The following is a 768141-nucleotide window of genomic DNA, read 5'->3' as shown; positions in this document are numbered from 1 at the left end:
GATACTATTTTATGTAGTTAGATAAAAACAAAGCAAAAACCACAAAAATAATTGATAATCAATACATTATGATTGTTTTTAAACTTCGAAATTCTCGGAATTTCGAGAGATATAGTTTGTTTTCCAGCATATGCTGAAGGTATATTTGATCAGGACAAAAAACAAAAAAATGGACATTCAGAAGCGATCTTGTTACACAAGTTCTTTGAACCTAATTCGAAAAAGACAAAGAACTGATCTTATAAAAAAAGAGGAATATCGTCAATCTTTTAGATCTCCTTCAACTTTTTATTTGGAAGAAGTATTTACTGGATTTGATCGTAATTATCTACAAAAAGCACCGCTGCAAACTATCTCGGTATTAAGTTATTTTGCTACTTCACTGTTCGATAAAAATAGTGTTCATGATGTGTTATGGGATATTGTAGAAAATTGTATAGCCCACTTACATCTTGAGGACTGTGTGATCTATATGCTTGATAAAGACAAAAAGCATCTCATTCAGAAAGCGGCCTATGGCAATAAGAACAATGGTGAAAAAAAGATCGTTAGCCCTATCAAAATTAAAGTTGGAGAAGGTATCGTTGGTCATGTTGCAAAAACCGGAGCATATCAAAAAATAGGAGACTTATCCACTCACTCTTCATATATAGTAGATGATGCCAGAAGGAAGTCAGAATTAGCCGTTCCTATTTATATAGGAGACATGGTAATGGGAGTATTGGATTCTGAACATTCTAAGAAAGACTTTTTTAAAGAAAATCATGTGTTTTTGTTTCGATTAATTGCCAAACTTACAGAGCAAAAACTAAAACAAATCTGCAATAATAGCAGTACCTGCAATATCACCGATGACAATGTGTATTTCAAAGAACTCGAATCATTGATGAGAGAATCCAAAATATATAGGGACCCTAATTTGGGGCTTACCAGTGTGGCGCATCAACTTAAGATTAGCAGTAATTATTTATCCCAAGTGGTCAATAAATTAACAGGAAAAAACTTCGCCGATTATATTAATAGCTTCAGAGTAGAAGATGCCAAATTGAAACTCACCAATATGGATTTTACAAATTATACTATAGTTGGTATTGGTTTAGAGTCTGGTTTCAATTCAAAATCTACTTTTTATAGTGCCTTCAAGAAAATGGTTGGCATCTCTCCTAGTATTTATCGCAAAACGGCCGCCTGAAAGTGTCCAGATTCTTTGAAATTCAAACTTTCTGGATAGTGATTCTTAGCTACCGGGGTACTTTTCGGGAAAACAAACAAGATGAACAAAGTATATTTTGCAATCCTTTTGATATCGTTAGCGATATCAGGATGCTCAGATGACGACGATGAGGTACTACAAATTGAAAATCAAAACCCCGGCGATTTTACGGTTACTGTAACAGAAACAACAAATTCCAGTAGTTTGTTAACCTGGGATCCAGCTATTGACCCAAACGGAGATACGGTTACCTATTCGGTGTTTTTGAATGGAAATGAGATTCAATCACAATTAGAAGCGACACAATTCTTGCTGGACAATCTTACCGAGCAAACCATGTACACGGGAATGATAGTGGCCAGTGATGGAAACAATGGTTCTTCTGAAAGCGAGTTTAATTTTACCACCTTAGGATCATCAAACGAAGTAATGGTTGCCTGGCAAAAATCATTGGGAGGAAGCTTTGATGATGAGGCCTATGCCATTTTGCAAACTGCGGATATGGGATATATTGTGGCTGGAGTAACCGAATCTGAAGATGGGGATGTAACTGAGAACAACGGAGGAAAAGACGGCTGGATCGTGAAATTGGATGCCGAAGGAAATATACAATGGGAAACAAGCTTGGGAGGAACTGCAAACGAAACCATTCATGATATTCAACAAACCGCAGATGGAGGTTACATTGTAGGGGCATTTTCAACCTCAAGCGACGGTGATGTGATTGGAAACAACGGAATGCGTGATTTTTGGATTGTAAAACTGGACGCTTCGGGAAACATCGTTTGGAGAACAGGAGCAGGTGGAGGAGAAGACGATATTTTGGAAGCGATCATAGAAACTTCAGACGGTGCAATCGTGGCCGTAGGATTTACAAGCTCCAATGCATTTGAGGTATTGGGGCAATCTGATGCCTGGATCGTAAAACTAGATGAGAACGGTGAGTTGGTATGGGAAACCAATTTGGGAGATGCGCAACGAGATGTGGCGATGTCAGTAGTAGAAACCGCTGATCTTGGGTATGCTTTTACGGGATCTACAGAGACAGTGGCAGACAAGAGGGATGTGTGGGTCGTAAAACTAGATCAGGATGGTCTTGTTGAATGGGATAGAAAATATGGAGGATCAGAGAATGATACCGCCAATTCTATACAACAAACATCAGACGGAGGGTATATCATTGGAGGCGCATCACAGTCTGAAAATGGAAATGTTTTGGAGAATAAAGGAGGATCTGATGCTTTTATCATAAAAACTGATGAAGTAGGAAATATTGTTTGGACAAAATCATACGGTGGTTCAAGCTCTGATTGGATTACGGATATAAAACAAACCAATAATGGAGGATACATTGCGGTAGGAAGCTCGAGTTCTGATGATTTTGATGTAGAAAACAACAATGGAGCCGCAGATTTCTGGATTTTGCGATTGCAAGTCAATGGAGATATGGTATGGCAGCAAAACCTGGGAGGACAGGGAGACGATTATGCATTTTCCATTCAAGAGACAAGTGATGGAGGTTTTATAACGGCCGGAACGTGGTATACCAATATTATGGGTAATGGAGAAGGTACTACAGGAGATTTTAACTATTGGGTTATTAAGTTAGAATAATATTTTACCCCTATTCCTATAATTTTGCGTAATGATGAGGTTTTTTGTCCGTATGCTTTTCATTACTCGCGGGTCCTCATTTGCTAACCTAAACGAAAGTAATGAGGATCCTTTTTTTATCAAACATATACATCACAAAATATGAACTCTTTATATGTATTAATAACTAGTTTTTTATCAATCACATTCTGCTTTTGGGATTATGATACTATCGAAATGGAAAGACAACAGTTTCCAAGTGTGATAGAATTAATCTCTGGAAACTTTCTACGGCACTCGCCAGAATTTTATGATTGGAGAATACTGGATCGAGAAGAAAAATTAAAAAAACATCCTGATTCCCTTGACCTATACGACGATCTGGCTGTAGCCTATTCCAAAATAGGGGATGACAACAAAGCCATCCGGATCATCCTGAAAAAAGACAGCATTTCGCCCCAAAATTATAAGACCTATGCAAATCTGGGGACATTCTATATTCACAACGGACAATTAGAAAAAGGGATCGAATATATTGATAAAGCAATACAGATCAATCCCAATGCACATTTTGGGAGAGAGATTTATCAGAAATATCTGGCCCAATATGTGGTTAGTAAGAAGGAAGATGGAAAGATTCCTTTACCCTTATCTGCGACATTTAGAAAGTGTTTGCCCTGCCCTCCACGAGGAGAACAGGATAACTTTCATTCCTTTTTATTACAGATCTATCGCAAAAAACATGATGAGCAATCCTCATTGATAAAGAAGTTACCCGATGAAGAAATAAAACGTGCGGTAAAAGGGATCATGGGAATGATGAAGTTTGGAAACTACGACTCTCCTATTCTTCTTGAAGCACTTGGTGATCTGTTAGTCGGTTCTGGTTGGGCAGAAGGAGCTAGGCAATTGGCAGCGAGAGCCTATCTCAAGGCATCATATCATCCTAGCGTTTCTAAAGTAAAATATCTTTATGACAAAAAAGTAGGGTATTTACTCTACCATCAATTTACGGATCGAAAAGGAGAACGGTTTACATTGGAAGATTTGGAGAAATCACTAAAAAATGAGATCGAAAAAGGGACTTCATTTTACCAAAATATTAGAAATGACGAGATACGATGGATACAAAACGGACAAGATCCTGATGTTGAATTTGCCAAAAAATATTATCGAGAGCCTACTCTGGATAAAACCATTCAGAAAACTTCGGTAAAAGGCAATGAGATCGAAAAGACATATAAAGACATCGTTGATTATCGACCAGAAAACACCTCCGATAGAGTGTTTATAGAAATGCCCAATAATTCATCGGGAAGAGCAATAGATACTTTCCAAGTAAAAGAGAAAAAAGTCGTTAATCAAGTATCATCACGTCCAGATGGGGATGATAGAAATACGATCATTTATAAAATATTATTCCCGTGTATCGGGTTATTGTTTGTGCTTTTAGTTTTGCTATACAAAAGAAAAATCAAGCCATAGATACTTTCTTTTTGAAAAGAATACCCATACAAAGTATCCGAATTTTTTGAAATTCAAACTTTTCGGATACCTAAAGCATCCACCCTTATTAGCTTAGTATTAAAATTCTAAAAACCAGGGTTATGGATACTAAATATAAGATACCATTTGTATGTAACGTACTGCTGTTGCTAGTGATAATTAGCGGATGCGAAATTAATGAGGAGCTTACTGTCGATGAGATTAACCAGACTACTTCAGAAAAAATGGTACCTGCGGGAGCAATTAGTTTTTCGGATATAGTAGTGAACGAAGCCACGCCTTATGGAGGTAGAGCGGCACATGCTTCGGTAGTTTTTGATCATAAAATGTGGGTAGTTGCAGGTATTCAAAACCAGCAATATTATAATGATGTATGGTGTAGCAAGAACGGAAAGACATGGGAGCAGATCAGTGAGACATCCAAGTTTACGGAACGTTTCGGTCATGCCATGACGGTAGGTCACAAGAGAATGTGGCTAGTAGGAGGTACACAAGGGACTAACTTTTTTAATGATGTTTGGCATAGTGAAAATGGAAAAGAATGGGTGCAAGCCATAGAAAATGGACCTTTTGCTGCACGTAGATATCACTCCTTTACCAATTTAAACGGTAGAATGTTTTTGATTGGTGGTTTGACCACTGGATCCAATGCTTTGGCAGATGTTTGGGTAACTAGTGATGGTGTAAATTGGAATTTGGCCACTAATTTCGCACCATTTGGAAGAAGATATGGGCATCAAACGGTAGTTTTCAGGAATACTATCTGGGTGATAGGAGGAATTGATCAAAACGGGAATTATCTTAATGATGTGTGGTATTCTGCAAATGGATTTCAATGGAATCTGGCTACGCCAAATGCACAGTTTGATCCAAGAAGGAATCATGCGCTTACTGTCAATGAAAAAGGCATGTGGTTAACTGCTGGGATAGGTCCTAATCATGATTATTTTGACGACATCTGGTTTAGTGAAGATGGAATCGCATGGGAGTTTGTACATGTTAAAAAGAATTTCGAACCTCGTGGCTATCATACCTCTTTATTTTTTGATGATAGACTATGGGTAATTAATGGTTTTAACCTGGAGGGACCCGCAACTTACTTTCAAGATGTTTGGGGATATCAATAAGATAACACATGCGGTTATGAAATGGATAGGGTTTGTAATCTTGGTTTTGATAGGTGTCTCATGCTCCGATGATGATCGGTTGTTGGATCCTAGTCCTCCGGTATTTTCGGTAACCCATGTAGCATTTGATCAGATTACTTCGTTTATAGCTTTTGGAGAAGTACTAACTCCAACTCAACTCAACCCAGCTATCGAGTATTTTTCTGATCAGGCAGATGCCCAGATAAGATCAACTTCAAGTGGAGTTGTAGTGGATATTAGAATGAATACAAATGTAGATGATCTTGAAGTATGGATACGACCTACACCAGATTCCAAGTGGCTTATTATTTATGATCATATTATTGATCCCGAAATTACTATTGGAGATCAGGTAAATGCAGGACAGCATTTAGGAAGTATTGGTGTTGGAGGTAGAACAGAACTTCAAATTAATGACGACCAAAATCTAGCACATTGTCCTTTAGGCTTCGGAACACCTGATTTTGTGCAAGAACATATCGATTTCTCTGAAGAATGGTGTATCGCAGAAACAGTAATACCATAGACCTGACATTAGAAGAAAAATTTAAAACAAAAAACTATGAAATCTATTAAAATGACAATATTGGTCCTAATTTTATGTCAAAGCTTAGTGCAAGCGCAAGAGACGAACTCGATAACCGTAATGGGGGAGGCTGATAAAAATACTGAGATCGAAAGATACATTGCAAATGTAGAGTTTAGAGAGGTTATAGGAGATAGTTACAGAAATATAAAAGGTAAAACGGTAAATGAAATTACTAAAGAATTTGCCGCTGCGTTAAGTAAAGTAAATATTGATTTTAGTCGTTTTGAAGAAGATGAAATATATCGTCTTACTTCCTATGCTTATAATACTTCGAGATTTTATTTTTATAAAACAGCTTCCAAAAACGAAGTAGAACTCATCCTAAGCCAAAGCATAGAGGGGGTGATAAATACAAAAGTGGATATCATATCCAAAGAATTGACCAGTGAACAAATCGGGAAATTGAATAAGGAAGCGATCGATGACGCCAGAAATACGGCCACTCAAATTGCTAATAACATAGGAAGAACGGTTGGGAAGATTATTCAAATTGAAACTCCGCAAAGTAACAAATACAAATATTACAGCACTACAGAGATAAAGGAACCTTCAAAATATTATGTAAAAGTGGTGTTCGCTCTAGAATAAAAACCCAGAAAAATGAAATTACTTCAGTTTAAGTTGTCTTGTCTTGTGATATGCCTTATAGGGGTAATAGATTGTAGTGACCGTAAGAAAGGAGACGCAAAAGAATCTTTTCCTACGGTACAGAAAGAATCGGTTCAACTTCAAAATCAAGACACATTCAAACTGGGATATACCTATTGGTGGCCACAATCGGGGCCTTTTTTGGGATATTGTAGGGAACCTTATAGTTTGGTGTTTTTGGGTACGGTAGTAGCACTTCAGGAAGAGCGGATTGAGGAGCATTATGTGGCACAACAAGGAATGATTAAAGTAGATAGTGTTCTTTTTTCAAAAAAACTTCAGAAGAATAGTTATCAGAATCAAAAGCTGATAAGTACAGATGCCTTTTACCAGGCAAATATTGAAGAAGGTGATCAAATATTGGTGTGTTGTTATGCCTACGAAGGTAATTATGTGCATCCCGGTGGCAAGTCGATATTAAAAATAGAAGGAATACATGATCCCAAAGTAAAATCGCTGATAACATATATACAATCAGGCCAGGACCCGCGGTCCATTAAGGGTGATATCAACCTATGGGAAGAAGCACAATTGGGTTATGATCTCAAGCAAATTATCACCTGTAAAGAAGAGATGGATTCTTATTAGAAACGAATAGTATCCAAAGTGTCCGAATTTTTTGACTATCAACTATTTCGGACGTTTGCGGGGATTGCACTACTTAAGTTTGCTACAAGATTTTTAAATAACATTAAAATTATGAAAGCGATGAAAAATGTAATTAAGTATGCGGCAATAATGGTACTATCTGTATTTATATTCTCATGCGAAGGGGAAGACGGTGCTATTGGCCCACAAGGCGAACCAGGAATACAAGGGGAACAAGGCCCTCAGGGACAACAAGGAGAACAGGGTGAGCAAGGCGAACAAGGCGAAACAGGAACGGCAAATGTGATTTACTCAGAGTGGATTGCAAGAAGTTATGAAAATACAGGAGGGTTGGCAACTGATACCAATGAGCAAATTTTGGCCACCCTTGGCATAGGCGATTTTGATCTTGCTCAAGATGTATTACTGGTATATGGTAGACGAGGAGTGAATGCTCTGGTTTCAGAAGTAAATGCATTGCCTTATATTTTTGTTACGGACAATGAATATTATGGCTTTGAGGTAGCTAATTTTCTCACAGGTTCTACGATTAGAATTCGAGTGACAACCTTAGATGGTAGCGCTAGTACATTTACTTATTTTGATGATTTTAGATATGTCATCATCCCAGGTGGTGTTGCCAGATCTTCTATAGATTATAGTGCAATGTCTTACGAAGAAATTGTAAAGCTTTTTAACATCAAATAATTAGCCTAACCCCTTTGATTTAAGAAATTCCCCGGGATACCATCTCGGGGTTTTTGTTTTACAATAAATATGGAAGAATGACAAAAACAGATAAGCGTCCGGATTTTTTGACTATCAAACATTTCGGACATTGAAAATTGCAGCAGTACATAAGTTTGCTACATGATGTTACAAACTTTAAAAATAGTAAATGCAATGAAAAATGTAATCAAGTACACAGCCATCCTTTTTGTATCGGTATTGATTTTCTCTTGCGAGGGAGAAGATGGAGCTGTAGGGCCACAAGGAGAACCAGGAATACAGGGAGAACAAGGGCCACAGGGTGATCAAGGGGAACAGGGAGAAACAGGAACTGCAAATGTGATTTATTCGGATTGGATTCCAAACGGGTTTGCCACAGGAGGAGGTCTCAATCAAAAGATTTTCACTTTGGCGAGCCAACAAGAAATTACCGATATGGGTATCAACCTCGACACTAGCGTGGTTATGGTATATGCCAGAGGAGAAGGTGTTTTAGCTGCAGTAGGATTAGAAGTAGTGCCTTTGCCTTATGAAAACCGATCAGAGAATCAATTATATACATATAGTTTAAATGATGGTCGAATAAGAGCTTTAGGTGTTGTGATTGGTGGAGGAGATAATGATTTCGATTTTTTTGAAGACTATAGATATGTGATTATTCCTGGAGGACAAGCAGCAGGACAAGCGGGAGCAAAATCGGCAATAGATTATAAGAGTATGTCTTATAAAGAAGTTGCAGCACTTTTTGATATTAAATAAATGAATTGGTTTTAAGATTCCCCACATGCAAAAACAGTAAACTTTGGAGACAAAGTTTACTGTTTGGGGTTATGAAAAACAAAAGAGAAATAAGCGCATTATGATCATCTACGGTAGCAAAGCAGTTTATATATCCTCAAAACAGTCTACAACTTCTATTTGTCCAAGTTGTGGAACTCAAGGGTCATTAAAATTATTCGTGTTCAGAAGGCATGCTCATATATTTTGGATTCCTATGTTTCCGATTGGTAAAAAAGGAATGTCACAGTGTCAACATTGTAAAAATGTTCTGCACATCAAAGAGATGCCAGTATCCGTAAGAAAGGAGTATGATGTTTTAAAAAATAAAGCCAAAGGTCCAATTTGGCAATTTACAGGGTTGGGGATGCTTATAATTATAATAATTTGGGCATTCATCTCTACTCGTAATTTTTAAATCAAGGAACAAATGAAAAGAATAGCATATAGTTTTCTGTTCATTCTACTACAGTTTTCTTGTGGTAGTGATGATGATTCATCAAATGAATTAAGAGTTACCTATGATCAAAGTGTGATCGAAAATACATTCCGCCAAGAAGGGCAGACCAATCCCCCAACAGTAAATTGGATGGGAGAAACAGGTACTTTTTCGGCTACGACGCTAACCTCTCCCGAAGACGATGATCTGGTAGGAAGAGTGATTTTTATAGATAAAACAACTGGAGTTATTTCCTGGGATAATAGAGTTCCACTAGGAGAAAAGGAAATTGTTGTGACAGCAGTAAATACTGTAGAGACAGCGACTACCAGAATTACATTCAGAAACACGTTTAAGAGTGGTTTTTTTATAGGGGGATTCAATACAGATACATCAGATGAGCCTGATTTTTCAGCAATAATTAACGATACCCAATTGGTGTTGTCTGAAGGTGGAATCGCAGAATTACTTGCCACAGACGGATCGGATTTTGAAGGTGTTGGAATCTGGACTGCGGATGGTTCTATAGTAACAGTTAATTTTTCTACCAATGAAACTCCTCCAAAAGAAATTGTGATGGTAGGATATATGTATGCCTCTGATGGAGGATTTAGTGGTCGATGGGGAACCGGATTGAATCAAGACAACACTGTGGAAAACGTGATGGGAATATTTGGCTTTGAGAATGACTGATATGTTTTTGAGTGATCTCTAGTGAATTTGAAGTACCTTAGTGTCAAAAATCATCTGGTTATGACACTAAACATGAGCATCCCGGCACTTTTGTTTCCTGCAATATCCTTAACTATGCTGGCATATAATGCAAGGTATTTGGCCATAGCTGCACTGATAAGACAATTGCATAGTGAGTATTTAAGTACGCAATCCAAAAATACAGTCTTGCAAATTAAGAACTTAAGAAAACGGCTTTGGTTAATTAGAAACATGCAGGCGATAGCTATTATTAGTTTTCTAACAAGTGTAATCACCATGTTTTTGCTGTATGTAGAAAAAAATGAATGGGCCAATGTTGTATTTAGTATGAGTTTACTTTGTTTGATGATTTCACTTTTTTTGTCCTTTGTTGAGGTTCAAATTTCTACCAAAGCCTTGTCAATCCGATTGGATCGAATAGAAGAAAATAAGTAAGAAATCGTTATCTTGTAAGTACTAATTGCTATCAAGAATTTCTTAATGCTTCAAAATGAACTTTTTAACAATGTTATTCAAGACCTTAATGCGGGGTATTGGGAGTTATATGTAGATCCCGATCGTGAAATTTGGTCCGAAAAGTTCTACACAAATATTGGTTTTCAAAGAGCCGAAGTAGAAGAAAATATTGACTATTTCCTTAACCATTTAATTCATAAAGAAGATATCGATCTCTTTCGAGATAACTTTCTCAATTATAGAAAAAATAGTATTGATTTTAAGCAGCATATTAAGATCCTCACCAAAGACGGAAGTTATAAGTTGTTTAGATGCGCTACCAATCAGGAATTACCAGTAAACATCAAATCCGAGGTGCTACTGATTTTCTTCATTGAAATAAAACTGGAACCTGAACAGGATATTTCGAAAGATAATTTCTACTACAAAGAAACGGCCCAGATGACCGCTACAGGGAGTTGGTACGTAGATTTTCATAATAGGAAGAGCTATTGGGATTTTGAAACAAGACGTATACTAGAATACCCCGATGATTATATTCCTTCTTTAAAAGATTCTGCCAGTTATTATACCGAAGATTGTAGACAACAAGCTGCAGATCTATTTTTTAATTGTGCAATGGCTGGAACACCTTTTAATACTGAAATTAAAATGGTCACAGCCAATGGTCGGGTTTTTTGGGTAAAAGCAATAGGAAAACCTGTTTATAATGAGAGTAAAGAAATTATTGGTATTCGAGGGGTTTTTCAGGATATCGATGAGGTAAAGAGTAAAGAATTGAGATTGGAGCGATCTTTGGACATCATTGCTTCACAAAATTCGAGGCTTTTTAATTTTGCCCATATCGTATCTCATAATTTACGATCTCATACCAGTAATTTGTCATTACTCGTTCAATTGATTGAAGATGTAGAAAACCCGGACGAGAAAATAGGATTGATTAATGAAATCAAGGAAATCTCCTCAAGTCTAAATACCACTATAGAACACCTTAATGAGATTGTTGCGATCCATACCAACAAAGATCAGGAGAAGAAAATAGTGAAGTTTCAGGATGCGTTGAACATTGTAACCAATGGTATAGGTCAAATGATCTCTTTAAGCAATACTCAGATTATTACCGACTTTACCAGACTCAACGAGATTGGTTATATACCTGCATACCTCGAGAGCATACTGTTAAATCTAATAACGAATGCGATAAAGTATAAACACCCTGACCGAGACCCTATTATTGCAATAAAAGCATTTGAAGAAGAGGGTTCGAAATATTTAAAAGTGTCAGATAATGGTAGAGGTATTGATATGAAACTTTTCAAAGACAAAATATTCGGGATGTACAAAACCTTTCATTACAATAAGGATGCTGTTGGTATAGGCTTGTTCTTAACCAAAAATCAAATAGAATCGTTAAACGGAAGTATATCTGTAGAAAGCGAAGTAGATAAAGGAACCACTTTTTTGATCGAATTTTAAAACTAACACCCCATTATTATGAGCCAAATAGGATTAGCTTGTATTATAGATGACGACAATATGTACGTCAATCTGGTAAAAAGGATTGTCGAAGCCAAAAAGCTGTGTAAGAATCTTATGATATTTCAAAACGGGATGGAAGCCCTGGAGTATTTTGAAGCATTACTTAACAACCTCGAGAAGAAGTGTATTCCTGAAATTATTTTCCTGGACCTGAATATGCCAATTATGGACGGATGGGAATTTCTGGAGAACTTTACCAAGATAGAAAACAAATTAGGAAAAACCATTACTTTATACATTGTGAGTTCATCCATAAATCCGGTGGATATTGAAAGAGCCAAACAATCGAATACGGTGAAAGATTATTTGATCAAACCCGTAACAATACACGATCTTGAAGCTATTTTTTTGAATCCAGCATCATAAAAAAAGGCCTCATAAAAGAGGCCTGGGTATTTGTTAGAATTATATTTTTTAGATCTGAGATACTCTTAAAGTATTTACCATTCCTTTAGCGGTAATAGGCATAGCTGCCAGATTGATTAGCATATCTCCAGATTGCACAAATCCGCGTTCTTCAGCCATTTTATTGATGTCCTCTACGGTTTCATCTGTACTGACAAACTTATCATAGAAAAAGGCTTTTACTCCCCAAAGTAAACTTAATTGAGATAGAATTCGCTTATTACTGGTAAACACCAAAATATGCGCATCAGGTCTCCAGGCAGAGATCTGGAAAGCAGTATACCCACTATTGGTCAATGTACAGATCGCTTTTGCTTCAATTTCGTTGGCCATCGTGGCAGCATGATAACAAATAGACTTGGTAATAAATCTATTGGTTCTGATATGAGGTGGATTTTGCGGTACAGAAATCAACTCTGATTTTTCTACACTTTTGATTACTTTAGACATAGTTTCTATAACCTGAACAGGATACTTCCCTACAGAGGTTTCACCAGATAACATAACGGCATCCGCACCATCCATTACTGAGTTGGCTACATCGTTCACCTCTGCTCTTGTAGGAGTAAGGCTATCGATCATGGTCTCCATCATTTGCGTGGCAATAATTACAGGTATTCTAGCAGTCTTTGCCTTCAACACCAGTTTTTTCTGGATCAAAGGAACTTCTTGAGCAGGAATCTCTACACCAAGATCTCCTCTGGCTACCATAAGACCATCGCAATAGGCTACGATCTTATCTATATTTTCTACACCTTCTGGTTTCTCTATTTTGGCAACAATTGGGATCTTATGTTCGCTATGCTCCTTTATTAAATCCTGAAGTTCCATCAAGTCCTGCGCATGTCTTACAAAAGATAAAGCAATCCAGTCTACTTCTTGCTGGCAAGCAAAAATGGCATCTTTGATGTCTTTTTCAGTTAGGGCAGGTAAAGAAATATTAGTATTAGGAAGGTTAACTCCTTTTTTAGATTTTAAAGGTCCACCTTGAATAACTTTGGCAGTAACAGTATCCTTACTATTAGAAGAAACTACTTCAAAAATCAGTTTCCCGTCGTCTAATAAGATTCGTTCCCCCTTTTTTACATCCTTTGGAAAATTCTCGTAATTCATAAAAACCTTTTCCGAAGTACCTTCAAAAGGTTTTCCTGTTACAAAATTTATAGTATCTCCTTTATTTACTATAATATCCCCCTTCATAACACCAACCCTCAATTTAGGGCCTTGTAAATCTGCTAATATTGATGGGGTATAGTTATGCGTGTCACTAAGTTCACGGATGATTTTTATTTTTTCTTTTACATCATCATAGTTGGCATGCGAAAAATTGATCCTGAATACATTTACACCAGCATCAAGCATTTTCTTAAGAATTTGCTTTGTGCTAGTCGCAGGACCCAGGGTAGCAACTATTTTGGTTCTTTTACGTTTTGGCATTACTCAAATATTAAGTTGTTTTTTGATTTAAGTTCTTTATGTTCTATTGGATATGCGGTAACAATTTGTGATATACCTAGCATATCTGATAGCATGGGTTTGCTCAAAAATGTAGTCGCCTCTGTTTCTATCTTTAGAAAATAGTCTACATTTTTCAGTTCTGGTATTAAATACTTCGTTACATAGGTTTCTTCAGCGGTCTCAAAAAGTCCTGTATTGGCAGGGTTTTGTGAAACTATATTCGTTCGGAATTGATTTGCAAACAGATGATATGTATTGTATTTAAAATGATCTTCATATTGATAAATAGGAAAACTGGCTACCAGATTGTCATATTCAAAATTGACATCTTCTTTTTTCTGAATAGCTGTAGCCCCAAATGCTTATTTAATAAAAATGCTAAACGATATGAAGCTAATGAACAGTGAATGGCAATCAGTTCATACTCATCGTCGGTAATTGCATCCAATACTAACCGCTGAACAGCCACTTTTATTTACTTTTTTATCAGAATTAACGCGAAATATACAAATAATTTTAAGCAGGAACTTTAATTAAATCTAAAGTTATTATACGAAAACGATTGAGTTAGTATCTTTTACAAAAAAATCTGTTTTTGATTAGGAATCGTTCATAATAAACGACTTAAAAGTATGGTATTGTTATATTTATCTAGGGCTTATCTTACTTTGTAATGCAAAATACGCTCTTTTTGAAGCTTTTTCTTCAGCTTTCTTTTTTGAAGTGGCCCGTGCTTTGGCGACTACTTTTTCATCGATCCACAATTTGACTGCAAAATGCTTCATTTCATCACGACCGGTATCTTCGTAGATTTCGTAGTTGAAGGCATTTTTTTCTTTTTGACACCATTCTATCAGTAAACTTTTATAACTAATCACCTGCCCTTCGAGGCTTTCAATGTCTACATAAGGATCTATAACGGCTTCTTTGATAAATCGTTCACAATACAAGAACCCTCTATCCAGGTAAATGGCACCAATAAGCGCTTCAAAAAGATTTCCGTGGATATTAATTCCGAACTGTGTTTTGGGGATATTGGTTCTTACCAGCTCAATGAGTTTTAGATCTTTACCTAATTCGTTTAAGTGCTTTCTACTTACCACTTTCGCTCTCATTTTGGTAAGATATCCTTCGTTCCCTTCGGGAACTTCTTTAAAAAGATGCGCAGCGATAACGCTACTTAACATTGCATCACCCAAAAATTCCAACCTTTCGTAGTTGATAGCATTCCCCTGTTTATCTTTTAAGTTTAGGGATCTATGGGTGAAAGCCTTTTCGTAAGGCTCAATGTTTTTAGGTTTGAATCCAAGTATCTTTTGAATTCTAACAAAAAAATTCCCGTTCTTTTCAGATCGGGAACTTAATATGTTTCGAATAACATTCATGCTATTATTCGTCTAATTTCTTAAATAACACACATGCATTATGACCTCCGAAGCCAAATGTATTGCTCATTGCATACGTAATGTCACGTTTTTGTGACTTGTTCAAGGTCAAGTTCAAACTTGGATCTATGTTCTCATCTACTGTAGAATGATTAATGGTAGGAGGCACAATACTATTTTTCATAGCAAGTATAGAAGCAATGGCTTCTATAGCACCTGCAGCACCCAGTAGGTGACCTGTCATAGATTTTGTTGAGTTGATATTGATGTTTGATGCATGTTCTCCAAATACCTTAGTAATTGCTTTTAACTCTGCTACATCTCCTAATGGAGTTGATGTACCATGTGTATTTATAGCATCTACTTCTTCTGGAGAGACACCAGCATCTCTCAAACAATTTAGCATTACACGCTCTACTCCAATTCCATCAGGATGAGGAGCGGTCATGTGATAAGCATCACTAGACATACCACCTCCTACGATTTCGGCATAGATTTTTGCACCTCGTGCTTTGGCGTGTTCGTATTCTTCAAGAATTAAAGCTCCAGCTCCTTCGCCAAGAACAAAACCATCTCTGGTAGCGTCGAATGGCCTTGAAGCAGTTTCAGGACTTTCGTTTCTTGTTGATAACGCATGCATTGCATTAAAACCACCCATACCAGCAATGGTAACTGCAGCTTCACTTCCTCCAGTAACAATAATATCACAATGTCCTAAACGAATATAGTTTAAGGCATCGATCATTGCGTTTGCGGACGAAGCACAGGCAGAAACTGTGGTATAGTTAGGTCCCATAAAACCATTTCGAATAGAAATATGACCAGGAGCAATGTCGGCGATCATTTTAGGAATAAAGAAAGGATTAAAACGGGGAGTCCCGTTTCCATTGGCATAGCCAATTACTTCTTCCTGAAAAGTCTCTAAACCTCCAATTCCGGCACCCCAAATTACACCAACTCTAAATTTGTCAACCTTTTCCAGATCAATAGCAGCATCTTTGATAGCTTCTTCAGAAGAAACTATAGCATACTGCGCAAATTTATCCAGTTTGCGAACTTGTTTTCTGTCAAAAAAATCTGTGGGATTGTAGTCCTTGACTTCGCAAGCAAATTTAGTCTTGAAATTTTCGGTGTCGAAATAAGTAATAGGGGCGCAACCGCTTTTCCCGTTTACTAACCCCTCCCAATATGATTCAATATTGTTACCGATTGGTGTCAATGCACCAAGTCCAGTGACTACAACTCGCTTAAGACTCATACTCTGTTGTGAAGTTATTACTTTGCGTCTTCGATATAAGATATTGCTTGTCCAACGGTAGCAATATTTTCTGCTTGATCATCTGGAATTTGAATATCGAATTCTTTTTCGAATTCCATAATCAATTCTACAGTGTCTAGCGAATCTGCGCCTAGGTCGTTTGTGAAGCTAGCTTCATTAACTACCTCATTTTCGTCTACACCTAATTTGTCAACGATTATCGCTTTTACTCTTGATGCAATGTCTGACATAATGTTTAATTTTAATTTTTAATTTAGGAGGCAAAAATAAAAAACTTTATTTTAAAACCCCATAATCCCGTAAAAATGTATTTGCCTTTTTATCAAATATAGGGAAACTATTAGGTTTTGCCGCCTATTATGTGAATAATAATTGTTTTTTTTGTGCTTTATTAATCAACAACTTTAGGACTTATGAAGCGTATTATAATTTTTGCTTCGGGCTCTGGTACCAATGCCGAAAACATCATCAAATATTTTCAAAAGCTAAAAACTGCCGAGGTCACACATGTGTTCTCTAACAACCAGCGTGCCAAAGTTTTACGCCGAGCTCATGACCTAAAAGTAAAGGCTTTGCACTTTGATAGAGCCTCATTTTATGACACCAACGAAGTACTCAATATTTTAAAAGATGCGCAACCAGATCTCATCGTACTGGCTGGATTTCTATGGATTTTCCCAAAGAAGATTATCGACGTATTTCCGGATCAGGTGATCAATATTCATCCAGCGTTGCTTCCAAAATATGGAGGAAAAGGAATGTATGGTCACCATGTGCATGAAGCCGTGGTAAGAAATCAAGAAAAAGAAAGCGGAATTACCATTCATTATGTAAACGAGCACTACGATGAAGGCGCCATTATCTTTCAGGCCAAAACGGTGATCAAAGAAGAGGACACTCCAGAAGATGTGGCCAATGCCATTCATCAATTAGAATATAAACATTTCCCTGTCGTTATAGAAAAAGTGTTAGGTCTGAAAGAAGAATAACTGTTTTTTCAGAACAAATAGTAGGATCATATTATATAGTACAAATCAATTTTTTGGATACAAATGGCTAAAAAAGAAAAGTTTTATGTGGTTTGGGAAGGTCATCGCCCTGGGATTTATACCAAATGGGATGATTGTAAAGCCGCTGTAAAAGGATATGCCAATGCAAAATATAAATCTTTTGAGTCATTCGATATTGCAAAAAAGGCATACAATGGGGACTATGAAGATTATAAGGGTAAAAGCAAACCTAAAAAAACCTTATCTCCGCAGGAGCTTGCAAAAATAGGAGAACCCAATCTATATTCTATCGCGGTAGACGCCGCCTCAAGTGGTAATCCAGGAAAAATGGAGTATCGAGGAGTGGATACGCAAACCGAAAAACAACTTTTTCATCAAGGACCTTTTCGACAAGGCACCAATAATATAGGTGAGTTTCTAGCTCTTGTTCACGGACTGGCCTATCTAAAAAAGAAAAATAGCGACCGTATCATTTATTCAGACTCTAAAATTGCCATCGGTTGGGTTAAACAAAAAACGTGTAAAACCAAATTGAAACGAACACCTAAAAATGCAGAAATGTTTGATTTGGTGGATCGCGCTATCCAATGGCTTAAAGAAAATAGTTACACCACCAAAATTGTAAAATGGGAAACCAAAGCATGGGGTGAAATTCCCGCTGATTTTGGAAGAAAGTAATTAATAACCAAAGATTTAACGCATTTTAACAGATTAAATTCGTAATTCACAGTAGTATTCTGCTACTAAATGGCTGTATCATATTCTGAAAAACCAAATCAAAAGCCATTTAGGATGAAAAAAATATACTACCTCCTTCTGTTTTTATTACCTTTTCTGACCTATGCTCAAGACTCGTGGAAACTCGCCAAGAAAGACAAAAACATTCAAATCTGGACAAGAAATTTTGAAAACAGTAAATACAAAGAGTTCAAGGCGGTTACAAAAATAAAGGTGTCAATTGATGCGGTGGTAAAGGAGTTATTAGATGCACCTATGTATACTGCAAATTGTGAAGAAGGAGTAAGTCATCTCGTAAAAGTTAATCAGAATAACGAACATATTTTTTATGCGAGAAATGAGTTTCCCTGGCCAATCAAAGACAGAGATGTAGTATCAAAAATACGTGTGGAGCGAATCGCGCCCAACAAAGTTAAACTTTCTATTAATGCTGCGCCCAACGAAATACCTACCCTTAAAAGTACGCTTAGAATACAGGATTTAATTGGCTTTTGGCTTTTGGAAGAGGATCAAAATGGGGTAAAAGTAACGCAACAACTGTATATCGACCCAGAAGGGACATTGCCTCCATTCATCACAAACTCGCTACTGGTAACCGGGCCATTCAGAACCTTTATGGAACTTAGAGACAAGCTTCAAAATATGGATTCTTAACGCAGAACCAAGAAGACTCCTTTTTTAGGTATCCCTTGAAAAGGAAAGTGTATATTTGCAAAAAAATTATAAGCTATTTATGAGCAAATTGTTAATTGTAGGTTCTGTTGCTTTTGATGCTATAGAAACCCCATTCGGAAAAACTGATAAAATTTTAGGAGGAGCAGCACCATATATTGCGTTGTCAGCCTCTAATTTTAATATCCCTTCTGCAATTGTTTCTGTTGTTGGAGAGGATTTTCCTCAGGATTACTTCAAAACATTAGAAGAGAGAAATATTGATACTTCAGCGATAGAAATTGTAAAAGGAGGGAAAACTTTTTTCTGGAGCGGGAAATATCACAACGATCTAAACTCTAGAGATACCTTAGAAACACAACTTAATGTACTTGCAGATTTCCAACCTGTAGTTCCTGATAATTATAAGGATGCAGAGATTGTAGTGCTTGGAAATTTGAATCCATCTGTACAGCTTAGTGTTCTGGAGCAATTTTCGGTAAAACCAAAGTTAGCTATTCTGGACACCATGAACTTCTGGATGGAAGATGCTTTTATTGAAGGTTTACGTGAAGTTATATCCAGAGTAGATGTCATTACCATAAACGATGAAGAAGCTCGACAATTAAGTGGAGAGTATTCTTTGGTAAAAGCAGCAAGAGTGATTGAAAAAATGGGACCTGCCTATGTGGTGATCAAAAAAGGTGAGCATGGAGCATTGTTGTTTCATAAAGACCAAATTTTCTTTGCGCCAGCACTTCCGTTAGAAGAAGTTTTTGATCCAACGGGAGCGGGAGATACTTTTGCAGGAGGTTTTGCAGGGTATTTGACTAAAACTGGAGATATTTCTTTTGAGAACATGAAGAATGCGATCATTCATGCTTCGAACTTGGCCTCGTTTTGTGTCGAGAAATTTGGTACAGAACGTATGGAAAATTTGAATAGAGAAGAAGTTCAGCAAAGATTGCAGCAATTTAAAGAATTAACACAATTTGAAATAGAATTGTCTTAAATACAAAGCCCCAAATTATAAGGATTTAGTCCTAAGTAATTATGGTTTACTCAACACAACAACTTAGAATTTTTGGAATACAATGAGTGATGCATTAAAACACGAATGCGGGATAGCATTTATCCGATTACTAAAACCATTAGAATATTACAAAGAAAAGTATGGTAGTGCTTTTTATGGCGTTAACAAAATGTACTTAATGATGGAGAAGCAGCATAACCGAGGCCAGGATGGTGCCGGTTTTGCCAGTGTCAAACTAGACACTCCTCCAGGAGAAAGATACATTAGCCGTGTTCGCTCCAGTAAACCACAACCCATTCAGGATATTTTTTCGCAAATAAACGAAAGGATTAACCGAGAGCTAGAAGAACATCCAGAATATACTGATGATGTTCAATTGCAAAAAAAGAACGTCCCTTATATAGGAGAAGTTTTGTTGGGACATGTGCGCTACGGAACTTTTGGTAAAAATAGTGTAGAGAGTGTTCACCCTTTCTTACGCCAAAACAATTGGATGCATCGCAATCTTATTGTTGCTGGTAATTTTAATATGACCAATAATGATGTTCTTTTCAAAAACCTGGTTCGTTTAGGGCAGCATCCAAAGGATAAGGTGGATACAATTACCGTAATGGAAAAGATTGGTCATTTTTTAGATTCAGAGGTGGCCAAGTTATATAAGAAATTGAAGAAGGAAGGATTTAATAAAATTGATGCGTCTCCTCAAATTGTAGAGCGACTCAATATTGCAAAGATTCTTAAGAAATCTTCGAGAGACTGGGATGGAGGATACGCTATGGCTGGAATGCTTGGCCATGGAGATGCTTTTGTGCTTAGAGATCCTGCAGGAATTAGGCCAGCGTACTATTATAAGGATGAAGAAGTTGTAGTGGTAGCTTCAGAAAGACCAGTAATCCAAACCGTATTTAATGTTCCTTTTGACCAGGTGGTAGAATTGGATCCTGGAAATGCAATTATCGTTAAGAAAAACGGAGATACTTCGGTAAAGGAAATCATCGAACCTTTGGAACGTAAAGCATGCTCATTCGAAAGGATTTATTTTTCAAGAGGAAGTGATGCTGAGATCTATGAAGAGCGAAAGAAACTCGGAAAATTGATCATGCCACAGGTTTTGGAAGAAATTGATCACGATACGGTAAACACCGTTTTTTCATTTATTCCGAATACTGCAGAAACTTCATTTTACGGAATGGTCGAGGCGGCTCAGGATGAGTTGAACAAACAAAAAAATGAAACCATTCTTGCCGAAAAAGAAACACTAACCGATGATCGTTTGGCCGAAATTCTGTCGCACCGTCTACGAACGGAGAAAATCGCGATCAAGGATGCCAAGCTTCGCACCTTTATTACAGAAGATAGTAGTAGAGATGATCTGGTTGCTCACGTATACGACGTAACCTATGGAGTGGTAAAGTCTGATGATAATCTGGTAATTATTGATGACAGTATCGTAAGAGGGACTACGCTGAAGAAGAGCATCATTAAAATGATGGATAGATTAGGACCAAAGAAAATATTGATTGTTTCTTCGGCGCCACAAATTCGTTATCCAGATTGTTACGGAATTGATATGGCCAGATTGGAAGGGTTAATTGCTTTCCAGGCATCATTAGAACTTTTGAAGGAGAACGGGAACTACGATCTCGTAGAAAAAGTATACGATAAGTGTAAAGCTCAGGAGCATCTTGAAGATGCCGAGGTTCAAAATTTCGTAAAAGAGATCTATGCCGGATTTACAGATCAGGAAATTAGCGACAAAATAGCAGAATTATTAAGTGATGTTACGGTAAATGCCGAAGTAAAAATTATATATCAGACCGTAGATAATCTACATGTAGCTTGCCCTAAGAACCTTGGAGACTGGTATTTTACCGGAGATTACCCCACAGCAGGAGGAAACAGGGTGGTAAACAAAGCGTTCATAAACTTTTATGAAGGCAAAAACGAAAGGGCATATTAAAATTTGAAAAAAGATCGTTGTTAAAAATGGTTAAATTGTGTAGTTCAACAAGTATTTTGACCTTTCATCTAAAACATTTTTTCACAATGAATTTCCGTCTTATATTAGCAGAGCCATAGCATAAGTAGGTTAAGTTCATGGTAGATTTGGGGCAAAAAAAGGTGGATCTTCCACCTTTTTTTATTTTTAGGAAAATTCACAAAAATAAAACATAAAAAAACCACGTATTGCACGTGGTTTTCTTTTTTTAAATAATATGTTACTATTTGCCTTGAGCGTATCTGCTTGATACTTCGTTCCAGTCGATAACATTAAAAAACGCAGAAACGTAATCTGGACGACGATTTTGATAATTTAAGTAGTAAGCATGCTCCCAAACATCAAGTGCCAAAATAGGGGTACCTCCACAACCAACACCTGGCATCAATGGATTATCTTGATTAGGTGTAGAGCAAACTTCTACTTTACCACCTTCCTGAACACATAACCATGCCCATCCAGAACCAAATCGAGTACCTGCAGCCTTAGAAAAAGCATCTTTAAACGCTTCAAAAGAACCAAAGGCATCGTTGATTGCATCTGCCAAATCACCAGACGGCTTTCCTCCTCCGTTTGGAGACATGATTTCCCAGAATAAGTTATGATTGTAATAACCACCACCATTGTTTCTAACAGCAGTGTTAGACATATCTAAATTGATTAAGATATTATCAATGGTTTTACCTTCTAGGTCAGACCCTTCGATAGCAGCGTTTAATTTACTGGTATATCCTGCATGGTGTTTGTCATGATGGATTTCCATGGTGCGTGCATCTATATGGGGTTCTAACGCATCAAAGGCGTAGTTTAATTTTGGTAATTCGAATGACATATGTTATTATTTTGATTAATAAAATGTGAAAATGACACCAAATTTAACAATTAGCACGATGAATAAAAATTAATATTTGTTATAAAATAATTAAAAGCATAACTAGGTTTCCTCTGCAAAACTTTTGATATTTGACTTGATCAGCACAAGAAGTTTTACCGTATTCATATTTTAACAAAAAACAATTGAATTTTCATACTGCTTTTACCGTCTATAATGCAGCCGCAGGCGCAGGAAAAACCTATACTCTGGTAAAAGCGTATTTAATTACGCTTTTAAAAGGGGAATTTAAAGATGGCTACAAGAATATTTTGGCAATTACTTTTACCAATAAGGCCGTAGCCGAAATGAAAATAAGAGTTCTTGAAAATCTAATTGCCATTAGCCAGCCGGTTACACCAGCCAAATATCAAGATTTAGTCAATGATCTTGTCATTGAAACTGGTATCGATCAAGAAAAGCTAAAGAAAAAGGCAGATCGTATCTTAAAAAGTATTCTTCATAATTATGCAGCTTTTGATATTGTAACTATAGATACGTTTACACATCGCGTAATTAGAACCTTTGCTTATGATTTGGGTATCCCACTCAATTTTGAGATCGAAATGGATACAGAAATGTTAATTGACGAGGCAGTAGATGCATTGATTTCGAAGATTGGGGTAGATCAAGAGTTAACGAAGCTCATTATCGACTTTGCAATGGGCAAGCTAGATGAGGACAAAAGTTGGGATGTTAGCATAGAATTACGAAAAGTAGCAAAGTTGTTATTTAGTGAAAATGATAGAAAGCATATTTCGGCCTTTGCTCATAAAAAGACGAAGGATTTTGAGGTTTTAAAACAAGAACTGATACAAAGAATTGACCAAATCGAGAATGATGTAAGTTCAAAAGCTCTTGGGATTCTAAATACGATAGGTCATTCAGGTATAGCGTTTGAAGACTTTACCAGAAAATCTGTACCTACTCATTTTCAGAAGATAGCTAACAAAGAAAAACCTATTGACTTTAAGGCAACCTGGAAACAGGATATCTACAATGCTTCTTTTTATGGTGCCAAACTAGAAAGCAGCAAAAAAGAAAGTATCGATGCTATTCGGCCAGAAATAGAAGCTGTTTTTGTCGAAACCAAAAAGCAGTTACAGCAGATCCATTTATTTCAGAATGTAATCAAGAATTTAACTCCGTTATCGGTGCTCAATGCAATTCATAAAGAGTTGATGGATATTAAGAAGGAACGAAAGATTTTACTGATTTCAGAATTTAATACCATTATTAGTACTACTATTCAGGATCAGCCAGCACCTTTTATTTATGAACGTTTGGGAGAGCGGTATCGTGATTATTTTATAGATGAGTTTCAGGATACTTCAGAATTACAATGGAATAATCTAATACCTCTGGTAGATAATGCGGTGTCTGCAGAAACGCTGTCAGGTAAAAAAGGCCAGATTACTATCGTTGGCGATGCGAAACAAGCTATTTACCGTTGGCGAGGAGGAAAGGCAGAACAATTTATTAATTTATCAGCCGATCATAATCCTTTTTCGGTAAAGGAAAAAGAAGTACTCAACCTGCCTAAGAATTATCGTAGTCATGAAGAAGTGATACGTTTTAACAATAACTTTTTTACCGAATTGGCAAAGGATTTCAGTAATCCAAAACACCAAAAATTATATGAGCTAGGAAACAAGCAGGAAGTGAATACCAAAAAAGGAGGATATGTAAACATTTCATTTATTGAAGCAACTAATATCGCTGAAGAAAATGAAATTTATCCTCAAAAGGTCTATGAGCAGATCACCGAGTTACTGGAAAAAGGATACAGGGCCAACGAGATATGTATTATCGTAAGAAAGCAGAAAGAAGGAACTGCTATTGCAGATTTTCTAACAGAGAAAGGAGTTGCTATTATATCTTCAGAAACCTTACTCATTAATAATGCTCCAGAAGTGTCTTTTATTATTGATATGATGACATGGCACATGCAACCCGATAATCTTTTGGCCAAGATTAACGTACTCCATTTTATTTCGGAACATTTGCAGATTAAGGAAAAGCATGGCTTCTTGCAGAAAATGATATTCCTGAAAACGAGAGATTTTACGACAGCATTACAAGCAATAGGAATTGATTTTAACGCCAACCTTTTAGCTCTAAAACCTTTGTATGAAGCTGTAGAGTATATAATTAGTTCTTTCAAGTTAAGTACTGTTGCGCCAGCCTACCTTCAATTTTTTCTAGATGTAGTGTTTTCCTATACCCAAAAGGATGTTGGTGATATGATGGGATTCCTTTCGTATTGGAATGAAAGAAAAGACAAGTTAAGCATTGTGGCTCCAGAAGCAGAAGATGCCATAAAGATTATGACCATTCACAAAGCTAAGGGTTTGGAGTTTCCTTGTGTTATTTATCCTTATGCCAATGTAGATATCTATAGAGAGATAGAACCCAAGACTTGGTTTCCTGTTAACCCTGATCACTATTTAGGTTTTGATGAGGTTTTTATTGATTATTCCAAAAGCATTGGAGACTATGCCGAAGAAGCTGAAGAAATGGTTGCTAAACGAAGAGCGCAACTAGAGCTGGATGCTTTTAACCTATTGTATGTAGTACTCACACGTGCGAAAGAGCAACTTTATATTATTTCAAAATTAGAAATCACTCAAAAAGGAGAAAGTAATCCCAACAAATTTTCGGGGAAACTGATCTCATATTTAAATAGCATAGGAACTTGGAATAAGGAACAATTGGAGTACGAATTTGGGATGCCAGAACGACCTTTGTCAACAGCACAGGAAACATCAGGCAAAGTCAAGGTGGTTAAATTGACCCGATTTGGAGATACAGGAAAAAACTATAAGGTACATATCGTAACCCACGCCAGCAAATTATGGAATACCATCCAGGAAACTGCAATAGAGAAAGGGAATTTAATCCATGATCTTATGGCTTCGGTATACGTACAGGATGACGTAAAAAGAGTGGTGCAAGAAGCCTTTATCAAGGGGGAAATCAATACTTCAGAAAAAGAAATATTATCAGTAGAGTTAGAAAATGTGGTTCGTCATCCAGAACTAGCTTCATATTTTTCAGAAGGGAATATCATATACAATGAAAGGGACATTATATATAAAGGACGATTATTTAGGCCGGATCGGGTAGTTATAGATTCTAATAGAAATGCCACGGTTATGGATTATAAAACAGGAAGTTATGATGTTTCTCATGCCAAACAAGTCGATGAATATGCCGGAATTATGCAAAAAATGGGATATAGTATTGAAAAGAAAATTCTAATATACTTTGATAAAAAAATCACTTTAAAATATATATAAATAAGGACACTATTTTATAATTACTAAAAGAAATTTAAGGATAAAACGTAATTTTATCTTATACTTGTAGCGTAATTTTCGAGATAAACACGATAATTTTTCTCAAAATAGGTTAAAATTCACACTTTTTTCACAGTGAATTAATCGAAAACAAGAAAGATAAAAACCTTGAAAACGGTTATATTTACTGGCCTGTTATGAAAATTTTATTAGATTTATCTTTGACAGTTATGTTTAACATATTACATTTGCTCTAATTAACACTTAAAAATTAAATTATTGAATATGAAACATCTTAGCAGATTTTTAGTGGCTTCGATTTTTGTACTTGGACTTAGTACTGCGAATGCACAAAATGAAGACAATCCTTGGGCGGTTTCTATAGGTATCAATGCAGTTGATATTTTCCCTACGGGAGGTGACCTTATCAGCCAGGGGGAAATTTTCGACGAATTTTTTAATGCTAGTGACCATTGGAATCTCCTTCCTTCTGTTTCTAAAATATCTGTTGGTAGATATATAGGAGACGGTTTCACATTTACTGTGGCTGGTTCTGTTAATAAAATCGACAATGCAGGTGAGCTTCCTGATGGAACTCTTGTAGACGTAGATGATTTATCTTACTACGCAGTAGATGGTAGAATTAGCTATAGTCTTCAAAATGTATTAAACACAGGTTGGTTCGATCCTTACTTAGGTGTAGGTGGAGGTTATACTTGGGTTGACGAGCTAGGAGCTGGAACCCTAAACGGATCTTTAGGAATGAACTTCTGGTTAACTGAAAACTTAGCACTTAATCTTCAAACTACTTACAAGCATGTATTCGAAGATTATGCAGAAACTGGTGTTACTCCTACTCACTTCCAACACTCTGCTGGTCTTACTTTCGCTTTTGGAGGTAAAGATACAGACGGTGACGGTGTATACGACAAAGACGATGAGTGTCCAGACGTACCAGGTCTAGAAGAATTCAACGGATGTCCTGATACTGATGGTGACGGAATCACTGACGCAAAAGATGACTGTCCTGATACTGCAGGTACTGCAGAATTCAACGGATGTCCTGATACTGATGGTGACGGAATCGCTGATCCAAAAGATGAGTGTCCTACTGTTGCTGGTCTTGCTAACTTAAACGGATGTCCTGATGCTGACGGTGACGGAATCACTGATGCAAAAGACGGTTGTCCAAACGAAGCAGGTCCTGCTGAAAACAACGGATGTCCTTACCAAGATAAAGACGGTGACGGTGTTCTTGACAAAGACGATAACTGTCCAGATGTTGCAGGTACTGTAGCAAACAACGGATGTCCTGAAGTAACTGAAGAGATCCAAAAGACTCTTAACCAGTATGCTGCTCAGGTATTATTCGACTCTGGTAAGTCAACTATCAAAGACGAGTCTACAAAAGTACTTAACGATATCATCGCTATCTTAAAAGAGTATCCTACTGCTAAGTTTACAGTAGAAGGACACACTGATAGTGCAGGTAGCGCTAAGCTTAACCAAAGATTATCTGACTCTAGAGCGAACGCTGTTAAGAACTTCTTAGTAGAAAACGGAGTTGATCAGTTCAGATTATCTGCTGTTGGATACGGTGAAGATAAGCCAATCGCTTCTAACAACACTAGAGCTGGTAGAGCTAAAAACAGACGTGTAGAGATCAACTTAGTGAAAAACTAAGAAAGTCTCCCAAGAATAATAAAGAAAACGTCCCGAGTTATCGGGGCGTTTTTTTATTTTTAAATCCTAATACAACTATACCATACGTTGCTATGAGTAGTGTAAAATGAAAAGGATTTGAAAAGTTTTTTACAAGAAGTATTACAAGATTTAAACTACTCTCCCGAAGAAATTAGTAACGTAATTTTTTTGGTACCCAGTAAAAGAGCCGGGCTTTTTCTAAAAAAAGAACTCTTAAACACTTTTGGGGACTATACCATTCTACTCCCCGAAATTTACAGCATCGAAGAATTTATATCCAAACTATCAGGGTTACAGCAAATAGATAGTATTCAGGCATTATTCGAATTTTATGAATCCTATTTACAAACATTCCCAGAGCAGGATAAAGAGGATTTTGAAACCTTTAGCAATTGGGCACAAACTTTAATCAGTGACTTTAACGAAATAGATCGCTACTGTATCGATCATAAAAGCTTCTTCTCTTATTTATCTGGTATTCAAGATTTGAATCATTGGTATTTGCAAAAAGAGAAAACCGAGTTGGTACAAAATTATATTAGATTTTGGGAAAGCTTAAAGGAGTACTACGATGCATTCAAAAGTAGATTATTATCTCAAAAAATTGGATATCAGGGATTGCTATATCGAAAGGCCTCAGAAGATATCGTAAACTATATTGACGAGGAAAAGAGGACTCATATCTTGGTTGGATTTAACGCATTAAATAATGCCGAGCAGCTTATTTTTCAGGAATTGTTAGGAGCAAATATGGCTGAGGTGTATTGGGATGGAGATGAATTCTTTTTTAACAATACCTATCATGAAGCATCTTTGTTTCTTAGAAACTATAAGGAGCACTGGGAGTACTATCAAAAGTATCCTTTTCGATGGATAGGAGATCATTTTTCTGAAGAAAAGGATATCCAAATTATTGGAGCGCCAAAACACGTTGGTCAGGCAAAATATGTGGGAGAAATAGTGGCTACAATCCCAGAAAAGGAAATGGAAAATACGGCTTTGGTATTGGCAGACGAGGGATTGTTGCAACCATTGCTTAATGTCTTACCAGATACGGTTAGGTCCATAAATATTACCATGGGACTCCCGCTTAGAGAGGTCCCAATTTCCGGTTTTTTTGAGCAATTATTTGATTTACATAAACACTCGAATACAAAAGGTTTGTACTATAAATCGGTAGTGCAAGTTTTAAGCACCCTTCCTGCGTTTCGATTGCTGAAAGGAACATCCAGAAAGTTAATAGAAACCATTTCCAGGAACAATTTGGTATTTATTAGCCTAGAACAATTAAAAGAGGGTTGTAGTGATAAGGAGCAAGAACTATTAGAATTGTTATTTAAACCCTGGGGAAATGTTGCTGTAGCGGTAGAAAATTGTCGAACGCTAATTACGGAGCTCAGGGACCATATTGAGCAAGAGGATCATCAAATTGAGCTAGAATATGTTTATCGATTTTATATTGTATTCAATAAACTGTCGGCGCTAATCGATAACTATGATTATTTAAAAACCATTGCAGGGCTGCATTCTTTATATCGGGATATTTTATTGACAGAAAATTTAGATTTCTCGGGAGAGCCATTTAGTGGTTTGCAATTTATGGGAATGCTCGAATCCAGATGTTTGGATTTTGAAACTGTGATTATTACTTCGGTCAATGAAGGAATTTTGCCTGCTGGTAAAAGTGCAAATTCCTTTATTCCCTATGATTTAAAAAGAGCGTACAATTTACCTACTTATAGAGAAAAGGACGCAATTTACACCTATCATTTTTATCGATTGATTCAGCGTGCAAAAAAAGTGTATTTGTTGTATAATACAGAATCTGAAGGTGTAGGTGGAGGCGAAAAAAGCAGGTTTTTGCACCAATTGGCTATCGATAAACGTCCAAAACATAATATAGAACAGCTTTTGGTTTCGTCTGATGTACCCAAGTTGACTAGTGCTCCATTATGTATCGATAAGAATGATGAGATTTTAACCTCGCTAATGGCGCTCGCAAATCATGGTCTATCTCCTTCTGCCCTTACCACATATATTAGAAATCCAATAGATTTTTACTACAAGTATGTATTAGGAGTTCAGGAAATGCAAGAAGTAGAAGAAACTATTGCTGCCAATACCCTGGGAACTGTGATTCACAATACTTTGGAAGTGTTTTATAAGCCGCTAGAAGGTGCTGTTTTGACTTTAGAGCACCTAAAGCGGATGAAAGAAAATGTAGCCAAAGAGATTCAGATTCAATTTAAAGAAGCTTATTCAGAATTAGATATCACACAAGGTAAAAACCTCTTGATTTTTGAAGTAGCTAAAAAGTACATTTATAATTTCTTGAGGTCAGAAGAGAAGTTGCTCAATAGTGGAAGTCAACTCAAAATTGTAGCGATAGAAAGTAATCTCAAAACCGAATTAAACGTACCAGAACTTAATTTTCCCATATATATTAAAGGTAAGGTAGATCGGATTGATGAATTAGACGGTAAGCTTCGGGTAATTGATTACAAAACCGGAAAAGTAACCCGAAGCGATGTTGTGCTAATGGATTGGGATCTGATTAGTGAAGAATATAAATACAGTAAAGCTTTTCAGGTGTTGGCTTACGCGTATATGCAAAGTGCTAATGTTGTGGAAAGTTCGTTTCATGCAGGGGTGATTTCATTCAAAAATCTTCAGGAAGGGTTTCTAAGATTTGGAACGAAACAAAGTGTACGAGGTAAAGTAGATCACGAAGTCGCAGCCGAAGTAATGGATACATTTTTGATACAACTGAAAAAAGTAATCATCGAGATTTTTGACAACACAATTCCCTTTACCGAAAAAGAAGTATAACTATGATCACAAGTAAAAAAAATATTGTTTTAGAAGGTAGTCATGGCAAACCTATTGTAACAGATGTCTTCTATGCTAATGAGCTCAACAACAAATCGGTTATAGTTTTTTGTCATGGATACAAAGGTTTTAAAGATTGGGGCGCGTGGGATCTAATGGCTGAAGCTTTTGCGAATGCTGGATTTGTTTTGGTGAAGTTTAATTTTTCGCATAATGGAGGTACTGTTGAGCAACCTATTGATTTTCCAGACTTAGAGGCTTTTGCCAACAATACATTTATCAAGGAATTGGATGATTTGGAAACAGTATTGGACTGGATTACAAATCCAGATAATGAAGTGCTGTCTAATGCAAATACCCAGGACATTACGCTTATAGGGCATTCTAGAGGAGGAGGAATTGTTACCATTAAGGCAGCAGAAGATCCAAGGGTTACAAAATTAATTACCTGGGCAGGAGTGTCGGATTACAAAAATCGATTCCCAAAGGGAGAAGCTTTTAACCAGTGGGAAAAAGAGGGTGTCTTTTATGTCGAAAATGGAAGAACTAAACAACAGATGCCTCATTATTTTGATTTTTATACTTCTTTTGAAGAGGATGAAGAGCGTTTGACGATTTCTAGAGCGGTTTCACAAATCAAGATACCATACTTGATTGTACATGGCACAAAAGATCCTACTGTGGATGTGCAAGAAGCATATGATATAAGCAAGTATAATCCCAATGCGTCGCTCTTTTTGGTAGAAGGAGCGGATCATGTGTTTGGAGGAAGACATCCATGGGAAAACAGTGATTTACCGAAGGATTTAGAGAAAATCATTGAAAAATCCATTGGATTTGCAAGACTTTAACAGCTGTTATAGGCAAATAATGTAATATTTTTCATTTTTTTTGTTTATTTGTCACAATGAAGTCAGAAAGAAGGATAATAGCGGCCATATTCCTTGCCTTATTCTGTTTAATGCAGTTGGCAGAGGTTCATGTGTTTAGTCACGATGGTGATGACGGCGATTGTCAGTTATGTCTGATTTCTGCAGAAAAGATAAATGACGGATTTCTAAATACAGAAGAGGTTAATGTGCCTTGTATTATCGTAATCCCGACAGATGTTGTTCGATCTACTTACGAACAGCGTTATTTTACTTCTACAGTTAAGAATACTTTTCTTAACAAGGCTCCACCAACAGCCTAATTTTCTTATTTATTTTATTTCAACTTTTTTAACTAGTCATATAGGCTAGCTATAATTTTATTTTAATGAAAAGATTAACACTTACTATCGTAGTGTTACTTTCAGGAACTTTGATCTCAATTGCCCAAGAGTGCAATAAGACCCTTACTGGTAAAGTAATAGATTTTCATGATGGAGTACCATTGAAAGGAGCTACAATCACATATAATAATCAAACTATCGTAACTGACGATGAAGGAAACTATAGCATTAGTTTGCTATGTCCTACTTCCTATGCGTTTACGATATCACACAAGGATTGTAATTCACAAGTGGTAACCATTGACATTGAGAAAGTTTCTGCTAAAACTTTTTATCTGGAACATCATTTGAATGAGCTTCAGGAAGTAGAGGTTTCGGGTGAAGCTCCTAGTAAAACATCATCTTCGCAAGAAGAAACGATTAGTGAAAATATTCTTGAAAAATATAGTAGTGGTTCTTTGGGAGATGCCCTTAGGGAAATCACAGGTGTGTCTTCTTTGAATACCGGTTCTACGATCGTTAAACCAATAATTCAGGGATTATCGGGAAGTAGAGTGTTGATCATGAACAATGGAGTGCGTATGCAGGATATGGAATGGGGAGATGAGCATGCACCCAATGTAGATATTAATAGTGCCGGAAAAGTTACCGTAGTTAAGGGTGCCGCAGCATTGCGTTATGGAGGAGATGCTATTGGAGGTGTCATAGTTATGGAACCCAAGAACGCCCCTGCAAAAGATACCTTAATGGGTAAGACATCTGTAACAGGTTCATCCAATGGTAGAGGAGGTGCGATTACCTCTGAACTTATAAAAGGGTACGAAAGCGGATGGTTTGTCAAAGGACAAGGTACTTTCAAACGCTTTGGAGATGTCGAAGCACCGGATTATGTGCTTTCTAACACAGGTGTTTCAGAAATAGCTGCTTCTCTTGCCTTTGGAGTGAATAAGTTTACGCATGGTTGGGATGCTTTCTACTCATATTTTGATACTGAGATAGGAGTGCTAACAGCTTCTCATATTGGTAATGTTGATGATCTTATTGTATCGATCAATAGCAATGAGCCCAATGTGATCAGAGATTTTACTTATGATATTATTAATCCAAAACAGGAAGTAAAACATCATTTAGGGCGCTTACGTTATTTTAAAAGATTCGAAGAATTGGGTAAATTAACCGTACAATACGATTTTCAGCTCAATCAACGATTAGAGTTTGATATACGACAAACCGCAGCGTTACGAGAAATACCTAGCCTGGATTTGGAGTTGACCACACATACGTTTAGTTCTGATTTTAAATTCGATTCAAAATCGGATATTACTCTAGATACAGGAATTTTATTAAGATATCAGGAAAATTTTGCCGATCCCTCTACTGGAGTAAGAAGGTTGATCCCGGATTATGATAAGTATGATGCTGGAGCATTCATAACAGGTGAATATGTTGTTAATGAAGATTTGGTAGTCGATGCTGGTATACGATATGATTACAATCAAATCAATGCCAAGAAATTTTATTTAAAAACACGATGGGAAGAACGAGGGTACGATCAAGAGTTTTCTGACCTGATCATAGAAGATTTTGGTACACAGTACTTAACCAATCCAAAATTTGATTACCACAGTTTTTCTGCAACCACAGGTCTTAATTATCAGTTTAAAGATGATTATGAATTGCGTTTCAATTATGCGTTGGCGCAGAGAGCACCAAATCCCGCAGAATTGTTTAGTGATGGATTACATCATTCTGCAGCTCGTATAGAATTAGGAGATCTTAGAATTGAACAAGAGACCTCGCATAAAGTGTCGTTGTCGGCACAAAAAAATAGTGAGCGTTGGGGCTGGGAAATAGCACCATATGCCAATTTTGTTAATGATTACATCTTATTAGAACCCACAAATGTAGAGTTATCTATAAGAGGGGCGTTTCCGGTTTGGGAATATAGACAAACAAATGTGCGCCTATTAGGAACCGATGCTAAGTTATATACCCAATTACACACCAATTGGAGAACGGATCATAGTTTTTCTATTGTAAAGGGAATTGAAACTGAGAATGATACCCCACTCATTAATTTACCAGCGGCAAATTTATCTAATAAGGTAACTTTTACCAAACAGGATTGGTTAGGGCTAGAAATGTCTTTAGAAAGCCAATATGTGTTTAGACAGAATGAATTTCCACCTAACATTAGTGTTTTTTCGCCGCAAGCAGGTCAAGATGTATTATTAGAAATCAATACACCACCTGATGCGTATCATTTGTTACATGCCAATGCAGATATAGAAGTATCCGCTTGGAAAAACAGTACAATGAAAATAGGTGCCACGGTATCGAATATTTTAAATAAAAATTATAGAAACTACCTTAACCGTCAGCGTTTTTTTGCAGACGAGGTGGGTAGAAATTTTATACTAAGACTAACATTTAACTATTAAATTTTACTAAAATTATGAACTCAAGAAAATTTTTATCAATCTTAGCTATTGCAGGTACTCTGTTTGTGTCATGTTCTGATGATGATGATAATCCAGCGCCAGTAAACCCAGAAGAATTAATCACGACTATGACAGTTACTTTAACTGCAGGAACAGATGTGGTTACTTTAAGAGTATTTGATGAAGATGGTCAAGATGGGCCAATAGCTCCAGTAGCAACTGTTTCTGGAAATTTAGCAGCAAACACTACGTATAATGCTTCAATAGGTTTACTAAATGAAAGTGTAAACCCTGCGGATAATGTAAGAGAAGATGATGTTGAGCCAGAAGCAGATGAGCACCAATTCTTTTTTGAAGCTGCCGGAGGTTTGAATGTGGTAGCCACTTATTCTGATACAGAGGCTGATTATCCTCCATTAACAGGAACTAATCCAGTGGGTCTTGAATTTCAGTTAGAAACAGGTGATGCTAGTACAGGTACATTTACTGTTACCTTAAGACATGAGCCTACAAAGCCAAATGATGGTACGTTAGCAGGTGCAGGAGGGGATACCGATATTGCGCAGGCTTTCCCTATTACAATTGAATAAAACGACTTTAAATAATTTGAAACAATAGTGATTATATGTTATAAGTTGAGTTTGTAGATTTTCTTTCGCAGATAATAATTTGTTTCAATGTTAAACCCTCGAGGAAGTAGTTACCCTTGAGGGTTTTTTTATCACCAAAAAGCAGAAATTGGTATACATTTTGATGAATTTACGATAAGATAACATCGCGGTTTTCGATTTTGCTCAGAAACCATTGAGAATATGTTAATGAAAGAAGAAAAACCACATTATAAAATGTTATAAAATGTGATATTCAATGGGTTAAATGCAATGATTTTACGAAGACATTACGGCATCGTTAAATATTATTTATCATCAAAAAAGAGCTGTTATAATTGAGTAAATGACATTATATTCGCGGCATAATTAGCAACAAAGAAAACAATTGAAACTATCATAATTAGTATAAGTTGAGTTTGTGTTAAATACTACTACTAAGTTTCAATTAAAAACCCCCGGATTAGTTACCCGGGGGTTGTCTTTTTTAGCATTTTATAATTGGATAAAAAGAAATATCTTTTACCCATTGTACTGGTTTTCTATACAAATGGTGGAGGTGCAATTAAATTACAAATTCCTTTTCTAGTCATTCCACTATTACCTTCGCCTTGTCCACTAGTCCCCCCTTTTCCGTTGATCATATTTTGTTGATCATTAGTTAAACGTGTAACATTGATTTTGTTTAAAGAAAGCTTGTTTAGATTTTTAGATTTCATTGTGTGAGTGTTTTAAAAGATTTACATGGTAAAAGTACCTAATATGTTAAAGAACGGAGGTATGTTTTTTGGGGTTGCACCCAAGATTTAAAAATTTATAACCAAGATTTATAAATTTTAAGCGTGGTAATTAGTATGAAAAAAATAATTTTAAACTATTGATTATCAATATTTTATGCATGTATAGATGAATTTTGATCCATTCTTTTCTGGAAAGCCGATGAGAATGACTGTATATTATTGAACCCAATCTCTTGAGCGATGGATTTGATAGAATATCATCTAAATTTACTGTAAGTTTTTAGTTTTTCGATACAGAATTAATTACATAATCCATTTATCTTTTTTGCAACTTTAACCATAGTAAGGTGATTTTTTTTAGAACATCTTCTTTTTTCAAACTTTTGTTCATATACTTCTTCCTCCCTTCTTATTGCAATAGAAACTACCATAATCGGTATAAGTTGATTTTGCGTTAAATACAACTACTAAGTTTCAATAAAAAACACCCCCGAATTAGTTATTCGGGGGTGTTTTTTATTGCCAATCTATATGCGGATAAATCTAAATAGATGGTTTATTATCCAATTGGGTCATTTTTTAATAAGCAGGAGGAGGACCAATTAAACAGATTCCTCTTGTCATTCCTTGTTGACTATCGCATCCTATTGATAATCCTCTTTGTCCTTTAATCAAGTTTTGTTGATCGTTAGTTAAGCATGTAACATTAATTTTGTTTAAAGATAGCTTGTTTAGATTTTTAGATTTCATTGTGTGAGTGTTTTAAAAGATTTACATGGTAAAAGTACCTAATACCTTAAAAAACAGGGGTATGTTTTTTTGGGTTGCACCCAAGATTTAAAAATTTGGAGCCAAGATTTATAAATTTTAAGTACGATGATTAATACTAGAAAAAAAATACAAACTAATGATTATCAATATTTTGTATGTAGTCCGACGGGTTTTGATCCATTCTTTTTTGGAAAGCTGATGAGAATGACTGTATGTTATTGAATCCAATCTCCTGAGCGATAGATTTGATAGAATATCGTCTAAATTTACTATCGGTTTTTAGCTTTTCGATACAAAATTCAATACGTAAGTCATTAACGTAGTTTGCAAAATTCTGTTTTTTGTGAGAATTGATCACTTTGGATAAGTAAGAGGAGTTGGTTTTAAATTTTTTGGCAACCTTGGCCATAGTAAGATCATTTTTTAGAAACTCCTGCTCTTCTTCAAACTTCTGAAGGCGGTAGATGATGTTCTCTACTATTTCTGGAGCGATTTCAATTTGTTTAGATGATTTTCTTTTGGAGGCTTTGCTTAATAAATCGGTATACTTCTCTTCAAATTTTTGTTCGTATACCTTTTTCTCTCTCTTAAAATAATAGAAGTACGCAAAAGACACCAAAGAAATTAATAGGATAGCGGCAATCAACAAACGATACTGTAGTGTTTTGCTTCGTTCTTGTATACCTAAAATCAATTCATCTTTATCTTTAATAAGTTGCGCGGTATCATAATTCTTAACGATGCTGGCGTTAAGAGTGCGTTCTTTTTCCTGGCTTATACTATCATATTTAATAAGCTTCTCCATAATTTCCAACTGATTGGTTTGATCATCGTTGGATTTATAATGATCGATAAGCATTGTATATGTATCCCGAAGTGAGTTGGTATAGTTGGATTCATTAATTTCACCGTCTATTTTCTTAAGATGTGTAAAGGCTTTTTCTGGTTGCTTCAGGGCCAAATAGGTTTTAGCCAGAAATAATTGATTAATATAGTAGTTGGTATTGTTCTGACTTTTATTAAGTAACGTAGACGCTTTACTTAGGCTATCGATGGCGATGGCATATTCTTTTCTTAGATAGCTGTTAGTACCATATCCTGATAGTAAATCAGCATACATTATTTGATTATCACTAGTAAGACTTTTATTAATTCCTTTTTCAAAATAAAATTTAGCAGAATCAAGCACTGAAAGTCTATTATAGCTATCACCAAGATTAAAATAAGTTATAATATAATAGTCCAAAAACTGACTTATGGTGTCTTTTGTTCGAATAATTTCTAGGTTTTTTTGAAAGGTTCCTAAGGCCTCTCGATTTTTACCTAGCGTGTTTTTTAGCTCTGCAATATTGTGTTTGCAAGCTATAATATGGTCAATATTTTGATTAGACTCTGCATATTCTAAGGCCAACAAGTAATACTCCAAAGCTTTGCTGTACTTTTTTTGATCAAGAAAAACCAATCCTTTCCCTATGTATCCCCTGGCAGGGTAGTACTGATCTTTAATATCCTTGGTAAGATTAATTATGGTGTCACAATACTTTAATGCTGTTGGGCTATGGTTCCAACTAAGTCGCAGGAACATATAATATCCATTCGCAAGCTCAAGCGTATCTTGATCATTTTTTGCCTTACGTAGATAAGAATGAGCAATATGACGTGCAATAGAGGTATCTATCCGTTTTTTTTGATTATACCTTTCAGATAATTCTGTATAAGATTTACCTGCTAATGCCTTTTGTATAGAATCATTGGTTTGTGCAATCGTTAGGGCATTGAGATCTAAACTATTTTTGCCAAAAGAAAAGAGAGAAGCTTGGAATAGAAACAGGATAAATATAAGGGATAAAATAAATCGCATGGGTAATTAATTGCTATTCTATAATAAATGGCGTTCGTTTATCTTGTTAAAAATCCGTTTACGTTAAAAAAATTAACAGTCGACAAACTACGCAAAATTTACAAATCTTCTGTTATAAATTTATGATTTTACGGTTTCCCCTTTTTTCTTGTAATGATTCCCATCCCTTGTAAAGATATGGTTTTAAAATGTAAAAACATCTATATATTTATTAGCCAATCAGTAACTTAGATCTTCTTTACGGCGAATGCGAATAAAATTCAGTTTAACTTTATTAATACTGCAGACTCTGGACTATGGATCTCGCAAAATTAAAAAATAGTTAAGTCGTTGGTTAAAACCGATATTGATCTATCTTTTAACTTAGATCATTATGTACATTTTGAAATTCAAAATGCATTTTAACCATATGTGTCAACATCTGTTGAAATGTTACCAATGATTTCGAATGTAATTCAAAATAGTTATGGTATTCGTTATTAGTAAAGGTATTAACGATTGGTAAATCAGTCAATAGCGATTTAACTGTTTTTAGACAAGTTATTTTCCCTTTATCAATGATCAAGTTTTAAACTCGGAAATGAATTCTTTGGAAAGGAGTTAAACAATTATTTTAGTAAGAGAAATGGACTATTCATTTGCAATTGCTTGCAATCGTTTTTGGATTTTATTTGTCCCGTTTGGTGTAAGGTGTGCACTCGAAGTCTCTTTGATAAAAATAACACCATCAAATGCTTTACCAACTTTTCTTTTTCGGATTGGCTTTGTGGTGTAATCTAAACTCCATCCAGCACCTGCACTGTAGCAATAGAGGTCTTTGTTTAGGAAAGTATGAGTTATTGCATACGGTATTGTACTCTTATTAAGGTCTATAAATAATATATTTTTTTGCGATTGCGCAAAATACCAATCTATGCTACCCACATCTGCTGGCGCCAAGGTAAATGACTCAATCCCAGAGTAATTTTGATCTTTAACGACATAATTCAAGCCTTGAAAACTTCCCTTATAGGTAGAAAAGCCAATTGCATAATATTGATCGCCAAGATATTCTTTCAATACGCTCCCCAATGGTCTTATATAACCGTTGGCCTTTTCTTTTGGATCTTTAGAGATATGGCCGTTATGCGCCCAAACCATTAACTTGTTATTAGATGCTTTATTTTGTAATATCTCAAGAATAGTCTGTGCCATATATTCGTCTCTTATATTAAAAGATGTATTGGCTTGTAGTTCATCATCGTTGGATTCTACCCCTTGAATGATTTTTTTGAGATCATAAATAACACTGTCATACTCACTATTTGCAGTAATGTTAATTAGTCTTTGTTCGTTCAAAATCAAATAGGATAATAATGAGTACAACTTTTCTCGCTCTGGTTTAAAATCCGGGATATACTCGTTTGTGTTTAATTTTTTAAACAAAGAGTCAATTTGTACTCCCGTCAATTCTGTATTTATTTTATCAGTGTACCCTTGGACATTTTGATAAGCCGCATCCAAAGCGTTCATCTGAGTATCCATACCCAAAAATTGTACTTTTTTATCACTAGAAACCGAAGCGTTGTATGTTCTCATCCACTCGATCATATCGATCACCTCTTCGGTATCCCATACCCAAAATCCTTGAGAGGATAAAGCTTCTCTACTGGTCCCTTTTCCATACAATACATAGTCGTTTATGGGTCTGCATCCTATATTACTGGCTTCGATGGCAAAAATCCTAAAGTCCAATTCTTTCACCAAAAACTCGAGAAAACGATGTTTCATCTGGAAGATTTCTTTGGTGCCATGACTGGTTTCTCCCAGGCCAATTACTTTTTTATCTTTTAGAATTTCCTTTAAATCAGAAAAATCCTGTAAACCCGTTTCGGCCTTAACCCCTTTTAAAGTGATAGATTCCTTTTTAATCCAGGAAATCACACTGTCTTGTTGTGCCTTTTCAAAGATGAGTTTATCGTTGTATTCTTTTTCTGAAAGGATCATATAATCTGTGATTTTATAAGAGCCTTCTATATTGTTGATATAGTTTTGTCTGGTTGAATCGGTAAGACGCTTGGGGATATATGGAGAGATTTCGAAAATATAAGTCCCATCGGTTGTAGCCAACTGCTCAACGACTTCCAATTCGTTCGAGTTGTCATTAAAAGTTTCTAAAGTATCTTTTTGTGGTGATAATGCTAAAACTTGAATATCGACATCTTTTTGTGCGACATGTAGTTGTAAAAACTCTCCTTGTTTTAAAGGAACTTCGAAGGCATATTTTTCATTTCCTTTAACTAATACTTCTTTGTTTTTTTCAAGTGTTTGGGATATTGAAGGCAACAAAGATAGATAAGATATTAGGGTTACTATGATACTATGACGAATGTAGTTTTTCATAAAAGAATACGGTTTTAAGATGGGGGAATTCAAATGATTGATACCTATAAATTAACTATTAAGTAATATGTTCAAAGAGCACTTTCAATTCTTGTGTAAAGATATGGCTTAATGGGCGCAACGCCTTATTTTTCAGCTATAAATACCTTAAGTATAGACCAAGATTTATAAAAATATAACAGGTAATTAATATACAATTACGCTGATTTTACTAGGGTTACAAAACGATTTATATTCAGCTAGAAGATTTCCTTTGAAGAGGTATCAAAAAAGAAAGAGTTGCAATGATTTTTGCAACTCTTTGATTAAAGTTTTGATAAAAGTGGAGAAGATGGGACTCGAACCCACGACCTTTTGACTGCCAGTCAAACGCTCTAGCCAGCTGAGCTACATCCCCTTTTTGAATTAATCGGCACCACGAAGCACCAATAATGGGAGCCTACTTTCAAAATCTTTCTTAAGAACGGTGTTTTCTTCCCAAAGCTTAGAGAAAAAACCTCGCTTTCTTCTGAAAACACAAATAAGATCTGGATGGGTCTCATTCAAATGTTCCAAAACACCTTGAAAAAGTGTAGCATTTTCAGAAGATTTGTAGGTAGATACAATCTCACCTAGTTCTTTTTGAAATTCTGAGTCTTCAGGCAAAAAATCCGAAGTTTTTACTTGAAGTAACTTTAGCTCAGCGCCAAATGTAGTTAAAATTTCTTTGATAGGAGTTAAAGCATTTTTCTTTTTTACTACACCAGATTTTACAGCCATGAGTACAGTTTTGATGGGTGTAAATTTGTGTTGTGAGGGTATAATCAGGACGGGTATTTCGGTTTTTTTAACCAAACTACCAGAAGTTTCACCAAGAAAATATGGATTATTAAGGTCACTACTTTCAGAACCCAAAACAATCAAATCAATCGCGTGTTCCAGATTAAATTGTGGAATGGCTTCCAGTAACTCTCCTTCCAAAGGAAGTGGGATCACTTCTACTCCTTTTTTGTCAAGAGCACTCAACTTTTCTTCAATAGAAGATGTGCTGATTTCTTTTAAAGTTTCATTTACCGAAGGCAAACTACCTGATCTGGGTAGCTCTTTAAATACTTCTACTGCATACACCGTTCCACCAAGCTCTTTGGCTAGATCCACCGCATATTGAAGTAATGAGTTACTAATTGAACTTTCAGACAAGCCCACTGGAACAAGAATGTTCTTCATCCCTATAATTTGATTTGTGATTAAGGTGACAAAATTACAATTTTAAAGTGATTGGTTGTAGAGATAACTATAAAGATATCAGGTGGTTTTCTTAAAGTTTTTTTAAAAATCCCTGTAAACCAATGATAGAACTATCATTGCAGATATAAAGTTAGTACTTTTGGCATTTTCCTAAAAAATATGATTCGTAAAGCCATATTATCTGATTTGGATGTCATCCATAAACTCACACAATCATGTGCTCAAGCTATGATAGCCAAAGGGATCTATCAATGGAATGAGCATTACCCAAAACGTGAGCGTTTTGAAAAAGATATCCAATTACAAGAACTGTATGTTTTTGAAAAAGATGCAGTCATTATTGGGACCATAGTATTGACTGAAATCATGGATGAAGAGTACATCCCGATAGAATGGCTCACCAAAAATGACAATAACCTATATATCCATAGATTAGCTGTTGATCCAGAGTATTGGGGAAAAGGATATGCGCAACAGCTTATGGATTTTGCCGAGGATTATGCACGTAAGAACAACTATGAATCGGTACGATTAGATACCTTTAGTCAGAATACACGAAATCAAAAATTTTATGAAACCCGTGGATATCAACGTTTAGGAAATATATATTTTCCAAAACAAAGCGAGTATCCTTTTTATTGTTACGAGCTCATACTATGAGTGCATTAATCAGTTTTAAAAATATCAATAGACTTGCAATTCCGGCTATTGTTTCAGGGATAGCAGAACCTATTTTATCGGCTACAGACACAGCTGTAGTAGGTAACATTCCCGTATACGGAACAGAGTCTTTGGCTGCTGTTGGTATTGTAGGGTCATTTCTTTCGATGTTGATATGGGTTTTGGCACAAACGAGAGCTGTTATTTCGGCTATTATTTCTCAATACCTGGGTGCAGGAAAATTAGATGAAGTAAAGACACTACCTGCACAAGCTATTCTTTTCAATATAGGACTTAGTATAACCATACTGATTGCAACCGTACCTTTTATAAGAGAGATTTTCGAATTGTTAGAAGCCAAGGGAAAGGTTTTAGAATACTGTATTTCTTATTACAGAATACGAGTTTGGGGATTTCCATTGTCCCTTTTTGTTTTTGCTATTTTTGGTATTTTCCGAGGACTACAAAATACCTTTTGGCCCATGATTATTGCCTTAATTGGTGTAGTAGCTAATATAGCGCTGGATTTTGCTTTTGTATATGGGATCGAAGGTATATTGGATCCTATGAATCTGGAAGGAGCAGCCTGGGCTAGTTTGATATCTCAAGTCTTAATGGCTGTTTTATCGTTAATATTGCTGCTTAAAAAGACAGAGGTTTCTCTAAAATTGGAAGGGCTTTGGCATCCAGAAATGAAACGTTTCTTGGTGATGAGTGGTAATCTTTTTATTCGATCTTTAGCCTTGAACGCCACTTTGATGTTGGCAGTACGCGAAGCAACTAGTCTAGGAACCAATTTTATAGCGGCACATAGTATTGCCATACAGTTATGGCTGTTTTTCGCATTTTTTATTGATGGTTATGGCGGTGCGGGAAATATTTTGGGAGGTAGGTTATTGGGAGCCAAAGATTACAAAACGCTTTTTGCAATGTCAAAAAAAGTAACGGTTTATGGCGTAATTGTAGCTTGTCTTTTAGGGGGAATAGCAGTATTAATCCCTAAACAACTTGGCTTGATTTTTTCTAAAGATCCAGAAGTATTATCCATTTTTACCGATTTTTTCTATATCGTGGTCATTATGCTTCCAATCAATGCATTAGCTTTTGTGGGAGATGGTATTTTTAAGGGTATGGGAGAAACAGGATATCTTCGAAATGTATTGGTAGGCTCTACATTCCTTGGCTTTGTACCTGCGTTGTTGATTACCCGATATTTTGGTTTGCAACTGCACGGAGTGTGGATAGCAATCTCTGTTTGGATGCTGGTAAGAGGAGTATCTCTGGTTGTAAAATTTAAGAAAAAGTACATCCCACTAGCGGTGGGATAAGATTACTTTGATCACAAACCAGAGTGTTACCAGATAAGTAGATAGCATTATAAGCTCTAAACGGTATTTTTCAAGATACTTTTTTATCATGGTTCAAAAATAGAATATGTTGATATATAATGAAATACGTAGTGATACGTATTTAAAAACGTCACTTTGTATAAAAATATACCGGACAACGCCTAACCCCATTGCTGCCCGGTATTTCAACTACACTTAAGTAAAAAAATGTTGCTTTATTAGATAGTGTTACAATCAAATGATATGTTACCCACTTTTTTTAAATTTTTTTTGTGAGGTGTCTGAGTAGAAGTTTTCTTACTTCCTTGGAACTATAAAATTTCAAAACTTTATATACTTTTATCAAAAACAGATACGATGAGTACCACCGATAGAACCAATGGGAGTTTATATGTACATACCGAGAATTATATTACCACTATTGAATTTGGTCACCCTGCAAGTAATTCGTTCCCATCAGAATTATTAGAAAGATTGACCCAAGCATTTATTAAATTATTAGATGATCAAAATACACGAGTTATCATTTTGAAATCTGAAGGCGATAGAGCGTTTTGTGCAGGGGCTTCTTTTGACGAGTTGGTTGCGATTACGAATTTGGAAGAAGGAAAAAAATTCTTTTCAGGTTTTGCTAATGTAATCAATGCGATGAGAAAGTGTCAAAAACCAATTATTGGAAGAGTGCAAGGTAAAACTGTTGGTGGAGGTGTAGGATTAGCTTCTGCTTGCAACTATTGCTTGGCAACCGAAGCAGCGTCTATAAAATTAAGTGAGCTTACTATAGGTATAGGTCCTTTTGTGATCGAGCCTGCGGTATCCAGAAAAATCGGAATAGCCGCTTTTGAGACTTTAGCATGGGAGGCTTCGCAATGGAAGAATGCATATTGGGCCAAAGAAAAAGGACTATATTCAAGAGTTTTTTCAGAGATTAATGAACTGGATAAAGAAGTACAATTATTGGCTGAAAAATTAGCGAGTTACAACCCTCAAGCCTTAGAGCAAATGAAAAAAGCAATTTGGGAGGGGACAGAACATTGGGATGATTTATTAGCCGAAAGGGCAGCAATTTCTGGAGAATTGGTATTATCCAATGCAACCAGAAAAGCTCTTGAAAAATTCAAAAAATAAAAATGGATATTTTAAACTTTTTAGGAGGAAACGGACTGTTTCTTATTTTAGGAATAGTATTAGTTGTAGTTTACTTTGTAAACAAGCGAAAAAGAAGGTAATCTTCCGTAACTTTGCACAAATTAATACAAGGAATGAGTAAAATTCGGATCACGAAAGAATTTTCTTTTGAAACAGGTCATGCGCTTTATGGCTATGACGGGAAGTGTAGAAATGTACACGGACACAGTTATAAGTTGAGTGTTACTGTAATAGGAACTCCTATTGCGGATACCTCGCATGTTAAATTAGGAATGGTAATTGATTTTGGAGACCTGAAAAAAATTGTAAAGGAAGATATTGAAGATGTTTTCGATCATGCCACAGTATTTAATAAAAACACCCCTCATGTAGAATTGGCCAGAGAGTTGGAAAAAAGAGGGCATAATGTGATTTTGGTAGATTATCAACCTACTAGCGAAAATATGGTACTTGATTTTGTACAAAAAATAAAGAAAAAGTTACCGGATACTATCGAGTTACATTCTTTAAAGCTTCAGGAAACTGAAACATCGTATGCCGAATGGTACGCGTCAGATAATGAATAACTTGCACTGCTCTAATAAATGCCTATATTTATTTTATAAACACAGATTATGAACCTTCCGAAGGGGAAAAAGATTTACTTTGCTAGTGACAATCATTTGGGAGCTCCAACATCGGAGAAAAGTTTTCCAAGAGAACAAAAATTTGTAAAATGGTTGGACGAAGTAAAGGAAGATGCAGCTGCCATTTTTTTATTGGGAGATCTTTTTGATTTTTGGTTTGAGTATAAAACTGTTGTCCCCAAAGGTTTTACAAGAACATTGGGAAAACTTGCAGAAATTACCGATTCAGGAATTCCGGTGTATTATTTTGTTGGGAATCACGACCTCTGGATGAATGGTTATTTTGAGGAAGAACTCAATATTCCTGTATACCACAAACCCAAAGAGTTCGAATATAATGGAGTATCTTTTTTTATAGGCCATGGAGATGGTCTTGGTCCTGGTGATAAAGGATACAAACGGATGAAAAAAGTGTTTACCAATCCGGTAGCAAAATGGTTTTTTAGATGGTTGCACCCAGATCTTGGAGTGAAACTAGCGCAATATTTGTCGGTAAAAAATAAGCTAATTTCCGGAGATGAAGATGTGACCTTTTTAGGAGAGGATAACGAGTGGTTGGTGCAGTATTGCAAAAGAAAACTAGAAGAAAAACACCGAGATCATTTTGTATTTGGACATCGGCATTTACCTATGGAAATTCAATTAAATGAAACATCGAGATATACAAATCTTGGAGACTGGATTACCCATTACACCTATGCCGTTTTTGATGGAGAAAAATTAGCGCTAAAACGTCTTTCAGAGTAAATAAAAAAGTAGGGCTGCATGCGCATACAGCCCTGTAGAGTGTGGATTGCCAGGATGGTTTATTTCAAGAGCATTTGTTCTACAAAAACAGCTTCGCCAAGGGTAACTTTTACCAGGTATAATCCTTGAGTTGTTATATTACTTTTTAAATCGTTAAGAGCGATTACTTGATTTCCCTTTTCTTCTATTGTTATGGATTTAGAAGTAACCCTTTTTCCATTAAGATCTATAATTTCTACAGTGCACGTTTCGTGGGTAGCATCAGAAATCTGAAGTTTGAGATTGTCTAAAGTAGAAGGATTAGGAAACAGCCGTATATTTTTTGAATCCGATATCAAGTTTTGATTTGCTCTGCTTGTAGTATTATTTAACCCCTGGATCACGAATTTTTCCCAGGAACCAATGTTGGTTCTATTACAGAAAACACCTTTGTCTTTTCCGTTTTCATGGCTCACATATTTACCATTATTACCTTTGATTGCATAGAGATCATTTCCTAAGGGTTCCAAAACGAATTTTTCCCAGGCTCCCACCGCATTACGGTTACAATTCATAGCTTTGGCTCCGTTCTCAGAACTTACATATTTACCATTTTTGCCTTTGATCGCATATTGGTTATTACCAAGAGATTCGAAAGTAAATCGTTCTTCTACCCCTGCGGTATTGCGATTTGCTCTCATCGATCGAGAACCATTTTCGGCACTTACATATTTATTAATAGATTGCCCCAAAATCGCAATATTAGTATTAGGCGAACTATCTGTGCCTTCAGGAATTACATAAACCAAAATATCAACGACAGAGACATTCCCTTTGTTGTCATAGGCTTTTACTTCAAGAAGATAATTCTTTACAGGTAGATTGGCTAAAGCATTATCCTGTCCGCGGTCATTCCATAAATAGGGAGCAAATCGTTCCACTCTCACCAATTGTCCATCGATAATTAGTTGTATTTCTTTCACCCCGTCTGCGTCTGTAGCCTCTGCTTCTACGGTAAAAATTGCAGGAGCTACTAATCGTTTATTCAAGGTGGGGAAAAGCACTCGTAGTTTTGGGCCTTCTCCTTGTCCACTGCCACCGGTTCCTGCCATTCCTATTTCGCCCAAATCATCTCCACCGTCACCTCCATCGGTTCCGCCGTCTCCATTAAACCTCGGTCTACTCGATAACCAAGCCATATCCCATTTGGGTCCGATTTGATCACATCCTTCTGGACCCAGATCTACTCTCCCTGGGCAGCCAGGTTCGTCTGGTGCGTCGTTAAATGGTCCATTACCACATTGTATGTCATTATAAATGGGATCTCCATTTTGGTAAGCACGATAATTGGGGTGTTTTTTAAGTTCGTCACAGATATCAACCACGCTGTACGCGGTATTGTTAATAGTAACGGTTTTATTGGCAATTCCATGATCCAAATTAGAATCACACCAACAAAATCCATTGGCTTCAAAGCTGTCTTTCCAACCTGGTCTGGGATTCCATTGTTGGGATTGTACGGTAATCGTCGTAGAAAAAATGGCGAGTAGGGTAAGCATGTAAAGTTTACGTCTCATGTTTAATTTTTTTGCGTGAATATTTATATTGGTTATTTTGTAAACGTAGTTAATTATGTGTGGAAAGAGTACTTTTGGAGTACATATATGGGGTAAAAGAATACATAAAGCATACTTGTCGTATGATATGGTAAAAAGGAAAGTCTCTAGAGGATCTTATTAAAGAGATATTGTACGATGAAGTGCTTTTTCATCAACATGAATACCAACAGATTCTGGTGCTTTGAGCGCTGAGGTATGGGTGAAGAAAAATATGGATTGATCGAGAACAGCTTCCACCAAATAATGACTTCCATTAAAATAAGAATTCTTTACTCTTACTTTTGTAGAGGAGTTTTGATCAATGGATATTTCATGAGGATATACTAGAATATTCTCCTGACTATTATGACCCAACAAAGAAAGTGCTACTTGATTTACTTCGCCAAAAAGAGACGCGATATAGTAATCTTGTGGGTTTTGATACAATTCTTGAGTTGGTTTTTTGACCACAATTTCTCCTTGACGGATGACAATGGTTTCGTTGGTAAATGAAAGGATGTCGGTTTTGTCGTGTGTAGCAGTAATACTGGTAATATTGTTTCTGTTGAGATACCTGAAAAGATTTCTTCGTAAAGAATTTCTTCTGAAATTATCTATGTTATGAAAAGGCTCGTCCAAAAGCAGTACTTCTGGTTTTTTTGCTAGGGCTTTGGCAAGTGCCACGCGTTGTTTTTGCCCGCCACTTAGATTTTCTACTTTGGTCGCTGCAAAATCTGTCATTTCAACAATTTCGAGTAATTCATTTACTCTTCCTTGCTTTAACTCAAGCTCGAAATTGGATAAATATTGTCCTATATTTTCTGCAACAGTTCTGAAGGGTTGTAATTCGAATCCTTGCGAAAGATATTTCATGTTTTCTTCACCTGGGACTAGATTATAAAGGGGGCCAAGTAACTTTTTATCTTTCCAGAATAATTCCCCCTCGTTGGGCTGTAACAATCCATAGATGACTTTCAACAAGGTGCTTTTACCACAGCCACTAGCACCAATAAGGGCGATGTGTTGGCCTGGTTCAATCGTAAAGTTGATATTTTTTAGAACAGGGATGGTGTTGTAAGCAAAAGAAAGATTGTGAATTGCAAGCATATTCAAAGATATTGAACTTTGATGAAGTTTTTGAAGAAAAAAATCCACTTCTTTTTAAAGAAATGGATTTTTTAAGTATAGGGAGTGTTTTTTGAATTTATCCTTTGATATCGTCAGTCACTTTTTCAGGCAATACCTCATATCCCATATTGTACAATGTGAATCCAAAAACATCTGCGAATTGCTCGATGGTTTTGCTAACTGGAGTCCCCGCTCCATGTCCTGCATTGGTTTCAATACGGATTAATGTAGGATTGTTCCCAATTTGTTTGTCTTGCAATTCTGCAGCAAACTTGAAAGAGTGCGCAGGTACCACACGATCATCATGATCTCCGGTGGTAACCAAGGTAGCAGGATATTCTATTCCTTCTTTTACATTGTGTACAGGAGAGTATCCTTTCAAATAGTCGAACATTTCTTTATCGTCCTCGGCGGTACCATAATCATATGCCCATCCTGCACCAGCAGTAAACGTATGATAGCGTAGCATGTCTAGTACACCTACCGCAGGAAGTGCTACTTTCATAAGATCAGGTCTTTGTGTCATTGTTGCACCAACCAATAATCCTCCGTTTGAACCTCCTCTTATTGCTAGGTAATCACTAGAGGTATATTTGTTTTCTATTAAATATTCTGCAGCTGCAATAAAATCGTCAAAAACATTTTGTTTTTGCATTTTGGTCCCAGCTACATGCCATTTTTTACCATATTCTCCTCCACCTCTTAGGTTAGGTACCGCAAAAATTCCTCCTTGCTCCATCCATACCGCATTACCAATGCTGAAAGAAGGAGTTAGGCTGATATTAAAACCGCCATACCCATAAAGTAATGTTGGGTTTTTACCATTAAGTTCGATACCTTTCTTGTACGTAATAATCATAGGCACTTTGGTGCCATCTTTTGAAGTATAAAATACCTGCTTACTTTCGTAATTGTCCGGATTAAAATCGATTTTAGGTTTGCGATATAATTCAGATGTTCCGTCGGTGATGTTGTATTTGTAAATGCTCGAAGGCGTCTTATAATTAGTGAACGAATAGTATAGTTCCTTATCTTCTTTTTTGGCTCCAAAACCATTTGCACTTCCTACTCCAGGAAGCTTTACTTCTCTAATCATTTTTCCGTCATAATCATATTGTAATACTTTAGAAACGGCATCCACCATATATTCTGCAAAGAAATATCCTCCACCAGTACCTGGACTTAGTACATTTTCAGTTTCCGGAATGAAATCTTTCCAATTTTCTGGGGTTGGGTTTGCTGCATCTACAGTAACTATTTTTTGATTTGGCGCATTTAGGTTGGTAACCAGATATAGTTTTGATCCTACATTTTCGATGATATAGGTATCACTATCGGTATGATCCAGAATGGTTACTAATTCACTATCGGGTTTAGTTAGATCTTTGATGAATAATTTATTTCCAGAAGTTGAGACACTTGCAGAAATAATAAGGTATCGATCATCTTCGGTTACACCTCCACCAATATATCTATGTTTTTGTTCTGGTGTACCTCCAAAAATTAATTCATCTTCTTTTTGTTTGGTGCCTAATTTGTGATAGTACACTTTGTGCTGATCAGTTTTGGCAGAAAGTTCACTTCCTTTTGGCTTATCGTAGCTAGAATAATAGAATCCTTCATTACCTTTCCAGGACATACCCGAAAATTTTACATCAATAAGAGTGTCTTCTATGACTTCTTTGGTTTCAGCATTTTTGATAATTATTTTTCTCCAGTCACTACCTCCTTCAGAAATGGCATAAGCAACTAGTTTTCCATCTTTAGAAAAACTTACACTACCTAATGATGTAGTACCGTCTTCGCTAAACGTATTAGGATCTAAGAATACTTCAGGCTCATCACCATCATTTTTAAACCTATAGATTACATATTGATTTTGAAGACCATCATTTTTATAGAAGTAAGTGTAGTCACCTTCTTTAAAAGGAGATCCGACTTTTTCATAATTCCATAGATCAGAAAGACGTTTTTTGAGGTCTTCTCTAAAAGGGATGTTTTCCAAATACCCAAAAGTAGTTTTGTTTTGTGTTTCTACCCACTTTCCGGTTTCTTCACTTCGATCATCTTCTAACCATCGGTAAGGGTCTTTCACTTCAGTTCCAAAATAAGTATCTACGGTATCAACTTTTTTGGTTTCAGGATAATTCAATGCAATTTGGTTTTTACTGGGTTGTTCTTTTGATTCGTTTTTGCAGGCTGCCATAAAAATTAGGGCAAATAGCACAAAGAGTGTGTTTTTCATGATGAGAATTCGTTAGAATAATACACAAATCTATCAAAAGAAGCGTGGCTAAATGCTAAAGAAAATATAAAAAAGACTGCCCGTACACGAATCTACGAAGAAAAATGTTTTTCTTCCAGGATGCTTTGGGGTTTAGCGACCTGTAGGATTAGTATACAAAGGCAGTCGGAAATTTCTGTAAGAAACAAAAAATTTTGGTTTTAGAAAAGAGGTTTATACTTATCCCAAAATTTAAATATTAAGAAAGTGTTGACAAGAAATACAAATATGGCGGGACCAATATTTGGAGGGTCGAGGGTACCGTGAAATAAGATGATATTTACAGAGATAGGTGCCAATAATATCAAGGCAAAAGGAACTGCTTTACCAATAAGAAGTAAAAAACCAACAATGATCTCGATTAGACCAACAGTTTTTAAAACATAGCTACTAGCTAATGCTCCAAAAAACACTCCGGCTTCTGGATTTGCAAATTCGAAGTCAGGCAGAAAGCCTATAAATTTATTGATTCCGAAAACGACTAGCATCGCTCCCAACAGTATTCTTAAAATTAAAATTAACTTATTCATTATGTTATTTTTTTGTGATTAAATTACTGTATTAGAGGAGGAAATGTTAGCAACCTTACAAATCTTACTTTTTGTACAAGTGGATATAAAAAGAAAATCCCTTGCTATTTTTTCAATAACAAGGGACTTTGAGAAATTGTATAATGGTGTTTAACCAATAAGATTATTTTCGGTTAAATATTCTGCAATCTGTACTGCATTTGTGGCAGCTCCTTTGCGCAAATTATCAGAAACGATCCACATATTTAATGCATTTTCTCGAGAGTGATCTCTACGTATTCTACCTACAAACACATCATTTTTCCCTTCGGCATAAATTGGCATAGGATAAGTGTTTGTATCTGGGTTGTCTTGTACAGTTACTCCCGGAGTTTCATTCAATAATGTTCTTACATCGCCTTCAACATATTCATTTTCAAACTCAAGATTTACACTCTCACTATGCCCTCCAACCACAGGGATTCTAATAGCGGTAGCGGTCACGGCGATAGTGCGATCATCAAGAATTTTTTGAGTTTCGTTTACCAATTTCATTTCTTCTTTGGTATAACCGTTGTCCTGAAATACATCGCAATGTGGTATTGCGTTGCGGTGTATTGGATAAGGATACGCCATTTCGCCATTTTGACCTGCATATTCATTCTCTAGCTGTTGCACTGCTTTAACCCCAGTTCCTGTAATCGATTGATAAGTAGAAACTACAACTCGTTTAATTTTATATTGATCATGCAAAGGTCCTAATGCCATCACCATTTGTATGGTTGAGCAATTAGGATTGGCAATAATTTTGTCATCTGCAGACAAAGTTTTGGCATTAATTTCAGGAACTACCAACTTTTTGGTAGGGTCCATTCTCCAAGCCGATGAATTGTCGATTACTGTTATACCGGCATCTGCAAATTTTGGAGCCCACTCCAAAGAAGTACTTCCTCCGGCAGAGAATAAGGCAACATCCGGTTTCATTTCGATAGCAGTAGAAAGCCCTACTACAGTGTATTCATCACCTTTGTAAGAAATCTTTTTACCTACAGATCGCTCTGATGCTACAGGGATTAACTCGGTTACAGGAAATTGTCTTTCCTCTAATACTTTTAACATTACGGTTCCTACCAGTCCGGTAGCACCTACTACAGCTACTTTCATGAATTTTATTCTTTTTAGAAATACAAAAGTCGTATAAACTCTTTTAAATTCCAGCAAATGTGAGGAATATTTTGAAGACCACAAGAAATTACACAAAAAATATAAAAAATAAGATTATTTGTTATATAATAAACAAATTGTAAAAAAGAACCACCCTGGTATGGGTGGTTTAGTTAGAATATGTAGTATAGCGGTCGCTATAGATAATTCATTCTAAAAATGGTCGAGATTATTGTTTCTTCAACAAATCTCTGATTTCTGCTAACAACTCTTCTTGAGTTGGTCCTGCTGGTGGTGCTGGAGCTTCTTCTTCTTTTTTCTGTGATCTTTCATAGGCTTTCAATACCATAAAAATACAAAAGCCAATAATGATGAAATCAATCACCGTTTGAACAAAAGAACCATAATTAATAGTTACAGGAGCGATAGCTTCGCCAGCTTCATTAACAGAAGCCTCGGTAAGTTGAAATTTAAGATCTGTAAAATTCACTTTGCCTAATAGCAATCCAATAGGTGGCATTAATACATCATTCGTAAAAGATGTCACTATTTTTCCAAATGCTCCCCCTACGATTACTGCAGTAGCAAGATTTACGATATCACCTTTCAAAAGAAAGGACTTAAAATCTTTAAAGAATCCCATATGTTTAGATTAATGTAGTTAGTATAGGTCTAATTTAACAAAAATTAATTTACACCTAGAATAGGAGAAATGATTTTAAAAACGCTTTTTCGATAAACGTCAAGAATTGTCGACAACTACACGTTTTACCCGGGGCGAGATGGCAGTTAATAACTCATAAGAGATAGTGCCTGAGTGTTCTGCAATTTTTGCAGCATTCGAAGTATGATCAAAAACAATAACCTCGTCACCTTCTCTGCAATCAATGTCGGTAATGTCGACCATAATCATATCCATACAAACATTCCCAATGATGTAGGCCATCTTATTATTGATCGTTACAAATCCTTTTTTGTTCCCGAAGAATCTACCTATACCATCTGCATGTCCAATAGGGATAGTAGCAGTTTTTACATATCCTGGAGCTTTATAGGCGCGATTGTAACCTACACTTTCTCCTGGTTCTAACTTATGAATTTGAGAAATGACTGATTTTAACGAGGCAACTGGTTTTAACTGCGTATCAAATTTGGCTTCATTACCATATCCGTACAGACCGATACCGGTTCTTACCATATCAAAATGTGCTTCGGGATAGTTCAATATGCCCGAGGTATTAGATTGATGTAATATAGGTTGGTACCCTAGTCGATTACTGATGTTCTCAGCTATTTTTTGAAATGTATGTATTTGATCTAATGTAAAAGCTCTTTCTTCATGATCTTCACTGGCAGCCAGATGAGAAAGTAATGCTTTAATTTTTATTGCCTTTGTATTTTCAAGCTGTTCAAAAATGTAATCAATATCGTTTTCCCAAAAGCCTATTCGATTGAGACCGGTATTGAATTTAATATGAACAGGATATTCTTGTTGATCTAACGAATCGGCAACTTTAATAAATTCTCTAAGTGTTCTGGGGCTATATAAACTTGGCTCTAGTTGATGATTGATCAACTTTTTGAAGTTAATAGGCTGCGGATGCAATACCAATATAGGCGTTGTGATTCCGGCTTCTCTCAAAAGAATACCTTCAGAAACATAGGCCACTGCAAAATAATCAGCTCCCAACGTTTCAAGATGTTTGGCAATAACAGTAGCGTCACTTCCATAACCAGAGGCCTTCACGACAGCAAGCATTTTAACATCAGAAGCTACCTTACTTTTTAGATAATTAAAATTATGAGTAAGGTGGGATAGATGAATTTCTAAAACAGTTTCTTGGGTACTACTCATTCGTGTTTTCTGAGTTTTTTGATATTTCCTTTGGGTCCTTTACTTCCATACCTTTCACCTTTTCCTTAAGCATAGCTTTGTAATAGGCTGCTCTACTTAGAGGCTCATATTCTTCAGTTTCTCCTAACAGGACCAAATCGTCTTTTCTGGATTTTCGATAACTGTACTGTGCCAGATTTCCTGTACGAGTACATACAGCATGTACTTTGGTCACATATTCTGCTGTTGCCATAAGTGCGGGCATAGGGCCAAAAGGATTGCCTTTAAAATCCATATCCAATCCTGCAACAATTACTCGGATTCCTTTATTGGCCAGATCATTGCAAACGGCTACAATTTCATCATCAAAAAATTGAGCCTCATCGATCCCTACTACATCACAAGTATCTGCTAGAATGCGAATATTGGCAGCTGCGGGAACAGGAGTTGATCGAATCTCATTGGCATCATGCGAAACCACCATTTCATCATCATAACGAACATCTATGGCAGGCTTAAATATTTCAACCTTTTGTTTCGCAAATTGAGCACGTTTCAATCGGCGGATCAATTCTTCCGTTTTCCCAGAAAACATCGAACCACATATTACTTCTATCCACCCAAATTGCTCTTTATGATTTACCGTATTTTCGAGAAACATTTTGTACTTTTCAGAATCAATTAAAGAAATCCCTTTTTCCTTACCTAAAAGATGAGGTAAATTTATTAAAAAACCAAAAGCAGTATCGCAAACGTATAAGAAAGTTATGAAGAAGAAATTGGAAGCTGAATTGATAAGTATTGCTCACCGAATATTACAATTAAAAGATAGATCCACATTACCACAGTTGCAAGAAGAGGCAAGAAAGTTGTATGAAAAACTAACCATTTTAAATTTTGCCGAAGATCATTTTGCTGGGCCACAACCAACTATTGGACAAATCTATAAGGCGATCGAAGAACAAGGACCAAATACTTTTAAGGAAAAAGAATCGATTGCAGCAGTACCTGTTGCACCACCTTCAGAAATTGAAAAAAGTATTTCAGAGCCCTCTTCTCAAAATGCTCATCAGGAAGTAAAGGAACAAGAGCCAGTTTCTTTGGATCAGAAACCAGAATTAGTGATCGAGGAAATTAATGCCAGAGTAAGTGAGGATTTATTTGTACCAGCTTCAGATACCAGTGAAGAAGTAAAAACACTTTCAGATACTTTGACGTCTATACCAGAGTATAAAAAAATTGATATGGATGATGTTACTCCACAGTTAGACAAACCTGAAGATCGCGAAAAACCAAAATCTCTGAATGAGCAATTGCGGAAAGATATCCATATCGGATTGAATGATCGTTTGGCCTTTATCAAACATCTTTTTGAAGGGAGTACGCCAGATTATAATCGTGTGCTTTCTCAGTTGAATACGATAAGCGATAAAAAAGGAGCCGAAGAGTTTATCAGCTCGATGGTAAAGCCTGATTATAACAATTGGGAAGGAAAAGAAGAGTATGAAGATCGCTTTATGGATGTTGTACTCAGTAAATACGAAAACTAAACACAAATCTAATATTTATGAAGATAGTTTATTGGATAACTACGGTTGCCCTGTGTGCCATTATGTTGTATTCTGCACAGATGTATTTTTTTAAGACTGAAATGATCAAAGGTTTTTTTGAAAGTTTCAATTATCCAACATATATCGTTATTCCTTTGGCAATAGCCAAGATATTAGGGATAGTAGCCATTTTGACCAATCAAATTAAATGGATAAAAGAATGGGCGTATGCTGGTTTCTTTTTTGATCTGGTATTGGCAAGTCTTGCACATCATTATGCTGGGCATCCAGTAGGATTGTCGGTATATGCAATTGTTATTTTGATTGTATCTTATGCGGTTGGTAAAAAAGTGAGACCTTAATGTCAAAGTTATATATTGTTCCTACTCCAATTGGTAATTTAGAAGATATGACCTTTAGAGCGATCAAAGTGCTAAAGGAAGTTGATCTTATTTTGGCAGAAGATACCCGCACTAGTGGCAAACTGCTCAAACATTTTGAAATCGCCACTCCTATGCAGAGTCATCATATGCATAATGAGCATAAAACGATAAATAACATTGTACAGCGATTACAAAGAGGAGATACTATTGCTCTTATTAGTGATGCTGGTACTCCTGCAATAAGTGACCCCGGTTTTTTACTTACTCGAGCTTGTGTAGAGCAAGGAATCCCGGTTGAATGCTTGCCAGGGGCAACTGCATTTGTGCCTGCTTTGGTGAATAGTGGCTTGCCCAATGATAAATTTGTTTTTGAAGGCTTTTTGCCTGTTAAGAAAGGACGGCAAACCCGACTAAAGTTTCTGGCAGAAGAGACAAGAACTATGATTTTTTATGAATCTCCACATAAGCTAATCAAAACCTTAGGGAATTTTGTTGAATATTTTGGAGCCGAACGATTAGTTACTGTATCTCGTGAGCTTAGTAAATTACATGAAGAAACCATTCGCGGTACTGCCAAAGAAGTATTATCTCATTTTGAAACCAAACCTCCTAAAGGGGAAATTGTTATCGTTGTAGAAGGAAAAAAGAAATAGTGGATCAATTACTTTCAGATATTAGATCGTGTGATGTTTGCGCCGAACATTTGGCTTTAGGCCCCAGACCAGTAGTCACTGGTCGCCCCGAAGCTAAAATTGTAATTATTGGTCAGGCACCAGGAACCAAAGTACATGCCTCTGGTGTGCCCTGGGATGATCAAAGTGGAAAGCAACTTCGAAAATGGCTTGATGTTTCGGATGAGGTGTTTTATGATGAAACCAAGATCGCCATTGTCCCTATGGGATTTTGTTATCCCGGAAAAGGAAAAAGTGGAGATTTGCCTCCACGACCAGAATGTGCACCGCTTTGGCATCAAAAATTATTCGATCATATGCCCAATATCGAATTAATCATCCTTATCGGACAGTATGCTCAAAAGCACTATCTCCAAAAAAATGTAAAAAACAATCTTACCAAAACGGTTCGGGCGTATCATGAATATTTACCCAAGTATTTTACTTTGCCTCACCCGTCACCAAGAAATCGTTTTTGGTTTACAAAAAACCCTTGGTTTGCCATGGATGTACTTCCTGTACTTCAAAGTATGGTTAAGAAGGCAATAACATAAAAAAACCTGTTTAAATTCTAGAAATGACAATATCTCAATTCATATCCAAAGTAAAAGAACAACCCCAACAACTGTCCTTTGAGGATACCATGAACGTTATCGAAGAGCATTTTGATTTTACACCAAGTGCTTTCAAAAATGGAGAAGTGGTTAACAAAGAGGGAGAAAATTCTGGGTCCTGTAAATTATTGAGCTTTGCACAACTTCAACAATTAAGTAAAGAAGAGACTTTATATTGTTTTGGGCAGTACTATAGAGATGTACTACAAACCCCAGAAGGTGTTGACCATCAAAACATCCGTAATTTTATGAAAACGGGATGGGATGGGGTTTCTTTTGATCAAGACCCACTGGTTAAAAAGTAAGCGATACGGTTTATAAAAAGACTAACCAAACATACGTTACAAAAGAATTACTTTCAATAATACATTAGTGTAAGCGTTATTGATACTAAAGTAATCCTTAAAGCAAAAGTCATTGAAACGTAAATCGTTGTTTACCATCATAGGTATTAGCCTATTGGTTTTCTTATTGTGGCAATTACCCTATTTTGGAGTGATACAGTATCCTTTCTTGCTATTAGGTACCTGGTTTCATGAAATGGGGCATGGTCTTACTGCTATACTATTAGGAGGTAAATTTTATTATCTGGAGATTTACGAAAACGGAGGTGGAGTAGCTTATTCTAATGTAGAGAACAGCTATGTAAACTATGATCTGGCTAGAGCACTTACAGCTGCAGGAGGATTGTTAGGACCAGCTATTTCTGGAGCGATTATGATTACTGCTGCAAAAAATCGAATAGCCTCCAAAATTACTTTATGGGTATTGCTGCTGATTATGGTATTATCCTTATGCATTTGGATTCATGACCTACTGGCACTGGTTATTTTAAGTGTATTTGCTGCTATTTTGTTTTTTGTGGCCATACTAAGAATTCGAAATCTTGAAGCATTTACCCTATTGTTTTTGGGTACACAATGTGTATTGAGCACCTATTTGCAAACGGGATATTTGTTTACCAAACAATTTGAAAGAAGTGGAAAGATACACTATTCGGATACACAAATGATAGCTGCTCATCTATCAGGAACTTATTGGCTATGGGCGATATGTATTCTTGTAACAACCATTTTTTTACTCTATCGTAGTTATCGATACTATCTTCGTAAATAAAATTAGGCCATATAAGTGAATAACTCATACAGCCTAATTTTTATATGTTGATCAGGAGTGACGTCTACACGTGTTTTCCTTTTTCCCAGCCGTGTTTGCCGAGGTATTGTTCACCCGATTCTATAGCACCTTCTTCAACAATGGTTCCCATAGAGTCGTTCCATCTATTCAAATACCCGAATAAAGAAATTACACCAAGCATTTCTACAATCTCACCTTCGTCCCAATACTTGTATAATTCTTCTTTGATTTTGGCATCAACAGCATTAGGGGTTACTGAGGCGGCCAAAGAAAAGTCTAGTGCAGCACGCTCCGCATTGCTAAATGCAGGATGCGTTTTGTATTCCCAAATATTATCTAATTGTTCTTGCTCGGCACCATATCGCTCTGCAGCACGAATAGCATGAGCCTGGCAATATCTGCATCCTGTAGCATTACTACTTACCCAAGCAATCATACGTTTTAAAGCAGAGGTCACTCGGCCCTCATTAGCCATTACCGCTTTATTAAGGTTGATAAATGCCTTTGAAATAGCAGGTCTTCTCTGCATGGTAAGCACAGAGTTAGGGCAAAAACCAAGAGTTTCGTTAAAAAATTCTGCTAGTTTTTTGGTTTCCAGATCGTGTTCTGGAGATAGTGGAGTTACTAATGGCATGTGTATATTTTTTTGAGTTTAATCTAAAATTTTAGAAAGGCAAAATACAAAACTAATACCCAAATACATGATGATGAAGATGTTTTTTGTACTTTGTATTTTTAATTGTTTGGAATAGATTACACCCATGAGATGGACACTAAAACCCACCCCTGATACTTCGATTGTAAATGCTTTGGCAGAACGCCTTAATGTAGATACCATAATTGCTACTTTGCTTGTGCAAAGAGGTATAGAAACTTTTGAGGAGGCAAAGAAATTTTTTAGACCATCTCTCGATGATTTACATGATCCTTTTTTGATGAAAGATATGGATCGTGCAGTAGATAGAATCGAATCCGCAATTCGCAATGAGGAGAATATTTTGGTGTATGGGGATTATGATGTAGATGGGACTACCTCGGTAGCCTTGATGTCATCTTATCTTTCTACTTTAACGCCCCAAGTGGCCACCTACATCCCCGATCGATATCAAGAAGGATATGGAGTTTCTTATCAGGGGATAGATTATGCACATGATAATGATATTTCATTAATTATAGCCCTGGATTGTGGGATAAAAGCCATTGAAAAAGTGGCCTATGCCAAGGAGAAAGGAATTGATTTTGTGATATGTGATCACCACCGACCAGGAGAGCAAATACCTAACGCCGTAGCAGTTTTGGATCCAAAACGTAGCGATTGTGAGTATCCGTATAAAGAGTTATGCGGTTGTGGTGTGGGGTTTAAGTTAATTCAGGCGCTGGCTTCAAGATACGATCAAACTATAGAAGACCTACTGCCTTATTTGGATTTGGTGGCTACAGCAATTGGAGCTGATATTGTCCCTATCACAGGAGAAAATAGAGCCCTGGCACATTTTGGATTAAAGGTAATCAATGCTCATCCAAGGACTGGATTTAAAGCGATGTTGTCTAAGGCAAACAAAACTACCCTAACCATTACTGACCTGGTATTTCTTGTTGCACCTAGAATCAATGCTGCCGGGCGAATGAAACACGGTTTGCACGCGGTTAATCTGCTTACAGAGACGGATCTACAGACCGCTTTACAATTTGCTTCAGAAATTGAATTGTATAATAGTGATCGTAAAGAGGCAGATAAGAAAATCACTGAGGAGGCTTTACAGCAGATCAAAGACAATCAGGAAGAAGAGCGATATACCACGGTTGTTTATCAGGAAAACTGGCATAAGGGAGTTATTGGTATTGTTGCGTCTAGGCTCACAGAAACCTATTACCGACCAACATTAGTTTTCACCAAAAGTGGAGATAAATTGGCGGCCTCGGCACGATCGGTAAGAGGGTATGATGTATACGAAGCCCTAAACGCTTGCACGGATTATATCGAACAGTTTGGTGGGCATAAATATGCTGCCGGACTTACTTTGCTGGAAGAAAATTATGAGGCTTTCAAAGAGAAGTTTGAATCTGTGGTGGCATCTACTATTGATAAAAAATTATTAACTCCTGAAATCACGGTGGATATGCCGATCGAGCTTACTCAAATTACCCCAAAGTTTTATCGAATTCTAAAACAGTTTGCTCCATTTGGTCCAGGTAATATGACTCCCGTGTTTATGACCGAGGGTGTAAAAGATACAGGGTACGGAAAATGCGTGGGTGCAAATGACAAGCATCTAAAATGTGCTTTGCAAAAAAATAAAATTGCCGTGGGTGCCATAGGTTTTGGTTTGGGAGCAAAGCAAAACTTGATTACAGGAAATAATTCGTTTAAAGCTGCATATTCGATTGACGAAAATGAATGGAACGGGCAGGTATCTTTACAACTGAAGTTAAAAGATATAAATTAACTTATTTTTATTTAGATTGATTATAAATAATGTGTATTTTTGAATCAAAATAGATTCAGAATGAGCCCTATTGATAAAATATTCAGCAACGAAATTGGTATTTCCTTCTTCTGGAAGAAAGAAACGCAGACCAATACACCCAAAGTACAATTGGTGTTTAGAGATATTGGATTTTTACTAACGCTTAATGAGTTAAAAGACTTTTCGGACTCCTGCACCAATACCATTCAATCGCAATGTTGTAGTGAGTGTATGGATCCAGAACATTGTCGATCCTTGTTATTAAGAACACCATCGGATAAAATTGATCTTGCGGTTAACCGACAAGAAATTCACCAGATTCAAGAATTGATTAACGGGACCATTTTTAAAATGGAGCTGAAAAGTTGGATTAATGGATTAAGTTTTAATTAACCCATTATTTTTTCATAAAATCCAGGATTTTATAGGTAATTTCCTGTGCCTTGGTTTCCTGAATAAAATGTTTTTCGTCTACAAAATGAATATCTTCGGGCCTAACACCCAGGGCATTTGCCGCTCTGTTTTCTTGTGGAGGCCACTGCAGCATAGTATCGTGTATTCCCCAGATTACCGAAACAGGAACTTTTACATTCTCGAATACTTCACTATAATCCGGAAGGTCATTACACGTTTGACTGAAGAAGTAGTACATCGCATCAGTTTTACCTTCCAGCAAAGGTGTTTTGTACCCTTCGACATCCACTGGGTTAAGAGTATTTTCTTTTAAACCTTCTTTGAACAATTTTTTTAATAGCGTATTGGTGGTAACTCCATTACGATAGGCCCACATTGCTGTTTTGGCAAAGCCACCAGGTTTCATACGAACTGGAGGATAGAAACCTTCTTCATAGATAATGGTGTTGAGTACTACTAACTTTTCAATTTTATCAGGGTCTTGCTTGATCAATTCCCAAGTCCATAAACCACCGGCATCATGCATAACATGGGTCCAGCTTTCGATACCCAAAGATTCCATAAGTTCCAGAATTCGCTTGGCATGGTTTTCATTATTATAAATTTCAAAACCTTCCGGAGAATCACTAGAACCATAACCCAACATATCCGGTACAATAACACGATATCCTTTTTTGGCCAATGGATCAATCATCTTACGATATAACCAGCCTGATGCAGGAACACCATGAAGTAGCAAAATAGCAGGCCCTTCACCTTTGTCGATATATTTGATCAAACCATCTTGGGTAGGATATAATCGTTGTTCTGCTCTGAAATCCTCGTAGGTAATCTGATTTTTTCTAATTTTAGTAGTTTCATAGGGCTTGCAGGAAAATAGAAGCAATCCCAATAGGGTGAAAAGAAAAAACTTTCGCATAGCAATGATGATTTATGAGGTAGCAATTTACTTAAAATCATTTTGGTATGCCATAACTGATAAAATTTTAAAGTACGGATCTTTATTTTTGAATATAATCACCATTCAAAAAAGTATCAGGATACTGATTGTATAGTAATTTCTGCAGTGTTGAATACAAAACGATCTTCGGGAACTTTACCTAATAACAGACGCCCAATAGGAGAATTAGCAGCAATAGCAAAATAGGAAGTGTTGTTTACCAGCAGTTGACCAGCAGAAATACTTATAAAGTAGTTCCCTTTTGATGTAGTTACCAAACTTCCTAAATGTGCAGGTTGAGAGGAGATGGCAATATCAATTTTGGCTAGTATTTCTTGTAACTTTTGTACTTCGGCAAGCTGTTTTCCAGCTTTTTCACGTTCTAGTTGTAACATGGCACGACCAGTTTCATGCTTATCCCCCGCAGTACTTTTTGTTTCAGAAGTTAAGGATTCCTGGATATCACTAATGGTATGTTGGATGCGTTCTAACCGTTGAGCTACATACTGCTTGCATTGGTTGTATAGCTCAAGTTTAATGTTCTCTGTATTCATTTTGTTGTGGCTTATCAAATACTAAGGTACCATAATTACGCATTTGAATAAAGATCCATTCCGCTCTTTTTTGGGTGTAAGAAGATGGAGGGTTGGCAAGATATTTACGAGGATTAGGTAATATGGCAGCTATGGCAACAGCTTCTTCTCGGTTAAGATTAGCAGCGGTGGTGTTATACCAAAATTTTGCTGCTGCTTCGGCACCATATATCCCGTTTCCCATCTCGATGCTGTTAAGATATATTTCAAGAATTCGCTCTTTGGTCCACAGCTTTTCGATCAGAAATGTAAAATAGACCTCAAAACCTTTACGCACCCAGCTTCGCTGAGGCCAAAGAAATACATTTTTTGCGGTTTGTTGTGAGATCGTACTTGCACCTCGTAATCGTTTGCCAGCCTTATGTTCGGCGAGTGCTTTTTCTATAGCTTCTTGGTCAAAACCGTTGTGCTCCATAAATCGTTGATCTTCGCTGCAAATTACAGCAAGCTGTAGGGATTTAGAAATTTTGGATAAGGGTACCCATTTGTGCTGAATGGTGTGTTGTTTCTCGGATTGTAATTTACGTATACCCATTAGAGGGGTAGCAGGTACATCAATCCATTTGTAGGCAAGTACCCATAAAAAACTAATGACAATAAATGCAACCGTACTTTTGACTATAAACCGAAAAAACTTTCTCATAACACCATCAATTATTACAAAAGATCTGCTAATTCTGTGCCAACTTGAGTGCCGATGGCAACTCCCATTCCTCCCAGGCGCACACCACAATAGACATGATCAGAGATGGGTTGAACAATAGCCTTTTTACGATTGCCCACACCCATTATGCCGCTCCAGCGATGCTCAATTTCAAAATTAGTATCTGGTAAAATCACCTCATGTAAAAGCTGTTCTAATTTATTCTGTATTAATGGTGTTTGTTCTAATAGGGTTGTTTCTTCAGTTTTAAAATCAAGATTTCGGCCTCCTCCCAATAGGATTCGGTTATCGATATTTCTGAAATAGTAATACCCCTTATCCAGATGGAAAGTGCCTTTGATATGTAAATTTTTGATTGGTTGGGTAATCAGTACCTGAGCTCTGGCAGGTTTCACCTTGGTAATGCCCAATTGTGAGGCAAAACCATTGGTTGCAATAAGTGCTTTGTTGGTATAGAACGTAAAATGTTCGGTTTTTATTTCTACAGCAGTGTTAAGATCTTCAATTTGAGTCACTTGGCAAGCGCTTAGGATTTTGATATTTTGCTGATGCACTTTCTGTATCAAGGCATCCATCATCTTGCCGGTATCAATTTGACCTTCGAACTGATTTACAATATACTGCGAATGAATATTCTTGAAATCAAAGTGATTTTCTGAAAGGAAGAAGGTGTCTTTTTTAAAAATAGGATGTAACAACTGGTTAATTTCCTCTTTTCTAGACAAACATTCTTCAAACAATGCTATGTCTTTTTGGGCAAATAATTCGTACCCTTGATGGGCTTGAAAATCGATGGCTTGATCTCCTAAAGTTTCTCGCAGCAAACTTAAACCATGATATCTTTTTTGAACAAGTTGTAATAGCTCCTCTTCAGAGTGGCTGTTGAGGTCATCCAAGATTTCAGATAAGCTCCCAAAACAGGCAAAGCCCGCATTTTTGGTGCTAGCACCGTTGGGCAGTATACCTCGTTCTAGAATTACAATTTTGGCATTAGGGAATTTTTCTCGTACCCTTAGTGCACAAGAAAGTCCTACGATCCCACTACCTATAATGGTGAAGTCGATATTGGACAACCATGTTTTGTATTCCCAATAGCTTAGATTCATAAAAAAAGCCTCTATTAAGAGGCTTTGGATAATATTATTGTTGTTTTGGTTCTTTCATTTCAAAGTCCTCCATAAACTTTGTTGTATAATTACCAGCAACATAATCTGGATGATCCATAAGTTGTCTGTGGAAAGGAACAGTAGTTTTTATTCCTTCGATAATGAATTCATCTAATGCTCTTTTCATTTTATTGATTGCTTCTTCTCGTGTTTGAGCCGTAGTAATCAATTTGGCAATCATAGAGTCATAATTAGGAGGAATAATGTATCCACTATATACATGGGTATCTACTCGAACACCATGTCCTCCTGGAATATGTAAATTGGTAATTTTTCCTGGCGAAGGTCTAAAGTCCTTATAAGGATCTTCAGCATTAATTCTACATTCGATAGAGTGCAATTGCGGATAGTAGTTCTTTCCTGAAATTGGCACTCCTGCAGCAACTAATATTTGCTCACGGATCAAGTCATAATCTACAACTTGTTCTGTAATAGGGTGCTCTACCTGAATACGAGTATTCATTTCCATAAAGTAGAAGTTTCTGTGTTTATCTACAAGAAATTCTACCGTTCCTGCACCTTCATATTTGATAAACTCGGCTGCTTTGATAGCTGCTTCACCCATTCTGTCTCTCAATTCGTCGGTCATGAATGGAGAAGGAGTTTCTTCGGTAAGTTTTTGGTGTCTACGTTGTACCGAACAATCTCTTTCAGACAAGTGACAAGCACGCCCGTTACTATCACCTACTACCTGGATCTCGATATGTCTTGGCTCTTCGATAAGCTTTTCCATATACATATCATCGTTTCCAAAGGCAGCTTTACTTTCTTGTTTAGCAGACTCCCATGCGGCTTGCAGGTCTTCTTCTTTCCATATAGCACGCATTCCTTTTCCACCACCACCGGCACTTGCTTTTAGCATCACAGGGTATCCTGTTTCTTTAGCTACTTTTACACAAGTTTCGAAGTCAGGAATAACTCCTTCACTTCCTGGTACACAAGGAACTCCTGCTTTGATCATGGTTGACTTTGCAGAAGCTTTATCTCCCATTTTGTCAATCATTTCAGCGCTGGCCCCAATAAATTTGATTTGGTGTTCTTCACAGATTTTAGAGAATTTGGCATTCTCTGATAAGAATCCATAACCAGGGTGTATTGCATCTGCATTTGTAATTTCTGCAGCAGCAATAATATTCGACATTTTTAAATATGATTCGGTACTGGGTGCTGGTCCAATACAAACGGCTTCGTCTGCAAATCGAACGTGTAAACTTTCGGCATCTGCTGTAGAATAAACCGCAACAGTTTTGATTCCCATTTCCTTACAGGTTCTGATTACCCTCATGGCAATCTCACCTCTATTTGCAATTAGAATTTTTTTAAACATAACTTCTTAAAAATTACAATTGTCCAAAAAACAAATTCCAGGGTTGTTCACCTTTTGGAATTTGGTGTTTGAATTTTGGGATTACTTATGATGGGTCTACTAAGAAAAGAGGTTGATCAAACTCTACTGGAGAAGAATCATCAACAAGAACTTTTACTACAGTACCAGAAACTTCACTTTCGATTTCGTTGAAAAGCTTCATCGCTTCAATAATACAAAGTACATCTCCTTCTTTTACACTGTCTCCAACTTCTACAAAAGTAGGTTTGTCTGGAGAAGGTTTTCTATAGAAAGTTCCAATGATAGGAGATTTGATTGTAATATATTTTGAATCGTCTTCTGCAGGTTTTTCAGTCGCTGCAGGTGCCGCCGGGGCAGCTGGTGTTGGAGCAGCTTGTACTGGTGCAGGTTGGGCAGGAACTGCGCTACCAACAGGAATCTGTTGAACAATTGTCGTTTCCTTGCTGTCGTCTGATGCAGTTTTGATGGTGATTTTAACGTCATCCATCTCTAATTTTACTTCGCTGGCCCCTGACTTGGCTACGAATTTAATCAAATTCTGAATTTCTTTTAAATCCATAATATTGGGTATTGTGTGTTTAGTTGTTTAGGAATTATAGGCCCATTTCAGATAAATAGAACCCCATGTAAAGCCTCCTCCGAAAGAGGCAAACACGATATTATCTCCTTTTTTGAGTTGTTTTTCATAATCATGCAACAATAATGGTAAGGTGGCCGAGGTGGTATTACCATATCGCTGTATATTCATAAGGACTTTGTTTTCGTCAAGTCCCATTCGATTAGCAGTTGCGTCAATAATTCGTTTATTAGCCTGGTGAGCAACTAACCAATCTACGTCATCTCCTGTTAGATTGTTACGTTCTAAGATTTTGGTACTGGCATCAGCCATATTAGACACAGCATATTTAAATACTGTTTTACCGTCCTGTTGCACAAAATGCTGCTTTTTGGCTACGGTTTCTGCGGATGCAGGTAGGATAGAACCACCAGCTTCGATTTTTAGGAATTCTCGCCCTACACCATCGGTGCGCAAGTACTCATCCTGAAATCCATAACCTTCTTCGTTAGGTTCGAAAAGAACAGCACCTCCACCATCACCAAAAATGATGCAAGTAGCACGATCAGTATAGTCTATAATAGAAGACATCTTATCGGCACCGATAAGTAATATCTTTTTATATCTTCCTGATTCGATATAGCTTGCTGCGGTAGACATTCCATATAAAAAGCTGGAACAAGCTGCTTGTAAATCGTAAGAAAAAGCATTCACTGCTCCAATTGCAGAAGCTGCAAAGGCTGCAGTTGCAGCTACCGGAAGATCTGGTGTTGCTGTTGCAAAAATAACCATATCGATCTCTTTGGGATCCAGGTTCCTTTTGGCGATAAGATCTTCGGCTGCTTTAATGCCTAAGTAAGAGCTCCCTTTATCAGTATCTTTTAATAATCTGCGTTCTTTAATACCTGTACGGGTGGTGATCCATTCATCGTTTGTGTCAACCATTGTTTCCAAAATCTGATTTGTTAACACATAATCTGGCACATACGCGCCTACAGCTGTGATAGCGGCTGTGATTTTACTCATATCTTGATTTTAGTTTCATCTGAGCAATTTTGCTTCAGATGGAATTCACCAATTGATGCTTTACACTTCTGTAAAGCAAGGGTTTACCTTAAAAAATATTTAGTTCATCTCATGAATTATAGCACAAAAATGAGCTAAAAAGTCGTTGAAATTACTAAATTATATACAAATATGGCGCAAAATAATTGGATTTTGACACATATTCAACTAAAAACAAAAAAACTCTCACAAAAGTGAGAGCTTACTTTAAAATTTTAACAGTAGCCTTATGCTACTTCCTCTTCGGTATTATCGATTACTACCTGTCCACGGTAATATAATTTACCTTCGAACCAGTGTGCTCTGTGATATAAATGTGCTTCACCAGTTGTAGGATCCGTAGCAATTTGTGGTACAGAAGCTTTATAATGCGTTCTTCTTTTATCTCTTCTAGTTTTCGATATTTTTCTCTTAGGATGTGCCATTGCTCAGCTATTATTTATCGTTTAATAAGTTTTTTAATTTATCCCAACGAGGATCCGTCTCCTCATTATCATTTGTTTCTTTATTTTTTTCCTTTGGACTTAGCTCTTCCAACTTTTCGAGTATGTCAGACTGTAAAGTACCATCTTCAACACCAGGATGTACTCTTTTTGAAGGTACACCTAATACAATAAGTTCGTAAATATATTGTTGTACATTCACTTCATATTCTCCATGTGGAATAATAAGAAGCTCTTCATTTTCATCATTAAACTCCTGACCAAATTTAATTACCAAAAAGAAATCATCTTTTACAGGTAAATCAAATGGTTCATTAGTAACATCGCAATTTACATTTACCGTACCGCTAGCTTTAAACTCAAGTTCTAAAAGCGTTGCTTTCTTGTTAAACTCAAGATCAATGGTTATTGCAGCAGCATTGAACTCATCATACTCAAAATGTTCAAAGAACGTATTGTCAATCTCATACTTGAAGCGATGTAATCCTTGCTTCAATCCAACAAAAGGAATAGTATACTCTTTTAGTTGTATCATTCTATCACCAGTTTCAAGCGTCGCCAATTTAATTAAGGCGGGTGCAAAGATAACAAAAATTCGTTATGAAAGTATTTTTGTAAACAAAATTATATCAGAAAGTTAGTGAATTGATAGGTTGCTCACAAAAGCACTTTATGATTCGCTCACTTCTTTGCAGGTTAAGCTTGTTGTTGATTGTTTTTGTTTTGTGGTTTACGAGGTTGTTTTTTTAGTGGATTCTTAGTCAAGTCCTGATATTCGTTTCTATTCTTATAAATTTTTAAAGCGGCAAATACTGCTTCTTTAAAAGAGCTATTGTCAGCTTTGTTTTGTCCCGCTATCTCAAAGGCTGTCCCGTGATCTGGAGAGGTTCGCACTTTGTTCAATCCAGCCGTATAGTTTACGCCTTTACCAAATGATAAGGTTTTGAAAGGAATCAATCCCTGATCGTGATAAGCAGCAACAATAGCATCAAAAGCTTTATAATTATCCGAACCAAAAAAGCTGTCGGCTGCATAAGGACCAAACACCAACTTACCAGAATCTATAATCTTTTGAATAGTTGGTTTTAAAACTTCTTCATCTTCTTTACCAATAACACCATTATCTCCACTGTGGGGATTAATACCCAGCACAGCAATTTTGGGTTTGGCTATGGCAAAATCCTGTTTTAGGGTGTGGTGTATGGTATTGATTTTTTGCTCGATAAGCTCTGGAGTTATGGTTTCTGCTACATCTTTTACAGCGACATGATCCGTAAGCAAACCAACTTTTAGATCGTCTGTAATCATAAACATCAAACTATTGCCTTGTAATTCCTGATCCAGATAATCGGTATGACCAGGGAATTTGAATTCGTCGGATTGGATGCTACTCTTATTAATAGGAGCGGTGACCAATACATCGATTTCATCATTTTTTAAGGCTTGGGTTGCAGCTTTCAAAGATTTGATAGCGTAACTTCCTACTTTTTCATCTTCTTCGCCAAATTTTATGTCCAAAGGCTCTTTCCATACATTCAACACATTGATTTTTCCATCCAAGATTTGAGAGGTCTTATCGATACCATGAAGATTGATATTGGTTTGGTACTTTTTCTTAAGAAAAGAAAGAATCTTTACTGATGCGAAAATTACAGGGGTGCAAAAATCCAGCATTCGAGTATCCTGAAAAGTTTTCAGGACCACTTCGCTTCCTATACCATTTAAATCACCTATAGAAATTCCTAATCTTATTTTTTTCTTTCTTCATTATATAAAGTACTTAATCTGTATTTTTGAAGTCCAAAATCAAACCTCAAATAGTAAGATCACAAATTTAATTAAATAATTCGCATTTATGTTTACTGGGATCATTGAAGAATTAGGAACGATTACTTCCTTGAAGAGCGATCAGGAAAATCTGGATATTACTGTACAATCCAACTTTACATCAGAGTTGAAAATCGATCAAAGCGTGGCACACAATGGAGTTTGTCTTACCGTGGTTGCTATCGATGGAGATCATTATACGGTTACCGCGATTAAAGAAACTTTGGATAAAACTAATTTAAACGACCTGAAAGAAGGAGCTATTGTAAATCTGGAAAGAGGAATGAAACTGGGTGATCGACTGGACGGACATATCGTGCAAGGGCATGTAGATCAGACCGCAGTTTGCAAATCAGTAACTGAAGCTGATGGGAGCTGGTATTTTACTTTTGAATATGATCCGGGTCTAAATAATATCACCATAGAAAAGGGATCTATAACGGTAAATGGAGTAAGTCTCACGGTGGTGAACTCTCAAAAAAGTGAGTTTAGCGTAGCGATTATTCCGTATACTTATGAGCATACCAATTTTAATACGTTTACTGAGGGTACGGTGGTCAACCTGGAGTTTGATGTGATCGGAAAATATGTAAAACGCATTACCGAATTGCAATAGGATTATTGACGTTCGTACCTTGAATAAAACCATAGTTTGGGAGAAAGATTAGGGTCGTCACCCGAATAATAACCCCATCCAATAATCTCGTAATATTCTTGAGATACGGTTTCTTTGAAGTATTCGATTTTTTGAGGATTTTGTTCGTTGCGTTGCCAAATAATGGTGTTTTTTCCTTCGGTGCTACCACTATGAATCACGGTCTCGTCTGGTTTTCTAACCACGCACCATAACTTTCCGTCCTGAATCTTATTGACTCCATGGCTTACGATTTTTTTGCCGGTATCTGGGTAGTAATCAGTAATGGTTACTTTCTGAAAATATGGAGTATCTGATTGATATACTTGCAATACATCGATACTATTTACTTGTTTTAATCCTTCTTTTTGAAGGCTGGCTTTGCTGATGTTTTTTAAGTCTATTTGGTCTTTAGGTACTTGTTGCTGATCCTCAAAAATCAGGAACTCACCTTTCCAGGTACCATCAAGGATTTTATAGACATTTTGATGCTCTTTGTCTGCGGTAGTGACCTTTGGTTGAGTTTCAATATTATCAATAGGAACTTTGTTCTGGCAACTACTGTTTATCCAGAACAAGACAAATACATATATGTGCCATTGTTTAGTCATATCAATGTCATATACGGTATTTTGGTTTTAAAATTAGAAGTGTAGTGTACTGGGGTAGGCAGAAGTAGAAAAGATGTTACATCAATTCTACTTCATTAAATTTAAATAGTGACACTTTGTCCCTTCCGATCTTTAGGAGTACACCTCCCAGATCACTTAAATTTGAGCAGGATTGAAAATCCAATACTTTACCAAAATACTGGCTTTTTGTATCAATTACTTTATACTGCATAACTTACAATTTGATTCGTATTTCCCAATTTCTTTATTCTAGTCGTTTTTTCCCAAAAAACATACCAGATAATATCAAATTCGTGGGGTAAATGTAATAGGCAATGTTGGGAATCAAAAAAAAACTTATTAGGTTTTATTAACAACATTTCAAAGATTTTGAGTGTAAGTATTTGTCTTACAGTACTTTTAGAGTTTAAAATGAGAATATAGGGCAAAATTAATTTTTGGAATTATTCCAAATTTTGTATCTTTGTTTTGGAATTATTCCAATAATCTCTAGGTAGACCTCATTTATAATTTTAAGAGATTTTCACCTTTTATTAAGTTATTTTTTGGACCTGATGGCATGCGATTTGCAAAATTAATAGTAACCAAATCGTATGACTATGATAATAGAAGTACCTAATGAAAATGATTTTAGGCTATGAGTGGTATTAATTATGAAATACAAAACAGAAAATTGCAATCGTATAAACATACGTTTGACTATAATTTTTGTAAGCGAAAGTATAACGAGTATGCTTCTATGGACTTGAAGAAGTTTCAGAAGTGTTTGATGGATCCTAAGAAATTGGGTGAGATTGGTCATTTGTGTTCTTTTATTCTATGGGTCAAAAACAAAGAAAAGCATGAGTACCGGGATACCCTGGGAGATTATGGACTAATCCATTTATTATTTCACTGTTTAGAGAATGAACATCACGCCAAAATACATGGTGAATATATCCATATGTTATTTAAGGAAGATATCAAATTGGTGTAATAGATGTATCATAAATTATATGCAAGCTGTTTCTTTTAAGGAACAGCTTTTTTTGTGTTATGGAAACAAAAGTTTTTTAAAAAAGCATTGAATACTATAATTTGATAAAGGGTAATTTTAATATCTTTTTATAAAATATAAGAAACCTAATAATACCCTGTTTTTTGATAATTAACCAACAATAATTTATAAGTATAAAAATAATTTTGAATTGATAACATACACAAAATATAAACATTATGACCAACGATTTAAAATACTATTTATATCTCTCGAAAGTAAAAGTTGATATGCTTTGGGATCAAATTTCGATTAAAGACAAGGATCAAATTTCGATGGATTTAAAAATAAATTTGGGACTCATATCTGCAGGGATAAAAGAGTTACATGAAGACAAAAATCTATATAATAAACTTAACGTAATTATTGAATATTTAGAAAACAATAGTCTAATTGGCACTTTGGAGAATCCTAGAGATTTTTTTAGAGGTTCTTTGGATATGAGCTGGCAAGAGTTAAGAATGGTACATGGAATGTCGTCAAACGAAAGAATGGTGTTGTTTTCAGGCGAAGATGATAAATCTCAGAAAGTACTTGGTTTAGTAGGTTCAGTTGTGCATATCGTTGGGATGAAACACCTTGAACCTGCTACAATTTATTATATAAACCCTTCTTTTTGGTCAAATATAGTAGATGAATTAAATCCTCCTGATCAAAATGAATTAAAAAAAGATATGTATGGTATTCATGCTCATGTCAATCGTGAAGTTTCAGGCAGAAAGGAAAAACCTAAAAAACAAAGAGTGGAATTTGTAGCTAAAACCTTCTTCTTGAAAGATAAATTTATCCTCGGGTCACCGATTTATGTAGCAGAATCAAATGAGATAATTTGAATAAAGTGATAGTAGAAATTGTAGTTAAAAGATTAAAATTTTTCATTTGAGAGATAAGCAATTGGAAATTTACCTTATAAAAAACAATAAAGCTATCGCATTTACATCTGTATTTCTAGGTTGCGGTTATCCTTAGAATTGAACCACTATCACAAATAATAAAAAAGGGTTTCTCAACAATTCGAGAAACCCTTTTTGAAATTTATCGTTCAAACTGGTAGCAAGTACCATTATAGCTACAAACTCCAGCACAATTTGCCAAGCAAAGTCGAAACCTTTCTGCTGGGTCAGTTGGGATCAGAGTGCTATCATCTCCCGTATAATCTGGGTTTTCACCTCCTGTTAAAGATACCTTTTGTTCTTTGTTTAATTGTTGTACGCCGTCTAATTTTAAAATGTTGTTTAACATAGTGAGAGAAATTAAAAATTAATAAAACTTTGATGTATTGATTTTAAAGGGAACGTAAGAATTCCCCTTTTTAAATGCTTAGATAGATTAAAGCGGAAATGGAAAATTGGGCCTATTAACCGTACGCCCATCTGCCCAGGTTCTGACCTCCGGATTTACCACCCAAATTCTTAGCCCGTTGGTGGCAAACTGATTGATTTCATAAGCGGATCGTAGACGCAAAGTGATTACATCCTGTCCCTGGGCGTTTACATATTGTGTTCTATCCGTACCTCTGTAGGTGCCAATGATTGCAGATCCTGTAGTAGTTCTGATATCCACATAAGCGTTTGGTTCAAAATTGTCTCCAACAATCCAAATGCAATTGTAATCATCACATCCAGCTCCTGCACTAGAGATGCTAGGAGTAAGTACTGCTGCTTCTGATTCTATGATCGCTGCATTATACAATCCTAAGTATAAAACAATATTGGAACAGCTTGGATGATTTAAGTAAGATACTATTCTGAATCCCGGTGGAACAGGAGTATTCGCACAATGCAAAAACTGAGTGGATTTGTTGAGATCCAGTTCATCAAGATCTTCTATAACTTTGATGTCTTCTGTATTTTCAACTGAAAGCTGCTCTTCAAATAGGTCATCTTCGTTTTGACAGCTTACCATCACTAAGATGCTGATCAAAAAGATTGCATTAATTATTCTTTTCATTTCGTTAGGGTTTATTTGAGTGATACCTACTCTATTAAGGCTTTTCGGTATACGCCTCATTCTGAAGTAAATGCTTTAAGAAATCTTTTGTATGCTATTGGGAAGAATATTAATTTCCCAGATACCCACTGGTTATCGACCTTATTCGGTGGTTGATATGATCGGCTATGATCATTTGTTCTGTGTTGTCATTAAATATCAATCCGTGGGGATGGTAAAACTTAGCTTGACTTACACAGCCGTCAATATTCCCAGAAGTGCTTCCTGCTACAGTAGTAACTTGACCTTTGGGAGAGATCATACGAATTTTGTTATTTTGGGTATCGGCTATAAATAGATTGCCTTTTTCATCAAGGGCAATCCCTCTGGGATTATTAAACCTGGCCTGTGCACCAATCCCATTGGCAAATCCTGCTGTCCCGTTTCCTGCTATGGTTGTGACTACACCTATACTGCTGATTTTTCTTACGCTATGATTACTGGCATCGGTTATGAATAGGTTTTGGTTTTCATCTACTTCAATAGCACTAGGAAAACGAAATAATGCTTGACCATCACTTGTATCTGCAAACCCTGGACCGTCTCCTGCTATCGTTGTGACACCATTATCAATACTATGCGCTATTCTACGAACTTTGTGATTTTTGGAATCGGCAACATATATTACCGTACCTGTATGATCAACGGCAAGCCCACTTGGGAAATTAAACCTGGCATTACTACCTGGACCATCTGCAAATCCGGCAACACTTCCGGCTACGGTGATGACTTGGCCATTTGTGGTGATTTTCTTTATTTTATGATTCTTTGCATCAGCTACATAAAGATTTCCAATATTGTCGATTGCTATTGCAGCGGGATAGTTGAATCTTGCACTTGCTAAGTCTCCATCAACATCGCCTTGTGCTCCTCCTGTAAGGGTGGTGACAATACCTTTGGGGCTTATTTTTCTGATTCGATTATTGTAACCATCTGCGACATATATATTCCCTTGGCTATCCATGGTCACATCTTCTGGAAAGTCAAATTTTGCTTCATTGGCTATCCCATCATTAAAACCTTTGGTACTTCCTGCAACTGTAGAGACCGTAATCCCATTACAGGCATATGCGGTGGTTTTGTGTTCATTAATGTTTTGTTTTTCTTCTGTACTTATAATATCATCTTTTTCACAACCGAGATTTATCATTAAAATCAAACTCATGAGTAGTGATATTGTTCCTTTTTTAATTGTTGACATTTCTTTAAGTATTAGATTAGTTTCTATATCTCAAAATTGTCAGAAAAGAATGGTGGATACAATATAGATTTCAGATGCGTCGTCTTATTTTTCAAATTCGCTGAAGAAATTCTGAAATATAACTTTTAGTGATTTTCAGAAACTAAAAACCCCATTTGATAAGATGTCAAATAGGGTTAACTTTTGAAGTAATTAATTCAAGATACTAACCAACAATTTATGAAGGTATTTATCTTTAATACTGACAATTTGATACGCCAGAAACGTGTTTCGGTCTTGCGATAATGATATTAGGATACTGTAACATAAACTGCAAATTAACGGTTACTTGTTCTGACCATACATTATTAACAACATCGAAATATACTATGTATCCTGTATTTTCTTGAGCACCATTAAGCGGATCGGTAGTAGAAGCTATACCTAAACGGTATGATCGGTTATGGAACTGTAAATCCTTAGGAAAATATAACTCTACACATCTTTGATTAAGCATATAATCCAAATATTCTTCTGCCAAGATCTCTGGATCTAGGAGATTAGGGTTGATGTTTCTAACCACCGGATAATCGGGATGCTCTTGTTGATGATCTGGTCCCCAGGCAGGGCTTGTTACATAATATTGTAAACGATCAACAAACTTTTTATGAAAACCACTTGTTTTTGTCTTGGTGCCCACTAAATCATCAAAAGCTATACTCCTTCCTGAAGAGGCACTGAGTAAGGCTTCTATCTGTTCTCTAGAGGCTTCATCAAATATTAAAACCTCTGCGGTAATAAATGAAGCCCACTGCATTCTGTTTTCAAAAACTTTCTGAGCATCATCTTGCTTAGCAATTGTTTTTCTTTTTTCAGAAGTATCGAATACATTTTGAGGTCCTTCCTGACTAATATCCTCGGTTTGACAAGAGGTGATCAAAAAAATGAATACTAAAAATTGAAATATGGTTTTCATGGTGTACAAGTGTTTGCGTAATGATAGGGTTTACTTACTTGAAAAGCAAAGTACTTTATAAAAGTGCTGGCTTAATTTTCATATCCGTGGTGCTGCTTTTAAAATCCGTTTTATTCTTTCTTCTTAGATGTATGATTTGACAATTAGTTGTCAAAAATTCTCTTTAGCGCATAATCTTTTCTTCTTCCAGAAACTGGAATACTAGTGTCAAAATTGACAACAAGGTATCCTCGCTTATTGTACCTAAGCACATGTTTTTTGTTAACGATATAGGATTGATGGCATCTCACAAAGGTATCTTCAGAAAGAAGTTCTTCTATCTTTTTCATCGATTTGGAAACAACAATCTTTTCGGTTTGTTGGGTGTAAAAAGTAGTGTAATTTCCTTCGGAGTTGCAGTATAAAATATCGTCTTCATAAATAGCATATACATTGTCCATGGTTTTTAGAATAATCCGTTTTTTTCTGCTCCCCTAAAATACTCCTGAGACACCTCTGCAAATTTTTTGAGATAATCGCTTTTTGTGTTTTTAACGATGGCTTTTTGAACTGCTTCTTTAAACTCTGAAGGATCAATAGGTTTTAAAATATAATCCAGTGCTCCAACTTTGATCGCTTTGATGGCATGTTGATCAAACCCGGTCACAAAAATAACCTCAAAATCTTTGTAAATGCTTTCTGCAATCAAATCAAAACCAGTTTTCTCTCCCAGATGTACATCAAGAAATAACAAGTCAGGCTGTACCTGATTTATAGCTTTAAGTCCTTCAGAAACATCAGAAGCTTCGGCTTGTATATGGATCGAATCCTTAAAATGAGTGGTTACTAATTCTTGAATATCCTGGCGTACATGAGCCTCGTCATCGATTACAATGGCTTTTATCATTTTCAGTGGTTTTTATACGGCATTTTAAAGGCTACAATTACGCCCGTATCGTTTTTGTCAATATCAGATTTATTCGTGATGACTAATTTTTCTTTGGTCATTTTTTCCACAAATTCCGAAATTAATTGAATAGAAACAGATGGATTTGAGCTGTTCGTTTTGGGTGCAATACCTTGGCCGTTATCTTCTATCCTACAAAGGATAAATTTGTTTTTTCGGGAAAGTATGATGCTTAGTTTTCCCAAATAGTCAATGGTTCGAAATCCATGTTCAATACTATTTTCTAATATAGGTTGTAAAAGCATTGGAGGGATAAAAATATGTTCATCTTCTTCAATTTCTTCCAAGTGAATAGAATATTCAAATTTTTCAGGGAAACGCAATAATTGAAGATCCAGGTATTGTTTTAGTGAATTCAGTTCTTTTTCTAATTTCACGTAGTTCGTCATCGAGTTTTCAAGGGTAATACGTAATACACGAGAAAACGTCAATAGATATTGTACGGCTTTGTTGGGGCTGTCTTTAACTAAGTTTTGAATAGCGTATAAGGTATTAGAAGTAAAATGTGGATTCATTTGTGATCGTAACAAACGTTGCTGCATTAAAAGCTGCTCTTTCTCGAACTTTAATTTTCTTCGTACATATAAAAAAGATAGAATAACCAATAATAAAACAACTGCAATTGTGATAGAGATTTGCCTGGATTCCAGGGCGATGCTTTTTAAAACCGCTTCTTGCTTTTCTTCAAGCAATTGCTTTTCGTTTTCGTTTGCTTTTTCTAACGCTACTAATTCATTTTCAAACTTAGTTTTGTATTGCTTTTCCTGAAAGCTAAAGATCGAATCAATACTATTAAGTACTTCTTTATCATTTTTAGAAGCTAAAGCCAATCTGGCTTGATACTTCAGGACACTTTTTTGAAGAGAAGAATTGGTAGCAAATACTGCTAATTGTGCTACAGAGTCCAAATATGCCTTTGCACTTTCGTATTCTCCCAACTCAATAAAAGCTTCAGAAATATTAGCATATCCAGTAGCCAAAGAATTTGCAGTGTAGTTGTCTTTTTTTAACTTTTTGGTATGAAATACTCCTTTTTTATAATGCTCAATGGATTTTCTATATTGCTTTTCATAAAAAAGATATACCCCATACTCACCATACAATTGTCTTAAATGATCATGAGTTAGTTGCTCTGATGCTCCCAAATAATGATCTAATGTTTCAAAGGTTCCTTTTTTGTCTCCTAAGCTGTAATATTTAAGTTCAGCTTGTGCGATTACCGCCTTGATCACACTTGATTGTCTATTTAATTCTGAAAGAACTTGTATTCGTGATTCATTGTGTTGTAAAGCTTTGTGATAAGCTCCAACCTTCTTTTGATTATTCTCTCTAAAAAAATACAACAATCCTAAGTTTTCCTTTTGAGTAGAATCGATCAAGGATTCAAAGGTGTCTGTTAATGCTATGCAATCTCCATATCTACCTTGGGATAATAACAGATTCCAGAGTTGATAAAAATAGGCTGCCTGATTATTTCCTACGGCTCCTTTTTTGGCAAAATCGATCACTTTAAAAAGGTAATGTTCTGCACTATCCAATTTCCTTTCATTAAGAAAATACTTACCAGTTAGATAGATGTTTCGTTCAATTAACGAATCGGGAGCGTTGGTATGTTTGAGCAAATTAGAGGCTTGTTGCAAAGCATTGTAGCTTTCGGAAGAATCCTGATGAATCTGTATAATTTGATCAATGGTTTCCTGATTAGATTTTTGCTTATTATTAGAACAAGCATAAAGAAATAGTGTAAAAAGAACCCCTAAGAAGCAATATCTTACCATAACACAACAATAAATTCGCTTGAGTTCATGTCTTTAGATTATATCTTTATACTAATATTATCTTATAAGTGCAATATGGTCAAAACGTAGTATTTCCCTCTGAAGACCAAGTACTTTTACAAACATAAAAGATATCACAAATATTTGCAACATGCGTTTTTTACAAGATAGTCCCACTTGGGCTCTCTTCGATTCGTGCCTCACTCAGAGTGAACTTCTCGCCCAAGAATTGTTTTATTACATTGAATAAAAAAACCTTAGCTTTCGCTAAGGCTTTGTTATAAAGTGGTCCCACTTGGGCTCGAACCAAGGACCCCCTGATTATGAGTAACTTCTAATTCAAATCTTATCTAAACTACAAAATGCTTATATGTTTGATAATCAAAAACAAAGCAAAAATAAGATTTTGAAAGGGTTTTTATGAAACCATATAAAACCGAAAAAAGTGGGCAAAAAGTGGGCAAAAAAACTTTTGTAATTATCTCGTTACATGTAACTTAGACATTCAATAAATACAAATTTTATTTATGGCTAAAGTCTTCTTTTTCTAGATAAAAGAAATAACAATTCAGATAAATTTCCAGTAGTATTAAGGGTAAGTCATCAAAGAAAAAGAAAGGATTTAAGAACTCCCTATACGGTTTCTAGTAAACAATGGAATGAAAAGCAAAAGGTATTTAAAAGCTCTTATCCAAATTCTGTGAATGCAAATGCTAGGTTGAGTAAGCGAATTAGTGTAGCGAAAGAGGTGATATCCGATTGCGAACCTTTTTTGAAAGAGATGTCCGTAGGGAAGCTCGCAAGTCTAATCCAAGATCGAATAGACGAAAAAGGGAAAGATAAACTTAACGAGATAATAAAAACCAAAATAATTAGTAATACTCGATTACAGGAGTATAGCAAAATAGTAATTGATAGATATAGAGATGCCAAACGTTTTGGAATGGCCAATGCTATCGAAGATGCAGTTGTAACGGTTGTAAAGTTTAATGATAGTAAGGATCCTTTGCTTTCTGATATTGATGAAACATTTTTGGAAAATTTAGAAGCTTATTATTTAAATAAAGGAAATACATTAAATGGTCTAGGAGTACGATTAAGATCAATAAGACGAGTATTTAATTTAGCAATTAAGGATAGCCATACTGAAATTAATATAGAGGATTATCCTTTTGGCAAGAATGGATATTCTATAAAACAACAACGTACCAAAAAAAGAGCGGTCGGTTTAGATATAATTGAAAAAATAAAAAATCTTAAATACCCAGAGGATTCTGCCCTATGGCACCATAAGAATTATTTCCTGTTCAATTTTTATATGCGCGGGATGAATTTTATGGATATGGCTTATTTGAAAGTTGGGTCCATAAATAAGGGTAGACTTCAATATAAACGAAGAAAAACTAGAAGAGGTAATAATGTCAAAGAGTTTGATATTTTGATTCCTAAAGAGATAGCAGCTATACTCGAATTTTATACCAAAGGGAAGTCAAAAAACGATCTTGTTTTTCCAATTCTATCCGATGTTATACATACAGAATCTGATAAAAGAATTCATGAAGTATATAGCAGCAGGTTAAAAAATCATAATAGAAGATTAAATACCATTAGCAAAGAATTAGGATTGACTACTAAACTAACAACTTATGTCGCCCGGCATACATTTGCTACTGCAGGTTTACATAAAGGAGTTTCTAAGGCCCAAATTGGAGACATGCTTGGTCATACCAATTATTATACTACTGAAGCTTATTTTGCAGATTTTGAAAATCAAGTTTTGGATGAAGCTGCAGAAAAGATTTTTAGTTAATTTCGTCTGAAATCGGGATTTATGGATTTAAAAATACGATTACGTAAAAAACTGGATGAAATAGCAGAAGTTTTGTCGACTGAAGCTATTAAAAACACTGAAACAGGTGTATTGGGGGGATTATCAGGAATAGCCTTATTTCAGTTTTATTATTCTGAATTTGTAGGTGAAGATCAATATGCAATTGAAGGGACTGAAACGTTATCATATGCATTTAATAAAATAACAGATGGACATCCCTACCCTACATTTTGTGATGGTATTGCAGGAGCTTTTTGGGTATTAGAATTGTTAAAGGAAGAAGGTTTTATAGGATTAGAAGAAGATGTCATCACTCCTGATTTAGATAAGTTTCTTTTGGATCGAATGCAAATAGATATTGAAAATAATTATTTTGATTTTTTACACGGAGCAATGGGATATGGTTATTATTTCTTCAAACGCTATCTAAATAGTAAATCTCTGGTTTCTAAAAAAAGATATAAGGATTATATTGATAGGTTAATCGCTTTTTTAAAAACACCAGTATCACAAGTGAAGATGGGATTTGGTGGAAGTCTGAGATAAGAGTTGGTGAAAAAATGTTTGAAGTTTGTAACTTGGGATTATCTCATGGAATACCTAGTATAATTAATTTTTTGTCCAGGTTGGCTGAGGAACCAGAGTTTAATAAGAAAGTTCAAAATTTAATACTTAATGCATGTAATTATATTTTAAGTTGCAAATATATCAACAAAAGATACTCTTCTTCATTCCCTAATTGGATAACCAATGAAAATCCAAGAGGTTCGGATTCTAGATTAGCATGGTGTTATGGGGATTTAGGTATTGGAATTACATTAATAAGAGCAGGTGAAACATTAAAAATAGCAAGTTTTATTGAAGAAGGAGTGAAAATTCTTTTAGAAACAACTAAAAGAAGGGATTTGCAGGAAGCTATGGTTAAGGATGCTGGAGTGTGCCACGGTGCTTTTGGAATAATGCACATTTATAACTTTGTCTTTGAAAAGACTAACAACAATGTCTTTTTGGAATCAGCGATCTTTTGGGCTGAAGTTGGGCTTGAATTAGGTGTTCATAAAAATGGTTCCGCTGGATATTTATTTGGTTCTGAGGGGAATTGGACAAAGAAAAATCATTTATTAAATGGGGTTTCTGGGGTAGGGTTATCAATATTATCATTCTTATCTCCCCAGGAACAAAGATTGGAATGGGATCAAGCCATTTTAATAAGATAATAAAAATAAAAGTACTAAAACACTAGCTTTCTTTATAGCTAGTAAATCTCTATCTATATATTAGATAGATCATGGTTAATTTACTTGATAATCGGGATGTCCCATTTGCCATAAGGCAAAGGAAAAAACATCTGCGTACAATTCATAAACTGTGGATTTAGAGGTGTTCATGCTGCCGTGACCTTGATCAAATTTAACCTTAAACAAAATTGGAGTGTCCGCAGCATTAGATGCTTGTAGGCGAGCAACAAATTTAGCTGGATCCCAAATGGCAACTCGACCATCCTTCATTCCACCAGTAACTAATGTGGCAGGATATTTCACTCCTTTTTCTATGTGATGATACGAGTCCATTTCTAATAAAGCTTCGAATTCTTCTTTAATTTTTATTGTACCAAATTCTTTAACCCCATTTTTACCGTTTGCCTGGTTTTCAGCTCGAAGTTTGTTGGTTGCTGGTGAAGTCAGTATCACTGCTTTGTATAAATCCGGTCTATCAGTCATAGCTCTTCCAGCAAGAATTCCGCCAGCACTGGATCCCCAAATAGCAGATTTCTCAGGAGATGTATAACCTTCTTTGATCATATATTCTGTAGTAGCAATCATATCTTTCCAGGTGTTAGGTTTGTTAACCTTTTGTCCTGCTTTATGCCAAGCTTCTCCCTTTTGTCCTCCTCCTCTGACATGTGCAAAAACCAAAATACCTCCTCTGGCTACCCAAGTTAAAAAGTTTGGGTTAAAAGGAGTACTACCAACACCACCATAAGATCCGTAACCATAAAATAAAGTGGGATTTTTCCCGTTTTTTGTTATTTTTTTATTTCTGATAATAGAAACCGGAACTAAAACATTATCATGAGAAGGAATTTCTATTTGTTCAACGACCAAATCCTTAAAATTAGGATAATTATTGTATGGAATAATTCCTTCTATTATGAATTCTTTAGTTTTGGTATCAAAAATATAATGAATACCAGGAGTTAAATACCCTCTAGCACTTACACGTAATTTATTTTGATCATACCCTAAAGATTTAATGTTTAAATCACCAACGGAATTTGGCAGTACTATTTCCTCTTCAATACCGTTTTTAAGAACATATAATTTGCCATCAACTCCATTTTTTTTGGTTGTGAAATAAATCTCATTTTCAAGTAGAACAAAATTGGTGATTAGTCGATCTTTTTTTCCGGTACTACTATTTTTGGATTTTCAAAATCTGGATTAAGCATTGAAGTAGAACAAATTTGCCGGTTGGAAGCATTTTTAGCTGTTAAAAAAACTAGATTATCGCTTTGATCAACTCTAATACTTTTGATTTTTTCAGATGCTTTGTAAAGAGGGATCCATTTATGAATTTTAGAAGTCAACTCAACTTCCTTTTTGTAATATACATCGAAAGAGCTTGAGGCTCCTCCAACTACAGCGAACAAATACCCATCTTCTGGATCATAATTTTCAACTATTGGGAAATCTTCAGGTTTAAGGCTTAATTCAGGGTTATTCTCAATCGAAAAGACATCTACAGCTTCATTTTTTGAGTCAAGTTTAAATAGCTTTGTTTTAGTATTTAATAAATGTTCCTTGTGAACTGCATCGGCAACATTAACATGTAAATAAGTGAAACCTGAATTATCAGACAACCAGTTGATGCCACCGATACTGGTCCTAACGTTTTTAGCTCTTTTTGTAAAATTTGCTGCGTATTGACATCTATAATAATTACTTCAGATGTCTCTTCCCCTTTTTTTACAAGGCTAACAGCAACCTTTGTTCCTAACCAATCTGGTTTTACATAATTGATAAAAAGATCCTCTTTGCTTTCAAAGTTTGAAGGATCAAACAAAAGAACCTCTTTATCGTTTAAGTTTTTCTTATAGAAAAGTTTTGCAACTGTTTGTTCCGCCAATGTTTTCGTATAAAAGTATTTTCCATTTTCTGTATATCGGATTGTACCTATTGAAAATTTATCTGAATCTTCATAAGATTTTAACTCAGAGATCAGTTCTTCTCTTCTAGTTATCTTTAATAACGTTTGTTTAGCATACTTTCCTTGACTTTTTAGCCAACTTATAACCGTAGAGTCTTTTAAATTTTCTAAATTCCGATATGGATCTATAACTTTTTGCCCATGATATTCATCAATAGCCTCAACGGAAGCTATTTTTGGGAGATCAGTTTTTTTGGGTACAGGATATTAAAAGAATGAAAATCAAAAATCTTTTATACATAAAACCTTAGCTTATACTATTAACAATTAACAAAAGTACTGTTGTTTGTCTTACATTCAGGATTAGTGTCTTCGGAATCCGTATTACCACATCCATTATTCCCTTGAGTTCCACCAAAAATTTTAGATGCACCAATATTTGATAATTTACTTACTTGTATTTTTCCTAGACTTAACTGTTTAAAATTTTTCCTTTTTTTCATTTTAATAATTTTAATAATTTTCGATAGCAAATATAAATTAAATCTTAGGAGATTTATTAATTGCCGATTTAATTCTACATCAAATTCTAGAATTTTATCAGTAAAAAATAACTCTATGTGTCTTGTTTTTCAGACTCTTGTAGTTTTTTTATAAAGTAAGAAGGGTAAATTCCAGTTTTAGAATGAAAATACCGCGTAAATATTCCAGTGGAATTAAAACCAGCTTCTTTTGCCAAGGCTTTAATAGTATATTTTTGTAACTTTTGTTTCTTTTTTGATTCTTCGATAATATTTTCTATTCTTAGGTCATTAATATAGTTAATAAAACTTTTGTTTTTATGAAATTTAATTACTTGCGTAAGATACTTGGAGTTAGTTTTTAATTTTTTAGCTACAATGCTTGTGGTAAGATTTGGATTTGTAAATTCCTTATTTTCTTCGAATTTATTTAGACCTAGAAGTATCATTTTGATAATATCCTCTGATATGTTGGGTTCTGAAATGGCTATATGATTTTGTTTTTTTAGTTCCTTTTGTTCTTCTTTAGAATTCATTAGCTTTTCAAACTGTAACTGATTTTTTTATTCTTTTTGTAATATAGAATTAACAATGAAGAAATCAATATAATTATCAAGATGGATATTATTATAATATATCTGTACTGTTTTTTTCCAGTAGATAACTCTTCTATTAATTTTTCTTTTCTAGCCAGTAAAATAGGAGTATCATAATCTTTTATAATTTTACTATTCAAATTTTTGAAACGGAGATCTATTAAACTATCATTATATAATAATCTATTGGTATAGTATAGTTGTTCATTGTATAGGTTGTTTTTGGCATAATATTCTATAAGCGTAATGTATGCAGGGCGAATTTTTGGAATAACATAATCAGACTCTTTTGTCAAAGAATCGATTTTTTTGAAGTATTTAATAACCTTATCTTTTTCATTAATTGAGGCATACGATTTACCTAGAAAGAAATATGCCTCTATTAAATCATAATTATCATAAATAAATTTAGATTCAGGTCTAGAAAAAGCTTTTAAAGATTTTTCGATATCGATTATGGATTCATCATAATTTTTTAGATGATAGTTTATGACACCTCGATGAAAAAGAAAAATATTTTGTATGGGCATACCTTTAGATAAATTATAACCATTTCTATTGTATGCAATTGCAGAATCGATTTCTTCATTTTCTCTAAATGATCTAATTAGCTCTGAATAACTATTAAAATAAGAAGTAGAATTCTGAGAATTGGATTGTTTATATGCTAAACACTTTTTTAGTAGAACTTTAGCTTCATCATATTTTCCTAACTTTCTCTTTAACAATGCTATATTATGGTAAAGAACATGTTCATACAAGGTGTCTTTTTTTTGTTTTGCAGACGTTAAACCTTGCAAATAAATATCTAATGCCTCATCAAACAGGCCATTAGTATCGTAGGCCATGCCTTTGTTAATGTAAATCAAAGTTGGGAAATATTTGAAATCACTTTTTTTACCAAAAGCAATAGCACTGTCATAATATGTTATTCTTTTTTCTAAGTTATTTTTCTGAGTTCTAGCTAATAAACGGTATGCTCTTGCTATTTTTGCATTATTATTTTCAATTTTTGTCTTAACTAAGATTGCCCTTGCATATTTTTTTGCTTTTTCCGGCTCTGCTTCAAGTAGACCGTTATATTTTTCCAGAAGTTCATGATAATCTTTTTTTACTAAGGAATCATGAACAGAAACTTTCTCTTCTTGAGAATGTAGAGCATTGGGTAGCAGGATAACTGCTATCAAAAAAGAAATTAGCTTATAAAACGATACCATAGTTAATCTTAATTAAACTGATCTTCTACTTTATAGTAACTTTTAAATTAAAAGTGTTACCCTGATTATGGATGAAAAACGGGATAAAGATACATGTTTTCTAATCTATTTTAAGGTTTCCTATAAAACCATATAAAACATTTATTATCAATATACTTCACAAGTTTTTTGAGAGCTTAAATTCTAGAATTATACCCTCCAATTTCTAGAATCAAGACTTTCTTCCCTTGCATAACACTTTGTTTACTTTCTACTTTTGATCCAAACAAAAAATTAAAAATGGAAAGATTTGGGTATAACGGAAAAAGTCAGTTCATCGTAGATGTAATACAGGCACTCCAGATGAAGTTACACGAGTTTATGTACAATTTGGTGCACCATAGTCCGTATGAAGTACTGTTGTATGTATGGATACATAAACTCTACTTAAAGGGAAAATCTAGCGAAGAAGCAGTACAGATCATATATAAAACCCGGAATATCTTTTTGTTAAGAAAGGATAGTAACTCCTGCAATCCTTCTAATGTTTTTTAAATATCATCACAATTTGATTATCCCCTTACCTCTATTATAAAAAATACACGTAAACCAATCCCATTAACAAAACTTAATAACCTTAAAAGAGAAGAATAATGAATAATATAGTACAGCAACTGGAACTAATAGAACGAATGGATCAGTTGATCCGCATGCAAGCTACAGGAAACCCTATAGCATTTGCCAATCGGTTAGCAGTGTCAAAAACCAAACTATATCGTATTCTTAACACCATGAAAGCTTTAGACGCACCTGTTGTATACGATAATACTTTGCAAAGCTTTGTATACGAACATTCTGTGGGTTTCAGTTTTGGATTTTATGAGCATAGTTTTGTGAGTTGATGGATAATAAAAAATGAGATTGTTATGATCACTCTTTTCTCTTGAAACTTACCGACACTTGTTTTATAAAAAACACACTCACAATACAGATTTCTGTATTGCGAAAAGAAGGTAAGATGATAGTTTTGCACTTGTCTTTGATGAGCAAGGGAAAAATTATCAAAAACTTTAACATTTCAATAAAGCAGAGTTTCAAAATTTGAAACTGGCGCGGTGTAATATTGCATTACAAAAAGGAAAAATTGAATTACAATTATTTGTGTTTAGATAATGAATCATAAGGGATAAGTTTAATTAGGAGTAGGCACCAAAAGAGAAGATTTCTCTGCTTATCCCTTTCCGGTTCATTGGTACATGGTAATTGGTTTAAATATTATGGGATTAATACAGTAAAACAAAAATTAAGTAACTAAATCAAATGAACATTTCAACAATGAAACAATCAATCATACTGTTTCTGATGGTGGTATGCTCTATGGCTACTGCTCAGGAATTACCAGATGTTACTCCGGTCTCACCAGAGGCTGCTTCTATTGCCCGTTATGGTCAAATACCAGTTGGGTTATTTACAGGAACTGCGCAGGTAAGTGTTCCAATCTATACTTTTTCTTCAGGACCATTATCCATTCCAGTGAGTTTGGATTATAGTTCAAATGGAATTCGAGTAGATGAATATTCCTCTTCAGCTGGGTTGGGCTGGAATCTATCTGCAGGAGGAGCGATTACCAGATCGGTATATGGCAAAAAAGATGAAAATCAGTATCGACCTGCAAAAAATGTAGATCTAAATGATCCTGTGGCTCGGTTTTTCTATGCTTCAGCCGCTGCTGATCCGGGACCTGATGGAATTGATATTCAACCGGATATTTTCTCTTTTAGCTTTAATGGTTTTAGCGGTAAGTTTTATCTAGATGATAACGCACCTTTTTTTATTGATCGCAATATTATTTTCTTAGAACCTTCTCCGGTAAAAGTGGAAATACTAAACGTAGGTCTAGAGTATCATTTTAAAATTACTGATCCTAGTGGGATTGTTTATTATTTTGGAGGTGCTAATGCGATTGAAAAATCCAGATATTCTTCTACAAATCAGGCTAGTTCTGGTGATGTAAGGCCGCTTGTGCCTTCTGCATGGTATCTCACTAAAATTACACATCCATCAGGAGAAGAAATCACTTTTTCTTATAGTTCTACATCAAGTATTTATAAACAAAGTATCTCGCAAAGTGTAACTCGAGTAGATGGTTTTTATCGGGATTCTGATGCTTGTATTTCAAGTGGTAGTGATAGTGCATTTTTGAATATTGCACAAGGGAATACTTCTTACCTTTCACAAATTAGTTCAACAGAATCAGGAAGTATTACTTTTAATTATAGCCCCAAAGCGAATATGCCTACTGGTTTTAATAAACTGGAAGAAATCGTAATTAAAAACCAGCATGATACTACCATTAAGAGCTTTTCTTTAGAATATGATATGGTATCTAGTACAAAAGCTAATTTAGATTTTACGCAAGAACCCTATTTTAATACAAGATATTATCTATCCAAGGTAACCGAAATTTCTTCTAGCGGGACGCTATTATCACCATATACTTTTGAATATAATAACCCGCAAGAATTACCTGCACGTTTTGTATATGCTCAGGATCATTGGGGATTTTATAATGGTAAAGATGACAATCGTAATTTGATCTCTACTGAGGCGATAGATAAGATAGCAGCGAACTTTGTGCTCTATAACGCATTGAGTGGTTTTGAAGCTGCAGATCGAAGTCCTAATTCTACGCATGCAAACTTTGGAATGATAAAAGGGATCACCTATCCTACCAAAGGAAAGAATGAGTTTAGTTACGAAGGGCATGGATATTACGGAGAAGTAACCACAAATCCTCCTTATGTAGATCAAATTGCAAATGTTACCAATACCAATCCAAACGGTAGTTTTGATACTCCAATGATTACCCATGCTCATAAAGGATGGTTGAGCTTTGGCGCTAACCTGGATGATTTTAGCCAGGGTATTGGAGATACAACAAATCCGTTGAATTTTAATATTGCAGTAATTGATGTGTTTGATATCACTACAGGTACAGAAGTGGGGGTTTCTATTTTCAGAGAATCTGATGTTCATGGCAATAGTCCTATACCAGGAGTAGCCTATGGGCTTACCAATCTTAATTTTTCAAAGAGAAGGTATGTGCGATTAGAAAAAGACCATCGCTATCGATTTAAAATCAGATTAAATAATGGGTATACACTTTCTAATATCAAGCTCACTTACTTTGATCAATTACCTATTGTGACTACACAAAAAATTCCAGTTGGTGGGATGCGTATTGCTGAAGTAAAAACATTGGATGGTAATGGAAAGGTTGAAACCAAAAAATACCATTATGGGAATATGGATTGTCTGGATTGTGATTCTGGGGTGGCTATTGCTAGAAATATAGAACCACATATCAATACCAATACTGTACTGTTTAATGATGCTGATAATGAAGCGACTTTATGTGGTTCTACTACCATATCCTCAAACACCGCTTTTCCTTTGTATGGAGTACAAGGATACCATATTGGATATAATAAAGTAATCGAGGAATTAGGAGAAGATTTTAAGGGAGGGTTAAAACTACATGAGTTTGAGAGTGATTTTTTGCTTGTTCCTAACGTTGCTGTTTTTGGAGAAGAATATATTGCTGGATTGCCATATAGTAACTTCTATGGATTTGGACGTAAGCTTTCAGAAAAGACCTATAAAAAAGAAAACAACGGTTTTAAAATCATTCAGGAACAAGCCAATGAGTATACTCATAAAACAAACTTGGATAAAGAAACAATAGTATATTCAGTGCGACAAGCAAGGAGTATCGCCGCGGGATTTGGATTTGCAGATGATCCAGGATATACCCTACAAAATACTCAATATCATATTGGTCAATATTCATTATTGCGCCAATGGCACACCATGAGTAAACGTACTACTAAGCAGTATAATAGTGATGGAGAGGATCCATTAACAACTACAGAAAAGTTCTTTTATGATAATGTAGATCACTTGCAACAAACCCGAACAGAAGTGACCGATAGTAAGGGCAGAATCATTAAAACCCAGACCATCTATCCTCAGGATATTGAACCTACTAATCGTACAGCTACTGAGCAAAAATTGATCGATCAGCATCAAATTGCTGCAGCAATCGATGTGATTACCACAGAGCAGATAGGTGATGACGAAGAAGTACTTTCTAAAGTGCATAATGAGTATAAGGATTGGGGGAATAATGTATTACTTCCGAAAGAAGTGCTGACTGCTAAAGGAAGTGATGATTTAGAACTTAGAGTAAAATATACATCTTACGATAGTTTTGGTAATCCAACTGAGGTAGCCAAGGCAGATGGTACGCCTATGGCTTATATCTGGGGATATGATCACCAATACCCGGTAGCAAAAATTGAGAATATGACCTATAGCGGAGTAGCTGCATATGTTGGTGAGATTCAAAATAAATCCAACTCGGATACTGATCACAAAATGGGTGGTCAAGGCACTGAAGGGGCTCTACGTACAGAACTGAATAAGTTACGTACAGAGTTGCCAACCGATGCCATGGTCACTACCTATACCTATGATCCTATGGTGGGCGTAACCAGTATGACCGATCCAAGAGGGTACACGGTATATTATGAGTATGATGATTTTAATCGTCTGCAGTATGTACGAGATACCGATGGCAATCTGATTTCTGAGAACAAATACCACTATAAAAACTAATCCTAAAAAGTAAGAAGACATGCAAAACAAGATATATTTAATTGTATTCCTATTACTTATAGGATACACTGCACAAGCACAATTAACTGATGAGCCTATTGATGGGGGCGGTGGTACCACCAAATATTATTATGATGGAGATAGAGATGGATATGGTAATCCTAACTCTGCATATGTCACTACCCCTACGACCAACTATGTACCCAACAATACCGATTGTAACGATGGTAGTGCAGCAATCAACCCTACTACCCGTTGGTATTATGATGGTGATGGTGATGGTAGAGGGCGTACCAGTCCTATGAAGATTCAGTGTACTAAGCCTACCAATTACGTATTGTATAATGACGATCGGGATGATAATAATCAGTACATCACTCATATCGCTCCACGGTACTTTTATAGAGATGGGGATAATGATACTTTTGGTAATCCTAACAACAGGACATACCGCAGTGTTCGTCCTGGGGGTTATGTGACCAACAATCTGGATTGTAATGATGGTAATGCTGCGATCAACCCCAACAGAGTTTGGTATAGAGATGCCGATAAAGATGGTAGAGGGAATGCAAACTCGACTACTAAGAGTTGTACACAACCTTCGGGTTATGTTAGTAACAATGATGATATTAATGATGGAGACAAATGGATTACTAATATCCCACCCCGTTATTTTTATAAAGATGGAGATACCGATACTTATGGTTCTCCTGCAGCGGCTACACGAGTATATCGTAGTGTTCGTCCAAGTGGTTATGTAACTAACAATAGTGATTGTGATGATGGAAATATAAATATCAATCCTAATACGGTTTGGTACAAAGACGGGGATGGAGACCAGAGAGGAAATCCCTCAATTACCAAAACCCAATGTGGTAGACCGTTAGGATATGTACTGACCAATGATGATATTAATGATGATAACGAATTTATTACCAATATTCCACCTAAGAATTTCTATAGGGATGCGGATAATGATACTTTTGGAAACCCTAATATCAAATACTATCAAAGTTTCCCTCCAGCTGATGGGTATAGCTATGTAACTAATGGTAATGATCGTAATGATAGTACCGAGTTTATCACCAACATTGCACCCAAGAACTTCTATAGAGATGTAGATACGGATACCTATGGAGATCCTAATGCTCGATTTTATTATAGTGCAGCCCCAACAGATGGGTATGCCTATGTACTTAATGGAGATGACTATAATGATAATGATGAGTACATCACCAATGTAGCACCCAAGAACTTTTATAGGGATGCAGATACGGATACCTATGGTAATCCTAGTATCAAATACTATCGTAGTGCTGCACCTGTAGATCAATACACTTATGTGTTAAATGGAGATGATCATGATGATAGTGATGAGTATATCACCAATATTGCTCCCAAAAACTTTTACAAAGATGGGGACAATGATACTTTTGGTAATCCAAACATCAAGTATTACCGCAGTGCACCACCAGCAGATGCATATACTTATGTGCTTAATGGAGATGACTGTAATGACAACAATCCTGCTATCAACCCAAATACCAAATGGTATAGAGATGGTGATAATGATGGTTTTGGTGATCCTGCCGATATCCAAACCAGTTGTACAGCGCCGACAGGGTACGTAGCTAACAATACGGATAACTGTCCAGGAGTATTTGGAGAAAATCAAGGATGTGAATATTCTCCTTATACTTTAAGCTTATCGGATACAGAGACCTATGTATTTACTCGTACCTACCAAACAGCAATGGAATCTCCAAGTGAGATACAGTTCAACAAAGATGTTACAGAAACCGTGACTTACTTTGATGGCTTAGGAAGACCTAAACAACAAACGGCGATTAAAGCCTCACCGACAGAAGCAGACATCATCACACATATGGAGTATGATGAGATCGGTAGACAAGCCAAGGAGTATTTACCTTTTGCTAAGACAAATAATGGAGGCTACACTACAGTAAATGTTACTAACGACATTAACCAGTATTATTTGAATACTTATACAGCAGACTTTGCAGGGATCACGAATCCGGCACAAGTAAATGCCTATAGTGAGACGATCTTTGAAGATTCTCCTTTAAGTAGAGTATTAGAACAAGGCGCACCAGGTAAAGATTGGAAAGCAGACCCTAATAGTGATGCTGATCATACTATCAAATTTGATTGGAGACATAATACGGCCAATGAAGTAGTACGTTTTGATGTTACTTTTACAAATAATGATACCGAGAAACCAGAATTATATCAAGACGGATATTATGCTGCTAATGAGTTGTATGTAAGTATCATCAAAGATGAAAACTGGACACCGGCAGATGGAGATAATCACACTACCAGAGAATACAAAGACAAACAAGATCAGGTAGTATTAAAAAGAAATTATAATAACGGAGAAGCACATGATACCTATTATGTGTATGACAAATACAATAATTTAAGCTTTGTACTATCTCCAAAGGTGACGATTACAGATGGTGTTTCAGCCACCGAGCTTGCCGAACTCTGCTATCAGTATCGTTACGATTATAGAAATCGATTGATCGAAAAGAAGATCCCAGGTAAGGGATTAGAATCTATAGTGTACGACAAACAAGATCGTCCTATCTTAACTCAGGATGCTTTGTTAGCTGCGGACGATATTTGGCTTTTTACCAAATACGATGCTCATGGTAGAGTGGCTTATACCGGAAAGTATACTGATACAAGATCCAGAAAAACCATACAAACAGCAATCAATACCGCTACAGATCCTGTAACCATAGAAAAACGAGGAGCGGAAACTACTGTAAATGGAGCTAAGATCTCTTATAGTAGCGATGCTTTCCCAACAAATAACTTAGAACTATTAACGATCAACTATTATGATGATTATAGTTTTGATAAGACTGGGATTACAACACCACCAGCAAGTATATTTGGTCAGACAGTAACTAACAATACAAGATCGCTAGCTACAGGAAGTAAAGTACGCGTATTAGGAACTGATGATTGGATCACTACAGTAACCTGGTATGATGGTAAAGGAAGACCAATCTATGTAGTCAATAAAAATGACTATCTGGATGCTACAGATATTATAGAGACCCAATTGGAATTTACGGGTAGAGTAGTACAAAGTAAAACCACCCATACCAAAGGTAGTAATGCAGCTATTGTAACGATCGATACTTTTACCTATGATCATACAGGGAGAGTGACTAAACAAACACAATCCATAAATGGACAAGAAGAAACCATTGCAGAAAACAGCTATGATGCCCTTGGGCAATTGATCACCAAAAAAGTAGGTGGTGGATTACAAGATGTGGATTATAAATACAATATAAGAGGATGGCTTAAAAGTATTAATGAAGGTACAACCAGCAATGGAGATATTTTTGGTTTTGCTATTGATTATAATGCGGGCACCAATCCTTTATATAATGGAAATATCACAAAAACATCCTGGAGAACAGCTAATGATAATATTACCAGAAGTTACAATTACAACTACGATCATTTAAATCGTATTCTTAGTGCTACAAGTAATGATGGTAAATATGATCTAAGTAGTGTTTCTTATGATAAAGTTGGAAATATCCTAACATTAAATCGAAAAGGACATACCAATGCTACAGCCACTGCATTTGGGAACATGGATATGTTAGCATATACCTATAATGGAGGTAATAAACTTAAAAAGGTGACCGATACAGCCAATGATGATTTTGGGTTTAAAGACGGAACCAATACAAATGATGATTTTGAGTATGATGCTAATGGCAACATGATCATAGATCGTAACAAAGGGATCTCCTCCATCACCTATAATCATCTAAACTTACCCGAAATAGTTTCGATAAGCAATAGTCATGGTACAGGAACAATTGCTTATATTTACAACGCCGCTGGAGCGAAACAAAAAAAATCGTAACAGAGGGAAGTTCAGTAACAAATTCCGAGTATTCGTCTGGATATGTTTATAAAAATGGGAATCTTGAGTTCTTTAATCAGCCCGAAGGAATTGTAGAAAAAGAAGCAGATGGGTATAAGTATGTGTATCAATTTAAGGACCATTTAGATAACATACGATTGTCCTACTCTGATAAAGACAACGATGGTAATATTACTCAAAATGAGATCGTACAAGAAAAGAATTATTATCCTTTTGGGTTAACGCAAAAAGGATATAATGAAGTGCTTAGAGGGAGAAATCACACGTATGGATTTACCAACAAAGAAGAGCAAGACGAGATCGGCTTGGCTTGGCTTGATATTACAGCACGTAACTATGACCCTGCACTAGGAAGATGGATGAATCTAGATCCCTTGGCTGAGCAAATGCGTAGACACTCACCCTATAATTATGGGTTTGATAATCCGATTTATTTCTTGGATCCTGATGGAATGAAGCCTTTAGGAAGTCAAAAATGTTGTGGAGATGAAAACCCAACTCAAGATTTTAACCCGCTTCCTGGACCGGTAAAAAAATTGGAGCCATTTACCCCTTCTCAAGAAACTCTTGATTTGATAGAAGAAGGAAAGCAATTACTGTCTGATGTTTTTGATTTTAATGCATCAGCTAAAGGAAAAATAGGTGTAGGAGGAAATGTAAATATAGGACCTACTAAGGTTGGAGCAGAAGCAAATGCAATTTCAGTAAGCGGTTCAGTTAATGAAGATGGTGCAAAAGGCAAAATAAGGGTAGTCGATGTAAAAGGAAGTATTCAAGTAGGGCCAAAAGATAGTGACTCAAGTATAACGGCTTTTGGAACTTTTAACGTTGCAGATGTAAATGTTTCTATAGATAAGGATTTGAATGTAGATGGGTCAATAGAAAATGGTGGTTTTGATGGAGATATAGTTACAGGTAAAGGTACTGACCTAAAACTTACTACAAAAGATTTTTTAACTTTTGGACTTGGTGGGAAGATCGGTCCAGTAAAGGTAAGTGGCAGTGTGGATTTGTATAATTTAGGTAAGGGATTAAGTAAAACAATTCAAAGCGGAGTTAGTCTTCTTAATGATTACGTTAATAATGTATTAGATTAGAAAAATGAAAAAGTTAATTGAAAAATATTCAAAAAAACCTGAGAATTTATTTGGTTTATTATTTGCAAACTTTTTGTTTGCGTATATTCCTTTTGCTTTATTAATTGGTGTTTTATCTTTGTTTGGCATAGTTCCTGTTAACTTTAACGGAGAAGAAACTTATGGGATAAAAGGATTTCTTGTAATATTGCTTTTTATACCATTTGTTGTTTTTATATTATCGTTTTTTACTTGGGTTTACTTTATAATTGGAAACTTTTTTCTGAAGTTATTCAAAAAGATATTTTTTTAAATGAAACAGATTATTTTTTTATTTACCATCTTTACAGGATTAAATATAGTAGGACAAACTACAATAAGTAATGATTACTATAGTTTAAAATTACCAAAATCAACATCATATGATAAAGTCAATTCAACTGAAGAAGAACTATCACATGTAGATCTTTATAAGGTCATAGATACAGATAATAATAGAACCAAATATCTAATCTATTTGATGTCGAATCAATTAAAAACTAATATTGAAGGAATCTCTGACTATAATTTTAAGGATTATTTAAAAGATATAGGTAAGGCTGAAGTTTTGATGAGTGAATCAATAACTTTTAAGAATAGGGAATTTTATAAAGTGAAATTAGGGCTAGATAATAATGTAAAGGGATTAATGTATATAACAGCAAAAGAAGGTACTCTATACAGGCTTTTTTCATGTTGCCTAATGAAGAATACTATGAAAAGTATTTAGATGAGATGAATTCTATTTTTGAATCAAATAGTTTATTTTAGCGTAAATCCGTGCATCTAAGAAATAAAAAAGCCAGTTACATAACTGTAACTGGCTTTTTTATTGACAAAGTTTTAAAATATGAAACTAGAACAGCTTATTATTGTAAATAGTGCTTTTATCTTTGTAAGAACTTGTATGGATTGTATATTCTTGCTATCAGAATAACCACATTATTTGGTATAAATTTCAGAATATGTTGGGAGAAATACGTCAGTTAATAACGGAAAAAAGATGTCAAATTAGATTCAATTGGTTTTACGATCCTGATTTTGATACTTCTGATTGGATTACTGGTTTTAATTTTCCAGAAGAGGGATATATTGAGCCAGTGTCTGTTGGACCAATAAGAATAGATAAATGGAAATGGTTAGAAATAAATCCGATCGTAATACAAAAACTAGGGAGATTAATGCCTGAGAAAGAAATTAATCTTACAAAAGAAATAATCAATAAGCTGGAAGAAAATAATATTACTTTCTCTTTCGATGGTCATTTAATAAGAATAGATAATGAAAAGTTTAAATTGGATATTTAGATTTTTTGTGGAAACCCTAGCGCTAGTCTGTGACTAGTGTTGAGAAAGAGTAAGATACAAAGCAACAAGCCAGTTTCAAAAAATGAAATTGGTTTGTTGTATTCTTGGATGACCTGCCCAGTTTTGTGTGAGCAATAGTTATAAACTAACACGGAGCTATACCTAAGAAAAGCTGAAGTTGAAGTTTCAAGAAACGAAGGTTTTAGTTTTAGGTTTATCGTTACTGCGGATATCGAGTTAGAGGCTACAGTTAAGAGTAGTGCTGCTTTTAAATAAATGAAAATGAAAAGAATTAGTTTTTATTTAACCAATGTTTATAAGTTTTTAGCATATTCCAAAAGCTTGACTTTCTTGCTTATATGTTTATTTTTTACTTTTGGAAATCATCTTACAGTTATTTTGATTTCTTCAGGATTGTCATTAGCTCTTTTCACAATTGGAAGAAGCTTAAAGAATGTTTATTGCCATAGAGAGAGTCTAATTGTTAAAGGTTTTTTTAGTAAAAGAACCGTAGATTTTAGCCAAATTAAAAAAGTAACTAACTTCTTTTCAATGTGCCATGTAAAATTGCATGGTGGTTCTAGTTTCGTGTTCATTACCGATAAAGAATTTAGTTTAGAGCAGTTTTCTAATTTAGGGGGTACTTACAATAATTGATAATATAAGATGTATTAATTTTTTCCTTTAGACTTTTTACAACATCTATTTGAAAAACTCAATGAAAAGCAGTTAATAGAAATCGCTAAAAAATTAAGTTTTTGAATTAAAAATGCCTAGAGTTCTATCCCAAAAAAGTAAACACGTCGTCATTTTAATCACTTTATAAAATGAAAAGAAATAACAATGACATTTTAAAAGTTATAGTGTTTATAATTTTTATACTCTTCTTTTTGACCTTGTATTTACTAGAAGAAAAGATGTAAGAAACCGAAGTTTCAAAATAAACAGTATCTAATTAAAGATATCTTATTAAGATAAATGTGGTTTCCCGTAACATCAGTAAGTATAACTTTCTGAAATTACTTTTAAAAAGCAAAGAGTAGGTTATATGAAGGATTTATTTTTTAAGTACAAAGAGTTATTGTTTCGTGCAGAAGTAGGTGTTTTAAAAAAGAAAAATTTGTTGGATCACCCAAGAAAGACATATCAGGTAATGGGTAAGCAGAAATATGGTAGATTAATTCAGGATGAATTTCTGGATCATAATAATACTATAATTTACTATGTAGAGTATTTTATTTCTTACGATCATTCTTATCAATACATTTCTATAAAGGATGTGGAGCAATCTGTTGATTATGAACATGAAGAGCTAATATAGTACCAAAAAGCATCACAAAACTTCATTTTATCGATAAAATATGTTTTTTGTCGATAAAACAACCTCTTGCACATTTAGAATTTGCGGTAAAACTGTAATCGTATTGTATATTTGGGTATAGAATTAGATAATATAGAATTGTTTATACATCGCTCGTCAAAATACGATTACTTTTACCCTCAAAATTACCCTGAATTTAACTTAACGAAAACCTCTTTTCTGAAAAGGAGGTTTTTTTTATTGATTGAATTTTTCAGTAGTGTTAATCTGGTAGTTAGTTTACGAGGATTAAAAAACTTTTACAAATTGCTAATACTCAATGTGTATATATAAGAACTCCATTAAGTTGTTTTTTTAACCCGTAAAAACTTTGTGGGATAACAGTTTGCGATTTTGTTTTGAATTCTTTTATATTGCTATTGTTTCATATATGTCTCATCGTTTATTTTAGTCGTCCCTTACAATTTTTCGCACTTCTTAAAACCCTGACTAATTGAAACGATGAGATTTTTTCTTTAAAAGGGACTTTAGTAAAATACCACTATAAAAAAGGAATCACATTGCTAAGGATAAGATGATTGCTTTTTTCTGTCTTGAATTTTAAAGTAAATTTCCGTGGTAGTTTTGGCTATCCCTACTAAAAGAGAAACTCCAAAAAGTATTTTTAGCGTTGTGGTTAGTGCATCAGGTCTGGTGATATCTTTTAAAAGAGATTTGTTCATTGTTTGAAGTTTTTGTTAGGATTTCCATGCATCGCGCACTTTTTTGCAGGATTCAATCATACCGGCTGTAGCACTAAGGAAATACTTAGAGACATACAGAAAGCCAAATACTGTTCCAGCAATGACTACTGTTTTTGTAATGGTTTTTACAAGAGGCTTGTCAGAAAACTCATCGCTGCGACTAGTTGGAATTCTTTGATAAGTCTTATCACTGGAGATTTTTCTTTTGGTTCTTCTTTTTTCCATAGTTTTTGATCATATGATACACGATATAGAGACAAATTCCAGAGCCTGTAACCATCAATGCATTTTTAAACAATTGATTTTGATTTGTCAATTGAATACACTGATGTTTATAAAACGAAAGCTCTGTAGGTATATCTCTTGCAATTTGTAATTCAGAACAATCCAATAGATTTTTGGGCAGTGTCATTGAGATTTAATTTTAAGAGGTTTTTCTAATGATAAAAGCTTGGTCTTGAACATCTGTAATTCCATATTCATAGACACAATTCCAGAGTATACCCTCAATTTCTATGTTATGGGTAAACACCCCAAAATGATACCCTGCTCCAAGTAAGAAGTCACGACTTCGTTTTACACTTTCCTGCTCACCAAGAATGGTCCGTAATACTTTTCGGTTTTTATCAAGCGCTCTGTTAATAGAAGCCATGGCATTTCTTTTTTGCCTGGCTCTTTCATTGTTAAAGCGAATTTGATTTTCTTTGCACTGAAATTTTTGATTGCTTCGGTGCTTGGTAAATTCTTGATTGGTCCAGGGGTCGATTCCTTTAAGTTCCATAGTTTTGATTTTAGGGCTAAGATATCTGAAAAACCCTTGAAAAAAAGCAGTTTACCTTCAAGTGAACGTCATACAACGAAATACAACACGATCTAACATAGGGTAGGATACATCCAATCATATTTCAGAGACAGATAACGAAAAGAATAGCAGCTAAAATGTGATAATCTATATTAATTTGGATTTTGAGCACTTTCTTTGGCATTTTTACATCTCTGCACCCTGGTAAAGTAATATATATTACTTTACCAGGGTGCAGAGATGTATGCCTTGAACCTGAAAATTTCCAGGTTTTCAAAACGTTTTTAAGAAAATTTCATTTGCGAGGTTGGATTTTCAATGGGCTGCAAACGATAAAAAATTTCTCTTCCATTTTGAGTTTTTACTAATTGGCAGGGAACATTATTGGTATCTGGAATTTCATAATAGTTGCTGCACAATTCTTTAAGCCGTTCTCGGATAGTACGATCCCCGCAAGAAAAGGTCTGACAAAGATCAGCAATTAAGGTTTTTCCAGATACCCTTCCGGTAACATAGGAAGATAGAAATTCCATGATTTCTCCAAGATTCCCCTTTTTACTTTGAACTACTGTAGATACTGGCAAAACGTTGGAATCTGCCAGGATCAATCGTTTGGTGGTTTCACAAAATTCTACTGTTGCTGGCAAAGGTCTTTTTCCATTTCGGTTTTTAGGGAAATGAATCAGGATTAAATCGGAGACTTCAGGTTGTTTTTCATTCTCGAAAGCGGTTCTGAAAGTAAAGGTAGATTTATTCCCTATTTCAGTTCCCAAATGTCCTCTAGGTTTTCCTTCGGTTTGTGTTGGGTTTTCATGAATCACAGCGATAAAAGAAACTTGTTTTTCTCGCTTATTAATCTCGTCATTCAGCTTGTCGTTAATCAGCAAGCTATCTTGAGTGCTATTAAAATCCATCACACAGTCTGAAATCACATCAAGAATCACTACCAGGTGTTCATCATTGATTTTCTTTTGCACATGATCCATAAATTCACATAAGGCTTCAAAGCGTTGAGGGCGTGGGGTATTCACCAAGGAAGTATAATGGAAATTCCATGGTTTTTCCATAATTCCATAACCAGCATCAAGTTGAATTTCTTGTAGTGCCTTTGGCAATTGATGCGCAAGATTCCGCTCGGTATCTACATAGCATACATGACAGGGAATCTCCGGATTACGAATAAACCCTAATAGTTCATTGGTACACGCTTCTTTTTTAAGTAAAGCACTACATAAGGTTTGTGCTAACCTGCTTTTGTGTGTTCCTGATTTTCCTTGTATTAAATGAATACTTTGTGCAAAAATCACACCTTCTCCCTTATGAGTAACTAATGAAGGAATTTCCTGAATTTCAGAAGCGATAACCTTACTGAGTTCTTGCTCAACCTGGCAAAGTATTGTCAGATACTTAGTTGTTATGGTTTCCTTTTTTTCGGGAGGTGGAAATAGTTGAAAAGTATCATTGGAAACTGCTTTTCCACTTTTGACAAAATCAGAAAAATCTTTTCCATCATGGGTAGCAAGTTGTGGTAGTGTCGCTCGATATAGTTGAAACTTCGCAGCGAGTTTTTGAGATTGTGCTTCTCCGGTATCATCATTATCGTAGAGCACAATGACTTTATCAAACCTGCCTTTTAGTTCTTTTATTAAATCGGGATGAGGAAGTGAGGTTTCACTATTAAAACAGATGGCATAATACCCTTTGGTAAATAAACTCATAACATCTTTTTCACCCCCGGTGATAAACAATTGCTTTCCCTTTTGAGGTAATTGTGTATATCCGAAGACATAATCTTCGGGTTTATCCCCGATCCATGAAAATTTATATTTTTTGGATAAAGGTTGATATAACTTATAGCAATCTTTAGTCACCTGATAGGCATAGATAGGATTTTGGGGTATAGTCCGTATAGCAATAGGATCATTGTTTTCTTTATACCGAGTCATTTTTGCTACAGGAAATACCCTAAAGTGATGTAGGTGTTTGGGAAGAATACCATAAGATTTCCAATACGCCATATTTTGGTTATTCCACGAGGTATCTAATTCAATTTGTGGTTTCTTTTTAGGACTAGCAGATACCAACCCTAAATTAAAATCGGTGTTAATTACTTCTAAGGCTTGTTTAAAAGAAATGTTTTTAAGTTTCATAATCAGATCAAAAACACTTCCGTCACAGCTATCATCTGCAAAGTCTTTATATCTCCAAACACCACCCTTAGCCGGATAGATATTAAAAGAAGGAGTTTGTTGCTTTTCTAAGAGAAAAGGATTGGAAATATGCTTTCCTTTTTTAAGGGTGCCATAATTATGGTAAGGTTGTAAATAGTGATTTATTAAAGTATATGAATCTGTAAGTTGGATAATATTCTCTTTATTTAAAAGGTTATGGGTATTCATAATTTTTTTCGTTTGCGATTAATAATTTGCAAGAGGCCAAAAGCACTATCATATTGGGGGGAGTTACTTAAGCAGGTATATCCATTGATAGGAATACCACTCTGATTAGTAAACTCTTCAATATGATATGCTTCCTTTCTTAGGCGGACAGGTTTTGACAAGGGTTATAGCGCAGTATCTAGATCATAATTCATATCTTTTTCACAGAGTTGAAGGATCAGTAGGATAACATAAGGTTTGTAGTAAAAAATACTACCCTCAATTCTTATGGGCACTAATGGTAGTTTCCCGGATTTTTGAAGTCTACCCAATTTTTGTCTAGAGATAGGTGGACTAAAGAGTTTCCCTACCTCACTGATGCTTAAAAACAAAGCCCCTGGATTGATTAACTCATTTGGATTTTTCATGACCTGGGCGATTTTAAATAGTTAGAGGCTTCTAGTTCATCGGCAACAGCAGGTTTCCCATCATGAATCCACTGGATCAATGCTTTTTTAGAAAAGGTAAGTGGTTTTCCACGAGAGAGTGTGGGTATTTCATAGCGACTGATCTTGGAATACATCGTTGGTTTGCTATATCCAACCAGGGCGCAAGCTTCATCGATAAAGATGATATCCTGATCAGCCTTGGGTTTACCTACTCCTTGATGTAATAAGGCATTTTGTACTTCTCTTTTTACAATTTGTCGGTTTAGTTCAGTAAACTCTTCTACGGTAAGAGCATACAAGGGTTTTAATAAATTGCTCATTATCTACTTTTTTTGTGATTTATAATGAGCATTGCGCAATGCTTTGTTTTTACTAGATATCTGGTGCTAAATAACAGAAGATATCAAAGCAAAAAGAAGGATGACAAGGCGTTGCATAGCATGCATGTTGCATGGATATGTTAAATGCTGAAAGCATGAGCGCTTTGAGGGTTATGCTACCCCTAAAAAGTTACAACCATGCATGAAGTATAATGGTAATACTTTTTGTATTTATGGAAACAAGGCGACAATTTTCCTGAATTCCCTTTTTGTATCTTCTGATGGGATACTATTTCCTAAGTTCCTGGGATTAAAATCTTTTTTGTTTTTGTCTATAAAACAGGCAGCAGTAAGTTTCCATATTCCTGAATACGGTTTTTCTATTTTATGTTGATCACAAAGGGTGACGATAAAGGCTTTTAAGTCTACTTGTTTTGCAATCCAATGAATACGGTTTTCTGGCAGTATAACTTCTCCAGAGAATACTTTTTTAAATTGAGTGTACGAAGTATTGGTATGAATATACTTGCTGTCCAATAACTTATGGAATATATCCAAAAACTTTGGATTGTTTCTATTAAAGAAGAGGGGATCTGATTTAGAGCCTATAAGAGTATAAGAATTTGAAATGTTGCTCCTATCCTTATTCTTGTTTTTTGATGTAGTGGTTTTAATTTTTTCATCTTTATGATTTGATACATTGGTTTCTAATTCTTCCGATAAGAAATCAACATATTCTAATGCAGTTAGAGCTACTTTTTTAGTCAATAGCAGATCTTTATATTGCCTTATCATCAAAGTTAGAAAGTTAGCATATTCCGGAAGATTATTTTTGAAAGTCTCTTTCAAATGATATTCTAAAAAATTATCAATATACTTGAGAGCGGCATCGAATTGACTTAATTTGAGTGCAAACCAGTAGTCATAAGAATCATCATTATTTGGGATCAGCACCTTTTGGTTTAGGTAATATAAAGCACCTTTAAAATCAAAGAAACCAAGTTCTATTTTATCCTTAAGTTTTTTCTTGTTTTTATAGATGTTTTGAAAATTTAAATAAACACCATCATTCGGTTTCTTGGTTAAATAACTTGTGCCGTATTGTATACATATTGAGCGCGTGTTTTCATACAAATGGAATAAATGCTCATATTCTTCCCTGATATATTTTTCTCTTTTTGTGATTTTTAACTCTTGTTTTATGAGTTCAAGCTCATACCTCCAGATATCCGATAATTCGATATCAAAATGGTCAAGATGATCTATATTCATTATCTACGCGATTTCCCAATTGTATTTCAATAGTAAAGAAAAATAAATTTTTTTCCTATTTCTAACTATTGATCTGTGCCAAAATAGTTGGGTCTTTTATTTTATCATCTTCAGATAATAGCTTCATTTTAGAAATAATTTCAGCTGATTTTGGATCATCATCTATAAAAGGTAAAAATAATCTACCCCTATGCTGACTATGAACTGGTATGATAGATAACTTCAGGCCATTTTTACTTACCAAACCACTTCCCAAATGAATACTGTAATTAGCGAGTTTTCCATTTACAATAATATGACGTTCTTTTACAGCAACATTATCAGCTTTGAACAATCTCGCAGTTTCTCTGGTCAGTGCTGCACGCATTTCCATGGTTGAATGGCTTGCTTCAGGATCCACCCCACCAACATGAGCCACACTTACCACTAAGTCAATATCCCGCATTACTTCACTAAAAGTAACGGGATCAATTTCTTTTAGAGGAATTGGCTTGTAATCTTTTCGAGAATAAAAACTGATATACTCTAACGTAGGAGTTTCAATATCAGCCGGAGAAAACCAATCTGCCATGGCAAACATAGTTGCGATATATCCCTTTTTATGATATACCTTTTGCAATCCTTCTTCATGACTTACTGTCCATCCTCTTGATCTTAGTAATGCAATTGTCTTTTTAGGCTGAATTTGATGTCCTTGATATCTTTCGGACCGAGTAGCTGTCTCGATCTCATTTTGAGTTATTATATACAACTCCCTAAAAATCTGTTTGAATGGTTGAATTAGTTTATGATCAAAAGCATGTTTCTGGTATAAATCCCATTCAACATTTTCATATAAATGTGAAGGGTGTGCAATGACAAAAGTATTATCACTTTTAACTTCAATCTTTTTACCATCCAGATCTTCTAAATAACCTTCTTTCCAAAATCCGGACTTCTTATTCTTTTTATCAAATAAGACCAGTTTAGACAACATCGACTTTACAACAGGATGAAACATAATATTTACAATTTCCTTAGTACCAAATTCTTCTTCCTGTAACATTGCATTTTCCAAAGAAACTCGTGTTCTGGAATATTGCTTTTTTAAATAGGTCTTGTTCTTTTGTAGTTCAACTACTCTTTTGTCTTTCTTATATTTTGCGGGGATGGACTTTTGAGTTTTTCCATCCTTAGTTATTTTAATATCTGCTTTTCCATGTTCATCTACAACAAGCTCAAGGATTACATTATCAATTTCTAAGACTGCCTTTTCCATGATTTTTTGGGTGGCTTGTCCTTCCATCGCCCAGGAAAATCGAATACTATCATCATATCCTGCATTACGGGCTAAGTTATCCAAGGCAATACTTACTGCATTTTTTTCACTTTCCTGTCTCTGAGCACCAAATTGCTTGCTTTCCTTTAAGAATTCCTGTAAGATATTATATCGGTTAAGTAGGTCTTTTTGTGGATTTGCTTTACTTAATGGAATTAATCCAAGAGCTCTAACATAATCTTTATCCCTTTTCTCATTTATTTTTGCAAGAGTTTCTCGAATCTTTACTTCTCCTAGCATTACACCGGAGTATAATTTTACTAAGCGGTGTCCATTACCATCGGAAATGTATTTTGCAGCATCGTGTAAGAGTTTCCAGTTTTGTTTGCCAACTCCTGGATATACATCGTGAAACCAATTAATATCTATGGCACCTTTGGCAAAATCCATTCGTTCTACATTGGAGTATCTTGAGATCAAGGTTTCTTTCTCGGCATTCATGTAATCCGCAGCATGGGCATGGAACCACCATATAGCATCTTCTAATTTTTTAATTCCTAAATGTTCTTCTATCCAATTAGCCCATTGTGGTGCGTATAGCGCCGTTTCAATCCATCTTTTTTTAGATATTTTGGATTCTTTAGCTAGCGAAAGGAAATCTGAAATTTCCTCGGTTTCATTAGGAATACACTTTTTAATCAGGCTGCTAAATGTATTTTTTCGGGAGTCATTTCCGCTCCAGAAGTACCCTCTATGGAATGTTTCTTTTCCTAATCTTCCCAAAAGCTTAAACAGATACGAACTTCCCTCTACTTTTCTAAAATGGTCCATATAGGAGGAAGCCTCAGTTGGAAGATCTCCACGTTCTAACTCAATATTCAAAAGGTTTTGTTTGATTTCATCAATCAATCTTGTTGGCAATTCTTCTTGTTCCAACATTTTTGTCCTGTAATCAAAACTACCATCTAATGCCCTAAAGAGTTCTGGATTTACCAAAATTTGATATTTAAGATCATCTTCATTAAGGAATCCTTTTTTAAACAAATCTACCGTGACCCATACAGGGGGTGGAGTCGGTTTTATTGCATGTGGGTTGATTTGAGCAATAGCTTCCATATTTTCTGGAGTTTTTGGATGTATTAACTTACTTGCCAATAAGTACATCCTTAAATCCCAGAACCTCTCCATTAATTTTTTATTTACCTCTTGCCCTAATAATTCCAAATCAATTGCTGATACACCCATACCTAAATTCTCAACAATATCACACCAATGGGTCACTTCCTGATTCCAGTGATCTTTATGAACAATTTTGGTCTTTAATTGATCAGACATTCGGGCAATCATATCTTCCAATACATCAATTTTGAATTGGATGATGGTATTGTGATCGATATAGGCATCATACAAAAAACTTAATATTCTATGGATTTTTTTATTGATGCTATCCCATTTCCATGTATTGTCAAGTTTTAACCCTTTGAGATCGGGAATATATTGTTTTACAAACGGAATAAAGTGATTGTGTCTGGTAAAAGTTTCCGGAAAGTGATAACAATAATGAATCATAGCAAGCATTTCAAAATCATTGAGGCGAGATTGCTCGTACCATTTTTTCCAAACATCAGTCAATGGAACATACTTGATCTTTTCTTTTGGATCCATCTCATAGGCTTCAATATTCATTAAACTAATTGTGTTCCCTAGAAGTACAGTTTCTTTTACACCACTTGAATATACAGCCTCATATTCAAAGTTTTGATGATTTGTGAATATATCAACAAGGTCGTTTATGGCGTTCACCAATTTTTTATCATCGATTAAGTCTGCAAAGAGAAATCCTTGTTTTTGAGATAGTTTTGAAACGACACTTGATAGGAGGGATTTTTTGCCATTTTCAAAAATAATCTTAGGAGTGACCAGAGGTTTTAAATTCTTATAATCCACAGCACCAAACCCATTTTCAAAAGAGAATTCTTGATTGTTTTTAGTAAACTTGTCCAGGAAAACCTGTTCGTTTTTAGAAAGTTTGGGCTTTTTCTGATAGGTGTTTATTTTGTCAGTCACGAATTCTGACATGCGATTCCCATCATGCAACACCGTCAAAATCTCTAATGCGGCCAAGCGCTGGTCGATTTTAGAAGAATCGATAAGGGTAGTAGTGGTATTTTGTATTTTGTGCTGATTTTGTTGTAGTACTAAACGAATAATACTTTCTCGCAATATTTTACTTTTTCTGGATAGTAGATCTTCTAATACATGCATATCATCAGCATTCAAATCCATGGATTCAAAAAGGCGAATACCTGTTCCCATAACAGATTCATTTCTGTCTTTGATGGCTTGATAAACCAAATCTCTTTTCCAGGGTTCTTTTTTAAGATCAATCTTAGGTGGTTTTTTATTATTTCGGTAATTATAGGACCAGGTATAGTGATCTGGGAAGATCTTATTAAGAAATGTTTGTCTTTTTTCTGAAGGGATCTTGCTAATATCCTCTGCCAACAACTTTGTTTGTTCTTTATTAGCATATTCTACCAGAAAATCATAAAAAAAGTCTGATTTGATAGTATATGATACCCAAGAGAAAATTTGACCTTGTATAGATTTTCCCTTTGTAGGCAAATCATCGCCGTATTGTTTAATTTTTTTAAATAACTGGTCATCTATACTAGGACTCTGAGGAACTGTTTGTAATATCCAAAAGTCAATCTCGAGGTCTTTTCCAAAATTAGGATTAATCCAATCCCAAATCTTGTGGTGTGTCCTTTCTGTTTGTGTGATGAACATGCATGCAAGGATTTTCTTGTCCTTTTTACCGGTATTAATAAGGTCAATGGCTTTTAAATTAGCTTGATCCACATCTTCTAATCCAATACACCACAATGCAACATATACTTCAAGATTATCTTCGCTTTCTAAGGCATTTTCAACTAATGATTTGTCTTCAAAGAATGAAATACAGAATTCCAACACCCTTTTTATGGTTGCGCTTTTTGGAGCTTCCCATCCAAAACCAAACCAGGTGTCAACAGCTCTTATGACACTACTAAAACGCATTAAGTTATGGTCTAAGATGACCTTTATAAAATACCGAAGTGCTCCAACCGAGGTTTCATCAAGTGATTCTAATATAGTTTGTCGTAACCCTTCTTGTCGCTGTGCAGCAAGTAAAAGATCTTCTAGCAGTTTCCAATTTTTTAGACTATTAGTTAATAATAATCCTTTTACCAATGCCCTTGTTACGCCTCCTATCTCGTCTTCTCCCTGAAAGATATCTCGGATGAAGATATACAGATTTTCTGAATGTTCTTTGCTACTTAAAGCTGCGGCAAATAGATACGCATTATTACTATAGTAGGCTTCATTGTATACATCATATTGGGCAAGCTCAATAATCGTAAGTCCAGCATATCCTAAAGCTCCTGTTTGGTATAAATTCTGGAGATAAGTTATTTTGTTTGCAGTATAGACTTCATTCGGTTGGGATCGAAATGACCTTCGATTATAGCTATTTTGATAAGGGGCGATAAGGATTAAATCCCAAATTTGGTCGATAAAATCTGCTTGTACTTCTCCAAAAAGAAGTTTAGCTAGTTTTTTACCTTCGGATTTTTTCCATGGATTTACAAGAGGGTCCTTCCCGAATTGTTCAGTAAAGGGTTTGGCATTGATCTTATATGAATAATAGCTTCTTTTATACTTTTCATGTAATTGGGTTATCATTAACCCAAGAATTCTATATTTTTCACTAAAATTGTTAAGATCACTAATTTTTACTTTGGGTAATTTCTTACTTTCTATATAAGCTTGGGCTTGCTCCTTTTTTATCATATTTTTTCGTGTTTTACCAATAAGTGCCTGTTAAAAATGTCATTCTTAAAAAAGTAATGGTGCTATCGGGGCTGAGTATAATAGGATTATCCAGTGATTGGATCTCTTGATCATCAATAAATACTAAAAACTGTCCATCTTTATATCCTTGTAGTGCTATTTCGATACTTTGTTCGACACTTGCCTTGTCGAGGTTATGTATTTCGCCAAAACCTATTTTCCCGGTTTCAGATTGTTCTTGGATCTCAGATGGTATCAAAAAGGGAGTAAATGATTGTGCTCTCTTTCTTTGTTGAAGCGATTAACTTCACTTTTCACAAAGGCCGTTATCAAATCTTGCAAGGTATTAATGGCACCCATTATTGAGATGTTAGTTGTGTATATTTTCTTTTTTCCTAGGCGTTTCAGGCGGATGGTAAGTTCTTGCATTTCATTATGCTATTTGTCCTCATAAAACTAGAGAATTTTGATCTACAAACTTATTTTTATTAAAAATTATTCTATTCCCGAGCTCAATATTGAAATTGTTGAGATTGTTTCTGTATGTTTTTTTGTTCTTGACTACAAATAGTAAGTGTCAAGAAAAGATGAAATGTTACCTTTTTTGGAGTATTACAGAAATTCTCAATGGCTTAGGAGTCTTTTTTAATAAATTTGAGAGTAACCTTCTAAGACCATAGTAAATGAATAAGATAATACTCATATTTCTTCTTTTTGTACAGAATGTTTTACTATCCCAAATTGACACAATCAAACTTGTTTCATGGAACATTAGAGATTTAGGACAGACAAAAAATACCGAGGAGTTAGAGCAAATAGCCGATGTAATTAGGCATGTTGATATTGTGGCTATTCAAGAAGTTGTAGCAGGTTATGGTGGAGCGCAAGCTGTTGCAAGGTTAAGTGATATATTGAATAGAAAAGGTGACAAATGGGACTATATAATAAGTGATCCTACAAATAGTCCTCCCTATATGACAGAACGATATGCATTTATTTGGAAGACGAAGTATATTAAAATTAAAAATAGAGGAAGATTATTAAAGGAACTAGATACAGAGCTTGATAGAGAGCCACTATTAATTGATTTTTATATTAACCGAAAAAAATTACGATAATTAATTTTCATTCACGTCCTTTTAAAAAAGATCCTAAACCTGAAATTAAAAATTTATCAACATATATAATAGATTCATTACAAACACCTCTTATTTTGACAGGTGATTTTAATACTAATGAAAATCACAATGTATTTTTATCGCTAAAAAATAAAGGGTTTAAATCGACGGTGCAGGATACAAAGACTACTTTAAAGTGGTCTTGTACGGGGGGTAACTACCTTAATTATGCTATTGACAATATTTTTTATTCCGAGAAAATTTTAAAAATTAAAGGAAAAGTTATTGATTTTGTAAAGCTATGTGATCATCTTAATGAAGCTAGGAAGCTTTCAGATCATTTGCCAGTTTACTTAGAATTTCAATTAAAAGAATGATTTAGAATCTTAAAAACCCCTTCTTATTTTTCGATTTATCATCTTTTCCCTAATCAGGAATGCAATCTGATACCAACATATTTACTGAGTTTTCTGTTACAGCATCAATAACATGTCCAAATATATTTTGAAGTTTTGATGACCTTCCTCCTAAAATAGTTCCTCTTCCTAGTTGATCATGAAACAGTTCTTTACCTTGTATATGTTTCCTTGGTTTATTATTAACAGTATAGATCTGTAATTAGAAATGGTATAACATCTTTGAGGGGATAATTCCCTTTGATATTTGAGTTAACATAACCCTTCATATTAACTGGGGTTTCTAAAAAAATGATTTTTTCTAAATCTGTTTTTTCTGAAGGGGCTTTTTATAAGGAGTAAATTCATATTTTAAAAATTTTGAGTTACAACGTATAATTGACAGGGTAATTAGACTGAACAACAATAGCTTTATAAATATGCTGTTTTCGTTATTGGTATTCATAAGTGTTTAGATTTTAAGATTCTAGTTGCGATTTCTGTACAAGGGAATAATTCATTGTTAGCAGAAATCAACATTTTTGTATTATTGATATAGATGATATTGTAACCAGGTCTACAGTTTTTGTATCTATAACGTAAAGCTATAATACCCTTGCTAAGACCTTTTTCTTTAGTGATATCAAAGACATAATGAGAACAACTTTTTTTAAAAATACATTTTCTTCGTTTTGATTTAGGAATGAGCACCCAATACATTTGAATAATGGTTAAAAGGAAAATTCTCATTCTTTTATTTTAGAAAAAACTACCATTTGTCTAGAGGTTGTATAACCGGGTCTTCCGCCAAATCCAAAACATCCACTTTCGGGTTGTACAAATGTGGTCACACTCTCTAATCGAATGTATTTCCAACCATAATTTGAGTGATATTTAATAATTTCTTCTAATTGTTCTGCAACTTGTTTTGAGGCAACTTTATTTTGAGTTACAGATGCCACAAATGGGATTACTTTATATTCCATAGTTGATTATTTTAGTTATAATCAAAGCTAAGAAGTAAGCAAATCAATCTATTACGTAAATTCGTAATCACTAAAAAAAAGAGCAATATAAAACTGCTCTTTTCATAACTAATTAGAAGTATTAGTCCTCCCAGCCACAAAGAGTTCTACCCATTTCCCTGGCTTTTGATATGGAAACTTCATAAATTTTGGTAGAGCATCTGGATAATCCTCTACAATCCTTTCTATAATGATATCTTTTGCTATTTTTCCCTCTACATATGTAAACCTTAGGATCATTTTGATACCCCACTAACATTAAAGAAAACAGTACGAGTATAGACTTTATGCTATTTATTTGAAGAAGAGATTTATTCAACAGGAACCCTAATTTTATTTTCCGAAACATTCATTCTAATTTTATCTAATGTAACAAACTTTGGTTCCCGTATTTCTTCTTCATAAGGTATATCTTTCCATACTTTATGAATTTGAGCAACTATGATTTTGATATCAACATCAATGCCTTTGGTAAAATTATCATTGTATAATTCAATTGTAAAACCTCCTTGTAGTAATTCGATATTTCTTCCAGAATCTGAAGTTCCATTACCATTGTTAAACACATAGATATCATCATTTTTTTGTGTCATGAATTTGTAATGAACATTATCTCCTAAATTTGTATTGCTAAATAAAGAAATTCCAGTTATTGCTAATTTAGACAAAGCTTCATAACCCGTCACTACCCCTAAAATATTTAGACCTTCAGATATATTATCATTTACAGCGTTATAATCTTGCTTAGCTTGTTGCCCAACACCTAACCAATGTGACCAGGCTATTACTTCTATAGACTCATAAGGATGCTGAGCATTAGGAATATATTTGTTTTTGGGGAGGTACACATTGATATGGGAATATTGGAATTTACCTATTGCTGTTTCTGAATGTACACGTTCACTCTTGGATAATAAATTGGTAAAAATTGTATCAATCTTGACTAATTGTTTTTTAGTTTTCTTTATAATTTTAGGGATGTAACCAACAAGGCTATCTTCTTGATACCTTGTATATGTGGTGTCACGGATAGTCCTCCATTTCCAATTAGTATTAAAGTTTTTGGTTTTAGGGCTTATTGGAACTCTTTTGATAGAATACTTAAAAATTCTATTCGTCAAAGAACTATTATAAAATCGAAACTTGTAAACGCCTTTATTTTTTATTACGATTCGCTTATTATTTAACCTCGTCATTTTGTATTCTGAAAATAGAGTTTGATTTGGTAATGATACAATTTCAAGCTCTTTAAGGTGTTTTCCTTTAATCATTTCAAAATCAAAAATGATTTCGTCCCCTTTCGTAAAACTGTAGTAGATTTCTTTTGTTTGATCGAAGGAAAGTTTAACTGTTTCAGTTGTTATACGGATGGGAGTCTCTTGATTATAAACAGAAATAGCTTTTAATAAGAATAATAAAAATATAGTTTTTTTCATCTATTGTTTTTAATGTAGATTTTAAGATTAAGGTGTTTCAAGAGTTTAGCTTGTTGCAAGAACAAGCTAAACTCAATAAATGGTTAATCGCTAATTAATTGATGATTTTAGGTCTACGCATAAGCGATTAACTTCCAAACAACACTTTTGTTATCATAAGGAGGAAAGGTTTCTCCTTCGGTTAAAGGGATTGTTGTAGATGGATTACTTTGAGATTCCCATACTCCTGATTCTGGACATTTTTCTCCTGTCTTTCTTGTTGTTCCTAACGGTACTTTTGCCATAATTTTAAATTTTAAAGTTATTATGTTTCAAACTTAAAACCGTTGCATTACAATTCCTTACGAATATTCGTAAGGAAGAAAAGTTTTACAAATGATAGGTAATTAAAATAATAACACCTCACATTTTACTATATGAGGTGTTAATTATCTTTTTAATTTGAATTACGATATCTTTTTCAGTTTTTATTATAAAAAACCAAGATCTTTGACTATGGCAATTAAGTGAGTTGTGTTTTTTGCTTTAAAATCATCAAATAACTTTCCTACTTTTTTATCTATAGTGCTTTCACTATTGGGAGACTTTTTTGCTGCTTTAATTTCTTTGAAATTTCCTTTTTAGTAAGCCCATTTGCTAATTCTTTTAAAATAAGAATGTCAAAATCATCAAGGTTGATAGTGTTATTTTTATTCAATTTACCTGCTAGTTCAGAAGGAATGTAGATGTTGTCTAAATATACTTGTTGAAGGGCTGATGTTAATTGTTTTATAGAATCTTGACCTTTGCATACATAACCGTTTATTTCCTGCTTATCAAAAAGTGTACTAACTTTATCGGGTTTAGTTTCTTGGGAATAAACTATGGTTTTAATACTTGGCTGTATTTTTTTGATCGCATCAATAAGTTCTATTCCATTTTTAGGGTTTCTTTCTCGATGGTCTTTTTTGAATGAGAGGTCGGTGATCAACAATTCAAAAGGCTGATCATCCTGATGTGCTTTCCTAAATTTGAGATATGCATCATAACAATATTGAGTATCACAAATATTTGGAATACCTATCTTTTCTTTTAGGTGATTGACTATACCTTGATTGGCAAACTCATAATCCTCTGCAATTAATATTTTTTTGAACATATTATATTCTTTTTAACTCAAAATCTGTATTTTGACTTTGAAGCCATTTTCGTTTTCTAAATCAAATATAATTGTTCCGTTAATGGCTCGAATACGCTTTTCCGTATTCCGAAGTCCATTTTTATGCTCCATACTTTTTTTAGAAGCCCCAATACCATTATCTGAATATGCAATGGTAAGTTTATTTGCTTGTTGAGTAAATGTAATACCCACAAGCGTTGCTTCACTATGTTTTTCCATATTAACCATTAATTCCTGTAAAACCTGATATAATGTGATCTTAATGGCTTTGCTCATTTTTTGCCAATTAACAGCATAAAAGTTTCTTAGTACTAATCTAGTATGATCAGAATTAAAACTATCAAGCATACTATAGAGTTGAATATCGTATTCCCCTTCTATGTCAAACCCACTATATTCTTGTGAGATATCTCGTGCTTTATCATAAATTTCGTTTAATTTTTTGAGAATTATAGGGTCTGTGGGATCATTTTTAACCTGCATCATAACCTGGAATACATTATTGCCAAGGTCGTCATGGATTGTTTTAGAAATTTGAGTCTCCACCTCATAAGCAGTTTCAACTACCTTAATTTTCGCTTCTTGCTGACTACGTCTAATACGTTGTATTGAAAAATACAAAACAAATATGATTCCTATTATTAAAACTGTAATACCAAAACTGTATTGTATATTTTTATTTTTTTGCTTTAAGATCTCTGATTCTTTTTTAGAATTTTCCTCGCTGAGTTTTTCATTCTCATATTTAGTAACAGCATATACTTCTTTGTTACTTTGATTAATTCGCTTTAGTTTTTCATTTACTTTATGATAAACTTTAGCTTCTTGATTAGTATTTTCTTTTAACTGGAAAACAAAACCTAATGCCTCTAGAATGGCAGTCATACTATTTCTTTTTTTGGCATTTTGATAAGCATTTTCAGCATATAGCAACGACTTTTCTTTATCAATATTAAAATAATATTTTGTAAGATGAATATTACTTGCAATTAGTCCTTGTACATCATTAAGACCTTCCCTAATAGATAATGCTTTTTTTAATAAGGAATCGGACTGAGTATTATTTCTGTTTTCAAGCCACTTTATATGACCTAAATTACTAAGTACTCGAGCATATTCTTTTTTACTTTTTAACACAATAGAATCCGACAACAGTTGATAAAGAACAGAGATTGATTCATTGTATTTTTTCTGATCTGCTAAAATATTAGCCCTTGAATTCTTTAACTTTAGAAAATTATTCTTTCCAATCTTATGAATTAATAAAGAATCTGTTCTTAAACCTAGTGCTTTTGAGTTGTATTCAAGAGCTTTTTTATAATTTTTTTGAGCACGATAGGAAATCGAAATATTAAGATATAGCCCAGACAGTTTTTTTAGTTCTGAGCTATTTTTCAAATATTTTAATCCATCAATTGCAGTCGTTTTACTTCCTATGAAGTCACCTAAACCCTTTTGGATGTTTGCCATATACAGTAAACTATTGCCAGCAGAGGCACTATCTTTAATTTTTCTAGATAATTTAAAAGCTTCATCATGATATTTAAATGCTTCGGTTAGTTGATTGTTATTTTTATGATATATTCCTAGCTTAGTTAATGCTTTTTTAACATATAAACTATCGTGATTTTTTTCTGACAAATCATATAATTGGTATGAATATACAATTGCACTATCATACATTTGTGCTTTACCTAATAACCAAGTTTTTTGCAGTAATCCTTTATAAATTAATGAGTCCTGTCTATAACAATAAACACCGTTAAGATATTTGTCTAAATTCTTCAATCTATCAGAAATCGTTAAAGATGTATTATTGCTAGCGTTGTAGTAATTTTGAAGATTACCTAGTGATTCTTTTAGTTGGCTTTTATTGTTTTTTATTTGAGGCGAAGCAATCTGAATTACAAGTAAACAAAAAATAAAAAAGAAGGATTTAACAGAAATTTGTTTCATCCTTCTAATTTAAAAATAAAAAAAGCCAATATTTAAGAAATGATTATTTTATTGACCTCCTCCTTCATCTTCTTCTTCGATTTCCGGGTCTTCACCTTCAGTAGCTAATACATTTGTATATACTTCTTCGGATTCTTCCAGATTATCAATAGAGCAAGAAGTAAGGTTCATGCTCATAAAAAGAGCTATTATTATATAAAACAAAGTTTTCATTTTTTTCAAAATTTTCACATTAAACAAAGTGGATGCTGTCCGGGGATTTGGCCCAGATATGTTTGCTTTGCAGCATCCGTTAGAAAAGGGAGTACTCCTTTGTTTTTTGGAAAGTGAAAATTCCCAGCAGTCACATTTAGCTACTTTCCAATTGGCTGAATACCAACTGCATTACGAATTTTCGTAATAACTAGTTTTGTACATTTACTATGTTAGCATGACATCGTAAGAACTAGCTGTTGAGACAAATGTATTAGATAGTTTAGGGGTTAGTATAGCCAAAAGTTAGACTTGTTTTAACCAAGTTTTAGACACTTGTAAACATTGGGTTTTCGACGGGATTGTCTAATATTTGACTAACAGATTTTTTTAGATTTTTAGTAATGGATCAGAAAATTGTAGGTAGAATTGTTAAGGAAATGTTTGAAAAAGCAAAAAAGGGAAGCGCTTCTCATACGAAGTATGCATTATCAAGTTATATCTCTAAACAAATGAATGAGGTTTTTGGTTATAGAACGCCTGAAAGAGCCTATGAAAAATATATTGAAGGTAAAAAAAGAAGTAACCCTAATGGAGATAGTGTTGATTTATTCTGTAAATACCTTGGGTATGAAGATTATAAGGAATACGTCGAGAAGAATAGTAATATTACAACAGAACCTAAACCGTCAATAAGGCTTTATATTAAGATATTTGTAGGGGTTAGTGTATCCATAGTACTATTAATGTTTATAGGTTCGTTAGTGAAAAAAGATGGTACTAAAATTAATAATTCAAGTAAATGTATGGCTTGGGTGAATAATCGTTATGAAGAAATATCTTGTAATCTCAATTTTCACCCTAAATCTGGGGAAAGGATAAAACCTTACGATCCCAAGTTAGTTACCAATTTTAAAAAAATTGAAGTGACTATACTAACCAAGTTTTTCTCTGAAGAAACTCGTGAACCTTTAATATGGTATTATAAGAATAAGAAAGGAGAGATAGAATATTTTACAGCACCCGGATTACACCCAACAACAGGAAAAACCTTAGATGAAATTACTCCATATATTATAGAGAAATATGTTCCTAAGCACATATATAAACCAAATTCTTTTATAAGTAATGATGAGAAAAATTAGAGATAGGAGATTTTTTGAATTTTGTATGGATTTTAAATAGAACTTAAAAAAACATGAAATAACAACAGTTTTGGCTTGTTGAGTTTAGAGATATTGTATGCAAATCATATGCACATTAAAAAAGGCTTTGTGAGATTAAACTCTACAAAGCCTTTTGTTTAAAGGTGGTCCCACTTGGGCTCGAACCAAGGACCCCCTGATTATGAGTCAGGTGCTCTAACCAGCTGAGCTATGGGACCTAAAACGGACGGCAAATTTAAGGATTTGACCAATACACGCCAAACATTTTTTATTTTAATTTATATCCTGACAAAGCTCTATTAAAACCCCATTGGTGCTTTTGGGATGCAGAAAAGCAACGAGCTTGTTGTCTGCTCCACGTTTGGGGGCTTTGTTAATGATCTGAAACCCTTCTTTTTCTAATCTTTCCAGTTCTTTTTCTATATCATCTACATCAAAAGCAATATGGTGAATACCTTCTCCTTTTTTGGAGATAAATTTTCCTATCGGACCTTCTTCATCGGTGCTGGCCAGTAATTCGATTTTACTCTCTCCAACCTTAAAAAAAGAAGTAATCACCGCTTCGCTTTCTACTTCTTCCTGTTTGTAAGGAGCTACACCCAATAGTTGCTCATACAACGCATTGGCTTTGTCGATATCCTTTACGGCAATACCTAAATGTTCTATTTTATTAATGTGACTCATTTTACTTTTTTATTATACGATGGGATAAAATTAAAATAATTTTAGTGGTTTTAAGAATAAACATATCACAAACCCATACGTTTAAAAGCAGCGCTTTCAAATCTTTTTCTGTAAGCATAGCTATTTATTTTTCGTAGAAAATCTTGAAGCCTTGGAAAGATTTTAGGAAAATAAATATGGTTTTCAACCTAGTTGAAAAATGCCTAAGAAAAAGTGCCTTTTCTTTTGATTCTTTTCTTTGGGCAAGCAAAGAAAATGAATGAATTATGGAAAAGTACTGTTTAAGTTATCTAAAAGATAAAGTGTCTTAGTCTTAAATAATATTAATATGTATTTTTGCACCTATGGAAACAAACAGACAGAAAAAAATTGCTGGAGTATTGCAACGCGACGTAGCCGATGTAATACAGCAAGCACTGCGTGATGCTGGGGTGAAGGGGATTTTGGTTTCCGTGACCAAGGTAAGTGTTACTACAGATCTTTCTATCGCAAAAGTATATATGAGTATCTTTCCGCATGAAGAGGGAGAAAATGTACTAAAGGAAGTAAATGCTGTAAAATCACAAATCAAACATCAGGTGGCATTACGTACCAAAAATCAACTACGTCGTATGCCAGAGATGTACTTTTTTATTGATGATTCTCTAGAATATATCTCTAATATAGAAAAAGCGGTAAAGGGAGAAGAAAACCCTATTCATAATCCAGATTTATTGGAAAGGCGTAAAAAGAAGTGAATTTTTCATACTACATCGCCAAGCGATATCTATTCTCTCCAGGGAGCAGTAATGCGATCAATATTATTACGATCATTGCAGCAACCGGAGTAGTTATAGGGGCGATGGCCTTGTTTTTGGTATTGTCAGGTTTTGCCGGGCTTAAAGATTTTAGCCTTCAGTTTTCGTCTTATTTTGATCCGGATCTTAAGATTTTTCCCGCTAGTGGAAAAACATTCACTTTCGACGCTACCCAAAAAGAAAAATTAAAAGGTCTTGAGGAAGTCGCTCATTTTTCTGAAATAATAGAAGAGCGGGTTTTTTTAGAATTTAGGGATAAGCAGAAAGCAGCCTTCATAAAAGGAGTCGATCAAAATTACAGCAATGTGATCCAAACCGACAGTATTATCGTGTATGGAGAATGGCTGACCAACAATGATTTTCAGGTAGTTGCAGGTAACGGCATTAGCCGTGAATTAAGCATGACCGTGGAGCCAACCTATACCAATTTGTTGAGTATTTATGCTCCCAAACCTGGTAAAGGAATCCCGAATGATCCCTCCAAAGCGTTTCGAGTAGAAAAGGTGGTAAATATTGGTATTTATAGTGTAAATGAAGAGCTGGATAAAAAGTACATTTTTGCAACTACAGGTCTTGCCAGAGCCTTGTTGGATCTTCCAAAAGATAAAGTTACGCATATAGAACTAAAACTAGCTCCAGGGGCAGACGAGGCGTCACTTAGAGAAAAACTTTCTTCGATTTTTGGTCATGATGCGATTGTAAAAAATAGAGTACAGCTCAATGATACCCTATATAAGATGCTGAATACCGAGAATCTGGTCTCTTATCTGGTGATTACTCTTATTGCGATCATTGCCTTATTTAATGTTGCAGGGGCTATCATTATGATGATTATCGACAAAAAAGGGAATGCCAAAACCCTTTACAATATTGGAGCTACGGTGCCTATGATTCGAAAAATATTTTTATTTCAGGGATCATTAATGACGGTGCTTGGAGCCATTTTGGGATTACTTTTAGGGTATATCCTTATCGTATTACAACAGCAATTTGGCTTACTAATGATAACACCATCGTTGGCCTATCCCACAAAAATTACCGTAATGAGTTTTGTGGTAGTATTTCTTACCATAACGGTCATAGGATTTATAGCCTCATTGCTAGCATCTAGTAGAATTAACTACGAGTTGGTGAGTTAATCTCTATACAAACTGATATCCGGCAAACTTTTCCAAAACTTCGTCAAAAGCAGCAAAAACATCATCAGGATGATCGCTGGTTACCATTTTGGTGCGATATTCTTTGAAGTGTGGAATGCCCTTGAAATAATTGGTATAGTGTCTTCGTGTTTCAAAAACACCTAATTTTTCTCCTTTCCAATCGATAGACATTTGTAAATGTCTACGCGCTGCGGTTACACGCTCTTCAATAGTAGGGGGAGCTAGATGTTCTCCTGTCTTAAAAAAGTGCTTTACTTCTTTAAAAAACCAAGGGTATCCAATGCTGGCTCTACCGATCATAGCACCATCCAAACCGTATTGATCTCTCATTTCTACTGCACGTTCTGGAGAGTCTACATCCCCGTTTCCAAACACAGGAATATGCATTCTGGGATTGTTTTTTACCTCGGCAATGGGTCTCCAGTCGGCATTGCCTTTATACATTTGGGCACGAGTACGACCATGTATTGAAATGGCTTTACAACCCACATCTTGTAAACGTTCTGCTACTTCTACTATTCGGATAGAATCGTGATCCCAACCTAACCTTGTTTTTACGGTTACAGGTAGTTTGGTATGCTCTACCATAGCTTTTGTAAGCGATACCATAAGATCAATGTCTTTTAAAATTCCTGCTCCAGCGCCTTTGCTCACTACTTTCTTTACAGGGCAACCAAAATTGATATCGATAATATCGGGTCCTGAGGCTTCTACAATCTCTACAGATTTAAGCATCGAATCCAGGTTGGCACCAAAGATTTGAATACCAACAGGTCGTTCTTTTTCGTAGATATCTAATTTCATAACACTCTTTGCAGCATCCCGAATGAGCCCTTCGCTCGAAATAAATTCGGTATATACCACATCAGCCCCTTGTTCTTTACACAAAGCACGAAACGGAGGATCACTTACGTCTTCCATCGGTGCTAATAACAAAGGAAATTCTCCTACATCTATGTCTCCAATCTTAGCCACAGCAACTATTAATTTTTGGCAAAAATACGAATTATAATAGACCTAAGAATTGAAGCTAGGAATATCTGGGGTAAAAATACCGTGAGAGATGACATAAACCTTCTAAAATCAATTATATTTGCAAGTCATTAACAGTGTGAAAATTGCGTGAGGGATAGTAGCAAGCTACCCTGTAGCGCGGAAAGCCCGACCTGTAATGAAATGGAAGGGCACGCCCAAAACCTATTTGAGAAAGAAGAATGAAGCATATTAGAAACTTTTGTATTATAGCGCATATCGACCATGGTAAAAGTACGTTGGCAGATCGGCTATTGGATTATACCGGTTCGGTAACTGCTCGTGAGGCGCAGGCTCAGCTATTGGATAATATGGATCTTGAGCGAGAACGTGGGATCACCATCAAGAGTCATGCGATACAAATGGAGTATACGTACAAAGGAGAACAATATGTGTTGAATCTTATTGATACTCCTGGACACGTGGATTTCTCTTATGAAGTTTCTCGATCTATTGCTGCCTGCGAAGGAGCATTGTTGGTTGTAGATGCTGCACAAAGTATACAGGCTCAGACCATTTCTAACCTGTATTTGGCTCTGGAGAATGATTTGGAGATTATACCTGTACTTAATAAAGTAGATTTACCTAGTGCGAATCCAGAAGAGGTAACCGATGATATCGTGGATTTGTTAGGATGTGATGCCGAAGAAGTAATCCCTGCCAGTGCAAAAACCGGTATTGGGATCGAAGAGATTTTGGAAGCGGTAATCGAACGCATACCTGCCCCAGAAGGAAACCCTGAAGAACCATTGCAAGCACTAATTTTTGATTCGGTGTACAACCCTTTTAGAGGAGTGGAAACTTATTTTAGGGTAGTTAACGGAGAAATCAAGAAAGGGCAACAGATTAAATTTGTTGCAACGGGCAAGAACTATTTTGCTGATGAAATAGGAACGTTAAAGTTGAATCAGGTTCCTAAACAAGTTATAAAAACTGGAGATGTAGGATATTTGATCACAGGAATTAAAGATGCAAGGGAGGTAAAAGTAGGAGATACCGTTACCGATGCCAAAGTGCCTACTCAAAATGCGATTGAAGGATTTGAAGATGTAAAACCTATGGTATTTGCAGGGATTTACCCGGTAGATACTGAGGATTATGAAGAACTTCGCGCTTCTATGGAGAAACTACAGCTTAATGATGCCTCACTGGTATTTACACCAGAGAGTTCTGCGGCTTTGGGCTTTGGTTTTCGATGTGGATTCCTGGGGATGTTACACATGGAAATTATCCAGGAACGACTAGAGCGAGAATTTAATATGACCGTAATTACTACGGTTCCTAACGTATCTTATCATGCGTTTACCAATAAAGAACCGGATGAGGTCATTATTGTAAATAACCCTTCGGACTTACCCGACCCTTCAAAAATGAATCGGGTAGAAGAGCCTTTCATTAAAGCTTCGATTATTACCAAAGCAGACTTTGTCGGTCCGGTAATGTCATTGTGTATCGAAAAAAGAGGACAAATTACCAATCAAACCTATCTTACTCCAGAACGTGTTGAGCTGACTTTTGATATGCCTTTGGCAGAGATCGTTTTTGATTTTTACGATCGTTTAAAAACGGTTTCCAAAGGGTATGCTTCTTTTGATTATGCCCCTATCGGTATGAGAGCGTCAAAACTGGTGAAAGTAGATGTACTTTTAAATGCAAATACGGTAGATGCACTTTCTGCCTTGTTACATCAGGATAATGCATACGATATTGGTAAGAAAATGTGCGAAAAACTGAAGGAACTCATCCCTAGACAACAGTTTGATATTCCTATCCAGGCAGCCATTGGAGCTAAAATTATTGCTCGAGAAACGGTGAAAGCCCTTCGTAAAGATGTTACTGCCAAATGTTATGGTGGTGATATTTCTCGTAAAAGAAAATTATTGGAAAAACAGAAGAAGGGTAAAAAGCGTATGCGTCAGGTAGGTAATGTAGAAATTCCTCAGGAAGCATTTATGGCCGTACTGAAGTTGAATGACTAACGATCATCGACCTGAACTAGAAATATACTTGTAAGAAACAGACTTCTTTTTATTTGTGCTATAATAGGTTTAAGTGCAATTTTATTCGCTGAAATACTCATTTTCTGTAAAAAATTTGTATCTTGCGGTCGGTAAACCCCTAGACCTAAGTAATTTGTAGCGATGCGTATGATTTACTGCTATATCATAAAGTAGCCATTTGTACGTTATCACTATTGCACTAAACTAACAACTATGCAAAATTTTTCGCCTACCCGTATCCCTATTTATGTATATTTTTTTGCGATTGCTGTAGTACTAGCTTGTTTGTCGTAAAGAAAATATAACATCTTTTAGTTCAGCAGAATTCTGCTTTTCTTCATCAAGAATCCAACAGCTTATACTTGGGCTGCAAGTTTTTTGTCGTCGATCATTTTTGATAAGATGTATTCAACCCCATTATCATTATTACTCTTTGTGGTGTAATTAGCAACTTCTTTTACATTGGGATGTGCGTTTTCCATAGCGAAGCTATATTGTGCACGGGTCATCATCTCTAGATCATTATTATAATCTCCAAAAACCAGTGTTTCTTGGGTAGAAATCTGATATTTTTCCTGCAATTGCTGTAGCGCATGACCTTTGTTTGCCAAATTATGAGACAGATCCAACCAAATTTCTCCAGACACTTTTACTTTTAGTTTGTCTTCCAGATGTTTTAAGGCTGGATACAGATATTTTTCGGATCCTTTTTGATTACAAATTGCAATTTTGAGGTATTTATCATCGGTAACTTCTGCCAGGTTTTCTACAATTTCATAACGGCCATAATATTCTGAAAACATATCTACAAAATCTTGCCCATAATCTTCGATGTACCCTTTTTTTCGACCACAAAGAATCACTTGAGAGCCTTTCAAAGTTCTGGCAATTTCCAGTAACTCCAAATAGGTTTCCCGATCAATTTCGGTGGTTTGAAGCTCCTTGTTTTGCCTCATCGTAAGTGCTCCATTCTCTGCAATAACATAGATATCATCTTTGATAGGTTTTAGCTTATCGATAATACTATAATATTGTCTTCCGCTTGCAGCAACAAAGGTTACACCAAGCGAATTAAGCTCTTCAAAAAGTTCGAAGAAATGACGACTTACTTCTCCCTTAGAATTGAGAAGTGTTCCGTCCATGTCGGTAGCGACCAATTTAATTTGTGATAAATCCATAACAATTGTGGTTTCCTAGGTTAAAGGTATAAGAGTTTGTGCTAAAACTAGGGCTATTTATGTGAAGATAATATTAATTTAGCTGAAAAGCGGTATTTTAAAACAGTTTGGTAAGCTGCAAGGGACCAACAACAAAGAAATATGAAATTCTTCCAAAAAGAAATACAACTACAACCATATCCCAGAGGATTTCACTTAATCACTCGAGAAATAGAAGCTTTGTTTCCTGAGTTGAAAGAAATACAAATTGGGCAGTTGCAGGTATTTATTAAACATACTTCAGCGAGTCTTACGATCAATGAGAATGCTGATCCTACAGTACGACAAGATTTTGAAAGTCATATGAATGTGATGGTGCCCGAAGACGCTCCGTATTACATTCATACCTATGAAGGTCCTGATGATATGCCTGCGCATATTAAAGCTTCGCTAATGGGAACTTCAGTGCAAATACCGGTTACTAATGGGAGGTTAAATTTGGGAACCTGGCAAGGTGTTTATCTATGCGAACATCGAGATTATGGAGGTGCCAGGAAGTTGGTGTTGACCGTGTTTGGGTCCTAAAATGAATCAGAATAGTAGGCTTATCGAACCATCAACTTTATAATTCGATAAGCCTAATTTCTATATATTAATCAAACCATTGTGCCCATGGAATTCGGGATAACATTAGAATCCAAGCCAGGGTATAAAAAATGGCTAGCATTTTGAATTTTGGAGTAGAGGTTAATTTCTTTTTGTGCTTAGAATACCCAACAGTAATAAAAGTAATCATAAGGATCATGGTTAGTGGATGCTCTACATTATACAACCTTAGGGTAGAGTCTTTCATGATTTCTCCCATACCGTGTGTTCCTGAAAACCATACGACAAGAGGAGATAAAAAGAAAATCACAATTCCGATCAGTAGTTGGATGTGTGACACAATAAGAGCAAATAAAGAAACTCTAAAATCTTTGGGAGCATACTCTCTCTTGGTAAAAAAACCGATCAAAGCATTTATAGTAGCCAAAGTAACGATTAATAATACCAGATACGCCCAATAAGAGTGAACAATTTGAATAGCTTCGTACATAGTGAAGTGTTTATGTGTTTCGTTTTTTCAAAGGTAACTATAAAGAATAAAAAAACCTCATTCTAACAGAATGAGGTTTTTGGTTGGTATAAGTTACAGATTAGTTAAACAAGTAACGTAATCCGATTTGCATTTGCCATCTAGAAGATTGATTTCCGAAGTCATCAATTTGCTCTACATCGTCAATTATATTTTCATTTAATTGGAAAGTAGGTACATTGTTACTATCGATATCAACGATATCTAATAAGGTTACTTCACTAGAGATAAACTTTCTAACTCCCCACTCCTTGTTCAAGAAGTTTCCGAAGTTTAAGATATCCGCAGTCAACTGTAAACCATGTCTGTTTTCTCCAACCTGGATAGAGAAATCCTGTACGAATCTTAAGTCGAAGATGTGGTTCCATGGTCCTCTGTCACCATTTCTTTCAGCATAATCTCCTCTTCTTTCGCTTAGGTAATCATCGTTTTCGATATAGTTGTTAAACGCTTCCCATTGTGCAGCTTGCTCTGCAGCTGTTCCATCAAATTGGATTTCGCTAGCGTCTCTAGGCACATAAATTAATGCACCATCATCAAAATCGTCGTTAAGCACTAATTCGTTATTCTCATTTCCGTAAGTGTAAGAGAATGGACGAGACTGAGTTGCTTCATATACTAAACCAAGAGTAGTTTTGATATTTTCTGTCCATTTGAACTCATAAGAAATATTACTGATGATTCTGTGTCCAGCAGAGAAATCAGAACGTGTTAACGGTTGTCTAGCGTTTTTACCATTTACGGTTACCTGGTTGTTCCACTGAGAACTGTTCTGAGATGAAGTAGCATCAAAGATGTTTTCAGAATCACCGTAAGAGTAAGAGAAACTTCCTTGGAAACCATTATCGAATGGCTTAGTTAAGGTGAAAGAAGCATTCCAAGAATATCCTTCTCCAGTGTTAGAAGCTAAATAGATTCCAGAACCGTAAGTTGGATCAATACGATCAAACAGGTTGTATCTTGGTCTGTTGTCAGGACCATTATTAAGTGTTTCTGAAGCTTCTCTAATATTTAAGTTCTCGTACTGTAACTGAGTAATGTTATCCTGGTAAAGAAGGTCTGCTGAAGCAATAAGTCCCCACCAAGGTAATTTTTGATCTACCGCGATGTTGTACTTCATGATCTGTGGTAACTTAGTATCAGGAGCAAATAAGTCAATTTGTCCACCTACATCACCAGAACCAGGAGTTAAGTGTCTTAGCTGTGTATTTACATCTGGGTTAAAGAAGATAGGATCGTTAAAATCTCTTGCATCACTTACCCCTTGAGTAATACCATTGTTGTTATATGTTCCACCAGCCCATACTAATGGTACTCGAGAAGTAAAGATACCTAAACCACCACGAAGCTGTGTAGTTCTGTCTCCATTTACATCCCAGTTGAAACCAATTCTAGGAGCGATATGTGCTCTTGACCTGATCGCTTTTCCTACTCTTGCACCTTGAAGATCTTTTCCAGCAGCTTCAAGAAGTGCTACAGTTCTTGTATTAAAGTCTTCGTTTACTAATCCGTCATCCCACATCGGAATATCAACACGTAAACCAGCAGTTAACTTTAAGTTGTCTGTCATTTGTACTTCATCCTGAACGTAGAATCCAAGAACAAGACGATCAAATTCTGCAGCTCCGGTAGACTCATCACCTACACCACCACCAGGAAGTAATGAGTAGTTATAATCGTAACGGCTAGCAGCTTCGTTGTTTAAGAATGCATCAACACCTGTAGTTCCTGCACCACTGTTGTCAAAGTATCTGTAACGTCCAAAGTTATTTCTGAAGAATAAGTTCTTTGTAGAAGCAAATTCGTTTTGAGTACCAATAGTAATCGTATGTCTTCCTGAGAAGATACTGAAGTTGTTTGCGAATGTAAATACATCCTGATCAAGAAGGTTTGCAGTACTGAAACGCTCTGCACCAAAGTTGATTCCTCCGTCTCCATCATCTAAGAAAACAGTTGGGAATGGGTCACCATCAGGATCACGGTCATCTCTTACCAAAGAGTATCCTAAGATTAAGTTGTTAGAGAATTTATCTCCGATAGTAGAGTTCCACTCTAAAGTAGTTGTATTAGCAACACTTTCGAATAATTCAGATCCGTTAGTAAAGTTAATAGTACCGTTACTAGATCCTCTTCCTTCTAAGTTTTCAGACTTCACGTAGTTGTTTTTGATGAAGATTTGGTTGTTATCATCAATATTCCAGTCTAAACGAACCGTAAATGTATTACCTAATAATGTCGAAGCATTATTATCAAATGTTCCGATATCGTAGTTATAACGACTTAAGATCGTTTGTCTTAAGTTAGCAAGATCCTGAGCTGAAGAGTTACCTCTATAGTTCGAGATGTTGAAAGGAGCAGGAGTTTCGTTGTCTACTCTTTCGTAGTTTGCAAAGAAGAATAACTTATCCTTGATGATCGGTCCACCAACTCTCATACCATAAGTAAGTGCAGTAAACTCATCCGTTTTTTCTCTTTCTTCACCTTCATCCACTAAATCAACAGGGGTTTTACCTACTAAGTCTTCATTTTTGAAGAACGTATAAGCAGAAGCTTGCCACTGGTTAGATCCAGAACGAGTAATCGCGTTGATCGCACCCCCAGCAAAACCTGATTGTCTTACATCAAATGGAGCAACATTAATCTGGAAAGTTTCTATTGCATCGATAGAGAAAGGGTTAATTCCCGTTTGTCCTCCGTTGGTTCCTGATCCTGCAAGACCAAAAACGTCATTGTTTACAGCACCATCAATATAGATACCGTTGAAACGGTTGTTTTGACCAGCAATAGAAACAGAGAAACCGTCATTTCCTTCAGTCAACTGAGCCTGTGGAGTTACTCTCACAAATTCTGCAATCGCCCTAGATGTGTTAGGTAATGTATTAATTTCACGCTGCGTTACCGTAGTTTCGGCCCCAGTTTTTCCAGAATCGAAAACACCATCTCGAGTCGCGGTAATTACCACCTCTTCTAACACGTTAGAAGCTTCTTGAAGTTGTGTGTTGATCTTTTCGGCTTGTCCTAATTGAAGAAAAACACCGTCTTTCACAAAACCTTGAAAACCAACATATGTAATTGTTACACGGTATGGTCCTCCTACACGCATGTTATTAATGCGATAAAATCCATCAAAATCTGTAGTTACACCGTACTTAGTCCCGGTTGGACCATGAACAGCTAGTACTGTTGCACCTGGTAAAGGCTCACCAGTGTTGTCAACAACCTTACCATTCATCGATGATGTAGTTACCCCTTGTGCATACGTTTCCCCAACGAATGCTAACAGGATTACAGCAAGTAAAAATGTAATCTTTTTCATTATAAATAATTGAGTTAATTAATCCGTGCAAATGAACAAATCTTTGTGGAAACCTACTTTATCTTAACGTTAAGACTTTTTCACAAAAATTTTATGGTATTAAAGTAACTATAAATATGGATGACGTTGGTTGTCAGTGAGTTGAAAATTTTCAAAAGTTATTAACTAAAATTATGTTAATTAATTTTCTTTTCGAATTTGCAACTTTAACATTTTTTCGGAGTCGAACAATAGAAAAAAGGCCCTGAAATATTCACTTTCAAGGCCTTTATTTTATTTGGTCTTATATTTTTTTAATAGACTCGATGTAGAAGAGTCATGTTGATAACTCTCAGAATTGTTAATTTCAGATAATATTTTTGTAGCCAATTGCTTACCTAATTCTACACCCCATTGATCATAACTGAATATATTCCATACAATCCCTTGCACAAAAATTCTTTGCTCATACATCGATACCAACGCGCCTAAATTTTTGGGAGTTAGCTTGTTGATCAAAACCGTGGTGGTAGGTTTATTACCCTCAAATATTTTGAAAGGAGTAAGTTGATTGATTTTAGCTTCTGAAAGGTTTTTAGAAGATAACTCTTGGACTACTTCTTCTTTAGTTTTACCGTTCATCAAAGCTTCGGTTTGTGCAAAGAAATTAGCCATCAATTTGTCTTGATGATCCTGATCTCCATATAAACTATGTTTGAATCCAATAAACTCGGCTGGGATCAATTTTGTTCCCTGATGAATTAATTGAAAGAAAGCGTGTTGCGCATTGGTACCTGGTTCTCCCCAAATAATAGTTCCGGTTTGATAGGTAATCGGATTTCCGTTTCGATCTACGCTTTTTCCATTACTCTCCATGATCCCTTGTTGCAGATATGCAGGTAATCGATGAAGATATTGAGAATAAGGAATAATCGCTTCACTTTCGGCGTCAAAAAAGTTGTTATACCAGACGCTTAATAGCCCAAGTATAACCGGAATATTTTCTCCAAAAGGAGTGTTTTTGAAATGCTGATCCATCTCGTAGGCTCCTTCTAACAATGCTTCAAAGTTGTCATATCCCAAAGAAAGGCTTATCGATAAACCAACTGCACTCCAAAGAGAAAAACGACCACCAACCCAATCCCATAGTGGGAAAATGTTGTCTTTGTCAATTCCAAATTTGGTCACGTTTGCAATGTTGCTGGATACGGCTACGAAATGTTTGCCAACCGCCTCGTTAGGTGCGTTTTGCGTAAACCACTTTCTAGCAGTAGTAGCATTAGAAAGTGTTTCCTGGGTAGAGAATGTTTTTGAAACGACTACAAAAAGTGTTGTTTCGGGATCTAAACCTTTTAAATTTTGATGAGTATGATCTCCATCAACATTAGAAATAAAATGTACGTTCAGATGGTTTTTATAGTATTCAAGGGATTCAGTAATCATTACCGGACCTAGGTCAGAGCCACCGATACCAATATTCACAATATCTGTAAAGGCTTTTCCGGTATATCCCTTTAGCGTTCCAGATATAACTTTGTTGCTAAACTCCTTAATTTTTTGTTTTACCTCATTAACCTCGGGCAGTACATTTTTACCGTCAACTTCTATGCTCTTGTCTGCAGGTGTTCTAAGAGCAGTGTGTAATACTGCTCTATCTTCAGTTTCATTGATAGTGCTTCCTGTAAAATAATGCGTGATCGCTTCATCCAATTTTACTTCTTTGGCAAGATCAATTAAGAGGTTTTTGGTGGTTTGATCAATTCGGTTCTTCGAATAATCGACATAAAAATCTTCCCATGCTATGGTAAAAAGATCAGCACGTTGTGAATGTGATGCAAAAAGCTCTTTTAAATGCTTTCCTTTTATATTCTCATAATGCGATTGTAGTGCTTCCCAGGCTTTTGTGGTGGTGGGATTAATAGTTGGTAATGCCATTTTATAAAATTTCTTTTGGTTTAAATAGTATACTGTCTAGCTCAGTTTTTATGGGTGCTATGTGGTTAAAAAAAGCAGGTCGCAAACTGTCGGCTAGTGGTTTTGATGAAGGTAAATCCTGTTTAAAAGGGTCGACTTCTTTTCCATTTTTCCAGAATCGGTAGCATACATGAGGACCACTAGTGTTCCCGGTCATACCGATATATCCGATAACATCTCCTTGTCGTACATATTCACCTACTTTTACGGCTTGTCGGCTCATGTGTAGATATTGAGTGTCATAGGTTGCGTTATGTCTTATTTTTACATATTTACCGTTACCTCCCCTTCGTTCTGACTTGGTAACGATTCCATCTGCTGTGGCAAGGATAGGAGTACCTATAGGAGCGGCAAAATCGGTTCCTCGATGCGGTCTTATTTTATTTCCGTAATATTTGATTCTTCGTTTCAGATTATATCGTGAGGATATTCTACTAAATTTTACTGGAGCTCTCAAAAAAGCTCTTCGCAAATTATTGGCTTCATGATCAAAATAATCAATGCCCCCGTTAATAGAGTCGTCCTGAAACCTGAATGCGTAAATAGGTTTGCTACGATGTTCAAAATATGAAGCTTTGATTTGGTCAATTCCGGCTGGGATAGTATCGTCTATAAACTTTTCGGTATAAATTACTTTGAAACGATCTCCAGCTTGTAATCTGGTAAAATCGATAGTCCAGGCATAGATATCTGCCATGTTATATGCCACCAAAAAGTTGAGATCCAAATCGTCAAAAGTTTGCATCAAACTGCTGGATATGGTACCCGATGCTGATTTTTCAACTAGCGTTACAGGTTTTTTCTTTTTTGAGCAATAATCGAATCTCTAAAATCGATAACCGTGTAATCTATCTTATTATTTTGATATACAAATACCTGAGCATTTGCTGAAGTGTCTTTGGATTTGAGTAACATGTAGGGCTTACCAGCTTGTATTCTGGCTACATTGAAGGTATCTTTGATCGTATTAGTGATTTCGAATACTTTGGCTCTGGTTACCCCATGAGCATCCATAATTGCACCAAAGCTATCACCGGGCTTTACGGTATCTTTTACTACATTAAAATTTTGAAGTATATACCCAAACTCACGAACAACAGGAGCTTCTTTTTCTTCTTTTACTTCAGGAACAGCTGCTTTTTCTTCTTTCTTTTCTTTTTGACATGAAAACACTACCACTATAAGGAGTAGCAAGTAACCTATATGCTTCAACTGATGACTATTTTATTGTTTGGTATTAAATTGATGGGTTACCCATTGTTGCCCCCAGTTTTCTTTCTCTTCGTCACTCCACAAATTCGGAAAAAACATAATTCTTTGAAAACTAGGAGGTAAAAAACTTTTCCAGTTTGTTCCTCCAGTAGCAAGTACTTCACCTTTATCTCTGTTAAGATACCTATAGGCAGCACCCATATGCATTAATAACCAATTAATATTTACATTGGTGTCAAAAGTACGCAATGCTTCGATAAGGTGCACATTATTTTGCTCTTTTTCTGGTAGTTCGTGGTATTTATGGAAAATTGTTGAGCGTTGTACTTGTTTAGCAATACGCATCATCCTGGGAGTATATCGATATTCGAATTGCTTTAAAGTAAGTGTTTTTTCACCGGTTTCGGCATCGGTAGCTCCAGATTTCCAATAGAGATGTTCAAAAACCTCTCCTAGCGGATCTTGTTCAGAAAACTGATCCCTTTCCTTGGTATTTACCAAATTCACAAGAGGAGTACAGTAAATTTCAATCAATCGAAATTGAACCGATTGAAACCCACTGGCAGGCAATAGGGACATTCGGTATTTTAGAAATTGATCTCGATCCATCCCTTTGATCATCACATCGAAAGAATTGATCAATACTCTAAAGTATCGATTTACACGATCGAGTTTGGCAGTAAAAAAAGCTGCATTCTGTAATTTGTCGTCTATGATTTGCTTTAGTTCATGGATGATAAGCTTGAAGTAAAGCTCGGTGATCTGATGATAAGTGATAAAAATTTCCTCGTCGGGGAAGTGAGTTCTGGGGATTTGCAGACTTAGTAATGTGTCCAGATGGATGTAATCCCAATACGTTAAATATCGATCATGAAGTAGCCCATCAAGATAAGACCCCAGATCTTGGCCTGAGTTCTTGAATTTAGTTTCTAATTGCTTAATTTTTTCAGCAATTTCTGGCTTAACGGATTGACTCATTTAATCTACAACAACTTTAAAAGGATGTTTTAGACCTTTAAAGGCATCCAGATCCGCTTTGATAGATCCTACCAGGATGTCTGCCTTAATTCTTACTGGCATACGATTGTCGTCATCGCTTACCCATACCGTCATACTTTCTTCTTCTTTAAAAATCCTATCGGCCTGTACAAAAGGTCTAAATTTTAAACATGCAATTTTACCCATTTTCGTTCGAATAACCTCTCTTCCTAAGAACTTTAACTTAAAAACGTAGTTTTCATTATCAAAAAACATGTTTACAAATTGTTCATCACCTTTTTTTAACGATGTGGTGTTGATAATATTTCTTAGATAGTAAAAAGAAGACATCATATCCTGTACATTGGATTTTACGGGGAAAGTTTCTTTGGTATTGTACTTTTTATTAAAAACAAGTGCTTTTTTCTGACTGTGATCAAAGTTGATTTCGATATCCTTGGTATGACCTCCCTCATTAATTTTTCGAATAAATCGATAGGGTTTTACTTCGGATTTATCGATATAGGTTTCATATAGATCTTCAACTTTAAAAAACAGGCTTAGAACTCCCGATGATTTTCCCTCACCAATAATATGATGAACTGGTACACCATTTAGGGTTTCATCTTTTACTTGTAGCGTAGCATAACTTGCTGTAAACCAGCCGTAGTGGATTCTAAATTTAAACCATTCTCCAGATTCAAAAGCTTGATGGCTCTCTTGTGCTGTAGCAGAAGAAAATGCTAAAACGGCAATGAATAGTAGGATAAGCTTTTTCATAGTTTTGGGTATTATAATTGATTCATCTAAAATGTATTATACGTTAGATGTTTACAATAAATATTCCAAAAGTAGTATTAAAAGTAATTACTTAAAAATGAATATTGTTATCAAAATATAAAAAAGAACAAAAAAGAGAGCCACCACAGCTCTCTTTTTTACTTTTATTAACCAACTAAAAACTTAAATTATGAGAATAATTATTGTTTTAGATATAAGTGGTAACCACTCCACTCATATTACAAAAATCAACTTTTTTTGAATAATTATCAAACGAAAACGTTTTTTTATTATGAATTTTAACAAAAATTTAGATGAAAATCCATAATTTTTCAATTTTCTCAAGATATTAACATTCTTTATTAGAATATCCAAAATGTTAAAAATCAGATATAATTATAAAGTTCCTCGTTGGGCTTGTTCTCTTTCAATGGCCTCAAAAAGTGCTTTGAAATTTCCTTTTCCAAAGGATTGCGCACCTTTTCTTTGAATGATTTCAAAAAACATGGTAGGTCGATCTAATACAGGTTTTGTAAAAATCTGAAGTAAATATCCTTCATCATCACGATCAATCAAAATACCAAGATCTTTTAATGGTTGTAAATCTTCATCGATTTCACCAACTCTATCTAATACAGTATCATAATACGTTGCCGGAACGGTCAAGAATTCTACTCCACGGTTTTGAAGTTCAGAAACCGTTTCTATGATATTATCGGTAGCCACAGCAATATGTTGTACTCCTGCACCATTATAAAACTCAATATATTCTTCGATTTGAGACTTTTTTCTCCCTTCCGCAGGTTCATTGATTGGAAACTTAATTCGTCCGTTACCATTACTCATTACCTTACTCATAAGCGCAGTGTATTCTGTAGAGATGTCTTTGTCGTCAAAAGAAACTAATTGAGCAAAGCCCATTACTTTGGCATAAAATTCACACCATTTGTTCATCTCGTTCCATCCCACATTTCCTACCATATGATCGATGTACTTCAAACCTACTGATTTTGTTTTGTAGGGTTTGTTCCAAGCCATATATCCTGGTAAAAAAGCGCCTTTGTAATTTTTGCGCTCTACAAAAATGTGCACTGTTTCTCCATAAGTGTGGATTCCTGAAAATACAACTTTTCCATGTTCGTCCTCTTCAGTTCTGGGTTCCATGTATGATTTGGCACCACGTTTTACAGTTTCGTGATAACTTTTGGTAGCATCATCTACCCAAAGGGCTACAACTTTTACTCCATCACCATGAGCATTGATATGTTTATTGATTTCTCCGTCTGGTTGCAAAGGAGAAGTTAAAACCAATCGTATTTTATCTTGCTGTAAGACATAAGAAACCCGGTCTTTTTTTCCTGTTTCTAATCCGGCATATGCAATGGGTTCAAAACCCCATGCAGTTTGATAGTAATAGGCCGCCTGTTTGGCATTACCTACATAAAGTTCTACATAATCTGTTCCTAACAAAGGCAAAAAATCTTCTGCCTGTGGAACTACTTTTTCTAAATTCTGTGGTGTTATATTGGTCGACATAATATTGTTATTTCGTAATTAATAGTTATAATGAGATTCGGAAATGGTATTATTTCCAAATCTATAAGGATTAAAAAATGAGAAACAACTTACCACATGGCTCGCAAATGTGGTGTAATATCAATTCTATTATTAAGCATGGTTTTACTATTCTGTGGTTTTACTCTAACCATGATTTATGATAACTTTCGTCGGCAATTTCCATAGCTTCCTGAGTAACCATTAATGGTTTAAAAGTATCTACCATTACTGCCAATTCATCGGTTTTGGTCTGGCCAATACTGCGTTCTACGGCTCCTGGATGTGGTCCATGAGGTATTCCAGCGGGATGTAAAGAAATATGTCCGGCATCAATATCGTTTCTACTCATAAAATCACCATCTACATAGTAGAGCACTTCGTCACTATCGATGTTGCTGTGATTGTATGGTGCAGGGATCGCTTGCGGATGATAATCGTATAATCTTGGTACAAAAGAACACACCACAAAAGCATCTGTCTCAAAAGTTTGATGTACTGGTGGTGGTTGATGTACTCTACCAGTTATTGGTTCAAAATCGTGTATAGAAAAAGCATAAGGGAAATTGAAACCATCATAACCTACAACATCGAATGGATGTGTGGCATAGATCATATCAAAAATTTCATCCTGTTTTTTTACTTTGATCAAAAAATCTCCCTTTTCGTCATTGGTTTCTAATTCATACGGGGCTCTAAGATCCCGCTCACAAAAAGGAGAGTGTTCTAACAACTGACCAAACCAGTTGCGATATCTTTTGGGAGTATAAATAGGTCGTCTTGATTCTACAATAAATAAACGGTTATCTGTAGTGTCAAAATCCAATTTATAGATAGTCCCTCTTGGGATTAAAATATAATCTCCGTATTTGAAATCGATGTTACCCAGGTGGCTTCTAAATTTCCCACTTCCTTTGTGGATAAATATGAGCTCGTCGGCATCTGTATTTTTATAAAAATAATCTGTTGTAGCATTTTGAGGAGCTGCCAAAATGATACTTACATCAGAATTGGTCAATACATTTTTTCTACTCTGTAAATAATCTTTTTCTGGTTGTACTTTGAAACCATGAAATCGATATGATTTGATATTGTTGACTATTGCGATTTTTGGAGCAACACTATAACTCCCTTTGATTTCCTTTACCTGAGTAGGGCGATGACAATGGTACATGTTTGTAGACATGCCATCAAAACCGATGGTACCAAATAATTGTTCGTAATAAAGATTGCCATCGGGCTTTTTGAAGATCGTATGGCGTTTAGGTGGAATTGTTCCTAAAGAATGATAAAAAGGCATGATGATTTTATTTAAGGTATTAACACTACTTTTTTTAAAACAAAAAGAGTGTAGGCCTTATTCCGGATTACGTTTAATAAGGTAATGTAACAGTAGTAATAAATCCTGCCAAAACAAACTCATAATAGTACAAATATCGGAAATATTTCTATTCTTTTACGTGAGAATCTCTTAAAACCAAAAACCTACACTAAAGAACCACTCGCTTTCTTTCACTTCTGGGGAGTAGGTGTATTTTACCTGAATAGGTCCTGCAAAGGTATCCAGACCATATCCAAGAGCGTAACCAGTAAATTCGGGTTCTTCAAACCATCTACCTGTACTAAATAGTTTGTTGCCTACGTTGGCAAAATTAGCTCCAACATTCACATGGTTTTTTTGAATATCTCATAATCTACAGCAACAAGTCCTTTCATAAAACTTCTTCCCGTTATCCCCAAAAAATCATAGCCATAAAAAGGAATAAAATTATTAATGGTTTTAGCACCAAAGCCTCCTAAGAGAAAATCCAATGAATTAATCGCGTTGTTTCCAATTTTGGTTCCTGCCTCAAAAGCAATATTCATCGAAATCTTATCGGTAATAGGGCGAGCATACCCCAATTGTGCTTTTGCGATGGAGAACTCGTCGAAACTGTCGGTAAAATCTGAAGAGAATAAATAGGTATGGATATCTCCTTCAAACAAGATTCCTTTGGAGGGAAAATATTTATTGTCGTAAGTATCAAATTTAAAGTAACCAAAAGCACTCCAGTAATCACTATCATCAAAAACGGTTCTAGGAATCTGATTTTCATCTTCGCCAAAAGTTTCAGAAATGATCCGTAGGCGTTTATATTCTGCACCCAATCCGACAGAGAAAGTTTGATTCAACAGGGTTTCTGCATAGAATTGAAGGTTAAAATCGGTATAATCAATATCGATAGTATTAATCCCAAGGTTTGGGATTTCGCCAAACTGTCCGATAAAACTAAAGTCAAAGGCCTTGGTGAAATTGGTATAGCTGTATTTAAGCCCAGTACTCCAATAAAATCCTTTATCGATATAATAATCAAGATTATATCGGATATTATCCCCCAAAGCTACATCCAGGGAGAGAACATCATTATTAAATAATAGACTTTTGCGAGTCACATTCACAAGAGCAGCGGTTTGGTATAAGTCGTCATAATGCAATGCAAAACGCAATAACATTTTGTTTTCGGTTTCTCTTACATTAAGAGCAAGCTCTTTGCCTTCTTCATGATCAATTAATCGATGACTTACGCGATCAAAGTTTCCGGTTCCCGAAAGGTTATTGATACCTTCGTTGAGTTTGTCGTAAGAAATTACAGATGGTGTTTTTAATTTTAATTTCCCTCTGATATACGCACGAGTGTATCTTTCGTTTCCGGTAATAGACAAGCTATTGATTAGTAAAGTTTCAGCATTCTTGGGAATTTCAATATCTGGTCTTGGAGTTTTCTGTCTTCCGGCAATATCCTTCAGGGTTTCATAGTTGGAAAAAGCGGCTTTCTCACCACTAGCCATAATTTCGTCGGCTCTATCAAAAGACATCACCGAAAAATCCATGATAGAAGGTTTTATGTAGATTTCGGTTTCATCTACTTTATCCTTCATAGCATTGATCGTTCTGAAATTGCTAATCTGAAGCATGATATTGGTTACCGAATTGAGCTGATCCCTTGGCATCAATGAATCCTGTACGTCTATACCGATCACGATTTCCGCCCCTTTTTCTTTAATTTCTCTAACAGGATAATTGTTAGAAACACCACCATCTGTCATTAATATCCCGTTCACTTCAATAGGGCTAAAAATGGAAGGCAACGCTCCACTAGCCGCGACGGCCTCTGGTAGATATCCTTTATCGAGTATAACCTGTTCTCCAGTTTCGATATTTGTCGACATACAGAAAAAGGGAATAGGTAATTTATCAAAGTCATGAACATCATTTACGTGGGCCGTGAATTGTGAAAATTGGTTGTAAAAATTTTGCCCTTTTGACAGCCCTTTGGGAAGGCCAATTTTAAAGTTATCAAAAGGAAGGGTTACCGCGTATTTTTCAGAATCTTCTTTTTCGTAAAACGTTTTGGCATCTCTGGGGAGTTGATCTTGAATAAATGCATCAAAATCTACAGATCTAAATATAGAGTCCAATTCTTTGGCCCGGTATCCTGAAGCATAAAGTGCTCCTACAATAGCTCCCATACTGGTACCACCAATATAATCAATACGTACACCCGCATCTTCTATAATCTTGAGTACACCGATATGAGCCAACCCCTTGGCACCACCACCGCTTAAAACCAATCCCACTTTTACGTCTTCTTGGTCAGGAAGGCTTAGGGTGTCCTGTACTTCTGTATTTTGGGACCACAATGTTTCTGTAAAGAGCACTATAAAAAACAGTACGCTAAGCAGAAAATGGGAAGGGGTGTGGGTATGGGTCACCATTATTCTTTTTTAGAAAGATAGTAATTATATATTTTGGTTGCTTTAGAATCTCCTACAACTTGAGCAAGTTCATCCTTTGTGGCTTCCTGTATTCGTTTAACCGATCTAAAATGCTTTAGTAATTCGACTACTGTTTTTTCTCCGATTCCTGGGATATCGTCTAACTCGGTATTCAATGCAGCTTTACTTCTTTTTTGTCGATGAAAAGTAATCCCAAATCGGTGTGCCTCATTACGTAAGTGCTGTATGACTTTAAGCGATTCTGATTTCTTATCCAGATAGAGCGGTATCGAATCCCCTGGATAATAAATTTCTTCAAGTCGTTTGGCAATTCCGATAATGGTGATTTTACCGCGTAAACCCAAAGTGTCAAGGGCCTTTAATCCCGAAGATAGCTGTCCTTTACCACCATCTACAATGACCAATTGTGGTAGTGGTTGCTCTTCGTCTAATAATCGTTTGTATCTTCTATACACCACTTCTTCCATGGAAGCAAAATCATTGGGTCCTTCTACAGTTTTGATATTGAATTTTCGATATTCTTTCTTGCTGGGTTTGCCATTCTTAAAAACCACACAAGCGGCTACAGGATTGGTTCCCTGAATATTGGAGTTATCAAAACATTCGATATACCTGGGTTCTCCTGGCAATCTAAGATCTTTCTTCATCTGGGCCATCAATCGTTTTACATGACGATCGGGATCAATGATTTTTATTTGCTTGAACCGCTCCTGACGATAGTACTTGGCATTCCTTAAAGACAGATCTACAATTTTCTTCTTGTCACCTAGCTGAGGGATAGTGATTTTAATTTCTTCTCCCACATTAACATCAAAAGGCACAAATATTTCCTTGGATGTAGAACCAAAACGTTGTCTAATCTCGATGATGGCTAGCTCCAAAAGTTCTTTGTCTGATTCTTCTAATTTTTTCTTGATTTCGGTAGTATGAGATCGAATTATGGCACCATAAGATAATTGAAGAAAGTTGATATAAGCATACGATTCATCAGACAGGATCGAAAACACATCAACATTACTGATCTTTGGATTTACCACGGTAGATTTTACCTGATATTTTTCCAAAACGTCAATTTTCTCTTTGATGCTTTGGGCATCTTCAAATTCCATTTTGGCGGCGTGATCAACCATTTGTTGTTTAAAGCCAGACAAGGACTCTTTAAAGTTTCCTTTGATAATCTGTCGTATGGCATTGAGGTTGTCGTTGTATTCTTTTTCTTCTTGTAGCCCTTCACAAGGTCCTTTACAGTTTCCTAAATGATATTCGAGGCATACTTTGTACCTGCCAGCATCGATTTTATCCTGAGACAAATCATAGTTGCAGGTTCTTATAGGGTATAACCCACGGATCAGTTCTAATAAGGTTTGTACCGTCTTTACCGAGGTGTAAGGGCCATAATACTCGGAACCGTCTTTGATCAGGTTTCGAGTTTGAAATACCCTGGGGAATCGCTCTCTTTTTATGCAAATCCATGGATAGGTCTTATCGTCCTTGAGCATCACATTAAACCTGGGCTGATACTTTTTGATCAGATTGTTTTCAAGAAGTAAAGCATCTGTTTCGGTATCGACCACAATGTGTTTGATCGTCCGAATTTTTTTGACTAATACTTTGGTCTTGTAGTTGTCGTGATTTTTGGTAAAATACGAGGAGACTCTTTTCTTAAGATTTTTGGCCTTGCCTACATACAACAGTTTATCATCTTTATCGTAGTATTGATATACTCCTGGTAAATTAGGTAAGGTTTTGATCTGTATGTCTAGTGAGGGTTGTTGCATATTCCGAAGGGTAAATTTAATAGTTTACCTAGATTGGTACCTATATCTTTAAGGTTTAATTTTTGTTAAATCCTATCGAATCACAAGGGTTTTTATTAAAAATACTTAATTCTGTACAATACAACCCGATTTTTATTACATTAGTAGTCCTATTATTCCAATTCAGTTTTTTTGAAAAAAGAAAAGAAAATAATTGGCAGGACGGATAAGGTGGATTTCCCGCTACTCGAGTTAAATGATATCGATGCCAAAGTCGATACAGGAGCGTATACTTCTTCTATTCATTGCGTTGCTATTAAAGAGATTGATCAAACATTACAATGTAGTTTTCTGGATGCTACACATCCTGAGTATAATGGTAAGAAATTTACATTTAAAAATTATGATATCTCTGCGGTAAAAAGTAGTACCGGTAGGGTAGAAATGCGGTACGCGATCAGAACCCAAATTACAGTATTCGAAAAAACCTATCCGATAACTTTAAACCTCTCTCCCAGAGACGATATGCGTTTTCCATTGCTTATTGGGCGTAGGTTCTTGAGCGGAAAATTTTTGGTAGATCCTCAATTAGAAAATCAGTCCTATAATCAAAAACTGTAATGAATATCAAGATCTTGTCGCGTAGTGCGAGTTTGTATTCGACCAATGCACTTGTTCAAGCAGCGGTAAAAAGAAAACACAATGTTCAGGTTATCGATCCACTTAATTGTGATATTGTTATAGAGCGGCAAAAGCCGGAGATTTATTATCGCGGTCGTCGTCTCGATCATGTCGATGCGGTGATCCCAAGAATTGGATCCTCGATTACCTTTTACGGTACTGCGGTGGTACGACAGTTTGAAATGATGAATGTGTTTACCACCTTAAAATCTCAAGCGCTGGTTCAATCCAGAGATAAACTAAGAAGCTTACAAATACTCTCAAAGGCAGGTCTTGGACTTCCTAAAACAGTGTTTACCAATTATTCCAAAGATGTTTCTGAAGTAATATCTCATGTGGGGGAGCTCCCTTGATCATTAAGCTTCTTGAAGGGACTCAAGGATTAGGAGTGGTTCTGGCTGAAACAACCACGGCAGCAGAGTCTGTACTGGAAGCTTTTAATGGATTGCAAGCACGAGTAATTGTTCAGGAATTTATAAAGGAAGCCAAAGGAGCAGATATTCGAGCGTTTGTTGTAGATGGAGAAGTGATTGGTGCAATGAAACGGCAAAGTAAAGAAGGAGAGTTCAGATCCAATTTGCATCGAGGAGGTACTGCTCAATTGATTAAATTGAGTCGACATGAAGAACAAGCTGCTATTTTGGCGGCCAAATCTTTGAAAATGGGAGTTGCCGGTGTAGATTTGCTGCAAAGTAACCGAGGACCGTTGATTTTGGAGGTAAATTCGTCTCCAGGTCTCGAAGGAATCGAAGGGGCAACTGGTAAAGATATCGCAAAGGCGATCATTAAATATATAGAAAGAAGCGTATAAGATACATGACACAAAGCAAGGAAAAAGATATTTTACGCATTTTAGGAAATGAGGTGCCGCTAGGAAAAAGTACTACGATAAACTTTAATATTGCCAAGTTATATACATCGACCAAAGTAGAAATTCCTATTATTATAGAACGCTCAAAAAAACCGGGTCCAACGGTTTTAATCACAGCAGGAATTCATGGAGATGAGATTAACGGAGTTGAAGTGGTGCGGCAAATTATAGCCAAGAAAATCAATAAGCCAGACAGAGGAAGCATTATATGTATCCCGGTACTTAATGTATTTGGGTTTTTGAATATGGATCGGTTTTTTCCTGATGGAAGAGATTTAAACCGGGTATTTCCAGGGACCAAAAATGGTTCGCTGGCAAGTCGATTTGCCTATCAATTCGTAAATGAGATTCTTCCTTCGGTAGATTTTTGTTTGGACTTTCATACTGGTGGAGCGAGTCGATTTAATGCCCCACATATTCGGGTAGACCAAAAGAATGAACGATTAGTAGCTTTGGCCAAAGTTTTCAATGCCCCTTTTATTCTGTATTCCAAAAATTTGGAAGGTTCTTATCGATCAACTTGTGCCAAAAAAGGCATAGACATTTTGTTATTTGAAGGAGGGAAATCTCAAAACAGCAGCAAGGATATTGCGGTAGAAGGTGTAAAAGGAGTGATGCGTATTCTTAATCACCTAGAAATGCTAAAGCCTACTTTTGAAGTGCCAGAGGCACATGCTGAAAGTATTGTGATTAATAAAAGTTTTTGGATGCGAGCCAAATACAGTGGATTGTTGCATATTAAAATACCGATTTGCAAGCATGTTGAAAAAGGGGAGATTCTGGCGACTATTACAGATCCCTACGGAAAAATGAGACATGTGGTAAAGGCAAGTAATGATGGGTATGTAATTAATGTAAATGAAGCTCCGATTGTGTACAAAGGAGATGCGATATTTAGAATTACCAAAGCCCTAGAAGATGAATAAAAAGGCGTTGAGGTCAAAATATAAAACGCTAAGATCCCAATTGAGTGCCGATGAGATCGATGCAATCAGTATGGATATCGCCAACAAGGTATTAGAGCTTCCGATATGGGACAGTAGCTTTTATCATATCTTCTTACCCATACAAAAGCAAAAGGAGTTAAATACAGAATTTATATTACATATTTTACAAGGAAAAGATAAACATGTGGTCGTTTCAAAAAGCAATTTTGAAACCTATACCATGGAAAATTTTTTACTCACAGATACTACCCCTTTAAAAGTAAATTCTTTGGGAATTCCCGAACCTGTAGATGGAATACCGATTGCGAACAGCCAAATAGAAGTTGTTTTTATTCCACTGTTGGCGTATGATCGAAATGGAAACAGAGTAGGATACGGAAAAGGATTTTATGATAGGTTTCTAGAGAGTTGTCATCCAAATACACTGAAAGTCGGACTTTCATTTTTCCCGCCAGAAGATAAGATCGAAGATAGCACTTCAGAGGATGTACCCTTAGATTTTTGCGTTACTCCATCCGAGATATTCAAATTCAAGAAAGAAAATAAATAATAAGGAACTAAAAAGATTATTTTTTTGGGAATGCCTTTTTGTTAAAAATGATTAATAAGAACACCCCAACACTTATTGCAGAATCGGCAATATTAAAAACCGGATCAAAAAACGAAAAGTGTTTTCCGCCCCAAACAGGAATCCAATCAGGTAAGATATCATCATAAAAAGTAAACTGAATCATATCTACCACTTTTCCGTAAAAAACACTTTCATATCCACCGCTTTCTGGTAAAAAGGTCGCGACATTACTCACGGTACTTTCTTCAAAAAGGATTCCATAAAAGATAGAATCAATGATATTACCAAAAGCACCAGCAAAGATCAGTGCAATACAAAAAGTAAGTATCATCGGACTGTTTTTTCGAACAGAATCATATAGCCAATATCCAATCCCTGTAATGGCAACCAATCGGAAAAGAGTAAGTACCAGCTTACCATAGCTACCAGGTAGTTCGAAACCCCATGCCATACCTTTATTTTCTACAAAAACAATTCTAAACCAATCAAAGACTCTTACCTCTTCATGTAATGCGAAATGTGTTTTTATATAAAATTTGGAAATTTGGTCGATAAGCAGAACCAGAACGATAACTAAAATAGATTTCTTCAAGGACATAGATATACCGTTTATTACAGGTAATAAAAGTGACGGACAAAAATAGTGTTTTATTTTGTTTTATAAACACTTATGTCTCCACTTATAGAGGTTAAATTGATTTTGTAGGGTCCATAGATATTCTGAGAACGAATTTTCCCCGTTTTTGTGGCGGCCTTAACGGTTGCATTTTTTGTAGTTAGCGTAATATCTCCTGCAATAGTATTTATGGTTGCGTGACCTTGATAAGCCTCTAAGATGCAATTGCCAGCACTAAACTCTGCAAATAGATTTTTGAATCCACCAACGATCTTTAAGGAAGCTGTATTGGATTTTACCGTTACTTTAAGATGTGAAGGGATTTGCAATACTACTTTTACAGCATATACTTTGTGAGCGCTAAGCTTATCATTGTGATGTTGTGAAAATGGTTGAACATCATCCTGTAGATACAGCTTATTTTCTTTTATAGTGCTTCTAATAAGTAAGTGGTCCTGATACTCTCCTTCAGAAATTGCATTGTAGGTAATATCAGATGTTTCCGCACTAGTAATTTCAATCTGGAAAGTGTTGTGTAGAGTAATCACAACTTCTTCAAACCCATTGGAGGCAATGGTACGATCAAAAGAGGATTGAGCATGTGCCTGGAAGCAAAACAATAAGAATAAAAGCAAAGAATTTAGCCACCTCATGTTTTTCAAGGTAACTAAATTCTCTAGAATTATAAAAAAGATATACGAGTTCTTACTGTTTACGGATAAAAATGTTTCCGCTTATCGTTTTTAAGTGTAAATCACTTTGAGGATCCCCAAAGGTACCTGTTACTTTACTACCTACAATTCGATTTTTACCTTGATCAAAATTGAGGTCTTTATCAGAGTAAATCATCCCAGAGATGGTTTCTGCTTTTAGTTTTGATTTTGCAATATTGATATCGATATCTCCGCTAATGGTTTTAAGATCCATGGTCCCATTGTAATTTTTGATGTCGATATTTCCGCTTATAATGTCTACCTCGAGTTCTCCTCGATAATTTTCAGAAGCCACACTGCCAGAGATACTTTTTACAGTAAGCTTATAGCTTTTTGGAAGATACAAGGTGTAATTAGCATCTATATCCATATTGTTGCAAGGACCCCAGTTGTTTTTGGATTTTTTTCTTTTTTCCATTTATCAAATAGATCACCGTAGCTTGATTTGATATCCAAAACCGAAGAGGAATTGTTGATTTCCAGATCAAAATACTCATCAAATTCGCCACCGTTTATTTGTACTTCTGCTTTGAGGTATACTTGGTTTTTATCCCAGGTTTTGATATTAATATCGTCCGCAAATTTGAACTCTACTTTTACACGATCTGCTGAAGTATTGATCTCTTTTTCGATTACTTTTTGTGCGAATACTTGACCTACGAACAAGGATAGTATCGCTAGAGTTACTAGATTTTTCATGTTGTTTGTTGTTTTTGATTGAATAATGACCTCGTTTACTGTTTTCTGAGGTAAATGTTACCTGTTGATGATCTCAGGCTGATTTCTACACCTCCGCTATTTAATTGTGTTTTGATAGCTCTTTTCCCAGCAACGATTTTCATGTTTTCGTCGTCTGAAGGAAATTTGATATCAAAGTCGGTATAGATTTCTCCCATCGTGGTTTTTAACTCCAGGTTTGCCGGTGTGCTTGATGGTAGGCTTACATCGATAGCTCCTGTAGCCGAAACCAAAGATATTGGAGAGTTCTGACTTACTTTGGTAAAAATGATATTGATTTCTCCTGTAGCGGTTTTGGCTACGATAGGTCCGGTGACATCTCTAAATGTCATATTACCCACATTGGTCATCGCCTCTATTTCTGAAGAGAATCCTTTGACTTCTACATCACCCAGGTTGCTCTTCTCAATAGTGATGTTTACAGTTTTTGGTAGAAAAATTTGAAGAACCTCGCTATGCATACCTTTTAGGTTTCTTACCACTAGGGTTTCTCCTTCTTTTTGAACGTAGATTCCTAATCCGGTATTATCGCTACCTCCCGCATAAACGGCTTTTAAACCTCTTGCTTTTTCGGGCATCTCTCTTCCCTCGCCATTGATTTTTATTTCATTTTGATTATGAGCCTTTATCACTACTCCAGAAGGGGAACTGATCTTTACTTTTTTACTCCTTGAAGTGATTGATTAAAATCCTGAGCGGTTAGGCTACATGCAGTGATAAGTAATACTGCTATAAGTGCTATTTTTTTCATCTGTTCTTTTTTTGACTGTTTGACTGCTTTTAAATTAAACTTGGGAGACCTATTTTAACCTGATCTCTCACGTAATCTGGTGTTTCTTCTTTTTGAAGTAACATTTCCATAGAAGGGATTGCGCGCTTTTCTTCGATAGAAACTAATATTTGAATTAATTCGATTTGCATGCTTGGATCTTCTTCTGTTTCCAGAGCATGGATTAGTGCTTTACGTACCATTTCTGAATCTGCAAATTTTGCAAGTGCTTCTGCTGCAGCGAGACGCACATTGATATGATCATCGTATTGCATTTTGTTGATTAAAGCTTTTAGAATTTCATTTCCTGGTTTTTCAAACTCTTCAGCATAATTTACCGCCTGAAGCCTTTTACTAGCCGATTGATTTTCGATCATCGAAATGGTCATCGTTTGCTTTAATTCAATTTTTTCTTTTTCCAAAACCGCTACTTCTTGAGATAGGGTTTCATTGTTCTGAGATTTCCCAAAGAAATATGCTGTAAATACCATTGCTATAGTAGCTGCTATCTGCAATGCTGTTTTCCAATGCGAACTGGATGTAGTGTTCAATTTTACTACTTTGGGATCGCTAAAAGTTTCCTTTTCTTTTTGTAGCATTTCTTCAAAGTTCAATGCTAAACTAGCATCAGGTGTTTCTAAGGGTTCGCTATCAATCGCTCCAAATAACACTTTGAGTTCTTGTAGAGAAGCACTACAATCTTCACACTGTGCAATATGGGTTTCAACTTCTTTATGTACATCCTCGTCTAAATTATGATCTATATAATCGATCAGTAATTCTTCTATTTGTTTGCAATTCATAGCTTTATGCATTTTGGAGGTAATATCCTTTTAGTTTATGGATAGCTCGATGAACTTTGGTTTTTACGGTACCTTCAGTAGAACCAACGATTTTGGCTATTTCGTTATATTTTATTCCTTGATAACGGTTCATTATAACCAGTTCTCGATCACTATCGCTTAACTGATTTAATGCCTGATCGAGCTGCTGCTTGACTTCATTTTGCTCAATATGATCCGTTTCTTCACTCATGGTCTTATATTCAAAATCATCTAATCTTTTTGGTGATGATTTACTTTTTTGATAATGATCTGAAAACACATTTCGTGCTATGGTAAAAATCCAGGAAGAAAACTTTCCATTCTTATAAGAGGTTCGATATTTAATGGCTTTATAAAATACCTCTTGTGTAATATCCTGGCTAATTACCCGATCTCTTGTCATCTTCAACAAAAAATTAAAGACTTTGAGATGGTATCTATCAAATAGCATCCTCATCATGTCGAGGTCTCCTTGAGATACCTTAATCATTATTTCTTCGTCAGTTAGTTGTTTCAAGATGTTACTCTTTTTGATCGGTTTCTATTTGTAATACCTCCGTTTTTTAAAAAGGTTACACATAAGATAAAAAAAGATTCACTTTTTTTCTGAAAGGTCAAAAAATGTAAGATGATATAAAAGAAAATGCCCTTTTGTATTTCATTACAAAAGGGCACTGATACTTTAGTTACTTAAGAGAATTAAACTGATTTCACCTAAGTAGTGTTATGCTGTTTAAAATTTGCCAGAAGCGTATGCTTTTGCAAAGCAATTAACTCTGCATGTTTTTGGCTTCTATACTTAATGTAGCGTGAGGTACTAATTTTAATCGTTCAGGATTAATAAGTTTTCCTGTAACACGGCAAATACCATAGGTTTTGTTTTCTATACGTAACAATGCATTTTTAAGGTCACGTACAAATTTTTCTTGTCGTATTGCAAGTTGTGTATTTGCCTCTTTAGACATGGTCTCACTTCCTTCTTCAAAAGCCTTAAAGGTAGGAGAGGTGTCATCTGTACCATTATTTCCATCATTCTTATAAGCACTTCTCAACAATTCCAAATCCTTCTGTGCTTTCTCCATTTTCTCAACAATAATTTCTTTGAACATTGCCAAATCCTTATCGCTGTACCTTACTTTGATGTCTTCTGCCATACTCTTAATGTTTTTTTATTATCAATTGGGTTGCAATGTCATCAAACGCAATTTCCGTACCATTTATTACGTCGGTCGCAAACTCAATTGTCTCGGTTAAGGTTTCGTTTTTGATGTAAGCCTCGTTGGTTGTTATCGCTTCTTGAACCGCTTCATTCTCCTGAAATACGATTTCTATCTTATCAGTCACTTCAAAACCGCTATCCTTACGGATATTCTGGATTCTGTTAACAAGCTCCCTTGCAATTCCTTCTTTTTTAAGTTCAGGAGTGATTGTTACATCAAGAGCAACAGTTAAAGAACCAGAATTAGCAACCAACCAGCCCTCTATATCTTGAGAGCTTATGTCTACATCGTCTGTTCCTAATGTAATAATTTTATCATTAATTTCTATATCAAAACTGCCAGTTTGTTCAAGAATTTTGATTGTTTCCTGATCAAAAGAGCGTATCTCATTGGCAATCAATTTCATATCTTTTCCAAAACGAGGGCCTAAAGTTTTGAAATTTGGCTTGATTTGCTTCACTAAGATGCCTGAAGCGTCATCAATAAGCTCAATTTCTTTTACATTTACTTCACTTTTTATCAATCCGGCGATATCGTTTATCTCATTTCTTTCTGCATCATTCAATACCGGAATCATAATTCGTTGTAAGGGTTGACGTACTTTTATCTTTTCCTTTTGGCGTAACGATAAAGTCAAAGAAGATATAGCCTGTGCTTTTTGCATTTTATGCTCAAGCGCCTTATCAACATATGCTTCCTTATATTCTGGGAAATGTGCCAAGTGCACACTTTCATAACTTTCTTGTGCTGTGCCTGCGATCAGATCTTTATACAGTCTATCCATAAAAAATGGCGCAACAGGAGCTCCTAGCTTGGCTACGGTGATCATACAGGTATACAAAGTCTGGTAAGCGGAAATTTTATCTTGTTGATAATCTCCTTTCCAATATCTTCTTCGGCTCAAGCGAACAAACCAATTACTTAGGTTTTCCTGTACAAAATCTGATATAGCTCGAGTAGCTTTTGTAGGCTCGTAATCATTATAGTAAGCGTCTACATTTTTGATAAGCGTATGTAACTCACTCAAAATCCATCGATCTATCTCTGGTCGATCGGCTAGAGGGATATCAGCTTCAGCATAGGTGAAATTATCGATATTGGCATAAAGTGTAAAGAAAGAATAGGTATTGTATAAGGTTCCGAAGAATTTTCTACGTACTTCTGCGATTCCTTCGATATCAAATTTCAGATTATCCCATGGATTAGCATTGCTAATCATATACCATCTTGTGGCATCCGGTCCATAAGTTTTTAAGGTTTCGAATGGATCTACAGCATTTCCTAGACGCTTGGACATTTTTTGTCCGTTTTTATCCAGAACAAGCCCATTTGATACTACATTTTTGTAGGCAACATCATCAAATATCATTGTCGCTATAGCATGTAGTGTGTAGAACCATCCTCGGGTTTGATCCACTCCTTCTGCAATAAAATCTGCTTTTCGTTCTCCTTGCTCTACTTTTTCTTTGTTCTCAAAAGGATAGTGCCATTGTGCATATGGCATCGAGCCAGAATCAAACCATACGTCGATAAGATCACTTTCTCTTCTCATTGGTTTTCCTGATGGTGAAACCAAGGTAATTCTATCGATTACGTTTTTATGAAGGTCGATCTTGTCGTAGTTGGCTTCGCTCATATCCCCAATCACAAAATCAGGAAAAGCATCGGCTTCCAGTACACCAGCAGTTACGGCTTTCTCCATTTCGTTTTTAAGCTCCTCCACAGAACCTATGATCATTTCCTCTTTTCCGTCTTCTGTTCTCCAGATAGGTAATGGGATTCCCCAGAAACGTGAACGAGATAAATTCCAGTCATTAGCGTTTGCCAGCCAGTTTCCAAAACGCCCTTCTCCGGTTGCTTTTGGTTTCCAATTGATCCCTAAATTAAGTTCGTGCATACGATCTTTGAAGTCAGGAACTCTAATAAACCAAGAGTCTAACGGATAGTATAATATCGGTTTGTCGGTACGCCAACAGTTTGGATAACTGTGCAAGTACTTTTCAACTTTGAATGCTTTATTCTCTGTTTTAAGTTTGATAGCGATTTCTACGTCGATAGATTTTTCTGGTGCCTCACCGTCATCGTAATATTCATTCTTTACATACTTACCTCCAAATTCACCCACATGTTTTGTGAATCTACCTTGAAGATCAACCAAAGGAACCAGGTTGTTATTGTCATCTTCAACCAACATAGCCGGTACTTCTGGTTGAGCTTGTTTGGCTACAAAAGCATCATCAGCACCAAATGTTGGTGCAGTGTGTACAATACCAGTACCATCTTCTGTAGTTACAAAATCTCCTGTAATTACTCTGAATGCATTTTCAGGATTGTGATAAGGCTGTACAAAATCCAATAGTTGTTCATATCGAGCTTCGGCCAGATCAATTCCTTTAAATTCTTTTAGTATAAAGTAAGGTATCTTTTTGTCCTCTTGTTTGAAAGCGTTAACGTCTTCTTCATTTTCAGCTGCAACGAATTTGCCTCCAAATTGTTTACCAACCAGGTTTTTGGCCAAGATCACATTGATCGGCTCAAACGTATACTGATTGAATGTTTTTACAACTACATAATCTATTTTTGGACCAACCGTTAAGGCCGTATTTGAAGGAAGCGTCCATGGAGTTGTTGTCCAGGCCAGGAAATAAACATTTCCTTCGATATCTTTCAAGAAATCAGGAAGTGTCTCTTCTTTGGCTTTAAATTGTGCAGTAACCGTAGTGTCGGTTACATCTTGATAAGTCCCTGGTTGATTCAACTCATGAGAACTTAATCCCGTACCTGCTTTAGGAGAATACGGTTGGATGGTATATCCTTTATAAAGCAATCCTTTTTTATAGATCTGAGAAAGCAACCACCATACACTTTCCATGTATTTAGGCTTATAGGTGATATAAGGATCATCCATATCTACCCAATATCCTATTTTTTGAGTAAGATCATTCCATATATCCGTATATCGCATTACTGCCTTTTTACAGGCTTCATTATATTCTTCTACAGATATTTTGGTTCCGATATCTTCTTTGGTAATACCAAGTTCTTTTTCAACACCAAGTTCTACAGGTAGTCCATGTGTATCCCAACCAGCTTTTCGTTTTACCTGGTATCCTTTTTGTGTTTTATAACGACAAAAAATATCTTTAATAGCACGCGCCATTACGTGGTGTATACCAGGTAGACCATTGGCAGAAGGTGGACCTTCAAAAAATACATATGGTTCGGCTCCTTCACGCTCACTAATACTTTTATCAAAAATATTATTCTGTTGCCAGAAATCTAGTATTTGGTCAGCTATTTCAGGTAAGTCAAGTCCTTTATACTCAGGAAACTTAGTGCTCATTTTGTCGTTCTTTCTATTAAGTTTGCGAAAATAAGGATTTTCTGGAAATTCAAGACAGAAATCAGCTATGGAAATGCAATAAATACAGCGGTATTACTGATTTTTAACACTGCGGTAATCTTTTTTGCAAAAATCGTAGTTTTTATCGCTATGCTACCTCGAATCTTTTTGAGTATGTAAAAGCAGGATGATCTTTATCCTTAAATCCCTTCATACTTTTTATCCCAGAAGCAATTCACTTTATCTGGAAACATCTGTACCTAAAATTGGAACATGTGTTATACATCTTCTTCTGGCAAAGAATTTTCTTTGATCTATCACTTTTATAGTGGTACAAATACATGTTTTACACAGAAAGAATGCTAAAATATATATTAAGAATACAGGGGGCAATGCAGTTGAGCAAATATGAACAACGCATGCTCAAAGGCGGCTGGGCAGATGATGAAGGATGTTACCAACAAGGGGATTTATGTTGTGTGCCCACAGCATTTGGGAGAGAGGTTTGTCGGGTAGCGAAATGTAACCAAGGGATCGTATGTATAGGCTAGCATTCATGATAATATATAAAAGAGCAAAGTACTTTGACTGGAGACACAGTGCCCAAGTGTCTTTAAAAGTTTGGGCTTATTCTAGAAACTTTTAAAATTAAAAATCATGCTAAAAAACATTTTAAACGTAAACGGTGTAAAGCGATTAAACAAAGACGAACAAGAATCACTTAATGGAGGATTTGGACCTGGATTCTGCTACCTAAGAGATAGAAACACATGTTGTTGTTTCTTTGATGACGTCTATCCTAACGGTGATTTTATCTGTGCCAGAGGAGAATCTGATGGCTTTGGTAGATGTAGATACGTATAGGTCGTAAGATATTGTAATATTTTTGTACATATTACAAAATAATCATTGATAAAAACAGTTATTAAAGTAACCATAGGTTATTTAAGTGTGAAATTATCTATGATTTAGTGAGTATGAACCCTTGCAATGCCTGTTGCAAGGGTTTTTTTACAGGAGTTTAACGCTGTGATCAATACATATTGTAGTTTGATTTTACTAATTTTAAACCATGAATCAATATCTACATCTTGCACTTATACAAGCCCATCTTTCTTGGGAAAACCCAATTCAGAATCGAATGGCATTTGCTGAAAAAATCAGCACTATAGAGGATCATGTTGATCTTATTGTTTTACCCGAAATGTTTACCACAGGGTTTACAATGAATGCTGTCGATGTAGCAGAGTCTATGGATGGAGAAACGGTGAAATGGCTTCGGGAAATGGCAAAGCAAAAAAAATGTGCGATTGCAGGAAGTATCATTATTGTTGAGGATGATAGCTATTATAATCGCTTTGTTTTTGCATTTCCAGATGGAAAACTACAAGCGTATGACAAGCATCAATTATTTACTCTGGCAAAAGAGGATGAGGTGTTTACCGCAGGGTCAGAAGAAATAATTATTTCATATAAAGGCTGGAAAATCAAACCACAAATTTGCTATGATCTTCGGTTTCCGGTGTGGGCTAGAAATACCAGTGATTATGATCTTTTGCTGTACGTAGCCAGTTGGCCAAAACCGAGAATCAATGCTTGGGATGCGTTACTAAAAGCAAGAGCTATAGAAAATATGTGTTATTGTGCGGGAGTAAACCGAGTGGGGCTAGATGGAAAAGGTTACGAATATAATGGACACACTGCAGTGTACGATGTATTAGGCCATTCGATGCTCAAAGAAAATCCTATTGAAAAGGAAAGTATTTTATACGCTAATCTGGATAAAGTACACATCGAAACGACCAGAAAAAAACTTCCTTTTCTTGAAGATGCAGATCGATTCCGGATTATTCAAGAATAAAGGTCTGTTTGATCTCCCAGTTGGCTCTTACTTCGATCACTTCAGGAAAATGACTTACCCGTTCTGGCTGTAATCCTTTCAGGAAATTTCCTGGATCCCATTTCCCGTTGGCATTGTTGTCAAAAATAACTCGAATCAAAAATTTGGCTGGATCGAGATAGTTAAAGACTAATGTTTTGGGGTCTACAGCAGTTTTTTCCACAACCACATCTCCTTTTTCATTAGTTAGCTGCACCAAAACCGGATATTGATCCACATTTTCTAAGGTCAAGAAAATAGTACCGTAATCTGTTATTTTTTTGGTTCTGAAGGTAAAACTAAGCGAATCGTTTGCATTACCAACAAAATCGGTTATGGCCTCTGGGAGCATTTCCAGAGTGTACGTATTATTTTCTGATTTTTCAAAAATCAGTTTGGCCTCGTTAAGTGCTTTATCTAACCCAATTGAAAAGGGAATATCTATAGTGTCCTTATCGGTAAGCGATATCAATTCTTGATTGATACTTTCCATAGGAGTATTAGCATACAGCATAAAGTTCTTATCTGGTTTTAGAGAAGTGCCAGAAGAAGAGAGTTGCAATGAGTCTTTATATTGATCTTTAAATCTTGGGATTAGTGTGTCTTTATAATTTGTGTTGGTAACTTCAAATACTAATGAGTCTACTTCGAAAAATGGCTTAAACCAATAATGTAAAGAGTCTTTTTCTCTGTCGGGGATAATACGAGTCTGCAAAGAATCCGGAGCCTCACTTAGCAATTTGATCTTCATACTATCTAATTCTCCTTCATAAGGAAAAACAAATTCATTTTTAGATATCTGTTTAGGGAGCAACGCTTTGAAGTCTAGAACCTCTTTAAAAACGCTTATGTTGAATACTTTGGCAGTGTCCTCTGGTAAAGAAATGGTCTCTTCATAGAACCCTATTTTGTCTTGTTTGGGTTCGTATAAGTAATTACCTGCATTGTCTTTTAGAGCAATCAGTTTAAATTTCCCTTCTTTCAAATTAAAGAAATTAAAAGAAACGCTATCCAAAGTGTTGGTTACATATCTCGGAACGGTTTTGTATACACTAGAATCTGTATAGGTACTGTCAATTTCGTAAAGCGCAACCGTAACGTTGGATTCTACATCCTTTTTTATGGCATCTTTAATGGTTCCCTTTACTGATAAAGAATCCAAAAAGTCTCCTGTAGAAAAAACATATCTAAAAAAAGGAAGTGTATTTCCTTCGTTATTGTCTTCTATACTCTCTCCAAAATTGATGCTGTAAGTTGTATTTTGTAACAAAGTGTCCAGGAACTTAATCTTAACAAACTTACTAGCACCACCCAATGGACTAATTGTGGGTTTGGGATCCATAGGAGGTGATATGATGATCTGTTTTTGTGCGTCCTTTAATTTGATGTACTCATCAAAATAGATTCGGATTTCAGAATCTTTAAAGTTGGTAGAAAAATTAGGAGGAAATGCCTTTACAAAGACTGGTGGAGTTTCGTCTTTCTCACCACCATTTATTGTGCCCTTTTTTGCACAACCCAAGATTAGGATAAATAGCGACACAAGGGCCAATAACCAATTTAATCTTTTATTCATTTCTCCAACATTGATTTTAAGACACAAAGAAACAACTATCTTGAAAAACAAAAAAACTATTCTGTTATTGCCATACAAGCCACACTTATTTTGATTCCTGGTATGGATTTCAATGCTTGTGCACATGCTTCTATGGTCGCCCCGGTAGTAATAATATCATCTACCAACAAAATATGTTTGTTTTCTAGTAAAGACGGATTTTGTACCTCAAATGTTTCAGCAGCATTTTTCCATCTGGACTGTTTTTTCCGCTTCGATTGTTTAGAATTGTAAGAATTTTTTTCAAAACAAAATCGATGTAATCGGCATTTAATTTTTTGGAAATTTCAATTCCAAACTTAGCCACTTGGTTATACCCTCTTTCTTTGAGTCTTTTAGGGTGTAAGGGTACAGGGACAACTGCATTAATATTCTGAAAACCAGATATTTCTGATAAATTTTGGCCAAGCCATTTGCCAAGCTCTTCTCCTACTTTTTGCTGCCCTCTATACTTTAAATTATGTATCAGGTTTTGAACCAAACTGTCCTTATGGAATAGGAATAAAGAGGCGGTATTTTCTACTTTGACTCTTCCATAAAATACTTTTTCAATTTTTTTTGCGTTTACGTTATGGAAATCTCCCAAAGGAAGCTCATGTCGGCAAGAAGTACAGAGTGTCCTTTCGTTTTTGTGTAAAGTGCTGTTACAAGCTGCACAATGTACAGGAAAGAATAAATAGACTAAGTCTCTTAGCATTTTATAGGGCGATTACCATTTATTATTATATTTTAGCTATAGAAATAACCATCAAAAATTAGAAATTAATTATGACAACTCAAAACAATAACTTAACCCTTAAAATTCTTATCGGTGTTCTTGGTGCTTTATTGCTAATTCTGGGGATATTTACGTATAAGTTTTACAACGAGGAGAAGCAAAATCAAGCGATTTTGCAACAGGAAAAGGATCTTATTGAAAGCGAATTAGGAGAATTAATTACAAAGTACGATAATGCTATTGCACTTAATGAAGTGATGGATGACCATTTATTAAAAGCCAAAGAGCGTATCGTTGTATTGTTGGACAGTGTAAAGGATAACGAAGCGAATCTGGCATTGATTTCAAAATACAGAAGAGAGGTAAGTAAACTTAAAAAGGAGCGTGATAGATTATTTAAGCTTGCTGATAGTTTAACTACTGCCAATGCACAATTAGGGAAAGACTTAGACAGTACATCGGTAGCCTTGAACAAGAGAATTATCTTCTCAGACTCGCTACAAATGCAAAATGATAAGTTGGCGGATATCGTAGAAAGAGGTTCTGCATTAACTGCTGCTAATATCAAGGCAGAAGGAGTACGTGTTCGTAATAGTGGTAAAATTTCTACTACTTCAAAAGCTAGTAGAGCAGAGAAAGTAAGAGTATGTTTCACACTTTCTCCAAATAAGTTAACTGAAAAAGGAGATAAAGAACTTTTTGTTCAAGTAGTAAATCCTGAAAATAATCTAATCGGAGATAAAGTATCAGTTAATTTTGATGACGGAGTACTAACTTACAGTGGTCGTAACAAAATCTTCTATGAGAATGATGCATTAGATGTATGTATTCTTGTAGACGCCGCAGAAGGAGAGTTAGTAAAAGGAAATTACGTAGTAAACTTGTTCTCTGGACCTAGATTAATATCTAATACACAATTTGAATTGAAATAATTTTTCAAAATCATATACATCACCGCCATATTGAGATTCATATGGCGGTTTTTTTATGCATTTTTTAGAAATTTTTGGGAGATCCCATTAAACTCAATAAATTCGTTTTCAATTCATACAAATTCAACTATTTTTGCGCAATGGCAAAGCAAGAAGATAAATTTAAGAAGGTAATAGCCCATGCCAAGGAGTATGGGTATATTTTTGGTTCTAGTGAAATCTATGACGGATTAAGTGCGGTATATGATTATGGACAGAATGGAGCAGAGCTGAAAAAAACATCAGAGAATATTGGTGGAAAAGTATGGTATATATGCATCAGAATATTGTAGGTCTTGATGCGGCTATATTTATGCACCCAACTACTTGGAAAGCTTCTGGACATGTGGATGCTTTTAATGATCCACTCATCGATAATAAAGATTCAAAAAAACGCTATCGTGCTGATGTTTTGGTAGAGGATTTCAGAGAAAAAATCAATCAGAAAATTGAAAAAGACATTACCAAAGCCAAAAAACGTTTTGGGGATGCTTTTAATGAAGATGAGTTTAGAAGCACAAATCCTAATGTGCTTCGTCGTCAAAAAGAAATGGATAAAATTACCGCTGAGCTCACTAGAGTTCAGGAGGAAAATGATCTTGTTGGCTTTAAACAGTTAATCGAAGATTTAGGAATAGGTTGTCCCGAAAGTGGATCCAAAAATTGGACCGAGGTGAGACAGTTTAATCTCATGTTTGGAACCAAACTAGGAGCTTCTGCAGAAAGTGCTACAGATCTTTACCTTAGGCCAGAGACGGCACAAGGGATATTTGTGAACTTCCTTAATGTTCAGAAAACCGGAAGAATGAAAATTCCTTTTGGGATTGCACAAACCGGTAAGGCGTTCAGAAATGAAATCGTGGCACGACAGTTTATCTTCAGAATGCGGGAGTTTGAACAAATGGAAATGCAATTCTTTGTTCGACCAGGAGAAGAGATGAAATGGTATGAATACTGGAAAGAAACCAGACTGAAATGGCATTTGTCTCTTGGATTAGGAGAAGAAAATTATCGTTTTCATGATCACGACAAGTTAGCCCATTATGCTAATGCTGCAGCGGATATAGAGTTTAACTTCCCGTTTGGATTTAAGGAACTGGAAGGAATCCATTCCCGAACCGATTTCGACCTTAAAGCACATGAAGAATATTCTGGTAAAAAATTACAGTTTTTTGATCCAGAATTGCAGGAAAGCTATGTGCCATATGTAGTAGAAACATCTGTTGGGTTGGATAGAATGTTCCTGGCAGTATTCTCTTCGGCTTTACAAGAAGAAAGTTTAGAAGATGGATCAAGTCGTGTGGTTTTAAAACTTCCTGCTGTAGTGGCACCAGTAAAAGCGGCTATCTTACCATTGGTAAAAAAGGACGGTTTACCCGAAGTAGCGCATAAAATAGTAGAAGATTTAAAATGGAAATTTAATGTGATCTACGACGAGAAAGATGCGATTGGTAGGCGTTATAGAAGACAAGATGCCAACGGTACTCCTCTATGTATTACCATAGATCATGATACCTTGAATGATCAGACCGTAACCATTCGTGATCGAGATACTATGGAGCAAAAAAGAGTAGCTATTGCTGATCTTAAAACCATTATTTCTGAAAAAACTGATGCAGAGTATTGGTTAAAATAATATATCGAATCAAACGTTTTTATAATAAAGCTGTCTAATATTCACCAAGGACAGCTTTATTTGTTTTTAGATGATATTGGTAATTAGGTTTTAGGCTTTGAAGTTAGTATGGTTTTTGAATGATATTTTAGAAATACCATTTGTTCATTATCATATATAGAAGTTAAATTGTATTTTAGCCGCAACCTAAAGAGTTAAGACACTCATAAAACGTTAGTTAGTATGCTATTAAAAAAAATTGCTTGTGTTGCTTTTCTGTTTGTTGTAGCCATTGGGTTTTCTCAAAAAAAGGAAACTGCTAATGCTACATTTTTTGGTGAGGCAGCCTCTATGATAGAAGTTGGTCCTTTGTCAGGAAAGAAACTGATCCCCGAAACGCCAAGAACAGGAGAAGTGAATCCCAAAAGAATGGGGGCAAATCAAATTGTTCCTGGAAAAGGAAGACCAAGAAATGGTAAAGATCCACTTCTTTTTAAGCAAAAAAGTATGCAAAGTACAAGGGCAGGAAAAGCCCCTTCATTGACTTTTGAAGCTACTTCGACTAGTCGTTCTCCTTCTGACCCTACGGGAGCAATAGGACCGAATCATTATGTAAGTGCAAGAAACTCTTCTTTTGCTATTCATGACCGATCAGGAAATGTGCTGGTACCCTCTACATCTTTGGCTACCATTTTCCCTGGAGAAACATTGGGAGATCCCATTGTGTTTTATGATAGTTTTGCTGATCGTTTTGTGATTACTCAATTTGATGGAGATCCGCAAAATGATAGTGATCCTCAAAATGGATTTTTGGTAGCGGTAAGTCAAGGGCCTGATCCTGTCAATGATGGATGGTTTACGTACCGTTTCTTTACAGGAACTTTTCCAGATTATACCAAGTTTTCTATTTGGTCAGATGGATATTATATCACAGCTAATAAAGATCAAGGAGCTCAGGATACTAGCGAAGTAGTATATGTGATCGAAAGAGACCGAATGTTAGAAGGTCGTGATGATGCTAGAATAGTGGGATTCCCTCTTCCTGGAGCCAGAGATTTTGGATTTTATAGCCCGGCATCCTTTAATGCCATTGGAACTGAGTTACCACCAGAAGGAGGTGCAAGAGTTATTTTCTTTCAGGATGATGAGTGGGCAGGAGTAACTGAAGATGAGCTCAAGTTATGGGAGATCAATGTAAACTGGGTGGATCCAGCACAATCAACCATAGCAGAAGCTGAAGAACTTACCGTTAGTAGCGGAGCTATTTCAGCTTTCGATACTACTTTTGATGGAGGATCATTTAGTAACCTACCACAACCGGGAACAGGAAGTCAGGACATAGATGTATTGCAGGGAGCGGTAATGTATGCAACCAACTATAGAAGATTTTGTGACTATAATTCGGTAGTACTAAATTTTGCAGTCGATATTGATGACCGCGCAAACCTAGATGATGTTGCTGGAATCAGATGGTACGAATTACGTCAAAATGGAGATGGACAACCTTGGACTGTTTTTCAGGAAGGAACCTATACTTCACCAGATGGGAAAAGTGCATGGTGTGCGAGTATGGCAATGGATATTTTTGGAAATATCGGAATGGGGTATACCACCATGGGTACTACAGGAGCAGGAGCGACAGCAGATAGCTTTGTGTCTATTCGATATACAGGAAGATTGGCAACAGATCCTCCGGGAACAATGACCATTGCTGAGCAAGATATTGCTATAGGAACCGATATACAAAGAAACGGAGGAAATCGTTATGGAGATTATGCGCAGATTACTGTGGATCCTGTGGATGATAGAACGTTTTGGCATATTGGTGAATATTTTGAAGCTACAGGTGATAACTCAAGAAATGTCGTTGGAGTATTTACTGTAGCTAATGATGTAGCCAATGATGTTGGTGTCGTTCGTGTAGATGCACCAAATGATGCTACTTTTACAGGTTTAGAAACGATTACTGTATCGATCAAAAACTTTGGGACAACCGCTCAAAGTGATATTCCGGTAGTATACTCAGTAAATGGAGGAGCAGATCAAACAGAATTGTTTGCAGGTCCATTAGCACCAGGAGAAACGGCATCTTTTTCTTTTGCTACACAAGCCGACTTTTCTACTGGAGATGAGTTTTTTATTAATGCAGAAACCAATCTTGCAGGAGATAGTTTTCCTGATAATGACTGTGCTACCAAAAGCGTAGAAAATTTACTAGCCAACGATGTTGGAGTCTCTAGTTTGAATGCTCCTGCAGCTACAGGACAATTTACGGCGACCGAACAAGTGACGATTACGATATCTAATTTTGGAGGAACACCTCAATCTAATATTCCGGTGTTTTATACATTCAACGGAGGTGCAGCAGTAAACGAAGTATTTACGGGTACTATAGCTCCACAAGAATCGGCGCAATATACTTTTACCGCTACGGTAGATCTACAGCAGTTTGATACCTACACTTTTGAGTTAGGAACAGCACTTACTACAGATCAACAAACCACAAATGATGTGATTAACAGAACTGTAGTGCACCAACTTTGTGCGCCAACTGCCAATTGTAGTCAATTTGGAGACGGGATTACCTCTTTTGTACTGTCGAATGTGACCAACTCTCCTATCGCTTGTAATACAGGATATGAAGATTTTACGGCAGACTTTACAATACAACTTAGTCGATCAGTAAGTACCTATACCGTTTCAGTACAATCTGGATTTGGAGATCCGGATGGAGCAGAACGTTGTTCGATATGGATAGATTTTAACGACAATAATATATTTGAAGATAGTGAGTTAATCCTGAGCAATGGATTCATAACTGCTGCAAATACAAATATCGAATTTGATATCGCTATTGCCGAGGATGCTCCTTTAGGAAGACATTTGTTTAGAATACGAGCTGGAGATGTAAATGTAAACAATGGTGCGGATCTTAATGATGCTTGTGGGTCAATGCAATTTGGTAGTACACATGATTACATTGCCGAAATTATCGAAGGAGATGTGACTAATCCAAACCCGGATCCATCAGCAAATACAAATCTTATTGTGGTAACACAACCAGATAATCAATTTTTGATTAGCAAAGTAGATGCAAACGCTCCTGAGGAGTTAAGGATATATATCTTTAGTATTACAGGACAAGTAGTGGCTTCAAACTTGGTAAAGAGAGATGTTAATAACAGATTCGAATATACGTTAGACATGTCTTTTGCAAGATCTGGTGTATACTTTGCAAGATTTGGAGATAGTAAAAGCAGCAGCGATGTCGCTGGATTTGTGGTAAGGTAAGGGTATGCTACCCTTATTCTTCCCGTTTGCTAATTTCTTTGATAGATACTGGCCTTGCATTGTCGCAACGGCTGTTCATTCGTAGACTGGCAAATTTTACCCATACTTTTTCAGGGATATCGCTTTTAAAAAACTGCTCAATATTTATAGGATCAAGGTTGTCTTTATATTCTTCAACATTTAGAATATAAGCACAACCTTGTGTTTTACTTACTTGTAGGGTTCCCTTACTAAATCCTTTTTCTTTCATTTCAGTAGCACTTATTTTTTGAGTTGGGGCCGAGGTTTCGGCGGTATCTTTTGCGGCAACACCTTTTGCAGGACCACAGTTAAAAACGCTAAGTAGTAATAAGAAACTGGCTAATTTGAGTGTGTTTATCATGATTTGTGGATGTTTTCTATATAAAGATCCTAAAAAAATCCCAGAATTACTGTATGACATAAAAGATTACTTGCAACGGTACAAAGTTTAAGAGGTATTTAGAATATTGAAATAAACTAAGTTTTATTTTTACAAAAATTTAAATCGTAGTTCATGAAAATCATCTCTTATAATGTAAATGGGATTCGAGCAGCCATCAATAAAGGATTTATTGATTGGCTTACTCAAGCGGATCCAGATGTAATCTGCTTACAAGAAATTAAAGCCAATAAAGAGCAATTAGATTTATCCATATTTGCTGATGCCGGGTATGGCTATAATTATTGGTATAGTGCTCAAAAAAAAGGCTATAGTGGAGTAGCTATTTTGTCTAAAACCGAACCCGATCATGTTGAATACGGTACTGGGATAGATTACATGGATTTTGAAGGTCGTAATTTGAGAGCAGATTTTAATGGAGTATCGGTAATGAGTTTGTATTTGCCAAGTGGAACCAATATGGATCGTTTGGAACACAAGCTAAAATATATGGCAGATTTTCAGACCTATATCAACGAATTAAAAAGCACATATCCTAATTTGGTGATTCTTGGAGATTATAATATTTGTCATGAAGCCATCGATATTCACGATCCAGTGCGTAATAAAAATGTATCTGGTTTTTTACCAGTAGAAAGAGAATGGATTGGAAGCTTTATGGAGAGCGGATTTATCGATTCTTTCAGGCATTTTAATAAAGAGCCTCATAATTACTCCTGGTGGAGCTACAGGGCCAATGCAAGAGCCAATAACAAAGGATGGCGTTTGGATTACGGAATGGTAGCACAACCTTTACAAGATAAACTAAAAAGAGCCGTTATATTATCAGAGGCAAAACATAGTGATCACTGCCCTATCGTAGTAGAATTAGAAGTGTAAAAAAACAATAATATGATCAAAAGAATTGGATGCGTACTAATAGTCGGAACAGTAATGTCTTCTTGCGTTTCTTCAAAAGTGTATAAGGATTTAGAAAGCAAATATGCTGATTTGAAAAGAGCAAATCGAAGGATGCAAGATGAGTTTTCTGCCTTAGAACAATCAAATAAGGCTAATGAGAAAGCTTTGGCACAATTGGATGAGCAATATCAAAAAACGCTTGCCGAAAAAGAAGCCTTACAAGCGAAATACGATGCTGCTTTGGCTAATTATGAGAACCTAAAAAACTCGTACGATGCGCTCGAGAAAAACAGCTCTGCTGCCATTGCTGCCAATAGCAAACGCAATCGAGAATTGTTAGCTCAATTGGAGGACAAAGAACGAGCATTGGCGCAAGAACGTACACGATTGGATCAATTGCAACGTGATCTGGATGCCAGATCGCAACGCATTGATGAGTTAGAAGGATTAATTGCTGCCAAAGACGCCAAGATGCAATCGCTTAAAGATGCCATATCCAAAGCATTGCGCAATTTTGAAGGGAAAGGATTAACCGTAGAGGAACGTAATGGCAAGGTGTACATTTCTATGGAGAATAAATTGTTGTTTGAATCCGGTAGCTGGGCCGTAGGTGGTCAAGGAAGAAAAGCGGTAAAGCAATTAGGAAATGTATTGGGAGAGAACCAGGATATAGCTGTACTGATCGAGGGGCATACCGATAATGTGCCTTATGCGGGTAATAGCCAGTTATCGGGTAATTGGGATTTGTCGACCAAGCGCGCTACTGCCATTGTAAATATCCTGTTAGAGAATAACGAGATCGATCCGCAAAATCTTACTGCTGCGGGTAGAGGAGAGTTTGCTCCTGTGGCTAGTAACGAGAGTAGTGAGGGTAAAAGCAGAAACCGAAGAATTGAGGTGATTTTGACCCCTAAATTGGATGAGATTACCAAGTTGCTCAACGATATCTAGTAGTGCAGTAAAGGCATAAAAAAAGCGACCTTAATTAGGTCGCTTTTTTTATAGAATAATATCTTTTATAAAGTATTAAGAATATCGTCGATTGCCTTCGTGTTATCAACGTCTATACTTTGTTTTACTTTAGTTAAAACGTTTTGGAATTTTTCGATTACTTTTTCCGTTTGTCCTTTATTTAAAGGGATTTTTCTTCCGGTAGAAGTAAGAAGAATGAAGTCGTAAAACTCAACAGGAACCGAAGTATCTCTTTTTCTCTGGAAAGAGGTTGTACCATTTTCTTTTACAATGGAAATAACATTATCGTGTGCGATTACCTTATCAGTTCTTTTACCAATTTCGGTCGCTAAACTATACAAATCTGTATATTGGGCATTACTCTCGGCCCAGTCCTGTCCAGAATTGTCTGTAGCTTGAGCCTGAACTGATAATCCTGCGCATAGCACAAATGCAAGTAGAAATAATTTTTTCATAATGTTTGGGTGTTAAAAAATGTATTTAGTTTTAAAGTTAACTCCGCTTGTAGCAAACGGAATAATTTATTTTTTATTGTTAAAATAACCTTAAAAACAGGGTTAAATTACTCAATTTATTTCACAAAAACCAAAAAGTGTGCCACGGATTTAGGAAACCAAAATAAAATACTTAATTATGCATATATTGTAACAGCATATTGTGTTTATATACAAGCTTAAAGATACCGAAGGCAAACAACAAAAGGATGTTGCCAAACGTTTATTATACCCAAAATCAATTTAAAACTACAGCACCATGAAGAGGCTACCTATTTTTATACTAGTACTGCTATCCGTGATCAAGGGAGTGAGCCAGGAAAGCGAAGAGTACTATGAAGAAGAGTATCAAAACGAAGACGAATACCCGAATGAAGAAGAGGTGCCACAGGAAGAAGAGGTAAAAGTCAACTACATAGACATCTATGATTATTTTAGCTTTACTAATGACGAGTATAACAACGCCTTGGATAAGGTGAATGATCTGGATCCGGCGGATCAAAATGTTTTTTATGCATTTGTATTAGAAGTCCAAAAAGATAAAGTATTAAAAGATCGCTTATTTGGCGAGTTGGCCGTTAAACCCAAAAAAAGAAACTTTATAAGGGTAAAGACAGTCCTGGATTTATGTGTGTACTACGAGGTCTTTTGGAAAATAAAACCGTATATGACGAGGTCATTAAAGACGGAGGGTCTGAAGGTCAAGCCAGAAATGTTGCCGCCCTTGCCGAAAGAACTGTGAGGAGAAAATGCGGGATTACCAAAAAAGCGAATAACCAGGAGTAGTACATATTGTTTTTATGGGGTAAAAAGAAGCCGTAACACAGGGTTAACTACATAATTATTAGGCGGTTTGGATTATTATGTTATCTTTAACAGTAACTAAATCTATAAAATTCTACCCTATTATGTTTATTATCTTCGGAACCCGAGGAATAAAACACACTGTCAATGACAGTCCTGTTTTATCCAATTCTTGTCCAAATTGTAACGATGGAAACCTTGTACATAAATTATATCGCAGATGGTTTACCTTGTTTTTTATTCCTGTAATTCCACTAGATGTAGTGGATCGCTTTTATCAATGTGACCGTTGCAAAAGTGCATATAATGAAAACATCAAAACCGTTTTACAACAATCAAAACAAGAGATTGATGAAAATCAAAAACGCGCAAAGCAAATTTTTGCAAAAGCTCTGGTGGCTTCTATGACTCATATGTCGATCATCGATGGAGATTTTGCTAAAGAAGAAGAGCGCGAAATTATGGATGCGATTGAAGGTTTTGCAGAAATGAGAGAAGAACTCATGGCGATACATGAAGATGTGAAAGTGAATGCGAACAAGGATAATAAAGTTTTTAATTATTTGAATGAAGCTAGAAATGCCTTGTCTTCTGAAGCGTTGATCAATGTATTAGCACAGGCTGCTGTGGTCTTATTGGCCGATAGTTCTATTGAAGAGGAAGAAGAAACGCTGATGAAAGAGTACTTGATCGCATGTGGATTGCCTAAAGAAATGTATCAAACACTAATTGATAAATTAAAACAAAAAGACATATCCAAGCTCAAAGAAGGGCAGTTGAACTAGTACTTTTAAAAATATTTGAATGAAAACAGCCGGATTAATCCGGCTGTTTTCATTCAAATATTCTCATTATTCAAAAATAATTACCTTTGTGGTGTACGTAAAGGTACTCGTTCTTTGAATATCCATACTCCATAGTTTTTGAATTGAAGTTTAATTTAAAAATGAAAAATGATGAATTGGAAAATTCAAAAACTATTGAATGGAGAGACTATTGTCTCTAAAGAACCCGGTAATTCGATGTTACCTATTCTAAAATCAAAACAACCCGTAGTGTTAGCTCCTGTTAATTGGGAGGATTGTGATACCGGTGATATTGTGTTTTGTAAAGTGAGAGGTAACTGTTTTACGCATTTGGTAAAAGGAAAAAATGCGAAACGAGGATTACTAATCGGTAATAACCGAGGTCATCTTAACGGATGGACCAAAAAAGTATATGGTAAGGTAGTAGAAATATTACCAATGTCATAGATGTAGCGCTTTAGGCGCTTTTTTTGTTTGTATAAGTTACTTCAACTATAAAGTCTTTAAGACAAAATGACAACACGTAACCGAGGAAAAGAAGCTAGTGACGACCGCTTGTTCGGAAGCTCTTTAATGCTTGAAAAACTAAAAGAGGCAGCAGAGGATATGTGTTATTTACGCTCGAGAGGGTTTGCCGAAAAGTCTTCGATACAATTGGTAGGGAATAGATATCGACTCAATGCCAGACAACAAAAAGCATTACGCGGTATCAGTGCAAGTAAACAACAAATCTCATTGCGAAAAGAACGAGCGTTACTTCCTGAAGAACTTAAAGGAATGACCGTTGCTATAGATGGTTTTAATCTGTTGATCACTCTAGAAAGTGCGTTGTCTGAGGCGTATATTTTTAAAGGGCTTGATGGGTATTACAGGGATATTTCTGGAGTTCATGGTACTTACAAAAGAGTGCAAAAGACACAACAGGTGCTTCAAATGGTAGCAGATGCCCTTCAAGAATTAGGCGTGCTGTCGGTATATTGGTATTTTGATGCTCCGGTATCCAATAGCGGCCGACTTAAAACACATCTTAGAGAAATGGCCGAGCAACAAGATTTGCCATGGCATATCGACTTGGTCAATGATCCAGACAAAGTTTTGGCAGATTCTTTGGAGGTAGTAGTGAGTTCTGACGCCTGGATATTAGATAGAGCAGAAAGTAATTTTAATTTGGTGGAGTATCTTCTCGAAAATAAAATCGCCAAAAAATGTATTGTAGAGGTTTCTTGATCACTTCCCCCAACGAACGATAGCATTCCCTCATTTTGGATTTCACAATAACACGTTTTGATCTACTTTTAGGATATAAATAAGAAATATAATTAGTGTTTAGGTTGGTTAGTTGGTGCAAATAGATACAACTCTGGGGGTATAGTTGTGTCTGTTTGAGCAAAAAAAAGAGCTTCATATCGAAGCTCTTTTTCAGGTTAAAAGAGGGGGTATAGTCAGTCATCATCCCTCTTTGCTCGGGTCAAACCACTCTCCCCTGGCATTTGAATACACAATTTTGGTTGGGTTATTCATGCTTATAATTAATCTAAAATTTTGGTTGGTATCTATAATATATTTTGGTTAATGTCTCCTCCTGATCAAATAGATCAGAAAAAGTTTTTGTTTCCATAATTAAGTGTAGAAACAACTATTCCATTACCGTGTTTATTTTGTAAATATTTACATGTCAAGTGGTTAAGTTAATTTTGGATTTTTGCTGACTTTCAAAATATGTAGAGAATTCAGAATTATTGTGGAATTATTGCACAGATTTAAGCCTTGCAACTGTTATTTATTATGATAATTTTTGGAATAGTTTAGCGCAAGAGTTTCTACTTTTGACGACATTAATCAATCAAAATACGAGTGTTTTAAGAATGAAGTACACTACTTTACCCAATACAGATATTAAAGTAAGTAAGATATGCCTAGGTAGTATGACCTGGGGAGAACAGAATACAGAGGAAGAAGGTCATCAACAGTTGAACTACGCAGTAGAGCAAGGTGTTAATTTTATAGATACTGCAGAGTTATATTCAGTTCCTGCCAAAAAAGAAACTCAAGGAAGTACCGAACGAATTATAGGAACCTGGTTGAAGAAAACCGGTAAAAGAAATGAGGTAGTTATTGCTTCAAAAATTACGGGTCCAGCAGAGTTTAGTAAGCATATTAGAAGTGGCGGTTTTACTAAAAGTGAAATTGAAGATGCAATCCACAAAAGTCTGGAGCGATTGCAAACAGATTATATCGATCTGTATCAATTGCATTGGCCAGAAAGACAGACTAACTTTTTTGGTAAACTAGGATATACTCATGATGAAAATGAGACTTGGACTGATAATTTTGCTGAGATATTAGGTCATTTGGACGGTTTTATCAAAGAAGGTAAAATTAGACAAATAGGGATATCTAATGAGACAGCATACGGGGCAATGCGTTATGCCGAAGAGGCAAAGAAAGGAATGCCAAAAATGATTACCATTCAAAACCCGTATAATTTACTGAATAGAAAAGACGAAATTGGGTTGACAGAAGTTTTGCATAGAGAACGTATGGGACACCTTCCCTATTCTCCTCTTGGTTTTGGAATGCTTACCGGTAAATACCTGGAAGAAATCCCAAAAAACTCAAGAGTAGATCTGTTCCCGAACTATAATAGATATATGAATGAGAATAGTTATAAGGCTACTCGAGCATATAACGAAATTGCGAAAAAACACAATGTTAGTCTGACTCAGATAGCGTTAGCTTTTGTGAATGAACGACCTTTTGTAACGAGTAATATTATTGGGGCAACAAGTCTTACGCAACTCAAAGAGAACATAGGTAGTATTGACCTTACCTTGTCTGAAGAGATTTTAAAAGAAATAGAAGAGGTGCACAATAGTATTCCTAATCCTGCACCATAGAGCGTTAACCAAAAAGATATTCTACAACATCTTCAATTTTGGCAACCAACTGAACCTTTATTCGAGGGTTTTGTATTGCAATTTTGTTGTATTTGGAAACAAAGATGGTAGAAAAACCTAGTTTTTCTGCCTCTTGTATGCGTTGCTCTACTCGGGTTACCGGGCGTATTTCTCCGGCCAGACCAACTTCCGCAGCAAAGCAATATTCTTTTGGGATGGGAATGTCTTCACTAGAAGACAATATGGATGCTACAACCGCAAGATCAATAGCAGGGTCGTCCACCGATATTCCTCCGGTAATATTCAGAAAAACATCTTTTGCTCCCAAACGAAATCCAGCTCTTTTTTCGAGTACAGCAAGGATCATATTGAGACGTTTCAGATTATATCCGGTAGCACTGCGCTGTGGAGTGCCATAAACTGCGGTGCTTACCAAAGCTTGTATTTCGATCATTAAAGGACGCATTCCTTCGAGTGTAGCGGCTATAGAAGTTCCGCTAAGGTCTTCGTCTTTTTTTGAAATTAAAATTTCACTGGGATTATTTACTTCTCGCAAACCATTGCCTAACATTTCATAGATCCCTAGTTCTGATGTAGACCCAAAACGATTTTTTAGGGCACGTAAAATGCGATATACATGGTTTCGATCTCCTTCAAATTGCAATACGGTATCCACCATATGCTCCAAAATCTTTGGACCAGCAATATTTCCGTCTTTGGTAATGTGACCGATAAGGATGACAGGAGTAGCGGTTTCTTTAGCAAATTTGATCAGTTCCGTAGTGCATTCTCGAATTTGAGAAATGCTTCCCGCGCTACTTTCGATATAATCGCTGTGCAGTGTTTGGATCGAATCGATCACTACAATATCAGGTTCTGTAGCTTCAATTTGCCTAAATATGTTCTGCGTTTTTGTTTCGGTAAGTATCAGGCAATTATCAGTTTTGGATGTAATACGTTCTGCCCGCATTTTGATTTGCTTTTGACTTTCTTCACCCGATACATACAATGTTTTGTAAGGTAATTTCAGGCAAATTTGTAGTAGTAAGGTACTTTTTCCGATACCAGGTTCTCCTCCAAGTAATGTCAAAGAGCCGGGTACTAATCCTCCTCCCAAAACACGGTTTAGTTCTCCATCATCAGTATTATAACGTGCCTCTTTTGCGGTATCAATTTCAGAAATACGCAAAGGCTTAGCCATTTTCTTGTGAGGCTGATTGGTAGTAGCAGCTTTCCAATCCTTAGTGGTTGCTTTTTGTACCACTTCTTCAACAATAGTGTTCCATTCTTTGCAAGAAGTACATTGTCCTTGCCATTTGGCATACTGGGCTCCACAATTTTGGCAAAAAAATACGGTTTTGGTTTTAGCCATTTTACTTATCTATCAGCTGTAAAAATACTATTATTTGTAGTTTAATAGATACAGATATAAAATAAAAAAAGATCCCGAAATTCGAGATCTTTTAAATAAGTTATATATGTGTTTTTACCAGCCAAAGTCATCTTTGATCTTATTTACTTTGTCTAGCATATAATCTTTTGTCAAGAAAGCAATCTCAGCCAACTGGAAACCATTTTCATAAGCTCTCATCGCCTTTTTAGGTTCTCCGGTTTGCTCATAGAACATTCCAAGATAATAGTGCCCAAGCATTACATCTGGATGTTCTTTTATAGCTAATTTACCAAGAGGTTCCAGTTCTTCCCACTTTTCATTTTTTTCTATCGCTGTTGATACTGCAATAAAATCATTTACTCGAATTTGGCGTTTGATACCATAGAGTTTCTCGGTGGTTCTATACATATCTACCAAATAATCGTAGGCAGAAGTCTCCAATGGAAGTAAGACTTCTTTATACGTTTTTTTACTTATAGGACGGTACATTTCGAAGATACCTTCCAGTGCTCTTGGAATTCCTCTTCCTACTAGTGTATAATGCGAAGACTCATCAAAGTTATCAAAGAAAAAATGCATGTCAGCGTTTTCTTCCAGTGCCTCGATTTGCTCACTAAAAGCAATTGCATCTTTTTTGATGTTATCGGCATCATTGGTTGCTGTCGCGGCATAATACCATACATCCGTAGCGCTGGATAATACATTAGCAATACGCTCTTTCATTGGAGGAGCAAATTCTGGACTAAGGCATATATATCCTTGAAAAATAGGGTTGTCTTTAAATAAGAAATAATTGATAAAGTTAGCCGTAAAATCATGACCAACAATAATCTTTAATTGAGCAGTTCTATAGGTCTGATCCAGATAAGGCATCAATTCTTGTCCGATAAACTCAAAAAACTGCGCTCCTTTTTGATCAGGTAAATATTCTGCAAGATCATATCGGCAATCATCAGTTCTTGTTTTTCTTTGATTAACGCCCACTACTATTGATTCTGGCATATCTTCCCAATAAGAAAAATAATCAACATTTCCAGCAACGGGTTCAAACAAATAATCCCCATCCAAAACCAAAATAACAGGATAGGTTTTGTCTACATTCTTTTTGTAATTTCTGGGTAATTGAATTTTCAATTCTCGACTTTGATCTAATTTTATAGACCTAAAGGATTCATATATAGCTTGGGTATACCCTGAAATGGTAAGACAACAGGCCATAATAAGAAGTATACTTTTCTTCATAAGTAATGCGTGATTTAGGTTAAGCAGGTGACAATATATAAATTATTTCCCTATTTCTTCTGATTTACAATAGGTAGCAATAAAAACGATAACGCACCAACGACTATATTTATTGCAGTTTGAGATCCCCATAATATCCATCCAAAAGCTTCTCCAGCAGGTCGATTAACTCCAAACAAAACTAAAATAGCAGCTGTAGCAATAGGAAAAGCACCAATACCTCCGTTGGTTGTAGTCATGGCAATAGATCCTGCTACAAAAGTGGCTAGAACCGGACCAATAGAAAGAGTAGCAGTTTCAGGAACAGTATACTTGATCACGTAAAACATAGCGACATATAATATCCAAATTAGTAAAGTATGAAAGATAAACGCTCTTTTCTTTTGTAATTGGAATATGCTTTTTACCCCTTCCAAAATGCCTTCTCCAAAGTTTTTTATTTTTAAAAGAATTGGGTGATTTGATTTTTTGATCATTCTTAAGAATAGAATGCCTAATAAAATACCTACTACCATCACAACTAGTATCAAAATGGTATTGGCAAATGTTTCTTGAAGGTAGTTAAATAGATCTTTGGATTGAAAAAGAAGGGTGATTGCAATAATGATCAGCAGCATAATAGAATCCACAACTCTTTCAGAAATAATAGTTCCAAATGCTTTTTTGAAAGGAATATCTTCATAGGTAGATACAATCCCTCCCCGAAGTACTTCTCCAGATCTAGGAATACCAAGATTTGCCAAATATCCAGCCATTATTGCCATAAAGCTATTAGATAACTTTAGATTGTATCCTATTGGTTCCAGCAAAAACTTCCATCGGTAAGCTCTTGAAAGATGAGAACAAATCCCCATTACGATCGAGAGGATAATCCATTTTGGATCGGCTCCTAGAATGTATTGCAGTGTTTTTTGCCGCTCTTCTGGAGTGGCAGAGGTGATAGAATACCAGATTAAAAAAACTCCCAATAGTAATGGGAGTGTTATTTTAAGAATTTTTGTGAGTCTTGGATTCACGCTTTTACTTTAACAAATTGTTCTCTTCATTAGGGAAAAGAAGCTTAGGCTTGAAGTTTTTAGCTTCTTCAATATCCATCATAGCGTATGTTATTAATATAAGCACATCACCTTTGGCCACTTTTCTGGCTGCAGCACCGTTTAATGTGATTTCGCCACTATTTCTAGGGCCAGGGATAGCATATGTTTCTAAGCGTTCCCCGTTGTTGTTATTCACAATCTGCACTTTTTCTCCTTCAATGATATTGGCAGCATCCATAAGATCCTGATCAATAGTGATACTCCCGATGTAGTTTAGGTCTGCACCGGTAACTTTAACGCGATGAATTTTTGATTTTACTACGTGTACTAGCATGTTACAAAGTTAGTTATTTTTAATTTAGGGCAATGTTATCAATAAGTCTTATTTCTCCAGCAAAGACTGCAATAAATGCTCGATACTTTTTGTTTTTTTGTTTCCTCTTTATCGTTTTAAGATCAGATGCTTTGGCAATCTCAAAATACTCTAATCTAAGCTCGTTATGATTTTCGAACTGAGTCGATATCCATTCATTTAACTTACTAACACTTTTTGTGCCAAAATCTTTTTTTACTTGTTTTAATGTCTTATAAATCAGTGGAGAAGCCTCAAGTTGTTGCGGGTTTAGCCTTTTGTTTCTGGAACTCAACGCTAAACCGTTTTCTTCTCTGAAAATTGGACACCCTACTATTTTAACTGACATTTTTTCAATGTCAACCAATTTCTTGACGATCTGAAGCTGCTGAAAATCTTTTTCTCCAAAATATGCCCTGGTTGGAGAAACAATAGTAAAAAAATGCTTAAGAACAGTGCCAACACCATCAAAATGGCCAGGTCTAAACTTACCTTCCATTTCGTTTTCTAATCCTCCAAAGTTGTAATTCGTAGCAATTGTTTCTTCTCCGTAAATCTCTTTTGGAGGGGGAGCGAATACTACAATGTCTTTCGAAATGCTAGATAGTAATTCGACATCGCTATCCAGTGTTCTTGGGTAATTCACCAAATCCTCGGTATTATTGAACTGAGTTGGATTGACAAAAATACTGACCACTACTACGTCGTTTTCATCAAGAGCTCGTTGAACAAGAGCTAAATGACCCCTGTGCAAAGCTCCCATTGTAGGGACAAATCCTATTGATTTTTTCTGTGTTGAAAAAGTTGCAACACGCGACATAATGTCCAGTCTTTTTTCGTATACCTGCATTGGGCTGAAACTTAAAGGCGTGCAAAAATAAGATATTACTAGCAGACTGCATAAATTTTCGTAATTTTGCAAAATTAATTCCAAAACGGAGGACGATAAAAGTATCGATTATATGAAAGATAAGAGGATATTGTATGTATCATCAGAAGTAATACCTTACCTGCCAGAGACCGAAATTTCATCCATGTCTTTTGAAGCACCTAGAATGGTGAATAGCAAAGGAGGCCAAATTAGAATTTTTATGCCTAGGTATGGAAACATTAATGAAAGACGTCATCAGCTTCACGAAGTGATCCGACTTTCAGGAATGAATCTTGTAATAAATGATTTAGATATGCCTCTTATTATTAAGGTGGCGTCTATACCAAAAGAGCGTATGCAGGTTTACTTCATAGATAACGAAGACTATTTTAAAAGAAAAGCAACTTTAACCGACGAAGATGGAAACTTGTTTCCGGATAACGACGAGAGAGCAATATTTTTTGCAAAAGGCGTTATAGAAACGGTTAAGAAGTTGAATTGGTCGCCAGACGTAATACACGTACATGGCTGGCTGGCTTCTCTTTTACCTTTGTATCTTAAACATTATTATGCTAATGAACCTCTTTTTGGCCAAAGTAAAATCGTTACCTCGGTTTACGAAAGAGGATATGAAGGGACGCTAGATATGAATATGATGGAAAAGGTGAAGTTTGATGGAATTGGAGAAGAAAAAGTAAAAGATCTAGCTACTCCAACATATAGCAATTTAATGAAAGTTGCTATTGATAATTCTGATGCTGTAATTGTCGGTTCGGCAGAAATACCAGAAGAATTGTCAAAGCACTTAGAAAATGTTGACCAACCTGTTTTAGACTATAAAAACCCAGATGAATTTGCAGATGCTTACGAAGCCTTCTATCAGTCGGAAGTGCTAGTGTAAGCAAAATGATTTATTTATGACTTTGAAGAATTTTTTGATTAGATCTACGGCAGTAGTTACTGTATTGGTTACTTTATTTTCTTGTGATGATGAATTCAATACAGTTGGTAGTGAAGTAATTGGTGATGTTAATTTTGAAGATAGGCTTTATGAGGCTATTCCTATAGCTTACAGTGCAAGGTTTGAAAGAGTGCAAACCTCGGCGTTACCTGGTTATCTATTAGGGGTCTATAATGATCCAGTATATGGCCAGTCGGCGTATGGAGTGTTATCCGAATTACAGCCTGAACGTTTCGATCCTGTTTTTGGAGATAATGCTAGATTAGATAGCGTAGTTTTAAACATTCCTTATTTCAGCACTACCACCAATACCGAGGCAAATGATGATGGAGTAATCATAAATACGTTTGAGTTGGATTCTGTTTATGGAAACCAGCCTATTAGATTGTCTGTTTATAAGTCCAATTATTTCTTGAGAGATTTTGATCCAAATTCTAATCAAAGGCAATTGTATTTCTCAAATGACCTTAATGATATAGAAACTAATTTTGGTACAGAATTAAAACAGCAATTATTATATACAGACGAAGGTTTTGTGCCTTCTGCAGAGGAATTGATTTTACTAAGTCCGGATGGAGAAGATGAAAATGATGATCCGGATGTAACAAGATTGCCTCCAGCTTTTCGTGTAAAGCTTCCGGTTGATGTCTTTACGGCTGCTTTCCTGGATATGGAAGGATCATCAGAATTGAGTAATGCCAATAATTTTAGAAATTTTTTCAGAGGTATATTTTTTGAAGCAGAAGCTGTGAACAATGCAGGTAATCTGACGTTTTTAAATATGGTTAATGGAGATATCACATTGCATTATACCTTTGATAAGGTAGATACGGCTGATGAAGATGAGGACGGAAGTACTACAGATATTGTTGAAGATCAAGGAACACTTGCTTTGGCCTTTGCCAATAATATTGTTAATGGTATTGACACTCAGTTTGATACTACCATTGCCAACGAGTTATTGACCGAGAATCAGGATGTGGTAAATGGAGAAGAAACCTTATATTTGAAAGGTGGAGATGGAGCAATTGCTGTAATTGACTTGTTTGGTGGTATGATTGTCAATGAAAATGGAGAAGAGGAAAATGAACTTGATTTTCTTCGAAGACAAAATTGGTTAATTAATGACGCATCTATGACGTTTTATATTGACCAAGATCGAGTAACTGGTGGTGATACAGAACCAGAAAGAATATATATATTTAATATGGAAACTGACGAAGTTTTACTGGATTATCGTTTTGATAATACGATCAATAATGATAACCCTGTTGTTTCGATCACCAATCACCTGGGAAGAATCTCAAGAGATTCTAATGATGATGGAGAATTCTTTAAAGTTAGGATGACACAGCATATTAACAATATATTAGATGGTGATACTGAGAACGTAAGACTTGGACTTTCAGTTTCGCAAAACGTAAATATAATTAATAATGCAGATGGTTTTGCACGTGTAAGAAGTGATGAAACCGACCCTAATAGTGATATTGAAGTTACAGAAAAAACAACCCCCTTTGCTTCTGTAATATCGCACGAAGGAACTGTTCTTTATGGAAATGGACCAGGTGTTCCGGAGGCGAAACAATTAAAGCTTAATATTTTTTATACCGAATCAATAGACAACTAAAAAAATTAAATCATGTGTGGAATAGTGGGGTATATAGGTCATAGGGAGGCCTATCCAATTGTTTTAAAAGGATTAAAAAGATTAGAATACCGGGGATATGATTCTGCCGGTATTGCTCTTTATGATGGTAATGATCTCAAATTGTCAAAGACAAAGGGTAAAGTAGTGGATTTAGAAGAGCGTTTGGAGAAAGAGATTTCTACAAATGGAACTATCGGAATAGGGCATACTCGATGGGCTACTCATGGAGTTCCTAACGATGTCAATTCGCATCCACATTACTCTAATTCTGGAGATCTGGTGATTATTCATAATGGAATTATCGAAAATTATGAATCACTAAGAAAAGAATTGCTAAATAGAGGCTATGAATTTCAGTCTGAAACAGATACTGAAGTCTTGGTTAATCTAATAGAAGATGTAAAGACCAAAGAAAATATAAAACTTGGAAAAGCTGTTCAAATAGCATTGAATCAAACTATTGGTGCATATGCTATTGCAGTTTTTGATAAGCAAAAACCAGACGAGATAGTAGTAGCTAGACTGGGTAGTCCACTAGCTATAGGTGTAGGTGAAGATGAGTTTTTTATTGCCTCAGATGCTTCTCCTTTTATAGAATATACCAATAATGCGATCTATCTGGAAGACGGGGAGATGGCAATTGTAAGAAGAAACAAGGATGTTAAAGTTCGAAAAATACATGACGACAGTCTTGTAGATCCTTATTTGCAAGAATTGCAGATCAATCTGGAGCAAATAGAAAAAGGTGGATATGATCATTTCATGCTTAAAGAAATCTATGAGCAGCCAAGTGCTATAAGTGACACCTATAGAGGAAGAATGCTGGTTGCCGATGGGATTATAAAAATGGCAGGGATCGATGATAATTTGGCTAAGCTTCTTAATGCAAAACGAATTCTAATTGTTGCATGTGGTACATCATGGCACGCAGGATTGGTTGCAGAGTACATTTTCGAAGATTTGGTTCGTATTCCTGTAGAAGTAGAGTACGCTTCAGAATTTAGATATCGTAATCCTGTCATCCATCAAGATGATGTGGTGATCGCTATTTCTCAGAGTGGAGAAACTGCGGATACCATGGCTGCGATCAAATTGGCTAAAGAAAGAGGAGCATTTGTTTTTGGAGTATGTAATGTAGTGGGATCTTCGATTTCTCGAGAAACACATGCTGGAGCTTATACACATGCCGGTCCAGAAATAGGAGTTGCTTCTACCAAAGCATTCACAACGCAAATTACTATCTTATCCTTGATCGCTTTAAAATTAGCAGAGCGTAAAGGAACCATATCTAATAGTGATTTCCATTACTATTTGCAAGAGCTAGAAAGAGTTCCAGAAAAAGTGAAGAAGGCATTAGAGTCAAATGATCACATAAAGCTTATTGCAGATACATATAAGGATGCAAAGAATTTCTTGTATTTAGGAAGAGGTTACAACTTCCCTGTGGCTTTAGAAGGAGCGTTAAAGCTTAAGGAAATTTCATATATCCATGCAGAGGGTTATCCTGCGGCGGAAATGAAACACGGTCCCATCGCACTTATCGATGAGCAAATGCCAGTTGTGGTTATAGCTACCAAAAAAGGACATTATGAGAAGGTGGTGAGTAACATCCAGGAAATCAAATCCAGAAAAGGTAAGATTATTGGTATTGTTACAGAAGGAGATGTGACTGTAAAAGAATTGGCAGATCACGTTATTGAAATTCCGGAGACCATAGAATTCTTAACACCTCTTCTTACTACGATACCATTGCAGTTGTTATCATACCATATTGCTGTGATGCTTGATAAGAATGTGGATCAGCCTAGAAATTTGGCAAAATCCGTTACTGTAGAGTAAATACTTTTTATTGATATACTTTCAAAGGCTATCCTAAGGGATAGCCTTTTTTATTCCTAATATTAAGATTAGGTAAAAATATGATAAAAGAATTGTACAGGTACAAAACAATTAATTACATTTGCCGTGAAAAATGAATTCATACTACATCAGCATTAATAGTGCTCACTCACCCCATTTTATGATCATTTTTTAAAGATTCCTTAACGTTGCAAATCGTCAAACAGCATCTTTTTACGATAAAATGCAATATTTTCTTTGTTTTTAATGAAAAAAGTGTACTTTTGCATCCCAATGTTTGAATCCTTATGCGTGCATAAGAAAAAACAACTTAATTATAATTACAAATCTACTTATGAGAACAATTACATTAATGGTCGTGCTCTTAATGAGCATAGTAGGTACCGCACAAAATGTGGTTCAAGGTAGGGTTATCGATGGTTTCGATCAACCTATACCAGGAGTTAGTGTTTCTGTTAAAGGAACTGATGTTTCTACAATTACAGATTTCGACGGAAACTTTACGCTGACTACAGACAAAGATTATCCTTTTACCTTAGTAGCAAGTAGTATTGGATTTGATGATGCTACCCTAGTGGTTACGTCACAAACTGGGGAAGTTACTATTGTATTAGAGGACATTACCTTTTTGGATGAGTTGGTAATCTCGGCATCTCGTGCTCCGGAACGTTTATTTGAATCTCCTGTAACTATCGAACGTTATGGTATTAAGGAGATTAAGAATGCAGCTTCTGCAGATTTTTATGGAGATTTAGAAAATATCAAAGGTGTAGATATCAATACCAATAGTTTGGCATTAAAATCTATTAACACCAGAGGTTTTGCAACGTTTACAAACACACGTTTTGTACAGCTAATTGATGGAATGGATAATACCGCTCCCGCATTGAACTTTGTACTTGGTAACTTGGTTGGTTTAAGTGAGCTTGATGTGGCAAGTGTCGAATTACTGCCAGGAGCATCTTCTGCTTTATATGGAGCGAATGCTTTTAACGGTATCCTATTTATGAATAGTAAGAACCCGTTTGATCATCAGGGAATCAGTGCTTACGCCAAAGGAGGAATTACTTCTCAAGAAGCTGCAGGAGATAACGAGTTTTATGACGTAGGAGTTAGAATAGCTCATGCATTTTCTGATAAGTTTGCAGCAAAAGTGAGTTTCTCCCTTTTGAATGGTACTGACTGGCTTGCAGCAGACAAAAGAGATTTGGATAACCCAGGGGCAACTAGAGAGAATACTCCAGGATATGATGGATTAAACGTGTACGGAGATGAGGCTAAAGGTTCTTTAAGAGGACTTGCAGCACAAAACCCAGCAGTAAATCCAGCAGTTTTACCTTTCTTACCAGATACAGTGGTAAGTAGAACAGGTTATGATGAGGCTGATCTTAATGATAATGATGTAGAAAGTTTAAAATTTGATGGAGCGTTACATTTCAGACCGTTTGCAGATGATTTTGAAGTGATTTTGGCAAGTAAGTTAGGTAGAGGTACAACAGTAACTCAGGATGCCAACAGAACATTGCTTCGTAATTTCTTTTTACAACAACATAAATTAGAAATTAAAAATGATAACTTCTTCTTGAGAGGTTATGTAACTGCAGAAGACGCTGGAGATTCATACGATATTCGTTTTACTGGTCTTAACATCAATAACAGATGGAAATCAGATACACAATGGTTTACAGAGTATATCGGAACTTATTTAGCTACTATTGGTGCTAATCCTAATGATCCTGCAGCTCAAGAAGCGGCTCACGCAGCCGCGAGACAAGTAGCAGATACAGGACGTCTTATTCCAGGAACACCAGAGTTCCAACAAGCATTTGAAGATGTGACTAGTAATCCGGATCTTGCTAGTGGATCTAAATTCTTGGAGAAATCATCGTTTAGACATGCAGATGGTAATTATAACTTTAGTCATTTGACTAGTAATTTTGCAGACATCCAAATAGGTGGATCTTTTAGAGAGTATAAGTTAGATTCTGAAGGAACCGTATTTACAGATATAGATGGGCCTATCAGATATTCAGAATATGGTTTGTATACGCAGTTCCAAAGAAAGTTATTAGACGAAAGATTAAAATTAACAGGTTCTGTACGTTATGATAAATCTCAGTTATTCGATGGAAATTTCTCTCCTCGATTCTCTGTGAGTTATACCTTTGGAGCAAATAAGACTCGTAACCTACGTGCTTCGGTACAAACAGGTTTCAGAAACCCTACTACTCAAGATTTATTTATCGGTCTTGATATTGGACGTACTCTTCTTGTGGGTTCTGCTGAAGAAAACTTGGATAGATTTACTACAGTTGATGATTTTAACAACGTATATACAGCAAGAGACGCTTATGAGAACTCTTATTCTGCTAGTTCTGTACAAAGATTTGCAGAAACAGGAGATGTTAATGATCTTGAGGTTGCTAGTATCGATATTGTAAAACCAGAAAGAGTAACAGCATACGAGGTTGGATATAGAGCACAGTTTGGAGCTTTCATCTTTGATGGTAGTGTATATTACAACCAGTTTGAAGACTTTATTGCAAACGAAAATGTTATTGTACCAGGTCAAGGTGTTGTAAATGGTACTGCGGGAGAGCAGTTATTAGCGGTTCAGTCATTAGCTAGTGCTGGAACAAGAAGAACATTCACCGCTTCTACTAACTCTGAAGTAGATATCAATTCTTATGGAGCAATTGCAGGATTTACTTATAAATTGAATGGATTTGATTTTAACGCTAGTTATACTTTCGCTGAGCAAGACTTCGATCAGGAAAGAGATCCAGACTTTAGAAGTAACTTTAACACGCCAAAGCATAAGGTAAAAGCGTCTATTGGTAATGACGAGCTGTTTAAAAACTTTGGATTTAATGCCAATCTTATATGGAGTGATGATTATTTCTGGGAATCTGATTTTGGTGTAGGTGCTATTCCTTCGTACACCGTAATCAATGCACAGGTTAATTATGCGATTCCTGTACTAAAAGCTAGATTAAAAATCGGAGCTAACAATATAGGAGGTGATGAGTACTTTACAGCCGTTGGATCTGGATTTATAGGATCTCAATATTATGTAGGACTATCGATCAACAATCTGTAACAGATTTTAAAAATAAATGTGAAAACCCATCTGATATTTTCAGATGGGTTTTTTTATGGGATTGAAGTAAAGAAATTCATGTATTCCATCAAAAAAACCGAATTATCAAAACTGAAGCGATTGGTTTTTTTTCATGGTTAATAAACAAAGGTTTAACAACTTTATTAAAAAATTCCTAAAAAAACGTATATTGTTGTCATAACTTTAAAAAATTTGAGGGTATGAGAACAACTACATTAGTGGTAATGCTGTTATTGATGAGTATTGTCACTTCTGCACAAACAACAATCAAAGGAAAGGTGGTGGATAATAATGATCAACCGATTCCGGGAGCAAATGTGATTTTGGATGGCGCATCCGTGGGTACAGTTACCGATTTTGATGGTCTCTTTTCACTTACTGTCGAACAATCACCTCCTTTTACAATTACGGTAAGTAGCGTTGGATTCGAATCCAGTTCGGTTGTTGTTTCTTCGGCATCGTCTGACTTAAACATTACACTTAAGGAAGGAACAGAATTAGATGAAGTAATCGTTTCGGCATCGAGAACGCCAGAACGTATTTTTGAATCTCCTGTAAGTGTCGAACGCTTTGATGTAAAGAAGATAAAAAATACCCCTTCAGCAGATTTTTATGATGGATTAGAAACTCTAAAAGGAGTGGACATTAATACCAATAGTTTAACATTTAAATCTATAAACACGAGAGGTTTTGCCACTTTTGCGAATACTCGTTTTGTACAGTTGGTAGATGGTATGGATAATACTGCTCCTGCCCTAAACTTCGTTTTGGGTAACTTGATTGGTATGACGGAGCTTGATGTGAATAGTATTGAATTACTGCCTGGAGCATCTTCTGCACTATATGGAGCAAATGCTTTTAATGGTATTTTGTTCATGACTAGTAAGAATCCTTTCGATCATCAAGGGATTAGTGCTTATTTTAAAGGAGGTATAACCTCTCAGGAAGCTGCCGGGGATAATGAATATTATGATTACGGAATTCGTATTGCACATGCGTTTTCTGATAAATTTGCTGCAAAAGTTAATTTTTCATATTTACGAGGTACAGACTGGTTTGCGGTAAGTGAGGTTAACGTATTGAATCCTAATACGGATAGATCCGATATTAATTATGATGGTCTTAATGTATATGGAGATGAGGTAAGTACCAACATAAGAGGTGTTGGAGAAATCTTAACAAATACAATTAACCCTGTTACTGGACAGCCGATATTGCCTCCTGGGGCCGAGAATTTACTTCCTGATACCAATGTAAGTCGTACAGGATATCTTGAGAGTGATTTGAATGATTATCCGGCAGAAAGTATAAAGTTTGATGCAGCACTACACTACAGACCTTTTGCCGATGATTTAGAACTTATTTATGTTGGTAAAGTTGGTAGAGGTACTACAATCTATCAAGGAGCTAACAGATACTCTATCCGAAACTTCTTTTTACAACAACATAAATTAGAAATTAAGAATAGTAATTTCTTTATTAGAGGTTATATCACCGATGAAGATGCGGGAGATTCTTATGATACTCGATTTACAGGAATCAATATTAACCGTTTCTGGAAAGATGATTCAACTTGGTTTGGAGAGTATGCGGGGGCGTTTGTACAGGCTACATTAGCAGGAGTGCTTCCAGAACAAGCACATGCCCTTGCAAGACAAACAGCAGATACAGGAAGACTTATTCCTGGAACACCAGAATTCCAACAAGCGTTTAATCAGGTAATTAGTGATCCAGATTTATCTACAGGATCTAGATTTCAGGATAATACACAATTAAGACACGTAGATGTAAATTATAATTTCAGTCACTTGACAAGTAATTTCGCTGATATTCAAGTAGGAGGATCTTTTAGAGAATACAAATTAAATTCTTCAGGAACTATTTTTACAGATTTTGATGGGCCAATTCGATATTCCGAATTTGGTATTTATACCCAATTACAAAAGAAATTTGCAGATGAAAGAGCTAAAGTGACAGGTTCTGTACGTTATGATAAGTCAGAATTATTTGATGGTAACTTCTCTCCAAGATTGTCGATAGGATATACACTCGGTGAAGAAAGAAACCACAACATCCGTGCATCGGTGCAAACAGGTTTTAGAAATCCAACCACTCAAGATTTGTATATTGGATTAGACGTTGGGCGTGCTATCTTGGTAGGTTCTGCACAGGATAACTTGGATAGAGATGTTCGAACTTTTAGTGGTACTGATATTAGTGGAGAAGGTCAGGGAATTTTGAATTCTGACAGTGTAGATATTGTTGGTCGAGCTGCTTACGAAAACTCTTTTTCAGCCTCTTCTGTACTTGCAGGTAATCCAGTACGATCTTCAGCGGCACCTGTAGAACCAGAAAAGGTGACTGCTTTTGAAGTAGGATATAGAGGGAAAGTTGATCGGTTTGTAATAGATATTAGTGCGTATTATAATCAATATAAAGACTTTATCTCTACGCAGAATGTGATTGTTCCTTTTTATGGTCAGGTTGGCGATGGAGCATTATCACTTCTTGCTTTGCAAAATGATGATTTTGCGGTGTATCAAGCTTATACAAACTCTGATGTTGATATTAAATCCCTAGGTTTTACAGCAGGGGTCAACACCAAATTACCAGGTGATTTTGAACTAGGTGTGAACTATACATTTGCTGAGCAGGATTTAGACCAAGAAAGTGATCCGGATTTCAGAACAGAATTCAATACGCCAAAACATAAAGTAAAAGCAACTTTTGGTCATCCTAATCTATTTAAAAATTTTGGTTTTAACACTAGCTATCGTTGGAGTGATGATTATTTCTGGCAAGCATCTTTTGGAGATGGAGATGTGCCTTCATTCTCTGTTATAGATGCACAGATCAATTATACGATTCCATCATTGAAATCGACATTAAAAGCAGGTGCTACAAATATAGGTGGTGACGAGTACTTTACGGCCTTTGGTACTGGACTTATAGGATCTCAATACTATATCGGTCTTACCATAAACAATTTATAATAGATAACTATAAAAAAGAAAAGACAAATGAATACTCAATATAAATGGCTACTTATTTTATTCATCTTTGGTTTTATTGCCTGTGAGGATGATGATGATGGCCAAGTAATGGAAGAGGTAGTCATTACCTCTGGTGAAGCTGATTTTTCAACATTTGTTTCATTAGGAAACTCATTAACCGCTGGATTTACCGACAATGCTTTGTTTATTGCAGGCCAAGAAAATTCTATGCCTAATATTTTAGCACAGCAATTTGCATTAGCAGGAGGAGGAAATTTTGTTCAACCTTTGATGAGTGATAATATCGGTGGAGCATTGCTTGGAGGAAATCAAATTTTAGGACCTAGATTATTTTTTAATGGCGCTGGTCCAGCACCGCTAGACGCAACACCAACGACTGAAATTTCGGCAATACTTTCGGGTTCATTTAATAATATGGGAGTGCCAGGTGCAAAAAGCTTTCATCTCGTAGCTCCTGGATATGGAGATATCGCAGGATTAGGCGCTATGCCAGCTACTGCAAACCCTTATTTTGTGAGAATGGCTTCTAGTCCAACAACAACTGTTTTGGCAGATGCGATGGCACAAAATCCAACATTTTTCTCGTTATGGATCGGTAATAATGATGTGTTAGGATATGCCCTTAGCGGAGGAGATGGTACAAACCCAATAACGGATACTGCATTGTTTACTCAAGTATATAATACCTTGGTAGGTACATTAACCTCTGGAGGAGCAAGAGGAGTAGTTTTTAATATTCCAGATGTAACAGCTATTGCACATTTTACTACTGTACCTCATAATCCGGTTCCGCTAGATGCAGCAACTGCAGGAGCTGTTAATGGAGCATACGCGGCTTATAATGCTGGAATTGTGCAGGCGTTTGCTTTCTTAGTGGGTAATGGAGCGATTTCACAAGCAGATGCCGATGCTGAGATCGCAAGAAGAACGATAACTTTTGCAGAAGCAGCGAATAATGCTGTAGTTATTGAAGACGAAAGTCTAACAGATCTGACCATGATTAACTCTGCCTTGGTAAGTATACGACAAGCAACAGCAGATGATCTATTAGTACTACCTGCGAGTAGCTTTATTGGTACAGAAGCTGTACCAGGGAATCCGCTTACTGTAAACGGAGTAGCGGTTCCTTTGGCTGATAAGTGGGTGTTAACTCCAGAAGAGCAGGCAGAAATAGCAACAGCAACAGAAGCGTTTAATGGGGTGATTTCATCTGCAGTTCAACAAGCAGGCTTAGCCTTCGTAGATGCAAATGCACTATTGGATCAAGTTTCTGATGGAGGAATTCAATTTGATGAATTTTTGATTCAAGGAAATTTAGTATTTGGAGGACTGTTCTCTTTGGATGGTGTACATCCAACGGCAAGAGGATACGCATTTTTAGCAAATTCTGCAGCTACGGCAATTAATGAAACCTATGGTTCTAACTTACCACTGGTAAAAGCAGTAGACTACCCTACGTTCTACAGTCCTATGTTACCGTAGTTTAGGATATTAATAACATATAAAATTGACCCACTAAAGCGATTTAGTGGGTTTTTTTATGAAGCGATAATGAATTTGCGTTCTAACAATTGAAAATAGAAAGCTAGTAGTAGAGATATAATAAGATAAATAATTACCATCATCGTAGCTCCCGTAAATACCGCATCCATTTCGAACCACCCTCCTTCTTTAAAGATCAAATAAGCCGCAAAAGTAATCTTAACAATTTCAGCGTATACCGATATAATATGTCTATCCATTAGTGAAGTGTAAGCGAAAATAGAAATGGCAATAAACAGTGCATAGTTGATAATTTGAGGTAACTCAAAATCTCCAAAACTAACCAATAAATAATACAAAAGCGCCAAAGTGATAAGGAGTTGAGACCAGGACCATAATTTTAAGGAGAGCGAACTTTCAGTCTTGTACTTCTTTCGTGTATAAGGGTCGGTGATGATTTGTATAGGGTATTTTTCTTTTACATCATCTGGCCTCCATCCGGTTGGCATATACCATATCCGTATTTTGTCCCACCAGTTTTTGGTTCTCCAGGCGTCTTTCAGAATCCCCCAGGCATGCATAAAGTTGATAAAGAAAGGATTCCATGTGTTAACAGGTTTTTTTACCCCATACACTGGAGGTTTATCAGGTAACTCTTCTTGAAAAGTGCCAAATAGCTTGTCCCAAAAAATGAATATTTGAGAATAGTTTTTATCCAGATATTCGTCATTAATTGCATGGTGTACTCTATGGTGTGAAGGTGTTACGATAACATGTTCCAGAATCCCCATTTTGTTTACCAATCGGGTATGATACCAAAATTGAGCAAACAAGTGAATTGGGGCAACTAGTGCCACGATGTGCGATGGTATTCCTAAAAGAGCAAGCGGAATATATAAAAAGAAATAAATGGAAATGATAGCAGAGATACTTTGCCTTAGTGCACATGCAAGGTTGAACTCTTCGCTACTATGATGGATAATATGTCGATTCCAAAATAGGTTTATAGTATGATTAAAACGATGAGACCAATAGCCAGCAAAGTCAAGCCCTATAAACGTAAGAATGTATAACCAAACAGAAGATTTGATACTCACCAAAGCAATATGATCCACCATCCAATCATAACTGATAATGATTATGGCAAGACCAGTTAGGCTTCTTAAAGTATCGGTAATACCAGAACTTAAGCTAGAAATTGTGTCCATAGCTTCATTAACCGGTATTCCTTTCCATCTGCTTATGAGATATTCTATAAGAATCAGAACGATAAAACCAGGAATAGCATAACTTAAGGCGATAGCATATGTTTCCATTCAATAAAATGTAAGAATTTTCAATCTACAAAATAGTCAAAATTTTGGAATCTGAAGCCGTCCTGAAGCCCCGGTATCAATCCCATAAAAGCAATTTTATGGGATTAATCTTAAATTAGTATGATTATACTAATATTAAAAAATAATTAGTATATTTATACTAAATTGTGAAAATGAATACCAAATCTTCAATTATCGAGCAAGCGGTTTATCTTTTTAATAAAAAGGGCTTTTTTAATGTTAGTATTAATGATATCGCACAGGCTACGGGTATAAGCCCAGGGAACTTTACCTATCATTTCAAAAGAAAGGAACATTTATTAGCTGCGATTCAGGAGGAAGTATTGGATAATGCCATAGAAGTATTCCCAAAGGATAAGTATGTAACCCTTTTTCATTTTCAGGAGTTGTTTACCCGGTTTTATGGCATTCAAAAAAAATACAGATTCTTCTTTATGGATATCCTTTATCTGATAGAGGAATACCCTGATATCATGAACGAATACAGGCTAGCTACTTCAAAGCGGTTCCAAGATGCGAGAAGTTTGATCAATTATTATGTGGATAGCGATCGGTTAGTTCCTGAAAAAGAGCGGGTAAATTATGATCTGATTATTCGTACGCTTTGGATGACAAGCACTTTTTGGAGTGCAGGAACTACTTTATTAGATGAAAAGAATACGTCTTTGGTTGAAGATTCACCTTTGCAGACATTGTGGGAGGTGTTGAAACCTTATTTGACAGATAAAGGATACAATGAGTATTTAGAAATCATCCAAAATGCAAAACAAAAACAAATAAGAACTTAAAAAAAATATAATTATGGCAGTACAAAATCCACCATTAGAAATGTTACCGGCAAACATTCCCATGCCTCCAAAATTTGACAATGTAGCCGAAGAAAGAGCCTATCTCAAAACAAAACTTGCCGGGGCGTTCAGAATATTCGGTAAATTTGGTTTTTCAGAAGGTGTTGCAGGGCATATTACGGTACGAGACCCAGAGCATCAAGATCATTTTTGGGTAAATCCATTTGGGCTTTCTTTTAATCGAATTACGCCTTCTGATCTATTGTTGGTGAATCATAAGGGAGAAGTGGTAGAAGGTAAATTTCCTGTAAATGCAGCTGCTTTTGCGATCCATTCTCAAATTCATGCCGCCAGACCTGATGTTGTTGCTGCGGCACATGCACATACGGTTTATGGGAAATCGTTTTCTGCCTTAGGCCTGGAGCTAGCTCCGATTACTCAAGATGCGTGTGCATTTTATAAAGATCATGCAGTTTTTAATGATTATGCAGGTATTGTTAATGAACTAGAAGAAGGAAAGAGGGTTGCCAAAGCTTTGGGAGATAATAAGGCAGCAATTTTACAAAATCATGGGTTAATCACCGTTGGACATTCTGTAGACGAGGCAGCGTGGTGGTTTATTACCATGGAAAGAAGTTGCCAGGCACAATTGCTAGCCATGCAAACGGGAGAAAAACTGATCGAAATAGATCATAATATCGCTATGAAGACAAGAGCAGAGCTTGGTTTTCCGCTTGCAGGATATTTTCAATTTCAACCGATGTGGCAAGATATAAGTGCAACATTTGATTTTTAGAATTCATAATCAAAATACATAACTATGAATAGTACAGGAACCCTGATTGTCGCCATATCCTTAATGATTATTATGTTTGGTATGGGGCTTTCGCTTACCAGTGATGATTTCAAAAGAGTAGCCAGAAACCCTAAGGCAGTTTTGTTGGGGTTAATCAATCAATTGCTCTTTTTACCCATTATTGGTTATGCCTTGGTTTCTTTACTTCAACTGCCCCCAGAAATTGCTATCGGAATCATGATCTTGGCGGCATGTCCAGGTGGGGCAACCTCAAATGTGATTGCTCATTTGGCCAAAGGAGATACCGCACTCTCTGTAACATTAACCGCAATATCGAGTATCATTACGATTGGTACTATACCCTTCATTGTACAATTTTCACTTTTGAATTTTTCTGGACAAGAAGGAGAGGTGCAATTAAATATTTTGCAAATGATCGGTCAGTTGTTGGGTATAGTAATTGTCCCAGTATTTTTAGGAATGCTGATACGTGCCAAAGCTACCAGTTTTGCCTTAAAAATGGGAAAGCCAGTTCAGGTAGCTTCGGTACTTTTGTTAGCATTAATCACCACAGGGATTATTCTGAAAGAAAAACACAATATCATCCCTTATTTTCAACAGGCAGGATTACCAACGGTTTTGTTAAATGTAAGCAGTATGATTCTGGGATATATGACAGCGGTTGGTTTTAAACTGCGAAAACCTCAGGCGATTAGTATTGCAGTAGAGTCAGGGATCCAAAACTCGGGATTGGCAATTACTATAGCAGTGGTGACCCTTCAAAACACCTCATTTGCCATAGCTGGAGCCATATATACACTAGTGATGTATGCGGCTGCTTTTGTTATAATAGTGTATGGACGATACAGTAAATCCTAAAAGGTTTTTAATGAGATAATTTCCGTTGAAAAATGGGATAAAAGCTACCTTTAAAAAAACAAAATAAAAGGCATTATTTTTTCATTTTAAAAGACTATATTTGCAGCCTGAAAAAAGGTGCTATTGTAGCGTTGTTTGTAAAGTATCTTTTTTCCATAGTTAAATACTAAACATTAAATAGTTAGATAATGTCTAAAGTTACGGGTAAAGTATCTCAAATTGTAGGTCCGGTTATCGATGTAGAATTCGCTGCAGGGACTGAATTACCAAAAATTTACGATTCATTAGAAATTAATAAAACAGACGGTAGTAAACTAGTATTAGAAGTTCAGTCTCACATTGGTGAGGATACTGTTCGTACTATTGCGATGGATTCCAGTGATGGATTAAGCAGAGGGATGGAAGTTGTAGGATCTGGAGCTCCTATCCAAATGCCAATCGGTGAGGATGTATATGGACGTCTATTTAATGTAATTGGAGATGCAATCGATGGACTTGGAGATCTTCCTAAAGCAGGAGAAGATGGTCTTCCAATTCACCGTCAGGCACCAAAATTTGAAGATTTATCAACTTCGACTGAAGTTTTATTTACAGGGATCAAAGTAATCGACCTTATCGAGCCTTACGCAAAAGGAGGTAAAATTGGATTATTTGGTGGTGCTGGAGTAGGTAAAACAGTATTGATCCAGGAGTTGATTAACAATATTGCAAAAGGACACGGTGGTCTTTCTGTATTCGCAGGAGTAGGAGAAAGAACTCGTGAAGGAAATGACTTGCTTCGTGAGATGTTAGAATCTGGAATTATCAAGTACGGTGATGATTTCTTACATTCTATGGAAGAAGGAGGATGGGATCTTTCAAAAGTAGACAAACAAGCAATGAAAGATTCGAAAGCTACTTTCGTATTCGGACAGATGAATGAGCCACCAGGAGCACGTGCTCGTGTAGCACTTTCTGGTCTTACTATTGCAGAATATTTCCGTGATGGAGCTGGAGACGGACAAGGAAAAGATGTACTTTTCTTCGTAGATAACATCTTCCGTTTTACACAAGCTGGATCTGAGGTATCTGCACTACTTGGACGTATGCCTTCTGCGGTAGGATACCAACCAACATTGGCAACAGAGATGGGTGTGATGCAGGAGCGTATTACTTCTACCAAGAAAGGATCGATTACATCGGTACAGGCGGTATATGTACCTGCGGATGACTTGACGGATCCTGCACCAGCAACAACCTTTGCTCACTTGGATGCAACAACAGTATTGTCTCGTAAGATTGCAGAGCTTGGTATTTACCCAGCGGTAGATCCATTAGATTCTACATCGAGAATTCTTACTGCTGATATCCTTGGTGATGAGCACTATAACTGTGCACAAAGAGTTAAGGAGTTATTACAACGTTATAAAGAATTACAAGATATTATCGCGATTCTTGGTATGGAAGAATTATCTGAAGATGATAAATTAGCGGTAGGACGCGCTCGTCGTGTACAACGTTTCTTATCTCAGCCATTCCACGTAGCAGAGCAGTTTACAGGAATCCCAGGATGTTTAGTAGATATCAAGGATACTATAAAAGGATTTACAATGATTATGGATGGTGAGTTAGACCACCTTCCTGAAGCAGCATTTAACTTGAAAGGGACAATCGAAGAAGCGATTGAAGCTGGTGAGAAAATGTTAGCTGAAGCATAAACTAGAAAAATATGTATTTAGAAATAGTAACTCCAGAAGCAGTATTATTTAGTGGTGAAGTAACTTCTGTTGCAGTACCAGGTGTGAATGGAGAGTTTCAGATGTTAGATAATCACGCACCCATTATTTCTTTGTTAGGAAAAGGAAATGTAAAGGTGTATGGAGATATGAATTTAGAAGAGGAAGTAGCAGAAAAGTTTGTGAAAGAAAACGGTGTTACTTTGCTTCCGATTACTTCTGGAACTATTGAAATGAAAGACAATAAAGTAATTGTGTTAGCCGACTAATACGAATTACTTTTGAAAAATAATGAATCCCAAATTCTGATTGCAGAATTTGGGATTTTTTTATTTCGCAATTTCTATAATTCCTGCATGTTGTTCACTCTGTTTTTATCCAATCGGGTGCCATAAGGATCTACGGATACATACTTCGGGATTTCATCTACGATAATGCTAATTTGAGTGTTTTCTTTATCGAAATGGTGTGGTTTAAGGTATAAGATTTGTTCGTCTACCCCTATTCTTTTGGGATGTTTATTAAATAAACCTATTTGTATGGGTTCGTTTATTGTTATGGGTACTTCTTCTCCAAGATCTTTGGTTTCGAATCTCTTGGTAACCACATCCAGCGTGATTTCATATTTTCCATTAGAGAGCTTCTTGTATGAGACGTTTTTGAGCTGCAGATCATAGGTGATGATTCGTTTAAACCAATCATCGATCAGGGTGTGATATGCTAATGGGGTGACCAGATACACTTCCTTCAAAAAATCAAGAGTAACGACTTCAAATTCTTCTTTATTTCCATATTCGGAAACTATTTTTTGTAAAATGGCATCAATTTTTTGAGCACCTATTAGTTCCTTTAACGCAAGCATAATTGTGTAATCTTTGCCATAAAGGATGTGGTTTTCGCCATCGGATAAGTAGGCTGGTGACTCTTTTTCTGAAGCATAGGATCGGCCAGTAAAATATCTGTTGTTGGCGTATTCGGATAAATTCCACAAAGCACCTTTGCCGTAGTGTTTTTCCATGACTACGCCTTCGGTGTATTTCGCTAGGCCTTCGATAAAGAAACCTCCACCAGCGGTCATTTTTGGAGTTAATATATGCCCCCACCATTGGTGTGCTATTTCGTGTATGGTTCGTTTGGCAACCAGATTGAATACTTCAGTGTTACGCTGATCTAATAGATAAAACCGATCTTCTATCATACTAATTGTTCCTGGCATGGCCTGACCGCCAAATGGCCAATATGCCGGGATCTCTGCAATACGAAGATGATCAAAAGAGTAATTGCCAAAATTTTGGGTACAATAATCAAGGGTTTCCCTACTTGCTTTCATCACCGAAGAGATATTCATGTCATGACTTGGGTGAAAATATTGTTCAATATTAACTCCTTTATAATTTTCTTTTTGAACTTCATAGCTGGCCGAGAAGTATCCTAAAAGAGGAGATACTTTATCCAGAGTTTTGTAATGGTAATAATTCCTGTCATTATCGGTCCATTTTTTGATCAGATTTCCTGGAGCAATTGCTATTTGATTGGATTGGGTAGATACTACAGTTTCAAAAGATACCCTGCCAATCAGGTTACTAGGTTTGTTATGTAAATCATGTTCATGACTAACTTTTTCTTCTCTTTTAGGCAAACCTCGCTTTTCACGTTCTTTTGCACTTTTAATCTCACGGCTAGGGCGATATCCTAATGAAGGCGTCAAAGAAGAGTGTAGAATATAACTTCCATTATTGACAATATCAATGTTGGTTGCTAAACCTTTGTTTTCTGCTGTCAACTCATACTTAAACCTAATTTGTTCTTTAGGTCGTAATGGTTTTTTTAGTTTGAAAAGGTGCGTTTTATAAATGGTATCATACTCAATCAATATTGCATCTTCTAAGTAAACCGATGTTAAAGGTATTCTTGGAGAGATGAAGACAGTATCTACAAGGATATCGCTTTTGTTTTTCAATATGTAATCTGAGTACACTGTATATTTTTGATCATCGGGATAAATGTCAACCTTGGTTTTTATTGCTACAGGATATAATTCTTCTAACGAATCATATTGTTTGAATTTTCGTTCATACATTTCAGCAAAATCCAACCGTGTATCGGAAGAGAAATATTCATTTACGATATTGGTATTATAATAAATGATGCTGCCGGCACTTACAAAGAGGATAAGAAAACTAATGATAAAAATAACTTCACTCTGTTTCCAATTTGATAATAGCTGAGCTATTCTAAATTTAAAACTTGAAATGATACCTCTTCTCCACAATTTGAAAGCCACTAGGGTTAGTATTCCTCCCAGGGCTAACCAATATACCGAGTACCAATAAAACCTTTTCGGGTAGTACCCATATCCAGCAAGATCGTTGTATACCACAGCTGGGGTATTTCCCAGTTTCAATAAAGGGTGTTCTATTCCGATATAACTACTTATAGAGCTTCCTAATCCAAAAATTAAAATTCCGGAAATAAGCATCCCGAGGTATTTATTGGATACCACATTTTGAATAAATAATGCCAAAATTCCATAGAATATCATCTCGACACCCTGAAAAAAGAACAGATTGATGTATTGTCTCAAGGCAAATTCGGGATAATTTCCAATAATTTGAAAACCTATACAAATAACAATGCTGATCAGAATTAAGATCATGGGTAGCGTAAATAATACCGCATACTTTGATAAAAAGAATAGGCTGTTGGGTGCAGGAGTAGCATCAATGATACCATTAAAATTCAAGTTTCTCTCTTTCCATACTAATTCTCCACTATAAAATATAATGAGAATTAACCCTAAAAGAGGTAATGCATCGGTGAGCTGTTCTATTAGAAGATATGGCACAGGATACAGACTATCGTAATAAGTACCTCCTTCAAAAATCCTACTGTAAATTTCGGTTGTTGCTATCAGGATCCAAATAAGAGATACTGCTATAAATGGCAGGCTTTTGAGGACGGCAATGAGTTCTAGTTTTACCAATGAAAACAGTGTTAAAAATCGAGACTTCCTGGTTTGAGGGAAAGTCAATACTGGGAAATAGTTTTTTTTGTTGATTACAGATTCTATAACATCTTTACTTTTTTTGATACTTTGATTTCCTTTTCTGAAAGAGAATAATTTGAAGGTTACTCCAAGTAGTAGTAATGATGCTGAAATCCATATGATCCTGTTCCAAAGAAAATACCCCGAAAAAGATAAAAGCTGATTGTTTTTTTGAAAAGGAGTCCAATACATGGTTTGCTCAAAAAAAGCGGATAATCCAAAGGGATCCGCTATAGCCGCAATAATCATGTTCTCTGGCGAAGGAGGGACTGCTTGGGCTAACATAGGAGAATTAAGAAATATTGAACATCCCCAGTATAGCGCATAGATAAGAACTGCTCCAATATATACGACTAATGCTTTTCTGAAGAGTGTAGCAAAACAGAATAACAGTGCTGTTAAAATGAATAGATTAGGCAATACGATAGTGGTCCATATGTATAAATAATGATATAACACAAAAGGAGCGATACTGTCTGGATCAATAGAAAAAAAAGTGCCAATTGCAAAACCTACTAGCATAAGTGAGTACACCAATAAGCTAATTAGGAAAGTTCCCAAAAAGCGGCTCCAATAAAAATGATGTTTTTTTACTGGGGTACAGTAGATCATGCCCTCGGTTTGGTATTGCCGATCTCTGAGCATGGCATTAATGCAATAGAACATGATGGCAAAAACTGATACCAAACTAAATACCCCAATAAAAAAATTAATTTGATAAGGGGAGTTGTTTTTTATCAATTCGGATGCTCCTAGCCTACCGCCAGAAGACATATAAAACCCGAGAAGAAAGAAAATGAATGAGAAAATATAAAATGACAATTGTTTAGTGTGATATCGCCATTCGAACTTAAAAAGTAGCGTAAACATGAGTTGTATATTTTGTGGTTATTTTATCTGCTTAATGTGCTGAAGTACACATCGTCCAATCCTGGATGAATAGGTTCAAATCCGGCTTCTGGTTGTTGATCTGCTAATACATGAAGTTTTGTTTTTCCTGAAAAAAGACGAGTAGAGATGACATTAAAAGTAGATTGATAACTCCTCAAATCTTGTTTTTTAATGATTTTAGACCAGACTTTTCCTTCTAATTGTTGAGTTAATTCCAAAGGAATACCTCTAGCGATAATTTTTCCTTGATTCATAATGGCCATATGAGTGCATAGGTCTTTTACGTCCTCGACAATATGAGTCGATAGAATGATAATGATATGCTCACCTATTTCACTCAACAAATTCAGAAAGCGATTTCGTTCTTCAGGATCCAATCCAGCAGTGGGTTCGTCTACAATAATGAGCTTTGGATTTCCCAGCAATGCTTGGGCAATGCCGAAACGTTGTCGCATCCCTCCCGAAAAGGTATGAACCGCTTTTTTGCGATGTTGATATAGATTGGTTTGTTGCAATAGGGCTTCAACTTGTTCTTTACGTTCTTTTTTGTGGATAATACCTTTTAGTATAGCCATGTGATCCAATAGGTCCTGAGCAGACATTTTAGGGTAGACACCAAATTCCTGTGGGAGATATCCTAATTGAGTTCTGAGTTCCTGAGGTTGTTCAAGGATATCAATGCCATTAAACAAAATAGTACCTGTAGAAGGTTCTTGCAGAGTGGCTATCGTTCGCATCAAAGATGATTTCCCTGCACCATTAGGACCTAATAAACCAAACAAACCATTTTTTATGGTTAATGAAATGTCACTCAATGCTTGTACTTGATTAGGATAGGTTTTGGATACATTGGTTATCTGTAGCGTATTCATAAGACTTATTTTTAATTATGACACGAACCTACATGAGCTCCACATAAAAGCAGAATAATCTTCACCAACACTTCGATAACAGTGCAGATACCTTAAAAAAAGAAACCAATAGGATTCGTTGTAAAAAATGAAGTGTTCATACTAATTTTTATAGTGTCTGTTTATATAATTACTGCAAAGCACAAAGGATTGTTATTTTTGGAGTATGATCAGATTCTTAAAGAAATATAGAGCAGTTGTATATGGGTTTGTCATTCTTTTTATCATAATCCAGGGACTAACCTTTGTTGATTTTATCCGTATAGACCCTCAGGAAACATTGGTCAATATTCTTGGCTTTTTGTTTTGGGGAATGGTTGTTTCTGTAATTATTCATGCCATGCTTTTTCATCAAAAAGAAGGTGTTTTTTATTGGATGATTGGAAGTTGGGTGCTCTCACTCATCGGTTTTATGTTGGGAAGGTTTTTTGAATACAAAGTAGTGTCGCTTAGTTGTTTGTTCCTTTTTTTATCACTAGCTGTTATGTAATCTGGTCTTGGTATATGCAGCGATATCGAAAGAGAAAAGCGTTTGTCTTTTTAAAAGAGCGTAAGCTTTTTTTAATAAAATTGGTATCGTTATCAATAGTTTTTGTTGTAATGTTTTGGGTGGATGACTATATGAAAGTACCGGATAACCCAATTACCTTTGCATTACTTACCTTATTTTGGTTAGGCGTATTTAATATTTTAGCACCCAAGTTCTTTCAAAAATATAAAGTGCTGATCTTAGCGCTTTACGGATCGCTGTTGATTCTTTTCTTTTCATTTATCCTCTTTTTTGGTTCAAGAACACATGAGGAAAACCTGGACTTATTCTTTGTGTTTTTGTTTCCTATACCCTTATTTGCTTTGTTGTGGATCTATGATCAATGGAAATGGTTTCAAAACTTAAAAGCTGACAAAGCCAAAGCAGAATTAGCGTTATTAAAACAACAAGTAAACCCGCATTTCTTTTTCAATACGTTGAACAATCTTTATGGATTGGCAAAACGAAAATCTGACCAAACTCCCGATCTCATACTCAAATTGTCTGAGATTATGCGTTATGTAATCTACAAGGGCAAAGAAAATGAAGTAAAGTTGGAAGAGGAGATCGAATATCTTGAAAACTATATTGAAATTCAGGAGATCCGACAACATAAAAAGGTGGATATTCAATTTACAAAACGAATAGAAAAGGATGAGGTTATGATTCCTCCGCTTTTGTTTATTATCTTGTTAGAAAATGCGTTTAAACATGGTGTAGATAGTTTGATGTACGATGCTTTTGTGCATATTAAACTAGAGGTTGCCAATGGCAAGATTCTGTTTGAAGTAGTAAATAATTATGATACTTCCGTTCTGAATGAAACCAAAGGAATAGGAATAGAAAACTTAAAGAAACGACTAGAAATTGTATATGGTAATTCATATGCATTGGATTTTAAAACAGAAGAAGATATGTATAGTGCACAATTAACCATTACTTTCTAATTATGAATTATCTCATTATAGATGATGAACCCATAGCTCATACCATAATTGAAGATTATGCAGCATCGCTCAATGATCTAACATTAGCGGGAAACTGTTATAATGCAATAGAAGCTATGACTTTTCTTCAAAAGGAAAAAGTGGATCTTATCTTTTTGGATATTGAGATGCCAAAATTGAAAGGGTTGGACTTTCTACGAATGCTTACTGATCCGCCTTTGGTCATTATTACCTCGGCTTATTCAGAATTTGCGGTGGATAGCTATGAGTTAGAAGTGTGTGATTACCTCCTGAAACCTTTTTCTTTTGAACGGTTTTTGAAAGCATATACCAAGGTAGTCAAACATAAAGAAAGCTCTTCAAAAAAAGCACAACAGTTGCTGAAGCTACTAACACCAGTATTTTTCTTAAAGGAGATAAAGAGACACATCATGTGCAACTCGATACAATCAAATATCTGGAAAGTTATGGAAGTTATGTAAAGGTGTATCTGGAAGATAACATGTTACTTATTCATGAATCGATATCTTACTTTGAGACTCAATTACCAGCAGATAAATTTATTAGAGTACATCGTTCTTTTATGGTAAGCATCAAATCGATTAAAAGTATTGCGGGTAATCAAATCAAGATAGAAGGAGGTGTTATTCCCATTGGGCAATCCTATAAGGCAATGGTGAAGAAAAGACTTTTCTGAAATAACTTTAAATACACATAACACTCTTAACTTTTTAGGAATAGTAGCATAATCCAGGCTTAAAATTAAACTAAAGTAGTCAAAGCCGTAGGTTGTTAATTTTAAGAATCAATAACCTAACATACTTCAACAATGAAAAAATGTATTCTGGCTGCACTGGTTGTGCTAAGCCTTTTTAGTTGCGAAAACAATTACGATTTACCTTCAGAAGAAAATCAAAAAACTAACCAAAAAAATCAAAATTTTTATCTGGATCTTGCGTATCACCATGCACCTGTTCATTACCAGGATGTGGATCGAACCGGTTCGCATGGATTAAGTGGTAAAGCAGATTATATTACACGGTATGATTTTGACGGAGATCTAAATGCTAAGAACAATTGGAACAACATTGCCAATTCATCAAGAAAAGGAAATGCCGTAGGGTATTATTCTGTGGTAGAAACATCAACGCATTATTTTATTATTTATGCTTTTTTTCATCCAAGAGATTGGACAGACATTTGGTTTTTGTATCGACTTGATGAACACGAAAATGACCTCGAGGGGGTACTAACCATCGTAAAAAAGGATAATACGACTTATGGTGCTGCACTTGGCGCAGTTACCGTTTTTCACTCTGATTTTTATTCGTATAAAACATCAAATTCAGGTCTTACCGACGGAAATGAGGATATTGATGGTACCCTGACCTTACAAAATCACAATGGGATCAATCGTTTTAAAACCTCTGCCGAAGCAAAAGGACATGGGATCAAAGCCCATTCAAAACAAAAACCCGGTGGTAGTGATTATGTGGTGTACTATCCAAGTAAAACCAGTAGCGAATATCCTTCAGATATTTATGATAGAAATGTGAAGTACAAATTGGTAAATATTTTTGAGAACGGTGGGATGTGGGACCAACGTTTTACTACTAGCTTGTTTAGCAATGCCAAGTCATTTCAAAAATCCTATGGTAATGGTTCTGCAAATGCACCATGGAATTGGGACGATAAAAATGATGGAGGGAATCAAGGATTACTTGCAGGAGGAATGGCTTATTATCCTGCTCATTTGGTGGATGAGTATTTTAACGGACTAGGAAATTTCAGTAAAACCTATACCTATAATCCTTATTTGGGGATAGAATAGTAGTAGGTAAATAACTAATTAGCAGAGGGGTTAAAAGAATCTTTTAACCCCTCACTCATATAGAAATACTTTTGACCTTAAAAATTAACGTGTTTTTTCCCTAAAGTTATGTTAAACGATAATCAGTGGATAAAAGGTTTTATACTTTTCGGAGAAGATATAGCTCAACAAAATGATTAAGAATAGTATTACCCTCGTTTTTTTATGTCTCACAGTGTCCATTTTTGCTCAGAAACGAGCATTAACTCATGAAGACTATGATCTCTGGAAAAATATAACAGACACCAAAATATCCAACACCGGAAAATTAATTGTTTCGACTATCGAAACTACCACAAAACGAGGTGATGGATATATACAGATTTACAATACCGAAACGAAAAAAAGTTCACCGCTTTTAATGGATACGATGCTTCAATAACTGCAGACGAGCATTTTGTAATCTTCAAAAGAAAACCGTCGTACAACAGTGTTAGACAAGAAAAGAAGAAAGAGGTTAAAGAGGACGAAAGAGCAAAGGATAAGCTATTTATATATGATGTAAAAACGAACAAAATATATGATTCTATAGCCAGAGTGAGTGGGTATAAGGTTCCCGAAGTTTCTAATGGATGGTTAGTGATTGAGAATTTTAAGAAACAAAAACCTAAGGCTAAAGACGAAACTAAAAAAGATACGGTAAAACCAAAACTAGGAAAAGGATACAAGCAATCTTATGCATTGGTTTATGATCTAAAATCCAAAAGAACAGATACTATTTTTCAAATTAAGGATTTTGTAATTCCTGAAAAAGGGGATGCATTTTACTATACCACAACAAATCATATAGGTGGGAAAAAGAAAAAAGGAAATCAGGTAAGGAAAAGAGATGTAGGGATCTTTGCATACGATATACTTTCTGGAACAAAAACGGTAATAGATTCTACAAGATATTTGTATGATAAATTAGCTGTAGATAAAACTGGAGAACACTTTTCGTTTATGGCTGCGAAGGACTCTACACATCTGGATTCGATTCGATATGAGTTGTTTTATTATGGGGATAAGCAATTAGCCAACTTGGTGGATACCCAAGGAAAAAATATTAGAAATAATTGGGAATTAGGAAACGGGAAAGCGTCATTCTTTTCTGAGAATAGTAATCGACTATATTTTTATTCAAAGCCAAAAGTGACGTATAAAAAGGATACAACCTTTTTGGATGATGAAATCCCTCAAGTTGATGTTTGGAATTGGAACGATAAAATGATACAACCCGAACAAAAAGCCAGGATTAAGGACTTAAAAAATGAAGCGTACATATCTTACTACGACCTTGAAAAAAAATCAGTGGTTGAGATTCAAGACGAAACCTTTAAGGATGTCCTTTTTGATAAAAACAGAGAGCAAAGATTTATTTTGGGAGCTACGGGAGCTCCTTATGATGTAGAACGGTCTTGGAATTTCCCTTGGACCAGAGATTTTTATGTAATCGATACCTATACAGGTAAGAAGCGTTTATCTCTTACCAAAACTGCATTGCAACCTTTTTTATCGCCTGATGGGAAGTATGCATTGTATTATGATATGGAGCAAAAACATTGGTTTTCTCTGAATCTGGAGACTTTAGAAAAAAAGAACCTTACCCAAAAATTAAAAGTGGCTTTTTATGATGAGGATGATGATCATCCTGCATTGCCTTTTATGTATGGCTTCGGAGGGTTTGATAAAGTTGGTAATGGATTGATTTATGATAAGTTTGATGTTTGGAAGGTGTCTTTATCGGGAAATACAAAACCTGTAAATATCACAGGTAACGGAAGAAAAAAGAACATTGAATATAGAACCTTAAGATTGGATGAAGAAAATCCTAACCTTGCTTCCTACAGTAATAATGAGTTGTTGATTACCAGTTTCAATAAAACTACTAAGTCATCAGGATTATATACTTTGACAGATACAGGTATGAAAGAAAAAATAAAATCGACAACATATTTTATAAATCGATATAAAAAGGCAAAAGAAGCAGATGTTTTTACCTTTCAGCAACAAAACTTCGACACCTTTCAAGATTTGCATTATACGGATTCTAATTTTCAAAAGAATACACAACTAACTGATGTAAATCCTCAGAAAAAAGATTTTAAATGGGGAACTGCAGAGCTATTTACTTGGAAAAGTTACGATGGGAAAAAACTAGAGGGGATTATTTATAAACCCGAAGATTTCGACCCTTCAAAAAAATACCCATTGATCACGTATTTTTATGAGAAAAGATCGGATAGCTATCACACCTATTATACGCCAAGACCCAGCGCATCTGTTGTAAATCCTTCTTATTTGGTAAGTAATGGGTATATCATGTTTGTCCCAGATATTGTTTATGAAGATGGGAAACCTGGACCTAGTGCTTACAATTGTATAGTTTCTGGTGTAGAGGCTTTAGAAAAGTTAGGATATGTTGATAGCGCAAACATGGCACTTCAAGGGCAAAGCTGGGGTGGATATCAGGTAGCCTATTTGATCACGGTAACCAACAAGTTTAAAGCGGCTATGGCTGGTGCTCCCGTGAGTAATATGACATCGGCCTATGGAGGAATCCGTTGGCAATCAGGATTGAGTAGAGCATTTCAATACGAACGATCTCAAAGTAGAATAGGGAAGAATTTATGGGATGGTTTTGATTTGTATATAGAGAATTCTCCATTATTTGGAATTCCAAAAATTGAAACCCCATTATTGATGATGCATAACGATAGTGATGGTGCGGTGCCTTACTATCAGGGGATTGAGATGTTTATGGGGATGCGAAGACTGCAAAAACCAGTTTGGCTTTTGGTTTATAATGATGAACAACACAACCTGAGAAAAGAAAAAAACAGACAGGACTTATCTATAAGAATGATGCAGTTTTTTGACCATTATTTGCAAGGTAAGCCTGCTCCAGTATGGATGACAAAAGGTGTTTCTAGGGTAGATAAAGGAAAATATTTTGGTTATGATCTGGAACAAAATGGTTCAGCAGCTCCAAAAACCACTATTCCCAGTTCCAATAGATAAGATGCCATTTGGTAGTGTTATCTTCGTAGACAATTAGATCTTTAAAACCAATAGCATAATGGGCATTGAGTGACCGGGTATTACTTGCAGCGACTTCTGTAATTAATAGATCGTACTTGGTGTTCAATTCATCACGCATTTTGGTATATAAACCTCTGAAAATGCCTTGTTTTCTGTACGCTTTATCTATACAAATTTGTCCCATTACTAGATATGAAGACTTTCCTTGTAATTCCTCATCTATTTTTAAAAACATAGGTTGTAATACTGGGATCTGATCTTTAAAGTCTTTGACCATAGATAATGCATAACCAACCACATTACTTTCATGTTTTGCAATGATATGAGGTTGCCTATCATGCATTTTTTTAAAATATCAAGATCATGCTCAACGGTTACAAAACCCTCTCGTTCTTTTTCTGTTTTAGAAATTGAAACCGGTAAATTCGTTTTTTGAAGTTGAAGAATTTGTTGTAACTCTTTTGTAGAAGAAGTAATGGTATAGGTAATATCTTTCATAGGATAAAAATACGGTCAATCTATATCTTTTGGTAGAATTAGGAGCATAATTTTTGTAGTAGGTTTCTGAAATCTAATGGTCTTTGTACCTTTGAACCGTGTTACCAGAAAAACTTATTAAACGACTAGATGAACGCAGTGCCAAAAATGCACTACGAACCTTAAAAACCCAAAGCGATTTGGTTGATTTTGCATCCAATGATTATTTGGGATTTGCAATGTCTTCGTTTATTTTTGATAAGGCCTATCAAATTCTTGCTCAAAACAACCTTCATCACAACGGAGCAACGGGTTCTCGTTTACTCACAGGGAATCACAAATTGTATACAGAAACCGAAAACTTTTTGGTGAGATATCACAATGCTGAATCTGCTCTGATCTTTAACTCTGGGTATGATGCTAATATTGGTTTCTTTTCTAGCGTACCACAACGTGGGGATGTGATCTTTTTTGATGAATTGATTCATGCTTCTATCCGAGATGGTATCCAGATGAGTCATGCCAAATCGTATAAGTTTAAACACAATGATCTGGAGGATTTGAGCAAAAAGCTTGAGCAATTAACTTCAAAAAATGAAGAACATCAACACTCGGGAGATGTATATGTTGTTACCGAATCTGTATTTTCAATGGATGGTGACAGTCCAGATCTGAAGGAGCTCGTCAATTTGAGCAAAACATATGGTTTTTTTCTAATCATTGATGAAGCTCATGCTACAGGAGTATTTGGGGCAAATGGAGTCGGTTTGCTACAACAATTAGGGATAGCGCAAGAAGTGTTTGCGCGCATAATCACCTTTGGTAAAGCTATGGGGTGTCATGGAGCTGCAGTCTTAGGATCAAAGATATTACAACAGTATTTGGTTAATTTTGCCAGAAGCTTTATTTATACTACTGGACTACCGGTACATGCAATAGCGACAATTCAAGCAGCGTATGGAGAATTGCAGCGTACAGACGAAACCAAAAAATTGATGGAAAACATCAGGTATTTTAGACAGAAGCTAAAGGATTATCAAATAGCATCCCTATGTATTGATAGTAACTCGGCAATACAGTGCTGCATTATTTCGGGTAATGAAAAAGTAAAAAAAATTGCACAAGGATTACAAGAGAAAGGTTTTGATGTAAAACCCATTATGTCTCCTACGGTACCTCTCGGAAAAGAACGTTTGCGTTTTTGTTTACACAGCTATAATTCTAAAGAAGAAATTGATGAAGTTTTAAAGCTGTTGGCTACCTTTGTTTAAAACTTTAAAGACATAATTATGCCTGGCAAATCAAAGGCAACTCCTAAAAAGATATTCATAACCGGGATAAGCACAGAAGTTGGTAAAACTGTTACTTCAGCAATTGTTGTAGAAGCATTACAAGCAGATTACTTTAAACCTGTGCAGGCCGGAGATCTGGATTTTTCGGATACCGATAAGGTGAAAAAACTGGTTTCTAATTCAAAATCGGTATTTCATAAAAACAGCTATGCTTTGCATACGCCTATGAGTCCTCATGCCGCGGCAGCAATAGATGATCTTGTTATCGAAAAAAGTAACATAACACTTCCAGAAACAGATAATCATCTGGTGATTGAAGGTGCGGGAGGATTGTTGGTACCGCTTAATGATACCGATACGATAATGGATTTGATAGCACCAGATTATAAAGTAATCGTGGTATCAAGACATTATTTAGGAAGCATAAATCATACCCTAATGACGGTTAAGATTCTAAAAGAGCAAGGTTTTGATGTTTCTATCATTTTTAGCGGAGATGAACATAAAACAACCGAAGAAATCATTAAAAAAATGGCAGATGTTCCCGTGATCGGGAGAATCGAAAATGAGCCTTTTTTTGATACTAGCGTAATCAAAGAATATGCAGAGCTGTTTCAGGAAAAATTGGAGAAGTTATGAAGGTAGGACAAGACAATAAAGTAAGCGATTTGATGATTGAGGAGAATGGACTGAGAGCACGTGATCAAAAACACATTTGGCATCCGCTTACGCAACACAAAATTCATCCAGAAGCATTGCCTATTGTAAAAGCAAAAGGAGCTTTGTTGTATGATGAATCGGGGAAAGAATATATCGATGGGATCGCATCGTGGTATACTGCAATGTATGGACATTGTAATGAGTATATATTGGCAAAGGTTGGAAAACAAATGCAACAACTCGATCAAATTGTATTTGCAGGATTTACCCACGAACCTGCTATTCAACTTTCTGAAGCATTAATTGAAATATTACCAGAAAATCAGGAAAAAATATTCTTTTCGGATAATGGTTCAACAGCAAATGAGGTTGGGATCAAGATGGCATTGCAATACCATTTTAATCGAGGAGAAAAGAGGAATACGATTATTGCTTTTGAAGATGGTTTTCATGGGGATACCTTTGGAGCGATGTCTGCATCGGGTTTGTCGGTGTATAACGGACCATTTGAAGATTTTTTTATTGATGTACAACGTATTCCAACTCCAAATGCCAACAATATTGATGAGGTAATTGAGAAATTACATAATATTATCGATTCAAATTCTGTTGCAGCTTTTATTTATGAACCTTTGGTTCAAGGGGCCAATGCTATGCATATGTTTGATGCAAAGTATATCAACCAAATTCTTAAGATCTGTAAAGAAAATGAGGTGATCACCATTGCAGATGAGGTGATGACAGGTTTTGGTAAAACGGGGAGTATGTTTGCCTCAGATATCATAGAGACTAAACCCGACATCATTTCAATGTCCAAAGCACTTACTGCAGGATTTGTACCGATGGCTGTGACGAGCTGCACTCAGAATATTTATGATGCTTTTCTTGACGATTCTGTAGGTAAAGCGTTTTTTCATGCGCATACTTACTCTGCTAATCCTATAGCATGTGCAGCAGCATTGGCAGGTATAGAATTATTACAAAGCGAGGAGTATCAAAATCATATCCAAAGAATAACGGCTTCGCATCAAGAGTTTGATCAAAAAATTAAGAATCATCCCAAAATAAAAACGACCAGACAACAAGGAGTGATCTATGCGTTGGATTTACAGATTGAGATGGATCGATATGGAAAAAAGAGGTATGAGATTTTTGATCATTTTATGCAAAAGGGAGTCTTTTTAAGACCTCTGGGGAACACTATTTATATTCTCGCGCCATATGTTGTAAGTACAGAACAGCTGGACAAAATGTATGAAGCTATACTTGAGCTATTGGAAAATGTTTAGTAAGATATTCACAAATAAAAAACTATAAAGAGGCTAAGAGTCGCTTAGCATAGTTTTTGGATAGTTTTTCGGGATTTCGGTAGTAATTAAAGCTGGTTTGGTCTATTTGGTAGCAATCCGATAAGTACTTGATCTCATTTTCAAACTTTTCCTTTTGATAGTCATCAAAGGATTCTTTGAATTTTAAAAAGCTATCAGATATCCCCTCAAAAACGATGATTCCATCACTTTCTAAGATCTCTGAGAATGACTCAAAATCCTTTGAATGATGTTTACTTGGTAATTTTTGAAACATTAGGGGTACGGTTTGCTTAACACAAAAGTAACTTTTTTTTAACAAAAAGAAATGAATCCAATGTTAAGAATCACCATAAATCTTGTGCGTAAATTCTTATAAATCAAAGAGGGTATCTTCTTGTAATTGTTCTTCCAAACAACTTTTGAATTGCTCTTTATGATCCACAAAAAATGCCAGAGTGGTGAAGGTTTTTTTCATTCCATAAAGTCCATAGAGTACCTGCTCCTCCTTTAATGTGATGATCACATTATGAGATTCTAACTCCCCAAGAGGGGATAATTTACGGGTAGATGTATTCCATTCCAAATCTTTGCTGTTTATTTCAACAGATTCAATATGATGCAAATCGATACTGGTTTCACTCAAGATTCCATATCTTAAGTGTAGTTGATTATTGTCTATAGAGATAGGTCTTTTCATCAGAGATTTCAGAAAGCCAAAAATTTGAATTCCTGAATATACACTGATCCCGGAAACAATACAGGCAGCAATTGTACTCCATTTTTCCAGAAGTACGTGTAATACATAAGTTTCTATGCCGATGATAGGGATGAGTGCAATTAATAATGAAATTGTTCCGCTATTTTTGTGATAAGTAAATTCATTTTTGGATATAACACGTTTGCTCCAATACAAAAAGCCATAATAGAAAACAGCTATTTCCATAGCTAATAAAGTCCCTACTTTACCAGAAAATATTTCTGCACAAGCATTTTTGAGTGCCGAAAAAAGTCCGGAATAGATTGAGCTCGGTCACGATATAGGGCAAAGGTCCGTTTTACTTTATACAAGATAAAGGTAACCACTCCTAATTCTACAATAGGAAAGATCCAGGTTTTCACCCATTGCAACAAGGTTTGGTGTTCCTTGGGAAGAATATTGGAGGTAATGATCATCCCTAGCACAAAAACAGGAACAATCGTAATTTTAGGAATGTTTTTCTTTTTGATCAACAAAAGATAAATGATCGGTATCGTAAAGAGTAAATCGATGGTTACACCCTTAGCCAGTAAACCAGGGTTTTGATCAAATAATTTTGAAGAAGCTAGCCAAACCAATATACCAATGAATAATAAAGGTATTCCGATCGTAGCAATATTGATTTTATTCAAAGCCTTCGTCATCGTCGATTTTTTGTTCGTATCCTAATAAGTCAATTTGTTCATCGGTCTCAGAAATGATCACATACATTTCAGAATATTCCCACTGATCATTTGTTTTGGTACCCACAACATAAACTCTTGCTTCACCTTTTGGTCCTTTTATGGGTACAGAAATATTGGCATCACCTACATTATTTTTATAAGAAAGATTTCCTTGCATGATTCCGTTGGTTTCTATAGGCTCTCCAAGTATTTCTATGACATAATCATCTTGTTTTACCTTGGCAAGAGCGTCTTTGTAGGGATCAGAATTGGTCATAAGTTCACTTACTCCAAAAATTACAGATCCTAGAAATACAAAAAATAAAATGATAATGGTCAAACAGCCTCCTACCGGAACTGCCCAACCCCAGTTTCTTGCAAACCAACTTTTTTGTCGCTCTTGATGTGCCATAGGGTGATGAATATTAGTGTTTAACTATAGGTAGTTGAGATCTCTATTTTGTTACTAATTTTAACGATTTACTCTAGTAAAAATAGCACATAAGTGTTGAACAAAATTGAACAAACCCCTACATTTGCCAAAACTTAAGAATTGCAACAATCAATATCTATTACTGGGATCGCATCTATTTCTCCTCTAGGAGTTTCTGAGGATGAAATCTGGGAGAATTACAAGAATCAGAATCATTGTATTTCTATTCGGGATTTTGGTAAACAAGCTACCATAGTAGCAGAACTCACCAAACAGGCGAAGCAATTTATTTCTGAATTGAGAGAGGAGAATCACCATTATGAAAATCTAGACGATTCGGTGCTTTTTGGAATATTTTCGGCTAGAAAAGCAATTGCCTACGCAGGTTGGGGCGAGGACAAGAATTTTGGAATCAACATAGGTTCTTCAAGAGGCGCTACTAAGTTATTTGAGAAGTATCACCAAGAATTTTTGGAAACCGGAAATTCGTCCACTTTGAGTTCTCCTACGACTACTCTTGGTAATATATCTTCCTGGATTGCCCATGACTTGCAAAGCGTAGGTCCAGACATTAGCCATTCCATTACATGTTCTACTGCATTACATGCGTTGTTAAATGGTGTAGCCTGGATTCAATCAGGGTTAACTGATAAGTTTTTGGTTGGTGGTAGCGAGGCACCGCTTACTGATTTTACTATTGCCCAGATGAAAGCTTTAAAAATCTATGCTTCAGATACCAATTCGGTATATCCTTGTCAGGCACTACAGTTGGATAAAAAGAGAAATTCGATGTTTTTGGGCGAAGGTGCGGCTGTAGCCTGTTTAGAAAAAGGGCGACAAGAAAATGCGATTGCCTTGGTAAAAGGTATTGGATATGCTACAGAAACATTAAAGCACAATATTTCGATATCCACCAATGCAGATTGTTTTCAAAAATCGATGAGAATGGCTTTACAAGGGAATGAAGATCAGGAAGTCGATTGTGTGATTATGCATGCTCCTGGAACAACCAAAGGAGATCTGGCAGAATACAATGCTATTCAAGAGGTTTTTAGGAATAAAAAATTACCAGCGCTCACAACAAACAAATGGAAGATTGGACATACTTTTGGTGCTAGTGGGATTTTGAGCATAGAAATGGCTATATTGATGCTAAAACATCAGAGATTTATATCGGTGCCGTTTGTAAAGAATACTACAAACCCCGATCAAATACGAAGAATTATAGTGAATGCCGTAGGTTTTGGAGGAAATGCGGTAAGTATATTATTAGAAGCACCCTAACGTATTAAGGCTTTAAATCGTCTTACTGTTGGTAAAAACAACGAATTTGATGTTTTGAAGTTGTGTTTTTTGATTTTAAACAATTACTTTTGAACACTTACATATCTTATTTATGAGCGTTATTAGACACGATTGGACAAAGGAAGAAATCCTTGATATTTATAATAAACCAATGATGGATTTACTTTATGAAGCGGCTAGCATTCATAGAGAACATCACGATCCTAATACAGTACAGGTATCTACCCTTTTATCTATAAAAACAGGAGGTTGCCCAGAAGATTGCGGGTACTGTCCGCAAGCTGCAAGGTATCATACAGATATCGAAGGAAATGATCTAATGAGTGTACCGCAGGTAAAAGCACAGGCACTTCGAGCAAAAGCTTCAGGAAGTTCCAGAGTTTGTATGGGTGCTGCTTGGCGTAATGTAAAAGATGGTCCTGAGTTTGAAAGTGTATTAGAAATGGTACGCACTATCAACAAATTGGATATGGAGGTATGTTGTACTTTAGGGATGATTACCGAAAATCAGGCGCAACGATTGGCTGAAGCTGGTTTGTATGCATATAATCATAATTTAGATACTTCTGAAGAGTACTACAAAGAAGTCATCTCTACAAGAGGATATGAAGATCGTTTAAAAACGATTGATAATGTTCGAAAAACAAATGTTACCGTTTGTAGCGGTGGTATTATCGGAATGGGAGAAAATGTTGAGGATCGTGCAGGAATGTTGGTAGCCTTGTCAAAACTAAGTCCGCAACCAGAGTCAGTTCCTATTAATGCACTTGTAGCGGTTGAAGGAACTCCCATGGAAGACGAGAAACCAGTAGCTATTTGGGATATGATTAGAATGGTAGCAACCACTCGAATTGTAATGCCAAAAACCCAGGTACGTTTGTCTGCAGGAAGAACGGAAATGAGTAGAGAAGGACAAGCAATGTGTTTCTTTGCTGGAGCTAATTCTATTTTTGCCGGAGATAAATTGTTGACCACACCTAATCCTGATGTGAATGAAGACATGGAAATGTTTTCGTTACTAGGATTGATTCCGCAAAAACCATTTGTTAAGAAAGCACAGCCCGAAACTGTAGAATCTGCAGATTCTAAGTTCGAATCAATGGGCGAAAAACCAAAGTGGTCAAGACCAGGCCATACAATTGAAAGAAATGAAAGCGCTAAAAACAACGCCAAAAAGGCCGTAGCAGATAAATAAACAATTTTTTCGTTTTAAAATTATTTTCATCCTAAGTGAAATTAAATTTAGAGCAAATACCAAGGGTAACATCAATTACCAAAGAGGAGTTCCTTTCACAATATGTCGCATTACAAAAGCCTGTAGTTATCGAGCGATTGATTGTGGATTGGCCCGCATTTAAGAAATGGGATCTGGATTACATTGGTAAAATAGCAGGAGAAAAAGAAGTACCGATTTATGATGATCGACCTATTTCTTCAGAGTTTAAATTTAATGAAGCTCATGCCAAAATGAAAATGAGCGAGTATATCGACTTGCTTAAAAAAGGCCCAACAAATTATAGAATCTTTCTGTACAACTTACTAAAAGAAGTGCCCGAGCTTCAACAAGATTTTAGGTATCCAGATATTGGTTTGAAGTTTATGAAAAAGCTGCCTTTCCTATTTTTTGGAGGCAGTGGATCCAAAGTCTTCATGCATTATGATATCGACTTAGCTAATATATTTCATTTCCATTTTCATGGAGAAAAGCAATGCATTTTGTTTCCTCCTTCTGAAACGAAATACCTTTACAAGGTGCCACATGCGCTTATTTCTCACAACGATATAGATTTTACGAATCCAGATGTGGAGAAGTGGCCTGCCCTAAAAAAAGCCAAGGGATATGTTACTAATCTGAAACATGGAGAAACATTGTATATGCCAGAAGGATATTGGCATCAAATGACGTATTTGACTCCAGGTTTTTCAATGAGTATACGTTCTGTTCCCAAAAACCTTAGAAACTTTGCAGAAGCTACGTATAATGTGTTTTTTATGCGTTATTTTGATAACTTTATGAGAAAACGAAGGGGGCAGCAGTGGATCGATTACAAAAACGAAATGGCCATCCGAAAGACACATTCCAATCTTAATTTGTAGAAGGACGTGCATCTTACAAGCATGTAAAACGATAATCGGTTAGAGATTTAGTTCATTTACTTTCTCAAAGACCAATTGGTTTTCCCACCCTCTGTAGATCAGGTAATCTATTAGTTTCTTTTTTTCTTATAGCGATCTTTTTCGGTCAGGGAAGCGTATTTTTTATCGGCAAGTTCATGAAATGTCTCGAGATAACTAGATTCTGGAATTTCTTTTAGTGCAGTTTTAATATTGTACGCTGATATATTTCTGAATTTTAGTTCTCTTACGATTCTTTGTTTACCCCATTTTTTAATACGAAATTTTCCTCTGGCAAAGCTTTTGGCAAATCGTTCTTCGTTTAAGAAATTATGTTCCAGCAGGTGTAGAATGATCTGTTCTTTGGCCTCTGGGATAAGTCTCATCCCGCCTAGTTTTTCCATTACTTCTTTATGGCAACGTTCTTGGTAAGCGCAATATCGCTCCATTTTATTGAGAGCTTCGGCAACAGTGATAGACTCAGGGGCTTTTTGATTCATTCAATAATGATAAGGTAAAAATGCCTATAAAGATAAAACTAAAAATTCATTAGAGATAGCGTCTTTTTTTGTGACGCTATTTGTTTCCAAAAACTTTATCAATTTAATTTCTTCAGGTTTTCCCTTTAGATCATTAATTATGTTTTTTTTGGTTAGTTTTTTAAGTTGTAATGGGGTGTATTTGGTTTTGAAATAGTATGGATTAAACAACTTCAAACCCATACGAAATTTAGTGGTCTCTTTGTAAATCTGCATCCACTCGTTTTGAGCAATAAATTCACATGGATTTCCATTTGGCAGGGTACTAAAATGAAAAGGATCTATGTCTTTTTCATTAATTTCTGAAAGAATAGCGTCTGGTTTCAGGTTAGTTGTATTTATGGGGTTAGGGATATAGTATAAAAGTACTTCTAATTTGTGAATGATAGCAAAGGCATCTATCTTATTCATGCCTTGAAAATGCTTCAATATCGCTATCAATTTTTGAGATTGATCTTTCATAATGTATTGGTATTGTTTTAGATATTATGATATGAGTAGTTTATAGCGTTAATCGTATTTAAAGATATTTCTGAATTGATAAAACACACGTTCTATTATTTTCAAATCTTCAGTAATAATACCTGCAGACCCTGTCATCTCACGATTAAACAGCAGTGTTTTTCCATAAGTAGTTTTTAAATCTTTAGGAAGGTTTACTTCAACATAGTAATTGCCCTGTTCGTCTGGGGATAATGACATACTTATAACCTGACCTTTCAGCATACCAAATTCTTGATAGGGATAGTTTTCTAATTTCACTAAGACGTCTTGATTGGATTTGATTTTTCCGGTTTTACTGGCAGCAGCTGTTATTTTTCCAACAAGGGGAGAGTTGGTCGGAAGAATAGTAAGTACGTTTTCTCCAGCTTTTACAAATTGATTTTTTCCCCAATACTTTTGAAAACTTACTTTACCATCAATAGAGGCAATTAATAAGTAATTTTGCTCCCATTGGGTAATGGATCTCTTTAGTTGTTTGTAAGATGATATGACTTCTTTCAGGTATTTTGTATCATTTTGGATTCTGTTGATATTTGATCCTTTGATTCCGCGTTGAGCATTGTTTTTGGATTCCTGGACTTGTGAGATATTAATTTTGGTGTTTTCGTAGTTTCGTTGTGCTTGTAAGTATTCTAATTCTTTGTTTTCGAGTTCAACTTTGGAAATAACTCCTTTTTCATAGAGTGTTTGCGTTCTTTCCATGTCCGTTTTTCTTACTTCAAGCTCTTTTTTTCTATCGTCCTTTGTACTTCTAAAACATTTATTCTACTATTCAATTCAGAAAGAACCTGCTGTCCAGAAAGTGTTTCTAGAGAAAATGGATTCAGGTCTTTATTGAGTAAGAAATCGCTATATGATTTTTCAAAAAGTGCATAATCTTGCTCTAGTTCACCTAATGATAAAAATTCTGTTATATGCGTAGGGAAATTAAAATTTTGATAATCCGTAGTTAAGGTATCTGTTAAGGATTTTAATAATAAGAAATCCTCAAAATTAGCGGTGTTTTCGATCACAGCCAAAATTTGTCCTTGTTTTACTTCTTGCTGATCTTCAACAAGAAGTTTAACAATGCGTCCGCTAGACTTAGCTTCAATTTTTTCGACGGGTATTTCTGTTGTGATTTTTATTTTCGAAGTAATGACATCTGGGTATGAGATCACACAACTTGCTGCCAAAACAATGAGTATTACAAAGAAAACAACGGTAATACCCCATCTTGTCATCCAATTGGGAGGAGTGCTTAATATTTCTTCTACTTCTTCAGAGCGTAACTCTAATTGTTCTAAGGTTTTGTTTTTTTGTTCAGACATAGTATTTAAGCGTTTATAAGGATAGATGGATCTGATGATAATAACTTTGAATTTTGTGTGGTGGAATCATTAAGTTTCTCCAAGTCCAATTGATTTTTTACAAGTTGATAGTATTTCCCGCCTAGATCTACTAATTCATGATGTGTTCCTTTTTCTACAATTTTACCCTGGTCCAAAACCACAATTTGATCTGCATTTTTAACTGTGCTTAGTCGATGTGCAATTACTACTGCTGTTCTTCCTTTAAAAAAAGTATCTAGATTTTCCATAATGATTTTTTCATTATTGGCGTCCAATGCGCTTGTGGCTTCGTCGAAGAAGATAAAATTTGGGTTTTTGTAGACCGCCCTGGCAATTAACAAACGCTGTTTTTCTCCTCCACTTAATCCAATACCTTCGTTACCAATTTGAGTATTGTAGCTTAGAGGAAGACTTTCTATGAAGTTTTTGATATTGGCCAGCTTAACTGCATTTGATAATCTTTTCTTATCAATATGACTTTCTCCCAGGGCAATATTGTTCGCGATAGTATCATTAAATATGTACCCATCTTGCATTACTACTCCACATACATCTCTCCATGATTTTTGCGAGATGTTTTGAAAATTTTGCTCACCAAGTTTTATGCTTCCTTTGCTTGGATTGTAAAAACGCATTAGCATTTTCATTAATGTAGTCTTTCCGCTTCCTGAAGCTCCTACTATGGCAGTGGTTTTATTTCTGGGAATTGTAAGATTCATGTTCTCAATAACAGATTCTTCGGCACCAGTATACCTAAAATTAAGGGCTTCTATAATGATATCATTTTCTTTAGGGATTTCGTGAATGGTAATGTCTTTAAAATCCTCTTCGTTTTTTCTGTCATGGATTTCTTTCAGTCTTTCTAGGCTTATTTTTGCATCCTGGGTTTCTTGTATGAATTGTAGTAATTGAGAAATGGGACTATTAAGTTGACCTATTATATATTGAATCGACAACATCATACCCAGAGTAATTTGACCATTTAAGACCAAAGAAGCTGAAACGAATGTAATTAAGATGTTTTTGAATTGATTGATCGATGACGATCCTATGGTCTGCATTTGCTCAAGAGACAGCCCTTGTGTAGCAACTTTAAAGAGACGAATTTGAATAAATTCCCATCCCCATCGTTTTTGTCTTTCGGCATTGTGTAATTTAATTTCTTGCATTCCTTCAATGAGCTCTATCGTTTTACTTTGATCATCACTCATCTGCGAAAAACGTTTATAATCTAATTCTTTTCTTCTTTTCATAAAAAAGAGAATCCATAAGATCATAAAAGCACTTCCGGCAGCAAAAATTCCGAAGATTTTAAGGTTATAGTATATAAGAACTACACTAAAAATGATAATATTAAAAAAAGAGAACAGTGTATTCAAGGAAGAATTAGTAAGTAATCTTTCAATTCTCTGATGATCATTTATCCGTTGCATCAGATCTCCGGTCATTCTTGTATCGAAATAAGAAATGGGTAAATTCATTAGCTTGATAAAGAAATCCGATACCAAAGAAATATTTACACGAGAACTTAAGTGCAATAGAATCCAGCCTCGAATGGCTTCAATGCTTATTTGACCAACAAATAACATTATCTGCGCCCCTAGAATCAGGTAAATGAAGTTAATGTCTTGATTTTGAATACCTATATCTACAACACTTTGAGTAAGAAAAGGAAATAATAATTGAAGTAAACTTCCTGCGAGTAATCCAACAACTAGTTGAAGGATTAGCTTTTTATACTTTGATAAGTATCTAAATAAAAAGGAGAAACCTGATTTATGATCAAAATTGTCCCAATCTGTGTCATAGAATTTTGGGGTGGTATCTAATAAAAGAGTGAGTCCTTCTTGAGTTTTTTGATCTGCATTTTTACCTATCCATGATTCTATAAACTCTTCTTTGTTATATTCAATTAACCCATAAGAGGGATCAGAAACATATATAATGTCATCCTTGATTTTATAAACTACTACAAAATGACGTTTTTTCCAGTGTACAATACAAGGAAAAGGTACGTCTTGTTTAAAAGTGTCATAATCTGTTTTAACACCAACTGCTTTGAAACCAAGATTTTCTGCTCCTTCAGCAAGGCCAAGAAAAGAACTTCCTATTCTTGTAGTTTGAGTAAGGTTTCTTATCGTTTCGAGTGGGATAGTTTTACCATTGTGCTTGCTTATTATTCGCAAACATGTGGGTCCACAATCCTTTGCTCCTGGCTGTTTGTAAAAAGGGAAATTTTTCAAAGCTTTCAGATTTTAATAGTGTTTTACATTTGTTTAATTATAGATTGTTCGTGATCAATATCTATGAATTCAGAACTAGGATGATACTTAAGATCTTCGTCATTTATTAAATCTTGAATGAAGTAATCCAAGTGCTCTATATCATATGTTTTTGGGAATAGGTATCCATTGATAAATACAATAGGAGTAAAATCCAGATTATTTTGAGCGTACCATTTTTTATGATTTAGGGATGTTTTTTGGATGGCCTCATGGTCAAAATCGTGCTTGTATTTGGAAAGCCAGTCCTGAATGTTTTGATTTTCAAACCAATCAGCAAGTGCTAGGTTGAACGTGTTCTTGTCTTCTTGTATTTGTAAACTAAATAGGTTTTGACAAAATAGTCTATCGTCATCATATTCGTCAAGGAGATCTACATTTAGAACAGTGCTGAAATTTATTTTTTCAGGATATCGTGCTAAGATTTTTTCTGTAGTAAGGTGGACTCTTTTACAGAAATCACAGAAAGGATCGGATACTATGTTGATATTGAGTTTGTTATTGTTGTTGTAATCAACCAAATCCTTAGGAAGATGAAAAGGTTTTTGTTTTAGGATTTCTTCTTTAAATCGAGGATAGTTTCTTATAAACCGAATGGCTTTGATTTTAAATTCTTTCAGTTCCTTTATCTTGATAAGATTTCTTTTGATTGCTACCCATGAAATAGAAATCATAACATAAATGAAGAATAAAAGACCAAATGATTGTATCGTGTACGTATTTGCCTGTCCCAGAGTAAATTCTAGATAAATGTATTCATTTAGTAATAGGGTAATAATCATTAGGCATATAAAACACCATTTTTTGATTACGAATTTTTGGAAATACAGAGCAAGCAGAACAACCGGTAACCCGAGATATAATAACAGCTTTTGATAAATGAAGTATTCATTGATCAATCCAGAAAAACTAAGGATTAGATAAGAAATTAATTGTGAGGAAAAGAAAATAAGACTTAGGTCAGAAAAGTTTATTTTAGAAAATAGTGAGATTCCTTTTGAATGTATTACAGATTGGCAATCTGTTGTAGTACTCTTGATGCAAAATTTATGTAGCGCATGGTCCGGATCATCAAGCCATAAATCTTTCACAGCAGTTAGAGATAATAAAATACCAATAATAGGAAATATATAAAATAGGGCATGCCATGGACTATCGTAACTTAGGTAAACACTGGCTGGAATTAGGATCAGCAATGCTAAGTACACGGATTTTTTTAAGGTTGTTTTTTTGGCTGGTTGATCATCCTCTAAAATCAAAACGATTCCTCTCCAAAGTTTTTTAATAGAATCAACTGAGACTTTTTGAGAATTAAGGAAATAACTACCTTTTTTTTCTCGAGATATTTAAAATTGTGTATTCTAGAATCTCCTTTTAGAAGGGTTAGGTATTTATCATGTTCGTAATCAACTTGGTCAAAAGTAGTATTGTAAACACTGTGTTGTATGTCGAAATACTCCAATGTATCTACTATGGATAACAAATTTGGATAACTAGGATGAGAAGTTAATTGTAAAACAAACATCTCTTTATTTACCGAAATATTTTCTTTTCTGAAGTATTTTAAAAGCGACTCGATAATATGATTAGTATCCATAAACGAATTTTTAATAGTTAACAATGGAATTGGAAGTATTTTTAGAATAACAGAAACATGTCACTCCAATCGAATTTGTTGTAAGTCATAGAAAGTAAAACCAAGCCGGTTCCACACAAACCATCTAACATACATTCCTTATCAAGGGTATATGAATACTCTTTGTTTTGTCTGTACCAGGGGTAATATATATCTCCCTCAATGCTTAGTTGAGTTTCTAGATTATGCAGTAATTGATTTTTCCAATACATAACTCTTTTGTTGATTTGAGGACTGTCTAGATGGTTGTTAATTTTTTGTAACATATAGGCAATTCCGCTTATTCCATGACAAAAACCATTGTCGAAAAAGGAGTAGCGTTCAAAATGAGTGAGTCCAGAATTACTAATCGTTCTTAGAATTAATTTTTCAAGTATTGGGATAGCTACTTGCAAAAGATCATTGCGTTTTAACACACTGTATGCGTATACCAAGGTATGGGTAATTCCTAGATCACCATAACACCATCCCAGTCTACTGTTAATATTTCTGCTATTAATATCTTCGGCATAATGATCAGGAAAACCACTAACAGTTGTAATTTTGTTTCTAAAACTAAAAAGACTGTTTATAATGCCTTCAATAAGAGGGTTGAGTAGTGAGTGATCATATTTTAGTTCCTTTAGCCTTACTAAGAAAGCAAGAACCCCAGAGATACCATGAGCCATACCCAGGTTAATTAACCCCTTTTCTGACTCATTAGGATCATACCAAAAAAAACCGTTAAAACCTTCGTTCTTGTTTTTGTATAGCGATATAAGGAATTGATCGATCAAAGTCTTTGTTCTTTGCTGGTCCTTATATTCTGGATCGATATAAAACAATAGTTTGCCTATACTCCCGTGTAAAGTATCAAAGTAATTGGCATTGAAATCTATATGTAACGACTTAAGCAGATGCTTTTCAAGATCATCAGTCAGATCATTAGTGTCTATAACATTACATTTTTTCAGGTATTGAATGGTATATAAAATTCCTTCAAAGCCCTCATGAAATCCAGAGCCCAAATTGTGTTGATGAAGCCGTTGTTTTAAATTCGTAAGTAGTTCTTTTGCTCTTTTTTTGTAGGCCTCTTGTTTTGAGTACTTGTACAATGTCGCCTCAAAGATCATAGCGCCCAAATCCTCTGCGATTATTGGTTTGTTCATATATCTAGCTTTTTCAAAAAGAATAGATTCTATTTTTTCTATGCTTCTTTCTAACCTTTTTGATGTAGAGGTATCCTGTAATGTATGCGTATTGGTATCTGCGATCATGTTATATTCTTTATGTTTAACAAGTGCTTTAGAGGAAAAAACTTTTATAGAGTTTTGCCAACGATCATCAGATCGTTGGCAAAACGCCTAGTAACTCAGATTGATGAATGATCAAAGGCGTTATGATCCATGTTGGTCACCTCTTCCAATACTTAAGTCGATTTTAATTTCTATAGAAGTTTGATCACAACAAGGCTTTTCCTTTCCTGATCCATTCTTACAGCTAATGATACAGATATCGATACCACCGTTTACACTTGCCATTTCATTTCTGTCCATTTGAGAAATTGTTTCTTTGTTTAACTTTAACTTGTTCATAATATTTAATGTTTAAAATTTGCCTACTCTTGAAAGGATTTTCGGCTTACTCCTATTTTATCAATACTTTTTGTTTATTACTTTCTATTTGGGCTACTTTGCTTCTGTAATACTGGAAGAGAAAATTGTAGAGTACCCATTCGTTTAATCGTTGTTTGGATTTAAATAAGCGATTACAATGCATGTGGATGTAACTCTTTAGCAAACTTTGAACTGGGATCGGAGCATTTTGACCTTCTAGTTTTTTGATAATTTTTGATGCTATTGGTTTGTTTTCTACCAGGTATTGATCCAGTACAATATCGTATCCAACGTTGCTGTTCTTTTCTAGGATTTGATTAATCGCTGCTCTATTAGCTCTAAATCTTTTCGAAAGTTGTTGGTTAATAGGGGTGGTAGCTCCCATTTCTTCATCAAAAGCCATTTTTAAACTTTTGAATAATTCTCTTTTTTGGATAAGGCTTAAGTTCCAGGCATCTAAGAAAATATCTATTGATTTGAGCCCCCACAACCATCTATTTTGATCATCACCAGATTCAGAAATTATATAGGTGATTAGTTTGCTATTGGAGAAGAAAACAGATTCGGATTCTTCAATAGTTTCAGTTCCATACCGTTCTAATTCTCTTTTATAGGTGTCGATGAGTACTTTGTTGATCGTTTTGTCTTCAACAAAAGGCGTGATAACCCTGTGCAAAATTTTAATTACATAGTTTAGATTTTCAGGATTAAGTACTCTAAATCGTATTCTTATATGTCTATCAGGATCTTTATAGTTAATGAAGAACCATTTGTCAATTACTTTTTGTTCCAGTAATTCATCTGCGACAGGTTTTAGTACTTGGGTTAAGAAAATATCAGAGGTTTGAGAACCCATGTATAGCTTATAGTATAACCACTCGCTTCCTAAGAAAAAATAGCGTTGTTTATTCATGACTTCCTCCTTTTTTATGATTTTTGATGAAAGAGAAGATGACCTCGTTGGTAAAAGTTTCTTCGTTTTTTACAACTGTAGCGTGTTGTTCATCAAATAGATGTTCTTTTAGTTTTATTTGGAATCGATTCTTGATGGTCGATAAAAACATACTTACACTAAGATGGTGTTCAAGATCAATAAGTAATTCATTGTCTGACTCGACCAGGAGTATTTTTTGTGGTAGTTTTTTTCCTTTCTCCATTCGGATAAGTTGTCTAGTTTAGAAATCTTTTTAATCTCTTCACGGTCTATAACCCACTCTGCTGGAGATAAGATGATATTTTTGAAACGTAGTCGAGGTAAAAAACTCCTTCCTTGTCGAGCATTTCTCCAATTAAAACTTAGACTAAACCTTAGATTTTCAGTTTGCAGGTCGCATAAAAATTGATAAATCGGTAAAGGATTATTAGCATAATTATGGGCTGTAGCCATCCTCGGTTTGACCTCCTTTTGATGTTTCTTTGAAAACAATATGATTTTATCATTTTCTATCGAAATCAAGATGTCATCTACTGTAATTTGTTGCTCATCTGGCAAAGAGCTTTTGGTTAAATATGGGATTTCATAGGGTCTTAGATGACTTCGGTTTAATATATTACCTGTTCTGTTTTCAGGAAGATGTGCGATTTCGGCAAAAATGGCATCTGCATGTTCTTCTTCACTTCTTGTAATTGCTCTTACATGTTCACAGATTTTCGAGTTAGACTGTGTATATCTCCCCAAGATATAGCTGGCAGAAGGTCCACCGGCAAAGGATACACTCAATAAAGGGTTTTTAGGATTGTTATTTAACAAATGAGCAATAACACTGAAAGATAACGGAAGATTGTTCCAGTCTTCGTCGAAAAGTTCTAAATCTGCTTCATCAATACATATTTCAGAAGCGCCCTTAATATCCGATTCGATCAACTTCTTGTTTAGATATTCATCTATATAAGTCCATTTAATATTTTTTTGTTTTTGAATATGGTTACTGGATGAAAGATCTAATCCATTAATTAAAGGTGAAATATCATAGTCATCCTTACTCAAGAATCCATAACCAACTCCAGTTTCTACATCTAGGGCTAGGGTAAGTGGAACTCTTTCATCCTCAAACTTTTTGTAGAATTGTCTTTTGAAATTTGTTAATTTTTCATCCTCTCGTATAGGAGATAGTTTATTTAGTAATCCAATAGCGGTTTCGATGTCCTTAACCGTTTCTTTAGAAATAGTATTTCTCTTGGTAGTAATAGTTAGATCGGTTTGAAATATGAATTTCTTATTGTGGTTTATTTCAAAAGAATCCAGTAGCTTAGAAAGCTCATCGTAATATTTTAGATTACTTCCTTTACAGCTTTTATCAAGTTTAGTAAGTAGTTGTTCAATGGCAAGTAATCTGGATTTAATATCCTTCGACGGAATTTTGGTTATCAATTCTGATAAATAGTTTTTCCCGGTTATTGAAGGGGATATCGAACTGATCAATATCTGATTATCGATTAACTGATTAACAAATGTTTTTGCATCCTGCAATGATATTTCGGGTTCTACCAAAAGTTGAGCAAGTGAATTAATGGTCGCACCTTTCTTTGCCTTTTTTAGAATGCGCTCTACGTAAATAGAGTTATCTATTGAAACTGTATAATGACTTCTTTCGACATTTTTGTATTTGTACTCGATATATCTCAGCTTGTTTCCAATGGGGTATAGACTGTTGTTAGGAAAATAAACAAGCTCTTTGCGAATTTCTTCAGCTTTTTCCAATTTTTGAACCAAGGAACACAGGTAACTCATATCGATACGAGTAAATCTTTGGTGTTTTGTTGGCTCTTCGAGTTCTATTGAAGTTGTTTGATCAATATTTCCGATACTACAACCGCTAAACAGTCCAAATGGAGTACAACGGTGTCCCATTCTAAGAAGGTATTTCAGTAAAGAATGAATTAATTTTTCTTCATCTCGCACCTTTTTTCCACTTAGATATTTGATCATTTCTTGATGCAGCTCTGGTGATGCCAGAAAAATGGCTTCCGATACTAAATCAGACGAACATAGTTCCTTGATTTTCTCAACCGTTAGGTCTGAAACTTTTGAAGATGAAAGATTGTGTGTTCTAAGCACGTATTCTTCAAGTGGTTTGTATGTTTGTATGGATTTCACGGAATAAATAATTTTGATTATATACTTGTCAAATTGTTTAATGATTTTCGCAAGTGGTATTCATTTTTCTAAAAGTGATATCAAGAATTGATGAATATGATTCGTTTGCGAACAGGACAAATATAGAATGGTTAAAACCCTCAAAACAAGCGTGATAGCTCTGGATTCCCAGAATTCAGAGTCTGGATTCCCAGAATTCAGATCTCGAAAAAAAGACCTAAAACGCTTTTTTATAAAGGGTTATACATGTTTTATTAAAACCTGTAATATTTTACGAGAAGAAAGATTTAACTATATAAAAAAAGTATTATCTATTATATTTGAATGGATGTATTCTAATTTTAATAGACTTCCTTTCATTGTAGTCAAATGGTGTAATAGTGTTCTTTTTAATGGGTCGAATAATAATAGTATTGTTTTTTTTATTGAATCTTGGGGTATACGCTCAAGTTGGGAATAGTAAATATGAAATTCCAGATTCCTTAAAAACCAAGGAGTATGAGGAAATAATTAGAGCATATGATAAAAGCCCAAATGACACCATAAAATCTTTAATTTACCTAAATGCAAGTTTACAAAAGGCTATAGAAAAAAAGACAGCCTTAAAATGTCTGAGAGCTATTGTTTGCTAAATTTTTATGAGAAAGATGATAGTTTAAGGCTCGCATATCTTAACAACTCTATTCAGTTAAGCAAAGGTTTGAACAACAAGTTCTTCCCATCCTATCCATATTCTGTTAAAGGGTATTATTATTTTAGAAAGTGGGATTATCAGAATGCATTAGATAATTACTTGTTGTGTTTGGAATACGCCAAGAAAACAGACAGCAAAGATTACATCTATTTCGCGAAGCACAATATAGGGACGATAAAAAATAAATTAGGAAAACATCAAGAAGCCCTTAGTATTTTTAAAGAATGCTTGCAATATGAAGATCAGAAGGAAACTATTAAAGACACAGTAGATTATCTTTATGTCTATTTAGATTTGGCCAAGACATATGTATATAATCAACGTATTGATTCTTCTTCATATTATACCAAAAAGGGATTAAATCTAGCCAATAAAATAAATGATAAAATATACTACGAGTTTGTTTTTAATGAAGGGGTTAACTTATATCATAATGCAAAATATACTCAGGCTGCTGATAGTGTAGAAAAATCACTGCCTTTTTTGGCCAAATTGGAGGATAAGGCAGACTTCTTGAATGCGTATTTATATCTCGGGAAAATTGAAGAAGCTTTGGAAAATGAAGACCAAGCTTTTATGTACTACAAGAAAATTGATTCTATTTTTCAGTCTACAAATTTTGTTACACCAGAAGTTAGAGAGAGTTATTTGCTTTTGATTGATAGGTATAAGTCAAAGGGAGATATGGAAAACCAGCTGTTTTATGTAGAGCGATTATTAAAGTTTGACGAAATATTGCGAAATAATTACGCCTTTTTAAATGAAAAACTAGTTAAAGAATATGATACTCCAGAATTATTAGAAGAAAAAGATAAATTAATACAGTCCATTAATGGTGCAAATTTAAAATACAAGGGCTTCAATACGTTATTAATTATTGTAGTTGTAATCACCGTAGGGCTTGTATACTATCAATATAAAAAGAGGAGATTGTACGCTAAGCGGTTTGAAGTTCTTATTAATGAGAAAAATCAAGCACCAAATAAAACGTCGAAGCAAGAAACCAAAGATGACCAATCGAAAGAGAATATTGGTATATCAGAAGAAATCATTGAAAAGGTGCTACAAAAAATTGACAAATTTGAAGAGGATCTGGGGTTTTTAGAATCTAATATAACCACCGGTAAACTGGCAACAAAGTTTGAAACAAATAGTAAATACTTATCTAGAATTATAAATACTTATAAAAAGAAAAGCTTCATTCAATATATTAATGATTTAAGAATAGATTTTGTTGTTGAAAAGTTGAAGGAAGATAGAAAGATGAGAAATTATACGATAAAAGCAATTTCTAGAGAGATAGGATTCAATACTACAGAAGCATTTTCGAAGTCTTTTCATAAAAAAACTGGGATTTATCCATCGTATTTCATAAAAAGGCTAGACAGCCAGGATGATATTTAAGTGTTTGGTTTTGAGAAAATTGAAGGTCTGTATTCTTGAATCCAGACAGGCAGTGGGGTGCAAAATTAGGGTTCTATAAAAGTTAAATGTACTTTAGCCATGTAATCAAAAACCACACAAAATGAAAAAAGTTAAAATTGATAAGCTTAGTTTAGGAAAGTTACAAATAAGTAGATTAAACGATATGTCGCAGGTTAAAGGAGGTTCTGAGTTTACTAGAAGTACAAGGCCTGGATGTCCAAGAGGAAATATTTCTTTTGTTATTGGTTGTGAGGATTCTGGTGATCCAGATGAGCATAAGTTGACCCTTATAGGATAAGAGAATTAAACTCGATTAGCTATTGTATAGCTAGTTGATTTGAAACAAAAAACCCAGTTCGTATATGAACTGGGTTTCTGTTATTTTATCACATCACCATTTTTATCGTGAAAATGATATTCTAAATACGTGTAAGCGTCTCTAGGTACAATCTTAACCCATCTTTTATGGTCAAAAAACCATTTAGAACGGGTAGATGGAAATCCTTTTGTTAAAAAAGCGGCAATAAAAGGATGCGCACTCAGCGTAATCTTTTTATGCTCTTTTTTAATTAATTTTTCTAATTCGACCTTTATTTTATCAACTAGAACAATTGGCGCCTCAATTTCGCCATTGATACCGCTAGGATCTACCTCGCGGGTTTTAATGTTCATTTCTGGTCGTACGCGTTGTCGCGTAATTTGAATCAGTCCAAATTTACTAGGGGTAAAATCTTATGCTTTGCCCTATCATCTTTCATCTCTTCCCGAAGATGATTAAAAAGGGTTCTACGATTTTCAGCATTATTCATATCGATAAAATCGACGACTATAATACCACCCATGTCTCTAAGGCGTAATTGCCGTGCAACTTCGGCTGCGCTGATTAGATTAACTTCGAGAGCAGTGTCTTCTTGATTTTTGGCTTTATTTGATCGGTTACCGCTATTTACATCGATAACGTGCATGGCTTCGGTATGTTCTATTACCAAATAAGCTCCTTTGCTCATCGATACGGTTTTGCCAAAACTAGTTTTTATCTGTCTTTCGATACCGTATTTTTCAAAAATAGGTACTCTTGCATTGTGAAGTTTGACTATTGATTCTTTTTTGGGTGCAATTTCTTGCAGATACTCTTTTATTCGATTGTAGAGCTCTTCGTCATCTACAGCTATCGAAGTAAAGGTATCGTTGAATACATCTCTCAAAATCGAGGATGCTCTGTTCATTTCACCCAATACTTTTGATGGATGGTGGGCTTTGTATAATTTTTTACACATCGCTTTCCAGCGATCCATCAGATTTTGCAAATCTTTATCTAGTTCTGCTACTTTCTTGCCTTCCGCTACAGTACGAACAATAATACCAAAACCTTTGGGCTTAATGCTTTTTACAAGTCTTTTTAAGCGTTCTTTCTCTTCTGAAGATTCTATTTTCTGAGAAATAGAAATCCGGTTCGAGAAAGGAACTAAGACTATGTATCTTCCGGCTATAGAAAGCTCAGAGCTTATTCTTGGGCCTTTGGTAGATATTGGTTCTTTTACTATTTGTACTAATAGCGACTGATTTGATTTAAGCACATTGGTAATAATACCGTGCTTATCAATATCGTTCTCAAAAGGGAAATCCTTAAGAGAATAGTTTTTTAATTTACCTGTGCTTACACGTTTAATGAATTTAAGCAAAGAAGATACTTGAGGACCCAGGTCGTGATAATGCAGAAAGGCATCTTTTTCATAACCAACATTTACAAATGCGGCATTTAACCCAGGGACAGACTTACGGATTTTGGCAATAAAAATATCACCAACCGAAAAATTACTGTCATCTTCTTCCTTGTGTAATTCAATTAGTTTTCCATCCTTTAATAAGGCAAAATCTGTAGAGGAACCAGATCTAATGATCAATTCTTTGTTCACTCTTAATTAGATTTTTATCCCGATGGTTATCGGAATGGATTAAACAATTTTTTTCACAGGAATTTTTTAGAATTCCGTTGAAACAAAGCCTACATTTTGGTAGCCGAAGTGTAGTGTCTTTATTTCGATTTCAAAGAACTTTTAAACGAAAAAAGTAGTTAGAAACTACTTTTTCTTGTGGCGATTAGCTCTTCTTCTTTTTTTACGCTTGTGCGTCGCTACCTTGTGTCTTTTACGTTTTTTACCACTTGGCATAGTGTACTATTGTTTATTTATTACTATTCTTTATTACTTTACTTCTACATTCGTCTTTACACCTTCTACGAATACTTTAGCAGGCTTAAATGCAGGGATGTTGTGTGCAGGAATTTTGATGGTAGTATTTTTAGAAATATTACGTCCAGTTTTTTCTGCTCTTGTTTTGATGATAAAGCTACCAAATCCTCTTAGGTAAACATTGTCTCCACTTTCTAAAGAACTTTTTACTTCTTCCATGAAAGTTTCAACTGTTGCTTGTACATCTCCTTTTTCAATTCCTAGCTTTTCTGAAATTTTTGCTACGATATCTGCTTTAGTCATTATAATTCCTATTTAAGGGGTTTTTCTAAATTTTCAAGGGGGCAAATATAAGAATTTAAATTCCAAAAAATCAATACTTAAGATTAAATTATCATCTTTAATGCTTTAATTTTGCAAAACCTATAATTTTGCTATGAAATTTTCTAAAAAACTCATTACGTGGTATTTACAAAACAAAAGAACAATGCCATGGCGCGAAACCAAAGACCCATATCGAATTTGGTTGAGTGAAATTATTCTTCAACAAACTCGAGTTGCACAAGGATTACCTTATTATTTGTCGTTTACAGAGGCTTTTCCAACGGTGTTCGAACTCGCTTCTGCAACCGAAGAACAGGTACTAAAATTATGGCAGGGTTTAGGGTATTATTCCAGAGCAAGAAATTTGCATGCAACTGCCAAATATATCGTCAACGAATTAGAAGGTGTGTTTCCTGATACTTATAAAGGACTACTCGAACTTAAAGGTGTTGGAGATTATACCGCAAGTGCAATTGCTTCTATCTGTTATGATGAGCCGACCCCGGTGGTCGACGGTAATGTCTATAGAGTATTGTCCAGATATTTTGGGATCGCTACTCCTATTAATACAACTGCAGGCATCAAAGAGTTTAAAGAATTAGCGGTTCAATTAATGGATCACGAACAACCGGCAACGTATAACCAGGCCATCATGGAATTTGGTGCTCTACAATGCAAACCAAAAAATCCATATTGTATTGTTTGTCCGCTTAATGATAGTTGTGTGAGCTTAGATAAAGGAACTACAGGTGAATTGCCTGTAAAGCTAAAGAAGGTAAAAGTAAAAAAAGGTATTTCAACTACCTGGTTTATGATAATGGTAACCAAACCGTGTTACAACAACGTTTGGGGAAAGGAATATGGGAAGGTTTATATGAGTTCCCCTTGATAGAAGATGAAAAATGTACTGTAGATACGATTCCAGGTACGCAAACATTTAAAGAAATGATAAATGGTGGCGAGTATATCATTACTCCCTTTACAGAAGAACCAATCGTTCACAAATTATCGCATCAACATATCTATACCCGATTTTTTATTATTAAAACGGATACAAACCCGGTGCTTCAAGGAATACAAAAAAATGTAAATCGTCAAGAAATACACAATTATCCGGTTCCTATATTGTTAGGTAATTTTATAGATTCGTTTTTTAAGGTATGATCCTTTTTTATTACATTTACTATTAATAACAAACAGAAAATGTCAGGTACACTAAATAAAGTAATGCTCATTGGGCATACAGGAGATGAAGTAAAGATGCATTATTTTGAAGGAGGAGGTTGCATTGGGAGGTTCCCTTTGGCAACAAATGATTCGTATGTAAATAAAACGACAGGCGAAAGAGTGACCTCTACCGAATGGCACAATATCGTAGTTCGAAATAAAGCTGCCGAAATTTGCGAAAAATATCTCAATAAAGGAGATAAAATATATATAGAAGGCCGTTTGAAAACTAGAAAATGGCAAGACGAACAGGGTAAAGATAGATATAGTACAGAAATACAATGTACAGATTTTACTTTTCTAACCCCTAAGAACGAAGCGCAATCTGTTGGGACTACTCCTCAGCAAACAACAAATATGAATGCTCCTGTTGCTGCACCACAGCAAGGTTCATCTAGTACACCAGATATGGAAGAAGACGATCTTCCATTCTAAGCAAGTTTAACTAAACCAATATAATTTGGACCCTGATCCCGAATCCTTATTTACCTTTTTATTCTTCTTTGATGCGATGCACACTTTGAATGTAGTGGCATTACTAATTCTGCTTGTTTTTTCGGCGTTAATTTCTGGTAGCGAGGTTGCCTTATTCTCATTAACGTCTTCAGATATCAAAGAAGAAGGGGAAGCGTCGAATTCTAAAAACCTTAGTATAGTATCCAAGCTGCTTAATAAGCCGAAAAAACTTTTGGCAACCATATTGGTAGCGAATAATTTTATCAACATAGCCATAGTACTGTTGTTTGATTCCCTAGGGAAAATCTATTTTAAGAGTTTAGACAATATTGTGCTCTTCGATTTGGATTGGTTCAAATTGCGATTTTTTGTTGAGGTTGGAGTGGTTACCTTTTTGATTTTACTTTTTGGTGAAATTTTACCAAAAATATACGCCAGTAGAAACAAAGTGAAGTTTGCTAAATTTATGTCCAGACCTTTAGGTGTATTGGATTGGGTATTAACTCCGATTAGTGTTCCTATGAGTCGATTTACAGTTCGGATTCATAATCGATTGGGGAAACAAAAATCAAACATCAGTGTAGATCAATTATCTCAGGCTTTAGAACTTACTTCGGATCAGGATACTACTGTGGAAGAGAAAAAAATTCTAGAAGGAATCGTTTCTTTTGGAAATACAGATACCAAACAAGTAATGCGTCCTAGGATAGATATTTTTGCGCTTAATGCGGAAGCAAAATATAAAGAAATACTTCCTGAGATCGTTCAAAATGGATATTCTCGTATTCCGGTTTATGAAGAAAGTATAGATAAAGTTGTGGGAATTCTTTATGCAAAAGATCTTTTGCCACATATTGCTAAAACGGACTTTGATTGGGTGAGTTTAATTAGAGATCCGTATTTTGTTCCGGAAAATAAAAAATTGGATGACCTTCTCAATGATTTTAAAAATAAGAAGAATCATTTGGCGATTGTAGTAGACGAATATGGTGGGACTAGTGGGCTTATTTCATTAGAAGATATCATTGAAGAAATTGTGGGGGATATTAGTGACGAGTTTGATGATGAGGACCTGGTGTATTCTAAACTAGATGATCAGAATTATGTATTTGAGGGAAGAACAGCGCTCAAAGATTTTTACAGAGTATTGAAGTTAGAAGACAATAAGATTTTTGAAGAAAGGAAAGGAGATGCCGAGACCATTGCAGGCTTACTTTTGGAAATATCCGGGAGTTTCCCAAAACGAGGTGAGCAAATTACTTTGGGAGCTTATGTTTTCAAAGTAGAATCTTTGGATAGAAAACGAATTAAACAAGTGAAGTTAACTATAACTGAATGAATCGAGAATTTAGAATCTTACTATTTGTGATTGCATCGTTATTGATGATGTCTTGTGGAGGAGAAGTAATCCCAAAGCCAAAGGGAATGTTACGATTGAGTTATCCAGAACCTATATATAAAAAGGTGGAGCTTCCTTGTCCGTATACATTTGAAAAAAATGAATTTTCAGAATTGCGTAAAGCCAGAAGAAATAAGAATTGCTGGTATGATCTGGATTATAAAAAACTACGAGCTACGTTGTATATCTCTTATTTCCCGGTGGGAAACAACCTTGATTCTTTGTTAAGAGATGCTCAGAATCTTACTCAGGAGCACTTTATCAAAGCTGATGGGATCACTCAAGAACCTTATATCGATGCCGAAAACAAAGTGTATGGTATGTTTTATGAGGTTACAGGAGATGCAGCTTCTCAATCTCAGTTTTATTTAACCGATAGTGTTCAACACTTTGTTGTGGGATCTATTTATTTTAGAGCGAAACCAAACTACGACTCAATTCTACCTGCTGCAGATTACTTGCGAAACGATATGAAACATTTGATTGAGAGTCTTCGTTGGGATGAAGAATATAAATGAAAGCTAAATGTAAGTTAATTTTCTCTTTAAACCCCTTCTGGTCGTCAGGATTTTTACCATTTTTGCTGCTTAACATTAAGGGGAAAATACATGCCAACCACAAAAGTAAAATGGATTTACCTTGCTGTTCTATCTCTTATTTGGGGTAGTTCATTTATCCTAATCAAAAAAGCCTTAATCGGTCTGACTCCAATGCAGCTGGGGGCTCTAAGAACTGTATTTGCTGCATTGTTTTTATTTTCTATCGGTTTTAGAAGTATCAAAACCATTCAAGCCAAAGAATGGAAATGGATTGCTATTTCTGCACTTGTAGGAACATTTATTCCGGCATTTTTGTTTGCTTTTGCCGAAACTGAAATCGATAGCGGGATCACCTCAATATTGAACTCGCTAACTCCTTTGATCACCTTTGTACTGGGAATATTGTTTTTTGCTACACGATTTTATAAAAATCAATTGGTAGGGGTTATCATTGGTTTTATTGGTTGTGTTGGTTTGATATGGGAGGGGGCAATTATTAATCCCGATCAAAATTATGAGTATGCACTTTTGGTGATCATAGCGACTTTTGGATATGGACTAAATGTAAATATCATCAAACGGTACTTGCAACATGTTTCTCCGATGGCGATTGCCAATGGTAATTTTGTAGTTCTATTTTTTCCAGCGCTAATTGTACTTTTCTTTGCTGATTTCTTCAGGAGTGAAATGTTTTCGAACCGTGATATACAAATGAGTATTGGTTATATGGCAGTATTGGCGGTGATAGGTACTGGGATAGCTAAGTTAATGTTTAATAAATTAGTACAAATAAGTACACCTGTATTTGCCAGTTCGGTAACCTATACGATGCCTATTATTGCTTTGGTGTGGGGATTATGGGACAATGAAAAATTTTCTTTATATCAATTATTGGCTTCGGGAGTGATAATTTTTGGGGTGTATTTGACTAATAGAAATAAATAAAGGTCCGTTTTTGCAAACGAACCTTTATCATATTTATGCTATTAGAATTTTATTTAAAATCCTCGTCGGTTACTCCTTCGTTGATTTTGATTTCTTTTACTACAAAATCAATTTTTTGAGGCCCTAAAGCTTGTGATATAGTAAACGGAAATTTAATTCCATTTACTTCTTTGTAATCGCTATACATTACCGTAACAGGTATTTTTTGTCCGCCTTGTTCTTGTATAGTTACTTCTTTTACTTTTAAACCAGTTTCGGTATCAAAGAATGCTGTTTTCTTATCGCTTAATTTTACAGCATAGGCTTTGCCACCATCATAAGGTTGTGTGCCCTCTAATTTTGCTGAAGCATTTTTAAGCTCTGAAAAAGGATAAGAGTCTGCTTTGGCTTCTTTTATTTGGTCTTCGGTGTAATCAATACGCTGTCCTTGAGCCATTACATATCCAGTAGTACCATCAAAAACTACTTTTTGAGCAGTTATTGCACCAAATTTCACTTCGATTAAAGATTGATTTTTTGCCGTAGTTTTTGCAACTAGCCCAAGTGTGTTTCCATTAAATGCAGCTTCTGCAGTTGTGAAAACAGATTGCACCGCTTCTAGTTTTTCTTTACCACCGATATTTTTAAAATAGGTATCTAACACAGATTGGCCAGTAACACCTTCTGGTAATGCTGCATTATAATCAGGCTTTTCCGTTTTACTTCCGTATTTATCAAAGTATAAAATAGGCACCTTTTTACCATCAAAAGTTACTTTTTCAAGGTTTTCTAGCACATCACTTCCTTTACCTACCAAAACAATTCTTGCCTTGTCTACATTGAAGTATTTGTTAGCTACTCTTTTTACATCTGCTTTACTTACCGCATTAATCTTAGCAATAAAAGTTTCGTAAAAATCTTTTGGAAGGTCTTGAGTTTTGATGTTAATACTTCTTCGGGCGATGGTTCTATCGCTTTCTGAAGCTAGAATGAACTCTCCTAAGAATTTCGCTTTGGCATTTTTAAGGATCTCGTCATCTACATCTTCTGTTCTGATTCTTTTGATTTCTTTTAGAATCTCAACAACAGAGCTATCGGTAACCATATTTCTAACCTTTGTAGTAGCACTGAAAGCAGAATTGTGATACTTCTCTCTTGGAAACCTGGTTCTGGCTCCGTAGGTATATCCATGCTCTTCTCTTAGGTTCATATTGATATAGCTTCCAAAAGAACCACCAAGAATGTAGTTGGCAACCAATGCAGCATGGTGATCTTCGTCTGCTATTTTAAGATCAGTGATATTCATCACAGCTACCTCGGTCTGTACAGCATTTGGCATATCTACAAAATTGATTTGTCGATATTGAGCATCTCTTACCTCTGGCAAGGTAAAAGAAGGTGCTTTTCCTGCTGTCCAGGAAGTAAAGTGTTTTTCAACTAATTTTTTAGCTTTATCCGTAGTGATATCTCCGCTAATTACCATGTAAGCTGAAGAAGGAACAAAATTCATTCTGTAATACGTTTCTATATCACTTAGGCTAATGTTATTTACGGTCTTTTCTGTAATGTATTCTCCAGCCGGATGGTTTTTACCATAAGCCAAAACTGCTCTTACTCTTTGAGCAACAGCCTCTGCGCTGTTTTCGCCAGTTTTGATTCCTTCAATGAGTTTTTTCTTTTCAAGATCCAACTCTTCTTGCGTGAATTTTGGATGAAGGGTGGCGTCAGCGAATAGTTCGATAATTCGATCCGTGTACTTTGAAAGTGATTGGGCAAACCCACCTTGAGTACCGATATCTAAGGATGCTCCAAGAAAATCTACTTCTTCGTTAAATGTATCCTTATCGATGCTTTTTGTTCCTTTTCCCATCATTCCGGAAGTGATCGCACTGATTCCAGCTTTTTCACCTTCAGCGTTAGGAGGATTGTCTAGAGATAAGCTTACACTTACTCTTGGTAACTTATGATTCTCTACAACCAAAACGGTAAGACCATTACCCATTTTAAAAGTAAAAGGCTCTCCCAAATTAATAGTAGGAGTAGGTCCTGATTTAGGCATTTTAGATCTGTCGATCTGCGCATTTACACTGATAACAGTCAATAAAAATGCGACTAAGTATATGATATTTTTTTTCATTTCGATGATGCTTTGTATTATTTACTTGACTCTGAAACGTAATCAAGATTAAGACGTTGGTTTTTGTTAAGATATTTCTTAGCCACCTTTTGAATATCCTCTCGTGTAATAGATCTGTAAATTTCAATTTCCTTATTGATAAGATCGGTATTACCATAAAGTACATTATAGGTAGCCAAGGAACTTGCAATACCTTCTATGCTTGAATTGGAGTTTACAAAGTTGTTTTCGAACTGATTTTGTAATTTCTGAAATTCTCTTTCAGTGATTAATTCGTTTTGTAATTTCTCGATTTCAGCATCCATTTCAGCCTGTAACTTGTCCAAACCTACTTGTCCCAAGGGTAGCGCAACCATAGTATATGTACCATAATCTTCTTGTGCGTTGGCAAAAGCAAATACTTGCAAAGCCACTTTTTTGTCTTCCACCATGTTTTTGTACATCCTAGAACTATTACCTCCTGTAAGTATGGTAGAAATGTAGTTTAAAACATAAGTATCTCTATCTGTTTGCTTTGGAGTTCTATATACCAATACTTTTGCAGGAAGCTGAATGTTAGCATCCGTTTCTGTAGCCTTTATTTCGGTAGTAATAGGATCTTCTTTTATTACCGTTCTTATGATTTTTTCACCGTTGTTTTTGATGTCCCCAAAATAATCAGCAATCATTTTTTTCGCATTCTCGATTTGGATATCACCAGCGACAACAAGAGTAGCATTGTTTGGGTTATAAAATTTTTGATTAAAAGCGATAAACTCATCCAACTTAGCTGCATCCAAATCCTCCATGCTACCAATCACAGACTGTCCATATGGGTGTTTTTTGAAAAGATATTTGCTGGTACCAGTTTGATAAATGATTTTTCCGTAAGGTGCATTATCAATACGTTGTCTCTTTTCTTCCTTTACAACTTCGTTTTGTGTGTCTACACCAATTTTGTTAATCACAGGATGTAACATTCTTTCAGATTCCATCCATAAAGCTAGTTCTAAATTGTTAGAAGGTAATGTTTCGTAATAATACGTTCTATCTTGTGTAGTATTTGCATTATTTCTTCCTCCGTTTGCAGAAACAATATCAAACCACTTACCTCTTTCGATATTTTTGGTTCCTTCAAATAATAAGTGCTCAAAGAAATGAGCAAATCCTGTTCTTCCTTTTTCCTCATCTTTTGCCCCAACATGATACATGACACCCACGGTTACTACCGGAGCTTTGTTTTCTTGGTGTAGAATTACATGAAGACCGTTGTCTAGGTCATACTCTGTAAACTTCACTTCTTGTGCAAATGCGAATGCAGTAATCATAAGCCCACATGCAATTGCGTAAAATTTCTTTTTCATTAGTAATAATTTTGTTTTAAGGATTTGTGTTTAAAAATGTGATTTTGTTACAGTTTGTGTGTAAAAAAAGTGCTTTGACTTAAAAGGTTCAAAAACAATAAATTAACAAGCTTTTAAGGTTAAAAAACTCTTAAATTTCTTAATTTTAAATTACAAATCCTAAAAAATGAAGAGATGAAAATGTCAGCGATCCCTGTTAAGTATGGTGTTTATATAGCAATTGGACTTATTGCTTACTTTTTAATTTTGTCCTTGTTTGGAGTGCAAACCAACCCTGTGTTTAGTCTTGGAAATGGGGTGATCGTTGCTTTTGGACTATATAGGGCAATGAAAATATATAAAGAAGAAAAACGAAAAGAGTTTGACTACCAGAAAGGATTTATGACAGGTCTTCTTACAGGGTTTAATGCTACTCTTATATTTACTGCGTTTTTTGCGGTATATGTAACCAATATCCAAACCGACTTCTTGCCAGAAATGCTTGCCAATTGGAGTTCTCATTATCACGTTGGTGTAGGTATAGTGGTATTTATAGCTGCAATAATGGGATTCGCTACTACCTTCGTTTTGACGCTTTCCTTTATGCAATTATTTAAAGAAAGTTGGAATCCCAGAAAAAATCATCATTCTTCCCCGGTTGAGGCATAAAAATATTTGGCATTTAATTAATTAGCAGTATATTTGCACCCGCCTATCGAATAGGCATGTTCTTATATTTAACATAATTAATTAAACGTTACGCTATGTACGCAATTGTAGAGATAGCAGGGCAGCAATTTAAAGTTGCGAAAGACCAAAAAGTATTTGTACATCGTTTAGCAGGAGAAGAAGGTGATAAAGTTGCTTTCGATAAAGTTCTTCTTGCAGCAGACGGAGACAAGGTTACTCTAGGCGCCCCAGTTATAGAAGGAGCTCAAGTAGGAGCCAAGATTACAAGACACCTAAAAGGTGATAAAGTTATTGTTTTCAAGAAAAAGAGACGTAAAGGTTACCGTGTTAAGAATGGTCACCGTCAATCTCTAACAGAGATTATTATTGAAGACATCGTAACTTCTGGAGCTAAGAAAGCTGCTCCTAAGAAAGAGACTAAAAAAGCAGAACCTAAAGCGAAAGCTGAAAAAGCAGTAAAAGAAGCTGCTCCAAAAGCAGAAGCTAAACCTAAAGCAACAGGAGCAGAAGATTTAAGCTCTAAAACTGTAGCTGAATTGAAGGAGATGGCTAAAGCTCAAGGAATTTCAGGAATTTCTTCTATGAAGAAAGCTGAGTTAATAGAAGCTTTACAAGGAAAATAAATAAATAGCAGGTACACCCTGTTTAGTATTAACAATATAAAACCTAAAGAAAATGGCTCATAAAAAAGGAGTTGGTAGTTCGAAGAACGGTAGAGAATCAGAATCGAAACGCTTAGGTGTAAAGATATTTGGTGGACAAGCTGCCGTGGCTGGTAACATCATTGTAAGACAAAGAGGTACAGCCCACAAGCCAGGAGAAAATGTTTATGCTGGTAAAGATCACACCTTACATGCCAAAGTAGATGGTATCGTAAAGTTTACTAAAAAGAAAGATAATAAATCTTATGTTTCTATAGTTCCATTTGAAGCATAAGGACTTTCCTTTGTAATATATAGGAACCCTTTTCATGAAAATGAAAAGGGTTTTTTAGTTCCTACATATTTTGAATTGGCGAATAAAAAATAGGGTATTCGAAAAAGTTAGTTTAACTTTAATTACATAAATCATTAAAATTCTTAATTATGAAAAAACTAACTGTGTGTACTTTATTGTCGGCTTCGATTCTATTTTCTAGTTGTTTGGGTTCTTTCTCGGCATTCAATGGTCTTAGAGATTGGAATGATGGATTAACTGATAGCAAGTTCTTGGATAACCTTATTTTTTGGGTGTTTAATATCATACCTGTTTATGGATTGTTCTTTGTTGGGGATGTATTAATCTTTAACGTAATTGAATTTTGGAGCGGTTCTAATCCTTTAGCAATGAATGAAGGAGAGATGGAGATGCAAGTTGTTGAAAAAGATGGAAATACTTTTGAGATGATCGCGACAAAAAACAGAATGCAAATAAAGGTTATAGAGGGCGAAAGAAAAGGGGATAAACTGGATTTGGTATATAGCCCTACTCATAAATCATGGAGTGCAATAAAGCCTAATGGCGAGGTGATCAAACTTTCTTCTTTTAAAGACGGATTTTATGTAATGCATTTGCCAAATGGAGATACTGTAAAAATAGATCCTATGACTTCCAGAAGCGAAGGTTTAGCGATGATTCAAAACAAAATTGCTTCTTATGAGGATTGCCTGGTAGCAGAGTTAGATTAAATGATTATATCATACAAAAAGAGAATCCCTTTTTTTAATTAAAAAAGGGATTTTTTGTTTAATACTCGAGCAAACATAGGTTTTTAATCGGGTTGGTAAGTTCAAGATATGTTTGTTTGATTTTTTGTATTTCCTCTTCAGTACAGTCGACTTGCTTGTTTTTAAAATAATTTGCAATAGGCAAATCGTAGGATTGCATCTGCTCTGTTATATCTTTACTTCCGTATTCTTTTAGTAGGCATTTAATGGGGGTTTCCTTAAAAAATAAATTCTTTTTTGAATAACGTTCCAGTTTTCATTGGTTGCTATCAAATTTTGATTCGTACTGTCATAGATCGATTGATCGTTATCAAAACCTTCTTCGATAAAACAGAAAAAAAGTAAGTCGTTATTGATGTAATAATGATAAGTTACAGAATGATGTCCTTGATCAAGAGTATGTGTGATTAGTTGAAGCTCGGAGCCTTGATAGAAATATGATAAAATCCCTTGTAAACTTTGATCAGGACAGGAATAAGAATTGGTTTTTTCTTGTAACAATTCTTCTTCCTTTAGGTTCGTAATGGTCTCAAATTGTGTTTTAATCGTTTGAAATACTTCCTCGTTGTTTTGTGAAAAAACAGTAATACTTACTAACCAAAAACTAAAAAAAGCCTCATAGCGTTTTAATTATGCTTTCTAAATGTAGTTAAAACTTGGTTATAAAAAAATAACCCTCTACTGAGGGTCATTTTGAATTATTGTGATAAACAATATTATTCTAGTATCTGTAGTATTCTGGTTTAAATGGTCCTTCAACAGTAACACCAATATACTCAGCTTGCTCTGGTCTTAACGTTTCTAATTCAACTCCTAAACGCGCTAAGTGTAGTTTTGCTACCTTTTCATCAAGGTGTTTAGGTAGCATATACACTTCATTTTTATAATTTTCAGAGTTATTCCAAAGCTCTATTTGTGCCAAAGTCTGGTTGGTAAAAGAATTACTCATTACAAAACTAGGGTGTCCTGTAGCACAACCAAGATTTACCAAACGACCTTCTGCCAGGATGATCACATCTTTTCCGTCAATAGTATATTTATCTACTTGAGGTTTGATCTCGTCTTTGGTGTTTCCATAATTGTCATTTAACCATGCCATATCGATTTCATTATCAAAGTGACCAATGTTACAAACAATTGCTTTGTCTTTTAACGCTTTGAAGTGTTGTCCTTGAACGATATCTTTATTTCCAGTAGTAGTAATTACCACATCTGCTTTACCAATAACAGTATCCAGTTTCTTTACTTCATATCCATCCATCGCAGCTTGCAAAGCACAGATAGGATCGATTTCTGTTACGGTAACGATAGAACCAGCTCCTCTAAATGATGCAGCAGTACCTTTACCTACATCTCCATATCCACAAACTACAACACGCTTACCAGCAAGCATAGTATCGGTAGCGCGACGGATAGCATCAACAGCACTTTCGCGACATCCATACTTGTTATCGAATTTGGACTTAGTCACAGAGTCATTAACGTTTATAGCAGGCATCGGCAATGTTCCGTTTTTCATTCTTTCGTATAAACGATGAACACCAGTAGTGGTTTCCTCAGATAATCCTTTGATATTATCTACTAGTTCAGGGTATTTGTCTAATACCATATTGGTAAGATCGCCTCCATCATCAAGAATCATATTAAGAGGTTTACGATCTTCTCCAAAGAAAAGGGTTTGCTCAATACACCAGTCAAATTCTTCTTCATTCATTCCTTTCCAGGCGTAAACAGGAATTCCTGCATCGGCAATAGCAGCTGCTGCCTGATCCTGTGTAGAAAAGATATTACAAGAACTCCAGGTAACCTCTGCTCCTAAAGCTACTAGTGTTTCTATTAATACCGCAGTCTGTATCGTCATGTGTAAACACCCTGCAATTCTAGCTCCTTTAAGTGGTTGTTCGTCTTTATATTCTTCACGTAAAGACATTAATCCTGGCATTTCTGCTTCTGCCAATTCAATTTCTTTTCTTCCCCATCCTGCAAGAGAAATATCTTTTACTTTATAAGGAACATAAGGTGCCGTTTTAGTACTCATAATATTTGTTTTTATGTATGTCCAGTGCTTTTTGGTATTTAGCACTAAATTGTTCTAAATTCGTTGTCAGAAAATCTGAGAAGCGTTCTTTCGATTTTCAGTTTGCAAAGGTACATAATAACTTTAATACTTTAAATGCCTCTTTACAAAACTATAACAGTAGATCAAAGTACTAAAGTGTTGATTTGGAAGATTGAAGAATCTTATGAAACACTGGCGGAAGGAATAGCATTAACTCCACATTGCAGAGAAAGAGTGAACGGGATGAAATCAGAAATGCATCGCAGAGGTTTTATGAGTATACGTCACCTTTTAGCGGAAGCAAATTACAGTGATTTTGATTTGTTTTATGATGATTTTGGGAAACCGCATTTGAAAGATGAAAATTTCATTTCAATTACGCACTCCTATAATTTTTCAGGAATTATTATTAGTAATAAACCTGTTGGGATAGATATTGAGAAACAACGCGAAAAAATTAATAGAATATCTCACAAATTTGTTTCTGAAACCGAACAATCTTTTATTCAGGATCAACAATTGGATCATACCAGAGCATTTACCATTCTTTGGGGAGTCAAAGAAGCTCTTTATAAGTTGTATGCAACACCGGGCTTAAGTTTTGAACAGCATATTGAAGTTGGTTCTTTCGATTTTAGTTCTCCTCTCATACATGCAAAAGTAAACTATGATAATCAAACCAACGATTTTGATCTCATTTACAACGAATTTGAAGGGTTTACATGTGTTTATGTGGTTCCCTTTTGAACAGATAAAAAGCTATTGTAGACGGGTAACAAAGTGTAGCTTTATAACACGTAGAAAGAAAGTATTTATATCAAATTTCGTCGAGAAATAGTTAGGTTTTATATCTTTTAACTTATCTTGATACAAGTAAACACGGATATTAATGCCTTTTTAAATTATTGACTAATTAATAAAATAACAAAGTGAATATTACAGATAAAGACATTAAACTCATAAAATCTAAAGGTTTAACGGTGGATAAAGTTTTATCCCAAATAGAAACTTTTAAAAATGAGATACCTTTCGTTTCTTTAAGACATGCAGCAACGCTTGAAAATGGAATACTTAAGTTTTCTGATCATTATCAGTCTGAACTTACCAAATTATATAATTCAAGATCTGCGCATCTTGATACCATAAAGTTTGTTCCTGCGTCTGGTGCGGCATCTCGTATGTTTAAGGAACTATTTCGTTTCCTCGATAATTATGATTTCAAAAAAGAAAGCTTAAACTCCTATACCAATCACGAAAAAGCAAATGCAATTCGACTGTTTTTGATAGGACTAGAGAAGTTTCCTTTTTACCATACAGTAATGGAAAAGGTAAAAGATGTTTATCCAAAATTTGAATCGCTATCAGAAGGTAGACAGCTTCATATTTTTGTAGAAATGATGTTAAAGGAAAAAGGGCTAAACTTTGGGGTTTATCCCAAAGGATTGCTTCCTTTTCATAAATACGACGAGAGTATTGCTACAGCTTTTGAAGAGCATTTGTATGAAGCAGCAGGCTATAACACCAATGAAAATGGAGACTCAAAATTACATTTTACGATTTCTAAGGAGCATTTAAAGGCGTTTAAGGGAGAGTTTGAAAGAATTAAAAAGAAGGTAGAAGAAAAAACGAATACCAATTTTCAAATTTCATATTCTTTTCAGAAACCGGATACAGACACTATAGCGGTAGATGAAAATAATGAACCTTTCAGAACCGATAATGGTTGTCTGTTTTTTAGACCAGGAGGACACGGTGCTTTAATCGAAAACCTGGATGACTTGGATGCTGATATCATCTATATTAAAAATATTGATAATGTAGTTGTCCGTAAGTATCAGGATGAGGTAACTGGTTTTAAAAAGGTGTTAGCTGGTAAGTTGCTGGAAATCCAAGACGAAGTTTTTAGAATTTTGCAAGCGCTAGACGAAAAGACTCCAACGGAAGCAGAGCTTACGGACATTAAAAAATTCCTGGTTCAACAATTAAATGTAAGACTACCGTTAGATTTTGATAAGTTCTCCGAAAAATACAAACTCCAATTTCTAAGAGAATCCCTCAATCGACCTATACGAGTTTGTGGTATGGTAATCAACGAAGGAGAACCCGGTGGGGGACCATTTTGGGTCAAAAAGGAAAATGGAAGATTGGTATTACAGATTATAGAAACTGCTCAAATCGATAAAGATGATCATCGACAGTTTGAGATTTTGAATAGTGCTACACATTTTAATCCGGTAGATTTGGTATGTGGGGTGAGAGATTATAAAGGGGTTAAGTTTAATTTGTTAGATTTTGTGGATCCTGAAGCGGGATTTATTACCAAAAAAACGATGAATGGCAAAATGCTTAAGGCCTTAGAGTTGCCAGGGTTATGGAATGGCGCTATGTCAAATTGGATTAGTGTTTTTGTAGAAGTTCCTTTGACTACGTTTAATCCGGTAAAAACCGTGAATGATTTGCTGAAATCTGCACATCAGGCAACGCTTTTTTCGTGAATATTGGTGTAATCATAGGTGAATTAAATTTTAAAGCTGTACGGAGCTCTGGTGCGGGTGGGCAACACGTTAATAAAGTATCTTCTAAAATAGCATTGAGTTTCAATATTGAATCTTCTTTTGGACTCACAGATGCAGAAAAGTTAATGCTGCAGCAAAAATTATCATCCAGATTAACCAAGGCAGGGGATTTGATCTTGTTTTGTAGCGATAGTAGGAGTCAACATAGAAATAAAGAATTAGCGATCAAAAGATTGGTCGAGCTTTTGAAAATAAATGTAAAAGTTTCTAAAAAAGAAAACCTACCAAGCCCTCTAAACTATCAGTAAAGAAGAGATTGGATGCCAAACGCAAACAGTCTTTGAAGAAAACCAACCGTAAAAAACCTTTGTTTTAGAAGTGCATTACACAAAAGTGTGTAATATTTCTACACTTTTGTGTGTATTCTACAGTTTTTTAAGGATTTTTTCTTTTTTTAAAATATATAAAACACTGAATATTAATTATTTATATGTTTTTATGCTTGTTTTAAAGAATTGGAACAATTATTACTATATACATATTGTAGAAATGACTTTTATAAAACCCATGAAAAAGTTACCAATGATAGTAGCAATTGTAGTAAGTATTTTTTCAGCACAGGGTGTTTTAGCTCAGGATGAATTAGCTGTAAATGATGGATTTGAGTTTAGAGAGTATGAACAAGAGCATCAAGAGTATACTGAAATTACAACATCAGAGATGTCACTACTGGTGCAACAAGCAGCAGTAAGAGATTATAAAGAATTTAAAATTGTAAGAGCATATTTGTCAAAAGACAACACGTATAAGATGCTTTTGCATGATAACGATAACAACAACAAAGTTGTATTTGCAAGCGCTACGGGCGAATGGATAACGCCAAACGACAATAAATCTTAAATCTAGGGGTAGAAAAAGGATATCGTTTTGCAACCAAAGGACGATATAAAGTTGTTTAGTGCTAAAAAAGAGACTCATTCCCAAGGGTCTCTTTTTTTATGTTTTTATTCGAACGAACTGTATTAAATTGTACTTTTATAACACAGATTTGCTTAATAAATTACCGAATATGTCAAAAATACTTATTGTAGAGGATGATGTTGCTTTTTGTACAATGCTTAAGACCTTCTTAGAAAAAAAGGAATACCAGGTCGTTACTGCATTTTCTGGTAATGAGGCTGTGGCCAAAATTAAAGAGGATACTTTTGATGTTGTTTTAGCAGATGTGAGACTTCCAGATCGTGATGGTATTACGTTGCTTGAAGAAATTTTGACAAGTAATCAAAATACACAGGTGATTATAATGACCGGATATGCCGAAATCAATATGGCGGTTAATGCGATCAAACAAGGAGCTTTTGACTATGTGTCAAAACCATTTAATCCCGATACGATTTTACAAACCATTGAAAAAGCTTTGAATGGCAGAGGTGCCGTAGAGACTAAACCTCAAAAAAAGGAAATACAGACCAAAGAGGTGCCAGCATCTTCTGGTGATAGTTTTGTACGTGGGGTTAGTGATGCCTCAAAAAAATTGAATGAATATGTGGCTTTGGTAGCTCCTACTCGCATGTCGGTTCTTGTAGTTGGAGATAGTGGAACAGGAAAAGAATATGTGGCTAGTAGTATTCATAAGGCTAGTAAAAGATCAGAAAAACCCTTTGTTGCTGTAGATTGTGGGGCTATACCAAAAGAAATTGCCTCAAGCGAATTCTTTGGTCATATCAAAGGCTCTTTTACCGGTGCGGTAAACGATAAAGTCGGACATTTTGAAGCCGCTAATGGAGGAACATTATTTTTGGACGAAATCGGAAATTTAAGTTACGAATTACAAGTGCAGTTACTTAGAGCACTTCAAGAAAGAAGAATAAAACCTGTTGGAAGCAATAAGGAAATTGAAGTAGATATAAGAGTAATTGCAGCAACCAACGAAGACTTAAGCCTTGCTGTAAAAGAAGGAGAGTTTAGAGAAGATTTATATCATAGATTGAATGAGTTTTCCATCAAAGTACCTCCGTTAAAAGATAGAATTGAAGATTTGATGCTTTTTGCGAATCACTTTTTGGAAGAGTCGAATGCAGAACTGGACAAACATGTTGTAGGGTTTGCGGATGAGGTGCTAGAAGCATTCAAAAATTATACTTGGCCAGGAAACCTTAGGGAGCTAAAGAATATTGTTAAACGTTCTGTGCTTCTGTCTCAGGACGAAATGATCACCTTAAGTATTTTGCCTCAGGATATTGCATATGCTACTCATAATTCTAAGCAAACCTATGGATTGTTTAAGAATCAAAATGAGCAAGAGTTAATATTGGATGCTTTAGAAAAGGCAAACGGAAACAAGGCAAAGGCAGCTCGAATGTTATCTATTGATAGGAAAACGTTGTACAATAAGCTGAAGCAATACGATATCAGTCTTTAGTTTTCTACTTTAAGCTTGTCGATTAGACTTTCTATACTGCTTATTGCTTTTTGGGCAAGCTCAAGAACTTCCGAATCGTTCATGTCATACTGTTCAGGGTGCTCTAGTCGAGTCAAAACAGGAACTACTTCTTTAGCTTTTATTTGCTTAAACATTGGAAGCATTTTATGAGCAATCTTCTTGATCTGGTTGATATTCTTTTTGGATACCATAGCCTTTAGATCTTCAATATTATCGACAGTACTCTCATAAAAAGTATCCAGAATAGCGTATAAAGAGTCAGAATCCCCGTGGGCGAAAAGCATTAGATCATTCAGAGAATATTCTTCTGAATCCGAAAGACTAGGCATCTCGTTTTCATATTCAATAAGATCAACATTTAATATCCTGGCAATAAGGTCGATCAATTCTTTGGGAGCATATGGTTTTCTTAAATTTCCCGAGAATCCTGCTTCCTGATATTCAGAGACAGAAGTATCTGTTCTTCCAGATAAGGCAATCACGGGTAAGTTCTCTTTTTTCAACTCTTCTTTTATGGTTTTAATGAGTACAAAACCATCCATTTTAGGCATTTGTATATCGGTCAAAACCAAATCATAGTCGTTTTTCTCTAGCAAAGCAACGGCTTCAAGTCCGTTTCCGCAAACGTCATACGCCAGACCAGCTAGTGTAGCTACCTCACTTGTTAGGGATAGTTGACTAGGGTCGTCATCAACAATTAATACCTTTTTATTAGAAAAGTTTTGTATTTCAAGCACTTCAGTTTCTTCTTCAGGAACCAAAGAGTTAGATAGTTTTATTGGGATATATATGGTAAAAATACTCCCCTCTTCCGGCTCACTTTTTAAGGTGATTTTACCGTTTAGCAATTGTATAATTTTCTTGGTAATCGACAGTCCTAATCCAAAGCCACCAAATTTCTTTTCGGTATCATCATCTCCCTGAGAGAATTCTTCAAAAATGACTTGCTGTTGCTCTGCGGTAATTCCTATTCCTGTATCTTTTACCGCAATTACCAATTGTTTTTCAGAAAGGCCATTTTCAATTATTGTGCTTTCTACTATAATAGATCCTTCATCAGTAAACTTATATGCATTGTGAAGTAGATTGGTAAGAACCTGCTTAATTCGAAAAGGATCACTGATGTATTGCTTTTTTAATAAGTCATCGGTAATGATCTGAATATCCAGATTCTTTTTATCGTTAACAGGAATAACACTAGAAATGGTATTTTCTATTAATTTTTTGGGAGAAAAAGGCAGTTCTTCGATAATCATTTTGCCCGCTTCCAGTTTTGATAAGTCCAAAAGGTCATTCACCAAATGAAGAATATAATCAGAAGACTTTTTGAGGTGTCCCAAATAGTGCTTTTGTTTATTGCTTAAACCTGTTCTCTCCAAAAGATCAGAATACCCTATTACGGTATTAAGTGGAGAGCGAAGATCATGAGTAACGGTGTTAATCAAGGATTCTCTTGTTTTTAGAAGAGATTCGGTATATGCTTTTTCGGATTCTAATTCGTTCCGGTATTTTTGACTTTTAGAAATATCTTTGGTAATCAAAAACAGAAAGATGATGGCGATCAATACACTGATTACCGCAATAATCATAATGATATTCGAGGTGTTGTTTAAAATTCGATTAGAAGCCTCTAATCTTGCTCTATATTGATTTCTTTCATTGCGTTCTATTGCTGCCAGCAAATCCCTAAGTTGTTTGGTAATGACCTGGTCGTTTTTAAGCAAATTATTCTCTTTAACAGAGATTTCTCGTTTGTACCTTTGGTCTCTCTTTTCCAACTCGACAAGTACCTGTTTTACAGAAGTTGCCAAAGAGTCGACGGTTTGATTGGTTAGCCGTTTTGCATTATCTTTTTTTGTGTATTCCAGAAGATCAATCAATGCTCTTTTGGTACGGTCGTCATAGATTTTAAATCTTTCGTCATAGTCTTCGTATCCCCCAAAACTTTTATTTACTTTTTTCAGCTCATCAATCGCGGTTTCATATAAGCCTTTCTGTTTGCGTTGCTTATAGATTTTAATAAGCTCTTCGAGGTTTTTATTCTTGCGATCAATTAAGGATTCTATACTATCAATTTTTTGGGTCTGTAATGTATCATCTGAGATTTGTGATACCTTATCAATGGTATTTAGAATGGTGTCAATTTTGATCTTATAGGTTTTGAACTTATTGGTGTCATAAGTTTGAACAATATTTCTTGTTAAGCTTTCTGCTTCATACAGACCAGTGATCGCTTCACCTACTAAGAATAATTTTTCATTATTATAGTTTTCCATCTCTGCCGTCTGGGTATAATTATTTAGCTGCTGATAAATAACCCAAAAAGCAGTAACGGCAAGTAGCCCGGCAAGTAGGTAACCCGCTATAATTTTATAAGTAACTGATCTTTTAGTGTTCTTCATGTTGTCTTGTTCACCTAATACTACTAACTTAAAAAATGCAAAACCATTGTTTTAAGTGTATTAAAGTTACAATAAATCAATATAACCTTGTATTTTTGTATTCAAATTTAAAGAGTACGGCGATCTTTGATCTAAAACTCGAATAAATTCAGTAATAGAACGTTAAAAAATTAATTTTAGCGGCTTTGTTACTAGAAGATTAAGTATTTTTATCATAAATAAGCTTTAGGGGTGTCCTTAACATTGGTTTTGGTCTGAGAAATACCCTTTGAACCTGATGCGGTTAGTACCGACGAAGGGAAAAGTTATGATCACTTCAGTTTGTTGTGATTTTTCTTATCAACCTGGTTGTATAGATACTTTCTAAAGTTTATGGATTAATCCAAAAAATGATATGACCATAAACGTAAACAATCAGTCTCAATCTATTTCAGAAGATAGTTCTATTGAAAAGCTACTGGCGGAGTTACAGATTTCTACAAACGGAATTGCTGTTGCCGTTAATAATGAAGTGATTTCAAAAGAAAACTGGAGACAATTAACACTAAAAGAAAAAGACGAAGTTACTATTATCCAGGCTACTCAAGGAGGATAGGATTGCTACTATATCAATTATTGCTAAACCACAAAACTCAAAATTTATACCGATGAAGAAAAAAGATACCGCTCCCAAGGAGAACACCATCACAACAAAGCCATTTCCTAACTCACAAAAAATTTATGTGCCAGGAAAAATTCATCCGCAAATCAATGTGGCTATGCGGGAAATTTCACTTTCAGACACCACAGATAGTTTTACTGGAAAAAAGACACCAAATCAACCCGTAACGGTTTATGATACTAGTGGGCCATATACTGATCCTTCCAAAACGATTGATATTCATAACGGTATAGAACCTATCAGAGAACAGTGGGTTATAGATAGAGGTGATGTAGAAGAATTAGATAGTTTTACCTCTGTATATTGTAATGAGCGGTTAAATGATGAGAGTTTGGATCACTTAAGATTTAATCATATCCGCAAGCCTAAGAGAGCCAAAAAAGGAAAGAATGTATCTCAAATGTATTACGCCAAACAGGGAATTATTACTCCTGAGATGGAATACGTTGCGATAAGAGAAAATCAAAAATTACAGGAAGCAAAACGATTGTCGAAACAGCATCCAGGGCAGGATTTTGGAGCTAGTATTCCTGATGTAATTACTCCCGAGTTTGTAAGAGATGAGGTGGCAAGAGGTAGAGCGGTTATTCCTTCAAATATTAACCACCCAGAAAGTGAACCTATGATTTTGGGAAGAAACTTCCTGGTAAAAATCAATGCTAATATTGGTAATTCTGCTACCACTTCTAGTATCGAAGAAGAAGTAGAGAAAGCGGTTTGGGCTTGTCGTTGGGGAGCAGATAATATTATGGATTTATCTACCGGTAAAAATATTCATGAAACCAGAGAATGGATCATACGTAACTCTCCAGTTCCAGTAGGTACTGTACCTATTTATCAGGCCTTAGAAAAAGTAGACGGTAAAGCCGAAGATCTTACCTGGGAAATTTTTAAGGATACACTTATAGAACAAGCAGAACAAGGTGTGGATTACTTTACGATTCATGCTGGGGTTCGTTTGGCATATGTTCCTATGACTGCCAAGAGAATTACTGGGATCGTATCTCGTGGAGGTTCCATCATGGCAAAATGGTGTTTGGCTCATCATAAAGAGAGCTTTTTGTATACCCATTTTGAGGAGATCTGTGAAATTATGAAAGCCTACGATGTAGCCTTTTCTCTAGGAGATGGATTACGACCAGGTTGTATTGCCGATGCTAATGATGAAGCGCAATTCGCAGAGTTAGAAACCTTAGGTGAATTGACCAAGATTGCCTGGAAGCACGATGTGCAAACGTTTATCGAAGGGCCAGGTCACGTGCCTATGCACATGATCAAGGCTAATATGGACAAACAACTTGAAGCTTGTGGAGAAGCTCCTTTCTATACGTTAGGGCCTTTAACTACAGATATTGCACCAGGATACGATCATATTACTTCAGGAATTGGAGCAGCAATGATTGGATGGTATGGTACGGCAATGTTATGTTATGTAACTCCAAAAGAACATTTAGGATTACCAAATAAGGACGATGTTCGTACTGGAGTGATTACGTATAAGCTTGCAGCTCACGCGGCAGATTTGGCCAAAGGACATCCAGGAGCTCAGCATAGAGATGATGCGTTGAGTAAAGCTAGATTTGAGTTCCGTTGGGAAGATCAATTTAACTTATCTCTGGATCCAGAATTAGCTAGAGAATATCATGACGAAACGCTACCTGCCGAAGGAGCAAAAATTGCACATTTCTGTAGTATGTGTGGGCCTAAATTCTGTTCGATGAAAATATCTCAAGAGGTACGTGATTATGCAGCCAAGAAAGAGATTGATGATCAAAAAGCCATCGAAGAAGGAATGAAAGAGAAGGCTGAGGAGTTTAAAGAAAAAGGTAGCGAAGTATATCTATAATCTTATATAAATGGTGATGAGTAGAAGATTCGAAATATATCTCGAATCTTTTACTAATGCCGATAAAAAAAGAACATGCTAATTGTACTTACTTCCGAGAGAGCTATCGAAGATGAAGCGACCAAAATCAACGCATTATTTGATGCGGGTTTAGAGCGATTACACCTCAGAAAGCCTAGCTTCAGTATTGATGGTTATCGAGCACTTTTAGATCAGATAGATCCAAAATTCTATAACCGAATTATGTTGCACGAACACCATGAATTAACTCAAGAATATGCTCTTAGAGGTATCCATCTGCAGGAACAAGCAAGACTAAACCTGGAAGATGCACTACAAGCTACTTTGAAGGTTTATGAAAACAAGGAATTAAAAGTGTCAAGTTCTTTTCATAGCATCGAGGATATTGTTGATAGCTCAGGAAATTTTGAGTATGTGCTTTTAAGTCCGGTTTTTAGCTCGATATCCAAGGCAGGTTATGAAGGGAAAGGTTTTGATGTAAATCATCTCGACGAGTTTGTTGTGGGCATGGGCGGAATTAACGAAGATACACTTCAAGCAACATTTGATTTAGGTTTTAAAGGTGTTGGAGTGTTAGGCGGTGTATGGAATACAGATGATCCTTTGTCTAGCTTTGTCGCTATTTATAACAAGTGTAACGAAGTAATAGCATCGTAATCGATGAAGACACGACCAAATGTATTGACTATTGCAGGGTTTGATCCATCAAATGGAGCAGGTTTAACTGCCGATATCAAAACTTTTGAAGCATTAAAGGTGTATGGTTTGTCGGCCTGTACTGCCAATACTATTCAAAATGATGTGGACTTTATCTCGTCGCATTGGGTAGATTTAGAGGTGATTAAACATCAAATAGATATTTTGTTTGATCGTTTCACTATCAAATATGCCAAAATAGGGATTGTTCCAGATTGGAGTAGGCTATTAGAAATTATAGAGGCGTTACAGGGTAAAAACCCGGATATAAAGATTGTGTTAGATCCTGTATTAAAATCCAGCTCAGGCTTTGATTTTCATGATACGGATACATCAATTTTGGAGAGTGCAGAACAACTTTTTAATACTATTTTGAGTAAAGTATATCTGTTAACACCCAATTATAAGGAGATTGAAGAGTTATTTCCTAATAAAACTATTGAAGAGACAATACAACATATAAGCGGTAAAACCAATGTCTTATTAAAAGGAGGTCACAGAAAAGATTCACTTGGAGTCGATGAGTTATTTACCGTAGAAGGAAAACACTTCGTGTTTAAACCGAAAGCAGATAGTGTTTCAGAAAAACATGGAAGTGGTTGTGTTTTTTCTTCTGCAGTAGTAGCGTATTTGGCACAGGGATTTTCATTGCAGAAAGCCTGTTTCAGAGCCAAACGATATATAGAACGAGTGCTAAGCTCTAATAAAAGTCTTTTAGGATATCATAGTATATAGAAATCAGAATGCACCTATGAAAGAAATAAGTTTACAATATATTTCTCAAGGAGATACGCCAGAAAAGCACCTTGAAAATATTACTAAGGTATGCCAGGCCGGAGGCAGATGGATACAACTACGGTTGAAAAATATGGATATGGGCACCTCTTTGGCTACTGCTATCAAATGTCGAGAAATCTGTGATCAATACGAGGCCATTATGATTGTAAATGATCAGGTGAGTATTGCCCAGGCAGCAAAGGCCGATGGTGTGCATTTGGGATTGGAAGATATGAATCCAACAGAAGCAAGAGCCATTCTTGGTGATAATTATATCATCGGGGGTACTGCAAATACCATGGAAGATTGCATACAACACTCAAAAAATGGAGTGGATTATATTGGCTTGGGGCCATTTCGTTTTACGATAACCAAAGAGAAATTAAGCCCAGTTTTAGGAACAGAAGGATATACCAAGATACTGTCAGAGCTTCAACAACGACATATTGAAACTCCGGTAGTAGCTATTGGAGGAATTTTGGAAAAAGATATTCCTAATCTTTTGGGGACAGGAATTACAGGTATAGCGGTTTCAGGAATGTTGACAAACCAGAAAGGCGATGATATCAAAGAAAAAATTGAAAATATTAAAAACACGTTTAGATTAAAGCAATGGATACATTAAGAATAGCAGACAAAGAATTTTCTTCGCGCTTATTTACAGGAACCGGAAAATTTAGTTCTTCGGTGTTGATGAGAGATGCATTACTAGCTTCAGAAAGTGAGTTGGTTACCGTAGCCTTAAAACGTGTCGATGTGCAAAATGAAAATGATGAGATATTAAATCATTTAAATCATCAGCGCATTAATTTATTACCAAATACCTCTGGTGTTCGCAATGCAAAAGAAGCTGTTTTTGCGGCTCAATTGGCAAGAGAAGCTTTGGAAACCAACTGGATAAAACTCGAAATTCACCCGGATCCAAAATATTTGTTGCCCGATCCTATAGAAACATTAACTGCAGCAGAAGAATTGGTGAAACTAGGATTTGTGGTGATGCCTTATATCCATGCAGATCCTGTTTTGTGCAAAAGACTAGAAGAAGTAGGAATACAATGTGTAATGCCTCTGGGAGCTCCCATCGGGAGTAATAAAGGCCTCAAAACTCTAGATTTTTTAGAGATTATTATTGATCAAAGTAATGTTCCTGTAATTGTAGATGCGGGTATTGGAAGTCCATCTCATGCGGCCCAAGCGATGGAACTTGGAGCAGATGCCGTTTTGGTAAATACAGCAATAGCAGTTTCACAAGATCCGGTTGCCATGGCAAATGCTTTTAGAATGGCTGTAGAAGCAGGAAGAATGGCATATAATGCAAAGTTAGCCCCTATAAAAAAACACGCAGAGGCAAGTAGCCCGTTAACAAGTTTTCTAAATGAATAATAGCTTCAAAGACATATTTGATCAGTATGACTGGGATACGGTTTTGAATGATATTTTGACCAAAACCGAGGCAGATGTGCTACGGGCAATTCACGCTACCAAAAGAACAACAGAGGATTTTAAAGCATTAATTTCTCCGGCTGCAAAACCGTATTTGGAGCAAATGGCTCAGATGAGTAGTCAAATTACCAAAAAGCGCTTTGGAAATACAATGCAGATGTATGCACCCATGTATTTGAGTAATGAGTGTCAAAATATTTGTACTTACTGCGGGTTTAGTATGACGAACAAAATCCCAAGAAGAACATTAACAGATGAGGAAATTCTTAAGGAAGCGGATTATTTGAAAAGTAAAGGATACGACCATATTCTATTGGTAACGGGTGAAGCTAATAAGACGGTGGGTGTAGATTATATTAATCATTCCATCCAATTGATTCGTTCAAAATTTTCAAATATTAGTATCGAAGTGCAACCCTTGGATCAAAATGATTACGAAACCTTGATCGAGAGCGGTTTGTATGCGGTATTGGTATATCAGGAAACTTATCATAAAGAAGAATACAAAAAACATCATCCCAAAGGTCGAAAATCAAATTTTGAATACCGTTTAGAAACACCAGATCGATTAGGTCGTGCTGGCATACATAAAATTGGCTTGGGGGCTCTTTTCGGATTGGAAGACTGGAGAGCTGATAGTTTTTTTACAGCTTTACATCTTAAATACCTTCAGAAAACCTATTGGAAAACAAAATATTCCATTTCGTTTCCAAGATTACGTCCGCATAGTGGTGGATTAGAGCCTAAAGTAGAAATGACTGATGCGGATTTAGTACAGTTGATTTGTGCGTACCGTATGCTCGATGAGGATGTTGAATTATCAATGTCTACCCGGGAAAGTGAGGTTTTTAGGGAACATATTGTTAATTTGGGAATTACCTCAATAAGTGCAGAATCCAAAACTAATCCTGGAGGATATGTGGTAGCACCGCAATCCTTAGAGCAATTCGAAATATCAGACGAACGCGCTACAGAAGATGTGGTAACAATGCTTCAAAATCGTGGATTAGAAGCCGTTTGGAAAGACTGGGATCAAAGCTGGTAATCTCCTAATTAGAAACGGTAAGCGTGTTGCCATTTTTTTCTACTCTATACGGAAGAAGAGGTTGACCGCCTTCGCCCTGTACTTGTTGCCCAAAAGAAGTAATTTCATATACATTATCATTACCACAATTAGAAACCGCTCTAGTAGCTTGAACATCCAAAGCAGAACAATCCATAAGGGGAATATTGGGATCACTTAGTTCGTAAGCAAAAAACTGCTGATCGTTTTGATTGTATAGAATTAATCCTCGAATACCTCTTCCTTCAGTTCGATCAACTACAATTCCGCCAGGAAATCTTAGATTCACGAATTGAGGTAAATTGAGATTGATTTGAGCTGTAAAACCAACATTCGGTAAATTAGGATTGTTTCTATTGTCATCATCACTGCTGCACGAGGCAATTAAAAGTATACCTAACAAAAACACTATCTTTTTCATAACACTATTATTCTGTTGCCAAATTACGTAAATTTGTGGTCTTCCGTAAAATTTTTGTTATCTTTGGATAACGAATCCCATAGCTATGGGATTTTTTGTATTTATATAAACGATGAAGTTATGAGCAAAGTATCTTATTACACTGCAGAAGGTCTAAAAAAATTACGAGACGAATTAAATAATCTTAAAGATATAGAACGCCCGAAGGCTTCGCAAGCTATTGCTGAAGCACGTGATAAAGGTGACCTTAGTGAAAATGCTGAGTATGATGCTGCCAAAGAAGCGCAAGGTCTGCTAGAGATGAGAATCGCTAAATTAGAGGAAACCCTGGCTGGAGCCCGTCTTATAGATGAGTCGCAATTAGACACTTCTAAAGTGTTGATTCATTCTACGGTAAAAATTAAAAACCAGACTAACGGAGCTGAGATGACATACAAACTTGTAGCTCAAAGTGAAGCGGATCTTAAAACAGGCAAAATTTCTGTAGATTCTCCTATTGGCAAAGGCCTTTTAGGAAAGAGTGTAGGAGAAGTTGCCGAGATTCAGGTTCCTAATGGGACAATGAAGTTTGATGTCGTTGAGATTACCAGAGAATGAGAATTAAATTTAACAACTAACCCAGAAAGCCTTTTTTATCTTTTTAAAAAAGGCTTTTTTATGGTTTCGACTTACAAATAAATAACCTATATTTCGAATATCATAAACCGACTAAAATTTAATTAATGCCTACCCTATTCACTAAAATTATTAATGGTGAAATTCCGTCGTACAAGGTTGCCGAGGACGAGAATTTCTACGCTTTTTTGGACATAAGTCCAAATGCAAAAGGGCATACTTTGTGTATCCCGAAAAAGAAGAAGACAAAATATTCGATCTTGGGGAAGATGAATATCTGGAGTTGATGCGTTTTTCGCGCAAAGTTGCCAAAGCTCTGGAAAAAACAGTTCCTTGCAAGAGAGTTGGAATCGCTGTTGTAGGATTAGAAGTGCCGCATGTGCATGTGCATCTGATTCCTATTAATGAAATGAAAGAGATGACATTTCAACATAAAATTTCTATGACTACCCAAGAGTTTGAAACCTTGGCTGCAGAGATCCAATCGAATTTATAGCGCAATGATGCAAGATTCAGAATTTAAATTATCCCTTACTCTGCGAATTGATTGGAGTGAGATGGATACGTATCAGCATGTAAATAATGTAAATTTTATGAAATACATGCAAAGTGCCAGAGTGCAGTTTTGGGAAGTAAGTGGATTAGCTCAAATGTACGCCGAAACCAAAAAAGGACCTATGTTAGTTTCTACCAAATGTGATTTCAAACATCCTTTGTTTTTCCCTGGGAATGTCATCATCAAAACGAAAGTTGAATTTATTAAGAATTCCAGCTTTGGACTACATCATAAGCTGTATAATGATGATGGTACGCTTTGTGCCGAAGGGCATGATGTAGCCGTATGTTTTGATTTTAATATTGACAAAACATTTGCAATCAATGATGAGTTGCGATTGGTAATGTCAAAATATGAATAGGGCTAAGCCAGACCCAAAAGATCCGGGTGATATACATATAAATATCCACCCAAAGCAATTACAAGTACCAAAAAAGAGAGCAAATAGAATAAACCTGTAAATTTGATGGAAGCAGGTTGGGTGTTGATGGTTTTTTTATGATACTCATAAACACGCTCTATGTCCTTGGTCCATTGACCAGGAAAAATATGAGAGCCACACTTACTGCAGTGAATATTTTCAATCGTGTTCTTTTTGGTTTTTATGAAAAGGCTGGATATTTTTTTCTCTTGTTTAAAAGAAAGGACCATCCCGTCGGTGGCATAACATTCAGGGCAATTGTTGGTAAGTCGCGCTTCTTTTAGAATAATATATTCTGTTTTCACCTTGTTTGGGTTTTGGAACTATATAACGTTTTAGAATTTATATTGTTATACGTTAGCACCAATTTTACGAAGGGTAATCTGAAAAGTAGTTCCTTTTCCGATATCAGATCTTAATACCTTGATCCGGCCAGAATGATATTCTTCTATAATTCGTTTGGCGAGAGATAATCCTAACCCCCATCCTCTAGCTTTTGAAGTGTAACCAGGTTCGAATATCTTGGTGAATTTTCCTTTCGGGATACCTTTTCCAGAATCTTTAATTCTAATAAAAACACGTTTGGCGTCATCGGTAAGGTGTATGTTTAAATCTCCTTTCCCTTTCATGGCATCAATGGCATTTTTTACCAGGTTTTCTATGGTCCATCCATATAATTGAGAATTCAAATATACAGGAATGGGTTTGTCGGGTAGATCTATAGAGAAGTTGATTAATTTAGAACTTCGGGATTGCAGATAGGTATAGGCATCTTGCGTTTCTTTTACGATATCAGTTTCTGCAAAATCAGGGATAGATCCAATTTTGGAGAAACGCTCCGTAATCACTTTCAGGCGTGAAATGTCCTTTTCAATTTCAGTAATATACTCAGGATTTACGTTCTCGCTTTTTAGAATTTCATTCCATCCCACCAACGAAGATAATGGGGTCCCTATTTGGTGAGCTGTTTCTTTTGCCATACCGGCCCAGAGCTTATTTTGCTCGCTAACTTTGGAGGTGGTAAAAAAGAAATAAATCACTCCGATCAATAAAAATAAAATAAGCGCAATGGCTATAGGATAGTATTTCAACTTATTCAAAACATCTGAGTGACCATAATGAATGTATTGCACCGTATCACGTAAATCGAGTTCTATAGGTTCATTTTCGGATTTAATCTTTTGTAAAAAGGATTGTAGTTTTCGTTCGCTCTCGATAGTGCTTTGAGATACATTTTGAATATATCTAGGATCTGGTTTTCCCAAAGAGTCTCTGATAAAATTTCCTTTAGAATCTGTGATGATAATAGGCATGGATTGATTGGTTCCTCCTATCAAAAGAACCAAATCCAAATAATCATCAGATTGATCACTGTTAAAAGCCTTTCGGGATTGTGTCCAGATTTCTATTTTGGTTCGTTCATCATCTTTAAAACGTTGCAGGAAAAGAGAAGTATTCCATAGAACAAGTGCGGTAATCACCAAAACAGCAATGATAATGAAATAGCTCGAAAAATTACGTTCGTCAGAGAAATTCATAGAGAGTTGTTAACCAAAACTTAAATATAAACGTTTTTTAACGATTTTATTGTCTATTTTTCTCAAGATACAAAAGCCAGAGTTTACCTGTTAAGGACCAAACTTTGGTTATCTTTGCTGCAGATAAAACGAAATAATGATAACAATAGATCCTTCTCAGGTTGCAACAGGAAAGTTACATGGGTTTTTATTGGGAGCAGTAGGTCCAAGGCCAATAGCATTTGCCAGTACAGTAGATAATGATGGAAATCCCAACTTATCTCCTTTTAGCTTTTTTAATGTGTTTAGTGCTAATCCTCCTATTCTTATTTTTTCTCCTGCCAGGAGAGTGAGAAACAATACTACCAAACATACTCTCGAGAATGCAGAGCTTACCAAAGAAGTCGTGATCAATATCGTAAACTATGATATTGTACAACAAATGTCGTTATCTAGTACCGAATATCCCGAAGGAGTAAATGAGTTTGTAAAATCAGGTCTTACGATGGTAGCTTCAGAAAAAGTAAAACCATTTCGTGTGGGAGAGTCTCCCGTTCAATTTGAGTGTAAGGTGAATGAGATCATCCCGATGGGAAAAGAAGGAGGAGCCGGGAATTTGGTGATTTGTGAAGTAGTTTTGATGCATATCAATGAGAATATCTTGGGTCAAGAAGGTAGAATCGATCAGGAAAAGATTGATCAGGTAGCTCGTATGGGTGGCAATTGGTACACTAGAGCAAAAGAAGGAATGTTTGAAGTACCAAAACCATTAAGTACTATGGGAATTGGCGTAGATGCCTTGCCCGAAGCGATTAGAAATAGTACGATTTTTACAGGTAATGATTTAGGAAAGCTGGCTAATGTAGAGCAAATCCCTACTAAAACAGAGGCCGTTGAAATTGTTAATAAGATGGGGGACATTATGGATAAAATTCAGCAGTCTAACCAAATAGAAATTCATAAATTTGCTAAGCAATATCTGGATCAGGATGATACGGATACAGCATGGAATATTTTAGCAGCAAAATAATACTTAAGAAAGATGGAAGTACAAGGTAAAGTAAAGATGATCGGTGAAACTCAAACCTTTGGTAGCAATGGTTTTAGAAAGAGAGAGATTGTAGTGACAACAGAAGAACAATATCCGCAACACATTATGGTGGAGTTTGTTCAGGATAAATGTGACCTTTTGAATAGTTTTCAAGTAGGGCAAGATGTAAAAATAAGCATTAACCTACGAGGAAGAGAATGGGTAAATCCTCAGGGAGAAACCAAATACTTCAATTCTATCCAGGGATGGAGAATCGAAAGTTTACAACCAGCTGCTCCGGCAAATGCTATGCCTCCAACACCACCGGCTGACGCTTTCGAACCAGTAAGTGATTTGAATGAAGAAGATCATGATGATCTACCATTCTAAGAAATAAAGAACTGTATAAATAGCCCACTTGTTGTGTTATTAAGTATAAAAGTAAAAAGTCCGATACAGCTGTATCGGACTTTTCATATTGTGGTTTAGGTTAACCTTTTAATAAAACTCAAAAAAGCAATGATGAACAAAATTTATCTTAAAAGGTCTTAACAAATATTGCGATTTTTTTGGTCAATTCAAACAACTGATTGATATTTAACGTTGTAGAAACCTTTATAATTTTGTTTTGTTTATTCTCAGTGATTCTATAGACTTTCCTCCAGTAGGTTATGCCAATGCTGACGGCCTTTTGGCGTTGGGAGGAGACTTATCTGTAGATCGATTGATCAAGGCATATCATAGCGGGATATTTCCTTGGTATAATGAAGGAGAGCCTATTTTGTGGTTTTGTCCAGATCCTAGAATGGTCCTATTTCCCGATGAGCTCAGAATAAGTAAAAGCATGCGTCAGTTATTAAGAAGAAATGCTTTTACCGTTACTTTCAATACCAATTTTGATGGAGTCATCGAGAATTGCGCAACGGTTAGTCGCCCTGATCAATACGGAACTTGGATTACCAATGATATGCAAAAAGCATATAAGAAATTACATGAAATTGGATACGCTATTTCTGTAGAGGTATGGAAAGACAAAGACTTGGTAGGGGGATTGTATGGAGTCTTGCTGAAAGAAAAGAAAGTGTTTTGTGGCGAAAGCATGTTTGCCAAAGCAAGTAATGCCTCCAAATACGGTTTTATTCATTTGGTAGATTGGTTACAACAAAAAGAAGTGAAGCTTATCGATTGCCAGGTATATACAGATCATTTAGCTAGCCTAGGGGCTAGGGAAATTGAAAGGAAGGATTTTTTACATTATCTGAAATAAACTCACATAAATATCTTTTATGAAAATTCATAATTTAGGAAAAGAACAGACCGTTTTAAATCAGTTTGTATTAGAACTTCGGGATAACATGATCCAGAAAGATGCCATGCGTTTTAGAAGGAATATTGAACGAATTGGAGAAATCTTAGGGTATGAAATGAGTAAAACGCTAGATTTTGAAACCAAAAAGGTGCAAACTCCATTAGGAACCAAAGAGGTTTCTGTACCAGCCAATGATTTGGTGTTATGCGCTATTTTAAGAGCAGGTTTACCCTTACATCAAGGGCTGCTCAACTATTTTGACAAGGCAGAGAATGCTTTTATATCAGCCTATCGTAGTCATGATCCTAATCAAGAGGATGAAAATGCTTTTGAGATCGTAGTGAACTATTTGGCATCCCCCACTATAGATAATAAAACCCTGGTATTGATTGATCCTATGTTGGCTACAGGGAAGACTTTAGAAACTACTTTTGAAGCGTTGAAAGAACATGGCGTACCAAAAGCGATTCATATCATTTCTGTAATCGGTTCAGAACAGGGGATATCTTATATCGATGAGGTTTTTGATGATAACACCCATCTTTGGATCGCCGCTATTGATGAGGAGATGAATACCAAAAGTTATATCGTTCCGGGATTGGGTGATGCGGGAGATTTATCATATGGCAGTAAGCTTTAAACGTCGTTATATCGAAAACAATTTACCGTATGGTCATTAACCATACCCGTTGCCTGCATAAAGGCATACATTACCGTAGAACCTACAAACTTAAAACCTCTCTTTTTAAGGTCTTTACTCATCTGGTCGGATATTGGGGTAGTAGCCGGGATTTCTTCTTGAGATTTCCATGCATTTTTAATTGTTTTTCCATCTACAAATCCCCAGATATAGCTATCAAAACTTCCAAATTCCTCCTGGATTTTTATAAAGTTCTGTGCATTAGTAATCGCAGAATTGACTTTTAGTTTATTTCTTATGATCCCTGGGTTTTGTAGCAGTTCCTCCTTTTTTTGATCCGTATATTGCGCTATTTTGTGATAGTCGAAATTATCGAATGCCAATCTAAAATTTTCTCGCTTTCTTAAAATAGTGATCCAGCTTAATCCTGCTTGAAATGTTTCTAATACCAAAAACTCAAAAAGTAATCGATCATCGTGCAATGGCACGCCCCACTCGTTATCGTGATAAGATTCATAAAGTGAATCTCCAATACACCATCTGCATCTGTATTTTGTCATAGTTCTCGTTTTGAAAGTTAAATATATTACTTTCGTACTCAATTTTGAGGTTTGTAAGTTTTAAAGATTTGTATCGTCTTATCTCTTAACCAAATTTAGGAGAAGATAACATGGAAACAACGACAATGACAGTAAATGAATTAATCGAAAAAGGAATTGAAAATTCATATTCCTATCAAGAATACAGAACATTAGTAAGTGATTTATTGGCCGAAGGTAAATCTACGGGTAATGAGCAGTCTGAAGCATTAACAAATTATAGTATGCTTAATGACCGCCGAATGAAAAGATTAGATAAAACCTTAAAACTGGATGAAGCCGTTACAGAAGCTTTTTCTAATGCCAATGTAGATCATATTGCCTGGGTAGTATTGACCGAAGGTTGGTGTGGAGATGCTGCGCATTCTATACCAGTCATCAACAAATTAGCCGAGCTTAATAATGGGATTGATTTAAAAATCGTTTCGCGAGATCATAATGACGAGTTGATGAATAACTTTTTAACCAACGGTGGTAAGTCAATTCCAAAATTAATTGCCTACGATACCCAAAACAAAGAAGTTATTAGCACTTGGGGGCCAAGACCTTCTATAGCAACTCAAATGGTGAATGATTACAAAGAGAAACACGGAGGGTTGGATCCAGAATTCAAACAGGATCTTCAAGTGTGGTACAACAAAAACAAAGGAGTGAACATTGCACAGGATCTGTTGCAATTATTGCCTAAGTAAATCGTCTAATTCGAGTAATTAAAATAATACGTAATAGAGCCTTCTTGCTCTTCGATTGTAGAACGCGAAAACAGTGCTTTTCTTGCATAATTCATAGCATTATCAAATAAGCATTCGTTTCGCGTTGTAGATCGTTTTTTATCCACTTTGGTATCGATCACGTACCCATTTTTATTCACTTCAATTTTTACAACTACTTTACCACTAGCATTACATGTATATACTGGGTTTGGTAAATCGATAGATTTTCTGCCTTTTAGTGTATAAGTAAGTGAGCTATTTCTGTTATTCGTTTCTTTATCATCCTCTTTGGTAGCCTCTTCTTTATTCAATTCTTCGCTCTTTTCGGCCTCCAAAGGAACTTCACCGTTTTCGTTGGTTAGTGTTTCTTCATTTTGTGCTGCAGTTTCATCGGATTTCATCAAAGATTTGATTCGTTCTTCGATTTCGTCATGATCTTCAAAATCTTCGTTGTAGGCAGCATGTGTTCTTTTTGATGCAATAAGATCTCTGGCTTCTTCTTGTTGAGGTTCTTCTTCAGCTTGTTCTTCTTCGGCAATGAACTCTTCAGGAATTTCCATAAGAATTTCAGATTGTTCTTTTTGTTTTCTAAACATGTTGATGTTGTAAAGACTAAGAACAAAAATCCCCATCAATAATGACGTGATTATAAGGGCTTTATGTTTTTCTATAAATTCCATAGGTAACTATAACTAATTTTTTTATACAATATTTTAATTAGTTTCAACTTTTATCGGTAACTGATTTTCAAAAGATTGAATGCTCATTGCATCGTCTACTGAAAATGCTCCAATTTTAGTTCTTCTAAGAACGGTCAAGTGCCCCCCACTATCTAATGCTTTTCCAAAGTCATGAGCTAAGGACCGGATATAGGTACCTTTGCTGCATACTACTCTAAAGTCAACTTCAGGTAAAGCAATTCTTGTGATTTCAAATTCGGTAATTGTTATTTTTCTTGGTTCGACTGCTACTTCTTGTCCTTCTCTTGCATATTCATATAACCGTTTTCCGTCCTTTTTAAGAGCAGAAAATACCGGTGGATACTGTTCTATTTCTCCAATAAACTGAGAAGTGGCAGTTTTGATATCTTCTTCTGTGATATGGTCAATAGGAAATGTTTGATCGATTTCGGTTTCTAGGTCATAGGATGGTGTAGCGCCTCCTAAAGTAATAGTGCCGGTGTATTCCTTGATTTGCCCCTGAAACTCCTGGATACGCTTGGTAAATTTGCCAGTACAAATTACCAAAAGACCAGTAGCCAACGGATCTAAAGTTCCTGCATGCCCCACTTTAATTTTTTTGATACCAAAACTTTTTCGGATATGCCAACGCAGTTTGTTTACAACCTGGAAAGAAGTCCATTGTAATGGTTTATCGATCAAAAGGATTTGACCTTCTTTATAGTCGAGTTCGGTTAACATTGGGGGCTATTTAATAAAACCAAAACTGATGGCAACAAGGCCAACAATAATACAATATACGGCAAAATAAGTTAACTTGCTCTTTTTCACCAGGGAAATCATCCATGTACAAGCAAAAAGGCCAGAAATAAAAGCGGCCAAAAAGCCAATTCCCATAGCGGTGCTATTCTCTGAAGAGAAAGTGAGCTCACCTCCCATGATATCCTTTGCTATTTTTCCGAAAATCAATGGGATAACCATCAAAAATGAAAAACGCGCGGCCTTGGTTTTATCATTTCCTAATAACACCGAAGTAGAAATGGTAGCACCACTTCTAGATATACCAGGTAACATTGCAATTGCTTGAGCAACACCAATTACAAATGCGTTGGAGTTGCTTACAGATTTTTGAGTGTCTTTTGCTTTATCGGCCAACCATAATAATATAGCAGTAATGATGAGCATAAAACCGACAAACATAATATTACCTCCAAATAGTTGTTCTAGTTGTTCTTCAAAAAAAGTCCTACCAAAACGGCTGGAATCATTGAGATGATAATTTTTAAGGCAAATAAGGTTTCTTCATTTTTTTTGAATTGCAACAACCCTTTGATAATCTCTATAATATCTTTTCTAAACACCACAATAGTACTTAGCGCTGTGGCAAAGTGCAAAACAACAGTAAAAAGTAGAGATTCTTCAGGGACGCTGTTATCTCCCAAAATGGCTTTTCCTAATTCTAAGTGACCACTAGAAGAGACCGGTAAAAACTCGGTTAGTCCTTGTATAATACCTAAAATGACCGCATCAAAAATTTCCATAAAGGATTCAGGCTTTTAAATTTGTGGCAAATATAGGTGTACTCCTAATAATAAAATGAGGATTATTCTTTTTTCTTCTTATTTGGATCCAACAAAATAGCGTATATCTCGATCCCAAAACCAAGTAGTACAATAGTAGGAGCTAGCCTAATTCTTCTGAAGTTGTAGATCTCTGGGTTAAACACATTAGGATCATCGCTTCCTCCTCCTGCCATAAGGATAAAACCAAGCGCAATAACAGCAAGACCTATGGCCATTACAACATAATTTTTCTTACCGAAAACAAAACCAGGTTTTGGAGGGGTATTTTTATTGGACTGTTTTTTCATGCGTGTCGTTATTTATCTCGTTATACAGAACTCGGTCACCTATCATCAATTTGGAAATGTGTCCCATATTGCTGTCGCGGGTAAATATAGTCCATCTTTTGATAGGATACAAAGTAACAGTTTTGTTTAGGATTTCTTTTTGAAGTCCTTCGATGGTTAGTCCCGTCTGTAATCCTCTATTGATATAATAGTAGTGTGCATCAGATTGCAAGGTCAGAACAATATCAAAACCCGGACTTTCTTTAACCTCTATCACCATACCACTCACCTTAAGTACATCATCCGGTTGCACGTTTCTTACCGGTTTAAAGGTTTGTACCATCATCCACATAAATCCAATGAATAAGACAAAAACAATCGAAAACCATATTTTTCCTACTTTTCTCATAGGCTAAGCAGTTACTTTGTTTTTACGTAATCCGAATACAAGTAAAACGAGTCCGCATAGGATAAAAGGAATACTCAGCCATTGCCCCATGTTTAGTGCCATTGCATCTTCAAAAGCAACCTGATTCTCTTTGTAGAATTCAATAATAAATCGCATGATAAATACCAAAGCGATTACTAGTCCAAATAGCACACCTTTTCGGTTTTTAAGATTCGTTTTTTGATACAAATACCAAACAATTCCGAAGATAATCAGATATGAAAAAGCTTCATACAACTGGGTAGGGTGTCTGGCAATCAAATCATCTCGCATAAAAATAACCCCGTAATCACCATCTGTGGGTTTGCCATAGATTTCAGAATTCATAAAATTTCCAAAGCGGATAAAAGCTCCTGTTACAGGAGCAACCATTGCAATTCGGTCCAAAATCCAGAATAGAGGGGCTTTGTATTTGTAGACATATAGAAACACCGCAATTATCGCTCCGATACTACCTCCATGACTGGCTAAGCCAGTAAATCCGGTAAAATACCAGGTGCCATCAACAATTTGGAAAGGCAAAAATATCTCTAGAGGATGTTGAGAGAAATACTCAAAGTCATAAAACAAACAATGACCAAGACGCATTCCCGCAAAAATCCCAACAAAAAGATAGGTAGAAAGTTTTTCTAGATCCTTTACAGGAACTTTTTCGGTCTGATACATGTATTTAACCAGGGTATAGGATAATATAATCCCTGTCAAAAACAGAAGGCCGTAATATTTTAAAGGAAAAATGCCGAATAATTTTATGATTTCGGGATCAACATTCCATTCTATAGGTCCTATCATGGCTAGTAATATAATTCGTCTGTTCTAAGATTAAGAAAACGTTGGGTAGCAAAGAAAGTACTAATCCAGGTAATAACTACCCCAATCCCAAAAACACCTGCAAACAAAATGACCAGTAGAATTTTGTCTTCCAGAAGGGCTAATTCAGGGAATGTTTTATTTAGGTAATACAACACGACACCTACTCCAATTAGTGCTACAATAGCACCGATCATACCCAGGCGAACGCTTTTCCAAACAAATGGTTTCCGGATAAATTTTTTGGTCGCTCCTACCATCTGCATGGTTTTTATGATAAAACGTTTGGAGTACACCGATAATCGAATAGAACTGTTGATTAACAACACCGCGATAAAAGTAAAAATAGCACTGACCAGCAATACCCAAAAACTTATTCGTTTAATATTGTCGTTTAATAAAGAAATCAGAGGCTTGTCATAAATCACTTCGTCCACAAAATTCTTTTTGGTAATAGATTTTGAAATCTCCTCTATTTTGGCCGGATCCACAAAATCAGCTTTTAGATAGACATCTATAGAGTTTTGTAAAGGGTTATACCCAAGAAATTCCATAAAATTTTCTCCAATATCTTTGCTGTGTTCTTCGGCAGCCACATCTTTGGATATAAACTGAGTGGATTTTGTATATTCTGCCAAAGCCAGTGTTTTCTCCAGTTGTTTTACTTCAATTTCTTTGGCGGTATCTTTTAGATAGATGGTTAACGCAATTTTTTCTTTGAAGTGATCGGCTACTTTTTTAGTATTAAGTACCAAAAGACCTAAGAGCCCTAATAAAAATAGCACTAACGATATACTAATAACCACCGAAAAATAGGAAGAGATTAGCCGTCGTTTTTGATATTTTTCGAAAGAAGAACTCATAAAGAAATATTTTGCAGTAAAAATAGTAAACTTAACTAACTTTGATAAGTGAATAACGCATTCTTATTTACGATATTTTTACAAGGACAGAAAAGCGCTTTCCTTTTTTGTATAAAGGAGTAGAAGAAAGCTATTTTTTAGTCAACAAACAGTTTTAATCATACAAAACCATAGATAATGCACACAGTTATTATTGGAGTTGGAGGTGTTGGGGGATATTTTGGAGGAAAGATTTCTAATTCAAATCAAAAAGTAACGCTTGTAGCCAGAGGACAGCATCTGGAAGCTATACAAAATAATGGACTACAAGTAAAAAGTATACAAGGTGATTTTGTAACTCATCCATACATGATAACCGATGATATCACTGAAGTTGAAAAGGCAGATCTTATTTTGATTTGTACCAAATCCTGGCAGGTAATAGCAGCGGCGAAAATGGTAATTCCTTTACTTAAAGAAGATACTGTAGTAATGCCATTGCAAAATGGAGCAGATAATATCGAAAAATTGCTTTCGGTTTTGCCACCAAAACATGTCGTAGGAGGATTGTGCAAGATCTACAGTAAAATTGAAGACTATGGGGTGATTTCCCATTTTGGGCACGATCCCGAGGTTGTTTTTGGGGAGATTGATAAAAACAAAACCGAGAGAATACAAAAGATAAAACAGTTGTTTGATACTGCGGGTTTTCGAAATACCATTTCTGAAGATATTTACGTAGATATCTGGAGTAAGTTTATGTTTATTGCTACGGTAAGTGGATTGGGAGCTCTTACTCGTATTACTATCGGAGAAATGTATGAAAACACCGGGACAAGATCTATTCTAGAACAAACGGCTACAGAAATTTTTAAAGTGGGTAAGGCCAAGGGTGTGCAATTGCCAGATGATTTGGTTTCTCGTATTATGAATTTTATCGGTAAACAACCTTATGATTCTACGGCCTCTACCCAACGCGATATTCTAGACGGTCGCCCTTCAGAATTGGATAATTTTAATGGATTTATTGTAAAAGAGGGAGAAAAACTAGGAATTGCAACACCAGTAAATTCTTTTATTTACAGTTGTTTACAGCCTATGGAAGCTAAAGCGAGAAGTTAGGAGGTTTCTAAAAAGCATAGCATTTAAAGGTGTCTTTTTCTTTGTTTCATTTCTTTTGGACAAGCAAAAGAAATGAAAGCGTAGTGAAATGATAATTACTTAATAGGATAAGTCTGTTTAACTCGCATAAAATCGTAAATTTGCGATCTTAATTTTAGATTGATGAGCTACGATTTTAATTCCCTAGAAGCCAAATGGCAAAAATATTGGGCAGAGAACCAAACGTTCAAAGCAGAGAATAACAGTTCTAAACCAAAATATTATGTTCTGGATATGTTTCCATATCCATCTGGAGCAGGTTTGCATGTTGGGCACCCTCTGGGATATATCGCTAGCGATATTTATGCCCGTTACAAAAGACATAAAGGATTTAATGTATTACATCCGCAAGGGTATGATTCTTTTGGATTACCTGCAGAGCAATATGCCATACAAACAGGTCAGCATCCGGCTATTACCACCAAAGAAAATATCACCAGATATCGGGAACAATTGGATAAAATTGGATTTTCTTTTGACTGGAGTCGTGAAGTAAGGACCAGTGATCCTTCTTTTTATAAATGGACACAATGGATCTTTATCCAACTTTTTGATTCCTGGTATGATTTTGATAGCGAGAAGGCCAGAGCTATTACTGATTTGGAAACTGTTTTCTCTGAAAAAGGAAATGCGACAGTAAATGCTAGTTGTGATGAAGATGTTACGATTTTTACTGCAGATCAGTGGAATGCTTTTTCTTCAAAAGAAAAGCAGGAGGTGTTGTTAAAGTACAGACTTACCTATTTGGCAGAGACGGAAGTTAATTGGTGTCCGCAATTAGGAACGGTATTAGCCAATGACGAAATCGTAAATGGCGTTTCAGAACGTGGAGGGTACCCTGTAATTCGTAAAAAAATGACGCAGTGGAGTATGCGAATTTCGGCATATGCACAACGTCTATTGGATGGATTGCAAACCATCGATTGGCCGCAGCCATTAAAAGATTCTCAAACCAATTGGATCGGCAGATCACAAGGAGCAAGTGTAGTTTTTAATGTAAAAGATCACGATGAAGTAATTGAAGTATTTACTACACGTCCTGATACCATTTATGGAGTTAGTTTTATGACTTTGGCTCCAGAACACGAATTGGTGCAAAAAATCACAACTGCTGATCAAAAGCAAGAAGTTGAAGCTTATATAGAAGCCACAGCCAAGCGAAGTGAACGTGAGCGTATGGCAGATGTAAAAACGATTAGCGGGGTGTTTACAGGGGCTTATGCAGAGCATCCTTTTACCAAAGAACCTATCCCGGTTTGGATTGGGGATTATGTTTTGGCCGGTTATGGTACCGGTGCTGTAATGGCCGTACCATGTGGAGATCAAAGAGATTATGATTTTGCGAAGCATTTTGATATTACTATCCCTAATATTTTTGATGGAGTTGATATTTCTGAAGAAGCTTTTGCTGACAAAGACACTACGGTAATCGCAAATTCTGATTTCTTGAATGGATTGAGTTATAAGGAAGCTACCAAAAAAGCGATTGAGGAGTTAGAAAAGTTAGGTCAGGGAGAAGGAAAGATCAATTATAGGTTACGTGATGCGGTATTTAGTAGACAGCGTTACTGGGGAGAACCATTCCCGGTGTATTATGTAGACGGAATGCCTCAAATGATTGCTAAGGAACATTTACCGATACAATTACCAGAGGTAGAAAAATATTTGCCAACCGAGACTGGAGAACCCCCTTTAGGAAGGGCAACGGTTTGGGCTTGGGATACCGATACCAATGAGGTAGTATCCAATGATCTTATTGATCATAAAACGGTATTTCCTTTAGAATTGAATACCATGCCAGGTTGGGCAGGTAGTTCATATTACTTTAATAGATATATGGATCCTTGTAACGAGGAAGAGGTTTTTTCTAAGGAAGCGATTGCCTATTGGAAAGAAGTGGATCTATATATTGGAGGTAGCGAGCACGCTACTGGGCATTTGTTATACGCTCGTTTTTGGCAAAAATTCTTGTTTGATCGCGGATATGTACCTGTAGATGAGTTTGCCAAAAAGTTGATCAACCAAGGAATGATTTTAGGAACGAGCGCGATAGTGTATCGTGTGAGTGGAACAAATACCTATGTAAGTAAAGGATTAAAGGATCAACATGAGACCGAAGAGCTACGTGTAGATGTGAATTTGATCAATAGTTCTGACGAGTTGGATGTTGAGGCTTTGAGAAATTGGCAGCCTCAATTTAAAGACGCAGAGTTCTTGCTAGAAGATGATAAATATGTTGTAGGGAGAGAGGTCGAGAAAATGTCGAAAAGATGGTTTAACGTAGTTAATCCAGATGATATTTGTAATGATTATGGAGCAGATACCTTACGTTTGTACGAGATGTTTTTGGGGCCATTGGAGCAGGCAAAACCATGGAATACGGCTGGGATCACGGGAGTGCATTCTTTCCTTAAAAAGTTATGGAAGTTATACCATAACGGAGATGTTTTTGAAGTTACGGATGCCGAGCCCACCAAAGAGAATTTGAAAACGTTACATAAAACGATCAAAAAGGTTGAAGAGGATATAGAAAACTTCTCTTTCAATACCTCGGTAAGTACGTTTATGATTGCTGTTAATGAATTAACTGCTCAAAAGTGTAATAGTAAACAGATTTTAGAATCGCTGTTGGTATTGATTTCACCATATGCGCCACATATTGCAGAAGAGCTATGGAGTAGATTAGGGCATGAAAATTCGATTTCGACGACTTCTTTTCCACAATTTGATGCCTCGCACTTGGTTGAAAGCGCAAAGGTGTATCCTATTTCTTTTAACGGTAAAAAGCGATTCGAATTAGAGTTGCCATTAGATATGAGTAAAGAAGATATAGAAGCTGCAGTAATGGCTCACGAAAAAACACAACAGCAACTTGCCGGAAGAGCACCTAAAAAGGTAATAGTGGTTCCGGGTAAGATTGTGAATGTGGTGGGGTAATACAACTCTCTACATGAAATAAAAAAGAAGACCGCTTTACATCTGTAAAGCGGTCTTCTTTTTTTAAATATATCGAATTAGTAGGTTGTTCTTCCTGGTTTTTTGCGTACTACTCTGTCATTTCCCTGTTTAAATTCAACAATTTCATCTTCCTTTGGTGGAGTGGTAGCAGTTCCTCCAAATACCATTGCCAAAGCACTTTTGTTCAATTCTTTTACGCCCCATTTTTTTAACGAATTGTTATTTCTGTGTTTCATTGGTTTTCTGTTTTAGAAAAAAATTATATTTGATTAAGATATTGTTTTTTTGCTTGGGAAGCAACAATTTTTCAATGGTTTAGGGAAATGAAGTATATGTTGACTGTTTATTTTACGCATCTGTTATGGCTAGGGTTTGATTTTGTAGAGCTATTAGGGTTGATTGCGGCCATCTTAACCACCGCGGCATTTTTACCACAGGTGTATAAAACCTGGAAAACAAAATCTACCGATAGTTTATCACTATCGATGTTGCTTATTTTTGTCTCGGGTGTGCTCAGCTGGTTAGTTTATGGTTTTTTGATAGATAGTTTTCCTATCATTCTGGCTAACTTTGTTACGGCAATTTCCGGAATACTTCTTCTTTATTTTAAAATTCGATATAAAAATTAATAAAAGTTAGAAGGTTTGCTGATTTTTAACAATTTAGATTAAAACCTATCAAAATTATCGATAAAATATTTTTGAAGGGGTATTTATTGTTTTATTTCATAAAAACAGCTATTTTCGACCAAAAAATAAGAATATGATAATTGGTGTTCCTAAGGAAATCAAGAATAACGAAAACAGAGTAGGTGTAACGCCTGCTGGGACTATGGAATTGGTTAGACATGGTCATGCTGTTTATATTCAAAAGGATGCTGGTCTTCAGAGTGGATTTAGTGATGAAGAGTATATAAGTGCAGGAGGAAAAATTTTACCGACTATTGAGGATGTTTATCAAACAGCTGAAATGATCATCAAGGTAAAAGAGCCTATTGAACCAGAATATAAATTGATCAAGAAAGATCAATTGTTATTTACCTATTTTCATTTTGCTTCTAGCGAGGTATTAACCAAGGCAATGATCGATAGTGGATCAGTTTGTATTTCTTATGAAACTGTTGAAGATCCTGATCGTAGTTTACCGTTATTAACACCTATGAGCGAGGTTGCTGGTAGAATGTCTATTCAGCAAGGAGCTAAGTACTTAGAAAAACCTTTAAAAGGAAGAGGTATTCTATTAGGAGGTGTGCCTGGTGTAGCACCTGCAAAAGTATTGATTCTTGGTGGTGGTGTAGTAGGAACTCAAGCTGCAAAAATGGCTGCAGGTATGGGAGCAGATGTAACCATTCTTGATATCAGTCCAAAACGATTGAAATATTTGGATGATGTAATGCCTGCCAATATTAATACAGAATATTCAAACGAGTATACCATCCGTAAGCATATCAAGACATCAGATTTGATCGTAGGAGGAGTATTGATTCCTGGTGCCAAAGCACCAAAATTAATCACTCGTGATATGCTGAAAGAAATGCGCCCAGGAACTGTCTTGGTAGATGTTGCTGTAGATCAGGGAGGGTGTTTTGAAACCACCAAACCTACAACGCATCAGGACCCAGTATATATTATTGATGATGTAGTACATTATTCTGTGGCAAACATGCCAGGAGCAGTGCCATATACTTCTACTTTGGCACTTACGAATGTCACTTTGCCATATGCTGTGCAATTAGCGAATAAAGGTTGGAAGAAGGCATGTGCAGAGAATGAACCACTTAAAAAAGGATTAAATGTCATTAATGGAGATGTAGTGTATCCCGCTATTTCAGAGGCGTTTGAGCTTCCATTACACGACGTGAACGATTATATAAGTTAAACTCGACTTATTGGCTAACTCAAGTTTATTTAACCTTAGACCTCGTCATTTTGGCGAGGTTTTTGCTTTTTTTATTGTACATTTAATATAATAAAAAGTAAAAGTTATGATGGGATATTATGTCATTGCAGGAATCATCTTTTTGGTGAGTTCTTTTGTAAGTAATAGACTCAAAAGCAAGTTTAAAGAATATTCTAAAATTCATCTTCGTAACGGAATGAGTGGCGCAGAAATCGCTACCAAAATGTTACAGGATAATGGTATTAACGATGTACAGGTAATTTCTACACCAGGAATGCTTACCGATCACTATAACCCTCTAAAAAAGACTGTTAATCTAAGTGAAGGAGTGTATCATCAGCGTAATGCTGCAGCAGCAGCAGTTGCGGCGCACGAAGTTGGGCACGCGGTACAACATGCTACTGCTTATAGTTGGTTGACTATGCGATCTAAGATTGTTCCGGCTGTTGGTATGGCCAGTAAATTATCGAATATCGTTATTATGGCTGGTTTAGTGCTTTCGGCTTCAGGAATGTTGCTTGGTAACACCATTTTTTTGGTAGGAATACTACTGTTTGCGGTAACTACCTTATTTGCGTTTATCACTCTTCCTGTAGAATATGATGCTAGTAATAGAGCTTTGGCTTGGTTAGAGAATAATAGAATGCTTACCTCAGAAGAGCACGCTGGTGCAAAAGATGCGTTGAAGTGGGCTGCCAGAACTTATGTAGTAGCTGCACTTGGTTCTTTAGCGACCTTGCTCTATTTTATATCCATATTTATGGGTAGAAGAGATTAAAAAATACTTTATTTGAATATTAAAAGACCTCTTGTGTGATATGCGAGAGGTTTTTTTAGATATTAATTTGTCTATCAATTTGTTGGTCGAGAGAAATGAAAGTTTCTGTGCGTGAAACACCTTCAATAGCTTGTATGTTTTTATTCAAAACATTCATCAGATGCTCATTGTCTTTACATAGTATCTTAATGAATATCGACCAATTTCCTGTTGTATAATGGCACTCGATAACTTCTGGGATTTCTTTTAGTTCTTTTACAGCTTTGGGATTGCTTACGGCCTTGTCTAAAAACACACCCACAAATGCCATGGTTTTATATCCTAAGATTTTTGGATCTATAATGAATTTAGAACCCGCAATAAGTCCTGAAGCTTCAATTTTACGTAGCCTTTGATGGATTGCTGCTCCAGAGATGCCTACTTTTCGTGCTATTTCCAGGATAGGTCTGCGGGCATCTTCCATAAGATTACGCAAAATTTCTTTATCAATACCATCAATTTTTAAGGTAGTATTTTGATTTTTCATAGAATTGAGATTGCAATTTTTAATCAAAAATACAATTCTATAGTAGAAAAGAAAGTTAAAAACTTACAAATGAAGAAATTTGTAAGTTGTAATTAAGAGTGTTATCCTTTTACTCCATCTGGATTATAACCCAAATAGTCCCGTTCTTTTTCTTTAAAAATGATATCATAATCTTCTAGTTCCTGAAGAATAGGATCGTATACCTCTTTGTGGATCGGAATTTGTACTCCTGTTAGTGAAACTTCATTATTTAAGATCTTTAAAGCGACCATTGCTACGGGTAGACCAACGGTTCTGGCCATTGCAGTATAAGTCTGATTTTCTCCAAGGCAAACCATGGTGGCATCGATTTGTTGTCTTTTTCCGTCAAGTTCGTAACCAAATTTATGATACATTACAATCATATCTTTGTCTTCAGGATCCAGGCTCCATTTTTCGGTAAGTATTTTTTGAAGAATTTGAGCAGGAGTGGCATTGGCAATTCCGACTTTCTTATTTGGGTTAAAGAGATCAAGCTCTTGTAGTTTTTCCCACATAATATCGTCTTGATCGATCTTTAGGTAATGGCGTAGTTTTAGCTCCGCAGAATCTGTGGGAGAATAGGCTAAGAAAGAGTTGATAAAATCCCGATAACTCATGTTTTCAGAATTTTCGATAGTATAGTCATCTGCGGTCATCCCTAATTGAACAAAAGTATTCCACGCTCTAGAGAATCCAACGCGTCTGATCGTTCCTCGATACAACGTAAGTATATCATCAAGACCATAAATGCTTTGATACTTCAGAGAATTCCGATTGGCATAAGCTTCAAATTTGCCATATCCTTCTACTTCCAAAAACTCAGTTCGTCGAAACAGTTTATGATAAGGGATGTATTTGTAAGCACCTTCCTGTAGGAACTTCGCTGCTCCACCTTGTCCAGCAACAACAACATTACGGGGGTTCCAGGTAAACTTGTAGTTCCATAGATTAGAATCGCTTTCCGGAGCTACCAAACCACCGGTAAAGGATTCAAAAAGAATCATTTTTCCTCCTTTGTTTCTAATGCGATCGATCACTTGCATGGCGCTCATATGATCAATACCCGGGTCAACACCTATTTCATTCATAAATAAGAGCCCCTTGCGCTTCACATCCTCATGTAATTCTTGCATTTCAGGACTTACATACGAGGCAGTGACCATGTTTTTACCAAATTTCAGACAATCTTTGGCTACTTCAATATGAAATCGTGCGGGCAACATAGAAATAACAATATCTGCTTCTGAAATTGCTTTTTGTCTTGAATCTTCATCAAAAACATCTAACACAATGGCTTTGGTATTGGGGTGATCACCAGCCAGCTTTTCTGCATTTTGCAACGAAATATCTCCTATAGTGATACATAGGTTTTCACTCGTAGATTTATCCTGAAAATACTTGATTAACACCGCAGTAGATTTTCCCGCGCCAATAACTAAGATGTTACGCATACCCGATTATTTTGATAACTTTAATACGAATGTAGTAAATACCTAAAAAAATAAGAATGCTATCCTATTACATTCGTTATGTTTCTGGTAAATTTGTGTTTAAAATTTCTTTTTTATCTCAATCAATAGTCAAATTGAATAGAAACCACAATGAACAAAACAATTTTGATTACCGGCGCATCTCTGGCCTTAACCGCAGTACTTTTTGGTGCTTTTGGGGCGCATGGTTTAGAAAAACTAGTGGATGCCAAGAATATCGCTTCATTTAATACAGGAGTGCGATATCAAATGTATCACGCTATAGTTTGTATTATTTTAGGGAATATGAATGTTTTGGAATCTTCTTCCAAAAAACGAATCTTTTATCTTTTTGTGGCTGGAATTGCTCTTTTTTCAGGATCAATATACCTTTTGGTATTGGATGAAGTGTTAGGGATTTCTTTGTCAAGTATTGGTTTTATTACACCTTTGGGAGGTTTTTTGTTAATTTTTGGATGGATTTTCTTTATTATATCCCTTGTTAAGATTAAGTCAAATTTTTGAAGGTTAGTGTAATTATTATTTATAATTTTGCATGTACATAACATACACAACATATTTTTATGGGAACACTGTATCCAACTACGAAAACGTTTTCGTTAAAGAATTACGGTATTGAAGATGCTACTATGCACTACCAATTGTCTGCTGAAGAATTAGAACAGGAGGTAGTAAAAAAGGGCCAGGGAGAAATCACTAAATCAGGAGCATTAGCGATCAAAACAGGAGAGTTTACAGGACGATCTCCTATGGACCGTTTTATTGTGAAAGATGATATCACCAAAGACAAGATTTGGTGGGGTGATATTAATATTCCTTTTGAGCCAGAAGCATTTGATAAACTTTATGACAAGGTAACTAAGTATTTGTCTGGAAAAGAAATTTATGTAAGAGATAGTTACGCTTGTGCTGATCCGGAATATAGATTAAATATTCGTGTGATCAACGAATATCCGTGGTCGAACATGTTTGCTTATAATATGTTTTTGAGACCTACTGCAGAGGAGTTAAAAGATTTTGACCCTGAGTGGACAGTAATCAATGCGCCTGGTTTTATGGCAGATGCAGGTGTTGACGGAACCAGACAGCATAACTTTGCGATCTTAAATTTCGGAAGAAAAATTGCACTTATTGGAGGAACAGGATATACCGGCGAGATCAAAAAAGGTATTTTCTCTGCCTTAAATTTTATTCTTCCTGTAGAACGTGATGTATTACCAATGCACTGTTCTGCAAATATTGGTAATGAAGGAGATACTGCAATCTTCTTTGGGCTTTCGGGAACAGGTAAAACTACACTTTCTACAGATCCTAACCGCAAGTTGATTGGTGATGATGAGCACGGATGGACGAATGAGAACACCATATTCAATTTTGAAGGAGGTTGCTATGCAAAAGTAATTGATCTATCTTCAGAGAAAGAGCCAGAGATCTATGGAGCAATCAAAAAAGGAGCTATTCTTGAAAATGTAATCATAGATGATAATGGCGAGGTTGATTTTGCTGATACTTCTATTACGCAGAATACCAGAGTAAGTTATCCTATTCATCATATTGAAAATATTCAGGTGCCTTCTATCGGGAAGGATACCAAAAATATATTTTTCCTTACGGCAGATGCTTTTGGAGTATTGCCTCCGATTTCAAAGTTAACACCTAGTCAGGCGGCATATCACTTCATATCAGGATATACAGCAAAGGTGGCGGGTACAGAAGCAGGAGTGGTAGAGCCACAGCCTTCTTTTTCTGCGTGTTTTGGAGCTCCGTTTATGCCTTTGCATCCTACAAAGTACGCAGAGATGCTGATAGAGAAGATGCAGGAAACCGGGGTTAATGTATGGTTGGTGAACACAGGATGGACTGGTGGACCTTATGGAGTAGGAACACGTATCAAGTTGAAGTATACACGTGCAATGATTCAAGCAGTATTGAATGGTGATTTAGGACTGTATTCTTATGATGATTATCATATTCACTCGGTATTTGGAGTGGCGCAGCCTAGAACTTGCCCAGGAATTCCTGATACAGTTTTAAGCCCTAGAGCAACCTGGAATGATGATGAGGCGTACTATACAACAGCATTCAAATTAACGAATGCGTTCAGAGAGAATTTCAAAAAGTTTGAATCTTATGCCAATGAGGAAATCCGAAGAGGAGGGCCACAGCGATATGGATTCTAAGAACTATAGATAATGTATTAAAAAAGGGTTTGAAATTATTCAAACCCTTTTTTGTTTTAGTTAGTTGTTGGATAACCAGATGATTACTGGTTATTTATTTTTTGTTTACTTCTTTAATGTATTTCTGAAGTGCCATAGTCATTGATGGAGTTTCAGGAGTTGGAGCCTGAATGTTTACCACCAAACCATGCTCTTCTGCAGCTTTTACGGTAGAGTTTCCGAATACAGCAATGCGAGTGTTGTTTTGTTTGAAATCAGGGAAGTTTTCGAACAATGATTTTATACCTGATGGACTAAAGAATACAAGAACATCATAAAATACATCTCTTAGGTCCGAAAGGTCGCTTACCACAGTTCTGTAAAAAATCCCTTGCTTCCAATCTACTTTAAGTGTGTCTAAAGTATTAGGAATCTCTGGTTTTAATTTATCGGAAGACGGTAATAAGAACTTTTCGTTTTTATACTTCTTAATCAATGGAGATAATTCCTGGAAAGTACGCTTACCTACATATATCTTTCTTTTTCTGTATACTACATATTTCTGTAAGTAATATGCTACCGCCTCACTTTGGCAGAAGTATTTCATAGTATCGGGTACTTTGTAACGCATTTCTTCAGCAATTCTGAAAAAATGGTCTACAGAGTTCCGGCTTGTAAGAATAATGGCAGAGTATTGTGATAAATCCACTTTCTGCAGCCTTACTTCCTTTGCATCTACTCCTTCTACATGAATAAAAGGAATAAAGTCGATTTTTACTTTTTCCCTTTCTTCTAAGTCAAAATAAGGTGAATTTTCTACTTTAGGTTCTGGTTGTGAGACCAAAATTGTTTTCACTTTCATATATTATTCTTTTCTAACGTTCCTAAATCCTATTTAACTTACCAGCTTGTATAGTATAAAATAAGGTGCGATTTCAAGTGCGCAAAGATACAAAATAAAATAAAACAAGTGGTTTAAAATGATATTTTCATTTTTCTTGTAAAAAGAAATCATCACGATCATATTCAAAATAGTCAATAGAATAAATATGATTAAGAAGGCAATTTGGGAGGCCTGAAATGTATATATAAATACAATATTTATGGGAAGTAATATCAACCCCATAAAATTACGATAGGAAACTTTATAAAATAGATATTCGTCGATCACGGTATCGATAGAAAAAATGGTCGCTACTATTTTTTCTATCAATAATTTACAAATCACAATAAAGGTGTATACAATAGCAATTTTGAAAAATAAATTAAGCTCAAATGATTGTACTTCCCATTCAAATACCTCTATCCCAAGGTATAAAAATAGGGATACCGAAACAATTTGCATGAGTAACAAAAGGCTGTTAAAAACGGTAGAAAGACGATTTGCTTTTTGACTCGATAAAATGTATTTATTGGTGCTAAAGAGCATAATAAACTCATTAAATCGTAATGCATTAATACGCTTTGCAGCAACCAACAAAGAAAGACATACCATAATCAAAATGGTGAGCCAATTGGTGGATAGTATTTCTCTAGTGATGAATTCCATAAGGTATGCAGGGTCAAAATTACAATCAATTAACTTATAAAAACAAAAAAATATCTAGTAATTATTTGCCTATATTTGCGTGAAAAATAGCCTAGATGGTAGATGCTGTAGTCATAATCCCTACCTATAACGAGATTGAAAATGTAGAACGTATCGTCAAAAATGTGTTTTCTCTGCAAAGAGATTTTCATATTTTGATTGTAGACGATAATTCTCCTGATGGAACGGCTGCCGAAGTAAAAAAGATGCAATCCGAGTTTCCAGAACGTTTGTTTTTGGTAGAACGAGAGGGGAAACTGGGTTTGGGCACTGCTTACATAACTGGTTTCAAATGGGCCTTAGAACGATCTTACGAATTCATTTTTGAAATGGACGCAGATTTTTCACATAATCCCAATGATTTGATTCGATTGTATAATGCTTGTGCCAAAGGTAGTTCTGATGTTGCCATTGGTTCTAGATATGTTACAGGTGTTAATGTGGTAAACTGGCCAATGAGCAGAGTTTTGCTGTCGTGGTTTGCCTCTAGATACGTACGGTTTATAACGGGAATGGATATTCATGACACAACAGCCGGATTTATCTGTTATAAAAGAGAGGTATTGCAACGCATTAACCTCGACAAGATTAAGTTTATGGGATATGCTTTTCAGATTGAAATGAAATTCAAAGCCTATTTACTAAAATTTAAAATAAAAGAGGTTCCGGTAATTTTTACCGATAGAACCAGAGGAAATTCCAAAATGAGTAAAGGAATTATTTCTGAAGCTGTATTTGGGGTGATAACAATGAAATTGAAAAGCTTATTTAAAAGTTACGAAATATGATTATGGATAGTGTGCTTATCAAGAATGCCAATATCGTAAACGAAGGAAAAATTACTAATGGGGATGTATATATAGAAAAAGGGGTGTTTAAAGAAATTGCACCTCAGATTAGTGCCAAATCTCCCGATGTACATATTTTTGATGCCGAAGGGAAATATCTAATCCCTGGAGTGATAGATGATCAGGTTCATTTTAGAGAACCAGGGCTGACCCATAAAGCAACGATCGAAACAGAATCGAGAGCTGCTGTCGCCGGAGGAATCACTTCATTTATAGAACAGCCTAATACGGTACCTCAGGCAACTACAATAGAGCGGTTAGAAGAAAAGTATACTATAGCTTCCAAAACCAGTTATGCGAATTATTCGTTTATGTTTGGAGGAACCAACGATAACCTAGAAGAGATTTTAAAAGTAAATCCGAAAAATGTAGCAGGTCTGAAGTTGTTTTTAGGTTCTTCTACTGGAAATATGTTGGTCGATAATCCCGAAGTATTAGAAAAGATATTTTCTTCTACAGATTTATTAATTGCTGTGCATTGCGAAGATGAACAAACGATCAGAGATAATACTGCAGCATATAAAGAGAAATATGGAGATGATATTCCCATCGAATTTCATCCAAAAATACGAAGCGAAGAAGCATGTTATCTGTCTTCTTCCAGAGCTATCGAATTGGCAAAGAAAACAGGAGCTCGACTTCATGTGTTCCATTTATCTACTGCCAAAGAAATGGAGTTGTTTACCAACAAAATACCATTAGAAGAGAAAAAAATTACAGCCGAAGTATGTATTCATCACTTGTGGTTTTCTGAAGAGGATTATAAGGAAAAAGGCACTTTGATCAAGTGGAATCCTGCAGTAAAAACAGCCGAAGACCGTGATGCTTTGTTCGAAGCTTTGTTGAATGATACTATTGACGTGATTGCAACCGATCACGCGCCACATACCAAGGAGGAAAAAGATAATGTGTACACCAAGGCACCTTCGGGAGGACCATTAGTACAGCACGCATTACCGGCGATGTTAGAGTTTTATCATCAAGGGAAAATTAGTCTGGAGAAGATTGTAGAAAAAATGTGTCATAGCCCTGCAAGATTGTTTCAGGTAGAAAAACGGGGGTATATCAAAGAAGGATACTTTGCTGATGCCGTTTTGGTGGATCTTAATGCGCCATGGACAGTGAATAAAGAAAATGTAGCCTACAAATGTGGTTGGTCTCCTTTTGAGGGAACCACCTTTAAGTCAAGAGTTACACATACGTTTATCAATGGAAGCTTAGTTTACAAGAATTTTAAATGGTATGATGTAAAGAATGGAAAGCGATTAACGTTTACGAGATAATGAAAAAGTTATTATTGGTATTCATCCTATGCATACTCTCTTGCCAGAGTATTACTACTCCAGAAGAACCGGAAACCGTTTTGGAGGAGGAGCTTATGATCGATATCCTTACAGACATTGCTTTTATACGAGCGGCAAAGACTTCTAGTAGAAAGGTATTTGATGAAAAAGGGATCAATCCTGAATCTTATATTTTAAGAAAGTATGGTGTGGATAGTATTGTCTTTGCCGAAAACAATGCCTGGTATGGAGGACAATTAGAACGCTATAAAGCAATGTTTACTAAAGTGAAAAGTAATATTGAGGTGTCTAAAATCAAATATGAAAAGCTGAAAAAAGAAGAGGATTCGATCAAAAAGGTACAAGATTCGATCAAGAAGGCTAAGGGTGATAAGAAAGATGATGAAAAGGATAAAGAAAATGAGGAAGAACTTGAGATTGATGATGCCAAAAACCGAGCTATCGAAGAAGAAATGGAAAAAGCCCGAGTAAAGCGATTCAATAATCTTTCAGGAAAAGAGTAGCAGCTTCTTCAATAGCTTGTTGAATAGGTTCGAATTTATAATCTAATGTTTTTTTGATCTTGTCGTTTTTATAATACGAGGTGGATTGTGCACTTCGTATCGAAGATTTAAAAATCGATCGCTTTGTTCTGAATAGGAAATGGCTTATTCGTTGTAGTTGATAGGCAAAATTCAACAAGAAAGGTGTGGCTAGTTTTGTAGGTGCAGGTTTTTGTAAAGCTAAGGCAATCTTTGAGAACGCTTCCTGATAGCTCAGGTGTTCTCCTACTAACACATATCGTTCATTTTTATGATCTTCTTCCATCAATTGATGCATACAATTAATCACGTCATTTACACTTACATAACCTGACGTTCCTGAAGTGTAATATTTCATACCTGCATAAATTCTTTTAAATAGAAATCCACTACCTCCATCATAAAACCCTGGGCCAATAATAATACCAGGATTTACGATTACAGCATCCAAACCTTCTTGAACGCCTCTCCAAACTTCCATTTCAGCTCCGTACTTGGTAATGGCATACACCGAATTTAAAGCTTCCGGATTCCATTCAGAAGTCTCGTCGGCAGGATTGCCTGAAGTGTTTTCTCCAAGAGCAGCAATCGAACTTACATGACATACCTTTTTAACGCCGTACGTTAAGCTAAGATTGATGATGTTTGCAGTACCATCAATATTAACCTTGCGTAGTTTTTTGAAATGGGAAGGGTTAAAGCTAATTTTTGCAGCACAATGATATACTTTGGTTATTCCAACAAAAGCTTCGGATAGCTCAGGGATATTGTTAATGTCCGTTTGTACCCACTCGATAGCATCGAATGCGGCCTCTTGATTTGGTAAATAGTGTAAAAAGATTTTTCGCGAATATTCCTTTTTACGATCAGAGCGGTATAGGGCTCGTACAGGTAACTTCTCCTTTACAAGTTTAACTAATAAGTGTGTGCCTACCAGGCCTGTTGCTCCTGTTACTAAAATCATGATGTATATTCTGCAGTGCTAAAGTAAGGAATTAAGCTTGCATATGAGGCTTTTTCACCTTTCTTTGATAGATAAAATAAATCCCTAAAAGAAGAGCTAAAACACCAATTCCAACGCCCCAGTACCATATCGAATTATTGACAAAAGTGATGGGTGTATCTTCTCCAACCAGATAAAAGCCTCCCCAATAGAAAGGATGGGAGCGATTTACATTGGCAGATTGTAAATAAGTGAGTTTGGCCTGTTGTAAAGCCTTGCTTTTGGGCATTCCTTGTTTAAGATTAACGTAGAAATATTTCATCAAATCGGGAGTGGTTTGATCCGATACTTCCCAACTGGTTAGCAATAGGCTTTTAGTTCCGGCGTATTGAAAAGCTGTTCCTAGACTCATAATTCCTTCGCCTTTGGCAATTTTTCCGGCACCGGTATTACAGGCACTTAATACGGTCAAATCTGCAGGGATCTCTAGTGCAAATAATTCGTGGCTATACAGTAGATCATCATCCACATTATTTTTCCCCTTGGTAAAATAGAGTTTAGAATTTTCAGGCCTTTCATGATCTACTTCTCCGTGTAATGCTAAGTGTAATATGTAATATTGACTGGCATTTTTCTTAAAATTAGTTTCTATAGCGTCAGCCCCATAAAAATAATTGCCTTTAATAATATTAGCAATGGCATTGATCTCTCGACGTGTTCCTGGTAAATCATTTTTAAATTTGGTAAGATTCGATAAACTAATCGTGTTAGAATTTTGAGAACTCACAGTATTTGAGAAAGAGAATGCCAAACATTCCTCTTTGATTGGAGAAAAACTAAAAACACTCTTCTTTTTATCCGCGAATAATAAATTCGCAGAGTTACCATAGGATATGGCATACTTTTTTAGTAGATATGGTAGCTCCTTTGGGTTATTTGAAATGTCATTAGAACTTAGTAATAAATCAAAATTAAGATGCCACAAGACTCCATCTGGGATAATGGTTACTTCTGTTCCTGTTAGGTGATCATTTACGGGAGCAATAAGATCAAGGTATAAGGTATGCGCAATTGTTTTATAATCTTTGGTGTGCTTATTTGTGGTTGAAGATCTGAATTGTTTTATTTTTTCTTCTAGGTTTTGAATATCGAGCTCTTTTACTACAATTTTATTTTTTGTAATTACAAAGACGTAAGTGTGAGTGTCATATGTAAAAAACTCAAGTAAATTGGTAGTCTCTTTTAATGTTTTTTGAATTTCATTTACCGAAATAATTTTGTTTTCATGTTTTAGCTGATAATATTTGGGATAGTTATTTTTTAAAATACTTTCTAAGGAATCTTCTGTTTTGCTGATATGAAGGAGTTGATTTTCATAAGCTTCAATTTTTGAATAGTCTATGTCTTTGTTTGACCTTTCTTCGATAATTCGAGATTGATAGAAGGCTCGATTGATTTTTTGTATGCTTTCTAAGTTTACCAACTCGTTGGGTAATCCAAAAAACTCTTTGTTATTATTGAGGAGATCCTTCAATGTATTGGCCTTGCTCTTTTCTATATAGTAAATTACTTTTTCTAAGAGCGGTTTGGCTTTTGTGAGTTTGTATTGTGCAAATTGAGTTTTTATGGCATCTGCATAGACCTCTCTGGTATTTTCGGCAAACAAAATTTTGTCTTGATGATCCTGATATGATTTTCTAATATAGTCGATGAGAACATCAGTTTGCTCATATAACTCTAAACTATGATGTAAATCTTTTACATCCTTTTGTTTACGGTATCGTTTGTACAGTATTTTGGCCTTTCCGTGAAGAATCTCCAAAAGAAGTTTTGGGTCGTAATATTCACTGGGAGTAAAGATGTTTTTGTCTATACTAGAATTTTGATTTTTTTTATTAGCAATTATAGCTTTGTCGAAGAAAGCAATGATTCTTTCAAACTCCGAAAAACCTTTTTGTTTCATCCGGGTTTTTGCTATTCTCAAATTTAATTTTGCAATTTTAGGGTCTTTAGCAATTAGCACGTTAGCATATATCTCAAGTGCTTTTTGATAATGAGTTAAGGAAGTGGTGAATTCCTTTTTGTGTTGGTATACATCTCCAATACCTATATAAATATCTCCAACTTCGGCATTGTTTTCTCCAAACGCATTAGTCATTACCGCTAAGCTTTTTTGATAAAACTGGAGTGCTTTTTCAAACTCTTTTTTGTTGGTGTAAAGGAGCCCAATGTTTTTATAGCTTTTACCATTTTCGATATGATTTTCACCAAATAATTCGGTGCCCAGATTGATGCTCTTATTGTAGTATTCGATTGCGGTGTTAATCTCACCTTTTTTGGTGTAAATATCACCTATGTTATTATAGATGAGAGCAACCATGTCATTCTTTTCGCAGTATCGAAATACGGTTAAGGATTGTTTGTACTTATCTAGCGCTATATTGTGTTTTAGTAAATTTTCATAGATGACACCAATATTGAGTATGCCATATCCAACATAAGAATGGTATTTTCCATGTTCTTTGATAGCTAATCGTAAGAATTTTCTAAAGTAATTAAGTGCAGTTTGATACTCTCCAAGGTTTTTGTGAATTAATCCTATGTAGTAGTAATAAATTAAAATCTTCTCGGGACTCTGATCTGGTAGTTGTAATTCAAAATCTAATCCTTTTTTCAGGTAAATAAGTGAACTATCTAGCTTTTTGATAGTAAGTAGGGACTGCGCTTTTTTGAAGTGTTTTGAGGTTAATAAGGTTTCATGTTCAAGCTGAGCTTTTGCTGTAGTGCTCGAAAGCATAAAAAGCAAAAAGCAAAGTGTTTTGATCAAAAAAGATAATCGTAGATGAATCATTATGATTTACATGTGTCCTTCTATAGTTTACAACAAAGTAAGCAAAATTGTACTTTTTGCAGAGATTATTTTCTCTACAATTCCTATAGCATCATCTCGTCCTTATTTTTATCTTTGTCGCTCTTAAAAAGAACATTACAAAATGATCAAGAATTTTATTGAAGAATTACAATGGCGAGGGATGTTGCATGATGCTATGCCTGGTACCGAAGAATACCTGAACGAACAAATGCGATCTGCATATGTAGGTTTTGATCCAACAGCAGATTCTTTGCATATTGGTAATCTGGTGCCCATTATGTTACTGGCTCACTATCAAAGAGCAGGGCACAAACCTTTTGCGCTAGTTGGTGGAGCAACAGGGATGATCGGTGATCCTTCTGGGAAATCTGCAGAACGTAATCTTCTTGATGAAAAAACACTACGTCACAACCAGGAAGCTATCAAAAAGCAACTAGGTAGGTTTCTTGATTTCGAAAGTGATGCGCCAAACGCTGCGGTGTTGGTGAACAACTACGATTGGATGAAAGAGTTTTCGTTTCTAGGTTTTATTAGAGACGTTGGTAAGCATATCACTGTAAATTATATGATGGCTAAGGATTCTGTAAAAAACAGAATCTCTTCAGAATCGTCAGAAGGAATGTCTTTTACAGAGTTTACGTATCAGTTGGTACAAGGATATGACTTTTTGCATTTGTATAGAGAACACGAGTGTACCTTGCAAATGGGAGGAAGCGATCAATGGGGTAATATCACTACGGGAACCGAGTTGATACGAAGAATCGCTGGAGGTAAAGGATATGCATTAACGTGCCCGTTAATCACAAAATCTGACGGATCCAAATTTGGAAAATCAGAAGGAGGTAATGTGTGGCTGGATGCCAATAGAACTTCTCCTTATAAATTCTATCAGTACTGGTTGAATACAAGTGATGAGGATGCTGAAAAGTATATCAAGATCTTCACGTTTTTGAGTAAAGAAGAAATAGAAAAATTGATTGAAGAGCATAAAGAAGCACCGCATATGCGAATTTTACAAAAGAAATTGGCAGATGAGGTTACCGTAATTGTGCATTCTCAAGAGGATTTGGATAATGCGATAAAAGCGTCTAGTATTTTATTTGGAAAATCTACTTCTTCAGACTTAAAAGAGTTGGATGAGGCTACGTTCTTAGATGTTTTTGATGGCGTACCACAAGCTGAAGTATCAAAAAATGAAATTTCAGATGGTCTTGATATTATTGGAGCCTTGGCAGAAAAAACAGGTTTTCTAAAATCTAATGGAGAAGCTCGAAGAGCATTAAAAGAAAACTCAATCTCGGTGAATAAGGAAAAAGTGAATGATAGTTTTTCTATCTCAGAAAAAGATTTAATCAATGATCAATTCGTTTTATTACAAAGAGGGAAGAAAAACTACTTTGTAATTAGAGCAGTATAGATCAAGACATATAAAAAACAAAGCCTACCCTTAGCGAGGTAGGCTTTGTCAACTAACCAATCAATTATTGAAAAAAACTTAGCAATTAAAACAGTTCGACGCAACTGATTTAAAAGATCTTTATTACTTCTTGGCTTTTATGTTTTGCCAATTCGTATCTGCTTTTACTTTTAATTTATCTGCACCTTCGTCATTCCATTTGTCCAGGGTGTTAATGCCCCACGAGTTATAGAATAAATACAGTTTTCCGTCTCTTATTTCGAAGGTTTTGGGGTTGATATCTACTTTTTCGCTATTTACTGCTACAGCATAGGCGCAATAACCACCATACTGAGGAACATATTTGTCTGGGTTACTTTTGAACTTGTCCAGATTTTGTTGACTTGCAAACTTGTATTTTACATTGTCGTGTGTAGCAGTATATTTACTTTCTCCTTTCACGGCTTTATTATTAAAATATTCCGTTACATCATATCCTTCTGCAATAAAACTTTTCTTGGTGTTATAATCGATTTGCTGAGCGCTTACTACGGTCGCAAAAATTAATAATATTGTGGTTAAATATTGTCTCATTTTTTGTTGTCTCATTTGGTTACACCTATTGAGTCGTAAAAAAAATGGTTCATTACAATTTTAACATACTTATAAGATTTTTAGGGAGTTACATCAGGAAATTAGAGGCTTCGGGATAGGGAACCAGGGCGCTTATCAATAAACTTATACTGTCTTTGGCGATTAAGGTAATCGAAAGTAAAGTAGCGCTTACCACTATGGCGGTCGAAAGATTATTGCGTTGTATATCTTTAAATTCATTAACACCTTTGGTAAGTGCAGAAAAAAGTAAAAATACCGAAGTATTGATGACCACTGCAAAACCAAAACCAATTAGAAGATATAGACCAGAGTATTGTATGATCTTGCCAAATGAGATTTCGTCTTCTGCAGACATAGACAAACGAACGATATTGGTGATCGAAGGGATGATCTCACTCAAAATAATACCGATAGATAAAATAATTCCTGCGGTGAATACAGAAAACGCCATGTTGTTCTCTCCCAGAGTCACGTCTTTAAAAAATACTCGTTGTAATATTTTGAAAGAGATAAAAAGAATCAGTACCGATATCAATATAGCTAGTGCTATTTCTATAAAAGCGAGGGTTAATAATTTAGTTTGCATGTTGTTGTGTATTTGTAAGCATTACATACCAATGATTGATATTTTTAAAATTGCTGGGTAATGTACCAAGAGTAAAATATTTACTGGTGGTTTCCCAAACATAATAGCGTTTTCCCTGATGTAATTTGTAAACTCCTTTTGTGGGAACGTTTAATCCCAGAATAGAATGCCTGTAATAATCGCTGTTCAAAATGGCTACATCATATCCAAAATGACTAAGAATTGTATAAATAATGACTGTTCGTGTATCACAATCTCCTTTTAGATTCCCCATAAACCCAACAGGATTTTGTACCCCAAAAGGAATATCGCCAATACAACAGTCGGGACATTTTACCAAAATATCCCGAATAGAAGGTTCGTATTTTTCTGGCGCTTCACAGGCGGTTTCAAAGACCAAAGCATAAGGAATGTCTTGAATAAAAGTTACCACTACGTCGGCAAACTCCAGTTGATTGAGTTTGTGATTTGTTTTTATTTCTAACAGACGGTGTAGTATCAAATCCAGTTTAGGACCATCAGTTTTGGCAAGATGCTCATACAGGTCACCCCAGGAAAATCTTTTATGAGTATTACTATGATTAGCGTACCTTCTTTTGGATACTATATAATCCTTTTCTCGAACCGAGAAATAACCTTCAAATGCATCTCCATAATTGTTTTTCCAGGTTCTGTGTTGACTGAGAAGCACGATGGAATCTCCATCCTCAAGTATTTTTTCCCGGTAAATCTCTTCTGAAATGTCTTTTTTGCCTGTTGTTATATCTGCGGTTATGTCCTTAAAAACATACCCAATACCCACTAGAATAGCGGTAAACAATGCACTATATATTACATATTTCCAAGGAGAGCTTTGATGTTGTTTATAAAGGAGTCTTCCATAGATGAAAGAGATCAAAAACAATAATAACAGAAAAGCGGAAAAAGTGGAAATCGACAAAAAAGACTTAACAAAACTGCTTCCTACAATTGCGGTTAATACAATTGCGGGAAAAGTAAAACAGCCTGCTCCTTTGTTTTTTGTCATGTTACAATGCCATTAGATTACATCCTCTTATATCACTATGGTCAAATCTACCTAAAATTTGAAAACTACCATCTTGGGATACTTTGCCTAAGTCCTGAGTGGCGATAAATGAACATGAATTTATATTTGCCAGATCAATAATATTAATTCCTCCAGTTCTGTTATATCCAATAGTGGATAGGGGATCTTCTGGATTTCTAACAGACATTTTCATCCACGGAGGGCATTCAAAGATTCCATCACCTTTGGAATAAGCTTGTGATAACAACTCTGTCATCCCATATTCACTATGGATTTTTTGTATCCCAAACCCTTCGGATAATTTTTGATGTAGTTCCTCTCTTATCAGTTCTTTTCGCCTACCTTTCATGCCACCAGTCTCCATTACCACTACCTGATTAGTAAGATGGATTTTATGTTGTTCAATAAGATCCAGTAATGCAAATGATACCCCAAGAAGTAAAATTTTCTTATCACCAGTTAACAGCGTTTGTAAAGTATCAATTAATTTTTCGGTTTCATAGAGATAAAAACCGCTTTCCTGATGTTGGCTGTCTTCGATTAGTTTTTCTGCCATATAAACCAAAGATGACCCTTCTCTTTCTAGATACGAAGGTAACAGTGCTAATACTACGTATTCAGTAATGTCACCATAGAAATGTTGAAACCCTTTTCTGAAACTATCTTCGTAAATTAAAAGATCACTCACATAATGTTTGCTGGTAATACTCTCGGTGGTCCCGCTACTCGTGAATACTTTTTGAGGGATTTTGGTTGTACTTACTACCTTTTCTTTTTTAAAGAACTCAATAGGTAAATACGGTATACGATCAATAGAAGTTACAGAAGATCGTGTAATTCCTAAAAGATTACAGAATCTTTGATACACTAAATTATTAATGTATTGATGATGAAATATTTTTAATGCAGTCTCCTCAAAATCGGTATGGTTTTGAATAGAAAAAATGGATTCGAAGAGCATAGGTATTGTTCAACAAATTAGTGTAGAACAAAGGTATGAAAAACCGTGTTTTTGTGTGTTAAATAAGCAGGTCTAATGTGAAATTAAAATACAACAGGCGTAATTACAACTATGGTTTGATAAACTTCACCGTAGTTTTATTCTCTCCTTCTGTGATCTTCAGGATATAAACTCCAGAAGGTAGATCTCCTATGTGTAATTCTCTTCCAGTGAGTACTTCATAATCCACTTGTTTACCCAAAACGTTAAAAATCTTTACGGTTTTAGTGAGTTGTAAATCAGAAGTAATGTACAAGATATCTTTGTTAGCAGGGCTAATAAAAACGCGAAGTCCTTGGATACTTTGTTTGGTCGTTCTTTCTTGTCTTTCAGATGTGTTTGACTGCGCTTGAATTCCCGAAGTAAAGGACAAGCATATCAAACCGACAAATATGAGTAGCAAGTAGATTTTTTTCATACAAAATTATTTTGGGGCAATAAAGATACAATATTAAAATTAAAAATACGCTATTAATTTTGTACTCTTTTATGTTAAACCTTAATATAGACGGCTGACCGTCATTGGTTTTACGGTTTTACCATAAATTAAATTTTGTATTTCAAAAATAATGCCGCATCTTTGTGTCATCATGAAGTTATAAGAATTTATGTACATAATTGTGCACATAGTCACACCGCGATTTAGAAGCTAAGGACATTCCTTTCTACAGCTTCCTATTCTTTATTCAACTTATAATTCTTTTACATCATGACTCAAAATAGACTCACATTACAACGTATATTTTCATATTTTAAAACTGCAGTTTCTGGTAAGGAACAGGAATTTACTTCTGGTAGTATTCGCCGTGCGATTTTTATGCTTTCAGTACCTATGGTGCTTGAAATGATGATGGAATCCATTTTCTTTTTGGTAGACGCGTATTTTGTTTCCAGTTTGGGAGCCAATGCGATTGCCACCGTTGGACTTACCGAATCTGTGCTTACTTTGGTATATGCAATTGCCATAGGTTTAAGCATGGGTGTTACGGCTATTGTAGCGCGTAGAATCGGAGAAAAAGATGTGCCTGGAGCTTCTCAAACAGCGGTACAATCTATATTTCTTGGAATTGCAGTGGCAATTTTAGTAAGCATTATTGGTATTCTTTTCCCTAAGGAGATCCTTGCATTAATGGGAGGAGAACCAGAATTGATCGCAGAAGGTTACAAGTATACTCAGGTGCTTCTTGGGGGTAATGTAACCATTATGTTATTGTTTTTGATTAATGCTGTATTCCGAGGTGCGGGGGATGCCTCTGTAGCCATGCGGGTATTGATTTTTTCTAACCTTCTGAATATCATTCTGGACCCAATGCTGATTTTTGGTTTCGGTCCTATACCAGCTTTTGGAGTACAAGGAGCTGCCATTGCCACTACTATTGGTAGAGGGAGTGCGGTGATTTTTCAGCTGTTAATTCTCTTTTATGGATGGAGTAAAATCAAAGTTACCTTTAAGGATCTGGTTTTACGAGCCGAAATTATGATGAATTTGATCAAAGTATCTCTAGGAGGAATTGGTCAGTTTATCATAGGTACTTCTAGCTGGGTATTTCTAATGCGTATTATGGCAGAGTTTGGCAGCGAGGTACTTGCCGGGTATACCATAGCGATTCGTGTATTGATGTTTACACTGATGCCTTCGTGGGGGATGAGTAACGCTGCAGCTACACTAGTAGGACAAAACCTGGGAGCTCAAAAACCGGAACGAGCTGAGCAATCGGTTTGGAAAACCGGGAAATACAATGCGTATTTTATGTTAGGAGTATCGCTTTTTTATCTGCTTTTTGCCGAGGCAATTATTCGAATATTTAGTACCGAAGCTTTGGTAGTAGAGTATGGTGCTTTGAGCTTAAGAGTGATTGCAGCAGGTTATGTTTTTTATGCCTACGGAATGGTAATTATACAATCTTTTAATGGAGCAGGAGATACCAAAACACCTACAATTATTAATTTTTTCTGTTTCTGGGTGTTTCAATTGCCCTTCGCTTATCTAGCAGCTTTGGTTTTTGAATGGGGTGCTATGGGAGTATTCCTAGCGATTACTTTTGCAGAAATCTTGATCGCGGTTATTGGGATCATTTGGTTTAGAAAAGGTAGTTGGAAGAGCGTACAAGTGTAATAAAACTGCAACCTATATGATAATAATAAGGCTACCTGAAGAGGTAGCCTTATTTTATATACTTTTAAAAATGAAATGTTTCTTAGAACTTATAGGTGTATCCTAAAGAGATTTCCTGACCGGGACTCCATCTAGAATATACTCTGTCTTCAGAACCAAAAGATTCGTAAACGCTTTCGATATCGTCGTCTAATAGGTTGCTAAACTTCAAAGAGATAGAAGAGTTTTTCTTCTCTCCAAAAGTTTTACCAATATTGAAGTTTAAACTATGAAATGGCAATGTAAATACATCAGGGATGTTACCATTACCTACAATTTGAAGGGTTCTTCCTTGTACATTGTAGAAAACACCTCCTTGCCAACCATTGTTTTGACCGTTGTAGTTCAATCCAAAGTTTAACAAGAATGGAGATTGTCCTTGTAGCGTTCTACCATCCTCTAGTTCTTCACCTACTCTAAGGTTGTCTAGCCTTGCATCTCTTTCATCATCACTGAAGTTTTGCTCAGACTCAATGATAGAGAAGTTCGTTGTTATATTGAAGTTTTCAAACCCTATAAAATCCAAGTTTCTTCTGAACTCGATTTCAGCCCCATATACGGTAGCATCACCAAGGTTTAAAGGCGTAAACTGACCCGTAGCTTCTCTAATAAAACTCAATTCGATCGGATCATCAAATGATTTGTAGAATGCACTTACAGCAAAGAAGTTAGCGCCTTCTCCATAGATTTCATAACGTAAATCAAAGTTGTCGATATAGGTAGGTTGGATATTGATATTACCAATAAAAAAGGTATTTGATGTTGGATCAAAGATTTCTGCAATAGATGCTTCTTTAAACGAAGGTCTCGCGGTAGTTCTACTATACGACGCTCTGATTTTTTGGTTTGCGTCCTCATTAAGGTCGTAGATTAAGTTTGCCGAAGGGAAGAAGTCAGCCTCGTCTAGAATGGACTCTTCATCAAATCGAAGGCCACTTTGACTTTCTCCGGTATAGATCAAGTCAAATTTCTCAAAACGTACCCCAAGAATGGCATTAAAACGATCGGATAATTTAAATTCTTCAGAAATATAACCTGCGGCAATTGAGATCGTAGAATCAAAAGTATCAGAAATATTAGAGTCTCTACGTGCAAAGAACCCTTGACCTGTACCTGGGTTAAAAATGTTTTGAGGAGCAAGGATTTGATCCGGATCTCCACCCAATACAGAAGTATCAAAACTTCCTGCAAAAGGAAGCGAGAATTGATCTACAGTGAAATCACGTTGCTTATAGGTGTAAGCACCACCAAATTTGGTTTTAGCATCTCTTCCAAAAAGTTTGTGCTTTTTGGTAATATCTAGTTTTCCTGCCAAGTTAATTTCTTCTAGATCTCTCCAGATTCTTCTTGGATCACCACCCTCACTTGGGCTAATGGTAAATAGGTTTGGATCACTTTCGCTTACAATAAAGTTGGTCGACCTTAAATCCTTGTCGTATACTCTAGAGAGTGTTGGCGATAATTTCCATTCCACTAACCAGTTGGTGCTTTCACTACTGTGTCTACCCGATAGTAATACGTTGGTAATCGAGCGTTGTGTGTAGATCAAGTTATCTTGTTTGATCTGGTTAGAGTTGATGATTAAGTTTCTTTGATCAAAAATAGAGGCTTCAGATTCTCCATTTTGAATATGAAGCACGTTGAATTTGTATTTTGATTTTTCAGTCTTGTAGGATAAACCAACTAATCCATTCAGTAATACATTATTCACTCCAACTTCTCCTTGTTGGCTTCGATCTACACCCAATTCGAAAATAGAAGGATCTGCATTTTTTCTAAATACCTGTCCTTCGATGTAGTCTTCGTAGTAGGTGGTTTCGTTACGATATGATGCTGAAGCTAAAAATCCTAATCGATTATCACCTACTTCAAATTGCTTACCCGCGGTAAATCCAAAGCTGTAATCGGTAAAACTTTGATCTCTTTGAGCGGCCAATGTACGCTCAAATGCTTGCGTATTTTGAATGGCGGCATTAGGATCAACCTGAGGAAATGGTAATACACCAGGAGTATTTTCTAGAGGATTGTCTCTTGCACCATCGTCAAACCCTAAGAAATCTGTATTTCCTCCATCATATTGAAGGTAATTGTCATTAAAGTGCATTGAAGAGTTGTACGATGCTCCAATAGAGATGCTGTATTCTTCTCTTGATGGTAAATCTTTGGTAATGATATCTACTACACCTCCTGTAAAATCAGCAGGTTGATCTGCAGTAGAAGACTTAATCACCAAGATGTTTTCTAGGATATTTGTAGGGAAAATGTCTAACTGTAGCGTGTTTCTGTCTGGATCTAATCCAGGAACATCTACACCGTTTAATATCGATTTTGTATATCGATCTCCTAACCCTCGTACGTACACAAACTTTCCGCCTTGTACGGATACTCCCGGTACATTTTTTACCGCACTTGCAATATTGCTTGCTCCTGTGGTTTTGATACTTTCGATAGAAAGCCCATCAAGTAATTTTACAGAGTTTTTTTGCAGCGTTAATACTGCTGCTTCGGTATTTTTACGCACCGTGGTTGTAATCACTACATCTTCAAGGGTCGCAGCAGTAGCATTAATGGTAACATTAAGATCTACTACGTCTCCAGAAGATTTGATTTCTACTCCGCTTACTTCTTTGGTTTCGTATCCAACAAATGAGAATACAATGGTATAGGTACCAGGATCTAATGAGAGCTCATACAAACCATCAAAGTCTGAAGTAGAACCAATAGTTGTGCCTTTAACGGCAATATTGGCAAAAGGCAGTACATCATTTGTCTCCCCATCAATAACTTTACCTGTAACCTTTCCTTGCGCAAAAGATGCAAGACTTCCTCCTAAAATTAGAAGTGCACAAAGTAGTTTTTTAATCGATATTGTAATATGCATTTTCCTTGTGTTTATTATAAGTATTGCTCGTCCCTAATCGGAGACGAGCAATACCTTGTACTAACTAGTTTTGACTATATTCAAATTATATTAGAAACCTAAATTAGCTTTAGAGTTTGCAAACGTCCAGCTAAATGCTGAAGTCGTTGCACCTACAGTAGCAGAAGCAGCATCAGCTACAGCAGTAGAGAAATTAGCAGCTCTTTCAGTGAAAGTAGGCATTAAGATGATTGGATCTTCAGGAACATCGTTAGCATCATCAGCGTCATCACAGTTCATTGCACATCCTACTTTTTCTACGAAGATGTCTTCTGCAGCAGCAACACCTGTTGGTAATACTACCTCCCAGTTTGCGAAAGTTAATGCACCATCAAGGAAATTTTGAGAAACACCATTGTTATCTAATTCAACATCAGCAGAAGCTGTGAATCCAGTTACCAATACGTTGCTTGTAGTCCCGGTAGCACCACTTCTGTAGTCAGCAACCTCACCAGAATCAGATCCGAATAAAGTTACATTTTGAAGTGTGAAAGAACCAGTAGCAGATCCTTCAGGTCCGTCGATTTCCAGACCGTGGTCAGAAATAGCTCCCTGTACAACTACTACGTTATCGATAGTTCCAGAATAAGCCTGGTCGATGTCGATAGCGTCATCTCCTTGTGCCCATACTAATAAGTTAGAAGCGTTTACAGTTCCTCCAAAGAATTCAACACCATCATCAACGTTACCTACTACTTCGATAAACTCTATAGTAGTACCAGTACCAACTCCTCCAAGAGTTAATCCGTTGATCTCGTTTCCTTCTCCGATTAATGCTCCACCATGACGGATAGATACATATCTTACAGAACCAGAATCGTCAGCAGCATTGCTACCTCCATATAATCCGTTGGTATCACTTGCAGGAATACCTTCAATCTGTGCAGCATCAGCATCACCATTTAAAGATACAGGAGCGTTACCAAGAATGATAAGTCCTCCCCAAAGTCCTCTTTGGTTTTCGTCAAGGTTGGTTCCTTCTGTTTGTCCAACTTGGATATCATCTGCAATAGAAGTAAAGATGATTGGACTAGCAGCAGTTCCGTTAGCTTCAATTTTAGCTCCTCTAGCAATGATCAAAGTAGATGCGTTTGCACCTGTACCCCCTTGCGCTTTGATGATAGTACCAGCTTCGATAGTTAAAGTAGCACCGTTAGTTACTGTAACACGTCCATCTAATGTATAAATGTTGTTAGCAGTTAAAGTTCTGTTTTCAGTAATTTGTCCTGAAAGAGTAGTACTTTCTGTTGGCGGGGTAGTTGGTTCTCCACCGTCGTCATCACTACCACAACCTGTAAAAGCTAAGATTGACATTGCAAAACCTGCAATCAATAATTTTTTCATAATTAAAAGTTTAAAGAATTTAAGATTTTGTTCTTATTTTGAGTTTAAAAACTTTTACAAATAAATACGGTTTTCCAGTAATCGGTTTTATGCCACTATTATGCTTAGTTTAAGGGATTGTGATGTAGGAAAAATGAGAAAAACGATACTATTTGTAGGATTTTCTGGGGAATTAATATCCTTTTTGAAGTTGCCTTGATTTTTTTATAAGGTCATAAAAAACAAGGATTTAGTGCTGTTTTAAAATAAAAGAAATTGCACTTTTATCAACATTGTTTAAATAGGGTTGATAGTGTTTTATCTTTTTTTACAAAAGATTACAGAATTGTTACCTGAGCGTTAAATTCGATCAATTAACCAAAATGCTCTTAATACTAACGTAATGTAGTATTATGAATTTGCTTTTGTTTTTTTGAAATTTCTAGTTGTTTTCCTGAATTTCATAGTTCACTAATGAACAAATTCACCAGAAAATTGTTTTCTTAATTTTCAGTAGGTGGTTTAATGGGTTGTAAATCAAAAAGAAACAGCTCTCTGTGCTGCAATTATTGAGACACCATCAAAATGGGAAGAATAAAAGAAAAGGTTTTGAAAAAGAGGATATAAAAAAACTGTCTAAAAAGTAGTAAAGATTTTGATTTCCTTACTGAAATACTTTTTAGACAGTCTAAAGCCTATTTCGGCTAATATATTATGGGATGAAATTAGTTACGAGTCCATCCAGAATTCCATGAGTTGTAATCTGCACCAGTACCATTACCTACACCAGAGATGATATCACCTTCTACAAAAGCAGCTCCTGTATCATTTTTAAGGTTAAGTGTGATATCGTCAAAAGTGATATCAGTAATAGTAGTTTCTCCTGCCAAAACACCGTTTCCTGTTTCAGTGTCATCAAGGTCAAAACCTTCTGCAAATCCTTGTAGAGAAACGTTAACAAAAGTAGCTCTTGTTCCAGCACGCAATCTGATAGCTTCATTTTCGTTTGAAGATCCGATTCCATTAATCGTAAGGTTTCTTACTGTTGGAGCAGACCAGAATACTGGGTTAGAGTTGTTTCCTATATCCGTATTAAACCCGTCACCTTCTATTCCTTTGTCATGAGATTGTCTGTGCTCAATGTATACATTGGTTAATGTTCCTGTAAATCCTTCAGTCCAGTCTACAGAGTCATCTTGTGCTCCAACTACAGATATAAATGAAGCATCAACAGTTCCTCCAAAGAACTCTACTCCATCATCCGCTCCTTCAAAAGCTTGGATAAATTCGATAGTAGTTCCGTTTCCAACAGCATAAAAAGAGAATCCATTATTTTCTGAAGCTGCATCTGCTGCACCACCAGAATACTCTATACGCACATATCTAAGGATACCAGAGTTGTCATTTACAGCACTTCCTCCGTATGGTAATCCTCCAATTTCAGAAGTAGAAGTTGCATCTCCACCAACAACAGAGTTGATCGGTGCTCTTCCTAAGATAATCAAACCTCCCCAGTCTCCAGGATTAGGAGTAGTGGTAGCAGATGTAAATACGATAGGATTAGATGAAGTTCCTTCGGCATTGATAGTTCCTCCTTGTAGTACTGCAATATATACGTCAGATCCTGTAGCTGCTCTTACTACTACACCTGGCTCTACAGTAAGTGTGAACCCTTCTGGTACAATTAAAGCGCTGTTCAAAGAATACTCAGTTCCTGTTACCAAAGTAAGATCTTCTGTTAGTGTACCTCCGATTACCAAATCTGAAGGATCTACAACTGATCCACCTTCACCGATGTTAATGGTGATATCTGCTGTATCGTCATTTGCGCATCCTACAAAAAGCAGTGCAATCGCAAATAAGTTTAAAATGAATATGTTTGCTTTCATGTGTTTTAGTTTTAATGAATTTTGTACGTTTCTAATTGGGTTAAAATGTGTATTTAAATTGTAATCCGATATTCACACCTCTTTTATAGCTAGAAAGTGCAAACTCATCTAATGGATTGATTTCATTATTTTGATCTCTTGTAAAAGGGATGTTATAGGTTGTAAGTACATCTTCTGAAATGGTAGCATCTTCTCGTACTCTCTCGATAGTAGGGTTTAACAAGTTTTTGACGCTTACATTAATTTCGAAGTTATCATGTACTTTATTCTTCCAAACAAAATCAAGTGTTGGTACTCCTTTTTCTACAATATTTCCTAATTGTCCAGCTCCTAAAGCATCGATTCTATCAGAGAAGTAGGAGAACACAAGGTTAGCTACAGGCTTATATTTTCCAAAGGTTGGCGTATAGCTTACATCTGCATTTACCAAGAATGGTGATGCACCTTGCAACTCATCAGAGTCTCTGTTAAAGTTAGTATTAAAGGTTCCTGAAACCGTTTTTAAATCTTGTTTTGTAGAAGTATAGGTTACATTCAGACCTGCAGAAAGTAAACTTTCGTCTTCAGCATCTAATAAAAGTGCTTTACGTGCTTCTAATTCGATACCAAATACTTCTGCTTTATCACCAGTTCTGAAGAAACGTTGTGTTCCAGTTGCATCATTTGCAGATACCAAGTTTACAGGATCGTTAATTTGCTTTGCAAAAGCGGCGATAGAGAATACCTGACCTCTTTCGAAGAACCATTCGTATTTCAAATCCAAATTGATGATCGAAGAGAAAGCCGGATCATTTAATAGATCTGGGTTACCTCCGATACGATCAGTTACGTTTTCATAAACGAAAGGGGCAACTTCTTTAAATTCTGGATTCGAAACTGTTCTACTAGCAGAAAAACGGATGTTTTGATCGTCGTTTAATGCGTATTTGATATTTAAACTTGGTAAGAAAAATGTTTCTTTAGCTTCGTTACGTCCAGGATTATTGAACACTAGGTTGATTACGTCGTATTCAATACTTTGATTAAAAGATTCTACACGTAGTCCCGGTACAAATGTCCACTTCTCTCCAACTTTGTAAATCGCATTGGCGTATACCGCGTGGATATCAAGGTCACCAGTATAAGTATTTTCAGGAAGTCCAGGAAGATTGGTGTCTCCTAATCCGATAGAAGGATCAATAGGATTGATCACTACTGTATTGTATACAACACCCAGGTTTTCTCTGTTAAAAATACCATCGAGATTATTTACATCGGTAACTTCTGTTCTTGGTTCTATGATACTTAATCCAAAACGTTGGTTGTCGAATTCACGTTTTTTGATACGTCCGTTGTACCCAAAGTTAAAAGAAAGATTTTCTGAATTCTCATAGGCTAGGTTGATTCTAGCATTCAATTCTTCATCTTCGATATTTTGGAAATAACGTTGGTTGTCAAAATCTACATTTCGGAAAAGAACAGGGTTTGTACTTGGGTCATTATCCAAGGCAAGATCAAACTGCTCTATTGCAATACGCTTTCTGTCCGGTTGACGAGCTAGTACTTTATTAAATCCAACTCCGTAATCCAACTTTAATTTGTCATTGATTTTGCTGTTACCAGATATTTGGTTCACAAAGATCATGTCTTGCTCAAACTGCACGTTTTGTGTAAAAAAACCAAAGTCGTCTATATCAGCAATTGTATTTCTGTTAAAACCATTTCCATCTATCCCAAAACGTCCTACTTCGTCTGTAGCATCATTAATAAATAAGGAAGTGAATTTTACTTTATGATCTGGATTGATACGATATGAGATATTTGCCATTGCCGTGGTAGTACGACTGTATTCAAAGATTTCAGAATCTCTAAATATTTGATTCTCTGCAGCGGTTACGTTTGCTGCTTGTCCTCTTTTATATTCGTAGTTACTCCCAAAAGAAGCCGTTGCAAATACGCTTAATTTTGATTCTTCTCCGATATCCCAGGACTTACCTCCTGTAATAGATCCAGAAAGACCTACAGGACCTTCAGACGAAACAGGGTCTACACCATGAGATAAAATCACAGCAAATGGATTGTTACTATATCTGTTATAAAAACCAAATAGTCCGGTTCCTTCGCTCTTCAAGAAGTTTTTTCCAACAGAAGCGGTGTTGATATTACTTCCCAGGTCTGCATCAATAAATGCATCTCCACTATGTTCTTTTGCCTTGATGTCTACATTACCTGCTGCAAAATCCCCGTAAAAATTAGCTGCATAGGTTTTACTTACACCAATATTTTGAATCACGTCAGAAGCAAAAAGACTAAGGTCGATGTTTTTCTTGTCTACATTATTTGCAGGAAGCGATAAACCATTAAAAGTGGTGTTTAAGTATCTGTCTCCAAGACCTCGTACATATACATTACCTCCGCCTTCTTGTTTTGAGATTCCCGAGATCTTTGTAACAGCGGCAGCTGCATTACTTACTGCCTTGTTCGAAAGTTCTTGAGCTCCAATACTTTGTTTTTGAACCACAGCATTTTGTTGTTCTAGAAGTAGTGCCTGAACACTTTCTTTTTTAACACTGGTTCCTTTTACAACAACTTCTTCTAGTGCTGCTGCACTAGCGCCCAATGTAACATTTACAGTAAGTGTCTCTCCAGCAGTGATGGTGATCTCCTTTTCTTCAGTTTGATAACCTACAAAACTAAACTCTAATATATGTACCCCTGGTTCTAGATTTTCGATCGTATATAAACCATCAAAATCTGTAGTAGTTCCTTTGGTAGTGCCTTTGATGATAACATTGGCAAAAGGAAGGGGTTGATCGTTGGATTCTTTGTCTAACAAAGTTCCCGTTACCGATCCGGTTTCCTGCGCAGAGATTATTCCTACAAATAGCAATGCGCAAAGGGTAACAATTTTTCTCATTTAACTTGTTCTGAAATTCCGGGCAAAGAACGACAGGTTGTGTTAAATCTGAGTTACTCAAAAATTAAGTATGTATGATTATAATGTTAGATAATTGTTATGCAGTTATGTTTATAGAAGGTTTTCTTAACATTAGAAATATGTTATGCGTGTCTTTAAAAGATTATAAATAAAGTAAATAATACACTGGGAGTAGTGTGGGAGATATGATAATAATTTGTAAATAAATACAGGAAAAGTGTTAAGATGTAAAATTAATTTAAATTCTAATGATTGAGATAAGTGCAAATAGGTAGAGGCTTAAGGGATTTTTTTGACGGGTAAAAACAAAAAAACCGCTTCAATGCATTGAAGCGGTTTTCTGTACTTTTTTAGGTAGTATTTAATTCTTGTAGTTGACCACTACATTGTCTTTACCAGTCCAGGTGGTCACATCTGCAATTTGATTGTCAGAATAATTTACTTCTGATAATTTGTCTGCATTCCAAAAAAACCATTTTCCGGTTTTTGTTCCATTAACATACTGCCCCATAGCAATCTTCTTTCCTGTAACATCATAAGCTTTCCATTCACCATGAAGTTTACCTTCTTTGTTGTAAAATCCTTGTTGACTTACGGTTCCGTCTTCATAAAAATACGTACCTTTAATTAAGTCTCCTTGTTTTTCAAAAGTAGGTTTTACTTCTTGAGCATAGATAGTTACCGAAAAGATCAATGCTATCACTGTTACTAAATTTCTCATATCTTGATGTTTTTGTTCGGGGTTCTTAATATTTATATTACAAAAGTAACATTAATTTTACTTTTAAACAACATTTAAGTAACATTAAATTAACATTAAGCTTGTAATAATTTGTTTATCAAATAATTACAATATCAATTTTGATAACATTGAAAATGACAAATTGATAGGTTTTAGAGTGATATGGGCTTAGATTGGGTAATAACCGGGGTAAAAAAAGAGCTGGTGTTTTATGAATCCGATAACTGTTATATATTTAATCACTTGAAATACAACATCTTGTTTTTTGTATGCAACAGTAAAACTAATTTGTTATGGCTTACCGGGCTTTTGTTTTGGTCTAAAGAACGATCATATAGGCTGGAAAAAATCATAGGTGTTTACATCATATTTTGGGTGCTAAAAGCATCAAAAAGATAACGTTTCAATAACATATGACTTGATTTTAAATAACATTTTTGTGGTTTATAAGTAGGTACAATATATATGAGTGATATTTACATATTCATGATCGTTGCTTTAGCAGTTTTGGCTATTGCGGATCTGATTGTTGGAGTGAGCAACGACGCAGTAAATTTTTTGAATTCTGCTATTGGTTCTAAGGCTATTTCTTTTAGAACGATTATGATTGTTGCGAGTGTGGGAATAGCAGCCGGAGCTATCTTTTCTAGTGGATTGATGGAGGTCGCCAGAAAAGGAATCTTTGTCCCAGGAGAGTTCTATTTTGATGAAATCATGATCATCTTTATGGCAGTAATGATTACAGATATCTTATTGCTGGATTTTTTCAATACGCTTGGGATGCCTACTTCTACTACAGTGTCTATTGTATTTGAATTACTCGGTGCTGCGGTTTGTGTGGCTTTGCTTAAGATATTTGCTGATTCTTCCTTATCTATTGCTGATCTTGGAAATTATATCAATACAAAGAAAGCCGGAGAAATTATTGCCGGGATACTACTATCGGTTGTAGTGGCTTTTTCGGTAGGAGCGATTGTACAGTATATATCCAGATTATTACTATCATTTAATTTTGAAAAGAAAGCCAAATGGGTAGGCGCCTTATTTGGTGGAGTAGCACTAACGGCAATATTATACTTCATTTTTATCAAAGGAATCAAAGGAACCAATTATGCAAAATCTGTAATTGATGTTGTCTACAATGGTGGTGCCGAAGGACTTTTGGATTGGGCAAATGCCTACTTTAATAGTGCATACGAATCTGTAAAGGAATTGATAAAAGCCAAAAAAGACCTTTTTGCTATTGATGAAAATGCGGGAACCGTTGCGATAACGCTAAGAGGGTTTTTAGAAACTAATGTATTGTTGATTGTAGCTGTTGGGTTTGTTTTTTGGTCGATACTTTCTTATTTGATCATTTCTGTTTTCAAAACCAGTATTTATAAAATTATTATTATCGTTGGAACCTTTGCATTGGCATTAGCTTTTGCAGGTAATGATTTGGTGAACTTTATTGGGGTACCTATTGCGGCATGGCAATCCTATGAAGCGTGGTCTGCCTCTGGAGTTTCTGCAGATGCATTCACTATGGAGGTGTTAGCATCAAAGGTAGCTACACCAACGTTTTTGTTGTTAGCCGCAGGGTTGATTATGGTACTCACCTTATGGTTTTCGGCAAAAGCGCAGAACGTTGTAAAAACATCTATTGATTTATCTCGACAAGGAGAAGGGGACGAAAAATTTAGACCTAACTTTTTGTCTCGAGGGATAGTTCGTACCACCATATCGATATCCGAATGGATTTCTGCAATTACACCTGGTTCTTTTAAAGGGTTTGTAGAAAAACAATTTGATGAAGAAGCGACAAAGACGAATTTCTTTGCTTCAAAAAAAGAAGATAAGCCTGCTTTTGATTTAGTAAGAGCAGCTGTAAACTTGATGGTGGCAGGTATTTTGATATCGATTGCTACTTCTATGAAATTACCATTGTCTACTACCTATGTTACGTTTATGGTAGCCATGGGTACTTCGTTGGCAGATCGTGCATGGGGAAGTGAAAGTGCTGTGTATCGTGTGGCGGGAGTACTTAATGTAATTGGAGGATGGTTCTTTACCGCAATTAGTGCGTTTTTGGCAGCGGCTTTGATTGCATTTCTGATCAATATACATCAACCTATAATGACAGGTGTATTGTTGTTGGTTGCTTTGTTACTAATTATCAGAAGTACCATCAAGTATCGTAATAAGACCAGAGCAGAGCGCGCCGAAGATCGATTAAAGAAATCCGAAAGTAGTTCTATACAAGGAGTGATCGAAGAAAGTTCTGATAATGTAAGATCTTTTATCAATAGAAGTAATAAGATTTATGGAAATACGATCGAGAGCCTTGCAAAATATGATTTGACAGCGCTTAAAAAGAGTAGAAAAGGTATTGCCAAATTAGAAACCGAAGTAGAAGAGCTAAGAGATAGTATCTTTTACTTTATTAAAAATCTAGACGAGTCCAGCGTTGGAGCCAGTGATTTCTATATTTCCATTTTGGGCTATTTGGAAGATATCACACAATCTTTAGAATATATTGCCAAAGTAAGTCATAAGCACGTGAACAATAATCACAAACGTTTACGATTTAATCAAATTAAAGACCTTAAAGAAATCGAGAACCAACTCGGCAATTTCTTTGATAACATAAAAACGGTGTTTGACGAAAAAGAGTTTGGTAAGCTAAATGGTATTATCGAAGAAAAACAAGAGTTATACACATTGGTAAGCACCAAAATCTCAAAACAAATTGCCAGAACCCGAACAGAAGAAAGTAGTCCTAAAAATACAACCCTGTATTTTGGATTGCTCACAGAGACCAAAGACCTGATTACGGCAACCATGAATTTATTAGCAGCGTATAGGGATCATCAGGATTAGAGCGCATCTTGTAAAGTTAAGGAATTGTTATCCTTATGAGATTTTTGTGTTAGTTTAGTGTTTCCTAATAGCTTAGAGGCAAAACTTTCAAACGAACATAGTATATTTACCCGAAGTGATCTAATTCAATAAAAAGATGAATAAAAAGGATATTACCATTCTATTAGTAGACGACGAACCTGATATTCTAGAGATCGTTGGATACAATCTAACTGCAGAAGGGTATAATGTACTTACCGCAGAAAATGGTGTAGAAGCCGTAAAAATTGCAAAGAAAAAGAAACCACATTTAATTATTCTGGATGTTATGATGCCTGAGATGGATGGTATCGAAGCTTGCGAACAAATACGTAAGGTTCCGGATTTGCAACACACCATTATTACATTTTTGACCGCAAGAGGAGAAGATTATTCTCAGGTAGCAGGTTTTGATGCTGGTGCAGACGACTATATTACAAAGCCAATTCGACCAAAAGTATTGATTAGTAAAGTAAAAGCTTTACTAAGAAGGCTTAAAGAAGATGATTCTTCGGATAACGTGGTGAAAATTGGAGATCTGGTAATTAACCGAGATGAATATAAGATCATTAAAGACAAAAAAGAGATCATTTTACCCAGAAAAGAGTTTGAATTACTATCTTTATTGGCCTCTAAACCAGGTAAGGTTTTTAAGCGAGAAGATATCCTTGATAAGGTTTGGGGAAATGAAGTTATTGTAGGAGGACGTACCATCGATGTACATATTAGAAAATTAAGAGAAAAGATAGGAGACAATAGCTTTAAAACGATCAAAGGTGTCGGATATAAGTTTGTAGTATAAATGGCAGAAAACTTCAGGAAGTCGTATAGGTTTGCATACCTGTCGTCTTTATACATAACGATAGTATTAACGCTCGCATTGAGCGTTTTTTTATTCATACAATCACAGCTGAATTTCTTATTTCTTTTGGCGTTTGCTGTGAGTTGCTATGCGGTGTGTTTTATTGTGGTGCAGTATCGGGTAGAGCGTTTTATTTATCGTAGAGTTCGACGTATTTACGACGATATCGAAATGCTCGAAGTAGATAAGGTAAGTGATGGTCCGGTAACTACAGATATGAGGACACTTATTAAAGAAGTAGAGAAATTTGCTCAACAACGAAAAACAGAAATTGAGACCTTAAAAATCCGAGAAGCCTATCGTAAAGAGTTTATGGGAAATGTATCTCACGAACTTAAAACTCCTCTTTTTACAGTACAGGGATATATCCTAACCTTGTTGGATGGGGCTATGAATGAGCGCAAAATTTTGGAGAAGTACCTGAATCGTGCCAGCAAAGGAGTAGAGCGCTTGATTTATATCGTAAATGACCTGGATATGATTACCAAGTTAGAAACGGGTGATTTGAACTTAAACTACGTAAATTTTGATATCGTAGAGTTGGTGCAGAGTGTATTCGATTTGTACGAAATGAAAGCTTCCAAAAAGAACATAGCATTGGCTTTTGATATGAATTATCAAGATCCAATAATGGTCCATGCCGATAAAGAACGTATACAACAAGTACTATCGAATCTGGTGGTCAATTCTATAAAATATGGAAAAGAAGACGGTACTACAGAGGTAAGTATCGAAGATCTGATCCGCAATAAAGTTATTGTTCGGGTAACCGATAATGGCGAAGGTATTGCACAGGCACATATCCCTCGACTATTCGAACGCTTCTACAGGGTAGACAAGAGTGGATCCCGAAAAGAAGGTGGTTCGGGATTAGGGCTAGCCATTGTAAAGCACATTATCGAAGCGCATCACGAACGTATTTATGTAGAAAGTGACTACAGAGTAGGAAGCGAATTCTCATTTACTCTGGAAAAAGTGAAAAAGTTCCCGGTAATCGATGTCGGTACTAAAACTGCTTAGTCCTCTATACATATTCAAATCATGTAATTTTTTCAAAGTAAACTCGTGCTGATTACAGCTTGGTACCAACTTGTTAAGGGTTAATCGCTGTGCCAGATACTCTTGTTCAAACTGTCCTGGAGTAGGGATAAAAAATGCCTTCTTCTTTAATTTGGCCAGATCCATTACGGTGGTATATCCCGATCTAGAAATGATTAAGCTACTGCTATTAATGGTATCTTCAAGCTCTTTTCCCATCAGGTAGTTATGAATAGTAATATTATTCTTTACATAGGTCTTATGCGTATCTTCTATAATGCCTTGCACCAAAACTATACTTTTATCGCTTTGTTCAAACTCTCTAAATAGTTTTTGTTCGAGTAAAGTACGCTGTGGTTCCGGCCCCGAAAGCAGTACCATAATATCATACTTTTTTGGCATTGCTTTATACTCAAATCGACTTAACGGACCCAAATAGGTTACAGGTACATTGCTCTTTTTGGGGTGCCCCAGCTCACCACTCAAATTAGGATCATCTGCCATATCTGGTACCCAGCACAAGTCAAATTTTTTGATGTATTTGTTGTGTAACTTGGTACTGAAAGATGTAGTATTTCCACTAAGTACTGTTAGCTGATGCGTAATAAAAACCGAAGGGATTTTTTTGTGTCTAACCCCCATACGATTATCAGAGATGATCCCACAAAATTTTTCCTGTTCTATTAGTTTTTTTATGGCCTTTTTCTCGGCACTAATCGCATGCGCAATTTTTGGGCTATTCAAGAGCATCTTTAACTTAAAGTTACTTCCCTTTTTTGCGTATTCAATATTGTACGAAGGAAGTTCTTTGGTTTGTAAAGAAGGAAACTCTTTTTTCAATAGCGCAAGCGCCGCTCCATCTGAAGCAATTACAGGTTCTAATCCTTCTTCGATTAATGCATTGATAATAGGTATGCATCGCGTTGCATGGCCTAATCCCCAATTTAGAGGAGCTACAAGTACTTTTTTGTCCAAATGTCTTAGTTTTTAGTTTGTTAGACCGACTAACTATTTGTTCTAAAGAATAAAAGTAATCCTATTTCCTTATGCGTATATTTCCTTAATTTTACCAAAAAATTATGTTTAATATAATTCGACACTCATAATTGCACACTTTTTGTAGATTATCGAGATTGTAACGAATATTTAGTAATTGAGACTAGTAGAAAAGAAATAGTTGATACGTGGGAAGTAAGAATAAACTAAAACGCTTTAACGAGAATAAAACCTTTCAAAATGTAATAGAGCCTACCCGAGACGAGGTGCTTAACAATTCCTTGGGATATAAGGGAAAATGGAAGGAGAAATTTTTTAAAAATCAAAACCCAATTGTATTAGAATTGGGGTGTGGTAAAGGTGAATATACTGTTGGGTTGGCCGAGCGATATCCTGACAAAAATTTTATCGGGATAGACATCAAAGGCGCCAGGTTCTGGAGAGGTGCTAAAACGGCCATAGAAAATGAAATGAATAATGTGGGTTTTATACGAACCCAAATAGAATTGATCGAATATATTTTTGAAGAGGGAGAGGTCGATGAGATCTGGATTACCTTCCCTGATCCACAAATAAAATATAAGCGAACCAAGCATCGTTTGACTAACCATGATTTTTTAAATCGGTATAAGAAAATATTAAAAGCTGAAGGTTTGGTGCACTTAAAAACAGATAGTGAATTTATGCATGGATACACTTTGGGATTGCTTCATGGAGAAGGGCACGAAGTGCTTTATGCCAATCATAATGTGTACCATAATTCGGGTGCTCCAGAGGTGGTGACAGCCATACAAACTTTTTATGAAAAACAATATTTAGAAGAAAATAAACCCATAACTTACATTCAATTTAAAATTACTTAATCGGCCTTACCATCTTGGAAACAACCAAACTATTTCTTGTCACTTTTTTTGCGTCATTGATTGGGGTAATACCTCCAGGATTGGTGAACATGACGGTTGCCCGCACTTGTCTTGAGCGAGGTAAAAAGAATGGGGTTTTGGTGGCTGTAGGAGCTTCTGTGATTGTTGTATTTCAAGCATTGGTAGCTATTCTATTGGCAAAATATATCTTCTTCAGTCCATTTGTAAAAAACATACTACTTCGTACGGGAGCAGTAATCTTTTTTTGATGGCGATTTATTTCTTTGCCAAAGCAAAACAAAGAGAAACCAAGATAAAGGTATACAGGCATAATAACACTCGGAGTTTTTTTAAAGGAGTAATGATGTCTGCTATTAATGTCTTGCCTATACCCTACTTTGTGGCTATTGCCGCAGGGATGAGTGTTAGTGGTAAAATAGAATACGACGCACCAAGAATTATTGCTTTTATTATTGCTGCGGGATCGGGAACTTTTGTAACCCTTTATTTTTATGTGTTCTCCTTTCTGAAAATTGAAAAAAAGACCGCAACGATCACCAAATACTCCAATTATTTTATGGGGATTTTGATGTTAATTCTGGTAGTGATTACCTTGGCACGAATTATTTATACATGGGAGTAAAAGAAAAGAATAACGAATCAGGATCGGAGGGCAACTTCTTTGAAAGAGTTTATGAAGTAGCGAAGCTAATTCCATATGGGAGAGTAACCTCGTATGGAGCGATTGCAAAAACATTAGGAGCGGCCAGAAGCGCCCGAATGGTAGGATGGGCGATGAACGCATGTGATGGTAGGGACGATGTTCCCGCGCACAGAGTAGTGAACCGAAAAGGAATCCTTACTGGGAAACATCATTTTCAAGGAACGAATTTGATGCAACAACTTTTAGAAAGCGAAGGGGTAGAAGTTATCGATAACCAAATACAGGAGTTTGATAAAATATTTTGGGATCCTATGAAGGAACTCTAAAAAGCAATACCTAATCCTGCAGAGAACATGGTAAAATCAGTGTTTCCAATTTTCAAATGTTCCATTCCTCCAGAAAGCTTATAGCGTCCGATGTGATAATTTACTAGCCCATTAAATTTATTAATAGTTTCATCGTTAATAAACGTCTGGTTGAAATTAGATTCCAGGCTGAAGGGTTTGGCAAAGAACCACTCGATTCCAACACCATAAGTAAATCCCCATTCGTTTATAGCACCATCAACATAGGTAGCTCCCAATCCCCACCAGGCATCAAAGCGTTGTGTGCGTACTCTGTGATATTTTGCTAATGCTGTATACAGCGCCAACGAATTACGACCAAAATTCGTGTTTTCTTCCCAGAGTTGCAGGTAGTCAATTTCAACACCGACTCTTTGTAGAAATCGCATATTCAAATTAAGGTGGTTTCCATAAAGTTTACTGTTTTCGGCAACAAAACGACTAGACAAAGTAGTACGAAAACCTTGAGTGTCCTCACCCTGCTGATATGCATAGTTACCTTTGTTTCCATCGAGATAAGGATACTTGGTGATCGATGCCATACTAGCTGAATATTCTCTCTCGATTGGAGTCTCGATCATGGCATAATACGAACCAAATAAAACCACATCTACGAATAAGGCAGCAAAGGTTTCTTCAATAAAACTACCTTGATAATCATCATAATCCACAGTTGTACTTTGAGATCTTGAACCTCGACTTTCTCGTCGTTCTTTTTTGGAAATACTTTTTTCTGCTTTTTCGAGTTTTCCTTGCCCCATAATATTGGGTATACTGAATATCATTAGGAGAGCTAAAACTAGTGCTGTTTTTTTCATTGTGGTTTGCTGTGAAAATTCAAAAAGCCTAAAGCACATAAATCATACCATATTCAAAAACATAATATTATCAAAGACGATCGCACTATAAATCATTTCGATTTTTAGGCTTTATAATGTTAACTTTTCGACCTATCTTTGCGTTTAGAATGAATCTAGATAGTTTTGTTCATAAAAGGAAAAAGAGAAACGCATGAAATTGGAAAAATCTGAGATCCTAAAAGCGCTAGAGACTATTACGGTTGCTGGAGAAGGAAAAAATATGGTAGAGAGTGGTGCCGTAAAAAACGTAATCACTTTTGGAGATGAAGTTATCGTCGATTTGGTTTTAGGAACACCAGCATTGCATATCAAGAAACGTGCTGAGGTAGATATACTGAAAGCGATTCATGAGCATGTTTATGAGAAGGCAAAAGTAAAAGTCAATATCAAAATAGAAGCACCGGCTGCTCAGCCTCAAAAAAATGAAATCAAAGGGAAACCAATTCCAGGGATTACCAATATCATTGCAGTAGCTTCGGGTAAAGGAGGTGTAGGAAAGTCTACAGTTACTTCGAATTTGGCGGTTACATTGGCCAAAATGGGGTTCAATGTTGGATTGCTAGACGCGGATATATATGGTCCTTCTGCGCCAATTATGTTTGATGTAGAAAGAGAACGACCACTTTCGGTAAAAGTGGGTAATCAATCCAAAATGAAACCTATCGAGAATTATGGAGTAAAAATACTGTCGATAGGATTTTTTACACAGCCTAATCAAGCTGTGGTTTGGAGAGGTCCAATGGCTGCCAAAGCATTGAACCAGATGATTTTTGATGCTGCCTGGGGAGAATTAGATTTTCTACTTTTGGATCTACCTCCAGGAACTGGGGATATTCATCTATCTATAATGCAATCCTTACCGATTACTGGTGCTGTGGTAGTAAGTACTCCGCAAAATGTGGCACTGGCAGATGCTAGAAAGGGAGTAGCAATGTTCCAGCAAGAGAGTATCAATGTTCCGGTTTTAGGAATTATCGAGAATATGGCGTATTTTACTCCAGAAGAGCTTCCTAACAATAAATATTATATATTTGGAAAAGAAGGAGCTAAGTATTTAGCAGAGGATCTAGAAGTTCCTTTTTTAGGAGAAATTCCATTAGTACAAAGCATACGAGAAGCGGGAGATGTGGGTAGACCAGCAGCATTGCAAACGGCTACTCCTATCGAGAAAGCTTTCGAAGAAATAACAAAAAGTGTGGTTCAGGAAGTGGTAAACAGAAATGAAAATTTACCTCCTACTGAAGCGATTAAAATAACAACAATGGCAGGATGTTCTGCTGTAAAAAAATAAGAAATGACTTCAGAAGAATTAAGAGCAAATGTAGAAAAGGCGTTGGATGAGATTAGACCCTTTTTAGAGAGTGATGGAGGTAATATTTCTTTGGTTTCTATTGAAGACGACAAGAGAGTTATGGTACAGCTAGAAGGTGCCTGTGTAGGTTGTAGCGTTAACCAGATGACTTTGAAGTCTGGGGTAGAAATGACGATCAAAAAGTATGCTCCTCAAATAGAAGAAGTATTAAATATAGGATAATAAATAAAGGTTCTTAAAAAGAACCTTTATTTGTATTACGATATCCCTTTTTTAATCCAAATAATGGATGTAGAAAAGGGATTTTGAGTATTATAAAGTGATATAGTATCCAACTTGCCAGAAAAGTTCCTATCACCATAATTGCAAATTTGGCAATAAAACCCCAGTGCAAATCCATTATAAAATACCCAATAATAACGGTGATCGTTTGATGTAGTATATAGAACGGGTAGACCGCTCTATTGCAGTATGCTATAGTTCTGCTTTTGTGATTTAAATATTTTGCGGCATATCCAAAAATGACCAAAATCCAGGACCATAAGTTGACTACTTTAACCATCCCTTCAGTAAAATGAATAAAGATGCTGTCTTTACCTATTACCCAAATGGTGGTTTGCAATGAAAAAGCAATAATCCCGATCCAAAGGGCCTTTTTCTTGATTCGATCTATATGTTCCCAAAATACATTTCCGGTAGCCAGTAAAACGAATCCATAGAAAAACAAGATGAGGAAATTGATAAAGGTAAACCAATCGTCTACCAGCGCATGCGTTACCGGAAAGAAAGGTTCTATCAAGACTTCAACAAAATACAATGGGATTACAAATAGGTAAAATCCTAACGGTTTTTGTAATAATGTAGCAATCCAATTCACCAGTTTGGTCTTTCTTCTCTTCAGAAAAATTAAAAGAGGAGATAACAAAAAAGAATACACAAACAAGTAGGGTAAAAACCAGAGATGGTGCCAGCTGATGTTTCCTTCGGGATAGATACCAACATAAGCAGGTCCTCGAAGATAAGTCCAAAAAGAGCCTGTAAACTCATGATTCGCCAAACGTTCTACATATACTTGAGGGGGAACAATAAGTAACATTCCTACCCCCAGGGGTATTCCCAGACGCAGATATCGCTCCAGATTAAATTGCCAAAGATTACGTGAGGACAGTGCGTAATACGTTCCCATTCCGGAGATGACGAATAAAATGGGTAAACGCCATTGGTTTAAAAAAAGCATAGGCCAACGTAGCCAATCATAAATGACATTGTTTTTAATGTGCCATCCCCAGGGTACAAAAAACATCCCTACATGATAAAAAATTAATAATCCAAAAACAATGACCCGTAACCAGTCAATGTCGTAACGTCGAATTTTCTGTTCCATATTTTTCAAGATTGATGAGGTCCAAAATTGAAATAATTCTGGGTTGATTTGATCAAAATCCGCCGTAATTAGGTACAGAATTGTAATTCTGGACGTTTTCAAATATTTAGAAAGAAGATTTTTGAAGAGTCACAAATGCTTTTGGAGACATCTGTACATGTTTTTTGAAAGCATTATAAAAAGAGGATTTGGATTTAAACCCCGCAGAGTTACCGATAGCTTCTATGGTAAGATGATTATACTCTGGATCTACTAAACGTTGTTTGCACAAATCAATTCGATATTGATTGATAAAATCATTAAAATTAAGCCCTGTTGAAGTATTGATGATTTGTGAGATATAATTAGCACTAGAATTCAATTCTTGAGCTAGCGTTTTTAGTGATGCGGATTCCAAAAGATAAAAGCCATTGGTTTCTACAAATTCTTTAATTTTTTCAATAGAAATTTCTTGATGGGTATAGCTCAGCGTTTCATATTTATCAGAAATCCATGAATTCTGAAAGAATCTGGATTCGGATACCATAATTAATGTAATTGCTACAACAGATAGATTTACAAAAGTGGTAATATAGTGATCTCCAGAATCGTCTTCAAAATTCCAATACACTGCAAAAATGATTACGAAAACAGTTAGAAACGAGAGGACTAAATTTCGTGTAAATGAGTATTTATTATGAAGTGTGCTTCGGGTAAGATGGATGTTTTTTTGACGTAGATAATGATATAGAACACGAAATGACAGTATAATATAAATGATCAAACTCCCTAAAATTACCCAACGAAACTCATCCTTGATCCATAAATAATTATAGGTTGTACCATCAGGGATTGTTGCCTTTGTTAAGTGATCGTGATAGGCTCCCAAATACGCATTGATTTTAACAGGAGTGGGATGTAGGTAATACCCGATTTGGGTCAAGCCATAAAAAATGGCTGGAGCCAAATGAACCCCAATATTCTTTAAGGTAACTGGTTTTCTTGTGAGCAAGCTATACACGAATAAGTACATACTAGGCCCTAGAATAAGTACGAGAGGCTCTGTAGAGTCATTAAACGCTATAGCATATTTCATCAACCCAGTATAGCATGAAAAATTATCTAGTGATATAATGGCTTGCGCGATCAGAAAAACACCTAAGAATTTGAACGCTACGTTTTTTTTGTTGGTTTTTATTAGAATGAGTATTCCTACCAACAATCCTAATACGATTCCCAAAAACATGATATAGGAGGCTATATCATGCCGAATTGGGATTTGATCTAAAATATCTTGAATATTTTCTGCTTGCATCTCAACAGATTATTCTGTTATAAATTCAGTAAGCTTTTGTGGCCCTTCTAAAGGAACTCTGATGATTTGTAATACTCCATCGTCTGTAGTTGCAATTTGCCATTTGATCAATGTGATACATCCGTTTTCAATTTCCATTCCGGTGATCGATCTGGGATGTACACAACTCCCATCGTTAAACAAGGCCAACTCGCCAGCCTCGGGGAAACGTGGTCTGTGCGTATGCCCTATTACTGTAAATAAGTTACCTTTTGAAGCGATCCATTTTTTTATTCTACGCTCTACTTTAATGGTTTCTTTATAGTTTTTGGCAGGGCTTGTAGGATCTGCAATACCAACAACCTGAAGTGGTTTCCATAATACCCGTACCAGAAATCTATTGATACGCCAGCCTATGTAATTCATAAAATCGGCCTGATGTCCATGCAGTAAAAAGATCTCCTGATTAGTGTCTTGATGTTTTAAAATGATCGCTTCATGGTACTTTATACCTGGAAAAAGGGGAACGGTAGAATCTGTTTTTTGATCAAAATAAGAGCTCAGATGCTTCTTTACGTAACTAGGATCCCGGTAAACCATATCGTGATTGCCCCAAATCATTTCTAGTCGATTTTCCTGAAAAAATAACTGAAGGAGTTCATAAACATTTTTATGCGCTCTGAAAATGGTTTCGAACGTAAGATTTTCCCATAATTCGTCCCCATCTCCTAGTTCACAATACGAAAAGCCTTGATTGTAATAGTGTTTTAGTGCATGAAAGTAGATGTTTCGATTGTTTGCAAAATCATCTGCAAAGCTATTATCCCCACGATGACAATCACTAAATAAGACAAACTTTGAACTATCATTAAACTCAATAACTTTGGCATTTTTATATGCGCGATCTAGTCGGGATTGAGACGACATTGGGTATGTTTTTTAGTAAATATAAACTATTCCCTTTACTTATAAGTTAAGAGAGATCTTCATTTCAAAACAAGAAAGGAAAAATTTACTAAAAAACGATCAGGCTTTGAGATATTTTAACGCTTCGTATACCAAAATGGCCGGCCAAACAATAGCTTTTAAAACTCCAAGTACACCCATCCAAAAACTGGTTGCAGTACTTATAAAATAGATAGCAGAACCGATAAAGCCAAGGCCATATACCTTGCTGGACGAGGCTTCTTTTTTTGCAGTTTCTTTCATGATGATATTATTTAGGTTTAAAAGTGGTGGTTTACGTATTGAATCTACCCAATGCACAGCTAATATAAGACTTTGCTTTTTTTCTATTGTGTTGATTTCTCCTTCAATGGGATACCCTAATTTAGATAGTTCTTTTTCGACCGTTTCTATCCCGTTATCGGTCTGATAGCAAAAAGAAACAGTACAATTATCTGTATCGACATTGATATCTTGTATCCCTGGGAGTTGATGTAGTTTTTTCGCAATTGTGCTTTTGCATCCCCCGCATTTTAAGTTTTGTATCGTTACCGTAGTTTTCATGGTTTCTAATTTTGAACTAAACCTATATAAAAACTATACGGTAAACTATGACAAATGTCAATGCGATGTATATAGAGATCTGATATATATCATAGTTATTGGAAGTGACTGCTTCTATATTTGGATAATCGAGAATTATAAGTCATGACGCAGTCACTTCGCATCATAGAAAGAACGAGAGCTTTTTTTACAGAAGTTGGGGATTTGTCCTTCTTTGCTGGGCGGTTCTTTAAAGAAGTATTTTCTCGACCATTTGAATTTCAAGAATTACTTCGACAATGTTATTATGTTGGAAATAGATCTTTGCTTTTGGTAGGAGTTACGGGTTTTATTCTCGGGTTGGTGTTTACTTTACAATCCCGTCCGACTTTAATGGAGTTTGGAGCTGAATCATGGATGCCCTCTATGGTAGGTATATCTATTGTTAGAGAGATAGGACCAGTGATAACTGCTTTGATATGTGCAGGACGAATAGGGTCAGGTATTGGCGCAGAACTTGGTTCTATGCGAGTAACAGAACAAATAGATGCTATGGAGGTATCGGGAACAAACCCTTTTAAATATCTTGTGATTACCCGCATTACGGCAACAACACTTATGTTACCTATACTAATTGTTTTTGGAGATACGATTGCATTATTTGGATCTGCGATTATCGAAAATATAAAGGGAGCAGTATCGTTTCGGTTGTATTTTAATCAAGTGTTTGATGCTATTACGTATAGCGATATTATCCCGGCTACAGTAAAATCATTCTTTTTTGGATTTGCTATTGGGTTAGTAGGTTGCTACAAAGGGTATCATTGTAAAAAAGGAACAGCAGGAGTGGGAGAAGCCTCAAACTCGGCTGTAGTTTATACATCGATGTTATTATTTGTTATTGATTTTATAGCAGTATTTCTAGCAGACTTATTTTTTGAGATATAAGTAATTGAAATTTGATTGATATGACCCCTGTTTTAGAAATAAAAAATTTACAAAAAAGCTTCGGAGATAACCATGTGCTTAATGGCTTTAATCTGCAGTTGTTTGAAGGAGAAAATCTTGTTGTAATGGGTAAATCTGGTTCTGGAAAATCAGTAATGATTAAGTGTTTGGTTGGTTTGCTACAACATGATGGAGGTTATATTAGGATTAAAGGGCAGGATATAACGGTATTGGGACAACAAGAATTAGATATATTAAAAACTGAGATTGGTTTTTTGTTTCAAGGGAGTGCTTTATATGATTCGATGACGGTAAGAGAGAATCTGGAATTTCCACTCCGAAGACATAAAAAGAAGTTAAATATATTAGAAAATACTGAAGCTCTTGTACAAGAAGCTTTAGCAAGTGTTGGTCTTGAAGATGCTATTGACTTAATGCCAGCAGAACTTTCGGGAGGAATGCAAAGGCGTGTAGCTTTGGCAAGGGCTTTAATTCTAAAACCTAAAATTATCTTGTATGATGAACCAACTACTGGGTTAGATCCAATTACAGCCAAGGAAATTATTCAACTCATGCGTAATATTCAGAAAAAATATGGCACCTCATCATTGATTATAACCCACGATGTTGATTGTGCAAGAGTCATTTCTAACCGTATCATTTTATTAGTAGATGGAATCAATTATGCTGAGGGAACATATAAAGAGCTTTTAAAATCTGAGGATCCACAAGTAAAAGCGTTTTTTAAACATTAAAGCAATGAAAAAAACAACTTCACAAAAGTTTAAATTAGGTGTTTTCGTAGTAGTTGGGACACTATTACTTATTACAGCACTCTATTCTATCGGAAATCGCCAAAACCTATTCGGGAGAAACATCATGCTCGTTACGCATTTTAATAATGTAAATGGATTAGAATTAGGTAACAACGTTAGATATTCAGGGATTACGGTAGGAACAGTCCGTAAAATAAGAATGATTGATGATCATCGAATTGTAGTAGAGATGCTTATTCAAGAAAATATTGCACCCCATATTCGTAAAAATGCAATAGCTACTATTGGGTCTGATGGATTAGTAGGTAATATGATTGTAAATATTATTCCTGGAGAAGAGATGGTTCAGCCTGTGGTTACTGGTGATACAATACAATCATTTAGTAAAATAGGTGCTGATGATATGTTAACTACTTTGAATGTTACTAATGAAAATGCAGCTTTGTTAACCAAAGACTTACTAAAGATTACCACCGAAATTCTTGAGGGAGAAGGAACAATCGGAGTATTGATCCGAGATTCTATAATGGCTAATGATTTGAAACAAACAATTCATGAATTAAAAAAAGTAAGTAAAGAAGCATCTGTTAGCATGATAGAATTTAACAAAATCATTACTTCGATAAATAGACAGAAAAGTATCGCGGGGGTGTTATTGAAAGATAGTGTGTCAGGATTTAAAATGAAGACGATTGTTAATAATTTAGAGCAAACAAGTAGTGAAATGCAAGAGATAACTCAGAATATAAATATCATTCTAAAGGATGTCAAGAAAGAAGAAGGAGTTTTATATCAACTCACGAACAACCCCCATTTATCCAAAAATATAGACTCGACAATAAATAACATTAAAGAAGGTACTTATCGGTTTAATCAAAATATGGAAGCTATTAAACATAACTTTCTTTTCAGAAGGTATTTTAAGAAGATAGAGAAAGAGAACAGAATGGAAATTGAGGATTAAATTAAATTATAACAAGACGTTTTGTTGTGTTATTGAATTGGATTAGCAACTAGTTGTATACGTCTAATAATAAAAAGAAACAGCATTCAAAAACTCAATTTATCATGAAAATAGAACATCTGGAAGAGCGCATACAAGATTATAGAAACTCTATAAAAACTGTAGTTGATAAGCGCGTGTTATGGAAGAACAAAACAAAAAACGTATTATTGAAAACCTTGCAGGAAGCAGTAAAACAGTATGATATTGGTTGGAAAGTACAAGAATTAAACTGGATTCGTAATAATGAAGCTGTTAATATTACTTTTGACTCTTTTCCGCCAGAAATGGTCGACTGCACTAATCTTGTACCTGCATTTCAATTTTTGCCGGGAGGAGCATTAATTTTTTCGCAATCGTATAATGGAGACGTTCATGTTTTTATGATGTTCCCCGAGGTAGAGAATTCACCTAAGGAAAATAATTTTGTTGAATTAGGACAATATACTCCCGAGATGATCACCGAAAAACTAATCGTCGAAAAAGTAGATGAATTTCTAAAAGAAATGATCAGATGGGAAGTTCCTTCATTAAAGAATCGGGTAGGCTATTAATCAAGTTATTTTTTTTGAACATTCATGAATAGCAATTATAGATAGCATTATAATAGAGCCTCCTTTTATGTATTGTAGATTGTATTGTCGATGTTATATTTTAGGATATCAGCATTAAAATATTCAAATTCTCCCTCTTTAAGATCCCAAATTGCGATCATTTTATTTGGAAGTAATAAACCATCATAATTTTGATAAGACCCTAATTTGCCTACAAAACTCTCAAGAGTTGCTCCCTTGTATCTTTTGGTTTTATAGGAGGAAATCATCCCATTTTCATCAAAGTAAAAATAACTTTCTACAGATGTTTTTCCTTTTGTAATAGTTCCTTTTATCGTTTTAGAATTCACTTCTTTCCAATCAATATCAGTATCTAGAAACCCCATAGGGAACCATATTAACTCACCAAAATAACGACCAAGAGAACTTTGGTGTGTTTGAAAACCTGAAGATTTAATGATATTTTTTAGACCCAATAGGGTAACGAGCATCTCACCTTTTTCATTTAAATACTTATCTCTTATTAACATAGGAAATGCTTTAGCTTTCCATATGAAACCTGAATTAGGAGAAGAGATATATTGTGTTGCTGTAAACGACAACCATTTTTTGTTTAAATCGCTTCTTATTTGACCTTTTTGTGTAAATATAGCAGTACAATACTTTGGTTTTCCGACTAGGTTTATTTTTATAAGGAAATCACTCATAAGTTTTGGAAGGCATTGTATATCTACCTCAGAAATCTTTTCAAATTTTTCAAGATCTGAATGAATCAAAACAAGTTTTTCTTTCTCGATCTTATTGCCAAAAGAATAGATTCCCGTTACAAAAATTACTAGGATAAGTAAAATAATGCCTCCAAATATAATTTGTATCATATGAATTAGGTATTAGTTAATAATTCTCCCATCACCCATTTGGATAATTCGATCGGTTTTGTTAGCAAAATCCATGTCATGAGTTACCACAAGAAGAGAAAGTCCTTGTTCATCGCTCAATTGTTTGAAAATGTTAAATACATTATCAGAATTATAACTATCTAAATTTCCAGTAGGCTCATCTCCCATAATAATAGAAGGATTATTAATTAACGCTCTAGCAATTGCTACCCGTTGTTTTTCTCCACCCGATATTCTGGAAGCCCTTTTTTGGCGAGATGATCTATGCCTAATACCCGAAGTTTTTCTATAGCATTGTATTCAATTTCTTCCGGGGATTTTTCGGCTAATTTTTTTGCTGGGAGCATGACGTTTTCAAGAACTGAAAATTCAGATAATAAATAATGAAACTGGAAAACAAAACCGATATGTTTATTCCGAATGTAAGAAAGTTTTTCTCTTGCCTGAATGGTTACTAGTTCGTTATTGAGATATAACTCACCTTCATAATCAGTATCCATAGTAGAAAGAATATAGAGCAAGGTGGATTTCCCACATCCCGATTTCCCCATGATGGAAGCAAATTCCCCTTGATGTACCATAAAACTAATATCTTTCAGTACATGAAATAGTACGGGTTTTTTGAAGTATTTATTGATATTTTTTGCTTCGAGTACAGCTTTCATTTTATAATTATTATTGGCCTCTTATTATTTTTACCGGATCAATTTTTTTTGCTTTTCTAGAAGGCAAAAAACCGGCTAAAAATGTGGAGATTAGAGCAAATACTATCCCGATGATATAAAAGTTGGGGTTATGATTAATGGGGTAGGTAGTAATTGTTGGAAGCGCTTCGGTTTCAAAAGGGAGGTTATCTATAAAATGAGATAATCCAAAGCCTATACATAAACCAAGAATTCCTCCCACAATGCCAATAATCATTGCTTGACTCATGAAAATAAGCTGCACATCTTTTCCAGAAAAACCAGTAGCTTTTAAAATGGCAATATCATTCATCTTCTCATAAATAAGCATGTTTAGGATATTATAAATTCCAAATCCGGCAACAATTAACAAAGTGATCGATACAGAATAGGTAATCAGGTTTCTAATAGTGGTTCCAGTTTCGAACTGTGCATTGGCAGTTCTAATATCAATGGCTTTGAGTTTGAATTGCTGCTCTATTTTTTGAGCCAAGGGTATAGCATATTCGATGTTATGAAGTTTAACATTAATGTCTGTAATATAATTTTCGGTCTGACCTAAAATGCGTTGTACCGTTTTTACGTTGGCAAAGCTTTGAATATTATCGATATCTGCAATGCCGCTTTGATAAATTCCTACAATCTTCAACGGAAAAATATCGCCTTTTATAGTACTCACTTGTACACGATCACCTATGGTTAAAGACATCTTTTTTGCAACACCAGCACCTAAAAGAATACCATTGTCATTATTTTTAAGTGCTTGTGGAGTACCTTCTACGATATAATCTTTAAAATTGAAGAGCTCTACTTCCTGGAGTACATCGATACCCGTTAGATTACCACCTAATTCTAACGAACCCGCTATGTAAAATATCTGCTCCTTAATTTGTGGAATAGCACCTCTCACCAGAGGGTCGTTATTTAGATAGTTTATAATGGGGAGTGCATTATGAATTCTTTTTTGACTTTGTTTCGGTTTTATAGAATGTACAATATTGAATGTGTTTTCCAACTCTGCATATAAGTCTACGGGTTGTTTTTTTGATGGTTCTATTTCATTGAAAATGTGAACATGTGGAGTAACATTCAAAATCAAATCATCTAGCATAGCGTTAAGACCTGTCATGAAACAAACCAGTGTAATGTACGCGCCAATGCCAAAAGTAACCCCGAGTGCCGCTGTAGCGGTTTGCTTGATTTTAGTAATCAAATGGGTTTTGGCAATGTTTAATATGACTTTCCAGTTGACCATTATTCGGGTTTGTAAATCCAGGTTTCTTTAGTAATTCCAGATAGTATTTCAACCATATCCATACTTTGTAATCCGGTAATAACTGTAACGATTCCCTGATCAGTTTTTACTTTATAGTTATCGATAAGATATTGTTTAGGAAGTGTAAGCACTTGCTTTTTTGTATCTATGATAATATTTGCTTCTCCCGATAATCCCGGATATAGTACATCAGGAGCTTCATTAAAAAGTGCTTCGACCATGAAGGTTTGATTACGTTCATCTTTTTTAGGATAAATTTTACTCACTTTTGCCGTAAATACATTACCATTATAAGCGTCAAGAGTAATGATTACTTGCTGGTTTTGTTTGATTTTTACAATATCAACTTCATCAACTAACATTTCTATAACAAAAATGGTGGTGCTACCAATAGCAGCAATTGGTTCTAAAGTATTCACCACTTCTCCGGGATTTTTATACAATGCATATATTTTTCCATTAATTTTACTAGTAATGGTAAAATCAGAAGTAGTGATCATAGAGGTCTTGTAGTTATTTTCGGCTTGCTTGAGTTTGGTTTCAAGTTCTTGTTGAGTCCGATTGTATTTGTTTTTCAATAAATTGAAAGCATTGGAAGAAAGCTCATAAGTCAGTTTTTTGGTATCATATTCTACCTTTGAACCTATCTTTTGGTCCCAAAGATTTTTTTGTCTGCAATAATTGATAGAATCATTAGACAATTTGAGTGTAGCCGCTTCAATTTCATCTTTAATACTACTTAAAACAGCAGCACTGCCGTTATAATTTTTTTGAGCAAGCTCAAGGCTGAGTTTAGCATTTTCAGTATTTAATTTAGGATTACTATTTATAACCTGGAGTATAGGAGTGCTTTTTTCGACTTCATCTCCTTCTTCTACTAGATTTTTATCCAAAATACCATTCACTGCCGAATATACCTGGTATAAACTATCAGGTTGAATAATAATCGAAGAATATACCGATTCTGTAATATCCGTCACCGTAGGATGAATCCTGTCATTATTTGGTTTGCAGGATACAAAAATGACTAAAAATAGTATCCAAAATATAAACTTAGACATAACGGTTTGTTTTTTTCAAAGTTCAGTTAAAGCCAAGATTTTTGGAATGATAATTATCATATTTAAAACCAAATAGAGCTGGTATTTTTGAAAAAGTCATATAAGCACAAAGCACATGGAAGCATCTATTTTTTTAGCGAAGTTTTGGGGTTGGTATCTTATCATTTTTTTCTTTATACTAAGTTTTAACCCCAACAGAATCAAACAGATTTTTGAGGACCTGAAAGACCAGAAATTTCTGATTGTTACTTCTTTTATAGCCATTATTGTAGGATTACTAAATATTCTATTTCATAATGTATGGGAACCCAATTGGCGGTTTGTGATTACTGTAATTGGTTGGATTTCCTTAATGATAGGTTTGACTCTGTTTATTTTTCCCGAGAGTACCTCAAAGTGGTTGGAGTTTGCCAATGTTAAACTTGTACAGGTAATTTATGTGTTTTTGTTTTTAACAGGGATGTTTTTGTTAAATGCCGCTTATGATCTTGTACCTTATTAATCTTTATAAATAATTAATTAAAAATAAATATATGAAAACGAATATTCAATTTGTACAAATGCCAACTAGTGAAACTATGGAAGAATATGTACATCAAAAACTAAATAAACTCTATAAAAAATACGAATGGGTCATTAAATCGGATGTGTTTTTTAAGAAAGAAAATGATCCAAAAGGTGAAGGGAAAATATGTGATTTACAGCTCAGTTTACCTGGCCCAAAGATTTTTGCTACCTCTAATGAAAAGAACTTTGAGCTTGCGTTTAAAGAATCGCTAAGCGATGTAGAAAAACAACTACAAAAACGTAAACAGGAAATGAAACCTTATATGTAGGATAAAGGATTAAAATTTTAACATCCTAAAGTGTTGAAACTGATATTTATCATGTTTTTTGAGGTATAATTACAATACTTTAGTACTGTTGTTTAAAAATATCCTTTGCATTAGTTGATTTACGTCGTTGGTTGTTTTGCAATATCTTTTGATACATACAGAATAACCAACAACCAAATTGAAGAAATTAAGTATGTTTTAGCAACATTGTTCTAATATCCATATTTAGCAATAGATACACGATTGAAGATAATGTCACTATAAATGAAGTTAATTTCTTCGGAGGAAACAGGTAGGTGAAGATCTGCCTGTTTCTATTTATGAAATTGTAAATCCCCTGATCCATTCGAGGAAATTCATCGATTTGGAGATGTCATTAGTTTTTATAATTAATGAAGGTGATTATGCCATCATCATGCCTCCATCGATAACCTGAGTAGTTCCGGTAATGTATTTACTTTCATCTGAAGCTAGGAAAAGTACTAGTTCACTAATTTCTTTGGGTTCGGCATAACGCTCAAATGGGATCAAAGCTTCAAAACCTTTTTGAGCTTCTATGGGGTTATCGGCCGAAAGCTCTTTTTCTATAGAACGCATCATTCTTGTATGCACAGGCCCGGGATGTATAGAATTCACTCTGATATTACGATGAGCAAATTCTAAGGCAGCGGTACGCATAATACCGATTTCTGCGTGCTTACTAGCGACATAAGCTCCCAAGCCTGTGAATCCTTTAAGACCGGCAACCGAGGAGGTAATAATCACACTTCCTTCATCTGTCATTTTTGGTATTACATACTGGCACCCCAGCCATACTCCTTTTACATTTACCTGGATGATCTTATCAAAAAGATCTTCCGGATATTCAATAATAGGGAATACCTTGCCTTCGATACCGGCATTATTAAAAAAGATATCTACTTTACCGTGGGCAGCTAATGTTTGAGAGACATAATTTTGAACATCTTTTGTTTTAGAAACATCTGCCAAACAATAGACAACGTCTGGAGAGCTTAGCTCTTTGACCGTATTTTTTAGTTCGCTCTCTTTGATATCCACTAGCATTACCTTGGCACCATGATCCAGGAATAATTTTGCCGTTGCCTTTCCTATTCCTTGTGCTCCTCCAGTAATTATAGCAACTCTATCTTTTAATCTATTCATTTGTGTTGTATTAAGATTAATCTGAAGAGTTTAAGGAATATAGTCGTAAACTTCTTTCTTTGTTTTTGGAAGCTATAAGATTGGGTGTTAAAAAATAGGATAGTATCATAGGAGGTTTTCGGAGTTTATCTTTCTTGTATACTAAATGAATAGGTCCTGTCAAGAATATTTTTTGATTACCTGAGTGATCTATCACTATTTCGTCATAGCTGTAGGATACTACTTTTTTATCTAACAGATCATTCCTTCCTAATTCTTCCTTAGAAACTTTAAGTACAATGGCATGTCCATTATCAAAATTAGTTGCATTAAGGTATTCTGGCTTGATCACTATTTTTCCACTAAGATCAATGTATCCATAATAGTTAATACCATTTATTTTTTGTTTTATTAAACATTTCCCGTCTTCAAAATGTGGGTAAGCTACTACGTCTTGTTTAATTTTTGTCTTTACGAGGTCATTTCTATAATCAATAACGATATTTCCATTGGTATTAATAAAAGCCCATTGTTCTCCTTTTCTGATGGCGGCTAACTCTTCGTGAAAAGGAGTGACTTCATCGATGTCTTCAATGATTTGTGATGATCCACAAAAGGGAAATAGTATCGTACTAATCATTATAATAAGTATATTTTTCATAGGTAGTTGTTTTAAGAATTATGTCTTAAAAATACTACCGACATACAAAAAATAAAATGAGAAATGTCATAAAAACACAGGTTTTATTCATATCTCAGAAACCTACCTCATGATCTCGAAATTGGAAAATGAGACTACATGTACCTCTTCAAAAGAAACATCATCTACCTTGGCATATTCTGGACCTATTATACACCAATTCAGTAAAGATTTTAATTGATCTTCATTTCCTTCGGCTTCAATATATACATTTCCGTTAGGAAGGTTTTTTACGAAACCTTTGACACCTAGTTCCAAGGCTTTATCCCGAGTGCTTTTTCGGTACCAAACCCCTTGCACTAATCCTTTTACGGTTATATTATAATGTTTAATCATAAGTCAAAATTTATCCATAGGAAAGATACTGCAATTGATGTTGATAACATGATAATTGTCATATGAATTAGTGATTTCTCCCATTAATTTTGAAGTATATAACCCTAAAAAATAAATCAAAATGGACAAGATTTTAGTACCAGTCGATTTTTCTGACTATTCGGAATACGCCTTACAAGCTGCAGCGGTGATCGCAAAACAGCAGAATGCAGAGATTATTGTGTTACACATGTTAGGACTATCTGAAGCGGTTTTAACCAAGGATGAAAGTCAGGAAGTAGCAGAAGCAATGTATTATATGAAACTGGCAGAAAAGAGATTTGATACCTTTTTGGATAAAGAGTATTTGAAGGGAATAAAAGTCCACGAAACAGTCCAAAATTATAAAGTTTTTAGTGAAATTAATCAGGCAGCGCATGAAAATAACGTGGATCTTATAGTTATGGGATCTCATGGCGTAAGTGGATTCACTGAAGAGGTTTTTATTGGTTCAAATACTGAGAAAGTAGTACGCACCTCAGATATTCCGGTGTTGGTAATCAAAAATCCTGGGGTTGACTTCGAAATGGAAGAAGTAGTTTTTGCTTGTGATTTTAAGATCGAAAACATTCGGCCTTATAGAAATGCAATGACACTATTCAAATCTATGGGAGCGAATGTACATTTGTTATACGTTAACCTTCCTGGGGAGCGATTTAAAAGTTCACAACAAATGGAAGAGAAAGTAAAAGAATTTCTTTTTAAAGCAGATGCCGGAAGCCTGGATATGCATGATAAAGTAGTGTATTATAGTGATTACTCTGTAGAGAATGGCGTGTTTAACTTCAGTAATAAGATTGGCGCAAATGTAATAGCAATCCCTACCCATGGTCGTAGAGGTTTAGCCCATTTTTTTAATGGAAGTATTGGAGAAGATATTGCGAATCATGCAGACAAACCTGTGATGACTTTTAAGATATAGTGAGTTTGTTGTTATAAAAAAGGCCTATTTGGATTAAGATAATCCAAATAGGCCTTTTTTTACAATGTTCCTAAAGCAATTTGAATCATTTTGCTAAAAGTAGTTTCCCGTTCTTCAGAGGTTGTTTTTTCTTTTGTAACCAAAGAGTCCGAAATAGTAAGGATAGACAAGGCGCTAACATCAAATTTTGCGGCAATAGTGTACAAACCGGCCGTTTCCATTTCAACGCAGAGTACTCCATGATTTGCCCAATGTTTGTAGCTCTCGGGATGATCATCATAAAATTCGTCAGATGATAAAACATTTCCTGCTTTTATAGGAATATCATGCTCTCTGGCATACAAAACTGCTTTCATGAAAAGATCAAAATTTGCAGTAGGGCTATAATCAGAATTTACAAATCTAGTATTGTTAATACCAGATGTCGACGAGGCAGCCATAGCAATTACGATATCTCTTATCTTTACGTCCTTTTGGTATGATCCAGCTGATCCAACGCGAATAAGATTTTTGACACCATACTCATTTATGAGTTCATGACAATAAATTAATGCAGATGGGATTCCCATTCCTGAACCCTGTACAGATACTCGTTTGCCATTGTAAGTTCCCGTGAATCCATACATTCCGCGTACTTCATTGTAACAAAAATAATCCTCAAAAAAGGTTTCTGCTATCCATTTGGCACGCAACGGATCTCCTGGTAACAAAACGGTTTCAGCTATTTCTCCCTTTTGGGCCTCGATATGAATACTCATGTGGTTGAAGTTGAAGTTACAATTGTGATACCCGAAGAACTACCAATTCGGGATACACCCAAATCCAGATATTGCAATGCAGTTTTTCTATCCCGAATCCCGCCAGATGCTTTTATTTGTAGATGATTGCCAACTTCGTTCTTCATAAGTTGTACATCTTCTAGAGTTGCTCCTCCAGAACCAAAACCGGTAGACGTTTTGATAAAATCTGCACCGGCATTCAACGATAACTTACAGGCCATTTTCTTTTCTACCGTGGTAAGGTAACAGTTCTCAAAAATAACTTTCAAGTTGTGACTACCGATGGCTTTTTTGATGGATCTGATTTCGTCTTCGACAATTTTGTGATATCCAGACTTTAATAGGCCAATGTTTAAAACCATATCAATTTCTGTAGCACCTTGATCTACACATTGCTGCGCTTCAAGAACTTTAATACGAGTAGTCATTGAGCCCAAAGGAAACCCCACTACAGCTGCCACTTTAATATCTGTTTGCATTAGTTCACTATGCGCCAGAGCGACATAATAACTACTTACACAAACTGCAAAGAAATCATATTCTTTGGCTTCAGAGCATAGGTGTTTAATGTCATCTACCGTGGCAGATGCTTTCAATACCGTGTGATCTATGTATTGATTTAATTCCAAAACTATTGGTGGGATTGAATGGTAGCGACGATATCGTTCTTTTGCATTACCCCAGATTGTCTCCAAAGTAGCTTTCCGTCTTTAAATAAAATCATAGTAGGCACACCGCGAACCTGATATTTGGCTGCCAACGGTTGATTCTTATCTACATCGATCTTTACAATTTTAACCTGATCACCTAACTCATCTTTTACTTCTTTTAAGATTGGAGCTAACATTTTACAAGGACCACACCAATCAGCAAAAAAATCTACTAGTACTGGTTTTTCCGAATTGATGATATTGCTAAAGCTGCTTTTCATAACCTATCTTTTTATATGGCTAAGGTAAGTATTGATTTGATAAAAGGTCAAGGATTTTAGGATTAACTCACTTCTGGAGGAGCATTATATTTTTTAAGTAAATGCATAATTTTGACTATAGGTATTTCTATAAAATAGGTACCGGTATAAGATGGACAGATGATACAATCATCAAAATAGAACTTGATCATATCATCATCGATTACAAAGTTGTTTTTATACGCTTGAAAATCCCCCTTGGAGAGTTCCCAGCAGTCATAGTAGAGTTCTCCAGAATTAATATTTTCTTTGATAATAGTGTTAATGGTATTATATACCTCTTCTTCTGATCCGGTTTCAAAAAAAGTATCGAAATAAATGAAGCTGTGATTGTTGAGATCAAAATTAATACAATCAAAAAGGTAGGTAGAATGCTTCATGCCCGAATAATAGTTTTCCTTATACAAAACAACACTGATCAGGTCATTTTTGGCATTGTATATTTTATAGTCAATAATCCTTTTATCCCTGAATTTTTTAATTTTTAAAGTATCGCATAGCAATTCTTTATCCTCAAGAATTTGATTTTGAGTTTTTTCGATATCCAGGTAATTTTCTTTTATATAGGCATTAAATGCGATGTATCCTGGATCTATAGTTTCATTGAGATAAGGGTATTGATAATCGATGATATATAGATCATCTTCTTTGTACAACTTTTTGGATACTACCAATTCTTGTAGTTGAGGTTTATCATCTTTGGCTTTAATCAGCTGTTCTTTTTTGATAGATTTTGTTTTTTCTTGATTTTGTTCCAGGTTTTGTTCAGAAAAAACTACCAAAGAATCTTCCACTTTTTGATCTTCACTTTTGTGTTGTGATTCACTTTCGGTATTGGTATTCACCACCTGTTCTGGAGATGTATTTTTTTTACAGGCCAAAACACTGAGTACAATAAGGCAAGCAATTAGAGTTTTCATAAGATTTTTATTTTTTACATTTTTTGATGAGTTTGTATGCCCAGTCATAATGACTGGATGTAGCCGAAATAAGATATGAAGCCAACGAGGTGGTTCCTGTCCATTTGTATTTTCGTTTTTCGAATAACTCTTCTTCGGTGTGGTTATGTATCACTTTTTGTAAAGCGACAAAGGATTTTTCAAACATTGTCATGACCATTTCCAGATCTTCATTTTGATATTTCTTCCAAATCTCTCTATTCAGATCAGGAGTAGTTTTCCACGTATATCCTTTTGCTGGCATGTCCGGTTTTTTTCCTGTCATCCCAACCTTGTACCATTCCAACATCATCAAATGCCAATGATGAAGATGAGCCAATACGTCTCGAACATTTCTGTTTAAGTATCCTTTAGGGAATTCGGTATGTAATTCATCGCGAGTCATCGAACGGATATATGCCAACAGTTTTTTGTAGTTGTCATTACTTAGGGTAATTAATTCTTCTTTGGTCTTTGGTCTGGGCATTTTTAATCGTTTATATGGATATAAATATAAATGAGAATGAACCAAAAAAATATGATATTGATCAGTTCATCGATAAGTCTAAGAGATAAAAGAAAAGGTGAGCCTTTTTAAAGAACTCACCTTTGACGAACATAATATGTAGTATAGTTAAAAAAGCCCGTTTCCTATGATGATTAAACTATTAACCACCAGACTTGTGATCAAAAGATCCAGAACCAATTTAGGTTTTTGAACCGTAAGAATAGCTGCATTATGTGCACTACAAACAACAACACTTAGAAAGACCAGAAACATTTGTAGGGGAGCGTTACCATTCATTAATGTAGTCATAATAGCGATAGAACCTAAACAGGTAGAAACAATAATAGCCAAAGCAGAATATCCTGTGTAGTTTTCGGTAAAATCGGCGTTTATTTTTGCATATAGTGTCATAATAGTAGCTTTTTAATGATGAGGTAAAATTATAGTGTAGTGCATTCTTAAAATATGATAAATGTCAGTTTTCCAGTATTAGTTTCAATCTTCCTAGCATCATGAGTTCGGATTTGTTTTTGCCAGAAAAAGCGTCGGCAATGCTATTGGCCGTTTCCCAGATCAGTCCTTTGATACTTTTGGTAAAATGAGATTTATGATCTGTATAAAAAGACTCAAATTCCTGAAAGCAAGGTTCGGCAGAAGGAGTTTCATAGTCCATCCAGTCAAAAACAATTTCAATCTGAAATGCAGCATCTACCCCAAATTCATCCACCACATCATCTACTTGTAACCATTTTGATTTTACGATTTTTCGTAAAGAGTTGTATTCAGATTTTCGAACTACTTTGTCTGAAGCTGCAATGGCATAGAATAGTTTTCCGAGATTTTGATAAAATGCTAATCCTATATTTTGAGTAGTATCCATGGTATGTTGTTTTTATGAGTTATTTGATAAAATTACAAGGTGCTTTGGGATTTTTTTATGACATCCGTCAGTAATTGGAAATAGTATAAATGCGTACATTTGAATTATGAAGGTATTTGAAAAACAGGATAATGTTTTTAAAATTCTCTCCGAAGCAGTTTCAGAAGGAATAATTGTTGTCAATAAAGAACAAATCATAGTAGCCACCAATGGTTCTGCCAATGAAATATTTGGATATGAGCAGGGAGAACTTATCGGGAAATCCCTCAATGTGCTCATTCCCCAGAAATATCACCATAATCATGGAGCTCATTTTAAAAGTTTTGTAGCTAATGCAGAAAAGAGGCATATGGGTAGAGGTAGGGATATCTATGGCGTACGGAAAGATGGAAGTGAGTTCCCTCTGGAAGCGGGACTGAATCCTTTTTCTATCTACGACAATAATTATGTCATGGCTTTGGTAATAGATATTACCGAGCGTAAGGAACAAGAACGTAGAATTCATGAACTCAACAGTGAACTGGAACAAAAAATTGAAGAACGTACCGAAGAACTCCATCACACCATAGAAGAGTTAAAAGAAGAAGTAAAACTTCGTGTAGAGGCTGAAGAAAAGGCTAAAGAATCTTTACAAAAAGAACGTGATCTTAATGAATTGAAAACGAAATTCTTATCATTGGTATCACATGAGTTCAAAACACCGTTAAGTGGGATTCTAACATCTACAACTCTAGTTGGTAAATACACTAAAGAAGACCAACAGGAAAAAAGAGAAAAACATCTTAATACCATAAAAAATAAGGTAAAGTACTTAGATAATATTTTAAATGATTTTTTGTCTGTAGAACGACTCGATAGCGGAAAGGTGAATTATAAGTTTTCGACTTTTCCTTTGAGTAAAGTAATTAATGAAGTGATTTATGATGCAAATATGTTGTTGAAAGATGGACAAAGAATAAATTATCCTGCTGAAATTGATGATTACATAGTAGAATTTGACGAAAAGATACTAGAATTAGTGTTGACCAATTTGATTCGTAATGCAATTAAATATTCACCAGAGCACACAACGATAGACCTAAATGTAAGTGTTACAAATAAGGCGTATGTTTTTGAAATTATTGATGAGGGGATAGGAATTCCTGATAAGGAACAAAAGTTCATTTTTGACCGATATTTTAGAGCAGAAAATGCACTACTGGACCAAGGTACAGGTATTGGTCTGAATATCGTAAAAAGCCATTTGGAAAACCTTGGTGGGAGTATTACTTTTACTAGTAAAGAAAATGAAGGTAGTACATTTAAAGTTTTAATTCCAATAACAAACAACCACTCTGATGACTAAAATTTTATTAATAGAAGATGATACAGCTCTTAGAGAGAATACAGCAGAACTTTTAGAATTGTCAGATTATGAAGTGGTCACTGCTCCAAACGGAAAAATCGGTATCGAAAAGGCTAAAAATGAGAAACCTAATATTGTTGTTTGTGACATTATGATGCCAGAGGTTGATGGTTATGGAGTATTGGAAGCACTCTCACATGATACCACTACCAGCCAAATACCTTTTATCTTTTTATCAGCCAAAACTGAGCACAAAGAAATTCGAAAAGGGATGGATTTGGGAGCGGATGATTATTTGACAAAACCTTTTGAAGAGGATGAATTACTAAGTGCTATTGAAAGTCGATTGGCCAAGGCTCAAATCATTGCTAGTATTATCAAAGAACAATCGACATCAAAAGAAGTACAGGAGAATGATGATGGATTAAGAAATTTAAACGAACTTAAAAATTTCTTTGATGACTATGGAGAGATTTCGACCTGTAAAAAAGGAGAGAGTATCTATAAAGAAGGAGAGCATTCTAACATCATCTATTTAATCTTAAAAGGGGTAATAAAGTCTCACAAAATGGATGAAAACGGTAAAGAGTTGATTACTGCATTGTATAAAGCTGACGATTTTTTAGGGTTTACTTCGTTTGTAGACAACGTTCCTTATCAGGAGTCGGCCACTGCTGTCGAAGAAGTGGAATTAGCTGGGATTTCTAAAAGCAAGCTGAAGGATATTCTCGAGAAAAGCAAAAATATTTCCTTGGAGTTGATGGAACTTCTTACTGATAACCTCTCAGAAATTAAGGAGCAATTACTGCAAATGGCTTATAGTTCTGTACGTAAAAAAACGGCACAAACCATTTTACAGTTTGCCGAAGTTCTCAATAAAAAAGCAGAAGATAATATAAAGATTTCCAGACACGATCTTGCTAGTGTTGCTGGTATTGCTACAGAAAGTTTGATCCGCACATTGTCTAGTTTTAAGAAAGATGGGCTTATAGAAATAGAAGGCCGTAATATTAGGATTCTCAACTTGTCTGGGTTGCAAATGGTAGAATAAAATCACCTAAACTGATTTTTGTCATACTTTTAGTTTATTCGTTCTGATACATTTGTTTTCATTACAACGTATTAGACATGAAAAATATCCTGATTCCTACAGATTTTTCAGAAAATTCGTGGAATGCTATTACCTATGCATTATCATTTTTTAATAAGGTCACATGTAATTTCTACCTATTGCATGTTTCGCCTTATGATGAGATCATTGGTCAAGGTAATTTCTTAGAATCAAGAGAGACAGTGGTAGATCAAGTGACCCAAAATGAAAAGCAACAGATGCAGTTGCTAATGAGTCGTATTGAAAAACTACCATTAAATACAAAACATCGATTTTTTACCATATACGAATACCATTTCTTTATTGATGCCATACGTAAACAGATCGAAGAAAAGGAAATCGATTATATCGTAATGGGTACCAAAGGTGCTTCAGGATTAAAAGAAATGACAATTGGAAGTAATACCGGTGATGTGATCACCAAAGTGAAATGTCCGGTATTGGTTATTCCTGAAAAAGCAAGGTATCAAAAACCTAAAGAAATTGCTTTTCCTACCGACTATAATCAGCAGTACAAAAGTAGAGTGCTAAATACAATAACAAATATTCTTTCTGTAAATAATGCTGCTCTAAGAGTGTTGCATGTTTCTAAAAAAGAAAAAGAACTTTCCGAGTTACAAAAAAGAAATAAAGATTTACTGGATGATCATCTTAATGATTTGATTGAACACAGTTTTCATTTTTTATCAAACAGAAAAATCGAGGAGGCTGTACAATGCTTTGTTGAAAGTAGAAATATTGATATGATCGCTATGATTGCGAAGAATCTTAATTTTTTTCAACGCATTTTATTTCATCCTACTGTTGAAACGATCAGCTATCACACTGATGTTCCGTTTTTAGTACTTCACGAATAATACAAACAAAAATAATATGTGCACAAGTTTGGTTACCAAATACAATATCCCGGGGCCTAGATATACAAGTTACCCAACGGTTCCTTATTGGGATATGAATACATTTTCTTTAAAGGGTTGGACACAATCTGTACAACAAGCTTTTACAGAAAGCAATAGTACAGAAGGAATTAGTCTATACATTCACTTGCCATTTTGCGAAAGTATGTGCACATTTTGTGGGTGTCATAAACGAATTACCAAAAGGCATGAAGTAGAGGTGCCCTATATTCGATCAGTTTTAAAAGAATGGCAATTATACCTTGCTCTTTTTGATTCGAAACCTAAAATCAAAGAGTTACATTTGGGAGGGGGTACACCTACCTTCTTTTCTCCTGAAAACTTACAATACTTGATCAATGGGATTTTTTGGCATGCCGAGAAAGCCGAGGGTTGTGAGTTTAGTTTTGAAGGTCATCCCAACAATACAACTTACGATCATTTGCAAGCGCTTTATGATGTTGGTTTCAGAAGAGTGAGTTTTGGGGTTCAGGATTATAATGAAACCGTTCAAAAAGCAATTCATCGGCAACAATCCTTTGCAGATGTAAAAAAGGTTACCGAAGCCGCTCGAGAAATTGGGTATACTTCGGTTAGTCATGATATTATTTTTGGATTGCCTTTTCAAACGGAGGAAGCGGTAAAAGCTACCATTGCAAAAACAAAAGAATTACTTCCGGATCGATTGGCGTTCTACAGTTATGCGCATGTACCCTGGCAAAAAGGAAATGGACAACGCGGCTATAATGAGCAAGATTTACCCAAAGGTGAAGAAAAAAGAAGGCAGTATGAGATGGGAAAGGAGATGTTATCCCATGCTGGATATCTAGAGATCGGCATGGATCATTTTGCTGTGCAAAGCGATTCCTTATATCAGTCTATGAAGAATGAAACTTTACATCGAAATTTTATGGGGTATACCGCTTCAAAAACACAATTAATGATCGGTTTGGGAGTGTCTTCTATAAGCGATAGCTGGTATGGTTTTGCTCAAAATGTAAAGAATATCGAAGAATATCAGCATCTGGTAAGCGAAGGCATTATTCCGGTGTTTCGGGGTCATATTCTGAACCAGGAAGATCAAATTATTAGACAGCATATATTGAATTTGATGTGCCATTTTGAAACAGAATGCAGTGAGGATCTATATTTTGAAGAATTACCAGAGGTTTTGGGTAAGTTAAGTGAAATGGAACAGGATGATCTGGTCGAAATTTCAGGCTCAAGAATTAAAATATTAGATAAAGGAAGACCTTTTGTTCGTAATATCTGCATGGCTTTTGATTTAAGACTACAACGTAATCAGCCAGAAACACAACTATTTTCTATGACCGTCTAAACGACCTTTAAAATTGTAATCCAGTTGATTGTGACTTTTGTTACAAACATTAAGAAGCTAACCTCATATTTTTGTAAAGAGAAAAATCTTTATGCATTATTATGAGGTTATTTATGTTGTTTTCAGGATTATTATCGCTATTTCAAGCCCAAGACACCAATAAAATAGAAGTATTAGATGTTGCCGCATTTAAACAAGCTGTTAGCCAAGGTAAGGTTCAACTGGTAGATGTACGCACACCCAGAGAATATAATGGCAGCCATATCCAGGGAGCAATTAACATTGATTTTTATAAGAAAATTACATTTGATCAAAGTTTTAACCAATTGGATAAAGAGCAACCTGTTTACATTTATTGCCATTCTGGAGGTAGAAGCAAAATGGCATCTAGAAGACTTGTAAAAATAGGTTTTACCAAATTGTATGACTTGCAAGGAGGTTATGTTGCCTGGAACAGATAGTTTTTTAACTGTGACATTCCAAATTTGCCGAAACAATTTCAGTAATCGGTTTTGGAGAAAGATAAGGAATACCTAATCCCATACCTCTAAGAATAAAGAGTATACCAATGGTAACGATAACTATCGGTATCGCTTTTTGAATGTATCTGTTCAGTTTTTCTGAAGTGAAATTCCCAGCATACACCGTTATGGTCATAAGCGGAACAGTCCCTAATCCAAACATCAACATATACAAGCTGGATTCAAAAACATGGGTAGAAGCAATCGCCCCAAAAACTGCCATGTATACTAATCCACAAGGTAAAAAACCGTTTAAGAATCCTATGGTTAAGAAGGTGTCAGGAGTCTTTTTTTGTAGTGCTTTTCCCAATCCGCTTTTCACCTTACCAATGATTTTATAAATAGGAGCTGCAAATGCATATTTTCTTGATGGGTTTATTGGAAGTACCACAACAGCGATCATTAATATTCCCATAGCAATAGAGATTCCTTGTTGGATGTCAAAAATATGCAAGCTTCGTCCCACCAATCCAAAGAAAAAACCAATCATACCATAAGCCAGTAATCTCCCCAGATGATACAAAGAAATCTGAAATAGTTTTTGAGTTGCATTGGATCTATGTACAGGTAGCATAAAAGCGATAGGGCCGCACATTCCGATACAATGAAAACTTCCTAAAAGGCCTAATATGAATGCGGTTGCTATCATTTAATAGGTAAATGAGTGTTTAAATAGATAGGAGGTATTCTCATATGTCCAATCAATAGTCATATTCCATCGACCTTCGATAAGTTGATCGTTAGGTATTTTCAGTTCGGTATTCGATAAACGAATAGGAATTTCGAAATCAAGCTTTTTGTTGGACGGTCGATACATCAAAATAGTTCCTGAAATCCCTTCAATATTTTTGTCCTCCGGAAATTGAATGCTTAAACCCTTGGCTGTTTTTCGTACACTGATATCTTTTTTTAGATTTTTTGCATTTTGTTCGGCATCAATTTCTTTTTGAAAAGCAAGCTCTTTTTTATAGTACTCTTCTGTTACCAGATCGTGCTCATATTTTTCATTGGTATTCATTTTTACAACAAAAAAAAGTATAAAAGAGATAAACCCTGCAAATACCAATACGATCGCTGTTCCCCAGTTTATTTTCATTTTTTTTGACTTTTGAGTTATACCTTGTTTTACAATTATCGATAGGTTCGTGGACCTAAAAATGCGCTAATAGTTGTCTCGATGAGTTGATCGTTGCTATACACGCCAATCTTCACTTTATCCTTATCCCCATTTAGGGCAGAAGCGTTGATCTCTATAAACAGAGTGCCTTCGGCAATGCCTTGTTTTGGGACCTGAAAGTTTTGATGTGTTACCTCTTCGATTTTTCCTTGATGGGATAAGAGTTCAAAATGCACATCCGTAATATCCTCGGTAGTTTTGTTTACCAGCTTGTAGGTGTATACATTGCTGATCACATTATTTTCTTTTCGCTCGTACAGCTGTCCGGGTAATCTCAATATGGTTGCTTCTACATCGTTTCGAAGAAAAAGCATTCCGACCAAGACTCCCGTAAGTATCAAAAGCACTCCACTATATCCTTTTAAACGAGGAGTAAATTTGAATTTCGCTTTTTTGGCGATGTTTTCTTCGCTGGCATAGCGAATCAATCCTTTTGGAAGATTTACGCTTTCCATCATGTGATCACAGGCATCGATACACGCTGTACAGTTTACACACTCCAGTTGGGTACCGTTCCGGATATCGATGCCAGTGGGACAAACATGAACACATTGAAAACAATCAATACAATCTCCTTTTCCGGAAGCGATCCGGTCTTCGTTTTTCTTGAATTTGGCGCGACCTTTTTCTTTTTCGCCGCGCTTATAGTCGTAGGCAACAACAATAGATTTTGAATCCAAAAGTACTCCTTGTAATCTACCATAGGGGCATGCTATAATGCATACTTGTTCTCTAAACCAGGCAAATACAAAGTAGAATACCGCGGTAAAAATCAACAACGAAATTAAAGTGCTGACATGTGCTGATGGCCCTTCGATTACATATTGTAACAGTTGATCACTACCAATAAGATAGGCTAGAAACACATTGGCAATTAGAAAAGAAATCAAAAAGAATATACTCCATTTGGTGATTCGTTTTCTAATTTTTTCTGCATTCCAGGGCTGCTTATCTAATCGTATCTGTTTTCCTCTATCTCCCTCAATCCAGTATTCAATCCTTCTGAAAACCATTTCCATAAAAATGGTTTGAGGGCATACCCAACCACAAAACAACCGCCCAAAAGCAACTGTAAATAATGTGATAAAGATGACTCCTATGATCATGGAAATCACAAACAGATGAAAATCTTGCGGCCAGAAAGGAGCCCCAAAAATATTGAATCTTCGCTCCAGGACGTTGAACATCAAAAACTGATTTCCATTGACCTTGATAAAAGGCGCGGAAAACAGAAAAATCAATAGCCCATAACTTACCCATTTTCGGTAACGATAGAATTTTCCACTTGGTTTTTTAGGATACACCCACGCGCGTTTTCCCTCTTCATTTACAGTGGCTATCGAATCTCTGAATTTTTCGTTTGTAGGTGTTTCCAAAAGTGTTTCTTTTAATTATTCACTGACTACTTCTGGGATCGAATCAGACACTGCAGTAGATACTTCTTCTTTGGGCGCATCTGGATCTATCCAAATCTCTCCCTGAGGTTCTTTGGGTTCTGCAGGAGTGGTGCCTTCTAGAGTCATAATATAACTGGCTACCTGGGCCATTTCTGCGGGCTTCAAAGTTTGTTTCCAGGCTACCATTCCTTTACCGTCTCGTCCTCCTTCAGAAATCGTACGGAATATATTTTTGATACCTCCACCGAGGATCCAATATTGATCGGTTAGATTGGGACCTATACCCCCACTACCATCAGCTTTGTGACAAGCCACACAATTGGTAGCAAAAATGGCCTTTCCTTTAGCAAGATCAGCAGCTTCTGTAAGCAAGGTTACCGTGTTTACGTCTACCAGATCTTTGGCGGTCCTTTTATAGTTTTCGATAGCAATCTTGGCTTCGGCGACTTCTGTTTCATATTCTTCTGACTGGGTATAGTCATTAAACACATGAAAGCGTACCATATAGATCACTCCAAAAAGAATAGTAGCATAAAAACCATACACCCACCAAGGTGGAAGGTTGTTGTCCAGCTCTTTGATACCGTCGTAATTGTGATCCAAAATAATCTCGTCTTCCTGATCTACCGGTTTGCTATCAAGCAGTTTTAGATAGATATCCTTAATCCATTTAAATTGCTTTTCTTTTTTAGCTTTTTGAGCTAGTAAATAGCGTTCTTGAGCATCTGGCTTTAAGGATTGAAATAGTATGTTTTGTAAGGCCGCGAGACTTATTTCTATAGCTATGGCAAACAAAGCGACTATTCCTAACCCCAACCAGCTTAAAGGTTGCTCGATAAAAGCAGATCCAGAATCTGTAGTAACAGTTAATTCTATAAGTATATAGGCTAGAATTAAAAATGTAAGTACGCGTATATAAGATGCGGTGGTTTTCATAATGTGATATCTTTATTGGTTTCTAGAGGTATGTTGCTCACTTCTTTGATATGTTCTTTTTTGGCGGTAAAAACCCACCAGAAGAGCGCAGCAAAGAAGATGAAAAAAATGAGCAGTGAAATCATTGGGTAGATTTCTATACCTTCAATACTCTCCATATGTCCTTTTACAAATTTTAGCATGGCTTTATTCTTTATTTTGTACTACAGTTTCCTCAGTATTATCTTTCACCTTAATATCGGTTCCTAATCTTTGGATATAAGCGATTAAGGCAACTACTTCACGATGTCTCATTTCTACAAAGTCTAACCCATTCTCTTGTGCATATTTCTTATCGGCTTCATAGGTTTTTGCAAAATCCGGATCGGTGTATAGGTTCTTTTCTATCTGTGTTGCCTGCTCATCCATCCATTGTTGTGCTTTGGCAATTTCTTCGGTAGTATAGGGCACGCCTAGTGCTACCATGGCTTCCATTTTTGCCTCGGTTTGTGAACGATCGAGTTTGTTTTGGATCAACCACTTATAGCTTGGCATGATAGACCCCGATGAGGTACTTTGCGGATCATAAAAGTGATTAAGATGCCAGTTATCAGAGTATTTACCACCTATGCGGTGCAGATCGGGTCCGGTACGTTTACTACCCCATAAGAATGGGTGGTCGTATACGTACTCTCCCGCTTTTGAGTATTCTCCGTAGCGTTCTACCTCACTTCTGAAAGGTCGTATCATTTGCGAATGGCAGGAAACACAACTTTCTCTGATGTATAGATCTCTACCTTCTAGCTCAAGAGGAGTATATGGTTTCACGCTAGTGATCGTTGGAATATTCGAATCAATCATGAGTGTAGGAATGATTTGTACTGCTCCACCAATCAGAATAGCGATAGTAGCAAAAATGGTCAGTTTTACTGGTCTTCTTTCTAACCAGGTATGGTAAGTTTCTTTTGCTGTTCTGCGTCTGGTTACCTTGGTTAAAGGAGCAGCTTCAGCCAGCTCATCTTTCACATTGCTACCACTTTTTACTGTTTTTACTACGTTGTAGAGCATGATGAAGATTCCCAGAATGTAAATACTTCCTCCAATGGCACGCATCCAGTACATCGGGATAATCTCATTTACGGTTTCCAAAAAGTTACCGTAAACCAAACTTCCGTCAGGGTTAAATTGTTTCCACATAGAAGCCTGTACGAACCCAGCAACATACATAGGCAGGGCGTACATAATGATTCCTAAAGTACCTAACCAGAAATGTACGTTTGCTAATCCTGTAGACCATAATTTGGTTTTGAATAGTTTAGGAATTAACCAATAGGCCATTCCGAAGGTTAAAAATCCGTTCCAAGCCAAGGCTCCAACATGAACGTGTGCGATTACCCAGTCGCTAAAGTGTGCAATGGCATTTACGTTTTTTAAGGATAGCATAGGCCCTTCAAAAGTGGCCATACCGTATCCGGTAATCGCAACAACCATGAATTTTAAAACAGGATCGGTACGCACTTTATCCCAGGCCCCTCGTAGGGTAAGTAATCCATTGATCATACCTCCCCAGGATGGTGCAATAAGCATTACCGAAAAGGCAACTCCAAGGTTTTGGGCCCAATCGGGTAAAGCCGAATAGAGTAAGTGGTGGGGTCCTGCCCAGATATAAATAAATATCAATGACCAAAAGTGTACGATAGATAATCGATAGGAATAAATAGGTCTATTCGCCGCTTTTGGGATGAAGTAATACATCAATCCCAGGAATGGAGTAGTCAAGAAAAACGCCACCGCATTATGTCCGTACCACCATTGCACCAAAGCGTCTTGTACCCCGGCATATACCGAATAACTTTTTAAGGCGCTTACAGGAAGCTCAAGACTATTAAAAATATGAAGCACCGCAACGGTAACCACGGTTGCAATATAAAACCATATGGCAACATAAAGATGTCGTTGTCTTCTTTTTAAAATAGTCCCTATAAGGTTCCAACCAAAAACCACCCAGATGACCGCAATGGCAATATCAAAAGGCCATTCTAGTTCTGCATATTCTTTTGATGTGGTAAATCCAAGGGGTAGCGTAATTGCGGCCCCTACAATAATTAATTGCCAACCCCAGAAATTGATATTACTCAGAACATCACTAAACATTCGGGCTTTTAATAAACGCTGGGTAGAGTAATAAACCCCGGCAAAAATTGCGTTACCTACAAAGGCAAAAATTACAGCATTGGTATGCAGTGGTCGTAATCGACCGAAACTTAGCCAGGAAATACCATCTGTAAGGTTTGGGAATAAAAACAGGAATGCCAGTAGTAAACCAACGGACATTCCCACAATACCCCAGAGCATTGTAGCGTACAAGAATTTTTTTACGATTTTGTTATCGTAATAGAATTGTTCCATTTCCATTTTATGATTGTTTAGTTTTAGGGGTTGCAGAAGATTGTTCGTTGTTTTCCTTTATGAGCTCGTCTTCAAAAAGCATTCGAACCGAAGGCGTATACACATCGTCATATTGACCGTTTCTTATCGAAAAGATAAACGCAACAAAAAAGATGATCGCGACGACAATACTTATTGTTAAGAGTACATAGATAACACCCATACTTTTTTTATTATGCATCAAAAGTAGGAGCCCATCTTTTCTTAAAAAATGACATTTGTCAGGTTTTAATCGCTATTTATTTATGAACTTTCATTAGTCAATAACCCTTAAAACTTTTAGTCATGAAATCTAGATCGAATCCTCTTAACCTGAGAAGAAAAATCACTACGGGATTGTTCATTATCGGTATAGGTATTATAGTTGCCTATTTGTTTTATAATACAGGAATCGTAGATATGGTCTTGGATTTATTTTCTCCCTATCCTGAGAAGTAGACCTTTAAATACAAAGTAGTGATAACATACAGCTTTTCAATAAGCTTCATTTGTGTGCGTATTAAAATGAATGTTCTTATTCCAGATAAAATCTGGTCTAAGGGTGTATGACGTAACTTTACTAAAGGTTTCCGTAGGATACTTTTGAGTAAATATCATCTTGCTGGGTTTTACCATATAGCCTCCCCAATATTCCGGCATAGGAATAGTACCGTTTTCAAATTTGTTTTCGAAAAATTCTAGTTGCTCATCCAGCACTTTTCGCGAAGAAATCTCAGTGCTTTGTTTGGACGCCCAGGCTCCCAACTGGCTTCCCTTTGGGCGGGATTCAAAATACCCTTCGGCAAGATTAGTAGCGATCTTTTCTGCGGTTCCTGAAATAAAAACCTCTCGATTTGCCGACGACCAATTAAAAAGTAAAGCAACTTTGTTATGATGCGCAATAGATTTCCCTTTTTCACTTTCGAAATTGGTAAAAAATACAAACCCTTCCCAGGTAAATTTCTTGAGCAAAACAATTCTACTTTTTGGAAATTCATCCGTACCTATGGTAGCTAATTGCATGGCATTAGTCTCTTCTTCGGGATGTGAAGTGTCTACTTCATGAAACCACTGTTGAAAGTGTTGCATAGGATTATGATCAGTAGCTTCATTCATTTGTTTTTACGCTTACTTTTTTACTGAGGATATTAGTGAGTACAGTTACATAAATAACCACAGAAATAGAACTTAAAGGCATTAAAATAGCGGCAATAACAGGAGATAATTGACCCGTTACCGCAAAATACAATCCTATACTGTTGTAGAAGAAAGATAGTATGAAACTGGATTTAATAATGCCCATTGTCCTTTTGGAAATGGTTAAATAATGGTTGATATTTCGAAAGACCGATGCATCCAAAATAGCATCGCAAGCGGGAGAAAAGACGTTTACATTTTCAGAAACGGCGATCCCCACATCACTTTGTGCCAGTGCTCCTGCATCGTTGAGGCCATCACCTATCATGACTACATTGGCATCATGGTTTTGCAAGCTTTTGATATATTCGAGTTTATCGTCTGGTTTTTGATTAAAGAGTAAGTTAGTATTCTTAGGTAACAGCTGTTCTAAATGCCTTTTTTCTCCTTCATTATCTCCTGACAAAATAGATAGGCGATAGTTTTTTGATAAGGTCTCGAATAGTTCTTTAACTCCTTTTCTGTATTGATTGTAGAAAACGTAGTGCCCTTTGTATTGATCATTGGCATTAACATGTACTGTAGTATTCAAAGCATTAGTTCCGTTGGAATTTTTTATGAAATTTTGAGAACCGATTTTAATACTGTCCTTCGCTGATCGAGCTTCGATACCTTTACCGAGGTGCTCCTGATATTCGTCCAAAGTGAGAATATCATGATCTTCCAAAATTTGATACAACGACCTACTTAACGGGTGATTCGATGCGCGAAGTGTACTTTTTAATAATGCTTCCTCTTTTTTGGAAAGTGGTTTGCCATGGTATTCGATTTTATTTTTCCTGTTTGAGGTAATGGTACCTGTTTTATCAAAAATAAGAGTATTGACCTTTGACAATTGTTCAATTACATCTGCATTTTTTAAGTAAAAATGGTTTTTTCCAAAAATCCTCAACATGTTTCCTAATGCAAAAGGTCTGGCCAGTGCTAGTGCACAGGGACAAGCAATAATAAGTACTGCGGTAAATACGTTCATCGCTTTTGAGCTATCCGCAATTAACCAATAACTGGTTGCAATAAAAGCAATACATAAAATAATGATCGTAAAATATTTGCTAATGGTATCTGTAAGATTCGTAAAGGATGATGTTTTGTTTTTACTAAAAACGTCATTACTCCATAATTGGGTGAGATAACTTTGCTCAACAGATTTTAAGGCTTCAATCAATATGGCGCCATTCAATTGTTTTCCTCCTGCAAAAAGTTTATCGCCGGATTGTTTGGCCACCAAATCGCTTTCTCCGGTAACAAAACTATAATCGATTTGTGCATCTCCCTCGATGAGGATACCGTCAACGGGGATTAATTCTTCGTTTCGGATTAATAAACGATCTCCTTTTTTAATATGATAAACCTGAATACTTTCTTCCTTGTCATTTTTTTTGGATACTCGGGTCACTGCAATAGGGAAATACGATTTATAATCCCTTTCAAAAGACAGAAATGAGTAGGTTTTTTGCTGAAAAAATTTTCCGACCAGTAAAAAGAAAACTAACCCTGTAAGGCTATCAAAAAAACCAGTTCCCAAATCAAATATGATTTCTACAGAGCTTCTTATAAATAATACAAGGATCCCTAATGCAATGGGGATATCAATATTCAATAATTTACTTCGAAGGCCTTTGTATGCTGAAATGAAATACTCTTGCGCAGCATAAAATACAACGGGTAAAGAGAAGGCAAACATTAGCCATCGAAAAAGGTGCTTGTACTTTTCTAACCAGTATTCTGATACTTCAAAGTATTCGGGAAACGATAAAAACATTACATTACCGAATGCAAATCCAGCGATTCCTAATTTGTATAGTAATTGATGATTGTTGTTTTTTGGAGTACTCGTATAATCGTCCAGACTAATGTATGGCTCATACCCAATGGAATTCATTAAAATCACCACTTCTTTGAGTGTTGTTTTTTCTGAATTGAGGGTAATCCTAACTGTTTTTTTTGGGAAATTCACTTGAGAAGAAGTAATTCCCGGTTTCAATTTATGTAGATTTTCTAAAATCCAGATACAAGAGCTACAATGTATATGAGGGATGTATAGTGTAATAATCTGAGTATTCTGATCTGAGAACTCTATTAGCTTTTCAGCAATATCAGGATTATCGAGATAATCGTATTTTCCTTCAATTTCTTTAGGAATAGCTCCAGGAGCAGATTGTAAGTCATAATAATCGGATAAATCATGACTTGAAAAAATTTCATATACAGTTTTGCAGCCATTACAGCAAAAGGTTTTGTGGTCGAAGTTGATAACTGTTTTATCGCAATTATTTCCACAGTGAAAACAAGTTGATTGTGTCATAAACTCACTGTTTTGCTGCAAAAATGCAGAAGTTAAGGGTAAAAGAATATGATAATTATCATGTTTTGCCCTTTTCAGGAAATAAGTGGATGTTACTGATGGTTATCAATCGGATGATCCTCATACAAATCTTTAAAAGTTTTATCGGTTGTGTAGTTATCTCTAAGTACTTTATAAACCATTACAATGATCATGATTTGACCTAAACAAGTGAGATAAAATATCCAACTAAAATGAATATTCATTACCACCAAAATAGTAACAAGTAAGAGCATAATCGAGGTGAGTACTACCATAGCTATCGCTGAAATTTTCATAACACTTTTTATTTACAAAATACCCTTTTTTGGAAACAGTTTGTCATAAGAATTCGCTAAAACATAAGTGTAGACTGACAAAAATCATATTTTCTGATCATGTGCTTATCTACTTTTGAACGTAAGATATCAAATAGTAGAACCTATGAGAAAGATACTTATTCCAACCGATTTTTCAGAAAATGCAATGAATGCCATTCGGTATGCATTAGAACTTTTTAAGTACGAGAAAAGCATTTTCTATATCATGCATGCCTATGCCGATGAGGTGTATGATCATGACGCATTAGTTTCGAGAGAAATTCTTGAGGAGTTAAAAGAAATTGTAAAGAATAGTTGTATCGTAGAGTTAAAGGACACTCTTAAAATTATTGATCAAATATCTCCAAACCCTAGGCACGAATACAGAGTGATTCCTGCTTTTGGGACATTAATCGACGAAGCCAATGCTATAGTAGATAGTGAAAATATCGATGTTTTGATTATGGGTACCAAGGGAAAAAGAAATGATCAAAATCTCACATTTGGAAGCAATACATTGCAGGTACTAAAATATGTAAAATGTCCTGTGTTGGCGATACCTAGTGGCTATAAATGGAAGCAACCGAAAAATGTTTTGTTTCCTACGGATTATTTTTTGCCATATAAAAGAAGAGAGCTTAAATTGGTGAGTACATTGACCAAAAGTTTCAGGTCTACTGTTCATCTACTTCATGTTTCTAAACATGAAAAGATTTCGATACGACAAGAAGATAACAAAGCCTTTCTGAAAGAATGTTTGTTCGATACAGACATTAAATCTCATACGATTGCATCCGATACACTTACCGAGGCCATCAACAATTTTGTAGAAAGTAATGAGATTGATCTTTTGATTTTGGTGAATTCAAGACATTCATATCTCGAAAATATATTGTATCAATCCACAATAGATAAAATAGGGCTGCATATCAAGATCCCTTTTTTAACCATGCAGAATTTGCAACGATATTAAAATGTGAAAAGATGAAACGAATTTTGTTACCTACGGATTTTTCAAAAAATGCATATAATGCCATACGATATGCCATGCATTTATTTAAGGGAGATAGTGCTACTTTTTATTTATTAAACACCTTTACTCCAGCTTCGTATAGTGCTGATTTTCTTATTGAAAATCCAACTCCTTATGGTTTGGAAGAGGTAGCCATGATAAATTCAAAAAAGAATATTGCCAAAATTGAAGAAAGTATCATGACAGAGTTTAATAATCCAAAACATCAATTTGAAAGATTATCCATCTTTGGTATGTTGACAAGCGAGATCAAAGAAATTATCAAACGAGAAAATATAGATCTGATAGTGATGGGAACCAAAGGTGCTACCGGAGCCAAAGAGTTTTTCTTGGGAAGCAATACACAAGACGTAATCAGGAGTGTTGACAATTGTCCGGTTTTGGCGGTGCCAGAAGAATCTTCTTTTACTGAAGTTTCGGATATCGCTTTTGCTACCGATTTTGAACGAGTGTATTTCAAATCAGAGATAGTTCCTATAGTGAATTTGGCAAAATCACAGGATGCGACCGTAAGAATGATTCATGTATATGACGACCCAAAATTATCGAATGTGCAGCGGTTCAATTCAAATTCTTTGGAACAATATTTTAAAGAGATCAACTATGAATTTCATGTGATTTCTGATTTTTCTACAATAGAAAAGGCAATTCAGGCATTTGTAGAAGAACTAGAGATTGATATGTTGATGATGATCAAATACAAGCATAGTTTTATAGAAAGATTAACTCGAGAACCTGTGATTAAAAAAATGACGTTTCATACCACAATTCCATTTTTGGTAATCCCAGCGGATAACTGATTATTGTCATAGTATTCTTCGGGTCTGGTGTATAGTTTTATGTCATAATTCATAAAAACCACACATCATGAGAAGAATATTAGTTCCTACAGATTTTTCTAATAATGCATACAGTGCACTCTTTTATGCGACGCGGTTTTTTCAAAATGAACCCTGTCACTTTTTTATTCTAAATACTTTTGATGTTAATACTCCTGTATTAACGAGTAGAATGGATACTAGTAAAGGAGATGCATTATACCGACAATTAAGCGCTACATCCAAGGATAAACTTACCGAAACCCTTCATTGCATAGTAAGAGATACCGAAGATTTTGAGCATACTTTTGAAACGGTATCCGTTTCCAAAGATTTGACAGAAACGATCAATAAGACTGTAGAGAGTAAGGAGATCGATTTGGTAGTTATGGGAACCAAAGGAGCCAGTGGTTTGAAAGAGATTTTTATTGGCAGTAACACAGTCAAGGCAATTCAAAATATCAAGCGATGCCCGATACTCTTGGTCCCTGATGAACTTGATTTTAAACCACCAAGAAACGTTGCTTTTGCTACAGGGTTTGGACGATCGTATAGCAAAGAAGAGTTACAACCTATTATAACGATGGCCAAGATGTTTAAGGCCTCGATAAAGGTGTTGCACATTCATGAAAATGAATTATTGAACGAAGAACAGGAGCAAAATTTCAAAATTCTGAGAACACTTTTTGAAGGAGTAGAACTAAGTATGCATTGGCTGGCAAAGGATAACCAAAAGGCAGAAGTTATTCAGATGTTTCTAGAAGAAATGAATATTGATATGCTCACCATGTTGAGATATCCGCACAGCATTACAGAAAGTATAACTCATGAGCCTGTAGTAAAAAAGATGGGCTTTCGTATTGACATTCCTTTCTTGGTAATTCCGGTGAAGAGCTGATAATTATCATAGTTTTTGGGCGTGTTTCCTTATACATTTATTTCATAAACCATTAAAAAACAAAGTAATGAAAAGGAAGATATTATTACCAACCGATTTTTCTAAAAACGCATGGAACGCGATGACCTACGCGATAGAACTTTATAAGGATGAAGTTTGTGAATTTTATATACTCAATACATTTAATGCTACAGGTTATGCATTAGAAAGTATGATGGTTCCAGAACCAGGAGAACGTTTTTATGAAGAGGCAAAAAAACAATCAGAAATGGGATTGGCAAAGATGCTAAAAGGGCTTTCTTTTAGAAATGAAAATCCGAAACACCAATTCTTCACTGTTTCTCAGTTTAATAGCTTACTAGAGGGAATTAAGGATGTGATTGCCAAAAAAGATATTGAACTGGTAGTTATGGGTACCAAGGGAGATACTGATGCCGCAAGTATTGTCTACGGAAGCAATACCATACTAGTTATGGAGAAAATTCGAAATTGCCCGGTAATGGCCATACCAAAAGAAGCTGATTTCAAAAAACCAAAGGAGATTGTATTTCCCACCGATTACAAGACACCGTTCAAAAGACGAGAATTACAACATCTTATGGATATCGCCAAAATTAGTGGTGCGGTCATTAGAGTACTGCATATTGTAGATGCAGACGGGTTAGATGAGGATCAACAAAATAACAAACGACTTTTGGAAGAGAATTTTGAAAATTTAGAGCATAGTTTTCATACGCTGCGCAATGTAGATGTGCAAGGAGGGCTTAGCGCATTTGTAGAAAGTAGAGATAGTGATATGGTCACTTTTATCAACAGGAAGCACAGTTTCTTTGGTAGCATATTCTCTAAACCCATGGTAAAAAATTTAGGGTACCATTCTCGAGTACCCGTATTAGCATTGCATGACGTATAACCAAATCAACAGATTATGAAAAACATAGGCATTTGGATGGATAAGCAAAAAGCGTTTATCATCACCATAGAAGATCAAAAAGAGCGTATAGATAAAATACCTTCTAATGTTGAAGATTTTCGGATCCATGGAGGATCTGGAACTCGAATCAAGGGAGGACCACAAGATGTAGTACAAGACAGAAAGTATCTTGAACGCGAAAAACATCAGTTTAGAACCTACTTTGAAACACTAGTAACTTTTCTACAAGATGCGGATAAAATTGTTGTTTTTGGGCCCGCTGAAGCAGGCGAGAAATTTAAAAAAGAACTGGATCAAAACTACAAGGATATCGCAGTAAAGGTAGAAGGTGTTTTTAAGGCAGATAGCATGACAGAAAATCAAACCAAAGCTTTGGTCAGAGACCACTTTAAAAAGTATAAGCAGAATATCGTTTAACAGAGCCAAATTTTAGTCTCGAGTTAAGTTTTGTATAGGCAACTCACCCCATGAATAAGGTTGAGTTGTCTCACTTTTAATTACAAACATATCACATGCAAAACCAGAATTTTGACATCATAAAATCTTCGGGACAAAAGGTTAAATTTTCTCTTCATAAACTTCGCAATTCTCTAAAAAGAAGTGGTGCTAATGATACAACGATTGAGCAAATAATTGATATAGTCCGAGATGAGCTATATCAAGGAATTTCTACTAAAGAAATTTATAACAGAGCTTTTGTTCTACTTAAAAAGAAAAAGTCTGTTTTTGCATCAAAATATAAGCTCAAGAAAGCAATTTACGAGCTTGGTCCAACCGGTTTCCCTTTTGAACGTTTTGTAGCGGCAATACTACAATATTCGGGATACAAAGTAGATATAGGGCAAATTATCGATGGCAAATGTGTATCACACGAGGTAGATGTGGTGGCTAGAAAAAACAATAGCTATATCGTGGTTGAATGTAAATTTCATGGAGAAGAAGGTCGTAATTGTAATGTAAAAGTTCCATTATACATCCATTCTAGGTTTCAGGATATTACGACTTTTTTTCGGGATCAATATATAGAAGAAATGATACCTGATCAAGGTTGGGTGGTTACCAATACACGTTTTACCGGGGACGCTATTGCCTATGGGGTTTGTGCTGGATTGTATCTGCTCAGTTGGGATTATCCAAAAGATAATGGGTTAAAAGATAGAATTGATCGTTTAGGACTTTATCCCATAACTGTTTCTACATTACTAACAAAACGTGAAAAACAATTTTTGCTTAGCCGGGATGTGGTATTGTGTAAACAACTAATTGATGATATGTTTTATTTAGATCATCTTGGAGTTTCAGAGGAGCGAAAGGAGAGAATTATGGATGAAGTCAAATTGTTATGTAATGTATAAAAATCAATTATGCCTACCATTAAAATTCATTTTCTAGGTGCAGCAAGTACCGTAACCGGTTCTAAATTTTACCTAGAAACACCCCAAAAAAAGATATTGATCGATTGTGGAATGTTTCAAGGAGTAAAAGAATTACGAGAACTAAATTGGCAAAACCTGCCTATCAATCCAGTGGAAATAGACGTTGTCTTATTAACTCATGGACATCTAGATCATACAGGGTATTTACCAAGATTGGTACAACAAGGATTTTCTGGAGAAATTATCGGAAGCGAACCCACATTAGCTATTACTGAAATTATTCTAAGGGATAGCGCAAAAATTCATGAAGAAGAAGCCGAAAGAGCAAATAAAGAAAGGTATTCACGTCATAATCCGGCATTACCATTTTACACCAAAAAGGATGCTGAAAAAACAATACAATATTTTAAAAATAAGAAAGAGGATACATGGATTTCTCTATCCGAAGACATTCGGTATAGATTTAAATACAATGGTCATATTATAGGAGCTACGTTCATCGAAATTGATCTTTACGGAAAAATATTTGTCTTCTCTGGTGATGTAGGAAGAAATATCGACCTGCTGCTAAGACCTCCAAAAAGACCAGAATGGGCAGATTATCTGTTTGTTGAAACCACTTATGGTAACAAACTTCATCCCAAAAATAATGTAGAAGAACAACTAATATCATTGATTAATGAAACGCTTCAAAACAAAGGAACTTTAATTATCCCATCGTTTGCAGTAGAAAGATTACAGACCTTGATGTATTTATTGTGGAAATTATACAAGAAAAATCGAATTCCCAATTTGCCTATTTATGTGGATAGCCCAATGGGTAATAATGTACTCTCGGTTTTTGAGATTTTTCCTAATTGGCATAAACTTCCGATAAATGAATATCATGCGATTTGCAACCATATTAACATTGTAACTTCTTACAGAGAGACATGGGAAGTAATTGATAATCCCAGGCCCAAAATAATTATTGCCGGTAGCGGTATGGTTACCGGAGGGAGAGTATTAACCTATCTAAAACAATTGATAGATATACCTACCACATCGATAATTCTAGTTGGTTTTCAGGCTGAAGGGACAAGAGGAAGATTATTACAAGAAGGCGCTCATGAAATCAAATTGTTTGGGAAATATTATCCGGTAAATGCAAAAATATATCAAATTGAAAGCTTGTCGGCACATGCAGATCAACAGGAGCTTTTGGATTGGATGAGTGAGATCAAAAACATTCCCGAAAAAGTGTTTCTGGTACATGGAGAAGCTACTGCATCTGATGTTCTACGAGTAAAAATACAAGATACTTATCAATGGAGAGTCCATATCCCAAAATTACACGAAGTATTTGAAATAATGATTTGATTATCAATAGTGTTTAGGAAACTTTAAACTTGATAATTATCATTTTTTAAGGCAGTATAGATATGTACATTGTAGAGAACCTAAAAACCAATTTGAAAAGATGAGTACAATAACACAAATTACCGAAAAACAGTTAAAGCATATACATTTTGTAACCTTAGAATGGAAATCCAGCCTTGAGTTTATAAAAGGTGAAATCCAATTTATACAACAGTTACTAAATTCGTATGTATTCGAACCTAATACTCCGAATCTTTTTGAAAGATTAGAGGAGTACAAAGAACAGCTCAGTAAGATTGTAGCCGAAGCTGACCAGCTTATGAAAAGTATCAGAAAGCACGAAAGTGAGCTGGGAGGAATATTAGAATGCGACACTATTGCCGAGGATCATTCTTATTATCAAGAACATGAGCTAATGAATGTAACCTTCGAAAAATTCTATAAAAATTTTAGAAAGTTAAAAGCGGATGTCTTTGCCTACGCAGCGAACATATTAAAACGTAGGAAAAATTGATGTAATAAATGTAATCTGATAAATATCATTTTTTACGATATGGTATAACATTAGTTTTGATATAAATCATTTAATAACTCTAAAAAACCAAAGATTATGTCACTTATTAAATTTAACAAAAACCGATTCCCTTGGTTTAATGACAAAGTACCAACTTGGTTGGACACTGATGATTTTTTTGCAGATGATTTTTTCATCAGAGAAAGAAATCTTCCAGCGATGAACGTAAAAGAAAACAAGGACGATTTCGAAATTGAATTGGCGGTTCCTGGGTTTTCTAAAAAAGATATCGAAGTCACGATGGAAAACGAAGTACTTCATATCTGTGCCAAACAAAAAAGAGAGGAAGTAGAAGAAAATGAAAATTACACCCGTAAAGAGTTTAGCTACAACTCTTTTGATCGGAAATTGCAATTACCCTCAACCGTTAATCAGGAGGAAAAAATAGAAGCTACTTATGAGGATGGTATTTTAAAACTTCTTTTAAAGAAGAAAGAAGAAGCAAAAGAATCTGCCAAAAAAGTAATAGATATTAACTAAGAAGTACTAAGGCAGAAAAGCATAATTTTTTCTGCCTTTTTAGTAAGCTAAAACCAACTCCAAAATGAAACGAAACTTGAAAATTATATCCGTTTTGGTCTTTCTTGGTTTTGGTGGATTTTGGGTGTGGTACGAATACACCTATAGTATGGATACTGTCATCCCTTTTGAAGTAAATAGCCCTCAAAATGATACGAAAGTATTGTTGGCCTCTCAAGGAAGTCCATTTAAAGATTCTTTGGTACAGGGCATCATAAGACACTATGATAAGGATATTATTTATTTCAAAGTAATAGATGTTTATACCCTTTTTACTGTCAACATTAGCAAATGGGATGCTTTAGTTATTATAAACTCTTGGGAGTATGGAAGTCCTCCACGAAATGTAAAACGGTTCATAAGGGATCATCCAAACGAGTTGGATAAATTGATCATTTTGTCTACCGTTGGAAGCAGTCATATTACATTAAAAGACGTTGACGTGATTTCTGGAGAATCCATTATAGAGAAAACCCCTCAATATACAGATATCGTGGTAAATCGTTTAAATCAAATCATAGATAAACCTTCAAGACATGAATAAGTTTGAACACTATATATTACTATTATCGGTCATTTTATTAAGTGCATGTTCTTCTAGTGAGCTGGTAGAAAACTGGAAAAATCCTGATATAGAAACTTTTGAAGCCCAAAAAGTGTTGGTGATAGGGATTACATCAAATGAAGACAATCGCAGATTTTTTGAAAGAAAATTGGTTTCTGAACTGGGCAGAAATGGAGTAAATGGCGTAAAAAGTATTAATTTTTTTGAAAAAAACTTTACTACTTCCCCAAAGACTGAAGCAGAAATTATGGGCCTAGAATCTCAATTGATCGAACAAGGCTTTGATGCAATTCTGTTATCCAAAGTAGTAGGAGTTGAAGATAAGGTTACTGTGGTAAAAGCATACAGAAATCTGGATAGAACCTTCAAAAACTTCAGAGAAGACTATTATGAAAATCAAGAGATCTTTCATGATCAAGAATATTATGAAGAGTATCAGATTTTTCATGCAGAGTCGTCTTTGTATTGTATTTGCCCAGACAAGGCCAAAGAACTGATCTGGAAAGGATCAATAGATGTAACAGAACCCGAAAACACACGAAAAGCGGTAAGCGATTATGTAAAAGTGGTAATTTGGGCATTAAAAGCGCAGCAATTATTAATTATAGAAGAATTTATCGATGAAGATTTTGATTTATAGTGCCAAAGATTTTGAGATTCCTTTTCTGGAAAAAGCAAACAACGAGATACATCAGATACGATATATCCCCGATCGCCTTACCGATCAAACGGCGATACTAGCATTAGGTTTTGATGCAATATCGATTTTTTCGGCAGATGATGCTTCTTCCAAAGTATTGGGATTATTAAAAGATTTTGGAATAAAATACATCGCCTTGCGATCCACAGGATATGACAACGTAAATTTGGCCAAAGCGAAAAAAATTGGGATAAAGGTGGCAAATGCCGCGGGATATTCTCCGTATGCCATTGCAGAACATGGGGTAGGACTATTATTGGCTTTAAATCGCAAACTTATCCTTTCTAACAAGCAGGTCCAGAATTGTAATTTTTCTTTGAGTAATCTAGTTGGTTTTGATCTTTATCAAAAAACGGTAGGAGTGATCGGGATGGGAAGAATAGGGAAAGCAATAGCCAAAATTATGAATGGCTTTGGATGTCAGGTTATAGCATTTGACCCCAATAAAGATTTGGATTTTGCTGAGCAATATAATGTAGAATACCTTGATCTCAAACAGGTGTATCACCATAGCGATATGATTTTTTTAAGTACACCACTTACTAGTGCAACCCATCATTTGATTGATCAAAAAGCGATAGAACAAATGAAAAAAGAAGTCGTTTTGATCAATGTAGCCAGAGGAGCAGTTGTCCATACCAAAGAGCTTATTCAAGCCTTAAGCTCAAAAAGACTGAAAGCCTATGGCGCTGATGTATATGAGTTCGAAAATGGATTGTTTTTTTACGATCACTCTCAAAATACCTCCAATGATGAATTACTACAAAAACTATTGAGTTTTCCGAATGTGTTGATAACACCGCATCAAGCCTTTGCCACACATGAAGCATTAACCAATATTGCCGAAACTACGTTTTACAATATCAATAGTTGGGTAGAGAATAAAACTCCAGAAAATGAGCTTACTGTAGAACTAGTGGGGTAATCTGTTCTTTAGAACCCCATACAAGAAGGTACCTAAAATAGCCGAAGCGATCACGACGACCATAGGTAAATATCCAGCTCCCAATAAAACAAACATAGGACCAGGGCAAGCCCCTGCAAGGGCCCATCCCAAACCAAAAATAATCCCCCCTAACACGTAACGCTTTATCCCTTTTTCTTTAGGAATTATATGAATTGGAGCTCCGTAAAAGGATTTTACATTGTATTTTTTAAGGAATTGAATAGAAAGTATTCCTAGTATAACAGCACTACCAATAATACCGTACATATGAAAAGATCCAAATTGAAACATCTCATATATTCTGAACCATGATGCTGCTTCTGACTTGATCAAAATAATACCAAATACGATACCAATTGCTAAATATATAATTGAACGCATACTATCAAAAAATTAAAGGAAAAATAAGATGAACCATAATTAACCCTCCTACAAAAAAACCAATGACCGCGATTAGCGATGGTATTTGTAAATTACTTAATCCCGAGATGGCATGTCCCGAAGTACATCCTCCTGCATAACGAGCACCAAAGCCCACTAGTATACCACCTATTACCAGTAGAGAGAGTATTTTGGGATCAGTAAGAATATCATTTGAAAACAATTCATGGGGCATATAGGCTTTACCCGCACTGTCTATCCCTTTTTGTTTAAGGTCTAATATTACAGCATCGCTAAGTTGCACTGCAGGATCTGTTGACAAGAAATTAGAACCCAAATATCCGCCAATAATCACTCCTAATACTACGATCAGGTTCCATTTTTGTGCTTTCCAATCGAATCTAAAAAAATCGGAAGTTTTACCTGCACCACAGATGGTGCATAATGTTCTTAAGTTTGAAGACATTCCAAACTTTTTGCCTGTCATAATTAACAAGAACATTACCATTGTGAGCAGTGGCCCCGAAACGTACCAAGGCCATGGATCTAATATCCAATCCATAATTTTTGTTTTTTTAAAGACAAAGAAATCAAAATTTGAAAAAGGTATCAGTAACAAATGTTACACACGGTCTATGTTCAAATTATTTGAGTGTAGTTGGGCAAACATAATCTGTAGTATGAATACCAACGCTTTTTATATCCTTAAACCCTCCTGCAATATCCACTAGGTTGTGAATACCTCTACTCTTCAATATTGAAGCAGCTATAACAGAGCGATAGCCACCAGCGCAGTGTACGTAAAATGTTTCTTTTTCAGGAAAACCTTGCAGGTAGTCATTCAAATAATCCAAAGGAGAGTTTTTAGCCTTATCTACATGTTCTGCTAAAAATTCACTTTCCTTTCTTACATCAAAGACAGGGATTTCGTCCTTCTCCAGTACTTCTTTAAATTCAGAAGCCGGAATAGAAGTGATAGTATCAAACTCTTTATTGGCCTTTTTCCAGGCTTCGAATCCACCTTCAAGGTACCCCAGGGTATTGTCAAAACCCACACGAGATAAACGTGTAATGGTTTCTTCAACGCGATCTTCCGGAGCTACCAACAAAATGGGTTGCTGTACGTCGGCAATCAAAGCTCCTACCCACGGGGCGAAACCTCCGTCGATACCAATAAAAATTGACCTTGGGATATGCCCTTGTACGAATTCATTTTGATGCCTTACATCTAGTACCACAGCACCTGTTTCGTTGGCCAATGCTTCAAAAGCTGATGCAGATAATGGTTTGGCACCTTGTTTTATTACTTCGTCGATATCCTTATACCCTTCTTTATTCATTTTTACATTCAGTGGGAAATATAGTGGAGGAGGTAATAATCCTTCGGTAACTTCTTTTACAAATTCTGCCTTGGTCATATCTTCCCGTAAAGCATAATTCATCTTTTTCTGATTACCGAGGGTATCCACAGTCTCCTTCATCATATTTTTCCCACAGGCAGAACCAGCTCCATGTGCAGGATATACTATAACATCATCTGCCAAAGGCATGATTTTGTTTCGTAAACTATCATACAAGGTTTCTGCCAGTTGCTCTTGAGTCATGTCGGCAGCTTTTTGGGCCAGATCAGGGCGACCTACATCTCCAAGAAATAATGTGTCACCGCTAAATATGGCATGATCCTTTCCATTTTGATCTCTCAAAAGGTAAGTGGTACTTTCTATAGTATGACCTGGTGTATGTAGAGCTATAATAGTAATATTACCAAGTTGAAATGCTTCATTGTCTCTGGCAATAGTGGCTTCAAAAGAAGGATTAGCCATGGGACCATATATGATTTGAGCTCCAGTTTCTTTGGCTAATGTGAGATGTCCGCTAACGAAATCCGCATGAAAATGCGTTTCAAAAATGTATTTTATTTTTGCGTTATTTTCATTCGCCTTTTCAATATAAGGTTTTACCTCTCTCAAAGGATCAATAATAGCAACTTCACCATTACTTTCTATATAATATGCCCCCTGGGCCAAACATCCTGTATATATTTGTTCTATCGTCATTTTGTTCTTCTTTTGAATATAATCCATCTCAGGATGGAAATATAGTTTATTGATTGAGTATTATGCAAAAATAAGCCAATTATTATTTGAAATCGGTAACTATTGTTACAAAGCTTTTTTTAGGCAACTTCTTTGAGGAGGATGTAGATACTCATTAGCAAAACAAACCATCCAAATCCTTTTTCAAGTTTTTTTCCTTCGATATATCGAGTAAAATAAGTACCCAAAAATATACCTAAAACGGCAACAAGAGTAAATGGTAATAAAAAATGCCATTCGATCTCTAAATTTTCTACATCGCCCATAAAACCAATAAGAGATTTTATGGCGATGATGAGAAGGGATGTTGCTACCGCTTTTTTCATAGGCAACTTTGCCATGAGTACCAAAGCCGGGATAATTAAAAAACCACCACCGGCACCAACTAACCCAGTTAAAATCCCTACCACAATCCCTTCAACAAATATCAAGGTATATGATGTGTTGGATTTTACGAGAGGTTTTGTTTTCCTTTTATCATTCCTAATCATGGATATTGATGCTATAAACATGATAAAAGCAAAAAAGATCATCAGTCCAATTTCCTTGGTGATGATTATGTTCTTGTAGCTTATTAATTGGTTGGGAATTGCAGGTACTATATATCTTCGGGTCCCATATACGGCAATAAGAGACGGTACCGCAAATGCTAAGGCGGTTTGAAAGTCAATTAATCCTTTTTTTAGATTTTGAATAACACCAGCGCTGGATGAAACTCCTACAACAAACAAAGAATATGCTGTTGCTGTTATAGGGTTAATATGTAATATGTATACTAATACGGGTACGGTAAGGATGGAACCTCCTCCACCGATTAAACCTAATACAATACCTATAATTAATGCTGCAATAAACCCAATAACTTCAGTTATTTCCATTACATTTTTTCAGCAAAAATAACTTGAGCAAAAGGGGAGTACAGTAACATTTGTTACCGAACCATCAAAGATCTATTACTTCAATACTGTTTCTGTTGAGTTTTACTTTTCCTTTGGTTTCAAGCTTTTTAAGAAGTCTGGAGATGACTACCCTAGATGTATGAAGGTCATAAGCAATCTCCTGATGGGTATTTTTTAATACATTGTCACTGGTTACTTTGGATTTGTCGTGTAGGTATTTCAACAAGCGATCATCCATTTTTAAAAAGGCAATGCTGTCGATGGTTTCTATGGCTTCAATTAACCTTTTGTGATAACTATCAAAAACAAAGTTTCGCCAGGATTTGTACCTGGTGGTCCATTCTTCCATTTTTTCTACAGGAATCATTACCAATGAAGCATCAGTTTCCGCAATCGCCTTAATTTCACTTTTATGATGCCCCAAACAACAAGATAATGTCATTGCGCAAGTATCACCACGCTCTAGGAAATATAGTAGTAATTCATCCCCTTCAGTGTCTTGCCTTAGGATTTTAATAGCACCATTAATGATCAATGGCATGGATTTGATATAACTGCCAGCTCTTATAAGTTCATCTCCTTCTGATACTTCTCTAAAAGTGCCAACGTTTGTGATTTCCTTTAAAAGCGCTGGTTCAAAAAAATCACCATAGTTTTGTTGTAATCCGTCTATCATTGTTAGCTGCTTAGAAATTGTTCGATTTTTGCTTTCGCTTCATTATACCCCAGATCATATACTTTGTCCAGATTATTACTGTTGAAAAGACCATAATTGGCTAATGCTTTGGCTTGTATGATCATATCGCATTGCGAAAATCTGGTTTCAGAATTAGGTACGGCTCTTAAATAATAGGCTCTTTGCATAACATTATAGGAGTGTTTAAAATCTGAAATCTTTGGTTTCTTGATAGGGGAAACATCCACTCCAATAATAAAGTCACAATTTTGCTGTAGCGGAGCTACCGGGAAATTATCCAAAATTCCACCATCTGCATACAGCTGATCACCGATCATCACAGGAGTAAACACTCCCGGGAAAGCTGCAGAAGCTAGTAAAGGTTTGATAAGATGCCCTTGGCTAAAAACCTTGGTTACACCTTCTACCAGATTAGTTGCTGTTACAAACATGTTTTTTTGCAATGACTCGAATGTATTTTCAGGGAAAAAGGAAATGAGATCATTATAGAACTTTTCTGAATCCAGAAAACCAGCTTTCTTACGGGTAAATCTATTGAAATTAAACAAAGAGGTTTTTTTAAAAAAACGTTTGATTACTTCAGGAGAATGGCCAGCTGCATACATAGCACCAACAAGAGCCCCGGCACTTGATCCTGAAATGTATTTGATTACAATTCCTGCTTCTTCTAGAGCTTGTATTGCGCCAATATGGGCCACTCCTTTAAATCCTCCTCCCGATAAAACCAATCCTGTATTTTTTGAGTCTTTCATAGCATGTTGTATTATAGTACAGGGCTAAATATTTTAGCAACTCCCTCTTTTATTTTATGATGCCAAGGTCTTTTTACAAAGGTATCATACTTTAGTTCAATGCTATGATTGCAATCCCGTAAAAAATCATTTTTCAAGGCGATAGAAAACGAATCATCATAAACCACAGCATTCACCTCGTAATTCTGTTCAAAACTTCGAATATCTAGATTAGTAGTTCCTACCGAAGAAACGGTATCGTCGGCAACGATAGTCTTACTGTGCACAAAACCTTCTGGGAATAAATATATTTTTACTCCCGCTTGAAGCAAGTCTTCAAAATAAGATCGCACGCACCATTTTACAATTGGATTATCTGATTTTTTGGAGAGTAACAACCTTACATCTACACCACTCAAAGAAGCTACTTTTAGGGATTCTAAAATACTTTCACCGGGGATAATATATGGATTAGTAATATACACATAGTCTTTTGCTTCATTGATCATAGAGAAAAAAGCTGTCTGGCAGCCGAGAAATCCGAATCCGGTCCAGAATGAACGATTTGCACGGTGGCTTCTCCTGTTTTTTGATCTGGGGCAAAGTAAGTTGTGTCCAGAATATCCTCATCTTCAGTAATTAAAAACCAATCCATTGCAAATATGGTTTGTAGACTATGTACCACAGGTCCTTGTATTTGCAAATGCGTATCATGCCATACCCCAAGATTAGGATCTCCTTTTACATATTTGTCAGAGACATTAATGCCTCCAGTAAAAGCGATTTCATCATCAACAACAATAATTTTACGATGGTTTCTATAGTTTATAGAATTCAAAAGTTTGCCAAATCGAATAGGAAGAAACCGGCTTGTTTCTACTCCTATTTCGTTGAGTTTTTTGATGTATTTTTTGCTTAACGATCGACTGCCAATACCATCATAAATGATTCGAATTTGGACTCCACTTTTCACCTTTTCAGAAAAAAGTTGAAATAGCTCTTTTGTCAATTCCCCTTCTTCGAAAATGTAATACTCTAGATGAATAAAATGCTTAGCATTTTTTAGAGCTTCAAAAATTGCGCGAAATGTAGGCTCTCCGTTTTTTAGTAAGGTTAATTGGTTTCCAGAACTCGGTGCGAAATACGAGTTTTGGGTGATCAATGAGATTAATTTTTGATGTTCTTTATATTCTTGTATTGAAATGGGGACATAGTGTTGTAATGCCCTTTGGATATACGCATTAACTTTTGGCGTACGTTTTAATTTGAAAAGTTTATTTTTTCTGCGATTTCTACCCAGCATTAAATACAAGAGGATACCTCCCACGGGAATCGTAAAAATGGCAAGCATCCAGGCAAGAGTTTTGGTGGGCCTCATGCCATTTAAAAGTAACCGTACTATAATAAATACCCCTACCAGGATATACGTAACAGATAAAATGGTGAATATGATCGGTTGATTCACGTTTTAGTAGGGTTTACATATGCATGATCAATAAAGGAACTCTGGTGCCATAACTTATTTTTGACATCTTAGATCCTTTAAAAAATCGATCTATAAAGGTATCTTGTTTAATATACATAGCTGTCATGTCAACATCCATAATTTGCACAAAACTATTTATGGCTAAAGCCGTTGGCACCGCTATTATAGAATGAAAGGTATGATTAATTTCTTTAAAAAATGTACTCATTCGATTTTTATCATCAAACTCAGCTTTGGTCACCGTATCATCTTCTTTAATTTTCAGTATTCGTAAAATAGCTTTGTGTTTTTGGAGAAGATGGACCAAAGGTTCCATGCCTTTTGTAATGAAGTTTTCAGAAAAATCAATGGTAAACAATACACTCTGTAAGGGAGTAAAAGAGAATCCTTCGGGTATCGCAAGCAAGGGACAGTCTACTTTGCGAATAACGTTAATGGTATTGCTCCCAAAAACAACTTCTTTGGCCCCGGTAGCACCATTTGTGCCCATAACGATAAGATCTATTGCTTTGGTTTTTATAACCTGTTTGATGGCATCGGTAAAGATGTCGTAATCGGAAATGGTATGAAACGTGTAATTTTCTTCTGAATATTCTGATTCTAGCTCTTGTGCTAATATCTCAAGTTTCTCTTTGGTGCCTCCCACTACAGATTGATGTATAGATGTATTTGCAGGAGCTGCCATTAGATCATCTGTGGTATAGGTAGATGCTTTTTGAACGTGAAGAATATAAAACGTGCACGCCTCATTTTTGAAGAATTGCAAGGCATATACAATAGCATTTTTGGAATTATCTGAGAAATCGGTGGGAAGCAAAATATTTTTCATGATCATCCTATTTTATGCGAATAAAGATATACCCAATGGGGTTTAATAAAAATGATATTAGTCATACTAGGAGCAGGGGTAGAATTCTTAATATTATATTAAACTTGTTCAGATATGGCATCAAAATTGTAACATCTTTGGCCTTAGTGATGTCATATTTTGTATGAGAAAGATGCTACTATGCATAATGCTATGTTTGTCTTGTATGATGGGAGGGTTAGCTAAAGAAAACCCACCTAGGCATTCGTTTTTCTCGTCAGAGGATATTGTGTTTTCTAAAGCTGAAATTCTCAACGAGTATACCGCTCGTATTCCATTTAAATTGGTTGATCGACTTATCGTAGTAGAGGCCGAGTTACTGGGGAAAAGGGGAGATTTTATTATCGATACCGGATCCGATACGATGATATTGAATGAAGTTCATTTCCCGTTAAAGTATCAGCATCAATCCAGAAAAAGAAATACATCGGGAGTTATAGAGGTAATGGATGACACCTTTGAGCAAGATGTAAAAGAGTTTATCCTTCAAAATTTTAATCTGAAGAATAAAACTTCTGATATTGTTAATCTATCACATATCGAAAAAGCAAAAAAAATGCGCCTTCTCGGGGTGATAGGGTACAATATCTTAAAAGACTACGAGGTTTTTATTGATATGCACCTTAATCAAATGACCTTAAGTAAGGTGGACGAAAATGGAGATAAATATGACCAAAAGGTGTATGCAGAGAAAATTACAGATAGTGTTGATTTTAAACTGAGACACCATACCATTGTACTTAATGGGTATATAGGTGATAAACCGGTTATTTTTGGATTGGACACTGCTGCAGAGTTCAACCAAATCAATAAAAAGATAGGAAGAAAGGCACTTAAATATTTTTATCCTGGGAAAAGACTATTGCTTTCTGGTGCCGGGGATCATAAAATTGAAGTAATCGCAGGAAAGTTGTTTCGAGTACGACTAAGCAAAAGTGTGTATTTCGGTCCTATGAACACTGTGCTCACCAATTTGAATAAAATGAATGAAGCTTTTGGTACGCAACTCGATGGTGTTTTGGGCTATGAGTTTTTTCAGCAGAAAAGAACAATCATCAATTATCAGAAAGAAAAGCTTTATTTTGTAAAATATCCGATACTTAGAAATTGAAAGAAAAAGTACTACATATCATTTTTTTATTCCTTGCCTTTGCAGGGGAAGTGGTGTTGGCACAAACCGAAAGCTTTAAAGGATATAAAATTGAAGGCGATGAGATCGTATTCATTTTTGACAAGCGCGACTACAGTATTGCCATGGCCGATAAACAAAATAGACGATATCATTTTGAATATCTTGAGATAGAGAATGTAGTGGTAGCAGGTTCGTTTAACGATTGGTCAAAATACGACTGGAAGATGTCTAAGATCGACGAAAATCGATACGAACTACGAAAGAAGCTAGACGACTTTGATGACGAGTTTTCGTGGGAGTTCAAGTTTGTGGTCAATAATGCCTTGTGGGCAGAACCATCAAAAGAATATGCAAATGTAGTTAGGGCCTTCAGAAACGGACATGCACTACCTGCATATAATCTCAAGATTTATGCGGCGTATCCAGATGATGGTGGTAATGTAACTTTTACATTGGGAGGTCATGAAAATGCTCGTGAAGTGATACTAAGTGGTAGTTTTAATAAATGGAACGAGGATCTTTTTAAAATGAAGCGCACCGAGGATTGTTGGAGCATTACTTTAAAAATACGACCAGGAGAATATCAATATAAATTTATTATCGACGGAGAGTGGATAGAAGACCCCATTAACCCTGATAAAAGGAGAAACGAATTTCATGGTTATAACTCTGTAGTTCATGTTAAAGCTCCGGCATCATTTATATTAAATGGGTATACAGATGCAGAAAAGGTAATTCTGGCGGGCTCATTTAATGATTGGTCAGAGAGCGCATATGAGATGACACGTACCCAAAAAGGCTGGGTGTATCGAACTATGCTCTCTGGAGGGAAACATCATTATAAGTTTATTGTTGATGATACGTGGATTTTGGATCCGGACAATCCCGTTAAAGAATATGATGATCAAGGAAATATAAATTCCGTTTGTATGGTGAAGTGATCGAAACTATCCTCCGATCTGGATCATGCTTCGATTGTTATGACCATCTGTGTCTTTGAATTTATCCAGTGTGTCCATTCCGTTTCTTACCTTTAATTTTGATCGAATTGCACTCTGGATAACGGAAGCGATTGGTTTTCCGTCTCGTAAAGGAGTTAACAAATCAGACTCTTTGGAAGAGAACAAACAATTTTTGATTCTACCGTTGGCAGTAAGTCGAATTCGATTACACCCGTCGCAAAAGGGATTGGTAACAGAACTAATAATCGCAAAAGTACCTTTGTATCCTTTAATCTGATAGCTTTTGGCGGTGTCGTTGGGGGCATTCTGTAATTTAATAACCTCGTCTTTTATAAAATGCGTATGGACATGATCCAATATTTCTTTTAGGGATACTAGTTTATCCATATTCCAACGATTTCCATCAAAAGGCATAAATTCGATAAAACGAATATGTACAGGTAGATCCTTGGCTAGATTGATAAAATCAATAATTTCATCGTCATTAAATCCCTTCATCAATACACAGTTAATTTTTACTTCAAAACCTTCATCAACCAACAAAAGGATATTTTGATACACTTTTTCGAAATAAGATCTTCTGGTGATTTGCTGATTTTTTGAAGAGTGTAGAGAGTCCAAGCTTATGTTTAGCGATTGTATTCCGCATTTTTTGAATAGGTCAATAAATCGGTCTACGATAACTCCATTTGTGGTTAAGGTAAGTTCTACAGGGAGTGAAGAAAGCTGCTCTATAATCTTTGCAGCATCTTTTCGTACCAAAGGTTCCCCACCAGTTAATCGTATTTTGGTTACCCCTCTGTTTACAAATTCCTGGGCAATGGTAAAAATCTCTTCATAGGTCATGATATTTGCCTTTGGAGAGAGTTGAATCCCTTCTGCAGGCATACAATAGGTACACCGAAGATTACATCGTTCGGTAAGCGATATGCGCAGGTAATTATGCGTTCTACCAAAGGTATCGGTAAGTATGTTGGATGTTTTTAAATCAGTCATGCCGCACACCTTTTAAGATTCGAAAAACATGAAGTACTTCAGGAAAAATAGCATCCATAGATTCTTTTGCGCCATTGGTAGATCCTGGTAATGCCATAACCAGGGTGCTGCCAATTGTGCCCACCACACTTCTGGATAACATGGCATAGGGCATACGATCCTGGCCATATTTTCTAATCGCTTCTTCAATACCAGGAATACTTCTATCTAGCAAGGGTTTTAGTGCTTCAGGAGTTACATCTCTGCTGGATAAACCGGTACCTCCAGTATAAATAATAAGGTCGGCACCTTGCTCTTTGTATTGCGAAGCTTTCTTTTGAATACTATCTATTTCATCAGGAATGATGCTATAATCCATTATTTCTACTTCGCAATTTTCGAGTTTACTAATAATAGCTTTACCCGCTTTGTCCTCTTTCTTTCCTTCAGAAATGGTATCTGAACAAACAACAACAGCTGCCTTTAGATCCTTTCTAAAGCGATCTTTAAAATCGGATTTTCCTCCTTTTTTGTTCAGTAATTTGACATGATGGATTTCAACTCCTTTGTCAATGGGTTTCAGCATATCGTACATATTTAATGCAACGATACTTGCTCCATGCATGGCTTCCACTTCTACACCTGTTTTGTAAATGGTTTTGATGGTAACCAAAACGGTTATCTCCAGATCATTGATCTCATAATCAATACCTGTATATTCTATGGGTAGTGGATGACAATCAGGTAGCAACTCTGGAGTTTTCTTAACACCGAGCAGTCCTGCCGCTTTGCTCATAGCAAACACATCACCTTTGGGAACCGTGCCATTTTTGATAGCTTCGATGGTTTCTTGGGTACTTACTTTTACTACTGCCTGAGCTGTTGCAATTCGTAATGTTGAGGTTTTATGTGTGATGTCTACCATGATAGGTGTTGTGTTGAAATATTTCTTTGATATGGGTTGTAATTACTCGAATTGAAGTTATTATGTTTTTAGGTATTTTGTTTCCACTGATGGGTTTCATCTTCAAAAATTTCTTTACCAAAAACGGGAACATCTGCTTTTATAGCCTCTACCACATATTCCAAAGCTTCAAAAACGACTCTGCGCCTTGGTGAAGACACAAAAACAAACAGGCAGATCTCTCCAGCATTTACAGTACCTAGACTGTGATAAATGTGCATGCAAGTAAGATCAAATTTGGCAAACGTACGTTCACGTATCTCTTGGAATTTTAGATTTGCCATTTCTTCATAGGCAGTATAGTCAATCCCTGTGATTGTTTTACCATCAATAACATCTGCTCGTACTTGCCCTAGAAATATATTATGAGCTCCAATTGTAGTTTTGGTTTGATGTTTGGCTATGGAGTTGCCAATAAACTCAGAAGAAATAGCTCCCTGAACAAAGACGTTTTTAAGTTTCGTTTTTTCCATAGTATGACTACTCAATTTTTGTGGTTTGAAATTCATTAAGAGCAATGGCTCCTCCTTTTACATGAGCGATGCGTGTATATCCATATTGTGATAAAATTTGCAAGGCCTTTTTACTTCGTATACCTGATTGACAAAAGACAATCAACTCCTTTTCTTTATTTAATTGATGTAATTCATTCTCCAAAGTTCCTAATGAGATCAGTGTTGGAGAAAGCCTATCTATTTTTGGGTGTTCATGAGGTTCGCGAACATCAAGATACTGTACATCCTCTTTTTTATAAGCCTCTTCAGCAGAGATTTCCTGAATATACTCAACTCCACAAAACAGATCATAGTTATTTTCTTCAAAACGTGGAGCAGTGGCTAATACATTTTCGATTTGAGAAGCAACACGTTGAATTGAGAATGTCGAAAATTGGGTCGATAGACTGTCATACATCATTAGTTTTCCATCGAGTACATCACCAATTCCTAAGATCATTTTTAATACTTCATTCGCTTGAAAACTACCTATAATTCCTGGCAAAACTCCAATCACTCCAATTTCTGAACAAGAAGGTACGGTACCCGCACTTGGCGGTTCAGGAAATAGACATCTATAACTTGGTCCATTGTTGTAATTGAATACAGATACCTGGCCCTGATACTTAAAAATAGCACCATATACCAAAGGTTTGCCGGTGATAATACATGCATCGTTAACCAAATATCGTGTAGAAAAGTTGTCTGACCCGTCTACTATGATATCATAATCAGCAAAAAGTGTCAATGCATTTTTTACCGTAAGTTTTTCGGGATAAACATTGATAACGATATCTGGATTAAGATCACTTAGACGTTTTTTGGCGGCCAGTGCTTTATTTGTACCCACATCCTTCTTTCCATAGAGTACTTGTCGGTGTAGATTGGAAGTTTCTACAACATCAAAATCTATAATACCAATAGTTCCTATACCTGCTCCAGATAGGTATTGCAACACAGGGCATCCCAAGCCTCCTGCTCCTATAACTAATACCTTGGCAGCGTTGAGTTTTTTTTGACCTTCTTCACCAATTTCTGGCAGTATGATCTGGCGGTGATATCTTGAATTAAAATCCATAGGCAATTTTTAACCTCCCGCAAATGGGGGTAGTAAAGCGATTTCCGCTTCTTTGGTAATTGTATAATTTTCCTGAACCAATTGTTGATCTACGGCTACTTTAAAATCCATATGATTCAACTTTGGATGGGCGATTTTTAATTTTTCCAGCAATTCTGATACCGAACAATGTTCTATTTGCAGTTGCTCTTCGGGCGTAGTAGTTGCCTCTGCAATCATGCCAAAATATTTAATCGTTAATTGCATATCTAACATTTTTTAGCTCTTCTGGAGTATTGATATTACTCACCAAAATATATTCTTTTTCGTCTACAGGAATGGACTTGGTTGATAGCGAAGCCACTAGTTTTCGCAATCGCCTTTCTCCTGTTTCTAACTGTTTTTTACAGATAGCGGCACATCTTTTCTTATACAGAGCGATCAAAGGCATCGATTTGTCTTGAAGTTTAAACTGAATCACATCAAAATGCTCTTCATCTGAGTCCTGCAATTTTGAAAGCAAAGCTGTGGTAATCAAAGGAACATCACAGCTGATCACAAAGTTGCTAGCGGTTGTAGAAGACAAAAGACCAGCATACAACCCTCCAACCGGACCAGTATCTTTAAAGATATCTTCTACTCTTTTGTATCCAAATTGGTCGTATTCCTCCTGATCACTTACAATAATAATTTCTTTTACAAGTGGTTGTAGGGCCTCTGCAATATGCAGTACAAAAGGCTTATCGTCTAGTAAAAGCAATCCTTTTTCCTCACCCATTCTAGAACTTTTGCCTCCGGCTAATATAATTCCTGTATGCTCTTCTTTTTGAGTCATAGTGAAATTTGATCAAACTCTTTATCGAGGAAATCCCAACATTTTTGATTGATATTGTCAAAAGCTTGTATGGCTTTATTTCCATAGTCAGTAAGGTGGGCGCCTCCACCTCCTTTCCCTCCGGTTGTTGTAATCACCAAAGGCTCTTTGGCAGTCTTATTCATGCTGTCTAAGAGATTCCAGGCTTTTTTGTAGGACATAGATAAAGCATTTGCCGCTTTGCTTAGCGAACCCGTTTGATCGATAGCTTTTAATAGCCGCACTCTTCCTTCTCCAAGATAGACTCCATCTTCAGTCTCGATCCAGATTCTGCTTTTTATTTTGTAGTCCATAAACAACCGTTTGGTTTTTAAAGATACAACGATTTTTTCTGACGAAACTTTCTTTATCTAAATTTTAGCAAAAAACGATTTAGGCGGGAACTTTTTTAATAATTACTTATGATTTAAGGCCTTTTTATGGCAAGTTTATGATCTCTACAGTATCTCCAATGGTTACTTCTGTAGTATCTTCAGGAAGATATACCAAAGCGTTGGCCAAGGCAAAAGATCGTAACATTGAAGAGGCTTGCGCATCTAGAATGGTAATTTGCCCAAGATCATTATGAGCTTTTAGGAAAGCAGCTCGTTCTCCTTTTTTTGTAAAATTAGTATTAGCAATCCCTTTACTGCGTTCAAGATGATAGTTGGTATATCCTGAAAGTTTAAGAATTGCAGGCAATACATAAATGTAGAAACAGGATAAAGAAGATGCTGGATTTCCGGGTAGGGCAAAGATGGTTTTGTTTTTATGTTTTCCATAAAACAAAGGTTTTCCCGGCTTTTGTTTTACTTTATAAAATACCTCTTCGACACCTATATTTCGAAGAGCTTTGCCCACAAAATCATAATCGCCAACAGAGATTCCTCCAGAAATAAGAATAACATCATGATCTGCAATGGTCTTTTCTAGTAGGGTTTGAGTAGCGTCATAATTATCGGATACCTTGTAGGTGTTCACTTCAGAAAAACCGGACTTTTGTAATGCACTGACCAGCATCAAAGAATTACTTTCGTAGATCTGCCCGTATGATAAAGGTTGTCCCGGAGCTACAAGTTCATTCCCTGTAGTGATTATAGCAATAGTTGGTTTTTTGTATACCTCAATTTCAGTAACACCAAGCGTCGCCAGATATCCAATGCCAGCGGCGGTAATTTTTGTGTCTTTTGATAAGGCAATATCTCCTTTTTTAATTTGCTCACCTACTTCTCGGATATTGGCCATGGGTACAGTTGATTCCTGAAGCGTTATTTGATGGTTAGAGACTTCTACTTTTTCCTGAATAACTACCGATTTTGCAGCAGATGGGACAGGAGCACCAGTAAAGATGCGTATAGCTTGTCCTTCCTTTATTTCGGGATCCTCGGTATCTCCTGCTTTCACTTCATTAACCAAGATATAGGTCGTTTCCTGAACAGAGCCTAGTGCATAACCATCCATAGCCGATTGCCGAAATGGTGGCATATCGATAGGAGAAAAAACATCTTTTGCTAACACACAACCTAAAGCTTCGGATACCGAAATTGTTATAGTATTGCTGGTCTTTTGGGTATGTTGTTCTATGAATTGAAGAGCTTGCTGTACGGATATCATAATTTTATTTGCTAATGAGGTAAAGGTACAACGAATTGGGATGAGAGAAAAAGAAAGAGGTTATCTAAAATGTAAATTTTGTAACCCTCTTTCTTGTAAAAAAACCAGAATTCTCACAAACCAGCTTATCATATAGTTCAAGTATTTAGCATTTGTTAATGTCAGTTTTTATGATTTTTAAACAAAAAACGGTCAGGATTTTTGACCTGACCGTTTTTCGTTCGTTGAATGTAATTTTTTAATCTAATAAGTTGTTCGTTTTTGATAGCATTTTCTTTAATAAATCATAGAGACACAATTGTTGTGATTTTTAGAGAAGGATTGATTTGAGAAATGATCGTGATACTCTTATCGGTTTGTTGAATCACTTTGGTCTCTGGAATATCGATCATTTCATTATCCCTTTTAATTTGTAAAGGGCTTCCTCTCTTGTACAATGTATCCGTTTGACTCATAAATTGAACCGGTTTAGGATCTTCTCTCACAAAGTCCGACCTTAAATACACTGATAATGGCCTTGGATTAAAATCAATTAACCAGCTTATTAATTCCAAATTCGCTGGTGTTGTAGATTTTGTTTCTCCGTTTAAGAAATTTACGATCGGCTTAAATTTGTCACCTTTAACCCTTTCGATTGCATGAAGTTTGTTTTCTCCTTCTTTAAACTTAAAGAAACGATCGAGAATACCCTCATCATACTTTTCATTTCTTCGAGACAATAGCCATATACATGCCTCTTTAATCTGCTTTCTAGTAGGTTGGAGAAGATAGCTACTCATCTCTCCGCCTTTTTCCCTTTTGTACTTCTCAAGAATTTCATTCTTGTAAGTAACACTCGTTTTTCTCTCCATAATGGTGTTAAATTATTGGAATCTATAGGATTTCTAAGGAATCTTTGGAATCCCTGGAATTGTTTATGCACATAGATTTGGGTTCTTAGTAAATTCACATTAACAATTTGTTCCGATTACATATTGCTAACATAGTAAATGTATGGACTTACTTGTTACGGGAATCCGTAAAGTGATACCGATGGCACCAGGAAAGTAGCCATAATGTATCGCCTCTGGATTTTCAACTTTCCAAAAATAAAATAGGAGTACTCCCTTATTAATCCCCCTGCCTAGAAATACCAGGTCAACCCTGGCAGGGATCACTATGTATAAACCTAAAAAATGAAAACGTATGAAAACTATATTGTATACCCTAGTAGCCCTTTTTATGATCGGAAGTTTCACCTCTTGTACAACAGATAGTGTTGCCGATGAAGATGTTTCTTTTGAGTTTTATTCAACCACCGGAGAAAATGGACAAGTGGGTGGTGAAGATGAAGGATAGTATTATTACTACAGTTTTATAATTTGTTTGTAATATTAAATTGGGTGTATATTGACTTTAAGTAATATACACCCAATTTAATTTACTAATTTTGGAATATGAAACTTTGGCGTGTCAATTTCCATATCCTAATCGGATACTTGGGAGTTATATTCTTTTTTAACATTTCGGTTTATAGTCAAACTAACTTACAACAGGATTTAATTGCTCAAAGACAATTAGATACCGTATTTAGTTATTATCAAAAAAGCGATGTAGATTCTATTGATATATCGAAAAGGTTATTTTACATTTCTACTTTTTTAAAACTAATTGAACCATATCAAGAGGATACTCTAGTTTATATGGGTTTGATGCGAAAGACAAAACTTCAAAATTTAGCAAAGCAGTATGATAGTGCTGTAACATATTCAGAAAAACTATATGATTTATCGAATCGTAACAATGATACCTTACATATTATTAGGGCATCGGCAAAGCTAGGTCTTTATCATAAAAATAATAACCAACTAAAAGAATCCTTTAAGTTTTATAATGAAGCTTTCAGAGTATCCAGAAGGGTTGGGGACAGTGCTAGATCAGGAAGATACTTGCTACAAATGGCAAATATTCAAAACATATTAGGAGATTTTTCAGGAAGCAAAGCAACCGCAATTGAAGGAGTAAAATTTGCAGAGAAGATTTGGGATATAAAAAGACTTTCAGGGTTATATCATATAATTTCTGTTTCCAACCTAGAACAAAATAATTTTGATGAAGCTTTAAAATATAATATTGCAGCCCTTAGTCTAGGAGAAAATAAAGAGGATGCCGAAATAATAGGTAGAAAGCATATGTTTGATTACCAAAATACTAAAGCCAATATTTTAAGTGGAAAGAAAGACTTTAATCAGGCAATTTCTATTCTAGATACATTAAGAAAAGAACCATCGGTTATAGGCAATAAAGAAATGTATGCAAGAGTTTTAAGTAATCTAGGACATATTTTATGGCTTCAGGATAGTCAAAATATTACCTCTGAGGAATTGTTACTGCAAGCTCGAGGGATTCGAAAAGAAATAAATGATGCAGAAGGATTGATAGCTAGTAATATACACTTAACAAAATTTTACCAAGAAAATGATAAGGGAAAAGCATTGTTTTTTGCAAATTCTGCTTATCAAAATGCTTTAAAAAGGGAAAGTTTAGTATCTATTATAGAAGCATTAGGTTATGTAATTCAATTAAAAGATAGCCCTGAAGAAGCTAGGATTTACCATAAAACTAGTAAAGAATTAGAAGAAATTAATCAAAGTAACAGAGCCATTTATGTTGAAACAAAATACGAAAACGACAAACTCACTACAGAAAACTTAGTTTTAAAAGCTGAGACAGCCAAAAAAGAAAGACAACGTATTATTTACCTGTTTGGCTCTATTCTTATCGTATTAATTGCAGGTTCCGTTTTTTATATGGTTCAACAACGACACAAAAGACAAATCATCCGCAATGTCTATGATGCGGAGGCTAGGATTTCCAAAAAGTTGCATGATGAGCTGGCCAACGATGTGTATAACGTGATGATCCAAATACAAAATGATCAAAGTCGCAAAGAAGTATTGGACAAACTAGAAGATATTTATAATAGTACCCGTGATATCTCCAGAGAAAATAGTAGCTTTAATGAAGTAAGAGATTTCCATTTGGAGTTGAGTAATATGCTGAGTAGTTATAGTGCCGACTACACCAAGATCATCATTAAAGATGTAGGAGAAATCAATTGGCAATCCATCACTCCAGAAAAAAGATCATTGTATATCGAATATTGCAAGAGCTGATGATCAACATGAAAAAGCACAGTGAGGCAAGCTTGGTAGCGATCACGTTCAAGAAGGAACAAAAAAATATAAAAATCACCTATGCTGATAATGGTGTTGGCGTAGATAAAGATGAGATAATTTACAGCAGTGGATTGCGAAATGCGGAAAACCGTATAAAAACGATCGGAGGATCATTTATATTTGATTCAGAAATGGAAAGAGGTTTTAAGGCCACAGTACATTTCCCGAATTAATAATAATAGTGAGCTATGTTTAAGAAAGTTTTAGTAAACGAAGATCTCGGAAGTATTAATCATGGAGTAGCTAACATCCTTCATGAAAGAACGAGAATAAAGGAGATACAGCAAGCACAGTATTGTGATGATGCCTATCTTAAATTTAGAAGAGCACTAAAAGATCAAACCCCATTTGACTTATTAGTAACTGACTTGTCTTTTAAAGAAAGTCATAGAGAACGAAAATTAGTTTCAGGAGTAGAACTTATCGAGGCTGTACGTCTTATACAGCCCAATATTAAGGTCATTGTCTATTCTATGGAGGATCGACCTGCAAAAGTGAGATCTCTTTTTGATGAACATAATATTAACGGATATGTTTGTAAAGGTCGTTATGGGCTGAATGAATTGGTGCAATCTGTATACGAAGTGTACAACGAGAATCGATTTATTTCGCAACGATTGTCTAATATGATGAGTAAGCACAATGTTTTTGAACTTAAGGATTATGACCTTTTGTTATTGAAACATTTGTCTGATGGACTTACACAAGAACAGATAGGAGAATATTTCAAGAAAAATCATATCTCTCCAAACAGTATCAGTTCTATCGAAAAACGATTGAACAAGCTAAAATTTAATTTTAAAGCTAGAAATGCCATTCATTTGGTAGCAATGACCAAAGATTTAGGTCTTTTATAGCAACAAAATATGGAGCTTACGGGTTCCCGTAAGGAATTGTCATTTATTAATTTTAATTTTGAATTTCGCCCTATTTATGTACAATAGTGGCGAAATTTGGATATTGTATAAATAAAAACAACCCCGCAATTGTAAAACTTTGGCGAGCCAACAAAAGCAGGGTCTGAATAACGATTGATTTAAAAAAATCAACCATTAAAGGATTTTATTAAATAGATATATTCAAAAAAATCTTGATATGCTTTTTTGAATATAGCTATAGTAAATCTTACTATAAATGTTTGTATGTATCGATGGAGTCTTTCTTATTCCTCATGCACAATATAGTAAGAAGCTTTTAAATATTTATCATATAAACTCTTTTTTTGGTTGATTTTTGATCAATCTAACAGCTTGTTTTTCGAAGAAAATCTATAAATAGTTGGTAGAATAAATATAGAAATTTATTTTTAATTAACTGATAACAAAGTATTTGTGTGTGCTTTGACAAGTGTGCATAAAAATTATTACAAGTCACTATTTACCTACGTTAAATCTTTGTTTTTGGGTCAAAAAAATGATACACTCGCCCCACGCTATTCATTAAGAAGTGAATGATTTTTTTGATCAGCGAATAAAGATTGCAAATGGTCCGTTTCTATACCCAAAAAGCCAGATCTGGTAAAAGATCTGGCTTTTTTATTTCCCTTGTTTATATCGTTTGTTAATTAGAAAATAACTAAAAAATTTAGGGTGGGTTCATAATTCTGTGTTCTAATAAAAAAGCGTTTAATTTTTTAAAGATCATTAATTATGAAAAAAGTGAGGTGGAATTATTTACTAGTGATTTTTGTAGCTATGGCAATGCTTAGCATACAATCATGTAGCAAAGATGATGATGCAACTGGACCCACGGATACACCAGTAGTAGGAACCGATCCGGGAGATGAAGATGGAGAAGATATCAAGAATATCACACGCTATAAGGTAGATGGAGAAAATATCATAAAAGACCAAGATTTTGAAGTTACCGGACAAGCATTAGCATTTCAAAGAGATACTCAAAAACATCAGGAAATCTGGGAGCTAACAAAAAAGATAATTCCACTGGATTATAGATCCAAAATGAATGAATTCATGATTTATATGGGTGGAGAAAGTGGTGTATTAGGATATGTAGTCGAACGTACATCCGATCTTTCTAAGTGGCAAATGGGAATTGCAATCGATTATGCGTATGAAAGAGGTTTTAATGCAGACGGTGAGTTAGCGTATACCATCATACACGAATTTGGGCATATCATTACTTTAGAAAAACAACAAGTAGATTCCGCAGTGTTACCAACAGATTGTAAAACCTATTTTACGGGAGAGGGATGCGCAAAAGATGAATCACACATCAATAAAATTTACCAAAACCATTGGGCTGATATCTGGAATGAATTTCAAGATGTAAATACAGAAACTGATGCGCAAAACTTTTATAACAAGTATCGAGAGCGTTTTGTTACTCAATATGCATCTACAAATCCAGGAGAAGATATAGTTGAAGTATTTGCCACGTTTGTTACCCGAGCCGGAGGGGTAAATGGAACAAGCGGAGCCGAAAAGAAAATCCAATTGTTATATGATAGTACAGAAATGGTGAAGTTAAGAGATTATATCCGAGGTAATATTGCCAAGAGTGGTAGAAGTTTCTTACCAGAACCTGGAGCATGGAGAAGAGCTAACACTTTTGGGAATAAGCATAAATCTCATTGTAGTCATGGTCATAAGGCAAGAGAGTAGAAAATTGTGAAACTTTAAAACAAGAAAAGTATGAAATATTTGATGATGCTTTTGGTCCTGCTGAACTTTTCATGTCAGTCTTCAAAATCAGTAACCGAAGATCCAGAAGTTTTGGTGTATTATTCCAAAGGAAGGTGTTTAGGGAAATGCCCGGTATATGATCTTTGGGTGTATCAGGACGGAAGCTTTTTGTATTCTGGCATAGATTATGTTTCAGTAAAAGGAAAAATAAAAAGCAGATTGAAAAAAAGGAGTTCAATGCTTTAAAAAATATGATCGATCAAGGTTCTTTTGAAAAAGTGGTTTTTAATAAAGGAAAGGATAGACCTGTTACCACGCTAAGAGTTAATGGAGAAGAGTACAAATATTACCCATCTGCATTATCCGGAGATATCAAAGAACTGAACACAAGGATGAAGCAAATAGTGAATCAAATTGTTGCTAATTATTCACCTTGAAAAGAGATAAAGGAATAGTTAGCTGGATATACGATAAAAAGGGTAGGCAAATTATTTTATTTTATATTCCAGAAGGAGAACCTGATGAGCTAGCTCATCAGGTTTTTTCGTTCCAACCGAGCAGCATACAATAGTTGTTTAAGTTTCCTTTTTTTACTTTACATCTAGTTTCGGCTACATCTTTCTCTGTCCTGTATACTAATGATTCGCAATAATCAATACGATTAGCATCAGGAAGCTTTGAGATCACTTTTCTGTACAATTTGTCTACTTGAGACAAGGTCTTGGGTACTTTTTTTCTAAAAAAGAACATTTTACGTTTAGTTTGGGGTTATTTAATCAGGTTTTAAGGTATCGTGACCTATATCAAAATCTATTCCCAATCCCGTAGGTAAATCATAAAGTTTGTTAAGGTTATTCTATTTGCTACAAGCTCTTATAGGCGATACATCTCTGTTTTGAGTTGCTAATTACTTTTCAAAAAGATGAAACATGATCAAAATAGTCCTTATTGATTGTTGGGTATTTGATAATCAGTTATTTATAGTTTGGTGGTTTTTACGAAAATTTTTCGTGGAATTAATTCTTAAAACACTTCAATTGTCAAATATTTATTTTTTCAAGATTTACTTTAGGATACTTATAAATTTTTAACACAAACTAAGTGGTATTGATAATCAAGATATTCCCGAAAAGTGAAATTTGATTGTTGATCCAAAATCGTAGAAGTATTCTAACTTAAATCATCTAATTATGAAAAGAATAGTAAGTATTGCCGTATGTTTTACCCTTATGTTTTTTAGTTGTTCAGATGCCTTGGACACTGATAATTTACCAGAAGATGCAGAAGCACAGGAAAAATTCATAGATGCTAATGGTTATATTAGTGATAACCGTACCGATGGGTATAACCAAGGGTATTTTTGGACCATTTACAAAGAAGGAGGATGGGGAAAACTTACCTTCCCCTATGCTAATCAATATGCAGGAAATTTTCAGATTGAGTACAAAGACAATAAGGATATTGTTGGAGGAAAAGGTTGGAGAACAGGAAGTGGCAGAACAATCAACTACAACGTAGGATTGTTACAAGGATCCTATGATTTTGTTGGTGTTTATGGTTGGACAAGAACGCCTTTGGTAGAATACTATATCGTAGAACGCGGAAATATTGCCGGGCAAGATCAAAACAAAAATTTTAATGCCAATGGCCGGAATTACAAGTTCAAGAAAAACACTAGATATAATGCACCCTCTATTTTGGGAACCAAAACATTTAATCAATACATCAGTCAGCACGGAAACGTCGGTACTGGCAACAATAAGAAAATAAGTGTGCAAACCCATATCAATCACTGGAATCAGCATGGAGGACACCAACAGCAATGGGGTAACCTTAGGGATTTTGATTATCAGGTATTTGGTATAGAGTCTTTTAGCCAGGGTTGGGGAAAAATTAATGCCACCGTTTGGTAAAAACTAGCATAAAAAGTATAAAAAGGGCTGTTGCTATTGCAAACGGCCTTAAGTTGTTGTGTAGGGTAATTATGAAAAGACTAATTGTTTTTTTGGGCGTGCTCATTTTTTGTTCTTGTACATATATAAAAGATGATAAGAGTGTTTCTAATGATTTGGTTCTGGTAAAAGGAGGTTTTTTTGTCAATAAACACTCAAATCTCTATAAACGAAATGTCCGTGTCGATGATTTTTATATGAGTAAAACCGAAATCACTCAAAAAGAATGGTTGGCTGCAATGGATACTAACCCTTCTAAATTTGAAGGAGATGATCTTCCTGTAGAAATGGTGAGTTGGTATGACTGCATCGCTTATTGCATCCAAAGAAGTAAACAGGAAGGATTGGAACCGTATTACAAGATCTTCAAAGACACTATTGATGAGTTCAACAAGTCTAAGTATGATACCGTGAAGTGGGTGGTTAGCATATATCCACTTTCTAATGGGTATCGATTACCCACAGAGATAGAATGGGAGTATGCCGCAGGAGGAGGACAACTCAGTAAGAGTTATACGTATAGCGGAGGTAATAAAATGAATGCAATAGCCTGGTATTGGAGGAATTGTGGAGATCAATTTTTAACTGAAAATTGGAACTATCAAATCCTGGAAAACAATCATGGAAGAACAAGGCCAGTGGCTAGTAAAACTCCCAATGAACTTGGTCTTTTTGATATGACGGGAAACGTTCGTGAATGGTGCGAAGATTGGTTTGAAAACCAAGAGATACCCTCAGGGCATTTTCGCAGTCATAGAGGAGGAGGTTGGATAGGTGTCGAGATGTTTATGAAAAATAATGATAGAGATTATTTTGAAGCGAATGGGGTGGGACCAGATCAGGGATTTCGTGTTTGTCGAAATGTTGGGAAATAGCAAATTTAGTATTGACTAAAAAAGAAATTAGAACTCAATAACCTATTTATATGATGGTCATTCAAAATGGAACTTCAAAATACCCTGTTTTTTACAAGTACAAATAGATAATAATTCTTTGTGGATTCACATTGTTTATGTTTTTGTAATCAACAAGTTACATGGGTGAAATTACCTTCAGGAATCAAAAAAAAGCTCTAAAAATTACAGGTCTCACAAGGTTCAAATACCACAGAAAAATGCCAAAAATAATCGATCAATTAAATTCAAAAATGCGCTGTTAACGCAGTAATAATACGGGGAAACCGCAAAATACAATCTGTTAATCACATAATTTAGTTTTAATGATAAAAAGAGTGAGATTCTTTTTTATATTTGGGAAAAGGGCTTATGTTAAAGAAAGATACTTTACAATCTTCAAAAGATGATTTTTGATAGGGATTAGGGATAATATTTAACATCAAAATGTAACTCACAGAATCTAATAGGATTATAGTTGTTTTATATTTTGAACCTTAGGAAAATATTTAAAAAATTTGCTTAGAAAATACATTGATCATAAACTAAATTTCTTGTTTGTTGAAAGCTTAGTTGTTGTAGATTATGAAATCCGAAATTTAAAAGGTCGATTTTATTCTGATAAGAATTTTAATGAACTTCATGGGCTAGTTACATAATGGCAATCATTAAAAATAAAAGTACTGGAGAAATTGTATACCTTAATACCCAACATACATTTGGGAGGAATCGCAACGTTGCTAATACCTATATTGCAGAAAAGGATATATCTCAATCACATGCGTTAGTCTCATGGCGCGGTAGTAATTGGTATCTTCAAGATCATAGTAGAAATGGTACTATTGTAAATGGAGAGTATATAAACAATACTGCTGTAAAGCTTTCCAAAGGACATAAAATACAGTTTGGAGAGCACGAATCAACACAGTGGGACATCTTAAATGTGGATCCTCCATCCAGTTATCTTAGATCTGTTAAAGACCCAAACAAAGTAATAGAATTGACCTCGGGTCATGCATTTCCAAATGAAGAAAAACCAGAGATTTTGATCTATCCTGAAGATGCTATCTGGAAACTCGAAAAAAAGGGACTATAATAGATTTGATTCAGAATAGTAGGTACATCATTGATGATGAAGAATACATCTTTATCGAAAATCAAGTCTTAGAAGATACTATGGATAATGGGTATGTGGTAAACAATGCCTACTTCCAATTTATCTTGAGTTCTGATGAAGAACATATTAATATCAAGATTATTACTCAAAATCTCGAACTGGATTTGGGAGAACGCGTTCACAATTATATTCTCCTGGCGCTGGCCAGAAAAAGATTGGAAGATGTACAAATGGGTGCTGTTATAGGAGATCAGGGTTGGATGTCAATCGAAGATTTACTGGAAGACATGAGTAAGGAGTTTGGTAAAGAGCTAGATCCTTACTACTTGAATCTAAAAATCTATCGCATCAGAAAATTATTACTGGAAACAAAACCATATGGTTACCTCTTCTCTAACATCATTGAAAGACGATATGGTGAAATACGCTTTGCACATCAGTTTTTTCAAATCTTGAAAGAAGATCAGTGTATAGGTGAAGTTTTAGCAACAGCAAATTAAATTGAATTATAAACTTAATAAATACGGAAAGACAATAATTTAAAACTAAATCATGGAAAATCCCTCGACTAAGCATACCCCCAATGTCGATATTGAACTTGAAAACTACAGCATAATTGAAAAGATTGGTGAAGGAGGTTACGGAATTGTATATAAGGCCAAACAAATTAGTACAGGCCAGACCGTAGCCATCAAAATACTGAAGTTTAAAGAAATACCGGATCAAAAGTCTATAAAGCAACAAATTGCTCGTTTTGATCGCGAGACAAAGCTTTGTGCAGAAATTAATCACCCCAATATTGTAAAGTTATTGGATAAGGGTTTTACTGCCAATCAGGAGCCTTTTGCTGTCTTCGAATATATCTCTGGGCAGACTTTAAAAGATTTAATCACTTTACATAACGGCTTGTCTGCCGATGAAACGGGTGTCCTTATGGGGCAAGTCCTGGATGCTCTGGTAGCAGCACATGCCAAAGGGATTATTCATCGCGATCTTAAACCTCATAATATCATGGTGACCCAAACCGGAACCAGGTCACACATTAAGATATTAGATTTTGGAATAGGAATTTTTACCCATGATTTCAGAACTGACGATTATAAAGATATTACACTTACTCACGAGGTGATTGGTACCCCCGCCTATAGTTCTCCTGAACAGCTAAGAGGAGAACCACCCACGGTAAAATCAGATTTATATGCATGGGGATTGATTGTGTTGGAATGTCTTACAGGCCAACCTGCGATTCAAGGATCAAATGTAGCAGAGGTATTTCAAAAACAATTAAACCCGGCAGATGTACCTTTACCTCCTTCAATTTTTGGACATTCTTTGGGTAAAGTACTCAATCGTGTTTTAGAAAAAAATCATACGAGACGTATTGCTAGTGCAGCATTGGCTTATGAAGAGTTTTCTAAAATCAATTTTAATACTCTGGTAGGACAAGTACAACCTCAAAAGGAAACTGCATTACAATCTGATGACGCTACCGAAGTAAATCAATTAGTATGGCGTAGCGCACATAGCGAAAAAAGACAGATTACAGTACTGTGCGCCAAACTTATTCTATCTGTATCCGATCATGCAGTGATGGATATGGAGACATTAGAAACGATTCAGAAAGATCAGTTGCATTTATGCAAGGATGTAGGGGTTCGTTTTGGAGCCCATATTTCAGGGGTTATGGCAGATACTATTGTTATGTGTTTTGGCTATCCTCAAGGAAGCGATAATGATGCTAGAAGGGCAGGACGAACAGCGCTAGAACTGATAGGTCAACTACAAAAAAGAAGTACTTTGTTATTTGCAAATCATGGAATTGCGCTAGAAATCAGAATAGCCATGAATTCTGGAACAGTACTTATCAAGCACAATACAGCTCCTGAAGGATTGGTGACCAACACTGCCTTTAATCTTTTATATACAACCCCGCCAGGACAGATTCTGGCAACCGCAACGACCAGAAAATTATTAGATGCGCATTTAGAATTTGAAGAATTCACTACCAAAGAATTCTCTGGAATTGTAAATACAACAGATGTGTATTTGTTAACAGGAGAGCGCCAGACCGAGGCGCTTTCTAATTTGAGTCCACGAAGTGCCGATCAAAAAATGATCGGTCGTGAGAAAGAACAGAAAGAGATCTTTACCACTTGGGAATCTATACAACCTAATAACGGAAAAGCGATAGTAATCAAAGGACAAGCCGGAATAGGAAAATCCAAGTTGATTTACGAAACCAAGAAACAATTGATCAATAATGGGTTTGTAGTACGTGAGTGTCGATGCCTTCCAGAGCATCAGAACAATGCGTTGCATCCTGTTTTTGAAATGTTGAAAAGAGATATTGGGATACATGATCCAGAATTGGTGATCCCACATCTGGAGGAAGCCTTAAAAGAAGCAAACTGCGATACTGAAAAAGCGATCCCCATCATATGTTCCTGGTTTTCTATTCCATTAGGAGACTCCTATCAAGTTTCTGAAGCCTCCCCTACCGAACAAAAGGAGATCTTATATGATGCCTTAGAAAAACTAGTATTTCATATAGATACACATAAAAAGTTTACGGTCATTGTCGAAGATTTGCATTGGATCGATCCAACAAGTTTAGATTTTTTGAGTACAATAATTTCAAAGTTGGATCAGAAAAACTTCTTTTTGTTAGGAACCGCCCGTCCAGAGTTTGAGTACGATTGGAATTCTGAAAACATTTCCGAGATATCACTGCAAACACTGGATCAGATAGCTACAGAATCTCTGATTAAGGATATATTATCGCAACAACCAATAGCATCTGCTGCGCTAGATTATATCGTAGAAAAGGCAGACGGGATACCATTATTTATAGAGGATTTAACCCGAATGTTGTTGGAAGAAAAGTATTTGGTTCAAGAAGAGGGAACATATACGTTGGCACAAAGTTTTGATGCTACTTCGGTTCCTGTAACACTGAAAGGGTTATTAAATGCTCGATTGGATCATATCGGTTTTGCCAAAGAAACCGCTCAATTAGCTGCTGCGATAGGACGTGAGTTTACTTATGATTTATTGGTGAAATCATCACTACACGATGAGGGTATGGTGCAAACCAACTTGAATGCACTGATGGACGCCAATCTGATTTATCATCATCGTAAAGTGCAAAATGAAAAGTATGTATTTCGTCACGCTTTAATTCGGGATGCAGCTTATGATAGTATGGTGTCCTTACTCAAACAGGAGGTCCATGGCAGAATTGCAGAAACCATCGAGAGTGATTTTGATGATATGGTGAGAGATAATCCTTTTGAACTTGCAGAGCACTATGCACATGCCAGGTCTTACGAAAAAGCCATACATCACGGGCTGAACAAAACAAAATTCTCCATACGAAGATCCTTAAACCAAGAAGCCTATAACGAATCCTTGAAATGTCTGGAATGGATTGAGCAATGTGATGAAGGAATAACCTCTTGGAAAAATGAGTTGGAAACCAATCGAATTATCATTCCTGCCCTTATGGTTTTGGAAGGATATGGTAGTGAGCAGATTGAAGTGTTTTCGAAAAGAGCAATGCAGTTAGAAGAGCTGCTCAAAGACGATGTTGATTTTATGGAAACCTTCCAATCCAGTGGTGCGGATCATACCAGTAACTGGGGATTAGCGCAGTATCACCATATGCGTTCTAATCGAAAGGAAGCAATGTATCTGTGTAAGGCAATGATCAGAAAAGCCAGGAAAACAGAAACAAGACAAAATTTATTGGATAGTCTACCTCTTATGGGAATGTTTGTGACTACCGATGGTTTTCTACCTGAAGCATCTGCACATTTTGAAGAAGCGTTGTCCTTATATAATAAGGATTTGGACGTAGAGATCGCTTTTCGTAATGGGATTGATCCTAAAGTTCATGCGCATGTCAATTACGCATTTAGTTTAGCGCTACAGGGAGATATTGAAGCGGCCAAACGTCATGTTAAAGAAGGTCGTGATTGGGCGATACAAATAGAACATGTTCCTTCTATTGCGATCACAAATGTGTACTTTATACAAATCGCCTGGTTAACCAGAGATGAAAAGTGGATTGAGGAACTTAACGGTATCAGTACTACATTTTTTGAAGAATACCCCGAAATGGGATTTTTGGCAGAGTACTCCAATGTATATAATTACTGGAGGATAGGTAAAACGGAAAATCAAGAAGGTTTTTCTGATATGAGGATTGTTTCAAAACAAACCTATCTACATTCTTATCTGGAGGAGTTTTAATTGACACTTTGAGTAATCTGAAATTGTATGATCAAGCGATAGAAAGAGCTAAAAACGCTATAAAATGGTGTGAGGATAGTGATGAAAAAGCATTCTTGTCTTCATTATACCATATGCTCGCAAACGCACAATGTGCTAAACAAGAAAAAATATCAGATACCGAAGTTGAACTCTTTGAAACTGCAATAGAAATTGCCAAAAAACAAGGTGCCGGAATCCTTGAACTACATGCATGTAATGCATATAAAAGTTGGGTTAAAGATCAACAAAAAGAAGAAATTATATCCAAACGGATAGAATCATTGAACTAAGTATTCACATCTAAATAATTAAAAATGGAAAACTCTAAAACTGATCAATTACAAAGTATTATTAATAAGGCAGAACCTGCAGTATCAAAAAAAATTGCATGGGGAGATGACCAGGAAAAGATCTTTGAGATTTGTAGAAAATACTACGAATTATGTCTAGCCTGCGCCAAGGATAGTGACCTGTACGATGCGTTCACAAATCCTAAAAAGACGATCGCTTTTCTAACTGATGGGAAATTACACGACCAGAGTAAATATGTGTTTTATTTTGATGATGAAGAAAAAATACCTTTTGAAGGTGTAGGTATGACGCTTCCAAAGCAAGGATTAGAAATCGTTTTGGATCATCACACTGCCTGGCCTACATTATTGGTAACGCCAAAGGAAAAAATAGCGGATGACGATCATCAAAAAATTATCACAGTAAAGGAGTCTCCTATGGTTGTAGAAAAAGTAGTTTTAAGCGATAGAGGAGAAAGCCAAACTATTGCAAAAGTGAATAAGGATAAACCTACTGCATCTATGAATTTGGGAATTAAAGATTTGGATAATTACAATCAAACATTAGTGATGCCAAATTACATACCTAATACGGATATGCTTTTGACAATTAAAGCTAATGAAAAAGCAGATGCAGAAATCATCATGACTTGCTGCTAAATAGTAATCATTATAGAATTTATGATTGATAACCCTAGGTTAAAATCTAATCTTAATATCACAAAAATTGATCAGAAATTACTTCATGTAATTTCTGATCATGATATTATTACCTTATCTGATCCATTAGAAATAGATGTTTTAGAAGAAATAGGAAAGGGTAAATTTTCTACCCAAGAACTTGCTCAAAACTTTTTGGAGCGGTCAGATTTCATTTCAATTTTTAAAATTATATCCTCTTTTGAGTGGAAAGGATTTATCAGAGAAGGTGATTCCTCTTTTTCAAGTGAACAAACAGCGTATTGGGAGCAATTGGGCTTTGATGTAGAAAGGCTAAAAAGAGTATTGTCAGAAAAATCAATTCAAATCCATACTGTAGGAAACGTTGATGATACTGTTTTAAAAAACATCTGCGTCGAAACAGGAATACGAATTGGTAAGGATCCATCTTCAATTACTATTGTAATAACGGATGATTACAGTCATAACTCCTTAAAAGAACTCAACAAGAAGTTTATAAAAGAGAAAAAAACATGGTTAATGGTTCAACCCACAGGTGTTGAAACTATGATAGGACCAATTTTTGTTCCAGGTCAAACAGCATGTTGGGAATGCTTGCATCATAGGTTGATGATTAACCAACCGTTTAAACAGTTTTATAAATCAACAGGGTATAACGAGGAGCGTCAAATACGTCCTGAACACCCTATTTCTAATCGTATTACCAGTAATATGGTAGCTATGGAAATCATACAATGGTTATACAAAGAAAAAAATCATAAATTGGAAGGAAAAATTGTTTCGTTTGACACAAAAACGATGCAAAGTACACTCCACACAGTTACCAAAAGACCACAATGTCACGTATGTGGTGATGAACATATCTTTAAGAAAAAGACAGCTTCCATTACTATAGATGCTACGACAACTATTAGCAATACTTTGGGAGGTTATAGAACCGTTCCAGCCGAAGAAACATTTAAAAAATACAAGCATCACATAAGTAATATCACAGGAGTAGTGCCCAAGGTATCACCATACCATAAAAAGGAAGGTGCGCCTATATTCAATTTTGCTTCTGGTCGTAACAGAGCATTACAAAGCACTTCATTATTTTGGCTCAACCATCATTTGAGAAGTGGAAATGGAGGTAAAGGAAAAAATAGTAGTCAAGCAAAAACAGGAGCACTTTGCGAAGCTATCGAACGTTACAGTTTGATGTATCATGGTGATGAATATAGCTTTACTGCCTCTTATGAAGATTTACAAGATGCTATTTTACCAAATGAATGCATGAATTTTAGTGAAGCGCAATTTGAGAACAGAGAAGAAATTAACAAGAATACTTCCAAGTTTTATGCATATGTTCCACAGCCCTTTGATGGTAAAGAAAAAATGGAATGGACATCATTTTATTCTTTGACCCATCAAAAATATAAACACTTACCTTCTTGTTTTAGTTATTCTCAATATCCGGCAGAAGACGAAAACAAACTGTACTCGTATCCAGACTCTAATGGTTGTGCTGCAGGGAATACTATAAAAGAAGCTATTTTACAAGGTTTTCTAGAACTGGTAGAAAGAGATGCTGCCGCTATTTGGTGGTATAATCGAATTAGAAGGCCCGAGGTAGATTTGTCGACTACAAAAAATCCTTATCTGCAAACGGTAAGCGAGTATTACAGATCTTTAGGCCGTACCATTTATGTTTTGGATATTACTTCTGACCTTAATATACCCACGTTTGTGGCAATTTCATCCTTGATTAATGCTGAGAAAGGTGATATCATTTATGCATTTGGAACACATGTAGATGCTAATATTGCCATAGAGAGAGCGGTAATAGAGTTAAATCAATTATTACCCATTGTTCAATCAGAAACCTATCTTACAAAGGACCCTGTTTTTATAGATTGGTTGAATACAGCAACTTTAGAAACAGATCAATATTTAAAACCAACCACAACTCAAAAGAAGAATCTTCAGACAGATTACCCTGCCTTGTGCAATCCAGATTTAGAAAGCGCATTAGATTTTTGTATTCAAACGGCAAAAAGAAATGATCTGGAAGTACTGTTTCTTGATTTGACAAAAGGGGATGTAGGTTTGCCTGTTGTAAAAGTAATAGCGCCGGGGCTGCGTCACTTCTGGAGAAGGACGGGACCAGGGAGACTATATGATGTACCCATTAAAATGGGGTGGTTAGACAATAAATTGTCTGAAAGCCAACTCAATCCTAAAAGTATCTTTATTTAATCAACAACAACACATCTTATGATATTCAAATCATTCAACAATAAAACTTTTAAAAATACCCCATATTACGACAGATTACCAGAAGGAGAGCGAGAGGTCTTCGACATTTTATCCACTGTTTTTCATTTTAAGGCAAATAATTATGTTTTAGAACACCTGATTAACTGGGATGAGGTTCCAGAAGACCCTATTTATAAATTGATTTTCCCAAGAAAGGAAATGTTAAGTGCTTTTGATTTTGAGCACCTAAAACAATTGTTTCAATTGGGTATGGATGCAAAAACCAGGAATAGTTTTGTACAAGCCGTCAGAAAAAAATGCATCCTGAAGTAAAGCATGCCGATACTGGGTATCCCGAAATGGATGGAAAAATTATTACGGGGGCTTATAGAAATTTTCCAACGATATTAAATCTGTTTCCTGATCCTATGGTAAAGACTTGCCATGCGTATTGCTCTTATTGCTTCAGATGGGTGGCGTTTGATAATGTAGAAGCTCAAAAAAAGACTGCGTATAGAGATCCATACGATCCAATACCTTATTTAAAAGCTAATCCAGAAATTACAGATGTGTTATTTACTGGTGCAGATCCATTGGTGTTAACAGCATCAAAAATTAAAGAGTATATCGATCCTGTTTTGGAAATAGAATCGGTACAAGTCATTCGTTTTAATTCTAAGGCATTAGCCTGGTGGCCATACCGATTTACTACCGATAAAGATGCTAAACCACTATTAGAACTCTTTGAATACATTCAATCCAAAGGCAAACATTTGAACTTTTGTGCGCACTTTACTCATGCAAGAGAGTTAGAAAATGATGTGGTAAAAGAAGCTATCCAACGTATACGACAGACAGGAGCTGTGATACGTTGTCAAGGACCTCTGGTAAAAGGTATTAATGATACTCCAGAGGATCTTATTGCGCTATGGAAACATCAAATAGCGAATGGTTTAGTGCCTTACTATCTGTTTGTAGAAGCAGATCATAATCCAGAATCGTGTTTTAGGGTACCTCTTGCAGAAGCACTTCGTGTTTTTCAGGAAGCTCAAAAGGAAACTAGTGGTCTGGCAAGAACAGTAAGAGGTCCGGTTTTTATGAATGACCTTAATCGAGTATTGTTGGATGGAGTAACCGAGCTTAACGGAGAAAAGTATTTTGTGCTTAAAAGTCTTCAATCTCCTCCCGAAACTGATGGAGAAGGAAAAATTAAATTGATTCCATACAACGAGCATACCAAGAGTGCCGGTGATCTGTTTGAGTTATTCAAAGAAGAAAAGGTGTCGTTAGCGCAAATGCATTAGTGACTTAGAGAGTTTCTAAAAATAAAATAGATATCAAAGAGCAGTAAATCAAGTGATTACTGCTCTTTTGTTTTGTGATGAAATATGATGAAATATTATTTTTTGCTAGCCCCACATATATTTGTCTTGTCAAACTAATTAAACGTATTAAAGAATAAAGCAGCATCAGATCAATCAATAATTCAGGGAGAACATAGGGAGAAATGATTTGATGCTAAATGAATGTCAAGAGGACGATGTTAGATGGCCAAGCTGTAGGATCAGGGGGTAGATTCTACAGCTTTTTTTATAGTATTTTGGGAAGGTGAAATAAGCGGTGAAATATGATGAAATATTATTTTTTGCTAGCCCCACATATATTTGTCTTGTCAAACTAATTAAACGTATTAAAGAATAAAGTCGCATCAGATCAATCTATAATTAGGGAGAACATAGGGAGAAATGATTTGATGTGTGATGAGAGTTAAGAAGACGATGTTAGATGACTAAGCTGTAGGGTCAGGGGGTAGATTCTACAGCTTTTTTTGTAGTGTTTGAGGATGATGAATTAAGTAATGAAATATGATGAAATATTATTTTTTACTAGCCTCACATATATTTGTCTTGTCAAACTAATTAAACGTATTAAAGAATAAAGTTGCATCAGATCAATCTATAATTAGGGAGAACATAGGGAGAAATGATTTGATGTACAATGAGTGTTAAGATGACGATGTTAGATGACTAAGCTGTAGGATCAGGGGGTAGATGCTACAGCTTTTTTTATAGCATTTTGGGGAGGTGAAAAAAGCAGTGAAATATGATGAAATATTATTTTCTGAGTGATCGAGATATATTTGTTTCATCAAACAATAACAATTAAAAAAACATCTTTTAAAATGATAACTCAAGACACACAAAACTCATATAGAAAAAGTATAGTGTTCGGGATATTGAAGGTGTTTTTTGTGTTTACAAAATAAAATTAGCCAACATTAAAAAGAAAGTTATATCAAATCAATGAGCAAGGGAAAATTGCAGGAAAACAAAATGATTTGATATTCGTAAAGCCAAGTTTACAATCTAACATAATTGTGCTGTAGAATCTGGGGGGTATGGTTCTACAGCCCTTGGCATTTAAGGTAATTTCCAAAATCAGTTAAGCTTCTAATGAAATACAATGAAATAGTTCTAGCCCCTATTATTCTATAATTTTATTCCATAATTAATTTACTACTTCATTATTAATTTAAAATTGAAAAGTATGTCGTGTCCTATTATCAATACAAGAACGCAAATAGTCAAATTGGGAAGTGGACTATTTGGGAAACGTATAAAAACAACATTACAGTTGGTACAACGTGGAGAGAATTGTTATGATATCCATTACTCAAGTCAGTTTAATAAAATGAAGACTGGGAAAATTGAAAACATGGAGATCCCGGTTAATAGCTACATTACTGCACAACTTAATGATGATCCCGATATAAGGATTGAAGTGTATAATTGTAGTACAGTAAATAAACATATTGCTATACACATAAAAATATGTGCAGACTTGGGAGCTTTTGGCAATAGAACGATTTATGATCAGGTTTTGGATAGCTACATCATACCGTCAAAAAATAAGACTATCGAACCGGGAAACATTTCCAAATATGTAACGAAAATTAGAAAACAACTAGGTTATACCCTGGTAGATCCATATTTGTAGGTTGTAAATAAGAATAAAATAGAAGTAGATTTAGGTGGGAATACGTATTTCATATTAAGATTTCTGAAACTACATTTGATACATAATCTTAAAACTACTCTATAGATGAAAAATTACTTTTTTACCAACGATCTTATTGAAAAACTTTGGGGCTTAAACAAAATGAATCATAATATTACCCAAATACTATTTCAGATTTTTAAAATACATCCCAAATTAATAATGGTTAAATCAACGAAGTAAAACACTTTCGTACTAGATGTAAATTCAATCGTCAAAATTCCCTTTTCGTGAATACCTACTAGCACTATTTATATTGATGAATAAGGTAGATTGAATAGAATTAAAATCATTACAAATTGTTGATTAAAAATATATTATGAATAAGTTAGATGTATTAGAAGCAATTATTATTGAAGATGATTCCTGTCAGGTAGAGTTACTGAAACAGGTAATACGAAGAAATTGCCCGAATGTGGCGGTAAAGACGGTTGCAAAATGTAAGAAAGGAGCTCTTAAAATCCTTAAGCAAGGTAAATTCGACATTATCTTTTTGGATGTTAATTTGGGAGGTGATTGCGCTTTCGAATTATTTGAACATTTTCCTGAGCATCTGAAAGAAAAGGAATTAATAGTTATTTCTTCAGAAAAAGACTATGCATTAGAAGCGTTTAGCTACGCAGCAACAGATTATATACTAAAACCAATTGTTGCCGAGGATGTAATTAAGGCAGTCGAAAAAGCACAGTCTAATTTAGAACTTAAAAGGTCTTACACAAGAAAAGATGAAAAACCTGTCGCAGCAGATCCATTAAAAATTATAGCTATCTCTTGTCTCAACGAGGTAAAGATTATTAAGGTAGATGAGATTTTATATTTAAAATCAGATGGAAATTACACGGTTTTTCACACCAGTAATGGGGAGATGATCTTATCGAGTAAGAACCTGGGTAGCTACGAAAATTTACTACAGCACAACAACTTTTTTAGAACACATCATTCTTATTTGGTGAACATGAATTTTGTATCCAATGTACAGAAAAAGGATGGGGTATATTTAGAAATTGTGGATCAGCAGTTTTTGCCGGTATCAAAAAGAAGAATAGATTCCTTTTATCAATACTTAAGGATAAAGTAAACGCTGTTTTTTCTGTGAAATAAGGATCAAAAACCTTGTATAAAGGAGTTTCGTTTATCGACGAGTTCTTTATACAAGGTTTTAAGGTTTTGGGATGCATGTTGTTTGTATCATATAGGGTGTTAGATTAGACGCTAAATCTTCTGTTTATCTTTTTTGGTTGATCAAGTTTACGATTATTCTTTTGCTGACTTTTCTGTTTATACTTATCTCTAATAGGGCTGTTTTTTTGATTTAAAGGTTGGCAAAAAGCAGCTCTCATTCTTGGTTCATACTGGTGGCTTTTTTCTTGTTTCTCCTTTTTGTTTTCAATAACGCTATGGCTTCGTTTTTTGTTTTTACGTTGTGCTTTTAATGGATTTGGGGGTATTTCAGGCTGTTGCTTGATATTTTTCTGCTTTTCTACTTCTTTATTTGGGTCAGGTTTTTGTACAATGTTTTCTTCTTTCTTCTGGTTAGCATCTTCTTTTTGATGCTTTTCTTTTAAGGGTTCTTTTTGGTTTTGTTCTTGGATCTTAACCGCTTTTTCTTTCTTCTCGGCTTCTAACCGGTGCATCACATTTTCGGTAGTCATTTGTACCACCGGCTGCAAATGCTCTGGTACATCTTTAAAAGATGCTTCGAGCACTTCATCTAGTTGAGCTTTGCTTGGATCTGGGTGTTTCTCTACAAAGGCTATGATGTTTTTTTCAATTTGTTCTATCACCGATGCTAATTCAACTTCAGATTCAATCTCTTCAGAAGTATCGTCTTTTGGGAAGTGTTTTTTATAAAGTTTTCTAGCTGTATAAGGAGATTTGATGATTTGAAAAGAGAGTTTCAAAGCATCCATAATTAAACGTAAAGCAAGTTGTGCTTCCTGAGGCATAGCGTCTATGGCTTCCTCAAAGCTGATACGTTTGTTTTTTTCTTTCTCTTCCTGACCTTCTTTTTGTTGTTGTTTCTTGTCTTTGGACATGTTATTTCCTTTTTGAAGTTATTCTGATTTTTTTGAAGTTTGGAAGTATTCATATTTGAAATATCAAAACGAATACCTCCACTTCAACCAACCAAAATGAAATCATGTGCAACATGAATCCTTCGGTTTTATCACATTTTTTTGAATATCCAAGGCGGATACCACCTACAGTTGTACTGTCTTCTTGTTATCTTTGCTCTGTTTTGGATCATTCTTCGACTGTGCACTCTGCAATTGAGATTTTTGAGAATCACTTAGTTGACTTGATAAATTTACAGGCTTGCTCATCTCCTTAAGATTCGGTTTTTCGTTTACCTTCTCTTTTTCTATTTTATCTTTTTGTAATGCTGTTTTCTCTATTTCTATTAGATCCTTGCATCTTTTCTCCCTTGCTTCATACTTTAGTTTGTTACCAGGCTTTTTCTTTACATATTTTTTGGTTACCTGTTCAATGGTCGTACTTAATTCATCTAATTTTTTTTCAAAATCAGGAGTGTCCTTATATTCTTTTATTTTGTCTTGTACATATTGATCAAGATATTTTGGCTTAATATCCTTACAGGATCCGATCGATTCAGCAAGTTTTACTATGGTTTCAAGATCATTAGGGTCTACTTTTATGTGTGGATTACGACTCCTATGAAAGTGAGTGCCCTGCTTTACATTCTGGTCATATTCAAAAGATCTCAACTCATTTAGTTTGGTCTCTTCGTTATATACCATTTCATTTTTAAATTCATAAGAATCACTTGTTCTTACTTCTTCTTTACCAATATTGAATTTGTTCTTATGATCTTGTGTGATGTGTCCATAGGTAATATCACCATTATCATGGTTGATTTGAAAATACACAGATGGATTTTTATCAATATCTCCGGTATATGCTACGATGTTTTCTGGTTTATAAAGTTCGTTTCCGTAGTCTTTTCCTATTTTTGGCATTGTACTCGTTTTTTGAAGTTACTATTTATTGATGGTGAAGTTCGGAAGTATCCATAGATATAAACTCAAATGAATACCTCCTCTTCAACCAACCAAAATGAAATCATGTTGAACATGAAAACCTTGGTTTTATTCCTATACTTTAAGTGGTTTTTTTGTTTTCTGACTTTTGTTTTGACTACTAGAACTATCTAGTTGTGCTTTTTGATCACTACTAAGCTTAGCCGATTTATTTAAAGGCTCGCTAAAGTTTAATTTTGGTTTGTCTTTTTGGCTCTGTTTGTTAATGTTGTCCTGAACCTTTTCAAACTCTTCTATTAAATCGTCTTCAAAAGCTTCCAGTTCGTTTTCGAGACGAACAATCGTCTTCGGTTTATGTCTGCGAATCTCTTGTAACTGATGATTGATCTCTTTTATTTCGTCTTTTAATTCGATTAATTGATTCTGCTGATTTTTAAGATCTTCTTGCTGGATGAATTCTAATTGCTCTTGTACATAATCTTTAGTATACATTTTCTTGATACCGGGATTATTCTCAATAGCTTTGGCCAGTTTGTCCTTGATCTTGTGATCATTCGGTAATACTTTTTTATGTGGATTTCTACTGGTATGAAATGATTTACCATTTACATATTCTTTGGATACCAAATCTTCACCAACTACTTCGTTAACCAATTTATAGGTTTTGTTAGTACTGATTTTTTCCTTTCCAATATTTACTTTATCGTATTTATGAGCCTGAGTGATATGTCCATAAGTGATATCTCCGTTACTGTGTTCTTTTTGGAAGTAAACCGTAGGGTTGTCATCAATATTTCCTGTGTAGGCTACAATATTGTCTTTGGTGTAAAAATCTTCTTCGTAATTTTTTCTTTTGTCTGGCATGATATTTAAATTTTAAAGGTTATTACTTAATTTGATTGTATGTAATGTGTTAGAATTGTTGAGGAGTTATCTCTTAAAACTGAAACTTCTCTTTTTCTTGTTATTATTAGATTTTTGATTGTCTTTTGATGCGTTATTTGATTTTTCTTTAGGTTTTTTGTCTTTGTTTTGTGCCCTGGAAAAAGAGGAAAGAGACCATTTTCTGCCAGGTTTTGAAGCTTTCTTTTCTTTTTTCGAGTTTTTGGATGCTTCCAGAGCGGCTTTTTGTTCTTTTCGTACTTCAACTAACTTGAAGTATTCATTTCCTACTTTTCCTTTTAATTCGCTTTTCATTTGAAGCAAATCCTTGGTGTGCTCAGGATAGGTGTCAACATATTGATCCATGATTTCTTCAAGCTCATGGTTAAGATCGGCCAATTGCTCTATTTGATCTCCAATCTTAGGTTCCTGTTTGATAAAATCCATTTGTTCCTGGATATAATCACGGGTATACATTTTTTTGCAGCCCTTGTGCTTTGTGATAGATTGTGCGAGCTCGTCCCTTATCAGATTATCGTTGGGACCTACTTTGGTATGAGGGCCTCGACTGGGGTGAATGATTTCTTTGTTTACTCTTTCAACAGAAATGTATTCGTTGTCGATAGTTTCGTTTTCCAGAGTATAGGTAGGATCAGACTCAACCATTTCCCTTCCAATATTAATTTTATCACGTTCATGAGTCTGAGTAATATGTCCAAATTTGATATTCCCATCCTCCATGATTTGTTTGAAATATACCGTTGGATTGTTGGTAAGATCCCCGGTATAGGCTACAATATTTTCAGGCTTATAAAAGTCACTTTCATATTCTAATCTTTCATTCGGCATGTTTTCTGTTTTTTAATAATTAATACTCATTTGTTCTTTTGATACCCTCAAATGGTCATTCTTCTTTGTTTAATTTGATTGTTTTTTTGGCTGTTTTTATTCAGTTTGGTGTTTGTCTTAACCTGTTGCGAATCTTTGGGTTTATTAGCTGCATTTATGGGTTGATCCATACCTGCAAAGCGAGACTTTTCGTTTTGTTGCTGTTCCTGGATTTCTTCTCGAATTGCATTATATTGCTCCTCAATCATTTCTTGTAGAGTTTCTTTCACCTCTTCTAGATCATCAGCACTTTTGGGATAGGCTTCTTTCATTTGAGCGGTTATCTCATCAACTTCATCATATAGATCTGCCAATTGATCTAGTTGTTCCTCCAGATCCTCATCATCAATGAAATCGAGCTGTTCTGTAACATAATCGCTAACATTCATTTTTTTGATACCTGGATAATCATCAATGGCTTCGGCCAATATATTTCTTACATCTTCGTCTTCTGGAGCTACTAATTTGTGTTCACTACGGCTTTCATGAAAGCATTTCCCGTCAACATACTCTCTGGATACCAAACCCTCATCCTCAGACCATTCATTAACTAGTTTATAAGTTGCGTTTGTTTGTATTGCCTCTCTTCCTATATTGAATTTATCGTACTGATGATCCTGAGTGATATGTCCATATGTTTTTTGACCATCTTTTCCGTACTGTACGAAATAAACAGTAGGATTGTCATGTAAATCACCCGTATAGGCTACAATGTTTTCCTTTGAATAAAGATCATCTGCGTAATTTTTTCTTCTCTTCGGCATAATGCTTTGTTTTATGATTAATACTAATTTTTAGCTGTTGCATAGAAATTAGGATAGGGGGAGTCTCTCCTAAAAAAGTATACTAACTTCAAGGGTTTTTCATTTGTGAATAGCAATTGCTATTTTAAGGAGCAACGATGCCTGGATCTACACAAAAATCAGGGATAAGGCAATAATGGCTTTGCTCAAGAATATTTCTAGTTCATGTACCGATAACAGGGAGTAATTTGATTCAACGTATCAATTAAAGTCTAGTTCTCTTACCCGTTTAAGGTCTCTTCTAATATCAATGGCAATACGCAATTGTTCTTTTAGGTTTTTTCCTCCTTTTATGGCTTTCAGAACAAATGTTGGACTGGAGTGGTCTGCAGTGACCAGAACAATATTGGATAAGCCGAAAATTCTGAGAAAAAAGGTTGTTCAAACGTAAGGTCTTTTACTCTGTATAGTTCTATTTCGTTAGTGGTTTTAGAGAAGATCCCTCGTTCTTCAATAATGCGTTGATCGGTTACTAGCAACTTATGAAGTTTTGTGTCATAATATTTCCATAAGGCAAGTATCAACCCCAATCCAAAAGCTGCGGTTAATGGTATACAACAAAGGTAAAACATGAAGTTTATCCATTGCGAGGGAACTCCTGCCCATAATTTTTTTCTTCCATACTTCAATTTTTAACCTTAATTGATTAGTGTTTTTTGTCTATTTCTTGGATTCAATAGGCTTTAGATCCAAATGATAGTTTTCTATAAGCAGTCCATGTGGATTCTTATCGGTTCTGGAAACATTGTGTAAAACAAATTTGGCTCTTAGCTCATTTATCGACTCTGTCTTTTGATCTGTTCTCAATACTCTTAATTTTCCGTAGAATATTCCCTGATAAGGCTTAACCTGATCATTCACTTGTATAGAATCTATAATGAGTTTTTGTTTCAGATTTTCGGTAGATATCTTGGCAAAATGTCCATTTGCATCTAGCGTTTTATAGAGTTGTTTCCCTGAGGTTCCTGCAAGGTATAATGCCTTGTCAATGTTTCTTTTGTAATTGAACTCATCTATCTCCCAAAATGCAGTGTGAAACATCCTCACATGATTAAGAATTTCGGGCTTTCTATACGCGTCTATTTCGCTTACATTCACGCCTTGCATTAAGGCTGCTTTTCCGTCTTTGGTAAGTACATAGGCCGTATCTCTAATACTCTGTGTTGTAAAAAATGCCCAAGTAAGACTACCCAAAGAAACTAACGTAGAAATGATGAGTCCAAAGAGTAGCGATTTTTTTGCCAACGCAAAACTAGCTGGAATATCCTTTAGTGATTTTAAATCCATTGTGTTTTCTTTTTAAGTTGAAGAATGTGTGCCGAGCTCAAGGACATGGTTTATCCCGGCCGATAACCTCCCTGGGCTCAGCTATACATTCTTTACAGCGACATTGAAGGTCTTTTAATAAGACATTTTAGTGGCTGTTGATTATTAAAATTTCAGTGTGTTAATTAATTATGGGGTAGTCGTTGCTGTTGCGTCTGGTAAGAAAATATTTGCTATCAAAGCAACTAATCCAAATATCGCTAAACCGATAATAAATCGAATAAAGTTTCTTTGTGCTTGTTCATTACCTTGCATGTATTGAACGAAGATTAAGAAACCTCCGGCGAAAGAGAAGATCCCTACTACTGCATTAAGAATGGTTTTAATGTCTTCTCCCCAAGATGCTAGCTTGGTGTTTACATCGTCTGTCTGGGCAAATAATGGTGCTATGTTAATGGCGATTAACAATACCGTTAGCCATAGTTTTGAATGTTTAATTTCAAGTTTCATGTTGTTTAATTTTAAATTTTTAATATTAAATTTTGAAGTTTTCATTTTGTTGTTTGGTTAAAGTTTGACAATTATTTTATTCGTTATTTTTATAATTCTTGATTACTTGTTTTTGACCATCGATCTGATTTGCTGATCGATCCTAATACACTTTGTACTTGAGTTGTATTTTAATAAAGTGGTTAACTCTCCTTTTTGCGGGAATTTCTTATTTACATAGACATACATAGCGCCAATGGCAAGAAATATGAGTGATAACAAAAAGGACTTGAATATGGTAAATACAAATAGGAGTATAGAAGCTACTATGATGACAATAGTCTGAAGGTCATACCCAGCTATTACTGGTTTTTTTTCTAATACTTTTGGTGTTTTATATTCCATGATAATTTGTTTTTTAATGATTATTTCCCTCTTAATTTTTTATACATCGCCATGGCAGGTACAGTCATAAAACTGGCTGTAAAATTGCTTCCAGAGTCACTACCAGCACTCACCAAAATGTTCGCATATTTCGGAACTCTAAGTACCGCAATGATCATCACCACTTGTAAACATATTGACATGAGTATCTGGGTAAAACCTCCCGATGCAGTATTATTATGAACTAATATCAAAATGGTCTTGAGAATGGTAAGAATAGGGATCCATAACAGGACAGCTAAAAAACCGAAAAACCATTTTTTCAATACATCTTGATTGCCTGGGATTAAAGCTAATGGTAAGGCAAATACCCCGATGACAAAATAAATAGCTTTGTATATAATCTGCCTAAGCATGATATATCCTGCAACTACAGATGCAATAAAAAAGATGATAAGGTGTAGTAGTTCTAAGAACGGATTGATTTGTAGCACATCATAAACACCATCACCACTCCCGTCGGCATTACTATCCTGGATATGCGTGATACTTCCATTGTAACTATCTTCGAATTCTTTGGCGTCACCCACTTTGGTTACATAATGAGCCGCATTTTCGGTCACATCGGCTATAATATCTGTAGGGCTAAACAAAAGAAGCTCTACGAGTGGTTTATACAGTACTAAGGCTACTAAGATTAAGATGGGCCTAACCAGAGTATATGGGTCCAAATTCCCTGATGGGTTGGCAAAATAAGTGATTACTTTAGATCCTACTAAGATGATCATTAGTACGGCAGCTAAGCCATAAGCATAATCTATGATTTGATCTATATATTGGTATAACCCAAATAGGTTTTTATCTCCAACATTCCCTTCAAAAATAGCAGTCTGTAGACTGTTTATAATATCTGTTAAATCCATTTTTTTGTTTTTTGTTTATTCCCAATACGACATGATTATTATTCCAGAGTCCTCTAAATAGGATTGTGTTCTACTTTGCCAGGATCCTGGAAACCCCCATTAGATTTAATACGTCTTTATCTATCTGATGTACTTTTTCTCTAACTCTCATCATCCGAATCAATAATTTTAAGAAGGCGGTGTAGTTATATCCAGTTCCTCCGCTAAGGAGCAAACCGCTTGAAATAACTTCTAACTCAGACTTTAATTTTTTATAGTATTCTTCTTGTTTTTCTAGATCAGCTTCATGGCGTTTGAGTCCATGCATGATGCCAAAGGTGGCGTACTTTCTAGTCTTTATATTTGATTTTACTTTGTCTATTTTAATACTTAAACTGTTGGACATGATATACACCGCTCCGTACACAGGAGAAGTTTTAAGATTACCCGTAACTCTTCTGTTTTTTGCATAAGTAGTTTCTTTGGTTTTTAGGTTTCTAACCTGTCTGCGTTGATCCTTCTTATTGTCTAATTCGACTCCTAGAAGCCCTGCAATAACTCCTTTTTCTGCAGCAACGACTACATCGGCTATAGATGAGGAGTGCGTTTGTGATTGAATGCTCATACCCCAGCACAAACAGATGATTGTAACTATGCTAATATTCTTCATTGTGTAAAGTGATATTTAGTACGTTTTCTATGGTTGAGAGTATGAGATAAATACGTTCTCCTTCAGGAATTGGATTATCGGGATTTACATAGTTTTCAATCCTCTTCTTTTCCCTATTTAGTTTGGTGCTATATCTTCTTCTTATGATAAGATTTCTAAAAGTATCTCCCGGATTTAGATTGAGTACAGGGTACTTCGTATGTATATATCCCATACTGTCATAAACATTATTACTAAAGGTTGTCCCATTTGCGAACCTTGCTATACTTCCTTTAGCTCTTAACTCAAACAAACGATTTAATGTTTTTAGTTCATCGTACTGTTCTTTATACACCCTGCTAAGCCCCAGGATGAAAGGAGTATTTGCAGTTAGTTTACCGGTTAACTTATGATTTTCGCTATTGATACTTTTATATCGACTCTGAGAAAGGTTATCCGTCCAGCTTACATTTACGGTATGTGTAATAACCGCTTGTGACTTTGCCGAAAAGCTTAGCATAGCAAACAGTACATATATCAAAATTCTTTTCATGTCTTAGTTCTTTAATTCAGTGTCAGCGTTATTTTCGTCTTGTAATAAAATCAGTCAGTGCACTTTGTTCTACACTATCCTCAATCATATCGAGAAGTCGATGAATATTGAAAATAGATTCCATCGCATTTTGATATAGATTGAGCCTGTCTCCATATAGAATAATCAGCGAATTATTGTTGTCGAGTTCTCTTTGCAGATTATCGATCATTTGCTTTGCAGTCGCCAGGTTCTTGGTGTTTCTCTTTTTCTTGGTGTAATTAAAGAAAGCCATGGTGCTATTTCTATTGGTTAGCGTATTGTATCGTTTTCTAGCATTAGACATTTCCTCATCCAACTTGTCATTAACATAAAGAGCACCTGCCGCAGTAGGACCTGTTAGGTAAGCAAGTCGTTCATAGTATTTGTTTCTGTAATTGTTAATCTCAGAAGTTAATTTCTTCTCTTCAGATAGTAATGATCTGTATAAGTAATAGGCGCCAACAGAACCTCCCATAGATCCTGGATCTGTTAGGAAAGGGTATTCCTGTGCAGAAATGGTTAACCCTTTCAAAAGACAGATCACTATCGTTATTTTTTGTATAGCTTTCATTGCTGCTATGATTTGTTGATTACATTGATATTTAGAGTACGATGTTTGCTACCTTTAATGTTCCGGATAGCTCAGAGAAAGTAGCATAGTTAATCACCACTAATCCAAGGGCAGAAAAGAATAGAATCCTTCTGGCATCTTTATCGTATTTTGAAAACTCCTTTATGAGTTCACTTCGCAGTTGATAAATCTCTTGACGCTTAGAGGATTTAATTTTCGATTTATCTAAATACATTAAGGCAAGAAGAATAGCTCTGTCTTTAGAGAGATTCTCAAAGTATTCTCTCTTTGTTCTTGTCATATACGGTAATACAGCATATTTAGATACAGTAGTACTGGCCAAAGAGGATACGATTGAAGCAGCTAGAGATGCTCCATCCTTTTCTTCGTAGTTATGTTTTCGCTTGTAGTTTTCGTCCAACATTTTTTCCATATTCCTATTGGATTGTGAGAGTAAAGAATTCTGGTATTCCATGATACCGTTTCTCGCTCCTACAGTGACTCCAAGCTCTACTAACTTTTGACGTGTTTTCTTGTCGTTATTGTTGAAATGTGTATGTACATGAACAAATTGTCCGAAACATGTTTGACTAATAAATAGTAGTCCGATGATTAATTTTAGTGTCCCTTTCATGATATTGTATTTTTGTTTTTTAATCCCCTGCGTGTTAGCTTTTGGATAATAATCGATACAGAATTTTCCGCTCTGCTTCCCGTTTCATTGCTTCAAGCTCTTTATAGATGGTATTGGTGATACTCACATACTTCTCTTCAATTTGCTCCATAACCCCTACGTTTACCCTATTTTTGGTGGTAGTCAATAAGAGGTACAGTACCCTTTTGTGAGCGTATATCAGATAGTTTTTTTTATTGTTGCAGGCACCTCTTGATTTAAACCCTATGTATCCATTACAGATATCATTATAATCATCATATTTGATAGTGATTCCTGGAGTAAAAAAATAGCGCTCTTTTGCAGCCATAATCGTTGCGGTGGGTGCTACAGTACTGGTGTAGGCTGTAGTGGTTTTTGTCATTTGACGACCCCATTCTCTTACCTTATTTCTTTCGGTTCCTCTCATGAACATTCCTGGGAAATCCAGATATTGAGCCGATGAGGTCATAGTGATAAAAAGACTTCCTATTACAATAAGTGCTCTCATTTTTTTGCTTTCAAGTTTTTAGATAATCTTTGGGCGTAATAATCGCTCTCTCGGGATATCGATACTTACTGATCTACCGCCATTTTCTTCAAAAATGTCTATCGCCAGTTTCTCGTTTTCATTCAACATGAACTTGTTAAACAGTAAGGTTACCGATTGTTCACCATGGCCTATGATTTCAAAATTATCGGTACAGGTAAAGATTGGAGAAATAACACGTTCCTGGTATAGATAATCCTTGCTCATTCGTTTACGTAGCTTGGTTCTAAACAGTATATTGTCGATATCGAAATCTAGTGTAGATTCGTTTTTTAACGCTATGCGAATGGCGATTTTCTCTTCGATGTAGTATATTCCTGCAACCTCTATTCTCAAATCCCCTTTTTTACCATCTTTAATGTTCATGATATTTCGGCTATGCCTTGCCAATTGAGTGCATAGCGATTCAAACTGATCTTCTTTTTCTTTTTCTTCCTCCTCTTCTTTTTTAAAGACAGATACTAAATGATCTGAGGCTTTAACTTTATAAGTCACAGACGGAGCAAAACGATCATATCCCAATGCGATGGAATAGTAACCTCCATCATCAGTGATCACGGTAAGGTTAGAGAGTTGGCTTCGGCTATCGATAAGTTCTTCTCCTATATGCTTTAACCGAATCATTTGTGGCAAAGTGTCTGCAACAAAATATGGAGATCCTATATCTACATACTTGATTTTTTTATCAAATAACAGATGTGTTGTTTTTACGTCAGAGACTAACAAAGTATCTTGTTTGTTGATAGGTACCAGGTTATCCTGACCGTGAATTAAGCAGTGATTTGCTATAATCGTTAGTAGTATTAAAAAAATGCGTTTCATAATTGGTTGTCTTTTATGCTGTTCGTTTAAACTGTTTATTATCTTTCTACAAATTCTCGTAATGCCAATTGCATATTTTTTTCTTGTTGTAGACATCGTATATGAATTTGTTTTCATCTGCGTTAGAGGAGTAGCAAGCATATCGCTCTGGTGATACGGTTACTTTGTATACATTGGATACACTACCCACTTTGATAAAAACTTCTCTTTTGTCCGTAGAGAATAGTTTTTCAAGATCAGACTCACTGAAGGATAGATATTGTGCAAACTTATCCTTGGTGGCCATCTTCTTTTTATGAGAAAGAAGGATCATCGTATCTGTATTGTTAATCATGGCAGGCCCTGCAGGCGTGTCCAAAATATCTTCTACATCTTGTGTTGCAATAGCTACCTCTCCGTAAAATTTCCTTACCGTCTTGTATAGGTATTTGATGAATTGCGCCATTTCTCCCTTAGAAATAGGTTTCCAGCACTCGTCTATAAATATGGATTTCTTGATCTCAGGGATTTTTCTGATTTTTCCCATTACTACATCTATACATAACATCGTCACCAGTGGGAATAAAACGGGATGATCTTTGATGTTGTCCATCTCAAATACTATAAATCGTTCTTGTACCAAATCGATCTGATCTTTGGAATTTAGGATTTGACTGTATTTCCCATCATGAAAGTCTCTTAGTGACAACTGAAAACTCGTTTTGTCAAAGTATTTTTCCTCGTTATCCATTACCGAATGTTGGTCTACAAACTCGTAGAAAGAAGACATACAAGGAAACTTGTCTTTATTAGATTCAAAACTTTCGTAGTAAGCGTCCAGGTACAACCCGATGATTTGTTTTTCTTCTCTCATATGCGGATCATCACCTTTCCACAAAAACAAGATCAGAGAAGTTAGGAATACCTTTTTTTCGTTGTCTATTTCACTTAAGCTCTGGAAATAAAAAGGATTAAACTGTAGTGGCATATCCAAGTCATAGGCAAAATATTGACCGTTTACGAGTTGACACAATTTCTTGTAGGAGTTACCGATATCGATCATTACGATATGATGCCCTTGCTCATAGTACTGGCTGGCGATATGATTGATCAGGAATGATTTTCCTGTACCCGAAGGACCAAAGATGAGTCGATTACGATTTACGATAAGTCCTCTTTTTAGCGGCTCATCCCATAAATCCAATCGTACAGGAGCCCCATTTTTACGGTCGGTTAATAAAATTCCGTTGGTATTTCCTTCATAATAGCTCTCGAAATTCAGGAATACTGGGGTTTGCTCAGAAATCCCGATGAATTTGTAGTTTTCTGGAATGTAAACTGAAGCACCAGGAGCATTATTAATGTATAAATCTTTTAAGGCGTATTTTATTTGGTATGGAGTAATCCCTAATTCTTTAAAAGAATTCTCTAACTGGTTTTTATGATTTTCTAGTTTTTCTTCAGAAGTGTCCCAAAGAATGATATTGAAATGTTGGTTTACGAATTTCAACTCTTTCTCAATCACCGTACTTACCAATTCGTCAATTTGATCATAGGTAACTTCATTTTCTTTGGATAAAATGGCTAAACTTTTAAACTGATTGAGTTTGGTTTTTAATTTTGAAAAAATACTGTCAGAGCTACTGATGTAGATCACCTGATTATAAATATGATTGCATTCTAATCCCAAACATACTGGTTGTATAAACGGAATCTGAAAATTTGTCTTTTGCGTAGAGAAATCGATATTCTTTTTTGTCGTCTCTATGGTAAGCGGTAATTGATCGTATGAAGTTATGGCATACATTTCTCCTACTTTATTCCCTACCTGAAGCTTTTTGTCAAAGAAGATATCTTGCAATGCTTGATTCCCTTTTGGAGATAAGGAAAAATACTTTCCGATAACCTCCAGCATACAATCGGTTTTCATCTTTTCGACTTCAAAAAATTCTTCTTTGATCAAGAAAGAAATACTGGTAGTCACTGTTTTTAGAAAAGTATCTACTTCTTCCATATACTTCTCGTATTGTTTTGGACTACTAGTGATACTCATTTTCTTTTTAGAATCCTTGGTGATAAACAAGTAACACTCATGACTTAGTGTGGGTTTCTCATAGAAAAACTTATTATCACTTCGGGATAGCATGTGCTCTCCTTTTGCAATAGCTTCTTTTACGGTATCAACAAAGAAGTAATCTTGTTTTTGAATGATCGTATCTTCTGGTAAGGACCTGATGATTTTGTCAAATAGTTGATTGATCCTTTCGATAGCAGCCATATCCAGAGAATATATTTGTGGTAGTTTTAGCCTGTACCCAACGCTGATATCTCCCTTTTTGGATACGATTAGATCGTTCTCTACAGCATATATCGGAAATACGGTATTTAGTGTGTCGTTCTTCATGTTACTGGGTGTTAATGTTAAACCATAAGTGATATTTCTTGGGCATATACACTGTTCTTTTATCGAATATCTCCGTGCTTATTTCTTTGGCAGCAGATAGGATCGCGATGTCTTTTGCCTCATCCAGATTAATGCTGTTGTTTCCTCCTAATGCTGCGGCTTGAGTTCCTCTTTGGTAAGCATAATCATATACATCGTTAGCTACCTTGGAAGGAATTTTGGGCCAGGTTCGATTGCCTAAATGAATTCCCTCTCGTCCATCGTAATCGTAGAGACTAAAATCCAATAGGTAAAGTTTATCATGGGCCTTGTAGCTATTGATGTCGATCATTAATCTATTCGTAGAAAGATTAACTTTCCCATAAACTACCGACCCTTTTGGAATGTATAAGGCGGGTTCTTTTAATCGTACATCTTTCTTGGTTCTTATCGCTATTGTACTTCCATTCACCAATACCCCATGGTCTACAGTTTCTGCGGGTACTAATCCTACGATTTTATCATCCCCTCTGGCAGATCCCGCTCCCTGAAAGTGATTTTTTGCGGTAAACTTATCTTTAATAGCATTCGACATTCGTTCACTTGCCATTTGAGCAGTTTTGGCAATATCTTCTGGGTTAGTTCCACCAACTCCGGTTCCCAGACCAGTTTGGCCATTTTCAAATTTCATCTCCATAGAAGGTTGTCCGTGAGCAGCAGCAACTTGGTTATACGAATCCACAAAAGCACTTAGATTTTCTTCAGGATTATCGGATTGTGCAGCCATTCTGGATTGCTCCATAAGTTGATCTTGCAAAGCCATTATTCTTTGCAATTCTTCGTCTATATAAACCTCTTCAACTTCTTGAGTATTCCGAGATTTTGTTGCTTGATTATAAGCCGGATTAGCAGCGCTAGCATAAGCATCGTTTTGATATAATTTTTGTTGTTGTTCTAATTCTTGTGGATTCAGGGAATCTTCCATTCCTCTGATGATTGATTCTTCTACGTAAACTTGTTTCTCAGCATCTTCTACATCACTAAGGTTTTTTACTACCTTGTTGAGTCCAAAAATGGATTTGTCCTTTTCGTAGTTTTGAATTTTTGAAGTTCTCTTAATTTTTTTGTCATCAACCTTTGGCGTCAAAATATTGATTTTGGCTTCCGATTTATCTGACTCACCAGATGGCATGATAGCTACTTTTATGAAAACACCTATCAGCGCCATAAAGGCTACAAATACAACTGTCGCTATTATTTTTTTGTTTTTGTCCATTTTTGTTTTTTATTAATTCATTGCGATTTCCTTATCCTCTTTTTTGATCCAGCTTCTCCAAACTAGCAGTGGGTCTACTCTTTTCCCCTTAAGCCATATTTCATAGTGCAGGTGTGGGCCGGTTACTCTTCCGGTGTCTCCAACCAAACCGATAAGTTGCCCTTGTTTTATAGTATCCCCTTTCTTTACCGTTTTAATCCATAGGTGACCATATAGTGTTTTGATCTCTTCGCCGTGAGCTAGTAGAATTCGATTTCCATAACCTTTTACGAAATCAGCCTTTTCTACGGTTCCGTTAGCAGCGGCAAATACAGGTTTTCCCTTTGTGGCTACCAGATCGATGCCTTGATGTAATCTGTTTTCTTTAAGAATTGGATGGTTTCGAAATCCATATGGGGAAGAAACGGTTACAAAATCATTCTTATCTAATGGGAAATAAACCGGAATGTTCTCATACTTTTTTATTGTAGCGGTTTGTGCGGCCATCGTAGCTACGCAGAACATGAGTAGCAATAGGCAAACACCATATGTTGCTTTACAATTTTTCATCTTTTTTCTCCTTTGTTTTTTTATGCAGTTTCAGATACAGTATTGGTTTCGTTTTCCTGAGCAAACTCAATATTGTATAGTTCGGTGGCGACGAGGATATCAATCTCTTCCACGATTCTGTTGAAGTTGCCATCCATTAAACTATCCACGTCATCATCTTCATCCAATACTTTTGGAATGGCTGTTTTTATGGCGTCTGTACGTTTATCTATTTGTATTTTCCCTCTGAATATTTTTCGATTAATCTCTTCTCCAAAGTTGTCGGCCACTATACCTACAAACTCTCCTTGGGATAATTGCGAAAGCGTAGCCACTGGCATTACATATTCCAGGTTTTCGCTAATGCTATAAGAGGTAGCACTGGTATCTACAGATACACTTTTCATTTTTTGCTTTTTCTTACCAAATACTTCTTGTAGTTTGGTAGCTGTTTCGCTTCTAACCGATCCACTAAAAATGTTTCCTACAATATTGAAGATGGTTTCGGCGATTTTATCTCCATAGTCTCTTTTTAACTGCTCTAGATCTTGCATCCCAATAGTCGTAGATATTTTGTTGGATCTTGCCGTTGCAATCAAGTTGTCTAATCCCATAAAATACATGGTTGGCAACTCATCAATGATCACAGAACAGGGTTGTCTATTTTGCTGATTGATCTTTTTTAATATCTGTGTAGCAATCAGACCTAAGGCTGGCGAATTTGTGGTTTGTGTAGCTGGCGAATTCGCCAGAATCATGATCGATGGTTCCTTGGGATTGTTGATTTCTAAAGGGACATTTAGCTCCGGGTAAACATTATTACCCATTACCCAGAATAATTCTTTGGTGGCTAGTTGTGATAGCGGAATTCTGGCAGATGCGGTTTGTCCGGATAACTGCTCAAATGCTTCTTTTTCGAGCGCGTCAGCAAACGGTGTCATAAAGAATTTAAGCTCTTTATACTCTCCAAATATTTTGAAGACCTTTTCATCTGGACAAGCAGCTAATGTTATGGCATGTGGTAGTGTGCAGTATTTACCATCCTCATATATCTTTAAGAAATAGATACAAGAAGCGAAGTAAGAGATTGCGGATTGTGCAAAGAAATCCTTTTGAGTAATCCACTCTTTGTTGAGGTTGTATAATACAGTTTGTGCTGCCTCAATCGCATCTGCCGCTTTATTGATCAAATCGGGACTGATCGGGTTTACGAAGTTAGAACGTTCGATATCATCCAGTGAGATAACACTGAAATCGGGTTCTATGTCATATTGTTCTTTATAGTATTGGAAAAAAGCATAGGTTTCTTTGGCTAATGATGGGAATTTGAAATCGTATACCAGCATGGTGAATTTCTTTTGAATATGCTGTCTGATGTATTCTTCTATGACAGAATATGATTTCCCCGAACCCGGAGTTCCCAATACCATGGTGGCTCTAAAAGGATTCACCACGTTTACCACTCCGTTACTTGTCTTAAAGTTTACCGAATACGGGTTCTCCATTACATCTTTTTCTTGCTTGAAGATGAGGTTCTTCTCATTAAACTCATCCTTTTGGCCATAGAAATCAAAATGCCTCCGGAAATTGATAAATCCCCAAATAAACGCTACAAAAGAAACAACCGTAAGTCCTAAGTTTAGGAAAATTGGAGTGGGTATTGAAGGGGTTAAAACAAATACGATAACCCCAACTGCGAGACCAATAATATAATATTTGATCTGATGATTGCCTTCTGGTTTCTTTTTGACTTGAAATCCTAGTGAAGCGAAGGCGAATAATAAAATACAAACGAACCTTGTAAATACAGAAGATTGTAAAACAGGTACCTTACTATAAATACTAATCAAAATATTATTTAGGTAACTATTCACTAATCCTTTGTCTACAAAGAAATCCAGATAACTACCATAAATATCAGCCGAAAGCATCGCCAAACACACTACGAAAGCAAAGATGATGATGATGTCTATGGATAGTTTGCCGTCTTTCATGATGTAATATTATTATATTAGTTGTCAGTGTTTTACGGTGTAAAATTAATCCAGATGTGTGGGTCTAGGTAGTGAAAATGAGTAAGTGTCCGATTGAGTTGATAAGTGGTTTATTATAATCTATAAATGTATTTTTGAGATAAAATGGTGGATAGATATTCTTTAAGAAAGCAACCAAATAAGGAAAGCCGAATCCGTTGATTCGGCTTTCCTATTGCAGTGTAGTCAGAGAGACTTTCTTCGGCTCGTACCTCGTGTCACTCTGAGCAAAGTCGAAGCGCTCAGGATAAACTTCTCATCTCTCCTCAGTAGTATTTAACTTTTAGGTATAAAAAAAGCTTCCCATTTCTGAGAAGCTTTTCTTCGGTGCGGGCGGAGAGACTCGAACTCTCACACCTCGCGGCACTAGATCCTAAGTCTAGCGTGTCTACCAATTCCACCACGCCCGCATTTTTAATTTTGTACCCCTTAGGACTCGGTACAAAAAGTCTCACTTTTATTAGTAAGCGGGTGCAAATATAAACAATACTTTTAAAATAAAAACAACCTTCTCAAAAAATATAAAGTTTTAGTACTTTTAGGCCTTAATTAACTCAATTCCATGCAAAATATAAACTCATACGTTCAAGAGCATAAAGATCGATTTATAGACGAACTTTTAGCCTTGCTTAAAATTCCATCGATTAGCGCGGATTCTGCCTACGAAAAGGATGTGATAAAAACTGCTCAGGAGATCAAAAATAGTCTTGAAAACGCAGGATGTGATAAAGTAGAGATTTGTGAAACTCCTGGATATCCTATCGTATATGGAGAAAAAATAATCGATAAAAATCTTCCAACGGTTTTGGTATATGGGCACTATGATGTGCAACCACCAGATCCGTTAGACCTTTGGGATAGTCCTCCATTTGAACCCGTAATAAAGGCAACGGATATACATCCTGAAGGAGCAATTTTTGCTCGGGGTTCATGTGATGATAAAGGACAGATGTATATGCATGTAAAAGCATTGGAGTTCATGACTGAAACCAATCAATTACCTTGTAATGTGAAATTCATGATCGAAGGTGAAGAGGAAGTAGGGAGTAAAAGTTTGGGATGGTTTGTAGAGAGAAATCAAGAAAAACTAGCCAACGATGTTATTTTGATCAGTGATACAGGAATGATCGCAAAAGATGTTCCGTCGATAACCACTGGCTTAAGAGGATTAAGTTATGTTGAGGTTGAGGTTACTGGACCTAATCGGGATTTGCATAGTGGACTGTATGGTGGAGCCGTAGCTAATCCGATCAATGTGTTGACCAAAATGATTGCTTCACTACATGATGAGAATAATCATATTACCATACCTGGATTTTATGATAAGGTAGAAGAGTTATCGAAAGAAGAAAGAGCCGAAATGGCCAAAGCGCCGTTTTCTATAGAAGCTTATAAAAACGCATTAGCTATTAATGATGTATATGGTGAAGAGGGATATACTACAAATGAGCGCAACTCGATTCGCCCTACACTTGATGTAAATGGAATTTGGGGAGGATATACAGGTGAAGGAGCCAAAACGGTTATTGCAAGTAAAGCCTATGCTAAAATTTCGATGCGATTAGTACCTAACCAGGATTGGGAAGAGATCACAGAGTTATTTGCAAGACACTTTGAAAGCATTGCTCCAGAAGCTGTAACCGTAAAAGTGACACCGCACCATGGAGGTCAGGGATATGTTACCCCAATTGATAATATAGGATATCAAGCAGCAAGTAAAGCCTATCAGGATACTTTTGGTACTACTCCGATTCCACAAAGAAGTGGAGGTAGTATTCCAATCGTTTCGCTATTCGAGAAAGAACTAAAAAGTAAAACCATTTTGATGGGATTTGGTTTGAATAGTGATGCTATTCATTCTCCAAACGAACATTTTGGAGTATGGAACTATCTAAAAGGAATAGAAACGATTCCGTTGTTTTATAAATATTTTACGGAGTTGAGTCAATAGATCAATAGAATAATAATCTAAGTTTTAGAAAATCCCAGTACATAATTTTGTATTGGGATTTTTTGTTTTTAGATCATTTTCATGAGCTGGATTAAGCGAATCATCAAAGATGGATAATATAGTATGTCGTTTAGTTAGTATAGTATAATTAGAAGTACGAGGATAGCTTTAATTTTATCGTAACTAACACAAAATCAACTCAACTATGAAAACTAAAGCCTTTTTTTTAACGGTTTTGCTATGCCTCTATTTTTCCTCTTTATTAGCACAACGGGAAGCTATAAATGCTAAGCAGTGTAAAGCAAAAGATGTAAACGATTTTATTTTTTCAATGAATCCAAAATCAAAATCCGAGCATGAAAACTTTAATAAATTCACAAAAGAGTTTGTTAATAGCAAAACACTTCTGAAAGAAGCTGCAACGACATATACGATTCCAGTTGTTGTTCATGTTTATGGAACCGTCCAACATGGGAAAACGGTAGATTATAACACCATAAAAGAAGCCTTAGATGCACTTAATAAAGATTTTAATGGGCTCAATGATGATTGGAATAGCATAGATCCCTTTTTTGACGGTAGAAAATCAATGTTAAATGTTCGGTTCGCACTGGCAAAAATAGATCCAAACGGAGGAAGTACCAGTGGTGTAATTTTTCACCCGGAAGCTTCTGGAATGGGTAATTACAATAGTCCCGTTGTGGCTAGAGATGGATGGGATAATTATAAATATATGAATGTATACATCACTGGTGACTTATACGGTGATGGGGTTTCAAATAACTCAGGAGTTGCATGGTATCCCAATACCACTATGTCTGATCAAAATATTGCTCGGGTAGTATATAATGGTCAATATCTACACGGGAATACAGATAAAGAATTTGCGTCGGTGTTTACTCATGAGTTTGGGCATTGGCTCAATTTAATCCATACTTTCGAAGGGGGTGTAATGATCCCAATGGGGATGAAGTTGATGATACTCCTAAAGAGGATGAAAATTCTGGTGATGATGGTTGCGTAGTTGGAGCCACTGATTGTGGGAATTTAATCAATTATGAAAATTATATGGGATACGATTCGGCAGCAGGCTGTGCAAAAATGTATACCCAGGGTCAGGTCAATAGAATGCTGGCAGCATTGCAGCATCCTACAAGAAAACCCTTGTGGCAACCTGATAATCTGACAGCTACAGGTGTTAATCTAAATGGTGCTGCATTGGTTGTAAACAACAATACTGTAGAAGAATCTTTATCAAACGAAGGAGCACTAGTCGATAGTAGTTATGATATCAATATAGAAGGCGGCACTTTTACCTTAAGTTCAGGAACCTTGGTAGAGGGGATTCATTATGTTTCAGAACTTCCGTCTGGATATTCTCCCACGATAACGGTTATTAATAATACGAGGCTAAGCGTAAAATTCAATGGAAAAGCAAATAACCATGCAATAGTTGATAATACTACGGGAAGTATTACCCTCAAAGATACGCTCATTTCGGGCGGGATTAATGCCTTGAACACAGATAAAGTCTCCTTTTACTTTTCTTATTATGATCCCTATCAGGTGGTTTACGTAGATAATGAAGATTATACCGCAAACGCAAGCACGACATGGACTTTTTTCAGAATAGAAGGAGCAGATAGTAATTCGTTCGGTACTTTTTTCGAGAATAATGATCTGAAATTAGAAACCTATCAAAAGGCATTAGTTTGTAATTTAGGAACAAGAAACCCAATCCCAATAGAAGAAAATACATTGATATCTTCTGAAAGTAATTGGGTTGAAGGAGGCGCTTATCCAGATTTGCATGTTATAAGAGATACTTCGTATACGGTTTGGGATGGAAAAACAGCTTACATTGGTTTTCAACTGGAGATGTATATTGGGAAAACTAATTATGGATGGTTTAGAATTCGGGTAACCCCAGATGGAAGTTCATATAGCTTGTTGGACTATGCATATAGTACAGAACCGTTTGGAGCAATTAGTGCAGGAAGTAAAGTTTGGGGAGGTACCACGCCAAGCTGTAATGATGGGGTCCAAAATGGAGATGAAACGGGAATAGATTGCGGAGGATCCTGTGAGCCCTGTTCTACAACAATTACGTATTGTGAGGCATCCAATGCAGGATCAAGTTTACACATTACCAAAGTAAATTTTGGAGAAATCAACAACAGTAGTACTCATAATCCTTATTCAGATTATACTTCATTATCTACCACAATTCAAAAAAATGATCAAACGGAATTAAGTGTAAATGTAAATAATGAACATTGGACCTATAATGCGGTAGGAGTATGGATAGATTGGAATAATGATGGAGATTTTACAGATACAGGTGAAAGAATTTTCTCGAAATATGGCCCAGGGCCATATATAAGTAACATAAGTGTTCCTTCTTGGGTGATCTCCAATACATCATTACGAATGAGAGTTCGAATAGGATATGGATCTGAAGATAAAATTACACCTTGCGGTATAGACTCTTACCTGGGTGAGGTAGAGGATTATAGTATTCGTATAAGAGATGACTCTGGCGCTACATGTACCGACGGGATCCAAAATGGAGATGAAACTGGGATAGATTGTGGAGGATCTTGTGATCCTTGTATCAACGATGATGGAGTAGTCTATGTTGACATTGATGATGTGTCAGTCAATCCTTCAAATACCTGGGATTTCTTTAGAATAGAACGAGGAGATGACAATGGATATGGTGCTTGGTATACTAATAACTCGGCTCGTTTGGTTACTTATGGCAAGGATGTAGTTTGTAATGAGAATACACGTAATATTACGCTAATAGATGAAGGTGAAGAAATTGGAAACCAACGTAATTTCAGAAATGATCCGAACAGTTATATTATTAGTTCTTCTTCGTATTCGGATTGGAATGGAAAATCAGGATTTATAGGGTTTGAATTCTTAATAGATGGAAATACACACTATGGTTGGTTTCATGGTGTAGTTTCAAATGATGGATTGTCTTTCACCATATTGGATTATGCTTATCAAACAAAACCCAACACAAGCATCTATACAACCGTAAATACATCTTTCAACCGAAATAATACCGATGAGGTGAATAAAGATATGCATGAAATTACCATTTCGCCTAACCCTTTCAACAATACTGTTCAAATAAATGTATCCAAACTAAAAGAGGAATCTGTATCCATAAGTGTTTATAATATTTTGGGACAACAACTTATGGACAGAACATATGCCAATAGTCCAAATGTAATATCGTTTGGAAAAGAGATAACAAAATCAGGGACGTACTTTGTAAAAATAAAATCGGCTAATTCCAATATAGTACTTCCGATAGTCAAGCAATAACTTGGTAGGTTTTGTTTTTTAATTAAAACTACCTGAAAACCTTTATAGAATCAATAGTTTACTATTTTTTTACAAGGTTTTGATGGTAGTTTTTTGTATTTGTTATTTTTTATTCTACATTTGTAGAGTTAATTCTAATTTAGTAGAGCAATGCAATTATCCAAAGCCGAAGAACAACTGATGAAATACTTATGGAAGTTAGAAAAGGCATTTATGAAAGATTTGCTGGATGCTTTTCCCGAACCTAAACCGGCAACGACTACCGTAGCAACATTGCTTAAAAGAATGAAGGATAAAGGTTTTGTGGATTATACGCTCTACGGAAAATCAAGAGAATACTATCCTTTGGTAAAAAAGACCGATTACTTTTCGAAGCATGTTAATGGATTGATTAAGAATTTTTTCAATAATTCTGCTTCTCAGTTTGCCTCTTTTTTCACTGAAGAGACGAACTTATCAACTTCAGAATTAGAAGAGCTCAAAAAGATTGTTGACCAACAACTTCAAAAACAGAAAAAATGATAGCATACATCCTTAAATCTACACTTTGCTTAGTGCTGTTATGGGCTTTCTACCGATGGTTTCTGGAGAAAGAAAGTATGCACGTTTTAAAACGCTTTTACCTTTTGTTTAGTTTGGTTTTTGCATATACGATCCCATTAATCACAATTACATATACGGTAGATGTTGTAGCCGATCAAGAAGCCCTAGTCGCTCCTACGGCATCGTATACCTATCTGGAAGATGTTCCACAAGAAGTAGCGCCTTCTATTAATTATTGGCCTATTGTATTATGGACATTGTACGGAATCGGTGTTCTTATTTTTGGTACCAGGTTCCTATTGAATTTGAGGAGGATGGTTAAAAAAATTACCACTAATGAACAACTAAAAACACCTTCGTTTATACACGTTTTATTGGGTAATACAGTAGTTCCGCATTCTTTTTGGAGTTACATTTTTGTACCAGGAAGAGCATTTAAAGAAAACAAGATTCCAAAGGAGGTCTTACTACATGAACAAACTCATGTGCAACAGAAGCATACACTCGATATCTTATTCGTTGAGATCATGCAAGTTATATTTTGGTTTAATCCAATGTGGTATTGGATCAAAAGAGCAATAAAGTTAAATCATGAATTCCTAGCAGACCAAAGTGTACTGCATCAAGAAGATTCTATAAAAAAGTATATCGACCTACTCGTTGGCTATAATAGCAGTCCTAATCACACTGTACTAGCGAGTTCAATCAATTATTCATTAACCAAAAAACGAATCGTTATGATGTCACAACAATTTTCTAGAACCAAAGCAGCGACAAAGCTGTTGCTGCTTTTTCCCCTTTTGTTTGGGTGTATGCTGTTATTTACTAATGAAATTGTAGCCCAGCAAAGAAATGTCAATTATTCCAAAACCGTTCAGGATAGTGATTCTGATAAACAAATAAAGATAAAAGTAACAGGAAACCAAATCACGGTAAACGGGAAGGCTACTAGTATCTCCAATTTTGCTACGGTTATTGATAATACCACCAAACAATGGAAAGATGACGAGTTGAAAGGGTTTAATTTTGATGTGAAATTACAAAATGCTAATGATGATTTTATCGTGGAATTAAACAAAGAGTATAAAAAAACTAGGTTATATCAATCCAATCCGGATCATGATTTAATCCCACCAGCTCCACCATTACCTCCTGCACCAATAGTGCGCAAAGGGGAAGCAAGTGCGATTCCGCCACCTCCAAAAGAGACTAAACGAATAAAACGTAGTGAAGCACCAAAGGAACCAACACCACCAGGGGCACCAACTCCACCCTCAGATTCTCAGGTTTTTGAAGATAGTGAAGAAGAGGAGATGTTGGCCGAAATTGAAGAAGAGGAAGAAGAGCGAAGAGCTGAAGAGATAAAAGAAGCCACGGCTTCTTTTAATGAAGAAGAAGCTAGAGAAGCACGTGAAAGGGTAAGTGCAATAGCGCAAGAAGTAGCACGTAGAGTAAGTGAAGAGCAGTACGCAGCCGGCATTGAGGGGGATCGAGAAAGAGCTAGAATAGGCAGAGAGGCAGCAGCAGAAGCTAGAGCTGCGGTGTTGGAAATAAGCAGAAGATCTAAAGAAAGAATTAGAGAGCAGAGAGCCCAGCAACAAGAAATTTTGATGAAAGCTCAAGAAGAAGCAAGAAAAGCTGCTATGATTGCTCAGGAACATGCTTTGAAAGCACAACGAGATGCAGAAAGAGCAAGAGAGCGAGCCATGAAACAAGCTATGGAGTCTAGAAAAGAAGCCATGTTCCAGGCAGAAAAGGCGAGAGAACAAGCCATGAAACAAGCTTTGATGGCAAGAGAGGAAGCCGAAAAAGCAAGAGCAATGGCTATGGAGCAAGTAAGAAAAGATAGAGAAGTGGTAGCCAAAGAGCGAGAGCAATTAAGAGCCGAAGCTAGAAAAAATTTGGAAGAAGCTCGTAAAGAAGCTGAAAAAGCTCGTAAAAAGGCAAGAAAAGAGTTGAAAAGAGCTAAATCCAAAGCCAGAAAAGATAATAACCGCTAAAACGCTTGATTTATTTTTATAGCCGCATATAATTTTTAACTCCCTTTTGGGAGTTTTTTTGTGCAACATTTACTTATAAATCAGCGTTATACCTAGTATCAATCAAAAAACCCTTAGATGATGTTAAAGAGATTTTTTATTTTATGCTCGGGAGCAGATACTGCTATTTTAGAAAATTGTTCTAATGGAGAACAGAACAAGTATGCTGGTATAGGAGCTACTGTTTTTTTTACTGCTGTAATGGCTTCTATTGCTGCGAGTTATGCACTGTATACTGTTTTTGATAATTATTTTACCGCAGCCTTTTTTGGGCTGATTTGGGGATTGTTAATCTTTAATCTGGATAGATTTATAGTATCCACCATCAAAAAAAGGACAATTTTTTGGATGAACTGCTACAGGCATCGCCCAGAATAATTTTGGCAATCATCATTGCCATTGTCATTTCAAAACCGTTAGAATTAAAAATCTTCGAGAAGGAAATAGATCGCGTGTTATTAGAGCAGAAGAATGACTATACTCTTGCCAACAAAGAACAAATCGCAACTCAATTTACTCCGGTGATTAATGGAATCGATCAGGAAATTGGAGCCCTAAAAGAAGAAATTACAACCAAGGAAACTGAAGTTAATGACTTATACGAAACCTATATTGCCGAAGCCGAAGGTCGAAAAGGAACTGAAATTGTAGGTAAAGGTCCTGTATATAAAGAAAAAAGAGAAAAGCACGATGCTGCCCTAGAAGAACTGGTAGCACTTAAAAAGAGTAACGCCGAGAAAATAGCTACGCTAGAAAATCAAAAAGTGCAGCTAGCTACCGAGTACGAATCTCAGGTAGATAACTCACAACCTATTATCGATAATTTTGATGGATTGATGGCAAGGATCAACGCGCTTAATGAATTACCGTGGTTGCCCTCATTCTTTATATTTTTATTGTTCCTGGCTATCGAAACCTCTCCTATTTTTGCCAAACTGATATCTCCAAAAGGAGAATATGATTTTAAATTGCAAGATGCCGAAGGAGAAATAAGAACCTGGGTAGAGCAGAAGGAAGGTCAGCGAGCTGTGGTATTACAAACAGACTTTGATATCAATGATAGAGTATACGGTGATCTTACCGAAGAGGAAGAACTTTATGCTTATAAAAAGAAAGTGGCCAGAGAAATGATGAAAAAACAGCAAGATGCTTTTTATAAAAAACAAACAGGAATTTTATAAAAACAACTGAAGCTAGAATTTTCTGTCCGGATGATATACGTCCAGATCGAGAGAAGGTTTTTTATCGCTAATTAGTTCGGATACTAGTTTTCCAGTGGCTGATCCCATACTCCAGCCCATCATGGCGTGACCTGTTGCTATAGTAAGGTTATTACACTTTGATGATTTTCCTATGTATGGCAGACCATCTGGAGTCACTGGTCGTAATCCACAAGCAGCTTTTCCTTTTTCTTCCGGGGTTAACTCGATATTAGGAAAATAGCGCTGCGTAGCTTTGGCAATAGCTTCTACTCGTACTTGATTAATGCGATGATTAATTCCGGCAATTTCCATAGTTCCGGCAAATCGGGTAAATCCATCCATTGGGGTGATTGCTACTTTTGCTTCTGCAAGAATTGCGGGAATGGTGATGCCCAAATTTCTATCAGAATTGATTCGGTACCCTTTTCCCGCCTCCAGCAGCAGGTTGATACCAAGTAATTTGCTTAACTGGTTAGACCAGGAGCCTGCAGTTAAGATATATTCGTCTGCGGTATAAGTATGTGTGCTATTGCCTATGGTAACTATTTTTCCGTTGTTGAAGGACAGATTTTCAATCTTTTCATTTTTATGAAATCGAACTCCAGAAGCTTCCAAATGGTTTTTCATTTCTTTCATAAAAGTATTGGGTGTAGTATGTGCATCACATTCATACCAGGTTGCACCAATTGCCTGTACCGCAGTATCAGGATGTAACTCTTGCAGTTCTTGTTTTGATAACGTTTTGGCAACTAGTCCTTCTTTTATGGCGGTTTCTGCTACCCGAATTTCTTCTTCCAGCATTTTTTCGGTTTGACAGAGCATCAGAAGTCCTTTTTTTCTAACTGGAAGGAAAAGTTTTCATCATTTTTGATATCTGTATACAGATCTCTCCCCAAAATTGCAATCTCTTTGATAGCAGGAATCCCTTTTTGTACATTTTTGCTAGAGCATGAAGCATTAAACGCCAGTGTCCATTTCAGAAAATTAGAATTAAGTCGTGGTTTTATAAAAAGAGGACTTGAAGGATTAAACATCCATTGCAATCCTTTTTTCATGACTCCTGGAGCGGCTAGCGGTATGATATGACTAGGGGATAAATATCCTGCATTAACATAAGAAGCTCCAAAATCCATCGAGGATTGATCGATAACCGTAACTTGATGCCCTTCTTTATGAAGATAATATGCCGTACATAAACCAATAATACCTCCACCAATCACAATACAGTTTTTCATTGCTCTGTTTTTTTAAAACTACATCGGTTAAATTACTTGAAATCCATGTGCATAAGGATCATCATCATCATCGATAGTAATCGTATTATACCCATATATTTTGGCCCAACCTTGTATACTTGGGACAATTGCTTTTTGATCACCCAACGTAGTTTCTTGTTCTATACGTCCTATAAATGTACTACCAATGATGCTTTCATGTATAAAATCCTCTCCTTTTTTTAATCTACCTTTTGCATGTAACTGAGCCATTCTAGCAGAAGTGCCAGTGCCGCAAGGAGAGCGATCGATCGCTTTATCTCCATAAAACACAGCGTTTCTCCCAGATGATTTTGGATCGATAGGATCTCCTGTCCATAACATATGACTTACGTCTCTAATCGTTTCATCTTCAGGATGAATAAAGGTATCAGGATACTTTTGGTTGATGCTTTTGCGTAATACTTGTGAGTATTGAATTAGTTTGGATGCTTCGAAAGCGTGCATTCCTTCAAAATTGGATTGCGGATCGATAATGGCATAAAAATTTCCACCGTAGGCGACATCAAAAACAAGTGTTCCCAGTTCGGGACAATCTATTTCTAATCCTTCAGCAGCTAGATACGATGGGACATTAGTGAGTTTTACCCAGTCGACTTTTTTCCCGGTTTGTTGATATTCGATTTCAACCAACCCAGCAGGGGCTTCCATTCGTATTTTTCCTGGTGTTTTAGGCTGAACTAGGCCTTCTTCAATAGCTATAGTGATGGTACCAATAGTTCCATGACCACACATGGGCAAACAACCCGAAGTTTCAATAAACAAAATTGCAAAATCATTCTCTGGATCATGAGGTTCGAATAAAAAACTACCACTCATCATATCATGACCTCTGGGTTCAAACATTAATCCCTTCCGAATCCAGTCATACTCTTTTAAGAAGTGTTGCCGTTTTTCGCTCATAGAATTTCCTACCAGAGGAGGATGACCGGTAGTCACTACTCGTACAGGATTGCCACAGGTATGTGCGTCTATGCATCGATATACTGAGATACTCATACTACAGCGGGTTTCGTGTGGAATCTCCATTCACCAATCTGGAAATACCAAGAGGGTTCTGATTTTGTAACTCATCTGGTAATAAATGATCAGGCCAGTTTTGATAACTCATAGGGCGTACCCAACGCTTAATAGCATGGATTCCCACAGCGGTAAATCTACTGTCAGTAGATGCAGGATACGGTCCTCCATGAAGCATCGATGGACATACTTCTACTCCTGTAGGTACTCCATTAAAAATAAGTCGACCTACTCTATTTTGCAGTGCCTCTATAATAGTACGGTGATCTGCTATCTCTTCTTGCTCTGCCAAAATAGTCCCGGTAAGTTGCCCCTCGAGATGATCGATAATAGTGGTTAATTCCTCCAGATCTTTACATTGTACTACCATAGAGAACGGCCCAAAAACCTCTTGGTGCAGATTGGTGTTGTTTAAAAAGGAATCTCCATCTACTGTGGTAATCATTTGACCAGCAAAGTTTGGTTCCAAATCACCTTGATAATCGGCTGTTTTAGAAATACCCGCTTCTTGAAGCATATTTGCTGAGTTGTTCTTGTAGTTGTTTACAATATTGGGATGCAACATACAAGAAGGAGTGATCGTTAAGATTTCATTAGATAATTTATCAATAAATTGATCCAGTGCTTCACTTTTTACCCCCAAAATCAAACCCGGATTTGTACAGAATTGCCCGGTACCCAAAGTGATAGATTTGGCATAAGTAGTTGCCAAAGATGCTCCTCTTTTTGTAGGGCTTCCGGAAAGATTACAACGGGATTAATACTTCCCATTTCTGCAAATACGGGTATGGGCTCTGGCCGTTGAGCTGCAAGATCAAATAATGCTCGCCCTCCTTTGATACTTCCGGTAAAACCGACACCTTTTATTTTTGGGTGTTTGACCAATTGCACACCTACTTCGATACCAGAACTATTGAGGTTAGAAAATACTCCGTTGGGCATTTTCGTTTTTTCTGCAGCAGCTATAATAGCAGATGCAATGAGTTCTCCCGTACCAGCGTGCATTGGGTGCGATTTTACAATCACAGGACATCCAGAAGCTAAAGCAGAAGCTGTATCACCACCAGCGGTAGAATAGGCCAGAGGAAAATTACTGGCACCAAAAACCACCACCGGACCTAATGGGGTTAACATTTTTCTAAGATCTGGTTTTGGGAAGGGTATTCTATTTGGATCTGCTGTATCTATAGTGGCTTCTACCCATGTTCCATCGGCTACCAAATTTGCAAAAGTTCTTAATTGACCTATGGTTCTTGTTCGTTCTCCAATGGCTCTTTTTTCTGGGAGTCCACTTTCAGAAATATAGGTCTGAATTAATAGATCACCCAGAGCAAGAATTTCTTCGGCGATCGTATTTAAGAACTGAGCTTTATCTTTTCCAGAAACCTTTTTATACGCAGCAAATGCCTCAGAAGCCAGATCAACTGCTTGGTCAATTTCTGTTTCGGAAGCTTCATAATACAATGGCTTATTTTCGATATTGACCTTTGGATTAAAGGTTTTGTAGGTTTTATCTCCTTGGGAAGAAAGATGATTGCCTATATAATTTTTACCGGTTATCATGTTTTTATAGTGTATTGATACGTGTGATTTTATTTGATCTTATGCATTTTGAAGGGCCGCTATATTTGGTAATTTCGGTCTGTTTTTTATTCCCGTTTCAATAATTTCGAGCACCTGTTTTCGCTCCTCTCCAGATAATGGTAATCGGGGAGGTCTCACATTTTCGGTCCCTATTCCTGTAGCAACTTCGGCCAGTTTAATGTTTTGTACTAATTTAGGGTTTATGTCTAACTCTAGCAATGGTAAAAACCATCTGTAGATGGCGATAGCTTCTTCGATTCTTCCTGCTTTTTGAAGCTCATAGATAGCTACGGTTTCTTTAGGAAATGCATCGACCAGACCTGCTACCCATCCATCGGCACCCATGATCAGACTCTCCAGGGCCAGGGTATCAACACCACATAAAATTTTTAAGCGATCTCCGAATCGATTTTTAATTCTGGTTACATTAGAAATATCTCTAGTAGATTCCTTTACCGCTTGTATATTGTCCAAGGTCAGTAAATCCTCAAACATATCTAGAGTTACTTCGATTGCATAATCCACAGGGTTGTTGTAGATCATTATGGGTAGATCAGTATTTTTGGCTATTTCTTTAAAATAAGCGATCGTTTCTTTATCACTAGCTTTATATCGCATAGGAGGAAGCATCATCAAGCCACTAGCACCGTCTTCTTTTGCATTTTTAACTGCTTGGATCCCTCCTTTGGTAGTTTGTTCTGCAATATTGATAATAACAGGAACCTGTCCGTTTACGATGTCCACTGTTGTTTGCACCAAAGTTCTTTTTTCAGAATCACTTAATGTACTTGCCTCACCAAGAGTACCTCCGAGAATAATTCCGTGAACCCCGGCCTCTAACTGAGCTTTAATATTCACCTCAAACATTTTGAGGTCTAAGGTGTCCTGTGGTGTAAATTTTGTAGTCACTGCGGGCATTACCCCTTTCCATTGAATTGCCATGATAAATGTTTTGACCAAAAGTAGAATCTCTACTTAGCATGCAATACGCATAAGTTATCTAATATTGATACTATATTACCTTAATTTGTGTTTATTTTGATTTTATTGAGTAATATTGATGAAGTAAGATGAAAGCACTTTCTTTTAAAATACCCAAAACTACTACTGATGCTCTTATTGTGCAGGAGGATCGAGGAGCTACATTTTATGATGCCTTTCACCAACATGAAGAAATTCAAATCTCATGGGTCATTTCTGGAGAAGGGAGTTTGATTGTAGGTGATACGGTTTCAAGTTATCAACCCAACGATATATTTATTTTTGGAAGTAATGTACCTCATGTGCTAAAAAGCAGTAGCATCGCATCGCATTCTCATATGATTTCTTTGTTCTTTACTAGAACATCCTTTGGGGATGATTTTTTTGATCTATCTGAATTTGATGAGGTGAGAAGTTTTTTTGATTTGTTTCCATTTGGAATAAGAGTGCTTTCAGAAAAGGAAAACTTAAAAAAGATGTTTTTGGATGTAAAGAATGAGCCTAATAAACTAGAAAGATTGCTCATTTTTTTACAAATGCTAAAAATACTCTCTCAAACCCGTAAAGAGACCATATCTTCCTCTTTATTGAAGAAAAAATACAGTGATAATGAAGGGAAAAGAATGGCTCAGGTTTTTCAATTGGTAATGAATGAATTTTATAGAGATATTACCCTGGAAGAGGTTGCTAAGAAAGCAAACATGACAAAAAATGCCTTTTGCAGGTACTTTAAAAAAAGAACCAATAAAACGTTTTTTGAATTTTTGACCGAAATTAGAATTGAAAATTCATGTCTGCTTTTGTCAAAGGAACCGGACATATCGATTGCAGAAGCTTCATACAAAAGTGGGTTTAAAAATTTATCTCATTTCAACCGGAAGTTTAAGAAGATAAAGAAAAACACTCCTACTGAGTTTAGAAAAAAACTTTGGTGATACTCACTGGTTAAACTGAACTTTAACCGGAAACTTTTCTATGTGGATTTGATTTCTATTCTTGTATCTCTTTTAATAGGAAATACTTTTTTATAAGTCAAACATCTCCATATCCATTCCAGAGGGCCGAATTTAAAGTAAGTCAGCCAAACTTTGCTTAGTATTACCTGGCATACAAAGACAACCAGAGCTATGAGTAAGGTTTGAGATGGGCTCAATGTTTCATACCATCCTAATCCAATTGAAGAAAATAGCAAAACCCCAATCAAGCTTTGAGTCATGTAATTCGTTAAGGCCATTCTTCCTGCATATTTGAGAGGAGCAAGTAGCGTTTTCCATTTGGTATTATACCATATCCAGCCTATTACCCAAAGGTAAAACAACCCCATAACCACATCGGAGACGACCATTCCTTTGATGAAAAGAGTTCTTACAAATTCTATGCTATAGATTTCTAAATGGGTAAGAACAAATAAGAATAGGATTCTATAGAGATTGGTCAGTAAAGCAACTAGAATCATAGGTTTTTTTATACTCAGGATAAAAGTGTCCATAGATTGGTAAACTTTATTTTTACCCAAATACAATCCTAAGAGAAACATGGATAATGCGATCGGACTCAGAAAATCAAGCAACATTGGGATATTAGATGGATATTCTAATAACCGTAAATGCATGCCCTCTAGATAAGTCCCGTACCGGATAATTTGATGTACGGTTTCTCCTGTATATCCTTTTAAAAAGATTTCTGGTTGAAAATGAAGTAGTTCAAATACATATCCAAAACACTGATCATAGAAGGGGAAAAACAGAAAAAAACCAGAAAGAATAAGAATGAATTTATTAGATTTTTTCAGCAGTAAAGTAGTCATAAGACCTAAAACAGCATATAGATGCAGGACATCTCCAGACCATAGAAATAGAATATGGATGCCCCCAAAAATGAATAAAATGAGCATTCTTCTAGCAAAAAATGAAAATGATAGTTGATTCCTTTCCAGCATTTTGATCGCCTGCATAGAAATTCCTAAACCAAAGAGTAATGAGAAAATAGGGAAGAATTTGGTGTAGAAAAATAGCTGTAGTATTTTTTGAGAAATTAAATCGAGTTGAGAAGTCCATTGTTTTGCAAATTCGTCCTGATTTAAAAAGGTAGAATTCATGATGACAATATTGACAACAAAAATTCCCATGATTGCAAATCCACGGAAAATATCTAATACTTCAATTCGCTTGGTGTTTTTGGTAGGTTGTTGATCCAACGTTTGAAATTTTATGATACTGATAAATGCAGTGCAATATATAAATAGTTAGTGGTTTCTTAAGGCTTGGAGGATCAGATTAAACCTGTTTTCCGTAAGTGGAAATACGTGTTTTTAGGGAGCATTAGTTAAAACCCACATCAGTAAGCGTAATCAATATCAACAGTAAACTAATGAATCCCACCACTGTTGTGAAAATTCCCATTTTTTTTGATTTTGTCCACCCAGAAAGCGCAATTAAAAAAGACAAGGCAAAAAGCCCAATCATAAAGGTGAACATCCCTATGATTCTGGCGAGTAAAAAATCATCTTCGGTTACATCTTGTAGATATCCACCAGGAGTTGTCGTCATCGAAATTTTAGTCATAGCAAATAGAGCAACTAGAAAGCAACCAGCAGAAATTGTGGCTGTTTTTAATAAGCGATTTGTCAATTTATCAGCTTTTTCGGATATGATCAGGTTAGCAACAATGGTTATGGAAAAACCACTTAATAAAGAACTAATTAAGATCATTTGATTGGCAAGGCTATTCCAATATTCTAGAGTCATTTGCATATAGGATGTTTAGTTATTGTCGATGAAATCAATGAATTTCAATACCTCTTTTCTGGACTCGATCATTGCTTTTTTTGTTCCTTCTTCTGTTCCTCCGTACAAAAACCGATGTTTTTTGATGCCTGTTAATCGCAATGACTGACTGGTAGCTACTCGAGTAGGTTCTCCTTTAGAAAACCATAAAAATTGATGTCCCGCATTTTCGTATCCAATTGATTTTATGGTGTTGGGCCCTTTGGTTTCTTTTACCATCATTTCAGACATTTCATACGATGGCCATACCAAATCTGCTTTTCCAGATAACAATAGTGTAGGGCATTTAATTTTTGAAACATCAATAAATCCTTCTGACGAGTTAACTCTATTTTTCAATATGGGATCAATGTATTTTTTATACATAATTTTACCTGCTTCGTCATCAAATCTTTTGATGTTAGCAAACGGTATGTCCTTACCCTGATAGGTCCATGAAGATAGTAATGGCATTGTATCGTCTACTCCAACATGATCTGGAAGTACAATGTTAGATGGGGAATATCCTATTAAACCATCAATATTATCAAATTTGCTCGCATACAATAAAGCCAATTCTGCACCTCTAGAGATACCCAACAGAATAATTTTCCTGGTACCTTCATTTTTTGTTTGTGCCCAATCGATACACTTTTTTACATATTCGATAGGTATTCTGTTTATTCTTTTTGGGAGTAGTTTTTGACCTTGATAAGCAACAGAAAAAACATCGTATCCTTCTTGTACCAATCCTTCTAATTCTCTGGCAGGTAATAGCCCTTTACCAGATCCGGGCAATACAACAATTATGGGATTTTGGATGTTTTCCTTTTGAAAAAGATATTCTCCAACAATACCATTTTCATCTACCGCTTTAACGTCTATGTTTAATGTTGCTTTTTGGCAACTTAGCAGTATTGTGATGATAAATACCTTGATTAGATGTCTCATCCCAAAAGTAAATACGAAGTTTTATTAGTTTTTAAAATCACTTTCAAAATCTGTAAGTGATATATTTTTTACTTGCTTTGAATAGGTTCCAAACACCCTATTTTTATCAAGATCCACCGCCAAATAATCCGTCCAACAAGAAAAGAGATGGAAATCATCCTTTTTCCCGAATTCAGAATCTTGTTTGATTTTGCGCGGAGCTATAGTGTAATAACTGCCCAATTGAAAAGTAGAAGCATAGGGTCTGCATAGCATGCCATCATCTCCCCATATTTTGATTCTTTTTCTGGATTCATTTCCCCGGTATATTTTAACGATTTCTACCGTAGTAGAGAAAGGCATTTTTTTATCATAGCCCCGATCGTCTTTATAATATAAATAATCAGAATACTCAATTACCTTTACCAAAGCAATGAACTCTGCCTGATCAACAATGCCCTTAAAACTACAGTCACCCTGGCAATCGCAATCACAGGCAAATGAGTTTAATGATAAGAACATAAACAACAATACGAACATTCTGGCAGGTATTTGATATTTCATGAAAAAAGAGATTAGGGGTATATCATTTCAAAATTTAGAATTTGAAAATCAATCTTATCTTCTAAAAATTGAAAAGTGTTTACTTTGTTTAATAGTACTAAAATATCAAAAATAATAGTTAGCCAGAAATATTAGATAACTATTTGTGTATGAGTTTAAATACTGGTTTAAAGTTTTTGGTTTTTACGAATTAGAATTTTCCAAAATTTGTTTTTCAAATTTTTCAGAATCTTTAAAGGCGCACAAATTTCCATCGGGATCGTAAAACTTTGCAATAGTTCCCCACGAATGTTCATGATAATTTACTTGAACCCCTTTTGAAATAAGTGCATTAGCCAACTCTTTCACATCCGGGACATTCATTCTGAGGCAGGTTCGAATCCTTTCCTGATTTGTATTTGGTCCTTTATATTCATCATCAATTTCAACCATCAAATAGGAACCTCCAAATTCGAAGCAAGTTAGATTTTCTGTGTCAAACATTTTGTTTAGCCCCAAGATATTCTCATAAAAAGTTACACATTCTTGGTATTTGTTGGTGTATTGTATTATTCCTGTTCTGTCGAATTCCATATAATTAAAAACTATAATATTAATTATTAAACTTGTTATATAGTAAAAGAGCACATAAGGGATGTTATTCTGAATAATCGGATGATTAACTTTTCATATGTTCTTTTGGTATTTGAATCTCTTATTTTGAAAATTATTCTTATACAGTTGCTACGATTTGTACTTTTTAATCACCTTATCATCCCATAATTGGACTTCAATATACTTGTCATATTTAAATTGCTCTTCTGCTTCACTTTTTTCTTCAGAGGGGAGTCCATAAGTTGCAATCAAGTCGTTGAGTTCGTTTAGCAAAAAAACCTGACCATTACAGTCTTTTCTGTACGTACTAAGTTTAGGTTCGCCATGAAACTGAAATGATACCATACTATCGGGATAGGTAAAGCTTAGATGCTCTGGATTTAGATCAGTCAATGGTATTTTTATAACTCCAGGGTTTATGTACCAGGATTTTGCCCAATCACATGGTCCCAAGGTAAAATAAAAAGGATCATTTCTATTGGGTCGTCCACCCTTTTGCTCGAATTGCATTTTGATTCTTTTTTCCAAAGAGAACCTTAAATCCAGATAGTTATCGGGTCTTTTACTATTCCACCCTTCGGTGATTTGGTTTTGAATTTGAGCGGCCTTTTGATAGCCCAATTCAGTAATATTACGAAAGGGGCCATTATTAATTTCATAATAATGATACAAGAATTTTGGTATTGCCATTTGCTTTTTTGGTAGATTTAAGATGTATTGTAGATGCAAGAAGCAGTAGGTTAAGATACTCATTGTATTTTTTATATAGAGCCTTATTCGCGATATTTTATAAATGGAATATTGTAAGCAGTTTGTCCGCTTATTTTACAGGAAATGATAATGTTTTGTTCATTTCGTTCAAAATCAACCCTCCCCAAAATAGAACTATCTGTGATGAAAGAATCCTTATCGATTGGGACCAGTTCTACATCCGAATTGAAAGGATGTTTTGCAATTATCTTTTCTCCTTTTTTTACAAAAGTATAAGAGGTTTGTAGCTCGTCGTTATAGAAAGTCCCTAGGTATTCTTCGATTTGGATTTGAGAATTGTCAATCGGGGTAAGCGTTACTTTTTTGGCCGGATATGAAAAATCTGAAAAGTGCCATGATAATTCATCTTTACCAAAAACCAGTTTGCTGTGCTGCCTAGGAGTAAACTGAAATGAGTTTTCAGAAATTACTGGAAGAAAGACTTCGTTTGTAGTATTATGCGGTTGAAGAAACAGTGAATCTCTCCTTGATTTGATATGGATATAAAAACCGGGAAAAACCTGGTAGGTTCCAGTATATGCTTCCAACTGAGTCTTGGTGGGCTTTGGGTTTGATGGTGTCGTTTTTGGAATAAGGGATTGTTCTAAAAAAATATCTATCATTCCGTAGGCGATGGTAAGAGGATTAAAGGATTTGTAGTTTCCTGCAACGGCAACGGTAAAATTATACTCAGGAATGTGTAATAGATATGCTCTAAAGGCAGCATCTCCACCTCCGTGAAAGATGACCTTAACTCCTCTGTAATTTTTGGTTTCCAACCCTAAACCATACGGGATTTTTTTACCCGAATTTAGTGTAGAAGGCTGGATCATTTTTGAAATGATAGCAGGACTTCCTAGTTTGGGATCAACAAAACTTTGTGTCCACTTGATCAAGTCTTGTGTAGTGGTATGTAACCCAGTGGATCCTACAATTGATCTGTTCATGGGATGATAGTGATATTGATTTTGATCTTTATAATATGAATTCGCTTTTTTGGTGATTACCGATGTTGATCCATTTATAAACTGGCTGCTTGTCATGTTCAAGGGGTTAAAAATATGTTCACGAACAAATTCTTGAAATGGTATTCCGGAAACTCTGGTAACAATTTCTGCTAACAAAACATACCCTGCATTGTTATATTGAAATCGCTCTCCCGGTTCGAAATTTAATCCACGTTGTCTCAATAAAAGGGCAACCATTTCTTTTTGCCTAATTAAATCTTGATCAGATCGGCCTCTTAGTCCGTTTAGGTCTGTATTATTGCGAAAACCATTGGTGTGATTGGCCAACATTCTAATTGTAATTTGATGAGGTATTGCTTTGAGTTCTGGGAGGTATTTTGTGATGGGGTCATCAATAGATAGTTTGTTTTCCTGTTCTAGCAAGAGTATCGAAAAGACTGTAAATTGTTTGGATATCGAACCTACCAAAAAACGGGTATCATCATTTATCGGGATTTGATGTTCTACATTAGCATAGCCCATATGATTTTTGTAAACGGTTTCACCATTTTTGGATACGATAATAGAAAGTCCAGGTCCGTTTTCTTGTTCATGAATATAAAATAGACTATCTACTTTTTTTACATAGGATTGTGCGGTACAGGTAAATGTGATACTGCAAAGAATAGTTAAAAACGTAAGTGATAATAGATGTTTCATTCGTCTCAAAATTTAGTTTGAAACAAAATTGAGTAATCATCATAGTTAAAAGGTCCGAGTTCCGAATGTCGAACTCATTTTTTGATAAAAAAATAGTCCGACTTTAAGTCGAACTTCTTCAAAGAGTTGATTTTCTATAGGCAGTAGGAGTGATCCCGGTGGCTTTCTTGAATGCGGTATAAAAAGAAGATTTTGAGTTGAAACCTACATCGTACAACACTTCCAACACCGTTAAATCAGGTTGTTCCTTAAGCAGAGTTTGTGCATCTTTTATTCGATAGCTATTGATAAAATCGAAAAAGTGCATCCCGGTCTTTTTATTGATTAAAGCAGATAGTCGTTTTTCAGGAACGTCTAATGGTTCTGCCAATTTTTGTAGGGTGAGTTTATCATCTAAATATGGTTTTTCAGTTTCGATATATTCGATTAGTTTTTTTAGATCTTCTGGTTTTTCGGTTTCGGGCTTATGCGAATGAACAGGTGTTAAGTTATGATCAACACCAACAAACAAATTAGGTTTCCGCAATCCGTTTAAGACAAACCAGCAAATCACGAATAGAGCAAATAGGCTAATAAACAGATTAAGGTAGATCAAAACTGGATGATTGCTATTCATTAATTCGCGAATGGTAACAAAAGTGTTTCCAATTAGGAACAGAATGGTAGTACGCAGCAACCATTGATACGTGATCTTATGATTACTTGAGTAATTATTCTGATATACCCTTTTGAATATAGTAAGGGAATAAAAAATAGCAATGATATAATAGTAATATTGGATTTTTGACAGTATTTCAAAAACGGTAAGACTTTGATCGGATAGATCCGTCAAGATGAATAGGATAAAAACCGCCAAAAAAAGAATACCGTGTAAGAGGTGTTTCGTGCTTAGTTTGAAATTATAATAACAAGCAGATTTTACATACAGATAGAACAATGGCATCTGAAGCAGGACACTAGAAATTTTAAGGCCTCTTAGTATAGTACCTTGTGACGGCTCGATAAACCATCCCATCATGTCGAATGCAGTGACTAATAGGAAGCTAGCAAATAAATAATTGGGGAGCTTACGCTTTGTTGGTGCAGAAAACAGATACAGCGCTAACAAAACCAATAGAAAAACGGTAATCTTACCAAGATCTCCAATAATATTTTCGGGATTCATAAAAAATTATATCAGGTTATCTTATGTTCTATATGCTTTTGATAGATAAAAGGCCTAAGATAACCATTACTAACGAACTTTTTGTTTTAAGCTTTGAGCAACTTTAAATTCTACTAGGGACAAGGTAAGGACAATCAACGTTTCGCCAATGAAATAGATCCAACCCCAAGTAGTAATGGTTTGTAAATGATAAAAAGCAAACCCAATGGATAAAAAGCAATATAGCAGATTCAGAATGGCAATACCTTTTAGAAGAGATGGAGTCTTGTTTGCTTGACTGTAGTAGGCACTTATATCATAAAGAGCAAAAAGTATGGGCAAGCTAGCAAGGATGTACAGGGTAAAAACAGGGATTCCAAAAACACTTTCAAATTGTACCAATACAATTCCTAATAAAAATGCAGATAATAAGGCACCCAATCCATCTATTATAAAAAGTTGTTTGGGTTTTGATACCATTTTTTTTGTAATGAGATCTAGGGACATATTAGATGATAAATAAATTTGATTAAGTCTATTTTGGAACCATATTTTACCTATTTGAGTTTTAACACAAGTCGATCATCTCAACGACTTTTTATTAAAATATCGTCTTAAAAGATAATTTCTAAGAATGCTTAAAATAGTTAAATATACCGTTAATATCGTGTTTTTTCCAGAATGATTTTCGATACCCAGGATTGGAAATATAAGATGAAGTGAAATGATGGTAATCAAAAACCCAATAGTCACATTAGCTAGGCTTTCTAAAAGAGATTGCTTTTTAGTCTGCATTAGAAATTCGATTAACAGTTGAAGAAATCTGGTCATCTGTGATTTCTATGATTCTATAACCTGAAGAAGTGGTGTCAATTTCGATAGTGTCCTGATGTTTCTTTATTTGATAGGATATTGCTGGGGTTATATGTTGTGTTACGTTTTTAAGGCTTACCGAACTTTCTATATGATAATGTCCACAAAAAATAGTGATTTGATTTGGGATTTGGGTAAGTATGGCGGTGACCTCTTGCCTGTTTTGAAGCTTACCCACACTGTCTACCATTAGGTTAAGCCCGATGATCGGATGATGAATAAAAATGATAATGGATTTGGTGGTGTTCAGCTCTTGTTTTAACCAATTGAGTTGGTTGGAGTCAATAGTACCAGATGAAGAATCTAAGTATACGAATTTCGTATTCATACTTTCGGTACTGTAGTAGATTTGTTGAGTATCATGCCTTGCGCCAGTATTCAGATACTTTACAGTTTCTGAAAAGGTATCGTGATTGCCTAGGGTAATTGAAAGATCTTTTCCCTCCAACTGTTGGAAAAAATAGAGTATACCTTCATTTTCTCCAATATCTCCTGTGCATACAATCTGAGTAATGTCTTGATCTTCGATATCTTTTAAAATACGATCAAATCGTTTTCGTGCAGAAGTCAAATCCTTAAAAGGGAAAGATTCATCCAGGTGTGAATCAGTGATATGGGCTATTCGTATCATTTTGTTTGATCTTATACAACCAAAAGTAGTATTCCATTTTGGGTTTGATTTATAAAATCTTGCAGATTTTACGAATTGACCCTGAATTGAGTCGGGGAAACACCAATATACTTCTTAAAGGTGTTGGAAAAATAGGCAGTGTTGTCGAAACCACAATCTAAGGCTATTTCAAAAATGGAATCTTTAGAATGCTTAAGTTTATCTTTTGCCTTTTGTATACGAAGATTGGTAAGGTAGGTTAGAGGGGTACAACCATTGATTTCTGAAAAAAGTCGATGCAAATAATATTTACTGATGCCCATGGTTTTGCTCAGACTATCCAGATCAACGTGTTCTTTTAAGTTGTCATTTAGATAAGTTTTGGCATCAGTAATTAATCGATACAATTCCTTTTTGGTATGGTGTTTTATGATATTTAATTTCCTGAAATTAGCATCAATATGGGTTTGTTCTTGTACAATGAATTCTGAAAGCTTGATAAACAAATCTTCCATATGCTGTGTGAAAACAGTCTTGTCGTATTGGTATAAAAAAGCAATTTTATGGAGTAAGATATGCGCATCACTACTAGGATCTTTATGTGTTATTTCCAGGAATTCTATTGAAGAGTCACTAGGTGAATAATGATGATAAATCTCATTAATCAAATCTTTGGATAAGAAGAATGATAGTCCTTGGGTACCTTTTTTGGCTTCGGTAGTGATCTGACGATCCTTGTTTAAAATCAAATATTGATTTTTTGAAACCTCGATATCCTGATGATCATAGTGGTAACACTTACTGCCCGTGATAACATATTTTAGCGTATACGTAGACCGATAAGACACTGAGATATCATCGGCATGATTAGAATACAACATCTTGTTTTCAAACTGTTTTGAAAATGTAGGAATGGTTGTTATTTCTTCAAGTTGTATCATTACCATAAGCTTGTAAACTCAGTTTAGTATCGCAATTAATCTTCGAATATGGCAACAGCTCTTACCGGTGAGCCTGTGCCTCCTCTTATTTTTAAAGGTAAGCCAATAAATCGAAACCGTCCTCGACCAACAAGTAAATGTAGATTGATCATGTTTTCATAATGGGTAAAGTTCAATTCGCCACAAATATGATGTACTTCTTTGTTGGATACTTTTGGTACTCCTGGTGACATCGTTTCTACACCAAACGCAGCAATATTTTTATTGCCTAACCAGCGTGCTGTTGCTGTCGATAACCCTGGTCCATTTGCCCAGTTTTCAGTATTAAAATGGTTTCTATAATGATCGGTGTAAATAAGAACGGTATCTCCTGGTTTGATTTCAAGTTTGTCTTTCTTGCAGGCATCTACTATCTCATCAGGTTCAATCAATTCTTTTAGTTTTTTATGCGAAAAATCCAGACAAATCCCCTCGGTATAGAACATGGATAAGGGCATCGTATCAATAGATTGCCCTTCGTACTGTTTGGCCATATGATTAATGGCATCTACATGTGTTCCTGTATGTTCACCGAGTTCTAACTTATGAACGGCTGGAGTTTTCTTTTTCGGGTTTTTGATACCATCCCATTCTTCGTGCGAATTGTGAATGGACATTTTAACTTGAGGGAGGTCCTTAAAAACTGGCATTCCTTCATAAATTTCCTGGCTCAAGTCGATAATTTCTGGCATAAAATCTTGTTACTTTTTTAAATGGTAAAGGTAGCAAAACTAAAGCTCAATTCGGAGCTGAGAATTGAGCTGGTAAAACATGTTGGTTGATTTAGATGATTCACAGTTTTGGGTATTATCTAAGCAAATAGTACAAACTTTTTTTGGTTTATTTTATTCTATAATCCCTTCGTCAATTAATATTTCTGCAATACCATTGGCTTTGCGAAAAGCTTCGCCAGAGCCGAGATTCGAAAGTACAATTATAGCTACGCCTTGATCAGGAAATCTAACCAATTGTGAGCTAATCCCCCAGTCGCCTCCATCCCAGGCTACAATTTTTCTGCCATTAAAATCCCCGATATACAAGCCAAATGCCTGGTTATCTCTGTCATGATTAAATCGTATGGTTTTATGCATGAGGTCATAAAATTGCTGTCCACCAAAGCGTTTATTGTCCATATTGGTGCTCCACTTTAATAAATCATCGATGGTTGTCACCACTCCGCTACCTCCATAGTGAGGAGAATTTCTAGGATGTTGGATATATCCTCCTTCTTCTTTTAATTGAATGCCATATTCCTTATACCCATTTACATACTCTTTTGTTCTTGGATTATAAGGTGTGACTCTGTTTTTTATGATTTGCGTAATATCATCATTAATCAATGTGTTAGTCATCCCAAGTGGTTCAAACAGTTGTGTCTTTGCAAAAGTACCAAAGGATTGTCCACTTACTTTTTCAACAATTTTGGTAAGCAGCATAAAATTTACATTGCAATAATCCCATTGATCTCCAGGTTTGAACTGTAGATTTTCTTCTGAAAGAGAAGTAGCGATACACTCATCGATGTCAAAGTAGTTGAAAGTTACCCAGGATTTACCACTTTTACGTGGTAATCTCTGATAATCTTTGATACCCGAGGTGTTGTAAATAAGGTGTTTGATTCTAATGGTATCCGGGTATTTTTCTAGTTCAGGGATGTAATTTGAAACTGGAGTCTCTAGGGAAATTTTATTTTCAAGGATCAATAAAGCTATACATGCTGCGGTAAACTGCTTGGAAACAGAAGCAATACTGAAAGCCGAATTTGTTTGAATAGGAATGTTATAATCCAAATTTGCGGCACCATATCCATTTTTATAAAATGTATTTTCATTTTTTGAAATCCCAATAGCATACCCGGGAGAATCAAGGTTGTTAAATTGGGTAAATAAGGAGTCAATCCGTTGTTTTGCAGAAGAAGATAAATTGTTTGATGTTTCCTGCCCACAACTGATAACAGCCATTAAGGGAAAGATGAGTACTATAATTTTTTTCATTAATTACGATTTAAAAATCTAGTGGTTTAGTTGGATGAATCATTATTTTGAACGACAACAGCATCGATTTTAGGTTTAATAATCATGATCATAGTAAAACCAACTCCTAATCCGATAATTGAAAATATGATATCGTTGATGTCGAATACATTATTCCCTCCTAAGTTATGAATTTTTAGCTCTTGAGTGATTACATAGATAGCAGCTAATATTGTTGCCATTATATAGATTAACTGTCTTTTTATTTGCTTTGTTAGTACTCTTGCGTTAAGATAGAGCCCTATTGCGGTAAGTACCAAAGTACCGATAACCCCTTCAAAGAAATTAGGTAATGAAAGTAAAATGATTTTGAATACCTCTGGTGCATTACTATCCAAAACTGTTGGTCTTATGAACTTAAAAAACGCAAACAGTAGAATGAAGACCATTTGAATTCGAGCCAATTTTGAGATGTCCCTCATAATATCCAATTATTTTTTTTGTGAAATTGCATACATCTTCATTTTAGATCGTGGGAAGGCCAAATGCTTTCAAAAAACGAATACCTGCAATCAAAAGTAAACTTATTTTGAGTATTTCGAGTATGATAAACAAGATATGATGATAGGTTTTGGACACTTCTTGACCCGCTATGATACGATCGGCTCTTCGATGTAATACCGGGATCAACCAAATAGTTTGAATACAAAGTAAAAAAAGGACAAGGCCATAAACGAAATTGTATTTCAATGAAAATTTCCCTAGTAAAAAACTAACAATCAAGATTAGAGAAAAAACAATCTCTATTTTGTTTAAGGCTCCAAAAACAATTTTACCTATCCCCAAGCCCAATTGCCTGGTAATGTTTGGAGCACGAAATTTGAGTGGGGCTTCAACAAACGAAATACCCAATACCATTCCTACCCATACGAAGGTGATTATTGTAATTATTAATTTCATTTCTTTAAACTAAGGTTACCTTTTCAACATAAAAATAACTTCCCGTAAGGATCTTATTTAGAAACGAATTTACAATATTTATTGCTGCGATCAGAGTTTTTCTTAGGGCATTACCTAACCATATTAAATGACGGATCTTGATTTTTTAAGTCATGTAATATCACTTATTTTATAAATGTTCTTCAAAAAAATCTAGAGCCATTGTTAGTGTTTGTTTATGTATTTCTTTTCGATTCACTTCGGGGTGATCTATGGTTATTGCTGGCATGATTTCTTTGCCAAAAGGAGTAGCCTCATTTAGAAATACATAATGATCTACATGTTCGTTGTAGAGGTGGAGTTTGCTGGTTTCGATCAGATTGTGATAGTTGATCGCATTGCGTTCTACATTGGTATTGGTATCACCTTTTCCTGCTACAATAAATACTGGAGCAGTAATCTTGCTGGTCTGTTCTTTTGAATGGAATCCAAACCCAATTGCTGGAGCCATTACAAAAAATGCCTTTATTCTATCATCTTTTACATGATCTTTGTAGGTATGATATGAGGAAACAATAAGGCTGTCATTTTCAAAATCTATGATCTCGTCGGTTTTTGGAAATTCTGCAGGCATTGCCCGATCGTCTGGATTTTCACTTTCTCGTATAGTTCTATCTACGTAGCCTCCCGCCAATGCAATATTGGTATATCCTCCTAATGAAAAACCAACCCCTCCTATTTTTGAAGGATCTATTTTTGATCCAATTTCGGGGTCTTCTAAGATATAGGTTAATACAAATTGAACATCAATTGGTCGTTCCCACCATTTTACAAACTCTCTAGGGATTTTATTGAAAGTTGAGTTTCCATAGTGATCAAGAGAGACCACAACATAACCTTCTTTTACCATTTTTTCGATAAACCAGGTTAACGAAAATCTGTTACCTCCAGTGCCATGAGAAACCAATAACAAAGGAAATTTTTGATCTACAATGGCTGCTCCTTGTATGGTTGTAATTGGCTTGAAAATTTGTTTTTGATTTTCTTTAGGTACTGTTTCTTTAGGTTGATCAAAAGTAGGATACCATATTTCTGTCAATAGCGGTCTATCCCTGGATTCATCTACCAGAGTTAGAGATTTTTGTCCTATGTTGTATGCTTTTTCTTCTTTTTGAGTACAAGAAATACATAAGATAGTGACCAATAGAATTATCAATGTTTTTTGCATGGGTTTATAGGTTGGTTATAGATGTACAGACCCGTAAAAAATAGAATTGTTACAGTTATTTATTGCGAGTTAGTTGTCTTATACTGGCTAAGTGAGAAAACAAAACGATTGGCACAATAACAGCAGGAAGCCATACAAAAGGGAAATAAGTTACCCCGACATTGGGTTGATCAAATGCCAATTGTTGAAAAGGGCTCTTTGCACTTAACGCTGCAATGGTAAGAATATTAATCAATAACGCAAGGCAAATAAAATTCCAGACCAAAAGCCCTTTTCGGCCTACTTTTTTCTTTACAAACACTAAGTAATACATAATGGGAGCGGTAATGCCAGATATGATATCATAGTTGTATCCGTCAAAGGTCATCAAATCAGGAATGAGCCCTTCTAGAAAAACTGCATACAATATGAACTCTACAGGAATGCGAATAACATGCAGAAAGGTCAACCACTTTATATCGAGTTGATCGATAAACTTTTTGCCTTTCTTTTGTGTAAAAAGGAAAAGTACAAATAAGATGGTAGGTGCGATGAGTAAGACAAATCTAGGAGGAAGTGTTCCTGATTTTTGATAGAACCCTGTTATTCCCAGAAGGGCTACAATAACCATCCAGATCCCAATACCATAAAGTACTTTGCTATGATTTGAAGCTTTGAAAAACAACCAAACGGTTAGTATTGTAGTTGCAATTAGTGCTAGGGATGTGAAAATTGAAACTTCTGCCATGTCCTTATTTTTTTAAGTATACAACCAAAAGTATGATGTAAAAAATGGAGGCTACTTGACAAAAGGCAAGAAAATGAATAGCTAGATTTTCTTTCGGATTCTGCTTAGGGTACTGTCTGTAATCCCCAAGTAGGAGGCGATGTATTTCAAAGGCACGTGTTTTATAATATCCGGTCTGTTGGTTAGTAGGTTTTGATAGCGTTGCTCCGCAGTTTGATTGATCATCGAATAGTTTCGTTTCTTGGAAGTAATAAATTCTTTTACCAAAATAGCTCTTCCAAAATCTCTAAACGCAGGTTTATCATGAAACAGTTTATTCAATTCTTGATAAGAAATGCGATACCCTACGCAATCAGTGATGGCTTCAATATTAGCTTCAGATTTTACCCGGTTAAAAAAAGAAGTGATTTCAAAAACAATGTTGTTCTCAGTAAAAATATCGGTAGTGATTTCATTTCCTTCCAAATCATATAGGAAAATACGCATTACTCCCTGCTGTAGGTACAAGTAATCATCACTAATTTGATTTTCTTTCAGAAATAGATCACCTTTTTTAATTGTTACAAAATGAAATGAGTCAGCAATTGCCTTGGCATCAACTTCTGGGATCGGGATTACACTCTTGATAAAATCGGTTAGCAATGAATTTGTAATATCCATTTTTCAAATATTAATGTTTCTACTCTTTTTGATATATAATATCATAGACTACATCCCAAATTGTATCCTCTTCACGGGTAATTTTAATTTGAGTAATATTGTGATGGTCATCAAATTTGTAGCTGTATTTTTTGATTTCATTTAGTTCACTTTGATTGTTTTTATAAATCACTTCAGAAAGATACTGATCGATATATTTGTATACAGTCTGGCTATTATAATTCGAATTTACTTCTCTAAAATACTCACGTTTGATCAGTTGTTGTTTTTTGTTATAATAATATTTGGAAGTTGATACCAGTTTATCATTCTTTTCATATTCTAATTCTTTACTGAGTAAGCCATTACTATTGTAGACAAATTTTCTTTTATTAAAACCAGCAGAGCCATATTGTAGTGCAGGAATTTCTTCTATTTTTTCTGTCAACTCACCTTTGGAGCCATAAGAATAACTAAAAATATTTTGCGGCTTCTCATTTTTGTCAAATATGGTTTCTTTTACTTTTGTTTTATTGTCATATTCCATGCGATTTATGAATATAATTTTGTCTCTTTCTAAACGTTTCAACTCTAGTAGTGAGCCATTATTATCATATGTGAAAACGACCTTTTCAACTTCGTCACTACCTTCTAGGGTTGTTTCTTCCAGAAGATTTCCATCTTGATCATAAGAAAAGAATTTGATAAGTACATTTCCGTAATTATCGGCATACTTTTTTGGGATAGGTTGTTATTGGTAAACCATAATATTTCGTCATGGCATTTCTTCAGATAACCAGGAAGTTTGCATGTATTGACCTTCGATATTATAGAATCAATCCTTCCTTCTGCTTTAAAGATGGAGGGGGTCTTAAAAATTTCTGGATCCTTAAATTGACCAAAAGTACAGTTCACACAAAAAAAGGATATAAGAATACTGTTTCTAAGGGCACTCAAAATTTATGATTTAAGTTATTTACTTACTAATTAATTGTTTTGTCAGAAATATACGTTGTTTTTTGGGAGTAATTTACCAGGAACTGTATTTGGTCATACTAATAAAGGATGTGCCATCATAGCGGTATAGTCCGTTAAAACCTCCAAACCAGAGATTTCCGGTATTATCTTCCAAAATCGAATGTACATTTATAGGGAGTCCTTCTTTTTTATGAAAATTAGTAAGTGAAGTTTCTTTATAGCGGTATACTCCTTTGTTTTCCACCGGAAACCAAACAGCACCTGATTTGTCCTCATAAAGACTCCACACTTCTAGATCTTGTGATCCTAATTCTTTGGTGATATGAGTAATTGAATTTCCATCCCAAAAACAAACTCCTTTATGATGAGAGGCAAACCAAATGTTTCCTTGCCGATCCTCCAAAATATCATTTACGGTATTATTACAAAGGCCATCTTTTTCGGAAATATGGTGTAACGTTTTTCCATCATAAAAATAAGCACCCCCATTGGTGCCAAACCAGATGTTTCCTTTATGATCCTCGGTAATATCATGAACGATTCTAGCGCTTGTAACTCCTCTGGTTTTGTCTGGAATTGCCTCTGGAATCTGGAAAGTAGTGAATTCTTGACCATCAAATCTACTTACACCTTGTAGAGTACCGATCCAGATGATCCCCTTATGATCAATAGCCATACTCCATACATCATTGTCGATAAGCCCGTGTTGTTTGGATAATTTTGTGAATGTACCGGTATCTGGATGGATATCTTCTTGTAGTTGATATTTTATGATCCCAATTGAAGTTCCAAACCAGATATTTCCTTTTTGATCTTCTGTAATTTGTCGTACAACTGTTTTATTAAAAATAGGATGATTAGACAAATCGATAAGCGTTTTCCCGGTATAACAAAAAACGCCATCACCAACAAACCACATATTTTGATGACTGTCTTGAAATACCCTTCGTAAGACCAACATCAGTTGCTCGTCTGCATTAAAACCGGAAAAATGATTGTTATATTCCTGTAACTGCTCAGACTTTTTCTTTTCTGCAGTAGAAATCACCGTATCCGATTTGGTTTTTTGGGATTCCTTTGCCACGCTTGTCTTTGCATGCTCACTATTATGGCAAGAAATCAAAAGAAAAAACAAAAAAGGTATGGTTTTACTTTTCATTTGATAATGATAACATTTTTGAAGCATACATTCTGGCCATTGAAAATAGGTAAGATTTGCTCATACAATATACATAGAAATGCGTCAAATTACTATTGGGTTTTGATCAACCTATTTGAAGTAATTTAAGCAGTATTTAACGATCTGTTTTTTTATTTATTCGAAAGATAAATACTTCTGTTTGATGATATTGATATGGTGCCATTCGTGACCAATAATTGACTTTAGGAACTGCTGAAGCGTAATTGTATGCGTTCTCGCATTGCCTTTGATTTGTAGCTGTTGTGGAGATAAGCTTGCAATAAAACTAATAGATGATTTTCTAACGTTGGATAGGTCGCTTATTAATTGTTCAACTGAGAGTTCATCAAATCTGGCATTGTTTACCAGAAGATTCTGATCATATCCCCATAGTTCAACAACCTCTTTTCTGCTAAGTTGAAAAGCTCTAAACATTTTTATTCGCTCGTGGTCGGTAATATGGCCAATAATTTGTTTGATCGACCATTTGTCTGCAGCATATCGGTAATTCCCCTTATTATCATCAATTGACCGTAGTAGCGAAAAATTAGTATCTGAAGAAAACAGCGCATGCAGTTCTTTATCTTCTACCAAGCTATAGTAATAAGGAAATCCATCTTGGGGTGTATACTGCATGTGTATTATAACTTTTCATTCAACCATTGGGCCATTGTTTCCAAAAAGCCTTCAGGTCGTATCCATGGTAAATTGTGATCCTGAAACTCATAAAACCCTCCAGTTTCACATTGAAATAGATTGTGATTCGCATTAGGAAACGAGACTACTGCAAGATCGGTATTTTTCCCTAATGTTTTTTGATATAGGACCTTAGTTTTTTGCCAATCTACGTTCTTGTCTTTTTCTCCAAATAATGCCAAAACGGGGCAATTTACATTGGATAGTATGGTATCAAAATCTTTGACGTATATCTGCAGTCCTGTCTCCTGATCAAATTCTTCTTGCATAAATTTTTTCTGGTAATCGTAATAGCCTTTCTCTGTAACATCAGTATGATTATTAAACCTTTGTAAAAATTCATTTTTTCTAAGGTTTTGTGTGGCTTTCATATAGGTTTCAAAACTTTTTCCTTCATAAGACAGGCGGGCACCTTCTTTTAATTCTTTGGATAAAAGAGCAATGGTGTCTTTGGGAACTCCTTGTATTTTTAGGTTTTCTTCAAAAAGATAGTTGAAGTTTTCTTTATCATCGACACCGCTTACCGAAATCCAGAATGCAATATCTTTATATTGATTAATTACAATCGGATTGATCCAACCCGCTCTGCTAATCCCCCATAATCCAATAGTTTTTGCTCCGGGTACTTTCTCTTTTTGCAAAGTATGAATTGCGGCGATTACTTCTAAAGCGCTATTAGAAACGGTTTGATTATAGTCAAAAGTACCTTGACTGGCACCACATCCCATTTTATCCCACATGTAAGTGGCATAACCGGCATTAATCATGGTATTTCTCACATCAGCATACCAATCTTGAGCTACCGCATTTGTTTTTCCAGAACCATGAACAATAAGAACAATCCCTTTTGGTGTAGTGGTATCAGGAATATTTAATACACCATTCAAAACGACTCCTTCAAACTCAAAATTAAAGCTTGCTTTGGTAGGCTGTGCATTGGAGATAAATCCTAAAAATGTAAGTGCAAAGATGTATATGAATGTTCTCATGTCATGAAATTACAAATTGTGATGAAGAAGTTATAGATGCGCTCTCAACTTCTTTCTTTTTTTATTTCTCAATATTCCATTAACCAAACCAACAAGACCAATGGTAAAACAAACCACAAACCAAAATCCAATATTGTATTTATCAATGATAATTCTATACAAGAAGGTAAAAGAAAACAATAGCAAACCAATGAGTTGCCACCAACGATCTTTTTCTAGCCTATAATCGGTATCTATAACTGGTGGTAAGTTGAACAAGATTTTGATTTCGTTCCACTCCCAGAGAATAAGAATCAGGTTAGCCAACAACATTAAACCTGTAACTACAGGAGTGTAAGCAAAGTAATAGGATAGTGTAATCACAAAGATATTTACAATGATGGGCAGATTGATCAGAGCCCCAAGTTTTGAATAGCGTTGCGTCATCAGCAACATACCAGCGATCAATTGTCCAATGCCTATAAATTTCCAGTATAGCCCCGATTGATAAATGGTTTCAAAAAAATGCCATGCACTATCTATTGGGTTTGAAGCGCCACTATCTGTAGTAAATCGTTTTCCTTTTATCTTTATGATGCTGGCAAAAACAAAAGCCCCACCAATAAGATATCGGGTATAGATAATGAAGATTTGTGTCCAGATATAGGTTTTGATTTTTTGCATAAAATGATCGCTAACCTAATAGGAGGACGAATGTTTTTATAATTTGTTACGCTACAGGCCCATAAAAGCGAACTGCACAGTGGTTAGGTACTTTATTGTATTCGGTCTGCCATAGCATGATTTGGACTTAATTGTATCAGGTCCCATAGGTTTCCATATAAGTCTTTGAATACCGCTACAGTTCCATAGGGTTGTTCTACCGGATCTCGTACAAATTCGACTCCTTTTGAAGTCATTTCGTTATAATCTCTCCAAAAATCATCCGTACTTAAGAATAGAAAGACTCTTCCTCCTGCTTGATTTCCAATAAAAGGCTCTTGTTCTTGGGCTGAAGCTTTTGCCAATAAGATAGTAGTTCCTGTCGAATTGGGAGGAGCAATAACCACCCATCTTTTATCTTGTTCGGGCTGATACGTATCCTCAATAAGATCAAAGTTTAATACCTGGGTATAGAAGTGAATGGCCTCATCATAATCTTTTACGACCAATGCAATATGAATAATAGATTGTTTCATTGTATTTCCTTTAAAGTGAAGATTGCTTAGTTACTATCTTGATCGCAGTATATATTAATGCTCTTTGGAGTCATTAAACTGCCATAACACATTTACGATTTGCCATTTGCCGTTTAGTTTTACAATATGCATGTAATCAATCCAATCGTCGGCAATTAGTTTTACAGAAGCCGTTTTGTCAAAAACATCTAGAATAATCACTTCTTTTTTAGGATGTTCTGGAAACTTATCTCCTTTTTGATTGTAGGTTTCGGCCAATAAGATCATCGCATCTGTAAAGGTTTCTCTCAAGTATTCGGTATTGGTCTTTTTATTTCTCCAAAACGTCCTTTTTACCATTCTGGGGTGTGCAGAACGTTCAAATAATTCTGGTTTTACCTGGTGTTGTGACTCGATATAATCTAGTGCAGCCCGTTTAATGGCCAAAGAATCCTCTTTGGATTGAGCTTTGACGCTCATTGCAAATAATAGGATTAGCATAAAAGCGAGTGTTATTTTTTGTTTCATAAGATGTAAAAATGATTTGTTTAGATAGGTTAAAGCCTGTCAAAATTTGTGGACAGATGATCTTATTTTACGGTCTACATAAAAATTGTCAACCTGATTGGTTTGAGTATCATAGATTAATAGACCCGGTCTTTCCTGGTCAAGTTGCGATAATAATTCCCCGCTATCATTCCAAACGGCGCTTTGCCCATTACTTAAAAAATTATCGCAATAACCAATGCTATTCGACATAAGGATGGGGATTTCAAATTCTTTGGCCATCGATGGGAAGTGGATGTATGCTTTTTCTAACCCTCGTTCTGGCTTGGCTACGCTAGCTATAAAAACTGTTGCCTCATTCTGAACAGCATTTATAAAGTGTTCTCTTTGTAATGTTTCATAACAGATGCCTATGGCAATTTTCCCTCCTTTCAATTCTAAATACGGAGGATGATCACCACTTACAAAGTAGGGAAGTTCGTCTTGATGTAGTATTCGTTTTGCATATATCGACCTGTCTTTTTTGGCCTGAAAGATCAACATGCTGATGTGTATTCCATTTGGTGCTATCGTTGGCATTCCTATCCCTATTACCATATCATGATCATCCGCTAGTTGTTGAAAAGGGTCAAAAATAGGATCATTAACCTCCAGAGCAAGTGCTTTTGCTAATTCTGGTTCGTAACCTGTGATGGAAAGCTCGGGAAATACGACCATTCCACTGTTTAATGTAATGGCATGTTGAATAATCTCCAAGTGATTTTGAATATTCTCTTGAATCTTACCCTTTAAAGATTGGACTTGAGCAATACAAATTTTCATTGGTTCCCTATTTTCTATTTGTAATACTTATACTTATACGTGTGGGATTTAAATTTACAGAATTAGAAAGAAAAAACGGTTTAAGAAAAACTTAAACCGTATTCTCAATTGTGTTGGGAATAGAGATCAAATTATATAAGATCAATATTTAATGGTCATGGTGATTTCCGAAAGGTTTGATAATAACACCAATACTAAAAATAAATCCATCGGTTGGAGCATATATTTCAGGAAAAACGGGATCTTCTACAGGTGGTAACACCAAAGGAGAAAATCTACTTTGTCTTCGATCTGTAAAATTTTCAAAATTCATATACGCACTAGCAAATTTGAAATTTCGAATGATAAGTAATCCCATACTCACATAATCCGTAGTTTCGGTACCATTAGACAATAATTGTTTCCCGGTGTAGTAGGTTTCGAACCCTAATCGCCATTTTTCACCTTCATACATCCATACGCTGCCTGCATTATGTCTTGCTGTTAATGGTCTTTGTGGATTTCCTGGCAGGTAGTTTAGTTGCGTATCGATCAAGGCATAGTTTAAAAACCATCTAAAATCCTTGTAGGTAAACTTAATATTGGTTTCTGCTCCTTTACTCACAATTTGATCTGGGGCGTTTTCGAATTCAAAAAGACCATTGTTTGTAGGATTTAGTAATAAACCATTATCAATTACTGTGGCATAAAACAATTGGTTGATAGAAAAACCAATAGTATTGAACAATTGTGTTTGATAATTTACGTCAAAATTCGCTCCGTAGGAGCGCTCTGCATCTACTATCGATTTGTCTATGGCAAGAACATTTTCGAAATTAATAGATTCTGCTTCATCAATAAAAATATCAGGAATTCGATACCCTAATCCTCCACCAATTCTACTAGAAAATCCGTTATCGTTTTTATACAATAATGATACTCTTGGTAGTGGAAAAAAACCAAAGTCGGTATCGTAATCTGCTCTTAATCCGGTTTCGAGTATCCAATGATCCGAAAAGTCATAAATGTTATTGATAAATGCTCCGTAGGTAAGGTCTTTTTGATCGCGTTGTAGTGGTGCATTGTCATTTTCATCAAAGTCCGAAGAGTACACGTTTGCGCCAAAAATCCAATTGGTTTTAGTGGTTTCTCGCTTATAGGTGATTTCAGAAAAGGTATTGATCTGCTTTCCTTCAAAGTTGAAATTAGGGATAGCAAGATTTCGATCAAAAAATGAAACACTATTTTTAATACTTAACGAAGCCACCGAGTCAATTTGAGTTGTATAAACCGTTTGAGTACTTAATCTTTTGGATAGATTCTCTTCGGTATATTGATCTGTACCGTTATCACCGTTTTCAATTCTTGAGATATCTCCTCCAATACGGTCATCATATGTTCCATTTACACCTAGCCAAAATGTAGTTTTTTCTGAAGGGTAATAGAAAAACTTAGGATTTAATACTATGGATGTTGTTTCCGGTAGATTGCTAAAGCCATCATCTTCGGGATCATATGCTTTTTGGTAATTTCCCGAACCAAAAATTGAGACTCCAAACTTTTCATTTCTTTTACTGTAAAAAGTATTTACGGTGCTTCCTAAGGCATGTGTTTGAGTCAGCATAATATCTAATGTAGGTTCCATTTTTGGAGTTTTGGATACCATATTGACCAAACCTGCAATGGCACCACCTCCATATAGCGTGGATGAACTTCCTTTGATGATTTCAAATTGCTGTAAATCTACCGGTGGGATTTGCAGGATGCTCAAACCACTGGAGAATCCTCCATAGAGAGGAAATCCGTCTCTAAGAAGTTGTGTGTATCGACCATCTAATCCTTGTATTCTAATATTGGTATTTCCACTACTTAGTGAGGTTTGCTGCATCTGGATTCCGGTGCTTTCCCGAAGGGTCATCGAGATGTTGACGGGATTCATAGTTACCTTTTCTCCTAATTCTTCGGGTCCGATAAACTCAATTCTTGTAGGGATCTTTTGTATGGTTCTGGTACTTCTTGAAGATTGAATAATGACTTCGTCTAATTCGTCATGTGCTGTTTTTAGTTTAAAAACAAAGTTCGAATTTGCAGATACTTGAAGACTGGTGTTTAGGGTTTCAAAGCCTAAGTAAGAAATACTAACAGCATGATTTCCGTGGGGAATTTCATTAAAGGTCGCGACTCCGTCAAAATTGGTAATTGTTCCTTGGTCCAGTGCTTCAAAATAGATGGTAGCTCCCGGTATGGGTTTTTCTTCCGATGCTGAAGTTACGGTTATAGTTATTTCAGAAGTCTGTGCCTTTACACAAAGGCAAGCTATAAGCGTGAGCATAACGCTCAATCGATATGTATTCATTGATAATGTAAAATAGATTAACTAAAAAAATGATTTTAAATCCGTGTATTTTAGCTAATCACCTTTGGAGGTTGCCAAATATTGGCTAGAAAACCAAATCGATAAATGGATTGATAGGTAGAGAATAATGAGGAAGAAATGTCCGCATTCAACTCTAAATTAAAGTTAGGGATGGGTTGATAGGTAATGGTAGTTCCACAACAACTGCAAATGCAAGTCATAGCACACGAATCCTCATTCTCATCCTGATGATTATGGTCATCACCTGTTTCATTTTGACACAGATCTTCAGTGGGACTCTCATCAGAGCAGGGAACTGCTGGAGGTGAGAATAGGAGAAATGCTAATATGATTGCAATTACTTTCATAAGGTATTGCAAAGGTACTAAAGTGCGATGTATTATTTATTGATTTTTGAAGTACAATGTTTTTAGCTATTTACCTTTTGTTTTTATGTGAAGTTTCCCAATGTCGTACCATTTCTCTATTAAATAGCGTTTTCCTAAAATCTCCTGGGTTTTTTTCATTCATTAGATCTAATGCCCCTTTCTCTTTGATTAGCTCTTGAAAATGATCTTCTCTTTGATCATATTGTTCTTTGTTGGCATAGGTAGTAATTAGGATGATTTCAAAAGGCTGTTCTTCGTTAAAAGGGGTTTCTAATACTTGATAAGATTCGATATACCCTTTCTTTATGGCCATGTCCCGTAGTACTTTCCAGTTGTTTTGATAATAGTAGGTTACTTCTTTTTTGTTATTGTTCAAGATCTGAACAAAATCCATTGTTGAAATTCTTTGGTCTAATTGTCCATAGGACAAAGAAGTAAAGCTTAGGATAAATAGTACAAGAATAAGTCTCATGGTTTATTTTTTTGAATTATTAGATTGTTAAGTCGATCATAGTTTAGTGCCTTTAATAAGATAGCTGTAACGAATCGATTCTTCCTTAAGGTGTAAGAAATCCTTACGTCTTTCATCTTTTGTGAAATTCAAGAAATCATCTTCAGATTCAAATGATAAAAAATGAATTTCATAAGGAAGTTCATCCTGCTGTGTAATACAAGTGTCTTTTGTTGGTCTGATACGATATATTAACTTTCCGTTATAGTCTTCGAGTAATGGAATGGTAAATTCTTCGAATTGATGAAAAACAGCTTCTTTACCTTCTTTTACAAAAATCATCATGGTTAAATAAATCATGGGTTTTAGGTGTAAAAGGCTTATTAAAATTTAGTGTATTGATCACAAGACCAAAGAAATTACTGACGTAAATACTTAATGATGATTCCCAATTGCCCAAGATGATAAATATCATGCTGTAACATACCATTGATTAAAAAACTATAGGTATACTCTCCTTTAAAATCAGTATCATAATATTTCTCATTCAGAAAACTATCTTCTTTCTCTTTTAGAATACTGATGAGCTGCGATAAGCTAGTATCGTATTCTGATTTTATGCGTTCCCAACCTTTGGTGTTTAGCACTTCATTTGGTAACCAATTTTCTTCGCAGTCATCTGTTTTACTTCCTTTCCCAGTTTGTATTTTTAAAATGGCTTCCTGTCTCCATAAGGTGACATGCGAAAAGATCTCAGCGATACTATGTAAACCTTCAATAGGTCTTGTAAAAAATAGATGTTCGTCTATCTTACTCAATTTACTTTGATAAGAGCTTCCGATCCATATTTTTCCGTGTTGAATCTCTGTAAGTTGGTCAATGATATAGTTGATCAAAGTATTCATATAGGTACTACTAGTAATTAAGAAAAACAGGCTATAGTGTTTGATTGGCTTTTGTCATTACCAATACTCGAAAATACGGGATATTTTTCCTTTTTTAAATTCAAAAAGAGCCATCTGTGGTTCTCCTTTTTCTACTTTTCCATCTTTAGTTTCGATAAATCTTTTTTGAGTAACCACCGCATTTAAACCACTAATTTTATTTACTATTTCGATATCAGTAACTGTTCCATCATAACCTCCGTTTTTTTGATTTCTGACATATCCGTTATACAAATCTTCTCTGCTATACGTTCCTCCGTATTTTGGGTGAACATAAGTAAAGTCCTCTGTAAAAATCTCAAAGACCTTATCAATGTCTTCTACTGTAGAATTTGCCTGAAATATCTTCAGATTTAGATCATAATATTGCTTAACGATAGCGTTAAGTGAATCTTTGTGAGCTTTTGATGCTTCCTGAGCACTTATTTGATGCACTCCTAAAAGAGTAAAAAGAATAATGAAAATGAATTTAGATACGCTCCTGATTATCTGTACTTTCCTGCTCATTTTTTTGTTTTAGAAAGTAATATAATAATGTTTTGCGGTTTTGTGTCAAGTATGCTTCTGTTTTAAGGATAGCTTAACATACCTTCGAATGTTCTAAAAATATGAATGTTCAATTCGTTTTTTTGCGGCGTCTACTTGTGTTTTTTTAGAGTTTTGCATGTTATGTATCTAGTTTTCAAAGATTTGAATTCTATTGTGGTCTGGATCCATAATAATTACCATTCTTTTCCCGGTTGCTTTGTCAGTTACAATGTTACCGTGAAGTTTAACTTTATTTTTGTTGATATGGTCTATAAAACGATCAAATTCTGATACTAGAAATCCAATCTTAAATAATCCGATCAGTTTTGTTTTGGGATTGTGATTTGGAATTACTTCTTGAGGGAGTAAAGCCGAATCTAGTTGGATAAGTTCTATATGAGCATTTCCCCGTTTTAAGTTTGATTGTTTTAACCCAATTTCTGAAACTTCTCTCTTATCAACAACATCGTACCCCAAAATTTCTGTATACCATGCAGAGGAAATATCGATATCTGTTACGATAATTGCTGTGAAATTAGGGCCTAGATCTGGCACTTTTTTTCTTGCGCATACCCCTGAATCGATACTACACACAAGCTTAAAAACATTACTATTACTTTCATAACAATTGGAGTTTGATATATGATTTTAAATAGGATCCCCTATCACTACTAAGATACCAAAACTGTATAAAACCTGATATAAGGACTAGGTTTTACAAATGAAAAGCTTTGATGTAGTACTTAGAGGTTTATGATTCTTTAATTTCTTTTTTGATTGTATACAATAGTAACTCTTCATCATCATTAGGAATTTTGGTCGTGCCTTGTAATTCTAGTCCAAGTTTTTCCAATAATTTTTGCGAAGAGACATTGTCCTGCGTGGTTATCGCATGAATGGTGTCAACCCCAAACTCTTCAAAAGCTGCATTTTTTATCCGGTTTGCAGCTTCAAAAGCAAATCCCTTTTTTTCAAATGCCGGAAGAAAGGCAAATCCAATATCAATTCCTTCTAAACCTTCTCTGTCATATAGCCCACAAGTTCCTACTTTTTGATTGCTTTCTTTTGTAATTACAGTGTAGTTTGAATACCCAAGTTCGATAAGTTGCGGGGTCATTTTTGATCGAATATACTCCCCGGCACTCTCAATCGAAGTAACATTTCTATCCCCAATATACTTGATCCATTTGGGTGTGTTTAACAATTCAAAAATAAATGAAGCATCGTCTTCTGTGGTTGGCCTTAGATGTAGTCGTTCTGTATCAAAAGTTTTGTGCTTTTCCATTGTTTGCAATTGATTGAGGGATGAGATTACCACAGATATTCTGCCCAATCAAATATAAGTAATGCACTTGATTTTTTGGAGGAATTTAGGAAAGCATTAATACTAAACAGTTATGATTTTCCAGTGGAAAATTAACTATCTACACGTAACAGATACTATGATATCATACTTTGAAGGAACTTTCAAACTCGTGGATGGGTCTGAAGAACTATCAACTTTTCTTAAGCATCAAAGATTTTCTTTGTAGCCAAAGTTTTGTTTATTTGTTCAAGAAAATCAGATTTATTTTTGAAGTTTCCATGGTTTTTGTAGATCCCAGCTATTGAATTTAATTCTTCCATTTCTTTATTATAAGTCTCTAGAGGGTCTACAAAACTCAAATTGTCTCTGTTGATTCTACCCATTGCAATGGCAGAAGGTATTCTTTTATTGCATCTACAACTGTTTTTAGGATTGTAAACCCCACAATTTGAACCTAAAAAAGAACCGATTAATTTTCTTGATTTTTCCAATCTTTTTCTGAAATTTTCAGGGGTGGTATCTACGATTTCGCAGGCGATGTTACTTTTTATTTTCAGAATGCTTCCTAGTATAAAAGCCATACGTAAATCTCTACTCAAACATTGCAACATTGCTAGGGTACATCCTGTTTTCATTTCTTTTTCCAATAAATTTTTATCCGGCAAATCATACGTTGCTGGTTCTTTAATGGATTGCAATTCCTGCGAAAATGAATCAAATGATAAAGGAGATTTCTCGATAGCGGTTTTTTTCAGATTGATTAAATAATTGGTTGCCACTCGATACACCCAGGTGTTTAACTTGCTACGATGGTTAAACTTGGCAAGGTTAGTAATGATTTTTATTAAGATCTCTTGAGTAGCATCTTCGGCATCTGCCCGATTCCATAAAAACCGTAGTGATATGTTGAATACCAGAGGTTGTATAGCAGTAATGAGTTGTTCAAAACTCTTCTTATTACCAGCTACGCACGATGCGATAAGTTCTTTTTCTGTCATGATCCACAGTGTTAGAAACGGGTTAAACCTAAATTTAACCCGTTTTTTTCTTTTATTACTTATTTATTGAAAATTGTCCGTGAGGATTATCTTGTATCATCAACCATTTGCCATCGGGCTGTTTTCTTAAGGTAGCCACCGATAACCCATTTTGTTCGATTTTAGTTCCGTCGGGCATACTACCAACCATGTGCCACGGAGCAATATGGGTGGCGATGTTCTCTGCAATATACACTTCGTGTTCACCAAATGTATATTTTGGATTCATCGAAACAAACTGTGTAAAGAATGTTCTTAGGTTCTCTTTACCTTGAACAGGTTGTTGAGGTTCAAACATTACTATGGCATTTTCTTCATAGGTTTGCAATACGCCATCGATATCTTTTTTCTCAAAGGCGGCTACCATTTGTTGAATAGTACCAAATACTTTTTTTTGTTCTTCATTAAAATTGTTTTCCATGTTTTTACTTGTTTTTAAATGATTTTCTTTTTGCTTTACCTGTGCATTTCCGCTAGAGATGATTCCCAATAACAATGCAATAAATACGAGTGCTGTCTTTTGCATAATTTTTAGAGTTTATGTAATCGATTTGTTTCGGTTACATTTGATTAGACAGTCATAAATAGAAACTGTGAATTTTTTATCTAGATTTTTTTAAAAACATAGTTTGAAGAAGATTAAAATGTCAAAAAGCGGTAATAAGAACTATAACTCTTATTACCGCTTATACCTAATTCCACTTTTTTACTAAAGCTTATGATTCACTGATGTATACATCTAAATTTAAAAATGCTTTGTCCCTTAAAGGTAAAATGAATTTATAATCTTCACTTTCAAAAACTTTCAGTAAACTTTCTTGGCTCGGAAACTCCATAATTGAGACTAGACTTGTGGGATGGCTACCTACTAATTGACCTTCAATTTTGTATTTGTTAATGGGGGTACCTCCTGCAGCTTCAAACATAGGCGCAGCAGCTTCAAGGTATCCATCTAATGCTTCTTTTTGGTTTGGATTAATTTGAGCACTAACGATCATAATGATTTTTTCGCTATTCATATTGTTATTATTTTTTAATAGTTAAAAATTTACTCTTACAATTGGAAAATCTGTTGCAGCAGGATTATTGCCAGCCACCAATGCTTGTATACGAGTGTATTGAACAAACAATGCATCATCGACCATAGTAAATGTGGTAGGAAATGAATTTGTACCAGCTTCAACGGTTTTTTGTATAGAGGCTGTGGCCCAGTTATCCGTCGATTTTAATTGATAGAGTGCTTCGGTAATTGGGGCAGTACCTGTAAGATTGTTACTGGAAACTGCAAGTGTATTATTATCTGTAAGCAGAATACCATCGATCGCAGGAATATTGCCATTGGTAATGGTTATTTCAGAAAAATTACTCGGATTTGATAGTGGTATTTTGAATAATTTCCCTTCATCGTATTTGGATACGATCAAAAAATCATCATTGTGATACGTTAATCCATTCAAACCAAAATTCATGGGTTGGGGTTGAAATGCTGCATCAGTAAGCAGAGTAGTTACATTTCCGTTGGTATCTATTTTATGTATACTTGGCGAGAAACTATCGCTGACATACATATTTCCTGCTTTATCCAAGACAACATCATTAGCAAGATGTGGAGCACCGTTGGTTAATTGAATAAAATCTGTTTGATTTCCGGTAGATAAATCATAAATGGCAATAGCTGCTAGCTGAGCCAAAGTGGTAGAATCACTTCTTGCTTGATTAAAACCCGGATCGGTAACGCATACTAATAACCGATTGTTTGCTTTGTCAATTTCTATCCCCAATGTAGTAACCAAATTAGGGTTGTCAGCAAAAGTTTCGATGTTTCCATCCAGCGTTACCTTACTTATTTTTCCTTTGGCTACAGAACTTACGTAAAACACATTTTCTTCAGCATCAAAAGCAACACCTTCTGGATATAAACCGTTTTCTTCTATAGAAATCTGATCTGGGATAGAAATTCTAGGTCTTTCGTCATCTTTGCCACATCCAAATATGAGTATAGCAAGACAAAGAGATACTAATTTTACAACATTCATAATCTTTTTTTTAAAATTTATGTTGCAAAGATGAGGTGAGAAGTGCCCTCTATGATAGCTCGTTTAGTTCAAAAAATAGCTTATTTGGTCAACAGTTTTTTTGGAGTGACTCCGTATTTCTTTTTAAAAATATGTATAAAATGTGAAGGGCTTTCAAAACCAACTTCGTAAGAAATATCAGCAATGCTTTTGTCAGTGGCATTAATCAAAACCTTTGCTCTTTTTAGTCTTTGTTCCCTCAACCAATGTGCAGGCGAATCCTGAAAGACTTCTTTGAATTTCCGCTTAAAACTTGATACGCTTTGATTAGACAAAAAAGCCCTTTCTTCTATAGTGAGGTTTTTGAAGATACTGTTCTCGATGGTTTCTTTAAAAGATGTATTAGCAACCTTATCTAGTGATAGTAAATAGTTTTGAAATTGATTTTTGGTGTCCGACAATAAAAGACTAAGAAGCAATTCTTCTAGTTTTATTTGTAAAAGAGGTTGTGCGGTCTTTTGAGGATGATCAAAATAAGGGAGTAGAGATTTGATATAGGTATCCAAATTTTCGGATCGCTCTACTTTGAACATTTTTGATACTGTAGTATTGGCAACTTTTGTCAAGTAACCATGATATTTTTTCTTAAAGGTGTTTAGAAAATCTTCATGAATAAAAAATAGAAGAGAAGAAAACGCTCCATCTTCCAGTATTTTCTCCGAAGTTAAATACGTTCCCTTTTGCACAAAAAGCAATTCATTTTTTTCGGCAGTGATCTCCTGTTCTGTCGAGATCAGTACTTTTTTCCCTTTTAGAATTATGGTGATGACATGTTGTTCTAATTCTATAGGGCGTTTGGAGCATTCTTCCTTTTTATGAAATTGTATAAAGGTTTGATTGTCAAACTTTAGAATTGCATCTGTTTGCTCTGGTTGAAATGGATTTGGAATGTTAAAACTCATTCCATAAAAATAGAGGTTACCAGTGTATAAAAATGTCGTATTTAGGTCATTTTAAGGGATTTTAAGACCTTTTAACAATAAGTGAAGCCTTTCTAATACAAATAACAATGGTTTGAGATCATCAAACCATTGTTATTTTATTTTTACAACCATAGATAATACAGTCAATATTTCCGATTTAGTTGTTAATATAGTCTATAGCCGTTTGAAGGACATTTTCGTCTGTGGTAGACGTATCAGGAGTAATGGATATTGATCCATAAAGAACTTTATTCCTATCCGCCATAGATTCTACCGCCAAAAACAATGTTGAACCATCTAACAAAGAAAATCGAGCATTGTCGGCTGCAATACCGCAGGTTCCACTTCCAAAACTTCGAGTATTATCTCTACCAATAAAAGATATAGCAACTGCCTCTGCGCCAGAAGCAACCCCATTATTAATTAAAACGGCTACTTTGGTATTGGGATTGATCAATTCATAAGGATTTGGTACTACTATTACTCTTCCCTGATCTAATCTGGACGCTCCATCTTCATAAGACCAGGCTTGCATATTATCATCTGCATCTATAAAAAAACCTGCAGTTCCTTCTCCCAAAATAGGTCCGATACCGGCTATCATCGCAAACATATTACCGCCCAAGTTATCTCTTAAGTCAACAATCCAACCGTTGATATTTTGGTTATCCTGAGATCTAATATCTTCGTGCATATTTTCGGCAAATGCTACAGCTTCAGCTGTTGTTCCTCGGAACCCATTGACACGTACGTATCCAATACCATCAGGCACGGAGGTAACGGGAGAGATATTCGAAAGGCTACAAATTGACGGAGTGGCAGCAAGAAATGTTCCATCTTCTTTTTCGATGAAACTACTGTTTTCTCCAAGTAACCGCAATGCAAGAATTACGGCCTCATCAGTTTCATCAAAGGTTTGTGCATCCGCAGCTGCATTTAAAACCTGAGTTCGAAAATTATCCCAATCGATGGTCTTTCGATTCATCGAATTAGCTTGCATTTGATCCACCAAGTTGTTTAAAAAATTGGTTACTCTGGTATTGTTTGGACCATCATCATCAGAGCTACAGGATACAAATAGAAGTAGACTAATAACAAAAAGGTATTTTAGGTTTTTCATGGCAATCATTTATAGAGTTATTTTTAAACGTTTATTGTACGTGTATGAACAACACAAGAAGTTACCATGCTTTTTTGTAAATTTTTTACCAATTGTTTTTCAAAGAGTAATATCTTTTATCTTTTTGGCAGGATTTCCTCCAAAAATGGAGTTTTCGGGAACATCTTTGGTCAATACTGCACCTGCAGCAATAATTGAATTATCTCCGATTGTTATGCCTCCCACAATCACACAATGTCCTCCGATCCAGACATTGTTTCCTATAGTTATGGGTTTTGCAAATCCAGACTTGTGTCGATCCACTGGATGTATGTTGTGCCCTGCCGTGTAGATACCAACATTAGGACCTATCAGGCAATTGTCTCCTATTCGTACTGCTGCCATATCTAATATGGTACAATTAAAACCCGCATAGAAATTTTGACCTACATGTATATTGTACCCCAAATCACAATGAAAATTATGCTCCACAAAAATTCCAGAGCCAACAGTACCCAGCAGTTGAATTAATATTTCTGTTTTTATACCTTCCTGTTCGTAATCTGTCGCATTGAATTTTTGCAAAAGTTTTCCTGCTCTTACAAAATCTTTTTTAAGGTTGTCATCACCTCTTAGGTATTCGATCCTTTCAGGAGTCATATGGCGTCTAAATTCATTTTATTTTGTAAGAAGTGGCTCACTATAATTTTACTCATATTTTATTTTAATATTTGAGTGAGATATACAATCCCAAATATCCATCCAGTATATAAAGTAGTATACCCTAGGGCATAGAAGACTGAAATTCCAATTTCCCCTTTGGTATCTAAGGATTTGGAAAAAACAAGCTTTAGTGCTCTGAAAAAGATCCAATACATCATTCCAACAATTATTGAAATTGAAATCCAGAAAACAGCTTCTAATAATAGCAATAAGATAATGAAAAGAATCATTAACCCGATCCAGAGTACTATTGAAAGGACGATACCTCCTATGTCGTCACCAATATCGATATCTGGCAAATCCGAAAAGGATCCAGGTTTATCAATTAAATTTCCAGTTTCAAGGACGGTAAGCTGAGGTAAATCGTCTTTTAGCCCAACTCCTACAAAAAGGCCGTATGTCATAAACGAAAATAGGGTAGTAGCAATAATAGATAGCGATATATATAAATTGGAAGTTATACTGCGATTGTAATTTATTCCGGTAAGATAGACGGTGACCACAGTGATTATGACTACAATTAGTGATACAAAGAATACCGACTTACCACTTAGATATGTTTTTTTATTACTTTTCATTAGAGTAGGTACAACCGAATATTAAGAAAAATAGAATGATATAATATCCTTTCATAATTTATGAATCATAGTAATAAGTTGGATAAAAATGAGTTTCCATGTCTCCGATTTGTTCAAAGCAGGATTTAGTCTTTGTTAGCCGATGGAAGTCGGCTTTTTATGAATTTGAACTGTCCGTTGTGATTTGATTCATGTTCGCATACGTGAAACCATTTGCAGTAGTTATTGGTTGGCCCCCAAGGCCATTTTTTATCGACTTCCATTAACCAATCATCATCTCGTTTAGCAAACTCCTTAAGCGTATGTTCTCTAACCTTTTCTAGTTTTTCAAGGTAAAAATCAAGTGTGTTTCCTTTTATTTTTTTACGAGCTTCATCACCAAGTCCAGAAGCAACACTCCAGTCTTTTTTGTCTTCTTCCTCCCAATCTCCCCATTTTCTTCCCTCAAAAGTATGGATCTGATAAAATCTTTCTGTGGCAGCCAAATGCCATAGCATGGCGCCAATAGAATTTGCCTTGTCGTCTATCAGATAATCCAAATCTGCCGTACTCATTCCTTTCACAGGAAAAAGTATTACCATACGCATCCAGTTCATCATAGAAACAAGCGTTCCGATTTGAGGGCTATATCCCTCTTTGGGCCCAACAATGTTAATGTCTTCTGGATTAGTAAGAGTATTTGCCATTGTCGTCTGTGGGAAAGTGAGTAAACTACCTGTTCCTATGGCAAACAATGAGGTCTTTTTGATAAAGTCTCTACGATTTGAGATTTCGTTTTGTTCTTTCATGAAATTATTTAAAGTGTTTCTACAATTTGAATGTTATTTCCGCAGGTATCATTAAAAACGGCAAATTTTACAGTTCCCATCTCTGTTGGTTTTACACTAAAATCTACATCAAGCTTACAAAGTCTTTCATATTCTGCATCTACACTGTCAACATCAAATTGTGTATACGGAATTCCTGCTTCCATCAATGCGTCTTGAAATACTTTGGAAGGTTCAAAATGATTTGGAGCTGGTTCTAATAATAATTCTGGTCCGTCTTGCCATTCCCTGGATACCAAAGTTATCCATCTGTTTCCTCCCTCCAATGGTGCATCCTTTTTGATGAGAAAGCCTAATTTTTCAGTGTAAAATTGTAATGCTTTTTCTTGATCTCTTACCGGAATGCTAATTAGTGTTACTTTCATCTTTGATCTATTTTTATTTGTTTTTCAAAGTTTAGAAGTCTGTATCTAATTTGCTTCTCGAAACTTGCTCTTTTTGAAATTTACTGGGTGATTTCCCTGTTTTTGTTTTAAATAATTTGCTGAAAGAGCCTAAACTTTCAAAACCTACCGCAAAACAGGTTTCTGTAACGGTCATTCCGTTTTTTAGATATTCTTTTGATTTCTCAATTCGTTTATCAATTAAGTATTGCCTTGGCGTAAGTCCGTAATATCTCTTAAAAAGCCTTTGTAAATGATATTTGGAAGTAAATCGTATGTGCGATAAAACGTCTAGCTTTAGGTCTTTCTCAAAATTATGATCAATGAAATGACGAGTGTCTATTATCGCTTTAATCTGCGCATCATTCGAATAACAGACATTTTTGATATGATTCAGTTTTTCTTGATAGAATGTCATTTCTAGTTCATTTGGAATGGTGATTTAATGATTCGTATAAATTACGTTTTAATACCGTAAATACCTTAAGGGAACTAGTTTATTTTTAATTCAGACGCAATATTTACCCATTTTATGTTCCATTTTTTCTCATGATGATCTCCAGTTGCGAAAAACAGAAATTGATGATCTGGAGTTACATACGGATTTCCTTGCCCCAAGTTATTGATGGCATTATTTAATCTTTTGGTTGTAGTCCAATTCCCTTGTCCATCGTTAAAACTTACTTGCAAATCCAGTTGATTTCCGATCGTAGCAAAAATGAGAAAATCCTCATTGGGAGCAACATAGGGAGTGCATTTTCCGGTGTCCTCAGGTAAGGATATTGAGATTTTTTCTGCATTTTGAAATGTACCATTCAGTTGTTTTGAACGATAAATATCCATTTCGCTATAATCTAAATTACTGGAATGAAAATATAAAGTGCCAGAATTCGTAATGGTTGGGTGGGATACCAATTTGTCTCTCAAATTTGGAATATCAACAAACTCGGGCTTGGTCCATTGGCCATTGACTTTATCTGATTTCCATATATGCCAGGTAGAGAGTAGGCTATCGATACCCACAGGTCGTGTAGAACTGAAATAGATTGAATTTCCATCTGGAGAAAAACTCATCCCATGTTCGTTGTATGTGGTATTGAAAAAAGCTTTTTCGGGCTCAGACCAGGTACTATCCACTTTGCGGATGACACAAACGTCAAAATTTTGAAAATCCTTATCGGATAAGGTATAATAATATGCTTCGAAGTCTGGGCTAAATATACCTCGATGTATAATTCTATCGGCAGGAACGATATCTTGCTTAAAAATCATTGGAACATCTTTGGGAATCTCCTGAGACAGGAACCGCGTTTTGAGATTTACGGGATCATTTTTACAACTCAAAAAACTAATGGTGACTAATACTATAATTTTGAGTTTGTTCATTTCTATACGTTATACTAGGGTAAATCATGTTAAGCTAATGGTTTTCATTCCAAATTCTTAAGGCTTTGGGGATAGAATAAAAAGCATTGGTTCCGTGATTGGCGTTTTGGGTAAATTCATAATGCATCTTCAATGCTGTTGAATTATCTCGATCCAAAATCTCGATCACTTTATCAAATCCATTTTTCATCTTCTCGTTCTCGTCTTGCCCGAGACTAAGATATATAAAATTGTGAAATGTGTTTTTGGCTATCGCTGCTTCTAATTTTTGAGCAATTATGGTATCGTCTCTCCAAAATGCAGGGCTATAGCAAAAGTATCCGTTAAAAAGAGTAGGTTTTTCTAGCATGGCATACAACACAAAAAGACCTGCTCTCGAATGACCAGAGATCATTCTGTAATCGGTAGTTCTATAGTTGTTGTCAATCAAGGGAACTACTTCGCGCTCCAGAAATTTTAAGAATGCATCTCCGCTACCTGGTTTAGAAGCATCCTGGCTTTGGGAGATATAGTGCGGAGTTAAATCTTTATTTCTGTCTTCATTTACAATGCCAACAATGATCATCTCAGGGATGTGTTTGGCAAGACTTAGTATCGTCGCTGCGTTAAGAATATCCCGATCATGGGACGTGGCATCCAGCGCATAGATGACGGGAAATCTTTTTTGGGTGTTTGAAGAATAATCTTTGGGTAGGTGAATCAGTAATTTTCGCCTTTCTCCTAAAATAGAAGAATCTATTGTTTCGATATTGCTAGCGTTAAGCTGCGCTTTCTGAGCGTTGAATTCGAAGATTGTTAATATGGCTAAAGTGGTGATAACTCCTGTTAAAACGATAGAAATAATTAGTTTTTTCATATACCAAGAACTGTTTTACTATTATTTGAAACAAGGTATTAGAAAAGGGGGGAACCATTAGTATCAGTCAGGTGTCATTGAGGTGTCTTTTTCAGAATTGACTGGTTTTATCAAGTATATTGATGAAATCGTATTGAAGACAATAAAAGAGATATATAATATCAACTGACTATTATATTGGCCATACATCTTTTGCCCTGTAAGGATATAAGTAATACCAGGTACAAGGAATAGTAATACCAAGAATAGGATAAAAGAATAGCTTTGAAATACCAAGAGTTGGTTCAAATTCTTATTGCTTTTTGATCGATACCTTAACAGAAACAAGATATGGAGAGGCGGAAGAAAAGTTAGAAGTGTGGATATTAGTAGAGTGATTACCTCATTTTCACTTTTTTCGTTGCTTAAGGAAACAGGAAGTAATTCTACTTCCAATATTTCTGATAAGATAGTTAAGGTATAAACTCTAGGGACCACTTTCCCATTTTCGATCCGTTTGATGGTGCTTAAGGATAAGTTGGCTTTGTCTGCCAGAATTTGTTGCGTAAAGCCTTTTTCTTTTCTAGTGATCAAGATTTTTTCTGAAATATCCATTAGCCTAATTTTTCTGTTTTTACACTAACCGATACCTTGCAATACACTTTACTTATCTGCTAATTTTGCATAAATATCGATACTGATAAATGCTCCGTTCTTAACCTCACAGTCTTGCATAGTACCTTCTAAATTGAATTGAAGTTTTGCCAATGCTTTTTTACAATTCAGGTTTTCTGTTTCTACAAAACCTTCAATTCTGTGTAACCCAAGGGTGTCAAAAGCGTATTTTAGGATGAGGGGCATGGTTTCTGTCATTAATCCTTTGCCCCAATGTTCTGGTAACAACCAAAACCCAATTTCTGCCTTTTTATTGCTTGTACTCAGATCGTTTAGTCCTCCTGCTCCCAGAAATTTTCCATCATCTTTTGAGCAAACTGCCCACCAAATACCCTTTTCGTTTTTTTCGAGGTCAGCAAACCAAATCATCTGCTCTTTTGTTGCCTCCAGGCTATCAAAACTAACTCCGTAATATTTTATAATATCAGGATGAGAAAGTCCTTTAAAAACGTTTTCTATATCTGACGGTGCAAATTGTCTTAAGGTTACACGTTCGGATTTTAAAATGGGAAAAGTATTAGGCATTTTGTATTTGATTTCTATTTGTTATGTTTTATTTCTCAAACCATTCTTGTACTTCCTTGAGGTATTTTTCTCTGTCAGGAGTTTGTTCGAGTATGGAGCAACCGCTATCAAATATTTTGACTTCAAAGTCACGTTTCGTTAGATACACATCATTAAATTCATATGATATAAACAAGGTTCCAGTAATAACCAGAGAACACCCTATCCAAAATAGGATAGAAATTTTACGTGGAATGTGAATCGTCCAAATTTTATTGATGAATACACCGATGATTAACCAAAAAGCAAAGTAAGTTACTAGATTAACGATTAGTTCTAATAAAAAGTACTGTGTAGCCAATGAAGTATGGAATGCCGAACATTTATAAATCATAGGGAATCCATACAAAAATACATCTGGTCCATCGATTACGACTCCGTACCACCATTTTGTTATGAGCGCAAATGAAATAAAGGTTAATGGGAGCGCAAATCTCAAAATCAAATTTTTCATGTAGACTTTCTTGTTTAATGGTTCACAAAGTATAATGTATGTCGTTTGAAACCCTTTACAGAATTTCGCCATGAGTATCTAGGTAAAAATAACAATGAGTACCAGATATAATAGTATTCATATCCCCACAAGTGGAGAAACAATTACTTCTGATAATTAATTGTTAGTTACCTAGTTTATACCACCGACGGCCTATCGTTTAATAATTTGTAATAGCCTTGTTCCATCAATTTTTCTGCAACTTCAATTCTACCTTTGGCGCCATTTTGCATAATATATGCTAGCTCTTTCTTGGTTAAAAGAACTACATTGACCAACATTACCTCTTCAATACTTAATTGAATTTTATCTGAAACTTCGTTGGTTTTTAATCCCATTAAAACACCGGCCTCTCCATTTTTTCCTAAGAAGGCACTCGGTAAGCCATCTCCGCTTACAGCCGAAGACAGGTAGGTATAGTCATTCAGCATATAGGAGATATTTGGATTGGAAGCCGCCATACTGCTTACTTGCCTTAAAATTTTAAACTCCCAGGAATCAATGATCTCTTGAATGCTGGTGTACTTATTGTCCGTTATGGTATACAACTCAATTCCAATACCATTATAACCTTGATTGTCTGCGTTGGTATCGAAGTCATCATAAGGATCGCTCAACCCATCGGTAGCGATAATCGTTCCCTGATCGGTTTGAACTCCGATATGCGCTTGTCTCATAGACGGCCATCTGGGACCTCCCATAAAGGATGGATTAATCATGTTCCCTACAACATCAGAAAAAGGTTCTCCAATACTTTTCCAATAGTTGTCTCTTTTTTCGCAAGAAATTTTAAAATGATCGTCGTATTTCATAATGATTGTCTGTTTCGATTGTATAAGTTAGGTATATTGGAAATATATCACTCAAGCACCAAGATAGGGAAATCGTTACGAATTCCATTTCTTGTACAAGGCTCATAGCCCGTGTGCTAATCTTTATTTTTACGTTCCTAAGGAATTGCTGGTCAGATACTCCCAAATCGTTTTCAAAATGGATTTTCCTTTCTCATGATTTGGATCAGATAGCCAAAACCCACAAACATTGCAAATCGCTTGATCGGTATAGGTTGCACGTCCAGCTAGACCATCTAGTGTTGCAATCTCATCTGCATATCCAATTTTACCTGCTGTGTCGGTCCATTCTACCTGATCTTTTCTGATTTTGTCAGAATAACATCTAGGGCATCTTTCTTTTTCGTCATCTAATGTTGCATGTCGATGTTCAGCAATTAGCTGTTCCATTTTGGATTCGGTTAGATTTCTTTCTGTCAAATATGCTTGTATTTCCAACTGAGTTGCTTTCATATACGTCAGCAATTTGAATTTGGCAAAATATGCCAATTCATAATCGTCTAACTCAGTCAGGAAATTTCGTACTCTACTCATTTTGGAATTGCAACTAATGTTTAATACATAGGTATCGTAAGAAGATAAAATGTTACCTATTTCCTGGCTTGATTGTTATTACCAAAGATTTTTTCTTCACTGGTTACAATCTTTTTTCGTGTGTTTGTTTTTCCTTTTTAATGATGAGATCTATGAATTCATTTACATAACGCTCCTTCAATTCGGCATAGATGGTTTTATTTTGATCGGCTTTTTCTGCAAGTTCATACTTGATCTCTTGATATTTCAATCTTGCCCACTCATTTTTTCTTAGATAATTTCTGGACAAAATATGTCGTTCTAAGGCTTTGCTGTTTGCAGGGCAAACATAAAGATGGTGTGTTATATTATCCAGAACTTCATTTTTGAACGCTCCTGTTCGTTTAAAAACCTCACGCTGTTCAATGCCTTGGTTCCTGTTATGGTAATATCCAATTTTAAGTAATCCTGCCTTTATTTTCTCAAATTCTGATTCAAGCTCATAGATGATATCCATATCGATGATATCTTTTGCATCCAAATTAGGAACCGAGGTACTCCCCACATGTTCTATATGATATGCCAACCCGCTTAAGCCCTTTGCAATTTCATTTTTTAAATCGGTAAAATTTGTAATCCACTCGGGAGTATATTTTTTGATCAACATATTTTTGGAATGATACATAACAAGTTTTGGATAGATGCGATTTAACTTCTGGTCTGCCAAGATAATTAAATAAACAAAATAGCGGTTTGATCATAAACTCAAACCGCTATTGCATTTGTAATTGATCAGCAATGGTTCTATGCTTTCATTTGCTCATACACTTTTCGCCATTTGGAGGCATCGTAAATCAAAATGGACTCTTGAATGATGCCCTTTTCCAATCGAAACCATTCTGAAGCAAGATTACTTTCCAAACCTGGGATAGAGGATTGAAATTCGTAATACGTAGCTACCCAATCTTCATTTTGGGCAGTACTGATCAGTTTTACACCTGTTAATACTTTACCCATTTCAGTAGCTAATGCGATAAATTCGGTTTTATCATTAAGCGCTACCATAGGGTTTTTGAATCGATAATGATCTGCCAGTAAAGCCAAAGATTCATGAATACGTTGAGGGTCATTGAAGCCGTTTAAGAATTGGATTACAATTTCTTGATTTGTCATAGTTTTCTTTTTTTGTCATTGATATGATGACAAAGTTCTAAAACGTCTTCAAGCTAGATCTTGGTAAAAACCAAGATTTCTAGATGTTGATTGAGTTGATTAATTTGCTGAAATTGGTAGGGTCTATTCGCAAGTAAGAGGAGATATCTTTTTGAGGAACCATATTGAGCAAATGAGGACTTCTTTGTGCAAAATTTCTAAAACGAGTCTCCACATTAAAAGCCATTAATTCATGATGTCGTTCAATGATTCCCAGTAAAAAAGATTCGGTAATTTTTCTGAAGAGTGTCTCCAATTCTCTATGCTTTTGTATCCATTCGGCATGTTTGGCAAAAGGTATGCGCAGCAACTCGCTATCTGTAATAGTTTCCAGGTAGTATTTTGAAGGCGTTTGTGTGAGAAAAGATTCGACAACACCACTAAAGGAAGGTGCATATGCAAAAAACATCACATGCTGTTTGCCATCATTTAAGTAATATGATTTTTGAATCCCCTCTTCTACAAAATACAGGTATCGTTCCGTTTTTCCGGATTCGCTGATGATCGTCTTTTTGGGTACAGTACATGCCGACCAATTAGAGATATACGACTCCAGAATGGGTTCATTTACTTCGTAAAATGAGGATAGATATTTTTTCAAAATTGATAATGGATTTTTATTCTTTATCTCGCATTTTTTTAATCTTCAAAACCTTTTGTTGTATCCAATGAATAGAAATATCAACCGGTTCTGTCGTATCTGCAAAAGCAGTATTGTGCCCCAATGTTGGGAAAAGTGCATATTCAAACGGTTTGCCTTGCGCTTTAAAGGTGTTTAAATGTTCCATACCCATTTTTACAGGGATTTGAATGTCTTTTTCGCCAAATAACCATAATCCCGGAATTGAAAGTTTGCTCAACATGTCTTTTGGATCCGTAGCAGTAAATTGATATTGATCGGGATCATTTTTGATATGATAACGTGCATCTTTTTCGGTATGATTTTCCCAAAAATTGGTTCTTCCATTGGTATAAAACTGAAATCTCAGTTGTTCGAGTGTGGTAATGGTAGGGCAACTAAATAACACCATGAATTCAATCAGTGGGTTATTGTGGGCAGCAATGGGGATGATCCACCCTGCCTGACTAAAACCTACCAAACCTATTGGTACATTGTTGTGATGTTGATGAATGATTTGCGCAGCGGCGTTTGCATCTTTTGCTAATAGCGTTAAATTATCTGTACTGATATTGTTAGTGCCCACTTCGGGACCCGCATACACTCCACCAGATGCTCCAACTCCACGTTTATCATAAGTGAGGACCAACAAGTTGTTTTTGGCTAATAACTCAGCAAACTGAGGCATTCGGGGAACACGATCAGAGCCGTGTACAATCACTACAGCAGCATCAGGTTGTTTGGGAGCATATAAGGTGCCTGCCAGGGTAACTCCTTCACTCTCGAAGGTCACTTCTGTTGTCGTGATCGAATCTGATGATTGTGCTACTGCTTGATGAAGAAAAGAAAGTAATAGAAGAAACATTATAAAAAAGATAGGAGACCCCTTACGTTTCCTAACTGTCTTGTTATCGATCTCAATGCAATTTCTTTTATTCATATAAAGTGATTCTTTTCAGATTTTTTGTTGGATAGACAACATCAAAATATTTGCTCGGGGGCAATGAAAAATGTTACTTTTCTTTTTTCTTTCCTAAGGATACCTTGTAGTCATCTATATTCCCTTTAATCTTGAGGTTGAGGTATTTTATTTTTTCGTTGGGATCTACTTCGACAATCTCATCTTCTTGCCCGGTACTGATGGAATCATTTTTCTTGTTTCCGAATAATTTTTGCCAGGCGGCTTTGCGTACTGTTTTCCAGGGAATACGTAAATAATAATCGATATTTTGATTGTTGTCATGAGTGCCAGATAATTCCATATGACCCAAAGTGGACTCGATGGTCATCGCAGGAATGGTAATCTTTCCTTTCTTGATATCCAAGCTGTTTTGCAAGGTGTCAAACCGAATGTTCTGCAGATTTCGATCTCCCATATAGTCTGAAAGTGCTAGCATAGGGTCGTAATTTTTTAATCTTCCGTTCAATACTTTTACATCCATTTCTAAGGTAGATTGATCCAGATCTGGTACCATATCTGGGTATACTCTGATTTTTCCTTTGATTCTGGAGGTGAGTTTCCCTTGTAAATTTTCTGAAACGAGATGATCTTGTCCAAAATTCTCGAATTTGAATAGTAATTTATCCAAATCCACATTGTTCATCACCAAATCCGGCTGCATGTAGATATGTTTAGGATCACTACCGTTAAAATATCCATTTAATCGAATATTTCCTCCCGCTGCATCCATATGTAAAGTATCAATATAGATGTAATGATCTGGAGTAGTTCTTAAATCTGCTTTGATATTTTGGAGATCTATTCGATGATAAATAAAATGAGCAATATCTGCTTTAAATTGCATATCTGTAAATGGCAATTCGTATAAGTTGAAGGCCTCTGCATGTTCTTTTACATCTGCAGTTTTTGAAGCCACAGCCGCTGTAGATTTTGGTGGATTTAAATCGAAATTAAACAGGGCATCAAAGTCGATATAATTTGCTTTTAACTCGAAGTAATTGTCCCTTTTCTTTATTTGTGGGTCTTTCCCAAGGTAATAGTTCAACGCAAAATTGAAATTGGTGGCTCCTATTTCCCCATGAAAATCTTTGATCACCAGATGTTCGTCTTCGTAATGGATGTTTCCCCTAAAGTCGTGAAAGCGCAAAGGGTGTAATTTCATTTTTGTATCTAGTTTGTCTAGAGCCAAGTCGATAGAATGTAATGCAGAGTCTTTATAATGCATACTGGATGCAAAATGCAATGCCAATTCATCAAAAGCTTCATGTCGGTATTCTTTGGGGACGTAATTTTCTCCTTTATACGAAAAGACATCCTCTAGTCTTAGTTTCTTAGAAGTGAGGTTGATATCCAAATCTACATCTCCGTTCAATTCGGGTTGCATCCAAAACGCGTAATCATGGATGAGCCCGTCGAAATGAAAATCACTATCGTCTATATAACCCGTAAAGTCCACAATTTTCAAATCTTTGTTATCGATTAATACATCAGCATGAAAATCATGCAGATTATGCGGATAATGTTTCAGGTCTGCATATAAACTATCGATAAAAAATTCCCCTTTGGGTAAGTATTCAGATTCTGTAAAATCTTTGGCAGAAGCTTTAAAAGAAAGTCCCAAACTAAGGTCTTTTATTTGTTCATCGACACCGGTTTGCGTCGAATCCTGTTTTGAGAAACCAGTTAATTCTGCAATATCAAGGTTTTTAGAAGCTATATCCAAATGAGTTTCTACTGGGATTGCAGTATGATGCACTATTGCAGGTAAGTCCGAAAGAAAACCACTTATGGATAGATCCGAATTTCCCATCAACATTTCAAACTGATTCAAGGTGGCTTCTTTGCCGTTCATTACCAAATTGATATTCAAATTGTGAAGGGGAGCAGGAAGATCTTCAGAAATTAAACTTAAGTCTTTTACAATCAATTCTGTAAAGTATGCTTGATTGAGTTGTTGCAATGCCTTTTCGGGATGGTCAATATCGATAATATCATGAAAATTCATTTTCAACGATACTTCTCCTGATGCTTCCTGTACTTGCTCTAGTTCAAAAAACTCAGCAATAAAATCCAGGTTGAAATTCGAATTGATTTTCATATCCACTTCTGGGGACTCAAAATTCTTTACCAAAATAGACCCTTCAAACTCTCCTTTTTCCAGAGATGCCGTCATATCGGTTAGCGAGAATTCCATGGTACTGGCATCTCTATTGACACCATTGGTAAAATGACCGTTGAAGCCCATATGATCTATCTTTTTTGCTCTTTGAGTATTTTCCAAATAGGCTTTTCCAGCTCCAAAATTAGCATTGATAAAAGGTCGGTTCCCTTTGTTGGCAGGCCCTTGGATAGTAGCATTAAAATAGATCTCACCAGCATTTCTATATTTTTCCAAAACAGGGATTACATCTGTAGGAGCAAAGGCAATAAGCATATCAAAGTTAGGCTTGGTACCTTTTATAGAAAGGTCGAGGTCTACATCATTTTTGGTGTCGATAGATCCCTCTAACTCAAAATCCCCATTTTCCATGGCAATACCAGAGGGTTGTATGTCGAGAATACCGGTAGATTCATTAAATACAACATCGGTATGCACTTCAAAGTGTTTATTATGGATAAAAGTGGTATCCCCATCTTTGATCACATTTAATTCAAAATGAGTGTCAATATGCCCCGCAATGATGCTGTCTTTTTGACTAAAACCACCTGTACCGGCATACATGAATTTTTCAACATCTGTGTTGGTGGCTTCATCCAGGGTATGGATATCCAGGTTTTTAAATTTTATTTTTTTAAGATGAATATTGGTAGAAGGAGTTTCTGTTTCTGAGGTACTTGCCAAAGAGTTCTGAATATTTGTGGTGTTGTTTTCGTGAATAACAAGATTTAATACTCCCTCTTCTATAATTAAAGATTGAATGTCGTAGTTTCCTTTTACAATATCGATGAGGTTAAAACCAATGTAGATGTCTTTTACATCCATGATAACAGGTGCATTGTCTGCTTTAGTTTCAAAAATGCCAACATCATAAACCTTGATAGAGACATACGGAAAATTGCCAAAAAGAGATAATTCACTTTCACCAACACGAATAAGACCTTGATGTTCCTGGTTGAGCTTTGCGATCTCTCCTTTAATGATTTCGGATTGGTTGCTCTGGATATATAGCATTAGCCCTCCCACTACTATTATGGGGATCAGGAGTAGTGCTAATAAAATTCGTTTCCAGAATTTTTTAATTTTCAAAGTAGGTGTATTTAGGGTTACAACAGGAGTTAAACTTTAAAAATAACGAATTCGTATGAAAAAAACCTTATTAAGGGCCTTATTTAGCATTTGGATCCACCAAGCTTAAGTAGTTATAAAAACAAATAACTACAGTCGTTTACTTTTCAAACTTGGTTTTGCACCATTCTTAGTGCGTTTTTGTGTTGATTCTTTTTGAAACAAATACAATGCGATACAGGTCAATGAAGTACAAAGTAATGTTACAGGGACCTCAATGAGATCTGACCATAACCAACGTATCTCATTTTCATCTCCACTAAAAGGAAGACACAAGATGATTAGAAACATGGAAACGTATAATAAACTGCTTTTCATATACATATAGTTTTGATTAAAATTGTTGTCGGCAATTTCATGAGATGTGTCTATATGAACAAGTTATACGGGGTTGATAAAAGGTTGATTTTATACCCTGAGATAAAATTTTAGGTTTTTAATCTTGATTTTAATTCATTCCTGCTTTTAATGTTTAGCTTCTTGTATATCTGATTAATATGTGATTTCAGCGTGCTTTGTTCGATAAATAGTTCGGAAATTATTTCTTTATTGGTCTTTCCGGAAAGAATTAAATTATAAACTTCTCGCTGCCTCCCCGTTAATTCATGTAGAAGTACCTCAATTTCTTCACTTTTAGTTTTGGACTGATTCCTTATTTGATCCGAAAGCGTTTCGATTTTTCTTTTGGTTATCTGAATATAGATGATCACTAAGAATGAGCTTATTACTACCATCAAGAAAATGAGGAAAGGATAATCGCGTAAGACTAATTTAACTTCCCCCTCACTAGATCGTATCGAAACAGCTATAGAAGATATTACAATAGCAATTACAAGTAAGTATTTTTGATATTTTGATAGGATACTTTTTAATTTCATCACTTTTGTTCCAATGGTGAATAGTTTTTCTAGCACATCCAGAATTTCATTTTTTCAAAGTCGATGACCCTAGGCCCGTCTGAACATCCACCAACTTCCTCTGCATTAATATCGTTTTCGTCTGTAGTTATTATCCATACTCCAGATTTATGTTGTAATAACTTACCTTCATCTAAGATTTCACCTTTTTTTGTGAGTGTCAATTGTCCATCACCTTCATAAATGACTTTTATCGTTCCTTTATTAATAATTACTGTTACTTTTTCTCCCATTGATTTGCCTCCCCACTCTGCAAATGCAATATCATATCGATACTTTCCATCAGAGGGTAGATGATTTGATTTTGAATCTTGAGCAAAACTTACCTTCAAAAAGAATAGAGTCAGTAATAAAGTCGTGATTATAGGTTTCATGTTTTATTTAATTACTTGTAACGTATATATCATATTGGTTGCAGTATATACTTTTTCACGGATATTGAAATCCAAATCTAAATTCGTTCAAATAGCCGTTCTTAAATTTATAATCTGCATAATAAATTGGCATGTTGTATTTTTTTAAAAACTCAGAATTTTCAAAGTCATCAATCTGGTAATGAAAGATGGTTGTTTTACCATTGATTATAGTATCTGGTTCTCCTTTTATGGATCTAAATTCTCCCATAGTCATACCGAGTTTTATCCCATTTTCGGTAATGAACTCTTTTTCTTTGAACACTCGAGCATTTCTGTCTTTGCGAGTAAGATAACTCACTTCGAATTCTGAAAATTCTTTTTTTACTCTGCCAGGGTGGAAATAAAAAGTTAATTGTTGTTTTGAATCCCTTGAAATGACATTTGAGTAAGGAATTACTTCATCCGCAAGTTTCTCCATCACATTTTCTCCAAGATAAGTGTCCACATTTTCAGAATTGATCAGGCTTATTTGCCCTATAGCGGTATCCGGTTTGAATCTGGGTTTGAGAGTATCCGGTTGTTCAAAATATCCATCATGCACATATTTCTCAGGATTTGGAACCAACTCTCTTTTTCCTCCCTGTTTTGTCCTATTGGTACAGCTTGTTACCAGTACAAGTCCTGTAAGAATTGTCAAAATGTAGTTCATGCTCTTTTTTTATAATATCCCTTTTTACCGATGGCTATGGTCCAAAAGTATTTACCTTCGTCGGAGTCGGAAATGATTTCTTTGGTTTCGTCTAATTCAGGAATTACCTGCCTCCAAACGGCTAAGTCAATTAATGGGTACACATAAGAATATGGGATTTCTTTTTCCTCTTTATCAAACTTCGCATTGGTTGTATCCGTAATTTGTTTGATCAGTTTTTGAGCAGGAGTTTTGAAAACTTCAATTCCATTTAAATACACCTCTATGTGTTTCGCATTTTTACCGGAAAACTCTATAAAGTCGACTGCATTATTTTCGTCAAAAGTTATTTGAATCTCATTGTCAAAATAGCCGTCTTTGGCAGGTGCAGGTATTGAAAGTTCGCCATAATCAATGACTGTTTTTTCTGAAGAATATTGAGGAGCACCTAGAATTAAATGCACCTCCTTTCGGGTTGATCCAAAATTAATATTTCCAGCTCCGACATGAGGTTTTAAATCAAATTTCATTTTTAATGTATTCAAGAATAACTTTTATAAATCATAGAATATTCTAGTTGCTTTGTAGCGTATTGTTATCTTTTCTCCAATTCAAAAATCTTATTATCATATGCCAGAATCCATAATAATCCGCGCCTTTATTTAGCCAGATATTAAATGATCTTCCATCTAAAGTGTTTATTGTTAATATTTCATATTCAAATTTTCGAATCATTCTATTGGGCTGAATTTCCTTCGCTCTTTTGTGTTCGGATTCTGGAACACTAAAAAATGTCAATTCGCCGATAGGAAGAAAATGCAATTGATCATCTTGCCAGCATATTTCCTTGGTTCCGATAATGACCCAATTTCCATTGGGATGTCCATACTTTACGATGGGGTAACCAAAATTTCGGCCTTCTATTATTTTTTCAAAATCATTTTTAAATGCTACGGGCAAATCATCGTACAGCATCGAATGATCTGAAGGCACTCCATAGCGAAGTGCTTTGTCAGAAATGCTATTCTTGATTTCTTGGTCAGTCATTTAATTACTAATAACTTTTAAAATTTGAATCTGTAAAACTTCTAAAGTGGAAGTTCCGCTTGAGTGCCAAAGTAACAAAACTGCAAGGGATTTAGCTACAATGAATTAATATCTTATTCTGTTGTGTTTTTTATGCATTTAATGGGATAAAGGTCATTTTTTTATCCTCCCAAATTTCTTTAGCTTTTTTCTCCCAATGATTTCCGAAATTTTGAACGAGAAATTTCTTTAATTCGTTAGCGTTGTCTGAGTATTGATGCACCAAAAACCCAATTTGGGCGTAGTACTGATCATCATTTGTAATCTGCTTTAAAATCAGCTTCCGGAAATTGTTGTCATCAATAAAAGAGAACAATAACTTTGCTCCAATATTTTCAAATTCTGAGATTACTAAATCATTCAAAAGATTGTAGTTTTCTAGATTAAATTCTGTTTGTAAACCAAAGAAATTAGTGCCGGATTCATCTCCTACGATTACTATTCTATCCCCGGACCAATACCCAGATCGGAATTTTAAGATGGTTGTGTTCATATCGAAATTGGCTAACAAAAGTCTACCAATCACATAAGAATGTATCCCATTCATCATAGCTCCTAATTTCAATCCATCATTAAAAACATCTGGCGGAAAAAATTCCTTTTTGTCAAGATTCACTATTTTATAATATTGGCTCATATCTTTCTGATTACTTTTAAAGATAAATACATGGATATCTAAATTTCATCTGCAAAAAATCCATTGGCTTTTGTTGAGTACCCTTATCTCATCTTTTCGGCAATTCTCATTAAATCCCAGTCACTACTATAATGTTGTAATGAATTTCCACAATGTACAATAATGATTTCTTTATCAGGGATGACGTAAATGTTTTGCCCTAGATTTCCGTTGGCAAAAAATTGAAAAGTACCATCACAATTGGCGTTTCCCCACCATTGATAAGAATAATAGGTGTGTTTGCATCCGCGACCTAACCAATCAGGATAATTGTCGCGAGAAATCGTGGTGTCTTCTCGAGTTGATTGTATTACCCAATCCTTCGAAATGATTTGATTGCCATTCCAATCTCCCATTTTTAGGAAAAGCCGACCAAATCGTGCATAATCTATTGCTCTTGCAATTAGCCTACTGGGCATGTATTCAAAACCAGAATCTTTACTGTCTATAGAAAACAAGGCATTGTACTCCATAATTTGTGACCATAGCTTTTCTTCCAGATATTTGGACACCGTTTTTTCTGTGGCTCGTTCTATAATTAGACCCAGATAACTTGTATTATAGTTGTTGTACTCAAATGTTTTACCAGGTTCGGACTCAATGTCTAGCTTTTTGAGCAGTAACTTCCTAACATTGGGATGGTAGTATCCAACAGCTTCATCATGCCAGGGAGAATGAATGTTTGTTCCCGGGAGATAGCTTGTGTTGTATTCGAGTCCAGAACGCATTTCGAGCAGGTTTCTAATGGTAATTTTTTCAAAACGAGGATCTCGTTGGATTAATTCTGGAATATACTGGGTCATCGGGTCATCAACACTTTGTATTAAACCATCATCAATAGCAGCTCCTATTAAAAAAGAAATAAATGATTTTGCTACCGATTGAGAATGGAAATAAGAATCTCTAGAGAATCCATTGAAGTATTTTTCATAAAGTATGGTATCTTTTCGAATAAAAATTAGTGCCGTAGTTTGCGACTTTTCTACCCATTCATCAAAGCTTGTAAAGCCTGATTGTTTAACTCTACCATCGAATAAAGACTCTACGTAAGTTTCTTCATATTTTTCTTCAAAACTGTCGAAGTTTTTAGCGCCTTTGATGACTCTGTTTTCAAAGTTTTTATAGTCATAGACATCGGCTACATGCATTGTTATAAGTCGATACACATACGTTGGAGAATGTGTAATTGATAAAAATACCAATACCAACACAATCAGAGTTAGTGGGGTGAATAAAGCTACTTTAACTACTTTTTTCATTTGTGATTTTTCTCTTTTTTAACGCTTCCTATTGTTCATTTAGCTTTTAATCGTCAAAAATTTTGGTTTCAAAACCATCGATACTTGTTGTGTTTTTGTCTCTCCAGTAGTCTTCGATTTTGTCCCTCCCTTTTTTTCTGCCCAAGAATTTAAAGTTGTTCGTTCTTGTTTAAAATCCATAAATGGTACAGCAAAGCCACAAGAAGTTTGGACCAGATCCACTTCCATTTCTATAATTTGTCTGGCCCCTACATTTTCTGGGAACAAGTTGGAATATTGATGAAATTGAGGATCTCTTTTATGATACATGTGTGCTATCCCATATAACCTTAAAATCAAAGGTTTTCCTTCAAAAGCACAAAACATGATAGTCATTCTATTGTTGATTCTTACATGTGCAGCAGTTTCATTTCCACTACCCGTTAAATTCAACCAAACTATTTTGTTTTTATCAATAACCCTAAAAGAATCTGTTCCTTTTGGAGACACATTGACTCTTCCATTGGTTGCTGCAGTGCCCACAAAAAAGATTTTCTGATTTTCTATAAAACTTTTTAGTTCAGGAGTAATAAAATCCAATTTCTTTCCCATATACTTAATTAGAATAACCCAGTTTAGTGTAAAATACGGTTTGATGCATTCTTACACGGTTTGTGATTAGTTTTTATATCCAGTAGTGAATAGATTTCGAGCACCCCGTATCCCGCATTTTTGATATTTATTATACGCTTGAGCGGCCCTCTCATCTATTTGTTGACCATTTTCGTTGTTTATCCAACCATCAATCGCTGCTTTTAATGTGTATGCTTCTGGAGCCATCAAATGCGTAGTCCATAAAATAGGATTGGCATTTGCTTTTCTTATTTCTGGAGAGAAATAGTTTCTGCTAAAACATGCCAAGATAATGACGTCTTTTTTCTTTTCGGTCGTTTTGTTATAGGTGATATTTACTTCAAAATCCATCAGCCCGTCATGTCCTACGTAGGCTATTAAATCAGCACCTCCTCCAAAATTGAGTTCCAAGTTGTTTTCTTTTATTGTAAATCCATTTTGTGCATTTGAAGCTTTTAAAAAGTCTTCGATACAGGTTTTTATTTTTTCTCCATCATAGGCATCTGCAAGCAGGTATATATCTTCGGTAGAATGCTTAAACATCAACCTGTCTAAGATTAGAGGGTTAGAAGGTTTTGATTGTCTTACGAGTTTCCAATTTTTAGTTTTTAATTTAAAGAAAGATTTGACTCCGTAGCCAGCTCCCCAATACAAATTCAATTTTGGGTCTTTGCCATTTCCGATTTTTTCAGGTACTGGTACAATACCTTGAAATTCATTATCGCATAACGCTACAAAAACATGGATTGTTCTGGTTTCTGCATGGGTCTTGACAAAAAGACCAAAAAAGAATACTAGAATGGTTAAATTTCTTATCATATGATTTTAAGGGTTAATTGCCATGTATAGGGTAGTGCTTGTTATCAGAATATATATCCTTTCCCTTATTGTTAAAGAAATGAATGCGGGTGAATTTCTAATGTCTACGCAAAAAGCACCTACATACATTTGTTGAGTAAAAGAATTCTGTAGCCAGTTCTGATACTCGGTGTCAGTAAATGCATTTAATGCACATCAAGCCCACCGAAGTATATTTCTGTTATTGCCGTATCTTCATATTTTTCCCCTTTGTAAACTTCTAGAATTTCAAATTTGAGAGTGAACCTATTTTGTTGTTTTAATTTTTCAACATCTTTTCTGTCTGAATGTCCAATGGGATCTACCTCAATGTATTGCTCGGCATACATGTCTTTCAGGTTAACAATTGCATAGGGGGTATCATTGAGATAGAGCTTGATTTTTTTAACTCTCGAGTTATTTTTCCAGGCTTTTTTACTTTTTACATATCCATTTACCAAGATTATTTTGGTCAATCTTGGATGAGTTGGTTCGAAGCTGTATTCAATATACTCGCCAATACCATAACCGTCAACCCCCTCAACCCATGCTGTTTTAAAACTAAAATCCCTTAGGTTATTCGATTCGTAATTGTTGTTTCCCTGCGAGGATAATTGAGATGAGGTAGTAACTTGATATGCTCCTGCACCGCAATACCAACTGCATCCTCCTCCAATTACGTCCCACATACTGTCATAAACTTCGCCATACTTTTGAAGTATTGAATGTTCGTTTTCGGTTAGTTGGTCCCAAGATCTTGTGTTTTCTTCAAGATCCTTCATCGCTTTATCTCGAATTGCCCATTCTTTTTGGACTTCGGGTCCAAAATCTAATTTTCTAGAAACTTTGGTGTCTATCGTTTTTAGTTCTTGAGCAAAAATGTTTCCCCAAAGAAGAACTAAAATTAGATGACTTACTATTTTCATATTCCTTACTGTTTGCCAACGTTATTACTGGTTAAACTTTTTTAGTTTTTGTTTCCCATTTACTTCATAATTACTCCAACAATATCTGATTTATTGATAAATCCAATCCTTCTTGAATCTTCAGAGTTGTCTCTATTATCTCCGAGTACAAAAATTTTATCTTTCGGGACGATTAGTGGACCAAAATGGTCTTTATTCCAATTTTGACCAAAGGTTTCACGAATAGAATTATCCGTTTTACCCTTTTGTTCAATTAACCTTTTTGTAGTCAATCCATTTGATTTTGCAAAACTATCTTCAAGAGGAAGCAGTGTTTTGTTTTTGTCTATACTGAGAATATGAGGATTTTCCTTTACATTTTTAGAGTCTTTTATTTTACTTAACTCGTCTGATGTTAGTTCATAATAGTGAACGAGATCCAATCCTTGATCTACATTTTTTCCATTGATAAAAAGAATACCATTTTTAATTTCAATGGTATCATTTTCTATTGCGCAAAGTCTATGAACTCTTATATGTTTACCCAGCACTTCATCTTGATATTGGTAGCAAACAAAATCGCCGTTTTTTGCCGCTATTAAGTTAGTGGCAAACATAAAAGAACCAAGTTTTAAATTAGGCTCATTTGCCAAAGTAGGATTATTATACATGGTAAAAATCCTAGACCAACTTAAAATATGGTACAGAACAAAGAGAGTTCCGGCAATAATTAAAATGGGTTTTAGTTGTTTTTTCATAGTTTGTCTTTAAAATAACAATAAACAATAAGGTTGTTGTAAAACTTTTATTGTACAAATTGTAATTCAGCTTTCTTCCCGTAATCTTTTTCCAAAGCTACGTATGGATTAATGAATTTTAATCCTTTCATTTCATATTCAGACAATTCAAATTCATCGTATCTTTTACCAAATATTCTTTTTGTTAGCTCAAAAGCGGTTTCATAGGTCACTTCGGACTCAATATGATTTTGTATTTCTTCTTCTGTCATATCTTGACGCATTTCGGCTAAATCTTCTTTTGGGATAAGTTGTTGGGTTCTTATAAAAACTTCTTCAGGCAAAGCATTTCCAACGTCTTGATAAATTTCATCTCCAGCTTCTCTTAACCTAATTTTTTTTCCGTTTTGGAATACGCAATAAGAAAGTCCATGACTCACTGATATTTGAATTATTTCAGAATTGGGAAACCTGGCAAGAAATTTTTGTTCTGTTGGACTTTGTTTTGGTTTTGCAAATTGCCAACACAAATCTGCATTCGCAATAATCAAATTACCCTTTTGTATGGTGACATGGGTTTCTCCTATTTCAGGACCAATATTAAAATCTGTTTCTCCAATGTATTTGAAACCTCGAAACCCTAACGATTCCAATAACCCAATATTAACTTCAAGATTTCCTATATTTTTGATAAAAGTAGCAGTTATATTCCAACCCATAAGTTTCTTTTTATGTTTGATAGCTTTTAATCTAGGTGTTCGGGCTAGGAAAAATGTTACCCGAACATCAAAGTAGTCATGAATGGATAGCTAACTTTAATCTTGGCAAATCTCTATCCCACCAAATTTCCTTTTGCTGTCCATAGATCAGATAACAAGAGAAAAGGATGAGATAAGACAGAATTTGATTCATATATCTTATTGTAAAGCACTATTTTTTTCGGCTTCTATTTTTATATGGTTCAAAACTCGTTTGTGTATTTTGTGAACTATAAAATCAGACCAGGTTTTCCAATAAATTTCTGGTGTGATGTTTATTTTGTACCAGGTTGTTCCTTCTAATTCTGTTTGGTTTGCTCCTATTGCAGTAAGTTTAAATTGACCTTTGTGTGATCTGAAATAACCATCCAAATGTGGTGGATGAATTTCCCAAAAAGGATTAAACTCATTCATAGGGATGGGTTGTTCTTTTACATCAAATTGTAATAGGTTTGGGGCATCCCAAGTTGTGATTGGCTCCACAAAACTACCAGTAGTAAAATTACAATATCGTATTGCGCCCACTCCAGTTCCTTGAATCGTGGCGTCTGTTGGATAAGAAATTCCGGTTTTAAATATCCAATCGGTTGGTTCGTCGATTTTATCAAAAGTAACGACGTTTTCCCAGACATTCTCAATATTTGAATTGACGATTACTTTTGTTCTTATAGGAATCAGATTTTCAGGTTCATTGATATAATCAAAACTCATCGAAGAAATACAAATAATAAGCAGTCCGATTGTTGTATTGGTTGGATTTGTCCATTTTCCCATATTTGCTTTATAGCCAACATAAGAACCAAACCAAACCAGCAAAGCGAACAACGGTAAGGACATCGCAATGCAAATCATTCCTTCGATTGCAAAAATCAAAAGCCCTATCAAAACTATTCCAAGGGTTAGAAAACTCAATTTATAGCTTTCTCGTTTTGTAGTTTCAGTCAATCTACCATGGATAAACGCCGGAAGGAATCCTATTATAAAAGGAATGATTAGAAATACCGTCCAACCATATTCTTTAAAAATTCCAATCTCGATAAAGCCCAAAATTGCAGCAACAATTAAAGTAATTAAGATTGAAAATAATTTTGGGTTTTTCTTCATAGTTTGATTTTTGTTCAAATTGCCTACAACGTTTTACGTGTGGCTGTTACCGAATTTCCAGAAAGAAACAATTCAGTAAATCACTAAGGTAGCAAATTTGCAATGAATCCTGTTATTTGTGCTGGATCCTGGTGATGTATATCTTGATGATGATAAAACGAGAATTCAGCCCTTATGGATTATCTATATTTTAATTGTTTAAGGTATTTTTTTATAAAAATCTCCATCCTTCCAGATTCGTTTACCCTTATACTTTCCACAAAAATTATAAATTTCGACAAATTGTTTTTGATAATTTTTATTATGTCGAAAGACTCGTATTTCCCCATTCTCAATTTTAATCCGCTTAAATCTTTTATCCTCAGAAGCGTCCATAGATTGAAGATAAATAGATTTACGTTTCTTCTACTTTTCTTGACTTGTTCATAATTCCTGTGGATAATGTTGATAAGAACAAGATCCCAAGTAGTGGTCCTACCGCCCAAAAAATATTACCCAGAGTTGTAGCAAATGCTACATATAATGTGAGGGTGAAAAATTCTAAGAGATGAACAACCTTAACAGTTGAATTTTTATTTCCTTTTACTTTAAATGATTTCATTACGTACGAAAAGAGTTTGCTAAGAGCGGTAATGATTAGAGATGAGAAAACTAAAATCAAAGCCAATACAGAAACATGTTTTTCTATAAGAGGGGCGTATAACCAATGCAGCAAATATCCTAAAAGAGTCGCACATATGATCAAGACCATTTTTTTGGCCAATTTTTTTATCATTTATCAGGGTTTAAAAGCTATGGTTAGCTTTTGTTTTTGTGTATCAAGTTTAGGTTCAACGTTTAATTATACTTTCGTATGGCTTGTTTAAGGGATTCTGCAACTAACGCCTGAGTTTTTGGATCTTCTGTTTTTGTTTTGCCCAGATTCTTGGAAATTGTATTCAGATCAATTCCGTCGTTGACTGGATTTTCTAATTCTGTTAGAACAAATGGTAGTATTCCTTTTTTCATTGAAACTCGACTTAAAAAGGTAACAAATTTCTTAGGGTTTATCTCCAGCGTTTTAAAAATCAGTTCATTATTAAATTCACTGTATTCCACATTATTAGAGCATTTAGGGCTCATATTCGCAAAGAAAATGACAAAATTTTGATCGGTTAATTCAATATTTTGTTTGATGAGAGAATCAATCTTCGCAAGAGTCTTTATATCACAATTTGATTTTATAGAAAATTGAACTCCAGCAATACTATCGGTTGTTTTTCCGATAATCATTTGAATTTCTTCAATAACACTATCGCTGTATTTCATTTTTTCGTTCAGTTCTTTATGGATTCTCTCCGTTTCCTCTAGTTCTTTTTTAAAGGATACTACTGCTTTTGAATTATTGAAATCAGTTTTACAAGAGAATAGAAAAATGAGTATGCTATAGATTAAAAGTTGTTTCATAATGTGTCATGCAATGATCAAATATAAGGTGTTTACAACTAATTTGTTTATTTTAAAATTTCCACCAATGTTTTTTCGGTTGTATGGGTTGAACGTCACTTTCTATTTTCCAAAAAGCTCCATCCCATTTTTCGTCCGCTTTTTTGTTAGTTACGCTCACTGCATATGGATAAATTCCATCCTCGAGTCCGTTTTGAACTCTTTTTATTAATTTTTGGATAGGCCAGCAACGAGTTCCATCTGCTAAACACACTTCGATATTCACTTCTCCATTCGGATCATTGTCGTCTGTAACCCATTTTGAATCAGGAACATTTTTTATGATGGTTTCTCCTATATAAGCACCTATTGAAAATAATATTCCTCCAAAGTTTTTAGAGAGTCGTCCGCCTTTAATCGGTTGTCCATCTTTAGTGTACTTCTGAATGAATCGATCAATTTCAATTAAACTTCCCATTGAATAGTCTAATTCAATTCCGTCTGATTTAAATGTCTTAACAGTCCAGTCCGATTGCTTTTTTATGTCTTCTAATAATGTTCCCATTTGATTTTTTACTTGTTGATCACGTTTACCATTAGGTGTCGTAATGAGGCAAAAGGTTACCCAAATGTTCTTTAATGATATTAATATAAAAGTAACAAATGCATACTTTGATCGTCTCCCAGTAAATATATGCAAGTATGAAATATCCCTTGATTAAACCCAGATATTACTTCTCTTTATTCAGTGAGATTTTTAATTTTATTAAAAGCCCTACCCTTGAAAAAAATCAAGAAAAATCTACAAAAACCAAAATTTATGATGCTATTGGATTGTATATTTTGAAGTTAGTATTACTTATCCCGGTAGTTTTATTTTTTGCTTTTGTATATGATCCCAAGAATGTACAAAGTATAAGTATGTCAGAACGGTTTTCTCCACTGGTTCTGTTGTTAGTTGGGGGAATCATCTTACCGTTTTTTGAAGAACTGACCTTTAGACTTTCGCTAAGATTCAAGCCTATTTATTTTGTGGTGTCATCCACTGTACTGACCTATTATTTGCTGACCAAATTTGTCTTTTTTACAAAAATTAGTGCCGTAGATGATAGTTTTATGACTCGGGTTGGGCTAGCAATGATAGTGGGATTAGCTCTTTTACCACTAGTGAATATAAAACTGATCAAAGATAAATTGACCAGATTTTGGAGTTCAAATTTTCGGGCTATTTATTACTTGTCCTGTTTGTTTTTTGCCTGGGGACATATCACAAAATACGAATTGAATGTAACCAATGTACTTTTGCTGCCAATTCTTACCTTACCACAGTTAACAAGTGCTTTGATGTATGGATATCTTCGAATTTCTTTTGGATTCAAATACCCACTTCTTTTTCATATGTTTACCAACCTGTTAGCACTAAGTTTGTCTCTATTGCCTTTTTCTGATTGATCCCAAAAACTACATGGTGTTTCCTAGTCTTATCATTCAACTCTAGTCAGTAAGAACTCTCCAAACCCAAGTTTTAAGACCAGTTCACTTTCAGTTAATTTTAAAATTTTGAATTCCCGAGAACTTCCTTCAGCACTAGATATCTTTATAGCGTTTGAGTTGGCATCAAAACTCCAGGTTCCGTTTGCTTTTTGTCCTTTCATAGAAGTGTCGAATTTTCCGTCTGATTTAAAATTAAACTTCCATTTTCCAATCACTTCTGCTTTTATGTATGCTAATCCCTCTTCGTCAATCCCCTCGTTCAGTGCTTCTGTAAACACCCAATTGCCGACAATTAAGTCAGATTCTTGAGCATTAGCATTAAGAGTTATGGATATAAATGCTAATAACAATATTATTTTTTTCATGTGTTTCTTCATTTAATTGGGTGTAACCTTGTTTATGATTTGTTGCAGAAAAAGACAGTAGTCAATTTCCTAGTATTGGCTAAGATAATTAATGTGTATGATTTTCTGAAGTTAAAATCCGAAGCAATTCATACTACGAGTTCCTATATGCAAGTTTGTGTCACCTTAAATTTCTATATAAAACCTTTGACATGTATGTTAGAAATACTTAACTTTGTGTTAGAAATATATAACATTATAAATGCAATTAAAATGAAAATAGGATATAAGACGCTCATTTCTTTTATGGGGACTGTTTTGGGATTGGTTCTTTTGGTGTTGTGGCTATATATGTCCAAAAAACCATTTAACGCTACTGGTTACCTAATTTTTGGACTAAGTTTTAGTATGATAGTAATGGGGTTGTATTTTAAAATTCAAGCCTATAAAAATCAAAGACTAGGTTTGGCCTCTGAGGACGAATTCTCAAAAAGAATCAAAGAGAGAGCTAGTTCTAAAGCTTTTAGCATCTCCTTCTATATATGGCTTAGTATCATTCTTTTTGTTAAGGATATAGAGCCTAAGGCTAAAATAATAATGGGGCTTGGTTTGTTGGTAATGGCACTTGTTTTTCTTCTTCATTGGTTGTATTATTCAAAGGTTGGTATTTCAGATGAAAACAAGGATTAAGGAACTGCGTTTCAAAGAAAATTTAACTCAAGTAGAACTTGCTGAAAAAGTAGGTGTGCGGCGAGAGACTATTGTTTTTCTGGAGAAAGGAAAATACAATCCTTCTTTGAAATTAGCATATGATATTGCCAAGGTATTCCATTTAAAAATTGAAGAAGTTTTTATTTTGGAGTAGCCATTGAATCGGACGACATAGTTTTCTTCAATTTCAAAGTTCACGTTCATAGAATTTATAGAATAACGTAAAATATTCTCTACAATGAGTAGCGAAGTAGGTTAGTAATTAATTTAGCAAGGCTGCCCCTGTACTTGTTGAAAGGTAGGCGAGAACAAACAATTACTGATCCTCATCGCTGTGTGATGTTTTTAATTCTGTTATAGCTTTTTCTAATTTTGTTGATAGTTCTTTTTCTAAACCCAATAAATCGGATGTCATTAATCTTATTGTACCTATCATATCTGCTATTTTCATAGAAGAATTTATACTTATTGCTTTGTTTAAAATAGAATTTGCAAAGCCCAAATACGTGTCCTGGAAATAATAAATATCGGATAATTTTTGAGTGAGTTCTATATCAAATTCTTTTATCAACCCACTAGTTTTAGTACTTTCAAAAGCTGTTTTTTGAAGTCTGGCAAAATTAAACCCGGTCCAACCTTTAATTTCCATATGTTTAAATGTAGCCTCTGTAAAATCTGAATACATTTCTTTTTCACTTAAACTAGGGACTATACTGTCCATCTCGATTTTAATTTTTTCGTGATATGCTATATGGTCTTCAAGTAATTGTTGGTTGAATTCTAATTCTTTGATAATTAAATTTAAAGATCTCTCTTTTTCTTTTTTCGTTTTATTATCCGCATTGATGTTGCTGTAATTCACTCCTAGAAACACCCCAAAAGCAACAATGATAATTTCGACAATGTATTTTAAAATACTTTTTAATGTTTTGTTCATTTTTATTTCTTTGCTGTTTTTTTTGAGTTTTGGACGACTTAATTTCAAAGGGTATATCTAAATCCAAAAACTCCTAAATCTCCTAGCATAAAATCCAATTCTTCGGCCCTTTTAAAACCTAATTTTTCATACATTTTCCAGGCGGTATGCATGGTCTTTGTAGAGTGAATGATAATTTGTTCAAAATTAGAAGCTTCGCTTCTTTTTATACATTCTAAAATCAGTTTCTTTCCTATTCCCATTCCACGAGTTTCGGGGTCTACTGCAAGTAGTCTGAAACCAGAGGCATTTTTTTCATTTTCCAACGATATTGAACCTCCCGAACCATAGTCTTTCAAATCTTTGAAGTAGACTACGGCACCTCCAATTCTTCCTTGTTTTGACACTGCTACAATCAACTCAGTATTGGGATTCTGAGTTAAATCACCAACATTCTTTAATACTTCATAATATTCTGGCTGGTCATCAATTTTTGGAAATCCTTCGAGCGCCGAATACACTTGAACCATTAATTCACCAATATTCTTGAACTCCTTTTCTTTTGCATTTCTAATTGTGAATTCCTGATTCATAGATATTTTTTTGTGTACAGGTAGTATTAATGTATAGATCATTAGAAATTCCATTGGGGGACTTCCTAAAAGTTCCAAGGTAACAAAATTGAAATGAATTTTATTACTAGTGCTGAGTTTACCAAAGTGAGGGGTTCAGTAGCAATGATCTATACACATTGTATTTGTAGTTTTATTTTTTTGTTTCGGGGAAAAAGTGATCAAATTCAATTGTATCTCCATTTAGATCAAACATTTTTTCTTCGAATTGATATTCCAGAAGAGGTCCGTGAACATTTTCTTTACTTTTATTTAGGTCAATTACATAAAATTCCGTTTTCGTGGTATCTACATTCCACTGATTAGGGTAGTAGTTTGGATGGGTTTTCGCAATTATCAGGTTTTCATTACTCCCATAAGCAAATACATAATCAGGAACGACCATTTCCCAAATCCCATTTTCCAGTAAAGAGTCTTTCTTTTTTCCAATAAACTGAAATCCATTGAGGTCTACTTTTTTAAGGTAAAAATCTCCACTAATCCTTTTTTCAAAACTTTTCTGTGTACAGCTTGAAATGCAGATTAATAATGTAATAAGAAGTATTGACTTTTTCATATTGTGGCTAACGCTAAATATATAAATCGGAACAGGGTAAACATACCTGAACCAATTGATATATCTATACATTTTTATTTCTTACTAAACTTATAAAAATTTAGCGCATTTGCAAAAAGGGAACGAACTCCTGATCTAGTATTAAATTGCTCTGATTTTATATATGATGTTGTGGGTAGTACTTATATATTAGCTTCCTTTTGTAAATTCCATAATCCAATTTGTTTCCCATTCATTTTTTAGCTCGTCAAAATAAGCCTGATCCCATTGGGCTGTATTTACAGAATGCTTTTTCCAAGTAAATCTTAATTTATATTCTTTTCCTTGATAATATTCTTTTCCATAAAATACCCCGATTCCATTTTTAAACTCACCAACAACTTGTTCCTTTAGATAGTTTTCTGGATTTGAAGTATCAGCCCAATAAATTGTCCAAATATTTGTTTTAGGATTAACCATTCTAATACTAAATCCGATGAAATCGTCTCCAAAATGAGATGATTTCATCTCATCCATTAAACCCAATCCATTAAGAATTCGTTTTGTTTCCATTTCAGCGGTAAATTCAATCCATTCGTTACTGTTTTTAAGGCGCTCTTTTAATCTTTTATTTAAGACGGTCCATTTTCCTATAAGAAAATCAAAGTTTTGAATTTCTATCATAGTTTGATTTGTGCTTTTACTCATATTCTATTTATTCGATAAGTTTTTTGTATTGTCTACAACGTCTCTTGTATGGTACGTTTGCTTCCCGAAGGGAGCAAATGAACTATACAAATTGTTGTAGGTAGTTTTTATTCAATATTTTCTTTTTCAATTATCAGGTCAACAAATTCCGCATCTCTTAGAAGTCCAATGATAAATTCAAAATCTTCCATTCCGAAAATTTTTTCAAGTGTTTTGGTTCCTATAATTTCAATTATGCAATCTCCTGGAAAACCTGGGCCTTCTGCTTTAATTGCATCATTAAATGCATCAAGGTTTTTCCCGAAATGTTTTGCGGATTCAGAGTCAATTTCGGCAACATATTTGTCCCAAAAGTCCTCTTTGGTTTTACAAAATTCCCCGTTTATGAAAATCTTTCTTTGATGTCTAATTTTTCCATTCTCATCCTCGAAGATACTAACAAACGTATCTTTTCCGTAAGCCATTTTGTCAAATACTTTGGAATAACCATAATTTAGCCACCTTTTGTAAATCAATTTTCCATTGAAGTACAAATAAAGTTCATTATCATCTCTTATTTCCTTCCTTACTACCAAAACTTCCACCATTTATTTTCGTCAGAAACATTTGCAATTTTTGGTTTATTCAACCATTCAATTTCATTTCCGACTTCTCCGTTTTCTATTTCACCAACTTTAAATCCAAGAATTTCCGTTGCGATTTTTTTGAATTCAGTTTTCCATTCCGTCCATTCATTTAATTCCATATTCGCCGAAAATTGAAGTCCACTGGGTTCAACCGATGCTAAAATGAATTTTTCTTCTTCGTTATAGCTAAACCAATATGGAATTCCGTTTTCTCCATTTCCATCTTTTCCAAACCCAATCCAACCATTCATTTTTTCATAAACCAATGGGATCTTATCCCAAATCTCTTTGGGCAAGTCATATCTTATATTCAGATTGCACTCTTGATATTCCATTCGCTAAATTTATTAGTAATGATTTATGGTATTAGTTGAACTATTTGTCCTTTCTTAAAGTTCTCTCTTTTCGATTTGTCTTTTAAATTGATAGCAAAAATATCAAATCTTGGATTTCCTTCGTGATCAAGAGCTCTTGGCATCGATACCCCTTTTAATTCAAACCCTCCAAATGTTGAAGATTCAGTTAATTTAAAATCACCTTTATCTAAAAGTCTAGCTATAATATGTAGACTATGTCTAGTGACTTTTTCGAAAACGTGATCAATTTCAAACTCTAATTTCATTTTTCTCAATTACTACAACGTTTAATATATGTGTTGTAGCAAGACAAGATGTTACCCTGCTTTTCGATTTTCCTGCCCGTCTGGCAGGCGGGTCTGCGCATTGATTTCTAACTTTCACTTTCTGTAAGCATTGCACCTTACTATAAAGTACAAAGACCATTCGATCAAAATTCTAACTGCTTGCCATGATCACATATATCGTGTTGTGAGCAGTATTTGTTATTCACAGTACATAGTTAGTTTGATACTTTTAAGTGCTTTGAAAAATTCTGTTTGAGTGGAATCGGATAAACTATTTCCATAAAAACTCAACTTTGTTTTGCTGGAATTAGGTCCTCCACCTTTTAAGCTGTCAATATAAATTCCACTTGCTCCGAAACCTTTGTTTTTTGGTTTTATAAATTTAGCTTCGAAACAGTCAATACTGTCTATTTTGAATTCGTATTTTAAATAGTCTTTTGCTTGGAAATCAGAAGATGCATAATTTGCTACTACCAAGTGTTTAGTTCCTTTAATTTTTTCTTTTTGTTCAGTTGTGAATTCAGAGTATTCAGATTCTTCAAAAACAAGTATTTCTGGATTTTTAGTCAAATCAGGTGAATACCATCCCAAATCAAAAATCAATGTGTCATTTTTGTCAGTTATCAACCCACTTATGTAACTGTCTATTCCTCTAACCTTATGTTTTTCCCAACTGGAAGGAATGGTTATTTCAAACGCGCCAAAATCAACCGTTTTGTATTCCGATTTTTGACAAGATAAAATCAGAGTTAAAATCAATATTGATAGTGTTTTTCTAATATTGAATACAACGTTTAATGTAAAATACGGTTTAATGCATTTTTGCATAGTGTTGATGTCGGTTTTAATCATCCGGTATTATAAATTATATATGCTAATTTGTCTATTTCAGGACGATATGTTTCTTTATCTTTCTCGTAATTAACTTTTAGTCGTTCTTGATATTCTGTTCTAAAGGATCTCAAAATTTCTTTATCCTTTTCTTCTTGTTTTTTACCTCCATTATTCACGTATTGTCCCCATTGTGGAATCATTGGATTTCCTAAAATCATAGCATAAGCAATACCTGTCTCCTCAAGTTTTTTTCGATACCATTGCTCTGCTTCCATATTAGGAATAAAATAGCCTGATTTAGCAAAAGCATTTTCTATTTCGGTTCTTTTTTCTCCTTGAACGTTCATTGTCGAAACAATAGCAATTCCTCCATTTACTGTAGAACCGAAGAATATCTTAGCTGCTTTTTCTATGTCATTTTTTGGTAAACCCTGTATTGCTTTGCAATTTAGAATGACATCGAATTTATCATTTGAATTCTCAATTCTAAAATCCGCAACTTTTATTTTAGGTTCCAGAAACTTGGTTTGATACTCAACCTCCATTTCATCTAAAATCGGTTGAAGTTTGTCTATTTCTGTGAATGGATTTTTAAGTAATAATTCTTTCTGAAAATTTATTGCCGTTTGTGAAATGTCAGTAGCTAAAACTTCACAATTAAGATAAGAGAACAGCCAAGGAGTCAATTCTAATCCACAACCAGAAATCCAAACTTTCTTATTTACCACTGCTGAAAAATATCTAAGACTATCTTTTATTTCATATTCTTTAATATTTTCTATTACAAATTGATTCGCTTCAAAGTAGTTATTCCATCCTTCTATATCACCCCAATCAGTTGGTATTTCCATTACTTTTTAATTAAGTTTAATTATTTCAGGTTCATTTTCAGATGCAATATTTATTATGTGATTTTGCGTTATAAATGCATAATGCTTAAAATCTCCAGGATAATCAGGAGTGGCATTCATATCCAATTTTATATAATTCAAAAAGTTTGAGTTTGAATATATTCTTAATCGGTTTCCAGAATATTTCACATTTTCAGTTCGTTTGTCAAATCGTTCATCGATTACAGAATAAGAGATATAACTCTCAAATTTTACTTTAAATCGACTACAGTCTAGTTCAGAATTAATTCTACGAGCTGGTCCAATACTAATTCCGTTAATGATTACATCCTCTTCTTTTTCCGAAACAACTCCAATTGTCAGCTCAAATTCAAATGAGTTTTCATTAGGCTCTTTTAATTCGGAAGCAAAAATGTTCTTTTCGTTATTTATTTCTTCGTAGTAATTCATTTTTTAACTTACCTACAACGTTTAATATATGTGTCTCAATAGAGTAAAATGTTACCCTGCTTTTTGATTTTCCTGCCTTGCCAGCAGGTAGGTCTTGCAGTGATTGCTAATTTTTCTTTATTGTGAGTGCTGCCAATGCAAAGTAACTAGGTCATCTCGTTGCTATGATCACATATATCGTGTTGGTAAATCGTTCTTTTATGGTATTAATATTAGTCGCTGTTTCAACTTTTCGCTTCCAAAAACCCAAACTAATAAATAAGCTCCAGCTCCGTCGCTGTTCCATTGATGGACAATGTAATCACTTTTGTTTTTGTTAATAACAACATTGTTGTCACATTCAAATAGATCTTCGTAAAAAACTTGTGCTACATCGATTTCTATTCCGTTCAGTTTAACGTCAATTCGAGTTATTTCCGTTTTTGGTAAGTTTCCATCAGTCCCGTAAATCCTTCGTCCGTTTATTTTGGTTAGCCATTTTCCGTCAAAATTGGAGATTTTATCCTTAACATTAAACTCTTTAAGAATGTATTTAAATGAAAATTCAGTTCCCTTGAAGATTTCCATTTTTTCAATCGGATTCAAGCGGCTTTTATGAATATATCCAATTAGATTGTCTTGTTCATTACAATTCAGGTGATATTTGTTCTTAGGTATATGAACTTTTATCCAATCGCTTTCAGATTCTTCATAGCTAAATACTTCAGAGTCTTTTATTTTGTGTAGAATTTCAGATTTGGAGTCGGGAAGCCTGCGAACGTTGGTAAAACCATCTTTATCTTTTATAACAGCTACTTGTCCAAAAACACATTTACCAAGAAAAAGAATTAATATTAAAGCAAAATTTCTCATTTATTTAGATCATATTCAATGTTTGCCAACGTTCCTTGTATGTTGCGTTTGCTAGCAGAAGGCGGCATATGCAATATACAAATTGTTGTAGAGCGTTTTTATTGTTTTTGCTCGTTGAATTCCATTATTTCCATATGGTAACTTAACGTTTCAAAATATTTTTTTAGAAAGAAGTCTTTGTAATTAACTTTAGGTTTTCTGACGTCAATAGTAATTTGAAAGTCATCAAAATCAAAAGCATTGTATTTATAATATTCCTTTCCATTATATTTTGGATAGCGTTTAATTACTTCCAATGCACTTTTATAGTCAATTGGCTCTGGAATATTAATAAACCCCCAAATATCTGAACCAAATCTTTCCATACTGGTTAGGAAGAAAATTCCTTTTTCCTGCTTTGTTTTTAAATTCAGAGCGCTTAAGTCAAAATTAGTCTTGCTTAAATCTAAATCGTCATGTTTATTAATTAATACCCCAAAAATCATATTATAATATGCACTCAACATTTCTTGATAACTGGTTTGGTCAGCTATTACTTTTTCAATTACTCTTTTGTTGTTAATGGGATTGTCTTGGAACATATTATAATTAAGAGCTCGAATAATAAAAATGTTCTCTAAAGTATTTAAATCAGGTTTGATTAAAAATTTTGTATTGAGAATATCATTATTTGGTCTTATCAACTCTGCAATAAATTCTTTTTCTTCAGTAAGTTCTGATGAGTTTATATTGTCAATTTTTTCAAAAATCGAGTTTTCAATATTGTTTGTCCAATGATATTTGTGATAGGCTTCTGCCAATAAAACTAAATCAGATTCCTTTACTTGTGAGAAACAATTAAAGGTAAATAGAAGTAGTGTTAAATTGATTAGGTTTCTCATTTTTCAAATGCTCCACAACGTTGCGTGTATGAATCGTTGTGACGAAGGCCACTATGATTTTATACACCTTGTTACCTGTAGACTTTTTCTTTGACCATTTTTAATGTCTCGTTGATGAATTCCGTTTTAGCAATTCTATATCCGCTTCGATCATTTTTGAATTCAGATTCTAACTTAATCTTTAAATTTTCATATTTTTTAGCTCGTTCAGGATTGGAAATCAGATAATCTCGGAATTCAATTTGGGTCAGCATAGGGTGTCCTTTTGGGCAAGCGTGAACATGAAAAACTTGCTCATTTGTTCCATCCACATTATACCCTTTCGCAAGAATCATATAGTTGTCATCATTGCCTTCAATTGGTTCTGTTAAACATGTATATCCAATGTCTTCAAAACCTTTTATCATTTGTGGGGCAAATAAAAGTTGCTTAGGAACTTCTATCAAAATATCTATATAAGGTTTTGATTTTATATTGGGAATAGATGAACTTCCAAAATGTTCAATTCTCTCAATGAATTCAATTCCTACATTTTCATTAATCTTTTGCTTTTCAGATTCAAATATATTTTTCCATTCAGGATCATGTTCTGAAAGCTTAATGGGAAAAAGTGAGTCCCAATCTTTTTTTGTAAATTCTTTGATACTTTTTTTCATTCAATAGGTTTGTCTACTGCGTTTACAGGTAATGTTCTGTGTATGGACAGTAGGGCAGATTCGAAGCACATCACTTTCAGTTTACCACTAAGCCAAAACAAACGTTTTTACTTTTATTTTTTTTAACGTCAAAACTTTGTTTTGGCGTTGTCTGCTCAAAGAACAGGACTTTCAATATATCTTTAAATGCCCTATTGGCTATACACCTTGTTACCTGCTTTTTATTTTTTAAAGGTGTCCCAAATCAGCTTTCCGTCAAAGTCTATTTTATATTTTGTCTTAGCAAAGTCCGTTAATAAAATTCCATCACTATCAATTCTGAATTCCTCTTCATTGTCTATTGATACGAAAATGTCTGCGCCACCAAATTCCCATTTTTTATTTCCGTCTTTGTCAAGTTTTGTTACCTGAAGTTCTCCATGCACAATGTAGTCGTCTTGATGTTTAAAAATCTGAAAGCAAGTCGCTTGATCAGCTTGAGTCTTCCATTGTAAGTCAAGGTCAGGAAGTGTCAAACTAAATACTGTGTCGCAGCAACATATTAGCGGTCGGTCATTGTCGATAAGCGAAGAATTTTGATAAACACCTGTTGCACCTCCAGAACCGATAATAATACAGCTTTCAATTATTTGGTCGTCTCTATAAATTTTTATTCCGTGCTTAGATGTCGGGTATTCTTTTGCACCGTCTCCAAAATGACTTTTTGAGTAATTGAAGTTATTGTCTGCCGAACCAAATTTGAAGGTCGGCTCGTCAAGTACTTCAATTGTTAAGTCTGTATATTGGTATCGGTTCATTTTTATCTTCCTAAAATTGCAGGTAACGATTAATGTATGGTTTGTAGCGGACAAGCACACAGTAAATGTTCCGTCACAGCCCAAAGTTAATAAACCAGCGTGAAATTCCGTTAGGAATTTCCGTCGCTATGAACTCATACATCTTGTTATGCACTGGCTTTTTTATTCAGCCGTTACTTTGCAAAGTTGCCAAAGCAAAGCGATGATTGCTTGCGTAACTATTTGCGTTATATTATTCAAATTCCCGCGATCGCTTTGCGACTTTGGGTTTAGCGATTACCATCACAAAATATCGATGGCCTTTATTTCGTCAGATGCTGATCAGCGAGAGACTTTGTATCAGCAAAACCTTTTGCAAAAACACTCAGGTCTTTAACCATTCGCCCGTCCGATTATTCGTCCTGCTTTTCAGATCTTCTAGCTTGTGCATAACGTTTAATATATGTGTCGTAGCAGGGCAAAATGTTACCTTGCTTTTCGATTTTTCTGCGCAGTGATTGCTAACTTTTACTTTCTGCAAGCATTGCGCCTAACCAAAAATACAGAAACCATTTGATTGATCACTTTGCTGCGATGACATCATATATCGTGTTGGCAAATCGTTTTATCTTTTATTTCTGGTTTTTTTGTCTGGAAATCCATCTGCGGGTTCAATATTAGTAACAAGGTTAACTTCTGGGAAATATTTTTTCATTAAATGTCTCAAAGGAACTTTGGTTTCCTCATTTTCTTTAAACATTGCTTTCAATTTTTCACCGTCCATTGTCATTCCTTCTGGCATTACAGCCATAGTTTGAGAATTAAATGTCGCAGAATCCATATCCTCAGATGAAATCATTACTTCACCCATTTTATTTAGTAGTTCTTCATCCTCAATCACGGACATTCCAGGTGCTTGACTATGCCCAAATTTAATAACATCACTAGCTTCATCCATAAGTTTAATGTCGATTAGGTCATATTTAGAAAATGGAATATGAAAATCATTAAATCTTATAAACGGTTTATCGTCTATCAACATTTGCAGATGAAAGTGAGGAAAATCAGCATTTTTTGAATTTGAATGTCCATCTAAATCGGTTTTTCCGAAATGCAATGACCATTCAATGTTTTTATACTTTATCGTTACTTCTCGTATTTTACTTTTGGAAGTTTCACTCTCCAAGTCATTTATGTTCTTGATGAAATTTTCGGTAGTGGCAACCCATCGCAAATAGCTTTCAAGTTTGAAGAAACCTATTGGTTCAGATAGATAATCCTTAAAATCTTTTTTTCGAATTCCGTTTGGTCTTAAAAACCAATGAAAACAAGGTTCATCCCTATAGAAAGTATCAAGTTTGTTGCCGCACAAAAAGCAACAAGATTTTGAAAAAGCATCTTGAAATTCCGCGAACATTTTTTTGTTTTCCTCAATTTGTTCTTGGTTTTTTTCTCCACATATTCAGGTGATAGACTTGCTAGATACTCTTTTAATTCTTTCGTGTTATTTGGATTTATCTTTTTCAAATATATTTTTAATCAAATGTTTGCCAACGGTTCGGCTATGGTTAGTACGGGAATTAAAAGTAGTTATCTTTCGATTAAGCACTTAGCCAAAACTTTTTATTTTGTTTTATCTTTTTCTTTATAAAGCGAAATCAAAAGATTTGGCGGTCTTGGTTAAATGCTCTAAACTTTGGGTTAAGCACCAAAACCCGTATTAACTATAGCCATTGTTGGCGTGTCGTTTTTATTTATTTCCAACCATTATGATTTGCTGCTTGTCTTATAAAATCAATCACAGGCTGGTCATTTAACTCATCAATTGTCTTTAGCTTAATGTATCTTGTTTCTCCTCCTCTTCCCAAAGGTGGTTGAGGGTCAAAAGCTGCTCCATTGAGGAAAACAATATTCGCTGATACATCATAAGCCGCAACCTCAATTAGCCAACCTAATTCATTTGTTCCGTAATATGCATTCCCCCATTTTATAGCGTAATTGAGATTTGAAATTGAATTATGAATAAGACTGTCTATTTCTTTTATCATTGGCTTAATTCCTGGCATAATTCGATTTGTCATCCAATCTTCAATAACCCTATAATCATTCTGCGGAATAGGTGGTTTTTTTGTTGAAAGTGGTTTACGCTGTTTATTCATTCAATAGCTTTTTTCGATATTTTATCATTTTAATTATCAAGTCTTTGGGTAATGGTTTGTCCAATGGAAATTGAACCGAACCTTTCCCACGCTTATATTCAGTCAATTCAGGTTCAAACTTTTTCATAGTCGTTGGATGTGGATAAAGTCCAACGTGTTTTTTATATCCTGCAATCATTATCTGCTGTTCTCTTTTCCCATCTTTGACTAAAGCATAAGCTGGTATATTATAGTTCAGAAGTTCGGTTGCATTAGGCTCAACTTTTAGAATACATTCTTTAAGTTCCAAAAGAGCTTTCTTGGTTTGTTCGGATTGAGCATTGATGTAATCGGTTACAGAATTGTATTGGGTTGTTTCGCTCATTTTTGATGCTTTATTCCGTTTCCACGTACTTTTTGAAATTCCCAAGTATCGCTTGCCAACCTGCTCTTTGTTGTTCGTCCGTATTTGTTCCCTCTGCGTCAAAAGTTTCGCTCACACTTACTTCGTCTCCATTTTGCGAAAATTCAATATCTACTTTTCGTCCGTCTGACATTTTGTAAGAAATTAATTCTTTGTCAACTATTTTGTCATAAATTCCCGTAAAATCAAATCCCATACTTCCGTCTTTCGCTTCCATTCGCCAAGAGAATTTGCCATTCGGTTTTAGGTCATTTTCAGCGTTTGGGCAACACCACTCATCAGTGGCAAAATTCCAATTTATAATGTGTTCCGGTTTTGTCCAATATTCCCAAACTTTGTCAATGTCCGAATTGATAGAAGTTTGAACTGTTATTCTTTCCATTTCTTCTGTTTTTACGGTTTTTTTTAAATGCACGCCAACGTTTAATATATGTGTCGTAGCAGAGCAAAATGTTACCCTGTTTTCGACAAAAACTGCGCATTGATTGCTAACTTTTCCTTTCTGCAAGCATTGCGCCTAACCAAAAATACAACAATGATTCGATTGATCACTTAGCTGCTATGATTACATATATGTTGTTGTAGGTAGTTATTCTTTTGGAATGACAACAGTATCAGTTATATCGTCATAACATGCATAATATGCTCGATTTCCGAATTTAGTAAATGACCATTGAGCAATTTCCGGTTCGGTTTTCAGTTCTTTCGGGATTAGATGAGGAAAAGCCTGGCCAATTGCATGAGTTTTAATCAAGAAATGGACATCATTTATTGCCTCGTCTTTTGATAAATAATTGTCAAACAGAATCTCGGATATAATTATCTTGTCAGAACTAATGCCGTATTTGGCTTTATAAACTAATTGTCCGTCCCAACTTCTGGAAAAAAACAAATAATCATCATAAGCATAAATGTCCCATTTACAGTCCATAGAATCAGACTTAAACGCGATACCTTCTAATTTATCTCCATTATGTGGATACTGAAGATTGGCAGATGTCTTATCAAAATCCGTTGTGTCGATTTCAATTAATTCCTTTCCTAAAGATGTTCTTAATTCATTATACTTTTCAGCTACAGCTTTTTCCTTGGTAAAGGCCATTGTTGTTCTTGTGTAGGAACTTACATCTAATACTTTTTTGTTAAAAGGATTATCGCTTTCACCTATTTCAAACCAGCGAAAAGAATATTCTTGAGAATTTGTTTTGAGAAATTCGGAAACAGCTTTTCGCTTATTTTTTTTAAACCAGTTAAACATAAAGTATTTTTTTGATTACCTACAACGTTTAATATATGTGTCGTAGCAGGGCAAAATGTTACCTTGTTTTTCGATTTTTCTTGCGCATTGGTTGCTAACTTTTCATTTTCTGCAAGCATTGCGCCTTGGTAAAATACAATGACCAATCGATTGATCACTTTGCTGCTATGATCACATATATCGTGTTGTGGTGTCGTTTTTTACCAATCATCATTATTTTCGGTTTTCCCGGTCAGATAATTGTAAATGGATATGTTCAGATTATTAATCGTGTTTTCAATTCCGTTAACAAAGTCCGTGTACGCTTTTCTAGGTTTTCCATTCGATTTATAGTAGTCAGCTAAATTGAAATTCGCGAATTTTCCATTATATCCTGAGCGCAAATTTTCAACTGTCAATCTATATCGATTTTCTTTAAATTCAATTCTTATTGTAAATTCAAGATCATAGGTGTATCCTAGACTTTTCGCAAAGTTTGGTTTTATTCCTGTAAATCGGATCATTTTGTTATCAATCGAACCATCAATAACAGCATCTGCTTTTTTAAAATTATAATTAATCCATTCATTAGATTTTGTATAAATTTCTTCACTTTTCATTTCCTGAACTGATTGAATTAAAGACTTTATCTCTCCATTTTGGATGTCAAATTTTTCAATCTGCCCAAATAAATTTGGATTGACTAAAACTATCACAAGAAAAGCTATCAGATAAATAGATTTCATAATTTTTATTTTTCAAATGCACCACAACGTTTAATATATGTGTCGTAGCAGGGCAAAATGTTACCCTTCTTTTGGGTTTTTCTGCGCATTGATTGCTAACTTTTCCATTTTGCAAGAATTGCGCTTTCATAAATATACGACAACCATTCGATTGATCACTTTGCTGCTATGACACATATATCGTGTTGTAGGTAGTTTTTATTCAGTATCTCTTTCCTCAATATATCCTTCGTGCCTGTCATAGTAATTAATTTCTATTTTTTCATTATTGTGAAATACTACCTTAGCAGAATTTTCATCTATTTGTTGGAAACTGGTTGCTTTATTCAATAAGTCAAGAGATTTTAAATAACCTTTTGTTGAATATTTATTTATTATTGCAAAGCCTCCAGAATCAAATAATAAATAGTTAGGATAATTTAGATTTCGAGTATCTAGTAACCTTATGCCTTTATTTGGTTCGTATTCAGAATAATCAGGTTTATGCAATTTCGGTTGATGAAATCTATCAGTCACATTTTTATAATGGTTATTTGCTCCCATATTAAGAATGAACTCATAACCTTCAAGCTCTCCTTCAAGAACGTAAAAATCTCCTCGTCTTACCCAAAAATAAATTCCTCCTTCATCGTGTGACCTTCCCATTACCAGACCTCCATAGGTGGCATCGATTGCTTTGTTATTTTCAACAAATTCGTTCATATCTTCTAACGAACGTTTCATTTTATAGTAATGGAACATAGTTTTGGATTACCTACAACGTTTAGCTATGCGTAGTGCGGAAGCAAAAAATCACTAGTTTTCGATTATGCACTTAGCAAAAGTTTATGTTTTGTTTTTATATTTTCTAAAATACTAAATTTAATACTTTGGCGACAAACCAAATAAGCAATGACTTTTTGATTTAGCTCAAACCCCGCATTATCGCATAGGTGTTGTTACCCAATGTTTATTTTTCATATCCGTGTTTCTTTTTCCAGTCAGATATTTCAATTTCTTCTTCAGGAGAAAGTTTTAACCTTTCTTTTTCATATGCGTTAAATCCGTAAATAAAAATCCCTATCCAAAATAAAGTTCCAGTCAAAAGTAAAATAAGCCGTTGTTTGAATTTTAGTTTAAAGTTTTCATTTCGCAATTCGATAAGATCTTTACCTACAGTCCACTTACCAACAAGAATAAATGGAGCAACCACAAAAATGTATAACATTCTTAGAATAGAGTATCCTTCAGATTTATTTTTTTCTAAAGTATTTTCTAATTCCGTAAAATACTCATCGGTTTCTTTTTCCCATTGAGAAATAACTTTTTCTTGCTCTTTTTTAGAAACATTTCTTTTTTCAAGTTCCAGTTTGGATTGCCGAATAGCTTCTTCATTCCAATGATCTTTTCCTGAGTAAACAATTTCGATTAGTTCCTCAGTTTTTCGTTTTGATATTGGTGGAGTGAATTCAGTCATTTATAATATTGGGTAACGTATGTATATAGTTACTAGAGGTAACTATATATCTATTTTATAATAGCTAAGTTAATAAATCTTTGATCCCACTAAAGCTTTTTACCGCAACATGTGTGTAAATTTCTGTGGTTTTACTGGATTGATGTCCTAATAAAGCCTGTATATATCGCAAGTCTGTACCTTCTTCTAATAGATGCGTTGCAAAACTATGTCTTAGCATATGTGGGGATACTTTTCTTGCAATACCTGCTTTTGTTGCAGCGGTGGTCACCACCTTTAATACACTAGATGCACTATAAGGGGTTTCGGATGTTGTACCTTCAAACAAGTATTCTTTCGGTTTATAAATTTTGTAATATTCCCGTAAATGCTCCAAAACACTCTGGCTTAAAATGGTATATCGATCTCTATTACCTTTGGCTTGTCTCACCTTGATTAACATCCGTTTACTATGAATATCTTCGGGCTTAAGAAAAAGCAATTCACTTCTTCGCAGACCCGAAGTATACAATAAGCTTATAATACACTTGTGCTTGATATTAGTAGTATGTGCAATCATAGCAATAATCTCCTGTTTAGACAGCACATCAGGAAGCCGTTTTTGCTTAAAAGGACGTTCGATACTGTAAAATCTATTAGGCATTCCCAATACAACTTCATAATAAAACTTAATACTGTTAATGGCTTGATTGATATAACTAATAGAGCGCTGTTGTTGAACAAGGTATTGCAAATACGCTCGTATTTCTTGTTCTGTAATTTGATCTATTTCAATATGAAAATAGTGATTAATAAATTTCTCGAAATGGGAAACATAAACCTTACAAGTGTTTAATGCATATCTTTTAAGTTCCAATTTGGTAAGATAGGCTTCGGGTACAAATCGATAAGAATCTGTTTTAACTCTTTTGCGATACCAGTTGATATCTACAGAGGTGTTGTTTCTAATAGGAGTGTCTTTATAAAATAAATTACCATTAATCCAGGCCACTCCACGGAAAATATTAAAAACAAGATCTAAGTTGTTCCTGCAGTTTTTGATATAATACATATGGTAAGCTTCGCTCCATACGCAATTAGGTAATTCTTTAACCAAGGCCTGTAATACCTTGTCTGCATTAAATTGTAGTCCGATCATTTTTTGATCATCAATCAATAAATGTTTTAAAGTAATATGTTTTTGTAGAGAACTCATTGAGCTAAAATGATGAAAGAGCGGTGGGTAAACAAAAATAATCGTAGAAATAGACGTATATTAAACGTTTAATTCTATGAGTAATAAAGTAAGTTTAGAAACATCTTATGATAACAGAAAAACATTATGAATACAACATGCTTATATTGTAAGGAAGAATTAGAGGGTAGATCCGACAAGAAATTTTGTAATCCTTATTGTCGCTCTGCATATCATTATCAAAAAAATAAAGAAGAAGAGGATTCTCTATTCAAAACTATAGATAGGCAACTCAAGGCCAATCGGAGAATCCTTAAAGATTACAATAAAGCCGGTTTGGCTAGAGTAATTGCAGAAAAGTTATTTGAAGAAGGATTTAACCCAAAGTATTTTACCCATTACTGGAAAAATAAAAAGGGACAAGTATATTTGTTCTGTTACGAATATGGCTTTCTCGAACTCAAAGAAAAGGGAAAGAAGAAATATGTTTTAATTACCTGGCAGGGATATATGAAATAGTGTATAGACGATAGATTTCAAAATTTAGTAGGATCAAGAAGCCACAATCCCCATTTTTTTCAATAAAAAGGAAGCATTCATATTCTGGCAGATACCATCCTTAAACCTGTAATCAAAATACAATTCGTCATTCACAATTTGAGCATCAAAAAATCGGTTTTGTACCTGATCCAGTTCTTCTGCAATTTCGCACAAACTCAGATCATGTGTAGCAATAATACCCGTTGCCTTGGCTGCAACTAGTTTTTCGACAAACTTTCGGGATCCGGCGGCTTTATCTTTGCTGTTGGTTCCTTTTAGGATCTCGTCCAAAATGATAAAGTAGTCATCCTGCTCCAGGGCATCGACTATTTTTTTAAGCTGTGTCAATTCTGAAAAGAAGTACGAAGCATCATCTGTCAAAGAATCTGCAGTACGCATACTAGAGATCAGTTTGATAGGGCTGTACTCGCAAGAAGCAGCGCAAACGGGTAATCCAATGTTCGACATCATGATTTGTAGGGCCACCGTACGCAAAAAAGTACTTTTGCCCGCCATATTGGCCCCAGTAATGATAAAAAATTGCTCCTTTAAGATAGTAATATCATTATCTACTCTTTTTGTAGTAGCAAGCATCGGATGTCCCAACTGTTGGGCCTTGATAATATGTGCTCCTTCGGTGATTTCCGGATATACATAATCCGGATGGTTAAAAGCAAAATTTCCTAAAGAATTATGGGCGTCAAAAAAAGCAATTACTTCAAACCATTGGCTTACGTGATGTCGATTTTTGGCGATCCATTGTTCGATACGATAGCTTTGTATGATATCCCATAACAATAATCCATTAGCCAAAACCCCAAACATCATATTGTTGCGTTGATCAAAAGCGTTAAGAATACTGGCAAAGTGTTTTAATGTCTGCGAAGCTTTTTCTTTTTCGCTGATTACCAGTTGTTGTTTTTCTTTGAGTAGGGCAGCTTCAAATTCGGTATTTTCGATTTTACTGACCAGTTTATAGTATTGTTCAAAAGTGTCTTTTACTTTGTTTGCATCGTTATATAAAGCATTGATTTTTTTGATTTGAGTACCTGTAATCGCCAAACCAATAAAAAACCAGAAGACCAATACCTGCAAGGTGATGATATTCAGAAATAACAGGACAACCAAAACTGCTGATATAGCAGAAACAATAACAGGCAACACCCGCATTATTTTGGGTAGAAAAGGAGTAAACCCATCCAGCCATTTTTGGATTTTTGAAATAGGGACCGTGACCTGGACCAAAGAGGCAGTTGCCCAAAAATCTTGTCGCCATTCGGCCAACTTTGATACGTTTTGTATCGCTTTTTGCTTTTCTGGAATGGCATCTATAGTATTTGCCGTCAAACTTTGCGCAAGCATAGATTTTCCAGCTTCGGTAGTGGTTCTATTGGCATACTGAAAGAAGGATCGGTCTCCAAACAAATCAATATCATGACTAAAAGGATGTGTAGTATCAATAAACTCTTTTCCAGAAGAAAGTCGACTTACATCTCCATCAAAAACATCCAGCTCTAATTGATTGATCTGGATCAACTTTTCAAGTTTCCTTTTGGTATAACTCAAATCTGTATGTCGATTTACCAAAAAGATAAAAACAACAATCCCAATCCCTATGGCACCCAAAATGATTTGCGTATTGGGGTATCCCAAATAAATCGTTGCCGCTATGGCCAGAAAAACCAATAATCGGATCGTGCTGGATACCGCAAGCTGTTTCTTTACTTTTTTTAATGATGCATGATGTAGTGCAATTTGAGCACTATAAAATTCTTTTGGGATACTCATTATGTGTTATAAAACTATTCGTGTTTGTATAAGTACAACAACTGGGGCAGTTTGTTACAATCCGCATGCAATAGATAAACGACAAATGTAACCTATTGTTATGAGTTACAATGTTTCGAGTTCGTTTTTCAGTTTTTTGGTCAGACTATTAACTACCAGGGTGTAGGAGTGATCGATCAGTTCGCATAGTAGTTTGGGAGATAAGCTACCGGTAAAATCTACGGTATTCCAATGTTTTTTATTCATATGATACCCAGGGATAATTTCAGAATGGTATTCACGCAGTTCTAGGGCTTTGTCTGGGTCACATTTCAGATTTACACTGAAAGGAATACGCTCTAAACCGGTAATAGCAAATATTTTACCCATCACCTTAAACACCATGGTGGTTTCATCAAACGGAAACTCTTCCGTAACTCCTTTTTTAGACAAACAATAGTCTCTAAATGCTTCTACATTATTCATGATTATTTTGTTGTTAATTTGTTCATCCAAAACGATGGGTCTTCCACCGATTCAAAGCCAAATTGTCGATAAAGACCATGAGCATCTTTGGTGGCCAACATCCATCGTCCTACCCCTCGTAAATCGGGATGCTCTACAACGGCTTTTATCAATATTTTGGAATACCCTTTTTTGCGGTGCTCCTCTAGAATAAAAACATCCATTATGTAGGCAAAAACGGTGTAATCCGTTAGTATCCTGGCAAAACCAATTTGTTGTCCTTCCAGGTATACTCCAAAATTAAGACAATGCTCTATACTTTGTTGTATTTGTGCTTTGGTTCTGCCTTTGGCCCAATACGAATTGGTTAAAAACTGATATATCACATCGATATCCAGCTTATCGGTATCAGTAGAGATCTCTATTGCCATTATTCTTCTAACGTTTTTTTATCGGGATACGTGTCTTCAAGTTCCAAAGCCGAATAATCCAGGGACCAACCAATAGATTCTGCCAAAGTCTCCATTAACGAAATTGCAGTAAGCGCTTCTTTCCTGGCAGTTTCCATCAATCCGCTATTTGGGATTTTATCTTTAATAAATTGTTTAGCCTCTTGATTCAGCTCCGTAAGATCGGTCGAAGTAAAGGGATTCAACCATCCTTCTTTTTTATCGTAATATTTAAAGTCTGTTTCAATCGTAAGGAGTTGTGGCTGCGGAAATCGAGTTAGAATAATCCGCTTGTTTTTGGTGTCACTTTCTAGTTTAACCTTAGACAAATCAAAACCTACATAGGCTTTGGCATCGATAAGGATCAAGGCTTTTTTTGTGCCTGTAAGGAGTTTGAAGAATTTTTCTTTTACGCTTTCATAATGATAAATCTCTGCAAAATCGCCTTCTACAGTAACCAGTTTGCAAACGCTCTTGATCTTCTCCATCAACACCAAAGACTGCGTTTTTATGGCAGATTTGTTTCTGGCAGCACTAAATCTGGAAAAAATAAAATAGGCGAGAATGGCACCACCCAAAAGCCCAATAAACAATAACTCCATACTAATTTTTTTACCTATTTCTCCTAGGTGTGTAAATTTAAAACCTTTTTCCAATTTTAGACCATATCCAAGAATCCTATCAAAAGCCGAATGCGAAAAAAGTATAGTCCCAGACAAACAAAGTATATCATTGGATAGATAAACACCTGCTAAATAAAGTGCAATTGCCAAACCTTTGTGATGAAAAAGATTGTACATAGTAGCACCAACTTTAGTATTGATCAAATATCCTATCATACCAATATCCGGTGCCAAAAATAATACCAAAAATATCCACCAGGAATAGGGAAGTAGACTAAAAAGATAAATGCCCAATCCCATCATCGCGATTTCTTCCAATTGTAGTGTTGTTTTCATAAGTTTTGTATTTTATACAGTACCGGTTTGCTAGGCGTAGCATCATTTTCGAAGGCAGCGATCTGAAGATTCAGAAAGTAGACCCCATCTTCAATAGGGTCTGGAACAAATATAAATTCGGTAATCGTGGCGTCATGTCGGATCGCTTCGGGATAGTTCCAGAAGGCTTTGTGCCCCAGTAATTTTCCTTCATCTTTTTCCTTGTCGATAGAAGGTAAATCAACTAATAAATGGGTAATACCTTTTTCGCGTATGTAAATAATAGCATCTTCGGTAAAATAGGGCCAATTGGTGTGCGAATAGTGCTTTTGCAGTTTATCTCTTGTATTCGGAAGCGTTCTTATCACCAGCGCCTGATTATCTTCTGAAGTTATTGCCGCCCGAATCATATCTTTGGTGATCATATGATCATCTCCTTGTGATATAGGCTGTACAGAGATAACTTCGGCCTTAAAAAAGAAGGTGGTAAGCGCTTTGTTGATACTATAAAATTCTGAAGAAATATGCCCCACGCACTCGGTATGAGTCCCATGACTATGTGGATTAAAGGTAATGGTATTGAAATTGGTCGAAGCCCCCTCAGACACTTTACCTACCCAATCCTTGTCCGTAACAGGTGAAATTGTAGGTCCTTCAATATACCATGCGTTTACATTCTCTTCTGAATTTCTAATCGGAATCGAAATATCCAGAGGCTGTGTAAGGTCAATAGTATACAGTTTGTTCTTATAGGTAATCGTTGTAATCATAAATACATGCTAAGATTTGGTAAGAGTCATAAACAAATAATCTCCATCTTCATTTTGATACTTTTGTATGATCTCCTTTATTTTGCCAGAGGTGATATCCTGTTGTAATGTAATTAGGCCTTCTTCTACTTCTCTGGCATTAGAAAGCGAAGAAAAAGAAGAGATACCCGATCGTACTCCAGGTTCAAAATACAATTTGGGATTGTGTTTTCCAGAGTACAAAAACAGATCTTGCAGATCAGGTTGGATAAAATACTTTTCGGTACTTTCAATTTTTAAATTTGAATGGGCAGCGCAAGAAGAAATCAGATCGTAGGCTGGCATTTGCACCATCGAATCTTCCAGCATTTTGGGAAAATAATGATTCAACCAATAGCCTTCCATTTGTTTGGGCGTAGCTGTAAAGATGACGATTCGTCCTTCGGGTCGCAACACACGATGCAGTTCTGAAAACCCTTGCATCAAATCCTGCCAGTGATGCAGGGTTAGGCTAGCTAGAATACCATCTATACTTGCATCCGGAAGTTCGATCTGCTCTGCTTTACCCATTTTCCAGGAGATGTGGGCGTTTTGCCGTTTTGCTTTTTCCAGCATTTCGGAAGAAGGATCTATCCCTATAAATTGATATCCTTTTTTAGCAAATTCTGAAGTGTAATTTCCAGTACCACATCCAATATCCAAATAGGTGTCATTTGGGTTTGGATCAAGTAGCGCATGTAATCTGCTAAAAAGATAAGGATCTGCTTTTCGGGTAGCGTTATAGTTTACCCCGATGATATCATATTTTTCTGTCATAGCCCCAATGCTTTGGAAGTTAGCCTAAATTTACTAAGAAAAGATCACTTGCAATACCGTCACTCAAAAACTTTCCTTTTTTGGTGACTAACAAGGTGTCATTATCCAAAAACAGCAAATGTTCTTCGATGTGTTTTTGAGCTTGTAGCAGTAAATATTCGCAATACTTTTTACCAAATTCGGATGCTACTTTTTTGAGAGAGACTCCCCAGATCGTACGTAGTCCAGTCATTACATATTCATTGTATTGATCGGTAATGCTTAGATCTTCTATTTCTAAAGGAAGTGTATTTTGCTGTAGCGCCTGTATGTATTTGGTGTTGTTATTAATATTCCAGCTTCGTTGCTTTTTATTATACGAATGGGCGGAAGGACCTATGCCCAAATACGGTTTGCCTTGCCAGTAGGCGGTATTATTTTTACTGAAATATCCAGGTTTTCCAAAGTTTGATAGTTCATAATGCACAAAACCATGCTGCTCCAGATGCGTGATCAAAAACTCAAAATGCTCCTGGGCCAAATCATCATCTACGGCCGGGATTTCTCCTTTGGCAATCAGTTTGGGTAGTGCAGTATTGGGTTCTACGGTAAGTGCATAGCACGAGATATGAGCAATATTATATTCAAGAGCTTTATCAATATTTTGTTGCCAGCGCTCGATAGACATATTGGGAATGCCGTAAATCAAATCGATGGAGATGTTTTGAAACTTCTCGCAGGCCATGGTTAGGCTATCCAAAGCTTCGTGGCTATTATGTGCTCGATTCATCAATTGCAGATCTTCATCAAAAAAAGACTGTATACCGATACTAAGTCGGTTTACGGCGCTATCGGCTAGTTCTAGTATTTTTTCTTTTGAAAGGTCGTCTGGATTTGCTTCCAACGTAATTTCAGGGTCTTCGATAACTGTATAATTCGCATGGATCGAGTCGATAATACGTTGTATTTCGGTTACCGAAAGGATAGAAGGGGTACCTCCTCCAAAGTAGATGGTATGGATTTCGGCATCTTCTATTTCTGATTTTCGCAAAATAATCTCATGAATCAAGGCGTCGACCATTTCATCCTTTTTCTTTAGCGAAGTCGAAAAATGAAAATCGCAATAATGACAAGCTTGCTTGCAAAAGGGAATATGTATGTAGATACCGCTGATACTGTTTATTTTTTGATTCGCCCTTCATTTTGCTTGACAAAAGCAGCCCACCCTGTATAACTTTTACCTACAATATCTGCTCTACCCATATTGTAGAAATGACAAACCGCAGCGGCCAATCCATCGGTAGAATCTAGATTTTTGGGTAATGTTTTGATGTGAAGCAGGTTTTGAAGCATTTTGGCTACCTGTTCTTTACTGGCATTACCATTTCCTGTAATCGCCATCTTGATCTTTTTAGGAGAATACTCCGTAATCGGAACCTCTCGGCTCAATCCAGCCGCCATGGCCACCCCTTGGGCTCTGCCTAATTTTAGCATGGATTGTACATTTTTACCAAAGAAAGGGGCCTCAATTGCGATTTCATCGGGATGATAGGTGTCTATCAATTCTACGGTACGCTCAAAAATAAGTTTTAACTTCAGGTAATGATCGTCATACTTCCCTAGTTGAAGTTCGTTCAATTGTAAAAAAGACATCTTTTTATTTTGAACTTTAATCAGCCCAAACCCCATGATCGTGGTACCGGGATCAATACCAAGTATAATTTTTTCGCTACTCAAATTCAGAAATGCTTTTGTTTCCTACAAAACTACGCATTTCGTAGGTAGCACAGGTATTAATCGATCCGAATTACCAGAGGGAGTTTATACAACGCTGTTACTGGAGTGCTGCGGGTATGGGCAGGAGCTACTTCAGGCAAGGTAGAAATGCCTTCTTTTAAGAGATCTTTCAGATTGGGAATCTCAGAAATAATAACATCGGGCAGTTCAAAATCTTGTAGTAGAATTTCACTGTTTTTGGTGATTAATAGTGGTATCCAAATGGTATCTTCTATAGCAGTATTGACCGAAAAAGATTGTTTGGCCAAATGTTCTTGTATATGCTGTGTGATGGTTTCTTGAAAACAGATTTCCAATTCTTCCTCTGCTCTGTTTTTGCAAGAATCAAAGAAAGGAGGTTGCTCGACATCGTGCCAGTTTAATTTATTGAGTCCGTCCTTTACAATATCATCTTTGTTCTCTTTTTTAAGAACAAAATTATCGCAGGAGATTAATCCAAGAAACAATACACCGATCCATATAACTCTCCAATTCATAACCCGATACAAATTTCAGATGACCAAACTACGTATTTTTTAAGAGTATAAAAATTCATTTTTTTGAAAAAGAATGTCTATGCAATTTCATTTTGTAAGTGGTCCTTTAGTGAGACATCTTCTGGGATATTCATTTTTTTCTTCAATCGCTTTCTGGCCATTTTTACAGCATGTGTAGAGACACTCAATAATTGGGCAGATTCTTTGATCGACAGGTTTAATTTCATAAGCAAACAGTGTCTAATATCGTTTGATGATAGCTCGGGAAAACGCGTATTGATTTGGGCAGTGATACCAGGATACTGTGATTCTATACGATCTTTCAAAACAGTAAGATCCGAAGTAGAAGAGATAAATTTATCCAATCGTTTTTCGGCTTCGATGATTTCTTCTCTGTTGTTATATCGTATTGCCGTAGATAGTATTTTTTTGATAGTAGTCAACCTGTTCAATCGCTCATTTACAGAGATCATAGTAGCCAAAAATTCTTCTTCTCGACTCTGTAAATGTTGCTCAAGGATTTTTTTCTCGTTTTCTTTTAGTAGTTCTACTTCTTGTTCGCTTTTGGCATATTTTTGATAGAGTATTACCGATAAGAAAACAACCAATACACTAAACAAGCCTACAGCAAGCGAGATAATATACCACTCCTGTTTTTCGTTTTTGTAAGATAAGATTTCGTTGTCTTTGGTGAGCAAATCGTTTTTGTGCTCCTCTTCCAAAAGTTGAAACTTACCCTCAGAGATTTTGGCAATATCTTCATTTCTGTTTTTGTATAAACTATCAATAAGTACCCCGTGTTTTTCATAAAACAGCATAGATTTTTCCCAAGATTCCATTCGTTTATAGATCGCAGCCAGATTTTTGTAGGCAAATGCGATATCCATGGGATCATCGGGATTTTTGAGCACTGCTTTTTCAAAATATACTATGGCTTCATCGGGATTATCCAGAGAATTATAAATTTTGGCTAATACCAATGCATTAACCGCGGCATAGGAACTTAATTCAGGTTTGGAGTCCAAGATGTCTTTAGCTTCTAATGCTTTTTGTAAAGCGATGTCATAATCTCCTAAGCTTCGGTGTGCATCTGCAATCGAGGTTAAGAGGTAACTGATCTCTCCGACCTGATCTGTGTCTTTTATCGTTTCGAGGTTTGCATCCCACCAGTTGATGGCATTTCGATACTCCTTTTTATCAAAATGGGCCATAGCCATGTTGGTGTACAATTTGTATTTCAAATCTTCCTGGGCAACCACGATAGAATCATGTATTAATTCTTTAGAATAAGCCAATACCTTATCGGGTTCACCAAGAGCAAGATGGCAGGTTAAAATATTCATTTTAATGATCATCGCCATTTTTTGATCACCTCGTTTCAAGTTGATCTTATGTGATTTGTGATAATATTTTAGTGCCTGGTAATGCAAGTCCTGATTGGTTAAAATCGTGGCCTTATTGTTATAGATATACGAGAGTACAAACTCCAGATCCGGATGTTTTTGAATAAGTTTTTGCCCCTTTTCAAACACCACATTCGCACTGTCATTCATAGCATTGTTCATGTAATAGACACCAAGATTGACTAAGCCACGAACCTCTCCCTTGGGGTAGTTGGCGTCTTTAGACCGTTGGATTAAATCTTTTAAAACATCTCCGTTACCAATAAGATCCTGATTGGCAATTTCGAAAAGGCTATCGATTTGTTTGATCTGAAGCTCATGATTGGTAGCTCTTTGAGAATGGACCATATGATAGGTATGCATCCATAAAAAGATGAGTGTGTAGTAGGTTAAGCGTTTCACTTTTTGAGTGGTTAGTTTAGACGAATTGTGTAATAACGTTGTTTTTAAAAAATAGTACGCCATATGTATTCTTTTTTTATTGAATGTACCCCATATGTACCCTCCATAAAATAGAAAACCGACGTTCTTTAAAAACACAGTTTGGTTACAAAAACTAACGGTAAAAACTTGATAATATTCTGTTTAACTCAATAAATCTAAAATATGAACTCTTAAAACTCACAAAATCAAAATTTTCGAAAACCACACAATCTAACGCAAACTCTAAAATGAAATTAACAATACCAAAACACAGTCAGTCGTCAAAAATTCTTCGTTCTGTTCACTCAAAAGTGAGTGGTAAAATATCTAATACATATTCTGAATTATTAACGGCATATTCCTTAGTGATCTACAAAATTATTCTTACTCATTTTACTATCAATTTGAGCATTGATCACCGCAATTGTACAGGAATAAATAATTACAGTTCATAGTGTATTACCATAATCCTTTATATGGGAAAAGTGTATAATTTTTGAGGAAATCAATTGTCTACAAAACATTGATTTACAGCTTTTTATATGTGAATCCCAATACTATTCTGTTTTTTGGGTAACCCACTGAAAAACAGATAGGATAACATATGTTACAGAACAAAACTAACTGTTAAAACCAAAAGTCATGAAACGCATTGAAATCTTGTTTGCAGCGCTTATATTTTGTGTAAGCATTCTGCAAATTCAAGCACAACCAACACCTCCCAATGGTAAAAAATGGGAAAAAGTAGAAGCACTCTCCGACGAATTCAACGGAAACAACTTAAATACCTCTAAGTGGGCAATAAATGTATCCACCTGGATAGGAAGACCACCAGGAATCTTTAAGCAAAATGCTGTAAAAGTAAAAGATGGATCATTACAATTTACCGCATACAAGTTATCATCTCCAGAAACTGTAAATGGCAATCGATATACTCATGCGGGCGCACTGGTAAGAGCGCTAAAAAGTCAAACCTATGGGTATTACGAATGTAGGATGAAAGCCAATAAGACCTTTATGTCCTCCACATTTTGGCTCATTAATAAACGTAACGAAGGTTCGGGATGTGATGTTCGGGTAACCGAACTTGATATCACAGAAACTGTAGGGGTCAATTCTAATGGTGCGAGTTGGGTAAACAACACCATTAGAAACATGAACTCAAACACGCATAGCCGTGGTACTGCTTGTAATAATACACCTGTAGGACAAGAAGGGGGTAAAGCCTCGCTAGGAGAACCTTCGTGGAAAGGATATCATACTTATGGTGCCTGGTGGAAAAGCAAGGATGAGGTGTTATTTTATCTCGACGGAAAATTTGTTTATAAGATAAAACCACCTGCAGATTTTGATTTACCGATGTATTTGAGATTGGTAACCGAAACCTATGACTGGAATCCTCCAAAGGCAGGTCAGGATGGAATGAACGATACTGCTGCAAACAGAACTACCTATTACGATTGGGTACATACTTATAAGCTTGTAGATGATAATGGAGGCTCTGGACAGAATACTGTGGCTTTTAATAATGCACCAACTACTATCACTCCACAATCCAGTTATACGTTCAACCTGGATTATCAGGCATCTACAGATCGAGAAATCGTAGTAGAGTTTTGGTCTGCAAACAATTGGATAGCACAACAACAAGTAACCGTAGCAAAGGGTCAGGGGACAAGAGCAATAACAGTGAATTTACCTTCTCCACCCGTAGCAGGATCTGGATATGTGTATAAAGCCCATATTCGTCCGGTAGGTACTACATGGCGAGAAGCTTTGGATCGCGATCAGGTTAATAATGTTACTGTAGAAAATGAAGTAGTTTTTGAAGATAAAGTAACATTCAAGAATGCGCCTACCACGATTAATCCTGCCAATGCATATACTTTTGATATGGAATACAGTGCTTCTGCCGAACGAGAAATCGCAGTGAGCTTTTGGAAAAACAACACTTGGGTAGCTAGTAAAGTGGAAAAGGTTTCCAAAGGAAACGGGGTGCAACCCATCACCGTTACCTTACCATCTTCTCCAGCTATTGGTGGTGGCTATGCCTACAAAGCACATATACGCCCAACAGGTACGAATTGGCAACAGGCGTTGGATAACGATCAGGTAAATAATGTAACCGTAGTTTCTGCCAACCCTCAACTCATTGCCAATGGAACCTATTTTATTGCTTCGTCAGTAAACAATCAAAGGGTATTGGCCAGAGGTTTAGAAAATCATAGTGCAAGAATGCATGATCCTGGAAATTTTAATGATCAGAAATGGACATTTGCTCATCTTGGAGACAATGTATATACCATCAAAAATCTGGGTACGGGTAGATTTTTAGAAGTACCGTATGCACGTTGCGGAGATGGTGAAAATGTAGCCACCTGGACCGATGCTAATGACAATCATAAAAAGTGGAAGGTCATAGCTAACGGTAATAATTCATACTCCTTACAACCATTACATTGTTTACAATCGGGTCTAGACAGATCTGGAGGTGCTAACAATGCCAATGTACAGATATGGGATTTTAGCACTACAAACGCCAATCAGAAATGGAAAATAGTTTCGGCAGATGCCAGTAAGTCAAATGATACTTTGGACCGAATCGTTGGTCTTTTTCCTAATCCAGCAAAGGATGTTGTTACCATTATGGGACAATACAAAGGAGAGGAAATTATCGTGTACAATTTACTTGGAGAAATTGTTTCGTCAACAATTGCAAAATCAGATCAGGAATTGATTTCGATCTCCTCTCTGGAGACTGGAGTTTACATTATTTCTATTGCAGGTAAGTCAAAACTGCAATTAATCAAGGAGTGATAGAAATTAACTGCATCACGTAAATTATGAAAACAAGTATTATTTATATAGTTATGTTGCTTTCTCTTTTTACATTGAAAGCACAAGATTGGAGCAATACTCCTGTACCTGCAAACGCGGGTCAGGGGATGAAATGGGAATTGCAAGAAAATTACTCAGATGATTTTAATTATAATGGAAAAGGAGATCAATTTAATAGTAAATGGCGAGATCGTTATTTCAATGGTTGGAATGGCCCCGGATTAACAGAATGGAGGTCAAACGAAGCGGTAGTTACGAATGGAAATCTTCAAATAAAAGCATCCCGAAAACCGGGTACAAATAAAGTGTACTGTGGAGTAGTTACTTCAAAAACCAAAGTGATCTATCCTATTTATATGGAAGCTCGTATAAAGGTGAGTAATCTTGAACTATCCTCAAATTTTTGGATGTTAAGTGAGGATGATACCCGGGAGATAGATGTAATTGAAGTATATGGAGGGGCTGCTCAAACCTGGTTTGCTCAACGAATGTCGACCAACTTTCATGTTTTTAAAAGAAACCCGAATAATAACAGCATCCTAAGAGATTTTAATGACCAAACACATAATACCCTTCCGGGGAATGAATTTTGGCGAAATGGGTATCATACTTTTGGAGTGTATTGGAAAAGTCCTACTGAGATCACATTTTACATAGACGGAATACAAACCTCTGATGGATCCTGGGCTCAAGCTACTATGATTGATAAACCTTCGGGTGAAATTATGGATAAGAATGTTTATAAAATGGATAAACCTGTTTTTATGATCATCGATACAGAGGATCATGACTGGAGGTCAAATCAAGGTATAGTGGCAAGTGATGCCTCGCTGGCAGATAACTCAAAAAATACAATGTATGTCGATTGGGTACGTACTTACAAACCAGTCCCTGATGTTGGGGATACGAACCAATTGCCTGATGTAAGTTTTTCTGGGATAAACAATGGAGCCCAATTACCGATAGGAACAAGTATTCAACCCACGGTGATTGCTACAGATACCGATGGTTCTATTTCAAACGTAAAATTGTATCTCAATAATCAATTGATAAGACAAGAAAACGTTGCCCCCTATGAATGGGGAAATGTAGAAGGTCGTGATGAACAGCTTAAAAATTTATCGAACGGGTCCTACAACTTAAAAGCAGAAGCAACGGATAATAGAGGTGGTATCACCAGTAAAACGGTAAATTTTACAGTAGGTACGATAGCTAATCAACAATTGATCACGGAGGGTACTTATTTTATCGAATCCACTCAAAACAATCAGCGGTTATTAGCTAGAGGTCTAGAAAATCATAGTGCAAGAATGCATGATCCAGGTAATTTTAATGACCAGAAATGGACATTTGCCCATCTTGGGGACAATGTATATACCATCAAAAATCTGGGTACGGGTAGATTTTTAGAAGTACCCTATGCGCGTTGTGGAAATGGTGAAAATGTAGCTACCTGGACTGATGCCAATGACAATCATAAAAAGTGGAAGGTCATAGCTAATGGTAACAATACATATTCTTTACAACCATTGCATTGTTTACAATCGGGTCTAGACAGATCGGGAGGGGCTAACAATGCCAATGTACGGCTATGGAATTTTAGTGCTACAAACACCAATCAAAAATGGAAAATAGTTCCGGCAGATGTGAGTAAATCAAATGATACTTTGGACCGAATCTTTGGTCTTTTTCCTAATCCGGCAAAGGATGTTGTTACCATTATGGGGCAACATAAAGGAGAAGAAATTATCGTGTACAACTTGCTTGGAGAAATTGTTTCATCAATAATTGCAAAATCAGATCAGGAATTGATTTCGACCTCCTCATTGGAGACAGGAGTCTATATTATTTCTATTGCAGGTAAGTCAAAACTGCAATTAATTAAAGAATAAACATCAATTTAAAATAAGGAAAAGACGTATAAATTTTGCGGTAAAATTATGTCTATAAAACACTGATTTGCAGCTCTTTATTATACAGAGCACACACCAGGCCCCAGTTGTTTCTTCGACTTCCTAACACATAAGAAATAACGCGGTTTGACGTAAAATTTAAATCAACTTAAAAACTAACACAACTCATGAAAAACTTTATGAAACTAGGTGCAATGGCCTTATTGTACTTATGGTGTAGTACATTGACTGCACAGTTTAATTATGGAGAGGCTTTACAGAAGTCGATTTTTTTCTATGAAGCACAACAATCCGGACAGTTACCTTCCTGGAATCGAGTGCCATGGAGAGGAGATTCGGCTTTAAACGATGGATCAGATGTTGGATTAGACCTCACAGGAGGTTGGTACGACGCAGGTGATCATGTAAAGTTTAATTTCCCAATGGCTTATTCTGTTACCACACTTGCTTGGGGAGGAATAGAATTCAAGGATGCTTATATTCAAGCCGGTCAATACGATATACTAAAAAGAAATTTAAGATTTGTAACAGATTACTTCCTTAAATGTCATACCGGTCCTGACGAACTTTGGGGGCAGGTAGCTGCAGGAGGAATAGATCATGCATGGTGGGGACCTGCAGAAGTAAATCCTCAACCTAGAGAGTCCTTCAAGATTTCGGGTGCGAATGGAGGATCTGATTTAGCAGGAGAAACGGCTGCAGCACTTGCCGCAGTAAGTATCTTATTAAAAGATGATGATCCTGCATATAGTGCTCGTTTATTACAAAGTGCAGAAGAGCTATATGATTATGCAGATCGTGTAAGAGAAGCGTATTCTAACTCGATCACTGATGCTGCAGGGTTTTATCGTTCCTTTAGCAACTTTGAAGATGAAATCGTATGGGGAGCGGCTTGGTTATATAGAGCTACCAACGATAACAAATATCTTGTTAAAGCGGAAGCGGAATATGACAATATGCAAAGAGAAGGACAAAGTGCCACGGCCAAATATAAAGAGGCTTTTTCTTGGGATGATAAAGCATATGGGGCTTATGTACTTCTTTCTATCCTAACAGGAAAAGATAAGTATAAGCAGGATGCGGAGCGAAACTTAGATTGGTGGACAGGTGTAGGAGTAAATGGAGATGTGGTACCTACAACTCCAGGAGGACTTCCGCATATCAGACAATGGGGAACACTTAGATATGCCAATAATGAAGCATTTTTAGCATTGGTATACAGTGATAAAGTATCCACAAACTCAGCACAACAGACAGCCTATAGAAATTATGCAAAATTCATGGCTGACTATACCTTAGGAGACAATCCTATCAATAGAAGTTTTATGATAGGATTTGGTAATAACCCAGCAAACAAACCACATCACAGAGGAGCTCACGGCGGATGGACTAATAATTGTTCAGGCGTTCCTGATACTTCTAGTCACATTTTGTACGGAGCTGTAGTTGGAGGACCTAAAAGTCCTACAAATGACGGTTTTGCGGATGATAGATGTGAATTTATAGCCAATGAAGTAGCATGTGATTATAATGCAGGAATCACAGGAGTATTAGCATGGATGCATGGTAGTTTTGGAGGAACCCCTTTGGCTAATTTTCCACCGGCTTCTGCAGGAACACCAACCCGAGCAGAGGTAAGAACGGTATCTAAGTTTAATAGCAATAATGCTTCTGGAAGTACGGTGCAAATCCGTGTTCAGAACAGAACAGCTTGGCCTGCAAGAGTTACGGATCAACTTTCGTATCGCTATTTCTTTGATATCTCTGAAGGTGTTGCCCAAGGGTTGACAATAGCAGATTACCAACCTACATTAAATGCAGTACAGGGGTCAAGTACTATAACTATTGGGACTTGGGATGCCAGTAGAAATATCTATTATGCAGAGGTTTCTTTAGCAGGAGAACAAATAGCTCCAATAGGAGATCCTCAATTCAGAAGAGAAACACAACTTAATTTTAGAGTAGCCAACGGTGTACCTTATGATACTACAAATGATTGGTCTGCTCAGGGGATTGGTGGAACTGAGATCGAAAGTGAGAATATTCCAATTTATGATAATGGAGTTCTTGTTTTTGGAAATGAACCTGATGGAGGAAACACGCCAACGGCATCATTTACAGCTTCTACAGAAACTGGGATTGCTCCATTAGATGTTTCTTTTGACGCTTCGGCTTCTTCAGATCCAAATGGAGATGCGTTATCTTACAATTGGAATTTTGGAAACGGACAAACATCATCCTTGGTAAATCCAACGATTACGTTCTCTACTCCAGGATCTTATTTAGTGACCCTTACCGTTAGTGATGGGCAAAATATTTCTTCAGAGGTTAATAAAACAATAACAGTTACCGATGGAAGTCCGATAGCTGCTTTTACTGCTACTCCAGATGCTGGTGCAGCACCTCTTGATGTTACTTTTGATGCTTCAGGTTCTTCAGATCCTGCTGGAGGCACACTTACCTATAGCTGGGATCTTGGAAATGGCACTACTGCAACTGGCGTAACTGCGACCGCTACGTATGCTGCTATTGGAGATTACACGGTTACCTTAACAGTTACCAATCAAGCAGGACAAATTGATACCGATACGAAAACGATTTCGGCAATTGATGGTAGTGTAAGCTGTGCTTTTGGCACACCAACAGCAGATCCTTTGCAAAACATTAATGATAGATTTAGTAATGTTTTTGTTTTAGGAAATGGCGGTCCGAGTTTGGATAACTTACAAGAATTTTCAATCAATTGGGATTTGGCAAATAATGGTTTATATGTATTTGCAATCAATACCAATAATGGGCAGCCTGATTGGTATGTAGACCTAAGAAGCAGTCTTACGCAAAGTTTTAATAGTGCAAATCCAGATGCTGTATTATCAGGAAGTGGTATAGCAGGATTAGATGGAGCATATTGGGTTACTCAGGATCAGGGTAATTTTGTAATGGTATCCAAAACAGGTGGATTTACATTGTATTTCACCAATGCAGCTTCAGCTCCAGATTGTGGGGTTACAACACCTGCGGTGAATGGAGGAACTATTGCTGGTGGTCCATTTGCATTTACCGTAGGAGATGGCATTGCTGATAATGTTTCAGGAGTAACCCTTACAGGTAATGTTGGAGAAACTAGCCAATGGGTAATCACTGATGACCAAGGAAAAATATTAGGATTGCCTCCTACACCAGAAGCTGTTGATTTTGATGGTGCTGGAGTTGGATCTTGTTTTATCTATCACCTAAGTTATAATGGAACCATTACCGGTCTTGCTGCCGATGGAACTCTTGCTGGTTTAGCAGGCGATTTCGATTTGTCAAACAGTATCGAAGTCGTAAGAAACCCTGTGGCAACGCCAACTGTAGACGGAGGAACCATTGCAGGTGGACCATTTGCATTTACCGTAGGAGATGGCATTGCAGATAATGTTTCAGGAGTAACTCTTGCAGGTAATGTTGGAGAAACTAGCCAATGGGTGATTACTGATGATCAAGGAAAAATATTAGGATTACCGCCTACACCAGAAGCTGTTGATTTTGATGGAGCTGGAGTTGGGTCTTGTTTTATCTATCATCTAAGTTATAATGGAGCCATTACCGGTCTTGCTGCCGATGCAACTCTTGCTGGTTTAGCCGGTGATTTCGACCTGTCAAATAGCATCGAAGTGGTGAGAAATCCTGTAGCCACACCAACTGTAGACGGAGGAACCATTGCTGGTGGTCCATTTGCATTTACCGTAGGAGATGGCATTGCAGATAATGTTTCAGGAGTAACCCTTACGGGAAATGTTGGAGAAACTAGCCAATGGGTAATCACTGATGATCAAGGAAAAATATTAGGATTACCACCTACACCAGAAGCTGTTGATTTTGATGGTGCTGGTGCTGGCTCTTGTTTTATTTATCACCTAAGTTATAATGGAACAATTACAGGTCTTGCTGCCGATGGAACTCTTGCTGGCTTAGCTGGAGACTTCGATTTATCAAACAGTATCGAAGTGGTAAGAAATCCTGTATCTACAGGAGGAGATTGTTCTTTTGGAACTCCAATAGCAAATGCATTACCAGCTATTAATACAGAATTCGAAAACATTTATGTGTTAGGAAATGGCGGACCAAATTTAGATAACGTAACCAAATTTAATATCAACTGGGATTTGGCGAATAATGGGTTGTACGTTTTTGCAATCAATACCAACAATGGTCAACCTAATTGGTATGTAGATTTAAGAAGTAGTCTTACGTACAGTTTTAATACAGCAAGTCCAGAAGCTTCTTTCTCTGGAACAGGTATAACAGGATTAGATGGTGATTATTGGGTTGCCGAAGATCAAGGAAACTTTGTAATGGTATCCAAAACTGGAGGGTTTACATTGTATTTCAGTACTTCAGCTACAGCACCAACTTGTGGTGATACTGGAGGGAATACAAACCCAGTTGCTGATATTTCTGCAACGCCAACTTCAGGACAAGCGCCGTTGCTAGTATCTTTTGATGCTTCTGGATCTTCTGATGCCGATGGAGATGCATTGACATATACCTGGGATTTTGGAGATGGAAACACAGGAACTGGTGTAACAGTAGATAACACATTTACTGCTCCAGGGAATTACCAGGCTACCTTAACCGTAGATGATGGCAATAACGGACAGGATCAGGCTGTAATTTCAATAACCGTTACCGATGGGGATATCATTATCAATCCACCAACAGGAGATAATGAGTATGTTGATCGTTTTATAGAAATGAGAAATGAGTTCTATGATCCTGCTAATGGATATTTCAGTGCAGATGGTTCTCCACACCACTCAATAGAAACATTAATTGTAGAAGCACCAGACCATGGACACGAATCTACAAGTGAGTTGTATTCGTACTGGTTATGGCTTGAGGTAATGAATGGACGTGTAACAGGAGACTGGACTCCATTGAACAATGTTTGGAATAAAATAGAACAATTTATTATTCCAACTACCGCAGATCAGCCAACAAACGCGGCTTACAATCCGTCTTCTCCGGCTGCATATGCAAGTGAATTCCCATTACCTAGCGATTATCCGGCTCCATTAGAATTTAGTGCGCCAGTAGGAGCGGATCCAGTATCTTCAGACCTAACAGCAACCTACGGACCAGATGTATATCAGATGCACTGGTTGTTAGATAATGATAACTTCTATGGATACGGAAATAGAGGTGATGGTGTGAGTACGCCTTCATACATCAATACGTTCCAAAGAGGAGAGCAAGAGTCTGTATACGAAACTGTACCACACCCTTCTTGGGAGAGTTTTGATTGGGGAGGACCAAGTGGATACTTACCACTTTTCGTTCTAGATCAGAATTATGCAAAGCAATGGCGTTATACAAGTGCTCCTGATGCAGATGCCAGAGCGGTACAAGCAATGTACTGGGCACAAATATATGCCAAAGAACAAGGAACGAGTCTTTCTGCTTTGGATCTTGATAAGGCTACCAAAATGGGAGATTATTTAAGAATTTCAATGTTTGATAAATATTTCAAGCCTCTAGGTGTGCAAAGTGCAACCAGTGGAGCGGGATCTGGATACGACAGTGCTCACTATTTAATGTCGTGGTACATGTCTTGGGGTGGTTCTGCCGATCCTGCTTCACAATGGGCATTTAGAATTAGTTCTAGCCACTGTCACTTTGGATATCAAAACCCAGTTGCAGCTTATGCACTAACTCAGGTAGATGAGTTAAAACCAACCTCACAAAACGGTGTTAGAGACTGGACAGAGAGTTTGAAGAGACAAATGGAGTTTTATACCTGGTTACAATCAAAAGAAGGAGCAATTGCCGGTGGAGCAACCAATAGTTGGAATGGAGATTACAGTCCATATCCTGCTGGTAAATCAACTTTCTATGATATGGCCTATGATGACAATCCAGTATACGAAGATCCAGGTAGTGGTACTTGGTTTGGATGGCAAGCCTGGTCTATGGAGCGAGTGGCAGAGTACTACTACATCACCAACGATCCAATGGCCAAAAATCTAATGGACAAATGGGCAACTTGGGTGAAAAGCGAAGTTCGATTAATCGGAAATGATGACTTTGAAATCCCTGCTACTTTAGAATGGACTGGAGAGCCTGATACTTGGGATCCAGCAAGTCCAGGTGCTAATAATAACTTAAGTGTTACGGTTACTGATTACGGACAAGATCTGGGGGTAGCTGCCTCTATGGCAAAAGCCTTGATTTACTATGCTGCTGCAACTCGTAAATATGCTACTTTGGATACTGAAGCTAGAGACTTGGCCAAAGAAGTATTGGATAGAATGTGGGTGACGTATCGTGACGAAAAAGGAGTTTCATCAGTAGAAGATCGCGGTGATTTTGCTAGAATCTTCGAACAAGAAGTATTTGTTCCAAACGGATTTACAGGAACGATGCCAAATGGAGATGAAATTAAGCCTGGAGTATCTTTCTTAGATATCAGATCAGATTTAAGAAATGATCCTGAGTTTGCAAGACTAGAAACGGCCTACAATGCTGGTCAGGAATATACGCAACGTTATCACAGAAGTTGGGCACAAATCGAGGTGGCTCTTGCCAATGCAGAATATGGGTTCTTCTTTGCTAATGATACTTCTGCAGGATCTGTACAAGTCGTAAAAGAAATCGATGTTACTGCTAGCCCTAATCCGGCAAAAAGTTTTATCGATGTTTCTACCAAAAAAGGACTTGAAAATGTGCGTTTGAGATTAGTGGATCTTACCGGAAACGTTATCAAAATGGAGTACGTAGAAAACTATCAGAAACAAACTCGCATGGATGTAAATGGATTGCCTTCTGGATTGTATGTATTAGAAATCGTTGATTTTAATACAAATCAAAAAACCAGAAAGAAAATCATTATAACTCGATAATAGGATGAATATAAGAGAGAGGTGTTTGCTCGCCTCTCTCTTTTTAACTATTTATATCATGAAAAACTTTACTAGATTTTTAAAGAAAGCCTTGATAGTATTAGGAGTACTATGTATAGGTTTTTCTACTAATAATACGCTTGCACAGCAACAAAATTTCCTAAGTGTTTCAGGAAATAAGCTGTATGATAGCACAGGAAAAGAAGTACGCTTAACCGGGGTAAATTGGTTTGGTTTTGAGACCTCACTTTATATGCCTCACGGAATATGGACCAGAGATACCAAAAGTGTACTTCAGCAGATCAAAGATTTGGGATTTAATACCATTCGAGTACCGTGGTGTAATGAAATGCTAAATCCCGGAGCTACTATTGATATACCTTCATATGGAAGTGATCCCTACACGGGTATTTCTCCTATGAATGAAGTTGAAACCAATATCACATCACCGATAGAGTTGATGGACGTCATTGTACAATGGTGTCAGGACAACGACGTAAAAATTGTACTGGATAATCACTCTCGTGCAGCCGATGGGTTTTTAAATGAAGCCTTTTGGTATACCGATGAATATTCTGAAGAGCGTTGGATCAACGATTGGTTGTTTATGGCAGAACGATATAAAAATTTCTCTGCTGTAGTAGGTATGGATTTAAACAATGAACCTCATGGTTCTTCCTGGGGGAATAGCAATCCAGCTACCGATTGGAACAAAGCGGCCGAACGATGTGGAAATGCCATTTTGGAGGTGAATCCTAACGTTTTAATCATTGTAGAAGGTGTAGGAGAATTTGAAGGAGATTCCTACTGGTGGGGAGGCCAATTGATGGGGGCAGAACAGTACCCAGTTCAATTATCAGACCCAAGCAAGTTGATGTATTCTGCTCACGAGTATGGACCAGAAGTAGCCACACAGGATTGGTTTACTGCTTCTAATTTTCCTCAAAATATGCCTCAGATATGGACAGATCATTTCCACTATTTATACGAAAACGAAACTTCTCCCATTTTTGTTGGAGAATTTGGTATTAAAGATCAGGATGCTTTCAATGGTATTGCGTTTACCTGGTTTACAGAGTGGGTTAATTTTATGGGAGATATCTATTCCTGGACCTTTTGGACCATGAATCCTAATTCTGGAGATACCGGAGGTATTCTGGCAGATGATTGGTCTACGGTAAACGAATGGAAAATGGATGTATTAAGACCGCATTTCGCCCCTTTTATTCCTAATGTGGTAGGAGGAAACGGTAATCGACCACCAGTAGCAAGTTTTACTACAGATATTACTTCGGGAGATGCTCCCTTAACAGTACAATTCGATGCTTCAGGATCTTCAGATCCTGATAATGATACGCTGTCGTATTCCTGGAATTTTGGTGATGGTACCACAGCTACAGGAGTGGGAATTTCTCATGTGTTTACTCAATCAGGAACTTATCCGGTTACACTTACCGTAAGCGATGGAGCTCTAAACGATACGCAAAACACAACCATTACAGTGGGTAATACAACTCCGGTAACTGTTGTGGCTGATATAGTAGCAAGTAGTACAGGAGGAGTTGCTCCAGTGACCATCTCTTTTGATGGATCTGCATCTTCAAGCTCAGATGGTAGTGCATTAACCTATTCTTGGGTGTTTGGAGACGGAAGTACAGGAAATGGTGCTACGGTGGCTCACGAATATACAGCAGCAGGAAATTATACGGTAACTTTAACCGCTACTAACCCTGATGGAGTGACGGATACCGCGTCTACTTCAGTTACAATTACAACATCAAATCCACCAGGTGGAGATTGTAGTTTTGGGGCTCCTCAAGCCGATCCATTAGCAACGATTGCTAATAGTTCATACTCCAATGCACATGTACTTGGTAATGGAGGACCGGATTTAAGTAACGTAACCAATTTTACAATTAATTGGGACCTGACTAACAATGGATTGTGGCAATTTTCTATGAATACCAGTAATGGTGTGCCAGATTGGTGGAATAATCTGTTGAGTAACACTACCAGTCAAACTTTTAATAGTGCGCAACCTTCAATTACGCTTTCTGGAACCGGTTTTGCAAACCTTGATGGAGCATACTACGTGACTATGGATGGCACTAACTTCGTTATGGTATCCAAAACAGGAAACTTTACCATCTATTTTAGCAATAGTGGCACCCCTCCGGTTTGTCAAAGTGCTAGTAAAGCTATTGGATTTACGGATATAAAACTTTTTCCAAATCCAGTGATCAACCAAATCAGCATTTCTAGAAACGAATCCATGCTAGGAAGTGTGATTGCTATTATCGATATGACAGGAAAAGTGATAAAATCAACCACTATAGATACAGCCACAAAACAAATGACCATGGATATTTCTGAACTCAATTCAGGATTATATTTCATTAAAACATATCAAAACAAACAAACCTTAACCAAACAGTTTATTAAAAAATAGATAGATCAATTCTGAAATGAAAACCAAAGCGGAGGAAGCTCAAAGCTTCCTCCCTTACACCTAATCATTCTCTTAAGACTTAATGGGTTTTTAGGAACCCATGCAAACACAAACTCATCATAACTATGAAGCCTGCATATAAAAAGCGAGCTAGCTGGCTTATGCTTTTTAAAAAAACGAACTATCGCTTGTGGATAGCCATCGCCGTGTTTATTTCCTTCGGTCTGGTGGTAAAGTCAGTAAGACAAGTGTACGATGGCACCAGGGGGCCTGAAATGACAACACAAACCTGGCCAGCAGGGACTTTCCTTGCCAATTTCCCTGAAGGAGACAGAATCAATACTTATCACCGAAACTATTTAATGATCAACGGTCAAGCTGGAACCGGAATCTGGGATGTTTCGAATCCTACAGCACCCAAAAGAGTTCAATTTAGCGATGCAGCCAATAACGGACATCGCTGGTGGAAACTGGAAGGGGATCTATTTTATCGCGAATATTCGGTTCCCGAAGTACAAGGAACAGGATATAAATACCTCGATCTATCAAATATGTTGGATCGCAAACCCGTAACGGCTTCCGATATTTTGTATACGGTACAAGACGGACAAGCGAATTACGATAATTTAGAAACTTTCCCCCATACTATTGTTGGAAGTCGTGTTTTTGACATGAGATCTGGAGTACAAGTAGATGATATTCCTGTGTCTGCTGCGGTACCCGATGTTGTGGTCCGAGTTGGGAACTATGTATTTTATGCTCCGCAAACCGGAGCTATTACTGTTTTTGATTTTGGAGATCCAAATGATATCAAATTTTTGGGCTCATTTGGAGGAGATATTCCTCACGAACAGTATAGTACTGGGATTCAACTTTGGAGAAACTACCTGGTGTTTATGAGTGGAAATCAGGGGCCAGATGCATTGGTTGGATTTGATATTAGCGATCCAACCGATGTAAAAAGAGGATTCAGCCTGCATTCAGATCAAATTACACTAGGGCGTTATATGATTTTTCAGGATGAATTTGGTTTTTCCGGAAGATTTGACAGAGGAGTAAAATTCAATTTTGAAACGATGGAGATCGAACAGGAATTTTTTCCTCCGTCTAGTGATGAAACCCTTCAGTTTATCGATAATCAATGGATGCCTATTGGACATATTTTGGTAGCGAGTGGAGATGATAAAACTTCAATTTTTGCACATCAAGATGGTTTGGATACCAACCCGCCCACGGTAGGGCATCACTTTCCTATAGCAGGAGCCATCAATCAACCTATTACCACTACTATAGGTTTTGTAATCAATGAAACGCTAAATGATTTAACACTAAATGATCAAACCATTCAGGTAAGTCCTTTGGGAGGTGACCCAATACGTGGAGATGTAACCACAACCTCTTATCAGGTTATCAATTACGCTCCAAAAGAAAAATTACTACCCAATACTACGTACGAAGTAAAATTTGTAGAAGGAGGAATCAAAGATGCCGTGGGTAATGGGATGGAAGAATATATTTTCTATTTCACTACAGGAGGAGATGCGTCCAATCAGTCGCCTAATATTACTGCGATTAATTTGGATCAACCCTCTCCTGTTGCTACAGGAACTCAGCTTCAGTTTGTTGCCGAGGCTTCTGATCCAGAAGGGAATACCCTTAATTATCGATGGGATTTTGGAGATGGTTCTCCAAAAACCGAATGGGCGGGTAATACGGTTACGCACACCTACACGGATTCTGGTAACTATACCGTTCAGGTTCAGGTAAGCGATAACAACGGAGGATTTGCTGTAGCTTCGCAATCTTTGGTAGTAACAGGAAATCTATCTACTCTTCGTCCCTCCCAATCCAGCCCAATTGCTGTAGATGAAATCAATAGAATCGTATGGTCTGTAAACCCGGATAACAATACAGTGACCCTTATCAATGCAGATGACCTTTCCATAATCAAAGAAGTTACCGTAGGTAAAGATCCCATTAGTGTTGCAATAGATAAAAATAGCAATGCCTGGGTGAGTTGTAGAGACTCTGATCAATTGTATATTCTAAATACACAAGGAACCGTACAAAAAACAATAGCCCTGGACAAAGGAACCAGACCATACGGAATGGTTTTTACTCCTGATGGAGAAAAAGGCTTCGTTTCCGGATTCGGATCCGGAAATATTATAGAAGTTTCTTCGCAAACCAATTCTGTGAGTACATCCTTTAGTATCGGAGATACACCAAGAGCTCTAGGGATTACTGGAGACGGTAAAACTTTGTTAGTTACGCGATTTATATCTCCAGATAGTGAAGGGCAAATTTGGGAAGTCGATATCAACACTCGCAGCCTCAAAAACACCATTTCTTTGCCCCTTGATGATTTTACACAAGATAATGGAAATGCAGGAAGAGGATTACCCAACTACATTTCCGGCGTAACAATACACCCTAATAATCAAACGGCCTGGTCTGTGGCCAAAAAAGATAATATTTTAAGAGGTTTGGCAAGAGACGGTCGGCCCCTAACATTTGATAATGTTGTTCGAACAGCAATATCTCCAATTAATTTGGTCACCAGTACCGAAATACTCCCCAGTAGGTTGGATATTGATAATCATGGGCAGCCGTCTTCTGCTTTATTTAGCCCTAGTGGTAACTACCTTTTTGTAACCATGCAAGGGAATAATCGGATCGTGGTAATAGATCCAAAACGAGGCATAGAACTATTAAAAATGGATGCAGGTAAAGCACCGCAAGGACTTGTTGTTGATCCTGTAACCAATCGACTCTTTGTAAAGAATTTTATGGATCGATCGGTAACTGTTTTTGATGCAGAACAAATGATCAAAAATGGTACAGCAACCTTAGAAAAAGTATCTGATATTACTACAGTAAGTCAAGAAGAACTTAGTGCTACAATACTCAAAGGGAAGCAAATTTTTTATGATGCTGCCGACCTAAAAATGGGTACTGATGGATATATAAGTTGTGCTAGTTGTCATATCGATGGTACTCAAGATGGAAGAACCTGGGATTTTACAGATAGAGGAGAAGGTTTACGGAATACAATTTCGTTAATCGGACGAGCGGGTACCGGGCATGGGCGAGTGCATTGGAGTGCTAATTTTGATGAAATTCAGGATTTTGAGAATGATATCCGATTCCATTTTAAGGGGCAAGGATTTATGAGTAATGCCGATTTTAATGATGGAACCACTGCCTTATCTCTTGGGAATCCCAAGGCTGGGAAATCTGCAGATTTGGATGCCTTAACCGCTTATATCGAATCACTGAATACCTTTGACCCTAGTCCATATCGAAACCCTGATGGGTCTCTTACCACACAAGGGGTAGCAGGAAAATCTTTGTTCGAAGATCTGAAATGTAACTCCTGTCACGGGGGGAGCAGCTTTACCGATAGTAACACTGGTAAATTGCATGATGTAGGAACGGTTGTAGCTAATAGTGGTAACCGTTTGCAAAAACCATTGCTCGGGATAGATGTACCTACCTTAAAAGATGTCTGGGCAACAGCTCCATATCTACACAATGGTTCGGCAAAGACCATCAGGGATGTTCTTACCACCTATAATACCGGGGATGCACATGGTAACATATCTTCTTTAAGTCAAACTCAAATTGATCAGCTTGAAGCCTATATAAAACAAATAGATGGGTCTGAAATTGGAGTAACATCTGCACAAGAATTAGAAATGTCCTCGCCAAAAGATGGAGCTCAAATTGATACTTCAGATCCGGTAAAACTAAGTGTAAATACCAATATTGAAGGAGTTACAAAGATTGAATATTATGTAGATAATGATTTGGTAGATGAGGTAACTACTCCACCTTTTGAATCCTCTTGGCAACCGATTATATGGAAATCGTATACCATTGCGGCCAAAGTGTTTTATAATAATGGAAAGACAGCCTCAATTACACCAGAGATCAATGCCAAATTCAAGAATACGATCAAGGTTATGTTTGTGGTTGGAGATAAGAATAATTTGTCTGATGAAGATCAGCGAATTAAATCTCGATTGGAGCAAAAATTAGGATTTGTAATCACCTTATTCTCTGACGAAGAAGCTACCAGTCCACAATCTGCAAACCCATTCGATTTGGTCTTGGTATCCTCTACGGTAGATCCTAGAGAACTAGGGAACGATCTGGAAGGGGCGAGAGTCCCGTTGATGACCTGGAATCCTTTTATGTACGGGAAACTAAGAATGACCAGTGGAGAGTTAAACACGGGTTATGGGATCACTCCTGAAGGATTTGCTAACGTAACCATCACTGCCACAGATCACCCTATGGCTGCAGGAGCTGGTATACAAACGGCTTTATATTCGATCACACAAAGTTTGCCATTTGGGAACCCTTCAGATGAGGCTATAGTGGTTGCCAAAGCAGGTACAAAACCGATACTATTTGGGTATGAACCTAGTATTTCAATTCCTTCTCGTAGAGTGGCTTTCCCACTTCGGGATCAGTTTATGCATTTGCTTACCGATCAGGGGCTCAAAATGTTTGATGCTGCTGTACTGTGGACGTTACACGGGGGAGATGCAACCACTCCAATCGGACCATTACCAGATGTGTATTTCAAATCTCCAACAGATGGGCAATTGGTCAATACACCTTTACAAATCAATTTTGAAACTGAAGGTTGGGATCTGCCGTCGCAGCAATACAAACTTCGATTTAGAATCGATGGTAGTGATCGTGGATTGATCGGTGCAGAAGGAGAATTTACAGATGCCACTGCACTATCAGAAGGACCTCATGAGTTAACATTACAGATGGAACGAAGTGATAATTCTCTAACGGATCTTGGAGAAACCATTACCGTAATTGTGACCAATGATCCTTTACCTCAAAATCCGACAGCGATCATCGAATCCCCTTCTAATGGTGGATTGGTAGGCCCAGATTTTTCTATTGAGTTCTCAACATTTTTGTGGGATATTGCTCCAGGTGGGCAACATGTCAAATATTTTATTGATGATATAGAGCAAGGATCAGTATTTTCGACAGCACCAATTGCAGTATCCAATCTTTCCGAAGGACAACATACCATCAAATTGGTATTAGCCAAAGCCAATGGAGAAATCACAGGAGATCCTGCCGAAATTTCAATAACGGTTGATGAACGATTTAATAATCTGCCCGATACTGATTTTAGTGTAGAATATAGTGATAATAGCTCATCCGTATCGACTTCAGAGCTAAAACCTATATTCCAGATTGTGAGTGAGTCTGCACAAAGTTTACCTCTAAGCGATTTTAAAATTAGGTATTGGTTTACTCCCGAGCATAATACACCTATGAGTTTCAATATAGATTATGCTCAAGTGACCGGAGTGGCAGGGACTTTTGGAACTCAAGGAGCAGAAAACTACCTTGAATTAGGTTTTAATGCATCTTCAGGAAATTTACCAGCCAATGGAAAATCGGGTATTATTCAAACAAGACTACATCACTCTAATTTCCAAACACACAATCAATGGAATGACTTCTCGTATGATGCAGGGAAAACCTCACTAAAACCCCATGTATTGATAACCTTATACTACAAGGGGACTTTGGTTTGGGGACTGGAGCCAGATGGCAATAATGTGCCAACTCCTAATAGGATTCCAACTGCGGCCATTACAGTAGATACAAATTCCGGTGTTGCTCCGCTAACGCTCAACTTAGATGCTTCTGGGTCTAGTGATCCCGATGGAGATGTGTTGACCTACAACTGGGATTTTGGAAATGGAGATACCGCCACGGGAGCGGTAGTAGCATATACCTATCAACAAGCTGGAGATTACGATGTGGTTGTCACGGTCGATGATTCCAAAGGAGGTACTGATACTGAAACCGTGCGGATCACTGTAACCAATCCTATACCTGTTTTGGAAGCTAATTTTACGGCTACACCGATCCAAGGTACTGTGCCATTGGTAGTCAATTTTGATAGTTCATCTTCTGTGTTTCCTGGTAATGCTGTGATTAGCTACTCTTGGGATTTTGGAGATGGAAATGTAAGTACAGCACAAAATCCTTGGCATACCTATACACAAACAGGATCTTATGCGGTTGTGCTTACCATTAGTGATGGAGCAAATTCTGATATTTCAGAAACGGTTACCCTTACGGTAACTGACCCTTCAATTCCAACGGCTACAGCCAATATTGTAGCAGATACGACAATTGCTACAGTGCCTGCGATCATTAATTTTGACGGGTCTGGTTCTACAATTTCAGATAATAGTGTGTTGTCCTATGATTGGGATTTTGGTGATGGAACCTCTGATACAGGAGCAACGGTATCTCATGAATATACAGCTGCTGGAAACTACGTAGTAAGCCTAACGGTATCTAACGTAGATGGTATTTCAGATACAACTACCCAGAACATCGTAATCGAAGAACCTGTTGTTGGGGGTAATGATTGTGCCTTTGGAACACCACTTGCAAATCCGTTACCCACGATCGAAAACAGTACCTATTCAAACATGTATGTATTGGGTACAGGTGGGCCTGATTTAAGTAATGTGACCAATTTTACAATCAATTGGAGTCTAGAAAATAACGGGCTATGGCAATTATCGATCAACACTAATAATGGTGTGCCAGATTGGTGGGTGAATTTGATCGCCAATAGTACAAATCAAACGTTTAATTCGGCACAACCAGAAATTACTTTTTCCGGTACCGGTATCACCAACTTTGATGGAACGTATTATGTGGCAAAAGATGGGGATAATTTTGTGATGGTATCAAAAGCAGGAACTTTTACCATATACTTTAGTAATGCAGCTGCAGCACCAAGTTGTGAAAACGCTATAAAAGCCTCGAACAATGATAAAAAGTTACAGGTAGTAACGTCACCAAATCCTTTTGTCGATCAGATTACTATTAGTAACCCAAAGACCCTTCAGGGAGCTCGTATTACCATCATTGATCTTAATGGGAAAATTATACAATCTCATCAAATACAACAAGATACATCTCAAATTACTTTGGCTACAGACGGTATAGAATCAGGAATGTATTTCATGCAAATACAATATGCAGGAGCTACTGTAGTGAAGCAAATTTTGAAATATAAGTAATGCTTACTGATGATAAATCAGTGCATAAAAAAGTACAAGAACACCAACTAACTATAACACAAAAAAAATGAAAATAACAGCAATTAGAAAGATACTCTTAGGGAGCTTTCTTTTGATTCTAAATGTCAGTTTTATGACTGCACAAACGACCCCTCCAGCAGGTTTTGTTTATACCGAAGGAGATAAATTTATGTTAGACGGAAAACCATTCTATTTTTCTGGAGCCAACGTTTATGATTTCTTCACCTACGGATCATCTAGTGGTGATATCGAAACTCAATTCATGGATAAAGATCGTATCGATGAGCATATGAGGCGTTTGTATGTCAATGGAGTACGAGTGGTTCGATTATGGGGATTTAGTCATGAAGACTGGCATGGTTTTGAACCTCAAAAGGGAGTGTACAGCGAAGGGCAATTCTCATTATTCGATTATGTAGTAAAATCCGCAGAGGCCAACGGAATCAAGTTAATCGTTGCACTCGAAAATTATTGGAATGACTATGGGGGAATCAAAGACCGCCTGAAATGGGAAGGGATTGATGTACAAGGAGCAGGGATACATGATCAAGGACAGTTTTTTACCAATCGATCCGCTATAGAAGGATACAAGGATTATGTAGAGTACTTCATCACTAGGGTAAACCATTATGATGGAGTCGAATACCGAAATGACCCTACCATCCTAGCTTGGGAGCTGATGAATGAACCCAGATATCAAGGGTTTGGAGACGATTTGGCATCAGAAACCTTAAGGGCTTGGGTAGACGAAATGGGTGCTTTTATTAAAACCATAGATCCCAATCATTTGCTAGGGACAGGTCTTGAGGCACACGGTTTAAAATATGGATTTGGAGGAGATGAAGGGAATGATTTCATCAAAATACATGAATCTCCTTATGTTGATTTTACTTCTGCTCACCCATATATACGAGAGAGTTGGTCCAACTTTACTTTGGAGCAAACCATGCAATTGATGGCACAATGGGCAGACGAATCCCATAATATCATCAAAAAACCCTTATACATCGGCGAATTCAATGTAGAAATACAAGAGCGCTACGAGTGGTGGGAGGAGATGTATAGCTTTATCGAAGAAAATAAGATCGGAGCTAGTGGGTTTTGGTGGTTCCCGGATAATAATACTCCAAGAGATAAGTTCGCGGTTTTTGAAGGTGATGTTGAGGTTGCGATCTACAAAGAACATGCGCTCCGAATGGAAGAAATGTCGGGAGGAGAAGCGATTTACCTTTCGCTACGTTCTCCAAAGTCAGGAGATAAGTTTGTGTCTGGGAGTCCGGTACATATTGAAGCCAATTTATTAAATGAAAACAATACCATTGCCAAAGTAGAATTCTTTAGTAACGGAGCGTTGGTAGGAGAAGATGTTTTTGCTCCTTACGAGTTGGATTTAAATAATTTGCCAGATGGTCAATACCAGATTACTGCAGTGGCAACCGGGGTAAATGGGGTGACCAAAACCTCTTCTGCAAGAAATATTCAGATAGGAGGGGAAGGTATTTTAACATTAGAATATAAAGATGCATCAACTGCCGTAGAAAGCAATATCATAAAACCACATTTCAGAATATTTAATAATTCTTCAGACGATGTTCCTTATGCCGATTTGAGTATCAGATATTGGTTTGAAACGGAAGAAGACTTACCTCTTAACTTTTTTGTGGATTATGCCATGATCGGAAGTGAAAATATCAAAGGCACTATAGTAAATACCGAAGGGAACATGCACTATCTTGAAATTACTTTCGATCCTGCTGCGGGGCTATTGGGAAGAAATGATGGCTCTGGTAGAATGGAGCCGAAAATAGCAAACAGCACTTGGTCTATAACAAATCAGGCAAACGATTACTCATATGATGGCACCAAAAAAGACTTTGCCGTATGGGAAAAAGTAGCACTGTACCTTAACGGGAAATTGATTAGCGGAATTGAGCCGGGAACTACCGTGGATACACCAACGGCTTTGATCACAGCTAGTACCATATCTGGTAATGGACCATTATTAGTTTCTTTTGATGGTTCTGGGTCTACCGATCCTAATGGAGATGTGTTGACCTATGTTTGGGATTTAGGAAACGGTGTTACCAAAACAGGAGCTGCTATAGATCACGAATTTACCGAATTCGGTGATCAGCTGGTAACCTTAACAGTTAGCGATCCTAGTGGTAATACCGATACCGATACCATTACGATTACCGTTACTGATCCCAATCAACCTCCGGTGGCTTCTTTTGTAGTAGATACAGATACTGCTATTGCACCGGCTACTCTTACTTTTGATGCTTCGTCTTCTACAGATCCCAACAATGATACCTTAACGTATACCTGGGATTTTGGAAACGGAGATACGGCCACAGGAGTAACTACTTCTTACCTATTTAATACGGTAGGTACGTTTACAGTACAACTTACCGTAAATGATGGTAAACTTGATGATTCGGTAACCAAAACCATAACGATTACAGACGGAAACCCAATAGCCAGTATTACTGCAGATGTGACTTCTGGTATAGCGCCACTTATTGTAAATTTTGATGCTACAGGATCTTTGGATCCACAGGGGATTGTATTGAGTTATGCTTGGGATTTTGGAGATACAAATACTGGAACTGGAGAATTAGCAACTCATACGTTCACTTCGGCAGGAATATATACTGTTGTATTAACCTTGGATAATGGGCAAGGGGGGACGGATACAGCATCCGTTACCATTACCGTTACCGACGAGCCAGTGGTATCTGATTTAGCTATTGAGTATAAAGATGGAGGACGAGGGAACACCGCTGATAATATGATCAACCCTCATTTGAGAATTGTGAATAACAGCAATCAGCCTGTAGCGTATAGTGATCTTACCATTAGATATTGGTTCACTTCAGAAGAGAATAATAACCTTAATTTCTGGTGCGATTGGGCCCAATTGGGTAGTGGTTTTGTAAATGGAGTTTTTGGAGAGGCCAATGGAATGGATTATCTCGAAATATCCTTTGATCCAGCTGCTGGAAGTATAAGTGCATCGCAAAATTCTGGTCCGATACAAGGGCGTTTTGCCAAAACAAATTGGACTCCTTTTGATGAAGCCGACGACTACTCATTTAACGCAACAGCATTGGATTATATGGCTAATGATAAAATTACCCTATATCAAAATGGAAACTTGATTTGGGGTCTTGAACCTGCTGCTGCTGCTTCTGCTGCAATAGCGTCTTCAAAAGTGATCGTCTCACCAAATCCAGTAGTAAACGAGCTAGTAGTAAATACGACCGCATCTTTTAAAAATACAAACATCAAGGTGATTGATTTTTCTGGTAAAGTATTCCAGGAAAAGCAAGTGCAAGAAGATATCAATAGTACATCATTTGACTTTAGCGCATTACGTCCTGGGACCTATTTTGTTAGAATTCAAAAAGGAGATAAGACGATTGTAAAACAAGTGATAAAATAAAACCAAGCACTAGCAATCATGAATATACCAAGTAAATTTTTAAAAACACTTTTGGTGTTTGCTCTATTGGTTTTAGTATGGAATAATCATCAAGTGTTTTCGCAAAATACTATACGTGTCCAAGGAGATAAAATCTATTCTTCTTGTGGAGAAGAAATAGTAATGAGGGGAGTTAACGAAATGTTTGTTTGGTCTCAGGACCGAACAGGAGAAAGAATTCTTCCTGAAATAGCAAAAACAGGATCCAATGCCGTACGATTGGTTTGGACAACCGAAGGTCCAGAAAATGAATTGGATGCTTTAATCAATAATAGTATTAAGAATAAAATGGTTCCTGTGGCAGAATTACATGATGCCACAGGTGATTTTAGTAAACTTCAACTATTGTTGGATTATTGGAAAAAACCAGCAGTTTTGGCAACCATTCAAAAGTACAAAAAGTGGTTGATCGTTAACATCGGGAATGAGGTCGGAAATGGATCTGAGTCTACCGCCCAATGGGTAAATTATTACAAAGATGCAATTACACAACTGCGAGATGCAGGAGTAGATACCCCTTTGATGATAGATTGTGGGGGCTATGGAAATCAGGAACGCTATTTTCTTGAAGGAGGAAAAGAACTGTTAGAATTTGACCCGTTGCACAATATCATTTTTGCGGTACATACCTATTGGACCAATGGGGATGATCAAGCCAAAATAGATCGTCTTAATGCCATGATTCTTGATGCGAGACAAAAAGAACTTCCCTATATCATAGGTGAAGGTCCGCAGAAAGTAGCTTCTCCAGTTGCTTGTGGGCAAGGTTTTCCTTACAAAGAAATGATCAAAAGACTGGAAGAGGAAAAAATCGGTTGGTTAAGCTGGTCATGGGGAGCTGTAGACAATAATGATTGTGGAGCACCCAATAGTGAATTGGATATCACAACAGATGGAGTGTTTGGAAATTGGGCAACAACCTTTGCAGAGGAAATATGTGTAACCGATATAAATTCTATACAAAACACCTCTGTGATTCCGCAATCAATGATAAATCCAGGTATTCCCGCTTGTGGAGTTACTTATACCATTGTAGCATCAGCCGATACGGGAGGTAGTATATCGCCTTCGGGAGACGTTATTGTTTCTGAAAATGATAACCAGATATTTGATATCACGGCCGATCAAGGCTTTAAGATTGAAGATGTGGTAGTAGATGGAAGTTCTTTGGGAGCGATAAATACCTATACATTCTCCAATGTAGCCGGTGATCATACGATCAATGTGGTTTTTTCGGCAATACCGTTACCACCACAGGTGCCTTATGTAAACGGACAACCACAAAGCATTCCAGGACAAATAAAGGCTACTTCTTTTGATCTGGGTGGCGAAGTAGTTGCCTATCATGACACTACCGTAGGAAATGAAGGTGACGGCATACGACAAGAAGAAGATGTGGATACCGAATTTGGAGGTGATGGTGGAAATATTGGATATACTGCTACAGGAGAGTGGATAGAATACACTGTAGATGTAGTGCAAGCAGGTACGTATACCATTGATGTGCTGGTAGCTTCGGCAGTATCTACAGGGGCTTACCATTTAGAATTTGATGGAATTGATGTTACCGGAATTCAACAGGTAGCTTCTACAGGTGGATGGACAAGCTACATCCCTCAAAAGATTTCAAACGTAACGCTCAATGCAGGAGAGCAGGTGATGCGAATATTTATAGATGGTGGTTCGTTTAACTTCTCTACAATGACTTTTACAAAAGAAGGAGATACAACAAACAATCCTCCTGTTGCTGCATTTACTACAAGTGTAACTTCTGGCGCAGCGCCTTTGGAAGTTAATTTTGACGCTTCTACATCTTCAGATCCTGACGGTGATACTTTAACATATGTATGGGATTTTGGAAATGGGCAAACAGCTACTGCCGTAACTCCTTCAATGACGTTTGCGGATCCGGGCACCTACACGGTAATGTTAACTGTTGATGATGGAAACGGAAGTACTTCAAAAGCAGAAAAAATAATAACTGTGAGTAATGGTGATTCCAGACCTGCGCCAGTTATTCCTGATCAGCCTTCATTTACAACCGATATCTACAGAAACATGTTTGTAGAATCTGGGCGAACAACTCTTGAAGTTTCGACAAGACTGGATCAAATATGGAATCAATTCTTTGTTAACGGAGATGTGAATTCTGAACGCTTGTATTATGAAGTGGGTAATGACATGGCCTATATTCTGGATACGGGAAATAATGATATTCGATCTGAAGGAATGTCGTACGGAATGATGATTTGTGTGCAATTGGATAAGAAAGAACAATTTGATAAACTATGGAAGTTTGCGAAAACGCATAGTCAGCATCAACCAGGTACTACCAGAGAAGGGCTTTTTGCATGGCAGTTAACCACAACAGACTTTTCTATGATTGATCAAAATCCGGCTCCCGACGGCGAAGAGTATTTTGCCACAGCATTGTTCTTTGCTGATGCTAAATGGGGGAGCGTTTCTGATGGTAATTTTGATCCGCAGACGGATGTCTTTGATTATAGAGGACAGGCTAATTATATCCTGGACAGTATGCTTAATAAACCAAGTTCGGATAGTGGGCAATGTCCTACGGATTTAGTCAATCTTGCCGAGAAGCAAATCGTTTTTACCCCTTGTGGTACATCGGCTACGTTTACTGATCCGTCGTATCATTTGGCTGGGTTTTATGAAATATGGGCATTGTATGCGGATAATAATAATACACTTTGGTCAGAAATGGCAGATGTGAGTAGAACCTATCTTTTACCAAGAGCTGCACATCCGGTAACAGGTCTTATGCCCGATTATTCAGAATTCGACGGGACTCCCAAAAATATTGGGACACATGCGAATTTTGAGTTTGATGCCTGGAGGAATATCATGAATATGGGGTTTGATTTTGCCTGGTTTCAGAAAAATAAAACATCTATTCAACCTTTGATCAATAGACAGATCGACTTTTTTAAAGATAAACCTAATTATCCTGGTTTATGGACACTCGATGGTACACCTAGAAATACAGATCATAATCCTGGGTTGGTAGCCTGTAATGCAGTGGGGAGTTTAGCGTTGGAAGATGCCAAGATTTGGCCTTTTGTGGATGAACTATTTGAATTGTCGATACCATCAGGGCAGTTTCGATATTATGATGGTTTGCTGTACATGATGAGTTTTATGCATCTGGCAGGAGAGTTTAAGATATATAAACCGGATACCAATAATCAAAATCCGATTGCTTCAATAACTTCTAATGTAGATGGAGGAGTGGCGCCGGTAACAATAACTTTTAATGGTACTGGGTCTACCGATCCTTCAGGAGAAGGCTTGTCCTACAGTTGGGATTTTGATAATGGAGAAACGACAACAATGGGAATAACAACGACTACCTATACTAGTCCAGGAACATATACGGTAACGCTTGTAGTGACAAATACATCTGGTCAAACAGATAGTATCACCAAGACTATTACTGTTACTGATGGAAATGTAAGTTGTGCTTTTGGAGCGCCTTTGGCAACTCCCTTGTCTTCGATCAATACCTCTTTTGAGAATGTATTCGTTTTGGGGAATGGAGGGCCAAATTTGGATAATGTAACCAAGTTCGAAATCAATTGGGATGCCGGTAATAATGGATTGTATCAACTCTCTATGAGTACCAATGATGGTTCACCAAACTGGTGGAATGATTTTTTACCCAAAGTAACCCAGAATTTCAACTCGCCAGAACCAGAAATTACCATAACCGACTCTGGATTTAGTGGTTTAGATGGTTCGTATTGGGCTACTATCGACGCCGATAATTTCGTGCTGGTGTCAAAAACTGGTGGGTTTACCATTTACTTCAGTACTTCGATAATTGCACCTAATTGTGATGGAGGGACAACACCTACTCCTGTAGTCGATGGGGGAAGTATTTCTGGAGGACCTTTCTCTTTTACCGTTGGAGATGGTTTGGTCGATAATGTTTCCGGTATTTCGTTGGTTGGTAATACAGGAGCCAACTCACAATGGGTGGTTACCGATGATCAAAATAACATTCTTGGCTTACCAGCTACTATTGAATCTGTTGATTTTGATACCGCTGGTGCAGGGACTTGTCTTATTTGGCATTTGAGTTACGAAGATGGTTTACAAGGGTTAGTTATGAATGCAAATATCAATACCTTGGTTGGAGATTTCGATTTTTCAAATTCGATTTCCGTATTCCGAAATCCTGCAAGTAGTGGCGGTGGTGATTGCACTTTTGGTACTCCACTAGATAGCGCGCTTCCATCAATCAACAGTGCTTTCGAGAATGTATTCGTTTTGGGAGATGGTGGTCCGGATTTAAGTAATATTATCAAGTTTGAAGTAAACTGGGACCAAACGAATAATGGATTTTATCAATTTTCTATGAATACCAGCAATGGTATTCCAAATTGGTGGAATGATCTTATACCGAAGGTAACTCATAGTTTTGATACACCGCAACCTTCAATTTTGATTACAGCATCTGGGATTCCCGGGCTTGATGGAGATTATTGGGTAGGATTGGATGTAAGCAATTTTGTTTTGGTTTCCAAATCGAAAGGGTTTTCAATATACTTTAGTACTTCCTCTATTTCGCCAGATTGTAGTAATACCACTGCTGTTGGCATAGCAGCAACGGATGTAGTGATAAGTCCTAATCCAGCGGTAAACTATATACATGTAGATATATCACAAGATGAACTCCAAAAACATAGTGGAGTTACTCAGTTACAGTTACATCTATATACCCTTACAGGTTTGACCATTACTACAAAATTTATTGAAGAAAGACAACAAAATATTCAAACGGTAATCCCTGTAGATGGTTTAGAATCCGGGATCTACATTTTAGAAATTGTAGACTATAAAACAAATACACAAATCAGAAAAAAATAATAATTCACCGATAGATCATAAACATGAGGTGTGGGCACCTCGCAAGCACTACCCCTAGTTACACGGATGACGAGAGTCATTAAAATTAATTACAAACAAATAATAATACGTTTAACTAGAATCAATTTAATTATGAAACTTACTAAACTTAATTGCTTAATTGCATTTTTCGTTTTGGGGTTATTGGCGCAAGCCCAAACCCCAGAAGGAGAATTAAAAAGGTGGCACAAAGTTACCTTAACATTTAATGGGCCAAACACCTCAGAAACGGCCAACCCTAGTCCATTTTCAGATTATAATCTGGAAGTAACCTTTACACATCAGGCGAGTAATCGTAGTTACAAAGTTCCTGGTTATTTTGCTGCTTGTGGGAATGCAGCAAATAATGGCTGTGCTTCGGGAAATAAATGGAGAGTACATTTTGCGCCAGATCAAACAGGGGCCTGGAACTGGTCGGTGTCTTTTAAACAGGGATCCAACGTTGCTATCAACGGCGGAGGTTCTGGAGCAGGCTTTATGAACGGTGCTACTGGATCTTTCAACGTGGCAGAATCTGACAAGTCTGGAAGAGATTTCAGAAGTAAAGAACTTGGAAGACTTAAATATGTAGGACAACACTATTTAAAGCACGTAGGAACTAATCCAGCAAATCCAAACGGGCCTTGGTTTGTAAAGGCAGGAGCGGATTCTCCAGAAAATGCATTGAACTATGTGGATTTTGATGCTACACCAAGTTTTAATAACAATTTGAATAAGATAGGAAGCAAAACCTGGCAGCCTCACCAAAGGGATTATGTAGCAGCAGATGCAAGCGCATATACCTGGGGTAATGGTAAAGGTACCGAAATGTTAGGGGTGATCAATTACCTTTCTGGCGAAGGAGCCAATGTGATGTCTTTCTTAACCTGGAACACCGATGGTGATGGAGGAGCAGTTTTTCCTCATGTGCTAAAAGTGTCTGAGCAGGAATATGGAAATACCTCCAGAGGTCAACAGTGGAACAAAGTACATCACGATCGTTTTGATGTTTCAAAAACGGATCAGTGGGAAAAAATCATGGAATATGCAGATAAAAAGGGAGTTTACCTGCATTTTAAAACCATGGAGACCGAGAACGACAATAAAATGGATGGAAATAACTTTGGAAGAGAACGAAAGTTATACTACAGAGAACTTATTGCACGTTTTGCGCACCACTTGGCATTGAACTGGAATTTGACTGAGGAGACTACATTGACAGATAATGTGGCCAAAGCTACGGCAGCATATATCAAAAATGTAGATCCATATGATCACAATATCGTGATACATACTTATCCAAACCAGCAAGATCAGCGTTACAATCCATTATTAGGAAACAATTCTGAACTAACCGGAGCATCGATACAAACCGGAAAGAACAATGTACATAACGATGTAAAAAGATGGTTAGAGAAATCAAGAAATGCAGGTAAAAAGTGGGTGGTAGCCAATGATGAACAAGGTCCTGCTTCTACAGGAGTTAGAATATCTGACAAAGAAGTAAGACATAGAGTGCTTTGGGGAACCCTTATGGCCGGAGGAACCGGAGTAGAATACTATAGCGGATATACCAACGACGATGGTGATATCAATGGTAATGATCATAGAAAAAGAGGAAAGAAATACAAAGAAGGTGGTTATGCTTTAAAATTCTTTAATGATCATTTGCAAAGCACCATGGTAGATATGGTTAGTGCAGATGGTGTTACCTCGGACAACAATGATTATGTATTGGCCAAGGCAGGAAATGTATACGCCGTATATCGTCCAAATGGAGGATCTACTGGACTAAGTCTACCTGCAGGGAACAATAAATATGATGTACAATGGTACAATCCAAGAGCTGGTGGAAACCTTACTGCCAAAACAACCTTAGGTGGTAATTTGGTAGCTCCAGATAATAATGACTGGGTGGCTTTAATCACTAGCAAAGATGGAAACGGAAACGGCGGAGGATGTGATAATACCAAAGTAGCTATTGCTTCGGAAGACGCTTATCTACAAGGAACCACTCGTTTCAACAATGGAGATCTTCGTGTAGAGAGTGGAAACAGAGTTTCATATCTTAAATTTACCGTGCCTTCGGCTACAGAAACGGTTACTGCAGTGAAGTTAGAATTAGCAGTGTCTTCAGATAGTGGAAGTGGATTAATTGAAGTATTTAAAGGAACTTCAAACAACTGGACAGAGGCCAATCTTTCTAACAGCAATAAGCCGGGAGAAGGAGCTAAATTAGGATCATTGAATACCAGCTATGGAGTGAGTCAATCTTATCAATGGACACTATCAGGAGTAACTCCCGGAGAAACCATTTCTCTTATTGTAAAACAAACTGGAGGGAATGATGTTTCTTTTTCATCAAAAGAAGGGAGTGTTGCTCCAAAGTTAATCCTTGAGCTTGAGTGTAACGATGGCGGTGGAGACGGCGGAGATGGCTCTGGCGGTGATTGTGTGGCTTTGGAAGAAAATGGAATAGTAGCTGTAGAAGCAGAGCATTTTGTAGACCAGACCAAAACTGCCAATAGAGAATGGTATGCTTTTGATGCCAGTACTACAGGAACACCAACACCAGACCCAGATCCAAATCATGCTAGCGGAGCTAGTGAGGGTGGATACTTAGAGATTTTACCAGATACCAGAGTTACACATTCGGATCCTTTGGAAAATGGAGTAAGCTTCTCAAACACACCTGGACAAGTAGCGATTATTAACTACAAGGTAAAATTTACAAACCCAGGAAAATACTTTGTATGGGTGCGAGCACATTCTACCGGATCTGAGGATAATGGAGTACACGTTGGTATCGATGGAACCTGGCCAGCTTCTGGACAAAGAATGCAATGGTGTTCTGGTAAAAACCAGTGGACTTGGGAGAGCAAGCAACGTACCAGTGCAAATCACTGTGGAGAGCCAGAAAAGATCTTCATTAATGTGCCTACAGCAGGGGTGCACACCATATCTTTTTCGATGAGAGAAGACGGATTTGAAATGGATAAGTTTGTACTTTCGAAAGTCTATACCAAACCTACAGGAACTGGACCAGCTGAGGTGTTAGTAGATTGTGGTGGAAATAACACTGCTCCACAGGTTAATCTTTCTTCTCCGGCAAATGGAGGTACATATCAAACCGGAGCTACTATACCATTAACCGCAGAGGCTTCAGATAGTGATGGTACCATTGCAAAAGTAGAATTTTTCGTAAACGGGAACTTGGTAGCAACAGAGAACCAGGCTCCATACGATACAACTACAACAATTGCTGCACCAGGGAACTATACAGTAACAGCAAAAGCTACCGATAATCAAGGAGCTACTGCTACTTCTGGAGCTGTAAATATTACTGTAGAGGATAATACGCCTCCACCACCACCGCCAGCAATCAATATACCTGGTAATTTTGAAGCAGAAAGCTTTGCAGCCAAGTCAGGAAGTGTACGTATTGAGAATACTCCTGGTACATCGGGCCAAAACCTAGGGTTTATTAACGATGGAGATTATACAGAGTATGCAGTTACTGCAGCTTCTGCAGGAGAATACACCTTTGATTTCTACGGATCGAGTGCAGGTGTAGGAGGAACAATTGATATCGTTGAAGGTAACAGTGTTATCGGAAGCGTTGCGATTCCTGTAAACGGACAGTGGCATAATTACCAAAAGTATTCGGTAAACGTTTCGTTATCTGCAGGAGACAAGACCTTAAAATTAGCTTATCGAGGTGGTGCAGGTTATTTGTTTAATGTAGATAAGGTTGAGGCTTCAAAAATAGAGCCGGTAGAACAAACGACTACACTATCGCCAGTTCATGACGCGTATCTTCAAGGGGCAAGCAATTACAACGAGGTTATCGTTAGAATTGAGCAAAACAGCAGAACAGGATACCTCATGTTCGATCTGTCTTCTATTAGCGGAACCGTAATCGATGCAAAATTGAAGTTTACAGTAGTTTCAGATCCAGGAAACGGTAACCTTACCATCCATAAAGGAGCTTCTGATACGTGGACCGAAACTAATTTATCTAATGCCAATAAACCTGCTACAGGAGCATTGTTGGGTAGTTTGAACACTACTTTTGGATTAGGGAATGAGAAAATCATAGATCTGGATCCTGCAGCAATAACCGGAGATCAAATTTCTTTGGTATTAAACATGACCTCAGGGAATGATTTTGCGTTTGGTTCAAAAGAGAATAAGAACATCGCGCAACCAGAATTGATCCTTACCTATTCTTCTTCGCCTAATGTAGCGCAGAGAGGAATTGAAGCAAATAATAGCAATATAAAAACCTATCCTAACCCAATGACCAATATGATTCAGGTTTCGGGAGCAGCAGAAGGCGCTAGAGTTAAAATATTTAATTCTATCGGAATTCTGCAGAAGGAAATGGTGATCAAAGATGGTTACAATACCATTGATGTTAGTGATCTACCTTCGGGGTATTATATTTTGAATGTTTTGGAGCAACATAAATCCAATACGGTTATTTCAACTCAAAAAATAATCAAGCAATAATTCAAAACATCATGTTATAAAAAAGGGTCGCTGTTTTAAGCGACCCTTTTCTTTTTGTAAAACAAGAATTACTTTTTTGCCCCAAGACTATCTGTAGCTATTTCCTGCTCCAACTGACGTATTCTTTTTTGCACTCTTTCCTGGATAAAACGTTTAAAGGCCACCTTAGTGGGTTTATCTGTGGGATCCTCTTTTTCCCCAAACTTATCTAAGTATTTGTTGTAGTAGGAAAGCTTGATTTCAGGATCTTTGTAATAGGCATCTGCAAAAGCGGCTAGTTCATACTGCGCATTAATATTACCAGGGTTTTCTTTTATTGCTTTTTTCATGTAAGCTATGGCATCTTCCCATTTTTCTTGAAATCTGTAGGTCATTGCCAGTTTATAATATTCCCCATCCAGATTATAATCAAGTAACTCTATAGCGGAGAGATAGTATTTTTCTGCATCCTTATAGTTTTTTAGTTTACTGCTTACTTCAGCAAGCGTATTGTACAACCTTGGATTTTCATCATCATAATTAAGCAATAATTTATAATACTGTAGAGCCTCTTTATATTCATACTCTTTGTAAAATGATGTTGCCAGGTAGCGATAAACGAACTCATTGACATAATTAAGCTCAACCAGTTGTATGAAGTAGGGAATAGCTTTATCAAATCTTTCCATTTTATAATAGTTCTGCCCCAGGATGCTTATCAATTCTACATTGTTTTTGTAGTAAGACAATCCTGTTTGGGCATATTTTACTACACTATCAAATTCTCTGCGTACCAAAAAGTGCTTGGCTACTTTATAGCAACTTTTTTGGTGCGATTGGTCAAGATCAAATGCCTTTTTGTAATGATAGATCGCTGCACTATCCTTTAGCGTTTCTTTGGTAAGCCCCAATTGATATTGAAAATCTGGATTTTCCGGATGTTTGGCCACCAATCCTTCAAAAATGCCGTTCGCTTTTTGAAAATTTTTGGTGGTCATCAACAATTTACCATATTCCATTTTTGCAATTAATGCTTTTGGATTAGTTTCGATAGCTTGTTGGTAAAATACCAGGGCATCATCATGAGTGCCTTTCGCCTTATGTGATCGAGCCATTTGAGCCAATATATGATCATTTTTGGGCGTAATCTCTGTATAGGTTTTTATCGCTGCAGAGTAGTCTCCAATGGTGTAGAGACTATCTGCAACCTTTACAGAGGGTTGAGCGGTATGTTTTGCAATTCCAGCAAAAAGAACAAAAAGGAAAAGCGATACAATTTTGTTATCCATGGGTTACAGCATCTATTTATTCGGTAATTACTTTTAAGATATAAATGTCTCCAAAATATTGATCATTAAAATTACTACCTAATGCTTTTTTCGCGTCGACAAAATTGTCATAGCGTTCCAGATATACATAAATATATTTGTCTTTAGGGTTATTAAATGCTTGGGCGGGTAGACCAATTTTTCTAAGATTACTTAATCCTTTCTCAGCATAAGATGTACTCTTAAAAATATTAGTAACCAAATAATATCCCGGTTTAACATTATGATCTTTATAATCGCCTAAGTTCTCTGTTAGGATTTGCTTATCAGACATGCTAGCAAGACTAGTTGCTCTGGCTGTCTGTTTTTCTTTTTGTTGTTCAACTCCCTCTTTTTTTATCTTGACAACAATAGGTAAAGAGTATAGCACACCTACTTTTTCTCCGTTCTGCTCGCCAGGAATCATTTGTGGAATTTTGGTGATTGCTCTTTTGGCTTCCGCTTCTGCTACTGGTAACGGACCACGGGCTTTAATATCTACAATGTTTCCAGTGGTGTCTATTTTAAATCGTACGTATATTCTTTGAACACCTACTAATCCTTTTTTTGCCAAAACTTCAGTTTTGAAGTTGGTAGCCACAATTTTTTGAATCTTCTGTGATACGCATTTTTTGATCTCACCATTATCTGAAAATTCTTGACAGGATTCGAAAGAAGGGACTTTATCTAGTACTGCGAATGGAATACCTTTTTTTACGGTATCTTGTACTTTGGCCATTAAATTTTGTTCTGGTGATTGAGGATCTTTCAAATATACATCCATAGAGTACGACGGGACGTTACGACCTGTGGAGGTCACTATAGTGGTGAAATCCAAAATTTGATGACTTAATTCTTTGGCTTTTGGCTTTTCAAAATAACTAACGCACTCATTATCAACTGTCTTTTCAGCATAACCATCCCCATAAGATAGCAGCAACTGGTAGACTCCTTCAGGAATGTTTTGTGTGCGATACGTTTGGTTTCGAGTAAGATGAACGGTTCGTATCTTCTTTGAAGTCTCTTGTGATATTATATCGATAATCACTTCTTCATTGTCTCCAGAAGTTAGTTTTAAGTAGTTATCCAGCTCTTTGTCGTACTCTGAATTCTTATTCGGGCATTCAGGTTCGTTGGTAGATAATAATCCAACGTAGTTCGGATTATCTGTGTTTTCGATAGTATTAGAGTCACTACCTTCCGCTATGCAAGAGGTATACGTTAATATTCCAACAATAGAAGGAACTAGTAAAAGGTACTTAAATTTCATTACAGATTTGGATTTAGGTTTTTGTAGCATGAGGATTCTTTTTTTAATTAATGAATGATTAAAAAACTGATTCACAAATGAGATTTCCTGTGTTTGGAAAACCGAATTAAGCAATTGATCTATGTAACTTCTTTTATTAATCATTTTGGTAACGGCTTCATCAGCAATGTATTCGTGTAATACGGTCATTCTGGATTGATAGATATAGACCAAAGGATTCCACCAAAAGAAAGTTTTCAAAATCTCAAACCAAATTTGATCCAAAGAATGTTTCTGTTCTACGTGTACCAGTTCATGAATCAAAATTTGTTTCTTTTCATTATCGTGCAATTGATCTCCTATATATATAGTGTTCCAAAATGAAAATGCTTGATTACTATTAGGAAGTGTAATTACTTTTTTATTGTTAATATTCGAGATGAAAGAAAAACTAGTAAGAACCTTAAGCTTATATAATTTGAAAGCAAGTATGAGCAGGCTGATACCAAAACCAATAAAGTAAGTAAGTGCCCACCAGTTTATCGGATTTTCTTCAGGCCCTGTGGTACCCAAAATGACTAAGCTATCAGAAGATAAGGTAATTACTTCTTCTACTTGAGTAACCACTACCTGAGAGGGTTGGTTGCGAAATATTTCTAATTTGATAAAAGGCAATACTAAAGAAAGCACGGGAGTGAAGAGTAGGTAAAACCGATTCCAGTTGAAAAATGTATCTTCTTTATGAAAAAGGTCATAAATGAGAAGGAAAAGGGTTTGAAAAGCTAAGATTTGTAAAATATAGTGAAGCATGGTTTCATTTTTTATTGTCAAATTCATTCAAAATCTTCTCTAGATCCTTGATATCCATATCATTCTTTTTTACAAAAAAGGAAACCATATTTTTAAAAGACCCATTGAAATAGTTGTTCATTAGTTTTTTGAGTGATTGATCGCTATAATCCTCTTTCATCACCAAAGGGAAGTAGATGTATCCTTTACCTTTTTTTCGATGAGATACAAAGGACTTGTTTTCGAGAATTCTAACAATAGTAGAAATCGTATTATATGCTGGTTTGGGTTCCGGCATTTGTTCTATAATGGTGGCTACATTGGCTTCTTCCAGTTGCCACAATAGTTGCATTACTTCTTCTTCTGCTTTTGTGAGTTGTTTCATGTGTTTTAATATTGTTTTAGAAATCACATGGAAATCGCCGCTGATCATTCTTGCTGAGAATTAGTTTAATGATCAGGCTCATTTCATAAAAATCTAAAAATTGTTGAGAACGTTTGGAACAAATATAACTAAATTTTTAGTTTAAACTAATTTTTTAGTTAAAAAAATGTAACAAACTGATGCAGTTATCGTCAAATAGGTAAAAAGACAGATATGGATATTGCCTTATTAATAATTGGCTTTCTTCTTTGTTTATTGGGGCTAATCGGTAGCTTTCTACCGGTATTGCCGGGTCCGTTTACTTCGTGGGTTGGGTTGCTTACGCTTAGTTTCTCGGATGCTATTCCACAAAACTGGACATTTTTGGGCATTACCCTTGGGGTAGCTATTTTGGTATGGATACTGGATTATATTGTACCTGCTTTGGGGACCAAGAAGTTTGGGGGTACCAAATACGGGATGATTGGCAGTTCTTTGGGGCTTATCGTTGGGATTCTGTTCTTAGGACCTTTTGGAATCATTATAGGGCCTTTTGCGGGAGCTTTTTTAGGTGAGTTTATAAGAGATAGTTCTGAAATCTCAAAAGCACTAAAAGCAGCGTTTGGGTCATTTATCGGCTTTTTGACTGGTACGTTTATCAAATTTATAGTAGCCGTTGCCTTTTTGGTACTATTTATCCAACAAGTTTGGGATCATTGGTCTAATTTTTCTAGAAAAAGAATAGCGTAGCATTAAAAAAAGCCTCTCCAAGTTTAAATGGAAAAGCTTCTCATTGGTTTACTACTAAACCACTCACGACAAGCGTGAGACAACACAACATTTTTAATTGCTAAAAAAAGCTTCAATAAGGATTGAAGCTTTTACAATTTTGCGGTCTGGACGGGACTCGAACCCGCGACCCCCTGCGTGACAGGCAGGTATTCTAACCAACTGAACTACCAGACCAGTGCCTTATTGCGGATGCAAATATACACCTCATTTTATTACCCGCAAATGTTTTTTTAGTTTTTTTTTGCTTTCATAAAAATAGATTAAGCAAATTTCTGTCTTTCAACCAAGTATGTGGTAAGTATTTTATTGAAATCTTTTGTAGTATCTGCCAAAACATATTTAATGTCGTATTGAGCACATTTCATTTTGAGATCATAAAAATAAGAGGATACTGCGTCTTTATAATTCTCTTTGATATTATCTGCATAGAGATTGATAAATTCTCCGGTTTCTACATCGACAAATCGAGTAGGCTTATTGTTAAAGTCAAAATTAATTTCTTTCTCGCTGTCGATAGTATGAAATAGAATGACCTCGTGTTTATTGTATTTCAAATGTCTTAGCGCTTCAAATAGCTTTTCTGGGCTAGAAGAGGCTTGAAGCATATCCGTAAACAAAAAAATCATAGACCTTCGGTGAATCTTTTCGGCAATTTGATGTAAAAATCGAAAAGTGTCTGTGTTTTTCTCAACGGGTGGATCAGTGATGGTCTGGTTTAGCCGATTTAAGAGCATTTGATGATGTCTTTCACTCCCTTTCTCTGGGGCATAATAATCATATTCATCACTATAAATACTCAATCCGATAGCGTCCCGTTGTTTTTTCAGGATATTCATCAGGCAAGCAGTAGCCAAAACCGAGAAACTGATTTTGTTTAAGGAATTTATGTTGTGCTCATTGATTTTAGGATAATGCATAGAAGAGGAGTTGTCCAAAATGATGTGGCATCGCAAGTTGGTTTCTTCTTCGTAGCGTTTGGTGAAAAGCTTATCCGTTTTGGCAAAAAGTTTCCAATCGATATGTTTGGTGCTCTCTCCGTTGTTGTACACTTTGTGTTCTGCAAATTCTGCAGAAAATCCGTGAAACGGGCTTTTGTGCATACCAGAAATAAAACCTTCTACTACCTGTTTTGCGAGTAGTTCTAGATTGGTAAAACCTCCGGTTTTGTTAATTTCTTTCTGGATATCCATTGGAAGCATGTTGATTTTTGTGAAAATAAAAAAGGTTTGACAATTCGTCAAACCTTTTGCTTTTTTTATTAAGTATGCTGTTATAACAATGAATCTAATGCGTCAGCATATACGTTTTTTGGAGATACTCCTACTTGACGTCCAACAACTTCTCCGTTTTGGAAAACTAACACTGTAGGGATGTTTCTAACTCCGTACTTAGCAGCAAATTCCTGATTCGCATCAACATCTACTTTTCCTACTACTGCTTTTCCTTCGTATTCGTCACTAATTTGCTCGATGATAGGACCTACCATTCTACATGGACCACACCACGCTGCCCAAAAATCAACCAATACTGGTTTGTCACTTTTAAGTACTACTTCATCAAAAGTAGCGTCTGTTATTTCTAGTGCCATAGTTATTTATTGTTTTAAAAATTTCTATTTACTTTAAATATTCACAAAATTAGTCAATAATTCTGCCAAAGCTTACAAACGTAATATTTGTTTTGCCTATAGAGGCATTTGTTTTTCTGATACAAAACCAAATTTTTCCTCAATGAGGGAATATACTGTAATTTACAATTAAAAAAAATAATTACCTCAAAATCGTGTTTTGAAATAAGTGATGACGAAAGAAAAAAATAACGGTATCTTTATATCAGATTCACTAACATGCCCAAAGAAATCCAATTACCATATTGCAATCTGGTGTTCAAACAAACCTGTGCGATTTTAGTCATGCACCAGGGATCTGCCATAACCATCGAAACAGCTGCAGAGATTACCGATCTGTTGGCATCATATTACCAGGAAAGAAATTTTATTTTTATTACTCATCGTAAATATCCGCATGATATTGATCTAGATGTGTATAAAGGTAGAATTCTAAAGAATATGATCGGTTTCGCGATAGTTTCCAAGAATCCAGAAGAGGTCAAACGAGCCATGCAGGAACAACCTTTATGGAATGAGGCGTTTACTTTCTTTAATGAGCTGGATGAAGCAGAAAATTGGGCGCTAAGTTTTTTTGATTAATTCAATTTATAATACACCGATTCATTTTCTAAAGCCCGCAACAATTCCTGAGATATATTTACCTTCTGTTTTCGACTTGGCATATGCAATTTTAATTGTTCGGCCATTTCGTAAATCACAAAGTTGAGTGTATGGCTACCAGAATGTTCAGTAAACAACTCTTTTAGTTGATCGATTCTGCCATCTGACAATTCGTTGATATCCAGCTGAATTGTTAGCTTTCTGGCATAACTTTCCATTACATCATGTAATAGCTGAAAGCTATTGAATTGGATTCTCGGATCTCCTTTTTTTCCGGTATCTCGGTTTACCCACCCTTCTTTGATAAATGCTTTGGAGTATACAAATGTGCTCTTTACCAAAAAGGGTCGATGTTTTAAATATTCTTCGCCAAAAATTCTAAATTCGTGTGCAGTGTTATAATCCTCAATGGTAAACGTAGCCCACCCTTTACCGTTTTTTGAAGTACGATGCTCTACATTGGTGATTACTCCACCAAAAGAAAGTTCTCGATTTACGTTGCTTTCTAAATCTGCAAAATTTAACAGTGTGGCATTGCAGAAATATTTCATTTCATATTTAAAATCATCTAGCGGATGCCCAGATAAATAAATCCCTACTACCTCTTTCTCTCTTGCCAATTTCTCCATGGTCCCCCATTCTTCGCAAGGTGGAACAATAGGTTCTGGGATTTGCACTTCACTAGATTCTCCAAATAAACTTACTTGCGAGGAATTTTCACTTTCCTGGTATTTGGATCCATATTTCATTGCTTTTTCGAGAAAGGTGATTCCATCTCCTTCTTCATGAAAATATTGTCCTCTGTGCGTGTCAGAAAATGAATCAAACCCTCCTGCCAGTGCCAAACTTTCAAAAGCTTTTTTGTTGGCAGCTCTAAGGTCAATACGCTTAGCGAGGTCAAAAATAGATCTGTAAGGGCCGTCTTCTTTACGATTTTCGACTATGGTAGCTACTGCACCGGTTCCTACTCCTTTGATCGCTCCCATACCAAAGCGAACCGCTCCGTCTTTGTTTACAGAAAACTTGCGGTAGGATTCATTTACATCTGGTCCTAATACCTCTAATTTCATCCTCTTACACTCTTCCATAAAGAAAGTGACCTGCTTGATGTCGTTCATGTTGTTGGATAATACTGCCGCCATATACTCTGCAGGATAGTGTGCTTTGAGGTATGCTGTCTGGTATGCGATCCATGCATAACAAGTAGAGTGAGATTTGTTGAACGCATATGCAGCAAAAGCTTCCCAGTCTTTCCAGATTTTCTCAAGTCTGTCTTCAGGATGTCCTTTTGCGGCTGCTTGTTGAATGAACTTAGGCTTCATTTTATCAAGTACCGCCTTTTGTTTTTTACCCATCGCTTTACGCAATACATCGGCTTCACCTTTGGTAAAATCTGCTAACTTTTGAGAAAGTAGCATCACCTGCTCCTGATATACTGTGATTCCGTAGGTTTCTTGTAGATACTCTTCGCAGGCTTCAAGGTCATAAATGATTTCTTCGGTACCGTGTTTCCTGTTGATAAAACTAGGAATATATTCAAGTGGTCCCGGACGGTACAGTGCGTTCATAGCAATAAGATCCGCAAATACCGTTGGTTTTAGCTCCTTTAAATATTTTTGCATCCCAGGAGATTCGTATTGGAATATCCCTACCGTTTCACCACGCTGGAAAAGTGCATACGTTTCTTCGTCATCCAAAGGGAAATTCTCTGGGTCCAACTCGACACCATGTTTGGCCTTCACAATTTTTACGGTATCCTTGATCAGTGTCAAGGTTTTAAGACCTAAGAAATCCATTTTTAGTAGCCCTGCACTTTCTACAACCGAGTTGTCGAATTGCGTACAGTACATATCAGAATCCTTGGCCAAAGCCACAGGAACGAATTTGGTAATATCATCGGGAGTAATAATTACCCCACAGGCATGAATTCCTGTATTACGAACGGATCCTTCCAGAACTCGTGCTTGGTTCAAAGTTTCTGCTTCAAGATCACTACCTTCTGCTATGTTAAGTAACTCGTTTACTTTTTCTAATTCGTCACTTCTGAATTTTTTCTTTAATGTAGCTTCGTCAACACCAAAAATTTTACCTAGTTTAGACATGTTTGGAATCAACTTGGCAATACGATCTGCATCTCCTAATGGAAGATCTAGTACCCTGGCAGTATCCCGTATCGAGGATTTGGCGGCCATGGTACCATAGGTAATAATCTGTGCTACCTGATTAGCTCCATATTTCTCGATTACATAATCCATTACTCGTCCTCGTCCTTCGTCATCAAAATCGATATCAATATCGGGCATACTTACACGATCCGGATTCAGGAAACGCTCAAAAAGTAAGTCGTATTTAATCGGATCCAGATTTGTAATCCATAAACAGTAAGCAACCGCCGAACCTGCTGCAGATCCTCGTCCAGGTCCCACAGATACATCCATGTCACGTGCTGCACGAATGAAATCTTCAACAATCAAAAAATACCCAGGGTATCCTGTTTTTTCGATTACTTTGAGTTCAAAATCTAGACGCTCATCAATCTCTGGTGTGATTTCTCCATATCTTTTTTTAGCACCTTCATAGGTGATATGTCTTAAGTATTTATTCTCTCCACGTTTCCCTCCATCCAACTTGTCTTCTTCAAATAAAAATTCATCGGGAATATCAAAAGCAGGTAAAAGTACATCTCTCGCAAGTACGAAAGGTTCGATTTTATCTATAATTTCCTGAATATTAATAATAGCTTCTGGTAAATCTTTGAAGAGGTTTTTCATTTCCTCTTGAGATTTAAAGTAATATTCCTGATTGGGTAACCCATAGCGATATCCTCGACCCCGACCTATAGGAGTTGCTTGTTTTTCGCCATCTTTTACACACAATAAAATATCGTGCGCATTGGCATCTTCTTTCTCGCAATAATAGGTGTTGTTTGTAGCTATGGTTTTTATTTGATGTTTTTTTGCAAACTCTAAAAGGACTTGATTGACACGATTTTCATCCTCTTGATCATGTCGCATAATTTCGATATAGAGATCATCTCCAAACTCTTGGTGCCACCATAGTAGTGCTTCTTCAGCTTGTTTTTCTCCAATGTTTAAGACTTTACTAGGAACTTCTCCATACAAGTTTCCTGTAAGTACGATTACATCTTCTTTATATTGTTTGATAACTTCTTTGTCGATTCTAGGTACGTAGTAAAACCCATCAACAAAGGCAATTGAAGACATTTTGGCCAGATTGTGATATCCTCTTTTGTTTTTGGCGAGCATTACAATTTGATATCCATTATCTTTTCTGGATTTATCCTTGTGGTTTTCGCAAACAAAAAACTCACATCCCACGATAGGTTTCATTTCTACACCATTCGGTTCCTCTCCATTTTCTATTGCTTCTTCGTTAGCAGCTTTTACCGCTTTGTTGTGATTTGAAACCGCTTGTACAAAGTGAAAAGCAGCCATCATATTCGCATGATCGGTCATGGCTACGGCATTCATTTTGTGCTTGGCAGCAGCTTTTACCAAATCCGGGATACTCGTAGTAGATTGTAGTACCGAGAATTGAGTATGATTATGCAGGTGTGCAAAACCAACTTCATCAAGAGCTGCTATATTTTCATTAATTTCTTCTTGAGAAAGCGAGGTGGTACCTTGCGCTGCAATTTCTTCACGAATTTTTTGAGAAGCCTTCTTGAGATTAATATGTTTAAGCCCAATTAATTGTATAGGCTCTGCATTGACTTCTTTAAAGTTGTAAAAATAGTCTGGTTGTACGTCCAGTTCTTCAATTGTAAAGACTTCTTTACGAATCAGTTCCAAAAAACATCTCGTTGTGGCTTCTACATCGGCAGTTGCATTATGCGCTTCGTTAAAACCTACACCAAATAAGTATTCGTGCAATTCGGTAAGTGTAGGGAGCTTAAATTTACCTCCACGACCTCCAGGGATTCTACAAAGCTCCGCCGTAGTTTCGGTACAAGTGTCTAATACCGGTAATTCTTGAAGATTATTGGATACACCAAGTCGATAAAACTCGGCCCCCATGATATTCACATCGAATCCAACATTTTGACCAACGACAAATTTTGTTTTTGAAAGGGCGATATTAAATTTCTCCAGAACTTCTTGTAGCGTTATTCCGTCTTGTTCTGCAAGCTCGGTAGATATACCGTGTATTTTTTCTGCGTCATAAGGGATATTAAACCCTTCGGGTTTTACCAAATAATCCTGATGTTCGATACAATTCCCTAATTCGTCATGTAGTTGCCATGCGATCTGGATACACCTGGGCCAGTTGTCAGTGTCGCTAATAGGTGCGTCCCAGCGTTTCGGTAATCCAGTAGTTTCGGTATCGAAGATTAAATACATAGAAGTTTATTTACAAGAAAGAGTATCCCTAACAATTAACTCTCAAAAATACACAAAATATTAGGTTGTATTTCTGAAAAGTTATCCAGAATTATTAACCGAATAAAAAACAAAGAAAGCTTGGCTAATTTGTAGCCAAGCTTTGAGATATTCCAAGAAATATTTTTTGCTAATTCTATTTCAATGATATCTATTATTAATTATTACGAGGTGATCCTATTTGAGTTCCGATAACACTTGCATCTGGTTGTGTAATAACCGGACAGTTGATTATAGCTCCAGTTGCAGTAAGCAAGTTTGATAATGAGTTATCAAGTGGACTAGGATTTATGTTTCCTCTAAAAGGAATTAAAGTTCCATCCGCCAAAAGATCATTAATTTGCTCAAAACTTTGTAAGATTGGACGATCTTCTGCTGGAATTGTAAATTCTGTAATATGTGCATCCCACATTGGAGCGTATCTCTCATCGCTAGGGTCAATTGGGAATGTGTTTGTAGGATCATTTTGCTGACGATTACTTAGAGAAGCGGTATTTAAACCTTGGAAACCATTTGGGTTATTAGCTTCTGGTAATACTCCATTTGCAGTTGGGCTAAATGGTAGCATAGATCCTCCCGGGAACAATCCAAAAGTTGGTAATTGTGCTAATCTTGGTGCAAAAACTCCTAATTCTATAGTTGCTGGAGCAGGATCTGAAGTGTCTGTTACAATGTGGAAGTAATATGGTCTTCCGTCATGCCATCCGTCTAACAATTGCAATACTACAGAAGCTTGATCTGGAGCAAAATTAGGATTGTTTAAGTCATCTTCTTGCTCTTGCTCGTTACCTGCTGGATTAGGGATTCTATCATGAATTCCAGTACTGTTTGCTACAGGTTGCGCATTAATCACAATACCACTTGGTAATACTACATACGAAGACCATGCTGCATCTGCAATAGCACCAGGGTTAACTTCTGCAGGAGGGAACCCAAATAATAATCCATCTTGTCCTCCGGCAACTAGAGATCGTTTTGGTGAAAAATCAACAGATCCTTCAAACACCAATCTTCCATCGTCTGTAAAAGTCGCATTTTGCTCTCCTCCGGATCCAACGGCAGCAGCCATTCTAGGGGCAAAAATTACTCCCAAGTCTCTGGCCATTTCTCTGTCTGAAGCTTCAGTAATTACGTAATATAGTTCTCTTGGTCCATTTGGTGTAGTTTCCCAACCACGGAACATAGGAAAACGCGCTGTAGGTCCTGCTGGCACAACAGATCGATCTACACGAAAGTCAATACCTAGTACACTTGGTAAAAATACATTCTGTGCATCAGTAAAAGTTAGTGCAGGATTATCTGCATCATAAGGGATACCTCCATCCTCTCTGATACTTTCTAGTAATAAACTTGCTTCAGAGGGATCTGGATTTGGTGGTGGGATTACTGCATCATCATCACTACAAGACGCAGCTAAAAAAGTAACTAATAGGCTTAAGAATACGGTCTTTAAATTTTTCATTTTTCGTTTTTTTTGTGTGTTTATATTTCATGAAAAACAACTGGCCAATCGTTTTTGAGGTTCAAAATCAAAACCATTCGATTTTGATATAAATTGAGACGACCACAAGAATTAGGGCTTACAGCAAAAAAACTTAAATAATAGAAGAAACTTATTGTTAATTTTTTTCAATAAGTAAAAAATATGAGTGTTTATGAGGGGTAAGGGCTCAAAAAGTGGCTTACAATAATGAATGTTAAAGTGATGATTTTATGATTTTATTAAGAGTTAATTAACAGAAATCGGCTCTTTTTTTTGTGCTCTTGAAAGAGTCAAATGTTAGCTAGCTAACTTATTTTACTGGGGTTTCGGAAGGTTTGCGTAGTTGTAAGCGGTAATTTTGGACCTTTTGAATTCGAAATTTGGGAAGCGTAAAAAATAAAAAGCGCTTACGGTCAAGATAAGCGCTTTTCGGGTCAAGTTGAGATTGAGTTTAATAACCAAAATCAAAGAAACCTTCAGTTACTTGTGTACCACTTCTGGTTTCAAATTCGAAACTTCCGCTGATACATTGTGTATCTGTATTATGTTCACTAATGATTAATGTTCCAGACGAAGCAGATGATTTATCTCCTCTCCATGAGTAGGTAGCACTATAATCACCAGACCCAGTTAAAGAATAGGTTCCTGGAGTTGTGTCAGAAGGCATTACAATTACAATTTCACTGTTTTCGTTGGTAGCTCTTATTAATATAGAGGCATCTTTTACACCAAAGATATCTGCAGTATGGTCGTCGGTAATCATCTCATTGCCATCCACCATCGCAGTCAAGGAAGCATTTAATAGACAAGGATTGATTTCTATTTCCGGCTCTTCAATGATAGTTGCATTTTCTATCGGTAATCTGTAGAACCATCCGTGATTGAAGTTTACGATATCACCACTATCATCCTTAAGATTTTTAAAATAGAAGTTACCAGAGATTTCGTTGTTGTAGATTTCAGTAATTACAACTTCTCCTGCAGTCTCTCCATCTACCGGAATAAATTTCTTTTCAAAATTTTTATAACTAACCTTGCTTAAGGTTTGCTGGTCTAATTTATAAGTTCCAATTTTGGTAGAAGAAGTAGTAAAACTTATCGTTCTTTCACCTTCACTACCAGAAATTACTAAAGTACCATCATCATAAATAACGGCCTTCTTTATGGAAGTTCTAAATGTTTCTCCTTCTATTTCTGCCTGTAATGAAGGATCATTAATTACAATGTCTTTAGAACAAGACGTAATTAAAAGGCATAGAAGTACATAAAATAGAGTAGTTATTTTAGTCATAGGCTTGGGGCTTTGCAATTTAGACTACAGTAGGACCATAGTCACGTGTTTACCATACAAACATATAATGAAAATTTGAGTAAAACAATTTTTTGGTCGAAAAAAAGCATATTTTATCGATGAAATACACAATTGTGATGCTTTTTAAAGAAATGTTGTTTTATTTATACGAATTTTCTTGTGGCTTTATAGAGGATTGAATGCTATAGGGTTTTATGAATTTTGAAGAAGGAGATCAGTATAAATCAAATAAATAGCTAAATTGTATATTGTTTGTTTCAAAATACTTACCTTTGCGCCCTCAATTATGAACCGGGTCGTGTACCCAAAAATTAATTTATATGCCTGTTAAAATTAGATTACAGAGACATGGTAAAAAAGGGAAGCCTTTTTACTGGATCGTAGCAGCAGATGCTCGAGCTAAAAGAGATGGTAGATTTCTTGAAAAATTAGGAACTTACAATCCAAACGTAAATCCAGCGAGTATCGATTTAAATATCGATGGAGCTGTACAGTGGTTGCAAAATGGAGCGCAACCAACCGATACTGCTAGAGCAATCTTATCTTACAAAGGAGCGATGCTTAAGAACCATTTACTTGGTGGTGTAAGAAAAGGAGCTTTGACTGAAGAACAAGCTGAGGAAAAATTCCAGGCTTGGGTTGCAGAAAAAGAAGGTAGTATCAATTCTAAAAAAGATGCACTTGCTAAAGCTGATGCTGATGCAAAAGCTAAAATTTTAGAAGCTGAAAAAGAAGTTAATGCTAAGCGTGCGGCCGAGGCTGCTCAAGTTGATGCAGAGGCTAATGCAGAAGAAGCTGCAGCAGAAGTAACCGAAGAAGCTAGCAACGAAGAAGAATAGTTGCTTTATTTATGATGAAGAAAGAAGATTGCTTCTATCTAGGTAAAATCGTAAGTAAATTCAGTTTTAAGGGGGAGGTATTGATTAAATTGGATACCGATGAGCCCGAAAGTTATGTAAAAATGGAATCAGTTTTTGTTAATTATAACAATAACTTGGTTCCATTTTTTATTGAAAAAAGCAAACTGCATAAAAGTGATTTACTACGTGTAAAATTTGAAGATGTAGATTCTGAAGAAGATGCCGATGATCTGATGAAAGCAGAAATATATCTTCCGTTGTCCTTACTTCCAAAACTAGAAGGAAATCAGTTCTACTACCACGAGGTAATTGGCTTTACGATAATAGACACTTCGTTTGGAGAGGTGGGTGTCATCAAAGCGATCAACGATAGTACAGCTCAGGCATTGTTCGAGATAGATCGAAAGGGAACAGAAATTCTGATCCCAATGAACGATGAGTTTATTGATAGCGTAGATCGAGATACTAAGACGGTACATGTAACCACTCCAGAAGGGTTGATCGATTTATACTTGCAATAGAATCCGGGAGACCTATGGATAAGCCTTTTCAATTCAAACAATTTACGATTCAACAAGACCGCTGTGCCATGAAAATTGGTACAGATGGGGTATTGCTTGGTGCCTGGGTGCCAATAGACGACACTGTTAACGCTATCTTAGATATTGGTACAGGTACTGGTGTAATCGCCTTGATGATGGCGCAACGAAGTCAGGCTCAGATTGTAGATGCTTTAGAAATCGATGCTGATGCCTATGAGCAAGCGGTAGAAAATTTTGAAGCTTCATCCTGGGGAGATCGATTGTTTTGTTACCATGCTTCTTTTCAAGAGTTCGTGCAGGAAATCGATGAGCAATATGATCTACTGATCAGTAATCCTCCATTTTATGCTGAAGACTACAAAACCGATAGTGATCAAAGAGATTTAGCAAGGTTTCAGGATGCGCTCCCATTTGATCATTTGTTGATCGGAGCATCAAAATTATTATCTGAAAGTGGTAGATTGGCAATCATTGTCCCATTTCAGGAAGAAGAAAAAGTGATACGTATAGCAGAGCAGGTAGGATTGTTTGTGCAAAAAAATACCAGGGTCAAAGGTGCTTCTAGTACCAAAATAAAAAGAAGTCTTTTAGTGTTTACCAGAGATAGAAAGGAAGTAGAAGTAGAGGAGCTGGTGATTGAAAGCTCCAGACATATATATACGGATCAATACATCAATCTGGTCAAAGACTTTTATCTAAAAATGTAAAATAAGAAAAGGAAAGCTACAAAAGCCTTCCTTTCCCGAAATCCAATCACTCTACAAAGCTTAATTCGCTAAATGTGAAAACAGCGTGAATTAAGATCGTACACTATTATTTTTTCGTGATCCAATTTCCATCAGCATCACAATATACCTCCATCTCTTTATCTCCTTGTTTTAGGATCAATTTGAACTCAGATGCATCTTCCTTGGCTGCGGCACTTTCGATAGAAGCTCCTGCAAAATCTTTTGCAACCGCATCCAAGACCTTTTGTGGAAGATTTTCTACAGCCAAATCGATATATTTATCCTGAATCGGAGTTACAGTTTCTGTATCGTTTGAGGCAATTTCTTGAGCATTAATGCTTTGTGTTCCTACTAATAACCCTAATGCTAATACTGGCAATACAAATAATTTTTTCATCGTTTAATCTCTTTTAGGTTTTAAAAATTTAATTCGCTTTATCTAGTAGAAGAATTATGCCATAAGAAGGTTAAGGGTGTGTTTTTAGTGTATCTATTTGATTTTCAATTTTTTGAATATAAAATGAACGTTTTCATAAAAATTGTTAAGGAATTCTTATTTGTGTAGAAAAAGAATATTGACTGCGGAATTCGTACACGAATTTTATTCTGAATTATAGTATAAAGAGGTGTCTCAAGTTGAGGTTTTTGAACTGTAAAATGATATAGAGGAAAGTCAAATTCGTTTTGTTTTAAGGTTCTTTTAAGAGAAATAACATTTTTTAAAGCAAAGGAAAATAAAACCTGTTCTATTTTGATTATTTGTTAATGAATCTCACTATTTTTGAAGATATCATAAATTAATATTGTTGTATATGAAGCCAGATCTTTTTGAAGCTCCAGACTATTATCAAATCGATGAATTACTCTCAGACGAGCATAAATTAGTAAGAGATGCAGCTCGTAGCTGGGTAAAACGAGAAGTTTCGCCAATTATAGAAGAATATGCACAACGTGCAGAATTTCCCAACCAGATTATCAAAGGTTTAGCAGAAATTGGTGCTTTTGGGCCTTATATTCCTGAGGAATATGGAGGAGCAGGGCTGGATCAAATTAGTTATGGTTTGATTATGCAAGAGATTGAAAGAGGTGATTCTGGAGTGCGTTCTACTTCGTCGGTACAATCTTCATTGGTAATGTATCCGATCTGGAAATATGGAAATGAAGAACAACGTAAAAAATATTTACCCAAATTAGCTTCAGGAGAGTTCATGGGGTGTTTTGGTCTTACCGAACCCGATCATGGATCCAACCCTGGTGGGATGACTACCAATTTTAAAGATAAAGGAGATCATTATTTGTTGAATGGAGCCAAACTATGGATATCCAATGCGCCATTTGCAGACATTGCGGTGGTTTGGGCCAAAAATGAAGAAGGAAGGATTCATGGGCTTGTCGTAGAAAGAGGTATGGAAGGATTTTCAACCCCTGAAACCCATAATAAATGGTCACTACGTGCATCTGCCACTGGAGAGTTGATTTTTGATAATGTAAAAGTGCCCAAAGAAAACCTGCTACCGAATAAAAGTGGATTGGGAGCACCTCTGGGATGTTTAGATTCTGCTAGATATGGGATCGCTTGGGGAGCTATTGGAGCTGCTATGGATTGTTATGATACTGCATTGCGATACGCCAAAGAACGTATTCAGTTTGATAAGCCAATTGCCGCTACCCAGTTACAACAAAAGAAATTGGCCGAAATGATCACCGAGATCACCAAAGCACAGTTAATGGCCTGGCGTTTAGGAGTACTTCGAAATGAAGGAAAAGCAACTTCTGCCCAGATTTCTATGGCAAAACGAAATAATGTAGAAATGGCCATAAAAATAGCAAGAGAAGCAAGACAAGTGCTCGGAGGTATGGGAATTACAGGAGAGTACAGTATTATGAGACATATGATGAATTTGGAAAGTGTAATTACGTACGAAGGGACACACGATATCCATTTGCTAATCACAGGTATGGATATTACCGGGATGCCAGCGTTTAAATAATAATTATAAAATTCTCCTACACCGAGGTGTAGGAGAATTTAGGGAATTGCAAAAAAACAGTTAATCGTCAAAAGCAAATAAATTGACTGTATCGCTTCAAATCCGATGTCTCGTCCTACCCTTGCATGGATATTGAAGCTGATATTCCCATAGAAGAATAATTGTTTAGGTACTCATTATACCTTATTCATAAACCTATAATTCATCTACAAGGCAATAGTACAGCAGGAGAGTTTCAAATTCTGAAACTGAGGATTTTTTTTCGAAAATGGATATGAAAATATTTGGTCATCGAGGAGCTGCCGGATTGGTGGCAGAAAATACGCTGGAATCAGTAAAAGAAGCCTTGCGTTTCAAAGTAGATGGGATCGAGATTGATATCCATCAGTGCCGTTCTGGAGAGTTAGTCGTGATTCATGATGAAACTTTAGAAAGAACTACCAATGGCAAAGGAGAGGTTTCTGATTTTACACTACAAGAATTACGACAATTCAGTACCGAAGAGGGTTTTTTGATTCCGACTTTACAAGAAGTATTAGCGCTCATTGATGGAAGATCTGAATTAAATATCGAGTTGAAAGGGAAACACACTGCCTTACCCACTTTACAGTTATTGGATGAGTATATTCCAAATTCAAATTGGCAAAACGCTGATTTTATCTTATCTAGTTTTGATCATCAACAACTAAGACAGCTTACAACAGTTACTTCAAAATACAAAATTGGTGTGCTCACTGAAGAAAGTATTGCTGTTGCTCTACCGGTTGCAAAAGAATTAGAAGCCTTTTCTGTCCATCCACCAATTCGGAACCTTACCGAAGAAGAAGTTCTATTGGCAAAAGACGAGGGTTTTAAGGTATTTGTATGGACGGTAAACGATATATCATTGATTCGTAAATCAAAATCGTGGAATGTTGATGGAGTGATCACGGATTTTCCGAATTTTGCACTATGAACTATGATTTGATTATTGTGGGTGGTGGCGCCGCGGGTTTTTTTACCGCGATCAATGCCGCAGAACACAATCCAAAATTGAAAATTGCTATTCTGGAACGAGGAAAAGAAGTATTGTCAAAAGTACGGGTTTCTGGAGGGGGGCGATGTAATGTTACTCATGCCGAATTTATTCCTAACGAACTGGTAAAAAACTACCCAAGAGGAGAAAAAGAATTAAAAGGACCTTTCCATACCTTTATGACAGGAGATACTATCGAATGGTTTGAAGAAAGAGGTGTTGAGTTGAAGATAGAAGAAGATGGTAGAATGTTTCCGGTTACAGATTCTTCAGAAACTATCATTAATTGCTTTTTGGGAGAAACCAAAAGATTGAATATAGAGGTGTTGACCAGTCAAGCGGTAAAAAAATTCAACCAAAGGATGATTGTTGGAGGATAACTACGAATACAAGTGATTTTGAAGCCAAGAAATTGATGATTGCCACAGGTAGCAACACCAAGATATGGAAAATGCTTAAAGATTTGGGTCATCGCATTGTTGATCCGGTTCCGTCGCTGTTTACCTTTAACTGCAAAGATTCGAGGATTAAGGAGCTGATGGGTGTGGTTACTCAAGCATCTGTAAAGATTCAGAACTCCAAATTATCTAGTGAAGGCCCATTATTGATTACGCATTGGGGGATGAGTGGTCCCGCCATTTTGAAGTTGTCGGCCTGGGGAGCAGCAGAGCTGCATGCTCTAAACTATAATTTCGAAATCAAGGTAAATTGGAGGGAATACTACACTTTTGATGAAACCCTTGAAGAATTGAAGGTTTTTAAAACAAAAATGGCTAAGCAACAGGTTTCAAAATATACACAGTTTGAGTTGCCGAAAAGACTCTGGCAAAGCCTGGTTACGGCAGCTCAAATTCAATCGGATCAAAAATGGGCAGACGTGAATAAAAATCAACTTCAGGCACTTGCCAGAGAGTTAACCGCAGGTATTTTCACCATAAAGGGAAAAAGCACCTTTAAAGAAGAGTTTGTAACTGCGGGAGGAGTAGATTTGAAAGAGGTTAATTTCAAGACTTACGAAAGTAAAAAACATAAAAACCTGTATTTTGCTGGAGAGGTGCTGAATATTGATGCTATTACCGGAGGGTTTAATTTTCAGAATGCTTGGACTGGTGCTTTTATTGCCGCGCAAGCTATAAATTCGTAATACAGGTGTCTTTCGGTCTGGAGATTACGACAGAATAAAAAATAGATATATCATAACCAAGATGCAAAAGTACATAGCGCTATTAAGAGGAATCAACGTAGGTGGCCATAAGAAAATAAAGATGGTTGACCTTACATCCATGTTTGAGGAATTGAAATTTAGTAATGTGACTACCTATATACAGAGTGGAAATGTTGTTTTTGAAAGTGAAATGATAGATAAACATGCGATTGCAGAAACAATCAAAAAGGGAATTAAAGATACATTTGATTTTGATGTTCCTGTTTTGGTATTGTCTACCGATGTGCTGCTATCGATCTATCATGCTAATCCTTTTTTTACACAATTAGAGAACGAAGAACTGGACGAGAAAAAAATGCTCTTTACGTTTTTAGACAGTCTTCCAGATAGATCTCGAATTCATGAAATTTCAGCCGCTTCGCACGAAAAGGAGAAAATTGAGATTAGAGACGAGGTGATATACTTCTATGCTGGCAACGGCTATGGAAAAACAAAACTGAGTAACAATTTTTTTGAAAAAAAGCTAAACTGTAGCGCTACTACTCGTAATTTGAAAACTGTGGTTAAATTGTTGGAATTAAGTAATTTGTTGTAGGTTTTAATAGGGTGTTAACTAGCTATTCTGAGCTTTTTTTCGTAAATTAAAGGAGTTTAACCAATACCTCGTTAACTATGAAAAAAATTACCCTTTTCCTTGTTCTTCTTTTTGTTTTTGATGGATCGGCCAGCTGGGCCAACAATGGGGAACCGATTGAAAAATTGTTATCTGAGTATATCAATAAGATGAATGCCCTTACACAAGGAACCAATAAAATGGATGTACTAGAGCTGTTTGATGAGAAATATAGTGGAAATACCGTATATGTAAACTTATCAGGTGCATTGGTAAGGAAAAACTACAGTAAAAAGGATATATCGTCGCAATTGGATGATATTATCGATGATAATAATTACAAGTTCAGGCTGACTCTGGATAAAGTAGTATTTAAAACCCAAAAGGAACGAGCAGGAACCATTTCTGCAGTAGTTAATTTCGAATCTTTTATCGATAAGCGATTGGCAGAAAAAGGAACAATGCTAATGGATATGGTGGCTATTCGTGCCAATGGAGGATGGAAAATCGTTCAAAATAATATGGTTCGGGTTTCTGAAGCTAAAGATATAGGTGAATGCGTTTGCTATGTATATGGTAAAGGTACTACTAAGTTTGTTACCGAAGTATATTTCCCTTCAGGGCTAGAATACAGTCAGGAATTTGATGCGTTTCAGGTAACTACCAAGGATAATAAGAGAATTATCAAATCTGATAATAAAGAATATTACTGGAGCAGAGATACCGGTAAACTTACCTTTAAAGGAGGGAATATTGGTAGAGCAGAAAATTCAAGAAAAGCCGTAGAATTTGTCTTAAAAAATCTGTATAAAGATTCCTGTGTAAATATTGTGTTTAATTAGCATCAAAGATGATATAAAAAACCCGCACTATGCGGGTTTTTTTATTTTTAATTGATAATCGTCGAATCTTTCAAAAAACCTCTCCAGGAGATTTCTATCGCCTGATTAATATGCTTTTCCTGAAGTTTTAGCTGCTCGTTTTCGTGTATTTTTACCAAAGACACTACATTTCCAAAGAACAATTCTTCCATAACAAGGGTATTGTATGCTTTGAAGATTTTCTTTTTGATTCCTTTCTTAAAATATTCCTGAATTTCATTGTAATAATCCCGTGCCCTATCTTTAAGAGATTGTGGAATCTCTGGAGAACGGGCAATTTGCTCAGAAAATATAAATGCCAAAGGGTTATTGATGAAATAATAAAATAAATTGAGCCACATCACGGTAAATTGCTTTTTTAAATCGTCTTCGGGTACATTTCTCATAACTACGGTACCAAAATCCTGAGTAAGCATTAGATATAACTCGGTTATAATTTCTTCTTTATTCTTAAAATGATGATATACTGTTCCATTTGCAACGCCAGATTCTTTGATAATTTGTGAAAGAGAGGTTGCATTAATCCCTTGTTTAGTAATTAATTCTAGAGTAGTCTGTAAGACTATTGCTTTTTTGCTCATACAAAAACTTATTCCTTATTCTTCATTTAATTTAATCGCCATATGCCAAAATTTAACGCAGTCGCAAAAGCAACCCAGGCAATATAAGGGATAAGTAGGTAAGCGGCAGTTTTGTTTACAACTTTAAACCATCTAATGGTAAAAAATAACAGGATAAAAAGGGCAATAATATCCAGTAATGCAATTAATGGGTTTTGCAATCCAAAGAAAAAATAGACCACGCAGCATTCAGTAATAACTGAAACCCAAAATGATATAACGCAATTTTTACCCATTTATGATAAAAACCTTTGCTCCATACAATTCCTGCTGCAACACCCATCATAATATATAAGACCGCCCATACCGGCCCAAAAAGCCAGTTTGGTGGGGTAAATGAAGGCTTATTAAGTGTTTGATACCACGTATCGATAGATGTCTTAGTAGCAATACTACTTAAAAAACCTATTAAAAGGCATAATACTACGGCAATACCAATACGAAATAACTTTATTTTCATTAAAATGAGTTAGTGCAATACTAAAATAGCAATTTATTTTAACTACTTATACTTTTAAGTCCTATACAGCACTTATATTTGCTTAAATTTTATCCCATGAACGATTATCTTGAATTTACTTCTTCTGTTGGTGCAAATTTACCAAAAGAAGGAATAATAAGCTGTTCTTCTCCCAGTAATATTGCATTAGTGAAATATTGGGGGAAACGCCCAGTGCAGTTGCCAGAAAATGCGTCGATCAGTTTTACACTGGATGCATGTAAGACAACAACTTCACTTAAATATGTGCTTCAAGATCTAATTTCAGAGGATTTTAACTTCACCTTACTTTTTGAAGGACAACCCAAACCTGAATTCCGCCCGAAAATTAAGAAGTTCTTCGAACGTATCGAAAAATATGTTCCTTTTTTAAAAAAATACGCTTTCACTATTGAAACGAGTAATACATTTCCACACAGTAGCGGGATAGCTTCTTCGGCAAGTGGGATGAGTGCATTAGCATTCTGCATCATGCAGTTAGAGCAGATGATATATCCTGAAATGACGAATGAAGAATGTTTGCAAAAAGCTTCATTTTTGGCACGATTAGGGTCTGGGAGTGCCTGTCGTAGTATAGAGGGACCTATGACAGTTTGGGGAAAGCACCAGGAGATAACTGGAAGCAGTGATGCCTTCGCAGTCAAATTTCCATATCCAATACACGAACATTTTGATAACTATCAGGATACGATTTTGTTGATAGACAAAGGCGAAAAACAAGTAAGTAGCACTATAGGTCATGATTTGATGCATGGACACCCTTTTGCCTCCAAGAGATTTGAGCAGGCAACAGAAAACATAACAAAATTAAAAGAGGTATTAATCTCTGGGGACCTTGATGCTTTTATTGAGATTGTAGAGAGTGAAGCCTTAACGCTACACGCTATGATGATGACTTCATTACCGTACTTCATTTTGATGAAACCTAATACGCTGTCGGTGATTGAGAAAATTTGGGAATATCGTAAAAAAACAGGATCCAAGATATGTTTTACTTTGGATGCAGGTGCAAATGTTCATGTTTTGTACCCAAATTCGGAAAAAGAACAGGTTTTGGAGTTCATTACTAGCGAGTTAGTTGCGTATTGCCAGAATGGGCAGTATATTTGCGATAAAGTAGGATGGGGAGCAAAAATATTGTAACTTTATCCTAGTAAGGCGACATATAAGATATAGATATACCCAGAACTAATGAAAGGACCACTATTTTATTCTAAGATATTATTGTTTGGAGAATACGGAATTATTAAAGACTCCAAAGGACTTTCTATTCCTTATAATTTTTTCAAAGGCGCCTTAAAAGTTGCTGATGATTTGGATCAAGAAGCCAAAGATTCTAACCAGAACCTTAGAAATTTTGCAAAATACTTAGCAGAGATCCAGGAGCAAGGTGTAGTCAAGTTTGACTTGCAAAAGCTTCAAGAAGATATCGATGCCGGGATGCATTTTGATAGTAGTATACCTCAAGGTTACGGGGTTGGGAGTAGCGGAGCATTGGTAGCTGCGATTTATGACAAATATGCCGAGGATAAAATTACCGTTCTTGAGAATCTAACCAGAGATAAGTTATTAAAGCTGAAAGAGATTTTTGGATTGATGGAGTCATTCTTCCACGGTAGCAGTTCTGGATTGGATCCATTAAATAGTTACTTAAGCCTACCAATTTTAATACATTCTAAAGATAATATTGAGCCTGCAGGGATTCCTTCGCAAAGTACAGAACATAAAAAAGGAGCAGTTTTTTTGTTAGATAGTGGTATTGTTGGTGAAACTGCACCAATGGTTAGTATTTTTATGGAAAACATGAAGCAGGAAGGTTTCAGAAACATGCTTAAGGATCAATTCGTGAAATATACTGATGCTTGTGTTGATGATTTTCTTAAAGGAGACGTAAAATCTTTGTTTTCTAATATCAAGCAACTTTCACATGTAGTTTTGGATAATTTCAAGCCAATGATTCCAAAACAGTTCCATACTTTATGGAAAAATGGAATTGAGACCAACGATTACTACCTTAAACTTTGTGGTTCTGGCGGAGGTGGTTACATTTTAGGTTTTACCCAGGATTTTGAAAAGGCTCAAGCTTCACTTAAAGACTACAAGTTAGAAGTGGTTTACAACTTTTAGGGATTAACTCATGTTGTTGAGTAGGAGAAATAAACTCTTTTTTTTAAAACTATTGAGTTTGTTTTCTGTGGTGCGTGGTTATAACATTCTAATCATCATCATCGCTCAGTATCTTACCTCTATTTTTATTCTGGCTCCTCATATCAAGCTGAGAAATGTTGTTTTTGATCCTAATCTTTTTGTGATTGTATTAGCGTCTGCTGGAGTAATTGCAGGAGGGTATATCATTAATAACTTCTACGACAAAGAAAAAGATTTGATCAATAGGCCTCAAAAGACCATGCTTGATCGTTTGGTAAGTCAGCAGACTAAACTTACAGGGTATTTTCTTTTAAATTTTTTGTCAGTAGTATTGGCAAGCTATGTGTCTTTTAGGGCGGTGGCTTTCTTTTCGCTTTACATCTTTGCAATTTGGTTCTATTCTCATAAACTAAAAAAATTTCCAATTGTTGGAAATACAGTGGCATCTATACTCGCCATTATTCCATTCTTTGCGGTTTTTATCTATTACAGGAACTTTGATGAGGTCATTTTTGTTCATGCTACCTTTTTGTTTTTGATGCTCATGATTAGAGAAATGATAAAGGATTTGGGGAACTTGAAAGGGGATATGGCACAAAATTATAAAACCATTCCTGTAGCCTATGGAGAATTGACTTCAAAACGAATCATAAGTGTCCTTATTTTGATTTCTTGTGGGCCTATCTACCTCTTGTTAACCACTTATGAGATTGGGTATATGTATTTGTATTTTTATCTCTGTGTGGCACTACTTTTTATTTTGCTACTTGCGCTTTGGATATCAAAAGGGAGAACACATTATGTTTGGTTACACAATATCCTGAAATTAATTATTGTCGCTGGTACTTTTAGTATTGTTCTTATCGATGTCAATATGATTTTGGATCGAATTCTCTGGTAAAATAAAACAGCTGTAGTAAAAAACCACAGCTGCTTTAATTCTTCTTGTTCTTTGTTGATCGAAAACTACGCTTGTGGCTTTACGATTTTTAAAGTTAATTGGAATAACTTGTTTCCGATTTTTACATTTTCAAGATCCACTTTCTTATAGTTTAATCTTGCTTTTACGTAATCTTCAATGATTTCTTTTTCTGCATCTACAGAAAGTACTACGATTTCTCCTTTGTTGTTCAAAACAAATTCGATATCAGCTGTTAGTTCTTGTTTTTCTACTTTGATTTCTGGTCTCTCTAATAATACTGCTATTTGATTTCTTAGATCTTTTTCAGCATTTTTAGTAGGGTTCTCATTAGAAGCAAATAATGAACTTGTTCCTAATACAATTGCTAATACTACTACGGCTAACTTTTTCATTGTTTTTGGGTTTTAAGATTTGAGATTATTAAATAAATATTGTTGTTTTTGTTTTACAAGACAAATTTAGATCTAGTGTAGATGTTTTTTGAGATTTGGAGTTTATTAGAACGTGTCATTAGGATTACGTTTAAGTTAAAATGTGTGGGTTTTAACGTAAATTAAACTTTGATTAAAACATACTTTTTATATGTTTACTTTTCGAGGTTAATAGTAGAATAGATTTTAGTGTTGCTGTATTCTTAGTAAAGGATTCAAAACGATGCGAATTTTTCGTTTTTCAGACCTTTCTAATGTTTCCTTAATGTTAAGAAGTGCTTTTTTTGAATTTCTTAAAAACGAATTTAAATCACTATAAATCAGTTTTTTACATGTTAATTTATTGTTAATGAAATCTTAGGGTTTCTCTAATGATGCATGAAGAAAGGATCAGTAGATTTTTGATCAAAGTTTAATTAAAAAAGCTAAAACTAGTTAATGGAAAATCAATTACTAAAAGTCGCTTTGGCGCAAATAGCACCAGTGTGGTTAAACAAAGAAGGGACCTTGCAAAAAATTGAAAACTCGATGCGAGAAGCTGCAGCTCAAAAAGCCGAATTAATCATTTTTGGAGAAGCTTTATTACCAGGGTATCCTTTTTGGGTTTCTCTCACCGATGGGGCTCAATTTGATAGTGTCGTACAGAAAGAAATACATGCGCACTATGCTCAAAACGCTGTTGTAATTGAACAGGGAGATCTGGATAACGTCTGTACCATTGCCAAAGAACATAATTTGGCGGTCTATCTGGGGATCATAGAACGCCCTTTGGATAGAGGTGGCCATAGTTTGTATGCTTCTTTAGTTTATATTAATCAACAGGGAGAAATCAAGTCGGTGCACAGAAAGTTACAACCTACCTACGAAGAGCGATTAACCTGGGCGCCAGGAGACGGAAATGGCCTAAGAGTACACCCTCTTAAAGCATTTACTGTTGGAGGGTTGAATTGTTGGGAAAACTGGATGCCTTTACCTAGAACAGCTTTATATGGTCAGGGAGAGAATCTGCATATTGCTGTTTGGCCAGGAAGTGATTATAATACCAAAGACATTACGCGCTTTATTGCGAGAGAATCCCGATCATATGTAATATCCGTATCGAGCTTGATGCGAAAAGATGATTTCCCGAAAGACACTCCGCATCTTACTGAAATTCTAAAGAATGCTCCGGAGATTTTAGGAAACGGAGGATCTTGTATTGCCGGACCAGATGGCGAATGGTTGATGGAGCCTGTATTGCATACAGAAGGATTATTGATAGAAACACTTGATTTTAACAGAGTATTACAAGAAAGACAAAACTTTGACCCGGTAGGGCATTACTCAAGACCAGACGTGACGCAGCTAAGTGTAAATCGCGAACGACAAAGTACGGTGTGGATTGATGAAGAATAGTTGTTTTCCTTGTTTCTAAAGAACTATCTTTGCACAAAAATAAATACATGAGTCGAGGAGGTAATTTTGGCAAAGGAAATAACAGAGGGAAATTTGGGAGTAATTCAAAAAGAAAACCATCTTCCAAAAGTGGTGCGCCTGCAAGGAAACCAAAGAATGTGGTAAAACAAGAATCTGATGAGATTCGACTCAATAAATTTGTAGCTAATTCTGGAGTGTGTTCCAGAAGAGAAGCAGATCTGTATATCCAAACAGGAAGTGTATGGGTAAATGGAAAACCAGTGACCGAGATGGGTTATAAGGTGAAGCTTACCGATGAGGTAAAGTTTGATGGTCGTCTCATCACACCCGAGAAGAAAGAATATATCTTATTGAACAAACCCAAAGGTTTTATCACCACAACAAGCCCAGAGAAAAACCGAACGGTTATGGAGCTTGTGGCAAACGCTTCAAGAGTTAAGCTTAAGCCTGTAGGGAGATTAGAACGCAATACTACAGGTTTGTTGTTGTTTACTAATGATGTTGACCTGGAGAAAAAACTAACGCATCATAATACCGATGTGCGAAAGATTTTTCATGTAGAGTTGGATAGAAATCTTAAGTTCGAAGACATCGAGAAGATTCAAAATGGTGTGAAGCTAGACGAGGGTTATATCGAAGTTGAAGAAATCTCTTATATCGAAGGTGCTTCAAAAAAAGAAATAGGAATCCAATTGAGCTCTACAAAAAACAATATCATACACAAACTTTTTGAGCATTTCAGATATGATGTGATCAAATTGGATAGAGTAATTTTTGGTGGCCTAACAAAGAAAGACTTGCCTCGCGGTCATTGGAGAAAACTAACCGAACAAGAAGTGATCAATTTGAAGATGTTGTAAGTGCCTCATGAGTTTTGTTTCCTCGCATCTTGTAAATTTCCCAGGTTAAAAATCCAAAAACAATTAGATATTCTAAAGCTACCATCCATAGGTTTTCTTTGAAATCAGGATGAATATAAGCCGTATAGCTAAATATAATGGTGAAAGACCATATTACCGGAAATCTATACTTGGTAAACACACATAATGCTAATGGTACGGCCAAATACCATGGATGTACTGTGGTCGATAAAAAGTAATATGCACAAATACCGAACACCATTGCTGTGATCATTTGTGGTGTGGATTTGTTTTTTCTGAAAAATGTGAGGATCAAAAGAATACTTATAGTTATCAAAGGAAGGATTTTACCAGCAGTTTCTATTACGTTCCAACCTACAATTTGATAACCAATCCAGCGTATGATAAAGTAAATACTGGCATTAAATTCAAAATTCTGAAACCAAAGACTAATGGTTTTGGTAAAGTTTTGTACAAAAGCTTCGGATAAAAAGGGAGCAAAAGTCAAGACTACCGTTGTTAAAACTATAGCGTAAAACCCTGTTAATCTCAATAGCCCTTGGAGAGGTTTCGATTTTTGATTCTCTTTCTGCGCTAAAACAAACTTCTGAAAGAATATTGGCAAGAAAAGCATAGGAATTAACTTCACCGAAATAGAAAATGCAAAAATGACTGCTGCCCAATACCAATATCCCTTGTGCAAAAGGTATAAGGCCCAAACCAAGAAAAACACCATAATGGCTTCAAAATGCAAGTTTCCGGTAAGTTCGATGATGATAAATGGATTTAAGATATACCAGAATATATGATGTGTCGGTATTTTGAGTGATGCTAATAGCTTTTTTCCAAAGAAAAAGGTGCCGACATCAGCCAAAATAAGTAGCGCTCTAAATACCATAGCAGAGCCTAGAATGCTTTTATTGGCAAAAATTGCAGCAATCAAATAGCCTAATTGACTTATAGGGGGATAGTTAGTAAAATGACTTCCATTTAGTGTTCCCATACCTGCATAGAGCTCTGCAGCCTGATCGATAGGAGCATTACCCCGGGCAACCCAAACTTCGGGTAAGGATAGGTAAGGATTGTATCCTTCTAATAGCATTCTTCCGTCCCAGATGAAACGATAAAAATCTTGTGATAGATTAGGGATAGCAAACAAAAATACCAATCGAAAAAATAAAGCAGCAATGGCAAGAAATCTCCATTGAGTAGTGTTTTCCTGGATGAGCTTATAGTATATAACAAACAAGCCTCCCCAAAGGAAAATCATTTTTACAAAATCAGTGCGAACCAGTTGGTAGGCAAAACTCCAATAAAACAATAACCCCATTACAACAAGAAGTATGGAAAACTTATGGTATTTCCATTGTTGTAACATTATAGCTTAGAGGTTACCGACTTAAAGAATACAAAACCAAAACCAAGGAATAACATGATGTGGAATAAAAACAGACCAAAATCCTGCAATTCGAATGCGCTATACAATGCAAAGCCAAAATAGGCCATCAGCAGGGCTTCTATAATCGTATTCCCCGAAATATTTTTGTTGATATATTTATTTCCTTTCCAGGAGTCCTTTAATGATTTTACATTGAACTTTGGAGTACGTACGAATTCACTTTTCTTTCCAAAATGACCTTCAAGTACTGCCATCGAATTGTGAACAGAAAATCCCATTGCAATAGAGAAAAAAGTAAAGAACATTTTGATGTATTCCATAAAATTCCAGAATCCTTTTCCATGTATTTTTTTGAAAGTGAACCAATAACAAAAGAAAAAGATTACGGTGCTCAACGCAAAGAAGGCAATCACATTAAAATACCAGCTAAACATTGGGTTGCTGTTCTTGATATACATCACCGGTACACTTAACACAGCTACCAATAATACTAACAAAAACATGCTACTATTTAGTAAGTGGAAAAAGCTATGAAACTTAGTTTTGAAAGGAACCGACTTGTCTTTAAGTAGTTTCCAGTATAATTTTTGGAAGTTTTCCGCAGCACCCTTATTCCATCTAAATTGTTGTGAACGCGCAGCACTTATCACTACCGGTAATTCTGCAGGGGTTTCTACTTCTTCTAGATATTTAAATTTCCATTTCTTCAACTGGGCACGGTAACTAAGATCAAGATCTTCGGTAAGTGTATCTCCTTGCCAGTTTCCAGCATCTTCTATACATTTCTTTCTCCAAACTCCTGCGGTACCATTAAAATTGATAAAGTGGTCTTTATAATTTCTTCCCACCTGTTCCATTGTAAAGTGGAAATCCAAAGCAAATGCCTGAATTTTGGTCAACATCGAATAATCTCGATTAATATGTCCCCATCGAGTTTGCACCACTCCGATATTCTCATCTTTGAAATAAGGAATCGTCTGTAATAACCATTTCTTACCAGGTAAAAAATCGGCATCAAATATGGCAATAAACTCTCCTTTGGCAATTTTAAGTCCTTCTTTCAAGGCTCCGGCTTTAAACCCAGATCGATCTTCTCTGCGGATATGCTTTATGTCTAATCCTGTTTTCTGAAGTTTTTCGATATGAGCAGCTGTAGAAACCACAGATTCATCTGTGGAATCATCAAGTACCTGAATTTCTAGTTTGTCTTTTGGGTATTCTAACTCTGCGATATTATCCAGTAAACGATCCATCACATACAATTCGTTAAAAACAGGTAACTGTACAGTAACATGAGGGATTTCTTCTGGATTGGAAAAATCAAAAGTGGGAGCATTATCAGGTTGCTTTCGTGCTTTTAAATAATTAGAAAGCAGATTCAGTTGTGCCAAACTATACATAAAAATAATGAGTAGGGCCAATGTATACGTTATAATGATAGCAATATCCATTATGAAAAGCTATATTTAAAAATCCAACTTAAAATCTTAACGCCTGCAAATATAGCACCTTTTATGGTTCCTGAAACTTTTGAGACACCAATTCTCTTTTTATAGCGAACTGGGATTTCGGTATAACTATAATGCTTTTTTAATGCTTTTAGTTGCATTTCTACAGTCCAACCATAGGTTTTATCTACCATTTCTAAGTCAAGAAGTTTGTCGTACTTAATAGCTCTGAAAGGACCAAGATCGGTAAATTTTGCATTAAAAAAAGTTTCATCAAACTGGTTGCTAGCCAATTACCGAATATTTGCGGAAAAGTCATAGAACCAGATTCTCGCAGATTTTTTACTCTGGCACCGATCACAAGGTCTATATCCTTTTCTATTATGGGGTTGACAATTTTTGTAAGTTCTTCGGGATAATCGCTGTAATCACCATCCAAAAACACCACTATTTCGGGTTTAATTTCTTGTGCTGCGATATGCTCCATCCCTTTCAAGCAAGCAAAACCATATCCTTTTTGAGGTTCTTTCAGCACTGTGGCTCCAGCATTTTTTGCCACACTTTCTGTATGATCTGTAGAATTATTACTCACTACGATTACCTCCTGAACGATGTCAGGAATTTCTTTAATAACATGAGCAATAGAATCTTCTTCGTTAAAAGCTGGTATGATTACTTTTATGATTGGTGGCATTATAATGAAGCGTTGGGGTTGTCTCTTTTAAAGCTGAAAACGTCGGTCCACTCACCGGTTTTAATATCATTTACATAACGTTCTGCTTTGAAAAGTTTGCTGTTTCTATACAGTAGACAATATCCTTCTTTTTTATTGTTTTTATATTGGTATTTTCGCGTTATTCCGGCTGCAATATCGTAAATAATCCACCATTTCTCGGCTTTATCATTAATAAAATGACCTTCTTTTACTAATTCTTTGGTTTTAGAATAATAATACCAATAGCCATGTTTCTCGTTATTCTTAAAGTGTCCTTCTTTAGAAACAATACCATTGGGATAGTAAAAATGCCAAAAATCTACTTTAACTCCATCTTTTAACCAACCTTCGGCTTTTACAGTACCATCTGCGTAAAAATCGTAATGATATTCTTTTTGCGAAAACGCAGTGAGGCCAGAAAATGCAACGGCTAAGATGAGAAGTAGCGATTTATGAATCATGATGTATTAGTTAACAACACTGCATTAGACGAAAGCTAATCGGGATACTAACATTTTTTTTAAAGTTAATGAATTAAAAATGCCACACCTAATTTTTGGATGTGGCATTTGTATGAAGAAAGTATTCCAGTATGTATGCTTATTTATTGTTTACGTAATTCATCAAATCCACATCATTACCTAATAAAACTTCTGTAGGATTGATTCTACCTTCTAACTTATCATTCTCTAATTTCAGTACTCCTCTTGGGCATACTGCAGAGCAAATTCCACAACCTACACAACTAGATCGTACAATATTCTCTCCTTTTTGGGCATAAGATCGTACGTCAATTCCCATCTCACAATAGGTAGAACAGTTTCCGCAAGAAATACATTGTCCTCCATTTGTAGTAATTCTGAATTTTGAGAATAATCGTTGTTGAAATCCTAGAATTGCCGCCATAGGACAACCAAATCTACACCATGCACGGTTACCTAGTATGGGATAAAACCCTGTACCGATTACTCCAGAGAATATGGAACCGATATATAAACCGTAAGCAGATCTCATCGTTCCGGCCTTAATTAAAAATACTTCGTTTGTAGTTCCGGAAAAATGCATCACTACTAGAGCAATGATCACTGCAAAATACCCTATTGCACCATATCTGGCGTCTTTACCTAATTCTTTTCTTTTGAATAATAAAACTCCGGCAAAAACAAGGGTCAAGAAAACGGCAACGCTAATCAAGAATACATCTTTTGTTAGCCAATACTTTTTGGGGTCATATCCTAAATAGGTATACACGACGGCGGTAGTCATTACCACAGAAAAAACAAGTACGGTATGAATTAACCATCTTTCTAATTTCCATGCGCTTACTTTTTTGCTGGATAATTGCCTGAACGCATCTCCCGCAGTTTCAGCCAATCCACCACAACCACAGACCCATGAGCAATACCATCTTTTCCCATATTTATAGGTAAGGAATGGAGAAATTACAAAAATGGATAATATACCAAGTGCTAATAGACTAAGACCAATAGTTTCAGTCTTGATAAAGGCGTCTATTCTGTATTGATCAAAGTTATAATAATTCAATGGCCACATATTCTTAAGATCGTAGTAAGGCACGTCTGAATTCATAACATACATAAATTCGGGTATCAAAAAGGCAAAACCTAATTGAAAAAACATTACAGAAACGGTTCGTAACTGTTGGTATCTGTTATGTCTGTATTTCAGAATGAATTTATATCCAAAAGCAAGAATAGCTATAGTGTATAAGGTTCCATACACGAACCACTGGCTTGCTGGTCTGCCACTTAATAAATTACTCAAAGGATCAAAAAGTGAAATCAATCCTGTATTGGCTTCTCCGTTTGTACCCATTCCCAATAATTCTGGATAAAAGTACAACACGATATAAAATGCGGTAAGCACTACTCCCGTAAGCCACCCTAATACTCCTCGAGAAGACATTGACTTGAACCAAACACCGTCATTTTTGATTCCTTCAAGCTTGGTGAGATAGGCATTGTTGGCAAATAAAACAGTACCCAGGGTAATCAAGCCCAAAGCAGCAGTTAAAAATATTCCTTTGTTGGGAAAATTGGTATTGGCAAGAGCTAGTATCATGATAAACATTCCTACAAAGCCAATAGCTAGTGCTACTTTTTGTTTGGTTGTAATTCCCTTGGCATCTGGGCTTGCAAGAGACATACTATGATTTAATTTATTACTCATTTCTAATATTTTTTAGTCAAAAGACTTTTATTGTTTTGATTTTTTGAAGCTTATGCGGTTTGAAATTGATGACTGTTATAAGCCGAAAGAATTTGGGATTCATGTTTTTTGTAGAATTCTGGATCGAAATTAGCTTCGGCCAGATTGGTCATAACATAATCCACATCTCTTTTTTCGGTCAGCCAACGATCAAAAACCTCGTGTCTCATTCGTATCCCAAAAGTGTTGATCCCCAAAAATTCTTTGGTGTCCTTATTGAAGGATACGGTGATACATTTGGTGTCGTCTTCATGTTTCCAATGAAATTGTTGTTCGTATTCTTGTTGTCTACCAAATACCCAACCATAAGTTTGATATTCAATATCCATAAATTTTGCACTATTAAACCAATGTCCAGGTTTGTATTCAATTCGATTTCCGCAGATTGTTTGTGCTACCGTTTCGCCCATCATACGTCCAGTATACCAAACGGCTTCAATAGGTCTTCGCATTCCAATGGATTCGTGTTGTTCTGCACAGTCTCCAATAGCATAGATATTAGGGATATTGGTTTCTAAAAACCGATTTACCTTGATTCCGCGCCCTAGTTCTATCCCAGATTCTTTTAAGAAATCAATATTTGGGGATACTCCGGCAGTTAATCCAACAACATCACAATCAATTACTTCTCCGGTTTCTTGTACAACGACCGCTCTGGCTTTACCATTTTCGTCGGCCAAAATTTCTTTCAGGTTAACTCCTAATCGTAAGTCAATATGATGATTTAGAATATGTCTGTTAATCATTGCGCTCTCTCCAGCGGGTAATACACCATTCCAGAAACTATCTTCTCTTACCAAAAAAGTAACTGGGATACTTCTAGAATGTAACATTTCTGCTAATTCGATTCCGATCAATCCACCACCTACTACTACAGCTCTTTTACATGTTTTATTATCAGGAGCGTAATTCTCAAGGTTTTCCAGATCTTGTTTATGATACATTCCCATAACACCATCCAAATCCTGACCAGGCCATCCAAACTTATTGGGTTTTGAACCTGCTGCGATAATAAGCTTATCGTAGCTCATGGTCTCTCCAGAATTAAAGACTAATTCGTTGGATTCATGCTTTACTTGAGATACAAAACCTTGTTTAAGTTCGATATTGTTCTTTTCCCAGAACCAATTTTCATAGGGTTGTGTATGTTCAAACTTCATATGCCCCATATATACATACATCAACGCTGTTCTGGAAAAGAAGTAATCTGTTTCGGCAGAAATGATGGTGATTCTTTTGTCAGACATTTTACGAATATGCCGAGCAGCAGTGACCCCCGAAATACCATTTCCGATAATAACGATGTGTTCCATAAGTGATAGTTGTTGATTGTCAATTTTTAATGAGAAGTGAAAACTTCCCAAAGTAAGTCGTACATAAATATAAGAACTTAAGAGCTTCAAATAATTTAGAATCAGTCTAAAAACAATTGAGTTTGTAAGGAACGAGAACTAAATCGAACATGGTTCACTTTGTTTCTGATTGTAGAAAACAAATTGAACAAAATCAAAATTTATTTGTAAGCAGCACATTTTGGGTGCGACTGATTGACCGTTGCCAAGGTAATCAAGAATTGTAGAAAATTAGGATTTATCTTCATTATAAAGGATAAATAGACAAAAAGAATACTCATGAAAAAAGTAATCATTATCGCAATATTGTTGATCTCCCAATTAGGGTTTTCTCAAAGTACGTCGGAGTTTTTCAAAAAGGCAGACGCATTTTTTAAAACCTATGTGGTTAACGGTAGAGTAAACTATACAGAGATCAAGAAAGACCCCTCTTCATTAAATGAATTGATCGATCAGGCCGCAAAAATTCGAGTTTCGAAAAGTGAGCCTAAAACATTTCAAGCCTTTTATATTAATGCGTATAATTTGGCAGTGATAAAAGGAGTGACGAATAAATATCCAGTAAAATCACCGTTGAGCATTAAAGGTTTTTTTGATAAAACCACCTACAATCTAGGAGGTAAGCAAACCACGCTTAATGATTTGGAGAATAAGATCCTTCGTAAGAATTTTCCAAAAGAAGCTCGATTTCACTTTTCTTTGGTATGTGCTGGTTTAGGATGTCCCCCAATTATTTCTGAAGCATATACCCCTGAGTCTTTAGATAAACAATTACAACGTCAAACGACCAAGGCACTTAATAACCCAAGGTTTATCAAGGTAAAAGGAAACAAAGTACAGTTGTCTCAAATCTTTGAGTGGTACAAAGAAGATTTTACACATAACGGGTCAGAAATTGATTATGTAAATCAATTCAGAAAAGAAAAGATTCCTACCAAAGCTAAGATCTCTTACTACCCATACAACTGGAATTTAAATGCAATCAAATAAATAATCATAATAATTAACTACATGTTGTTAAAATTAGGGAGTGATATGCCCTGTGTGTTTTAGTAATATGATAAATACTCAAAAAATGAAATCAACTAAAAACATCGTAACCACTTTTTTACTTTTGTTCGCGATCACTGTAGGATTTGCACAAGACGAAGATGATCAGGGAGGTTCGGTAATTCAAACATTAACACCTTCAAAATTAATAGGTAAAGGTCAATACGATATTAAATGGTTCAATAACCTATATACGCAAACAGAAAGTACTTTTACCGATGGTGACGAACCCAGACAAACATTCTTTACTTCGACGGTAGAGGCATATACTGGTGTTGGGAATAACAAGCGATGGAATTTAGGAGTTATCCTTGAGTTTAGATCAAATGTAGTAGCAGATAGAGGTGCGCTAGAAGTTTTTCAGTTTGATGGAGAACGTGGTACGGCAAGGTCTGGATTTACTTCGATTGCACCATCGGTAAAGTTTGTTCCTTTGAAAAATGTAAATAATTTTTCGATCCAAAGTTCATTTTTTATCCCATTAGTGGATAACGAAACTGAGGACTTTGAGCCTGTTAATCAAGGGGGAGGAGTATTTCTTGATCAAAATGGATTTATCTGGCAAAATCGTTTCTTCTATGATTATACGTTTCCAGGAAATAAGTTCCAATTATTTACTGAGCTCAATTCTGAATTGAACTTCGGAAAGGAAGAAGATAGTTTCGCAAACAACAGCTTGCGTTTAACTCCGGGAGTATTTTTTAGTTACTTCCCAAGCTCAAAATTTACGGTATTGGCTTTAGCTCAGCATTCAGAATTAGTGGATCTGGGGAATGATTTTGATCAAAGCTTTACAGCACTAGGAGGTGGAGCAAAGTATCAACTTACGAACGAATTAAACATAGAGGCGTTATATACCAATTTTGTAGACGGAAGAAACACTGGATTGGGTGAAACTTTTAATATAGGTTTAAGAGCCGTATTCTAATAAAATTGTATTTTCAGCAGTAAAAAAACGAATGAAAAAGGTTTTTTTACTGCTTTTTACAATCATTGTAAGTGGATGTTCGGGTCAGCAAAACAAGATTAATGGGATTAGTTTTGTTGGCTCTCCACAAGAGATAGGTCCTGAAACTATCGATCCCGTGGTACAACTTAATGCCAATTGGGCTGCGGTGATGCCTTTTGGGTTTCTTAGAAATCTGGAAACACCGACTGTGGTATTTAATATCGACAGGCAATGGTGGGGAGAACGAAGGGATGGTGCCAAAAAAACCATAGAACTACTTAACGCCCGAGGTATAAAGGTGATGTTAAAACCACAGATCTGGGTTTGGAGAGGCGAGTTTACTGGTAATATTAACATGAAATCTGAAGAACAATGGAAACAATTAGAGAAATCATACAAGGACTTTATTCTTTTATACGCCAGTTTAGCTCAGGAAATGAAAGTACCTATCCTATGTATCGGTACCGAGCTGCATACGTTCGTGCAAACCAGACCAAAGTATTGGAACGATTTAATCAAAGAAATCAGAGGTATTTATAAGGGAGAGTTGACCTATGCCGAGAACTGGGATCAGTTTGAAAAAGCTCCTTTTTGGAGCCAGTTGGATTATATAGGGATAGATGCATACTTTCCTGTCTCAGATAGTCATACGCCAAGTATAGAAGAACTAAAGTCGGGTTGGCAAAGACATAAAGCAAAGATTGTAGCTTTAAAAGATAAAATAAAAAAGCCTGTTTTGTTTACAGAATTTGGATATCGAAGTATCCATTATACAGGCAAAGAACCCTGGGACTCGAGTAGAAATCAGGGACAAACTAATCTGGTAGCGCAAAACAATGCATTATCAGCATTGTATGAAGAATTTTGGCAAGAAAAATGGTTTGCTGGAGGATTTTTATGGAAATGGTATCACAATCATGATGATGTTGGTGGGAATAATAATAATCGTTTTACCATTCAGAATAAACCCGCAGAAGCATTAATTAGATCTTTATATAAAATTGAATAGATATCTATCATATAGTATCGGTTTGGTGATCATCTTTTTCTTTTCCTGTAAAAGTGATGATGATCAGGTTGCAGACAATACATTGGCTGCTCTGGTAGCTATCAATACTATAGAAATTGATAATGTGATTGCTTGCGCCAGCTCATCTCCAGACCAACAAAATGAAACCATTACCTATCTTTATCCCAGACCTGGAGCCACAGATATCAGATATTTTGAAACTTCTTCTCTAGATGTGGATAAAAATGATTTTACCGCCTACCGCAGCGTAGCTATAGCTCCTACTGATTTTTTTAATGGATATCTCAAAAAATTCAATAGAATTTCAGACAATGAAAAATGGGTGATCATCACCTTTTTTGAAAATGAAGTTCTTCATATTTCTAATCCGATTCGGCTGAAACATCTTACAAAACCTACAGAATTTAGTGATCAAGTAACCATTGATACAGGAGTTGCAGGGATGCCAATATTTAGTTGGAATGATGGGGTTTTTGATGATAACAAGATCTATTTTCAAGTCGTTTCTGATCGTAATGACGAACTATTATCAGGTACATATACTTTCGAAAGGCAATTTCAATACTACAAATTAGATAATGTTGTCCTTAACATTACCAGAGATACTCCACCTACTTTAGAGGTAGGAGAAGACTATGGATATACATTGATGGGAGTGAGCGAGGATAATTGGGTCAATCTTTTGCTTCAAAGGCAATTTCAGCCTTGATTTATCCCATAATCTTGTAAGCTAAACCATACTCATTCGTCTATAGCAGTACAAAAAAATTGCTATGAAGAAGATCCTAATTTCTCTGATTTTCTTGATGTCTTGTTGTGCTTTTTCTCAAGATGCGGTAGTTGCAGAATTACGCATTAATGGACTAAAAAGAACCAAGGAATCTTTTATAAGAAAATTAGTTAAGGTAAAACCGGGTGCTGCCTATGATTCGTTACGTGTAGCTACCGATATAGAACGTCTAAAAAGACTTCCGGGAGTCGCCAATGCTGAGTCAGAGCTGCAAAAAGAAGGATCTGATTATGTGATTACCTATACTATTGAAGAAAACTTCACCATAATTCCTGGGATCAATATTGCTACCGATAACAATGATGAGTTTGCGTTTCGGGTTTCGCTTTTCGAATTTAATTTATTAGGAAGAAATCAGATTTTAGGTGGATTTTATCAACGAGATGTCTTTGATTCGTATGGAGGATATTGGGAAGCTCCTTACCTTTTTACCAATAAGTTTGGATTTGGGATCAATTACAAAAACCTGGTTTCTCAAGAACCTGTTTTCTTCGAAAATGACAACACTGTAAATTATCGATTTGATACCAAGACTTTTGAAGCAAATCTGTTATACGAATTTAATTTTCACAATAGAGCTGAAGTCGGGATTAACATCGCCAGCGAAGAATATGATTTTCTGGAAGGTGATCTGCCTTTGGGAATTCCAACTCGGCTTACGGCAGATAAAATCACATATAGAGGAGAATACGAGTATAATGATATTGATATCGACTATCAGTATGTGTCAGGTTTTAGAAGTTTGTTGGATGTACGTTTCGTAACTGGTGGCGAAGGATTACTCAACGACTTTTTTATCGGAAGAAATGATTTTGAATACTTCAAAAAAGTCGGAAAACTCGGGAACTGGGCAAGCCGACTGCGATTGGCTTATGCATCAAATGACGATACTCCTTTTGCTCCTTTTGCTGTAGATAACCAATTGAATATTCGTGGTGCAGGAAACACCATTGATAGGGGTACTGCAGCCATTGTTTTGAATACAGAATATCGCCACACCTTTTACGAAAAAGGTTGGTTTGTAGTGCAGAGTAATGTTTTTATTGATACAGGAACATGGCGTAATCCAGGAGGAGATCTGGTAGAATTAGTAGATGGCAGCACCTTGCGATTTTATCCTGGTTTAGGAATCCGTTTGATTCACAAACGTATTTTTAATGCTGTTTTTAGATTGGATTATGGTTATGGTATTGGTGATGATGCTACCAACGGAATTACCTTTGGGATTGGCCAATATTTTTGATTTAGAGTGTAATAAGACTTACATTTGTGATAAAATTGCTTCATACAAATCGAACTAAATGCGAAAAAGACTAATTCTTGTCTTACTTACCCTATTGTATTGCTTTTTTGGTCAAGCCCAGGAGAATACCATCTCAGAAATTGTTATTCAAGGGAATAAAAAGACCAAGACTTCGGCACTACTCAAATTGAGCTCTATAAAAAAGGAGCTACATTGGATTCGTTGCTTATTGAAGAAGATATCAAACGATTAAAAAGATTACCTTCTATCGCGCATGCCTATTATCAAGTGCATCAAAAAGAAGAAGGATATCAAGTGGTTTATGGAGTTGAAGAAAACTTTACGATCATCCCTTCTGCTAATCTTTATACTACTAATGATGACGAGTTTGCCTTCAGATTGGGATTGTACGAATTTAATCTATTAGGTCGTAATATTACCTTGGGAGGATTGTATCAGTATGATATTTATAGTTCCTATGGAATCAATTTAAGAGCTCCATTTTTGTTTAGTAAGAAATTTGGATTGGCTTTAAATTATAGTAACCTCACTACCGAAGAACCGGTGTTTTTAGAGAATGGAACCGCAGATTATAAGTATAACAACACTTCATATGAATTATTAGGTCTGTATCAGTTCAACTTTCAGAATAGAATAGAACTCGGGGTAAATTACTTTAATGAGGATTACGAATACAAAAGAGGAGTGACTGCAGAAGGGATTCCTCAGGATTTTGATGTGAATAAACTCTTGTTCAAGCTTATTTATGAGTACGATAATTTGGATTATGATTATCAATATGTTTCAGGTTTTAAAAGTACGTTTAATGCGCAATATGTGATTAGTACACAGAATGTACTCCCTGATTTTATCATTTGGTGGAATGACTTTTTGTATCATGCTCGTATAGGAAAAAAAGGAAACTGGGCCTCGAGACTTCGCTTGGGTCTGGCGTCTAATGATGATTCTCCCTTTGCTCCTTTTGCAGTGGATAATAACTTAAATATTCGAGGCGTAGGAAATACCATTGATCGAGGAACTGGAGTGATTGTATTAAATACAGAATATAGACATACGTTGTACGAAAAAGATTGGTTTGTACTGCAAAGTAATATGTTTATCGATGGGGGAAGTTGGCGAAATCCTGGTGGAGATTTTGGAGATTTTGGAGATTCTCAAAACTTTCGATTGTATCCTGGGGTAGGACTACGATTTATACATAAAAGAATATTTAATGCCACTTTTAGAATCGATTATGGGTACGGAGTTACCGAGGATGCTACCAATGGTTTTGTGTTTGGTATTGGACAGTATTTTTAATCAATAAGATAGGTGGCGCAATGATAAAGGGTTTTGTCTATAGACAAAACCCTTTTTGTTATGGGATTTGAGTGATTTTGCCTTGGATTTATAAATATCAAGAAGCATTTTGTAGATTATTTCTTTTGTGGTCAGCCGGATTATTAAAAACGATTACATTTAAGTACAGTCAATTGTTAATTTAAAATTATACGTATCGATGAGAAAGTTTTTGATGGCAATTTTAATCCTTGCATTAGTCCCTGCTTGTGGTGGTAATGATATTACTGGCGAATATACCTGTGAAATGCCCGATGGAACATTTGGGTCAGTTTTGAAATTCAAAAAAGGAGGCAAGTTATTTTTGGATTTAGTCAAACAAGAGTGGGTAGATCGATCTCCTAATTTGGGTGATAAGCTCAACGTTGCAGGAACCTATGAAGTCATCGATGATAAGATCGTGATCAAGTATTTTGATGGATATCAAACCCATACCTTGTCCAAAGTTGGCGACAAGTTAACTTCTACCACCAATATGTTTCGATTGTGTACTTGCCAAACAAAATAGTAGATATCGGCAACACAAACGAAGATTTGGATAAAAAACGATGCTAGAATTGGCTCAACTTTGTATTGTAATTTTTAAAAACAATAAAGATGAGTCAAAAAATAGCAATTATCACAGGAGGTAGCCGTGGATTAGGAAGAGATATGGCATTAAATTTAGCCAAAGACGGAGTTCATATTATCTTTTCATATCATCAAAATGTAGCCAAAGCCAACGAAGTCATTTCTGAAATTGAAGCGTTAGGAGCAAAGGCTAAAGCTTTTCAATATGATGCAACAAAACCACTTTCAGGAAAAGAATTCATAGATGAGGTAGCCGCTTACCTCCAAGAAACGCAGGGGAATACACATTTCGATTTCTTAATTAACAATGCAGGTACAGGCTTGCATAGCTTGGTAAAAGATACTACAGAAACTCAGTTTGATGAAATGATGAATATACACTTGAAGAGTATATTTTTCTTGACTCAAGCGGCTTTACCTTTTATCAATGAAGGAGGTCGTATTATCAATATCTCGAGTGGTTTGGCCAGATTTAGCTTCCCGGGAGCTTCTGTCTATGCCATGATGAAAGGTGGAATCGAGGTGTTTACCAGGTATCTGGCAAAGGAATTGGGAAATCGAAAAATCACCGCAAATGTAGTAGCACCGGGTGCTATTGCTACAGATTTTGGAGGAGGAGTGAATCGCGATAATGAAGAAAAGAGGGCGATTATTTCGCAGATAACTGCCTTGGGCAAAGTCGGCGAACCTGAAGATATTGGAGGTGTAGTGGCCTTTTTATGTTCGGACAAAGCAAGTTGGGTAAATGCTCAGCGACTTGAAGTTTCTGGAGGGATGCTTGTCTAGTGTAAAATTAACTGTGAATTCATACCTTTACTATAATGGCAGCAATACATCGACTTTCGACCATAAGCGACTATCATAATTTTGCAAACCTTCCCGCACCAGAACATCCACTGATTAGTTTGGTGGAGTATAGTCGGGTGCAATATCCAAAAGATGTTAAAGGGATAAAACTAGTACAAGAGTATTATTCTATTGGTTTGAAACGCAATGTGCCTTATAAGTTTTTCTACGGCCAGCAGAAGTATGATTTTAACGAAGGGTTGATGACGTTTATTTCGCCAAATCAAGTGATGAGTATGGATAAAAACCCAAATATAGGATCCAAAAAACCATCAGGATGGTTACTCTTTATCCATCCTGATTTTATTTGGAATACATCCCTGGCTAAAAGGATTAAATCCTACGGATTTTTTGGATATTCTGTTCATGAAGCTTTGTTTTTGTCAGAAAAAGAAGAGCAGATGATGATACGTATTTTAAAGAATATTGAACTTGAATACCAGGCAAACATTGATAAATTCAGTCAGAAAATCATTATTTCTCAGTTGGAGTTATTGCTTAATTATGCAGAACGTTTTTATGAGCGACAATTTATCACCCGAAACAAATCGAATCACCATGTTTTGGAGCAATTAGAAATTGTACTGTCTGAGTATTTTGATCAAGATAATCTAGTAGAACTAGGACTACCGAGCGTAGAATATGTTGCTAGCAGATTAACGCTTTCTCCCAACTATTTGAGTAGCATGCTGAAATCTTTAACCGGAATGAGTACCCAACAACATATCCAGAATACGATCATTGATAGAGCAAAAGAACAGCTTTCGGTTACTCAACTCTCTGTGAGTGAAATTGCTTATAACCTGGGCTTTGAGCGACCTGCTTCGTTCACCAAATTATTCAAAAATAAAACCAACCAATCACCATTGGCATTTCGGAAGACTTTTAATTAGAATAAAGGTTTCTTAGTACAAGAATTACTTGCTAAATACTAATCGTCCTTTTAATTTGAAATTATCGGCAATTGCAGTTTCTTTTAGCTTTTTAAAAATACTTGGCGAGTTGTGATTAATCCTATATTTAGTACGATCAACATCAAATTCGAAAATAAAAGAAATTTGATTTTTTTCGATAAGGAGCGTTATTGGGACGTCTTCTTGATGTTTTTGGTTTTTTATGACAAGGTATCCAGACAAGGTACCTTTATCTACCGAAGTCGATTGTTCTAACCTGAATTCGGATGTGGGGTATTTATTTACTTCAAAAAAATCTTCACTTTTGAGATGCCTTCTCAGATCTTTATTTTCATGGTTTAGACTTTTCATATCAATTACAACCTTTAAATTGGTAATTGTTTTCTGGTCCATTTTTAGGATACCACTTTTTGCTTTTAAGGTTCCGGTAAGTGAATAACTGCTAAAGGCTGCGTTACCTGTCCAGGATATTTTGGAGTTCTTTATGTCTAATTTAAATTCTTGAGACCAACACTGGTATTTTGACAGTATTAGTATGGACAAGATCAATATGAATTTTATGCTTTTCATGAGTTGTTAATTTAGAAGTTGATCTGTAGTTTGGATCCTTTGGTATCCGCAGACTTTTTCTCCACTTTTGGTAATTCCGATAAAGTACCACATGGCCCATCCAGCGTATAGTGTTTTATCTACCCTCCAATTATTTGTCCATGTATACGGATGCGCTTGCAGCATTATTTGTTTTTTCGTTCCAAATTTTTTGTTGAGCTCTTTCAACGGGTATTTTTTTCTCAAGTTCCATTTATCGTTGTAGAAGAGGTAGGCCCCGTATTCTATAATTTGTATCTGACTTTCTTTGCACAAAATAGCCGTATTGTGTTTCCAGTAGTATTGATCATCTATTTGTATAGGATCAATTTTCTTAGGGAAGTTGGTTACCTCAATTACTTTACGAAGCTCTTTTAACTCTTGAGGTAGTTCGTCATTTATAGGTGTCCCATAATTTCTCTGAGCATAGCCAACAAATAAGTTGAAAGCAAACATAATAAGTACAATGTTTTTCATGATTAGTTCTTCTTTTCTGCGATCCATACGGCTAGAAAATCCTTGTCGATAGAATGTGTAGAACCATATAATTTTCCATCTTTATAATAAAATGCAGTATTATAGCTACCACTGTTGTCGCCAGATACCAAGGCAACATAGACAGTATTTAATTGGGTGTTCACTCTCCCCTCGGTAATTTTTACTCCTTCCCTATAAAATGTGCCTTTTACTGTTTTACTATTGATTTTATCAATTCGCATCATCGCAAAGTTGGTATCTGTAGTGTCCTGCGGACTGAGATCTATTTTCCATTCACCAAGAAATACATTCAATCTATCTGTATCTGTTTGAGATAAGCAAACTGAAACATTAAGTATGATAATAAAAATTGTAAGTACTACTGTATTTGATCGTTTCATTTTTTTTGATTTTAAATGTTTATGAGTACAAATATGAATCAGAAGCATTAGAGAATCGTTTCAATTCTACAAATGAGACTATTTTGAGAGAAGTTGATGGGCTCAATTAAATAATTGAAACCTCTAATTGACTAGTTTTAGAGCGCTAGGAGGATTTCCTGTTGTTTTCTTTACTGCTCGATTAAAAGAAGCTTTGGAGTTAAAACCAGCCTCATAGGCCAGGGCAAGCAAGGTGAAATTATCATTCTTGGGATCGTTTACTAATCTTTTTACCTCTTCAATCCTGCATTCATTAATGTAATCATTGAATTTTTTCTGATAGATGGTGTTTAAACATTTTGTTACCAAATAGGGTTTTACAGAAAGCGCTTTGGATAAGGATGACAAGGTAAGCTCTGGATCTTTATACAGTTGATCCTCTTTCATTTTTGCTTCCAAGCTTTTGGCTATATTTTCGAGTTGTGTTTTTTCTTTTGCGGTTAGTGTAGCTACTTCTTTAAAAGCGCTTTCTTTTCTCCTAGAAAACCCTTCTAACCCCAACCAATACGTGATAATAGCCATGCCAATAAATACGGGGTGACCATAGAAAAAATTACTGGCGAAATTGAAAAAGAAAAAGTCAATTAGTATTCCTAACACATAAATGATAGAAAATACTTTCATAACCGTGACTACTCGTTTAATCCAAATCAGTTTTTCTTTGATAATTTGATAACCTTCAACCTGTAGATCTCTGTTTAATATTTTTTCAGCTTTAATACAATAGAAAATAATTAATGCTCCAGAAACGACAAACATTGTTGGGTAGTGCATCCAAACAACATATCCCCAATATCCCAACCAAGTTAAGCTTTCTCTTGTTCCATCCCAAAAGAAGTTTTGGGCTTTGATAAAAAAACTCCAAATGAATTCTATGATTACGGGTAGAAAATGAATCCAATCCTTCCTCAGTAATTTGAACTTTGGATTGACGTAACTTTTTACAAAAAAGTAAATTAGAGTACCATAAATCCAATTGTATTCTAATAAAATATGGTACCATAAATCATATCTGCCCAATCCAAAGAGATTTAAAGTTTCTACAAGCAGTCGATAAGAAAAAAGAAGAGAATGGTTGAAAGAAATCTGTTAGCAATATAATGTACTCCTTGTCTTTGCCATAAAATTATACCAAAAACAATCCCCTGTATTGCACCAATACAAAGTAGTACTACCAAAAAGATATCAAATGTTTTCACTTCTTTAAAGATAAAGAAGAAGTTTTAAGAAACAACTTTTTCTTTATAGTATCGATAGAGATCCTCTGAAGATGCTCCTAACCATCTTCGCATATGGATATTCAAAAAATGATACTGCAGTCTCCATACCCCAATTTCTCGATACCTTCTCGCCGAAGTAATTACATTTTTAGGGATGATCACAAACTTATTGATTTCAAAAAGCCGATCTACCAGATCATTGTCCTCGTAAACGATATAAGCTTCATCATATCCACCTATTTCTTCGAATAGTTCTTTGGTGATAAACTGACTTTGATCTCCGCCTCTACATTTTTTACTTTCGAATTGTGTAAGCCAACCCAGAAATAATAACCAAGGATGATGAGAATCAAATTTCATTCTAAAACACCCCGCAGGATTGTTGTTAGTAACTTCGGTGACAATATCATGGTCAAAATGTTTTGGAGGATAAGAATCTGCATGAAGGAAATACAAGATATCACCCATAGCATTTTGCGCTCCGGTATTTAGTTGTACTGCTCTTCCTTTTTTTGAAGGGATCAACCTAACTTGTACTTCACTGTTGCTGGCGTATTGATTGACGACATCCTGAGATCCGTCGATACTTCCTCCATCTACGACAAGAATTTCTTGTACATGATGATTATTAGATCTATTTTGAATTAAGTAAGAAAGCAGCTTACCAATGGTAGCTGCTTCGTTAAGTATAGGAATAACAATCGATATTTTCAATTTTGGAGTCTTAGAATTAGGTTATAAATTTACATATTTAAGTCCCAAATTTATCTGTTGAGGTACTATTTTTAGTCAACAACAAAAGCTGGTGTTACTTGTGCTCCTTTATTTAATCCCCAATCGTAATCTTTGTATCCTTTGTTTGGCTGATTCGTGATTTTCACTGCAGAATATCTGTTGATAAAGTCTTTTACATCTCCACCATTTACTTTGAAGTCCTTTTTGTACCAACTGAAAATTTTAGAAACTTTCACCTCCTTTTCTGTAATCACATTGCGTGTCGGGTCATTGATAAATTTTTCAGTTTGCTGATCCAGAGCTGTATGTAAATTCTCTGCTGTGTATGCTCTATTCCACACTACAGGACAAGAAATAGAAGCGCAGTTGATAGCAAAGTGGATTCTTGGATCTCCATACTTTCTTAGGATTTTATGCTCTAATTCTCCTAGACTGTGCCATACCCCATCAATCTTGAAAAATTTCTTCCCCCATGGGTTATCAATATCTTTAATACTTTTTACTGGATAACTGTCGATTACTAATTTTATAGTGTACGCATTATATGCATTGATCCAGTACGCTAGTTTTTCTTCTCTGGACCAGTCTTCCTGTGGCGGATTTTCAGAAAGTTGTTGGAAATATCTATATAATTGAGAACTATCTCTCATAAAACCGTCATAATCTACCTTTCCGTCTTCAGAAACGTTTAGTAAAAGTGCTTGATCCCAAACACTATGGTCAAATTTATCTTGTGCGTTGATTTGAGTAAAAAATAAAACTGCTATTAGAACGAATATATTTTTTGGAGCTTTCATCTCTTTGTGTTTTTAAATTGAATGGTTAATACTTAATTGTTTTTTTATTGTCGTAACCTGATCAGTTATTGTGGGAATTTAGTAGGGAATTAAGAATTAACCTTACACAAAGTGCAGGTTTTTATTGTTTGTTGTAGGAATTTGATAAATAAAGAAACAGAGAGTTTTATGTAAATAATCTCGAAATGAAAAAATGTAAATGACTGAAAAACAGAAATTTGCGTTTCATTCTTTTTTAGCTGAGATCAAACCAGGCAAATTTTACTCATTAAAGATTTATAAAAAAATTAACTTTTTGATTTTAAAGGTATTAAAAAGGCTGTAACGAGTTATAAGGCATAAGAAAAAGCTATGAATTATTATTCATTTAATGCCCAATCATACTTTAGGAAGCTCTTTTTGGCGGTGTTACTAATTGTAACCTTAGCGTATTTATTTAAAAAATCGATAATAGTACCTTCCTTTTTAAAATCCTTCGCAAACCAGGAGAAAATTTTGGATATCGCAATCTTGTCTTTGGATATGTGATTTCGACTCGTATCATTAATAAAGGCAATGGTTAACCTTTCTAATTCTTGATTTACATTTTGAGCGGTAAAGGCTTTATTGGATAATGCTGGGCAAGAATATGAGGCACAATTAATCCCAAAATGAATTCTTGGATCTCCCATTTTTCTCAGCATTCGATGCTCTACATCATTTAGCGTATACCATTTTTTACCGATCCTAAAGAAACGAAGATCCCATGGGTCTTTGATATCTTTTATACTAGCCAACGGATAATTATCTACAATAAGTTTTACTGTAAATGCATTATACACATTTAGCCAATAGGCAAGTTTTTCATTTTTACTCCAGGATTGTTTTGGAGGATTATTGCTCAAAGAAGTCAAATAAGCTCTAAAGGCTTTTCCGTTTTGTTTGAACCCGTTATAGTTTACCATTCCATCTTTCGAAATATACTTACCCAATAATATGTTCCATGGTTTATGGTCAAAAGAAGTGTTTTCTATTACTGCCTTTATAGGTTCTTGTTTTTCTTTTATTGTTTTGGGAATAGAGTCAGTTATAGGGATAACGTCCTCGGATTTTTCTTCTTTTATTTCTTCGGGAATGATGGTATCCGCAGCTTTCTCTTCTATAACAACTATGTCAGGAGAATCAGTATCCTTTTCAGCAGTTATGTTTTCGGCAATAGGCATTTCTTGGGTGGTCTGGATTGCCGCTTTACTTGTAGTACAAGAAAAAGACATCCCTACCAATAGCATAAAAAGTACTCTGTTCATAGTTCGTTTATTTATTGGGTTAAACCTGGTTTTGGGCTACATTTCGACGAATATTGTATGTATTTCCATACATATGTCTTATGTATAGATGTAATACTATAAATCAATCTCTTTTGCAGGAAGTTAAAACCAAAATTCAGGCCACACTTGGTGAGTCCAAGTATTTTGGGGCAAACGTTGGTGGTTTCCTACGTGCAATTTTTCCGGTTCCCGTGCGAAGTTCGTTTGGTCGAATCCGATTCGGTAACCTTTCAGGAATTTAATTATTTAAATCCCAATTATAAGTGATGTAACCATCTTTAGGTATTTCCGAAATTTTTACATCAGAGTATTTATTGATAAAGCTTACCACATCTCCTTGGTTGAAATCATCTTTATACCACTCAAAAATCTGAGAAATTTGCACTTTGCTAGGGGTAATAATATTTTTTGTAGGGTCGTTAATAAACTCCTTGGTACACTTTTCTAATGCCATGTTTATATTTTCGGCAGTGTAGGCTCTGTTCATTAGTTTAGGGGAAGAAAATGATGCACAATTGATTAGAAAATGAATTCTTGGTTCATTAAATTTTCTAAGTATAGTGTGTTCTATGTCATCAAGACTGTATCGTTTATCTTTTATTCTGAAAAACTTTTGATTCCAAGGATCATGTAACTCATTGATATCTTTTACTGGATAATTATCGATGATCATTTTTACAGCAATAGAGTTGTAGGCGTTAATCCAGTAGGCAAGTTTTTCGTCTTTGGACCACTCGTCTGTAGGAGGGTTTTCTGATAAAGACCTAAAGTATTTATAGAACAAAGGACTGATTTTCATAATACCTTCGTAATTTACTTTCCCCTGTTCGGTCACATTGAGGATAAGTATTTGATCCCATACCGTATGATCAGGCTTCTTTTGGGAGAAAGTCTGAGCAGTGGTTAACAATAAAACAAGTATTGTGAGTATTCTATATCTTTTCATCTTTGTTAGGTTTTAGATGTATTCAATTAACTAAAAATGAATCGGTTTATATTTTTTACATCCATAAAATAACGAAATTTATCGATAAAACGCAAACTTTATGGGTTAAACGTAGAATTTGTAAGTAAAAACGTATTTTAAATGTTAATTTTTTAACATTTGTTAGCAAATATAGATTGTATTATCCTGAAGGATTATGTATTATTGTAATCGAACTATTTTTATATGATTAGTACAGAATTGAAACTTCCTTGTGGAGCGACTATCAAAAACAGGCTAGTTAAATCTGCAATGACAGAGCGGATTAGTGATAAAAAATTTGAACCTACCAAGGGTCATAATAGGCTCTATAAAATGTGGGCTGATACAGGGGCAGGTTTATTGATTACGGGAAACGTAGTAATTGATCGTAAACATTTGGAATCGGCCGGTAATGTATGCTTTGATACCGAAGACATGTTACCCAAAATGAAGGCTTGGGCAGATGCGGCAAAAGCAAATCACAATCATGTGTGGGTACAGATTTCACATTCTGGTAGGCAAACTAACAAATTTAGTACAGGAAGACCGTTAGCTCCTTCGGAGGTACAACTTAAAAAAATGGGGCTCTTTGGTAAACCCAAAGCAATGACCGAAGCAGATATCCAAGAGGTGATTCTTGGTTTTGTGAGAGCAGCAAGAATTGCAAAGAATGCTGGGTTTACAGGAGTTCAGATCCATGCAGCACATGGGTATTTGTTAAGTCAGTTTTTATCGCCAAGAACCAATGTTCGTAAAGATCAATGGGGTGGTAGTATTGGTAATCGAAGTAGATTACTGATCACTATCGTAAAAGAAGTTCGTAAAGAGGTAGGGCCAGGTTTTCCGATAGCCGTAAAATTGAATTCTGCAGATTTCCAAAAAGGAGGATTTACAGAGGAAGAGTCTCTTGAAGTGGTAAAAATGCTGGATAATGAAAAGATTGATTTGTTAGAGATTTCTGGAGGGACGTATGAGAAACTCGCTTTTTTTATCTTAAATGAGGAAGGGAAAGAGGTAAAAGAGAGCACCAAAAGAAGAGAGGCTTATTTTATTGATTTTGCAAAAAAAGTTAGAGCGATTACAAGACTACCTTTGATGATCACAGGTGGTTTCAGATCGTATGATTTTTGTAATGAAGTCTTACAAAATGGCGAGGTAGACCTTATTGGTATGGGGCGTCCGTTTATTACGAACAACGACGATATTCCTGGATTTTTGAAAGGAGAAGTTAAAGTACTTGAAAATTTGGTGTTAAGAACCGGAATGAAACAGTTTGAAGACGCTGCAGAGGGTGGGTTTTATGCCAGGCAACTGATACGATTTTCTAAAGGGAAGGGATTGAAACGTAATATGAGCCCACTTTGGTGTTCTATGTTTCTAATTATTTACGAGTTCAGAAAAGCGATGGCCAAGAAATTTGCATAACAGAGAAGCCGAAAGCAAATACAATTGCTCCCGGCTTCATGATTATAGTTAATTAGCCTTGAATTTTAGCAGCATCCTCCTCCATCATAATGATAAGTAGATTCGCTAATAAAAATATCATCTCTGCCAAGGTCTGCTAGTGCACCGGCAGTTTTATCGCATACAGCGATAGGCTGGTTTTTTAATAAAACATGTCCTTTTTTGTCATCAAAATAGTCTTGATCTCCATAATAGATGGCAGCTTTACCTGTAAACACGCAAGGCCCATCCTCTGGCATTGGATCTTTGATGGCAGCAACTTCTATAGACTCGATATAGATCAATTCGTCGGTATCATAATTCTTTGGATCCAAAATACGATACGGTTTACGTGCTCTAATTTCGATGGTACCAAACCCTACATCCGTCAAAGCTTTTACATAATCAGCAATCGGTAAGCTTCCACTTAGACAAAGTGCTCGTAAACGCTCATCATTACGAAGGTTGTCATTCATAGGCTGCTCACAAGTAGGATCACTCATCACCAACCTACCATGTGGCTTCAATACACGGTACATTTCTTCGATAGCTTTCTTTAAATCTTCTTCTTTAAAGATATTAAAAAGACAGTTTTGAGCAGCTACATCCACACTGTTATCTTCGAGAGGAAGATTAAGTGCATCTCCATATCTAAGATCTACAAATTCACTTTTGAACCAGTCATTTTGTGCTTCGGCTTCTTTAAAGTTCTTTTTGGAAGCATCCAACATTTCCTGAACCACATCAACACCAATTACACCATGCTTTTGACGAGAGAAATACGAAAACTGTAATAATTCCATTCCACCACCTACACCAACATAAAGGATTTTGGGGTTATTAGTCAAATCTCTTGCGTTTACTGTACTCCCACAGCCATAATTCATTTCCTGCATAATTTTAGGAATTTTAAGGCCTGGTAATTCCCAGATAGGATTTGTGGTACAGCATAACCCAACATCTGGGGTTATGGCTGCTTCTTTATATACATCATGTGTTGTATCTAAATAACTCATAGTTCTTTCTTTTTTGTTTACATAGATTTTATTAGCTCTTTGAAAAGGAGAATCAAATTAGGTTCTGCTTTTCCAGCCATTTGGATAATTTCTTCGATATTAACAGGTTTCAGGTTGTCTGGATCACACTCGTCGGTCAAAACGGATACCGCTGCAACGGGAAGATCCAGATGATTGGCTACAATGATTTCCGGTACTGTACTCATACCAACAGCATCGGCACCTATAATTTTCAAGTAGCGATATTCTGCTCTGGTTTCAAGCTGTGGCCCTACAACAGAGGCATATACACCTTTGTGTAGTGTTATATTGTGATTGGCCGCAATAGCCTCTAATTTTGAATTGATTTCTGGATGGTAAGGAGCACTCATATCGGTAAAGCGACTTCCAAGTTGTTCCACTCCTTTAAAAGCCAGAGGGGATCCTCCCTGAAGATTGATATGATCGTCAATTAGCATTAGTTCTCCTTTTTTGAAATCCAAGTTGATCGCACCTGCAGCATTAGAAACCAATAATTTTTTGATCCCAAGCTGATGCATAATACGTACCGGGAATGTCACATCCTGAAGAGAATACCCTTCATACAGGTGAAATCTCCCTTGCATAACAACCACCTTTTTTCCTTCTAGCTTTCCATAAATTAATTTTCCTTTATGAAATTCTACTGTGGCTGTTGGGAAATTAGGAATGTGATTGTAGCTCACCTCTTTGATCACTTCGATATTATTCAATAACTGACCTAATCCGGTTCCTAAGATAATTCCGATTTCAGGGGCTTCAAACCCCTTATCTTTTAAATAATCCGTAGTTTCTTCAATGTATTTGATCATCTGTTTGTTTTAAAAATTTTTGAAATGCAGGAATATCTTTGATATCCTCATAATAATCCACATCATTTCGTATGTCTAATAATTTATGGCTATGTTGTTCTATGTCATGTAATGTATCTCTAAAAACAGTGTCGGTACCCCAAGCTTTGTTTTCAAAAACAGCATTGTTTAGTGATTTCATTCCCAGCAAGTAGTATCCTCCATCTTGGGCTGGTCCTACTACATAATCGTGATTTTCTAGCTGCTCAAAAGCAAATTCTAGATCCCTTTGCTCAAGGTCATACATATCACTACCAATAATGATAATTTTTTCAAACCCCTGTTTAAACCCTTCGGCAAATGCGTATTTCATCCGGGCACCTAGATCTTTTCCAAATTGTTCTTTCTTTTGGTATATGGTTGGATCCCAAATATCATTTGGGTTTACAGATACCGAGTAGTGTACCTCTTTTACACATGTTAACCCTTCAGTAATAGAAACTGTATGTTGCAAAAGCATTTTGTATACATCTAGAGCTGCCTGATCTCCAATGGTGGCTGCTAGTCGTGTTTTGCACTTGCCCAGTTCTGGGTTACGGGTAAATATTAATAACAAATTTTTTGTATTCATTCCTGATATCTTTTAGTGCCTTTTTCTAACCATTTTTCCCATTCTTCAGAAAAGGGATGCACTTGGTCTGTTCGTTGTTCTTTACTATTGAAAACAGGATAGCCATGATTGATCCATTCAAAAATTCCGCCGTATAAATTATATACATTGTGATATCCTGCTAGTTTTAATTTTTCTGAAGTCACTTCTGATCGAATCCCAAGGCTACAATACACTACAATTTTGGTGTCTTTATCGATTTCCGGGATTTCAGAAATTTTAGTGATATCAAATTGATCGTACCCTACATGAATAGCATTTTTTAAATGGCTAACCTTGTATTCGGCTATTTCTCTAGAATCAAGAACCACAATGTTGTCGATTTCATCCTTGATGTCTTCGATGGTTACATACGGGATGCTCTCCGTATTGTACATCGTCAATAATTCTTCAATAGAATCCTGACCTGAATGAATCCAAGGGAATAAGAAACAAAGTAGAATAATACCTTTTTTTACAAGCATATAGTTAGCGCAATATTTTGCTATTGAATATTCATTATGGTGTTTTGATAACTATTCTCAATGGTATTCTGAGAATATCTAGGTCTTTATAAGTTTATAACTGATTCGCAAATCAAGACTTCTTTTGAATCACGAAAAAAAGACCATTAAGGAATGTTAAAGAAGAGCAGGTGACCCTTTATTATAGGCAATCGTATGATATATGGTAGTGTTTTCTAGAGAAACTACGTTTTGAATACTTTTAGAATGAGAAAGAATGAGTTCCAACGCTTTTAGAACCCCAAGTGATAATCTCCTGCTAAATTTTTGAATAATTTTTAAATCAGAAACACTATCGATGTCATATAGTACCTGAAGCTTTGAGATAGCTACCTCGCAAGCTCCAAGAGTGGCAATGAGATTTACAGTAAGTGTTCTTGATTGCCAGGGTAAATTTAAAAACAAAGAAGGATCAAAATGGGTATTACATAATCCCATCAAATAAAATCCTCCATCAGCAGAAGGGCCAATTACAAATTTATCTTCCTCTAACAATTGGGCAGCTTGCAGCAAATGTGTTTTATTGAGTAGCGGAGTATCGTTACCAATAGTAATTACTTTTTCGTATCCTTTCTTAAAGATACTTTGGACAGCATTTACAAAACGTTCTCCAAAGTCAACCCCATATTGTTGTTCTTCGGTGATTACATAGTAAGGAATATGAGTGCTTTTTACAACAGCGATGGTGGATTCATTAAGTTGAGCAAATAGTTGCTCACCACCTTTCATAGGCTTATGCAATGATTCTTCTTTGGCAGAATTTGCAAAAACTAATATGGCTGTTTTTGAATGCATATATATTATTACGCTACTGTTCCCTGACAACTACTACCTGCACCTGCAGTGCAACCATAGCAGTGTTGTGAAATTACGATATTTCTATTATTTAGCAAATCTTCGTTGTATTCGCTGATATGTTTTACTTTGCTTGCTACCTTAAGATCAAGCATTTGATTGAAATCACAATCGTATAACCAACCATCCCAGCTTACAGAAATAGTATTGGTACACATTACATTGGCAACGGCCGAAGGATTGTAGGCATCTACCAAGGCATACATATAGTCTTCATAGTTTTCTGAAGCAATTAAGTAATCCAGAAATCTACTAATAGGTAGATTGGTGATCGCAAACAGATTATGGAATTGAATTCCGAAATCTTCGAGTAATGCCTTTTTGAAATCTTTTTCCATTGAAGCTTGGTCTCCGGGTAAAAAAGCTCCAGAAGGGTTATAGACCAAATCCAAACGCAAATCGCTATCCGGCATCCCATATCCACGTTCATTGAGTTCCTGAAGCGCTTTTATCGATTTGTCAAAAACACCATCTCCTCTTTGTTTGTCGGTTTTGCCACGAGTCCAGTGCGGCATTGAAGAAACCACATGCACATTGTGCTTTTTGAAAAAGTCCGGAAGATCGTAATATTTCTTATTAGCTCTTATGATGGTAAGGTTACTTCTTACAATAAAATCTTTGATTCCAGCTTTACTAGCCTCTTCAACAAACCATCTAAAATCAGGATTCATCTCGGGAGCACCACCAGTTAAATCCAGCGTATGCGCTCCTGTATTTCTGATCACTTCCAAACATTGCATCATGGTTTCTTTGGTCATGATCTCTTTTCGGTCCGGTCCGGCATCAACATGACAGTGTTCACAAACCTGATTACACATGTATCCCACATTGATTTGTAATATTTCAAGCTTACGAGGACGCAACGGGAACTGATTAATTTCAGCTATTTTGTCGGCAAACTTGGGTAATTCGCCATTAGCAAAAATACCGTTGTTTAAAATTTCCAGCTGTCTTTGGGTATTGGCTAACTGGTCATTTCTTTTATGTAGCGACTGTTTTTTCTTTGTTTCAGACATTTTTCCTTTAATATTTTTACGATTAGAAACTACATAGAGAGTTTCTCGTACTTATTCATCATTTGTACACCATGTACCAGAGTAGCACCACTTTCGATTGCTGCTCCTGCGTGCACTGCCTCCATCATCTCTTCTTTTGTAATTCCTCTTTGTAATCCATCTTTGGTGTATGCATCTATACAATATGGGCATTTTACCACATGAGATACGGCAAGGGCAATCAAAGATTTTTCCCTGGCGCTCAAAGCACCTTCTTCAAATACTTTTCCGTAGTAATCGAAAAATTTAGTACCTAATTCTTCGCTCCATTCTGTGATTTTACCAAACTTTCTAAGATCCGCCGGGTCATAATATGTTTTAGACATATGCTGTTGTTTTATTTGGGAATAAATTTATTTGTCGTTGTTTATAGTGTATCACTTACACTATATTTCTAAAATTAACTTTATTTTTTTTGAAAAATTAAAGTTTAGGTAATATAAAAAAACCTTAACGAATAAAATGGTTATTTCTTAAACATCATAAGAATAACAGCACAAAGTGCAGATGTTTTAATATTACGTTAAGAAAAAAGCTTAATTTAGACTCGAAAGTCAATTTGCGAGATATTCTTATTTCTGAAATAAGAATTATAATTTATTACACATAGGTCATGAGGAAAAAGGTTACTTTAAAACAACTTGCTCGAGAATTAAATTTATCGATATCCACAGTTTCGAAATCTTTAAAGAATGATCCCGAAATTAGTCAAAAAACAATCAATAGGGTTCACGAATTAGCAAGTTTTTACAATTACAAACCTAATGCATTAGCCGTTAGTTTAAAAAGTAACAAAACCAAAACCATAGGAGTAATTTTACCAGAAATACTCAATCACTTTTTTGCAAAAGCACTTTTTGGAATAGAAAAAGAGGCGGCCAAAAATGGATATAAAATAGTGACCTGTATTACCAACGAATCCTACCAAAAAGAAGTAGAATATGTAGAGATGCTCAACTATAGTAGTGTTGATGGGTTTATTGTGGCGTTGAGTCAGGAAACCCAAGTACTTAATGAATTAGACCATTTTAAGGTATTGAAAAGAGAAAATGTTCCAGTGGTAATGTTTGATCGAGTAAGTGACGAAATTGATTGTGATAAAGTGATTGTAGACGACAAAGTAGCTTCCAAAAATGCGATGCAATACCTTATCGATACAGGGTGTAAACGAATTGCCATAGTCACTACTATTGGAGATATTAGTGTTGCTAAATTAAGATTAGAAGGAGCTAGAGAAGCTGCAGAGGCTAATAAAGATGTTTCATTAATAAATCTTGAAGTAAAAGACACGATAATCGATTTAGTAGAAAAAGAATCTAATGCCATAGAAAACGAAATTGAGAAATTTCTTAAAGGGAATGATCTTGATGCCGTATTAGGTCTTGATGAAACCGCTGCTGCTATTACAATCAATATATCTCATAAGTTAGGGTATAAAATTCCCCAAGATATTTCTGTGATTGGATTTACAGACGGATTATTGTCTAAGCATTCGTATCCCAAGTTGACCACAGTATCTCAACATGCAGAGGATTTGGGAGCAAAAGCCGCCGAAATTTTACTGGGCCATCTCGTCGATGATTTTGATGAAGATTATAAAACCGCAACCGAAATCGTAAAAACTTCTTTAATTGTAAGAGAATCTACCAAATAAAGTTAGATTTAGTCAATAACATAAGTTTTCTTATCTGGTCCAACACCAGTAAGCGTTAGTTTTTTCCATTGTTTTGGTAAAATTGGATTTTTCTGAATGATCCCTTCGTCAGTTAAATGAAGTCCTCCAAACCCAAAAATGACAGTTTGCAACATTCCTCCTGCGCCTGTTGCAAAGTAAGGATTGTTACTAGTTGCAGCTTCGGCCAAAGCACCAAATGGAGGTCTTTTGTTGGGTTCGTAACTTCGTTTAAACAATCGAAACGCATTATCGGCGTCGCCCAAACGAGCATAAATAACCGCAAATACACTTTGAGCCATTGCTGGCCCTTCTTCTGCAAGCTTGGGTTCGTAATATTTTAAATCTTTAAGGATGGTTGCTTTATCATTGATAATATCCAGTGGGTACGACAGTAGATTAACGTCTGCCTGTTTGATACGATCTCCATCATAAGTGCTGTGTTCTTTGGTTGTGCCATCCTCAAATTTATGGATCACTATGTTCTTTGCAACCTTGCTCCATTCTGGATTTGAAGGCAGACCCAATTCGGTTGCGGCTTTTTCAGCATATTGTAAGCAGGTGATGGCAGATCCATTGGTAAATGCATTATCATCTACGTTTGGAGCAAACTCATTGGCACCTACTACATTCTTTATGGTATATGAGCCATCTGCATTGGGCGAAGATCGACTTACCCAATAATCAGCAACTTCTTTAAGTAATGGATATCCACGTTCTTTTAACCAGGTTTTATCTTTAGTAACACGATAATAGTTCCAGAAGGCGATGCCTACATCTGCGGTTATATGATGTTCAAAAGTTCCGGTAAGTGCCCATGCCGGAGTTGCTTCTTCTCCTGTATCATCGCTTTCCCAAGGAAACATGGCTCCTTTATACCCAAAATTAATGGCTTTTTTCTTGGCAATTTCCAGGCGATCCGATCGATAATTCACTAACGATCTAGCGATTCCCTGGTTTAGAACCAATAATGGTGGGTACATCCATAATTCGGTGTCCCAAAAAATATGACCGTTATAGTTTTGTGAACTTAACCCCATTGGAGCAATACTCAGATTCGAATCTTCTCTAGAGAATGCATATAGATGGTATAAGGCCAAACGCACATCGAGTTGCGATTGCAGGTCACCTTCAATAATAATATCTCCCTTCCATAGATCTTCCCAACGATTTTTGTGTTGTGCCAATAGATCTTTTTGAGGAGTAAGTAGATTAAAAATTACAAAACGCTCACTTTCGGTTTGTGGATCATAAAAATCTTGCGTCGTACATTGGGCACCAGTCCAGGCAAATTGGTAGTTTTCTCCTTTTGTTATTTTCTTTTCAAACGATAATCTATTGTCGTACTCAGATACTTTTTGATGAGTTAGTTTTGGCCGCTGGTGTTCTCTTGTAGAGTTGATCGCATGCCAAACAAAGGTTCCAGAAGAGGCTACGGTATGTCGGTTTAGTCTACTTTTTGCTACAGTTTGTAGTATGGGCATGGTGGTTTCAAGATCTTTCAGAATCCGAAAAGTACTATTTGGTGAGTTGTACTCTTCTGGAGTTTGGATTTTTGCAGTTACTTTAAGGTCAATATCTTCCGAGGCTTGTATCTCAACATCTATATATCCTGCATAGGGAACATTCTGAAGAGCATAGATGCTATACGAAATGGTCGCTAGGTTTTTATAGGAGAAAGAGGTTGTAAAACGAGCTTCTTTCATGTATAGTGTTTGGGTCCAATTGTCAATAACACTATTATCAAGTTGTTGTCCGTTGATTTCCACTTCTAAATTTCCAAAGTTCATCCCTTGTAAAATTCTACTAACTCCAAGTGGAGATTCTTTGTCGTAAACGTTATTCAGGATAATCTGTTTTGTTTTGAAAATGTTGGAAGAAGGAAGGATTCCGATTCTACCGTTGGCGGCTACAATTCCTGTATAGTTTTGTTGATTTGTAGTGGAAATTGACCATCTATTTTCTTGAGAAACAGCAGTGATGCTTAAGGTAATTAGAAATAGAAACGCTAGTAATCCTTTGACTTTTTGTGTGATCATAACAATAAACAATTTAAGTTAATAGCGGTGTGCTATTTAAGATGCTTTAATAGCATTAACCCCTACTTTAGAACTATGTTGGTATTGTTTATTAGCGTATTGTGGTAGTTAAATATATGGATTTATGTACTATCCCTCAAAATCAATTCAGTTTTTAATTTCACAACCTTTTTGCGATGGTTTTTGTCTACAGGTTCATTAAATTGCTGAATAAGTAACTCGGCTACCTTTTGTCCCATTTCAAAGCTGGGCTGCGCAATACAAGTCATTGATGGTACAAAAACTTCACCTAATCCCAAATCTCCAAAACCAATCACTGCAACATCCTCGGGGATACGATATCCCATTTTAAGCAATGTTTTCATGGTGAGTAAACCATAATTATCGGTACAGGTAAAAATAGCATCTGGGAACTCTGGTAAGTTGCTTAAGAATTCGTTGATTTCTATATCCTCAAATTCTCTATCTAACGATTTACAATGCAGAATCAATTCTTCGAGAACTTCAATTTGATTTGCTTGCATGGCGTCTAAATACCCTTTGAAACGATCCTGAAAAACCTTTTTCTCCTTAATGCCTCCAATAAAAGCGATCCGTTTCCTTCCGGTTTTGATTAAATGTTCTACTGCTTCGTAAGAGGCTTTATCGTCCTGGATTAATACATGGTCTGCACCAGAAACTTCTTCCTTGATATTATCAAATAAAACAACAGGAATACCTTTGCCAATGATGCTTCTGATATGGGTAAATGTTTCTGTTTCATGAGTAGGAGATAGAATAATACCATCTACAATACCTCTTTCGTAGGAAATAAGATTTTCTCTTTCAAATTCAAAAGAGTTTCTGGAAGAGCTAATAAGGATTTTATAGTTGTGTTCTCGGGCATAATGATCAATGCCACGACAAACTTCAATAAAAAAAGGTTCGTCATATCTGGGTATGATGACTCCTATGATGTTGGTTTTACCAGAACTGAGACTTTTTGCAATCTGATTGGGCATATAGCCCATGGCCTCTGCAGTTTTGAAAACTTTCTCACGGGTACTCGGTTTTACTCTGGGATTATTATCCAAGGCCCTGGAAACAGTAGCTATAGAAATGTTAAGCTTTCTGGCGATATCCTCAAGTTTTACCCGTCTTTTTTTCAAATTTATCTAAAATTACGTTAAAAAATTATTGTTAAAACATCAATTTTGCTAAAAATATGATAATACAAACGTTTGCATTTTTTTAAACTTATTGATTGTTTCTCAGTTATACGAATTGTTCAGTAATTTGTATTAGTCGTTACGATTTTTTGAGCAATTCATAATAATACCTACTTAAAAAAGTCATTTTTTTAATCAACTTTCCCCAAAATACTTCATGCTCAAAATAACATGCGGCTATGCTAATTTAGGATAAATAATGCTTAATTCGAATTAAACATTGTTTAAAATGCGGTAAGAAAATCAAATATTTTAAAACCAATGATTTTAAAATCTTAAAACCGAATTGAATGGAGCTCACTTGGTTCAAAAAAGGAACTATATATCAAATCTATCCCAGGAGTTTTAACGATAGTAATAATGATGGGATAGGTGATCTTAGAGGAATTATTGAAAAACTAGATTATTTAAAAAGTTTAGAAGTCGATATTTTATGGTTAAGTCCAATTTTTAAATCCCCCAATGATGATAATGGATATGATATTAGTGATTATTGTGATATCATGTCTGAATTTGGGACGATGGAAGATTTTGACGAGCTGTTAAAAGAAACACACAGTCGCGGAATGCGATTAATTTTAGATTTGGTGGCCAATCATTGTTCCGACGAGCATCGTTGGTTTCAGGAAGCAAAAAAATCGAAAGACAACCCTTATAGAGATTATTTTCATTGGAGAAAACCTGCAGCCAACGGTGGTCCACCCAACAACTGGAAGTCATTTTTTGGAGGTAGTGCATGGGAGCTAGACCCTTCGTCCGGAGAGTATTACTTGCATTTGTTCACTAAGAAACAACCGGATTTGAATTGGGAGAACCCCAAAGTGAGAGAAGAGATTTATGATGCGATGCGATTTTGGTTAGACAAGGGAGTAGACGGTTTCAGAATGGATGTGATTCCTTTAATATCAAAAAGAGAAGGATATCCTAATGCACCAGAGAAAGGATTCAGAAAAATAATAGAAGAAGTATATGCAAATGGACCTAGGGTACATGAGTATTTAAAAGAGATGAATTCAAGTGTTGTTAGTCATTATGATGCATTTTCACTGGCCGAAGGAGTTGGAATCAATCATGAGAATGCTGGATTGTACATCAATAATGACAGAAAAGAGCTAGATATGCTATACCATTTTGATGTATTAGAATGTACTATAGTTAATGGAAAATTCGAAGAATCTTCTGTGTTTAACCTGGTCAATCTGAAGAACATCTTTAAAAAATGGAGGGAAGCGGTTCATGAAAAAGGATGGATAGCCAATGCAATGGGGAATCATGATTTTGCAAGAATGGTATCTCGTTTTGGAAATGATACCTCGTATTGGTCAGAATCTGCTAAGATGTTACTTCTTATGCAGGCAACACAAAATGGCAGTTTAAATATTTATCAAGGAGATGAAATAGGGATGACCAATATCGTATTAGAATCGGTGGAGGATGTAAGAGATGTACAGTCTTTGAACTTTTATAGAGAAAACCTTAAAACACAACGGTACTCTAATCAAGATGCTCTGGAAATGATTAACAAAGAAGGAAGAGATAATGCTCGAACACCAATACAATGGAGTGATGAAATAAATGGAGGGTTTTCTGCGCATACACCATGGCTAAAGGCGAATCCAAATTATGCCGTGATTAATGTAGAAAAGCAGGACAAGGATAAAGATTCAATATTAAATTTTTATCGAAAAGTACTAAAGACAAGAAAACAATACGATGTATTTGTTCACGGGGATTTTGAAGAGCTGGAATTCAACAACCCCAATATTTATGCTTATAAAAAGAAAAGAGAAAATGAAGAAATTCTGGTAGCACTTAATTTTAGTGAAGAGGAGATTGAATTTAAATTCGATACAAGCGATGTTACTTCAGAAATATTGATTAGTAATTACGAAGATTTAAATATAGAAAATAACCAAATGACACTAAAACCTTACCAGGGAGTGATTTTGGAAATGAACTAAAAACAAACACCTATACTGTAGAAAGTGAAATTAGTTTTTGTTTGTTAGCGAAGAGGTCTCAGAAATGAGAACTTCTTAAAGGTGTAACAATGGAGGCATCAATTTTTTTTGTAACTTAATAGTGTCCTAAAGACAGTATAATTGCAGAAATCAGTCAGAATGTGGTAATGAGGCTACGATGCCTCCCTTGTTACTTTTACGTATCTAAAAAATAGTAATAACACATAAGTCAATAATTAGGAACTTTCAAATTTAAATCAAACTCTATATTATGAAAAGTATGATACTTAAAAGGCTCATATTCCTGTTGGTATTTTTATCTGGGGGTGTGATGTCTGCACAAATTACTGTTTCTGGGGTGGTTTCCGATGCCGGAGGCCCTATTCCTGGGGTTAATGTTCTTGTAAGGGGAACAACAAATGGAGCAGTTACCGATTTTGATGGTAACTACACTCTGGAAAATGTAGCAGAAGATGCTATTTTAGTATTTAGCTATGTTGGATTTAAATCTCAGGAAATTCCTGTAAACGGTCAAACAACAATCAGTGTAACTATGGAAGAAGATGCCGCCGAATTAGAGCAAGTGGTCGTGGTAGGTTATGGTACTGTACGTAAAAAAGATCTTACAGGTTCAGTTACTTCGGTAAAACCTGAAGATTTTAATCAAGGGGTACAAACTTCACCAGACCAGTTGATACAGGGTCGTGTTGCGGGTGTAAATATCACACAGTCCAGTGGTGAACCTGGAGCAGGCTCTTCGATAAGAATACGTGGTGCTTCTTCTATACGAGCAGGAAATAATCCTTTAATCGTTGTTGATGGAGTCCCACTTACCGATACTGATGTGAGCCCAGGAAGTGATGCTGGAATTGGAACTACATCTTCAAGAAATCCATTAGCATTTATCAATCCTAATGATATTGCCAGTGTAGACGTGTTAAAAGACGCATCGGCAACTGCAATTTATGGATCTCGAGGAGCTAATGGGGTGATCATTATTACTACCAAGAAAGGAAGATCAGGGAAACCTCAAATGACATTTAGCACAGCTACTTCTATTGGGACAATAGCGAATGAATATGATTTACTAAGTGGGAATGCTTTTGTACAAGCAGCCAATGCAGCCGGTAACCCTGGAGCAGATCTAGGAGGTAGTTCAGATGCATTCGATGAGATTCTCCAAAGCGCAGTGATTCAGCAGTATGATTTTTCATATGGAGGAGGAAGCGAAACAGGAAACTATAGAATCTCATTAGGATTATTAGATCAAGAAGGTATTGTTAAAGGAACAGGTCAAAAAAGATATTCTTCAAATATCAATTTATCCGAACGTTTTTTTGATAATAAATTAAAACTTGAAGCCAGAGTTTTAACATCATTTATTAGAGATAGCGCCGAAGCAATATCAGATAATGTTGGAGCCGAAGGAGATTTAATAAGTTCAGCTCTTAAATGGAATCCTACAAGAAACCTCATATTGCCTGATGGGACTTTTGATCAGCCTAGTGACAACCAAAGAAACCCGTTGGCCCTATTGGAATACTATGATGATGAGGCAGAGACATTTCGTGTTTTTGGTAATTTTTCTGCTACCTACGAGATTATCGAAGGTTTGAATTATAAGTTTAATTTAGGGGTTGATCGTACTGAGTCCACTAGAGGAGTGGCACAATCTAGATTATTATTTTTGAATAATGTCCTGGGACGTGGTCGTGCTGATATTACTACTGTGGTGAATACAAGTGAATTATTTGAGCATACTTTATCGTATGCAAAAGATTTAACAGAAGATATATTCCTTGATGCGGTAGTTGGATATTCTTACCAAGAATTTAAAAGAAGAGGTAATAGTACAACGGCATTCGATTTTGCAGTTGATGATCAAGGGTTGTATGTAGATAATTTAAATGCAGCTGCTACTATTTTTACAGATATACAAAGTGCTGAGTTAAATACCTTCTTTACCAGCTCTTTCTTTGAACCAACTTCAGAATTACAATCATTCTTTGGACGAGCCAATGTAAATTTATTCGATAAATACTTGTTAACGGCAACTTTAAGAGCGGATGGATCAAGTAGATTCGGTTCAGGAAATCAATATGGATATTTCCCTTCTGCAGCTTTTGCCTGGAAGATTATTAATGAAGATTTTTCACCAGAAATTTTTTCAGATTTAAAGGTAAGATTAGGTTGGGGTATCACGGGTAACCAAGCGTTCCCAGCAGGTTCTGCGCAAGATCAATTTGGTTTTATTAGAACGATTGACCCAACTACTCAAGAATCAATTTCGGTAGTTGCTCAGGTTAATGCGGCAAATCCTGACTTACAATGGGAGAGCACAAGTACTATCAATGCTGGAGTTGATTTCGGGTTTTTTGACAATAGGCTCTCTGGATCTATAGATTATTTTAACAAAGTGACCAAAGATGTACTATTCAGGTTCCCAACGGTTCAACCTGCAGTACCTAACTCTTTCCTATGGAGAAATCTCGATAATACCGAAATCATTAATAATGGTATTGAACTAGCAGTTAATGCAGTTATTCTACAAACGGATGATTTAAAGGTAGATTTTGGAGTAAATATGAGTTTCTTAGACAATAAGATAGAAAATGTTACGGCCGACAATTTCGTGAATGGAATTATTACCGGTGATATTTCTGGTCAAGGATTATCGGGACAAAATGCGCAATTACTATTCGATGACCAGCCGCTATTTTCATTTTATTTGCCTATCTTTGAAGGGTTTGATGCTGCGGGAGCACCTATATTTAGAGATGTTAACGGGGATGGTGTTATAAATACTGATTTTGGAACTCCAGGCGAAACAGATAGAACTTTTGTTGGAGATCCAAATCCCGATTTCTTAATAGGTATTCGAGCTTCTGCAACATACAAGGATTTTGATGCAAGTCTCTACATGAATGGAGCTTATGGTCATCAAATCTATGATAACACCGCTAATGCCTTATTCACAGCTGCGGCATTAAGGAGAGGAGAAAACGTTACCGAAGATATTGTTGGAAATGGGGAAGACCCCGGAGCTCCTAATACGGTTTCAACAAGATTCTTACAATCCGGTGACTTCCTTAGGCTAACTAATGTAACTCTTGGATATACATTAAGGGGATCAGAGAATAGCAACTTGACAAGTTGGTTTGACTCTTTAAGAATATCTCTTACTGGACAAAATTTGTTTGTTATAACTCCTTATGATGGATTTGATCCGGAGGTAAATACAAACAAGCAAGTAGATGGAGTGCCTTCGTTTGGTATTGATTATACGGCATTTCCAAGGTCGAGACAATTTACATTAGGACTTAATATGAATTTTTAAAAAAAGCGATGAAAAAATTAGGTGTATATACGCTTAGTGCGTTGTTGTCCATATCGGTCTTCTATAGTTGTACCGATTTGGAAGAAGAACTGAACCAGAATCTTAATAGGGAAGATGGAATTAATGCTGCATCGGCAGAAGATGCATTGAATGCTACATATGATCGGTTAAAAGATTTTCAACATACTGATTTTATGTTTGTACTAATGGAACACCCTTCAGATGAAATAGCAGGACCTACTCGAGGGGCTGATTGGGATGATGGAGGTGCATGGAGAGCATTGCATTTGCATACTTGGAATTCTGCACATCCAAGGGTTGTTGATTCTTGGGGGTCGGTACTATCCGGATTATTTAGAGCGACCGAAGTTTTAGGTTTTAACCCTGATGATAGTCAAAGAGCTCAAGCAACTATGCTTAGGGCATTATTCATTTATACAGCAACAGATTTGTTCGGAACAGTTCCTATTAGAGAACCTGGTGAGAATCTAGCAGATTTGCCTTCTATTACCGCTAATAGGATAGATGCAATAGATATAGCAATTACTGAGCTCGAAGCAGAATTAAGTAATTTGCCTGCCACTACAAATCCGGCCATAGCAAATATTTTTGCAGGTCATGCTTTGCTGGCAAAAATGTATCTGAACCGAGCAGTATACAAAGCAACTGATGCTGATGGAGCACCTCAATTGCCTCCTTATAATTTTGAAAATGCTGATATGACAAGGGTTGTAGAGCTATGTGATGCCATTATTAACTCTGGAAATTATTCTCTCGAAGACGAGTACTTTTCAAGCTTTTCTCCAACCAACAGCGAAACTTCTTCAGAGATCATTTTTGTATCTCAAAATACCAATGACTTTGCAGGAGAAATAAGGAGATTTAATTTTATGACGTTACACTATAACCAAAATCCAGGAAGCTGGAATGGTTTTGTTACTCTGGCAGATTTTTATGACAGTTTTGAAGATGGTGATGTTCGGAAAAGTTCTGAAATCCCGGATCTCTCTGCAAATTCTGGATTAACAGGAGGATTTCTTATCGGTCAACAGTTTGATGTAAATGGAGTGGCTTTAGAAGATCGTTTAGGAAATCCACTAGCATTTACAAGAGATTTTAATTTAGCAAACTCTGATGAGGTACGAGGAATTCGAGTATTAAAGTATCAACCGGATTATTCGAACATTAATATTCCTAACCAAGACTTCGTATTCTACAGATATGCAGATGTATTATTGATGAAAGCTGAAGCGCTTTTAAGAACAGGTGATGCTGCAGGAGCACTTACTATAGTTAATGATATTCGAAGTTCAAGAGGAGCTAGCAATCTCGCTGCTTTAACCGAAGCGGATTTATTGGCAGAAAGAGGACGGGAGTTATACTGGGAAGGATTTAGAAGAAACGATCAAATACGTTTTGGAACCCTGTTAGACCCTGTTCAAGAAAGACCAACTACTTCAGATCGAACAAGGCTGGTATACCCTATTCCTGCCGAAGCATTAGCAACAAACCCTAATTTAAGGCAAAATCCTGGGTATTAATTAGCAGTAAAAAACAAATAAAAAAGCAAGCAGAGTCCTTCGTTAATTCGAAGGGCTTTGCTAATTTTAGATATAAAGAAAAAATAGTCAACCACATGAAGCATATTGCTTTTTTGTTACCCATAGTATGTATAATAGTCTTTAATTCATGTACTTCAGAAAAAAATCTTCACAAGTAAAAGAAAAAGAGACCAATACACTTTTTACCAAATTAACTTCAGAAAAAACAGGTATTGAATTTGTAAATAAGGTTGTCAATAAAAAGGATTTCAATATTTTCAGGTATCGTAATTTTTATAATGGAGGGGGAGTTGCTATCGGCGATATTAATAATGATGGTCTTGCGGATATATATCTTACTTCAAATATGGGTAAGAACAAATTATACCTGAATAAAGGGGATTTTTCTTTTGAGGATATTTCTGAGTCTTCAAATGCTTCAGGAAATAGATCATGGTCAACAGGAGTAGTAATGGTAGATATCAATGCTGATGGCCTTTTGGATATTTATGTTTGTAATGCAGGAAATGTAAAGGGGGATGATCATAAAAACGAACTATTTATAAATAATGGCCCTTCGACAGACTCAGGACTTATTACTTTTACAGAAAAGGCAGAAGAGTATAATTTGGCGGATAGTGGCTTTACAACACACGCGGCCTTTTTTGATTATGATATGGATGGGGATTTAGATGCCTATATTTTAAACAATAGTTTTATTCCGGTTAATAGTCTAGGATATTCAAACAAAAGAGAACTACGAAGCGATGAATGGAATTTACCAGATATGTTTAAAGGAGGGGGAGATAAACTACTTCGTAACGATAGCGGGAAATTTGTTGATGTGAGCGAGGAGTCTGGCATTTATGGCAGTTTGATTGGCTTTGGTCTTGGGGTAACAGTTGGTGATGTCAATGAAGATCTGTTACCAGATATTTATGTGTCTAATGATTTTTATGAGCGAGATTATTTATATGTAAATAATGGAGATGGTACTTTTACCGAGGATATTAAAAATAGAATGCCCCATATAAGTTTGGCATCAATGGGAGCTGATATGGCTGACCTAAACAATGATGGAAAACCTGAGATTTTTGTAACTGATATGCTTCCTGAAGGTGACGAAAGACTTAAAAATACCAGTGATTTTGAGCGTTATGACTTATATCGATTAAAGTTGGAAAAAGATTTTTATCACCAATACATGCAAAACGCATTACACCTTAACAATGGTAATGATACGTTTTCGGAAATAGCTTTTTATAGTGGTGTTGGTCGTACGGATTGGTCATGGGGTGCTTTGCTGTTTGATATGGATAATGATGGATATCGGGATATTTATGTCTGCAATGGTATTTATCACGACTTAACCAATCAAGATTTTATGGATTTCTTTGCTGCGGAAATTTACCAAAAAATGGCTATTTCAGGAGTAAAAACTTCTCAGGATTCAATAATAAACAAAATGCCAAGTAAGCCGGTTTCAAATTATGCTTTTCGCAATAATCAAGACCTAACTTTTTCTGATAAAACCCAGGATTTCGGATTTGATGAACCTAGTTTTTCTAATGGGGCAGCCTATGGAGATTTAGATAATGACGGAGATTTGGATTTGGTGGTAAATAACGTGAACATGCCTCTTTTTATTTATGAAAATAACTCTGAAAATAATTATTTGAGAGTTGAGCTTAAAGGAGATCAAAAAAATACTTACGGTATTGGCAGTATTGTTGAATTATATAAAGACGCTAAAATTTTTAGACAGGAATTGATTCCATCAAGAGGGTTTCAGTCTTCTACCGATTATGCATTAACTTTTGGCTTAGGGAAATTAGAAGATATAGATTCTATAAGAGTAATATGGCCTAATAAAAAAACAGAACTGCGTACAAACATCAGCACTAATCAAAAGCTTGCTTTGGACATATCTAATGCTTCAGAATTTATCAAAAATCCGACAAAGTATAAAAACAGATATTTCAGTGAGATATCGACTAATTTTGCTTCGCATAAAGAAGATGCATATGTAGATTTTGATTATGAAGGGATGCTTTCCAAAATGTCATCAAAAGAAGGTCCCGCTATGGCCGTTGGAGATATTAATGCAGATGGGCTTGAGGATTTATATATTGGCGGAGCAAAAGATCAAGCTGGGCTGATTTATGTACAAAGAACCAATGGAAGATGGATGTTGAAATCTAACAAGGTATTTACTGATGATGCCCTTTATGAGGATACTAGTGCTCAATTTGCAGATATAGATGGAGACAAAGATCTAGATCTTATCGTAGGATCCGGAGGAAATTTTGCTCAGGCTAAACCTAATCAATTCGACACCAGGATATACATAAACGACGGGAAAGGGGTGTTTAGTAATGGACAGAGAATCACCAACACGAGCAATACTTCTATAATAAGTGTTCATGATTTTGATAGTGATGGTGACGTAGATTTTTTTATCGGGAATCTTGGTGTTCCAGGAATATATGGAATCAACCCTAGAAATCAACTTCTCGAAAACGACGGAGCTGGAAATTTTAAAAATAGTATCGAATCCAAAGCCTTTAAAGCCCGGGATATAGGAATGATTAGTGATGCAACCTGGGTGGATATGGATGGAGATAGCAAAAAAGACCTTGTATTGGTTGGCGAGTGGATGTCTCCCAAGATATTTAAAAATAATGGAAGAAGATTACAACCGCTGAAATCTAATTTAGATAGTATTTCTGGATGGTTTAATACTGTTGAAGCCAAAGATATGGACGGAGATGGAGATATTGATCTGGTACTAGGTAATCGAGGTCTAAATGCTTTATATACTGCAAGTAAAGAAAATCCTGCAAAAATGTTTGTTAATGATTTTGATAATAATGGGACCATTGAGCAAATTTTTACACGATCAGAAAACGGTAGAGATATTCCCATTCATCTAAAAAAGGAAATAACCGCTCAAATTAATTCGTTGAAAAAACAAAATCTTAAATTTTCTGATTATGCAACAAAGTCAATGGATCAACTGTTTTCAAAGGAAGTTTTACAAAATACAATTGTAAAAGAAGTAAATACATTTGCAAGTTTAATCGCATATAACAATGGGAGTTCTGATTTCGAATTTCAAGAATTACCCGGTCAAACACAATGGTCATGTATCAATGATATCGAAACCATGGATATTAATCAGGACGGTATATTGGATCTAATTTTAGGAGGGAATAACTACGGTTTTAAACCTCAGTTTTCTAGATTGGATGCTAGTAGAGGATGGGTTTTGTTAGGAAATAAAAAAAGAAATTTAACGCTTTTGCCTTCTTCTGGTTTTTTTGTTGAAGGAGAAGTTAGAGAGCTACATTGGATAAACGATCAAGCGGGGAATACGTACTTAATTTCTGGGGTAAATAATGAAGTGCCAAAGCTATTTAAAGTACATCCATAAAAAAGTTGACAATTAGTTGAATTGATTATTTAAAATTAGATGGTTAAAAATTTTTTCATCATTATAGTGATATGGACGGTTATGCTATCCTGTTCTTCTAAGAGTACGAGCGGAGACCTTTTTGAGAAAGTAGATCCAAACATGACCAAAGTTGATTTCAGTAATTCACTTCAAACTACGCAAGACCTCAATATTTTGGATTATTTGTATTTCTACAACGGAGGAGGTGTTGCTGTAGGGGATATCGATAATGATGACTTGATCGATGTTTTTTTACTTCTAACCAAGGGAAAAATAAGTTGTATAGAAACAAAGGAAATTTTGAATTCGAAGACATTACTGAGCAAGCAGGTGTAGCTGGACAATCCGATTGGAATACAGGAACTGTAATGGCCGATGTAAACGGAGATGGTTATTTGGATATATATGTATGTGCGGTTTCAGGAATTCAAGGTTTACAAGGGAATAATGAACTATTTATAAATAATGGTGATGGGACCTTTTCTGAGAAGGCAGAACAGTATCGTTTAAATTTTGATAATTATACCACAAGTGCTGCCTTTTTTGATTACGACAATGATGGAGATTTAGACATGTATTTACTTAATCATGCGGTGCATACACAAAATTCCTTTGGTAAAGCCTCTCTTCGAAATAATCGTACTTATGAAAGCGGGGATAAACTACTTAGAAATGATGGAGATGTTTTTACAGATGTAAGCGATAAAGCAGGGATCTATGGAGGATCAAATGGATACGGTTTGGGGATTGCTACTGCTGACTTTAATAATGATGGATATACGGATATCTATGTGAGTAATGATTTTCATGAAGATGACTACTATTATCATAACAATGGTGATGGTACTTTTTCTGAAGTTTTAAAAGAAAAGATAGGACACACTAGTCGATTTTCGATGGGAAATGATGTGGCAGATATTAATCATGATGGTTATATGGATATTATTACACTCGATATGACCTCTGAAGATGAAAAGGTGTTAAAAGCTTCTGTTGGAGACGAAACGATCGATATGTTAACCATGCGTATTGATCAATTGGGGTATCATTATCAATATGCTCGCAATATGCTTCAACTTAATAATGAAGGAGATTTTTTTCTGAAATAGCTTTGTTAAGCGGAGTGGCTGTAAGTGATTGGAGTTGGTCTGCTCTTTTTGCGGATTACAATCAAGATGGAGAACAAGATATCTTCATTTCTAATGGAATTCCAAAGCGCCCTAATAACTTAGACTACATTAAGTATATTTCTAATGAAAAGATCAAAAATAAGCTGTCTAAGACAAAACTGGTCGACAAGGAAGCTTTAGCTATCATGCCTTCTGGAGCAGTTCAGAATGTAATTTTTCAAGGAGGTACAGATCTTAAATTCAAAAATCAATCTCAAAATTGGCTGCCTAAGGACTCTATTATTTCTACGGGCTGTGCTTATGCCGATTTTGATAACGATGGCGATATTGATATTGTTACCAACAATATTGATGCTCCAGCTTCTTTCTACAGGAATACAACGAATACCCATTCAAATTACTTAAAAATAAAACTCGAATATCATGAACCAAATGTATTCGGGATAGGAACCAAAATAATGTCCTATCATCAAGGAATACTTCAGTATCAGCAGTTGTTCACTAGTAAAGGATTTCAATCTTCTTCGGAACCTTTGGTACACTTTGGGTATGGAAAGACAAAAGTAGTTGACTCTCTTAAAATTATTTGGCCAGATAATACCATACAAGTTGCTGAGCATATTACCACAAACCAAACGCTTACGGTCAAGGTGTTGAATAAAAGAAAGAATGTGGATTATGAAAAGTTATTTTTTAAGCCCAAAGAATGGTTTACAAAAGTAGATAGTCTTCCAGGTTTAAACTATATGCATCAGGAAAATAAATATGTGGATTTCGATAGACAAAAGTTGATTCCTTATAAAATTTCTGATCGAGGCCCGGCAACAGTTGTTGGTGATCTTAATAGCGATGGGAAGGACGATATTTTTTTCGGAGGTTCAAAAAACCAACCTTCTCAGTTGTTTTTTCAAACGCTAAGCGGTTTTGAAAAACAGTTAGAAGTTTTGGACGAGGATCAAGTAGCAGAAGATGTAACTGCCGTTATCGAGGACTTTACTAATGATGGGAAGAAAGACTTGCTAGTTGCATCTTCTGGAGGAGAATTTTATGGTAATTCACAGGTGCTGGTAGATCGATTTTATGTCAATTCGGACACTGGATTAAAAAAAGTCAATTCCCAGAATTGTATGAGCATGAATCTGTAATTCAACCTCATGATATAGATAATGATGGAGATCTGGATCTTTTTGTTGGAGCATACGCGGTTTCTAATGATTTTGGAAGCATTCCAAGGTCTTACATACTCAAAAATGAGAATGGCCGTTTCGAAATACAGAAAAATGAGGCATTAGAAAAAGTAGGAATGGTCACCGATGCCATTTGGACGGATTTTGATGGAGATAATTTTAAAGACTTAATAGTTGTTGGGGAGTGGATGTCACCTACATTTTTTAAAAATGATGATGGAAAACTGGTCGATGTGACCAAATCAATCTCCAAATCAAAATTAAACGGATTATGGCAGTCTATTGAAAGTTTTGATATCGATGATGATGGAGATTTGGATTATGTTTTGGGTAATTGGGGGTTGAATACAAAGTTTAATGCCTCTGCAAAAACTCCGCTACGAATGTATTATAGCGACTTTGATAGCAATCAAAAAACGGAAACTATTATTGCCATTCCCAAAGGAGAAAAATACTATACAGCTTTAGGACTTGACGAATTATCCGCACAACTTAATTTTTTACGAAAAAAATTTACTACCTATGCATCTTTTGCAGGAAAAACAATTGATGAGGTTTTTGATAAAGAACAATTGAATGCAGCTACTTTGTTTGAGGTGCACCAATTGGCTTCAGGATATTTAAAAAATGAAGAAGGCACCTTTACATTCGTACCTTTCAGCAATAAATTGCAGGTTGCGCCAATTACATCGATGCTAGTCCACGACTTTAATAAAGATGGGCAAGAAGAAATGCTGTTGGCAGGAAATTATTTTGGGGTTACACCTTATCAAGGAAGATTTGATAGTTTTGGTGGAGCAGTTCTTCAAAAAAATGGGGAGATTTTAGAAGCCAGTACGCTTAATATTAACCTTGCAAAAAAGGCGGCAGTAGATGTTAATATGATTAATTTTGCAAATAAGGAATATTTGATAATTACAGTAAATAATGGAAAAGCAGAAATTTATACGATTCATCAATAAACCATGTAGATTACTTGTAGTAATAGGAGCAGTTTTTAGTTTGGTCTCGTGTCAGCAATCCGAAGAAATCGAAATCTCTGCAGCACATTATCATACTGCGATTGATAACCTCACTGCAGTAATGGTACATGATATATTTTCACCTCCTGTTGCCAGTAGGATATACAACTACCCTAACATTGCGGCTTACGAAATCGTTGCGCAAGGGAATCAAAATTATAAAACCCTTTCGGGGCAGTTGCATGATCTTAAACCTATACCACCAGCCGATACTACCAAAGGGATTAATTTTAGATTAGCGGCTTTGATCGCTTATCTGGAGGTAGGAAAGTCATTGGTTTTTTCTGAACATCGAATAGCCACTTATCAAGATAGTTTATATGGTACCTGGGAAAAGCAAAATGCAAAAAGCTATAGTGCCTCCAAGACTTATGGATTACAAGTAGCAGAGCACATCAAAGATTGGTTGTCCAAGGATAATTATGCGCAAACCAGAACAATGCCTAAATTTTCTGTAAATACAGAAGACCCGTCCAGATGGCAGCCAACTCCACCAGATTATATGGATGGTATCGAACCGCATTGGAGAGAAATAAGACCTTCTATTATAGATTCATCTTCTCAGTTCACACCGTCTAGACATCCTGATTTCTCTTTAGAAAAAGATTCTCCTTTTTATAAAGAGCTTCTAGAAACCTACGAAGTGGGTGTAGCCATAAAAGAGGAAGGAGAGCGTTCAGAAAGGATTCAAATCGCTCGATTTTGGGATTGTAATCCTTATGTGTCTACGCATAAAGGCCACTTGATGTTCGCGACCAAAAAGATTACTCCCGGCGCACATTGGATTGGGATCTGTAAGATTGCTACCAGAAAAACAAATTCTGATTTTGAGAAAACGGTATATGCGTACACCAAAACTTCTATTGCGATTGCAGATGCGTTTATAAGTTGCTGGGACGAAAAATACAGAAGTAATTTAATTCGCCCAGAAACATTAATTAATCAGCATATTGATGAAAATTGGGAGCCGGTTTTGCAAACACCCCCATTTCCAGAATATACCAGTGGACATTCTGTAGTTTCTGGAGCAGCTTCTACGGTACTTACCGATATTTTTGGGGATAATTTTGCGTTCAATGATGATACCGAAATACCGTACGGTTTACCGATCCGATCTTTCTTATCTTTTAACAAGGCGGCAGACGAGGCAGCCATTAGTAGATTGTACGGCGGGATACATTATCGAGCGGCTATAGATCTTGGTTTGGAACAAGGTCGTAATTTAGGTAGTTTTGTGATCGAAAAACTAGAAATGATAAAGTAATTTTAGGAAAAATATAATTAATGAAGAAAGTTGCAATTGGTATCTTGGTCATCTTAGTTGGGGTGGCGACTTGGTTTTTGGTTATAAAAGAACATGATCATGTAATCACATTTAATGCAAATGCATCACAAAGTAGTGTATATGAGCATGTTAAGAATGCAAAATTTATTGATACTACCTCGATACAACATAATGCGATCATAACGGATAAGGTGCTTTTCGAATCCTTCAAACAAGAGGTGCTTATTGATAATGAGAAAGTTATTTTAGACTGGAAATTCAAAGCTATTGCAGATACTATTACGAAGGTAAATGTAGGGATCATTACTGCAGAGAATTCAATGAAACATCGTTTACAAGCGTTATTCAAGAAATCACCATTGGTAAAAACGGTAAAAGACGAATTGATTTTGTTTAGATGGCAATTTGCAAAGTATACCAATATGTTTAGGGTGACTATAGATGGAGAAAGTGAACTGCCAGCAATGGATATCATGACAACAGGTGCTTTCTCAAAACGAGATAATAAGGCAACTGCTATTATGAAGGCCAATGCTTATTTATATCCAAAGCTTGCAGAAAATGATATTAAACAAGATGGCTTTCCTTTTTTGAAAATAAAGCATTGGGATACAGAGAAGGATACAATGGCTTTTGACTTTGGGGTTCCTATTACTCTTAAGGATACACTGCCTGATACGATACCTAACATTGTTTTTCGTAACATAAAATCTCGAAAGGCTTTAAAAGCTACTTTCTATGGTAATTATGCCATTAGTGATGAAGCTTGGTTTGCATTGTTGGATTATGCAAAAAGAGAAAATATCAAATTAGACGACAAACCTTTTGAAGTATTTCATAACAATCCTATGGCTGGTGGAAACCAGCTAGATTGGAAAGCAGAGGTGTTTGTCCCCATTTTGGAATAATATAAATTCGGTAAACTAATTCAAAAAGGATCAGAACCTGCCGACTATCCCCACTTGTCCGGCACCAAAGCTTAGATTCCATCGTATTTTGTTCTTTTTGGGGTTATAGGCATAGCGTTGTTCTTTTTTGAGATAGTTATCTACACTATCCACAACAGCAATACTGATAGCAACACCTAGAACGATATCTGTCAACCAATGTGCTCCAGACCATAGACGTGAAACAGGAGATAATAAACCAACTGCATAGATTCCTCCTTTGATATAGGGATTTTCAAATTGCTTAGCCAAAGCATGTGCAGTACTGATAGAAAGAATAGTATGTCCCGAAGGAAAAGAGTGGAATCCAGCTTCATTAGACCATAAACGAAAGCTGAGGTTTCCCTCGTCGGTATTTGGTCTTGCTCGTCCTACCAGCGTTTTGGTAAAGGTTTGAAATACACCTCCTGCAGTTGCCGAAGCAATAAGCAGTACTCCTGTCTTTCTTATTTTTTCGTTTTTAGTAACTAATCCAATGGCGTAGATACCCGTAGTTAACCCATAATTAAACAAAGGTTTTCCAAATCGAAACCCTGCTTCTTTTACGAAGTCGGGAACACCCTCTGACTGATTCGTAAAGTAATCATTGGCAGGATCGTCCAAGGCTAGTAATGTCATGGTTCCGGCTACGACACCTCCAAAAACAGCCCAATCTTTTTCTTTCCATTTAAAGGGTTGAGTGTATGCATGTTTTACACCGCCATATACAGACAATCCATCATATTTGATCATCTGCCAAGTAGTCATTTGTTCTGAAGAACGTGGAGTTCCAGAAGTGTTTTTTGTAGCAAGTGTATCTTGAGAAAAGGAAGAATAAGTGCTACCAACCAGTAACATGCTTATCCATAGGGCTTTTATAACATTCATAGTAAAAGTTTGCACAACAAAAATAACAACTTATTCATAATTACCTACATACAGTGTTATTTTAAAAAAATGAAATTAAAACTACGCTTAAAAAAATGGGTGCATTTTGGATTTGTTTTTTCTTTTGAAATTACCAAAGACCTGAAATTATTGTATAGGGTATTATTACCGATTTCACCAATTTCCATATAAACACTGAAGGAAAATAGGAAAGAGATAAAGAAATTTGATAAGAGTCAAGATTAGCGCTTTTCGACTTTATGTAACATACGAACTATTTCCCAAAGGGGTCATCCGAAAACCCTAAACAGAGTAGGAATAAAGTCTAAACAACAACAATATGAGTACTGCACAACTTGAATCAAATTCTGCAATTGCCGAAGCATATTTGGCAAAAGGGACCATAGGGAATGTGGGCATGCCTGGAGCACCCATCGTCCATTTTTCTCTGGTTGTAGTCCCATCCAAGAATACAGTATCAGGGTCTGTAGAAATTACACAGGCTATCGAAAACGGAAATACGGGAGTGTTTTCGGTAAAAGGAAGCATTCGATCTACCGGATATGGTAAAGTGACCAAAATTGTGACTTTAGAAGGAGAATATATTTACTCGTTTCCGCCACCAGCAATCGGTTCTATCCTAGAGAAATTTACCGCATATATGGATATAGACGATTCATGGAATGGTCAAGGTGGATTCTCTTATGGAAGAGGAAAAATAAATAATGTCCCTGTATATTCAGAACACTAATTTTTGAAGAGAATGATACCAGCTGGTATCATTCTCTTTTCTCTTAAAACCAAATGATATGAGTGCAGCCTACACAAACTCAACTTTTGAAGTAACCAACAAATAGGCATTTGCTTCTGCAGCTCATGATACATAGCGTGTAGTATCCCGCAAGGATCATTGGGGACAATATTTTAATAAACTCATCTGAACTTATTATTTTCTATTGGGGGGTATGATAGAGAATTCGGGGGCGGGTGAGTTTACTATTTTTTATCCAGTGATTTGCTGTTGGGAGATCATAATCAGGGATACAATAATTTTAATGAAATAGTAATGATAGTTGATACAAAAATTGATTTGGAAAGAGATCCATTAAAACTGTTTAGATCACTATTAGAGGATAATAGTCTGCAAATTATGGAGTGGTCTCTTAAAATAACCAGTGACAAAGTTGAGACCAGATGCAAACCTACCTTTTATGTCTATCATAAGGCAGATGATCTTTCTGTATATGAGAAACTAAATGTACTGTTGGAAAAGTTAGGATGCCCGGTAGATGTTCTGAAATTTCAGCAGAATTCCATTGGTATTTCGATGTATAATGGGATTAGGGTGCCGCTACTTACAGAGGATTATAAATGCTTATACATTCATAAATTAAATCAGAATACAATTGATGCATTTCGATGGCGGAATGAATTGACGTATGAAAAAGTGAATTACATTTTTAAAACGGGATTAAAAAAAATAGAGGTTCAGGATTTTATTCATCCAGAATTAGATAGCTTTTTCAGAGATGTGATGAAAACAAAAGAAGCCAAAAACAGATCAGGAATATGGTTGCAAAAGCTGGGATACAAAGTACAAGAGGTGTATCTGGCCTTTCCAAATAGACCTAAATTAAAATGGATTTTTGATCTGTTAAAAGATCATATATTCATCAATTATTTTGAAAATACCCTGGCGTATTCAGATTTGAGATGCAAAAATATAGGATTTGACGGTTTACATGAAGAGAACCCTGCGATTACGGTGTACTTTAGCATTCCAATCAGTCATAAATTTCCGAACACTTATGTAGAACTGATGAATATGACTCATGAGTTTTTTGCAGAAATAAAAAGTTAGAGAACGATTTTGAGAGGATATTACGATGCTATGTTAGTATAATTTTATCGAGTTCTATTATTTTATTTTGTGCAGCAAAAATGATGAGGCCTGCGATGTTTTTGGCTCCTGTTTTTGACAATAAGTTAGACTTATGGGTTTCAACCGTTTTTCTGCTTACAAATAGTTTTTCTCCGATTTCTTTTGCAGTAAGCTGATAGCACAATAACTTAAGCACATCAATCTCTCTTGGAGTAAGTTCATCTATATTGTTGGTAGGAATTACAGGTGTGTTTGATGCAATTTGTTTCCGCATCATCTCCATTTGTTCGGTATCCAGGTAATGACCATTGGTAGCTACATTACGTATTACGTTTACCAGCTCTTTTTTGTCAATTTCTTTGGGAATAAAAGCGTTAGCTCCAGATTTAAACATATAGCCAATGTAATTAGGTTGGTAATGAGAGGAGATAACAATTGTTTTGATACTGGGGTGTTGTTTTGTTAATTCATCAACAACATCTTTACCGGTTCCATCTTTCATTCGTAAGTCGGTAAGCACAATATCCGGTAAATTTTCGGTATCAAGAGTATCCAAAAAGAATTTCCACTATAGGATACCGAGATTACCAAAAAGCCATCAATATCGTTTAAGTAATCTTTTAATAGGTTGGCAACCAACTTATCATCTTCTACTAAAGCTATTTTTATATTATTCATTTCTTTGGTGTAAAAGGGCAAACTTTGTGCCTGTAGGCTTATTTTGCGCAAATTTAAAGGTGGCATTAAGTTGTTTGGATCTTAATGCTATGTTTTTCATTCCAAGCCCTTTTTCCTTATTTTCTGGAAGTCCTCGTCCGTTATCTCGTACAGAAAAGTAGATTATCTTCTGAGATACCTTTAATCTAACAAAAATTTGTGTAGCACTGGCATGTTTTTCAATATTTGTAATCACTTCCTGAAAAATTCTATATAGGTTTATCTTGAAGCGATCAGGGATTTGAATATGCGATTCAGGGTTCATATAAAAATCGATAGAAAAGATAGCATGCATAGGATGTAGTGCATTTTCAAATAATACTCCTAAACTGCTTTCTTCTAGAAGAGGAGGAGTGAGATCGTGAGATATTCTTCTTGCTGTAATGATACTATTTTTTAATACTTCAGTTAGTTTGTCGTCATCATTCATAAGTTGAATTCGCCGTAATTGTCCGATAAGCTCATCATGAATATCTGCAGCAATACGGGTGCGTTCTTTTTCCTGAATTTCAATACTGTTTTGTAACATTTCCTCATTATGAAGGATGATTAGATTCGTTTTTTGTTGCTCTTCTTTTTTAATTCGAGCAACATACTTTTTGGTAAGTAGAATAATGAATAGGAGAAGCAGGGAAAATAAGACTAACGATCCCGCTATCCACAATATTGGTGTTAATGGGTTTTTCCAGTCTTCCATGTCAAGTTCACTAAAGCGGTATAAAATAATAAGAGACAAAAGGCTCTAAATAGCCATATCCATCCTACCAAATTCAAATGCTCATTGATAAGATAATTTGTGGTTAAGGCGATAATAAAGTCAATTCCAAAATAGAATAGGATAATTAAGAATATAGTTATGTGTGCATTTGATAAAAATAGTTTACCGTCAAAATATCTAAATAATGCTGAGATCAGTAAGATCATAATACAAAGAATATATAGTAAACGATCATAAGATTGATAGGAGCTGACTTCTTTGTTAAACCCCAAACTTAATAGCATGGGAATGGTGAACAATAGGGAGAAGTACAAGAATTTTCTTTTTCCCACCTAAAAAGGTGCACAAGGATGTAGTATCCTAGATACAGCAGATGTATATAATAAGATACAGAAAATAAGAATAAATTCACTTTACCAATAATAGCAATAAGTTCTATAGTCATAATGGATACTAGATAGAGAATGGGTATGAATGAATATTTCTTGACCACGCTATATCCTAGTCCAATAAGAAGAACGAATACGCATAGCATGGAAAGAACATCCATAACTTTTTCGATTACTATCGTAATATCCATTAGATGTTTTACGGTAATTAGAGTAAATTAAAGTCGTTACTTATACTGAACGGAGGGTGAGGCTGTGAGACATCCATAAATAATTCATCGTCACCGGACTTTGGGGGTTGCCCTTCATTTAATTCCATCTCTCTGGTAAGAATAAACTCGATGTTGTATCCAAAAGTTTCAAAGTTTTTGAGAGCTGTTAATGCAAAAACATTTTCCTGACTAGAACTAAATAATGTAGATACATCTTTAAAAGGAATAGTCATTAATCTCAAAATCCCGGGAGAACCTAGTTTAACCGCCTTTTGTTGATCTTTAAACCAGTTTTTCGCCCCTAGCATCCAGTTCAATAATCGTTGTTCGGCTTCACTTTTAGTTATTTGATCATTGTCGGCTAGAGTGACTGGCTTAAAGCCGGCATCTGTTTTTGTGGCAGCAGTATTAAAACTTCTGGTGAATTCTTTTTCCAAGAGGTTGATTCCTATTTGGTAGGATTGGTTTTGGTCCGTTACATTGTCGACGATATAGAATTTAAGCTCAAATTCATCAACGCCAAAATAGCAATTGAGAGCCGTAGGTTTAGTTACACTCCAATTTTGATAATCTTCGTATGAAATTGTGAAACCATAGCCAGAGGTTAAAAAATTAAGAGAAATACTGGTGTTTCTAAGTTCATCCCATGTATTGATGTTTGCTTTAATAAATGTTAAATACTTGCTTGCGCTCATTTTTATAGGTTTAAGAGTTTAGTGATAAGTTACATTAAAAAAAGAAATCAGGGGAAATTTTAACTTATTTCAAAATTTGGAAGAGCTCTTTAATTCTTCTTCTAAATTCGATAACAAAGCAGAAATAGATTAAAAAGTACAATTCGTATTTGTAAAAAGAATATTTGTCGTTGAGAGTATGGATTTCGTGTGAGAAATTGTCTACAAAAATAATTGTTTACCAAAGCTAAATGTATCATACTAAATTCTTAAAAAATTAACATTCTTAGGGAATTGATTCATACGATAGGTGATATAAAATTTATACCTTCGTCAGTAATGTATGATTAATAAGGTATAAGATCCTTTACATGATAAAAATACCCTCCTCTCTCGCACAAGTAGTATTGTTTTGTTTTTTTGCAATCTGTATATATGGTCAGCAAGGAAATAAGGAGGCAGATAATGTCGATCATTACAACATGCTAAGGCAAGAGATTATGGATCAGAAAACGGATAGTTTAAAGTTGTCAGTTATCCGTAAAGCATTACAACTAGCACAAAAAAACAAGGACACTGTAAAAATTGCGGATGGGTTATATTTTTTATCAAAATCTTTCCCTGATCAAAAGGAAGCGTATGCGGATAGCATAATAGACCTTACCAAAAGTAATCCATCTACGAGATATCCGGCCTTCGGATATATGATTAAAGGTAATTTGGGATACGAATTAGGAGATTACAAAAAAGCGTTGGATAATTATTTGAAAGGATCAGTAACTGCAAAAGAAAATGGGAATGAGTTATTGTATTTTAATCTGCGGTTCAATATCGGATTGCTCAAAAATACGGCAGGAGAACGTTTAGAAGCACAGCAAATATTTAAGGACCACTTGTTGTTTTTGGATACCCATCCAAAATATAAGAAACCAAGTGTATACAACCGTATTTTGTTTGCTATGGTAGACTCTTATATCTATAGTGATCAGTTAGATTCTGCAAAGGTATATTTGGATAAAGGAATTAAGGAAACCTTGAAAACCAATGACGATGGAATGCACTCGTTAATGATCGTATATTCTGGAGTATACGACTATTTGTCTGGGGATATTGAAAATGCTATTGATCATCTCAAAAAAGGAGAACAAAAACTTTTGGAAATTGATCAATTGAATACACGATCATCAATTCCGTATTATTATCTCGCAAAATGCTACTTGGTAAAAAAGGATACAAAGCGCAGTATTCAATATTTCGAAAAAGTAGATAGTGTATTAAAAGCAACAGAGGATGTCATCCCCGAACTTATGGATACCTATGATTATTTGATTTCGCATTACAAATCCGAAGGGAAAATAGATACACAGATAGAACATATCAATACCTTATTAAAGTTTGATAGTATTTTGCATGGCAATCAATTATACCTTACTAAAAATATCAACGAGAAGTATGATGTGGTCGAATTGATTTCAGAAAAAGAAAAACTCATCAAAAAGTTAGAAGAAGATAAGTTTCTAAAACAAGAAACCATAGTTATTCTTATTTTGTTCTTGGTATGTATTACTTTGATTGCGATATATGGATTTTGGAGAAGCCATACCAACAAAAAACGTTTTTTGGAAGTGCTTGAGCATCAAAAAAATAAAGAACGGACTATGGTTACTTCTAAAGAAGCGATTCAGGCGAAAAATAAGACCGAAATCGATGTGCCAGAAGATATTGTAAGTGGTGTTTTACACAAACTCGAAGAGTTCGAAAAAGCTGCCAGGTTTTCAGAAAAACAATATACTTTAAATGAACTAGCAAAAGAGCTAGATACTAATAGTACGTATCTTTCTAAGATTATCAATACCTATAAGCATGTAAATTTTGCGAATTATATGAATAACTTAAGGATCGATTTTGCTATTGATCAATTGACCAAAAATAAGGCACTACGATCCTATACGGTAGAAGCCATTGCCTTGGAAATGGGGTTTAAGAAAGCACAGTCTTTTTCTACTGCGTTTCATAAAAAGACCGGGATCTACCCTTCGTATTTTATTAAAAAATTGAACGCTTAAACTCTGATGTTTTTAGAAAAACAGTAACATAAATTAACAAACTATGAAATCCAAAAAGTCATTGCGAAAACTGAAACTGGATAAAACCACAGTTGTACAATTAACGGGCAAGGAACAATATGTAATTGGACAAGGATGCCCAATTATTACACTTACTATATGCGGTCTTGATTGCTTTGATATCACAAAAACTGTGGTTATAGAAACCGATGGTAACGGATAGTTGATAACCTTTTTTCAAAAATAGGATATGAAAAGTAAAAAAAACTTAAAAGCCATCACTCTGGATAAGATTAACGTTGCTCGTTTAACAAATAAACAACAACACTTGATCGGACAAGGATCAGTAATTGTTACTGTTAGCCAATGCGAAGCCGATTGCGATTTTATTTCAGAAACAAAAACATTTCTTGATTGTAAAACCATTGTAATAGAAACCGAAGGAATTATTTAGTTGCACTCATCTTATACTCTTAAAAATAAGTACTATGAAAACACACAAATCAAATCTCAAAAAACTTAGATTAGAAAAGATTAATATCGTTAGATTGGATAAACTAGAAGGAATAAAAGGAGGTATTGATCCTACTACAACAGTTCCCGAGACACTAAATATCAAGTGTCTTACTAAAATGACCAAAACTGTTCCTATTGAAATGTAAACGAATCTGTAATACCTAAACCCGAATCTTTAAATTCGGGTTTAGTAAATACAAATTATAGGGATAGGGAAGTCTGCATAGGCACACCAAATATTTCTACAGTAGGTTCTAATGTATTTTCTGTACTTGCGTATTTTAGGTTTTGCAAAACGTTATAATTAAACCAGATGGATAACAGACGATAAGGGATTTCTAAAGAATCCTTGATTCCCAATTTAGAATCTTCCATGTGCACCCATCGTTGTAGTGGTTGTTCATATATTTTTTTAAGTATAGTGGCTTTGCCATAGTATTTTTTCATTCTTAAAAACATTTCGATATCAAATAACCATCTGCTAAAGAAGTTTCTTTTAAACAAAATTGGTATCAATTCTGCCCTAAAAACTTTAGCTCCGCATTGCGTATCCTCTATGGGTAATCTTAATATAAAGAATACCAACATTTTTATGATTTTTGAAAATACCGCCCTGAAGCTATCTTTTTGGATTCCTGCTGAAGCATTTTTAGCTCGAGAACCAAAGACCATACTTAATTTTCTGTTGGTTTTTAGTGTTTTTAAAAGATCATCAAAATCGTCGAAATCTGTAGATAGATCAGCATCTATAAATCCTACGTACCCGATGTCTCCTCTACTGTGAAGATATCTTGCACCCGCTCTCACTGCAGCGGCTTTTCCTAAATTCTTTTTGATATCAATCACACTTACCTTGGATGGGTTAGATGCTTGTATATCTTTTAAAAGTACAATAGTATTATCCTTACTCCCATCATTGACAAAGCAAAGATGATATTGGTTTTCTCTATTGATAAAATTTCTGAATGCAGATACATTTAGTCTGTTTTCTTCATTATAGCAAGGCACGATTATTCCGGTTTTCATAGGGGTAATTTTTTGGGTTATACCTCGAATGTACTCTGGAATAATGCCCAAAATCCCCTTATTTCGTTCACTGGAGAATTGCTGTCGACGAAAGGTTTTTATCGAAAGATGGGTTATTCGTCGAATCCGAAACCTTTGTTGTATATTTAAACAGAAACTACGGCGAGTCATATGAATTTATCCACGAACAAGTATTTGATTATTGCTTTATTAATCGGAGTAATCTTTCATGGTACTGCTATTTTCTTCACTTTAGAGTATACGTATGATGCCTTAATCCATTTGTTTTTCGGAAATCACTATGCAACTAGCTGGTTCGAACCTTGGAGTTATAGTTGGTATACCGGATTTACCGTAATGGGATACCCTCCGTTAGTACATCAAAGCATTGGATTACTGTCTTATATCGGGGGATTAAAATTTGGATTGTTTTCTGTGGCTTTAATCGCCATTATACTTTTTATCACTGGGGTATATCGATATGCATTATTATTGACATCTAATCGAACCGTTGCAGGGTATACGGCGGTATTAGCGGTTTTTGCTTCTGTTTTTATAGAAACCTTGCATGTTTTTGGGCAATTACCCAGTATTATTGGGATCTCGGTATTGATGCATGCGCTACCAGAAATTTATTTATGGATCAAGGTAGGAAAGTACAAGTACCTGGTCAATGCATTGAGTTTGATTGCGGTGACTGTTACCTCACATCATGTAACTCCTATATTTGGAATGGTATTTTTTATCTTTCCTTTGATTGGAATGATAATAATGGATGGTGCTCGAGAAAAAGTAAACTCCTATAAAGAAGTACGCTTAAAACATTTCATTCAGACTTTTTTTGCATTGCTAAAACGAATTGTAGGTTTTGGATTTGGGTCATTGCTATTGATTATTACCTGCATACTCCCTTATTGGATCAACACCAAAAATAACCCTATTACACAGGTACCCATACCTCACGGTTCTCGCGATAATTTTTTGGAGGTCACTTCGTCTGGGTTGGTGTTTTTTTTAATTCCCTGGGGAATTTTACTGTTTTTTATGCCTTATTTCTGGTATCGTTTTTTTAGCAAACGATATTTGTTTTTTGGATTGTCATTTACCTTACTTAGCATACTAGGTACAGGAGGGACAACTCCAATTCCTAAGATGATTCTGGGAGATAATGCATTTAACATTTTGACCCTGGATCGTTTTACACTTTGGGCATCTCTCATGGCACTGCCTATGTTTGGAGAGTTTATCTATCGTTTTATAGAGGGTGACCTGAGAAAAAAATAAAGGAAAAATATGGAGGTGTACTGCATAGAGTACTTGTAGGATTAGTTGGAGGGATGTTGATCTTAATGACGTTTTTTACTATTTGTTTAGGGTATTTCAGACCATTACAACCTGCCCAGATCAAAATGCTACCCATCCTTAACTTTTTAAAACAGGATCAGCACGATCATTGGCGATTTTTACCCCTTGGTTTTGGAGATCAAATGGCGTGGCTTTCTGCTCAGACTGATGCAATGACCGTAGATGGTAATTATCACTCGGCCAGGAGATTGCCGGAGTTAACAACAAGAGCTGTAGAACGTCTCGAGAATTCAAAATTTAGAGGTGTAGAAGGAATAGGATCATTACAGCAGTTTTTGACTGTGCCAGAAAAATACAACTTGAAGTATGTGTTTTCTAATGATAAGTTTTACGATCCAATTTTATATTTCTGTGGCTGGCAACGTTTACGACAATTAGAAAATGGTATAATGGTGTGGGAAAAACTAAATGTCCCTCCATTATCCAATGTATTGCCGAAGGATACTATACCACTATTTCAGAAATTAATGTGGGGTTTAATTCCTATACTAACGGTCATCATGGCATTTGTAATCAATATTCAGTTTATCTGGATTCATGGACTAAAAACAAAGTATAAGGCATTTCCGGTATATTTTAAGTTTGGAGTTGAGTATACTTCTTTTAGAAAAAGCGTATTTCGAATTTCGTATCTGTGGGCCATACTTATGTGTATTGTATTTGCTATTGGGGTTTATTTCGTTTATATAAAAAATGCTACTCAAATTAGACCAAAAAATGTAATCAAAGCGTATTATGATGCATTGGATTTTAAAGAATTTAAAAGAGCATATTCTTACTTACATCCCAAAAGCAATAAATCATTAGATCAATTTATGCTCGAGGTCTCCGTGACCGATGGTTTATTGAGCTCGTATGCAAAATTAGATGAACTTGCAGTTACCATTACAACGCAAACTGACTCTTCGGCAAAAGCAAAAGTAAAGGGTAATTGGATTACTCCACTAGAGAAAATAGAGAAAACCTTTTACCATGAAATATTGAAAAAAGGAGGGAAATGGTATGTGCTGCCTTTGGATTATGATTTGGATATTCCTCCTGATCAGTTGTTTTCAGAAAATGTGGTTTCCTATTACAATCACGGACGTAGAAGGATCACTTCTGAACAAACGCATCATGAAGATGTTTTAAAACAGCCGGTGCTAGAAGTTTTGAATGCAGGAATAGTAAAAAATGAAGATCAATATTACATCATAGGGGAATTGCAAAATGTTGACAATGTTCCCAGTGATGTGGTGGTCACTGGTACGTTGTATGCTCAAAATGACCGAGAATTGGCGACGTATAATGTAAAGCATCAAATGAAACATAAATTAATGCCAAAAGAAACCACGAGTTTCAGAATGGATTTTGAAGGGGTTGCCTGGAGAAGCCTTGAGGATAATAAACCTACAACTTTTGATCCTGATCAGTTTACTGCTGCTAATTTGGATGGACTGCCAACAAAGTTCAACTTGCAATGCGCTGGAAATGTAGCTACCGTTGATCTTTATAAAGGGGTTGTAGTTAATGATATTTCGATTCGAAAGAATGGAGTCGATGGAGTGTTGTTTAATTCTGGGTTACAAGAGGTAACCATTCCCCAGTTGATCATTTCATACTATGATGAAAACAAGAAATTGATATGGGTTGCTCAAAAGTATCTACCAGAAGGGATTCGACCTCAAAGAAAATTATATTTTGAGTTTGATTTTCTGGATCTTACCAAAATAGAAAGAGTGGATGAGCGTATGGAAAACGTTTTAGTGAATGGGTTATCCAACGAAGAAATCAGCGATAAAATGGTTCCCAATAGAAAGCCAGAATATATGCAATCACAGTTACTACCAGTGCCTGGAAAAGGGTTCAACTATATTAAAATTGAAATTAATAATTATGTAGGGGCTTCTAATTGATGAGAATACGAATACAACATATCATTTTGCTGGGTGTTAGCCTGTTGTTTAGCATTTCATTTGCACTCATCGTACAAGTTGAAAAACCGATATCGGTAACCCTTAAAACAACACAAAAGAAATACCAGGCCGGAGAAAAAATTGTACTGGATTTTGCATACGATACTACCCTAACGTTTCAGTTGTTCTTGAAAAACTCTTACGGAAGTACACTATTATCATCTTCTTCTGGACAGTTCACCATCCCAGAGTATTTGGCCAGGAAAAGAGGAAGGTTAGATTATTTTCTGATACAGAATACAAAATGTGTATATAAGGGACACCTTTCGATAGGTACAAATTTAGATACGTTGGTGGAACTTGAAACCTATATCGGCCCGCCAAGTATTGTAGCCGGCGATAGGGATTATACCATGCATGTAATTGCACCAACGGATCGATACGATAATCCTCTTCCAGATAGCACGAAAGTAATATTTAAGCATCAGTTTTTGGGGACAGAGAAAGCGTATGAAGAACTCACAAAAGATCTGATCGGTTGGAGAAATATATTTGCTTACGAAAAAAAGGGGAAACTATTGGTTTCTTCACAAATTGGAGGAACGGATTCAAAAGAATTTTCTGTTGAAATATTCCCTGCCTTACCCGAAGATTTTGTGATCAATAGTTTTCGAGAGCATAAGTATGCAGACGGAAATCAGATAATTACCTTCAGAACTGGCATAGTAAGAGATGAGTTTGACAATATCGTAGCCGATGGTACTATGGTAAACTTTGTGATCAAAAATCAGGGAGGGACACTTTTGAAAGCGCAAGGCACTACAGTAAATGGTATAGCACTAGGAAAAGTATTGCATCCAAGCTATAAGGATACCTGGCAAATACAAGCTTTTGTAGACGGGATTGCAAAAAGTAATACGATAAGCGTTGTTTTTGATGCAGTGCTAGAAGATTTTGAAGTCAATTTTGATGCGGGCAATAGAGAAATTGTGGTAGGGCCTCTTCGTAGTTTTATGGAACAACTTATTCCTGATGGAGCCTTGGTGAAATTGGAGATTTATCAGGATAATAAACGTATTGAAACCAAAGTGAAAACCTCGTTCGAGGGAGAAGTTAGATTTATACTTGCCGAAGGATTTTACCCTCCTGGGGACTATAATTTTGATATCAGCTCGCTTGGGGTAACAAAAACTTTTAAAAATGTGACATTGCAATGATAAAAATGAATAGAAATTTATACCGAAGCTTTGTTATTATTTCCTTTTTGGGAGTAGTGATTGCTATTCTTTTTATAATCAGCCAAACCCTTGCTTATCTCAATACAGGTGCTGATCGTTCATCAATGTTACATGTCGCATTGAATAAAGAAAAGGTGTATCTGCCAAAATTGGTTTGGAAAGATACGATCAATCCAGGAAGGCCTATTGAAAAGCAAACCATGAATGACATACAAACTGACTATCTGAATGCCTGGTATGTACGTAATGTGGCCTATCAAAATAACGAGTTAAAAGCTATCGATGATTATTATACCACAAGTGCAATGCAGAATATTGTGAGTATGATAGAGGCCAATCAATCCAATCAGATTTCTATTCATGGTACAACGATAACACACAATCTCTCACTGGATTTTTATAGTGCAGATGGACAGCTGGCAGTAATTAGTGATTCTGGGGTAGAAGAATATCAACATATATATCAAGAAAATCAATTACTATTTCAAGCTAAAGAGATATCCAATTACAAGGTTTTATTGTTGTTAGAAGATGGCTATTGGAGAATACGGCATATGGTAAAAGAAAAAAGTAATCATCAGGAAAACCAACAATCTTCGAATGGTTTTGCAAAGGTGATTCGGTATAAGATTTATGTGGATGATCAGGAATATCAGATGAAAGGAATCAATTACTACCCGCAGAAAACTCCTTGGGATATGTTTGGAGATGATTTTGATATCGAAGTCATAGGCAAGGACTTTGATATTCTTAAGGAAGCCGGGTTGAATACCATACGAATCTTTATTCCCTATCAAGAATTTGGGAAAGAACAATTGGATACCGAAAAACTAGAGAAGTTAGAAAAGGTACTTAACATGGCTCAAACCAAAGGGCTGATGGTGGTGGCTACTCTTTTTGATTTTTATGGAGACTATTCGGTGTTAGATTGGACGCTCACTCATAGACATGCCGAGCAAATCGTTGGTCGTTTTAAAGATCATAAAGCTATATTGGCATGGGATGTAAAAAATGAACCCAATCTGGATTTTGAAAGCAGAGGAAAGGAGAATGTTACAGGGTGGTTAAAAGAAATGATCCATCAAATCAAAGAACACGATCCTAATCATTTGGTGACTATTGGGTGGTCTGATATGGAGTCGGCTACCTTATTAAATGAAGAAGTAGATATAGTATCTTTTCATTATTACAAAGACATCGATGATTTCGATAATGATTTTTCATTTTTGGATGTTAAGGTAGATAAACCGTTGGTATTGCAGGAATTCGGTTTGTCCTCTAACAGAGGTTTATGGAGTCCGTTTGGATCTTCAGAGAGAAATCAAGCTGATTACCATAAAACCTTTCAAGGGATAATCAAGAAAAAGAATATTCACTATCTCTCATGGACTTTGTATGATTTTCAGAATGTTCCCAGTAGCGTTGTTGGAAGATTACCCTGGCGTAAACACAAACAAAAACACTTTGGGTTTATCGATGCTTCTGGAAATAAAAAAGAAGCTTTTCAGTACATTTCGCATTAAGCAAGCCTGATCTCAGTAAATTTCTCAAGATACATCCCGGTAATTCTACTCATTGGGAATGCAGTGGCAGCGTCATAATTGGCTTTGCCAAGTTCATTTCTATATGAGGGACTTTTAACGATTTTCTCGATGGCATCCGATAGGCTGTCTACACTCTTGGGATCAAAAAATTCACCTCGATATCCTTCTTCTTTAACCAGAATAGAAAGGTCTCCCAAATCAGGCATCACTACCGCTTTACCGTAGCTCCCTGCTTGATGCAATACTCCAGAACTACCTGTAGTAGAGGTGTATGGAAAAATCACCATTGCACTCTCTGTAAAAATTTTGGGAACATCTTCTTCTTCAACATAACCTGTAAAGGTTAGTTGCGGGATGTCGTGGTATTTTTTCTTCATAGTATCAAGGTATCCAGGAACATTTGGATTGTCTGTTCCCGCAATGACCACCTCTAGATTTTCAGAGGTACGACCTCTAATTTTCTGTACGGCCTCAATGAGTATTTCTACTTTTTTATAGGTGCCAAATTTCCCGAAGGTCATTATTTTTAAAGGGCCATCGGGGAGATGGTACGAAGGTTCTTCTGGCAACTCAAAGGTACCATGCGGAATAAGCACTATATTCTTTGCTTTATATTTCTCCTCCAGAATATCTACATACTTACTGATGGTTACTGCTACGTAATCCGCTTGTAGTATGAATCGGGTAAGTGTCGTCCCTATAAAATTATAGATCTTCTGCAATAGCTTGTTTTTTGTGAAACCAGCGCTGCTCAAATCCACCTGCTCCATGATATTGTGCAGCAGAACAATGGTTGGAATCTTTCTTCTTTTACATAATAAAGGTAGCAGTAATCCTAGCGCTGCGGCCACTTTTTTATCACCAAACTTCATAAACTGAAGATTAAACAAAATAGCATCGGGCTTGGTCTGTTTTACAGCCTTCATCACAGAAGAGATGTTACGATAGCTGTTAAATTTCCAACATTGTTTTACAGTAACCTTGCATCCTTCTTCTGTAAAATTAACATCAGCTTCTTCTGGGGTAATGTCGGTTAAAATGATTAACTCAGATACATCTGCCTGTTGTCTAAAATGTTTTACTAAATGGTAAGCGTATTCGTTTAAAGTTACCTTGCTTGGGGGATAAGCAGTTACAATAGCTAATTTCATAAAGGTTTTAATTTATTGGAAAAAAATAGACCAAGACGAATTAAAATCTATCCGAAATACGAAGGGGTAAGTTGATTTCAAGATTTTAGGACGAATAGGGGTACGTCTTTAATTACTTACAATTTAGAAGATCTATCTCAAAAAAACAACAGTAACGAATAGATTATTTACCGATTAATAGTTTTCCTTAAAAATATAATTTACTTTATTTTTTTCGAAAGCCTTTCTAATAATATTGTTATCTCTACCAAAAACAAATAATACTTTACTTCTTCGGTTTGCTTTGGAATAAATATCTTTAAGTACCTGTATACCTTTATGATCAATTTTTTGTACTTTTTTTAAAGACATCACAACTTCGTCATAGTGATCAAGTAAATAATTAAAATGTTCTTTTACATGTATGGTATTATTTAATGTGAAATCTCCAATAACTTCAAATTTTCTGGCGTTTTGTACAATTTGTAAATTCATGATTTCTAGATTTTGGGGTTAGTGATTTATAGGTAATCGTTCTTAAGCATGTAGTTTACTTTTCCAAAAGCATTTCTTACCTGCTCGTTCTGTCTGCCGATGATGTAGAATATTTTGTTTTCTTTCATGGCATTTTTAAACAAAGAGTTGAGCACATGAACACCAGAAGCATCTATTCTTTTTACTTTATCTAGACAGAGAATCACTTTTTCGGTACTAAATAGCAATTGCTCGCAATGACGTCTTAGAGAGTTTACATTCTCTGCAACAATACTTCCTTTTACTTGATAGATTCCTTGATTTTGGGTTATTTTCAGTGCCATAACTTCTAATTTTTAAAGGTTATTTATTTCTAATTTCTGTTTTTTCTTTGGTAATACAGGTCATCCTTCGCTGAGAAGAATTTTTCCTTCGATGAAAGGTGCTAACCTTTCGTTAAGTGTTTTGCAGCTATTTTTTGATAACCTGCAAAAAACAAGAGTTGGAAAATGAGCAGTATGCCCATTGCAACGATTTGCATGATGACGACTTGTAATAAAGAATCGTGAAATAAGATGATGAGCACTACTTGAAGTATACCAAGTAAAGAAGAGATAATCACAGGGATGTATTGATCCAGTGATAAAAAGTAATAAGCAAATATGTTTGATATTGCAAAGAGTGAAGTAGCAATAGCATATTTCCAGAGTAGGGGAGCCATACTTATATATTGTTTCCCAAACATAATATTGATTACAAATTCTGGGAAAAGATAACAGCCAATAACTATAGCAGCTGATAAGAGTGTGATGTAAAAGACATATTTAAAAAGGATAGAAGCCGATGATAGGCCGTCTTTTTGCCGCTGTACTACCTTTGGTAATAACAGCATGACAAACATCCAGGCCACAAAATATACTACCCTTCCAATCAACGCCAATGAGGCATATAATCCTGCGTTATAGGTATCAAAATAATGCTTTACCAAAAGGATATCACTATTATTGATAATGATCTGACTCAATTCATAAAATGCTGTGAGGATAAAGAATTTAAGGATATACTTGTTCTCTGCAATGGGGAGTTGATATTTTTTGAAAGGTTGTACGCCTTCAGAATGGAAAGGGATTAAACCAAATACAAAAGATAAAGCAATACCCAAGGAAACCAGAATAGAGGATTGAAGATTTACGGTATATATCAATGCAAGGGTTAGCAGGAGCCTGCTTATCATTTCTCCTTGATAAGTGATGGCCAATTTGTCAAATTTCTTAATCCCTTGAAAAAAACCTCGGTTTACACTCATCACGAAGTATAAGGGTACTCCTATACCAAAGATGGTAAACATTAGGGAAGTTTGTGTGTTAAACAACTGCTGCAGTTGGCCAGCAAAGATGATAATTAGAACTCCAAATACAATACCAGTTATCGCTGCATATTTATGAATGATATTGATAAAATTATTAAAAATGGAGTTTTCAAATAACACCGAGAATTTTGCAGTAGACAATTGGAATGTCATTGCAATAAAAGAAAGTACTAGCAAAAAGGTAATTAATAATGCAGCATCTGCAAATTGTTCCGGACCCAAGATTCTTCCCAGCAACAAATTATATAGATAGTTCCCGCCATTAACGATAATTACGCTGGCCATGAACTTCTGTTCTGGAGAGATTTGTTTTAAGACCTTGAGGCTCGTGATCATATTCTTAAAGATAGTACTTTATACGCTATTAATTAAGTGGGGAAACAATTAAAGTTTTGTGTTTTTCCTGTTAAGCTTACTGCACTCTACCCATAGAGTACAGCAGCCAACAGCAAATAATTATAGTTAAATAAGATGCTTCAATGTTACCCAAACCTGAAACAAATACTTTTGATTATTTTATAAGGAAACTTCCTTTGTATCTTACTTTAAAGTTATCTCCTCTAATGATATATTTATAAACGCCTTGTGTTAGATTTTTGGCTGTAAATAGGAAGGTGTCAGACATTGCACCATCGTTTGTAATTTCTTCTTCCTGTACAATTCTTCCTAACATATCGACCACCGAAATGGTAATTTTTTCATTTGGTGTAGGCATCACTATAGTGGTCTGACTACTAAATGGATTAGGGGAGTTACGTACCGAAGTTCTGATTTGCGCCACATTTTCGGTGTCTTCCTCTTCGGTTACGATTTCTTCATCTTCAGATCCAAGTGTCTTGGTAAAAGCAAGGTTTTTCACTTCAATCTTAAACGGAGAAGCGTTCTTATAATCTCCCTGAATAGAAAATACTACACTTCTGATATCACTGATAGTCATATTTTGTTTTGCTTTATTGGCAAAATCTGTAAATGCGATAGTATAGGTTTGCAGTGAGTCATTAGCTTTTATTTTGTAACGTAAGCGATCATTCCAATCGATGAGGTCTTTGGAGACTAAAATGACTTCGACATCGGTATTGGCTTGTAATTCGAAAGTAACTCCAATAAATTCTGAAACATCTAAGGTAAGATCTCCACCAAGGATATTTCTGAATAGATTCATCGTTTCTTTTACAGACCCCTGTACTGTTACATCTCTTTCTACCAGATAGTCATCCGTATCTTGTTCTGAAGCTTTGTTTTGTACAATGTTGAAGTCAGAAATTATTGCTCCTCCTTCTTGATAATCAACACCCCAAGGGCCATCGGCTAGATATAAGATATCTGCTTTTGTTGGATCATCACCTGTAATGGCAAAACCAATATCAAATAAGTAACCAGTATCCACTTTAATGGTTTCAAAATAAGATCCAGATAAAGGAATACTTTTAGTAATTAATTCTTCATTATCTTGCTCAGTCGCTCTTTTGTTTCCTCTGAAATTAATTTGATTGGCTTGTGCTTTATTCACTATGCTCAGTGTCAATTGTCCATTTCTATAAAATCCTTTTTGGATGAATATCTCTGGGATATTGTTAGGAATAAATGTTTTTCCTAATGATTTTTCTATAGCCAACTGATCGATAATGGTATTCGCTATATGTACGGCTTGAGGGATGGATCCTCCCCAGATCTGGAAATTCAAATAATCTCCTTCTGGATAGGCTTCAATATTCCATAAACTATACAATTCATTCTGAAATTCGTCAAGTCGCACAGAAAAATGTAGCGCATATTCGATTTCTCCTCCTGGTCTTTTGATTCGGGTGTTTACCAAATCGAAGTTTCTTACTCGTAATGTTCGGATATCTTCGATGATAGAACCATTAAGTCGATCACAAATAGTTTTTGAGTGATCATAAACTCCTCCTTTGGTGGTCATTGCCAGAGCAGCACCAACTCGATTTTCCTGGTTGTAATAGTCAATAGAAAAAACAGCAGTCGCATTGGTGATTCCGATTAAATCGTCTGGGCTAGAAACATACGAAGTTTCAATTCCAGCAGCACCAGTAGGAGGGAAGTAAACACTAAGATCTGTTCCATTTTTTGTACGATATTTTCTGGACCCTGGCGAAAACTTCTCCTGTAAACGCTTCTGATTGAATACTTTGTTTGTTTTTGCTCTCAAAAAGTTTCTTTTGGCAATCAAATTCGCCAGATCTCCATTACTTTCTAATCCACCATCGTTTCCAGAGGTCACTACGCCTTCTTCAGTAAGCTCTGGGATATTAGTGGTCTTCAGAGATGAATATTGATCTGCACTGATATGAAATAGCATATCATTAAAATCATGATCAGCAGATGGATAATCTCTTCTGGCATCTTCAAATCCAAGAACAATCGTCTGATTTGCAGTGTCTGCCAATAAAATATTGTGGGGGCGTAATGCTTCATCACACTCTGGATTAAAATCAGGGTTAGTATAAATTTGCCACAATCCCGAATCCACAGTAGTTCCATTCCATCCGTCAACTAGAAGTACCCAGCCAATACCGGTGTCTGCAGGGAAACTCCCTAGATCTACCGTATTACCAGCAACTAATCCACCATCACTTCCGGTTTTAGATCCGTTAGGGAACACCAAGGTAATATCTTCTGGACTAGGAGTTTGTTGTAATGGACTATTGATATTATAAGTGTAATATCCTAAGGTGTTTTTGTAAGTGGTATTTTCGTTGATGAAGGTCACTTTGATATTAGCCGTACTCTCCAAAATAACATCTGTGTCATATCCAGAGTAAATGTAATTAGGATTGTTATTGGGTATAGAATTCCCCTCAGGTAATGCACTGTCAATTCTATTGATATAATCTGTAGATAAGGTCTCGTTGGTATCCAGATAATTTGGAGTACCCTCTGCAGTATAAGTACCAAGGTACTGATAGCGTTCTCCTATACTCAATACAGGAAAGCTCGCTGGTGTTTGATTTCCGTTTTCAGAATCAAAAACGGTTTCTTTTACATCAAAATGATCATCAAGTCCATCCTGATCAAAGTCGCTTCCTGCAGCTACAGTATCAGCAACATTATCGGCATTGGTATCATAAGCATCTACATGGTCAAGCTTTCCGTCGTTATTAGAATCTGTATCCAGAAAATCTGGTGAGTCGGTACCATCGGTATTTACATATCCTTGTGGAGTCCCTCCCTGGTCGGGATCAAAGGCATCATCCATTCCATCTCTATCAGTATCGTTACCAGATAATGTTATAAAGCTACCGCTGTTTTGCCCTTCTATCAAATCTATAATTCCGTCTCCATCGGCATCAATATCATAGGGATCGTAGATTAAATCTCCATCAGTATCTGCTGGGAAGAATGCAACCCCGGTCTGATCTACATCAACGATATCTGCAATTCCATCAAGATCAGAATCCACAAAGTTATCATCTTCAGAATTGAAATACCCATCACCGTTGGTATCGTAGCTTCCTAAGCCTGCTTCAACAATATCAAAAATACCATCGTTATCGCTATCTAGGTCTAATACATTAGGTACACCATCTCTATCGGTATCAAAAGCAAGAGATACACCACTATTACATGTAGCACCAAAATCAGGATCAAGATAGTTAAAGGTACCATCGCCATCATCATCTCCATAAGGGTCTATTCCTCCACCTTCTACAAGATCAGGTATCCCATCACCGTCGGTGTCTTTATCAAAAGGATCTAAGACTTCATCCTGATCGGCATCTACCGGAGAAATACCAATAGCACATTTAAAACCATCATTAGAATTGGTGACTTCAGTATTATTTAATAGCGTTGCATAAGGCGCTGGATTTTCATAGTCATTTACCAAATACAATCCTCCTTGATTACTCGATACATACAAACGATTACTAGTATCGGTATAAGCTGCACCAAAAGTATGACTAGGTAAATCAGTTACCGATTTACTGCTAAAAGCTGGTGTCGCTGTAGTAAGGTCCCATTTGTAAACATTACCTCGACTACCTCCGTATAGATTACCATTTATGAATACAACATCTGCACAGGTTTGTGGTGAGGCTTGATCAGAAACTACAATTTCAAAAACAGGGGAAGAAGTTCCATCGTAATCCTGAAGATTCAGAATCTTATGAAAAGAACGTCTGTCTAATGAGTTTTGAAACACCCATAGGTTTCCTTCGCTATCAACATCTGCAGCATAACCTCCTCCAAATTGGATCGCTCCATTGGGAGCTACAGCTCCTAAATCTAAAATAAAGTCTTCTCCGATTCGTAATAAGTGTTTATCGCTGTTTCTAATCGCATACAGGAAATTATCTATTGGGTTATATCCACCGGCATTGTATGCGGTATGGGTATGTAGAGGGTCCGAATAGGTCCCCGTAATAGGATCGTAAGAACGTAGAGCACCAGAAATAACCTGGTAAAACTTACCTTCATTACAATCAAAAGGTTGCTGTGCATAGCTTGGTGGAGCTAGGGCAAAAAGCAATATAAAGAGAGTAGTTATTTTTTTCATAGGTATATTTTATGCGTACTTGGTATTATTTTTTTAATGCTTGATATAGAGTTTTGATAGTAGTTATTTTACCATATTGTAATTCAGTTTTAATTTTACAGTTTTTGTTATTTCCTTACTAGTTGTACTAATTTTAAGGTAGCTTATCCATATTGCTAACAGGTTGATAGGGATCAGGAATGAATCTTTAAGTGTTATTTTAGATCCTTCTACCTCGATCCAGCTATCTAGTGGTTCTTCGCTAATGCAGTTCAACAGATCTTTAAGTCCGATATGCTTTTTCAATCTTAAGAAGATTTCGATATCAAATAACCATCTGCTGATAAATCTTTGGCTGTATACATTCTCTATGATGCTTTTCTTAAATACTTTGGCACCACATTGTGTGTCTTTGATAGGCAGTTGTAAGATGTGTCTGATAAAGAATCCTACGAAGTTTGATAACAAGTTTCTAATAAAACTTCTCTCTATATTGTTAGCTTCTTCTGCTTTTCTGGATCCAAACACCATAGTTAGATTTGGATTTGCATTTAGTTTTTCTACCAGATTGTCCATTTCTTCCAACGAAGTAGAAAGATCAGCATCCAGGAATCCGATATTATCGATATGATCTAATTCTTTTAGGTAATTGGCTCCTGCTTGTACTGCAGATGCTTTTCCTTGGTTTTGTTCCAGATCGATTACCGATATTCTTTTGGGATCGAATTGTCTTAATTGTTGTAGTAGCTCTAAGGTGTTGTCTGCGCTACCATCGTTTACAAAACAGAAGTGATAATTGTTGTTTTTGGTTAAAAATTGGCAAAATTTGTCCTTTTCCAGTCTATAATATTCATTATAGCATGGAATAATAATTCCAGTAATTTTCGTCATTATAATTAAGATTTTGGGGGAATACTTCAGGGGCAATTACAAGTAGAAGTATTCTTGATACATTATATTTCTATTTCTCTTAGTTTTTTTATGTTAAACATTCTTCTGGGGCGATTGAAGACTATTTGACATTTTGACGAAAACTTACTTTACTATTATGTATATATATTTAATTAGGGTTACTAAACTTTTTTCAGTTGCATTCTTCTGGGGTTTAGAAGAAGGTTTAGCAATTTTGACGAAGTAAATGTTGTTTTGTGATAAGGATTTGTATCTCAGCACATTGTAAAACTAACAAGTATTTGTAAAACTTATTTACGGCAAAACCTCATTTTTTCTACGGAAGTACCAAAAACTGTGTATTTCATCGAAAATAGGTTGTTTTTCATTGAAATTTTAACATTTTTTCTTCAAAAAAAGTAGTCTTTGTACTACATATGTTAACGAAAATGTGGATTTCCTCAACAATTTTTGGTTAAAAATAGACCTGATTTCGCCCTTTTTTAACATAAAAAAATCTTAAAAATTTCAAAAAACGTCAAATGCAAATGCTTGGCTAAAAAATAGTTTGGGGTATTGGTCTGGTATATATGCTTCATAATTTCTAAGTTTTTGATTTCTATATTAGAAAAAACGGTTAATTGCTTTTATCACTTGATCAGCACGTTGTAGTTTCAATTCTTTTACATACTCGTATGTTCGATCTAATAAGCGTTGTGCCAGGTTGTTATTTTTGAACTTTTTTCGGATCTTATATAAGTCTGCCGCTACCTGCAGATCATTTGGTGTAAAGGGAACACCTGTATATTGTTGCAAGATTTGTAGATACATAAAACCAAACTCTTCCGTAGGTTCTATCATCGTTCCTTCGCCAAAATCATTCCATGTGATAATTTGAATAAAATCAGATTGCTCATGATGGGTATAATTAAGCGTTTCTACAAAAGTATTGCCTTGATCAGTGTCAATGCTCCATTCGTTAATTCCATCAGACCATCCACCATCTTTATAGAAACTTTTGAATCCCGGGTATGAAGATCCTACGGTAATCATATTCAAAGCGGGGTAAGTATCGTAATAATACTCATGCGCTAATAGATGATCTTTATCTACCCATAAGAATTCACCGGCAGAGTTAGCTCCAACACGGTTGCTAGCGGCCCATAAGGTTAAATAGTTGGGATGATTTTCTTCGGGGAGTACTTCGAATACTTCATTCCATTCATTTTCGGTATTGATATGATGTGGTCCAAAAACGAATAATAATTTTTTTCCATCGTATTCCATATATTCTGGGCTAGAAAAATAGGTATGATTGATATATGAAAAATCTTCTTGTGCAGCCGCAACTGTACTAGTGGATAGACCAGCTTGTGCAGCTTGCATCGCTACTCGATCTTCGTACATTATAGAGAAATTAAGTCCCAGATCCTCCAAGGTCTCTATAAAAGTTTCTGTGGATTGTTTAATTAATGCATAATCATGAAGATCTTTGCTTCCGTACCAATCAAATATAACTCCATCAACTCCTGATAATTTCATGGTAAGGAAATGATATTCATGCAGATCTGGATCGTTTGAAGAGTATGGACCAATCATTGGATAATAATAGGATGCAATTTGTGCATTGCCGTTTTCATCTAGCTGATCAGGGTTTTGGTTAGCCATCGTCCAGTGTTGCCCCCAGTATCCATCATAATCTTTACTTTGAAACCAAGGTAGGTAATGCACATAGATTTTTTTTGGATTTTCTTTTACAATATCCATATGCGAGATATCCACAATCCCGGCTTTTTCGTCATTTTCCAAAAATTCTAATTCCTCATCCAGAACTTTTAACAGTTCTTCGTCAGTATAAGTGGTGTCTTTAACAGGTTTGGCTATGGTCACCTCTTGTATTTGAGGTTGGTTATATGTAGTAATGTCATCTTTCTCACAAGAAGCAAGAATGGTTAGTAAGATAATACTAAGGTAGATCCATACATTGGAGTAGTGTTGTTTCATATCTCATAAAATTGGTTAAACGTCAAAAATTTTAAGCCAGCATTCAGAATGTGATTGTGATGAAGTTTGTGTATTTCATACTATACTGAAATACATGTTTTTGACGATATGAAACAAATCATGAGGTATGCGATACGTTAGTTGTTTTAAAACTATACAGAATATTGGGGTGTATAATTTTAATTCAAGTCGTAATTATTCTGGGGTAAATGACAATGTATGCCATTCATCTTGCCATTTGTAAATACTGGCAGTTATGTCTTTATAGTAATGGGGGAGTCGATAACTTATAATGTTATTCGTAAAGGCGCTGAGAACGATATAGAAAATTATTTTGATACATTTTCAAGAGAGTAATAAGGATAATACACCGACTTAACTCCAGATTGATCATTCCATTGGCATTTTACATAGTCTTTGTTAAACCCAATGATTTCCATTTTAGGTCCACCAGTTTTAAGGGTTACTATATTGCCTTCGGATATGTTTAAATACGGTAAATCTTCAGTTTCGTAGCAGGCAGAATTTTTTTCATCTTTAATTCTGATATATCGATAGTTACTGTCGTAAGAGATAAAGTATTCTACGCGATACAAAAGCTCGTCTGATTTGTTGAAAAATTCATCCTCGACTAATTTCCCGTATTTTAGTTTTCCGCGGATATGATATGTTTTTTTTGAATTGTTTTGGATATTGTTCCGTCTTAAAATTCCAATTTCTCCTTTTAATTTAATCTCCTGATATACATTAAATAAATTGTCCATAATTCTTGTTTTTCCCGTTCTTCCCTAAGATCAAAAATTATTGAATACTGATGTTATGGGAAACCGTAGTCTCGGTAAATATTTTTTTTAAAGGTATAAGTAGTTGTTTTTTTCATAAGGTATCTTTTACATGTATGTAGTACTGTTTTAATGCTTTATATAAGGTTTTGATAGTAGTTTTTTACCATATAGTGGTTAGTTTAAATTTTAAGTTTTCTGTTATTTTTTTACTAGTTGTACTGATTTTAAGGTAGCTTATCCATATTGCTAACAGGTTGATAGGGATCAGGAATGAATCTTTAAGTGTTATTTTAGATCCTTCTACCTCGATCCAGCTATCTAGTGGTTCTTCGCTAATGCAGTTCAACAGATCTTTAAGTCCGATATGCTTTTTCAATCTTAAGAAGATTTCGATATCAAATAACCATCTGCTGATAAATCTTTGGCTGTATACATTCTCTATGATGCTTTTCTTAAATACTTTGGCACCACATTGTGTGTCTTTGATAGGTAGTTGTAAGATGTGTCTGATAAAGAATCCTACAAAGTTTGATAACAAGTTTCTAATAAAGCTTCTCTCTATATTGTTAGCTTCTTCTGCTTTTCTGGATCCAAATACCATGGTTAGGTTTGGATTTGCATTTAGTTTTTCTACCAGATTGTCCATTTCTTCCAACGAAGTAGAAAGATCAGCATCCAGGAATCCGATATTATCGATATGATCTAATTCTTTTAAGTAATTGGCTCCTGCTTGTACTGCAGATGCTTTTCCTTGGTTTTGTTCCAGATCGATTACCGATATTCTATTGGGATCGAATTGTCTTAGTTGTTGTAGTAGCTCTAAGGTGTTGTCTGCGCTACCATCGTTTACAAAACAGAAGTGATAATTGTTGTTTTTGGTTAAAAATTGGCAAAATTTGTCCTTTTCCAGTCTATAATATTCATTATAGCATGGAATAATAATTCCAGTAATTTTCGTCATTATAATTAAGATTTTGGGGGAATACTTCAGGGGCAATTACAAGTAGAAGTATTCTTGATACATTATATTTCTATTTCTCTTAGTTTTTTTATGTTAAACATTCTTCTGGGGCGATTGAAGACTATTTGACATTTTGACGAAAACTTACTTTACTATTATGTATATATATTTAATTAGGGTTACTAAACTTTTTTCAGTTGCATTCTTCTGGGGTTTAGAAGAAGGTTTAGCAATTTTGACGAAGTAAATGTTGTTTTGTGATAAGGATTTGTATCTCAGCACATTGTAAAACTAACAAGTATTTGTAAAACTTATTTACGGCAAAACCTCATTTTTTCTACGGAAGTACCAAAAACTGTGTATTTCATCGAAAATAGGTTGTTTTTCATTGAAATTTTAACATTTTTTCTTCAAAAAAAGTAGTCTTTGTACTACATTTGTTAACAATAATGCGGATTTCCTCAGTAAAAATGAGTTAAAAAAATGCGGTTTTACCCTCTTTTTTGGATGACTTTTTAGTAAAAAATGTTAAAAAAAGTCAAATTCGATCAAAGTGCGTTTTAGAGTTAAAAAACTTCTCTCCATTTTGATAGCGACTTTTTGAAGTAATGTGTATTTTAACATACATATTAACCAGGATATTACACAATGCGCATAAAACGATTTGCTCTATATCTTTTATTTTTTTCATCTTTTTACTCGATTATGGCGCAGGATATGCAACAAGGATTTGCATATCTGGAAAGCGGAAATTATAAGGATGCAAAAGTTTTTTTGAGAAAGTACTACAGGAATATCCTGAGAATAAAACCGCGAAATTATGTTATGGTCGGGCAGTTGGTTTATTGGGAGATTCGGGAGAAGCGATACAAATCTTTACCGATTTAAAATCGAAGTACCCTGATGACTTTGAAATTAAACTAAATTATGCCGAATCTTTGCTTTGGGATCGACAATTTGAAGTTGCAGAAACATTTTATGAGGGATTAGTACAAGAAAATCCAAAAAGCTTTGCCGGGGTTTTGGGGTATGCCAATACCTTATCGAACTTGAAAAAATACACAAAAGCTCTAGAGTGGGTTAATAAAGCATTACAATTATCACCAGGAAACGCAAATGCGCTTACCTCAAGAAAATTTGTACGCCTGGGATACGCATTTACATTATCCCAAAATAAACAGTATACAGAGGCCTTACAATTACTAGATGAGAACCTGAAGGATTTTCCAGGGGATAAAGATACTTTGCTTAATAAAGCGAATATATTTTTGATCACCAACCAACTTACAGAAGCCGAACAAGTATATCAACAAATAGCAACAACGCCCAGAGATAGTATTGTTGCTTTTAATGGATTGTCATTGGTTGCTAATAAACAGCATAAAACCAAAAAGGCACTAGCGTTGGTAGAGCTGTCTCGAGAAAAAGTGGCATCGTATAAAAAAGATGATCCCTTGTGGTTAGCTACTCAAGAGCGTTACGTACAAGCTTTGTTATGGAATCAAAAGTATAAAAAGGCAAAAGCAGAACTCAGCAATCTAAAATCAGGATTTCCTGATAATAACAAAGTATCTTCCCTAGAGGCTACTTATGGGATGTATACCAGTAATTTTGGAATTAGCCTGGATCGATATTCGGCTATTTTGAGTAATGAAGCCAGCTCTTTTGATGGTAATTTGGGGATTGCCAATGCCTATCGTGCCTCTGGAAATGATATGAAAGCGTATGAGTATGCTTTTAAGACTTTATATTATTATCCCAAGCAACCGGATGCAGAAAAGCTGATCAAGACCTTAAAAATTTCGCATACCCCGTTTGTAGAACAAAAAACCGCCTACACGTTTGATAATGGGGATAACGAAGCATTTAGTGCAGGAGTAGCTGTCGAAGTGCCCTTCTCGGCCAGATTCAAAACGATGTTTCGATATACCTATAGAAAGACTGAAAATACAAGAACTGAGGTAGAAGCGACCTCTAATGATGTATCCTTGGGGATGTCGTATAAATTGAGCGGTAGAGTTTCTTTTTTAGGAAATATCGGGATTAATAACTCTGAAGCTATTACCACTGATTTTACACAATTAACCGCTGAAGCTGTAGTGCAAACAAAACCTTTTAAATTACAGAGTTTGGATGTGGGATACAAAAGAGAACTTCAAAATTTCAACGCAGATCTAATCAATCGAGAAATTGTAATGAATAATTATTTTGCCAATTATAATTTGGGAACCAATTTCAGATTAGGTTGGTATACACAATATATCTATACTACACAGACCGATGATAATGTTAGGAATTTGTTATTTACCTCATTGTATTATAACGTATTAAAAAGACCAGGGGTAAAGGTAGGAGCAAATTATCAATATATATCGTTTAAAGATCAAGTGCCTGAAATCTACTTTAGCCCAGGAACGTTTCATCTGGGGGAAGTATTTGCAGAGCTAGTAAGCAATGCTGAAAACGATTTGTTTTACAGTTTAAGCGCTGCGCTAGGAAAGCAATTTGTGGATGACGAAGATGCCTCTACGACTTTTAGAGCCGAAGGGAAGTTAGGATATCGATTTACGGATCGTTTTAAGGCAAATCTATATGGGAAATACAGTAACATCGCTTCTGCTACTGCCGCTGGATTTGAATTTACAGAGTTTGGGTTTGTGTTGAAATGGTATTTCCTTAAAAAACCGCTTTTCGACAAACAGATAATGAAATTAAAAAAGAATAGCGAGAGCGATAATTAATGCTGCTCCCGCTATTCACCCAAATCTGAAACACTTAACACTCTAATTCGTTTCTTTTATAAATAACCTTCCTTTGAATCTTCTCATTTGCTGCCCTCTGATCATATAGTGATAGATTCCTGGAGTTAAATTTCTTGTCTCAAAACGTATGGTATTTCTGTTTACCGCTACATATTCTTTTCGTACTGTTCTTCCTACCATATCGATTACTTCGATGAGTACTTCTTGGTGTTCACCAGGAATTTGGATAGTAGTTTCAGAGATGAATGGGTTAGGGTAGTTCTTTACCTGTGTCACCGCATTTGGGTCAAAAGTATCTTCCTCTTCAGCGATAACTTCTTCATCTTCCTCCTCTTCTTCGGTTGTTGTATCATCTTCTTCCTCTTCTTCCTCGTTGCTTCCAACTTTACCAAAGGCCAGTGCAGATACTTCAAGTTCAAAAGTGTAGAAGTTTTGATAATCACCTTGCACAGAGAACACCACGCTTTTTACCTTTTCTATGATTCCTGGCTGATCGTTACCATCTACAAAGTCTGCGAATGCGATGTTGTGACTTTCTTTTTGGTCAGTAGCAGGAATGGTATATCGCAATCTGTTGTTCCAGTCTTGCAATCCTTCTGTCACTAATATCACCTCGATATCTCTGGTGTTGAACATTTCGAATTGAACAGCTTCGTATGTGGTTACATCAAGAGATAAATCACCAGGCATTACATTTCTGAACAAGTTTAATGTTTCTTTTACTTCTCCTCTCACAGTAGCATTTCGCTCTACAATATGTTTGTTGTCTTCTTTTGCATTCTCATTCTTTCCGATTACAAAATCGTTCACTACAACACCGTTTTCAGCATAGTCAATACCCCATGGTCCGTCTGCCAGATATAAGGCATCGATTTGAGATGATGCAGCACCTTTGATTGAGAAACCAATATCGAATAGGTATCCTGTATCGATGGTTACTTGCTGATTATAGGCACCTGATAGCGCTACAGTCTTGGTTGTATTTACTTCTTCGGCTTGCTCGGTAGCTCTTAGGTTACCTACAAATTGCATGTTTGCTGATCTTGATTTGTTAACTACCGTAAGTGTTAGTTTTCCATTTGCGTATGCTCCTTCTTTTACAAATACTGTAGGTACAACTTCTTTCAACTTATTACTTCTCAAAGGCTTTGTCGCTACAAAAGAGTCGATAATATGGTTAGCGATATTCGCTACTTGAGATACAGTTCCTCCCCATACCTGGAAGTTAATATAATCTCCTTCTGGGTAGCCACCTATATTCCATAGGCTATAGATTTCATTTTCGAATTCTGCTTTTCTTACAGAGAAGGTCAATGCATATTCGATTTCTCCTGTAGCTCTTTCAATTTTTGTGCTTACGATAGTATGTTTTCTTATTTGTACAGTTCTTACGTCTAACAATTTTGAACCGTTTAATCGATCACAAATGGTTTTTGAATGATCATATACCGAACCTTTGGTAGATGTAGCTAGAGCAGCTGCTACTCTGGACTCTCCTTCATAATAATCGATAGAAAATACAGCGGCTGCATTGGTAATCCCAACCAAATCTTCTGGACTAGATACATAAGTAGTTTCTGTTCCTTTAATTCCTGTAGCAGGGAAATGAACGCTTAAATCTTCATTGTTTGCTGATTTGTACGAAACAAATTCAGGCATAAATGGTTGCTGTCTTTTTTTGGTATTGAATACCTGATTTGTTTTTACTCTATTGAAGTTTCGTTTTGCGATTAAACTAGCAAGATCTCCATTACTTTCTAACCCTCCATCATTTGCAGAAGTTACATCGGTAGCGCTATCAATATCTGCATAGTTGTCTGTTTTGATTGCTGTAATTGGGCTAGCTGTGATGTAGAACAAAGCGTCATTAAAATCTTGATCACAAGAAGCATAGTCTCTTCTGATATCTTCGAAACCAAGGATGATTCTCTCACTATCAGGATCATTCAACAATACATTATGGTATCTTAAATCTTCTTCATTTTCTGGATTGTAATCTGGGTTAGAGTGCAGTTGCCAGTGTCCTGTGTCTACACAACCGTTGCTCCATGCATTGGCTAATAATACCCAACCGATACCTGTATTAGGAGGGAAGCTTCCGATTTTTACTTTATCTCCTACTTCTAATTCACCTCCACTACCTACAGCAGACACATTTGGAAAAATGATAGTAATGTCTTCTGGTTGTGGAATGGTTTGCGAAGGGTTGTCGATATCATAGGTATAGAATCCTAGTGTATTTCTATATCCAGCACCTTCTCCAACAAAAGTCACCCAGATCTCTGCTTCTTCTTGAACTACAACATCGGTATCATATCCTGAAGAAATATAGTGCGGATTAAAATCTGGTACAGGGTATCCTTCTGGTAATGCATTATTGATCATGTCCAAAGTTTCCTGGCTTACCACATCTTGCCCATCTAAGTATAAAGGTTTTCCGTTGCTGTTGAATTCTCCTAAATAATTATATCTGTCACAGATAGCCGGGATAGGGAAACTTTCTGGATTTTGACCACCATTTTCTGGATCGAAATTCGTTTTTCTTTGGTCAAAGTTGTTGTCTAATCCATCTCCATCTTGATCGATTCCAGAAGGCGTAGTTTCTGCAACACCGTCTCCATCATTATCATATGCTTCTAAGAAGTCAGAAACACCATCATTATCAGAGTCGGTATCCAAATGGTCATATCCATCAGTACCATCTGTATTTACTGTTCCGTTGGTTGTGCCTCCAAAATCAGCATCAAAATTATCATCTAATCCATCTTTGTCTTCATCATTACCCGAAATTCCTAAATACGTTTCGCTGTTCTGTCCTTCGATGATATCTACAATTCCGTCATTATCTGAGTCAATATCGTAGCAATCAAAAACACCATCTCCGTCAAAATCTAATGGAGTAACCGTTGTACCACCTTGATCTGCATCAAAAGCGTCTGCAACACCATCTGCATCTACATCTTGAAAATTAGTGTCCTGACCATTACATATCCCATCGTTGTTGGTATCTGCATCACCCAGACCTGCTTCTACGATATCATAAATCCCATCGTTATCAGAATCGATATCCAAAAAATCAGGATTTCCATCTCTATCTCTGTCAAAAGCATCCTGTACTACATTATCGCCATTACCACTCACATCACCATCAAGGTAGTTGTACATACCATCATCATCATCGTCACCATAAGGATCCATTCCTTGGCACTCTACTACATTCAAAATACCATCACCATCAACATCTGCATCCATAGAGTCCAAAATTCCATCTTTGTCTCTGTCAAGAGGAGATACTCCGCTTGCACATTTAAATCCATCGTTAGAATTTGTGGTCTCAGTAAGGTTTAACATGGTAGCAGAAGGGTTGTCTCCTTCATAATCATTGATCAAATACAACCCTCCGCTATTATCAGAAAAATACAATCTATTGTTAGCATCAGCATATGCAGCTCCAAACGTACTTGAAGGCAAGTTAGCTACATTTTTACTCCTAAAAACAGGAGTTCCAGAGGTCAAATCCCACTTAAAGATCTTCCCTCTGCTACCCCCGTAAAAAGCACCATTCACGTATACAATATCTGCACATGTACTAGGGGCGGTAACATCTGCTTCTATCACTTCAAAAACAGGAGAAGTACTCCCATCATAATTTGCCAAATTTGTGATTTTGTGAAAGGTTCTTTTATTATTATTTTGAAATACCCATAAGTTTCCGTCAGGATCTACATCGGCAGCGTACCCTCCTCCAAAAACTACAGTTCCACTTGGAGCTACAGCACCAAGATCGATCACCATATCTTTTGCGATTCTTAAAAGGTGGTTATCTCCCTTTTTGATGGCATACAAATAATTATCAACTACATTGTATCCACCAGCATTGTAAGCTGTATAAGTATGTAAGGCTTCAGAATAAGACCCTGTTATTGGATCATACGCCTTCATGGCTCCAGAGATTACCTGGTAAAAGGTTCCATCATTACAATCAAAAGCTTGTTGCGCCTTTAAAGAAAAAGTGATAATGATTATTAGTAGGGTAGTTATTCTTTTCATAATGGTACGATTTAGGTTTTTCGATACTTCAAAATTAACCTATACCTACCATGATGAGGACGGTAAATCGATAAGTGGTAATTTACTGTAGACGAGTTGTAAAAGTTAGAAGATAAGCTCGTTACAACAGGTTTAATCGTTTCATTAATTCCGGTCTGTTGGATCTGCTTACAGGAATTACATCTCTTTCGATCAGTACGCTATTATCTTCGATATCTACAATTTTCTTGAAGTTAATAATGTAAGATCGATGTACTTTTAAGAAAAGATCATCAGGGAGTTTTTCTTCAATCTTTTTTAGGGTAGAGTGCACTGTATAATTCTGCTTTTCGGTTTTGATCAATATATAATCTCCTTTTGCTTCGATAAGATTGATAGTTGGGATATCAATCTTAATTAGTCGTCTGTCAATATTTACATATAAATCATTCTCTCCAGAACTAGTGGAAGTATTTTCTTCTGAGGAAGTTGTTTCTGCAGGTGCAATTGTACTGCTTTCGGCTTTTTGTACAGCTTTTAGAAAACGTGGTAGGGTAATAGGTTTTGCTAAGAAATCTACAATACAATCATATTCAAAAGCGGTTAAGGCAAAATCTTTATCAGAGGTAGTAACTACTATTCGAGGGGGATTTTTCAGGGTTTGAATAAAATCAAAACCGGTAAAATCTGGCATATGAATATCCAGAAAAATAAGGTCGACCGTATTGTTATTCAAAAATTTAATGGCTTGAATTGCATTCGGAAATTCTTCAATAACCGTAAGTCCATCAACTTGTGAACATAGTTGTTGAATAATTACTCTTGCCATTTCTTCATCATCGATTATTATGCAATTCATAAGATCTATTCTTTATATTGTTTCTAGAAAATTGTCTATAGCACCTAAAATTAGCATAAATTTTGAAAACAAAGTATATTCTTTCTCTCTAAGCTCTTCTTCGAAATCAATTGTTAATTGGTAGCCTTCTTCAAACCCTAACATGCCAATTTTATGTTTCAGTTTGTGTACATTTTCTGCAGCCTTTATAAATCGTTTTCCTTCATAATTGTTAAGAAACTCCTTTTTTTCCTCTGGGAATTCTCGTTTTACGATAGCAATTAACTTTTGCTCAAATTCTACAGATCCTGCAGCCAGTTCTTTGATATAATTTAGGTTAGGGGTTTCGTTCATGTACTTATTTTTTTAAGGTGAAAAAAAACGTAGTCCCTATACCTTCTTGTGATTCTATCCATATCTTGCCTTCATAAAAAGCTACAATTTTCTTGACTATTGACAATCCAATACCTGTGGATTTGTCTTTGGATTCTAATTTTTGAAATATTTCAAATACTTTTTTATGGTACTTTTCGGGAATCCCTTTCCCGTTATCTTTGATTCCAAATTGCCAGAAATCCGGAAGCTCTTCAAAAAGAACACAAACTTCTCCTTTTTCTTTATCTATAGCCTTGATAGCATTGGTAATTAGGTTTTGAAATAGTTGCTTTATTCTTGAAGAATCTGCATGTATTACAGGAAGTATTTTTGGAGTCTTTACAGTAATATGATCAGGTATTTGAGTAAGCTCAATAATTTCATCGATCAAAGGACCCAAAATTATTTCGGATTTTAGATTTTGAGTTTTGTCATCTACTACAGAATACTCCAGGATTCCTGTAATCAGATTATCCATTTTTTCGATGTTCGAATCGATTCTTTCAAGGTGGTCCTGAGTGGATTTATCCAGATTATCACCATTATCTTCTCTGATCCAGGTGATCAGGGTGTTGACCGTACGAAGCGGAGATTTTAAATCATGAGATACCACATGGGCATAATCATTAAGATCTCGGTTACTTTTTTCGAGATCTTTGAGTAGAATCTCTCTTTGTTTTTCAATTTTTGAAATCTGCAAGGCTTGTTCTTCGATAAGATTAGCCAACTCGATACCACTTAATTCTTTACTTTCATTATCGCCTTTATCCTTCTTGAAAGAAACCGATCGTAACGTTTTGGTAGCTTCGGTCAGACTAGCGATTACTTTTTTCTGTTCCTCGGCTTCCAATTGTAATTTTCTATTAGCGTCAAATAACTCCTGAGAGCTGATTGCCATCGCTCTTTGAAGCATAGTAAATTGTTCTTCATAATTTTGATAAGAACTGTTTACGGCTTCCAGAAATGAGTTAATGGTTTCGGACTCTTTAATTTCTGCGTCCAAAAACTTACGTATTTGTCTTTTAAGCAATGAGTGCATATTATTCACTAAACAATGTTAATGTCATGGTTTGGTTGTGCAATTCACAGGCTAAATACCCAGTAAAAGGAGCCAATTCGCCATAGGAGTAAAAACCAGTGATGGTTGCCTGGTTTCCTATAGATTCCATCACTTCTTCGATTTCTTCTTCTACTCTTTGATCCATAACCAGTTTTCTGCCAATACAACTAACTAGAATAGCCAGTTCTGGTTTGTGTTTTCGGGCTTCCATCCCAATATCTGCCGCTTGCAGTGCACCATCAACAATATGGTCAATATTGGCCATCATTAGTTGAACCTTAGAACCTTCTGGTACATCTCCTGCAAGGGTCATCGTATTTTGATCTTCATCGATATTTAATATCGTACGCACTATGGCTTCTTTTTTATTTTCAGACTTTACACTCAATGGATATAAGAGTGCAGATTGTGGGAGTTCTTCTACCTTATCCCCAAGATATTTTTTATACAAATCCAATGCAGGTTGATTGTCTAATTCGAAAAGTACGTTTTGTTCAGATTTAGTGATGATACGTTCGGGTCCAAAAGGAGTCCATCCACCGTATTGTGCAAAGCTGATTTCAAGAGTTTCCCCATAAAACGCTATTAAAATCACTTCTCCTTCTTTGGGATTTTCATTGTAACTAGCAAGGGTTTTTTCAAATCTGGAATCATCACCACATAAGCCTCCTGTTATTGCAATGCCATCAATTTCGGTTTCCAAACCATCGATCAATGCAGAACCATTAACAAAACTACCTTCAGAAACTACAAAAATATGTTTCAGACCTTCTTTTGGTACTTTTTGGATAAGTCGTTTCCCTAATTCTAAAGAATCCTTTTCATGATCCATGCTGTTTTCTCGATAAATCATGTAGCTACTGTTTTCAAATTCTATAGCGGTTAGCGTAATAGAGTCTTCGAGTACTTTATCCCCAATAATTTCTCCGGCAGTAGATCCAAAGATGATATCTCCTTCAGGAAAAAGTTGTCTTACCTCCTCATAAATGGTATCATTATCCAAGGCATATCGATTACCAAATACTAAAACTAAAGGGTTTTTTAGTGATGTGTCTGTTGATCCTTTTGGGGTCCAATCCTGATCTTTTTTCTTTTCGAACTGTTGAAATTTCATAAAAGTTATTTTTTTAAAGTAAAGTGAAACGTGGTACCCTTTCCCTCTTCTGAAGTTACCCAAATTTTGCCATCGTACAAATCGATGATTTTTTTGACAATAGATAGTCCAACTCCTGTAGATTCTTTGTTATCATCAAGAGTTTGAAATACTCTAAATATTTTTTCGTGATATTTTTTTGGGATTCCCGGCCCATTATCTTCTATTGCAAATTGCCAATGCGTTTTTTGTGGGATGCAGGATACTTTGATCCAACCCTTTTCTTTGTCATTATATTTTACAGCATTATTGATTAAATTCTGAAATAGTTGTTGTAGTCTAAAATTATCCCCTTGTACCACGGGCAAATCTGAAGTTACGGTAACCTCGATATGATCTGGGATATAAATAATATCAATAATATCTTTTACAGTGCTATTAAGATCAATGGTCTTTTGTATATGTTCTCCTTTGTCGACGCTCGAATATTCAAGAATACCATTGATTAAATGATCCATCTTGTCTACCTTTTTGAGCAACATATCAAAAGATTGTTGTGCGCCTTCATCCAGAACTGATTCATAATCTTCTTTTAACCAGGTAATCAAAGCATTCATACTTCGTAGAGGAGATTTTAAATCATGCGAAACGATATGTGCATAATCATTCAGCTCTTTGTTACTCTTTTCTAAGTTTTTGAGTAGCAAATCTCGTTGTTTCTCATGTTCTCGCTGATCGGTTATATCCTCTATTAAAGCCACTTGATACTGCATATCACCATTTTGTTTTCTAACGGCAGCCACACTGGTTTTTGCCCAAAAGATACCTCCATTTTTTTTGCGATACCTTTTATTTATAGAGAATCCTCCGATTTCGCCACTGGTCATCTTTTGCATGTTTTCCTCGGATTCTTTGTATTCGTCGGGCATAGAAATTTCCTTAACATCCATCTCCAGAAGCTCTTCCTGAGAATACTGCAATAGGTCCTGAAAGGCTTTATTGGTTTGAAGAATTTTACCCATTTGGGTGAGTACGATACCCAAAGAAGAATTTTCAACGATTACTGATAATTGCTGTCGTTGATTCTCAAAAATACGTTGCTGTTCTAGGGTAGTGGTGATATCTCGCACAATACCTTGTGCTGCAATAGGTTTTTTGTTTTTATCTTTTATGATACTGGCATTGATGTGTACAGTACGCACACCATTGTGTTTGGTGTACACCCTGGCTTGATAGTCAGAGAAAAAACCATCTTGAGTAAGCTTAAAAAAGGAAGTCATGGCATACTCATAATCTTCTTTATAGATCAGTTGAACCACATTAAGTTTTTCATTACGTACATCGTATCCAAACAATTCGACGGCCGCCTGATTCATTTCCTGAACATTTCCGTGTAGGTCCATGAGCACATAGGCGTCTACCAAATTGTCGAAAACACCTTGAAGCTCTGATTCTTTTACATCGACCAGATCTTCTAGTTGCTCGTTAGCTTTTTTAAGTTGCTGCGTTATAAAATATAATTCTCTGGATTTGTCCTCAAGAATTTTTTCTGCTTGTTTTCTCGCTGCCTTTTCTCTCGCTAAAGCTCTTTTAAATATTTCTTGATCATTACCCATTCGTTTTTACAATACTAAATTTTACTTCGGTTCCATCTGACGATAATTTTTCGTAAGTAATATTGGCTTTAGTATCAAAGTGTTCAAAAGTCTTGCGCATCAATCCAAGGCCAAAACTATACATGGCTCGACTGGATTTATAGATCAGTACTAATTTGTCTTCTGTTTTTTCTTGTACCTCAAAAGTAGGTAGTTCTGCATCTGGATAAATTTTTTGTACTTCTACATGTATGTGATTCTCGATAGAGGACAACATGTCTAACGGATCCTTATAGCGTTTTATCAGATCGGGATAGCTTTCTGCCAATACCCCAAAAAAATGTTCTGCATATGTGAGTAAGAGATCGTCTATACTTAGGCCGCTGTTTTCGCTTAAGTTTTTGAGGAGACTTAGCATTTCAGAAAAATCATAAGTACCAATTGCGGTGTAAGCTCCTTGCGATGGTAAATTTGACTTCTCGATAATAGTATCGACCATTTCCAAGCCGAATTTATCCTCTACTAATTCCAAAAACTCAGTAAAAACAATACCTTTCATACGTTATGTAGTTTTAAATTTATGCGTTCACAAATTCGTTTACACTCCAATATTCGATCATGCACTTAATTTTGTACGCGTAATCTTCATATTTAAGAGGCTTGACGATGTATCCTGCTACTCCAGTCTCATAACTATCTTTAAGATCATTATGATTATTAGAAGTACTAAGGATAACTACAGGGGTATAATTTAACGATGTATCGGACTTCAGTATCTTTAGAAATTCTAGGCCATTCATCTTTGGCATATTCAAATCTAAAAAATAATATCTGGTAAAGAATCTTTTTTCTCTAAAATTTTTAAAGCTTCTTCTCCATTCTCGGCTTCAAGTAGTCTGTGATTGAAATTGTTTTTTTGCATTACTCGTGCAAATTTTAGTCTTTCAATTTCATCATCTTCGATTAATAAAAATGTTAAACTCATCACGTTTCAGTTTTTAGGGGTATTAATATTGTTTCTTTTTGACACTTCAAAGATTGGGCTTTTATAGGTATTTTACTGGGATCTTTCGTTTAAGGGTGTTTTTAGTGTCGACGAATGGTAGTTTAGTGTAGGCGAATGGTAAAATGACGATAAACGGTATTAAATTTTTATAAAGGATATTTTTATCCTTTATAAAAAAATACTATCTTTGACCCATAATTGTTGAAGTATGTTTTCAAAATCTTGTGAATATGGACTTAGGGCAGTGATTTTTATCGCTCAGCAGACTACCAAAAATAATAAGGTAAGTTTGACTACTATTTCTGAAGAGATAGATTCTCCGCAGGCTTTTACGGCAAAAGTACTTCAACAACTTACAAGAAATAATATTGTGAAATCCATAAAAGGGCCTTACGGCGGTTTTGTCATTGAAGAGGAGAAGATGAATACAAAGCTGAGTGAAATAGTAAGTGTACTTGATGGAGATTCGATCTATACGGGATGCGGATTAGGGTTGAAACAATGTGATGCGAAATCTCCTTGTCCTTTACATCATAGATTTGTTGCCATTAGAAATGATTTAAGAAGCATGTTAGAAAGTACATCACTACAATCACTAGCAGAAGACTTGAATGCAGATCTTGCTATACTAAAACGATAAAAAAATTTAAAAATATAAAGGATAAAAAGATCTTTTAATCTGTTATGAAAAAAAGCCTGAACATTAGTAGTGCAACCACCTTTATATGGATTGGATTTGTATGTGCGATTAGCTTTATGGAGGCCTGGTTGAAATTTCAGGCAGACGGAGTAACGACGCCAATAGGATTGAGTATTGGGAAACTCGTTTTTGCGGCTTTAAACAAAGTAGAAATAGGCCTGGCTGTGGTATTGGTGTTTACAATATTTCGATTAACGTCAGTATGGCGACTACCGTTTGTTTCTTCTTATATCATCCTTCCTTTTATCATTTTAATACTACAAACGCTATGGTTACTTCCGGTCTTAGATCAAAGAGCAGAGCAAATCATTAACGGAGTCGAGGTGCCGGATAGTAGTATACATCTGTGGTATGTATTGCTCGAAATAGGCAAAACGGCAAGCCTCTTTATCTATGGAAGTAAACTATTAAGAATGATGAAAGTTGCTGAAGAAACCAAAGAATGAACATTGCCAAGAAATTAAGAATAAAGAAAAATTTTCAAAAGATAACACCTGCTATTATGGAAAAAGTATCACTTACAAATGACATACAATATAACGAAGGTAAACCTACTATCACGGTTTTACTAAAAACCAAAACCAGTAAAGAAATAAGAATTGTAATGAAAAAAGGACAAGAAATGAAAGAACACACTGCTCCGTACCCCATCATGGTAGAATTATTTGAGGGTGCCATAGATTTTGGAGTCAATGGTAAAAAAACACTTCTCCAAAAAGGAGACTTGGTAGCTCTTGCAGAAAATGTACCTCATGATTTGACGTGTGTAGAGGATTGTATTATTCGATTATCTATCTCCGTCCATGATAAACCCAACAGAATTAAAGATTTAATCAATTAGTTCCTTCGCAAAATAATAAAGACATGAAAAAGATTTGGATCGGATTTATAACAGTAGTTACATTATCGTTTGTAGCATTAATCTGGGTAGGAACAGAAATTTATCAAACGCAACCACCTATTCCAGATAAGGTCATAGTGGGCGAAACTCAAGAAGTCGTATTGACCAAAGAGGATATCCAAACAGGGCAAAACGTTTGGGAGTCTATAGGAGGAATGGAAGTAGGATCTATTTGGGGGCACGGGAGTTATGTAGCCCCCGATTGGACCGCCGATTGGATTCATAGGGAGGCAGTGTTTATGTTAGATTCCTGGGCTCAAAGAGACTTTGATACTAATTATGAGCACCTTGATGAAGAAAAGAAAGCGGCTTTAAAAGCAAGATTGGTAAAAGATATTAGAACAAACACCTTTGAAACCGAAGACAGGACAATTACAATTTCTGTAGAAAGGTATAAGGCCTTCAAAGAAAATGCAGCGTATTATGCATCTATTTTTTCTGAAGGTCATGAACAATATGCGATTCAGAAGGGAGCATTAACCTATCCTCATAAATTACATCAACTCAATGCATTTTTGTTCTGGACCTCCTGGGCTGCAAGTACCAATAGACCCGAACAAAATTATACGTATACCTCTAATTGGCCTCATGAACCGTTGATCGAAAATACAATCACCCCAGATTCTCAAATTTGGTCTGGATTTTCAATCATATTACTACTCTTGTTTATAGGCATATTAGTGTATTACTATATACGAAATCATGAAAAAGGAGAAGCGCTAACGCATCCCGAAGAAGACCCAATGCAAACGTTACAACTGGTAAGGTCTCAAAAGTCGGTATTGAAATATTTCATCGTCATCTCACTACTTATCGGCTTACAAATTATCCTAGGGATTTTGACTGTTCACTACACGGTAGAAGGACAAGCGTTTTTTGGCTTTGATCTGGCTAGCATTTTGCCATATTCGATTACTCGTACCTGGCATACACAATTGGCGGTGTTTTGGATTGCGGCAACCTGGCTAGCTGCTGGATTGTTTTTAGCCCCAATGATTAGTGGCAAAGAGATGAAATACCAGGTTTTTGGAATTAACTTTCTATTTATTGCCTTACTGATTATTGTTCTGGGATCATTAATCGGCGAGTGGTTGGGGGTACACCAATTTCTAGACCTTACGACTAATTTTTTCTTCGGTCATCAGGGATATGAATATATGGATCTAGGAAGGTTCTGGCAACTTTTCCTGGCCGTTGGTTTGGTGCTGTGGGTGTTTATGGTTGGGAGACATATTTTGTATGGAATTAGAAGAAATGATGACTCAAAACACCTACTCATCATCTTGCTTATATCTGTAATGGCTATAGGAATGTTTTTCTTCTCGGGTCTCATGTATGGGGAGAACAGTAGTTTACCAGTTATTAATTACTGGAGATGGTGGTTGGTGCATTTGTGGGTAGAAGGTTTTTTTGAAGTTTTTGCCACCGTAATTATTGCATTTATCTTTCTTCGTATGAAGATCTTATCTGCTAAGACAGCGGGTAAAGCTTCTATTGCCTCTGCTACCATATTTTTGGCAGGAGGAATTATAGGAACTCTGCATCACTTGTATTATTCTGGGACTCCTGTACAGGCCATTGCCTTGGGAGCTACATTTAGTGCGCTAGAGGTGGTACCTCTTACTTTGATGGGATTTGAAATTCGAGAGAATTGGAACCTCTTGAAATCTACGGAGTGGATGCAGAAATACAAATGGCCCATATTCTTTTTTATAGCAGTTGCTTTTTGGAACATGTTGGGCGCAGGAGTATTTGGCTTCTTGATTAACCCTCCGATTGCATTGTACTACATACAAGGCCTTAATACTACAGCTGTGCACGCGCATACCGCTCTATTTGGAGTGTATGGTATGTTAGGTATGGGGTTCATTATTATATGTTTACGCTTCTTTTCGGATAGAGCATGGGATAGCCCAAAACTTAAGATTGCTTTCTGGTGCTTGAATGTTGGTTTGATAGCCATGGTAGTACTTAGTTTACTTCCTGTTGGTATTATCCAGGCGTATACTTCGATCACCAAAGGATATTCATTTGCAAGAGATGCAGAACTGTTGTATTCCCCTGTCGTACAAACCTTAAAATGGCTTCGTATGGTCGGCGATATCATATTCTCTGTGGGAATATTTTACTTCTGTTGGTTTACGATCAATGAAACTTTCTATTGTTTTAGAAAAGGACAAACAGTTCGAAACATACAGTTTGAAGGTAAAGAACTGCAAACAAAAAAAGCATACTAAAATGAATCGTTTGAAAGAAATACATGATAGAGAAGATGTGTTGGTGTTGGTGTCTACATTTTATAAACGAATACGAAAAGATGATACACTAGGCCCAATTTTTAATCATCACCTGGCCGAAGAGCAATGGCCAGCACACATACAGAAACTCACGGATTTTTGGATGACGGCGTTATTTGGTGTTGCTAGTTTTAAGGGGAACCCAGTAAAGGCGCACAAAGATGTAGATAAAAATCTAAATCATACGGTCACCCAGCTTCATTTCGGTAAATGGTTGCAACTGTGGTTTAGCACCATAGATGCACTTTATGAAGGAAAGCTTGCACAACGAGCAAAAGATGCGGCTAGAAAAATGGCAACCAATCAATACATCGCTATTTGGAAGAGTAGGCCTCAAAATATGAATTAACAATAATAGAGGTAGAGCGTCTACTGGCCGCTCTACTTCATTAAAAATAAGAACTATGAAAATTTATCAAAGTTATTTAGAAGAATATGAAAAAGGAATTATAGGATATTCACCTATTGCCATTATAGGTCAAAGTTGTTTGGGATCGGTAGCAGCTATGTTTATTTTAATGAATGGTAATTCTGTGACCCAAATGATTCAACTGTTTGTGGTGACCATTTTATGTATGTTTTATAATGGGGCCATCCTATCCCAACAGAAACCTAAGTTGAGTTTTAATCTCCTAATTCTTAGTGTTATATCTAGTACAGTGTTTGTGGTTTTTAATTTGTTGTAGTCTGTAAAGCTTAGCAACAATATAGCGTAGACCTTCAAATTAGAAGAGAAGAATCATTCTGTTTATTTTACTATTCCCCATCAAAAATATCACCCAATAATGGTTTTGATGGGGTTTTAAAAGAATTGAACTAGAAATTAGAAAGAAAAAAATTGAATCATAAAAATCAAAGAGATGGAACAAAAAGAAGTATGGTTGCCAAGTTTAATTACGCCTACACCTCAAGAAGGTTTTGAACTGGCTATAAAGTTATCTCGTATGGGTGTAAAATCGACACAACCGGATATGGAGGTGTTAAAAAGGCTAAGAAAGGATTATGCTAATGATGCCTCTGGATTAACCGCAGCTTCTCAAGTAATCGCGACCAACTTTCAAACAATTTCTGCTGCAAATAACTACTGGAAATAACAATAAACTATTGATTATCATAAAAAAAGCCCGAACAAATTGTTCGGGCTTTTTGAGGTGGTGCCTCCAGGAATCGAACCAGGGACACAAGGATTTTCAGTCCTTTGCTCTACCAACTGAGCTAAGGCACCTCGCTGTAAGCGGATGCAAATATAGAACGCTTTTTTTAATAGTCAAAAGAAAAATTTAAAAATTTCGTTTTGTATTTTTATCGCTTAGCTTTTGACATATGAATCTTATCATTGATGTAGGCAATACATACATAAAAATAGGGATGTTTGATCAATCCAAAATTGTAGCAAAAAAAACCATTGTTCAAGATGATTTTGATCAAGAGGTTCAAGATATCCATAAAAAGTACCCATTAATTCAAAAAGCGATTATCTCTTCGGTATCCCATTTGAATCCTGATACCGTAAAACGGATACAGGAACTTTATGAAACATTAATTGTTAGCCATAAAATTGCAATGCCCTTTTCTAATTTATACAAAACTCCAGAAACACTTGGAATTGATCGATTGGCTTTGGTAGCTGCGGCTGTAGATCAATATCCACAAAAGAATGTGTTAGTGATAGATGCTGGAACCTGTATTACCTACGATTTTAAGAACGAAAAAGAAGAATATTTGGGTGGAGCCATCGCTCCCGGAATACGTTTACGTTATCAGAGCTTAAATAATTATACCGCAAAATTGCCATTATTAGAACCTAAACTTCCTGAAAATCATGTAGGAAACACAACAAATGAAGCTATTCATTCTGGGGTTGTTCAAGGAATTTTATACGAAATACAGGGAGTAATTGAAGAATATTGCAACATTTATCCTGATTTAACAGTTATTTTAACCGGAGGAGATGCACATTTTTTGTCTAAAAGATTAAAAAATGGCATATTTGCCACTTCTAATTTTTTGTTGGAGGGATTAAACTACATTTTAGCTTTTAATAATAGTAGATGATAAAGAAGATTTTAGTAATCATAGTGGCTTTTACGGCCATAGTTTCCAATGCTCAGGAAGGAACCGCTTCGCCTTATTCTTTTTATGGAATAGGGATCCAGAAATTTAAAGGAACGGTAGAGAATAGATCGATGGGAGGATTGAGTATTTTAGCCGATAGTATCCATTTGAATCTACAAAACCCAGCTGCATTCGGAGAATTAAGACTTACCACATACACCGTAGGAACGTCATACAATAATTTTAAAATTAGTAATGAAACCGAGTCGTCTTCGGGAGATAATGCCTCTTTGGATTATTTGGCTGTAGGAATACCTGCCGGAAAGTTTGGATTTGGATTTGGAGTTATCCCTGTGACATCCGTAGGATACAGACTTAACTCTATAGATGCAGACGGTGCCGAACGACGATTTACAGGAACTGGAGGTTTAAATAAGGTTTTTTTATCCGCAGGTGTTAAAGTTAACAAGAATCTAAGTGTTGGTTTGGATTTTAATTATAACTTTGGAAACATTGAAAATAGAACCATACTGCAGCGTCCTGATATTCAGTTTGATACTAGAGAAATTACAAGCACAGATCTGTCATCATTTAGCTTGTCTCTAGGGGTAAATTTCAAGAAAATGATTACCGAAAACTTAGAACTACAGGCTTCTGTAGTTTCTACACCTTCTTTTGGGTTAACTGCTGAGGGAACACGAGAATTGGCCACAATCATTGTGGGTAATAACGGAGCCGAAGGGGTTATAGATAGACAGGAAACAGAGTTGGCAGAACGAGATATAGATCTTCCGGCAGAGTTGAAGTTTGGTGCAGGTATTGGTAAGCCCAAACAATGGTTTGTTGGGGGAGAGTATGTGTTTACGGATTCAGGAAGTGATACCAACCAATTGTTTGTGCAAGACAATGTGGATAACGAAAGAGGTTCAAAATATAGGCTGGGAGGATATTATATTCCTAATTATAACTCCTTAACAAGCTATTTTAGTCGGGTAGTATATAGAGCAGGTTTCCGATATGAAGAAACAGGTTTAACAATTGATGGTACCACGATTGATGAGTTTGGCATGTCTTTTGGAGTTGGCTTACCAGTTGGTCGATTGTTCTCTAATGCAAACATTGGTTTTGAATATGGTCAACGAGGAACGACAGATTTTGGATTGGTTAAAGAAGAGTTCTTTAATGTATCCATAAGTTTATCACTGAATGATCAGTGGTTTAGACAGATTAAATTTAATTAACACAATAGATACAGCTATGAATACTAAATTTTTATTTGTTATAGCGACAGGATTAGTTTTAAGTGCATCGAATGTAAATGCTCAGGCTACAGATTGTGCTACTACAGCATCTATAGCTTACGAACATGCGAAGGTGAAAAATTATGCAGCAGCAGAAGAGCCCCTATGGAAAGTAAGAAAAGAATGCCCTACCTACAGTGTCGCTACATATCAGTTTGGAGAGAAATTATTAAAAGACAAGCTTAAAAAAGCGGCAGGAGGAGATAAAGTAGCAATTGCGAAGGAGATGATTCAATTACTTAAAGAGCGTTTTCAGTATTTTCCTGCGAAAACCAAAATAGGTGATATGCATTCGACCATTGGGCAATTAATGTATGATAATAAAATAGGATCTAAGGAAGAGCAGTTTGCAGAATTACATAAAGCTTGGACAGAGGATAAGAAGAATGTTGATAACCCTAAGAACGTTTATACCTATTTTTCTCTATTAGTAGATCTTCATGGTGAAGGGAAAAAAGAATTACAGGAAGTTTTTGATTTATATGACGGAGTAATTGAAAAAATAGAAGATGAAGAGAGTGCAAAAGCAAAAACGATTGCTGAGCTTACTGATAAAGAAGAGGCTGGTACCGCTTTATCTAGTAAGGAGAAGAAATCTCTAAAAAGATCTTCTACTATTTTATCTAATTATAGTAAGGTAAAAGCCGGAGTAAATCAAAAGTTGGGAGAATTGGCGGATTGTAAAAACTTAATCCCTTTGTATACAGGTCAGTTTGAAGATAAGAAGACAGATATCAATTGGTTAAAAGGAGCTGCAGGAAGAATGTCTGCCAAAGAATGTACAGAAGATCCGTTATTCTTTAAGTTGGTAGAAGCATTACATAAAGCAGAGCCATCTGCGAAGTCAGCGTATTATTTAGGTCTTTTGGCATTAAAAGACAAAAAGACAACTACAGCTTTGGATTACTTTAACCAATCTGCAGAGTTAGAAACAAAGTCTAGCGATAAAGCAAAAGTATATTTCAAAATTGCAGAGACTTTAAGAAAGAAAGGAAGCAAAGGAAAAGCGAGATCATACTACAGAAAAGCGTTAAAATATAAGCCTTCTATGGGAGTGTGTCACTTACGAATTGCGAGTATGATTGCAAGCAGTGCAAACGCATGTGGTACTGATGTATTTAGCAAAAGAGCGGTATACTGGTTAGCAGAAAACTATGCAAGAAGAGCTGGGAAAGTTGATCCAAGTTTGAAATCTACTGCTAACAAAACTGCAGCCAACTATAAAGCAAAAGCACCATCAAAAACAGACATCTTTAATAATCCAGGTGTTACCTCTGTTAAAATTGGATGTTGGATTGGTGAAACGGTAAGAGTACCAAAATTATAATGCAGAATAAAAATTATAATACACTTATATACATTGTCACAGCATTTGCTGTGACAATGTTTTTTTCATGCCAATCTAGTCAGGGCAATCAAAATTATATCGTATCAGAAGAGGCTCCTATAGCAGAAGCCTTTGATGTAAATCTTAAGTATACAGATTCTGGTAGACTCACTGCAGTATTAAAAACACCCAGAGTATTAGATTTTACAAACAAGTCTTTTGGGTATCATGAATTTCCCGAGGGCATTGTTTTGGATGTAATAGATAAAGAAGGAAAAGTAAGTGTTATTACTTCAGATTATGCCATCTCCTATCAACAAACAGGATTGATAGATATGAGAGGTAATGTAGATATCAAAACGGCAGATAGTACACATTTACAAGCAAATCAATTGTACTGGGATCAAAACATCAGCTGGATATTTACAGATCAACCCTATAAAAGTTTATTGCCCGATGGCACCATCAATGAGGCTGACGGTTTTGATGCTAATCAGGATTTTACTATCTTGAATTCAAGAATCAATGAAGGTGTCATGTTTATCGAGGAGTAATCCATTGTTATGATGAAAGTATTTAAGTTTTTTCAGTATGCTTATCTAGCTATAGCATGCTTTTTTATTTATGAAGCGTATTTAGAGTGGGGCCAGGAAGGAGGCAAAAGCATGATGTACCTCTTCTTTGCCGTAATCGCGATTTTTATGTTCTTCTTTAAAAGAAACTTTGGTAAACGATTTGAGGCCAATAACAAAGAATAATTCATGGAATTACATTTTGTTGTTATTGTCATTTCCTTAATTCTCTCGGCTTTTTTTTCAGGAATGGAGATTGCCTATGTATCCTCGAATAAAATTCACATCGAAATTGAAAAGAAACAAGCGGGATTCTTATCCGTACTACTCACCCGTTTAACCAAAAAACCATCCAAGTTTATTGCCACCATGTTGGTCGGAAATAATATTGCTTTAGTAGTATATGGTTTTTATATGGGAGACGTCCTTATGCACTATATCGAAGGGTATTATCCCAATATGGCCGGTAGTATTAGTCTTTTGGTGCAAACTGCAATTTCTACATTGATTATTTTGCTTACTGCAGAATTTTTGCCAAAAGTTTTTTTTCAGATTTATGCCAACAAATTGCTCAAGATATTTTCGTTGCCAGCGTATGTTTTTTACCTCTTTTTTTCGCCAATTTCTTGGTTCGTAATCTGGGTTTCAGATGTAGTGTTAAAACGATTTTTTAAAACAGACGGAGATCAGGTGCAATTGGCATTCAGCAAGACAGAATTGGGAGATTACATTAATGAACAGATGGAAACCGTAGAAGAACATGATAAGATCGATAGTGAAATTCAGATCTTTCAGAATGCATTGGATTTTTCAGACGTAAAATCCAGGGAGGTAATGGTGCCCAGAACAGAAATTGTGGCTGTAGAAAAATCACAATCTATAGAGGAAGTAAGTCAATTGTTTATTGATACAGGTCTCTCCAAGATTATTATTTACAATGGTACTGTAGATGATATTATAGGGTATGTGCATTCTTTCGAACTGTTCAAAAAACCAAAATCCTTACGTTCCATATTGTTACCTGTAATTTTTGTTCCTGAAACCATGTTTGTAAAGGATGTGCTTAATCTTTTGACCAAAAAGCATAAAAGTATTGCTGTGGTAATAGATGAGTATGGCGGTACCAGTGGGATCATTACGGTAGAAGATATTGTTGAAGAGCTTTTTGGAGAAATTGAAGATGAGCATGATTCGTTAGCGCTTATAGAAGAGCAACTGGACGAATCTCGATATCGTTTTTCTGCCAGGTTAGAGGTGGATTATCTGAATGAAACCTATAAACTTAATTTACCTGAAAGCGAGAATTACGAGACGCTAGGAGGTATGATCGTTAATCACACCGAAGAAATTCCTGAAAAGGATGATGAGGTATTGATCGATTCCTTTAAGATTAGTGTTGTGGATACATCAAATACCAAAATAGAAATCGTAGAACTAACCGTTATTGAAGAGGATTGATTTGTTTTGACCTTATTCCAAACACAAAATAATAGTGCTAAATTTTTTGCTGCATTGTATGCAATGATAGTACTATGCGATCTTATTTTTGTGTACCTGTTTTCAAACCCTGAAGTTAGATATGTAACCAAACCAGCTATTGTTTGCTCGTTACTTGTTTTCCTTATACTTCGCAAGACCACAATCCCTTTTTTCAGATTCGGTTATTTATTAGTGGCGCTTGTTTTTTCTCTAGCAGGGGATGTTTTTCTACTATTTCATGGGCAATTATTCTTTATGCTTGGGTTGGCTATGTTTTTATTGGCTCACATCTGTTATATTTTGTTGTTTTTGAAGGATAAAGCTTTTGGACAGAGGAATAAGTTTTTTCCTATTTTGACTGCAGTGTACGGATTCGGATTGTTCTTTCTTTTGTACCCAGGTTTAAAGACGATGTTGATTCCTGTACTAGTATACATGATTGTTATTTTGGGGATGGCAAATAGTTCATATTTTAGGTCTCAAGAGGTGGGTAAGAAAAGTTATCTATTCGTACTTATGGGAGCCTTGGTTTTTATGCTTTCAGATAGTCTATTGGCGGTAAACATGTTTTATGCCTCTTTACCTTATAGCCATATATGGATTATGAGCACATATGCGCTGGCTCAGCTCCTAATTGTGTATGGAATTATCTATCAAAATCCACCCTTATATTCTGAAAAAAACAAGGGATAAAAATGCTTTAATTAAGGGATCTAAATTTTAGGAAAAAAACTTCGTAAGACTTTAGTGTTTTAATTGGTATTATTCTAATAAAATGGTATTTTCGCCCACTATATTTGAATAAATTACACGTAACATGGCAGTTTTAAATAAAATTAGACAGCGCTCAGTTTTTTTGATCGTTATAATCGCACTGGCACTTTTTTCTTTCGTGCTTGCTGATTTAATACGTAATGGAGGAGCTATCTCTCAAAATGCTGAGAATACTATCGCTACAATCAATGGAAAAGATATTGATAGAACTGACTTTGCTAGAAAAGTAGAGGCTGCTTCTAGAGGTTTTGGAGGAGGATCTTCAAGCATTCAAGCTGTGAATTATGTTTGGAATCAACAAATTCGTGAAGCTGTTTTTGAAGAACAATTTGATGAACTTGGAATCCAGGTTGGAAAAGATCAGGTAAACGAATTATTGGCAGAAGGATTAGCAAACAATCCTACTTTTCAGAACGAAGCTGGTGTTTTTGATAAATTAAAAATGCAAGAATATGTTGCTAATGTAAAAGCAACATCACCTCAAGCATATCAGCAGTGGTTAGACTATGAAGCATCAGTGAGTAAAGGAGCTAGAGAAGAGACCTATCTTAATATGATTAAGGCAGGAGTGGGAGCTACCTTAAAAGAAGGAGAGCTTTCTTACAAAATGGAAAATGACAAAGTAGATATCAAATACGTTCAGCTTCCATATTCTGGTATTCAAGATGCAGATGTTCAGGTGTCGGATGCTGAAATCAAAGAGTATATCAATAAGAATGTAGATCAGTATGAAGCAGAAGCTTCTCGAAGTATTCGCTATGTAATCTTCAACGAAAAGCCAAGCGAAGAAGACGAAAACGAAATAAAAGAAAGAGTTGCTTTATTATTGGATGATAGAGCAGAATTTAACGAAAACACAAAAAAGACAGATACTGTTCCTGGATTTAGAAATGCAGAGAATGCAGAAGAATTTGTAAACCAGTATTCTGTATTGAAGTTTGATGATAGCTTCAAGTTCAAAAAGAATCTTCCTGCTGCTGTAGCAGATACGATCTACAACTTAGAGATAGGACAAGTATATGGACCATATAAAGATGGTGATTTCTTTAAAGTATCTAAGGTAATAGCACAGAAACAAATGCCAGATTCTGTACAGGCAAGTCATATTTTAGTGGCTTGGGAAGGTCTACGTACAGCTGGAGAAGTAAAGCGTACTAAAGAAGAGGCAAAAGCCTTAGCCGATAGTATTGCCAATGTGGTAAAAGGTAATGCAGATAAGTTTACGGAATTGGCAGCTCAATATTCTGCAGATAACTCTAATAAAGATAAAGGAGGAGATTTAGGGTATTTTGTACCAGGAACTATGGTGCCATCTTTCAATGACTATTGTTTTGATAATGCTGTAGGAGATCAAGGTATCGTTGAGACTCAGTTTGGATACCATATCATTAGAATCGACGATCAGAAAAATCCACAAAAAACTGTAAAAGTTGCTACAGTTGCTCAAAAGGTTGAGCCTAGCGAAAAAACAATCAATGCAATTTTTACCGAAACTACCAAGTTTCAAATTGCTGCAAGAGACAAGGATTTTGAAGAAGTTTCTAAAGAAAATGAATTGGCAGTACGTCCTGTAAATAAGATTAAAGAACTTGATGAAAACATCCCCGGATTAGGTGCCAAAAGAGCGATCGTTCAATGGGCGTTTAACGAGGAGTCTAAGGTAGGTGATATCAAGCGTTTTGATATTCCTGATGGATATGCGGTAGTTCAGTTAACTGCAAAAGCAGATAAAGGAACGATGACTGTTGCAGACGCTAGCCCAACAGTAAAGCCAATATTAATAAAGGAGAAGAAAGCAGAAATGCTTAAGAATAAAATTTCTGGTAGTTCTTTGGATGCTATTGCTAGTTCACAGGGACAGACTGTAAAAACTGCTGCTGCTTTAACTATGAAAACTCCTACCATTGGAGGGGCTGGTACTGAGCCTGTAGTAGTAGGAACAGCATTTGCATTAGAGCAAGGAACGGTTTCTCAGCCAATTGTTGGAAATAATGGAGTATATGTAATCGAGGTGACTAAGAAAGAGCCAGCGAGTGGATTAGATACATATATGAGTTACGCTTCTCAAGCTTCAAAATCAAGTGCGGGATTGGTTAATGCCTCTGTATTTGATGCGCTTAAAGAAGCTGCAGAGATCGAAGATAAAAGAGCTAAGTTCTACTAGTAGATAGAGAACAAAATAAAGCATAAAAAAACCTGAGTATTTTTACTCAGGTTTTTTTATGCTCCTTAATTATTTGTATAAGGACAGTATAATTTATGTTTGCTAACTTCTCACTTTTTGTTCCCATTTCCATGCAGAACCTAATGAATCGTCAAGACTACTTTGCGCTTTCCAGCCGAGAATGTTATTAGCCTTTGTAGTATCTGCATAAGCAGCTGTAATATCCCCTTCTCTTCGATCAACAATCTTATAATTTAACTTTTGCCCCGAAACCTTTTCGAAGGATTGAATAACTTCTAGCACACTACTACCAGTTCCTGTACCTACATTAAAAACTTCGTAATTCGATTCGTTTTTGCTATTAATCAAGCGTTGTAAGGCTACGACATGAGCTTTTGCCAAATCCACTACATGAATGTAATCTCTGATACATGTACCATCTTGTGTAGGATAATCGTCTCCAAAAACTGAGAGTTGTTCTCTTAGTCCTATTGCGGTTTGCGTAATATATGGCACCAAATTTTGAGGTACACCAATAGGTAATTCTCCAATCTCTGCAGATAGATGTGCTCCAATAGGGTTAAAATATCGAAGAGAAATGGCTTTTAAAGAGGTGTTTACTTTGCAAGTATCCCTGATGATCTCTTCACCTATTTGTTTTGTGTTTCCGTATGGAGATTCTGCGGTTTTTACCGGAGCATTCTCCGTTATCGGTAACTCGTCTGCCTGACCATAAACGGTACAAGAAGAACTAAAAATAAAATTCGAAGAGGCTTTTGCGGTAAGCTCCTGTAACAGATAGACCAATGTAGAAAGATTGTTTTCATAATACAACAATGGGTTTTCTACACTTTCTCCAACTGCTTTAGAAGCTGCAAAATGGATGACACCCTGGATATCCTGATGGCGATTGAAGAAATCTTGAACCTTGTCTTTTTCTCTAAGGTCAAATTCTTCAAAAACGGGTTTCTTTCCGGTAATTCTGGTAATTCTATCCAAAACATCGGGAGATGAATTAGAACAATTGTCAATGATAACAACATCGAACCCTTCATTTTGCAATTCTACTACAGTATGAGAACCTATAAAACCTAATCCTCCCGTAACTAAAATTTTCATATTCTTTTTAAATTAATTAAGATTCTCTTTTTACAAAGGGGGTTGACAAATTTATACATTTGAAAAAGAATCAAAAAGTATTACTCCCAAAGAATGATCGTTTTACCAAAATTTAATCATTAAGAAACCTATTGCCGCCAATAAGATGACAATGTGATACCTGTAATCCAGATACCAGGAAACTTCCTTTTCTGTTTTCAATAGTTCTTTGTTGAAGGTGTATAGCTGGATCTTTTGAGTTTCCGGAGGAGATGAAAACTGGCTGATAACTATAAATAATATACTACTTATAACTACCATGATTCCTACATTATAGGTATAATGGAGTGTCCAGATATCTTTTTGCCCCAGAATAAACAAAATAACACCCCCCAAAGTCCCTAAAATTAAAGTCCAAAATGCCCCCGTACCATTTCCTCTTTTGTAAAAAACGCCTACCAAAAAAAGAACAGCAATAGGAGGCACAATGATTGAAAACATTTGTTGTAGATATGCCCAAATACCACCAAAATTTGCGATTAAAGGTGCCCATACTGCAGCAATCACCATGAGGACTACGGTGGTTATCCTACCATAGTTGAGCACTTGTTTTTCTGTAATATCTTTCTTTCTGGTCTTTATGAAATCGATTACTACCAGTGTCGAGGCAGAGTTTAATGTAGAATCTACGCTAGACATAATAGCAGAGATCAATCCCGCCAATACCAAACCTACAAGCCCTACAGGCAATACTTTCATTACCGTAGTCGGGAATACCTGATCTGGGTTTTCTAGACCTGGAAATAATCCAATGGCCATGGCTCCTGGAATTACCATAATAAAGAGTGGTACAATTTTAAGGAAGCTTGCTAGTATAACACCCCAACGCGCATGCTGTATGTTTTTTGCTCCTAGCACCCGTTGCACGATATATTGGTTGGTAGTCCAATACCAAAAACCTAAAATCGGAACGGCCATTATTAAACCAGGCCAAGGTAAAGATTCATCGTCTGCTGGGCGAATAATTGATAAATGCCCTTCTGGAGCGTTGGAAACTACATTACTCCAGGAGAAGTCTAGTTTTTCGAATAGCATATAGGATAAGACAGAGCATCCTATAATCAATATAATTGCTTGTATGGCATCTGTGTATACTACGGCTTTTAGACCTCCAAAAGCGGTATATAGACCGGCAACCAAAGCCAGAATTAAACAAGTTTGCCAAATTACTAACTCCGGGAAAAATGCTTGTAGCACAATAGATCCGGCGTACAATCCTCCTGCAGTATCCACAACAATACTGGTGAATATGGTGATCGCAGAAAAAAATGTTCTGGATCGATTGTCAAAACGCAGTTCTAAAAACTCGGGAATGGTGGTGATTTTGGATTTTAGATATAGCGGGATAAAGATTAATGCAGCTATGATAAGCGGTATACCTGTCATCCATTCGTATACGGACTGTACAATACCTGAGCTATATGCCGCTCCAGATAATCCGATGATGGTAGAGGTAGAGATGTTTGATGCAAAAAGTGATAATCCTATGAGTCCCCACCCAAAAGATCTTCCGCCAAGAAAAAGATCTTCGCCAGTTTTGGTGCTTCTTGCTACGTAAAGACCAATGAGCATAACTGCGATAAAGTAAATAACAATTACCGTGATATCTATAGTGCTAATTTCATTCCCCATAATTAGTTGATTTCGTGTTTATAGTAGGTGGCTGCATCTCGTAACAGCATATCTAAATATTGATTTTCGGATTGCAATCTATCTTCGTCCCAACCCAGGTATTTTACCAAATCTTCTTCGACAATAGATCGATATTGGTGCACACTATGAATGTCAAAATAAAGCCTGCCTGTTCTTCTTACAAAGAAATCCGACAATCCATTCGTCATTTCATGGTGTATACAATACCATAGCTCTGCTCTAATCAACTGCTCTTCGATCGCATCATTCAAAAAATAACTCGCCTTACCGATAATAATATCAGATTGTTTTCCATAGTTGGATACCAGGTATTGGCCATAATAAGGATCATTAACCTTCAATTCTTTTAACTCTAGCTCAATTTGTTCTAAATACTTTTGTACTTCGTTATTGTCATGAAGAGGGTCACTGGTAAGCGGTATCTTATCCGTATGCGATCTCGAAAATTGCTCTCTTCTCTTCGAACTCATAGTTTTTAACACCACATCAATAACTCGTTGCGACATTTTTCTATATCCAGTAAGTTTTCCTCCTGCAATAGATATTAATCCTGTGTCAGAGTGAAAGATCTCGTCCTTTCGAGATAATTCTGAAGGGTCTTTTCCATCTTCGTGAATCAAAGGTCGAAGTCCAGCCCAATTAGATTCGATATCTTCTTGTTTTAATTGTAATGATGGAAACATATGATTTACAGCTTCCAGTAGATAGGAGGCATCAGATTCTGTAGCGACAACTCGATTCAGATTTGAGCTGTAATTGGTGTCTGTAGTGCCAACATAGGTTGTTCTTCCTCTGGGAATGGCAAAAATCATTCTCCCATCGGGGACATCAAAGTAGACGGATTGAGTGAGTGGAAAACGTTCTCTGGAAAATACCAGATGTACCCCTTTTGTAAGATGCAAGTGTTTGTTATTCATGGATTGATCCTTTGTTCTTAAAAGATCTACCCAAGGTCCTGCAGCAGAAACAAAGTTTCTGGATTTGATCACAAATTCCTCTTGCGTATTATGATCCAAGCATTGTACACTTTGGATTTTCCCTTCTTCGCTGTAATTGAAGGACACCATTTCACAATAATTAATGCTGTTGGCACCATACGTTGCTGCTTTTTTAAGAAGTTCAATAGTCAATCGGGCGTCGTCTGTTCTGTATTCTGCATAATACCCTCCGCCTGTAAGCCCTTCGTCATTAAGTAATGGTTCTTTGGTTTTGGTTTCTTCGGCATTTAGCATTTGACGTTTATCATCACCTTCAACATTGGCCAAAAAATCATATACCTTTAACCCTATAGAAGCCATAACCTTTCCATAGGTGCCACCTTCCACAAGCGGGAGTAGCATTTTCTCAGGAACTACAAGGTGCGGAGCCAGTTTGTGCACTGTGGCTCTTTCGGTTCCGGATTCTTTGACGAGGCCTATTTCCATTTGCTTTAGATATCGAAGTCCACCATGAACAAGTTTTGTTGATTTATTACTAGTGCCAGATGCAAAATCATTCTTTTCTACCAAACATACTTTTAATCCTCTCGATGCTGCATCCAAGGCGATGCCTGCTCCGGTTACGCCTCCACCAATAATCACCAGATCGTGTTTTTCTTTTTGTGCTTTCAGTATCTGTGTTTTACGATCTAACACTGAAAAGCGAATAGGAGCATCTTCTTTTACCGATAACCTATTGGTGTTTGCAGTTTTGGTGCGTTCTACCGCTTGTTTCCAGCCTGTATATTTTCTGTTACGCTGATGTTCGGTGATTTGCGGAGCAAAAACCTGATCTACGTCACGTATCTTGGCGATATCCTTTTTGCTCCAGATTCCTGCTTTTATTCCTGCCAGGAAGGCTGCTCCAAGAGCAGTTACTTCCAGCATTTTGGGGCGATCAACATCTACATTAAGAATGTCGGCTTGAAACTGCATCAAGTAATTATTCGCAGAAGCGCCACCATCTACCTTTAGCTCCTTCATCTGTTTGCCACTATCTTCTATCATTGCTTCCAAGACATCTCTTGTTTGATAAGCTAAGGCTTCAACAGTGGCTTTAATGATTTCATTCTTACCAGAATCTAAGGTAAGTCCGTAGATGGCTCCCTTAGCATCCATATCCCAATAGGGAGCACCTAGTCCAGCAAAGGCGGGAACTACATATAAGTCTTCTGATGATGTGGTAGACATACAGATTTCTTCAGTTTCTGAAGCCTTGTCTATGATTTGAAGTTTGTCTCTGAGCCACTGAATAGAAGCTCCGCCAACAAAAATACTTCCTTCTAATGCATATTTGATGTTATCTTCAGGAATACTGCTGCATAAGGTCGTTAATAGCCCATTCTTGGATTCGTAAGGCTTTTTTCCAGTATTCAATAGCATAAAACATCCGGTCCCGTAGGTGTTCTTTGCGATTCCTGATTTGTATCCTCCTTGACCAAACAGAGAAGCCTGCTGATCTCCTGCTACACCATAAATAGGAAGTTCTTGACCTTTGTGTACAATGCTGCCAAAATCGGAAGAGGAATACTGCACTTTTGGAAGTACGCTTTTCGGAATATCTAATGCTTGTAAAAGTTTTTCATCCCATTCTAGATTAATAATGTTATAAAGCATGGTACGAGAAGCATTAGAATGATCTGTAGCGTGGATTTTCCCTTCAGTAAATTTCCAAATAAGCCAGGTGTCGATGGTTCCAAATAATAAATCACCACGATCTGCTTTTTCTCTTGCTCCTTCTACATGATCCAGAATCCATTTCAATTTGGTGCCAGAAAAATAAGAATCAATAACCAAGCCTGTATTCTTGGATACATATGGGCTTAAATTTTTTGCTTTTAAAGCTTCACATATTTTAACCGTTCTTTTATCCAGCCAAACGATAGCTTTGTGGATTGGTTCTCCTGTTTTTTTATCCCAAACCACTGTTGTTTCGCGTTGATTGGTAATACCTATAGCTGCAATTTCTTCTATCGAGATATTAGAAGTTTGTAGCACATCTTCAAAAACCTTTTTTTGATGCAAAAAAATCTCCATAGGATCATGCTCTACCCATCCCGGTTGAGGGTAATATTGAGTGAGTTCTTTTTGTGAAATTCCACAGATGGTCCCTTGATGATCAAAAATAATAGCTCTGGTGCTTGTGGTGCCCTGATCAAATGCTACAATATATTTTTTATCCATTGATACTGTTTTTTTGATGTGTGAAGCGGGGTTTTCTGATTGTTAAAAAGAGATTTGTAACCCCCTGTTATTCATAAATATCTGAATTATTAAGTCAATAGAAAAGATAAATTCAAGTTTAATGGAATGTAATCGTTTGTATTCTTTGTTTTAGTATTTGCTTTCATTCAAATCTTATTTTTTCTGGAAACTTTTAAGAGGTTTTACTTTTTTTAAGTCGAATAAGCCCGCAAGCAGGAACCTGAATTTGTACCACTCCGATCAAAAGCATGATATTAGATTCTTTTATTTTTTTCCGGTACAGTCATAAATAGTACAATGGTATGCACCATGATTTTCTTCACTGCTAATCACGACTTGATTTTTTAGTTTCCCATTGATGATATCGATATTGTCCGTTGGGTTTTTTATATCAATAATATTATCATCATACACGCCGATAATAGTTGTTGTTCCTTTGGTAGATTTTAAAATAGGGTAGTTGGCCAAAGGTTTACAGGGCTCAAAATCACCATCTAGGAAAATTGATGCATTTTTTTCCAGTAATGAGTGTAGAAATAAATCATAGCCAATTCCTCTTCAGAAGCGTTTTCGAGCAAAATAGAAAGTTGAGGAACACCAAAAAGTGCATTCACTAATTGTAAAGCTTTTAATTCAACAGGTTCATCAGAATGATAGGTAAACATATCACTATGTACAACAGTTTCTCCACATAACATTTTTATGTCTGTTATTCTCACACGGTTCATTGCAGAATCCCCTGGACAATCAAAGGCTCTAAACATATTTCCGTACTTACGCATAGCTGGTCCGGTATATTTTTGTCGAAACTCGATCACTACATCTGGTTTGATTTCGTGTAAAGAGTTGATAACATCGGTCATTAATCGGTCTACCGCTTCATTTACCGAAGAATAATCTCGCCCATTATCGCGATTAAGAACGGTTTCTGGATATACTTTGAATTCGTCAATAAAATCAAGTTTAAAACCATCGATGTTCCAGTCTTTTAATGCGTTTACATAAAGACTAATCAGATAAGATCGTACTTCTGGATATCTTGGGTCTAAGACTGGAGCCCATCGATGTTCTTCTGTTAGAAATTTACCTTTGAATTTTTGATATGCTTTTGATTTTTTACCACAAAAAGGAACGGAATACCACAACGCTAATTTCATCCCGGTCTGATGAATTTCTTCTACGAATTGAGCCATATCAGGAATTCTCTCTGGGAACCAATCCCCTGTGTAATCATATCCTCTGTTCTCATCATTGGTTTGCCAACCATCATCCAAAATAATGAGTTCGTACCCCAGCGATGCTGCCAGTTTACACTCTGATACCAGTTTTGTGGTGTCTAGTTTTTGATGAAATTGATACCAGGTAGAATATACGGGTACTCTAGCCAAATCAGGCACATGAGTGGGGGGCATATTTTCAAAAGAACTCCACCATTGGGATACTTCCTCCAAAGCAGTAGAGAAATGTTTTGGGTGTTGATCTATTCTCAGTTGTGCACTATAGGAGGATATGGTATGGTGCCTTTCTGTGAAAAAAGTAATATGACAATAAATATGGTTATCCTCTTCTCGGTATAATGCATTTAGTTCTTTGGCATTAATGGTATCAGAACAAGCGAATGTAATTACGTTTTGGTCATCGTGACCAAACAGGGAAATAACTGGCGCATCTAATGAAATTCTGGATTCCATATGTGTTAATTCCCAATCATCCATGATCCGTTTTGCAAAATCGGTGGTAGGCTTCCAGACCCCTTTGACATTGATGGCTGGGATTTTCCATTTTATCGTTATGGGTTGTGGCCGAAATGCTGTTTCAGAGTTAAGACTAATTTCGTAAGTCATTACTCCATCATGCTCATGAAGCGGAGTAATACTCACTTCAAAATTGTCAGTCTCCTTTAGTATTTCTATGTTATGAGCAATGGTTTTATTCATATGGTTATATTATTTGAAGCCTAATTACAAATTGTGTAAAATCTTAGGCCTATCTGGTTTTGGGTTTACTGTAAATACCCTAATACTATCATTATTTTGAGTGGCTAATACAAGTTTTTTTCCTGATTTATCTGTGGCATTGATAATGTGATTTGACTGTTTTGGCACAAAAAAACCACTGTCTCTTGTCTCTTCTGGAATCAATCCTTTTTCTGTTCCCCTCAGAAATATCCCTATTAATGCATCTTGTCTCCCATAGGTAGCTTCAGAGGAGTAATTATTCCCAACAATAAGTACATCTTTATACCCGTCCTGATTGATATCCTCTATCAGGATATCATTGATAGGAGAGAGCTGACATTTTTTTGGTAGCGGACGAATTACAAAAGTGTGATTCCCTATATTTTCTGCATAGATAGATTCAAAAGTATGAGCGTTTAAAGTTTCATTTTTCAGATCTTTAATCGTAAGTAATTCCTGAAACGTAGCTTTCGAAAACTCCTCATAACTCGGATATTTCTTTTTCAAGGTAACTAATTGTTTCATTACGTCATCCCTAGTATGCACAGGTTTTAGAGATTGTTCTCCATCATTCCCAAAATACTGTGCCAAAATAGGATCAATACTTCCGTTACGATCATGGTCCTTTTTATATACGTATACAGGTTGTTGATGGGATGGTTTTATAAACCCATTTATTCCTTGATTACCAGCAATGATATCCAGGTCTCCATCATTATCGATGTCTGCAGTACGAATACAGTTCCACCACCCAGATATTTGTATTGGAGTTCCATCAACAGAGGTCCATTGTATTGGGATTTCGCGTGCCTGTTCTTTTTGAATAGAAAATATTTTAATAGGCATCCATTGTCCGACTACAATGAGTTCTTTTTCTTTGGTACCGTCAATATTGACCCAGGTGGCGTCGGTAACTATACCTAAATCCTGAAAAATAATCTTCTTACTTTCAGATAACTCCCCATTTTGATTAAATATCAAATAACTTGGTGTAGCCAATGGATATTGACCAAAACGGACACCACCACCAACAAAAATATCTATAAAGCCATCCTCGTTAACATCGGTTGCGGCAAGACAGGAGGTGTTGGTAGCGATTTTTTCTAAAACAGTGGCTTCAGAGAAATTTCCGTTTCCTGTGTTGAAATATATCCTGTCAGACAACAAGGTATTGTCTCCCATGGCATCTGTTCCTCCACTGCCAATGTATAGATCCTTTTCTCCGTCATTATTGATATCTACAAATAGCACAGCAGTATCTTCGTATTTGGCATCAAACTGCAGAATGGATACATAGGAGCCCTCTTCGTTTTCTGAAAATAATTGCCCAGAATGCCCTTTACTACCTCCGATAAACAGCTCGTCACCTAGCTTGTTATCCAAATCAGCGTTTGTAATACAAGGTCCACTAGCATTGAATTGATGCGTGAGTAACGGTTGCTGTAGATAGTCGTTAAACGTATTTTCTGTATGCTTAAATGCTAGTTTTTTGGAGTTCAGTTTGAATATGGGATTATAATTTTTTTGTTTAATTTCAGATTGAAAATTGGCATACTCCGCGGTTATCGTCTGATTGGCAGCAAGAGTTCTATACCTGCTAATCTTCCCATCGGGCCAGACAATTTGTATGGAATCAGCTTTGTTGGATTTTAACCCAAAATGTATAATTGGTTCTACTGAGGATAAGTATCCTTTTACCACAGATTGATAATGAAATTGAGTACTTTGGTTTTCCCAGAGCGTTATTTTGGCTCCAATACCCTTTGGGTTTGATTTTGCCCCTTTGAGTTGTATTCTTATGAAATTTTGTGATTTTTGATCACTATGATTTTCAAGAATAGAAGCTGGGCTATTGATGTTATTTACGATCAAATCTAAATCTCCATCCAAATCTAAATCTGCATAGGCGGCACCGTTAGAATAGGTGTTCTTTTCTGGGATCCAGCTTTCAGATACATCGTCTAGGTGTAGCCCATCTCTGTTGTGGAATATTACATTGGGAAGGTAAATCCCGGGGAGTTGTTCTACAAATTTTTGAAGTTTTTCTTTACGGCTTTGGGGAGAACCGAAAATGTTGTTTTGCTCTGAATAATTGATAAAATCCAGATCAGTAATATCTTTAACATACCCATTGGTTACGTATACATCTTTGTTTCCGTCATTATCGTAATCCATGATCAGTGGAGCCCAACTCCAATCGGTATCTGCTACCCCTGAAGCAAAAGAGATTTCTGAAGCAGGGAGCACCTTGTGGTTCAAAATACCATTGTGAATTTGCAAGGTGTTATGCACATATTGAGGGGTGTATTCATTCCGCAAAGAGAGTAGAAACTTATCATAATTGTTTGATCCAAGCATTTTCTTCTGTCTCTCATAGTCTTTGGGGAGCATATCCAGCACCATGATATCGGGTAGTAGATCATTGTTGATATCAGCAATATCAACACCCATGGCATTGTAGGTTTGTTTGGCTAAAGTGGTTTTATGCATTTCTTCAAAACCTAGATGTTGGCCGGATGCATTTTTCCCTTTATTGATATACATCAGGTCGTTGGTAATAAAATCATTACTCACATAAATGTCGGGTAGTAGATCGTTATTGAAATCTACCAAGGCTACGCCTAAGCCAAACCCTTTATGAAGTATTCCCAAAGCGTCGGAAACATTTTTGTAGAATACTTGTCCGGTTTCGGGATCACTTTGACGCTCTAATAGTATGTCCTGGAGATAATTCGGGAAGTATTTTTGAGGTATGGGGATATTTTTGTCTCTTCTTGTGTTGCCATTATGGACAATATAGGCATCGAGATCTCCATCCAGATCATAATCAAAAAATAAAGTTTGCTGACTGTAATGACCATCATCAAGTCCATATACCTTGGCTTGTTCCTTAAAAGTGATTTGTCCCTTATCGTCTTTGCCCGTATTTACAAATAATAGATTATTGCATTGTTTTTTTAGGCAGTCTGGACCTCCTACGCTAAGATAAATATCATCCAGCTGGTCTCCATTGATATCGACAATACTCACACCGTTTACCCAGGCATTTGTCTCGAAATTTGCAGATGCAGAGATGTCTTTAAATTTCAAGTTTCCTTGATTGAGATAGAGTTTGCTGGAGGTTTGATTACCGGTAAAAACAATGTCGGGTAAATTGTCGTTATTAAAATCTCCAATACCCACACCGCCACCATTGTAGCAGTACTGAAAATCTAATACGTTTATAGTATCGTTTTCGAGAATAGTATTTTCGAAATCTATATGAGTACGAGTGTGCGGAACATAAGAAAATAGGAAGTCATTGTTTTTTCTTTTGCAAGAAAAGATAAAAACAAGGCTTAAAATGATATGTGGCACACTGTTTTTCAAGAAAAAAAGAATGTTGGTTATAGTTAGCAGAGAGCAACTCAATTATTGATTTACTCTCTGCTTGGTAAATGAAAAGTATGAGAACTGTTTAATCTCTATTTAGTATCCAGGGTTTGGCCTTAAATTAGGGTTTGTTGCGATCTCACCTAACGGGATCCAAATCAATTCATCTCTTCCTGATTGGAATGATCCTCCTACCAATGATTTAGGATGTGGAGTTCCGTGAAGAGAATTAGAACCAAGAAAATCATCCGCTAATTCCCAACGCACCAAATCCAGGAATCGATGTCCTTCTCCTGCAAGTTCCATAGCTCTTTCGTCAATAATAGCATTTCTCATATCTTCTTGACTTAGCGCATTTAGTAATGTAATTTGAGCTCGTTCTCTAACCATGTTAATGTACATTTCTGCTTCACCGGTTTTCGAATTTTCGTTAAGAGCTTCAGCAAGCATTAGTAAGACATCAGAATAGCGTATTATTCGCCAATTATTTTCCATAGTATGTCCTAATTGTACAGCAATTACTTCTTCTCGTGTACCCAGATCCAATCCGGCATATTTTTTAGAAAAGATAGGTTCCAAACCTTCGTTGGTAGCGGTTGCAATATCGTTTGCAAAATCTGTTAGATAATCGACTCCACCATATCCTGTTGCTCCTGGATAATCATATACCAGGGTTTCATTACGTCTTACGACATCTCCGTTGTTTTCGTACAGATCTCTTAACCATGGATTAATAAGGTGTCCTCTATCCGGAGATACTTCTGGAGAAGCATAGTCGATCAAGAAGTTGGCTTGAGTACCCGTTCCTGGTATATCCTGTCCCCAGGCAAAACTGGCAACTCCTTGAAATTGTAACTCAAAGACGGACTCTTCGTTATTTTCATTGCTAAATCCAAAATTCTCTCCGTATCGGTTAGAAGGAAGTAAATTATAGATTCCTGAGTTGACTACTTTTTTAAATTCGATTTCTGCAAGTTCCCATTCTTTTCTAAACAGGTGACTTTTGCCTTTTAAAGCAATGGCAGCACCAGATGTAGGTCTTCCTAAATTATCACCTCCCCAGCTATCGGGTAGCATTTGCTCGGCCATCGTTAGGTCGTCTATGATCTGCTGCCATACCAATTCTGGATCGGCTTGCTCAACAAGTAAATTGTCCAGGTCTGGCTCTTGTGTAATTAATGGGATATTACCATATAGCGTTAGTAAGTACCAATAGTCAAAGGCTCTAAGGAAATATGCCTGTCCTAATAAACCATTTCTTGTAGCTTCATCAGGAATTCCTTCTTCGTTTACATTTAGGATGATTGTATTACATCTCCCAATAGATTTGTATAATTGTTGCCAGGGTTCTAGCGCCCAGCGATCACCTGGGTTTGCTCTAAGTCCGGCCATAGCCGTGTTAGAACCGAAAGGAAATACATTAAATTCGTCAGATCGTTGTAAGGAACCTACGTGTAATACTCTTCCCCAGAAAAATGCAGTAGTAAGCGGATGGAATGCTGCGTTTACAGCACTCTCTACCTGATCTGCAGAAGTTCCGAAGTTACTAAGCGAAGTACCATTGTTATTCTGTTGATCCAATAATTCATCAGAACATGCAATGATTAGTAAGCTAAACAATCCAAGGGTAAACAAGGAGGTAAGCCCATATTTGTTAAATGTTTTCATCTGCTCTTTTTTTATTGTTTTGATATTGTGTGATTAAAAAGTTGCCTGAACACCAAAACTGAAAGTTCTTGCGTTAGGGTAGGCTCTGGCATCTAACCCTCTTCCTAGTAGAGGGTTTACATTGTCTCGTAGTCCTGGTACTCCAGAATTAAGATTGGCGCGTCCTCCGTTTGTAGAAGAAACATCGGGGTCATAACCGCTGTAGTCGGTAATTACAAATACATTTTGAATATTGAAAGATACTCTGAGATCCTTTAATAAGGCAGATCCCAGTACATCTTCATCAAAATTATATCCTACTTCTAATGTTTTCAGCCTGAAATACGATCCGTCTTCGACAAAAAATGAAGAAGGTGCCTGGTTTCCTGCGGGATCGCTTACCGAAGCTCTTGGAATATTAGTATCTGTATTCGTAGGAGTCCAAGCATTTAATACTTCGGTTAGCTTCCCACCATCCTGCCACAAGATGTTGTAATATCGTCCTAGGTTATAAATTTCATTTCCTTGTACTCCTGCAAAGTTTAATGCAAAGTCAAAGTTTTTATAGGCAGCATCAAATGTCAAACCATACACAAAATCAGGTACGGGATCACCGATAAGTGTGATATCATCGTTGTCTATGGTTCCATCTCCGTTAATATCTCTTCTCACAAAATCCCCTGTGGCTGGATTTACTCGATCTTCTACCACAAAACCATAAAAGGCACCAATAGGTTGATTAGGTCGAGTGGCATTTACAATTCGTAAATCCTCATCAATGGTAGGTCCCAGAATTGGATTTGGGATATCGCCTGCACGGCTTTCTACGTTAAAAGAGAAATTCGTTCCGATTCTATAGGTGAAATCTCCATCGTTTTTAGAATAATCGATATTGAATTCCAAACCTCGATTCACTAGATCTCCGGCATTGCGTATTACAGGTAGACTTACTCCTGTAGTAGAAGGAATATTGGTAGCTACCAATACATCTTCGATATCTTTAGAATAGTAGTCAAAGGTTAGGTTTATTTTGTTGTCCAATAATGACATGTCAAAACCAATATCAAATGTTTTTGTAGTCTCCCAGGTGAGATTAGGATCTGCCAATGCCGTTTGTGCCAGACCTGGTGCTGCAGAGTTTCCAAAAGTTACATTGGATTGTCCACTTAGGAAAATGGCATCGGTTGGGTAAAATTCTCTGGTGGTGGATCCTAGCTCTCCATAGGAAGCTCTAATCTTGAAATAATTAATTTCAGGAACGTTCCAAAAAGATTCGTTTGAAATATTCCAGGCTCCAGAAAATGAGGGGAAGTATCCCTCTCTATTTCCTTCTTGAAAACGAGAAGAAGAGTCTCGTCGTAAAGTGGCAGAAAATAGATATTTTCCAGCGTAGTTGTAATTTACTCTACCAAAGTAAGATTCTAAACCAGCCGTGTTGTCGGTTCCTAATAATACAATTGAACTACTGGCGGGTAAATCGCTGATTACCTGTATGTCGTTTGATTGTGTGCCCTGCCCAAAAACACCGCTACCTTCTTCGTTTTCCAGAAAATAAGTATATCCAAGTACTGCGGATACCTTGTGATCTCCAAATTCCTGTTTATAGTTGATGGTTGGCTCGACCAGAACATTGAGTACTTCGGATCTGAAATCGGTTAAATCATTTTCTTGGTTATCGTTTCTTACCGCATCTACAGAACTCATAAAGAAGGTAGGCGTAAACTGAAAATTGCGCTGATTGGTATAGTCTAATCCAAAATTTACGGATGCAGTAAAGTTATCGGTGACATCGAAATCAAATTTGGTACTCCCAAATAAGGTTCGAGTAGTAACCAAATTGTCTTCCAAAACAGCTTGTGCAAATTGGTTTACCCCTCCTGGACCTTGTACATCTGTTGACGGAGCTTCAAAACCACCTTCGTTGTTTGGGTTGGTCAAAGCAACTGTTGGTGCTGTAGTACCATCAAATCCATACCACCTGTTTTCTTGTAATTTTCCTTGAGTTAAACCAAGCGATTGAGTAACATGAAATCTCCCTTTATCAAATCGGTTGTTAAATCTAAAGTTTATTCTTTCAAATCCTGAACCTACAAGAATACCGTCTTGATTAAAATAATTGGCAGATACAAAATGGGAGGAGTTTTCACCACCTCCGGATATCGAAAAGCCATAATCCTGTACGATAGCACTGGAAATGTTTTCATCTTGCCAGTCTGTATCTACACCATTCCATTGGACTACTGTATTGACACCATCATTAGCAAAACGCTGATTGATATAGTCCGTGTATTGTTGACCATTAATGAAGTCTAGTTTTTTACTAGGTGTATCCACCCCTGTTCTAAGGTTTACTTTTACTTCAATGTTTTGGTTCTTTTTTCCGTGATTAGTTTTAATTAATACTACACCATTTGCCGCTCGCGACCCGTAGATAGCTGCAGCAGCGGCATCCTTTAACACAGAGATGTCTTCGATGTCGGCAGGATTTATAAATTCCATGCTATCGACAAAAAGACCATCAACCAAAAATAAAGGGTCGGCGCTATTCAAAGAATTTACCCCTCGGATAAAAACATTGGCTCTACCCCCGGGTTGTCCTCCAAAACTTTCTACTTGTATTCCCGGTACTCTTCCTTGTAATGCAGTTACAGGGTTACTGGCAACAGCGGTTTGCGTAACTGCTTCTCCTTTGATTGTGGATATCGCTGTAGTTAAATCTCTTTTGGATTCTGAACCGTATCCTACGATTACGATCTCATCTAGAGATGCTGCGTCTTCTTGCATAGTGACATCAATTACAGTTCTGCCGTCCACAGGAACTTCCTGAACCACAAATCCTATGTACGAGAACACGAGAATAGCGTCTTCTGCAACATTATTTAGGGTGTATTTTCCATCAAAATCTGTGGTGGTACCTAAATTGGTTCCTTTTACAGTGATGTTGGCTCCTGGTAAAGGTCCGTTAGGTTCGGTTACCGTACCGGTTATGGTTTGTTGTGCAAGAACCCCGGTAGAGAGAAGCCCAATAAGCATCATCATAATACGATTAATTGTTTTTCGCCTCATATGATTTGTATTTGTGTGATTAATTTAAAGTCTATCGGAAATCAAATGGAGCAAGAGTTTAAATGCTATGATACTCTATGCTACTATACAAATGTATGTGATTTTTTATTAAATCAAAACAAAAACTTAAATAATATTAAGATTTATATAAAAAAAGACTTAAAAAGTAAAGAAAATAATAATTGACATCAAGTATAAGGAATCGCTCAATAGCCTAATATTTCTTAGGATTGATTCGTTTTATAAAGGGAAATAGGTAGTCTTATAAAGAATTTCTGCGGTAAAGATGTGTGGGAACAATTTCGTGAACGTGATTACCTTCTTTTACAAAAAGAGCGGCTTTTCTTGCCATTAGATTAAAGTCTGTAGATATCGTAGTTATTCCTCCAAAAGCAATTTCTCTCACGATGTTGTCATTGTGTGCCATAATACCTATGTCTGAGCCAATTCTATATTCCATTTTACGGGCATCTTTGAGAACTTGCCATAGCTGAGTGTCGCTGATGCAAAAGTATACCGTGTTTTTGTGTAATGCTTCTGGTTCGTAGGTATCCATCACTTCGCCTTTGATATGATGATCTCTAACAAATCGATTAAATGCAACAAGAATTTCGGGAGGGAAGTCTGAGTCCTTTTTGAAAAATAAGACAAACTTGTCATATTTTTGGATTTGAGGTATCAACTCCACTAATTTTTGGTAAGTAACTTCTTCAAATTCTTGGGAGATGTAAGAGTATTCTTTAGGCATTTGTAATTGCCGATCTACAATTAGCAATCGGTTCGAAGGTATTTGCTGTAATAGGTTAGAAACCTCTTCTTCCTGGATAGGAGCTACCACATACATTCCATACTTTTTGGAGATATTGTCCATGATAGTTTTGAAAAGAGCCAAGTTATTGTGATGAAAGAATATATCGATATGGTATCGTTTACCCAGTTCTTTTCTAAATGTATTATAAAACCCTTCCTGAAAACTATGAAAAGCAAATAAAATCAATGCTACTTTTAAGGTTACATTGGTTTCTTGGCTGATGATATAGTAGCCTTTTAAGTTTTTGGATTCGACCAGTCCTCGTTCTTTGAGCTCATTATATGCCTTTACAAAAGTCTTTCTGGCATAACCAACTTCGGCAACCATCTCATTGATAGAAGGAAGCTTATCACCAACTTTAAGTACTCCAGAGTCAATAGCTCCTATGATACCATGAACAATTTGTTCGTGTTTGGATAAACTGTTTACATCCCGAAGTTCATGAATTTTTTGAAGTAATGGCGACATTATACAATGATGGTTTTATCTAGCCTAAAATTAAGCTTTATAACTAAATTTCAAAAAGGTAGCCCGATTTAAGTAGTTTTTGATATGCTGTATGATCAAATTTGTATAGGTAGGCGCCTTTTTTTGAGCCAGATTTGTCTTTTTCGTCTAGTTTGGTGATGACCTGAAAAGAAAGTATTTTTTTCTAAAGTTTCTGGGATCCAAAGCTCTTTGATAAATGGCTTCGTATAGTTTTTGTAGTTGAGGTATGGTGAATTTTTCTGGTAATAATTCAAACCCAATAGGTTGGTAACGGGCAATTTCTACGATCCTTTCCAAAGCATCAAACACCATTTGATTATGGTCTAGAATTAAAGAAGGAATTTCACTGATTTCATGCCATTGAGCACCATTTTCGGCAACAATTTGTTCTACTTCTGGGTTAAGCCGGAGTAGGGCGTACTGTGCAACTGATATACAACGATAGCCAGGATCTCGATCTACAGAACCATAAGTTTTTAACTCTTTCATATAGATGTCTTGTAGTCCTGTAAATTCATTAAGAATTCTATTGGCAGCATCAGAAATACTTTCACCAATCTTAACAAAACTGCCTACTAGTGATAGTTGTCCCTTAAAAGGAGCTATTTTCCGATTAAAAATCAATAGTTTAAGTTTTCCATTATCAAAACCGAATACGATGCAATCTACGGCTACATAAAATTTGTCTTTTTCCTGATAAGCATTCATTTTGTAGGTTGATAATGGATGGTTAAAATAGATCTCGGTGTCAAAATAACAAAAATACATTAAAAATTAATAAATGTAAAAAATACATTTATTATATTTGACACAACTAAGTGATAATTTTCACAAGAATTTTAAAATGGATCAAAAGCATAGCGTTTTTTTGGAAGGGTTTGATAAAGCACTCGAGATATACTCTCCCGGACGAATTAATTTCATAGGAGAGCATACGGATTACAATAATGGATTTGTAATGCCTACAGCAATTGATAAGAAGATCATTTTTTCATTAAAAGAAAATGAATCAGAGAAACATTGCAAGGTGTATAGTGCTACCTATGATAAAATGCTCGAATTCGATCTAAATCAAATACAACCAAGTGCCATAGAGTGGGAGAATTATATTCTTGGGGTGGTGTTCGAATTAACTCAACTCACCAACAAGATCAAAGGTTTTGATTGCGTAATCAAAAGTGAATTACCCATAGGTGCAGGAATTAGTTCGTCAGCGGCATTGGAGTGTGGAATTGCATATGGTCTTAATGCACTTTTTGATCTGGGCTTGCCAGATATTACCTTAGTAGAATTGTCGCAAAGAGCAGAACATAATTATGTGGGCACAAAATGTGGTATTATGGATCAATTTGCCTCGGTAATGAGTAAAGAAGATAAGGTCATTTTACTAGACTGTAAGACTAAGGAACATCGACTTATTGATGCCAATTTTGAACCCTACAAGATATTGCTTTTAAATACCAACGTTTCGCATAATCTGGCTTCGAGCGAATACAATACTCGAAGAGAAGAGTGTGAGGAAATCGTTAGGCAAATAGCAATCACTAATCCATCCGTACATTCTTTACGAGATGTCACCAAAACAATGTTAGAAGATTACCGAACAAAATTAGGAGACGTTTTGTATCGTAGAGGAAGTTATGTAATTAACGAAAATCATAGAGTGTTGGAGGCTGCAGAATATCTGGAATCAGGTAACCTAGGCAAATTTGGAGAATTGATGTATGCTTCTCATAGAGGATTACAGCACTCGTATGAAGTAAGTTGTCCAGAACTGGATTTTCTAGTCGATTTTTCTGAAAACTTTGAGTCGATTATTGGTTGCAGAATGATGGGAGGAGGTTTTGGCGGATGTGCCATTCATTTAATTCACCCAGATAGCATTGATAATTATGTAGAGAAAGTAACGAAAGCCTATAGAGATATGTTTTCCATTGATTTATCATCATTTATAACCGTTCCAAGTGGAGGGACATCAATTTTAGGATCATGACAAAAGATTTTAACGACAATCCGCATAGAAGATATAATATTCTGACTGGAGAATGGGTGTTAGTATCTCCGCATAGAACCAAAAGACCTTGGCAAGGAAAGAATGAAGAGCCTTCGCAGTTTTCTCAAGTTACGTATGATGAAAATTGTTATTTGTGCCCGGGAAATACCAGAGCAAGTGGAGAAACCAATCCCAAGTATACCAAAGCGTATGCTTTTACCAACGATTTTTCTGCATTGCTAAAGGATGTTCCTGAAGAAAGTTTTAATAATGGTCTTTTGAGAGCTGAAGCCGAAAGTGGAATTTGTAGAGTGGTATGTTTTTCTCCTAATCATTCACTAACCTTGCCAATTATGGAAGTGGAAGATATAACAGCGGTGATCCACTTATGGCAAAAAGAATTTCAAGAATTAAGTGCCAACAAAGAGATTAGTTACATACAAATCTTTGAAAACAAGGGAGAGGTAATGGGTTGTAGTAACCCGCATCCCCATGGACAAATTTGGGCACAGCGTTCTATTCCTGAAGAAATTCTGAAAAAGACACAGCATCAAAAAGAATACTGGGATACCCACAAAAAATCATTGATAGAAGAATATCTTCGTCAGGAAATAGAATTGCAAGAGCGAATATTATTAGAAAATGATCACTTTGTAGCTTTGGTTCCCTATTGGGCAGTATGGCCCTATGAAACCATGATTATTCCTCGAAGAAAAGTAAAACACATTATCGAATTAAATGATAAAGAAGCCCTTAGTTTTGCAAAAATTATAAAAAGTCTTACTATCAAGTATGACAATATTTTCAAAACGTCGTTTCCTTATTCGGCGGGGATCCATCAGGCACCAACAGATGGAGGGGCGTATGACGAATGGCATATGCATATGTCATTCTATCCCCCTTTATTGCGATCAGCAACCGTGAAAAAATTCATGGTGGGTTACGAGATGTTTGCAAATCCGCAAAGAGATATTACTGCAGAACAAGCAGCAAGGACCATACGCCAACAGAGCGATGTTCATTATACTTCGAGGATAAAATAATGATATACTATAGAATTTTTGCGACCTCTTGATTCACGAATTCAAGAAAACGTTCATCCTCTTCGTTAAATGGATCTGGAGTTTCAGAATCGATATCAATTTGACCGATATTCTCACCGTCCTTGAATAGAGGAATTACAATTTCTGATTTCACCGCAAAACTACAGGCGATATAATTATCTTGGGCCTGTACATCAGGTACTACAAAGTTTTCATTAGATAAGGCTACCTGGCCGCAAATTCCTTTACCAAAAGGAATAATATCATGGTCAGTTTCAGCTCCAACATAGGTTCTTAGCTTTAATTCTTCTTTGTCTCCATTTTTAAAATAAAAGCCAACCCAGTCATAATAGGTGATACGATCTTTTAATAATTGACAAATTTCATGAAGTCTTTCGGTTACCGATTGACCTGTGTTTTGAAGTATAGAAACTACTTCGGGCTTTAAATCTTCAAACGTCATTCTTGCAATTTTGATCGGGTAAAAATATTTAAAATATTTAATAAAATGAATAATCCCAAATGGTATAGTTTTGTTAAAACTTTTCTCATCTAAGGAAAAATGTACTGGCGAATGTTTTATTTATAAAGTATTTTTGCAAACTTATAAAGAAATCAAATTATAAAATCTGAAAGCTGATGCGAAACTTATTTCTGATGTTATTGTCGTTTGTTGTTTTGATGAATATTTCTTGCAAAAGAGATAAGCAAATCGACACCAAGGTGGATACAGCCATTACCAAAGGAGGAGATCTGAATGCTACTAAAACAAATTCTACCGTTGCATTTTCTGATCAGCATACGCAGCAAGTTTATAACACCTATCTTAAGATCAAAGGTGCATTGGTGAACGGTGATTCGGAAACTGTTAGCGCTCATTCTGAAAAATTACAATCATTGGCAAAAAATAATAATGAGCTTATCGCTACTGCAAAATTGATAGCGTTGACCAAGGATATAAAAAAGCAAAGAGATTTTTTTGTGGCGCTCACCGTTCAGATGGAGCAAATTATTGAAAATGCTACCGTAACTGAAGGAGAAATTTATAAGCAGTTTTGTCCTATGGCTTTTGATGGAGAAGGAGGATATTGGTTCTCTGATTCTAAGGAAATACGGAACCCATACTATGGAGTTGCCATGCTCAACTGCGGAGAAGTTAAAAAGACTATTAAAACTAATTAAACGCAATTTATTGCCTGTAAGTGAGTAGTTTGTCGATGAAATTGCCCTTATAAGGAAAATATTAATTATCTTTAAAAAAGATTGAACGTTTTGAATCTGAATTTTTTGAGGGAAGAATTGTCGATACATGATACGTTTTGATCTTTTGTAATTGGAGTAAAATAGAGAAATATGATTGAGAGAAAATTAATTTTGCTGATTTTTTCGGCATTGGTTTTTTCTTGTAATAACGCTAAGGTTGCCCCGGGGATACAAACATTATCTCTCTTAGAAAAATCAAAAGCACTTAAATTACGAGGAGAAAAGGTAGAGCAAAGTATGCTCCAGAAAAAGGATTCTATCGAAAGACTTTTTGGTGGGAAACGGGATCAGTCTGCTAAGAAAAATGATGAGTTCGTTGATGTAGAAAAATTATCGGGGAATTTTGTACTAGATATGAAATATGCTACGGTCGATAACTTCCTGAAAGAAAAAGTATATTCCTGTGCCAAATGTTACGTACGTAACGAAGTAGCACAAGCTTTGTTGAATGCCAATAAGGATTTTATGAGGCAAGGTTATCGTATCAAATTATTTGACTGTTATCGTCCACACAGCGTTCAAAAGAAGATGTGGAAAATTGTTCCGGACCCAGGTTATGTAGCTGACCCCAAAGGAGGGTCCGTTCATAATAGAGGAGCTGCTGTAGATATTACGCTGACAGACCTCAAAGGAAATGAGCTGGATATGGGCACCGCATTCGATCATTTTGGTAAAGAAGCAAGCCATTCCTATACACAATTGTCCGAAAAAGTAATTGCTAATCGAAAAATGTTGAGAAGCACCATGGAGAAACATGGTTTCAAAACTATAAGAACCGAGTGGTGGCACTATAACTTCAGCACAGGTAAAAAATTCAAAATATCTGATTTCCGTTGGAAATGTAAGTAGTTTTTTCTTTGCGATGAATGATAGTTATTAAAGCTGTATTCGCTTTACTTCATTATTGCGATTTTTGAAAAATGAAAACGACATCCATCGTAATGAATGCCGTTTTCGAGCACAATAATAAAAATCGGAAAAAAATTATGCTAATAGTTACAATTGCTCAACTTTTGTACTTCCCTCCATATACTTATAGATGATTTACTCACTGCAATCCCATAATATACAGCTTATAGTTGTGTACCTATAAAACATAAATTATCGTTATTTAGAGATACTGATAAGCCGAAGTGGTTAAGAACTCTTCAAAATCATCAGAGATCACCAGGTCTTTGAAAGTTGCAATAGCATTCTGATAATTTTCGGAATCAAAAAGTTGCTCTCCTACCTGCCCTTTGATGATATTTAGCTCATCCTCATAAAGTGTATCAAATAATTCTTGGTTAAACGTTCTTTCGTCTTCCAGACGAACTTCATTTTTAAGCCATTGCCAAACTTGAGTTCTGCTAATCTCTGCAGTTGCAGCATCTTCCATAAGATTGTATAATGCTACAGCTCCGTTTCCGCTCAACCAATTGGCAATGTAATGAATACCTACGTTAATATTTTCTCTGATTCCTTTTTCTGTTATCGTTCCTTGTGGAATCGCTAGCAGATCGTCTTCAGTAATTGTAATATCTTCTCGTTTTACATGTAGTTGGTTAGCTGTTGGCATGTGTGTATCAAAAACCTGCATGGCCAATTTCACCAAGCCAGGGTGTGCTACCCAGGTACCATCATGTCCATTTTGTACTTCACGTTCTTTATCAGCCTTAACTTTTGCAAATGCCTGAGCATTGCGTTCCTCATCATCTTTGATCGGAATTTGCGCAGCCATTCCTCCAATAGCGAGGATATTTCTTTTGTGACAACGTTGGATTACCAACTTACTGTAAGCATCCATAAATGGACTGGTCATGGTTACCTGTGCGCGATCGGGAACTACAAAACCTTCGTGGTTTCTTAACTTTTTGATATAGCTAAAGATATAGTCCCATCTTCCGCAGTTAAGACCTACAATATGATCTTTTAATGCATAAATGATTTCATCTAATTGAAAACTTGCAGTAATGGTTTCTACCAAAACGGTAACCTTTACGCTTCCTGGTTCTATTCCTAGATACTCTTCAGAAAAATCTATCACATCATTCCACCAGATAGCCTCTGTAAAATGCTCTAGTTTTGGCAGGTAATAATAGGCTCCTGTACCATTTTCTTTCAGTTGTACATTATTATGGAATAAGTATAATGCAAAATCAAATAAAGAAGCGCTCATCTCTTGACCTCTAATCAACAAATGCTTTTCGTCAAGGTGTAAACCTCTTGGTCGAACAATTAGAGTGGCTATCTTTTCTTTAAGTTGATACGTTTTATCTTTTTTTGGATTGTAAAACGAAATAGTTTTGTTGACGGCATCCTTCAGGTTTTTCTGTCCTTGTAAACAGTTCTCCCAAAGAGGAGCATTGCTGTCTTCAAAGTCTGCCATAAATGTTTTGGCTCCAGAGTTTAGTGCATTGATAACCATCTTTCGGTCTACTGGCCCTGTAATCTCGACTCTACGATCCTGAAGATCGGCAGGGATTGGAGCAGCACACCATTCTGCATTGCGAATTTCCTTGGTGTTTTCCGGAAATGAAGGATACGTTCCCAGATCAAACAACTGCTGTTGGCACTCGCGATTTTTTAATAATGCTAATCGTCTTTCGTTAAAGCGATCTTGCAAAGCTTCTAAGAAAGTTAATGCACCATCGGTTAAAATTTCCGGATGGTAATTTCTTACGTTCTTTGAGAAGCTAATTTTTTGACTAAGGTTTGTCTGAGTTTCCATAGTTTAAAAATTTAAGTTTTTACAACTATTATCGTTTTGAGTGAACAATATTAAAAAAAGTTTTTTATAAAACAAGCGAACGTTCGCTAAATGTGAATTTTTTCTTTTTCCTGGATTACGCGAAAATTCTTACTTTTGATTCTATGGCGATAGCAGAAGAATATATTAGGCTTATTTTCGGATTGAAAATCAAGCAGATACGAACAGAAAAGGATTTGTCTCTTTTTGGATTATCCAAATTAAGTGGATTGTCAAAGTCGTATCTCAACGAAATTGAAAAAGGAAAGAAATATCCTAAAACGGATAAAATTATTAAACTAGCAGAAACACTTGGAGTACCATATGACCAATTAGTTTCTCTTAAATTGGATAAAAATCTGGCTCCGATTGGTGAGATTTTGCAGTCCGGTATTTTGGATGAAATCCCGTTGGAGCTATTTGGAATTCAACAAAGTGATTTAATCGATATCATTGCAAATGCGCCGTCTAAGGTAAATGCATTTATAAGTACGATCATAGAGATCGCTCAGCATTATAATATGAGTCGCGAAGGATTTTACTTGGCTTCATTACGATCCTATCAAGAAGCACATAATAACTTTTTTAAAGATTTAGAAGATAAAGTAATACGTTGCGCGAATACCTACCAATTAGATCTGACTGGTAAAATTGGATCGGCAGAACTAGAGGAGATACTAAAAGAAGAATATGGGTATAATATTAATGAATCTGGAATCCCCAAACAGGAAGAGCTGGATAATCTTCGATCCGTATTTGTGCCTTCAACCAAAACCTTATTGCTTTCAGATAGAGTAGACGAGGCTCAAAAAACATTTATTTTTGCCAAAGAGTTAGGGTATCAATATTTAGGAATTACAGACCGTCCATATACCTTTACCTGGATACGGTACAATCATTTTGAAGAGGTCTTGCATAACTTTTATGCGTCATATTTTGCAGGAGCACTCATTTTGCCTAGACAGCATTTGGCAGAGCAACTTAAAGAATTGTTTTCTTCAGAAACCTTTTCAGAAAAGGCTTTTCATAAAATCATGCGTCTGTACAATGCCTCACCCGAGTCATTTTATCAACGCCTTACTAATGTACTGCCCAAGGATTTTGGAATGCAAAATGTATTCTTTCTTAGGTTTACCCATAAAAAAGGTGTCGAAAAATTTAATTTGGTAAAGGAGTTGCATATTACTCACCAACAGCAACCTCATGCCAACGAAATTAATGAGCACTATTGCCGACGGTGGATGGCTATCAAAACCCTGCAACGTACGGCCAGCGAGGATTTGGAGTACGCCTTTAATATCCAAATTTCAGATTATGCCGATACCGATCAACAATATCTGGTTTTTACTTCTGCTACCAAAGATCCATTTAGGAAAGGGTATTATAGGAGTATAGGTATTGGATTTTTGATTTCTTCAGCATTAGAGAAAAAAATCAAGTTTGTAGGAGATGCCAAAATCCCAAAGGTCAAAGTAGGGGTGACCTGCGAGTCTTGTTCCTTATCGGATTGTGATGTACGTATGGCGCCTCCAAAACGATTAATAGCTAAAGAAAAGTATAAGAAAACGGCAACGCTTGTAGAGGATATCGTTAAAAAATACTCGTAACGAAAAGAGGTGTTTTTACAGTATAAATTAAGCTCGTCATCATTTTTGTTCTTGCTGTAACGAGCTTAATATTGGTTGGTGAGCTTACGAATTATAGACAGCTATCGCAACGTTCGTGGAAAAATGGCATCTCTAAAACACCACAATAGCACTGACCGCGACCGTTTACAAAACTTTGCTCTTTTTTCTTGATAATGGTTACACCATCCAAATCTAAAATACTCTTTTTCATGACTATAATATTGATTGTTTTGAGAAAGGTAGTTTAGTATTGTGCCGTTCGCAAAAGATGATTCTTGAGATTTATAAATTTCAGGGATAAATCAATACGCTTTGATTTACCAAACAAGTATTTCGCATATAAAAGATGAACGGAATAAAATGGATATGTTAACAAAAATATTGTGCCTGTTATCCTGGTTTTGATAGGTATAACAGGCACAATAGTATATATGTTATACCGAAATGTAACATAAACAAGTTCCAGGAATAGTAAAGGTAGGTCCGCAACCGCAACGTGATCCACCATTGATCTCTTTTTGTGTTTTTTTCTGGATGATTTTTACGCCCTCCAAATTTAAAATGCTTGTTTTCATAAAGTCTATATTTAAATTAGTCTCTTGAAGATACTTTCGAACTAATCGATTTACAAAACAAACTTCGTGGGATTTATAAATTTCAGGGATAAAAAGACGTGTAGTTGTCAAAGTTGCTATTTCTCATATAAAAGATTGATGAAGTAATATTTATCTTTTAAAAAACAAAACCCATTTTGAAACATTCAAAATGGGTTTTTATACCTTATTAGCTGACTCGGGAACGTTTACTTCACACAAGCGCTAAATAATTTCGCTGTCGCCGTGCGACTTACATCATTCCTGGCATACCTCCGCCCATTGGTGGCATTCCACCTCCAGCAGGAGCATCCTCTTTGATGTCTGTTAATGCACACTCGGTAGTAAGGATCATTCCTGATACAGAAGCTGCATTTTCTAAAGCAACACGAGTTACTTTCTTAGGATCGATAATCCCTGCTTTTAGCATATCTACATACGCTTCAGATTTTGCATCGTATCCAAAGTCATCTTTACCTTCTAAAACTTTAGAAATCACTACAGAACCTTCACCTCCAGCATTTTCTACAATCGTTCTTAGAGGAGCTTCGATAGCACGGTTTACGATTTGTACACCGGTTACTTCGTCTGCGTTCTCAGTTTTTACCTTGTCTAATACCGCTTTAGCTCTTACTAGTGCAACACCACCTCCGGCAACAATTCCTTCTTCTACGGCAGCACGAGTAGCATGAAGTGCGTCATCTACACGATCTTTCTTTTCTTTCATTTCTACTTCAGAAGCAGCACCTACGTAAAGTACAGCAACACCTCCGGCTAACTTAGCCAAACGCTCTTGTAGTTTTTCTTTATCGTAGTCAGATGTAGTGGTCTCGATCTGAGCTTTGATTTGGTTCACTCTATTCTTGATCAATTCTTCTTCTCCAGCACCGTTTACTACAGTAGTGTTATCTTTATCGATTGCTACTTTTTCTGCTGTCCCTAAGTGATCGATAGTTGCATTTTCTAAAGTAAATCCTCTTTCTTCAGAAATTACAGTACCACCAGTTAAGATAGCGATATCTTCAAGCATTGCTTTACGTCTGTCTCCAAAACCAGGAGCTTTTACAGCTGCAATTTTTAACGCACCACGAAGTTTGTTTACTACTAGCGTTGCAAGAGCTTCCCCGTCTACATCTTCTGCAATAATTAATAAAGGTTTTCCGGTTTGAGCTACTGGCTCAAGGATCGGTAATAAATCCTTCATTGCAGAGATCTTCTTGTCAAACAATAAGATGTATGGGCTTTCTAACTCGGTAGTCATCTTTTCGCTGTTGGTCACAAAGTAAGGAGAAAGGTATCCTCTATCAAATTGCATTCCTTCAACGATATCAACATGAGTTTCTGTTCCTTTAGCTTCTTCTACAGTGATCACTCCTTCTTTACCTACTTTTTCAAAAGCTTGAGCAATTAGGTCACCAATAGTTTCGTCGTTATTTGCAGAAATGGCAGCTACTTGTTTGATTTTATCTGAAGAATCACCAACTTCTTTAGTTTGCTTTTCCAAATCAGCAGTAATAGCTTCAACAGCTTTGTCGATACCACGTTTCAGATCCATTGGGTTTGCACCCGCTGCAACATTTTTAAGTCCTTCTTTTACGATAGCTTGCGCCAAAACGGTTGCTGTCGTAGTTCCGTCACCGGCAAGATCATTAGTTTTTGAAGCTACTTCTTTTACCATTTGCGCTCCCATATTTTCAAGAGCATCTTCTAATTCTACTTCTTTGGCTACAGAAACACCATCTTTGGTTACTGTAGGTGCTCCAAAAGACTTGCTTATAATTACATTACGACCTTTTGGTCCTAAAGTAACTTTTACTGCATTGGCCAATGCATCTACACCACGTTTTATACCGTCACGTGCTTCGATATCAAATTTTATATCTTTTGCCATAATGATTTAATGTATTTTGAAATTGTCTGTCCCAACGGTCAAAGGCTGGAACTTTTGATTTGTTGTTTTTAAAGAATTGTTGCGAATTAAACAATAGCTAGAATATCATCCTCACGCATGATTAGATAATCTTTACCATCTAATTTTAATTCTGTACCAGCATATTTTCCATAAAGTACGGTGTCTCCAACTTTTACAGTCATTTCGTGGTCTTTTTTACCATTACCAACAGCGGCAACTTTACCTTTCTGTTGTTTTTCCTGAGCAGAGTCAGGAATAAATAGTCCTGATGCAGTTTGAGTTTCTGCAGGAAGTGGCTCAACAACCACACGGTCTGAAAGAGGTTTGATATTTACTCCCATTTTATGATTCGTTTTTTTATTATTAATTGAAATCTTCGTTGCTTATTTCAGAAATTATGCCAGTGGTTGGATACTGACAAATTGAAACAAAAAATGCCGACTGTATGACAAGTCGACATTTTTGTAGTTGTTTTTATGATCATGTTACTCTTGATCGTCATTATCTGTTGCCGGAGTGACAGGAGCTTCTACTTGTACATCATCTGTATTTACTTTTGACTCCTGAGCAGTACCGGTGCTCATCAAATCGATATTTGATAGTAAGATCAATACCAATAATAGCGTGGCCAAGGTCCAGGTACTTTTATCCAAAAAGTCTGAAGTCTTTTTTACACCACCTAATTGCTGAGTTCCACCACCTCCGAAAGAAGATGATAAACCTCCTCCTTTAGGGTTTTGTACCATAATTACTACAACTAGTAAAAAAGATACAATAACGATTAGTATTAAAAAGATTGAAAACGTTGTCATTATATTGTTATTTATTTTCTTGTAATTTCTTGATTGCTCGAATTTGGTCTGCAAAGAAACCACTTTTTTCGGGATTTTTCAAAATTAATATGTTATAAGCTTGAATTGCTTTTTTATAGTTTTTTTGAGCCAGGTATACTCGGGCCAAAGTTTCTGTCATTAACTCATCTGTAGGGGTTTGATTTTCCTTTGCTAGATTACGGGTCGGACTATTTTTTGCAGCTGGTTGTATTTTGGGGTTGCTGGCAATGAACTCGTCGATAAGATCAAACTTTTCTTTCTGTTTTAGCGAATTGTCTGATTTTTTTTCTTGCTCTTCAGTAGGTAACTTCTCTTCCTGATCCTCTTCTAATCTTTCTATAGGCTGTACCGAGGTAAGTTTTAGCCATTCTGCAAACGAATGTGTTTCTTTTCTATTAAAATCAAGCGGCTTATCGATTTGTAGTTCATCTTCTTTGGTGTCGCTTGCTATTTCTTTTGAGTCTTGTTTTTCTTCCTCTTCTGTAATATGAATCTGTTGTAAGAGACTCTCTTCTTTTCTAGTCGAGAAAAGCGCAGGATCAAGCACGTCTTCTGCTTCTTCGATATCCATTTTAATGGCATCATCCATCGCCATTCTAGGAAGTGTCTTTACCTCTTCATGATCCACAACCTCAATATCAGATTTGCTCTTTTTTGACGTAGTAGTTTCTTCTTCTTTCTCTTGAAAAACGTCAGAAGTAATAAAATCAAAAAGTACCGTACGATCTGTAGTGTAGGCTGCGGTAGTTTTTAATTCCTGATTATAGGTAAAACTACCCTGTGCTTTCAATGTTTTTAGTAGCAAAGGTCTTACCGCTTGAAAATAAGGGAACTCTCTAGAGATTTTTTCTAAAATCGAGATCTGCCCTTTGTTCAGTTCTTCGGGATGTTGAAGCAAATATGTAAGCTCTTTGGTGTCCAATAGAAACTTGTATAATTTGATAGATTACCACCTTGCTAAGGTAGCATTAAACATATCTTGTGTGATTCTTTCATAAATGATTTGCAAAGCTTCATCTCTAACTGCGTTTTCGGATTGCGAAGCCGGGTAATCAAAAAAGAATGAAAAGCGTTGTTCAAGATCCTGAGTAGAATCTTTGGTGTCATAAAATCGCATATTAACGGCAATGGTTAATCGGTTTTGAGCTGCGGTAATATTTGAGGTAGCTGTATTTGGAGCTACATAATCCTGTACAATTTCTCCTTCGTAAATAATATCTCCGCCAGAGGTTACCAAATCCAAATTGGTTTGATTCAAGATCAGATCCTGTAACTGATTGGTAAATCGTTGATCGGCTCCAGGGAAAATCCTAGGGGATTGATTTTGAAAGAAATTGACCTGAAACGTTTTGGTGTTTGGAGAAATGTTGGTGCCGGTAAATGAGTAAACCCCACATCCCTGACACAATGTGATTGCCAGTATAGCAATGATAATGTATTTTACTTTGCTCATTAATTGTAAATTATGAGTTGTTTTATTTAGATCCCTGTATCACTTACAGGTTGTATTGTTTGATTTTTCTATACAGCGTTCGCTCGCTAATCCCTAATTCTTCTGCAGCGGCTTTTCGTTTCCCTCGATGGCGCTCCAAAGATTTTTTTATCAATTCCAATTCTTTGTCCTGAAGTGATAACGTCTCTTCTTCTTCAATTTCTTCGGCAAAGTGATATTTATCTTCTTCCTTTATAATCGGTTGCGTTGGCGAAGAAATTTGCAACACTTCTGCGGCCGGAGTAACCGGTTCTTCAAAATGAATGTTCTTTTCTTCCTCGTCTTCGCGATAAATTTTTCGAATCAAACCTTCATTGTCTTTTTGTACCTGTTGGGTGTTGCCGCTTCGCATCAGCTCCATAGTTAACTTTTTCAGATCATTAAGATCTCCTTTCATATCAAAAAGAACCTTGTACAAAATTTCTCGTTCGTTGCTAAAATCACTTTCCTTTTTATCAGAAGAAATCACAGCAGGTAAATTACTACCTATATTGGGTAAATAACTGTGTAAGGCTACTGCCGAGATCGTTCTGTTTTGTTCAAGGACTGAAATTTGCTCTGCAATGTTGCGCAATTGCCTAATGTTACCGCTCCAATGATATTTTTCTAACATGGCTACCGCATCATCTGCAAGCCTAATGGTTGGCATTTTGTATTTGGTAGCAAAGTCTGACGCAAACTTTCTAAACAGAAGATGGATGTCATCTTTTCTTTCTCGTAAAGGAGGTAGTAGAATTTCTACCGTACTTAAACGATAGTACAGATCTTCCCTAAATTTTCCTTTTTTGATGGCTTCAAACATATTTACATTGGTCGCTGCCACAATACGAACATCTGTCTTTTGTACTTTTGAAGATCCAACTTTGATAAACTCTCCGTTTTCAAGTACTCTTAAAAGTCTGACTTGAGTGGTCAGTGGTAATTCACCAACTTCGTCCAAGAAGATCGTTCCTCCACTGGCTACTTCAAAATATCCGTTTCTGGTTTGTGTTGCCCCGGTAAAAGCACCTTTTTCGTGACCAAACAATTCACTGTCGATAGTTCCTTCGGGAATCGCACCACAGTTTACAGCAATATATTTACCATGTTTGCGATGCGATAATGAATGTATGATTTTTGGAATACTTTCTTTACCCACTCCACTTTCTCCGGTTACCAACACCGAAATATCGGTAGGAGCCACCTGAATGGCTTTTTCTACCGCACGATTTAGTTTAGGGTCGTTACCTATGATTCCAAATCTTTGTTTTATGGCTTGAACTGATTCCATATAATTTTTTGACTACTTGGTTCTAAGATTTATTTAGTTGTTGTCAGAATACCCAACCGCCTCACCTAAGAGGGTGGCACTTGTGCATTCGTTAATTTTGACCATTACAAAATCTCCTATTTTGTAATCTCCTTTTGGGAATACAGCTACCGTATTTTGTGTAGTTCTACCACTCCAATGTGCATCCGATTTTTTTGAGGCTTTCTCGATCAAAACTTCTACGGTTTGTCCTACAAAACTTTGATGTCTGTATTCACTGTGTTTGCGCTGTACTTCAATAATCTCTGCCAAACGTCTTTTCTTTACCGGCTCGGGAATGTCATCTTCCATTTTACGTGCAGCCAGTGTTCCAGGTCGTTCAGAATAAGCAAACATAAAACCATAATCGTATTTCACATATTCCATAAGAGATAAGGTATCTTTATGGTCTTCTTCTGTTTCCGTTGGGAACCCGGTAATGATATCCTGCGAAATTGCACAATCTGGAATGATACGTTTAATATTATCGATAAGATCAAAATATTCCTGTCGGGTATGTAATCTATTCATTTCCTTCAGGATTCGATCACTACCACTTTGAATAGGAAGGTGAATATATTTACAGATGTTTTTGTGTTTTGCCATTACTTCAATTACATCCAGTGTCATGTCTTGCGGATTAGAAGTGGTAAAACGCAATCTTAGTTTAGGATGTTTTTCGGCAACCATATCCAATAACTTTGCAAAATTTACGGCAGTTGCTTTTTGAAAATCGCTGGCTTTTTCAAAGTCTTTCTTCAATCCTCCGCCATACCATAGGTAGCTATCTACGTTTTGTCCTAATAAGGTAATTTCTTTAAAGTTTTGAGCTACCAATTCATCAATTTCTTCCATGATGCTTTGTGGATCACGACTACGCTCTCTACCTCTGGTAAACGGAACTACACAAAAGGTACACATATTATCACATCCTCTTGTGATTGATACAAAGGCAGAAACCCCATTGCTCTGTAATCTCACGGGAGAAATATCTCCATAAGTTTCTTCTTTAGAAAGAATGACATTTACCGCATTACGACCTGCATCTACTTCTTCGATAAGGTTGGGTAGATCCTTATATGCATCCGGACCTACTACAAGATCCACTATTTTTTCTTCTTCAAGAAATTTACTTTTAAGACGCTCTGCCATACAACCAAGAACTCCTACTTTCATTCCTGGATTGATTTTTTTTACAGCATTATATTTTTCAAGACGCTTTCTTACAGTTTGTTCTGCCTTTTCGCGAATAGAACAAGTGTTTACCAATACCAGATCTGCATCTTCCAGGTTTTGTGTGGTATTAAACCCTTCTTTAGCCAAAATAGAAGCTACTATCTCGCTATCGCTAAAATTCATTTGACAACCATAGCTTTCGATAAAAAGCTTTCGCTGGTTTTCTTTCTTCTGGTCTAGAACAAGAGGTTGTCCTTGTTTATTTTCATCTATAATCTTCTCCATACAAATATTCCTTAACGAATTGAGGCAAATAATGTGCAAAGATACTTTTTAATACGATTTATGACAAAGTGGCAGGGTTTTATTTTTAAAAAATATATATTTGAGAAGTCCAATCAAAAATAAACACTATGCAAGCCAACAAACTTTTCGAAAAAATAGAAAACAGCAAATCCCCAGATTTTGGAGATATATTTAATAAGAGTATCGAGCTATTCAAAAAAGTCTGGTTACAAGGATTCATTCATTTGCTGATTTCTACTGTTATCGTTCTGCCTTTAATTTTTGTGATGTACATTCCTATCATTGCATTAGCGGGATTGGCAGGATATGAGGGTGGTTATTCGGAGTATGGAGGTCCTGGATATGGTCAGGAAGAACTATCTATTGGGATAATGATTTTGTTTATTGTTCTAGTATTAGTAGTGTCTATTATTGCATCAGCTTTTCAGTTAGGGATTACTGCTCACTTTTACAAAGTTTGTAAACAAGCTGATTTGGGTGAACTGGAAAGCTCAAAATATTTCATGTTTTTTAAGGGGAAGTATTTGATCAAAATATTTACACTAGCCATTGCTTCATTCGGAATCGCTTTATTGGCTACCTTATTATGTTATCTTCCTCTTTTTTATGTGATTGTGCCTTTACAATTACTAGGGGTAGTATTTGCATTTAATCCGGATATCAGTACTTCCGATTTGGTCAAAGCCAGTTTCAAATTAGGAAATAAAGTTTGGTTGATTGCATTTGGGCTTATTATCATTTCGTCAATTTTGGCTCAATTTGTTGGTTTTCTCTTGTGTTTTGTAGGAGTGTTTTTTACAGCTTCCTTTGTCTATATGCCTGTGTATTATTTGTATAAAGATACGATCGGTTTTGATGATGACGAGAATGAACAAGAGAATACATTGTTTGTAAAATAAAAGCGATCACCTGTTATTTTTACAGCTTATTTTTAAACTAATTTTTTGATAAACAATCTTGATATCATTTTTTTGATATACTTTTGTGGTCTGAAATTAAAGGATTATGGCTAAGAATTTAGTGATTGTAGAGTCGCCTGCCAAGGCCAAAACTATAGAAAAATTTCTCGGAAAAGATTATACTGTCGAATCTAGTTTTGGGCATATTGCGGATTTGCCTGCCAAAGAATTAGGGGTCGATGTTGATGGAGATTTTACTCCTAAATATATAGTATCTAAAGACAAGAAAGATGTCGTAAAGAAACTGAAAGATCTATCCAAGAAAGCTGAAATGGTTTGGCTAGCAAGTGATGAGGACCGAGAAGGAGAGGCTATTGCATGGCACCTTGCAGAAACACTAAAATTAGACAAAGCAAAAACACGTAGAATTGTATTTCATGAGATTACCAAAAATGCAATTTTAAAGGCTATAGAAAATCCTAGAACCATTGATTATAATCTGGTAAATGCCCAACAGGCAAGACGTGTTTTGGATCGATTGGTGGGATACGAATTATCTCCAGTGTTATGGCGTAAGGTAAAAGGAGGATTGTCTGCAGGTAGAGTACAATCAGTATCTGTACGATTAATTGTTGAACGCGAAAGAGAAATCACTAGCTTTAATCCGGAGGCATCCTACAGAATTGATGCAGAATTTTCTAATGAAAGTGGAAAATCGTTTAAAGCTAAACTACCTAAGAATTTTAAAACTAAAGAAGAAGCAGAAGCGTTTCTTCAAAAAAATATAGGAGCTGCTTTCAAGGTTGGTGAGCTTACAAAAAAACCAGCCAAAAAATCACCAGCTCCCCCTTTTACGACTTCTACATTACAGCAGGAAGCTTCTCGTAAATTATATTTTTCGGTAAGTAGAACCATGACCATGGCGCAACGATTGTATGAGGCTGGTTTGATTACTTATATGAGAACAGATAGTGTTAATCTTTCTGTAGAAGCACAAAATGGAGCTAAAGCTGAGATTGTTTCGGCTTATGGAGAGGAGTATAGCAAACCAAGACAATATAAAGGAAAAGCCAAAGGGGCTCAAGAAGCTCACGAAGCGATTCGTCCTACGGATTTTTCGAGACACACGGTAAATGTAGATTATGATCAACAACGATTGTACGAGTTGATATGGAAACGTGCGATTGCTTCGCAAATGAGTGATGCTCAATTAGAAAGAACGAATGTGAGAATTGAGGCGAACACGCATAATGAACATTTTACGGCTAACGGGGAGATGATCAAGTTTGAAGGTTTCCTGAAAGTGTATTTGGAAGGTAATGATGATGAAGATGAAGAGCAAAAAGGAATTTTGCCTCAGATGAAAGTAAACGAGACCTTGTATAATGCATATATCTCAGCGACCGAAAGATTTACTCGTCCGCCAAGTCGATATACCGAAGCATCTTTGGTTAAAAAATTAGAAGAGCTTGGGATTGGAAGACCTTCTACTTACGCTCCAACGATTTCTACTATTCAAAATAGAAATTATGTAGAGAAAGGAGCTAAAGAAGGAGAGTTAAGACCGTATGTACAGCTCATGTTGTCGGGTGATATTGTAAAAGAGAGTAAATTATCAGAAAAAGTAGGAAGTGATAAAGGGAAATTGATCCCTACCGATGTAGGAGTTGTGGTAAATGACTTTTTGGTAAATCATTTCTCTGCGATTCTGGATTATAACTTTACCGCAAAGGTAGAGCAGGATTTTGATGAGATTGCTGAAGGTCAGGAAGATTGGACACATGTGATGAAAGAGTTTTATGAAGAATTTCATCCCAGAGTAGAAGATGTTGCGCAAAATGCGGAAAGAGAAGTAGGAGAGCGCATCCTTGGTGAGGATCCAGCTTCAGGGAAGGTGGTGAGTGTACGACTAGGAAAATTTGGTCCTATGGTGCAAATCGGAACTGCCGATGATGAAGATAAACCGAAATTTGCAAGTTTACCACCAGGACAAACGTTAAGTAGCATTACTTTTGAAGAAGCGATGGACTTGTTCCAACTGCCAAAAGAGTTGGGTAATTATAAAGGCGAAACTATCGTTGTCAATAATGGTAGGTTTGGGCCTTATGTTCGTTTTGGAGATAAGTTTGTTTCCTTGCCTAAAGGAGAGGATCCACTAGAGGTGAATCTGGATAGAGCTATCGTACTTATCGACGAGAAAGAAAAAGCAGACGCTCCTATATATACATATGAGAATTTACCAGTTCAAAAAGGGAAAGGAAGATTTGGCCCGTTCCTGAAATGGAATAATATGTTTATCAATGTGAGCAAGAAGTATGATTTCAATAATCTTACTGATGAAGAAATTGTACATCTTATCGAAGAAAAGAAACAAAAGGAGATCGATAAGGTGATTCATAATTGGGAAGAAGAAGGTATTCGTGTAGAAAAAGCAAGATGGGGAAGAAGTAATATCATTCAAGGGAAAATCAAGATTGAATTACCCAAGACTGTGGATGCTACCAAATTGACTTTGGATAAAGTAAAAGATCTTATCGAGAAGAATGCTCCCAAGAAAAAGACAACCAAGAAGAAAACAACTGCCAAAAAGAAAACGACTACCAAAAAGAAATAAATAATGTCTTTCGAATTTCTTGCTCCTGTTAGTGATTTAGTTGCTGCGCATACCAAATTACTCTCCGAACATGCTTTAGGAAAAAAATAAAAATTCATACTGTCGATCAAGGAGTGCCCGATCTCAAAAAGGTGGATATTGCATTATTGGGCGTAAGAGAAAATCGTAACGATGTTGATTTTTTAGGAGAGAAGCTAAATTTTGATACTGTCCGTAAATCTTTTTACGAGTTGTATCCAGGAAATTGGAGTGCCAATATTGTGGATCTGGGAGATGTAACTCCGGGAAACGAAGTAAGTGATACGTATTATTTGGTACAGGAGGTATTATCTGCGCTATTACAAAAAAACATCATTCCTATTATTATAGGAGGAAGCCAGGATTTGGTATATGCACAATATCGTTCTTTTGATATTTTAGAGCGTATGGTAAATCTGGTTAACGTAGATAGTAGATTTGATCTGGGGAATTCTTCGCAACCGATCTCAAACAAATCTTTTGTTGGTAAAATTATAGTAGAGCAACCCTATAATCTTTTTAATTATAGTAATATAGGATACCAAACCTATTTTAATCCTCAAGAAGAAATCGACTTGATCGAAAAGTTATATTTTGATGCATATCGATTGGGTGAAGTAATTTCGGATATTACTATTGTAGAACCTATTATGAGGGATGCTGATATTGTAGCGTTAGACTTAGGAGTTTTAAATTCGACTAGTTTACAGGGGAGTATTGCATCTCCAAATGGCTTTGACGGTAGGGAGATATGCGCTATAGCACGTTACGCGGGTATCAGTGATAAAGTAAAAAGTTTTGGAATCTATGAATTCAAGAACTTTAAGAATGAAGAGACGTCCGCTCTATTGATTGCCCAAATGATATGGTATTTTGTAGAAGGGGTGAACTATAGATCCAACGAATTAGATGTAAAAAATTTGAAGAGTACATTACATTATAATGTACCTATAGAAGATGAAATTTTATCATTTTATAAGAGTGCAAAAACCGGAAGATGGTGGATAGAAATACCATTTATTTCATCTGGTAATAATAAATTGAAAAGACATACGTTATTACCTTGCACATACAACGATTATGAGCGTGCTTGTAATCAGGAAATACCAGAAAGATGGTATAAGGCAAAACGAAAAAACGAAGTTTAACATTTTTATTAGGCAGATTTAAGGTTTTTTTAGAAAAAAATTGTTTTTCTGAAAATAAATAAATAGGTTTACGTCCTTAAATCTAGAAGATCTTAACCTAAAACACGTTATGAAGAAATTTGTATCACTCTTTGCTATTGTAGCAATGCTCTATAGTTGTGGTCGAGGAAACCGAGGAGAACTGGTTGGAGCGCAAGGGAAAAAATGGCACCCAGAAAAGCCTTACGGAATGGCCCTAATTCCAGGAGGTTCTTTTATTATGGGTAAGTCAGATGATGACAAAGCGGCGTTGGCAAACGCACCAACAAAGATGGTTACCGTTCGTTCCTTCTACATGGACGAGACCGAAATTACCAATAGTGAGTATCGTCAATTTGTGAACTGGGTTCGAGATTCTATTATCCGAACACGACTGGCAATTATGGCCGATGATCTTGGTAAAGTGCCAGAAGATGAAGGTATCGGAGAATTTGCATTTTTGGATGCGGATACTACTGATATGACTCCATACGAAAAATATATGTATGAAAATTATAGCGGTATTGGAGAAACTGGTTACGAAGGAAGAAAACTAAACAAAGACGTAGATATCGTTTGGGATATTGAAGATTATCCAGATGAGTACTACGCTGAGGTTATGGATACCATGTACATCCCATTAGAAGAATCTTATAATGGAAGACGTACACTAGATGTAAGTAAATACGAATTTAGATTTACCTGGATGGATATCGAGGCTGCGGCACGAGCTAGAAAAGGTGGAAGAAAAGATTTCGTAAAAGAAGAAGTGATCAAGGTATATCCTGACACAACGGTTTGGATTAAAGATTTTACATATTCATATAATGAGCCTATGCATAATGATTACTTCTGGCATAGTGCGTACGATGATTACCCTGTAGTAGGTGTTTCTTGGGAACAAGCAAAGGCCTTCTGTAGATGGAGAACTATCGAGAAAAATACATTTCAAAAGAAAAAAGGTAAGGAGTTTGTAAATTACTTCAGACTTCCTACCGAAGCAGAATGGGAATATGCGGCTCGCGGAGGTTTAGAGTCTGCAACCTACCCTTGGGGAGGTCCTTATGCTTTAAATGACAGAGGTTGTTTCCTTGCTAATTTCAAGCCTCTTAGAGGAAATTATGCAGCCGACAACTTTTTATATACTGTAGAAGCCAAAACGTTTGACCCAAACGATTACAACCTGTATAATATGGCAGGAAATGTTTCTGAGTGGGTGCAGTCTTCTTATGACCCTTCTGCATATGAGTTTGTTTCGTCTATGAACCCGAATGTTAATGACTCCGAGAATAAACGTAAAGTTGTTCGTGGTGGTTCATGGAAAGATGTTGCTTACTTCCTACAGGTAAGTACCAGAGATTACGAATATGCGGATTCAGCAAGAAGTTATATTGGATTCAGAACCGTTCAGGACTACATGGGTACTGACGCGACTGGAGAAGATAACACTGTGAATCAGAAATAGTCCCAAAATTTTCTATCAACTTAATTACTAACCCTTTTTTTAAAATTTAGATTTAAAAAACAAAACACATTTTATTATGGCAAATTCAAAAGCAAGCAAAAAGTTAATGAACATGGTATACGGTCTAGGAGCGGCCGTTGTAATTCTTGGTGCACTTTTTAAGATTATGCACTGGCCATTTGGTAACCAAATGCTTATCATTGGTCTTATTACAGAAGCATTCGTATTTACAGTTTCTGCATTCGAACCAGTAGACGACGAACTAGACTGGTCTCTTGTATATCCAGAATTAGCTGGAGGACAAAAGAAAGATAAGAAACAAAAAGAGGAAACTCCAGAAGGTTTATTATCTAAGAAATTAGACGAAATGCTTAAAGAAGCTAGAGTAGATTCTAGTTTGATGAATAGCTTAGGAGAAAGTATCCGTAACTTCGAAGGTGCTGCAAAAAATATCTCTCCTACTGTAGATGCTATCCAGGGAACTAAGAAATACAGTGAAGAGATGGCTGCTGCTGCTTCTCACCTAGAGTCATTAAACAGCTTATACAAGGTACAATTAGAATCTTCTGCGAAGCAAGCTGAAGCTAACGAGCAAATTGCAGCAAATGCACAGCAATTAAAGCAACAAATGGAGAATCTTGCTACGAACCTTTCTTCTCTTAATGGAGTATATGGTGGTATGTTAACTGCAATGAACAGAGGTTAACATTAAATAGTTGAGTATAATTATATAACTACCAAAATCTAAGAAGAATATGGCAGGAGGAAAATTGTCCCCACGGCAAAAGATGATTAACCTGATGTACTTGGTTTTCATCGCAATGATGGCACTAAACATGTCAAAAGAAGTATTATCAGCATTTGGATTAATGAACGAAAAGTTAACCGAATCTAATACCATAGCTACAGAGCGTAATACGGCATTTATGGCTGGTTTAGCCGAAAAAGTTTCAGAGCAACCAGAAAAGTATACACCTCTTAAAGAAAAAGCAGATCAAATTAGTGTGCTTTCTAACGAGTTCAATGCTTACATTGATCAGTTAAAAACTGAAATCACTGAAGGATTAAGTGATCCTACGGATTATGAGACAATGGATAAGTCACTTACCTTGGATCAAAAATTCTTTGAAGGAGGAAAAACTACTGCGGCAGCGCAAGAGTTTATAGATAACATATCTAAATACCGTGATGGTGTTTCTGCAGCTATCAAAGAAGTAAAAGAAGTAGATGCTGCTGTTGCGGCAGATGTAGAAAAAACATTTGCAACGGGAGATGTTAAAGACAGATCAGGAGTATCTAAAAAATGGTTGAACTACAACTTTGAAGGATTCCCATTAGTAGCTTCTTTAACAAAGCTTACACAAATGCAAGCTGATGTTAAGACTACAGAAAGTAAAGTACTTTCTGCATTATTAGCAGGTCAGCAAGCGTCAGAATTATCATTTAGTAATTACGAAGCAATTGTTGTTCCAGACAAGACGGCTTTCTTTAGTGGTGAGAACTTCAAAGGAAGAATTGTTTTAGGACGTTTTGATGCTACTTTGAAACCTACAAAAGTAGAAGTAAACGGAAGAGAGCAAACTAAAGTTGAGAACGGACAAATTATGTTAGATTTCCCTGCAGGAAACGTAGGAGAAAGAGACGTAAAAGGAGAGCTTCAGTTTAAAGAAGGAGATTCTGTAGTAAGTATTCCTATTAAAAGTTCTTATGCAGTAATTCCAAAGCCAAATTCGGCGGTAATTTCTGCAGATAAAATGAACGTTGTATATCGTGGTGTAAACAACCCAATGACGATCTCTATTCCTGGTGTGCCTAATGTAAATGCATCGGCTACAGGATTGAAGAAAGTTGGAGGAGCTGGTAAATACATGATGAATGTAACTGCGGTTAAAGGACGTGAAGTAAGCATTAAAGTAAGCGGTAAATTACCAAACGGTACTACTGTAAGCGATAGTAAGAAATTTAGAATTAAGGATATTCCTAGACCAGTTGGAACTGTACGTGGAGAAGACGGTGCAATAAAAATGGCTAGAAATGCGTTACAAATATCGTCTATCGGTGCGATCTTACCAGACTTTGACTTTGATATCAAATTGAAAGTAACTGGATTTAAATTTAAGGTAGAAGGTCAGCCAACAGTAAGTGTACGTGGAGGTAGATTAGATTCTAAAGCGAAGTCTGCATTACGTAAGGCAAAAAGAGGATCTTCTGTGCAGATTATTGATATAAAAGCGCAGTTAACTACAAACGCTGGATATAGATTGAAGAAAATATCTCCGGTAATTGTTGAGTTAACTAACTAAAATAAACTTAAGAGTTATGAATTTGAAAAACTTAGTATTAACCGTTCTTGGCTTGGTTGTTTGTCATCTTTCGTATGGTCAGGCTAATGTTTTGAATGCATCAGAGCCTGCAGAGATAGGAAAGAAAACACAAGAACAGATCCTTTATGATAATGACCATCCATTAGAGTATGGTTATGTTGATAAACGTGATGTGTTATGGGCTAAGACTACTTGGGAAAAGATAGACCTTGATGAGAGAATCAATTTCCCACTATATTATCCTATAGATACCAATAATATTGGAGTTAATCGTCGTTCATTGTATGATGTATTGGTGACCAATATCAGAAACGGTAAGATTAAGAATATTTATTCAGATTCATATTTTACAGAAACTCGTACATTCCAGGATTTGGAATCTACCATGTCTAGGATTGATACTACGGATTTAGGATATGAGCAATATAATGCTGGTGAGCAAGTAGATCCTCAATATATTAATAGAAGGGATATTACTTCAGCTGATATTGCAGAATATAAAATTAGAGGATATTGGTACTTTGATAAGCGCCAGGGAGAGTTGAGATATCGTTTACTTGGGTTGGCTCCAGTAGCTCCAGACGTAAACTTTATCGATGATGATGAGCCGGATATGGTAGCTTTATTTTGGGTGTGGTACCCAGATGTAAGAGAACTTCTTCATAATACATCTGCATTTAATAGAAGAAACACATCCATGCCATTTACTCTGGATCATATTTTAAATGCGAGACGATTTAATTCGATTATATACAAGGAAGACAACGAACAAGGTGACCGCGAGATCAAAGATTATATCGTGGATAATGCCCTGATGCAGCTTCTGGAAAGTGAGCGAATTAAAGAAAGTATTCGAAATTTCGAACTGGATATGTGGTCTTATTAAAAGTCATAATATCTAAGAGATATATAAAAAACGCTCGACTATTAGTCGGGCGTTTTTTTATTTTTGCAGCATGTTGGATTATATTATTGTTGGTTTCGGATTATCAGGCTTATCTTTTGTTGAGCAACTAGAAGATCATAATAAATCGTTTGTGGTATTTGAAAACGCTTCTCAACGATCTTCCAGGGTTGCGGGGGTATTTACAACCCAGTAATTTTAAAGCGATTCACGGCCGCTTGGAATGTTTTGGACCAAATGGAAAAAGCAGTGCCTTTTTATAAGAACGTTGAAGCCAAGTTGGGAGAACAACTTGTGAATGACCTTCCGGTACTACGAAGATTCAACTCGGCAGAAGAGCAAAATTCATGGTTTGAAGCGAGCGATAAACCAATTCTAAAACACTTTTTATCTCCAAATCTTATTCCCAATACCAATGAGGCTTTGGATGTTCCTTTTCAGTATGGTAAGGTAAAACAGACAGGGAAAATTGAAGTTGAAAAAATGCTGACTTCCTATGCAGACTACTTGACTCAGAAGGATAGTTTTGTTCAGAACTCTTTTGAGTATTCAGAATTGATGGTAGAAGAAGATTGTGTGGTATACAAAGATTACAAAGCCAAGAATATTGTATTTACTGAAGGATTTGGCGTGAAGAACAATCCTTTTTTCAATGATTTGCCTTTGGTAGGTAATAAAGGAGAGTATCTTCTGATCAAATGCGAGTCTTTAGAATTGGATGTTGCTATAAAATCATCGGTTTTTATTATTCCTCAGGGAAATGATGTGTATAAAGTTGGAGCTACTTATAATAATCAGGATAAAACACCAGAGCCCACATCTTCGGCAAGAGAGGAATTGATCAGAAAATTGGACATAATCCTTAAAACACCGTATCAAATTGTTGGGCAAGTAGCAGGAATTCGACCTACGACAAAGGATAGAAGGCCTTTGGTTGGGGTACACTCAATACATCAAAATATGTATATTCTGAATGGTTTAGGAAGCAGAGGGATACTTATTGGTCCTACAATAGCAGACCAACTATATCAATTTATAGAAAATGAAGTCCCCTTGCCCATAGAAATGGATATCAAACGCTTCGGTAATTAAGACCAGCTTTTTTCTTTATCATAATGCATAAAGAGATTGATCCAGATATTTCGGGATAACCTCATGATTACTGGCATAAACACTACCAAGGTGCCTACAATCGCAAAAAATGTATGTAACAAATTCAGTTTCAACAGCAAATTAGAGATCACAAATGCTGCTACAGCGAAAGCGATTCCTACTGCATAACTTACATACATGGCTCCATAAAAAAAGGAAGGTTCAATTTTGTATTTAGTATGGCAATGACCACAACGCTCCCGCATTTTTAAGGTTTCGCTTAGTTTATAGGGATTTGAATTTTGGTACATGCTTTCCTGTTGACATACAGGGCAACTGCCATTTACAATACTATTTATTTTTGTGCCTTTTAAGAAGTTCATATGTTCCTTTTATGCTAACACAAAAATAATCATCTTTGCACAAAATATTCAAAAGCTCATGTTAAACATACATAACCTATCAATATCATTTGGAGGAGAATATCTGTTTGAAGAAATCAGTTTTCGGTTAAATGCCGGAGACCGTGTTGGCTTGATAGGGAAGAATGGAGCTGGAAAATCTACTATGCTCAGAATTTTGTCTAAAGAACAAGAACCTGATTCAGGCCAAATAGCCCTGGATAAGGAGATAAACATCGGATTCTTGAAGCAGGATATCGATTTTGTGCAGGGGAGAACCGTGTTGGAGGAAGCTTATGAAGCTTTTACCGAAATTAAGAAGGCAGAGCGGCAAATGGATAAAATCAATGCGCAACTTGCCGAGCGTAGCGATTACGAGAGTGATTCTTATAACGAACTGATTACCGAATTAAGTGATCTTACACAGCATTACGAGATTATAGGAGGATATAATTATGAAGGAGATACTGAGAGAGTACTCCAGGGATTGGGATTTGCTCGAGAGGATTTTGGGAGATTGACAGATACTTTTTCTGGTGGATGGAGAATGCGTATAGAATTGGCTAAATTGTTATTACAAAATAACGACATCTTACTACTGGATGAGCCTACCAACCACCTGGATATTGAATCTATCATATGGTTAGAAAATTTCTTAAGGAGTTATGCAGGAGCCGTTGTAATCGTTTCACACGATAAGATGTTCTTGGATAATGTAACCAATCGTACTATCGAAATATCCTTGGGTCGTATTTATGATTACAATACCCCATACTCAAAATATTTAGTGCAGCGTAATGAAATTAGAGAACAGCAATTAGCAGCACAGAAGAATCAATCCAAACAGATTGAACAAACCGAGAAGCTCATCGAGAAGTTTCGTGCCAAAGCCTCAAAAGCCTCGATGGCGCAATCTCTGATCAAAAAACTGGATAGGATAGAACGTATTGAAGTTGATGAAGACGATAATGCGGTTATGAATGTTCGTTTCCCGGTAAGTGTACAACCCGGTAAAGTGGTTATCGAAGCAGAAACTGTTGGGAAATCCTATGGAGAGAAAGAGATTTTGAACGACATTAACCTTTTGGTAGAACGAGGGTCCAAGATTGCTTTTGTGGGGCAGAATGGTCAAGGAAAAACAACTCTGGCCAAGATTATCATCGATGAGATTGAGCATACAGGTACCCTCAAGCTAGGACATAACGTGCAAATAGGGTATTTTGCCCAAAATCAGTCAGAATATTTAGACGGGGAGCTTACTATTCACGAAACTATGGTCAATGCGGCCAACGAAAAAAATCGTAGCAAGGTTCGTGATATGTTGGGAGCATTTTTGTTTAGAGGAGATGAAGTCGATAAAAAAGTAAAGGTATTATCTGGAGGAGAACGAAATCGATTGGCGCTATGTAAATTGCTTTTACAGCCATTTAACGTGCTTGTGATGGATGAACCTACCAACCACCTGGATATTAAATCAAAAAACGTATTAAAAGAGTCTTTAAAAAGTTTTGAAGGGACTTTGATCCTGGTGTCTCACGATAGAGATTTTCTTCAGGGACTTACTAATACCGTTTATGAGTTCAAAAATAAAAACATAAAAGAGTATCTGGGGGATATCGATTTTTATCTGGACCAGCGTAAGGTGGCTGATTTACGAGAAATAGAAAAGAAAGATAAAATTCAACATAAAGAAGTTACTGATTCCAAAGAGACTGCAAAACAATCCTATCAGGATCAAAAGAAACTGAAATCGTTGAATAACAAGCTAAGCAATGTAGAAGCAAAAATTAATAAGTTGGAGAAAGAAATCAAAGAAATAGATGTCGAACTTGCGGTTAACTATGACCAAACCGTTGCTGTACCTAACTTTTTTGATACGTATCAGGCAAAAAAAGATGAGTTGGCAGCATTAATGGATAATTGGGAAATTCTTCAAGAAGAGATTGACTTGTTGACCAGTCAATAGAACGCTTTAATTTTTATCTAATTCTCAATATTTACTCAATTAATTTTCTTTTTTTGAGCTAGCCGTTCTGTTTTTTGAGAATCAAACAGAAAGATAAGGGAGAATTTGAAATTCCCGAAAAAACCCAATGTTACTTTTACGATATTTTTATGGTTAGCGACAGTAGCAACTAGATTTTTATGGATATTTTTGTATCAAAAATTAAACAACAGTATTTATGAATAATACAAAAGCCATTGATTTGAATGCTCATGCCTTATCTTGGGTTGGTAAGATTCACTACGATTTTGGATTCCTAGTACAAAAAGCGTTTACAGAAAATGGATTGGACCTGTCTAAAGAGCAATGGAGTGTTCTAAAAAGATTGAATGTAAATGACGGGCAACCCCAAAATGATTTGGCGTTCATCACGCATCGAGACAAAACATCAATGACACGTCTGGTTAATTCTATGGAGAGTAAAGACCTGGTGGTTAGAAAAAGCGATGAAAATGACAGAAGAGTAAATCGTATTTTTTTAACGGAGTATGGAAAGCAGGTAATTCAGAAAGTACAGCCAATAATGTACGATCTTATTCCAGCAGTTCAGGAAAGCCTAAACGACGAAGAAATTGAAGTTTTGATCAATGTATTGAAAAAAGTAAAAGGCAAAATAGCTGAAATAGCAGAAGAATAATAGTCTATAAAAATAAGTAACTCATTCAAAAGCATCTGTTTACAGATGCTTTTTTGTTAAAGAATTCCTCATGTAATTTTTATGAGTTCTTTAACTGCAACCTAATTAGGTTGTTGATAGCTTTGTGCAGTTTTTCTCGGGAAAAGCCTAAACAAAACTACTTATGAGAAACGTAATACTTGCTATATTGGGAGTGTTGTTGGTTATTGGTGCAGTGTTTTTTGCCTCTACGCTGATCGATAGTAACAAACGACAAAAACCAAAACCACCAAAGGTTGTAAAAACCGTTTTTGTAGATACGGTTAAGAATAAGACTGTGCCTATAGTGATCCAAGCCAATGGTAATCTCACGGCCAAAAGAAGATTAGAGTTATACGCAGAGGTTCAAGGAGTCTTCAAAGGAGGATCCAAGTTGTTCAAAACAGGACAAAATTACAAGAGAGGACAGGCGTTAATACGAATAGATGCTTCAGAATATTATGCAAGCGTTCAGTCTGCCAAAAGTAACCTATATAATCTGGTGACGTCGATAATGCCAGATCTTCGACTGGATTATCCAGAGGTATACGACAAATGGCAAACATATCTTAATCAGTTAGATATGAATAAGGTAACCCCAGAGTTGCCAGAAACCTCTTCAGAAAAAGAAAAATACTTTATTACCGGAAGAAATATCTACACTACCTATTATAACGTAAAGAACTTGGAGCAGCGATTGGCCAAGTATACCATAACTGCGCCTTTTGATGGTGTACTTACCGAGGCTTTGGTTAACGAAGGTACCTTGATACGTCAGGGGCAAAAGTTGGGAGAATATATCAATACCGATGTATACGAAATGGAAGTTGCTGTAGGTAAAGAATATGGAGATCTACTGCAAGTAGGCAAATCAGTAGCACTTACCAATTTGGACAAAACCAAAACGTATAGTGGTCAGGTAATCCGTATTAACGGAAGAGTGGACCAGGCTACGCAAACGATCACCGCCTTTATTCAGGTATCAGAATCTTCACTACGAGAAGGAATGTATCTTGAAGCTAATCTGGATGCGAAAAATGAAGAAAACGCTATTGAAATAGACAGAAGTCTGCTTCAGGAAGGGAATAAAATATTTGTAGTTCGCGATAGTATTTTGGATGTGGTAGATGTACAACCTGTATATTTTTCGGATAAAAAAGTAGTACTTAAGGGAATTCCAGATCAGACTATCATGGTGTCCAAGGCCGTCCCGGGAGCCTATGCAGGAATGCTGGTATCTGTGTTTGGCAGTAAAACCCCAGAAAAGAAAGGGCAAGGACGAGCAATTAGTAATAGAAAAGCAGCCCAGTAATGAGAAAAATCATCGCATATTTTATCAAATATCATGTGGCGGTAAATGTCATTGTGATTGCTTTTCTGATCTTTGGAGTTTTTGGTGCGCTGTCACTTAAATCTTCATTTTTCCCACTTACCGATTCTAAGAATATTAATATTAGCATTACTTATCCGGGAGCTTCACCTCTGGAAGTAGAAGAAGGGATTGTATTAAAGATCGAGGACAACCTCAAAGGACTTGAAGGTGTAGAACGAGTGACCTCGACATCCCGAGAAAACAGCGGAAATATCAATGTAGAAATCGAAAAAGGTAAGGATATTGATTTCATGCTGTTAGAAGTCAAAAATGCTGTAGATCGTGTACCTACTTTTCCTACAGGGATGGAACCTATAGTGGTGGCCAAACAGGAAGCGGTTCGACCTACTATCAATTTTGTAGTGAGTGGAAAGGATATTCCGTTAATTACCTTAAAACAAATCGCCAGACAAATAGAAAACGATCTTAGAGGGATCGATGGGATCTCTCAAATCACCATTTCTGGATATCCGGCAGAAGAAATAGAAATTGCAGTAAATGAAAATAGTTTACTGGCATATAATCTAAGTTTTAATCAAGTAGCTCAAGCCGTTAGTCAAGCTAATATTTTAACTACCGGAGGTACCATCAAGACCGATGCAGAAGAGTATTTGATTCGGGCCAATAATCGATCGTATTATGGAAACGAACTCTCGAATTTGATCATCCGTGCCGAGTCCTCAGGAAATACCATACGCTTAAAAGACGTAGCACAAATTAGAGATCGTTTTTCTGAAACGCCAAATGCAACTTATTTTAATGGAGATTTATCCGTAAATATTGAGATTACCAGTACCAATACCGAAGATCTGATTTCGTCGGCAGAGAAAACAAAAGCCTACATCGAAGAGTTTAATCAAAAGTACAATAATGTTGAGTTGAATGTGGTTAGTGATCGTTCAATCACACTAGTGCAACGAACCAAGCTTTTGACCGAAAATGCAATTATCGGGATGCTACTGGTACTGACTTTCTTGTCGTTGTTTTTGAACACAAGATTAGCATTTTGGGTAGCGTTTGGATTGCCTATTGCCTTTTTGGGAATGTTTGTCTTTGCAGGTTCTTTTGATGTGACCATCAATGTATTGTCTTTGTTCGGGATGATTATCGTGATCGGGATATTGGTAGATGATGGTATTGTGATTGCAGAAAATATATACCAGCATTATGAACGGGGGAAAAGTCCGATTCAGGCGGCGATCGATGGTACGATGGAAGTGATTCCGCCAATTATTTCTGCCATAATCACTACCATTCTGGCCTTTGGGATATTTTTATTCCTGGATGGGCGGATCGGAGATTTCTTTGGAGAGGTTTCAGTTATTGTGATACTTACACTTACGGTTTCGCTGGTCGAAGCATTGATTATTCTTCCTGCTCACTTGGCGCACTCAAAAGCACTAAAACCACAAGATAATAGTCCAAAGAAAGGGATTGCTCAGATTTTTGCCAAACTTCGCTATATCAACACATTTGGGGATCGTATTATGCGTTGGCTTAGAGATAATTTATACAGCCCAGCTATACGATTTACGCTGCAAAATAAACTGTTTACCTTTTCTATATTTCTGGTTTTATTGATCATGACTATTGGTAGTATTGGAGGTGGAATTGTACGAACGGCATTTTTTCCACGTATTGCTAGTGATGCCGTATCGATAGATCTGGGTATGCCCAATGGTACCAATGAGAAAATTACCGACTCCATTATTTCTATTATTGAAGAAAAAGCATGGATCGTCAACCAGGAATTGACGGAAGAGTATCTACAAGATGAAGAATACGAAGGTAAAGTACTGTTTGAAAATGTGATCCGCAGAGTAACATCATCTTCAGATGCCTCTTTACGAATTAACTTACTACCAGGAGAAGAAAGACCAAATGCCATCAATTCTGGTTTGGTTGCCAACCGCATTCGTCAAAAAGTAGGTCCTGTATTTGGAGCCGAGCGATTGATATTTGGTTCTGGTGGTAATTTTGGAGGGAGTCCGGTATCGGTTTCCTTATTAGGAAATAATATTCAGGAACTAAAAGCGGCCAAGGCAGAGCTCAAAAAGGTACTGGAAGATGATGATCGATTAAAAGATGTAGCCGATAATGACCCAGCAGGTATCAAAGAGGTACGTCTTGAACTTAAAGAAAATGCATATGCCTTGGGCTTAAATCTAAGAGATGTGATGGCACAGGTGCGATCAGGATTCTTTGGAGTGCAGGCGCAGCGTTTTCAACGTGGGCAAGACGAAATACGGGTTTGGGTACGTTATGATCGGGAAAACCGTTCTTCGATCCTGGATTTGGATAATATGAGAATCGCAACGAACTCTGGAGAAAAGATTCCTTTGAGCGAAATTGCAAATTATAGCATAGAGCGAGGAGATGTAGCGGTAAACCACCTCGAAGGAAGGCGAGAAGTGCAAATTTCTGCAGATCTTAAAAACCCGGAAGCGACAAGTTCTACCGATGTGTTGGAGGAGATCAGAAATGATATTATGCCAGAAATTATAGCCAAATACCCTACGGTAACTCCATCGTACGAAGGCCAAAATAGAGAGGCAGGAAAATTCTTAGGATCGTTACGCCCGGTAGGATTAACAGTTTTGGTATTGATCTATATCACCATCGCATTTACTTTCCGTAGTTATAGCCAGCCTTTATTGTTGCTGTTATTGATTCCTTTAAGTCTTCCGGCAGTGGCATTAGGACACTGGATACATGGTTTTCCAATCAATATTTTATCGTTGTTGGGGATTGTAGCATTGATCGGAATTATGGTGAATGATGGCCTCGTCCTCATAGGTAAATTCAATAGTAATCTGCGAGCGGGAATGACCTTTGATCATGCCATTTATGAAGCAGGAAGATCCCGTTTTAGAGCTATTTTCCTAACATCCTTAACTACAATAGCCGGTTTAGCACCTTTGATTTTTGAAGAAAGTCGACAAGCAAAATTTTTAATCCCGATGGCAATTTCTATAGCCTATGGAATTGGATTTGCTACAGTGCTTACACTGCTGGTGTTGCCACTGTTTTTGTCATTCAACAATAGTGTAAAAGTATCTACAAAATGGTTGATTACCGGAAATAAAATAACCAAAGAAGAAGTAGAACGAGCGATTAAAGAACAAAATGAAACTCATGAAGAACACCAAGAACTACAGGAAGCTTAGATCGGTTGCACAATTTGTTTTCTTTCTGTTGATGGGGTCTGGAGTGGTTGCTCAAAAATTGACCAAACAGGAGGCAATACGATTAGCATTAGAAAACAACTTTGGAATCATTTTGGCTACCAATGACATCGAAGTTGCCGAAAACAATAAAAGTGTTCTCAATTCAGGCTATTTACCTACGCTATCAGGGAATGCATCTGCGGTATACAATAGAGATAATATCGAAGCTCAATTTGCTAATGGCGAGACAAATGTGCTGAATGGTGCTGAAAGTGATCGCTACAATGCGTCGGTGAATCTTAACTATACGCTATTTGATGGTTTAGGGCGTTTTTACAATTATAAACGGCTGAAAGAGCAATATAATCTTACAGAGCTTCAAGCTCGAGAGACTATCGAGAATACCTTGTTACAACTATTTACTGTCTATTTTGAAATTGCCAGGCTTACCGAAAATAATGAGATTTTGGAAGAAACCCTTCGTATCTCTCAAGAACGAATTACCCGAGCGAATTATCAGTTTGATTATGGGCAAAATACCAAGCTAGATGTGCTCAATGCTCAGGTAGATGTGGCTAATGATAGTATCAATCTCATTAATGCAAAACAACAGCTCTTGAATACAAAACGTGATCTGAATTTGATCTTGGACAATGAGCTGGCTCAGTCGTTTGAAGTAGATACCACGGTAAGTTTTATCAATAAATTACAGATCAGTAGTTTTATGGAAAAGGCTATGGAGAATAACGTGAGGATTCTGCGTAATCAAAGTGCGATCAAGATCAATGAGTATGATGTAAAAGTGAGCAAATCCGGGTATTTGCCTACAGTTGGCCTGACAGGAACGTATGGCTGGAACAAAAATAATAACAACGCGGCGGCTTTCTTGGCTACCTCGATATCTGATGGATTATCGGCATCGGTGAATCTAAGTTGGAATATTTTTGATGGAGGATCTACAATAACCCGAATCAAAAACGCGAAGATAACCTTAGAGAACACTGAGATCCAACAGCGACAAGTAGAGCAGGAGGTTAAAAGAGATATTGCAAATGCGCTGGGTAATTATGAAAACCGATTACAGGTGTATGAAATCCAGCAGCAGAATGTAATTACCAATCAAAATAATTTTGAAAGATCCAAAGAACGCTTTAAACTAGGACAGATTACATCCATCGAGTTTAGATTGGCTCAAATTAATTTGATTAATGCACAGACCAATAAAAATCTGGCAAAGTATGATGCCAAGATTGCAGAACTACAGTTGTTACAACTTACAGGGCAATTATTGAATATAGAATTTTAAAAGATGTTTGAACATTTTTTTCAATGTCCGTATTGCTGGGAGCAAATTTCGATGCTGCTGGATCCTTCAATTCCATACCAGGTGTATGTAGAAGATTGCGAAGTATGCTGTAATCCTATAGAATTACACCCCAGGTTTGAAGACCAGGAATTGATCAGTTTTGATGCGATAAGTATTGAACAGTAAGGTGTTATGCGACTATTGATAGTTACTTGTATTATTTTTTATTAATTTTTAGTAAAAATAGTGTTGTATAAAATAAAAATGGTTGTATATTTGCCGTCCAATAGCGCGGGATAGAGCAGTAGGCAGCTCGTCGGGCTCATAACCCGAAGGTCGCAGGTTCGAGTCCTGCTCCCGCTACGAAGAAAACCAGTTGTGAAAACAACTGGTTTTTTTATACCCGAAAATCTGATGCTTTGCATCAAAGATTGTAGGGTATAAAAAACTGTGATGCTCTGCATCGCTGGTTTTCTTTGTACAAGCACACTACAAAGGTCCAACGACTGAAGGGAGTTAATCCTGCTCCCGCTACGAAGAAAAAGCTTTACAGAAATGTAAAGCTTTTTTTATTGTTGAAGGTTAGTTAGCCTTGACGGGACTAGAAGTTTACCCTGAGTCTTTTGACTTAGCTCAGTGCAATACTGAGGTACGAGTCGAAGGGAATCCCGCTCCCACTACCAAAAGAAAGCTAGCAACTTTTAATTTTACATTTTAAAGAAGTATATCATTCTCTTTAGTCAGTTTTGTTGGCCGGCCGATTCCCTGACTATAAGGAAACCTATTTTCTATTAATAACCCTTAGAACTGTTTCGAAGGGCCTTTAGAACTGTTTCGTCTTTGTCTGGTGTTATTTGTTTTATCCCGTTGAATTCTGGTGTTAGGAGCAGTTCTCGTTACTTTTGTTACCGGATTATTCTTTGATTTAGGCATAAAAGCATCCAAAGAAACTTCAGGTTGTGTTTTGTTGGTCTCCTTTTTAGATTTAGGCATAAAATCATCTAAAGAAACTTCAGGTTGCACTTTGTTCGTATCCTTTTTAGATTTAGGCATAAAATTATCCAAAGAGACTTCGGGTTGTGTTTTGTTGGTCTCCTTTTTTGATTTGGGCATAAAATTATCCAAAGAGACTTCGGGTTGTGTTTTGTTGGTCTCCTTTTTTGATTTGGGCATAAAATCATCTAAAGAAAATTCAAGTTCTGTTTTATTTGTATCTTTTTCTGTTTTTCTCTTTTGAACCATGTCTTTACTAGCAACTATAGGAAGTTCCGGTTTTTTCTTTGGTTCAATTTTTGTAGTTTTTTTAAAATCATACTTTAAAATTTCTTCAAGAGTTAAGTCATTGTCAAATCCTGGATTTAGTTTTTTTTCGCGTTCTATTTTTTTCTCTTCTGCTGTTCTGTTTTCTACACAAAATAGTTTTTCATTCTCTTTTTTTAAGCATCCTTCTAAAACTTTTGGTGCTTTTCCCTTTTCGACTGGTGTAAAAGGATTTCGGCTAATATGGGGTAGTTTTTCTTTTCCAAATCTTTCTACAGAAACCAATTCTATTTTATATACTTCCTTGTCGAATTTTATTTCTTTATCGTTTTTGGTATAATTAGTGCCATTTCGCTCATTAAAATCTGTTAGTATTATTGCTTCTCCATTCTTATTTACTACACAATACTCATTTTTTTGACTGTATTCCTTTGTTGAGTAAGTTTTTACTGTTTCTCTTCCTTCATTTTTTTTGTTATCGTGTTTTTGCGTGATATGTCCAACAGTTACCTGCCCATCATTTTCAGTCATAAAATAGATTGTTGGATTGTTATCGATATCTCCAGTATATCCTACAATATTATCTTTTGTATAAAAATCATCCTGATATCCCATAATTTCTTAATTTCTTAGGTTATTATATTTTTAAATTCTGGGACCAAATTAGGAGGTCTTTCCTCTAATACACATCACAAAGTAATACCTGGGATAATTAAGGTAATAGGTGGCTTGTCATTGCTCATGTACTGGTTGATTGTATTTTTAGAAATCGAATATTACTTCAGTTTTACCACTTATTACTTCTCGCATACAGATTTCTATTTCTGTATATATCTTGGAGACAAATTAGATATGTTGATTCCTGAATTAGAGTGATAGCATTTATAAACATTATTACTGTTTCGGAATTACAAAAGGGATGAAAAAAGCTTTAACAAATACAGCATCAGAAAAAAGGAAAGTCACTCAAAAAGAGTTGATACAACTTATGGCTGGATTGGTGAAAAAAGAAGAATTACATCCCAAAACACAAAAAGAAAAGCATAGTCGTTTGAAAGAGCGTATTGCTGTTCGGGAAGTAAAAAGCCAAACAGTTCAACCCAATATAGCGAAACGCGAGAATATCAAAATCAATGATTTGAGTGAAGCTCGACTGAACGAAAAGAGACTTTTGGAAAAGTTTATCAAACTGAATAGTGAGCTGCCTTATAACGCACAAAAAAAGGTCAATAATGGTAAAGAAGTTAAAAAACAGTCTTTACTTAAAAAGACAAAAAAGAAAATTCAAAAATTAAAACCTAATAAAGGTTTTGGAATCAGTTAATGATTCAACAACCGATAAATAAACAAAGTTATGGAAACAGTAAAAATCATGGGTTTTTTGGCGGCAGCATTAAGCACTACCACCTTTTTGCCCCAGGTATACAAAACCTGGAAATGCAAATCTACAACAGGTTTATCTCTTCCAATGCTGCTCTTATATACCTTGGCAGGGTTATGTTGGTTAAGTTATGGAACTATGATCCAAAGTCTTCCTATCCTTATTTGTAATGCGATTACCACTTTGGTAGGTCTTTTCTTGATCTGGCAAAAGTATTGGTATCACAAAAGGGTGATTAAAGAATTACAGAGATAAAAAACACATAAATTTATCAGTAACATGGCACTAGAAGAAAACAATCAAGAAGAAAAAAGAGTCAAAAATCTGGAGATGATCTATAGATTAGAATCCGAAGATGGTAAAAAAGCAGATATTGTCTTACATGATGTTAAAAATTTTGCCGCTTTTCAAAAAAACATTGATAAAAGCCATGGTAAGAAAAATGGAGTAGAGCTGGTAGAATTAAAAGATGGGAGGTATGCACATATCATTTATCCTAGCTCTCCACTCTACAAAGAGATTAAGGCGATGATTAAAGATCTTAAAGCAGGTAAAAAACCAAAACTCTCCAAAGAGTTGGAAGAAATGCTATTCTCGAATCCTGGACCAAAAAAAGATAAAGAAATTAGTTTTGCTAACTTTTCAAAAGTTCCAGAAGGATATAAAGAGCCTGTTCCTCCTTTACCTCCTAGGAAAAACAAAAGTAATGCTTTGGAGCAATCTAGGGAAAACTTTAACCGCAACAGTAACCGAATAAGTAGAATATCATTTTAGAGATAGAGCTGATACGATTTGACCAGCTATTACCCCAAATCCCCCATTTATTAATCGCTGGGTAATACTAGATAAACAAATCTTTAGATTCGTACTGTAGATTCAGGAATATTAAAAAGAGATCTTAGTGTATCATCATCTAACTATAAAGTTGATTTCATAATAAAAGAATATGAGCAAGAAAGTTGAACATAAAGGACCAAACGAAATAATGCAGCAAATCGCAAAGCAATATCAGGATATATTTAATCAGGTCGATCAGTTTAAAGAACATTTTGGAGACAAGTTGGTAGATCAAATATATAGGATGCAAAATGACATCAAACAAACGCTGCCAGAATTTTCTAATGCCAATCAAAAAGAATTGCTGGAAGGAATACAACATCAGCATTTGGATGGCATGAAAGTGGCTCTGGATACATTTATAAAAGATACTTCAGTCAAAATGTATCATACAGAGAAGTTATTTCATGAACTTCGACAACCTCTTGAGCGTAACAAAGAACAACATCATACACAGACTAATGCACAAGAACCAGGGTGGAGTGATTTCACCAAAATTCCAGAAAAGAAGCCATTGCCTCAAAAAAACCATAGAAACTTGCAGCAAAATGGGCAAAAGAAAATAAATAAGCCCAAATTTTAAGAATTTGTAATATTTCCAGGTAGTAGCTTTATTCTTTTCCATTAGCTCGGTTTTTGCATAAAAAATGTAGTAATTTTACTCATAAATATTTTGTTTATGAGAAAGGATCAACTCCATTTACTAACCTTCATCGCTATTACGGTTATCTTTTTGATCGTTGCCTCTTTTAGTGTGAAGCATTTTATTATGGAGAGTTCTGATCAGTTGATTACCATTCAGCTAGAATCCAGTACCCGAGAAGCCGACGAGATGGCTCAATTGATATTTACCCAGTTAACCAGCGGTGTCGAACTTAAGGTGATACGGGAAAATGTACAATCTGCCATTAATGATACCGATGAGATGACTTCTTTTATTTCGGTAATGGATTGGTCAGGAAAGTTGATCTGTCATCCCAAAATGACCAAAGTGGGAGAGAAGGTAAATTCTAATCAAAATATTTTGGATGCATTTGAGAAAGAAGACAGAACGGATCAATTATACGATATATTGGTAAGTCAGAAAAAGGATGATGAGTTAACACATCAATCTGAAGTAGTTCACATCTCTCCTGTGAAAGAAAGTGATTTATTGGTAGCTGCCAATTTTAATCTGGATAAGATCACTATCCAAACCCAGCAACTTAAAAACCGTTACTATAGAATTCTCCTTTTGATGGGCGGGTTTATTGTTTTACTTTCCTTTTTTGCAGTACGCATCCTAGGAGGACTTTACGAAAAACAGCTGGAATCCAAAAATAGTGCACTAGAGAGTGAATTGTTTAATTTATCGAAGTTAAACACAGATTTGATTGCACATCAACAACAAATTATTGCAGAGCAAGCCAATCGACCACAAACCGAAGAAACTACTGCAAAGGCTGATAAGCAAAGGATTCTTACTTATATCAGAAATGAATTGGTCCCCATCTCAATAGATCAAATAGCTTATGCGCAAACCGAAAATAGTATTACCTATATTTTTAGAATTGATGGAAAAAAGTCCACTTCAAATTTGAGCTTAGATGAGTTGTATCAAAGCCTGGATGCCTCGCTTTTTTTAGAGCCAATAGACAATTTATTATTAGTATCAGTGCCATCGAAAAGATTGTGCGATATGGAAATAGTCAGTTAAAGATTCTGATTACGGGTAATGAGAATGTCGAAATCATCATTAGTAAAAATAGAGCTGCCGAGTTTAGACAATGGTTGAGTATTTAGAGGATATAGTATAAAAAAACTCCCTAAAAAGCTACTTTAAGTATAGTTTGCTTTTAGAGAGTTTTATTGTTCGAAGTAAACTTTACATTGAAAATGATAACTTCTTATTCGATTTGTTTGATGCAATGGAACTTGAATCTCTTTTTACCTTACCTTTATTCATTTCTTTTTCAGATTCGGTGGTAAATGTGCTCGATTTTCTTTTGTGTTTAGGCCCATCTCTTCTTGCTCTTTTTTCAGGAGCTGTGATTAGTGAACCAAAACTTTCATGTGAAGGATATACTGTTTGTATATCTGAACCATTACTATTTACTCTTCTTCTTGGTGGTCTGTTTCTTCTTTGTCTATTTCCACCGATTAACTTTTTAATTAAATCTGTAATTTTTTTAAACATGATTTTTGAATTTTTATGATTATTAATTTTTTTCTTAACTGATCTTGTATTGACCCTATGATACTTCAGATCAGCTGGATTGTTTTTCAATCACAAGGCTAAATTAAGAGGCTTTATCCACAAGATCGACCGTGAAGTAATAGGCGGTATGATTAAAGTAATATATGGAGCTACCTATAAAATTTATGCAGGAAAATTCATCAAAACCCTTAGGATTTCCGATTATTTAATCAATTGTACTTCTTAAAAGGGAGAAGTGTAGGCATTCTCACTCATATTCCTTGATCTCACCTTTGAAAATAGATAGGTATGGGCAGTTATTACTCCAAATCAACCGGTTGTTACTTCACTCTAGCGATGATGTTATAAAAGAGGTTATTTAGCTGTAGTAAAGAGTATTAATCTTAAAACAACATATTATGAATAGCACTAAATTATTTACAGTACAAGGATGGCAAAGACTAGTAATATTATTGAAGCAATTACCAGCAGCATGTAGTTATGCTATCCATAGATAAAGAAGATAACCAGCTTCATCATTAAAAATAAAATAGGTGAAAAATTAAACATACAGATATGAAAGAATTTTTAAAGAAAATCCTGGAGTTTATTACAGGAAAAAGAGGGCCAAGTTTAAAAAGCTTGGAGAAAAAAGGAACTAAGATTAGTAAGCAAATTAAAGCCTCAGAAAGAGCTGAACAATCACTCAAACGAGAGCATGCTAGACTTATGAGAAGGTTAGAAAAAAAGGGAATAAATCCAGAAACTTCAATAGAAATGAAAGAGTTACAAAAGGATCTTAAAGATCAGAAAGAACTAACGCATAAGTTGAACGAGGATAAACTAGCCAACCAAAGTTTAATTTTGGAGAAGCAAACAAAAAAGAATAACAAACAAGCGGAAAAAATTGAAAAGAAACTGGAGAAAACAAATGAGAATTTTAATAAACAATTGGAAACGATGGACAATCGTATGGATAAGTTTTTTGAGCTCTTAAACAAATCTCAATCCATAAATCAAAGTAAAAGAAATCTTAGAAAGAAAAGACCTCAAAAAAAGTGACCAGAAATAAGGGTTTAAAACCGGGTTGATATCATACTGGTAATAAATAGAAAAGTCTAAAAATGCAATATCGTTTTTAGACTTTTTTCTTTTATGAATTATCATAAGTCAATATAAAATTTTAGTGAAGTTTATTTGATCCCCAAAAACTGAAAAAGGGGATCTTTTTTGCGTTTGGCTACAGGGATCATTTCACGGTTATTCATTTCGATATATACACCGTCTCTTTTTTGCACGTTAACGATATTATCCATATTGACCAAAAAAGAGTTATGGATCCTAAAAAAGTTGTTATGCGCCAACTTCTTTTCGTATTCTCCCAGGTTGGTGCTCGAAACAATTTTTTTCTCATGAGTAGTATGAAATACGGTATATTTTCCTTCGGATTGTAGATAAAGAATATCACTTATTTTTAGGATTTTAACATCGTCGGTAGAAGGAATTGCCAGTAAACTAAGAGGTTTTGGTTGTACGGAGGTTTGTTGTAAAAATGACGTGGCTTCTTTTTGATGAGTAATGCTTTGTGTTGCTTTTTGGATTACTTGCTGAATTCCCTTAGAATCAAAGGATGGAAGAATACTCCCCACAGCAGCCTTGGTGAATTTTTGAATATAATGTTCTTCTTGTGTAGCAATTAAGATCAACTCTTTTTCATCAAAATCAACAGCAGCATTTTCTAACATTTTGAAAGCATAGGCTATTCCTGTTTTTTGACGCATAATAATCATATCATACGTTTTAGTTTGGATGACATTTTGCGTTTCAATTGGGTTGCATCCTATTGCAGCTATGGTAATGTTTGGACACTCTTGTTCTATAATCGCTTTTATTTGGTGAGCCTCTGCGATATCATTTTCGATGATAATGGCATTTATATGTTGTGTGTTCATGTCTCTCTTGTTTTAATTGATCTTAAAAAGTTCATTACAGGTTGATAAAATCATATTCTTTAACCCCCTTGGCATCTCTTCTTTTGTCTATAGATATCCTGATTTTTTCGATGAGTTTGTGACCGTTTTCGATTCCTTTGATTTTATAAATCGGATTTGTACTGTCTGAAGTGATCAAAACAATCGTTGCTAATCCAAAAATGCGTTGCATCAGCGGTTGTTCTAGTTTGATGTCTTTTACTCTGTATAATTCTAACTGGTTCGTAGTTACAGACAAAATCCCTCGTTTCTCAATCACCCGTTGATCGGTAATTCGAAGCCGAATGCATTTGGTTTCTATATATTTATAAAGCGCTAGTACTAATCCTAAACCGTAAATGATGAGTAGTAGGCTGCAACCGATATAGAATGGGAAATGCATCCATTGGGAGGGGGATCCCTCCCAAATATTATGTTCAGTTTCAGTTTGCATGTTGTTTTATTTTGGAATGGTAACCGGCTTTGATTGCAGTAAGTAATTTTCAATTAAAAGTCCATGAGGGTTTTGATCGGTTCTGGAGACATTATGCAATACGAATTGGGCTTTGAAATCATTAACCGTTTCGGCCTTTTGATCTGTTCTCGATACACGCAATTTGCCATATAGTTTTGCTTTATAAGGCGTTACCTTGTCATTGATCTTAATCGAATCGATTTCTATGCTTTGTGTCAAATTTTGGCTTACGATTTTGGCTAAGTGTCCATTAGCCTGCAACGTTTGGTACAATTGTTTACCGGATCTTCCTGATAAGTATAAGGCTTTGTTAATACGTCTTTCATAATTGAACTGATCGATTTCCCAAAAACCTTCATGAAACATTTTAATGTGATTTTTGATTTCTGGATTCCTGAATTCATCCACTTCAGTCAATGAGATTCCTTTCATCATAGCCGCTTGTCCGTCTTTGGTTAATACAAAAGCTGTGTTTTTTATGGTATTGGTAGTTACAAAAGCCCAGACTAGACTACTTACTGATATTATAATAGATACTAGTAAACAATAAAGTAGTGAACGTTTTGCTAGGGCAAAGCTTGCCGGGATGTTTTTTAAGGTTTGTAAATCCATGATTAATGTTTTTTATAGTGTGTTTTTAATATGTTTTTTGATAAGGGTCACCCTAAAAATTAAGCAAGAAACTCCTTGTCCCCTTGAATAAGGGAATATTAGGCACCTCATTTAATGAGGGTTTACAGCTTGTTAATTTTTGAATAGGTCTTCCTTAGAATATGGGTGACCCTTTTTCTGAAATTTACTCTAATGGGTAAAACATAAGTGTTTTATAGAGCAATACTTAATTTGATTGTTTTAGATCGCATCTCCTCCTACATCTGGCAAGAAAACATTTGCGATTAAGGCTACCAGCCCAAAAATGGCTAGACCAATAATAAATCTAATAAAGTTCTTTTGCGCTTGTTCGTTACCCTGCATATACTGAATAAAGATTAAGAAACCTCCTGCAATAGAGAAAATCCCTACTACAGCATTAAGTATGGTTTTGATTTGATCTCCCCACGTACTTATTTGTGCGTTGATATCGTCTGATTGCGCAAAGGTTGGTGCAATATACAATACCGTTAATAGAAGGGTGCAAACCCATTTAGAGCTACTCATTTTTGTTGCTAATGATTTTACATCGATGTTCTTACTGATTTTAAATTTTCTAGTTTTCATGATTAAATTTGTTTTAAGTGTTATTATTTAAAATTTTATTTCGTTTTTATTAAAGTTGTGATCGGTTGATCTACCTGTATACATTTAATACTGGAATTGTATTTTAACAGGGTGCTTAACTCTCCTTTCGCCGGATATTTCTTTTGAATCTTTACATATGCCATTCCTATTAGGATAAATACTAGTGATCCTAAAAATGAAGCAAATACAGTAAACAAAAAGGCTAAAAAACATCCTGCTATGATCACAATGGTCATCAAATCAAAACCGCCGATTACCGGTTTTTTTTCAAGTACTTTTGGTGTTTTATATTCCATGATTATTTATTTTTTTGGAAGAGAATAAACTAGTAGCATAATATGCTGAAGAAGCTAAGCTCATACCGTCAGATAAGATGCTTCCTCCACTTTCACCTGCACTGCTTACCAAGAAGTTGGCGTATTTAGGAACATTCCATATATAGTAGATCATTACTACCTGCAGTACTACTGCGAATAAAGGTTGCGCAAATCCATCAAGAGGAGCAGTGTGAATAAGTGCTATAATGGTTTGGAAAATCCTTAATACAGGTAACCATAACAGCACGGATAAAAAGCCGAAAAACCATTTTTTAAGGATCTCAAAGTTGGATGGAATTAAAGATAAAGGCAATACCAAAACACCTAGCATGAAATAAATAGCTTTCATGACCAACTGTTTCAGCAATATGAATCCTATTATTACCAAGGCAATGATTTGAATAAACAGATGTATAAATTCTAGTGCAGCAGATACTTGTAGAAAATCATATATGCTTACTCCTTCCTTATTATCCCCATCAGCAAACGCTGTGAGTCCTTGGTCTACTGCATCTCTAAAGCTGGTTAAATTTCTGTTATTGGTAGCCTCTAGGCTTGCAGCTTCAACTGCATCTGTTATTAAGTCAACCGGTTGAACAATTAAAAAATCAACTAGTGGTTGATATAAAAACAGTGCTGATAATACCAAAATAGGTTTCACTAATACATATGGGTCCATATTGCTAGAGGGGTTAGAAAAATACGTGATTACCTTTGTCGCGACCAGTATCACCATGATAATGGTTGCTAGTAGATAGCAGTATGGCATAATCGCATCAATAAAACCATTTAACCCGGGAACCGTTCCGTCTCCGTTGAAGATAAAATCTCCTAATACTTCTAATATTTCAAAAATATCCATGATGTTTTCAGTTTGATGTTAATCTTTTTAGCGTTGTAACAACTTTGTTTTTTGCCGCTATTTCTTTGTCAATTTTTAGGATGTTGTTTTTTACTCTCACTAATCTGATAAGTAGTTTTAAGTATGCGGTATATACATGACCTGTACCTCCGCTCACCAACATTCCTCCTCCACCTATTAATACGCTCTCTTCTTGTAATTTTTGTAAATATCTTTTTTCAGTTTCTAGTTGATCTTGATATCTGGAGAGTCCTTGTCCAAAACCAAAGGAGGCGACTTTTAACGTATTTATTGTGGATTCAATATTCGCTACTTTTTGGTTGAGAAATAAGAGTTTAGCTTGTACTGCAGCTACTACTATTGTATTTGTTTTGAAATTGCCGAATACATTTCGTTTAGAATCGTAATCCTCTTCAGTATCTTCTAAATCTTTGATTAAATCTCCTTGCTTTTTTCTTAAGCTCAACTCGACACCTAGTGCTGTACTTATTGCAGTCTTGTGGGTTGCTACGACAGGATCTGCAATGCTTTCCGAATGGGTTTGCGCAAAAGCAAAACCACATATGAACAGGAATAAATATTTAAAACTTTCCATTTTCTAAGGTTAAATTGATTACACTTTCTAAGGTTGATAGCACCAGGAAAACTCTTTCTCCTTCTGGGATAGGGTTGTTTTTATCAAGGTACTTCATCATCTTATCCCTTTCTTTATTTAGTTTTTTTCTGAAACGGGCTCGGGTTACCGTATTTCGAACAACAGATGAGGGACTCAAAGGGTTGATGATTGGGTATTTTTCTTGTATATACCCGTAGCTATTAAATCCTCCAGCGCTACTAAAAACAGGACTACTAATAAAGGTTCTTATCGCAGTTTTCTGGATTTCGAACCTAGAGTTAAATGATGTCAGTTCTTTTAATTGCTCATTAAAAATTGGTGTTAGAGCTTCAATGCTTGCTTTATTTAATAGTTCTTGACCCGCAAGCGTTGTGTTCGACGTATTGATTTGGTCATAAGCCGATTGTGAAAGACGATCTTCTAAGTTTCCTTTTACGTTTAGATTAATTACGACCTGCGCATTCCCCAAATACATGATCATTGAGAAACATATATGTATCAGTATTTTTTTCATCTTCTTTCTAATTAAAAATTCGATTGTATAGCTTGGTTTGTTCTATGTTATCTTCTACGATATCTAATACTCGATTTATTTCTTCGAGGGATTCCATCATATTCTGCAGCAGATTCATCTTTTCTCCATAGATGACAAAAAGACCTTTTTGATTCCTTGCCTCTCGTTGTATATTATTTAGCATCGTTTCTATAAGTGCCAACATTTTGGTGTTTTCCTTTTTTTAGAATAGTTGAGCAAGCTCAAGGAGGAGTTTCTGTTCTTTAATGTAGTATAGCGTGTAACAGAAGCTTCAATCTCATTAGAGATTCTTTCTCCTACTGCCAGAGAAAATCCCATAAAGTATACCTGACGCTTTATATAATCAACCCCAAAAGCCTTCATTTTATCCCTGTTTTTCTTATCCTCATCATCCAGTTGTTTATACAGTGCTAATGCTGCTCCTGATCCTGCTAATGAACCCGGATCTGTTAAAAAAGGGAACTGTTGGGCATTTAGCAGGGATGCTCCAATAAGTGTGAGTATGCAACTCAATATTTTCGTTTTCATCTGCATTAGTTTTTTATGGATAAATAGGTTTCTTTAAGGATCAACAAGGCTATTTCTATACATTACAACTTGTCAAAAAATTCTATGAACTGCTTATGATCAAGTTGATTAGGATCGCTGTCCATTTGCCCTGTGTCATCATCATTCTCATTTCTGTTTAATTGGCTGTATAGATTGACAAACTGCTTGTAATTAAGTACAGCTACACCAGCCGCCGATATAAATAAGGTTTGCCGTACATCGGTATCATTTTTGGCGAATTCTCTAAGTAATTTGCTTCGCAATCGATAGATTTCCTGCCGTTTGGCCGATTTTATATTGGTTTTACTCACAGATTTTAATGCCAGTAATAGGGCTTTATCCATGGTTACTTCATCTAGGTATGCTTGTTTTTCTGAAGTCATATAGGGTAATCCAGGGATTCTTGCTAATCCAGAAGCTCCTAAGCTTAATAGCGCAGAAATTCCAGCGGTTGTAGTATAACCGGTACCTCGATCAAACTGATTTTTGGTGTATTGAAGCCTTAATTGTTCTTTATGATTATCTAAGGCAGTCTGTAATTTGTCATTTGATGTGGTCAAAGAAGCATTTCTTCCTCCCAAAATGGTGATAAGGGCAGTTAGTTTTGCTTGAGTATTTGCGTCGGTATTATTAATGTGGGTATGAACATGAACAAATTGCCCAAATGTATGCTGTCCTACCAACAGAAATAATAGTATTAGTGTGCGTATCGTTTTCATGGGTGTTTGTTCTTAAGCGTTTATTTGATGATTAATCGTGTGTAAAAATTATCTTTTTCGGCTTTTAGCTTTAGTAGCTCTAATTCTTTCAGAATGGTGTTGGTAATAGCAGTGTATTTTGCCAAAATTTGTTCTTTAACTCCATTGTTTACTTCGTTTTGAATTGGAGTGTTTACGAAGAACAACACGGTCTGATGTGCATTTTTCAGATAATTATATTTGTTTGTACACTTTGCTTTTTCAAATGGATTGAGATAGCTTCTGCACATGTTACTATACTTCGAATAGTCAATAAATGCGAGGTTTATTGGATTAACCCGAAATTTGGTTCTTGTTAATCTTTCAGTTCCTGATAAGGCAGCCGTAGTCGCATAAACACCTGTTGTCGTTAGGTTTTGTCTCTGAAAATCTCTTACTGATTTTTCTTCAGCTTTTCGTATTGCCAATCCTGGAATATCAAAGTATGGAATCTGCGCCCAATTGGTGTTAATGACCAAGAGGAATACTAGAACTGAAATAATTTGTTGCTTTTTCATGACTACAGTACTTTAGGGTTCAATAGTTCTTCTCTGGGAATGATCATCGTGGCGGAACGTCCTCCGTTGGTTTCGAAAATATCGATGCTCAATTTTTCCTTTTCGTTAAGCATAAACTTGTCGAATATCAAAGTGATGGTTTGCTGTCCCTGACCGGCGATTTCAAAATTGTCAGAACAGATTCCTGAAGGGTGAATGACACGTTCCTGATACAAATAATCTTTTGCAAATCGTTTCTTTAATTTGGTCCTGAATAGGATGTGATCAATATCAAAATCAATGGTAGATTCGTTTTTGAGTTCGATACGGAGTCCGATTTTTTCATTTACGTAAAAAATACCTGTAACCCGAACTCTTATATCTCCCGATTTTCCATTTTTAAGGTGTATTTTGTTATTGTAATTTTTGTCTAACTTGTTACATAACGCTTCCAAAGCCTTTGCGGCATCCTCTTCTTTTTGAATTTTATCCTGTACCGCATCAGCAAATTCTTCAGTTCTTTTTACTTTATACGTCAAGTGCTGCAAAAGTCTTTGATAGCCCAGGATAAAAGAATAGTATCCTCCATCTTTGGTAATAACCGTTAGGTTAGAAAGTTGGGTTCTTACATCTACCAAATCTTGACCAATATGCTTTAGTTTGACCATTTGTTTTGTAGTGTCTGCGACAAAAAATGGAGATCCTACGTCTAGATATTCAATTTGCTGATCAAATATTAAATGAGTTGTTTTGATGTCTGATACTCTTATAGTATCCAGTTGTTCTAGAGGAACCAAATGGTTCTGACTGTTGATGGTATTGCTTATCCCAAAAAGTAGTATAAGTAATAGAATGAGTTGCTTTTTCATTGTGGTTTTGTTTTTAGAGTTTTTCTACAAATTCTTTTAGTGCTAGTTCCATATTTTTTTCTCCTTGTACGTGTCAAAAATGACCTTGTTTTCGTCTGCATTAGAAGAGTAACAGGCATATCTTTCGGGAGAAACAGTGACTTTATATACATTTGATACGTTCCCAACTTTGATAAAAACCTCTCTTTTATCGGTAGAGAATAATTTTTCCAGATCAGATTCGCTAAAGGATAGATACTGTGCAAATTTATCTTTGGTTGCCATTTTCTTTTTGTGCGATAACAAAATCATGGTATCCGTATTGTTGATCATTGCAGGTCCTGCAGGAGTGTCCAAAATATCTTCTACGTCTTGCGTAGCAATGGCTACTTCTCCATAGAACTTTCGCACGGTTTTGTATAGATATTTGATGAACTGTGCCATTTCTCCTTTAGAAATCGGTTTCCAACACTCGTCGATGAAAATGGATTTTTTGGCTTCTGGTATTTTTCGAATTTTACTCATCACCACATCGATACATAACATGGTAACCAATGGGAAAAGAATAGGATGATCTTTAATATTGTCCATTTCGAATACGATAAATCGTTCCTGTACCAGATCTATTGGTTTTTCTGAGTTTAGGATCTTACTGTATTTACCATCATGAAAATCACGAAGTGATAATTGAAAACTCACTTTGTCAAAATACCTTTCTTCATCCTCCATTACCTGATTTTGGTCAACAAATTCATAAAAGGAAGACATACAAGGGTAACCGCTTTGTTCCTTCTCGAAAGACTCATAATAGGCATCGAGATATAGACCAATAATCTGTTTTTCTTCTCTTTTGAAAGGGTCATCACCTTTCCATAAAAAGATAATCAGTGAGGTTAGAAATATCTTTTTGTCATTATTAACCTCATCGATATGATGAAAGTGAAAAGGATTGAATTCTAGTGGAACATCTGGATCATAGGCATAGTATTGTCCTTTTACCAGGTTACATAATTTCTTGTACGAATTACCAATATCGATCATTACGATATGATGGCCCTGCTCATAATACTGACTGGCAATGTGGTTGATTAAAAAAGATTTTCCAGTTCCTGATGGGCCAAAAATTAAACGGTTTCTGTTTACAATTAGTCCTCTTTTTACAGGCTCTATCCATAAATCTAATCGTACCGGTGCACCGTTTTTACGATCAGTAAGTAATATTCCATCTTTATTTCCTTCGTAATAACTTTCAAAATTTAGTAAGATGGGGGTTTGTTCTGAAATGCCTATAAATTTGTACAATTCAGGAACAGACGTACATGCCCCGGGGAGATTAGAAAAAAACAAATCTTTTAACGAGTTTTTGATTTGATAAGGAGTTATGGATAGCTCCTTGAATGCATTTTCTAATTGATTTTTATGGTTTTCGAGTTTTTCTTCATTAATATCCCACAAAATGATATTGAAGTGTTGGTATACAAATCGCAATTCATTTTCGATAACCTCATTCACCAATTGATCAATTTGATTGTAGGTGACTTCATTTTCTTTGGATAAAATGGCTAAACTTTTAAACTGATTTAGCTTTGTTTTTAGTTTTGAAAATATCTTCTCAGAATTTTCGATATAAATCACCTGATTATAGATGTGATTGCATTCTAAGCCCAAACAAATTGGTTGTATAAATGGAATCTGAAAATCAGTTTTTTGCGTCGAGAAATCAATGTTTTTCTTTGTAGTCTGTATAGTCAACGGTAATTGATTATATGAGCTTATGGCATACATCTCTGCTACTTTGTTTCCAACTTTTAATTGTTTGTCAAAAAATAGATCCTGCAGGGACTGTTGCCCTTCTTGGGATAGAGAAATGTACTTTCCTAATACCTGTATGATTTCTTCAGAGTCTAAAGAGTCTACTGTAAAAAAATCTTCTTTAGACAGAAATGAAATACTTGTAGTGACTACCTGAATAAAATCTTTTACCTCCTCCATATACTTGTCGTATAATTTTGCATTGCTAGTGAGGTTTATTTTGTTTTTAGAGTCTTTGGTAATAAACAGATAGCATTCATGACTCAATGTTGGTTTTTCGTAGAAAAATTTATTGTCACTTCTGGATAACATCAATTCTCCTTCGGTTACCGCTTCTTTGATCTTGTCCACAAAAAAGTAATCTTGTTTTTGAATGATCGTATTTTCAGGAAGTGAACGAATGATCTTATCAAACAATTGATTGATTCTGTTGATTCCTTCTCGATCTAAAGAATAGATCTGTGGTAACTGTAATTTAAATCCTAAGGTGATATCTCCATTTTTAGAAATGATCATGTCATTTTCTACAGCATAGATTGGAAATATTTTTTGTATCGCTTCGCTTTTCATGTTATTGGGTATTGATGTTAAACCATAAGTGATATTTCTTAGGCATAAAAACCTTTCTTTTCTCGAACACTTCATTACCAATTTCCTTGGCCGCCGATAGAATTGCGATGTCCTTTGCTTCTTCAAGATTGACACTGTTATTTTCGCTTCCAAAACCAGCAGCTTGTGTACCTCTTTGGTAAGCGTAGTCATAGACATCTTTGGCTACTTTCCCTGGAATTTTAGGCCAGGTACGACTGTCTAAGTGTATGCCTTCCAGTCCATCAAAATCAAACAGTGTAAAATCTAGTTTATACAATGTGTTCTTTGTTTTATAGCTATCGATATCAATCAAAAGTCTGTTGGTGCCAAAGGAAACTTTACCGTATACGACAGCTCCTTTTGGAATTACAACTCTGGGATTGGCAAGACGTATTTCTTTTTTGGTTCGTATAGCAACAGTACTACCGTTAACCAGGAATCGATCGTCTATCGTTTCTGCTGGAATTAATCCCAGTACTTTGTTGTCATCATTTGAAGATTGTGCTCCGTGAAAAAAGTTTTGCGACTGAAATTGTGTGTTGATTTGACCAATCAATTTTTCACTAACACTAGTACCTATTTCCGAAATTTTATCTGGCGTTAACTGATTTGTATTTTCACCGTTAGCACTATATTGATCATATGCGGCCAGAAGTTTTTGAATCTCCTGTATATCAGCAGCATCATTTGACGTTGGTGTTGGAGCATTAGCCTGTGCTAATAACTGTTCTTGCAAAGCCATGAGTTGTCTTAGTTCCTCATCTTCAGAGTTTTGTTGATATGCTAATGTAGAAGTGTTTTGAGGGTTTAAAGAGCCTTTCCCTAGACCTCCCAATTGATTTGGATTTTGTAGGGTGGTATCTTCCACGATAAGTGCCTCTTCAATAAGTAATTCTTCTTCTTCTTTACCAACATTTCCTAACCCTTTGACAATATCATTTTTCCCGATATTCTTCAGAGATTCTCTGTCGTAGTGTTCAATTTTTGATTTGTTTTCTATTTTCTTTTTGATGACCTCTGGAGTGCTTATGACCAGTTGGCTTTTTTGCGGTTTGTTTTTGTCCCCTGGAAATACTACCATTTTGATCATGATAATAAGTAGTAAGAAGCATCCAACTCCGACAGCTCCTACAATGATTTTCTTTTTTTGTCCATAACTTTTAATGTATTAGGTGATGTGTTTTTATGCTTTGGTTCTTAAAAAACTTTTCCATACCAGTATTGGATCCAGTTTTTTATTGTTTATATGTATTTCGTAATGTAAATGTGGTCCTGTGGCTAGTCCGGTATCTCCAACAAAACCGATAAGCTGTCCTTGAGTAACCAGATCTCCTTCTTTGACTAGGGTTATCCATAAATGTGCATACAGTGTTTCTAGAGTAGGGTAATGGGTGATCACGATGTGATTGCCATAACCTTTTTGATACATCGATTTTTGTACTACCCCATTTGCAGAAGCAAGTACTGCGGCTCCTTTGGGAGCAACAAGGTCAATACCTGCGTGTAATTTGTTTTTTTGTAGAATAGGGTGTCTTCTAAATCCAAATGGAGAGGAGATATTTTTAAAATCTTCTTTTGCTAAAGGAAAATGGATTGGAAAATTTTTGAGAGGATCAAGTACATTTTCTTTTTTAGCTTTTTGTGCGTAGGTAAGTGCAGAGCAAACCAACAACAAAATAGAGATAAGCGTTTTTATGTTTATGTATGTTGTTTTCATGATTGTGTGATGCTTTTAAGAGTTGAATTGTTTTATGAATCAGTTTGAGGGATCCATTTGCTGATCTTGCTCCTCCTGTTCGTATTCGTGGTAATTTGCTTCTAGCTTCTCTAGTTCGTTGGCGACTAGAACATCAATTTCAGCTACAATTCTATTGAAGTTGCCATCCAATAGTTTAGCTATATCGTTATCTTCTCCAATGGTGAGCGGAATAGGTTCTTTTATTTGATCATTACGTTGATCTACTTTTATTTTTCCTCTGAATATTTTTCGATTGATTTCTTCTCCAAAATTATCTGCGACTACCCCCACAAATTCTCCTTGTGATAGTTGTGAAATCGTAGCGACGGGGATGGCATATTCTAGGTTTTCGTTAATGCTGTACGAAGTACTGCTAGTATCTACCGAGATGTTTTTTAGTTTCTGTTTCTTTTTACCAAATATTTCCTGAAGCTTGGTTGCGGTCTCACTACGTACCGATCCGCTAAAAATGTTACCGACGATATTAAAAATCGTTGCGGCCACTTCGTTACCGTAATCTCGTTTTAGTTGCTCCAGATCTTGCATACCGATAGTGGTCGATATTTTATTAGATCTAGCAGTTGCGATGAGGTTATCTAATCCCATAAAATACATGGTAGGTAACTCATCAATAATTACAGAACACGGTTGGCGTCCTTGTGTATTAATCTCCTTCAATATTTGAGTCGAAATCAAACCTAATGCAGGTGAGTTAGTCGTTTGTGTGGCAGGCGAATTGGCCAAAACCAGTAAAGAAGGTTTTTCAGGATCATTAATGCTTAGCGATACATTCAGTTCTGGATAGATGTTATTACCCATCACCCAAAACAACTCTTTGGTAGCCAATTGCGATAAAGGAATCCTTGCCGAAGCAGTTTGTCCCGATAATTGCTCATACGCTTCTTTTTCCAAAGCATCAGCAAACGGTGTCATAAAGAATTTTAGTTCGGGATAAGAGCCTAAAATTTTAAATACCTTTTCATCTGGGCAAGATGCCAAGGTGATGGCGTGTGGTAATGTACAATACTTTCCACCTTCGTAAATCTTAAGGAAATATATGCACGATGCAAAGTATGATATTGCGGATTGTGCAAAAAGTCTTTTTTGGTAATCCATTCTTTGTTTAGATTGTATAATACGGTCTGCGAGGCTTCAATAGCATCTGCAGCTTTACGAATTAGGTCTGGACTTAATGGATTTACAAAGTTTGATTTTTGAATATCATCCAAAGAAATCACATTAAAAGTAGGTTCTATTTGATATACCTCTTTATAAAATTGATAGAATGCATAAGTTTCTTTGGCCAGTGAAGGAAACTTAAAATCGTAAACCAACATAGTAAACTGCTTCTGGATGTGTTGGCGGATATACTCTTCGATTACAGAATATGATTTACCAGATCCAGGTGTCCCTAAAACCATAGTGGCTCTAAAGGGATTTACTACATTAATAAACCCTTTATCCGTTTTGAAGTTTACAGAATATGGGTTGGTCATTACCCCTTGCTCCTGTTTAAAAATGAGATTCTCATCGTTAAACTCATCTTTAGACCCAAAGTAATTAAAGTGTCTTCTGATCTTAAATAAGGCCCATATAAATGCTATCATGGCTACTGTAGTTAATCCTAAGTTCGGAAACATAGGAACTGGTAATTCACCGGCGATAACAAAGACTAAAGTCCCTACAGCCAAGGCTAAGTAGTATAGGCTGTTTTTGGTATCTGCTTCAGGTTTCTTTTTGACATGAAAGCCGAAGGAAGCAAAAGAAAATATCCCTAAAACCAAACTTCTTATTACTATAGAGCTTTCTAAAAAAGGAGCAACACTATATAATTTGATGATCATTTTATTGATATAAGTATGGGTCATACCCAAGCCATAAAGCTGATCTATATGATGTGCATAAATATCAATTCCTAATAGTACTATGCACAGTAACATCGTTACCAAAATGATCATATCTATAGAGAGTTTACTGTCCTTCATGGCTAAAATTATTATGAGTTGTGGGTTGTTTTTAAGATTGTTTTCGAGTGTTAATTATCTATGAATAGCATAGCTGCTAGCAATAGCTAATTGCTTTATAAGTTGTTTTATTTTCTTATAGTTTATCGGAAAAAGTTTTGTGATTGGATTCATATCTATTGGATTTATGTTGTTTGTTATTTCTGACGCAAAGTAAAGTTATACAAGGGCTTAGGTTCAAAACAACTTGTGTGAAAGGGAAAAAAATAGGCGCGAAAGGGAAGGTTTTTGGCTAAACCAAAAAGGTATTTTATGACAAAACCATCACAAAGAAAATGTGATGGTTTGTTGAAAGAAGGATCTTATCTTTTTGCTTGCTTATTCTACAAAAACTTTAATAAGTTATTATTAAAAAGTGGTAATCTATAATATTTTTTAAAAGGATATGCGAGGAGAACCTTTTTTGGTTTTCTGCGAAGGTTTGGATACATTAGTACGATTTGTTTTTGTCTTGGGTGAATGGGTTTTGTTTGAGGGTTTTGAAAATTGACTTAGATCAACACTTTTTTCACGTTGTATTCTATCCAAGGTATTCATATCAGAATTCTCAACTTCGGGATTTATTTTCTCGCTTTTATTTGATTCGGTTTCCATTCGTTCTCCTGCTGGTCTTTCTAATTCGTTTAAGATACTGTGACCAGCTTCTGAGAAGTTGAGGTCAAGACTAGCAGCTTCATTAAGAAAATTATCTAATTTTTCTGTATTGGTTTCGCTATCTTTTTTGGTTTTCGGATTTAGTTCAAATTTTTCTACAAAAATTTTCTTGTTTCCAATTTCCCAAACTGTTCCTTCTATTGGTCCATTTGGATCATGATTTGGGGCTCGAATTATTTCAGGATCAGTATTGCCGATCTCTCTGAATGGAGGTTCTGGTACTTCATATCCTTGCACAGACTCTGCGCGTCCGGATAATTGGGTTTTTACAGATTCAGGTCTGTTGTTTTTTCTCTTTTTCTTTCTTTTTGGTTTAGCGTTTTTCAACATTTTTTTGAACTTTTCTTTCAAATTGAATTTGCCCTTACCTTTTTTAGGATCTTGATTCTGATCTCTTTCACTTGCCATACTTTTAATTTTTAGCGTTATACAATTTCTTTTACTCTGTGTGTTTTAATGATGATTAAAATTAATTTTTATGCTAGTGATAAAATACGACTAAGTAATAAGCGGTAGGATTTGAGTAATAAATGGTGAAGTATATTGTTTTAGGGATCAAAGAAGGGTTGACTTTTTGTAAAGATTACTATTTGAATTAAAAAAACAGTTGTAAAAAGGAAGTGTTTTTACAGGGTAGTATATGATTTTATTCAAAAAACCATCACTGGATAATAGTGATGGTTGATGATTTTAAAAATGATATCTATGTGTAGACTGAGAAATTTTCTGGCTACAAACTTGGCTTGGTCTTTTTCTTTGGTTGTGAACCCGTCGATTTTTTACTCGTTTTTGAAGCTCTGGATAAGGTTGAGCCACCGTCGTCAAGAACAGAAGGTAATCCAGTTGAAGCTCTTCTTGTTGAGGGTTGATTTATAAAATCGTCAATGTTAAAGACTCTCTGTTTCCCTCTGTTTCTAGTCCCTCTTGTACCCCATCATATCTACCTTGTCCTAAATCCCGTTTGTTGTATGGCATGTCTTGATTGTTTACTTCTGCATTATCAAATTCTGGCATTTCATCATATCTACCTTGTCCTAATTCTCTTTTGTTGTATGGCATGTCTTGATTGTTTACCTCTGCATTATCAAATTCTGGCGTTTCGTCATATCTCCCCTGTCCTAATTGCCGTTTTGTAGGGGCTGTATTTTCAAGATCAGAATCTTGATTTGTAGATGCTTGAGATACATTATCAGGTTGATTTTGTGGAGCATTATTTCTGTTTTGTCTTCTTCTAAAAATGGCGTTAAATATTTCTCGTAGTTTTTTCATGACTTTTAAGTTTTAGTTTTTTTGAGTCTTCCTTATCTAGTTGTTTTAACTGTATGAGCTTTTCATTGGTTTGCCGGCTCGATAATATATGCTCTATTCGTTTGAAACAATATTATAATAAGATGTGACTCGTTATTTATTACACAGCTAATGTACATAGTGTATCATCACTATAAATGTAGAAAGTAATAGATGGTACGAATGAGGTAATAAATGGGCAGCAACAAGATTCCTCCCTAATATGTAAACCGCAAAAAACTAGTAAAGACGATTTCTGGAAGCAATATTTTAGAATGAAAGAGAAGTATTACATGCCAAACTTATGGGTTAATAGCGGAGCACCAATGTATTATTTCTTTAAACCATTACGAGTATGTAAAACGAAGATAGCTGTAAACCCAAACACAAAATTCCCATCGTTAAAGTTAAAATTATTAGGGGTTTGAGTGATAAAGTTATGTTCTTCTACACCTTGAGCATTCGTCATCTGGAATTGTAACATAACATCACTAAGCTCCCAATTCACTCCAAGAACAAATGCATCGTAAGTATCTCTGGATTCTAATGGGTTGAATAGATGGTAATATTCTGAAACTATGGATATATGGCCACCAACTTTATATCTGCCTCCTATACCTAATGCAAAATGATTGTTAGGATCTTCTTCAAAGTTAGAAGAAGCTCGATGCAAGAAAGTAGGCGAAAGTTGAATCGAAAAATCGGAACTTATCTTTCGGGATATCAATAGTTGACTTGTAAATGCAAGTCTATCCTCAAAAGCATCTCCTTGATGCACATCGTTTATTGAAGATGCTTCGCTTTGATAAGAACCATTTTGAAGTAGTGTAACACTAAAAGGGAATCCCTTTTTTTGTTGTCGTACTAGTTTGTATTTTAGAAAACTATCAAATATACCATCAAGTGTTGTAGCTCCTACACCAAAGGTAAAACGATCGTTTATACCGTATTCCAGAGATAAACGAGTACTCATCTTATCAGCTACAAAGCTTTGTATATCTGCGTCTGCTACATTCCAAAATCGATTCCTTGCTCCGATTTCCAGCACTCCTTTTTGTAACGTTTTTGTAGAATGACCAATAGAAATTCTTGATGATTTAAATACTGCAGATTCAAACTGTGGAGGATCTGTATAAGATTCATTGAGTTCATCTAATAGGCTTTGGGCTTGAATACCATTTCCAAAACATAGTAAGACTATAAAGAAGATATATATATTAGATTTCATAAGCCTGGTATTCAAGTCTAAATGTAACTGAGATTGTTTTAGCAATATTTGGAGCTAATAAAGGAGGAATTTTAATATCGAAATCTTTAACAGTAAGATCGAATTCTCCGCCTAAGATATACTTGCCATCGGTATATTCAATATTAGTTTTAATCTCTATATCTTTTGTGATATCCCGGATGGTGAGTTTGCCTTTGATCAATTTGGTTTGGAAAGTAGTATTGGTAGGATCAAAATCCACAATACTTCCTTCAAAGGTAGCTTTAGGAAATAAATCAGATTCGATGTAGCTCTCGTTAAAATGTTCACGCATTAATGCCTTTTTGAAGACAAATGCATTCATCAACATACTAATGGCTATTTCGTTTTTATCAAAATCGATGACACTCAGCACCTGATTATTCTTGGCTTCAATGTTTTCTACATTAGTGTAGGAAAAAAAGTGACCTGCCCCTGCCGAGTTATATATCTATTGGATGTATCATCACTAGTGCTAACCAATGCCATTAATAAATAACAAAAAAATAGTAGTTTATTCATCTCTTAGGTATAAATACATTCTTTAGAAATAGTAGTTTACTTTTAAAAAGAACGCTAGTCTCTTTTAAGTATTTTGGTTGTTATGAGGTTAACTAATATGAAAAGGGGGATATATATTGTGTTCTTTTATTTGTTGGACCAAGAAATTCATGGTTTTGGCAACAAATATACCTATCACAATTTTGGCGAATTTAAATAAATTAAATTTAAGAATGGACGCAATTACCAGTGTATAACGTGAACAATAGATTTTCTGCCAGAACAATGCGTAGACAGTACTATATTTTGATGTAGACATTGTGTAGACAACAGAAAGAATCAACTAAAATAAAAGATTGACCGTAAGAGAATTACGGTTTTTGTAGTTAAAACATGACTTCTCTATCAACAAATGGCCAAACTCATGGTTTTTTATTCCTTATAAATTAAATAATGCAGGTTCAAGTTATTCTCTAATTATTCAAGGAAAGTTGCAAATGAGTTCTGAAGTTTTTCATGGAAATTTCAATTTATCTCATTAAAACAAGAGGTTTATGCAGTTTTTACGAAGAAGGGTTTAATCTTATAACATGTAAAAAGATATTCCTGTTTTTTTTGGGGTATCTATTTGAATTAGAGTTGGTTTTCTTTAGGACAACAATCTTCTACTTTTTTTCTAAATCTTGTATTTTTTGATTTAGAATATTAATATGCGGTTTCATTTCTTCTACAGTATATCGTTGTTGAATATGTTGTGGGCAATTGGCATCCCAAGCGGTTACTTTAATCTTTATAAACCGTTCTACTTGAGAACCGTATTTTTCGTCATATAGAAACTGTAATTCCGGGTCATTTTTATCAATTACTGTTGCTTCTCCCCATATTTTAATTCTAGTTCGATTAGGATAATCCATTAAGAACAGATGTACTTTATTATTATCGTCAAAATTTCCTACAGAAATGTATTGTCGATTACCCGAATAATCAGCAAATCCTAAATGGTGCTCATCAATTATTTTTAAAAACCCTTTTGGCCCTCCGCGATGTTGAATATAAGGTTGTCCATCTGCATTAACCGAAGCCATATAGAAAGAGTCTCTATCTCTTATAAAAGGCATAATCATTGTGAGTTTCTCTTTCCAATCACGTTTTTCAGCCATTTTTTGGTAAATCGCTCTAGATCCCATTTTTTCTTGCTGTTTTTTTACGGATTCACTAAAAGCGATATCACTGATAAATTTTTCAGCCATTTTTAATGTTTTTATGGTTTAATGGATATAGTTCTTAATGCGTTAATTCTATCTTATGCTTCTATGATGGCAGCAGTTCCCATTCCCCCTGCGGTACAAATAGATACCAAACATCTTCCGCCTCCATTTTCTTGTAAAATCTTTGCAGCACCTGCTAATACTCTTGCACCCGTGGCAGCAAAGGGGTGTCCAATAGCTAAGCTCCCGCCTTTGATATTTAACTTATTTCTATCGATCGATCCTAATGCCTTTGTAGCTCCTAATCGATTTTTGGAAAATTCTTCGCTTTCCCAAGCTTTAAGAGTTGCTAGAACCTGTCCTGCAAAAGCTTCATGGATTTCATAAAAATCAAAGTCTTGTAAAGTTAAGTTGTTTCTTTTCAGTAATTTGGCAACAGCCAGGGTAGGAGCCATTAGTAAGTCTTCTCCGTATACATAATCAAAAGCAGCATTTTGAATATCCGTGAGATAAGCTTGTATTTCATAACCATTAGCTTTTGCATAAGTTTCACTAGTTAAGAATATAGCAGAAGCCCCATCAGTAAATGGCGAGCTATTCCCTGCAGTAAGCGTTCCAGTAGAGGTTTTGTCAAATGCAGGAGATAACTTAGACAGTTTTTCTAAAGAAGTATTGCCACGAATAATAGTATCTTTATTATTACCCTTAAAATTGATTACAAGATCGTCATAAAAACCTGCCTGGTATGCTGCCTCTGCATGCTGATGACTTACTAAAGCCAATTCATCCTGTTCTTTCCTAGAGATATTCCAATTTTTCACGGTTACCTCTGTGTGATCTCCCATACTTAGATTAGTTCTGGGTTCATTTACGTTAGGGTAAATAGGTTTAAACATTTTTCCCCAATTTGTTTTTAACACCTTTCCTAATCTTTTTCCAAAAGAACGACTATTGTTAATGTCTATTAAGTCATGAGCAAAATTACGACTCAAAGTAAGAGGGGTATCACTGTTGGTATCACTTCCTCCAGCGATACCGGCCTCGATTTGTCCAAGCGCAATTTTCATAGCGATGGTATTTGCAGCGTCAAGACTAGTGCCACAAGCCCGAGAAATGAAATGAGCAGGTGTATGTGGGTCTAAAGAAGTATTTAGTACATTCTCCTTGGCCCAATTCCATTCTCCTGGATAATGGATTAATGTACCTAATGCAACATCACCCAACTGTTTTTCCTGTAGTTGATATTTGTCTACCAAACCATTTAGGGCAGCCGACATCAACTCACTATTACTTACCCTACTATAAGTGCTAAAAGATTTGGCAAAAGGAATTCTACTACCTCCTATAATGGCTACTTTTTTAGTCTCATTTCTCATAATCTTAAGTTTTAAGTGGTAAAATCTTACGTTTGATTAATTATAGCGCTACAGTTTCAATTTTTATTTCATTCTGAAGCGTTTTATGAACAGGACATTTATCTACGATTTCCATTAATCTTGAACGTTGTTCTTCTGACAAGTTACCAGATAATTTTACATTCTTTTTGATAATATGCACAAAACCATCTTCTGAAGAACAATCAGCACAATCTTTTGAATGAATACGTTCCTGGGATAAACTCACTTCTATACTATCCAAATCCCATTGTTTTCGGTCTGCATACATCCTTACGGTCATCGTTACGCAACCACCCAATGCCATGAGTAAAAAACTATATGGGTCTGGGCCTTGATCCGCACCATAAGGTAGTGGTTCGTCTCCAATGATTTGATGTGTACCATCGTTAAAAACAGTTCGATACTTATCTTTTCCTATTTTTGCTGTGACTTCTTTCATGATTTTGCTTATAATTTTCTTACAAATGTTCTCATCTTTTGAATAATTTCATTTCCATCCTCCTCTAGAGCAAAGTGTCCGGTGTTATAAATGTTATAATCAATGTTTTTGACATCTTTTTTAAAGGCAACTGCACCACTCTCCGGGAAGAACAGGTCATTTTTTCCCCATACAATCAATAAAGGTGGTTGATTGTCTCGTAGGTATTTTTGCCATTTTGGATAGAGCGTTAGATTGTTTCGATAGTCATAAAACAAATCAATGTTTACTTCGTGAGCGCCGGGTCTGGAAAGTCTAAGATAATCTAAGTTCCAATTGTCCGGATTTACATTTTCCTTATTACGGGTGCCATGCGTATATTGCCATTCTAATCCTTCTAGTGAAAAAGCTGGTAAACAAGCCGCTTCTGTCTCTGCATTTCGGTTTGCCCAAAGTGCTCTTATACCTGCCCAGGCCTCACCTAATCCTTCTTCGTATGCATTACCATTTTGATTAATTATTCCTACAACTCGTTCAGGATGAGCAGTAGCTATTCTAAATCCTATGGGAGCTCCGTAATCCTGGATCATAAGTACATAGGACGTTAGTCCCTTTTTTTCTAGGAATGTATTGATCGTTTTGGCTAAATTATCAAAAGTATAGGTGTATTCTTTTTTAGATGGAAAATCACTGTTTCCAAATCCTGGATAGTCTGGTGCAACCAGATGAAATTCGTCTGATAGCTGTGTTAATACTTTGCGATATTGATGAGAAGAAGCAGGAAACCCATGTAGTAAAACAATGGTTGGATTATTTGGATTACCGGCTTCACGATAGGCTACGTTTACACCATCAATATTCATTTTTTTATACGCGATAGTGGGATTTGTTTCCTTTTTATCACCATTAGTTTGATGTTCTGTACTTATTTCAGTTGCATTTTCTTTATTGATGTCGCTTTGGTTAGCAGGTTGATTACAGGCGACTATGACTAGTAGTGCTAGAACAGTTAGCATTAAGTTTTTCATGTTTTCTATTTTTTAATGGTTTATAGTTTTTAGTTATAATTTTCGATCCGATGCGTTGATAGCTAGATCGTTGATGCTGGCATATCTTTTTTCATAAGTCCATTTTCATCGAATTCCCAGTTTTCGTTACCATAAGCTCTAAACCATTGGTTATCCTTATTTCGATACTCATATTCGAATCTTACGGCTATTCTATTATCTTTAAATGCCCATAATTCTTTTTTTAATTTATAGTCTAACTCGTTCTTCCACTTATCAGCTAGAAAAGCTTGTACTTCTTCTCTACCATTAATAAATTGATTTCGATTACGCCACTCTGTGTCCAAAGTATATGCTTTGGATACTTTTATAGGGTCTTGACTATTCCAGGCATCTTCGGCCATCTGAATTTTTTGTTTTGCGGTCTCTTCGTTAAAAGGAGGTAAAGGATGTTTCTGTTCCATAATTATGATTTATTTTTTACCGAACGAACGGTAAATAATTTGATTAAAAAATTTTATACTGTTATGTATCTGTTTCTAATTTTTTGTAGGGTGTTTTCAAATATTTTTAAATCGGATAGTCCTTTTACCAGTATAAGACTTCCCTGAATTTCTACTAAGGTTTGAATGGCTTCTTCTTTAGCTTTAGACGGAGAAATTTGAAATGTCTTACCAACAATTTCAAAAACTTCAATCCATCTTTTCATCCCATTTTCAATTTGTGTCTGAAAAAGTTCTAGGCCTGATTTCATCGATAACGCACGAAAAACGCAAACCTGCTCACCATTATTATAAAAATTTCTTATGCTATCCAATCCAGCTACCAAACGTTCTTCTGGTGTTCGACTTTCGTCCAAAAGAACTTTAAAAATATGTGTTTCTACCCATTCATCAACATGAGTTAACACAGCTTCGGCCATTTCTTGTTTACCATTAGGAAATCTATGGTACAAGCTTGCTTTTTTAAGACCTGTAGCCTTGGCAATCTCAGCCAGGCTTGTTCCTTCATAACCTCGTTCACGGAAAACTTCCGTTAACTTAGTGATCATATCAATGTCCAAAACTTTTTGCGGTCTCATGAGACAAATATACAAAATATATTAAAATTACCAAACGTTTGGTAAAAAACCTGATTTTTCTATTTCACACCTCTGCATTAAAATTACTTTATTCTAGTCAAAAGCATTTGCTTGAATTGACTTCTAATAGGTTTTTTGGTATCTACTTTTGTAAATAGCCATGACAAAGTTGTAACATAGTTTACTTTGCATCCGTTATATAGTTTGAGAATCATTAATTACTATGAAGATTGAATAAAACTGTTTTAGACGTTGCGATTATGGCTAGTGGAATTGTAGGATATTTTATAAGTATCTCTTTGGTCACCACTTCTTTTTATAGAAATCGTGCCAACAACTATCTTTCACTATCATTATTCTTACTCACCAGTTTGACCTTATTAGGGTGGTTTGATGTAGTAGATACGGTTTTAGAAGTTTTAGATAATCCAGTATGGGAGTATCTATGTGGAGTTACTCTATTTACTTATTTTCTAATTCAAATGCAACATGAATATCTTCAAAAAAGTTGGTATAAATGGCTTTATCTTCCTTTTATAGCTGCTTTCATTATAGAGACCATTCTTTATGTAAACACTGTTTTTGACTTCTACGATTCAGAGTATTATGATTTGGTGTTCTTTATTATGGATAACACTTCATTTCTGTACAATGTATTTTTGATTTTTTGGGGGAGAAAACTAATAAAAGACGCTGCCATTTCGGAAGATAAAAAACGTTGGTTATTACGATTGAACCTTTTCATAATAAGTATTATTATGTGTTGGCTTTTGTCAAGTATAGAATTTTATATATTCAACTCAGAATACGCCACAAATTTGATGTGGATAGTGCTTTCTATCTTATCATGGTGGATATTGTATTACGGAGTATTTAGACTGCAGATTGTTGTTCAAAAAGAAGAAATACACCAATATTTGGTTGCAAAAACGACAAACGGTACTCAGATCAAAAAGAAAATAAGCGAAGACACTGTTTCTAAAATTACCAACCAGCTATATGTATTAATGGAAGAGGAAGAGTTATACAAAAACCCTCTTTTGAGTAGGCTGGACTTAGCCACAAGATTAGAAACAAGTGAAGGATACGTATCCCAAATTATCAATCAAGAAACCAATAAAAGTGTCATCCAATTTGTAAACGAATATAGAATTGAAGCTGCAAAAGATCTGTTACATAATCCAGTATTCAATAAATATTCTCTTGATGCCATTGGGATGGAGGTAGGCTTTAAATCCAAGAGTACATTCTATAGCGTCTTTAAAAAGAGTTTGGGGATGTCTCCAGGCGCTTTCAGAAAACTTCAAAAAGGTCCTAATTCGTAAAACACTTACGTTTTAGTACTTCTTGAGCATCAAAATCACATATTTATTTTTTTGATACACATACTTTTATTCGAGTTAATCAAAAAGATATATAATGATAAAGTCATTCCAAAAATCAATTCGTTTTTTTTTCATTTTGCTTAAAAACATCAACTTATCCAGGGTGATAACAGGAAGTTTGGTCTTTCTGCTATTTTTTATCGTATCCTGTCAATCTGATGATGATACCGTTTCATCCGGAGATTCAATAGATGATGGATTTTGGGAAGTAGCCGAGAAAGGTTGGGTATTCGAATTTACGAACGGCACAGATGTGTTTTACAATTTTAATTCGGCTGGATGCGCTATACAGGATGCCAATTTTGTACCAGAAAATTTTTTCGGATTTACCTTGGATCAAGTGAATGAAAATGAAATAATTGGGACTTCAGAGCTATCAGATTCTGAAATCATATTTACCAGGGTGCAAAATCCGAATCCAAACTGCCTTCCAGATATGATTTCTGAAACCGAAGATCCAACGGTTAATTTTGATCATTTCTGGAATATTTTTAATGATTACTACGCCTTTTTTGAGGCTAGGAATATCGATTGGTCTCAATATGAAGGTTTACGAGATCAAGTTACAGAAGAAAATTTTTATGATGTGATAGAAGAGCTTGCATATGTATTAGAAGATGGTCATGTAAGCATTTTTGATGAAGAAAATGATGTAGAGATTAATTCTGGAGATCCAAAACTATTAGAAAGACTAAATGCGAACTTAAGTGGAGAACTGCTCATAGAGAGTGAAGCCGATTATTCAAATCTTGTGGATCGAAAAGTGAATACTATAATTGGAGAATATTTAGGAGGCAATTTTGAAATAGATGATAATCAGAGAATGGTATGGGGGATGATTGGTGATGATGTTGGATACATCATTGTCGGATCGATGGAAGGATATGGAACAAGTTTTGACAATGAATTAACAGCTTTAAATACTGTGTTAGACCAAATGATGAGCGACCTTGAGGAATCGGGGATTTCTAAATTGGTTATTGATATGCGTTTTAATGATGGAGGGTTTGACACGGTAGCGCTGGATATAGTATCTCGATTTGTAGATCAGGAACGGGTATCATATTTCAAAAAAGCCAGACTAGGGGATGGTTTTACAGAAAATATGCCCTTTTCAGTGGGCCCTAAAGGCAATTTTCAATTTACCGACGATATTGTATTACTCACAAGTCCTTTTACCATTAGTGCGGCTGAGCTTTTTACACTATGTATGAAAGATTTATCGTATGTCACCATTGTAGGAGAAAATACGAATGGTGCTTTTTCTACAATTCTCACTCATATATTACCCAATGGTGCAGAAGTAGGGTTGTCTAATGAAATATATAGTGATGCACAAGGCGAAGTGTTTGAAGTTGTTGGAATAGGACCCGAAAATCAGGAAAATCAAGTGCCATTCTTTTCAACTATAGATTTTCAGGAAGAAAAAGATAGCGGAATCGAAAGGGCTTTGGAATTACTAAATATGTGAACAGGTAACATAACGATGGTTTGATGAACTCATAAGTGTATTATCATACAATAAGACATATTTCCTGAGTGTCTATAAAGGCTCAGGGATGTACTATTTAATAAAAAATGAAGCTTATGTTACGCAAAGTTTTAAATTTAGAGGGAACGAAGAGATTAGAAAGAGAGCAATTACAAATCATCCACGGCAGAGGTTGTATTAGAGCAGGGTGCGGTTCTAGCGATCCAGATGATCGGGATGAACCAGAGGATCCTTTTAAAGAATAATAGGGGTAGTTTATTATTGAATAATTCTTTACAAATATAAAAGCCAGCTTCATCGAAGCTGGCTTTTTGTTGTAGTTATGTAATTTGTTCTTATTTATCAAGAACTGATTCTGGTTTTAATTCAAATTGATTACTGGTATTTTTGGCACCGCCTGCTTTTAAGGCTTTGTCACCAGCGAAGAACGTTTTGTGGTCATCACCAAGGTCAGAACCTGCCATTCGTTGGTGTTTTACACAAGATACTCCTTTGCGGATTTCTTGACGTTGCACCGATCCAACATATGCTAGCATTCCCATGTCTCCAAAATATCCTTCTACCAAATCATTCATATGCAATGCAGTAGTGTGGTATGTTGGCAGTGTGATTAAGTGGTGGAATACCCCTGCATCACGAGATGCTTCTGCCTGGAACATACGGATCATTTCGTCTGCTCTATCTGCCAATTCTGTTCCGTCGTATTTTGCATCCATTAATTCTGCTCGTTCATATCCTGTAGTGTCTTCACCATTTTCTACCATTAGATCAAATGCTTGCTGACGGAAGTTGATCGTCCAGTTAAAAGATGGTGAGTTGTTATACACCAACTTTGCGTTTGGTACTACTTCTTTCACTCTATTTACCATATGAGCGATTTGCTTCACATTTGGTGTTGGTGTTTCGATCCATAATAGATCAGCACCATTTTGTAAACTTGTGATACAATCTAATACTACACGATCGATATTAGACCCTTCTTTAAATTTATATAAACCGTTTGGTAACCTTACTGGGCGAACCAATTTACCATTACGTCTAAAAAGTACATCGTTTTCATTTACTTCTTCCAGGCTTACTTCTTCAGCATCAATAAAATCCATGTATTGTGATGCCAAATCTCCCTCTTCTACAGAAACTGGTAATTTTTGAGTTAGACCAGCACCTTCAGAATCAGTTCTGGCTACAATTACACCATCATCTACTCCTAGTTCCAAAAATGCATATCGAAGTGCATTTAGCTTAGCGATAAAATCTTCGTGCGGAACGGTTACTTTTCCATCCTGGTGACCACATTGCTTAGCATCAGATACTTGATTTTCGATCTGCAGTGCACAGGCACCAGCTTCAATCATTTTCTTAGCCAAAAGATAGGTAGCTTCTTCATTACCAAAACCAGCATCTATATCAGCAATAATTGGCACCACGTGAGTCTCAAAATTATCGATTTGATCTTGCACATCTTCACCGGCATCCAAACGACGGAAAAGGTCATTTAGTTCTACTGCATCTGCCTGGCGTAAAAAAGTGTAGATCTCTTCGATCAACTTAGGTACAGCAGTTTTTTCGTGCATAGACTGATCTGGTAAAGGTCCTAACTCAGAACGTAATGCGGCAACCATCCAACCCGAAAGGTATAAATACGTTTTGTTTGTGGTCCCTCTATGCTTTTTTACTGCGATCATTTTTTGTTGGGCCACAAAACCATGCCAACAACCTAAAGATTGTGTGTAGTTTACGTGGTTTGCATCGTATTCTGCCATGTCTTTGCGCATAATAGCGGCAGTATATCTAGCGATATCCAATCCGGTTTTAAATCGGTTTTGCGTAGCAACACGAGCTGCATTTTCTGGGCTTATAGTAGTCCAGGTATTTCCATGTTTTGCTTTTAATCTACGAACCGTATCGAGAGCTGAATTATAAGTAGTCATAATTAAGTTTTTTAAAATTTTATTTTAAGGGTTAATGCTTATTTCAAATTGTTGGTTTTCTCTGTGTTGTAATCAATAGTATTATTAATAGCCCAACTTGTAACCAGTGTTTTAGTTTTTACTTGAGATTTCATCCTTTAGATTTTTGTTTTTATTAATAATTAGAATGCAAATAGATACTTAACAGCGTCTCCGAGATTCTCTTTTTGAAATACGATTCTTATTGTACCGCAGTAAATTAATTACAGGACAATATTAAAAAAAAGTTTTTGATAAAAAAAGCGAACGTTCGCTAAAATGTTTTAAAAATGTAAAAAATGATTGTTCGCGAAATGTGTTAAAGTAGTTTGTAGGAAGTGGATTTCGATTCTAGATTATGATTTAGTCATCTAGTAATCAGCTGTTTATTTGTTTGTTTCTATTTTTTTGAACTATAAATTTTTTACTGAAATTTATTTTTGAAAAAAAGATGAAAAAAAATAGAGTGATGTAAAGAAAAATAGTTCCTTTTATCTTTTTGAGCGATGTTGATGAACTTTGGTATCCGTTTTTGTTGCATCAAAAAATTAAAAAAGAAAGATTTGAGGGGTATTCTGTAAAAAAGATTTTTCTCAATACTCACCATGAAAACAAAATATAGTTGTGTGCACAAAGATTCTCCTTTTCTTTCTGGATGAAGTGTTTCAACTGTCTTAAAAAGAGTAAAATAGTCGTTGAATTAATAATTTGTATTATTGTATTAGCAATATATTTCTTTTCTTAATTGGGATCGTATAAACGTATAGTACTCTTATTATTGATTTGCTTCTGTACTTTTGGTAAAGCACAGGAGTTACCCCCTATACAAAATTTTTCTCCAAAGGAATACAACGCCGAGAACCAAAATTGGTCCATTTCTCAAGCTTCAGATAAACTCATGTATGTGGCTAACAATAAAGGATTGTTGGAATTCAACGGAGCGATTTGGAAATTATATCCTTCACCAAATGAATCCATTCTTAGGTCAGTCAAAGTAGTAAATGATAAAATCTATACGGGTTGCTACATGGAGTTTGGATATTGGACAAGAGGAGGAGATGGGATGTTACAGTATACCTCGATATCTCAAAAGATCAATAAAGGTCTGTTAGAAGATGAAGAGTTTTGGAATATTATAGATATCGAAAATTGGATCGTGTTTCAATCCCTAAACAGAATCTATATTTATGATCTAAATGGTGGTTCTGTAAATATTATTGATGCTAGTAATACCATCACCAAAGTGGTAGAGGTTAACGGATATATTTATTTCCAAATCTTAAAAGAAGGAATATTTCGAATTGAGAACGGCAAAGCTATTCTGGTTACCGATGATCCTATTGTTAAAAATAGCGAAGTAGTAACTCTCTTTGCTGAAAATAATGAACTATTGTTCCTGACTAGAGATAATGGTTTTTATCGCTTAAAAAATGATGAAGTTGCGTCCTGGAACACATTTAATAATCCCTTGTTGTCTGAAATAAGTATCTATAATGCGATTA

Annotated in this window: 739 protein-coding genes, 6 tRNA genes, 19 pseudogenes and 1 riboswitch (1 of these 765 running past the window's edge); of the genes and pseudogenes, 315 read left to right on the top strand and 449 right to left on the bottom strand. The window is 35.9% G+C overall.

What is annotated here, in order from left to right; all coding sequences use genetic code 11:
• Window positions 1-169 precede the first annotated feature (169 nt).
• The 14 genes from AC0L3Q_RS25000 (at window position 170) to AC0L3Q_RS24935 (ending at window position 12305) form a co-directional block, all read left to right on the top strand.
• Entirely contained in the window at window positions 170-1192 is a 1023-nt protein-coding gene (locus tag AC0L3Q_RS25000; RefSeq protein ID WP_473283988.1) for a helix-turn-helix domain-containing protein, read from the top strand.
• Between the two features lie 81 nt (window positions 1193-1273).
• The gene (locus tag AC0L3Q_RS24995) at window positions 1274-2827 is read left to right on the top strand and encodes a fibronectin type III domain-containing protein (RefSeq protein WP_473283986.1); all 1554 of its coding nucleotides are present in this window, start codon (window positions 1274-1276) and stop codon (window positions 2825-2827) included.
• Between the two features lie 141 nt (window positions 2828-2968).
• The gene (locus tag AC0L3Q_RS24990; protein WP_473283984.1) at window positions 2969-4291 is read left to right on the top strand and encodes a tetratricopeptide repeat protein; all 1323 of its coding nucleotides are present in this window, start codon (window positions 2969-2971) and stop codon (window positions 4289-4291) included.
• Window positions 4292-4413: 122 nt separating this feature from the next.
• Complete coding sequence (locus tag AC0L3Q_RS24985; protein ID WP_473283982.1) at window positions 4414-5439, top strand: Kelch repeat-containing protein; 1026 nt, start codon at window positions 4414-4416, stop codon at window positions 5437-5439.
• A gap of 16 nt (window positions 5440-5455) precedes the next feature.
• Window positions 5456-5986: a hypothetical protein gene (locus AC0L3Q_RS24980; RefSeq protein ID WP_473283980.1), complete on the top strand. Its 531-nt coding sequence runs from the start codon at window positions 5456-5458 to the stop codon at window positions 5984-5986.
• A 36-nt stretch (window positions 5987-6022) separates the two neighbouring features.
• Window positions 6023-6637 carry an SIMPL domain-containing protein gene (locus AC0L3Q_RS24975; RefSeq protein WP_473283978.1) on the top strand — a complete coding sequence of 205 codons (615 nt, stop codon included), beginning with the start codon at window positions 6023-6025 and terminating at the stop codon, window positions 6635-6637.
• 12 nt (window positions 6638-6649) lie between these two features.
• Window positions 6650-7285: a hypothetical protein gene (locus AC0L3Q_RS24970; RefSeq protein ID WP_473283976.1), complete on the top strand. Its 636-nt coding sequence runs from the start codon at window positions 6650-6652 to the stop codon at window positions 7283-7285.
• 120 nt (window positions 7286-7405) lie between these two features.
• Entirely contained in the window at window positions 7406-7993 is a 588-nt protein-coding gene (locus AC0L3Q_RS24965) for a hypothetical protein (protein ID WP_473283975.1), read from the top strand.
• Window positions 7994-8188: 195 nt separating this feature from the next.
• Window positions 8189-8773 carry a hypothetical protein gene (locus tag AC0L3Q_RS24960; RefSeq protein WP_473283973.1) on the top strand — a complete coding sequence of 195 codons (585 nt, stop codon included), beginning with the start codon at window positions 8189-8191 and terminating at the stop codon, window positions 8771-8773.
• Between the two features lie 43 nt (window positions 8774-8816).
• Complete coding sequence (locus AC0L3Q_RS24955; protein WP_473283971.1) at window positions 8817-9209, top strand: zinc ribbon domain-containing protein; 393 nt, start codon at window positions 8817-8819, stop codon at window positions 9207-9209.
• Between the two features lie 12 nt (window positions 9210-9221).
• Window positions 9222-9923 (top strand): hypothetical protein, encoded by a 702-nt coding sequence (locus AC0L3Q_RS24950; protein WP_473283969.1) that lies wholly within the window; start codon window positions 9222-9224, stop codon window positions 9921-9923.
• 60 nt (window positions 9924-9983) lie between these two features.
• Complete coding sequence (locus tag AC0L3Q_RS24945; protein WP_073316099.1) at window positions 9984-10379, top strand: DUF2721 domain-containing protein; 396 nt, start codon at window positions 9984-9986, stop codon at window positions 10377-10379.
• Window positions 10380-10424: 45 nt separating this feature from the next.
• The gene (locus AC0L3Q_RS24940; protein ID WP_473283967.1) at window positions 10425-11876 is read left to right on the top strand and encodes a sensor histidine kinase; all 1452 of its coding nucleotides are present in this window, start codon (window positions 10425-10427) and stop codon (window positions 11874-11876) included.
• An 18-nt stretch (window positions 11877-11894) separates the two neighbouring features.
• Window positions 11895-12305 carry a response regulator gene (locus AC0L3Q_RS24935; RefSeq protein ID WP_473283965.1) on the top strand — a complete coding sequence of 137 codons (411 nt, stop codon included), beginning with the start codon at window positions 11895-11897 and terminating at the stop codon, window positions 12303-12305.
• Window positions 12306-12353: 48 nt separating this feature from the next.
• Here AC0L3Q_RS24935 and pyk read toward each other — a convergent pair whose 3' ends face one another.
• The 5 genes and pseudogenes from pyk to AC0L3Q_RS24910 form a co-directional block, all read right to left on the bottom strand.
• The gene (pyk, locus tag AC0L3Q_RS24930; RefSeq protein ID WP_473283963.1) at window positions 12354-13781 is read right to left on the bottom strand and encodes a pyruvate kinase; all 1428 of its coding nucleotides are present in this window, start codon (window positions 13779-13781) and stop codon (window positions 12354-12356) included.
• Window positions 13781-14271 (bottom strand): annotated as a pseudogene (locus AC0L3Q_RS24925) (IPExxxVDY family protein). Before AC0L3Q_RS24925 ends, pyk begins: the two are co-directional and overlap by 1 nt.
• Window positions 14272-14449: 178 nt before the next feature.
• Window positions 14450-15187 (bottom strand): ribonuclease III, encoded by a 738-nt coding sequence (gene rnc / locus AC0L3Q_RS24920; RefSeq protein ID WP_073316104.1) that lies wholly within the window; start codon window positions 15185-15187, stop codon window positions 14450-14452.
• Between the two features lie 4 nt (window positions 15188-15191).
• Window positions 15192-16445 carry a beta-ketoacyl-ACP synthase II gene (gene fabF, locus AC0L3Q_RS24915; RefSeq protein WP_073316105.1) on the bottom strand — a complete coding sequence of 418 codons (1254 nt, stop codon included), beginning with the start codon at window positions 16443-16445 and terminating at the stop codon, window positions 15192-15194.
• Between the two features lie 17 nt (window positions 16446-16462).
• Complete coding sequence (locus tag AC0L3Q_RS24910) at window positions 16463-16696, bottom strand: acyl carrier protein (RefSeq protein ID WP_024768509.1); 234 nt, start codon at window positions 16694-16696, stop codon at window positions 16463-16465.
• Window positions 16697-16879: 183 nt separating this feature from the next.
• On the opposite strand from AC0L3Q_RS24910, the gene purN reads away from it, so the two are divergent.
• From purN to AC0L3Q_RS24885, 5 genes are all read left to right on the top strand, one after another.
• On the top strand, window positions 16880-17455 hold the full coding sequence (gene purN, locus AC0L3Q_RS24905; RefSeq protein ID WP_473283960.1) for a phosphoribosylglycinamide formyltransferase: 576 nt from the start codon (window positions 16880-16882) through the stop codon (window positions 17453-17455).
• A gap of 63 nt (window positions 17456-17518) precedes the next feature.
• Entirely contained in the window at window positions 17519-18154 is a 636-nt protein-coding gene (locus AC0L3Q_RS24900) for a ribonuclease H1 domain-containing protein (protein WP_473283958.1), read from the top strand.
• A gap of 114 nt (window positions 18155-18268) precedes the next feature.
• Window positions 18269-18868 (top strand): START domain-containing protein, encoded by a 600-nt coding sequence (locus AC0L3Q_RS24895; protein WP_473283956.1) that lies wholly within the window; start codon window positions 18269-18271, stop codon window positions 18866-18868.
• Between the two features lie 79 nt (window positions 18869-18947).
• A complete protein-coding gene (locus tag AC0L3Q_RS24890; RefSeq protein ID WP_473283954.1) occupies window positions 18948-19877 on the top strand; it encodes a PfkB family carbohydrate kinase in 930 nt (309 codons plus the stop codon).
• A gap of 82 nt (window positions 19878-19959) precedes the next feature.
• Window positions 19960-21858 carry an amidophosphoribosyltransferase gene (locus tag AC0L3Q_RS24885; RefSeq protein WP_473283952.1) on the top strand — a complete coding sequence of 633 codons (1899 nt, stop codon included), beginning with the start codon at window positions 19960-19962 and terminating at the stop codon, window positions 21856-21858.
• A gap of 262 nt (window positions 21859-22120) precedes the next feature.
• On the opposite strand, the gene AC0L3Q_RS24880 is transcribed toward AC0L3Q_RS24885, so the two are convergent.
• Window positions 22121-22729: a superoxide dismutase gene (locus AC0L3Q_RS24880; protein ID WP_473283950.1), complete on the bottom strand. Its 609-nt coding sequence runs from the start codon at window positions 22727-22729 to the stop codon at window positions 22121-22123.
• A gap of 185 nt (window positions 22730-22914) precedes the next feature.
• Here AC0L3Q_RS24880 and AC0L3Q_RS24875 point away from each other — a divergent pair, with 185 nt between their 5' ends.
• The 7 genes from AC0L3Q_RS24875 (at window position 22915) to AC0L3Q_RS24845 (ending at window position 34844) form a co-directional block, all read left to right on the top strand.
• Window positions 22915-26067: a UvrD-helicase domain-containing protein gene (locus tag AC0L3Q_RS24875; RefSeq protein WP_473283948.1), complete on the top strand. Its 3153-nt coding sequence runs from the start codon at window positions 22915-22917 to the stop codon at window positions 26065-26067.
• A 285-nt stretch (window positions 26068-26352) separates the two neighbouring features.
• The gene (locus AC0L3Q_RS24870) at window positions 26353-27750 is read left to right on the top strand and encodes an OmpA family protein (protein ID WP_473283946.1); all 1398 of its coding nucleotides are present in this window, start codon (window positions 26353-26355) and stop codon (window positions 27748-27750) included.
• A 117-nt stretch (window positions 27751-27867) separates the two neighbouring features.
• Complete coding sequence (locus tag AC0L3Q_RS24865) at window positions 27868-30600, top strand: PD-(D/E)XK nuclease family protein (protein WP_473283945.1); 2733 nt, start codon at window positions 27868-27870, stop codon at window positions 30598-30600.
• 2 nt (window positions 30601-30602) lie between these two features.
• Window positions 30603-31451 (top strand): alpha/beta hydrolase family protein, encoded by an 849-nt coding sequence (locus AC0L3Q_RS24860; RefSeq protein WP_473283944.1) that lies wholly within the window; start codon window positions 30603-30605, stop codon window positions 31449-31451.
• 56 nt (window positions 31452-31507) lie between these two features.
• A complete protein-coding gene (locus tag AC0L3Q_RS24855; RefSeq protein WP_473283943.1) occupies window positions 31508-31792 on the top strand; it encodes a hypothetical protein in 285 nt (94 codons plus the stop codon).
• Between the two features lie 65 nt (window positions 31793-31857).
• Window positions 31858-34254 carry a TonB-dependent receptor gene (locus AC0L3Q_RS24850; protein ID WP_473283942.1) on the top strand — a complete coding sequence of 799 codons (2397 nt, stop codon included), beginning with the start codon at window positions 31858-31860 and terminating at the stop codon, window positions 34252-34254.
• 14 nt (window positions 34255-34268) lie between these two features.
• Window positions 34269-34844 carry a type 1 periplasmic binding fold superfamily protein gene (locus AC0L3Q_RS24845; RefSeq protein WP_473283941.1) on the top strand — a complete coding sequence of 192 codons (576 nt, stop codon included), beginning with the start codon at window positions 34269-34271 and terminating at the stop codon, window positions 34842-34844.
• A 560-nt stretch (window positions 34845-35404) separates the two neighbouring features.
• On the opposite strand, the gene AC0L3Q_RS24840 is transcribed toward AC0L3Q_RS24845, so the two are convergent.
• From AC0L3Q_RS24840 to AC0L3Q_RS24815, 6 genes are all read right to left on the bottom strand, one after another.
• Window positions 35405-35581, bottom strand: a complete 177-nt coding sequence (locus AC0L3Q_RS24840) for a class I lanthipeptide (RefSeq protein ID WP_473283940.1) — start codon at window positions 35579-35581, stop codon at window positions 35405-35407.
• A 600-nt stretch (window positions 35582-36181) separates the two neighbouring features.
• The gene (locus tag AC0L3Q_RS24835) at window positions 36182-36352 is read right to left on the bottom strand and encodes a class I lanthipeptide (protein ID WP_473283939.1); all 171 of its coding nucleotides are present in this window, start codon (window positions 36350-36352) and stop codon (window positions 36182-36184) included.
• Between the two features lie 154 nt (window positions 36353-36506).
• The gene (locus AC0L3Q_RS24830) at window positions 36507-38234 is read right to left on the bottom strand and encodes a helix-turn-helix domain-containing protein (RefSeq protein WP_473283938.1); all 1728 of its coding nucleotides are present in this window, start codon (window positions 38232-38234) and stop codon (window positions 36507-36509) included.
• Between the two features lie 630 nt (window positions 38235-38864).
• Entirely contained in the window at window positions 38865-40616 is a 1752-nt protein-coding gene (locus AC0L3Q_RS24825) for an erythromycin esterase family protein (RefSeq protein WP_473283937.1), read from the bottom strand.
• A gap of 323 nt (window positions 40617-40939) precedes the next feature.
• A tRNA-Ala gene (locus tag AC0L3Q_RS24820) sits at window positions 40940-41013 on the bottom strand.
• An 8-nt stretch (window positions 41014-41021) separates the two neighbouring features.
• The gene (locus AC0L3Q_RS24815) at window positions 41022-41822 is read right to left on the bottom strand and encodes a universal stress protein (RefSeq protein ID WP_473283936.1); all 801 of its coding nucleotides are present in this window, start codon (window positions 41820-41822) and stop codon (window positions 41022-41024) included.
• A gap of 180 nt (window positions 41823-42002) precedes the next feature.
• Here AC0L3Q_RS24815 and AC0L3Q_RS24810 point away from each other — a divergent pair, with 180 nt between their 5' ends.
• The 5 genes from AC0L3Q_RS24810 to AC0L3Q_RS24790 all read left to right on the top strand — a co-directional run bounded on the left by AC0L3Q_RS24810 (window position 42003) and on the right by AC0L3Q_RS24790 (window position 46374).
• On the top strand, window positions 42003-42503 hold the full coding sequence (locus AC0L3Q_RS24810) for a GNAT family N-acetyltransferase (RefSeq protein WP_473283935.1): 501 nt from the start codon (window positions 42003-42005) through the stop codon (window positions 42501-42503).
• Window positions 42500-43831, top strand: coding sequence for an MATE family efflux transporter (locus AC0L3Q_RS24805; RefSeq protein WP_473283934.1), 1332 nt, complete (start codon window positions 42500-42502; stop codon window positions 43829-43831). The genes AC0L3Q_RS24810 and AC0L3Q_RS24805 overlap by 4 nt, the downstream gene beginning before the upstream one ends.
• A gap of 378 nt (window positions 43832-44209) precedes the next feature.
• A complete protein-coding gene (locus tag AC0L3Q_RS24800) occupies window positions 44210-44980 on the top strand; it encodes an enoyl-CoA hydratase/isomerase family protein (protein WP_473283933.1) in 771 nt (256 codons plus the stop codon).
• A gap of 134 nt (window positions 44981-45114) precedes the next feature.
• On the top strand, window positions 45115-45567 hold the full coding sequence (locus AC0L3Q_RS24795) for a 6-pyruvoyl trahydropterin synthase family protein (RefSeq protein WP_473283932.1): 453 nt from the start codon (window positions 45115-45117) through the stop codon (window positions 45565-45567).
• Between the two features lie 48 nt (window positions 45568-45615).
• Window positions 45616-46374, top strand: coding sequence for a UDP-2,3-diacylglucosamine diphosphatase (locus AC0L3Q_RS24790; protein WP_473283931.1), 759 nt, complete (start codon window positions 45616-45618; stop codon window positions 46372-46374).
• A 59-nt stretch (window positions 46375-46433) separates the two neighbouring features.
• On the opposite strand, the gene AC0L3Q_RS24785 is transcribed toward AC0L3Q_RS24790, so the two are convergent.
• From AC0L3Q_RS24785 to AC0L3Q_RS24750, 8 genes are all read right to left on the bottom strand, one after another.
• Window positions 46434-47930: a T9SS type A sorting domain-containing protein gene (locus AC0L3Q_RS24785; RefSeq protein WP_473283930.1), complete on the bottom strand. Its 1497-nt coding sequence runs from the start codon at window positions 47928-47930 to the stop codon at window positions 46434-46436.
• Between the two features lie 159 nt (window positions 47931-48089).
• Window positions 48090-49058 (bottom strand): ABC transporter ATP-binding protein, encoded by a 969-nt coding sequence (locus AC0L3Q_RS24780; protein WP_473283929.1) that lies wholly within the window; start codon window positions 49056-49058, stop codon window positions 48090-48092.
• A gap of 97 nt (window positions 49059-49155) precedes the next feature.
• Window positions 49156-51324 (bottom strand): prolyl oligopeptidase family serine peptidase, encoded by a 2169-nt coding sequence (locus tag AC0L3Q_RS24775; protein ID WP_473283928.1) that lies wholly within the window; start codon window positions 51322-51324, stop codon window positions 49156-49158.
• Window positions 51325-51524: 200 nt separating this feature from the next.
• Entirely contained in the window at window positions 51525-51893 is a 369-nt protein-coding gene (locus tag AC0L3Q_RS24770) for a DoxX family membrane protein (RefSeq protein ID WP_473283927.1), read from the bottom strand.
• Between the two features lie 150 nt (window positions 51894-52043).
• Complete coding sequence (locus tag AC0L3Q_RS24765) at window positions 52044-53036, bottom strand: aspartate-semialdehyde dehydrogenase (RefSeq protein ID WP_473283926.1); 993 nt, start codon at window positions 53034-53036, stop codon at window positions 52044-52046.
• A gap of 229 nt (window positions 53037-53265) precedes the next feature.
• The gene (mscL, locus tag AC0L3Q_RS24760; protein ID WP_473283925.1) at window positions 53266-53679 is read right to left on the bottom strand and encodes a large-conductance mechanosensitive channel protein MscL; all 414 of its coding nucleotides are present in this window, start codon (window positions 53677-53679) and stop codon (window positions 53266-53268) included.
• Between the two features lie 99 nt (window positions 53680-53778).
• Window positions 53779-54891, bottom strand: a complete 1113-nt coding sequence (gene alr, locus AC0L3Q_RS24755; RefSeq protein ID WP_473283923.1) for an alanine racemase — start codon at window positions 54889-54891, stop codon at window positions 53779-53781.
• Window positions 54884-55531, bottom strand: a complete 648-nt coding sequence (locus AC0L3Q_RS24750; RefSeq protein ID WP_473283921.1) for a thymidine kinase — start codon at window positions 55529-55531, stop codon at window positions 54884-54886. The genes alr and AC0L3Q_RS24750 overlap by 8 nt, the downstream gene beginning before the upstream one ends.
• A gap of 106 nt (window positions 55532-55637) precedes the next feature.
• Here AC0L3Q_RS24750 and AC0L3Q_RS24745 point away from each other — a divergent pair, with 106 nt between their 5' ends.
• The 6 genes from AC0L3Q_RS24745 (at window position 55638) to AC0L3Q_RS24720 (ending at window position 59204) form a co-directional block, all read left to right on the top strand.
• Complete coding sequence (locus AC0L3Q_RS24745) at window positions 55638-56420, top strand: hypothetical protein (protein ID WP_473283919.1); 783 nt, start codon at window positions 55638-55640, stop codon at window positions 56418-56420.
• A 17-nt stretch (window positions 56421-56437) separates the two neighbouring features.
• Entirely contained in the window at window positions 56438-56782 is a 345-nt protein-coding gene (locus AC0L3Q_RS24740) for a DoxX family protein (protein ID WP_473283917.1), read from the top strand.
• Window positions 56782-57456, top strand: coding sequence for a 16S rRNA (cytidine(1402)-2'-O)-methyltransferase (rsmI, locus tag AC0L3Q_RS24735; RefSeq protein WP_473283915.1), 675 nt, complete (start codon window positions 56782-56784; stop codon window positions 57454-57456). The genes AC0L3Q_RS24740 and rsmI overlap by 1 nt, the downstream gene beginning before the upstream one ends.
• Entirely contained in the window at window positions 57456-58028 is a 573-nt protein-coding gene (locus tag AC0L3Q_RS24730; RefSeq protein WP_473283914.1) for a uracil-DNA glycosylase family protein, read from the top strand. Before rsmI ends, AC0L3Q_RS24730 begins: the two co-directional genes overlap by 1 nt.
• 23 nt (window positions 58029-58051) lie before the next feature.
• A complete protein-coding gene (locus tag AC0L3Q_RS24725; protein ID WP_473283912.1) occupies window positions 58052-58393 on the top strand; it encodes a HopJ type III effector protein in 342 nt (113 codons plus the stop codon).
• Between the two features lie 112 nt (window positions 58394-58505).
• Entirely contained in the window at window positions 58506-59204 is a 699-nt protein-coding gene (locus AC0L3Q_RS24720; RefSeq protein ID WP_473283910.1) for a M50 family metallopeptidase, read from the top strand.
• A 64-nt stretch (window positions 59205-59268) separates the two neighbouring features.
• Here the strand turns inward: AC0L3Q_RS24720 and AC0L3Q_RS24715 are convergent, their stop codons facing one another.
• Complete coding sequence (locus AC0L3Q_RS24715; protein WP_473283908.1) at window positions 59269-59859, bottom strand: carboxymuconolactone decarboxylase family protein; 591 nt, start codon at window positions 59857-59859, stop codon at window positions 59269-59271.
• A 127-nt stretch (window positions 59860-59986) separates the two neighbouring features.
• On the opposite strand from AC0L3Q_RS24715, the gene recJ reads away from it, so the two are divergent.
• Together recJ and AC0L3Q_RS24705 are read left to right on the top strand one after the other, a co-directional pair.
• Window positions 59987-61672, top strand: a complete 1686-nt coding sequence (gene recJ / locus AC0L3Q_RS24710; RefSeq protein ID WP_473283906.1) for a single-stranded-DNA-specific exonuclease RecJ — start codon at window positions 59987-59989, stop codon at window positions 61670-61672.
• Window positions 61673-61732: 60 nt separating this feature from the next.
• The gene (locus AC0L3Q_RS24705) at window positions 61733-62086 is read left to right on the top strand and encodes a hypothetical protein (protein WP_473283904.1); all 354 of its coding nucleotides are present in this window, start codon (window positions 61733-61735) and stop codon (window positions 62084-62086) included.
• A gap of 4 nt (window positions 62087-62090) precedes the next feature.
• Here AC0L3Q_RS24705 and AC0L3Q_RS24700 read toward each other — a convergent pair whose 3' ends face one another.
• From AC0L3Q_RS24700 to pdxA, 10 genes are all read right to left on the bottom strand, one after another.
• Window positions 62091-63026 (bottom strand): alpha/beta fold hydrolase, encoded by a 936-nt coding sequence (locus tag AC0L3Q_RS24700; protein WP_473283902.1) that lies wholly within the window; start codon window positions 63024-63026, stop codon window positions 62091-62093.
• Window positions 63027-63142: 116 nt separating this feature from the next.
• The gene (locus tag AC0L3Q_RS24695) at window positions 63143-63601 is read right to left on the bottom strand and encodes a 3-oxoacyl-ACP synthase (RefSeq protein ID WP_473283900.1); all 459 of its coding nucleotides are present in this window, start codon (window positions 63599-63601) and stop codon (window positions 63143-63145) included.
• Window positions 63582-64283, bottom strand: coding sequence for a monofunctional biosynthetic peptidoglycan transglycosylase (gene mtgA / locus AC0L3Q_RS24690; RefSeq protein WP_473283898.1), 702 nt, complete (start codon window positions 64281-64283; stop codon window positions 63582-63584). Before mtgA ends, AC0L3Q_RS24695 begins: the two co-directional genes overlap by 20 nt.
• A gap of 14 nt (window positions 64284-64297) precedes the next feature.
• Complete coding sequence (locus tag AC0L3Q_RS24685) at window positions 64298-65410, bottom strand: NAD(P)/FAD-dependent oxidoreductase (RefSeq protein WP_473283896.1); 1113 nt, start codon at window positions 65408-65410, stop codon at window positions 64298-64300.
• 34 nt (window positions 65411-65444) lie between these two features.
• Window positions 65445-66797 (bottom strand): acetyl-CoA carboxylase biotin carboxylase subunit, encoded by a 1353-nt coding sequence (accC, locus tag AC0L3Q_RS24680; RefSeq protein ID WP_073316148.1) that lies wholly within the window; start codon window positions 66795-66797, stop codon window positions 65445-65447.
• Window positions 66798-66882: 85 nt separating this feature from the next.
• Entirely contained in the window at window positions 66883-67377 is a 495-nt protein-coding gene (gene accB / locus AC0L3Q_RS24675; RefSeq protein ID WP_473283894.1) for an acetyl-CoA carboxylase biotin carboxyl carrier protein, read from the bottom strand.
• A 27-nt stretch (window positions 67378-67404) separates the two neighbouring features.
• On the bottom strand, window positions 67405-68400 hold the full coding sequence (locus tag AC0L3Q_RS24670) for a beta-ketoacyl-ACP synthase III (protein ID WP_473283892.1): 996 nt from the start codon (window positions 68398-68400) through the stop codon (window positions 67405-67407).
• A gap of 266 nt (window positions 68401-68666) precedes the next feature.
• Window positions 68667-68864, bottom strand: coding sequence for a 50S ribosomal protein L32 (gene rpmF, locus AC0L3Q_RS24665; RefSeq protein WP_073316151.1), 198 nt, complete (start codon window positions 68862-68864; stop codon window positions 68667-68669).
• A 10-nt stretch (window positions 68865-68874) separates the two neighbouring features.
• On the bottom strand, window positions 68875-69417 hold the full coding sequence (locus AC0L3Q_RS24660; RefSeq protein ID WP_473283889.1) for a YceD family protein: 543 nt from the start codon (window positions 69415-69417) through the stop codon (window positions 68875-68877).
• 161 nt (window positions 69418-69578) lie between these two features.
• Window positions 69579-70586 (bottom strand): 4-hydroxythreonine-4-phosphate dehydrogenase PdxA, encoded by a 1008-nt coding sequence (gene pdxA, locus AC0L3Q_RS24655; protein ID WP_473283887.1) that lies wholly within the window; start codon window positions 70584-70586, stop codon window positions 69579-69581.
• Window positions 70587-70737: 151 nt separating this feature from the next.
• Here pdxA and AC0L3Q_RS24650 point away from each other — a divergent pair, with 151 nt between their 5' ends.
• Window positions 70738-71325 (top strand): riboflavin synthase, encoded by a 588-nt coding sequence (locus AC0L3Q_RS24650; RefSeq protein ID WP_473283884.1) that lies wholly within the window; start codon window positions 70738-70740, stop codon window positions 71323-71325.
• A gap of 2 nt (window positions 71326-71327) precedes the next feature.
• Here the strand turns inward: AC0L3Q_RS24650 and AC0L3Q_RS24645 are convergent, their stop codons facing one another.
• Both AC0L3Q_RS24645 and AC0L3Q_RS24640 read right to left on the bottom strand, forming a co-directional pair.
• Complete coding sequence (locus tag AC0L3Q_RS24645; RefSeq protein WP_473283881.1) at window positions 71328-71954, bottom strand: hypothetical protein; 627 nt, start codon at window positions 71952-71954, stop codon at window positions 71328-71330.
• A gap of 76 nt (window positions 71955-72030) precedes the next feature.
• Window positions 72031-72186: a hypothetical protein gene (locus AC0L3Q_RS24640; protein ID WP_170864594.1), complete on the bottom strand. Its 156-nt coding sequence runs from the start codon at window positions 72184-72186 to the stop codon at window positions 72031-72033.
• Window positions 72187-72612: 426 nt separating this feature from the next.
• Between AC0L3Q_RS24640 and AC0L3Q_RS24635 the strand changes: the two genes are divergently transcribed.
• A complete protein-coding gene (locus tag AC0L3Q_RS24635; RefSeq protein ID WP_473283877.1) occupies window positions 72613-72951 on the top strand; it encodes a hypothetical protein in 339 nt (112 codons plus the stop codon).
• 239 nt (window positions 72952-73190) lie between these two features.
• Window positions 73191-73844 carry a DUF7019 family protein gene (locus AC0L3Q_RS24630; RefSeq protein WP_473283874.1) on the top strand — a complete coding sequence of 218 codons (654 nt, stop codon included), beginning with the start codon at window positions 73191-73193 and terminating at the stop codon, window positions 73842-73844.
• 202 nt (window positions 73845-74046) lie between these two features.
• Here the strand turns inward: AC0L3Q_RS24630 and AC0L3Q_RS24625 are convergent, their stop codons facing one another.
• The 7 genes from AC0L3Q_RS24625 to AC0L3Q_RS24595 form a co-directional block, all read right to left on the bottom strand.
• Complete coding sequence (locus tag AC0L3Q_RS24625) at window positions 74047-74253, bottom strand: hypothetical protein (protein ID WP_473283871.1); 207 nt, start codon at window positions 74251-74253, stop codon at window positions 74047-74049.
• An 87-nt stretch (window positions 74254-74340) separates the two neighbouring features.
• Window positions 74341-74961 (bottom strand): hypothetical protein, encoded by a 621-nt coding sequence (locus tag AC0L3Q_RS24620; RefSeq protein ID WP_473283868.1) that lies wholly within the window; start codon window positions 74959-74961, stop codon window positions 74341-74343.
• Between the two features lie 109 nt (window positions 74962-75070).
• Window positions 75071-76201, bottom strand: coding sequence for an NHL repeat-containing protein (locus AC0L3Q_RS24615; RefSeq protein WP_473283866.1), 1131 nt, complete (start codon window positions 76199-76201; stop codon window positions 75071-75073).
• 235 nt (window positions 76202-76436) lie between these two features.
• Window positions 76437-77156: a hypothetical protein gene (locus tag AC0L3Q_RS24610; protein WP_473283864.1), complete on the bottom strand. Its 720-nt coding sequence runs from the start codon at window positions 77154-77156 to the stop codon at window positions 76437-76439.
• Window positions 77157-77299: 143 nt separating this feature from the next.
• The gene (locus tag AC0L3Q_RS24605; RefSeq protein ID WP_473283861.1) at window positions 77300-77596 is read right to left on the bottom strand and encodes a LytR/AlgR family response regulator transcription factor; all 297 of its coding nucleotides are present in this window, start codon (window positions 77594-77596) and stop codon (window positions 77300-77302) included.
• A 5-nt stretch (window positions 77597-77601) separates the two neighbouring features.
• Entirely contained in the window at window positions 77602-78042 is a 441-nt protein-coding gene (locus AC0L3Q_RS24600) for a LytR/AlgR family response regulator transcription factor (RefSeq protein ID WP_473283858.1), read from the bottom strand.
• 2 nt (window positions 78043-78044) lie between these two features.
• A complete protein-coding gene (locus AC0L3Q_RS24595; RefSeq protein ID WP_473283855.1) occupies window positions 78045-79880 on the bottom strand; it encodes a histidine kinase in 1836 nt (611 codons plus the stop codon).
• 556 nt (window positions 79881-80436) lie between these two features.
• Here AC0L3Q_RS24595 and AC0L3Q_RS24590 point away from each other — a divergent pair.
• The 4 genes and pseudogenes from AC0L3Q_RS24590 to AC0L3Q_RS24575 form a co-directional block, all read left to right on the top strand.
• Window positions 80437-80634, top strand: a pseudogene (locus AC0L3Q_RS24590) (Arm DNA-binding domain-containing protein); the annotation flags it as partial.
• 27 nt (window positions 80635-80661) lie between these two features.
• The gene (locus AC0L3Q_RS24585; RefSeq protein ID WP_473287016.1) at window positions 80662-81690 is read left to right on the top strand and encodes a tyrosine-type recombinase/integrase; all 1029 of its coding nucleotides are present in this window, start codon (window positions 80662-80664) and stop codon (window positions 81688-81690) included.
• Window positions 81691-81711: 21 nt separating this feature from the next.
• Complete coding sequence (locus AC0L3Q_RS24580; RefSeq protein ID WP_473283852.1) at window positions 81712-82257, top strand: lanthionine synthetase LanC family protein; 546 nt, start codon at window positions 81712-81714, stop codon at window positions 82255-82257.
• A 14-nt stretch (window positions 82258-82271) separates the two neighbouring features.
• Window positions 82272-82928, top strand: coding sequence for a lanthionine synthetase LanC family protein (locus tag AC0L3Q_RS24575; protein ID WP_473283849.1), 657 nt, complete (start codon window positions 82272-82274; stop codon window positions 82926-82928).
• A 75-nt stretch (window positions 82929-83003) separates the two neighbouring features.
• Here the strand turns inward: AC0L3Q_RS24575 and AC0L3Q_RS24570 are convergent, their stop codons facing one another.
• The 6 genes from AC0L3Q_RS24570 to AC0L3Q_RS24545 all read right to left on the bottom strand — a co-directional run bounded on the left by AC0L3Q_RS24570 (window position 83004) and on the right by AC0L3Q_RS24545 (window position 87162).
• Window positions 83004-83816 carry a prolyl oligopeptidase family serine peptidase gene (locus AC0L3Q_RS24570; RefSeq protein ID WP_473283846.1) on the bottom strand — a complete coding sequence of 271 codons (813 nt, stop codon included), beginning with the start codon at window positions 83814-83816 and terminating at the stop codon, window positions 83004-83006.
• Between the two features lie 284 nt (window positions 83817-84100).
• Window positions 84101-84571, bottom strand: coding sequence for a hypothetical protein (locus AC0L3Q_RS24565; RefSeq protein WP_473283844.1), 471 nt, complete (start codon window positions 84569-84571; stop codon window positions 84101-84103).
• Window positions 84499-85092 (bottom strand): beta-propeller domain-containing protein, encoded by a 594-nt coding sequence (locus AC0L3Q_RS24560; RefSeq protein WP_473287014.1) that lies wholly within the window; start codon window positions 85090-85092, stop codon window positions 84499-84501. The genes AC0L3Q_RS24565 and AC0L3Q_RS24560 overlap by 73 nt, the downstream gene beginning before the upstream one ends.
• A gap of 86 nt (window positions 85093-85178) precedes the next feature.
• Window positions 85179-85361 (bottom strand): hypothetical protein, encoded by a 183-nt coding sequence (locus AC0L3Q_RS24555; RefSeq protein ID WP_473283841.1) that lies wholly within the window; start codon window positions 85359-85361, stop codon window positions 85179-85181.
• Window positions 85362-85474: 113 nt separating this feature from the next.
• On the bottom strand, window positions 85475-85915 hold the full coding sequence (locus tag AC0L3Q_RS24550; protein ID WP_473283838.1) for a helix-turn-helix domain-containing protein: 441 nt from the start codon (window positions 85913-85915) through the stop codon (window positions 85475-85477).
• Window positions 85915-87162, bottom strand: a complete 1248-nt coding sequence (locus tag AC0L3Q_RS24545) for a tetratricopeptide repeat protein (protein ID WP_473283836.1) — start codon at window positions 87160-87162, stop codon at window positions 85915-85917. Before AC0L3Q_RS24545 ends, AC0L3Q_RS24550 begins: the two co-directional genes overlap by 1 nt.
• Before the next feature lie 309 nt (window positions 87163-87471).
• Between AC0L3Q_RS24545 and AC0L3Q_RS24540 the strand changes: the two genes are divergently transcribed.
• The 10 genes from AC0L3Q_RS24540 (at window position 87472) to AC0L3Q_RS24495 (ending at window position 99531) form a co-directional block, all read left to right on the top strand.
• Complete coding sequence (locus tag AC0L3Q_RS24540) at window positions 87472-87726, top strand: hypothetical protein (RefSeq protein ID WP_473283833.1); 255 nt, start codon at window positions 87472-87474, stop codon at window positions 87724-87726.
• 98 nt (window positions 87727-87824) lie between these two features.
• Complete coding sequence (locus AC0L3Q_RS24535; RefSeq protein ID WP_473283830.1) at window positions 87825-88073, top strand: hypothetical protein; 249 nt, start codon at window positions 87825-87827, stop codon at window positions 88071-88073.
• Window positions 88074-88506: 433 nt separating this feature from the next.
• Window positions 88507-91848, top strand: coding sequence for an RHS repeat domain-containing protein (locus tag AC0L3Q_RS24530; protein ID WP_473283827.1), 3342 nt, complete (start codon window positions 88507-88509; stop codon window positions 91846-91848).
• 19 nt (window positions 91849-91867) lie between these two features.
• Window positions 91868-95767: a DUF6443 domain-containing protein gene (locus tag AC0L3Q_RS24525; protein ID WP_473283824.1), complete on the top strand. Its 3900-nt coding sequence runs from the start codon at window positions 91868-91870 to the stop codon at window positions 95765-95767.
• Window positions 95768-95925: 158 nt separating this feature from the next.
• Window positions 95926-96885, top strand: coding sequence for an RHS repeat domain-containing protein (locus AC0L3Q_RS24520; RefSeq protein WP_473283821.1), 960 nt, complete (start codon window positions 95926-95928; stop codon window positions 96883-96885).
• A gap of 4 nt (window positions 96886-96889) precedes the next feature.
• Entirely contained in the window at window positions 96890-97177 is a 288-nt protein-coding gene (locus tag AC0L3Q_RS24515; protein ID WP_473283818.1) for a hypothetical protein, read from the top strand.
• Window positions 97178-97633: a hypothetical protein gene (locus AC0L3Q_RS24510; protein WP_473283815.1), complete on the top strand. Its 456-nt coding sequence runs from the start codon at window positions 97178-97180 to the stop codon at window positions 97631-97633. It abuts the gene before it with no gap.
• Between the two features lie 235 nt (window positions 97634-97868).
• Window positions 97869-98210: a DUF6678 family protein gene (locus tag AC0L3Q_RS24505; RefSeq protein ID WP_473283812.1), complete on the top strand. Its 342-nt coding sequence runs from the start codon at window positions 97869-97871 to the stop codon at window positions 98208-98210.
• Window positions 98211-98492: 282 nt separating this feature from the next.
• Complete coding sequence (locus AC0L3Q_RS24500) at window positions 98493-98867, top strand: hypothetical protein (protein ID WP_473283810.1); 375 nt, start codon at window positions 98493-98495, stop codon at window positions 98865-98867.
• A 391-nt stretch (window positions 98868-99258) separates the two neighbouring features.
• Window positions 99259-99531 carry a hypothetical protein gene (locus AC0L3Q_RS24495; RefSeq protein WP_473283808.1) on the top strand — a complete coding sequence of 91 codons (273 nt, stop codon included), beginning with the start codon at window positions 99259-99261 and terminating at the stop codon, window positions 99529-99531.
• 563 nt (window positions 99532-100094) lie between these two features.
• Here the strand turns inward: AC0L3Q_RS24495 and AC0L3Q_RS24490 are convergent.
• From AC0L3Q_RS24490 to AC0L3Q_RS24450, 9 genes are all read right to left on the bottom strand, one after another.
• A complete protein-coding gene (locus AC0L3Q_RS24490) occupies window positions 100095-100253 on the bottom strand; it encodes a hypothetical protein (protein WP_473283806.1) in 159 nt (52 codons plus the stop codon).
• A gap of 15 nt (window positions 100254-100268) precedes the next feature.
• Complete coding sequence (locus AC0L3Q_RS24485; protein ID WP_473283803.1) at window positions 100269-100499, bottom strand: hypothetical protein; 231 nt, start codon at window positions 100497-100499, stop codon at window positions 100269-100271.
• A 199-nt stretch (window positions 100500-100698) separates the two neighbouring features.
• Window positions 100699-101055 (bottom strand): hypothetical protein, encoded by a 357-nt coding sequence (locus AC0L3Q_RS24480; protein WP_473283800.1) that lies wholly within the window; start codon window positions 101053-101055, stop codon window positions 100699-100701.
• Window positions 101056-101360: 305 nt separating this feature from the next.
• The gene (locus AC0L3Q_RS24475; RefSeq protein WP_473283797.1) at window positions 101361-103475 is read right to left on the bottom strand and encodes a toprim domain-containing protein; all 2115 of its coding nucleotides are present in this window, start codon (window positions 103473-103475) and stop codon (window positions 101361-101363) included.
• A 164-nt stretch (window positions 103476-103639) separates the two neighbouring features.
• On the bottom strand, window positions 103640-103882 hold the full coding sequence (locus AC0L3Q_RS24470) for a hypothetical protein (RefSeq protein WP_473283793.1): 243 nt from the start codon (window positions 103880-103882) through the stop codon (window positions 103640-103642).
• Window positions 103879-104223, bottom strand: coding sequence for a helix-turn-helix domain-containing protein (locus tag AC0L3Q_RS24465; protein ID WP_473283790.1), 345 nt, complete (start codon window positions 104221-104223; stop codon window positions 103879-103881). Before AC0L3Q_RS24465 ends, AC0L3Q_RS24470 begins: the two co-directional genes overlap by 4 nt.
• A gap of 231 nt (window positions 104224-104454) precedes the next feature.
• The gene (locus AC0L3Q_RS24460; protein ID WP_473283787.1) at window positions 104455-105495 is read right to left on the bottom strand and encodes a hypothetical protein; all 1041 of its coding nucleotides are present in this window, start codon (window positions 105493-105495) and stop codon (window positions 104455-104457) included.
• Window positions 105496-105556: 61 nt separating this feature from the next.
• A complete protein-coding gene (locus tag AC0L3Q_RS24455; protein WP_473283785.1) occupies window positions 105557-110587 on the bottom strand; it encodes a DUF5724 domain-containing protein in 5031 nt (1676 codons plus the stop codon).
• Between the two features lie 13 nt (window positions 110588-110600).
• A complete protein-coding gene (locus AC0L3Q_RS24450; protein ID WP_473283782.1) occupies window positions 110601-110846 on the bottom strand; it encodes a hypothetical protein in 246 nt (81 codons plus the stop codon).
• A 424-nt stretch (window positions 110847-111270) separates the two neighbouring features.
• Between AC0L3Q_RS24450 and AC0L3Q_RS24445 the strand changes: the two genes are divergently transcribed.
• Complete coding sequence (locus tag AC0L3Q_RS24445; protein WP_473283780.1) at window positions 111271-111705, top strand: exonuclease/endonuclease/phosphatase family protein; 435 nt, start codon at window positions 111271-111273, stop codon at window positions 111703-111705.
• Between the two features lie 95 nt (window positions 111706-111800).
• Window positions 111801-112082 carry a hypothetical protein gene (locus tag AC0L3Q_RS24440; RefSeq protein ID WP_473283777.1) on the top strand — a complete coding sequence of 94 codons (282 nt, stop codon included), beginning with the start codon at window positions 111801-111803 and terminating at the stop codon, window positions 112080-112082.
• Between the two features lie 480 nt (window positions 112083-112562).
• Here the strand turns inward: AC0L3Q_RS24440 and yidD are convergent, their stop codons facing one another.
• The 8 genes from yidD to AC0L3Q_RS24400 form a co-directional block, all read right to left on the bottom strand.
• The gene (gene yidD / locus AC0L3Q_RS24435) at window positions 112563-112850 is read right to left on the bottom strand and encodes a membrane protein insertion efficiency factor YidD (RefSeq protein WP_473283774.1); all 288 of its coding nucleotides are present in this window, start codon (window positions 112848-112850) and stop codon (window positions 112563-112565) included.
• Window positions 112847-113086, bottom strand: a complete 240-nt coding sequence (locus tag AC0L3Q_RS24430) for a hypothetical protein (RefSeq protein ID WP_473283771.1) — start codon at window positions 113084-113086, stop codon at window positions 112847-112849. Before AC0L3Q_RS24430 ends, yidD begins: the two co-directional genes overlap by 4 nt.
• 108 nt (window positions 113087-113194) lie before the next feature.
• Window positions 113195-113365 (bottom strand): hypothetical protein, encoded by a 171-nt coding sequence (locus AC0L3Q_RS24425; RefSeq protein WP_473283769.1) that lies wholly within the window; start codon window positions 113363-113365, stop codon window positions 113195-113197.
• 71 nt (window positions 113366-113436) lie between these two features.
• Window positions 113437-114561, bottom strand: a complete 1125-nt coding sequence (locus AC0L3Q_RS24420) for a hypothetical protein (protein ID WP_473283766.1) — start codon at window positions 114559-114561, stop codon at window positions 113437-113439.
• A 113-nt stretch (window positions 114562-114674) separates the two neighbouring features.
• Window positions 114675-114845, bottom strand: coding sequence for a YjzC family protein (locus tag AC0L3Q_RS24415; RefSeq protein WP_473283763.1), 171 nt, complete (start codon window positions 114843-114845; stop codon window positions 114675-114677).
• 275 nt (window positions 114846-115120) lie between these two features.
• Window positions 115121-115699: a response regulator transcription factor gene (locus AC0L3Q_RS24410; protein ID WP_473283760.1), complete on the bottom strand. Its 579-nt coding sequence runs from the start codon at window positions 115697-115699 to the stop codon at window positions 115121-115123.
• Between the two features lie 12 nt (window positions 115700-115711).
• Window positions 115712-117676: a tetratricopeptide repeat-containing sensor histidine kinase gene (locus AC0L3Q_RS24405; protein WP_473283757.1), complete on the bottom strand. Its 1965-nt coding sequence runs from the start codon at window positions 117674-117676 to the stop codon at window positions 115712-115714.
• A 48-nt stretch (window positions 117677-117724) separates the two neighbouring features.
• On the bottom strand, window positions 117725-117853 hold the full coding sequence (locus AC0L3Q_RS24400; RefSeq protein WP_473283754.1) for a hypothetical protein: 129 nt from the start codon (window positions 117851-117853) through the stop codon (window positions 117725-117727).
• A gap of 419 nt (window positions 117854-118272) precedes the next feature.
• Here AC0L3Q_RS24400 and AC0L3Q_RS24395 point away from each other — a divergent pair, with 419 nt between their 5' ends.
• Entirely contained in the window at window positions 118273-119013 is a 741-nt protein-coding gene (locus tag AC0L3Q_RS24395; protein WP_473283752.1) for a hypothetical protein, read from the top strand.
• Between the two features lie 165 nt (window positions 119014-119178).
• Here AC0L3Q_RS24395 and AC0L3Q_RS24390 read toward each other — a convergent pair.
• Window positions 119179-119252, bottom strand: a tRNA-Ile gene (locus tag AC0L3Q_RS24390).
• A 55-nt stretch (window positions 119253-119307) separates the two neighbouring features.
• Window positions 119308-119709, bottom strand: coding sequence for a methylmalonyl-CoA epimerase (mce, locus tag AC0L3Q_RS24385; RefSeq protein WP_473287012.1), 402 nt, complete (start codon window positions 119707-119709; stop codon window positions 119308-119310).
• Between the two features lie 353 nt (window positions 119710-120062).
• Here mce and rbfA point away from each other — a divergent pair, with 353 nt between their 5' ends.
• Together rbfA and AC0L3Q_RS24375 are read left to right on the top strand one after the other, a co-directional pair.
• Window positions 120063-120455 (top strand): 30S ribosome-binding factor RbfA, encoded by a 393-nt coding sequence (rbfA, locus tag AC0L3Q_RS24380; protein WP_073316214.1) that lies wholly within the window; start codon window positions 120063-120065, stop codon window positions 120453-120455.
• Window positions 120452-121654 carry an ABC transporter permease gene (locus tag AC0L3Q_RS24375; RefSeq protein ID WP_473283749.1) on the top strand — a complete coding sequence of 401 codons (1203 nt, stop codon included), beginning with the start codon at window positions 120452-120454 and terminating at the stop codon, window positions 121652-121654. The genes rbfA and AC0L3Q_RS24375 overlap by 4 nt, the downstream gene beginning before the upstream one ends.
• A 3-nt stretch (window positions 121655-121657) precedes the next feature.
• Here AC0L3Q_RS24375 and dusB read toward each other — a convergent pair whose 3' ends face one another.
• Window positions 121658-122650: a tRNA dihydrouridine synthase DusB gene (gene dusB, locus AC0L3Q_RS24370; protein ID WP_473283747.1), complete on the bottom strand. Its 993-nt coding sequence runs from the start codon at window positions 122648-122650 to the stop codon at window positions 121658-121660.
• 239 nt (window positions 122651-122889) lie between these two features.
• Here dusB and lepA point away from each other — a divergent pair, with 239 nt between their 5' ends.
• Window positions 122890-124686, top strand: coding sequence for a translation elongation factor 4 (gene lepA / locus AC0L3Q_RS24365; RefSeq protein ID WP_473283745.1), 1797 nt, complete (start codon window positions 122890-122892; stop codon window positions 124684-124686).
• A gap of 377 nt (window positions 124687-125063) precedes the next feature.
• On the opposite strand, the gene AC0L3Q_RS24360 is transcribed toward lepA, so the two are convergent.
• The gene (locus tag AC0L3Q_RS24360; RefSeq protein WP_473283743.1) at window positions 125064-125885 is read right to left on the bottom strand and encodes an HAD family hydrolase; all 822 of its coding nucleotides are present in this window, start codon (window positions 125883-125885) and stop codon (window positions 125064-125066) included.
• A 141-nt stretch (window positions 125886-126026) separates the two neighbouring features.
• Here AC0L3Q_RS24360 and AC0L3Q_RS24355 point away from each other — a divergent pair, with 141 nt between their 5' ends.
• Window positions 126027-126449: a secondary thiamine-phosphate synthase enzyme YjbQ gene (locus AC0L3Q_RS24355; RefSeq protein ID WP_473283740.1), complete on the top strand. Its 423-nt coding sequence runs from the start codon at window positions 126027-126029 to the stop codon at window positions 126447-126449.
• A gap of 67 nt (window positions 126450-126516) precedes the next feature.
• Here the strand turns inward: AC0L3Q_RS24355 and AC0L3Q_RS24350 are convergent, their stop codons facing one another.
• From AC0L3Q_RS24350 to uvrC, 11 genes and pseudogenes are all read right to left on the bottom strand, one after another.
• Window positions 126517-126960, bottom strand: a complete 444-nt coding sequence (locus tag AC0L3Q_RS24350) for a hypothetical protein (RefSeq protein WP_073316164.1) — start codon at window positions 126958-126960, stop codon at window positions 126517-126519.
• Between the two features lie 100 nt (window positions 126961-127060).
• Entirely contained in the window at window positions 127061-130315 is a 3255-nt protein-coding gene (locus AC0L3Q_RS24345) for a TonB-dependent receptor (RefSeq protein ID WP_473283738.1), read from the bottom strand.
• A gap of 273 nt (window positions 130316-130588) precedes the next feature.
• The gene (gene pgi / locus AC0L3Q_RS24340) at window positions 130589-132229 is read right to left on the bottom strand and encodes a glucose-6-phosphate isomerase (RefSeq protein WP_473283736.1); all 1641 of its coding nucleotides are present in this window, start codon (window positions 132227-132229) and stop codon (window positions 130589-130591) included.
• A 1-nt stretch (window position 132230) separates the two neighbouring features.
• The gene (locus tag AC0L3Q_RS24335; protein ID WP_473283735.1) at window positions 132231-133013 is read right to left on the bottom strand and encodes a peptidoglycan DD-metalloendopeptidase family protein; all 783 of its coding nucleotides are present in this window, start codon (window positions 133011-133013) and stop codon (window positions 132231-132233) included.
• Window positions 133014-133057: 44 nt separating this feature from the next.
• Entirely contained in the window at window positions 133058-133480 is a 423-nt protein-coding gene (locus AC0L3Q_RS24330) for a hypothetical protein (RefSeq protein WP_473283733.1), read from the bottom strand.
• Between the two features lie 12 nt (window positions 133481-133492).
• Window positions 133493-134458 carry a tryptophan 2,3-dioxygenase family protein gene (locus tag AC0L3Q_RS24325; protein WP_473283732.1) on the bottom strand — a complete coding sequence of 322 codons (966 nt, stop codon included), beginning with the start codon at window positions 134456-134458 and terminating at the stop codon, window positions 133493-133495.
• Window positions 134459-135238, bottom strand: a complete 780-nt coding sequence (locus AC0L3Q_RS24320; protein WP_473283730.1) for a DUF3108 domain-containing protein — start codon at window positions 135236-135238, stop codon at window positions 134459-134461.
• A 396-nt stretch (window positions 135239-135634) separates the two neighbouring features.
• The gene (hppD, locus tag AC0L3Q_RS24315; RefSeq protein WP_473283729.1) at window positions 135635-136774 is read right to left on the bottom strand and encodes a 4-hydroxyphenylpyruvate dioxygenase; all 1140 of its coding nucleotides are present in this window, start codon (window positions 136772-136774) and stop codon (window positions 135635-135637) included.
• A gap of 160 nt (window positions 136775-136934) precedes the next feature.
• On the bottom strand, window positions 136935-138092 hold the full coding sequence (locus AC0L3Q_RS24310; protein ID WP_473283727.1) for a homogentisate 1,2-dioxygenase: 1158 nt from the start codon (window positions 138090-138092) through the stop codon (window positions 136935-136937).
• Window positions 138093-138263: 171 nt separating this feature from the next.
• Window positions 138264-140548 (bottom strand): annotated as a pseudogene (locus AC0L3Q_RS24305) (patatin-like phospholipase family protein).
• A complete protein-coding gene (gene uvrC, locus AC0L3Q_RS24300) occupies window positions 140548-142347 on the bottom strand; it encodes an excinuclease ABC subunit UvrC (protein ID WP_473283726.1) in 1800 nt (599 codons plus the stop codon). The pseudogene AC0L3Q_RS24305 and the gene uvrC overlap by 1 nt, the downstream one beginning before the upstream one ends.
• 171 nt (window positions 142348-142518) lie before the next feature.
• Between uvrC and AC0L3Q_RS24295 the strand changes: the two genes are divergently transcribed.
• The 4 genes and pseudogenes from AC0L3Q_RS24295 (at window position 142519) to AC0L3Q_RS24280 (ending at window position 145375) form a co-directional block, all read left to right on the top strand.
• Entirely contained in the window at window positions 142519-142947 is a 429-nt protein-coding gene (locus AC0L3Q_RS24295) for an ATP-dependent zinc protease family protein (RefSeq protein WP_473283725.1), read from the top strand.
• Window positions 142947-143818 (top strand): annotated as a pseudogene (gene rimK, locus AC0L3Q_RS24290) (30S ribosomal protein S6--L-glutamate ligase). Before AC0L3Q_RS24295 ends, rimK begins: the two are co-directional and overlap by 1 nt.
• A 5-nt stretch (window positions 143819-143823) precedes the next feature.
• Entirely contained in the window at window positions 143824-144804 is a 981-nt protein-coding gene (locus AC0L3Q_RS24285; RefSeq protein ID WP_473283723.1) for a succinylglutamate desuccinylase/aspartoacylase family protein, read from the top strand.
• Window positions 144797-145375 carry a 5-formyltetrahydrofolate cyclo-ligase gene (locus tag AC0L3Q_RS24280; RefSeq protein WP_473283721.1) on the top strand — a complete coding sequence of 193 codons (579 nt, stop codon included), beginning with the start codon at window positions 144797-144799 and terminating at the stop codon, window positions 145373-145375. The genes AC0L3Q_RS24285 and AC0L3Q_RS24280 overlap by 8 nt, the downstream gene beginning before the upstream one ends.
• A 16-nt stretch (window positions 145376-145391) precedes the next feature.
• On the opposite strand, the gene AC0L3Q_RS24275 is transcribed toward AC0L3Q_RS24280, so the two are convergent.
• The 9 genes from AC0L3Q_RS24275 to ileS all read right to left on the bottom strand — a co-directional run bounded on the left by AC0L3Q_RS24275 (window position 145392) and on the right by ileS (window position 153619).
• A complete protein-coding gene (locus AC0L3Q_RS24275) occupies window positions 145392-145994 on the bottom strand; it encodes a lipoprotein signal peptidase (RefSeq protein ID WP_473283719.1) in 603 nt (200 codons plus the stop codon).
• 50 nt (window positions 145995-146044) lie between these two features.
• Window positions 146045-146665 (bottom strand): hypothetical protein, encoded by a 621-nt coding sequence (locus AC0L3Q_RS24270; protein WP_473283718.1) that lies wholly within the window; start codon window positions 146663-146665, stop codon window positions 146045-146047.
• A gap of 52 nt (window positions 146666-146717) precedes the next feature.
• Window positions 146718-147143, bottom strand: a complete 426-nt coding sequence (locus tag AC0L3Q_RS24265; RefSeq protein ID WP_473283716.1) for a DUF4097 family beta strand repeat-containing protein — start codon at window positions 147141-147143, stop codon at window positions 146718-146720.
• Window positions 147086-147424, bottom strand: a complete 339-nt coding sequence (locus AC0L3Q_RS24260; protein ID WP_473283715.1) for a hypothetical protein — start codon at window positions 147422-147424, stop codon at window positions 147086-147088. Before AC0L3Q_RS24260 ends, AC0L3Q_RS24265 begins: the two co-directional genes overlap by 58 nt.
• Before the next feature lie 35 nt (window positions 147425-147459).
• Entirely contained in the window at window positions 147460-148095 is a 636-nt protein-coding gene (locus AC0L3Q_RS24255; protein ID WP_473283713.1) for a DUF4097 family beta strand repeat-containing protein, read from the bottom strand.
• Window positions 148096-148243: 148 nt separating this feature from the next.
• Window positions 148244-149035 carry an anti-sigma factor gene (locus AC0L3Q_RS24250; protein WP_473283712.1) on the bottom strand — a complete coding sequence of 264 codons (792 nt, stop codon included), beginning with the start codon at window positions 149033-149035 and terminating at the stop codon, window positions 148244-148246.
• 4 nt (window positions 149036-149039) lie between these two features.
• Window positions 149040-149573: an RNA polymerase sigma factor gene (locus tag AC0L3Q_RS24245; protein WP_473283710.1), complete on the bottom strand. Its 534-nt coding sequence runs from the start codon at window positions 149571-149573 to the stop codon at window positions 149040-149042.
• Between the two features lie 253 nt (window positions 149574-149826).
• Window positions 149827-150210 carry a TraR/DksA family transcriptional regulator gene (locus tag AC0L3Q_RS24240; RefSeq protein ID WP_473283708.1) on the bottom strand — a complete coding sequence of 128 codons (384 nt, stop codon included), beginning with the start codon at window positions 150208-150210 and terminating at the stop codon, window positions 149827-149829.
• A 4-nt stretch (window positions 150211-150214) separates the two neighbouring features.
• The gene (gene ileS / locus AC0L3Q_RS24235) at window positions 150215-153619 is read right to left on the bottom strand and encodes an isoleucine--tRNA ligase (RefSeq protein WP_473283707.1); all 3405 of its coding nucleotides are present in this window, start codon (window positions 153617-153619) and stop codon (window positions 150215-150217) included.
• A gap of 341 nt (window positions 153620-153960) precedes the next feature.
• Between ileS and AC0L3Q_RS24230 the strand changes: the two genes are divergently transcribed.
• The 3 genes from AC0L3Q_RS24230 (at window position 153961) to AC0L3Q_RS24220 (ending at window position 155480) form a co-directional block, all read left to right on the top strand.
• Complete coding sequence (locus AC0L3Q_RS24230) at window positions 153961-154170, top strand: hypothetical protein (RefSeq protein ID WP_473283703.1); 210 nt, start codon at window positions 153961-153963, stop codon at window positions 154168-154170.
• A gap of 106 nt (window positions 154171-154276) precedes the next feature.
• A complete protein-coding gene (locus AC0L3Q_RS24225) occupies window positions 154277-154483 on the top strand; it encodes a hypothetical protein (protein WP_473283700.1) in 207 nt (68 codons plus the stop codon).
• Window positions 154484-154691: 208 nt separating this feature from the next.
• Window positions 154692-155480, top strand: a complete 789-nt coding sequence (locus tag AC0L3Q_RS24220; RefSeq protein WP_473283697.1) for an amidohydrolase — start codon at window positions 154692-154694, stop codon at window positions 155478-155480.
• Here the strand turns inward: AC0L3Q_RS24220 and AC0L3Q_RS24215 are convergent.
• On the bottom strand, window positions 155467-157074 hold the full coding sequence (locus AC0L3Q_RS24215) for an Ig-like domain-containing domain (RefSeq protein ID WP_473283695.1): 1608 nt from the start codon (window positions 157072-157074) through the stop codon (window positions 155467-155469). The genes AC0L3Q_RS24220 and AC0L3Q_RS24215 overlap by 14 nt on opposite strands.
• Window positions 157075-157130: 56 nt before the next feature.
• A complete protein-coding gene (locus AC0L3Q_RS24210) occupies window positions 157131-157388 on the bottom strand; it encodes a ComF family protein (protein WP_473287010.1) in 258 nt (85 codons plus the stop codon).
• Between the two features lie 493 nt (window positions 157389-157881).
• Here AC0L3Q_RS24210 and AC0L3Q_RS24205 point away from each other — a divergent pair, with 493 nt between their 5' ends.
• The 4 genes from AC0L3Q_RS24205 to AC0L3Q_RS24190 all read left to right on the top strand — a co-directional run bounded on the left by AC0L3Q_RS24205 (window position 157882) and on the right by AC0L3Q_RS24190 (window position 163708).
• Entirely contained in the window at window positions 157882-158763 is an 882-nt protein-coding gene (locus AC0L3Q_RS24205; protein ID WP_473283692.1) for a hypothetical protein, read from the top strand.
• A gap of 140 nt (window positions 158764-158903) precedes the next feature.
• On the top strand, window positions 158904-159095 hold the full coding sequence (locus AC0L3Q_RS24200) for a hypothetical protein (protein ID WP_473283690.1): 192 nt from the start codon (window positions 158904-158906) through the stop codon (window positions 159093-159095).
• On the top strand, window positions 159077-160438 hold the full coding sequence (locus tag AC0L3Q_RS24195) for a glycine--tRNA ligase (protein WP_473283687.1): 1362 nt from the start codon (window positions 159077-159079) through the stop codon (window positions 160436-160438). Before AC0L3Q_RS24200 ends, AC0L3Q_RS24195 begins: the two co-directional genes overlap by 19 nt.
• A gap of 222 nt (window positions 160439-160660) precedes the next feature.
• Window positions 160661-163708, top strand: coding sequence for a GEVED domain-containing protein (locus AC0L3Q_RS24190; RefSeq protein WP_473283685.1), 3048 nt, complete (start codon window positions 160661-160663; stop codon window positions 163706-163708).
• Window positions 163709-163721: 13 nt separating this feature from the next.
• Here AC0L3Q_RS24190 and AC0L3Q_RS24185 read toward each other — a convergent pair whose 3' ends face one another.
• A complete protein-coding gene (locus AC0L3Q_RS24185) occupies window positions 163722-164090 on the bottom strand; it encodes a hypothetical protein (protein ID WP_473283682.1) in 369 nt (122 codons plus the stop codon).
• Window positions 164091-164243: 153 nt separating this feature from the next.
• On the opposite strand from AC0L3Q_RS24185, the gene AC0L3Q_RS24180 reads away from it, so the two are divergent.
• Window positions 164244-165008, top strand: coding sequence for an exodeoxyribonuclease III (locus AC0L3Q_RS24180; protein WP_473283679.1), 765 nt, complete (start codon window positions 164244-164246; stop codon window positions 165006-165008).
• A 12-nt stretch (window positions 165009-165020) separates the two neighbouring features.
• Window positions 165021-165980: an OmpA/MotB family protein gene (locus tag AC0L3Q_RS24175; RefSeq protein WP_473283677.1), complete on the top strand. Its 960-nt coding sequence runs from the start codon at window positions 165021-165023 to the stop codon at window positions 165978-165980.
• A gap of 65 nt (window positions 165981-166045) precedes the next feature.
• On the opposite strand, the gene AC0L3Q_RS24170 is transcribed toward AC0L3Q_RS24175, so the two are convergent.
• Window positions 166046-166456 (bottom strand): lysozyme inhibitor LprI family protein, encoded by a 411-nt coding sequence (locus AC0L3Q_RS24170; RefSeq protein ID WP_473283674.1) that lies wholly within the window; start codon window positions 166454-166456, stop codon window positions 166046-166048.
• Between the two features lie 298 nt (window positions 166457-166754).
• Between AC0L3Q_RS24170 and AC0L3Q_RS24165 the strand changes: the two genes are divergently transcribed.
• The 5 genes from AC0L3Q_RS24165 (at window position 166755) to AC0L3Q_RS24145 (ending at window position 171002) form a co-directional block, all read left to right on the top strand.
• Entirely contained in the window at window positions 166755-167237 is a 483-nt protein-coding gene (locus AC0L3Q_RS24165) for a hypothetical protein (protein WP_473283671.1), read from the top strand.
• Between the two features lie 166 nt (window positions 167238-167403).
• Window positions 167404-168084, top strand: a complete 681-nt coding sequence (locus AC0L3Q_RS24160; protein ID WP_473283668.1) for a TerB family tellurite resistance protein — start codon at window positions 167404-167406, stop codon at window positions 168082-168084.
• 168 nt (window positions 168085-168252) lie between these two features.
• On the top strand, window positions 168253-168552 hold the full coding sequence (locus AC0L3Q_RS24155) for a hypothetical protein (protein WP_473283666.1): 300 nt from the start codon (window positions 168253-168255) through the stop codon (window positions 168550-168552).
• A gap of 66 nt (window positions 168553-168618) precedes the next feature.
• Window positions 168619-169332, top strand: coding sequence for a DUF434 domain-containing protein (locus tag AC0L3Q_RS24150; protein WP_473283663.1), 714 nt, complete (start codon window positions 168619-168621; stop codon window positions 169330-169332).
• A 638-nt stretch (window positions 169333-169970) separates the two neighbouring features.
• Entirely contained in the window at window positions 169971-171002 is a 1032-nt protein-coding gene (locus tag AC0L3Q_RS24145) for an aldo/keto reductase (protein ID WP_473283661.1), read from the top strand.
• Window positions 171003-171006: 4 nt separating this feature from the next.
• Here AC0L3Q_RS24145 and radA read toward each other — a convergent pair whose 3' ends face one another.
• From radA to panC, 5 genes are all read right to left on the bottom strand, one after another.
• On the bottom strand, window positions 171007-172374 hold the full coding sequence (gene radA / locus AC0L3Q_RS24140) for a DNA repair protein RadA (RefSeq protein ID WP_473283658.1): 1368 nt from the start codon (window positions 172372-172374) through the stop codon (window positions 171007-171009).
• A 114-nt stretch (window positions 172375-172488) separates the two neighbouring features.
• A complete protein-coding gene (locus tag AC0L3Q_RS24135) occupies window positions 172489-173637 on the bottom strand; it encodes an alpha/beta hydrolase (RefSeq protein WP_473283655.1) in 1149 nt (382 codons plus the stop codon).
• Between the two features lie 50 nt (window positions 173638-173687).
• Entirely contained in the window at window positions 173688-174653 is a 966-nt protein-coding gene (locus AC0L3Q_RS24130) for a lysylphosphatidylglycerol synthase transmembrane domain-containing protein (protein WP_473283652.1), read from the bottom strand.
• Between the two features lie 4 nt (window positions 174654-174657).
• Window positions 174658-175008 (bottom strand): aspartate 1-decarboxylase, encoded by a 351-nt coding sequence (panD, locus tag AC0L3Q_RS24125; RefSeq protein WP_073318628.1) that lies wholly within the window; start codon window positions 175006-175008, stop codon window positions 174658-174660.
• A 19-nt stretch (window positions 175009-175027) separates the two neighbouring features.
• On the bottom strand, window positions 175028-175876 hold the full coding sequence (gene panC, locus AC0L3Q_RS24120) for a pantoate--beta-alanine ligase (protein ID WP_473283650.1): 849 nt from the start codon (window positions 175874-175876) through the stop codon (window positions 175028-175030).
• A 112-nt stretch (window positions 175877-175988) separates the two neighbouring features.
• On the opposite strand from panC, the gene AC0L3Q_RS24115 reads away from it, so the two are divergent.
• The 6 genes from AC0L3Q_RS24115 to AC0L3Q_RS24090 all read left to right on the top strand — a co-directional run bounded on the left by AC0L3Q_RS24115 (window position 175989) and on the right by AC0L3Q_RS24090 (window position 187986).
• On the top strand, window positions 175989-176798 hold the full coding sequence (locus tag AC0L3Q_RS24115) for a glycogen/starch synthase (protein ID WP_473283649.1): 810 nt from the start codon (window positions 175989-175991) through the stop codon (window positions 176796-176798).
• A 16-nt stretch (window positions 176799-176814) separates the two neighbouring features.
• Entirely contained in the window at window positions 176815-178488 is a 1674-nt protein-coding gene (locus tag AC0L3Q_RS24110; protein ID WP_473283646.1) for a DUF4270 domain-containing protein, read from the top strand.
• Window positions 178489-178500: 12 nt separating this feature from the next.
• Complete coding sequence (gene glmS / locus AC0L3Q_RS24105; RefSeq protein WP_473283643.1) at window positions 178501-180348, top strand: glutamine--fructose-6-phosphate transaminase (isomerizing); 1848 nt, start codon at window positions 178501-178503, stop codon at window positions 180346-180348.
• A 355-nt stretch (window positions 180349-180703) separates the two neighbouring features.
• Window positions 180704-183469: a TonB-dependent receptor gene (locus AC0L3Q_RS24100; protein ID WP_473283640.1), complete on the top strand. Its 2766-nt coding sequence runs from the start codon at window positions 180704-180706 to the stop codon at window positions 183467-183469.
• Between the two features lie 221 nt (window positions 183470-183690).
• Window positions 183691-186483 carry a TonB-dependent receptor gene (locus tag AC0L3Q_RS24095; protein ID WP_473283637.1) on the top strand — a complete coding sequence of 931 codons (2793 nt, stop codon included), beginning with the start codon at window positions 183691-183693 and terminating at the stop codon, window positions 186481-186483.
• Between the two features lie 27 nt (window positions 186484-186510).
• The gene (locus tag AC0L3Q_RS24090; RefSeq protein ID WP_473283634.1) at window positions 186511-187986 is read left to right on the top strand and encodes a G-D-S-L family lipolytic protein; all 1476 of its coding nucleotides are present in this window, start codon (window positions 186511-186513) and stop codon (window positions 187984-187986) included.
• Window positions 187987-188042: 56 nt separating this feature from the next.
• Here AC0L3Q_RS24090 and AC0L3Q_RS24085 read toward each other — a convergent pair whose 3' ends face one another.
• Complete coding sequence (locus tag AC0L3Q_RS24085; protein WP_473283631.1) at window positions 188043-189302, bottom strand: sterol desaturase family protein; 1260 nt, start codon at window positions 189300-189302, stop codon at window positions 188043-188045.
• 173 nt (window positions 189303-189475) lie between these two features.
• On the opposite strand from AC0L3Q_RS24085, the gene AC0L3Q_RS24080 reads away from it, so the two are divergent.
• The 5 genes from AC0L3Q_RS24080 (at window position 189476) to AC0L3Q_RS24060 (ending at window position 193770) form a co-directional block, all read left to right on the top strand.
• On the top strand, window positions 189476-190111 hold the full coding sequence (locus AC0L3Q_RS24080) for a TetR/AcrR family transcriptional regulator (RefSeq protein WP_473283628.1): 636 nt from the start codon (window positions 189476-189478) through the stop codon (window positions 190109-190111).
• A 13-nt stretch (window positions 190112-190124) separates the two neighbouring features.
• Entirely contained in the window at window positions 190125-190907 is a 783-nt protein-coding gene (locus AC0L3Q_RS24075) for a class II aldolase/adducin family protein (protein WP_473283626.1), read from the top strand.
• Between the two features lie 24 nt (window positions 190908-190931).
• A complete protein-coding gene (locus AC0L3Q_RS24070) occupies window positions 190932-191786 on the top strand; it encodes a bile acid:sodium symporter family protein (protein ID WP_473283623.1) in 855 nt (284 codons plus the stop codon).
• 188 nt (window positions 191787-191974) lie between these two features.
• Window positions 191975-193483 (top strand): F0F1 ATP synthase subunit beta, encoded by a 1509-nt coding sequence (atpD, locus tag AC0L3Q_RS24065; RefSeq protein WP_073318578.1) that lies wholly within the window; start codon window positions 191975-191977, stop codon window positions 193481-193483.
• Between the two features lie 11 nt (window positions 193484-193494).
• Window positions 193495-193770 (top strand): F0F1 ATP synthase subunit delta/epsilon, encoded by a 276-nt coding sequence (locus AC0L3Q_RS24060; protein ID WP_073318576.1) that lies wholly within the window; start codon window positions 193495-193497, stop codon window positions 193768-193770.
• Window positions 193771-193844: 74 nt separating this feature from the next.
• Here AC0L3Q_RS24060 and AC0L3Q_RS24055 read toward each other — a convergent pair whose 3' ends face one another.
• A complete protein-coding gene (locus AC0L3Q_RS24055; RefSeq protein WP_473283621.1) occupies window positions 193845-197417 on the bottom strand; it encodes a M1 family aminopeptidase in 3573 nt (1190 codons plus the stop codon).
• Between the two features lie 23 nt (window positions 197418-197440).
• A complete protein-coding gene (locus AC0L3Q_RS24050; protein WP_473283619.1) occupies window positions 197441-198310 on the bottom strand; it encodes an ABC transporter ATP-binding protein in 870 nt (289 codons plus the stop codon).
• A 205-nt stretch (window positions 198311-198515) separates the two neighbouring features.
• Between AC0L3Q_RS24050 and AC0L3Q_RS24045 the strand changes: the two genes are divergently transcribed.
• The 7 genes from AC0L3Q_RS24045 (at window position 198516) to AC0L3Q_RS24015 (ending at window position 204695) form a co-directional block, all read left to right on the top strand.
• Window positions 198516-198839 carry a hypothetical protein gene (locus tag AC0L3Q_RS24045; RefSeq protein WP_473283617.1) on the top strand — a complete coding sequence of 108 codons (324 nt, stop codon included), beginning with the start codon at window positions 198516-198518 and terminating at the stop codon, window positions 198837-198839.
• A gap of 131 nt (window positions 198840-198970) precedes the next feature.
• Window positions 198971-199825, top strand: a complete 855-nt coding sequence (locus AC0L3Q_RS24040) for a sensor histidine kinase (RefSeq protein WP_473283616.1) — start codon at window positions 198971-198973, stop codon at window positions 199823-199825.
• A gap of 2 nt (window positions 199826-199827) precedes the next feature.
• A complete protein-coding gene (locus AC0L3Q_RS24035) occupies window positions 199828-200307 on the top strand; it encodes a LytR/AlgR family response regulator transcription factor (RefSeq protein WP_473283614.1) in 480 nt (159 codons plus the stop codon).
• Window positions 200259-200522, top strand: a complete 264-nt coding sequence (locus AC0L3Q_RS24030; RefSeq protein ID WP_473283612.1) for a LytR/AlgR family response regulator transcription factor — start codon at window positions 200259-200261, stop codon at window positions 200520-200522. The genes AC0L3Q_RS24035 and AC0L3Q_RS24030 overlap by 49 nt, the downstream gene beginning before the upstream one ends.
• Window positions 200523-200654: 132 nt before the next feature.
• A complete protein-coding gene (locus tag AC0L3Q_RS24025) occupies window positions 200655-201656 on the top strand; it encodes a hypothetical protein (RefSeq protein ID WP_473283609.1) in 1002 nt (333 codons plus the stop codon).
• Between the two features lie 172 nt (window positions 201657-201828).
• Window positions 201829-202077: a hypothetical protein gene (locus tag AC0L3Q_RS24020; protein WP_473283606.1), complete on the top strand. Its 249-nt coding sequence runs from the start codon at window positions 201829-201831 to the stop codon at window positions 202075-202077.
• A 155-nt stretch (window positions 202078-202232) separates the two neighbouring features.
• Complete coding sequence (locus AC0L3Q_RS24015) at window positions 202233-204695, top strand: alpha/beta hydrolase family protein (RefSeq protein ID WP_473283603.1); 2463 nt, start codon at window positions 202233-202235, stop codon at window positions 204693-204695.
• Here the strand turns inward: AC0L3Q_RS24015 and AC0L3Q_RS24010 are convergent.
• Complete coding sequence (locus AC0L3Q_RS24010) at window positions 204673-205059, bottom strand: GNAT family N-acetyltransferase (protein ID WP_473283600.1); 387 nt, start codon at window positions 205057-205059, stop codon at window positions 204673-204675. The genes AC0L3Q_RS24015 and AC0L3Q_RS24010 overlap by 23 nt on opposite strands.
• A gap of 253 nt (window positions 205060-205312) precedes the next feature.
• Between AC0L3Q_RS24010 and AC0L3Q_RS24005 the strand changes: the two genes are divergently transcribed.
• From AC0L3Q_RS24005 to bioA, 3 genes are read left to right on the top strand one after another with little or no spacing between them, the layout of a single operon-like run.
• Window positions 205313-206464: an aminotransferase class I/II-fold pyridoxal phosphate-dependent enzyme gene (locus tag AC0L3Q_RS24005; protein ID WP_473283598.1), complete on the top strand. Its 1152-nt coding sequence runs from the start codon at window positions 205313-205315 to the stop codon at window positions 206462-206464.
• An 18-nt stretch (window positions 206465-206482) separates the two neighbouring features.
• Window positions 206483-207124, top strand: coding sequence for a dethiobiotin synthase (gene bioD, locus AC0L3Q_RS24000; RefSeq protein ID WP_473283595.1), 642 nt, complete (start codon window positions 206483-206485; stop codon window positions 207122-207124).
• Window positions 207121-208434 (top strand): adenosylmethionine--8-amino-7-oxononanoate transaminase, encoded by a 1314-nt coding sequence (gene bioA, locus AC0L3Q_RS23995; RefSeq protein WP_473283592.1) that lies wholly within the window; start codon window positions 207121-207123, stop codon window positions 208432-208434. The genes bioD and bioA overlap by 4 nt, the downstream gene beginning before the upstream one ends.
• A 22-nt stretch (window positions 208435-208456) precedes the next feature.
• On the opposite strand, the gene AC0L3Q_RS23990 is transcribed toward bioA, so the two are convergent.
• From AC0L3Q_RS23990 to AC0L3Q_RS23975, 4 genes are all read right to left on the bottom strand, one after another.
• Entirely contained in the window at window positions 208457-208729 is a 273-nt protein-coding gene (locus tag AC0L3Q_RS23990) for a hypothetical protein (RefSeq protein ID WP_073318543.1), read from the bottom strand.
• 96 nt (window positions 208730-208825) lie between these two features.
• Complete coding sequence (locus AC0L3Q_RS23985; RefSeq protein WP_473283590.1) at window positions 208826-209398, bottom strand: hypothetical protein; 573 nt, start codon at window positions 209396-209398, stop codon at window positions 208826-208828.
• A gap of 14 nt (window positions 209399-209412) precedes the next feature.
• Window positions 209413-209856, bottom strand: a complete 444-nt coding sequence (locus AC0L3Q_RS23980) for a hypothetical protein (RefSeq protein WP_473283587.1) — start codon at window positions 209854-209856, stop codon at window positions 209413-209415.
• Complete coding sequence (locus AC0L3Q_RS23975; protein WP_473283584.1) at window positions 209837-210289, bottom strand: cytochrome c oxidase assembly factor Coa1 family protein; 453 nt, start codon at window positions 210287-210289, stop codon at window positions 209837-209839. Before AC0L3Q_RS23975 ends, AC0L3Q_RS23980 begins: the two co-directional genes overlap by 20 nt.
• A 141-nt stretch (window positions 210290-210430) precedes the next feature.
• Here AC0L3Q_RS23975 and AC0L3Q_RS23970 point away from each other — a divergent pair, with 141 nt between their 5' ends.
• From AC0L3Q_RS23970 to AC0L3Q_RS23960, 3 genes are all read left to right on the top strand, one after another.
• Window positions 210431-211594: a beta-ketoacyl synthase N-terminal-like domain-containing protein gene (locus AC0L3Q_RS23970; protein WP_473283582.1), complete on the top strand. Its 1164-nt coding sequence runs from the start codon at window positions 210431-210433 to the stop codon at window positions 211592-211594.
• Window positions 211595-211706: 112 nt separating this feature from the next.
• The gene (gene bioB / locus AC0L3Q_RS23965; RefSeq protein WP_473283580.1) at window positions 211707-212810 is read left to right on the top strand and encodes a biotin synthase BioB; all 1104 of its coding nucleotides are present in this window, start codon (window positions 211707-211709) and stop codon (window positions 212808-212810) included.
• Window positions 212811-212845: 35 nt separating this feature from the next.
• Window positions 212846-213712, top strand: coding sequence for a cupin-like domain-containing protein (locus AC0L3Q_RS23960; protein ID WP_473283578.1), 867 nt, complete (start codon window positions 212846-212848; stop codon window positions 213710-213712).
• 39 nt (window positions 213713-213751) lie between these two features.
• Here the strand turns inward: AC0L3Q_RS23960 and AC0L3Q_RS23955 are convergent.
• From AC0L3Q_RS23955 to AC0L3Q_RS23900, 12 genes and pseudogenes are all read right to left on the bottom strand, one after another.
• A pseudogene (locus AC0L3Q_RS23955) lies at window positions 213752-214230 on the bottom strand (regulatory protein RecX).
• A gap of 24 nt (window positions 214231-214254) precedes the next feature.
• Window positions 214255-214731 carry a hypothetical protein gene (locus tag AC0L3Q_RS23950; RefSeq protein ID WP_473283576.1) on the bottom strand — a complete coding sequence of 159 codons (477 nt, stop codon included), beginning with the start codon at window positions 214729-214731 and terminating at the stop codon, window positions 214255-214257.
• Between the two features lie 48 nt (window positions 214732-214779).
• Complete coding sequence (locus AC0L3Q_RS23945) at window positions 214780-215475, bottom strand: HlyD family secretion protein (RefSeq protein WP_473283574.1); 696 nt, start codon at window positions 215473-215475, stop codon at window positions 214780-214782.
• An 11-nt stretch (window positions 215476-215486) separates the two neighbouring features.
• Entirely contained in the window at window positions 215487-216083 is a 597-nt protein-coding gene (locus AC0L3Q_RS23940; protein ID WP_473283572.1) for a hypothetical protein, read from the bottom strand.
• A 5-nt stretch (window positions 216084-216088) separates the two neighbouring features.
• A complete protein-coding gene (locus tag AC0L3Q_RS23935; RefSeq protein ID WP_473283570.1) occupies window positions 216089-218347 on the bottom strand; it encodes a peptidase domain-containing ABC transporter in 2259 nt (752 codons plus the stop codon).
• Between the two features lie 23 nt (window positions 218348-218370).
• On the bottom strand, window positions 218371-219594 hold the full coding sequence (locus AC0L3Q_RS23930) for a vitamin K epoxide reductase family protein (protein ID WP_473283568.1): 1224 nt from the start codon (window positions 219592-219594) through the stop codon (window positions 218371-218373).
• 47 nt (window positions 219595-219641) lie between these two features.
• Window positions 219642-219983, bottom strand: a complete 342-nt coding sequence (locus AC0L3Q_RS23925) for a hypothetical protein (RefSeq protein ID WP_473283566.1) — start codon at window positions 219981-219983, stop codon at window positions 219642-219644.
• 41 nt (window positions 219984-220024) lie between these two features.
• A complete protein-coding gene (locus AC0L3Q_RS23920) occupies window positions 220025-221278 on the bottom strand; it encodes a lanthionine synthetase LanC family protein (protein WP_473283564.1) in 1254 nt (417 codons plus the stop codon).
• Window positions 221279-221398: 120 nt separating this feature from the next.
• The gene (locus tag AC0L3Q_RS23915) at window positions 221399-221596 is read right to left on the bottom strand and encodes a class I lanthipeptide (protein WP_473283562.1); all 198 of its coding nucleotides are present in this window, start codon (window positions 221594-221596) and stop codon (window positions 221399-221401) included.
• 52 nt (window positions 221597-221648) lie between these two features.
• Window positions 221649-222530: a thiopeptide-type bacteriocin biosynthesis protein gene (locus AC0L3Q_RS23910; protein ID WP_473283560.1), complete on the bottom strand. Its 882-nt coding sequence runs from the start codon at window positions 222528-222530 to the stop codon at window positions 221649-221651.
• Window positions 222523-222681: a hypothetical protein gene (locus AC0L3Q_RS23905; protein WP_473283559.1), complete on the bottom strand. Its 159-nt coding sequence runs from the start codon at window positions 222679-222681 to the stop codon at window positions 222523-222525. Before AC0L3Q_RS23905 ends, AC0L3Q_RS23910 begins: the two co-directional genes overlap by 8 nt.
• A 2-nt stretch (window positions 222682-222683) precedes the next feature.
• Window positions 222684-224714: a lantibiotic dehydratase family protein gene (locus AC0L3Q_RS23900; protein WP_473283557.1), complete on the bottom strand. Its 2031-nt coding sequence runs from the start codon at window positions 224712-224714 to the stop codon at window positions 222684-222686.
• A gap of 607 nt (window positions 224715-225321) precedes the next feature.
• Between AC0L3Q_RS23900 and AC0L3Q_RS23895 the strand changes: the two genes are divergently transcribed.
• Together AC0L3Q_RS23895 and AC0L3Q_RS23890 are read left to right on the top strand one after the other, a co-directional pair.
• The gene (locus tag AC0L3Q_RS23895; RefSeq protein WP_473283555.1) at window positions 225322-226812 is read left to right on the top strand and encodes a helix-turn-helix domain-containing protein; all 1491 of its coding nucleotides are present in this window, start codon (window positions 225322-225324) and stop codon (window positions 226810-226812) included.
• A 121-nt stretch (window positions 226813-226933) separates the two neighbouring features.
• On the top strand, window positions 226934-227131 hold the full coding sequence (locus tag AC0L3Q_RS23890) for a hypothetical protein (protein ID WP_473283553.1): 198 nt from the start codon (window positions 226934-226936) through the stop codon (window positions 227129-227131).
• An 80-nt stretch (window positions 227132-227211) separates the two neighbouring features.
• On the opposite strand, the pseudogene AC0L3Q_RS23885 reads toward AC0L3Q_RS23890, so the two are convergent.
• Together AC0L3Q_RS23885 and AC0L3Q_RS23880 are read right to left on the bottom strand one after the other, a co-directional pair.
• A pseudogene (locus AC0L3Q_RS23885) lies at window positions 227212-228749 on the bottom strand (Rne/Rng family ribonuclease).
• A 288-nt stretch (window positions 228750-229037) separates the two neighbouring features.
• Window positions 229038-229328 carry an HU family DNA-binding protein gene (locus AC0L3Q_RS23880; RefSeq protein WP_024768281.1) on the bottom strand — a complete coding sequence of 97 codons (291 nt, stop codon included), beginning with the start codon at window positions 229326-229328 and terminating at the stop codon, window positions 229038-229040.
• A 133-nt stretch (window positions 229329-229461) separates the two neighbouring features.
• On the opposite strand from AC0L3Q_RS23880, the pseudogene mutY reads away from it, so the two are divergent.
• The 5 genes and pseudogenes from mutY (at window position 229462) to AC0L3Q_RS23855 (ending at window position 233915) form a co-directional block, all read left to right on the top strand.
• Window positions 229462-230513 (top strand): annotated as a pseudogene (mutY, locus tag AC0L3Q_RS23875) (A/G-specific adenine glycosylase).
• Between the two features lie 39 nt (window positions 230514-230552).
• Window positions 230553-231011 carry a single-stranded DNA-binding protein gene (locus tag AC0L3Q_RS23870; protein WP_473283551.1) on the top strand — a complete coding sequence of 153 codons (459 nt, stop codon included), beginning with the start codon at window positions 230553-230555 and terminating at the stop codon, window positions 231009-231011.
• 25 nt (window positions 231012-231036) lie between these two features.
• Entirely contained in the window at window positions 231037-232371 is a 1335-nt protein-coding gene (gldE, locus tag AC0L3Q_RS23865; RefSeq protein WP_473283550.1) for a gliding motility-associated protein GldE, read from the top strand.
• Window positions 232368-232949, top strand: coding sequence for a gliding motility lipoprotein GldD (gldD, locus tag AC0L3Q_RS23860; RefSeq protein ID WP_473283549.1), 582 nt, complete (start codon window positions 232368-232370; stop codon window positions 232947-232949). The genes gldE and gldD overlap by 4 nt, the downstream gene beginning before the upstream one ends.
• A 90-nt stretch (window positions 232950-233039) precedes the next feature.
• On the top strand, window positions 233040-233915 hold the full coding sequence (locus AC0L3Q_RS23855; RefSeq protein ID WP_473283548.1) for a DMT family transporter: 876 nt from the start codon (window positions 233040-233042) through the stop codon (window positions 233913-233915).
• 49 nt (window positions 233916-233964) lie between these two features.
• On the opposite strand, the gene AC0L3Q_RS23850 is transcribed toward AC0L3Q_RS23855, so the two are convergent.
• Both AC0L3Q_RS23850 and AC0L3Q_RS23845 read right to left on the bottom strand, forming a co-directional pair.
• Complete coding sequence (locus tag AC0L3Q_RS23850; protein ID WP_473283547.1) at window positions 233965-236031, bottom strand: insulinase family protein; 2067 nt, start codon at window positions 236029-236031, stop codon at window positions 233965-233967.
• A 17-nt stretch (window positions 236032-236048) separates the two neighbouring features.
• Entirely contained in the window at window positions 236049-237374 is a 1326-nt protein-coding gene (locus tag AC0L3Q_RS23845; RefSeq protein ID WP_473283546.1) for a M16 family metallopeptidase, read from the bottom strand.
• A 174-nt stretch (window positions 237375-237548) separates the two neighbouring features.
• Between AC0L3Q_RS23845 and AC0L3Q_RS23840 the strand changes: the two genes are divergently transcribed.
• The 4 genes from AC0L3Q_RS23840 (at window position 237549) to AC0L3Q_RS23825 (ending at window position 239710) form a co-directional block, all read left to right on the top strand.
• Complete coding sequence (locus AC0L3Q_RS23840; RefSeq protein WP_473283545.1) at window positions 237549-238022, top strand: DUF4199 domain-containing protein; 474 nt, start codon at window positions 237549-237551, stop codon at window positions 238020-238022.
• A 95-nt stretch (window positions 238023-238117) separates the two neighbouring features.
• Window positions 238118-238666 (top strand): 50S ribosomal protein L21, encoded by a 549-nt coding sequence (rplU, locus tag AC0L3Q_RS23835; RefSeq protein ID WP_473283544.1) that lies wholly within the window; start codon window positions 238118-238120, stop codon window positions 238664-238666.
• 52 nt (window positions 238667-238718) lie between these two features.
• A complete protein-coding gene (gene rpmA, locus AC0L3Q_RS23830; protein ID WP_073318462.1) occupies window positions 238719-238979 on the top strand; it encodes a 50S ribosomal protein L27 in 261 nt (86 codons plus the stop codon).
• Between the two features lie 149 nt (window positions 238980-239128).
• On the top strand, window positions 239129-239710 hold the full coding sequence (locus AC0L3Q_RS23825; RefSeq protein WP_473283543.1) for a DUF3332 domain-containing protein: 582 nt from the start codon (window positions 239129-239131) through the stop codon (window positions 239708-239710).
• A 231-nt stretch (window positions 239711-239941) separates the two neighbouring features.
• On the opposite strand, the gene AC0L3Q_RS23820 is transcribed toward AC0L3Q_RS23825, so the two are convergent.
• Together AC0L3Q_RS23820 and ahcY are read right to left on the bottom strand one after the other, a co-directional pair.
• Entirely contained in the window at window positions 239942-240250 is a 309-nt protein-coding gene (locus AC0L3Q_RS23820; protein WP_473283542.1) for a hypothetical protein, read from the bottom strand.
• Window positions 240251-240470: 220 nt separating this feature from the next.
• Complete coding sequence (gene ahcY / locus AC0L3Q_RS23815) at window positions 240471-241787, bottom strand: adenosylhomocysteinase (RefSeq protein WP_473283540.1); 1317 nt, start codon at window positions 241785-241787, stop codon at window positions 240471-240473.
• A 135-nt stretch (window positions 241788-241922) separates the two neighbouring features.
• Between ahcY and AC0L3Q_RS23810 the strand changes: the two genes are divergently transcribed.
• The 5 genes from AC0L3Q_RS23810 (at window position 241923) to AC0L3Q_RS23790 (ending at window position 246746) form a co-directional block, all read left to right on the top strand.
• Window positions 241923-242555, top strand: coding sequence for a 4'-phosphopantetheinyl transferase family protein (locus AC0L3Q_RS23810; RefSeq protein WP_473283538.1), 633 nt, complete (start codon window positions 241923-241925; stop codon window positions 242553-242555).
• A gap of 182 nt (window positions 242556-242737) precedes the next feature.
• Window positions 242738-244303: a DUF4301 family protein gene (locus AC0L3Q_RS23805; protein WP_473283536.1), complete on the top strand. Its 1566-nt coding sequence runs from the start codon at window positions 242738-242740 to the stop codon at window positions 244301-244303.
• The gene (locus AC0L3Q_RS23800; RefSeq protein ID WP_473283534.1) at window positions 244300-244632 is read left to right on the top strand and encodes an aminoacyl-tRNA hydrolase; all 333 of its coding nucleotides are present in this window, start codon (window positions 244300-244302) and stop codon (window positions 244630-244632) included. The genes AC0L3Q_RS23805 and AC0L3Q_RS23800 overlap by 4 nt, the downstream gene beginning before the upstream one ends.
• Window positions 244633-244906: 274 nt before the next feature.
• A complete protein-coding gene (locus AC0L3Q_RS23795; protein ID WP_473283532.1) occupies window positions 244907-245224 on the top strand; it encodes a hypothetical protein in 318 nt (105 codons plus the stop codon).
• 169 nt (window positions 245225-245393) lie between these two features.
• A complete protein-coding gene (locus AC0L3Q_RS23790) occupies window positions 245394-246746 on the top strand; it encodes a sigma-54-dependent transcriptional regulator (protein ID WP_473283530.1) in 1353 nt (450 codons plus the stop codon).
• Here AC0L3Q_RS23790 and AC0L3Q_RS23785 read toward each other — a convergent pair.
• Complete coding sequence (locus AC0L3Q_RS23785; RefSeq protein WP_473283528.1) at window positions 246743-249169, bottom strand: hybrid sensor histidine kinase/response regulator; 2427 nt, start codon at window positions 249167-249169, stop codon at window positions 246743-246745. The two genes, AC0L3Q_RS23790 and AC0L3Q_RS23785, sit on opposite strands and share 4 nt — an antisense overlap.
• 217 nt (window positions 249170-249386) lie before the next feature.
• A riboswitch (TPP riboswitch) is annotated at window positions 249387-249487 on the top strand.
• Window positions 249488-249563: 76 nt separating this feature from the next.
• On the opposite strand from AC0L3Q_RS23785, the gene thiS reads away from it, so the two are divergent.
• From thiS to thiH, 7 genes are all read left to right on the top strand, one after another.
• Window positions 249564-249764 (top strand): sulfur carrier protein ThiS, encoded by a 201-nt coding sequence (gene thiS / locus AC0L3Q_RS23780; RefSeq protein ID WP_473283526.1) that lies wholly within the window; start codon window positions 249564-249566, stop codon window positions 249762-249764.
• Between the two features lie 52 nt (window positions 249765-249816).
• Window positions 249817-251676, top strand: a complete 1860-nt coding sequence (gene thiC, locus AC0L3Q_RS23775) for a phosphomethylpyrimidine synthase ThiC (protein ID WP_473283524.1) — start codon at window positions 249817-249819, stop codon at window positions 251674-251676.
• 75 nt (window positions 251677-251751) lie between these two features.
• Window positions 251752-252354, top strand: coding sequence for a thiamine phosphate synthase (locus AC0L3Q_RS23770; protein WP_473283522.1), 603 nt, complete (start codon window positions 251752-251754; stop codon window positions 252352-252354).
• A 3-nt stretch (window positions 252355-252357) separates the two neighbouring features.
• Window positions 252358-253128: a hydroxymethylpyrimidine/phosphomethylpyrimidine kinase gene (locus AC0L3Q_RS23765; RefSeq protein ID WP_473283520.1), complete on the top strand. Its 771-nt coding sequence runs from the start codon at window positions 252358-252360 to the stop codon at window positions 253126-253128.
• 16 nt (window positions 253129-253144) lie between these two features.
• On the top strand, window positions 253145-253795 hold the full coding sequence (locus AC0L3Q_RS23760; protein ID WP_473283518.1) for a thiamine phosphate synthase: 651 nt from the start codon (window positions 253145-253147) through the stop codon (window positions 253793-253795).
• The gene (locus AC0L3Q_RS23755) at window positions 253783-254553 is read left to right on the top strand and encodes a thiazole synthase (protein WP_473283516.1); all 771 of its coding nucleotides are present in this window, start codon (window positions 253783-253785) and stop codon (window positions 254551-254553) included. The genes AC0L3Q_RS23760 and AC0L3Q_RS23755 overlap by 13 nt, the downstream gene beginning before the upstream one ends.
• Window positions 254546-255658, top strand: coding sequence for a 2-iminoacetate synthase ThiH (thiH, locus tag AC0L3Q_RS23750; protein ID WP_473283514.1), 1113 nt, complete (start codon window positions 254546-254548; stop codon window positions 255656-255658). The genes AC0L3Q_RS23755 and thiH overlap by 8 nt, the downstream gene beginning before the upstream one ends.
• Window positions 255659-255662: 4 nt before the next feature.
• Here the strand turns inward: thiH and AC0L3Q_RS23745 are convergent, their stop codons facing one another.
• A complete protein-coding gene (locus AC0L3Q_RS23745; protein WP_473283512.1) occupies window positions 255663-256097 on the bottom strand; it encodes a hypothetical protein in 435 nt (144 codons plus the stop codon).
• 120 nt (window positions 256098-256217) lie between these two features.
• On the opposite strand from AC0L3Q_RS23745, the gene greA reads away from it, so the two are divergent.
• The 3 genes and pseudogenes from greA to AC0L3Q_RS23730 all read left to right on the top strand — a co-directional run bounded on the left by greA (window position 256218) and on the right by AC0L3Q_RS23730 (window position 257629).
• Entirely contained in the window at window positions 256218-256694 is a 477-nt protein-coding gene (gene greA / locus AC0L3Q_RS23740) for a transcription elongation factor GreA (RefSeq protein WP_473283510.1), read from the top strand.
• Between the two features lie 125 nt (window positions 256695-256819).
• Window positions 256820-257208 (top strand): annotated as a pseudogene (locus AC0L3Q_RS23735) (HIT family protein).
• A gap of 4 nt (window positions 257209-257212) precedes the next feature.
• Window positions 257213-257629 (top strand): acyl-CoA thioesterase, encoded by a 417-nt coding sequence (locus tag AC0L3Q_RS23730; protein ID WP_473283508.1) that lies wholly within the window; start codon window positions 257213-257215, stop codon window positions 257627-257629.
• Window positions 257630-257631: 2 nt separating this feature from the next.
• Here the strand turns inward: AC0L3Q_RS23730 and AC0L3Q_RS23725 are convergent, their stop codons facing one another.
• Together AC0L3Q_RS23725 and AC0L3Q_RS23720 are read right to left on the bottom strand one after the other, a co-directional pair.
• Complete coding sequence (locus AC0L3Q_RS23725) at window positions 257632-257994, bottom strand: hypothetical protein (protein WP_473283506.1); 363 nt, start codon at window positions 257992-257994, stop codon at window positions 257632-257634.
• Window positions 257995-258039: 45 nt separating this feature from the next.
• A complete protein-coding gene (locus AC0L3Q_RS23720) occupies window positions 258040-259227 on the bottom strand; it encodes a sensor histidine kinase (RefSeq protein ID WP_473283504.1) in 1188 nt (395 codons plus the stop codon).
• A 136-nt stretch (window positions 259228-259363) separates the two neighbouring features.
• Here AC0L3Q_RS23720 and AC0L3Q_RS23715 point away from each other — a divergent pair, with 136 nt between their 5' ends.
• The 4 genes from AC0L3Q_RS23715 (at window position 259364) to upp (ending at window position 262185) form a co-directional block, all read left to right on the top strand.
• On the top strand, window positions 259364-260236 hold the full coding sequence (locus tag AC0L3Q_RS23715; RefSeq protein WP_473283502.1) for a flavin reductase family protein: 873 nt from the start codon (window positions 259364-259366) through the stop codon (window positions 260234-260236).
• Between the two features lie 12 nt (window positions 260237-260248).
• The gene (locus AC0L3Q_RS23710; RefSeq protein WP_073318399.1) at window positions 260249-260626 is read left to right on the top strand and encodes a DUF3127 domain-containing protein; all 378 of its coding nucleotides are present in this window, start codon (window positions 260249-260251) and stop codon (window positions 260624-260626) included.
• 238 nt (window positions 260627-260864) lie between these two features.
• Window positions 260865-261503: a leucyl/phenylalanyl-tRNA--protein transferase gene (aat, locus tag AC0L3Q_RS23705; RefSeq protein WP_473283500.1), complete on the top strand. Its 639-nt coding sequence runs from the start codon at window positions 260865-260867 to the stop codon at window positions 261501-261503.
• Window positions 261504-261522: 19 nt separating this feature from the next.
• Entirely contained in the window at window positions 261523-262185 is a 663-nt protein-coding gene (gene upp, locus AC0L3Q_RS23700) for a uracil phosphoribosyltransferase (RefSeq protein WP_473283498.1), read from the top strand.
• On the opposite strand, the gene AC0L3Q_RS23695 is transcribed toward upp, so the two are convergent.
• Window positions 262182-262745 carry a DNA-3-methyladenine glycosylase I gene (locus tag AC0L3Q_RS23695; protein WP_473283496.1) on the bottom strand — a complete coding sequence of 188 codons (564 nt, stop codon included), beginning with the start codon at window positions 262743-262745 and terminating at the stop codon, window positions 262182-262184. The genes upp and AC0L3Q_RS23695 overlap by 4 nt on opposite strands.
• A gap of 110 nt (window positions 262746-262855) precedes the next feature.
• On the opposite strand from AC0L3Q_RS23695, the gene AC0L3Q_RS23690 reads away from it, so the two are divergent.
• Window positions 262856-263476: a thioredoxin family protein gene (locus AC0L3Q_RS23690; protein ID WP_473283494.1), complete on the top strand. Its 621-nt coding sequence runs from the start codon at window positions 262856-262858 to the stop codon at window positions 263474-263476.
• A 5-nt stretch (window positions 263477-263481) separates the two neighbouring features.
• Here AC0L3Q_RS23690 and AC0L3Q_RS23685 read toward each other — a convergent pair whose 3' ends face one another.
• The 7 genes and pseudogenes from AC0L3Q_RS23685 to AC0L3Q_RS23655 all read right to left on the bottom strand — a co-directional run bounded on the left by AC0L3Q_RS23685 (window position 263482) and on the right by AC0L3Q_RS23655 (window position 268147).
• Window positions 263482-264177 carry a hypothetical protein gene (locus AC0L3Q_RS23685; protein WP_473283492.1) on the bottom strand — a complete coding sequence of 232 codons (696 nt, stop codon included), beginning with the start codon at window positions 264175-264177 and terminating at the stop codon, window positions 263482-263484.
• Window positions 264178-264210: 33 nt separating this feature from the next.
• Window positions 264211-264918, bottom strand: coding sequence for a tRNA pseudouridine(55) synthase TruB (truB, locus tag AC0L3Q_RS23680; protein ID WP_473283490.1), 708 nt, complete (start codon window positions 264916-264918; stop codon window positions 264211-264213).
• A 6-nt stretch (window positions 264919-264924) separates the two neighbouring features.
• A pseudogene (locus tag AC0L3Q_RS23675) lies at window positions 264925-265718 on the bottom strand (undecaprenyl-diphosphate phosphatase).
• A gap of 62 nt (window positions 265719-265780) precedes the next feature.
• Entirely contained in the window at window positions 265781-266047 is a 267-nt protein-coding gene (locus tag AC0L3Q_RS23670) for a DUF3098 domain-containing protein (protein WP_473283488.1), read from the bottom strand.
• Window positions 266028-266435: a hypothetical protein gene (locus AC0L3Q_RS23665; RefSeq protein WP_473283486.1), complete on the bottom strand. Its 408-nt coding sequence runs from the start codon at window positions 266433-266435 to the stop codon at window positions 266028-266030. Before AC0L3Q_RS23665 ends, AC0L3Q_RS23670 begins: the two co-directional genes overlap by 20 nt.
• 3 nt (window positions 266436-266438) lie before the next feature.
• The gene (gene lgt / locus AC0L3Q_RS23660; RefSeq protein ID WP_473283484.1) at window positions 266439-267266 is read right to left on the bottom strand and encodes a prolipoprotein diacylglyceryl transferase; all 828 of its coding nucleotides are present in this window, start codon (window positions 267264-267266) and stop codon (window positions 266439-266441) included.
• 2 nt (window positions 267267-267268) lie between these two features.
• On the bottom strand, window positions 267269-268147 hold the full coding sequence (locus tag AC0L3Q_RS23655; RefSeq protein ID WP_073318371.1) for a cell division protein FtsX: 879 nt from the start codon (window positions 268145-268147) through the stop codon (window positions 267269-267271).
• Between the two features lie 177 nt (window positions 268148-268324).
• Here AC0L3Q_RS23655 and AC0L3Q_RS23650 point away from each other — a divergent pair, with 177 nt between their 5' ends.
• Together AC0L3Q_RS23650 and leuS are read left to right on the top strand one after the other, a co-directional pair.
• Window positions 268325-269248 carry a 2-dehydropantoate 2-reductase gene (locus AC0L3Q_RS23650; protein WP_473283482.1) on the top strand — a complete coding sequence of 308 codons (924 nt, stop codon included), beginning with the start codon at window positions 268325-268327 and terminating at the stop codon, window positions 269246-269248.
• A 162-nt stretch (window positions 269249-269410) separates the two neighbouring features.
• A complete protein-coding gene (gene leuS, locus AC0L3Q_RS23645) occupies window positions 269411-272224 on the top strand; it encodes a leucine--tRNA ligase (protein WP_473283480.1) in 2814 nt (937 codons plus the stop codon).
• Window positions 272225-272301: 77 nt separating this feature from the next.
• Here the strand turns inward: leuS and AC0L3Q_RS23640 are convergent, their stop codons facing one another.
• On the bottom strand, window positions 272302-272481 hold the full coding sequence (locus tag AC0L3Q_RS23640; RefSeq protein ID WP_073318363.1) for a hypothetical protein: 180 nt from the start codon (window positions 272479-272481) through the stop codon (window positions 272302-272304).
• Window positions 272482-272568: 87 nt separating this feature from the next.
• Between AC0L3Q_RS23640 and AC0L3Q_RS23635 the strand changes: the two genes are divergently transcribed.
• The 3 genes from AC0L3Q_RS23635 to AC0L3Q_RS23625 all read left to right on the top strand — a co-directional run bounded on the left by AC0L3Q_RS23635 (window position 272569) and on the right by AC0L3Q_RS23625 (window position 274922).
• Window positions 272569-272874 carry a SemiSWEET family sugar transporter gene (locus tag AC0L3Q_RS23635; RefSeq protein WP_473283478.1) on the top strand — a complete coding sequence of 102 codons (306 nt, stop codon included), beginning with the start codon at window positions 272569-272571 and terminating at the stop codon, window positions 272872-272874.
• A gap of 133 nt (window positions 272875-273007) precedes the next feature.
• The gene (gene ald, locus AC0L3Q_RS23630; protein ID WP_473283476.1) at window positions 273008-274123 is read left to right on the top strand and encodes an alanine dehydrogenase; all 1116 of its coding nucleotides are present in this window, start codon (window positions 273008-273010) and stop codon (window positions 274121-274123) included.
• A 106-nt stretch (window positions 274124-274229) separates the two neighbouring features.
• The gene (locus AC0L3Q_RS23625) at window positions 274230-274922 is read left to right on the top strand and encodes a zinc metallopeptidase (RefSeq protein ID WP_073318356.1); all 693 of its coding nucleotides are present in this window, start codon (window positions 274230-274232) and stop codon (window positions 274920-274922) included.
• A 55-nt stretch (window positions 274923-274977) separates the two neighbouring features.
• Here AC0L3Q_RS23625 and AC0L3Q_RS23620 read toward each other — a convergent pair whose 3' ends face one another.
• Both AC0L3Q_RS23620 and AC0L3Q_RS23615 read right to left on the bottom strand, forming a co-directional pair.
• Entirely contained in the window at window positions 274978-275448 is a 471-nt protein-coding gene (locus AC0L3Q_RS23620; RefSeq protein ID WP_073318353.1) for an Lrp/AsnC ligand binding domain-containing protein, read from the bottom strand.
• 101 nt (window positions 275449-275549) lie between these two features.
• Window positions 275550-276920, bottom strand: coding sequence for a saccharopine dehydrogenase family protein (locus tag AC0L3Q_RS23615; RefSeq protein ID WP_473283474.1), 1371 nt, complete (start codon window positions 276918-276920; stop codon window positions 275550-275552).
• A gap of 150 nt (window positions 276921-277070) precedes the next feature.
• On the opposite strand from AC0L3Q_RS23615, the gene AC0L3Q_RS23610 reads away from it, so the two are divergent.
• Entirely contained in the window at window positions 277071-277463 is a 393-nt protein-coding gene (locus AC0L3Q_RS23610; protein WP_473283472.1) for a DUF423 domain-containing protein, read from the top strand.
• A gap of 59 nt (window positions 277464-277522) precedes the next feature.
• Window positions 277523-279139, top strand: a complete 1617-nt coding sequence (gene pckA / locus AC0L3Q_RS23605; protein WP_473283470.1) for a phosphoenolpyruvate carboxykinase (ATP) — start codon at window positions 277523-277525, stop codon at window positions 279137-279139.
• Between the two features lie 94 nt (window positions 279140-279233).
• Here the strand turns inward: pckA and AC0L3Q_RS23600 are convergent, their stop codons facing one another.
• Window positions 279234-279980, bottom strand: a complete 747-nt coding sequence (locus AC0L3Q_RS23600; protein ID WP_473283469.1) for a uroporphyrinogen-III synthase — start codon at window positions 279978-279980, stop codon at window positions 279234-279236.
• 33 nt (window positions 279981-280013) lie between these two features.
• Complete coding sequence (locus AC0L3Q_RS23595; protein WP_473283467.1) at window positions 280014-280667, bottom strand: DUF4271 domain-containing protein; 654 nt, start codon at window positions 280665-280667, stop codon at window positions 280014-280016.
• 95 nt (window positions 280668-280762) lie between these two features.
• Between AC0L3Q_RS23595 and AC0L3Q_RS23590 the strand changes: the two genes are divergently transcribed.
• The 3 genes from AC0L3Q_RS23590 to AC0L3Q_RS23580 are packed head-to-tail and all read left to right on the top strand — an operon-like array spanning window position 280763 to window position 283361.
• The gene (locus tag AC0L3Q_RS23590) at window positions 280763-281494 is read left to right on the top strand and encodes a polyprenol monophosphomannose synthase (RefSeq protein ID WP_473283465.1); all 732 of its coding nucleotides are present in this window, start codon (window positions 280763-280765) and stop codon (window positions 281492-281494) included.
• Window positions 281495-281496: 2 nt separating this feature from the next.
• Window positions 281497-282837: a dihydroorotase gene (locus AC0L3Q_RS23585; RefSeq protein WP_473287008.1), complete on the top strand. Its 1341-nt coding sequence runs from the start codon at window positions 281497-281499 to the stop codon at window positions 282835-282837.
• On the top strand, window positions 282837-283361 hold the full coding sequence (locus AC0L3Q_RS23580; RefSeq protein WP_473283463.1) for a DUF4296 domain-containing protein: 525 nt from the start codon (window positions 282837-282839) through the stop codon (window positions 283359-283361). The genes AC0L3Q_RS23585 and AC0L3Q_RS23580 overlap by 1 nt, the downstream gene beginning before the upstream one ends.
• On the opposite strand, the gene AC0L3Q_RS23575 is transcribed toward AC0L3Q_RS23580, so the two are convergent.
• On the bottom strand, window positions 283336-284343 hold the full coding sequence (locus AC0L3Q_RS23575; RefSeq protein ID WP_473283462.1) for an NAD-dependent epimerase/dehydratase family protein: 1008 nt from the start codon (window positions 284341-284343) through the stop codon (window positions 283336-283338). The genes AC0L3Q_RS23580 and AC0L3Q_RS23575 overlap by 26 nt on opposite strands.
• Window positions 284344-284374: 31 nt before the next feature.
• A complete protein-coding gene (locus AC0L3Q_RS23570; protein WP_473287006.1) occupies window positions 284375-287119 on the bottom strand; it encodes a CHAT domain-containing protein in 2745 nt (914 codons plus the stop codon).
• Window positions 287120-287315: 196 nt separating this feature from the next.
• Between AC0L3Q_RS23570 and tyrS the strand changes: the two genes are divergently transcribed.
• Complete coding sequence (tyrS, locus tag AC0L3Q_RS23565) at window positions 287316-288611, top strand: tyrosine--tRNA ligase (protein WP_473283460.1); 1296 nt, start codon at window positions 287316-287318, stop codon at window positions 288609-288611.
• Window positions 288612-288734: 123 nt separating this feature from the next.
• Here tyrS and AC0L3Q_RS23560 read toward each other — a convergent pair whose 3' ends face one another.
• From AC0L3Q_RS23560 to AC0L3Q_RS23540, 5 genes are all read right to left on the bottom strand, one after another.
• On the bottom strand, window positions 288735-289184 hold the full coding sequence (locus tag AC0L3Q_RS23560; RefSeq protein WP_473283458.1) for a YHS domain-containing (seleno)protein: 450 nt from the start codon (window positions 289182-289184) through the stop codon (window positions 288735-288737).
• An 88-nt stretch (window positions 289185-289272) separates the two neighbouring features.
• Window positions 289273-289791: a DUF350 domain-containing protein gene (locus AC0L3Q_RS23555; RefSeq protein WP_473283456.1), complete on the bottom strand. Its 519-nt coding sequence runs from the start codon at window positions 289789-289791 to the stop codon at window positions 289273-289275.
• Complete coding sequence (locus AC0L3Q_RS23550) at window positions 289781-290818, bottom strand: hypothetical protein (RefSeq protein WP_473283454.1); 1038 nt, start codon at window positions 290816-290818, stop codon at window positions 289781-289783. Before AC0L3Q_RS23550 ends, AC0L3Q_RS23555 begins: the two co-directional genes overlap by 11 nt.
• A 1-nt stretch (window position 290819) precedes the next feature.
• On the bottom strand, window positions 290820-291800 hold the full coding sequence (locus AC0L3Q_RS23545) for an acyl-CoA synthetase family protein (protein WP_473283452.1): 981 nt from the start codon (window positions 291798-291800) through the stop codon (window positions 290820-290822).
• 109 nt (window positions 291801-291909) lie between these two features.
• Window positions 291910-292257: a T9SS type A sorting domain-containing protein gene (locus AC0L3Q_RS23540; RefSeq protein ID WP_073318309.1), complete on the bottom strand. Its 348-nt coding sequence runs from the start codon at window positions 292255-292257 to the stop codon at window positions 291910-291912.
• A 291-nt stretch (window positions 292258-292548) separates the two neighbouring features.
• On the opposite strand from AC0L3Q_RS23540, the gene AC0L3Q_RS23535 reads away from it, so the two are divergent.
• Window positions 292549-293955, top strand: a complete 1407-nt coding sequence (locus AC0L3Q_RS23535) for an MATE family efflux transporter (RefSeq protein WP_473283449.1) — start codon at window positions 292549-292551, stop codon at window positions 293953-293955.
• 82 nt (window positions 293956-294037) lie between these two features.
• Here the strand turns inward: AC0L3Q_RS23535 and AC0L3Q_RS23530 are convergent, their stop codons facing one another.
• The 5 genes from AC0L3Q_RS23530 to AC0L3Q_RS23510 form a co-directional block, all read right to left on the bottom strand.
• Entirely contained in the window at window positions 294038-296875 is a 2838-nt protein-coding gene (locus tag AC0L3Q_RS23530) for a TonB-dependent receptor (RefSeq protein ID WP_473283447.1), read from the bottom strand.
• 90 nt (window positions 296876-296965) lie between these two features.
• Window positions 296966-298258, bottom strand: coding sequence for a hypothetical protein (locus tag AC0L3Q_RS23525; protein WP_073318303.1), 1293 nt, complete (start codon window positions 298256-298258; stop codon window positions 296966-296968).
• Between the two features lie 704 nt (window positions 298259-298962).
• Entirely contained in the window at window positions 298963-300126 is a 1164-nt protein-coding gene (locus tag AC0L3Q_RS23520) for a multidrug transporter (protein WP_073318301.1), read from the bottom strand.
• Window positions 300127-300166: 40 nt separating this feature from the next.
• Window positions 300167-303022 carry a TonB-dependent receptor gene (locus AC0L3Q_RS23515; RefSeq protein WP_473283445.1) on the bottom strand — a complete coding sequence of 952 codons (2856 nt, stop codon included), beginning with the start codon at window positions 303020-303022 and terminating at the stop codon, window positions 300167-300169.
• A gap of 382 nt (window positions 303023-303404) precedes the next feature.
• Window positions 303405-303764: a toxin-antitoxin system YwqK family antitoxin gene (locus AC0L3Q_RS23510; RefSeq protein ID WP_473283443.1), complete on the bottom strand. Its 360-nt coding sequence runs from the start codon at window positions 303762-303764 to the stop codon at window positions 303405-303407.
• Window positions 303765-304250: 486 nt separating this feature from the next.
• On the opposite strand from AC0L3Q_RS23510, the gene AC0L3Q_RS23505 reads away from it, so the two are divergent.
• The 3 genes from AC0L3Q_RS23505 (at window position 304251) to AC0L3Q_RS23495 (ending at window position 308547) form a co-directional block, all read left to right on the top strand.
• The gene (locus AC0L3Q_RS23505; RefSeq protein WP_473283441.1) at window positions 304251-306647 is read left to right on the top strand and encodes an anion permease; all 2397 of its coding nucleotides are present in this window, start codon (window positions 304251-304253) and stop codon (window positions 306645-306647) included.
• Window positions 306648-306783: 136 nt separating this feature from the next.
• Window positions 306784-307467: a response regulator transcription factor gene (locus AC0L3Q_RS23500; RefSeq protein WP_473283439.1), complete on the top strand. Its 684-nt coding sequence runs from the start codon at window positions 306784-306786 to the stop codon at window positions 307465-307467.
• Window positions 307468-308547: a sensor histidine kinase gene (locus AC0L3Q_RS23495; RefSeq protein ID WP_473283437.1), complete on the top strand. Its 1080-nt coding sequence runs from the start codon at window positions 307468-307470 to the stop codon at window positions 308545-308547.
• Here the strand turns inward: AC0L3Q_RS23495 and AC0L3Q_RS23490 are convergent.
• Window positions 308485-309540, bottom strand: a complete 1056-nt coding sequence (locus AC0L3Q_RS23490) for a glycosyltransferase (RefSeq protein WP_473283435.1) — start codon at window positions 309538-309540, stop codon at window positions 308485-308487. The genes AC0L3Q_RS23495 and AC0L3Q_RS23490 overlap by 63 nt on opposite strands.
• 209 nt (window positions 309541-309749) lie before the next feature.
• Here AC0L3Q_RS23490 and trmB point away from each other — a divergent pair, with 209 nt between their 5' ends.
• From trmB to AC0L3Q_RS23470, 4 genes are read left to right on the top strand one after another with little or no spacing between them, the layout of a single operon-like run.
• A complete protein-coding gene (gene trmB / locus AC0L3Q_RS23485; protein ID WP_073318284.1) occupies window positions 309750-310424 on the top strand; it encodes a tRNA (guanosine(46)-N7)-methyltransferase TrmB in 675 nt (224 codons plus the stop codon).
• A gap of 14 nt (window positions 310425-310438) precedes the next feature.
• The gene (locus AC0L3Q_RS23480; protein WP_473283433.1) at window positions 310439-310693 is read left to right on the top strand and encodes a hypothetical protein; all 255 of its coding nucleotides are present in this window, start codon (window positions 310439-310441) and stop codon (window positions 310691-310693) included.
• A complete protein-coding gene (locus AC0L3Q_RS23475; RefSeq protein ID WP_473283431.1) occupies window positions 310693-311067 on the top strand; it encodes a hypothetical protein in 375 nt (124 codons plus the stop codon). Before AC0L3Q_RS23480 ends, AC0L3Q_RS23475 begins: the two co-directional genes overlap by 1 nt.
• Window positions 311058-311414, top strand: a complete 357-nt coding sequence (locus tag AC0L3Q_RS23470) for an MGMT family protein (protein ID WP_473283429.1) — start codon at window positions 311058-311060, stop codon at window positions 311412-311414. Before AC0L3Q_RS23475 ends, AC0L3Q_RS23470 begins: the two co-directional genes overlap by 10 nt.
• Here the strand turns inward: AC0L3Q_RS23470 and AC0L3Q_RS23465 are convergent.
• A complete protein-coding gene (locus AC0L3Q_RS23465) occupies window positions 311411-312250 on the bottom strand; it encodes a hypothetical protein (protein WP_473283427.1) in 840 nt (279 codons plus the stop codon). The genes AC0L3Q_RS23470 and AC0L3Q_RS23465 overlap by 4 nt on opposite strands.
• A 193-nt stretch (window positions 312251-312443) precedes the next feature.
• On the opposite strand from AC0L3Q_RS23465, the gene AC0L3Q_RS23460 reads away from it, so the two are divergent.
• Together AC0L3Q_RS23460 and AC0L3Q_RS23455 are read left to right on the top strand one after the other, a co-directional pair.
• Complete coding sequence (locus AC0L3Q_RS23460; protein WP_473283425.1) at window positions 312444-313583, top strand: Mrp/NBP35 family ATP-binding protein; 1140 nt, start codon at window positions 312444-312446, stop codon at window positions 313581-313583.
• Between the two features lie 3 nt (window positions 313584-313586).
• Window positions 313587-313826 carry a NifU family protein gene (locus AC0L3Q_RS23455; protein ID WP_073318271.1) on the top strand — a complete coding sequence of 80 codons (240 nt, stop codon included), beginning with the start codon at window positions 313587-313589 and terminating at the stop codon, window positions 313824-313826.
• A gap of 13 nt (window positions 313827-313839) precedes the next feature.
• Here AC0L3Q_RS23455 and AC0L3Q_RS23450 read toward each other — a convergent pair whose 3' ends face one another.
• The 4 genes from AC0L3Q_RS23450 to AC0L3Q_RS23435 form a co-directional block, all read right to left on the bottom strand.
• Window positions 313840-315090: an acyltransferase family protein gene (locus tag AC0L3Q_RS23450; RefSeq protein ID WP_473283423.1), complete on the bottom strand. Its 1251-nt coding sequence runs from the start codon at window positions 315088-315090 to the stop codon at window positions 313840-313842.
• Window positions 315091-315094: 4 nt separating this feature from the next.
• Window positions 315095-316282, bottom strand: a complete 1188-nt coding sequence (locus tag AC0L3Q_RS23445; protein ID WP_473283421.1) for a helix-turn-helix domain-containing protein — start codon at window positions 316280-316282, stop codon at window positions 315095-315097.
• A gap of 9 nt (window positions 316283-316291) precedes the next feature.
• Window positions 316292-317188, bottom strand: coding sequence for a serine/threonine protein phosphatase (locus AC0L3Q_RS23440; protein WP_473283419.1), 897 nt, complete (start codon window positions 317186-317188; stop codon window positions 316292-316294).
• A gap of 99 nt (window positions 317189-317287) precedes the next feature.
• Window positions 317288-317770, bottom strand: a complete 483-nt coding sequence (locus AC0L3Q_RS23435; RefSeq protein ID WP_473283417.1) for a heavy-metal-associated domain-containing protein — start codon at window positions 317768-317770, stop codon at window positions 317288-317290.
• Window positions 317771-317914: 144 nt separating this feature from the next.
• Here AC0L3Q_RS23435 and AC0L3Q_RS23430 point away from each other — a divergent pair, with 144 nt between their 5' ends.
• From AC0L3Q_RS23430 to AC0L3Q_RS23415, 4 genes are all read left to right on the top strand, one after another.
• Window positions 317915-318697, top strand: a complete 783-nt coding sequence (locus AC0L3Q_RS23430) for an MlaE family ABC transporter permease (RefSeq protein ID WP_473283415.1) — start codon at window positions 317915-317917, stop codon at window positions 318695-318697.
• A gap of 20 nt (window positions 318698-318717) precedes the next feature.
• Window positions 318718-319452 carry an ABC transporter ATP-binding protein gene (locus AC0L3Q_RS23425; protein ID WP_473283414.1) on the top strand — a complete coding sequence of 245 codons (735 nt, stop codon included), beginning with the start codon at window positions 318718-318720 and terminating at the stop codon, window positions 319450-319452.
• Between the two features lie 4 nt (window positions 319453-319456).
• Window positions 319457-320437 carry an MlaD family protein gene (locus AC0L3Q_RS23420; protein WP_473283412.1) on the top strand — a complete coding sequence of 327 codons (981 nt, stop codon included), beginning with the start codon at window positions 319457-319459 and terminating at the stop codon, window positions 320435-320437.
• A gap of 104 nt (window positions 320438-320541) precedes the next feature.
• Window positions 320542-321030, top strand: a complete 489-nt coding sequence (locus AC0L3Q_RS23415) for a hypothetical protein (protein ID WP_473283410.1) — start codon at window positions 320542-320544, stop codon at window positions 321028-321030.
• A gap of 65 nt (window positions 321031-321095) precedes the next feature.
• On the opposite strand, the gene AC0L3Q_RS23410 is transcribed toward AC0L3Q_RS23415, so the two are convergent.
• The 5 genes and pseudogenes from AC0L3Q_RS23410 to AC0L3Q_RS23390 form a co-directional block, all read right to left on the bottom strand.
• The gene (locus AC0L3Q_RS23410; RefSeq protein WP_473283409.1) at window positions 321096-321908 is read right to left on the bottom strand and encodes a DUF6544 family protein; all 813 of its coding nucleotides are present in this window, start codon (window positions 321906-321908) and stop codon (window positions 321096-321098) included.
• A gap of 12 nt (window positions 321909-321920) precedes the next feature.
• The gene (locus AC0L3Q_RS23405) at window positions 321921-322097 is read right to left on the bottom strand and encodes a hypothetical protein (RefSeq protein WP_473287054.1); all 177 of its coding nucleotides are present in this window, start codon (window positions 322095-322097) and stop codon (window positions 321921-321923) included.
• 42 nt (window positions 322098-322139) lie between these two features.
• A pseudogene (locus AC0L3Q_RS23400) lies at window positions 322140-322480 on the bottom strand (ATP-binding cassette domain-containing protein); the annotation flags it as partial.
• Between the two features lie 124 nt (window positions 322481-322604).
• Window positions 322605-323867: an ABC transporter permease gene (locus AC0L3Q_RS23395; protein ID WP_473283407.1), complete on the bottom strand. Its 1263-nt coding sequence runs from the start codon at window positions 323865-323867 to the stop codon at window positions 322605-322607.
• Window positions 323867-324949 carry an efflux RND transporter periplasmic adaptor subunit gene (locus tag AC0L3Q_RS23390; protein ID WP_473283406.1) on the bottom strand — a complete coding sequence of 361 codons (1083 nt, stop codon included), beginning with the start codon at window positions 324947-324949 and terminating at the stop codon, window positions 323867-323869. Before AC0L3Q_RS23390 ends, AC0L3Q_RS23395 begins: the two co-directional genes overlap by 1 nt.
• A 115-nt stretch (window positions 324950-325064) precedes the next feature.
• Here AC0L3Q_RS23390 and AC0L3Q_RS23385 point away from each other — a divergent pair, with 115 nt between their 5' ends.
• Entirely contained in the window at window positions 325065-325451 is a 387-nt protein-coding gene (locus AC0L3Q_RS23385; protein ID WP_473283404.1) for a hypothetical protein, read from the top strand.
• A gap of 31 nt (window positions 325452-325482) precedes the next feature.
• Entirely contained in the window at window positions 325483-325785 is a 303-nt protein-coding gene (gene hpf / locus AC0L3Q_RS23380; RefSeq protein WP_473283403.1) for a ribosome hibernation-promoting factor, HPF/YfiA family, read from the top strand.
• A gap of 402 nt (window positions 325786-326187) precedes the next feature.
• Here hpf and AC0L3Q_RS23375 read toward each other — a convergent pair whose 3' ends face one another.
• The 3 genes from AC0L3Q_RS23375 to AC0L3Q_RS23365 form a co-directional block, all read right to left on the bottom strand.
• On the bottom strand, window positions 326188-326949 hold the full coding sequence (locus AC0L3Q_RS23375) for an SDR family NAD(P)-dependent oxidoreductase (protein WP_473283402.1): 762 nt from the start codon (window positions 326947-326949) through the stop codon (window positions 326188-326190).
• Window positions 326950-326965: 16 nt separating this feature from the next.
• Window positions 326966-327589 (bottom strand): WG repeat-containing protein, encoded by a 624-nt coding sequence (locus AC0L3Q_RS23370; protein WP_473283401.1) that lies wholly within the window; start codon window positions 327587-327589, stop codon window positions 326966-326968.
• A 102-nt stretch (window positions 327590-327691) separates the two neighbouring features.
• A complete protein-coding gene (locus AC0L3Q_RS23365; RefSeq protein ID WP_473283399.1) occupies window positions 327692-327964 on the bottom strand; it encodes an acylphosphatase in 273 nt (90 codons plus the stop codon).
• A gap of 121 nt (window positions 327965-328085) precedes the next feature.
• Between AC0L3Q_RS23365 and AC0L3Q_RS23360 the strand changes: the two genes are divergently transcribed.
• Window positions 328086-328925, top strand: a complete 840-nt coding sequence (locus AC0L3Q_RS23360; RefSeq protein WP_473283398.1) for a universal stress protein — start codon at window positions 328086-328088, stop codon at window positions 328923-328925.
• A gap of 59 nt (window positions 328926-328984) precedes the next feature.
• Here AC0L3Q_RS23360 and deoD read toward each other — a convergent pair whose 3' ends face one another.
• The 7 genes from deoD to AC0L3Q_RS23325 form a co-directional block, all read right to left on the bottom strand.
• Entirely contained in the window at window positions 328985-329683 is a 699-nt protein-coding gene (gene deoD, locus AC0L3Q_RS23355; protein WP_473283396.1) for a purine-nucleoside phosphorylase, read from the bottom strand.
• A complete protein-coding gene (gene deoC, locus AC0L3Q_RS23350) occupies window positions 329680-330333 on the bottom strand; it encodes a deoxyribose-phosphate aldolase (protein ID WP_473283395.1) in 654 nt (217 codons plus the stop codon). Before deoC ends, deoD begins: the two co-directional genes overlap by 4 nt.
• Before the next feature lie 2 nt (window positions 330334-330335).
• Entirely contained in the window at window positions 330336-330635 is a 300-nt protein-coding gene (trxA, locus tag AC0L3Q_RS23345; protein WP_473283394.1) for a thioredoxin, read from the bottom strand.
• Window positions 330636-330697: 62 nt separating this feature from the next.
• Window positions 330698-331594 (bottom strand): RsiV family protein, encoded by an 897-nt coding sequence (locus AC0L3Q_RS23340; RefSeq protein ID WP_473283392.1) that lies wholly within the window; start codon window positions 331592-331594, stop codon window positions 330698-330700.
• Window positions 331595-331601: 7 nt separating this feature from the next.
• Window positions 331602-332099 (bottom strand): ClbS/DfsB family four-helix bundle protein, encoded by a 498-nt coding sequence (locus tag AC0L3Q_RS23335; protein WP_473283391.1) that lies wholly within the window; start codon window positions 332097-332099, stop codon window positions 331602-331604.
• 147 nt (window positions 332100-332246) lie between these two features.
• Window positions 332247-332531: a hypothetical protein gene (locus AC0L3Q_RS23330; protein ID WP_073318238.1), complete on the bottom strand. Its 285-nt coding sequence runs from the start codon at window positions 332529-332531 to the stop codon at window positions 332247-332249.
• Window positions 332532-332595: 64 nt separating this feature from the next.
• Window positions 332596-333000 (bottom strand): hypothetical protein, encoded by a 405-nt coding sequence (locus AC0L3Q_RS23325; protein ID WP_473283389.1) that lies wholly within the window; start codon window positions 332998-333000, stop codon window positions 332596-332598.
• A 106-nt stretch (window positions 333001-333106) separates the two neighbouring features.
• Here AC0L3Q_RS23325 and AC0L3Q_RS23320 point away from each other — a divergent pair, with 106 nt between their 5' ends.
• The 5 genes from AC0L3Q_RS23320 to AC0L3Q_RS23300 all read left to right on the top strand — a co-directional run bounded on the left by AC0L3Q_RS23320 (window position 333107) and on the right by AC0L3Q_RS23300 (window position 338152).
• Window positions 333107-334345, top strand: a complete 1239-nt coding sequence (locus AC0L3Q_RS23320) for a PAS domain-containing sensor histidine kinase (protein WP_473283387.1) — start codon at window positions 333107-333109, stop codon at window positions 334343-334345.
• Window positions 334338-335396, top strand: a complete 1059-nt coding sequence (locus AC0L3Q_RS23315; protein ID WP_473283385.1) for a response regulator — start codon at window positions 334338-334340, stop codon at window positions 335394-335396. Before AC0L3Q_RS23320 ends, AC0L3Q_RS23315 begins: the two co-directional genes overlap by 8 nt.
• Before the next feature lie 77 nt (window positions 335397-335473).
• Entirely contained in the window at window positions 335474-336313 is an 840-nt protein-coding gene (locus AC0L3Q_RS23310) for a universal stress protein (protein ID WP_473283384.1), read from the top strand.
• Between the two features lie 16 nt (window positions 336314-336329).
• Entirely contained in the window at window positions 336330-337691 is a 1362-nt protein-coding gene (gene hemN / locus AC0L3Q_RS23305) for an oxygen-independent coproporphyrinogen III oxidase (protein WP_473283382.1), read from the top strand.
• 101 nt (window positions 337692-337792) lie between these two features.
• Entirely contained in the window at window positions 337793-338152 is a 360-nt protein-coding gene (locus AC0L3Q_RS23300; protein WP_473283380.1) for a rhodanese-like domain-containing protein, read from the top strand.
• 4 nt (window positions 338153-338156) lie between these two features.
• Here the strand turns inward: AC0L3Q_RS23300 and AC0L3Q_RS23295 are convergent, their stop codons facing one another.
• Genes AC0L3Q_RS23295 through ccoS form a run of 7 tightly spaced genes read right to left on the bottom strand, consistent with a single transcriptional unit; the run spans window position 338157 to window position 344312 of the window.
• Window positions 338157-338861 (bottom strand): sulfite exporter TauE/SafE family protein, encoded by a 705-nt coding sequence (locus tag AC0L3Q_RS23295; RefSeq protein WP_473283378.1) that lies wholly within the window; start codon window positions 338859-338861, stop codon window positions 338157-338159.
• The gene (locus AC0L3Q_RS23290) at window positions 338862-339308 is read right to left on the bottom strand and encodes a FixH family protein (RefSeq protein ID WP_473283376.1); all 447 of its coding nucleotides are present in this window, start codon (window positions 339306-339308) and stop codon (window positions 338862-338864) included.
• A 35-nt stretch (window positions 339309-339343) separates the two neighbouring features.
• Window positions 339344-340765 carry a cytochrome c oxidase accessory protein CcoG gene (gene ccoG / locus AC0L3Q_RS23285; protein WP_073318210.1) on the bottom strand — a complete coding sequence of 474 codons (1422 nt, stop codon included), beginning with the start codon at window positions 340763-340765 and terminating at the stop codon, window positions 339344-339346.
• 15 nt (window positions 340766-340780) lie between these two features.
• Window positions 340781-341722, bottom strand: a complete 942-nt coding sequence (locus AC0L3Q_RS23280) for a cbb3-type cytochrome c oxidase N-terminal domain-containing protein (RefSeq protein WP_473283374.1) — start codon at window positions 341720-341722, stop codon at window positions 340781-340783.
• The gene (locus AC0L3Q_RS23275) at window positions 341719-341904 is read right to left on the bottom strand and encodes a CcoQ/FixQ family Cbb3-type cytochrome c oxidase assembly chaperone (protein WP_073318205.1); all 186 of its coding nucleotides are present in this window, start codon (window positions 341902-341904) and stop codon (window positions 341719-341721) included. Before AC0L3Q_RS23275 ends, AC0L3Q_RS23280 begins: the two co-directional genes overlap by 4 nt.
• A gap of 4 nt (window positions 341905-341908) precedes the next feature.
• The gene (gene ccoN / locus AC0L3Q_RS23270) at window positions 341909-344116 is read right to left on the bottom strand and encodes a cytochrome-c oxidase, cbb3-type subunit I (RefSeq protein WP_473283372.1); all 2208 of its coding nucleotides are present in this window, start codon (window positions 344114-344116) and stop codon (window positions 341909-341911) included.
• Between the two features lies 1 nt (window position 344117).
• Entirely contained in the window at window positions 344118-344312 is a 195-nt protein-coding gene (gene ccoS / locus AC0L3Q_RS23265; RefSeq protein ID WP_073318680.1) for a cbb3-type cytochrome oxidase assembly protein CcoS, read from the bottom strand.
• A 122-nt stretch (window positions 344313-344434) separates the two neighbouring features.
• On the opposite strand from ccoS, the gene AC0L3Q_RS23260 reads away from it, so the two are divergent.
• On the top strand, window positions 344435-344587 hold the full coding sequence (locus tag AC0L3Q_RS23260) for a hypothetical protein (protein WP_473283370.1): 153 nt from the start codon (window positions 344435-344437) through the stop codon (window positions 344585-344587).
• 36 nt (window positions 344588-344623) lie between these two features.
• Here AC0L3Q_RS23260 and pdxH read toward each other — a convergent pair whose 3' ends face one another.
• The 3 genes from pdxH to AC0L3Q_RS23245 all read right to left on the bottom strand — a co-directional run bounded on the left by pdxH (window position 344624) and on the right by AC0L3Q_RS23245 (window position 347947).
• Complete coding sequence (gene pdxH, locus AC0L3Q_RS23255; protein ID WP_473283368.1) at window positions 344624-345244, bottom strand: pyridoxamine 5'-phosphate oxidase; 621 nt, start codon at window positions 345242-345244, stop codon at window positions 344624-344626.
• On the bottom strand, window positions 345237-347630 hold the full coding sequence (locus AC0L3Q_RS23250; RefSeq protein ID WP_473283366.1) for a heavy metal translocating P-type ATPase: 2394 nt from the start codon (window positions 347628-347630) through the stop codon (window positions 345237-345239). The genes pdxH and AC0L3Q_RS23250 overlap by 8 nt, the downstream gene beginning before the upstream one ends.
• A 92-nt stretch (window positions 347631-347722) precedes the next feature.
• On the bottom strand, window positions 347723-347947 hold the full coding sequence (locus AC0L3Q_RS23245) for a hypothetical protein (RefSeq protein ID WP_473283365.1): 225 nt from the start codon (window positions 347945-347947) through the stop codon (window positions 347723-347725).
• A 145-nt stretch (window positions 347948-348092) separates the two neighbouring features.
• Between AC0L3Q_RS23245 and AC0L3Q_RS23240 the strand changes: the two genes are divergently transcribed.
• The 12 genes from AC0L3Q_RS23240 to AC0L3Q_RS23185 all read left to right on the top strand — a co-directional run bounded on the left by AC0L3Q_RS23240 (window position 348093) and on the right by AC0L3Q_RS23185 (window position 357669).
• Window positions 348093-348941 carry a universal stress protein gene (locus AC0L3Q_RS23240; protein WP_473283363.1) on the top strand — a complete coding sequence of 283 codons (849 nt, stop codon included), beginning with the start codon at window positions 348093-348095 and terminating at the stop codon, window positions 348939-348941.
• A gap of 11 nt (window positions 348942-348952) precedes the next feature.
• On the top strand, window positions 348953-349801 hold the full coding sequence (locus AC0L3Q_RS23235) for a universal stress protein (protein WP_473283361.1): 849 nt from the start codon (window positions 348953-348955) through the stop codon (window positions 349799-349801).
• A gap of 67 nt (window positions 349802-349868) precedes the next feature.
• Window positions 349869-350717 carry a universal stress protein gene (locus tag AC0L3Q_RS23230; protein ID WP_473283359.1) on the top strand — a complete coding sequence of 283 codons (849 nt, stop codon included), beginning with the start codon at window positions 349869-349871 and terminating at the stop codon, window positions 350715-350717.
• A 67-nt stretch (window positions 350718-350784) separates the two neighbouring features.
• Window positions 350785-351630, top strand: coding sequence for a universal stress protein (locus AC0L3Q_RS23225; RefSeq protein WP_473283357.1), 846 nt, complete (start codon window positions 350785-350787; stop codon window positions 351628-351630).
• A 15-nt stretch (window positions 351631-351645) separates the two neighbouring features.
• Window positions 351646-352068 (top strand): hypothetical protein, encoded by a 423-nt coding sequence (locus AC0L3Q_RS23220; RefSeq protein ID WP_473283355.1) that lies wholly within the window; start codon window positions 351646-351648, stop codon window positions 352066-352068.
• 95 nt (window positions 352069-352163) lie between these two features.
• The gene (locus AC0L3Q_RS23215; protein WP_473283354.1) at window positions 352164-353006 is read left to right on the top strand and encodes an ATP cone domain-containing protein; all 843 of its coding nucleotides are present in this window, start codon (window positions 352164-352166) and stop codon (window positions 353004-353006) included.
• A gap of 9 nt (window positions 353007-353015) precedes the next feature.
• Entirely contained in the window at window positions 353016-354386 is a 1371-nt protein-coding gene (locus tag AC0L3Q_RS23210) for an MBL fold metallo-hydrolase RNA specificity domain-containing protein (RefSeq protein ID WP_473283352.1), read from the top strand.
• Window positions 354387-354486: 100 nt separating this feature from the next.
• Complete coding sequence (locus AC0L3Q_RS23205; protein WP_473283351.1) at window positions 354487-354900, top strand: hypothetical protein; 414 nt, start codon at window positions 354487-354489, stop codon at window positions 354898-354900.
• 96 nt (window positions 354901-354996) lie between these two features.
• The gene (locus tag AC0L3Q_RS23200; protein ID WP_473283349.1) at window positions 354997-355440 is read left to right on the top strand and encodes an Hsp20/alpha crystallin family protein; all 444 of its coding nucleotides are present in this window, start codon (window positions 354997-354999) and stop codon (window positions 355438-355440) included.
• Between the two features lie 64 nt (window positions 355441-355504).
• Window positions 355505-356023, top strand: a complete 519-nt coding sequence (locus tag AC0L3Q_RS23195) for a hypothetical protein (RefSeq protein WP_473283348.1) — start codon at window positions 355505-355507, stop codon at window positions 356021-356023.
• A complete protein-coding gene (locus AC0L3Q_RS23190; RefSeq protein ID WP_473283346.1) occupies window positions 356016-356684 on the top strand; it encodes a hypothetical protein in 669 nt (222 codons plus the stop codon). Before AC0L3Q_RS23195 ends, AC0L3Q_RS23190 begins: the two co-directional genes overlap by 8 nt.
• Window positions 356665-357669, top strand: coding sequence for a 2-hydroxyacid dehydrogenase (locus AC0L3Q_RS23185; RefSeq protein ID WP_473283344.1), 1005 nt, complete (start codon window positions 356665-356667; stop codon window positions 357667-357669). The genes AC0L3Q_RS23190 and AC0L3Q_RS23185 overlap by 20 nt, the downstream gene beginning before the upstream one ends.
• Here the strand turns inward: AC0L3Q_RS23185 and AC0L3Q_RS23180 are convergent.
• The 9 genes from AC0L3Q_RS23180 to AC0L3Q_RS23140 all read right to left on the bottom strand — a co-directional run bounded on the left by AC0L3Q_RS23180 (window position 357658) and on the right by AC0L3Q_RS23140 (window position 364809).
• Entirely contained in the window at window positions 357658-358071 is a 414-nt protein-coding gene (locus AC0L3Q_RS23180; RefSeq protein WP_473283342.1) for a DUF6691 family protein, read from the bottom strand. The genes AC0L3Q_RS23185 and AC0L3Q_RS23180 overlap by 12 nt on opposite strands.
• A gap of 4 nt (window positions 358072-358075) precedes the next feature.
• The gene (locus AC0L3Q_RS23175; RefSeq protein ID WP_473283340.1) at window positions 358076-358633 is read right to left on the bottom strand and encodes a YeeE/YedE family protein; all 558 of its coding nucleotides are present in this window, start codon (window positions 358631-358633) and stop codon (window positions 358076-358078) included.
• A gap of 82 nt (window positions 358634-358715) precedes the next feature.
• The gene (locus AC0L3Q_RS23170) at window positions 358716-360128 is read right to left on the bottom strand and encodes an MBL fold metallo-hydrolase (RefSeq protein ID WP_473283338.1); all 1413 of its coding nucleotides are present in this window, start codon (window positions 360126-360128) and stop codon (window positions 358716-358718) included.
• Window positions 360129-360247: 119 nt separating this feature from the next.
• Window positions 360248-361045 (bottom strand): sulfite exporter TauE/SafE family protein, encoded by a 798-nt coding sequence (locus AC0L3Q_RS23165; RefSeq protein ID WP_473283336.1) that lies wholly within the window; start codon window positions 361043-361045, stop codon window positions 360248-360250.
• A gap of 64 nt (window positions 361046-361109) precedes the next feature.
• Window positions 361110-361742 carry a Crp/Fnr family transcriptional regulator gene (locus AC0L3Q_RS23160; RefSeq protein WP_473283334.1) on the bottom strand — a complete coding sequence of 211 codons (633 nt, stop codon included), beginning with the start codon at window positions 361740-361742 and terminating at the stop codon, window positions 361110-361112.
• 2 nt (window positions 361743-361744) lie between these two features.
• Window positions 361745-362515, bottom strand: a complete 771-nt coding sequence (locus AC0L3Q_RS23155; protein ID WP_473283333.1) for a patatin-like phospholipase family protein — start codon at window positions 362513-362515, stop codon at window positions 361745-361747.
• Window positions 362516-362526: 11 nt separating this feature from the next.
• Complete coding sequence (locus AC0L3Q_RS23150; RefSeq protein WP_473283331.1) at window positions 362527-363003, bottom strand: phospholipase D-like domain-containing protein; 477 nt, start codon at window positions 363001-363003, stop codon at window positions 362527-362529.
• Window positions 363000-363872 (bottom strand): phospholipase D-like domain-containing protein, encoded by an 873-nt coding sequence (locus AC0L3Q_RS23145; RefSeq protein WP_473283330.1) that lies wholly within the window; start codon window positions 363870-363872, stop codon window positions 363000-363002. Before AC0L3Q_RS23145 ends, AC0L3Q_RS23150 begins: the two co-directional genes overlap by 4 nt.
• Before the next feature lie 100 nt (window positions 363873-363972).
• Window positions 363973-364809, bottom strand: coding sequence for a universal stress protein (locus AC0L3Q_RS23140; protein WP_473283328.1), 837 nt, complete (start codon window positions 364807-364809; stop codon window positions 363973-363975).
• 205 nt (window positions 364810-365014) lie between these two features.
• Here AC0L3Q_RS23140 and AC0L3Q_RS23135 point away from each other — a divergent pair, with 205 nt between their 5' ends.
• Together AC0L3Q_RS23135 and AC0L3Q_RS23130 are read left to right on the top strand one after the other, a co-directional pair.
• Window positions 365015-365959: a hypothetical protein gene (locus AC0L3Q_RS23135; protein ID WP_473283326.1), complete on the top strand. Its 945-nt coding sequence runs from the start codon at window positions 365015-365017 to the stop codon at window positions 365957-365959.
• Entirely contained in the window at window positions 365956-366921 is a 966-nt protein-coding gene (locus AC0L3Q_RS23130; protein ID WP_473283324.1) for a hypothetical protein, read from the top strand. The genes AC0L3Q_RS23135 and AC0L3Q_RS23130 overlap by 4 nt, the downstream gene beginning before the upstream one ends.
• Window positions 366922-366927: 6 nt before the next feature.
• Here the strand turns inward: AC0L3Q_RS23130 and moaA are convergent, their stop codons facing one another.
• The 9 genes from moaA to AC0L3Q_RS23085 form a co-directional block, all read right to left on the bottom strand.
• Window positions 366928-367938 (bottom strand): GTP 3',8-cyclase MoaA, encoded by a 1011-nt coding sequence (gene moaA / locus AC0L3Q_RS23125; RefSeq protein ID WP_473283322.1) that lies wholly within the window; start codon window positions 367936-367938, stop codon window positions 366928-366930.
• Window positions 367931-368842, bottom strand: coding sequence for a bifunctional molybdenum cofactor biosynthesis protein MoaC/MoaB (moaCB, locus tag AC0L3Q_RS23120; RefSeq protein WP_473283321.1), 912 nt, complete (start codon window positions 368840-368842; stop codon window positions 367931-367933). Before moaCB ends, moaA begins: the two co-directional genes overlap by 8 nt.
• Window positions 368843-368910: 68 nt before the next feature.
• The gene (locus AC0L3Q_RS23115) at window positions 368911-369354 is read right to left on the bottom strand and encodes a molybdenum cofactor biosynthesis protein MoaE (protein WP_473283320.1); all 444 of its coding nucleotides are present in this window, start codon (window positions 369352-369354) and stop codon (window positions 368911-368913) included.
• Window positions 369355-369361: 7 nt separating this feature from the next.
• Window positions 369362-370453 (bottom strand): molybdopterin-synthase adenylyltransferase MoeB, encoded by a 1092-nt coding sequence (moeB, locus tag AC0L3Q_RS23110; protein WP_473283319.1) that lies wholly within the window; start codon window positions 370451-370453, stop codon window positions 369362-369364.
• 9 nt (window positions 370454-370462) lie between these two features.
• Complete coding sequence (locus tag AC0L3Q_RS23105) at window positions 370463-370699, bottom strand: MoaD/ThiS family protein (RefSeq protein ID WP_473283318.1); 237 nt, start codon at window positions 370697-370699, stop codon at window positions 370463-370465.
• Complete coding sequence (mobA, locus tag AC0L3Q_RS23100; protein WP_473283317.1) at window positions 370683-371267, bottom strand: molybdenum cofactor guanylyltransferase; 585 nt, start codon at window positions 371265-371267, stop codon at window positions 370683-370685. Before mobA ends, AC0L3Q_RS23105 begins: the two co-directional genes overlap by 17 nt.
• A complete protein-coding gene (locus AC0L3Q_RS23095; RefSeq protein ID WP_473283316.1) occupies window positions 371264-371599 on the bottom strand; it encodes a winged helix-turn-helix domain-containing protein in 336 nt (111 codons plus the stop codon). The genes mobA and AC0L3Q_RS23095 overlap by 4 nt, the downstream gene beginning before the upstream one ends.
• Window positions 371600-371723: 124 nt before the next feature.
• On the bottom strand, window positions 371724-372899 hold the full coding sequence (locus AC0L3Q_RS23090) for a molybdopterin molybdotransferase MoeA (protein WP_473283315.1): 1176 nt from the start codon (window positions 372897-372899) through the stop codon (window positions 371724-371726).
• Window positions 372900-373183: 284 nt separating this feature from the next.
• Window positions 373184-373750, bottom strand: a complete 567-nt coding sequence (locus AC0L3Q_RS23085) for a hypothetical protein (protein WP_473283314.1) — start codon at window positions 373748-373750, stop codon at window positions 373184-373186.
• A gap of 334 nt (window positions 373751-374084) precedes the next feature.
• On the opposite strand from AC0L3Q_RS23085, the gene AC0L3Q_RS23080 reads away from it, so the two are divergent.
• From AC0L3Q_RS23080 to AC0L3Q_RS23050, 7 genes are all read left to right on the top strand, one after another.
• Window positions 374085-374237: a hypothetical protein gene (locus AC0L3Q_RS23080; protein ID WP_473283313.1), complete on the top strand. Its 153-nt coding sequence runs from the start codon at window positions 374085-374087 to the stop codon at window positions 374235-374237.
• 98 nt (window positions 374238-374335) lie between these two features.
• A complete protein-coding gene (locus tag AC0L3Q_RS23075) occupies window positions 374336-376054 on the top strand; it encodes a hypothetical protein (RefSeq protein WP_473283311.1) in 1719 nt (572 codons plus the stop codon).
• A gap of 8 nt (window positions 376055-376062) precedes the next feature.
• Window positions 376063-376290 (top strand): hypothetical protein, encoded by a 228-nt coding sequence (locus tag AC0L3Q_RS23070; protein ID WP_473283310.1) that lies wholly within the window; start codon window positions 376063-376065, stop codon window positions 376288-376290.
• A 15-nt stretch (window positions 376291-376305) separates the two neighbouring features.
• Entirely contained in the window at window positions 376306-376974 is a 669-nt protein-coding gene (locus AC0L3Q_RS23065) for a response regulator (RefSeq protein ID WP_073318122.1), read from the top strand.
• 792 nt (window positions 376975-377766) lie between these two features.
• Window positions 377767-378741: a zinc-binding metallopeptidase gene (locus AC0L3Q_RS23060; RefSeq protein ID WP_473283309.1), complete on the top strand. Its 975-nt coding sequence runs from the start codon at window positions 377767-377769 to the stop codon at window positions 378739-378741.
• Window positions 378742-378771: 30 nt separating this feature from the next.
• Window positions 378772-379008, top strand: coding sequence for a DUF6438 domain-containing protein (locus AC0L3Q_RS23055; RefSeq protein ID WP_473283308.1), 237 nt, complete (start codon window positions 378772-378774; stop codon window positions 379006-379008).
• Between the two features lie 5 nt (window positions 379009-379013).
• Window positions 379014-379199: a hypothetical protein gene (locus AC0L3Q_RS23050; protein ID WP_473283307.1), complete on the top strand. Its 186-nt coding sequence runs from the start codon at window positions 379014-379016 to the stop codon at window positions 379197-379199.
• 97 nt (window positions 379200-379296) lie between these two features.
• Here AC0L3Q_RS23050 and AC0L3Q_RS23045 read toward each other — a convergent pair whose 3' ends face one another.
• A complete protein-coding gene (locus tag AC0L3Q_RS23045) occupies window positions 379297-379512 on the bottom strand; it encodes a hypothetical protein (protein ID WP_473283306.1) in 216 nt (71 codons plus the stop codon).
• Between the two features lie 440 nt (window positions 379513-379952).
• On the opposite strand from AC0L3Q_RS23045, the gene AC0L3Q_RS23040 reads away from it, so the two are divergent.
• The 12 genes from AC0L3Q_RS23040 to AC0L3Q_RS22985 all read left to right on the top strand — a co-directional run bounded on the left by AC0L3Q_RS23040 (window position 379953) and on the right by AC0L3Q_RS22985 (window position 394337).
• On the top strand, window positions 379953-380675 hold the full coding sequence (locus AC0L3Q_RS23040) for a glycoside hydrolase family 11 protein (RefSeq protein WP_473283305.1): 723 nt from the start codon (window positions 379953-379955) through the stop codon (window positions 380673-380675).
• 71 nt (window positions 380676-380746) lie between these two features.
• A complete protein-coding gene (locus AC0L3Q_RS23035; RefSeq protein ID WP_473283304.1) occupies window positions 380747-381589 on the top strand; it encodes a formylglycine-generating enzyme family protein in 843 nt (280 codons plus the stop codon).
• A gap of 676 nt (window positions 381590-382265) precedes the next feature.
• Window positions 382266-382703, top strand: a complete 438-nt coding sequence (locus AC0L3Q_RS23030) for an FHA domain-containing protein (protein ID WP_473283303.1) — start codon at window positions 382266-382268, stop codon at window positions 382701-382703.
• A 5-nt stretch (window positions 382704-382708) separates the two neighbouring features.
• Window positions 382709-383224 carry a hypothetical protein gene (locus tag AC0L3Q_RS23025; RefSeq protein WP_473283302.1) on the top strand — a complete coding sequence of 172 codons (516 nt, stop codon included), beginning with the start codon at window positions 382709-382711 and terminating at the stop codon, window positions 383222-383224.
• A gap of 52 nt (window positions 383225-383276) precedes the next feature.
• The gene (locus tag AC0L3Q_RS23020) at window positions 383277-386975 is read left to right on the top strand and encodes a TOMM system kinase/cyclase fusion protein (RefSeq protein ID WP_473283301.1); all 3699 of its coding nucleotides are present in this window, start codon (window positions 383277-383279) and stop codon (window positions 386973-386975) included.
• A gap of 8 nt (window positions 386976-386983) precedes the next feature.
• On the top strand, window positions 386984-387286 hold the full coding sequence (locus AC0L3Q_RS23015; RefSeq protein ID WP_473283300.1) for a hypothetical protein: 303 nt from the start codon (window positions 386984-386986) through the stop codon (window positions 387284-387286).
• A gap of 24 nt (window positions 387287-387310) precedes the next feature.
• The gene (locus AC0L3Q_RS23010; protein ID WP_473283299.1) at window positions 387311-387946 is read left to right on the top strand and encodes a hypothetical protein; all 636 of its coding nucleotides are present in this window, start codon (window positions 387311-387313) and stop codon (window positions 387944-387946) included.
• A 21-nt stretch (window positions 387947-387967) separates the two neighbouring features.
• Window positions 387968-390202 carry a TOMM precursor leader peptide-binding protein gene (locus AC0L3Q_RS23005; RefSeq protein ID WP_473283298.1) on the top strand — a complete coding sequence of 745 codons (2235 nt, stop codon included), beginning with the start codon at window positions 387968-387970 and terminating at the stop codon, window positions 390200-390202.
• Window positions 390203-390220: 18 nt separating this feature from the next.
• On the top strand, window positions 390221-390535 hold the full coding sequence (locus AC0L3Q_RS23000; RefSeq protein WP_473283296.1) for a hypothetical protein: 315 nt from the start codon (window positions 390221-390223) through the stop codon (window positions 390533-390535).
• On the top strand, window positions 390520-391506 hold the full coding sequence (locus AC0L3Q_RS22995) for a hypothetical protein (RefSeq protein WP_473283294.1): 987 nt from the start codon (window positions 390520-390522) through the stop codon (window positions 391504-391506). The genes AC0L3Q_RS23000 and AC0L3Q_RS22995 overlap by 16 nt, the downstream gene beginning before the upstream one ends.
• 1243 nt (window positions 391507-392749) lie before the next feature.
• Complete coding sequence (locus AC0L3Q_RS22990) at window positions 392750-393199, top strand: hypothetical protein (protein WP_473283292.1); 450 nt, start codon at window positions 392750-392752, stop codon at window positions 393197-393199.
• Between the two features lie 379 nt (window positions 393200-393578).
• Complete coding sequence (locus AC0L3Q_RS22985; RefSeq protein ID WP_473283291.1) at window positions 393579-394337, top strand: LytR/AlgR family response regulator transcription factor; 759 nt, start codon at window positions 393579-393581, stop codon at window positions 394335-394337.
• Window positions 394338-394464: 127 nt separating this feature from the next.
• Here the strand turns inward: AC0L3Q_RS22985 and AC0L3Q_RS22980 are convergent, their stop codons facing one another.
• The 21 genes from AC0L3Q_RS22980 to AC0L3Q_RS22880 all read right to left on the bottom strand — a co-directional run bounded on the left by AC0L3Q_RS22980 (window position 394465) and on the right by AC0L3Q_RS22880 (window position 412299).
• A complete protein-coding gene (locus tag AC0L3Q_RS22980) occupies window positions 394465-395295 on the bottom strand; it encodes a hypothetical protein (protein WP_473283289.1) in 831 nt (276 codons plus the stop codon).
• Between the two features lie 165 nt (window positions 395296-395460).
• Window positions 395461-396237 (bottom strand): hypothetical protein, encoded by a 777-nt coding sequence (locus tag AC0L3Q_RS22975; RefSeq protein WP_473283287.1) that lies wholly within the window; start codon window positions 396235-396237, stop codon window positions 395461-395463.
• Between the two features lie 135 nt (window positions 396238-396372).
• Window positions 396373-397122 (bottom strand): hypothetical protein, encoded by a 750-nt coding sequence (locus AC0L3Q_RS22970; protein ID WP_473283285.1) that lies wholly within the window; start codon window positions 397120-397122, stop codon window positions 396373-396375.
• A 66-nt stretch (window positions 397123-397188) separates the two neighbouring features.
• Window positions 397189-397989, bottom strand: coding sequence for a hypothetical protein (locus AC0L3Q_RS22965; RefSeq protein WP_473283283.1), 801 nt, complete (start codon window positions 397987-397989; stop codon window positions 397189-397191).
• 47 nt (window positions 397990-398036) lie between these two features.
• Complete coding sequence (locus AC0L3Q_RS22960; RefSeq protein WP_473283281.1) at window positions 398037-398792, bottom strand: hypothetical protein; 756 nt, start codon at window positions 398790-398792, stop codon at window positions 398037-398039.
• A 338-nt stretch (window positions 398793-399130) separates the two neighbouring features.
• Window positions 399131-399460: a PH domain-containing protein gene (locus AC0L3Q_RS22955; protein WP_473283279.1), complete on the bottom strand. Its 330-nt coding sequence runs from the start codon at window positions 399458-399460 to the stop codon at window positions 399131-399133.
• Window positions 399461-399491: 31 nt separating this feature from the next.
• Window positions 399492-400118 carry a hypothetical protein gene (locus AC0L3Q_RS22950; RefSeq protein ID WP_473283278.1) on the bottom strand — a complete coding sequence of 209 codons (627 nt, stop codon included), beginning with the start codon at window positions 400116-400118 and terminating at the stop codon, window positions 399492-399494.
• Window positions 400119-400286: 168 nt separating this feature from the next.
• Window positions 400287-400607, bottom strand: a complete 321-nt coding sequence (locus tag AC0L3Q_RS22945) for a hypothetical protein (RefSeq protein ID WP_139242030.1) — start codon at window positions 400605-400607, stop codon at window positions 400287-400289.
• Window positions 400608-400709: 102 nt separating this feature from the next.
• Entirely contained in the window at window positions 400710-400991 is a 282-nt protein-coding gene (locus tag AC0L3Q_RS22940; protein ID WP_073318049.1) for a hypothetical protein, read from the bottom strand.
• Between the two features lie 20 nt (window positions 400992-401011).
• Window positions 401012-401893, bottom strand: a complete 882-nt coding sequence (locus tag AC0L3Q_RS22935; RefSeq protein ID WP_073318047.1) for a hypothetical protein — start codon at window positions 401891-401893, stop codon at window positions 401012-401014.
• Window positions 401894-401963: 70 nt separating this feature from the next.
• The gene (locus AC0L3Q_RS22930; protein ID WP_473283276.1) at window positions 401964-402497 is read right to left on the bottom strand and encodes a hypothetical protein; all 534 of its coding nucleotides are present in this window, start codon (window positions 402495-402497) and stop codon (window positions 401964-401966) included.
• Between the two features lie 31 nt (window positions 402498-402528).
• Complete coding sequence (locus AC0L3Q_RS22925; RefSeq protein ID WP_473283274.1) at window positions 402529-403074, bottom strand: hypothetical protein; 546 nt, start codon at window positions 403072-403074, stop codon at window positions 402529-402531.
• A 28-nt stretch (window positions 403075-403102) separates the two neighbouring features.
• Complete coding sequence (locus AC0L3Q_RS22920) at window positions 403103-403666, bottom strand: hypothetical protein (protein ID WP_473283272.1); 564 nt, start codon at window positions 403664-403666, stop codon at window positions 403103-403105.
• 31 nt (window positions 403667-403697) lie between these two features.
• Window positions 403698-404300 carry a hypothetical protein gene (locus tag AC0L3Q_RS22915; protein ID WP_473283270.1) on the bottom strand — a complete coding sequence of 201 codons (603 nt, stop codon included), beginning with the start codon at window positions 404298-404300 and terminating at the stop codon, window positions 403698-403700.
• Between the two features lie 34 nt (window positions 404301-404334).
• Window positions 404335-404829 carry a hypothetical protein gene (locus tag AC0L3Q_RS22910; protein ID WP_473283268.1) on the bottom strand — a complete coding sequence of 165 codons (495 nt, stop codon included), beginning with the start codon at window positions 404827-404829 and terminating at the stop codon, window positions 404335-404337.
• An 18-nt stretch (window positions 404830-404847) separates the two neighbouring features.
• Window positions 404848-405690, bottom strand: a complete 843-nt coding sequence (locus AC0L3Q_RS22905; protein ID WP_473283266.1) for a DUF4138 domain-containing protein — start codon at window positions 405688-405690, stop codon at window positions 404848-404850.
• A gap of 46 nt (window positions 405691-405736) precedes the next feature.
• Entirely contained in the window at window positions 405737-408073 is a 2337-nt protein-coding gene (locus AC0L3Q_RS22900; RefSeq protein WP_473283264.1) for a TraG family conjugative transposon ATPase, read from the bottom strand.
• A gap of 1 nt (window position 408074) precedes the next feature.
• Complete coding sequence (traM, locus tag AC0L3Q_RS22895) at window positions 408075-409328, bottom strand: conjugative transposon protein TraM (RefSeq protein WP_473283262.1); 1254 nt, start codon at window positions 409326-409328, stop codon at window positions 408075-408077.
• A gap of 12 nt (window positions 409329-409340) precedes the next feature.
• Complete coding sequence (locus tag AC0L3Q_RS22890; protein WP_473283260.1) at window positions 409341-409877, bottom strand: M23 family metallopeptidase; 537 nt, start codon at window positions 409875-409877, stop codon at window positions 409341-409343.
• Window positions 409878-409897: 20 nt separating this feature from the next.
• Entirely contained in the window at window positions 409898-411850 is a 1953-nt protein-coding gene (locus AC0L3Q_RS22885; protein WP_473283259.1) for a type IV secretory system conjugative DNA transfer family protein, read from the bottom strand.
• A 367-nt stretch (window positions 411851-412217) separates the two neighbouring features.
• A tRNA-Leu gene (locus AC0L3Q_RS22880) sits at window positions 412218-412299 on the bottom strand.
• A gap of 152 nt (window positions 412300-412451) precedes the next feature.
• Between AC0L3Q_RS22880 and AC0L3Q_RS22875 the strand changes: the two genes are divergently transcribed.
• The 6 genes and pseudogenes from AC0L3Q_RS22875 to AC0L3Q_RS22850 all read left to right on the top strand — a co-directional run bounded on the left by AC0L3Q_RS22875 (window position 412452) and on the right by AC0L3Q_RS22850 (window position 420945).
• Window positions 412452-413840: a dipeptidase gene (locus AC0L3Q_RS22875; protein WP_473283257.1), complete on the top strand. Its 1389-nt coding sequence runs from the start codon at window positions 412452-412454 to the stop codon at window positions 413838-413840.
• Between the two features lie 205 nt (window positions 413841-414045).
• Window positions 414046-414923, top strand: a pseudogene (locus tag AC0L3Q_RS22870) (M43 family zinc metalloprotease); the annotation flags it as partial.
• Window positions 414909-417182: a GEVED domain-containing protein gene (locus AC0L3Q_RS22865; RefSeq protein ID WP_473287004.1), complete on the top strand. Its 2274-nt coding sequence runs from the start codon at window positions 414909-414911 to the stop codon at window positions 417180-417182. The pseudogene AC0L3Q_RS22870 and the gene AC0L3Q_RS22865, both read left to right, overlap by 15 nt.
• Window positions 417183-417332: 150 nt before the next feature.
• Entirely contained in the window at window positions 417333-417704 is a 372-nt protein-coding gene (locus AC0L3Q_RS22860) for a BlaI/MecI/CopY family transcriptional regulator (protein ID WP_073318010.1), read from the top strand.
• Window positions 417701-419725 carry a M56 family metallopeptidase gene (locus AC0L3Q_RS22855; protein WP_473283255.1) on the top strand — a complete coding sequence of 675 codons (2025 nt, stop codon included), beginning with the start codon at window positions 417701-417703 and terminating at the stop codon, window positions 419723-419725. Before AC0L3Q_RS22860 ends, AC0L3Q_RS22855 begins: the two co-directional genes overlap by 4 nt.
• A gap of 120 nt (window positions 419726-419845) precedes the next feature.
• Window positions 419846-420945 (top strand): annotated as a pseudogene (locus AC0L3Q_RS22850) (DUF4407 domain-containing protein).
• Window positions 420946-420957: 12 nt separating this feature from the next.
• Here AC0L3Q_RS22850 and AC0L3Q_RS22845 read toward each other — a convergent pair.
• The 5 genes and pseudogenes from AC0L3Q_RS22845 to AC0L3Q_RS22825 all read right to left on the bottom strand — a co-directional run bounded on the left by AC0L3Q_RS22845 (window position 420958) and on the right by AC0L3Q_RS22825 (window position 425786).
• Window positions 420958-421788, bottom strand: a complete 831-nt coding sequence (locus AC0L3Q_RS22845) for an NAD(P)/FAD-dependent oxidoreductase (protein ID WP_473283253.1) — start codon at window positions 421786-421788, stop codon at window positions 420958-420960.
• Window positions 421788-422201 carry an FAD-dependent oxidoreductase gene (locus AC0L3Q_RS22840; protein WP_473283252.1) on the bottom strand — a complete coding sequence of 138 codons (414 nt, stop codon included), beginning with the start codon at window positions 422199-422201 and terminating at the stop codon, window positions 421788-421790. Before AC0L3Q_RS22840 ends, AC0L3Q_RS22845 begins: the two co-directional genes overlap by 1 nt.
• 27 nt (window positions 422202-422228) lie before the next feature.
• Window positions 422229-423239: a 4-hydroxyproline epimerase gene (locus AC0L3Q_RS22835; RefSeq protein WP_473283250.1), complete on the bottom strand. Its 1011-nt coding sequence runs from the start codon at window positions 423237-423239 to the stop codon at window positions 422229-422231.
• Window position 423240: 1 nt separating this feature from the next.
• A pseudogene (locus AC0L3Q_RS22830) lies at window positions 423241-424823 on the bottom strand (aldehyde dehydrogenase (NADP(+))).
• A 39-nt stretch (window positions 424824-424862) separates the two neighbouring features.
• On the bottom strand, window positions 424863-425786 hold the full coding sequence (locus AC0L3Q_RS22825; RefSeq protein ID WP_473283248.1) for a dihydrodipicolinate synthase family protein: 924 nt from the start codon (window positions 425784-425786) through the stop codon (window positions 424863-424865).
• 128 nt (window positions 425787-425914) lie between these two features.
• On the opposite strand from AC0L3Q_RS22825, the gene AC0L3Q_RS22820 reads away from it, so the two are divergent.
• Window positions 425915-426760 (top strand): AraC family transcriptional regulator, encoded by an 846-nt coding sequence (locus AC0L3Q_RS22820; RefSeq protein WP_473283246.1) that lies wholly within the window; start codon window positions 425915-425917, stop codon window positions 426758-426760.
• Window positions 426761-426798: 38 nt separating this feature from the next.
• Here AC0L3Q_RS22820 and AC0L3Q_RS22815 read toward each other — a convergent pair whose 3' ends face one another.
• From AC0L3Q_RS22815 to AC0L3Q_RS22445, 75 genes are all read right to left on the bottom strand, one after another.
• Complete coding sequence (locus tag AC0L3Q_RS22815) at window positions 426799-428022, bottom strand: DUF418 domain-containing protein (protein ID WP_473283244.1); 1224 nt, start codon at window positions 428020-428022, stop codon at window positions 426799-426801.
• A gap of 124 nt (window positions 428023-428146) precedes the next feature.
• Window positions 428147-428578, bottom strand: a complete 432-nt coding sequence (locus AC0L3Q_RS22810; RefSeq protein WP_473283242.1) for a hypothetical protein — start codon at window positions 428576-428578, stop codon at window positions 428147-428149.
• 9 nt (window positions 428579-428587) lie between these two features.
• Complete coding sequence (locus AC0L3Q_RS22805) at window positions 428588-429541, bottom strand: acyl-CoA thioester hydrolase/BAAT C-terminal domain-containing protein (protein WP_473283240.1); 954 nt, start codon at window positions 429539-429541, stop codon at window positions 428588-428590.
• Between the two features lie 24 nt (window positions 429542-429565).
• Window positions 429566-430084: a hypothetical protein gene (locus AC0L3Q_RS22800; RefSeq protein WP_473283238.1), complete on the bottom strand. Its 519-nt coding sequence runs from the start codon at window positions 430082-430084 to the stop codon at window positions 429566-429568.
• 183 nt (window positions 430085-430267) lie between these two features.
• Window positions 430268-430657 carry a VOC family protein gene (locus AC0L3Q_RS22795; RefSeq protein WP_473283236.1) on the bottom strand — a complete coding sequence of 130 codons (390 nt, stop codon included), beginning with the start codon at window positions 430655-430657 and terminating at the stop codon, window positions 430268-430270.
• A gap of 150 nt (window positions 430658-430807) precedes the next feature.
• Window positions 430808-431368, bottom strand: a complete 561-nt coding sequence (locus tag AC0L3Q_RS22790; protein WP_473283234.1) for a hypothetical protein — start codon at window positions 431366-431368, stop codon at window positions 430808-430810.
• 83 nt (window positions 431369-431451) lie between these two features.
• Window positions 431452-433095, bottom strand: a complete 1644-nt coding sequence (locus tag AC0L3Q_RS22785; protein WP_473283233.1) for a serine hydrolase domain-containing protein — start codon at window positions 433093-433095, stop codon at window positions 431452-431454.
• Window positions 433096-433213: 118 nt separating this feature from the next.
• Window positions 433214-434260, bottom strand: a complete 1047-nt coding sequence (locus tag AC0L3Q_RS22780; RefSeq protein WP_473283231.1) for a helix-turn-helix domain-containing protein — start codon at window positions 434258-434260, stop codon at window positions 433214-433216.
• 69 nt (window positions 434261-434329) lie between these two features.
• Window positions 434330-434719 (bottom strand): hypothetical protein, encoded by a 390-nt coding sequence (locus AC0L3Q_RS22775; protein ID WP_473283229.1) that lies wholly within the window; start codon window positions 434717-434719, stop codon window positions 434330-434332.
• A 102-nt stretch (window positions 434720-434821) separates the two neighbouring features.
• Window positions 434822-435034 (bottom strand): DUF7220 family protein, encoded by a 213-nt coding sequence (locus AC0L3Q_RS22770; RefSeq protein ID WP_473283228.1) that lies wholly within the window; start codon window positions 435032-435034, stop codon window positions 434822-434824.
• A complete protein-coding gene (locus AC0L3Q_RS22765) occupies window positions 435024-435743 on the bottom strand; it encodes a metallophosphoesterase family protein (RefSeq protein ID WP_473283226.1) in 720 nt (239 codons plus the stop codon). Before AC0L3Q_RS22765 ends, AC0L3Q_RS22770 begins: the two co-directional genes overlap by 11 nt.
• A gap of 68 nt (window positions 435744-435811) precedes the next feature.
• Window positions 435812-436663 (bottom strand): helix-turn-helix transcriptional regulator, encoded by an 852-nt coding sequence (locus tag AC0L3Q_RS22760; RefSeq protein ID WP_473283225.1) that lies wholly within the window; start codon window positions 436661-436663, stop codon window positions 435812-435814.
• Between the two features lie 35 nt (window positions 436664-436698).
• Window positions 436699-437394 carry a cyclase family protein gene (locus AC0L3Q_RS22755; protein ID WP_473283223.1) on the bottom strand — a complete coding sequence of 232 codons (696 nt, stop codon included), beginning with the start codon at window positions 437392-437394 and terminating at the stop codon, window positions 436699-436701.
• 153 nt (window positions 437395-437547) lie between these two features.
• On the bottom strand, window positions 437548-438696 hold the full coding sequence (locus tag AC0L3Q_RS22750) for a serine hydrolase domain-containing protein (protein ID WP_473283221.1): 1149 nt from the start codon (window positions 438694-438696) through the stop codon (window positions 437548-437550).
• Window positions 438697-438722: 26 nt separating this feature from the next.
• A complete protein-coding gene (locus AC0L3Q_RS22745; RefSeq protein ID WP_473283220.1) occupies window positions 438723-439157 on the bottom strand; it encodes a hypothetical protein in 435 nt (144 codons plus the stop codon).
• Between the two features lie 43 nt (window positions 439158-439200).
• The gene (locus tag AC0L3Q_RS22740) at window positions 439201-439635 is read right to left on the bottom strand and encodes a hypothetical protein (RefSeq protein WP_473283218.1); all 435 of its coding nucleotides are present in this window, start codon (window positions 439633-439635) and stop codon (window positions 439201-439203) included.
• 169 nt (window positions 439636-439804) lie between these two features.
• On the bottom strand, window positions 439805-440842 hold the full coding sequence (locus AC0L3Q_RS22735; RefSeq protein WP_473283216.1) for an alpha/beta hydrolase family protein: 1038 nt from the start codon (window positions 440840-440842) through the stop codon (window positions 439805-439807).
• A 55-nt stretch (window positions 440843-440897) separates the two neighbouring features.
• A complete protein-coding gene (locus AC0L3Q_RS22730) occupies window positions 440898-441569 on the bottom strand; it encodes a hypothetical protein (RefSeq protein WP_473283214.1) in 672 nt (223 codons plus the stop codon).
• 81 nt (window positions 441570-441650) lie between these two features.
• Window positions 441651-442229, bottom strand: coding sequence for a Crp/Fnr family transcriptional regulator (locus AC0L3Q_RS22725; protein WP_473283212.1), 579 nt, complete (start codon window positions 442227-442229; stop codon window positions 441651-441653).
• Between the two features lie 19 nt (window positions 442230-442248).
• Window positions 442249-442755: a hypothetical protein gene (locus AC0L3Q_RS22720; protein ID WP_473283210.1), complete on the bottom strand. Its 507-nt coding sequence runs from the start codon at window positions 442753-442755 to the stop codon at window positions 442249-442251.
• 483 nt (window positions 442756-443238) lie between these two features.
• On the bottom strand, window positions 443239-444345 hold the full coding sequence (locus tag AC0L3Q_RS22715) for a ligand-binding sensor domain-containing protein (RefSeq protein ID WP_473283208.1): 1107 nt from the start codon (window positions 444343-444345) through the stop codon (window positions 443239-443241).
• 156 nt (window positions 444346-444501) lie between these two features.
• Window positions 444502-445002 (bottom strand): DinB family protein, encoded by a 501-nt coding sequence (locus AC0L3Q_RS22710; RefSeq protein ID WP_473283206.1) that lies wholly within the window; start codon window positions 445000-445002, stop codon window positions 444502-444504.
• Window positions 445003-445007: 5 nt separating this feature from the next.
• Window positions 445008-446051, bottom strand: coding sequence for an alpha/beta hydrolase family protein (locus tag AC0L3Q_RS22705; RefSeq protein WP_473283204.1), 1044 nt, complete (start codon window positions 446049-446051; stop codon window positions 445008-445010).
• A gap of 30 nt (window positions 446052-446081) precedes the next feature.
• Window positions 446082-446714 carry a hypothetical protein gene (locus AC0L3Q_RS22700; protein WP_473283202.1) on the bottom strand — a complete coding sequence of 211 codons (633 nt, stop codon included), beginning with the start codon at window positions 446712-446714 and terminating at the stop codon, window positions 446082-446084.
• A 92-nt stretch (window positions 446715-446806) separates the two neighbouring features.
• Window positions 446807-447229: a VOC family protein gene (locus AC0L3Q_RS22695; protein WP_473283201.1), complete on the bottom strand. Its 423-nt coding sequence runs from the start codon at window positions 447227-447229 to the stop codon at window positions 446807-446809.
• A gap of 54 nt (window positions 447230-447283) precedes the next feature.
• Entirely contained in the window at window positions 447284-447688 is a 405-nt protein-coding gene (locus tag AC0L3Q_RS22690) for a nuclear transport factor 2 family protein (protein WP_473283199.1), read from the bottom strand.
• A gap of 87 nt (window positions 447689-447775) precedes the next feature.
• Complete coding sequence (locus tag AC0L3Q_RS22685; RefSeq protein ID WP_473283198.1) at window positions 447776-448537, bottom strand: carbon-nitrogen hydrolase family protein; 762 nt, start codon at window positions 448535-448537, stop codon at window positions 447776-447778.
• Window positions 448538-448685: 148 nt separating this feature from the next.
• Window positions 448686-450848, bottom strand: a complete 2163-nt coding sequence (locus AC0L3Q_RS22680) for a TonB-dependent receptor (RefSeq protein ID WP_473283194.1) — start codon at window positions 450846-450848, stop codon at window positions 448686-448688.
• A gap of 74 nt (window positions 450849-450922) precedes the next feature.
• Window positions 450923-451240, bottom strand: coding sequence for a DUF6660 family protein (locus AC0L3Q_RS22675; RefSeq protein WP_473283192.1), 318 nt, complete (start codon window positions 451238-451240; stop codon window positions 450923-450925).
• Window positions 451241-451310: 70 nt separating this feature from the next.
• Window positions 451311-451733, bottom strand: coding sequence for a hypothetical protein (locus AC0L3Q_RS22670; RefSeq protein WP_473283191.1), 423 nt, complete (start codon window positions 451731-451733; stop codon window positions 451311-451313).
• 36 nt (window positions 451734-451769) lie between these two features.
• Window positions 451770-452072 (bottom strand): hypothetical protein, encoded by a 303-nt coding sequence (locus AC0L3Q_RS22665; protein ID WP_473283189.1) that lies wholly within the window; start codon window positions 452070-452072, stop codon window positions 451770-451772.
• Between the two features lie 59 nt (window positions 452073-452131).
• Window positions 452132-452617, bottom strand: coding sequence for a DinB family protein (locus tag AC0L3Q_RS22660; RefSeq protein ID WP_473283187.1), 486 nt, complete (start codon window positions 452615-452617; stop codon window positions 452132-452134).
• Between the two features lie 57 nt (window positions 452618-452674).
• Window positions 452675-453163, bottom strand: coding sequence for a nuclear transport factor 2-like protein (locus AC0L3Q_RS22655; RefSeq protein WP_473283185.1), 489 nt, complete (start codon window positions 453161-453163; stop codon window positions 452675-452677).
• 168 nt (window positions 453164-453331) lie between these two features.
• Window positions 453332-453739 carry a VOC family protein gene (locus tag AC0L3Q_RS22650; RefSeq protein ID WP_473283183.1) on the bottom strand — a complete coding sequence of 136 codons (408 nt, stop codon included), beginning with the start codon at window positions 453737-453739 and terminating at the stop codon, window positions 453332-453334.
• Window positions 453740-453935: 196 nt separating this feature from the next.
• Window positions 453936-454469, bottom strand: coding sequence for a GNAT family N-acetyltransferase (locus AC0L3Q_RS22645; RefSeq protein WP_473283181.1), 534 nt, complete (start codon window positions 454467-454469; stop codon window positions 453936-453938).
• 221 nt (window positions 454470-454690) lie between these two features.
• The gene (locus AC0L3Q_RS22640) at window positions 454691-455488 is read right to left on the bottom strand and encodes an RNA polymerase sigma factor (RefSeq protein WP_473283179.1); all 798 of its coding nucleotides are present in this window, start codon (window positions 455486-455488) and stop codon (window positions 454691-454693) included.
• Window positions 455489-455543: 55 nt separating this feature from the next.
• Complete coding sequence (locus AC0L3Q_RS22635; protein WP_473283177.1) at window positions 455544-456053, bottom strand: YybH family protein; 510 nt, start codon at window positions 456051-456053, stop codon at window positions 455544-455546.
• 190 nt (window positions 456054-456243) lie between these two features.
• Window positions 456244-456546 (bottom strand): DUF1330 domain-containing protein, encoded by a 303-nt coding sequence (locus AC0L3Q_RS22630; RefSeq protein ID WP_473283175.1) that lies wholly within the window; start codon window positions 456544-456546, stop codon window positions 456244-456246.
• Window positions 456547-456567: 21 nt separating this feature from the next.
• Window positions 456568-457563 (bottom strand): SMP-30/gluconolactonase/LRE family protein, encoded by a 996-nt coding sequence (locus tag AC0L3Q_RS22625; RefSeq protein WP_473283173.1) that lies wholly within the window; start codon window positions 457561-457563, stop codon window positions 456568-456570.
• A gap of 80 nt (window positions 457564-457643) precedes the next feature.
• Window positions 457644-458504, bottom strand: a complete 861-nt coding sequence (locus AC0L3Q_RS22620) for a helix-turn-helix domain-containing protein (protein WP_473283171.1) — start codon at window positions 458502-458504, stop codon at window positions 457644-457646.
• 178 nt (window positions 458505-458682) lie between these two features.
• Complete coding sequence (locus AC0L3Q_RS22615) at window positions 458683-459645, bottom strand: S41 family peptidase (RefSeq protein WP_473283170.1); 963 nt, start codon at window positions 459643-459645, stop codon at window positions 458683-458685.
• A gap of 99 nt (window positions 459646-459744) precedes the next feature.
• The gene (locus AC0L3Q_RS22610; protein WP_473283168.1) at window positions 459745-460284 is read right to left on the bottom strand and encodes a sugar O-acetyltransferase; all 540 of its coding nucleotides are present in this window, start codon (window positions 460282-460284) and stop codon (window positions 459745-459747) included.
• A 59-nt stretch (window positions 460285-460343) separates the two neighbouring features.
• Window positions 460344-460925 (bottom strand): hypothetical protein, encoded by a 582-nt coding sequence (locus tag AC0L3Q_RS22605; protein ID WP_473283166.1) that lies wholly within the window; start codon window positions 460923-460925, stop codon window positions 460344-460346.
• Between the two features lie 125 nt (window positions 460926-461050).
• Window positions 461051-461713 carry a DinB family protein gene (locus tag AC0L3Q_RS22600; protein ID WP_473283164.1) on the bottom strand — a complete coding sequence of 221 codons (663 nt, stop codon included), beginning with the start codon at window positions 461711-461713 and terminating at the stop codon, window positions 461051-461053.
• Window positions 461714-461721: 8 nt separating this feature from the next.
• Entirely contained in the window at window positions 461722-462117 is a 396-nt protein-coding gene (locus tag AC0L3Q_RS22595; RefSeq protein ID WP_473283162.1) for a VOC family protein, read from the bottom strand.
• A gap of 31 nt (window positions 462118-462148) precedes the next feature.
• Complete coding sequence (locus AC0L3Q_RS22590) at window positions 462149-462553, bottom strand: helix-turn-helix domain-containing protein (protein ID WP_473283160.1); 405 nt, start codon at window positions 462551-462553, stop codon at window positions 462149-462151.
• Between the two features lie 74 nt (window positions 462554-462627).
• Window positions 462628-463521 (bottom strand): hypothetical protein, encoded by an 894-nt coding sequence (locus AC0L3Q_RS22585; protein ID WP_473283158.1) that lies wholly within the window; start codon window positions 463519-463521, stop codon window positions 462628-462630.
• Between the two features lie 34 nt (window positions 463522-463555).
• Window positions 463556-464377: an alpha/beta hydrolase gene (locus tag AC0L3Q_RS22580; protein ID WP_473283156.1), complete on the bottom strand. Its 822-nt coding sequence runs from the start codon at window positions 464375-464377 to the stop codon at window positions 463556-463558.
• A gap of 63 nt (window positions 464378-464440) precedes the next feature.
• A complete protein-coding gene (locus AC0L3Q_RS22575) occupies window positions 464441-464971 on the bottom strand; it encodes a helix-turn-helix domain-containing protein (RefSeq protein ID WP_473283155.1) in 531 nt (176 codons plus the stop codon).
• A gap of 48 nt (window positions 464972-465019) precedes the next feature.
• A complete protein-coding gene (locus AC0L3Q_RS22570) occupies window positions 465020-465556 on the bottom strand; it encodes a GNAT family N-acetyltransferase (RefSeq protein ID WP_473283153.1) in 537 nt (178 codons plus the stop codon).
• Between the two features lie 28 nt (window positions 465557-465584).
• A complete protein-coding gene (locus tag AC0L3Q_RS22565) occupies window positions 465585-466049 on the bottom strand; it encodes a hypothetical protein (RefSeq protein ID WP_473283151.1) in 465 nt (154 codons plus the stop codon).
• A gap of 176 nt (window positions 466050-466225) precedes the next feature.
• On the bottom strand, window positions 466226-466900 hold the full coding sequence (locus AC0L3Q_RS22560) for a hypothetical protein (protein ID WP_473283149.1): 675 nt from the start codon (window positions 466898-466900) through the stop codon (window positions 466226-466228).
• A 129-nt stretch (window positions 466901-467029) separates the two neighbouring features.
• Window positions 467030-467473, bottom strand: a complete 444-nt coding sequence (locus AC0L3Q_RS22555) for a hypothetical protein (RefSeq protein WP_473283147.1) — start codon at window positions 467471-467473, stop codon at window positions 467030-467032.
• A gap of 103 nt (window positions 467474-467576) precedes the next feature.
• Window positions 467577-468137, bottom strand: coding sequence for a GrpB family protein (locus AC0L3Q_RS22550; RefSeq protein ID WP_473283145.1), 561 nt, complete (start codon window positions 468135-468137; stop codon window positions 467577-467579).
• Between the two features lie 119 nt (window positions 468138-468256).
• Entirely contained in the window at window positions 468257-468625 is a 369-nt protein-coding gene (locus AC0L3Q_RS22545) for a hypothetical protein (protein ID WP_473283143.1), read from the bottom strand.
• 79 nt (window positions 468626-468704) lie between these two features.
• Window positions 468705-469265: a Crp/Fnr family transcriptional regulator gene (locus tag AC0L3Q_RS22540; protein ID WP_473283142.1), complete on the bottom strand. Its 561-nt coding sequence runs from the start codon at window positions 469263-469265 to the stop codon at window positions 468705-468707.
• 16 nt (window positions 469266-469281) lie between these two features.
• A complete protein-coding gene (locus AC0L3Q_RS22535; RefSeq protein ID WP_473283140.1) occupies window positions 469282-470148 on the bottom strand; it encodes an alpha/beta hydrolase family protein in 867 nt (288 codons plus the stop codon).
• Between the two features lie 148 nt (window positions 470149-470296).
• A complete protein-coding gene (locus AC0L3Q_RS22530; RefSeq protein ID WP_473283138.1) occupies window positions 470297-473491 on the bottom strand; it encodes an AsmA family protein in 3195 nt (1064 codons plus the stop codon).
• A gap of 129 nt (window positions 473492-473620) precedes the next feature.
• A complete protein-coding gene (locus tag AC0L3Q_RS22525) occupies window positions 473621-473848 on the bottom strand; it encodes a hypothetical protein (RefSeq protein WP_473283136.1) in 228 nt (75 codons plus the stop codon).
• A gap of 110 nt (window positions 473849-473958) precedes the next feature.
• On the bottom strand, window positions 473959-474444 hold the full coding sequence (locus AC0L3Q_RS22520; protein WP_473283135.1) for a response regulator transcription factor: 486 nt from the start codon (window positions 474442-474444) through the stop codon (window positions 473959-473961).
• Complete coding sequence (locus tag AC0L3Q_RS22515; RefSeq protein ID WP_473283133.1) at window positions 474438-474821, bottom strand: hypothetical protein; 384 nt, start codon at window positions 474819-474821, stop codon at window positions 474438-474440. The genes AC0L3Q_RS22520 and AC0L3Q_RS22515 overlap by 7 nt, the downstream gene beginning before the upstream one ends.
• Window positions 474822-474876: 55 nt before the next feature.
• Window positions 474877-475512, bottom strand: coding sequence for a hypothetical protein (locus tag AC0L3Q_RS22510; protein WP_473283131.1), 636 nt, complete (start codon window positions 475510-475512; stop codon window positions 474877-474879).
• Entirely contained in the window at window positions 475509-476021 is a 513-nt protein-coding gene (locus tag AC0L3Q_RS22505; protein WP_473283129.1) for a hypothetical protein, read from the bottom strand. Before AC0L3Q_RS22505 ends, AC0L3Q_RS22510 begins: the two co-directional genes overlap by 4 nt.
• Before the next feature lie 43 nt (window positions 476022-476064).
• Window positions 476065-476538, bottom strand: a complete 474-nt coding sequence (locus tag AC0L3Q_RS22500; RefSeq protein WP_473283128.1) for a hypothetical protein — start codon at window positions 476536-476538, stop codon at window positions 476065-476067.
• A gap of 130 nt (window positions 476539-476668) precedes the next feature.
• Entirely contained in the window at window positions 476669-477214 is a 546-nt protein-coding gene (locus tag AC0L3Q_RS22495) for a hypothetical protein (protein WP_473283126.1), read from the bottom strand.
• Window positions 477215-477297: 83 nt separating this feature from the next.
• On the bottom strand, window positions 477298-478512 hold the full coding sequence (locus AC0L3Q_RS22490; protein ID WP_473283124.1) for a serine hydrolase domain-containing protein: 1215 nt from the start codon (window positions 478510-478512) through the stop codon (window positions 477298-477300).
• A gap of 39 nt (window positions 478513-478551) precedes the next feature.
• Window positions 478552-479103 carry a pyridoxamine 5'-phosphate oxidase family protein gene (locus AC0L3Q_RS22485; protein ID WP_473283122.1) on the bottom strand — a complete coding sequence of 184 codons (552 nt, stop codon included), beginning with the start codon at window positions 479101-479103 and terminating at the stop codon, window positions 478552-478554.
• A gap of 66 nt (window positions 479104-479169) precedes the next feature.
• Window positions 479170-479943: a hypothetical protein gene (locus AC0L3Q_RS22480; protein ID WP_473283120.1), complete on the bottom strand. Its 774-nt coding sequence runs from the start codon at window positions 479941-479943 to the stop codon at window positions 479170-479172.
• Window positions 479944-480128: 185 nt separating this feature from the next.
• Window positions 480129-480887 carry an NADase-type glycan-binding domain-containing protein gene (locus AC0L3Q_RS22475; RefSeq protein ID WP_473283118.1) on the bottom strand — a complete coding sequence of 253 codons (759 nt, stop codon included), beginning with the start codon at window positions 480885-480887 and terminating at the stop codon, window positions 480129-480131.
• Between the two features lie 59 nt (window positions 480888-480946).
• Window positions 480947-481624, bottom strand: a complete 678-nt coding sequence (gene lepB, locus AC0L3Q_RS22470; protein ID WP_473283116.1) for a signal peptidase I — start codon at window positions 481622-481624, stop codon at window positions 480947-480949.
• Between the two features lie 47 nt (window positions 481625-481671).
• Window positions 481672-482322 carry a hypothetical protein gene (locus AC0L3Q_RS22465; protein ID WP_473283115.1) on the bottom strand — a complete coding sequence of 217 codons (651 nt, stop codon included), beginning with the start codon at window positions 482320-482322 and terminating at the stop codon, window positions 481672-481674.
• 198 nt (window positions 482323-482520) lie between these two features.
• On the bottom strand, window positions 482521-483465 hold the full coding sequence (locus AC0L3Q_RS22460) for a hypothetical protein (RefSeq protein ID WP_473283113.1): 945 nt from the start codon (window positions 483463-483465) through the stop codon (window positions 482521-482523).
• A 394-nt stretch (window positions 483466-483859) separates the two neighbouring features.
• The gene (locus tag AC0L3Q_RS22455; RefSeq protein ID WP_473283111.1) at window positions 483860-484240 is read right to left on the bottom strand and encodes a hypothetical protein; all 381 of its coding nucleotides are present in this window, start codon (window positions 484238-484240) and stop codon (window positions 483860-483862) included.
• 62 nt (window positions 484241-484302) lie between these two features.
• Entirely contained in the window at window positions 484303-484911 is a 609-nt protein-coding gene (locus AC0L3Q_RS22450) for a hypothetical protein (RefSeq protein ID WP_473283110.1), read from the bottom strand.
• Between the two features lie 52 nt (window positions 484912-484963).
• A complete protein-coding gene (locus AC0L3Q_RS22445; RefSeq protein ID WP_473283108.1) occupies window positions 484964-485455 on the bottom strand; it encodes a hypothetical protein in 492 nt (163 codons plus the stop codon).
• 137 nt (window positions 485456-485592) lie between these two features.
• Between AC0L3Q_RS22445 and AC0L3Q_RS22440 the strand changes: the two genes are divergently transcribed.
• Window positions 485593-486342, top strand: a complete 750-nt coding sequence (locus AC0L3Q_RS22440) for a hypothetical protein (RefSeq protein ID WP_473283106.1) — start codon at window positions 485593-485595, stop codon at window positions 486340-486342.
• A gap of 32 nt (window positions 486343-486374) precedes the next feature.
• Here AC0L3Q_RS22440 and AC0L3Q_RS22435 read toward each other — a convergent pair whose 3' ends face one another.
• Window positions 486375-486749 (bottom strand): lipocalin-like domain-containing protein, encoded by a 375-nt coding sequence (locus AC0L3Q_RS22435; protein ID WP_473283104.1) that lies wholly within the window; start codon window positions 486747-486749, stop codon window positions 486375-486377.
• Between the two features lie 195 nt (window positions 486750-486944).
• On the opposite strand from AC0L3Q_RS22435, the gene AC0L3Q_RS22430 reads away from it, so the two are divergent.
• The gene (locus AC0L3Q_RS22430; protein ID WP_473283102.1) at window positions 486945-487418 is read left to right on the top strand and encodes a DUF2178 domain-containing protein; all 474 of its coding nucleotides are present in this window, start codon (window positions 486945-486947) and stop codon (window positions 487416-487418) included.
• Window positions 487402-487593, top strand: coding sequence for a helix-turn-helix transcriptional regulator (locus tag AC0L3Q_RS22425; protein WP_473283100.1), 192 nt, complete (start codon window positions 487402-487404; stop codon window positions 487591-487593). Before AC0L3Q_RS22430 ends, AC0L3Q_RS22425 begins: the two co-directional genes overlap by 17 nt.
• 162 nt (window positions 487594-487755) lie before the next feature.
• On the opposite strand, the gene AC0L3Q_RS22420 is transcribed toward AC0L3Q_RS22425, so the two are convergent.
• The 23 genes from AC0L3Q_RS22420 to AC0L3Q_RS22310 all read right to left on the bottom strand — a co-directional run bounded on the left by AC0L3Q_RS22420 (window position 487756) and on the right by AC0L3Q_RS22310 (window position 503995).
• Window positions 487756-488376 (bottom strand): hypothetical protein, encoded by a 621-nt coding sequence (locus AC0L3Q_RS22420; RefSeq protein ID WP_473283098.1) that lies wholly within the window; start codon window positions 488374-488376, stop codon window positions 487756-487758.
• A gap of 44 nt (window positions 488377-488420) precedes the next feature.
• Entirely contained in the window at window positions 488421-488948 is a 528-nt protein-coding gene (locus AC0L3Q_RS22415; RefSeq protein WP_473283096.1) for a GNAT family N-acetyltransferase, read from the bottom strand.
• A 172-nt stretch (window positions 488949-489120) separates the two neighbouring features.
• On the bottom strand, window positions 489121-489543 hold the full coding sequence (locus AC0L3Q_RS22410; protein ID WP_473283094.1) for a hypothetical protein: 423 nt from the start codon (window positions 489541-489543) through the stop codon (window positions 489121-489123).
• Window positions 489544-489732: 189 nt separating this feature from the next.
• Window positions 489733-490206: a hypothetical protein gene (locus AC0L3Q_RS22405; protein ID WP_473283092.1), complete on the bottom strand. Its 474-nt coding sequence runs from the start codon at window positions 490204-490206 to the stop codon at window positions 489733-489735.
• 131 nt (window positions 490207-490337) lie between these two features.
• Entirely contained in the window at window positions 490338-490817 is a 480-nt protein-coding gene (locus AC0L3Q_RS22400; protein ID WP_473283090.1) for a barstar family protein, read from the bottom strand.
• Window positions 490799-491191, bottom strand: a complete 393-nt coding sequence (locus AC0L3Q_RS22395; RefSeq protein ID WP_473283088.1) for a hypothetical protein — start codon at window positions 491189-491191, stop codon at window positions 490799-490801. The genes AC0L3Q_RS22400 and AC0L3Q_RS22395 overlap by 19 nt, the downstream gene beginning before the upstream one ends.
• A gap of 23 nt (window positions 491192-491214) precedes the next feature.
• The gene (locus tag AC0L3Q_RS22390; RefSeq protein ID WP_473283086.1) at window positions 491215-491478 is read right to left on the bottom strand and encodes a hypothetical protein; all 264 of its coding nucleotides are present in this window, start codon (window positions 491476-491478) and stop codon (window positions 491215-491217) included.
• Window positions 491479-491697: 219 nt separating this feature from the next.
• The gene (locus AC0L3Q_RS22385; protein ID WP_473283084.1) at window positions 491698-492351 is read right to left on the bottom strand and encodes a hypothetical protein; all 654 of its coding nucleotides are present in this window, start codon (window positions 492349-492351) and stop codon (window positions 491698-491700) included.
• The gene (locus tag AC0L3Q_RS22380; protein ID WP_473283082.1) at window positions 492348-493184 is read right to left on the bottom strand and encodes a class I SAM-dependent methyltransferase; all 837 of its coding nucleotides are present in this window, start codon (window positions 493182-493184) and stop codon (window positions 492348-492350) included. The genes AC0L3Q_RS22385 and AC0L3Q_RS22380 overlap by 4 nt, the downstream gene beginning before the upstream one ends.
• 6 nt (window positions 493185-493190) lie before the next feature.
• Window positions 493191-493634 (bottom strand): hypothetical protein, encoded by a 444-nt coding sequence (locus tag AC0L3Q_RS22375; protein ID WP_473283080.1) that lies wholly within the window; start codon window positions 493632-493634, stop codon window positions 493191-493193.
• 198 nt (window positions 493635-493832) lie between these two features.
• Window positions 493833-494486 (bottom strand): SH3 domain-containing protein, encoded by a 654-nt coding sequence (locus AC0L3Q_RS22370; protein WP_473283078.1) that lies wholly within the window; start codon window positions 494484-494486, stop codon window positions 493833-493835.
• A 98-nt stretch (window positions 494487-494584) separates the two neighbouring features.
• Window positions 494585-495286, bottom strand: a complete 702-nt coding sequence (locus AC0L3Q_RS22365) for a hypothetical protein (RefSeq protein ID WP_473283076.1) — start codon at window positions 495284-495286, stop codon at window positions 494585-494587.
• 152 nt (window positions 495287-495438) lie between these two features.
• A complete protein-coding gene (locus AC0L3Q_RS22360; protein WP_473283074.1) occupies window positions 495439-496023 on the bottom strand; it encodes a GrpB family protein in 585 nt (194 codons plus the stop codon).
• 221 nt (window positions 496024-496244) lie between these two features.
• A complete protein-coding gene (locus tag AC0L3Q_RS22355; RefSeq protein ID WP_473283072.1) occupies window positions 496245-496874 on the bottom strand; it encodes a hypothetical protein in 630 nt (209 codons plus the stop codon).
• 550 nt (window positions 496875-497424) lie between these two features.
• Window positions 497425-498216, bottom strand: a complete 792-nt coding sequence (locus tag AC0L3Q_RS22350) for a hypothetical protein (RefSeq protein WP_473283070.1) — start codon at window positions 498214-498216, stop codon at window positions 497425-497427.
• A 337-nt stretch (window positions 498217-498553) separates the two neighbouring features.
• Window positions 498554-498958, bottom strand: coding sequence for a DUF1801 domain-containing protein (locus tag AC0L3Q_RS22345; RefSeq protein ID WP_473283068.1), 405 nt, complete (start codon window positions 498956-498958; stop codon window positions 498554-498556).
• Window positions 498951-499322 (bottom strand): iron chaperone, encoded by a 372-nt coding sequence (locus AC0L3Q_RS22340; protein ID WP_473283066.1) that lies wholly within the window; start codon window positions 499320-499322, stop codon window positions 498951-498953. The genes AC0L3Q_RS22345 and AC0L3Q_RS22340 overlap by 8 nt, the downstream gene beginning before the upstream one ends.
• Window positions 499323-499332: 10 nt before the next feature.
• Window positions 499333-499743 (bottom strand): SRPBCC family protein, encoded by a 411-nt coding sequence (locus AC0L3Q_RS22335; RefSeq protein WP_473283064.1) that lies wholly within the window; start codon window positions 499741-499743, stop codon window positions 499333-499335.
• A 207-nt stretch (window positions 499744-499950) separates the two neighbouring features.
• Window positions 499951-500619 carry a hypothetical protein gene (locus tag AC0L3Q_RS22330; protein WP_473283062.1) on the bottom strand — a complete coding sequence of 223 codons (669 nt, stop codon included), beginning with the start codon at window positions 500617-500619 and terminating at the stop codon, window positions 499951-499953.
• Window positions 500620-500819: 200 nt separating this feature from the next.
• A complete protein-coding gene (locus AC0L3Q_RS22325) occupies window positions 500820-501344 on the bottom strand; it encodes a DUF4468 domain-containing protein (protein ID WP_473283060.1) in 525 nt (174 codons plus the stop codon).
• A 198-nt stretch (window positions 501345-501542) separates the two neighbouring features.
• A complete protein-coding gene (locus AC0L3Q_RS22320; RefSeq protein ID WP_473283058.1) occupies window positions 501543-502046 on the bottom strand; it encodes a hypothetical protein in 504 nt (167 codons plus the stop codon).
• A 247-nt stretch (window positions 502047-502293) separates the two neighbouring features.
• Window positions 502294-502800 carry a hypothetical protein gene (locus AC0L3Q_RS22315; protein WP_473283056.1) on the bottom strand — a complete coding sequence of 169 codons (507 nt, stop codon included), beginning with the start codon at window positions 502798-502800 and terminating at the stop codon, window positions 502294-502296.
• A 64-nt stretch (window positions 502801-502864) separates the two neighbouring features.
• Window positions 502865-503995, bottom strand: coding sequence for a tyrosine-type recombinase/integrase (locus tag AC0L3Q_RS22310; protein WP_473283054.1), 1131 nt, complete (start codon window positions 503993-503995; stop codon window positions 502865-502867).
• A gap of 126 nt (window positions 503996-504121) precedes the next feature.
• On the opposite strand from AC0L3Q_RS22310, the gene AC0L3Q_RS22305 reads away from it, so the two are divergent.
• Window positions 504122-504493, top strand: a complete 372-nt coding sequence (locus AC0L3Q_RS22305; protein ID WP_473283052.1) for a hypothetical protein — start codon at window positions 504122-504124, stop codon at window positions 504491-504493.
• A gap of 33 nt (window positions 504494-504526) precedes the next feature.
• Here AC0L3Q_RS22305 and AC0L3Q_RS22300 read toward each other — a convergent pair whose 3' ends face one another.
• The 10 genes from AC0L3Q_RS22300 to AC0L3Q_RS22255 all read right to left on the bottom strand — a co-directional run bounded on the left by AC0L3Q_RS22300 (window position 504527) and on the right by AC0L3Q_RS22255 (window position 513818).
• The gene (locus AC0L3Q_RS22300; RefSeq protein WP_473283050.1) at window positions 504527-506302 is read right to left on the bottom strand and encodes a MutS-related protein; all 1776 of its coding nucleotides are present in this window, start codon (window positions 506300-506302) and stop codon (window positions 504527-504529) included.
• A gap of 105 nt (window positions 506303-506407) precedes the next feature.
• Complete coding sequence (locus AC0L3Q_RS22295; protein ID WP_473283049.1) at window positions 506408-506767, bottom strand: MmcQ/YjbR family DNA-binding protein; 360 nt, start codon at window positions 506765-506767, stop codon at window positions 506408-506410.
• Window positions 506768-506769: 2 nt separating this feature from the next.
• Window positions 506770-507177 carry a GNAT family N-acetyltransferase gene (locus tag AC0L3Q_RS22290; protein WP_473283047.1) on the bottom strand — a complete coding sequence of 136 codons (408 nt, stop codon included), beginning with the start codon at window positions 507175-507177 and terminating at the stop codon, window positions 506770-506772.
• A complete protein-coding gene (locus AC0L3Q_RS22285) occupies window positions 507177-508154 on the bottom strand; it encodes a DUF4260 family protein (RefSeq protein WP_473283045.1) in 978 nt (325 codons plus the stop codon). Before AC0L3Q_RS22285 ends, AC0L3Q_RS22290 begins: the two co-directional genes overlap by 1 nt.
• A complete protein-coding gene (locus AC0L3Q_RS22280) occupies window positions 508151-508903 on the bottom strand; it encodes a cyclase family protein (RefSeq protein ID WP_473283043.1) in 753 nt (250 codons plus the stop codon). The genes AC0L3Q_RS22285 and AC0L3Q_RS22280 overlap by 4 nt, the downstream gene beginning before the upstream one ends.
• 9 nt (window positions 508904-508912) lie before the next feature.
• Complete coding sequence (locus AC0L3Q_RS22275; protein WP_473283041.1) at window positions 508913-509698, bottom strand: class I SAM-dependent methyltransferase; 786 nt, start codon at window positions 509696-509698, stop codon at window positions 508913-508915.
• A gap of 19 nt (window positions 509699-509717) precedes the next feature.
• Window positions 509718-510851, bottom strand: a complete 1134-nt coding sequence (gene hemW / locus AC0L3Q_RS22270) for a radical SAM family heme chaperone HemW (protein WP_473287002.1) — start codon at window positions 510849-510851, stop codon at window positions 509718-509720.
• A 5-nt stretch (window positions 510852-510856) separates the two neighbouring features.
• Window positions 510857-511414, bottom strand: a complete 558-nt coding sequence (gene ruvC / locus AC0L3Q_RS22265; RefSeq protein ID WP_073317696.1) for a crossover junction endodeoxyribonuclease RuvC — start codon at window positions 511412-511414, stop codon at window positions 510857-510859.
• A gap of 56 nt (window positions 511415-511470) precedes the next feature.
• Window positions 511471-511950 carry a hypothetical protein gene (locus tag AC0L3Q_RS22260; protein WP_473283039.1) on the bottom strand — a complete coding sequence of 160 codons (480 nt, stop codon included), beginning with the start codon at window positions 511948-511950 and terminating at the stop codon, window positions 511471-511473.
• A 77-nt stretch (window positions 511951-512027) separates the two neighbouring features.
• Window positions 512028-513818, bottom strand: coding sequence for a tetratricopeptide repeat protein (locus AC0L3Q_RS22255; protein WP_473283038.1), 1791 nt, complete (start codon window positions 513816-513818; stop codon window positions 512028-512030).
• Between the two features lie 600 nt (window positions 513819-514418).
• Here AC0L3Q_RS22255 and AC0L3Q_RS22250 point away from each other — a divergent pair.
• The 8 genes from AC0L3Q_RS22250 to AC0L3Q_RS22215 all read left to right on the top strand — a co-directional run bounded on the left by AC0L3Q_RS22250 (window position 514419) and on the right by AC0L3Q_RS22215 (window position 547873).
• Window positions 514419-516593, top strand: coding sequence for an RICIN domain-containing protein (locus tag AC0L3Q_RS22250; RefSeq protein ID WP_473283036.1), 2175 nt, complete (start codon window positions 514419-514421; stop codon window positions 516591-516593).
• 26 nt (window positions 516594-516619) lie between these two features.
• Complete coding sequence (locus tag AC0L3Q_RS22245; protein ID WP_473283034.1) at window positions 516620-518506, top strand: RICIN domain-containing protein; 1887 nt, start codon at window positions 516620-516622, stop codon at window positions 518504-518506.
• Between the two features lie 188 nt (window positions 518507-518694).
• On the top strand, window positions 518695-525408 hold the full coding sequence (locus tag AC0L3Q_RS22240; protein WP_473283032.1) for a glycoside hydrolase family 48 protein: 6714 nt from the start codon (window positions 518695-518697) through the stop codon (window positions 525406-525408).
• A 58-nt stretch (window positions 525409-525466) separates the two neighbouring features.
• Window positions 525467-527857, top strand: a complete 2391-nt coding sequence (locus tag AC0L3Q_RS22235) for a cellulase family glycosylhydrolase (RefSeq protein WP_473283030.1) — start codon at window positions 525467-525469, stop codon at window positions 527855-527857.
• A gap of 125 nt (window positions 527858-527982) precedes the next feature.
• A complete protein-coding gene (locus AC0L3Q_RS22230) occupies window positions 527983-534948 on the top strand; it encodes a PKD domain-containing protein (RefSeq protein WP_473283028.1) in 6966 nt (2321 codons plus the stop codon).
• A 133-nt stretch (window positions 534949-535081) separates the two neighbouring features.
• Window positions 535082-538414 (top strand): PKD domain-containing protein, encoded by a 3333-nt coding sequence (locus AC0L3Q_RS22225; protein WP_473283026.1) that lies wholly within the window; start codon window positions 535082-535084, stop codon window positions 538412-538414.
• Window positions 538415-538432: 18 nt separating this feature from the next.
• The gene (locus AC0L3Q_RS22220) at window positions 538433-543343 is read left to right on the top strand and encodes a glycosyl hydrolase family 8 (RefSeq protein WP_473283024.1); all 4911 of its coding nucleotides are present in this window, start codon (window positions 538433-538435) and stop codon (window positions 543341-543343) included.
• Window positions 543344-543475: 132 nt separating this feature from the next.
• Window positions 543476-547873, top strand: a complete 4398-nt coding sequence (locus AC0L3Q_RS22215) for a CBM96 family carbohydrate-binding protein (RefSeq protein WP_473283022.1) — start codon at window positions 543476-543478, stop codon at window positions 547871-547873.
• Window positions 547874-547941: 68 nt separating this feature from the next.
• On the opposite strand, the gene AC0L3Q_RS22210 is transcribed toward AC0L3Q_RS22215, so the two are convergent.
• The 3 genes from AC0L3Q_RS22210 to AC0L3Q_RS22200 are packed head-to-tail and all read right to left on the bottom strand — an operon-like array spanning window position 547942 to window position 551582.
• Entirely contained in the window at window positions 547942-549141 is a 1200-nt protein-coding gene (locus AC0L3Q_RS22210; protein WP_473283020.1) for a tetratricopeptide repeat protein, read from the bottom strand.
• 16 nt (window positions 549142-549157) lie between these two features.
• The gene (locus tag AC0L3Q_RS22205) at window positions 549158-551218 is read right to left on the bottom strand and encodes a M56 family metallopeptidase (RefSeq protein ID WP_473283018.1); all 2061 of its coding nucleotides are present in this window, start codon (window positions 551216-551218) and stop codon (window positions 549158-549160) included.
• A gap of 4 nt (window positions 551219-551222) precedes the next feature.
• Complete coding sequence (locus tag AC0L3Q_RS22200) at window positions 551223-551582, bottom strand: BlaI/MecI/CopY family transcriptional regulator (RefSeq protein WP_473283016.1); 360 nt, start codon at window positions 551580-551582, stop codon at window positions 551223-551225.
• Between the two features lie 213 nt (window positions 551583-551795).
• On the opposite strand from AC0L3Q_RS22200, the gene AC0L3Q_RS22195 reads away from it, so the two are divergent.
• On the top strand, window positions 551796-552311 hold the full coding sequence (locus AC0L3Q_RS22195) for a DUF456 domain-containing protein (protein ID WP_473283014.1): 516 nt from the start codon (window positions 551796-551798) through the stop codon (window positions 552309-552311).
• Between the two features lie 142 nt (window positions 552312-552453).
• Here the strand turns inward: AC0L3Q_RS22195 and AC0L3Q_RS22190 are convergent.
• The 3 genes from AC0L3Q_RS22190 to trxA (AC0L3Q_RS22180) form a co-directional block, all read right to left on the bottom strand.
• Window positions 552454-552527, bottom strand: a tRNA-Asp gene (locus AC0L3Q_RS22190).
• Between the two features lie 86 nt (window positions 552528-552613).
• Window positions 552614-553543 (bottom strand): DUF58 domain-containing protein, encoded by a 930-nt coding sequence (locus AC0L3Q_RS22185; protein WP_473283012.1) that lies wholly within the window; start codon window positions 553541-553543, stop codon window positions 552614-552616.
• Between the two features lie 80 nt (window positions 553544-553623).
• Window positions 553624-553941, bottom strand: coding sequence for a thioredoxin (gene trxA / locus AC0L3Q_RS22180; protein WP_073321186.1), 318 nt, complete (start codon window positions 553939-553941; stop codon window positions 553624-553626).
• Window positions 553942-554199: 258 nt separating this feature from the next.
• Here trxA (AC0L3Q_RS22180) and AC0L3Q_RS22175 point away from each other — a divergent pair, with 258 nt between their 5' ends.
• Window positions 554200-554562 (top strand): hypothetical protein, encoded by a 363-nt coding sequence (locus AC0L3Q_RS22175; RefSeq protein ID WP_473283011.1) that lies wholly within the window; start codon window positions 554200-554202, stop codon window positions 554560-554562.
• On the opposite strand, the gene dnaE is transcribed toward AC0L3Q_RS22175, so the two are convergent.
• The 3 genes from dnaE to AC0L3Q_RS22160 all read right to left on the bottom strand — a co-directional run bounded on the left by dnaE (window position 554559) and on the right by AC0L3Q_RS22160 (window position 561757).
• Entirely contained in the window at window positions 554559-558944 is a 4386-nt protein-coding gene (gene dnaE, locus AC0L3Q_RS22170) for a DNA polymerase III subunit alpha (RefSeq protein WP_473283009.1), read from the bottom strand. The genes AC0L3Q_RS22175 and dnaE overlap by 4 nt on opposite strands.
• Before the next feature lie 196 nt (window positions 558945-559140).
• Complete coding sequence (locus tag AC0L3Q_RS22165) at window positions 559141-560445, bottom strand: hypothetical protein (RefSeq protein ID WP_073321195.1); 1305 nt, start codon at window positions 560443-560445, stop codon at window positions 559141-559143.
• Between the two features lie 472 nt (window positions 560446-560917).
• Window positions 560918-561757 carry a DUF6252 domain-containing protein gene (locus AC0L3Q_RS22160; RefSeq protein WP_473283007.1) on the bottom strand — a complete coding sequence of 280 codons (840 nt, stop codon included), beginning with the start codon at window positions 561755-561757 and terminating at the stop codon, window positions 560918-560920.
• A gap of 341 nt (window positions 561758-562098) precedes the next feature.
• Here AC0L3Q_RS22160 and AC0L3Q_RS22155 point away from each other — a divergent pair, with 341 nt between their 5' ends.
• Genes AC0L3Q_RS22155 through AC0L3Q_RS22145 form a run of 3 tightly spaced genes read left to right on the top strand, consistent with a single transcriptional unit; the run spans window position 562099 to window position 563887 of the window.
• Window positions 562099-562617 (top strand): 30S ribosomal protein S16, encoded by a 519-nt coding sequence (locus AC0L3Q_RS22155; protein ID WP_473283005.1) that lies wholly within the window; start codon window positions 562099-562101, stop codon window positions 562615-562617.
• A 14-nt stretch (window positions 562618-562631) separates the two neighbouring features.
• Entirely contained in the window at window positions 562632-563159 is a 528-nt protein-coding gene (rimM, locus tag AC0L3Q_RS22150; protein ID WP_073321202.1) for a ribosome maturation factor RimM, read from the top strand.
• 14 nt (window positions 563160-563173) lie between these two features.
• Window positions 563174-563887: a tRNA1(Val) (adenine(37)-N6)-methyltransferase gene (locus tag AC0L3Q_RS22145; protein ID WP_473283003.1), complete on the top strand. Its 714-nt coding sequence runs from the start codon at window positions 563174-563176 to the stop codon at window positions 563885-563887.
• Between the two features lie 106 nt (window positions 563888-563993).
• On the opposite strand, the gene AC0L3Q_RS22140 is transcribed toward AC0L3Q_RS22145, so the two are convergent.
• Entirely contained in the window at window positions 563994-564305 is a 312-nt protein-coding gene (locus AC0L3Q_RS22140) for a hypothetical protein (protein WP_473283001.1), read from the bottom strand.
• 415 nt (window positions 564306-564720) lie between these two features.
• On the opposite strand from AC0L3Q_RS22140, the gene AC0L3Q_RS22135 reads away from it, so the two are divergent.
• From AC0L3Q_RS22135 to AC0L3Q_RS22115, 5 genes and pseudogenes are all read left to right on the top strand, one after another.
• Window positions 564721-565899, top strand: coding sequence for an acyl-CoA dehydrogenase family protein (locus tag AC0L3Q_RS22135; protein ID WP_073321212.1), 1179 nt, complete (start codon window positions 564721-564723; stop codon window positions 565897-565899).
• Window positions 565900-566173: 274 nt separating this feature from the next.
• The gene (locus AC0L3Q_RS22130) at window positions 566174-566854 is read left to right on the top strand and encodes a glycerophosphodiester phosphodiesterase (RefSeq protein ID WP_473282999.1); all 681 of its coding nucleotides are present in this window, start codon (window positions 566174-566176) and stop codon (window positions 566852-566854) included.
• Window positions 566851-568058, top strand: a pseudogene (locus tag AC0L3Q_RS22125) (BaiN/RdsA family NAD(P)/FAD-dependent oxidoreductase). Before AC0L3Q_RS22130 ends, AC0L3Q_RS22125 begins: the two are co-directional and overlap by 4 nt.
• Before the next feature lie 61 nt (window positions 568059-568119).
• Entirely contained in the window at window positions 568120-568674 is a 555-nt protein-coding gene (locus AC0L3Q_RS22120; protein ID WP_473282998.1) for a DUF1697 domain-containing protein, read from the top strand.
• 77 nt (window positions 568675-568751) lie between these two features.
• Window positions 568752-569534 carry a hypothetical protein gene (locus AC0L3Q_RS22115; protein ID WP_473282996.1) on the top strand — a complete coding sequence of 261 codons (783 nt, stop codon included), beginning with the start codon at window positions 568752-568754 and terminating at the stop codon, window positions 569532-569534.
• Between the two features lie 47 nt (window positions 569535-569581).
• Here the strand turns inward: AC0L3Q_RS22115 and AC0L3Q_RS22110 are convergent, their stop codons facing one another.
• Both AC0L3Q_RS22110 and AC0L3Q_RS22105 read right to left on the bottom strand, forming a co-directional pair.
• Window positions 569582-570154, bottom strand: coding sequence for a TetR/AcrR family transcriptional regulator (locus tag AC0L3Q_RS22110; RefSeq protein ID WP_073321225.1), 573 nt, complete (start codon window positions 570152-570154; stop codon window positions 569582-569584).
• Between the two features lie 95 nt (window positions 570155-570249).
• Window positions 570250-570653 (bottom strand): annotated as a pseudogene (locus tag AC0L3Q_RS22105) (TspO/MBR family protein); the annotation flags it as partial.
• A 96-nt stretch (window positions 570654-570749) separates the two neighbouring features.
• Here AC0L3Q_RS22105 and AC0L3Q_RS22100 point away from each other — a divergent pair.
• From AC0L3Q_RS22100 to AC0L3Q_RS22090, 3 genes are read left to right on the top strand one after another with little or no spacing between them, the layout of a single operon-like run.
• Entirely contained in the window at window positions 570750-571835 is a 1086-nt protein-coding gene (locus AC0L3Q_RS22100) for a diphosphomevalonate decarboxylase (protein WP_473282994.1), read from the top strand.
• A 48-nt stretch (window positions 571836-571883) separates the two neighbouring features.
• A complete protein-coding gene (locus tag AC0L3Q_RS22095) occupies window positions 571884-572819 on the top strand; it encodes a mevalonate kinase family protein (protein WP_073321232.1) in 936 nt (311 codons plus the stop codon).
• 13 nt (window positions 572820-572832) lie between these two features.
• Entirely contained in the window at window positions 572833-573741 is a 909-nt protein-coding gene (locus AC0L3Q_RS22090) for a geranylgeranylglycerol-phosphate geranylgeranyltransferase (RefSeq protein WP_473287000.1), read from the top strand.
• A gap of 65 nt (window positions 573742-573806) precedes the next feature.
• Here the strand turns inward: AC0L3Q_RS22090 and AC0L3Q_RS22085 are convergent, their stop codons facing one another.
• Window positions 573807-574154 (bottom strand): hypothetical protein, encoded by a 348-nt coding sequence (locus AC0L3Q_RS22085; protein ID WP_073321235.1) that lies wholly within the window; start codon window positions 574152-574154, stop codon window positions 573807-573809.
• A gap of 477 nt (window positions 574155-574631) precedes the next feature.
• Between AC0L3Q_RS22085 and AC0L3Q_RS22080 the strand changes: the two genes are divergently transcribed.
• Both AC0L3Q_RS22080 and AC0L3Q_RS22075 read left to right on the top strand, forming a co-directional pair.
• Window positions 574632-575588, top strand: coding sequence for a carbon-nitrogen hydrolase family protein (locus AC0L3Q_RS22080; protein WP_473282991.1), 957 nt, complete (start codon window positions 574632-574634; stop codon window positions 575586-575588).
• 29 nt (window positions 575589-575617) lie between these two features.
• The gene (locus AC0L3Q_RS22075; protein WP_473282989.1) at window positions 575618-576469 is read left to right on the top strand and encodes a pseudouridine synthase; all 852 of its coding nucleotides are present in this window, start codon (window positions 575618-575620) and stop codon (window positions 576467-576469) included.
• Here the strand turns inward: AC0L3Q_RS22075 and AC0L3Q_RS22070 are convergent.
• The 6 genes and pseudogenes from AC0L3Q_RS22070 to AC0L3Q_RS22045 all read right to left on the bottom strand — a co-directional run bounded on the left by AC0L3Q_RS22070 (window position 576450) and on the right by AC0L3Q_RS22045 (window position 583573).
• The gene (locus AC0L3Q_RS22070; RefSeq protein ID WP_473282987.1) at window positions 576450-577799 is read right to left on the bottom strand and encodes an MptA/MptB family glycosyltransferase; all 1350 of its coding nucleotides are present in this window, start codon (window positions 577797-577799) and stop codon (window positions 576450-576452) included. The two genes, AC0L3Q_RS22075 and AC0L3Q_RS22070, sit on opposite strands and share 20 nt — an antisense overlap.
• 47 nt (window positions 577800-577846) lie before the next feature.
• Complete coding sequence (locus AC0L3Q_RS22065; RefSeq protein ID WP_073321248.1) at window positions 577847-579319, bottom strand: cellulose synthase family protein; 1473 nt, start codon at window positions 579317-579319, stop codon at window positions 577847-577849.
• Window positions 579319-580010, bottom strand: a pseudogene (locus AC0L3Q_RS22060) (glycosyltransferase family 2 protein). The gene AC0L3Q_RS22065 and the pseudogene AC0L3Q_RS22060 overlap by 1 nt, the downstream one beginning before the upstream one ends.
• Entirely contained in the window at window positions 580010-580492 is a 483-nt protein-coding gene (locus AC0L3Q_RS22055; protein ID WP_473282986.1) for a toxin-antitoxin system YwqK family antitoxin, read from the bottom strand. Before AC0L3Q_RS22055 ends, AC0L3Q_RS22060 begins: the two are co-directional and overlap by 1 nt.
• Window positions 580493-580631: 139 nt before the next feature.
• Window positions 580632-582221, bottom strand: a complete 1590-nt coding sequence (locus tag AC0L3Q_RS22050; protein WP_473282984.1) for a 4Fe-4S binding protein — start codon at window positions 582219-582221, stop codon at window positions 580632-580634.
• A 50-nt stretch (window positions 582222-582271) separates the two neighbouring features.
• Window positions 582272-583573 carry an NAD(P)/FAD-dependent oxidoreductase gene (locus tag AC0L3Q_RS22045; protein ID WP_473286998.1) on the bottom strand — a complete coding sequence of 434 codons (1302 nt, stop codon included), beginning with the start codon at window positions 583571-583573 and terminating at the stop codon, window positions 582272-582274.
• A gap of 318 nt (window positions 583574-583891) precedes the next feature.
• Between AC0L3Q_RS22045 and AC0L3Q_RS22040 the strand changes: the two genes are divergently transcribed.
• From AC0L3Q_RS22040 to AC0L3Q_RS21995, 10 genes are all read left to right on the top strand, one after another.
• Window positions 583892-584602, top strand: coding sequence for a DUF547 domain-containing protein (locus AC0L3Q_RS22040; protein ID WP_473282982.1), 711 nt, complete (start codon window positions 583892-583894; stop codon window positions 584600-584602).
• 85 nt (window positions 584603-584687) lie between these two features.
• Window positions 584688-585590 (top strand): hypothetical protein, encoded by a 903-nt coding sequence (locus AC0L3Q_RS22035; protein ID WP_473282980.1) that lies wholly within the window; start codon window positions 584688-584690, stop codon window positions 585588-585590.
• Between the two features lie 31 nt (window positions 585591-585621).
• Window positions 585622-586620 (top strand): glycoside hydrolase family 113, encoded by a 999-nt coding sequence (locus tag AC0L3Q_RS22030; RefSeq protein WP_473282978.1) that lies wholly within the window; start codon window positions 585622-585624, stop codon window positions 586618-586620.
• Window positions 586613-587350, top strand: coding sequence for a hypothetical protein (locus AC0L3Q_RS22025; protein WP_473282976.1), 738 nt, complete (start codon window positions 586613-586615; stop codon window positions 587348-587350). The genes AC0L3Q_RS22030 and AC0L3Q_RS22025 overlap by 8 nt, the downstream gene beginning before the upstream one ends.
• A gap of 64 nt (window positions 587351-587414) precedes the next feature.
• Window positions 587415-588674, top strand: a complete 1260-nt coding sequence (locus tag AC0L3Q_RS22020) for a POTRA domain-containing protein (protein ID WP_473282974.1) — start codon at window positions 587415-587417, stop codon at window positions 588672-588674.
• Between the two features lie 58 nt (window positions 588675-588732).
• Window positions 588733-588927 (top strand): hypothetical protein, encoded by a 195-nt coding sequence (locus AC0L3Q_RS22015; protein ID WP_473282972.1) that lies wholly within the window; start codon window positions 588733-588735, stop codon window positions 588925-588927.
• Window positions 588888-589994 (top strand): BamA/TamA family outer membrane protein, encoded by a 1107-nt coding sequence (locus AC0L3Q_RS22010; RefSeq protein ID WP_473282971.1) that lies wholly within the window; start codon window positions 588888-588890, stop codon window positions 589992-589994. Before AC0L3Q_RS22015 ends, AC0L3Q_RS22010 begins: the two co-directional genes overlap by 40 nt.
• A gap of 199 nt (window positions 589995-590193) precedes the next feature.
• Window positions 590194-590541 (top strand): hypothetical protein, encoded by a 348-nt coding sequence (locus AC0L3Q_RS22005; RefSeq protein WP_473282969.1) that lies wholly within the window; start codon window positions 590194-590196, stop codon window positions 590539-590541.
• Window positions 590542-590630: 89 nt separating this feature from the next.
• Window positions 590631-591389, top strand: a complete 759-nt coding sequence (locus AC0L3Q_RS22000; RefSeq protein ID WP_473282967.1) for an SDR family NAD(P)-dependent oxidoreductase — start codon at window positions 590631-590633, stop codon at window positions 591387-591389.
• A 35-nt stretch (window positions 591390-591424) separates the two neighbouring features.
• Window positions 591425-592342, top strand: coding sequence for a helix-turn-helix domain-containing protein (locus tag AC0L3Q_RS21995; RefSeq protein WP_473282965.1), 918 nt, complete (start codon window positions 591425-591427; stop codon window positions 592340-592342).
• Window positions 592343-592366: 24 nt separating this feature from the next.
• Here AC0L3Q_RS21995 and AC0L3Q_RS21990 read toward each other — a convergent pair whose 3' ends face one another.
• The 8 genes from AC0L3Q_RS21990 to AC0L3Q_RS21955 all read right to left on the bottom strand — a co-directional run bounded on the left by AC0L3Q_RS21990 (window position 592367) and on the right by AC0L3Q_RS21955 (window position 598873).
• The gene (locus AC0L3Q_RS21990) at window positions 592367-592933 is read right to left on the bottom strand and encodes a YceI family protein (RefSeq protein ID WP_473282963.1); all 567 of its coding nucleotides are present in this window, start codon (window positions 592931-592933) and stop codon (window positions 592367-592369) included.
• A 6-nt stretch (window positions 592934-592939) separates the two neighbouring features.
• Window positions 592940-593428 carry a hypothetical protein gene (locus AC0L3Q_RS21985; protein ID WP_473282961.1) on the bottom strand — a complete coding sequence of 163 codons (489 nt, stop codon included), beginning with the start codon at window positions 593426-593428 and terminating at the stop codon, window positions 592940-592942.
• 2 nt (window positions 593429-593430) lie between these two features.
• Entirely contained in the window at window positions 593431-593829 is a 399-nt protein-coding gene (locus tag AC0L3Q_RS21980; RefSeq protein WP_473282960.1) for a hypothetical protein, read from the bottom strand.
• 123 nt (window positions 593830-593952) lie between these two features.
• Window positions 593953-594888 carry a helix-turn-helix domain-containing protein gene (locus AC0L3Q_RS21975; RefSeq protein ID WP_473282958.1) on the bottom strand — a complete coding sequence of 312 codons (936 nt, stop codon included), beginning with the start codon at window positions 594886-594888 and terminating at the stop codon, window positions 593953-593955.
• Window positions 594889-595091: 203 nt separating this feature from the next.
• Window positions 595092-595802 carry a TIGR04283 family arsenosugar biosynthesis glycosyltransferase gene (locus AC0L3Q_RS21970; protein ID WP_473282956.1) on the bottom strand — a complete coding sequence of 237 codons (711 nt, stop codon included), beginning with the start codon at window positions 595800-595802 and terminating at the stop codon, window positions 595092-595094.
• Window positions 595803-595873: 71 nt separating this feature from the next.
• Window positions 595874-596620, bottom strand: a complete 747-nt coding sequence (locus tag AC0L3Q_RS21965; RefSeq protein ID WP_084549653.1) for a DUF547 domain-containing protein — start codon at window positions 596618-596620, stop codon at window positions 595874-595876.
• A gap of 359 nt (window positions 596621-596979) precedes the next feature.
• On the bottom strand, window positions 596980-597906 hold the full coding sequence (locus AC0L3Q_RS21960) for a DUF547 domain-containing protein (RefSeq protein ID WP_473282954.1): 927 nt from the start codon (window positions 597904-597906) through the stop codon (window positions 596980-596982).
• Window positions 597907-598165: 259 nt separating this feature from the next.
• Window positions 598166-598873: a DUF547 domain-containing protein gene (locus AC0L3Q_RS21955; protein ID WP_473282952.1), complete on the bottom strand. Its 708-nt coding sequence runs from the start codon at window positions 598871-598873 to the stop codon at window positions 598166-598168.
• A gap of 225 nt (window positions 598874-599098) precedes the next feature.
• Here AC0L3Q_RS21955 and AC0L3Q_RS21950 point away from each other — a divergent pair, with 225 nt between their 5' ends.
• Entirely contained in the window at window positions 599099-600319 is a 1221-nt protein-coding gene (locus tag AC0L3Q_RS21950) for an NADH:flavin oxidoreductase/NADH oxidase family protein (protein ID WP_473282950.1), read from the top strand.
• A gap of 65 nt (window positions 600320-600384) precedes the next feature.
• Here the strand turns inward: AC0L3Q_RS21950 and arsM are convergent, their stop codons facing one another.
• From arsM to AC0L3Q_RS21915, 7 genes are all read right to left on the bottom strand, one after another.
• Window positions 600385-601353: an arsenosugar biosynthesis arsenite methyltransferase ArsM gene (gene arsM / locus AC0L3Q_RS21945; RefSeq protein ID WP_073321303.1), complete on the bottom strand. Its 969-nt coding sequence runs from the start codon at window positions 601351-601353 to the stop codon at window positions 600385-600387.
• A 17-nt stretch (window positions 601354-601370) separates the two neighbouring features.
• Complete coding sequence (locus AC0L3Q_RS21940; RefSeq protein WP_073321306.1) at window positions 601371-602183, bottom strand: purine-nucleoside phosphorylase; 813 nt, start codon at window positions 602181-602183, stop codon at window positions 601371-601373.
• Window positions 602167-602793, bottom strand: coding sequence for a TIGR04282 family arsenosugar biosynthesis glycosyltransferase (locus AC0L3Q_RS21935; protein WP_473282947.1), 627 nt, complete (start codon window positions 602791-602793; stop codon window positions 602167-602169). The genes AC0L3Q_RS21940 and AC0L3Q_RS21935 overlap by 17 nt, the downstream gene beginning before the upstream one ends.
• Complete coding sequence (locus tag AC0L3Q_RS21930; RefSeq protein ID WP_473282945.1) at window positions 602790-603296, bottom strand: rhodanese-like domain-containing protein; 507 nt, start codon at window positions 603294-603296, stop codon at window positions 602790-602792. The genes AC0L3Q_RS21935 and AC0L3Q_RS21930 overlap by 4 nt, the downstream gene beginning before the upstream one ends.
• A 156-nt stretch (window positions 603297-603452) precedes the next feature.
• On the bottom strand, window positions 603453-604130 hold the full coding sequence (locus AC0L3Q_RS21925) for a TIGR04282 family arsenosugar biosynthesis glycosyltransferase (RefSeq protein ID WP_473282944.1): 678 nt from the start codon (window positions 604128-604130) through the stop codon (window positions 603453-603455).
• A gap of 8 nt (window positions 604131-604138) precedes the next feature.
• Window positions 604139-605206 carry an arsenosugar biosynthesis radical SAM (seleno)protein ArsS gene (gene arsS, locus AC0L3Q_RS21920; RefSeq protein ID WP_473282942.1) on the bottom strand — a complete coding sequence of 356 codons (1068 nt, stop codon included), beginning with the start codon at window positions 605204-605206 and terminating at the stop codon, window positions 604139-604141.
• Between the two features lie 29 nt (window positions 605207-605235).
• Window positions 605236-605571 (bottom strand): arsenosugar biosynthesis-associated peroxidase-like protein, encoded by a 336-nt coding sequence (locus AC0L3Q_RS21915; RefSeq protein ID WP_025742421.1) that lies wholly within the window; start codon window positions 605569-605571, stop codon window positions 605236-605238.
• 287 nt (window positions 605572-605858) lie between these two features.
• Between AC0L3Q_RS21915 and AC0L3Q_RS21910 the strand changes: the two genes are divergently transcribed.
• Window positions 605859-606899 carry a LacI family DNA-binding transcriptional regulator gene (locus AC0L3Q_RS21910; protein WP_473282939.1) on the top strand — a complete coding sequence of 347 codons (1041 nt, stop codon included), beginning with the start codon at window positions 605859-605861 and terminating at the stop codon, window positions 606897-606899.
• An 8-nt stretch (window positions 606900-606907) separates the two neighbouring features.
• Here the strand turns inward: AC0L3Q_RS21910 and AC0L3Q_RS21905 are convergent, their stop codons facing one another.
• Both AC0L3Q_RS21905 and AC0L3Q_RS21900 read right to left on the bottom strand, forming a co-directional pair.
• Window positions 606908-608956, bottom strand: coding sequence for a glycoside hydrolase family 65 protein (locus AC0L3Q_RS21905; RefSeq protein ID WP_473282938.1), 2049 nt, complete (start codon window positions 608954-608956; stop codon window positions 606908-606910).
• A gap of 122 nt (window positions 608957-609078) precedes the next feature.
• Complete coding sequence (locus AC0L3Q_RS21900) at window positions 609079-610104, bottom strand: LacI family DNA-binding transcriptional regulator (protein WP_473282936.1); 1026 nt, start codon at window positions 610102-610104, stop codon at window positions 609079-609081.
• 350 nt (window positions 610105-610454) lie between these two features.
• Between AC0L3Q_RS21900 and AC0L3Q_RS21895 the strand changes: the two genes are divergently transcribed.
• The 10 genes from AC0L3Q_RS21895 (at window position 610455) to AC0L3Q_RS21850 (ending at window position 625989) form a co-directional block, all read left to right on the top strand.
• A complete protein-coding gene (locus AC0L3Q_RS21895; protein WP_473282934.1) occupies window positions 610455-612125 on the top strand; it encodes a glycoside hydrolase family 13 protein in 1671 nt (556 codons plus the stop codon).
• A 271-nt stretch (window positions 612126-612396) separates the two neighbouring features.
• The gene (locus tag AC0L3Q_RS21890) at window positions 612397-615462 is read left to right on the top strand and encodes a SusC/RagA family TonB-linked outer membrane protein (protein ID WP_473282932.1); all 3066 of its coding nucleotides are present in this window, start codon (window positions 612397-612399) and stop codon (window positions 615460-615462) included.
• Between the two features lie 8 nt (window positions 615463-615470).
• Window positions 615471-617003: a RagB/SusD family nutrient uptake outer membrane protein gene (locus tag AC0L3Q_RS21885; protein ID WP_473282930.1), complete on the top strand. Its 1533-nt coding sequence runs from the start codon at window positions 615471-615473 to the stop codon at window positions 617001-617003.
• 148 nt (window positions 617004-617151) lie between these two features.
• Window positions 617152-620436: a VCBS repeat-containing protein gene (locus tag AC0L3Q_RS21880; RefSeq protein WP_473282928.1), complete on the top strand. Its 3285-nt coding sequence runs from the start codon at window positions 617152-617154 to the stop codon at window positions 620434-620436.
• 39 nt (window positions 620437-620475) lie between these two features.
• Window positions 620476-620793 carry a hypothetical protein gene (locus tag AC0L3Q_RS21875; RefSeq protein ID WP_473282926.1) on the top strand — a complete coding sequence of 106 codons (318 nt, stop codon included), beginning with the start codon at window positions 620476-620478 and terminating at the stop codon, window positions 620791-620793.
• Window positions 620736-621566, top strand: a complete 831-nt coding sequence (locus AC0L3Q_RS21870; RefSeq protein ID WP_473282924.1) for an FG-GAP repeat domain-containing protein — start codon at window positions 620736-620738, stop codon at window positions 621564-621566. Before AC0L3Q_RS21875 ends, AC0L3Q_RS21870 begins: the two co-directional genes overlap by 58 nt.
• 2 nt (window positions 621567-621568) lie before the next feature.
• Complete coding sequence (locus tag AC0L3Q_RS21865; RefSeq protein ID WP_473282923.1) at window positions 621569-622732, top strand: ASPIC/UnbV domain-containing protein; 1164 nt, start codon at window positions 621569-621571, stop codon at window positions 622730-622732.
• A complete protein-coding gene (locus AC0L3Q_RS21860) occupies window positions 622711-623736 on the top strand; it encodes an FG-GAP repeat domain-containing protein (protein ID WP_473282921.1) in 1026 nt (341 codons plus the stop codon). The genes AC0L3Q_RS21865 and AC0L3Q_RS21860 overlap by 22 nt, the downstream gene beginning before the upstream one ends.
• Window positions 623702-625060, top strand: coding sequence for a vanadium-dependent haloperoxidase (locus tag AC0L3Q_RS21855; RefSeq protein ID WP_473282919.1), 1359 nt, complete (start codon window positions 623702-623704; stop codon window positions 625058-625060). The genes AC0L3Q_RS21860 and AC0L3Q_RS21855 overlap by 35 nt, the downstream gene beginning before the upstream one ends.
• Before the next feature lie 20 nt (window positions 625061-625080).
• Window positions 625081-625989 carry a GyrI-like domain-containing protein gene (locus tag AC0L3Q_RS21850; RefSeq protein ID WP_473282917.1) on the top strand — a complete coding sequence of 303 codons (909 nt, stop codon included), beginning with the start codon at window positions 625081-625083 and terminating at the stop codon, window positions 625987-625989.
• 30 nt (window positions 625990-626019) lie between these two features.
• On the opposite strand, the gene AC0L3Q_RS21845 is transcribed toward AC0L3Q_RS21850, so the two are convergent.
• Entirely contained in the window at window positions 626020-626895 is an 876-nt protein-coding gene (locus AC0L3Q_RS21845; RefSeq protein WP_473282915.1) for a phosphatase PAP2 family protein, read from the bottom strand.
• 340 nt (window positions 626896-627235) lie between these two features.
• Here AC0L3Q_RS21845 and AC0L3Q_RS21840 point away from each other — a divergent pair, with 340 nt between their 5' ends.
• Both AC0L3Q_RS21840 and AC0L3Q_RS21835 read left to right on the top strand, forming a co-directional pair.
• Window positions 627236-627646 (top strand): DUF1842 domain-containing protein, encoded by a 411-nt coding sequence (locus tag AC0L3Q_RS21840; protein ID WP_473282913.1) that lies wholly within the window; start codon window positions 627236-627238, stop codon window positions 627644-627646.
• A 315-nt stretch (window positions 627647-627961) separates the two neighbouring features.
• Entirely contained in the window at window positions 627962-628756 is a 795-nt protein-coding gene (locus tag AC0L3Q_RS21835) for a hypothetical protein (protein WP_473282911.1), read from the top strand.
• A gap of 28 nt (window positions 628757-628784) precedes the next feature.
• On the opposite strand, the gene AC0L3Q_RS21830 is transcribed toward AC0L3Q_RS21835, so the two are convergent.
• The 3 genes from AC0L3Q_RS21830 to AC0L3Q_RS21820 all read right to left on the bottom strand — a co-directional run bounded on the left by AC0L3Q_RS21830 (window position 628785) and on the right by AC0L3Q_RS21820 (window position 631508).
• Window positions 628785-629333, bottom strand: a complete 549-nt coding sequence (locus AC0L3Q_RS21830) for a LuxR C-terminal-related transcriptional regulator (RefSeq protein ID WP_473282909.1) — start codon at window positions 629331-629333, stop codon at window positions 628785-628787.
• Between the two features lie 114 nt (window positions 629334-629447).
• On the bottom strand, window positions 629448-630191 hold the full coding sequence (locus AC0L3Q_RS21825; protein WP_473282907.1) for a sensor histidine kinase: 744 nt from the start codon (window positions 630189-630191) through the stop codon (window positions 629448-629450).
• Window positions 630192-630809: 618 nt separating this feature from the next.
• Window positions 630810-631508 carry a hypothetical protein gene (locus AC0L3Q_RS21820; protein WP_473282905.1) on the bottom strand — a complete coding sequence of 233 codons (699 nt, stop codon included), beginning with the start codon at window positions 631506-631508 and terminating at the stop codon, window positions 630810-630812.
• Window positions 631509-631858: 350 nt separating this feature from the next.
• On the opposite strand from AC0L3Q_RS21820, the gene AC0L3Q_RS21815 reads away from it, so the two are divergent.
• From AC0L3Q_RS21815 to AC0L3Q_RS21800, 4 genes are read left to right on the top strand one after another with little or no spacing between them, the layout of a single operon-like run.
• Window positions 631859-633553, top strand: a complete 1695-nt coding sequence (locus AC0L3Q_RS21815; protein WP_473282903.1) for a helix-turn-helix domain-containing protein — start codon at window positions 631859-631861, stop codon at window positions 633551-633553.
• A 43-nt stretch (window positions 633554-633596) separates the two neighbouring features.
• On the top strand, window positions 633597-633776 hold the full coding sequence (locus AC0L3Q_RS21810) for a class I lanthipeptide (RefSeq protein WP_473282901.1): 180 nt from the start codon (window positions 633597-633599) through the stop codon (window positions 633774-633776).
• A gap of 27 nt (window positions 633777-633803) precedes the next feature.
• Complete coding sequence (locus tag AC0L3Q_RS21805; protein ID WP_473282899.1) at window positions 633804-634007, top strand: hypothetical protein; 204 nt, start codon at window positions 633804-633806, stop codon at window positions 634005-634007.
• 34 nt (window positions 634008-634041) lie between these two features.
• Window positions 634042-634215, top strand: a complete 174-nt coding sequence (locus tag AC0L3Q_RS21800; protein WP_473282897.1) for a hypothetical protein — start codon at window positions 634042-634044, stop codon at window positions 634213-634215.
• A 55-nt stretch (window positions 634216-634270) separates the two neighbouring features.
• On the opposite strand, the gene AC0L3Q_RS21795 is transcribed toward AC0L3Q_RS21800, so the two are convergent.
• Complete coding sequence (locus tag AC0L3Q_RS21795; protein ID WP_473282895.1) at window positions 634271-635095, bottom strand: glycosyltransferase; 825 nt, start codon at window positions 635093-635095, stop codon at window positions 634271-634273.
• 171 nt (window positions 635096-635266) lie between these two features.
• Between AC0L3Q_RS21795 and AC0L3Q_RS21790 the strand changes: the two are divergent.
• From AC0L3Q_RS21790 to AC0L3Q_RS21780, 3 genes and pseudogenes are all read left to right on the top strand, one after another.
• A pseudogene (locus AC0L3Q_RS21790) lies at window positions 635267-638355 on the top strand (hypothetical protein).
• On the top strand, window positions 638355-639572 hold the full coding sequence (locus AC0L3Q_RS21785) for a hypothetical protein (RefSeq protein WP_473282893.1): 1218 nt from the start codon (window positions 638355-638357) through the stop codon (window positions 639570-639572). Before AC0L3Q_RS21790 ends, AC0L3Q_RS21785 begins: the two are co-directional and overlap by 1 nt.
• A 5-nt stretch (window positions 639573-639577) precedes the next feature.
• On the top strand, window positions 639578-641116 hold the full coding sequence (locus tag AC0L3Q_RS21780; protein ID WP_473282891.1) for a glycoside hydrolase family 2 TIM barrel-domain containing protein: 1539 nt from the start codon (window positions 639578-639580) through the stop codon (window positions 641114-641116).
• Here the strand turns inward: AC0L3Q_RS21780 and AC0L3Q_RS21775 are convergent.
• The 9 genes from AC0L3Q_RS21775 to AC0L3Q_RS21735 all read right to left on the bottom strand — a co-directional run bounded on the left by AC0L3Q_RS21775 (window position 641113) and on the right by AC0L3Q_RS21735 (window position 653243).
• A complete protein-coding gene (locus AC0L3Q_RS21775) occupies window positions 641113-642288 on the bottom strand; it encodes a glycosyltransferase (RefSeq protein WP_473282890.1) in 1176 nt (391 codons plus the stop codon). The genes AC0L3Q_RS21780 and AC0L3Q_RS21775 overlap by 4 nt on opposite strands.
• A gap of 174 nt (window positions 642289-642462) precedes the next feature.
• A complete protein-coding gene (locus AC0L3Q_RS21770; protein WP_473282888.1) occupies window positions 642463-642762 on the bottom strand; it encodes an STAS domain-containing protein in 300 nt (99 codons plus the stop codon).
• Window positions 642763-642788: 26 nt separating this feature from the next.
• On the bottom strand, window positions 642789-643085 hold the full coding sequence (locus AC0L3Q_RS21765; RefSeq protein WP_473282887.1) for an STAS domain-containing protein: 297 nt from the start codon (window positions 643083-643085) through the stop codon (window positions 642789-642791).
• Window positions 643086-643186: 101 nt separating this feature from the next.
• Window positions 643187-644446 (bottom strand): oligosaccharide flippase family protein, encoded by a 1260-nt coding sequence (locus AC0L3Q_RS21760; protein ID WP_473282885.1) that lies wholly within the window; start codon window positions 644444-644446, stop codon window positions 643187-643189.
• Window positions 644447-644621: 175 nt separating this feature from the next.
• Window positions 644622-648623: a DUF6923 family protein gene (locus AC0L3Q_RS21755; RefSeq protein ID WP_473282883.1), complete on the bottom strand. Its 4002-nt coding sequence runs from the start codon at window positions 648621-648623 to the stop codon at window positions 644622-644624.
• A 63-nt stretch (window positions 648624-648686) separates the two neighbouring features.
• The gene (locus tag AC0L3Q_RS21750; protein ID WP_473282881.1) at window positions 648687-649493 is read right to left on the bottom strand and encodes a glycosyltransferase; all 807 of its coding nucleotides are present in this window, start codon (window positions 649491-649493) and stop codon (window positions 648687-648689) included.
• 624 nt (window positions 649494-650117) lie between these two features.
• Window positions 650118-651497 (bottom strand): glycoside hydrolase family 99 protein, encoded by a 1380-nt coding sequence (locus AC0L3Q_RS21745; RefSeq protein WP_473282879.1) that lies wholly within the window; start codon window positions 651495-651497, stop codon window positions 650118-650120.
• 329 nt (window positions 651498-651826) lie between these two features.
• Complete coding sequence (locus AC0L3Q_RS21740; RefSeq protein WP_073322209.1) at window positions 651827-652261, bottom strand: DUF2158 domain-containing protein; 435 nt, start codon at window positions 652259-652261, stop codon at window positions 651827-651829.
• 181 nt (window positions 652262-652442) lie between these two features.
• Window positions 652443-653243, bottom strand: coding sequence for a glycosyltransferase (locus AC0L3Q_RS21735; protein ID WP_473282877.1), 801 nt, complete (start codon window positions 653241-653243; stop codon window positions 652443-652445).
• A gap of 845 nt (window positions 653244-654088) precedes the next feature.
• On the opposite strand from AC0L3Q_RS21735, the gene AC0L3Q_RS21730 reads away from it, so the two are divergent.
• Window positions 654089-655984 (top strand): tetratricopeptide repeat protein, encoded by a 1896-nt coding sequence (locus AC0L3Q_RS21730; RefSeq protein ID WP_473282876.1) that lies wholly within the window; start codon window positions 654089-654091, stop codon window positions 655982-655984.
• Window positions 655985-656026: 42 nt separating this feature from the next.
• Here AC0L3Q_RS21730 and AC0L3Q_RS21725 read toward each other — a convergent pair whose 3' ends face one another.
• From AC0L3Q_RS21725 to AC0L3Q_RS21685, 9 genes are all read right to left on the bottom strand, one after another.
• The gene (locus tag AC0L3Q_RS21725; RefSeq protein WP_473282874.1) at window positions 656027-660055 is read right to left on the bottom strand and encodes a DUF6923 family protein; all 4029 of its coding nucleotides are present in this window, start codon (window positions 660053-660055) and stop codon (window positions 656027-656029) included.
• Between the two features lie 121 nt (window positions 660056-660176).
• A complete protein-coding gene (locus AC0L3Q_RS21720) occupies window positions 660177-660893 on the bottom strand; it encodes a LytR/AlgR family response regulator transcription factor (protein ID WP_473282872.1) in 717 nt (238 codons plus the stop codon).
• A 12-nt stretch (window positions 660894-660905) separates the two neighbouring features.
• Window positions 660906-661226 (bottom strand): Hpt domain-containing protein, encoded by a 321-nt coding sequence (locus AC0L3Q_RS21715; RefSeq protein ID WP_473282870.1) that lies wholly within the window; start codon window positions 661224-661226, stop codon window positions 660906-660908.
• A 4-nt stretch (window positions 661227-661230) separates the two neighbouring features.
• The gene (locus tag AC0L3Q_RS21710) at window positions 661231-662250 is read right to left on the bottom strand and encodes a sensor histidine kinase (protein WP_473282868.1); all 1020 of its coding nucleotides are present in this window, start codon (window positions 662248-662250) and stop codon (window positions 661231-661233) included.
• A gap of 37 nt (window positions 662251-662287) precedes the next feature.
• Complete coding sequence (locus AC0L3Q_RS21705; RefSeq protein ID WP_473282866.1) at window positions 662288-663421, bottom strand: FIST signal transduction protein; 1134 nt, start codon at window positions 663419-663421, stop codon at window positions 662288-662290.
• Window positions 663422-663426: 5 nt separating this feature from the next.
• Window positions 663427-665016, bottom strand: coding sequence for a sensor histidine kinase (locus AC0L3Q_RS21700; protein ID WP_473282864.1), 1590 nt, complete (start codon window positions 665014-665016; stop codon window positions 663427-663429).
• Entirely contained in the window at window positions 665009-665554 is a 546-nt protein-coding gene (locus AC0L3Q_RS21695) for a heme NO-binding domain-containing protein (protein WP_473282862.1), read from the bottom strand. The genes AC0L3Q_RS21700 and AC0L3Q_RS21695 overlap by 8 nt, the downstream gene beginning before the upstream one ends.
• Window positions 665555-665573: 19 nt before the next feature.
• Complete coding sequence (locus AC0L3Q_RS21690; protein WP_473282860.1) at window positions 665574-665795, bottom strand: response regulator; 222 nt, start codon at window positions 665793-665795, stop codon at window positions 665574-665576.
• A 17-nt stretch (window positions 665796-665812) separates the two neighbouring features.
• Window positions 665813-665980, bottom strand: coding sequence for a response regulator (locus AC0L3Q_RS21685; protein ID WP_473282858.1), 168 nt, complete (start codon window positions 665978-665980; stop codon window positions 665813-665815).
• Window positions 665981-666209: 229 nt separating this feature from the next.
• Between AC0L3Q_RS21685 and AC0L3Q_RS21680 the strand changes: the two genes are divergently transcribed.
• The 7 genes from AC0L3Q_RS21680 to AC0L3Q_RS21650 all read left to right on the top strand — a co-directional run bounded on the left by AC0L3Q_RS21680 (window position 666210) and on the right by AC0L3Q_RS21650 (window position 670993).
• Window positions 666210-666641 (top strand): RrF2 family transcriptional regulator, encoded by a 432-nt coding sequence (locus tag AC0L3Q_RS21680; protein WP_473282857.1) that lies wholly within the window; start codon window positions 666210-666212, stop codon window positions 666639-666641.
• 44 nt (window positions 666642-666685) lie between these two features.
• Window positions 666686-667147, top strand: coding sequence for a hypothetical protein (locus tag AC0L3Q_RS21675; protein WP_473282855.1), 462 nt, complete (start codon window positions 666686-666688; stop codon window positions 667145-667147).
• Between the two features lie 56 nt (window positions 667148-667203).
• Window positions 667204-667542, top strand: coding sequence for a cupin domain-containing protein (locus AC0L3Q_RS21670; RefSeq protein ID WP_473282854.1), 339 nt, complete (start codon window positions 667204-667206; stop codon window positions 667540-667542).
• A 23-nt stretch (window positions 667543-667565) separates the two neighbouring features.
• Window positions 667566-669839, top strand: a complete 2274-nt coding sequence (locus AC0L3Q_RS21665) for a nitric-oxide reductase large subunit (protein ID WP_473282852.1) — start codon at window positions 667566-667568, stop codon at window positions 669837-669839.
• Between the two features lies 1 nt (window position 669840).
• Window positions 669841-670248, top strand: coding sequence for a group III truncated hemoglobin (locus tag AC0L3Q_RS21660; protein ID WP_473282850.1), 408 nt, complete (start codon window positions 669841-669843; stop codon window positions 670246-670248).
• Window positions 670249-670303: 55 nt separating this feature from the next.
• Window positions 670304-670585, top strand: a complete 282-nt coding sequence (locus AC0L3Q_RS21655; protein WP_473282848.1) for a hypothetical protein — start codon at window positions 670304-670306, stop codon at window positions 670583-670585.
• Window positions 670586-670759: 174 nt separating this feature from the next.
• Window positions 670760-670993 carry a hexameric tyrosine-coordinated heme protein gene (locus AC0L3Q_RS21650; protein ID WP_473282846.1) on the top strand — a complete coding sequence of 78 codons (234 nt, stop codon included), beginning with the start codon at window positions 670760-670762 and terminating at the stop codon, window positions 670991-670993.
• Window positions 670994-671051: 58 nt separating this feature from the next.
• Here the strand turns inward: AC0L3Q_RS21650 and AC0L3Q_RS21645 are convergent.
• A tRNA-Phe gene (locus AC0L3Q_RS21645) sits at window positions 671052-671124 on the bottom strand.
• Between the two features lie 98 nt (window positions 671125-671222).
• On the opposite strand from AC0L3Q_RS21645, the gene AC0L3Q_RS21640 reads away from it, so the two are divergent.
• The 8 genes from AC0L3Q_RS21640 to AC0L3Q_RS21605 all read left to right on the top strand — a co-directional run bounded on the left by AC0L3Q_RS21640 (window position 671223) and on the right by AC0L3Q_RS21605 (window position 679571).
• Window positions 671223-671954 (top strand): type III pantothenate kinase, encoded by a 732-nt coding sequence (locus AC0L3Q_RS21640; RefSeq protein WP_473282844.1) that lies wholly within the window; start codon window positions 671223-671225, stop codon window positions 671952-671954.
• The gene (locus AC0L3Q_RS21635) at window positions 671951-673195 is read left to right on the top strand and encodes a hypothetical protein (RefSeq protein ID WP_473282842.1); all 1245 of its coding nucleotides are present in this window, start codon (window positions 671951-671953) and stop codon (window positions 673193-673195) included. The genes AC0L3Q_RS21640 and AC0L3Q_RS21635 overlap by 4 nt, the downstream gene beginning before the upstream one ends.
• Window positions 673196-673211: 16 nt before the next feature.
• Window positions 673212-674582: a tetratricopeptide repeat protein gene (locus AC0L3Q_RS21630; RefSeq protein ID WP_473282840.1), complete on the top strand. Its 1371-nt coding sequence runs from the start codon at window positions 673212-673214 to the stop codon at window positions 674580-674582.
• On the top strand, window positions 674582-675136 hold the full coding sequence (gene lptC / locus AC0L3Q_RS21625; protein WP_473282838.1) for an LPS export ABC transporter periplasmic protein LptC: 555 nt from the start codon (window positions 674582-674584) through the stop codon (window positions 675134-675136). The genes AC0L3Q_RS21630 and lptC overlap by 1 nt, the downstream gene beginning before the upstream one ends.
• 9 nt (window positions 675137-675145) lie before the next feature.
• Window positions 675146-675340: a hypothetical protein gene (locus AC0L3Q_RS21620; RefSeq protein WP_473282836.1), complete on the top strand. Its 195-nt coding sequence runs from the start codon at window positions 675146-675148 to the stop codon at window positions 675338-675340.
• Window positions 675341-675343: 3 nt separating this feature from the next.
• Complete coding sequence (locus tag AC0L3Q_RS21615; RefSeq protein ID WP_473282834.1) at window positions 675344-676612, top strand: hemolysin family protein; 1269 nt, start codon at window positions 675344-675346, stop codon at window positions 676610-676612.
• 63 nt (window positions 676613-676675) lie between these two features.
• A complete protein-coding gene (locus AC0L3Q_RS21610) occupies window positions 676676-677326 on the top strand; it encodes a lysoplasmalogenase (protein WP_473282832.1) in 651 nt (216 codons plus the stop codon).
• Window positions 677327-677450: 124 nt separating this feature from the next.
• The gene (locus tag AC0L3Q_RS21605) at window positions 677451-679571 is read left to right on the top strand and encodes a peptidylprolyl isomerase (RefSeq protein ID WP_473282830.1); all 2121 of its coding nucleotides are present in this window, start codon (window positions 677451-677453) and stop codon (window positions 679569-679571) included.
• A 102-nt stretch (window positions 679572-679673) separates the two neighbouring features.
• Here the strand turns inward: AC0L3Q_RS21605 and galE are convergent, their stop codons facing one another.
• The 10 genes and pseudogenes from galE to AC0L3Q_RS21555 all read right to left on the bottom strand — a co-directional run bounded on the left by galE (window position 679674) and on the right by AC0L3Q_RS21555 (window position 697615).
• Window positions 679674-680690 (bottom strand): UDP-glucose 4-epimerase GalE, encoded by a 1017-nt coding sequence (galE, locus tag AC0L3Q_RS21600; RefSeq protein ID WP_473282828.1) that lies wholly within the window; start codon window positions 680688-680690, stop codon window positions 679674-679676.
• Window positions 680691-680792: 102 nt separating this feature from the next.
• Entirely contained in the window at window positions 680793-682361 is a 1569-nt protein-coding gene (locus AC0L3Q_RS21595; protein WP_473282826.1) for a sodium:solute symporter, read from the bottom strand.
• Window positions 682362-682363: 2 nt separating this feature from the next.
• Window positions 682364-685543, bottom strand: a complete 3180-nt coding sequence (glpK, locus tag AC0L3Q_RS21590; RefSeq protein ID WP_473282824.1) for a glycerol kinase GlpK — start codon at window positions 685541-685543, stop codon at window positions 682364-682366.
• 285 nt (window positions 685544-685828) lie between these two features.
• Window positions 685829-686032: a hypothetical protein gene (locus tag AC0L3Q_RS21585; RefSeq protein WP_473282822.1), complete on the bottom strand. Its 204-nt coding sequence runs from the start codon at window positions 686030-686032 to the stop codon at window positions 685829-685831.
• A 26-nt stretch (window positions 686033-686058) separates the two neighbouring features.
• Window positions 686059-687501: a glycoside hydrolase family 36 protein gene (locus AC0L3Q_RS21580; protein WP_473282820.1), complete on the bottom strand. Its 1443-nt coding sequence runs from the start codon at window positions 687499-687501 to the stop codon at window positions 686059-686061.
• A 24-nt stretch (window positions 687502-687525) separates the two neighbouring features.
• A complete protein-coding gene (locus tag AC0L3Q_RS21575) occupies window positions 687526-690891 on the bottom strand; it encodes a VCBS repeat-containing protein (protein WP_473282818.1) in 3366 nt (1121 codons plus the stop codon).
• 99 nt (window positions 690892-690990) lie between these two features.
• Complete coding sequence (locus AC0L3Q_RS21570) at window positions 690991-692562, bottom strand: RagB/SusD family nutrient uptake outer membrane protein (protein ID WP_473282816.1); 1572 nt, start codon at window positions 692560-692562, stop codon at window positions 690991-690993.
• Window positions 692563-692595: 33 nt separating this feature from the next.
• Entirely contained in the window at window positions 692596-695607 is a 3012-nt protein-coding gene (locus AC0L3Q_RS21565) for a SusC/RagA family TonB-linked outer membrane protein (protein WP_473282814.1), read from the bottom strand.
• Between the two features lie 262 nt (window positions 695608-695869).
• Window positions 695870-696886 carry a GntR family transcriptional regulator gene (locus AC0L3Q_RS21560; protein WP_473282812.1) on the bottom strand — a complete coding sequence of 339 codons (1017 nt, stop codon included), beginning with the start codon at window positions 696884-696886 and terminating at the stop codon, window positions 695870-695872.
• A gap of 43 nt (window positions 696887-696929) precedes the next feature.
• A pseudogene (locus AC0L3Q_RS21555) lies at window positions 696930-697615 on the bottom strand (NUDIX hydrolase).
• A 136-nt stretch (window positions 697616-697751) separates the two neighbouring features.
• Between AC0L3Q_RS21555 and galK the strand changes: the two are divergent.
• Both galK and AC0L3Q_RS21545 read left to right on the top strand, forming a co-directional pair.
• On the top strand, window positions 697752-698900 hold the full coding sequence (gene galK, locus AC0L3Q_RS21550; protein WP_473282810.1) for a galactokinase: 1149 nt from the start codon (window positions 697752-697754) through the stop codon (window positions 698898-698900).
• Window positions 698897-699943 carry a UDP-glucose--hexose-1-phosphate uridylyltransferase gene (locus AC0L3Q_RS21545; RefSeq protein ID WP_473282808.1) on the top strand — a complete coding sequence of 349 codons (1047 nt, stop codon included), beginning with the start codon at window positions 698897-698899 and terminating at the stop codon, window positions 699941-699943. The genes galK and AC0L3Q_RS21545 overlap by 4 nt, the downstream gene beginning before the upstream one ends.
• A 7-nt stretch (window positions 699944-699950) precedes the next feature.
• On the opposite strand, the gene AC0L3Q_RS21540 is transcribed toward AC0L3Q_RS21545, so the two are convergent.
• On the bottom strand, window positions 699951-700406 hold the full coding sequence (locus tag AC0L3Q_RS21540; protein WP_473282806.1) for a GAF domain-containing protein: 456 nt from the start codon (window positions 700404-700406) through the stop codon (window positions 699951-699953).
• A gap of 176 nt (window positions 700407-700582) precedes the next feature.
• On the opposite strand from AC0L3Q_RS21540, the gene AC0L3Q_RS21535 reads away from it, so the two are divergent.
• Both AC0L3Q_RS21535 and AC0L3Q_RS21530 read left to right on the top strand, forming a co-directional pair.
• Window positions 700583-701125, top strand: coding sequence for a DUF3347 domain-containing protein (locus AC0L3Q_RS21535; RefSeq protein ID WP_473282804.1), 543 nt, complete (start codon window positions 700583-700585; stop codon window positions 701123-701125).
• A 171-nt stretch (window positions 701126-701296) separates the two neighbouring features.
• Window positions 701297-702055 (top strand): M15 family metallopeptidase, encoded by a 759-nt coding sequence (locus tag AC0L3Q_RS21530; RefSeq protein WP_473282802.1) that lies wholly within the window; start codon window positions 701297-701299, stop codon window positions 702053-702055.
• Window positions 702056-702317: 262 nt separating this feature from the next.
• Here the strand turns inward: AC0L3Q_RS21530 and aceB are convergent, their stop codons facing one another.
• Window positions 702318-703916, bottom strand: a complete 1599-nt coding sequence (aceB, locus tag AC0L3Q_RS21525) for a malate synthase A (protein WP_473282800.1) — start codon at window positions 703914-703916, stop codon at window positions 702318-702320.
• A gap of 143 nt (window positions 703917-704059) precedes the next feature.
• Here aceB and AC0L3Q_RS21520 point away from each other — a divergent pair, with 143 nt between their 5' ends.
• The gene (locus AC0L3Q_RS21520; RefSeq protein WP_473286996.1) at window positions 704060-705541 is read left to right on the top strand and encodes a helix-turn-helix domain-containing protein; all 1482 of its coding nucleotides are present in this window, start codon (window positions 704060-704062) and stop codon (window positions 705539-705541) included.
• 91 nt (window positions 705542-705632) lie between these two features.
• Here AC0L3Q_RS21520 and AC0L3Q_RS21515 read toward each other — a convergent pair whose 3' ends face one another.
• The 9 genes from AC0L3Q_RS21515 to miaB all read right to left on the bottom strand — a co-directional run bounded on the left by AC0L3Q_RS21515 (window position 705633) and on the right by miaB (window position 713141).
• Window positions 705633-705773, bottom strand: a complete 141-nt coding sequence (locus tag AC0L3Q_RS21515; protein ID WP_473282798.1) for a hypothetical protein — start codon at window positions 705771-705773, stop codon at window positions 705633-705635.
• A gap of 223 nt (window positions 705774-705996) precedes the next feature.
• On the bottom strand, window positions 705997-706137 hold the full coding sequence (locus AC0L3Q_RS21510) for a hypothetical protein (RefSeq protein ID WP_473282797.1): 141 nt from the start codon (window positions 706135-706137) through the stop codon (window positions 705997-705999).
• Between the two features lie 271 nt (window positions 706138-706408).
• On the bottom strand, window positions 706409-708046 hold the full coding sequence (groL, locus tag AC0L3Q_RS21505; RefSeq protein WP_073319444.1) for a chaperonin GroEL: 1638 nt from the start codon (window positions 708044-708046) through the stop codon (window positions 706409-706411).
• A gap of 86 nt (window positions 708047-708132) precedes the next feature.
• The gene (locus AC0L3Q_RS21500; RefSeq protein ID WP_073319441.1) at window positions 708133-708408 is read right to left on the bottom strand and encodes a co-chaperone GroES; all 276 of its coding nucleotides are present in this window, start codon (window positions 708406-708408) and stop codon (window positions 708133-708135) included.
• 144 nt (window positions 708409-708552) lie between these two features.
• Window positions 708553-708879, bottom strand: coding sequence for a preprotein translocase subunit SecG (secG, locus tag AC0L3Q_RS21495; RefSeq protein ID WP_073319438.1), 327 nt, complete (start codon window positions 708877-708879; stop codon window positions 708553-708555).
• 7 nt (window positions 708880-708886) lie between these two features.
• Window positions 708887-709822 carry a hypothetical protein gene (locus AC0L3Q_RS21490; protein WP_473282795.1) on the bottom strand — a complete coding sequence of 312 codons (936 nt, stop codon included), beginning with the start codon at window positions 709820-709822 and terminating at the stop codon, window positions 708887-708889.
• Window positions 709823-709846: 24 nt separating this feature from the next.
• Complete coding sequence (locus AC0L3Q_RS21485) at window positions 709847-710353, bottom strand: LptE family protein (RefSeq protein ID WP_073319433.1); 507 nt, start codon at window positions 710351-710353, stop codon at window positions 709847-709849.
• 43 nt (window positions 710354-710396) lie between these two features.
• Window positions 710397-711662 (bottom strand): sigma-54 interaction domain-containing protein, encoded by a 1266-nt coding sequence (locus AC0L3Q_RS21480; RefSeq protein ID WP_473282793.1) that lies wholly within the window; start codon window positions 711660-711662, stop codon window positions 710397-710399.
• Between the two features lie 33 nt (window positions 711663-711695).
• Window positions 711696-713141, bottom strand: coding sequence for a tRNA (N6-isopentenyl adenosine(37)-C2)-methylthiotransferase MiaB (gene miaB, locus AC0L3Q_RS21475; RefSeq protein ID WP_473282791.1), 1446 nt, complete (start codon window positions 713139-713141; stop codon window positions 711696-711698).
• Window positions 713142-713269: 128 nt separating this feature from the next.
• On the opposite strand from miaB, the gene AC0L3Q_RS21470 reads away from it, so the two are divergent.
• From AC0L3Q_RS21470 to AC0L3Q_RS21435, 8 genes are all read left to right on the top strand, one after another.
• Window positions 713270-714061 (top strand): hypothetical protein, encoded by a 792-nt coding sequence (locus AC0L3Q_RS21470; protein WP_473282789.1) that lies wholly within the window; start codon window positions 713270-713272, stop codon window positions 714059-714061.
• 106 nt (window positions 714062-714167) lie between these two features.
• The gene (gene topA / locus AC0L3Q_RS21465) at window positions 714168-716675 is read left to right on the top strand and encodes a type I DNA topoisomerase (protein ID WP_473282787.1); all 2508 of its coding nucleotides are present in this window, start codon (window positions 714168-714170) and stop codon (window positions 716673-716675) included.
• A 131-nt stretch (window positions 716676-716806) separates the two neighbouring features.
• Window positions 716807-717841: a formimidoylglutamase gene (locus tag AC0L3Q_RS21460; RefSeq protein WP_473282785.1), complete on the top strand. Its 1035-nt coding sequence runs from the start codon at window positions 716807-716809 to the stop codon at window positions 717839-717841.
• A 109-nt stretch (window positions 717842-717950) separates the two neighbouring features.
• The gene (porK, locus tag AC0L3Q_RS21455; protein WP_473282783.1) at window positions 717951-719324 is read left to right on the top strand and encodes a T9SS ring complex lipoprotein PorK/GldK; all 1374 of its coding nucleotides are present in this window, start codon (window positions 717951-717953) and stop codon (window positions 719322-719324) included.
• A gap of 76 nt (window positions 719325-719400) precedes the next feature.
• On the top strand, window positions 719401-720030 hold the full coding sequence (gene porL, locus AC0L3Q_RS21450) for a type IX secretion system motor protein PorL/GldL (RefSeq protein WP_473282781.1): 630 nt from the start codon (window positions 719401-719403) through the stop codon (window positions 720028-720030).
• A gap of 49 nt (window positions 720031-720079) precedes the next feature.
• Complete coding sequence (gene porM / locus AC0L3Q_RS21445; protein ID WP_473282779.1) at window positions 720080-721627, top strand: type IX secretion system motor protein PorM/GldM; 1548 nt, start codon at window positions 720080-720082, stop codon at window positions 721625-721627.
• A 16-nt stretch (window positions 721628-721643) separates the two neighbouring features.
• On the top strand, window positions 721644-722534 hold the full coding sequence (porN, locus tag AC0L3Q_RS21440; protein ID WP_473282777.1) for a type IX secretion system ring subunit PorN/GldN: 891 nt from the start codon (window positions 721644-721646) through the stop codon (window positions 722532-722534).
• Between the two features lie 255 nt (window positions 722535-722789).
• Window positions 722790-723644 (top strand): NAD(P)/FAD-dependent oxidoreductase, encoded by an 855-nt coding sequence (locus AC0L3Q_RS21435; protein ID WP_473282775.1) that lies wholly within the window; start codon window positions 722790-722792, stop codon window positions 723642-723644.
• Here AC0L3Q_RS21435 and AC0L3Q_RS21430 read toward each other — a convergent pair.
• A complete protein-coding gene (locus AC0L3Q_RS21430; protein WP_473282773.1) occupies window positions 723641-724027 on the bottom strand; it encodes a DUF983 domain-containing protein in 387 nt (128 codons plus the stop codon). The two genes, AC0L3Q_RS21435 and AC0L3Q_RS21430, sit on opposite strands and share 4 nt — an antisense overlap.
• A gap of 58 nt (window positions 724028-724085) precedes the next feature.
• Between AC0L3Q_RS21430 and AC0L3Q_RS21425 the strand changes: the two genes are divergently transcribed.
• From AC0L3Q_RS21425 to AC0L3Q_RS21395, 7 genes are all read left to right on the top strand, one after another.
• Entirely contained in the window at window positions 724086-726011 is a 1926-nt protein-coding gene (locus AC0L3Q_RS21425) for an ABC-F family ATP-binding cassette domain-containing protein (RefSeq protein WP_473282771.1), read from the top strand.
• Window positions 726012-726228: 217 nt separating this feature from the next.
• Window positions 726229-726687, top strand: a complete 459-nt coding sequence (locus AC0L3Q_RS21420; protein WP_073319393.1) for a MarR family winged helix-turn-helix transcriptional regulator — start codon at window positions 726229-726231, stop codon at window positions 726685-726687.
• A gap of 163 nt (window positions 726688-726850) precedes the next feature.
• Window positions 726851-728017: an efflux RND transporter periplasmic adaptor subunit gene (locus tag AC0L3Q_RS21415; protein ID WP_473282768.1), complete on the top strand. Its 1167-nt coding sequence runs from the start codon at window positions 726851-726853 to the stop codon at window positions 728015-728017.
• Window positions 728017-731244, top strand: coding sequence for an efflux RND transporter permease subunit (locus AC0L3Q_RS21410; protein ID WP_073319385.1), 3228 nt, complete (start codon window positions 728017-728019; stop codon window positions 731242-731244). The genes AC0L3Q_RS21415 and AC0L3Q_RS21410 overlap by 1 nt, the downstream gene beginning before the upstream one ends.
• Window positions 731213-732550, top strand: a complete 1338-nt coding sequence (locus tag AC0L3Q_RS21405) for a TolC family protein (RefSeq protein ID WP_473282766.1) — start codon at window positions 731213-731215, stop codon at window positions 732548-732550. Before AC0L3Q_RS21410 ends, AC0L3Q_RS21405 begins: the two co-directional genes overlap by 32 nt.
• A gap of 3 nt (window positions 732551-732553) precedes the next feature.
• Window positions 732554-732736: a CPXCG motif-containing cysteine-rich protein gene (locus tag AC0L3Q_RS21400; protein ID WP_473282764.1), complete on the top strand. Its 183-nt coding sequence runs from the start codon at window positions 732554-732556 to the stop codon at window positions 732734-732736.
• Between the two features lie 104 nt (window positions 732737-732840).
• A tRNA-Met gene (locus AC0L3Q_RS21395) sits at window positions 732841-732913 on the top strand.
• A 438-nt stretch (window positions 732914-733351) separates the two neighbouring features.
• On the opposite strand, the gene AC0L3Q_RS21390 is transcribed toward AC0L3Q_RS21395, so the two are convergent.
• A complete protein-coding gene (locus AC0L3Q_RS21390) occupies window positions 733352-734425 on the bottom strand; it encodes a hypothetical protein (protein WP_473282762.1) in 1074 nt (357 codons plus the stop codon).
• A 304-nt stretch (window positions 734426-734729) separates the two neighbouring features.
• Between AC0L3Q_RS21390 and AC0L3Q_RS21385 the strand changes: the two genes are divergently transcribed.
• The 6 genes from AC0L3Q_RS21385 (at window position 734730) to AC0L3Q_RS21360 (ending at window position 737810) form a co-directional block, all read left to right on the top strand.
• Window positions 734730-735134 (top strand): hypothetical protein, encoded by a 405-nt coding sequence (locus tag AC0L3Q_RS21385; protein ID WP_473282760.1) that lies wholly within the window; start codon window positions 734730-734732, stop codon window positions 735132-735134.
• 30 nt (window positions 735135-735164) lie between these two features.
• On the top strand, window positions 735165-735446 hold the full coding sequence (locus AC0L3Q_RS21380) for a SemiSWEET family sugar transporter (protein WP_473282758.1): 282 nt from the start codon (window positions 735165-735167) through the stop codon (window positions 735444-735446).
• A 24-nt stretch (window positions 735447-735470) separates the two neighbouring features.
• A complete protein-coding gene (locus AC0L3Q_RS21375) occupies window positions 735471-735965 on the top strand; it encodes a hypothetical protein (protein ID WP_473282756.1) in 495 nt (164 codons plus the stop codon).
• A 172-nt stretch (window positions 735966-736137) separates the two neighbouring features.
• Window positions 736138-736611: a hypothetical protein gene (locus AC0L3Q_RS21370; protein WP_473282755.1), complete on the top strand. Its 474-nt coding sequence runs from the start codon at window positions 736138-736140 to the stop codon at window positions 736609-736611.
• A gap of 96 nt (window positions 736612-736707) precedes the next feature.
• Window positions 736708-737724 (top strand): LytTR family transcriptional regulator, encoded by a 1017-nt coding sequence (locus tag AC0L3Q_RS21365; RefSeq protein ID WP_473282754.1) that lies wholly within the window; start codon window positions 736708-736710, stop codon window positions 737722-737724.
• Window positions 737700-737810 (top strand): hypothetical protein, encoded by a 111-nt coding sequence (locus AC0L3Q_RS21360; protein WP_473282752.1) that lies wholly within the window; start codon window positions 737700-737702, stop codon window positions 737808-737810. Before AC0L3Q_RS21365 ends, AC0L3Q_RS21360 begins: the two co-directional genes overlap by 25 nt.
• Before the next feature lie 82 nt (window positions 737811-737892).
• Here AC0L3Q_RS21360 and AC0L3Q_RS21355 read toward each other — a convergent pair whose 3' ends face one another.
• Window positions 737893-738294, bottom strand: coding sequence for a hypothetical protein (locus AC0L3Q_RS21355; protein ID WP_473282750.1), 402 nt, complete (start codon window positions 738292-738294; stop codon window positions 737893-737895).
• Between the two features lie 486 nt (window positions 738295-738780).
• Here AC0L3Q_RS21355 and AC0L3Q_RS21350 point away from each other — a divergent pair, with 486 nt between their 5' ends.
• A complete protein-coding gene (locus AC0L3Q_RS21350) occupies window positions 738781-739266 on the top strand; it encodes a hypothetical protein (protein WP_473282748.1) in 486 nt (161 codons plus the stop codon).
• Window positions 739267-739397: 131 nt separating this feature from the next.
• On the opposite strand, the gene AC0L3Q_RS21345 is transcribed toward AC0L3Q_RS21350, so the two are convergent.
• The 28 genes and pseudogenes from AC0L3Q_RS21345 to AC0L3Q_RS21210 form a co-directional block, all read right to left on the bottom strand.
• Window positions 739398-740156, bottom strand: a complete 759-nt coding sequence (locus AC0L3Q_RS21345) for a LytR/AlgR family response regulator transcription factor (protein WP_473282746.1) — start codon at window positions 740154-740156, stop codon at window positions 739398-739400.
• A gap of 34 nt (window positions 740157-740190) precedes the next feature.
• On the bottom strand, window positions 740191-740628 hold the full coding sequence (locus tag AC0L3Q_RS21340; RefSeq protein ID WP_473282744.1) for a PH domain-containing protein: 438 nt from the start codon (window positions 740626-740628) through the stop codon (window positions 740191-740193).
• 6 nt (window positions 740629-740634) lie between these two features.
• Window positions 740635-741261: a hypothetical protein gene (locus tag AC0L3Q_RS21335; RefSeq protein ID WP_473282742.1), complete on the bottom strand. Its 627-nt coding sequence runs from the start codon at window positions 741259-741261 to the stop codon at window positions 740635-740637.
• A gap of 240 nt (window positions 741262-741501) precedes the next feature.
• Entirely contained in the window at window positions 741502-741867 is a 366-nt protein-coding gene (locus AC0L3Q_RS21330) for a hypothetical protein (protein WP_473282740.1), read from the bottom strand.
• 35 nt (window positions 741868-741902) lie between these two features.
• Entirely contained in the window at window positions 741903-742184 is a 282-nt protein-coding gene (locus tag AC0L3Q_RS21325; protein WP_473282738.1) for a hypothetical protein, read from the bottom strand.
• The gene (locus tag AC0L3Q_RS21320; protein ID WP_473282736.1) at window positions 742174-743067 is read right to left on the bottom strand and encodes a hypothetical protein; all 894 of its coding nucleotides are present in this window, start codon (window positions 743065-743067) and stop codon (window positions 742174-742176) included. Before AC0L3Q_RS21320 ends, AC0L3Q_RS21325 begins: the two co-directional genes overlap by 11 nt.
• Before the next feature lie 7 nt (window positions 743068-743074).
• Complete coding sequence (locus AC0L3Q_RS21315) at window positions 743075-743662, bottom strand: hypothetical protein (protein WP_473282734.1); 588 nt, start codon at window positions 743660-743662, stop codon at window positions 743075-743077.
• Window positions 743649-744197, bottom strand: coding sequence for a hypothetical protein (locus tag AC0L3Q_RS21310; protein ID WP_473282732.1), 549 nt, complete (start codon window positions 744195-744197; stop codon window positions 743649-743651). Before AC0L3Q_RS21310 ends, AC0L3Q_RS21315 begins: the two co-directional genes overlap by 14 nt.
• Window positions 744198-744204: 7 nt before the next feature.
• The gene (locus tag AC0L3Q_RS21305; protein ID WP_473282730.1) at window positions 744205-744399 is read right to left on the bottom strand and encodes a hypothetical protein; all 195 of its coding nucleotides are present in this window, start codon (window positions 744397-744399) and stop codon (window positions 744205-744207) included.
• Window positions 744387-744746: a hypothetical protein gene (locus tag AC0L3Q_RS21300; protein ID WP_473282729.1), complete on the bottom strand. Its 360-nt coding sequence runs from the start codon at window positions 744744-744746 to the stop codon at window positions 744387-744389. Before AC0L3Q_RS21300 ends, AC0L3Q_RS21305 begins: the two co-directional genes overlap by 13 nt.
• A 62-nt stretch (window positions 744747-744808) precedes the next feature.
• Window positions 744809-745486, bottom strand: a complete 678-nt coding sequence (locus AC0L3Q_RS21295; protein ID WP_473282727.1) for a hypothetical protein — start codon at window positions 745484-745486, stop codon at window positions 744809-744811.
• 20 nt (window positions 745487-745506) lie between these two features.
• A complete protein-coding gene (locus AC0L3Q_RS21290; RefSeq protein WP_473282725.1) occupies window positions 745507-746022 on the bottom strand; it encodes a hypothetical protein in 516 nt (171 codons plus the stop codon).
• Between the two features lie 2 nt (window positions 746023-746024).
• On the bottom strand, window positions 746025-746870 hold the full coding sequence (locus tag AC0L3Q_RS21285) for a DUF4138 domain-containing protein (protein ID WP_473282723.1): 846 nt from the start codon (window positions 746868-746870) through the stop codon (window positions 746025-746027).
• Between the two features lie 42 nt (window positions 746871-746912).
• On the bottom strand, window positions 746913-749231 hold the full coding sequence (locus AC0L3Q_RS21280; protein WP_473282721.1) for a TraG family conjugative transposon ATPase: 2319 nt from the start codon (window positions 749229-749231) through the stop codon (window positions 746913-746915).
• 1 nt (window position 749232) lies between these two features.
• A complete protein-coding gene (traM, locus tag AC0L3Q_RS21275) occupies window positions 749233-750342 on the bottom strand; it encodes a conjugative transposon protein TraM (RefSeq protein ID WP_473282719.1) in 1110 nt (369 codons plus the stop codon).
• A gap of 93 nt (window positions 750343-750435) precedes the next feature.
• On the bottom strand, window positions 750436-750969 hold the full coding sequence (locus AC0L3Q_RS21270) for a M23 family metallopeptidase (protein WP_473282717.1): 534 nt from the start codon (window positions 750967-750969) through the stop codon (window positions 750436-750438).
• A gap of 39 nt (window positions 750970-751008) precedes the next feature.
• Window positions 751009-751923, bottom strand: a complete 915-nt coding sequence (locus AC0L3Q_RS21265) for a type IV secretory system conjugative DNA transfer family protein (protein ID WP_473282715.1) — start codon at window positions 751921-751923, stop codon at window positions 751009-751011.
• 26 nt (window positions 751924-751949) lie between these two features.
• Window positions 751950-752975, bottom strand: coding sequence for a YWFCY domain-containing protein (locus AC0L3Q_RS21260; RefSeq protein ID WP_473282713.1), 1026 nt, complete (start codon window positions 752973-752975; stop codon window positions 751950-751952).
• A 414-nt stretch (window positions 752976-753389) separates the two neighbouring features.
• Window positions 753390-754076, bottom strand: a complete 687-nt coding sequence (locus AC0L3Q_RS21255) for a hypothetical protein (protein ID WP_473282711.1) — start codon at window positions 754074-754076, stop codon at window positions 753390-753392.
• Between the two features lie 462 nt (window positions 754077-754538).
• Entirely contained in the window at window positions 754539-754937 is a 399-nt protein-coding gene (locus AC0L3Q_RS21250; RefSeq protein WP_473282709.1) for a hypothetical protein, read from the bottom strand.
• 349 nt (window positions 754938-755286) lie between these two features.
• Complete coding sequence (locus AC0L3Q_RS21245; protein ID WP_473282707.1) at window positions 755287-756183, bottom strand: DUF5777 family beta-barrel protein; 897 nt, start codon at window positions 756181-756183, stop codon at window positions 755287-755289.
• Entirely contained in the window at window positions 756173-756577 is a 405-nt protein-coding gene (locus AC0L3Q_RS21240) for a YceI family protein (RefSeq protein WP_473282705.1), read from the bottom strand. Before AC0L3Q_RS21240 ends, AC0L3Q_RS21245 begins: the two co-directional genes overlap by 11 nt.
• A 790-nt stretch (window positions 756578-757367) precedes the next feature.
• Window positions 757368-757952, bottom strand: coding sequence for a pyridoxamine 5'-phosphate oxidase family protein (locus AC0L3Q_RS21235; RefSeq protein WP_473282703.1), 585 nt, complete (start codon window positions 757950-757952; stop codon window positions 757368-757370).
• 53 nt (window positions 757953-758005) lie between these two features.
• On the bottom strand, window positions 758006-759286 hold the full coding sequence (locus AC0L3Q_RS21230) for an acetyl-CoA C-acetyltransferase (protein ID WP_473282701.1): 1281 nt from the start codon (window positions 759284-759286) through the stop codon (window positions 758006-758008).
• Window positions 759287-759326: 40 nt separating this feature from the next.
• Window positions 759327-759746 carry an OsmC family protein gene (locus AC0L3Q_RS21225; RefSeq protein WP_473282699.1) on the bottom strand — a complete coding sequence of 140 codons (420 nt, stop codon included), beginning with the start codon at window positions 759744-759746 and terminating at the stop codon, window positions 759327-759329.
• Between the two features lie 8 nt (window positions 759747-759754).
• Window positions 759755-760753, bottom strand: coding sequence for an alpha/beta fold hydrolase (locus tag AC0L3Q_RS21220; protein ID WP_473282698.1), 999 nt, complete (start codon window positions 760751-760753; stop codon window positions 759755-759757).
• Between the two features lie 33 nt (window positions 760754-760786).
• Window positions 760787-761196: pseudogene (locus AC0L3Q_RS21215) on the bottom strand (DUF1348 family protein).
• 53 nt (window positions 761197-761249) lie between these two features.
• Window positions 761250-761783 (bottom strand): TetR/AcrR family transcriptional regulator, encoded by a 534-nt coding sequence (locus AC0L3Q_RS21210; protein WP_473282696.1) that lies wholly within the window; start codon window positions 761781-761783, stop codon window positions 761250-761252.
• A gap of 260 nt (window positions 761784-762043) precedes the next feature.
• Here AC0L3Q_RS21210 and AC0L3Q_RS21205 point away from each other — a divergent pair, with 260 nt between their 5' ends.
• From AC0L3Q_RS21205 to AC0L3Q_RS21195, 3 genes are all read left to right on the top strand, one after another.
• Window positions 762044-763138: a helix-turn-helix domain-containing protein gene (locus tag AC0L3Q_RS21205; protein WP_473282694.1), complete on the top strand. Its 1095-nt coding sequence runs from the start codon at window positions 762044-762046 to the stop codon at window positions 763136-763138.
• 94 nt (window positions 763139-763232) lie between these two features.
• A complete protein-coding gene (locus AC0L3Q_RS21200) occupies window positions 763233-764669 on the top strand; it encodes a S41 family peptidase (protein ID WP_473282692.1) in 1437 nt (478 codons plus the stop codon).
• 116 nt (window positions 764670-764785) lie between these two features.
• Window positions 764786-764935, top strand: coding sequence for a hypothetical protein (locus tag AC0L3Q_RS21195; RefSeq protein ID WP_473282690.1), 150 nt, complete (start codon window positions 764786-764788; stop codon window positions 764933-764935).
• Between the two features lie 90 nt (window positions 764936-765025).
• Here the strand turns inward: AC0L3Q_RS21195 and AC0L3Q_RS21190 are convergent, their stop codons facing one another.
• A complete protein-coding gene (locus AC0L3Q_RS21190; protein ID WP_073319282.1) occupies window positions 765026-766621 on the bottom strand; it encodes an isocitrate lyase in 1596 nt (531 codons plus the stop codon).
• 796 nt (window positions 766622-767417) lie between these two features.
• Between AC0L3Q_RS21190 and AC0L3Q_RS21185 the strand changes: the two genes are divergently transcribed.
• On the top strand, window positions 767418-768141 hold the 5' end (the start) of the coding sequence (locus tag AC0L3Q_RS21185; protein ID WP_473282688.1) for a helix-turn-helix and ligand-binding sensor domain-containing protein. Its footprint extends 2054 nt past the window's final position; the window shows 724 of its 2778 coding nt (coding positions 1-724); the start codon lies at window positions 767418-767420; its stop codon lies off the right edge, out of view.

This window comes from Aquimarina sp. KJ22-3 (assembly GCF_055808215.1).
This window is presented reverse-complemented; position numbering and strand designations above follow the sequence as displayed.

What these genes read in the sequence shown, in the direction of transcription:
- AC0L3Q_RS25000 (WP_473283988.1), top strand. Translation starts at nt 170, where the DNA reads ATGGACATTCAGAAGCGATCTTGTTACACAAGTTCTTTGAACCTAATT.
- AC0L3Q_RS24995 (WP_473283986.1), top strand. Translation starts at nt 1,274, where the DNA reads ATGAACAAAGTATATTTTGCAATCCTTTTGATATCGTTAGCGATATCA.
- AC0L3Q_RS24990 (WP_473283984.1), top strand. Translation starts at nt 2,969, where the DNA reads ATGAACTCTTTATATGTATTAATAACTAGTTTTTTATCAATCACATTC.
- AC0L3Q_RS24985 (WP_473283982.1), top strand. Translation starts at nt 4,414, where the DNA reads ATGGATACTAAATATAAGATACCATTTGTATGTAACGTACTGCTGTTG.
- AC0L3Q_RS24980 (WP_473283980.1), top strand. Translation starts at nt 5,456, where the DNA reads ATGAAATGGATAGGGTTTGTAATCTTGGTTTTGATAGGTGTCTCATGC.
- AC0L3Q_RS24975 (WP_473283978.1), top strand. Translation starts at nt 6,023, where the DNA reads ATGAAATCTATTAAAATGACAATATTGGTCCTAATTTTATGTCAAAGC.
- AC0L3Q_RS24970 (WP_473283976.1), top strand. Translation starts at nt 6,650, where the DNA reads ATGAAATTACTTCAGTTTAAGTTGTCTTGTCTTGTGATATGCCTTATA.
- AC0L3Q_RS24965 (WP_473283975.1), top strand. Translation starts at nt 7,406, where the DNA reads ATGAAAAATGTAATTAAGTATGCGGCAATAATGGTACTATCTGTATTT.
- AC0L3Q_RS24960 (WP_473283973.1), top strand. Translation starts at nt 8,189, where the DNA reads ATGAAAAATGTAATCAAGTACACAGCCATCCTTTTTGTATCGGTATTG.
- AC0L3Q_RS24950 (WP_473283969.1), top strand. Translation starts at nt 9,222, where the DNA reads ATGAAAAGAATAGCATATAGTTTTCTGTTCATTCTACTACAGTTTTCT.
- AC0L3Q_RS24945 (WP_073316099.1), top strand. Translation starts at nt 9,984, where the DNA reads ATGACACTAAACATGAGCATCCCGGCACTTTTGTTTCCTGCAATATCC.
- AC0L3Q_RS24940 (WP_473283967.1), top strand. Translation starts at nt 10,425, where the DNA reads ATGCTTCAAAATGAACTTTTTAACAATGTTATTCAAGACCTTAATGCG.
- AC0L3Q_RS24935 (WP_473283965.1), top strand. Translation starts at nt 11,895, where the DNA reads ATGAGCCAAATAGGATTAGCTTGTATTATAGATGACGACAATATGTAC.
- pyk (WP_473283963.1), bottom strand. Translation starts at nt 13,781, where the DNA reads ATGCCAAAACGTAAAAGAACCAAAATAGTTGCTACCCTGGGTCCTGCG.
- rnc (WP_073316104.1), bottom strand. Translation starts at nt 15,187, where the DNA reads ATGAATGTTATTCGAAACATATTAAGTTCCCGATCTGAAAAGAACGGG.
- fabF (WP_073316105.1), bottom strand. Translation starts at nt 16,445, where the DNA reads ATGAGTCTTAAGCGAGTTGTAGTCACTGGACTTGGTGCATTGACACCA.
- AC0L3Q_RS24910 (WP_024768509.1), bottom strand. Translation starts at nt 16,696, where the DNA reads ATGTCAGACATTGCATCAAGAGTAAAAGCGATAATCGTTGACAAATTA.
- purN (WP_473283960.1), top strand. Translation starts at nt 16,880, where the DNA reads ATGAAGCGTATTATAATTTTTGCTTCGGGCTCTGGTACCAATGCCGAA.
- AC0L3Q_RS24900 (WP_473283958.1), top strand. Translation starts at nt 17,519, where the DNA reads ATGGCTAAAAAAGAAAAGTTTTATGTGGTTTGGGAAGGTCATCGCCCT.
- AC0L3Q_RS24895 (WP_473283956.1), top strand. Translation starts at nt 18,269, where the DNA reads ATGAAAAAAATATACTACCTCCTTCTGTTTTTATTACCTTTTCTGACC.
- AC0L3Q_RS24890 (WP_473283954.1), top strand. Translation starts at nt 18,948, where the DNA reads ATGAGCAAATTGTTAATTGTAGGTTCTGTTGCTTTTGATGCTATAGAA.
- AC0L3Q_RS24885 (WP_473283952.1), top strand. Translation starts at nt 19,960, where the DNA reads ATGAGTGATGCATTAAAACACGAATGCGGGATAGCATTTATCCGATTA.
- AC0L3Q_RS24880 (WP_473283950.1), bottom strand. Translation starts at nt 22,729, where the DNA reads ATGTCATTCGAATTACCAAAATTAAACTACGCCTTTGATGCGTTAGAA.
- AC0L3Q_RS24870 (WP_473283946.1), top strand. Translation starts at nt 26,353, where the DNA reads ATGAAACATCTTAGCAGATTTTTAGTGGCTTCGATTTTTGTACTTGGA.
- AC0L3Q_RS24860 (WP_473283944.1), top strand. Translation starts at nt 30,603, where the DNA reads ATGATCACAAGTAAAAAAAATATTGTTTTAGAAGGTAGTCATGGCAAA.
- AC0L3Q_RS24855 (WP_473283943.1), top strand. Translation starts at nt 31,508, where the DNA reads ATGAAGTCAGAAAGAAGGATAATAGCGGCCATATTCCTTGCCTTATTC.
- AC0L3Q_RS24850 (WP_473283942.1), top strand. Translation starts at nt 31,858, where the DNA reads ATGAAAAGATTAACACTTACTATCGTAGTGTTACTTTCAGGAACTTTG.
- AC0L3Q_RS24845 (WP_473283941.1), top strand. Translation starts at nt 34,269, where the DNA reads ATGAACTCAAGAAAATTTTTATCAATCTTAGCTATTGCAGGTACTCTG.
- AC0L3Q_RS24840 (WP_473283940.1), bottom strand. Translation starts at nt 35,581, where the DNA reads ATGAAATCTAAAAATCTAAACAAGCTTTCTTTAAACAAAATCAATGTT.
- AC0L3Q_RS24835 (WP_473283939.1), bottom strand. Translation starts at nt 36,352, where the DNA reads ATGAAATCTAAAAATCTAAACAAGCTATCTTTAAACAAAATTAATGTT.
- AC0L3Q_RS24830 (WP_473283938.1), bottom strand. Translation starts at nt 38,234, where the DNA reads ATGCGATTTATTTTATCCCTTATATTTATCCTGTTTCTATTCCAAGCT.
- AC0L3Q_RS24825 (WP_473283937.1), bottom strand. Translation starts at nt 40,616, where the DNA reads ATGAAAAACTACATTCGTCATAGTATCATAGTAACCCTAATATCTTAT.
- AC0L3Q_RS24815 (WP_473283936.1), bottom strand. Translation starts at nt 41,822, where the DNA reads ATGAAGAACATTCTTGTTCCAGTGGGCTTGTCTGAAAGTTCAATTAGT.
- AC0L3Q_RS24810 (WP_473283935.1), top strand. Translation starts at nt 42,003, where the DNA reads ATGATTCGTAAAGCCATATTATCTGATTTGGATGTCATCCATAAACTC.
- AC0L3Q_RS24805 (WP_473283934.1), top strand. Translation starts at nt 42,500, where the DNA reads ATGAGTGCATTAATCAGTTTTAAAAATATCAATAGACTTGCAATTCCG.
- AC0L3Q_RS24800 (WP_473283933.1), top strand. Translation starts at nt 44,210, where the DNA reads ATGAGTACCACCGATAGAACCAATGGGAGTTTATATGTACATACCGAG.
- AC0L3Q_RS24795 (WP_473283932.1), top strand. Translation starts at nt 45,115, where the DNA reads ATGAGTAAAATTCGGATCACGAAAGAATTTTCTTTTGAAACAGGTCAT.
- AC0L3Q_RS24790 (WP_473283931.1), top strand. Translation starts at nt 45,616, where the DNA reads ATGAACCTTCCGAAGGGGAAAAAGATTTACTTTGCTAGTGACAATCAT.
- AC0L3Q_RS24785 (WP_473283930.1), bottom strand. Translation starts at nt 47,930, where the DNA reads ATGAGACGTAAACTTTACATGCTTACCCTACTCGCCATTTTTTCTACG.
- AC0L3Q_RS24780 (WP_473283929.1), bottom strand. Translation starts at nt 49,058, where the DNA reads ATGCTTGCAATTCACAATCTTTCTTTTGCTTACAACACCATCCCTGTT.
- AC0L3Q_RS24775 (WP_473283928.1), bottom strand. Translation starts at nt 51,324, where the DNA reads ATGAAAAACACACTCTTTGTGCTATTTGCCCTAATTTTTATGGCAGCC.
- AC0L3Q_RS24770 (WP_473283927.1), bottom strand. Translation starts at nt 51,893, where the DNA reads ATGAATAAGTTAATTTTAATTTTAAGAATACTGTTGGGAGCGATGCTA.
- AC0L3Q_RS24765 (WP_473283926.1), bottom strand. Translation starts at nt 53,036, where the DNA reads ATGAAAGTAGCTGTAGTAGGTGCTACCGGACTGGTAGGAACCGTAATG.
- mscL (WP_473283925.1), bottom strand. Translation starts at nt 53,679, where the DNA reads ATGGGATTCTTTAAAGATTTTAAGTCCTTTCTTTTGAAAGGTGATATC.
- alr (WP_473283923.1), bottom strand. Translation starts at nt 54,891, where the DNA reads ATGAGTAGTACCCAAGAAACTGTTTTAGAAATTCATCTATCCCACCTT.
- AC0L3Q_RS24750 (WP_473283921.1), bottom strand. Translation starts at nt 55,531, where the DNA reads ATGTTTCTCGAAAATACGGTAAATCATAAAGAGCAATTTGGGTGGATA.
- AC0L3Q_RS24745 (WP_473283919.1), top strand. Translation starts at nt 55,638, where the DNA reads ATGAAGAAGAAATTGGAAGCTGAATTGATAAGTATTGCTCACCGAATA.
- AC0L3Q_RS24740 (WP_473283917.1), top strand. Translation starts at nt 56,438, where the DNA reads ATGAAGATAGTTTATTGGATAACTACGGTTGCCCTGTGTGCCATTATG.
- rsmI (WP_473283915.1), top strand. Translation starts at nt 56,782, where the DNA reads ATGTCAAAGTTATATATTGTTCCTACTCCAATTGGTAATTTAGAAGAT.
- AC0L3Q_RS24725 (WP_473283912.1), top strand. Translation starts at nt 58,052, where the DNA reads ATGACAATATCTCAATTCATATCCAAAGTAAAAGAACAACCCCAACAA.
- AC0L3Q_RS24715 (WP_473283908.1), bottom strand. Translation starts at nt 59,859, where the DNA reads ATGCCATTAGTAACTCCACTATCTCCAGAACACGATCTGGAAACCAAA.
- recJ (WP_473283906.1), top strand. Translation starts at nt 59,987, where the DNA reads ATGAGATGGACACTAAAACCCACCCCTGATACTTCGATTGTAAATGCT.
- AC0L3Q_RS24705 (WP_473283904.1), top strand. Translation starts at nt 61,733, where the DNA reads ATGAGCCCTATTGATAAAATATTCAGCAACGAAATTGGTATTTCCTTC.
- AC0L3Q_RS24700 (WP_473283902.1), bottom strand. Translation starts at nt 63,026, where the DNA reads ATGCGAAAGTTTTTTCTTTTCACCCTATTGGGATTGCTTCTATTTTCC.
- AC0L3Q_RS24695 (WP_473283900.1), bottom strand. Translation starts at nt 63,601, where the DNA reads ATGAATACAGAGAACATTAAACTTGAGCTATACAACCAATGCAAGCAG.
- mtgA (WP_473283898.1), bottom strand. Translation starts at nt 64,283, where the DNA reads ATGAGAAAGTTTTTTCGGTTTATAGTCAAAAGTACGGTTGCATTTATT.
- AC0L3Q_RS24685 (WP_473283896.1), bottom strand. Translation starts at nt 65,410, where the DNA reads ATGAATCTAAGCTATTGGGAATACAAAACATGGTTGTCCAATATCGAC.
- accC (WP_073316148.1), bottom strand. Translation starts at nt 66,797, where the DNA reads ATGTTTAAAAAAATTCTAATTGCAAATAGAGGTGAGATTGCCATGAGG.
- accB (WP_473283894.1), bottom strand. Translation starts at nt 67,377, where the DNA reads ATGGATTTAAAAGAAATTCAGAATTTGATTAAATTCGTAGCCAAGTCA.
- AC0L3Q_RS24670 (WP_473283892.1), bottom strand. Translation starts at nt 68,400, where the DNA reads ATGAGTAAAATCACAGCCGCTATCACAGCTGTAGGCGCGTATGTGCCA.
- rpmF (WP_073316151.1), bottom strand. Translation starts at nt 68,864, where the DNA reads ATGGCACATCCTAAGAGAAAAATATCGAAAACTAGAAGAGATAAAAGA.
- AC0L3Q_RS24660 (WP_473283889.1), bottom strand. Translation starts at nt 69,417, where the DNA reads ATGATACAACTAAAAGAGTATACTATTCCTTTTGTTGGATTGAAGCAA.
- AC0L3Q_RS24650 (WP_473283884.1), top strand. Translation starts at nt 70,738, where the DNA reads ATGTTTACTGGGATCATTGAAGAATTAGGAACGATTACTTCCTTGAAG.
- AC0L3Q_RS24645 (WP_473283881.1), bottom strand. Translation starts at nt 71,954, where the DNA reads ATGACTAAACAATGGCACATATATGTATTTGTCTTGTTCTGGATAAAC.
- AC0L3Q_RS24640 (WP_170864594.1), bottom strand. Translation starts at nt 72,186, where the DNA reads ATGCAGTATAAAGTAATTGATACAAAAAGCCAGTATTTTGGTAAAGTA.
- AC0L3Q_RS24635 (WP_473283877.1), top strand. Translation starts at nt 72,613, where the DNA reads ATGAGTGGTATTAATTATGAAATACAAAACAGAAAATTGCAATCGTAT.
- AC0L3Q_RS24630 (WP_473283874.1), top strand. Translation starts at nt 73,191, where the DNA reads ATGACCAACGATTTAAAATACTATTTATATCTCTCGAAAGTAAAAGTT.
- AC0L3Q_RS24625 (WP_473283871.1), bottom strand. Translation starts at nt 74,253, where the DNA reads ATGTTAAACAACATTTTAAAATTAGACGGCGTACAACAATTAAACAAA.
- AC0L3Q_RS24620 (WP_473283868.1), bottom strand. Translation starts at nt 74,961, where the DNA reads ATGAAAAGAATAATTAATGCAATCTTTTTGATCAGCATCTTAGTGATG.
- AC0L3Q_RS24615 (WP_473283866.1), bottom strand. Translation starts at nt 76,201, where the DNA reads ATGTCAACAATTAAAAAAGGAACAATATCACTACTCATGAGTTTGATT.
- AC0L3Q_RS24610 (WP_473283864.1), bottom strand. Translation starts at nt 77,156, where the DNA reads ATGAAAACCATATTTCAATTTTTAGTATTCATTTTTTTGATCACCTCT.
- AC0L3Q_RS24605 (WP_473283861.1), bottom strand. Translation starts at nt 77,596, where the DNA reads ATGGACAATGTATATGCTATTTATGAAGACGATATTTTATACTGCAAC.
- AC0L3Q_RS24600 (WP_473283858.1), bottom strand. Translation starts at nt 78,042, where the DNA reads ATGATAAAAGCCATTGTAATCGATGACGAGGCTCATGTACGCCAGGAT.
- AC0L3Q_RS24595 (WP_473283855.1), bottom strand. Translation starts at nt 79,880, where the DNA reads ATGGTAAGATATTGCTTCTTAGGGGTTCTTTTTACACTATTTCTTTAT.
- AC0L3Q_RS24585 (WP_473287016.1), top strand. Translation starts at nt 80,662, where the DNA reads ATGTCCGTAGGGAAGCTCGCAAGTCTAATCCAAGATCGAATAGACGAA.
- AC0L3Q_RS24580 (WP_473283852.1), top strand. Translation starts at nt 81,712, where the DNA reads ATGGATTTAAAAATACGATTACGTAAAAAACTGGATGAAATAGCAGAA.
- AC0L3Q_RS24575 (WP_473283849.1), top strand. Translation starts at nt 82,272, where the DNA reads ATGTTTGAAGTTTGTAACTTGGGATTATCTCATGGAATACCTAGTATA.
- AC0L3Q_RS24555 (WP_473283841.1), bottom strand. Translation starts at nt 85,361, where the DNA reads ATGAAAAAAAGGAAAAATTTTAAACAGTTAAGTCTAGGAAAAATACAA.
- AC0L3Q_RS24550 (WP_473283838.1), bottom strand. Translation starts at nt 85,915, where the DNA reads ATGAATTCTAAAGAAGAACAAAAGGAACTAAAAAAACAAAATCATATA.
- AC0L3Q_RS24540 (WP_473283833.1), top strand. Translation starts at nt 87,472, where the DNA reads ATGGAAAGATTTGGGTATAACGGAAAAAGTCAGTTCATCGTAGATGTA.
- AC0L3Q_RS24535 (WP_473283830.1), top strand. Translation starts at nt 87,825, where the DNA reads ATGAATAATATAGTACAGCAACTGGAACTAATAGAACGAATGGATCAG.
- AC0L3Q_RS24530 (WP_473283827.1), top strand. Translation starts at nt 88,507, where the DNA reads ATGAAACAATCAATCATACTGTTTCTGATGGTGGTATGCTCTATGGCT.
- AC0L3Q_RS24525 (WP_473283824.1), top strand. Translation starts at nt 91,868, where the DNA reads ATGCAAAACAAGATATATTTAATTGTATTCCTATTACTTATAGGATAC.
- AC0L3Q_RS24515 (WP_473283818.1), top strand. Translation starts at nt 96,890, where the DNA reads ATGAAAAAGTTAATTGAAAAATATTCAAAAAAACCTGAGAATTTATTT.
- AC0L3Q_RS24510 (WP_473283815.1), top strand. Translation starts at nt 97,178, where the DNA reads ATGAAACAGATTATTTTTTTATTTACCATCTTTACAGGATTAAATATA.
- AC0L3Q_RS24505 (WP_473283812.1), top strand. Translation starts at nt 97,869, where the DNA reads ATGTTGGGAGAAATACGTCAGTTAATAACGGAAAAAAGATGTCAAATT.
- AC0L3Q_RS24500 (WP_473283810.1), top strand. Translation starts at nt 98,493, where the DNA reads ATGAAAAGAATTAGTTTTTATTTAACCAATGTTTATAAGTTTTTAGCA.
- AC0L3Q_RS24495 (WP_473283808.1), top strand. Translation starts at nt 99,259, where the DNA reads ATGAAGGATTTATTTTTTAAGTACAAAGAGTTATTGTTTCGTGCAGAA.
- AC0L3Q_RS24490 (WP_473283806.1), bottom strand. Translation starts at nt 100,253, where the DNA reads ATGAACAAATCTCTTTTAAAAGATATCACCAGACCTGATGCACTAACC.
- AC0L3Q_RS24485 (WP_473283803.1), bottom strand. Translation starts at nt 100,499, where the DNA reads ATGGAAAAAAGAAGAACCAAAAGAAAAATCTCCAGTGATAAGACTTAT.
- AC0L3Q_RS24480 (WP_473283800.1), bottom strand. Translation starts at nt 101,055, where the DNA reads ATGGAACTTAAAGGAATCGACCCCTGGACCAATCAAGAATTTACCAAG.
- AC0L3Q_RS24475 (WP_473283797.1), bottom strand. Translation starts at nt 103,475, where the DNA reads ATGAATACCCATAACCTTTTAAATAAAGAGAATATTATCCAACTTACA.
- AC0L3Q_RS24470 (WP_473283793.1), bottom strand. Translation starts at nt 103,882, where the DNA reads ATGAAAAATCCAAATGAGTTAATCAATCCAGGGGCTTTGTTTTTAAGC.
- AC0L3Q_RS24465 (WP_473283790.1), bottom strand. Translation starts at nt 104,223, where the DNA reads ATGAGCAATTTATTAAAACCCTTGTATGCTCTTACCGTAGAAGAGTTT.
- AC0L3Q_RS24460 (WP_473283787.1), bottom strand. Translation starts at nt 105,495, where the DNA reads ATGAATATAGATCATCTTGACCATTTTGATATCGAATTATCGGATATC.
- AC0L3Q_RS24455 (WP_473283785.1), bottom strand. Translation starts at nt 110,587, where the DNA reads ATGATAAAAAAGGAGCAAGCCCAAGCTTATATAGAAAGTAAGAAATTA.
- AC0L3Q_RS24445 (WP_473283780.1), top strand. Translation starts at nt 111,271, where the DNA reads ATGAATAAGATAATACTCATATTTCTTCTTTTTGTACAGAATGTTTTA.
- yidD (WP_473283774.1), bottom strand. Translation starts at nt 112,850, where the DNA reads ATGAGAATTTTCCTTTTAACCATTATTCAAATGTATTGGGTGCTCATT.
- AC0L3Q_RS24430 (WP_473283771.1), bottom strand. Translation starts at nt 113,086, where the DNA reads ATGGAATATAAAGTAATCCCATTTGTGGCATCTGTAACTCAAAATAAA.
- AC0L3Q_RS24425 (WP_473283769.1), bottom strand. Translation starts at nt 113,365, where the DNA reads ATGATCCTAAGGTTTACATATGTAGAGGGAAAAATAGCAAAAGATATC.
- AC0L3Q_RS24420 (WP_473283766.1), bottom strand. Translation starts at nt 114,561, where the DNA reads ATGAAAAAAACTATATTTTTATTATTCTTATTAAAAGCTATTTCTGTT.
- AC0L3Q_RS24415 (WP_473283763.1), bottom strand. Translation starts at nt 114,845, where the DNA reads ATGGCAAAAGTACCGTTAGGAACAACAAGAAAGACAGGAGAAAAATGT.
- AC0L3Q_RS24410 (WP_473283760.1), bottom strand. Translation starts at nt 115,699, where the DNA reads ATGTTCAAAAAAATATTAATTGCAGAGGATTATGAGTTTGCCAATCAA.
- AC0L3Q_RS24405 (WP_473283757.1), bottom strand. Translation starts at nt 117,676, where the DNA reads ATGAAACAAATTTCTGTTAAATCCTTCTTTTTTATTTTTTGTTTACTT.
- AC0L3Q_RS24400 (WP_473283754.1), bottom strand. Translation starts at nt 117,853, where the DNA reads ATGAGCATGAACCTTACTTCTTGCTCTATTGATAATCTGGAAGAATCC.
- AC0L3Q_RS24395 (WP_473283752.1), top strand. Translation starts at nt 118,273, where the DNA reads ATGGATCAGAAAATTGTAGGTAGAATTGTTAAGGAAATGTTTGAAAAA.
- rbfA (WP_073316214.1), top strand. Translation starts at nt 120,063, where the DNA reads ATGGAAACAAACAGACAGAAAAAAATTGCTGGAGTATTGCAACGCGAC.
- lepA (WP_473283745.1), top strand. Translation starts at nt 122,890, where the DNA reads ATGAAGCATATTAGAAACTTTTGTATTATAGCGCATATCGACCATGGT.
- AC0L3Q_RS24360 (WP_473283743.1), bottom strand. Translation starts at nt 125,885, where the DNA reads ATGGATTTATCACAAATTAAATTGGTCGCTACCGACATGGACGGAACA.
- AC0L3Q_RS24355 (WP_473283740.1), top strand. Translation starts at nt 126,027, where the DNA reads ATGAAATTCTTCCAAAAAGAAATACAACTACAACCATATCCCAGAGGA.
- AC0L3Q_RS24350 (WP_073316164.1), bottom strand. Translation starts at nt 126,960, where the DNA reads ATGTACGAAGCTATTCAAATTGTTCACTCTTATTGGGCGTATCTGGTA.
- AC0L3Q_RS24345 (WP_473283738.1), bottom strand. Translation starts at nt 130,315, where the DNA reads ATGAAAAAGATTACATTTTTACTTGCTGTAATCCTGTTAGCATTCGTT.
- pgi (WP_473283736.1), bottom strand. Translation starts at nt 132,229, where the DNA reads ATGGCATTACCAACTATTAATCCCACCACCACAAAAGCCTGGGAAGCA.
- AC0L3Q_RS24335 (WP_473283735.1), bottom strand. Translation starts at nt 133,013, where the DNA reads ATGCAAACTTTTGACGATTTGGATCTCAACTTTTTGGTGGCATATAAC.
- AC0L3Q_RS24325 (WP_473283732.1), bottom strand. Translation starts at nt 134,458, where the DNA reads ATGAGTCAATCCGTTAAGCCAGAAATTGCTGAAAAAATTAAGCAATTA.
- AC0L3Q_RS24320 (WP_473283730.1), bottom strand. Translation starts at nt 135,238, where the DNA reads ATGAAAAAGCTTATCCTACTATTCATTGCCGTTTTAGCATTTTCTTCT.
- hppD (WP_473283729.1), bottom strand. Translation starts at nt 136,774, where the DNA reads ATGTCGACCAATATAACACCACAGAATTTAGAAAAAGTAGTTCCACAG.
- AC0L3Q_RS24310 (WP_473283727.1), bottom strand. Translation starts at nt 138,092, where the DNA reads ATGCCTTTTTATCATTCTTTAGGAACAATTCCACCTAAACGCCATACG.
- uvrC (WP_473283726.1), bottom strand. Translation starts at nt 142,347, where the DNA reads ATGCAACAACCCTCACTAGACATACAGATCAAAACCTTACCTAATTTA.
- AC0L3Q_RS24285 (WP_473283723.1), top strand. Translation starts at nt 143,824, where the DNA reads ATGACACAAAGCAAGGAAAAAGATATTTTACGCATTTTAGGAAATGAG.
- AC0L3Q_RS24280 (WP_473283721.1), top strand. Translation starts at nt 144,797, where the DNA reads ATGAATAAAAAGGCGTTGAGGTCAAAATATAAAACGCTAAGATCCCAA.
- AC0L3Q_RS24275 (WP_473283719.1), bottom strand. Translation starts at nt 145,994, where the DNA reads ATGTCCTTGAAGAAATCTATTTTAGTTATCGTTCTGGTTCTGCTTATC.
- AC0L3Q_RS24270 (WP_473283718.1), bottom strand. Translation starts at nt 146,665, where the DNA reads ATGAGGTGGCTAAATTCTTTGCTTTTATTCTTATTGTTTTGCTTCCAG.
- AC0L3Q_RS24265 (WP_473283716.1), bottom strand. Translation starts at nt 147,143, where the DNA reads ATGGAAAAAAGAAAAAAATCCAAAAACAACTGGGGTCCTTGCAACAAT.
- AC0L3Q_RS24260 (WP_473283715.1), bottom strand. Translation starts at nt 147,424, where the DNA reads ATGAAAAATCTAGTAACTCTAGCGATACTATCCTTGTTCGTAGGTCAA.
- AC0L3Q_RS24250 (WP_473283712.1), bottom strand. Translation starts at nt 149,035, where the DNA reads ATGAATTGCAAACAAATAGAAGAATTACTGATCGATTATATAGATCAT.
- AC0L3Q_RS24240 (WP_473283708.1), bottom strand. Translation starts at nt 150,210, where the DNA reads ATGGCAGAAGACATCAAAGTAAGGTACAGCGATAAGGATTTGGCAATG.
- ileS (WP_473283707.1), bottom strand. Translation starts at nt 153,619, where the DNA reads ATGAGCACTAAGTTTCCTGAGTATAAAGGACTTGACTTACCTGAAATA.
- AC0L3Q_RS24230 (WP_473283703.1), top strand. Translation starts at nt 153,961, where the DNA reads ATGTTTTACACAGAAAGAATGCTAAAATATATATTAAGAATACAGGGG.
- AC0L3Q_RS24225 (WP_473283700.1), top strand. Translation starts at nt 154,277, where the DNA reads ATGCTAAAAAACATTTTAAACGTAAACGGTGTAAAGCGATTAAACAAA.
- AC0L3Q_RS24220 (WP_473283697.1), top strand. Translation starts at nt 154,692, where the DNA reads ATGAATCAATATCTACATCTTGCACTTATACAAGCCCATCTTTCTTGG.
- AC0L3Q_RS24215 (WP_473283695.1), bottom strand. Translation starts at nt 157,074, where the DNA reads ATGAATAAAAGATTAAATTGGTTATTGGCCCTTGTGTCGCTATTTATC.
- AC0L3Q_RS24205 (WP_473283692.1), top strand. Translation starts at nt 157,882, where the DNA reads ATGACAACTCAAAACAATAACTTAACCCTTAAAATTCTTATCGGTGTT.
- AC0L3Q_RS24200 (WP_473283690.1), top strand. Translation starts at nt 158,904, where the DNA reads ATGGCAAAGCAAGAAGATAAATTTAAGAAGGTAATAGCCCATGCCAAG.
- AC0L3Q_RS24195 (WP_473283687.1), top strand. Translation starts at nt 159,077, where the DNA reads ATGCATCAGAATATTGTAGGTCTTGATGCGGCTATATTTATGCACCCA.
- AC0L3Q_RS24190 (WP_473283685.1), top strand. Translation starts at nt 160,661, where the DNA reads ATGCTATTAAAAAAAATTGCTTGTGTTGCTTTTCTGTTTGTTGTAGCC.
- AC0L3Q_RS24185 (WP_473283682.1), bottom strand. Translation starts at nt 164,090, where the DNA reads ATGATAAACACACTCAAATTAGCCAGTTTCTTATTACTACTTAGCGTT.
- AC0L3Q_RS24180 (WP_473283679.1), top strand. Translation starts at nt 164,244, where the DNA reads ATGAAAATCATCTCTTATAATGTAAATGGGATTCGAGCAGCCATCAAT.
- AC0L3Q_RS24175 (WP_473283677.1), top strand. Translation starts at nt 165,021, where the DNA reads ATGATCAAAAGAATTGGATGCGTACTAATAGTCGGAACAGTAATGTCT.
- AC0L3Q_RS24170 (WP_473283674.1), bottom strand. Translation starts at nt 166,456, where the DNA reads ATGAAAAAATTATTTCTACTTGCATTTGTGCTATGCGCAGGATTATCA.
- AC0L3Q_RS24165 (WP_473283671.1), top strand. Translation starts at nt 166,755, where the DNA reads ATGAAGAGGCTACCTATTTTTATACTAGTACTGCTATCCGTGATCAAG.
- AC0L3Q_RS24160 (WP_473283668.1), top strand. Translation starts at nt 167,404, where the DNA reads ATGTTTATTATCTTCGGAACCCGAGGAATAAAACACACTGTCAATGAC.
- AC0L3Q_RS24155 (WP_473283666.1), top strand. Translation starts at nt 168,253, where the DNA reads ATGATGAATTGGAAAATTCAAAAACTATTGAATGGAGAGACTATTGTC.
- AC0L3Q_RS24150 (WP_473283663.1), top strand. Translation starts at nt 168,619, where the DNA reads ATGACAACACGTAACCGAGGAAAAGAAGCTAGTGACGACCGCTTGTTC.
- AC0L3Q_RS24145 (WP_473283661.1), top strand. Translation starts at nt 169,971, where the DNA reads ATGAAGTACACTACTTTACCCAATACAGATATTAAAGTAAGTAAGATA.
- radA (WP_473283658.1), bottom strand. Translation starts at nt 172,374, where the DNA reads ATGGCTAAAACCAAAACCGTATTTTTTTGCCAAAATTGTGGAGCCCAG.
- AC0L3Q_RS24135 (WP_473283655.1), bottom strand. Translation starts at nt 173,637, where the DNA reads ATGAAGAAAAGTATACTTCTTATTATGGCCTGTTGTCTTACCATTTCA.
- panD (WP_073318628.1), bottom strand. Translation starts at nt 175,008, where the DNA reads ATGCTAGTACACGTAGTAAAATCAAAAATTCATCGCGTTAAAGTTACC.
- panC (WP_473283650.1), bottom strand. Translation starts at nt 175,876, where the DNA reads ATGCAGGTATACGAAAAAAGACTGGACATTATGTCGCGTGTTGCAACT.
- AC0L3Q_RS24115 (WP_473283649.1), top strand. Translation starts at nt 175,989, where the DNA reads ATGAAAGATAAGAGGATATTGTATGTATCATCAGAAGTAATACCTTAC.
- AC0L3Q_RS24110 (WP_473283646.1), top strand. Translation starts at nt 176,815, where the DNA reads ATGACTTTGAAGAATTTTTTGATTAGATCTACGGCAGTAGTTACTGTA.
- glmS (WP_473283643.1), top strand. Translation starts at nt 178,501, where the DNA reads ATGTGTGGAATAGTGGGGTATATAGGTCATAGGGAGGCCTATCCAATT.
- AC0L3Q_RS24100 (WP_473283640.1), top strand. Translation starts at nt 180,704, where the DNA reads ATGAGAACAATTACATTAATGGTCGTGCTCTTAATGAGCATAGTAGGT.
- AC0L3Q_RS24095 (WP_473283637.1), top strand. Translation starts at nt 183,691, where the DNA reads ATGAGAACAACTACATTAGTGGTAATGCTGTTATTGATGAGTATTGTC.
- AC0L3Q_RS24090 (WP_473283634.1), top strand. Translation starts at nt 186,511, where the DNA reads ATGAATACTCAATATAAATGGCTACTTATTTTATTCATCTTTGGTTTT.
- AC0L3Q_RS24085 (WP_473283631.1), bottom strand. Translation starts at nt 189,302, where the DNA reads ATGGAAACATATGCTATCGCCTTAAGTTATGCTATTCCTGGTTTTATC.
- AC0L3Q_RS24080 (WP_473283628.1), top strand. Translation starts at nt 189,476, where the DNA reads ATGAATACCAAATCTTCAATTATCGAGCAAGCGGTTTATCTTTTTAAT.
- AC0L3Q_RS24075 (WP_473283626.1), top strand. Translation starts at nt 190,125, where the DNA reads ATGGCAGTACAAAATCCACCATTAGAAATGTTACCGGCAAACATTCCC.
- AC0L3Q_RS24070 (WP_473283623.1), top strand. Translation starts at nt 190,932, where the DNA reads ATGAATAGTACAGGAACCCTGATTGTCGCCATATCCTTAATGATTATT.
- atpD (WP_073318578.1), top strand. Translation starts at nt 191,975, where the DNA reads ATGTCTAAAGTTACGGGTAAAGTATCTCAAATTGTAGGTCCGGTTATC.
- AC0L3Q_RS24060 (WP_073318576.1), top strand. Translation starts at nt 193,495, where the DNA reads ATGTATTTAGAAATAGTAACTCCAGAAGCAGTATTATTTAGTGGTGAA.
- AC0L3Q_RS24055 (WP_473283621.1), bottom strand. Translation starts at nt 197,417, where the DNA reads ATGTTTACGCTACTTTTTAAGTTCGAATGGCGATATCACACTAAACAA.
- AC0L3Q_RS24050 (WP_473283619.1), bottom strand. Translation starts at nt 198,310, where the DNA reads ATGAATACGCTACAGATAACCAATGTATCCAAAACCTATCCTAATCAA.
- AC0L3Q_RS24045 (WP_473283617.1), top strand. Translation starts at nt 198,516, where the DNA reads ATGATCAGATTCTTAAAGAAATATAGAGCAGTTGTATATGGGTTTGTC.
- AC0L3Q_RS24040 (WP_473283616.1), top strand. Translation starts at nt 198,971, where the DNA reads ATGAAAGTACCGGATAACCCAATTACCTTTGCATTACTTACCTTATTT.
- AC0L3Q_RS24035 (WP_473283614.1), top strand. Translation starts at nt 199,828, where the DNA reads ATGAATTATCTCATTATAGATGATGAACCCATAGCTCATACCATAATT.
- AC0L3Q_RS24025 (WP_473283609.1), top strand. Translation starts at nt 200,655, where the DNA reads ATGAAAAAATGTATTCTGGCTGCACTGGTTGTGCTAAGCCTTTTTAGT.
- AC0L3Q_RS24020 (WP_473283606.1), top strand. Translation starts at nt 201,829, where the DNA reads ATGATTAAGAATAGTATTACCCTCGTTTTTTTATGTCTCACAGTGTCC.
- AC0L3Q_RS24010 (WP_473283600.1), bottom strand. Translation starts at nt 205,059, where the DNA reads ATGCATGATAGGCAACCTCATATCATTGCAAAACATGAAAGTAATGTG.
- bioD (WP_473283595.1), top strand. Translation starts at nt 206,483, where the DNA reads ATGCCTGGCAAATCAAAGGCAACTCCTAAAAAGATATTCATAACCGGG.
- bioA (WP_473283592.1), top strand. Translation starts at nt 207,121, where the DNA reads ATGAAGGTAGGACAAGACAATAAAGTAAGCGATTTGATGATTGAGGAG.
- AC0L3Q_RS23990 (WP_073318543.1), bottom strand. Translation starts at nt 208,729, where the DNA reads ATGTTTCAAAAATTACCAAGTAAACATCATTCAAAGGATTTTGAGTCA.
- AC0L3Q_RS23985 (WP_473283590.1), bottom strand. Translation starts at nt 209,398, where the DNA reads ATGGAAATAGCTGTTTTCTATTATGGCTTTTTGTATTGGAGCAAACGT.
- AC0L3Q_RS23980 (WP_473283587.1), bottom strand. Translation starts at nt 209,856, where the DNA reads ATGACGAAGGCTTTGAATAAAATCAATATTGCTACGATCGGAATACCT.
- AC0L3Q_RS23975 (WP_473283584.1), bottom strand. Translation starts at nt 210,289, where the DNA reads ATGGCACATCAAGAGCGACAAAAAAGTTGGTTTGCAAGAAACTGGGGT.
- bioB (WP_473283580.1), top strand. Translation starts at nt 211,707, where the DNA reads ATGAGCGTTATTAGACACGATTGGACAAAGGAAGAAATCCTTGATATT.
- AC0L3Q_RS23950 (WP_473283576.1), bottom strand. Translation starts at nt 214,731, where the DNA reads ATGAAAGATCAATCTCAAAAATTGATAGCGATATTGAAGCATTTTCAA.
- AC0L3Q_RS23945 (WP_473283574.1), bottom strand. Translation starts at nt 215,475, where the DNA reads ATGGAAAGAACGCAAACACTCTATGAAAAAGGAGTTATTTCCAAAGTT.
- AC0L3Q_RS23940 (WP_473283572.1), bottom strand. Translation starts at nt 216,083, where the DNA reads ATGTCTGAACAAAAAAACAAAACCTTAGAACAATTAGAGTTACGCTCT.
- AC0L3Q_RS23925 (WP_473283566.1), bottom strand. Translation starts at nt 219,983, where the DNA reads ATGGATACTAATCATATTATCGAGTCGCTTTTAAAATACTTCAGAAAA.
- AC0L3Q_RS23920 (WP_473283564.1), bottom strand. Translation starts at nt 221,278, where the DNA reads ATGATCGCAGATACCAATACGCATACATTACAGGATACCTCTACATCA.
- AC0L3Q_RS23915 (WP_473283562.1), bottom strand. Translation starts at nt 221,596, where the DNA reads ATGAACAAGTTAAAGTTAAACAAAGAAACAATTTCTCAAATGGACAGA.
- AC0L3Q_RS23910 (WP_473283560.1), bottom strand. Translation starts at nt 222,530, where the DNA reads ATGAATAAACAACGCTATTTTTTCTTAGGAAGCGAGTGGTTATACTAT.
- AC0L3Q_RS23905 (WP_473283559.1), bottom strand. Translation starts at nt 222,681, where the DNA reads ATGTTTTTATCGACCATCAAGAATCGATTCCAAATAAAACTAAAAGAA.
- AC0L3Q_RS23895 (WP_473283555.1), top strand. Translation starts at nt 225,322, where the DNA reads ATGTCTGAGAGCTATTGTTTGCTAAATTTTTATGAGAAAGATGATAGT.
- AC0L3Q_RS23890 (WP_473283553.1), top strand. Translation starts at nt 226,934, where the DNA reads ATGAAAAAAGTTAAAATTGATAAGCTTAGTTTAGGAAAGTTACAAATA.
- AC0L3Q_RS23880 (WP_024768281.1), bottom strand. Translation starts at nt 229,328, where the DNA reads ATGACTAAAGCAGATATCGTAGCAAAAATTTCAGAAAAGCTAGGAATT.
- AC0L3Q_RS23870 (WP_473283551.1), top strand. Translation starts at nt 230,553, where the DNA reads ATGTCAGGTACACTAAATAAAGTAATGCTCATTGGGCATACAGGAGAT.
- gldD (WP_473283549.1), top strand. Translation starts at nt 232,368, where the DNA reads ATGAATCGAGAATTTAGAATCTTACTATTTGTGATTGCATCGTTATTG.
- AC0L3Q_RS23855 (WP_473283548.1), top strand. Translation starts at nt 233,040, where the DNA reads ATGCCAACCACAAAAGTAAAATGGATTTACCTTGCTGTTCTATCTCTT.
- AC0L3Q_RS23850 (WP_473283547.1), bottom strand. Translation starts at nt 236,031, where the DNA reads ATGAAAAAAAATATCATATACTTAGTCGCATTTTTATTGACTGTTATC.
- AC0L3Q_RS23845 (WP_473283546.1), bottom strand. Translation starts at nt 237,374, where the DNA reads ATGAAAAAGAAATTTTACGCAATTGCATGTGGGCTTATGATTACTGCA.
- AC0L3Q_RS23840 (WP_473283545.1), top strand. Translation starts at nt 237,549, where the DNA reads ATGAAAATGTCAGCGATCCCTGTTAAGTATGGTGTTTATATAGCAATT.
- rplU (WP_473283544.1), top strand. Translation starts at nt 238,118, where the DNA reads ATGTACGCAATTGTAGAGATAGCAGGGCAGCAATTTAAAGTTGCGAAA.
- rpmA (WP_073318462.1), top strand. Translation starts at nt 238,719, where the DNA reads ATGGCTCATAAAAAAGGAGTTGGTAGTTCGAAGAACGGTAGAGAATCA.
- AC0L3Q_RS23825 (WP_473283543.1), top strand. Translation starts at nt 239,129, where the DNA reads ATGAAAAAACTAACTGTGTGTACTTTATTGTCGGCTTCGATTCTATTT.
- ahcY (WP_473283540.1), bottom strand. Translation starts at nt 241,787, where the DNA reads ATGAGTACTAAAACGGCACCTTATGTTCCTTATAAAGTAAAAGATATT.
- AC0L3Q_RS23810 (WP_473283538.1), top strand. Translation starts at nt 241,923, where the DNA reads ATGCCTCTTTACAAAACTATAACAGTAGATCAAAGTACTAAAGTGTTG.
- AC0L3Q_RS23795 (WP_473283532.1), top strand. Translation starts at nt 244,907, where the DNA reads ATGATAGTAGCAATTGTAGTAAGTATTTTTTCAGCACAGGGTGTTTTA.
- AC0L3Q_RS23790 (WP_473283530.1), top strand. Translation starts at nt 245,394, where the DNA reads ATGTCAAAAATACTTATTGTAGAGGATGATGTTGCTTTTTGTACAATG.
- AC0L3Q_RS23785 (WP_473283528.1), bottom strand. Translation starts at nt 249,169, where the DNA reads ATGAAGAACACTAAAAGATCAGTTACTTATAAAATTATAGCGGGTTAC.
- thiS (WP_473283526.1), top strand. Translation starts at nt 249,564, where the DNA reads ATGACCATAAACGTAAACAATCAGTCTCAATCTATTTCAGAAGATAGT.
- thiC (WP_473283524.1), top strand. Translation starts at nt 249,817, where the DNA reads ATGAAGAAAAAAGATACCGCTCCCAAGGAGAACACCATCACAACAAAG.
- AC0L3Q_RS23770 (WP_473283522.1), top strand. Translation starts at nt 251,752, where the DNA reads ATGCTAATTGTACTTACTTCCGAGAGAGCTATCGAAGATGAAGCGACC.
- AC0L3Q_RS23765 (WP_473283520.1), top strand. Translation starts at nt 252,358, where the DNA reads ATGAAGACACGACCAAATGTATTGACTATTGCAGGGTTTGATCCATCA.
- AC0L3Q_RS23760 (WP_473283518.1), top strand. Translation starts at nt 253,145, where the DNA reads ATGAAAGAAATAAGTTTACAATATATTTCTCAAGGAGATACGCCAGAA.
- AC0L3Q_RS23755 (WP_473283516.1), top strand. Translation starts at nt 253,783, where the DNA reads ATGGATACATTAAGAATAGCAGACAAAGAATTTTCTTCGCGCTTATTT.
- thiH (WP_473283514.1), top strand. Translation starts at nt 254,546, where the DNA reads ATGAATAATAGCTTCAAAGACATATTTGATCAGTATGACTGGGATACG.
- AC0L3Q_RS23745 (WP_473283512.1), bottom strand. Translation starts at nt 256,097, where the DNA reads ATGAAAAAGATAGTGTTTTTGTTAGGTATACTTTTAATTGCCTCGTGC.
- greA (WP_473283510.1), top strand. Translation starts at nt 256,218, where the DNA reads ATGAGCAAAGTATCTTATTACACTGCAGAAGGTCTAAAAAAATTACGA.
- AC0L3Q_RS23730 (WP_473283508.1), top strand. Translation starts at nt 257,213, where the DNA reads ATGATGCAAGATTCAGAATTTAAATTATCCCTTACTCTGCGAATTGAT.
- AC0L3Q_RS23720 (WP_473283504.1), bottom strand. Translation starts at nt 259,227, where the DNA reads ATGAATTTCTCTGACGAACGTAATTTTTCGAGCTATTTCATTATCATT.
- AC0L3Q_RS23715 (WP_473283502.1), top strand. Translation starts at nt 259,364, where the DNA reads ATGATAACAATAGATCCTTCTCAGGTTGCAACAGGAAAGTTACATGGG.
- AC0L3Q_RS23710 (WP_073318399.1), top strand. Translation starts at nt 260,249, where the DNA reads ATGGAAGTACAAGGTAAAGTAAAGATGATCGGTGAAACTCAAACCTTT.
- upp (WP_473283498.1), top strand. Translation starts at nt 261,523, where the DNA reads ATGAAAATTCATAATTTAGGAAAAGAACAGACCGTTTTAAATCAGTTT.
- AC0L3Q_RS23695 (WP_473283496.1), bottom strand. Translation starts at nt 262,745, where the DNA reads ATGACAAAATACAGATGCAGATGGTGTATTGGAGATTCACTTTATGAA.
- AC0L3Q_RS23690 (WP_473283494.1), top strand. Translation starts at nt 262,856, where the DNA reads ATGGAAACAACGACAATGACAGTAAATGAATTAATCGAAAAAGGAATT.
- AC0L3Q_RS23685 (WP_473283492.1), bottom strand. Translation starts at nt 264,177, where the DNA reads ATGGAATTTATAGAAAAACATAAAGCCCTTATAATCACGTCATTATTG.
- truB (WP_473283490.1), bottom strand. Translation starts at nt 264,918, where the DNA reads ATGTTAACCGAACTCGACTATAAAGAAGGTCAAATCCTTTTGATCGAT.
- AC0L3Q_RS23670 (WP_473283488.1), bottom strand. Translation starts at nt 266,047, where the DNA reads ATGAAAAAACAGTCCAATAAAAATACCCCTCCAAAACCTGGTTTTGTT.
- AC0L3Q_RS23665 (WP_473283486.1), bottom strand. Translation starts at nt 266,435, where the DNA reads ATGAGAAAAGTAGGAAAAATATGGTTTTCGATTGTTTTTGTCTTATTC.
- lgt (WP_473283484.1), bottom strand. Translation starts at nt 267,266, where the DNA reads ATGATAGGACCTATAGAATGGAATGTTGATCCCGAAATCATAAAATTA.
- AC0L3Q_RS23655 (WP_073318371.1), bottom strand. Translation starts at nt 268,147, where the DNA reads ATGAGTTCTTCTTTCGAAAAATATCAAAAACGACGGCTAATCTCTTCC.
- AC0L3Q_RS23650 (WP_473283482.1), top strand. Translation starts at nt 268,325, where the DNA reads ATGCACACAGTTATTATTGGAGTTGGAGGTGTTGGGGGATATTTTGGA.
- leuS (WP_473283480.1), top strand. Translation starts at nt 269,411, where the DNA reads ATGAGCTACGATTTTAATTCCCTAGAAGCCAAATGGCAAAAATATTGG.
- AC0L3Q_RS23640 (WP_073318363.1), bottom strand. Translation starts at nt 272,481, where the DNA reads ATGAAACACAGAAATAACAATTCGTTAAAAAAATGGGGCGTAAAAGAA.
- AC0L3Q_RS23635 (WP_473283478.1), top strand. Translation starts at nt 272,569, where the DNA reads ATGAAGTATATGTTGACTGTTTATTTTACGCATCTGTTATGGCTAGGG.
- ald (WP_473283476.1), top strand. Translation starts at nt 273,008, where the DNA reads ATGATAATTGGTGTTCCTAAGGAAATCAAGAATAACGAAAACAGAGTA.
- AC0L3Q_RS23625 (WP_073318356.1), top strand. Translation starts at nt 274,230, where the DNA reads ATGATGGGATATTATGTCATTGCAGGAATCATCTTTTTGGTGAGTTCT.
- AC0L3Q_RS23620 (WP_073318353.1), bottom strand. Translation starts at nt 275,448, where the DNA reads ATGAAAAATCAAAATACTACCTTAAAAATTGATGGTATTGATAAAGAA.
- AC0L3Q_RS23615 (WP_473283474.1), bottom strand. Translation starts at nt 276,920, where the DNA reads ATGCGTAACATCTTAGTTATTGGCGCGGGAAAATCTACTGCGGTGTTA.
- AC0L3Q_RS23610 (WP_473283472.1), top strand. Translation starts at nt 277,071, where the DNA reads ATGAACAAAACAATTTTGATTACCGGCGCATCTCTGGCCTTAACCGCA.
- pckA (WP_473283470.1), top strand. Translation starts at nt 277,523, where the DNA reads ATGGGAACACTGTATCCAACTACGAAAACGTTTTCGTTAAAGAATTAC.
- AC0L3Q_RS23600 (WP_473283469.1), bottom strand. Translation starts at nt 279,980, where the DNA reads ATGAAAGTGAAAACAATTTTGGTCTCACAACCAGAACCTAAAGTAGAA.
- AC0L3Q_RS23595 (WP_473283467.1), bottom strand. Translation starts at nt 280,667, where the DNA reads ATGGAATTCATCACTAGAGAAATACTATCCACCAATTGGCTCACCATT.
- AC0L3Q_RS23590 (WP_473283465.1), top strand. Translation starts at nt 280,763, where the DNA reads ATGGTAGATGCTGTAGTCATAATCCCTACCTATAACGAGATTGAAAAT.
- AC0L3Q_RS23585 (WP_473287008.1), top strand. Translation starts at nt 281,497, where the DNA reads ATGGATAGTGTGCTTATCAAGAATGCCAATATCGTAAACGAAGGAAAA.
- AC0L3Q_RS23580 (WP_473283463.1), top strand. Translation starts at nt 282,837, where the DNA reads ATGAAAAAGTTATTATTGGTATTCATCCTATGCATACTCTCTTGCCAG.
- AC0L3Q_RS23575 (WP_473283462.1), bottom strand. Translation starts at nt 284,343, where the DNA reads ATGATTTTAGTAACAGGAGCAACAGGCCTGGTAGGCACACACTTATTA.
- AC0L3Q_RS23570 (WP_473287006.1), bottom strand. Translation starts at nt 287,119, where the DNA reads ATGCTTTCGAGCACTACAGCAAAAGCTCAGCTTGAACATGAAACCTTA.
- tyrS (WP_473283460.1), top strand. Translation starts at nt 287,316, where the DNA reads ATGATCAAGAATTTTATTGAAGAATTACAATGGCGAGGGATGTTGCAT.
- AC0L3Q_RS23560 (WP_473283458.1), bottom strand. Translation starts at nt 289,184, where the DNA reads ATGAGACAATATTTAACCACAATATTATTAATTTTTGCGACCGTAGTA.
- AC0L3Q_RS23555 (WP_473283456.1), bottom strand. Translation starts at nt 289,791, where the DNA reads ATGCAAACTAAATTATTAACCCTCGCTTTTATAGAAATAGCACTAGCT.
- AC0L3Q_RS23550 (WP_473283454.1), bottom strand. Translation starts at nt 290,818, where the DNA reads ATGACAAAAAACAAAGGAGCAGGCTGTTTTACTTTTCCCGCAATTGTA.
- AC0L3Q_RS23545 (WP_473283452.1), bottom strand. Translation starts at nt 291,800, where the DNA reads ATGCTCTTCGAATCCATTTTTTCTATTCAAAACCATACCGATTTTGAG.
- AC0L3Q_RS23540 (WP_073318309.1), bottom strand. Translation starts at nt 292,257, where the DNA reads ATGAAAAAAATCTACTTGCTACTCATATTTGTCGGTTTGATATGCTTG.
- AC0L3Q_RS23535 (WP_473283449.1), top strand. Translation starts at nt 292,549, where the DNA reads ATGACTCAAAATAGACTCACATTACAACGTATATTTTCATATTTTAAA.
- AC0L3Q_RS23530 (WP_473283447.1), bottom strand. Translation starts at nt 296,875, where the DNA reads ATGCATATTACAATATCGATTAAAAAACTACTTTGTGCACTTCTAATT.
- AC0L3Q_RS23525 (WP_073318303.1), bottom strand. Translation starts at nt 298,258, where the DNA reads ATGAAAAAATTATTGATTGCAGGTTTTGCAATGTCAATCTTAGCTTTT.
- AC0L3Q_RS23520 (WP_073318301.1), bottom strand. Translation starts at nt 300,126, where the DNA reads ATGAAAGCAAACATATTCATTTTAAACTTATTTGCGATTGCACTGCTT.
- AC0L3Q_RS23515 (WP_473283445.1), bottom strand. Translation starts at nt 303,022, where the DNA reads ATGAGAAAAATTGTTACCCTTTGCGCATTGCTATTTGTAGGAATAATC.
- AC0L3Q_RS23510 (WP_473283443.1), bottom strand. Translation starts at nt 303,764, where the DNA reads ATGAGAAATTTAGTAACAGTGATAGCATTGATCTTTTCGGTAACTATC.
- AC0L3Q_RS23505 (WP_473283441.1), top strand. Translation starts at nt 304,251, where the DNA reads ATGAGTGATATTTACATATTCATGATCGTTGCTTTAGCAGTTTTGGCT.
- AC0L3Q_RS23500 (WP_473283439.1), top strand. Translation starts at nt 306,784, where the DNA reads ATGAATAAAAAGGATATTACCATTCTATTAGTAGACGACGAACCTGAT.
- AC0L3Q_RS23495 (WP_473283437.1), top strand. Translation starts at nt 307,468, where the DNA reads ATGGCAGAAAACTTCAGGAAGTCGTATAGGTTTGCATACCTGTCGTCT.
- AC0L3Q_RS23475 (WP_473283431.1), top strand. Translation starts at nt 310,693, where the DNA reads ATGGCGATTTATTTCTTTGCCAAAGCAAAACAAAGAGAAACCAAGATA.
- AC0L3Q_RS23470 (WP_473283429.1), top strand. Translation starts at nt 311,058, where the DNA reads ATGGGAGTAAAAGAAAAGAATAACGAATCAGGATCGGAGGGCAACTTC.
- AC0L3Q_RS23465 (WP_473283427.1), bottom strand. Translation starts at nt 312,250, where the DNA reads ATGAAAAAAACAGCACTAGTTTTAGCTCTCCTAATGATATTCAGTATA.
- AC0L3Q_RS23460 (WP_473283425.1), top strand. Translation starts at nt 312,444, where the DNA reads ATGAAATTGGAAAAATCTGAGATCCTAAAAGCGCTAGAGACTATTACG.
- AC0L3Q_RS23455 (WP_073318271.1), top strand. Translation starts at nt 313,587, where the DNA reads ATGACTTCAGAAGAATTAAGAGCAAATGTAGAAAAGGCGTTGGATGAG.
- AC0L3Q_RS23445 (WP_473283421.1), bottom strand. Translation starts at nt 316,282, where the DNA reads ATGCAAGCAGAAAATATTCAAGATATTTTAGATCAAATCCCAATTCGG.
- AC0L3Q_RS23440 (WP_473283419.1), bottom strand. Translation starts at nt 317,188, where the DNA reads ATGTCGTCTCAATCCCGACTAGATCGCGCATATAAAAATGCCAAAGTT.
- AC0L3Q_RS23435 (WP_473283417.1), bottom strand. Translation starts at nt 317,770, where the DNA reads ATGAAAACTACGGTAACGATACAAAACTTAAAATGCGGGGGATGCAAA.
- AC0L3Q_RS23430 (WP_473283415.1), top strand. Translation starts at nt 317,915, where the DNA reads ATGACGCAGTCACTTCGCATCATAGAAAGAACGAGAGCTTTTTTTACA.
- AC0L3Q_RS23425 (WP_473283414.1), top strand. Translation starts at nt 318,718, where the DNA reads ATGACCCCTGTTTTAGAAATAAAAAATTTACAAAAAAGCTTCGGAGAT.
- AC0L3Q_RS23420 (WP_473283412.1), top strand. Translation starts at nt 319,457, where the DNA reads ATGAAAAAAACAACTTCACAAAAGTTTAAATTAGGTGTTTTCGTAGTA.
- AC0L3Q_RS23415 (WP_473283410.1), top strand. Translation starts at nt 320,542, where the DNA reads ATGAAAATAGAACATCTGGAAGAGCGCATACAAGATTATAGAAACTCT.
- AC0L3Q_RS23410 (WP_473283409.1), bottom strand. Translation starts at nt 321,908, where the DNA reads ATGATACAAATTATATTTGGAGGCATTATTTTACTTATCCTAGTAATT.
- AC0L3Q_RS23405 (WP_473287054.1), bottom strand. Translation starts at nt 322,097, where the DNA reads ATGGGAGATGAGCCTACTGGAAATTTAGATAGTTATAATTCTGATAAT.
- AC0L3Q_RS23395 (WP_473283407.1), bottom strand. Translation starts at nt 323,867, where the DNA reads ATGGTCAACTGGAAAGTCATATTAAACATTGCCAAAACCCATTTGATT.
- AC0L3Q_RS23390 (WP_473283406.1), bottom strand. Translation starts at nt 324,949, where the DNA reads ATGTCTAAGTTTATATTTTGGATACTATTTTTAGTCATTTTTGTATCC.
- AC0L3Q_RS23385 (WP_473283404.1), top strand. Translation starts at nt 325,065, where the DNA reads ATGGAAGCATCTATTTTTTTAGCGAAGTTTTGGGGTTGGTATCTTATC.
- hpf (WP_473283403.1), top strand. Translation starts at nt 325,483, where the DNA reads ATGAAAACGAATATTCAATTTGTACAAATGCCAACTAGTGAAACTATG.
- AC0L3Q_RS23375 (WP_473283402.1), bottom strand. Translation starts at nt 326,949, where the DNA reads ATGAATAGATTAAAAGATAGAGTTGCTATAATTACTGGAGGAGCACAA.
- AC0L3Q_RS23370 (WP_473283401.1), bottom strand. Translation starts at nt 327,589, where the DNA reads ATGAAAAATATACTTATTATAATGATTAGTACGATACTATTTCCCTTT.
- AC0L3Q_RS23365 (WP_473283399.1), bottom strand. Translation starts at nt 327,964, where the DNA reads ATGATTAAACATTATAATATAACCGTAAAAGGATTAGTGCAAGGGGTT.
- AC0L3Q_RS23360 (WP_473283398.1), top strand. Translation starts at nt 328,086, where the DNA reads ATGGACAAGATTTTAGTACCAGTCGATTTTTCTGACTATTCGGAATAC.
- deoD (WP_473283396.1), bottom strand. Translation starts at nt 329,683, where the DNA reads ATGAGTATTCATATCGAGGCCCAAAAGGGAGAAATAGCTGAAACCGTT.
- trxA (WP_473283394.1), bottom strand. Translation starts at nt 330,635, where the DNA reads ATGAAAAGCAGCTTTAGCAATATCATCAATTCGGAAAAACCAGTACTA.
- AC0L3Q_RS23340 (WP_473283392.1), bottom strand. Translation starts at nt 331,594, where the DNA reads ATGAAAACTCTAATTGCTTGCCTTATTGTACTCAGTGTTTTGGCCTGT.
- AC0L3Q_RS23335 (WP_473283391.1), bottom strand. Translation starts at nt 332,099, where the DNA reads ATGCCCAGACCAAAGACCAAAGAAGAATTAATTACCCTAAGTAATGAC.
- AC0L3Q_RS23330 (WP_073318238.1), bottom strand. Translation starts at nt 332,531, where the DNA reads ATGACACTATATGCAAAAATAAACGCCGATTTTACCGAAAACTACACA.
- AC0L3Q_RS23325 (WP_473283389.1), bottom strand. Translation starts at nt 333,000, where the DNA reads ATGGATACTACTCAAAATATAGGATTAGCATTTTATCAAAATCTCGGA.
- AC0L3Q_RS23320 (WP_473283387.1), top strand. Translation starts at nt 333,107, where the DNA reads ATGAAGGTATTTGAAAAACAGGATAATGTTTTTAAAATTCTCTCCGAA.
- AC0L3Q_RS23315 (WP_473283385.1), top strand. Translation starts at nt 334,338, where the DNA reads ATGACTAAAATTTTATTAATAGAAGATGATACAGCTCTTAGAGAGAAT.
- AC0L3Q_RS23310 (WP_473283384.1), top strand. Translation starts at nt 335,474, where the DNA reads ATGAAAAATATCCTGATTCCTACAGATTTTTCAGAAAATTCGTGGAAT.
- hemN (WP_473283382.1), top strand. Translation starts at nt 336,330, where the DNA reads ATGTGCACAAGTTTGGTTACCAAATACAATATCCCGGGGCCTAGATAT.
- AC0L3Q_RS23300 (WP_473283380.1), top strand. Translation starts at nt 337,793, where the DNA reads ATGAGGTTATTTATGTTGTTTTCAGGATTATTATCGCTATTTCAAGCC.
- AC0L3Q_RS23295 (WP_473283378.1), bottom strand. Translation starts at nt 338,861, where the DNA reads ATGATAGCAACCGCATTCATATTAGGCCTTTTAGGAAGTTTTCATTGT.
- AC0L3Q_RS23290 (WP_473283376.1), bottom strand. Translation starts at nt 339,308, where the DNA reads ATGAAAATAAACTGGGGAACAGCGATCGTATTGGTATTTGCAGGGTTT.
- AC0L3Q_RS23280 (WP_473283374.1), bottom strand. Translation starts at nt 341,722, where the DNA reads ATGAAAACCACCGCATCTTATATACGCGTACTTACATTTTTAATTCTA.
- AC0L3Q_RS23275 (WP_073318205.1), bottom strand. Translation starts at nt 341,904, where the DNA reads ATGCTAAAATTTGTAAAAGGACATATGGAGAGTATTGAAGGTATAGAA.
- ccoN (WP_473283372.1), bottom strand. Translation starts at nt 344,116, where the DNA reads ATGGAAATGGAACAATTCTATTACGATAACAAAATCGTAAAAAAATTC.
- ccoS (WP_073318680.1), bottom strand. Translation starts at nt 344,312, where the DNA reads ATGGGTGTTATCTATGTACTCTTAACAATAAGTATTGTCGTCGCGATC.
- AC0L3Q_RS23260 (WP_473283370.1), top strand. Translation starts at nt 344,435, where the DNA reads ATGAAATCTAGATCGAATCCTCTTAACCTGAGAAGAAAAATCACTACG.
- pdxH (WP_473283368.1), bottom strand. Translation starts at nt 345,244, where the DNA reads ATGAATGAAGCTACTGATCATAATCCTATGCAACACTTTCAACAGTGG.
- AC0L3Q_RS23250 (WP_473283366.1), bottom strand. Translation starts at nt 347,630, where the DNA reads ATGACACAATCAACTTGTTTTCACTGTGGAAATAATTGCGATAAAACA.
- AC0L3Q_RS23245 (WP_473283365.1), bottom strand. Translation starts at nt 347,947, where the DNA reads ATGAAAATTTCAGCGATAGCTATGGTAGTACTCACCTCGATTATGCTC.
- AC0L3Q_RS23240 (WP_473283363.1), top strand. Translation starts at nt 348,093, where the DNA reads ATGAGAAAGATACTTATTCCAACCGATTTTTCAGAAAATGCAATGAAT.
- AC0L3Q_RS23235 (WP_473283361.1), top strand. Translation starts at nt 348,953, where the DNA reads ATGAAACGAATTTTGTTACCTACGGATTTTTCAAAAAATGCATATAAT.
- AC0L3Q_RS23230 (WP_473283359.1), top strand. Translation starts at nt 349,869, where the DNA reads ATGAGAAGAATATTAGTTCCTACAGATTTTTCTAATAATGCATACAGT.
- AC0L3Q_RS23225 (WP_473283357.1), top strand. Translation starts at nt 350,785, where the DNA reads ATGAAAAGGAAGATATTATTACCAACCGATTTTTCTAAAAACGCATGG.
- AC0L3Q_RS23220 (WP_473283355.1), top strand. Translation starts at nt 351,646, where the DNA reads ATGAAAAACATAGGCATTTGGATGGATAAGCAAAAAGCGTTTATCATC.
- AC0L3Q_RS23215 (WP_473283354.1), top strand. Translation starts at nt 352,164, where the DNA reads ATGCAAAACCAGAATTTTGACATCATAAAATCTTCGGGACAAAAGGTT.
- AC0L3Q_RS23210 (WP_473283352.1), top strand. Translation starts at nt 353,016, where the DNA reads ATGCCTACCATTAAAATTCATTTTCTAGGTGCAGCAAGTACCGTAACC.
- AC0L3Q_RS23205 (WP_473283351.1), top strand. Translation starts at nt 354,487, where the DNA reads ATGAGTACAATAACACAAATTACCGAAAAACAGTTAAAGCATATACAT.
- AC0L3Q_RS23200 (WP_473283349.1), top strand. Translation starts at nt 354,997, where the DNA reads ATGTCACTTATTAAATTTAACAAAAACCGATTCCCTTGGTTTAATGAC.
- AC0L3Q_RS23195 (WP_473283348.1), top strand. Translation starts at nt 355,505, where the DNA reads ATGAAACGAAACTTGAAAATTATATCCGTTTTGGTCTTTCTTGGTTTT.
- AC0L3Q_RS23190 (WP_473283346.1), top strand. Translation starts at nt 356,016, where the DNA reads ATGAATAAGTTTGAACACTATATATTACTATTATCGGTCATTTTATTA.
- AC0L3Q_RS23185 (WP_473283344.1), top strand. Translation starts at nt 356,665, where the DNA reads ATGAAGATTTTGATTTATAGTGCCAAAGATTTTGAGATTCCTTTTCTG.
- AC0L3Q_RS23180 (WP_473283342.1), bottom strand. Translation starts at nt 358,071, where the DNA reads ATGCGTTCAATTATATATTTAGCAATTGGTATCGTATTTGGTATTATT.
- AC0L3Q_RS23175 (WP_473283340.1), bottom strand. Translation starts at nt 358,633, where the DNA reads ATGGATTGGATATTAGATCCATGGCCTTGGTACGTTTCGGGGCCACTG.
- AC0L3Q_RS23170 (WP_473283338.1), bottom strand. Translation starts at nt 360,128, where the DNA reads ATGACGATAGAACAAATATATACAGGATGTTTGGCCCAGGGGGCATAT.
- AC0L3Q_RS23165 (WP_473283336.1), bottom strand. Translation starts at nt 361,045, where the DNA reads ATGGAAATAACTGAAGTTATTGGGTTTATTGCAGCATTAATTATAGGT.
- AC0L3Q_RS23160 (WP_473283334.1), bottom strand. Translation starts at nt 361,742, where the DNA reads ATGATAGACGGATTACAACAAAACTATGGTGATTTTTTTGAACCAGCG.
- AC0L3Q_RS23155 (WP_473283333.1), bottom strand. Translation starts at nt 362,515, where the DNA reads ATGAAAGACTCAAAAAATACAGGATTGGTTTTATCGGGAGGAGGATTT.
- AC0L3Q_RS23150 (WP_473283331.1), bottom strand. Translation starts at nt 363,003, where the DNA reads ATGATCAATGAAGCAAAAGACTATGTGTATATTACTAATCCATATATT.
- AC0L3Q_RS23145 (WP_473283330.1), bottom strand. Translation starts at nt 363,872, where the DNA reads ATGAGGCCCACCAAAACTCTTGCCTGGATGCTTGCCATTTTTACGATT.
- AC0L3Q_RS23140 (WP_473283328.1), bottom strand. Translation starts at nt 364,809, where the DNA reads ATGAAAAATATTTTGCTTCCCACCGATTTCTCAGATAATTCCAAAAAT.
- AC0L3Q_RS23135 (WP_473283326.1), top strand. Translation starts at nt 365,015, where the DNA reads ATGATGGGAGGGTTAGCTAAAGAAAACCCACCTAGGCATTCGTTTTTC.
- moaA (WP_473283322.1), bottom strand. Translation starts at nt 367,938, where the DNA reads ATGACTGATTTAAAAACATCCAACATACTTACCGATACCTTTGGTAGA.
- moaCB (WP_473283321.1), bottom strand. Translation starts at nt 368,842, where the DNA reads ATGGTAGACATCACACATAAAACCTCAACATTACGAATTGCAACAGCT.
- AC0L3Q_RS23115 (WP_473283320.1), bottom strand. Translation starts at nt 369,354, where the DNA reads ATGGAAAAAACGAAACTTAAAAACGTCTTTGTTCAGGGAGCTATTTCT.
- moeB (WP_473283319.1), bottom strand. Translation starts at nt 370,453, where the DNA reads ATGGATTTTAATTCAAGATATCACCGCCAGATCATACTGCCAGAAATT.
- AC0L3Q_RS23105 (WP_473283318.1), bottom strand. Translation starts at nt 370,699, where the DNA reads ATGCAATTAACGATTAAATATTTTGGCATGATTGCAGAGGCAACTACT.
- mobA (WP_473283317.1), bottom strand. Translation starts at nt 371,267, where the DNA reads ATGACTCAAAAAGAAGAGCATACAGGAATTATATTAGCCGGAGGCAAA.
- AC0L3Q_RS23095 (WP_473283316.1), bottom strand. Translation starts at nt 371,599, where the DNA reads ATGGACTACAAAATAAAAAGCAGAATCTGGATCGAGACTGAAGATGGA.
- AC0L3Q_RS23090 (WP_473283315.1), bottom strand. Translation starts at nt 372,899, where the DNA reads ATGATATCCGTACAGCAAGCTCTTCAATTCATAGAACAACATACCCAA.
- AC0L3Q_RS23085 (WP_473283314.1), bottom strand. Translation starts at nt 373,750, where the DNA reads ATGGAGAGAAAAACGAGTGTTACTTACAAGAATGAAATTCTTGAGAAG.
- AC0L3Q_RS23080 (WP_473283313.1), top strand. Translation starts at nt 374,085, where the DNA reads ATGAAAACTATATTGTATACCCTAGTAGCCCTTTTTATGATCGGAAGT.
- AC0L3Q_RS23075 (WP_473283311.1), top strand. Translation starts at nt 374,336, where the DNA reads ATGAAACTTTGGCGTGTCAATTTCCATATCCTAATCGGATACTTGGGA.
- AC0L3Q_RS23070 (WP_473283310.1), top strand. Translation starts at nt 376,063, where the DNA reads ATGAAAAAGCACAGTGAGGCAAGCTTGGTAGCGATCACGTTCAAGAAG.
- AC0L3Q_RS23065 (WP_073318122.1), top strand. Translation starts at nt 376,306, where the DNA reads ATGTTTAAGAAAGTTTTAGTAAACGAAGATCTCGGAAGTATTAATCAT.
- AC0L3Q_RS23060 (WP_473283309.1), top strand. Translation starts at nt 377,767, where the DNA reads ATGAAAAAAGTGAGGTGGAATTATTTACTAGTGATTTTTGTAGCTATG.
- AC0L3Q_RS23055 (WP_473283308.1), top strand. Translation starts at nt 378,772, where the DNA reads ATGAAATATTTGATGATGCTTTTGGTCCTGCTGAACTTTTCATGTCAG.
- AC0L3Q_RS23050 (WP_473283307.1), top strand. Translation starts at nt 379,014, where the DNA reads ATGATCGATCAAGGTTCTTTTGAAAAAGTGGTTTTTAATAAAGGAAAG.
- AC0L3Q_RS23045 (WP_473283306.1), bottom strand. Translation starts at nt 379,512, where the DNA reads ATGTTCTTTTTTAGAAAAAAAGTACCCAAGACCTTGTCTCAAGTAGAC.
- AC0L3Q_RS23040 (WP_473283305.1), top strand. Translation starts at nt 379,953, where the DNA reads ATGAAAAGAATAGTAAGTATTGCCGTATGTTTTACCCTTATGTTTTTT.
- AC0L3Q_RS23035 (WP_473283304.1), top strand. Translation starts at nt 380,747, where the DNA reads ATGAAAAGACTAATTGTTTTTTTGGGCGTGCTCATTTTTTGTTCTTGT.
- AC0L3Q_RS23030 (WP_473283303.1), top strand. Translation starts at nt 382,266, where the DNA reads ATGGCAATCATTAAAAATAAAAGTACTGGAGAAATTGTATACCTTAAT.
- AC0L3Q_RS23020 (WP_473283301.1), top strand. Translation starts at nt 383,277, where the DNA reads ATGGAAAATCCCTCGACTAAGCATACCCCCAATGTCGATATTGAACTT.
- AC0L3Q_RS23010 (WP_473283299.1), top strand. Translation starts at nt 387,311, where the DNA reads ATGGAAAACTCTAAAACTGATCAATTACAAAGTATTATTAATAAGGCA.
- AC0L3Q_RS23005 (WP_473283298.1), top strand. Translation starts at nt 387,968, where the DNA reads ATGATTGATAACCCTAGGTTAAAATCTAATCTTAATATCACAAAAATT.
- AC0L3Q_RS23000 (WP_473283296.1), top strand. Translation starts at nt 390,221, where the DNA reads ATGATATTCAAATCATTCAACAATAAAACTTTTAAAAATACCCCATAT.
- AC0L3Q_RS22995 (WP_473283294.1), top strand. Translation starts at nt 390,520, where the DNA reads ATGCATCCTGAAGTAAAGCATGCCGATACTGGGTATCCCGAAATGGAT.
- AC0L3Q_RS22990 (WP_473283292.1), top strand. Translation starts at nt 392,750, where the DNA reads ATGTCGTGTCCTATTATCAATACAAGAACGCAAATAGTCAAATTGGGA.
- AC0L3Q_RS22985 (WP_473283291.1), top strand. Translation starts at nt 393,579, where the DNA reads ATGAATAAGTTAGATGTATTAGAAGCAATTATTATTGAAGATGATTCC.
- AC0L3Q_RS22980 (WP_473283289.1), bottom strand. Translation starts at nt 395,295, where the DNA reads ATGTCCAAAGACAAGAAACAACAACAAAAAGAAGGTCAGGAAGAGAAA.
- AC0L3Q_RS22975 (WP_473283287.1), bottom strand. Translation starts at nt 396,237, where the DNA reads ATGCCAAAAATAGGAAAAGACTACGGAAACGAACTTTATAAACCAGAA.
- AC0L3Q_RS22970 (WP_473283285.1), bottom strand. Translation starts at nt 397,122, where the DNA reads ATGCCAGACAAAAGAAAAAATTACGAAGAAGATTTTTACACCAAAGAC.
- AC0L3Q_RS22965 (WP_473283283.1), bottom strand. Translation starts at nt 397,989, where the DNA reads ATGCCGAATGAAAGATTAGAATATGAAAGTGACTTTTATAAGCCTGAA.
- AC0L3Q_RS22960 (WP_473283281.1), bottom strand. Translation starts at nt 398,792, where the DNA reads ATGCCGAAGAGAAGAAAAAATTACGCAGATGATCTTTATTCAAAGGAA.
- AC0L3Q_RS22950 (WP_473283278.1), bottom strand. Translation starts at nt 400,118, where the DNA reads ATGGATTTAAAATCACTAAAGGATATTCCAGCTAGTTTTGCGTTGGCA.
- AC0L3Q_RS22945 (WP_139242030.1), bottom strand. Translation starts at nt 400,607, where the DNA reads ATGAAACTTGAAATTAAACATTCAAAACTATGGCTAACGGTATTGTTA.
- AC0L3Q_RS22940 (WP_073318049.1), bottom strand. Translation starts at nt 400,991, where the DNA reads ATGGAATATAAAACACCAAAAGTATTAGAAAAAAAACCAGTAATAGCT.
- AC0L3Q_RS22935 (WP_073318047.1), bottom strand. Translation starts at nt 401,893, where the DNA reads ATGGATTTAACAGATATTATAAACAGTCTACAGACTGCTATTTTTGAA.
- AC0L3Q_RS22930 (WP_473283276.1), bottom strand. Translation starts at nt 402,497, where the DNA reads ATGAGCATTCAATCACAAACGCACTCCTCATCTATAGCCGATGTAGTC.
- AC0L3Q_RS22925 (WP_473283274.1), bottom strand. Translation starts at nt 403,074, where the DNA reads ATGAAAAGAATTTTGATATATGTACTGTTTGCTATGCTAAGCTTTTCG.
- AC0L3Q_RS22920 (WP_473283272.1), bottom strand. Translation starts at nt 403,666, where the DNA reads ATGAAAGCTATACAAAAAATAACGATAGTGATCTGTCTTTTGAAAGGG.
- AC0L3Q_RS22915 (WP_473283270.1), bottom strand. Translation starts at nt 404,300, where the DNA reads ATGAAAGGGACACTAAAATTAATCATCGGACTACTATTTATTAGTCAA.
- AC0L3Q_RS22910 (WP_473283268.1), bottom strand. Translation starts at nt 404,829, where the DNA reads ATGAGAGCACTTATTGTAATAGGAAGTCTTTTTATCACTATGACCTCA.
- AC0L3Q_RS22905 (WP_473283266.1), bottom strand. Translation starts at nt 405,690, where the DNA reads ATGAAACGCATTTTTTTAATACTACTAACGATTATAGCAAATCACTGC.
- AC0L3Q_RS22900 (WP_473283264.1), bottom strand. Translation starts at nt 408,073, where the DNA reads ATGAAGAACGACACACTAAATACCGTATTTCCGATATATGCTGTAGAG.
- traM (WP_473283262.1), bottom strand. Translation starts at nt 409,328, where the DNA reads ATGGACAAAAACAAAAAAATAATAGCGACAGTTGTATTTGTAGCCTTT.
- AC0L3Q_RS22890 (WP_473283260.1), bottom strand. Translation starts at nt 409,877, where the DNA reads ATGAAAAATTGTAAAGCAACATATGGTGTTTGCCTATTGCTACTCATG.
- AC0L3Q_RS22885 (WP_473283259.1), bottom strand. Translation starts at nt 411,850, where the DNA reads ATGAAAGACGGCAAACTATCCATAGACATCATCATCATCTTTGCTTTC.
- AC0L3Q_RS22875 (WP_473283257.1), top strand. Translation starts at nt 412,452, where the DNA reads ATGCAAAATATAAACTCATACGTTCAAGAGCATAAAGATCGATTTATA.
- AC0L3Q_RS22865 (WP_473287004.1), top strand. Translation starts at nt 414,909, where the DNA reads ATGGGATACGATTCGGCAGCAGGCTGTGCAAAAATGTATACCCAGGGT.
- AC0L3Q_RS22860 (WP_073318010.1), top strand. Translation starts at nt 417,333, where the DNA reads ATGCAATTATCCAAAGCCGAAGAACAACTGATGAAATACTTATGGAAG.
- AC0L3Q_RS22855 (WP_473283255.1), top strand. Translation starts at nt 417,701, where the DNA reads ATGATAGCATACATCCTTAAATCTACACTTTGCTTAGTGCTGTTATGG.
- AC0L3Q_RS22845 (WP_473283253.1), bottom strand. Translation starts at nt 421,788, where the DNA reads ATGCTCTGTCAAACCGAAAAAATGCTGGAAGAAGAAATTCGGGTAGCA.
- AC0L3Q_RS22840 (WP_473283252.1), bottom strand. Translation starts at nt 422,201, where the DNA reads ATGAAAAACTGTATTGTGATTGGTGGAGGTATTATTGGTTTATGTACG.
- AC0L3Q_RS22835 (WP_473283250.1), bottom strand. Translation starts at nt 423,239, where the DNA reads ATGAGTATCTCAGTATATCGATGCATAGACGCACATACCTGTGGCAAT.
- AC0L3Q_RS22825 (WP_473283248.1), bottom strand. Translation starts at nt 425,786, where the DNA reads ATGGCAATTCAATGGAAAGGGGTAATGCCCGCAGTGACTACAAAATTT.
- AC0L3Q_RS22820 (WP_473283246.1), top strand. Translation starts at nt 425,915, where the DNA reads ATGAAAGCACTTTCTTTTAAAATACCCAAAACTACTACTGATGCTCTT.
- AC0L3Q_RS22810 (WP_473283242.1), bottom strand. Translation starts at nt 428,578, where the DNA reads ATGCAAATGACTCTAGAATATTGGAATAGCCTTGCCAATCAAATGATC.
- AC0L3Q_RS22805 (WP_473283240.1), bottom strand. Translation starts at nt 429,541, where the DNA reads ATGAGACATCTAATCAAGGTATTTATCATCACAATACTGCTAAGTTGC.
- AC0L3Q_RS22800 (WP_473283238.1), bottom strand. Translation starts at nt 430,084, where the DNA reads ATGAAATATCAAATACCTGCCAGAATGTTCGTATTGTTGTTTATGTTC.
- AC0L3Q_RS22795 (WP_473283236.1), bottom strand. Translation starts at nt 430,657, where the DNA reads ATGGAATTCGACAGAACAGGAATAATACAATACACCAACAAATACCAA.
- AC0L3Q_RS22790 (WP_473283234.1), bottom strand. Translation starts at nt 431,368, where the DNA reads ATGGCAATACCAAAATTCTTGTATCATTATTATGAAATTAATAATGGC.
- AC0L3Q_RS22785 (WP_473283233.1), bottom strand. Translation starts at nt 433,095, where the DNA reads ATGAAACATCTATTATCACTTACGTTTTTAACTATTCTTTGCAGTATC.
- AC0L3Q_RS22780 (WP_473283231.1), bottom strand. Translation starts at nt 434,260, where the DNA reads ATGAATCCCGAAAATATTATTGGAGATCTTGGTAAGATTACCGTTTTT.
- AC0L3Q_RS22775 (WP_473283229.1), bottom strand. Translation starts at nt 434,719, where the DNA reads ATGGTATCAAAACCCAAACAACTTTTTATAATAGATGGATTGGGTGCC.
- AC0L3Q_RS22770 (WP_473283228.1), bottom strand. Translation starts at nt 435,034, where the DNA reads ATGCAGACTAAAAAGCAATCTCTTTTAGAAAGCCTAGCTAATGTGACT.
- AC0L3Q_RS22765 (WP_473283226.1), bottom strand. Translation starts at nt 435,743, where the DNA reads ATGATACGAATAGCCCATATCACTGATTCACACCTGGATGAATCTTTC.
- AC0L3Q_RS22760 (WP_473283225.1), bottom strand. Translation starts at nt 436,663, where the DNA reads ATGATACAACTTGAAGAAATAACAACCATTCCTACATTTTCAAAACAG.
- AC0L3Q_RS22755 (WP_473283223.1), bottom strand. Translation starts at nt 437,394, where the DNA reads ATGCCAGAAATTATCGACTTGAGCCAGGAAATTTATGAAGGAATGCCA.
- AC0L3Q_RS22750 (WP_473283221.1), bottom strand. Translation starts at nt 438,696, where the DNA reads ATGAAAAAAATTATAGTACTCATCTTTCCCTTAATGGCTGTTATCAGT.
- AC0L3Q_RS22745 (WP_473283220.1), bottom strand. Translation starts at nt 439,157, where the DNA reads ATGAGGGACATCTCAAAATTGGCTCGAATTCAAATGGTCTTCATTCTA.
- AC0L3Q_RS22740 (WP_473283218.1), bottom strand. Translation starts at nt 439,635, where the DNA reads ATGAAATTAATAATTACAATAATCACCTTCGTATGGGTAGGAATGGTA.
- AC0L3Q_RS22735 (WP_473283216.1), bottom strand. Translation starts at nt 440,842, where the DNA reads ATGCAAAAAACATTGATAATTCTATTGGTCACTATCTTATGTATTTCT.
- AC0L3Q_RS22730 (WP_473283214.1), bottom strand. Translation starts at nt 441,569, where the DNA reads ATGGCAGAAGTTTCAATTTTCACATCCCTAGCACTAATTGCAACTACA.
- AC0L3Q_RS22725 (WP_473283212.1), bottom strand. Translation starts at nt 442,229, where the DNA reads ATGGATATTACAAATTCATTGCTAACCGATTTTATCAAGAGTGTAATC.
- AC0L3Q_RS22720 (WP_473283210.1), bottom strand. Translation starts at nt 442,755, where the DNA reads ATGGAATATGACAATAAAACAAAAGTAAAAGAAACCATATTTGACAAA.
- AC0L3Q_RS22715 (WP_473283208.1), bottom strand. Translation starts at nt 444,345, where the DNA reads ATGAAAAGTAAAACCATACCTTTTTTGTTTTTTCTTTTGATTTCTTGC.
- AC0L3Q_RS22710 (WP_473283206.1), bottom strand. Translation starts at nt 445,002, where the DNA reads ATGCAGTATACACCCCAAGATGGATTTCCTTATTACTATAGCTTGGTA.
- AC0L3Q_RS22705 (WP_473283204.1), bottom strand. Translation starts at nt 446,051, where the DNA reads ATGAGAACATTCATATACATCTTTGCACTTACATTTTTAGGATTTATC.
- AC0L3Q_RS22700 (WP_473283202.1), bottom strand. Translation starts at nt 446,714, where the DNA reads ATGCAAAAAATCAAAACCTATATCTGGACACAAATCTTCATTATCTAT.
- AC0L3Q_RS22695 (WP_473283201.1), bottom strand. Translation starts at nt 447,229, where the DNA reads ATGAAACAATCTATTATTCATATTGCATTGGTCGTAAAAGATTATGAT.
- AC0L3Q_RS22690 (WP_473283199.1), bottom strand. Translation starts at nt 447,688, where the DNA reads ATGAGCGTCAAAGCTCAATCCAAAGAGGATTCTTTGGCCATTAAACGG.
- AC0L3Q_RS22685 (WP_473283198.1), bottom strand. Translation starts at nt 448,537, where the DNA reads ATGAAAATTTGTATTGCTCAAGTCCAATCTTTAAAGGGTAAGATTCAA.
- AC0L3Q_RS22680 (WP_473283194.1), bottom strand. Translation starts at nt 450,848, where the DNA reads ATGCTCACGCTTATAGCTTGCCTTTGTGTAAAGGCACAGACTTCTGAA.
- AC0L3Q_RS22675 (WP_473283192.1), bottom strand. Translation starts at nt 451,240, where the DNA reads ATGAAAGTAATTGCAATCATATTAGCATTTCTCCTATTCTCACCTCCA.
- AC0L3Q_RS22670 (WP_473283191.1), bottom strand. Translation starts at nt 451,733, where the DNA reads ATGAGACTTATTCTTGTACTATTTATCCTAAGCTTTACTTCTTTGTCC.
- AC0L3Q_RS22665 (WP_473283189.1), bottom strand. Translation starts at nt 452,072, where the DNA reads ATGATTTATTTAACCATGATGATTTTTGTAAAAGAAGGTAAAGAAGCT.
- AC0L3Q_RS22660 (WP_473283187.1), bottom strand. Translation starts at nt 452,617, where the DNA reads ATGAATACTTTGATCAACTATATCATTGACCAACTTACAGAGATTCAA.
- AC0L3Q_RS22655 (WP_473283185.1), bottom strand. Translation starts at nt 453,163, where the DNA reads ATGAGCAGGAAAGTACAGATAATCAGGAGCGTATCTAAATTCATTTTC.
- AC0L3Q_RS22645 (WP_473283181.1), bottom strand. Translation starts at nt 454,469, where the DNA reads ATGGAAAAGCACAAAACTTTTGATACAGAACGACTACATCTAAGGCCA.
- AC0L3Q_RS22640 (WP_473283179.1), bottom strand. Translation starts at nt 455,488, where the DNA reads ATGACAGAAAAAGAACTTATCGCATCGTGCGTAGCTGGTAATAAGAAG.
- AC0L3Q_RS22635 (WP_473283177.1), bottom strand. Translation starts at nt 456,053, where the DNA reads ATGCAAAAGACAGCACTCGTATTTATTGCATTGTTATTGGGAATCATC.
- AC0L3Q_RS22630 (WP_473283175.1), bottom strand. Translation starts at nt 456,546, where the DNA reads ATGAATAGCGAAAAAATCATTATGATCGTTAGTGCTCAAATTAATCCA.
- AC0L3Q_RS22625 (WP_473283173.1), bottom strand. Translation starts at nt 457,563, where the DNA reads ATGAATGTTGTAAAATTAGTATCTCTTTGTCTTGCTATACTCATATTT.
- AC0L3Q_RS22620 (WP_473283171.1), bottom strand. Translation starts at nt 458,504, where the DNA reads ATGAGTTTTAACATTCCAAATCCATTTCAACCAGAGCAAACAGATGCA.
- AC0L3Q_RS22615 (WP_473283170.1), bottom strand. Translation starts at nt 459,645, where the DNA reads ATGAAAAACCTAAAATACCTTTTTGTTATTAGTCTACTTCTATTTGTA.
- AC0L3Q_RS22610 (WP_473283168.1), bottom strand. Translation starts at nt 460,284, where the DNA reads ATGACTCCTGAAAGGATCGAATACCTAAGAGGTGATGACAACCTTAAA.
- AC0L3Q_RS22605 (WP_473283166.1), bottom strand. Translation starts at nt 460,925, where the DNA reads ATGAAAAGTAATAAAAAAACATATCTAAGTGGTAAGTCGGTATTCTTT.
- AC0L3Q_RS22600 (WP_473283164.1), bottom strand. Translation starts at nt 461,713, where the DNA reads ATGAAAGAACAAAACGAAATCTCAAATCGTAGAGACTTTATCAAAAAG.
- AC0L3Q_RS22595 (WP_473283162.1), bottom strand. Translation starts at nt 462,117, where the DNA reads ATGAAAGTAACACTAATTAGCATTCCGGTAAGAGATCAAGAAAAAGCA.
- AC0L3Q_RS22590 (WP_473283160.1), bottom strand. Translation starts at nt 462,553, where the DNA reads ATGACATTCTATCAAGAAAAACTGAATCATATCAAAAATGTCTGTTAT.
- AC0L3Q_RS22585 (WP_473283158.1), bottom strand. Translation starts at nt 463,521, where the DNA reads ATGAACAAACTCAAAATTATAGTATTAGTCACCATTAGTTTTTTGAGT.
- AC0L3Q_RS22580 (WP_473283156.1), bottom strand. Translation starts at nt 464,377, where the DNA reads ATGAAAAAACTAATTATTTCTATCGTTTTAACAGGAGTTATCACCACT.
- AC0L3Q_RS22575 (WP_473283155.1), bottom strand. Translation starts at nt 464,971, where the DNA reads ATGGATATTTCAGAAAAAATCTTGATCACTAGAAAAGAAAAAGGCTTT.
- AC0L3Q_RS22570 (WP_473283153.1), bottom strand. Translation starts at nt 465,556, where the DNA reads ATGCCTAATACTTTTCCCATTTTAAAATCCGAACGTGTAACCTTAAGA.
- AC0L3Q_RS22565 (WP_473283151.1), bottom strand. Translation starts at nt 466,049, where the DNA reads ATGAAAAATTTGATTTTGAGATTTGCGCTCCCATTAACCTTTATTTCA.
- AC0L3Q_RS22560 (WP_473283149.1), bottom strand. Translation starts at nt 466,900, where the DNA reads ATGAAATACGACGATCATTTTAAAATTTCTTGCGAAAAAAGAGACAAC.
- AC0L3Q_RS22555 (WP_473283147.1), bottom strand. Translation starts at nt 467,473, where the DNA reads ATGAGTAGAGTACGAAATTTCCTGACTGAGTTAGACGATTATGAATTG.
- AC0L3Q_RS22550 (WP_473283145.1), bottom strand. Translation starts at nt 468,137, where the DNA reads ATGTATCATTCCAAAAATATGTTGATCAAAAAATATACTCCCGAGTGG.
- AC0L3Q_RS22545 (WP_473283143.1), bottom strand. Translation starts at nt 468,625, where the DNA reads ATGACAAATCAAGAAATTGTAATCCAATTCTTAAACGGCTTCAATGAC.
- AC0L3Q_RS22535 (WP_473283140.1), bottom strand. Translation starts at nt 470,148, where the DNA reads ATGTTTCTTCTATTACTTTCTTTTCTTCATCAAGCAGTAGCACAATCA.
- AC0L3Q_RS22525 (WP_473283136.1), bottom strand. Translation starts at nt 473,848, where the DNA reads ATGAAAAGCAGTTTATTATACGTTTCCATGTTTCTAATCATCTTGTGT.
- AC0L3Q_RS22515 (WP_473283133.1), bottom strand. Translation starts at nt 474,821, where the DNA reads ATGAAACCTATAATCACGACTTTATTACTGACTCTATTCTTTTTGAAG.
- AC0L3Q_RS22510 (WP_473283131.1), bottom strand. Translation starts at nt 475,512, where the DNA reads ATGAACTACATTTTGACAATTCTTACAGGACTTGTACTGGTAACAAGC.
- AC0L3Q_RS22505 (WP_473283129.1), bottom strand. Translation starts at nt 476,021, where the DNA reads ATGAAATTTGATTTAAAACCTCATGTCGGAGCTGGAAATATTAATTTT.
- AC0L3Q_RS22500 (WP_473283128.1), bottom strand. Translation starts at nt 476,538, where the DNA reads ATGACTGACCAAGAAATCAAGAATAGCATTTCTGACAAAGCACTTCGC.
- AC0L3Q_RS22495 (WP_473283126.1), bottom strand. Translation starts at nt 477,214, where the DNA reads ATGAGCCAATATTATAAAATAGTGAATCTTGACAAAAAGGAATTTTTT.
- AC0L3Q_RS22490 (WP_473283124.1), bottom strand. Translation starts at nt 478,512, where the DNA reads ATGAAAAAAGTAGTTAAAGTAGCTTTATTCACCCCACTAACTCTGATT.
- AC0L3Q_RS22485 (WP_473283122.1), bottom strand. Translation starts at nt 479,103, where the DNA reads ATGGGAAAGAAATTGGATTTTATTACTCCTGAACTAAAAAGTTTTATA.
- AC0L3Q_RS22480 (WP_473283120.1), bottom strand. Translation starts at nt 479,943, where the DNA reads ATGATAAGAAATTTAACCATTCTAGTATTCTTTTTTGGTCTTTTTGTC.
- AC0L3Q_RS22475 (WP_473283118.1), bottom strand. Translation starts at nt 480,887, where the DNA reads ATGAAAATAGTAAGTCATCTAATTTTAGTTCTTCTTTGGGGAAACATT.
- lepB (WP_473283116.1), bottom strand. Translation starts at nt 481,624, where the DNA reads ATGAAAAAACAACTAAAACCCATTTTAATTATTGCCGGAACTCTCTTT.
- AC0L3Q_RS22465 (WP_473283115.1), bottom strand. Translation starts at nt 482,322, where the DNA reads ATGGGTTGGAATATAACTGCTACTTTTATCAAAAATATAGGAAATCTT.
- AC0L3Q_RS22460 (WP_473283113.1), bottom strand. Translation starts at nt 483,465, where the DNA reads ATGAAGAAAAACCCAAAATTATTTTCAATCTTAATTACTTTAATTGTT.
- AC0L3Q_RS22455 (WP_473283111.1), bottom strand. Translation starts at nt 484,240, where the DNA reads ATGATAAAAAAATTGGCCAAAAAAATGGTCTTGATCATATGTGCGACT.
- AC0L3Q_RS22450 (WP_473283110.1), bottom strand. Translation starts at nt 484,911, where the DNA reads ATGAAACAACTTTTAATCTATAGCATACTCATTTTTCTATTCTCTTGT.
- AC0L3Q_RS22445 (WP_473283108.1), bottom strand. Translation starts at nt 485,455, where the DNA reads ATGGGAACATTATTAGAAGACATAAAAAAGCAATCGGACTGGACTGTT.
- AC0L3Q_RS22440 (WP_473283106.1), top strand. Translation starts at nt 485,593, where the DNA reads ATGAAATATCCCTTGATTAAACCCAGATATTACTTCTCTTTATTCAGT.
- AC0L3Q_RS22435 (WP_473283104.1), bottom strand. Translation starts at nt 486,749, where the DNA reads ATGAAAAAAATAATATTGTTATTAGCATTTATATCCATAACTCTTAAT.
- AC0L3Q_RS22430 (WP_473283102.1), top strand. Translation starts at nt 486,945, where the DNA reads ATGTTAGAAATACTTAACTTTGTGTTAGAAATATATAACATTATAAAT.
- AC0L3Q_RS22425 (WP_473283100.1), top strand. Translation starts at nt 487,402, where the DNA reads ATGAAAACAAGGATTAAGGAACTGCGTTTCAAAGAAAATTTAACTCAA.
- AC0L3Q_RS22420 (WP_473283098.1), bottom strand. Translation starts at nt 488,376, where the DNA reads ATGAACAAAACATTAAAAAGTATTTTAAAATACATTGTCGAAATTATC.
- AC0L3Q_RS22415 (WP_473283096.1), bottom strand. Translation starts at nt 488,948, where the DNA reads ATGAATCAGGAATTCACAATTAGAAATGCAAAAGAAAAGGAGTTCAAG.
- AC0L3Q_RS22410 (WP_473283094.1), bottom strand. Translation starts at nt 489,543, where the DNA reads ATGAAAAAGTCAATACTTCTTATTACATTATTAATCTGCATTTCAAGC.
- AC0L3Q_RS22405 (WP_473283092.1), bottom strand. Translation starts at nt 490,206, where the DNA reads ATGATAGAAATTCAAAACTTTGATTTTCTTATAGGAAAATGGACCGTC.
- AC0L3Q_RS22400 (WP_473283090.1), bottom strand. Translation starts at nt 490,817, where the DNA reads ATGGTGGAAGTTTTGGTAGTAAGGAAGGAAATAAGAGATGATAATGAA.
- AC0L3Q_RS22395 (WP_473283088.1), bottom strand. Translation starts at nt 491,191, where the DNA reads ATGGAATATCAAGAGTGCAATCTGAATATAAGATATGACTTGCCCAAA.
- AC0L3Q_RS22390 (WP_473283086.1), bottom strand. Translation starts at nt 491,478, where the DNA reads ATGAAATTAGAGTTTGAAATTGATCACGTTTTCGAAAAAGTCACTAGA.
- AC0L3Q_RS22385 (WP_473283084.1), bottom strand. Translation starts at nt 492,351, where the DNA reads ATGATTAAAACCGACATCAACACTATGCAAAAATGCATTAAACCGTAT.
- AC0L3Q_RS22380 (WP_473283082.1), bottom strand. Translation starts at nt 493,184, where the DNA reads ATGGAAATACCAACTGATTGGGGTGATATAGAAGGATGGAATAACTAC.
- AC0L3Q_RS22375 (WP_473283080.1), bottom strand. Translation starts at nt 493,634, where the DNA reads ATGAATTACTACGAAGAAATAAATAACGAAAAGAACATTTTTGCTTCC.
- AC0L3Q_RS22370 (WP_473283078.1), bottom strand. Translation starts at nt 494,486, where the DNA reads ATGAGAAATTTTGCTTTAATATTAATTCTTTTTCTTGGTAAATGTGTT.
- AC0L3Q_RS22360 (WP_473283074.1), bottom strand. Translation starts at nt 496,023, where the DNA reads ATGAAAAAAAGTATCAAAGAATTTACAAAAAAAGATTGGGACTCACTT.
- AC0L3Q_RS22350 (WP_473283070.1), bottom strand. Translation starts at nt 498,216, where the DNA reads ATGTTCGCGGAATTTCAAGATGCTTTTTCAAAATCTTGTTGCTTTTTG.
- AC0L3Q_RS22345 (WP_473283068.1), bottom strand. Translation starts at nt 498,958, where the DNA reads ATGAATAAACAGCGTAAACCACTTTCAACAAAAAAACCACCTATTCCG.
- AC0L3Q_RS22340 (WP_473283066.1), bottom strand. Translation starts at nt 499,322, where the DNA reads ATGAGCGAAACAACCCAATACAATTCTGTAACCGATTACATCAATGCT.
- AC0L3Q_RS22335 (WP_473283064.1), bottom strand. Translation starts at nt 499,743, where the DNA reads ATGGAAAGAATAACAGTTCAAACTTCTATCAATTCGGACATTGACAAA.
- AC0L3Q_RS22330 (WP_473283062.1), bottom strand. Translation starts at nt 500,619, where the DNA reads ATGTTTAACTGGTTTAAAAAAAATAAGCGAAAAGCTGTTTCCGAATTT.
- AC0L3Q_RS22325 (WP_473283060.1), bottom strand. Translation starts at nt 501,344, where the DNA reads ATGAAATCTATTTATCTGATAGCTTTTCTTGTGATAGTTTTAGTCAAT.
- AC0L3Q_RS22320 (WP_473283058.1), bottom strand. Translation starts at nt 502,046, where the DNA reads ATGAACGAATTTGTTGAAAATAACAAAGCAATCGATGCCACCTATGGA.
- AC0L3Q_RS22315 (WP_473283056.1), bottom strand. Translation starts at nt 502,800, where the DNA reads ATGACTGAATTCACTCCACCAATATCAAAACGAAAAACTGAGGAACTA.
- AC0L3Q_RS22310 (WP_473283054.1), bottom strand. Translation starts at nt 503,995, where the DNA reads ATGAGTTCTCTACAAAAACATATTACTTTAAAACATTTATTGATTGAT.
- AC0L3Q_RS22305 (WP_473283052.1), top strand. Translation starts at nt 504,122, where the DNA reads ATGAATACAACATGCTTATATTGTAAGGAAGAATTAGAGGGTAGATCC.
- AC0L3Q_RS22300 (WP_473283050.1), bottom strand. Translation starts at nt 506,302, where the DNA reads ATGAGTATCCCAAAAGAATTTTATAGTGCTCAAATTGCACTACATCAT.
- AC0L3Q_RS22295 (WP_473283049.1), bottom strand. Translation starts at nt 506,767, where the DNA reads ATGAATAATGTAGAAGCATTTAGAGACTATTGTTTGTCTAAAAAAGGA.
- AC0L3Q_RS22290 (WP_473283047.1), bottom strand. Translation starts at nt 507,177, where the DNA reads ATGGCAATAGAGATCTCTACTGATACCGATAAGCTGGATATCGATGTG.
- AC0L3Q_RS22285 (WP_473283045.1), bottom strand. Translation starts at nt 508,154, where the DNA reads ATGAAAACAACACTACAATTGGAAGAAATCGCGATGATGGGATTGGGC.
- AC0L3Q_RS22280 (WP_473283043.1), bottom strand. Translation starts at nt 508,903, where the DNA reads ATGATTACAACGATTACCTATAAGAACAAACTGTATACTATTGACCTT.
- AC0L3Q_RS22275 (WP_473283041.1), bottom strand. Translation starts at nt 509,698, where the DNA reads ATGACAGAAAAATATGATATCATCGGGGTAAACTATAACGCTACCCGA.
- AC0L3Q_RS22260 (WP_473283039.1), bottom strand. Translation starts at nt 511,950, where the DNA reads ATGAATTGGAGAGTTATATGGATCGGTGTATTGTTTCTTGGATTAATC.
- AC0L3Q_RS22255 (WP_473283038.1), bottom strand. Translation starts at nt 513,818, where the DNA reads ATGGCGTACTATTTTTTAAAAACAACGTTATTACACAATTCGTCTAAA.
- AC0L3Q_RS22250 (WP_473283036.1), top strand. Translation starts at nt 514,419, where the DNA reads ATGAAACGCATTGAAATCTTGTTTGCAGCGCTTATATTTTGTGTAAGC.
- AC0L3Q_RS22245 (WP_473283034.1), top strand. Translation starts at nt 516,620, where the DNA reads ATGAAAACAAGTATTATTTATATAGTTATGTTGCTTTCTCTTTTTACA.
- AC0L3Q_RS22240 (WP_473283032.1), top strand. Translation starts at nt 518,695, where the DNA reads ATGAAAAACTTTATGAAACTAGGTGCAATGGCCTTATTGTACTTATGG.
- AC0L3Q_RS22235 (WP_473283030.1), top strand. Translation starts at nt 525,467, where the DNA reads ATGAAAAACTTTACTAGATTTTTAAAGAAAGCCTTGATAGTATTAGGA.
- AC0L3Q_RS22230 (WP_473283028.1), top strand. Translation starts at nt 527,983, where the DNA reads ATGAAGCCTGCATATAAAAAGCGAGCTAGCTGGCTTATGCTTTTTAAA.
- AC0L3Q_RS22225 (WP_473283026.1), top strand. Translation starts at nt 535,082, where the DNA reads ATGACTGCACAAACGACCCCTCCAGCAGGTTTTGTTTATACCGAAGGA.
- AC0L3Q_RS22220 (WP_473283024.1), top strand. Translation starts at nt 538,433, where the DNA reads ATGAATATACCAAGTAAATTTTTAAAAACACTTTTGGTGTTTGCTCTA.
- AC0L3Q_RS22215 (WP_473283022.1), top strand. Translation starts at nt 543,476, where the DNA reads ATGAAACTTACTAAACTTAATTGCTTAATTGCATTTTTCGTTTTGGGG.
- AC0L3Q_RS22210 (WP_473283020.1), bottom strand. Translation starts at nt 549,141, where the DNA reads ATGGATAACAAAATTGTATCGCTTTTCCTTTTTGTTCTTTTTGCTGGA.
- AC0L3Q_RS22205 (WP_473283018.1), bottom strand. Translation starts at nt 551,218, where the DNA reads ATGCTTCACTATATTTTACAAATCTTAGCTTTTCAAACCCTTTTCCTT.
- AC0L3Q_RS22200 (WP_473283016.1), bottom strand. Translation starts at nt 551,582, where the DNA reads ATGAAACAACTCACAAAAGCAGAAGAAGAAGTAATGCAACTATTGTGG.
- AC0L3Q_RS22195 (WP_473283014.1), top strand. Translation starts at nt 551,796, where the DNA reads ATGGATATTGCCTTATTAATAATTGGCTTTCTTCTTTGTTTATTGGGG.
- AC0L3Q_RS22185 (WP_473283012.1), bottom strand. Translation starts at nt 553,543, where the DNA reads ATGGATATCCAGAAAGAAATTAACAAAACCGGAGGTTTTACCAATCTA.
- trxA (WP_073321186.1), bottom strand. Translation starts at nt 553,941, where the DNA reads ATGGCACTAGAAATAACAGACGCTACTTTTGATGAAGTAGTACTTAAA.
- AC0L3Q_RS22175 (WP_473283011.1), top strand. Translation starts at nt 554,200, where the DNA reads ATGCCCAAAGAAATCCAATTACCATATTGCAATCTGGTGTTCAAACAA.
- dnaE (WP_473283009.1), bottom strand. Translation starts at nt 558,944, where the DNA reads ATGTATTTAATCTTCGATACCGAAACTACTGGATTACCGAAACGCTGG.
- AC0L3Q_RS22165 (WP_073321195.1), bottom strand. Translation starts at nt 560,445, where the DNA reads ATGAAAAATTTAAAGACCGTATTCTTAAGCCTATTAGTTACTTTTTTA.
- AC0L3Q_RS22160 (WP_473283007.1), bottom strand. Translation starts at nt 561,757, where the DNA reads ATGACTAAAATAACTACTCTATTTTATGTACTTCTATGCCTTTTAATT.
- AC0L3Q_RS22155 (WP_473283005.1), top strand. Translation starts at nt 562,099, where the DNA reads ATGCCTGTTAAAATTAGATTACAGAGACATGGTAAAAAAGGGAAGCCT.
- rimM (WP_073321202.1), top strand. Translation starts at nt 562,632, where the DNA reads ATGAAGAAAGAAGATTGCTTCTATCTAGGTAAAATCGTAAGTAAATTC.
- AC0L3Q_RS22145 (WP_473283003.1), top strand. Translation starts at nt 563,174, where the DNA reads ATGGATAAGCCTTTTCAATTCAAACAATTTACGATTCAACAAGACCGC.
- AC0L3Q_RS22140 (WP_473283001.1), bottom strand. Translation starts at nt 564,305, where the DNA reads ATGAAAAAATTATTTGTATTGCCAGTATTAGCATTAGGGTTATTAGTA.
- AC0L3Q_RS22135 (WP_073321212.1), top strand. Translation starts at nt 564,721, where the DNA reads ATGAAGCCAGATCTTTTTGAAGCTCCAGACTATTATCAAATCGATGAA.
- AC0L3Q_RS22130 (WP_473282999.1), top strand. Translation starts at nt 566,174, where the DNA reads ATGAAAATATTTGGTCATCGAGGAGCTGCCGGATTGGTGGCAGAAAAT.
- AC0L3Q_RS22120 (WP_473282998.1), top strand. Translation starts at nt 568,120, where the DNA reads ATGCAAAAGTACATAGCGCTATTAAGAGGAATCAACGTAGGTGGCCAT.
- AC0L3Q_RS22115 (WP_473282996.1), top strand. Translation starts at nt 568,752, where the DNA reads ATGAAAAAAATTACCCTTTTCCTTGTTCTTCTTTTTGTTTTTGATGGA.
- AC0L3Q_RS22110 (WP_073321225.1), bottom strand. Translation starts at nt 570,154, where the DNA reads ATGAGCAAAAAAGCAATAGTCTTACAGACTACTCTAGAATTAATTACT.
- AC0L3Q_RS22100 (WP_473282994.1), top strand. Translation starts at nt 570,750, where the DNA reads ATGAACGATTATCTTGAATTTACTTCTTCTGTTGGTGCAAATTTACCA.
- AC0L3Q_RS22095 (WP_073321232.1), top strand. Translation starts at nt 571,884, where the DNA reads ATGAAAGGACCACTATTTTATTCTAAGATATTATTGTTTGGAGAATAC.
- AC0L3Q_RS22085 (WP_073321235.1), bottom strand. Translation starts at nt 574,154, where the DNA reads ATGAAAAAGTTAGCCGTAGTAGTATTAGCAATTGTATTAGGAACAAGT.
- AC0L3Q_RS22080 (WP_473282991.1), top strand. Translation starts at nt 574,632, where the DNA reads ATGGAAAATCAATTACTAAAAGTCGCTTTGGCGCAAATAGCACCAGTG.
- AC0L3Q_RS22070 (WP_473282987.1), bottom strand. Translation starts at nt 577,799, where the DNA reads ATGGGGTTATTGTTTTATTGGAGTTTTGCCTACCAACTGGTTCGCACT.
- AC0L3Q_RS22065 (WP_073321248.1), bottom strand. Translation starts at nt 579,319, where the DNA reads ATGGATATTGCTATCATTATAACGTATACATTGGCCCTACTCATTATT.
- AC0L3Q_RS22055 (WP_473282986.1), bottom strand. Translation starts at nt 580,492, where the DNA reads ATGATTCATAAATCGCTACTTCTCATCTTAGCCGTTGCATTTTCTGGC.
- AC0L3Q_RS22050 (WP_473282984.1), bottom strand. Translation starts at nt 582,221, where the DNA reads ATGAGTAATAAATTAAATCATAGTATGTCTCTTGCAAGCCCAGATGCC.
- AC0L3Q_RS22045 (WP_473286998.1), bottom strand. Translation starts at nt 583,573, where the DNA reads ATGGAACACATCGTTATTATCGGAAATGGTATTTCGGGGGTCACTGCT.
- AC0L3Q_RS22040 (WP_473282982.1), top strand. Translation starts at nt 583,892, where the DNA reads ATGAAAAAAGTAATCATTATCGCAATATTGTTGATCTCCCAATTAGGG.
- AC0L3Q_RS22035 (WP_473282980.1), top strand. Translation starts at nt 584,688, where the DNA reads ATGAAATCAACTAAAAACATCGTAACCACTTTTTTACTTTTGTTCGCG.
- AC0L3Q_RS22030 (WP_473282978.1), top strand. Translation starts at nt 585,622, where the DNA reads ATGAAAAAGGTTTTTTTACTGCTTTTTACAATCATTGTAAGTGGATGT.
- AC0L3Q_RS22020 (WP_473282974.1), top strand. Translation starts at nt 587,415, where the DNA reads ATGAAGAAGATCCTAATTTCTCTGATTTTCTTGATGTCTTGTTGTGCT.
- AC0L3Q_RS22015 (WP_473282972.1), top strand. Translation starts at nt 588,733, where the DNA reads ATGCGAAAAAGACTAATTCTTGTCTTACTTACCCTATTGTATTGCTTT.
- AC0L3Q_RS22005 (WP_473282969.1), top strand. Translation starts at nt 590,194, where the DNA reads ATGAGAAAGTTTTTGATGGCAATTTTAATCCTTGCATTAGTCCCTGCT.
- AC0L3Q_RS22000 (WP_473282967.1), top strand. Translation starts at nt 590,631, where the DNA reads ATGAGTCAAAAAATAGCAATTATCACAGGAGGTAGCCGTGGATTAGGA.
- AC0L3Q_RS21995 (WP_473282965.1), top strand. Translation starts at nt 591,425, where the DNA reads ATGGCAGCAATACATCGACTTTCGACCATAAGCGACTATCATAATTTT.
- AC0L3Q_RS21990 (WP_473282963.1), bottom strand. Translation starts at nt 592,933, where the DNA reads ATGAAAAGCATAAAATTCATATTGATCTTGTCCATACTAATACTGTCA.
- AC0L3Q_RS21985 (WP_473282961.1), bottom strand. Translation starts at nt 593,428, where the DNA reads ATGAAAAACATTGTACTTATTATGTTTGCTTTCAACTTATTTGTTGGC.
- AC0L3Q_RS21980 (WP_473282960.1), bottom strand. Translation starts at nt 593,829, where the DNA reads ATGAAACGATCAAATACAGTAGTACTTACAATTTTTATTATCATACTT.
- AC0L3Q_RS21965 (WP_084549653.1), bottom strand. Translation starts at nt 596,620, where the DNA reads ATGAAAGCTCCAAAAAATATATTCGTTCTAATAGCAGTTTTATTTTTT.
- AC0L3Q_RS21960 (WP_473282954.1), bottom strand. Translation starts at nt 597,906, where the DNA reads ATGAACAGAGTACTTTTTATGCTATTGGTAGGGATGTCTTTTTCTTGT.
- AC0L3Q_RS21955 (WP_473282952.1), bottom strand. Translation starts at nt 598,873, where the DNA reads ATGAAAAGATATAGAATACTCACAATACTTGTTTTATTGTTAACCACT.
- AC0L3Q_RS21950 (WP_473282950.1), top strand. Translation starts at nt 599,099, where the DNA reads ATGATTAGTACAGAATTGAAACTTCCTTGTGGAGCGACTATCAAAAAC.
- arsM (WP_073321303.1), bottom strand. Translation starts at nt 601,353, where the DNA reads ATGAGTTATTTAGATACAACACATGATGTATATAAAGAAGCAGCCATA.
- AC0L3Q_RS21940 (WP_073321306.1), bottom strand. Translation starts at nt 602,183, where the DNA reads ATGATCAAATACATTGAAGAAACTACGGATTATTTAAAAGATAAGGGG.
- AC0L3Q_RS21935 (WP_473282947.1), bottom strand. Translation starts at nt 602,793, where the DNA reads ATGAATACAAAAAATTTGTTATTAATATTTACCCGTAACCCAGAACTG.
- AC0L3Q_RS21930 (WP_473282945.1), bottom strand. Translation starts at nt 603,296, where the DNA reads ATGCTTGTAAAAAAAGGTATTATTCTACTTTGTTTCTTATTCCCTTGG.
- AC0L3Q_RS21925 (WP_473282944.1), bottom strand. Translation starts at nt 604,130, where the DNA reads ATGCATTCAAAAACAGCCATATTAGTTTTTGCAAATTCTGCCAAAGAA.
- arsS (WP_473282942.1), bottom strand. Translation starts at nt 605,206, where the DNA reads ATGTCTGAAACAAAGAAAAAACAGTCGCTACATAAAAGAAATGACCAG.
- AC0L3Q_RS21915 (WP_025742421.1), bottom strand. Translation starts at nt 605,571, where the DNA reads ATGTCTAAAACATATTATGACCCGGCGGATCTTAGAAAGTTTGGTAAA.
- AC0L3Q_RS21910 (WP_473282939.1), top strand. Translation starts at nt 605,859, where the DNA reads ATGAGGAAAAAGGTTACTTTAAAACAACTTGCTCGAGAATTAAATTTA.
- AC0L3Q_RS21905 (WP_473282938.1), bottom strand. Translation starts at nt 608,956, where the DNA reads ATGATCACACAAAAAGTCAAAGGATTACTAGCGTTTCTATTTCTAATT.
- AC0L3Q_RS21895 (WP_473282934.1), top strand. Translation starts at nt 610,455, where the DNA reads ATGGAGCTCACTTGGTTCAAAAAAGGAACTATATATCAAATCTATCCC.
- AC0L3Q_RS21890 (WP_473282932.1), top strand. Translation starts at nt 612,397, where the DNA reads ATGAAAAGTATGATACTTAAAAGGCTCATATTCCTGTTGGTATTTTTA.
- AC0L3Q_RS21885 (WP_473282930.1), top strand. Translation starts at nt 615,471, where the DNA reads ATGAAAAAATTAGGTGTATATACGCTTAGTGCGTTGTTGTCCATATCG.
- AC0L3Q_RS21880 (WP_473282928.1), top strand. Translation starts at nt 617,152, where the DNA reads ATGTACTTCAGAAAAAAATCTTCACAAGTAAAAGAAAAAGAGACCAAT.
- AC0L3Q_RS21875 (WP_473282926.1), top strand. Translation starts at nt 620,476, where the DNA reads ATGGTTAAAAATTTTTTCATCATTATAGTGATATGGACGGTTATGCTA.
- AC0L3Q_RS21855 (WP_473282919.1), top strand. Translation starts at nt 623,702, where the DNA reads ATGGAAAAGCAGAAATTTATACGATTCATCAATAAACCATGTAGATTA.
- AC0L3Q_RS21850 (WP_473282917.1), top strand. Translation starts at nt 625,081, where the DNA reads ATGAAGAAAGTTGCAATTGGTATCTTGGTCATCTTAGTTGGGGTGGCG.
- AC0L3Q_RS21845 (WP_473282915.1), bottom strand. Translation starts at nt 626,895, where the DNA reads ATGAATGTTATAAAAGCCCTATGGATAAGCATGTTACTGGTTGGTAGC.
- AC0L3Q_RS21840 (WP_473282913.1), top strand. Translation starts at nt 627,236, where the DNA reads ATGAGTACTGCACAACTTGAATCAAATTCTGCAATTGCCGAAGCATAT.
- AC0L3Q_RS21835 (WP_473282911.1), top strand. Translation starts at nt 627,962, where the DNA reads ATGATAGTTGATACAAAAATTGATTTGGAAAGAGATCCATTAAAACTG.
- AC0L3Q_RS21825 (WP_473282907.1), bottom strand. Translation starts at nt 630,191, where the DNA reads ATGGAAGACTGGAAAAACCCATTAACACCAATATTGTGGATAGCGGGA.
- AC0L3Q_RS21820 (WP_473282905.1), bottom strand. Translation starts at nt 631,508, where the DNA reads ATGAGCGCAAGCAAGTATTTAACATTTATTAAAGCAAACATCAATACA.
- AC0L3Q_RS21815 (WP_473282903.1), top strand. Translation starts at nt 631,859, where the DNA reads ATGATAAAAATACCCTCCTCTCTCGCACAAGTAGTATTGTTTTGTTTT.
- AC0L3Q_RS21810 (WP_473282901.1), top strand. Translation starts at nt 633,597, where the DNA reads ATGAAATCCAAAAAGTCATTGCGAAAACTGAAACTGGATAAAACCACA.
- AC0L3Q_RS21805 (WP_473282899.1), top strand. Translation starts at nt 633,804, where the DNA reads ATGAAAAGTAAAAAAAACTTAAAAGCCATCACTCTGGATAAGATTAAC.
- AC0L3Q_RS21800 (WP_473282897.1), top strand. Translation starts at nt 634,042, where the DNA reads ATGAAAACACACAAATCAAATCTCAAAAAACTTAGATTAGAAAAGATT.
- AC0L3Q_RS21795 (WP_473282895.1), bottom strand. Translation starts at nt 635,095, where the DNA reads ATGAAAACCGGAATAATCGTGCCTTGCTATAATGAAGAAAACAGACTA.
- AC0L3Q_RS21785 (WP_473282893.1), top strand. Translation starts at nt 638,355, where the DNA reads ATGAGAATACGAATACAACATATCATTTTGCTGGGTGTTAGCCTGTTG.
- AC0L3Q_RS21780 (WP_473282891.1), top strand. Translation starts at nt 639,578, where the DNA reads ATGAATAGAAATTTATACCGAAGCTTTGTTATTATTTCCTTTTTGGGA.
- AC0L3Q_RS21775 (WP_473282890.1), bottom strand. Translation starts at nt 642,288, where the DNA reads ATGAAATTAGCTATTGTAACTGCTTATCCCCCAAGCAAGGTAACTTTA.
- AC0L3Q_RS21770 (WP_473282888.1), bottom strand. Translation starts at nt 642,762, where the DNA reads ATGAATTTACAAATTGTACAAAACGCCAGAAAATTTGAAGTTATTGGA.
- AC0L3Q_RS21765 (WP_473282887.1), bottom strand. Translation starts at nt 643,085, where the DNA reads ATGGCACTGAAAATAACCCAAAATCAAGGAATCTATCAAGTAAAAGGA.
- AC0L3Q_RS21760 (WP_473282885.1), bottom strand. Translation starts at nt 644,446, where the DNA reads ATGATCACGAGCCTCAAGGTCTTAAAACAAATCTCTCCAGAACAGAAG.
- AC0L3Q_RS21755 (WP_473282883.1), bottom strand. Translation starts at nt 648,623, where the DNA reads ATGAAAAAAATAACTACTCTCTTTATATTGCTTTTTGCCCTAGCTCCA.
- AC0L3Q_RS21750 (WP_473282881.1), bottom strand. Translation starts at nt 649,493, where the DNA reads ATGACGAAAATTACTGGAATTATTATTCCATGCTATAATGAATATTAT.
- AC0L3Q_RS21745 (WP_473282879.1), bottom strand. Translation starts at nt 651,497, where the DNA reads ATGAAACAACACTACTCCAATGTATGGATCTACCTTAGTATTATCTTA.
- AC0L3Q_RS21740 (WP_073322209.1), bottom strand. Translation starts at nt 652,261, where the DNA reads ATGGACAATTTATTTAATGTATATCAGGAGATTAAATTAAAAGGAGAA.
- AC0L3Q_RS21735 (WP_473282877.1), bottom strand. Translation starts at nt 653,243, where the DNA reads ATGACGAAAATTACTGGAATTATTATTCCATGCTATAATGAATATTAT.
- AC0L3Q_RS21725 (WP_473282874.1), bottom strand. Translation starts at nt 660,055, where the DNA reads ATGAAAAGAATAACTACCCTACTAATAATCATTATCACTTTTTCTTTA.
- AC0L3Q_RS21720 (WP_473282872.1), bottom strand. Translation starts at nt 660,893, where the DNA reads ATGAATTGCATAATAATCGATGATGAAGAAATGGCAAGAGTAATTATT.
- AC0L3Q_RS21715 (WP_473282870.1), bottom strand. Translation starts at nt 661,226, where the DNA reads ATGAACGAAACCCCTAACCTAAATTATATCAAAGAACTGGCTGCAGGA.
- AC0L3Q_RS21705 (WP_473282866.1), bottom strand. Translation starts at nt 663,421, where the DNA reads ATGAAATTTCAACAGTTCGAAAAGAAAAAAGATCAGGATTGGACCCCA.
- AC0L3Q_RS21700 (WP_473282864.1), bottom strand. Translation starts at nt 665,016, where the DNA reads ATGGGTAATGATCAAGAAATATTTAAAAGAGCTTTAGCGAGAGAAAAG.
- AC0L3Q_RS21695 (WP_473282862.1), bottom strand. Translation starts at nt 665,554, where the DNA reads ATGAAAGGTATTGTTTTTACTGAGTTTTTGGAATTAGTAGAGGATAAA.
- AC0L3Q_RS21690 (WP_473282860.1), bottom strand. Translation starts at nt 665,795, where the DNA reads ATGAATGGCCTAGAATTTCTAAAGATACTGAAGTCCGATACATCGTTA.
- AC0L3Q_RS21685 (WP_473282858.1), bottom strand. Translation starts at nt 665,980, where the DNA reads ATGAGTTTAACATTTTTATTAATCGAAGATGATGAAATTGAAAGACTA.
- AC0L3Q_RS21680 (WP_473282857.1), top strand. Translation starts at nt 666,210, where the DNA reads ATGTTTTCAAAATCTTGTGAATATGGACTTAGGGCAGTGATTTTTATC.
- AC0L3Q_RS21675 (WP_473282855.1), top strand. Translation starts at nt 666,686, where the DNA reads ATGAAAAAAAGCCTGAACATTAGTAGTGCAACCACCTTTATATGGATT.
- AC0L3Q_RS21670 (WP_473282854.1), top strand. Translation starts at nt 667,204, where the DNA reads ATGGAAAAAGTATCACTTACAAATGACATACAATATAACGAAGGTAAA.
- AC0L3Q_RS21665 (WP_473282852.1), top strand. Translation starts at nt 667,566, where the DNA reads ATGAAAAAGATTTGGATCGGATTTATAACAGTAGTTACATTATCGTTT.
- AC0L3Q_RS21660 (WP_473282850.1), top strand. Translation starts at nt 669,841, where the DNA reads ATGAATCGTTTGAAAGAAATACATGATAGAGAAGATGTGTTGGTGTTG.
- AC0L3Q_RS21655 (WP_473282848.1), top strand. Translation starts at nt 670,304, where the DNA reads ATGAAAATTTATCAAAGTTATTTAGAAGAATATGAAAAAGGAATTATA.
- AC0L3Q_RS21650 (WP_473282846.1), top strand. Translation starts at nt 670,760, where the DNA reads ATGGAACAAAAAGAAGTATGGTTGCCAAGTTTAATTACGCCTACACCT.
- AC0L3Q_RS21640 (WP_473282844.1), top strand. Translation starts at nt 671,223, where the DNA reads ATGAATCTTATCATTGATGTAGGCAATACATACATAAAAATAGGGATG.
- AC0L3Q_RS21635 (WP_473282842.1), top strand. Translation starts at nt 671,951, where the DNA reads ATGATAAAGAAGATTTTAGTAATCATAGTGGCTTTTACGGCCATAGTT.
- AC0L3Q_RS21630 (WP_473282840.1), top strand. Translation starts at nt 673,212, where the DNA reads ATGAATACTAAATTTTTATTTGTTATAGCGACAGGATTAGTTTTAAGT.
- lptC (WP_473282838.1), top strand. Translation starts at nt 674,582, where the DNA reads ATGCAGAATAAAAATTATAATACACTTATATACATTGTCACAGCATTT.
- AC0L3Q_RS21620 (WP_473282836.1), top strand. Translation starts at nt 675,146, where the DNA reads ATGATGAAAGTATTTAAGTTTTTTCAGTATGCTTATCTAGCTATAGCA.
- AC0L3Q_RS21615 (WP_473282834.1), top strand. Translation starts at nt 675,344, where the DNA reads ATGGAATTACATTTTGTTGTTATTGTCATTTCCTTAATTCTCTCGGCT.
- AC0L3Q_RS21610 (WP_473282832.1), top strand. Translation starts at nt 676,676, where the DNA reads ATGATAGTACTATGCGATCTTATTTTTGTGTACCTGTTTTCAAACCCT.
- AC0L3Q_RS21605 (WP_473282830.1), top strand. Translation starts at nt 677,451, where the DNA reads ATGGCAGTTTTAAATAAAATTAGACAGCGCTCAGTTTTTTTGATCGTT.
- galE (WP_473282828.1), bottom strand. Translation starts at nt 680,690, where the DNA reads ATGAAAATTTTAGTTACGGGAGGATTAGGTTTTATAGGTTCTCATACT.
- AC0L3Q_RS21595 (WP_473282826.1), bottom strand. Translation starts at nt 682,361, where the DNA reads ATGGGGAATGAAATTAGCACTATAGATATCACGGTAATTGTTATTTAC.
- glpK (WP_473282824.1), bottom strand. Translation starts at nt 685,543, where the DNA reads ATGGATAAAAAATATATTGTAGCATTTGATCAGGGCACCACAAGCACC.
- AC0L3Q_RS21580 (WP_473282820.1), bottom strand. Translation starts at nt 687,501, where the DNA reads ATGAATAAAACCATTGCTCATAACATAGAAATACTAAAGGAGACTGAC.
- AC0L3Q_RS21570 (WP_473282816.1), bottom strand. Translation starts at nt 692,562, where the DNA reads ATGAAAACATTTAACAAATATGGGCTTACCTCCTTGTTTACCCTTGGA.
- AC0L3Q_RS21565 (WP_473282814.1), bottom strand. Translation starts at nt 695,607, where the DNA reads ATGAGGCGAAAAACAATTAATCGTATTATGATGATGCTTATTGGGCTT.
- AC0L3Q_RS21560 (WP_473282812.1), bottom strand. Translation starts at nt 696,886, where the DNA reads ATGTCGCCATTACTTCAAAAAATTCATGAACTTCGGGATGTAAACAGT.
- galK (WP_473282810.1), top strand. Translation starts at nt 697,752, where the DNA reads ATGGATCAAAAGCATAGCGTTTTTTTGGAAGGGTTTGATAAAGCACTC.
- AC0L3Q_RS21545 (WP_473282808.1), top strand. Translation starts at nt 698,897, where the DNA reads ATGACAAAAGATTTTAACGACAATCCGCATAGAAGATATAATATTCTG.
- AC0L3Q_RS21540 (WP_473282806.1), bottom strand. Translation starts at nt 700,406, where the DNA reads ATGACGTTTGAAGATTTAAAGCCCGAAGTAGTTTCTATACTTCAAAAC.
- AC0L3Q_RS21535 (WP_473282804.1), top strand. Translation starts at nt 700,583, where the DNA reads ATGCGAAACTTATTTCTGATGTTATTGTCGTTTGTTGTTTTGATGAAT.
- AC0L3Q_RS21530 (WP_473282802.1), top strand. Translation starts at nt 701,297, where the DNA reads ATGATTGAGAGAAAATTAATTTTGCTGATTTTTTCGGCATTGGTTTTT.
- aceB (WP_473282800.1), bottom strand. Translation starts at nt 703,916, where the DNA reads ATGGAAACTCAGACAAACCTTAGTCAAAAAATTAGCTTCTCAAAGAAC.
- AC0L3Q_RS21520 (WP_473286996.1), top strand. Translation starts at nt 704,060, where the DNA reads ATGGCGATAGCAGAAGAATATATTAGGCTTATTTTCGGATTGAAAATC.
- AC0L3Q_RS21515 (WP_473282798.1), bottom strand. Translation starts at nt 705,773, where the DNA reads ATGAAAAAGAGTATTTTAGATTTGGATGGTGTAACCATTATCAAGAAA.
- AC0L3Q_RS21510 (WP_473282797.1), bottom strand. Translation starts at nt 706,137, where the DNA reads ATGAAAACAAGCATTTTAAATTTGGAGGGCGTAAAAATCATCCAGAAA.
- groL (WP_073319444.1), bottom strand. Translation starts at nt 708,046, where the DNA reads ATGGCAAAAGATATAAAATTTGATATCGAAGCACGTGACGGTATAAAA.
- AC0L3Q_RS21500 (WP_073319441.1), bottom strand. Translation starts at nt 708,408, where the DNA reads ATGGGAGTAAATATCAAACCTCTTTCAGACCGTGTGGTTGTTGAGCCA.
- secG (WP_073319438.1), bottom strand. Translation starts at nt 708,879, where the DNA reads ATGACAACGTTTTCAATCTTTTTAATACTAATCGTTATTGTATCTTTT.
- AC0L3Q_RS21485 (WP_073319433.1), bottom strand. Translation starts at nt 710,353, where the DNA reads ATGAGCAAAGTAAAATACATTATCATTGCTATACTGGCAATCACATTG.
- AC0L3Q_RS21480 (WP_473282793.1), bottom strand. Translation starts at nt 711,662, where the DNA reads ATGGAATCAGTTCAAGCCATAAAACAAAGATTTGGAATCATAGGTAAC.
- miaB (WP_473282791.1), bottom strand. Translation starts at nt 713,141, where the DNA reads ATGGAGAAGATTATAGATGAAAATAAACAAGGACAACCTCTTGTTCTA.
- AC0L3Q_RS21470 (WP_473282789.1), top strand. Translation starts at nt 713,270, where the DNA reads ATGCAAGCCAACAAACTTTTCGAAAAAATAGAAAACAGCAAATCCCCA.
- topA (WP_473282787.1), top strand. Translation starts at nt 714,168, where the DNA reads ATGGCTAAGAATTTAGTGATTGTAGAGTCGCCTGCCAAGGCCAAAACT.
- porK (WP_473282783.1), top strand. Translation starts at nt 717,951, where the DNA reads ATGAAGAAATTTGTATCACTCTTTGCTATTGTAGCAATGCTCTATAGT.
- porL (WP_473282781.1), top strand. Translation starts at nt 719,401, where the DNA reads ATGGCAAATTCAAAAGCAAGCAAAAAGTTAATGAACATGGTATACGGT.
- porM (WP_473282779.1), top strand. Translation starts at nt 720,080, where the DNA reads ATGGCAGGAGGAAAATTGTCCCCACGGCAAAAGATGATTAACCTGATG.
- porN (WP_473282777.1), top strand. Translation starts at nt 721,644, where the DNA reads ATGAATTTGAAAAACTTAGTATTAACCGTTCTTGGCTTGGTTGTTTGT.
- AC0L3Q_RS21435 (WP_473282775.1), top strand. Translation starts at nt 722,790, where the DNA reads ATGGAAAAAGCAGTGCCTTTTTATAAGAACGTTGAAGCCAAGTTGGGA.
- AC0L3Q_RS21430 (WP_473282773.1), bottom strand. Translation starts at nt 724,027, where the DNA reads ATGAACTTCTTAAAAGGCACAAAAATAAATAGTATTGTAAATGGCAGT.
- AC0L3Q_RS21425 (WP_473282771.1), top strand. Translation starts at nt 724,086, where the DNA reads ATGTTAAACATACATAACCTATCAATATCATTTGGAGGAGAATATCTG.
- AC0L3Q_RS21420 (WP_073319393.1), top strand. Translation starts at nt 726,229, where the DNA reads ATGAATAATACAAAAGCCATTGATTTGAATGCTCATGCCTTATCTTGG.
- AC0L3Q_RS21415 (WP_473282768.1), top strand. Translation starts at nt 726,851, where the DNA reads ATGAGAAACGTAATACTTGCTATATTGGGAGTGTTGTTGGTTATTGGT.
- AC0L3Q_RS21410 (WP_073319385.1), top strand. Translation starts at nt 728,017, where the DNA reads ATGAGAAAAATCATCGCATATTTTATCAAATATCATGTGGCGGTAAAT.
- AC0L3Q_RS21405 (WP_473282766.1), top strand. Translation starts at nt 731,213, where the DNA reads ATGAAGAACACCAAGAACTACAGGAAGCTTAGATCGGTTGCACAATTT.
- AC0L3Q_RS21400 (WP_473282764.1), top strand. Translation starts at nt 732,554, where the DNA reads ATGTTTGAACATTTTTTTCAATGTCCGTATTGCTGGGAGCAAATTTCG.
- AC0L3Q_RS21390 (WP_473282762.1), bottom strand. Translation starts at nt 734,425, where the DNA reads ATGGGATATCAGGATGATTTTTATACAAAAGATAATATTGTAGGATAT.
- AC0L3Q_RS21385 (WP_473282760.1), top strand. Translation starts at nt 734,730, where the DNA reads ATGAAAAAAGCTTTAACAAATACAGCATCAGAAAAAAGGAAAGTCACT.
- AC0L3Q_RS21380 (WP_473282758.1), top strand. Translation starts at nt 735,165, where the DNA reads ATGGAAACAGTAAAAATCATGGGTTTTTTGGCGGCAGCATTAAGCACT.
- AC0L3Q_RS21375 (WP_473282756.1), top strand. Translation starts at nt 735,471, where the DNA reads ATGGCACTAGAAGAAAACAATCAAGAAGAAAAAAGAGTCAAAAATCTG.
- AC0L3Q_RS21370 (WP_473282755.1), top strand. Translation starts at nt 736,138, where the DNA reads ATGAGCAAGAAAGTTGAACATAAAGGACCAAACGAAATAATGCAGCAA.
- AC0L3Q_RS21365 (WP_473282754.1), top strand. Translation starts at nt 736,708, where the DNA reads ATGAGAAAGGATCAACTCCATTTACTAACCTTCATCGCTATTACGGTT.
- AC0L3Q_RS21350 (WP_473282748.1), top strand. Translation starts at nt 738,781, where the DNA reads ATGAAAGAATTTTTAAAGAAAATCCTGGAGTTTATTACAGGAAAAAGA.
- AC0L3Q_RS21345 (WP_473282746.1), bottom strand. Translation starts at nt 740,156, where the DNA reads ATGAACACACAACATATAAATGCCATTATCATCGAAAATGATATCGCA.
- AC0L3Q_RS21340 (WP_473282744.1), bottom strand. Translation starts at nt 740,628, where the DNA reads ATGCAAACTGAAACTGAACATAATATTTGGGAGGGATCCCCCTCCCAA.
- AC0L3Q_RS21335 (WP_473282742.1), bottom strand. Translation starts at nt 741,261, where the DNA reads ATGGATTTACAAACCTTAAAAAACATCCCGGCAAGCTTTGCCCTAGCA.
- AC0L3Q_RS21330 (WP_473282740.1), bottom strand. Translation starts at nt 741,867, where the DNA reads ATGAAAACTAGAAAATTTAAAATCAGTAAGAACATCGATGTAAAATCA.
- AC0L3Q_RS21325 (WP_473282738.1), bottom strand. Translation starts at nt 742,184, where the DNA reads ATGGAATATAAAACACCAAAAGTACTTGAAAAAAAACCGGTAATCGGC.
- AC0L3Q_RS21320 (WP_473282736.1), bottom strand. Translation starts at nt 743,067, where the DNA reads ATGGATATTTTTGAAATATTAGAAGTATTAGGAGATTTTATCTTCAAC.
- AC0L3Q_RS21315 (WP_473282734.1), bottom strand. Translation starts at nt 743,662, where the DNA reads ATGGAAAGTTTTAAATATTTATTCCTGTTCATATGTGGTTTTGCTTTT.
- AC0L3Q_RS21310 (WP_473282732.1), bottom strand. Translation starts at nt 744,197, where the DNA reads ATGAAAAAAATACTGATACATATATGTTTCTCAATGATCATGTATTTG.
- AC0L3Q_RS21300 (WP_473282729.1), bottom strand. Translation starts at nt 744,746, where the DNA reads ATGAAAACGAAAATATTGAGTTGCATACTCACACTTATTGGAGCATCC.
- AC0L3Q_RS21295 (WP_473282727.1), bottom strand. Translation starts at nt 745,486, where the DNA reads ATGAAAACGATACGCACACTAATACTATTATTTCTGTTGGTAGGACAG.
- AC0L3Q_RS21290 (WP_473282725.1), bottom strand. Translation starts at nt 746,022, where the DNA reads ATGAAAAAGCAACAAATTATTTCAGTTCTAGTATTCCTCTTGGTCATT.
- AC0L3Q_RS21285 (WP_473282723.1), bottom strand. Translation starts at nt 746,870, where the DNA reads ATGAAAAAGCAACTCATTCTATTACTTATACTACTTTTTGGGATAAGC.
- AC0L3Q_RS21280 (WP_473282721.1), bottom strand. Translation starts at nt 749,231, where the DNA reads ATGAAAAGCGAAGCGATACAAAAAATATTTCCAATCTATGCTGTAGAA.
- traM (WP_473282719.1), bottom strand. Translation starts at nt 750,342, where the DNA reads ATGATCAAAATGGTAGTATTTCCAGGGGACAAAAACAAACCGCAAAAA.
- AC0L3Q_RS21270 (WP_473282717.1), bottom strand. Translation starts at nt 750,969, where the DNA reads ATGAAAACAACATACATAAACATAAAAACGCTTATCTCTATTTTGTTG.
- AC0L3Q_RS21265 (WP_473282715.1), bottom strand. Translation starts at nt 751,923, where the DNA reads ATGACACCGTTTGCTGATGCTTTGGAAAAAGAAGCGTATGAGCAATTA.
- AC0L3Q_RS21260 (WP_473282713.1), bottom strand. Translation starts at nt 752,975, where the DNA reads ATGAAGGACAGTAAACTCTCTATAGATATGATCATTTTGGTAACGATG.
- AC0L3Q_RS21255 (WP_473282711.1), bottom strand. Translation starts at nt 754,076, where the DNA reads ATGGCAAGTGAAAGAGATCAGAATCAAGATCCTAAAAAAGGTAAGGGC.
- AC0L3Q_RS21250 (WP_473282709.1), bottom strand. Translation starts at nt 754,937, where the DNA reads ATGAAAAAACTACGAGAAATATTTAACGCCATTTTTAGAAGAAGACAA.
- AC0L3Q_RS21245 (WP_473282707.1), bottom strand. Translation starts at nt 756,183, where the DNA reads ATGAAATCTAATATATATATCTTCTTTATAGTCTTACTATGTTTTGGA.
- AC0L3Q_RS21235 (WP_473282703.1), bottom strand. Translation starts at nt 757,952, where the DNA reads ATGGCTGAAAAATTTATCAGTGATATCGCTTTTAGTGAATCCGTAAAA.
- AC0L3Q_RS21230 (WP_473282701.1), bottom strand. Translation starts at nt 759,286, where the DNA reads ATGAGAAATGAGACTAAAAAAGTAGCCATTATAGGAGGTAGTAGAATT.
- AC0L3Q_RS21225 (WP_473282699.1), bottom strand. Translation starts at nt 759,746, where the DNA reads ATGAAAGAAGTCACAGCAAAAATAGGAAAAGATAAGTATCGAACTGTT.
- AC0L3Q_RS21220 (WP_473282698.1), bottom strand. Translation starts at nt 760,753, where the DNA reads ATGAAAAACTTAATGCTAACTGTTCTAGCACTACTAGTCATAGTCGCC.
- AC0L3Q_RS21210 (WP_473282696.1), bottom strand. Translation starts at nt 761,783, where the DNA reads ATGATCACTAAGTTAACGGAAGTTTTCCGTGAACGAGGTTATGAAGGA.
- AC0L3Q_RS21200 (WP_473282692.1), top strand. Translation starts at nt 763,233, where the DNA reads ATGATAAAGTCATTCCAAAAATCAATTCGTTTTTTTTTCATTTTGCTT.
- AC0L3Q_RS21195 (WP_473282690.1), top strand. Translation starts at nt 764,786, where the DNA reads ATGTTACGCAAAGTTTTAAATTTAGAGGGAACGAAGAGATTAGAAAGA.
- AC0L3Q_RS21190 (WP_073319282.1), bottom strand. Translation starts at nt 766,621, where the DNA reads ATGACTACTTATAATTCAGCTCTCGATACGGTTCGTAGATTAAAAGCA.